At 55.2% G+C, this 922,746-nt stretch carries 842 protein-coding genes, 20 tRNA genes, 3 rRNA genes, 1 other RNA gene, 17 pseudogenes, 1 riboswitch and 2 other annotated features (1 of these 886 only partly in view); of the genes and pseudogenes, 321 read left to right on the top strand and 562 right to left on the bottom strand.

Annotated elements, in window-relative coordinates:
• The 4 genes in view from HBM95_14375 to HBM95_14390 are tightly spaced (at most 13 nt apart) and all read left to right on the top strand, a layout consistent with a single transcriptional unit that may run on beyond the window.
• On the top strand, positions 1–494 hold the 3' end of the coding sequence (locus HBM95_14375) for an NTPase KAP (protein NIH44113.1). It extends 1,441 nt beyond the left edge of the window; 494 of the gene's 1,935 nt are visible here — the last part of the coding sequence; the start codon falls outside the window, past its left edge; its stop codon occupies positions 492–494.
• Positions 494–1,369, top strand: a complete 876-nt coding sequence (locus HBM95_14380; GenBank protein NIH44114.1) for a hypothetical protein — start codon at positions 494–496, stop codon at positions 1,367–1,369. The genes HBM95_14375 and HBM95_14380 overlap by 1 nt, the downstream gene beginning before the upstream one ends.
• A complete protein-coding gene (locus tag HBM95_14385) occupies positions 1,366–2,733 on the top strand; it encodes a hypothetical protein (protein ID NIH44115.1) in 1,368 nt (455 codons plus the stop codon). Before HBM95_14380 ends, HBM95_14385 begins: the two co-directional genes overlap by 4 nt.
• A gap of 13 nt (positions 2,734–2,746) precedes the next feature.
• The gene (locus HBM95_14390; GenBank protein NIH44116.1) at positions 2,747–3,499 is read left to right on the top strand and encodes a TatD family hydrolase; all 753 of its coding nucleotides are present in this window, start codon (positions 2,747–2,749) and stop codon (positions 3,497–3,499) included.
• A 334-nt stretch (positions 3,500–3,833) separates the two neighbouring features.
• Here the strand turns inward: HBM95_14390 and HBM95_14395 are convergent, their stop codons facing one another.
• Both HBM95_14395 and HBM95_14400 read right to left on the bottom strand, forming a co-directional pair.
• A complete protein-coding gene (locus HBM95_14395; protein ID NIH44117.1) occupies positions 3,834–4,793 on the bottom strand; it encodes a zinc-binding alcohol dehydrogenase family protein in 960 nt (319 codons plus the stop codon).
• Positions 4,794–4,838: 45 nt separating this feature from the next.
• Positions 4,839–5,228: a RidA family protein gene (locus HBM95_14400; protein ID NIH44118.1), complete on the bottom strand. Its 390-nt coding sequence runs from the start codon at positions 5,226–5,228 to the stop codon at positions 4,839–4,841.
• 140 nt (positions 5,229–5,368) lie between these two features.
• On the opposite strand from HBM95_14400, the gene HBM95_14405 reads away from it, so the two are divergent.
• Entirely contained in the window at positions 5,369–6,289 is a 921-nt protein-coding gene (locus HBM95_14405; protein ID NIH44119.1) for a LysR family transcriptional regulator, read from the top strand.
• A gap of 160 nt (positions 6,290–6,449) precedes the next feature.
• Here the strand turns inward: HBM95_14405 and HBM95_14410 are convergent, their stop codons facing one another.
• From HBM95_14410 to nac, 3 genes are all read right to left on the bottom strand, one after another.
• Positions 6,450–7,736, bottom strand: a complete 1,287-nt coding sequence (locus HBM95_14410) for a hypothetical protein (protein ID NIH44120.1) — start codon at positions 7,734–7,736, stop codon at positions 6,450–6,452.
• Between the two features lie 163 nt (positions 7,737–7,899).
• Positions 7,900–8,850, bottom strand: coding sequence for an HTH-type transcriptional regulator Cbl (gene cbl, locus HBM95_14415; GenBank protein ID NIH44121.1), 951 nt, complete (start codon positions 8,848–8,850; stop codon positions 7,900–7,902).
• A 96-nt stretch (positions 8,851–8,946) separates the two neighbouring features.
• Positions 8,947–9,864, bottom strand: coding sequence for a nitrogen assimilation transcriptional regulator (nac, locus tag HBM95_14420; GenBank protein NIH44122.1), 918 nt, complete (start codon positions 9,862–9,864; stop codon positions 8,947–8,949).
• Between the two features lie 320 nt (positions 9,865–10,184).
• Between nac and HBM95_14425 the strand changes: the two genes are divergently transcribed.
• A tRNA-Asn gene (locus tag HBM95_14425) sits at positions 10,185–10,260 on the top strand.
• 136 nt (positions 10,261–10,396) lie between these two features.
• On the opposite strand, the gene ldtA is transcribed toward HBM95_14425, so the two are convergent.
• Positions 10,397–11,293, bottom strand: coding sequence for a L,D-transpeptidase (gene ldtA, locus HBM95_14430; GenBank protein NIH44123.1), 897 nt, complete (start codon positions 11,291–11,293; stop codon positions 10,397–10,399).
• A 164-nt stretch (positions 11,294–11,457) separates the two neighbouring features.
• Between ldtA and HBM95_14435 the strand changes: the two genes are divergently transcribed.
• The gene (locus HBM95_14435; protein NIH44124.1) at positions 11,458–12,351 is read left to right on the top strand and encodes a LysR family transcriptional regulator; all 894 of its coding nucleotides are present in this window, start codon (positions 11,458–11,460) and stop codon (positions 12,349–12,351) included.
• On the opposite strand, the gene HBM95_14440 is transcribed toward HBM95_14435, so the two are convergent.
• From HBM95_14440 to HBM95_14475, 8 genes and pseudogenes are all read right to left on the bottom strand, one after another.
• Positions 12,317–13,210 (bottom strand): hypothetical protein, encoded by an 894-nt coding sequence (locus HBM95_14440; protein NIH44125.1) that lies wholly within the window; start codon positions 13,208–13,210, stop codon positions 12,317–12,319. The genes HBM95_14435 and HBM95_14440 overlap by 35 nt on opposite strands.
• A complete protein-coding gene (locus HBM95_14445) occupies positions 13,207–13,875 on the bottom strand; it encodes an RraA family protein (protein ID NIH44126.1) in 669 nt (222 codons plus the stop codon). Before HBM95_14445 ends, HBM95_14440 begins: the two co-directional genes overlap by 4 nt.
• Positions 13,876–13,882: 7 nt before the next feature.
• Positions 13,883–16,043: pseudogene (locus tag HBM95_14450) on the bottom strand (isocitrate/isopropylmalate dehydrogenase family protein).
• Positions 16,040–16,756 (bottom strand): hypothetical protein, encoded by a 717-nt coding sequence (locus HBM95_14455; GenBank protein NIH44127.1) that lies wholly within the window; start codon positions 16,754–16,756, stop codon positions 16,040–16,042. The pseudogene HBM95_14450 and the gene HBM95_14455 overlap by 4 nt, the downstream one beginning before the upstream one ends.
• Positions 16,753–17,694, bottom strand: coding sequence for a 3-hydroxy-3-methylglutaryl-CoA lyase (locus tag HBM95_14460; GenBank protein NIH44128.1), 942 nt, complete (start codon positions 17,692–17,694; stop codon positions 16,753–16,755). The genes HBM95_14455 and HBM95_14460 overlap by 4 nt, the downstream gene beginning before the upstream one ends.
• Complete coding sequence (locus HBM95_14465; GenBank protein ID NIH44129.1) at positions 17,687–18,904, bottom strand: multidrug effflux MFS transporter; 1,218 nt, start codon at positions 18,902–18,904, stop codon at positions 17,687–17,689. The genes HBM95_14460 and HBM95_14465 overlap by 8 nt, the downstream gene beginning before the upstream one ends.
• A gap of 197 nt (positions 18,905–19,101) precedes the next feature.
• Positions 19,102–21,795 carry a cation-transporting P-type ATPase gene (locus HBM95_14470; protein ID NIH44130.1) on the bottom strand — a complete coding sequence of 898 codons (2,694 nt, stop codon included), beginning with the start codon at positions 21,793–21,795 and terminating at the stop codon, positions 19,102–19,104.
• 47 nt (positions 21,796–21,842) lie between these two features.
• A complete protein-coding gene (locus HBM95_14475; protein NIH44131.1) occupies positions 21,843–22,274 on the bottom strand; it encodes a universal stress protein in 432 nt (143 codons plus the stop codon).
• Positions 22,275–22,672: 398 nt separating this feature from the next.
• Between HBM95_14475 and HBM95_14480 the strand changes: the two genes are divergently transcribed.
• The 3 genes from HBM95_14480 to HBM95_14490 are packed head-to-tail and all read left to right on the top strand — an operon-like array spanning position 22,673 to position 27,782.
• The gene (locus tag HBM95_14480) at positions 22,673–23,758 is read left to right on the top strand and encodes an efflux RND transporter periplasmic adaptor subunit (protein ID NIH44132.1); all 1,086 of its coding nucleotides are present in this window, start codon (positions 22,673–22,675) and stop codon (positions 23,756–23,758) included.
• Complete coding sequence (locus HBM95_14485) at positions 23,758–26,820, top strand: efflux RND transporter permease subunit (GenBank protein ID NIH44133.1); 3,063 nt, start codon at positions 23,758–23,760, stop codon at positions 26,818–26,820. Before HBM95_14480 ends, HBM95_14485 begins: the two co-directional genes overlap by 1 nt.
• Positions 26,817–27,782 (top strand): acyltransferase family protein, encoded by a 966-nt coding sequence (locus HBM95_14490; protein NIH44134.1) that lies wholly within the window; start codon positions 26,817–26,819, stop codon positions 27,780–27,782. The genes HBM95_14485 and HBM95_14490 overlap by 4 nt, the downstream gene beginning before the upstream one ends.
• Here HBM95_14490 and pagP read toward each other — a convergent pair.
• Positions 27,779–28,354, bottom strand: a complete 576-nt coding sequence (gene pagP, locus HBM95_14495; GenBank protein ID NIH44135.1) for a lipid IV(A) palmitoyltransferase PagP — start codon at positions 28,352–28,354, stop codon at positions 27,779–27,781. The genes HBM95_14490 and pagP overlap by 4 nt on opposite strands.
• Before the next feature lie 256 nt (positions 28,355–28,610).
• On the opposite strand from pagP, the gene shiA reads away from it, so the two are divergent.
• The 3 genes from shiA (at position 28,611) to HBM95_14510 (ending at position 33,240) form a co-directional block, all read left to right on the top strand.
• A complete protein-coding gene (shiA, locus tag HBM95_14500) occupies positions 28,611–29,927 on the top strand; it encodes a shikimate transporter (GenBank protein ID NIH44136.1) in 1,317 nt (438 codons plus the stop codon).
• A 73-nt stretch (positions 29,928–30,000) separates the two neighbouring features.
• Positions 30,001–31,455: an AMP nucleosidase gene (locus HBM95_14505; protein NIH44137.1), complete on the top strand. Its 1,455-nt coding sequence runs from the start codon at positions 30,001–30,003 to the stop codon at positions 31,453–31,455.
• Positions 31,456–31,473: 18 nt separating this feature from the next.
• Positions 31,474–33,240, top strand: a complete 1,767-nt coding sequence (locus tag HBM95_14510; GenBank protein NIH44138.1) for an aminopeptidase P family protein — start codon at positions 31,474–31,476, stop codon at positions 33,238–33,240.
• A gap of 141 nt (positions 33,241–33,381) precedes the next feature.
• Here HBM95_14510 and HBM95_14515 read toward each other — a convergent pair.
• Both HBM95_14515 and emmdR read right to left on the bottom strand, forming a co-directional pair.
• Positions 33,382–33,457, bottom strand: a tRNA-Asn gene (locus HBM95_14515).
• Between the two features lie 103 nt (positions 33,458–33,560).
• Complete coding sequence (emmdR, locus tag HBM95_14520) at positions 33,561–35,015, bottom strand: multidrug efflux MATE transporter EmmdR (GenBank protein ID NIH44139.1); 1,455 nt, start codon at positions 35,013–35,015, stop codon at positions 33,561–33,563.
• 162 nt (positions 35,016–35,177) lie between these two features.
• Between emmdR and HBM95_14525 the strand changes: the two genes are divergently transcribed.
• Together HBM95_14525 and HBM95_14530 are read left to right on the top strand one after the other, a co-directional pair.
• Positions 35,178–35,253 (top strand) — tRNA-Asn (locus HBM95_14525).
• 53 nt (positions 35,254–35,306) lie between these two features.
• Positions 35,307–35,642, top strand: coding sequence for a gamma-glutamylcyclotransferase (locus HBM95_14530; protein ID NIH44140.1), 336 nt, complete (start codon positions 35,307–35,309; stop codon positions 35,640–35,642).
• A gap of 47 nt (positions 35,643–35,689) precedes the next feature.
• Here HBM95_14530 and HBM95_14535 read toward each other — a convergent pair whose 3' ends face one another.
• The 4 genes from HBM95_14535 to dacD form a co-directional block, all read right to left on the bottom strand.
• The gene (locus HBM95_14535) at positions 35,690–36,025 is read right to left on the bottom strand and encodes a DUF496 family protein (GenBank protein NIH44141.1); all 336 of its coding nucleotides are present in this window, start codon (positions 36,023–36,025) and stop codon (positions 35,690–35,692) included.
• Positions 36,026–36,183: 158 nt separating this feature from the next.
• Positions 36,184–37,242 (bottom strand): FUSC family protein, encoded by a 1,059-nt coding sequence (locus tag HBM95_14540; GenBank protein NIH44142.1) that lies wholly within the window; start codon positions 37,240–37,242, stop codon positions 36,184–36,186.
• A 92-nt stretch (positions 37,243–37,334) separates the two neighbouring features.
• Positions 37,335–37,808 carry a DNA gyrase inhibitor SbmC gene (gene sbmC / locus HBM95_14545; protein NIH44143.1) on the bottom strand — a complete coding sequence of 158 codons (474 nt, stop codon included), beginning with the start codon at positions 37,806–37,808 and terminating at the stop codon, positions 37,335–37,337.
• Positions 37,809–37,927: 119 nt separating this feature from the next.
• Positions 37,928–39,094: a serine-type D-Ala-D-Ala carboxypeptidase DacD gene (dacD, locus tag HBM95_14550; protein NIH44144.1), complete on the bottom strand. Its 1,167-nt coding sequence runs from the start codon at positions 39,092–39,094 to the stop codon at positions 37,928–37,930.
• Between the two features lie 210 nt (positions 39,095–39,304).
• Between dacD and sbcB the strand changes: the two genes are divergently transcribed.
• Positions 39,305–40,729 carry an exodeoxyribonuclease I gene (sbcB, locus tag HBM95_14555; GenBank protein ID NIH44145.1) on the top strand — a complete coding sequence of 475 codons (1,425 nt, stop codon included), beginning with the start codon at positions 39,305–39,307 and terminating at the stop codon, positions 40,727–40,729.
• Between the two features lie 64 nt (positions 40,730–40,793).
• Here the strand turns inward: sbcB and plaP are convergent, their stop codons facing one another.
• From plaP to HBM95_14575, 4 genes are all read right to left on the bottom strand, one after another.
• Positions 40,794–42,152 (bottom strand): putrescine/proton symporter PlaP, encoded by a 1,359-nt coding sequence (gene plaP / locus HBM95_14560; protein NIH44146.1) that lies wholly within the window; start codon positions 42,150–42,152, stop codon positions 40,794–40,796.
• Positions 42,142–42,204, bottom strand: a complete 63-nt coding sequence (gene yoeI, locus HBM95_14565) for a membrane protein YoeI (protein ID NIH44147.1) — start codon at positions 42,202–42,204, stop codon at positions 42,142–42,144. Before yoeI ends, plaP begins: the two co-directional genes overlap by 11 nt.
• Before the next feature lie 219 nt (positions 42,205–42,423).
• Positions 42,424–43,353 (bottom strand): LysR family transcriptional regulator, encoded by a 930-nt coding sequence (locus HBM95_14570; protein ID NIH44148.1) that lies wholly within the window; start codon positions 43,351–43,353, stop codon positions 42,424–42,426.
• Positions 43,354–43,394: 41 nt separating this feature from the next.
• Positions 43,395–44,219 (bottom strand): SDR family oxidoreductase, encoded by an 825-nt coding sequence (locus HBM95_14575; protein ID NIH44149.1) that lies wholly within the window; start codon positions 44,217–44,219, stop codon positions 43,395–43,397.
• 175 nt (positions 44,220–44,394) lie between these two features.
• Here HBM95_14575 and hisL point away from each other — a divergent pair, with 175 nt between their 5' ends.
• The 9 genes from hisL (at position 44,395) to HBM95_14620 (ending at position 51,611) form a co-directional block, all read left to right on the top strand.
• Positions 44,395–44,445: a his operon leader peptide gene (gene hisL, locus HBM95_14580; GenBank protein ID NIH44150.1), complete on the top strand. Its 51-nt coding sequence runs from the start codon at positions 44,395–44,397 to the stop codon at positions 44,443–44,445.
• Positions 44,421–44,544: a sequence feature (His leader region), on the top strand. Its footprint overlaps the gene before it by 25 nt.
• Positions 44,545–44,589: 45 nt before the next feature.
• Complete coding sequence (gene hisG, locus HBM95_14585) at positions 44,590–45,489, top strand: ATP phosphoribosyltransferase (protein ID NIH44151.1); 900 nt, start codon at positions 44,590–44,592, stop codon at positions 45,487–45,489.
• Between the two features lie 5 nt (positions 45,490–45,494).
• Positions 45,495–46,799: a histidinol dehydrogenase gene (gene hisD / locus HBM95_14590; protein ID NIH44152.1), complete on the top strand. Its 1,305-nt coding sequence runs from the start codon at positions 45,495–45,497 to the stop codon at positions 46,797–46,799.
• Positions 46,796–47,857, top strand: coding sequence for a histidinol-phosphate transaminase (gene hisC, locus HBM95_14595; protein ID NIH44153.1), 1,062 nt, complete (start codon positions 46,796–46,798; stop codon positions 47,855–47,857). Before hisD ends, hisC begins: the two co-directional genes overlap by 4 nt.
• A complete protein-coding gene (gene hisB, locus HBM95_14600) occupies positions 47,854–48,921 on the top strand; it encodes a bifunctional histidinol-phosphatase/imidazoleglycerol-phosphate dehydratase HisB (GenBank protein ID NIH44154.1) in 1,068 nt (355 codons plus the stop codon). The genes hisC and hisB overlap by 4 nt, the downstream gene beginning before the upstream one ends.
• Positions 48,921–49,511, top strand: a complete 591-nt coding sequence (gene hisH, locus HBM95_14605) for an imidazole glycerol phosphate synthase subunit HisH (GenBank protein ID NIH44155.1) — start codon at positions 48,921–48,923, stop codon at positions 49,509–49,511. The genes hisB and hisH overlap by 1 nt, the downstream gene beginning before the upstream one ends.
• Complete coding sequence (gene hisA, locus HBM95_14610) at positions 49,511–50,248, top strand: 1-(5-phosphoribosyl)-5-[(5-phosphoribosylamino)methylideneamino]imidazole-4-carboxamide isomerase (GenBank protein ID NIH44156.1); 738 nt, start codon at positions 49,511–49,513, stop codon at positions 50,246–50,248. Before hisH ends, hisA begins: the two co-directional genes overlap by 1 nt.
• The gene (hisF, locus tag HBM95_14615) at positions 50,230–51,006 is read left to right on the top strand and encodes an imidazole glycerol phosphate synthase subunit HisF (GenBank protein NIH44157.1); all 777 of its coding nucleotides are present in this window, start codon (positions 50,230–50,232) and stop codon (positions 51,004–51,006) included. The genes hisA and hisF overlap by 19 nt, the downstream gene beginning before the upstream one ends.
• On the top strand, positions 51,000–51,611 hold the full coding sequence (locus HBM95_14620) for a bifunctional phosphoribosyl-AMP cyclohydrolase/phosphoribosyl-ATP diphosphatase HisIE (protein NIH44158.1): 612 nt from the start codon (positions 51,000–51,002) through the stop codon (positions 51,609–51,611). The genes hisF and HBM95_14620 overlap by 7 nt, the downstream gene beginning before the upstream one ends.
• Positions 51,612–51,650: 39 nt before the next feature.
• On the opposite strand, the gene wzzB is transcribed toward HBM95_14620, so the two are convergent.
• Positions 51,651–52,631 (bottom strand): LPS O-antigen chain length determinant protein WzzB, encoded by a 981-nt coding sequence (gene wzzB, locus HBM95_14625; protein NIH44159.1) that lies wholly within the window; start codon positions 52,629–52,631, stop codon positions 51,651–51,653.
• Positions 52,632–52,825: 194 nt separating this feature from the next.
• Here wzzB and HBM95_14630 point away from each other — a divergent pair, with 194 nt between their 5' ends.
• Positions 52,826–53,830, top strand: coding sequence for an NAD-dependent epimerase (locus HBM95_14630; GenBank protein ID NIH44160.1), 1,005 nt, complete (start codon positions 52,826–52,828; stop codon positions 53,828–53,830).
• A gap of 49 nt (positions 53,831–53,879) precedes the next feature.
• Here the strand turns inward: HBM95_14630 and ugd are convergent, their stop codons facing one another.
• Entirely contained in the window at positions 53,880–55,046 is a 1,167-nt protein-coding gene (gene ugd, locus HBM95_14635) for a UDP-glucose 6-dehydrogenase (GenBank protein ID NIH44161.1), read from the bottom strand.
• A gap of 424 nt (positions 55,047–55,470) precedes the next feature.
• On the opposite strand from ugd, the gene HBM95_14640 reads away from it, so the two are divergent.
• On the top strand, positions 55,471–55,935 hold the full coding sequence (locus HBM95_14640) for an N-acetyltransferase (GenBank protein NIH44162.1): 465 nt from the start codon (positions 55,471–55,473) through the stop codon (positions 55,933–55,935).
• Between the two features lie 345 nt (positions 55,936–56,280).
• On the opposite strand, the gene gndA is transcribed toward HBM95_14640, so the two are convergent.
• The 34 genes from gndA to HBM95_14810 all read right to left on the bottom strand — a co-directional run bounded on the left by gndA (position 56,281) and on the right by HBM95_14810 (position 93,541).
• Positions 56,281–57,687, bottom strand: coding sequence for an NADP-dependent phosphogluconate dehydrogenase (gene gndA / locus HBM95_14645; protein ID NIH44163.1), 1,407 nt, complete (start codon positions 57,685–57,687; stop codon positions 56,281–56,283).
• Positions 57,688–57,839: 152 nt separating this feature from the next.
• Positions 57,840–58,649, bottom strand: a complete 810-nt coding sequence (locus tag HBM95_14650) for a glycosyltransferase (protein ID NIH44164.1) — start codon at positions 58,647–58,649, stop codon at positions 57,840–57,842.
• A gap of 22 nt (positions 58,650–58,671) precedes the next feature.
• Entirely contained in the window at positions 58,672–59,589 is a 918-nt protein-coding gene (locus tag HBM95_14655) for an NAD-dependent epimerase/dehydratase family protein (GenBank protein NIH44165.1), read from the bottom strand.
• Complete coding sequence (locus tag HBM95_14660; GenBank protein ID NIH44166.1) at positions 59,586–60,665, bottom strand: glycosyltransferase; 1,080 nt, start codon at positions 60,663–60,665, stop codon at positions 59,586–59,588. Before HBM95_14660 ends, HBM95_14655 begins: the two co-directional genes overlap by 4 nt.
• A gap of 44 nt (positions 60,666–60,709) precedes the next feature.
• Positions 60,710–62,002, bottom strand: a complete 1,293-nt coding sequence (locus HBM95_14665; GenBank protein NIH44167.1) for a hypothetical protein — start codon at positions 62,000–62,002, stop codon at positions 60,710–60,712.
• A 10-nt stretch (positions 62,003–62,012) separates the two neighbouring features.
• Positions 62,013–62,948: a glycosyltransferase gene (locus HBM95_14670; protein ID NIH44168.1), complete on the bottom strand. Its 936-nt coding sequence runs from the start codon at positions 62,946–62,948 to the stop codon at positions 62,013–62,015.
• 13 nt (positions 62,949–62,961) lie between these two features.
• Positions 62,962–63,501, bottom strand: coding sequence for an acyltransferase (locus HBM95_14675; protein ID NIH44169.1), 540 nt, complete (start codon positions 63,499–63,501; stop codon positions 62,962–62,964).
• 10 nt (positions 63,502–63,511) lie between these two features.
• Positions 63,512–64,762: an O-antigen translocase gene (locus tag HBM95_14680; protein ID NIH44170.1), complete on the bottom strand. Its 1,251-nt coding sequence runs from the start codon at positions 64,760–64,762 to the stop codon at positions 63,512–63,514.
• Positions 64,759–65,862, bottom strand: coding sequence for a DegT/DnrJ/EryC1/StrS family aminotransferase (locus tag HBM95_14685; protein ID NIH44171.1), 1,104 nt, complete (start codon positions 65,860–65,862; stop codon positions 64,759–64,761). The genes HBM95_14680 and HBM95_14685 overlap by 4 nt, the downstream gene beginning before the upstream one ends.
• 80 nt (positions 65,863–65,942) lie before the next feature.
• Positions 65,943–66,350 (bottom strand): WxcM-like domain-containing protein, encoded by a 408-nt coding sequence (locus HBM95_14690; protein ID NIH44172.1) that lies wholly within the window; start codon positions 66,348–66,350, stop codon positions 65,943–65,945.
• Positions 66,347–67,216, bottom strand: coding sequence for a glucose-1-phosphate thymidylyltransferase RfbA (gene rfbA / locus HBM95_14695; GenBank protein NIH44173.1), 870 nt, complete (start codon positions 67,214–67,216; stop codon positions 66,347–66,349). The genes HBM95_14690 and rfbA overlap by 4 nt, the downstream gene beginning before the upstream one ends.
• Positions 67,216–68,301, bottom strand: coding sequence for a dTDP-glucose 4,6-dehydratase (gene rfbB, locus HBM95_14700; protein NIH44174.1), 1,086 nt, complete (start codon positions 68,299–68,301; stop codon positions 67,216–67,218). Before rfbB ends, rfbA begins: the two co-directional genes overlap by 1 nt.
• Before the next feature lie 350 nt (positions 68,302–68,651).
• Positions 68,652–69,548: a GalU regulator GalF gene (galF, locus tag HBM95_14705; protein ID NIH44175.1), complete on the bottom strand. Its 897-nt coding sequence runs from the start codon at positions 69,546–69,548 to the stop codon at positions 68,652–68,654.
• Between the two features lie 215 nt (positions 69,549–69,763).
• Complete coding sequence (locus tag HBM95_14710) at positions 69,764–70,759, bottom strand: NAD-dependent epimerase/dehydratase family protein (protein NIH44176.1); 996 nt, start codon at positions 70,757–70,759, stop codon at positions 69,764–69,766.
• A 182-nt stretch (positions 70,760–70,941) separates the two neighbouring features.
• Entirely contained in the window at positions 70,942–72,339 is a 1,398-nt protein-coding gene (gene wcaM / locus HBM95_14715) for a colanic acid biosynthesis protein WcaM (protein NIH44177.1), read from the bottom strand.
• 12 nt (positions 72,340–72,351) lie between these two features.
• The gene (wcaL, locus tag HBM95_14720) at positions 72,352–73,572 is read right to left on the bottom strand and encodes a colanic acid biosynthesis glycosyltransferase WcaL (GenBank protein NIH44178.1); all 1,221 of its coding nucleotides are present in this window, start codon (positions 73,570–73,572) and stop codon (positions 72,352–72,354) included.
• The gene (wcaK, locus tag HBM95_14725; protein NIH44179.1) at positions 73,569–74,849 is read right to left on the bottom strand and encodes a colanic acid biosynthesis pyruvyl transferase WcaK; all 1,281 of its coding nucleotides are present in this window, start codon (positions 74,847–74,849) and stop codon (positions 73,569–73,571) included. The genes wcaL and wcaK overlap by 4 nt, the downstream gene beginning before the upstream one ends.
• Before the next feature lie 17 nt (positions 74,850–74,866).
• Positions 74,867–76,345 (bottom strand): MOP flippase family protein, encoded by a 1,479-nt coding sequence (locus tag HBM95_14730; protein NIH44180.1) that lies wholly within the window; start codon positions 76,343–76,345, stop codon positions 74,867–74,869.
• 1 nt (position 76,346) lies between these two features.
• Positions 76,347–77,741 (bottom strand): undecaprenyl-phosphate glucose phosphotransferase, encoded by a 1,395-nt coding sequence (gene wcaJ / locus HBM95_14735; protein ID NIH44181.1) that lies wholly within the window; start codon positions 77,739–77,741, stop codon positions 76,347–76,349.
• A 123-nt stretch (positions 77,742–77,864) separates the two neighbouring features.
• Positions 77,865–79,235, bottom strand: a complete 1,371-nt coding sequence (cpsG, locus tag HBM95_14740) for a phosphomannomutase CpsG (GenBank protein ID NIH44182.1) — start codon at positions 79,233–79,235, stop codon at positions 77,865–77,867.
• A gap of 109 nt (positions 79,236–79,344) precedes the next feature.
• A complete protein-coding gene (cpsB, locus tag HBM95_14745; GenBank protein ID NIH44183.1) occupies positions 79,345–80,781 on the bottom strand; it encodes a mannose-1-phosphate guanyltransferase in 1,437 nt (478 codons plus the stop codon).
• A 3-nt stretch (positions 80,782–80,784) separates the two neighbouring features.
• Complete coding sequence (gene wcaI, locus HBM95_14750; protein ID NIH44184.1) at positions 80,785–82,008, bottom strand: colanic acid biosynthesis fucosyltransferase WcaI; 1,224 nt, start codon at positions 82,006–82,008, stop codon at positions 80,785–80,787.
• Positions 82,005–82,484: a GDP-mannose mannosyl hydrolase gene (locus HBM95_14755; GenBank protein ID NIH44185.1), complete on the bottom strand. Its 480-nt coding sequence runs from the start codon at positions 82,482–82,484 to the stop codon at positions 82,005–82,007. Before HBM95_14755 ends, wcaI begins: the two co-directional genes overlap by 4 nt.
• A 2-nt stretch (positions 82,485–82,486) precedes the next feature.
• The gene (locus tag HBM95_14760) at positions 82,487–83,452 is read right to left on the bottom strand and encodes a GDP-L-fucose synthase (protein ID NIH44186.1); all 966 of its coding nucleotides are present in this window, start codon (positions 83,450–83,452) and stop codon (positions 82,487–82,489) included.
• A gap of 2 nt (positions 83,453–83,454) precedes the next feature.
• Positions 83,455–84,576, bottom strand: a complete 1,122-nt coding sequence (gene gmd, locus HBM95_14765) for a GDP-mannose 4,6-dehydratase (protein NIH44187.1) — start codon at positions 84,574–84,576, stop codon at positions 83,455–83,457.
• 24 nt (positions 84,577–84,600) lie between these two features.
• Complete coding sequence (gene wcaF / locus HBM95_14770) at positions 84,601–85,149, bottom strand: colanic acid biosynthesis acetyltransferase WcaF (protein ID NIH44188.1); 549 nt, start codon at positions 85,147–85,149, stop codon at positions 84,601–84,603.
• 15 nt (positions 85,150–85,164) lie between these two features.
• Positions 85,165–85,911: a colanic acid biosynthesis glycosyltransferase WcaE gene (gene wcaE / locus HBM95_14775; protein NIH44189.1), complete on the bottom strand. Its 747-nt coding sequence runs from the start codon at positions 85,909–85,911 to the stop codon at positions 85,165–85,167.
• Positions 85,912–85,927: 16 nt separating this feature from the next.
• Positions 85,928–87,148 carry a putative colanic acid polymerase WcaD gene (wcaD, locus tag HBM95_14780; protein NIH44190.1) on the bottom strand — a complete coding sequence of 407 codons (1,221 nt, stop codon included), beginning with the start codon at positions 87,146–87,148 and terminating at the stop codon, positions 85,928–85,930.
• Positions 87,123–88,340 (bottom strand): colanic acid biosynthesis glycosyltransferase WcaC, encoded by a 1,218-nt coding sequence (gene wcaC / locus HBM95_14785; GenBank protein NIH44191.1) that lies wholly within the window; start codon positions 88,338–88,340, stop codon positions 87,123–87,125. Before wcaC ends, wcaD begins: the two co-directional genes overlap by 26 nt.
• On the bottom strand, positions 88,337–88,828 hold the full coding sequence (gene wcaB / locus HBM95_14790; protein NIH44192.1) for a colanic acid biosynthesis acetyltransferase WcaB: 492 nt from the start codon (positions 88,826–88,828) through the stop codon (positions 88,337–88,339). Before wcaB ends, wcaC begins: the two co-directional genes overlap by 4 nt.
• Positions 88,828–89,670 (bottom strand): colanic acid biosynthesis glycosyltransferase WcaA, encoded by an 843-nt coding sequence (gene wcaA / locus HBM95_14795; GenBank protein NIH44193.1) that lies wholly within the window; start codon positions 89,668–89,670, stop codon positions 88,828–88,830. Before wcaA ends, wcaB begins: the two co-directional genes overlap by 1 nt.
• 116 nt (positions 89,671–89,786) lie before the next feature.
• Positions 89,787–91,949 (bottom strand): tyrosine-protein kinase Wzc, encoded by a 2,163-nt coding sequence (wzc, locus tag HBM95_14800; protein NIH44194.1) that lies wholly within the window; start codon positions 91,947–91,949, stop codon positions 89,787–89,789.
• Positions 91,950–91,951: 2 nt separating this feature from the next.
• Complete coding sequence (gene wzb / locus HBM95_14805; protein ID NIH44195.1) at positions 91,952–92,395, bottom strand: low molecular weight protein-tyrosine-phosphatase Wzb; 444 nt, start codon at positions 92,393–92,395, stop codon at positions 91,952–91,954.
• Between the two features lie 6 nt (positions 92,396–92,401).
• A complete protein-coding gene (locus HBM95_14810) occupies positions 92,402–93,541 on the bottom strand; it encodes a polysaccharide export protein (protein ID NIH44196.1) in 1,140 nt (379 codons plus the stop codon).
• 692 nt (positions 93,542–94,233) lie between these two features.
• Here HBM95_14810 and HBM95_14815 point away from each other — a divergent pair.
• Positions 94,234–95,817, top strand: coding sequence for a TerC family protein (locus HBM95_14815; protein ID NIH44197.1), 1,584 nt, complete (start codon positions 94,234–94,236; stop codon positions 95,815–95,817).
• 99 nt (positions 95,818–95,916) lie between these two features.
• On the opposite strand, the gene asmA is transcribed toward HBM95_14815, so the two are convergent.
• The 3 genes from asmA to udk all read right to left on the bottom strand — a co-directional run bounded on the left by asmA (position 95,917) and on the right by udk (position 99,104).
• On the bottom strand, positions 95,917–97,767 hold the full coding sequence (asmA, locus tag HBM95_14820; GenBank protein ID NIH44198.1) for an outer membrane assembly protein AsmA: 1,851 nt from the start codon (positions 97,765–97,767) through the stop codon (positions 95,917–95,919).
• A gap of 22 nt (positions 97,768–97,789) precedes the next feature.
• Complete coding sequence (dcd, locus tag HBM95_14825) at positions 97,790–98,371, bottom strand: dCTP deaminase (protein NIH44199.1); 582 nt, start codon at positions 98,369–98,371, stop codon at positions 97,790–97,792.
• Between the two features lie 91 nt (positions 98,372–98,462).
• Complete coding sequence (udk, locus tag HBM95_14830) at positions 98,463–99,104, bottom strand: uridine kinase (GenBank protein ID NIH44200.1); 642 nt, start codon at positions 99,102–99,104, stop codon at positions 98,463–98,465.
• Between the two features lie 343 nt (positions 99,105–99,447).
• Between udk and HBM95_14835 the strand changes: the two genes are divergently transcribed.
• Positions 99,448–102,777, top strand: coding sequence for a diguanylate cyclase (locus HBM95_14835; protein NIH44201.1), 3,330 nt, complete (start codon positions 99,448–99,450; stop codon positions 102,775–102,777).
• Here HBM95_14835 and alkA read toward each other — a convergent pair.
• Positions 102,742–103,614, bottom strand: a complete 873-nt coding sequence (gene alkA / locus HBM95_14840; GenBank protein NIH44202.1) for a DNA-3-methyladenine glycosylase 2 — start codon at positions 103,612–103,614, stop codon at positions 102,742–102,744. The genes HBM95_14835 and alkA overlap by 36 nt on opposite strands.
• A gap of 130 nt (positions 103,615–103,744) precedes the next feature.
• On the opposite strand from alkA, the gene yegD reads away from it, so the two are divergent.
• The 11 genes from yegD (at position 103,745) to HBM95_14895 (ending at position 120,817) form a co-directional block, all read left to right on the top strand.
• Positions 103,745–105,097, top strand: a complete 1,353-nt coding sequence (yegD, locus tag HBM95_14845) for a molecular chaperone (GenBank protein NIH44203.1) — start codon at positions 103,745–103,747, stop codon at positions 105,095–105,097.
• Between the two features lie 268 nt (positions 105,098–105,365).
• The gene (locus tag HBM95_14850; GenBank protein ID NIH44204.1) at positions 105,366–106,568 is read left to right on the top strand and encodes an MdtA/MuxA family multidrug efflux RND transporter periplasmic adaptor subunit; all 1,203 of its coding nucleotides are present in this window, start codon (positions 105,366–105,368) and stop codon (positions 106,566–106,568) included.
• Entirely contained in the window at positions 106,568–109,690 is a 3,123-nt protein-coding gene (locus HBM95_14855) for an MdtB/MuxB family multidrug efflux RND transporter permease subunit (GenBank protein ID NIH44205.1), read from the top strand. The genes HBM95_14850 and HBM95_14855 overlap by 1 nt, the downstream gene beginning before the upstream one ends.
• Positions 109,691–112,768 carry a multidrug efflux RND transporter permease subunit MdtC gene (mdtC, locus tag HBM95_14860; GenBank protein ID NIH44206.1) on the top strand — a complete coding sequence of 1,026 codons (3,078 nt, stop codon included), beginning with the start codon at positions 109,691–109,693 and terminating at the stop codon, positions 112,766–112,768.
• Positions 112,769–114,184 (top strand): MFS transporter, encoded by a 1,416-nt coding sequence (locus HBM95_14865; GenBank protein NIH44207.1) that lies wholly within the window; start codon positions 112,769–112,771, stop codon positions 114,182–114,184.
• Positions 114,181–115,584: a two-component system sensor histidine kinase BaeS gene (baeS, locus tag HBM95_14870; GenBank protein ID NIH44208.1), complete on the top strand. Its 1,404-nt coding sequence runs from the start codon at positions 114,181–114,183 to the stop codon at positions 115,582–115,584. Before HBM95_14865 ends, baeS begins: the two co-directional genes overlap by 4 nt.
• Positions 115,581–116,303: a two-component system response regulator BaeR gene (baeR, locus tag HBM95_14875; GenBank protein ID NIH44209.1), complete on the top strand. Its 723-nt coding sequence runs from the start codon at positions 115,581–115,583 to the stop codon at positions 116,301–116,303. Before baeS ends, baeR begins: the two co-directional genes overlap by 4 nt.
• Before the next feature lie 207 nt (positions 116,304–116,510).
• A complete protein-coding gene (locus HBM95_14880; protein NIH44210.1) occupies positions 116,511–117,872 on the top strand; it encodes a tRNA 5-hydroxyuridine modification protein YegQ in 1,362 nt (453 codons plus the stop codon).
• A gap of 345 nt (positions 117,873–118,217) precedes the next feature.
• A complete protein-coding gene (locus HBM95_14885; GenBank protein NIH44211.1) occupies positions 118,218–118,589 on the top strand; it encodes a hypothetical protein in 372 nt (123 codons plus the stop codon).
• Positions 118,590–118,971: 382 nt separating this feature from the next.
• A complete protein-coding gene (locus HBM95_14890) occupies positions 118,972–119,799 on the top strand; it encodes an RES family NAD+ phosphorylase (protein ID NIH44212.1) in 828 nt (275 codons plus the stop codon).
• 139 nt (positions 119,800–119,938) lie between these two features.
• Positions 119,939–120,817 carry a hypothetical protein gene (locus HBM95_14895; GenBank protein NIH44213.1) on the top strand — a complete coding sequence of 293 codons (879 nt, stop codon included), beginning with the start codon at positions 119,939–119,941 and terminating at the stop codon, positions 120,815–120,817.
• A gap of 227 nt (positions 120,818–121,044) precedes the next feature.
• Here HBM95_14895 and HBM95_14900 read toward each other — a convergent pair whose 3' ends face one another.
• The 14 genes from HBM95_14900 to HBM95_14965 all read right to left on the bottom strand — a co-directional run bounded on the left by HBM95_14900 (position 121,045) and on the right by HBM95_14965 (position 131,876).
• Positions 121,045–121,266: a DNA-binding transcriptional regulator gene (locus HBM95_14900; GenBank protein ID NIH44214.1), complete on the bottom strand. Its 222-nt coding sequence runs from the start codon at positions 121,264–121,266 to the stop codon at positions 121,045–121,047.
• Positions 121,267–121,342: 76 nt separating this feature from the next.
• Entirely contained in the window at positions 121,343–122,512 is a 1,170-nt protein-coding gene (locus HBM95_14905) for a phage late control D family protein (protein NIH44215.1), read from the bottom strand.
• Positions 122,509–122,973 carry a phage tail protein gene (locus tag HBM95_14910; GenBank protein NIH44216.1) on the bottom strand — a complete coding sequence of 155 codons (465 nt, stop codon included), beginning with the start codon at positions 122,971–122,973 and terminating at the stop codon, positions 122,509–122,511. Before HBM95_14910 ends, HBM95_14905 begins: the two co-directional genes overlap by 4 nt.
• A 12-nt stretch (positions 122,974–122,985) precedes the next feature.
• Positions 122,986–125,430, bottom strand: a complete 2,445-nt coding sequence (locus HBM95_14915) for a phage tail tape measure protein (protein ID NIH44217.1) — start codon at positions 125,428–125,430, stop codon at positions 122,986–122,988.
• The gene (locus HBM95_14920; GenBank protein ID NIH44218.1) at positions 125,420–125,542 is read right to left on the bottom strand and encodes a GpE family phage tail protein; all 123 of its coding nucleotides are present in this window, start codon (positions 125,540–125,542) and stop codon (positions 125,420–125,422) included. Before HBM95_14920 ends, HBM95_14915 begins: the two co-directional genes overlap by 11 nt.
• A gap of 32 nt (positions 125,543–125,574) precedes the next feature.
• Positions 125,575–125,883, bottom strand: coding sequence for a phage tail assembly protein (locus HBM95_14925; GenBank protein NIH44219.1), 309 nt, complete (start codon positions 125,881–125,883; stop codon positions 125,575–125,577).
• Between the two features lie 60 nt (positions 125,884–125,943).
• On the bottom strand, positions 125,944–126,462 hold the full coding sequence (locus tag HBM95_14930; GenBank protein ID NIH44220.1) for a phage major tail tube protein: 519 nt from the start codon (positions 126,460–126,462) through the stop codon (positions 125,944–125,946).
• A 12-nt stretch (positions 126,463–126,474) separates the two neighbouring features.
• Positions 126,475–127,668 carry a phage tail sheath protein gene (locus tag HBM95_14935; protein NIH44221.1) on the bottom strand — a complete coding sequence of 398 codons (1,194 nt, stop codon included), beginning with the start codon at positions 127,666–127,668 and terminating at the stop codon, positions 126,475–126,477.
• Positions 127,669–127,792: 124 nt separating this feature from the next.
• Positions 127,793–128,389 carry a tail fiber assembly protein gene (locus HBM95_14940; protein NIH44222.1) on the bottom strand — a complete coding sequence of 199 codons (597 nt, stop codon included), beginning with the start codon at positions 128,387–128,389 and terminating at the stop codon, positions 127,793–127,795.
• Entirely contained in the window at positions 128,389–129,375 is a 987-nt protein-coding gene (locus tag HBM95_14945) for a phage tail protein (GenBank protein NIH44223.1), read from the bottom strand. Before HBM95_14945 ends, HBM95_14940 begins: the two co-directional genes overlap by 1 nt.
• Positions 129,372–129,980 carry a phage tail protein I gene (locus tag HBM95_14950; protein ID NIH44224.1) on the bottom strand — a complete coding sequence of 203 codons (609 nt, stop codon included), beginning with the start codon at positions 129,978–129,980 and terminating at the stop codon, positions 129,372–129,374. The genes HBM95_14945 and HBM95_14950 overlap by 4 nt, the downstream gene beginning before the upstream one ends.
• Positions 129,973–130,881, bottom strand: a complete 909-nt coding sequence (locus tag HBM95_14955; protein NIH44225.1) for a baseplate assembly protein — start codon at positions 130,879–130,881, stop codon at positions 129,973–129,975. The genes HBM95_14950 and HBM95_14955 overlap by 8 nt, the downstream gene beginning before the upstream one ends.
• A gap of 6 nt (positions 130,882–130,887) precedes the next feature.
• Positions 130,888–131,238 carry a baseplate assembly protein gene (locus HBM95_14960; GenBank protein ID NIH44226.1) on the bottom strand — a complete coding sequence of 117 codons (351 nt, stop codon included), beginning with the start codon at positions 131,236–131,238 and terminating at the stop codon, positions 130,888–130,890.
• Positions 131,235–131,876, bottom strand: a complete 642-nt coding sequence (locus HBM95_14965) for a phage baseplate assembly protein V (GenBank protein ID NIH44227.1) — start codon at positions 131,874–131,876, stop codon at positions 131,235–131,237. Before HBM95_14965 ends, HBM95_14960 begins: the two co-directional genes overlap by 4 nt.
• A gap of 109 nt (positions 131,877–131,985) precedes the next feature.
• Here HBM95_14965 and HBM95_14970 point away from each other — a divergent pair, with 109 nt between their 5' ends.
• Positions 131,986–133,233: an ATP-binding protein gene (locus tag HBM95_14970; protein NIH44228.1), complete on the top strand. Its 1,248-nt coding sequence runs from the start codon at positions 131,986–131,988 to the stop codon at positions 133,231–133,233.
• Positions 133,234–133,266: 33 nt separating this feature from the next.
• Here the strand turns inward: HBM95_14970 and HBM95_14975 are convergent, their stop codons facing one another.
• The 11 genes from HBM95_14975 to HBM95_15025 form a co-directional block, all read right to left on the bottom strand.
• Positions 133,267–133,722 carry a phage virion morphogenesis protein gene (locus HBM95_14975; protein NIH44229.1) on the bottom strand — a complete coding sequence of 152 codons (456 nt, stop codon included), beginning with the start codon at positions 133,720–133,722 and terminating at the stop codon, positions 133,267–133,269.
• Positions 133,715–134,182, bottom strand: coding sequence for a phage tail protein (locus HBM95_14980; GenBank protein NIH44230.1), 468 nt, complete (start codon positions 134,180–134,182; stop codon positions 133,715–133,717). Before HBM95_14980 ends, HBM95_14975 begins: the two co-directional genes overlap by 8 nt.
• A complete protein-coding gene (locus HBM95_14985) occupies positions 134,145–134,390 on the bottom strand; it encodes a holin (protein ID NIH44231.1) in 246 nt (81 codons plus the stop codon). Before HBM95_14985 ends, HBM95_14980 begins: the two co-directional genes overlap by 38 nt.
• Entirely contained in the window at positions 134,278–134,703 is a 426-nt protein-coding gene (locus HBM95_14990) for a LysB family phage lysis regulatory protein (GenBank protein NIH44232.1), read from the bottom strand. Before HBM95_14990 ends, HBM95_14985 begins: the two co-directional genes overlap by 113 nt.
• Entirely contained in the window at positions 134,700–135,209 is a 510-nt protein-coding gene (locus HBM95_14995; protein NIH44233.1) for a lysozyme, read from the bottom strand. The genes HBM95_14990 and HBM95_14995 overlap by 4 nt, the downstream gene beginning before the upstream one ends.
• A complete protein-coding gene (locus HBM95_15000) occupies positions 135,193–135,414 on the bottom strand; it encodes a primosomal protein (GenBank protein ID NIH44234.1) in 222 nt (73 codons plus the stop codon). Before HBM95_15000 ends, HBM95_14995 begins: the two co-directional genes overlap by 17 nt.
• A complete protein-coding gene (locus HBM95_15005; protein NIH44235.1) occupies positions 135,405–135,608 on the bottom strand; it encodes a phage tail protein in 204 nt (67 codons plus the stop codon). Before HBM95_15005 ends, HBM95_15000 begins: the two co-directional genes overlap by 10 nt.
• On the bottom strand, positions 135,608–136,114 hold the full coding sequence (locus HBM95_15010) for a head completion/stabilization protein (GenBank protein ID NIH44236.1): 507 nt from the start codon (positions 136,112–136,114) through the stop codon (positions 135,608–135,610). Before HBM95_15010 ends, HBM95_15005 begins: the two co-directional genes overlap by 1 nt.
• 99 nt (positions 136,115–136,213) lie before the next feature.
• Positions 136,214–136,969, bottom strand: coding sequence for a terminase endonuclease subunit (locus HBM95_15015; protein NIH44237.1), 756 nt, complete (start codon positions 136,967–136,969; stop codon positions 136,214–136,216).
• Positions 136,970–136,972: 3 nt separating this feature from the next.
• Positions 136,973–138,067 (bottom strand): phage major capsid protein, P2 family, encoded by a 1,095-nt coding sequence (locus tag HBM95_15020; GenBank protein NIH44238.1) that lies wholly within the window; start codon positions 138,065–138,067, stop codon positions 136,973–136,975.
• Between the two features lie 55 nt (positions 138,068–138,122).
• A complete protein-coding gene (locus tag HBM95_15025; protein NIH44239.1) occupies positions 138,123–138,977 on the bottom strand; it encodes a GPO family capsid scaffolding protein in 855 nt (284 codons plus the stop codon).
• Between the two features lie 166 nt (positions 138,978–139,143).
• Here HBM95_15025 and HBM95_15030 point away from each other — a divergent pair, with 166 nt between their 5' ends.
• Together HBM95_15030 and HBM95_15035 are read left to right on the top strand one after the other, a co-directional pair.
• On the top strand, positions 139,144–140,913 hold the full coding sequence (locus HBM95_15030; GenBank protein ID NIH44240.1) for a terminase ATPase subunit family protein: 1,770 nt from the start codon (positions 139,144–139,146) through the stop codon (positions 140,911–140,913).
• Between the two features lies 1 nt (position 140,914).
• The gene (locus HBM95_15035; GenBank protein ID NIH44241.1) at positions 140,915–141,940 is read left to right on the top strand and encodes a phage portal protein; all 1,026 of its coding nucleotides are present in this window, start codon (positions 140,915–140,917) and stop codon (positions 141,938–141,940) included.
• Between the two features lie 316 nt (positions 141,941–142,256).
• Here HBM95_15035 and HBM95_15040 read toward each other — a convergent pair whose 3' ends face one another.
• The 9 genes from HBM95_15040 to HBM95_15080 all read right to left on the bottom strand — a co-directional run bounded on the left by HBM95_15040 (position 142,257) and on the right by HBM95_15080 (position 147,891).
• On the bottom strand, positions 142,257–142,925 hold the full coding sequence (locus HBM95_15040) for a hypothetical protein (protein ID NIH44242.1): 669 nt from the start codon (positions 142,923–142,925) through the stop codon (positions 142,257–142,259).
• A 56-nt stretch (positions 142,926–142,981) separates the two neighbouring features.
• Complete coding sequence (locus tag HBM95_15045; protein ID NIH44243.1) at positions 142,982–143,242, bottom strand: hypothetical protein; 261 nt, start codon at positions 143,240–143,242, stop codon at positions 142,982–142,984.
• 368 nt (positions 143,243–143,610) lie between these two features.
• The gene (locus tag HBM95_15050) at positions 143,611–144,075 is read right to left on the bottom strand and encodes a DUF3850 domain-containing protein (GenBank protein NIH44244.1); all 465 of its coding nucleotides are present in this window, start codon (positions 144,073–144,075) and stop codon (positions 143,611–143,613) included.
• 5 nt (positions 144,076–144,080) lie between these two features.
• Positions 144,081–146,366, bottom strand: coding sequence for a replication endonuclease (locus HBM95_15055; protein ID NIH44245.1), 2,286 nt, complete (start codon positions 146,364–146,366; stop codon positions 144,081–144,083).
• Positions 146,356–146,631 carry a DUF5405 family protein gene (locus HBM95_15060; protein NIH44246.1) on the bottom strand — a complete coding sequence of 92 codons (276 nt, stop codon included), beginning with the start codon at positions 146,629–146,631 and terminating at the stop codon, positions 146,356–146,358. Before HBM95_15060 ends, HBM95_15055 begins: the two co-directional genes overlap by 11 nt.
• Positions 146,632–146,647: 16 nt before the next feature.
• Positions 146,648–146,863 carry a DUF2732 family protein gene (locus HBM95_15065; GenBank protein ID NIH44247.1) on the bottom strand — a complete coding sequence of 72 codons (216 nt, stop codon included), beginning with the start codon at positions 146,861–146,863 and terminating at the stop codon, positions 146,648–146,650.
• Between the two features lie 64 nt (positions 146,864–146,927).
• Positions 146,928–147,428: a replication protein B gene (locus tag HBM95_15070; protein ID NIH44248.1), complete on the bottom strand. Its 501-nt coding sequence runs from the start codon at positions 147,426–147,428 to the stop codon at positions 146,928–146,930.
• A complete protein-coding gene (locus HBM95_15075) occupies positions 147,419–147,604 on the bottom strand; it encodes a hypothetical protein (protein NIH44249.1) in 186 nt (61 codons plus the stop codon). Before HBM95_15075 ends, HBM95_15070 begins: the two co-directional genes overlap by 10 nt.
• An 11-nt stretch (positions 147,605–147,615) precedes the next feature.
• Entirely contained in the window at positions 147,616–147,891 is a 276-nt protein-coding gene (locus HBM95_15080; protein NIH44250.1) for a hypothetical protein, read from the bottom strand.
• Between the two features lie 122 nt (positions 147,892–148,013).
• On the opposite strand from HBM95_15080, the gene HBM95_15085 reads away from it, so the two are divergent.
• Both HBM95_15085 and HBM95_15090 read left to right on the top strand, forming a co-directional pair.
• A complete protein-coding gene (locus tag HBM95_15085) occupies positions 148,014–148,313 on the top strand; it encodes a helix-turn-helix transcriptional regulator (protein ID NIH44251.1) in 300 nt (99 codons plus the stop codon).
• Between the two features lie 114 nt (positions 148,314–148,427).
• The gene (locus HBM95_15090) at positions 148,428–149,438 is read left to right on the top strand and encodes a tyrosine-type recombinase/integrase (GenBank protein NIH44252.1); all 1,011 of its coding nucleotides are present in this window, start codon (positions 148,428–148,430) and stop codon (positions 149,436–149,438) included.
• Positions 149,439–149,538: 100 nt separating this feature from the next.
• Here HBM95_15090 and HBM95_15095 read toward each other — a convergent pair whose 3' ends face one another.
• Positions 149,539–150,039: a DUF523 domain-containing protein gene (locus HBM95_15095; protein ID NIH44253.1), complete on the bottom strand. Its 501-nt coding sequence runs from the start codon at positions 150,037–150,039 to the stop codon at positions 149,539–149,541.
• Positions 150,040–150,180: 141 nt separating this feature from the next.
• On the opposite strand from HBM95_15095, the gene yegS reads away from it, so the two are divergent.
• On the top strand, positions 150,181–151,080 hold the full coding sequence (gene yegS, locus HBM95_15100) for a lipid kinase YegS (GenBank protein NIH44254.1): 900 nt from the start codon (positions 150,181–150,183) through the stop codon (positions 151,078–151,080).
• Between the two features lie 56 nt (positions 151,081–151,136).
• Here the strand turns inward: yegS and fbaB are convergent, their stop codons facing one another.
• Positions 151,137–152,189 carry a class I fructose-bisphosphate aldolase gene (gene fbaB, locus HBM95_15105; protein NIH44255.1) on the bottom strand — a complete coding sequence of 351 codons (1,053 nt, stop codon included), beginning with the start codon at positions 152,187–152,189 and terminating at the stop codon, positions 151,137–151,139.
• Between the two features lie 250 nt (positions 152,190–152,439).
• On the opposite strand from fbaB, the gene HBM95_15110 reads away from it, so the two are divergent.
• Genes HBM95_15110 through HBM95_15120 form a run of 3 tightly spaced genes read left to right on the top strand, consistent with a single transcriptional unit; the run spans position 152,440 to position 155,668 of the window.
• The gene (locus tag HBM95_15110; protein ID NIH44256.1) at positions 152,440–153,717 is read left to right on the top strand and encodes an MFS transporter; all 1,278 of its coding nucleotides are present in this window, start codon (positions 152,440–152,442) and stop codon (positions 153,715–153,717) included.
• Positions 153,714–154,718, top strand: coding sequence for an ADP-ribosylglycohydrolase family protein (locus HBM95_15115; protein ID NIH44257.1), 1,005 nt, complete (start codon positions 153,714–153,716; stop codon positions 154,716–154,718). The genes HBM95_15110 and HBM95_15115 overlap by 4 nt, the downstream gene beginning before the upstream one ends.
• Positions 154,715–155,668 carry a sugar kinase gene (locus HBM95_15120; protein ID NIH44258.1) on the top strand — a complete coding sequence of 318 codons (954 nt, stop codon included), beginning with the start codon at positions 154,715–154,717 and terminating at the stop codon, positions 155,666–155,668. The genes HBM95_15115 and HBM95_15120 overlap by 4 nt, the downstream gene beginning before the upstream one ends.
• On the opposite strand, the gene HBM95_15125 is transcribed toward HBM95_15120, so the two are convergent.
• The 3 genes from HBM95_15125 to thiM are packed head-to-tail and all read right to left on the bottom strand — an operon-like array spanning position 155,642 to position 157,998.
• Complete coding sequence (locus HBM95_15125; protein ID NIH44259.1) at positions 155,642–156,388, bottom strand: GntR family transcriptional regulator; 747 nt, start codon at positions 156,386–156,388, stop codon at positions 155,642–155,644. The genes HBM95_15120 and HBM95_15125 overlap by 27 nt on opposite strands.
• Before the next feature lie 42 nt (positions 156,389–156,430).
• A complete protein-coding gene (thiD, locus tag HBM95_15130; GenBank protein ID NIH44260.1) occupies positions 156,431–157,231 on the bottom strand; it encodes a bifunctional hydroxymethylpyrimidine kinase/phosphomethylpyrimidine kinase in 801 nt (266 codons plus the stop codon).
• Positions 157,228–157,998, bottom strand: a complete 771-nt coding sequence (thiM, locus tag HBM95_15135) for a hydroxyethylthiazole kinase (protein ID NIH44261.1) — start codon at positions 157,996–157,998, stop codon at positions 157,228–157,230. Before thiM ends, thiD begins: the two co-directional genes overlap by 4 nt.
• Before the next feature lie 35 nt (positions 157,999–158,033).
• A riboswitch (TPP riboswitch) is annotated at positions 158,034–158,130 on the bottom strand.
• 1,104 nt (positions 158,131–159,234) lie between these two features.
• Between thiM and HBM95_15140 the strand changes: the two genes are divergently transcribed.
• A complete protein-coding gene (locus HBM95_15140; protein ID NIH44262.1) occupies positions 159,235–159,921 on the top strand; it encodes a hypothetical protein in 687 nt (228 codons plus the stop codon).
• A gap of 149 nt (positions 159,922–160,070) precedes the next feature.
• Entirely contained in the window at positions 160,071–160,541 is a 471-nt protein-coding gene (locus HBM95_15145; protein ID NIH44263.1) for a hypothetical protein, read from the top strand.
• Between the two features lie 67 nt (positions 160,542–160,608).
• Here HBM95_15145 and HBM95_15150 read toward each other — a convergent pair whose 3' ends face one another.
• Positions 160,609–162,042, bottom strand: a complete 1,434-nt coding sequence (locus HBM95_15150) for a glycoside hydrolase family 32 protein (protein ID NIH44264.1) — start codon at positions 162,040–162,042, stop codon at positions 160,609–160,611.
• 16 nt (positions 162,043–162,058) lie between these two features.
• Entirely contained in the window at positions 162,059–163,300 is a 1,242-nt protein-coding gene (locus tag HBM95_15155) for an MFS transporter (protein NIH44265.1), read from the bottom strand.
• 238 nt (positions 163,301–163,538) lie between these two features.
• Here HBM95_15155 and HBM95_15160 point away from each other — a divergent pair, with 238 nt between their 5' ends.
• From HBM95_15160 to HBM95_15170, 3 genes are all read left to right on the top strand, one after another.
• Entirely contained in the window at positions 163,539–164,546 is a 1,008-nt protein-coding gene (locus HBM95_15160; GenBank protein NIH44266.1) for a substrate-binding domain-containing protein, read from the top strand.
• Between the two features lie 344 nt (positions 164,547–164,890).
• Entirely contained in the window at positions 164,891–166,267 is a 1,377-nt protein-coding gene (locus tag HBM95_15165; protein NIH44267.1) for a diaminobutyrate--2-oxoglutarate transaminase, read from the top strand.
• Between the two features lie 18 nt (positions 166,268–166,285).
• The gene (locus tag HBM95_15170) at positions 166,286–167,752 is read left to right on the top strand and encodes an aspartate aminotransferase family protein (GenBank protein ID NIH44268.1); all 1,467 of its coding nucleotides are present in this window, start codon (positions 166,286–166,288) and stop codon (positions 167,750–167,752) included.
• 36 nt (positions 167,753–167,788) lie between these two features.
• On the opposite strand, the gene HBM95_15175 is transcribed toward HBM95_15170, so the two are convergent.
• The 4 genes from HBM95_15175 to HBM95_15190 all read right to left on the bottom strand — a co-directional run bounded on the left by HBM95_15175 (position 167,789) and on the right by HBM95_15190 (position 172,146).
• On the bottom strand, positions 167,789–168,304 hold the full coding sequence (locus tag HBM95_15175; protein NIH44269.1) for a protein disulfide oxidoreductase: 516 nt from the start codon (positions 168,302–168,304) through the stop codon (positions 167,789–167,791).
• 76 nt (positions 168,305–168,380) lie between these two features.
• Positions 168,381–170,558: a polysaccharide biosynthesis tyrosine autokinase gene (locus tag HBM95_15180; protein NIH44270.1), complete on the bottom strand. Its 2,178-nt coding sequence runs from the start codon at positions 170,556–170,558 to the stop codon at positions 168,381–168,383.
• The gene (locus HBM95_15185) at positions 170,558–171,019 is read right to left on the bottom strand and encodes a protein tyrosine phosphatase (GenBank protein ID NIH44271.1); all 462 of its coding nucleotides are present in this window, start codon (positions 171,017–171,019) and stop codon (positions 170,558–170,560) included. The genes HBM95_15180 and HBM95_15185 overlap by 1 nt, the downstream gene beginning before the upstream one ends.
• Positions 171,007–172,146 carry a polysaccharide export protein gene (locus HBM95_15190; protein NIH44272.1) on the bottom strand — a complete coding sequence of 380 codons (1,140 nt, stop codon included), beginning with the start codon at positions 172,144–172,146 and terminating at the stop codon, positions 171,007–171,009. Before HBM95_15190 ends, HBM95_15185 begins: the two co-directional genes overlap by 13 nt.
• Before the next feature lie 484 nt (positions 172,147–172,630).
• Between HBM95_15190 and HBM95_15195 the strand changes: the two genes are divergently transcribed.
• Together HBM95_15195 and HBM95_15200 are read left to right on the top strand one after the other, a co-directional pair.
• A complete protein-coding gene (locus HBM95_15195) occupies positions 172,631–172,963 on the top strand; it encodes a nickel/cobalt homeostasis protein RcnB (protein ID NIH44273.1) in 333 nt (110 codons plus the stop codon).
• Positions 172,914–173,393 (top strand): GNAT family N-acetyltransferase, encoded by a 480-nt coding sequence (locus HBM95_15200; protein ID NIH44274.1) that lies wholly within the window; start codon positions 172,914–172,916, stop codon positions 173,391–173,393. Before HBM95_15195 ends, HBM95_15200 begins: the two co-directional genes overlap by 50 nt.
• Before the next feature lie 89 nt (positions 173,394–173,482).
• Here the strand turns inward: HBM95_15200 and apbC are convergent, their stop codons facing one another.
• Positions 173,483–174,592, bottom strand: a complete 1,110-nt coding sequence (apbC, locus tag HBM95_15205; protein ID NIH44275.1) for an iron-sulfur cluster carrier protein ApbC — start codon at positions 174,590–174,592, stop codon at positions 173,483–173,485.
• A gap of 137 nt (positions 174,593–174,729) precedes the next feature.
• Between apbC and metG the strand changes: the two genes are divergently transcribed.
• Entirely contained in the window at positions 174,730–176,763 is a 2,034-nt protein-coding gene (gene metG, locus HBM95_15210; protein ID NIH44276.1) for a methionine--tRNA ligase, read from the top strand.
• A gap of 94 nt (positions 176,764–176,857) precedes the next feature.
• On the opposite strand, the gene HBM95_15215 is transcribed toward metG, so the two are convergent.
• From HBM95_15215 to HBM95_15225, 3 genes are read right to left on the bottom strand one after another with little or no spacing between them, the layout of a single operon-like run.
• Positions 176,858–177,328 carry a DUF1456 family protein gene (locus tag HBM95_15215; GenBank protein NIH44277.1) on the bottom strand — a complete coding sequence of 157 codons (471 nt, stop codon included), beginning with the start codon at positions 177,326–177,328 and terminating at the stop codon, positions 176,858–176,860.
• A 46-nt stretch (positions 177,329–177,374) separates the two neighbouring features.
• The gene (yehT, locus tag HBM95_15220) at positions 177,375–178,094 is read right to left on the bottom strand and encodes a two-component system response regulator BtsR (GenBank protein NIH44278.1); all 720 of its coding nucleotides are present in this window, start codon (positions 178,092–178,094) and stop codon (positions 177,375–177,377) included.
• Positions 178,088–179,773: a sensor histidine kinase gene (locus tag HBM95_15225; protein ID NIH44279.1), complete on the bottom strand. Its 1,686-nt coding sequence runs from the start codon at positions 179,771–179,773 to the stop codon at positions 178,088–178,090. Before HBM95_15225 ends, yehT begins: the two co-directional genes overlap by 7 nt.
• 218 nt (positions 179,774–179,991) lie before the next feature.
• On the opposite strand from HBM95_15225, the gene mlrA reads away from it, so the two are divergent.
• Both mlrA and HBM95_15235 read left to right on the top strand, forming a co-directional pair.
• Positions 179,992–180,732, top strand: a complete 741-nt coding sequence (gene mlrA, locus HBM95_15230; protein ID NIH44280.1) for an HTH-type transcriptional regulator MlrA — start codon at positions 179,992–179,994, stop codon at positions 180,730–180,732.
• 69 nt (positions 180,733–180,801) lie between these two features.
• Positions 180,802–180,915, top strand: a complete 114-nt coding sequence (locus tag HBM95_15235; protein NIH44281.1) for a protein YohO — start codon at positions 180,802–180,804, stop codon at positions 180,913–180,915.
• Here the strand turns inward: HBM95_15235 and HBM95_15240 are convergent.
• The 5 genes from HBM95_15240 to bglX form a co-directional block, all read right to left on the bottom strand.
• Complete coding sequence (locus HBM95_15240; GenBank protein NIH44282.1) at positions 180,890–181,627, bottom strand: ABC transporter permease; 738 nt, start codon at positions 181,625–181,627, stop codon at positions 180,890–180,892. The genes HBM95_15235 and HBM95_15240 overlap by 26 nt on opposite strands.
• Positions 181,611–182,561, bottom strand: coding sequence for an ABC transporter ATP-binding protein (locus tag HBM95_15245; protein ID NIH44283.1), 951 nt, complete (start codon positions 182,559–182,561; stop codon positions 181,611–181,613). Before HBM95_15245 ends, HBM95_15240 begins: the two co-directional genes overlap by 17 nt.
• Positions 182,554–183,711 (bottom strand): ABC transporter permease, encoded by a 1,158-nt coding sequence (locus tag HBM95_15250; protein NIH44284.1) that lies wholly within the window; start codon positions 183,709–183,711, stop codon positions 182,554–182,556. The genes HBM95_15245 and HBM95_15250 overlap by 8 nt, the downstream gene beginning before the upstream one ends.
• 12 nt (positions 183,712–183,723) lie before the next feature.
• Entirely contained in the window at positions 183,724–184,641 is a 918-nt protein-coding gene (locus HBM95_15255; GenBank protein ID NIH44285.1) for an ABC transporter substrate-binding protein, read from the bottom strand.
• Between the two features lie 147 nt (positions 184,642–184,788).
• Positions 184,789–187,086, bottom strand: a complete 2,298-nt coding sequence (gene bglX / locus HBM95_15260) for a beta-glucosidase BglX (GenBank protein NIH44286.1) — start codon at positions 187,084–187,086, stop codon at positions 184,789–184,791.
• Between the two features lie 189 nt (positions 187,087–187,275).
• Between bglX and dld the strand changes: the two genes are divergently transcribed.
• Together dld and HBM95_15270 are read left to right on the top strand one after the other, a co-directional pair.
• Positions 187,276–189,024: a D-lactate dehydrogenase gene (dld, locus tag HBM95_15265; protein NIH44287.1), complete on the top strand. Its 1,749-nt coding sequence runs from the start codon at positions 187,276–187,278 to the stop codon at positions 189,022–189,024.
• Positions 189,025–189,136: 112 nt separating this feature from the next.
• On the top strand, positions 189,137–189,691 hold the full coding sequence (locus tag HBM95_15270) for an N-acetyltransferase (GenBank protein NIH44288.1): 555 nt from the start codon (positions 189,137–189,139) through the stop codon (positions 189,689–189,691).
• 96 nt (positions 189,692–189,787) lie between these two features.
• On the opposite strand, the gene pbpG is transcribed toward HBM95_15270, so the two are convergent.
• On the bottom strand, positions 189,788–190,711 hold the full coding sequence (gene pbpG / locus HBM95_15275) for a D-alanyl-D-alanine endopeptidase (protein ID NIH44289.1): 924 nt from the start codon (positions 190,709–190,711) through the stop codon (positions 189,788–189,790).
• A 167-nt stretch (positions 190,712–190,878) separates the two neighbouring features.
• Positions 190,879–191,466 carry a YIP1 family protein gene (locus HBM95_15280; protein ID NIH44290.1) on the bottom strand — a complete coding sequence of 196 codons (588 nt, stop codon included), beginning with the start codon at positions 191,464–191,466 and terminating at the stop codon, positions 190,879–190,881.
• 157 nt (positions 191,467–191,623) lie between these two features.
• Here HBM95_15280 and HBM95_15285 point away from each other — a divergent pair, with 157 nt between their 5' ends.
• Complete coding sequence (locus HBM95_15285) at positions 191,624–192,196, top strand: DedA family protein (protein NIH44291.1); 573 nt, start codon at positions 191,624–191,626, stop codon at positions 192,194–192,196.
• A 72-nt stretch (positions 192,197–192,268) separates the two neighbouring features.
• Here the strand turns inward: HBM95_15285 and HBM95_15290 are convergent, their stop codons facing one another.
• From HBM95_15290 to HBM95_15305, 4 genes are all read right to left on the bottom strand, one after another.
• Positions 192,269–193,033 (bottom strand): SDR family oxidoreductase, encoded by a 765-nt coding sequence (locus HBM95_15290; protein ID NIH44292.1) that lies wholly within the window; start codon positions 193,031–193,033, stop codon positions 192,269–192,271.
• A gap of 50 nt (positions 193,034–193,083) precedes the next feature.
• Positions 193,084–194,502 carry a multidrug resistance outer membrane protein MdtQ gene (mdtQ, locus tag HBM95_15295; GenBank protein ID NIH44293.1) on the bottom strand — a complete coding sequence of 473 codons (1,419 nt, stop codon included), beginning with the start codon at positions 194,500–194,502 and terminating at the stop codon, positions 193,084–193,086.
• Between the two features lie 152 nt (positions 194,503–194,654).
• Positions 194,655–195,587: a tRNA dihydrouridine(16) synthase DusC gene (dusC, locus tag HBM95_15300; GenBank protein NIH44294.1), complete on the bottom strand. Its 933-nt coding sequence runs from the start codon at positions 195,585–195,587 to the stop codon at positions 194,655–194,657.
• A gap of 41 nt (positions 195,588–195,628) precedes the next feature.
• The gene (locus tag HBM95_15305) at positions 195,629–196,426 is read right to left on the bottom strand and encodes an AraC family transcriptional regulator (protein NIH44295.1); all 798 of its coding nucleotides are present in this window, start codon (positions 196,424–196,426) and stop codon (positions 195,629–195,631) included.
• A gap of 59 nt (positions 196,427–196,485) precedes the next feature.
• Between HBM95_15305 and HBM95_15310 the strand changes: the two genes are divergently transcribed.
• From HBM95_15310 to HBM95_15335, 6 genes are all read left to right on the top strand, one after another.
• Positions 196,486–197,196: a type 1 glutamine amidotransferase gene (locus HBM95_15310; GenBank protein NIH44296.1), complete on the top strand. Its 711-nt coding sequence runs from the start codon at positions 196,486–196,488 to the stop codon at positions 197,194–197,196.
• A 184-nt stretch (positions 197,197–197,380) separates the two neighbouring features.
• The gene (locus HBM95_15315) at positions 197,381–197,776 is read left to right on the top strand and encodes a CidA/LrgA family protein (GenBank protein ID NIH44297.1); all 396 of its coding nucleotides are present in this window, start codon (positions 197,381–197,383) and stop codon (positions 197,774–197,776) included.
• Positions 197,773–198,468, top strand: coding sequence for a CidB/LrgB family autolysis modulator (locus HBM95_15320; protein NIH44298.1), 696 nt, complete (start codon positions 197,773–197,775; stop codon positions 198,466–198,468). The genes HBM95_15315 and HBM95_15320 overlap by 4 nt, the downstream gene beginning before the upstream one ends.
• A gap of 129 nt (positions 198,469–198,597) precedes the next feature.
• The gene (cdd, locus tag HBM95_15325; GenBank protein NIH44299.1) at positions 198,598–199,482 is read left to right on the top strand and encodes a cytidine deaminase; all 885 of its coding nucleotides are present in this window, start codon (positions 198,598–198,600) and stop codon (positions 199,480–199,482) included.
• Between the two features lie 126 nt (positions 199,483–199,608).
• On the top strand, positions 199,609–200,328 hold the full coding sequence (gene sanA, locus HBM95_15330; GenBank protein NIH44300.1) for an outer membrane permeability protein SanA: 720 nt from the start codon (positions 199,609–199,611) through the stop codon (positions 200,326–200,328).
• 120 nt (positions 200,329–200,448) lie between these two features.
• Positions 200,449–201,837, top strand: a complete 1,389-nt coding sequence (locus HBM95_15335) for a glutamine synthetase (protein NIH44301.1) — start codon at positions 200,449–200,451, stop codon at positions 201,835–201,837.
• 49 nt (positions 201,838–201,886) lie between these two features.
• Here HBM95_15335 and mglC read toward each other — a convergent pair whose 3' ends face one another.
• The 7 genes from mglC to HBM95_15370 all read right to left on the bottom strand — a co-directional run bounded on the left by mglC (position 201,887) and on the right by HBM95_15370 (position 210,080).
• Positions 201,887–202,897: a galactose/methyl galactoside ABC transporter permease MglC gene (gene mglC / locus HBM95_15340; protein ID NIH44302.1), complete on the bottom strand. Its 1,011-nt coding sequence runs from the start codon at positions 202,895–202,897 to the stop codon at positions 201,887–201,889.
• A gap of 15 nt (positions 202,898–202,912) precedes the next feature.
• On the bottom strand, positions 202,913–204,433 hold the full coding sequence (gene mglA / locus HBM95_15345; GenBank protein NIH44303.1) for a galactose/methyl galactoside ABC transporter ATP-binding protein MglA: 1,521 nt from the start codon (positions 204,431–204,433) through the stop codon (positions 202,913–202,915).
• A gap of 79 nt (positions 204,434–204,512) precedes the next feature.
• Positions 204,513–205,511, bottom strand: coding sequence for a galactose/glucose ABC transporter substrate-binding protein MglB (mglB, locus tag HBM95_15350; protein NIH44304.1), 999 nt, complete (start codon positions 205,509–205,511; stop codon positions 204,513–204,515).
• Positions 205,512–205,806: 295 nt separating this feature from the next.
• Positions 205,807–206,829 carry an HTH-type transcriptional regulator GalS gene (gene galS / locus HBM95_15355; GenBank protein NIH44305.1) on the bottom strand — a complete coding sequence of 341 codons (1,023 nt, stop codon included), beginning with the start codon at positions 206,827–206,829 and terminating at the stop codon, positions 205,807–205,809.
• A 155-nt stretch (positions 206,830–206,984) separates the two neighbouring features.
• Complete coding sequence (locus HBM95_15360) at positions 206,985–208,142, bottom strand: DUF418 family protein (protein NIH44306.1); 1,158 nt, start codon at positions 208,140–208,142, stop codon at positions 206,985–206,987.
• Positions 208,143–208,160: 18 nt separating this feature from the next.
• Positions 208,161–208,829 (bottom strand): GTP cyclohydrolase I FolE, encoded by a 669-nt coding sequence (gene folE, locus HBM95_15365; GenBank protein NIH44307.1) that lies wholly within the window; start codon positions 208,827–208,829, stop codon positions 208,161–208,163.
• Positions 208,830–208,931: 102 nt separating this feature from the next.
• Positions 208,932–210,080: a YbfB/YjiJ family MFS transporter gene (locus HBM95_15370; GenBank protein ID NIH44308.1), complete on the bottom strand. Its 1,149-nt coding sequence runs from the start codon at positions 210,078–210,080 to the stop codon at positions 208,932–208,934.
• A gap of 138 nt (positions 210,081–210,218) precedes the next feature.
• Here HBM95_15370 and fghA point away from each other — a divergent pair, with 138 nt between their 5' ends.
• Positions 210,219–211,046: an S-formylglutathione hydrolase gene (fghA, locus tag HBM95_15375; protein ID NIH44309.1), complete on the top strand. Its 828-nt coding sequence runs from the start codon at positions 210,219–210,221 to the stop codon at positions 211,044–211,046.
• 66 nt (positions 211,047–211,112) lie between these two features.
• Here the strand turns inward: fghA and cirA are convergent, their stop codons facing one another.
• From cirA to HBM95_15390, 3 genes are all read right to left on the bottom strand, one after another.
• Positions 211,113–213,083, bottom strand: a complete 1,971-nt coding sequence (gene cirA / locus HBM95_15380) for a catecholate siderophore receptor CirA (protein NIH44310.1) — start codon at positions 213,081–213,083, stop codon at positions 211,113–211,115.
• A 224-nt stretch (positions 213,084–213,307) separates the two neighbouring features.
• On the bottom strand, positions 213,308–214,777 hold the full coding sequence (locus tag HBM95_15385; GenBank protein ID NIH44311.1) for an amino acid permease: 1,470 nt from the start codon (positions 214,775–214,777) through the stop codon (positions 213,308–213,310).
• A gap of 158 nt (positions 214,778–214,935) precedes the next feature.
• Positions 214,936–215,802, bottom strand: a complete 867-nt coding sequence (locus tag HBM95_15390) for a LysR family transcriptional regulator (GenBank protein ID NIH44312.1) — start codon at positions 215,800–215,802, stop codon at positions 214,936–214,938.
• Between the two features lie 97 nt (positions 215,803–215,899).
• Between HBM95_15390 and HBM95_15395 the strand changes: the two genes are divergently transcribed.
• Both HBM95_15395 and nfo read left to right on the top strand, forming a co-directional pair.
• Positions 215,900–216,946 (top strand): YeiH family protein, encoded by a 1,047-nt coding sequence (locus HBM95_15395; protein NIH44313.1) that lies wholly within the window; start codon positions 215,900–215,902, stop codon positions 216,944–216,946.
• A 64-nt stretch (positions 216,947–217,010) separates the two neighbouring features.
• Positions 217,011–217,868 (top strand): deoxyribonuclease IV, encoded by an 858-nt coding sequence (gene nfo / locus HBM95_15400; protein ID NIH44314.1) that lies wholly within the window; start codon positions 217,011–217,013, stop codon positions 217,866–217,868.
• Between the two features lie 46 nt (positions 217,869–217,914).
• On the opposite strand, the gene fruA is transcribed toward nfo, so the two are convergent.
• From fruA to fruB, 3 genes are read right to left on the bottom strand one after another with little or no spacing between them, the layout of a single operon-like run.
• Positions 217,915–219,600, bottom strand: coding sequence for a PTS fructose transporter subunit IIBC (gene fruA / locus HBM95_15405; GenBank protein ID NIH44315.1), 1,686 nt, complete (start codon positions 219,598–219,600; stop codon positions 217,915–217,917).
• A gap of 16 nt (positions 219,601–219,616) precedes the next feature.
• Entirely contained in the window at positions 219,617–220,555 is a 939-nt protein-coding gene (fruK, locus tag HBM95_15410) for a 1-phosphofructokinase (GenBank protein NIH44316.1), read from the bottom strand.
• Complete coding sequence (gene fruB, locus HBM95_15415; protein NIH44317.1) at positions 220,555–221,685, bottom strand: fused PTS fructose transporter subunit IIA/HPr protein; 1,131 nt, start codon at positions 221,683–221,685, stop codon at positions 220,555–220,557. Before fruB ends, fruK begins: the two co-directional genes overlap by 1 nt.
• 361 nt (positions 221,686–222,046) lie before the next feature.
• Between fruB and setB the strand changes: the two genes are divergently transcribed.
• Positions 222,047–223,228 (top strand): sugar efflux transporter SetB, encoded by a 1,182-nt coding sequence (setB, locus tag HBM95_15420; GenBank protein ID NIH44318.1) that lies wholly within the window; start codon positions 222,047–222,049, stop codon positions 223,226–223,228.
• Here setB and HBM95_15425 read toward each other — a convergent pair.
• A complete protein-coding gene (locus HBM95_15425) occupies positions 223,225–223,422 on the bottom strand; it encodes a Fe-S-cluster oxidoreductase (GenBank protein NIH44319.1) in 198 nt (65 codons plus the stop codon). The two genes, setB and HBM95_15425, sit on opposite strands and share 4 nt — an antisense overlap.
• 80 nt (positions 223,423–223,502) lie before the next feature.
• Here HBM95_15425 and HBM95_15430 point away from each other — a divergent pair, with 80 nt between their 5' ends.
• Positions 223,503–225,467 (top strand): recombinase family protein, encoded by a 1,965-nt coding sequence (locus HBM95_15430; GenBank protein NIH44320.1) that lies wholly within the window; start codon positions 223,503–223,505, stop codon positions 225,465–225,467.
• A 240-nt stretch (positions 225,468–225,707) separates the two neighbouring features.
• The gene (locus HBM95_15435; protein NIH44321.1) at positions 225,708–226,550 is read left to right on the top strand and encodes a DUF1311 domain-containing protein; all 843 of its coding nucleotides are present in this window, start codon (positions 225,708–225,710) and stop codon (positions 226,548–226,550) included.
• A gap of 577 nt (positions 226,551–227,127) precedes the next feature.
• On the opposite strand, the gene HBM95_15440 is transcribed toward HBM95_15435, so the two are convergent.
• The 4 genes from HBM95_15440 to HBM95_15455 form a co-directional block, all read right to left on the bottom strand.
• The gene (locus HBM95_15440) at positions 227,128–228,120 is read right to left on the bottom strand and encodes a hypothetical protein (GenBank protein NIH44322.1); all 993 of its coding nucleotides are present in this window, start codon (positions 228,118–228,120) and stop codon (positions 227,128–227,130) included.
• The gene (locus tag HBM95_15445; GenBank protein ID NIH44323.1) at positions 228,117–230,576 is read right to left on the bottom strand and encodes a hypothetical protein; all 2,460 of its coding nucleotides are present in this window, start codon (positions 230,574–230,576) and stop codon (positions 228,117–228,119) included. Before HBM95_15445 ends, HBM95_15440 begins: the two co-directional genes overlap by 4 nt.
• A 343-nt stretch (positions 230,577–230,919) precedes the next feature.
• Positions 230,920–231,249, bottom strand: coding sequence for a hypothetical protein (locus tag HBM95_15450; GenBank protein ID NIH44324.1), 330 nt, complete (start codon positions 231,247–231,249; stop codon positions 230,920–230,922).
• 135 nt (positions 231,250–231,384) lie between these two features.
• Entirely contained in the window at positions 231,385–231,531 is a 147-nt protein-coding gene (locus HBM95_15455; GenBank protein NIH44325.1) for a hypothetical protein, read from the bottom strand.
• A gap of 358 nt (positions 231,532–231,889) precedes the next feature.
• Here HBM95_15455 and HBM95_15460 point away from each other — a divergent pair, with 358 nt between their 5' ends.
• Entirely contained in the window at positions 231,890–232,504 is a 615-nt protein-coding gene (locus HBM95_15460) for a recombinase family protein (GenBank protein NIH44326.1), read from the top strand.
• Positions 232,505–232,831: 327 nt separating this feature from the next.
• Here the strand turns inward: HBM95_15460 and HBM95_15465 are convergent, their stop codons facing one another.
• The 4 genes from HBM95_15465 to HBM95_15480 form a co-directional block, all read right to left on the bottom strand.
• Positions 232,832–233,608, bottom strand: a complete 777-nt coding sequence (locus HBM95_15465; GenBank protein ID NIH44327.1) for a hypothetical protein — start codon at positions 233,606–233,608, stop codon at positions 232,832–232,834.
• 351 nt (positions 233,609–233,959) lie between these two features.
• The gene (locus tag HBM95_15470; GenBank protein ID NIH44328.1) at positions 233,960–234,835 is read right to left on the bottom strand and encodes a ParB N-terminal domain-containing protein; all 876 of its coding nucleotides are present in this window, start codon (positions 234,833–234,835) and stop codon (positions 233,960–233,962) included.
• A 2-nt stretch (positions 234,836–234,837) separates the two neighbouring features.
• Positions 234,838–235,722, bottom strand: coding sequence for a ParB/RepB/Spo0J family partition protein (locus HBM95_15475; protein ID NIH44329.1), 885 nt, complete (start codon positions 235,720–235,722; stop codon positions 234,838–234,840).
• Positions 235,722–237,257, bottom strand: coding sequence for a recombinase family protein (locus HBM95_15480; GenBank protein ID NIH44330.1), 1,536 nt, complete (start codon positions 237,255–237,257; stop codon positions 235,722–235,724). Before HBM95_15480 ends, HBM95_15475 begins: the two co-directional genes overlap by 1 nt.
• A gap of 455 nt (positions 237,258–237,712) precedes the next feature.
• On the opposite strand from HBM95_15480, the pseudogene HBM95_15485 reads away from it, so the two are divergent.
• Both HBM95_15485 and HBM95_15490 read left to right on the top strand, forming a co-directional pair.
• Positions 237,713–238,127, top strand: a pseudogene (locus HBM95_15485) (arsenate reductase).
• Positions 238,128–240,045: 1,918 nt separating this feature from the next.
• Entirely contained in the window at positions 240,046–240,240 is a 195-nt protein-coding gene (locus HBM95_15490) for a hypothetical protein (protein ID NIH44331.1), read from the top strand.
• Positions 240,241–240,327: 87 nt separating this feature from the next.
• Here HBM95_15490 and HBM95_15495 read toward each other — a convergent pair whose 3' ends face one another.
• On the bottom strand, positions 240,328–240,582 hold the full coding sequence (locus HBM95_15495; protein NIH44332.1) for a YkgJ family cysteine cluster protein: 255 nt from the start codon (positions 240,580–240,582) through the stop codon (positions 240,328–240,330).
• A 398-nt stretch (positions 240,583–240,980) separates the two neighbouring features.
• On the opposite strand from HBM95_15495, the gene HBM95_15500 reads away from it, so the two are divergent.
• Positions 240,981–242,072, top strand: a complete 1,092-nt coding sequence (locus tag HBM95_15500) for a DUF4236 domain-containing protein (GenBank protein ID NIH44333.1) — start codon at positions 240,981–240,983, stop codon at positions 242,070–242,072.
• Positions 242,073–242,107: 35 nt separating this feature from the next.
• On the opposite strand, the pseudogene HBM95_15505 reads toward HBM95_15500, so the two are convergent.
• Positions 242,108–242,191 (bottom strand): annotated as a pseudogene (locus HBM95_15505) (YkgJ family cysteine cluster protein).
• A 162-nt stretch (positions 242,192–242,353) separates the two neighbouring features.
• On the opposite strand from HBM95_15505, the gene yeiP reads away from it, so the two are divergent.
• Positions 242,354–242,926, top strand: coding sequence for an elongation factor P-like protein YeiP (gene yeiP, locus HBM95_15510; GenBank protein ID NIH44334.1), 573 nt, complete (start codon positions 242,354–242,356; stop codon positions 242,924–242,926).
• Positions 242,927–242,971: 45 nt separating this feature from the next.
• On the opposite strand, the gene uxuA is transcribed toward yeiP, so the two are convergent.
• Positions 242,972–244,162 (bottom strand): mannonate dehydratase, encoded by a 1,191-nt coding sequence (gene uxuA / locus HBM95_15515; protein NIH44335.1) that lies wholly within the window; start codon positions 244,160–244,162, stop codon positions 242,972–242,974.
• 205 nt (positions 244,163–244,367) lie between these two features.
• On the opposite strand from uxuA, the gene HBM95_15520 reads away from it, so the two are divergent.
• From HBM95_15520 to yejF, 9 genes are all read left to right on the top strand, one after another.
• A complete protein-coding gene (locus HBM95_15520) occupies positions 244,368–245,834 on the top strand; it encodes a fructuronate reductase (GenBank protein ID NIH44336.1) in 1,467 nt (488 codons plus the stop codon).
• 124 nt (positions 245,835–245,958) lie between these two features.
• On the top strand, positions 245,959–246,945 hold the full coding sequence (locus tag HBM95_15525) for a GTP-binding protein (protein NIH44337.1): 987 nt from the start codon (positions 245,959–245,961) through the stop codon (positions 246,943–246,945).
• Between the two features lie 33 nt (positions 246,946–246,978).
• Positions 246,979–247,674, top strand: a complete 696-nt coding sequence (locus HBM95_15530; protein NIH44338.1) for a phosphatase PAP2 family protein — start codon at positions 246,979–246,981, stop codon at positions 247,672–247,674.
• 433 nt (positions 247,675–248,107) lie between these two features.
• On the top strand, positions 248,108–248,677 hold the full coding sequence (mepS, locus tag HBM95_15535) for a bifunctional murein DD-endopeptidase/murein LD-carboxypeptidase (GenBank protein NIH44339.1): 570 nt from the start codon (positions 248,108–248,110) through the stop codon (positions 248,675–248,677).
• 127 nt (positions 248,678–248,804) lie between these two features.
• A complete protein-coding gene (locus HBM95_15540; protein ID NIH44340.1) occupies positions 248,805–250,361 on the top strand; it encodes a cyclic di-GMP phosphodiesterase in 1,557 nt (518 codons plus the stop codon).
• 74 nt (positions 250,362–250,435) lie between these two features.
• Positions 250,436–252,241 carry an ABC transporter substrate-binding protein gene (locus HBM95_15545; GenBank protein ID NIH44341.1) on the top strand — a complete coding sequence of 602 codons (1,806 nt, stop codon included), beginning with the start codon at positions 250,436–250,438 and terminating at the stop codon, positions 252,239–252,241.
• 9 nt (positions 252,242–252,250) lie between these two features.
• On the top strand, positions 252,251–253,345 hold the full coding sequence (locus tag HBM95_15550; GenBank protein NIH44342.1) for a microcin C ABC transporter permease YejB: 1,095 nt from the start codon (positions 252,251–252,253) through the stop codon (positions 253,343–253,345).
• Positions 253,345–254,370, top strand: a complete 1,026-nt coding sequence (locus tag HBM95_15555; protein ID NIH44343.1) for an ABC transporter permease — start codon at positions 253,345–253,347, stop codon at positions 254,368–254,370. Before HBM95_15550 ends, HBM95_15555 begins: the two co-directional genes overlap by 1 nt.
• A 1-nt stretch (position 254,371) precedes the next feature.
• Entirely contained in the window at positions 254,372–255,961 is a 1,590-nt protein-coding gene (gene yejF / locus HBM95_15560) for a microcin C ABC transporter ATP-binding protein YejF (GenBank protein NIH44344.1), read from the top strand.
• A gap of 3 nt (positions 255,962–255,964) precedes the next feature.
• Here the strand turns inward: yejF and HBM95_15565 are convergent, their stop codons facing one another.
• From HBM95_15565 to rsuA, 3 genes are all read right to left on the bottom strand, one after another.
• Positions 255,965–256,309, bottom strand: a complete 345-nt coding sequence (locus tag HBM95_15565; GenBank protein ID NIH44345.1) for a hypothetical protein — start codon at positions 256,307–256,309, stop codon at positions 255,965–255,967.
• A gap of 278 nt (positions 256,310–256,587) precedes the next feature.
• Positions 256,588–257,784: a Bcr/CflA family multidrug efflux MFS transporter gene (locus HBM95_15570; protein ID NIH44346.1), complete on the bottom strand. Its 1,197-nt coding sequence runs from the start codon at positions 257,782–257,784 to the stop codon at positions 256,588–256,590.
• A gap of 15 nt (positions 257,785–257,799) precedes the next feature.
• Positions 257,800–258,507, bottom strand: coding sequence for a 16S rRNA pseudouridine(516) synthase RsuA (gene rsuA / locus HBM95_15575; GenBank protein NIH44347.1), 708 nt, complete (start codon positions 258,505–258,507; stop codon positions 257,800–257,802).
• Positions 258,508–258,658: 151 nt separating this feature from the next.
• Between rsuA and HBM95_15580 the strand changes: the two genes are divergently transcribed.
• Both HBM95_15580 and rplY read left to right on the top strand, forming a co-directional pair.
• Complete coding sequence (locus HBM95_15580; GenBank protein ID NIH44348.1) at positions 258,659–260,419, top strand: DEAD/DEAH box helicase; 1,761 nt, start codon at positions 258,659–258,661, stop codon at positions 260,417–260,419.
• 124 nt (positions 260,420–260,543) lie between these two features.
• Positions 260,544–260,828, top strand: a complete 285-nt coding sequence (gene rplY, locus HBM95_15585) for a 50S ribosomal protein L25 (protein NIH44349.1) — start codon at positions 260,544–260,546, stop codon at positions 260,826–260,828.
• A gap of 52 nt (positions 260,829–260,880) precedes the next feature.
• Here the strand turns inward: rplY and yejK are convergent, their stop codons facing one another.
• Positions 260,881–261,888, bottom strand: coding sequence for a nucleoid-associated protein YejK (yejK, locus tag HBM95_15590; protein ID NIH44350.1), 1,008 nt, complete (start codon positions 261,886–261,888; stop codon positions 260,881–260,883).
• A 134-nt stretch (positions 261,889–262,022) separates the two neighbouring features.
• Between yejK and HBM95_15595 the strand changes: the two genes are divergently transcribed.
• The 3 genes from HBM95_15595 to HBM95_15605 all read left to right on the top strand — a co-directional run bounded on the left by HBM95_15595 (position 262,023) and on the right by HBM95_15605 (position 264,178).
• Complete coding sequence (locus HBM95_15595) at positions 262,023–262,250, top strand: YejL family protein (protein ID NIH44351.1); 228 nt, start codon at positions 262,023–262,025, stop codon at positions 262,248–262,250.
• 19 nt (positions 262,251–262,269) lie between these two features.
• A complete protein-coding gene (locus tag HBM95_15600) occupies positions 262,270–264,030 on the top strand; it encodes a DUF3413 domain-containing protein (protein NIH44352.1) in 1,761 nt (586 codons plus the stop codon).
• Positions 264,031–264,101: 71 nt separating this feature from the next.
• Positions 264,102–264,178, top strand: a tRNA-Pro gene (locus HBM95_15605).
• Between the two features lie 37 nt (positions 264,179–264,215).
• Here HBM95_15605 and HBM95_15610 read toward each other — a convergent pair.
• Both HBM95_15610 and HBM95_15615 read right to left on the bottom strand, forming a co-directional pair.
• Entirely contained in the window at positions 264,216–265,403 is a 1,188-nt protein-coding gene (locus tag HBM95_15610) for an MFS transporter (GenBank protein NIH44353.1), read from the bottom strand.
• A 123-nt stretch (positions 265,404–265,526) separates the two neighbouring features.
• Positions 265,527–265,787 (bottom strand): DUF2534 family protein, encoded by a 261-nt coding sequence (locus HBM95_15615; GenBank protein ID NIH44354.1) that lies wholly within the window; start codon positions 265,785–265,787, stop codon positions 265,527–265,529.
• A 209-nt stretch (positions 265,788–265,996) separates the two neighbouring features.
• Between HBM95_15615 and eco the strand changes: the two genes are divergently transcribed.
• Positions 265,997–266,500, top strand: coding sequence for a serine protease inhibitor ecotin (gene eco, locus HBM95_15620; GenBank protein NIH44355.1), 504 nt, complete (start codon positions 265,997–265,999; stop codon positions 266,498–266,500).
• Positions 266,501–266,601: 101 nt separating this feature from the next.
• Here the strand turns inward: eco and mqo are convergent, their stop codons facing one another.
• Entirely contained in the window at positions 266,602–268,251 is a 1,650-nt protein-coding gene (gene mqo / locus HBM95_15625) for a malate dehydrogenase (quinone) (protein ID NIH44356.1), read from the bottom strand.
• Between the two features lie 188 nt (positions 268,252–268,439).
• Between mqo and HBM95_15630 the strand changes: the two genes are divergently transcribed.
• The gene (locus HBM95_15630; GenBank protein NIH44357.1) at positions 268,440–269,729 is read left to right on the top strand and encodes a SulP family inorganic anion transporter; all 1,290 of its coding nucleotides are present in this window, start codon (positions 268,440–268,442) and stop codon (positions 269,727–269,729) included.
• Here HBM95_15630 and mgtE read toward each other — a convergent pair.
• From mgtE to HBM95_15660, 6 genes are all read right to left on the bottom strand, one after another.
• Positions 269,692–271,128, bottom strand: coding sequence for a magnesium transporter (gene mgtE / locus HBM95_15635; protein ID NIH44358.1), 1,437 nt, complete (start codon positions 271,126–271,128; stop codon positions 269,692–269,694). The two genes, HBM95_15630 and mgtE, sit on opposite strands and share 38 nt — an antisense overlap.
• Positions 271,129–271,276: 148 nt before the next feature.
• Complete coding sequence (locus HBM95_15640; GenBank protein NIH44359.1) at positions 271,277–272,920, bottom strand: multidrug ABC transporter permease/ATP-binding protein; 1,644 nt, start codon at positions 272,918–272,920, stop codon at positions 271,277–271,279.
• A 69-nt stretch (positions 272,921–272,989) separates the two neighbouring features.
• Entirely contained in the window at positions 272,990–273,646 is a 657-nt protein-coding gene (alkB, locus tag HBM95_15645; GenBank protein ID NIH44360.1) for a DNA oxidative demethylase AlkB, read from the bottom strand.
• Positions 273,646–274,704, bottom strand: coding sequence for a bifunctional DNA-binding transcriptional regulator/O6-methylguanine-DNA methyltransferase Ada (gene ada / locus HBM95_15650; protein NIH44361.1), 1,059 nt, complete (start codon positions 274,702–274,704; stop codon positions 273,646–273,648). Before ada ends, alkB begins: the two co-directional genes overlap by 1 nt.
• A gap of 72 nt (positions 274,705–274,776) precedes the next feature.
• Positions 274,777–275,832 carry an FAD:protein FMN transferase ApbE gene (gene apbE, locus HBM95_15655; protein ID NIH44362.1) on the bottom strand — a complete coding sequence of 352 codons (1,056 nt, stop codon included), beginning with the start codon at positions 275,830–275,832 and terminating at the stop codon, positions 274,777–274,779.
• Between the two features lie 114 nt (positions 275,833–275,946).
• The gene (locus HBM95_15660; GenBank protein ID NIH44363.1) at positions 275,947–277,059 is read right to left on the bottom strand and encodes a porin OmpC; all 1,113 of its coding nucleotides are present in this window, start codon (positions 277,057–277,059) and stop codon (positions 275,947–275,949) included.
• A 744-nt stretch (positions 277,060–277,803) separates the two neighbouring features.
• Between HBM95_15660 and rcsD the strand changes: the two genes are divergently transcribed.
• Together rcsD and rcsB are read left to right on the top strand one after the other, a co-directional pair.
• Positions 277,804–280,476, top strand: coding sequence for a phosphotransferase RcsD (gene rcsD / locus HBM95_15665; protein ID NIH44364.1), 2,673 nt, complete (start codon positions 277,804–277,806; stop codon positions 280,474–280,476).
• A 16-nt stretch (positions 280,477–280,492) separates the two neighbouring features.
• Positions 280,493–281,143, top strand: a complete 651-nt coding sequence (rcsB, locus tag HBM95_15670) for a transcriptional regulator RcsB (GenBank protein ID NIH44365.1) — start codon at positions 280,493–280,495, stop codon at positions 281,141–281,143.
• Between the two features lie 90 nt (positions 281,144–281,233).
• On the opposite strand, the gene rcsC is transcribed toward rcsB, so the two are convergent.
• Both rcsC and gyrA read right to left on the bottom strand, forming a co-directional pair.
• Positions 281,234–284,080 carry a two-component system sensor histidine kinase RcsC gene (rcsC, locus tag HBM95_15675; protein ID NIH44366.1) on the bottom strand — a complete coding sequence of 949 codons (2,847 nt, stop codon included), beginning with the start codon at positions 284,078–284,080 and terminating at the stop codon, positions 281,234–281,236.
• 134 nt (positions 284,081–284,214) lie between these two features.
• Complete coding sequence (gyrA, locus tag HBM95_15680; GenBank protein ID NIH44367.1) at positions 284,215–286,851, bottom strand: DNA topoisomerase (ATP-hydrolyzing) subunit A; 2,637 nt, start codon at positions 286,849–286,851, stop codon at positions 284,215–284,217.
• A 146-nt stretch (positions 286,852–286,997) separates the two neighbouring features.
• On the opposite strand from gyrA, the gene ubiG reads away from it, so the two are divergent.
• From ubiG to HBM95_15700, 4 genes are all read left to right on the top strand, one after another.
• A complete protein-coding gene (gene ubiG, locus HBM95_15685) occupies positions 286,998–287,726 on the top strand; it encodes a bifunctional 2-polyprenyl-6-hydroxyphenol methylase/3-demethylubiquinol 3-O-methyltransferase UbiG (GenBank protein ID NIH44368.1) in 729 nt (242 codons plus the stop codon).
• Positions 287,727–288,073: 347 nt separating this feature from the next.
• Positions 288,074–290,359, top strand: a complete 2,286-nt coding sequence (gene nrdA, locus HBM95_15690) for a ribonucleoside-diphosphate reductase subunit alpha (protein ID NIH44369.1) — start codon at positions 288,074–288,076, stop codon at positions 290,357–290,359.
• Positions 290,360–290,408: 49 nt separating this feature from the next.
• Positions 290,409–291,539 carry a ribonucleotide-diphosphate reductase subunit beta gene (gene nrdB, locus HBM95_15695; protein NIH44370.1) on the top strand — a complete coding sequence of 377 codons (1,131 nt, stop codon included), beginning with the start codon at positions 290,409–290,411 and terminating at the stop codon, positions 291,537–291,539.
• Positions 291,539–291,793 (top strand): 2Fe-2S ferredoxin-like protein, encoded by a 255-nt coding sequence (locus HBM95_15700; GenBank protein NIH44371.1) that lies wholly within the window; start codon positions 291,539–291,541, stop codon positions 291,791–291,793. Before nrdB ends, HBM95_15700 begins: the two co-directional genes overlap by 1 nt.
• Positions 291,794–291,816: 23 nt before the next feature.
• Here HBM95_15700 and glpQ read toward each other — a convergent pair whose 3' ends face one another.
• Both glpQ and glpT read right to left on the bottom strand, forming a co-directional pair.
• Positions 291,817–292,869 carry a glycerophosphodiester phosphodiesterase gene (gene glpQ, locus HBM95_15705; GenBank protein NIH44372.1) on the bottom strand — a complete coding sequence of 351 codons (1,053 nt, stop codon included), beginning with the start codon at positions 292,867–292,869 and terminating at the stop codon, positions 291,817–291,819.
• Between the two features lie 11 nt (positions 292,870–292,880).
• On the bottom strand, positions 292,881–294,233 hold the full coding sequence (glpT, locus tag HBM95_15710) for a glycerol-3-phosphate transporter (protein ID NIH44373.1): 1,353 nt from the start codon (positions 294,231–294,233) through the stop codon (positions 292,881–292,883).
• A gap of 250 nt (positions 294,234–294,483) precedes the next feature.
• Here glpT and glpA point away from each other — a divergent pair, with 250 nt between their 5' ends.
• Genes glpA through glpC form a run of 3 tightly spaced genes read left to right on the top strand, consistent with a single transcriptional unit; the run spans position 294,484 to position 298,506 of the window.
• The gene (gene glpA, locus HBM95_15715; GenBank protein ID NIH44374.1) at positions 294,484–296,112 is read left to right on the top strand and encodes an anaerobic glycerol-3-phosphate dehydrogenase subunit A; all 1,629 of its coding nucleotides are present in this window, start codon (positions 294,484–294,486) and stop codon (positions 296,110–296,112) included.
• Entirely contained in the window at positions 296,102–297,319 is a 1,218-nt protein-coding gene (glpB, locus tag HBM95_15720) for a glycerol-3-phosphate dehydrogenase subunit GlpB (GenBank protein NIH44375.1), read from the top strand. Before glpA ends, glpB begins: the two co-directional genes overlap by 11 nt.
• Complete coding sequence (gene glpC / locus HBM95_15725; GenBank protein NIH44376.1) at positions 297,316–298,506, top strand: anaerobic glycerol-3-phosphate dehydrogenase subunit C; 1,191 nt, start codon at positions 297,316–297,318, stop codon at positions 298,504–298,506. The genes glpB and glpC overlap by 4 nt, the downstream gene beginning before the upstream one ends.
• A 33-nt stretch (positions 298,507–298,539) precedes the next feature.
• On the opposite strand, the gene HBM95_15730 is transcribed toward glpC, so the two are convergent.
• The 4 genes from HBM95_15730 to tctD form a co-directional block, all read right to left on the bottom strand.
• Positions 298,540–299,739: a nicotinamide mononucleotide deamidase-related protein YfaY gene (locus tag HBM95_15730; protein NIH44377.1), complete on the bottom strand. Its 1,200-nt coding sequence runs from the start codon at positions 299,737–299,739 to the stop codon at positions 298,540–298,542.
• Between the two features lie 93 nt (positions 299,740–299,832).
• Positions 299,833–300,372, bottom strand: a complete 540-nt coding sequence (locus HBM95_15735; GenBank protein NIH44378.1) for a hypothetical protein — start codon at positions 300,370–300,372, stop codon at positions 299,833–299,835.
• Positions 300,373–300,502: 130 nt separating this feature from the next.
• A complete protein-coding gene (locus HBM95_15740; GenBank protein ID NIH44379.1) occupies positions 300,503–301,912 on the bottom strand; it encodes a sensor histidine kinase in 1,410 nt (469 codons plus the stop codon).
• Positions 301,899–302,573 carry a transcriptional regulator TctD gene (gene tctD / locus HBM95_15745; protein NIH44380.1) on the bottom strand — a complete coding sequence of 225 codons (675 nt, stop codon included), beginning with the start codon at positions 302,571–302,573 and terminating at the stop codon, positions 301,899–301,901. Before tctD ends, HBM95_15740 begins: the two co-directional genes overlap by 14 nt.
• A gap of 141 nt (positions 302,574–302,714) precedes the next feature.
• Here tctD and HBM95_15750 point away from each other — a divergent pair, with 141 nt between their 5' ends.
• The 3 genes from HBM95_15750 to HBM95_15760 are packed head-to-tail and all read left to right on the top strand — an operon-like array spanning position 302,715 to position 305,664.
• Complete coding sequence (locus tag HBM95_15750; protein ID NIH44381.1) at positions 302,715–303,695, top strand: tripartite tricarboxylate transporter substrate binding protein; 981 nt, start codon at positions 302,715–302,717, stop codon at positions 303,693–303,695.
• 11 nt (positions 303,696–303,706) lie between these two features.
• A complete protein-coding gene (locus tag HBM95_15755; GenBank protein NIH44382.1) occupies positions 303,707–304,138 on the top strand; it encodes a tripartite tricarboxylate transporter TctB family protein in 432 nt (143 codons plus the stop codon).
• Between the two features lie 11 nt (positions 304,139–304,149).
• Positions 304,150–305,664, top strand: coding sequence for a tripartite tricarboxylate transporter permease (locus tag HBM95_15760; GenBank protein NIH44383.1), 1,515 nt, complete (start codon positions 304,150–304,152; stop codon positions 305,662–305,664).
• Here the strand turns inward: HBM95_15760 and menE are convergent, their stop codons facing one another.
• The 8 genes from menE to HBM95_15800 all read right to left on the bottom strand — a co-directional run bounded on the left by menE (position 305,665) and on the right by HBM95_15800 (position 313,575).
• A complete protein-coding gene (gene menE / locus HBM95_15765) occupies positions 305,665–307,026 on the bottom strand; it encodes an o-succinylbenzoate--CoA ligase (protein NIH44384.1) in 1,362 nt (453 codons plus the stop codon).
• Positions 307,023–307,988: an o-succinylbenzoate synthase gene (gene menC / locus HBM95_15770; GenBank protein ID NIH44385.1), complete on the bottom strand. Its 966-nt coding sequence runs from the start codon at positions 307,986–307,988 to the stop codon at positions 307,023–307,025. Before menC ends, menE begins: the two co-directional genes overlap by 4 nt.
• A complete protein-coding gene (gene menB / locus HBM95_15775; protein NIH44386.1) occupies positions 307,988–308,845 on the bottom strand; it encodes a 1,4-dihydroxy-2-naphthoyl-CoA synthase in 858 nt (285 codons plus the stop codon). Before menB ends, menC begins: the two co-directional genes overlap by 1 nt.
• A complete protein-coding gene (gene menH / locus HBM95_15780) occupies positions 308,842–309,618 on the bottom strand; it encodes a 2-succinyl-6-hydroxy-2,4-cyclohexadiene-1-carboxylate synthase (protein ID NIH44387.1) in 777 nt (258 codons plus the stop codon). The genes menB and menH overlap by 4 nt, the downstream gene beginning before the upstream one ends.
• Positions 309,615–311,285, bottom strand: coding sequence for a 2-succinyl-5-enolpyruvyl-6-hydroxy-3-cyclohexene-1-carboxylic-acid synthase (menD, locus tag HBM95_15785; protein NIH44388.1), 1,671 nt, complete (start codon positions 311,283–311,285; stop codon positions 309,615–309,617). Before menD ends, menH begins: the two co-directional genes overlap by 4 nt.
• A gap of 88 nt (positions 311,286–311,373) precedes the next feature.
• Positions 311,374–312,669, bottom strand: a complete 1,296-nt coding sequence (menF, locus tag HBM95_15790) for an isochorismate synthase MenF (GenBank protein ID NIH44389.1) — start codon at positions 312,667–312,669, stop codon at positions 311,374–311,376.
• A gap of 85 nt (positions 312,670–312,754) precedes the next feature.
• Positions 312,755–313,060 (bottom strand): stress response protein ElaB, encoded by a 306-nt coding sequence (gene elaB / locus HBM95_15795; protein NIH44390.1) that lies wholly within the window; start codon positions 313,058–313,060, stop codon positions 312,755–312,757.
• 53 nt (positions 313,061–313,113) lie between these two features.
• Positions 313,114–313,575: a GNAT family N-acetyltransferase gene (locus HBM95_15800; GenBank protein ID NIH44391.1), complete on the bottom strand. Its 462-nt coding sequence runs from the start codon at positions 313,573–313,575 to the stop codon at positions 313,114–313,116.
• Positions 313,576–313,646: 71 nt separating this feature from the next.
• Between HBM95_15800 and rbn the strand changes: the two genes are divergently transcribed.
• On the top strand, positions 313,647–314,564 hold the full coding sequence (gene rbn, locus HBM95_15805) for a ribonuclease BN (protein ID NIH44392.1): 918 nt from the start codon (positions 313,647–313,649) through the stop codon (positions 314,562–314,564).
• Between the two features lie 64 nt (positions 314,565–314,628).
• On the top strand, positions 314,629–315,633 hold the full coding sequence (locus HBM95_15810) for a chemotaxis protein CheV (GenBank protein NIH44393.1): 1,005 nt from the start codon (positions 314,629–314,631) through the stop codon (positions 315,631–315,633).
• 91 nt (positions 315,634–315,724) lie between these two features.
• On the opposite strand, the gene nuoN is transcribed toward HBM95_15810, so the two are convergent.
• The 14 genes from nuoN to lrhA form a co-directional block, all read right to left on the bottom strand.
• Positions 315,725–317,182, bottom strand: a complete 1,458-nt coding sequence (nuoN, locus tag HBM95_15815) for an NADH-quinone oxidoreductase subunit NuoN (protein ID NIH44394.1) — start codon at positions 317,180–317,182, stop codon at positions 315,725–315,727.
• A 6-nt stretch (positions 317,183–317,188) separates the two neighbouring features.
• Positions 317,189–318,718: an NADH-quinone oxidoreductase subunit M gene (nuoM, locus tag HBM95_15820; protein ID NIH44395.1), complete on the bottom strand. Its 1,530-nt coding sequence runs from the start codon at positions 318,716–318,718 to the stop codon at positions 317,189–317,191.
• Positions 318,719–318,794: 76 nt separating this feature from the next.
• Positions 318,795–320,636 carry an NADH-quinone oxidoreductase subunit L gene (gene nuoL, locus HBM95_15825; protein NIH44396.1) on the bottom strand — a complete coding sequence of 614 codons (1,842 nt, stop codon included), beginning with the start codon at positions 320,634–320,636 and terminating at the stop codon, positions 318,795–318,797.
• Entirely contained in the window at positions 320,633–320,935 is a 303-nt protein-coding gene (gene nuoK, locus HBM95_15830) for an NADH-quinone oxidoreductase subunit NuoK (GenBank protein ID NIH44397.1), read from the bottom strand. The genes nuoL and nuoK overlap by 4 nt, the downstream gene beginning before the upstream one ends.
• Positions 320,932–321,486 carry an NADH-quinone oxidoreductase subunit J gene (gene nuoJ, locus HBM95_15835; protein NIH44398.1) on the bottom strand — a complete coding sequence of 185 codons (555 nt, stop codon included), beginning with the start codon at positions 321,484–321,486 and terminating at the stop codon, positions 320,932–320,934. Before nuoJ ends, nuoK begins: the two co-directional genes overlap by 4 nt.
• Before the next feature lie 10 nt (positions 321,487–321,496).
• The gene (gene nuoI / locus HBM95_15840; GenBank protein ID NIH44399.1) at positions 321,497–322,039 is read right to left on the bottom strand and encodes an NADH-quinone oxidoreductase subunit NuoI; all 543 of its coding nucleotides are present in this window, start codon (positions 322,037–322,039) and stop codon (positions 321,497–321,499) included.
• A gap of 13 nt (positions 322,040–322,052) precedes the next feature.
• Positions 322,053–323,030 carry an NADH-quinone oxidoreductase subunit NuoH gene (gene nuoH / locus HBM95_15845; protein ID NIH44400.1) on the bottom strand — a complete coding sequence of 326 codons (978 nt, stop codon included), beginning with the start codon at positions 323,028–323,030 and terminating at the stop codon, positions 322,053–322,055.
• Positions 323,027–325,750 carry an NADH-quinone oxidoreductase subunit NuoG gene (gene nuoG / locus HBM95_15850; GenBank protein ID NIH44401.1) on the bottom strand — a complete coding sequence of 908 codons (2,724 nt, stop codon included), beginning with the start codon at positions 325,748–325,750 and terminating at the stop codon, positions 323,027–323,029. The genes nuoH and nuoG overlap by 4 nt, the downstream gene beginning before the upstream one ends.
• A 54-nt stretch (positions 325,751–325,804) precedes the next feature.
• The gene (gene nuoF, locus HBM95_15855) at positions 325,805–327,142 is read right to left on the bottom strand and encodes an NADH-quinone oxidoreductase subunit NuoF (protein ID NIH44402.1); all 1,338 of its coding nucleotides are present in this window, start codon (positions 327,140–327,142) and stop codon (positions 325,805–325,807) included.
• Positions 327,139–327,639: an NADH-quinone oxidoreductase subunit NuoE gene (gene nuoE, locus HBM95_15860; protein NIH44403.1), complete on the bottom strand. Its 501-nt coding sequence runs from the start codon at positions 327,637–327,639 to the stop codon at positions 327,139–327,141. The genes nuoF and nuoE overlap by 4 nt, the downstream gene beginning before the upstream one ends.
• Before the next feature lie 2 nt (positions 327,640–327,641).
• Entirely contained in the window at positions 327,642–329,444 is a 1,803-nt protein-coding gene (nuoC, locus tag HBM95_15865; protein ID NIH44404.1) for an NADH-quinone oxidoreductase subunit C/D, read from the bottom strand.
• An 89-nt stretch (positions 329,445–329,533) separates the two neighbouring features.
• A complete protein-coding gene (nuoB, locus tag HBM95_15870; protein ID NIH44405.1) occupies positions 329,534–330,208 on the bottom strand; it encodes an NADH-quinone oxidoreductase subunit NuoB in 675 nt (224 codons plus the stop codon).
• Positions 330,209–330,223: 15 nt separating this feature from the next.
• On the bottom strand, positions 330,224–330,664 hold the full coding sequence (gene nuoA / locus HBM95_15875) for an NADH-quinone oxidoreductase subunit NuoA (protein NIH44406.1): 441 nt from the start codon (positions 330,662–330,664) through the stop codon (positions 330,224–330,226).
• 630 nt (positions 330,665–331,294) lie between these two features.
• Positions 331,295–332,233 (bottom strand): transcriptional regulator LrhA, encoded by a 939-nt coding sequence (gene lrhA, locus HBM95_15880; GenBank protein ID NIH44407.1) that lies wholly within the window; start codon positions 332,231–332,233, stop codon positions 331,295–331,297.
• Positions 332,234–333,171: 938 nt separating this feature from the next.
• Here lrhA and alaA point away from each other — a divergent pair.
• Complete coding sequence (gene alaA / locus HBM95_15885) at positions 333,172–334,386, top strand: alanine transaminase AlaA (protein NIH44408.1); 1,215 nt, start codon at positions 333,172–333,174, stop codon at positions 334,384–334,386.
• A gap of 94 nt (positions 334,387–334,480) precedes the next feature.
• Positions 334,481–335,080 (top strand): 5'-deoxynucleotidase, encoded by a 600-nt coding sequence (gene yfbR, locus HBM95_15890; GenBank protein ID NIH44409.1) that lies wholly within the window; start codon positions 334,481–334,483, stop codon positions 335,078–335,080.
• A gap of 82 nt (positions 335,081–335,162) precedes the next feature.
• On the opposite strand, the gene HBM95_15895 is transcribed toward yfbR, so the two are convergent.
• From HBM95_15895 to HBM95_15910, 4 genes are all read right to left on the bottom strand, one after another.
• Positions 335,163–336,995 carry an SLC13 family permease gene (locus HBM95_15895; GenBank protein ID NIH44410.1) on the bottom strand — a complete coding sequence of 611 codons (1,833 nt, stop codon included), beginning with the start codon at positions 336,993–336,995 and terminating at the stop codon, positions 335,163–335,165.
• A 75-nt stretch (positions 336,996–337,070) separates the two neighbouring features.
• Positions 337,071–337,730, bottom strand: a complete 660-nt coding sequence (locus tag HBM95_15900) for a sugar phosphatase (GenBank protein ID NIH44411.1) — start codon at positions 337,728–337,730, stop codon at positions 337,071–337,073.
• Between the two features lie 11 nt (positions 337,731–337,741).
• On the bottom strand, positions 337,742–338,236 hold the full coding sequence (locus tag HBM95_15905; GenBank protein ID NIH44412.1) for a YfbU family protein: 495 nt from the start codon (positions 338,234–338,236) through the stop codon (positions 337,742–337,744).
• A gap of 92 nt (positions 338,237–338,328) precedes the next feature.
• A complete protein-coding gene (locus tag HBM95_15910; protein NIH44413.1) occupies positions 338,329–338,784 on the bottom strand; it encodes a DUF412 domain-containing protein in 456 nt (151 codons plus the stop codon).
• Between the two features lie 337 nt (positions 338,785–339,121).
• Between HBM95_15910 and ackA the strand changes: the two genes are divergently transcribed.
• A complete protein-coding gene (gene ackA / locus HBM95_15915) occupies positions 339,122–340,324 on the top strand; it encodes an acetate kinase (GenBank protein NIH44414.1) in 1,203 nt (400 codons plus the stop codon).
• Between the two features lie 76 nt (positions 340,325–340,400).
• Positions 340,401–342,542, top strand: coding sequence for a phosphate acetyltransferase (gene pta / locus HBM95_15920; GenBank protein NIH44415.1), 2,142 nt, complete (start codon positions 340,401–340,403; stop codon positions 342,540–342,542).
• Positions 342,543–342,652: 110 nt separating this feature from the next.
• Here pta and HBM95_15925 read toward each other — a convergent pair whose 3' ends face one another.
• From HBM95_15925 to HBM95_15945, 5 genes are all read right to left on the bottom strand, one after another.
• Positions 342,653–343,606, bottom strand: a complete 954-nt coding sequence (locus HBM95_15925; protein NIH44416.1) for a transketolase family protein — start codon at positions 343,604–343,606, stop codon at positions 342,653–342,655.
• Positions 343,599–344,429 (bottom strand): transketolase, encoded by an 831-nt coding sequence (locus HBM95_15930; GenBank protein NIH44417.1) that lies wholly within the window; start codon positions 344,427–344,429, stop codon positions 343,599–343,601. Before HBM95_15930 ends, HBM95_15925 begins: the two co-directional genes overlap by 8 nt.
• A complete protein-coding gene (locus tag HBM95_15935) occupies positions 344,426–345,817 on the bottom strand; it encodes a PTS ascorbate transporter subunit IIC (GenBank protein NIH44418.1) in 1,392 nt (463 codons plus the stop codon). Before HBM95_15935 ends, HBM95_15930 begins: the two co-directional genes overlap by 4 nt.
• A 21-nt stretch (positions 345,818–345,838) precedes the next feature.
• Entirely contained in the window at positions 345,839–346,111 is a 273-nt protein-coding gene (locus HBM95_15940; GenBank protein ID NIH44419.1) for a PTS sugar transporter subunit IIB, read from the bottom strand.
• Positions 346,112–346,191: 80 nt separating this feature from the next.
• Positions 346,192–346,635, bottom strand: a complete 444-nt coding sequence (locus HBM95_15945; protein NIH44420.1) for a PTS sugar transporter subunit IIA — start codon at positions 346,633–346,635, stop codon at positions 346,192–346,194.
• 232 nt (positions 346,636–346,867) lie between these two features.
• Here HBM95_15945 and HBM95_15950 point away from each other — a divergent pair, with 232 nt between their 5' ends.
• On the top strand, positions 346,868–347,887 hold the full coding sequence (locus HBM95_15950) for a LacI family DNA-binding transcriptional regulator (protein ID NIH44421.1): 1,020 nt from the start codon (positions 346,868–346,870) through the stop codon (positions 347,885–347,887).
• A gap of 3 nt (positions 347,888–347,890) precedes the next feature.
• Here HBM95_15950 and yfcD read toward each other — a convergent pair whose 3' ends face one another.
• The 3 genes from yfcD to yfcF are packed head-to-tail and all read right to left on the bottom strand — an operon-like array spanning position 347,891 to position 349,764.
• A complete protein-coding gene (yfcD, locus tag HBM95_15955) occupies positions 347,891–348,457 on the bottom strand; it encodes an NUDIX hydrolase YfcD (GenBank protein NIH44422.1) in 567 nt (188 codons plus the stop codon).
• 55 nt (positions 348,458–348,512) lie between these two features.
• A complete protein-coding gene (gene yfcE / locus HBM95_15960) occupies positions 348,513–349,064 on the bottom strand; it encodes a phosphodiesterase (protein ID NIH44423.1) in 552 nt (183 codons plus the stop codon).
• A 55-nt stretch (positions 349,065–349,119) separates the two neighbouring features.
• Positions 349,120–349,764, bottom strand: a complete 645-nt coding sequence (gene yfcF, locus HBM95_15965; GenBank protein NIH44424.1) for a glutathione transferase — start codon at positions 349,762–349,764, stop codon at positions 349,120–349,122.
• A gap of 139 nt (positions 349,765–349,903) precedes the next feature.
• On the opposite strand from yfcF, the gene yfcG reads away from it, so the two are divergent.
• The 4 genes from yfcG (at position 349,904) to HBM95_15985 (ending at position 352,437) form a co-directional block, all read left to right on the top strand.
• Complete coding sequence (yfcG, locus tag HBM95_15970) at positions 349,904–350,533, top strand: GSH-dependent disulfide bond oxidoreductase (protein NIH44425.1); 630 nt, start codon at positions 349,904–349,906, stop codon at positions 350,531–350,533.
• Positions 350,534–350,607: 74 nt separating this feature from the next.
• Complete coding sequence (folX, locus tag HBM95_15975) at positions 350,608–350,976, top strand: dihydroneopterin triphosphate 2'-epimerase (protein ID NIH44426.1); 369 nt, start codon at positions 350,608–350,610, stop codon at positions 350,974–350,976.
• A 13-nt stretch (positions 350,977–350,989) separates the two neighbouring features.
• Positions 350,990–351,883: a TIGR01777 family protein gene (locus HBM95_15980; GenBank protein ID NIH44427.1), complete on the top strand. Its 894-nt coding sequence runs from the start codon at positions 350,990–350,992 to the stop codon at positions 351,881–351,883.
• A 44-nt stretch (positions 351,884–351,927) separates the two neighbouring features.
• On the top strand, positions 351,928–352,437 hold the full coding sequence (locus HBM95_15985) for a GNAT family N-acetyltransferase (GenBank protein NIH44428.1): 510 nt from the start codon (positions 351,928–351,930) through the stop codon (positions 352,435–352,437).
• Between the two features lie 532 nt (positions 352,438–352,969).
• Here HBM95_15985 and hisP read toward each other — a convergent pair.
• From hisP to pdxB, 15 genes are all read right to left on the bottom strand, one after another.
• Entirely contained in the window at positions 352,970–353,743 is a 774-nt protein-coding gene (gene hisP / locus HBM95_15990; GenBank protein ID NIH44429.1) for a histidine ABC transporter ATP-binding protein HisP, read from the bottom strand.
• Between the two features lie 8 nt (positions 353,744–353,751).
• Complete coding sequence (locus HBM95_15995; GenBank protein ID NIH44430.1) at positions 353,752–354,468, bottom strand: ABC transporter permease; 717 nt, start codon at positions 354,466–354,468, stop codon at positions 353,752–353,754.
• On the bottom strand, positions 354,465–355,151 hold the full coding sequence (hisQ, locus tag HBM95_16000; protein NIH44431.1) for a histidine ABC transporter permease HisQ: 687 nt from the start codon (positions 355,149–355,151) through the stop codon (positions 354,465–354,467). The genes HBM95_15995 and hisQ overlap by 4 nt, the downstream gene beginning before the upstream one ends.
• An 87-nt stretch (positions 355,152–355,238) precedes the next feature.
• Positions 355,239–356,021 (bottom strand): histidine ABC transporter substrate-binding protein HisJ, encoded by a 783-nt coding sequence (gene hisJ / locus HBM95_16005; GenBank protein NIH44432.1) that lies wholly within the window; start codon positions 356,019–356,021, stop codon positions 355,239–355,241.
• Between the two features lie 226 nt (positions 356,022–356,247).
• Positions 356,248–357,030 carry a lysine/arginine/ornithine ABC transporter substrate-binding protein ArgT gene (gene argT / locus HBM95_16010; protein NIH44433.1) on the bottom strand — a complete coding sequence of 261 codons (783 nt, stop codon included), beginning with the start codon at positions 357,028–357,030 and terminating at the stop codon, positions 356,248–356,250.
• A 290-nt stretch (positions 357,031–357,320) separates the two neighbouring features.
• The gene (locus HBM95_16015; protein ID NIH44434.1) at positions 357,321–357,890 is read right to left on the bottom strand and encodes a UbiX family flavin prenyltransferase; all 570 of its coding nucleotides are present in this window, start codon (positions 357,888–357,890) and stop codon (positions 357,321–357,323) included.
• An 88-nt stretch (positions 357,891–357,978) separates the two neighbouring features.
• Positions 357,979–359,496 (bottom strand): amidophosphoribosyltransferase, encoded by a 1,518-nt coding sequence (gene purF / locus HBM95_16020; protein ID NIH44435.1) that lies wholly within the window; start codon positions 359,494–359,496, stop codon positions 357,979–357,981.
• Positions 359,497–359,529: 33 nt separating this feature from the next.
• Positions 359,530–360,018, bottom strand: a complete 489-nt coding sequence (gene cvpA / locus HBM95_16025; protein NIH44436.1) for a colicin V production protein — start codon at positions 360,016–360,018, stop codon at positions 359,530–359,532.
• A 252-nt stretch (positions 360,019–360,270) separates the two neighbouring features.
• Positions 360,271–360,969 (bottom strand): cell division protein DedD, encoded by a 699-nt coding sequence (dedD, locus tag HBM95_16030; GenBank protein NIH44437.1) that lies wholly within the window; start codon positions 360,967–360,969, stop codon positions 360,271–360,273.
• The gene (folC, locus tag HBM95_16035; GenBank protein NIH44438.1) at positions 360,959–362,227 is read right to left on the bottom strand and encodes a bifunctional tetrahydrofolate synthase/dihydrofolate synthase; all 1,269 of its coding nucleotides are present in this window, start codon (positions 362,225–362,227) and stop codon (positions 360,959–360,961) included. Before folC ends, dedD begins: the two co-directional genes overlap by 11 nt.
• Before the next feature lie 70 nt (positions 362,228–362,297).
• Positions 362,298–363,203 carry an acetyl-CoA carboxylase, carboxyltransferase subunit beta gene (gene accD / locus HBM95_16040; protein ID NIH44439.1) on the bottom strand — a complete coding sequence of 302 codons (906 nt, stop codon included), beginning with the start codon at positions 363,201–363,203 and terminating at the stop codon, positions 362,298–362,300.
• A 154-nt stretch (positions 363,204–363,357) separates the two neighbouring features.
• Positions 363,358–364,017, bottom strand: a complete 660-nt coding sequence (locus HBM95_16045; GenBank protein ID NIH44440.1) for a DedA family protein — start codon at positions 364,015–364,017, stop codon at positions 363,358–363,360.
• A gap of 28 nt (positions 364,018–364,045) precedes the next feature.
• Positions 364,046–364,858, bottom strand: a complete 813-nt coding sequence (gene truA / locus HBM95_16050) for a tRNA pseudouridine(38-40) synthase TruA (protein ID NIH44441.1) — start codon at positions 364,856–364,858, stop codon at positions 364,046–364,048.
• Positions 364,858–365,871: an aspartate-semialdehyde dehydrogenase gene (locus tag HBM95_16055; GenBank protein ID NIH44442.1), complete on the bottom strand. Its 1,014-nt coding sequence runs from the start codon at positions 365,869–365,871 to the stop codon at positions 364,858–364,860. The genes truA and HBM95_16055 overlap by 1 nt, the downstream gene beginning before the upstream one ends.
• Positions 365,872–365,938: 67 nt before the next feature.
• Positions 365,939–367,075 (bottom strand): 4-phosphoerythronate dehydrogenase PdxB, encoded by a 1,137-nt coding sequence (gene pdxB / locus HBM95_16060; GenBank protein ID NIH44443.1) that lies wholly within the window; start codon positions 367,073–367,075, stop codon positions 365,939–365,941.
• A 113-nt stretch (positions 367,076–367,188) separates the two neighbouring features.
• Here pdxB and HBM95_16065 point away from each other — a divergent pair, with 113 nt between their 5' ends.
• A complete protein-coding gene (locus HBM95_16065) occupies positions 367,189–368,193 on the top strand; it encodes a flagella biosynthesis regulator Flk (protein ID NIH44444.1) in 1,005 nt (334 codons plus the stop codon).
• 89 nt (positions 368,194–368,282) lie between these two features.
• Here HBM95_16065 and HBM95_16070 read toward each other — a convergent pair whose 3' ends face one another.
• The gene (locus HBM95_16070) at positions 368,283–369,461 is read right to left on the bottom strand and encodes an MFS transporter (protein ID NIH44445.1); all 1,179 of its coding nucleotides are present in this window, start codon (positions 369,459–369,461) and stop codon (positions 368,283–368,285) included.
• Positions 369,462–369,529: 68 nt separating this feature from the next.
• Positions 369,530–370,747, bottom strand: coding sequence for a beta-ketoacyl-ACP synthase I (gene fabB / locus HBM95_16075; GenBank protein NIH44446.1), 1,218 nt, complete (start codon positions 370,745–370,747; stop codon positions 369,530–369,532).
• A 158-nt stretch (positions 370,748–370,905) separates the two neighbouring features.
• Here fabB and mnmC point away from each other — a divergent pair, with 158 nt between their 5' ends.
• Positions 370,906–372,903, top strand: a complete 1,998-nt coding sequence (mnmC, locus tag HBM95_16080) for a bifunctional tRNA (5-methylaminomethyl-2-thiouridine)(34)-methyltransferase MnmD/FAD-dependent 5-carboxymethylaminomethyl-2-thiouridine(34) oxidoreductase MnmC (protein ID NIH44447.1) — start codon at positions 370,906–370,908, stop codon at positions 372,901–372,903.
• Positions 372,904–372,968: 65 nt separating this feature from the next.
• On the opposite strand, the gene HBM95_16085 is transcribed toward mnmC, so the two are convergent.
• The 6 genes from HBM95_16085 to prmB are packed head-to-tail and all read right to left on the bottom strand — an operon-like array spanning position 372,969 to position 377,517.
• Positions 372,969–373,244 (bottom strand): YfcL family protein, encoded by a 276-nt coding sequence (locus HBM95_16085; GenBank protein ID NIH44448.1) that lies wholly within the window; start codon positions 373,242–373,244, stop codon positions 372,969–372,971.
• A gap of 13 nt (positions 373,245–373,257) precedes the next feature.
• Positions 373,258–373,803, bottom strand: coding sequence for an elongation factor P hydroxylase (locus tag HBM95_16090; GenBank protein ID NIH44449.1), 546 nt, complete (start codon positions 373,801–373,803; stop codon positions 373,258–373,260).
• On the bottom strand, positions 373,803–374,612 hold the full coding sequence (locus tag HBM95_16095; protein ID NIH44450.1) for a TSUP family transporter: 810 nt from the start codon (positions 374,610–374,612) through the stop codon (positions 373,803–373,805). Before HBM95_16095 ends, HBM95_16090 begins: the two co-directional genes overlap by 1 nt.
• Positions 374,612–375,436 carry a penicillin-insensitive murein endopeptidase gene (mepA, locus tag HBM95_16100; protein NIH44451.1) on the bottom strand — a complete coding sequence of 275 codons (825 nt, stop codon included), beginning with the start codon at positions 375,434–375,436 and terminating at the stop codon, positions 374,612–374,614. Before mepA ends, HBM95_16095 begins: the two co-directional genes overlap by 1 nt.
• 2 nt (positions 375,437–375,438) lie before the next feature.
• Complete coding sequence (aroC, locus tag HBM95_16105) at positions 375,439–376,524, bottom strand: chorismate synthase (GenBank protein ID NIH44452.1); 1,086 nt, start codon at positions 376,522–376,524, stop codon at positions 375,439–375,441.
• A 60-nt stretch (positions 376,525–376,584) separates the two neighbouring features.
• Entirely contained in the window at positions 376,585–377,517 is a 933-nt protein-coding gene (gene prmB / locus HBM95_16110; GenBank protein NIH44453.1) for a 50S ribosomal protein L3 N(5)-glutamine methyltransferase, read from the bottom strand.
• A gap of 145 nt (positions 377,518–377,662) precedes the next feature.
• Between prmB and smrB the strand changes: the two genes are divergently transcribed.
• On the top strand, positions 377,663–378,214 hold the full coding sequence (gene smrB, locus HBM95_16115; GenBank protein ID NIH44454.1) for an endonuclease SmrB: 552 nt from the start codon (positions 377,663–377,665) through the stop codon (positions 378,212–378,214).
• A 46-nt stretch (positions 378,215–378,260) separates the two neighbouring features.
• Here smrB and sixA read toward each other — a convergent pair whose 3' ends face one another.
• The 4 genes from sixA to HBM95_16135 form a co-directional block, all read right to left on the bottom strand.
• Complete coding sequence (gene sixA / locus HBM95_16120) at positions 378,261–378,746, bottom strand: phosphohistidine phosphatase SixA (GenBank protein NIH44455.1); 486 nt, start codon at positions 378,744–378,746, stop codon at positions 378,261–378,263.
• Positions 378,747–378,955: 209 nt separating this feature from the next.
• A complete protein-coding gene (gene fadJ, locus HBM95_16125) occupies positions 378,956–381,103 on the bottom strand; it encodes a fatty acid oxidation complex subunit alpha FadJ (protein NIH44456.1) in 2,148 nt (715 codons plus the stop codon).
• Entirely contained in the window at positions 381,103–382,413 is a 1,311-nt protein-coding gene (gene fadI, locus HBM95_16130) for an acetyl-CoA C-acyltransferase FadI (GenBank protein ID NIH44457.1), read from the bottom strand. The genes fadJ and fadI overlap by 1 nt, the downstream gene beginning before the upstream one ends.
• Positions 382,414–382,638: 225 nt before the next feature.
• Positions 382,639–382,923 carry a DUF406 family protein gene (locus tag HBM95_16135; GenBank protein ID NIH44458.1) on the bottom strand — a complete coding sequence of 95 codons (285 nt, stop codon included), beginning with the start codon at positions 382,921–382,923 and terminating at the stop codon, positions 382,639–382,641.
• Between the two features lie 372 nt (positions 382,924–383,295).
• Between HBM95_16135 and fadL the strand changes: the two genes are divergently transcribed.
• Positions 383,296–384,576, top strand: coding sequence for a long-chain fatty acid transporter FadL (gene fadL, locus HBM95_16140; GenBank protein ID NIH44459.1), 1,281 nt, complete (start codon positions 383,296–383,298; stop codon positions 384,574–384,576).
• A 44-nt stretch (positions 384,577–384,620) separates the two neighbouring features.
• Here fadL and mlaA read toward each other — a convergent pair whose 3' ends face one another.
• On the bottom strand, positions 384,621–385,373 hold the full coding sequence (gene mlaA, locus HBM95_16145) for a phospholipid-binding lipoprotein MlaA (GenBank protein NIH44460.1): 753 nt from the start codon (positions 385,371–385,373) through the stop codon (positions 384,621–384,623).
• 315 nt (positions 385,374–385,688) lie between these two features.
• Between mlaA and HBM95_16150 the strand changes: the two genes are divergently transcribed.
• From HBM95_16150 to HBM95_16160, 3 genes and pseudogenes are all read left to right on the top strand, one after another.
• Complete coding sequence (locus HBM95_16150; protein NIH44461.1) at positions 385,689–386,618, top strand: formate/nitrite transporter family protein; 930 nt, start codon at positions 385,689–385,691, stop codon at positions 386,616–386,618.
• A 75-nt stretch (positions 386,619–386,693) separates the two neighbouring features.
• Positions 386,694–386,768: transfer RNA gene (locus HBM95_16155), tRNA-Arg, on the top strand.
• Between the two features lie 189 nt (positions 386,769–386,957).
• Positions 386,958–387,365 (top strand): annotated as a pseudogene (locus HBM95_16160) (DUF4102 domain-containing protein).
• Between the two features lie 869 nt (positions 387,366–388,234).
• Here the strand turns inward: HBM95_16160 and HBM95_16165 are convergent.
• Together HBM95_16165 and HBM95_16170 are read right to left on the bottom strand one after the other, a co-directional pair.
• Positions 388,235–388,936: pseudogene (locus HBM95_16165) on the bottom strand (hypothetical protein).
• Positions 388,843–389,436 carry a hypothetical protein gene (locus tag HBM95_16170; GenBank protein NIH44462.1) on the bottom strand — a complete coding sequence of 198 codons (594 nt, stop codon included), beginning with the start codon at positions 389,434–389,436 and terminating at the stop codon, positions 388,843–388,845. Before HBM95_16170 ends, HBM95_16165 begins: the two are co-directional and overlap by 94 nt.
• A 61-nt stretch (positions 389,437–389,497) precedes the next feature.
• On the opposite strand from HBM95_16170, the gene HBM95_16175 reads away from it, so the two are divergent.
• Positions 389,498–390,397, top strand: coding sequence for a DUF2345 domain-containing protein (locus HBM95_16175; protein ID NIH44463.1), 900 nt, complete (start codon positions 389,498–389,500; stop codon positions 390,395–390,397).
• On the opposite strand, the pseudogene tssK reads toward HBM95_16175, so the two are convergent.
• From tssK to HBM95_16195, 4 genes and pseudogenes are all read right to left on the bottom strand, one after another.
• A pseudogene (tssK, locus tag HBM95_16180) lies at positions 390,369–391,367 on the bottom strand (type VI secretion system baseplate subunit TssK). The gene HBM95_16175 and the pseudogene tssK sit on opposite strands and share 29 nt — an antisense overlap.
• 18 nt (positions 391,368–391,385) lie before the next feature.
• Complete coding sequence (gene tssC, locus HBM95_16185; GenBank protein NIH44464.1) at positions 391,386–392,930, bottom strand: type VI secretion system contractile sheath large subunit; 1,545 nt, start codon at positions 392,928–392,930, stop codon at positions 391,386–391,388.
• Between the two features lie 32 nt (positions 392,931–392,962).
• The gene (tssB, locus tag HBM95_16190) at positions 392,963–393,460 is read right to left on the bottom strand and encodes a type VI secretion system contractile sheath small subunit (GenBank protein NIH44465.1); all 498 of its coding nucleotides are present in this window, start codon (positions 393,458–393,460) and stop codon (positions 392,963–392,965) included.
• A 640-nt stretch (positions 393,461–394,100) separates the two neighbouring features.
• On the bottom strand, positions 394,101–394,238 hold the full coding sequence (locus tag HBM95_16195; protein NIH44466.1) for a hypothetical protein: 138 nt from the start codon (positions 394,236–394,238) through the stop codon (positions 394,101–394,103).
• A gap of 12 nt (positions 394,239–394,250) precedes the next feature.
• Here HBM95_16195 and lpxP (HBM95_16200) point away from each other — a divergent pair, with 12 nt between their 5' ends.
• Together lpxP (HBM95_16200) and ypdK are read left to right on the top strand one after the other, a co-directional pair.
• Entirely contained in the window at positions 394,251–395,171 is a 921-nt protein-coding gene (gene lpxP / locus HBM95_16200; protein NIH44467.1) for a kdo(2)-lipid IV(A) palmitoleoyltransferase, read from the top strand.
• 358 nt (positions 395,172–395,529) lie between these two features.
• The gene (gene ypdK / locus HBM95_16205) at positions 395,530–395,601 is read left to right on the top strand and encodes a membrane protein YpdK (protein ID NIH44468.1); all 72 of its coding nucleotides are present in this window, start codon (positions 395,530–395,532) and stop codon (positions 395,599–395,601) included.
• 52 nt (positions 395,602–395,653) lie between these two features.
• Here ypdK and alaC read toward each other — a convergent pair whose 3' ends face one another.
• Positions 395,654–396,892 carry an alanine transaminase gene (gene alaC / locus HBM95_16210; protein NIH44469.1) on the bottom strand — a complete coding sequence of 413 codons (1,239 nt, stop codon included), beginning with the start codon at positions 396,890–396,892 and terminating at the stop codon, positions 395,654–395,656.
• 386 nt (positions 396,893–397,278) lie between these two features.
• On the opposite strand from alaC, the gene HBM95_16215 reads away from it, so the two are divergent.
• Together HBM95_16215 and HBM95_16220 are read left to right on the top strand one after the other, a co-directional pair.
• The gene (locus tag HBM95_16215) at positions 397,279–398,985 is read left to right on the top strand and encodes a sensor histidine kinase (protein ID NIH44470.1); all 1,707 of its coding nucleotides are present in this window, start codon (positions 397,279–397,281) and stop codon (positions 398,983–398,985) included.
• Between the two features lies 1 nt (position 398,986).
• Positions 398,987–399,718 carry a response regulator transcription factor gene (locus HBM95_16220; GenBank protein NIH44471.1) on the top strand — a complete coding sequence of 244 codons (732 nt, stop codon included), beginning with the start codon at positions 398,987–398,989 and terminating at the stop codon, positions 399,716–399,718.
• A gap of 38 nt (positions 399,719–399,756) precedes the next feature.
• Here HBM95_16220 and glk read toward each other — a convergent pair whose 3' ends face one another.
• Positions 399,757–400,722 (bottom strand): glucokinase, encoded by a 966-nt coding sequence (gene glk / locus HBM95_16225; protein NIH44472.1) that lies wholly within the window; start codon positions 400,720–400,722, stop codon positions 399,757–399,759.
• A 204-nt stretch (positions 400,723–400,926) separates the two neighbouring features.
• Between glk and HBM95_16230 the strand changes: the two genes are divergently transcribed.
• Positions 400,927–402,162: an ion channel protein gene (locus HBM95_16230; GenBank protein NIH44473.1), complete on the top strand. Its 1,236-nt coding sequence runs from the start codon at positions 400,927–400,929 to the stop codon at positions 402,160–402,162.
• On the opposite strand, the gene ipdC is transcribed toward HBM95_16230, so the two are convergent.
• Positions 402,163–403,821, bottom strand: coding sequence for an indolepyruvate decarboxylase (gene ipdC, locus HBM95_16235; GenBank protein ID NIH44474.1), 1,659 nt, complete (start codon positions 403,819–403,821; stop codon positions 402,163–402,165).
• A gap of 185 nt (positions 403,822–404,006) precedes the next feature.
• On the opposite strand from ipdC, the gene mgrA reads away from it, so the two are divergent.
• Together mgrA and HBM95_16245 are read left to right on the top strand one after the other, a co-directional pair.
• A complete protein-coding gene (mgrA, locus tag HBM95_16240; protein ID NIH44475.1) occupies positions 404,007–405,005 on the top strand; it encodes an L-glyceraldehyde 3-phosphate reductase in 999 nt (332 codons plus the stop codon).
• A gap of 127 nt (positions 405,006–405,132) precedes the next feature.
• Positions 405,133–405,483 (top strand): DUF2502 domain-containing protein, encoded by a 351-nt coding sequence (locus tag HBM95_16245; GenBank protein ID NIH44476.1) that lies wholly within the window; start codon positions 405,133–405,135, stop codon positions 405,481–405,483.
• 32 nt (positions 405,484–405,515) lie between these two features.
• On the opposite strand, the gene HBM95_16250 is transcribed toward HBM95_16245, so the two are convergent.
• Positions 405,516–406,754, bottom strand: coding sequence for an Nramp family divalent metal transporter (locus HBM95_16250; GenBank protein ID NIH44477.1), 1,239 nt, complete (start codon positions 406,752–406,754; stop codon positions 405,516–405,518).
• Positions 406,755–407,100: 346 nt separating this feature from the next.
• On the opposite strand from HBM95_16250, the gene HBM95_16255 reads away from it, so the two are divergent.
• Positions 407,101–408,288, top strand: coding sequence for a NupC/NupG family nucleoside CNT transporter (locus HBM95_16255; GenBank protein NIH44478.1), 1,188 nt, complete (start codon positions 407,101–407,103; stop codon positions 408,286–408,288).
• Between the two features lie 45 nt (positions 408,289–408,333).
• On the opposite strand, the gene HBM95_16260 is transcribed toward HBM95_16255, so the two are convergent.
• The 3 genes from HBM95_16260 to HBM95_16270 all read right to left on the bottom strand — a co-directional run bounded on the left by HBM95_16260 (position 408,334) and on the right by HBM95_16270 (position 410,931).
• Complete coding sequence (locus HBM95_16260) at positions 408,334–410,523, bottom strand: EAL domain-containing protein (protein ID NIH44479.1); 2,190 nt, start codon at positions 410,521–410,523, stop codon at positions 408,334–408,336.
• 215 nt (positions 410,524–410,738) lie between these two features.
• Positions 410,739–410,814, bottom strand: a tRNA-Ala gene (locus HBM95_16265).
• Positions 410,815–410,855: 41 nt separating this feature from the next.
• A tRNA-Ala gene (locus HBM95_16270) sits at positions 410,856–410,931 on the bottom strand.
• A 217-nt stretch (positions 410,932–411,148) separates the two neighbouring features.
• On the opposite strand from HBM95_16270, the gene HBM95_16275 reads away from it, so the two are divergent.
• Positions 411,149–411,511, top strand: coding sequence for a putative DNA-binding transcriptional regulator (locus HBM95_16275; GenBank protein NIH44480.1), 363 nt, complete (start codon positions 411,149–411,151; stop codon positions 411,509–411,511).
• Position 411,512: 1 nt separating this feature from the next.
• Entirely contained in the window at positions 411,513–411,896 is a 384-nt protein-coding gene (locus HBM95_16280; protein NIH44481.1) for a putative DNA-binding transcriptional regulator, read from the top strand.
• A 51-nt stretch (positions 411,897–411,947) separates the two neighbouring features.
• On the opposite strand, the gene gltX is transcribed toward HBM95_16280, so the two are convergent.
• A complete protein-coding gene (gltX, locus tag HBM95_16285; protein ID NIH44482.1) occupies positions 411,948–413,363 on the bottom strand; it encodes a glutamate--tRNA ligase in 1,416 nt (471 codons plus the stop codon).
• A 258-nt stretch (positions 413,364–413,621) separates the two neighbouring features.
• Here gltX and HBM95_16290 point away from each other — a divergent pair.
• The 4 genes from HBM95_16290 to HBM95_16305 all read left to right on the top strand — a co-directional run bounded on the left by HBM95_16290 (position 413,622) and on the right by HBM95_16305 (position 413,999).
• Positions 413,622–413,697 (top strand) — tRNA-Val (locus HBM95_16290).
• A gap of 41 nt (positions 413,698–413,738) precedes the next feature.
• Positions 413,739–413,814 (top strand) — tRNA-Val (locus HBM95_16295).
• A gap of 29 nt (positions 413,815–413,843) precedes the next feature.
• A tRNA-Val gene (locus HBM95_16300) sits at positions 413,844–413,919 on the top strand.
• A gap of 4 nt (positions 413,920–413,923) precedes the next feature.
• Positions 413,924–413,999, top strand: a tRNA-Lys gene (locus HBM95_16305).
• 43 nt (positions 414,000–414,042) lie between these two features.
• On the opposite strand, the gene HBM95_16310 is transcribed toward HBM95_16305, so the two are convergent.
• The 3 genes from HBM95_16310 to xapA all read right to left on the bottom strand — a co-directional run bounded on the left by HBM95_16310 (position 414,043) and on the right by xapA (position 417,127).
• On the bottom strand, positions 414,043–414,927 hold the full coding sequence (locus HBM95_16310) for a LysR family transcriptional regulator (GenBank protein NIH44483.1): 885 nt from the start codon (positions 414,925–414,927) through the stop codon (positions 414,043–414,045).
• 67 nt (positions 414,928–414,994) lie between these two features.
• Entirely contained in the window at positions 414,995–416,251 is a 1,257-nt protein-coding gene (locus tag HBM95_16315) for an MFS transporter (GenBank protein NIH44484.1), read from the bottom strand.
• Positions 416,252–416,302: 51 nt separating this feature from the next.
• Entirely contained in the window at positions 416,303–417,127 is an 825-nt protein-coding gene (gene xapA, locus HBM95_16320) for a xanthosine phosphorylase (GenBank protein ID NIH44485.1), read from the bottom strand.
• 207 nt (positions 417,128–417,334) lie between these two features.
• On the opposite strand from xapA, the gene HBM95_16325 reads away from it, so the two are divergent.
• A complete protein-coding gene (locus HBM95_16325; protein NIH44486.1) occupies positions 417,335–417,676 on the top strand; it encodes a FlxA protein in 342 nt (113 codons plus the stop codon).
• Here the strand turns inward: HBM95_16325 and HBM95_16330 are convergent.
• Positions 417,673–418,608: a LysR family transcriptional regulator gene (locus tag HBM95_16330; protein ID NIH44487.1), complete on the bottom strand. Its 936-nt coding sequence runs from the start codon at positions 418,606–418,608 to the stop codon at positions 417,673–417,675. The two genes, HBM95_16325 and HBM95_16330, sit on opposite strands and share 4 nt — an antisense overlap.
• 89 nt (positions 418,609–418,697) lie before the next feature.
• On the opposite strand from HBM95_16330, the gene HBM95_16335 reads away from it, so the two are divergent.
• Complete coding sequence (locus tag HBM95_16335) at positions 418,698–419,693, top strand: bile acid:sodium symporter (GenBank protein ID NIH44488.1); 996 nt, start codon at positions 418,698–418,700, stop codon at positions 419,691–419,693.
• On the opposite strand, the gene HBM95_16340 is transcribed toward HBM95_16335, so the two are convergent.
• The 3 genes from HBM95_16340 to zipA all read right to left on the bottom strand — a co-directional run bounded on the left by HBM95_16340 (position 419,690) and on the right by zipA (position 422,975).
• Positions 419,690–419,905: a hypothetical protein gene (locus HBM95_16340; GenBank protein NIH44489.1), complete on the bottom strand. Its 216-nt coding sequence runs from the start codon at positions 419,903–419,905 to the stop codon at positions 419,690–419,692. The two genes, HBM95_16335 and HBM95_16340, sit on opposite strands and share 4 nt — an antisense overlap.
• A gap of 1 nt (position 419,906) precedes the next feature.
• Complete coding sequence (gene ligA, locus HBM95_16345) at positions 419,907–421,922, bottom strand: NAD-dependent DNA ligase LigA (GenBank protein NIH44490.1); 2,016 nt, start codon at positions 421,920–421,922, stop codon at positions 419,907–419,909.
• Between the two features lie 69 nt (positions 421,923–421,991).
• Positions 421,992–422,975 carry a cell division protein ZipA gene (gene zipA, locus HBM95_16350; GenBank protein NIH44491.1) on the bottom strand — a complete coding sequence of 328 codons (984 nt, stop codon included), beginning with the start codon at positions 422,973–422,975 and terminating at the stop codon, positions 421,992–421,994.
• 230 nt (positions 422,976–423,205) lie between these two features.
• On the opposite strand from zipA, the gene cysZ reads away from it, so the two are divergent.
• Entirely contained in the window at positions 423,206–423,967 is a 762-nt protein-coding gene (gene cysZ / locus HBM95_16355; GenBank protein NIH44492.1) for a sulfate transporter CysZ, read from the top strand.
• A gap of 163 nt (positions 423,968–424,130) precedes the next feature.
• Positions 424,131–425,102, top strand: coding sequence for a cysteine synthase A (gene cysK / locus HBM95_16360; protein NIH44493.1), 972 nt, complete (start codon positions 424,131–424,133; stop codon positions 425,100–425,102).
• A 60-nt stretch (positions 425,103–425,162) separates the two neighbouring features.
• On the opposite strand, the gene HBM95_16365 is transcribed toward cysK, so the two are convergent.
• Positions 425,163–425,348, bottom strand: coding sequence for a hypothetical protein (locus HBM95_16365; GenBank protein ID NIH44494.1), 186 nt, complete (start codon positions 425,346–425,348; stop codon positions 425,163–425,165).
• 71 nt (positions 425,349–425,419) lie between these two features.
• On the opposite strand from HBM95_16365, the gene ptsH reads away from it, so the two are divergent.
• The 3 genes from ptsH to crr are packed head-to-tail and all read left to right on the top strand — an operon-like array spanning position 425,420 to position 427,999.
• Positions 425,420–425,677 (top strand): phosphocarrier protein Hpr, encoded by a 258-nt coding sequence (ptsH, locus tag HBM95_16370; GenBank protein NIH44495.1) that lies wholly within the window; start codon positions 425,420–425,422, stop codon positions 425,675–425,677.
• 44 nt (positions 425,678–425,721) lie between these two features.
• Positions 425,722–427,449 (top strand): phosphoenolpyruvate-protein phosphotransferase PtsI, encoded by a 1,728-nt coding sequence (gene ptsI, locus HBM95_16375; GenBank protein ID NIH44496.1) that lies wholly within the window; start codon positions 425,722–425,724, stop codon positions 427,447–427,449.
• 40 nt (positions 427,450–427,489) lie between these two features.
• Positions 427,490–427,999, top strand: a complete 510-nt coding sequence (crr, locus tag HBM95_16380) for a PTS glucose transporter subunit IIA (protein NIH44497.1) — start codon at positions 427,490–427,492, stop codon at positions 427,997–427,999.
• 44 nt (positions 428,000–428,043) lie between these two features.
• Here crr and pdxK read toward each other — a convergent pair whose 3' ends face one another.
• From pdxK to HBM95_16430, 10 genes are all read right to left on the bottom strand, one after another.
• The gene (pdxK, locus tag HBM95_16385; GenBank protein NIH44498.1) at positions 428,044–428,880 is read right to left on the bottom strand and encodes a pyridoxine/pyridoxal/pyridoxamine kinase; all 837 of its coding nucleotides are present in this window, start codon (positions 428,878–428,880) and stop codon (positions 428,044–428,046) included.
• 5 nt (positions 428,881–428,885) lie between these two features.
• Positions 428,886–429,797, bottom strand: coding sequence for a cysteine synthase CysM (cysM, locus tag HBM95_16390; protein ID NIH44499.1), 912 nt, complete (start codon positions 429,795–429,797; stop codon positions 428,886–428,888).
• A 67-nt stretch (positions 429,798–429,864) separates the two neighbouring features.
• The gene (gene cysA / locus HBM95_16395; GenBank protein ID NIH44500.1) at positions 429,865–430,959 is read right to left on the bottom strand and encodes a sulfate/thiosulfate ABC transporter ATP-binding protein CysA; all 1,095 of its coding nucleotides are present in this window, start codon (positions 430,957–430,959) and stop codon (positions 429,865–429,867) included.
• On the bottom strand, positions 430,949–431,824 hold the full coding sequence (gene cysW / locus HBM95_16400) for a sulfate/thiosulfate ABC transporter permease CysW (protein ID NIH44501.1): 876 nt from the start codon (positions 431,822–431,824) through the stop codon (positions 430,949–430,951). Before cysW ends, cysA begins: the two co-directional genes overlap by 11 nt.
• Positions 431,824–432,657, bottom strand: coding sequence for a sulfate/thiosulfate ABC transporter permease CysT (gene cysT / locus HBM95_16405; GenBank protein ID NIH44502.1), 834 nt, complete (start codon positions 432,655–432,657; stop codon positions 431,824–431,826). Before cysT ends, cysW begins: the two co-directional genes overlap by 1 nt.
• A complete protein-coding gene (locus HBM95_16410; GenBank protein ID NIH44503.1) occupies positions 432,657–433,670 on the bottom strand; it encodes a sulfate ABC transporter substrate-binding protein in 1,014 nt (337 codons plus the stop codon). Before HBM95_16410 ends, cysT begins: the two co-directional genes overlap by 1 nt.
• A 173-nt stretch (positions 433,671–433,843) precedes the next feature.
• Positions 433,844–434,743 carry a Dyp-type peroxidase gene (locus tag HBM95_16415; protein NIH44504.1) on the bottom strand — a complete coding sequence of 300 codons (900 nt, stop codon included), beginning with the start codon at positions 434,741–434,743 and terminating at the stop codon, positions 433,844–433,846.
• Between the two features lie 92 nt (positions 434,744–434,835).
• Positions 434,836–435,411: an RpoE-regulated lipoprotein gene (locus HBM95_16420; GenBank protein NIH44505.1), complete on the bottom strand. Its 576-nt coding sequence runs from the start codon at positions 435,409–435,411 to the stop codon at positions 434,836–434,838.
• Between the two features lie 63 nt (positions 435,412–435,474).
• A complete protein-coding gene (locus HBM95_16425; protein ID NIH44506.1) occupies positions 435,475–435,924 on the bottom strand; it encodes a DUF2919 domain-containing protein in 450 nt (149 codons plus the stop codon).
• Positions 435,911–436,336: a GNAT family acetyltransferase gene (locus HBM95_16430; protein ID NIH44507.1), complete on the bottom strand. Its 426-nt coding sequence runs from the start codon at positions 436,334–436,336 to the stop codon at positions 435,911–435,913. The genes HBM95_16425 and HBM95_16430 overlap by 14 nt, the downstream gene beginning before the upstream one ends.
• Positions 436,337–436,548: 212 nt before the next feature.
• Here HBM95_16430 and amiA point away from each other — a divergent pair, with 212 nt between their 5' ends.
• Positions 436,549–437,424, top strand: a complete 876-nt coding sequence (amiA, locus tag HBM95_16435) for an N-acetylmuramoyl-L-alanine amidase AmiA (protein ID NIH44508.1) — start codon at positions 436,549–436,551, stop codon at positions 437,422–437,424.
• On the top strand, positions 437,424–438,323 hold the full coding sequence (gene hemF, locus HBM95_16440; protein NIH44509.1) for an oxygen-dependent coproporphyrinogen oxidase: 900 nt from the start codon (positions 437,424–437,426) through the stop codon (positions 438,321–438,323). Before amiA ends, hemF begins: the two co-directional genes overlap by 1 nt.
• Before the next feature lie 79 nt (positions 438,324–438,402).
• Here hemF and maeB read toward each other — a convergent pair whose 3' ends face one another.
• The gene (gene maeB / locus HBM95_16445; protein NIH44510.1) at positions 438,403–440,682 is read right to left on the bottom strand and encodes an NADP-dependent oxaloacetate-decarboxylating malate dehydrogenase; all 2,280 of its coding nucleotides are present in this window, start codon (positions 440,680–440,682) and stop codon (positions 438,403–438,405) included.
• Between the two features lie 289 nt (positions 440,683–440,971).
• Between maeB and tal the strand changes: the two genes are divergently transcribed.
• On the top strand, positions 440,972–441,922 hold the full coding sequence (gene tal, locus HBM95_16450; GenBank protein NIH44511.1) for a transaldolase: 951 nt from the start codon (positions 440,972–440,974) through the stop codon (positions 441,920–441,922).
• 19 nt (positions 441,923–441,941) lie between these two features.
• Positions 441,942–443,930, top strand: a complete 1,989-nt coding sequence (gene tkt, locus HBM95_16455) for a transketolase (GenBank protein NIH44512.1) — start codon at positions 441,942–441,944, stop codon at positions 443,928–443,930.
• A 78-nt stretch (positions 443,931–444,008) separates the two neighbouring features.
• Here the strand turns inward: tkt and HBM95_16460 are convergent, their stop codons facing one another.
• Positions 444,009–445,052 carry a DUF1176 domain-containing protein gene (locus HBM95_16460; GenBank protein NIH44513.1) on the bottom strand — a complete coding sequence of 348 codons (1,044 nt, stop codon included), beginning with the start codon at positions 445,050–445,052 and terminating at the stop codon, positions 444,009–444,011.
• A gap of 106 nt (positions 445,053–445,158) precedes the next feature.
• The gene (gene nudK / locus HBM95_16465; GenBank protein NIH44514.1) at positions 445,159–445,752 is read right to left on the bottom strand and encodes a GDP-mannose pyrophosphatase NudK; all 594 of its coding nucleotides are present in this window, start codon (positions 445,750–445,752) and stop codon (positions 445,159–445,161) included.
• Positions 445,753–445,988: 236 nt separating this feature from the next.
• Here nudK and narQ point away from each other — a divergent pair, with 236 nt between their 5' ends.
• Positions 445,989–447,683 carry a nitrate/nitrite two-component system sensor histidine kinase NarQ gene (gene narQ, locus HBM95_16470; GenBank protein ID NIH44515.1) on the top strand — a complete coding sequence of 565 codons (1,695 nt, stop codon included), beginning with the start codon at positions 445,989–445,991 and terminating at the stop codon, positions 447,681–447,683.
• Positions 447,684–447,825: 142 nt separating this feature from the next.
• Positions 447,826–450,939 (top strand): multidrug efflux RND transporter permease AcrD, encoded by a 3,114-nt coding sequence (acrD, locus tag HBM95_16475; GenBank protein ID NIH44516.1) that lies wholly within the window; start codon positions 447,826–447,828, stop codon positions 450,937–450,939.
• 108 nt (positions 450,940–451,047) lie between these two features.
• On the opposite strand, the gene ypfM is transcribed toward acrD, so the two are convergent.
• A complete protein-coding gene (gene ypfM, locus HBM95_16480) occupies positions 451,048–451,107 on the bottom strand; it encodes a protein YpfM (GenBank protein NIH44517.1) in 60 nt (19 codons plus the stop codon).
• A gap of 387 nt (positions 451,108–451,494) precedes the next feature.
• Here ypfM and HBM95_16485 point away from each other — a divergent pair, with 387 nt between their 5' ends.
• From HBM95_16485 to HBM95_16495, 3 genes are read left to right on the top strand one after another with little or no spacing between them, the layout of a single operon-like run.
• On the top strand, positions 451,495–451,851 hold the full coding sequence (locus tag HBM95_16485) for an ArsC family reductase (GenBank protein ID NIH44518.1): 357 nt from the start codon (positions 451,495–451,497) through the stop codon (positions 451,849–451,851).
• Positions 451,852–451,854: 3 nt separating this feature from the next.
• Positions 451,855–452,982: a succinyl-diaminopimelate desuccinylase gene (dapE, locus tag HBM95_16490; GenBank protein NIH44519.1), complete on the top strand. Its 1,128-nt coding sequence runs from the start codon at positions 451,855–451,857 to the stop codon at positions 452,980–452,982.
• Positions 452,983–453,006: 24 nt separating this feature from the next.
• Entirely contained in the window at positions 453,007–453,204 is a 198-nt protein-coding gene (locus tag HBM95_16495; protein ID NIH44520.1) for a YpfN family protein, read from the top strand.
• Between the two features lie 85 nt (positions 453,205–453,289).
• Here HBM95_16495 and ypfH read toward each other — a convergent pair whose 3' ends face one another.
• The 6 genes from ypfH to dapA all read right to left on the bottom strand — a co-directional run bounded on the left by ypfH (position 453,290) and on the right by dapA (position 459,747).
• Positions 453,290–453,985, bottom strand: coding sequence for an esterase (gene ypfH / locus HBM95_16500; protein NIH44521.1), 696 nt, complete (start codon positions 453,983–453,985; stop codon positions 453,290–453,292).
• A gap of 73 nt (positions 453,986–454,058) precedes the next feature.
• Entirely contained in the window at positions 454,059–456,005 is a 1,947-nt protein-coding gene (locus HBM95_16505; GenBank protein ID NIH44522.1) for a tRNA(Met) cytidine acetyltransferase, read from the bottom strand.
• The gene (locus tag HBM95_16510; protein NIH44523.1) at positions 456,005–456,874 is read right to left on the bottom strand and encodes a neutral zinc metallopeptidase; all 870 of its coding nucleotides are present in this window, start codon (positions 456,872–456,874) and stop codon (positions 456,005–456,007) included. The genes HBM95_16505 and HBM95_16510 overlap by 1 nt, the downstream gene beginning before the upstream one ends.
• A 120-nt stretch (positions 456,875–456,994) precedes the next feature.
• Positions 456,995–457,708, bottom strand: coding sequence for a phosphoribosylaminoimidazolesuccinocarboxamide synthase (purC, locus tag HBM95_16515; GenBank protein ID NIH44524.1), 714 nt, complete (start codon positions 457,706–457,708; stop codon positions 456,995–456,997).
• A 109-nt stretch (positions 457,709–457,817) separates the two neighbouring features.
• Positions 457,818–458,852 (bottom strand): outer membrane protein assembly factor BamC, encoded by a 1,035-nt coding sequence (bamC, locus tag HBM95_16520; GenBank protein NIH44525.1) that lies wholly within the window; start codon positions 458,850–458,852, stop codon positions 457,818–457,820.
• Positions 458,853–458,868: 16 nt separating this feature from the next.
• Positions 458,869–459,747, bottom strand: a complete 879-nt coding sequence (gene dapA, locus HBM95_16525; GenBank protein ID NIH44526.1) for a 4-hydroxy-tetrahydrodipicolinate synthase — start codon at positions 459,745–459,747, stop codon at positions 458,869–458,871.
• 145 nt (positions 459,748–459,892) lie between these two features.
• Here dapA and HBM95_16530 point away from each other — a divergent pair, with 145 nt between their 5' ends.
• Both HBM95_16530 and bcp read left to right on the top strand, forming a co-directional pair.
• Positions 459,893–460,462, top strand: coding sequence for a glycine cleavage system transcriptional repressor (locus tag HBM95_16530; GenBank protein NIH44527.1), 570 nt, complete (start codon positions 459,893–459,895; stop codon positions 460,460–460,462).
• A complete protein-coding gene (gene bcp, locus HBM95_16535) occupies positions 460,462–460,932 on the top strand; it encodes a thioredoxin-dependent thiol peroxidase (protein NIH44528.1) in 471 nt (156 codons plus the stop codon). The genes HBM95_16530 and bcp overlap by 1 nt, the downstream gene beginning before the upstream one ends.
• 96 nt (positions 460,933–461,028) lie before the next feature.
• Here bcp and HBM95_16540 read toward each other — a convergent pair whose 3' ends face one another.
• On the bottom strand, positions 461,029–462,093 hold the full coding sequence (locus HBM95_16540; GenBank protein ID NIH44529.1) for an AI-2E family transporter: 1,065 nt from the start codon (positions 462,091–462,093) through the stop codon (positions 461,029–461,031).
• 221 nt (positions 462,094–462,314) lie between these two features.
• On the opposite strand from HBM95_16540, the gene bepA reads away from it, so the two are divergent.
• A complete protein-coding gene (gene bepA, locus HBM95_16545; protein ID NIH44530.1) occupies positions 462,315–463,778 on the top strand; it encodes a beta-barrel assembly-enhancing protease in 1,464 nt (487 codons plus the stop codon).
• Positions 463,779–463,791: 13 nt separating this feature from the next.
• Entirely contained in the window at positions 463,792–464,148 is a 357-nt protein-coding gene (gene arsC / locus HBM95_16550; GenBank protein NIH44531.1) for an arsenate reductase (glutaredoxin), read from the top strand.
• On the opposite strand, the gene HBM95_16555 is transcribed toward arsC, so the two are convergent.
• Positions 464,145–464,969: an XRE family transcriptional regulator gene (locus tag HBM95_16555; GenBank protein ID NIH44532.1), complete on the bottom strand. Its 825-nt coding sequence runs from the start codon at positions 464,967–464,969 to the stop codon at positions 464,145–464,147. The genes arsC and HBM95_16555 overlap by 4 nt on opposite strands.
• A gap of 147 nt (positions 464,970–465,116) precedes the next feature.
• Between HBM95_16555 and celB the strand changes: the two genes are divergently transcribed.
• From celB to HBM95_16570, 3 genes and pseudogenes are all read left to right on the top strand, one after another.
• A complete protein-coding gene (gene celB / locus HBM95_16560; protein NIH44533.1) occupies positions 465,117–466,436 on the top strand; it encodes a PTS cellobiose transporter subunit IIC in 1,320 nt (439 codons plus the stop codon).
• 3 nt (positions 466,437–466,439) lie between these two features.
• A pseudogene (locus HBM95_16565) lies at positions 466,440–467,386 on the top strand (N(4)-(beta-N-acetylglucosaminyl)-L-asparaginase).
• Positions 467,386–468,804, top strand: coding sequence for a leucyl aminopeptidase family protein (locus HBM95_16570; protein NIH44534.1), 1,419 nt, complete (start codon positions 467,386–467,388; stop codon positions 468,802–468,804). Before HBM95_16565 ends, HBM95_16570 begins: the two are co-directional and overlap by 1 nt.
• Before the next feature lie 76 nt (positions 468,805–468,880).
• Here HBM95_16570 and hda read toward each other — a convergent pair whose 3' ends face one another.
• The 4 genes from hda to HBM95_16590 form a co-directional block, all read right to left on the bottom strand.
• A complete protein-coding gene (hda, locus tag HBM95_16575; protein NIH44535.1) occupies positions 468,881–469,597 on the bottom strand; it encodes a DnaA inactivator Hda in 717 nt (238 codons plus the stop codon).
• 82 nt (positions 469,598–469,679) lie between these two features.
• A complete protein-coding gene (uraA, locus tag HBM95_16580; protein ID NIH44536.1) occupies positions 469,680–470,969 on the bottom strand; it encodes a uracil permease in 1,290 nt (429 codons plus the stop codon).
• An 86-nt stretch (positions 470,970–471,055) separates the two neighbouring features.
• Complete coding sequence (gene upp / locus HBM95_16585; protein ID NIH44537.1) at positions 471,056–471,682, bottom strand: uracil phosphoribosyltransferase; 627 nt, start codon at positions 471,680–471,682, stop codon at positions 471,056–471,058.
• Positions 471,683–471,897: 215 nt separating this feature from the next.
• Positions 471,898–473,328 carry a 6-phospho-beta-glucosidase gene (locus HBM95_16590; protein NIH44538.1) on the bottom strand — a complete coding sequence of 477 codons (1,431 nt, stop codon included), beginning with the start codon at positions 473,326–473,328 and terminating at the stop codon, positions 471,898–471,900.
• Positions 473,329–473,594: 266 nt separating this feature from the next.
• On the opposite strand from HBM95_16590, the gene purM reads away from it, so the two are divergent.
• From purM to ppx, 4 genes are all read left to right on the top strand, one after another.
• Positions 473,595–474,632 (top strand): phosphoribosylformylglycinamidine cyclo-ligase, encoded by a 1,038-nt coding sequence (purM, locus tag HBM95_16595; GenBank protein ID NIH44539.1) that lies wholly within the window; start codon positions 473,595–473,597, stop codon positions 474,630–474,632.
• On the top strand, positions 474,629–475,270 hold the full coding sequence (gene purN, locus HBM95_16600) for a phosphoribosylglycinamide formyltransferase (protein NIH44540.1): 642 nt from the start codon (positions 474,629–474,631) through the stop codon (positions 475,268–475,270). Before purM ends, purN begins: the two co-directional genes overlap by 4 nt.
• Positions 475,271–475,477: 207 nt before the next feature.
• A complete protein-coding gene (gene ppk1, locus HBM95_16605) occupies positions 475,478–477,538 on the top strand; it encodes a polyphosphate kinase 1 (GenBank protein NIH44541.1) in 2,061 nt (686 codons plus the stop codon).
• Between the two features lie 3 nt (positions 477,539–477,541).
• Positions 477,542–479,080: an exopolyphosphatase gene (gene ppx / locus HBM95_16610; protein ID NIH44542.1), complete on the top strand. Its 1,539-nt coding sequence runs from the start codon at positions 477,542–477,544 to the stop codon at positions 479,078–479,080.
• 4 nt (positions 479,081–479,084) lie between these two features.
• Here ppx and HBM95_16615 read toward each other — a convergent pair whose 3' ends face one another.
• Complete coding sequence (locus tag HBM95_16615; protein ID NIH44543.1) at positions 479,085–481,325, bottom strand: sensor domain-containing phosphodiesterase; 2,241 nt, start codon at positions 481,323–481,325, stop codon at positions 479,085–479,087.
• A 371-nt stretch (positions 481,326–481,696) separates the two neighbouring features.
• Here HBM95_16615 and HBM95_16620 point away from each other — a divergent pair, with 371 nt between their 5' ends.
• Positions 481,697–481,867 carry a DUF2633 family protein gene (locus HBM95_16620; protein NIH44544.1) on the top strand — a complete coding sequence of 57 codons (171 nt, stop codon included), beginning with the start codon at positions 481,697–481,699 and terminating at the stop codon, positions 481,865–481,867.
• Here HBM95_16620 and HBM95_16625 read toward each other — a convergent pair.
• Positions 481,864–482,754, bottom strand: coding sequence for a LysR family transcriptional regulator (locus tag HBM95_16625; GenBank protein NIH44545.1), 891 nt, complete (start codon positions 482,752–482,754; stop codon positions 481,864–481,866). The genes HBM95_16620 and HBM95_16625 overlap by 4 nt on opposite strands.
• Before the next feature lie 97 nt (positions 482,755–482,851).
• Between HBM95_16625 and HBM95_16630 the strand changes: the two genes are divergently transcribed.
• The 3 genes from HBM95_16630 to HBM95_16640 are packed head-to-tail and all read left to right on the top strand — an operon-like array spanning position 482,852 to position 485,355.
• A complete protein-coding gene (locus HBM95_16630) occupies positions 482,852–484,081 on the top strand; it encodes an MFS transporter (GenBank protein NIH44546.1) in 1,230 nt (409 codons plus the stop codon).
• Between the two features lie 51 nt (positions 484,082–484,132).
• A complete protein-coding gene (locus HBM95_16635) occupies positions 484,133–484,600 on the top strand; it encodes a hypothetical protein (GenBank protein ID NIH44547.1) in 468 nt (155 codons plus the stop codon).
• 11 nt (positions 484,601–484,611) lie between these two features.
• Complete coding sequence (locus HBM95_16640) at positions 484,612–485,355, top strand: alpha/beta hydrolase (protein ID NIH44548.1); 744 nt, start codon at positions 484,612–484,614, stop codon at positions 485,353–485,355.
• A gap of 89 nt (positions 485,356–485,444) precedes the next feature.
• On the opposite strand, the gene iolB is transcribed toward HBM95_16640, so the two are convergent.
• The 10 genes from iolB to HBM95_16690 form a co-directional block, all read right to left on the bottom strand.
• Complete coding sequence (iolB, locus tag HBM95_16645) at positions 485,445–486,269, bottom strand: 5-deoxy-glucuronate isomerase (GenBank protein NIH44549.1); 825 nt, start codon at positions 486,267–486,269, stop codon at positions 485,445–485,447.
• A 9-nt stretch (positions 486,270–486,278) separates the two neighbouring features.
• Positions 486,279–487,169 (bottom strand): myo-inosose-2 dehydratase, encoded by an 891-nt coding sequence (gene iolE, locus HBM95_16650; GenBank protein ID NIH44550.1) that lies wholly within the window; start codon positions 487,167–487,169, stop codon positions 486,279–486,281.
• Positions 487,170–487,180: 11 nt separating this feature from the next.
• Complete coding sequence (iolC, locus tag HBM95_16655; GenBank protein ID NIH44551.1) at positions 487,181–489,085, bottom strand: 5-dehydro-2-deoxygluconokinase; 1,905 nt, start codon at positions 489,083–489,085, stop codon at positions 487,181–487,183.
• 12 nt (positions 489,086–489,097) lie between these two features.
• Positions 489,098–490,231: a Gfo/Idh/MocA family oxidoreductase gene (locus HBM95_16660; protein ID NIH44552.1), complete on the bottom strand. Its 1,134-nt coding sequence runs from the start codon at positions 490,229–490,231 to the stop codon at positions 489,098–489,100.
• An 8-nt stretch (positions 490,232–490,239) separates the two neighbouring features.
• Positions 490,240–491,268: an ABC transporter permease gene (locus HBM95_16665; protein NIH44553.1), complete on the bottom strand. Its 1,029-nt coding sequence runs from the start codon at positions 491,266–491,268 to the stop codon at positions 490,240–490,242.
• 11 nt (positions 491,269–491,279) lie between these two features.
• Positions 491,280–492,827, bottom strand: coding sequence for a sugar ABC transporter ATP-binding protein (locus tag HBM95_16670; protein NIH44554.1), 1,548 nt, complete (start codon positions 492,825–492,827; stop codon positions 491,280–491,282).
• Between the two features lie 48 nt (positions 492,828–492,875).
• On the bottom strand, positions 492,876–493,805 hold the full coding sequence (locus HBM95_16675; GenBank protein NIH44555.1) for a sugar ABC transporter substrate-binding protein: 930 nt from the start codon (positions 493,803–493,805) through the stop codon (positions 492,876–492,878).
• Between the two features lie 31 nt (positions 493,806–493,836).
• Entirely contained in the window at positions 493,837–494,823 is a 987-nt protein-coding gene (gene iolG, locus HBM95_16680) for an inositol 2-dehydrogenase (GenBank protein NIH44556.1), read from the bottom strand.
• Between the two features lie 289 nt (positions 494,824–495,112).
• Positions 495,113–497,038 (bottom strand): 3D-(3,5/4)-trihydroxycyclohexane-1,2-dione acylhydrolase (decyclizing), encoded by a 1,926-nt coding sequence (gene iolD, locus HBM95_16685; GenBank protein ID NIH44557.1) that lies wholly within the window; start codon positions 497,036–497,038, stop codon positions 495,113–495,115.
• An 11-nt stretch (positions 497,039–497,049) separates the two neighbouring features.
• Positions 497,050–498,555 carry a CoA-acylating methylmalonate-semialdehyde dehydrogenase gene (locus HBM95_16690; GenBank protein NIH44558.1) on the bottom strand — a complete coding sequence of 502 codons (1,506 nt, stop codon included), beginning with the start codon at positions 498,553–498,555 and terminating at the stop codon, positions 497,050–497,052.
• 292 nt (positions 498,556–498,847) lie between these two features.
• Between HBM95_16690 and HBM95_16695 the strand changes: the two genes are divergently transcribed.
• Positions 498,848–499,681 carry a MurR/RpiR family transcriptional regulator gene (locus HBM95_16695; protein ID NIH44559.1) on the top strand — a complete coding sequence of 278 codons (834 nt, stop codon included), beginning with the start codon at positions 498,848–498,850 and terminating at the stop codon, positions 499,679–499,681.
• Between the two features lie 62 nt (positions 499,682–499,743).
• On the opposite strand, the gene HBM95_16700 is transcribed toward HBM95_16695, so the two are convergent.
• The 3 genes from HBM95_16700 to HBM95_16710 form a co-directional block, all read right to left on the bottom strand.
• Positions 499,744–500,124, bottom strand: coding sequence for a hypothetical protein (locus HBM95_16700; GenBank protein NIH44560.1), 381 nt, complete (start codon positions 500,122–500,124; stop codon positions 499,744–499,746).
• The gene (locus HBM95_16705) at positions 500,124–501,320 is read right to left on the bottom strand and encodes an NAD(P)/FAD-dependent oxidoreductase (GenBank protein ID NIH44561.1); all 1,197 of its coding nucleotides are present in this window, start codon (positions 501,318–501,320) and stop codon (positions 500,124–500,126) included. Before HBM95_16705 ends, HBM95_16700 begins: the two co-directional genes overlap by 1 nt.
• A gap of 217 nt (positions 501,321–501,537) precedes the next feature.
• The gene (locus HBM95_16710) at positions 501,538–501,846 is read right to left on the bottom strand and encodes a hypothetical protein (protein ID NIH44562.1); all 309 of its coding nucleotides are present in this window, start codon (positions 501,844–501,846) and stop codon (positions 501,538–501,540) included.
• Positions 501,847–502,355: 509 nt separating this feature from the next.
• Here HBM95_16710 and HBM95_16715 point away from each other — a divergent pair.
• On the top strand, positions 502,356–503,135 hold the full coding sequence (locus tag HBM95_16715; GenBank protein NIH44563.1) for a hypothetical protein: 780 nt from the start codon (positions 502,356–502,358) through the stop codon (positions 503,133–503,135).
• A 322-nt stretch (positions 503,136–503,457) separates the two neighbouring features.
• Here the strand turns inward: HBM95_16715 and HBM95_16720 are convergent, their stop codons facing one another.
• The 6 genes and pseudogenes from HBM95_16720 to HBM95_16745 all read right to left on the bottom strand — a co-directional run bounded on the left by HBM95_16720 (position 503,458) and on the right by HBM95_16745 (position 508,627).
• Entirely contained in the window at positions 503,458–503,940 is a 483-nt protein-coding gene (locus HBM95_16720; protein ID NIH44564.1) for a DUF2514 domain-containing protein, read from the bottom strand.
• A complete protein-coding gene (locus tag HBM95_16725) occupies positions 503,937–504,566 on the bottom strand; it encodes a glycoside hydrolase family 19 protein (protein ID NIH44565.1) in 630 nt (209 codons plus the stop codon). The genes HBM95_16720 and HBM95_16725 overlap by 4 nt, the downstream gene beginning before the upstream one ends.
• Positions 504,556–504,849: a phage holin family protein gene (locus HBM95_16730; protein NIH44566.1), complete on the bottom strand. Its 294-nt coding sequence runs from the start codon at positions 504,847–504,849 to the stop codon at positions 504,556–504,558. The genes HBM95_16725 and HBM95_16730 overlap by 11 nt, the downstream gene beginning before the upstream one ends.
• A complete protein-coding gene (locus tag HBM95_16735; protein NIH44567.1) occupies positions 504,836–505,240 on the bottom strand; it encodes a hypothetical protein in 405 nt (134 codons plus the stop codon). The genes HBM95_16730 and HBM95_16735 overlap by 14 nt, the downstream gene beginning before the upstream one ends.
• A 124-nt stretch (positions 505,241–505,364) precedes the next feature.
• Positions 505,365–506,342 carry a hypothetical protein gene (locus HBM95_16740; protein ID NIH44568.1) on the bottom strand — a complete coding sequence of 326 codons (978 nt, stop codon included), beginning with the start codon at positions 506,340–506,342 and terminating at the stop codon, positions 505,365–505,367.
• 1,619 nt (positions 506,343–507,961) lie between these two features.
• Positions 507,962–508,627, bottom strand: a pseudogene (locus HBM95_16745) (head-binding protein).
• A gap of 195 nt (positions 508,628–508,822) precedes the next feature.
• Between HBM95_16745 and HBM95_16750 the strand changes: the two are divergent.
• Positions 508,823–509,083, top strand: a complete 261-nt coding sequence (locus HBM95_16750; protein ID NIH44569.1) for a hypothetical protein — start codon at positions 508,823–508,825, stop codon at positions 509,081–509,083.
• Between the two features lie 221 nt (positions 509,084–509,304).
• On the opposite strand, the gene HBM95_16755 is transcribed toward HBM95_16750, so the two are convergent.
• Genes HBM95_16755 through HBM95_16830 form a run of 16 tightly spaced genes read right to left on the bottom strand, consistent with a single transcriptional unit; the run spans position 509,305 to position 526,016 of the window.
• Positions 509,305–512,061 (bottom strand): hypothetical protein, encoded by a 2,757-nt coding sequence (locus HBM95_16755; protein NIH44570.1) that lies wholly within the window; start codon positions 512,059–512,061, stop codon positions 509,305–509,307.
• The gene (locus HBM95_16760; protein ID NIH44571.1) at positions 512,061–513,626 is read right to left on the bottom strand and encodes a hypothetical protein; all 1,566 of its coding nucleotides are present in this window, start codon (positions 513,624–513,626) and stop codon (positions 512,061–512,063) included. Before HBM95_16760 ends, HBM95_16755 begins: the two co-directional genes overlap by 1 nt.
• Positions 513,626–516,457, bottom strand: a complete 2,832-nt coding sequence (locus tag HBM95_16765) for a hypothetical protein (GenBank protein ID NIH44572.1) — start codon at positions 516,455–516,457, stop codon at positions 513,626–513,628. Before HBM95_16765 ends, HBM95_16760 begins: the two co-directional genes overlap by 1 nt.
• Positions 516,458–516,466: 9 nt before the next feature.
• A complete protein-coding gene (locus HBM95_16770) occupies positions 516,467–517,006 on the bottom strand; it encodes a hypothetical protein (protein ID NIH44573.1) in 540 nt (179 codons plus the stop codon).
• Entirely contained in the window at positions 517,006–517,470 is a 465-nt protein-coding gene (locus HBM95_16775; GenBank protein ID NIH44574.1) for a hypothetical protein, read from the bottom strand. The genes HBM95_16770 and HBM95_16775 overlap by 1 nt, the downstream gene beginning before the upstream one ends.
• A complete protein-coding gene (locus HBM95_16780) occupies positions 517,470–519,941 on the bottom strand; it encodes a hypothetical protein (protein NIH44575.1) in 2,472 nt (823 codons plus the stop codon). Before HBM95_16780 ends, HBM95_16775 begins: the two co-directional genes overlap by 1 nt.
• The gene (locus HBM95_16785; protein ID NIH44576.1) at positions 519,941–520,546 is read right to left on the bottom strand and encodes a hypothetical protein; all 606 of its coding nucleotides are present in this window, start codon (positions 520,544–520,546) and stop codon (positions 519,941–519,943) included. Before HBM95_16785 ends, HBM95_16780 begins: the two co-directional genes overlap by 1 nt.
• Entirely contained in the window at positions 520,546–520,869 is a 324-nt protein-coding gene (locus tag HBM95_16790) for a hypothetical protein (protein ID NIH44577.1), read from the bottom strand. The genes HBM95_16785 and HBM95_16790 overlap by 1 nt, the downstream gene beginning before the upstream one ends.
• Positions 520,870–520,920: 51 nt before the next feature.
• Positions 520,921–521,289, bottom strand: coding sequence for a hypothetical protein (locus HBM95_16795; protein ID NIH44578.1), 369 nt, complete (start codon positions 521,287–521,289; stop codon positions 520,921–520,923).
• Between the two features lie 10 nt (positions 521,290–521,299).
• On the bottom strand, positions 521,300–521,740 hold the full coding sequence (locus HBM95_16800) for a hypothetical protein (GenBank protein NIH44579.1): 441 nt from the start codon (positions 521,738–521,740) through the stop codon (positions 521,300–521,302).
• A gap of 51 nt (positions 521,741–521,791) precedes the next feature.
• A complete protein-coding gene (locus HBM95_16805) occupies positions 521,792–522,778 on the bottom strand; it encodes a hypothetical protein (protein NIH44580.1) in 987 nt (328 codons plus the stop codon).
• Positions 522,779–522,792: 14 nt separating this feature from the next.
• A complete protein-coding gene (locus HBM95_16810) occupies positions 522,793–523,497 on the bottom strand; it encodes a peptidase (GenBank protein ID NIH44581.1) in 705 nt (234 codons plus the stop codon).
• 11 nt (positions 523,498–523,508) lie between these two features.
• Positions 523,509–523,832 (bottom strand): phenylalanyl-tRNA synthetase subunit beta, encoded by a 324-nt coding sequence (locus HBM95_16815; protein NIH44582.1) that lies wholly within the window; start codon positions 523,830–523,832, stop codon positions 523,509–523,511.
• Positions 523,829–524,128, bottom strand: a complete 300-nt coding sequence (locus HBM95_16820) for a hypothetical protein (protein NIH44583.1) — start codon at positions 524,126–524,128, stop codon at positions 523,829–523,831. The genes HBM95_16815 and HBM95_16820 overlap by 4 nt, the downstream gene beginning before the upstream one ends.
• Complete coding sequence (locus tag HBM95_16825) at positions 524,125–525,795, bottom strand: phage tail protein (protein ID NIH44584.1); 1,671 nt, start codon at positions 525,793–525,795, stop codon at positions 524,125–524,127. Before HBM95_16825 ends, HBM95_16820 begins: the two co-directional genes overlap by 4 nt.
• 14 nt (positions 525,796–525,809) lie before the next feature.
• Positions 525,810–526,016: a hypothetical protein gene (locus HBM95_16830; GenBank protein NIH44585.1), complete on the bottom strand. Its 207-nt coding sequence runs from the start codon at positions 526,014–526,016 to the stop codon at positions 525,810–525,812.
• A 1,055-nt stretch (positions 526,017–527,071) separates the two neighbouring features.
• Here HBM95_16830 and HBM95_16835 point away from each other — a divergent pair.
• Positions 527,072–527,347 carry a hypothetical protein gene (locus HBM95_16835; GenBank protein NIH44586.1) on the top strand — a complete coding sequence of 92 codons (276 nt, stop codon included), beginning with the start codon at positions 527,072–527,074 and terminating at the stop codon, positions 527,345–527,347.
• Positions 527,348–527,382: 35 nt separating this feature from the next.
• Here the strand turns inward: HBM95_16835 and HBM95_16840 are convergent, their stop codons facing one another.
• The 18 genes and pseudogenes from HBM95_16840 to HBM95_16925 form a co-directional block, all read right to left on the bottom strand.
• Positions 527,383–528,858 (bottom strand): terminase, encoded by a 1,476-nt coding sequence (locus tag HBM95_16840; GenBank protein ID NIH44587.1) that lies wholly within the window; start codon positions 528,856–528,858, stop codon positions 527,383–527,385.
• The gene (locus tag HBM95_16845) at positions 528,855–529,487 is read right to left on the bottom strand and encodes a terminase small subunit (protein ID NIH44588.1); all 633 of its coding nucleotides are present in this window, start codon (positions 529,485–529,487) and stop codon (positions 528,855–528,857) included. Before HBM95_16845 ends, HBM95_16840 begins: the two co-directional genes overlap by 4 nt.
• 56 nt (positions 529,488–529,543) lie before the next feature.
• Positions 529,544–529,873, bottom strand: a complete 330-nt coding sequence (locus HBM95_16850) for a hypothetical protein (GenBank protein ID NIH44589.1) — start codon at positions 529,871–529,873, stop codon at positions 529,544–529,546.
• Positions 529,874–529,950: 77 nt separating this feature from the next.
• On the bottom strand, positions 529,951–530,289 hold the full coding sequence (locus tag HBM95_16855; GenBank protein NIH44590.1) for a hypothetical protein: 339 nt from the start codon (positions 530,287–530,289) through the stop codon (positions 529,951–529,953).
• A 379-nt stretch (positions 530,290–530,668) separates the two neighbouring features.
• Positions 530,669–530,875 (bottom strand): hypothetical protein, encoded by a 207-nt coding sequence (locus HBM95_16860; GenBank protein NIH44591.1) that lies wholly within the window; start codon positions 530,873–530,875, stop codon positions 530,669–530,671.
• Positions 530,876–530,942: 67 nt separating this feature from the next.
• Positions 530,943–531,182 carry a DUF2767 family protein gene (locus HBM95_16865; protein NIH44592.1) on the bottom strand — a complete coding sequence of 80 codons (240 nt, stop codon included), beginning with the start codon at positions 531,180–531,182 and terminating at the stop codon, positions 530,943–530,945.
• A 178-nt stretch (positions 531,183–531,360) separates the two neighbouring features.
• Positions 531,361–531,546 (bottom strand): annotated as a pseudogene (locus HBM95_16870) (hypothetical protein).
• Positions 531,539–531,814 (bottom strand): hypothetical protein, encoded by a 276-nt coding sequence (locus HBM95_16875; GenBank protein NIH44593.1) that lies wholly within the window; start codon positions 531,812–531,814, stop codon positions 531,539–531,541. The pseudogene HBM95_16870 and the gene HBM95_16875 overlap by 8 nt, the downstream one beginning before the upstream one ends.
• Positions 531,811–532,569 (bottom strand): DUF551 domain-containing protein, encoded by a 759-nt coding sequence (locus tag HBM95_16880; GenBank protein ID NIH44594.1) that lies wholly within the window; start codon positions 532,567–532,569, stop codon positions 531,811–531,813. The genes HBM95_16875 and HBM95_16880 overlap by 4 nt, the downstream gene beginning before the upstream one ends.
• Before the next feature lie 3 nt (positions 532,570–532,572).
• The gene (locus tag HBM95_16885) at positions 532,573–532,776 is read right to left on the bottom strand and encodes a DUF863 family protein (protein ID NIH44595.1); all 204 of its coding nucleotides are present in this window, start codon (positions 532,774–532,776) and stop codon (positions 532,573–532,575) included.
• A gap of 1 nt (position 532,777) precedes the next feature.
• Positions 532,778–533,215 carry a hypothetical protein gene (locus tag HBM95_16890; protein NIH44596.1) on the bottom strand — a complete coding sequence of 146 codons (438 nt, stop codon included), beginning with the start codon at positions 533,213–533,215 and terminating at the stop codon, positions 532,778–532,780.
• A complete protein-coding gene (locus tag HBM95_16895; GenBank protein ID NIH44597.1) occupies positions 533,212–533,403 on the bottom strand; it encodes a hypothetical protein in 192 nt (63 codons plus the stop codon). Before HBM95_16895 ends, HBM95_16890 begins: the two co-directional genes overlap by 4 nt.
• Entirely contained in the window at positions 533,400–533,846 is a 447-nt protein-coding gene (locus HBM95_16900) for a hypothetical protein (GenBank protein ID NIH44598.1), read from the bottom strand. Before HBM95_16900 ends, HBM95_16895 begins: the two co-directional genes overlap by 4 nt.
• Before the next feature lie 61 nt (positions 533,847–533,907).
• Positions 533,908–534,252: a DUF1064 domain-containing protein gene (locus HBM95_16905; protein ID NIH44599.1), complete on the bottom strand. Its 345-nt coding sequence runs from the start codon at positions 534,250–534,252 to the stop codon at positions 533,908–533,910.
• On the bottom strand, positions 534,179–534,481 hold the full coding sequence (locus HBM95_16910) for a hypothetical protein (protein ID NIH44600.1): 303 nt from the start codon (positions 534,479–534,481) through the stop codon (positions 534,179–534,181). The genes HBM95_16905 and HBM95_16910 overlap by 74 nt, the downstream gene beginning before the upstream one ends.
• A 129-nt stretch (positions 534,482–534,610) precedes the next feature.
• Positions 534,611–535,441 carry a Pyocin large subunit gene (locus HBM95_16915; protein ID NIH44601.1) on the bottom strand — a complete coding sequence of 277 codons (831 nt, stop codon included), beginning with the start codon at positions 535,439–535,441 and terminating at the stop codon, positions 534,611–534,613.
• Entirely contained in the window at positions 535,431–536,492 is a 1,062-nt protein-coding gene (locus HBM95_16920) for a DNA cytosine methyltransferase (GenBank protein ID NIH44602.1), read from the bottom strand. The genes HBM95_16915 and HBM95_16920 overlap by 11 nt, the downstream gene beginning before the upstream one ends.
• Before the next feature lie 341 nt (positions 536,493–536,833).
• Positions 536,834–537,064, bottom strand: a complete 231-nt coding sequence (locus HBM95_16925) for a hypothetical protein (protein NIH44603.1) — start codon at positions 537,062–537,064, stop codon at positions 536,834–536,836.
• 154 nt (positions 537,065–537,218) lie between these two features.
• On the opposite strand from HBM95_16925, the gene HBM95_16930 reads away from it, so the two are divergent.
• The 11 genes from HBM95_16930 to HBM95_16980 all read left to right on the top strand — a co-directional run bounded on the left by HBM95_16930 (position 537,219) and on the right by HBM95_16980 (position 542,433).
• Positions 537,219–537,809 carry a helix-turn-helix domain-containing protein gene (locus tag HBM95_16930; GenBank protein ID NIH44604.1) on the top strand — a complete coding sequence of 197 codons (591 nt, stop codon included), beginning with the start codon at positions 537,219–537,221 and terminating at the stop codon, positions 537,807–537,809.
• A 151-nt stretch (positions 537,810–537,960) separates the two neighbouring features.
• The gene (locus HBM95_16935; protein NIH44605.1) at positions 537,961–538,110 is read left to right on the top strand and encodes a hypothetical protein; all 150 of its coding nucleotides are present in this window, start codon (positions 537,961–537,963) and stop codon (positions 538,108–538,110) included.
• Positions 538,107–538,406: a hypothetical protein gene (locus HBM95_16940; GenBank protein ID NIH44606.1), complete on the top strand. Its 300-nt coding sequence runs from the start codon at positions 538,107–538,109 to the stop codon at positions 538,404–538,406. Before HBM95_16935 ends, HBM95_16940 begins: the two co-directional genes overlap by 4 nt.
• Positions 538,403–539,224: an exodeoxyribonuclease VIII gene (locus HBM95_16945; GenBank protein ID NIH44607.1), complete on the top strand. Its 822-nt coding sequence runs from the start codon at positions 538,403–538,405 to the stop codon at positions 539,222–539,224. The genes HBM95_16940 and HBM95_16945 overlap by 4 nt, the downstream gene beginning before the upstream one ends.
• Positions 539,221–540,108, top strand: coding sequence for a recombinase RecT (locus tag HBM95_16950; protein NIH44608.1), 888 nt, complete (start codon positions 539,221–539,223; stop codon positions 540,106–540,108). Before HBM95_16945 ends, HBM95_16950 begins: the two co-directional genes overlap by 4 nt.
• A 49-nt stretch (positions 540,109–540,157) precedes the next feature.
• Positions 540,158–540,406 carry an AlpA family phage regulatory protein gene (locus HBM95_16955; protein ID NIH44609.1) on the top strand — a complete coding sequence of 83 codons (249 nt, stop codon included), beginning with the start codon at positions 540,158–540,160 and terminating at the stop codon, positions 540,404–540,406.
• Positions 540,407–540,515: 109 nt separating this feature from the next.
• The gene (locus tag HBM95_16960) at positions 540,516–540,812 is read left to right on the top strand and encodes a PerC family transcriptional regulator (GenBank protein ID NIH44610.1); all 297 of its coding nucleotides are present in this window, start codon (positions 540,516–540,518) and stop codon (positions 540,810–540,812) included.
• Positions 540,805–540,963 (top strand): DUF1317 family protein, encoded by a 159-nt coding sequence (locus tag HBM95_16965; protein NIH44611.1) that lies wholly within the window; start codon positions 540,805–540,807, stop codon positions 540,961–540,963. The genes HBM95_16960 and HBM95_16965 overlap by 8 nt, the downstream gene beginning before the upstream one ends.
• Positions 540,960–541,442: a class I SAM-dependent methyltransferase gene (locus HBM95_16970; GenBank protein NIH44612.1), complete on the top strand. Its 483-nt coding sequence runs from the start codon at positions 540,960–540,962 to the stop codon at positions 541,440–541,442. Before HBM95_16965 ends, HBM95_16970 begins: the two co-directional genes overlap by 4 nt.
• Positions 541,439–542,086 (top strand): adenine methylase, encoded by a 648-nt coding sequence (locus tag HBM95_16975; GenBank protein NIH44613.1) that lies wholly within the window; start codon positions 541,439–541,441, stop codon positions 542,084–542,086. The genes HBM95_16970 and HBM95_16975 overlap by 4 nt, the downstream gene beginning before the upstream one ends.
• Complete coding sequence (locus HBM95_16980; protein ID NIH44614.1) at positions 542,083–542,433, top strand: hypothetical protein; 351 nt, start codon at positions 542,083–542,085, stop codon at positions 542,431–542,433. The genes HBM95_16975 and HBM95_16980 overlap by 4 nt, the downstream gene beginning before the upstream one ends.
• A gap of 4 nt (positions 542,434–542,437) precedes the next feature.
• Here the strand turns inward: HBM95_16980 and HBM95_16985 are convergent, their stop codons facing one another.
• From HBM95_16985 to guaB, 3 genes are all read right to left on the bottom strand, one after another.
• Positions 542,438–543,691 (bottom strand): tyrosine-type recombinase/integrase, encoded by a 1,254-nt coding sequence (locus HBM95_16985; protein ID NIH44615.1) that lies wholly within the window; start codon positions 543,689–543,691, stop codon positions 542,438–542,440.
• A gap of 192 nt (positions 543,692–543,883) precedes the next feature.
• A complete protein-coding gene (gene guaA, locus HBM95_16990; GenBank protein ID NIH44616.1) occupies positions 543,884–545,461 on the bottom strand; it encodes a glutamine-hydrolyzing GMP synthase in 1,578 nt (525 codons plus the stop codon).
• Positions 545,462–545,528: 67 nt separating this feature from the next.
• Positions 545,529–546,995: an IMP dehydrogenase gene (gene guaB, locus HBM95_16995; GenBank protein ID NIH44617.1), complete on the bottom strand. Its 1,467-nt coding sequence runs from the start codon at positions 546,993–546,995 to the stop codon at positions 545,529–545,531.
• 158 nt (positions 546,996–547,153) lie between these two features.
• Between guaB and xseA the strand changes: the two genes are divergently transcribed.
• The 3 genes from xseA to HBM95_17010 are packed head-to-tail and all read left to right on the top strand — an operon-like array spanning position 547,154 to position 549,956.
• The gene (gene xseA / locus HBM95_17000) at positions 547,154–548,527 is read left to right on the top strand and encodes an exodeoxyribonuclease VII large subunit (protein NIH44618.1); all 1,374 of its coding nucleotides are present in this window, start codon (positions 547,154–547,156) and stop codon (positions 548,525–548,527) included.
• Between the two features lie 58 nt (positions 548,528–548,585).
• A complete protein-coding gene (locus HBM95_17005) occupies positions 548,586–549,605 on the top strand; it encodes a peptidase M4 family protein (protein ID NIH44619.1) in 1,020 nt (339 codons plus the stop codon).
• Entirely contained in the window at positions 549,606–549,956 is a 351-nt protein-coding gene (locus tag HBM95_17010; protein NIH44620.1) for a hypothetical protein, read from the top strand.
• Here the strand turns inward: HBM95_17010 and HBM95_17015 are convergent.
• The 13 genes from HBM95_17015 to HBM95_17075 form a co-directional block, all read right to left on the bottom strand.
• Entirely contained in the window at positions 549,953–550,174 is a 222-nt protein-coding gene (locus HBM95_17015) for a hypothetical protein (protein ID NIH44621.1), read from the bottom strand. The genes HBM95_17010 and HBM95_17015 overlap by 4 nt on opposite strands.
• 47 nt (positions 550,175–550,221) lie before the next feature.
• Positions 550,222–551,256: an oxidoreductase gene (locus HBM95_17020; protein NIH44622.1), complete on the bottom strand. Its 1,035-nt coding sequence runs from the start codon at positions 551,254–551,256 to the stop codon at positions 550,222–550,224.
• Between the two features lie 58 nt (positions 551,257–551,314).
• Positions 551,315–552,859 (bottom strand): peptide MFS transporter, encoded by a 1,545-nt coding sequence (locus tag HBM95_17025; protein ID NIH44623.1) that lies wholly within the window; start codon positions 552,857–552,859, stop codon positions 551,315–551,317.
• Between the two features lie 300 nt (positions 552,860–553,159).
• Positions 553,160–554,635: a ribosome biogenesis GTPase Der gene (gene der, locus HBM95_17030; protein ID NIH44624.1), complete on the bottom strand. Its 1,476-nt coding sequence runs from the start codon at positions 554,633–554,635 to the stop codon at positions 553,160–553,162.
• A gap of 112 nt (positions 554,636–554,747) precedes the next feature.
• Positions 554,748–555,926 carry an outer membrane protein assembly factor BamB gene (gene bamB / locus HBM95_17035; protein NIH44625.1) on the bottom strand — a complete coding sequence of 393 codons (1,179 nt, stop codon included), beginning with the start codon at positions 555,924–555,926 and terminating at the stop codon, positions 554,748–554,750.
• A 10-nt stretch (positions 555,927–555,936) separates the two neighbouring features.
• Positions 555,937–556,557, bottom strand: coding sequence for a YfgM family protein (locus HBM95_17040; protein ID NIH44626.1), 621 nt, complete (start codon positions 556,555–556,557; stop codon positions 555,937–555,939).
• 13 nt (positions 556,558–556,570) lie between these two features.
• Entirely contained in the window at positions 556,571–557,845 is a 1,275-nt protein-coding gene (hisS, locus tag HBM95_17045) for a histidine--tRNA ligase (protein ID NIH44627.1), read from the bottom strand.
• An 80-nt stretch (positions 557,846–557,925) separates the two neighbouring features.
• On the bottom strand, positions 557,926–559,044 hold the full coding sequence (gene ispG / locus HBM95_17050) for a flavodoxin-dependent (E)-4-hydroxy-3-methylbut-2-enyl-diphosphate synthase (GenBank protein ID NIH44628.1): 1,119 nt from the start codon (positions 559,042–559,044) through the stop codon (positions 557,926–557,928).
• A 26-nt stretch (positions 559,045–559,070) separates the two neighbouring features.
• Positions 559,071–560,078, bottom strand: coding sequence for a cytoskeleton protein RodZ (rodZ, locus tag HBM95_17055; protein ID NIH44629.1), 1,008 nt, complete (start codon positions 560,076–560,078; stop codon positions 559,071–559,073).
• A gap of 292 nt (positions 560,079–560,370) precedes the next feature.
• Entirely contained in the window at positions 560,371–561,537 is a 1,167-nt protein-coding gene (gene trmG/rlmN, locus HBM95_17060) for a bifunctional tRNA (adenosine(37)-C2)-methyltransferase TrmG/ribosomal RNA large subunit methyltransferase RlmN (protein ID NIH44630.1), read from the bottom strand.
• Between the two features lie 169 nt (positions 561,538–561,706).
• Positions 561,707–562,138 carry a nucleoside-diphosphate kinase gene (ndk, locus tag HBM95_17065; GenBank protein NIH44631.1) on the bottom strand — a complete coding sequence of 144 codons (432 nt, stop codon included), beginning with the start codon at positions 562,136–562,138 and terminating at the stop codon, positions 561,707–561,709.
• Between the two features lie 156 nt (positions 562,139–562,294).
• Positions 562,295–564,619 (bottom strand): peptidoglycan glycosyltransferase PbpC, encoded by a 2,325-nt coding sequence (pbpC, locus tag HBM95_17070; GenBank protein ID NIH44632.1) that lies wholly within the window; start codon positions 564,617–564,619, stop codon positions 562,295–562,297.
• A 1-nt stretch (position 564,620) separates the two neighbouring features.
• Entirely contained in the window at positions 564,621–569,573 is a 4,953-nt protein-coding gene (locus HBM95_17075; GenBank protein NIH44633.1) for an alpha-2-macroglobulin family protein, read from the bottom strand.
• Positions 569,574–569,862: 289 nt separating this feature from the next.
• Here HBM95_17075 and HBM95_17080 point away from each other — a divergent pair, with 289 nt between their 5' ends.
• From HBM95_17080 to HBM95_17095, 4 genes are all read left to right on the top strand, one after another.
• Positions 569,863–571,407 carry a PTS transporter subunit EIIC gene (locus tag HBM95_17080; GenBank protein ID NIH44634.1) on the top strand — a complete coding sequence of 515 codons (1,545 nt, stop codon included), beginning with the start codon at positions 569,863–569,865 and terminating at the stop codon, positions 571,405–571,407.
• A 12-nt stretch (positions 571,408–571,419) separates the two neighbouring features.
• Positions 571,420–572,787, top strand: a complete 1,368-nt coding sequence (locus tag HBM95_17085; GenBank protein ID NIH44635.1) for a 6-phospho-alpha-glucosidase — start codon at positions 571,420–571,422, stop codon at positions 572,785–572,787.
• 90 nt (positions 572,788–572,877) lie between these two features.
• Entirely contained in the window at positions 572,878–573,726 is an 849-nt protein-coding gene (sseA, locus tag HBM95_17090; protein ID NIH44636.1) for a 3-mercaptopyruvate sulfurtransferase, read from the top strand.
• Positions 573,726–574,496, top strand: a complete 771-nt coding sequence (locus tag HBM95_17095) for a MurR/RpiR family transcriptional regulator (protein ID NIH44637.1) — start codon at positions 573,726–573,728, stop codon at positions 574,494–574,496. The genes sseA and HBM95_17095 overlap by 1 nt, the downstream gene beginning before the upstream one ends.
• Positions 574,497–574,513: 17 nt before the next feature.
• On the opposite strand, the gene sseB is transcribed toward HBM95_17095, so the two are convergent.
• From sseB to trmJ, 11 genes are all read right to left on the bottom strand, one after another.
• Positions 574,514–575,290 (bottom strand): enhanced serine sensitivity protein SseB, encoded by a 777-nt coding sequence (gene sseB / locus HBM95_17100; protein ID NIH44638.1) that lies wholly within the window; start codon positions 575,288–575,290, stop codon positions 574,514–574,516.
• 109 nt (positions 575,291–575,399) lie between these two features.
• Complete coding sequence (pepB, locus tag HBM95_17105; GenBank protein NIH44639.1) at positions 575,400–576,686, bottom strand: aminopeptidase PepB; 1,287 nt, start codon at positions 576,684–576,686, stop codon at positions 575,400–575,402.
• A 60-nt stretch (positions 576,687–576,746) separates the two neighbouring features.
• On the bottom strand, positions 576,747–576,947 hold the full coding sequence (gene iscX, locus HBM95_17110) for a Fe-S cluster assembly protein IscX (protein NIH44640.1): 201 nt from the start codon (positions 576,945–576,947) through the stop codon (positions 576,747–576,749).
• Position 576,948: 1 nt separating this feature from the next.
• Positions 576,949–577,284 (bottom strand): ISC system 2Fe-2S type ferredoxin, encoded by a 336-nt coding sequence (fdx, locus tag HBM95_17115; protein NIH44641.1) that lies wholly within the window; start codon positions 577,282–577,284, stop codon positions 576,949–576,951.
• A gap of 1 nt (position 577,285) precedes the next feature.
• A complete protein-coding gene (gene hscA / locus HBM95_17120; GenBank protein ID NIH44642.1) occupies positions 577,286–579,136 on the bottom strand; it encodes a Fe-S protein assembly chaperone HscA in 1,851 nt (616 codons plus the stop codon).
• Positions 579,137–579,150: 14 nt separating this feature from the next.
• The gene (hscB, locus tag HBM95_17125) at positions 579,151–579,666 is read right to left on the bottom strand and encodes a co-chaperone HscB (GenBank protein ID NIH44643.1); all 516 of its coding nucleotides are present in this window, start codon (positions 579,664–579,666) and stop codon (positions 579,151–579,153) included.
• Positions 579,667–579,742: 76 nt separating this feature from the next.
• On the bottom strand, positions 579,743–580,066 hold the full coding sequence (iscA, locus tag HBM95_17130) for an iron-sulfur cluster assembly protein IscA (GenBank protein NIH44644.1): 324 nt from the start codon (positions 580,064–580,066) through the stop codon (positions 579,743–579,745).
• Positions 580,067–580,079: 13 nt separating this feature from the next.
• On the bottom strand, positions 580,080–580,466 hold the full coding sequence (gene iscU / locus HBM95_17135; protein NIH44645.1) for a Fe-S cluster assembly scaffold IscU: 387 nt from the start codon (positions 580,464–580,466) through the stop codon (positions 580,080–580,082).
• A gap of 24 nt (positions 580,467–580,490) precedes the next feature.
• Positions 580,491–581,705 carry a cysteine desulfurase gene (gene iscS, locus HBM95_17140; GenBank protein NIH44646.1) on the bottom strand — a complete coding sequence of 405 codons (1,215 nt, stop codon included), beginning with the start codon at positions 581,703–581,705 and terminating at the stop codon, positions 580,491–580,493.
• Between the two features lie 117 nt (positions 581,706–581,822).
• Complete coding sequence (gene iscR, locus HBM95_17145; protein ID NIH44647.1) at positions 581,823–582,314, bottom strand: Fe-S cluster assembly transcriptional regulator IscR; 492 nt, start codon at positions 582,312–582,314, stop codon at positions 581,823–581,825.
• A 220-nt stretch (positions 582,315–582,534) separates the two neighbouring features.
• Positions 582,535–583,260: a tRNA (cytosine(32)/uridine(32)-2'-O)-methyltransferase TrmJ gene (gene trmJ / locus HBM95_17150; GenBank protein NIH44648.1), complete on the bottom strand. Its 726-nt coding sequence runs from the start codon at positions 583,258–583,260 to the stop codon at positions 582,535–582,537.
• Between the two features lie 132 nt (positions 583,261–583,392).
• On the opposite strand from trmJ, the gene suhB reads away from it, so the two are divergent.
• Entirely contained in the window at positions 583,393–584,196 is an 804-nt protein-coding gene (suhB, locus tag HBM95_17155; protein ID NIH44649.1) for an inositol-1-monophosphatase, read from the top strand.
• A 5-nt stretch (positions 584,197–584,201) separates the two neighbouring features.
• Here suhB and HBM95_17160 read toward each other — a convergent pair whose 3' ends face one another.
• Together HBM95_17160 and HBM95_17165 are read right to left on the bottom strand one after the other, a co-directional pair.
• Entirely contained in the window at positions 584,202–585,194 is a 993-nt protein-coding gene (locus HBM95_17160) for a nickel/cobalt transporter (protein ID NIH44650.1), read from the bottom strand.
• The gene (locus tag HBM95_17165) at positions 585,185–585,823 is read right to left on the bottom strand and encodes a DUF1007 family protein (protein ID NIH44651.1); all 639 of its coding nucleotides are present in this window, start codon (positions 585,821–585,823) and stop codon (positions 585,185–585,187) included. The genes HBM95_17160 and HBM95_17165 overlap by 10 nt, the downstream gene beginning before the upstream one ends.
• Positions 585,824–585,948: 125 nt before the next feature.
• Between HBM95_17165 and csiE the strand changes: the two genes are divergently transcribed.
• A complete protein-coding gene (gene csiE, locus HBM95_17170) occupies positions 585,949–587,226 on the top strand; it encodes a stationary phase inducible protein CsiE (GenBank protein ID NIH44652.1) in 1,278 nt (425 codons plus the stop codon).
• Here the strand turns inward: csiE and HBM95_17175 are convergent, their stop codons facing one another.
• Entirely contained in the window at positions 587,227–588,366 is a 1,140-nt protein-coding gene (locus tag HBM95_17175; GenBank protein NIH44653.1) for a 3-phenylpropionate MFS transporter, read from the bottom strand.
• A gap of 173 nt (positions 588,367–588,539) precedes the next feature.
• On the opposite strand from HBM95_17175, the gene HBM95_17180 reads away from it, so the two are divergent.
• Positions 588,540–588,962 carry a DoxX family protein gene (locus HBM95_17180; GenBank protein ID NIH44654.1) on the top strand — a complete coding sequence of 141 codons (423 nt, stop codon included), beginning with the start codon at positions 588,540–588,542 and terminating at the stop codon, positions 588,960–588,962.
• 54 nt (positions 588,963–589,016) lie between these two features.
• Here the strand turns inward: HBM95_17180 and HBM95_17185 are convergent, their stop codons facing one another.
• Positions 589,017–590,270 carry a serine hydroxymethyltransferase gene (locus HBM95_17185; protein ID NIH44655.1) on the bottom strand — a complete coding sequence of 418 codons (1,254 nt, stop codon included), beginning with the start codon at positions 590,268–590,270 and terminating at the stop codon, positions 589,017–589,019.
• A 304-nt stretch (positions 590,271–590,574) separates the two neighbouring features.
• Here HBM95_17185 and hmpA point away from each other — a divergent pair, with 304 nt between their 5' ends.
• Positions 590,575–591,765 (top strand): NO-inducible flavohemoprotein, encoded by a 1,191-nt coding sequence (gene hmpA, locus HBM95_17190; protein ID NIH44656.1) that lies wholly within the window; start codon positions 590,575–590,577, stop codon positions 591,763–591,765.
• Between the two features lie 76 nt (positions 591,766–591,841).
• Here the strand turns inward: hmpA and glnB are convergent, their stop codons facing one another.
• The 5 genes from glnB to purL all read right to left on the bottom strand — a co-directional run bounded on the left by glnB (position 591,842) and on the right by purL (position 600,158).
• Positions 591,842–592,180: a nitrogen regulatory protein P-II gene (gene glnB, locus HBM95_17195; GenBank protein ID NIH44657.1), complete on the bottom strand. Its 339-nt coding sequence runs from the start codon at positions 592,178–592,180 to the stop codon at positions 591,842–591,844.
• A 65-nt stretch (positions 592,181–592,245) separates the two neighbouring features.
• The gene (glrR, locus tag HBM95_17200; GenBank protein ID NIH44658.1) at positions 592,246–593,583 is read right to left on the bottom strand and encodes a two-component system response regulator GlrR; all 1,338 of its coding nucleotides are present in this window, start codon (positions 593,581–593,583) and stop codon (positions 592,246–592,248) included.
• Positions 593,570–594,307 carry a two-component system QseEF-associated lipoprotein QseG gene (gene qseG, locus HBM95_17205; GenBank protein NIH44659.1) on the bottom strand — a complete coding sequence of 246 codons (738 nt, stop codon included), beginning with the start codon at positions 594,305–594,307 and terminating at the stop codon, positions 593,570–593,572. Before qseG ends, glrR begins: the two co-directional genes overlap by 14 nt.
• Before the next feature lie 4 nt (positions 594,308–594,311).
• Complete coding sequence (gene qseE, locus HBM95_17210) at positions 594,312–595,736, bottom strand: two component system sensor histidine kinase QseE/GlrK (GenBank protein ID NIH44660.1); 1,425 nt, start codon at positions 595,734–595,736, stop codon at positions 594,312–594,314.
• Between the two features lie 534 nt (positions 595,737–596,270).
• The gene (purL, locus tag HBM95_17215) at positions 596,271–600,158 is read right to left on the bottom strand and encodes a phosphoribosylformylglycinamidine synthase (GenBank protein NIH44661.1); all 3,888 of its coding nucleotides are present in this window, start codon (positions 600,156–600,158) and stop codon (positions 596,271–596,273) included.
• A gap of 267 nt (positions 600,159–600,425) precedes the next feature.
• Here purL and mltF point away from each other — a divergent pair, with 267 nt between their 5' ends.
• On the top strand, positions 600,426–601,976 hold the full coding sequence (mltF, locus tag HBM95_17220; GenBank protein ID NIH44662.1) for a membrane-bound lytic murein transglycosylase MltF: 1,551 nt from the start codon (positions 600,426–600,428) through the stop codon (positions 601,974–601,976).
• Here mltF and tadA read toward each other — a convergent pair.
• From tadA to murQ, 4 genes are read right to left on the bottom strand one after another with little or no spacing between them, the layout of a single operon-like run.
• Complete coding sequence (gene tadA, locus HBM95_17225; GenBank protein NIH44663.1) at positions 601,864–602,403, bottom strand: tRNA adenosine(34) deaminase TadA; 540 nt, start codon at positions 602,401–602,403, stop codon at positions 601,864–601,866. The genes mltF and tadA overlap by 113 nt on opposite strands.
• Positions 602,404–602,427: 24 nt before the next feature.
• Positions 602,428–603,063, bottom strand: coding sequence for an acid phosphatase AphA (gene aphA, locus HBM95_17230; GenBank protein ID NIH44664.1), 636 nt, complete (start codon positions 603,061–603,063; stop codon positions 602,428–602,430).
• A gap of 3 nt (positions 603,064–603,066) precedes the next feature.
• Complete coding sequence (locus HBM95_17235) at positions 603,067–604,428, bottom strand: PTS transporter subunit EIIC (GenBank protein NIH44665.1); 1,362 nt, start codon at positions 604,426–604,428, stop codon at positions 603,067–603,069.
• Positions 604,429–604,439: 11 nt separating this feature from the next.
• The gene (gene murQ, locus HBM95_17240) at positions 604,440–605,333 is read right to left on the bottom strand and encodes an N-acetylmuramic acid 6-phosphate etherase (protein ID NIH44666.1); all 894 of its coding nucleotides are present in this window, start codon (positions 605,331–605,333) and stop codon (positions 604,440–604,442) included.
• A gap of 117 nt (positions 605,334–605,450) precedes the next feature.
• Between murQ and HBM95_17245 the strand changes: the two genes are divergently transcribed.
• Together HBM95_17245 and HBM95_17250 are read left to right on the top strand one after the other, a co-directional pair.
• Positions 605,451–606,299 carry a MurR/RpiR family transcriptional regulator gene (locus HBM95_17245; protein NIH44667.1) on the top strand — a complete coding sequence of 283 codons (849 nt, stop codon included), beginning with the start codon at positions 605,451–605,453 and terminating at the stop codon, positions 606,297–606,299.
• 46 nt (positions 606,300–606,345) lie between these two features.
• On the top strand, positions 606,346–606,606 hold the full coding sequence (locus HBM95_17250) for a YfhL family 4Fe-4S dicluster ferredoxin (protein ID NIH44668.1): 261 nt from the start codon (positions 606,346–606,348) through the stop codon (positions 606,604–606,606).
• On the opposite strand, the gene HBM95_17255 is transcribed toward HBM95_17250, so the two are convergent.
• From HBM95_17255 to rseD, 12 genes and pseudogenes are all read right to left on the bottom strand, one after another.
• A complete protein-coding gene (locus HBM95_17255) occupies positions 606,603–606,983 on the bottom strand; it encodes a holo-ACP synthase (protein ID NIH44669.1) in 381 nt (126 codons plus the stop codon). The genes HBM95_17250 and HBM95_17255 overlap by 4 nt on opposite strands.
• Positions 606,983–607,714, bottom strand: a complete 732-nt coding sequence (pdxJ, locus tag HBM95_17260; protein NIH44670.1) for a pyridoxine 5'-phosphate synthase — start codon at positions 607,712–607,714, stop codon at positions 606,983–606,985. Before pdxJ ends, HBM95_17255 begins: the two co-directional genes overlap by 1 nt.
• A gap of 33 nt (positions 607,715–607,747) precedes the next feature.
• Positions 607,748–608,455, bottom strand: coding sequence for a DNA repair protein RecO (gene recO, locus HBM95_17265; GenBank protein ID NIH44671.1), 708 nt, complete (start codon positions 608,453–608,455; stop codon positions 607,748–607,750).
• A gap of 17 nt (positions 608,456–608,472) precedes the next feature.
• On the bottom strand, positions 608,473–609,378 hold the full coding sequence (gene era, locus HBM95_17270) for a GTPase Era (GenBank protein NIH44672.1): 906 nt from the start codon (positions 609,376–609,378) through the stop codon (positions 608,473–608,475).
• Positions 609,375–610,055 carry a ribonuclease III gene (rnc, locus tag HBM95_17275; GenBank protein NIH44673.1) on the bottom strand — a complete coding sequence of 227 codons (681 nt, stop codon included), beginning with the start codon at positions 610,053–610,055 and terminating at the stop codon, positions 609,375–609,377. Before rnc ends, era begins: the two co-directional genes overlap by 4 nt.
• Before the next feature lie 222 nt (positions 610,056–610,277).
• On the bottom strand, positions 610,278–611,252 hold the full coding sequence (lepB, locus tag HBM95_17280; protein ID NIH44674.1) for a signal peptidase I: 975 nt from the start codon (positions 611,250–611,252) through the stop codon (positions 610,278–610,280).
• A 16-nt stretch (positions 611,253–611,268) separates the two neighbouring features.
• The gene (gene lepA / locus HBM95_17285) at positions 611,269–613,068 is read right to left on the bottom strand and encodes an elongation factor 4 (protein NIH44675.1); all 1,800 of its coding nucleotides are present in this window, start codon (positions 613,066–613,068) and stop codon (positions 611,269–611,271) included.
• Positions 613,069–613,253: 185 nt separating this feature from the next.
• Positions 613,254–613,730, bottom strand: a complete 477-nt coding sequence (gene rseC, locus HBM95_17290; protein ID NIH44676.1) for a SoxR-reducing system protein RseC — start codon at positions 613,728–613,730, stop codon at positions 613,254–613,256.
• Positions 613,727–614,680, bottom strand: a complete 954-nt coding sequence (gene rseB / locus HBM95_17295) for a sigma-E factor regulatory protein RseB (GenBank protein ID NIH44677.1) — start codon at positions 614,678–614,680, stop codon at positions 613,727–613,729. Before rseB ends, rseC begins: the two co-directional genes overlap by 4 nt.
• Positions 614,680–615,330: an anti-sigma-E factor RseA gene (gene rseA, locus HBM95_17300; GenBank protein ID NIH44678.1), complete on the bottom strand. Its 651-nt coding sequence runs from the start codon at positions 615,328–615,330 to the stop codon at positions 614,680–614,682. The genes rseB and rseA overlap by 1 nt, the downstream gene beginning before the upstream one ends.
• A 31-nt stretch (positions 615,331–615,361) precedes the next feature.
• Entirely contained in the window at positions 615,362–615,937 is a 576-nt protein-coding gene (rpoE, locus tag HBM95_17305; protein NIH44679.1) for an RNA polymerase sigma factor RpoE, read from the bottom strand.
• Positions 615,934–616,091: pseudogene (rseD, locus tag HBM95_17310) on the bottom strand (rpoE leader peptide RseD). The gene rpoE and the pseudogene rseD overlap by 4 nt, the downstream one beginning before the upstream one ends.
• A gap of 270 nt (positions 616,092–616,361) precedes the next feature.
• Here rseD and nadB point away from each other — a divergent pair.
• Positions 616,362–617,981, top strand: coding sequence for an L-aspartate oxidase (gene nadB, locus HBM95_17315; protein ID NIH44680.1), 1,620 nt, complete (start codon positions 616,362–616,364; stop codon positions 617,979–617,981).
• Here the strand turns inward: nadB and HBM95_17320 are convergent.
• Positions 617,966–618,703: a tRNA1(Val) (adenine(37)-N6)-methyltransferase gene (locus HBM95_17320; protein ID NIH44681.1), complete on the bottom strand. Its 738-nt coding sequence runs from the start codon at positions 618,701–618,703 to the stop codon at positions 617,966–617,968. The genes nadB and HBM95_17320 overlap by 16 nt on opposite strands.
• Before the next feature lie 132 nt (positions 618,704–618,835).
• Here HBM95_17320 and srmB point away from each other — a divergent pair, with 132 nt between their 5' ends.
• Positions 618,836–620,164, top strand: coding sequence for an ATP-dependent RNA helicase SrmB (srmB, locus tag HBM95_17325; GenBank protein NIH44682.1), 1,329 nt, complete (start codon positions 618,836–618,838; stop codon positions 620,162–620,164).
• 52 nt (positions 620,165–620,216) lie between these two features.
• On the opposite strand, the gene grcA is transcribed toward srmB, so the two are convergent.
• Positions 620,217–620,600, bottom strand: a complete 384-nt coding sequence (gene grcA / locus HBM95_17330) for an autonomous glycyl radical cofactor GrcA (protein NIH44683.1) — start codon at positions 620,598–620,600, stop codon at positions 620,217–620,219.
• A 314-nt stretch (positions 620,601–620,914) separates the two neighbouring features.
• On the opposite strand from grcA, the gene ung reads away from it, so the two are divergent.
• Positions 620,915–621,604, top strand: coding sequence for a uracil-DNA glycosylase (gene ung / locus HBM95_17335; GenBank protein NIH44684.1), 690 nt, complete (start codon positions 620,915–620,917; stop codon positions 621,602–621,604).
• A gap of 39 nt (positions 621,605–621,643) precedes the next feature.
• Here the strand turns inward: ung and HBM95_17340 are convergent, their stop codons facing one another.
• Entirely contained in the window at positions 621,644–622,774 is a 1,131-nt protein-coding gene (locus tag HBM95_17340) for a tRNA/rRNA methyltransferase (protein NIH44685.1), read from the bottom strand.
• Between the two features lie 204 nt (positions 622,775–622,978).
• On the opposite strand from HBM95_17340, the gene trxC reads away from it, so the two are divergent.
• From trxC to HBM95_17365, 5 genes are all read left to right on the top strand, one after another.
• A complete protein-coding gene (trxC, locus tag HBM95_17345) occupies positions 622,979–623,398 on the top strand; it encodes a thioredoxin TrxC (GenBank protein NIH44686.1) in 420 nt (139 codons plus the stop codon).
• Between the two features lie 69 nt (positions 623,399–623,467).
• The gene (locus HBM95_17350) at positions 623,468–624,166 is read left to right on the top strand and encodes a DTW domain-containing protein (protein NIH44687.1); all 699 of its coding nucleotides are present in this window, start codon (positions 623,468–623,470) and stop codon (positions 624,164–624,166) included.
• A 35-nt stretch (positions 624,167–624,201) separates the two neighbouring features.
• Positions 624,202–626,865, top strand: a complete 2,664-nt coding sequence (gene pat / locus HBM95_17355; GenBank protein NIH44688.1) for a protein lysine acetyltransferase — start codon at positions 624,202–624,204, stop codon at positions 626,863–626,865.
• Positions 626,866–626,975: 110 nt separating this feature from the next.
• Positions 626,976–628,331 (top strand): CDP-diacylglycerol--serine O-phosphatidyltransferase, encoded by a 1,356-nt coding sequence (gene pssA, locus HBM95_17360; GenBank protein ID NIH44689.1) that lies wholly within the window; start codon positions 626,976–626,978, stop codon positions 628,329–628,331.
• Positions 628,332–628,376: 45 nt separating this feature from the next.
• On the top strand, positions 628,377–628,700 hold the full coding sequence (locus HBM95_17365; GenBank protein ID NIH44690.1) for a YfiM family lipoprotein: 324 nt from the start codon (positions 628,377–628,379) through the stop codon (positions 628,698–628,700).
• On the opposite strand, the gene HBM95_17370 is transcribed toward HBM95_17365, so the two are convergent.
• The 8 genes from HBM95_17370 to rluD form a co-directional block, all read right to left on the bottom strand.
• Entirely contained in the window at positions 628,697–629,992 is a 1,296-nt protein-coding gene (locus tag HBM95_17370; protein NIH44691.1) for an MFS transporter, read from the bottom strand. The genes HBM95_17365 and HBM95_17370 overlap by 4 nt on opposite strands.
• Before the next feature lie 211 nt (positions 629,993–630,203).
• Positions 630,204–630,319, bottom strand: a 5S ribosomal RNA gene (gene rrf / locus HBM95_17375).
• Positions 630,320–630,371: 52 nt separating this feature from the next.
• Positions 630,372–633,302: ribosomal RNA gene (locus HBM95_17380) — 23S ribosomal RNA — on the bottom strand.
• A gap of 173 nt (positions 633,303–633,475) precedes the next feature.
• A tRNA-Glu gene (locus tag HBM95_17385) sits at positions 633,476–633,551 on the bottom strand.
• A 75-nt stretch (positions 633,552–633,626) separates the two neighbouring features.
• A 16S ribosomal RNA gene (locus HBM95_17390) occupies positions 633,627–635,176 on the bottom strand.
• Together the 16S, 23S and 5S rRNA genes with 1 tRNA gene alongside form the textbook arrangement of a ribosomal RNA operon.
• Before the next feature lie 426 nt (positions 635,177–635,602).
• A complete protein-coding gene (clpB, locus tag HBM95_17395) occupies positions 635,603–638,176 on the bottom strand; it encodes an ATP-dependent chaperone ClpB (protein ID NIH44692.1) in 2,574 nt (857 codons plus the stop codon).
• Between the two features lie 129 nt (positions 638,177–638,305).
• Positions 638,306–639,037: a polyphenol oxidase gene (gene pgeF / locus HBM95_17400; GenBank protein NIH44693.1), complete on the bottom strand. Its 732-nt coding sequence runs from the start codon at positions 639,035–639,037 to the stop codon at positions 638,306–638,308.
• Positions 639,034–640,014 carry a 23S rRNA pseudouridine(1911/1915/1917) synthase RluD gene (gene rluD / locus HBM95_17405; protein NIH44694.1) on the bottom strand — a complete coding sequence of 327 codons (981 nt, stop codon included), beginning with the start codon at positions 640,012–640,014 and terminating at the stop codon, positions 639,034–639,036. Before rluD ends, pgeF begins: the two co-directional genes overlap by 4 nt.
• A gap of 131 nt (positions 640,015–640,145) precedes the next feature.
• On the opposite strand from rluD, the gene bamD reads away from it, so the two are divergent.
• The 4 genes from bamD (at position 640,146) to pheA (ending at position 642,913) form a co-directional block, all read left to right on the top strand.
• Positions 640,146–640,883 carry an outer membrane protein assembly factor BamD gene (bamD, locus tag HBM95_17410; GenBank protein NIH44695.1) on the top strand — a complete coding sequence of 246 codons (738 nt, stop codon included), beginning with the start codon at positions 640,146–640,148 and terminating at the stop codon, positions 640,881–640,883.
• 268 nt (positions 640,884–641,151) lie between these two features.
• Positions 641,152–641,493: a ribosome-associated translation inhibitor RaiA gene (raiA, locus tag HBM95_17415; GenBank protein NIH44696.1), complete on the top strand. Its 342-nt coding sequence runs from the start codon at positions 641,152–641,154 to the stop codon at positions 641,491–641,493.
• 103 nt (positions 641,494–641,596) lie between these two features.
• Positions 641,597–641,722: a sequence feature (Phe leader region), on the top strand.
• Positions 641,598–641,645: a hypothetical protein gene (locus tag HBM95_17420; protein NIH44697.1), complete on the top strand. Its 48-nt coding sequence runs from the start codon at positions 641,598–641,600 to the stop codon at positions 641,643–641,645. It overlaps the preceding feature by 48 nt.
• Positions 641,723–641,752: 30 nt before the next feature.
• The gene (gene pheA, locus HBM95_17425) at positions 641,753–642,913 is read left to right on the top strand and encodes a bifunctional chorismate mutase/prephenate dehydratase (GenBank protein NIH44698.1); all 1,161 of its coding nucleotides are present in this window, start codon (positions 641,753–641,755) and stop codon (positions 642,911–642,913) included.
• Here the strand turns inward: pheA and HBM95_17430 are convergent.
• Genes HBM95_17430 through aroF form a run of 3 tightly spaced genes read right to left on the bottom strand, consistent with a single transcriptional unit; the run spans position 642,910 to position 646,045 of the window.
• The gene (locus HBM95_17430; protein ID NIH44699.1) at positions 642,910–643,782 is read right to left on the bottom strand and encodes an SMP-30/gluconolactonase/LRE family protein; all 873 of its coding nucleotides are present in this window, start codon (positions 643,780–643,782) and stop codon (positions 642,910–642,912) included. The two genes, pheA and HBM95_17430, sit on opposite strands and share 4 nt — an antisense overlap.
• A gap of 60 nt (positions 643,783–643,842) precedes the next feature.
• Positions 643,843–644,964 carry a bifunctional chorismate mutase/prephenate dehydrogenase gene (gene tyrA / locus HBM95_17435; GenBank protein NIH44700.1) on the bottom strand — a complete coding sequence of 374 codons (1,122 nt, stop codon included), beginning with the start codon at positions 644,962–644,964 and terminating at the stop codon, positions 643,843–643,845.
• 10 nt (positions 644,965–644,974) lie between these two features.
• On the bottom strand, positions 644,975–646,045 hold the full coding sequence (aroF, locus tag HBM95_17440) for a 3-deoxy-7-phosphoheptulonate synthase AroF (GenBank protein ID NIH44701.1): 1,071 nt from the start codon (positions 646,043–646,045) through the stop codon (positions 644,975–644,977).
• Between the two features lie 213 nt (positions 646,046–646,258).
• Here aroF and HBM95_17445 point away from each other — a divergent pair, with 213 nt between their 5' ends.
• From HBM95_17445 to HBM95_17460, 4 genes are all read left to right on the top strand, one after another.
• Positions 646,259–646,633 (top strand): DUF2799 domain-containing protein, encoded by a 375-nt coding sequence (locus HBM95_17445; protein NIH44702.1) that lies wholly within the window; start codon positions 646,259–646,261, stop codon positions 646,631–646,633.
• Positions 646,634–646,726: 93 nt separating this feature from the next.
• Positions 646,727–647,323 (top strand): YfiR family protein, encoded by a 597-nt coding sequence (locus HBM95_17450; GenBank protein ID NIH44703.1) that lies wholly within the window; start codon positions 646,727–646,729, stop codon positions 647,321–647,323.
• Positions 647,316–648,536, top strand: coding sequence for a diguanylate cyclase DgcN (gene dgcN / locus HBM95_17455; protein NIH44704.1), 1,221 nt, complete (start codon positions 647,316–647,318; stop codon positions 648,534–648,536). The genes HBM95_17450 and dgcN overlap by 8 nt, the downstream gene beginning before the upstream one ends.
• 12 nt (positions 648,537–648,548) lie before the next feature.
• Positions 648,549–649,034 carry an OmpA family protein gene (locus tag HBM95_17460; GenBank protein NIH44705.1) on the top strand — a complete coding sequence of 162 codons (486 nt, stop codon included), beginning with the start codon at positions 648,549–648,551 and terminating at the stop codon, positions 649,032–649,034.
• A 2-nt stretch (positions 649,035–649,036) separates the two neighbouring features.
• Here the strand turns inward: HBM95_17460 and HBM95_17465 are convergent, their stop codons facing one another.
• From HBM95_17465 to ffh, 7 genes are all read right to left on the bottom strand, one after another.
• A complete protein-coding gene (locus HBM95_17465; protein NIH44706.1) occupies positions 649,037–650,407 on the bottom strand; it encodes a PepSY domain-containing protein in 1,371 nt (456 codons plus the stop codon).
• A 39-nt stretch (positions 650,408–650,446) separates the two neighbouring features.
• The gene (locus HBM95_17470) at positions 650,447–650,851 is read right to left on the bottom strand and encodes a DUF2946 domain-containing protein (protein NIH44707.1); all 405 of its coding nucleotides are present in this window, start codon (positions 650,849–650,851) and stop codon (positions 650,447–650,449) included.
• Between the two features lie 132 nt (positions 650,852–650,983).
• Positions 650,984–651,331, bottom strand: a complete 348-nt coding sequence (rplS, locus tag HBM95_17475; protein ID NIH44708.1) for a 50S ribosomal protein L19 — start codon at positions 651,329–651,331, stop codon at positions 650,984–650,986.
• A gap of 43 nt (positions 651,332–651,374) precedes the next feature.
• A complete protein-coding gene (gene trmD / locus HBM95_17480; protein NIH44709.1) occupies positions 651,375–652,142 on the bottom strand; it encodes a tRNA (guanosine(37)-N1)-methyltransferase TrmD in 768 nt (255 codons plus the stop codon).
• Positions 652,143–652,173: 31 nt separating this feature from the next.
• The gene (gene rimM, locus HBM95_17485; protein NIH44710.1) at positions 652,174–652,713 is read right to left on the bottom strand and encodes a ribosome maturation factor RimM; all 540 of its coding nucleotides are present in this window, start codon (positions 652,711–652,713) and stop codon (positions 652,174–652,176) included.
• Between the two features lie 15 nt (positions 652,714–652,728).
• Positions 652,729–652,977 carry a 30S ribosomal protein S16 gene (gene rpsP, locus HBM95_17490; GenBank protein NIH44711.1) on the bottom strand — a complete coding sequence of 83 codons (249 nt, stop codon included), beginning with the start codon at positions 652,975–652,977 and terminating at the stop codon, positions 652,729–652,731.
• Positions 652,978–653,287: 310 nt separating this feature from the next.
• Positions 653,288–654,649, bottom strand: coding sequence for a signal recognition particle protein (gene ffh / locus HBM95_17495; GenBank protein ID NIH44712.1), 1,362 nt, complete (start codon positions 654,647–654,649; stop codon positions 653,288–653,290).
• A 91-nt stretch (positions 654,650–654,740) separates the two neighbouring features.
• Here ffh and HBM95_17500 point away from each other — a divergent pair, with 91 nt between their 5' ends.
• Together HBM95_17500 and HBM95_17505 are read left to right on the top strand one after the other, a co-directional pair.
• Positions 654,741–655,607: an inner membrane protein YpjD gene (locus HBM95_17500; GenBank protein ID NIH44713.1), complete on the top strand. Its 867-nt coding sequence runs from the start codon at positions 654,741–654,743 to the stop codon at positions 655,605–655,607.
• Between the two features lie 19 nt (positions 655,608–655,626).
• Entirely contained in the window at positions 655,627–656,913 is a 1,287-nt protein-coding gene (locus tag HBM95_17505) for an HlyC/CorC family transporter (protein NIH44714.1), read from the top strand.
• Between the two features lie 51 nt (positions 656,914–656,964).
• Here HBM95_17505 and grpE read toward each other — a convergent pair whose 3' ends face one another.
• Positions 656,965–657,558, bottom strand: a complete 594-nt coding sequence (gene grpE, locus HBM95_17510; GenBank protein ID NIH44715.1) for a nucleotide exchange factor GrpE — start codon at positions 657,556–657,558, stop codon at positions 656,965–656,967.
• A gap of 122 nt (positions 657,559–657,680) precedes the next feature.
• Here grpE and nadK point away from each other — a divergent pair, with 122 nt between their 5' ends.
• The 3 genes from nadK to bamE all read left to right on the top strand — a co-directional run bounded on the left by nadK (position 657,681) and on the right by bamE (position 660,783).
• Positions 657,681–658,559, top strand: a complete 879-nt coding sequence (gene nadK / locus HBM95_17515) for an NAD(+) kinase (protein ID NIH44716.1) — start codon at positions 657,681–657,683, stop codon at positions 658,557–658,559.
• 85 nt (positions 658,560–658,644) lie between these two features.
• Positions 658,645–660,306 (top strand): DNA repair protein RecN, encoded by a 1,662-nt coding sequence (gene recN, locus HBM95_17520; GenBank protein ID NIH44717.1) that lies wholly within the window; start codon positions 658,645–658,647, stop codon positions 660,304–660,306.
• Positions 660,307–660,444: 138 nt separating this feature from the next.
• Positions 660,445–660,783 carry an outer membrane protein assembly factor BamE gene (gene bamE, locus HBM95_17525; protein ID NIH44718.1) on the top strand — a complete coding sequence of 113 codons (339 nt, stop codon included), beginning with the start codon at positions 660,445–660,447 and terminating at the stop codon, positions 660,781–660,783.
• Positions 660,784–660,886: 103 nt separating this feature from the next.
• On the opposite strand, the gene HBM95_17530 is transcribed toward bamE, so the two are convergent.
• Both HBM95_17530 and HBM95_17535 read right to left on the bottom strand, forming a co-directional pair.
• Positions 660,887–661,174: an RnfH family protein gene (locus tag HBM95_17530; GenBank protein ID NIH44719.1), complete on the bottom strand. Its 288-nt coding sequence runs from the start codon at positions 661,172–661,174 to the stop codon at positions 660,887–660,889.
• A complete protein-coding gene (locus tag HBM95_17535; protein ID NIH44720.1) occupies positions 661,164–661,640 on the bottom strand; it encodes a type II toxin-antitoxin system RatA family toxin in 477 nt (158 codons plus the stop codon). The genes HBM95_17530 and HBM95_17535 overlap by 11 nt, the downstream gene beginning before the upstream one ends.
• Before the next feature lie 117 nt (positions 661,641–661,757).
• On the opposite strand from HBM95_17535, the gene smpB reads away from it, so the two are divergent.
• The 4 genes and pseudogenes from smpB to HBM95_17555 all read left to right on the top strand — a co-directional run bounded on the left by smpB (position 661,758) and on the right by HBM95_17555 (position 664,019).
• On the top strand, positions 661,758–662,240 hold the full coding sequence (gene smpB, locus HBM95_17540) for an SsrA-binding protein SmpB (GenBank protein NIH44721.1): 483 nt from the start codon (positions 661,758–661,760) through the stop codon (positions 662,238–662,240).
• A gap of 89 nt (positions 662,241–662,329) precedes the next feature.
• Positions 662,330–662,693: a transfer-messenger RNA gene (ssrA, locus tag HBM95_17545) on the top strand.
• A 204-nt stretch (positions 662,694–662,897) separates the two neighbouring features.
• Positions 662,898–663,353, top strand: a pseudogene (locus HBM95_17550) (integrase arm-type DNA-binding domain-containing protein).
• A 447-nt stretch (positions 663,354–663,800) separates the two neighbouring features.
• Positions 663,801–664,019, top strand: a complete 219-nt coding sequence (locus HBM95_17555; GenBank protein NIH44722.1) for a hypothetical protein — start codon at positions 663,801–663,803, stop codon at positions 664,017–664,019.
• 397 nt (positions 664,020–664,416) lie between these two features.
• Here HBM95_17555 and lpxP (HBM95_17560) read toward each other — a convergent pair whose 3' ends face one another.
• The 4 genes and pseudogenes from lpxP (HBM95_17560) to HBM95_17575 form a co-directional block, all read right to left on the bottom strand.
• Positions 664,417–665,325, bottom strand: a complete 909-nt coding sequence (gene lpxP, locus HBM95_17560; GenBank protein ID NIH44723.1) for a kdo(2)-lipid IV(A) palmitoleoyltransferase — start codon at positions 665,323–665,325, stop codon at positions 664,417–664,419.
• Between the two features lie 141 nt (positions 665,326–665,466).
• Complete coding sequence (locus tag HBM95_17565) at positions 665,467–665,697, bottom strand: hypothetical protein (protein ID NIH44724.1); 231 nt, start codon at positions 665,695–665,697, stop codon at positions 665,467–665,469.
• Between the two features lie 448 nt (positions 665,698–666,145).
• Positions 666,146–672,784 (bottom strand): annotated as a pseudogene (locus tag HBM95_17570) (cyclic beta 1-2 glucan synthetase).
• 452 nt (positions 672,785–673,236) lie between these two features.
• On the bottom strand, positions 673,237–673,398 hold the full coding sequence (locus HBM95_17575) for a cold shock domain-containing protein (protein NIH44725.1): 162 nt from the start codon (positions 673,396–673,398) through the stop codon (positions 673,237–673,239).
• Positions 673,399–673,676: 278 nt separating this feature from the next.
• Here HBM95_17575 and HBM95_17580 point away from each other — a divergent pair, with 278 nt between their 5' ends.
• From HBM95_17580 to HBM95_17595, 4 genes and pseudogenes are all read left to right on the top strand, one after another.
• On the top strand, positions 673,677–673,895 hold the full coding sequence (locus HBM95_17580) for a cold-shock protein (protein NIH44726.1): 219 nt from the start codon (positions 673,677–673,679) through the stop codon (positions 673,893–673,895).
• A 268-nt stretch (positions 673,896–674,163) separates the two neighbouring features.
• A complete protein-coding gene (locus HBM95_17585; protein NIH44727.1) occupies positions 674,164–674,391 on the top strand; it encodes a hypothetical protein in 228 nt (75 codons plus the stop codon).
• A 501-nt stretch (positions 674,392–674,892) separates the two neighbouring features.
• The gene (locus tag HBM95_17590) at positions 674,893–675,357 is read left to right on the top strand and encodes an H-NS histone family protein (GenBank protein ID NIH44728.1); all 465 of its coding nucleotides are present in this window, start codon (positions 674,893–674,895) and stop codon (positions 675,355–675,357) included.
• Between the two features lie 77 nt (positions 675,358–675,434).
• A pseudogene (locus HBM95_17595) lies at positions 675,435–675,552 on the top strand (arsenical resistance protein ArsH).
• An 89-nt stretch (positions 675,553–675,641) separates the two neighbouring features.
• Here the strand turns inward: HBM95_17595 and HBM95_17600 are convergent.
• The 4 genes from HBM95_17600 to HBM95_17615 form a co-directional block, all read right to left on the bottom strand.
• The gene (locus tag HBM95_17600) at positions 675,642–676,058 is read right to left on the bottom strand and encodes a type II toxin-antitoxin system VapC family toxin (GenBank protein NIH44729.1); all 417 of its coding nucleotides are present in this window, start codon (positions 676,056–676,058) and stop codon (positions 675,642–675,644) included.
• Positions 676,055–676,285 carry an AbrB/MazE/SpoVT family DNA-binding domain-containing protein gene (locus HBM95_17605; protein ID NIH44730.1) on the bottom strand — a complete coding sequence of 77 codons (231 nt, stop codon included), beginning with the start codon at positions 676,283–676,285 and terminating at the stop codon, positions 676,055–676,057. The genes HBM95_17600 and HBM95_17605 overlap by 4 nt, the downstream gene beginning before the upstream one ends.
• A 655-nt stretch (positions 676,286–676,940) precedes the next feature.
• Positions 676,941–678,110, bottom strand: a complete 1,170-nt coding sequence (locus HBM95_17610) for a HAMP domain-containing histidine kinase (protein NIH44731.1) — start codon at positions 678,108–678,110, stop codon at positions 676,941–676,943.
• Complete coding sequence (locus HBM95_17615) at positions 678,107–678,811, bottom strand: response regulator transcription factor (protein NIH44732.1); 705 nt, start codon at positions 678,809–678,811, stop codon at positions 678,107–678,109. The genes HBM95_17610 and HBM95_17615 overlap by 4 nt, the downstream gene beginning before the upstream one ends.
• 120 nt (positions 678,812–678,931) lie before the next feature.
• On the opposite strand from HBM95_17615, the gene HBM95_17620 reads away from it, so the two are divergent.
• Positions 678,932–679,714 carry a MipA/OmpV family protein gene (locus tag HBM95_17620; GenBank protein ID NIH44733.1) on the top strand — a complete coding sequence of 261 codons (783 nt, stop codon included), beginning with the start codon at positions 678,932–678,934 and terminating at the stop codon, positions 679,712–679,714.
• Positions 679,715–679,759: 45 nt separating this feature from the next.
• Entirely contained in the window at positions 679,760–680,125 is a 366-nt protein-coding gene (locus tag HBM95_17625) for a helix-turn-helix domain-containing protein (GenBank protein ID NIH44734.1), read from the top strand.
• Between the two features lie 86 nt (positions 680,126–680,211).
• Here the strand turns inward: HBM95_17625 and HBM95_17630 are convergent.
• The 3 genes and pseudogenes from HBM95_17630 to HBM95_17640 all read right to left on the bottom strand — a co-directional run bounded on the left by HBM95_17630 (position 680,212) and on the right by HBM95_17640 (position 681,871).
• Positions 680,212–680,367, bottom strand: a pseudogene (locus HBM95_17630) (integrase).
• A gap of 246 nt (positions 680,368–680,613) precedes the next feature.
• Positions 680,614–681,528: a LysR family transcriptional regulator gene (locus HBM95_17635; protein NIH44735.1), complete on the bottom strand. Its 915-nt coding sequence runs from the start codon at positions 681,526–681,528 to the stop codon at positions 680,614–680,616.
• Complete coding sequence (locus HBM95_17640; GenBank protein ID NIH44736.1) at positions 681,491–681,871, bottom strand: 2Fe-2S iron-sulfur cluster binding domain-containing protein; 381 nt, start codon at positions 681,869–681,871, stop codon at positions 681,491–681,493. Before HBM95_17640 ends, HBM95_17635 begins: the two co-directional genes overlap by 38 nt.
• Before the next feature lie 566 nt (positions 681,872–682,437).
• On the opposite strand from HBM95_17640, the gene HBM95_17645 reads away from it, so the two are divergent.
• Entirely contained in the window at positions 682,438–682,887 is a 450-nt protein-coding gene (locus tag HBM95_17645; protein NIH44737.1) for a carboxymuconolactone decarboxylase family protein, read from the top strand.
• Positions 682,888–683,133: 246 nt separating this feature from the next.
• Here HBM95_17645 and HBM95_17650 read toward each other — a convergent pair whose 3' ends face one another.
• From HBM95_17650 to HBM95_17660, 3 genes are read right to left on the bottom strand one after another with little or no spacing between them, the layout of a single operon-like run.
• Positions 683,134–683,613, bottom strand: a complete 480-nt coding sequence (locus HBM95_17650; GenBank protein ID NIH44738.1) for a carboxymuconolactone decarboxylase family protein — start codon at positions 683,611–683,613, stop codon at positions 683,134–683,136.
• A gap of 15 nt (positions 683,614–683,628) precedes the next feature.
• The gene (locus HBM95_17655; protein ID NIH44739.1) at positions 683,629–684,234 is read right to left on the bottom strand and encodes an FMN-dependent NADH-azoreductase; all 606 of its coding nucleotides are present in this window, start codon (positions 684,232–684,234) and stop codon (positions 683,629–683,631) included.
• An 11-nt stretch (positions 684,235–684,245) separates the two neighbouring features.
• Positions 684,246–684,671: a GNAT family N-acetyltransferase gene (locus HBM95_17660; GenBank protein NIH44740.1), complete on the bottom strand. Its 426-nt coding sequence runs from the start codon at positions 684,669–684,671 to the stop codon at positions 684,246–684,248.
• Positions 684,672–684,780: 109 nt separating this feature from the next.
• Here HBM95_17660 and HBM95_17665 point away from each other — a divergent pair, with 109 nt between their 5' ends.
• Positions 684,781–686,160 (top strand): PLP-dependent aminotransferase family protein, encoded by a 1,380-nt coding sequence (locus tag HBM95_17665; protein ID NIH44741.1) that lies wholly within the window; start codon positions 684,781–684,783, stop codon positions 686,158–686,160.
• A 256-nt stretch (positions 686,161–686,416) separates the two neighbouring features.
• Here HBM95_17665 and HBM95_17670 read toward each other — a convergent pair whose 3' ends face one another.
• Complete coding sequence (locus tag HBM95_17670) at positions 686,417–687,445, bottom strand: HlyD family secretion protein (protein ID NIH44742.1); 1,029 nt, start codon at positions 687,443–687,445, stop codon at positions 686,417–686,419.
• 10 nt (positions 687,446–687,455) lie between these two features.
• Positions 687,456–689,048, bottom strand: a complete 1,593-nt coding sequence (locus tag HBM95_17675) for an MFS transporter (protein NIH44743.1) — start codon at positions 689,046–689,048, stop codon at positions 687,456–687,458.
• 149 nt (positions 689,049–689,197) lie between these two features.
• Between HBM95_17675 and HBM95_17680 the strand changes: the two genes are divergently transcribed.
• Complete coding sequence (locus tag HBM95_17680; GenBank protein NIH44744.1) at positions 689,198–689,983, top strand: IclR family transcriptional regulator; 786 nt, start codon at positions 689,198–689,200, stop codon at positions 689,981–689,983.
• A gap of 193 nt (positions 689,984–690,176) precedes the next feature.
• Here the strand turns inward: HBM95_17680 and HBM95_17685 are convergent, their stop codons facing one another.
• The 5 genes from HBM95_17685 to HBM95_17705 all read right to left on the bottom strand — a co-directional run bounded on the left by HBM95_17685 (position 690,177) and on the right by HBM95_17705 (position 694,037).
• A complete protein-coding gene (locus HBM95_17685; GenBank protein NIH44745.1) occupies positions 690,177–690,779 on the bottom strand; it encodes a tyrosine-type recombinase/integrase in 603 nt (200 codons plus the stop codon).
• A 110-nt stretch (positions 690,780–690,889) separates the two neighbouring features.
• Positions 690,890–691,654 carry an NAD(P)-binding domain-containing protein gene (locus HBM95_17690; GenBank protein ID NIH44746.1) on the bottom strand — a complete coding sequence of 255 codons (765 nt, stop codon included), beginning with the start codon at positions 691,652–691,654 and terminating at the stop codon, positions 690,890–690,892.
• Positions 691,655–691,671: 17 nt separating this feature from the next.
• On the bottom strand, positions 691,672–692,406 hold the full coding sequence (locus tag HBM95_17695; GenBank protein NIH44747.1) for an NAD(P)-binding domain-containing protein: 735 nt from the start codon (positions 692,404–692,406) through the stop codon (positions 691,672–691,674).
• 30 nt (positions 692,407–692,436) lie between these two features.
• Positions 692,437–692,802, bottom strand: coding sequence for a MarR family transcriptional regulator (locus HBM95_17700; GenBank protein ID NIH44748.1), 366 nt, complete (start codon positions 692,800–692,802; stop codon positions 692,437–692,439).
• A 368-nt stretch (positions 692,803–693,170) separates the two neighbouring features.
• Positions 693,171–694,037 carry a hypothetical protein gene (locus HBM95_17705; GenBank protein NIH44749.1) on the bottom strand — a complete coding sequence of 289 codons (867 nt, stop codon included), beginning with the start codon at positions 694,035–694,037 and terminating at the stop codon, positions 693,171–693,173.
• Between the two features lie 124 nt (positions 694,038–694,161).
• Here HBM95_17705 and HBM95_17710 point away from each other — a divergent pair, with 124 nt between their 5' ends.
• From HBM95_17710 to HBM95_17720, 3 genes are all read left to right on the top strand, one after another.
• Complete coding sequence (locus HBM95_17710) at positions 694,162–694,374, top strand: AlpA family phage regulatory protein (GenBank protein NIH44750.1); 213 nt, start codon at positions 694,162–694,164, stop codon at positions 694,372–694,374.
• 352 nt (positions 694,375–694,726) lie between these two features.
• Positions 694,727–695,299 (top strand): recombinase family protein, encoded by a 573-nt coding sequence (locus tag HBM95_17715; GenBank protein ID NIH44751.1) that lies wholly within the window; start codon positions 694,727–694,729, stop codon positions 695,297–695,299.
• A 296-nt stretch (positions 695,300–695,595) separates the two neighbouring features.
• A complete protein-coding gene (locus HBM95_17720; protein ID NIH44752.1) occupies positions 695,596–696,198 on the top strand; it encodes an inovirus Gp2 family protein in 603 nt (200 codons plus the stop codon).
• 41 nt (positions 696,199–696,239) lie between these two features.
• On the opposite strand, the gene HBM95_17725 is transcribed toward HBM95_17720, so the two are convergent.
• A complete protein-coding gene (locus HBM95_17725) occupies positions 696,240–697,154 on the bottom strand; it encodes a hypothetical protein (protein ID NIH44753.1) in 915 nt (304 codons plus the stop codon).
• Positions 697,155–697,182: 28 nt separating this feature from the next.
• On the bottom strand, positions 697,183–699,987 hold the full coding sequence (locus tag HBM95_17730; GenBank protein NIH44754.1) for a hypothetical protein: 2,805 nt from the start codon (positions 699,985–699,987) through the stop codon (positions 697,183–697,185).
• Positions 699,988–700,045: 58 nt separating this feature from the next.
• Between HBM95_17730 and HBM95_17735 the strand changes: the two genes are divergently transcribed.
• The 3 genes and pseudogenes from HBM95_17735 (at position 700,046) to HBM95_17745 (ending at position 701,305) form a co-directional block, all read left to right on the top strand.
• Positions 700,046–700,414 (top strand): hypothetical protein, encoded by a 369-nt coding sequence (locus HBM95_17735; protein NIH44755.1) that lies wholly within the window; start codon positions 700,046–700,048, stop codon positions 700,412–700,414.
• Entirely contained in the window at positions 700,411–700,620 is a 210-nt protein-coding gene (locus tag HBM95_17740; protein NIH44756.1) for a hypothetical protein, read from the top strand. Before HBM95_17735 ends, HBM95_17740 begins: the two co-directional genes overlap by 4 nt.
• Before the next feature lie 320 nt (positions 700,621–700,940).
• Positions 700,941–701,305: pseudogene (locus HBM95_17745) on the top strand (integrase arm-type DNA-binding domain-containing protein).
• 205 nt (positions 701,306–701,510) lie between these two features.
• On the opposite strand, the gene HBM95_17750 reads toward HBM95_17745, so the two are convergent.
• From HBM95_17750 to HBM95_17765, 4 genes are all read right to left on the bottom strand, one after another.
• Positions 701,511–702,173: an HNH endonuclease gene (locus HBM95_17750; GenBank protein ID NIH44757.1), complete on the bottom strand. Its 663-nt coding sequence runs from the start codon at positions 702,171–702,173 to the stop codon at positions 701,511–701,513.
• A gap of 1 nt (position 702,174) precedes the next feature.
• A complete protein-coding gene (locus HBM95_17755) occupies positions 702,175–703,329 on the bottom strand; it encodes an ATP-binding protein (protein ID NIH44758.1) in 1,155 nt (384 codons plus the stop codon).
• 663 nt (positions 703,330–703,992) lie between these two features.
• Positions 703,993–704,508: a GNAT family N-acetyltransferase gene (locus HBM95_17760; protein ID NIH44759.1), complete on the bottom strand. Its 516-nt coding sequence runs from the start codon at positions 704,506–704,508 to the stop codon at positions 703,993–703,995.
• 244 nt (positions 704,509–704,752) lie between these two features.
• Positions 704,753–705,553, bottom strand: coding sequence for a nucleotidyltransferase domain-containing protein (locus HBM95_17765; GenBank protein ID NIH44760.1), 801 nt, complete (start codon positions 705,551–705,553; stop codon positions 704,753–704,755).
• 485 nt (positions 705,554–706,038) lie between these two features.
• On the opposite strand from HBM95_17765, the gene HBM95_17770 reads away from it, so the two are divergent.
• From HBM95_17770 to nudI, 8 genes are all read left to right on the top strand, one after another.
• Positions 706,039–706,395, top strand: a complete 357-nt coding sequence (locus HBM95_17770; GenBank protein NIH44761.1) for a hypothetical protein — start codon at positions 706,039–706,041, stop codon at positions 706,393–706,395.
• A gap of 765 nt (positions 706,396–707,160) precedes the next feature.
• Positions 707,161–717,264 (top strand): BapA prefix-like domain-containing protein, encoded by a 10,104-nt coding sequence (locus HBM95_17775; protein NIH44762.1) that lies wholly within the window; start codon positions 707,161–707,163, stop codon positions 717,262–717,264.
• Between the two features lie 82 nt (positions 717,265–717,346).
• Entirely contained in the window at positions 717,347–718,750 is a 1,404-nt protein-coding gene (locus HBM95_17780) for a TolC family outer membrane protein (GenBank protein ID NIH44763.1), read from the top strand.
• Positions 718,747–720,942, top strand: a complete 2,196-nt coding sequence (locus HBM95_17785; protein ID NIH44764.1) for a type I secretion system permease/ATPase — start codon at positions 718,747–718,749, stop codon at positions 720,940–720,942. The genes HBM95_17780 and HBM95_17785 overlap by 4 nt, the downstream gene beginning before the upstream one ends.
• 10 nt (positions 720,943–720,952) lie before the next feature.
• Positions 720,953–722,122 carry an HlyD family efflux transporter periplasmic adaptor subunit gene (locus HBM95_17790; protein NIH44765.1) on the top strand — a complete coding sequence of 390 codons (1,170 nt, stop codon included), beginning with the start codon at positions 720,953–720,955 and terminating at the stop codon, positions 722,120–722,122.
• 161 nt (positions 722,123–722,283) lie between these two features.
• Positions 722,284–722,436, top strand: a complete 153-nt coding sequence (locus HBM95_17795) for an ash family protein (GenBank protein NIH44766.1) — start codon at positions 722,284–722,286, stop codon at positions 722,434–722,436.
• A gap of 13 nt (positions 722,437–722,449) precedes the next feature.
• A complete protein-coding gene (locus tag HBM95_17800; protein NIH44767.1) occupies positions 722,450–722,887 on the top strand; it encodes a hypothetical protein in 438 nt (145 codons plus the stop codon).
• Positions 722,888–723,145: 258 nt separating this feature from the next.
• Positions 723,146–723,571, top strand: a complete 426-nt coding sequence (nudI, locus tag HBM95_17805; GenBank protein ID NIH44768.1) for a nucleoside triphosphatase NudI — start codon at positions 723,146–723,148, stop codon at positions 723,569–723,571.
• On the opposite strand, the gene HBM95_17810 is transcribed toward nudI, so the two are convergent.
• Positions 723,543–724,274, bottom strand: coding sequence for an AraC family transcriptional regulator (locus tag HBM95_17810; GenBank protein NIH44769.1), 732 nt, complete (start codon positions 724,272–724,274; stop codon positions 723,543–723,545). The genes nudI and HBM95_17810 overlap by 29 nt on opposite strands.
• A gap of 97 nt (positions 724,275–724,371) precedes the next feature.
• Between HBM95_17810 and HBM95_17815 the strand changes: the two genes are divergently transcribed.
• Entirely contained in the window at positions 724,372–724,791 is a 420-nt protein-coding gene (locus HBM95_17815; protein NIH44770.1) for a nuclear transport factor 2 family protein, read from the top strand.
• Positions 724,792–724,845: 54 nt separating this feature from the next.
• Here the strand turns inward: HBM95_17815 and HBM95_17820 are convergent, their stop codons facing one another.
• Both HBM95_17820 and HBM95_17825 read right to left on the bottom strand, forming a co-directional pair.
• Positions 724,846–726,027 (bottom strand): PLP-dependent aminotransferase family protein, encoded by a 1,182-nt coding sequence (locus HBM95_17820; protein NIH44771.1) that lies wholly within the window; start codon positions 726,025–726,027, stop codon positions 724,846–724,848.
• 20 nt (positions 726,028–726,047) lie between these two features.
• On the bottom strand, positions 726,048–726,935 hold the full coding sequence (locus tag HBM95_17825) for a LysR family transcriptional regulator (GenBank protein NIH44772.1): 888 nt from the start codon (positions 726,933–726,935) through the stop codon (positions 726,048–726,050).
• Between the two features lie 97 nt (positions 726,936–727,032).
• Here HBM95_17825 and HBM95_17830 point away from each other — a divergent pair, with 97 nt between their 5' ends.
• The gene (locus HBM95_17830) at positions 727,033–727,635 is read left to right on the top strand and encodes a short chain dehydrogenase (GenBank protein NIH44773.1); all 603 of its coding nucleotides are present in this window, start codon (positions 727,033–727,035) and stop codon (positions 727,633–727,635) included.
• Here the strand turns inward: HBM95_17830 and HBM95_17835 are convergent.
• From HBM95_17835 to HBM95_17855, 5 genes are all read right to left on the bottom strand, one after another.
• A complete protein-coding gene (locus HBM95_17835) occupies positions 727,629–728,363 on the bottom strand; it encodes a class I SAM-dependent methyltransferase (GenBank protein NIH44774.1) in 735 nt (244 codons plus the stop codon). The genes HBM95_17830 and HBM95_17835 overlap by 7 nt on opposite strands.
• A gap of 74 nt (positions 728,364–728,437) precedes the next feature.
• Complete coding sequence (locus HBM95_17840) at positions 728,438–729,436, bottom strand: transketolase family protein (GenBank protein NIH44775.1); 999 nt, start codon at positions 729,434–729,436, stop codon at positions 728,438–728,440.
• A complete protein-coding gene (locus HBM95_17845; protein ID NIH44776.1) occupies positions 729,436–730,281 on the bottom strand; it encodes a transketolase in 846 nt (281 codons plus the stop codon). Before HBM95_17845 ends, HBM95_17840 begins: the two co-directional genes overlap by 1 nt.
• Before the next feature lie 12 nt (positions 730,282–730,293).
• On the bottom strand, positions 730,294–731,043 hold the full coding sequence (locus HBM95_17850) for a glucose 1-dehydrogenase (protein NIH44777.1): 750 nt from the start codon (positions 731,041–731,043) through the stop codon (positions 730,294–730,296).
• Between the two features lie 36 nt (positions 731,044–731,079).
• Positions 731,080–732,411 carry an MFS transporter gene (locus HBM95_17855; protein ID NIH44778.1) on the bottom strand — a complete coding sequence of 444 codons (1,332 nt, stop codon included), beginning with the start codon at positions 732,409–732,411 and terminating at the stop codon, positions 731,080–731,082.
• A 215-nt stretch (positions 732,412–732,626) separates the two neighbouring features.
• Between HBM95_17855 and HBM95_17860 the strand changes: the two genes are divergently transcribed.
• Positions 732,627–733,547 (top strand): LysR family transcriptional regulator, encoded by a 921-nt coding sequence (locus tag HBM95_17860; GenBank protein ID NIH44779.1) that lies wholly within the window; start codon positions 732,627–732,629, stop codon positions 733,545–733,547.
• 18 nt (positions 733,548–733,565) lie between these two features.
• Here HBM95_17860 and HBM95_17865 read toward each other — a convergent pair whose 3' ends face one another.
• The 6 genes from HBM95_17865 to HBM95_17890 all read right to left on the bottom strand — a co-directional run bounded on the left by HBM95_17865 (position 733,566) and on the right by HBM95_17890 (position 741,162).
• Positions 733,566–734,945 (bottom strand): amidohydrolase family protein, encoded by a 1,380-nt coding sequence (locus HBM95_17865; GenBank protein NIH44780.1) that lies wholly within the window; start codon positions 734,943–734,945, stop codon positions 733,566–733,568.
• A gap of 1 nt (position 734,946) precedes the next feature.
• The gene (locus HBM95_17870; protein ID NIH44781.1) at positions 734,947–735,903 is read right to left on the bottom strand and encodes a carbamate kinase family protein; all 957 of its coding nucleotides are present in this window, start codon (positions 735,901–735,903) and stop codon (positions 734,947–734,949) included.
• Positions 735,900–737,480 (bottom strand): xanthine permease, encoded by a 1,581-nt coding sequence (locus tag HBM95_17875; protein NIH44782.1) that lies wholly within the window; start codon positions 737,478–737,480, stop codon positions 735,900–735,902. The genes HBM95_17870 and HBM95_17875 overlap by 4 nt, the downstream gene beginning before the upstream one ends.
• 11 nt (positions 737,481–737,491) lie before the next feature.
• The gene (locus HBM95_17880; protein ID NIH44783.1) at positions 737,492–738,910 is read right to left on the bottom strand and encodes a DUF1116 domain-containing protein; all 1,419 of its coding nucleotides are present in this window, start codon (positions 738,908–738,910) and stop codon (positions 737,492–737,494) included.
• Positions 738,907–740,448 (bottom strand): acyl-CoA synthetase FdrA, encoded by a 1,542-nt coding sequence (fdrA, locus tag HBM95_17885; protein ID NIH44784.1) that lies wholly within the window; start codon positions 740,446–740,448, stop codon positions 738,907–738,909. The genes HBM95_17880 and fdrA overlap by 4 nt, the downstream gene beginning before the upstream one ends.
• Before the next feature lie 108 nt (positions 740,449–740,556).
• On the bottom strand, positions 740,557–741,162 hold the full coding sequence (locus HBM95_17890; GenBank protein ID NIH44785.1) for a hypothetical protein: 606 nt from the start codon (positions 741,160–741,162) through the stop codon (positions 740,557–740,559).
• A gap of 319 nt (positions 741,163–741,481) precedes the next feature.
• On the opposite strand from HBM95_17890, the gene HBM95_17895 reads away from it, so the two are divergent.
• On the top strand, positions 741,482–742,411 hold the full coding sequence (locus HBM95_17895) for a LysR family transcriptional regulator (GenBank protein NIH44786.1): 930 nt from the start codon (positions 741,482–741,484) through the stop codon (positions 742,409–742,411).
• On the opposite strand, the gene HBM95_17900 is transcribed toward HBM95_17895, so the two are convergent.
• On the bottom strand, positions 742,408–742,566 hold the full coding sequence (locus tag HBM95_17900; GenBank protein NIH44787.1) for a YqaE/Pmp3 family membrane protein: 159 nt from the start codon (positions 742,564–742,566) through the stop codon (positions 742,408–742,410). The genes HBM95_17895 and HBM95_17900 overlap by 4 nt on opposite strands.
• A gap of 178 nt (positions 742,567–742,744) precedes the next feature.
• Between HBM95_17900 and HBM95_17905 the strand changes: the two genes are divergently transcribed.
• Together HBM95_17905 and HBM95_17910 are read left to right on the top strand one after the other, a co-directional pair.
• On the top strand, positions 742,745–743,266 hold the full coding sequence (locus tag HBM95_17905) for a DUF2892 domain-containing protein (protein ID NIH44788.1): 522 nt from the start codon (positions 742,745–742,747) through the stop codon (positions 743,264–743,266).
• Positions 743,267–743,345: 79 nt separating this feature from the next.
• Positions 743,346–743,525, top strand: a complete 180-nt coding sequence (locus tag HBM95_17910) for a hypothetical protein (protein ID NIH44789.1) — start codon at positions 743,346–743,348, stop codon at positions 743,523–743,525.
• A gap of 38 nt (positions 743,526–743,563) precedes the next feature.
• Here HBM95_17910 and stpA read toward each other — a convergent pair whose 3' ends face one another.
• Positions 743,564–743,968: a DNA-binding protein StpA gene (gene stpA / locus HBM95_17915; GenBank protein ID NIH44790.1), complete on the bottom strand. Its 405-nt coding sequence runs from the start codon at positions 743,966–743,968 to the stop codon at positions 743,564–743,566.
• A 495-nt stretch (positions 743,969–744,463) separates the two neighbouring features.
• Here stpA and alaE point away from each other — a divergent pair, with 495 nt between their 5' ends.
• Positions 744,464–744,913: an L-alanine exporter AlaE gene (alaE, locus tag HBM95_17920; GenBank protein NIH44791.1), complete on the top strand. Its 450-nt coding sequence runs from the start codon at positions 744,464–744,466 to the stop codon at positions 744,911–744,913.
• A 32-nt stretch (positions 744,914–744,945) separates the two neighbouring features.
• Here alaE and HBM95_17925 read toward each other — a convergent pair whose 3' ends face one another.
• Entirely contained in the window at positions 744,946–745,290 is a 345-nt protein-coding gene (locus HBM95_17925) for a YgaC family protein (protein NIH44792.1), read from the bottom strand.
• A 160-nt stretch (positions 745,291–745,450) separates the two neighbouring features.
• Between HBM95_17925 and HBM95_17930 the strand changes: the two genes are divergently transcribed.
• The 9 genes from HBM95_17930 to HBM95_17970 all read left to right on the top strand — a co-directional run bounded on the left by HBM95_17930 (position 745,451) and on the right by HBM95_17970 (position 754,743).
• Positions 745,451–745,777, top strand: coding sequence for a DUF883 domain-containing protein (locus HBM95_17930; GenBank protein NIH44793.1), 327 nt, complete (start codon positions 745,451–745,453; stop codon positions 745,775–745,777).
• A gap of 243 nt (positions 745,778–746,020) precedes the next feature.
• On the top strand, positions 746,021–746,260 hold the full coding sequence (gene nrdH, locus HBM95_17935) for a glutaredoxin-like protein NrdH (GenBank protein ID NIH44794.1): 240 nt from the start codon (positions 746,021–746,023) through the stop codon (positions 746,258–746,260).
• Positions 746,257–746,667 (top strand): class Ib ribonucleoside-diphosphate reductase assembly flavoprotein NrdI, encoded by a 411-nt coding sequence (gene nrdI, locus HBM95_17940; protein NIH44795.1) that lies wholly within the window; start codon positions 746,257–746,259, stop codon positions 746,665–746,667. Before nrdH ends, nrdI begins: the two co-directional genes overlap by 4 nt.
• Positions 746,640–748,784: a class 1b ribonucleoside-diphosphate reductase subunit alpha gene (gene nrdE / locus HBM95_17945; protein NIH44796.1), complete on the top strand. Its 2,145-nt coding sequence runs from the start codon at positions 746,640–746,642 to the stop codon at positions 748,782–748,784. The genes nrdI and nrdE overlap by 28 nt, the downstream gene beginning before the upstream one ends.
• Before the next feature lie 9 nt (positions 748,785–748,793).
• Positions 748,794–749,753, top strand: a complete 960-nt coding sequence (nrdF, locus tag HBM95_17950) for a class 1b ribonucleoside-diphosphate reductase subunit beta (GenBank protein ID NIH44797.1) — start codon at positions 748,794–748,796, stop codon at positions 749,751–749,753.
• A 329-nt stretch (positions 749,754–750,082) separates the two neighbouring features.
• Positions 750,083–751,294: a glycine betaine/L-proline ABC transporter ATP-binding protein ProV gene (proV, locus tag HBM95_17955; protein ID NIH44798.1), complete on the top strand. Its 1,212-nt coding sequence runs from the start codon at positions 750,083–750,085 to the stop codon at positions 751,292–751,294.
• Positions 751,278–752,342: a glycine betaine/L-proline ABC transporter permease ProW gene (gene proW / locus HBM95_17960; GenBank protein ID NIH44799.1), complete on the top strand. Its 1,065-nt coding sequence runs from the start codon at positions 751,278–751,280 to the stop codon at positions 752,340–752,342. Before proV ends, proW begins: the two co-directional genes overlap by 17 nt.
• Positions 752,343–752,351: 9 nt before the next feature.
• Entirely contained in the window at positions 752,352–753,347 is a 996-nt protein-coding gene (gene proX, locus HBM95_17965) for a glycine betaine/L-proline ABC transporter substrate-binding protein ProX (protein ID NIH44800.1), read from the top strand.
• Positions 753,348–753,558: 211 nt separating this feature from the next.
• Complete coding sequence (locus HBM95_17970) at positions 753,559–754,743, top strand: MFS transporter (protein NIH44801.1); 1,185 nt, start codon at positions 753,559–753,561, stop codon at positions 754,741–754,743.
• Between the two features lie 263 nt (positions 754,744–755,006).
• Here HBM95_17970 and HBM95_17975 read toward each other — a convergent pair.
• Positions 755,007–755,088: pseudogene (locus tag HBM95_17975) on the bottom strand (hypothetical protein).
• Between HBM95_17975 and mprA the strand changes: the two are divergent.
• The 4 genes from mprA to leuA all read left to right on the top strand — a co-directional run bounded on the left by mprA (position 755,059) and on the right by leuA (position 760,206).
• The gene (gene mprA / locus HBM95_17980; protein ID NIH44802.1) at positions 755,059–755,589 is read left to right on the top strand and encodes a transcriptional repressor MprA; all 531 of its coding nucleotides are present in this window, start codon (positions 755,059–755,061) and stop codon (positions 755,587–755,589) included. The pseudogene HBM95_17975 and the gene mprA overlap by 30 nt on opposite strands.
• 128 nt (positions 755,590–755,717) lie before the next feature.
• Positions 755,718–756,890 carry a multidrug efflux MFS transporter periplasmic adaptor subunit EmrA gene (emrA, locus tag HBM95_17985; protein NIH44803.1) on the top strand — a complete coding sequence of 391 codons (1,173 nt, stop codon included), beginning with the start codon at positions 755,718–755,720 and terminating at the stop codon, positions 756,888–756,890.
• 16 nt (positions 756,891–756,906) lie between these two features.
• On the top strand, positions 756,907–758,454 hold the full coding sequence (emrB, locus tag HBM95_17990) for a multidrug efflux MFS transporter permease subunit EmrB (GenBank protein ID NIH44804.1): 1,548 nt from the start codon (positions 756,907–756,909) through the stop codon (positions 758,452–758,454).
• A 96-nt stretch (positions 758,455–758,550) separates the two neighbouring features.
• On the top strand, positions 758,551–760,206 hold the full coding sequence (gene leuA / locus HBM95_17995; GenBank protein ID NIH44805.1) for a 2-isopropylmalate synthase: 1,656 nt from the start codon (positions 758,551–758,553) through the stop codon (positions 760,204–760,206).
• On the opposite strand, the gene HBM95_18000 is transcribed toward leuA, so the two are convergent.
• The 19 genes from HBM95_18000 to mltB form a co-directional block, all read right to left on the bottom strand.
• Complete coding sequence (locus HBM95_18000) at positions 760,193–760,957, bottom strand: AraC family transcriptional regulator (GenBank protein ID NIH44806.1); 765 nt, start codon at positions 760,955–760,957, stop codon at positions 760,193–760,195. The genes leuA and HBM95_18000 overlap by 14 nt on opposite strands.
• A gap of 54 nt (positions 760,958–761,011) precedes the next feature.
• Positions 761,012–761,527 carry an S-ribosylhomocysteine lyase gene (gene luxS / locus HBM95_18005; protein NIH44807.1) on the bottom strand — a complete coding sequence of 172 codons (516 nt, stop codon included), beginning with the start codon at positions 761,525–761,527 and terminating at the stop codon, positions 761,012–761,014.
• A 153-nt stretch (positions 761,528–761,680) separates the two neighbouring features.
• Positions 761,681–763,225 carry a glutamate--cysteine ligase gene (gene gshA, locus HBM95_18010; GenBank protein ID NIH44808.1) on the bottom strand — a complete coding sequence of 515 codons (1,545 nt, stop codon included), beginning with the start codon at positions 763,223–763,225 and terminating at the stop codon, positions 761,681–761,683.
• A gap of 83 nt (positions 763,226–763,308) precedes the next feature.
• Positions 763,309–763,737: a DedA family protein gene (locus HBM95_18015; protein ID NIH44809.1), complete on the bottom strand. Its 429-nt coding sequence runs from the start codon at positions 763,735–763,737 to the stop codon at positions 763,309–763,311.
• Positions 763,734–764,300 carry a fructose-1-phosphate/6-phosphogluconate phosphatase gene (gene yqaB, locus HBM95_18020; protein ID NIH44810.1) on the bottom strand — a complete coding sequence of 189 codons (567 nt, stop codon included), beginning with the start codon at positions 764,298–764,300 and terminating at the stop codon, positions 763,734–763,736. Before yqaB ends, HBM95_18015 begins: the two co-directional genes overlap by 4 nt.
• A 125-nt stretch (positions 764,301–764,425) precedes the next feature.
• A tRNA-Arg gene (locus HBM95_18025) sits at positions 764,426–764,502 on the bottom strand.
• Positions 764,503–764,662: 160 nt separating this feature from the next.
• Positions 764,663–764,739, bottom strand: a tRNA-Arg gene (locus HBM95_18030).
• A gap of 29 nt (positions 764,740–764,768) precedes the next feature.
• A tRNA-Arg gene (locus HBM95_18035) sits at positions 764,769–764,845 on the bottom strand.
• 64 nt (positions 764,846–764,909) lie between these two features.
• Positions 764,910–764,986: transfer RNA gene (locus HBM95_18040), tRNA-Arg, on the bottom strand.
• A 4-nt stretch (positions 764,987–764,990) separates the two neighbouring features.
• Positions 764,991–765,083 (bottom strand) — tRNA-Ser (locus HBM95_18045).
• A gap of 342 nt (positions 765,084–765,425) precedes the next feature.
• Positions 765,426–765,611, bottom strand: a complete 186-nt coding sequence (gene csrA / locus HBM95_18050) for a carbon storage regulator CsrA (GenBank protein ID NIH44811.1) — start codon at positions 765,609–765,611, stop codon at positions 765,426–765,428.
• 241 nt (positions 765,612–765,852) lie between these two features.
• The gene (alaS, locus tag HBM95_18055) at positions 765,853–768,480 is read right to left on the bottom strand and encodes an alanine--tRNA ligase (protein NIH44812.1); all 2,628 of its coding nucleotides are present in this window, start codon (positions 768,478–768,480) and stop codon (positions 765,853–765,855) included.
• Positions 768,481–768,611: 131 nt separating this feature from the next.
• Positions 768,612–769,112, bottom strand: coding sequence for a recombination regulator RecX (recX, locus tag HBM95_18060; GenBank protein ID NIH44813.1), 501 nt, complete (start codon positions 769,110–769,112; stop codon positions 768,612–768,614).
• Positions 769,113–769,180: 68 nt separating this feature from the next.
• Complete coding sequence (gene recA, locus HBM95_18065) at positions 769,181–770,239, bottom strand: recombinase RecA (protein NIH44814.1); 1,059 nt, start codon at positions 770,237–770,239, stop codon at positions 769,181–769,183.
• 89 nt (positions 770,240–770,328) lie between these two features.
• Entirely contained in the window at positions 770,329–770,826 is a 498-nt protein-coding gene (gene pncC / locus HBM95_18070) for a nicotinamide-nucleotide amidase (protein ID NIH44815.1), read from the bottom strand.
• A gap of 129 nt (positions 770,827–770,955) precedes the next feature.
• Complete coding sequence (locus tag HBM95_18075; protein ID NIH44816.1) at positions 770,956–771,834, bottom strand: metal ABC transporter substrate-binding protein; 879 nt, start codon at positions 771,832–771,834, stop codon at positions 770,956–770,958.
• A gap of 14 nt (positions 771,835–771,848) precedes the next feature.
• Positions 771,849–772,709: a metal ABC transporter permease gene (locus HBM95_18080; GenBank protein NIH44817.1), complete on the bottom strand. Its 861-nt coding sequence runs from the start codon at positions 772,707–772,709 to the stop codon at positions 771,849–771,851.
• Complete coding sequence (locus HBM95_18085; GenBank protein NIH44818.1) at positions 772,706–773,359, bottom strand: ATP-binding cassette domain-containing protein; 654 nt, start codon at positions 773,357–773,359, stop codon at positions 772,706–772,708. The genes HBM95_18080 and HBM95_18085 overlap by 4 nt, the downstream gene beginning before the upstream one ends.
• A 324-nt stretch (positions 773,360–773,683) precedes the next feature.
• Positions 773,684–774,832 (bottom strand): lytic murein transglycosylase B, encoded by a 1,149-nt coding sequence (gene mltB / locus HBM95_18090; GenBank protein NIH44819.1) that lies wholly within the window; start codon positions 774,830–774,832, stop codon positions 773,684–773,686.
• A 204-nt stretch (positions 774,833–775,036) separates the two neighbouring features.
• On the opposite strand from mltB, the pseudogene srlA reads away from it, so the two are divergent.
• From srlA to gutQ, 7 genes and pseudogenes are all read left to right on the top strand, one after another.
• Positions 775,037–775,599 (top strand): annotated as a pseudogene (srlA, locus tag HBM95_18095) (PTS glucitol/sorbitol transporter subunit IIC).
• On the top strand, positions 775,596–776,555 hold the full coding sequence (locus tag HBM95_18100) for a PTS glucitol/sorbitol transporter subunit IIB (GenBank protein NIH44820.1): 960 nt from the start codon (positions 775,596–775,598) through the stop codon (positions 776,553–776,555). The pseudogene srlA and the gene HBM95_18100 overlap by 4 nt, the downstream one beginning before the upstream one ends.
• 12 nt (positions 776,556–776,567) lie before the next feature.
• Complete coding sequence (gene srlB, locus HBM95_18105) at positions 776,568–776,930, top strand: PTS glucitol/sorbitol transporter subunit IIA (GenBank protein ID NIH44821.1); 363 nt, start codon at positions 776,568–776,570, stop codon at positions 776,928–776,930.
• 14 nt (positions 776,931–776,944) lie between these two features.
• A complete protein-coding gene (gene srlD / locus HBM95_18110) occupies positions 776,945–777,724 on the top strand; it encodes a sorbitol-6-phosphate dehydrogenase (protein NIH44822.1) in 780 nt (259 codons plus the stop codon).
• A gap of 67 nt (positions 777,725–777,791) precedes the next feature.
• Positions 777,792–778,151 carry a transcriptional regulator GutM gene (gutM, locus tag HBM95_18115; GenBank protein NIH44823.1) on the top strand — a complete coding sequence of 120 codons (360 nt, stop codon included), beginning with the start codon at positions 777,792–777,794 and terminating at the stop codon, positions 778,149–778,151.
• Positions 778,152–778,214: 63 nt separating this feature from the next.
• A complete protein-coding gene (locus tag HBM95_18120) occupies positions 778,215–778,988 on the top strand; it encodes a DNA-binding transcriptional repressor (protein NIH44824.1) in 774 nt (257 codons plus the stop codon).
• The gene (gutQ, locus tag HBM95_18125) at positions 778,981–779,946 is read left to right on the top strand and encodes an arabinose-5-phosphate isomerase GutQ (GenBank protein ID NIH44825.1); all 966 of its coding nucleotides are present in this window, start codon (positions 778,981–778,983) and stop codon (positions 779,944–779,946) included. The genes HBM95_18120 and gutQ overlap by 8 nt, the downstream gene beginning before the upstream one ends.
• Here the strand turns inward: gutQ and norR are convergent.
• Positions 779,943–781,487 (bottom strand): nitric oxide reductase transcriptional regulator NorR, encoded by a 1,545-nt coding sequence (norR, locus tag HBM95_18130; protein ID NIH44826.1) that lies wholly within the window; start codon positions 781,485–781,487, stop codon positions 779,943–779,945. The two genes, gutQ and norR, sit on opposite strands and share 4 nt — an antisense overlap.
• Before the next feature lie 156 nt (positions 781,488–781,643).
• On the opposite strand from norR, the gene norV reads away from it, so the two are divergent.
• On the top strand, positions 781,644–783,086 hold the full coding sequence (norV, locus tag HBM95_18135) for an anaerobic nitric oxide reductase flavorubredoxin (protein ID NIH44827.1): 1,443 nt from the start codon (positions 781,644–781,646) through the stop codon (positions 783,084–783,086).
• Positions 783,083–784,216, top strand: coding sequence for an NADH:flavorubredoxin reductase NorW (gene norW, locus HBM95_18140; protein NIH44828.1), 1,134 nt, complete (start codon positions 783,083–783,085; stop codon positions 784,214–784,216). Before norV ends, norW begins: the two co-directional genes overlap by 4 nt.
• 113 nt (positions 784,217–784,329) lie before the next feature.
• Here norW and HBM95_18145 read toward each other — a convergent pair whose 3' ends face one another.
• The 4 genes from HBM95_18145 to HBM95_18160 form a co-directional block, all read right to left on the bottom strand.
• A complete protein-coding gene (locus HBM95_18145; protein ID NIH44829.1) occupies positions 784,330–785,352 on the bottom strand; it encodes a HoxN/HupN/NixA family nickel/cobalt transporter in 1,023 nt (340 codons plus the stop codon).
• A 1-nt stretch (position 785,353) separates the two neighbouring features.
• Entirely contained in the window at positions 785,354–787,570 is a 2,217-nt protein-coding gene (gene hypF / locus HBM95_18150) for a carbamoyltransferase HypF (GenBank protein NIH44830.1), read from the bottom strand.
• Between the two features lie 6 nt (positions 787,571–787,576).
• Positions 787,577–788,122, bottom strand: coding sequence for an electron transport protein HydN (gene hydN / locus HBM95_18155; GenBank protein ID NIH44831.1), 546 nt, complete (start codon positions 788,120–788,122; stop codon positions 787,577–787,579).
• 131 nt (positions 788,123–788,253) lie between these two features.
• Positions 788,254–789,267 carry a LacI family DNA-binding transcriptional regulator gene (locus HBM95_18160; GenBank protein ID NIH44832.1) on the bottom strand — a complete coding sequence of 338 codons (1,014 nt, stop codon included), beginning with the start codon at positions 789,265–789,267 and terminating at the stop codon, positions 788,254–788,256.
• A 213-nt stretch (positions 789,268–789,480) separates the two neighbouring features.
• Here HBM95_18160 and ascF point away from each other — a divergent pair, with 213 nt between their 5' ends.
• Both ascF and HBM95_18170 read left to right on the top strand, forming a co-directional pair.
• A complete protein-coding gene (ascF, locus tag HBM95_18165; protein NIH44833.1) occupies positions 789,481–790,932 on the top strand; it encodes a PTS cellobiose/arbutin/salicin transporter subunit IIBC in 1,452 nt (483 codons plus the stop codon).
• 18 nt (positions 790,933–790,950) lie between these two features.
• A complete protein-coding gene (locus tag HBM95_18170; protein ID NIH44834.1) occupies positions 790,951–792,375 on the top strand; it encodes a 6-phospho-beta-glucosidase in 1,425 nt (474 codons plus the stop codon).
• Positions 792,376–792,463: 88 nt separating this feature from the next.
• Here the strand turns inward: HBM95_18170 and hycI are convergent, their stop codons facing one another.
• The 9 genes from hycI to hycA form a co-directional block, all read right to left on the bottom strand.
• Positions 792,464–792,919, bottom strand: coding sequence for a hydrogenase maturation peptidase HycI (gene hycI / locus HBM95_18175; GenBank protein NIH44835.1), 456 nt, complete (start codon positions 792,917–792,919; stop codon positions 792,464–792,466).
• Positions 792,912–793,322 (bottom strand): HycH family protein, encoded by a 411-nt coding sequence (locus HBM95_18180; protein NIH44836.1) that lies wholly within the window; start codon positions 793,320–793,322, stop codon positions 792,912–792,914. Before HBM95_18180 ends, hycI begins: the two co-directional genes overlap by 8 nt.
• Positions 793,319–794,086, bottom strand: coding sequence for an NADH-quinone oxidoreductase subunit B family protein (locus tag HBM95_18185; protein NIH44837.1), 768 nt, complete (start codon positions 794,084–794,086; stop codon positions 793,319–793,321). Before HBM95_18185 ends, HBM95_18180 begins: the two co-directional genes overlap by 4 nt.
• Positions 794,086–794,628: a 4Fe-4S binding protein gene (locus tag HBM95_18190; protein ID NIH44838.1), complete on the bottom strand. Its 543-nt coding sequence runs from the start codon at positions 794,626–794,628 to the stop codon at positions 794,086–794,088. Before HBM95_18190 ends, HBM95_18185 begins: the two co-directional genes overlap by 1 nt.
• Positions 794,629–794,637: 9 nt before the next feature.
• Positions 794,638–796,347, bottom strand: a complete 1,710-nt coding sequence (gene hycE / locus HBM95_18195) for a formate hydrogenlyase subunit HycE (GenBank protein NIH44839.1) — start codon at positions 796,345–796,347, stop codon at positions 794,638–794,640.
• A 15-nt stretch (positions 796,348–796,362) separates the two neighbouring features.
• Positions 796,363–797,286 carry a respiratory chain complex I subunit 1 family protein gene (locus HBM95_18200; protein NIH44840.1) on the bottom strand — a complete coding sequence of 308 codons (924 nt, stop codon included), beginning with the start codon at positions 797,284–797,286 and terminating at the stop codon, positions 796,363–796,365.
• 1 nt (position 797,287) lies between these two features.
• Positions 797,288–799,102 carry a formate hydrogenlyase subunit 3 gene (gene hycC, locus HBM95_18205; protein ID NIH44841.1) on the bottom strand — a complete coding sequence of 605 codons (1,815 nt, stop codon included), beginning with the start codon at positions 799,100–799,102 and terminating at the stop codon, positions 797,288–797,290.
• Entirely contained in the window at positions 799,099–799,707 is a 609-nt protein-coding gene (locus HBM95_18210) for a 4Fe-4S dicluster domain-containing protein (GenBank protein NIH44842.1), read from the bottom strand. Before HBM95_18210 ends, hycC begins: the two co-directional genes overlap by 4 nt.
• Positions 799,708–799,780: 73 nt before the next feature.
• A complete protein-coding gene (gene hycA / locus HBM95_18215; GenBank protein NIH44843.1) occupies positions 799,781–800,245 on the bottom strand; it encodes a formate hydrogenlyase regulator HycA in 465 nt (154 codons plus the stop codon).
• A 211-nt stretch (positions 800,246–800,456) separates the two neighbouring features.
• On the opposite strand from hycA, the gene hypA reads away from it, so the two are divergent.
• The 10 genes from hypA (at position 800,457) to HBM95_18265 (ending at position 810,392) form a co-directional block, all read left to right on the top strand.
• The gene (gene hypA / locus HBM95_18220; GenBank protein NIH44844.1) at positions 800,457–800,807 is read left to right on the top strand and encodes a hydrogenase maturation nickel metallochaperone HypA; all 351 of its coding nucleotides are present in this window, start codon (positions 800,457–800,459) and stop codon (positions 800,805–800,807) included.
• A 3-nt stretch (positions 800,808–800,810) separates the two neighbouring features.
• Positions 800,811–801,674: a hydrogenase nickel incorporation protein HypB gene (gene hypB / locus HBM95_18225; GenBank protein ID NIH44845.1), complete on the top strand. Its 864-nt coding sequence runs from the start codon at positions 800,811–800,813 to the stop codon at positions 801,672–801,674.
• Entirely contained in the window at positions 801,665–801,937 is a 273-nt protein-coding gene (locus HBM95_18230; protein NIH44846.1) for a HypC/HybG/HupF family hydrogenase formation chaperone, read from the top strand. The genes hypB and HBM95_18230 overlap by 10 nt, the downstream gene beginning before the upstream one ends.
• 2 nt (positions 801,938–801,939) lie before the next feature.
• Positions 801,940–803,061 carry a hydrogenase formation protein HypD gene (gene hypD, locus HBM95_18235; protein ID NIH44847.1) on the top strand — a complete coding sequence of 374 codons (1,122 nt, stop codon included), beginning with the start codon at positions 801,940–801,942 and terminating at the stop codon, positions 803,059–803,061.
• Positions 803,058–804,068, top strand: coding sequence for a hydrogenase expression/formation protein HypE (gene hypE, locus HBM95_18240; GenBank protein NIH44848.1), 1,011 nt, complete (start codon positions 803,058–803,060; stop codon positions 804,066–804,068). Before hypD ends, hypE begins: the two co-directional genes overlap by 4 nt.
• Before the next feature lie 64 nt (positions 804,069–804,132).
• The gene (gene flhA, locus HBM95_18245) at positions 804,133–806,205 is read left to right on the top strand and encodes a formate hydrogenlyase transcriptional activator FlhA (GenBank protein ID NIH44849.1); all 2,073 of its coding nucleotides are present in this window, start codon (positions 804,133–804,135) and stop codon (positions 806,203–806,205) included.
• Positions 806,206–806,358: 153 nt separating this feature from the next.
• Positions 806,359–807,357, top strand: coding sequence for an ABC transporter substrate-binding protein (locus HBM95_18250; protein NIH44850.1), 999 nt, complete (start codon positions 806,359–806,361; stop codon positions 807,355–807,357).
• Positions 807,357–808,394, top strand: coding sequence for an iron ABC transporter permease (locus tag HBM95_18255; protein ID NIH44851.1), 1,038 nt, complete (start codon positions 807,357–807,359; stop codon positions 808,392–808,394). The genes HBM95_18250 and HBM95_18255 overlap by 1 nt, the downstream gene beginning before the upstream one ends.
• Complete coding sequence (locus tag HBM95_18260; GenBank protein ID NIH44852.1) at positions 808,394–809,155, top strand: ABC transporter ATP-binding protein; 762 nt, start codon at positions 808,394–808,396, stop codon at positions 809,153–809,155. Before HBM95_18255 ends, HBM95_18260 begins: the two co-directional genes overlap by 1 nt.
• Before the next feature lie 16 nt (positions 809,156–809,171).
• On the top strand, positions 809,172–810,392 hold the full coding sequence (locus tag HBM95_18265) for an MFS transporter (GenBank protein NIH44853.1): 1,221 nt from the start codon (positions 809,172–809,174) through the stop codon (positions 810,390–810,392).
• A gap of 5 nt (positions 810,393–810,397) precedes the next feature.
• On the opposite strand, the gene HBM95_18270 is transcribed toward HBM95_18265, so the two are convergent.
• The gene (locus HBM95_18270) at positions 810,398–810,742 is read right to left on the bottom strand and encodes a nitrous oxide-stimulated promoter family protein (GenBank protein NIH44854.1); all 345 of its coding nucleotides are present in this window, start codon (positions 810,740–810,742) and stop codon (positions 810,398–810,400) included.
• A gap of 175 nt (positions 810,743–810,917) precedes the next feature.
• On the opposite strand from HBM95_18270, the gene HBM95_18275 reads away from it, so the two are divergent.
• A complete protein-coding gene (locus HBM95_18275) occupies positions 810,918–811,148 on the top strand; it encodes a type I toxin-antitoxin system SymE family toxin (protein ID NIH44855.1) in 231 nt (76 codons plus the stop codon).
• 113 nt (positions 811,149–811,261) lie between these two features.
• The gene (gene mutS, locus HBM95_18280; protein ID NIH44856.1) at positions 811,262–813,823 is read left to right on the top strand and encodes a DNA mismatch repair protein MutS; all 2,562 of its coding nucleotides are present in this window, start codon (positions 811,262–811,264) and stop codon (positions 813,821–813,823) included.
• A gap of 93 nt (positions 813,824–813,916) precedes the next feature.
• On the opposite strand, the gene HBM95_18285 is transcribed toward mutS, so the two are convergent.
• Genes HBM95_18285 through HBM95_18295 form a run of 3 tightly spaced genes read right to left on the bottom strand, consistent with a single transcriptional unit; the run spans position 813,917 to position 816,168 of the window.
• Positions 813,917–814,138 (bottom strand): hypothetical protein, encoded by a 222-nt coding sequence (locus HBM95_18285; GenBank protein NIH44857.1) that lies wholly within the window; start codon positions 814,136–814,138, stop codon positions 813,917–813,919.
• A 10-nt stretch (positions 814,139–814,148) separates the two neighbouring features.
• A complete protein-coding gene (locus HBM95_18290) occupies positions 814,149–815,576 on the bottom strand; it encodes a UbiD family decarboxylase (GenBank protein NIH44858.1) in 1,428 nt (475 codons plus the stop codon).
• Positions 815,566–816,168, bottom strand: a complete 603-nt coding sequence (locus HBM95_18295) for a UbiX family flavin prenyltransferase (protein ID NIH44859.1) — start codon at positions 816,166–816,168, stop codon at positions 815,566–815,568. Before HBM95_18295 ends, HBM95_18290 begins: the two co-directional genes overlap by 11 nt.
• Before the next feature lie 172 nt (positions 816,169–816,340).
• On the opposite strand from HBM95_18295, the gene HBM95_18300 reads away from it, so the two are divergent.
• Positions 816,341–816,748: a MarR family transcriptional regulator gene (locus HBM95_18300; protein ID NIH44860.1), complete on the top strand. Its 408-nt coding sequence runs from the start codon at positions 816,341–816,343 to the stop codon at positions 816,746–816,748.
• On the opposite strand, the gene HBM95_18305 is transcribed toward HBM95_18300, so the two are convergent.
• The gene (locus HBM95_18305; GenBank protein ID NIH44861.1) at positions 816,745–817,632 is read right to left on the bottom strand and encodes a LysR family transcriptional regulator; all 888 of its coding nucleotides are present in this window, start codon (positions 817,630–817,632) and stop codon (positions 816,745–816,747) included. The genes HBM95_18300 and HBM95_18305 overlap by 4 nt on opposite strands.
• A 108-nt stretch (positions 817,633–817,740) precedes the next feature.
• Between HBM95_18305 and HBM95_18310 the strand changes: the two genes are divergently transcribed.
• Both HBM95_18310 and HBM95_18315 read left to right on the top strand, forming a co-directional pair.
• Positions 817,741–818,943, top strand: a complete 1,203-nt coding sequence (locus tag HBM95_18310; protein ID NIH44862.1) for a multidrug efflux MFS transporter — start codon at positions 817,741–817,743, stop codon at positions 818,941–818,943.
• Complete coding sequence (locus HBM95_18315; protein ID NIH44863.1) at positions 818,940–819,320, top strand: DUF4440 domain-containing protein; 381 nt, start codon at positions 818,940–818,942, stop codon at positions 819,318–819,320. The genes HBM95_18310 and HBM95_18315 overlap by 4 nt, the downstream gene beginning before the upstream one ends.
• 52 nt (positions 819,321–819,372) lie before the next feature.
• Here HBM95_18315 and rpoS read toward each other — a convergent pair whose 3' ends face one another.
• From rpoS to cobA, 13 genes are all read right to left on the bottom strand, one after another.
• Positions 819,373–820,365, bottom strand: coding sequence for an RNA polymerase sigma factor RpoS (gene rpoS, locus HBM95_18320; protein ID NIH44864.1), 993 nt, complete (start codon positions 820,363–820,365; stop codon positions 819,373–819,375).
• Between the two features lie 59 nt (positions 820,366–820,424).
• The gene (gene nlpD / locus HBM95_18325; protein NIH44865.1) at positions 820,425–821,549 is read right to left on the bottom strand and encodes a murein hydrolase activator NlpD; all 1,125 of its coding nucleotides are present in this window, start codon (positions 821,547–821,549) and stop codon (positions 820,425–820,427) included.
• A 116-nt stretch (positions 821,550–821,665) separates the two neighbouring features.
• A complete protein-coding gene (locus HBM95_18330) occupies positions 821,666–822,292 on the bottom strand; it encodes a protein-L-isoaspartate(D-aspartate) O-methyltransferase (protein ID NIH44866.1) in 627 nt (208 codons plus the stop codon).
• On the bottom strand, positions 822,286–823,047 hold the full coding sequence (gene surE, locus HBM95_18335; GenBank protein ID NIH44867.1) for a 5'/3'-nucleotidase SurE: 762 nt from the start codon (positions 823,045–823,047) through the stop codon (positions 822,286–822,288). Before surE ends, HBM95_18330 begins: the two co-directional genes overlap by 7 nt.
• On the bottom strand, positions 823,028–824,077 hold the full coding sequence (truD, locus tag HBM95_18340) for a tRNA pseudouridine(13) synthase TruD (GenBank protein ID NIH44868.1): 1,050 nt from the start codon (positions 824,075–824,077) through the stop codon (positions 823,028–823,030). Before truD ends, surE begins: the two co-directional genes overlap by 20 nt.
• Positions 824,074–824,553, bottom strand: a complete 480-nt coding sequence (ispF, locus tag HBM95_18345) for a 2-C-methyl-D-erythritol 2,4-cyclodiphosphate synthase (protein NIH44869.1) — start codon at positions 824,551–824,553, stop codon at positions 824,074–824,076. The genes truD and ispF overlap by 4 nt, the downstream gene beginning before the upstream one ends.
• Positions 824,553–825,263, bottom strand: a complete 711-nt coding sequence (ispD, locus tag HBM95_18350) for a 2-C-methyl-D-erythritol 4-phosphate cytidylyltransferase (GenBank protein NIH44870.1) — start codon at positions 825,261–825,263, stop codon at positions 824,553–824,555. Before ispD ends, ispF begins: the two co-directional genes overlap by 1 nt.
• Positions 825,264–825,282: 19 nt before the next feature.
• On the bottom strand, positions 825,283–825,594 hold the full coding sequence (gene ftsB, locus HBM95_18355; protein ID NIH44871.1) for a cell division protein FtsB: 312 nt from the start codon (positions 825,592–825,594) through the stop codon (positions 825,283–825,285).
• Positions 825,595–825,673: 79 nt separating this feature from the next.
• Positions 825,674–826,000: a DUF3561 family protein gene (locus tag HBM95_18360; GenBank protein NIH44872.1), complete on the bottom strand. Its 327-nt coding sequence runs from the start codon at positions 825,998–826,000 to the stop codon at positions 825,674–825,676.
• 58 nt (positions 826,001–826,058) lie between these two features.
• On the bottom strand, positions 826,059–826,664 hold the full coding sequence (gene cysC / locus HBM95_18365; GenBank protein ID NIH44873.1) for an adenylyl-sulfate kinase: 606 nt from the start codon (positions 826,662–826,664) through the stop codon (positions 826,059–826,061).
• Positions 826,664–828,088: a sulfate adenylyltransferase subunit CysN gene (gene cysN / locus HBM95_18370; protein NIH44874.1), complete on the bottom strand. Its 1,425-nt coding sequence runs from the start codon at positions 828,086–828,088 to the stop codon at positions 826,664–826,666. The genes cysC and cysN overlap by 1 nt, the downstream gene beginning before the upstream one ends.
• Before the next feature lie 9 nt (positions 828,089–828,097).
• Positions 828,098–829,006, bottom strand: coding sequence for a sulfate adenylyltransferase subunit CysD (gene cysD, locus HBM95_18375; GenBank protein ID NIH44875.1), 909 nt, complete (start codon positions 829,004–829,006; stop codon positions 828,098–828,100).
• Between the two features lie 9 nt (positions 829,007–829,015).
• Complete coding sequence (gene cobA, locus HBM95_18380) at positions 829,016–830,365, bottom strand: uroporphyrinogen-III C-methyltransferase (protein NIH44876.1); 1,350 nt, start codon at positions 830,363–830,365, stop codon at positions 829,016–829,018.
• 246 nt (positions 830,366–830,611) lie between these two features.
• On the opposite strand from cobA, the gene HBM95_18385 reads away from it, so the two are divergent.
• The gene (locus HBM95_18385; GenBank protein NIH44877.1) at positions 830,612–831,655 is read left to right on the top strand and encodes an aminopeptidase; all 1,044 of its coding nucleotides are present in this window, start codon (positions 830,612–830,614) and stop codon (positions 831,653–831,655) included.
• A gap of 71 nt (positions 831,656–831,726) precedes the next feature.
• On the opposite strand, the gene cysH is transcribed toward HBM95_18385, so the two are convergent.
• The 3 genes from cysH to cysJ are packed head-to-tail and all read right to left on the bottom strand — an operon-like array spanning position 831,727 to position 835,994.
• Positions 831,727–832,461 carry a phosphoadenosine phosphosulfate reductase gene (gene cysH / locus HBM95_18390; GenBank protein ID NIH44878.1) on the bottom strand — a complete coding sequence of 245 codons (735 nt, stop codon included), beginning with the start codon at positions 832,459–832,461 and terminating at the stop codon, positions 831,727–831,729.
• Between the two features lie 15 nt (positions 832,462–832,476).
• The gene (gene cysI, locus HBM95_18395; GenBank protein NIH44879.1) at positions 832,477–834,189 is read right to left on the bottom strand and encodes an assimilatory sulfite reductase (NADPH) hemoprotein subunit; all 1,713 of its coding nucleotides are present in this window, start codon (positions 834,187–834,189) and stop codon (positions 832,477–832,479) included.
• A complete protein-coding gene (cysJ, locus tag HBM95_18400) occupies positions 834,189–835,994 on the bottom strand; it encodes an NADPH-dependent assimilatory sulfite reductase flavoprotein subunit (protein ID NIH44880.1) in 1,806 nt (601 codons plus the stop codon). The genes cysI and cysJ overlap by 1 nt, the downstream gene beginning before the upstream one ends.
• A 306-nt stretch (positions 835,995–836,300) precedes the next feature.
• Between cysJ and queD the strand changes: the two genes are divergently transcribed.
• On the top strand, positions 836,301–836,663 hold the full coding sequence (queD, locus tag HBM95_18405; GenBank protein ID NIH44881.1) for a 6-carboxytetrahydropterin synthase QueD: 363 nt from the start codon (positions 836,301–836,303) through the stop codon (positions 836,661–836,663).
• A 28-nt stretch (positions 836,664–836,691) separates the two neighbouring features.
• Here the strand turns inward: queD and queE are convergent, their stop codons facing one another.
• Genes queE through HBM95_18420 form a run of 3 tightly spaced genes read right to left on the bottom strand, consistent with a single transcriptional unit; the run spans position 836,692 to position 839,684 of the window.
• Positions 836,692–837,363: a 7-carboxy-7-deazaguanine synthase QueE gene (gene queE, locus HBM95_18410; GenBank protein NIH44882.1), complete on the bottom strand. Its 672-nt coding sequence runs from the start codon at positions 837,361–837,363 to the stop codon at positions 836,692–836,694.
• A gap of 54 nt (positions 837,364–837,417) precedes the next feature.
• The gene (locus tag HBM95_18415; protein ID NIH44883.1) at positions 837,418–838,125 is read right to left on the bottom strand and encodes an N-acetylmannosamine-6-phosphate 2-epimerase; all 708 of its coding nucleotides are present in this window, start codon (positions 838,123–838,125) and stop codon (positions 837,418–837,420) included.
• Positions 838,125–839,684, bottom strand: coding sequence for a PTS transporter subunit EIIC (locus HBM95_18420; protein ID NIH44884.1), 1,560 nt, complete (start codon positions 839,682–839,684; stop codon positions 838,125–838,127). The genes HBM95_18415 and HBM95_18420 overlap by 1 nt, the downstream gene beginning before the upstream one ends.
• A gap of 165 nt (positions 839,685–839,849) precedes the next feature.
• Between HBM95_18420 and HBM95_18425 the strand changes: the two genes are divergently transcribed.
• Both HBM95_18425 and HBM95_18430 read left to right on the top strand, forming a co-directional pair.
• A complete protein-coding gene (locus HBM95_18425) occupies positions 839,850–840,674 on the top strand; it encodes a MurR/RpiR family transcriptional regulator (GenBank protein NIH44885.1) in 825 nt (274 codons plus the stop codon).
• A gap of 357 nt (positions 840,675–841,031) precedes the next feature.
• Entirely contained in the window at positions 841,032–842,141 is a 1,110-nt protein-coding gene (locus tag HBM95_18430) for an NAD-dependent epimerase/dehydratase family protein (GenBank protein NIH44886.1), read from the top strand.
• A gap of 53 nt (positions 842,142–842,194) precedes the next feature.
• On the opposite strand, the gene eno is transcribed toward HBM95_18430, so the two are convergent.
• The 5 genes from eno to rlmD form a co-directional block, all read right to left on the bottom strand.
• Complete coding sequence (gene eno / locus HBM95_18435; GenBank protein ID NIH44887.1) at positions 842,195–843,493, bottom strand: phosphopyruvate hydratase; 1,299 nt, start codon at positions 843,491–843,493, stop codon at positions 842,195–842,197.
• Between the two features lie 82 nt (positions 843,494–843,575).
• Positions 843,576–845,213 carry a CTP synthase (glutamine hydrolyzing) gene (pyrG, locus tag HBM95_18440; GenBank protein NIH44888.1) on the bottom strand — a complete coding sequence of 546 codons (1,638 nt, stop codon included), beginning with the start codon at positions 845,211–845,213 and terminating at the stop codon, positions 843,576–843,578.
• A gap of 223 nt (positions 845,214–845,436) precedes the next feature.
• Positions 845,437–846,228 carry a nucleoside triphosphate pyrophosphohydrolase gene (gene mazG / locus HBM95_18445; protein ID NIH44889.1) on the bottom strand — a complete coding sequence of 264 codons (792 nt, stop codon included), beginning with the start codon at positions 846,226–846,228 and terminating at the stop codon, positions 845,437–845,439.
• Positions 846,229–846,297: 69 nt separating this feature from the next.
• Entirely contained in the window at positions 846,298–848,529 is a 2,232-nt protein-coding gene (gene relA / locus HBM95_18450) for a GTP diphosphokinase (GenBank protein NIH44890.1), read from the bottom strand.
• Between the two features lie 51 nt (positions 848,530–848,580).
• Positions 848,581–849,879: a 23S rRNA (uracil(1939)-C(5))-methyltransferase RlmD gene (gene rlmD, locus HBM95_18455; GenBank protein ID NIH44891.1), complete on the bottom strand. Its 1,299-nt coding sequence runs from the start codon at positions 849,877–849,879 to the stop codon at positions 848,581–848,583.
• 57 nt (positions 849,880–849,936) lie between these two features.
• Between rlmD and barA the strand changes: the two genes are divergently transcribed.
• A complete protein-coding gene (gene barA / locus HBM95_18460) occupies positions 849,937–852,696 on the top strand; it encodes a two-component sensor histidine kinase BarA (protein ID NIH44892.1) in 2,760 nt (919 codons plus the stop codon).
• Between the two features lie 94 nt (positions 852,697–852,790).
• Here the strand turns inward: barA and HBM95_18465 are convergent, their stop codons facing one another.
• The 8 genes from HBM95_18465 to syd form a co-directional block, all read right to left on the bottom strand.
• Positions 852,791–853,930 carry a glycerate kinase gene (locus HBM95_18465; protein NIH44893.1) on the bottom strand — a complete coding sequence of 380 codons (1,140 nt, stop codon included), beginning with the start codon at positions 853,928–853,930 and terminating at the stop codon, positions 852,791–852,793.
• Positions 853,931–854,007: 77 nt separating this feature from the next.
• A complete protein-coding gene (gudD, locus tag HBM95_18470; protein NIH44894.1) occupies positions 854,008–855,345 on the bottom strand; it encodes a glucarate dehydratase in 1,338 nt (445 codons plus the stop codon).
• A gap of 15 nt (positions 855,346–855,360) precedes the next feature.
• Positions 855,361–856,701 (bottom strand): glucarate dehydratase, encoded by a 1,341-nt coding sequence (locus HBM95_18475; protein ID NIH44895.1) that lies wholly within the window; start codon positions 856,699–856,701, stop codon positions 855,361–855,363.
• On the bottom strand, positions 856,701–858,056 hold the full coding sequence (gene gudP, locus HBM95_18480; GenBank protein NIH44896.1) for a galactarate/glucarate/glycerate transporter GudP: 1,356 nt from the start codon (positions 858,054–858,056) through the stop codon (positions 856,701–856,703). The genes HBM95_18475 and gudP overlap by 1 nt, the downstream gene beginning before the upstream one ends.
• Before the next feature lie 292 nt (positions 858,057–858,348).
• Positions 858,349–858,798 (bottom strand): flavodoxin, encoded by a 450-nt coding sequence (locus HBM95_18485; GenBank protein ID NIH44897.1) that lies wholly within the window; start codon positions 858,796–858,798, stop codon positions 858,349–858,351.
• A 24-nt stretch (positions 858,799–858,822) separates the two neighbouring features.
• On the bottom strand, positions 858,823–859,599 hold the full coding sequence (gene truC, locus HBM95_18490; protein ID NIH44898.1) for a tRNA pseudouridine(65) synthase TruC: 777 nt from the start codon (positions 859,597–859,599) through the stop codon (positions 858,823–858,825).
• Complete coding sequence (locus HBM95_18495) at positions 859,596–859,925, bottom strand: YqcC family protein (protein ID NIH44899.1); 330 nt, start codon at positions 859,923–859,925, stop codon at positions 859,596–859,598. Before HBM95_18495 ends, truC begins: the two co-directional genes overlap by 4 nt.
• Before the next feature lie 630 nt (positions 859,926–860,555).
• Positions 860,556–861,101 carry a SecY-interacting protein gene (syd, locus tag HBM95_18500; GenBank protein NIH44900.1) on the bottom strand — a complete coding sequence of 182 codons (546 nt, stop codon included), beginning with the start codon at positions 861,099–861,101 and terminating at the stop codon, positions 860,556–860,558.
• A gap of 69 nt (positions 861,102–861,170) precedes the next feature.
• Between syd and queF the strand changes: the two genes are divergently transcribed.
• The 5 genes from queF (at position 861,171) to xni (ending at position 867,604) form a co-directional block, all read left to right on the top strand.
• Positions 861,171–862,013 (top strand): NADPH-dependent 7-cyano-7-deazaguanine reductase QueF, encoded by an 843-nt coding sequence (queF, locus tag HBM95_18505; GenBank protein NIH44901.1) that lies wholly within the window; start codon positions 861,171–861,173, stop codon positions 862,011–862,013.
• 114 nt (positions 862,014–862,127) lie between these two features.
• Positions 862,128–863,492 carry an LOG family protein gene (locus HBM95_18510; GenBank protein NIH44902.1) on the top strand — a complete coding sequence of 455 codons (1,365 nt, stop codon included), beginning with the start codon at positions 862,128–862,130 and terminating at the stop codon, positions 863,490–863,492.
• Positions 863,493–864,007: 515 nt separating this feature from the next.
• Positions 864,008–865,303, top strand: coding sequence for an HAAAP family serine/threonine permease (locus HBM95_18515; protein NIH44903.1), 1,296 nt, complete (start codon positions 864,008–864,010; stop codon positions 865,301–865,303).
• Between the two features lie 65 nt (positions 865,304–865,368).
• Complete coding sequence (gene sdaB / locus HBM95_18520; protein NIH44904.1) at positions 865,369–866,736, top strand: L-serine ammonia-lyase II; 1,368 nt, start codon at positions 865,369–865,371, stop codon at positions 866,734–866,736.
• A 112-nt stretch (positions 866,737–866,848) separates the two neighbouring features.
• Entirely contained in the window at positions 866,849–867,604 is a 756-nt protein-coding gene (gene xni, locus HBM95_18525; GenBank protein ID NIH44905.1) for a flap endonuclease Xni, read from the top strand.
• 115 nt (positions 867,605–867,719) lie between these two features.
• Here xni and rlmM read toward each other — a convergent pair whose 3' ends face one another.
• The 4 genes from rlmM to HBM95_18545 all read right to left on the bottom strand — a co-directional run bounded on the left by rlmM (position 867,720) and on the right by HBM95_18545 (position 870,745).
• Positions 867,720–868,820, bottom strand: a complete 1,101-nt coding sequence (gene rlmM, locus HBM95_18530; GenBank protein NIH44906.1) for a 23S rRNA (cytidine(2498)-2'-O)-methyltransferase RlmM — start codon at positions 868,818–868,820, stop codon at positions 867,720–867,722.
• Positions 868,813–869,208, bottom strand: a complete 396-nt coding sequence (locus tag HBM95_18535; protein NIH44907.1) for a DUF423 domain-containing protein — start codon at positions 869,206–869,208, stop codon at positions 868,813–868,815. The genes rlmM and HBM95_18535 overlap by 8 nt, the downstream gene beginning before the upstream one ends.
• A gap of 39 nt (positions 869,209–869,247) precedes the next feature.
• Positions 869,248–870,165, bottom strand: coding sequence for a glycine cleavage system transcriptional regulator GcvA (gene gcvA / locus HBM95_18540; GenBank protein NIH44908.1), 918 nt, complete (start codon positions 870,163–870,165; stop codon positions 869,248–869,250).
• Positions 870,166–870,517: 352 nt separating this feature from the next.
• Complete coding sequence (locus HBM95_18545; GenBank protein NIH44909.1) at positions 870,518–870,745, bottom strand: YgdI/YgdR family lipoprotein; 228 nt, start codon at positions 870,743–870,745, stop codon at positions 870,518–870,520.
• 192 nt (positions 870,746–870,937) lie between these two features.
• Here HBM95_18545 and csdA point away from each other — a divergent pair, with 192 nt between their 5' ends.
• Together csdA and csdE are read left to right on the top strand one after the other, a co-directional pair.
• The gene (gene csdA, locus HBM95_18550) at positions 870,938–872,143 is read left to right on the top strand and encodes a cysteine desulfurase CsdA (protein NIH44910.1); all 1,206 of its coding nucleotides are present in this window, start codon (positions 870,938–870,940) and stop codon (positions 872,141–872,143) included.
• Positions 872,143–872,589 (top strand): cysteine desulfurase sulfur acceptor subunit CsdE, encoded by a 447-nt coding sequence (csdE, locus tag HBM95_18555; protein ID NIH44911.1) that lies wholly within the window; start codon positions 872,143–872,145, stop codon positions 872,587–872,589. The genes csdA and csdE overlap by 1 nt, the downstream gene beginning before the upstream one ends.
• Here csdE and tcdA read toward each other — a convergent pair.
• Both tcdA and mltA read right to left on the bottom strand, forming a co-directional pair.
• On the bottom strand, positions 872,580–873,386 hold the full coding sequence (tcdA, locus tag HBM95_18560) for a tRNA cyclic N6-threonylcarbamoyladenosine(37) synthase TcdA (protein ID NIH44912.1): 807 nt from the start codon (positions 873,384–873,386) through the stop codon (positions 872,580–872,582). The two genes, csdE and tcdA, sit on opposite strands and share 10 nt — an antisense overlap.
• Before the next feature lie 75 nt (positions 873,387–873,461).
• Entirely contained in the window at positions 873,462–874,559 is a 1,098-nt protein-coding gene (gene mltA / locus HBM95_18565) for a murein transglycosylase A (GenBank protein NIH44913.1), read from the bottom strand.
• 209 nt (positions 874,560–874,768) lie between these two features.
• Between mltA and HBM95_18570 the strand changes: the two genes are divergently transcribed.
• From HBM95_18570 to HBM95_18580, 3 genes are all read left to right on the top strand, one after another.
• Positions 874,769–874,845: transfer RNA gene (locus HBM95_18570), tRNA-Met, on the top strand.
• Positions 874,846–874,879: 34 nt separating this feature from the next.
• Positions 874,880–874,956 (top strand) — tRNA-Met (locus HBM95_18575).
• 33 nt (positions 874,957–874,989) lie between these two features.
• A tRNA-Met gene (locus HBM95_18580) sits at positions 874,990–875,066 on the top strand.
• Positions 875,067–875,154: 88 nt separating this feature from the next.
• Here HBM95_18580 and HBM95_18585 read toward each other — a convergent pair.
• Positions 875,155–876,408: an AMIN domain-containing protein gene (locus tag HBM95_18585; GenBank protein NIH44914.1), complete on the bottom strand. Its 1,254-nt coding sequence runs from the start codon at positions 876,406–876,408 to the stop codon at positions 875,155–875,157.
• A 226-nt stretch (positions 876,409–876,634) separates the two neighbouring features.
• Between HBM95_18585 and argA the strand changes: the two genes are divergently transcribed.
• Positions 876,635–877,966 carry an amino-acid N-acetyltransferase gene (gene argA, locus HBM95_18590; protein NIH44915.1) on the top strand — a complete coding sequence of 444 codons (1,332 nt, stop codon included), beginning with the start codon at positions 876,635–876,637 and terminating at the stop codon, positions 877,964–877,966.
• Positions 877,967–878,000: 34 nt separating this feature from the next.
• On the opposite strand, the gene recD is transcribed toward argA, so the two are convergent.
• From recD to rppH, 12 genes are all read right to left on the bottom strand, one after another.
• Positions 878,001–879,821 carry an exodeoxyribonuclease V subunit alpha gene (recD, locus tag HBM95_18595; protein ID NIH44916.1) on the bottom strand — a complete coding sequence of 607 codons (1,821 nt, stop codon included), beginning with the start codon at positions 879,819–879,821 and terminating at the stop codon, positions 878,001–878,003.
• Positions 879,818–883,360, bottom strand: coding sequence for an exodeoxyribonuclease V subunit beta (gene recB, locus HBM95_18600; GenBank protein NIH44917.1), 3,543 nt, complete (start codon positions 883,358–883,360; stop codon positions 879,818–879,820). Before recB ends, recD begins: the two co-directional genes overlap by 4 nt.
• The gene (gene ptrA / locus HBM95_18605) at positions 883,357–886,239 is read right to left on the bottom strand and encodes a pitrilysin (protein ID NIH44918.1); all 2,883 of its coding nucleotides are present in this window, start codon (positions 886,237–886,239) and stop codon (positions 883,357–883,359) included. Before ptrA ends, recB begins: the two co-directional genes overlap by 4 nt.
• Before the next feature lie 263 nt (positions 886,240–886,502).
• Complete coding sequence (recC, locus tag HBM95_18610) at positions 886,503–889,877, bottom strand: exodeoxyribonuclease V subunit gamma (GenBank protein ID NIH44919.1); 3,375 nt, start codon at positions 889,875–889,877, stop codon at positions 886,503–886,505.
• Between the two features lie 12 nt (positions 889,878–889,889).
• Complete coding sequence (locus HBM95_18615; protein NIH44920.1) at positions 889,890–890,213, bottom strand: prepilin-type N-terminal cleavage/methylation domain-containing protein; 324 nt, start codon at positions 890,211–890,213, stop codon at positions 889,890–889,892.
• Entirely contained in the window at positions 890,198–890,599 is a 402-nt protein-coding gene (locus tag HBM95_18620) for a DUF2509 family protein (GenBank protein NIH44921.1), read from the bottom strand. The genes HBM95_18615 and HBM95_18620 overlap by 16 nt, the downstream gene beginning before the upstream one ends.
• The gene (locus HBM95_18625) at positions 890,596–891,156 is read right to left on the bottom strand and encodes a prepilin peptidase-dependent protein (GenBank protein ID NIH44922.1); all 561 of its coding nucleotides are present in this window, start codon (positions 891,154–891,156) and stop codon (positions 890,596–890,598) included. The genes HBM95_18620 and HBM95_18625 overlap by 4 nt, the downstream gene beginning before the upstream one ends.
• A complete protein-coding gene (locus HBM95_18630; protein ID NIH44923.1) occupies positions 891,147–891,611 on the bottom strand; it encodes a prepilin peptidase-dependent protein in 465 nt (154 codons plus the stop codon). Before HBM95_18630 ends, HBM95_18625 begins: the two co-directional genes overlap by 10 nt.
• A 184-nt stretch (positions 891,612–891,795) precedes the next feature.
• Positions 891,796–892,590 carry a thymidylate synthase gene (thyA, locus tag HBM95_18635; protein ID NIH44924.1) on the bottom strand — a complete coding sequence of 265 codons (795 nt, stop codon included), beginning with the start codon at positions 892,588–892,590 and terminating at the stop codon, positions 891,796–891,798.
• Between the two features lie 6 nt (positions 892,591–892,596).
• Positions 892,597–893,472: a prolipoprotein diacylglyceryl transferase gene (lgt, locus tag HBM95_18640; protein ID NIH44925.1), complete on the bottom strand. Its 876-nt coding sequence runs from the start codon at positions 893,470–893,472 to the stop codon at positions 892,597–892,599.
• A gap of 259 nt (positions 893,473–893,731) precedes the next feature.
• Positions 893,732–895,978, bottom strand: coding sequence for a phosphoenolpyruvate--protein phosphotransferase (ptsP, locus tag HBM95_18645; GenBank protein ID NIH44926.1), 2,247 nt, complete (start codon positions 895,976–895,978; stop codon positions 893,732–893,734).
• A gap of 12 nt (positions 895,979–895,990) precedes the next feature.
• On the bottom strand, positions 895,991–896,521 hold the full coding sequence (gene rppH, locus HBM95_18650; GenBank protein NIH44927.1) for an RNA pyrophosphohydrolase: 531 nt from the start codon (positions 896,519–896,521) through the stop codon (positions 895,991–895,993).
• A 683-nt stretch (positions 896,522–897,204) separates the two neighbouring features.
• Here rppH and mutH point away from each other — a divergent pair.
• The 3 genes from mutH to HBM95_18665 all read left to right on the top strand — a co-directional run bounded on the left by mutH (position 897,205) and on the right by HBM95_18665 (position 899,416).
• Positions 897,205–897,897, top strand: a complete 693-nt coding sequence (gene mutH, locus HBM95_18655) for a DNA mismatch repair endonuclease MutH (GenBank protein ID NIH44928.1) — start codon at positions 897,205–897,207, stop codon at positions 897,895–897,897.
• A 128-nt stretch (positions 897,898–898,025) separates the two neighbouring features.
• Positions 898,026–898,244, top strand: a complete 219-nt coding sequence (locus HBM95_18660; protein NIH44929.1) for a YgdI/YgdR family lipoprotein — start codon at positions 898,026–898,028, stop codon at positions 898,242–898,244.
• A gap of 131 nt (positions 898,245–898,375) precedes the next feature.
• Positions 898,376–899,416 (top strand): NADP(H)-dependent aldo-keto reductase, encoded by a 1,041-nt coding sequence (locus HBM95_18665; protein NIH44930.1) that lies wholly within the window; start codon positions 898,376–898,378, stop codon positions 899,414–899,416.
• Between the two features lie 93 nt (positions 899,417–899,509).
• On the opposite strand, the gene lplT is transcribed toward HBM95_18665, so the two are convergent.
• Together lplT and aas are read right to left on the bottom strand one after the other, a co-directional pair.
• The gene (lplT, locus tag HBM95_18670) at positions 899,510–900,703 is read right to left on the bottom strand and encodes a lysophospholipid transporter LplT (GenBank protein NIH44931.1); all 1,194 of its coding nucleotides are present in this window, start codon (positions 900,701–900,703) and stop codon (positions 899,510–899,512) included.
• Complete coding sequence (gene aas / locus HBM95_18675; GenBank protein NIH44932.1) at positions 900,696–902,855, bottom strand: bifunctional acyl-ACP--phospholipid O-acyltransferase/long-chain-fatty-acid--ACP ligase; 2,160 nt, start codon at positions 902,853–902,855, stop codon at positions 900,696–900,698. Before aas ends, lplT begins: the two co-directional genes overlap by 8 nt.
• 624 nt (positions 902,856–903,479) lie before the next feature.
• Between aas and galR the strand changes: the two genes are divergently transcribed.
• Positions 903,480–904,496, top strand: a complete 1,017-nt coding sequence (galR, locus tag HBM95_18680; protein ID NIH44933.1) for an HTH-type transcriptional regulator GalR — start codon at positions 903,480–903,482, stop codon at positions 904,494–904,496.
• Here the strand turns inward: galR and HBM95_18685 are convergent.
• A complete protein-coding gene (locus tag HBM95_18685; GenBank protein ID NIH44934.1) occupies positions 904,457–904,942 on the bottom strand; it encodes a GNAT family N-acetyltransferase in 486 nt (161 codons plus the stop codon). The two genes, galR and HBM95_18685, sit on opposite strands and share 40 nt — an antisense overlap.
• A 220-nt stretch (positions 904,943–905,162) precedes the next feature.
• On the opposite strand from HBM95_18685, the gene HBM95_18690 reads away from it, so the two are divergent.
• Positions 905,163–906,200 carry a LacI family DNA-binding transcriptional regulator gene (locus tag HBM95_18690; GenBank protein NIH44935.1) on the top strand — a complete coding sequence of 346 codons (1,038 nt, stop codon included), beginning with the start codon at positions 905,163–905,165 and terminating at the stop codon, positions 906,198–906,200.
• Here HBM95_18690 and lysA read toward each other — a convergent pair.
• Positions 906,170–907,432, bottom strand: a complete 1,263-nt coding sequence (gene lysA / locus HBM95_18695) for a diaminopimelate decarboxylase (GenBank protein NIH44936.1) — start codon at positions 907,430–907,432, stop codon at positions 906,170–906,172. The two genes, HBM95_18690 and lysA, sit on opposite strands and share 31 nt — an antisense overlap.
• A gap of 122 nt (positions 907,433–907,554) precedes the next feature.
• Between lysA and HBM95_18700 the strand changes: the two genes are divergently transcribed.
• Positions 907,555–908,481 (top strand): LysR family transcriptional regulator, encoded by a 927-nt coding sequence (locus tag HBM95_18700; GenBank protein ID NIH44937.1) that lies wholly within the window; start codon positions 907,555–907,557, stop codon positions 908,479–908,481.
• On the opposite strand, the gene HBM95_18705 is transcribed toward HBM95_18700, so the two are convergent.
• Positions 908,476–909,168, bottom strand: coding sequence for an aspartate/glutamate racemase (locus HBM95_18705; protein NIH44938.1), 693 nt, complete (start codon positions 909,166–909,168; stop codon positions 908,476–908,478). The two genes, HBM95_18700 and HBM95_18705, sit on opposite strands and share 6 nt — an antisense overlap.
• A gap of 133 nt (positions 909,169–909,301) precedes the next feature.
• Between HBM95_18705 and HBM95_18710 the strand changes: the two genes are divergently transcribed.
• Positions 909,302–909,625: a cupin domain-containing protein gene (locus tag HBM95_18710; protein ID NIH44939.1), complete on the top strand. Its 324-nt coding sequence runs from the start codon at positions 909,302–909,304 to the stop codon at positions 909,623–909,625.
• Between the two features lie 38 nt (positions 909,626–909,663).
• Here the strand turns inward: HBM95_18710 and fepE are convergent, their stop codons facing one another.
• The 6 genes from fepE to HBM95_18740 form a co-directional block, all read right to left on the bottom strand.
• Complete coding sequence (fepE, locus tag HBM95_18715) at positions 909,664–910,788, bottom strand: LPS O-antigen length regulator (GenBank protein ID NIH44940.1); 1,125 nt, start codon at positions 910,786–910,788, stop codon at positions 909,664–909,666.
• A gap of 187 nt (positions 910,789–910,975) precedes the next feature.
• Positions 910,976–912,391: a sugar porter family MFS transporter gene (locus tag HBM95_18720; GenBank protein NIH44941.1), complete on the bottom strand. Its 1,416-nt coding sequence runs from the start codon at positions 912,389–912,391 to the stop codon at positions 910,976–910,978.
• Positions 912,392–912,704: 313 nt separating this feature from the next.
• Positions 912,705–913,466 (bottom strand): 2-dehydro-3-deoxy-D-gluconate 5-dehydrogenase KduD, encoded by a 762-nt coding sequence (kduD, locus tag HBM95_18725; GenBank protein ID NIH44942.1) that lies wholly within the window; start codon positions 913,464–913,466, stop codon positions 912,705–912,707.
• Positions 913,467–913,529: 63 nt separating this feature from the next.
• A complete protein-coding gene (gene kduI / locus HBM95_18730; GenBank protein NIH44943.1) occupies positions 913,530–914,366 on the bottom strand; it encodes a 5-dehydro-4-deoxy-D-glucuronate isomerase in 837 nt (278 codons plus the stop codon).
• A gap of 235 nt (positions 914,367–914,601) precedes the next feature.
• Entirely contained in the window at positions 914,602–915,780 is a 1,179-nt protein-coding gene (locus HBM95_18735; GenBank protein NIH44944.1) for an acetyl-CoA C-acetyltransferase, read from the bottom strand.
• A gap of 93 nt (positions 915,781–915,873) precedes the next feature.
• On the bottom strand, positions 915,874–916,740 hold the full coding sequence (locus HBM95_18740; GenBank protein NIH44945.1) for a LysR family transcriptional regulator: 867 nt from the start codon (positions 916,738–916,740) through the stop codon (positions 915,874–915,876).
• Between the two features lie 104 nt (positions 916,741–916,844).
• Between HBM95_18740 and HBM95_18745 the strand changes: the two genes are divergently transcribed.
• Together HBM95_18745 and HBM95_18750 are read left to right on the top strand one after the other, a co-directional pair.
• The gene (locus HBM95_18745; GenBank protein NIH44946.1) at positions 916,845–917,306 is read left to right on the top strand and encodes a multidrug/biocide efflux PACE transporter; all 462 of its coding nucleotides are present in this window, start codon (positions 916,845–916,847) and stop codon (positions 917,304–917,306) included.
• A gap of 119 nt (positions 917,307–917,425) precedes the next feature.
• Positions 917,426–918,655 (top strand): transporter, encoded by a 1,230-nt coding sequence (locus tag HBM95_18750; protein ID NIH44947.1) that lies wholly within the window; start codon positions 917,426–917,428, stop codon positions 918,653–918,655.
• A 36-nt stretch (positions 918,656–918,691) separates the two neighbouring features.
• Here HBM95_18750 and HBM95_18755 read toward each other — a convergent pair whose 3' ends face one another.
• A complete protein-coding gene (locus HBM95_18755; protein ID NIH44948.1) occupies positions 918,692–919,162 on the bottom strand; it encodes an Lrp/AsnC family transcriptional regulator in 471 nt (156 codons plus the stop codon).
• 114 nt (positions 919,163–919,276) lie between these two features.
• On the opposite strand from HBM95_18755, the gene HBM95_18760 reads away from it, so the two are divergent.
• The gene (locus tag HBM95_18760; GenBank protein NIH44949.1) at positions 919,277–919,888 is read left to right on the top strand and encodes a LysE family translocator; all 612 of its coding nucleotides are present in this window, start codon (positions 919,277–919,279) and stop codon (positions 919,886–919,888) included.
• 27 nt (positions 919,889–919,915) lie between these two features.
• Here HBM95_18760 and HBM95_18765 read toward each other — a convergent pair whose 3' ends face one another.
• Both HBM95_18765 and HBM95_18770 read right to left on the bottom strand, forming a co-directional pair.
• Positions 919,916–920,188: an N-acetyltransferase gene (locus HBM95_18765; protein ID NIH44950.1), complete on the bottom strand. Its 273-nt coding sequence runs from the start codon at positions 920,186–920,188 to the stop codon at positions 919,916–919,918.
• A gap of 10 nt (positions 920,189–920,198) precedes the next feature.
• Positions 920,199–920,429 carry a hypothetical protein gene (locus HBM95_18770; GenBank protein ID NIH44951.1) on the bottom strand — a complete coding sequence of 77 codons (231 nt, stop codon included), beginning with the start codon at positions 920,427–920,429 and terminating at the stop codon, positions 920,199–920,201.
• Between the two features lie 287 nt (positions 920,430–920,716).
• On the opposite strand from HBM95_18770, the gene HBM95_18775 reads away from it, so the two are divergent.
• Positions 920,717–921,112 carry a hypothetical protein gene (locus HBM95_18775; protein ID NIH44952.1) on the top strand — a complete coding sequence of 132 codons (396 nt, stop codon included), beginning with the start codon at positions 920,717–920,719 and terminating at the stop codon, positions 921,110–921,112.
• A gap of 59 nt (positions 921,113–921,171) precedes the next feature.
• Here HBM95_18775 and HBM95_18780 read toward each other — a convergent pair whose 3' ends face one another.
• On the bottom strand, positions 921,172–921,786 hold the full coding sequence (locus tag HBM95_18780) for an outer membrane beta-barrel protein (protein ID NIH44953.1): 615 nt from the start codon (positions 921,784–921,786) through the stop codon (positions 921,172–921,174).
• Positions 921,787–921,880: 94 nt separating this feature from the next.
• Complete coding sequence (locus tag HBM95_18785) at positions 921,881–922,510, bottom strand: Crp/Fnr family transcriptional regulator (protein NIH44954.1); 630 nt, start codon at positions 922,508–922,510, stop codon at positions 921,881–921,883.
• Positions 922,511–922,746 lie beyond the last annotated feature (236 nt).

Here is a 922,746-nt window from a genome sequence, read left to right on the forward strand (position 1 = left end):
AACTATCCGTTCTTGACTTACGACCCTACTTATTTGTTACAAAGGACAAAAAGGATTATTTTGGCCCTGTATCAGTTCTGGGCCACTTAGCCGAAGTGGTCGAGAAATTGTTCGGCGGAAAAATGACGGTTCAAAGTTATGAATCAGAATTGAAGCAGCTTGTACAACCTGAAGCCGAGAAAGTTTTCGAGGCAGTTCGTAGCAAAATAATGAGTACAGCTTCTTTTGATATCAAACCGGCAGGTGTTGATGGTTTGACCGTCCTTGTAAAAGCGCAACCAAACCTGCAGAGCCAGTTAATGGATTTCCTGGAGGCCCTGCCAAATGATAAGTGTGGCCCCTGGGTTGTAAGTGGGTGGCAAAGTGTCATAAAAGACACCGAATGTGTAGCGCGTTTAGTCATGTTGTTGGGGAACTGGAGCAAAATCACTACAAATATCAGCCTCAAAGTCGCAGCTGAAGCCGCGCTTAAAAGTCATAAGGGAGCACATTAATGGGAACCTCAACAGCTTATGGAGGACCTGGCGGCGGGACTCCACTTATTCCATCATGGTTGGATAACGAAGCCCCGACATCTCCGTTAGATAATGATACTGGGCCAAGCGGTCAGCAGCCAGTTGATCACTCTGAACCTCTAACGCCTCCGAATCGCCCACCAATACCAAATGCAGCGGATCCACAACGTTTCTCAAGCGCACGCAACAACTTCACGCGATTTGCAGGATCTGGAGGTACTGATCGTGCAAGCCTTGGACGAGCCATATCGAAGTATGTCTCAACGTCAGCAGGCGGTGCTCGCCAGGCTGCACAACGTATGGGAGCGTCCAGAGGAGCGAGCGTACGACTACTCGGTTTCCTAGCGGATGCGCAAGCAAGAGGTGTTAATGAAGCACTGCGCTCACTGGATTTAGAATCCCTAGCGGGTCGTCCAATAACAGAAATTTTTGTTGGGCTGGCTGACTATATCTGTCCAGGAGCAGGTACTGTTGATGAAGGGATTGCTCGTGAAGCATACATTGAGACCATCGTAGAGCTTGCGAGCGAAGGACTCACCGATTTGAGTACATTTGCACCAGATCAAATGCAAACCGTTTTCGAACTATATGCCACTCATGCGATTGAAGCACGCATATGTAATGATATCGGGACCAAAGTTGTGACAATGCCTATAAATGCTCATTCTGCACATCTTGTTGAGCAGCAGGTGCGTGATTTCATCCGTGGTGGAGTAAGCGATGCACTGGCACTTGCTCAAACGGATACGCACTATCTTACCCCCGAACAAATTCAAGGGTTCGTAGATACTATTTATGAGTCTGCATTCGGGATTTTACAGGCTCTTGGTGAAGCAGAGGCCAATAATCAATGAAGCGACAACTCCTAGTTGGTCATTTCGGCTACGACGATTCATTTGCCGCAGTAGCAGGTATTGATGAACAGATAACTTACCTACAGCTCATCGCTGGCAAACAGACTTTGGATTATGGGATTGGTCATTCATTGTCCAGTCTGAAGGATATCGGAATATTCCCCTCAGAAATGGGCATTGACCTGATAGTATTAGCCGCTCATGTTCACGCTGCTGATACACGAATATCTCGTATTGAGCAGTCGCAGGATTCATGGACACGCGAGATTAGATTGATAGTGCCAGTGAGTGATCCTTCTCGCTGGGGAGCAGCAGCGCCAACCATCAAGAAATCCCTTGATTTTCTCACTGGTGATCGCTGGACTATCGATTTCAGGCCACGCCCTGAGCGTTTTGCTACTATTGCCGAAGAAGCACCACCATCTTTGATTTCTCATCCATTTGATTCCGTAAGTTTGTTCTCTGGAGGACTTGATAGCTTAATTGGAGCTATTGACTCACTGGAAAATGGTGCCACACCTCTCTTAGTTAGTCATTTCGGAGAAGGTGCAACAAGTGACGCACAAAGTAAGTTATTTGCTGGTTTGAAAAAACATTACACCACGTCATCTTTCGAGAGATTACGGGTTGGTATGACTTTTGAGGAAGGGCTTGTAGAAGGTGTTAGTTCAGAAAGTAGTACTCGAGGCAGATCATTCTTGTTCTTTGCTCTCGGCGTTTTCGCAGGAACAGGACTAGGGGATCATTTCGTTTTGCGCGTCCCTGAAAATGGACTAATTGCTCTAAATGTACCGTTGGATCCACTACGATTGGGCTCAAACAGTACTCGAACTACACACCCGTATTATATGGCGAGATGGAACGAATTGCTTTCCATACTTGGTATTAATGGCGAAATTCAAAATCCGTATTGGGACAAAACTAAAGGAGAAATGGCTTCGACTTGCCAAAATCCTTCTCTTTTAAAAAAACTGGTTTCAGATTCATTATCGTGTTCATCTCCTGCCAAGGCCCGATGGTTAGGACATGGCATCGAACAATGCGGCTATTGCCTGCCATGTTTGATCCGTCGTGCAGCATTGATGGCAGCATGGGGTTCAGATAGCGATCCAACGGTATATACAGTGACAGACCTCCATGCGCAGCCCCTGGACACACGCCTGGCAACTGGAGTGCAGGTCAGATCCTTTCAATACGCTATAGAGCGTCTGAAAGGAAATCCACAACTCGCCAATATCCTGATTCACAAGCCGGGTTCCCTCGCAGATGAAACAATGCACCTTGGACAGCTAGCAGGCGTCTATAGGCGTGGGCTTGCTGAAGTTGAACGACTCATCGATGGTGTCGCAACGAGACCTTGTTGAAAAGGATACTTATATGAATGCAACTAAAGGACTCGTGGATTTTCACTGCCACTTAGATCTTTATCCGGATCATTCTGTGGCAATAAGAGATGCGGAAGAAGCAGAAATATTTACATTAGCCGTCACGACAACCCCTCGCGCATGGCCCCGCAATCACGAGCTTGCAATGCGTACAAAGTATGTCAGGGCAGCATTAGGATTACACCCTCAACTGGTTGCAGAACATGAAAACGAACTTGAGCTATGGGACCAATATCTTACAGAAACACGGTATGTTGGCGAAGTTGGGTTGGATGCTGGTCCTCGTTTTTTTAAGTCGCTAGATGCACAGAAGAGAGTATTTCAGCATATATTGCAGCAATGCGCTCAAGCTGGCGATAAAATAATAACAGTTCATAGTGTTAGATCAGTCAAAGCTGTACTCGATCTCATTGAGGCCAATTTACCATCAGGACGGGGGAAAATCGTTCTTCACTGGTTCACTGGAACAAAGAACGAAGCAAAACGGGCGCTAGAGTTAGGCTGCTATTTTTCTCTTAATGCGGGAATGCTTAGTAACTCAAAACATATTCCCATGGTACTTTCGATACCACTGGAACGGATGCTGACGGAAACTGATGGTCCATTCACGCGTACCGGTGACAGACCTTCACAACCTGCAGATGTAGCAAATGTTGTAGAAAAACTGGCTCGTTTACATGGACAGTCTACGAGCGTTATGGTCAATCTCATTCGTAATAACTTAAAGGGATTACTCAGTGGTTGAAGTCGATCTGACTTGCCTTCCAAAAGGAAAAAGAAGGAAGAAAATGGTGCTCATTTTGGTGGTCCTGACAAGACTGGATTTCTGATTTAGGTTAATTTTTAGCCAGCTAATGGCTGAGATGCTCCCAGTCAGAGGAGCCAAAAATTGAAAAGCCTGCTTTTGAAGCAGGTTTTTTATTTGCATTTTCTCTTCCAGAACAGAAGAATTTAGGGCTCAAGTTGGTTCGATGACAGAGTGCCCCCCCTTAACACCTAAAAATCAGAAAGTTAGTACCATTCGCAAACCCCTTCTCATATAGTCCTGACGCCACTCACTCATACTAGTCAAACGCGCCTCATGGCTTCATAACAACACGGCCAAGCGGTTTCGCTGTCTCAGCGTATTCATGGGCCTCGGCGGCGTTAGCCAGGGGGAAGATGCGATCAATGACAACCCTGATGTGCCCTTCTGCCACAGCCTGCAACATCTCGTCCACGCTTGCCCGGACCTCAGGCCTTTCAAAAAGTGGCCCCATGAATACCCCCATGAGCGTCTGGTTAGACTGCATCGCCGGCCACAAGTCGGCTGTCAGGCTGCCACCGCCCGCATTACCGACGAAGACGAGGCGTCCATCCGGCGCGAGTGCAGAGAGCGAGGCAGGCAACGTCGTCCCCACCGGGTCGATGACGAGGTCAACACCGGTGCCGTGGGTGACCTGCCGGACACTGTCCACGACGTCACTCTTTGCACGATCCACGACATGATCGGCACCCAATTCAAGCAACCGGCTTCTTCGCTGCGTTCCGCTTGCCACGGCGATGACCCTCGCGCCCGCCTGTGAGGCAAGCTGAACGGCCGCGAGCCCCACGCCCCCAGCTGCTGCCTGAATCAGAACGGTTTCTCCGTGCCGGAGCATGCCTCGTGTGAACAGGCAATGATGTGCGGTTCCAAAAGAGATCGGTACCACCGCCGCGTCTGCTGCATCCACCCCTTCCGGGATAAGCCAGGTGCGTTCCGCGGGCACGGCCCAACGTTCCGCATGTGATCCCTGCATGCTAAAAGCCGTCACTCTGTCCCCAACCCTGCGGTTACGGACTTTCGATCCGACGGCAACAACTGTCCCCGCGGCCGCGTACCCGACGATCCATGAAGGAAGAGGCGGCGGAGTTGAGCGACGGTTGATCAGATCTCCCCCTTCAATCGAGATAGCCTCGACAGAAATCAGGATATCGTCAGGCCCGGCGACCGGATCCGGGACGTCGACATACTGCAGGACGCCGGGAGCGCCTTCCACGTCATAAACCGCTGCTTTCATCAGTTTTCCTCTGTCTTTTTTCGACCGGCGGAAAGACCCATAACCCTAGGGCAGCCTTGCAATCACCTTAATCTCAAACTGGAATCCGTACAGCCACGTCACGCCGATTCCGGTTAACGTAGGGTAAGGCGCGTCCCCCCAGTATTCTGGCAGAACACTCCAGATAGCGTCGAGGTTTGACTCGGGATCGACAACAAAAAGGGTAACGTCAACCACGTCATCGAACGTGCAGCCCGCAGCCGTGAGAACAGCATTAAGATTATCGAATGCCAGCCGGATCTGCGCTTTGAGAACCTCTTCAGGCGAACCATCCTCCCGGCTACCCACCTGTCCCGAAACAAACAGGAAGCCGTTAGATTTGATGGCGGGTGAATACCGATTGCGCTCATAGAGCGCCTGGCGTCCGAAGGGAAAAACGGCTTCGCGTGTTGTCATGTTAGTACCTTTGTAATGGGGCGAAATCTGCCCGGTGAACATAGAGACACTCTAAGGTGCTAGAGCGGAGGGATAAACAGGCGACTTTGTCCATCATTGTTTGTAATATCCAAACAATCGGTGAAGTGAGAGGATGATGGATGGATCGTTTTGATGCGATGCGCGCCTTTGCTCGCGTGGTGGAGGCAGGCAGCTTCACAAAGGCTGCCCAAACGCTCCATATGAGCAAAACCACGGTGACTCAGCTGATTCAGCAGCTGGAAGCGCGCCTGCGCGTCAAGCTGCTCCATCGCACTACCCGCAGGCTCGGCGTCACGCCTGATGGCGCGGTCTACTACGAGCGCGTCATCCGCCTGCTGGCGGACATGGAGGATGCTGAAAACAGCCTCTCCAGTTCGGCGATGACGCCCCGGGGACGGCTACGGGTGGATGTGCCCACGCCTCTCGCCCGCTTCGTGCTGGTGCCCGCGCTACCGGCTTTCCACGCGCGCTATCCTGATATCCAGTTCGATATGGGCGTGAGTGACCGGGTGGTGGATCTGATCGGCGACAACGTGGATTGCGTCCTGCGGGGCGGTGAAATCAGCGACCAGTCCCTGATCGCGCGCCATGTCGGCGATTTGCCAATCGATGTTTACGTCGCACCGGGTTATGTGGAACGCCTCGGTGCCCCTGCGCATCCGCGAGAGCTGGAAAACACGGACCATCTCATCGTGGGATTCTTGTCCTCACGCACCGGTAAGATAGACCCTCTGGTACTGCACCGCGAGAGTGAACGTATTGAAATCAAGGCCAGCTATGTACTGGCAGTAGATGATGGCAATGCCTACCTCGAAGCTGGGCTAGCGGGATTAGGCGTGATTGCGCTACCAGTCTATATGGCGGCAGCACATCAGGCTCGTGGTGACTTGATTCCGCTATTTGAACAATGGCGTATTGCTCCAATGCCCCTGTATCTGGCATTTCCGCCGAACCGCCATGTCAACGCGAGGCTGCGCGTTTTTATTGAATGGATCGTAGAATTGATGCGGCAGCATGTCCCCACTTCTACCATTAAGTGACTACATCTATTCGCTCATCACCGCCGATTGGTGGTCATTCAGGCGGTTTTGACAGAAAGGGAAATATTTATTTGTCTGTTACTGGCAAAGTCGAACCCATTCAGAGGAGCCATTTTTGAAAAGCCTGCTTTTGAAGCCGGCATTTTGCATCTTTGACTCACTAATAGTTACCAAGCGGATTCTTTTCACAGGCAATACCGCAAATGCCCTCAAGTTCGGCTTCGAGTGTTTTAACCAACGATTGAAGATAGTCTGGCCCTTCCTGATACTGACGACGTTGTAACTGGTATTCTTCGGTAGAGAGCAAAGTTAATCGTTCTTTGACTCGCTCACCGCATGACGCTATCTCTTCAATAAAATCAATATCATAAAATGGAAGAATTTCTTTAGTTTTGTTATTAAAAACGATGACTTTGACGCTATGAGCATCCAGAACTTCAATGAATTTTTTATCACAGGTTAAGATTGCGGGAAAAAAGAATGCCGCGTTTTTATCAATATTTAAGGTAATAACAAATTCGAGAAAGCGCTGATGGCGAAGATCCCAGGCCATACCTCTAACGTACTCCCAAAATCCCGCCGTATTACGGTTCACTTTGTGAAAAAAGGCTTCCTTACAACCATTTTCAAAAAAACGCTTAGCGAGCAAAATCTCTCTAATGCCAAAGAAATGGGCTTCATTGTGAGTAAATTCTAGCAGTTCGAGTAATTTTTCCTGCACCTGCTTAGCACTTGTTTTTGGGTTCCGCAGGTGAATCGCGCACATTTTTAACACATATACATATAAGCGATTATAGTCACGAGCCAGCACTTCCATTAGCGACTTATTTATAAACTCATAATTTTTACGTGCCATATATTGCTGCGTTTTAGCTATAATTTCCTGTTCAGACACATTAAATTTTAACTGCCTATGCTGCTGCCAAGCCGCAACATCCAGGTTGCGTAACATCTCATAAGCTCGAATGCGTTCGAAGATTTTTTCCTGTTTATTGAGATCGCTAAAATTACAAAGATTTTCGAGTTCATACAGCAAAGGATCAACATTGACTTCCTCTCTGGCGATGAAGTCAAAAATTTCTTCAAAATCATCGGGAAGTCGCGATCTTTGCCCTTCAAAGAAAGGCTTAAGATAACTTAATACCTGCGTATCGAGCGAGATAGAATAGTCGATGGGAAATGTAACGCGGTTACCAGAGATAAACATTTCTCTGAATATGTCTGGTGTAAGAATAAACACATGCGGCGTTTTGAATAAGCTACGCACGGCAGAACCACTGCTGAAGTTCCTGTTAACCGATAAGCCCGGAGTCGCACCTTTCTCCGCTGAAAAAATGAAGGTATAATCGTCAAGATAGTGGTAATAGAGTGCATATTGTTGAACAGCTGCCTCAAGATTTCCTGAGTGGCAGATATCATAAATAAAATCATGAATAACATTTGCCATTGTGCCCTCCCGGCATCGACGTAGCCTCCATTTTTAACACGCCTAAGCTTTTGCTATCAATATATTCAGTATTTATTCCTGCATGCATACTTCATAAAATTTATGCCGCGATACTAACGCACCGGGCATAAACGATAACAGACTGCTTGTCTAAGTTGGATTATTAAATCTGATAATCAATCGCCACTTCTTCCGGCTCCATCACCTGGCGTTTAATCTCATCCACCGACAGCCCGGCGTTGCAGAGCTCAATAAAACGCCACACATAGTTGCGCTGCAGCTGCCCGCGCTTCAGACCTAGCCATACGGTATTGGCGTCAAACAGGTGACGCGTATCCAAACGCACCAGGTTCCCGTCTTCGCGTTCGCCGCTGGACTGTTCCGCCACCAGGCCAATGCCCAAACCCAGCTCGACGTAGGTTTTGATGACATCAGAATCCTGCGCACTCAGCACCACGTCCGGCGTTAGTCCTTTGCGGTTGAAGGCCTCGTCTATGCGCGAACGTCCGGTGATCCCCTGGCGGTATGTGATCAGCGGCCATTTCGCAACGTCTTCCAGCGTCAGGGGAGAGACCTGATTCAGCGGATGATCGACCGGAAGCAATAAGCTGTGGTACCAGCGGAACCAGGGGAAGGCCACCAGCAGCGGGTCGTTGCTCAGGCGTTCGCTGGCAATGCCGATATCCGCCCCGCCGTTTTGCAGCAGCACTTCAATTTCCTGCGGCGTGCCCTGGATGAGCTCCAGACGGACGTCGGGGAAAAGTTCGCGGAAGGCTTTAATCACCGGCGGCAGGCTGTAGCGCGCCTGGGTGTGGGTGGTGGCGATGGTGAGTACGCCCGAGGCGTCATTGGTGAAGAGATCCGCCAGACGACGCACGTTGCTGGCCTCGTTAAGGATACGCTCAGCAATGGTCAACAACGCTTTGCCCGGCTCAGTCATGCCGAGCAGACGCTTGCCGCGGCGGATAAAGATCTCTATGCCCAGTTCCTCCTCCAGCTCGCGGATATGGCGGCTGACACCGGACTGGGAGGTATAAAGCATATTGGCGACCTCGGTCAGGTTGTAGTCCCGCCTGGCCGCCTCACGGATAATTTTAAGCTGCTGGAAATTCACGATTCACTCCGGCACATCTGACATAGCTCTATTGTTAGAGTCAGCTGCGCTGCAGAACAAATAATAAAAACCAGCATCTTATGCTTTTATGGAATATCAGCTCACGAGCTGGAGTTCCCGGTTCTCAAGCGACGGCTTGCTGACCAGCGACATCAAAATCTCTTTTACCGCCTGCGCCTGCGGCGACAGCGAACCGCGCGCGGACATATTCAGCGACAGCGGGAGGCTCATTGACGGCGTGGTGATGCGCGCCATCCAGCCGTTCGCCGCGCTGCACAGCGAACGCGCGGCGGATTCGGGCAGTACGGTGACGCCCATTCCGCTGGCAATGGCCGCGGTCAGCGTGGAGATCGAGTCAATTTCACCGATGATTTTGGCCGTCAGGCGGCGCAGGGAAAAAGCTTCGTCCACGCGCACGCGCACGGCGCTGTAGTCGCGCGGCAGATAGAGGTTCATCTCTGCCACGGCGGTGAGGTCTACGCTCTGGCCCGGACAGTCGCGGGTGCCCACAAGGTAGAGATCTTCCTTCAGCAACGGCTGGCTGGTGATCCCGGCGACCGGAGAGCGATCGTAAAGCACCGCCATGTCCAGCTGGCCGTTCAGCAGCTTGTCGTTCAGGACGGAACCGCTGTTTTCGTGCAGGTACACCAGCACCTCAGGCAGCTCAGCGCGGACGGCCTGCAGCAGCGGCATGGTAATAGAGGACGCGGCCGTTCCCGGCGCCAGGCCAATAGACACGTGTCCGCTCAGGGTCTGGCCCACGTTATTCACCGCCAGCTGCGCCTGTTCACACTGGCGAAGGATGGTGCGCGCATGGGTATAAAGGATCTTGCCTGCTTCCGTTGGCGTGACGCCGCGTTTGGTGCGGATCAGCAACTGCTGATCCATCTCGCCTTCCAGAGTAGCCACCTGCTGGCTCAGCGCGGGCTGCGCGATGTGCAGCACTTCTGCCGCTTGAGTCAGGCTGCCGATATCGACGATTTTCACGAAGTATTTCAGTCGTCTTAAGTTCATTTTGCCCCCTGTTCGAAATGCTTTGCCGGAACCGGCTGTCGTTGTTGAACAGGTTTTGCAATATGAATGCCACTTTTACCATACAGTCTGAATTGGCCGCTAAGCGCCTGAAAATAAGGAAACCTAATCATGGGGTGTGGTTTTATTACTGAAACAGCAGTTTATGATCTGCCCCATTAGAGGTATTTCCGCACCAAAGCGGTGCATTCCGCTGTCAAAAACATCACTTTGCCGATTTTGTCAGCAAACGATCAAAAGGCGTTAATCCACCCTTTGACAAGCCGAACGCAGGTCGATAATATGCGCCCCGTTCACACGATTCCTCTGTAGTTCAGTCGGTAGAACGGCGGACTGTTAATCCGTATGTCACTGGTTCGAGTCCAGTCAGAGGAGCCAAATTTGAAAAGCCTGCTTTTAAAGCAGGCTTTTTGCTTTTCGGCATCTGGAAAGATTGCCCGGTGGCGCTGCGCTTACCGGGCCTACTTGTCCCGTAGGTCGGGTAAGGCGCAGCCGCCACCCGACTAACATGCCCTCAGTTGCCCAGCTTAACCGGCATCCCCGACCGCCGTTCCAGTTCGGCGCCCGCGCCCTCGTTTATCAGCTGCGTTCTCTGCGCGGCTGAAATGGGCAGAGGCACTTTCCGGGTTGACTCAAATTCCGCGCGGTTACGTGATAATGGCTCGTGAACCTCCACCCACCGGCTGCCGTCCGGCTCCGTGGTCATCTTTACGGGCCGATCGATAAGCTGCACGCGGGTGCCTACGGGAACGTTATCGAAAAGGTATTTAATGTCGTTGTTACGCAGACGAATACAGCCCTGGCTCACCCGCAGCCCGATGCCGAAATTCGAGTTTGTGCCGTGAATGGCGTACAGCCTGCCGATATAAATCGCATACAGCCCCATCGGGTTATCCGGCCCGGCGGGCACGAAGGCCGGGAGCGTTTTACCCTCTGCCGCATAGGCACGGCGCGTGTTGGGCGTAGGAGACCAGGTTGGTCCCTCCTGCTTGCGCTCAACCGCCGTCACCCAGTTACGCGGAGTCTCGCGCCCGGCCTGACCGATGCCGATGGGCAACACTTCCACCGTATTGCTGCCCGGCGGGTAATAGTAGAGACGCATTTCCGCCACGTTCACGACAATCCCCTCGCGGACGGTATCGGGTAAAATCAGCTGCTGGGGAATAGTTAAGGTCGTTCCGGCTTTTGGTAAAAAAGGATCCACGCCCGGGTTCGCTTCCAGCATGTTGCTCAGCCCCAGGCCGTGCTGGGCGGCAAAGTACTCCAGAGGCAGGGTATTTCCCTCGGGGACCACAACCGTAACGGGGTTGCCGACAAGACGACTGCCTTCAGGCGGCAGCGGGTACGTAACAGCCAGCGCACCGGGCGTTACGGCAGCAAGCATCAGCGCGAGCGAGAATAAGCGAATCATAGTTTCCCTGCGATAAAACGAATGGTCACAGGCTAACTATAACTGCCCGCTGCGAAATTTGTCAGAATAGTCACGTGGCGATAACGCTTTGCGAGAAAAACCAGCACAACATGCTGATGAAATAATGCGAGAATAGTGATACCAGACCGGGTCAGGAGGACACAATGCTGGAAAATATGAAAGCCTTCAGAATGGTCGTAGAGTGTCAGGGGTTCCGCGCCGCCGCGATGGCCATGAAACTCTCCCCGGCCATGATCAGCCGCAGAATTGAAAAGCTGGAAAGCGAGGTGAATGCGCAGCTGATTAAACGCAATTCACGTCGCATTTCTCTGACGACGGCCGGTGAGCAATTTTACCAGCGCTGCCTGCTCATTATTGATGAATATGAATCCTGCCTCAGGGATGTCAAAAGCCTCAGTAACGAAATCGGCGGAAATCTCAAAGTGGGTATCCCCCATTCCATCAGCAATCAGCACGTTATTCCGCACCTTGGCGCCTTCCTGGAACGCTATCCCAATCTGAAGCTGGATATCGTGACCGGCAATCACTGTATGGAGCTTTTCAGCCACGGCTTCGATCTGGCGCTGCAGTGTGGCCCACTGCCCGACAGCAACCTCTACTACACGCTGATTGGCTACTGGCGAAAATACACCTGTCTTTCACGCTCCTACGCGCAGCAGCACGGTATTCCGCAGCATCCTGACGATCTGCGCCAGCATACCTGTCTCCTGCATTTTGATAACCACCGCCGCAGCTGGAAGTTTGTGATTGACGATGAGCTGGTTGAAATCCGCCCTCATTACGTCTCCAGAGTGAGTAACAGCCTCGACCTGTGCAATATGGTGCATCACGGGTTAGGGATCTGTTACCTGCCGGAATTCACCGTGAGAGCGGGAATGGAATCAGGAGAAATCATCACCGCCCTTGACGCGTTTATGCCTGCCCCTCTTCCCATGTATGTGGTGCATATCAATCCTCATCCCTCCCCCAAGGAACAGGCATTTATTGATTTCCTCCGCACGCTTAACCTGGCAACGGCCCCGGCGCCAGCATCCTGAGCGGGTTCAGCAGCGTGATCTCCTCAATGCGCGCCGCATCCAATCCGGCCTCTCTGAACCAGCGGTGGCTGTCCTCCAGCCACTCGCCGATGTCGGGCTGGCCCGGCTGGCCCAGATCCGAGCTGTAAACCAGGTTATGCACTCCCGTCAGCACCTCACAGAGATCGTCGAGGGGCTGATAGCCTAAATAGACCGTCAGGGCGCACTGCTCCACAAAGAGCCACTCATGTTCGCCGAGCGCGCGCAGTTCCCGGGCGGTAAATCCCGTCATCGGATTCGCCGGCTGGTTCAGCATCAGCCTGCAGCCGCCCACTCGCTCAACGGCCTCAATCAGACGCAGCGTTTGGTCTTTCGTCGCATGTCCTGAGGAGATCACAATGTCATGGTGCCGGGCAAAGTGAATGAGCGTTTTTACGCCTGAACGCAGTTCACCCGCCTCATCAGCAATCGAGAGCGGCTGCCCGGCGAAATGCCGGGCGTACTCGTTGCTGAACGTTCGGGATAACCCGCTTTTATGCGCCGTTGGAACCACGGTCGGCAAGTGCACCAGCAGCCTGGGCGCACCCTCAAACTGATACTGGCTCAGCGCCTGGCGGACGGCGTTAAGGTTTATCCCCCCGGCGGCGGCATTCAGCACGACCGAGCCAAAGACGGGCAGACCTTGCTCCTGCATTGCCGATGCCAGCGCGCTGACGCTTCCCAGATGGTTCTTAAGCACCACGCCCCCCTGATACTGCGCGTAGCGTTCTCCGGCCTCCATGGCGGAGTAACGCCGCTGGTAGCTATCCGGGCGCGCGTGATAGTGCACGTCCAGAAAGCGCAAACGGGACGCCCAATAGTCAAAAAACGGCCGCGTCATGCTTTTGCTTCCCAGGGCACATGGTAACCCAGCGTTTGTCGGGCTACGTCGAGCGAGGTGCCTTCACGAACTGCGTTGATGATCTCACGCTCCGTTTTTTCTACGTTTTCTGCCCGACGGATCACCTCCTCCAGCTGCTCAGCGGGGATCGCCAGAACGCCATTCTCATCGCCGAAAATCCAGTCGCCAGGGCAGACCGTTACCCCTTCAATCTGCAGCGCGCACTGCACCGCAGTGACCCGCGCACGGTTCTTGCCGGAAACCATATAGATGTTGCTGGCGTACAGCGGGTAATTCATCTGACGAATGTCTGCAATGTCCCTGGCTGAGCCGTAGATGACGGACCCGGCGATGCCTTTAAGCACGGCTTTGGTGGTCAGAATATTGCCCCAGCTGGTGCAGTCCGTACGGCCGCCATTGTCCACAACGATGACCGCGCCAGCCGGAACCCGATCGATATAGTTCCCGGCATTCATGAACTGATTTTTCTCCGCCACGCAGGCTTCATATTTTACGGTCCAGGCAGGTCCCGCCAGCTTACTGCCCCCGGCCTGCAGCTTAATGCCCGCAAGGCCTCCCGCAATGTATAAACTGTCCAGCGCGTCCGAAACGGCCGCCGTGTCCAGCGCCAGCAGGCGCGACTGAAGCGTTGATTGAGTCGTCATTGTCGAATTATCCATGCTGTGTTGTCAGGGTTTTTAAGGCGCACCAGGCGGCATATTCCGGCAGGGTTTGCGCGAGCAGTGTTCTGTTCACTGGAAACGTCATCTGATGCGCCTGACCATCTTGATGACGAACCGACAGGGTCATTTTCCCCAGCCGTGCGTCGCTGTTCAGAAGCTCCGAGAGCGACGGGCTGACCGTCACATCCATCTGCACCGTCAGCTCTCCCTGGCGCGGCAGGCCCCCGGCAGGCAAATACGCTGAGAGCGCTGCATCTGGCGTATGCCAGCGGATACTGCACGCATCCCGCAGTATTTCGCCCGCCGTTTTATTACGTTTGCTCACCAGATAGGGACGCAGCGCGCTGTCCAGACTTTGCCTCACCGGAAGCGGTAAAGGCCGGTGTGCAGGGGTTTCGATCTGCACAATGACGTAAGGGCTTTTCCATAAAAAATGACTGTCCCAGTCGGTAGAGGTGGCCAGCGCATTGACGATAGAACCGACCTCGCTCTCGCTGATCCCGATCAGGGTCCAGCAGTGCTTTTGCCTTTCAGGCCCGGTATCTTTGTTATTTGCTAATGCCTCTTCCAGCATCGGCAGCGCCTGGGAAGGCGGCCCGGGCAGAACCACCAGCTGGCTTCCCGCCACGCATGCGCTGAAACCTGGAGCGGTGCCGCAAGCGTTATCCAGAATGGAAGCGTCCTCGGGGAAACGCGCCTGAAGACGGTTTGAAGGATCGCTTTTCACCCCGAACGTCACGAGACGACTCTCAATGGTTTTCCACGTCTCTTCGTCGTGCACAAGCGGCTTGCTCAGAACCTGAGCAATGGCCTCGCGGGTTTTATCGTCAGAGGTTGGGCCAAGGCCGCCACACACCACAATGAGATCGTCCTGCCCGATACGCCCTGTTACCACCGAGCTTATCTGCGGGATGTTGTCTGCGCAGGTCGCCTGAAATTTGACACGGTAGTGCGCCTTTTCAAGGCATTGACTGATAGCCTGCTGGTTCGTGTTAAGGCATTGCCCGGACAAGAGCTCATCACCAATCGCAATCACGCTGGCCGTTTTAGCGATGGCTGGCTGAACCAGGGCGTCGATTATCGCCTTTGCCATCTCCTCCGTTGTCGCCGGACCGCCTAAATCGTAGGTCGCCACCTTCCCCTCACGAACAACGCGATCGACAGCCTGCTGCAGTTTTTCCGCCTGCGCCTCAAAGCCGAGGTACGCCAGCATTAGCGCAATTGTGTAGAACATCGCACACGGATTGGCTTTTCCCTGCCCCGCCATCCCCGGCGCTGCCGTGTACCGGTTCAAAATAGGCCACCTCGCTGCCAATGTTGGCGCTGGGCGCCAGGCCAAGCCCGCCCATCACGCCGGCGGCCAGATCCGACAAGATATCGCCAAACATATTTTCCGCGACAATCACGCCAAATTCGTGAGGCTTACGCACCAGCCAGAGGGCAATCGCATCCACGTTGTGAATATCTGCCCGAATGTCAGGGAAGTGCGCGGCCACTTCCTGAAAGATTGTTGCCGCAAAATGACCGCTTTCGCGCATGACGTTGGGTTTATCGGCAAACGTGACGCGTGAAAAGCGGTGTTGGCGGGCATAGTCAAAGGCCGTCTGAAACAGGCGCTCCAGGCCGTAGCGCGTTTGCAGACGCACTGACCATGCCGCCTCTTCCGGGCCATATTTTTCGAGATTCGGGTGTTTAAGCCAGCTGGCCACGTTCTCACCGACACCTTTAAAATCCATACCGGCGTACAGCCCCTCGGTATTTTCCCGAATCACACAGCAGCGGAAAGGACGGCGATCTCCCGTCACGTATTTCACCGGGCGGATGTTGGCATAGAGCCCAAGCCGCTGACGGAGCTGAATCACCGGTGAAACATACTCAATGCCTTTCTGCTGGAGCGCGACGGGCAGCGCCTGCTGAGCCTGCACTTTCCCCTTGCTGGTGATGGCGCCCAGCAGTACCGCGTCCGCCTCAGCAATCTGTTCCCAGGTACGTGCCGGCACAGGATTGCCCTCGCGTTCCCAGCAGGACCAGCCTATTTCACCAAAGGTCAGGCTGATGGGGAGATCCAGCGCACCGATAACGGGCAGCGCAGCGTCGCAAACCTCCTGACCAATACCGTCTCCCGGCAAAACCAGAACATTTTTTTTCATAAGGTATCGATCCATTCGTTGAGCAGCGCATTCACCGCAGCGGGATTGTCATTCCACGGACGCATCCCCGCGCCGGGGATACGTTTGTAATAGTGCTGGGTTCGGGGGCTGTGGGTCTGGTTTTCCCATGAGGCCAGCTGGGATTTTTCACCCACAATCGCAAGATAGTTACCGTCATAGGCGGCAATATCCGCGCGGGCATCCATCTTTAACAGCAGTGAGAAGCCGGTGAGCATGCGTTTAATCGCCGCCATTTTCTCTGCATCTGGCAGGGAAAATTTTTCCTGCGGCGCAGGCTGACCTTCGGGCAGGACGTAGTGATGCAGAATATCCATGGCCGAACCGAGTTCACCTTTTTCAAGCAGTGCGATGAGACGCACCAGCCGCTGCGTTAATTTCTCGTCGGCAAAACCGGGGGCGCTCACGCTCATGACGCCCGCTACGCCGCGCAAACGGTGCGCCAGCAGCTGCACCAGCGTGCCCGCCATCGCAAACCCCACCAGCAGCCAGGGGCGTTTGACCTGGGCATTTAGCTTCTGGCAAAGCGCGTCAATCGCGCTCTGCGGATCGTCGTGCGTAATCAGGCTCAACGTATCGACGATGGTGACGGAAAAACCTTTTTCTTCGAGCAAGGTAACCAGCGGAGCGCAAAATGCCCCGCCGTCCCAGGCAGGCATGACCGGTGCCAGTATCACCGCATCCTGTAACTTCATGCTGCGGTCCCTGTGATCACGTTTTCAATAGCGCTGAAGACACGCTGACTCTCTGTCGTCAATGACTCTTCAACCATTTTCCGGTTCTCCACGCTGAGATTTTTCACCCCAAGGATCATATCCACTACGCTGCGGTAAGAGGCGTTGTAAAATTCCTTCGAAACCAGCTGATGCACCTGATTAAATATCCACTCCGTGTGATAACGTTCTTTGCCTTCGTTGAAATTACACAGCGACAGCCAGATTTCCATCGCCAGATTTCCCGCCCCTTTTCCCATGCCGGTCAGGGAGCTATCAATAAAGGTCGCGCCGGCCTTTACGGCCTCAATGGAGTTTGCCATTGCCAGCCCCAGGTTATCGTGGGCATGGAATCCCACCTCAAGCGGCGTTGCGCATTTAAGCAGGTTAACCAGGCGGGCGGTCTGTTCAGGCCGCAGGCTGCCGTTAGAATCCGCAATGCAAATAATATCGGCCCCGGCGTTCTCACACTGCAATGCCACGTCAACAAGCGTCTTCGCGTTAATTTGGCTGGCGCGCGTAAAGTTCATGCTCACGCGCAGGCCATTTTCTTTCGCCACCTCACACAGTTCCAGCGCGGGTTGGGGATTGTCGGTTTTAATACAGAGCCGAAGCAGCGCAACGCCACATTCCCGCAGGCGAATAATATCCTGCCGGGTAATATTATGGGGGTGGGCAATGACAACTAATTTCGCTTCGGGCACGGCATCATGAATTGCCTGAATATAATTATCAGGCGACATTCCGGTTAAACCAATATCCGCGATGGGTTTAAATGAACCGTTTCGGTAACCTATTTCAATCCATTCAACGCCACTGCCCACCAGTGCGCGCACATGCTTAATTGCGTAGTCTATAGGAAAGCTGAAATTGTTTTGATACCCGCCATCCCTTAATGTGACATCTATATTATTAATCATTGATATTACTCTCTTTACTGGAGAAAAATTCCATAAACCCATATTGACCAAAAACATATACAAGGAAACCAACAACGCAGACGCAGGCAATAATCAGCGCGGTCATGACGGGAGCATGGGCTGAAAGTTTTCCAATCAGGAAGGTTGCGAGCGCTGCGCTTCCGAGCTGTAAGGCCCCCATTACACCCGAAGCGGTACCCGACGCCTGCGGGTGCGCCGCGATGGCAGACGCCGTGCCCAACGGCAGCAGGAAGCCATTGCCAAAGGTCAGAATGCCGATGGAGAGAATGCTGGTAAACAAAGGTACAGGGCTTAAGTACATCTGAAGTGCAAAAATAATGCCGCCGAGGACAAATATGCGATACCCAAGGCGAATGGTCTCTTCAATACCCGCCTGACGAGATCTCTTCTTAGCGATCAGATTCCCCGCCACGTAGCTTACGGATAGCAGAATATAGGTGTAACCGATATAAAGCGGCGAAAGCCCGAGTTTGCCCAGCAAAAAGGGGGACTCTACGATATAGGAAAAATAGGCTGCATAAGCAAAACAGGGAATCGCGGCATAAAACAAAAACTGCCGGTTTCTTAACACCACAAGCGTATTGACCATGGCCGCCACCGCGCTCAGCTTTTGCCTTTTCTCAGGCGGTAAGGTTTCGCGCAGTGCGGTGAGGCACAGTCCCAGCGTCATGACGATAAACAAGGTCAAAAAGATAAAACAGGATTTCCAGCCGAAGTGTTGGGTTAACACGCCGCCGATCATGGGTGCAATGGCCGGCGACATACCCACAAAGGGAAATATGACAAGATAAAGCTGAGCCGAAGACTTCTTATCCAGCATGTCATTAATAATCGCCCGGCTGACGGTGATACCGGCGCAGGAGCCGATGCCCTGTAATAAGCGTAAAATAAGCAGCTCATTAATATGAGTAGAGTAAATAACGCCTACCGTCGAAACCAACCAGATTAACAGCCCCGCAATAAGCGTTTTCTTTCTCCCCAGACTGTCGCTTAACGGCCCGTACACCAGCTGTGAAAACGCAACGCCAAATAAAAACAGGGCGATTGCATCCTGTATTTGCGCCTCCGTGACCTTATAAAATAATTGCATTTCGCTCAGTGCAGGCAAAAAGATATCGGTAGATATTAATCCGCCCACGGACAGGCATGCAATTAATACCACCAGGGGCATAGATAGCGTTTTATTCATATTCGTATAAACCAGGAATTGGGGTAATACGAATTTATCGGAAGCGCTTCACAATGAGAACAATAATAAACTAAACGGTCTGTTGCACATTAGTAAACGAACGTTTTCTGTCGATAAGATAACGGTAGCGGCGCAACCATCAACCGCATGCGGCGGAAAAGAGAAAGCCTGGGCTCAGGCTTTCTCAGTTTACGCTATCACGCCTCGGTTTTGCGCCACCGGCGCGTCAGCACTTTCTCCGCCTCGACAATAAGGAACATCACAAAACCAATCAGGAAGGTGATGACCCAGTAGCGGAACGGCAGCGCTTCGGTGCCAAACAGCATCTGCATGAAGGGTGCGTAAATGATAAGAAGCTGTAGCGCCAGCAGTACGCCGCTCACGATCCAAATCCCTTTATTCGCCAGCAGGCCTTTGCTCAGCGAGAAGCCGTCATTAACGCGGCAGTTAAGCATGTAGAACCACTGCGCAGTGACCAGGGTTTGCAGCAGCACGGTGCGGATAAATTCCGCCGAGTAGCCGCGCGGCTGTAGCCAGGCTTCGAGCACGAAGGCGCTGATGGCAATCATCAGACCGACAAACACCACGCGCCAGATGGCATAGCCGTCCATCACATGGAGATTTGCCTTGCGCGGTGGCCGGTTCATGATGTCCTTCTCACCCGCTTCAAACGCCAGGCCAAACGACAGCGTTGCCGACGTCGCCATGTTCATCCACAGGATCAGGACAGGCGTCAGCGGGATCAGGTTCCCCGCCAGTAGCGCGATGATGATCAGCAGAGCCTGCGCGATGTTGCTGGGGATAACGAACAGAATGGTCTTTTTCAGGTTATCGTAAACCCGACGCCCCTCGTGCACCGCGCTGGCAATGGTGGCAAAGTTGTCATCCGTTAACACCATGTCGGCGGCTTCCTTGGTCACTTCCGTCCCCTTAATCCCCATGGCGATACCCACATCCGCCCGCTTGAGCGCTGGGGCATCATTTACGCCATCCCCGGTCATGCCCACGACTTCCTGTTTACTTTGCAGAGCCTGCACCAGGCGGAATTTATCCTCCGGGCTGGTTCGGGCGAAAATATCGTACTGCTGCGCGGCGTCGCTCAGCTGACGATCGTCCATCGCCTCCAGCTCACGTCCGGTGATAGCGCTTGCGGCGTTACCAATCCCCAACATTTGCCCAATGCTCATTGCCGTTTGCGGGTGGTCACCGGTGATCATTTTCACGCGGATCCCGGCCTGCAGACAGTCGGCAATGGCGGTAATGGCCTCCGGACGCGGCGGGTCCATCATCCCTGCAATACCCAGCAGGATCACGCCATCATGCAGGTCCGGATGATCCAGCTCGCGTTGCCCCTCGCGGGCAGGTTTCCAGGCCGCAGCCACCATGCGCAACCCTTCCCGGGCATACTCTTCAATTTTACCTTCCCAGTAAGGCTGATCGAACGGCTGCAGTCCGTCATTCGTCTGCTGGTACTGGCAGAGGCGGAACAGGACGTCCGGCGCGCCGGTGATTAAAATCGCCTCTTCATCGCCCAGCCGATAAAGCGTGGACATGTATTTATACTGCGAATCAAACGGGATTTTACTGCGCATTTCCGTCTCAAGCGGCGGGAGCGGAATTTTCGCTGCCAGCACCTTCAGCGCGCCCTCGGTTGGTCCCCCGGTGATTTTCCACAGCCCCTGCTCGTCTTTGATTAACTGGCTGTCATTGCAGAGGTCAATGGTGCGCAGGTAGCGTTCCAGCAGGGAACCCTGCGTCACGCTGACGGGCGTCGGGTCATCTACAGGGTGAATATTCCCCACCGGTTCGTAGCTGTCGCCCTCCACGCGATAGGTCGTATCAGCGGTAATCACCGCTTTGACCGTCATTTCATTCATCGTCAGGGTGCCGGTTTTATCCGAGCAGATGACCGTCATTGCGCCCAGCGTTTCCACCGTAGGCAGCTTGCGAATGATGGCCTTGCGACGCGCCATGGCCTGTACGCCAAGCGAAAGGATGATGGAAATGATGGCCGGCAGGCCTTCCGGCACGGCGGCAACGGCGAGGCTGATAAGCGACAGCACCAGTTCAGAAACCGGCATATCCCGGAACAGGAGGCTAAAGACAAACAGCGCCACCATCATCACCAGGATAGTGATGAAGATGGTCTTCCCGAGCTTATCCATCTGCACCATCAGCGGCGTGCGGTGCTTTTCAATGTCGGACATCATCTGATTGATGTGGCCAAGCTCGGTCTCGCCCCCGGTTGCCACCACCACGCCTTTACCGCCGCCGGAGCTGACGGTGGTACCTGAGTAGAGCAGATTATACCGGTCACCTAAAGGCAGTTCCCCGCTTAACGCATCGCTGTTTTTCTCAACAACGGTGGATTCGCCGGTCAGGATGGCCTCCTCCACGCGCAGGTTATGCGCTTCAATTACGCGCAGGTCCGCAGGGATACGATCCCCGGCGCGGATCACCACGATATCGCCAGGCACCAGCGCCGTTGTAGGGATCGTTTCATGATTCCCCTGCCGTACCACCACGGCTTCGCTCGAGAGCATATTGCGAATACTCTGCAACGATTTTTCAGCATTGCTCTCCTGAATATGGCCAATCAGCGCGTTGATGATGGCAACCCCAAGGATGACAAACATGTCTACCCAGTGCCCCATAAAGAGCTTAAGCAACGCGGCAACCAGCAATACGTAAATCAATACATCGTTAAAATGCGCCAGGAAGCGCAGCCAGCCGGGTTTACCCTTTTTTTGCGGTAACGCATTCTCACCATGCTGCTGAAGGCGGGCGGATGCCTCAGTGCCGCTAAGTCCTTCCGGGGTGGAGTGGATATTAGACAAGGTTTCGTCAACGGTTTGTTGATAGTACGGACGTTCAGGTTTTCCTGTTTTCATCGTTCCTTCCTCAGGTTCTATTCAGAAATCACCTTGCTTTCATGTAATTAACGAATAACGAAAACAGGAACGTGGGCGTAACGCACAATACTTGCCGCCTCTGACCCTAACAAATGGGTTTGAATATTTGGATTTCGAGAACCGACAATAATCGCGCCAGCAGCAAGTTCATCCGCCAGCTTAATAACCTCATCACGAACATTCCCGCTACGAACATGGAGATGAACACGTTCTTCCGGCAGATTCAATTTTTTGACCAGATCGGCCAGCTTTTCTTTCGCATTATTAATCATATATTCATCCATCTTGCGCGCATCTGAAATAAAACCACGCGTCAGTTCGGCTGAAAATTTGGGCATGACGTGAAGCAAATGAACGTCACCCGATGCGCTTTGTGCCAGAAACTGTGCATGCTGCAACGCTTTATCCGCCAGGCTTGTCTCGTAGACATCCACCGGAACGAGAATGTTTTTATACATATCGAGCATCCTTTTTTATAACCAACACGAGAGTGAGTGAAGCTAAAAAACGCATTAAATGCAGGGGGTTGCCATTAATGCCAGCTACGGTAAAAAGAGATGATTGATATTAAACGTAGCACAGGAATATCAGGTTTAGCGCGCCCCCACTGATAATGGTTATTTAACATTTCGCTTTTCGCCGACTATGCTCATAGTCAGCCACCGCTTCCGGCTCATGGAGGAATTTATGTATGGTTTAAGCCTGCTCCGCCTGGGTATGTTCATTGCGCTCGCCATTATCGCCAGCACGGCGATTGGTTTATTTACCTATATGGTCGTCACTGTTCTGGCCGAATAGTGTCACCCCCTGCCCTTGCTACGGAATAAATAAAACAGTTATTTATTAGGGGAATACATTGAACCGCTACTTCTCTCTTCTACCATTCGTTTTATTAACGCTCACGGCGTGCGACCCGAAACCGGAGCAAGCCTCCCCCCTGCCGCGAATGGTAAAAGTGGCGGAGGTGGCTGTCCCCGGTCACGCCCAGCAGCGCGTCTTTCCCGCCCGCATTGAATCGGGCGATGCCACAGACCTTTCCTTCAAGCGTGCAGGTCAAATTGAAGCGCTCGATATACGCCAGGGCGCAGCCATCAAGCAGGGGCAACAGCTTGCCAGATTGAACGCCCGTGAGGCCCAGCAGCGGGTTAACGACAGACAAACGGCAGCGACGCTGGCCCAGCGGCAATTCGATCGCTTCCAGACGCTGGCGGGCCGCCAGGCGATTTCGAAAGCAGAAATGGATGTGCAGCGTGCAAACCGCGATTCGGCGAATGCGGCGCTTCAGATTGCCAGAGAGGAACTGAATCAGATGACGCTCGTCGCCCCCTTCAGCGGGACGGCAGCCAGCGTACATGTACGAAACCATCAGGTGGTGTCTGCCGGTCAGCCCATTGCGACCCTAACCCGGACCGATCTGCTGGACGTGGTGTTTAGTATTCCTGAGAACCTGTTCAAAACCCTTGATATCCGCAACGCGCAGTATCGCCCCGTGGTGAGAATTAACGCCATTCCGGATCGTGAATTTACCGCCGTCTACAAAGAACATTCGGGCAGCAGCGACAGCAATACCCTGACCTGGCAGGTGATACTTACCATGCCGCGGCCAGATGATTTTCCCGCCGTCGGCGGCGTAAGCGGTACGGTGACCATCAATTTAAGCAACCTCCCGGCGGGCGCGGATGCTCAGGCGCTGGTCGTACCGGTTGAGGCAGTCTTTAACCCGGACAACAGCCCGCGCAATGAGCCGCACGTCTGGGTCGTAAAGGGCGAAGGCGACACGCTGCATCTTGAAGACCGCAAGGTCAGCGTGGGGCAAGTGAGTACCGAAGGCGTGGTGATTACCAGCGGGCTTAAGGCGGGCGAGCGCGTGGTGGCCGCAGGCGTTGGGGAGCTCCATGCTAACCAGCCGGTGCGTATCTGGACGCGTGAACGGGGACTGTAATGGATATCTCTCGTCAATTTATTAATAACCCTGTTCGCGTCTGGCTAACGATCCTGCTGCTGGGCATCGGGGGTATTTTCGCCCTGTTGAATATCGGCAGGCTGGAAGATCCCGCCTTTACCATTAAAACCGCAGTGGTGGTCACTCACTACCCTGGCGCATCCGCTCAGCAGGTTGAAGAGGAGGTGACGCTTCCGCTGGAGAATGCCCTTCAGCAGTTGCCTTATCTGGACAACGTGAGCTCCATCTCTTCAAACGGTCTGTCGCAAATCACCGTTAATATCGCTTCTCGCTATCACTCGAACGAGCTGCCGCAGATTTGGGATGAACTGCGCCGCCGCGTGGGCGATGCCTCGCGTCAGTTTCCGCCCGGCGTCGTCACGCCCTTTGTGAATGACGATTTCGGCGACGTCTTCGGCTTCTTCTTCGCCATTTCCGGAGATGAATTCAGTAATCCTGAACTGGTGAGATATGCGGAGCAGCTGCGCCGGGAGTTGATTCTGATCCCCGGCGTCGCGAAGGTCGCCATCGGCGGGGCCATTAGCCAACAGGTCAACATCGATATCTCCCTGACCAAAATGGCCGCGCGGGGCATTACGCTGAACCAGCTTTCCGCCCTGCTCAGCAGGCTTAACGTCGTTTCCAGTGCCGGAGAAATTACCTCCGGCACCGAATCCATTCGCCTGCACCCGACCGGTGAGTTCGAGAATCTTGATGAACTGGCGGATCTCATCATCACGCCTTCCGGCACCGGGGCGGCGACGCGTCTGCGGGATATCGCCACGCTGTCGCGCGGGCTGAACGAATCGCCGGCCAGTATCTACCATGCCAACGGCAAAAAAGCCGTCACCATGGGCGTCTCGTTTATTCCCGGCGTGAACGTTATCGACGTGGGCCACGCGCTGGAGGCGAAGTTAAACCAGATGTCGGTGGAAAAACCGGCGGGCATACAGATAGACCTGTTTTACGATCAGGCCGCCGAAGTAGGCCATTCCGTTAACGGTTTTATTATTAACTTCCTGATGGCGCTGGCGATTGTCATCGGCGTGCTGCTGATCTTTATGGGCGTACGCAGCGGGATCATCATTGCGTTTTCTCTCGCGCTTAACGTGCTGGGCACGCTGCTGATTATGTATCTGTGGGGCATTGAGCTGCAGCGCATATCGCTCGGGGCGCTGATTATCGCCCTCAGCATGCTGGTGGATAACGCCATCGTGATTGTCGAAGGAGTGCTGATCGCCCGACAGCAGGGCTCCCCGCTGTTAACCGCCGTGAACAACATCATCCGCCGCTCCGCCCTGCCGCTGCTGGGGGCGACGGTGATTGCCATCCTGGCGTTTGCCCCTATCGGGCTGTCGCAGGATTCCACCGGGGAATATTGTAAATCCCTGTTCCAGGTGCTGCTGATTTCCCTGATGCTGAGCTGGTTCTCGGCGCTCACCCTCACCCCGGTGCTGATTAAGTGGTGGTTGTTTAAAAACGACAGCGCGCCCGATAAAACCGACGAGTCAGATCCTTACGATAAACGACTCTACCGCGCCTACCAGCGCCTGCTTAACACGCTGCTGCACCATAAGGCACCGACGCTCATTGTCATGGCTGCGCTGCTGGCAGCGTCTGTCTGGGGCTTCGGCGCCGTGCGGCAAAATTTTTTCCCGTCGTCTAATACACCGATTTTCTTTGTCGACCTCTGGTTACCCTACGGTACCGATATTAAATGGACCGAGAAAATGACCGGCGATATTGAAAAGACGATCAATGGCCAGCCGGGCGTGGAGACCACCGTCTCAACCATCGGTCAGGGAAGTATGCGGTTTATTCTGACCTACAGCGGGCAGCGGCAGTACGGCAACTATGCGCAGGTCATGGTGCGCATGGACGACCAGCGCAACATCTCTGCCCTGACGCGCCACGTGGACGAGTACATCGCGCGAAACTATCCGCAGGTCAACGCCAGCACCAAACGGGTGATGTTTGGCCCCTCCGGCGACAGCGCCATTGAAGTGCGTATTAAAGGCCCGGATCCTGACAGGCTGCGCCTGATTGCCAGCCAGGTGGACGATATTCTGGCGCGCGACCCGGCCACGGGGAGCGTCCGGAACGACTGGCAAAACCGCAGCAAAGTGATCCGCCCGCAGTACGTAGCCGCGCTGGGACGCGAGCTTGGCGTGGATAAACAGGACGTCGACAACGCGCTGGAGATGAATTTCTCCGGCAGCCGTGCGGGGCTGTATCGGGAAGGGAGTGACCTGCTTCCCGTGGTGGTGAGGCCCCCGGAAAGCGAAAGGCTGGATGCCAGTCATCTGAACAACGTGCTGGTGTGGAGCCAGACGCGGCAGCAGTATATTCCGCTGAGTAACGTCGTCAGCCGCTTCTCGCTGGAGTGGGAAGATCCGCTAATCCTTCGACGCGACCGCTCGCGGGTACTGACGGTTCAGACGGACCCGGATCCGCTGAGCCAGCAAACCTCCGGCGACATTCTCGCCCGCGTGAAGCCGCAAGTGGATGCCCTTAGCCTGCCACACGGCTACAGTATCGAGTGGGGAGGCGACGCGGAAAACTCCAGCGAAGCGCAGCAAGGGCTATTCACTACGCTGCCTCTCGGGTATCTGGTGATGTTTGTGATTACGGTTCTGATGTTCAGCTCGGTAAAAAATGCCGTCGCTATCTGGCTGACCGTACCGCTGGCGCTGATTGGCGTCACGCCGGGATTTTTAATTACCGGTATTCCCTTTGGCTTTATGGCGCTGATAGGTCTGCTGAGCCTGAGTGGCATGCTGATCCGCAACGGCATCGTGCTGGTGGAAGAAATCGAACAGCAGAAAACGCAAAAGGATCAGCACAGCGCGATCGTTTATGCCGCCACCTCGCGCCTGCGCCCTATCCTGCTCACCGCGTTCACTACCGTACTTGGCCTGGCTCCGCTACTGCTGGATGTTTTCTTCCAGAGCATGGCCGTTGTGATTATGTTTGGACTGGGGTTTGCTACAATCCTGACGCTACTGGTACTCCCCGTTATCTATGCGTGTTTCCATCGTAAGGACGAAGCCAAACAACAATGAATGCGACAGGGCTGAACATTATCAAGACGCTGGGCTGCATGACGGCGGTTACCTTCTTCACCATCTACAATACCTGGGATCATTATGATTATGACTATCACTGGATCCTGGGGTTTTTAACCTTTATCTCGACCATCGCCACGCCGCTGTTTTTTGTGGTGTCGGGCTATCTCGACGGACAATCGCGGCACGGCACCCGCTGGCAGCTGAGTAAAATTAAAAGCCTGGTGATTGTTTTTCTGTTCTGGATAACGATCTACTACCTGTGGGAGCCTTATCAGCGTGGGTATCTGATTCAGCCCTGGTTTGTGTTCGCCTTTATGGTGATTTATACCTTTCACCCGGCAGTTGAGTGGCTTAGCCAGCGGAGAGCGCTGTTCTGCGGCGCGATTGCTGCCCTGCTGCTCTTTTCCTACGGATACGATCTGCTATCGGCGCTTTATCCTGAAACGCACGTCCTTTCTCTGTCACCGCAGTATCGGCTGTGGACATGGCTGCTGTTTTATCTGACGGGGCAACTCTTTTGCGACCCGAAAATTGCCGAGTGGATTAGCCGCAAAAATGTGGTCAGGGCGGCGATTGTCGCCATCCCCTTTATCTATCTCTTCACCTGGTTTTACGAGCGCCACTTCTTCTTCGCGCTGTTCAAGGCGGACAGAAACGCCTTTATTCTCACCGGCTCTCAAATTTACATTTTGATCATCGCGCTGGTAATTGCGGCGAACGGCGTGCGCTTTCGCCGCAACGCTGAATTTAAGGAGTCCATTCTGGCTGCCATCAGCAAAACGATGACAGGCGTGTACATTGTGCACTACTCGGTGTTTCATCTGCTGACGGCGCTGATACCGGTGACCTCTCTCGGTATGAAGCTGGCACTGATTGTGCTCACTTTCATTACCTCTGTTCTCTTCTCCATGCTGGTATTATCTAACGCCGTGGCAAAAAAGGTTATCACCCTTTAAAAGCCTAAGCGCAGCCAGGCAAAGAGCACGTTACCGTTGTTATACGTCCCGGGAATATAGGTGAACTGGACGGTAACGCGCTTATACCCGGCCGAAAACAGCGGGAAGATGAACGGTAGCGGGACATAGTTTGCAAAATCATCTCGCGCCGTGATGCCCGCCGCGGCACCGAGTCCAAGCCGGAAATCTTTGGCATTATCCAGATACCAGCCCTTCTCCCAGCCATAGCCCATCGCGGGCTGCCATTCGTTGTGCGAGTCCTTGAACATCATCGCAAACAGCGCGCTCCAGTTGCCCTCTTCGTTATAGCGAGAAACGCCCAGTCCGCCGCCCCACGGCATTTCATTGTAATTGTCGGTTTTTTCTTTGTCGTACATGAAGCGGGCATGCCAGCTCAGAAACGGCAGGTACAGATCGTAACGTTGTGGCTGAGTCCAGGTTTGCGAAACATCGTCCGTTAGCGCATTCCACCAGCCGCTGATGCGCTGTTCGCCGTAGACGCTGGGTTCCGCATGAAGCGGCGCGGCGAATAAAAACAGAACCATCAAGAGTGCCGAAAAGGTGCGTTGCATCATGATTCCCTCAGCTTAAGTCACGCAGCGGTAACTATTACTGTAAACCATTCAGCAGGTAACGGAGCCAGGCAGACATAATTATATCGCTGTAGGTGCAGATGAAATTTATTTATTCAGCGCCTTCCGGAAAGATAAAAACGTTTTCTCAGGCGTTCTGTCGCGGTAGTCTCATAGGTTCCGTTTATATGACGGACGCAAAGTGAGTGACCTTTTCTTATACCAATAATTAAAAATCAGTACGGACAGGACAACTATGGACTCCACCCTCATCTCCGATCGTCCCAACGAGGAGACACCTTCGCTCAATCGCGCCCGCCGCGCCGCCCTCGGCAGCTTCGCGGGTGCCGTCGTCGACTGGTATGATTTTCTGCTTTATGGCATTACCGCCGCGCTGGTATTTAACCGCGAATTCTTCCCCCAGGTCAGCCCCGCGATGGGCACCCTCGCCGCCTTTGCCACCTTCGGCGTCGGGTTCCTGTTTCGCCCGCTCGGCGGGGTGATCTTCGGCCACTTTGGTGACCGCCTCGGCCGCAAGCGCATGCTGATGCTCACCGTCTGGATGATGGGGATCGCCACCGCGCTGATTGGCATTCTTCCTTCGTTTTCCGCCATTGGCTGGTGGGCGCCGGTGCTGCTGGTCACTCTGCGCGCCATTCAGGGCTTCGCGGTGGGCGGTGAATGGGGCGGCGCGGCGCTGTTATCTGTTGAAAGCGCGCCGAAAAACAGGAAAGCGTTTTACAGCAGCGGCGTGCAGGTGGGGTACGGCGTGGGCCTTCTCCTCTCCACAGGGCTGGTATCGTTAATCAGCCAGCTCACCACCGACGAGCAGTTCCTGAGCTGGGGCTGGCGCATTCCGTTCATCTTCAGCATCGTGCTGGTCATCGCCGCGCTGTGGATCCGCAACGGGATGGAAGAGTCCACGGAATTCGAACAGCAGCAGCGGGAAAAGCCGGTTGCGAAAAAACGGCTGCCGGTAATGGAAGCGCTGGTTCAGCATCCTGGCGCTTTTCTGAAAATTATCGCCCTGCGCCTCTGTGAACTGCTGACGATGTATATCGTCACCGCGTTTGCCCTGAACTACTCGACGCAGAACCTCGGTCTGCCGCGTGAACTGTTCCTGAATATCGGTCTGGTGGTCGGCGGGATCAGCTGCCTGACCATCCCCTGCTTCGCCTGGCTGGCGGACAGGTTTGGCCGCCGCCGCGTCTATATTACCGGGGCGCTGATTGGCAGCCTCAGCGCCTGGCCGTTCTTTATGGCGCTCGAAGCACAGTCGGTCTTCTGGATCATCTTCTTCGCCATCATGCTCGCCAACATCGCCCACGATATGGTGGTCTGCGTGCAGCAGCCGATGTTTACCGAGCTGTTTGGCGCGAGCTATCGCTACAGCGGTGCGGGCGTGGGCTACCAGGTGGCAAGCGTGGTCGGCGGCGGATTTACGCCGTTTATTGCCGCCGCGCTGGTCACCTTCTCCGGCGGAGACTGGCACAGCGTGGCGATCTATCTGCTGGCCGGCTGCCTGCTGTCGGCGGCGACGGCGCTGCTGATGAAAGAGACGAGCCACGCCTGATCTCCCTTTTGTTTCACGGGCGTGTGACATACTATCGGGTAGAGTCGCACACCTGTGGAACAAGGAGACAGAGATGAATAATAAGGGCTCCAGCCTGACCCCGGCTCAGGCGCTGGAAAAACTCGACGCGCTGTATGAACAGTCCGTCAATGCGCTGCGCAGCGCCATTAGCGAATACATCGAAACAGGGAAACTCCCCGATCAAAAGGCCAGAAACGAGGGCCTTTTTGTTTATCCATCGCTCTCTGTGACCTGGGACGGCAGCGCCAGCACAACGCCGAAAACCCGCGCCTACGCCCGTTTTACCCACTCCGGCTGCTACAGCACCACCGTCACCCGCCCTGCACTGTTCCGCCCTTATCTTGAAGAACAGCTCACGCTGCTGTACCAGGACTACGGTGCGCATATTGCCGTTGAGCCCTCACAACATGAAATCCCGTATCCCTACGTGATTGACGGCTCGGCGTTAACGCTTGACCGCTCCATGAGCGCGGGATTGACCCGCCACTTCCCAACGACGGAACTTTCGCAGATTGGCGATGAGACGGCAGACGGGATTTATCACCCGGCAGAATTTTCTCCCCTGTCGCATTTTGACGCTCGCCGCGTGGACTTCTCGCTGGCGCGCCTGCGCCACTACACCGGTACGCCAGCCGAGCATTTCCAGCCGTTTGTGCTCTTTACCAACTACACCCGCTACGTTGACGAGTTCGTCCGCTGGGGCTGCAGCCAGATCCTCGACCCGGAAAGCCCGTACATCGCGCTGTCCTGCGCGGGCGGGATCTGGATCACCGCCGAGACCGAAGCGCCCGAGCAGGCCATCTCCGATCTGGCGTGGAAAAAGCACCAGATGCCGGCCTGGCACCTCATCACCGCCGACGGTCAGGGCATCACCTTGATCAACATCGGCGTGGGTCCGTCAAATGCCAAGACCATCTGCGACCATCTGGCGGTCCTGCGCCCTGACGTGTGGCTGATGATTGGCCACTGCGGCGGCCTGCGCGAAAGCCAGCTGATTGGCGACTACGTGCTGGCCCACGCCTATCTGCGTGATGACCACGTGCTGGATGCGGTGCTGCCGCCGGATATTCCTATCCCGAGCATCGCCGAAGTGCAGCGCGCGCTGTATGACGCCACTAAAGAGGTCAGCGGCATGCCAGGTGAAGAGGTTAAACAGCGCCTGCGCACCGGTACGGTCGTCACAACGGATGACCGCAACTGGGAGCTGCGTTACTCCGCCTCCGCGCTGCGGTTCAACCTGAGCCGGGCGGTGGCGATTGATATGGAGAGCGCCACCATTGCCGCCCAGGGGTATCGCTTCCGCGTTCCTTACGGCACGCTGCTGTGCGTCTCCGATAAGCCGCTGCACGGTGAAATTAAGCTGCCGGGTCAGGCCAACCGTTTCTATGAAGGGGCGATATCCGAACATCTGCAGATTGGCATCCGGGCCATCGACCTGCTGCGAGCGGAAGGTGACAGACTCCATTCGCGCAAGCTGCGTACCTTCAACGAGCCGCCGTTCCGCTAATAGCAATAAGGAAAAAACATGCACACCCCTACACCGCTCTCTGCCCTGCGCCACTGGCTTGAGGCAAGTCATCTCGACGGGATGATCGTCCCGCGTGCGGATGCCTGGCAGAGCGAATACTGCGCGCCCTACGACGAAAAGCTGGCCTGGCTGACGGGCTTTGACGGCTCTGCCGGCGTCGCGCTGGTGCTGAAAAACAAAGCGCTGCTGTTCGTCGACGGGCGCTATCAGGTGCAGGCCCGCGTTCAGGTGAATATGGATGAGGTTGAGATCCACCATCTGCACAACGAGCCGCTGGCAGACTGGCTGGCGGCAAACGTTGAGGCGGGCACGCGCATCGGTTTTGACCCACTGCTGATGACCAACTCAGAGTTCACACAGCTGTCAGCCACGCCGTGCGCGCTGGTGCCGCTGAACGCGTCGCCGTTTGACGCCTTATGGACCGATCGCCCTGCCGCACCGGCGGGGCTTCTACGTGAAATGCCGGTAGAGACAAGCGGTGAAAGCAGCGAGGACAAACGTCAGCGCGTTGCCGCTGTGCTGGCCGCGAACAATGCTGACTATCTGGCCGTTACGCTGCCGGATAACATTGCGTGGCTGCTCAACGTGCGCGGCTCAGATATCCCCACCAGTCCGGTACCGCTCTCATTTGCCCTGCTGAGTCGTGACGGTCACGTTGAGTGGTTTGTTAACGACAATAAGCTCAGCGCCCTGCCTGACGAAGTGCGTAATGCGTTTACCATTGCGCCGCAGGACACCTTTATTGAACGCTGTCAGCAGCTTGCTGAAGGGAAGCGGGTGATGGTTGATGCCGATTCCGCCCCCGTCGCCCTGCGCTTCGCCATTGAACCACGGGGAGAAATTGTCTGGCGAACCGATCCCATCACCCTGATGAAAGCGACCAAAAACCCGGTCGAGCTGGCGGGTTATCGCGCGTGTCATCACCAGGACGGGGCCGCGTGGGTCAACTTCCTCGCCTGGCTGAGCCGCGAAGTGCCGCGTCGTGCAGCGGCCGGACAACCGCTCACCGAGCTGGAAGTGCAGGCTCAGCAGATGGCATTCCGCAAACAGCAGCCCGGTTTTATCGAGCAGAGTTTTGCGACTATCTCTGCTTCCTCCAGCAATGCGGCGATGTGTCACTACCATTCGAGCGAGGCCAGCAATAAGCCCATCGGCCATGACCATTTTTACCTGAACGATTCCGGCGGTCAGTATGCTAACGGCACCACCGACGCCACGCGCACGCTGGCGTGGGGTAAGGTCGACCCGCAGCAGCGCCTGCACTACACTGCTGTGCTGAGAGGCTTCCTGTCGCTCATTACCCTGCAGTTCCCTTCCGGGACTCAGGGGCATCAGCTGGATGCGTTTGCGCGTCGGCCGCTGTGGGAGATGGGGCTGGATTATGATCACGGCACGGGACACGGCGTGGGGCACCAGCTTCTTATCCATGAGAACCCGCATCGCATCGCCAAAAAGGTCAACCCGTGGCCGCTGGTGGCGGGCAATATCATGACTATCGAGCCGGGTTACTATCTGGGCGACAGCCACGGTATCCGTATTGAAAACCAGGTGGAGATAGTGGAGAGCCGACCGGGGTTCTGCAAATTTGCTTCTCTGACGCTGATCCCGATTGATTTAAGCCAGGTCGAGCTGGATCTGTTGAGCGAGCAGGAAAAACAGTGGCTGGATGCGTATCATCAGCAGGTGCGGGAGGCGCTGTCACCGCTGGTGAATAGCGAGGCGCGTACGTGGCTGGTTGAGGCGACGGCACCGATTGGTTTGTAATTTCGCGCGGTCTGGTGCCCTCACCCCATCCCTCTCCCACGGGAGAGGGAGCAAACACTAAAAACGGCAACCAGGTTGCCGTTTTGCATTTACCTTGCGCAGAAAAGCAAAAAGCCCGCTCGTAAGCAGGCTTTTCAAATTTGGCTCCTCTGACTGGACTCGAACCAGTGACATACGGATTAACAGTCCGCCGTTCTACCGACTGAACTACAGAGGAATCGTGTGAACGGGGCGCATATTATCGATGCTCCCCTGGGATGTCAAAGGCAGAATGCAGATTTCGGATCGTTTGCCGATTTATTCTCCACTTCGCGCAATTGTCAGGCATTCTGTCGCGGATATTTCCACAGCCAGCGCCCGCTGACCATACGCCAGTAGAACAGCGCCCCACGCACGGCCCAGTCAAGGAACATCCCCAGCCAGACGCCAACCACGCCCCAGCCGAGCACCACGCCCAGCGTATAGCCCGCCACAACGCGACACCCCCACATGCCGAGCATGGACACCCACATAGCAAAACGGGCATCGCGCGCCCCTTTTAGCCCGGCGGGCAGCACCCAGGATGCCGCCCAGATGGGCATAAAGGCGGCGTTGAGCCAGATGAGGATCTTCACCACCTCTTTAACATCCTCTTCGTGGGTATAGAACGCGGCCATCAGCCCGGCAAACGGCGCGGTTCCCCAGGCGATCAGCGTCAGCCCTATGGTCGACAGCCAGAAGACGTGCCGCAGCTGCCGCTCCGCCTGACCTATCTGCCCTTTCCCGAGCCGTTTGCCCGTGATGATGGTTGATGCCGAACCCAGCGCGTTACCCGGCAGGTTAATCAGCGAGGCGATGGAAAAGGCAATAAAGTTACCGGCGATAACGTCTGTCCCCATCCCGGCGACAAACATCTGCGTCAGCAGCTTCCCGCCGTTAAACAACACGGATTCAATGCTCGCGGGAATGCCGATTCCCATCACTTCCCAGATAATGGCGAAGTTAAAGGGCCGGAAGTAGCTCTTGAGCGTAAGACGCAGCGAAGGCGTAATTCCCGTCATCAGTACCCCGATGATGGCCGCCGCACCGATATAGCGTGAAATGGTTAACCCCAGCCCCGCTCCTACGAACCCCAGCCCATCCCACGAGAACACGCCGTAGATCAGCACGCTGCTGATAATGATATTCAGGATATTCATCCCGCCGTTGATCAGCAGCGGAATTTTAGTGTTGCCCGCCCCACGCAGCGCGCCGCTGCCAATCAGCGCAATGGCCGCCGCCGGATAGCTTAAAACGGTCATCTCCAGGTAGGTCAGCGCCAGGTCTTTAACCTCGTTGGTGGCCTCCCCGGCGACAAAGTCAATAATCTCTTTACCGAAATAGTGGATCACCGCCGCCAGAACAATCGAAAAAATGGTCATGATCATCAGCGACTGGCGGGCCGCCTCGCGCGCACGTTTGGGGTCAAGCTTGCCGAGGCTAAAAGCCACCACCACCGTCGTACCGAGGTCTATGGCAGCAAAAAATGACATCACCACCATGTTAAAGCTGTCCGCCAGCCCGACCCCCGCCATCGCCTCTTTCCCCAGCCAGCTCACCAGGAAGGTGCTCAGGACCCCCATCAGCAAAACGCAGGTATTTTCCAGGAAGATAGGCACAGCGAGAGGGGTGATTTCACGCCAGAACAGGACACGATAGCTTTTACGTTTTGCATACCACGGCGTGCGCTCTATCGCCTGGCGTAAGGAGGCAGTGACGTTCAAAATGGACCTTAGCGAGAAAAGTTGAAACTCCATTTCAAATGATGGGGGAGAAAAGCTAATCCTGCAAAGTATTTTCCTGAAAAAAGATGTGTGGAATTACAACAAACTGACGACAGAATCAGCAATCAGTCGATTTTCCCTAAGATCAGGTTTGACAAAAGTTTTTTCGCCGCTAAGATAAGCCTCCACAACGATTCCTCTGTAGTTCAGTCGGTAGAACGGCGGACTGTTAATCCGTATGTCACTGGTTCGAGTCCAGTCAGAGGAGCCAAATTTAAAAAGCCTGCTTTTAAAGCAGGCTTTTTGCTTTGCGGATAAAGGAAAATGAACGCTCTGTTTGTCTACGGCACACTGCGCCCGGGCCACGCTAATGCGCATATTCTTGAAAACATCGGCGGGGAATGGCTGGCCGGTTCCGTATCCGGTACGTTTTACGAACGCGGCTGGGGTGCGGCGGCGGACTTCCCGGGGATTATCCTCCACCCCGATGGACCGCGTGTCGAAGGCTATCTGTTTATCTCTGATAACCTTCCCGCACACTGGCAGATGCTGGATGAATTTGAAGACGGCTATGACCGGGTTGAGGTCACAGTGACCACCCTTAAAGGTGGGCTGGTTAAGGCCTGGATTTATCAGCTACAGCCGCGCTCTGAATCATAAAAAAAGGCTCTCTGTCACCAGAGAGCCTTTTTCACTATTCGCTGCGATTACTCGCTTTTTGCTTCGGCGTTTTTAATTTCGCCCATCACTTTCAGCTTCTTGGAGATGTCACGACGCTCTTTGGACAGCTCAGCGTTTTTGATGATGTAGTCATCAACGCGGTCTTCATAGTCGCTCTTCATGCTGGCGATGATGCCCTGAATAGCTTCAACGCTCATGCCTGGCTTGATGTAGTCGCTCAGGTTATCGAGCAGCAGAACACGTTTCTGGTTGTCACGGATCTTCTTCTCAACGTCCTGGATTTCACGCTGCAGCTTGTTTTTGCGGCGGAACAGGCGGACGAATTCCAGAACATCCTGGAACGAAGGCTTGGTAGTTTCCATTTTTACACCCCTGATAATGTGAGATTCGGATTCGTTAAAGCAACCGTTGTAACAATAACCTTACTGACAGCGGCTGCGAATGACAATGAGTATATCGTTTAAAGCTATCATAACCCCAATTGCTGCTGAATCGAAGCAGCAGCCTTCACATACGCCTTTTATTTGCGCAGCGCGCGGCAAATAAGGTGCGATAACAGCTCAAGCTGCCGCGCCAGTTCCAGGCTCAGCCAGACGTAGCCATGAATAGGCGTTTCCGCCACGTTATCGCCCTGGCGTTCATTGATTAACTGCTTCAGCTCCGCGACGATCTCATTCAGCCGCTCGCTGTTGGCCAGTATCGGCTGCGGGTTCCCTTCATAGAGCGCATGAGCGATGGTCAACAGCGTTTGCTGCGTCATCTGCTGGGTCTCTTTGAGGGTCTGCGCGTTAAGCATCAGCAGATGGCTTGGACGCGAGGCCCAGTGGGCATTGATTTGCAGTTCAAGCATGCAGACCAGATTGCGGCTTACCGTCTGGATGGCTTCGAAAATCGCTTTCTGAATATGGGTTTCTTTGCTGGCGGGCGCGATCAGGCCGCGCATTTTAACCACGTCGTTGAGGATCGTTTGCAGATGTTTTTCCAGCCGGGGACGCTCAACCAGATTCGGGGAAAAACCGGCCTGATAGACGCGGTTAAAGGCGGTGACGTAGTTAGCCATCTGAATACGCCAGTGCAGAAAAGCACGCTGCGGCCAGATACCAGTGAAGAGCATGGCCAGCAGTGACCCCAGGATGACATCCCCGCTTCGCCACAGCGCCGTGGTCATATCCCCGGCGGGCGCACCGACAACCACCGCGAGAGTAATACCAATCAGCAGCGCCTGATAAGGCCGCTTGCCCAACGCCAGCCAGCCGCAGAGGAACATGGCAGCACCGCACCACGCCAGCATCACGGGAAATGAGATGAGTTCCAGCTTCAGGGCAATAAGCCCCAGGGCAGATCCAAGAACGGTACCGCCTATCCGCTCGAAGGCGCGAGGAACAACGTTCCCCCAGAATGAGATAGGCCCCATCACCACCACCAGCGTGATCAGTGGCCACGTTCCCTCCGGTACATCCAGCAACCGGACCAGTACAAAGGTCAATACGAAAGCCAGCGCGATGCGACTCCCGTGCACCACGCGGTAATGTTTGTACAAGCGAATTTCAAATGGGGTTAATGATTTGTCGGGACGCACACCCGCTCTCCAGCAACACGGCAAATCACAATTGTACTGTGTTTTCAGCCGGGCGGATCGCACCCGGCTGAAAAACCCTTCATATTGCAGGCTTAAACCGTTTTGTGCTCTACCGCGATATACATTTCAATGTCCCAATAGCCGTCCGCATTGCCGTCGTTAAGATAGCGTTCGAAGCAGGGTTTGAGCGCCATCTGGTATTTACTGTCCTGCAATAAAGAATTGAAGAACTGATACCACGGCGTCGCAAAGTCGTAGTTTTCCACGCGCGCCGTCGCTACGGCGTAATCCCCGCCAGCGATTTCCGTCATCATGACGCCTTCGCTGTTTTCCGGGATAACGAAATCATCCGGTACCGTAACGGCCGTATCGCAGCGCAGTTTTTCTGCCGGGACCTCATCGGGGTTATCGTAGTAGACCGCAACCCACTCCAGCGGCTCAATGTGACGCCCGTCCACCCACATAACCAGCTGTTCAAAGCCCTGCTTAACCGTTTTTTCCCACGGCCCAACAAGATGAAAACCCGCAATCTTACGTTTCTGTTGCTGCTTGATGCTGTAGTCCATGCTGCCTCCGTTTATTACTGTATATTTATACACTATAAAGCTGGATTACTATTATCGGCAAACGAGGAGTGTTTATTATGTGAGCAGACTCGCAACCCTGCCAGTCTGCCCATCAGCGGTTAAAGCGTGTGGTGCAGATAATCGCTCAGGCGTGAGAATACGCCTCCCTTATCAACGGCTTCCAGAGTGACCAACGGCCAGTGCGCCACGACCTTGTCGCGATCGTAGAGCTGGATCTCCCCAACCCGCTGATGCGCGGCAATCGGCGCTTCCAGCTCTTTTTTATCCAGAACGTATTTAGCCTTGATGTTCTGCACTTCCGCTTTCGGTAACGCCAGCCAGAAGTCCTGATCCGTCCCCAGATTTATCTGTTCTTTATCGCCGTACCAGATACGCTCTGTCCCCACTTTTTTACCATTATGCAGGATCTGCACCGTATCGAAGTTCTGCTGTCCCCAGTGCAGAAGCTTACGCGCCTGGTCTTCGCGCCCTTTGGGGCTGTCGGCCCCCATCACCACCGCGATTAAACGACGCTGTCCGTCAACGGCAGACGCAATCAGGTTAAAGCCCGCGCCCGAGGTGTGCCCCGTTTTCAGGCCGTCCACGTTCATGGTTTTATCCCACAGCAGGCCGTTACGGTTCTGCTGAGTGATCCCGTTCCAGGTGAGGCTCTTTTCGCTGTACATATGGTAAAAATCAGGCTCACCGTGAATGATAGCCCGGGAGAGCACGGCCAGATCGTAAGCGGAGCTGTGCTGCCCTGGCGCATCCAGCCCGTGGACGGTTTCAAAGTGCGTATCGCGCAGGTTCAACTTCTGCACGTAGTCGTTCATCATCTTCACAAACTGCGGCTGCCCGCCCGCCACGTGGTCGGCCAGCGCCACGCAGGCATCGTTGCCGGAATCGACAATCAGACCGCGGCTTAAGTCACGCACGGAGACGCGATCGCCCTCTTTCAGGAACATCAGCGACGAGCCGTCAAAAACCGGGTTGCCTTTGGCCCACGCGTCACGCCCTACGGTGACAATGTCATCCGGCGTAATACGGTGGCTGTCAATGGCCCGATCGACTACATAGCCCGTCATTAGCTTAGTGAGGCTCGCCGGATTACGTTGTTGATGTTCGTTGCCCGCCGTTAAAATTTGACCAGTCGTGTAGTCCATCAGCACCCAGGACCCCGCCTGAATGGCTGGAGGCTGCGGCGAAAAATCCAGTGGCTCAGCCGCAAAAGCAGATGAGACACTCGAAGCGAGTAAAGAAACAGCAATAAACAGACGGCGTTTCAACGGTATATCCTCAGGTCATTAAAAATCGATGACCTTTTTACGGGAGTTCTGATGTCGTTACCTGGCTTAATTGCAAAAAAATGTGACAGAACGCAGGTTTTCCGCTGAAGTTCCCTCGCAAATTTACGCCATGCCGGCGCTTTTTATTCGGTCTGACCCGCGCGATCGTTTACCATAGTGGCGTCATTTTTTAACAGGATGGTATTACTGGTGTCTGACTCTGCCGCACGCCCGACTTTTTTATTCCACGACTACGAAACCTTTGGCACGCATCCGGCGCTGGACAGACCGGCGCAGTTTGCCGCCATCCGTACCGACGACGAATTCAACATCATTGGCGAGCCCGAGGTCTTTTACTGCAAACCGGCTGATGACTACCTGCCGCAGCCCGGCGCGGTGATGGTCACCGGGATAACACCGCAGGAAGCCCGGGAAAAAGGCGTTAACGAAGCAGAGTTCGCCCGCCGCATCCACGATCTGTTTACCGTTCCCAATACCTGCGTGGTTGGCTACAACAACATCCGTTTTGACGATGAAGTGACGCGCAACATCTTCTATCGAAACTTCTACGATCCGTACGCCTGGAGCTGGCAGAACCGCAATTCACGCTGGGATCTGCTCGACATTATGCGCGCCTGTTATGCCCTGCGTCCTGAAGGCATTAACTGGCCGGAAAATGAGGAAGGGCTGACGAGCTTCCGGCTGGAGCACCTGACGCGCGCCAACGGCATCGAGCACAGTAATGCCCACGATGCGATGGCGGATGTCTATGCCACCATTGCCATGGCGAAGCTGGTGAAAACCGCGCAGCCCCGGCTGTTTGAATATCTGCTTAGCCACCGCGGCAAGCAGAAGCTCATGACCCTTATCGACGTACCGCAGATGAAGCCCCTGGTGCATATTTCCGGCATGTTTGGTGCCTGGCGCGGCAATACCAGCTGGGTTGCCCCGCTGGCCTGGCACCCGGATAACCGAAATGCGGTCATCATGGTGGATTTGGCGGGGGATATTTCGCCGCTGCTGGAGCTCGACAGCGATACCCTGCGCGAACGGCTTTACACCCCGAAAAATGAACTCGGCGCTCTGCCTGCGGTGCCGGTCAAACTGGTGCATATCAATAAATGTCCGGTGCTGGCGCAGGCGAACACGCTGCGTCCGGAAGATGCCGACAGGCTAAGCATCAACCGTCAGCACTGTCTGGATAATCTGAAAGTGCTGCGCGATAACCCACAGGTGCGCGAGAAAGTGGTCGCTATTTTTGCCGAGGCGGAGCCGTTCGTGCCGTCTGAAAACGTGGATGCCCAGCTCTACAACGGCTTCTTCAGTGATGCCGACCGTGCAGCCATGAATATCGTTCTGCAAACCGAGCCGCGTAATTTACCGGCGCTGGACATCACCTTCGCCGATAAGCGCATCGAAAAGCTGATGTTTAATTACCGGGCGCGCAACTATCCCGGCACGCTGGACGAAGCAGAACAGGCGCGCTGGTTGCAGCATCGTCGTAACGTGTTTACGCCAGAATATCTGCACAGCTACGCGCAGGAGCTGGAGATGCTTTACGGCCAGTACGAAGGGAATACAGAGAAGCAGACGCTGCTGAAAGCGTTGTTCCAGTACGCGCAAGAGATAGTGTGAAATTCAGATATAAAAAAACCGGAGCCTTTGAACTCCGGTTTTTTTTCGCCCGTTGGCGCTGCGCTTACGCGACGTCTTCGTACTGAGGAACCGGGTTACGGAAGCTCTTGGTGACGCAAGCCAGGTAAACCAGACCGATACCAGCCCAAATCAGGCCAAGCACCATTGAACTCTCTTCCAGGTTAACCCACAGCGCGCCCACGGTCAGGGCACCGCACATCGGCAGGAACAGATACTGGAAGTGATCTTTCAGCGTCTTGTTACGCTTTTCACGGATCCAGAACTGAGAGATAACCGACAGGTTAACAAAGGTGAACGCCACCAGCGCACCGAAGTTAATCAGCGCCGTTGCCATCACCAGGTCAAAGTTAATCGCCAGCAGCGCAATAGCACCGACCAGGATGATGTTCATCGCCGGGGTACGCCATGTTGGATGAACATAACCGAAGAAGCTTTTCGGGAATACGCCATCGCGGCCCATTACGTACATCAGACGCGCAACGCCTGCATGCGCGGCCATACCGGACGCCAGTACGGTGATGGTGGAGAAGATCAGCGCGCCGACCTGGAACGCTTTACCCGCCACATAGAGCATGATTTCCGGCTGAGATGCATCCGGATCCTTGAAGCGAGAGATATCCGGGAAATACAGCTGCAGGAAATAGGTCGAGAAAATAAAGATCAGACCGCCAATCAGCGCCGTCAGGAAAATAGCACGCGGAATCACGCGCTCTGCATCTTTGGTTTCTTCAGACAGGTTGCTGATCCCATCAAAACCGGTAAAGGAGAAGCACAGAATGGTTGCCCCGGTAATCATTGGGATCACATGGGCATCACCAGACCAGAACGGCTTACTGCTCGCCAGTGTGCCCGCGCCTTCGCCATGGAACACGCCGTAAATGACCATGCCAAGAATAACGGCAATCAGGACAACCTGAAGCACGACAATTACGGAGTTAAAGTTGGCAACGGACTTGATGCTGCGCAGGTTAAAGGCAGTCATAAAGGCTACCAGCGCCACGACGAACATCCAGGAGGGAATCGACGGCACCAGCGCTTCAAAATAAATTTTTGCCAGCAGAATGTTGATCATCGGCGCGAACAGATAGTCGAGCAGCGACGACCAGCCCACCATAAAGCCAACCGTCGGGCTGATGGATTTCTGGGCATAGGTGTAGGCGGAACCGGCAGACGGATAGCGACGCACCAGTTTACCGTAGCTCAGCGCGGTGAAGAGGATCGCAATCAGCGCGAAGCCGTATGCCGTCGGCACATGACCGTCTGTGAGGCCTGATACGATACCGAATGTATCGAACAGCGTCATCGGTTGCATATAGGCCAGGCCCATCATAACAACCGGAATCAACGTAAGCGTTTTACGTAATTCCACGCGAGAGGTGTTTGGAGTTGCGTTATGCGACATAGTTATTCTCCTTTACGGTGATAACCGCCACGTAAGCGAAAAATTGCCCCATTTCTTTCTTCCTCAGCGACAACAACTGTCGGATTTTAGTAAATATCTATCCGGTACGAAGCCCGGCCTCTTGGTTTTTAGTTTCGTTTCGTACATGCAAAAAAAAATAACCGACGCCTTTTATATCGTCGATTATTCATTTGGTTGCAGCGGCGGCATTTTGCCCCACATCGGATACAAAAGGCAATACTTTGCAACGCACCGGGTAATTTTCTTTTTGCTAACTGGCTGATTTCTCGACGCTACCCTGAGAGTAAACGTCGGCGATAGCACTATTTGCTAAAATTTCGTCCCGCCACCAGGCGCTGGCCAGCCCGGCGGTTTGTTCGTTCCAGCCCACCCATACCGACTCGTTACTGCTTTGAGCAAGTACCTGTTTTTCAACAAGCGCACCGCTGTCAATAAAGCGCTGCGCCAGATAGCGGGGTAAATAGCCACAGCCCAGACCGCTAATTTGCAGTTCCAGCTTGGTTTTAAAGTCAAAAACGGTGATGGCCTCCTGCTCATCCAGCAATTGCGAGGAAACCGCACATTCCGCGCGCGAGCTGTCCCCCACGACAATCGCGCGGTAGCCCTTTATGACGCGACGGTTAAGAGGCTCAGGTTCCTGAGCCAGCGGATGATGGGGCGCCACGGCAAATACCTGCTCCAGCACGCCGAGTCGGGCAAAACCAAATTCGCTCAGCTGAGGAGGCTCATGCAGTGCACCGACAAAAATGTCCGCCCTGCCCTGTGTTAAGGCATCCCAGGAACCGCCCAGCACGCCGTTGATGAAAATCAGCCTGGTGACGCTGTGATGCTGATAAAACGTTTCAATCAGCGGCGTCAGGAGAGAAAATGGAAAGGTGTCATCCACGCCAATCACCAGCTCGTTCTCCCATCCCTGATGGAGCTTGACGGCCTGCTTTTCCAGCTCGCGAACGGTATGCAGAACCTCACGGCCTTTTTCCAGCAGCATCTGTCCGGTGCGGGTAAAACGGGCGCGGTGCCCGGTGCGATCGAGGATCTGGATATTGAGATCGCTTTCCAGTTTTTGAACGGTGTAGCTCAACGCCGAAGGGGTTTTGTAAAGCTTTGCCGAGGCTGCCGCAAAGCTTCCCTCTTTTTCCAGTGCATCCAGAATAATAAGAACATCCAGCAGCGGTTTCATGCTCGCCCCCTTCTGGTGTGCGATTGTCTCCGCTGCAGGACTTATTCCATGGGCATCACCAGCGGATCGGGATACTGATACTCAAACCCCAGCTCATGACAAATGCGATTGCCATCAACAATTTTACCTTTACTGTCATTCTTTGCCTCACCGAAAACCGGCGCCGCCAGGCCCAGCTGACGTGCCATCAGTGGGTAAAACGTGCTGCGCGCCGGATGAGACGGTGCACATATATTATAGATGTGTCCGCCTTTTGGAGCCTGTAAGAGTAGCTCAATCGCGCCAATAACATCCTCCAGATGGACAAGATTCACGCCATGCTGACCGTCGGGCGCCGTCTTTCCGGCGAAGAAGCGTCCCGGATGGCGACCAGGGCCCACCAGCCCCGCCAGACGAACGATATCGACCTGCGTGCCGGGAAGATTATGCAGCCAGTCTTCCAGCTCTTTCAGGACCTGACCGCTCGCGGTAACGGGACGGCGCTCGGAACCCTCTTTCACTACGCCCTCAGCATCGCCATAGACCGACGTCGAGCTGGTAAAAATAATGCGCGGAACGTGATGCGCCAGCGCGCTGTCGACAATCTCCTGCATCGCCTGCAGATAAAATGATTCACCCGGGCCACTGCGCCGCGCGGGTAGCGTTATCACCAGCGCATCCACGTTCATCAGCGTGTCCAAATCGTCCGCATCACACACCAGTTCCGGTTCCAGACGCAGTTCAACGCCATCAATACCGCACATTCGCGCCGCTTCGACCCCATCTCGGGTGGTCTTGCTCCCGGTCACCTGCCAGCCTTTCGCGGCTAATGACATCGCCAGCGGCATTCCCAGCCATCCTAAACCGACAATCGCGACCTTTTTCATGCGAATTCTCCTGACTCTCACTCGTCTTTCATAAGGCTACGCCAGCCCGGCAGAACACACAATTCATAGCATCAATATGAAATGAATTAATGATCAAAAAAAGCCCTTGCAATATGTCGTACAACTGGTTTAGGTTAAAAGACATCAAATGAATAAGCATTCATCGAGAATTTATATGACACGCGTTCAATTTAAACACCACCATCACCACCATCATCCTGACTAGTCTTTCAGGCGATGTGTGCTGGAAGACGTTTGGATCTTCCAGTGGTGCATGAACGCATGAAAAAGCCCCCGGAAGATCTTCTTCCGGGGGCTTTTTTTTGGACCGAATTCAGACAGGTTAAAACAGGTTAACGAGGAATAAAGAATGTTAGATAACTCACGCTTACGCATAGCTATTCAAAAATCAGGCCGTTTGAGCGACGACTCACGCGAACTGCTGGCCCGCTGCGGGATTAAAATTAACCTGCACACCCAGCGCCTGATTGCTCTGGCTGAAAACATGCCCATCGACATTCTGCGCGTGCGTGATGACGATATTCCCGGCCTGGTCATGGATGGTGTCGTTGACCTCGGCATCATCGGTGAAAACGTACTGGAAGAAGAGCTGCTGACCCGCCGCGCGCAGGGCGAAGATCCGCGTTACTTCACCCTGCGTCGTCTGGACTTCGGCGGCTGCCGCCTGTCGCTGGCAACGCCGGTTGATGAAGCGTGGGACGGCCCGGCCGCGCTGAACGGCAAACGTATCGCCACCTCCTATCCTCACCTGTTGAAGCGCTATCTCGACCAGAAAGGCGTGCAGTTTAAATCCTGCCTGCTGAACGGCTCCGTTGAAGTGGCACCGCGTGCGGGTCTGGCAGACGCCATCTGTGACCTCGTCTCTACCGGCGCGACGCTGGAAGCGAACGGTTTGCGCGAAGTGGAAGTGATCTACCGCTCTAAAGCGTGCCTGATTCAGCGCGATGGCGAGATGGCCGACGCCAAGCAGCAGCTGATCGACAAACTGCTGACCCGCATTCAGGGCGTCATTCAGGCGCGCGAATCGAAATACATCATGATGCACGCCCCAACCGAACGTCTGGAAGAGGTCATTGCTCTGCTGCCGGGCGCTGAGCGCCCAACCATCCTGCCGCTGGCGGGCGATCAGCAGCGCGTGGCGATGCACATGGTGAGCAGCGAAACCCTGTTCTGGGAAACCATGGAAAAACTGAAGGCGCTGGGCGCAAGCTCCATTCTGGTGCTGCCTATTGAGAAGATGATGGAGTAATGGCCATGAGCTTTAACACAATCATCGACTGGAATACCTGTAGCGACGCACAGCAGCGCGAGCTGCTGATGCGCCCGGCAATTTCCGCCTCAGAAAGCATCTCACGCACCGTGGCGGAGATCCTGGACAACGTCAAAGCCCGTGGCGATGACGCGCTGCGTGAATACAGTGCAAAATTTGATAAGACGGAAGTCGGCGCATTACGGGTAACCGAGCAGGAAATAATTGACGCCAGCAACCGTCTGGGTGACGAGATCAAACAGGCGATGGCCGTCGCGGTGAAAAACATTGATACCTTCCACACCGCGCAAAAGCTGCAGACCGTGGATGTCGAAACCCTGCCCGGCGTGCGTTGCCAGCAGGTCACGCGCCCGGTTGCATCAGTGGGGCTTTATATCCCCGGCGGTTCAGCGCCGCTGTTCTCGACCGTATTAATGCTCGCCACGCCGGCGCGTATCGCCGGATGCCAGAAAGTGGTGCTTTGCTCACCGCCACCGATTGCCGACGAAATCCTTTATGCGGCGAAGCTGTGCGGGGTGCAGGCGATCTATAAAGTGGGCGGTGCGCAGGCGATTTCTGCCCTGGCATTCGGGACTGAATCCATTCCGAAGGTCGACAAAATCTTTGGCCCTGGCAATGCGTACGTGACCGAAGCCAAGCGCCAGGTCAGCCAGCGTCTGGACGGCGCGGCCATCGATATGCCTGCCGGTCCGTCTGAAGTGCTGGTCATTGCCGACAGCGGCGCAACGCCTGACTTCGTGGCCTCCGACCTGCTTTCACAGGCGGAACACGGCCCGGACTCACAGGTGCTCCTGCTGACGCCGGATGCCGATATGGCGAAACGCGTGGGTGAAGCCGTCGAGCGCCAGCTTGCCGACCTGCCCCGCGCCGACACGGCACGCCAGGCGCTCGCGGCCAGCCGCCTGATTGTGGCGCGCGATCTGGCGCAGTGCATTGCCATCTCCAACCAGTACGGCCCGGAGCACCTGATTATTCAGACCCGCAGCGCGCGCGATCTGGTCGACAGCATCACCAGCGCCGGCTCGGTGTTCCTCGGCGACTGGTCACCGGAATCCGCGGGGGATTACGCCTCCGGCACTAACCACGTGCTGCCGACGTACGGCTATACCTCTACCTGCTCCAGCCTTGGCCTGGCGGATTTCCAGAAACGCATGACCGTGCAGGAACTCTCCCGCGAAGGGTTTGCCTCACTGGCCTCCACTATTGAGACCCTGGCCGCCGCCGAGCGACTGACCGCCCACAAAAATGCCGTGACGCTGCGCGTTGTAGCCCTGAAGGAGCAAGCATGAACATTGAAGAGTTAGCCCGCGATAATGTCCGTCGCCTGACGCCTTACCAGTCTGCACGTCGTCTGGGCGGAAACGGGGACGTCTGGCTGAACGCCAACGAATTCCCGACTGCGGTGCAGTTTGAGCTGTCGCAGCAAACGCTGAACCGCTATCCGGAGTGTCAGCCGAAGGCGGTTATCGAAAACTACGCGCAGTACGCGGGCGTGAAGCCGGAGCAGGTGCTGGTCAGCCGCGGCGCGGATGAGGGCATTGAGCTGCTGATCCGCGCGTTCTGCGAGCCGGGCAAAGACGCGGTGATGTACTGCCAGCCTACCTACGGCATGTACAGCGTCAGCGCCGAAACCTTCGGCGTGGCGTGCCGCAACGTGCAGGCGCTGGAGAACTGGCAGCTCGATTTGCAGGGCATTGCCGACAATCTCGATGGCGTGAAGGTTGTCTTCGTCTGCAGCCCAAATAACCCAACCGGGCAGATTATCAACCCGCAGGATATTCGCATCCTGCTGGAGATGACGCGCGGTAAAGCCCTGGTGGTCGCGGATGAAGCCTATATTGAGTTCTGTCCGCAGGCAACGCTGGCAGGCTGGCTGAAAGAGTATCCGCACCTGGTCGTGCTGCGCACGCTGTCGAAAGCCTTTGCCCTTGCAGGTCTGCGCTGCGGATTCACGCTGGCGAATAAAGAGGTCATCGACCTGCTGCTGAAAGTGATCGCCCCGTACCCGCTCTCGACGCCGGTTGCCGATATTGCGGCACAGGCGCTGACGCCGCAGGGCATAAATGCAATGCGCGAGCGCGTGGCGCAGATCCTGGAAGAGCGCCAGTACCTGGTGACAGCCCTGAAGGATATTCCCTGCGTGGAGCAGGTGTTCGACTCGGAAACCAACTATATCCTGGCGCGCTTCACCGCCTCCAGTGCCGTATTTAAATCTTTGTGGGATCAGGGCATTATCTTACGAGACCAGAATAAACAACCTTCCCTGAGCGGATGCCTGCGCATTACCGTAGGCACCCGCGCAGAGAGCCAGCGCGTGATTGACGCCCTGAAAGCGGAGAAAGTATGACCCAGAAGATCCTTTTCATCGATCGTGACGGCACCCTTATTTCGGAGCCACCAGCCGATTTTCAGGTCGATCGATTCGACAAGCTGGCTTTTGAACCGGACGTGATCCCGGTGCTGCTTAAGCTGCAGAAAGCCGGATTTAAGCTGGTGATGATCACCAATCAGGACGGTCTGGGTACTGACAGCTTCCCGCAGGCGGACTTTGACGGTCCGCATAATCTGATGATGCAGGTGCTGACCTCTCAGGGCGTGGTGTTTGATGAGGTGCTGATTTGCCCGCACATGCCGGCCGACGAGTGCGACTGCCGTAAGCCAAAGGTGAAGCTGGTTGAGCGCTATCTGGCCGAAGATGCGCTGGATAAAACCAACAGCTACGTCATCGGCGATCGCATCACCGATATTACGCTGGCGGAAAACATGGGCATCGCGGGACTGCGCTACGATCGTAACGATCTTAACTGGGCAAAGATTGGCGAGCAGTTGACAAAACGCGACCGCTATTCCCACGTTGAGCGCAACACCAAAGAGACGCAGATTGATGTGAAGGTCTGGCTGGACCGTGAAGGCGGCAGCAAGATCCACACCGGCGTCGGTTTCTTTGACCACATGCTGGACCAGATTGCCACCCACGGCGGTTTCCGCATGGAAATAGCGGTGAAGGGCGACCTTTACATTGACGATCACCACACCGTGGAAGATACCGGCCTGGCGCTGGGTGAAGCCCTGAAGCTGGCGCTCGGCGACAAGCGCGGCATCAACCGTTTCGGCTTCGTCCTGCCGATGGACGAGTGCCTGGCGCGCTGCGCCATGGACATTTCAGGTCGTCCGCACCTGGAATATAAAGCTGATTTCACCTACCAGCGTGTGGGCGATCTCAGCACCGAAATGGTGGAGCACTTCTTCCGTTCATTGTCCTACACCATGGGCCTGACGCTGCATCTGAAGACCAAGGGCAAAAACGATCACCACCGCGTGGAGAGCCTGTTTAAAGCCTTTGGACGTACGCTGCGCCAGGCGATCCGCGTGGAAGGCGATGCCCTTCCCTCATCAAAAGGAGTGCTGTAATGAACGTGGTGATTCTGGATACCGGATGCGCCAACCTCAACTCCGTAAAATCGGCCATTGCGCGCCACGGCTATGAGCCGGTGGTAAGCCGCGATCCGGACGTTGTCTTGCGCGCCGATAAGTTATTCCTGCCGGGCGTTGGCACCGCGCAGGCCGCGATGGATCAGATTCGCGAACGCGAGCTGGTCGATCTGATCAAAGCCTGTACCCAGCCGGTGCTGGGCATTTGCCTGGGCATGCAGCTCCTGGGCCGCCGCAGCGAAGAGAGCAACGGCGTTGACCTGCTGGGCATTATTGACGAAGACGTACCGAAAATGACCGACCACGGTCTGCCTCTGCCGCATATGGGCTGGAACCGCGTTTACGCCAAAGCGGGCGACCGGTTGTTTCGCGGCATCGAAGACGGCGCGTACTTTTACTTCGTGCACAGCTACGCCATGCCCGTAAACGCCAATACCATCGCCCAGTGCAATTATGGCGAGGCGTTTACTGCGGCGGTACAGAAAGACAATTTCTTCGGCGTGCAGTTTCACCCGGAGCGCTCTGGTGCCGCGGGTGCGCAGCTGCTGAAAAACTTCCTGGAGATGTGATGATTATTCCCGCTTTAGATTTAATTGACGGCACGGTTGTCCGTCTCCACCAGGGCGATTACGGCCAGCAGCGAGACTACGGAAACGACCCGCTGCCGCGTCTGCAGGATTATGCCGCTCAGGGGGCCCAGGTACTGCATCTGGTGGATTTAACGGGTGCGAAAGATCCGGCGAAGCGCCAGATCACGCTGCTTAAACAGCTTGTTGCTGGTGTTGACGTGCCCGTCCAGGTCGGCGGTGGCGTGCGTACGGAAGAGGACGTCGCCTCGCTGCTGGACGCTGGCGTAGCCCGCGTGGTGGTAGGGTCAACTGCCGTGAAAGATCCTGACACGGTGCAAGGCTGGTTCCGCCGCTTTGGCGCCGACGCCCTTGTACTGGCGCTGGACGTGCGCATTGACGAGCAGGGTAAAAAGCAGGTTGCCGTCAGCGGCTGGCAGGAAAACTCCGGCGTGACGCTGGAAGAGCTGGTCGATATCTATCTGCCCGTTGGCCTGAAGCACGTACTGTGCACGGATATCTCCCGCGACGGAACGCTGGCGGGCTCCAACGTCTCGCTGTATGAAGAGGTCTGCGCGCGTTATCCGCAGGTTGCGTTCCAGTCTTCTGGCGGTATCGGTGATATAGACGACGTGGCCGCGCTGCGCGGTACAGGTGTACAGGGTGTGATTGTGGGCCGGGCCCTGCTGGAAGGTAAATTTACTGTGACGGAGGCGATTCAATGCTGGCAAAACGGATAATCCCTTGCCTGGACGTACGCGATGGTCAGGTCGTGAAAGGCGTACAGTTCCGCAACCACGAAATCATTGGCGACATCGTTCCGTTGGCAAAACGCTATGCCGATGAAGGCGCAGACGAGCTGGTCTTTTATGATATCACCGCTTCCAGCGATGGCCGCGTGGTCGACAAAAGCTGGGTGGCACGTGTGGCGGAAGTGATCGACATTCCGTTCTGCGTAGCGGGCGGGATTAAGTCCGCTGACGACGCTGCCAAAATTCTCTCTTTTGGGGCCGACAAGATTTCCATCAACTCCCCTGCTCTGGCCGAGCCGGAGTTGATTACACGCCTGGCCGATCGCTTTGGCGTGCAGTGTATTGTGGTTGGAATCGACACCTGGTATGACGCCGCAACGGGCAAGTACCACGTCAACCAGTACACCGGCGATGAAAGTCGTACCCGCGTCACCCAGTGGGAAACGCTCGACTGGGTGCAGGAAGTGCAAAAGCGTGGCGCAGGCGAGATTGTTCTCAATATGATGAACCAGGATGGCGTGCGTAACGGGTATGACCTCGAGCAGCTAAAAAAAGTGCGCGCGGTCTGCCACGTTCCGCTGATTGCCTCCGGCGGCGCGGGCACCATGGAGCATTTCCTGGAAGCCTTCCGCGATGCGAACGTGGACGGTGCCCTTGCCGCCTCCGTGTTTCACAAGCAGATTATCAATATTGGTGAGTTAAAAACGTACCTGGCCGACCAGGGCGTGGAGATCAGGGTATGTTAACAGAGCAACAACAGGCGCAGCTGGACTGGGAAAAAACTGACGGATTACTGCCGGTGGTTGTACAGCATGCCGTCTCGGGCGAAGTGCTGATGCTGGGTTATATGAACCAGGACGCGCTGGCAAAAACGATCGACAGCGGCAAAGTGACGTTTTTCTCGCGCACGAAGCAGCGCCTGTGGACCAAAGGGGAAACCTCGGGGCACTTCCTGAACGTGGTCAGCATGACGCCAGACTGCGATAACGACACCCTGCTGGTGCTGGTAAACCCAATCGGCCCAACCTGCCATAAGGGCACCAGCAGCTGCTTCGGCGAGACGAGTCATCAGTGGCTGTTTCTGTATCAACTGGAGCAACTGCTGGCGGAGCGTAAATCGGCGGATCCTGAGAGTTCTTATACCGCGAAGCTGTATGCCAGCGGGACTAAGCGCATTGCGCAGAAGGTGGGAGAAGAAGGCGTTGAGACGGCGCTGGCCGCGACAGTACATGACCGGGAAGAGTTGACGAATGAAGCATCTGACTTGATGTATCACCTGCTGGTGCTGCTGCAGGATCAGGAGCTGGATTTGACGGCGGTGATTGAGAATCTTCGAAAGCGTCATAAATAAAAAAACCGGGGATTTCCCCCGGTTTTTTAAATCTGCAAATCAGGCTTTTGGCTTATAGTTGCGTAATGCGTTACGCCCCAATACCACACCAGAACCAATCATTCCGCCCAGCAGCACGGCAAGGATCAGAACAATGGCTTTTTTCGGGCTATCGCGACGAACGGGCAGATCCGGCTTCATGACGTAACGGTAGACGTGGATAGTGTCCGGGTTTACGTTCAGATTTTGAATGTCCAGCAAGTTTTGCCGGGTCTGATAGTAAGCCGCAGAAAAGACCAGCGGACGAGAGGCTTCGTTTTGAATCATCGACTTCAGCCCCTCGCTTCCCAGCAGGAACATCGTCTCCTGAGTTACATCCTGGGTTTGCTGGAGCTGCGGCGAGGAGATTTTCGCCGCTTCAGCATTTTTCAGCGCCTCAACGATCTGTTTGATACGCAGATCTTTCTGCTCCTGAGCGACCTTCTCCTGGTTTACCAGGGAATCGTTCAGGGTTTTAACCTGCTCCTTAATATTGTCCTTAAGGTCAAGGGCAAGTTCTTTTGCCGTTTGCTCATCAACTTGCTGAATGTACTGCGCTAACTGCTTTTGAGCCGCTTCTGCAGATGTACTGGTGTAGGAGACGCTTAACGGCAGCGTTTGCCCTTTCACAGCAGGCTCAATAGTCAGTTTTTCTGGATCTTCCTGATTATCCAGCGCCTGCGATAACGCCGAGAAAGAGGAGTTGAAACGGCCAATCGCACGCGTTTGAATATCCAGCATTGAAGGGGCAGCACTGCCATAGAGAATGTTCAATGCGTTTGAATAGGTCGCTATTTGGGCAGCATCAGGCTGGGCAATAATTGCACTTGAGGTCCACTTCTCTTTCGCAACAGACAGATAACCAATAGCCAGGGCAATAAAAACAACAACAAACGTTGCTATCATCCACTTCCCACGCCACAGCTGTACCACTAAATCAAGTAAATCAATTTGCTCAGGCTCATTGCTTCGGCTGACCTGGCTATTGTTGTTTTGCGTCATACAATCCCTAACTGATGAAAAATGGGAAACATAATTATGTTCGTATAGTTTATCTATTGCTGTGGATTTTTCTATAAGAATCCGATGAGTTATATCGGAAAGATGCGTTATGTAACTCGCCCCCCTTCGCGCTATCATAGACACCATGTGATGCGTTATCGCATCTGCAAGAATCTGGGTTTATGAGGGAAGATATGAAATTTCTGGTAACGGGCGCAGCTGGTTTTATCGGTTCGAATGTCAGTAAACGCCTACTTGAGGCCGGTCATCAGGTTGTAGGTATTGATAACCTGAATGACTACTACGATGTCAATTTGAAGCTGGCGCGTCTGGAACGGCTACAGTCTGAGCGTTTCACCTTCCACAAGATGGAATTAGCTGACCGGGAAGGGATGGCAGCGCTTTTCGCCGATGAGAAGTTTGATCGGGTCATTCATCTGGCCGCACAGGCAGGCGTACGTTACTCCCTGGAAAATCCGCACGCGTATGCGGATGCGAACTTAATTGGTCATCTTAACGTGCTGGAAGGGTGCCGCCACAACAGCGTTCAACATTTGCTGTATGCTTCATCCAGCTCCGTATATGGCCTCAACCGCAAAATGCCCTTCTCCACTGACGATTCCGTGGATCACCCGGTTTCACTTTATGCCGCGACCAAAAAAGCCAATGAGCTTATGTCGCACACCTATTCGCATCTCTACAACCTGCCGACCACCGGGTTGCGCTTCTTTACCGTATACGGTCCGTGGGGACGCCCGGACATGGCGCTGTTTAAATTTACTAAGGCGATGATTGAAGGCAAAAGCATCGATGTCTATAACTACGGTAAGATGAAGCGCGATTTCACCTACATCGATGATATTGCTGAAGCGATTATTCTCCTGCAGGATGTCATCCCGCAGCCTGACGCAGGCTGGACCGTTGAGACCGGCTCCCCGGCAACCAGCTCAGCACCTTACCGCGTTTACAACATCGGTAATAGCTCGCCAGTTGAACTGATGGATTACATCACCGCGCTGGAAGACGCGCTGGGCAAGAAAGCCGAGAAAAATATGCTGCCACTCCAGCCGGGCGACGTACTGGAAACCAGCGCCGACACGAAAGCGCTCTATGAGGTGATCGGTTTTAAACCGCAAACCTCAGTCAAAGACGGCGTGAAGAACTTCGTTGACTGGTACCGCGAGTTTTACAAAGTCTGAAAATAAAAAACCCGGCAAATCAGCCGGGTTTTTTCATCATGAAAGAGATTTAGTCGCTACCGAAGAGATCGCGGGTATAGACTTTGTCTGCGACGTCAGCCAGCTCTTCCGCCATGCGGTTCGAGATAATGACATCCGCTTCTTTTTTGAAGGCATCCAGATCGCGGATCACACGGGAATTGAAGAACTGATCTTCCTGCATGGCAGGCTCATAGATAATGACCTCAACGCCTTTCGCCTTGATGCGCTTCATAATCCCCTGAATGGAAGAGGCGCGGAAATTATCGGAACCGCTCTTCATGATCAGACGGTACACGCCCACCACTTTCGGCTGGCGCGCAAGGATGGAATCGGAGATGAAATCTTTACGCGTACGGTTAGCGTCAACAATCGCCGATATCAGGTTATTCGGCACGGCCTGGTAGTTTGCCAGCAGCTGCTTGGTATCTTTTGGCAGGCAATAACCACCGTAGCCAAATGACGGGTTGTTATAGTGGTTGCCAATACGCGGGTCGAGGCAAACCCCTTCAATAATTTGGCGGGTGTTCAGCCCAAGACTTTCTGCATAGCTGTCGAGCTCATTGAAGTACGCGACTCGCATTGCCAGATAGGTGTTTGCGAAAAGCTTAATCGCCTCCGCTTCGGTGGAGTCCGTGAACAGCACCGGAATATCTTTCTTCACTGCGCCTTCCTGAAGCAGCGCGGCGAAACGTTCAGCACGCTCAGAGCGTTCGCCAATAACGATACGGGAAGGATGCAGGTTATCGTAAAGCGCTCTCCCCTCACGCAGGAACTCTGGCGAGAAGAAGATATTATCAATACCAAACTTTTCTTTGATGGATTTGGTAAAGCCGACAGGAATGGTCGATTTAATAACCATCACCGCATCAGGATTAATCGCAATAACATCTTTGATAACCGCTTCTACGGTTGAGGTGTTGAAATAGTTGGTTTTTGGATCGTAGTCAGTAGGCGTCGCAATGATGACGTAATCCGCATCGCGGTATGCATCTTCTTTATCTGTCGTGGCGCGGAAATTCAGCGGTTTATTGCTGAGATAGTCCTGGATTTCTTTGTCGACAATCGGCGATTTCTTCTGATTGAGCATATCCACTTTGGCCTGTACGATATCCAGCGCAACCACTTCATGGTTCTGAGCAATCAGAATGCCGTTAGAAAGACCGACATACCCTGTTCCGGAAATTGTTATTTTCATTGATTTAACTTCTTTAGATTAAGTGTCCGGGAGCGACTATCGCCCCACCGCAATAGGCAACTTTTGAGGTTTTTACCTCGTGTGGAGAGTTAATGTCAAGGCGTATAAACGACCGGAAAAATTAAATATTGCAGTATTTTATACTGCTTTTAAATCTGCAGGATGGTTCAGGCAAGGTAGCGTGCGGACATCGTGGCTGGAAAAAAACTGAGAGAGAGATAGGTTTTCTTCATATGGCTAAATTAATTCAGATTAATCCCCCCTAAGTTAGCATATAGATAGCTAATCCAGAATAGAGGTTCGCGAATTTTATGGTAGGTAACGTTATTTTTAAAACTTATGGCCATTACTTCTACAAAGCTTCCCACTTAAATAATCTTTTGCTAAAATGTTATAATATTAAACTAATCTGATCGGGGATAATATGAAAATTCATCCATTAAGTGATGTAAAATCGAAGAACATTGGAGCAGGCACGACTGTTTGGCAATACGCAGTGATATTCGAACATGCGGTAATAGGTGAAAATTGCAATATTTGTGCACACACTCTTATCGAAAATAAAGTACTTATTGGCGATAATGTAACTATAAAATCAGGTGTGTACTTATGGGATGGCATTACCTTAGAAGATAATGTATTTATTGGCCCCTGCGCTGCATTTACCAACGATATGTATCCGAGGTCAAAACAATACTCCTCAGAATATCCTAAGACACTTATAAAAAAAGGCGCATCCGTTGGTGCCAATGCAACAATTTTACCAGGCATTACAATAGGTTACAATAGCATTGTTGGTGCTGGTTCTGTTGTAACAAAAGATATTCCCGATAATGTTATCGTTGCTGGCAACCCGGCTAAGATAATACGTCAAATTTCTGATAAATAACACACTTACAATACTCGTACTTGTTGAATTTACAGTGTCGCCGTGAGGATTTGGCTATTATACTGGCGAACACAGCCGGTTCAATATCGGTTTTAAATACACATCAATTGCTGATGCGATAAATGTATAATTGCTAAATGCAATTCTATAAAAATCTAATTAACATTCTTTCAGAACGTAATTTAAAGACTTTGATTAAGGACATTGACGAACAGCAATCTAAGCTTTATATAAAAAAGCCTGAGCCCATAAGTAATGGGCTCAGGCTCTAAAGTTTTTCAGATTGAACTAACAAGCTTTAACTTTTCATTACAAGTCTCGCATGCAACCAAAAGTATTGAAAGATCAACCTAACCACTCGGTGTGGAACACACCTTCCTTATCAGTACGTTTATAGGTGTGCGCGCCGAAGTAGTCACGCTGCGCCTGGATCAGGTTGGCAGGCAGAACTTCAGCACGATAGCTGTCATAGTAAGCCACCGCAGCGGAGAAGGTTGGAACCGGAATACCGTTCTGTACCGCGTAAGCAACCACGTCACGCAGCGCCTGCTGGTATTCGTCCGCAATCTTCTTGAAGTATGGTGCCAGCAGAAGGTTGGCGATACCGGCGTTTTCAGCATAGGCATCGGTGATTTTCTGCAGGAACTGCGCACGAATGATGCAACCCGCGCGGAAGATCTTCGCGATTTCACCGTAGTTCAGATCCCAGTTATTTTCGTCTGACGCCGCACGTAACTGAGAGAAGCCCTGCGCATAAGAAACGATTTTACCCAGGTACAGGGCGCGACGAACTTTCTCAACGAACTCAGCTTTGTCGCCCGCTGGTTTAGTCTGTGGACCAGACAACACTTTAGATGCTGCAACTCGCTGTTCTTTCAGGGAAGATATGTAGCGCGCAAAGACGGATTCGGTGATCAGAGACAGCGGTTCGCCCAGATCCAGAGAGCTCTGGCTGGTCCATTTACCGGTACCTTTGTTCGCAGCTTCATCCAGAATCACATCAACCAGGTATTTACCCTCTTCATCTTTTTTCGTGAAGATATCTTTGGTGATGTCGATCAGGTAGCTGTTCAGCTCGCCTTTATTCCACTCCGTAAAGGTTTCAGCCAGCTCTTCGTTGGAGAGGTTCAGGCCGCCTTTCAGCAGGGAGTATGCTTCAGCAATCAGCTGCATGTCACCGTATTCGATGCCGTTGTGAACCATCTTAACATAATGGCCTGCACCGTCCGGACCGATATAGGTCACACACGGCTCGCCATCTTCCGCAACGGCTGCGATTTTGGTCAGGATTGGCGCAACCAGTTCATACGCTTCTTTTTGACCGCCAGGCATGATAGATGGCCCTTTCAGCGCGCCCTCTTCACCACCGGAAACCCCGGTACCGATGAAGTTGAAACCTTCTGCAGACAGCTCACGGTTACGACGAATAGTGTCCAGGAAGAAGGTGTTACCCCCATCAATGATGATGTCACCTTTATCGAGGTAAGGCTTCAGGGAGTCGATAGCTGCATCGGTACCTGCGCCTGCTTTCACCATTAACAGGATACGACGCGGGGTTTCCAGAGACTCAACGAATTCTTTAACCGTATAGAAGGGAACCAGTTTCTTGCCTAGATTTTCGGCAATCACTTCTTCGGTCTTATCACGGGAGCGGTTGAAAACGGAGACGGTATAACCACGGCTCTCGATGTTGAGCGCCAGGTTGCGCCCCATCACTGCCATACCGACGACGCCGATCTGTTGTTTGGACATTACATACTCCTGTCAGGTGTGGTTCTCAGCACGTACGGCTGAGTATTTCAATATTCTTAGTATCTTAGCGGATAGATGTCTTGCGATAAACGTTTATCTAAACTTTTTATTTCTTAAAAGCACCTTTGGAAAAGGCATCCTGTTGTTATAACTCACTTGCGAAGAACAGTTGAATATAACAAAGATAAAAATGAGACAGGAATAAGTCTTAAGGGTATTCTGATTGACAGGTTTCTAATCAATTCAAAAAAACTAAGATAACCTGTTCTATAAAAATTGACCTGTGCAGCGAACTCTGATTTCGCATATTTTAGACCAGAGCGTCTAGCAGCCATTCCATTTCCAGCTCTGGCATATACCAGCGTCTCAGGCAAATTAGCAGTAATAACACCATTTTGAATCATTCTGACCCATAGCGCATAGTCTTCATACAAATATTCACGTTGGTAACCACCAGCGGCTAATACCAAGTCCTTTTTGAAGGCTACAGCCATATGATTGAATGGATTTCTTTTTTTGGAAAATTGTAAAATTTTTGAATGCGTCAACGGCAGTTTGCGATAGGCATAAACATCATCAACAGACTCCCTGAACTCACCAACAGTTGAACTCAACAAACCTACATCAGGATTATCCTCAAAGTATTCTACTTGTTTCATGAAACGGTCTTTGTGACATATATCATCAGTATCCATTCTAAAAACAATATTATTACTGCAAGACCTCAACCCAATATTTAACGCTTCACCTAAACCCACGTTGTTTTCAATTTTTACGATTTTAACGGGTAATTTTTCTGACCATTTGATTATACATTCATTCAATTCAGTAGTGACTGGACCATCGAAAACAATGACGATTTCATCAGGGAAGTAAGTTTGGTTACACAAACTGGCAAGACATGAATGTAGAAAATCTGGGGACTCTTTTATATAGAGAGATAGTAAGACACTTATTTTCATGAATAATCCCAAATAAAAACCGTCATTTATTTCTTGATACTGTCTGTAACCACTCGAGGAACTGAGCTATTCCAGAGTTGATATCCGTGTAGTTGTAATTACCAATTTCATCTAATATTCGCTTGTTACAGAGAATATTAGACTTAATAATATTATCGTTAGGAGTATATTTAACTTGTATATTGTAATTTGGTAAGTGTTGACGGACAGCTGTTAAAATTGATAAAGTTGATTCGCCAGTACATGAACCTATATTGTATATATTATGCCGTGGGTTTTCTATGCAAAATAGCGAATAAAACATATTAACGAAATCTTTTATATATATATAATCTCTTACCTCATTTCCACTACCCCAAACATCAACAACCTGACCAGAAATTATGCGACCAGTAATGACTGCAATCAACCCTTGATTTCCTGTTACTGTTTGATGCGGCCCATAAGGATTTGAAGGTCTAATTATCAGAAATTGTTTTTTCTTTTGAGCACCACATGACTTTACATAAGCTTCAAGATCGATTTTACTTTTCCCATAGTCACAAACAGCTTCAAGATGTTCGTTTTCATGATGGGGGCGTTCACTGCTCTTATATACTCTTCCTCCAGAAGAGAAAAAAATAAAACGTTTAACAATGTCGAAAATTTCATTTATCAGATATTTGTTTTCTTCAAGCAAGGACTGATAATTTCTGACTTTTGAATTCACAGAGAAAGTGTTTATTAGATATAATGCCGTGTCAATTTCAAGACTCTTGAGATATTCTTTCTTAGCATTAATACCCGTTAAATCAGCTTCAACAAAGGTAATTTTCTCTTCAAAACCTAAGGGTATACTTCTTCCATAAATGATCACGTCATAATTATGTTGTAAAAAATGTTCAATGAGGTTAACCCCAATAAATCCTGAACCTCCTAATATAAGAATCTTTTTTTTCACATATCCCTCTTATATATTTCTGTATAAATTGATTCGGAGTAATTAACAAGCGAGGGCCAATTATGTTCTTTCATAATATATTCTCGAGCGCGCATGGTCATATTATCTATTGAACTACTATCAATATTGAGTACAGATAAGATTAACTCAGCAACGTCATTAGCCGTTGTCTCGCACTCCCATCCAATTTGGTATTTTTTAATAATACTCGTCATATTTACCCCTCGAGTTACAAGGCACGGTAAACCAGCGTCCAAAGCTTCAAGTATAGCCATTGGAAACCCTTCATATCTTGAAGTCAAAATAAAAACATCCTTGTCATGTAGCATAGAGTTTTTATCTTTTCCATATATTGGGCCATTGAAAGTCACACCTGGAAAATTGAGTTTTTGGATACGACCATTAAGCTCATTCTCCTCTTTGTTATTCCCTTTACCATATATAGAAAGATCTAAATTTTTCATATCATATTTATCTTTCAATATCTCCAAAGCATCCAGGAGAATGTCGGTACCTTTATGTGAGAAATCTATTCTCGAAAGATAAACAAATTTATATGGTTGACATTTATTTCTGAATATTTTGCCTTTTATCTGAATACTTGAAAGTCCGTTACCTTCATAAAAGAAATCAGAATTCCACTGAACTGAGTTTTTAGCTTCATCTTCATTTGTAAAAATGACAGCACTCGCATTATTTACAAAACGCTTAAAGAAAAGAAAATTAGCCAATGTTTTTTTTATAATTGATTTTTTCTGCGCACTGACAATTAGACTGGAATGAGGTTTAACAAAATATTTTTTTCCTCGAGACAATATTTTTTTCGCCAAATTAATATAGTTGTAAAAATACAACCCATGGAAAATAAATAAATCATAATCATCAAGAATTTTATCATTAACATCATATTTGTTAATAACTTCAAACTCAGATGAATTATATACATCATTAACACAGTAGAGTGCGCTTTCCATTTTTTTACTGTATTTATTTTGCATTTCTATCATTTCAGGTAGCAAACGGCCAATACCATTTGATGCTTCAATTTTATTCCCAACGATATGTAATACTTTCATATATTCACCAAGATAATTTATATCTCATTTATTAAAACTAAAAATCAGCATAAATCATTGTTTTTTATTTTACAGGATAATTCAATGATCTTTATCGTTGCGAGGTAAAATATCATTAATACGATCATACAAAACCAAGACTTGAAGAAAAGAAAATATGAAAAGTCATTTACGATAGGTAAAGTCAAAATAGATACGATGTAAACACTACTAGCATAAGCCCTATCTATCTTGCTGAAAGTTTCTTTAAGAAAATATAAACCAATTATATTTAGGGCTACAAAAAATGGGCCAAGTATTAAAGAAGCATCACCAAAAATCGACCAAGCGTGTGCCTGGAAATAGCTATTGGAATTGACCCATGCGTCACCTGCCGTAGGAAAGAATATAGTGATAATTTCAGCTGCCGGATCTACTGCATATATGCCAAAAAGCCCTCCTAATGGCATCCCGTAAGCAATACGAGAAAGATCCGGAGTCAGTGCCTGATAAATCATAAAGGACCCTTCAGTCTGACCTATGAACAACCTAGCTAAAACTGAATCAAATACTTCTCCAAATGGTATATTGTGCAAAAGTATAAAGAATGCACATAAGAGCATTAGACTCATTGCAGGAATAATAGTTATAATTATGTAATTAATACGTCTTGTTGATTTTAAATATAGAATAAAAAGAATAAACAGTACAACTATAAGTTTAGATTTTTGCATGTCGTACATGCTATATATTATTATTAATAGAAGATTAATACGAAAAAGTAACCTGCCATACAAAAATTTCTTTTTATGGCAGTATGAATATACAAGTGATATATAAGGAAAATAGACAAATATATAACCAATAAACAAACCACCAAATCCAACTTCATTCTTGAGTATTTGAGCTTTCGCTAAAGCTGCCCCATCAAAATCTCCTTTCATTGCCATTATAAAAGGAATATCACCAACTGAAAATATTTTTATAAATATTACCGCAAAGGAAAAAAATGTAATTAGCTTTACACGCAGATGTGTTGTATTTAATTTTGAAATATCAACATCAAATCGACAAATATAAGATGCAAGAGAAATCATAAGAAGAAGAATTGATATTGACAGAAACGTATATCTAAATGTTTCTATTTTTTTATCATCTGTTATAAGTGCATCAACACCGAACGACATTGGATAATTTAAAAAGGCCACTAATATTGTACCAGGAACGATCTCTACAAACAGGGCCAAAAGGAAAATCGCTCCCAACACAGTTGGCCTGAAGCTAAAAATACGTAACCGGAAATTTGCAAATAAAGTAATTATCGCAAAAAATAGCAACAACATCACATTAATAGCCATCTGTATCTCTCTACTTCATTAGAATTTTTTTCGCTACATTAAATAATTTATAAGGCCTTATTAGTAATGTTAGCTTTTGCACAACAAGATATGGCACAGTTACTTTATTGCCAAAGAACTTTATCCATAGGAATTTTTGTTTAAAGAGCAAAAAATCATCCCATTTTTTTAGTATCATTCTCGAAGGCAACAATGGCCAAATTTTTTCTCTCTGAAAACAGTATAAAGACTGGAGATATAAAACATTGCCTATTCTGCTTCCTTGTTGAGACAGGGAGTCACCCTTGCGATAAAGCACAGTACACTCTTCCATATAAGAAAACATAATACCACTTCTTGAACATTTAAGCCAAAGCGGATAATCTTCGATCATTGGATATGATTCATCAGCATAACCAACATATTCCAACACATCTTTTCTGATGAACCCTGTCGGTGCAAGCAGGTAACACTCAGAAAGAATATTTTTTAGTTGCGAAGGCTGCTTAGCACATATTTTAATTTTATCATGTTTAATCGGCTCACCATTACCATCAATTGTAAAAGGTATCATATCCGAAAAGACGATCTTGGCCGTAGAGTGATGATTAACATATTTGACGTTTAATTCAATACAATTAGGTAATAACAAATCATCGGCTGCAATTGTTTTTATCCATGAACCTGATGCCAACTTCCATGCTTGATTACAGTTAGCTGCAACACCTTTATTTTTCTCATGAGAAATAATAACAATATCTTTAAAAAGATGTTTATTTTGCTCTTTCCAGTGCTGGGCAATAGAAAGCGTATGATCGCTCGATCCATCATCTGAAATGATAACTTCAATCAATTTTTTATTATATGTCTGAAGAATAATACTATTCAAAGTATCAGCAATAGTATCACCTGAATTATAAGAAATAACTGCTATTGTGATAATTTTCTTGACGTCTAAATCGACCATGTAGAGCCTGTTTTTATTTAATTTTAGTCAATAAACCATTTTTATTAACGTATATACCTGGTGCTAAAACAGATTTATTCACAAGCGAATTAGCACCAATAACGACATTATCTACGATATTTACACCTTTTAAAATGATAGTATTGGAACCAATCCAACAGTTAGCACCAATTATTACTGGTGAAGTGACAAAATCGTTTTTGCTAACATTGTAACTCTCATCTATTGAATGGTCATGATCGTAAACTTTAACACTCTCACCAAAAATGGTATTTTTTCCTACCTGGATATGATGCAAGCAATTAAATGAACAATTATTATTGACAAAACAATTCTTCTTGAAAACCAATATGCCTTTACTAACAAAAACGTTTAAATTGTTTCTGGCCGATAAATTATTGATATCTAGAACAGCATTATTAACGGCTGTAATACTTAAACCTTTACCCAACTTCGGAGAATTAAATTTGATTGTATTTTTGGTGAATACTTTCAATAAAAAGAGATATATTATATTAAGCGTAGCATGGTATGCTTTAATAATGAAGCTCACATTGATTTTCCTATGCTAAGATTCTTCTAACATTAGTAATTATAACGACAGCATATACTATATAGCTTATCAGATAAGCATAATTAGCACCATGCAGTAAAAAAATTGGGATCAATATATATGACAAAACAACAAAAATTATACCAAAGAATACTTCAGTGAATAAGTACCATTTCACTGCACATCGTGAAAGCATTGGAAAGGCATATAGCCATGCAACTATTTTTATCACGTCCCCACATAACTGAACCGAAAAGAGATCTCTTGCCCCACTAAATTCACTTGTGAATAATATATGAATTAAGAAGTCTCTACATGCATAAACCATAACTGCAATTAAAGATATAATCGGGACAATTATTTTTGCAGTAGACGTAACTTCGTGCATAATGCTGTCTGCGTCATTTAATTGAGACAACTTAGGCAAATAATAGGTACTCAGTGCTATAGTAATCACACCTAAGTAAACCTCAGAAATTTTCCATACTGACTGCCAGAGACCAGTTCCCTGCCAGCCTGTATATTGCACCATAATATTTCGGGTAATCAGTAATGCTACAGGCATGACTAGAGCGCTCGTCATCGCCATAAGCACATATTTACCAATACCGTTGAATGCTGATAATTTAATACTTCCGATAAAGTTTTTTATCTGCATCCATTTTTGGTTTATATTAACAAGCAATATAACTAAACCAATCAAAGCTGTTTGAATTGCTGCTGCTAAGATTGCTCCTTGAATATTATAGCGAACAATCAAAAAAATCATGACGACACTAGAACATGTCACAGATAAAAAATTTATAGCAATGAAACGTCTATGATTTTGAAAGCCATTGATTATAGATAAAAACAGGGTACCCAGCGCCGAAAGTGGTAATAATAGTACTGTTAATGTAATAATCCAATGGAATTGGATATCACCAAAAAAATATTCAGATAGTTTATCCGAGGCTAATAGAGAAACAGGCAATAATATTAAAAATATAGCTACTACCCAAATTAATGAAGCTCGCCACCAAGGCGAGCATTCATTATAACCACTCTTGCTGTATTCGGAAGTATACCTTACTACACCGTTACTGACTGGAGCATTGATGACTCCATTTAATACCGTTACGAATCCTTGAATCTGACCAAGAAGGGCCATCCCAGACGGCCCTGTATAAATTGCAACTACCTTCGCAATAGCAAATCCCATAGCCATTTTGGCCAGGGTTAATACACCTGTTGAGGCAGTTACTTTTAATAGTTTTTTCATCCGACAAAACCATTTAAGGCATTAATTACGCTATTAATGTCTTCATCTGACATCGTCGGGTCCATGGGAATAGATAACACTTTAGCATGTAAACTTTCTGTTAACGGTAAGGAAAGTTCCTTCATGTCATTATAAGCATTTTGTTTATGAGGTGGTATAGGATAATGGATGAGTGATTGAATATTATGTTTATTAAGCCAGCGTTGTAATTCTTCTCGCTGATTAGTTTTCAGAACAAATAAATGCCATACGTGGTTTTCCATATTTTCAATATACGGTAACTCAACCAATGGGTTTTTTATTTCTGAAAGGTAACGTTGCGCAATTCCCTGTCGAATTTTCACATCATTATCCAACGTTTTCAATTTTACACGTAAGATAGCAGCTTGTATTTCATCAAGACGACTGTTAACACCCTGGTATATATTCAAATATTTCTGCTCAGAACCATAATTCCTTAGTGCTTTTAAAATATTATATAATTCTGAGTCATTTGTTGTGATAGCGCCTGCATCCCCCAGAGCTCCAAGATTTTTGCCCGGATAAAAACTGAAACCAGCAGCATCTCCCCAGCTCCCAGCTCGTTTCCCATCAATTTGAGCGCCGTGAGCCTGAGCACAGTCCTCAAGCACGAGTAAATTGTTTTCGCGAGCAATCTCCATAATTTCTTTCATTGGAGAGATTTGGCCATAGAGATGCACAGGCAAAATGGCCCTTGTTTTATCTGAAATTGCTGCGCGAATATCTTTTGCGCTTAAATTGAAAGTATGTTCATCTGGCTCAACTAAAACAGGAATGAGATCATTTTCTGTAATAGCCAATACAGAGGCAATATAAGTGTTACCTTGAACAATAACCTCATCGCCACTTTTTAATTTCCCCATCTCTTTCCATGCTCTAAGAACTAAAGTGAGAGCATCCAGACCATTCGCAACACCAAGTGCATAGTTAGTTTGACAATATTCTGAAAACTCTTCCTCGAAAGCCTTAAGTTCCTCACCCATAATGTACCAGCCGGAATCAATTACTTTCTCGATAGCACTAAGTAGTTCATTCTTTTGACGATTATTTATTTTTTTGAGATTTAAGAAGTCAACCATTTTGCACCTTTATTTTCCGTAGATTATGAAGTATTAGGTAATTTGAATCGAAGATGATTATTTACTTGCCACTGGACAAGTCATTCCTGCTGTTGTTGTGCTAAATTTTTAAATGCAGAATAATCTCTGATGTAGTCTGATTCTTCATATTCCATATCTGCGATTACCATCAGAACACAATCTTCCGTAAAATCGGTCATTTCTCGCCAAATAAATGAGTCGATAAGAAGGCCCTGCGTCGGATTATCTAATACAATACTGACACGCTCGGTGCCATCATCAAGTATAAAACGACAACTTCCCTTGACTGCAATTGCAACTTGCTTTAGCTTCCGATGCGCATGAAAACCCCGAGTTACACCTTCCTTTGTATCAAAAATATAATACACTCTCCTTATATCAAAGGGGATATTATTTTCTCTTTCCAGAGATACTAATGCGCCTCTTTCATCGCCGTGAACCTGAAGAGGAATAAAATCTATTTTCATATATGATTAGCCAACTTCATCAAATATTGCCCATAATGATTTTTGCTTAAAATACTTCCTAATTTAAATAAATCATCTTTGCTTAACCATCCATTACGCCACGCGATCTCTTCAGGACATGCAACCATCATGCCTTGGCGCTTTTGAACAGTCTCAACAAAACTACCAGCTTCAATTAAACTATCATGAGTTCCCGTATCGAGCCAGGCAAAACCTCGTCCTAACAGCTCAACGTTCAAATTATTATTATTAAGGTATACTTCGTTGACTGTAGTTATTTCTAATTCACCTCTTGATGAAGGCTTTATATTTTTTGCGATATTGATCACATCGTTATCATAAAAATAAAGGCCTGTTACTGCCCAGTTTGATTTAGGATTTTTAGGTTTTTCTTCAATACTCAATGCTTTAAACTTGTCATCAAACTCAACAACACCAAAACGTTCGGGGTCCATCACCTGGTAACCAAAGACAGTTGCTCCGCTGGTTCTATTACTTGCCATTTGCAGTTTTGGTGTAAATCCTTGTCCGAAGAAAATATTATCTCCTAACACAAGACAAACCGATTCATTACCAATGAAATCCTCACCAATTATAAAAGCCTGCGCAAGACCATCAGGACTTGGCTGAATCGCATAACTTAAATTGATTCCAAATTGACTACCATCACCTAATAATCTGATAAATCCAGCCTGGTCCTCAGGCGTTGTAATGATCAGAATATCCTGTATACCAGCCAGCAATAACACAGATAACGGATAATAAATCATAGGTTTATCATAAATAGGCAGCAATTGCTTAGAAACACCCATAGTTATCGGATAAAGTCTTGTTCCAGAACCACCCGCGAGAATAATGCCTTTCATCAGTTATTTTCTCCATATTGTTTTGAAAGCCATGAAGCATATGCTCCACTTTTTACATTATTTACCCACGATTCATTAGATAAATACCACATAACTGTTTTACGAATACCACTCTCGAAAGTTTCTTGAGGATGCCAACCTAGCGCATTACCAATTTTAGTTGCATCAATTGCATAACGACGATCGTGCCCAGGCCGATCCTTAACATAAGTGATCTGATCGCGGTAAGAACCTTCTTTCGGCACAATTTCATCCAGCAGGTCGCAAATTGTATGTACCACCTCCAGGTTCTGCTTCTCGTTATGACCGCCAATATTGTACGTCTCACCCGGTTTCCCTTGAGTGACAACGGTATACAGCGCACGCGCATGATCTTCGACATACAACCAGTCACGGATCTGATCGCCTTTACCGTAAATTGGCAGCGCTTTACCTTCCAGCGCATTCAGGATAACCAACGGGATCAGTTTTTCCGGGAAATGGTACGGGCCGTAATTATTTGAACAGTTGGTGACGATGGTCGGGAAACCGTAGGTACGAAGCCAGGCACGAACGAGGTGATCGCTGGAGGCTTTCGACGCTGAATATGGGCTGCTAGGCGCATACGCTGTGGTTTCAGTGAAGAGTGGCAGCTCAGCTGATTCAGGATGCTCATCAGGATGCGGCAAATCACCATACACTTCGTCGGTAGAGATGTGATGGAAGCGAAACGCTTTCTTCGCCTCCTCATCCAGCGTGGACCAGTACGCACGGGCGGCTTCCAGCAGCACATAAGTGCCGACGATGTTGGTTTCGATAAACGCTGCCGGGCCCGTAATAGAACGGTCAACGTGGCTTTCAGCGGCCAGATGCATAACAGCATCGGGTTTATGCGTGGCGAAGATGTGATCCATAGCATCTTTGTCACAAATATCCGCATGCTCAAAGACATATCGGTCGCTATCACTGACTTCAGTAAGCGACTCAAGATTACCGGCATACGTCAGTTTATCCACGTTGACGACATCGTCCTTGGTATTTTTAATAATATGTCGTACTACCGCTGAGCCGATAAATCCGGCTCCGCCCGTCACAAGAATTTTCACGTTATCTGTTCCATCTGTTGGAAATGTCTGGATACTTACGCTCTGAACCCAATCGTTTTTGACGGTTTCAGAAATTAGCACGCTACCGCCCCTGGCTTAACAGCTACCAGTGCACTGAGCGATGTTTGATTAAATGATTTTACTTGTCTGGTTACAGACAAAAACTGGCGTTAATTGTCGTCCTAAACGACCTCAGAAACAAGCACAAATCGCTACAAAGCTGCTGAGATTTGAATCAGATAACCCTATGTAATCATTGAAGTTAATAACAAAAAAACGGCAGTTATCATTTTGGTTATGTCTCAACACCAAAATGATAACTGCCGTTTGTTCTGGTCGTAGAAGGAATATCAGTCGTTGCCCAACAGCTTCTCAATCCGGTTTCTGAACTTCGCCCCTTCCTTCAGGTTACGCAAGCCGTAATTCACAAACGCCTGCATATACCCCAGCTTCTTACCGCAGTCATAGCTATCACCGGTCATCAGCATCGCATCAACAGACTGCTTTTTCGCCAGCGATGCTATTGCATCGGTCAACTGGATACGATCCCAGGCACCCGGTTCAGTTTTTTCCAGCTCCGCCCAGATATCGGCGTTCAGAACATAACGGCCAACCGCCATCAGATCAGAATCCAGCGTCTGCGGCTGATCCGGTTTTTCGATGAACTCAACGATGCGGCTCACCTGCCCTTCCGTCTCCAGTGGTTCTTTAGTCTGGATAACGGAGTATTCAGAGAGATCGCCCTTCATGCGTTTTGCCAACACCTGGCTACGACCGGTTTCATTAAAGCGTGCCACCATTGCCGCAAGGTTGTAACGCAGCGGATCGGCAGAAGCGGTATCGATGATGATGTCAGGAAGTACAACGATGAATGGGTTATCACCCACTACTGGACGGGCACACAAAATTGAGTGACCCAAACCCAGCGGCTGCGCCTGACGCACGTTCATAATGGTTACGCCTGGCGGACAGATAGACTGCACTTCCGCCAGCAGCTGGCGTTTAACGCGCTGCTCAAGCAACGCTTCGAGTTCGTAAGAGGTGTCGAAGTGGTTCTCAACTGCATTCTTGGATGAATGGGTAACCAGGACGATTTCTTTGATCCCTGCAGCAACAATCTCGTCGACAATGTACTGAATCATTGGTTTATCGACAATCGGCAGCATCTCTTTAGGGATGGCTTTTGTGGCGGGCAGCATATGCATGCCCAAACCTGCTACCGGAATGACTGCTTTCAAATTGATCATTATCTCTTCCACCTTAGTATGGTTGACGAAGTATAAACCGTGTCAGGAAAAATGCCTGAGATAGAATGTCTACTCCGTCGAATGCAAATCACGTTTAGCTCAGAACTCTGATTACTTAAGCTCATTACGCTATAAGTGTGACCCAGAATCGTCGGAAACCCTATCAATAAAGAAGAGGAAGAGCGTGTTTCCGACAAATCCCAGATCATCCGTTACTACTCAGAAACAAACGTGATGTCATCTTTCTTCTCGTGCACGAACTCATACTTCAACGTACGGTCCAGGCCTTGAGATAAGGTATAAGGCGCTTTAAAACCAGAGGTATGCACTTTCGTCGCATCAAATTGAGTGGTGGCACAGAATTTTTTTACACGAACGGAACTAATCGCATACTTCTTACCCGTAACTTTGCTAAGAATATCAAAGCAAAAACCGCCAAGCATCCCTAAAGGATAAGGGAGATGCACGGATGGGATTTTTTTGCTAAGGCTCTTTTCTACCTCGGCAACCAACTGATTCATATTCAGATCGGGTTTATCAACATAGTTAAATACGTCATAACCCGGTTTTACGTTGCTCAATCTGAATTTGATAAACTCAACAATATTGCCCACGTAAGCCATGGACTTATAGTTAGTTCCGGCGCCTACCATTGCGAATTTTCCACCCGCAATTTGCTTCAGAAGATTGTAGACATTGCCGCGATTGCGTTCACCAAAAATGACCGTTGGGCGGATAATCGTCAGCGAACGCTCTGCAGGAGCTTTGTTAAACCATTCGCGCAGTACTTCTTCCGCCTGCCACTTACTTTTACCATAGTGGTTAAAGGGATCGTGCGGATGGGATTCGTCAGGGTTCACTTTATTGAGACCATAAACAGCAACTGAACTGGTAAAGATAATGTTTTTCACATTATTTTTTTCCATTGCAGCCAGTACATTACGCGTACCCTGAACGTTTACGTCGTAATAGAGCGACGTTGGGCTAACATCATCTCGATGCTCGGCGGCGAGCAATACAACCGTGTTGAAACCGGCAAGAGCCTGATCGAGTTGATCCTGATTGCGTACATCTCCGAAAACGGTAATGTCCGGGTAGAAATGGCTTTGCTGTTTGTCGAAGTTGGTTACATCAAACTCAGCCTTAGAAATCTCGATCAGACGAGTCCCAACGAAACCGGACGCGCCAATAAACAAAACTTTATCGTTCATAAACCACTCAATGCGTTGTGTGTGTTTGGCAAACCTCCGGTAATCACTGTATTCCCCGAGGTATCGCTAATGATAAGACAAACCTGACAAAATTGTGGCACGGATTATAAACCCTAAAATCGTTGAGTTCAGTAACAAATTTTAGGGGTTATCACACACTCAATGAGACATAACGTGTAAATTTACTTCCTTGTGGATGGCAGCGCAAAGTTCAGCCTCTCCACATTCACTACCTGCTGATCCACCCGGTCAATATCCACCGAGCTCTGCCCTTTCTCATTTACCGCTTTGATGTTAGCCAGCGACAGCAAGGTCTCATCTTTGGCCATAAATTTGCCCCGCACATCTTTACGCAGGTCGAAGTTGATCTTCAGCGCAGGGCCAATAGCCGCTTCCTGCATCACATTGATATTGCGTAAAAAAAGATGCTGCGGTTTATTATGCAGCTCAAGCGTCGCCCGCTTCATCTCAACGTTGGTGATCGCTACAAAGGAGGTCGCGTTACCGGATGAAATCTGTATTCCGCGCAGCTTATACGCAAGCTGACGATTATCGAGGTGAATATTGTTGAGCTTGAAGTTCTGGGGTATGGACAAATAATCACCTTTAATTACCCCATAGCCGATTAACATTCCGGCACTATTGACCATGTCGACATTATCAATAATGAAATTATCACAGCCATAAATGGCGACCGTCGCATTGTCTATACCCGCCTTTTTACTGAAATCGGGGGTAATATTTTTTGCCTTAATATTGCGGATAACAAAGTGTTTGCCGTTCTCAACGTGCACCAGCTGGCGACAGTTGCTGCCGGTGATATTTGCCACCACGAAGTTCTTAACGGTTTGCTTTTCCGGGTAGTCGTTATCGTAGGTACTGCCGGCAAGGCCGATGCCGATGCCCCAGTTGATCTTGCCGTTAGTGCAGTTGATGTTATCGATCACATGATCGGAGATCAGGATATTGCGGTCATTGATGGCCACATTCCACTCGATCGCATCGCCCTGAAGATGGCTGAATTTGCTGTTGGTAATCCGGGCGCCGTCAACCTGATTGTGAAAGCCCTGGCGCAGGATGGCGTAGTTGGCCTGGCTCACACTGATGTTATCAATCAGCAGATTGCGCATCACTCTGGGTTTCTTGCCGCCAATGTAGATCTGGGTCACCGGACCAAACCCGCTCATCGCCAGCCCTTTGATCGCACAGTCCGAGCCGCGAACGTCGAGCGTAATGTTCTCCGTGCGCCCGCCACCTTCACCGATCACTTTGCAGCCTTCCTGTAGCACAAAGCGACCGCGTCCGTTGCCGGTTAACGCTCCGCGGATCAGCAGCGTTTTACCGTCGGGAATGAAAATGCCCGTATTAATGTTTTCACAGGTGAGTCCGGCCGGGACCACGACGGTATCACCGTCCTTAAATGCCTGCTTAAAAGCGGCGATCCAGTCGTTGTTATTGTACTGATTAATGGAGACCGTCTTTCCGCTTGCCGCCCGCGCGATGCGGGACGACAGCAGCGGCGTGGCCGCCAGAACGGAAAGAGAAGAGACAAAAGTGCGTCGGGTAATCTTTTTCAGCATACAACCTCGGCGTTACAGCGTTTGCAGCAGGCTCGCTAACTGGCGGTTAATCACCTGCTGGTTAAAATCGGTTTCAACTTTTTGTCGGGCATTGTGGAGCACGGGCTCCAGCGCCTGCTGGTCGATGTCGCTGAAGGCAGCTAATCGATCCGCAAGGGCCATCGCGTTATTCTCCGGCACCAGCCAGCCGGAATGGTCAGATTTGATCAGCTCAGGGATCCCGCTGTGCAGGGTGGATACCACCGGAATACCCACGGCCATCGCCTCCATCAGCGCCACCGGAATGCCTTCCATATCGCCATCCGCACCCGTGACTGAAGGCAGCAGGAACACGTCGGCCTCGTCGAGCATGGCCTTGACCTCGTGGCTCGGCTTGAAGCCCGGCATCTCCACGACATCGTCCAGTTGATACTGTTCGATAAGCGTGCGCAGACGGCGCTCCCACGGCCCGATGCCGAGAATGCGATAGTGGAACGCTACCCCGCGCGCTTTCAGCTGGCGGCAGGCCTCAATCGCCACGTGCAAACCTTTCTTCTCGGTCAGACGGGCCACGGAGATGATCTGCAGCGGTGTTCCCGGCACCTTAACCGGACGGCGGGTAAAGCGCGTTAAATCCACCCCCATACGCGACACGGCAATCTTCTCTCCCGGGCAGCCCATGCTTTTCAGCCGTCCTGCCCACAGGTCGCTGATGGGAAGCATCATGTCACCGCGGCGGAAAAGCTGCTGATACTCCGGCGTGTAGTGGTTCAGCACCTCGCGGCTGGAAATGTCGATACCGTGGAAAATGGTCGCAATTTTGCCGTCAATCACGCCCAACTCACGCAGTTTCGCGGCAGTAACGCCCGCAGGGCCAAAGTGGGCGATAAACACGTCGGCACGATACGGCTGTGCCGTTTGCCCGCAGATGGCCGACAGGATCAGATTGCGAGATTCCGATCCATAGCGGGAAACGTTCAGCGCCCGCCACGTCGACGCGCGATGGATCCCGCGCAACGTCTGGCTGGCCCGGTAGCGCAGCTTACTCAGCTTACCGGCCGGTTCGTCCTGCAGCCAGCGGGTCTTCGCCTCCAGCCCATACTGGGTATACGCCGCATGGGTATTTTTGGTGTCGCCCTTCTGCAGGGCGACGATCTCCACGTCATATCCCATATCGATAAACGCGGTGATTTGGTTCAGTACAAAGGTCTCAGACGACAGCGGAAATTTCAGTAAGAAGAAACCAACCTTCATTTCCCCTCCCGCACGCGGTCAAGTACCGATTTCACCGTGCCAATGCCCTTCTCTCGCTCGGCTTTCACCGCTACTGCCAGACGCTCGTTGATCGCAGGCAACTGGCCGAGGGTGTCGCCCACCATCGCACCGAGGGATCCGTCCAGCAGATGGCGAATATCCACGGCCATCTCCGGCATGCCAAGCTGCTGCATAATCCCGGCAGACTTGTGCTCATAGTTAATCGCGATGGCTGGGGTACCGAAGTTCATGGAGATAATCGCTGAGTGCAGACGGGTGCCGACGGTCAGGTCGCAGGCTGCGAGCAGCTTGCCCATCTCCAGGTCATTCAGCTCGTCCATCACCACGTGGTAGCGGGACGGGTCGTTCACCAGGTTGCGCAGGTTCAGCGCTACCATGCGGTCGTCTTTGTTGTAGCTGTCGATCCCGGTACAGGTTGAGAGCGCCAGCACCTGGTAACCGCTGTCCAGCACGCGGTTCACCACGTCGGCAAAGGCTTTCTCGTACGCCGCCTGGGTCGTGCCGAGGCGTTTATCAAACGGGGCCAGCTCGCGCAGGGTGATCGCGACGGTTTTCTGTTTCGCGGCTACGTCGAGCCAGTGCTGCACCGCGTAACTCGGCTGGAAGCCATCGTCCTGGTGATCCACAAGCCAGGCGGTGTCCACGCCATGCTCAACTTTTGAGGTGTCGATTTCGCTGCGCTTCATCATGTCGAGGCTGACCGACTCGCGCAAGATCAGCGCATCGCAGTGGCCAAACACATAATTTGCCAGCTGATTAAACTGCGGATCCTGGAATGGCCCCACGCTGTGGCCGATCATAAACAGCGGCTTTTTCGCCATGAACGTGCACAGCGCATGCTCAAACTGCGGGACGCCGTAGAGATCGACGAAGAACGAACCGCCGACCTGGATAATGGCATCATAGCCGGACAGCAGACGCACGAAATCCGTAAAGCCCTGCGCGATAGCGATGTTGCGCAGCTTGCCGGTATCGGTCACGCGGGAAAGCAGCACCTGATGCTGGTAGCGACGGCGCAGCACTTTCTTCACGCGCCCCATCACGCCCGCGGCGTTGTTATGCTGTTTCATCTGGCTATAGAGCGGGTCGCCCATCACCGGGCGGTTCAGTAACCAGGATGAGCTGACCGGATAACGGCTCATCACGTCCACTTCAGTCTCAGGCTTAAGGGTGTTAATTGCATCCAGTAAACCGCGCAGGATGGCGCTGTCGCCACGGTTGCCGCAGGTATGGTTGCCAAGAATTAATAATTTCATAATGGCCTCTTAAATAACTAGCCTGCGCGAAGCAGCGTTTTCATTTTTTCGTTACGGCAAAACTGGCGCTTCATCTCCACCACCAGCGCGTTGCGCGACAGCACAATCATCACGACGAATGCCAGCGCGCCCGCGGCAACCTGTACCGCCAGCAGCGCAGCCAGCGGCAGATGACCGCTGAGGATGATGCCCAGGCCGTAGCTCACCACCAGGGTCGGCAATGAGAGATAGAACGGCAGCCACAGGCTCAGGATGTACTGACGGTAGCTGGAGCCCAGCACCGGCTTGATCATGATGAAGTAGCTCAGAACGGTGTTGACTACCTGCACCAGCAGGAAGCCCAGCGTTACGCCGATGGCGCCCGCCATATGCCCGCCAACGACAATCGCCGGTATAAACAGGAAGGTTTTAAACACGTTGAACTTAAAGCTGATATCCACGCGCGCCTTCGCCATCAGAAGCGAACCGATCGGATTCCCCACGGAGCGCAGCAGCCCCACCACGCACAGCAGCTGCAGGATCGGGATGATGCCGTTCCACTTCTCGCCAAACACCAGCGGCACGAAGTTGCTGGAAACCACCATCAGCCCCAGCAGCACCGGGAAGTTGATAATCCCCACCACGGAAAGCAGCTTGTAGAAATTAACGCGCAGCTTCTCGGTGTCGTCCTGAATTTTGGCGAACGCCGGGAACAGCACGCGGGTGATAATCGGGTTGAGCTTCATAGGAGGAACAACCGCGACGTTATAGGCCAGGTTGTAGCCCCCCGCCACGCTCGCGCCCAGGATACGCGCCAGCACCAGCGTCGAGAGGTTGGTGTTCACGTAGTTAATAATGCTGTCCGCCGTCAGCCACGCACCAAAGCGCAGGTTGGACGAGACGGACGCGAGAGAGAAGTGCAGTCCCGGACGGTAAATCTTGCGGCCAAAGTAGCCGAACAGCAGCGTACGCACGGCAGAGTTAACCAGATAACCGAGGATGGCGGTCATCGCCAGCGGCCAGAAATGGGCGCTCACCACGGTAAAGGTAAAGCCCGCCAGCACTGCGCTGGTCTCGATCATGCCAATCTTGTTGAACTCCAGCTCTTTCTGCATCAGCGCGCGGAACTGCTGCCCGTGAGGGATCACCACAAAGGCAAACGACAGCGTGCGCATCAGCGGAGCGAGATCCGGGTTGTGCAGCACGCTGGCGATGGTGTCGCTCAGCAGGAAGACCAGCACAAATACGAAAATGCCCAGCCCGACGTTCAGCCAGTAGAGCGTGGTCAGCTCGAGATGGCTGATCTCTTTACGCTGAATAATGGAGTTGGCGATACCAAAGTCAGACAGCGTGTCGGCCAGCGCGATGATCACCAGCGAGACGGTCAGCAGGCCGAACTGGTGATTATCAATAATGCGCGCCAGCACCGTCATCTGCACCAGGCCGAGGCCAATGATGACGATGGTCGCCATCGCTGACCACTTGGCGCCGCTGATGGTTTTTTCACGTAAGCTCATCTTAGTACGCCGCTTTGTTCACGAAGCCTTTGAAGATGGTCAGAAAAACAATCTTGATATCGAACCAGAGGCTCCACTCGCGGATGTACTCCAGATCGAACTCGATGCGTTTTTCCATTTTTTCCAGCGTGTCGGTCTCGCCGCGCCAGCCGTTGATTTGTGCCCAGCCGGTGATGCCCGGCTTCACCTTATGGCGCAGCATGTAGCCTTCAATCAGCGAGCGGTACTGCTCGTTATGCGCCACCGCGTGCGGACGCGGGCCAACAATCGACATGCCGCCGGTAAAGACGTTGATGAACTGCGGCAGCTCGTCCAGCGAGGTGCGGCGCAGGAAGTTCCCCACGCGGGTGACGCGCGGATCGTTCTGCGTCGCCTGGGTCACCACCTTGTCGTTCTCCATCACCTTCATGGAGCGGAATTTCCACACCATAATCGGCTTACCGTCCATGCCGTAGCGGGTCTGACGGAAGATAACCGGGCCGGGAGAGCTCAGCTTCACCGCCAGGGCAATGCAGCACAGAACAGGGGAAATAAGCAGTAAAATCAGCGAAGAGAGCACGATATCTTCCACGCGCTTGAGCACGCGGTTAATACCCGACAGAGGCGTGTCGTACAGCGGTACCACCGGCACGCCGTTCACCTCTTCAATACGGGAGTGCAGGATGTTGAAGGTAAAGACGTCCGGGATCAGGATCACCGAGCAGGTGGTGTCCGCCAGCTCGCGCATCAGCTGCTTGATGCGGGATTCGTCCTTCATCTGCATGGCGATGTAGACGTTATGAATTTTGCCGGCCTTCGCGTCTTCAATAAGCTGCGCGTAATTCCCCGCCCAGTCCGCAGGCACGCCGCCCGGCTTCGCGTCGTGGTAAATCCCCACCACTTCGAACCCTAACCACGGCTCTTTGCGGAAGCTGTCGAGCAGCACCCGCCCGACCGGTAAATCTCCCGCCACGGCGACAAAACGACGGTTATAGCCACGGTTACGCAGCCAGCCCGCGCCAAAGCGGATCAGGGAACGGCACACGACCATGCCGACGCTGGTTAACAGGTACCAGCAGAGATAGGTCACGAAGCGGTTGTCAAAATCATGGCTGAACGCCACCAGACCCGCACTGAAGATCAGGCTCAGGGTCCAGTTCTGCAGCAACAGCATCAGTTCGGTGGTCATTTTCACGCCGCGCCACGAGCGGTAGAAATCGGTCATCCCGCCGATCATCTGAAACACGACCAGGGCAATCAGGGCCATCAGCAGATGCATATATAAGAACGGCAGTCCGCTGATCCGACACACCGCCCACAATCCACCGACCATGATGGTGATATCAGAAAAACGCTGCACCATAGAGATTAACGATGCATTCGTTCTCGCTCGTTCGCGTTTTTTTAGATTCGTCATCGTTGTTCCTTTATTCAACCAACACCCCACCCCTCACCCCGGCCCTCTCCCCAAAGGGGAGAGGGTGTTCAAGTTCCCTCTCCCCTTTGGGGAGAGGGTTAGGCTGAGGGGTAAGGTTTCGTATTACTGATTCAACAGCGCCAGAATGTCCTTCGTTCGGGCTTCCATCAGCGCCGTGTCAGCTCGGGACTCCACGTTCAGGCGCACCACCGGCTCGGTGTTGGACGAGCGCAGGTTGAAGCGCCACTGTGGAAACGCCATGCTGATGCCGTCGGTACGGTCAATTTCCAGCGCGTGAAGGGCAAAGTGCTGCTCCACGCGGGCAATGGCCTCGGCCGGCTGTGCCAGCTTGCTGTTGATCTCTCCGCTCGCCGGGAACGCCGCCATGCGGTCGCGCACCAACTCGCCCAGGGTTTTCCCCTTCAGGCACAGCAGCTCGGTGACCAGCAGCCACGGGATCATCCCGCTGTCGCAGTAGGCAAAATCGCGGAAGTAGTGGTGGGCGCTCATCTCGCCGCCGTAGATGGCGTCTTCTTCGCGCATGCGCTCTTTGATGAAGGCGTGACCGGTTTTAGACATCACCGGCGTGCCGCCCGCCGCGGACACCACGTCGACGGTGTTCCAGGAAAGGCGCGGGTCATGGATGATTTTCGCGCCCGGGTTTTTCTCGAGGAACGCTTCCGCCAGCAGGCCGACAATGTAGTAGCCCTCGATGAACTGCCCTTTCTCGTCGAACAGGAAGCAGCGGTCGAAATCGCCGTCAAAAGCGATGCCCATATCCGCGCCGTGCTCAATCACCGCGTTGCGGGTGTCGTCGCGGCACTCCGGCAGCAGCGGGTTAGGAATACCGTTCGGGAAATTGCCGTCCGGCGTGTTGTGTACCTTGACGAAGGTCACCGGCACGTTCAGCGCCTTAAAGCGCGCTTCCAGCGCATCCACCACCGGGCCGGCCGCGCCGTTACCGGAGTTGATCACCAGCTTCAGCGGCTTGAGGTTCGCCACGTTGATGTAGCCCAGCAGGTGGTCGATGTACTCTTTCTGAAGGTTGATTTTTTTATAGCTGCCGCGCTTCGCCTCATTCACCGGCGGGAAATCGTTAGCTTCCGCCAGGCGCTGCACGTCGCGCAGACCGGTGTCGCCGCTGATCGGACGCGCGCCCTTGCGCACCAGCTTCATGCCGTTGTAGTCCATCGGGTTGTGGCTGGCCGTCACTTCGATACCGCCGTCCACGCCCAGGTGGAAGGTGGCAAAGTAAATCTCTTCGGTTCCGGACAGGCCGATATCCAGCACGTCCACGCCCGCGTCCTGCAGCCCTTTCGCCAGCGCCAGCTTCAGGGATTCACTGGTCAGACGCACGTCGCCGCCCAGCACGATGGTCTTTGGTTTTAAATATTCGCCGTACGCGCGGCCAATGCGCCACGCGATGTCTTCATTCAGCTCTTCGCCCAGCTTGCCGCGAATATCGTAGGCTTTAAAACAGGTTAATTTTTCCATGATGACCTCTTTTTCAGGCAACAGTTGGCCCTGACCACTTAATGGCCAAATTTATTTTTGTCATTCGTAGGCCCGGCTGGCGCAGCGCCGCCGGGCATGATGCGGAGTGCTACACGCGCCCGTAACGATCCTGGAAGCGCACGATATCGTCCTCTTCCAGATACGAGCCGGAGCGCACCTCAATTAAGTCGAGAGGAATTTTCCCCGGGTTTTCCAGACAGTGCGTGGCGCCCAGCGGAATATAAATGGACTCGTTCTCACCCAGCAGCTTCACTTCGCCGTCGATGGTCACTTTGGCCGTACCCGCCACCACGACCCAGTGCTCAGCGCGGTGATGGTGCATCTGCACCGACAGCCCCTCGCCCGGCTTCACGGTGATGCGCTTCACCTGATAGCGGTCACCCGCGTCGATGGAGTCATACTTACCCCACGGACGGTACACTTCACGGTGAATGTGGTGCTCGTGACGGCCATCGGCCTTAATCTTCTCCACCACTTTTTTAACGTCCTGCACGGCGTTACGGTCGGCAATCAGCACGGCGTCTTTGGTCTGGACAACCACCAGATCTTTCACCCCAACCGTGGTCACCAGGCCGGACTCGGCGTAAACGTAGCTGTTTTCGGTTTTGTGGCTAATCACATCGCCGTGATGGACGTTACCCTCCGGGGTATGGGCGCTGATCTCCCACAGGGAGGACCAGGAGCCTACGTCGCTCCAGCCCGCATCCATCGGTACAACCACGGCGTCAGCCGTACGTTCCATCACCGCGTAGTCAATGGACTCTTCCGGGCAGGCGAGGAAAGCCTCTTCATCCACGCGGATGAAGTCGAGATCCGGATCCACCACCGCCATCGCTTTCTCGCAGGCGCTCAGAATATCCGGGCGGTATTTACGCAGCTCTTCCAGGTAGCGTCCGGCACGGAACAGGAACATCCCGCTGTTCCAGTAATACTCACCGCTGGCGACATACGCCTGCGCGGTTTCGAGATTCGGTTTTTCAACAAACTGCGCCACGTCAAAGGCCACGCTGTCGCCTTCACCCGGCGTTACGTTGCCGCGACGGATGTAGCCGTAGCCGGTTTCCGGCAGGTCCGGCACGATGCCAAAGGTCACCAGCTTGCCGCTCTCGGCGTAAGGAATCGCCGCACGCACCGCGTCGCGGAACGCCTCTTCCTGCTGGATAACGTGGTCTGCCGCCAGGACCAGCATCAGCGGGTCGCAGTCAGGACTGCTGCGTTTTGCCGCCAGCGCCGCCAGGGCGATCGCGGGCGCGGTATTACGACCGGCAGGCTCCAGGATGATGTTTTCCGTGAGCTTATTCAGCTGTCGCAGCTGCTCGGCAACAATAAAGCGGTGCTGTTCGTTACAAATCACCACCGGGCTTTCACACTCCACGCCGTGCAGACGGTTTACCGTGGTCTGCAGCATGGTGAGATCCCCTTTCAGACAGAGGAACTGCTTTGGATAGAGCACGCGGGACAGCGGCCACAACCGGCTACCAGAGCCACCAGCCATCACAACCGGATACAAAGTGGTTTGACTCATGATTTATCCCCGTATATCTGCAATAAATTGGCTCAGCACGTTCTCTTTCTCGAGCGTGCGTTCGGCATATTCACGTGCCACCGTGTTCACTTTTGGCATGGCGAGTGCCTGCTCAATGCCGGTAACCAGCGCCGGAACCGATTCCGGCTCCACGCACACGGCAATTCCCGGATAGCTGTCACACAGCTGGCCTAATTCTGTTTCGGTCTCTGCCGTAATCACCGCATTGCCGCCCACTGCCAGAATGTTGGTCAGCTTGGACGGCAGCACCGCGTCCGCGGCGCCGCGTTTTTGCACAACCAGATGGCAGTCGCCCATCTTCAGCAGCGCAGGTAATGCCTCGTAAGACTGAAGCGGGAAAAATTTCACGTTGGTCAGGCCGCGTTCCCCGGCCATTTTTTCCAGCCGCGCCTTTCCACCGCCCTGCCCGACAATCACAAACGTCCACGGCTGTTCACTCAGCAGTTGGGCCGCTTCAATCACGCTCTCCAGCCCCTGCTTTTCGCCGATGTTGCCTGAGTAAAGAATGATTTTTTGATCTTCAGGCAAACCGAGCTGCGCGCGCAGCGCCTGAGCGTCTTGCTCTGTCACATCGCGAAAACGCGCCACTTCGGACCAGTTCGGGAAGAAGATCACCTTCTGGGCAGGAACGCCCTTCTCCTGCGCCTTGTTCATCATCGAGCGCGAGATGGTCGAGACGTAATCCACGTTATGCAAGCCGCTGCGCTCAAAGGCGCTGGCGAGCTTCGCCACCTTGCCGCCCTTGCCTTTGCCTGCCATCCCCAGGCCCAGCATGGCGTCAACTTCATAATCCTGAATGTGCAGCAGGGTGCGCGCGCCGGAGAGTTTACCCAGCAGGCGCATGCCCGGCGTGCAGAACAGCGTCGGCACCACGCCGATGATACGATCCGGCTTCCAGCGACGCTGCGCCATCAGCGGGAAGAAGCTGCTCAGGGCAAAGCTGCCCAGATGAAGTAACCGTTTCAGCGTCGAAGGCTGCTTCGGCACGTAGAGCGGGCAGCGCCAGACGGTCGCTGCGCCCTCTTCACGGCGATAGCGCCAGCTTGAGTAGCGCTCCCCGACTTTCCACTCCGGGTAGTACGGCGGCGCGGTAATGACCCGCACGTCATGTCCCTGGCTCGCCATCCACTCGACCATCTCGCCGGTGTATTTCCCGATGCCGGTTAGCTCCGGCGAGTAGTTGATTCCGTACACTAAAATTTTCATAAGCCCGGCACCCCGGACTGACGATCGGCCAGGAAATAGGCACGACTGTTGTCATGCACATTGTCGCTGGCCAGCAACGCCTCTGGCGTCTGCCAGCGGTAGTCGTCATGCTGAGAATCAGGCAGACGCAGGTCTGCCTCACTCACCTTCAGGCGGAACCCCAGCACGATGTAGTGCGTGGAAAACCCGGTGCCTGAAAAGTTATCGTCATAGAAGTGCTGCCAGACCCCGTAAAACTGGCCCGCTGCCATCGGCAGCTGCAGGCCCAGCTCCGCCAGAGTGAGACGCTCAAACGCATCGCTGAGCGTCTCATCCTTCTGCACGCGCCCGCCGGGCACGAACCAGAAGCCCTGTGCAGGACGGTTGGTTCGTTTTCCCAGCAAGAACTCGCCGCGTTCGTTCTCCACGATCAAATCAATCGAGATGAGTGGAGTGGAACGCACCACCGTGGCAAAATCTTCCTGACTTAAAAACATCGTTACCCCCGGAAGCGGTGCTGGTTTTCCAGGAACCACTGGTAGGTGCTGGCCAGCCCCTGCTCCAGTGACACCTCGTGATACCAGCCCAGCTGATGCAGACGGGTCACGTCCAGCAGCTTGCGCGGCGTGCCGTCCGGTTTAGTCGCGTCAAACACCACGCGGCCCTTGTAGCCCACCACCTGCGCGATGGTTTGCGCCAGCTCGCGAATGGTGCAGTCCACGCCGGTACCCACGTTGATGTGCGACAGCATCGGCTCGGTGTTCTCCTGCCACACCTCGCGATCCAGCTCCATCACGTGAATGCTGGCCGCAGCCATGTCGTCCACGTGCAGGAATTCACGCATCGGCGTACCGCTGCCCCACACCACTACGTCCGGCGCGTTCTCGGCGGTCGCCTCGTGGAAGCGGCGCAGCAGCGCCGGGATCACGTGCGAGTTGCTCGGGTGGAAGTTGTCGTGCGGCCCGTACAGGTTGGTCGGCATCACCGAGCGATAGTCGCGGTTGTACTGACGGTTGTAGGACTCGCACAGCTTGATCCCGGCAATTTTGGCAATCGCGTACGGCTCGTTGGTTGCTTCAAGCGTGCCCTGCAGCAGCTCGCTCTCGGCGATCGGCTGCTTCGCCATTTTCGGGTAAATACAGGACGACCCGAGGAACAGCAGCTTATTCACGTTGTGCAGGTGCGCCGCGTGAATGATGTTGCTCTCGATCATCATGTTCTCGTAGATGAAATCCGCCGGGTAGGTGTTGTTAGCGACAATGCCGCCCACCTTCGCCGCCGCCAGATACACCTGATCAATGCGTTCGTTCGCAAAGAAGTCCTGTACCGCACGGCTGTCGAGCAGGTTCAGCTCGTCACGCGTGCGGACAATCACCTCTACGTCACCGCGCTGTTCCAGCTGGCGAACAATCGCGGAACCCACCATTCCGCGATGACCGGCGACAAAAATACGTTGTTTTGTCATTCTCAGGACTCCAGCGCGATGGCAACCTCGTAGCCATGAGACTTGAGCAGGGAGTGTTTTTTCGCTGCTTCAAGATCTTTGGCCACCATCTCGGAAACCATCTCCTGCAGAGTGGTCTCTGGTTTCCAGCCCAGCTTCTCGTGCGCTTTGGTTGGGTCACCCAGCAGGGTTTCTACTTCAGCAGGACGGAAGTAGCGCGGGTCAACCTGCACAATTACGTCGCCTGGCTTCACGCCCGGCGCGTCGTGGCCGGTCACGGAAACAACGATACCCTTCTCTTCCACGCCGGTGCCTTCGAAGCGCAGCTTGATGCCCAGCTGTGCCGCGGCCATTTCAACGAACTGACGCACGGAGTACTGCACGCCGGTTGCGATAACGAAGTCTTCTGGCTGTTCCTGCTGCAACATCATCCACTGCATTTTCACGTAGTCTTTCGCATGGCCCCAGTCACGCAGGGAGTCCATGTTGCCGAGGTGCAGGCAAGACTCCAGACCCTGCGCGATGTTGGCGATAGCGCGGGTGATTTTGCGGGTCACGAAGGTTTCGCCGCGGCGCGGAGATTCGTGGTTGAACAGGATGCCGTTACAGGCGTACATACCGTAGGATTCACGGTAGTTCACGGTGATCCAGTAGGCGTACAGTTTTGCTACCGCATACGGAGAGCGCGGGTAGAACGGCGTGGTCTCTTTCTGTGGGATTTCCTGCACCAGGCCGTACAGCTCGGAGGTGGATGCCTGGTAGAAGCGGGTTTTCTTCTCAAGACCGAGGAAGCGGATAGCTTCCAGCAGACGCAGAGTACCCATGGCGTCAACGTCAGCGGTGTATTCCGGAGATTCGAAGGAAACCGCTACGTGGCTCATCGCGCCCAGGTTGTACACTTCATCCGGCTGCACTTCCTGCAGGATACGGGTCAGGTTGGAGGTATCGGTCAGGTCGCCGTAGTGCAGGTGGAATTTCGGGTTCGCCGCGTGCGGATCCTGATAGATGTGATCGACACGCTCGGTGTTGAATGAAGACGCACGACGTTTAATACCGTGCACTTCATACCCTTTTTCCAGCAGCAGTTCTGCCAGGTAAGAACCATCCTGCCCGGTAACGCCGGTGATGAGAGCGACTTTAGACATGTTTATATTCCTCTACTTATGAATTTAATCAGTTTCAACGCGTTCGCGTATCACCACTGCGGGGTTGCCACGGCAAACTTTATTTGCCGGTAGCGATTTAAAAACGCTGCTGCGGGCACCCACTACCGTGCCATCGCCAACAGAAACACCCGGTGCAACAAAAACATCCGTTGCCAGCCAGCATTTTTCGCCGATCGCAATAGGCGAAGCGGTAATATCAAAATGCGGGCTCATAAAGTCGTGGCTGCCGGTGCACAAATAACATTTCTGTGAAACCACCGAATTTGCGCCAATCGTAATTTCGCCCAGGGTATATAGCACCGCATCATCCCCAACCCATGCATAATCCCCAAGTGTTAATTTCCACGGATAGGTAATTTTCACAGAAGGTCGGATGACTACGTTTTTTCCTATTTTTGCGCCAAACAGGCGCAATAAAAAGGCTCGCCAGCGGTACAGTATTTGCGGCGACCAGGCAAATAAGGTTGCCTGAACCGCCCACCACAGCTGTACCTTAATACCGTTCCCGCCCCGAAAACCTTTCGGTACGGAGAAACCTTTTAAATCCTGCATTGCGTTTCCTTATATTCAGGCTTTGTTATATAAGGTTTTCGTTTTGCCCGTAGTACGCAGGCGTAATAAATAAGACAATTCCGCCCAAAATCCCGGCACGCGTAATATTTGACGCTGCACGTTTTTTGCGTCCTGACACAATTCCAGATTATTTGACGTTGAAACGCCGCCCATCGAGAATTCAGACACCAGCCCTTTAATTCGACGGAACGGGTAACCTGATTTATACAGGCTAGCGGCCAGCGCATAATCGGATGACACCTTGTACTGCAAATCGTAAGGCTGTTTTTTCAGACCTTTTACCGGAAAGAAAATGGCCTGATGACTGGCGGGCAAACTGTGGTAGATATACCAGCCTGGCTTCGCACTACGGCACACTTTATGTCCGTCACCAAAATCGAGCAGCGCATCGCCAATATACATGGCGTCCTCTTTCTGGCGAGCCAGTTGACGGGCAAAAAGCGCCACATCGTCATGGAAGATATCGCCGGAATTGAGGAAGATGGCATAACGGCCCTGGGCCATATTAATGCCTTTATTCATCGCATCGTAGATGCCTTTATCTTTCTCGCTGATGTAGCGTAAGTTGAACTCACCGTTGAGTTTTTCCAGAAACTCCGCCGTGCCATCGTTCGAGCCGCCGTCGACCACAATCCACTCAAAGGTGAGGCTCGGATCGCGTGCCAGGTTGCGCAGCGAGCGCCAGGTTTTTACTACCCCTTCGTAATTACGAAAAGCGACAGTAATGACGCTAAGAAACATAAATCACCTCATTTCGTCATACGTTCGTAATATTAAGCGCTTTGCGCAAAATAAACGGACAGACAATCAAGAAAGCATATTCCGGGCTAAATATTGACCCGGTAAAAAACAGCGACACCGGCGTAAAAAGATAAAGCTGCACGCGAAAGTTCTGGTTATCACCAAACGCGTTGATCATCATTTTGAAAACTTTAAACAGATACCACAGCGTCAACAGTACGGCGAACCATGAAAAATAAATAATTAACAGATACAGACCATTGTCTATGGTTTTACCGACATCCGCACCGTTAAAGATTCCGAATGATGCAACATATTCATAAAGTGAGCCGAATCTTACTACACCATCAATATGGGTTAAGGAATAACCCACCATCACCAGCGGACCAATGATGCGATAATAGGACGATGACCCTTCCGTTCCCAAATCTCCCAGACGTTCTGAGATGTACGGGAAGGCAAATATCACGCCGACCATAAATACCGTCAGGGAGATAATCGCCAGCGGCAGTTTTTTCTTAATCGCATCTTTGTTCAGGTACTGGAACGCCCACTCCAGCAGGTAAAACAGGATAAACGTCATTACCCCTGAGAACGATCCAGACAGAACGATTCCTGCAAGAATCATAGCATCGGTCTTAGGCGTTTTGATACCAAACTGTTTGATGCTGAGCCAAATTGAGATTAACGCCAGAGCGAAAAACGCTGGTTCAAAATAGAGCGCCGTCGTACGCTTCCCGCCAAACTTAATGAAGTTCAGCACATAGCTGTTACTGTAAATGAGATATTTCGAAATTATCTCCATCAGGCTGCTGCCACCGGTCAAAATAATTTGCGCCATTTCCAGTGCGGCAAGCATAACAATTAACGCAACGGCAATATAAAAGAACCTGAGGATTTTCCTATAATTGTGCGGTGAAATAGTTTTGAAGCGAATACTCCAGACCATGCCAATAATAATGACGATATAAACAAACAGCATGGTCGACGTGACGTATTTACTGGCATCCAGCGACTGGCCAAAGATGTAGTTAAATAGCGTCAGGCCCGTGCCCAGCCCCAGGGCAATCATCAGCTTCTTCAGGTTGATTTTATCGACATACAGCAGAAGCAGAACGGGCAGGAAGGTCACGATGGTTATCGGGAAGCTTTCGCCGAGCTGGGCAATTTTGACGTTGACCAGCAGGTAGATCAGCGGCAGCAGCAGATAACTACAGATTCTGATAGTACGAGACATACTCCTCCAGCATCTGTTGTCCACTGTAGGCCTTGCGGCTGTGGTTGCGGAACGATTCCAGGTCAGTGCCAAAAACGGCCTCGGCGATCTGCGCCTTCGGCAGCTGCACCAGCGGCAGGACTTCCTGCTCCGCGAAGGTTTTCCCGCCGGATTTTTCCAGCACTTCACGCGCCGCATCGCTGTGGGTGGCAATCACCGGCACGCCGATGGAGAGCGCTTCGCAGAGGATCAGCGGGTAGTTATCCACACGGGAGCTGAACACCAGCGCGTCCATACCGTTGAGGGCGCTCATCAGCTTGCGCTTGTCGGTCTCAAACCCGTGGTTCACCACGTTGGCCCCTTCGAACGGGGAAAACTTGCCGAAGGTGTGAAGTTCTATCTTGTCACCCAGCGCCATCATGTCGCGCACCAGCTGCTGGTTGGTTTTACCGTCGTAACGCAGATCGTGCGCAACGATGGCGATTTTCGGTTTACCCGCGGTGTCCGCCACCGGGGTCAGCTCGGCCAGGATGGCTTCCGTCGCCACGTCGATGCCGTTATTGATAATCTGACAGCGCCCTGCCCCATACAGGCTGTTGAAGGCATCGGCTACGTGCTGGCTCGGGGAGATAAACGTGCAGCCGAGCGAGAGCATGTCGCGGAACAGCTGGCGCTTTCCGTCTACCAACTGATGCGCGCGATCCACCTTCACCGGCGGATAGTTGCTCAACGTCGGGCATTTCTGGCAGTTATCTTTCCAGCCTTCGCAGCCGTCGGTAAACGCGCAGCGTCCGGTCACGCTCCAGTGATCGTGCAGCGTCCAGACGAAGCGAGTGTCGGGCTTGTGGGCCTGCACCTTCTGACAAAACGCCACCACCTCTTCCAGATTCAGCCAGTAGCTGTGCAGCACGTGGAAATGCAGCACAACCGGACCCGATGTGCGGGTCACGGTGCGATAAAGACTGTTGAGGTTGCCAAACAGATCGCGGTTAAACAGGCGAAACAGCGCAATGTTGGCAACAGAGGTCAGACGCGGCGTGTGCTTGTGCACCTGCGGATAGTTATCGTGGCTGACGCTTTTTTTGCCGCCTTTGCCGTAGCCGTAAATAAAACGAGACTGGAGTCCTTTTTGCAGCGCGCGCTGGTGCAGATCCAGCGCCACGCCTGCCGCCCCGCCTTCTGCGAGGCGCACGTTAAATTGCAGAATGTTCATTTAATCACCTTCACGCGGGCTTTCTCTCCCACCACCAGCGCGTTATCGGGGATGCTGTCCAGCACCACGCTGCCCGCCCCGATCGTCACGTTGTTACCTATCGTAATGTCGCCAATAACCACCACGTTCGCGCCCAGCTCGACGTTGTTGCCGATGACCGGGCAGGCCAGGCTGTCAGGCCCACGGTTGCCAATGGTGACTCCATGACGAATGGTGAAATCATCTCCGGCGACCACGAACTTGTTGATCACCACCGCATAGCCGTGATGGATGGTAAAGCGGCGGCCAATGGTGGCCGCAGCCTGAATCTCATACCCAAAAAAGCATTCGGTGATGATGCGGTACAGCACCAGCACGGGGGCCGCCCAGATGTTGTTCAGTACATTTTTCTTGCGCCACACCGAGCAAAAGTGCGCGATGCGGTACGCCAGAACCATGCAGCACGGGCGCAGGCTCCAGCTGTTTGCGCGGCAATCTTCCAGAAACATTATTTCCCCCGAAGCCCGTCGGCCAGACGCTTGCCGTTACGCACGGAGAGCAGCGTCAGCAGCGTGCGCCAGTTCATGCGCTTGTTGCGGATCTGATACAGGGTAAAGAGCTGATATTTACGGCTGGCACGGTCAAACTTGTCCTTGTGCTTGCGGTAAAAATGGAAATAGCCGGAGAACTTCTTCGGTGAGGAGGTGATCTGCATCTCCCCGTGGTTGATGTGCAGGATCTGCGTGGCCTCTTCCACTTTCCACGGCTCGCCGTATTCCACCACCATGCGCAGGAAGATATCGTAATCCTGCGCGGCCTTCAGTTCGGTATCGAACAGGCACTCTTTAAAGCGCCACGCCCAGGTAAAGACCTGATTGCCGATAATGTTGCGCTTGTAGAACAGGCGGCGAGAGTACGGTGATTTCGGATACAGCGGCAGGCTGGCAGGCTGCGAATACACCTCGCCCTGACACACGTAGTCGTTGGCATACAGAAACGCGTGCGTAACCAGCTGCTCTTTATGCGACAGGAAGACGGACAGGCGGTTCGGCGTCCATTCGTCATCGTCGTCGATGCCGGTCAGATACTGCCCTTTGGCCTGCATAATTGCCTGATTACGCACCGCACAGGCCCCGGAGTTGATGGCGTTGTGCGTGTACATCACGCGCGGGTCGTTGAGATCGGTAACAAATTTTTGCAGCTGTTCATACGAGGAAGAACAGTCATCCACGACGATCAGTTCCCAGTTATCGTAATCCTGACGTAAGACCGACTTGATTGCGCGGATCGCCAGCTGCTGACGGTTCCATGTCGGCATATAGATAGAAATCAAAGGGCGTTGTGTGGTCATCTTTTCCTCCTACCCCTCACCCCGGCCCTCTCCCCAGAGGGGAGAGGGTGAAAGGCGGCACCGGACAGTTCCCTCTCCCCTCAGGGGAGAGGGTTAGGGTGAGGGGGGGTGTTTTGTTATTTACTGTCAGACTTGTATTCGTACTCGTAATAGCCGTAATCCTGGTACCCGGTCGCGCGGCGGAAGATGGAGTTCAGGATCACCCCTTTCACTTCAATCCCGTTCTGCTCGAAGCGGCTCAGGCTGGTTTCCACTTCTTTCAGGGTATTCACCGCATAGCGTGCCACCATCAGCGTGGTGCCCGCATGGCGCCCCACCACGGCCGCATCGGTCACGGCCAGAATCGGCGGCGTATCGATCAGCACCAGGTCATAGTGTTTGCTCGCCCACTCAATCAGCTGGGTGAAGCGTTCGCTCATCAGCAGTTCAGACGGGTTAGGCGGCACCTGACCACGTGGGATCAGGTCGAATCTCGGAATCGAGGTCGGCTTGGCGCTCTGGCTAATCTCCCCCTGACCCAGCAGGATTTCCGACAGACCGTTCACGTTGTTGGTGCCCAGCAGCTCGTGGGTGTAGCCCTTACGCATATCGCAGTCGATCAGCAGCACGCGCTTGTTGGTCTGGCTGACCACGGCCGCCAGGTTGGCGCACACAAAGGTCTTACCGATAGACGGGCTGACACCGGTTAACATCAGTACGTTGTTTTTAGCCTGCATCATGGCGAAGTGCAGGCTGGTACGCAGGCTGCGTATCGCTTCAATCGCCAGGTCGGTTGGGTTACCCACGGCCAGCAGCTGGCTCTGTTTGTAACGCTTAACGCCCTTGATGGTCTTGACGCTGTCACGGGATTTTTGCCACTCGGAGAGCGGGATGCTGGCGTAAACATTGATCCCGTTCTCTTCCAGCACCTGCGGGCTTTCGATGCCGCGGTTGAACAGCGAGCGCAGCAGCACGCCGACGATAGAGAGCATCAGGCCAAGAATGATGCTGCCGAGAATAATCAGCGCTTTCTTCGGCTTCAGCACGCCAGGCTGGGTAATGGCCGGGTCAACGATGCGCACATCACCCACGGTGCTGGCCTCGGTGATTTTCAGCTCCTGCTGTTTGTTCAGCAGTTGCATGTAAACCTGCTGTCCGGACTCCACGTCGCGAGTCAGGCGCACGATCTCCTGCTGCGTTTTCGGCATCGCGGTCACGCGGTCGTTCAGCTTCGCCTTCTCCTCTTCAAGAGTGCGGCGTTTTTCCAGCAGCGTGCGGTAGGCCGGGTGGCGTTTAGTGTAAAGCTTGGAAATCTCCGCCTCTTTGAAGGTCAGCTCGTTGAGCTGCGCATCAATATTCACCATGGAGTCGAGAACCGATTTGGCCTCCAGCGGCAGGTCGACGGAGTCTTTATCCTGACGGAAGGCGTTCAGCTTGTTCTCGGCATCGTCCAGACGGGCACGCACTTCCGGGAGCTGTTTAGAGAGGAACGCCAGGCTTTTCGCCGCTTCCGCCGACTTACGCTCGACGTTCTGCTCAAGGTAGTTACGGGTAATGCTGTTCAGGATGTCGCGGATTTGATCCTTATCTTCACCGGTAAAGGTCATGCTCAGCACGCCGGTGTCCTTACCGTTTTCAGTGACGGTCAGGTTATTTTGCAGATTGTTGATCATGCCCAGCGTGGAGAATTTAGTGACGGTAAATTCCCCCCCCTCCTGAGCGTTGATGGCGGTAACCATCATGCTAACGCCATCTTTGGTCAGCATCTGCCCCACTTCGCCGCGCGCGCTAAAGCCCGCATCGCTGGTCAGCTGATACTGTTTCGGGCCAAGCACCGTCAGGGTAAAGGTTTGATCCCCTGCCCCTTTCGGCAGCACAAAGTCAGTCACCTTCACGGTGTCATTGCTGCGCCCCATCAGACGATCCCAGCCGGCACCAAAGATCGGGAACGTATTTTTGGTGACGGAGATGTCAAGGCCGAGGTCGTGAACCGTTTTGCCCAGTACCAGACGCGACTGGATCAGCTGAATTTCAGCGTCGGACGCCGGCGGCTTGTTCGCCAGCGCGGAGCCGATATCCTGCACCAGCGAGTTGCCGGTGTTCTGTTCAATCTGTACCAGCGCGTCGGCGCTGTAGATAGGCGTCGCAAAGAGCGTATAGATAACGGCCGCCGCGGCAAAGACGGCGGTAATGCCAAGCACCCACCACTTTGCCTCGATAACCGTGCCGACCAGGCGACCAATATCAATTTCATCACTGCCCGAAGTCGGGGCGGCAGAAGGTTTTGTTTTTTCTGTCATTGTTATCCCTGCTGAGCTTTCAGTGCCTGCGCCCACTGTTGGGCAGACTGGTCAAGTAAGGTGTAAACCGCCTCGAAGGCCTCATGGCTTTTGCGATACGGATCGGGAATTTCGCGTTCATTGTCCCAGTGACCAAACAGCATCACCTTGCCGCGCATCTCCGGAGCGATATCGCATAGCGCATGAATATGGCGTTTTTCCATTGCCAGAATCAGGTCATACTCCCGGCACATGCGGCCGGTGACCTGGCGGGCGATATGCCCGTCAAGAGAGAGGTTATGATCGCGGGCCACGCTCGTTGCGCGCTCGTCGGCACCTTTGCCCACCAGCGCGCCCAGCCCTGCGGAATCGACCGTTAACTCAGGCTGGTACTGTTTCAACAGCCGTTCAGCCGTGGGGGAACGGCAAATGTTCCCCACGCATACCACCAGAATTTTGTTAAACATCGCGGATTACCAGGTATGAATGTCGCGCGCCGTATCCGTCATGTAGCGAACGCCACTGATGGTTGGCAGCAACTGGTTGATCAGACGGTTCCAGCGGGCAACCGGTGCGGTGGTGACGTACACCACATCGTAAGGCTGGAGACGGAACTCCGTCGCCATCACCAGAGACGTCGCATCGGACATATCCAGCTGGTAGATGTTGGCAATTTTGCCCTTCGCGCTGCCTTCACCTTTCAGCGGACGGATGACGAAGATACCGGTCGCATTGGACGTGGTCAGATCGATACCTTCTGCATTACCCAGGGCTTCGGTCAGGGTCATGCCGCTGAAGTCCATTTTGAGGGTGCTCTGTTTCTTCACTTCACCCATCACGAAGACTTTCAGATCGTCGTTGCGCGGTACGTAGAGAATATCGCCCGGATAGAGCAGGCGGTTCTGGGTCAGGTCGCCGTTTTGCATCAGCGCCTGCAGCGAAATGCGCTGCTCTTTGCCGTTGTGGGTCAGCACCACGTTGCGCCAGTCGGCGCCGTCGGTTAGGCCGCCCGCGGCGTTAATGGCGTCCAGAACGGTGAGCGGAACGTTGGTGATGGCCTGCTGGCCGGATTTGTTCACCTGTCCGGAGATATAGGCTTTTTGCGAGCGGAATGCGGCGATATTAACGTCCACCTGCGGGTCGGCAATGTACTGCGCTAAGCGGCCGGTAATATCACTACGGATTTCGGCGAGCGTTTTCCCGGCGACATGCACTTTACCAATGTACGGATAGAACATGGTGCCATCTGACTGTACCCAGTTCCCGGTGTCGCTTGAGCTGCGGTACTGGCCCGCTGGCGTGGTCAGTTCAGGGTGATCCCAGACGGTCACGTTGATCACGTCGCCCGGCCCCACGCGATACTGATAGGAGGCAATTTCCTGGTCCAGAGACATATTCGGCTGGGCAACATTCGGACGTGGACGTAATTGTTCGACCAGACGTGGCGTAAGTGGATAAACATTCACCATTTTGTCGAGATCAAAATCGGCATCCTGTTGCTTGATCACATCCTTACCCATTGTTGACATATTGCTGCCGGGAAAGACCGTGCAACCACTCATCAAGGTCACAGACACCAATAATGGCATCAATTTCATTTTGGATTTCATCATTGATTATTTATCACTTTGGCAGAGTAATTATCCTGTGCAATTTAAATAAGCTTGAGACGTATTGGGTTTCAGCATGCAGTTAATCAAATAGAAATATAACTGGCATCAGTCCTAAAAAAAGCTTATTCATCCATTGGCTATTGACAGAATAATCGAGGCTGATTCACACGCTTTCAGGCACGCTACCGCCCTTGGCTTTCAGTTACCAATCCACTGACTAAACAATGTGTTATGGATAGACACCCTCTTGAGTAAGGTCTTCTGGCAATATTTCAGCCGCTTGAAATACACAGCGGATAATGAATGACCATTCCGAAGACCAAAACAATAATAGCAACAACAAGATTTAACATTTGATGCTGGGAGAATTGTTGCAGCTAACCTAATAGCAGGCAAGGAGACAACTGTCCTAATATCTGTTTTTAAGATTAATATTAAGAGCAAAGTTTTGACCTTTTAGGATTTTCTTTATATTGACAAAAAGAGAGCAAATATCATTACCTGCGATATATCCTAAAATGTTTTCATAATAATAAAATATGCGTATTCCGCTTATTTACACCCACCTGTGATTGCTCTCTTTTTTACGCTTCGTATTAAGAGAAATCTCAGCCCGACATTGCATTTTCCCCCAGCTTTATCCATGATCGAAGTGTGACATTCGTCATATAACAGAAGGTATTGCTATTACTATGGAATGGATTGCCGATCCATCAATCTGGGCCGGGCTGGTGACGCTGGTCGTCATCGAATTAGTGCTCGGGATTGATAATCTGGTCTTTATCGCCATCCTCGCTGAAAAACTGCCCCCTTCCCAGCGCGACCGCGCGCGCGTGACGGGTCTGCTGCTGGCGATGGTGATGCGTTTACTGCTGCTGGCCTCTATCTCCTGGATGGTCACGCTCACTCAGCCTCTGTTCTCCGTTCGCGGTCTGAGCTTTAGCGCCCGCGACCTGATCATGCTCTTCGGCGGGCTGTTCCTGCTGTTCAAAGCCACGGTGGAGCTTAACGAGCGGCTCGAAGGCAAAGACAGCGAGAACCCGACCCAGCGACGTGGGGCAAGATTCTGGCCGGTGGTGGCGCAAATTGTGGTGCTCGATGCCGTCTTCTCTCTGGATTCGGTGATTACCGCCGTCGGGATGGTGGACCATCTGGCCGTCATGATGGCTGCGGTGATCATCGCCATCACGCTGATGGTGATGGCGAGCAAAGCGCTGACCCGCTTTGTGAACAGCCACCCGACCATCGTGATCCTTTGTCTCAGCTTCCTGTTGATGATCGGCTTCAGCCTGGTCGCCGACGGCTTCGGGTTCCATATTCCGAAAGGTTACCTGTACGCCGCCATTGGCTTCTCCGTCATGATTGAAGCGCTCAACCAGCTGGCGATATTTAACCGCCGCCGGTTTCTCTCCGCGAATCAGACCCTGCGCCAGCGCACGGCCGAAACCGTCATGCGCCTGCTGAGCGGCAGGAAAGAGGATGCCGAGCTGGACGCCGAATCCTCCGCCCTGCTTGCCGATCACAGCGACGGGCAGATCTTTAACCCACAGGAGCGGCTGATGATCGAGCGGGTGCTCAACCTCAATCAGCGCACGGTGAGCAGCATCATGACTTCCCGGCATGACATTGAGCATATTGACCTCACGGCACCGGAAGATCGGGTCCGCGCCCTGCTGGATAAGAATCAGCACACCCGCGTGGTGGTAACCGGCGGTGAAGAGGAAGAGGAGCTGCTGGGCGTGGTGCACGTTATTGACCTGCTCCAGCAGCAGCTTCGCGGTGAGCCGCTCAACCTGCGCGCGCTGGTGCGCCAGCCGCTGGTCTTCCCGGAAGGGCTACCGCTGCTCTCTGCCCTTGAGCAATTTCGCAACGCGCGCACGCACTTTGCCTTCGTGGTGGATGAGTTTGGTTCGGTGGAAGGGCTGGTCACGCTCAGCGACGTGATGGAAACTATCGCCGGTAATCTGCCAAACGAGGTGGATGAGATTGATGCCCGCCACGACATCCAGAAAAACGCGGACGGCTCGTGGACGGCCAACGGCCACATGCCGCTGGAAGACCTGGTGCAGTACGTGCCGCTGCCGCTGGACGAAAAACGGGAATACCACACCATTGCCGGCCTGCTGATGGAGTATTTACAGCGCATCCCGCAGCCGGGGGAAGAGGTTCAGGTGGGCGACTATCTGCTTAAAACCCTGCAGATTGAAAACCATCGCGTGCAGAAAGTGCAGCTTATTCCACTGCGGGATGAGGAAGAGCTGGATTTTGAGGTATAGATAAAACAAAACGGCAACCAGGTTGCCGTTTTAGGGTTTGCTCCCTCTCCCGTGGGAGAGGGATGCGGTGAGGCATCAGGCCACCCGGCACCACGAACCTCAAAGCTTATCCAGCAGCTTCTTCACATCCTTGCCATTCTGGGAATCTTTATTACGATCCGCCCAGCTGTTAAGCCGACGTTTCGCTTCATCCTGCAGATGCTTACGCAGGATCTGATCCACCTGAAGGCTGTAGTTCAGCGCCTGCCATTTGCCGTATACGCTAAGCGGAACCGGTGTCTCTTTAAGGAAATCAATCAGCTTGCTTTCGCCCTGCCAGCCGGAAAGTACCCGGACGTTAAAGCGCGTGTCCGCCGTCTCTTTGACCAGATCCAGCGAGCCTTCTCCGGTTAACGACAACATGGACGAGGTTCCCTGCATCCCGGCAAGGGTCAGTATCCCGTTATCCAGCGTCAGATCCGTGGTGAAGCTGTCGAGGCGCGTTGCGCTGTCGTAGTTTTCCTGCGCTTTAACATCGCTGCTGCGCTCCACCGCCTGCTGGACAAGCTGCTGGAAGTTGAGCCCCTCCATACGGGAATCTTTCAGGTCAACGTGCGCTTCACCCTGCCACTCCCGGCGGAAGGCGTTGGCATCAATTTTGGTGCCTGAGAAATCCCCCGCCAGCGTTAACTGCCCCGTCAGGGATATCGGATAGTTAAAGGCTTTGAGGATGCTGCCAATCTCAACGTTGTCGAGACGCGGCTGGAATTCAGCGCTGGCAACGTCCTTACGCACGTCCAGCGTTCCTGGCAGCGAAAGATGCCCTGCCCCCATTTTGCCGCTCAGTTCGGAGATCGCCAGCAACCCGTTGTGGTTGAACATCTTGCCGCTCACATCGGTAAAATCAATGCCGCGCCAGCGCACGCTGTTGGCTTTCAGCGCAATATCGGCGGTGAAGCCGCGCAAAACGTTATAGTCAGGCTGTTCAAGGTTAGACGAGATAACCGGACGCGACACCGGTGACTGGCTTTGCCCCGTCTGGGTCGCATCGCTGTCCGTTGCGCTTGCCGGCAGCGGTGGCAGGATGTTCTCCAGGTTGAGCTTGTCAAACTGCAGGTTCAGCACCCACTTCGGCTTTTCGTCAAGCGTGACGCTCGCCTGCCCCTTCAGGCTGCTGTCGTTGGCCTGCAGATTGAGGTTATCCAGCGCCAGCTGTTTTTGTTCTTCGCGCCATACGGCCTGCAGCGTCCCCTGTCCGGCGATCCCCTGGGTAGGGAGATCCGCCCCCGTCAGCTGCCAGTTAAGCTGCTGGATGTCAGCCGTGAGCTGATGCGGGTAGTCCGACGCATTCACATTTGCATTCAACGAGAGGGTCAGATCCCGCTGGTCGCGATTCACCCGTCCGCTAAATTCCAGCGACGCAAGATGGTGTTCATCCTGCTCCATCTGCAGGTTGATGTTGCGAACGGTGACCTGCTCCTGATCCTCATGCTGGAACACCAGCACGCTATCGGCAACTTTAAGTTTGCCTATATCAAACGACCAGCCCGTATCGGACGGTTCATCCAGTAAGGTATTCTCGCGCGGCGCGACCGGCGCATTTGCGTCGCGCACGGCTTCGGTTTGCGGGGTAAGCTGAATGACCGCGCCCTTCAGCATCACCTGGTTAACCTGCAACTGATGGGAAATAAGCGGGATCAGCGCCACGTCAAGACGCATGTTGTCCGCAGAGACCAGCGGCTGTGCGGCGCCAGGCGCGGTTAACGACATGCGGCCAGAGAGAATGCTGAGCTGTGGCCAGACGTGCCAGCGCAGCGGCCCGTCAAGCTTCAGTTGGTAACCACTGCGTGCCTCGACCTGCCGCACCATATAAGCGCGGAAATCATTCGGGTTAACCAGCAGAACCAACGCCGAAAGGCCAGCAACCAGCACCACCAGCAAAATCATCAGCGTTGTCAGAACTCTTCTCATGGCATCCTCAGTGGACTAACGATCAGTCTTTATCAATACGGCTGGCAACCGCACCCTGCTGGTCGCGGTATTTTGCGTCCTGGCGGCGGTTGTAGGGCCTGTCTGCCGGGCCGGTCAGCGGTTCAAAGCTTAACGCACCAATCATCATTCCGGGGCGCAGCGCCAGCGGCAGTTTGCCGGCGTTGAAGAACTCCAGCACGATACGGCCGGACCAGCCTGGGTCGATACGGTGCGCGGTGACGTGAACCATCAGCCCCAGGCGGGCCAGAGAAGAACGGCCATCAAGCCAGCCGACGAGATCCGCAGGCAGGGTCACGGATTCATACGTCACCGCCAGCGCCAGTTCGCCTGGATGCAGATAAAAAGCTTCGCCTTCGTCAATGACGATTTCATCACTCATAACGCGATCGAGCGCGGCGCTGACTTCATCCTTCGGCCCGCTGAGGTCGATGAACGGCGCAGTGTGGCCACTAAATGTGCGGAATTTATTCCCCAACCGTACATCAACGGTCACCCCATTGATACGCTCCACCGGGGGACGCGGGGTAATAGACAAACGGCCTTCATCCAGCCAGGCTTCAATATCGCGATCGCAAAGACGCATGGCACTTTCTCCTTTCATGCATCGTACCCTGAGGCCTTAAACACTCAGGGTAAAACCAGGTTATCTCTGAACGGTACACAATTCGCGCGGCTTATTCAAAAAACTGACTGATTTTCGCTTTTAAGATATCAATCGCAATGCGGTTTTTGCCCCCGCGAGGGACGATGATATCGGCGTATTGTTTGGATGGTTCAATAAACTGCAGGAACATCGGACGGACCGTTTTCTGGTATTGCGCCATGACGGAGTCCATCGAACGGCCGCGCTCGTTAACGTCACGCTTGATGCGGCGCATCAGGCAGATGTCCAGCGGGGTATCGACGAAGATGGAGAAGTTCATGGATTCGCGCAGGCGGGCGTCGGTCAGGAGCAGGATGCCTTCAAGGATAATAACCTTCTTTGGCTCGATGCGGATCGTTTCCTGGGTGCGGGTGTGTTCTACGTAACTGTAAACGGGCAGTTCAATAGCCTGGCCGCTCTTGAGGGCTTCTAAATGCTGGAACAGTAAACTGTGATCCATCGCATTCGGGTGGTCGTAGTTGGTTTTTACGCGCTCTTCCATCGACAGATGGGATTGATCTTTGTAATAGCTGTCTTCGGGAATGACGCCGATGTGCTCATCACCTACTTGTTCACGCAGTTCGCGATAAAGCGTACTGGCAATTAGACTTTTACCTGAAGCCGATGCGCCGGCGATGCCTATAATGACGCACTGATGAGACTTATCAGTCATAAATTTAGCGACCTGAATAACCTGGATGTTAAGGAAGGACGACGCCGGAGCGTCAAACGCGGCAATTATAGGGATTTCGCGGGCGTGATACCAGTCGAATGCGCAGGTTCTGCGAGACAGGCTGAAAAGTGGCGCATTGCTCCCTGAAAGAAATTTTAATGACCGTTTTTTCAGCGTTTAACAGGAATTTTTTAGCGAGTAACTATTTAATAACTCTATGATGTCAAATTATGAGCAGCCGCCATATGAATTGTAAATTGTTTGTACTAGCATAAACCAAATTATCAAATTCACTCGTGCGCACTTCTCTCCTGACGGCATGGCGTCTCTGGATAAAGCGGTAATGAATAAACAATACCAGCGGGTTTTGGTTACCACCCCACATCCTTTATTGCGACTTGTCTGTCTGGGCCTGGTCACCTTTATCTTTACCTTATTTTCGCTGGAGCTTACCCGCTTCGGTACCCTGCTGGCGCCGCTCTGGTTTCCCACCGCCATTATGATGGTGGCGTTTTACCGCCATGCAGGAAAAATGTGGCCCGGGATCGCCCTGGCCTGTTCGTTTGGCAATATTCTGGCCTCGTGGATGTTGTTCTCCTGGGCATCGATAAACCTCACCTACACCGCAATAAACGTTATTGAGGCCGTCATCGGCGCCGTATTACTGCGCAAGCTGCTTCCGTGGTATAACCCGCTGCAAAATTTAAACGACTGGATCCGCCTGGCCATTGGCAGCGCGCTGGTGCCGCCGCTGGTAGGCGGTATTCTGGTGACGTTTCTGGTTCCCGGCCCTGAGCCGCTGCGTAATTTCATCGTCTGGGTGTTGTCCGAATCCATCGGCGCGCTGGCGCTGGTACCTCTGGGACTGCTGTTTAAATCCCATTACCTGCTCCGTCACCGTGACCCGCGATTACTGCTCGAAACGCTGGTTACCATGGCCGTGACGCTGGCCCTCAGTTGGGCTGCCATCACCTGGCTGCCGTGGCCCTTTACCTGCGTGATCGTATTGCTTATGTGGAGCGCCGTGCGCTTGCCGCGGATGGAAGCGTTCATGGTGTTTCTGGTTACCGTGATGGTCGTTTCACTGATGATTGCCCATAACCCTTCGGCGCTGACCACCCAACATGCCGGGCCGATGATGAACGCGCCGTGGCTGCCGTTCCTGATGCTGCTCCTTCCCGCTAACGTGATGACCATGGTGATGTATGCCTTCCGTGCCGAGCGCAAACACATCACCGAAAGCGAAGAGCGCTTTCGCAATGCGATGGAGTATTCCGCCATCGGTATGGCGTTAGTCAGCATAGAGGGCCAGTGGCTTCAGGCTAACAAGGCGCTGTGCAACTTCCTCGGTTACAGCCAGACCGAGCTACAGTCGCTCACCTTCCAGCAGCTGACCTGGCCGGAAGATTTGCATACCGACCTGGAACAGCTGGAGCAGCTGGTCAACGGCGAGATCAATACCTACACCCTCGAAAAGCGCTATTACACGCGCAACGGGGAAGTCGTCTGGGCGCTTCTGGCCGTCTCCGTCGTGCGCCATGCCGACGGCTCACCGCTCTATTTTATTGCCCAGATTGAAGACATTAACGACCTGAAGCAGACCGAGTGGGTCAACAAGCGTCTGATGGAGCGCATTACGCTGGCCAACGAAGCGGGCGGTATCGGCATCTGGGAGTGGGATCTGCAGCCTGACATCATCAGCTGGGATAAGCGGATGTTTGAGCTGTATGAAATTCCGCCGCACATCAAGCCCACCTGGCAGCTCTGGCACGACAGAATGTTGCCAGAGGATCGCGTCCATGCGGAGCAGGTGCTGCGGGATTCTCTGGTCTCTCGTCTGCCGTTTAAACTTGAATTCCGTATCCGCGTGAAGGAAGGCGTACGCCATATTCGCTCCCTGGCAAATCGGGTGCTGAATAAAGAGGGTGAAGTGGAACGTTTACTCGGCATCAACATGGACATGACCGAGGTGAAGGAGCTTAACGAAGCGCTGTTCCAGGAAAAAGAACGTCTGCACATCACGCTCGACTCCATCGGCGAAGCGGTGCTCTGCACCGATATCGACATGAACGTCACCTTTATGAACCCTGTCGCCGAGAAGATGAGCGGCTGGCTGCAGACCGAGGCCATCGGCCAGCCGATCCTGAAGGTGTTACACATCACCTTCGGAGAACGGGGACAGTTGATGGAGAACATTCACAGCGGCGATATTTCACGCTCCGATATCGACCAGGACGTGGTGCTGAACTGCCGCACAGGCGGATCGTTTGATATCCACTACAGCATTACGCCACTCAGCACCCTTGATGGGCACAGTATTGGCTCGGTTATCGTTATTCAGGACGTGACCGAGTCGCGCAAAATGCTACGTCAGCTGAGCTACAGCGCGTCGCACGATGCCCTCACCCACCTGGCAAACCGGGTCAGCTTCGAAAACCATCTCAAACGACTTCTGCAAACCGTTCGTGAGACGCGTCAGCGTCATGCGCTGGTCTTCATCGATCTGGACCGCTTCAAAGCTGTCAATGATACCGCAGGCCATGCGGCGGGAGATGCCCTGCTGCGGGAACTCTCCTCCATGATGCTAACCCTGCTTCGCTCCAGCGACGTGCTGGCGCGCCTGGGCGGCGACGAGTTTGGGCTGCTGCTGCCGGACTGCAATATTGAGAGCGCGCGCTATATCACCGGTCGCCTGATCCATACCATCAATGACTATCACTTTATGTGGGAAGGCCGCCTGCACCGGATTGGGGCCAGCGCGGGTATTACGCTGATTGATGAACATAACCACCTGGCGTCAGAGGTGATGTCGCAGGCGGATATTGCCTGTTATGCCTCGAAGAACAGCGGTCGCGGCATCGTGACGGTATACGAACCGCAGCAGGAGCGGGATCTGAGCGCGCGCAGCATGATGTCGCTGGACGAACAGTGGCACATGATTAAAGACAATCACCTGATGATGATCGCCCGCAGCGTCGCCTCCCCGCGCATACCGGAAAGCTGTAACTTCTGGCTGATTTCGCTACGCCTGTGGACCAGCCAGGGTGAAGTCCAGGAGGAGCACGCCTTCCGTTCTGGCCTCGCGGAGCCTGAGCTGCTGCACGCCCTCGACAGACGAATCTTTGGTGAGTTTTTCCGCACCTCTGCTGCACAGGTTGCCCGTAAAGGGATGGGGATAGCTCTGCCGCTTTCTGCGGCCGGTTTAGCCAGCGTGACACTTGTCGATGAACTTCTCGACCTGCTCGAAAACAGCCCTATGCCGGGCCGTCTGCTGCATCTGGTCATCGCAGCCGACGCGGTGTGTAACCCGGATGAGAATCTGCAGCGAGGGTTACAAAAGCTTCGCCAGGCGGGCTGCCGGGTGATCTTCAGCCAGATAGGGCGCGACATGAACGTCTTCTCCCACCTGAGCCCGAACATGGCCGATTATCTGATGCTGGACGCCGAGGTGGTGAGCAACGTGTATGGCAATCTGATGGATGAGATGATGGTGACCATCGTTCAGGGCCACGCACAGCGTCTGGGGATGAAAACCATTGCTGGCCCCTGTAACCAGCCCATCATGATGGATACGCTTTCCGGCATCGGCATTGATTTTATCTATGGCGACACCATCGCCGAGCCGCAGCCGCTGGATCTACTGCTCAACACCAGCTATTTCGCCATCAACTGACGGCTTCCAGCCGTCGGTATACCAGATGTGGAGCAGCGCGTAGGAGCGCCACGGCTGCCAGCGCTCGGCGTAACGCCGAATCTGCGCGGGCGTCATCCCGGCGAAGCGTTGCTTAATCAGATAATCATCCGGAAGAAACACATCTTTCGCCTGCCAGCCGCGCAGGGCCAGGTAATTTGCCGTCCAGCGCCCGATGCCCGGCCGCTGCTGTAGCGCCTTCATACCAGCCTCAACGTCCTCAGGCGGCGTCAGCGGAAACGCCCCGTCGACGACCGACTGCGCCAGATGAATCAGCGACTCCGCGCGTTTTACCGGCATCCCGAGCGCTTTGAGCGCTAAAGGATCGGCTGAGGCCAGCGCTTCCGGGGAGGGAAAGCAGACATAACCCGGTGCATCCTTCACCGGCTCCCCGCACAGGGCGACCACGCGGGAAGCCAGTTTCGCCGCCATCGCTACGCTCACCAGTTGCCCGAGGATCGCCCGGACGCCCTGCTCATACGCATCCATCGCCCCCGGCAAACGCAAGCCGGGCCGGGCAGCGCCGAGATCCCCCAGCGTATCCGCGACCTGCTGCGGGTTGCAGGCAAGGTCGAACAGGCGTGCGATGCGTTCAAGACACGTCTGCGCAACCGGAACTAACCCCGGGGTGAGCGTCACGGTCAGCGTATGGGTGGCGATCTCCGGCGTCACGCGAAATATCCCCTGATGGCCGTCGCAGGCAAAACTGCGCTCATAGTATTCGTGCGTGACGGTTTCAATGCCCGTCACCGCACGCGCGCCGAGAAAGCCAAACATCCACTGCCAGTCGTAAGGGGGTTGCCAGGTCAGGGTATACATCGCTGCTCCTTTTTTATTGTTATCAGCATAAACGGAAAGCCCCTGTTTTGCCTTGCTTTCATATTCCTGTTGTCGGCGGACAGGCATTCCGCTAAAGTCTCGCCCCTTCTCACCGGCATGGGGATTAATCGTGTTTATTGGATTTGACTACGGTACGGCAAACTGCTCGGTTGCGATCATGCAAGACGGACAGCCGCAGCTCCTGAAAATGGAAAAAGAGAGCACGCTGCTGCCGTCAATGCTCTGCGCGCCGACGCGTGAGGCGGTAAGCGAATGGCTGTTCCGCCACCATCAGGTTCCTGCTACCGCAGCGGAAACCCAGGCGCTGCTGCGCCGTGCGGTCAGCTTTAACCGCGAGGAGGACATCGACGTTACGCCCTCCAGCGTGCAGTTCGGCCTCTCCTCGCTCGGTCACTATGTTGAAGACCCGGAAGAGGTCTACTTTGTTAAGTCACCGAAGTCCTTCCTCGGCGCCAGCGGCCTGAAGCCGCAGCAGGTGGCGATGTTTGAAGACCTGGTGTGCGCGATGATGCTGCATATTCGCAATCAGGCGCAGACGCAGGTCTCCGATGCGATTACCCAGGCGGTGATTGGCCGACCGATCAACTTCCAGGGGCTGGGCGGCGACGATGCCAACCAGCAGGCGCAAGGGATCCTTGAACGCGCGGCGCACCGGGCAGGTTTCCGCGACGTGGTGTTCCAATATGAACCGGTTGCCGCGGGGCTGGACTTTGAAGCCACGCTGGCTGAAGAGAAGCGCGTGCTGGTAGTGGACATCGGCGGGGGAACCACCGACTGCTCGCTGCTGCTGATGGGGCCGCAGTGGCATACCCGTCGCGATCGTGAAAACAGCCTGCTCGGGCACAGCGGCTGCCGCGTAGGCGGTAACGATCTGGATATCGCCCTGGCATTCAAGAGCCTGATGCCGCTGCTCGGCATGGGCGGTCAAACGGAAAAAGGGATTGCCCTGCCAATACTGCCGTGGTGGAACGCGATTGCCATCAACGACGTCCCGGCGCAGAGTGATTTTTACAGTACCGCGAACGGTCGCTTCCTCAACGATCTGGTGCGCGACGCGCAGGATGCCGAAAAAGTCGCCCTGCTCTATAAAGTGTGGCGTCAGCGCCTGAGCTACCGCGTGGTGCGTACTGCGGAAGAGAGCAAAATCGCCCTTTCGGATCGTGCTGAACATGCGGTGTCCTTGCCGTTTATCAGCGAGGAGCTGGCCACCTCGATTTCGCAGGAGGGTCTGGAAACGGCGCTTGCCCAGCCGCTGCAGCGCATTCTGGAGCAGGTGCAGCTGGCGCTGGAGAACGGCAAAGAGAAGCCGGACGTCATTTACCTGACCGGGGGTAGCGCCCGTTCGCCGCTGATCAAGAAAGCGCTGGCGGAACAGTTGCCGGGCATTCCGATTGCCGGTGGGGATGACTTTGGCTCCGTAACCGCAGGGCTGGCGCGCTGGGCGCAGGTGATGTTTAGCTAGTGCGGTTGCTGTGCGGTCTGGTGCCCTCACACCGGCCCTCTCCCTCAAGGGAGAGGGGGTCGTCCATGCAAACATTATTTTGTGGGGATCCCTCAGTCTACAGGGAGAGGGAGAAAACACCAAAAACGGCAACGAATGTTGCCGTTGTGCGTTTACCTCCATTCAGACCATTCCTGACAGTCTTCCATATTTCCTCCATTTTTCCGCTGTGTTAGCTGACTAAACTAGTATCATTCCCCGAAGTGTTTCAGGATGAGAACGTATAACGATGAAAGGCAGTAACAAATCCCGCTGGGCAATCGCCGCTGGCATCATTGTGGTGGCCCTTGCCGCCGCCTGGTACTGGCACAGCCAATCCGCAAATTCCGCAGCCCCCGCCGGTGCCAGCAGTCAGGCGCAGCGCCCGGCTGGCGGCGGCCGTCACGGCATGCGCGGCGGTGCGCTGGCGCCGGTTCAGGCGGCGACGGCGGTGAGCAAAGCCGTTCCGCGTTATCTGACGGGGCTCGGAACCATTACCGCCGCGAATACCGCCACGGTGCGCAGCCGCGTGGACGGTCAGCTCATCGCGATCCACTTCCAGGAAGGTCAGCAGGTCAAAGCCGGCGATCTGCTGGCGGAAATCGACCCCAGCCAGTTTAAGGTCGCCCTCGCCCAGGCGCAGGGACAGCTCGCGAAAGACAAAGCAACTCTCGCCAACGCCCGGCGCGATTTAGCGCGCTACCAGCAACTGGTGAAAACCAATCTGGTATCGCGTCAGGAGCTGGACACCCAGCAGTCGCTGGTCAGCGAAACGCAGGGCACCATCAAAGCCGACGAGGCTGCCGTCGCCAGCGCGCAGCTGCAGCTGGACTGGAGCCGCATCACCGCGCCGATTGACGGTCGCGTGGGCCTGAAGCAGGTCGATATCGGCAACCAGATCTCCAGCGGCGACACCACGGGCATCGTGGTGATCACCCAAACCCACCCGATTGATTTAGTCTTTACCCTGCCGGAAAGCGATATCGCGACCGTCATTCAGGCGCAAAAAGCCGGTAAAGGCCTGGTAGTGGAAGCCTGGGACCGCACCAACAAGCAGAAGCTGAGCGAGGGTTCCCTGCTTAGCCTGGATAACCAGATCGACACCACCACCGGCACCATCAAGCTGAAGGCGCGCTTTAACAACCAGGACGACGCCCTCTTCCCGAACCAGTTCGTCAACGCACGAATGCTGGTCGCGACCGAAGAGAACGCGGTGGTGATCCCTACCGCAGCTCTGCAGATGGGTAACGAAGGTAGCTTCGTCTGGGTGCTGAACAGCGACAACAAAGTCAGCAAGCATCTGGTGAAAACCGGGATTCAGGACAGCCAGACGGTGGTCATCAGCGCCGGGCTCTCCGCCGGCGACCGCGTGGTCACCGACGGCATCGACCGCCTGACCGAAGGCGCGAAAGTAGAAGTGGTTGAACCTGCGAAACAGGGAGCGACCTCCTGATGCAGGTTATGCCCCCGAGCTCTACAGGTGGGCCATCACGCCTGTTCATCCTCCGCCCTGTCGCCACCACGCTGTTAATGGTGGCGATCCTGCTGGCCGGGATCATTGGCTACCGCTTCCTGCCCGTGTCGGCGCTGCCGGAAGTGGATTATCCCACCATCCAGGTGGTGACGCTGTATCCTGGCGCCAGCCCGGACGTCGTGACGTCCGCCATTACCGCCCCGCTGGAGCGCCAGTTTGGTCAGATGTCCGGGTTAAAACAGATGTCCTCCCAGAGTTCCGGCGGGGCATCCGTCGTGACGCTGCAGTTCCAGCTGACGCTGACGCTGGACGTCGCCGAGCAGGAGGTGCAGGCCGCGATTAACGCCGCTACCAACCTGCTGCCGTCCGACCTGCCTAACCCGCCGGTCTACAGCAAGGTCAATCCGGCGGATCCGCCGATCATGACGCTTGCCGTTACCTCCTCCGCCATGCCGATGACCCAGGTCGAAGACATGGTCGAAACGCGCGTGGCGCAGAAGATTTCGCAGGTCTCCGGCGTCGGCCTCGTCACGCTGGCGGGTGGTCAGCGCCCCGCCGTGCGCGTGAAGCTTAACGCGCAGGCGATTGCCGCGCTGGGGCTGACCAGCGAAACCATCCGCAGCGCCATCAGCAGCGCCAACGTCAACTCGGCAAAAGGCTCGCTTGACGGCCCGACCCGTGCGGTCACCCTCTCGGCGAACGACCAGATGCAGTCCGCCGACGAATACCGTCAGCTGATTGTGGCCTACCAGAACGGCGCGCCGATCCGCCTGGGCGACATCGCCACTGTGGAACAAGGGGCAGAAAACAGCTGGCTCGGCGCGTGGGCGAACAAGCAGCAGGCGATCGTGATGAACGTGCAGCGCCAGCCGGGCGCCAACATTATCGAAACCGCCGACAGCATTCGCAGCATGCTGCCGCAGCTGATTGAAAGCCTGCCGAAATCGGTCAGCGTGAAGGTTCTGTCCGACCGCACCACCAACATTCGTGCCTCGGTCACCGACACCCAGTTCGAGCTGATGCTGGCGATTGCGCTGGTCGTCATGATCATCTACCTGTTCCTGCGCAACGTCCCGGCAACCATTATTCCCGCCGTCGCCGTGCCGCTCTCGCTGGTCGGGACCTTTGCGGTGATGGTGTTCCTCGACTTTTCGATTAACAACCTGACGCTGATGGCGCTGACGATTGCCACCGGGTTCGTAGTGGACGATGCTATCGTCGTTATCGAGAACATCTCGCGCTATATCGAGAAAGGCGAAAAGCCGCTGGCCGCCGCGCTGAAAGGCGCAGGGGAAATCGGCTTTACCATTATCTCGCTGACCTTCTCGCTGATTGCGGTGCTGATCCCACTGCTGTTTATGGGCGATATCGTCGGGCGGCTGTTCCGCGAGTTTGCCGTGACGCTGGCGGTCGCCATTTTGATCTCCGCCGTGGTGTCGCTGACCCTGACGCCGATGATGTGCGCCCGCATGCTGAGTCATGAATCCCTGCGCAAGCAAAACCGCTTCTCGCGCGCCTCCGAGCGGATGTTCGAGCGGATTATTGCCGCCTACGGTCGCGTGCTGGCGAAAGTCCTCAACCATCCGTGGGCGACGCTCGGCGTAGCGCTGGGCACGCTGGCACTCAGCGTGATGCTGTGGATTTTCATTCCGAAAGGTTTCTTCCCGATCCAGGACAACGGCATTATTCAGGGCACGCTTCAGGCCCCGCAGTCGGTCTCCTTCGCGAACATGGCGCAGCGCCAGCAGCAGGTGTCTGAAATCATCATGAAGGATCCGGCGGTAGAGAGCCTGACGGCCTACGTCGGCGTGGACGGCACCAACCCGTCGCTCAACAGCGCGCGTCTGCAGATCAACCTCAAGCCGCTGGATGAGCGCGACGACCGCGTGAACGCCGTCATTGAACGGCTGCAAAACGCCGTCGCGCGCGTGCCGGGCGTTGAACTTTATCTGCAGCCTGTTCAGGATTTGACCATTGATACCCAGGTCAGCCGCACGCAGTATCAGTTCACGCTGCAGGCCACCACGCTTGACGCCCTCAGCACATGGGTGCCGCAGCTGGTGGAAAAACTTAACACCCTGCCGCAGCTCGCCGACGTCAGCAGCGACTGGCAGGACAAGGGGCTGGCGGCGTATGTGAACGTCAACCGCGACACCGCCAGCCGTCTGGGCATCACCATGTCTGATGTGGACAATGCCCTGTACAACGCCTTCGGTCAGCGCCTGATCTCCACCATCTACACCCAGGCGAATCAGTACCGCGTGGTGCTGGAGCACAACACCGAGAACACGCCCGGCCTGGCCGCGCTGGACTCGGTGCGCCTGACCAGCAAAGACGGCGGCATTGTGCCCCTTAGCGCCATCGCCACGGTAGAGGAGCGCTATACCCCGCTGTCGATTAATCATCTGGATCAGTTCCCGTCCACCACCATTTCCTTCAACGTGTCGAACAGTTATTCTCTCGGCGAAGCGGTGGAGGCCATCCAGGCTGCTGAAAAAGCGCTCAGCTTCCCGTCCGATATTCAGACCCAGTTCCAGGGCAGCACGCTGGCGTTCCAGGCGGCGCTGGGGAACACCGTCTGGCTGATTGTCGCTGCGGTGGTGGCGATGTACATCGTGCTTGGCGTGCTGTATGAAAGCTTTATCCACCCGATCACCATCCTCTCCACCCTGCCGACGGCGGGCGTGGGGGCGCTGCTGGCCTTAATGCTGGCGGGCAGCGAGCTGGACGTCATTGCCATCATCGGCATCATCCTGCTGATCGGCATCGTGAAGAAAAACGCCATCATGATGATCGACTTCGCCCTGGCCGCCGAGCGCGAGCAGGGCATGTCGCCGCGCGATGCCATCTTCCAGGCCTGCCTGCTGCGTTTTCGTCCGATCCTGATGACCACACTGGCGGCCCTGCTGGGCGCGTTGCCGCTGATGCTCAGCACCGGCGTCGGCGCGGAGCTGCGCCGCCCGCTGGGTATCGGCATGGTCGGCGGTCTGCTGGTGAGCCAGGTGCTAACGCTCTTTACCACGCCGGTGATCTACCTGCTGTTTGACCGCCTGGCGCTGTGGACCAAAAGCCGCTTCCCGAAGCGTGAAGAGGAGGCGTAAGTGAAGCTTTTCGCCCTCTTTATTTATCGCCCGGTGGCGACGATTTTAATCTCGCTCGCCATTACTCTCTGCGGCGTGCTGGGCTTCCGCCTGCTGCCTGTTGCCCCGCTGCCGCAGGTGGATTTCCCGGTGATCATGGTCAGCGCCTCGCTGCCGGGTGCGTCACCGGAAACCATGGCGTCATCGGTCGCCACCCCGCTGGAGCGTTCGCTCGGGCGGATTGCGGGGGTCAACGAGATGACCTCCAGCAGCTCGCTGGGCAGCACGCGCATCATTCTGGAGTTCAGCTTCGACCGGGATATTAACGGTGCGGCGCGCGACGTGCAGGCGGCCATCAACGCCGCGCAAAGCCTGCTGCCGAGCGGGATGCCGAGCCGTCCGACCTACCGCAAGGCCAACCCGTCCGATGCGCCAATCATGATCCTGACGCTGACCTCGGATACGTACTCGCAGGGTCAGCTTTACGACTTTGCGTCTACCCAGCTGGCGCAGACAATCTCACAAATTAATGGCGTCGGTGACGTAAGCGTCGGCGGCAGTTCTTTGCCCGCCGTGCGCGTGGGCTTAAACCCGCAGGCGCTGTTCAACCAGGGCGTGTCGCTGGACGATGTGCGTTCCGCCATCAGCAACGCCAACGTGCGCAGGCCTCAGGGGGCAATTGAGGACGGCAGCCACCGCTGGCAGCTCCAGACCAACGACGAGCTGAAAACCGCAGCCGAGTACCAGCCGCTGATTATTCACTACAACAACGGCGCGGCGGTGCGCCTGAGCGACGTCGCCAGCGTCACCGACTCGGTGCAGGATGTGCGCAACGCCGGGATGACCAACGCGAAACCGGCGATCCTGCTGATGATCCGCAAGCTGCCGGAAGCGAACATTATCGAGACGGTGAACAGCATCCGCGCCCGTCTGCCGGAACTGCAGGAGACGATCCCGGCGGCAATCGATCTGCAGATTGCCCAGGATCGCTCCCCGACCATTCGCGCCTCGCTTGAGGAGGTGGAGCAAACGCTGATTATCTCCGTCGCGCTGGTGATCCTGGTGGTCTTCCTGTTCCTGCGCTCCGGCCGCGCGACGCTGATCCCGGCGGTGGCGGTGCCGGTTTCGCTGATCGGCACCTTTGCAGCCATGTACCTGTGCGGGTTTAGCCTTAACAACCTGTCGCTGATGGCCCTGACGATTGCCACGGGCTTCGTGGTGGATGACGCCATCGTGGTGCTGGAAAACATTTCCCGCCACCTGGAAGCGGGCGTGAAGCCGCTGCAGGCTGCGCTGCAGGGCACGCGCGAGGTGGGCTTTACGGTGCTCTCCATGAGCCTGTCGCTGGTGGCGGTGTTCCTGCCGCTGCTGCTGATGGGCGGGCTGCCGGGCCGGCTGCTAAGGGAATTTGCCGTCACCCTTTCCGTCGCCATCGGGATTTCACTGGTGATTTCCCTGACGCTCACGCCGATGATGTGCGGCTGGATGCTCAAGCGCAGCAAACCCCATTCGCAGCCGCGCCGCAAAGGCTTTGGTCGTTTTCTGATGGCGATGCAGGAAGGCTACGGCAAATCGCTGAAGTGGGTGCTGAACCATACGCGGCTGGTCGGCCTGGTACTGATCGCCACCATTGGGCTTAACGTCTGGATGTATATCACCATTCCGAAAACCTTCTTCCCGGAGCAGGACACTGGCGTGCTGATGGGCGGCATTCAGGCGGACCAGAGCATTTCATTCCAGGCGATGCGCGGCAAGCTGCAGGACTTTATGAAGATCATTCGTGAAGATCCGGCGGTGGATAACGTCACCGGCTTTACCGGCGGCTCGCGCGTCAACAGCGGGATGATGTTTATTACCCTGAAACCCCGCGGCGAGCGCAGCGAAACCGCCCAGCAGGTGATTGACCGTCTTAGGGTTAAACTCGCCAAAGAGCCGGGGGCAAACCTGTTTTTGATGGCCGTTCAGGATATCCGCGTCGGTGGGCGCCAGGCTAACGCCAGCTATCAGTACACGTTGCTCTCGGACGATTTAGCCGCCCTGCGCGAGTGGGAGCCGAAGATCCGCAAGGCGCTGGCCGCCCTGCCCCAACTGGCAGACGTGAACTCCGATCAGCAGGACAACGGCGCGGAGATGGCGCTCACCTACGACCGCGAAACCATGTCGCGGCTGGGCATTAACGTTGAAGCCGCCAACAGCCTGCTGAACAACGCCTTCGGCCAGCGCGAGATCTCCACCATCTACCAGCCGATGAACCAGTACAAGGTGGTGATGGAAGTTGACCCGCGCTACACCCAGGACATCAGCGCCCTGGACAAAATGTTTGTGATTAACAGCGACGGCAAGGCGATACCGCTCTCCTACTTTGCCAGCTGGCGGCCGGCCAACGCGCCGCTGTCTGTGAACCACCAGGGGCTGTCAGCCGCGTCGACCATCTCCTTTAACCTCCCCGCCGGTTCGTCGCTTTCTGAGGCCAGCGACGCAATCAACCGCGCGATGACGCAGCTTGGCGTGCCGTCCACCGTGCGCGGCAGCTTTGCCGGGACCGCGCAGGTGTTCCAGGAGACGATGAACTCGCAGGTGATTTTGATTCTGGCGGCCATCGCCACGGTCTATATTGTGCTGGGCGTGCTGTACGAAAGCTACGTTCACCCGCTGACCATCCTCTCGACGCTGCCGTCAGCGGGCGTGGGGGCGCTGCTGGCGCTGGAGCTGTTCGGCGCGCCGTTCAGCCTCATCGCGCTGATTGGGATCATGCTATTAATCGGCATCGTGAAGAAAAACGCCATTATGATGGTGGATTTCGCGCTGGACGCCCAGCGCAACGGCAGCCTGTTGCCGGAGGAGGCGATCTTCCAGGCCTGCCTGCTGCGTTTTCGCCCGATTATGATGACCACGCTGGCGGCGCTGTTTGGCGCGCTGCCGCTGGTGATCTCCGGTGGTGATGGCTCAGAGCTGCGCCAGCCGCTGGGGATCACCATTGTCGGCGGCCTGGTGATGAGCCAGCTGCTGACGCTGTACACCACGCCGGTGGTCTATCTGTTCTTCGACCGCCTGCGGTTGCGCTTCTCGCGTAAAAACAGAACCACGGTGACCGAGTAAATGACCGATCTCCCCGCTAACGTTCGCTGGCAGTTATGGATAGTCGCCTTCGGCTTCTTTATGCAATCGCTGGATACGACCATCGTCAACACCGCCCTCCCCTCCATGGCGAAAAGCCTGGGGGAGAGCCCGCTGCATATGCATATGGTGATTGTCTCCTACGTGCTGACGGTCGCCGTGATGCTGCCTGCCAGCGGCTGGCTGGCCGACAAAGTGGGGGTGCGGAATATCTTCTTTACCGCCATCGTGCTGTTTACCACCGGCTCGCTGTTTTGCGCCCAGGCCAACACCCTCGACCAGCTGGTTATGGCGCGGGTGCTGCAGGGCGTCGGCGGCGCGATGATGGTGCCCGTAGGGCGCTTAACGGTGATGAAGATTGTGCCGCGCGAGCAGTACATGGCGGCGATGACCTTTGTGACCCTGCCCGGTCAGGTGGGGCCACTGCTGGGCCCGGCGCTCGGCGGCATTCTGGTGGAGTACGCCTCCTGGCACTGGATCTTCTTAATCAACCTGCCGGTGGGCATCGTCGGTGCTATCGCCACCCTGGCGCTGATGCCGAACTACAAAATGCAGACCCGCCGCTTCGACTTCTTTGGCTTTATCCTGCTGGCGGCGGGCATGGCAACGCTTACTCTGGCGCTCGACGGACAAAAAGGATTGGGTATTTCGCCCCTGACGCTCGGGCTGCTGATCGCGCTCGGCGTTACCGCCATACTGTGGTATCTGTGGCACGCCAGCGGTAACGATAAGGCGCTCTTCAGCCTGAACTTGTTTAAAAACCCTACCTACCGCCTTGGTCTGTTCGGCAGCTTCGCCGGACGTATCGGCAGCGGCATGCTGCCGTTTATGACGCCCGTGTTTCTGCAAATTGGTATGGGCTTTTCGCCGTTCCACGCGGGCCTGATGATGATCCCGATGGTGCTCGGCAGCATGGGGATGAAGCGCATCGTGGTGCAGGTGGTGAACCGCTTTGGCTACCGCCACGTGCTGGTGACCGCCACGCTGGGGCTGGCGCTGGTGAGCCTGCTGTTTATGGCCACGGCGCTGATGGGCTGGTATTACGTTCTGCCGCTGGTGCTGTTCTGTCAGGGGATCGTCAACTCCATGCGCTTCTCGTCAATGAATACCCTGACGCTGAAGGACCTGCCGGACGAACTGGCGAGCAGCGGCAACAGCCTGCTGTCGATGATCATGCAGCTCTCCATGAGCGTCGGGGTGACCATCGCGGGCTTACTGCTCGGCATGTACGGCCAGCACCACCTCAGCGTCGACACGCAGGTGGCGCATCAGGTCTTTTTGTATACCTATCTCAGCATGGCGGTCATCATCGCCCTGCCCGCTTTCATCTTCGCCAGAGTGCCGGATGATACCAGCAAGAACGTCGTGATTAGGCGCGGCAAAAGGAGTGGATCATGAAATTCTGGCGTCCGGGCATTACCGGCAAGCTCTTTCTGGCAATTTTTGCTACCTGTATCGTTCTGCTGATCACCATGCACTGGGCGGTGCGGGTCAGCTTCGAGCGCGGCTTTATTGATTACATCAAGCATGGTAACGAGCAGCGTTTACAGGGCTTAAGCGATGCGCTGAGCGAACAGTACGCCCAGCACGGTAACTGGCGCTTTCTGCGCAATAACGACCGCTTTATTTTCCAGATCCTGCGTTCGCTGGAGCACGATACCGGCGACGATCGCCCGGGGCCAGGCATGCCGCCGCACGGCTGGCGCACCCAGTTCTGGGTGATTGACCAGGACATGCGCACGCTGGTTGGCCCGCGTTCGCCCATCCCGCCGGACGGCACCCGCCGGGCGATCAAAGTCAATAACGCCACCGTCGGCTGGGTTATCGCCTCCCCGGTGGAGCGCCTGACGCGCAACACCGACATTAACTTTGACCGCCAGCAGCGCCGGACCAGTTGGCTGATTGTCGCCCTCTCCACCCTGCTCGCCGCGCTCGCCACCTTCCCGCTGGCGCGCGGTCTGCTCGCCCCGGTGAAACGGCTGGTGGAGGGCACGCACAAGCTGGCCGCCGGGGATTTCACCACCCGCGTCGATACCCGCAGCCAGGACGAACTGGGCAAGCTGGCGCAGGACTTTAACCAGCTCGCCAGCACGCTGGAGAAGAACCAGCAGATGCGCCGCGACTTTATGGCCGATATTTCCCACGAGCTGCGCACCCCGCTGGCGGTGCTGCGCGGCGAGCTGGAGGCCATTCAGGACGGCGTACGCCAGTTTACGCCAGAATCGGTGGCCTCTTTGCAGGCGGAGGTGGGCACGCTCACCAAGCTGGTAGACGATCTCCACCAGCTCTCCATGTCCGACGAAGGAGCGCTGGCCTACCAGAAGGCCCCCGTCGATGTGATTAACGTGCTCGAAGTTGCCAGCGGCGCCTTCCGGGAACGGTTTGCCAGCCGCAACCTGAAAATCGACCTCTCCCTGCCGGACAGCGCGGTGGTGTTCGGCGACAAAGACCGACTGATGCAACTGTTCAATAACCTGCTGGAAAATAGCCTGCGCTACACCGACAGCGGCGGCGGGCTGCATATCTCTGGCAGGCAGGAAAATGGACGCTTTGCCCTTACCTTCGCGGATTCCGCCCCCGGCGTGCAGGACGCGCAGCTGGAAAAACTGTTCGAGCGTTTTTACCGCACCGAAGGCTCACGCAACCGCGCCAGCGGCGGTTCCGGCCTGGGGCTGGCGATTTGCGTTAATATCGTCGAGGCGCATAATGGCACCATTCGCGCCGCCCATTCGCCTTTTGGCGGGGTTAGCATTACAGTAGAGTTACCTCTTGAACGGGATTTATCGAGGGAAGCATGACCGAGTTACCGATTGACGAAAACACGCCGCGCATTTTGATTGTCGAAGACGAGCCCAAGCTGGGGCAGCTACTGATCGACTATTTACGCGCGGCCAGCTACGCCCCGTCACTGATCAGCCACGGCGACCAGGTGCTGCCGTACGTGCGTCAGACGCCGCCGGACCTGATCCTGTTGGATCTGATGCTCCCCGGTACCGATGGCCTGACCCTGTGCCGTGAAATTCGTCGCTTCTCCGAGGTGCCCATCGTCATGGTCACCGCCAAAATTGAAGAGATTGACCGCCTGCTGGGGCTCGAAATTGGCGCAGACGATTACATCTGCAAACCCTACAGCCCGCGTGAAGTGGTCGCCCGCGTGAAAACCATTCTGCGCCGCTGCAGGCCGCAGCGCGAGCTTCAGGTGCTGGACGCCGAAAGCCCGCTGATTGTCGACGAAAGCCGTTTCCAGGCGAGCTGGCGAAGCAAGCTGCTGGACCTGACGCCTGCGGAATTTCGCCTGCTGAAAACCCTCTCCCACGAGCCGGGAAAAGTGTTCTCCCGCGAACAGCTGCTGAACCACCTGTATGACGATTACCGCGTGGTGACCGACCGCACCATCGACAGCCACATCAAAAACCTGCGCCGCAAGCTGGAGGCGCTGGACGCCGAGCAGTCGTTCATCCGCGCAGTATATGGCGTGGGGTATCGCTGGGAAGCGGATGCGTGCAGGATTGCGTAAATAAACACCCCCTCACCCTGCCCTCTCCCCAAAGGGGAGAGGGTGTTTGAGTCCCCTCGCCCCTTTGGGGAGAGGGTTAGGGTGAGGGGCAAAGCTTTACCTCCCTCCCCTGCAGCGCTACAATGCCCGCCCTTAAAGTGGGGGATCTCCCCTTACCGCTGCACCTGGTGCACGCGGATCTGACCTGTCATCAGAACGAGAACAAACATGTTTAAACCGGAACTCCTTTCCCCGGCGGGAACGCTGCAAAATATGCGTTACGCTTTCGCCTATGGTGCCGACGCCGTTTACGCGGGCCAGCCGCGCTACTCGCTGCGCGTGCGAAACAACGAATTCAACCACGAGAACCTGCAGCTCGGCATCAACGAAGCGCACGCTCTGGGCAAAAAATTCTACGTGGTCGTGAACATCGCGCCGCACAACGCCAAGCTGAAAACGTTCATCCGTGACCTGAAGCCGGTGGTGGACATGGGGCCGGACGCGCTGATCATGTCGGACCCGGGTTTAATCATGCTGGTTCGGGAGAACTTCCCGGAGATGGATATTCACCTCTCCGTACAGGCTAATGCCGTCAACTGGGCGACGGTCAAATTCTGGAAGCAGATGGGGCTGACCCGCGTCATTCTGTCCCGCGAACTTTCGCTGGAAGAGATCGAAGAGATCCGCACCCAGGTGCCGGATATGGAAATCGAGATCTTCGTTCACGGTGCGCTGTGCATGGCCTACTCCGGCCGCTGCCTGCTCTCCGGCTACATCAACAAGCGCGACCCGAACCAGGGCACCTGCACCAACGCCTGCCGCTGGGAATATAACGTCCAGGAAGGCAAAGAGGACGACATCGGCAACATCGTCCACAAGCATGAGCCTATTCCGGTGACCAACGTCGAGCCGACGCTGGGCATCGGCGCGCCAACCGACAGCGTGTTTATGATTGAAGAAGCCAAACGTCCGGGCGAGTACATGACCGCCTTTGAAGACGAGCACGGCACCTACATCATGAACTCGAAAGATCTGCGCGCCATTGCCCACGTTGAGCGTCTGACCCAGATGGGCGTGCACTCCCTGAAGATCGAAGGCCGTACCAAATCCTATTACTACTGCGCGCGTACCGCGCAGGTGTACCGCAAAGCCATCGACGATGCGGCAGCCGGTAAACCGTTCGATACCAGCCTGCTGGAAACCCTGGAAGGCCTGGCACACCGCGGCTATACCGAAGGCTTCCTGCGCCGTCATACCCATGACGACTACCAGAACTACGAGCACGGTTACTCGGTTTCCGAGCGCCAGCAGTTTGTCGGCGACTTCACCGGCGAGCGCAAAGGCGCGCTGGCGGCCGTCGCGGTGAAAAACAAGTTCACCAAAGGCGACAGTCTGGAGCTGATGACCCCGCAGGGCAACATGAACTTCACGCTGGAGCATCTGGAAAACGGTAAAGGCGAAGCGATTGACGTGGCGCCGGGCGACGGTCATACCGTCTGGCTGCCGGTGCCTGAAGAGGTGGAGCTGAAGTTCGCGCTGCTGATGCGTAACTTCAACGGTGAAAGCACCCGAAACCCACACGGCAAATAGTCAATCAGGGAAATTTTTTCGCGCTGGGATAATTCTTAGAATCGGATCACATACCGCTTCGTTCAATACGGGTATTATCCCCCCGCTGAAAAACATAACCCATAAATGCTAGCTGTACCAGGAACCACCTCCTTAGCCTGCGTAATCTCCCTTACGCGGGCTTATTTTTTTGCATTAACACACGGAAATAAAAGGATTTATTTCTGGTCAAGTCCACACATTGACCACATCGAAAAAAGCCCTGCCATGTGCGGGGCTTTACTTTTCTATTATTCTAATGACACAATAAATTTCAAACATCTGTTTAATAAGGAAATTATTTTGAAACTCCTGAAAATTACGCTCATGCTATCCATCGCCCTCTTGTCCTTTACCTCACAGGCAAATGACGTCGCCACTATGAAAAAATCACTTAAACCATGGCAGCCAATCGAGGTTTCTAAAAGCAGTGACACGCTGACGGTGACACTCAACGAGAACCAAATTACCCCTACCGTCTACGATGCGATTATCAACGCCGGTGCCTGCATGGATATTTGGACAAAAGATGTCCCCATGAAATATCTGAAAACAGTCAAAGAGCTGCACATTCTCAACAAGCATAAAGCGCAGGGTTATGTGCTGGAAAACCCGCTCGATACCTGTCAGGAAATGGGGAAAGCAACGCCTGAGAAAGCAAAAGGGATCATGCTTTCACATACACGGCTTTTTAAGTAATCAGCATACAAAAAAACCTCGTTTTTGCGGCAATGCCGTTCAGTTAAGGAATTGAGGTTCGATAACACACACCTCGAGCGGAGTAAACATGTCTGAAAGCCTTGTTCATTCGTTATTCCTTGATGCACAAAATAAATTTTTATTCATAAAATCGTTTAGCCGTTCGACATTGTCGGTGTATGGGCTTTCCCCTACGCCTTATCTGAATGCTGGCGCTTGCCTTTCGTGTTCAACTAACAACTTCTAGAAAGTCATGATTTTTTGCACTTGTACATTGAAAAATAGCCATAAATTGTTAGCCTGTGCAATAGACTCAGCGACAGGAAAACGTCAGCATGCAGTGTAAGGCTAATAACGAAGTTTTAAAATTATAGGAATGGTCATGGATAATAAGCTAAAGGTAATTGAATTAAATAGCCTTGATCTGTTTCGCAAAGAATTACTAACCACTACAGAACCAGAAAAAGTGGAAGGATTGCTAAGATGGTATCTTCAATCATATGGCGGTGTTAACTTCAAGTTCGGTTATGACAGGCCAATATTTAGAGCACGGAAGTGCTCAAACGAATGCGGATATAATAATATCAGTGAGATATACCCCCCTCCTCCAGAGAAATGTAAAATAGGCCGAATGAATGAAGGTGGACAAGATATCTTCTATGGTGCCTATAGTATCGGAACAGCTTTAGCCGAAATTAACGCAAAGGAAGGGGATTATGTTCACATAGCTCATTTTGAAATGCCGAAAACCTCAGAGTCTGGAATGCGATGTTTTGCTATCGGCGAGGTATTTAATGCGTATCACGGTGTAAATACAATTTCAATCGAAGTGTTTAATGAAATTCGGGACGCCATTAGCAGGATTGGTAAGGATGACATCCGTGCTTTACTATCATATTTGTATATGGATGCCCTTTCTGCTGAGTTGCTAAATAGTGTCAATGCCCATGAGGTGAATTATATTTACTCAAGGATTTTTTGCCGTATTCTTCTTGATAAACATTCTGACGTTGATGGTCTTATTTATCCTAGCGCTAAAATAAAAGGGACGTCAAATATCGTTTTGCGCACTGAAGTTGTCAAGTCAAAAATGCAATTGGCTGCAAATCTTGTATTTAAAGTAAATAAGATTTACCCATATGGAATAGTTGATTTTAGTATAGTAAAACAGGCCAAAGGCTATACGCCAGATGGACGCATTGTATGGTAAGCCGAACTGCGGTTTGCTGGTTGAGAAACTGATGGGTCAGTTTGCGAGGCCGTCGCGCCTCATAACCTGATTGTTAGTGTCTGCTTGTTTTGGTAAGCCCATGCGCGTTCAGGCTTGTATCTTGTTGAAGGAAATAAAAATGACACCTGAGTATAGAATTGATGCTGAAAAAAGAATTGCTGATTATTTGATATCTCAAAATGTAGATAATATAAAGTACATGCAGGTTGAACAGTCATTTAACGAACTAGGCCACGAAGTTAATATTTGGAATGTCAGAACTAAAAACGATGGTAATTGGTGGGTTGCTGAAGGTGAATGCGTCCCTTTAAATCTATACACTCAAAATGAGTATTTCTTCTCTGCTGATGAAGTATATTCCTTTCATTTAGGCATAACGCAAAGACTGCAAGCAAAACATCATAATGATTTCAAACATGTTATTGATGAACTGCCTTTAGATATAGAGATGCTTCGCTCCATAAGTCGTAGGCTAAACGCGAGCGCGATTGCTCTGAACCATATTGACGGCCCTGAAAACATCCAAGCCATTGGGTTGACTTGCCGGGAAAGCATGATTGAATTAGCTGCGCATCTTTATAAAACACATAAGGATATCTTAAAAAAAGAGAATGTCAAAGCTGCTGACTTCAAGAGTATATGCCGTATAGTCATTGGGTTATATGCTACAGGAAAACGTAATTCGAGCTTAAGAAAATATTGTCGTTCGACTATTGAATCCGCGTGGGATTTATCCGCTGAAACGGTGCATTCTTCAAATAAAAATCTTCCCGATGCAAAAATTTGCCTCTTACTTACTTGCACTGCTGTTTCATTAATTCAAAACCTATTCCTTAAATTCATTGGTTTTGATCGTGAAATAAAATGCCATAATTGCCACAGTTTAAAAAGCGATATTTTTGAGTCTGAAAATGATAAACAACTACATGTAGTGTGTGTGGAGTGCGGGCACGTGGTGCAGGTTATTTCTGAAGAAGAGGTTGACGAGAAACCCTAGAAATACAGTGACTTCTAAACAAGCAGAAAGCCCGAGTTTATGGGCAGTCCACACAACGGGCGATGTCGATTAATTAAACAATTTGATCTAAGAGAATTTCATTTTTGTGCATTAAGGAATAACTAAGGAACAAGGCTTTCAGCCGTTTCCTCCGCTCGAGGTTCGGGTTATCGAACCTCAATTCCTTAACTGAACGGCATTGCCTCTTTTGCGGGGTTTACTTATGGTCACTGCCAGTGAATTTGTTGCTGGCCGGATGATGTAGGGTGCGGTGCCGCTGGTACTACTACCCCCGGCGATACGATAAAGCGCTCGACCGTCTCAGTGGTCACAAACGTCGCGCTGCAGTTGATGTTTGTGCACTGGTGATAGCGCTCTTTGGTCGTGTCAGTAAAATAGCGACTTGTGCGGGCGTGAGCGGCGAAATGGCATTTTGGACAGTGAAACATGTCGAGCACCTCATTTATTTTCCGATGCGCTAATTTTACTCAGTTTATCTTTATATAACAAACACATAAAAACAAATCACTGCGTTAATTCTTCGCTTTCGTACTCCACATCCGAAACCTTAACCTCAAGCTCTAAGCCCGTCGTGTAGCCGTTGCTGTTAAGGTTATGCACCACCCGGCTGATTATCCAAGCCTGCTCGTCTATGACGCGCTTAAAGCCTTTCACCGCGACTGGTGTTTCAGGAAATAAATCGGCGCGGCCAATAGCCAGCGATATTGAAAACTCAGCGACGCCTCGCTGCAGCTTGTCCCACTTCGCCTGAGCGGCGCGCATGGCCTGCGCCTTTGTCGCGTAGATGGTTGTAAGCTCCAGCACGTTGTCAGCCTCACCGGCCATATACTCACCCTCGCGCGCCTCCTGCTCTTTTTTGGCTTTGGCATTCGCCGGGGCTTTGGTCGCTTTCGGGTGCTGCAGCGCGCGGAGGTGCTTCTCTTTGGGCTTACGCTTGAGCTTCACCTTTTGCTTTTGCGGCTTCGGGTCTTTGGTGTGCAGCCATTTTGCCGACACACCGGTGTAGGCTTCCCGGTCAGCAATGGCAAACTGATGACGATCGCCGTCCCCGCGCTCAAGCGTCATCTGCGGAATGGGCTTCCCGCTGGCAGTCTTACCGCTCCCCGCTTTCAGGAATAACAGTTTCCCTGCTTTTACCGAAACCGCCGCCCCGTTCCGGTCTGCCAGGCGGGACAGAAACACCGCGTCGGATTCCTGCGACTGGTCAATGTGAGGCACTGTGACGGCTTTCAGCGTGTCGGCCACGCTGGCCGTCAGCTTATTGCGTGCCGCAATCGTCTCGACAATTTGCCCGAGCGTGGTGTCATGCCATGACTGTTCCCGGCGCGAGTTCAGCGACCCGCGAAAATCAGCGCTTCGCCCCCTGATAGTCAGCGTATCAGGCGCGCCCCTGTGCTCGATTTCGTCGACAGTGAACGTCCCTTTTTTTATCAGCGCGGAATCCTGCCAGCCTAACCACAGCGTCAACGTTGCGCCGCGCGGTGGCAAAGCTATCTGACCGTCAGTGTCATCGAGCTCGATATCGAGCTGGTCGGCCTCGAATCCGCGATTGTCGGTCATGGTCAGGCTGATAAGGCGGTCACTAAAATCCTGCGTGATATCGTCGTTATCCAGCTTGAGCATAAACGCCGGGGCTATCTTCGCCCCGGCCTGAATATCCATTCCCGTAATCATCCCGCCAGCCCTCCCAGCCAGTCACCGGCAGACGTGACCAGATTGTCGGCCTGCGTTTTCAGGTCGCCATACATGGCCGCCAGCGATTTCTCGACCCGTTTAAGGGACAGGCTAAACTCGATTTTTCTCGCCGCCCCGTCACTGAATAGCTCGGTGTGCGTGTGCGTCACTTTGTCGATGACATACATGCCGTGGATCATGCCCGTTCCGTCAATCAGCGGCCACGCGCGCCCCTCGTCTGCCATCAGCTCGATGGCGGTCAGTGACAGGCGTCCGCCGGTAATTTCGGGATAGAGAACACCCGACAGCGTGCGCGTGGTTTCCCCTTCCCCGAGATACTGGTAAGCCGGTGGCTTGCCGATACGGTCATTTGACGCCCAGCGGTAATCCTTCGAATACTGCATGGACTGATAGGGCAGTGTGCGGCGCTCAAATACAAATAAGCCCAAAACCATTAACATGCTTTATCCCCCTCAGTCATGACGCATACTTGAGCGCTGACGCGCACGGTTTTCCCGGTCGAGTTTATCGACAGCCTCTCGGAGCTGGCGGTCAAGGTCGCTGCCCGGCGCGATGCCACCATTCAGGTGAATGTTGTATTCAGGCTTGCTCTGGTCGACGTAAGTCTTACCCGTGGGCGCAGTTACCGGCTGATACTGATAGCCTCCATATGCAGAGGTTGCCGGAATATAAGACCTATTTTGTGAGCCGGTGGCGGCACTGGCTTTTGCGGCCTTCTGGTCAAGGTCGCTTGATTCTTTATTGATAACCCCGAGCTTTTCCAGTAACCAGTTAACGCCGGTACGCAATGTATTAAAGCTTTTGAGCGGTAACATCAGCGCTTCGGCCAGCATCTTACCGAACATCACACCCGCATTTTTGCAGCTGTCGAGCGTCTCCTGCGTCGACTTAACCGGTGCGATCAGGTCTTTAAACCACTGCCACGCCGCTTTAAGTTTGTCACCCAGCCAGTCAAAAACCGGCTTTAACGGTTCGAATAACTCCACTACAGGGGCAAAAGCCTGCTTTATTCCCTCCATTACGCCTGAGAAAAATGCGCTTATTGGCTCCCAGTATTTGCGGATGAGCAGCGCACCGGCGATGATGGCAACGCCAATAGCCACAATCGGCCAGGTAAGCGCCCCGAGCACAGAGACAATGGCTGCCCCCATTGCGGCCAGATTTGCACCGAGAACACCGGCAGCGGCCATAATCACGTTGAAACCCGTTACCACCGGCCACGCTATCAGGCCAATCCCGCCCAGCACGCCAATCAGCGCCAGCCCACCACCTGCAATTAACCCGATGGTTGACGCAAGTGTTTTGTTATTGGTGATCCAGCCGTCGAGCTTTAAAACATATTTCGTGGCGGTTTTAGTGAGCTCACGCAGTGAGCCCTCCTGCTGGTCAAACAGGTCAGTACCGACGGCCTCATAGGCTGACTGGAATTCTTTGAAGTCGCCGCCGAGGTTGTCCTGCATGATTTTGACCAGCTCAGCGGTTTTCCCGTCCGAGGCTTTAAACGCCGCCGTGAGCTGGTCGAGTTTGCCGCTTGAGGCAGCGGTCATCAGTACCGCCGCCGCCGAGCTGGCTTCCTCACCGAAAATGGTTTTCATGTATTCGCCTTTCTGGCTTGTTCCGAGATTGTTTTTCTCAAAACTGCGCTGCATTTCTTTCAGAATGGCGAATATCGGGCGCGTGTTGCCCTTGCTGTCAGACGTTTTAACGCCGAGCTCTTTGATTGCCTCGTATGCCTTACCGGTCGGAGCCTGCAGGCGACTCAGGACGGCACGGCTGCCCGTCCCCGCCATCGAGCCGGTGATTTTGGCGTCATGGAGCGAGCCGACCATCGCGGCGGTCTGCTCGATACTGACCCCGGCATTTTTTGCCACCGGCGCAGCATAGGTCAGCGCGTCGCTCAGCCCGTCAAAGTCAGCGGCCGTTTTGTTCATGGTCATCGACAACACGTCGCCGATGTGTGCGATCTGGTCGTTTGACATCTGAAACGCGGATTTCATACCCGTCAGCAGCGCGGCGTTTTCTTCCATCGAGCGACGGTTAGACAGCGCCATATTCAGCGTGACTGGCGTCGCCGCCTGAATCGCTGCGGCATCCCCGCCGCTTTTCGCAATGATAATCTGCGCGCTCGCCGCATCATCTGCAGACGCAGCGGTATTGTCCCCGAGCTGGCGCGCCTGTTTGCGCAGCGCCTCCATTTCGGGTGACTGTTTATCGACCCCGAGCACGGCCTGTAGCTCAGAGTTTTTCTGTGCAAAGTCATAACCGGGTGTAAGTAATTTCACTCCGGCCATCGTTCCCGCCGTGGCGATACCGACGCCCGCCGCGCCTGCCGCTGCAGCGCCTCCGGCAAGGGATTTACCGGCCTGATAACGCTCTTTAACGCGACTCAGTCGCGCCTGCTGTTGACTGACCCGCGCCAGTGCCTCGCGCTGCCGGTTTAGCTGCGCAGTCGTTTCACTGATGCTGGTTTTCAGGCGGCGCTCATCCGCCGAGAGAGTACGGGTGTTAATCCCGGCCTGCGCGAGCTCGGTGCGCTGGCGCTGTACCGACTGCCTGAGGCTGTTGTATTTGAGCTGCAGGTCAGCGGCGGATTTCTTTGCCGCCTCCATCGCGCGCGCCTGCGCGGTTGTAGGGTTCTGCGTGTTTTTAAACTGGACGGCCAGCGCGGCGGCTTCCTGTTTCGCCTTGTTAAGCGACTGGCCTGTCACGGCAAGCTGTGCGCTCGCTTTCCTGAATCCGTCAATTCGGCCAGCCTGCGCATTCAGTTCGCGCAGGCTGTTTTGAGAAGTGCGGATATCGCCGGCAAGGGTCTTGCTGGCAGTCTGGATAGCTTTAAGCGGTCGGCTTGCCCGGTCAACTGCGTTCAGCAGTACCTCAAGTCTGACGTTATTGCTCATGGTGGTGTCCGCTTCGCTGCAGCGCCTTTTCGCGCCATGTGATGAGCTCGGTCACGCTCAGGGAATTTAGCTCTGATGGCGGCCAGTGAAATATCACCGCGATATCCGCCATCAGGTCATCGACCGAAAGGTTATCCGGGAAGGTCAGCGAGCCGAAGATGGCGACAAAAAACCGACCACCTTTCCGGCGAACAAAATCAGGTCTGATGCTTCCAGACGCATGACCTCGGGCTCGGTCAGCGCCGGGTACGTCATGCGCGGCAGCACCTTAATCAGCGCATCGACGTCAGAGTTAGCCAGCGAGGCCAGACTCACGCCGCGCAGAGTCCCGGCGTTGGGTTTGGACACGGTCACCTGTTCGATTTTTTGCTCACCGCGCATGATGGGATTATCGAGGATCACAATGTTCGGGTTTTCGGTTTCGGTGGTGACGGTTTCGTTGATGTTTTCCATGATGTTGCTCTCTTTGAATGTGAGTAAGTGACCGGCCAGCCTGGCTGACCGGTTAACGGGTTACAGGCCAATCGCCCGGCGGTGCTCAGCGAGACGGTCGACGCCGTCGACTTTCATCACCATGTTGACGACGTCAATCTCGATGACCTCTTTGCCGTCAATCGTGAGCTGGTAATACGAGCACTCGGTCGCGATTTTGGTCGTGCCGCTTTCGCCCTGTTTGTTCTCGCCGCCGTCGTACTCCTTGTGACGGCCACGCATGACCACCTCAACGGCGGAAATTGCGCCGGTATCATCGCGCTGGAATGAGCCGGTGAAGCGCAGCGGCACGCTGTCGGCACCCGGTGACGCGTACTGCGCCCACAGCGCGACGTCAGGCAGGCCGCCCAGCGTCCACTCAAGCGACAGCGCGTCGTCGTCGAGGCCGAGGTCAATAGACACCGAGCCCGGCATCCCGCCGCCGCGATATTTCTCAAGCTTGCGGGTCAGCTTTGGCAGGGTGACGGATTCAACGACGCCCATGTAGCTGAGACCGTCGTTAAACATGTTCAAGTATTTCAGTTTGCGTGGTAACGCCATGCTCTGAGCTCCTTAGCTGTTGACCGAGTCTGACAGGTCTGCCAGATAGGTATCGGTGATGCGCTGGCGCAGGGTCAGGTTTTCCAGCGGCGGGACGGGGGTGTAGTCGTAATCGATATACAGTTTCCCGGCTTTGAGGGTTTCCACGCTGTTTGACTCCGGGTCGTACCAGCAGGAGCCGTCAACGATATAGCCGTTGTTTTTCAGCTCGCGGAATTTGGCATTGATACCGGCGACGATGTCGCGGATGAGCGTTGCAGAAACGGGCTTATCCATCGCCCACGCGTGCGCTTCCGCCATCGTGTCGGCCAGCACCTGCGCCGTGCGGGTGTAGTTTTCAAACACGAATAATGGATCGTCCGAGCAGGTTCGGTTACCCCAGAATTTAAAGCCATCGTTGCGGATGAGCGTTGTCACCCCGGCCTGATTCAGCAGGTTGGCGTCGGTGGCCTGCTCCTGCAAATCCCATGAGACCGAGGCGCTGACGCCGGTGACGCCATTCACGCCGACGTTGGACAGCGTTTTGTGCCAGCCGGTATCCTGGTCGATTCTGGCGCGCAGGCCGAGCGCGCGGGCGGTCGCCCATGCAATATCGGTTTCGTTCGCCATGGTGTCCCATGCCAGAAAATCAGGGTGAATGACCATGAGCTCGCGCTGGCTGAAGTTCTCACGGTATTTAATGGCGTCGGAAATGGTCTTGCAGCCCCACGCGCTCACATAGCCGAACGCGCGCAGGCTCTGGCAGGTCGACGCAAGCGCGGTCGCCACTTCCTGCGTATCCAGCCCCGGCACGCCGAGAATGCGCGGCTTAACGCCGGTGACGGTTTTCGCTGTTAACAGCGCTTTCAGCCCGGTGTATTTGCCGTTTTCGTCGGTCGTGCCGATGATGTTGGAAATGGTTTCTTTCTGCGCCGCTTCCGGGTCTGACGGGTCGTCGACACCTTCGGGAACGCGCACCACCACAATGACCGGTTTGCACTGGTCGGCGATGGCCTGCAGGGATTTTGACAGCGTGCCTTTTTTACCGGCCTTACCGATCGCCGTTTGCACGCTGGTAATCAGCACCGGCTCGTTCAGGGGGAATGTCTTTGCGTCAGCATCGCTGGCCGTGCAGACCATACCGATGATGGCCGTCGAGACGGTGGAAATGGTGCGCGTGCCATCATTAATCTCGATGACCTCGACGCCGTGATGATAGTCGCCCATCTGTTTAACTCCGTGGTTAAGGGGTGCGACTATTTTCTGTTGTGTGTCGCGCAGGCGCGATGCAATGCCGTTGGTGGAGGGATAACACAACATACAAAAAAGCCCTCCGGGTGGAGGGCTTCGTTTATTCTGGTCTTTCCGGCCATTCAATATCCGGTGCCGCAGAGGTGTCGATCGCGTTCAGCGCCTGAATGTATTTCATCCATATAATCAGGCTGGCCTTGTCATTGTCGCTGATAATGCCGAGCTGCAGCTCGGTTTGCCAAAGGCTGATAGCGCTTTGCGTCTCTGTCAGCAGAGTGGATTTTTTCTGTTCTGCCTCCTTAACCTGACCGCTTTTCTGCGCGTTCTTATCCGTGACCCATTCGCTACCGTTCCAGCGGTCATAGGGGGTCGACGGTGCAATCGTAGTTACGCCGACGGCATAGTCACCGGGCGCGGTAATGTTGACTGGCTGACCGGTTTCCGTGTCATAAACCGTCTCACCGCGGTGGTCTGCGACATACTCCCACCCGTCAAGACTGGCCGCGCGGCACACCGCGAAACCTTCTTTTTCTTCGACCGGTGCATCGGTGCAGGAATTAGCAGGAATCCCCACGCCCAGCGCCAGAAACTCGACAGAGGACGTCAGATATTCGCGGGTTTCACCGTCATAGTTATAAACGGTCATGTCACCGGCTTTTATGGTAATGCCCTGTTTATTCAGCGTTGCTTTCGCCATTATGCCGCCCTCACGATGTAGTTAAATGCAACGTTGCGTGGGCGAGCGCCAAATGATGACTTTTGCCCGGTAATTGTTGAAATTATCCCTGACGTGCTTATGTGTGACCATGACGGGCTGTTGTCGACAACGCTATCAAAATCACTCAGGGCTATGTATAGAGTTCCATCAGAATAACCACCGGGGAACATCCCAACCCCTGAGCCAAACTGAGCGGATAATAGCGCTCGTCCATTATCTATCCCGCGCCCGTCATCCCACCCTCGCAAAAACTCACTGCGCAAGTCAGGCAATTTACCGGATGGATAAGCGACAGCCAGCTTTGGATATTTCACCTTGTCAAAAACCGCGCCGTTGCATTTAAGCCAGCCCTCCGGCGGAGTTGCCTGTGGCCACGGCAGCGGAAAACCGACCGGAATATATTTATCAATATCCGCCGTTTTGAGGTATTGCGTGTGCGGGTCTGCAGCGGCGAGGTGTGCGGCCAGCAGATTATCGGCATAGGCTTTCACCTCGATAACCTTATCCTCGACATACTGGCGCGTTGCCAGCACCACCGACGGGTCGATTTTCAGGGTAATCGCCGACGTGCTCGACACAATCAGAATCATGCGAATGGTCTGCGTGCGGCCGCTCCCCTCCTGCAGCTGCGGTTTGTAGGTCTCCGGGCAGTTTGCCACGGCAATCAGAATCCCCTCATCATCGTAGAGGCCAATCTCGCGGATCCAGAAACCGCCCTCATTCTCGGGAATAATCTGTTCCGCGATAATCTGGCTGGTATTGGCCGGGTCAACGTTTAGCAGGTTCAGCGGCGCGATGCGCTTCTGGTTAATGAGCTTTGTCTGCGACGGGTCCGGGGTCGGCAAAGTACCATTCGCATCGCCGACGGCCATCTGCGTCAGGTTTAGTCTGGTACCGAGTGCCGCCGCGTTCGCCAGCCGCGCCGCGCCCTGATTGGTCAGAATGGCAAAATATTTTGCGGTCATGCGTTCACTCTCAGGTTATCAATCAAATGGATGGCCGAGGCCGGGTAATATTCACCGCCGACGACAATCTCCTCGGGGGTGTAAGGGTAAACGGTCAGTGAGTCGCCGTCGTAGCATCCCGCGCCGACATACAGCTCGCCGGTCGCACTCAGGCTGATAGCCAGCCCGGTGAGGTGGCGGCTTGCCGGTTTGGCGTCTTCAATCAGGCGCTCTAGCTCCTGATACATTTCGTCAGTGATGCCACTGTCGAGCACGCCGACAACGAGGCGGAAGGTGCCTGGCGCCTCATTGAGTTGCCACCACTCGCGCACCTCAATCAGAAAGCCGAGCGGCTCGACCACCCGACGCAATGCGCTGATGGTGCCTTTGTGCTGATGGACGAAAAACGACGACGCGCAGACGCTGCGCTTTGTCGCCTCCGGCCACTTCTCATCCCACCGGTCGACCGACAGCGCCCACGCCAGATACGGCAGCAGGTTTACCGGGCAGGTGCGCCAGTTCCACAGAGTGCGCAGCGGTACCGGCACGCGCTGAATGTCAGCGAGCGCGGCAGCGGCGGCGACCTCCAGCGGCGACGAGCCAACGGGTAACAGCCGGTCACTCATCCGAGCCCCCGATAGTTATCTGGTACTCGGTACAGTTCGACGCCTGCGACTTACTCAGCACAATGTCGGCCTGCGGTGATGCCAGCTCGACACGCTGCACCCCCTCAACATGCAGCGCCGCATAAATGGCTGACAGGCGGATATCACGCCCGAGGCGGTGCTGCGCACTGATATAGCTCTGAAGCCTCTGCTCCGATGCCTGCCTGATGGGCTCAGACTCGGGGCCGGGGTAAACGTAGATCGTCGCATCAATCTGGTACGGTACAATCTCCGCCGACTGGACGGTCACCCGGTCAGCCACCGGTCGCAAATCTTCGGCGTTCAGCGCCTTATCAACAATCGCCAGTAATTCAGGGCTCGCGGTGCCGTCACCCTCGCGCGATAAAACGGTAATCGTCACGCAGGCGGGCGACGGGCTTTCGACCGAGACGTCAGCGACCCGCCCGTCGGCGCTGCGGCCGTGATACTCATAAGCACCGACCGGACCCGCCACGCTCAGGCCTTCAAATGCCTGTTGCGTACGCAGACGGAGGTCGGTGTCGGACTCCATAACAGCAGGCGTCGGCGGTATGGTGGTGTCATCCGCCGGGGTGATGGTCAGTCGCGCGGTATTGTTGTTCCCGGCCACGACGTCAAGATCGTGACCGGTTGAATAGGCCAGCGTTACCGCCTGCGCGGCTTCATTCACACGCTGACGCCAGATAACTTCACGGTAGGCGTTTTCCTGCAGTAGCTTCACAATCGGCTCTGACTCAAGTGCCAGCGTCCGGGCGATAGCCTCCTGCTGATTTTCGGGATAAAGCGAAATTAGCGTCGCAATGCGTTCGGCAAGAATGGTTTCAAAGTCCAGTTCTTCCACCACATCGGGAACGGGTAACTGATTCAGGTCAACGGTTGCCATAGTGATTTAACTCAGTGGAATGGTGATGAAAAATGGCTGGCCGCCGGTGGAGCGGGTGCCGGTGATGTCGACATACAGCCCGCCGTCGGTCTCCGACCGTTCAAAGGTAATGGTCGAGAGGTCTACGCGTGGCTCCCACTTCTGGATCGCGGAATAACACGCGGCCATAATCTGCAGGCGCAGCGCCGGAGTCTGCGGCTGGTCAATCATCTGCGACAGGAGCGAGCCGTATTCACGACGCATGACTCGCGAGCCAACCGGCGTGACCAGAATGTCGCGCACGCTTTGCCGGATATGCTCAATCTCAGAGACACTGAGCCCGGTCTGGCTGTTCATTCCCAGATAACGCACCGTCATTGCGTCCCCTTAGTCCAGCTTCCGCCGCTCTGTACGTTGCCGTGCGCGTGGTTATCCACCTGCACACCGTTTGATTTCAGTGTGCCGCCGGTGTGCTCGATGTTCCCGCTCATCGTCCCGCCTTTCAGCACTTCGAGCGTGCCGGTCGTCAGCTTGTTGGTGCATACAACTTCCGGCGTATCGAGCGTGATACGGGTAGAGGCTTTCACCAGCACCACCGGTACGGTGGCCGTAATGGACTCAGACGCGGTGACGTCGGCGGTCTTGATGCCTGACACGGTTAGCGCCCCGCTTTCGGGTTCGTATTCGATAACCGCCCCGTCAGGAAAGGACGCATGAAATGCATCAGGAGAGGCAGACGGCGCGGGATTGTCATCAGAGAAAATGCCGGGCAGCACAAACGCGGTATCGAGCTCGCCGCCGACAGCCAGTAAAAGCACCTGCTCGCCAACAGATGGAGCCCACCATACGCGCGAGCGACCGGCGCGGCAGGTTAGCCAGTTCAGCCAGGTGGTTTCCATGCCGCCGGTCTGGACACGACAAAGCCCCTCGTCGTGGTCGATGTCTGTCACGATGCCGGTGCGGATAAGGTTGCGGATCGCGCGTGCGATTTCCTGCAGAGAATTTAGGTTAGTCATAACGCTATGATGAATTAATTATCTATAAATCCTACCTAACTCACTTGTATTACATATCTCACAACGATAGATTAATGATGCCCTTTCATTGAAAAAAGGAACAATAACAATGCATGCAAAGGATGTATTTACACCGGGTAAATATCCCACCCACACTTTAGTTGACGTCCATTTGGCGGCAAAAGAGCAGCAACTCAAAGATGCGCTTGAGCTAGGGACAATGCTTGTTTCGATATCTGGACCATCTAAATCAGGTAAGACTGTCTTTGTTAAAAAAGCATTGGGTAATGAAAATCTCATAGAGATAACAGGTGCAGGAATTCACTCAGCAAATGACCTTTGGATGCGAGTATTTGATATATTAGGCACTCCCGTAACCCAAGTTCAGACAAAAACCCATACCAGTTCAGTTTCAGGGACTGGTAAGGCGTCAGGTCAAGCAAGCATATTTGTTGCTAAGGCAAATGTTGAAGGGTCTGTTACTGGCGGTTATTCACATGCATCACAAATCGCTGAAAGTTTTTCTGTGGATCCCTTGCAATTATTAAAAAAAGAGATCGGCGGGACAGACTTTGTTGTTTTCATTGATGACTTTCATTACATCAGCAAAGAGGTTCAAGCTGAATTAGCTAGACAAATTAAAGATGCCATAGCCAACAACTGTAAGTTTATATGTGCTTCAGTCCCCTATCACTCAGATGATGTGATAAGAGGTAATGCAGATTTAAGAGGCCGAATTTTTAATATCGACTTTGACTATTGGGATGAAAGCAACCTTACAATGATTGCAGAGATGGGCTTCAAGCTATTAAATATCGCCCCGGATACTAATGTCATCTCAAATCTCGTCAAAGAGTCAGCGGGCTCACCACAACTTATGCAGTATCTCTGTCTCAACTCTTGTTATGAAATTAATGCGCGCTCTACATCAATAACATCGACTACATATCCTAACAACCCTGACCTTTTAGAAAAAGTTTGCAGAAGGACGCTTGCGTCTGCTGACTATAGTTCGATAGTTGATAAAATGAGAGATGGACCCAAAACGAGAGGCTCTGACCGTAAGGCATATATTTCGACAGAAGGTTGGCAAGGTGATGTTTATGTTTTCCTATTAAAAGCAATCGCTCTCAACCCACCAACATTAACATTCCGATATGCAGACTTAGTCTCCCGCGTTCAATCCTTATGTATTGGCGAAAGTCCTTCAGGCTCCGGCATAACGAGCGCTTGTCAACATTCTACTGCCATAGCAAACACCGCTGCTGCAAATAATATAATAGAATTCGACCAAGAAAACGATGTTCTCGATATTAGAGATCCTTATCTTTTATTCTATCTCCGCTGGATGGATTAAATTTATTCATGGGCGCTTAACGCGCCCTTGTTTTCATGTGTTTTTATGTATCGATTGCATAATTATTTTTTGTACCAACTCTCTGCTTGTCCCATCAAAACCTAAAAGTGGCCGCGCTACATATTTCACTTCCTGACTAAAGTGATTAGGTTTATCTGTCAAACCAAACTGATGTACATTTGCAATTCGTTGCACTTTCTGCGTAAATTCCACCACCGCGCTGTTTTCACGGCCAGTGGCTTTCATGTACCGGCTTGTCCTGAGCTTCTGGAACATCGCCCGTTTAATCCGCCCGGTCTTAGCCCTGAGGCGTTGTCGCTTTCGCGCCTGATAGTGGGAGCCGTCCGGGGCTTTTTGCAGTTTTATGCGTTGCTGTTGCGACTTGCGCAGCTCTTTTGCTATCTCCCCGGCCAGCTTCCGGCGCGCTGCCGGTGACAGGGCAGCGATCAGACCGTTGAGTCGGTCTTCAAAGGGCTTAAATTCACTCATCCCATTTACTCGCCAGCTCCCCGTCAAGATAGAGCTCTTTTGGTGGAGTTACGGGTTCCGGCAGCGGAGGCTCAGGGGCATAGCTCACGTGCAGCGCGCCGTTTTCCTCTTTGATAATGGTTCGCTCGGTTAGCTGCAGGCTGATACTGATATCAACACTGTCCCCGTCGTTCAAATCCATCTGGAAACGGTAGCCCTTTTTGCGGCCGTCATCGAGCGTGCAGATATCCGGCTGGTTTTCCCTGAGCCACGCGGCCACCGGTACGAAAATCATGTCAGGGTCGCCCACAAAGTCACACACGATCACGTTCAGGGTATAAATTTTCTCATGCGACAGCGAGGACGCGAGACGCGCATCGATATTCCCCTCATCGGCAAAGATGCGCATCATTTCGGGGTTTGTTTCAAGCTGCGGGACGGCTTTAATCAGCGCTTCGCGCAGGCTGCGTGCTTTCTTCATCGAGTTTATCCTGACAGTCTTTGACGGTTTCAACCTGCAGCGCGCAGGCGGCGAGCGCGTGCTCAAGCCTGCGAATATCGGCGCTCAGGTCGCCATTAGTGGCCGGGTCGCTTCCCGGCATCGGGCAATAGCTCACCTTCGGGCAGGCGCTGTAAACAATGACCGGCGGAGGCGCAACCGACGCGGGTGTGCAGCCGACGCACAACATCAGGCAGCTCAGCGCTGTACCAGCGGCGTAGGGTTTCATTCTCATTAATCAGCCTCGTAATGGTTTCTTCACGCCGCACGGCCATCGCACCGGCGGCCAGCAGTTCGCCGCGTAAACTGACCTGTGCGGTTTCATTTCGCCTGGCAATTCCCTGCGAAACGGAAAGCTGATTTTTCAGCATTCCGATCGCGGTTTTTTGTTCAGTGGCGACCCTGTTCGCCCGTTCAAACGAGCGCGTCAGGTTGCCGTTTGCATGACGCTGCCAGAGCACAACCGCAATAAGCGCGGCCAGTAAAAACAACATCACTTTCATTGAATCCCCCTGAGGCAGTAAGCACGCTCGCGCGCGCGGCGGTTTTCCAGCCCTTTGTTAATTTCGCCGTTCACGTAAACCCAGCGGGTAAGCTGGTCGCACGCCTGCGGCCACTGCTGGCGTTTGATAAACGAGACCAGCGTCGACCGGCAGGCCGCGCCGGTTCCCACATTGAATGAGAAACTGACCAGCGCGTCGTAAACCTGCGGCGGCATTTTTACCGGCGCGCATACGGCCAGACGTTTCTCGACGTTCAGCACATCCGCGACGAGATTCGCCGCCGCCTGCCGCTTGGTGATTTCCCCCTTTGGCACGACGCCTGCAGTGTGGCCGATGCCCGACGTCCACACTCCCGCGCTGCACTGGTAAGGCGTCAGGCGACAGCCTTCGAGGTCGGCAATCAGCGCCAGCCCCCCGGGCGAGGTGTTAAGCAGACGAAAGTCAGGCATCAGCGCTGCCAGCGCCAGCACGGAGGCCACACTGCACTTTTTAACGATTGATTTCACGAATAGCCCCTTTATCGAGTCCGAGGGACGTCAGATAGATATAGGTTTTGCGCTTAAACCAGTAGTTCGTCAGCGCGGTAAAAATGGCGCATCCGCCGCCCACGTAAAGCGCCATCTTTTCGGGGGACATTGCCCCGACATACGCCAGCCCCACGGCCAGCCAGTAGGCGATAAACGTGGTGATTTTTTCCATACTCAGTCCCATAGATTCACCGTTTCGGTTCTGGCCGCGCTCTCGGTCTCAGGCAGCTCAATTGCCGTGCCGTGCGGGAGGATGACGCCGAGCTCAGACAGGCCGGGATTTGCCTCTAAGACGGTTTCGACCACGCCCTCAGTGCGCCCGTAGTACCGGGCGCAAATCGCGTCGAGGGTGTCGCCCTGCAGCGCATATGCTTTCATCAGATTTGCCCCACAATGCAGCGCGCTTTGTCCTGGATGCGCGCGACAGACCAGCGCATATCCCGCCACATTTCATCGATAGTGCTGTCGATGCTGTCGGCTTTTTTGTCCCCTTTGGCGGTCGCATCCACGCCGCGAAAACGCTCATAAAGCGTGGCCGTCGTCATCGAACACACGGCGTTGAAGTAGTGGAAAACGCGCACGCTCTCGCCGTCGAGCTTGTCCGTCGGGACATCCGCCAGCGTGGCGTAACCGGCATCGAGCTGACTTTCGCGCCAGTCGCTCAGCTCCGCGTTAGTCTCCGCGATCGCGGTCTTAATCGCCCGGCGCAGGCGCACGGGGGAAACGGTCTGCTCTAAACGCATTTCCTCGCGCACGCGCTTCGGATCAACGTCAGGAAAAAACGGGGTGTTTTTGATTACCGGCTCGCTCACGCCCGGTGGCGGTATCACCACGCCCGGCACATCCTGCGGCTCTTTTTTTGGCTCAATAATCAGCGTCGTCATGACAACCTCGGGTAATGGGTGGGCGGTGGACGCCGGTCGCAGTCAGGGCAATTGATACCCGCATTGACCGGCGTGCCGCCCGGCTCGGGGAGCGCTCGGTTAACCTGCGGCTTTTTCCGCCTTTGGTGGACGCCCGCGCCGTGCCGCCGGTTTAGCGGCAGGTTTGCGCGTGCGCGGTTTAGTCTTTTGGGTTTTCGGTGCCGGTTCGGGTTTTGGCCTGAGCTGACGCTCTAACTGCTCAATGTCTTTTCGAACGCCGATAGTGCTTTCTAACTGGATCGCACGCTGCAGGTGCGCCAGCGCCTCGGGCAGTTGCTTTGCATCACGCAGCACGTAGCCGGTGATTTTGTGCAGCTTCGCGCGCACGATATCGGGCATATCCGCGCGCTCGGTCAGCGCGAGGGTGTCGAGCAGGTTCGACAGTTCGACCGGCTGTTTAGCAGCAAGCAGGCGTTGCGCGGCCAGTGCCACCTCTTCGGCCAGAAGGTAAGGCGTCGGACGTCGACCGGTCGGCATGGTCAGGCCGTAGGTCATGGCATAACGGGCAATTTCCAGCGCCCCGGCGATATCGTCAGCATCGAGACGCCAGAGCATCACCGTCATGACGATGTCATCCTGCGCGCCTTTGCCGTTTTCGAGGACGCCGGCGACCCACGGCAGATAGAACGGCAGCAGCTCGCGCTTTTTGTCTGCCTTGCGCTCATTGGATCGGATTTGTTTCAGCGTGCGGTTGTCTGCGGCCAGCTTAACGAGCATCTGCTCATAGGCAGTTGCATTGCGCAGCGGGACGGCAGCCCGCTGCGCTGTTTCAGAGGCCGAGACCCGCATCATGTGACGCGCTGCGGGACTCTTCATGGCTTACTCTCCGCTTTCCGGTGCTGCAGGCGCGGAAGCGCTTTCCGGTGCTGCCGGTGGGGTAAAGTCACCGAGCTTGATGTTTTCAATCAGGCAACCGGCGGCGTAAGCCTCGACCACATAGTCAATATTCATTGACTCGTAGTTTTCTACGCGGTCTTTTTTCGGTTCTTCAATGATGGCGCGACGGTGCGCGTCATCCATGAAGTAAATCGACAGGTTGTCGAGACGCGTCACCATCAGCCCATCAGCCGGGAAGTAAGGCACGCGCACGGCTGGCAGGTTGCCGATTCGCTTCTGGCTGATGATGATGTCAGCGGCCAGCGATTCGGTGTTTGCCTGCTCCTGATTGACGATAGGGAAATACTTATCCGCCATCAGCTTACGCCCGGTGATGACGACGAGCTCCGGGTCATCCTGATAAATCTCGTCAATCAGGTTACTGGTGGCATCCATGACCAGCGCGTCGAGGTTCGCATAGTCGCCGTTTTTACCCACGCGGATCACGTCGGAAATGACTGTGCCGTCCTCGTCGGTGACTTTCGACATCACGCGCGCTGGCGCTTCTTTGCGGTACTTCTGCAGCCAGCCGACGGCCACATCCTGCAGCAGCGGATTGTTTTTGCGGTTCGAGGTTTCCGCTCGGGTAGTACCGTTGAAACCGGCCATGATGAAATCGAGGGACTGACGTTTGATGATGGCGTCACGGATACGGGTCTGGAAGTCCTGGAATCGCGCCCACAGGTCGAGCTGTTTGTAGCGGATATGGAAGTCAAAGTTAATCTGGGCGCACTCGTATTTATTTGACTCCAGCGCGGTAAAATCAGCGGTCTTACGCTCATCATCACCGGCGGTGTCGGTGGTGCTCGCAATTGTGCCGTTAACACCGACCCCGACCTTTTCGCCTTTCAGCTCGTCGACCGGCACGATGTTGATTTTGGTCAGAAACGCGGATGACATCTGCAGGGTGGTCATCAGGGTTTGCGTGACCGATGGCTCGACGGTGAATTTCTTCGCCACGTCATCGGTGGAAACGCCGTTCAGCTCCGCGACGCGGGACAGGTAGGCATTAAATTTAAAGCGGGTATCTTTACGCATGGTTTTTCCTGTTCGGGTAAAAGGGGTCAGGCCGGGCAGCACGCCCGGCGTGTTATCAGCAGTTGGTCAGCAGCTCGTCGCCCGTACCGCCTTTTGAAAGTTCGCGGCGCGGCTGGCTCTGGCTTTCGGTGTTATCGAGGGAGCTTTTGAGGGCGTTAAACGCCTGCGCGCTTTCTTCCGCCTTGCTGGTCACGTTCTGCTTAAGCTGCGCAAAAGCGGTCTCCAGCTCGGTGATGCGCTGGTCGGTGGCGCTGAAATTGGTTTGCACCTGCTCGGTGATGGTGGTCACAGCCTCATGCACATCAGCGAAACGGGCGTCATCGCTGACCTGCTTCCGGCTGAAAATGGCCTTAACCATATCGGTAAGGCTGTTGAGCATGGTGTCGGGGACGTCTTCAAACTCCAGCTCAGCCAGTGAGGCCACAGAGAAAACGTCATCCGGCTGGTCTTTTTTACCGGCGAGCGGGTTCTGCGCGGCGCGGCTGCAGAATTCGAGGTATTCCGTGCCGAGGCTTGCCGGGTCATCGGTGACGGCCAGACCAACGAGATAACACTTGCCACTGTTGGCAAAGTTCGGGCGGATCTCCATGGAGGTGTAAACCTTCTGCCCTGCCTTAACCATGCTGACCAGCTCGTCGAGCGGCTGGATTTTGCCGTACAGCGCTTTTTTGCCATCGAGCGCAGAGCCATCGCTGATAATCTCCGCCTTAAGCTCGGTCACATCGCCATAGCGTTTAAACAGACTGTCAGGCATCAGACCCCGGATATGTTCGAGGTTAATGCGGCAGCCGTAGACGCGCGGGTCGAACGTGTCGGCCATATCCTGAATATCATCGCCGCTGATGACGCGGCCATCGCAGGTGTCACCCTCGACGCCGATGCGAAACCATTTAGAAACTGTCTTTGCCATTTTTCAGGTGTCCTGATGTTGGGTTTTCGGGTCGGGGTTAGTTTCCCGACTCTGACCCGTATCAGCCACCGCTTGCGCTCCTGTTAGATCTGATACAACAGGCACTTAGCGCTTATAACACCCCATTTCCTTAGCCTTGCCACGTAACACCAAAAACGAGGCAAGCATGACCATTTCAACTGACCTTTCTCTGTTAAATGACCCGCGACGACAGGCGCGGCTGTTGTACTGGCAGGGGTTCGCCGTGCCGCAAATCTGCGAGATGCTGCAGCTCAAGCGCCCGACCGTGCAGAGCTGGAAACAGCGCGATGGATGGGAAGAAACCGCGCCGATTAACCGCGTGGAATCGACGTTAGAGGCTCGGCTTATTCAGCTCTATGCAAAGCCAGACCTGACCGCGCATGACTTCAAAGTCGCTGATTTTCTGTCGCGCCAGATGGAGCGGCTCGCGCGCGTGAACCGCTACGGCCAGACCGGAAACGAGGTGGATTTAAATCCCAATATCGCCAGCCGTAACAAAGGGGATCGCAAAAAGCCGAAACGAAACTATTTCAGCGAGGAGGCCATAGAAAAACTGGAAGAGATTTTCTTCGATCAGTCGTTTGACTATCAGCTCCGCTGGCATAAAGCGGGGTTAGAGCACCGTATCCGCCACATCCTGAAATCCCGCCAGATTGGCGCGACGTTCTACTTTGCGCGCGAGTCACTTCTGCGCGCGCTTAAGACCGGGCAAAACCAGATATTTTTGTCTGCCAGTAAAACGCAGGCTTACGTGTTCCGTAAGTACATCATCGCCTTTGCCCGTCTGGTTGACGTCGACCTGTCAGGCGACCCGATCGTCATCGGCAACAATGGCGCTGAGCTGATTTTTCTCGGGACCAATTCCAACACCGCACAGAGCCACAACGGCGACCTGTATGTTGATGAAATTTTCTGGATACCCAATTTCCAGAAGCTGCGCAAAGTCGCCTCGGGCATGGCCTCGCAGTCACACCTGCGCACTACCTATTTTTCGACCCCGTCGACGCTGGCGCACGGCGCTTACCCGTTCTGGTCAGGCGAGCTGTTTAACCGTGGCCGCAGCAACCGCGACGAACGTGTCGACATTGATATCAGTCATCAGGCGCTCGCCGGTGGCGTGCTGTGCGGTGATGGACAGTGGCGGCAGATTGTCACCATTGAGGACGCGCTTGCCGGTGGCTGTACCCTGTTTAACCTCGACCAGCTTAAGCAGGAAAACAGCGCGGATGACTTCCGTAACCTGTTTATGTGCGAGTTCGTCGACGATAAGGCATCGGTATTCCCGTTCGAGGAGTTGCAGCGTTGCATGGTCGATGCGATGGAGGAATGGGAGGACTTCGAGCCGTTCGCCGACCGTCCGTTTAACTGGCGTCCGGTCTGGATTGGCTATGACCCTTCACACACCGGCGACAGCGCAGGCTGTGCGGTGCTGGCTCCGCCGCTGGTTGCCGGTGGCAAGTTCCGCATTCTTGAGCGTCACCAGTGGAAAGGCATGGATTTTGCCGCGCAGGCCGAGGCCATCCGGGCGCTGACCGAAAAATACACCGTCGACTATATCGGTATCGATGCGACCGGCATCGGCCAGGGTGTTTACCAGCTCGTGCGCTCATTCTTCCCGGCGGCGCGCGCCATCCGCTACACGCCGGAAATGAAAACCGCAATGGTGCTGAAAGCGAAAGACACCATCAGGCGCGGGTGTCTGGAATATGACGCCGGTGCGACCGACATCACTCAGTCATTTATGGCTATCCGCAAAACCATGACCAGCAGCGGCCGCAGCGCGACCTATGAAGCCAGCCGCAGCGAGGAAGCCAGCCACGCGGATATCGCGTGGGCGACCATGCACGCCCTGTTAAACGAGCCGCTTTCCGCCGGTAGCGGTATGCAATCAAGTTCAATTCTGGATATTAACTAAGATGAAAAAACGCCAAAAGAAACAGCCAAAACAGACCAGCATGACCGCCAGCGCGCCGCAGAAAATGGAGGCGTTCACTTTTGGTGAGCCGTCACCCGTGCTGGATCGCCGCGACATCCTCGACTATGTCGAGTGCATCAACAACGGTAAATGGTACGAGCCGCCGGTCAACTTCTCGGGACTGGCAAAAAGCCTGCGCGCCGCCGTACACCACAGCTCCCCGATTTACGTAAAGCGCAACATTCTGACCAGCACCTTTATCCCGCACCCGTTGCTGTCCCGTCAGAACTTCAGCCGCCTTGTGCTCGATTATCTGGTCTTCGCCAACGGCTATCTCGAGAAGCGCATGAGCGTGACCGGCCAGCTTTTTAAACTGGAAACCTCCCCTGCCAAATACACCCGCCGTGGCGTCGAAGATGGCGTTTACTGGTACGTGTCGAGCTTTACCAATCCGCACCAGTTCGCCCCCGGTTCGGTGTTTCACCTGCTTGAGCCTGATATCAATCAGGAGCTCTACGGGATGCCGGAATACCTTAGCGCGCTCAATTCCGCCTGGCTGAATGAATCCGCCACGCTGTTTCGTCGCAAGTATTACCAGAACGGCGCGCACGCGGGTTACATCATGTACGTGACCGACGCGGCGCAAAGCAGCACCGACGTCGAGGCGCTGCGCTCCGCGATGCGCGACTCGAAAGGGCTCGGGAATTTTAAAAACCTGTTTTTCTACGCCCCGAACGGGAAACCGGACGGCATTAAGATCGTGCCGCTGAGTGAAGTCGCCACGAAGGATGATTTTTTTAACATCAAGAAGGTGAGCGCCGCTGACCTGCTCGATGCGCACCGCGTGCCGTTCCAGCTCATGGGCGGCAAGCCTGAAAATATCGGCTCGATGGGCGATATCGAGAAGGTGGCGCGGGTATTTGTGCGTAACGAGCTGACGCCGCTGCAGGAGCGTTTCAAAGAGATAAACGACTGGCTCGGAATGGAGGTGATCCGCTTTAAGGATTACAACATCGAGACCGAGTAAACCCGCACAAAATGCCGCCTTTGGGCGGCACTTCCTAACAGCTCACCATACGCCGCACACGCCACGTAACCCCGCAACCGGTCACGATTCAACCTCACCGCTCAGCGCGCTACCACGACGCGCACAGACGCGCAAAATAAATCCTGTCACCACGTCTGGCGCGCAGTGCTATCCCCGCCTCGCCTGCGCGCTTAACGGGTCGCTTTTAATGCAGGTGCATCAGGAGCTCCGAACCGCGCCAGCGCTGGCGCTGGCTAGCAAACACAGAATAAAAAAACGAATGCAAATTCATGCGTCTGATGCATGCATAACTAGTTTAAAATAACTCATCACCTGATTTATCGCCTAACAAATGGGGATTTTGTTGCCCCCATGCGTCAAAACGACCTTTCACACAAGTAGTTAAAGCTTCTGGCAAATCAATATCATACGTTTTAAGAGCTGTGAAAATCTTCAATCTGAGCTTTTCAAATTTTAACTCTGGGTCATCCCTGAGAGAGATGAATATTGAAGCCCATTTCATATTACTCTCAATTACTAAAGGTAAATCCAAGTGGTCGCCTTTTTCTTTTAATACGGCGCTATCTTCATTCAACCGCTGCCCGAACATAAAATTTAACGAAACACTTAATGACTTTTCAGGAATAAATAAAGATAAATCAGTGATTTTAGCTTTTACATTTTTCAGATTTTTTATTCGTATGTTCATGGTATAAGTCTCACCAAAAGGTGATTTATCTATACCAGAAGTTGTTATTTCGATTTTTTCCACGTCTGCCTGCGTTGCATGGAATGCCATCCACATAGAAACAGCTACAGCCGCAAGTGTAGCCAATCCAGAAACCCACCCTCCCAGCATGCTCCACAATGCAACAATCTCAGAGTGACCTTTGTCTGCCCAAGCCAATTGGAATCCACCACAAAAAAATCCCAGAAGAAACATAAGCACGCACAAAGACATAACTGCCGCATATTTCCAAAACATCAACTATCCCCGGTAGTATTTTTTATACGTTAACATTTCATAGCTTCAACAACCAGTTAATCAAAAAGCGAATAATTCGGGTCAAATTCATCGCTTTTTGCCTCGACTTTTTTCATGGAGGCGAGAAAATCCATACCATCATTTAGCGACACAGGTCGCTCGTACTCAATCATAAAAACGTCATCATAAGTGCGTCCCAGCCAGTACCCACCGCCGCACTCTTTAGGCCGCTGGAAGAAAACCCACCCTCCGGGGCGATAATACTCTAAAGCCTCCCCGCGATAGACCACCTGAAAACCTAAGTCATAACCCGCCATATCCCCTCCATAAAAAAAATACTGTATGCACATACAGTATTTTTAGCAGATATTCAGGCGAAATGCTAACGCCTCGCCGGGCTCGTTGTTCAACACCACCGGCACTGAAAGCAAGTTTCAGCACCGGCGGCGTTCTTACGGTCGCCGTGGTGGCGGAATTTTCGGACCCTTTGCCGGTGCGAATATCTCATTTTTCGGATTGCTAATATCGAGACATTTATCGTAGCTATCCCGGACAATTTCGGCGCACCCGACCAGTTCGGCAGGGGTCAAATTTTCATTAATCATAATCTGTTGTAAGCGATGGACGATTGCCATCAATTTGATACTGTCGGTTTTGTGCCTGGGTGCCTCTCGATGTAGTTTCGTCATTTTATCCACCCTTTATTCTTAGCCAGTAAAATTGAATCTTCCGAAAATTCCCATACGCCATCGGGTGCAACTAACGCACCGGGTGAGGTATCGTTTAGAGAGTCAAATGAAACGGCCAGCCCCAAAGGATGCAAAATTTCATGGTTAATTCTGAATACAAGACCTCGCTTGCTTAACTCTTTCCAGCCAATCACCTCAAACAATTTTGATACCGGCGCTTTCAAAACCTCAATACTCAGCATCACATAATTTTCAGTCCACTCCTTTAAATCCGTAACATCCGTGACCCTCACCGATACACTTTCGCCGGTATACCCGCGCTCGGGCTCCCATTCCATCAACCGGAGGATATCGCCGCATTGATAGTCCCGGTCATTAAGCCGAAACTCAGCGCGCTTTGACTCCTCCCGCACAGCGTTAAAATGGACAGGCGCAATTTTTAACTCGTGAATTTTACTCATCTTCACTACTCCTCAGACATTGAAAACCCCGGCCACTCATCAGCAGCCGCATATTTGAATTTTTTATCGCCATAAATCACCGTAGCCCCACGCGCCAGCGCATCGAGCTCCCACCGTTCCGGGGTAATGCCCTCCTGAGCCAAATCGAAACGAATTTTTGCAACGCGATCCCTTTCGGGTTTTGTCATCCTGGCTGATGGCGCTTGCTCGCTGGTTTTGAGCGGCGCATTGCTTCTTTGCTGCCGATTTTTGCGCGGTGCGCCAGCTTTTAACGCCCCGTTAAGCACTTTCACGACGTCCGGCTCATTCCAGCCGATAACCCCGCGCTCAATCAGATTTAACACCGCTGCGGCTTGCTCAGACGGTGTGGGGGTCATAACTGGATCGCCACCGCCGGTGAGCTTTCCACAGTTATTGACAGGACTCCGAGGCGCGGCAGAGCCGCTTTTTAAGGTCAAAGGCTCAACGGCCAAAACCTTTGGAACGATGCGCCATTCGGCTGTACGGGTTACATGGACACGGTGAGCCCCGAGGTGAGGGGCATAAATCCCGACAACCCTCTCGATATCTTCCTCGTATTCGTTGACCTCATCCGTCACCTTACGGGCGACCCTGACCGCCTGAGCATCACGCTTAATGTTTGCTCCGCCCTGCGCGATGATATACAGGTCAAACTCGCCCTCATCAGCAGCAGCTCGCGCAGCCTCAACGCGGTCGTCAAATTCGCTGGCAATACTCACCCCGCGCGGCAACTTGCGCAGTTCGCGGTAAGCGCCCATTGTCGGGAGGCCAATCGGTTTAAACTGAGGGATGCGCCATGTAGACGCCCAAGCGGTGACGGCTGCGGCAGTATCTTTCAGGGGCTTGCCGGTGTCGTGGTCGAGCTGGCCGTCAAGCGCGTAGCCGTCGATATTTTTGGCAATGTATTTAGCGATATAACCCGCCGCGCCGCCCTGATTAAGATGACGAGACTCAAAGCGCTGTTTTGCCGCTCCCTTTTCGTGTCCGTCCTCTTTGAGGGCATAACGACGCATTATTTCGTTAATGGCTTTACGCTGACCGGGTTTGCAAAACAGCATCATGTGCCAGTGAGGCGTTCCGTCGTGGTGCGGTTCGACAACACGCATCCCGTACACCTCTAAATCGTTATCTTTGAACGCAGTGCGCATGAGGCTCCAGATTCGGCAGAGATAGCGCTGGCCGTCTTTTGGCGTGAATGCGGTTTCGTTCCATCCATGATTGAGCTGCACCGTTTTGCTTTCGCCTTTGCCGACCTGTCGGGTCGGATGATATTTCGAGGGTGTGGTCAGGGTAATGAACATCCCCACGTCACCGGCGCTGGCCGCGTAGCGCTCAATCCCGGCGATGGTATTCATCAGCTCCATGCGACGAATTTCAGGGTTTGAAATACTCCCCATGACCTTGCTAATGAGGTCGATACGTTCACCGGTGACTTTGTTTTCCAGCTCGCAGGATTTCAGGTATTCGAGATTAGCCAGTCGGCGCGCGTGAACATCGCGGATCGCTATTTTGCTGGCGTAGGGTGAACGGTCTTTGTTGACCTCACCGGCGGCAATAAGCAGTGCCTCGCGCCAGCGCATACGCTGCGCCTTGAGCTGGTTAACCCACCACTCGTCTTTTATCAGTCGTGAAATAGCGGAAAATGCCATGCGGATCGTCATCTGACCCTTACGGTATTTTTTCCAGTACATCGGTGTGATGTTAAAAGCGCGTGCGACACCGGCCACCTGACCGTATATGTGCGCCTGAGCCTCATCGGTAAAAAGGGATTCTTTACCGCCAAAAGCCTCAGCCCATTCGTCGCTGAGCTCCTCGTATTTGCTCCAGAGCTGCGAGGCAATACGGGAAGCAAATTTTTTGAGCTCTTTGTCGCTCATATCCGGCAAACGGGCATATACATCACGCTCTGACAGAAAGCCGGGCGAGACGGATTCATTTATTCCGCTCAGCTCGTTAACCCGCTCAAGACGCGGCAGCAGCTTGCGCTCAAACGTGTTTTTGAGGAAATACAGCCCACCCAAAGGGCTCTTTGTGTGGCGGATGAAGTTATAACGCGAGGTAAAAAGCGTTTGCAGGAAAAACGGCAGGCGGTCAATCCGGTTTAAAACACCTTGCACCTGACGGAGTTCGGCACGTGTAAGGGGTCTGTCGCGGCCTATGGCCTCGCGGGATTTGTTCCACGGATAAGCACCGACGAAATTCTCACCGGTGCTTTTTGGTAGTGGGGGTGGTGGTGAGGGGGCAACGCGCCCCCGGTTCTCAGCGGCCATTGTCGGTGAATGCTTCCAGACATTTTTGACCTAACTGCTCGACCTGCTTTTCTAAGTCTGAAAATTGACGAGCCTCACCGGTTAGAATGTTGTGCAGCACCAGACCGGAAACGAGCTTGCTGATAGTTGGATAAAAGCCAACAGTATCGAGCCATTCTTTACCGGCATTTTTGCCAGATTTAGCGATTTTCTTTTCCTGCAAAATAAACTGAAATTGGTCGCTAGTGATTACGAATTTATTATCAATGACAATATTAATGCTCATACAATCTCTTATTAATTTATCTCTGATTTAAAATAGAGTTGTGAATATTTTCGGATTCCTGCCCCAACAGTTCGATAATTTCAGTCCGGTTCATATCAGACTTGCAGATGTGAGCTATCAGAGAATCAAGCGCCGACGCGAAACGGGTCGCGGTGACTAACTGCGCCTCGACTGTGGCCTGAGCTAGCAGAGCTTTGATGTTGCTTCGAGGTACTGATATTTGTTTATTCATTTACCTAACTCCAGACAAAAAGATGCCCCACGCATTCAAGCGCGTAAAAAGTTTTGCGAGTTAATTAATGCAAATATTGCTCAGGCTTAACAGAGGTTAAAATAGTTGGGGCATATTCAAACAGGCTGAATAGTTCACGCAATGCACGGAATAATTGCTCCCGCCAATAACATGCATCTTCATTGATACGCCAGTAAGGCTGATTAAACTCTTTCTCAGTTAATCCGGCATGAAGGAATAAAGTGCGGCGCTGGCTTACTGTCAGGAAACTGATATAAGCCGTTTCACTGGCTCCGACCTGACGACGTTTAGAAAACGCATCGCGCAGCTCGTCAATCGCACAGGCCAGACGCTCGCGATCCACATCGTTCATTTCTTCAAAACGCATAGTCGCGTGACGCTGTTTAAGCTGAGCGTGAAAACAGACCGTCAGGCGGTCGCGTTCCATCATCTGATTGTAAAAATCGCATGAGTCATGCCAGCGAGGTTCTGCCAGATGCTTACCGATTATTACGCGCAGAGCTGCAGGTTGTTTTTGAACTAAACCAAGAGTCATTACAGCCATTTTGACACCCCTCTGATTTTCATGATGCGCTTAACAACCACAACCACAACCAGAATGCCAGGCTTACGGGTGCGGATGATGATGCCTCGACGTCCCCGACCGTGGGTGATGGTGAAGTTAATCGGGTTCGGGCTTTCGTTACGGAGCAACTGAGCGATGCAGCGTGGTTCTTTCATGGAATTCCCCCTTATGCCGGTTCGCCTAATCCTAACCACATCAACCAACCCTCACGTATTTCTTTTGGTCGGCTCTCATAGGCCATTTTCATCCCGTTATTCCACGCGGGTAAGTACACCCAATACTCTCCAGCTCTACCTGAAGTAGACTTTGGATCAGTCATTTCGATGATTGGCAATTTACCTTTCTCAATCATCCCCCTCACTGCTGCAGGTGTTTTACCAATAAGTTTTGCGAACTCATGGTAGGGGACTGCGTCACTAGTACTGACAATTTGTTTAGTCATCTGATAACCTTTCATCTAGATCTACCCAATGGGTTTCAATGTTCTCTAATGTACTGCAGTTAAAGTTAGAGAAACATGAAACATAATAGAGAATATCGTGATTATTAGAGGATCTCGATAACATGTCAACAGCAATCAATGTGAAGCTGGCTCTCATGCGCGAGTCAGAGAGGCTAAACCGTAAGCAATTCGCTGAAATTACAGGAGTTCCTTACAGCTCTTTAACCTATTACGAAAGCGGAAGAACCGTTCCGCCAACAGATATCACCATGAAAATTCTGCAACACCCCCGTTTCTGTAAGTACGCCCTTTGGTTTATGACAGAACAAATAGCACCTGAATCCGGGCAGATTGCACCGGCGCTCGCACACTTTGGGCAAGAGTTAACAGACTCGCAGCACTCAGACCAAAAGATTGGCTAACGATTTACCAAAGTTACTTTTATGAAAAATGTTTGTTATTGGCAGAGAAATACGCATCGAGCCATTACAAACCACGAAATCAAAGAGTTAAAAAGCCATTCGGAGGGTTTTCTTATGACAATTAAGAAGCTCGATGATGGTCGATATGAAGTGGACATCAGACCTGCCGGGCGCAACGGAAAGCGCATCCGCAGGAAGTTCGACAAGAAAAGCGAGGCCATCGCTTTTGAAAAACATACCCAATACAACCACCACAACAAAGATTGGTTAGCGAAACCGACAGATAAGCGGCATCTATCCGAGTTAACTAAAATCTGGTGGGAGCTGAAGGGTAAACATGAGGATCACGGTAAATCTAATCTTGGGAAAATTGAGATTTTCACAAAGATAACCGATGACCCTTGTGCGTTCCAGATTACTAAATCTGTGATAAGTCAGTACACCGCAGCACGTAGGTCACAAGGCGTTAAGCCATCCAGTATTAACCGTGACTTAACTTGTCTTAGCGGAATGTTTACCGCCCTCATAGATGCAGAGTTGTTTTTCGGTGAACACCCGTTCCGGGGAATGAAAAGGCTAAAAGAAGATAAACCGGAAACGGGGTATCTTACTCAGGATGAGATTGCCCTTCTGCTATCGAAACTGGATGGTGACAACAAGAAAATTGCGATTCTATGCCTCAGCACAGGGGCAAGATGGAGCGAAGCGGCGCGGCTCAAAGCGGAAAATGTTATTCACAACCGCTGCACGTTTGTCAAAACCAAAACAAACAAGCCACGCACCGTCCCCATATCGGAAGAAGTTGCCGAGTTAGTTGCAGGAAACAGGCGAGGTTTTCTTTTTCCGGATGCTAATTACCCGGCTTTCAGGCGGCTAATGAAGGAGTTAAAACCGGATTTACCTGCGGGTCAGGCAACACACGCATTGCGGCATAGTTTCGCTACGCACTTTATGATTAATGGCGGGAGTATTATCACATTGCAAAGGATTCTCGGTCATTCGCGCATTGAGCAAACCATGGTCTATGCGCACTTTGCACCTGAGTATCTACAGGATGCGATTTCGCTGAACCCGTTACGAGGTGGTGTGAACACAGATAGTGTCCACACTGTGTCCACACTGTAGTGATTTATAGTGGCTTTCAGTGGGTTTGTGTGCCGCTCAAACCCGCATTGCACCGCTGAAAGCTACTACTGTAAGGGGGATAAATCTCCCTTACGCGGGCTTATTTTTTGCCTTCTCTTTCCTCAACCCAGGCAATAAGTTCGTCGATTTGCCTCTCTGAGAACACGGCGATCCCATGCTCTGCAAGCAACGATGCAGCAACCCCCCTCCCGGCTTTCTGTATACCGCGAAAAGAACCGTCATAAATAAACTCACTGCCGCACGTTGGGCTGCCATCGGTTAACAATGCGGCGCTACACCCCGACGCCTGAGCAGCGCGTAGCGCGAGCCAGGCTGCAAGCTGATAATGTTCAGTCACATCCTGCCCTGTATCTTCAAGAATTCTGGCTTGTCCGTGCATCACGTCTTTGCCATCAGCGGACATAATCTCTGCCGGAGGACGAGGCACAGGCAGCCCGGCCGCAAGTTCAGGGCAGTGGATAACCAGACGTTGTTCCTGGTGCCAGCGAGCGAGTTGCTCATTCATTCGCGCTTTTTCACTTCCGTTATAACGGACCCTGAAGCCCATCAGGCAAGCGCTTACCAAAATTTTATTCATCATCACTTTCCTGTGATTACAATAATCTCATCGCTGAAGTGTAACGCGCTTTCGTGCCTGTTTTGTTCCTTTCATCCTGTTCTTACCCGCTTTTTCCCTCTCTGCTATACACTCTTACTAACGCTAAAAAAGGGAGCAGCGCGGATGGCAACCTATCCAGACAGTTTATTGATTCTCAATGGCAAAAGTGCGGGCAACGATCTGTTGCGTCAGGCGATTATTGGCCTGCGTGACGAAGGCGCGCGTATCCACGTCAGAGTGACGTGGGAAAAAGGCGACGCGGCACGCTACATCGACGAAGGCTTAGCGTTAGGCGTCAGCACCATTATTTCCGGCGGCGGCGACGGCACCATCAATGAGATCGCCTCTGCGCTTATTGGCCTGCCCCCGGCAGACCGCCCGGTGATGGGCATTTTACCCCTTGGTACTGCCAATGATTTTGCCACCAGCGCCGGGATCCCGGAAGATTTAGAAAAGGCGCTCCAGCTGGCGATCCTCGGCAAAGCCACCGCCGTGGATATCGCCCAGGTGAATGATAAAACCTGCTTTATCAATATGGCGACCGGCGGGTTCGGCACGCGCATCACCAGCGAAACGCCGGAAAAACTGAAGGCGGCGCTGGGCGGCGTATCATACCTGATCCACGGCCTGATGCGCATGGACACCCTTAAGCCGGACCGCTGCGAAATTCGCGGCGAGGATTTTCAGTGGCAGGGTGACGCGCTGGTGATTGGGATTGGCAATGGCCGCCAGGCAGGCGGCGGGCAGCAGCTCTGTCCGGAGGCGCTAATCAATGACGGTCAACTACAGCTGCGTATTTTCACCGGCGACGGCCTGCTGCCCGCGCTGTTTACCACGCTGACGCAGCCGGAAGAGAGCCCGAATATCATCGCCGGGAAATCGGCGTGGTTTGAGGTGAATGCTCCGCACGGGATGACCTTTAACCTCGACGGAGAGCCGCTGAGCGGGACGCAGTTCCGCATTGAGGTGCTGCCCGGCGCGCTGCAGTGTCGGCTACCGCCGGACTGTGTGCTTTTGCGCTGATGTTTTACACGGTGCGCGATGATGCCCTCTCCCACAGGGAGAGGGAGATGGAAGCGTCAGGCAATCGTGACTTTGCTATCCAGATAGACGTCCTGAACCGCATTGATCAGCTTCACGCCGTCGGCCATCGATTTCTTAAAGGCCTTACGGCCAAGGATCAGCCCCATGCCGCCCGCGCGTTTGTTGATCACCGCCGTACGCACCGCGTCTGACAGGTCGGTATCACCGCCCGCCGCACCGCCGGAGTTGATCAGCCCCGCACGGCCCATGTAGCAGTTCGCCAGCTGGTAGCGGACCAGGTCGATCGGGTTATCGCTGGTCAGCTTGCTGTAAACGCGATCGTCGGTATAGCCAAAGTTCACCGCCTTATAGCCGCCGTTGTTCTCGGCCATTTTCTGCTTCACGATATCTGCGCCGATGGTCGCCGCCAGGTGGTTCGCCTGCCCGGTCAGGTCGGCCGACACATGGTAATCCACCCCGTCTTTTTTAAACGCCGAGTTACGCAGATAGGCCCACAGCACGGTGACCATGCCCAGCTCGTGCGCGCGCTCAAACGCTGCGGAGATCTCTTCAATCTGGCGGCGGGACTGTTCAGAGCCGAAGTAAATCGTCGCCCCAACGGCCACCGCCCCCATGTTGAACGCCTGCTCGACGCTGGCGTAGAGGGTCTGATCATATTCGGTGGGGTAGCTGAGGGTTTCGTTATGGTTCAACTTCACGAGGAACGGAATGCGGTGGGCATAGCGACGCGACACCGAAGCCAGAACGCCGTAGGTGGACGCCACGCAGTTACAGCCCGCTTCAATCGCCAGCTCAACAATGTTCTTTGGATCGAAGTAGAGCGGGTTCGCCGCAAAGGAGGCCCCCGCCGAATGCTCGACGCCCTGGTCCACCGGCAGAATAGAGAGATACCCGGTGCCGCCGAGCCGCCCGGTGTTATAGAGCGTCTGCATGTTTCTCAGAACCGCAGGCGGACGGTTGTTATCAACCATCACGCGATCAACGTAGTCGTGACCAGGCAGGTAAAGCTGGTCGGCTGGAATGGTCATACAACGATGCTGTAAAAGGCTGTCGGCGTCTTTGCCAAGCAACTGCGCAATATCAGTCATGTGATACTCCCGTAAGTCCGACGTCGTGTCGGTGTGTGTTTATCCAGTCCCATTTTTTATGGGCAGACTAAGCCTGGTACCGACTTAACAGATTTTCCACCATTTGCATTTTTTTTCAGCACAATCTGCTGGCTCGATTCGTGTACAACAAAACTGTTACATTGATCAAACAATCGCCACAAAGGTATTTAAAAGGTATTATTGAGTGGTATGTTAAAGGCGTACCCTCTCTGACATGCAGGATTAAAAAATGAAAACGAAAGTCCAACTGTCATTCATGATGTTTGTTGAATGGTTTATCTGGGGCGCGTGGTTTGTGCCATTGTGGCTGTGGCTGAGCAAAAGCGGGTTTACCGCCGGGGAAATCGGCTGGTCTTACGCCTGTACCGCGATTGCCGCGATCCTCTCCCCGATCCTGGTCGGCTCGCTGACGGACCGCTTCTTCGCCGCGCAGAAGGTGCTGTCGGTGCTGATGTTTGCCGGCGCGATCCTGATGTACTTCGCCGCGCAGCAAACTCAGTTCAATACCTTCTTCCCGCTGCTGCTGGTTTACTCCCTGACCTATATGCCGACCATCGCGCTGACCAACAGTATCGCCTTCGCGAACGTCGATGACGTTGAGGCCGACTTCCCGCGCATCCGCGTGATGGGCACCATCGGCTGGATCGCCTCGGGGCTGGCGTGCGGGTTCCTGCCTCAGATGCTGGGCTACAGTGATATTTCCGACACCAATATCCCGCTGCTGATGACGGCGGCCAGCTCCGCCCTGCTCGGCGTCTTTGCCCTGTTCCTGCCGAACACACCGCCGAAAAGTACCGGCAAGCTGGATTTCAAAGTCATGCTGGGGCTGGATGCGCTGATCCTGCTGCGCGACAAAAACTTCCTGGTGTTCTTCTTCTGCTCGTTCCTGTTCGCCATGCCGCTGGCTTTCTACTACATCTTCGCCAACGGCTATCTCACCGAAGTGGGCATGAAAAACGCCACCGGCTGGATGACGCTCGGCCAGTTCTCCGAAATCTTCTTTATGCTCGCCCTGCCGTTTTTCACCAAACGCTTTGGTATTAAGAAGGTCTTACTGCTGGGCCTGATTACCGCCGCCATCCGCTACGGGTTCTTCGTCTACGGCGGTGCGGAGCAGTACTTCACCTACGCCCTGCTGTTCCTCGGTATTCTGCTGCACGGCGTGAGCTACGACTTCTATTACGTCACCGCGTATATCTACGTGGACAAAAAGGCGCCGGCGCATATGCGAACCGCCGCGCAGGGCCTGATTACGCTGTGCTGCCAGGGCTTTGGTAGCCTGCTGGGATACCGCCTGGGCGGCGTAATGATGGAAAAAATGTTCGCCTACAAAGAGCCGGTGAATGGGCTGACCTTCAACTGGGCCGGAATGTGGACATTTGGTGCAATCATGATTGCCGTGATTGCCGTGCTGTTTATGCTGTTTTTCCGCGAATCGGATAAAGAGATCACCGCAATTGAGGTGGTTGATGGCGATACCGCGCTGACACAAGGGGAAGTTAAATGAAACAAGACCGTATTCTCGGGGCCCTTTACGGGCAGGCATTAGGGGATGCGATGGGCATGCCGTCGGAGCTGTGGCCGAGAAAGCGCGTCAAAGCGCACTTCGGCTGGATCGACCGCTTTTTACCCGGCCCGGCAGAGAATAACGCGGCCTGCTATTTCAGGCAGGCAGAGTTCACCGACGATACCTCGATGGCGCTGTGCCTGGCGGATGCGATCATCGAGTGCGACGGCGAGATTAACGCGGACGTTATCGGCAAGCATATTCTGAACTGGGCGCTCGACTTCGACGCGTTTAATAAGAACGTGCTTGGCCCGACCTCGAAAATCGCGCTTAACGCGATCCGGGACGGTAAGCAGGTCAGCGAGCTGGACAACAACGGCGTGACTAACGGGGCGGCGATGCGCGCCTCCCCGCTGGGCTGCCTTCTCCCGGCGACGCGGCTGGAACACTTTGTGGGGCAGGTGGCACTGGCCTCCAGCCCAACGCATAAATCGGATCTTGCCATCGCCGGTGCGGTGGTGATTGCCTGGGCGGTTTCCCGCGCCATCGACGGAGAGCGCTGGCAGAACATCGTCGATGCGCTGCCGGGGATCGCCCGCTATGCGCAGGAGGTGAAAACCACCACCTTCAGCGCGTCGCTGGCGGCGCGCATTGAGCTGGCGCTTAAGACCGTACGGGAAGCCAACGGGATCGACTCCGCCAGCGAGCAGATTTATCAGCTCACTGGCGCAGGAACCAGCACCATCGAGTCCGTTCCGGCGGCCATTGCGATGGTGGAACTGGCGGGAACCGACCCGAACCGATGCGCGATTTTATGCGCCAATTTGGGCGGAGATACCGACACCATCGGCGCGATGGCGACAGCCATCTGCGGCGCGCTCCACGGCGTTCAGGCGATTGACCCGGCGCTGAAGGCCGAGCTCGACGCCGTTAACCAGCTCGATTTTGGCCACTACAGCGAGAAGCTGCTGCACTTCAGGGAGCAAAGGGAGGGCGTATGAATTCATTTGCCCAACGTCTCGACACCCTGCACGCCACCCGCCCGGTGACGGTGCTGGGCGCGGCGGTAATTGACGTCATCGCCGACGCCTACGCCCTGCCCTGGCGCGGGTGTGATATCGAGCTTAAACAGCAGGGGGTAAATATTGGCGGCTGCGCGCTGAATATCGCCATCGCCCTGAAACGGCTCGGCATTGTGGCGCAAAACGCCCTTCCCGTCGGCCACGGCGTGTGGGCGGATATTATCCGCAACGCGATGGCGAAGCAGGATCTGCGCAGCGCCGTGGAGGCTGAAACCGGCGACAACGGCTGGTGTCTGGCGCTGGTGGAGCCTGACGGCGAGCGCACCTTTATGTCCTTTAGCGGCGTCGAGAACCAGTGGCAGCAGCGCTGGCTTGACGAGCTATACGTTCCGCAAAACAGTCTGGTTTATCTCTCCGGCTACCAACTGGCCTCGCCGTGCGGCGAGCTGCTGACGGGCTGGCTGGAAGGGTTGCAGGACGTGACGGCGCTTATCGATTTCGGCCCGCGCATCGCGGATATTCCCGACGCGCTGATGACGCGGATTATGGCCTGTAAACCGATCGTGTCGCTTAATCGTCAGGAAGCGGAGCTCGCTGCTGAAAGGCTGGGTGTGGAGGCTGAACACCTGGGTGAGGTGTGGCAGCAGCGCTTCGGCGCCGCGCTGATTGTGCGCCACGATAAAGACGGTGCTACATGGTATGACGGTGCCGTCTCGGGCGTTGTTCCGGCGTTTCCCGCCACGGTGGTGGACACCATTGGTGCAGGCGACAGCCACGCGGGCGGCACGCTTGCCGGGCTGGCGGCGGGATGGTCACTGGCAGACGCCGTTTTGCTGGGAAATGCCGTGGCGTCCTGGGTGGTTAGCCACCGCGGCGGGGATTGCGCGCCCACGCGTGAGGAATTACTCCTCGCACACAAAGACGTATAGATCGCTGCGACAGTAGCTGATGCTGTACTCAATCGGCCGGTGCTGCTGGTCAAGCGCAACCTGCTTGATCACCAGCACCGGTATTTTTTCGTCCATCTGAATGTGCGCCTGAAACTCGCTGTCCGGCATGCGGGCGCTGACCCGAGAACGGGTGCGCTGCGGGAAGATATTCTGACTGCGGAAGTAGTCGTACAGCGAAATCCCTATCGCATCCGGATCGGGAATGAGCCCGACCGGTACCCAGGACTCTTCAATCGACACCGCATCGTCATCCACATAGCGAATGCGCTTCAGCAAAAAGACGTCGCTGTTCGGCTCCAGCGACAGGTGGCCCGCCACCTCTTCCGGGCATTTCACCACGCGTTTATTGACCCACAGCGTGTTTGGCGTTTTGCCGCGCAGCACCACCTGCTGAGAGAAACCGCGCGCTTCCTTGAGCGAGTATTCGAAGATGTTGTTAATTTGCGTGCCGTAACCCCGGGCACGCGTCACAACCCCCTCGGCTTCCAGCGCCTGCATCGCTTTGCGCACGGTGATCCGCGACACGCCGGTTAACTGGCTCAGATCGCGCTCGCCGGGCAAAATGTTCCCGTGCTCCAGCACCCCGCTGCGCACCGCGTTTTTTACCGTTTCGGCAAATTTCAGGTAAAGCGGCGTGTTGTCAGGCGCGGCGATCCGTTCAGTCAGTTGAGCGATTAACCGGGTATGCGCTTGTTCCATCTCTGTTTTCTCAGGCGTGGTGTTTCCTGCCAGTATACTGGGTTACCACCACGCATGAAAATGATGAACCGGCCCAATACCGTGACCGACTTCCAGAGTATCGGCTTTTGCCAGCGCCGCCGAAAGCCAGGTTTTCGCTTCGCGTACCGTATCGGCCCAGCCGTCATGCCGCGGGCGCAGCGCCGCCAGCGCGGCTGAGAGGGTGCACCCTGTGCCGTGGGTGTTTTTGGTCTGCACGCGCGGGGCGGTAAACCGCATTTCGCCGTCACGGGTAAAAAGCCAGTCCGGGCTTTCAGCATCATCCAGATGCCCGCCCTTCATCAGCACCGCCCCGCAGCCCATCGCCAGCAGCGCATTGCCCTGCTCTTTCATTTCCCGTTCAGTTTGCGCATGAGGCGCGCCCAGCAGCGCGGCGGCTTCCGGAAGATTGGGCGTGATGAGCGCTACCTGCGGCAGCAGCTTATTGCGCAACGTCTCGACGGCGGAGGCGGAGAGCAGCGGATCGCCGCTTTTTGCCAGCATGACGGTATCCAGCACCACGTTTTGCACCTGATAGCGCTTAAGCCGTTCGGCCACCGCTTCCACAATGTCCGTTTCGGCCAGCATGCCGATCTTGGTGGAATCAATACGCACATCGCTGAACACCGAATCCAGCTGTGCGGCAACAAAATCCGGCTCGATGCGGTAGACCGACTGTACACCGCGCGTGTTTTGTGCCACCAGCGCGGTAATCACTGAGCAGCCGTACGCGCCAAGGGCCGAGAAGGTTTTCAGATCGGCCTGGATGCCCGCGCCGCCGCTGGGATCGGTGCCGGCTATGGTCAGGGCGTTAATCCGCTTCATGCCTGCTCCTCCAGCGTGTAAAGTTCATCCAGGAACGCGGCGGCAAAACTGCCTGGCCCGCGCGAGCGCGTAACGGCTGCCGTTCCGGCTCGCTTAATCCATCCACAAGCGGCGGCAACGTTATCCAGCCTGTCCCCCGGCAGCGAACAGCTGGCCGCTACGACGGCAGAAAGCGCGCATCCGGTTCCCACCACGCGGGTCATCAGCGGATCGCCTCCCGTAACCGTGCGGGTGCATTGCCCATCAGTGATGTAATCCACTTCACCGGTGACCACTATGATGGCATTGGTTTGCCGGGCCAGCGCCTGAGCAGCAGGTAGCGCGCTGGCCGCGGTGTCGGTTGTATCGACGCCGCGCCCGCCCGCGCTCATTCCCGCCAGAGCCAGGATTTCTGAAGCGTTGCCGCGAATGGCGGCCGGTTGCAGGGCAAGGATTTGATGGCAAAAACGGGTGCGGAACGTCAGGGCGCCCACGGCAACCGGATCCAGCGTCCAGGGCTTGCCTGCCGCTACGGCGCTTTCTATTGCCCGACGCATCGCCTGCGCGCGCGGCGCAGTCAGCGTCCCGACGTTAACCAGCAGCGCGTCAGCGACGGCGGCGAACTGTTCAGCTTCTTCGGCCTCAACCACCATTGCAGGGGATGCACCAAGTGCCAGCAAAACGTTGGCCGTAAAGGTCTGTACGACATCGTTGGTCATACAATGGGTAAGCGGACAACGGGTGCGGAAGTGGTGTAAAACGTGTAAATCGAGCAGGTCAGGCTGCATGGGTTCGCTCCTGCCTTGCGTGAAGAAGCGATGACCGGGAAGGCATCTGACTTCCCTACGCTGGCATTATCCAGATCAGGTAATACGGGTATTTCTCAGCCTTCACAAAGAAGGGCACCCCGAGTCATTTGGTAAGAATTGACTTACTTTTTGCCAGATTAGGGGAAGTTGCTTGCTGACGCAAGCGTCCTGTCGGGGATCTCTTCTTCACCCAGAGGAAGAGGGAAAGAGAAGGCTGGCAGCGATAATTACAGGGCTATCATTCCACTCCTTTGAATCAACACTATTCTCTATAACATTTTCATTACATTCAAAAAACACCCCTCTTTTTTAGCGGTTAAGAAAGAGCTTTACCAGGATAAAATTTTTTCGCTTTCAGTCAGTCTATTTTATGTTTCATTAATCATTAATTCTTATTTCGAACGAAATAAAAAGTGAGTTTCAAACCGTTTAACCCTGCTAAACATTTAGCCTCTCAATCAAGGGCTTAACGTGAAACGCGCATTTGACTGAACGCCTTATAAGTTAATGTAAACATTGAGATATTTTGCATCACCCCTTACAAATCCACTTTAGCTATTCATGCCATTTATGATTTAAATCAATATCCAAAAGCTCGCATTAATTGATAGTTACTGCACGTTACGAATTAAGTGATTTATTCAAAATTCTACGTAATCCCGTTATTTCTAATCAGGCGTAACCAGACGTTACATCAACACGCCAGGATAGCTAGCCTTACCCATTTTGACTTTTTAAATGATGAGTGCTTTTCAAATGAAAGTTGTTAAAAATGCCGTTGCTGCTTTTGTATTTGGTGTTATTTTTACTGGCTCTATGAATGTAACTCAAGCAGCTGATGTAAACGTTAACCTTAACGATAACGTATTCAATTCAGGTACTTTTATCCAGATTCACGGAACTAATAATACCGCTTATAATCTGGATAACATGAAAGCTGAAAATGTAACGCAAGACGGGCAAATCTATAACTTACAAGGCGATCGCGATCGCATGCAAGACGAGATCAACGTAAGTAAAAATAATATCAACACTAACGCCAATGATATTTCCTCTCTTCAGACTTCTGTTTCTGGTGTCGATCAGGAAGCTAAATTAGCAGGCGCTCTTGCTGACACCGCTAATAAAAAAGGTGATGCGGCGTTACAGGGCGTGCTGACTAACGGAGCTGCAATTACTAATATTGAAACTATTAACACCTTGCAAGATGGCCGCCTGTTAGCTCTTGAGAATGCACCAAAACCAACTAACGGCGTTGATGGAAAAGACGGCGCTAAGGGTGATAAAGGCGATACCGGCGCGACAGGCGCACAAGGCGTTGCCGGGATTAACGGACGTGACGGAGCGAATGGTAAAGACGGTCAGGACGGCGCTAAGGGTGATAAAGGCGATACCGGCGCGACAGGTGCACAGGGCGTTGCCGGAATTAACGGACGTGACGGAGCGAATGGTAAAGACGGTCAGGACGGCAAAGATGGAAAAAATGGCGTGATGACCACCGTGACACGCACGCAGGTAGACACGGCAACACAGGCTAAAGTCGCTACTAATAGCCAGGCGGTTACGGCCGAGGCTCAGGAGCTGCTGGCGACCAAACAGACATTACAGGCACTGAATAATAACACTAACCAGCAATTTAAATCGCTGCGTGAGGAAGTCGATAATAATAAGAAGGAAGCAAACGCAGGTATCAGCGGCGCGATGGCGATGGCCGGTTTACCACAGGTGCAAACGAATCAGCGCGTGATGTTCTCGGCTGGCGGTGCGACGTACAACGGTGAAAGCGCTTTAGCGGTTGGGGCGTCTGTTAACTTTAACGAACATATGATTGGTAAAGTGAGCTTCTCTGATGATACCGCAAATAACATGGGTGCTTCAGTCGGCGTAGGGATCGGTTTTTAATAAATAAGCAGCATGACAAAATACATTGCTATCTCTGTAATATTGTACCTGATGCTTATTATCGTTGGCGCATGGTTAGGTATTATGTATCAGGCTTATTATATTTGCGGTTATTAAACATCCTTCTATCGTATTAAGGTATTTTTGAAATGAAAAAGTCACTCCTGGCGGTATTAATAGCTGGTGCTGCCATCCTGCTTTCTGCGTGTACCTCATCTGCTCAGCGCATGGCCGATTGCGAGCGCCAGGGGATCAGCAAAGATACCTGCTACCTGGCTGAGCAAAACCGCCAGAATGCCTACAATGAATCCGCACAAAATGCAGCATGGGCGAACGCGCGTGATGCCGCTGCGGGTACGGGTCTCTGGGCTAAGAAAGACGCGAAACAACATGCTCAGGCAGCTAAAGCGACTCACGCCTTTAAATGGGAAGGGATGAAGATCACCATTAAAGGAGAGATATTGGATGTTGACGGCGTATTGGGCGCGCTGGATGAAAACGAGCCTCAGGCAAAGGTCTATTCGCAAGGGTTATACACCTTTATTTACTATCCTGCTAAGGGCAAATTAGCGGTGAGTAAAGATGGACAGTTCCAGGGCTACGCCAGAAAGATTAAATAAAACTAAAGGCGACATCAGTCGCCTTTATTATTTGCTGACATTACTGGATTTTTCTGACGTAACCCATTTACTCTAGTTGCCACGCCCCGGCCTCAATGAGCGATGCCGTCCCCGTCCAGGCAAACAACGCCAACTCGCGCGCCCCTTCGCCAGGGTAAATGCGGCTGCTCAGGCACGCCTCCCCCTCGTTAACAAACACCTCCACCGACGAGCTGTCAAAGAACAGGCGCAGGTTTAGCGCTTCGTTCAGGTTAAGCGCGACGCTTCGGGTACCGCACAAGCCATACTCCGGATAATGGCGTTCAAGCACCAGACGCTGCACCTGCGCATCGACGTAAACGCGTAATCCGTCGCCAAGGCGAATTCCGTACTGCTCCGCGCTGCTGTTGGCGCAATCCCACTGCAGAATGACCTCCATCGCGTCGCACCTTTCCACCTGAGCGATCTGCTGATTATTAAGCGTACTCACCGGCCAGGGGAACCATGCCCCGCGCAGGCTTTCCACTTCTCTGGCCGGCCGCATTTGCAGACGATTATCTGCACTGAGCGTCATTTCACGCGGTAAAGAGAGCATGCCCGCCCAACCATCCTGCTGTTCCGGCAGGGGCGATTCCCACATGTCCAGCCAGGCGATAACAATACGACGACCGTCGGGCGTCAGGAAACTTTGTGGTGCATAGAAATCATGCCCGTGGTCCATCTCCTCAAATTCTCCTTCACGCACGAAAGGTTGACCGGGCTGCCACTCGCCAAGCAGGTAGCCGCTCTGGAAGAGATTACGATTTTTGAATCCGTCTGCCGCCAGCCCCTGAGGTGAAAACATCAGCACCCGTTTACCATTGAGGGTGAAAAAGTCCGGGCATTCCCACATATACCCCATCTCTTTTTCGGCTACCGCAATCACTCCCATATCCAGCCACTCGCGCAGGTCGGCAGAACGGTATACGCGCACCTGGCCCGTATCACCCTCCCGTGCGCCAACCACCATGTACCAGTACTCCCCTTCGCGCCACACTTTCGGATCGCGGAAGTGATGCAGGCCAGGCGGCGTATCAACGATCGTTCCCTGCCGGGAAAAATGGACGCCATCACGGCTGGTGGCCAGGCACTGCACCTGGTAGAGATTAGCCTCATCATCAGGATCGCCGTGGAATTTATGTCCGGTGTAAATCAGCGCCAGCGTATCGCCATCCACCACCGCCGACCCGGAAAAACAGCCGTCTTTGTCTTCTGGCCCTTCCGGTGCCAGTGCCACCGGAAGGTGTTCCCAGTGAACTAAATCCTTGCTGCGCGCATGGCCCCAGTGCATCGGCCCCCACTGGGTTGAGTACGGATGATGCTGGTAAAAGGCGTGATACCAGCCGTCAAACCACACCAGACCATTCGGATCGTTCATCCAGCCGGCACGCGCGGCGAGGTGGTAACGCGGATACCAGCGCAGGTTAAGACTGCCTTGTCTGGCCTGCAATTCCTGTTCAGCTTTGGCGATGGAATACGTCATTTGTTTACTCTTTTAGTCAGATAGTAGAGGGTTGCGGCATGAGCGGGTCAGAGGAGGACTTACCTGAGCGCAACAGAAAAATAGAGATCAGCGTGGTGCTGAAAACCAACAGGCCCATAATGAGATAGGATTGGGCAAAGCCGTATTTCTCATAGCTGTAACCTGCCAGCGGCGACAGGACAGAAGCAATCACCGAGCTTGTGCAGGCAAAGCCCACCAGATAGAGGGTGGAGGAGAGCCGCTTATCAAAATGCAGGCTGTTGTATTTAAATACCGAAACCAGCAATACGGGCAGTTCAACCGCATGCAGCAGCTTGGTAATGGAGATGAGCACCGGCCCCTCAACCAGACCCGATCCCACCATACGCATTGCCATCACCATTCCCGCGAAAATCAGGCCGTTTTTCGCGCCGAGGCGGTTCACCAGCCACGGGGCGCAAAACATGCCCGCCGCCTCAAGGAAAACCTGGAAGGAGTTGAGATAGCCGTACATGGCATTCCCTTCCTGCAACGTCGGGAACTGGGAGGAGAAATAGACCGGGAACTGCTGGTCATAAACGCCATAAATACAGGTGCCGATAACGAAAAATACCAGCGCCCAGAAACGAGGCTGCGTCAGCAGGCGCAATGCATCTTCCAGCGTCACCTTGCCACCGGACACCGCTTCCTGCATGGCGTGCGGTGCAGAAGAGACCCTGAGACGTGCCAGCAAAACAAAAAACACCAGCCCGGCGCAGCTCGCGACAGCGAAATTCAGCTTCGGATTGATGTTAAACAGGAGCCCCGCAAAAAAGGTTGCCACCGCCCAGCCAAGCGATCCCCACATTCTCGCCTTGCCGAACTCAAACTGGCTCTGGCGGGCCACGCGTTCAGTATAGGATTCCAGCACACCTATCCCGCCGTTAAACGTCAGGCCGATGAAAATCCCGCCGAAAATGCTGCCGAGTAACACGTTAATCTGCAGCAGGTAACCAAACAGCAAAAAGGCCGGGCCGGAAAGAATGAGCAGGCAGGTCAGAAACCAGAGCAGATTTTTTCGCAAACCGAGCTTGTCCTGAATAAATCCATAACAAATTTGCGCACACAGCGCGGAGACGGAAAGCACAGCATAGATAACGCCGGTGTCCCCCGCTTTTAAGCCCACTTCCTGATGAAGCCAGATCGAGAGCAACGAGCCGGAAGATGACCATGTGACAAAAAAGAAAAACAGTAATGCGCTTAGTAAAGGGTAGCTGTGAGAGTGATGCGTTTTCATCATGGCATTCTCATGTTGGAGGAATGCCTGAATGGTAACGTTAACATTGATTCTTTCTCATGCTGTTTAGTTAAGATTTAAGATGTTAATCACTAAAGTTAACGTTAACATTAAGGGGATGAGATCGCGATCAAATATTCATCACTGAGGTAAGCATGACCTGAGCCGGGCATCAGCCTTCCTTTTACATCAGCGACTTAGTTGTATACCCTCTAACACAGAGCATTAACGGAGTAAGAAAATGGCTTCCCTGAAGGATGTCGCAAAGCTGGCTAACGTATCGCTGATGACGGTTTCCCGCGCGCTTAACAGCCCGGAACGCCTTAAACCGGAAACGCTGGCGCGCGTTCAGTTGGCTATCGAGCAGACCAGCTACGTTCCCGATCTGTCCGCCAAGAAAATACGCGGTGCGCATGCATCGCCTAAAACCATCGGCGTGCTGGCGCTTGATACGGTGACGACACCTTTCTCGGTGGAGATAACGCTGTCCATTGAAGAGACGGCCCGAATGCACGGCTGGAACAGCTTCGTGATGAATATGTTTACCGATGACAACCCGGATACCATCGTCGACCTTCTCCTCTCCCACCGGCCTGACGGGATTATCTACACCACGATGGGGTTACGTCAGGTTCCGCTTCCCGCCAAGCTGCTTACCCTTCCCTGCGTGCTGGCCAACTGCGAAAGCGTCGATGAAAAGGTCGCCAGCTATATCCCGGATGATGAACAGGGGCAGTACTCTGCCGTCAGGAAGTTACTGGCGGAGGGCTACAGACGGCCTCTTTGCCTGCATTTACCCGCGGGTCATCTGGCCACAACCCGACGCCGCCAGGGGCTGGAACGCGCCTGCCGTGAAGCCGGGATCGACCCGGACAGTCTGGAACATGAGTATATGGCGCTCGGGGATGAGCATTATCGTGATATTCCGTCCGCATTGCTGGCGCGCATCCAGAATGGCATCCCCCGGTTTGACTCCGTTATCTGCGGTAACGATCGTATCGCGTTTATGGTATACCAGACGCTGCTGGCGCAAGGGCTTCGCATCCCTGAAGATGTCGCGGTTCTCGGCTATGACAATATGGTGGGCATTGGCGAGCTATTTTTGCCCCCTCTTTCAACGGTTCAGTTGCCCCACTACGAAATTGGTCGCCTGAGCGCTCTGCACATTATTAACGGTGAACAACATCGGGAAACGACGCGCGTTGAAAGTCCTTTTTTAAAGCGTGATTCCATTATGCATGCCGTGTGATCGCCGCTTTTCGCTGACGACGCAGAAATAAGGGGGTAAAAAGGCAGCTATCCTCTTTTTTATCTCCGCCGATGGCACGATTTGTCACACTCTTTTCCATGCCTTTACACTCCAGATAAATACGACGTAACACAATGTTTTTATTGGTTATAAAGTGCAATCCTCCTTTTAAAAAAGGGGATATTTCCTCGCCTGTGCCTTCTGTCACAAAACAGTAAACAAATTAACCATTGAGCCCCGTGGCAAAAGGCTCTATATTGGCGGCGTTTTTTTCAGGCCCCCATCTGTTTTTTAACTTTTTATTCAATCGTTGCTCATAGCGAAGCGGCGGTTGTAGGAGTGATATGATGACGGATAAAGTCCGTATTGACACCGTAGATGCCCACAAAAGCAACGAAACCTATCTGGCCCGTCAGGCCGAGTTTGAATCTAACGTCAGGAGTTATCCGCGCAAACTGCCTTTAGCCATCACTAAAGCAGAAGGCGTGTGGATCACCGATGCAGATAATAAAGAATACCTTGACTGTTTAGCAGGCGCAGGGACCCTTGCGCTTGGCCATAACCATCCTGATGTGCTGAAAAGCATCCAAAATGTCATTACCAGCGGCTTGCCGTTACACACTCTGGATCTGACTACGCCTCTGAAAGACGCGTTTTCTGAATACCTGCTCTCTCTGCTGCCAGGTCAGGGCAAAGAGTACTGCCTGCAGTTCACCGGTCCATCCGGTGCCGACGCCGTTGAAGCGGCGCTGAAGCTGGCGAAAAAAGTAACCGGTCGTAGCGGTATCATCAGCTTCTCTGGTGGTTACCACGGTATGACCCACGGCGCACTGTCCGTGACCGGCAACCTGTCACCGAAAGAAGCGGTTGACGGTATGATGCCAGAAGTGCAGTTCATGCCTTACCCGCACGAGTACCGTTGCCCGCTGGGTATCGGTGGTGAAGCGGGCGTGAAAGCGCTGACTTACTACTTCGACAACCTGATTAACGACGTCGAAAGCGGCGTGCGTAAACCTGCTGCGGTGATTCTGGAAGCCGTTCAGGGTGAAGGCGGCGTGAACCCGGCTCCGGCTGAGTGGCTGCAGCGCATCCGTAAAGTGACTCAGGAACACGGCATTCTGCTGATCCTCGATGAAGTTCAGGCAGGCTTTGCCCGTACCGGTAAATTCTTCGCCTTCGAACACGCGGGCATCGAGCCAGACATCATCGTGATGTCTAAAGCAGTGGGTGGCGGTCTGCCGCTGGCCGTGCTCGGTATCAAAAAGCAGTTCGACGCATGGGCGCCAGGTCACCACACCGGTACCTTCCGTGGCAACCAGTTGGCGATGGCAACCGGTCTGACGACGCTGAAAATCCTGAAAGACCAGAACATCGCAGGCAAAGTGGCTGCACAGGGCGAATGGCTGAAAGGCCAGCTGAAAGAGATGGCGAAACGTTATCCGGTCATCGGTCACGTGCGCGGTCTGGGCATGATGATCGGTATCGAGATCGTTAAGCCACACGAAGCCGCTGACCACATGGGCTGCTTCCCTGGCGACGGCGAGCTGTCTGCGCTAATCCAGAAGAAGTGCTTCGAAGCCGGTCTGATTCTTGAGCGTGGCGGCCGTAACGGTATCGTTCTGCGTCTGCTGCCTTCTTTGCTGATCAGCGACGAAGAGCTGAAAATCTTCCTGGATAAATTCGAGCAGGCACTGCTTGCTGCGGGCGTTCGCCCGGCGTAACCGGAGTAGTTGATTACGATGTCTGATTCAAACCCAATTTTGTTCTCCTCTGCGCAGAGCATTGAAGCTTACCAGCAGGCGATTGAACAAAGCACTCAGGCTGTGATGCAGTGGCTGAAACAGCCTGAGATGTACCAGGGCAAAACGGTCGCGGAGCTGCGCGACCGTATTAAGCTGGATTTCAACCCGAAAGGGCTGGGCAACGAAGCGGCGATTGAACGCGCCGTTGAGTTCTTCCTGAAAGACAGCTTGTCCGTCCATCACCCGCAGTGTGTGGCGCACCTGCACTGCCCAAGCCTGGTGGTAAGCCAGGCGGCGGAAGTGCTGATCAACGCCACTAACCAGAGTATGGACTCCTGGGATCAAAGCCCGTCCGCAACCATTATTGAGATCAAACTGATCGAATGGCTGCGTACCCGCGTGGGTTATCAGGCTGGCGACGCGGGTGTCTTCACCAGCGGCGGTACCCAGAGCAACCTGATGGGCCTGATGCTGGCCCGCGACGCGTTCTTCGCACGTCAGGGTCACTCCGTACAGCAGGACGGCCTGGTGGGCGATCTGCGCAAGATCCGCGTACTGTGCTCCGAAAACGCGCACTTCTCCGTACAGAAAAACATGGCGCTGATGGGTCTGGGCTACCAGTCCGTGGTGCAGGTGAAAACGGATGAATTCTCCCGCATGGATCTGACCGATCTGGCGGCGAAAATCGAGCAGTGCAACGCGAACGGCGAACAGATTCTGGCGATTGTCGCAACGGCGGGTACCACCGATGCCGGTGCGATCGACCCACTGCGCGCGATCGCTGAACTGGCGGCGAAGCAGAACATCTGGGTACACGTTGATGCGGCCTGGGGCGGTGCGCTGCTGATGTCTGAGCAGTATCGTCACTATCTGGACGGCATCGAGCTGGTGGATTCCGTAACGCTGGACTTCCACAAGCAGTTCTTCCAGACCATCAGCTGCGGCGCGTTCCTGCTGAAAGAAGCGCGTCACTATGAGCTGATGCGCTATCAGGCGGCATACCTGAACTCCGAGTTCGACGAAGAAGCGGGCGTGCCTAACCTGGTGTCCAAATCCCTGCAGACCACTCGTCGTTTCGACGCGCTGAAGCTGTGGATGAGTCTGGAAGCGCTGGGTCAGGAGCAATACGCGGCAATCATCGATCACGGCGTGATGCTGGCGCAGCAGGTTGCGGCCTACGTGAAGGAGCAGCCTGCTCTGGAACTGGTTATGCAGCCTCAGCTGGCAAGCGTGCTGTTCCGCTTCCGCGGACAGGTGCAGACGGACGACGCGGGCATCGCCCTGCTGAACCAGAAAATTGGTGATGCGCTGCTGGAATCCGGCCGTGCAAACGTTGGTGTGACCGAGCACAACGGCATCACCTGCCTGAAGCTGACCCTGCTGAACCCAACCGTGACGCTGGAGGATATCAAAATCCTGCTGTCGCTGGTTGAGCGCACCGCGCAGGAAGTTCTGGCTAAGTAATACAAAACCCCTCTTCCGTCGGGAGAGGGGTTATCTTTATACGCCTGCCCACCACATTCTGATTTTCAATCCCCAGTAGCTCGTCCAGCCCGTTGTGGCGCTGACAACGTTCCCCTTTGACACTATCACCAGCGTTGGCGTTACGCTCACCTGCCACTGCTGCGACAAGGCGCCGCTTGCATCGTTAATCACCGGCATACTCAGGTTTTTCTTTTCAGCCCAGCGGGCAAGCTTTGCATTATCACCGGAGCGCATGGCAACGCTCACGACGTTACCGCCCTCTTTTGCCAGCTTATCGACCGCAGGAGTTGTATAGCGACAGATGCTGCACCAGGTTGCCCAGATGTAAATCAGCAACGGGCGCTCCTGGCTGAGCGCCGCGATATCGTGAATGTTACCGTCGATGCTCTGCATTGGCGTTGCGCTAAAGCTGGCGGGTAATGACGGCTTTCGGTATTGATCCACACCCCACATGACCGCCAGCGTAAGCAGAATGAGTATGATCCCTTCCCGCGCCCAGCGGCGCAGGCGACTCAATTTACGGTTATCCATTATGACCTCTCGATTTAACGGAGGTCATCTTAACGGGCTATTCGGCGTCATGCTGTAAAGAAGTGTCGCGTCGCTTTTATTCCGGAGTGTAGCCGCCGTAGTCGTAATGGCTGTACCCCGAGTGGTAATAGAACGCCGCGGATTTCACAATATCATTGAGAATCGCACCTTCAACCTGCACGCCCATTTGCTGCAGACGCTTCAGGCAGTTCTCGATCTCTTTGATGCTGGTTTTACCGAAGCGGGCAACCAGCAACGTGGTTGCAGCGGCTCTGGCGACGAGTAGCGCATCCGTCACGGCCAGCACCGGTGGCGTGTCGACAATCACGATGTCGTACTCTTTGTCTATTCGCGACATTACCGTCCGGAAACGCTCATTCATAAGCAGCTCCACAGGATGCGAAGGTTGTGGTCCACAGGTCAACACGTCAAAACCCCCTTTCTCGAAGCGTTGAATTGCATCCTGCCACTCTACGCTTCCCCCCAGCACGCTGGACAATCCATGGTGGTTGTTCAGTTTGAAAATATTGTGGACATATCCTTTGCGCATATCCGCATCAATGAACAGCACGCGCTGTCCGGCCTGAGCCGCAATCGACGCTAGCGAGGTGCTCACCAGGGTCTTTCCGCAATCCTGCGAAGGGCCTGAAACCACAACGATCCGGTTAGCGGCATCCATCATGGTGAAATGCAGACTTGTGCGCAGCCCGCGCACCGCCTCGACAAACATATCCGCCGGTCGGTCAACGGGCAGGAAAGGTACGTTTGACGTCCTGTGCTTCCACTGGGAAGCAAACAGCGTCCTCCTGCGCAAATGCGTTTTTTTCCAAAGCCACACCGAACGAGGGAGCGTAGCCAGAAGAGACATTCCCTGCGCTTCCAGCGGTTCAGACGAGGTGATGCCCCGTTTAAAGGCAGAGCGAACCAACACAGTCCCTGCCGAGAGCATCAATCCCACCAGCATACCGAGCACAATGATAATCACTTTGCGCGGTTTGACTGGGGCAGGCTGCGCTACAGCAGAGTCAATGATCCGCACATTTCCGATGGCACTGGAGCGCGAGATATTCAATTCCTGCTGGCGCGTCAGCAGCTGCAGGTAGATGGTGCGACCGGACTCAACGTCACGGCTTAAACGCAAAATTTCCTGCTGCGTAGAAGGCATGGATGAGACGCGGTTATTCAGGCGCGTACGTTCCTGCTCCAGGGTCTGCTTTTTTTCCCGTAAGGCGCGGTAGGTTGGGTGATCCTTTTTGAAAAGCTGAGAAACTTCTGCTTCGCGGAACGTCAGCTCGTTAAGCTGATTTTCCACATTAACAACCTGATCAAGAACCGTCTTCGCCTCAAGGGATAAATCGACAGAATCGCGTTGCTCTCTGTAGGCGTTCAGCCGTGCTTCGGCTTCATCCAGTTCGCGGCTGATTTTAGGCAGTTGATCCTGTAAAAACGTCAGGCTACGGGTATCTTTAGCTTCCTGGCGCGCAATATTCTGGCTGAGATAATTTTCAGCAATGGTGTTAAGCACCGCGGCGATCTTGTCAGGCTCCTCTCCCGTTAGCGTTAAGGCGATCATTCCGCTCTGCTTCGCCGACTCCGAAACAATGAGCCGACGCTGAAGGGCGTTAATTGCCTCAAGCTTTGTGACGGTTTTGAGGGAAAACTGGGTCCCTGGTGCCGCGCTGAGGGAGGTGACAAGAAGCGTTACTCCGTCTTTAACCAGCGTTTTCCCGACAATGCCATCAGCCTCCAGCGTTTTTCCTTCGAGGTGATACCGGCCCTGCTCCTGAACGGTCAGTAAAAGTTCCTGTGGCTTGTCTTCCAGAAGAGGAATAGTCAGCGCGCCAATTGTCAATTCACCCGCTTTACGCCCTCGTTCCAGCAGCGGTCCAATGACGGGCAGCACGTGCCGTTTGACGCTGTACGTTAGCCCCAGCTTATCAACGGTCTCTCCCAGAATCATCCGCGATTTGAGCAGCAAGAGTTCGGGTGCAGCATCAGGTGAAAGATCGGTACCAAACTGGCTTAAGCTTTTGAGCAACGAGTTGTCCTGCTTCGCTTCTATCTGCACAAGGGCATCAGCCTGATAGATCGGTGTGACGCTATATGCATAGATCCCGGCGCATACGGTGAACAGGAGCGTGATGCACGCTATCATTACCCGATGATCAAACATCTCAGCCAACAGCTGAATGAGATCAATTTCATTATCATGCGGTGTCGCAGCACCAAATTTGTCTGATTTATGAGACGACATTATTGCTTCATTCCTTGTTGACGCAAACGACGGGCCCATTCCTGGCTGGCTTTTCCTAACTGCTCGAAAACATATTCGAAGGCTTCCCGGCTTTTACGATACGGGTCGGGAATGTCCTTTGTTTCCAGCCACTGACCAAACAACAGCGATTTCCCCCGATTCTCCGGGGCCACAGAGGCAATAAAACGGAGATGCTCTGGCTCCATCACCAGAATCAAATCGGATTTTTGTAACAGATAACGTGTGACCTTACGCGCCACATGACCTTCAAGCGAAACGCCATGACGTAAGGCGACTGCCTTTGCAGCCGCATCCGCCGGGCGTCCTTCAAGCCCGAAAATGCCTGCCGAGGATATCTGCGTGTTGGGTAACTGCTGACGCAACAGCCGCTCACCAATCGGTGAACGGCAAATATTGCCGGTGCAAACCACGAGAATTGAATTGAACATTATTGCGGCCACGACCTGATGTAACGGACGGTTTCGGTCAGGTCATGTACGCCACTGATGGTGGGTACCAACTGGGTGATCACACGATTCCAGCGCGAAAGCGGTGCCGTCGTGACATAGACAATGTCGTACGGTTCCAGTTGGAATTCTGTACTCAGCACCATGGCTGAGGCATCTTCCGCATTGAGCTGATAGATGTTGGCGATTTTATCTTTCTCGCCTTTTCGTGAAACCGGGCGAATAACAAAAATTCCGGTTGCATCGGCCATATTCTGGTTCAGCCCGCCGGCACTCCCCAGGGCTTCGGCCAGCGTCATGCCGCTACGATCCATCTTAAGCGTGCTCTGCTTAACCACCTCGCCCATCACAAACACTTTCAGCGCGTCGTTCCGGGGAACAAACAGGATATCGCCCGGATAAAGCAGCTTATTCTGGGTCAAATCGCCATGTTGCATCAGGGCATAAAGTGAAAGCCGCGAATCCTGGCCATCATGCGTAAGCACGACGTTACGCCAGTCGGCATCCGCAGAAAGGCCGCCAGCGGCGTTGACCGCATCCATCACCGTCAGCGGAATATTGGTTATGGGTTGTTGCCCCGATTTTTCGACCTCTCCGGTGACGTAGGCCTTTTGCGAACGGAAGGCGGCAATGCTGACGTCCACCTGCGGGCTCTCAATGACCTTATCCAGCCGCGCGGTGATCTCCTCACGTACCTGCGAAACCGTTTTGCCCGCCACTTTCAGCCTGCCGACGTAAGGATAGAAGAGCGTGCCATCAGCGTTAACCCAGTTACCCGAGTCGCTCGCGCTACGGTATTGCCCTGCGGGCGTCGTGAGTTCAGGGTGATCCCAGACGGTGACCGTCAGAATGTCTCCTGATCCAATGCGGTATTCCCAGTTTTTGATCTGCTCATCCAGATTAGGATTTGCCTGAGATTTCAATACGGCCGGACGCAGTTTTTCAATCAATCCCGGCGTCAGTGGAAAAATTTCCACGTGCTTATCAAGCTGATAATTGACATCTTCCGCAGCAATGCCTTTTTTCCCGGACAGACTCAAATTCTGTCCGGGGGAAAACACACACCCTGTTAATTGACTAACAGTAAGAAATAACAGCGAAAATGCAGTTGTACCTTTCATTATATAAATATTTCTTTTTAACGTTACGTTTATCATCAAGCCCGCAAAGAGACTTTATCTAAGTTTATGAAATTTAATTGCTTATTTTTCTACAATATGAAATTCTGGCATTATAAACGTGACAAAACCGCTCTCTAAAAAAACAAAAGCAATACTCAACCCTGTAAAAAAGGGAAGCAAGCCTGCTTCACCCGAAGACAATATTAAATTTTCTTTAGTGGGAAAGCATTCGCATAGCAGTCCATTCTTGATGTGAAATGTTATTTTCAGAATTTATTAATGAAATAATAAATATTAAAAATACAAGGCGCAGGCAATATTCGCCATAGTGATAAACATCATCCAATTCGACTACACAAAACCGTCCACTTTTGTTACATTTTTTTTCAAACATACCCTGCGTTGATACTTAAAATGGACTGTCTGCTCCGCTTTGCACGACCCGCAGACAAAAAGTATCTGTAACGATATCACTGGAGAAAAAATGGCTAAGCGTAAATTGCTGCTTCTGGGTGTACTACTGTCTCTGGCGGGATCCGCATTCTCTGCCCCGCAAACCGCCGCTGCGCCATCTGGCATCAAGGCCTATGAAGAACAAGAGTTCATCGCGGATTTCACGAAGTTCAAAATCGGCGATACGGCACCGGCGCAGTATCAAACGCCGGAGTACACCATTAAACAGTACCAGTTGCGTAACCTGCCGGCGCCGGATGCCGGAACCCATTGGACCTATATGGGTGAGAACTATGTGCTGATCGGCGATGCTGATGGCAAGATCTACAAAGCCTACAATGGAGATATTTTCTATCACCGCTAACGCAATTTTGATTCGTCCCTGGCAGGAAAGTGACCGACCTTTCCTGCGCACGCTCTACATCCACGCCCGGCGTGAAGCCTGGCCATGGCTGGACAGTGCAGACTGGCAGCTTGAAGACTTTGACGCGGCAACCCGTGACGAAGTGATTTGGGTTGCTGTTCAGAACGGGCATCGACTGGGTTTTGCCTCCGTCTGGACGAACGATAATTTCCTGCACAACCTGTTTGTCGATCCGCAGTATCAGAGCCTGGGCGTCGGACATGTGTTGCTTGAGCACGTACAGAAGACGTTTACCAGTACGGGTTCGCTTAAGTGTCTGGTGAAGAATGCGCGGGCGGTTGCATTTTACCAGCGCCACGGCTGGCACATCGAGGCGACGGGGAATTCTCCGGACGGCGAATATTATTTGATGCACTATCGGCTGAGTTAACGTCAGGTGGCGCTATGCTTACCTGACCTACACGATCGTAGTTGGCCGGGTAAGGCGAAGCCGCCACCCGGCACTAAGGCGCAGAGGCGTTACACCGCGCGGAAGGCGATTTCACCCGGGATCACTTCACCCTGCCAGTAGAGCTGCGCCGCAACGCGCCCCGCCAGCTGGCGATACATCTCCGCGAATTCGCTGTCCGGACGGCTGACAACCGTCGGTTTCCCGCTGTCCAGATCTTCACGCAAGGAAATATGCAGCGGCATCTGCCCCAGCAGCTGGGTGTGATACTGTGCCGCCAGTTTTTCCGCCCCACCCGTACCGAAGATAGGTTCGTGGTGTCCGCAGTTACTGCAGATGTGCATGCTCATGTTCTCGACGATGCCGAGCACCGGCACTTCCACTTTCTCAAACATCACGATGCCTTTTTTGGCGTCGATCAGTGCGATATCCTGCGGCGTGGTGACCACGACGGCGCCCGTTACCGGAATGTTCTGCGCCAGCGTCAGCTGTATGTCACCGGTGCCCGGCGGCATGTCCAGCACCAGATAATCCAGATCCGGCCACATCGTTTCCTGCAGCATCTGCAGCAGCGCTTTGCTGGCCATTGGGCCGCGCCAGACCATAGCGTTGTCGTCGGTCACCAGGTAACCGATGGAGTTAGTCGCCAGACCGTGCGCCACGATCGGTGCCATATGCGTGCCGTCAGGTGAGGTTGGACGCTGATTTTCCGCACCCAGCATGTTTGGAATAGAAGGACCGTAGATATCGGCATCCAGAATACCGACCTTTGCCCCTTCCGCCGCCAGCGCGAGCGCGAGGTTTACGGCGGTAGATGATTTACCCACCCCACCCTTACCTGAACTCACGGCGATGATGTTTTTCACCCCGTTGACGCCCGGCTGATTTTTCACACGCTTCAGCGTGGCGATGCTGTGGCTCAGCTTCCAGTCAATCGCTTTTGCACCGGTAATGCGCAGCAACTCAGCGCTGGTCTGCTCTTTCAGCGCGTCAAAAGCGCTGGTCCAGACGAACGGCATCTGCAGCTCAACGTGCAATGTATCGTCCAGCCATGCGACGTGGTGTAACGCTTTCAGCGCAGTGAGGTTATGTTTCAGGGTTGGATGCTGAAAGTTAGCCAGCGTCCCGGCGACCATTGCTCGTAAGGCTTCCGGTGATTTGGCCTGGGATTGAGAACTCATCCCGACTCCTTTGTTCTTGTGAATAAGACCTTAGGCAAACAAGTTTACCTGAAAGGCCGCGGTTTGTGCTTACTTAATAATGCCCCTTTTGGTAATATCGAAAACCCTTTTCACAGTTAAAAGAAGTAATGCCTACTATGACTCAAGTCGCGAAAAAAATTCTGGTAACGTGCGCCCTGCCGTACGCCAACGGCTCAATCCACCTCGGCCACATGCTGGAGCATATCCAGGCTGATGTCTGGGTCCGTTACCAGCGAATGCGCGGCCACGAGGTTAACTTCATCTGCGCGGACGACGCCCACGGCACACCGATCATGCTGAAAGCGCAGCAGCTGGGGATTTCCCCGGAGCAGATGATTGCCGAAATGAGTCAGGAGCATCAGACCGATTTTGCTGGCTTTGACATCAGCTATGACAACTATCACTCCACGCACAGCGACGAAAACCGCGAGCTGTCGGAGCTGATCTACACCCGTCTGAAAGAGAACGGTTTTATTAAAAACCGCACTATCTCTCAGCTGTACGATCCGGAAAAAGGCATGTTCCTGCCGGACCGTTTCGTCAAAGGCACCTGTCCGAAATGTAAATCCCCGGACCAGTACGGCGATAACTGCGAAGTCTGCGGCGCGACCTACAGCCCGACCGAGCTTATCGAGCCGAAATCCGTGGTTTCCGGCGCCACGCCTGTGATGCGTGATTCCGAGCACTTCTTCTTCGACCTGCCGTCCTTCAGCGAAATGCTGCAGGCGTGGACCCGCAGCGGCGCGCTGCAGGAGCAGGTGGCGAACAAGATGCAGGAGTGGTTCGAATCCGGCCTGCAGCAGTGGGATATTTCCCGCGATGCGCCGTACTTCGGCTTCGAAATCCCGAACGCGCCGGGCAAATACTTCTACGTCTGGCTGGATGCGCCAATCGGCTACATGGGCTCGTTCAAGAATCTGTGCGACAAGCGGGGCGACACCGTCAGCTTCGACGAATACTGGAAGAAGGATTCCGACGCCGAACTGTACCACTTCATCGGTAAAGACATCGTCTACTTCCATAGCCTGTTCTGGCCGGCAATGCTGGAAGGCAGTAACTTCCGTAAGCCAACCAACCTGTTCGTACACGGCTACGTAACGGTGAACGGCGCAAAGATGTCCAAGTCTCGCGGGACGTTCATTAAGGCCAGCACCTGGCTGAACCATTTCGACGCGGACAGCCTGCGCTACTACTACACCGCGAAGCTCTCTTCCCGTATCGATGATATCGACCTGAACCTGGAAGATTTCGTGCAGCGCGTGAACGCGGATATCGTGAACAAGGTAGTGAACCTGGCGTCCCGTAACGCAGGGTTTATCGCCAAACGCTTTGACGGTGTGCTTTCTGCCGAACTGGCCGATCCTGAGCTGTATAAAACCTTCACCGATGCCGCCGCTGCGGTTGGCGAAGCCTGGGAAAGCCGTGAGTTCGGTAAAGCGATTCGTGAAATCATGGCGCTGGCCGATGTTGCCAACCGCTATGTGGACGAGCAGGCCCCGTGGGTTGTCGCGAAACAGGAAGGCCGTGACGCCGACCTTCAGGCAATCTGCACCATGGGTCTGAACATGTTCCGCGTGCTGATGACCTGGCTGAAGCCGGTTCTGCCGCAGCTGGCAGCCCGCACCGAGGCGTTCCTGAATACTGAACTGACCTGGGACGCTATCCAGCAGCCGCTGCTCGGCCACAAGGTGAATACTTTTAAAGCGCTCTATAACCGCATCGAAATGAAGCAGGTTGAAGCCCTGGTCGAAGCCTCTAAAGAAGAAGTGAAAGCGGCGGCGGCACCGGTAACCGGCCCGCTGGCTGACGATCCGATTCAGGAAACCATCACCTTCGACGATTTCGCGAAAGTCGACCTGCGCGTGGCACTGATTGAAAACGCGGAGTTCGTGGAAGGTTCTGACAAGCTGCTGCGCCTGACGCTGGATCTGGGCGGCGAGAAGCGTAACGTCTTCTCCGGCATCCGTTCAGCCTACCCGGACCCGCAGGTGCTGATCGGTCGTCAGACCGTGATGGTGGCGAACCTGGCGCCGCGCAAAATGCGCTTCGGCATCTCTGAGGGGATGGTGATGGCCGCAGGCCCTGGCGGGAAAGATATCTTCCTGTTAAGCCCTGACGAAGGCGCGAAGCCGGGCCAGCAGGTGAAATAACAAAAAAGCCGGAGATTCTCTCCGGCTTTTTTGTTCTCCCTCTCCCTGTGGGAGAGGGCCGGGGTGAGGGCATCATGCCGCACCCATGCCGCATTTACGCCTTAGGATGATGTACCCGGTGGGTCAGCCCGCGCAGGAAATTGCGCAGAAACTGGTCGCCGCACTCGCGGTAGTTTTTATGATCCGGCGCGCGCATCATGGCGGTCACTTCCGGTACGGATACGCGGTACTTTTGCTCCGTCATGATCGCCACAATATCGTCCGTTTTCAGCGAGAACGCGATACGCAGCTTTTTCAGCACCGTGTTGTTGTTCACGCGGCGCTCCAGCGCCAGCTCCGGCGCGGCCGGATCTTTGCCACGCTTATCGTAAATGAGGCCGTTCAGGAAACCCGACAGAATGATGTCCGGGCAGCGAACGAAGCCCTCTTCGTCTTCTTTGGTCATCCAGGTATCGAAACCTGCAGACGTGGATTCCATATCGGACAGTGCAAGAATGCGCACCATGTCGTTATTGTTTGCTTTCAGGGTGTAGCGCAGGCTACGAAGAATGTCGTTACTTAGCATAGAGCCTTCGAATGTCGATGATGCAATGGCGCGCAGTGTACCAGTTTTACAGGCCAATCGCCTCTTTCAAACTCTTCAGGTAGCGACGGCTGACGGGGACGGTCTGCCCGGCACGCAGCACCAGCTCGGCCTGGCCGTTATCTTCCAGGCGGATCTCCTTCAGGTGCGCCATGTTCACCAGATACTGGCGATGGCAGCGGAGCAGCGGCGTGCGGCTCTCCAGCGTGCGCAGGGTCAGTTCGGTGAACCCTTCGTTCCCTTCCGCGCTGGTGACAAATACCCCGCTCAGGCGGCTACTGACAAACGCCACATCATCCATCTGCAGAAGATAAATCCGGCTGTGCCCGGTGCAGGGGATAAATTTCAGCGGCTGCTGGTTCTCCGGCAACAGCGTAACGTCCTGAACGGTTCGCTCCTGGCGTAAACGGCTGAGCGTTTTTTCCAGGCGCTTCTCTTCAATCGGCTTGAGTAAATAATCAAACGCGTGTTCCTCAAAAGCCTTAACGGCATACTCGTCGAACGCCGTCAGAAACACGATGTAGGGACGATGCTCCGGGTCGAGCATGCCGACCATCTCCAGCCCGCTGATGCGCGGCATCTGAATGTCCAGGAACAGCACGTCAGGGCGCAGTTTGTGCACCGCGCCGATGGCCTCAATGGCGTTGGCGCACTCTCCCACAATCTCAATATCTGGCTGCTCCTGCAGCAGAACGCGCAGGTTTTCCCGTGCCAGCGGCTCGTCATCCACAATCAGCACTCTTAACATGCGTTTTCCTCCAGCGGCAGTCGAACGGTAATACGGGTAAATCGGTCGGGCTCACAGGCAACGGTAATGCCACAGTCATCGCCAAAGTGGGCGCGCAGACGTTTATCCACCAGGCTCATCCCTAAACCGCCGGAGGCGGAAGGCTGGTAAAGCCCGGCGTTATCTTCAATATCCAGCACCAGATGATGGTTAAAACGGCTGGCGGCGATGGTGACCTCCCCTGTCCCCAGAAGCTGCGAGGTACCGTGCTTGATGGCATTCTCCACAATAGGCTGCAGGGTAAAGGCCGGAAGATGCTGATGCGCAAGCTCATCCGGAACGGAGAGCGACACCTGCAGACGGGATTGAAACCGCGCCTGCTCAATCTGCAGATAGGCATTCACGTGCTCAATCTCGTCGGCGAGGGTCACGATCTCAGAGGGCCGCTTCAGGTTCTTGCGGAAAAAGGTCGACAGAAACTGCACCAGCTGAGCGGCCTGATCGCTGTCGCGGCGGATCACAGCTTTGAGCGTGTTGAGGGCATTGAACAGGAAATGCGGATTGACCTGGGCATGTAGCAGCTTAATTTCAGACTGCGTCAGCAGGGCTTTCTGCCGCTCATACTGCCCGGCGAGGATTTGCGCGGAAAGAAGCTGGGCTATCCCCTCCCCCAGCGTGCGGTTGATGGAGCTGAACAGACGGTTTTTCGCCTCATACAGCTTGATGGTGCCCATCACCCGCTGATTTTCCCCGCGCAGCGGAATGACCAGCGTGGAGCCCAGCTTGCACTGCGGGTGCAGCGAGCAGCGGTAAGGCACTTCGTTACCGTCGGCATACACCACCTCACCCGTTTCAATAGCGCGCAGCGTGTAGGTCGAAGAGATCGGTTTGCCAGGAAGATGATGATCGTCCCCGGTGCCGGTAAACGCCAGCAGCTTTTCGCGATCGGTAATGGCAACGGCGCCGATATCAAGCTCCTTGTAGAGCACCTGCGCGACCTTCATGCTGTTCTCTTCGTTAAACCCCTGACGCAGGATCCCTTCGGTCGAGGCGGCAACCTTCAGCGCCGTGGCGGAAAAGGCCGAGGTGTATTTTTCGAACATAGCGCGCTTGTCGAGCAGAATACGCATAAACAGCGCCGCGCCGACGGTGTTGGTCACCATCATCGGGGCGGCAATACTGCTGACCAGGTGCAGCGCATCCTCGAACGGACGCGCAATCAGCAGAATGATCGCCATCTGCGCCATTTCGGCCACAAAGGTAATGGCCCCGGCGGTAAGCGGGCTAAAGACTTTATCCGGGCGACCGCGCTTAATCATATAGCTGTGCACCAGGCCACCGAGCAGCCCCTCGACGATCGTGGAGATCATGCAGCTGAGCGCTGTCATCCCACCCATGGAATAGCGATGCAGTCCGCCGGTCAGCCCCACAAGGCCACCGACGACCGGGCCGCCCAGCAGCCCGCCCATCACCGCGCCGATGGCGCGCGTATTGGCAATAGAGTCTTCGATATGGAGACCAAAATAGGTCCCCATGATGCAAAAAATAGAGAAGGTGACATAGCAGAGCAGCTTGTGGGGCAGGCGTACGGTAACCTGCATCAGCGGGATGAAAAGACGCGTTTTGCTCATCAGCCAGGCAATGACCAGAAACACGCACATCTGCTGAAGCAACAGCAGCACCAGGTTAAACTCGTACATACTCAAAACCGCACACGCTAAAAAACGCGTAACATACACGGATGCGGATGAACTTTCTTTGAAGCATCCCAAAAAAGCGTAAAATCGTGTCCGTTATCACACCTTTTTCTGCATATCGCGCATGCTTCGCATTATTTGCCTAAAAATTAACCACCCCTTCCTGGTTCGGCAAAGTGGGTCTACAGTTAAGCTGGGGACGCGTAAGCCAGGGGGCAAATATGGCGCTTTACACAATCGGTGAAGTGGCACTCCTTTGTGATATCAATCCCGTTACCCTACGGGCGTGGCAGCGACGGTATGGATTGCTCAAACCGCAGAGAACGGACGGTGGTCATCGTCTTTTCAACGATGCCGATATCGACCGGATCCGCGAAATCAAAAGCTGGATCGACAACGGGGTGCAGGTCGGCAAAGTGAAGTCCCTGCTGAGCCACGACGACCCGGACACACAACATCTCTGGCGTGAACAGCAGGAAACCCTGCTGCGACTCCTGCAGGCCGGTAACCTGCAGCGCCTGCGCGCCTGGATCAAAGAGCAGGGGCGCGATTATCCGGCGAAAACGCTTATCACCCATCTTTTCATTCCGCTCCGTCGACGCCTGCAGTGCCAGCAGTCTACCCTGCAGGCGCTGCTCAGCATGCTTGACGGGGTGCTGATTAACTATATTGCCGTCTGTCTTGCCTCGGCGAAGAACAAGGCCGGAAAAGATGCGCTGGTGGTCGGCTGGAACGTGCACGATACCACCCGTCTGTGGCTGGAAGCGTGGATCGCCACCCAAAAGGGCTGGCGCGTGGATGTCCTTGCGCACTCGCTGGGGCAGCTCAAACCCGAGTTTTTCGACGGCCAGACCCTGCTGGTCTGGTGCGGCGAAGTGCCGTCCGCCTCGCAGCAACAGCTGCTGACGGAATGGCGTGAGCACGGTTATCCGGTTTATTCCCTGGGCCCGGATGAACCATAACGGCATTTAATGGTTCATTAACAGCTGCGCTTCACCGTATAATTGTTCCGTTAACAACAGGAGCACATGATGAAGGCAACCAAACTCGCCATTATTACCCTTTTTGTCCTGATGGCCGTAAGCGGTATCGGCGGCGTGATGCTGGCCGGGTACTCGTTTATCGTTCGTGGCGGTGTCGGCTGAGGTACAGCGCCAGCCGCTCAAAAAGGCGATCGACGACGATGGCTGCCAGCGCGACCAGCACCGCCCCCTGCACAATATAAGCCGTATTAAACCCGCTTAAGCCGATGATGATCGGCGTTCCCAGCGTATTGGCACCTACCGTAGACGCAATGGTCGCCGTCCCTATGTTAATAATCACCGACGTGCGGATCCCGGCAATAATAACCGGTGCCGCAAGCGGCAGTTCTACCTTGCGAAGCCGCTGCCAGCGGCTCATCCCCATTCCTTCCGCCACGCTTAATACAGACGCAGGGACCGCCGCAACGCCCGCCAGCGTGCCCTGGAGAACGGGCAACACGCCGTATAAAATCAGAGCAATAATCGCGGGCTGCTGACCAAAACCCATCACCGGCACCGCTATCGCCAGCACCGCCACCGGCGGAAACGTCTGCCCAATGGCCGCAACCGTCTCCACCAGCGGACGAAACTCCCGGCCCGCAGGTCGCGTGACCGCAATGCCCGCCCCTACTCCCAGCACCACCGCGATGACGCTTGAGAGCGCCACCAGCCAGAGATGCGCCAGGGCGAGGTTGATAAAGCTCTCCTGCTGATAGACCGGCCGCGGCAGCCCGGGAAAAAGGGCGTTAAACAGCGCCGCGCTGTGGGGCATCAGAAACAGTAAGGCGACAAAGAGCGCTGCCAGCCAGAGGAGCGGATCACGCAGTGCCTTCACGCGTCACCTCCCCGGCCAGCAGATCGCGAAAATGCAGGCTTCCGCACGGCGCGCCCCGGGCATCCGCCACAGGCAGGACTTCACACCGGCGCGCGACAAACGCGGAGAGGGCGTCCCGCAGGCTCATCTGCTCCTGTAGCGGTTCGCCGCTCACCGCTGTCTCCTCGGGACGCATATAGTCACCAACCGTCCGCAGTGAGAGCAGCCTCACGCCCAGCTCGCTGCGGCCAAAAAACTCGCGCACAAAGTCGTTCTTCGGCCAGGTTAATAGCTCAAGCGGCGCGCCCTGCTGCACCACCTCGCCGTGGTCCATCAGCACCAGATGGTCGGCCAGGCGCAGGGCTTCATCAATATCGTGCGTCACGAGGACGATGGTTCGACCGAGAATGCGGTGAATGCGGGTCATCTCCGCCTGCAGCGCCCCGCGCGTAACCGGATCCAGCGCGCCGAAGGGTTCATCCATCAACAGCACCTGCGGGTTGGCCGCCAGCGCGCGCGCCACGCCCACGCGCTGCTGCTGCCCACCGGAGAGCTGGTGCGGATAGCGATCGCGCAGCGCGAGCTCCAGCCCCAGCAGAGACATGAGTTCATCAACGCGGTCAGCGATTTTAGCCCGCGACCATTTCTCCAGCTGCAGCACGGTGGCGATGTTCTGCGCCACCGTCCAGTGCGGAAACAGGCCGATAGACTGAATGGCATAGCCCATCCGGCGGCGCAGCTCCAGCACCGGCAGGCTGCGGATCTCTTCTCCGGCAAAGCGGATCAGGCCGCTGTCGTGCTCAACCAGCCGGTTGATCATCTTCAGCGTGGTGGATTTTCCCGAACCCGATGTGCCAATCAGCACGGAAAACGCGCCCTCGGCAAAGTTCAGGTTCAGGTGGCTCGCCGCCGGGCGACCGGCAAAGGTTTTACTGACATCATGAAATTCAATCATTGGCTCTTCTCCTGAGCAGCGCGAGCCATAAGGCAAACAGCGCGTCGACGACAACCGCCAGCGCAATGGTGGGAACCACGCCCAATAACACCAGATCGAGGGCGCTGCTCAGCAGCCCCTGGAATACCAGCGCGCCAAAGCCGCCCGCACCAATCAGCGCGGCAATCACTGCCATGCCGACGGTCTGGACCGCCACCACCCGCAGGCTGCGCAGCAGCAGGGGCAGCGCCAGCGGAAGCTGAATCCTCCAGAAACACTGTCGCGCGCTCATGCCCATCGCATGGGCGCTTTCCAGCACATCCGGCGCGACCTGGCTTAATCCCGCGACCACGCCGCGCACCAGCGGCAGCAGCGCATACAGCACCAGCGCGATGAGCGCGGGCGTTAACCCCGTTCCGGCTATGCCGAGCGTTCCCAGCGCCGGGAATGACTTCACCAGTCCGGCCAGCGGGGCAATCAGCAGGCCAAACAGCGCAACGGAGGGAATCGTCTGGATGACATTGAGCACGGCAAAGACCCCACCCTGGCGTGAAGGATGACGATAACACCACATGCCGAGCGGTATCCCAAGCAGCAGAGCCGGGATCAGCGTGCCAAAAAGAATTGTCAGATGTTGCGCCAGGGCATCATCAAACACCTCCTGACGGTTGGCGTACTCTTTTAACAGCGAGAGATTATTTAGTTCCCCGCTGAACAGCAGGAACAATGGAATGCACCATATCTGCGCGTTGAGCACCCAGCGCCAGACGGCGCTGGAGATGAGTCGACGAATGGCATCGCTACTGGCCAGCAGACACAGCGCCAGCCACAGCCAGAGGCCGCTACCCACCGTGGTTCTCGCCAGCGGACTTTCCGCCGACGCCATATGCGTCGCTGCCTGCCCGGCGCCCCAGAACAGGACGATAAACAGCCCTTCAGCGAGGAGCAGCGTCAGCCACTGCGCCGTGCGCCCTTGCCAGAGCGACAGTGCAACCCACGCGCCCAGCGCCGCCGCCAGCCACCACGGCGTGAACGCCCACACTTCCCAGATATAGCGCCCTTCCCCCGACATCAGGCGGTTAGGCGCGACGTTCACAAACGGTAACGCGACCGCCGCGATGGCCACGCAGGCCAACAGCAGCAGTACGCGGTTATGACATTTTATTGGCACAGCCCTTTCCCGTTACTTCACAAGCCCTTGTTGTTTCAGGAAGTCGGCGGCCACTTTTTTGGCATCCAGTCCCTCGACGGCAATGCTGGCATTCAGCTGCTGCAGCGTTTTTTCATCCAGCTTTTCGAAGACCGGTTTGAGCCAGTCGGCAATCTCCGGATAGGCTTTCAGCACCGCCTCACGCACTACCGGGGTCGGGGCGTAAATTGGCTGTACGCCTTTAGGATCGGTCAGGGTTTGCAGGCCGAGCGCCGCTACCGGGCCGTCGGTGCCGTAGGCCATCGCCGCGTTAACGCCAGAGGTTTGCTGCGCCGCCGCTTTGATGGTTACCGCGGTATCCCCGCCCGCGAGCGAAAGCAGTTGCGCCTGGTCGAGCTTGAAGTCGTACGCTTTTTCGAACGCGGGTAGCGCGTCAGGACGCTCGATAAACTCCGCGGAGGCCGCAAGCTTAAAATCGCCCTTCTCTTTCAGATAGCGGCTGAGATCCGCAAGCGTAGTCAACTTACCTTTCTCCGCCACGTCCTTACGCACGGCGATAGTCCAGGTATTGTTGGCCGGGGCCGGGGTTAACCAGACCAGCTTGTTCTGCTCTGCGTCGAGTTTTTTGACTTTTTCATAGCCAGCTTTGGCATTTTTCCATGCCGGATCGTTTTCGTCTTTGAAGAAGAACGCGCCGTTGCCGGTGTATTCAGGGTAGATATCCAGCTCGCCGGAGGTAATCGCGCCGCGCACAACGGGCGTGGTGCCCAGCTGAACTTTATTGACGGTTTTCACGCCGTGGCTTTCCAGCACCTGGAGAATAATATTCCCGAGCAGCGCGCCCTCGGTATCGATCTTTGAGCCCACTTTTACCGGCTCCGCCGCCTGTAGCGGCAGGCTTAGCGCTGCGAGTAGCACCGCAGAAGCTACCATCCCCGTTTTAATCGTCATTCCGCTGTCCTCATTTTTTTATCGCCTTTTTCAGAGGCTTGAGAGAAAAGCGTAGCTTAAAACGGCGGATTTACCCGGCAAAATGCCTTTTTAGCATAAGGTAAGACGCATCCCCCGGAAGTCGGGGGATGCAAAGGGAAGGAAAGGTTACAGCAGCTCGAACTCGCCTTTATTCACGCGGGCGGAATCCACCCCGATAAAGACGTTAAACTTGCCCGGTTCCGCATCATATTTCATCTGCTGGTTCCAGAACTTCAGCGCGTCCACGTCAATCGGGAAGCTGATGGTTTTGGTTTCGCCAGGTTTAAGATCAACCTTTTCGAAACCGCGCAGCTGCTTCACAGGACGGCTCATCGACGCAGTCACATCCTGCACGTACATCTGAATCACCGTTGCCCCTTCGCGCTTGCCGGTGTTGGTCACCTCAACGCTGGCGGTAACTTTGCCGTCACGCTTCAGGGTTGGCACCGACATTTTCACGTCAGAGACCTTAAAGGTGGTGTAGCTCAGGCCGTAACCAAACGGATAGAGCGGGCCGTTAGCTTCGTCGAAGTAACGAGACGTGTACTTGTTCGGCTTGTCGGCGTTGTACGGGCGACCGGTGTTCAGGTGGCTGTAGTAGACCGGGATCTGCCCGACGGAGCGCGGGAAGGACATAGGCAGCTTGCCAGACGGGTTGTAATCACCAAACAGCACGTCGGCGATGGCGTTACCGCCTTCGGTACCGGCGAACCAGGTTTCCAGAATGGCGTCAGCCTGCTGGTCCTCTTTCACCAGCGCCAGCGGACGGCCGTTCATCAGCACCAGCACCAGCGGTTTGCCGGTGGCCTTAAGGGCGGCGATCAGATCGCGCTGGCTCTGCGGGATGGTGATGTCGGTGCGGCTGGAGGCCTCATGCGCCATACCCTGCGCTTCCCCCACGACCGCGACAACCACATCGGACTGCTTCGCGGTGTTGACCGCTTCGTCAATCATCTCCTTCGGCGTACGCGGATCGACCTTAACCGCTTCCTCGTACTGGTTAAGGAACGTGACGATGTCTTTATCGTCGGTGACGTTCGCCCCTTTGGCGTACACCACTTTGGCGTTTTCACCGACGGCGTTCTTGATGCCGGTCAGGACGGTGACGGACTGATCGGCCACGCCCGCAGCAGACCAGCTGCCCATCACGTCGCGCTTGCTGTCAGCCAGCGGGCCGACCACAGCAATGGTGCCAGATTTTTTCAGCGGCAGCGTATCGAGGCGGTTCTTCAGCAGCACCAGACTTTCGCGCGCCACTTCACGTGCTTCTTTACGGTGCAGGCGGCTTTCGGCGTTGGTATCAGCCGGGTCAGAATCTTTCGGGCCCAGATGGCTGTACGGATCGTTAAACAGCCCCATGTCGTATTTCACGTTCAGCACGTGGCGCGCGGCATCGTCCAGCTCCGCCATCGTTACCTTGCCGCTCTTCACCAGCCCCGGCAGGTATTTGCTGTAGTACTCATCGCTCATGCTCATGTTAATGCCGGACTTGAGCGCCACGCGCACCGCGTCTTCCGGGTCGGACGCCGTACCGTGTTTGATCAGCTCTTTAATCGCGCCGTGGTCGGAAACGGTGATGCCCTTAAAGCCCCACTGGTCGCGCAGGACGTCTTTCAGCAGCCAGGAATCGGAGGTCGCTGGCGTGCCGTTTAGCGAGTTCAGCGCCACCATCACCGCGCCGCTGCCCGCGTCCAGACCTGCCTTGTACGGCGGCATGTAGTCGTTAAACAGGCGCTGCGGGCTCATGTCGACGGTGTTGTACTCTTTACCGCCCTCGACGGCGCCGTAGGCCGCGAAGTGTTTGACGCTGGTCATCACCGAGTAGCGGTCCGCCGGGCTTTTGCCCTGCATCGCTTCCACCATGGTTTTGCCCATCGTGGCCGTTAAAAAGGTATCTTCACCGAAGCCTTCCGAGGCGCGGCCCCAGCGCGGATCGCGCGAGACGTCCACCATCGGCGCCCAGGTCATGTTCAGGCCGTCGTCCGCCGCTTCATAGGCAGACACGCGCCCGACGGTTTTCACCGCGTCGAGGTTAAAGGAGGAGGCCAGGCCGAGGCTGATGGGGAAGACGGTACGCTGGCCGTGCACCACGTCATAGGCGAAGAACAGAGGGATTTTCAGGCGGCTGAGTTCCATCACCTGATCCTGCATTTTACGGATATCCTGACGGGTGACGGTGTTAAAAATCGCGCCCACCTGGTTCTCTTTGATCATCTCGCGGATGGCCTCTTTCGGGTTATCCGGGCCGACGCTGATCAGACGCAACTGGCCGATTTTTTCATCGACCGTCATCTTCTTAAGCAACTCCGTGACAAACGCGTCGCGGGCTTCAGGCGTGAGCGGGTGATTACCAAACAAATCCTCTGCCAGCGCAGGTTGCAGCGCCAGGCTGACGGCAACACCTACAGAACATAGCCATTTCATGTTGTTATTCTCTCTCATCAATAACCGTGGGAAGCACCCGGCCAGACCGTGCGAAAAGCGCAGTGTGCCACAAACCCTCTGAACGTTGCAGGGTTATTCTCTGATTTTTCTCGTGAATACTCGACCGTTGAACAGTTAATCGCGCTATGCTTTACAGCGAGAAATTTGCCCCACCACAAGGAGTGGAAGATGACTTCTGTTCGAACTGACGATAACAAGACTTTTATTAACGAACTGTCGCGCCTGGTTGGCTCCTCTCACCTGCTTACTGACCCGGCCAAAACCGCCCGCTACCGTAAGGGTTTCCGCTCCGGTCAGGGCGAGGCGCTGGCGGTGGTCTTCCCCGGCACGCTGCTGGAGCTGTGGCGCGTGCTGAGCGCCTGCGTTGCCGCCGACAAGATTATTTTAATGCAGGCGGCCAATACCGGCCTGACCGAAGGCTCTACGCCGAACGGCAACGATTACGATCGCGATATCGTGATTATCAGTACCCTGCGCCTCGACAAGCTGCACCTGCTGGACAAAGGCGAGCAGGTGCTCGCGTTCCCCGGCACCACGCTCTACTCCCTCGAAAAAGCGCTTAAGCCGCTGGGACGCGAACCGCACTCGGTGATCGGATCCTCCTGCATTGGCGCCTCGGTGGTGGGCGGGATCTGCAATAACTCCGGCGGCTCGCTGGTACAGCGCGGCCCGGCCTACACCGAAATGTCGCTGTTTGCCCGTATCGACGAAAACGGCAAGCTGACGCTGGTGAACCACTTGGGCATCGATCTGGGCGTAACGCCGGAACAGATCCTCAGCAAGCTCGACGACGACCGTGTGAGGGACGAAGACGTACAGCACGACGGTCGCCACGCGCACGATCACGATTACGTCACCCGCGTGCGCGATATCGAAGCCGACACCCCGGCGCGCTATAACGCCGACCCGGATCGCCTGTTTGAATCCTCCGGCTGCGCGGGCAAGCTGGCCGTTTTTGCCGTACGCCTTGATACCTTCCCGGCGGAGAAAAAGCAGCAGGTGTTTTACATCGGCACCAATCAGCCTGAGGTTCTGACGGAGATCCGCCGTCATATTCTCGGTGAATTCACCCACCTTCCCGTGGCGGGCGAGTATATGCACCGGGACATTTACGACATCGCGGAGCGCTACGGGAAAGACACCTTCCTGATGATCGACAAGCTCGGCACCGACAAAATGCCGTTCTTCTTCACCATGAAGGGCCGCACCGACGCGATGCTGGAGAAGGTGTCGCTGTTCAAGCCCCACTTTACCGACCGCTTTATGCAGAAGCTGGGGAACGTTTTCCCTGCGCATCTGCCGGAGCGAATGAAAACCTGGCGTGATAAGTACGAACATCATCTGCTGCTGAAAATGGCCGGGGACGGGATTGCCGAAGCGCAGAGCTGGCTCACCGAGTTCTTCAAAACCGCCGAGGGGGATTTCTTCGCCTGTACGCCGGAAGAAGGCAGCAAAGCCTTCCTGCACCGTTTCGCCGCCGCGGGTGCCGCCATCCGTTACCAGGCGGTACATTCCGAAGAGGTGGAAGATATTCTGGCGCTGGATATCGCCCTGCGACGAAACGACACCGAATGGTTTGAGCACCTGCCGCCGGAAATTGACAGCAAGCTGGTGCACAAGCTCTATTACGGCCACTTTATGTGCTACGTTTTCCATCAGGATTACATCGTCAAAAAAGGGGTCGATGCACACGAACTGAAGGAGCAGATGCTCGCCCTGCTGCGCGAGCGCGGCGCACAATATCCTGCGGAACACAACGTTGGTCATCTTTATAAAGCCCCTGACGCACTTAAGCAGTTTTATCGCGAGAATGACCCTACAAACAGTATGAACCCCGGCATAGGGAAAACAACGCGGAAGAAATACTGGCAAGAAAGTGCAGATGCGGAGCAGCACATAACGCAAGCGTCTGATTAAACCCTACAGCCAAATTTGAGAGATTGTTTCGCGCGCCGTAATCGTAATAGAGTAGCGTTCAGTCGCCGGAGAAACCTTTCTCCGGCATTCGATAACGAGGAGCGGGCACGTCATGTCGGCTGTTGATGTTTTATCCGAAACCGAACTGGAAGTGCGCGACGCCCTTCCCGATGATGTGCATGCCATCGCAGCCATTTACGCCTGGCATGTGCTTCACGGACGCGCGTCGTTCGAAGAAGTTCCCCCCACCATAGACGAAATGCGTCAGCGCATGAAAAGCGTGGCCGAGAACGGTTTACCGTGGCTTGTCGGGCTGTACCGCGGGATCGTGGTGGGCTACTGCTACGCCGCCCCTTATCGACCGCGACACGCCTATCGCTATACCCTGGAAGAGTCGATTTACGTGGACGCCAGCATGACCGGACGCGGTTTTGGCACCGCCTTAATGAGCGCGCTAATCGCACGCTGCGAGCAAGGCCCGTGGCGGCAGATGATTGCCGTTGTGGGAGATGGCAATAATAATGCCGGATCGCTGCGGCTGCATAAAAAACACGGCTTCGAGATTGTCGGTCAGCTGCGCAGCGTGGGGTATAAGAAAGGCGACTGGCGGGATACGGTGATAATGCAGCGCCCGCTCAACGACGGTGACTGGACGCTGCCGGAATAAAAGCAGTGCGGTCTGGTGCCCTCACCCCGGCCCTCTCCCACAGGGAGAGGGAGAAAACATAAAAAACGGTAACATGCGTTACCGTTTTGCTTTTACCTAATCGTTCTGCGCCGTCGCCATCTGCTCCGCTTTCTGCTTTTTATACGTCAATGCCGCAGCCGGAACGGGCTGCACTTTCCCGGTCTCAATCCAGGTACGCAGGCGGCTCGCATCCGCAAAGTGGGTATATTTCCCGAAGGCATCCATCACCACCAGCGCCACCGGCTTACCGTTAAAAACCGTGCGCATTACCAGACAGTGTCCTGCCGCGTTGGTAAAGCCCGTTTTCGTTAGCTGAATGTTCCAGTTATCCCGGTACACCAGATGGTTAGTATTGCGGAACGGCAGCGTGTAGGACGGGTTCGCAAAGGTCGCCATCTCTTCACGGGTGGTACTGAGCTGACCAATCAGCGGATATTGTTTGCTGGCAATCAGCAGTTTCGTCAGATCGCGGGCCGTGGAGACGTTGTTAATCGACAGCCCCGTCGGTTCAACAAAATGGGTATTGCTCATCCCCAGCGCTTTGGCTTTGGCGTTCATCGCGCGGATAAACGCGTCGTAACCGCCAGGATAGTGGTGCGCCAGGCTCGCCGCCGCGCGGTTTTCGGATGACATCAGCGCCAGCAGCAGCATATTTTTACGGCTGATTTCGCTGTTCAGGCGCACGCGGGAGTAGATCCCTTTCATCTCCGGCGTGTGGCTGATATCCACTTTCAGCTTTTCGTCCAGCGGCAGATGTGCATCAAGCACCACCATCGCGGTCATTAATTTGGTTATTGAGGCAATAGGGCGCACCAGGTCCGGGTGGCTGGCGTAAATCACCTTATTGGTGTTGAGATCGACAATCATCGCGCTGCCGGACGCAATTTGCGGCTGGGCAGCAGCGGCGGTCACCGCGGGCGTTTTGGCGACGGCTGGCACAGCAGCTGACGCGCCCAGCAGCAGCGCCAGGCTAAGTAAAGAGACTCGAAATTTCAGCATGGTGAGACTTCTGATAATTATTCACGCACGTAATGACGTACACCGCCTGTGTCGACGGATAAACACAGGCTGGCTTCGGCATCATAGCGGTCACCGTGCTTTGTCGCCAGCGGATAATCGTGAACAGATGCTGCATTGCTGGCATTTACGCCAGCAATGCAGTGAGCTTAGAAGAGACGGTATCCATACCCCCAAAGAATAACCGTCAGCGCCAGTAACGCCTCCAGCACCAGCACCCCGATGGCAAGCGTGGAGCCGGAGAAGCTCAGGCCCTCTTCTTTGTTGATATTGAGGAAGGTAGGAACGCCCACATACAGCAGATACCCGGTATAAAAGAGGGCAATGGTACCGATCAGCGCGCACAGCCAGACCAGTGGATAGAGCGCAACAATACCGCTTAAGAATAGCGGGGTCGCGACGTATCCGGCGAAGATCATACAGTGTGCCAGCGATGGGCGTTGCGGATAGTTACGCGCCATCCAGTGAATCACGCGTCCCATAACTGCCACCCCGGCCAGCATCAGGCCATAAAAGAGAATGGCAAGATAGAGCCCGGTAAACCAGGAAAGCTGCACCACGGTGCCGTCACCGAAGTTCCAGCCAATTTGTGTTGTGCCAATAAACGCGCATATTACCGGCACCGCGGCCATGAGCAGCACATGGTGCGTGTAATGATGCGAGACCGTTTCGTTCTCACTTTTGATGACATGCATCTCACGATCGGGATGGGAGAAAAGTCCCCAGACATGGTTCATAGCGCCCCCTTGTTGTCGGCCCGTCAGCGATACCTTAAGTATAATGCAGGCTTTAGATTATTTTATGTACAGTGGGAAATTTCCGTTGATTGCCGCGCTGTTGATTCATGGGGTATATGATTAAACGAGGTACGCAGAGGGAGATAACACTTACGTAATGGATATTAACGCACTCATTGAACAATATGGATATGCCGCGCTGGTCATCGGCAGCGTGGCGGAAGGTGAAACCATCACGCTGCTAGGGGGCGTCGCCGCGCATCAGGGCTTACTGAAGTTCCCGCTGGTCGTCGCCGCGGTCGCGCTGGGCGGCATGATTGGCGATCAGCTGCTCTACTTCCTGGGGCTGCGCTTTGGCCCGACGCTGCTCAAGCGTTTCGCTAAACACAAAAAGAAAATCAACCGCGCGCAGCGCCTGATCCAGCGCCATCCTTACCTGTTCGTGATTGGCACCCGCTTTATGTACGGCTTCAGGGTTATCGGGCCGATACTGATTGGCGCCAGCCGCCTGCCGCCAAAAATTTTCCTGCCGCTGAATATTCTTGGCGCGATAGCCTGGGCGCTGATCTTCACGACGCTCGGTTATGCAGGCGGCGAGGTGATTGGCCCGTGGCTGCATAATCTAGACCAGCACCTGAAGCACTGGGCGTGGTTGATTCTGGTGGTTGTGGCGGTGATTGGGGTCAGGCTGTGGCTGAAGCATCGGGAAAAGGTGCGGGATGAGGAGTAGCCTGGTGCGGCCTGATGCCCTCACCCTAACCCTCTCCCCTTTGGGGAGAGGGCCGGGGTGAGGGGAAACCTGCTACCTCTCCGGCTTAAACTGCGGGTTCGCCAGCATAAAGCCCCCGTCGACGATAAACGATTGACCCGTTGTGTAGCTGGCATCGCTGTCGCACAGCCACGCCACCAGGCTGGCAATCTCTTTGGTATGGCCCGGCCTTGCCAGCGGGATTTCCGGCATTGACCCTTCCTTCACTTCGCTGTCGTCCATATCGTTCATCGGCGTGGCAATGGCACCCGGCGCGACGGCGTTCACCAGAATCTTATGCTTAACCAGCTCCATCGCCATGGATTTGGTTAAGCCGCCGAGCGCATGTTTCGCGGCCGTATAGGCGCAGGCCTCCGGCAGCGGGGTGTGCTCGTGCACCGAGGTGATGTTTACAATCCGCCCCCCTTTCCCCTGCTTCACCATTTGCCGTGCCGCAATCTGTGAGCAGAGAAACGCGCCATCCACGTCGACGGTAAAAATATTCCGCCAGTCGTCAAACGCCATCTCAAGGAATGGCGCTTTGGTCATCGCTCCGGCATTGTTAACCAGAACGTCCAGCCGCCCGAAACGCGCAATCAGCGTTTCAATGGCTTCCGCGCCGTCCGGGAGCGTGCTTAAATCAAGATGGATAGCCTCTGCGCGCTGCCCACGCGCTTCAACCTCACGGCAGGTTTCCAGCGCCCCTTTTTCATCGGAATGCCAGGTGACGCCAATATCAAACCCGCGCTCTGCGAGCATCAGCGCCGTGGTTTTACCGATCCCGGAATCCGATGCGGTTACAATAGCTACTCTGGTCATACTCACCTCCTGAAAAACTGCAAAGAGGTAAGTATAGATAATGGCCTTTTTTAGCCCTGGTGATACCCACCGCCCAGCGCTGAGGTCAGCTGCATCGTGGCGTCGAGATACTGGCCTTTCAGCATGACGCCTTCGAGACGTTCTTTCAGCGCCGGAATTCTGGCTTCGCTGACCCGCGAGCCCGCAATGATACCAGCGCTAAAATGCGCCTGCGCCAGCGCCACCACGCGCGCCGCGTCTTTTTCGACCTGCTGCTGGTGACGATTTTTTGCCGTCAGGGTTTCAACTTCACTGGCCGTACGCGCCACCTGATTGACGGCTTCGACCACAGCTTTGTTGTAGTTCGCGACAGAAAGGTTATTCTGCGCCTGGGCAATATCCAGCCTGGCGTTCAGCCTGCCGCTGTCAAAAATCGGCAGCGTCAATCCGGCGGTCACGCCCATCTGCTGCGCTGAAGAGCGAAACAGATCGCTCAGATGGAGGGCATCCTGCTGTAAGAACGCCATCAGGTTCACGTCAGGATAGAAAGCCGCTCTGGCGGCATCCACCTCGCTCATGGAGGCTTCGATATACCAGTGCGCTTCTTGCAGATCCGGACGGCGAGCCAGCAGTTCATAACCGAGCGTCGACGGTAACGAGGCTTCTGCGGCAGGCAACGGGTGGCGCGTAAGCGTTACGGAGGAAGAATTGGTCAGCGCGACCAGACGCGCCTCGACGGCTTTCATCTTCCCGTTGACTTCTGCCAGCTGCTCTTCGGTTTTATTGGCGTTGATATCCGTTTCAACACCCTCCACGGAAGAGGTGATCCCGTGCAGATACAGCTCGCGGTCGGCACCAATAATGTTGTCCTGTTCATGTTTGATCTGCGCGAGAACCTCCCTTGCGGTGGCCTGAGTTTGCCACTCCCAGTAGAGCCGCGCCACGCTGCCGGCCAGCAGCTGGCGGGTCTGTTCCAGCTCCGCTTTTTGCGCATTCACTTTGCCAATACGCGCTGCGATCCGGTCGCGGTTTTTACCCCACAGATCGAGATCCCAGCCCGCCGTCAGGCCAAAGGTGCCGTTGGTATACCATGGGCCAGTTGTACCCGCCGCCGGGTCGGTCAGGGCAAACGGCCCCATCAGCCCCTCTGCCGACATTTTTTGCCGTTCAACATCCGCAGAAAAATCCATCTGTGGGCCATCGGCTGCGATAGCGGCTCTGGCCTGCGCTTCGGCAAGCGTAATGCGCTGCCGGGCAATTTGCATATCGGGAGCATCCGCTATGGCTTTGGCAATAAGCGAATTTAACTGCGGGTCGTTATATTCTTTCCACCACTCATTTTTCGGCCAGTCCGCATGACGAAGTTGGGTATTAACGGAAGCGGCTGTCGTTTGCGTTTTGATTGGCGACACCGTGGAATGTTCCGGTGCGCACGCAGCCAGCATAAAAATAAGGGGAGCACTCAGAGATAAAATAAGAAAACGTTTCATTACGCCATGCACTCAAAAAAATAAAGGCGCAACTTACGCTTGATGACGTTCCATTTTTTAGTAACGCGTGGCAATCCGCAAATTGTCATACACTTACATAATCGGCAAAATATTCACTGTGTGAATTATTTATATTTAAATATAAGTACCGGTTATTTTGACTGTATAACCCGCGCAATATCAGCCGACGTTTGCAGCGTACGGATCTCCTGAAATAACCCCAGCGCTTCGCTGTACTCTTTGCGTAAATAACTCAGCCACTGTTTAATTCGCGCGACGTGATACAAACCGGTGTCGCCCTGCTTTTCCAGACTGCTGTATTTTTGCAGCAGCGTGACGACGTCTGCCCACGGCATCCGCGGCTCGTTATATTTCACTACACGGCTGAGGTTCGGCACGTTCAGCGCACCGCGGCCAATCATCACCGCATCACAGCCGGTAGCGTTCAGGCATGCCTGCGCGCTCTCGTAATCCCAGATTTCACCATTGGCGATCACCGGAATGGTGAGGCGTTTGCGGATCTCACCGATCGCCTGCCAGTTAATGCGCTCGGCTTTGTAGCCATCGTCTTTGGTGCGGCCATGCACCACCAGCTCGGTGGCCCCGGCCTGCTGCACCGCATCGGCGATTTCAAACTGCCGCGCGTCGCTGTCCCACCCCAGACGCACCTTAACCGTCACCGGCAAATGCGAAGGCACGGCCTCACGCATCGCCTTCGCGCCGCGGTAAATCAGCTCAGGATCTTTCAGCAAGGTCGCCCCGCCGCCGCTGCCGTTGACCAGCTTCGACGGACAGCCGCAGTTGAGATCCACCCCGTAAGAGCCCAGCTCAACCGCGCGGGCAGCGTTTTCCGCCAGCCACTCAGGATACTGGCCGAGCAGCTGAATACGCACCAGCGTGCCGGAAGAGGTCCGGCTCTGGTTGTGCAGCTCGGGGCACAGGCGGTAGAAGGATTTTACCGGCAACAGCATATCGACCACGCGCAGAAACTCCGTCACGCAGAGATCGTAATCGTTCACCTCGGTCAGAAGCTCGCGCACGAGGGAGTCGAGCACGCCTTCCATTGGAGCCAGTAAAACACGCATAGCAGTACCTGTGAAAAAAGACGCGCTATAGTAGCCGCTCTCTATATCGCTGGGAAGCGCTTCTGTTCAGGGAGAAAGTCGGCCGGCGTTGCCCCGACAATGGCGCGAAACGCCGCCGCAAATGCCGCCTGCCCGGAAAATCCCAGCATCCAGGCCACCTGCTTAACCGGGTATCCGTTGGCGAGCAGGTCCAGCGAGGCACAAATCCTTGCGCGCTGTCGCCAGGCCCGGAAGCTAAAGCCTGTATCTTTGATAAACGCGCGTGAAAATGTGCGTTCAGACATCGCGGCCTGTTCCGCCAGACTTTCCATAGAAACATCCCAGAGATTGTTGGCAATGATGTCACAGGCAACGCGATGTAACCGCTCATCAACGGGCATCGGTAATTCGGCCGAAATCTGCTGTGCCTCGCTGAGGATGTCGAGCAGCAAAACGGCCATGCTGCGCTGACTGGCTGGCCGGTATTGCGCACTGAACAGCCCGGCAATCAGCTCTTTGAACAACGATGTCGCCATAATCACGTGAACCTCTTCTTTCCGTGTAAAAGGCTCGCATTGCGATATCAGCGCGGGGCTAAACCAGACTGCGCGGAGCTCCGTGGTGGATAACACGCTGTAGGTGTGTTCCTGAAAGGGAGGGATCCACAGCGCGCGCTGAGGCGGTATGACCCAACGCTTATTGCCAGTTTCGACCAGCATCACCCCTTTGATGGCAAACAAAAGTTGCCCCTGTGAATGCCGGTGAGGGGGATCCACTTCGCCGCGCGTATAACTAATTGCCCCTCTGGACCATCCGATGGCATCGTCGTGAATTGGCGTTTTATCGATAACGGTTGGCATCTCACATTCCTCCCTTCCTCTTATGATGCTGCTTGTACACGTAACCGGAGAGAGACGCAATGCACATTCATTTTATCATTCATGAACATTTCGAAGCGCCAGGCGCCTATGAAATCTGGGGGAAAAATCGCGGCTGTAGCCTGAGCTACTCCAGAGTTTATCAGGGCGATCCGTTACCCGAAGACCTGGAGAGCACAGACTTGCTTATCATCATGGGAGGCCCGCAGTCACCTGCCACCACGCTTGAGGAGTGCCCCTGGTTTGATGCGCAGGCGGAAATGCGACTCATCGGCCGCGCAATAGGGGCGGGTAAAACGGTGATTGGCGTTTGTCTGGGCTCGCAGCTTATCGGTGAAGCGCTGGGCGCAGGGTTTTGCCAAAGCCCGAAAAAAGAGATCGGTAAATTTCCCGTCAGGCTCACAGATGCAGGCAAGGCGAACCCGCTGTTTGAGAATTTTGGCCTCGAGCTGAGCGTCGGTCACTGGCATAACGACATGCCAGGGTTGACGCCACAGGCTAAGGTGCTCGCTTACAGCGAGGGCTGTCCCCGTCAGATCGTGCAATATGGCGAACGGGTTTACGGTTTTCAGTGCCATATGGAACTGACGGCGGAGATCGTTGAGTTGCTGATTGAACATTCGCAGAACGATCTCCGCCGTGCGGATGAATTTCGTTTTGTCGAAACGGCGGAAAAACTACGCTCGCATGATTATCGCGAAATGAATCAGGTGCTGTTTTCTTTTCTCGATAAACTGACCGCCCTGCGCTGATGCATTCTCTGGCTCGTCACTTCGCCACCGCACTCCCTTTCCTCTAAACTGTAGCCTGCCCCTGTGCGGTGATACCGGACGTTCCATTCCGGAATGTCTGGTATGCTCAAATTTCATGATGTGATCCGTGGCACATTTTTAGGTTTAATTGTATGATGAATGCGTTTCAGCAAGGACTATCACCATGAGCAAATCATTGAACATTATCTGGCAATATCTGCGCGCATTCGTCCTGATTTACGCCTGCCTGTATGCCGGGATTTTCATCGCGTCGCTGCTGCCCATCACCATTCCCGGCAGCATTATCGGCATGCTAATCCTCTTTGTTTTGCTGGCGCTGCAAATCCTGCCCGCAAAATGGGTCAACCCCGGCTGCTTCGTCCTCATTCGCTATATGGCGCTGCTTTTCGTACCAATCGGCGTCGGGGTTATGCAGTATTTTGATTTGCTCAAAGCCCAGTTCGGCCCGATTGTGGTTTCCTGCGCGGTCAGTACGCTGGTGGTTTTCCTGGTGGTGAGCTGGAGTTCGCATCTGGTGCATGGCGAACGCAACGTGATCGGGGAGAAAACAAAAAAATGATGGCTAATATCTGGTGGTCGCTGCCGCTAACCCTGGCGGTGTTCTTCGCCGCGCGCAAGCTTGCCGCACGTTTCAAAATGCCGTTGCTGAACCCGCTGCTGGTGGCGATGGTGGTCATTATTCCGTTCCTGCTGCTCACCGGCATTCCTTATGAACGCTACTTTGCCGGCAGCAAAATTTTAAACGACCTGCTGCAGCCTGCCGTTGTGGCGCTCGCCTTTCCTTTATATGAGCAGCTCCACCAGATCCGCGCCCGCTGGAAATCCATCATTACCATCTGTTTTGTGGGCAGCCTGGTGGCGATGATCACCGGCACGTCGGTAGCGCTTTTGATGGGGGCCTCGCCGCAGATTGCCGCCTCGATTCTGCCAAAATCGGTGACCACACCTATCGCGATGGCTGTCGGTGGCAGCCTGGGCGGGATCCCGGCCATCAGCGCGATGTGCGTCATTTTCGTCGGTATTCTCGGTGCGGTGTTTGGTCACACCCTGCTGAACGGGATGCGTATTCATACTAAAGCGGCACGGGGACTGTCGATGGGGACCGCCTCCCACGCCCTGGGCACTGCCCGCTGCGCGGAGCTGGATTATCAGGAAGGGGCGTTTAGCTCGCTGGCTTTGGTGATCTGCGGAATTATCACCTCCCTGCTGGCCCCGTTCATTTTCCCGCTGATTCTGGCGGTGATGGGCTAAAATTTGCGATGCGTCGCGCAAATTTCATTTTGATTTCATAAGTTGCATACATAATGAGAAGTGGATCACATATAAAGCCCTGACGGCTCCGTAAACTACCGATCCATTAACCTTTATGAGGCAAACGCCATGCACCCACGTTTTCAAGCTGCTTTCGCCCAGCTTGCAGAGAATTTGCAGTCAGCCCTTGCTCCCGTTCTGGCAGATGCACACTTCCCCGCCCTGCTGACCGCGGAGCAGGTCACGGTGCTGAAACAGGCAACGGGACTGGACGAAGACGCGCTGGCTTTCGCACTGCTTCCCCTGGCTGCCGCCTGCGCGCGGGCCGATCTCTCCCACTTTAACGTCGGGGCCATTGCGCGCGGCGTCAGCGGCACCTGGTACTTCGGCGGCAATATGGAGTTCCTGGGCGCGACCATGCAGCAGACCGTTCACGCCGAGCAGAGCGCCATCAGCCACGCCTGGCTGCGCGGTGAGAAAGCCCTGAGCGCCATTACCGTTAACTACACCCCCTGCGGCCACTGCCGTCAGTTTATGAACGAGCTGAACAGCGGGCTGCAGCTGCGCATCAACCTGCCGGGACGCGCGCCGCACACGCTGGGCGATTACCTGCCTGACGCCTTTGGCCCGAAAGATCTGGAGATCAAAACGTTGCTGATGGACGAGCAGGATCACGGTTTCGCCCTGTCCGGCGATGACCTGAACCAGGCGGCCATTCGCGCGGCGAACAAAAGCCACACGCCTTACAGCAAGTCCCCGAGCGGCGTGGCGCTGCAGTGCCGCGACGGCCGTATCTTCACCGGCAGCTATGCGGAAAACGCCGCGTTTAACCCAACGCTGCCGCCGCTGCAGGGCGCGCTCAACCTGCTGAGCCTGAACGGCTACGATTATCCGGACATTCAGCGCGCCATTCTGGCCGAAAAAGCCGATGCGCCACTGATCCAGTGGGATGCCACCGCCGCGACGCTCAAGGCGTTAGGCTGCACGACGATCGACCGCGTCCTGCTGGCATAAACCTTCCGGCGGACAGAAATGTCCGCCACGTTGCTGAAAAACCCCTCAGTTGAGTCGCTGTTTCTTGCGCTAACCAGGCGGGTAAAGTAGCCTGAGTTAAATTTCATCCACGAACGAGCCATCTCCATGTTAAAGCGCGTTTTTTACAGCCTGTCTGTCCTGGTCGGCATACTGCTGTTTATCGTGCTGGGTCTCGATCGCTGGATGAGCTGGAAAACCGCCCCCTACATCTTTGACGATCTGCAGGACCTGCCCTATCGTCAGGTTGGCGTGGTGCTCGGCACCGCCAAGTATTACCGCACCGGGGTGATCAACCAGTACTACCGCTACCGCATTCAGGGCGCGCTGAACGCCTACAATAGCGGCAAGGTGAACTACCTGCTGCTGAGCGGCGATAACGCCCTGCAAAGCTATAATGAGCCGGTGACGATGCGGAAGGATTTGATTGCCGCTGGCGTCGATCCTGCCGATATCGTGCTCGACTACGCCGGATTCCGCACCCTGGACTCCATCGTGCGTACGCGCAAAGTCTTCGACACCAACGACTTCATCATCATCACTCAGCGCTTCCACTGCGAGCGCGCGCTTTTTATCGCGCTGCATATGGGCATTCAGGCGCAGTGTTACGCCGTGCCGTCGCCAAAAGATATGCTGAGCGTGCGCGTCCGCGAGTTCGGCGCGCGTTTTGGCGCCCTGGCCGACCTCTACATTTTCAAACGCGAACCTCGCTTTCTCGGCCCGCTGGTGCCGATCCCGGCGATGCATGAAGTACCGGAAGACGCGCAGGGTTACCCGGCCGTCACCCCGGAGCAACTGCTTGATATGCAGAAAAAAGAGAAAAAATAGCCCGCCTTTATACTTTCTTTACGCCGGGCCTGACGCTTTTTATCCCCCCTTTACGCCGCCCCCTTTATGCTGAGTTCACTGCCGCTACGGCTTCATTGAAGAATGACTATGAACTCGATAATGAATGCGTTTTTCCTGAAAAGTCTCCGTCCCTATTTTAACTTTCCCGGTTTATCGCTTCCTGGCGCACTCAATTCCGGCCTTTGGCTTGATGAAAAAATTGACGCGCTGCAGCACAACGTTTCGGTCGAAGTCGCGGATTATCTCGAACGTTACCCGCAGACGAAACATATTGACGTTTACCTGAACGATATCAACGGCATTATGCGCGGCAAGCGGCTCCCGGTAGAGAGCATGCTGGCGCTGGAAAAAGGCTGTTACTTCCCCCTCTCCGTCTACTCTATGGATCAGAAAGGAAAAATCGCCGCCCCGCTTCATGATGAACCGGACCGACTCTGCCTCCCCGTCGCCGGTTCCCTGCGCCCCTGCCCGCAGGATCCGCAGCACAACGCGCAGATCCTGCTGACGATGCAAGACAGCGACGATAAACCCTGCCCGCTGGAGCCACGAGTCATCCTGCAGAACGTCCTGTCCCGCTTCCACCAGCACGGGCTCTATCCAGTGATTGCTCCGGAAATCGAATTCTATCTGACGGGACAACGCGATCGGGATCCGCAAAATCAGGGGTGTTTTCATATGGATACCTCAACAACCCATGCGGCACTGTTTGACGAGCTGGAACAGTTGGCGCACCTTCAGCGCATCCCGCTGTCCGGGATCGTGGCGGAAGCCGAATCCGGTCAGTACGAATTAAACCTGAAGCATAGCCATCGCGTCATTGAGGTCTGCGATAACGTGCTTGCCCTGCGCCGAATGACCCGTTACGTAGCCGAAAAGCACGGCCTGCAGGCCAACTTTATGGCTAAGCCTTTCAGCCAGCTGTCCGGCAGCGGTTTACACTTCCATTTCAGCCTGAATAACAGTCGCGGCGAAAACGTTTTTGCTTCTCCGGTGAACGCGCTTAACAGCATGATGCGTTTGTGCATCGCAGGGCAGCTGGCGCTGATGCCCGCCTCTATCGCCATCCTTGCGCCGGGCGTCAACGCGTTTCGTCGCCTGCGTAAAAACCTGACGGAACCCGTCTTTAACTCCTGGGGTTATAACACCCGCTCCGCCGCATTGCGTATTCCCTGCTCGGAGGACAGCAACCGCCGCATTGAGTACCGGCTGGCCGGGGCGGATGCCAATCCCTATCTGGTCGCCGCCACGATCCTGACCGGCATGCTGTACGGGCTGGAAAATATCGACGAGGACGATTTGCCTGAACCGCAGCATGATGAACCCGCGCTGCCGCTGTTTCAGCAGGAAGCAATCGAGACATTTTCCCGCTGTCAGTACCTCACCGACAGCCTGGGTGACGCCTTTTGCGAACAGTGGGTGGCCTGTAAGCTTTCAGAGCTCGACTGGTTTGAGAGCATTGTGACCCGCGAAGAGTCACATCTGGCGTAGGGCATAAAAAAGCCCGCTCGGTGAGCGGGCCGCGTAACGCGAGGAGCAATTACTTCTTGCGCGCGTACTTCAGTGAATCCAGCGCCACCGCGAAGATAATGATGGCGCCCTTGATGATGTACTGCCAGTAAGGGTTCACGCCGATGTAGGTCAGGCCATAGTTGATGACGGTGAAGATGATCACACCGGTCACCACGCCAAGCACGGTACCCACACCGCCGCTGAACGAGACGCCGCCGACGACGCAGGCAGCAATTGCATCCAGCTCATACATGAAGCCAAGGTTGTTGGTTGCGGAGCCGATGCGGCCCGCTTCCAGCATTCCACCGAAGGCGTAGAACACACCGGACAGCGCGTAAATCATCAGCAGGTTCAGGGCAACGTTTACGCCGGAGACTTTCGCCGCTTCCGGGTTACCGCCGATTGCGAAGATGTTTTTACCAAAACGCGTTTTGTTCCACAGGATCCAGACGAACGCCACCGCAATCAGCGCATAGAAGGTGATATACGACAGGCGGAAGCTGCCCAGCGCGATAAACCCTTGCGTAAAGGTCGAGAAGCCGCTGTCAAAGCCCGAAATCGGTGACGCACCCACAAAGTCGTAGTAGAGGGAGTTGATGCCGTAAACGATGATCATCGTACCCAGGGTGGTGATAAATGGCGTCACGTTCAGGTAAGCGATGATGATACCGTTAATCAGGCCAATCACCGCCCCGATGGCGCAGACGATCAGAATCACCACGAAAATCGGCATGGTCGCCATTTCCGGGAACACCTTGTTGGCGTTTTCCATTGATTGCAGCAGGGTTGCCGCAATAACCGCCGCCAGGCCGACCTGACGGCCGGCAGACAGGTCCGTCCCCTGGGTGACGATAAGGCCCGCCACGCCCAGCGCGATGATGATACGCACGGAGGACTGGGTCAGAATGTTACTCAGGTTCAGCAGGCTTAAGAACGTAGGGTCCTGGAAAATAATAATGGCCAGCAGGACTAAAAGAACAACGTAAATACCGCCTTCTTTCAGGTAAGTGAGAAAACTTTTTTTATTTAACGCACTCATGAGGAGCCCCTGATCTTAAAGGTGCAAAGACGCAAGACGCAAAATTTCGTTTTGCGTTGTCGTTTTGGTGTCAACAATACCGGCAACGAGACCATTGCTCATAACCAGAATACGGTCCGTGATCCCTAACAGTTCCGGCATTTCGGAAGAAATAATTATGATCCCTTTATTCTTTTTGGCCAGCTCGGCAATCAGCTGATAAATTTCAAACTTCGCGCCGACGTCAATACCGCGGGTCGGTTCATCCAGCATCAGAATTTCTGGCTGGGTTAATAGCCAACGGCCGATAATGACTTTCTGCTGGTTACCGCCGGAAAGCGAACCAATTTGGGTACGGTGGCCCGGTGTTTTCACGCGCATGGAGTCAATTACCCATTGGGTATCGCTCTTCATGCGGGAGTTATCCAGCAGCCCGACTTTGTTTTTGTAATTACGGATATTAGAGATTAACGAGTTAAAGTTAATATCCAGATAAGCATAAATACCGGTCGAACGACGCTCTTCCGTCACCAGCGCAAAACCGTTATTAATGGCTTCGTTGGCATTGTGGTTGTTAATTTTCTTCCCGTGCAGCGTGATGGTGCCTTCGGCTTTCTCGCGGATGCCAAACAGGGTTTCCACAATGTCGGTACGCTTTGCCCCCACCAGGCCGGCAATGCCCAGAATTTCGCCTTTGTGCAGGTCGAAAGAAACATCGCGAATGGACGGCTGACGCAACGAGGTCAGATTGCGCACTTCCAGGATCACTTCGCCCGGCCTGTTCTCTTTGTCCGGGAAGCGCTGGTTCAGAGAGCGGCCGACCATCATGGCGATGATCTTGTCCATGTCCAGCCCTTCCAGCGGCTGCGTTGCAATCCACTGGCCATCGCGCAGGATGGTAATTTCATCGCACAGCTGGAAGATCTCTTCCATTTTATGCGAGATGTACACAATGCCGCAGCCGCGATCTTTCAGCTTACGAATAATGGTAAAAAGGTGGTTAACCTCTTTTTCCGTTAAAGACGAGGTGGGTTCGTCCATGATGACGATTTTCGCGTCGTAGGAGAACGCTTTGGCAATTTCGATCATCTGCATTTGAGAGACGGATAATGTCCCCACGCGGGCGCGCGGATCGATATCAATATCCAGCTCATCAAAAATGGCTTTGGTGTCGCGATACATTTTGTCCTGATCGACAAAGACACCTTTGGTTGGGTAACGACCCAACCACATGTTATCCATCACCGAGCGTTGCAGTACCAGATTTAATTCCTGGTGAACCATTGAGATACCGTTTTCCAGTGCTTCTTTTGCTGAATGGAAATCGATCTCTTTCCCCTGAAAAAGAATGCTGCCAGAATCTTTTTGATAGATCCCAAAAAGACATTTTAATAATGTTGATTTACCCGCACCGTTCTCTCCCATTAATGCATGAATAGAGTGAGGCCGGACTTTTAAATTAACATTATCGAGTGCCTTAACACCGGGAAATGACTTGTTAATACCGTTCATTTCCAACAAGTATTCACCGGTTGACTGAGTAGTTGTGCTGACCATAATTATACCTTGTTGGCCTCGCATATCGCGTTATAAAAGGGCGCAACAGGTTGCGCCCAGTGAAGACAATGTAGATTGCTTATTTACCGATAAACTCAGCCAGGTTGGACTGGTCTACGCCCACGTAAGGCACGCGAACGATTTTGTTGTCAATTTTCCAGCTGGTGCCATCCGCCGCGCCTTTACCATCGGCGAGGTTTTTCGCCAGATCGAAGGTCGCTTTCGCCTGGTTGTTGGCATCGTTCAGAACGGTACCGGCCATCGCGCCAGATTTAACCAGCGCCAGCGCTTCTGGCAGAGCATCCACTCCAAATACCGGGATGGAAGATTTATTGTGGGCTTTGAGCGCTTCAATTGCACCCATTGCCATCGCATCGTTGTTGGCAATGACGACTTCGATTTTGTTCGCGTTCGGGCCGGACAGCCACGCGTCCATCTTATCTTTCGCCTGAGCGGTATCCCACATCGCGGTATCTAACGCCAGCTGCTGGGTTTTCAGGCCCTTGTCGTTCAGCTCTTTGATAACGTAAGTGGTACGGGCTTCAGCATCCGGGTGGCCAGGCTCACCTTTCAGCAGCACGAACTGAATCTGACCGTCTTTGTTCAGGTCCCAGTTCGGGTTCGCCGCCCAGTGTTTCGCGATCAGATCGCCCTGAATAATGCCGGACTCTTTGGAGTCAGTACCGACGTAATACGCTTTGTCATAGCTGTCCAGCGCCTTACGGGAAGGTTCTTTGTTGAAGAAGACGATTGGCACATTCTGGCCGCGCGCTTTCTCGATAACCGTGCCTGCTGCCGCCGGGTCAACCAGGTTGATCGCCAGAGCCTTAACGCCTTTTGCCAGCAGAACGTCGATCTGATCGTTCTGTTTGGACTGGTCGTTCTGGGAGTCATTCATCAGCAGCTGTACGTCTGGCGCTGCTTTCGCATCTTTCTCAATCGCTTTACGCACAACAGACATGAAGTTGTCGTCGTATTTATAGATGGTCACACCAATACGGGTATCCGCAGCGTGCGCTGCTGCACCAAAAAGCATGCTTGCCATTACAGCAGACAGGGTCAACACCTTCTTATTCATGGTATCTCCGGTTTTTTTTATGCAGGGTAGTTCTTGTGAATAACGATCGGCAGGCAGGTGTTAATAAAACGTTACTGACAGCCGACGTTCACTTATAAAATTTCTATCTTCCGTGGTCGGTAACGCTCCAGAAATGCGTTTTATTCGTTGTTTGCGGCACATTGGCTATAGTGAAAGTGAATAATCACCGTTACATAGCGTTTCAGCCCCTAAAACGCTGACATCATAGTCAGCGCCTTGTTAAGATACTGTGAATTTACTCACAGATTGAAAACGGTTACATCACCTGATGTAATCAGTTAGTGATCGGAACCACAATTTGCCGGGCCGCGACGGAATGACGACGCACCAGCGTCGGCATGAAGCAGTGCGTTGCCCCTGGATCCAGCAGCCCTGCCGCTCCCTGTAGCGCCAGCTCGGTCGCCAGTTTCGCCATAGAAGCAATGGGATAGCGCACCGTGGTGAGCTGCGGGTCGGTGTAACGGGCAATCGGAATATCATCGAAACCAATCAATGACAAATGCTGTGGCACCGCAATGCCGTTATCCTTCAGCGCAGTCAGCGCGCCCGCGGCCATGCTGTCGTTATAGGCAAACACCGCGGAAAGCTGCAGATTTCGGCCCAGCAATTCCACCATTGCCGCTTCACCGCCCTGCATGTCCGGCGTTCCGGTGCCGATCCAGCTTTCTGATGGCGTAATGCCGTGCTCTTTCAGGGCGTTTTGCCACCCCTCACGCCGCAATGCGTCATCTTCAATTTGATGGCTGGACGCCAGATAGCCGATCCGCTGATGGCCGTTATTGATCAGCATTTTGGTGGCCATCATGGCGCCGCTGACGTTATCCAGCCCGACACAGCGATGGGCATAGCCCGGGACGATGCGGTTGATCAGTACCATACCCGGGATCTGCTCCATAAACCCGGCCAGCTCTTCATCGCTTAAGGCTTTTGAGTGAACAATCAGAGCGTTGCAGCGCTGGCGGATCAGCACTTCAATCGCATAACGCTCCTTTTCCGCCTCGTGATAGCTGTTGCCAATCAGCACATATTTCTGATGCTGCTGGGCGACCACATCGACCGCTTTTACCAGCGCACCGAAAAAGGCGTCCGAGACATCCATCACCACCACGCCGATGGTATCGCTGACCTGCGTTGCAAGCGCCTGGGCATTGGCATTTGGTCGGTATCCGAGCTGGGTCACGGCTTTCATTACGGTTTCACGGGTTTCAGGGCTGACCAGCGCGCTGTTGTTCAGCACGCGGGAGACGGTAGCCACAGAAACGCCCGCCAGACGGGCGACGTCACGAATGGTGATCATATTCACCATCCTTCAAAGGATTGCAGCAACTCACAGACACCCCCTGTGTTTAGCAAGGTGGCTATTTTGGCAGCGAGCGAAAGGGGACTACGTGAAGAAGGTCACACTCATGAAAACGCTTACATCCGTTTTGTTAATGATTGTGATCCAGATCGTTATCTGGATGTATTATTCAATGATACCCCTGAAGCATGTGCGGTTAACTGACGCCACACCCACTCCAGCGGCCCCTGGCGGAAATAACGCAGCCAGATAACAGAAAACGCCAGGTTAACCACCCAGACCGGAATAACAAACGCCAGCAGCCCGAGGCGGTCGAATTTCATAAACAGGCCAAAGCGATAGAAAAGCGTGGTGCAGAGCAGCGTTTGCAGGAGGTAATTGCTTAACGCCATACGGCCTACGCAGGCCACGGCGCTGACGATCCACAGACGAGAGAGCTGCGGCCAGAAACCATAGATCAGCGCCGCATAGCCGATGGTCTGGAACGGCGCGCTGAGCTCACGCGGCACCTGGAGCAGAAACGCGCACCAGCGGTAATCCCAGTGGAGGTGCCACTGCGCAATCACCGCCGGAAGATTAATCAGCACGCCGATCAGAACCAGCCCCGCCCCGGTGCGGCGGTAGTGACGCAGGCTAAACTCCCCTTTCAGCCAGCCGGTGCGCATCAGTGACGCCCCCATCAGCATCATGCCCGCCAGCTGCCAGCCATATTGCGCCCCTAGGGCAAGCAGATTGTCGCCCAGCATATCCGCGCGGTTGCTTATCGCTTCCGTACCGCCTTTCAGCTTCCAGTACTGTTCGTACTGCAGGTTAGCGGCATCCGGGATCCAGGAACGGTTTGTCGCATCACCGGAGATCAGCCCCAGCAAAAACAGAACGCAGAGCCCCATGAGATAAAGCATCACGCCGGTGTTAAACAGGCTTTTCACGCTGTGCGCATCGCGAATGAGCCGCCAGCAGATCAGCCCGACTAACCCATAAGCGAGAAGAATATCACCATCCCAGAAGAACAGGCCGTGGATAAACCCGAGGATGACCAGCAGCGTTAAGCGCGACTGGATCCAGCGCGTGCCGCGTTTGAGCAGAAGCTGCAGGCCCGCGCCGAACAGCAGCGCAAAAAGCGTGAGGAATTTAACCTGGGCAAACAGATCGAGGAGCGCCCACGTCCAGGCATCGCTTCGGGTGATGTCGCCGTACCAGGCGGGATTGAGGTAAGCGGCCTTCGGCAGACCGAAGGCGCTGATGTTCAGCAGCAGGATACCCAGTATGGCGACGCCGCGGACAAAATCGAGCGTGACGTTTCGCTCCATGGTCCCTGCCCTGTTTGATTAGTTGTGGTGACGCACGGCGCGCAGGAACTCCTGGCGGGTGTTCTGGCTCGATTTAAACAGGCCGCCCAGCGAGGTGGTGGTGGTCGCACTGGTCGCATCACGCACGCCGCGGGCTTTCACGCAGTAATGAACCGCGTCAATGGAGACCGCCACGTTATTGGTACCCAGCAGCGTTTGCAGCGCGATCAGGATCTGCTGCGTCAGACGCTCCTGAACCTGCGGGCGCTGCGCGAAGAACTGCACAATACGGTTGATCTTCGACAGGCCAATCACCGTGTCTTTCGGGATATACGCCACGGTCGCTTTGCCGTCGATGGTCACGAAATGGTGCTCGCAGGTGCTGGTCAGGGTGATATCCCGTACTGTGACCATCTCGTCCACCTTCATCTTGTTTTCGATGACGGTAATTTTCGGGAAGTTGGCGTAATCCAGTCCGGAGAAAATTTCGTCAACGTACATTTTCGCGATACGCTTAGGCGTTTCCATCAGGCTGTCATCGCTCAGATCGAGATTCAGCAGTTGCATGATCTCGGTCATATGCCCGGAAATCAGTTTCTTACGGGTTTCATTGTCCATATCCTGAACCGGCGGACGCAGTGGCGTTTCAAGACCGCGCGCGAGCAGGGCTTCGTGGACCAGGGCAGCTTCTTTACTGAGTGATGACATTTTGTTCTCCTGCAGGTGTGGCGTCTTTTGCCCTCGTTGTGGCAAAAGTATGCGCTCATTGTGCGTGAGGCGACGCACATAATCCAGTATTCACGACGATAATTATTGCAATTGCTGTTGCCTTTCAGCGTGGCGATTCCAGACCAGGGCACCGGCGACAAACAGCGCAACGCCCGCCAGCCCCAGCGCAGGCTCCAGCCGGTGGGTTAGCCAGGTCGATACCGCCGAGGTCACCGGACCAATCAATTGCCCGATGGCATACCCGGTGGTGAGCAGCCCCGCCATATAGCGCGTGTGGTGCGGTGCCAGCTCGCGGCCGTATAAAAGTGAGAGCTGCACCGCGCAGAGGAACCCGCCTCCCACCAGCAGCCCGCCCGTCAGCAAGCCGCCAATGCCCGGCAGCAGCCAGGCCGCCAGCACGCCAGCTCCCTGTAACCACAGCACGATGGCCAGCCTGCGGTTAGCCGTTGAGGTGTGGCGCAAAAGAATGCTGAGCGCAATCCCCACCACGGCGGCGGCACCAAAAATTGGCCAGACAAACTGGGCAAACAGGCTGCCGGGAAAGCGCACTGCCGCCATTTGCGAAAGGAAGGTCGCCGGGAGGATATAGCCAAATCCCGCCAGGCTGTAGCTCCAGACCAGGCGCCTTAAATCCGTCGTCAGCACCAGCGGCTCTGGCGCGGTGCCGGGTCGATGAAGCTGCCCGGATCGCGGCAGATAGCGCGCCACCAGCGCAACCAGTACCAGTGCCAGCACGCCGTAGATTTGCCATGCCGCACCGGCCGAAAGGGATTTCGCCTGAATATAAACCGCGAGCAGGCCGCTCAGGGCGATACCAGCTCCGGGCCCGGCAAAAACAGCCGCACTAAGCCCGGGTTTACCCAGTTGTCCCAGCCGCTCGTTGGTCCAGGCAGCAATCAGCACCATTGACCAGCCGCTCATGCAGCCAATCACAAAGCGCAGCAGGCCGTGCACGACGGCGTTATCAGCCGCGGCGGAGAGCAGGGTCAACGCAACCGCGCCGGTGATGCCAAGCCAGAGTCGCGTTTCAACAAAGCGGTGCGCGCGCATGGCATCCCATGCGCCCACCAGATAGCCCAGATAATTCATCGCCGCCACCAGGCCCGCGCTGGTCAGCGTGAGTTGCCCGGCGGCAATCATCAGCGGCACCTGAGGGGTAAAGGCAAAGCGCCCTATCCCCATCGCCACCACCAGAACGACAAACCCACTAAGCGCAATACGCAGCGCCATGACCGCTCCAATTGTTAAAGAAAAGTAAATTTATGATGCAGCATCTCGCCGTTCCGCGAAAGTGAAAGTTGCTCACAGGTAAATGAAAACGCTGTATTATGGCTCTAATGAATAGCTATTCTCATTAAGGAGCCCTGCATGGAACTGCTCGAAGAGCACCGTTGTTTTGAAGGTCGACAGCAGCGCTGGCGGCACGACTCCACCACGCTGAACTGCACCATGACGTTCAGCATTTTCCTGCCGCCGACGGAAAATCCGCCGGTTCTGTTCTGGCTGTCAGGCCTGACCTGCAACGACGAAAACTTCACCACCAAAGCGGGCGCGCAGCGTATTGCCGCCGAGCTGGGCATTGCGCTGGTGATGGCTGATACCAGCCCGCGCGGCGATGATGTGGCGGACGATGCCGGGTACGATTTAGGTAAAGGCGCCGGATTTTATCTCAACGCCACCGAACAGCCGTGGGCGAGCCATTACCGCATGTACGACTACATTCGCGACGAGCTGCCTGCGCTGATTAAGGCTGAATTTGCGGTAAGCGACCGCTGCGCCATCAGCGGACACTCCATGGGCGGACACGGGGCGCTCATCATGGCGCTGAAAAACCCGGGGAAATACGTCAGCGTCTCTGCGTTCGCGCCGATTGTGAACCCAACGCAGGTGCCGTGGGGACAAAAAGCTTTCACACACTATCTGGGTGAGGATGCCGAGAAATGGCAGGAATGGGACAGCTGCGCGCTGATGCTGGCAAGCGATTCGGCGAGCGCGATCCCGATGCTTATCGATCAGGGCAATGCGGATCAGTTCCTCGCCGGACAGCTACAGCCTGCGGTGTTGGCTGAGGCGGCACGCCAGAAGGACTGGCCGCTGACGCTGCGCATTCAGCCGGGATACGATCACAGCTATTACTTTATGGCGTCCTTTATCGAGGATCATCTCCGCTTCCATGCGGAGCATTTGTTTGGGTAAGTGCGCGTCATTGCCGGGTGGCGGCTTCGCCTTACCCGGCCTACGTTCGCTTTTACCCTCGTCGCATCAGAACTTATAATCCACGCCCACAAAGTAGCGACGGCCATCTTCCGTGTAGCTGTAATCGTCACGGCTCAGGTCTTTATCCAGCAGGTTCTGCACGCCCGCGCGCAGCTTCACGCTTTTCGTCGCCTGCCACGCCGCGCCGGTGTTCCAGATGACATAGCCACCCGGCGTTGGTGCACTGCTGGTCAGCGCGCGCTTCTCGCCGGTGTAATTGCCCTGAACATAGAACGACCAGTCCTGCGTCGCCTTCCAGTCAACGGTCCCGTTAGCCGTATGGAACGGCAGCTCGGACAGTGGTTTGTTGCCGCCGTTGCTGATATCGCGACCGTCGTTATAGGTGTAGTTCAGCGTCACTTTCCAGTCTTCCGCCAGCGGGAACTTCACTTCGGTCTCCACCCCACGGATGCGCGCCTTGTTGACGTTGTAATAGCGGAAAATCGGTTCGCCGTCCGCGTTCAGACCAACGTAGTTAGGGTAGCTCTGCGCCTGTTTTGCATTCGCCGTACGGCTGATGCTGATGCGGTCATCCACGTTATTCTGGAAGGTGGTGACACTGGCCTGCACGCCCTCTAACCAGCCCTCTTCCCCGCTGTAGTACAGACCGAACTCGAAGCTCTCGCTGGTTTCCGGCTTCAGATCCGGGTTACCGACAATCTCACAGGCGCCGCGGCACGAGCCGGTGACCCAGTCCGGGCTCAGCTGCAGCAGCGACGGCGCTTTAAACGCGGTTGCCCAGCCCCCTTTCACCGTCACGGTATCCGTCGCGTTATAGACCAGATAGGCTCGCGGACTCCAGTGATCGCCGTAGGTATCATGGTCATCCATACGGATGCCGGTGGTCAGCGCCAGCGGCTCAAAGATACGCCATTCGTCTTCGAGGAACAGCGCATACTGGCTTGTTGACGTACTGCTGCTGGAGCCCCCCGTCAGGTTGACCGGATCTTTCAGCTTATCGTGACGCCATTCGCCGCCAAAGGTCAGCAGCTGATTAATATCGCCCAGCGGCAGCACGTATTTCCCGTCTACCGCGTTGCTCTCGGAGGTGATGGGATTGCTGTTGCCCGGGTTTTTGTTATCCACCTTCTCACCGTAAACTTTCAGCTCGCTGTTGCCGACGCCCCAGCGGCCGTTATGGCTGAGAGAGTAGTTCTGACGCTCAAGGCGGTTTTTGTCGAGGGAGTCTGAATCGCGATCCTGGCGGTCAAAGCCGTAGCCCGCAGTGAAGTCGTGGTTTTCTGTTGGCGTCCAGGCGAATTCCACGTTGGCATCACGGCTGGTGAAGCCCTCAATGCGCGGCGTTTCACCGCTCGCCGTGGTGGAGGATTTCTGCTGCCCGTCTTTCTCACGCTTCGCGAGGCTACCGTAGGCTTTCAGGCCCAGCAGGCCGTCCACCAGCGGACCGCTGGTATAAAACTGACCGTTATACGTGTCGCCACGATCGCGGTGTTCCTGAAGGGTAGAATCCGCGCTCAGGGTGCCCGTCCACTTCTGGCCGATTTTTTTGGTGATAATGTTCACCACGCCGCCGAGAGCATCAGAGCCGTAGAGAGAAGACATCGGTCCGCGGACCACTTCGATGCGTTCGATGGCGTCAACTGGCACCCAGTTAAGGTCGAAATCGTTATGGCGGAAGACCGCGTTGCGTGAGTTTACGCGCTTGCCGTCGATCAGGATGAGCGTGTAGCTGCTGTCCAGACCGCGAATACTTACCCCTTTACGGTTGTCCCCTTCGCTCGTGAGCTGTACGCCCGGCACATCCCGTAACACATCTTTCAGGTTCTGAACGGGTTTGCGCTGCAAATCTTCCTGGGTAATCACGCTGATACTTGCCGGTGCGTCTTTCAGGTTTTGCTCGGTCGCGGAGGCCGTTACAACCATTGTGTCGCCAGATTCCGCTGCGATGACAGGCAGTGCCAGGGACATTGCGGACGCGCATAGTCCTCCCCTGACGACGGGATTCAACCTAAACATTCCATATCTCCATGAGGTAAATACAACTCAATCAAAAATCATCGCTCACAGTGCCTTGTTGTCCGCCCACATCTGCGGTGGGTCGGTAGCACGCTTATTTTTTGATAACGATAAAGCAAACGATAATTATTATCAATTAAATTGTTAAAAATTATATCTGCCGTTCATACTGTGGAGATAAAAAAGCCCGCTCAAGTGAGCGGGCTGAAAGAGAGGAGGCGCGGTTATTGTTTAAATCGTTCCGGGAAATCCATTTCACTGTAGCGAACGAAGCGGGTTCCTTTCGTCAGTTTGTAGCCGAACCAGATGACCAGGAACAGCGGAATACCAATATAGGTGGCCGTGACGGCACCCCAGTCAATGGTGTCCGCAAGGAAAGCTTCATAGTTCTGTCCCAGGGTAATAATCAGGCACAGAATGAAGGCAAAAATCGGCCCCAGCGGGAAGAAGCCAGAACGGTACGGGAGGTTATTCAGGTCGTGACCCTGCATAACGTAGCCACGGCGGAAACGGTAGTGGCTGATGGCAATGCCCAGCCAGGCGATAAAGCCCGTCATGCCGGAGGTATTAAGCAGCCACAGGTACACGGTCTGGTTGCCGAACATAGAGGTCAGGAAGCAGAGGCCCGCAATGACCGTGGTGGCATACAGCGCGTTACGCGGCACGCCACCGCGGGACAGTTTCGAGAAAATACGCGGCGCTTTACCGTCGCAGGCCAGGGTGTAAAGCATACGGGTGGACGCGTACATACCGGAATTACCCGCCGACAGCACCGCCGTCAGGATTACCGCGTTCATTACCGCCGCCGCAGAAAGCAGGCCAGCGTGCTGGAAGACCAGGGTGAAAGGGCTGACGCTGATGTCTTTGACGTCATTACGCAGCAGGCTTGGATCGGTATACGGAATGATCAGGCTGATAATCAAAATAGCGAACACGTAGAACAGCAGAATACGCCAGAACACCTGACGCACCGCGCGCGGAATGTTCTTCTCCGGGTTTTCGGATTCACCTGCCGCGATACCAATCAGCTCCGTTCCCTGGAAGGAGAAGCCGACAATCATCGCCACGCCAATCATCGCCGAGAAGCCCCCGGCAAACGGCGCATCGCCTATCGTCCAGTTGCTCCAGCCCGCAGGTTCAGCCCCTTTGAAAATCCCCACGATCATCGCCACACCGACGACGATAAAGATGATGACGGTTGCCACTTTGATCAAAGAGAACCAGTATTCCGCTTCGCCGAAACCGCGCACGGAGATGTAGTTCAGCAGGAAGATAACGGCCAGGAACAGGGCGCTCCAGATCCAGCCCGGCGTGTCCGGGAACCACCAGGTCATCACCAGCTGTGCGGCAACGAGGTCAACGGCGATAGTGACGGCCCAGTTGTACCAGTAGTTCCAGCCCAGCGCGAAGCCGAAGCCTTCCTCAACGTATTTTTGTCCGTAGGTCGAAAACGAACCTGACACCGGCATGTACGCTGCCAGTTCGCCCAGACTGGTCATCAGGAAATAGACCATCAGGCCAATCAGGATATAAGAGAATAATGCCCCACCCGGGCCGGCTGCCGAAATCGTTGCGCCAGAGGCAACGAAAAGACCTGTACCGATGGAGCCGCCAATGGCGATCATCGTCAGGTGACGCGCCTTGAGTTCACGACGTAGCGTGGGCGCTTCTGTGGTTTTAGTTTCTGAAACCATGTGAAAATGCTGTCCATTTAATAAATGAGGCGCGATTGTAGCAGACGATCTCCGTTCCTTCCGGCAGAAATACCCTGTTATAAGAGAGCTTCATGACTCGGCCAGGATTATAAGTAACGCATTATTTTTCCCTCTCCCATTTGGGGTGAGGGGCGCTTTTACATTTCGCAGTAGCGCAGAAAACGCTGCAACGAGCTGGAAAGGTGTTTCTGACGATGGTGGATGCACCATAGCGTGCGCACCAGTTTCGGGAGCGGAATGGGAATTTCCACGAGCGATCCGGTCTCCAGCTGTTCGGCAATCACCCGCCGGGAAAGACAACTGATGCCCAGGCCATGACGCACCGCGTGCTTGATTGCCTCTGAGTTTCCCAGCTCCATTCCCAGCTGGAAATGCGGCAGATGCGACAGCAGCAGGTAGTCGACAATCTCACGCGTACCGGAGCCCTGCTCTCGGAGGATCCACTGCGCCTGCGCCAGCCGCTCCAGCGTCACCTCGCCCTGCAATAACGACGAGGCCGGAGACGCAAAGACCACCAGCTCGTCTTCCAGCCAGGGCTCGGCAATGATATCGACGTTATGGCAAGGGCCTTCGATAAGACCGATATCCACGCGGAAATCGATCACCGCGTTGATCACGTCCTGGCTGTTGCCCACGCTCATCTCCAGCGGCAGAGTCGGGAAATCCCGACGGTAGCGCGCTATCACTTCCGGCAGGATATAGTTTCCGATGGTGCTGCTGGCAAACACGCGGATCGCGCCGTTGTCTTCGCGGAACAGCTGTTCGATTTCGATAGCCTGCTCCAGCAGCGCCAGCGCGCGCGGGTAAAGCAGGCGGCCATGTTCGTTGACCACCAGACGCTTCCCTACCCTGTCGAACAGCTGAACGCCCAGCTGCCCTTCAAGATCGGTCAACGCCGCGCTGACCGCAGACTGCGAGAGCGCCAGCATTTGTGACGCCTGGGTCGTCGAGCCGCTTTTTAGCACCTCGGCAAACACTTCCAGCTGACGCAATGTAATGTGCATGTTTGCTTACCACTTATATAGATTAATTATAAGTATATAATCAATTTTATTTTTAAGCCAGAGCGCCGTAACCTTTAGCCAGACAAAGGAGAAGGTTATGTCAGAAATCACCTTGCAACATCATCGTACAGTGTGGCACTTCGTGCCGGGTCTCGCGCTCAGCGCAGCAGTGACCGCCGTAGCATTATGGGGCGGTAGCATCCCGGCTATCGCAGGCGCAGGTTTTAGCGCGTTGACGCTGGCCATTTTGCTGGGCATGGTCGTGGGTAATACCGTTTACCCGCATATCTGGAAATCCTGCGACGGCGGCGTGATCTTTGCCAAACAGCACCTGCTGCGCCTCGGGATCATTCTTTACGGCTTCCGCCTCACCTTTTCGCAAATTGCGGACGTGGGTGTGAGCGGAATTGCCATCGACGTCCTGACCCTGACCAGCACCTTTTTACTGGCGTGCTTTATCGGTCAGAAGATCTTCGGCCTGGACAAGCAAACCAGCTGGCTGATCGGCGCAGGCAGCAGCATCTGCGGTGCGGCGGCAGTGCTCGCGACGGAGCCGGTCGTAAAAGCCGAAGCCAGTAAAGTAACGGTCGCCGTCGCGACGGTGGTTATCTTCGGTACGCTGGCGATCTTCCTTTACCCCGCGATGTATCCGCTGGTGGCGCACTGGTTTAGCCCGGAAACCTACGGCATCTATATCGGTTCGACCATGCACGAAGTAGCGCAGGTGGTGGCGGCAGGTCATGCCATCAATCCGGAAGCGGAAAATGCGGCGGTGATTGCCAAAATGCTGCGCGTGATGATGCTGGCGCCGTTCCTGATTTTCCTGGCCGCGCGAGTTAAACAGCTAGCCCCGGCTGGCGGCAGCGAGAAAAGCAAAATCACCATTCCGTGGTTTGCGATCCTGTTCATCGTGGTTGTCATCTTTAATTCCTTCCACCTGCTGCCGAAAGCGGTGGTGGAGATGCTGGTGACGCTGGATACGGTGCTGCTGGCGATGGCGATGGCGGCGCTAGGGGTGACCACCCACGTCAGCGCGCTGAAAAAAGCTGGTGCGAAGCCGCTGCTGATGGCGCTGGTGCTCTTCATCTGGCTGATTGTGGGCGGCGGTGCGATTAACCTCGCCGTACACAGCCTGATGGCATAAACCATCTCGTCCTTCTCCTGTTAACCCGCTATCATAAGCGTTTCGGGTTAGCAGGAGTCTTTTTATGAAATATGTTGGAGCGCACGTCAGCGCTGCCGGTGGCCTTGCGAATGCCGCCATTCGCGCCGCCGAAATCGAGGCGACCGCTTTCGCCCTGTTCACCAAAAACCAGCGCCAGTGGCGCGCCGCGCCGCTCACCGCCGACGTGATTGACGACTTCAAAGCCGCCTGTGAGAAATACTGCTACGGGCCGGGCCAGATCCTTCCCCACGACAGCTATCTGATTAACCTCGGGCATCCGGTTCAGGAAGCGCTGGAAAAATCCCGAGAGGCGTTTCTCGATGAAGTGCAGCGCTGCGAACAGCTCGGGCTGACGCTGCTGAACTTCCATCCGGGTAGTCATCTGATGCAAATAGATGAAGACGCCTGTCTGGCGCGCATTGCCGAATCCATCAACATGACGCTGGATAAAACCAAAGGCGTGACGGCAGTGATTGAAAACACCGCCGGTCAGGGCAGCAACCTCGGCTTCAGGTTTGAGCATCTCGCGGCGATTATTGACGGCGTGGAAGATAAATCCCGCGTGGGCGTGTGCATTGATACCTGCCACGCGTTTGCAGCTGGCTACGACCTGCGCACCACCGAGGCGACGAAAAACACGTTTGATGAATTTGAGCGAATAGTCGGCTTTAAGTACCTGCGCGGGATGCACCTGAACGATGCGAAAAGCGCGTTCGGCAGCCGCGTTGACCGTCACCACAGCCTGGGTGAAGGCAATATCGGCCACGATGCGTTTCGCTTTATCATGCAGGACGCTCGCTTCGACGGTATTCCGATGGTGCTGGAAACCATCAATCCGGATATCTGGGCGGAAGAGATTGCCTGGCTGAAGGCCCAGCAAACCGCTGAACAGGCGGCATAAAAAAAGCCGGGTTGCGTTAGCACCCGGCTTTTTTATTGCTTACCGCTTAAGCTGCTTTTGCCACAACTTCCGCTTCCGGACGTTTCAGCACCGCGTAAGACAGACCCGCCACCAGCGTACCGGCAATAATCGCCAGCAGATAACCCAGGACCGGGGTGATGGCGCCAGGGATCAGCAGGACGAACAGACCGCCGTGCGGAGCCATCAGCTTCGCGCCAATCGCCATGGAGATGGCACCCGTTACCGCGCCGCCGACGATACAGCACGGCAGAACACGCATCGGGTCACGCGCCGCGAACGGAATCGCGCCTTCGGTGATGAAGCATAGGCCCAGCACCAGCGCCGCTTTGCCACCTTCCTGCTGCGCTTTGTCGAACTTACGACGGGCAATAATCGTCGCCAGGCCGAGCGCCAGCGGTGGCACCATACCAGCCGCCATGATCGCCGCCATCGGCGCGTAGGTCTGGGTACTCAGCAGGCCAACGCCAAACGCGTACGCCGCTTTGTTCACCGGACCACCCATGTCGGTACACATCATGCCGCCGAGGATCGCGCCCAACAGCACCGCGTTCGCCGTACCCATGGTTTGCAGCCAGTGGGTCAGACCCGCAAGGATGCCCGCAACCGGCTTACCAATCAGGTAAATCATCGCCAGACCGACCACCAGGCTGGAGATCAGCGGAATGATCAGAATTGGCTTCAGCGCTTCCATACTCTGCGGCAGCTTCAGCTTCGAGCTAATCAGCTTCGCAACGTAACCGGCGAGGAAACCGGCGATGATACCGCCGATAAAGCCAGAGCCGGTGCTCACCGCCAGCATACCGCCGATAAGACCCGGGGTCAGACCCGGACGGTCAGCAATAGAGAAGGCGATAAAGCCTGCCAGCACCGGCACCATCAGCGCGAACGCGGAGCCGCCGCCAATCTGCATTAACGCTGCCGCCAGCGTGCCCTGCTCTTTAAACGCTTCAATACCGAAGGCGAAGGAGAGCGCAATACACAGGCCGCCAGCCACCACCATCGGCAGCATGTAGGAGACGCCGGTCAGCAGGTGACGGTATGCGCCCGCAGACTCTTTTTTCCCTTCGGTCGGGGTTTTGGCTGCGCCAGTGGCCTGATACGGTTTGGCTTCTGCCAGTGCCTTATCAAATTCCTGCGCGGTCTTTTTCAGCGCCAGGCCGGTAGAGGTGCGGTACATCGGCTTGCCGGCAAACTTCGCCAGATCCACTTCAATATCTGCCGCCACAATCACCAGATCGGCCTCAGCGACCTCTTCCGGCGTAATGGCATTGCCCGCACCCACGGAGCCACGAGTTTCAACCTTCACCCACCAGCCGCGTTTTTTCGCTTCGGTTTCAATGGCTTCAGCCGCCATAAAGGTGTGCGCCACGCCCGTCGGGCAGGCCGTGACCGCAACAACGCGTTTCGGCCCCGATGCCGTAGCCGGAGCCGCCGCGACCGGCGCGCTGTAGACGGTCGCGTGACCTTTCGCTTCGCTCAGGAACAGTTCCGGGTGTGCCACCGCGCGATTAATATCGCCCAGCCACACTTTTTTGCCGTTCAGGGCGCTGTCAGCGGGGATTTTATCGCCCAGGACAATCGCCAGCTCTGCATCGCCTGGGTTATCAATGATGTCCAGGTGTGCTTTTTGTGCCGCCGCGCCCAGCAGGGTCTTCGCCATGTAGGCGCGAGCCTGTCCGAGACCGGAGTCAATGATCAGCAGCGTTTTCATTATTCCTCTCCTGCTGTTAGTTAAAAGGTTTTAAGTCAACGCGCGCCATCATCGCGGCTAACTGGGTACGATCGGTAATACCGACATTGCTCTGGCTCACGGCCAGGGCTGCAACGGCGGTGGCAAGACGTAACGTATGTTCACTGGATTCACGCATCAGCAGGCCGTAAATCAGGCCGCCAACCATGGAATCCCCTGCGCCAACGGTGCTCACAACTTCCATTGACGGCGGTTTAGCAATCCATTCACCTGAAGCGTTAACCCACAACGCCCCTTCTGCACCCAGCGAGATCACCACGTGAGCAATACCCTGCTCGCGCAGCGCATGGGCAGCCTCAATCACATCTTTTAATTCCGGCAGCTTACGGCCTGCCCAGATCTCCAGTTCGCGGCGATTTGGCTTCACCAGCCACGGAGAGGCTTTCAGACCCGCAACCAGCGCGTCGCGGCTGCTGTCGAAGATAATGCACGGGCACTGGCTGCGCAGGCGCGTCATCCAGTCGGTAAACGCTTCCGGGCTGACGCCGGACGGCAGGCTTCCGCTGACGCACACCATGTCGAACTGACCAAGCCAGGTCAGGGAGTCGTTAACAAAGCGCTCCCAGTCAGCTGGCGTCACTTCGAAGCCAGAGAAGTTCAGATCGGTCACTTCACCGTCTTTCTCCGTCAGCTTAACGTTGATGCGGGTACGGCCCTGCACAACCTGGAAACGGTTGGCAATGCCCAGCTCGCTGAACAGCTGCTGGAAACCATCCTGGTTATCTTTACCCAGGAATCCGCCCACGGTGACATCGATACCGAGATCCTTGAGCACTTTCGCGACGTTAATCCCTTTGCCCGCAGCATGCAGGCCAGTGGTACGCACGAGGTTGACTTCGCCGCGCTCAATTTCCGGGCAAAACCCCACCAGGTCATAAGCCGGGTTCAGCGTAATAGTCGCAACACGTCTGCTCATTATGCGCCCTCCCCCAGACCCGCCGCGATGGCGTCGCCAATCGCTTTCAGCGCCTGTTCAGCATCTGCACCCTGCGCGGTGAAGCGCAGACGATGGCCTTTCTTCACGCCCAGCGCGACGACTTTCATCAGGCTACGGCCGTTGGCCGGTTTGCCCGAACCATCCAGGTTGGTCACGGTAATCTCGCTTTCAAATTGTTTAATGGTGTTGACCAGCATGGTGCCCGGACGGGCATGCAGGCCGTGTTCGTTACGCACCACGAACTCGGCGTTCAGCACATCATCGGTGAGTGCGTCGTCACTGGTCAGCAGGGCCAGCACGGTCGCGGCATCGGCGTTCAGCAGCTTTTCAGCTTTATTGTTGAGCAGCAGATCGCCCAGACGCTTCAGCACCGAAACCGGCTGCTCATCGTTCATCGCCACGGTCACCAGCATGGCTGCTGTCTCACCCTCAACGTCGAACGCGGTGGCCGCGCGGCTCACTGCAATCGCGCTGCGCAGGTTGCCCTCAGCGCTGTCGTTCAGCCAGATACCCTGGCCAAGATTCAGCGGTTTATCGTTAATCACGCGCGTCACAAAGGCGGCATCAGCGGCACCCGCTTCTTTCAGGCGACCCGCGTTCAGCGCCTGCAGCGTGACCAGGTCGGAGGCCACAACATCCAGCGTCAGCGTGTCGTTATCGAGTTTCAGCGCTTCGCTCTGTTTTTCGCCCATCAGCAACGCACGCAGCTCTTCAGCAGTCGTTGCAGACTTCAGCTGTTCCGCCACGGAGTCATCGCTCAGGACATGCGTCAGCTGACGCAGCAGGCCTAAGTGTTCGTCGCTACTGGCCGCGATACCGATAGCCACATAAGCCACCTGGCCGTCGCCCCAGAGTACGCCCTGCGGGAACTGATAAACCTTCACGCCGGTTTTCAGCACCTGGTCGCGGGTGTCGGTTGTGCCGTGCGGAATGGCAATGCCATTGCCGAGGAAGGTGGAGGTCTGCTGCTCGCGCGCCAGCATACCGTTTACGTAGCCGTCCGCGACGTTACCCGCCTGCACAAGGGCAGCGGCAACCTGACGAATGGCCTCTTCTTTATCCCCGGCCTGAGCGCCCGGGTGAATATCCTGAACAGATAACTGGAACATGGTTCTCCTCTCCTGCTGAAAGTGAATCGTTTCAGCTTACATGAGAAAAAATGCGCTAGCCTGCTCCGTTTTTTTAAACAAGATAGCGCTGAAACGTTTCAAAAAGTCTTGCGCTTTCTGCAATGGCTTGCAAGAAAAGTCGTCTTTCCGATATCAGAATTTAGAGATACTGCACATTTCTTCTGCGCTCAGCTGAATTTTGCTGAAGTTCAGCAAACCAGTTTCAGCTAAGTTCAGCCAGGTGGGGCGTAAGTTGAAATGCCATTTTGATTTTTCGTGGCGTAATTGACTTCACCCACTGTTTATTTTTTAGCTGACGGCGTAAACTCCGCCCCTCTCTGCTACTCGCTAATTATAAAACATGGATAACACCCCTGCGGCCACCGCGCCGAAGCCCTTTGATTTGACATCAACGGCGTTCCTGATTGTTGCCTTCTTCACGGGCATCGCCGGTGCGTTGCAAACCCCGACGCTGAGCTTATTCCTGACTAACGAAGTACACGCCCGTCCGGCGATGGTTGGCTTCTTTTTTACCGGAAGCGCCATCATTGGCATTCTCGTCAGCCAGTTTCTCGCCGGTCGTTCCGACCGCAAGGGAGATCGTAAAAGCCTGATCGTTTTCTGCTGTCTGCTGGGGGTGATGGCCTGCGTCCTGTTTGCCTGGAACCGTAACTATTTCGTTCTGCTGTTCATCGGGGTTTTTCTGAGCAGCTTTGGCTCAACCGCCAACCCGCAGCTATTTGCCCTCGCCCGCGAGCATGCCGACCATACCGGGCGGGAAGCGGTAATGTTCAGCTCGATATTGCGCGCTCAGGTGTCGCTGGCATGGGTGATTGGTCCGCCGCTGGCCTACGCGCTGGCGATGGGGTTTGGCTTTACGGTGATGTACCTGAGCGCAGCGGTCGCGTTTGTGGCGTGCGGCGCGCTGGTGTGGTGCTTTCTGCCGTCAATGCGCAAAGAGCCCAAAGTGGCAACGGGCGTGCTGGAAGCACCGCGTCGTAACCGCCGCGATGCCCTGCTCCTGTTTGTTATCTGCACGCTGATGTGGGGCACCAACAGCCTTTATATCATCAACATGCCGCTGTTTATTATTGATGAGCTGCACCTGCCGGAGAAGCTGGCCGGCATTATGATGGGCACCGCCGCGGGCCTTGAGATCCCGACCATGCTTATTGCAGGCTATTATGCGAAGCGTTTCGGAAAGCGTTTTTTAATGCGCGTCGCGGCCGTCGCCGGGCTGCTGTTCTACGTTGGTATGCTGACGGTGCATACGCCGGGACTCCTGCTGGCCTTACAGCTGCTGAACGCCATTTATATCGGCATCCTTGCGGGGATTGGCATGCTCTACTTCCAGGATCTGATGCCGGGCCAGGCAGGTGCCGCCACCACCCTTTATACTAATACCACCCGCGTGGGCTGGATTATCGCGGGCTCAATGGCCGGAATCGTTGCCGAGATCTGGAACTATCACACGGTATTCTGGATTGCGCTGCTGATGTGCACGCTGACGATTGGCTGTCTGGTGAGGATCAAAGACGTTTAAGGCGCAGTGAGCGCCTCCAGTTCAAGCAGCCAGGTCATCGCCTGCGCGCGCGTGCTGCCGCACATTTCGGCCGATGGCTGAAGCCCGGAACAGACCTTCGGGCGCAAGGGCGAACCAAAGATCATACACAGGTTGGATTCAGAGAGCTGAACGCAGCGGGTATTGGCAGGCTTGCCAAAAGTACAATTATTCATTGTTTAAAATTTGCATGTCTGCTGTTAGCATCTGAGCATCAGTTTTTCACTCACTTGCTACCCGAAGGTAAGTACGATTAATGAAGCCTAAACTGTATTCATATGTTCGTTTTTCATCAGCTAAGCAACGTGACGGAAACTCACTTGAACGTCAGCAAGATACTGCTGCAAAGATTGCTGAACGTTATGATCTTGAGCTGGATAGCACCGCATACCACGATCTCGGCATGTCTGCTTTCAAAGGTAAAAATGCTTATGAAGGTAAGCTTTCAGAATTCATCTCTCAGATAGGGAAAAAGGTTCCTAAAGGATCATGGTTAGTTGTAGAAAACCTTGACCGCATTAGTCGTGACGATGCCTGGAGTGCTTTAGACATTTTCAAAAGCCTTCTGAAGAAAGGAATTATCGTTGTAACCGGAATGGATGAGAAAGTTTATAAGTATGCAGATGTAAAGAATAATCCAACTGACCTGATCATCTCCCTATTGATGTTCACTCGAGCACACGATGAATCACTGACGAAGAAAAATCGAGTGGAAGCACAAGCTCGTACTCTGATCAGATATAACCTTTCAAGGCAACCGGGAACAGCAGCAAAAGCAATCGAATCAATCGGGCAAAATGTATGGTGGGTTGATACCAAATCAGGGAACGTTGAGCCTCACCCTGTTTACTACAATACAGCACAAAAAATAATCGAATTAAAACAGAGCGGCGAAACATTGCTGGGGATCCAGCGGTATCTTAACGAACATTACCCAGCACCTAAAAAAAGAGTCTATAAAAATCAAGAAGGCAACATACAACCACCAAAAACTGAGAAATGGGGTAAGCACTTACTTAGAACATTTTTGAACCCAACGGTTCATGGACAAAAAACCTTTACTCTGGATAAACGGGATGAATCAGGCGCGGTTATTTACGATACTGATACAGATGAGCCTCTTAAAGAAACATACACGATCCCAGACTACTACCCTGCCCTGATGTCAGAGATTGATTATCTAACGCTTTCACAGTTAGACCATCACCGCGCTGTCACTCGCAGTTCATTCAATCATCCAGAAGGAAATCCTGAACCAGAAATCCCATTACTTTCAGAACTCGGTATACTCTTTTGCGGGAATTGTGGTTCATTCATGTTCAAGTCGGGTTCAAGTAAGAACAAGTACCGTTATATATGTGGTTCAAAGATTGTTCAGGGTAAACCATGTGGCAAGAAAGGATTCACGTCATATCAGCTTGAACATGCAGTTTTGCAACTTATCGCCGATCATGTTTGGACTAACCATCTAGAAGATAAAACAGATTGGTATAAATCAGAGATTGCAAAAGAATCAGAGAGAATTGAGAAGCTGCTTAAATTAGCAATTTTGACAGATGATATTGATGCCCTAGCAGAGCAGATAAACGATCGTAAAAAGATAAAAGCGCAGCTAGAAAATGAGTTCAAACGGTACAAGATTAGCAGATCAGAAACCCAAACCTCTGGATGGGAGCAATTTAAGCATTTCGATGTGCACGATACGAAAAATCCTGATCGTAAGCGAATCCGTTTGAGGGTAAGGCAAGCTATCAAGCGCATCGATTGCTATGACATAAATGATCGATACGGTCACTTTTCAATCTTATTTGCCGACGATAAAAAGCAAAGAATAGCTATCAAGTTCAACCGCAACCGTTCACCCGGCACCACGTACGTCGAAAGTCAAACGATCAAAAACCATGACCTAATCAAAACGCAAGGGCTTGTACTTCACTCTTTCATTGATGAACTTATTGATCCTGAAAAATTTGCCAGTCAGCTCAAGAAGGATCAAGAGGCCAGCATTCTCAAACCTACATTTATAACCGAGCTAGAGGAAGGCCTACATCAAGAGATAGAAGGTAAAGTTGCAACATATGTGGTTACGAGCAATGAGAGCGGCAAAGCGACCGTAATCATCGATGGAGTTATACATGACATTAACTCATTGGAAGATATAGATAAATTCGAAGTTGATAAAAAACATGTTCTACTTAACCCCCAAACAAACCATCGGTAGACATAGACCTCTCGAAGAGATATAGCAATCGCTCCGTATCACTTCCAAGAAGATTGACTAATCAATCTTCTAGCTTTCCTCGCGCAAGTTGATCGTTTTTATAGATCAATTTTTGAATATTGATAGATTTTACAGATCGATATAAAATCATGTCTTGCCCACCAGATTTTGCTTCAAAGCCACCAAGTTAAGCCTTCTGGAGGCTCTCCCTTCTTCACTAGCGCAAGGAAAGCATTAAATATGAATCAAAGAAAAGTAATCAAAATCATTGTATTGTCCGTAGCGTTGGCTTCGGCTGCTTCTACAGCAGCTTCAGATAGCCGCAACAACTTCCAGGACATTGATACCGTAGATGATCTTTTGGCTCTTCCAACCAGCAAACTTTGTGTGGACGGTGGGCCTACATCAGATGATATAAGGCTCATACTTTTGAATGGAGCTTTAGGGCTACCTATGTACCAAAATGATCCTGTGATGGCTCGTATGATGGTTAATGAACAATCTGCAAATATCAAAACTCGAATCAAGGAAAAGTGTTCATCCAAGCCGAAAGTTTCATCGCGTAAACTAACAAAAGAAATGCTTAGAAATGAGAATGAAATTTGTAAGCAAGGAACACCGACAAAAGACGAAATCAGGGCATATATCAATGAGTCAAAAGATGCAAACATTGATATAGATAAGCAACTTCGAGCTATTCCATATGAATATCGTTTGATGATGGAAGAAGGTGCAAAGCTAAAGGGTTTAACACTTCGCGAAGTTTTCATAGATGATGTTTCATCTGTTTCAGCAAAAAAATGGCAGGAAACCTGTCTCAAAATGGCAAAACCAGTTGTAAACAACTCTCAGAAGCCAAAAGCATTCTCCACTTCCGTTTTAACGCAAAAGTACAATGAAGTTGACAGTAAGTTGAATGAAGTCTGGAAAGCTTTATCATCAGAATCACGTAAAAAGCTGCTGCCCTCACAAAGAAGGTGGATCAAACATCAAGCTTCCTGCAATCAAGATATTCAATGTTTGATTGACATGACCAACAAACGTATTATTGAACTTGAGGTTGAAAGCAAATATGCTAATTAACGATTTGTACGTTATATCAAAGAATGATTACCTAGCCTCTTCATTAGAGAATACTTACAGGGGAAAATACACAATTGGAAGATTTTATCTTACAGATTCTTTCATCATTGAATATATGAAAATTATACATAACATAGAGATACCAGACTCATGGGTAAACAGTGGCTTCTCAAGCATATTAGATATCGATAACCGAAAGGTAATTTATATGCAGTGTTGCGATATTCTATCAAATTGTACTATGAATGAAATCCGTAACGCTGTTAAGTGTCCACCGGGCAATATAAGAATATACCGAAAAGGTGAGTACATTACTAAAATAGACGTTATGAAAAAGTAAAAAAACTTTCTTATAAAAAGCACATGAACAAAAAATGTGTAGATCATTGTGATAGGTTCCTTATTAAGAAAAATAATCCAATAATAAGTTAAAATCTTCGTACGAAGCTTATAGAAAAGTTATTTGATACCTTCTTGAGTAAAATGGAAATCTTGGATCATGCAGGGGGCTGATTTATATATTGCCTTATACCTGCATGCCAAAATCTGAACTGAATTTATTAGTGTTAATTTTCCTCTATAGCCGATAACAGAAATCAATAATCTCTGAGAAGCTAATTTCCTCTCTCTCTAGTCTATCCTCAACCCCATTAAGATTAGTTAAACTGGTGAGAAGTTCTGAACCAGAAATCACAATATAAAACTTTGAATTGAATTGTCGACCTATTTTCGTAAGCTGTTGACCTAACTGTTGCAAAATATTGTCTCGAAATATTATCTGATTTTTCCTAAAGCGTAGCAAACGATGGCAATTGAAAACATCCGAACACATCGGTGAATTATATTTCCTTCCATTCCATCCTGTTTCCCGAGTGGCGCGATACAGTACGAAATCATGGGAGTTCTTCCAAACCTTAAAATCAAAGTAATTCTTTGGTGATGGGTCTTCATACGTGGCTTTAGGAAAAAACCTTACATTATCATATTGATATTTATCCAAGAAAGTCAAAATCCTGTTCTGTTTAGAAAGTAGTTTTTTTATAATAGCAGGCATAGAGAAGTACATTATCTTATTTTTATCCAACAAACGTAATTCCCTTACATGTTCTTCATCATCACGCCCCCAATATTTTTCAATTCTTTTTGGCACTAGTTGAATATATTGATTTAGAATTCGAAAAACACCATTCCCGCTAAAATATGCCAAGCGCCTATTATTGCTATCAGTTGATTCATGAAGAAAATAGTAGCATTTATTTAATCCAATCAAGGTACGAGCAATTTCTTCAGTCATTTCCCGTATCGTCTCATCAATCGAAGTAGCCCTATGTCTTGTCTGTGTGTTTCCTAATAACTGTTCCACTAAGTCATTATCATTGGAATCGACAACGAAAATGCGTCCATCTAGATGACGAGACGAATAGAATACCCTAGAAAAGTCTTCGTCAAACATCCCTCGATGAAAAGTTGGCTGTGTATAACCAGTTCTAATAAACCATGACTCAATAAAATTAGGAAAAACATTATCTATATGATAACGCTCATAAGGACCAATTTTGTTAATTTTCATTCACACTCCTCCTTAACTAACCGGCTAGCAAGATCAGTAATATGATAATTGATGTCAAAATCTACGGATTCCAGCAAAGGCAGAATCTGCATTGCGTAAAACAGATGCGATGCGTCAGAATGAGAGCGAATAAATTCTCGAACTATTTTTTCTTTGTGCTGTGCTCCTCGCCTAACTCCCATGCTTTCACCAAACCCATCAGTTCTTGCTCTATGTTCAAATGCCATTTTCCATTTAGTACGAATAATGTCTCGGGGAGAAACTGCGTGACTGAAGTTAAATGGGTCTGAAAGCAATATCATCCTCTTTAAATATTGTTGTTTATCTTGAACTGCATCAATAAAATGGTTGAATTTCTCAAGTGCTCTTGTTGAAAGGTTAGGGTTTCCGAAGTAACTACCGTAGAGTATTGCAAAACCAAGAATAGAAGCTAGATCATTAAAAACAGTAGAAAATAGATGAAAACGATATTCGTCATTAACGTCTAACTTAGGGTCTGCAAATTTGACATTAGCAGCCAAAACAGATAATGAAATAAACATTGGGGCAATTTTGTTAAACTTATCATCATTGTTCTCCTCAAGAGCATGAACACACTCCTCAGCTAACTCAAAGTATATTTGTCCAAAGTGATCGGGTAGATCTTCATTATGTTCAGCTGCGAAAATATGCCCAATAGCATCATATGACCCAAGCATTTCAATTGCTTCATTTCTTTTTTGGTCTAAACGTTTAGTTAAGTCATGAATAGATACCGATGGGAAAATATATTGTTTATCTGAGTAATGGTTATAACTTTCATATCGTTTGATTAGACTAGAAATATCTTCAAACCATTTTGGAAGTTTCCAATAGTTGTGTAAACTCGCAAGCAGTACTTGAGTTGAGCATTCTGGCATTTTCATTTTAGCTAAGGAACTGATGAAATCAGGCACCTTGCTTTCATAAAACTCACAAATCGCTGGCAATATTTTTTCATATCTTAGCAATAATTTTCGAACTGCCAGTTGTTGAACATATTTTTGTTTAGATAATCTTTTTCCTTCTATTCTTTCTTCAAAGTCAATGCGATCGATAATAAAAGCCAAATCTACTTGCAAAAAAGCAGGTAATGTTTGTAACGATTTCGTTGTCCATACATCATCATCAAAGAATTTCTTTAATTCCACTTCAAATGTTAACATTCGTCTTAATGTTTCAAAACATAGATTGCTACCTAAGGTAGCCCAAGTATCAGCAATCCCTATCTTTGCTACATGATTTATATCTGGTTTATCGAAATTGGATGATGCAATTGTTTTTTCAATAAGCTTCTTCATTTTATCAAGTTCTTGCATCCCAATATCAAAGTGAAATTGCTCCGCATAAGTTGATATTCTAGAGGAGAATCTACCAATCAAATCTAAAGCTAACGTAAGATCACAAACCTCTAAAGCTAATTCGATATGCCCGAGCAATCTCTCAACAATCATAGTTTCTAGCCAATAATAATTGATCCTTTCTTCAAAATTTAATTGACTGCTAGTTTGTAGAGCCATAGAAGTAGCAGTATCACCAGCCAAGAACCATTGGTTATGCTTCCGCTCCCTAGGAAACCAGTAACTTTGATGATCGATTCTATGCTTCTGGTGTAGATAGTGAAGAAGGAGCGCAGTGTAATCATCATTTAAGGCAGGCAGATTATCACCAAGTCCAACTTTCTCGAGTTTCATCCGATCATCTATGTAACATAGCTGCTCAAATGCCAATTTCGCGGCTTTAGAATGATGATTGGATAATGATATTGAATTCTTAGGGTTAGCAGCACCCTCTATATTGCGTACTATTCGGGGAAGTAATTCAGTTCTAGCTAATTGATTAAGGTTGAAAAAATTAAAAAGTCTCTGACCTAATGGAAACAATGCCAAAGAACCAATAATGGTTAGAGCCGTTCCAGCGATATAATCAAATAATCCAGGCTCAACGCCAAATAACGGCAGAGCTGAAGCACTTAAACAAAACATTGCTGACATAACTAATATTTGTGAATATACACTACCAACTTGCTCAGTTGTCAATAGATTAATGATATCTCGTCTTAATCGAGTATATCCAGCACTAAGAATGATACCTATCGTAGCAAAATATATTGAGAAAATGGCGGTAAGTAATTGTGCATATAATCGAAGCTGTTCAATGTTGAATTTCTTTTCATCCACCGACAGGGGTTTTAAAAAATCAGCATTGCCACGAATGTAATTTTCAAGCCCTCCCAGTAAAAATAATGCTATCGCAACCCATAAGAACGACTTCAAAGTAAGCCAAGTAAATGCTCCAAGAATCTTAGTATTTTCACTGGCTTTAAATACTTGAACTCGACCTTTATAGGCATTGCGCTCAAAAAAGAAGATAATTCTTTTCAACTCTGCTCGTAACGACCAAAACCACGACTGAGAAATTAGCCATATTTTTATCATATCTATCAAGAAACACCTACCTTCTATCTGATTAACATACAATTAGCATATCCCAAAAACCACCGAAACCATTAAGGAATCGAGGCACAATATCAAAATTATCAGATGATTAAGCAAACCAGTCAAGCAATCCCATGAATCCTTACGTCTACCTCTTTCAATATGGTTATCCCGCATTTATATTAGCAAGAGATTATTTATACTTCCGTAAGTTCCCCATATTTTTTGAAGCTAATCACTAACTTTAACTTCAGGTGAAACTTTAAAAATCGTTAACACGCTCATGGATATATCATACTGTGATTGAAAAATTAAACTTTAATGTCTAATATCTAATTTTGATTTAAGAAATTCTATAGCAAGGTCGTATTGAATTTTCCAAGAAAGGAAACTCATATGAACATAATGCATCAATCTGTCTTCTTATGTCAGCCTCGCTGTCGGTATGTTTACCTAAACTTAAATAATAATTGTTCCCTTCATGTACAGCATAAATTTTCCAATGCCCTGTCAGCTTATGCTCATCTGAACAGCGACTCCAGCTATCCATAACTGCTTCATGGGCTACACGCTCCGCATCCTCTTCTGTAAAAAAACGCTCCTCACCAGACATCATAGCCTCTGCAACACCCGCTTCTAGCTGTAGAAGCCCATAATTATTCAGTGCAATCATTAGGTTTCGAGCCATGACAGCAATACCTACACCAAAGTAATGTTTGTGCCACAGTCCCCTTAGATACGGTTTTCTGCTGAAAATTGTAGGCGGCTTAGTCCCGCTTTCACCAAACCGCGAACAACCTTCAAGACCCTAAACTACATCAAACACAGTAATAAAATTCTCAGTTCCTGAAACCAAACCAACGTACAGCTGAACCATGATCAGCCCACTCATTCGTTCCAAGATATTATCATCAAAGCCAATTTTCTGCATTGCCCCGGTAATTTTATCCGTCACATCAATGTCTCCAGATATGATGCGCTGTTTTTTTTCATAGCTCTAATCCCATGCTAGAAAATTACCTTTCGAAATGTTAATGCAATCAGGATGAGGATGGATACTGGAAACACTAAATCTCTTTAAAAAACTGTGAGCCATTACACATGACTCAAATCATTCATATGAGTTATATAAACTCTAAATTAATACATTTCGAGGCTTATAGTTCTACGCAACTCAAAATATGTATTAATCGAGTATACCTGATAAAGACCATGTCACAACGTCTCAATAGGGTTAAATGAAACTCTATTGACAACAAAACAACGTGATGTATCATTTGGGTATTGATTTTACAGTTAAAAGATAAACCATGATGAATATCCGTATCTACTGCCGTGCATCAACTGAAGGCCAACATGCTGATCGTGCATTAGTTAGCCTTCGCGAATTTGCGCAAAGCAAAAACTGGTCGGTTGCCGGAGAATATATTGATAATGCAAGTGGTGCGAAGCTAGAACGCGTTGAACTCATGCATCTACTGACGGAAGCACAGCCCGGTGATCTACTTCTTATTGAATCGATTGACCGTCTTAGTCGTCTTCAACATGAAGAATGGACTGAACTCAAAGCTACGCTGAACAGTAAAAGACTGGTTATTGTATCAATGGATTTACCAACAAGCTGGCAGATAGTTGAAATGTCCGGTAACGACCTTACCAGCGGCATTCTTCGGGCAGTCAATGCTATGCTGATCGATATCCTTGCGACAATGGCACGTCAAGATTATGAGACACGGCGTAAACGTCAGGCGCAGGGGATCGCGAAAGCAAAACAGGCAGGTTTGTATAAGGGGAAAGAAAAAGATCTGGAAGCCCGAGCGACAGTTCGCGAAATGCTGGTGCAGAACGTTAAACCAGCTCACATAATCAAAGCGGCGGGTATCAGTCGCGCCACATTTTACCGAATCAAGAAGGAGTTAATAAGCTAATTAGTTTAGCTCGGACTCGAATCGACAGTTTTAGCAGTTAAACTTCAATCAAATCTAAACGCCCACAATAAGTGATGAGCAGTCAGGCTTCTCTATTGAATAGATTCTAGTTGGTGTCATCACTTAATAATGAAGTGAAGCAGACCAACGAATCGTAACAGGAAAGCCCATTATACACGTGTATAATGGGCTTTCCTGTTACGATTTGGCGAACTTCGCTGAAAGTCCGCAGTAAGCGAAGTGCAGTGGTCAACAAAAACTGGCCACACCTTTAGTGTTTCCAGGAGAATCGTTCTGATTCATTCGGCCTCAAGCTACGATTACCTTTTAGTAATCGAAATTTGGTGAATACTTCACAGGAGACATTGCCCCTTTCTTTCTGAGGTCATCAGGGATCTTCTTACCAAGATAGAGCTGTGCAACTTCATGAGATGCCGCGCCTCCCCGAAAACCAAAGCGTGAACTTTGAGTAGCTTCAAACTCATCATCTTCATCCCATTGGCGCATTTCAGGAAAGTTATCACGGGTAGATTTTAACCACTCATCAGCTATATATACCCCCCTGACAATTCCTTTTACTGTAGCCAGGATAACTTCAGCTTTGCTTGCGCGTTCGAGGCTTACACGCCAGCTGAATCGAACTGCATCATAGAGATCAATATCCTTTGAACTTCTGTTAACAGATATCATCATAGCTTTGTGCTTAAATTCAACTGTCTCAGGCTGGTACAATGCGATTAGTTCTTTGATATGTGCAGCACCATACTCGTTACTGCCAGCACCATTCATGATGTTGGTCAAACCTGGGTAAGCATCGATTAGAGCAGCCTCCACCTCGTAAGCAGTCTTTTCATCGGCAATACCATGCCGATGGATAACATGGATGACCTCCAGACCAGTTAATCTAATCTCACGAAGTTGCTTGAGTTTGTTACTAAGTAGTTCATCATCAGTGGCAGCCACTTCACCGCGCATGTGAGCAAAAACGCGATTACCTTTCCCCTTACCCACGTAAAAAGTACTGCCATCTCGTGGATCAATCAGTCGATATACATACCACCCAAGATGTTCGATTACTCCCGGAGGGAACTCATTAATATCCATATCACAACACCTATCACTTAATTAATGGGGTATAAGTTATACCTTCTGCTGCCAATTGACAATTTGTAAACTACACAATCCCCCTCCGCCTTTGTCACGTTCTGATAGCATCACCCTCACCAAGTCACTATTTCTGCGCCCCTTTATCCGGGGGCGAGAGTCTTAAAAGGACTTCCTTTTGACATTATCAAATCACAACAGTGGCATGCGGCGCATATATGTCTTAAAAGCTTGATTTATCATTTCACCAGTGCTATAGCTTCTGATCTACCTATTCCTGAAACGAATCAAAACCCATTATTAGGATAAGAGTTTATTAGGGGATTTAAATTATTAGGTAAATATAACCCCCTAATCATCAAGAGAATTAATATTAGAAATTTTGTTCAACTCTGTCAAAAAGTCTGGCTTATACTTTAGAAGCCACTGTAGGATTTTTGGGTTATCGAGCAGGCTAGTAATATGTGTTTTTACAATTACTAACTTGAGGGTGTTCACACCATAAGTCTCCTTGAGTTTCTGCGTGTCAACATGAATTTGAGCCATTTCTCTTTCAAGCCTGTCTAACATCTTTCTGCGACCAGCAGTATCAGTATCTAAATTTCCAGATGGTCTCATTAACAAATTCGGAGGTGTATTATGAAGCAAAGAAAGTGCAAAATTACTACTGAAATTTTCAACATTCATCATTAATTTTGAACACTCAATCTGCCTCATTGGTTTCATTTTCTTCAGAATATAGAATGTTGCTTTAGGGACGTGGTGGTTAGCGAATGTATGAATAACCTCGGGAGATATACCATTTAGCACTCTTATTTTTCCTCTAATAGCATCTACCGATATGTTGAGTGCCTGGCCTAATTTTTCGATTGGTATTCCGGAATTAAGAGCTTCTTTAATCATTCTCTGCTCTTGTATAATATTTATTCTATTTACTCGGCTATTAGGTGTGAACGTATCATAAACGCTTGATATTATACACTTAACTTTACTTTCACCTAAATCTTTCAGAGCCTCAACTCTGAGGTGACCATCAAGAATTTTCATATGATTTTGCACACTATCTATAAAAATAACTACAGGTTCTACCAACCCAACCACTTCGAGCGAGGATTTAATCTGCATATACTTTGTGCTTAGCTTAAAGTTAGAAGGAAGGACTTTAGTCTGTATAAGTGATTCAAGTTTGAAAAAAACCGCGTCATTATGAAAGCAGTAATTAATCATAATCATAATTCCTCATGTTTACTATTAATTATTAAGTTAACATGCTCAAGCATACCTTCCTCTTTTACCAACTTCAGGAATCCTCCGTCATTCATAATCTCATTAATTATTTGTTTAGCTAAAATTATATTCCCCTCAACAAACAATGCTTTTTTCTTTATTTTTTTATGACTATCAATGTTCTCCTGATAAAGTTTTGTTAGGTCTTCCGTTGTAAGCTCCCTCTTCTTCTTTCCATATCCAAAACTTGATCCAATAAAACCTTTCAGACCTTCATTTCTGGCATCAAGAATAGCTCGTATTTTTATAATATCTTTATGCTTTATCTCACCCTTTTCAAAGGCTTGGACAAAAAGTTCCTGTGCTCCTTGATGGTCTGTTTTAGCAATTTCTACAGCCAGAGAAATTGGTATTTTCCCTGACTCAACAGCAGCGAGTAGTTTGTTCTCTGCTTTATTAATAAGCATGGTTATACTGCTTATCCACCCATATGAAAACCCCGTAACTGTTGATATTTCTTTATCGGTTAACCCTTCTGCTTTCATCTCTTTTATTCGATTGAACTGTTCGCCAGCTCTTGGATTAACACGAGCCATATTTTCAATCAAACTCATTAGGTATGCCGTTTCATCATCAATATCGATGATGAAAGCCGGGATCATCTCCTCATTTAGATTAATCACAGCCTCAAGTCTCCCCTGACCACATACCAAGGCGTATTCATAATTTTTATCATTAATCCTTCTGACAGTAATTGGTTTTCTTAAACCACTTTTATCAATACTTTCAATTATCTCTCTATGTTTGAATTTATTTCTTGAGCGTGGATTTATAATTTTAATTAATGATGTTTTTATTAATACAATTACTTCAGGATTGTTATTCATCATGCTGCCCTCATAGGATAATGAGATAATAAATCTTTTAGAATGTGAAGGTCATCAAAACGAAATAACTCGAGTAAAAAACTATTATTCTCTTTCAAAGAAAGGAGGTTTTCTATTTTTTCCAAATGAGGGAGGATGTAATAATCAACAATTTCAGTATTACGTTCATTCATTCTCATCACAATGCTGATATCAGGTGATAAGCTTCGCTCCAGTCTAACTATCCAAGTAAGCTTCCCTGACTTCATTGCCTTGCACCTGGATGGCACGACAGATATCTTAAGGTTACCGTTGATAGATATTAAATTATCAGTAGTCACACTTATATTACTCAAGGCTAAAAAACCATATATCTTTTTAATTTCTTCAGAGTGAAACTCACGCAGATTTTTATTAATACGAAGATAAGTATAATCTTTTTCTGGTGTATAGCCTATCAAATGATAGGCATTAATCAAACCACCAAAGCGATGTGATATAGTGCAACTCGAAGGTCCCGTTGGATCTTCATTAATAATAAATCCAGAGAGTTTACCATGTTGCCGTAATTTATCCTTCAGGTAATCTAATATATCATTATCAGAAAGATGGGCACTTCTATTAAAAATAATATGCTGTGCTAATTGAAATATTTCTTCAGAAATTATAGGTTCTAAAAAGCCTTCGTATTTAACCCATTCACTCTCAGGGTTAATTACCCGCTTGCTTTTCAATTTAGCCGAAGCTTTGTTGTAAATATAGTCCCCAGTCAGTCTTCGATTAGTCAATATTGCATGAACCTTACTACGAGTCCACAGCCTAGTCTCACAGCGAGTGCGTTCCTCACGATTAAGGGTTTCAGCGATAAGATATTCATTAAAAGAATCAAGAATAAAGAGGTTGAATATTTTTTTTATGATGTTTATTTCTTCATTTGGACCATGTACCAAGACGACTCTGTCGGTTTGCAGGCTTTTTCTTTCTCCCGCTTGGAGTACGAATTTATCTTTCCTTTCACTATCGACTAGTTTGCGTCGCAGCCCATAACCAGGTACCCCTCCCTGATAAAAACCTCTCCGGACCAAATTTACATGTCCGGCAAAAACCTTTATAGATAAGTTTCGGCTGTACGCGCCAGCAGCATACCTTAAAGCAGGCAGAGTAAGCATCTGAATTTCAGGCGAGTTTTCAGGCAGATTTTCTGCACAATAAATGATTTTTACACCATGAAACTTTAGAAGATAACTATAATATCCTGCTTCATCGTTGTCCTGAAACCGTCCGAATCGGCTGACATCATACACAAGAAGAGCTCCGACGTTTAACTCTCCGGTCACAACGTCTTTGATTAGCCTTTTGAAGTTATCTCTTCCGATAGCAGAGACACCGCTTTTTCCTTCATCATCATAGATCCTGACAATCTTCATATTGTGATCATCCGCATATTTCTGGATGAATTGGATCTGATTATCAATTGAATATTGTTGATGTTCAGTAGACATCCGAAGATAGGCAGCAACTTTAATACTCTGTTTATTATCACTTTTTATGCTCATATCGCCAATCCTAACTTCATAGCATGTTGTGGGTTCAATTAAAAATTGATCATTTTTTAATCTATTGCAAATTTTTAAACCCAGTAAATCTTCACAAAGGCAAATTCGCTACAAAAAGCCGTTCCTAGAACAACCAATACTGTTCAAAAACAGCTATCAGACCAAAACATCATCTAAGCTACTGACTTATATGGTCCTGATGGCAGGTAAAATAGTTCACTATGTTCACAGATCTGATACCTAAGCATCTTGTTTTCGGTAGCAGCAGGCAAAGGATAGTAGGCTATGTGTTGCTGTATCGGGCAGCTTTACATGTCAGAGATGATGACTTTATATGCTGATGTTCATGGAATGACTAGATAAGAGAAGATAGAATGCAAAGCTGATAATCGGTGCAACGATGAGGAATCCGGCGTAGTTACCGTCTGGAGTTCTGTATTTAGTGCACCTGTTCAATGCCGCTCTACATACGGAACATACTTCAGTGGCATTATAGTACCTGTGGTACTACACATTACACACAAGATATAATTCGCAACAGCGGTAACGGACCGATCATTATTTATTATCTCGAAACGCCACCATCCCATGATTCACTTATCAACCTGATTTCAGATATCGGAATTTCGATATGCGCTTTGTTGTGCAATAACGTTTAACGTTATGGGAAGTTGGCCTTGGTGAACACAAATTTTCATATGCAGAGCTGATTGATTTATGATTCTACTCCTGATTAATCGACCGGTAATAGTGACACCGCTAGAGCTATCTCTTTGCCGTTCCTCAGAAGTCGTGTGGGATGTTCAGCCAGAAGGTCAGAAAGATCCTTTCGCCAAAGAGAGAAATGAAAAGATCATTGGCGATACCGGAAGCGAGTTATGTAGTCTGCCTTCTCATAATCTTAGGGCGCAAGTCTACCCGATGCTTGTATCTATACCTCGCTCAAAACAGACAACACGCTTTTTAATCAGATCGCCAAGAATGATCAGGTTGCTGCAAACTGGCCATAACCGAAGATAAAGCAAAGCTAACGTGTTATTCCCTTTTCTCTTAAAAATCATGTGTGTGGTTAACATTTTTTCGATAGGATTTCAAATCTAAGTCAATAATAAATCTTGACTTTCCGATTTGACAATGTCCCCTTATCGCTAATATCCTATATGCCAACAACGTAATTTTCACGGGGCGCAGCAACCTCTCCAAGCTGAACCGTGATGCCGGGAAGTGATGACCTGGTCCAAGGGAGCAAACCTTGCTTCTCGTAGTACACGATGTACTACTCTTTATCCGCAACTCCCTTCTATTGATCCCTTTCTAGATCAGCTTTCTTGACTTTAACGGTAAACCCTTTGCCTTTATTGCGTCTTGAAATCAGCGAATGAATGATCTTTACAACAATATTTTATTCTTATCACTGATCTGAACGATTTTTAAGTCTTTTTTTAGTTTTTTTTCCCCGGAAAGGGGAGAAGGGCAAGAGAAGAAGGGACACCAGTAATATGTTGCATAAATACTACTAACAAACTACCGGAAACCCGTGTATAGCAAGGCCTCCAGCCCATTTCACGGTTTTGTAAAAAGAGAATTTAATATGAACCTAAAACCACGAAACTTTGATGAAGTCATTGAAACTGTATTAGTTGATAAAGGTGTTTGCACATCTGATGTATTGAATAAATATTCAAAAAAAGAGAAACTTTATTATTTCAATCAATTTCTGATCGGAGCCGTCAACAGGCGAAAGCATCCCAAAGATGAGTACGTTTTCTCACTTTATTCCTATGAAAGAAGAAAACATATACCGAGCGCTTCGAGATTTGAGGACATGATAAAAGATATTCCTTTAATCACAAAAAGTTGTAATTACTGGGCCGATCATTGGGCTAACGGCTATAGAGTGACTAGTGCTGGGTATGACATTTTTTCGGCATGTTGCAATGCAGTTCCTAGCAAATGTGGTCTCTACAACGAAGGAAAACCATACAACCCACCTCGGAATGGCATACGCTCCCAATTAAAAAATAGCAATAAATGTTATGTAGAAGTTAAGGTCCCTAAAGAAATTCCTCTTAATGAGATGTCTCTATGGCGATACATGCAGAGACTTAAGCAGAGCGGCAACCATAGAAATATGGTTAGCCAAATTGAATACCTGTTAGCGCTAACGAAGTCGAGTAAAAGTGGTTTATTACCGATAACATACGTGCAAAGTAATGGGGGACGGTTGTATGCAGAAGGCCCTGTAAATCTTCAAAATTGTAAGAGAGAGATTCGTAAAACTGCGTTGACTGGAATGTTCGATGTGGATATCGAGAATTGTCACTACAACTTACTAGAACAGATGTGCGATCGGATCGGTATAAAAACGCCCTACATAAGCCATTATGTCCGTAACAAAAAACAGGTCCGTAAAGAAATAGCCTCTACGTTACAATGCGCAGAAGAACAAGCAAAGGTGGTTTTGATCGCTCTTATCTATGGCTCAAATCTCAGTCCTCGTGGGGTGCTAAAAAAACTGGGTATTGATACTAGTAAAGTCACTATAAAAGATACTTGGATTAGTAAACTAGTTCAGGAGATCACCAATGTGAGACGTTACGTGATTGAAGATTTTACAGCACGGACTAGAGGGAGTTGCAAAATCAAAAACGACGCAGGGATGATTGTTAAGACCAGAACAGAAAGCGGAGAATGCGTTAAGCAGTCAAAATTATTAGCACATCTTCTCCACGGTGCAGAATCACTGATACTTCAACACATAATTAGCTTTCTTGGTGATAATGTCGTTTTGCTTCAGCATGATGGTGTCACTTGCCCCAATCCTGTAGATACAGATGAACTCAGTGATTATATTGCAGAGAAAACAGGCTATCGTGTTCAATTTAATATTGAGCAGCTGAAACCAGACTTTAATGACGATGTCACTGATAGAATTCAACAACAAGACTTGGAAGACATTTTTGAAAGTGATATAGCTGCGTGATAGCTATCCTATAAGAGAATGAGAGCTACCTATCTTATTGATATAAATACCAAATATGTATCACCGGAGGTTGTATGCTACAAATAATTATGGTGTTGTACTGGACTCCAAATGAAGCAGATAAGTCATAGCGGCATCACGATCCGTTGAACACATCTCTAGCGAAGGTTGAAGATTACCGCACACTTTTGGTCGTAGTTCCGAACCGAAAATATTACATAAGTTGTCATTAGATAATTGAACACACCTTACATTTGCTGGTTTCCCCTCAGGCATGCCAGGAATTGGGCTTGATATAGAAGGAGCAATACAACAAGCCCCACAATCAATACGACACTTCATTAGACATGCCTCACGCTACCTTGTAGTTCCCATGACATTAACAGAAGGCCTCATAATCAGCCAGTCTAACCATACATGCCAGTTGCATACTATGAATAATTGACAATTAGGCTGTTGTCAGGCATTCCGGAAATGGGCTTGAGATGGACGGCGCGGAGCATCAGGCCCCACAGTCGATTCGGCATTCCATGGTAACCTCTCAATTTCTCTGAATTTGAATAAAACATTAACACACTGCGCAATTGGATCGATAGCATGCAACCAGCACCTATTCCTCTATAAATAATCATCTGCCCTCTTACATGGCTTAATGTTCCTTTAACATTGCAGTAAAATAGATGAGTTAAACCGCCCTAGCTTAGGATGAATTAACCCCCCCCGTTTTACAAGGAGTTACTATGAGCTTCTACATAAAGAAAAGCATTCGCGTTGGACCGATGAGATTTAACCTATCCAAATCAGGAGTCGGTGCATCTATTGGTATAAAAGGACTTAGGCTTGGTACTGGCCCAAGAGGAAATTACATCCACATCGGTGCTAGGGGAGTCTATTATCGTGCTTCGCTTTCACCAAGCCTTGTCCCACAGAACAGAAAGAAGGTTCAACATGTTTCAGACGAATTTCCAATAGAACATGACACTACACATGCACCTCTTGAGGAAATCGAGTCATCCCATATCTCGGAAATCGTTGATTCAAGTTCCCGAGAACTGCTTGAAGAGTTGAACAACAAACGTAAGAAGTCACAAATATGGCCCTTGGTCATCTGCCTTTCGATTGCGCTGTTACTTTACGGTTTTTCACAGGCATGGCCTGAGTGGTGCCTCGCCATAGGATTTATCTTAGGGGCAGCAATTTCTGTTTTTGCTTACATGTACGATCAGCTAAGAAAGACTACTGTTCTTTTTTATGGCTTTGATGATCAAATGATGGCATGTTACCAGCAACTTCATGATAGTGGAGCCAAACTCGCAAGCTGCTCAAAAGTATGGCATATAGAAGCTTCTGGAGCCGTTTATGACCCCAAGTATCATGCCGGGGCTGGTAACTTACTACGCAGAAAAATAACCTCTATCAGCAAATCAAAGCCTCCCTTTGTTAAAACAAATATTGAGACGATTGCTATCAATGTCGGTCGCCAAACATTACATTTTTTTCCAGATAGAGTACTCGTTTATGACCGTGAAGGTGTTGGCGCTGTTGGTTATAACCAGCTATTCGTTAATGTTGGTGACAGTCGATTCATTGAAAGCGAAGGTGTACCTGGAGATGCCATAGTCGTTGGCAGGACATGGAAGTATGTGAACAAGTCTGGAGGCCCAGACAGAAGATTTAAAGACAATTCAGAACTTCCTATATGCCTGTATGAAAACCTTTCGTTTACAAGTCATTCTGGACTAAATGAGTTATTACAGCTGTCGAAAACTGGCTATGGAGAAAGCTTTTCACATTCAATTGAAACACTTAGCAAAAAAGTCATTTCTGCTTAGCTATATCATTTTTAAACTGCGAATAATTGACTATTAGGCTTGCCCTCCGGCATTCCTGGGATGGGGCTTGAAATGGACGGAGCGGTACAGCACGCGCCGCAATCTGGACGACAATCCATACATGCTCTCTCGGTGACGAACGCCCGTACAGTCGGGCATCGGGCGCACAGTAACACCTTTTGCGTATTGATAGCAAAAGCCACGAATTCCGCTTGCCTGAAAGGCCGCGCGCGAGTAATTTGGCGCGATATTTTTTACCTCCCGTAGACAGGATTACTGCAATGCCAAGAGCGAACGAAATTAAGAAAGGTATGGTACTGAATTACAACGGCAAACTGCTGATTGTGAAAGACATCGATATTCAGGCACCGAGCGCCCGTGGTGCAGCGACGCTGTACAAAATGCGTTTCGCCGATGTGCGTACCGGCCTGAAGGTGGAAGAACGTTTTAAAGGTGACGATATTGTCGATACCGTGACCCTGACCCGTCGCTACGTTGATTTCTCCTACGTCGACGGTAACGAGTACGTGTTCATGGATAAAGAAGATTACACCCCGTATATCTTCACCAAAGATCAGATTGAAGAGGAACTGCTGTTTATCCCTGAAGGCGGGATGCCAGACATGCAGGTGCTGACCTGGGACGGCGTGCTGCTGGCGCTGGAACTGCCGCAGACCGTCGATCTGGAAATCGTTGAAACCGCACCGGGCATTAAAGGCGCGTCAGCAAGTGCCCGCAACAAACCAGCGACCCTGACCACCGGCCTGGTTGTGCAGGTACCGGAATACCTCTCCGCTGGCGAGAAGATCCGCATCCATATCGAAGAAAAACGCTATATGGGTCGTGCTGACTGATTATGGCATTTGTCGGGTGGCGAAGCCGCCACCCGACAATTCCGGTTACAGAAGCTCCGGATACTTCGTCATCTTCAGCGCCAGCTCAACCCCGCGCACTTCCGCCATCCCCTTCAGGCGGCCAATCGCCGAATAGCCCGGGTTGGTTTTCTTACGCAGATCGTCCAGCATTTGATGCCCGTGATCCGGGCGGAACGGAATAGGACGTACATCGCCTGCCTGCTTGCGACGTGCCTCTTCCGCCAGGATAGCGTCGACCACCGCCACCATATTCACGTCGCCGCCCAGGTGCGCCGCCTCGTGGAAGGTCTTTGGATTCTCCTCACGGCAGGTCGCACGCAGGTGCGTGAAGTGGATACGATCCCCGAAGGTTTCAATCATCCGCACCAGGTCGTTATCCGCGCGCACGCCGTAGGAGCCGGTACACATGGTAAAGCCGTTATAGATGCTGTTTACCGTCTCTTTCAGCCACTGCATATCTTCAATGGTAGAAACAATGCGCGGCAGGCCGAGAATAGGACGCGGCGGATCGTCCGGGTGCACCGCCAGACGTACGCCGGCCTCTTCCGCTACCGGCACGATAGCGCGCAGGAAATACGCCATGTTTTCACGCAGCTGCTGCTTATCAATATCGCCGTATTCCGCCAGACGCGCGCGGAACTGATCCAGCGTGTAGCCCTCTTCAGCCCCCGGCAGGCCCGCAATAATATTACGGGTCAGCTTTTCGATATCTGCGTCACTGGCAGCGTTAAACCACGCGAGCGCCTGCTGCTGCTCTTCAGCTGTGTAATCCGCGTCGGCACCGGGACGTTTCAGAATATGCAGCTCGAATGCCGCAAAGGCAATCTGGTCGAAACGCAGCGCTTTCGAGCCGTCCGGCATCTGATATTCAAGGTCGGTACGCGTCCAGTCCAGAATAGGCATGAAGTTATAGCAAACCGTATCAATGCCGCAGGCCGCCAGGTTGCGAATGCTCTGCTGATAGTTCGCAATCCAGGTCTGGTATTCACCGGAATGGGTTTTGATATCTTCGTGAACCGGAATGCTCTCTACCACAGACCAGGTTAATCCTTTCTCCGCCAGCAGCGCCTGACGCTGCTGAATTTCCTCAACCGGCCAGACCTGGCCGTTAGGAATGTGATGCAGCGCCGTAACGACACCCGTTGCGCCAGCCTGACGCACATCATCAAGAGAAACCGGATCGTTCGGCCCGTACCAACGCCAGGTTTGTTCCATTGCCTCTTCCTCTCAAGTTGTTATACCAATATGGGGTACTGCAATGACGACTACCATACATGTTTACCGTAAAGGGTCAACATACCGCCACACATTGATTGATCAAACTCACAGAACGGGGATATTTACGGCTCACCAATTTTATTTGCTGTCATATAACTTTACACTGGCCTTGTTAATTAATGGTTAATCAGGTGTGTATCTCATGAAGACAATTGCCTCCACCGCCCTTCCCGCGAAGGTTCAGCAACCGCGCTACGATCGTCAGCAACTGCGCTCCCGCATCGTCCATTTTGGCTTCGGTGCGTTTCACCGCGCGCACCAGGCATTGTTAACAAACCTGGTACTGAATGAAAAAGGCGGCGACTGGGGGATTTGTGAGATTAGCCTGTTCAGCGGCGATGTGCTGATGAGCCAGCTGCGCGCCCAGGATCACCTGTTTACCGTGCTGGAGAAAGGCGCGGAAGGAAATCAGCCGATTGTTGTCGGGGCTGTACATGAATGTCTGAACGCAAAGCTGGACTCTGTTCCCGCTATTATTGAGAAATTCTGTGAGCCGCAGGTGGCGATTGTGTCACTCACCATTACGGAGAAAGGCTACTGCATCGATCCCGCGACCGGTAAGCTGGATCTGCAAAACGCCCGGATCCTTCACGACCTCGAAAACCCCGCTGAACCGCATTCCGCGCCGGGGATCCTGGTCGAAGCCCTCAATCGCCGCCGCGAGCGCGGCTTGCCTGCGTTTACCGTGCTTTCCTGTGACAATATCCCGGACAACGGCCACGTAGTGAAAAACGCGGTGCTCGGCATGGCGCAAAAGCGTTCTCCCGCGCTGGCGGAGTGGATCGAAGGCCACGTGAGTTTTCCGGGAACGATGGTCGACAGAATTGTTCCCGCCGCGACGGAGGCCTCGCTCAGGGAAATCGCCGACGCGCTCGGGGTTGACGATCCGTGCGCCATAAGCTGCGAACCGTTCATTCAGTGGGTAGTGGAAGATAATTTCGTCGCCGGACGTCCTGAGTGGGAAGCCGCAGGCGTTCAGATGGTGCAGGACGTTCTGCCATGGGAGCAGATGAAATTACGCATGCTTAACGGCAGCCACTCCTTCCTGGCGTATCTTGGGTATCTCGCCGGGTACGCGCATATTAATGAATGTATGGAGGACACCACCTTCCGCGAAGCCGCCCGGCGGTTAATGCTGGATGAGCAGGCACCCACGCTGCGCATAAAGGATGTCGACCTGAAGGCTTACGCCGACAGTCTGATTGAGCGTTTTGCTAACCCGGCGCTACAGCACCGTACATGGCAAATCGCGATGGACGGCAGCCAGAAGCTGCCGCAGCGGATGCTGGATGGGATCCGCGTCCACCTTGAGCGTAAAACAGCATGGCCGCTACTGGCGCTGGGCGTCGCCGGCTGGATGCGCTACGTCAGCGGGTTCGACGAACGCGGCAACGCGATTGACGTTCGCGATCCCCTCAGCGATAAAATTCGCGCGATTGTCGACGCCAGCAGCGATACCGATCGCGTCCACGCGCTGCTGGGGCTAAGTGAGGTATTTGGTCACGATCTCGCGCAGAATAGCGTCTTTGCAGAGGCTGTCAGCCAGGCCTACCAGCGCATCGCCCGCCGTGGCGCACGTCAGGCCGTTATAGAAACGTTAAATCTTTAGCGATTATTGCGCTTAATGCGAACGGATATCGCCTCCGTTCGCCCTCCCCCCTTCTCATTGCGCCCGTTTTTCGCCAGGATAAGATCATAGTGTTATAGCATTACAATTCTCTAGCGGAGCGCACGTGACCAAAACCAACCTCATCACCGGTTTTCTCGGCAGCGGTAAAACCACCTCAATCCTTCATCTGCTGGCAAATAAAGATCCCGCAGAGAAATGGGCCGTGCTTGTCAATGAATTCGGCGAGGTGGGCATTGATGGCGCGTTGCTTTCATCCAGCGGCGCGATGATTAAAGAGATCCCCGGCGGATGCATGTGCTGCGTAAACGGCCTGCCGATGCAGGTGGGTCTCAATACGCTGCTGCGTCAGGGTAAACCGGACCGCCTGCTGATTGAACCCACCGGTCTGGGCCACCCGAAGCAGATCCTCGATTTACTGACCGCCCCGGTTTACGAGCCGTGGATCGATCTGCGCGCCACGCTGTGCCTGCTCGATCCGCGTCAGCTTCTGGATGAAAAAGCGGTGGCCAATGAAAACTTCCGCGATCAGCTTGCCTCAGCAGACGTTATCGTCGCCAACAAAGAAGATCGCGCCACGCCGGAAAGCCAGGCCGCGCTGGACGCGTGGTGGCAACATTTCGGCGGCAATCGAACGCGGGTGCAGACCACCCAGGGGAACATTGACAGCGCCCTGCTGGATCTTCCTCGCCTGAATCTGACGGAACTTCCGGCCAGCGCGGAGCATGCGCATAACCATCCTGCAAAACAGGGCCTGGCCGCGCTTAGCCTGCCGGAACATCAGCGCTGGCGTCGTAATCTGAACAGCGGTCAGGGGTATCAGGCCTGCGGATGGATTTTCGATGCCGATACCGTTTTCGATACCATTGGCATCCTTGAGTGGGCCAGGCTTGCGCCGGTCGACCGCGTGAAAGGGATTATGCGCACGCCAGACGGGCTGGTAAGGATCAACCGCCAGGGCGACGATTTCTTTATCGAAACGCAAAACGTCGCGCCGCCTGACAGCCGAATAGAGTTAATTAGTGCGGTTAACGCCGACTGGAATGCCCTGCAGTCCAGCCTGTTGAAGCTTCGTTTAAGTTCGGGCGGCTAACGTTGCCCCAGTTTTCACTCTATGCAGAACGTTATGACGACTCGAATTCCCCTGATATTACTGCTTAATGTCGCCGGTCTGGCGCTTTTCTTCTCCTGGTATATCCCGGTGAATCACGGTTTCTGGTTCCCGCTGGATTCATCCCTGTTTCATTTCTTCAACCAGGGGCTGGTGAAGAGCGACGCCTTCCTGTGGCTGGTGGCGATCACCAACAACCGCGCCTTTGACGGCTTTTCCCTGCTGGCCATGGGCTGCCTGATGCTCTCTTTCTGGCTCAAAGAGGATTATTCAGGGCGTCGGCGTATCCTGATTATCGGACTGGTGATGCTTCTGACCGCGGTGATCGTTAATCAGCTGGCGCAACATCTGATGCCGGTAAAACGCGCAAGCCCTTCGCTCTCTTTCCCGAATATTTATCGCGTGAGTGAATTGCTGCATATTCCAACAAAAGATGCGTCGAAAGACAGTTTCCCGGGCGATCACGGCATGATGCTGCTTATTTTCTCTGGGTTCATGCTGCGCTATTTCGGCAAGAAAGCGTTCGCTATTGCCCTGCTTATTGTGGTGATATTTGCCTTTCCGCGCGTAATGATCGGCGCTCACTGGCTAACTGATATTGTTGTGGGTTCCCTTTCCGCGGTACTGATTGGTCTGCCGTGGGTTTTGATGACGCCGTTGAGCGATCGCCTGATTGCTGTTTTCGATCGCCACCTCCCGCGCAGAAAGTAACAAGTATTAAACAAATAATCAACATCTTTTAACGTTAACGCTCGGGGATCATAGCGATCCCTGATAGAGCGCTTCCCACGATCCTTCCTCGCTGTCATATTCTCGTCATCGTATTCATGATAAAAATGAAGCAATTGCGCGATTACGCTATGGATCTGCCGCTATTTTGAGCATTTACGGATTTTTACTTTCTGTATCACAATTTCTTATAAAAAAAAGGCTTTTTTTACTCGCAATACCCCAGGCAATCGGTTAATCTCGAACTCGTTTTGCCCCATAGGGATAATTATTTCCATGGTGAATAATTTTGTGCGCTGCGCCACAAATGTCGCCAGAAACAATTGTCTCATTGTGAACAGATAATTAGTCTCGTCACGTTTGGCATTTTTATAACGATATTTGTCGTTAAGGACTTCAAGGGAAAATAAACAAAATGGTCAAATCTCAACCGTTTCTGAGATATATCTTACGGGGGATCCCGGCGATAGCAGTCGCGGTACTGTTATCTGCATGTAGTACATCGAACACCGCAAAGAATATGCATCCTGAGACGCGTGTTGTGGGAATGGAAGACGCCTCTTCACTGCAAGCCTCTCAGGATGAATTTGAAAATATGGTACGTAATCTGGACGTGAAGTCCCGCATTATGGACCAGTATGCTGACTGGAAAGGCGTGCGTTACCGTCTTGGCGGCAGTACCAAAAAAGGCATTGATTGTTCCAGTTTTGTACAGCGTACGTTCCGTGAACAATTTGGGTTAGACCTTCCGCGTTCGACCTACGAACAGCAGGAGATGGGCAAGTCGATTTCACGTTCCAAACTGCGCACCGGCGATTTAGTTCTGTTCCGTGCGGGTTCGACAGGTCGACACGTGGGTATCTACATTGGTAACGACCAGTTTGTACATGCCTCCACCAGCAGCGGTGTGACTATTTCCAGCATGAATGAACCGTACTGGAAGAAGCGCTACAACGAAGCGCGACGCGTACTGACCCGCAGTTAATATGATGATTGTATCGTTGGTTATCCCTTGGCTGGCGATACAATAAAAAAAAGCACTGCTTCGGCGGTGTTTTTTTTTGCCCGTTACAATGAATACTATCAGCGGCAATTCAGGAACCACGACGTTTATGCTCACCCGCTACTTTTCCAGTCATCGAAAGATACTGATCCTCAGTATCATTACCGGCCTGATTGCCGCCCTGCTCCTGGGTTCGTTGCAATTTCTCTGGAGCTACCACAAGCGGGAAATTCGCTTCGATACGCTGATCAAGGATGTGAGCATCTACATGGATAGCTATTTTGACGAGCTAAAAGCCTCGATCGACGTGCTCCAGCCGCTCACGCTCAATAATTGCCATGACGTTAACGCGGAGCTGACCTCGCGCGCGGCCTTCAGCCTCAACGTGCGTGCCTTCCTGCTGGTCAGAGACAAAATGGCTTTCTGCTCGTCAGCCACAGGTCCAATGAATGCCCCGATGGAGGAGCTGATACCCGAGCTGCACATCAACAAGCAGGTTGATGTCGCGCTGCTCCCCGGCACCCCCATGCTGCCCAATAAACCCGCGATTGCCATCTGGTATCGTAACCCGCTCGTGAAAGACGGCGGCGTATTCACCTCAGTGAATCTTAACCTGACGCCATACCTGCTTTATACCGCGCGTCAGGACGAGTTTGCAGGTATCGCGATTATCATCGGCGACAATGCGTTATCCACCAGATCGAGCACCCTCGTCAGGGCGCAGGATTTACACGAGACTCCCGCGCGCACCGCGACGCTCAAAGACGTTCCTCTGACCATCAACCTGTACGCCGAGGAGTGGACAAGCGATGAGATCCTCTATGCCCTGTTCTTCGGGCTGGTGTGCGGGATTGCGGCAGGGTCGCTGAACTTCTACATCCTCACGACGCGTCTCAATCCGGGCAAAGAAATTCTGAGCGCCATCAAGCGCGGCCAGTTCTATGTGGTTTATCAGCCCGTTGTCGATGCCAAATCGCTCAGGATGACCGGGCTTGAAGTCCTGATGCGCTGGAAGCACCCGACCATGGGTGAGATCCCGCCGGACGCTTTTATCAATTTTGCCGAAGCGCAGAAGCTGATTGTCCCGCTGACGCTGCATCTTTTTGACCTGATTATTCACGATGCGCCAGTGTTACAGACCGTGCTGCCGCCGGGTGCGAAAGTGGGCATTAATATCGCTCCGGGGCATCTGCATGCGGAAAGCTTCAAAGACGATATGCGCACCTTCAAAGCCCTGCTGCCGCCTGATTACTTCCAGATCGTACTGGAAATTACCGAGCGCGACATGCTTAACCATCGGGAAGCTAACAGCCTCTTCGAATGGCTGCATAACGAAGGGTTTGAAATTGCCATCGACGATTTCGGCACCGGCCACAGCGCGTTGATTTATCTTGAACATTTCACCATGGACTACCTGAAAATCGACCGTGGTTTCGTCAACGCCATTGGCACAGAAACCGTGACCTCCCCGGTGCTGGATGCCGTACTGACGCTGGCAAGACGACTGAATATGTCGACCGTTGCGGAAGGGGTGGAAACGCCGGAACAGGCGGCCTGGCTGCGCGAGCATGGGGTTAATTACCTGCAGGGGTACTGGATTAGCCGCCCGATGCCGCTGGAGCAGTTCCGCACGTGGCAAAATACGCTGTCGCCTGACGGTGAATAATTTCACATTGCCGGTGGCGTCACTTATTATTCAGCTTTACTGAGCCGGTCTGTAAAAGAGGGAGCCGCCGCGAGATGTTTATGCGCTTTATGTTGCTTTGGTTGGCAGTAGTGAGCCTGTCCAGCCAGGCGCAAACCATCAAAGAGAACATCGCGTTCGCCGTGATTGGCGAGCCCAAATACGCGGTCAATTTTACGCACTTCGATTACGTCAATCCTGCCGCCCCTAAGGGTGGAAAGGTCACGCTCTCGGCGACGGGAACGTTTGACAACTTTAACCGCTTCGCCCTGCGCGGGGTGGCCGCGGCGCGAACGGAATCGCTCTACGACACGCTTTTTGTGACGTCTGATGATGAGCCCGGCAGCTACTACCCGCTGATTGCCGATAACGTGCGCTACGCGGATAACTTCGCCTGGGCCGAAATTACCCTAAATCCCCGGGCCCGCTTTCACGACGGCACGCCGGTCAGGGCCAGCGACGTGGCCTTTACGTTTCATAAATTTATGACCGAAGGCGTTCCCCAGTTCCGCATTGTGTATAAAGGCACAACGGTGCGCGCCATTGCGCCGCTCACCGTACGCATCGAGCTGAGCGAACCGAACAAAGAGAATATGCTCAGCCTGTTCTCGCTGCCGGTTATGCCTGAATCGTTCTGGAAAAGCCATAAGTTAAGCGACCCGCTCTCCACGCCACCGCTGGCTGGCGGCCCTTACCGCATTACCGACTGGCGCATGGGGCAGTACGTGGTCTATTCCCGCGTGAAAGACTACTGGGCGGCTAACCTGCCGGTAAACCGCGGGCGCTGGAATTTCGACACCCTTCGCTATGACTACTACCTCGACGATAACGTGGCGTTTGAAGCCTTCAAGGCCGGCGCATTCGATTTACGCGTGGAGAGCAGCGCCAAAAACTGGGCGACCCGCTATATCGGCAAAAACTTCACGAAAGGCTACATCGTGAAAGACGAGCATAAAAACGAATCCGCCCAGGACACGCGCTGGCTGGCATTTAATATTCAGCGCCCGGTATTTACAGACCGCCGCGTTCGGGAAGCGATTTCCCTGGCCTTTGATTTTGAATGGATGAACAAAGCGCTTTTTTACGGGGCGTACAGCCGTGCGAACAGCTATTTCCAGAACACCGAATATGCCGCGCGGGATTACCCGAAAGCCGACGAACTGGTCCTGCTGGCGCCGCTGAAAGCGGACGTGCCGCCGGAGGTATTTACCACGGTGTTTCAGCCGCCCGCTTCAAAAGGGGACGGGTACGACCGCGACAATCTGCTGAAGGCCAGCAAGCTGCTGGATGAGGCAGGCTGGCAGCTGAAGAATCAGAAGCGCGTCGATGCGAAAACCGGCAAGCCTTTAAGCTTTGAACTGCTGCTCTCCTCCGGCGGCAACGATCAGTGGGTGCTGCCGTTTAAACACAACCTTGCGCGGCTGGGGATCACCATGAATATTCGTCAGGTTGATAACGCGCAGATCACCAACCGCATGCGCAGCCGTGATTACGACATGATGCAGCGCCTGTGGCCCGCGCAGCCGTGGCCCAGCTCGGACCTGCAAATCTCCTGGGCCTCCAGCTACATCGACTCGTCCTACAATGCGCCCGGGGTAAAAAGCCCGGCGATTGATGCCCTGATTGCAAAAATTGTGGCGGCGCAGGGCGATAAAGAAAAACTTCTGCCGCTCGGTCGCGCCCTCGACAGGGTCTTAACCTGGAACTACTACATGCTACCGATGTGGTATATGGGCGAAGACCGGCTTGCACGCTGGGACAAGTTCTCCGTGCCTGCCGTGCGCCCTGTCTATTCGCTGGGCTTTGACACCTGGTGGTATGACGTAAATAAAGCCGCCAGACTGCCCGCCGAGCGGCGATAAGGAATTATCATGGGTGCCTATTTAATACGCCGTCTTCTGCTGGTCATTCCCACGCTGTGGGCCATTATCACCATTAACTTTTTTATCGTGCAAATAGCTCCTGGCGGCCCGGTCGATCAGGCTATTGCCGCCATTGAGTTTGGCAATAGCGGCGGCATGCCCGGCGGCGGCGGAGAAGGCATGGGCGCGAGCCATGCGCGCACCGGCGTGGGGAATATCAGTGAAAGCCACTACCGCGGCGGGCGCGGGCTGGATCCTGAGGTGATCGCCGAGATCACCCATCGCTACGGCTTTGATAAGCCAATTCACGAGCGCTATTTCAAGATGCTCTGGGATTATATCCGCTTTGATTTTGGCGATAGCCTGTTCCGCAGTGCGTCCGTGTTAACGTTGATCAAGCAAAGCCTGCCGGTTTCGGTCACGCTGGGGCTGTGGGGGACGCTGATTATCTATCTGGTCTCTATACCGCTTGGGATCCGTAAAGCGGTGCATAACGGCAGCCGCTTCGATATCTGGAGCAGCACCTTTATCATCATCGGCTATGCTATTCCGGCGTTTCTGTTTGCCGTCCTGCTGATCGTCTTTTTTGCCGGGGGCAGCTACTTCGACATCTTCCCGCTGCGGGGGCTGGTCTCCGCCGATTTCAGCACGCTGCCGTGGTACCAGAAAATCACCGACTATCTCTGGCATATCACGCTGCCGGTTCTGGCAACGGTGATCGGCGGGTTTGCCGCCCTGACCATGTTGACCAAAAACGCGTTTCTCGATGAAATTCGCAAGCAGTATGTCGTGACCGCCCGCGCCAAAGGGGTCAGCGAGAAGCAAATTATGTGGAAACACGTCTTCCGCAACGCCATGCTGCTGGTGATTGCCGGGTTTCCGGCCACGTTCATCAGCATGTTTTTTACCGGCTCGCTGCTGATTGAGGTGATGTTCTCGCTTAACGGTCTCGGCCTGCTGGGCTACGAAGCCACCGTGTCGCGCGATTATCCGGTAATGTTTGGCACGCTTTATATTTTCACCCTGATTGGCCTGCTGCTGAATATCGTCAGTGATATCAGCTATACGCTGGTCGATCCCCGAATTGATTTTGAGGGCCGCTGATGCCGCGTTTAAGCCCCGTTAACCAGGCCCGCTGGGCCCGTTTTCGCCATAACCGCCGCGGCTACTGGTCGCTGTGGATTTTTGCCGTCCTGTTTGTCCTGAGCATGTGTTCGGAGCTGATCGCCAACGACAAACCGTTGCTGGTGCACTTTAACGACCGCTGGTATGTGCCGGTACTGGCTAACTACAGTGAAAGCGACTTCGGCGGCCCGTTTGCGACGCCGGCGGAGTATCAGGATCCGTGGCTGCGCCAGCAGATCGAACAGCACGGCTGGGCCCTTTGGGCGCCGGTGCGCTTTGGTGCCAACAGCATTAACTTCGCGACCACGACCCCCTTCCCTTCTCCGCCCTCTGCGCAAAACTGGCTGGGGACGGACGCTAACGGCGGCGACGTGCTGGCGCGCATTCTCTACGGTACGCGGATTTCTATTCTCTTTGGGCTGATGCTGACGATCTTCTCCAGCGTAATGGGCGTGGTGGCCGGTGCCGTTCAGGGCTACTACGGCGGGAAAATTGACCTGTGGGGTCAGCGTATCATCGAAGTCTGGTCTGGTATGCCAACGCTGTTTCTGATTATCCTGCTTTCCAGCGTGGTGCAGCCGAGCTTCTGGTGGCTGCTGGGCATCACCGTTCTGTTTGGCTGGATGGCGCTGGTAGGCGTGGTGCGGGCAGAGTTTCTGCGCACCCGTAATTTCGACTATATCCGCGCCGCGCAGGCGCTTGGAGTGAGCGACCGGGGAATCATCTTCCGCCATATGCTGCCTAACGCCGTGGTAGCAACGCTCACCTTCCTGCCGTTTATTCTGTGCAGCTCCATCACCACCCTCACCTCGCTGGACTTTCTGGGCTTCGGCCTGCCGCTGGGGTCGCCGTCGCTCGGCGAACTGCTGCTGCAGGGCAAGAACAACCTGCAGGCACCGTGGCTGGGCATCACCGCCTTTCTTTCCGTGGCCGTGCTGCTTTCGCTGCTGATTTTTATCGGCGAAGCCGTACGCGATGCCTTCGATCCCAACAAGGCGGTATAAGATGACGCAGCCTCTTCTCAGTATTGATAACCTGTCGATTGCCTTCTCAAAGCAGGGCGAGACGCGGACCGTAGTCACTGACCTGTCGCTGCAGATCCAGCGCGGTGAAACGCTGGCGCTGGTGGGTGAATCCGGCTCAGGCAAGAGCGTTTCGGCGCTCTCCATCCTGCGTCTGCTGCCTTCTCCGCCGGTGAGCTACCCGCAAGGGGATATTCTGTTTCACGGCACTTCGCTGCTGCACGCGGATGAGCAAACCCTGCGCGGGATCCGCGGCAATAAAATCGCCATGATCTTCCAGGAGCCGATGGTCTCTCTCAACCCGCTGCATACCCTGGAAAAACAGCTCTATGAAGTGCTCTCTCTGCACCGGGGCATGCGCAAAGAGGCCGCGCGGGGCGAAATGCTGGATTGTCTGGAACGGACAGGCATACGCAACGCGGCCAAACGGCTGAATGATTTTCCGCACCAGCTCTCCGGCGGCGAACGCCAGCGGGTGATGATCGCCATGGCCCTGCTCACCCGGCCAGAGCTGCTGATTGCCGACGAGCCGACGACGGCGCTGGACGTAACGGTGCAGGCGCAAATTCTGACGCTGCTGCGGGAGCTGCGTGACGAGCTGAACATGAGCCTGCTGTTTATCACGCACAACCTGAGCATCGTGAAAAAGCTGGCCGACAGCGTTGCGGTAATGCAAAACGGACGCTGCGTTGAACAGAATATCGCATCCACGCTGCTGAACGCCCCGCAGCACCCCTATACGCAGCGCCTGCTCGACAGCGAGCCTTCCGGCGACCCGGTGCCACTCGCGGCAGACAGCACACCGCTGCTGCGCGTTGATGATTTATCCGTCTCGTTCCCGATCCGCAAAGGCATTCTGCGGCGCATCGTCGACCAGAATCCGGTCCTGAAAAATATCCGCTTCTCGCTGCGTCCGGGTGAATCCCTGGGGCTGGTAGGCGAATCCGGTTCGGGTAAAAGCACTACCGGTCTGGCACTACTGCGCTTAATTGCCTCAGAGGGCGAGATCCTGTTTGACGATATGCCGCTGCACCGCTGGAACCGCCGCCAGATGCTGCCCGTGCGGCCCCGCATGCAGGTGGTGTTTCAGGATCCCAACTCCTCGCTTAACCCACGCCTCAGCGTATTGCAGATTATCGAAGAGGGCCTGCGCGTTCATCAGCCTCAGCTGAGCGCGCAACAGCGGGAACAGGAGGTGATGCGGGTCATGGCTGAAGTGGGCTTAGATCCCGAGACCCGCCACCGCTACCCTGCGGAATTTTCCGGCGGACAGCGCCAGCGCATCGCCATTGCCCGCGCGCTGATCCTGAAACCGGAGCTGATTATTCTGGATGAACCGACCTCGTCGCTGGACAGAACCGTTCAGGCGCAGATTCTTGCGTTGTTGAAAGGGCTGCAGGAAAAGCACCGGCTGGCCTATATTTTTATCAGCCACGATCTGCAGGTGGTTCGGGCGCTGTGCCATCAGGTGATTGTGCTACGACAGGGTGAGGTGGTCGAACAGGGGGATTGCCAGCGCGTATTTACTGCGCCAACGCAGAGCTACACGCGCCAGCTGCTCGCGGCAGACTAGCGCTTAAAACGGATACTGGCCGGAGAAAGGCTCAGCAATTGCAACGCCAAAGTTTTTCAGACGGCAGGTCGCGGCGAATTCGTCCTGGCTTTTCACAAACAGGCACGGCTCCCCTTCGCACTCCAGTACGGAGCTGTCCACTTCGATATCCGTCAAAGCCTGGCTGAGACGCTCCATCACCCGCCACGCATTTTCATCGCTCGGGCTCAGCAGCTTGAGCGCAACCAGGCAATTCTCACAGCCCGCGACGCTTTGCGGAATCGGTTCAACTTTCGAACCTGCAAAACCCGCCGACCAGCGGTAGCTCTGGGGCAAGCGATGGACTATGGAGAGTTGTAATGTATTCACGTTCGTTCCCCGGAAGCAAAATTTACTTCACAATTTATTTACATTTATAGTAACACATCATCGCCAACCTGCACTATTCAGCGCTTTTTTATCGGTTTCGAGGCTCGCGTCGGCGCTATATGTACCCGTTTCTGCGATCTAACTCAACCTTTTTGAATACAATGATGTGACTTTTTACATAAATAGATTTTACATAAAATAAACAAACACGGGATAAACGAACGCGGGTTTGGTTGATGTGTATCAACAAAAAAGGCCCTTCCGGGCCTTCTCTGTGGTTAGCGAGCCGCTTTTCGCGGCCGACTGGCGTAAAGACAGAAGAGGACGGAGCTGGTTGCGCAAAATGCCATCGCCCACAGCATCGGCCATGCCGTCGTAAAGGTGGCCATTGAAAGCAACGCGCCAACGATAGCGCCGATGCCGAAGCGGAACGTCCCCGCCAGTGACGATGCGGTCCCCGCCATGTGCGGGAACTCATCGAGGATCACCGCCATCGCATTGGACGAGATCATCGACACGCAGCCGACAAACGCCGCCACGCCGATCACCAGCGCCCAGAACCCCACGCCCAGGAACGCGCTCACCACCAGCCATACCGCCATCACAAACTGGATCCACAGCCCGGCGCGGAACATGTTCAGCGCGCCCACCCGCCGGACAAAGCGACTGTTAATGATGGTCAGGACAAACAGGAAGACGATATTGAGCGCAAAATAATAGCCAAAGTGCTGTGGCGAAACGTGGTTCAGTTCGATATAGACAAACGGCCCGGCGCTCAGGAAGGAGAACATTCCGGCAAAGCTGAACCCGCTCGCCAGCATGTAGCTCAGCACCCGCTTGTGGCGAAACAGCGAGGCAAAGTTACCTATCGTAGTTCGAATATGAAATTTCTGGCGGCGCTCGACGGGCAGCGTTTCATCAATAAAGAAGAAAATCATCGCCGAAGCCAGCAGTGCGGCCAGGGCCAGGATCCAGAAAATCGCATGCCAGCTAAACCACACCAGCACCGCACCACCGGCCATCGGGGCCACCAGCGGCGCAATCGTCGTCACCAGCATGACAAACGACATCATGCGGGAGAACTCTTCCTTCGGGTAGATATCGCGCATCAGGGCGTTGATCACCACGCTCGCAGCGGCAGCGGCCAGCCCGTGCAGGAAGCGCATGGCGATCAGCTGATCGATACTCTGCGCCAGCGCACAGGCGACCGCAGCGGCCGCAAAGACCAGCGTCCCGCCCAGAATCACCGGTTTGCGCCCAAGGCTGTCGGCCATTGGGCCGTATAAAAGCTGTCCGAGAGCGAAACCGAGAATATAGGTGCTGAGCGTCATCTGAGCGCTGCCTGCCGGTACGCCAAACTGCGCGGAAATCACCGGTAGCGCAGGCAGATACATGTCGATAGACAGCGGCATCAGCATCGCCAGCAGGCCAAGAATGAAGACAATTTTGAACGACGAGTGTGGCCTGGTGGTCACAGAGTTCTCCTGAAATTAATGCGAAGGCAGACCGACGCTGGCAATCTCTTCTTCCGTTAACGGACGGTATTCGCCTGGCGCAAGGTCGGGATCGAGCGCGATCGCACCGATGCGTTCACGGTGCAGGCCCACAACGTGGTTCCCCACCGCGGCAAACATACGTTTAACCTGATGGTAACGCCCTTCGCTGATGGTCAGACGGACCTCTGTCGGGGTGATGACTTCAAGCACCGCCGGTTTAGTCAGATCTTTTTCATTATGCAGCTGCACGCCTTTCGCGAAGTGCTCTGCCGTGTCATCAGCAACCGGCGACTCCAGCGTGACCAGATAGGTTTTCTCACAGTGGTGACGCGGGGAAGTAATGCGATGCGACCACTGCCCGTCGTCGGTCATCAGCACCAGACCGGTGGTGTCGATATCGAGGCGACCCGCAGCGTGCAGCTTGTGCGCCACCGGTTCGTCGAGGAAATAGAGCACCGTCGGATGATCCGGATCGTCCGTTGAGCAGACGTAGCCTTCCGGCTTGTTGAGCATGAAATAGCGCGGACCGTGCTGCTGGGTCAGCGGATTGCCGTCGTACTCCACCTGATGGTCAGGTTGCAGTTTGAACGCGCTGTCTCTCACAATGTCGCCATCCACGGTAACGCGGCTGGCGCGTATCTCGCGCCCGGCAATAGCGCGGCTTACGCCGAGTTGCTGAGCGATAAACTTATCAAGTCGCATGAAATCTTTTTAGCCTTAATGGTGCTGGAAGTCGGACCGTGCGTCCGAAAAAGAAGCAGTCTGGAACGGTTCAGTATAATGGTCTGGTTGCGCCACTCAAGGGAAAAAGTTTCGTGGCATACTATATGCGGATTAACGAAACCGAGACCCCATGACTTTTACACTTCGTCCCTATCAGCAGGAAGCCGTTGACGCCACCCTCGCCTGGTTCCGCAAACACCGGGAACCGGCGGCCATTGTCCTCCCGACCGGTGCAGGCAAGAGCCTGGTTATTGCCGAGCTGGCCCGCCTGGCGCGCGGTCGCGTGCTGGTGCTGGCGCACGTCAAAGAGCTGGTTGCGCAAAACCATGCTAAGTATTGTGCGCTGGGACTGGAAGCCGATATTTTCGCAGCCGGTCTAAAGCGCAAAGATAGCCACGGCAAAGTGGTTTTCGGCAGCGTACAGTCCGTGGCCCGCAACCTGGATCTGTTCCGCAGCGAGTTTTCGCTGCTAATTGTCGACGAGTGTCATCGCATCAGCGATGACGACGACAGCCAGTATCAGCAAATCCTCACTCACCTGAAAGAGGTGAACCCTCACTTACGCCTGCTCGGCCTGACGGCAACCCCGTTTCGCCTGGGCAAAGGCTGGATCTATCGCTTTCATTATCACGGCATGGTGCGCGGCGACGAGAAAGCGCTGTTCAGCGACTGTATCTATGAACTTCCGCTGCGCTACATGATTAAGCACGGCTACCTGACGCCGCCCGAGCGGCTGGATATGCCGGTGGTGCAGTATGATTTCAGCCGGTTACAGGCGCAGAGCAACGGCTTGTTCAGCGAAGCTGACCTCAATCAGGAGCTGAAAAAGCAGAAGCGCATAACTCCGCATATCATTAGCCAGATCGAAGAATTTGCACAGACGCGCAAAGGGGTAATGATTTTCGCCGCCACCGTTGAGCACGCTCGCGAAATTACCGGATTGCTGCCCGCAAACGACGCGGCGCTGATCACCGGCGAAACGCCCGGTCCGGAGCGCGACAGGCTGATTGAAGCCTTCAAAGCGCAGCAGTTCCGTTATCTGGTCAACGTCTCTGTCTTGACTACCGGTTTCGATGCACCGCACGTCGATCTAATCGCCATTCTGCGCCCAACCGAATCCGTCAGCCTGTATCAGCAGATTGTCGGCCGTGGCCTGCGCCTGGCGCCGGGCAAAACCGACTGTCTGATCCTCGATTACGCGGGTAACCCGCACGATCTCTACTCCCCCGAAGTGGGCACGCCGAAAGGCAAAAGCGACAACGTGCCGGTGCAGGTGTTTTGCCCGGCCTGCGGCTTTGCCAACACATTCTGGGGAAAAACCACCGCCGACGGCACGCTGATTGAACACTTTGGCCGCCGCTGTCAGGGCTGGTTTGAAGATGATGAGGGTCATCGCGAGCAGTGCGATTTCCGCTTCCGCTTCAAAAACTGCCCGCAGTGCAACGCCGAAAATGACATCGCCGCCCGCCGCTGCCGCGAGTGCGACACGGTGCTGGTCGACCCGGACGACATGCTGAAAGCGGCGCTGAAGCTGAAAGATGCGCTGGTGCTGCGCTGCTCCGGCATGGCGCTGCAGCCCGGCGCGGATGAAAAAGGCGAATGGCTGAAAATCACCTATTACGACGAGGATGGCGCTGACGTCAGCGAACGGTTCAGGGTTCAGACGCCTGCCCAGCGCACGGCATTTGAGCAGCTGTTTATCCGCCCGCATACCCGTACGCCTGGCGTGCCGCTGCGCTGGATAACCGTAGCGGATATCGTTCATCAGCAGGTGCTGCTGCGCCACCCCGACTTCGTAGTCGCCCGCAAGAAAGGCCAGTTCTGGCAGGTTCGCGAGAAGGTCTTTGACTATGAAGGCCGCTATCGTCGGGCAAATGAATTGCGCGGTTAGCGGACTTTTCATTGATGTGCGCGGCATTTGAGTATAAAATGCCGCCCGCTTCACATCCGTGAGGCAGAACACTCACCTGCTGCTGGGTCGCCTGTAGTAGGGTTTTAAATACAGAGAGAAATCAATGTTCACTATCGAAGCAGAAGTACGTAACGTGCAGGGTAAGGGTGCGAGCCGCCGCCTGCGTACCGCTAACAAGTTCCCGGCTATCGTTTACGGTGGCGAAGCTGCTCCAGTTGCTATCGAACTGGATCACGACAAAGTATGGAACATGCAGAACAAAGCTGAGTTCTACAGCGAAGTTCTGACCATCGTTGTTGGCGGTAAAGAAGAAAAAGTGAAAGTTCAGGCTGTTCAGCGTCACGCGTTCAAGCCAAAACTGACTCACATCGACTTCGTTCGCGCGTAATCGCAAACCAGTCGAAAAAAAACCCCGCAGCTGCGGGGTTTTTTTATGCCTGTTATTTACCGCCAGAGGTGCGGCGCTGAAGCTGATCGCGCAGGTTCGGCGGCGTGCCTTTGATGGTCAGGGTGTCGGTGGCCGGATCCCAGAAAATGCGTTCACCTAACAGCATGGCGTCAAAGTTGAGGGTTAACCCACCGCCGCTGCCGGCAAATTTGGTTAACTGGCGCAGCGTGCTGCGATCCGCCGGGAAGCTCTCCTCAAGCTCATAGCCTTTCTCAGCGGTGAATTCCTGGAAGCTCACTTCGCTGACGCCAGCCAGCTCTTTTGACAGGGACTCCAGCTCAATCTCTTCCCCCGCCTGCAGCTGCTCGTTGCAGTAGCTGTAAACCTGCTGACGTACGGTCTGGCGTTCAGATTTATCGAGCTGCGCTTCAGCCGTGAAGTCATCAACAGCCTGCAGCAGCCCTTTGTTCTGCGCTTTGGCGTTCAGGCCTTCACTGGCACCGAGGAAGTCCATAAAGAAATCCGCCACTTTACGGCCCACGCGCCCCTTCAGGAAGGTCAGGTAGCGGGTCGACTCCGGGTTAGTTTCCCACTCGGTCAAATCAATACGCGCCACAATATCCGCATGGTTGATATCCAGATAGTGCGTTGAGCTGATGTCCAGCTGCTCGTTCACGCGCATGCTGCTTAAGTTGTTCAGCACGCTGACCAGCAGGTATTCGACCGCCAGATAACGATAGTGGCAGAACAGGACGATGCCGCCGTCGGCGAAGGGATATTTCGCCAGCTCGTCGCGCAGACGCCCGGTTGCGGCGCGGCTAAACGCCAGGAAATCCTCTTCGCCCTGACGCTGCAGGCGCAGGCTATCGGCCAGCTCACTCTCTTCGCTGAACAGACCATAGGCTTTATTTTTGGCGCTGTAAACGCGATGCAGCTCTGCCATCATTTCCACAACGGTTGCCGTGGGTTCCAGTAATGAATCGCGTAGCACCACTTCAAGGGTTTGCTCATCACGCTTGATAAGCTGGTGCAAGGCAATCTGGTTGATTTCCAGACTCATGATAAACTCTCCTTTTAGACCGGGCGGTATTCAACCACCACCAGGACATGTGTGCAACAACAGATAAAAAAGGGGAAAAAAAGCTGTTGCTACGGTAATATGTTGCCCTTTCATCAACAAACTGATTTTGATTTATGCCACAACATTCCCGCTACAGTGATGAACACGTTGAACAACTGCTCAGTGAGCTGGTCAACGTACTGGAAAAACATAAAACGCCGACCGATCTCTCCCTGATGGTTTTGGGAAATATGGTCACCAACCTTATCAACACCAGCGTTGCTCCGGCTCAGCGTCAGGCGATCGCCAACTCTTTCGCCCAGGCATTACAGTCATCCGTCAGCAACGACCAGGCCCATTAAGGGAAACGAACAACAGTTTATGGTGACGAATCGTCAGCGCTACCGTGAAAAAGTCTCCCAGATGGTCAGCTGGGGACACTGGTTTGCCCTGTTCAACATTCTGCTAGCGACGGTAATTGGCTGTCGTTATCTGTTTGTCGCAGACTGGCCTACAACGCTAACCGGGCGTGTCTACTCCTGGATAAGCGTTGTCGGCCACTTTAGCTTTTTGGTATTCGCCACCTATCTGCTGATCCTGTTTCCTCTGACGTTTATCGTCATGTCGCAGCGCCTGATGCGGTTCTTGTCCGCCATCCTTGCGACGGTGGGGATGACGCTGCTGCTTATCGACAGTGAAGTGTTCACCCGCTTCCACCTGCATCTCAACCCTATTGTCTGGGAACTGGTGATAAACCCGGACCAGAACGAAACGGCCCGCGACTGGCAGCTGATGTTCATCAGCGTCCCGGTGATCCTGTTGATTGAGATGCTGTTTGCCACCTGGAGCTGGCAAAAGCTCCGCAGCCTGACCCGACGCCGCCATTACGCGAAGCCTGTGGCCGCGCTCTTTTTCGTCTCATTTATCAGTTCGCACATCATGTATATCTGGGCGGATGCGAACTTCTATCGCCCTATTACCATGCAGCGCGCTAACCTGCCGCTCTCTTATCCAATGACGGCCCGTCGTTTCCTTGAGAAGCACGGCCTGCTCGATGCCCAGGAGTATCAGCGCCGTCTGGTCGAACAGGGTAATCCGGAAGCGGTTAGCGTGCAGTATCCGCTGAGCGATCTGCGCTATCGCGATATGGGTCGCGGGCAAAACGTCCTGCTGATCACCGTTGATGGCCTGAACTATTCCCGTTACGAGAAGCAGATGCCTGCGCTGGCCGATTTCGCGAGTCAAAACGTGTCGTTTACCCAGCATATGAGTTCCGGTAACTCAACCGATGCGGGTATCTTTGGCCTGTTCTATGGCATTTCTGCCGGATATATGGACGGCGTGCTGTCTGCGCGCATTCCTGCGGCGCTGATCACCGGGCTTAATCAGCAGGGCTATCAGTTAGGGCTGTTCTCATCGGACGGCTTCAACAGTTCACTGTACCGCCAGGCGCTGCTCTCTGATTTCTCCCTGCCTGCCGCGCAGAGCCAGTCTGATGCCCAGACCGCAAACCAGTGGATAAACTGGCTGCAGCGCTACGCGCAGGAAGATAACCGCTGGTTCTCGTGGGTGGCCTTTAACGGCACAACGCTTAACGACAGCAACCAGGCAGGCTTTGCGCGCCGCTACGGCCGTGCGGCCGGCGATGTTGACGCACAGATTGGCCGCGTGCTTGACGCGCTACGTGAATCAGGAAAGCTTGATAACACCGTCGTGATTGTGACCGCGGGGCATGGGGTACCGTTAGGCGACGAGACGAAGAGCATGAGCTGGTCACGTCCGAACCTGCACGTTCCGCTGGTGATCCACTGGCCGGGAACGCCGGCGCAGCGCATCAATATGCTCACAGAACATAAAGACGTCATGACGACCCTGATGCAGCGCCTGCTGCACGTCAGCACGCCAGCAAACGAGTATTCTCAGGGGCAGGATCTCTTCAGCGCGGTACGACGTCATAACTGGGTGACGGCAGCAGACGGTAACACGCTGGTGGTGACCACGCCGAAGCTGACGCTGGTGCTGAACAGCAACGGGAACTATCAGACCTATAATCTGCAGGGTGAACGGCTGAAGGACCAGAAGCCGCAGCTGAGTCTGCTGCTGCAGGTTCTGACGGATGAGAAGCGTTTTATCGCTAACTGATTAATTATAAACCAGTTAGCGACAGATTCCCTTGCATTCGAAACGGAATCGAGTAGTATCTTTTTATGCGTCGGCACGTAGCGCAGCCTGGTAGCGCACCGTCATGGGGTGTCGGGGGTCGGAGGTTCAAATCCTCTCGTGCCGACCAAAAACACATTGAAAACCAGCCTCTTACGGCTGGTTTTTTATTTCGCCTCGTCCGGTGTTTTACCCAGATAGATCAGAGTCGCCAGACAAATCACCGCTCCGGCGTAAAACGTATACGGTGCTCCAAAGGTTTCCCAGATTGCCCCGGCTCCCAGGCTGGCGATTAACAATCCCGCGCCGCTGACCAGACTAAAAATACCGTAGGCGGTACCGCGCAGATCCGCAGGAGCCGTTTTCGCAACCATTGCCGCCAGTAGCCCCTGCGTCATCCCCATATGAACGCCCCACAGCGCGACGCCTAACACAATGCCCGTCCAGTGGGTGCTCAGCGCCAGCACAATGTCTGCCCCAATCAGAACCACCAGCCCCCACTGCAGCAGCCGGGTGTGGCTCATCGTGTCGGACAACTTGCCAAACGGATATGCCGAGAGAAAATAAAGCAGATTCATGGCCACCATCACCAGCGGGATCAGCGCCAGCGGCACCCCCGACTGCTGTGCGCGAAGCACGAGAAATGCTTCACTGAAACGCGCGAGCGTGAAGATGGCACCCAGGCCAATAACCCACCAGCAGCCTTTCCCGAGGCGTCTGAGGTTCTCTTTTTTGATGGGATTTGTTCGCTTATGTTCGACAGGGGTTTTCGGCTCATGCAGACCGAAAAAAAGCAGTGCAACGGCGAGGACGCCGGGGATCACCGCCACCCAAAAAATAGTGCGAAAATCATCATTCCACAGCAGCATTAAGCCGACGGCCAGCAGCGGCCCGAGAAATGCGCCGATAGTGTCCATCGACTGACGCAGACCAAAGGCCGCACCACGGAGTTCCGGTGGCGTAACGTCAGCGACCAGCGCATCACGCGGCGCCCCTCGGATTCCCTTCCCTACCCGGTCAATCAAGCGTGCCCCAAGAATCATGCCGGAGGAAGAGGCTATAGCGAACAATGGCTTACTCACCGCGCCAAGACCGTATCCCAGTACCGCCAGCCCTTTACGCTTGCCCAGGTAGTCACTGATTGCCCCGGAAAAAACTTTGATAAACAGCGCGGTGGCTTCAGCCAGGCCTTCAATCAAACCAATAAAAAGCACGCTGGCACCCAGCGTTGTGACCATAAACAACGGGAGCAGACTGTGAATGATCTCAGAGGAGATATCCATCAACATACTGACCCCACCCACAACCCAGACGCCTTTCGGGATCCGGCTGAGCGTTGCAAACCGGGATAACATTGAGCCTCTCCTGCTTTATGGCGAACAAGCTTATGCGGAACAGAATATCCTGGAAAAGAGAATAAAAATTATCAGGCATAAAAAAGCCAGCCCGCAGGCTGGCTTCTTATAGCAGATAAATGCTTAGTGCTTATCACGTCCGCCCAGGAAGAAAATGCCCAGCGGGATGGCCAGCAGAACGGTGAAGACAAGGCTGTAAACGAAGATCATCGCCGACTGCAGCACATACATGCTGGTAGTCCAGGCGGAGAGAGGAATGTTGTACTGTTCGATGACGCCAACAATGGTGGCCCGCCCGACGCACGCGGCAGCAATCATAAACACGACCAGCAGCGCCAGGAGGAACTTGCGGCCTTCAGGTGTTTTCAGTTTTGCACGAACCATCTCTCTTCCCTTTCACAGATGAATAACATAATAGAGGGTCTAAAATAACACGAACGCCCGCCACACTCCACACCAGTACAAATACCTGCCAAAATGGATAACACCAGGTTTATTACGCTGCATATAATGAAAATGTAAGTAAATCACACTAATCATTCATACGCGTTATGTTAGTCTGTGCAGGACCGTTTTGACATAAAGGAATGACAATGAAAAACGCACCTAAATTTGCCATCGCGCTTCTCGCCGCCGCGTGCGTCAGCACCAGCGCTTTCGCCAGCGACGCCCAAAAAGCGCAGCCGCTGGAAAAAGTTGCCCCCTATCCGCAAGCGGAAAAAGGCATGAAGCGTCAGGTGATTCAGCTGCCGGTTCAGCAGGACGAAGCGAATTACAAAGTGGAACTGTTAATTGGCAAGACGCTGGAAGTAGACTGCAATCAGCACCGTCTTGGCGGTCAGCTGGAAAGCAAAACCCTGGAAGGCTGGGGTTACGACTATTACGTCTTTGATAAAGTCACCTCTCCGGTTTCCACCATGATGGCCTGCCCTGACGGCAAGAAAGAGAAGAAATTTGTGACGGCCTATCTGGGCGACAACAGCCTGCTGCGCTACAACAGCAAGTTGCCGATCGTGGTGTATACGCCTGAAAACGTGGAAGTGAAATATCGCGTCTGGAAGGCAGATGAGACTGTCGGTCAAGCCGTAGTACGTTGAATATAAGTCGGGTGGCGGCTTCGCCTTACCCGACCCCTCTCCCACCGGGAGAGGGAGAAAACACTAAAAACGGTAACGAATGTTACCGTTTTGCTTTTACCTTACAGCGCGATATCGGCAACCGGCTTGTTTTCGGGCTGAGGCTTCAGCTCCGCCTTTGGCGCAGCATCCGCAGCCTGCGGCTTAACATATTGCAACTGCAATACGCGGCTGGTGTATTCCAGTTCCTGCTCCGTCGCATCCACGTTACCGTTCAGCTTCGTGCCGTACGATGGAATAATGGTTTTCAGCTTCGCCTGCCATTCCGGGCTGGCAACTTTGTCTTTAAACACTTTTTCCATCAGGTGCAGCATGATTGGCGCAGCGGTAGACGCACCCGGTGACGCGCCCAGCAGCGCGGCAATCGTGCCATCCTTATCGCTCACCACTTCGGTACCCAGACGCAGTACGCCGCCCTCTTTCGGATCGCGCTTGATGATCTGGACACGCTGACCCGCCTGCCACAGACGCCAGTCTTCTTTCTTCGCCTGCGGATAGTACTCTTTCAGCGCCTCGAAGCGTTCGTCGTCAGAGAGCATCACCTGGCTGATCAGGTATTTTACCAGGTCGAAGTTATCCAGACCCACGTCCATCATCGGCTTGACGTTAGAGGTGGTGGTTGCGCTCAGCAGATCCCACAGGGAGCCGTTTTTCAGGAACTTGGTGGAGAAGGTCGCGAACGGTCCGAACAGCACCACGCGTTTACCGTCCAGCATACGGGTGTCAATGTGCGGTACGGACATCGGTGGCGCACCTACGGAAGCCTGACCGTACACTTTTGCCAGATGACGATTCACCACTTCCGGGTTCTCGGATACCAGGAACTGGCCGCCGACCGGGAAGCCCGCGTAGTCGTCAGCTTCAGGAATACCGGATTCCTGCAGCAGCTTCAGCGCTGCGCCGCCCGCACCGATGAAGACAAATTTGGCCTTAATGACGTGCTCGGCTTCATTGTTTTTCAGATCGGCAACCGTCACGCTCCAGCTGTTGTCCGCATTGCGCTTAAAGCCGCGCACTTCGGTGCTGAGCTGCAGGTTGAAGTTCTCTTTTTTCTTCAGGGACGCCACCAGCTGACGGGTAATTTCACCGTAGTTCACGTCGGTCCCGATTTCGGTACGGGTCGCCGCCACTTTTTGGTTTGGATCGCGACCTTCCATCACCAGCGGGGCCCACTCTTTGATCTGCGCGTGGTCTTCGGAGTATTTCATCCCGCGGAACAGGGTGCTCTGCTGCAGCGCAGCGTAACGTGCGCGCAGGAAATTCACGTTCTGCTCGCCCCACACAAAGCTCATGTGCGGTACGGTGTTGATGAAGGAGTGCGGGTCGTGCATCACGCCGCTGTTGACCTGGTGAGACCAGAACTGACGCGAGATCTGGAATGCTTCATTGATCTCTACCGCCTTCTCGATACTAATGGAACCGTCCTTTTTCTGCGGCGTATAGTTCAGTTCCATGAGTGCCGAATGCCCGGTACCGGCGTTATTCCAGCCGTTCGAACTCTCCTGCGCCACGCCATCGAGGCGCTCGACCATGGTCATGGACCAGTCCGGCTGCAGTTCCTGCAGATAGGTTCCCAGCGTGGCGCTCATGATACCGCCACCAATTAAAAGGACGTCCGTTTCCTGCTCTTTTGGTGCGTCTGCTTTCGCTGCCATCGAGACGGCGCTGAGCCCAACGGCCAGAGAAAAGAGCATGGCAGTCATTTTTTTCATAATTTATGCCTTAGTGTAAAAGTGCTTGATGCGTGGAAAGTGCAGGTGAAAAAAGCTGCGTGGGCACGGTAACAACTTTTAAATATTGTTTAAAGGTTACGAAATTATTGTAATTGTGAAATTTAATGATGGATTGTTTGTAGGGGATTGCGGGGCGCAGCTGGCAATAGGGGGAATTTATGGCTACTATGCTGCACTTTGTGATCGCGCGCACGGAAGCCTGCCCTAACCAGCGAACTGTTATGTCCTTACCCCATTCTGCTGTATCCCCCGAAGACCGCGTAGCCAACGTACTGCGTTTTCCTAAGCAGCTGACGCGTGAAACGCTGGCGGGCGTTATTACCGCCCTGGCCCTGATCCCGGAAGTGATCTCTTTTTCCGTAGTCGCAGGCGTTGACCCAAAAGTCAGCCTGATCGCCTCCGTAGTGCTGTGCCTTGTTCTCTCCGTGTTGGGAGGTCGTCCGGCGATGGTCACGGCAGCCGCCGGTTCCGTAGCGCTGGTCATTGGCCCAATGGTGCATCAGCACGGCGTACAGTACATTCTTCCCGCCGTGCTGATGGCTGGCGTGATACAAATTCTGTTCGGCGTGCTGGGCATGGCAAGACTCATGCGCTTTATTCCCCAGTCGGTCATGACGGGGTTTGTTAACGCCCTGGGGATTCTGATCTTCTTCGCTCAGGTGCCGCATTTCTGGAGCCGAAGCCCGCTGATTGTGGGCCTGTTCGTGCTGACGCTGCTGATCGTGCTGTGGGTGCCGCGCTATATCAAAAGCATCCCTTCCCCGCTGATTGCGATCGTGCTGTTAACCTTGTTCACCGTTTCAACCGGCCAGGTCCTGCCGACCGTGGGCGATGAAGGCTCCATGAGCGGCGGTTTGCCGGGGTTTACCGAGCTGCTGGTACCGCTTAACGTACAGACGCTGAGCATCATCTGGCCGTGCGCCTTGAGTATTGCCTTCGTCGGTCTGCTGGAATCCCTGCTAACGGCAAAGCTGGTGGATGAACTGACCGTAACGCCATCGAGCAAACGCCGCGAGAGCATCGGGCTGGGCGTCGGCAATATTCTGGCCGGTTTTTACGGCGGCATTGCGGGCTGCGCGATGATCGGACAAACCATCGTTAACGTGGAGATGGGGAAAGGGCGAAGCCGTATTTCAACCCTTGCGGCGGGCATCGTGCTGCTGATCCTGGTGACGGCACTCAGTGAAGTCATGGCGAAAATCCCGATGGCGGTGCTGGCGGGGATTATGGCGATCGTCGCCGTCAAAACCTTCAGCTGGCACAGCCTTCAGCCCGCCACGATAAAAAATGCCCCGATTGCCGAAACGGTGGTGATGCTGGTGACCGTTGCCGCAACGGTTTCAACTGGCAACCTGGCGATTGGCGTACTGGGCGGGATTATCGTCATGGCACTGATCCCCGCCGGGATTAAGCGTCGGGTTAAAGCAGAAAAACCGTTGCCAGCCCAAGAAAAATAAAGAAACCGCCAGTATCGGTGATGGCGGTGATCATCACGCTCGACCCCACCGCGGGGTCGCGCCCCAGTTTGGTCATCGTCAGCGGGATAATGACGCCCATCATCGATGCCACCAGTAAATTCAGCACCATCGCCAGCATCATCACCCCGCCTAAGGCCATATCGTCATACAGCCACCAGGTGATGCCGCCCATAATGCCGCCCCACACCAGGCCGTTGATCAGCGCCACGCCCATCTCCCTGAAGATCAGAAAGGCAAAATTACCGGGCTGAATATTTTCCAGCGCCAGCGCGCGGACGATCATGGTGATGGTCTGGTTTCCGGTGTTGCCGCCAATCCCGGCCACAATCGGCATCAGCGAGGCCAGCGCCACCAGCTGCGAAATGGTGTGTTCAAAGCCGTCAATCACGCGGGAGGCGATAAAGGCGGTACACAGGTTAATAGCCAGCCACGCCCAGCGGGTTTTTACCGCCTTGCCGACGGAGGCATGGACGTCATCTTCGGCGCTGATCCCCCCGAGCGCGCGCAGGTCGTTGTCGGTTTCTTCGTAGACCACATCAACGATCTCATCAATGGTCAGACGCCCCATCAGCTTGCCGACGGAGTCTACGACCGCCGCACTCACAAGGTCATCACGTTCAAAGGTACGCGCCGCTTTTTCCGCGTCGTCTTCCGGGGAGAAGACCATCGGCTCGTTTTCCATCACCTCGCTCACCTTCCGCTGGGTGCTGTTGAGCAGGATGGTTTTCAGCTCCAGCTCGCCGAGCAGGGTTTTGTCCCGCGAGGTAACAAACAGTTTATCGGTGTTATCCGGCATCCTGCCCAGGCGGCGCAGGTAGCGCTGCACGGTACCCAGCGTGACGTCCGGACGTACCGTGATAACGCCAAACTCCATGATCGCGCCAACGCTGTTTTTCTCGTAGTGCATCACCTGGCGCACGCGCGCGCGTTCATCGGCGGGCAGAGACGCCAGCAGGCGACCGGTCAGGTTACGCGGCAGGTGCTGTACAAGGTAAATCTGCTCGTCGATATCCAGGGTTTGCAGGGCGTCGAGGATGTCCCGGTCGCTCATCTCGTCGATCAGGTCGTCCCAGACGTTTTCCGAGGCTTCAAGCAGGACCTGGCCGCGCTCGTGATCCTGCACCAGGCGCCAGAGGGCGTGACGCTCTTCCGAAGGAAGCGCCTCAAGGGTATCCGCCAGATCCGGCGGCGGTAAATGAGCAACCAGCGCACCTACCTCAGCAATATCGTCGGCCAGTGTGCCGACATCATATTGCTCAGCCAGGGTCAGTTTGCCTAATAGCGTAGAAGTGACCGCTTTATCGGTCGTGAGAAGCCAGATGAGTCGCGCACGCTCCTGGTCACGCTGCCTGGCGCTGTTTTTCTTTAATACCGACATCAATCATAAATCCATTAAATGAGTTGGCGTTAAGCATAGCGCGGGGATATGTAAATAAGAATAAACAACGGGCCGAGGTGGAGAAAAAAGCGTCATTACAGCCACGATCTATCCCCTCTCCCTGTGGGAGAGGGTTAGGGTGAGGGCATCAGGCCGTACGCGCCACCGCGTCACGCGAGGCCGCATCGCGCTCTTCACCGGTCAGCTCGCTCAGCTTGCCGTCGCGCATCTCCAGCAGACGGTCGGCGTGAATGAAGTAGTGATCGTCGTGGCTGATGGCGAAAATGGTCTTGCCCATCTCCTGCATCAGCGGCAGCAGCACCTGATAAAACTCGCGGCGGAAATGCGGATCCTGATCCGCCGCCCACTCATCCAGCAGGATGATGTCACGCTCTTCCGCCAGCGCCAGCAGCAGCGCCACGCGCTTCTTCTGCCCCTTGGAGAGCTTGAGGTTGAGGATTTTTCCGTCCTGAAGCTCCAGCTTGTGCGCCATCTGCAGCTGCGTCAGCCATTTTTCAACCAGCTCAGGATTGGCCTGCTGCCCTTCCGGCCCCAGCAGCCGGTCAAACAGCCAGACATCGGTGAACACCGCCGAGAAAAGCTTGCGGTAATCCTCGGGCTTCTCCGCGCTCAGCGCCTTACCGTCCAGCAGGATTTCGCCCGACTGCGGCTGGTAAAGTCCGGTGAGCAACATCGCCAGCGTGGATTTTCCGCTGCCGTTGCCGCCGATGAGAAACAGCAGTTCACCGCGGTGAATCGTCAGGTTAACTGGCCCCACGGAGAAGGCGTTGTCCTGATAGCGGAACATCACGTCGCGCAGCTCCAGGGTCTGCCAGTTCGGGAAGGCCTGCGGGCGCGGGAATTCGGCTTTGAACGGCGCGAGATCGAATTTTTTGAGCTTATTAAACGCCACCTGCGCGCTGAGTAACGTAGGCAGTGCGCCAACGGCCGAGAGCAGCGGCGTACGTAAAAACAGCAGTGTCAGCGAGTAGGTCGCCGCCACGTTGGTATCCGCCCAGCCCAGGCTGTTCGCCATCCAGAACACCAGGCCAATGGCACCCAGCATCATAATGTTGGACCAGTTCACGGCGCTCAGGTGGAAGGTATCGGCGCGAATGATGTGGTGCCGGTATTCGCGCGCGTCCGGAATATAAAGATGATTGAAAATATGCTCGGCGCGCTCGCGGTTGAGAGTCAGCTCTTTGCGCCCTTCCAGCACCGTCTGATAATCGTTATAGAGCTTATCTTCCGTTTCGCGCAGGACCGCCATGTGCTTATAGACGCGCGACACCAGCATAAAGCCGCCCCAGATGGTGATGGCAATCCACAGGGCGGTCACCGCCAGCATTTTAGTAGAGAGCCAGGCGAGATAGGCGGCAGAGCCAAAGGTCAGGATGATCCCCTGCACCAGCTCCGGCAGGCGGACAAACGCGATGGTAATGGCGCGCACGTCGCTGGTCAGCCCAGCCAGCAGGGAAGCGCTGCCGAGCTGCTCCACGCGCTCAACCTGCGTGTCGAGGATCCGCTTGATGAACTCGCTGCGCAGGCGGAAAACGAAATGGTGCCCAAGCGCGGTCAGCGCCAACTGAGAACCAAGCGTAACCGCCATCAACAGCAGCAGCAGGCCGAGAAACTCTGGCAGTACCGAGAGTGAGGTATCAACCATTTCGATCAGCCGCACGTTTATAAACGCGATCAGGCCAATACCCAGCGCGGCGCTGGCAAGGCTTAACGCCATTACGGCAATGAAGGGCCAGCGGTACTGACGCCAGACAAGAAGAAGTAGTTGCATGCAGGCAATCCGGACAATAAAAATCAGCCAGCAGTGTAAACTGCCCTGCGCGGACATCAAGAATAATTCTTATTTTTGTTTGCTAAACCCCGCCTGACGGAAAGTCAGATTATAGCGGTACTCGCCAGTAAGGGGATGAACACCGGGCTTCAGGGGCTGAATGCCGTGATAGTACAGCCGCGACTCCCTGCCCCACACCACCACGTCACCATGTTCCAGCATGATGCGCTTGAGCGGATCGTTGCGGCGTAGACCGCCAAACTGGAAGACGGCGGGCAGGCCCAGCGATACCGAGACGATAGGCGCACGCAGATCGGGTTCATCTTTGTCCTGATGCAGGGAGAGCTTCGCGCCGATGGCGTAGCGGTTGATCAGGCAGGCATCCGGCCGAAAGTCAGGATAATCCGCTGCAACGGCAGCTTCGTGGCAGAGAGTCTGAAAAACTGCTGGCATCGGCGGCCACGGCTGGCCGGTGGCGGGATCGTTGGGGGCATAGAGATAGCCCCGCGCGTTCGTGGCCCACCCCAGTTCCCCGCAGTTGGCCATGGCCACCGACATGGTGTAGCCGCCCGGCGTTACCATATGGCGAAACGGTGAAACGGCCGTCACCTCTTCTATGCCGGCAAGCAATGCATGTGCGCGGGAGAGTGCGAAGCGGCGCAGGATCGTCGCTCCCGGCGCAAGCGGCTCCTGCCAGGGTTCAGCATCCGCAAAAAGATCGAGCATTATCCCTCCCGGCGTTTTGCCTCACGTTTCAGTAATAGCGCTTTTCGCGCCGCCCCCCAGCGATAGCCCGACAGCGCGCCGTCGTTACGAACCACGCGATGACAGGGGATCACAATCGCCAGTCTGTTTGCCGCGCAGGCACCGGCGACGGCACGCACCGCATTGGGCTGGCCAATCGCCTGTGCCACCTGCTGATAGCTGGCCGTTTCCCCGCTGGGGATGTTCCGCAGAGCCTGCCATACCCGCTGCTGGAACGCGGTTCCGCGTATATCCAGCGGCAGGGCCAGCGGCACCGCGCGGTTATCAATACTGGCAATGACCTGACGGAGACGCTGAGCGAAGGCATCTTCACGTGGAGCAGGCTCAGCGTTTGGAAACAGCGTCGCCAGCTCTTGGGCTAATTCGGTATCGCTGTCGCCCAGCAGTATCGCGCAAATCCCCCGCTCGCTTTCAGCGACCAGACAGCGTCCTAATGAACAGTCGTCGATGGCGTACTGCACCGGTACCTCGCCTTTGCGGTACTGTTTCGCCGTCATTCCCAGCGCGTCGTTGGCTTTGCGGTAATAGCTGCTGCTGTCGGGAAAACCTGCCGCCAGCACGGCATCGGTAATTTTGTTTCCGTGCGCAAGCGCCGTGCGCAGACGCTGCCCCCGCGCCGCCTGCTGCCAGGCTTTTGGCGTCATCCCGGTAATGGATTTAAACAGCCGGTGGAAATGGAAAGGACTCATGGCGACCTGCTGCGCCAGACCTTCAAGCGTCAGCGCGGGATCCTGCTCCAGAAGGCGACAGGCATACTCCACTTTCGCCAGCTTCTGCTGCTGCGGATCGCGTTTGTCCGGCATACAGCGCTTGCACGGACGAAACCCTGCCTGAATGGCATGCTGGACATCAAGATAAAAGCAGACATTTTTACGCAGCGCGTGACGGGCACGGCAGGACGGGCGGCAGAAAATCCCCGTCGTCTGCACGGCAAAAACAAACCGATCGTCAGCGCGCGGATCGCGAGCCAGAACGGCCTGCCAGCGATCCTCATCGTTCATGTAGGTTGGATTTTTCATCATCAGCTCCTCTTACAAGCATACCTTTAGCGTGCCCGAGTGCCAGTGATAAAAAACCCGCAACCTTGCTTTTTAATTTTTGTCGCTCACCAGGAAGCTGTTGAACTGCGGCGAGCTCCAGGTTTTGAATCCGTCGCCTTCTTTAGTGATCATGTAAACTGCAAGCCCTTCCTGACGAACCACCTCTTTAGCTTTTTCCGGGCCGAGAACCATCAGGCCGGTATCCCAGGCATCGGCTTCCAGCGCAGTCGGTGCAATCACGGTCACCGAGACCAGGTTATGCGTGATGGGACGTCCGGTCTGAGGGTCAATCACGTGCGAAATACGCTTCCCGTCGAGTTCGTAATAGTTACGGTAGCTCCCGGAAGTGCTGATGCCGTGTCCGTTGATATCCACAATGGCCTGTACGGCGTTTTGCCGATCGGTCGGTTTTTGAATCGCCACGCGCCACGGTTTACCGCTGGCGTTCATGCCCCGGCTAACTAACGCGCCGCCCACGGAGACCAGGTAGCGCGAAATCCCTTCCTGCATCATCAGCGCGGCAAGGTGATCCGCCGCGTAGCCTTCCCCTACCGTCGACAGATCGACAAACAGATCGGGAATATCCTTTTGCAGATACTGCTGACCGTACTGGTTGATGACCGTCAGATGCTGTAGCCCTGTCCGGGCGCGGGCATCATCAATAGCCGCATTGTCCGGCGTGGTCACCGGCTGTTTGTTGGGACCAAATCCCCAGAGATTCACCAGGGGACCGACGGTGACGTCCATCGCGCCGTTGGTTTTATATCCCACGCGCATCGATTCAGTGACGATATCGGCCATCGCTTCGCTCACCGGCCACAGGGAGGTACTGGTGGAGAGATTGAAGCGCATCAGCGCCGAGTCATTTTTATAGGTTGAGAGCAGCTGATCGTCGGCATCCAGCTGAGACTGGATTTTGCCGCGAAGTTCATCAGCGCGCGTTTTGTCCAGGCCCATCACGCTGACGCGCCAGAAGGTGCCCATCGTTTTGCCTTCAAGCACCGTCGCGGCGGGTGCATCGGTTTTCGCCACGGGCGCGGGTTCATCACACGCGGTCAGGAAAAAAAGCATAGCCAGAAAGCTGGCGCGTAAAAAAGTCATGTCCATTCATTATTATCCTCATGCCAGGGCGGCAAGAGTACACCAAAACGGTTGCATTGTGAGGCCAAAAAAAGCACAAAAAAGGGGCCATCAGGCCCCTTAAGTCACACGATGACGCGATTAGAACTGGTAAACCAGACCCAGCGCGACGATATCATCAGTACCGATGCCGGCCTGACGGGTGAACTCATTTTCATCAACCAGGTTGATTTTGTAATCCACGTAGGTGGACATGTTTTTGTTGAAGTAGTAAGTCGCACCTACATCAACATATTTCAGCAGATCCTGATCGCCGTAACCTTCGATGTCTTTACCTTTGGACTGCAGGTAAGCCACGGATGGACGCAGGCCGAAGTCGAACTGGTACTGAGCAACCACTTCGAAGTTCTGCGCTTTGTTAGCAAAGCCGTAAGCGGTAGTCGGGCTGTCGCCGTTAGAGGTACCGAAGCGGGTTGCATTGTAGGTCTGAGAGTACTGCGCTGCCAGGTAGATGTTGTTGGCATCGTATTTCAGGCCGCCAGAATAGACTTCTGCGTGATCGCCGTTACCGTAAACGCCCGGTGCGTTCTGGTCAGCGGTACGTTTGGAGGAGGACATTGCACCCCCGACGCTGAAGCCTTCGCCCAGGTTATAGGTTACAGATGCACCGTAGCCGTCGCCGTTCTGGTTCAGCAGGCTACGTCCACCGACGTTTTCACCGCTTACGCTGCCGTTTTTACCCTGGTACTGCAGCGCAAAGTTCAGGCCGTCAACCAGACCGAAGAAGTCCTGGTTACGGTAAGTTGCCACGCCGTTTGCACGAGACTGCAGGAAGTTGTCTGCGCCGTAGGTATCGCCGCCAAATTCTGGCAGAACGTCAGTCCAGGAAGTTACGTCGTAGATCACGCCGTAGTTACGACCGTAATCGAAAGAACCCGCTTCAGCGAATTTCAGACCGGCAAACGCCACACGCGTCCAGGACTGGTTGTCGCTTTCCGTCGTGTTACCCTGGATCTGGTATTCCCACTGGCCATAACCGGTCAGCTGATCGTTAACCTGAGTTTCGCCTTTGAAGCCAAGACGCATGTAGGTCTTGTCGCCGTCGGCACTCTTATCGTCAGAGAAATAGTGCAGACCATCAACTTTGCCGTACAGATCTAATTTGTTGCCATCTTTGTTATAAATTTCGGCCGCATTTGCTGCGCCTGCTACCAGCAGTGCTGGTACCAGGAGGGACAGTACTTTAACTTTCATTTTATTAACCCTCTGTTATATGCCTTATAATTGCCACTGCTTACTGGTTAACCCTCATTAACCAGTCGGCAATTTCATTCTCCGCAAAATTACAGAATAATCCAATGCGAATATGATACGAAAACTTTGAAGATGTTTCATTTATCTATCAACATGTTTCAAAATGTAAATGAAAAGGAACTTTTACAAAGCACAAAAAGCTTAAAAATTTAGCACTTATAATCAAAAAGAAAAATCAACCCAAACAAATCAATAAGTTAAAATAAAAAACGTTACCGCACTGAATGACAAAACAAGATCGACTCCAATCTCTAAAATAACTCTCGCTATCATCATTAACTTTATTTATTACCGTCATTCAGCTTTGAATGTCTGTTTATCCCTAATTCAACCGGATGCTTCGCATTCGGTTTTTTTTTACCCTTCTTTACGTAACTTTTCTTTTTTTTGTGCTACCGCAGCGAAATTGTAACGACTATTAACTAAATTCTCGCCCACCTCCGCGCAGAATGCGAAAATTTGAACAAAACTTAATTTCTTGTTAATTCGTGCTATTTAATGCGCGAAAGCATTTTGTATTTGTACACGCATCATCGGCTTGTACACATTTAACACACACTTCATCTCCTGTACGGGCCATCGAAAAAGTCGCCTGTTCCAGGACAGTGGCGCTGGAAATTCAGTTATTACCCTTTATACTGCCCTATCGCCACAGAGCACGACCATCACGGGTTAAAGATATCAATGAGTCAGACTGAAACTACCGCCCCGAGCAAATTCTCCCTCCTTCCCGGGAGCATCACCCGTTTCTTTCTTCTTTTGATCGTTGTGCTGTTAGTCACAATGGGCGTGATGGTGCAGAGCGCGGTTAACGCCTGGCTGAAGGATAAGAGCTATCAGGTGGTTGATATTACTCATGCCGTTCACAAGCGCATTGATACCTGGCGCTACGCCACCTGGCAGATTTACGACAACATTGCCGCGGCGCCTGCCAGTTCGTCCGGGGATGGACTTCAGGAAACGCGGCTGAAGCAGGACGTCTACTACCTCGAAAAACCGCAGCGTAAGACTGAAGCGCTTATCTTTGGCTCTCACGACAGCGCGACCCTTGAGATGACGCAGCGTATTTCGACCTATCTGGATACCCTCTGGGGCGCCGAAACGGTACCGTGGTCGATGTACTATCTGAACGGTCAGGATAACAGCATGATCCTGATCTCGACGCTGCCGTTGAAAGATCTCTCTTCCGGATTTAAAGAGACGACGGTCGGCAGCATTGTCGACTCCCGCCGGGCAGAAATGCTGCAGCAGGCCAACGCCCTTGATGAACGTGAGAGCTTCTCATCGCTGCGCCGGCTGGCATGGCAGAATGGTCACTATTTTACCCTGCGTACCACCTTTAACCAGCCGGGACATCTGGCGACAGTCGTGGCCTTTGATTTACCCATTAATGATTTGATCCCGCCGGATATGCCGCTCGACAGCTTCCGTCTGGAGCCCGACAGCAGCACCCAGAACATGCGTGCGGCGTCTGACAAAGAGGCCGCAGAGAGCGTCACAATCTCCTTTAACGGCTCGAAAATTGAAATTGCCTCGTCGCTGAACTCAACAGGCATGCGTCTGGTGTGGCAGGTACCGTTTGGCACGCTGCTGCTCGACACCCTGCAAAATATTCTGCTACCTCTGCTGCTGAATATCGGCCTGCTGGCGCTGGCGCTGTTCGGCTACAGTACCTTCCGCTTCCAGCCTGGGCGCCAGAGCGACGCGTCTGCGGTCTCGGCGGGCAATACCAATGAGCTACGCGTGTTGCGCGCGCTCAATGAAGAGATTGTTTCCGTGCTGCCGCTTGGGGTGTTAGTTCACGATCAGGAAGCGAATCGCACGGTAATGAGCAATAAAATTGCCGACCATCTGCTGCCGCACCTTAACCTGCAGAACATCACCACCATGGCGGATCAGCACCAGGGAGTCATTCAGGCCACCATTAACAATGAACTGTACGAGATCCGTCAGTTCCGCAGCCAGGTAGCCCCGCGCACGCAAATCTTCATCATCCGCGATCAGGATCGCGAAGTGCTGGTGAATAAAAAGCTCAAGCAGGCGCAAAGGCTGTATGAGAAGAACCAGCAGGGGCGCGCAGCATTTATGCAGAACATTGGCGATGCCTTCAAGCAGCCGTTAAAAACGCTGGCGACCCAGGCGGCGGCGTTAAACACGTCTGAAAGCCACCAGCTCGCCTGCCAGGCCGACTCGCTGGTCCGCATGGTGGATGAGATCCAGCTGGCGAACATGCTGGAGAATGATTTCTGGAAAGGCACCCCTTCTCTCTTCTCCATTCAGGATCTGATCGATGAAGTGGTTCCGGAAGTCCTGCCCGTCATTAAGCGCAAAGGGCTGCAGCTACTGATCAACAACCATTTACCCGCCAATGACGAACGTCACGGCGACCGCGAGGCGCTGCGTCGTATTCTGCTGATGATTATTCAGTACGCCGTGACCACCACGCAGATTGGCAAGATAACCCTTGAAGTGAGCACCGACGAGTCGGCGGAAGATCGCCTGACGTTCCGTATCCTGGACACCGGGGAAGGCGTCACGGCGAGTGAAATTGATAATCTGCACTTCCCGTTCCTGAATGACACGCAAAGCGATCATTACGGCAAGGCTAACGCCCTGACCTTCTGGCTGTGCGATCAACTGGCGCGTAAGCTCGGCGGCCATCTGAATATCAAAGCCCGTGAATCACTGGGTACGCGTTACTCTCTGCACGTGAAAATGGCCGCCAATCCGCAGGAAGAAGATGAAGAACGCCTGCTGGATGATGTCGTGGTGATGGTGGATGTGACCTCAAACGAGATCCGCAATATTGTGGTTCGTCAGCTCGAAAACTGGGGCGCGGCCTGCATCACGCCGGATGAAAGGCTGGCAAGTCAAGAATTTGATCTGTTTTTAACTGATAATCCGTCTAATCTTACTGCCTCGGGCTTGCTTTTAAGCGATGATGAGTCAGGCGTGCGGAAAATCGGCCCTGGCCAGCTGCGCGTCAACTTTAATATAAGCAATGCGATGCAGGAAGCTGTACTACAACTAATAGAAGAGCAGTTGGCGCAGGAAGAGATAACGGAATCCCCGTTAGGCGGCAATGAAAATGCCGAGCTTCACGCCAGCGGATACTATTCCCTCTTTGTTGATACAGTACCAGATGATGTGAAGCGGTTGTATACTGAGTCCGCTGCGAATGATTTTGCAGCGCTGGCACAGACAGCACACCGGCTTAAAGGGGTGTTTGCCATGCTTAATCTGGTTCCCGGCAAGCAGTTATGTGAAACGCTGGAACATCTAATTCGTGAGAAAGATGCCTCTGGCATTGAAAAATACATCAGCGACATTGACGCCTACGTCAAAAGCTTGCTGTAGCAAGGTAGCCTTATACATGAACAATATGAACGTAATTATTGCCGATGACCATCCGATTGTACTGTTCGGTATTCGCAAATCACTTGAACAGATCGAGTGGGTGAATGTAGTCGGTGAATTTGAAGACTCTACAGCACTGATCAATAACCTCCCAAAGCTTGATGCACACGTGCTCATTACCGATCTCTCCATGCCTGGGGACAAATACGGAGATGGGATCACGCTCATCAAATATATTAAACGTCACTTCCCGGACATCTCGATCATTGTTCTGACCATGAACAACAACCCGGCGATCCTGAGCGCCGTGCTGGATCTGGACATCGAAGGGATTGTGCTGAAACAAGGCGCCCCGACCGATCTGCCAAAAGCGCTCGCTGCGCTGCAGAAAGGCAAGAAGTTCACGCCTGAGAGCGTCTCTCGTCTGCTGGAAAAAATCAGCGCGGGTGGCTACGGTGACAAACGCCTGTCGCCGAAAGAGAGTGAGGTTCTGCGCCTGTTCGCTGAAGGTTTCCTGGTGACCGAGATTGCCAAGAAGCTGAACCGCAGCATTAAAACCATCAGTAGCCAGAAGAAATCCGCAATGATGAAGCTGGGCGTGGACAACGATATTGCCCTGCTGAACTATCTCTCCTCCGTTACGCTGAGCGCATCGGATAAGGATTGATCCCTGACGGGTGTGCGGCCTGATGCCCTCACCCCAGCCCTCTCCCACAGGGAGAGGGTGAAAAACGTAAAAGGCCCTTGCGGGCCTTTTTTATATTCTGGTTTTTCTCACGCGATCCGCGTAAATCGACAACGTCTGCTTCAGCACGTCCAGCGTGACCGGTTTCGACAGGCAGCTGTCCATGCCGGACTCCAGACAGCGCTGCTTCTCTTCCGCCAGCGCGTTCGCCGTTACGCCCACCACCGGCAGCGTCAGGCCAAGCTGTCGGATGCGCTGCGTCAGCCGGTAGCCGTCCATGTTAGGCATGTTGACGTCGCTCAGCACGATATCAATATGATTTTTACTCAGTACATTCAGCGCATCCACGCCGTCATTGGCGGTTTTGCACTGGTAGCCCAGCGATCCAAGCTGGTCAGCCAGCAGACGACGGTTAATCGGATGGTCATCCACCACAAGAATCATCATATCGTCATTCACTGACGCCAGACCTTCCGGTGACGGCAGCGCGCCTGCACCGTCGTTCTCTTCCAGCTTGACTTTGTAGATACGGGCCAGCAGGCTCAACAGCTCATGCGGCGTTGCGACGCTGTGAACCCATTCCCCCGGCGCCCGTTCAACTGGTATGCCAATGTGGCGGCGGCAGAAGAGCACCGTTCCTCTCCCCTGCCACGGCTGTTCAGGCATCTCGTCGGTGATGAGCAGATCGTCCACGTCCGGCATCTGGCCTTCATAGCGGCAGACCCTCACGCCACTATGGGTGAGCAGCGCCGTCAGATAGTCATTCAGCGAGGCATTATTGACCGCCAGCCAGCAGCGCTTGTCGCTCAGCCCGTCAACTGCGGCTTTTGCCGGATACTGCGCCGAATAGAGCGGAATGCGGATGGTGAACTGGCTGCCCATGCCGGGCTCGGTATCCACGGAAATGTCACCGTCCATCATGCTGACGAGCTTCTCGCAAATCGCCAGCCCCAGACCGGTGCCCTGGAAGTTACGCTGCACGCCGGTGCCGACCTGGAAGAACGGGTCGAACAGACGTACCACCTCCTTGGCCGGAATACCCACCCCCGTGTCGCGCACGCGGATGCTCAGGTAATCCCCTGCCCTGCAAACGTGTAGCACTATGCAGCTGATATCGGTGAATTTGATGGCGTTGCTGAGCAGGTTAGAGATGACCTGCTGCAGACGCATCGGATCGCCGTGCAGCGTCAGCGGCACATCCGGTTCGATAAAGCAGTAGAGCCCCAGCTGTTTACGCACCACCAGTGGCAGATAGTTGGCGCTGATGTGGTTCATGACCTCACGCGGCGAAAACTCGCGCGGCTCGATTTTCAGCTGCTCAGACTCAATTTTAGAGAAGTCGAGAATATCGCTGATGATCTTCAGCAGCAGGCTGGAGGAGTTGTTCATCGCCGTTACCAGCCGGTCGACGCCTTTCGGCAACTCTTTCGTCTGCAGCAGATCGAGGTTACCGATAATCCCGTACAGCGGCGTACGCAGCTCGTGGCTTACGGTAGCCAGGAACATGGATTTCGACTGGCTGGCCTGCTCCGCGGCCTGCGCCATCTCCTGCAGCGACTCTTCCATCTTCACGCGCGCGGAGACATCCACCAGCACGCAAATCGCTACGTTTTCATTGCGATAGCGGGAATGGACAAAGCTTATCTGCAGGTTGGTGTGGGTGCTGGTGAGCACATCGACAAAGTTCACCTGCTGCCCGCAGATGATCTGCGTCAGCCTTTGCCGGTCCTCGTGCGTCAGCATATTCAGGTAGTTGTGCGCCAGCTCGTTACTCAGAATGTTGGTCCCGTCCTGGGTACGCAGAATACAGATCCCCACCGGCGCCGAAGCGACAATTTTGCGGTTGAACTGCTCGTGCTCCTCCAGACGCTGTGCGTCACTTTCGGCGGGAATAAAGATTCTACGCTCATACATGCGCGCCAGCGTGAACAGCGCGCCCCCCACCAGCAGGTTCAGCAGAATCGCATTCATAATAAGAATACGTATCCGCTCGAGCACCATATCCACCGGCAGCGAGTAGACAATGCTCAGCGAAGATGGCGGCAGGCTTTTTTTCAGCACCAGCTCGCGGAAGCCGGAGGTGTAGCCAAACCATGAGCGTTCCTGCATCCAGTGCGGATCGACGTTCAAACTCTTATCCGGCCCGGCGAGTGAGATCAGCTGATGCCCATTTTCATCCAGAATAGTCACGCCCATTGGCAGGCTGCCCGGCGTGAAGAAGTTTTCCATGCGAATGGTCTGCTCAATCCCCAGCAGCGCCTGCAGGCGATTGCCCAGATAAACCGGCGTCAGCGCGTAGAAATAGCCCACGCCCATACGCGGCCCCTGGCTAATCCAGAAGATGTTGTTCCCGCGCTCGTCCTGCGGGGCATTGCGATATTTGACAATACGCTCGTGCAGGCTTTTCAGCGCATCATCGCGCTCGACGGGCACATCGCGCAGGCCAAAGTCAGCCATGCAGAGATTTTCGCTGCCAATCAGGAATACGCGGTTGAGATCGTAGGCGGCGGAGAAGTTATCGCGCCAGTAGCGCATAAACCAGGCGAGGGATTCCAGCGACCCGCGCCAGGTATTGCTCATAGTGGAGCAATCGGAGTCCGGGAACAGCGGCTGGAAGTCCGGCACTTCGGTTTTGTCATTGCGCCCGCGAAGGGCAAGGATACCGTTTTCCGCCGTCAGTCGATTTTCGGCAATATACTTCAGCTCCTTCATCACGTCCGATGTTCGCTGAATGTAGCGCTGGGCCTGATCGGAGCTTAAATTAAACTCCTGGCGAATCTCTGCTTCTTTCTGATGCAGCGCATTGACGATGTAAAACACCGACAGCAAGACCACCAGCAGCCAAAGCAGGAGCGCCAGCGCCCGGAACAGATAGCGAGAAACTTTCAGCGTGGTACGAAAGGAGACGAGGTATTTCAAAGGGGCGAGGCTCCGCCGTCGGGGTCAAAAGAATGTGGTTAAGGTAGCGGTAAACGCGGCTTGTCGCAACGTTCACGTATCTGCAACTGCAAAAGAAAAGGGCCGGAATCCGGCCCTTTATGCGTCATGAGACGTTACTCGTCAGCGTCATCCGCTGCGTCATCGTCGGTCTCCGCTTCCGGTGCGATTTCGTCATCACCTTCCGCGACGCTGCCGTCAATAGAGTCGAGCTCTTCGTCGTCCACCGGCTCAGCAACGCGCTGCAGACCCACTACGTTTTCATCTTCCGCCGTACGGATAAGGATAACGCCCTGGGTGTTACGGCCCACCACGCTGATCTCGGACACGCGGGTACGCACCAGCGTACCGGCATCGGTGATCATCATGATCTGGTCGGCATCGTCCACCTGCACCGCGCCTACAACGGACCCGTTGCGTTCGGTGACCTTGATGGAAATAACGCCCTGCGTGCCGCGTGACTTGGTCGGATATTCGCTTTCCGCCGTACGTTTACCGTAGCCGTTCTGGGTGACGGTCAGGATTGCGCCTTCGCCACGTGGAACGATCAGGGAAACAACGGAATCTTCACCCGCCAGTTTGATACCGCGTACACCGGTCGCCGTACGACCCATTGCACGCACGGCATTCTCTTTGAAGCGCACCACTTTACCGGCCGCAGAGAACAGCATCACTTCATCAGAACCGGAGGTCAGATCCACACCGATCAGCTCGTCGCCTTCGTTCAGGTTCACCGCAATAATACCGGCAGAACGTGGACGGCTGAATTCGGTCAGCGCGGTTTTCTTCACGGTACCGCTGGCGGTCGCCATAAAGACGTTCACGCCCTCTTCGTACTCGCGTACCGGCAGAATAGCGGTGATACGTTCGTTCGCTTCCAGCGGCAGCAGGTTGACGATTGGACGACCACGCGCACCACGGCTCGCTTCCGGCAGCTGATAGACCTTCATCCAGTACAGACGGCCACGGCTGGAGAAGCAGAGGATCGTGTCGTGGGTGTTGGCCACCAGCAGGCGGTCAATAAAGTCTTCTTCTTTAATACGTGCCGCAGATTTGCCCTTACCGCCACGACGCTGTGCTTCGTAGTCGGTCAGCGGCTGATACTTCACATAGCCCTGGTGAGACAGGGTGACCACCACGTCTTCGCGGTTGATCAGATCTTCAATGTTGATATCAGAGCTGTTCGCGGTGATTTCGGTGCGGCGCTCGTCGCCGAACTGATCGCGGACCAGCTCCAGCTCTTCGCGGATCACTTCCATCAGGCGCTCGGCGCTACCCAGGATGTGCAGCAGCTCAGCAATTTGCTCCAGCAGCTCTTTGTACTCGTCGAGCAGTTTTTCGTGCTCAAGGCCGGTCAGCTTCTGCAGGCGTAGATCCAGAATCGCCTGGGCCTGCTGTTCAGTCAGGTAGTACTGACCGTCACGCACGCCGAATTCAGGCTCCAGCCACTCAGGACGCGCGGCGTCATCGCCCGCACGTTCCAGCATCGCCGCCACGTTACCCAAATCCCACGGACGCGCAACCAGCGACGCTTTCGCTTCAGCCGGGGTTGGCGCACGACGGATCAGTTCGATGATCGGGTCGATGTTGGCCAGCGCAACCGCCAGCGCTTCAAGGATGTGTGCACGGTCGCGCGCTTTGCGCAGCTCGAAGATGGTACGACGGGTCACCACTTCGCGGCGGTGACGCACGAACGCGCTCAGGATCTCTTTCAGGTTCATGATCTTCGGCTGACCATGGTGCAGCGCAACCATGTTAATACCGAAGGAGACCTGAAGCTGAGTCTGGGAGTAGAGGTTATTCAGCACAACCTCACCCACCGCGTCGCGCTTGATTTCAATCACGATGCGCATACCGTCTTTGTCAGACTCGTCACGCAGCGCGCTGATGCCTTCAACGCGTTTCTCTTTTACCAGCTCGGCGATTTTTTCAATCAGACGCGCTTTGTTCACCTGATACGGGATCTCGTGAACAATGATGGTTTCACGGCCGGTTTTCGCGTCCGCTTCCACTTCAGCGCGGGCACGGATGTAAATCTTGCCGCGGCCGGTGCGGTACGCTTCTTCAATGCCGCGACGACCGTTAATGATCGCCGCCGTCGGGAAGTCCGGGCCCGGGATGTGTTCCATCAGCCCTTCAATGCTGATGTCTTCATCGTCGATATAGGCCAGGCAGCCGTTGATCACTTCCGTGATGTTGTGTGGCGGAATGTTGGTTGCCATACCGACGGCGATACCGGACGAGCCGTTCACCAGCAGGTTAGGGATCTTCGTTGGCATAACGTCAGGAATTTTTTCCGTGCCGTCGTAGTTATCAACGAAATCAACCGTCTCTTTTTCCAGGTCGGCCATCAGCTCATGGGCAATCTTCGCCAGACGGATTTCCGTATAACGCATTGCCGCGGCGGAGTCGCCGTCGATAGAACCAAAGTTACCCTGACCATCTACCAGCATGTAACGCAGCGAGAATGGCTGCGCCATACGGACGATAGTGTCGTACACCGCGGAATCACCATGAGGATGGTATTTACCGATTACGTCACCAACGACACGGGCAGATTTTTTGTAGGCTTTATTCCAGTCATTGCCCAATACGTTCATGGCGTATAGTACGCGACGGTGTACCGGCTTCAGGCCATCGCGGACGTCCGGCAGCGCACGGCCAACAATGACCGACATCGCATAGTCCAGATAGGAGCTCTTCAGCTCTTCCTCGATGTTAACCGGTGTAATTTCTCTCGCAAGGTCGCTCATCTAACCGCTATCCCTCTACTGTATCCCGGATTCAAAGGTCGCAAATTATAACACAGCCGCGGTGATACAGGTAAACCTATACGCTTTATTCACAGGGATTGCCTGATATACTCCCTTGTCTTGCTAAATAAGGAGTAAAAGCGCCCATGAATGCCGAAAAATCCCCGGTGGCACAAAACGTTGACCACGAAGAGATTGCCAAATTTGAAGCGGTGGCGTCCCGCTGGTGGGATCTCGAAGGTGAGTTCAAACCGCTGCATCGCATTAACCCGCTGCGTCTGGGCTATATCGCGGAGCGTTCCGGCGGTCTGTTCGGTAAGAAAGTGCTCGACGTCGGCTGCGGCGGCGGCATCCTGGCGGAGAGCATGGCGCGCGAAGGGGCCACCGTCACCGGCCTGGACATGGGCTTTGAGCCGCTGCAGGTTGCCCGTCTTCATGCGCTGGAGTCCGGTATACAGGTGGAATATGTGCAGGAAACTGTGGAAGCGCACGCGGCCAAACATGCCCACCAGTACGATGTGGTGACCTGCATGGAGATGCTGGAGCACGTTCCGGATCCGCAGTCCGTGGTAAACGCCTGTGCAAAACTGGTGAAACCGGGCGGCCAGGTCTTTTTCTCGACCATCAACCGCAACGGCAAAGCCTGGCTGATGGCCGTTGTCGGCGCGGAGTATGTGCTGCGCATGGTGCCGAAAGGCACGCACGACGTGAAGAAATTCATCAAGCCGGCCGAGCTGTTAAGCTGGGTTGACCAGACGTGGCTCAAAGAGCAGCACATCACCGGCCTGCACTACAATCCGCTGACCGATAAATTCAAGCTCGCACCGGGCGTGGATGTTAACTATATGTTGCACACAACCGCCAAAAACGACTAACGTCATTCGTTATTCTTATAAAGATTGCGCGACATCATGTTGCGCAATTCTGACCTCCCGTTGAAGAAATCAGCACTCGATCAAATTTTGAATTTTTTTTCTTAATTATTGACATGTCTTCCAGGCCTTACGGTACGAGGACTTACGCTTTTTTACCCTTTCACAACCTCAATTTAACGTCAAAATCAACCCTTGTGCTGAAAAGATTCGATACTAGAATACTCACCATATAGCGTTTTTCTTATCGCAAACCCCCTATATGTAGTATTTATCCACAGAGTTAGTCACAAGACGGATCTGTGGATAAGCGGGGGATATTTTTTATTTCACGGACAGGTAAAACCCACATGAATCAGAGTCTGCTGGTGACAAAGCGCGACGGTACTACCGAGCGTATCAATCTGGACAAAATCCATCGAGTTCTCGACTGGGCAGCAGAAGGACTGAACAACGTATCTATATCCCAGGTTGAACTGCGTTCCCACATTCAGTTCTACGACGGCATTAAAACGTCTGATATCCACGAAACGATCATTAAAGCAGCGGCAGACCTCATCTCCCGCGAAGCGCCGGATTATCAGTACCTCGCTGCACGTCTGGCGATTTTCCACCTGCGTAAAAAAGCTTACGGCCAGTTCGAGCCGCCGAAGCTTTACGATCACGTGGTGAAAATGGTCGAGCTGGGCAAATACGACACGCATCTGCTGGAAGACTATACGGAAGAAGAGTTCGAGCAGATGAACGGGTTTATCGATCACTGGCGCGACATGAACTTCTCCTACGCGGCGGTGAAGCAGCTCGAAGGCAAATACCTGGTTCAGAACCGTGTGACCGGCGAGATCTACGAAAGCGCCCAGTTCCTCTATATTCTGGTAGCCGCCTGCCTGTTCTCAAACTACCCGCGTGAGACCCGTCTGGACTACGTGAAGCGTTTCTACGATGCGGTATCCACGTTCAAGATTTCTCTGCCAACGCCAATCATGTCTGGCGTGCGCACCCCTACCCGTCAGTTCAGCTCCTGCGTGCTGATCGAGTGTGGTGACAGCCTGGATTCCATCAACGCCACCTCCAGCGCCATCGTGAAATACGTCTCCCAGCGTGCCGGTATCGGCATCAACGCCGGTCGCATTCGCGCGCTGGGCAGCCCGATTCGCGGCGGTGAAGCGTTCCACACCGGCTGTATCCCGTTCTACAAGCACTTCCAGACGGCGGTAAAATCCTGCTCTCAGGGCGGCGTGCGCGGCGGAGCAGCAACCCTGTTCTACCCAATGTGGCACCTGGAAGTGGAAAGCCTGCTGGTACTGAAAAACAACCGCGGTGTGGAAGGCAACCGCGTGCGTCACATGGACTACGGCGTGCAGATCAACAAGCTGATGTACACCCGCCTGCTGAAAGGCGAAGACATCACCCTGTTCAGCCCGTCCGACGTCCCGGGCCTGTACGATGCGTTCTTCGCCGATCAGGACGAGTTCGAGCGTCTGTACACCAAATATGAAAAAGACGACAGCATCCGCAAACAGCGCCTGAAGGCGGTAGACCTGTTCTCCCTGATGATGCAGGAACGTGCCTCTACCGGCCGTATCTACATCCAGAACGTTGACCACTGCAATACCCACAGCCCGTTTGATCCGGTGGTAGCGCCAGTGCGCCAGTCTAACCTGTGCCTGGAGATCGCCCTGCCGACCAAACCGCTGGAAGACGTGAACGACGAAAATGGCGAAATCGCCCTGTGTACGCTGTCCGCGTTCAACCTGGGCGCGATTAACAGCCTGGACGAGCTGGAAGAGCTGGCCGTGCTGGCGGTTCGCGCGCTGGATGCCCTGTTGGACTACCAGGATTACCCAATCCCGGCCGCTAAACGCGGTGCGATGGGTCGTCGTACCCTGGGTATCGGCGTGATCAACTTCGCCTACTGGCTGGCGAAAAACGGCAAACGTTACTCCGACGGCAGCGCCAACAACCTGACGCACCAGACGTTCGAAGCGATTCAGTACTACCTGATGAAAGCCTCTAACGAGCTGGCGAAAGAGCAAGGCGCGTGCCCGTGGTTCAACGAAACCACCTACGCAAAAGGCATTCTGCCGATCGACACCTACAAGAAAGACCTGGATGCGATTGTCAGCGAGCCGCTGCACCTCGACTGGGAAGGCCTGCGCGAATCCATCAAAACGCACGGCCTGCGTAACTCCACGCTCTCTGCCCTGATGCCGTCCGAGACCTCTTCGCAGATCTCCAACGCCACCAACGGTATTGAGCCGCCGCGCGGTCACGTCAGCATTAAAGCGTCGAAAGACGGCGTGCTGCGTCAGGTGGTGCCGGATTACGAAACGCTGGGCAACAACTACGAGCTGCTGTGGGAGATGCCAAACAACGACGGCTACCTGCAGCTGGTGGGTATCATGCAGAAGTTTATCGACCAGTCGATCTCTGCCAACACCAACTACGACCCGACGCGCTTCCCGTCCGGCAAGGTGCCGATGCAGCAGCTGTTGAAAGACCTGTTGACCGCCTATAAATTCGGCGTGAAAACCCTGTACTATCACAACACCCGTGACGGTGCAGAAGACGCCCAGGATGACCTGGTACCGTCAATTCAGGACGATGGCTGCGAAAGCGGCGCATGTAAGATCTAATGAAGGGCGGGGATATCCCCGCCTTTATTTCGTAAGACAGGACACACTCATGGCATATACCACCTTTTCACAGACGAAAAACGACCAGCTCAAAGAGCCGATGTTCTTCGGCCAGCCGGTCAACGTGGCACGCTACGATCAGCAAAAATATGACATCTTCGAAAAGCTGATTGAAAAGCAACTCTCCTTCTTCTGGCGCCCGGAAGAAGTGGACGTTTCCCGCGACCGTATTGATTACCAGTCGCTGCCGGATCACGAAAAACATATCTTCATCAGCAACCTGAAGTACCAGACACTGCTGGACTCCATTCAGGGTCGTAGCCCGAACGTGGCGTTGCTGCCGCTGATCTCCATTCCCGAGCTGGAAACCTGGGTGGAAACCTGGGCGTTTTCCGAGACGATCCACTCCCGCTCTTACACCCACATCATCCGCAACATCGTGAACGATCCGGCGGTGGTGTTTGACGATATCGTCACCAACGAGCAGATCCAGAAGCGCGCGGAAGGCATTGCCCACTACTACGACGAACTGATCGAGATGACCAGCTACTGGCATCTGCTGGGTGAAGGCACCCACAGCGTGAACGGTAAAACCATTACCGTGAACCTGCGCGCGCTGAAAAAGCAGCTGTACCTGTGCCTGATGAGCGTCAACGCGCTGGAAGCGATCCGCTTCTACGTGAGCTTCGCCTGCTCCTTCGCCTTTGCCGAGCGCAAGCTGATGGAAGGCAACGCCAAAATCATCCGTCTCATTGCCCGTGATGAAGCCCTGCACCTGACCGGCACCCAGCACATGCTGAACCTCCTGCGCAGCGGTACGGACGACCCGGAGATGGCGGAAATCGCCGAAGAGTGCAAGCAGGAGTGCTATGACCTGTTCGTGCTGGCGGCCCAGCAGGAGAAAGAGTGGGCAGACTACCTGTTCCGCGACGGCTCCATGATTGGCCTGAACAAAGACATCCTGTGCCAGTACGTTGAGTACATCACCAACATCCGCATGCAGGCGGTTGGGCTGGATCTGCCGTTCCAGACGCGCTCTAACCCTATCCCGTGGATCAACACCTGGCTGGTGTCCGATAACGTGCAGGTCGCGCCGCAGGAAGTGGAAGTGAGCTCTTATCTGGTCGGTCAGATTGATTCTGAAGTCAACACCGACGACCTGAGTGATTTCCAGCTCTGATGAGCCGCGTAACGCTGAGCCTTTCTGGCACCGAAGTGCTGTGCCAGGAAGAGCATCCTTCCCTGCTGGTGGCGCTTGAAGCGCATCAGGTGGAGGTAGAGTACCAGTGTCGTGAAGGCTATTGCGGTTCCTGCCGCTGCCGTCTGGTCGCAGGCCAGGTAGACTGGCTGACCGAGCCGCTGGCCTTTATCAGTGAAGGAGAAATTTTGCCCTGCTGCTGCCGGGCAAAAGGCGATATTGAGATCGAGATGTAAAAAAGGGCCTTACGGCCCTTTTTCTATTTTAAGAACGTCACCGCTTTATCCGGGAAATCCGTAAACAGTCCGTCCACGTCCGCCTGCTTATACAACACCTCATAGAGCTGATTCACATCCGTGGCGTACGGCGGCAGCTGGTCTGCACGCACCGTGTACGGATGCACCTGCATCTTGCTGGCGTGCGCCTCTTTCACCATCGCCGTCAGCTTCACGTGGCCCGGCGTTGAGCCTTCCGCCACCAGCATATGGTAATCCGGACCGATGCCATCGGCGTACTGGGCAATCTGCTTCATTGCGCCCGGCTTGAACATCCAGTCGTAGCTGTAGTTCACCCACTTCCCGTCCGGCTGCTTCTCCTGGGTTTCGTTCCAGTCGGTGTAGGCAATCAGCTGTACCAGATTGAGATCCATCCCCATCTTCGGCTCCAGCTCGGTTTTGATGCGCTTCAGCTCGGCGGCGTCAAAACATTGCAGGTAAACTTTGTCCTTCTTGCTGGTGTAGCCGTACTGTTTCAGCACCTCCAGCGTCTTCGCGGCAATGTCTTTTCCTTCCTGATGATGGAACCACGGCGCTTTGATTTCCGGGTAGATGCCGATATTTTTACCGGTGGAGTGGTTCAGCCCCTGAACAAACTCAATCTCTTCCTGGAAGGTATGAATTCGGAAGTCGGATTTGCCCATCGGGAAACGCCCCGGATAGACCTGCACCTTCTTGCCGTTTTCAATCTCGAAGCCTTCGGTAAACTTCAGGGAGCGGATCTCCGCCAGGGTGAAATCGATGGCGTAGAAACGGCCATCCTTGCGGGCGCGGTCCGGGAAACGTTCCGCCACGTCCGTCACGCGGTCAAGATAGTGGTCATGCAGGACGACCAGCTGGTCGTCCTTGGTCATCACCAGATCCTGCTCCAGGTAATCCGCACCCTGCGCATAGGCCATCGCTTTCGCCGGCAGCGTATGCTCCGGCAAATAGCCGCTGGCACCGCGGTGGGCGATAACAATTTTATCGGCCGCCAGCGCAGAGCCTGTCATCAGGCCTGCCAGCAGCAGACCGGTTGCTAGTTGAGTTAATTTCATCGCAATGCTCCTTATTGACGACGCGCCAGCACTTCCGCGTGGTGACGTTTCTCGCCGATCATCACAATAACCAGCAGCAGAACCGCCAGCACGCTACCGCCGATCATCACCATAAAGCCGCCGTCCCAGCCGAAGAAGTCAACGGTATAGCCCACAATGGCGCTCGCCGCGACCGAGCCACCCAGATAACCAAACAGACCGGTAAAACCTGCCGCCGTGCCCGCCGCTTTTTTCGGCGCCAGCTCCAGCGCGTGCAGGCCGATCAGCATCACCGGGCCGTAAATCAGGAAGCCGATAACGATCATACAGGCCATATCCACGCCCGGATTACCCGGTGGGTTAAGCCAGTACACCACGGTGGCGATGGTCACGAGGGTCATAAAGAACACGCCCGTCGCGCCGCGGTTGCCTTTAAACACTTTGTCCGACATCCAGCCGCAAATCAGCGTGCCCGGGATCCCGGCATATTCATACAGGAAGTAGGCCCAGGAGGATTTATCCAGCGCGAAGTGCTTCACCTCTTTCAGGTAGGTCGGAGACCAGTCCAGAATGCCGTAGCGCAGCAGGTATACGAACACGTTCGCCACCGCGATGTACCACAGCAGCTTGTTCGGCAGCACGTACTTCATGAAGATCTGTTTCGCGGTCAGCTCTTCTTCGTGCTTCTCGCTGTAATCGTCCGGATAGTCATTTTTGTACTCTTCAATCGGCGGTAGCCCGCAGGACTGCGGCGTATCGCGCATCAGGGCGAAGGCAATAATCGCCACCAGAATGGCGCCAAAGGCAGGCATATAAAGCGCGGCGTGCCAGTCGTTGAACCAGGCCATCCCCAGCAGGAACAGCAGAGGTGGAAGCCCGCCCCCGACGTTATGCGCGCAGTTCCACACCGATACAATGCCGCCACGCTCTTTCTGCGACCACCAGTGGACCATGGTACGTCCGCACGGCGGCCACCCCATCCCCTGGAACCAGCCGCAGATGAACAGCAGGACAAACATAATGGCAATGCTGGACGTCGCCCACGGCACAAAGCCCATGAACAGCATGACCGCTGCCGCCAGGATCAGACCGGCGGGCAGGAACACGCGCGGATTCGAGCGATCCGACACGGAACCCATGATGAATTTAGAAAAACCGTAGGCGATAGAGATCCCCGACAGCGCGAATCCCAGATCGCCGCGTGAAAAGCCCTGCTCCACCAGATACGGCATGGCGAGCGCAAAGTTTTTACGTACAAGGTAGTACGCCGCGTACCCGAAGAAGATCCCCAGGAAAATTTGCCAACGCAGACGACGGTATAGCGGATCAATTTCTGCCTCTGGCAGACGCGCCCGGTGTGGCGCAGGTTTGAAGATACTGAGCATAACAGCCTCCGTGGCCTTTCAAAAAATGACCAGGCATCTCGTGCCCGGTTACAGAGGCGGGGATGTTAAAAAAACATGCGGTTTGTTACTGTGAATCAACGCACAGATTGTTACAGAAATATGACAGAATGCGCAAAAAAGCGCATGAAATCACGTTTCAGTTTCGAATTTCGCGCGTTTATGTTCGAAATCAAACAAACCACACGATCTATGTGGCTAAATGCTAAAAAACGAACATAGAGGAAAGGCAATGACAATTCACGATCCACGCTACAGCGATGTGATTATCATTGGCGGTGGCGCAACCGGCGCCGGCATCGCACGCGATTGCGCCCTTCGCGGCTTAAGCGTCACGCTACTGGAGCGCCACGATATTGCCACGGGCGCAACCGGACGAAACCACGGCCTGCTCCACAGCGGCGCGCGGTATGCGGTTACCGACGGTGAATCCGCGCGCGAATGTATCGCTGAAAACCAGATCCTCAAGCGCATCGCCCGCCACTGCATTGAGCCGACCGACGGCCTCTTTATTACGCTTCCCGAAGATGACCTCGCCTTTCAGTCAACCTTTATAACCGCCTGCACTGCAGCGGGTATTCAGGCCGAGGCCGTCGACCCGGCGCTGGCGCGGCGGCTGGAGCCGTCGGTGAACCCGGCGCTTATCGGCGCGGTGAAAGTGCCTGACGGCACCGTCGATCCGTTCCGCCTGACCGCCGCCAACATGCTGGATGCCCGCGAGCATGGCGCGCAGATTCTGACCGGACATAAAGTGACCGGGCTTATTCGCGAGGGGCATCGCATCTGCGGCGTGCGGGTGTTTGATACGCAGTACAACGAGCACAGCGAGCTGTATGCCGCCGTGGTTGTCAACGCGGCGGGGATTTGGGGCCAGCGCATTGCGGAGTATGCCGACCTGTCGGTGCGCATGTTCCCGGCGAAAGGCTCGCTGCTGATCCTCGACCACCGCATCAATAACCACGTGATCAACCGCTGCCGCAAGCCGTCTGACGCCGATATCCTCGTGCCAGGCGACACCATTTCGTTAATCGGCACGACCTCCACCCACGTGGACTACAGCGAGATTGACTACAACCGCGTGACCGCCGAAGAGGTCGACATCCTGCTGCGCGAAGGAGAAAAACTGGCCCCGGTGATGGCGCAGACGCGTATTCTCCGCGCCTACGCGGGCGTGCGTCCCCTTGTCGCCAGCGACAACGATCCAAGCGGACGGAACGTCAGCCGGGGCATCGTGCTGCTCGATCACGCCGAGCGCGACGGCATGGACGGTTTTATCACCATCACCGGCGGCAAGCTCATGACCTACCGCCTGATGGCGGAGTGGGCAACCAATGCCGTCTGCCGCAAGCTCGGCAATACCGAGCCGTGCGTCACGGCAGAACAGCTTCTACCGGGATCGCGCCAGTCTACCGAAAAAACGCTGCAAAAAATCATCTCCCTGCCGGCGCCGCTGCGCGGTTCGGCCATCTACCGCCACGGCGACAGAACGCCACAGTGGCTCGGTGAAGGAAGATTGAGCCGCAGTCTGGTGTGCGAGTGCGAAGCCGTTACCGCAGGCGAAGTGCAGTACGCGGTAGAGAACCTGACGGTCAACAGCCTGCTCGATCTCCGCCGCCGCACCCGCGTCGGAATGGGCACCTGCCAGGGCGAGCTGTGCGCCTGCCGTGCGGCCGGGCTGCTGCAGCGTTTTCATACCACCACCGCCACCCAGTCGCTCGATCAGCTCAGCGCGTTTTTGAACGAGCGCTGGAAAGGCATTCAGCCCGTCGCCTGGGGGGATGCCCTGCGCGAAAGCGAATTTACCCGCTGGGTCTACCAGGGGCTTTGCGGCCTGGAGAAGGAGCAACATGATGAAATTTGATACCGTGATTGTCGGCGGCGGGCTGGCAGGCTTGCTTTGCGGCATCAAACTCACGAAGCAGGGGCTGCGCTGCGCCATTATCACCCGCGGCCAGAGCGCCCTGCACTTCTCGTCGGGCTCGCTGGATCTGCTGGACGAAGCGTACCGCGATAAGCTGCCGCCGGAGCACCCCTATCACCTGATTGGCGCGCAGCATATTGACCGCCTGGCGCTGGAAGCCGAAGCGCTGCTGGCGGACAGCGGCGCGCGTCTGAAGGGGAGCGCCAGGCAAAACCATCTGCGCGTTACGCCGCTCGGCACCCTGCGCTCCGCGTGGCTCAGCCCGGAGGAGGTTCCCGTTGCCCCCGTCAGCGCGGGACGAGTGCGGGTGGTGGGTATTAGCGGCTTTCTGGATTTTCAGCCCCATCTCGCGGCGGCATCGCTCTGTCGCCAGGGCGTTAACGCCGACACGGCAGAAATAGAGCTGCCCGAGCTTGATGTCCTGCGCGACAACCCGAGCGAGTTTCGCGCGGTGAATATCGCCCGTTTTCTGGATAACGAGGACAAATGGCCGCTGCTGTATGACGCGCTCAGACCACTCGGCGAAACCTGCGATGCTCTGTTAATGCCCGCCTGCTTTGGTTTAAACGACAACCGCCTGTGGCGCTGGCTGTCGGACCGTCTGCCCTGCACGCTCGGCCTACTGCCCACGCTGCCCCCTTCCGTACCCGGCATTCGCCTGCACACCCAGCTTCAGCGCCAGTTTGTGGCGCAGGGCGGCGTGTGGATGGCGGGTGACGAGGTGAAAAAAATCACCCTGACCGACGGTGCGGTGAGCGAAATCTGGACGCGCAACCACGATGATATCCCCCTTCGTGCCCGCTATACGGTGCTGGCGAGCGGCAGCTTCTTCAGCAACGGGCTGCTGAGCAGCCGGGAGGGCATCCGGGAAGCCATCATGGGGCTGGATGTTCGGCAGATCGCCTCCCGCGCGGACTGGTATCAGAGTGATTTCTTCACGCCACAGCCCTGGCAGCAGTTTGGCGTGATTGTCGATAACCGGCTGCACCCGCAGCTTTCCGGTAAGCCCGTCAGCAATCTCTTTGCCATCGGCTCGCTCCTGGGCGGGTACGATCCCATCGCTCAGGGATGCGGTGGCGGGGTCTGCGCCGTCACGGCGCTGTATGTGGCCGAGCAGATTCGCCAGCGCGTGGAGGCTGAACAATGAACGACACCCGTTTTGAAAGCTGCATTAAATGCACGGTGTGTACCACCGTCTGCCCGGTCAGCGGCGTGAATCCGCGCTACCCTGGACCAAAGCAGGCCGGGCCGGACGGTGAACGCCTGCGCCTGAAGGACGGCAAGCTGTACGACGAGGCACTGAAATACTGCATCAACTGTAAACGCTGCGAAGTGGCCTGCCCGTCGGACGTGAAAATCGGCGATATCATCCAGCGCGCCCGGGCGCGCTACAGCACGCAAAAGCCGTCGCTTCGCGATGCCATTCTGAGCCATACCGATCTGATGGGCAGCGTCTCAACGCCTTTTGCCCCGCTGGTGAATGCCGCGACATCGCTCAAACCGGTGCGCCAGTTGCTGGATGCCACGCTCAGGATTGACCATCACCGAAGCCTGCCGAAATATTCTCACGGCACCTTCCGCCGCTGGTACAAATCCGTTGCGGCGGAACAGGCGCAGTACGCCGACCTGGTGGCTTTTTTCCACGGCTGCTATGTGAATTACAACCACCCGCAGCTGGGTAAAGACCTGCTGAAGGTGCTTAACGCCATGGGAACCGGCGTACAGCTCCTCAGCAAGGAGAAGTGCTGCGGCGTCCCGCTGATTGCCAACGGGTTCATCGATAAAGCGCGCAAGCAGGCCAAAAGCAATGTCACCTCCCTGCGTGAAGCCATCGTCGACAAAGGCATGCCGGTGTTGGCGACCTCGTCCACCTGTACCTTCACCCTGCGCGATGAGTATCCGCACCTGCTGGACGTGGATAACGCCGGACTGCGCGAGCACATCGAGCTGGCGACGCGCTTCCTGTGGCGCAAGCTGGACGGCGGGCAGACGTTGCCGCTGGGGACATTGCCACTGAAAGTGGTCTATCACACGCCGTGTCATATGGAGAAAATGGGCTGGTCGCTCTATACGCTTGAGCTGCTGCGGCTTATTCCAGGCCTGGAGCTGACGGTGCTGGATTCGCGCTGCTGCGGCATCGCGGGAACCTACGGCTTTAAGCGTGAAAACTACGAAACCTCGCAGGCGATTGGCGCCCCGCTGTTCCGCCAGATTGAAGAGAGCGGCGCGGATATCGTGGTGACGGACTGCGAAACCTGTAAATGGCAAATTGAGATGTCCACCAGCAAGCGCTGCGAACATCCGATTAGCCTGCTGGCGAAAGCGCTGGGCTGAACGTAGCCGGGGCGAAAGGCCCCGGCACAGGCGTTACTCAACGAACAGCGACTCGACAACGTTAATCCAGCCGTGCTCGCTGGCAACCTCTTTGCCGTTGAGCCAGCGGCGCAGCATGTTCAGCGCCATCATGGCGCACACCTCCTGACGCACCGCCAGGCTGTGGCGGGTGATGCTCATTTTCACCCGCAGCGCCCAGGTGCCTTCCGGCGTCGCCAGCGCGAAGTTGAGGTATTCCTCATCCAGCCCGCCGACAAACAGCGCCAGACCGGCAAAATGCTTCACCCTTCTCTCGGAAGCCCAGCGGGCGGTTTGCGCCAGGGTCTCCTGCTGGAACGGCACCACTTCGCTGGCGAGCAGCGGCGCGTTGACGCGCGACAGCTGCAGCGCCAGCAGGCCACCGGTGAACTGCTCGCTTAGGGTCACGCTGAGCTGGCGAGTCTGGAGATGTTTTGCAATCTGAACGGGTAACCCTTCCGTCCCTTCAAAAATCAGGCTTTCGCCCGCCACGCGCTGCACCTCGGGCCACAGGGCCAGCATCGCCTCTTTCTGCGCAGCAGGTCCTGTTAATTTGAGTTCAATGATCGGCATAGAGGAGCGATAGCCCATGGACACGCCCGGCGGCAGCGGGAGGCGATCGAGGCTCTGGGCCAGATCGCTTTCCGAGCGGCCAAAGGTCGTCAGGCGCAGGCACAGCGGAGGTTCTGGCAGGGTAAAGCGAGCGCGAAGCCGCGGCAGGATCTGCTGTTCGACCATCACCTTAAATTCGGAAGGTACGCCCGGCGTGAAGAACATCAGGCAGCGGTTCAGCTGCATGGCGAACCCGCATGCGGTACCGACCGGGTTATCAACCAGCTCGGCGCTGGCGGGAATTTCAGCCTGTTTGCGGTTGCTGGGGGCCATGACGCGGCCACGTTCGGAGAAGAAGTGCTCCATCTGCGAAAGCCACGCCTCGTGCAGCACCAGCCCTTCGCCTTTTGCGGTCGCGGCGGCCAACGCGCTGAGATCGTCACCGGTGGGGCCAAGCCCGCCGTTCACGATCAGCACGTCGCACTGTTCGCTGCGCTCGCGCAGAATAGCGACCAGCGACTCAAGATTGTCGCCCACGGTATTGCGGCGCGTTAACGGTAATCCTTGCTCAAAGAAAAGATCGGCAAGCCAGGCAGCATTGGTATCGATAATCTGTCCATGCAGCACTTCGTCGCCGGTGGATAACATCTCCACGTTAATCATTGTGTTCTCCCGCTTATTTGGTCAAAACACTATAGCGCAAACGTGGAAGGGAGATGAGAGAAACTGGCGCGACGGAACGCCGCGCCGGAACGATTAGAAGCCTGCGCTCACGCCCACATACGGGCCATCAGCCAGCGCGTTATCGCGGTTACCGTCTTTACCGGCCAGGTTCAGATAACGATAACCCGCTTCGAGGGTAATCGGACGCATGATGGTCCAGCGCGCGCCGGCGTTGGCTTCTTCATAGCTGTCGATGCCGCTGGAGAGAGAGTCCGGAGAGTAGTAGTACTCACCAAACAGGCCAAAGCTGTCGCCAATTTTCCACTGCAGGCCGCCGCCCACAGCCGCCGCATACCCTTCATCACCGTCGTTCGGGTTGGTATAGATACCTTTACCACCCACGGTGGCCAGGAATGGGCCAAGAGGAATGTTCAGACCGAGGCCGAGGCTGGCCGCATCGCCGTCGTCGTCGTTGTGGGTCCAGCCGCCGGTCATCGCCAGACCGGAGGTTTCAGTACCCATGCCAAAACCGAGGTGGGTATAGTCCTGACCCGCCGAACCATTAACACTAATGGCGTTAGCCGCCGCAGATACAACCATCAGGCCGAGGCCCAGTAATGCCACTTTTTTCATTGTCGCGATCCCGCATAATTATTATAGAGAAGTCCCAAAACCGCGAGATTTTAACCTGAGTCTCCCGGGGATCAAGCACTCTGCGTGCGGCGGACAGGAAGATTGTAACGATTTGAAACCTGCGGCTTTTTTACGTAAGCAGCAGAAAGCGCATTTTGACGCACAGGCCGCCCAGCGTTCCGCTGCGGGTCAGCTGCAAATGACTGCGGTGAAGCCGGGCGATGTCCCCCGCCAGCGCCAGTCCAATCCCGGAACCGGAGGCGTCCCCGACGTTGTCCAGCCGGTGGAACGGCAGCATCGCCTGGTAGATCTGATCCTCTTCGATGCCGGGTCCGCTATCCTCAACGCTCAGCTCAACGGCACCGCCGTCCACGCGCAGGAAAACGGTCACGGTCCCGCCTGCAGGCGTATATTTAATCGCGTTCTCCAGCAGGTTGGCGCACAGCTCGCCCAGCAGAACGTCATCGCCTTCGATCATCACCGGCTGCTGTACGCCGTCATACCCTAAATCGATCGCCTTGCTCCGCGCCTGCGCCAGCCGGGAGAAGCAGCAGTTCTGCACCACCTGAACCAGATCCACGGGCGTAAACTGACGCTCCCCCTGCTCTTTGCCCTTCACGGCTGAAAGCTGCAGCAGCCGCTCGGTGAGCACGATAGTGTCGTCCAGGGTGGCATTCATTGCCCGCAGGCTCTCCTGCCACAGAGCGGGATCCTGGCGAGTGAGGGCGACGGAGACCTGCGTTTTAAGCACCGCCAGCGGGGTTTTGAGCTGGTGCGACGCATCCGCGTTAAAGCGTTCCTGCCGCGAAAGCACGCCGCGCAACCTGTCGATATAGCGGTTAAAGGCAACAATCAGCAACCGGGTCTCCGACCAGGGCAGCAGCTCAGGCAGGGGCGCGAGCAGGCCCGGCTCGCGACGCACCATCAGAGACGAAAGCTGCCGCATTGGGCGCAGCACGCGGCGCAGCAGCCACGCGGTCAGCACCAGCGTCAGCAACACCAGCAGCCCCTGCGAGACCCAGGATGAAAAGAGCAGCTGGCTGGCGAGATAGCGGCGGGACTGGAGCGTCTCCGCGACGTAAATCTCCGCCATGCCAAAAATATTATCTTCATTTACGGGCTGCAGCAGACGCGCCACCCGAATCGCCTGGCCGCGATATTCAGTGTGGTAAAACCAGGCCAGCGCCGGGTAGAGGGTGGTGCGCGACGTCGCAGGCGGCATCTTCGGCAGATCGTCATAGCCGGAGATCACCCGGCCATCGGGGTCGACCACCTTATAGTAGAGCCGGTCGTTCATGTTGAGCTCAAAGCTGTCGAGCACCACCCAGGGCACGTCCACCGCCAGCCTGCCGTTGTGCACCTCCAGCCGCTCTGAGATGGTGCGAGCAGAAGATAACAGCGTGCGGTCGTAAGCCTGCGTGGCCGCCTGCAGCGCGCTGACGTAGCTGTTAAAGGCCGACAATCCCCACAGCAGCAGCAGCGGCAGGCCAAGGAAAAGCAGCAGCTGCAGGTAGAGCGACTGCGGCTTAACCCACCTCATCGCCGCACTCCAGCACGTACCCAAGCCCCCGCAGGGTGGTGATCCGCACGCCGCTGCCGGCCAGTTTCTTACGCAGGCGGTGAATATAAAGATCGATGCTTTCAGGGCTGACGTCGTCGTTAAGGCTGAATACCTGGTCGAAAAGCTGCTGACGTGAAACCGGACGGGTCCGGCGGTGCATCAGCACTTTCAGCAGGGAGAGCTCGCGCGGCGTCAGGGAAAGCGGTTCATCGCGCAGCAGGAAAAAGCCCTCGTCGTCATACTCCAGCTCCCCAAGGCGCTGGCGCTCCTGCGTCCGCCCCTCGCTTCGGCGCAACAGGGCGCGCAGACGTGCGTCAAGCTCCTCCAACTCAAACGGTTTTGGCAGATAGTCGTCTGCCCCGGCGTTCAGTCCCTTCACCCGATCCGCCACGTTGCTTCGGGCGGTAAGAAACAGCACCGGCAGCGTCTGCCCCCGTTTTCTGAGGCGATGGACCACTTCGAGACCGTCAAAACCGGGCATGCCGATGTCCAGAATAGCAACCGCGTAATTTTCACCCTGCAGCAGATGGTCGGCGGCGCGCCCGTCGGAGACGCAGTCCACGGCAAAGCCTTCCTGCACCAGCGCTTTCTCCAGCCAGTGAGCCAGCTCACGATTATCTTCTGCCAGTAAGAGACGCATGTCACATCCTGTAAAGTTGGTTCCCCATTGAAAGGGAAATGAAAGGTTATTGTTTTAACAATCACGCAACGGAACCGCTACAAGGTGGTTCACATAATCAGAAAAAAGACCCATACCCGTACCCCGGCGTGAGGATAAACGATGAAAAAACAATTACTTTCTACCCTTGCTGCAAGCGTATTGCTGTTGAGTACCTCTGTCGTTCAGGCCCAGGACGCTCCGTCCCGTACCGAATGTATCGCCCCGGCCAAGCCGGGCGGCGGCTTCGATCTCACCTGCAAACTGATTCAGGTTAGCCTGCTGGAGACGAAGGCCATCGAGAAACCGATGCGCGTCACCTACATGCCCGGCGGCGTGGGCGCGGTGGCCTATAACGCCATCGTCGCACAACGACCCGCAGAAGCGGGAACGGTGGTGGCCTTCTCCGGCGGCTCGCTGCTGAACCTGTCGCAGGGCAAGTTTGGCCGCTACGGCGTGGACGACGTGCGCTGGCTGGCGACCGTCGGCACCGACTACGGGATGATTGCCGTACGTGCCGATTCCCCGTGGAAATCCCTGAAAGATCTGCTGACCGCTATGGAAAAAGATCCGAACAGCGTGGTGATTGGCGCAGGGGCGTCTATCGGGAGCCAGGACTGGATGAAAGCGGCCCTTCTCGCCCAGCAGGCAAAGGTTGACCCGCACAAGATGCGCTACGTGGCCTTTGAAGGCGGCGGCGAACCGGTCACGGCGCTGATGGGCAACCACGTTCAGGCCGTTTCCGGCGATCTCAGCGAGATGGTGCCGTACCTGAGCGGGGATAAAATCCGCGTGCTGGCGGTCTTCTCAGAAAACCGACTGCCGGGGCAGCTGGCGAACGTCCCGACCGCCAAAGAGCAAGGTTATAACCTGGTCTGGCCAATCATCCGCGGGTTCTTCGTCGGGCCAAAAGTGACCGATGCCGAGTACCAGTGGTGGGTCGACGCGTTCAACAAACTTCAGCAGACCGAAGAGTTTAAGAAACAGCGCGATCTGCGCGGGCTGTTTGAGTTTAACCTGACCGGTAAGCCGCTTGATGAGTACGTGAAAAAACAGGTGAATGACTACCGCGAGCAGGCGAAAGCCTTTGGCCTGGCGAAATAAGCGGAGGCGCTATGAGCGATCGTATTTTTGCCGGGATATGGCTGCTGCTCTGCGTTGGCGGGATGTTTGTCGCCTGGCAGATCCACAGCGAATACAGCTATGAACCCGTGGGGCCCCGCCCCTTCCCGATGGGCATCGTCGGCCTGATGCTGCTCTGCTCGGTGGCGCTGCTGCTTCGCCACCCGGATACCGTCGAGTGGCCGCCGCGTCGCATTCTGCAGCGTCTGCTGGTGATGGTGATCGTGCTGCTGATGTATGCCTGGGGCTTTGAATGGCTCGGCTTCCCGGTGGCAACAGCTATCCTGACGATGGTCATCGGCATGCTGTTTAACGCCACCCTCCCCGCGGCGGGGATCTCTGGCGTGGTGATGGGGATTTTACTGTGGTATGCCTTTGACCGCCTGCTGGACGTGACCTTACCGCTCGGCGCCTGGCTTAATTAACGGAGCACGCTATGGATACCTGGATTTACCTCTCGCAGGGGTTCGCCGTGGCGATGACCCCGGAAAACCTGGTGATCGCCCTGATAGGCTGTTTCGTGGGGACGATTGTCGGCCTGCTGCCGGGCCTTGGGCCGATCAACGGCGTGGCGATTTTACTCCCGCTGGCGTTTGCCCTGCATCTGCCTGCGGAGTCGGCGCTGATCCTGCTGGCAACGGTCTATATCGGCTGTGAATATGGCGGACGCATTTCGTCAATCCTGCTTAACGTGCCGGGGGATGCGGCGGCGATCATGACCGCACTGGACGGCTACCCGATGGCGCGGCAGGGACGCGGCGGCGTGGCGCTCTCCATCTCTGCGGTCAGTTCATTCTTTGGCTCAATGATTGCCATTGGCGGCATCATTCTGTTTGCGCCTGCGCTGGCCCAGTGGTCTCTGGCGTTTGGTCCGGCAGAATATTTTGCCCTCATGGTGTTCGCCATTGCCTGCCTCGGCAGCATGATGGCGCAAAATCCGCTGAAGTCGTTTTTGTCCGCGCTGATTGGCTTAGGGTTAGCCACCGTCGGCGTGGATGCTAACACCGGGGTTTATCGCTTTACCTTCGACAGCGTTCACCTGTCCGACGGCGTGCAGTTCATCGTGGTCGTGATCGGCCTGTTCTCTGTGTCTGAGATCTTACTGATGCTGGAACATACCAGCAGCGGGCAGACGCTGGTGCGCAAAACCGGCCGGATGCTCTTTAGCGCTAAAGAGGGCGCGCAGTGCATCGGCGCCACGCTGCGCTCGTCGGTGATTGGCTTCTTCGTCGGCATCCTGCCGGGCGCCGGGGCCACTATCGCCAGTGCCATCACCTACATGACCGAGAAGAAGCTCAGCGGCAACAGCGACAGCTTTGGTAAAGGCGATATTCGCGGCGTCGCCGCGCCTGAGGCGGCTAATAACGCCTCGGCATGTGGCTCGTTTATCCCGATGCTGACCCTGGGCGTGCCGGGTTCCGGCACCACGGCGGTGATGATGGGCGCGCTGACGCTCTATAACATCACGCCCGGCCCGGCGATGTTTACCGAGCAGCCCGATATTGTCTGGGGGCTGATTGCCGCACTGCTGATCGCTAACGTGATGCTGCTGGTAATGAATATCCCGCTGATTGGGCTGTTCACCCGCATGCTAACCATTCCCCTGTGGTTCCTTGTGCCCGCCATTGCCGCCGTCTCTGCGGTGGGGGTGTACGCGGTACACAGCACCACGTTTGACCTGGTGCTGATGGTGGTCCTGGGCGTGTTCGGCTACATCTTGCGAAAAATGCACTTCCCGATGTCACCACTGATTTTGGGCTTTGTGCTGGGTGAGATGCTGGAGCAGAACCTGCGCCGCGCCCTGTCCATCAGCAATGGCAATGTGTCGATACTGTGGGACAGCAGCGTCGCGAAGGTTCTGTTAGCGCTGGCAGTAATGGTGATTGTGGTGCCGCCGGTGTTGCGCCTGCTGCGTCGTCGCCAGCGCAAACCGGAGCCGGATATCGGCTAACTACACGGACAGCTGGGCATTCACCCACTGTTTTAACGCCTGGCGGGAGATCTTAATCCCGCCATTTTTTAGCTCAGCCGGCAGCACCAGCCAGTGAACAGGCTGCTCAAAGCGTGCCAGCCTGCCCTGTACCCAGGTCGGGAGACGGGTGATATCCGTTCCCGGCTCGCACTCCACCACCGCTACCGGGCGCTGTCCAAACTCGGCGTCATCCAGCGGGACGATAAACACCTGGTTAATCTGCGGGTGCGCGGCGATAACGCGCTCCAGCGATTCCGGCTGGATCCCCTCTCCTCCGCTGAAAAAGAGGTTGTCCATGCGGCCTAAAATCGTCAGACGGTCGCCATGCCATTCCCCGCGATCGCGGGTGGCGAACCAGCCCTGCGCGTTGGTCAGCGGAATTAGCGCGCCGTCCCGCCAGTAGCCGGAAGCCATGCTTTGCGCTTTGATCCAGACTTCACCGTTAACGACCTGCACCTCTCTGCCCGGCAGCACACAGCCCACATCCGGATCGCCGTCAGCCTCTTTTGCGCAAACGGTAGAGGCAAACTCGGTCAGGCCGTAGCCGCAGTACGTCCGAATCCCCTGCTCCCGGGCCTTTTGGGTCAGCGTCACGGGAATGGCCGCCCCGCCAAGCAAAACCGCTTTCAATGCGATGTGGCTTTCGCTATTCAGCAGACGCCAGAGCTGGGTCGGCACCAGCGAGGCGTGGGTGCAGCCGCGCAGCGCCTGCTCCAGCGGCTGCTTCTCGCGCACGGTCAAGCGCGCACCGGCCTGCAGCCAGCGCCATAAAATCCCCTGGCCGGAAACGTGAAACAGCGGCAGCGAAAGCAGCCAGTCGTCGTTATCTCCGTAAGGCATCAGCGACAGCACGCCGCGAGCGCTGGCAAGATGGGCGTCGCAGGTATGCACCGCCGCCTTCGGCAGCCCGGTGGATCCGGAAGTCAGCGTCATGGAGGCCAGCCGCGTCGGTTGCCACGCAGCGCAGTACGTATCCGCTGGCTCGCGCATGCTCAGGGCATGAAGACCGTCGTAGCGGCCATCCAGCACCAGCGCAAAGCGCAGCGTCATCTGCGGGATCAGCACGTCAAGCAGCGGACGCGGCAGCTGCGGATTAACGGGAAGAATACGCGCCCCGCACTGCAGCAGCGCCAGCCATGCCAGCAGCGTTTGCGGGTGGTTATAGGCCAGCAGCAGTACGCCGTCGCCCTCCGCCCCCCCCTGCTGATGAAAGCCTGCCGCAAGGCGGTCGACGCGCGCGCACAGCTGGCGCCAGGTGAGCGCTTCGTCATTCAGCCTCAGGGCCGGTTTATCGGCAAAACGCGCGCACCAGTGCCGCCAGGGCCAGTCGGTAAAGCTCATAGCAACGGCTCCAGCGCCTCTGCGTCGAGGCACGGCAGCGCGCTGTCCGGCCACGTGCGGATAAGCTGCGCCTGCATCAGATTAAGCGTGTCGAGGCCAGGAACCGTGTCCGGCGTTAGCCAGGCGGCAATGCGCGCCAGCTGACTCAGCCCAAGGCTGGACTCAATCGACGAGCTGATCACCGCCGTCAGCCCCAGCGCGTGCGCCGCCGCGACCTGCTCGCGCACCTTCGCCAGGCTGCCGGTCAACGTTGGCTTAATCACCACCGCGCTGACGCCGGGCTCGGCGACAAATTCAAAATCGTCCTCGCGCAGGCTTTCATCCCAGGCGATAGCAATCCCCGTGTCGCGGGCAAAGGCGCGCGAATCATCGCGGGTTTTGCACGGTTCTTCGAGGAAGGCAATGCGGCTGCGGTACGCCGGGTTGACGTACTTCGCGAACTGCTGCGCCTTAAGCGGCGTCCAGGCGCGGTTGGCATCCAGACGCAGGTGCAGATCGGGGATTGCTTCCAGCAGCAGGTTAGCGACCATTCCGTCGCGCACCGCTTCGTAGAGACCGACTTTAATTTTCGCCACTTTCTCGCCCGGCATGGCGGAGAGCTGCGCGAACAGCTCGTCCGGATCTCCCGTGCAGAGCGGTGCCGCGCGGTAATTAGCCTCTTTCGGCAGGCTGCCGTCCAGCTCCGCCAGCGCACAGCTGATACCAAACGCCGCGGAAGGCGCGTCCGGCAACGCCAGGTTTGTGCCATCACGCCACGCCTTTGCCCACGTCAACAGCGCAGCCTGCGCGTCATCCAGCGACTCCAGGCTAAAACCCGGCAGAGGCGAAATCTCGCCCCAGCCTTCCCGCTCGTCCTGCTGCAGATGGACGAAGAAGCCGTCACGATTTTTTAACCGCCGTTCACGCAGCACCACGCCCGCGTCCATCGGTATCTGCCAGCGGTAAACCTGCGCGCGACGCATTACGGGTTCCGTTTGTATTTGCTGAAGTCCGGCTGGCGTTTTTCGTTAAACGCGTTGCGTCCTTCCTGACCCTCTTCAGTCATGTAGAACAGCATGGTGGCGTTGCCCGCCAGCTCCTGCAGGCCCGCCTGACCGTCGCAGTCGGCGTTGAGCGCGGCCTTCAGGCAGCGCAGCGCCATCGGGCTGTTTTGCAGCATTTCGCGGCACCAGCGCACGGTCTCTTTTTCGAGATCGCCAATCGGTACCACGGTATTGACCAAGCCCATATCCAGCGCTTCCTGAGCGTTGTACTGACGGCACAGGAACCATATTTCGCGAGCTTTTTTCTGCCCGACGATGCGCGCCATATAGGACGCGCCCCAGCCGCCGTCGAAAGAGCCCACTTTCGGGCCGGTCTGGCCGAAGATGGCGTTTTCCGCGGCGATAGTCAGGTCACACATCATGTGCAGCACGTGGCCGCCGCCGATGGAGTAACCCGCTACCATCGCCACCACCGGTTTCGGACAGGTGCGGATCTGGCGCTGGAAATCGAGCACGTTCAGGTGGTGCGTACCCGCATCGTCCTGATATCCGCCGTAGTCGCCACGCACTTTCTGATCGCCACCGGAGCAGAAGGCTTTCTCACCTTCGCCGGTCAGCACAATCACGCCGATGCTGTCGTCGTAGCGCGCATCCGCCAGGGCCTGAATCATCTCTTTGACGGTCAGCGGACGGAAGGCGTTACGCACCTGCGGACGGTTGATGGTGATTTTGGCAATGCCGTCGGTGGATTTGTGGTAACGAATGTCGGTGTAGCCTTCGGAGCAGTCCTGCCATTCAACCGGCGCATAAAGCATATGTTCATCAGGATAGATCATAGAGTGTCCTTTATTCGAAGACGCAGTATCTGAGCCAGACTCGCGGCAACCGCGTCGGGGTTTTCCCGGTGGGCGTTGTGTCCGGCGTTGGGAATCGCATGGCGAACGGCGTCCAGCTCAGCGGCCAGGGCCGCGAACTTCTCATCCCGTTCACCATAGAGATAGTCAAAAGGGAAATTGCATACGCTAATCGCGGCACGCAAATCGGGCTGCACGGCCAGCGATGTTGCGTCGAGCATCTTCGCCAGCGTCGCGCCGTTGTTCTGGCTGCGCAGGGTAACAAGCGCCTTGCGCTGGTCGTCTGTGAGGGAAGCAAACACGGGCTGTTGATACCAGTCGGTAAAAACCGTTTCCAGCGGTTCGGTGCGAAAACGCGTTGCCCAGCGATGGTCGGATAACCGCCGCGCAGTGCGCTCGTTCTCATCCTGCAGGCCCGGATGCCCACCTTCAACAATCACCCCAAGCAGCCCCTTCGGCTGCTGGCAGGCATGAAACATCGCAATGCGGCCGCCGAGGGAGTACCCCACCAGCCAGAAGTTTAGTATGTTGTAACTAAGAAGGGTTCGGGTGAGCAAATGACTCATCTCATCGAACCCCGTCACGGTTATCTCCCCTGACTCACCGTGGCCCGGCAGGTCAAGATAGAGCCGGGGATACTCGCTGAGCGTCTTCCCGACATCCTGCCACTCGCGGCAGTCGCCGGAAAAACCGTGCAAAAAGACCAGCCAGGGATAGCCTGGCTTTCCGGCCTGCTGCACGCCCGAGAGGATCACAGCTGGCTCACCTGCGCCAGCAGGCTTTGCAGGGTCTGCGCGCCGTCGGCCTCGTTCACCACCAGCTCAATCAGCGTCGCGCCCGGCTGCTTCCAGGCGGTGCTTAACGCCGCATCCAGCTGTTCCCAGCTTTCCGGACGATGGTATTTCAGGCTAAACATCGCCGCGGCGTGTTCAAACTGCACGTTCTGCGGCATCAGATAGAAGCGCTCGCGCTCGCTCTGGGGCGTCGGTAACAGGGAGAAGATCTGCCCGCCGTTATTATTGACTACAATCAGCACAAACGGTGCGGATGCCTGACGCAGCAGCGCCAGCGCGTTGAGATCGTAGAGCGCCGAAAGATCGCCCACGATCGCCAGCGTCGATTTCGCGCTGGCGCGCTGCACGCCTGCCGCCGTCGAGATCAGCCCGTCGATGCCGCTGGCACCACGGTTGCTGTAAACCGGATAGCCCGCCGGCAGCTTCGAAAAGGCGTCAATCAACCGCACGACGAGGCTGTTACCGACAAACAGCTGGCCCTGTTCAGGCAGGTACCGGCGAATACGGTGCGCCAGCCCGGCTTCGCTGAATGCCTCACAGCGCGCTTTGGTGATTTCCCACGCCTGACGCGACAGCTCCGGGATCGCCACCGCCCAGGGCTGACGTTTTTCCGCCGGGTGCAGTTCCAGCCAGCTGTCAATTTCGCTCACCAGACGACGGCCGCGATGGTGCGCCGGGTCGAGCCGCCCTTCCAGCGCGTCCACCACCCAGTACTCTTCAGGCGTGCAGGTCGCCTGCCACTGCAGCAGACGTTTGCCGGTAAGGCTTGCGCCGATCTGGACCACAATCTGCGCCTGTGAAAGCTCAGTAACCGCTTTCGCGTTACCCAGCCAGAGATCGGCGCACGGCAGCGGCTGACCGGTCTGGGAAAGCACGTCGCCAATCAGCGGCCAGCCAAGGGTTTGCGCCCATTCGGCGACCCGCCTGCCTTCGGCGGCGCTCATGCGCCCGGCGATGACCACGCCGCGCTTCTGCCGCCAGAAGAACCAGTCGCGCTGCTTCGCGCTCTCAAGATGCGTCTGCTCGCGCAGCCACGGCTTTTCGCTCTGCCACCAGTCGCCGAGTGACTGCTGCCAGTCAATACCGGTATCGTCCAGCTCCCCGTAAAGCGGTTCGGCAAACGGGCAATTGATATGCAGCGCCCCGCTGCGCAATGTTGCCATGGCGTGATCGACGGTGGAGACCAGCCAGCTTGCCGGAATATCCTTGGTAGGACGCGGTAACGAAACCGTCTGTGAGGGATGCGAAGAAAAAAGTCCCGGCTGGCGTATGGCCTGATTGGCGCCACAGTCGATTAGCTCAGGCGGGCGGTCGGCCGTCAGCAGGATCAGCTTTTCACCGGTTAACCCGGCTTCAATCAGTGCCGGATAGAGGTTCGCCACGGCGGTACCGGAGGTGACGATCACCGCCACGGGTTCTTTGCTAACCTTCGCCAGCCCGAGCGCGAGATGGCCAAGGCCGCGTTCGTCAAAATGGGTGTGGTGAATCAACGCCCGGTTTTCAGCGGCTGCCAGCGTCAGCGGCGTTGAACGAGAACCCGGTGCAATACACACGTGCCTGACGCCATGGCGCGTCAGGGCTTCAAGGATCACCGCCGCCCAGCGTCGGTTAAAAGAACTTACTGACATGAGATTGTCCGGTATCAAGAATGCGACACAGTATAAATAATAGAAAAAATTGGAATTTTGATATGAATCGGGATTGCGCGAATCTGTATTAATCCCTTAGGAGCAGAGAGCGCAATCCGGCGGCTTTGTTTTCAATCTCCTGCCACTCCTGCTCCGGGTCAGACCCGCTGACAATGCCCGCCCCGGCGTAGAGCCGCAGGGCGTCTTCCCGGACGCGCGCCGAGCGCAGCGCCACGCAGAACTCGCTTTGCTCGGGGGATAAATACCCGGCTGAACCGGCGTACCACTCGCGGTTGAAGGGTTCTACGTGCTGTATAAACTCACGCGCAGGTTGTCGCGGTAGCCCGGCTACCGCCGCCGTCGGCTGGAGCACGTGCAGGCACAGCTCATCGTCGGCCTGCTTAAGCTCGGTCCAGATACAGCGGCGTAAGTGCTGAACTTTACGCAAGCGGACGACCTGAGCCGGCAATACCTCCAGCGTCTGCGTATGGTGCTGAAGACGCTGGCAGATATCTTCCACCACCAGCATATTTTCGCGCTGGTTTTTATCGTCATTCAGCAGCCACTCGCCGAGACGCTGCGCCTGCTTATCGTCAGTATGGCTGGCAACGGTACCCGCCAGCGCTTCGGTGCGCAGCAGCTTGCCGCGCCGCCGCCAGAGACGCTCTGGCGTGGAGCCGAGAAACGCATTGCTGGCGTCGAATATCATGCAAAAATGATAGCAGTTTAAATTCAAGGCGCGGCTGGCGGCCATCAGCGCGACGGGGTTAACGCGCTGTTTACACTGCAAATCGGTTGCACGGGCGAGAACCACCTTTTCGAAATCACCGCGTGCAATCGTCTCTGTCGCTTTGCCGATAAGGCTAAGCCATTGCGGTTTTTCCGGATGATGGGTTTCGCGCTCAACCTGCACGGAGAGCGGGCGGATAGCCCGGGCAGGAAGCAGTTGCTGTAAGAACGCCCGCGCGGTGCGGGCGTCGTCCTCAAGCGAGCTGTCGCTCCACAGCTGCAGGCGCAACGTGGCGTGGCCAGCGGTACGACGCCACAGCAGACGCGGTAAAAAGAGGCTGCCCTGCTCCGGGTTAAACGCGTTCAGGCCGCAGATACGGGTATCTTCAGGCGCGTGTTGCGCGCGCAAAAACTGCGAGGCTAACGCCAGAGAGGAGAATTGGGTGACCGCTCCCAGCGCGGCCAGCTCTTCATCGCCGTTACGCTGTTGCCAGTAAAACTGCGGATAGCACTGCTGCTCGCCCAGCCAGGCGAGGGGATCGAAGGCATCGTTTAACGGGAAAGAGACGTCGAATTGACGCAGACCGGATGTTGCAGGTAACGCTTGCGCAAGCTGGGTACGCAGGTGCTCCAGCGCGAGGAAAATCGAATTCACGCGAACCTCTCCCTGTTAAAACCTCATATTATACGGGGTACCATAAGAAATATCAGTACCCACGTATAGGGAGTGGTTAAGCGCCTTAACGACGGGCCAGCAGCAGCCCCAGCACCAGCCCTACGGCTGCCCCCACCCCAATGCCCTGCCACGGTTTTTCATGGACGTAGTCATCGGCACGATAAACCGCTTTTTTGGCGCGGTAGTAATACGTATCAGACGCATGGCTGACGCGGTTTTTAACGTCGTGGAGCGCCTGCTCTGCACGGGCTTTCAGCTCGATATATTTCTGATCGGCAGGGTCGCCTGAGGAACGTAACACCTCTTCCAGCGTTTCGCTCAGTAAGGTCAGGTCGTCGTCGATACGGGTATCCCAGGATTGAAATGACATATTTTTCTCCATGTTAGTACACCAGTCCGCTAACTATAGACAACGACGCGCCATTACGCCTGTTTCGCTTCGCGCGCCATGCCGATGTGCGGAATACCGTCTTCGTCGTAGATGTCGGTGACCGGCATAAAACCGAAATGACCGTAGAAGGATTGCAGGTGCGCCTGCGCGCCCAGGTATAACGCCTTGTCCGGCCACTGTTTTTGGCACGCCTCCAGCGTTTTTTCCATCAGCCGATAGCCCAGCTTTTCACCGCGCGCGTTACCGCTGACGATAACCCGACCTATCGCGACGGGCTCGACATCGTCCTCGCTTTTCAGAATCCTCGCATACGCCACCAGCTCGCCATCCTTCCAGCCAAGGATATGGCGGTTTTCGCCAACGAGGTCATCGCCGTCGATGTCCTGATACGGGCAGGTCTGTTCAACCACAAACACTTCGCAGCGCAGTTTAAGCAGCGCATAGAGCGAATGAACGGTGAGCTCACTATGATGTAAATCTTGCCACTGGATCATCTCTTTCTCCTTCCTGGGGTTCATCACGTTATACTAAACCCCTCCCCGTTCGGCAAAGGGCTGATTGCGTTATGGAACTGATTTTTCTGGGTACGTCCGCTGGCGTGCCAACCCGCTCACGAAACGTGACGGCAATTCTGCTGGATCTTAAGCATCCCACCCGCGGCGGGCTGTGGCTGTTTGACTGCGGTGAGGGGACGCAGCATCAGCTGTTACATACCTCGTATCACCCCGGCAAGCTGGACAAAATTTTTATTACTCATCTTCATGGCGACCATCTGTTTGGCCTTCCCGGCCTGCTGTGCAGCCGCTCTATGGCCGGTAACGCCAACCCGCTGACGATTTACGGGCCTGCGGGTATTCGTGAATTTGTTGAAACCACGCTGCGCCTGAGCGGGTCGTGGACCGATTATCCGCTGGAGGTGGTTGAGATTACCGAAGGCCAGGTATTCGATGACGGAGATTATCGGGTTAGTGCTCAACCGCTCAATCATCCTGTGGAATGCTATGGCTACCGTGTTGAAGCGCATGACAAACCCGGCGCGCTGGATGCCGCCGCGCTGATGGCCGACGGCGTAAAACCCGGTCCGCTGTTCCAGCGACTCAAACAGGGCGAGACCGTCACGCTGGAGGACGGACGCGCCATCAACGGCCAGGATTATCTCTCCGCACCGCAGCCAGGCAAAAAACTGGCGATTTTTGGCGATACGGCCCCCTGCCCGACGGCGCTCACGCTTGCCCGGGGCGTGGACGTGATGGTGCACGAAGCCACGCTGGAGACGGCGATGGAAGAGAAAGCCAACGGCCGCGGCCACAGCTCAACGCGTCAGGCGGCGCAGCTTGCCCGTGATGCGGGTGTAGGGAGACTGATCGTCACTCATGTTAGCTCCCGCTACGACGCGCGGGGGTGCGCAAGCCTGCTGGCAGAGTGCCTGGCGGTGTTCCCGGCGTGCGAGCTGGCCGAAGATTTCGCTAAGGTCAGCGTTTAACCCTTCATTTTTCTCTCAGAATGCCGATAACGATTAAAAGGTCAGCATTTCTCTCGAGGGTAGAATGGATAATTTCCAGAAAGATATTGATGACAGGGCGAATCTCACCCTGTCGAACCGTTTTGAACTGTTGCTGTTCCGTCTTGGCACCTCTCTGAACGAAAATAAATCCGAGCTGTTTGGCATTAACGTTTTTAAGCTGCGTGAAATTGTGCCGATGCCGGAATTCACAAAACCCGCCGGGATGAAATCACCGCTGATGGGGATGGTGAATATACGCGATCAGGTGATCCCGGTGATCGACCTGGCCGCCGTGGCGGGCTGTAAGCCCACCACCGGGCTGAACATCCTGCTGATCACCGAATACGCCCGCAGCGTGCAGGCCTTTGCCGTGGAATCGGTTGAGAACATCATGCGTCTGGACTGGAAGCAGGTGCACGCGGCGGAAACCGCCGTCAGCGGCCGCTATATCACCAGCATTGCCTGCCTCGATGAGAAAACGGATACCAACGATCTGGCGATGGTGCTGGACGTTGAGCAGATCCTGTATGACATCACCCCGGCCAATCACGATCTGCACGCGACCAATCTGAAGACTACCAAATTCAACATCAAGCCGGGTTCGGTCGCCATTGTGGCGGAAGATTCCAAAGTAGCGCGTTCGATGCTGGAGAAAGGTCTGCAGGCGATGGAGATCCCGGCGCAGTTGCACATCACCGGCAAAGACGCGTGGGAGAAAATTGGCGTGCTGGCCGCTCAGGCGCAGGCTGAGGGTGTGCCGATCACAGACAAGATCGCCCTGGTGCTGACCGACCTCGAAATGCCGGAGATGGACGGATTTACGCTGACGCGCAAAATCAAAACCGACCCGGTCCTGAAAGATATTCCGGTGGTGATCCACTCGTCCCTTTCCGGCAACGCTAACGAAGATCATATTCGCAAGGTGAAGGCGGACGGGTATGTGGCGAAGTTTGAGCTGAACGAGCTGTCGTCGGTGATTGAAGAGGTGCTGGACCGCTCGATGAAGAAGATTGACGGGCCGTTGATTAGCAGGAAACAGCTGGCTTAAGTCCTGTGCGGGCTGGTGCCCTCACCCCATCCCTCTCCCACAGGGAGAGGGCGCAAACCATAAAAAACCCGCCAAGGCGGGTTTTTTGTTTTTACATTAATGGCATCGCTCGCTGCACAATATCAATCAGCGGCTGCGGATAGATACCGAAGATCAGCACCAGCAGCGCGGAGATGAGTACCACGATCCCCCCGGCGCTGTACTGCCAGTTGGATGGCGCATCACGGTTGAGCTGCTGAGGCGCACTCAGATACAGGCTCACCGCCACGCGCAGGTAGTAGTAGAGGCCAATCGCGGAGCCAATCACCACGCCCGCAGTCAGCCACCACAGGTGCGCCTGCACACCGACGGCCAGCACGTAGAACTTACCGATAAAGCCCAGCGTCATTGGGATACCTGCCAGAGAGAGCATCATCACGGTCATCACCGCGGACAGGATCGGACGGTGCCAGAACAGACCACGGTAGGAGAACAGTGAATCGGCATCCGGGCCACGGTACGGGCTGGACATCAGGCTCACCACGCCGAAGGCGCCGAGGCTGCTGAACAGGTAACCTGCCAGATACACGCCCACAGCTTCCATTGACATCTCACCGCTCTGCAGCGCAATCAGCGCCACCAGCAGGTAGCCCAGATGAGAGATGGACGAGTAGCCCAGCAGACGCTTGATGTTGGTCTGGCTCAGCGCCATCAGGTTACCGAAGATGATGGAGACGAACGCGATAATGCCCAGCACCACGCGAACCGCTTCGCTGTCACCGACCGGCGCGTACAGGAACAGACGCATGACCACACCGAAGATAGCGATTTTGCTCGCCGTCGCCAGGAAGGTCGACACAGGCGCCGGAGCGCCCTGGTAGACGTCTGGCGTCCACAGGTGGAACGGAACCAGAGAGAGCTTGAAGCCGAGGCCAACGATCATCATGCCCAGACCCGCCAGCAGCAGCGGCTCATGCAGCATGCCGTCACCGAGGCTCTTGCCGAGCGCCATGAAGGAGAGGTTACCGGACTGCGCGTACAGCAGCGCAATGCCAAACAGCAGGAACGAGGACGCAGCAGCAGACAGAATGGTGTACTTGATGCTCGCTTCCAGAGAACGCTTCTGGCGGAAGGCGTAACCAATCAGGCCGAACAGCGGCAGTGAGATCAGCTCAATACCGAGGAACAGCGCGGCCAGGTGGTTGGCATTCGCCAGCAGAATGCCGCCCAGTGCGGCAATCAGAACCAGCAGGTAAAACTCTTCTTTGTTGTCGTTGTAGCCTTCAAGCCACGGGTACGCAAAGGTACAGGTCGCCAGGCTCGCCAGCAGCACCAGACCGGTGTAAAGCATGGCATAGCCGTCAACGCGCATCAGCGGGGTGACGTCCATCGCCCCGCCCTGGCCAACAAACCAGAGAGAGACTAACGCGGCGTTCAGTCCGATGACCGACAGCGTGGCATTCAGGAAGTGATTGCGTCGCCACGCAATGGAGAGCATCACAACCACCACCGTCAATCCGACGATCAGCAGCGGTAGCAGCGCGATCAGTTGTTGTGGAGTTATTGTCATGGCGAATTACGGCCTTGTAGTAGAAGCAGAATTAACAAACCACTGCTGGATGTTACCCATCGCGCTGTGCGAGGTATCCAGAATCGGCTGCGGGAAGAACCCCAGCAGCACCAGCAGTACGACCAGCAGCAGGATGATGAACAGCTCGCGCAGCGACATCCCCGGCAGTTCTTGAGCAGCAATTTCGCTCTTCGCTTTACCGAAGTAAGCGCGGTGCAGCATCGCCAGCGAGTATACGGAAGCGAACACCAGACCAAAGGTGGAGATCACGGTAATCACCGGTACCACTTTGAAGCTGCCGAACAGAATCATAAATTCGCCGACGAAGTTACCGGTACCCGGCATCCCCAGGGTAGCCACCGCGAAGAACATGGACAGCGCTGGCAGCCACTTAATTTTGCTCCACAGACCGCCCATCATACGCATGTCGCGGGTATGCAGACGTTCGTACAGCTGACCGCACAGGATGAAGAGGCCGGCTGCGGACAGACCGTGCGCAATCATCTGGATCACCGCGCCCTGGTACGCCAGTTGGCTGCCGGTGTAGATAGCAATCAGCACGAAGCCCATGTGGGAAACGGAGGTGTAGGCAATCAGACGCTTGATGTCGTACTGCGTGAAGGCCATCCACGCGCCGTAGAAGATACCGATTACGCCCAGCCACATGGCGATTGGCGCGAACTCTGCGGAAGCATTCGGGAACAGCGGCAGTGCGAAGCGCAGCAGACCGTAGGCCGCCGTTTTCAGCAAGATGCCCGCCAGGTCAACGGAACCCGCCGTTGGTGCCTGAGAGTGCGCGTCTGGCAGCCAGCCGTGCAGCGGAACCACCGGCATTTTCACCGCGAAGGCGATGAAGAAGCCCAGCATCAGCAGGTATTCAACGCCGTGGGACATTGGCGTCTTCAGCAGATCTTCGTAGTTGAAGGTCCAGGTGCCGGTCGCGCTGTGGTGAACAAACACCAGCGCCAGAATCGCAATCAGCATCACCAGACCACTCGCCTGGGTATAGATGAAGAATTTGGTTGCCGCCGTGATACGCGTTTTACCGTCGGACGCCTTGTGGCCCCACAGCGCGATCAGGAAGTACATCGGCACCAGCATCATCTCCCAGAAGAAGAAGAACAGGAACATGTCGATGGCAAGGAACACGCCGATCACGCCGCCCAGGATCCACATCAGGTTCAGGTGGAAGAAGCCCTGGTATTTTTCGATTTCTCGCCAGGAGCAGAGTACCGCCAGAACGCCGAGCAGACCGGTCAGCACTACCATCAGCAGCGACAGACCGTCAATCGCCAGGTGGATGGTGATACCGAAACGCGGGATCCACGGCAGGATAAACTCAGACTGCCACTGCGGAATGCCCGCAGACTGGGTCAGTGAGTAACCGCCCTGCAACCACAGTTGCAGGCCAAGCGCGAGCGTCAATCCCATGGTGATCAGCGCGATCCAGCGCGGCATCTTCACGCCAAAGCGTTCAGTCTGCCAGCACAGGAAGCCGCCGATGAAGGGAATTAATATTAGCCAGGGTAGTAACATGGCGATTTACATTCCTTTTTAAGGCCCCCAGCAGGGGCCTGATTTTCAACGAATTCGAATAAAATTCACTTAACGATCAACGCAACACCATCAGCAGCGCCAGCACGACAACCGCACCGATGCTCATGGACGCCACATACCAGCGCAGGTAACCGTTCTCGCTGTACAGCAGGCCTTTACCTGCAAAGCGGGAGAGGATCGCCGGGATGTTCATCAGGCTGTTCAGCGGGTCGCGCTTCAGCAGCCACGCGATGCCCAGGAACGGCTTAACGAAGATCATGTCGTACAGCCAGTCGAAGCCCCACGCGTTGTACCACCAGGTGCCCAGCAGACGGCCCGGCGCGCTGTTGGCAACGGCAGTGACCAGCGTGCGTTTACCCAGCCACAGCCATGCTGCAATCAGGATGCCCGCGATAGCGACCACACCGGAGGTGATTTCAAGCGTCAGAACGCGACCGTGCTCAAGCTCGGTAGTGTCTGGCAGTACGCCCTGCAGCGGAGGCACAATCATCGCGCCAACGAAGGTGGAGAGTACCAGCAGCACAATCAGCGGCAGGTGGTGGGTGATCCCCTTACCTGCGTGAGCGTGAATTTGTTCTTTACCGTGGAATACGATGAAAATCATACGGAAGGTATACAGGGAGGTCATAAACGCACCGACCAGACCCGCAACCATCAGATTGATATGACCATTCGCCATGGCGCCCGCAAGGATTTCGTCCTTACTGAAGAAGCCCGCGGTGATCAGCGGCAGTGCCGCCAGCGCCGCGCCGCCCACCAGGAAGCAAACATACACCAGCGGGATGGACTTACGCAGTCCGCCCATCTTGAAGATGTTCTGTTCGTGATGGCAGGCCAGGATGACGGAACCGGACGAGAGGAACAGCAGCGCTTTAAAGAACGCGTGCGTCATCAGGTGGAAAATGGCCGCGTCCCACGCCTGAACGCCCAGCGCCAGGAACATGTAACCAATCTGGCTCATGGTGGAGTATGCGAGAACACGCTTGATGTCGGTCTGCACCAGCGCAGCAAAACCCGCCAGCACCAGCGTAACTGCACCGACAATACCCACCAGATGCAGAATTTCCGGGGTCATCAGGAACAGGCCATGGGTACGCGCAATCAGATAAACACCGGCGGTTACCATGGTCGCGGCGTGGATCAGCGCGGAGACAGGGGTTGGACCCGCCATCGCGTCGGCCAGCCAGGTCTGCAACGGCAGCTGTGCGGATTTACCCACGGCACCACCCAGCAGCATCAGCGTTGCCCACCACAGCATGTTGTTGCCTGCTTCGAAGTGCGCCGGCGCCAGTTCCACCATTTCGCGGAAGTTCAGCGTGCCCAGTTCGTTGTAGAGAATGAACAACGCGAACGCAAGGAAGACGTCACCCACGCGGGTCACGACGAACGCTTTCATGGCCGCTGCACCATTCTTCGGATCGGTATAGTAGAAACCGATCAGCAGGTAAGAACATAGACCCACGCCTTCCCAGCCCAGATACATCAGCAGCAGGTTATCGGCCAGCACCAGAACGACCATGCTGGCGATAAACAGGTTGGTGTAGGCGAAGAAGCGGGAGTATCCCTCTTCACCGCGCATGTACCAGGAGGCAAACATGTGGATCAGGAAGCCGACGCCGGTGACCACGGAGAGCATGGTCAGCGAGAGGCCGTCCAGCACCAGGTTGAAACCGATGTTGAAATCACCGACCGACATCCACGTCCACAGCGGCACGCTGAAAGGCTGACGCCCGTTGTTAAAGAAGTCGATACCCGCATACGCTGTGACCAGCGCGGCCAGGCCAACAGAGCCCATGCCGACGGTTGCAGACAGATTCTCAGACCAGCGGCCGCGAGAAAACGCCAGCAGCACGAAGCCAATCAGCGGAAAAATAATGGTTAAGGCAAGCATGTTCATCCACGCAACTCACTTACTGAATCGATGTTCAGATTCTGGCGGCGACGATGGAGCTGCAGCAACAGCGCCAGGCCAATACTCGCTTCGGCAGCCGCGAGGCTGATAGCGAGAATGTACATCACCTGACCATCGGTCTGGCCCCAGTAGCTTCCGGCGACCACGAAGGCCAGCGCGGAGGCGTTAATCATGATTTCCAGACCGATCAGCATAAACAGCAGATTGCGGCGGATAACCAGACCGGTCAGACCCAGAACGAATAAAATCGCAGCGAGGATCAGTCCATGTGTTAAGGGGATCATGCGCGCTCCTCCGTTTTTCTTTTCGCGCGGTCGTCAGTGCGGTTGCTCAGCACCTCGCCAGCACGCTCTTCGCGGCCAACGTGGAAAGCCACAACCAGGCCTGCCAGCAACAGCATAGAGGCCAGTTCCACCGCCAGAACGTATGGGCCAAAGAGCGTGATACCCACCTCTTTCGCACCAATCGGCGTGCCGTCGATGCCCTGATCGTTAACACCCAGGATGGCGTAAACGATCACCACCAGCATGATGGCCGACAAAATTGCCGGGCCAATCCACACCTGCGGTTTTAACCACTGACGTTCCTGCTCAATTTCAGAGCCGCCCAGGTTCAGCATCATCACCACGAATACGAACAGCACCATGATGGCCCCGGCGTAGACGATGATTTCCAGCGCACCGGCAAAGTGCGCGCCCAGCGCGAAGAACACCCCGGAAATGGCCAGCAGCGAGATGATTAAGTACAGCAGCGCATGCACCGGATTGGTGTGCGTAATCACTCGCAGCGTGGCCAGGATGGCGATAAGGCCACAGATATAAAAAGCGAATTCCATTGCCCTCTCCTTACGGTAACAGGCTCTTGACGTCGATAGGCTTAGCTTCGTTCTCTGCTTCGCCCTTATCTTTGCCGTCGATTGCCATACCCGCCATCCGGTAGAAGTTATATTCCGGGTATTTGCCCGGACCGGAAATCAGCAGATCCTCTTTCTCGTACACCAGGTCCTGACGCTTGTACTCACCCAGCTCAAAGTCCGGAGTCAGCTGAATCGCCGTGGTTGGGCACGCTTCTTCACACAGACCGCAGAAGATGCAGCGTGAGAAGTTGATGCGGAAGAACTCAGGGTACCAGCGGCCGTCTACCGTCTCTGCTTTCTGCAGAGAGATACAGCCGACCGGACACGCTACCGCACACAGGTTACAGGCAACGCAGCGCTCGGAACCGTCCGGGTCGCGCGTCAGCACGATACGGCCACGGTAGCGCGGCGGCAGATATACCGGCTCTTCCGGGTACATCCGGGTTTCGCGTTTGGCAAACGCGTGCAGGCCGATCATCCAGATACTGCGTACCTGGGTACCGAAGCCTACCAGTAATTCTTTTAAGGTCATGGTCTATAGCCCCTTATGGCTGCTGCCAGAGAATGACAGCTGCCGTTACCAACAAGTTGACGAGCGTCAGCGGCAGGCACACTTTCCAGCCGAAGGACATTACCTGGTCATAACGCGGACGCGGTAACGCTGCGCGAATCAAAATGAACATCATCATGAAGAACGCGGTTTTCAGCGCGAACCAGATGAACGGCGGTAAGAACGGGCCATGCCAGCCACCAAAGAACAGCGTTACCATCAACGCGGAAATGGTGACGATACCGATGTACTCGCCCACGAAGAACAGACCGAACTTCATACCGGAATATTCAATGTGGTAACCGTCGGCCAGTTCCTGTTCGGCTTCTGGCTGGTCAAACGGGTGACGGTGACACACGGCCACGCCCGCGATAGCAAAGGTAATAAACCCAAAGAACTGCGGGATAACGTTCCAGATGTCGGCCTGGTTATTGACGATGTCGGTCATGTTGAATGAACCGGCCTGCGCCACCACGCCCATCAGGGAGAGCCCCAGGAACACTTCGTAGCTCAGCGTCTGCGCGGAAGCACGCATCGCACCCAGCAGCGAGTATTTGTTGTTACTGGACCAGCCTGCGAACAGCACCGCGTAAACCGCGAGGCCTGCCATCATCAGGAAGAACAGAATGCCGATGTTCAGGTCAGCGACCACCCAGGTCGGGCTGACCGGAACGATAGCAAACGCCAGCAGCAGCGAGGTGAAGGCGATCATCGGTGCCAGAGTAAAGATCACGCGGTCCGAGAAGCGTGGGATCCAGTCCTCTTTAAAGAACATCTTGATCATGTCCGCGACCAGCTGGAGTGAACCACCCCAGCCCACGCGGTTCGGTCCGTAACGGTTCTGGAACAGACCGAGCAGACGACGTTCACCAAAGCTCATGAACGCGCCGCAGGTGACCACCACCAGCAGGATAACAATCGCTTTCAGAATGCTCAGCAGGATGTCGATAAGATCCGGCGTTAACCAACTCATGCTTTTGCCTCCTGCAGATTATCAAGACGCGCGCCCGCCAGAACCGGGGCGATGCCAGGCATACCCATCGGCAGACCCACCTGCCCTGCTGTCAGACCTTCAGAGATAATCAGCGGCAGGCTGATTGTCTGGCCGTCATAGCTAAAGGCGATCTTCGCGCCCGCGTTAACGCCAAGCTTCGCGGCATCCGCCGGGTTGAGCTTGATGTAAGGCTGCGGCATACGGGTCTGGAAGACCGGTGAACGCTGGGACAGCTCGTCGCTACCGAACAGATGGTAGTACGGCGCAATACGCCACTGACCATCCTGAGCCTGGAAGCTCGCCGGTACGGTCGTGAAGAAATCCAGACCGGTTTCGGAGGCTTCAATCAGACGCACGCCCGGATCGCCGTGGCGCAGGGAGCCGCCCACTTCAGCCTGGAACTTGTTCCACGCCTGCGGGGAATTCCAGCCCGGAGCCCATGCGAACGGGATTTGCGAACGCGGCGCAGACGGCTGGTTGTTCCCTTCCATGGAGAAGGCGAACATGGTGTCTTTATCCTGCGGCTGGCGCGGTTCGTGCACGCTGATGTTGGCGCGCATCGCGGTACGGCCGCTGTAGCGGTGCGGTTCACGCGCCAGTTTCTGGCCGCGAATGCGGAAGCTTGCTTCAGGCGCGGCATCTTTAATGCCTGCCAGCTGAGGCAGTTTTTCGACTACCGCGTCGATAACGTGGTCGAGCTGCGTCCAGTCCACTTCACGGCTCTGCACGGTGCTGTGCAGGGAGTGCAGCCAGCGCCAGCTTTCCAGCATCACGGTGTTGCTGTCGTAGTACGCCGGGTCGTAAACCTGGAAGAAACGCTGGGCGCGGCCTTCGTTGTTAATAACCGTACCGTCGCTTTCTGCGAAGCTTGCCGCAGAGAGCACCAGGTGTGCTTTGTCCATGATCGCGGTGCGCTGATGGTCAATCACCATCACCAGCGGCGCTTTGGAGAGCGCTGCGTCAACGCGAGCGGCAGACGCATGACGATGCAGGTCGTTTTCCAGCACCACAACGGCGTCAGCGGAACCGGACTCCAGTTCGCTTAATGCTTCTTCCAGCGAACCGCCGCCAATCATACCCAGACCGATGCTGTTCACCGCACGGGCAATCATGGTCACGCCAACGTCCGCACCGCGGCCTTTCAGGGCTTTGGCAACGTTTGCTGCCGCCTGAACGATCTCCGCGCTACCGGCGTTGGTACCGGAAATAATCAGCGGTTTCTTCGCACCCGCCAGGGCCTGAACAATCACGTCGACCTTGTTCTGCAGGTCGCGATCCAGCTCAACGGCTGGGGAGTTGCTGTCCAGCGCGTGGGCAATGGCAAAGCCAAGACGCGCCTGATCTTCAACCGGCGCGCAGTAGGTCCACGCGGCGATATCGTCCAGACGGGTGCTGTCGACGTTGGTCACAAACAGAGGATGCTTCGCGCGCTGGCCAATGTTGAGGATTGCCGCAATCTGCCAGTCGGCCACTTTCTGCGCCGCTGCCATTTCACGCGCTTTGCCCTTCACCGCCTGACGAACCGCCAGAGCCGCGCGTGCGCCGGTCTGCGTCAGGTCTTCACCCAGCACCAGAACCGCATCATAAGATTCAATTTCGCGCAGCGCAGGGGTATGGATACCGCCTTCACGCAGCACTTTCAGTACCAGCTGCAGACGTTCCTGCTCTCCCTGGGCGATACCGGTATAGAAGTTTTCCGCCCCAACCAGCTCGCGCAGCGCGAAGTTGCTTTCGATGCTGGCGCGCGGGGAGCCGATACCGATCACTTTCTTCGACTGGCGCAGAATATCTGCCGCGCCCTGCATCGCCTGCTCGGCGTTCAGGGTGATAAAGTCGTCGCCACGGCGCTGAACCGGCTGACGCGGACGGTCTTTCAGGTTCACATAGCCATAGCCGAAACGACCGCGGTCGCACAGGAAATAGTGGTTAACGGTACCGTTGTAGCGGTTTTCGATACGACGCAGCTCGCCGTAACGCTCACCCGGGCTGGTGTTACAGCCGAGGGAACACTGCTGGCAGATGCTTGGCGCAAACTGCATGTCCCATTTACGGTTGTAACGCTCGGAGTGGGTTTTATCCGTGAATACGCCGGTCGGGCAGATTTCTACCAGGTTACCAGAGAATTCGCTCTCCAGCGTACCGTCTTCAGGACGACCGAAGTAGACGTTGTCATGTGCGCCATACACGCCCAGATCCTGACCGTCTGCATAGTCTTTGTAGTAACGCACGCAGCGGTAGCAGGCGATGCAGCGGTTCATTTCGTGAGAGATGAACGGCCCAAGGTCCTGGTTACGGTGGGTACGCTTGGTAAAGCGATAGCGACGGAAGCTGTGACCGGTCATCACGGTCATATCCTGAAGGTGGCAGTTACCGCCCTCTTCACAAACCGGACAGTCGTGCGGGTGGTTGGTCATCAACCACTCCACCACGCTTTCGCGGAACTGTTTGGCTTCTTCGTCATCAATCGAAATAAAGGTGCCTTCGGTGGCTGGCGTCATACAGGACATCACCAGGCGACCACGCGTGTCTTCCGCGTTTTGATATTGCTTCACCGCACACTGGCGGCAAGCACCGACGCTGCCCAGCGCCGGATGCCAGCAAAAGTACGGAATATCGAGGCCAAGAGACAGACAAGCTTCCAGCAGGTTGTCCGCCCCGTTGACTTCGTATTCTTTGCCGTCTACATGAATCGTAGCCATTAGCATGCTTCCAGTTGGCTCGGCCGAAACCGAGCGTTAATCAAAATTCTGTTTTTACCAGCGCGCTTTCAGCAGGTTCGGCTGAATACCATTGATTGAATGGGTATTGCTGAACGGCTGCTTGATGCCTGCTTCGAATTCGTCGCGGAAATATTTAATCGCGCTCTGCAGCGGCTCGACGGCACCCGGTGCGTGGGCGCAGAAGGTTTTACCTGGCCCTAAGAATCGACACAGTTGCTCAAGCGTCTCGATATCGCCCGGCTGGCCTTCGCCACGCTCAATGGCGCGCAGGATCTTCACGCTCCACGGCAGACCGTCACGGCACGGTGTACACCAGCCGCAGGATTCGCGGGCAAAGAACTCTTCCAGGTTACGCACCAGCGAGACCATGCCGATCTCGTGGTCGACGGCCATCGCCAGCGCCGTACCCAGACGGCTGCCCGCTTTACCAATGCTTTCGAATTCCATCGGCAGGTCAAGGTGGGCTTCGGTCAGGAAGTCTGTCCCTGCCCCACCCGGCTGCCAGGCTTTAAATTTCAGGCCATCGCGCATGCCGCCGGCGTAGTCTTCAAGAATTTCGCGTGCGGTGGTACCGAACGGCAGTTCCCAGACGCCAGGATTCTTCACGCGACCGGAGAAGCCCATCAGCTTGGTACCGGCATCCTTGCTTGAGGAGATGCCCTGATACCACTCCACGCCGTTGGCGAGGATCGCCGGAACGTTACACAGGGTTTCGACGTTGTTGACGCAGGTCGGTTTACCCCACACGCCGGAGCTTGCCGGGAACGGTGGCTTGGAACGCGGATTCGCGCGGCGGCCTTCGAGGGAGTTAATCAGCGCGGTTTCTTCACCGCAGATATAACGCCCGGCACCGGTGTGCACGAACAGTTCGAAGTCAAAGCCGGTACCCAGGATGTTTTTACCCAGAAGACCCGCTTCTGTCGCTTCGGCAATCGCGCGACGCAGGTTTTCTGCCGCTTCGATGTACTCACCGCGCAGGAAGATGTAGCCACGGTACGCTTTCAGCGCGAACGCGGAGATCAGCATGCCTTCCACCAGCAGGTGCGGCAGCTGCTCCATCAGCAGGCGGTCTTTATAGGTGCCCGGCTCCATTTCATCGGCGTTACACAGCAGGTAACGGATGTTCATGGATTCGTCTTTTGGCATCAGGCTCCACTTCAGGCCGGTGGAGAAACCCGCGCCGCCGCGGCCTTTCAGGCCGGAATCTTTTACCGCGTTAACGATGTCGTCCGGCGCCATGCCGCCAAGGGCTTTACGCGCGCCGGCATAGCCGTTTTTGCTCTGGTATTCGTCGAGCCATACCGGCTGTTTGTCATCGCGCAGACGCCAGGTCAGCGGATGTGTCTCAGCAGTACGAATTACAGTTTTCATTTGTACTGCTCCAGCAGGTCAGGAATCGCTTCCGGCGTCAGATGGCTGTGAGTGTCCTCATCAATCATCATGGTCGGCCCCTTGTCGCAGTTACCCAGGCAGCAGGTTGGCAGCAGAGTAAAGCGTCCATCGAACGTGGTCTGGCCCGGCTTGATATTGAGCTTCTTCTCAATCGCAGCCTGAATGCCCTGATAGCCGGTGATGTGGCAGACAACGCTGTCACAGTAGCGGATCACATGGCGGCCTACCGGCTGACGGAAGATCTGGCTGTAGAACGTGGCTACGCCTTCTACGTCACTGGCCGGAATACCCAGCACTTTCGCGATTTCATAGATCGCCCCATCCGGCACCCAACCACGCTGTTTCTGTACGATTTTCAGCGCTTCAATGGACGCCGCACGCGGGTCTTCGTAGTGGTGCATCTCGTGCTCAATGGCGGCACGCTCTGCTTCACTCAGCTCAAAAGCCTCGGTTTGTGGTTGTTGATTCTCGTGCATAATTAGCGGTCCACATCTGACATAACAAAATCGATACTACCCAGATACACAATCAGGTCGGAGACCAGACTGCCGCGGATGGCGGACGGAATCTGCTGCAGGTGCGCAAAGCTCGGCGTACGCACGCGGGTACGGTAGCTCATGGTGCTGCCGTCACTGGTCAGGTAGTAACTGTTAATACCCTTGGTCGCTTCAATCATCTGGAAGGATTCTTGCGCCGGCATGACCGGACCCCAGGAAACCTGCAGGAAGTGGGTGATCAGGGTTTCGATATGCTGCAGCGTGCGCTCTTTCGGTGGCGGCGTCGTGAGCGGGTGATCCGCCTTGAACGGGCCTTCCGGCATGTTGTTAAGGCACTGCTCAAGGATGCGCAGACTCTGGCGCAGCTCTTCCACTTTCAGCATCACGCGGGTGTAGCAGTCGGAAACGCCGCCGCCCACCGGGACTTCAAAGTCGAAGTTCTCGTAGCCAGAGTAAGGACGGGCTTTACGCACGTCGAAATCAATACCGGTCGCACGCAGACCTGCACCTGTGGTACCCCACTCCAGCGCTTCTTTCGCGCCGTAGGCGGCAACGCCCTGGGAACGGCCTTTCAGGATGGTGTTGCGCAGCGCGGCTTTCTCGTAGGAGGCCAGACGTTTTGGCATCCAGTCGAGGAATTCACGCAGCAGGCGGTCCCAGCCGCGCGGCAGATCGTGTGCCACGCCGCCGATACGGAACCAGGCCGGGTGCATACGGAAACCGGTAATCGCTTCCACCAGATCGTAGATTTTCTGACGATCGGTAAAGGCAAAGAAGACCGGAGTCATCGCGCCGACGTCCTGAATGAAGGTGGAGATGTATAGCAGGTGGCTGTTGATGCGGAACAGTTCTGACAACATCACGCGAATCACGTTAACGCGATCCGGTACGGTGATGCCTGCCAGTTTCTCAACGGCCAGCACGTATGGCATCTCGTTGACGCAGCCGCCGAGGTACTCGATACGGTCGGTATACGGAATGTAGCTGTGCCAGGACTGACGCTCGCCCATCTTCTCAGCACCACGGTGGTGGTAGCCGATGTCAGGCACGCAGTCGACAATCTCTTCGCCATCAAGCTGAAGAATAATACGGAATGCACCGTGCGCAGACGGGTGGTTTGGACCGAGGTTGAGGAACATGAAGTCCTCGTTTTCGGTACCGCGCTTCATGCCCCAGTCTTCAGGTTTGAAGGTCAGCGCTTCCATCTCCAGATCCTGCTTGGCTTTGGTCAGCTCAAACGGATCGAATTCAGTCGCACGTGCCGGGTAGTCTTTACGCAGCGGGTGGCCGGTCCAGGTCTGCGGCATCATGATGCGCGTCAGATGCGGGTGGCCGTCGAAGGTCATGCCGAACATTTCCCAGGTTTCACGCTCGTACCAGTTGGCGTTCGGGAAAAGTTTGGTGATCGTCGGCAGATGCATGTCGTTTTCAGACAATGCCACCTTGAGCATGATATCCGTGTTGCGGTCTATTGAGATCAGGTGGTAGAAAACGGAAAAATCCGCAGCAGGGAGACCCTGGCGGTGCGTACGCAGACGTTCGTCCATGCCGTGTAAGTCAAACAGCATGACGTAAGGTTTTGGCAATTTCTTGAGGAAATCGACAACTTCCAGCAATTGCTCACGCTTCACCCAAACAACGGGTACCCCGGTGCGGGTCGCCTGAACGGTAAAGGCATCCGGCCCAAAACGGTTGCGCAGTTCGCCAATGACGGGGTCATCAAGATGATCCCGGGTCTGCCAGGCGGCTTCTTGCGCGGTTAAGTCGGTCATATTGTTCACCATTGCAAATGGTCCGTGGTGACTGTTAAGCCTGGCTTCGCGCTATTTGAGTAGTGATATGCGAAGGTTTTCTCCAGGCCTACAGGCGCAAATTAAATTTCGTCAGGCGTACGCAGGTTGGTGACGGCAATACGTTCACCACGTTTACGCTCGCGCTCAGACTGCATGTTCGCGCGATAGACACCCTGATCGCCAACAACCCATGAAAGCGGGCGACGTTCTTTACCGATAGACTCCTGCAGCAGCATCAGCGCCTGCATATAGGCTTCTGGACGCGGCGGACAGCCCGGAATGTAAACATCCACCGGAATGAACTTATCAACGCCCTGCACGACGGAATAAATGTCGTACATACCGCCAGAGTTTGCACATGCGCCCATGGAAATAACCCATTTTGGCTCCAGCATCTGGTCATACAGACGCTGAATAACAGGTGCCATCTTGGTAAAGCAGGTACCGGCTACCACCATCAGGTCAGCCTGACGCGGGGAAGCACGCAGTACCTCGGCCCCAAAACGCGCAACGTCATGCACCGCAGTGAATGACGTCACCATTTCAACGTAGCAGCAAGAAAGACCAAAGTTGTATGGCCAGATAGAGTTCTTACGACCCCAGTTGACCATATCGTGCATGGCATGTTCGAGTTTGCCCATGTACACGCTTTTATTGACTTCTTGCTCCAGGGGGTCGGTTACGATCTCCTGTTTTTGCAGGGGGTAACGGTCATTCTCACCGTTAGGATCTATGCGGGTGAGCGTATAATCCATCTTATTGCCTCGCTGTTACTGCTGACGATTAGAGATACTGTTTTCCGGGTTGATGTGTTCACGACGTGAACGCGCAGGCGTCCAGTCAAGCGCGCCAATACGCACCAGATAAACCAGACCGGCCAGTAACACTAAAATGAAAATTGCGGCCTCGACAAAGCCCACCCAACCACTTTCGCGAATGGAGGTCGACCATGCGAACAGGTAGAGCGCTTCCACGTCGAAGATGACGAAGAACATCGCTACCAGATAGAACTTGGCAGACAGGCGTAAGCGAGCGGAACCTACTGAATCAATACCTGATTCGAAAGGTGTGTTTTTGTGCCTTGCACGGGCGCGACCGCCCAGGAACCAGCCGCCGACTAACATCAGGCAGCACAGGCCAATGGCTACAATAAGAAAGATTGCGAATGCCCAGTGATGAGCGATGACTTCTGTGGATGTTGACATACTCATTGCTTACTCATCAAAAGTGATACCAACGACACTGCTCTTGCTGGCAGATGGGCATCACATCGATTCATGGGGAGGAACAAATAACCTTACACTAACTGTCTGAAATGAGACGTAGACAGCAAAATGATGGGGTTTTTTACTCCTTTCTATAACCTATTGTCAACTTTAACAAAGGTTTCTTCACATTAAATTACATCGAGCGATTCTCATTAACATTTGGTGCCCTTTAACCCTGGTGGTTACCGGACTTTTCGTCAAATGTGTGTTGTTGAATCGTGTCCGTTTTGGAAGTAAAAAAAATAACCCTCCTATTTTGACAGGATTTGCCAACGATTCCTCCCCCCAAATAGGAGTATTTTCTTGATCTGAGACACGCTTTTGTTAATTCAACCAAAAAACCGGCAACATATTTGCTGCTTTTTTAACATCGAGGGGTTATGGACGAAGTTAGAACGCAAAACGAACAATATTTAAGCGAAAGCATTTACCTCTTTGATATATATGATCTCTTTATGAAAACCTGGTGACGAATGGGGATAATATTGTCAAAAAAAAGCCACTGCGTGCGAAAACGACACGAGTGGCTTTTTTTTACACTTACAATTTGTTACCAGAATTTTGAGCTTTTGATCACTCAAAGTCACCTTCTACGATCAGGGAATCATCCCCCCCTTCGGAGGTAACATGCTCGAACTGCCACGGGTTGTGGTAGTTTTGCATCGCCTCAAACACCACCTTTGCCAACTCGTTGTGACTGGCCGCGTTATGGCAAAGCAGGTACTCGGTATCCGGCAGCGCAGGGAGCCCGTCTGATTTACCAAGAACGCGCAGATCGGGGCTCATCATCTCCACCGGGCGGGCCGTGACGCCAAGACCGGCTTTTACCGCGGCACGCACCGCAGGCAATGTAGATGCCACATAGGCCAGACGCCACGGAATGTTGGCTTCATTTAACGCCGTTAGCACCATATCGCGGAAGGGACTCGGATCGTCCAGTAAAACCAGCGGTACCGGCTCCCCTTTTTGCAGCACATATTCAGCCGCGCAATACCAGTGCGTTGGCGATGTGCGCAACGTCAGACAATCAAACTGCCCGGGACGATGCGTCGTGACCACCAGGTCGACCTTATTCTCATTTAACATCTCAACCATAAAGGCATTACGTTTTACGCTAACATCCAACGCAAGCTTCGGATAAACCGAGCTAATTCGATTGAGAAGAAACGGCAAAATAGTATCCGCTGACTCATCAGATGCCCCTAAAGTTAACACCCCCTGAAGGTTGCTAAACATTAATGACATACATGCTTCATCATTAAAGCGAAGAATTTTCCTGGCATAACCCAGTAGCTGAATACCGTGTTCCGTTAAGAGCTTATTACGCCCGTGACGGGCAAAAAGCTCTTTCCCAACCAGTTGCTCCAGCCGCTGCATTTGCTGGCTAACGGCGGACTGAGTTCGGCAGACGGCGGCAGCAGCTGCTGCAAAAGTGTTGAGATCGGCGACCGCAACAAACGTTCTCAGCAGATCGAGGTCGAGATTCATTATCGGACGATTTGCATTTATCATATCTATTCACTTTCAGGTTGCTCGTGCGGAGCTGCCCGGGTTGAAGCTGTGTGTAACAGTTAAGCAATTCCTTCTGAAGGTTTTCCCTCGCATCCCGGCCCGGCAGACTGCCTGACAGATAGTTATTGTGCTGCTTTATATCAACAGTCAGAAAGCACGTTTCATGACGTTATTTTTATTCTCTTAAACGTTCAGGATATTTAGATGTTCGCAGGTTTATGTAAATTACATTAAAGGCGTAACACTTTTTCTGCCATCTTTATCGCAGCGCTGTCAACGTAGCAGGAGATGTTTGACACATTCCAGCCAGAGATAACTCCAACAATAACAATCAATTAAATCAGAAAGCCAGTTTGAGATATACAAAGCTTGTGCATCTTTCTTCTGCTTTCCTTAAAGACATCTTAACCCAAATCCACTTTATTTATAAGTCTTATTGCAATATTCAGGATTAAGGAGGTTTGTTAAGCTTCTCAACTAATTTTATTAAAATTAACTAAAGTTGCATTTTGTTCGCTAATAATAAATAAATTTTAATTTTGATTAAAGCCATTCATTAATAACACTTAACATTAATTTCACATGATTAACTTTTAGCCGCTTCAGGCTATTACTGCAAGATTTTTCCAACACTCAGGTTTTACGAAAAGTCACTTAGCGTGACTTCTGTCTCTTTCCTGCGCGCCATTTATTTTACATCAGAACAATATACATAATTCTTAGAATAATACAGCATAATTAACCTTAACCAGCGACCAGATCAATACGTTAAGTCCGCAAAATCGTCAACGACCAGCCAAAAAGATTCATCAGAAATTCGCATCGTGCACAAAATCTTCTCCTGTACACCCTTCAAAACGGAGCGAGGGGGGAGTACATTATTCCGTGCTGACTTCCACGGCAGGGAGTGGCAATAATAGCGAAAAGGTTAAAGGTTCATGTCCCCTATCGAAAAATCCAGCAAGCTAGATAACGTCTGTTATGACATCCGTGGCCCGGTTCTGAAAGAGGCAAAACGCCTTGAAGAAGAAGGCAATAAGGTTCTGAAGCTCAACATTGGTAACCCCGCGCCATTTGGTTTTGACGCGCCGGATGAGATTCTGGTTGATGTGATCCGCAACCTGCCTACGGCACAAGGCTATTGCGATTCAAAGGGACTTTACTCGGCACGTAAAGCCATTATGCAGCACTACCAGGCGCGCGGTATGCGTGACGTTACCGTCGAAGATATTTACATTGGCAACGGCGTCTCCGAACTGATCGTTCAGGCCATGCAGGCGCTGCTGAACAGCGGCGACGAAATGCTGGTTCCCGCGCCGGACTATCCGCTATGGACGGCTGCCGTATCACTCTCCAGCGGTAAAGCGGTACATTATCTTTGCGACGAATCTTCTGACTGGTTCCCGGATCTGGATGACATTCGCGCGAAAATCACGCCTCGCACGCGTGGGATTGTGATCATCAACCCGAACAACCCTACGGGCGCGGTCTATTCAAAAGAGCTGCTGATGGAGATCGTGGAGATCGCCCGCCAGCACAACCTGATCATCTTCGCTGACGAAATCTACGACAAGATCCTCTATGACGCGGCACAACACCACTCTATCGCCGCGCTGGCCCCGGACCTGCTGACCGTCACCTTCAACGGCCTGTCTAAAACCTACCGCGTGGCCGGTTTCCGTCAGGGCTGGATGGTGCTGAACGGCCCGAAAAAACACGCTAAAGGCTATATTGAAGGGCTTGAGATGCTGGCGTCGATGCGTCTTTGCGCTAACGTGCCTGCGCAGCACGCGATCCAGACGGCGCTGGGCGGATACCAGAGCATCAGCGAGTTCATCGTCCCTGGCGGTCGCCTGTACGAACAGCGCAACCGCGCATGGGAACTGATCAACGATATTCCGGGCGTCTCCTGCGTGAAGCCGAACGGGGCGCTGTATATGTTCCCTAAAATCGACGCGAAGCGCTTCAATATTCATGACGATCAGAAAATGGTGCTCGATTTCCTGCTGCAGGAAAAAGTGCTGCTGGTACAGGGGACGGCGTTTAACTGGCCGTGGCCGGACCACGTGCGTATCGTAACCTTGCCGCGCGAAGACGATCTCGAAATGGCCATCAGCCGCTTCGGGCGATTCCTCTCCGGGTACCATCAGTAATCTTAAAATCAGGCTACTTCGGTAGCCTGATTTGCATCTTCCCTCCCCTCCCCGCACAATGAAGTCCTGTCGCAGTGAAGACAAAAGGTAACCTATGAGTCAGAGCCATTTCTTTGCCCACCTCTCCCGCCTGAAACTGATCAACCGCTGGCCTCTAATGCGCAACGTACGTACAGAGAACGTGTCTGAGCATAGCCTGCAGGTTGCTATGGTCGCTCATGCGCTGGCTGCCATTAAGAACCGCAAATTTAACGGGCAGGTGAATGCCGAGCGCATCGCTCTGCTGGCGATGTACCACGATGCATCAGAAGTGCTGACCGGCGACCTGCCTACGCCAGTGAAATATTTCAACTCGCAGATTGCACAGGAATATAAGGCTATCGAGAAGATTGCTCAGCACAAGCTTATCGAGATGGTGCCCGAAGAGCTGCGCGATATCTTTGAACCGCTCATCGACGAGCATCAGTATACGGAAGAGGAAAAATCTCTGGTCAAGCAGGCCGACGCGCTGTGCGCCTATCTGAAGTGTCTGGAAGAGCTGTCTGCGGGCAATAATGAGTTTTTACTGGCGAAAACGCGTCTGGAAAAAACGCTGGAATCCCGCCGCAGCGAAGAGATGGACTATTTCATGCAGGTATTTGTGCCAAGCTTCCATCTGTCGCTGGACGAGATTAGCCAGGATTCACCGCTTTAACTATTTGCCCAGCGGCGCTGTGCTTGCAGGGCCTACGCGTCATGTAGGCCAGGTAAGGCGCAGCCGCCACCCGGCGATGTTCTCAGAACGGGAATAAAACCGGAATTAACACCACGCACACCACCATCACCAGTACGGTGAACGGCACGCCCAGCTTCACGAAATCGCTGAACTTATAATTCCCCGGCCCCAGCACCAGCGTGTTAACCGGCGAAGAAACCGGCGTCATAAACGCCGCGGACGCCGCCATCGCGACCATCATCGCAAACGGATACGGCGACACGCCCATGGATTTCGCCATCGCCAGCGCAATGGGCGCCATCAGCACCGCCGTCGCGGTGTTGGAGATAAACAACCCTATCGTGGCACACATGACAAACAGACAAACCATCATCATGTACGGACCATACCCGCCGCCCACGTCCATCAAGCCTTTTACGATCAGATCCACCCCGCCGGTTTTTTGCAGTGCGAGGGCAAAAGGCATCATCCCGACGATAAGAATAATGCTCGGCCAGTGAATGGCTTTATACGCGCTTTCGGCGTCAATACAGCGGAATTTCCCCATCAGCAGGCAGGCGATAATGGCCGCGACCGGATTAGGGATTTCATCGGTCAGCATCAGCGCCACCATCAGCACCAGACAGAAAATCGCATGCGGTGCCTGGCTGTGCGCCGGTGACGCATCGCTCTCTTCGACCGGCATGTTGAGCACCACAAAATCACGTCCTTTTTGTCCGAGCTGGCTTATCAGCTTCCAGTTACCGACGACGAGAAAGATATCGCCCAGCAGGATCGGCTCATCGACGACGGCCCCCTCCATCGCCACGCCATCGCGCTTCAGCCCCACGACGTTCAGGCCATAGCGGGTACGGAACCCCATTTCACGCACGGTTTTACCCAACAGTTCCGATTCCGGTATCAGCGACACTTCGGCCATGCCCACATCCAGCGCCTGATCGGAAAAATACTCGCCGCGCAGCACCATCGGCTCCAGCAGCTGTTCGCTGCAAAACTCACGCAGATCCACCTCCGCGGTAGACATATCGATCAGCAGAACGTCTCGCGCCCGAAATTCCGACACCCCGTTAACGTTGACGATCACCCGGCGAAAACGGCGCCAGCGCTCTACGCCAATCACGTTCGCGCCATAACGCTCGCGCAGCTTAAGGTCGTCGAGCCGCTGGCCAACCATCGGCGAGCCGGGGCGAATGGCCAGACGGCGCGCCCGCCCGGAGAGACGGTACTCCCTGATCAGATCGCGGAAGGTACGTCGCTTCCACCCCTCTTTGTTCTTATCCTGTTTGTCGCCTTTCAGGGCAAAACGGGTCAGCAGCATGTAGATCACGCCCATCGCCAGAATCACCAGCCCAAGCGGGGTGACGCTGAAAAAGCTGAAGCCCTGAAATCCTTCCCGAAGCAGCTCGCTGTTGACGACCAGGTTCGGCGGCGTCGCCACCAGCGTCATCATACCGCTGATCAAACCGGCAAAGCTCAGGGGCATCATCAGGCGCGACGGCGAGCTCTGCATCCGCATGGAGACGCTCAGCACCACCGGGATAAAAATGGCGACCACGCCCGTTGAGCTCATAAATGCCCCCAGCCCGGCGACCGTCAGCATCAGATAGATCAGCATTTTGGTTTCACTACTGCCGGCCACCTTGACCAGCCACGCGCCCATGATGGTCGCCACACCGGTGCGCACAAGGCCGTCGCCGATGATAAACAGGGCGGCAATCAGGATAACGTTGGGGTCGCTGAACCCGGTGAAGGCTTCCGGTAGCGTGAGCGTGCCGCTCAGCACAAACGCGACAATGACAAACAGGGCAACGGCATCCATGCGCACCTTGCCTGTGGCGAAGAGAATAATGGCGATTAAAAGCAGGCTCAGAACCCAGATCAGTTCACCGTTCACAACCTATCCTTGTCAGTGGAAGATGAGAAATTCTGCCATAAAAAAGCCCCAGCAGCGTGGGGCTATATCATGGGATTACATTTTTAGCGAGACGGTTACAACTCCATCGGGTGCTTTTGACACCGCCAGCGCCGTCAGGGAATTAATCACAAAGTCAGCCTCGTCCAGGCGTGGGGACCCCGCCGGAACGTTTACGGCAATGACGTGGCTACCGGCGTTCAGCCCGGCCAGCACGCCAGCGGCCGCATCTTCCACCACCACGCACTCTGCAGGCGCGAAGCCCAGCATTTCTGCACCAAGCAGAAACGCATCCGGCTCCGGCTTGCCGCGTTTGACGCGCTCTGCCGTAATGAACACCTCTGGCTTCGGTAAGCCGGCCGCCTTATGGCGGGCATGAGCGACCGGAACAGAGCCGGAGGTAACAATCGCCCACGGGATCTGCGCTTCATTCAGATGCTCAAGCAGTTCGCGCGCCCCGGGCAACGCGGTAATGCCCTCGGTATCGGTGGCCTCAATCTGCTCCAGGTATTTGAACTCCGCCTGGATCTCCTCCTCAGAACGCCCCGCTAAGAAGTGCCGCAATGAGGTAATGGCCTGTTTGCCATGGATAAAATTCAGCACGTCCTGATGATCGATGCCGTGCCGGTCGGCCCAGTGGCACCACGAGCGCTCCACAACCGGCAGCGAATCCACCAGCGTACCGTCCAAATCAAACAGAAAACCTTTACACTGCACACGCACCTCCGTCAGGCATTAATAATTTGTTGAATTTCGTTGCTGCTTAAATGGTACTGGCGCGGGCAGGCGTGCCACGCGCTCAGCATACGCTGGTATTTATCCCACATAGGGGTCTGGGCGTTGAAACCGTGCGTACCCGCATCAAAGTGGGTGTAACGCCCTTCGGTGTTCACCATAAAGCGCACGTAGCTCAGATAGCGCGCTTCCGTCGCTGCATCAAAGCCTAAGAAGGTGACGCGGCGTTCGTCAATGGACTGCTGGTCTTTGAGATTCGTCCAGGACACATGCAGGGCGTGGTACATCTCCATAATGTCGATCACGACGCGGCAAGTTTCTTCTTTCAGCTCGCCAAATTCGCGGTCCAGTTCACGCATTTGCAAACCGAACCCTCGTTCGACGATGGTCTGCAGGCGGCTGTAGCGCGCAGCGTTATCGGGATCAAGCATAGTCATCATCTTGTACTGGTTAGACAAAATCAGACGTTGAGCATGGGTCATTTCCATCTTTCGACTCCTGTAGCGCATTGCACTGTAAAAAAAAGACACGGTAACGGTTTGTTACTGTGCCTTCTTTTGTTAGTCGTTTCGATGATCAATCACAAGTCATCGAGGAATGTTTTATCCAGCTGCTTAAAAGCACGCTTTAAGGTGTCCGCCAGCGCCTGGTAATCCGGCTTGCCTTCAACCGGGGCCAGCGCCTGCCCGGCCTCCTCCAGTTTTCCACGCACTTCATAAAACCAGTGTAAAATAGAAGGCGGAAGCGGCGTGATGGAGCGTTTACCTAACCACCACAGCCCCTGCATCGGCAGGCTTAACGCGAAGAGCGCCGTCGCGACGGCAGGGCCAAGCTGTCCACCGAGGGCGATTTGCCAGCACAGGGTAAAGATGGCAACCGGAGGCATAAAGCGAATCGCATAGCGCGTAGCGCGGATGGTGCGATTCTCAATAAACATTGGCGCAAGGCGCTTTTCCATTGGCCACGTCTTTGCGTAATGCTGTCCCCGACGAAACAGACTGAAAAAGTTCACGGACGGGATTTCGGGTGTCGACATGGCTGTACCTCAACTTCACATATAAAAATTAAAATTTTTGTGCAAAACCACAACAGGCTATGACAACGTTCAAAATATTTTGTCATCGCTACCCCGTATCGGGTATCCTGTGCCAGCCTGATAGGGCCATAGACGAGAAGCATTAACTCGTCAAATTATCGCATATTATGCCATTGGCTGAAAATTGTGCAAAATGGCATAAAATCATAGTTATTTCTTTCATCATGCCAGAATGTTCGTTTGCCATGATGTTAATCATAAATGTCTGAGTCATTATGCGTTACGCTGTTAGACTCACTGACGTTTTTTTAGCCACGTATCAATAATAGGTACTTCCATGTCGAGTAAGTTAGTACTGGTTCTGAACTGCGGTAGCTCCTCACTGAAATTCGCCATCATCGATGCGCTCAACGGTGACGAGTACCTCTCTGGTTTGGCCGAATGTTTCCATCTGCCTGAAGCACGTATCAAGTGGAAGATGGACGGCAGCAAACAAGAAGCGGCTTTAGGTGCAGGCGCCGCTCACAGTGAAGCGCTGAACTTTATCGTTAACACTATTCTGGCACAAAAACCAGAACTGTCTGCTCAGCTGACTGCGATTGGTCACCGTATCGTCCACGGCGGCGAAAAATACACCAGCTCCGTCGTGATCGACGACTCTGTTATCCAGGGCATCAAAGACTCTGCCTCTTTTGCTCCGCTGCACAACCCGGCGCACCTGATTGGTATCGCTGAAGCGCTGAAGTCCTTCCCGAATCTGAAAGACAAAAACGTGGCCGTGTTTGATACCGCGTTCCATCAGACCATGCCGGAAGAGTCTTACCTCTATGCCCTGCCGTACAGCCTGTACAAAGAGCACGGCGTACGTCGCTACGGCGCGCACGGCACCAGCCACTTCTATGTGACTCAGGAAGCCGCAAAAATCCTGAACAAACCTGTTGAAGAAGTGAACATCATCACCTGCCACCTGGGCAACGGTGGTTCTGTTTCTGCTATCCGCAACGGTAAATGTGTTGATACCTCCATGGGTCTGACCCCGCTGGAAGGTCTGGTGATGGGTACCCGTTCCGGTGACATCGACCCGGCGATCATCTTCCACCTGCACGACACCCTGGGCATGAGCGTTGACGACATCAACAAAATGCTGACCAAAGAGTCTGGCCTGCTGGGTCTGACCGAAGTCACCAGCGACTGCCGCTATGTTGAAGACAACTACGCTGAGAAAGCTGACGCTAAACGTGCAATGGACGTTTACTGCCACCGTCTGGCGAAGTACATCGGCTCTTACACTGCACTGATGGACGGCCGTCTGGACGCGGTGATCTTCACCGGCGGTATCGGTGAGAACGCGGCAATGGTTCGTGAACTGTCCCTGGGCAAACTGGGCGTTCTGGGCTTCGACGTTGATCACGAGCGTAACCTGGCTGCTCGCTTCGGCAAGTCTGGTTTCATCAACAAAGAAGGCACCCGTCCGGCAATCGTTATTCCAACTAACGAAGAGTTGGTCATCGCGCAAGACGCGCATCGCCTGACTGCCTGATTCCACACCGCCAGCAATGCTGGCGGTGCTGTTTTGTAACCCGCCCAATATCGGCGGTAACGAAAGAGGATAAACCGTGTCCCGTACTATTATGCTGATCCCTACCGGAACCAGCGTCGGCCTGACCAGCGTCAGCCTTGGCGTGATCCGTGCTATGGAACGCAAAGGCGTTCGTCTGAGCGTCTTTAAGCCAATCGCCCAGCCGCGTGCCGGTGGCGATGCGCCAGACCAGACGACCACCATCGTTCGCAAAAACTCCAATCTGCCAGCGGCTGAACCGCTGAAGATGAGCCACGTTGAATCTCTGCTCTCCAGCAACCAGAAAGACGTGCTGATGGAAGAGATCATCGCTAACTACCACGCTAACGCGCAAGACGCAGAAGTGGTGCTGGTAGAAGGTCTGGTTCCAACCCGCAAACACCAGTTTGCCCAGTCTCTGAACTTTGAAATCGCGAAAACCCTGAACGCAGAGATCGTTTTCGTAATGTCTCAGGGCACTGACACCCCGGAACAGCTGAACGAGCGTATCGAACTGACGCGCAGCAGCTTCGGCGGCGCGAAAAACACCAACATCACCGGCGTGATCGTCAACAAACTGAACGCGCCAGTGGATGAGCAGGGCCGTACTCGCCCTGACCTGTCTGAAATCTTCGACGACTCTTCCAAAGCGAAAGTCATCAAAGTTGACCCGGCTAAGCTGCAGGAATCCAGCCCGCTTCCGGTTCTGGGCGCGGTGCCATGGAGCTTCGATCTGATTGCCACCCGTGCAATCGATATGGCGCGTCACCTGAACGCTACCATCGTTAACGAAGGCGATATCAACACTCGCCGCGTGAAGTCCGTGACCTTCTGTGCGCGCAGCATTCCGCACATGCTGGAACACTTCCGCGCAGGCTCCCTGCTGGTGACCTCCGCTGACCGTCCTGACGTGCTGGTTGCAGCGTGCCTGGCGGCGATGAACGGCGTGGAAATTGGCGCCATCCTTCTGACCGGTGCCTACGAGATGGACCCACGCGTGAGCAAGCTTTGCGAACGCGCTTTCGCCACTGGCCTGCCGGTCTTCATGGTGAACACCAACACCTGGCAGACCTCCCTGAGCCTGCAGAGCTTCAACCTTGAAGTGCCGGTTGATGACCACGAGCGTATCGAGAAAGTTCAGGAATACGTTGCTGGCTACATCAACGCAGACTGGATCGAATCCCTGACTGCCACCTCTGAGCGCAGCCGTCGCCTGTCTCCACCGGCCTTCCGTTACCAGCTGACCGAGCTGGCGCGTAAAGCGGGCAAACGCGTTGTGCTGCCAGAAGGCGACGAACCACGTACCGTTAAAGCGGCTGCCATCTGTGCAGAGCGCGGCATCGCGACCTGCGTGCTGCTGGGCAACCCGGATGAGATCAACCGCGTAGCGGCGTCTCAGGGCGTTGAGCTGGGCACTGGCATCGAAATCGTTGACCCTGAAGTGGTTCGCGAAAGCTACGTTGCCCGTCTGGTTGAGCTGCGTAAGAGCAAAGGCATGACCGAAGCCGTTGCGCGCGAGCAGCTGGAAGACAACGTGGTGCTGGGCACGCTGATGCTGGAGCAGGACGAAGTTGACGGTCTGGTTTCCGGTGCGGTTCACACCACCGCGAATACCATCCGCCCACCGCTGCAGCTGATCAAAACGGCACCAGGCAGCTCTCTGGTCTCCTCCGTGTTCTTCATGCTGCTGCCTGAACAGGTTTACGTTTACGGCGACTGCGCAATCAACCCGGATCCTACCGCAGAACAGCTGGCTGAGATCGCTATCCAGTCCGCAGACTCCGCGACTGCTTTCGGTATCGAGCCGCGCGTAGCGATGCTCTCCTACTCCACCGGCACCTCTGGTGCAGGTAGCGACGTAGAGAAAGTGCGTGAAGCGACCCGCATTGCGCAGGAAAAACGTCCTGATCTGATGATCGACGGCCCGCTGCAGTACGACGCCGCGGTAATGGCTGACGTTGCGAAATCCAAAGCGCCGAACTCGCCGGTTGCAGGTCGCGCGACCGTGTTCATCTTCCCGGATCTGAACACCGGTAACACCACCTACAAAGCGGTACAGCGTTCAGCAGACCTGATCTCCATCGGGCCAATGCTGCAGGGTATGCGCAAGCCTGTGAACGACCTGTCCCGCGGTGCGCTGGTTGACGATATCGTCTACACCATCGCGCTGACGGCGATCCAGTCTTCGCAGCAGCAGTAGTTAAAAAGCCCGGTGGCGCTAGCGCTTTCCGGGCCTATGGTTTTGTAGGCCGGATAAGCGAAGCGCCATCCGGCAAAAAAGGCGACCACTTAACCGGTCGCCTTTTTTATTTACAGCAGCTCCCGCGCCGCCGACACAATGTCATGCGCAGTAAGACCATATTCCTTTTGCAGGAAATCCTGCGTCCCCACCTGACCGTAGCGCTCCTTAACGCCCACCCGCCGCATCGGCACCGGGCGGGTTTCCACCAGCACCTCCGCCACCGCGGATCCGAGGCCGTTGTGAATGCTGTGGTTTTCGCAGGTGACGATGCGCCCGGTTTTCTCGGCGTAGTTTTTCACCAACATTCGGTCGACAGGCTTCAGGGTAAACATGTCGATGACCGCCGCGCTGACCCCCTCCTGCTCTAGCTGGCGCGCCGCCTCCAGCGCCTCCGCGACCATGATGCCGTTGGCAATCAGCGTGATATCGCTGCCTTCGCGCAGCACGTTGCCTTTGCCAATGGTAAAGGTCGAGCCCGGTGCATAGACGCTCGGCGCCTGCTTGCGGATGGTGCGCACCCAGTAAAAGCCTTCGAGGTCGATAAGCTGACGCAGCACGTCCTCGAACATCACCGCGTCTGTGACCTCCAGCACCACCGAATGCGCCAGACCGCGCACGATGCCCATATCTTCGAACGACATGTGCGTCCCGCCGTTGTGGCAGGCCGTCACGCCCGCGTCTGAAGCAATCACCTTCACGTTGTTACGCTGGTAGTCCAGGGACATAAACAGCTGGTCGAAGCAGCGGCGGCTGGCAAACGCGGTGAAGGTATGAACGAACGGCTTACGCCCGGTGAGCGACAGCCCCGCCGCGGTGCCAATAACGTTGGCCTCCATAATGCCGCAGTTAATCACGTGCTGCGGATAATCGCGCACTACGCCGTCCATCGCCATCGAGCTCATCAGATCCGCTTCCAGGGCGATAATCTCGCTGCCGGCCTCAATCTGCTTTGCTACGAAGCACGCGTAGACCTTACGCATCTCAACGGCGTCTTTCTGTCCTGCCGGTGCAACCTTAATCATGTGAAGCCTCCAGTTGGCAAATCGTCTCGTTGAGGGCCGCTTTGCTCTCCGCGGTCAACCGCAGGTGGTGCGAGTTGCTGAGCTGTTCCAGGTACGGCACCCCCTGCCCTTTGATGCTGTCGAGGATCACCACCCGCGGACGCGCATCGGCCTCCGGTACCCTTGAAGTCACCTCCAGCAGCGCCGGAACGTCATCCCCCTTCACCGTTACTACGTCAAAGCCAAAGGCGCGGAACTTCCCTTCCAGGTCGAACGCGCTGATGATCTCGTCCAGCTCGCCGTCGAGCTGCTGTTTGTTCCAGTCGACAAACACCGTCAGGTTGTTGAGGCGATGGTGGGCGATAAACTGGAAGGCTTCCCAGCACTGACCCTCGTTCAGCTCGCCGTCACCGACGATGCAGAAGACCCGATTCGGCCGCCCCGCGAGCTTGTGCGACAGCGCCATGCCGCCAGCGATGGAGATCCCCTGCCCGAGCGAGCCGGTGGTAGCGTCCACGCCGCGCGTTTTCAGGCGGTCCGGATGGCTTGGCAGACGCGTGCCGTTCTGGTTCAGGGTGCTCAGCTCCTCCATCGGGAAGTAGCCCTTAATCGCCAGGGTGCTGTAGAGCGCCGGGCCCGCATGGCCCTTCGACAGCACAAAATAGTCGCGCTCCGGCCAGTCCGGATCCGCCGGGTCGATCTTCATCACCGCGCCGTACAGCACGGCCAGTGTTTCGACCACCGACATACTGCCGCCGTAGTGCCCAAAGCCCAGCTGCGTTAGCGATTTCAGCGTCTCAAGGCGGATCTGGCGCGCCAGTTCAGTTATCTCGTTCTCATTCATGATTTGGCTCCGGTGTTTTCCTGCGCGTTACCGCCAGCAGGTTTGTTTTTCGCGAAGACGTTGTACGCCACCAGCAGTGCGAACAGCGCCACAACCAGCCCGGTGATGGCGAGCGGCGACAGGAAGCGCGCCAGGTTACCCAGCACAATACCGACCGCGCCGAAATCGGCATCCGAGAAGGTGGTATTAGCAAAGCCAATCGCGCCCAGTACCGGCAGCAGCAGAACCGGCAGGAAGGTGATCAGCAGGCCGTTGGCGAAGGCGCCTATCATTGCCCCGCGGCGTCCGCCGGTGGCGTTACCGAACACGCCCGCCGTCGCGCCGGTGAAGAAGTGCGGCACCACGCCCGGCAGGATCAGCACCCAGTTGAACTGGCCGCAGATGATTAACCCCACAATCCCCCCCAGGAAGCTGAACAGGAAGCCAATCAGCACCGCGTTTGGCGCATAGGGATAGACCACCGGGCAGTCCAGCGCGGGACGCGCGTTCGGGACCAGTTTTTCCGAGAAGCCGGTAAAGGCCGGGACGATTTCTGCCAGAATCAGGCGCACACCCTGCAGGATGATGAACACGCCCGCCGCGAAGGTGATCGCCATGATGATGGCGTATACCAGGTAGTTCTGACCGCCGCTGAAGGTCGACTCGACATACTCGCGTCCGGCGCTCACCGCCATGATCAGATAGATAATCATCATGGTCAGGGAGATGGAGATCGAAGAGTCGCGCAGGAAGCTCAGGTTCTTCGGCAGGTTCATCTCTTCGGTGGAGCGGGAGCCTTTGCCGACTTTGCTGCCAATCCAGCCGGACAGCACGTAGCCCAGCGTACCGAAATGGCCAAATGCAATCTCATCGTTGCCGGTAATACGCTTCATATAGCGCTGCGCAATGGCCGGGAAGAACGCCATAATCAGGCCGAGGATCAGCGAGCCGGTAAACACCAGCCCCACGCCCTCAAAACCCGCCACGGTGAGGATCACGCCAATCATGCACGCCATATAAAACGTGTGGTGTCCGGTCAGGAATATGTACTTCAGGCGGGTAAAGCGCGCGACGACAATATTCGCCACCATGCCGAAGGCCATGATCAGCGCGGTCGAGGCACCGTATTTTTCCAGGGCTATCGACACTATCGCTTCATTGTTAGGAATAATGCCCTGGATATTAAAGGCGTGCTCAAACATGCCGCCTAAGGGATTTAGCGACCCCACCAGCACCGTGGCGCCGCCGCCCAGCACAATAAAGCCGAGAATCGTTTTAATTGTGCCTTTTACGACATCTGAAAAAGATTTTTTCTGCGCAACAAGACCAATTAACGCAATTAACCCCACCAGCACCGAAGGGACTTTTAAAATATCGACAACGAAATTCAGCGTTTCAAGGATAAACATATCCACCTCGCCTTATCAGGGTTATTGTCTGTCGAACCAGGCGCGCAGCTGCGCTTCGAGTTCGTTGATATCAATGATGTTGTTGATCACTACCAGCTGGCTTTCCGGCACGCTGGCGCTTGCCGCAATGTCTTTCGCCATCACGAACAGGTCCGCCGCGCCCGGCGTGGCGGAGGAGAGATCGGAGTGTTCAACCTCGGCGTCAATGTCCAGCTTTTTGAGCACCTTTTTAATGTTCATTTCGACCATAAAACTGCTGCCCAGGCCAGAACCGCAAATAGCCATGATTTTCATTGTTGTCCCCTTATTTTGAGTAGAGCACGCCCCATCACGCTGGCGCGTAATGTTGGGAAGAATCGGATTAAAGAATTAAATCAGAAGCGGTCAATAATGGTTTTAATATCCTCCAGGGTATTCGCCTGATGTAATTTCTCCATATCCTCGTCGCTGGAAAATAGTTCTGCGAGTGCGGATATCATTTCAATATGGCTATGTTTATCCGGTGCCGCGAGCATAATAATCAGATCGACAGGGTCAAACTCTCCGGCACCAAAAGAGACGCCCTGTTTTAGTTTTAGTAATGACAAGCCCAGTCCTTTGGCGCCCTCCTCCGGCCGCGCATGCGGCATGGCCAGCCCTGGTGCCAGCACATAATAGGGTCCTAACGTATGGTGCTGCTGAATGATTGCCGTCACGTATTCCGGTGCAATCACCTGCAGATCCAGCAGCGGTTTCGCGCATATCTCCAGCGCCTGCGGCCAGCTTTCAACGCTATCCTGCAGTGTAATGGTTGTATCATATATCCACTTTTTGAGCATTTTTCCCTCCCGCTAAACGCTAAAGATGGGCAAACTTTATTCAACCCATCAATCATTGACTGCGATCGCGATCACAAAGATAGCGCTACCAATAACTAACATGCAGAAGTGTGATAGCGCTATCAAATTGTCATCATCGTGTGAAATCACAGCCAAAAAAGGGATTTAAGGCGTATACTGCCTGTCACCTGAAATGAAGGAAAAAGAACGCGTCTGGTCAGCAGGAAGGTGTATGTCTTTAACCCGAAAACGGCGCAGTACCGGAAAAGTCACGCTCGCTGATGTCGCACAGCTTGCCGGAGTCGGCACGATGACCGTCTCCCGTGCACTCCGCACGCCTGAACAGGTTTCCGATAAACTGCGTGAAAAAATTGAAGCTGCGGTGCAGGAGCTGGGCTATATGCCCAATCTCGCCGCCAGCGCACTGGCATCGGCGTCGTCATGGACGATTGCGATGGTTGTTCCCAACCTTTCCGAAGCCGGTTGTTCAGAGATGTTTGCCGGGCTACAGCAGGTGCTGCAGCCGGCCGGATACCAGATCATGCTGGCTGAGTCCCAGCATCGTCTTGAACAGGAAGAGAAACTGCTCGAAACGCTGCTGGCGTCGAATATCGCCGCCGCGATTTTACTCAGCGTCGAGCACACCGACACCGTTCGCCACTGGCTGAAAAATGCGTCGATTCCGGTGATGGAGATGGGTGCTATGCGCGCCGATCCGATCGATATGAATATCGGGATCGATAACGTGGCGGCCATGTTTGAGCTGACGGAAATGGTGATCAGGCGCGGCTACCAAAATATTGGCCTGCTGTGCGCCAACCAGGAGCAGTGGATTTTCCAGCAGCATTTGCAGGGCTGGTACAAGGCGATGCTGCGCCATCATCTGTCGCCGAACCGGGTGATTAACGCGGCGATGCCGCCGAGCTTCTCGACCGGCGCGGCACAGCTGCCAGAGTTCCTGCTGGCGTGGCCGGAACTGGATGCGCTGGTGTGCGTATCAGACGAGCTGGCCTGTGGCGCGCTGTATGAGTGTCAGCGTCGACGCATTAAAGTGCCGGACGATCTGGCAGTCGTGGGCTTTGGTGATAGCGACGTGAGCCGCGTTTGCCAGCCGCCGCTGACGACGATGGCGGTACCGCATCGTAAGATTGGGATTGAGGCAGGAAAAGCGCTACTGGAACGTCTGAATGACGGAGACTGGCGCGACCAAAAACCCATCGCGTCCAGCCTGTGCCTGCGGGAAAGCTGTTAAGACTTACTCAGCCTCTTCCTCTTTTTCCGCTTTGTTTTCCGGCTTAGCGGATTCGTTTTTGGCGTTGCGGGTCATCCACAGCGCCAGCGCCTTTAATGAATCTGGCGTGAACTCGTCACAGCGGGCAGTAATCTCTTCCGGCGTCATCCAGCAGACTTCGCTTACTTCCTCTTCCTGCAGGGCGAAAGGCCCGTGGGACACACAGCTAAACAGTCCGCCCCAGACGCGGCAATGCTCGTCTTCGAAATAGAACTGGCCGTGCTCGGCAAACGGCACCCCGGCGATGCCTAACTCTTCTTCCGCTTCACGACGCGCGGAATCCAGCAGCACTTCATCGGCCTGCACGACGCCACCCGCGGTGGCATCCAGCATACCCGGAAGAAAATCTTTAGTGTCCGTGCGGCGCTGGACCAGAATTTTGCCCATGCCGTCATGCACAACGATGTACGTTGCACGGTGACGCAGGCGCTCTGCACGCATTTGTTCGCGGCTCGCCTGCGCGATCACTTCATTTTCTTCGCTGACAATGTCAACCCATTCAGTACTTACCAAATGATTCTGCTCCACCATCGGGAAACCTTCTCGTCTAAGCGCTCTTTCGGCGCGTTTGCAGTTGTGGTGTAACTTACGGATTAATCGCTACCTGCGCAATAACTTGCTGATCATTAAGTGCGATAACGCTCAGGGTATTTCCATCCAGCATGCCATAGCTCGCAGGATATCCGCCTTTCGGGATGCTGACCGACCCCGGGTTAAAGTGATAGATCTCACCGCGTTTTTCAGCAACCGGAATATGAGTATGACCGTAAACCAGTACATCGCCAGCCGCGAGCGCAGGGAGATTGTCCGGGCTAAAAAGATGCCCATGCGTCAGGAACAGCCGGCAGTTTTCCTGCAGCACCTGTTGCCACGGCGCGGTAAGAGGAAAATGGAGCAGCATCTGGTCCACTTCGCTGTCGCAATTGCCGCGCACGGCGATAATGCGCGAGGCAAAGGAGTTGAGCTTCTCCGCCACCTGCGCAGGGGCATAGCCTTCCGGCAGCGCATTGCGTGGCCCATGATTTAACACATCCCCCAGAATCACCAGCCATTGCGCCCCGCTTTGCGAAAACAGAGAAAGCACTCGCTCGGTCGCGGGCAGCGATCCATGGATATCCGACGCAAACATCAGTTTCATCCGTCACTCCCAGGTAAAAAAACTGCCCTTATCATACCTGAAGCGTCAGGGCTTATCAGCCCGCGCGCTTAGCGGAGAGTGCCACATAGCGCTGTACGGAAGCGCGCTGCCACTGGAACGCCGCATAATCCACCAGCAGTTGAGGCACCTCATCGCCGTTGAGGATCAAACGGTTCAGCATCAGCGCCAGATCGGTATCGGCAATGCACCATTCACCGAACAGGTTCGGATTACCGTGAGCGAGCAGCGAGGTGGCGGTTTCAATCAGTTTTTGCGCGCTGTCGACGCCTTCTGCGCTGAGCGCTGGCTTTTTCACACCGGCAAACACGACATCCGTGGAGCGCTCGACGCGAATCGGCACCAGGTCGCTACGCAGCCACGCCTGGATCTGCCGCGCGCGGGCGCGCTTTTGCAGATCGTGAGGATAGATGCGCTCCCACTCAGGCGGCGCAAAACGATCTTCCAGATATTCATCGATCGCCGACGATTCGCTCAGGGCAAAACCGTCAATCTCCAGCACCGGCACGCGTCGGGTCAGGTCGTAACCCTGCCACTGGGGTTTGAGATGTTCACCACCGTCGAGATCGACGGTCTTCAGCGTAAAGGAGAGTCCCTTTTCGGCCAGCGAAACGTATACGCTCATGACGTAGGGAGAAAAGAAATTTGCATCGGACCACAACGTAATTACGGGCTGGTTCATAACATCCTCATCGGCTGATCGGTTTTTACTCAACATATAATCTCTTTGCGTCTCTGTCACTTGATGAAAACTCACGATTTACAACCACCACCTATACTCATTTGTCATGGCACCACTATTCGACTGACAGGAGTTGAGAATGATTGACCTTTATTACGCCCCTACTCCAAACGGCCATAAGATCACCCTCTTTCTCGAAGAAGCCGAACTGGATTACAGAATCATTCGCGTGGATATCAGCAAAGGCGAACAGTTCAACCCTGTGTTTTTGGCTATCTCGCCGAACAATAAAATTCCGGCCATTATTGATAGCCAGCCAGCGGACGGAGGCAGGCCGCTGAGCCTGTTTGAATCCGGCGAAATTTTGCTTTATCTGGCGGAGAAAACCGGCAAGCTGCTGAGCGGTGAATTGCGCGAGCGTCACCACACTCTGCAGTGGCTTTTCTGGCAGTCAAGCGGCTTTGGGCCGATGCTGGGGCAGAACCACCACTTCACCGCCTTCGCGCCGCAGACCATTCCTTACGCCATCGAGCGATATCAGGTTGAAACCCAGCGTCTTTACGGCGTTCTGAACCAGCGGCTGGAGAAAACGCCGTGGCTCGGGGGCGACCATTACAGCATTGCCGATATTGCCTGCTGGCCGTGGGTAAATACGCATGATAAACACCGGATTGACTTAGCTTCTTACCCGGCGGTGAATAACTGGTTTGAGCGTATCCGGACCCGCCCGGCCACTGAACGCGCGATGCAAAAAATCCAGCAAATTTAACCTTGTAGGAAGCTGGGTGCCTGCGAGGCTCTCATGTATTATGGGCGGAAATACTGACACGGAGATGACCTGCAATGTCACAGCCAGACGCTATTATTCGGATAAAAAATTTACGCTTGCGCACGTTCATTGGTATCAAAGAGGAAGAGATTGCCAACCGTCAGGATATTGTTATTAATGTGGTTATCCACTACCCGGCAGACAAAGCGCGGGCCAGCGAAGACATCAACGACGCGCTGAACTATCGCACGATAACCAAAAACATCATTCAGTACGTGGAAAACAACCGCTTCTCGCTGCTGGAGAAATTAACTCAGGATGTGCTCGATATCGCACGCGACCATGACTGGGTCACTTATGCTGAAGTAGAGATCGATAAACTTCACGCCCTGCGCTATGCCGACTCCGTCTCCATGACGTTAAGCTGGCGACGCCAGGGGTGAACCTGGAGGTTGTATGAAGATTTTGCTGACTGGCGGTACAGGCCTGATTGGTCGCCATCTCATTGCCCGCCTGCAGGCGCTGCATCATGATGTCACCGTGGTGACGCGCAGCCCGGAAAAAGCGCGTCAGGTGCTGGGAGCAGGGGTCGATATCTGGAAAGGGCTGGCCGATCGGCAGAATCTGGACGGTTTTGACGCCGTCATCAACCTTGCAGGCGAACCCATCGCTGATAAGCGCTGGACCGAAGAGCAGAAACAGCGGTTGTGCAGTAGCCGCTGGAATATTACCGAAAAGCTGGTTGAGCTGATTCGCAACAGCCACACGCCGCCGTCGGTGCTGATTTCAGGTTCTGCGACGGGCTATTACGGCGATCTTGGCGAAGTGGTGGTAACCGAAGAGGAGCCGCCCCACAACGAGTTTACCCATAAACTCTGCGCCCAGTGGGAGCGCATCGCCTGCGCGGCGCAGAGCGATAAGACCCGCGTCTGCCTGCTGCGTACCGGCGTGGTGCTTGCGCCGAAAGGCGGCATTCTGGGTAAAATGCTTCCGCCCTTTAGGCTGGGGCTCGGCGGGCCGATCGGCAACGGCCGTCAGTACCTGGCCTGGATCCATATCGACGATATGGTGAACGGCATTATCTGGCTGCTGGATAACGATCTGCGCGGGCCGTTTAATATGGTTGCGCCGTATCCGGTACGCAATGAACAGTTTGCCCATGCGCTGGGGCACGCCCTGCACCGCCCGGCGATTTTACGCGTGCCTGCGACGGCGATTCGCCTGATGATGGGCGAAGCGTCCGTGCTGGTGCTGGGCGGCCAGCGCGCGCTGCCAAAACGGCTGGAGGCGGCCGGGTTTGCGTTTCGCTGGTATGATTTAGAAGAGGCGCTGGGGGATGTGGTGCGGTGAATATGTTACAGTGATACGCCATGTTCCGATGAAATGGCGTAACAATGGCAACCATCACCACTCCCCGGCTTCACCTCACCCCTTTCGAACCCTCAGACTGGGCGTTCTTCCGCTCGCTGCGCGAAAACCGCGACATCATGCGCTATATGGCCGCGATTGCTCCCGAAAAAGAGACCCGACGCGTGTTTGCCGCACGCCTGATGGCGGAGCATGTCTTCGTGATCCGCTTTCTGAATGAAGATACGCCGCTGGGGGATATCGGCCTGCAAATCAGTCAGGAGAATCGTGCAGAGGCGGACATCGGCTACACGGTTGTGCCTGCGGCGCAGGGAAAAGGTATCGCCAGTGAGGCGCTGCGCGCGGTGTGTGATTATGCGTTTAACCAGACCGGCGTGAGAGCGATTAACGCGTACGTGCTGGCGGATAACAGCGGGTCCGTGCGGGTGCTGGAGAAAGCCGGTTTTGTGCGCACGCAGGTGCTGGAAAAAGCGTATGAGATTGACGGCGTGCGTTATGACGACTGGGTGTATCGGCTGGAGTGTGGTGCGGCCTGAGGCCCTCACCCACGGGGTTGAGGAATCCCCACAAATTAATGCCAGCACGAACGCCCCCCTCTCCCTTGAGGGAGAGGGCTGGGGTGAGGGGGAACATACGGCTCTGGTGGTCATTCCGTTCACTTTATGTTCATTGCTACTCTGTAACGACAATACCTGTGAACGTGCCAGGGCGGCTCAATCGCCACCGCCCTGGCGACCCGGGCTCCCGGCGGTAAATCGCCGCTTCGCGGTGCCCTCAGCTTATTCCTTCAGGCTATCGGGTCGGGCATGAGCCTGCATCCCTGCAGGCCACGCCCTCTCGGCGCATCCGTGCGCCTCGCCCCGGCCTTACGGAAACGCTTCGGCGATTTACAGCCGGACCAGGGCGTCGCTGAAAGCTTTAACTCATTCTGAAACAACCTTTATTGCTTCTGCTTATAAATTACTGGGGATTCCTCAGCCCACGGGGAGAGGGAGAACACCTGGCCCGTAGGCCCGGTAAGCGAAGCGCCACCGGGCGGTTGGGCTGCACTGCGGGCTGATGCCTTCTTTACTTCAGAGATCCTTTGAGGAACTGCTGCAACCGCGGGCTTTGCGGGTTCGCCAGCACTTCGTCCGGGTGGCCCTGCTCTTCAATTTTCCCCTGATGCAGGAAAATCACGTGGTTCGAGACGTTACGGGCGAAGCCCATCTCGTGCGTCACCACCACCATCGTTTTGCCCTCTTCGGCCAGCTTCTGCATGATGCGCAGCACTTCGCCAACGAGTTCCGGGTCCAGCGCGGAGGTCGGTTCGTCGAACAGCAGCACCTCCGGTTCCATCGCCAGCGCGCGGGCGATAGAGACACGCTGCTGCTGACCGCCGGAGAGGTGTACCGGGTACTTCATCTGCTGGCGCTCGTCGATACCCACTTTCGCCAGGTATTTCACCGCGCGTTCCCGGGCTTCCTGCTTGCTTAAGCCGAGCACCTGAATCGGTGCTTCCATCACATTCTCCAGCACCGTCATGTGGCTCCAGAGGTTGAAGTGCTGGAACACCATCGTCAGGCGCGTGCGCAGCAGGCGCAACTGATTCTTATCCGCCACCTTCAGCTGGCCGTCTTTGTCACGGACCAGGTTAATAGTCTGCCCGCTCACCACAATCGAACCTTCGCTCGGCTTTTCGAGGAAGTTAATGCAGCGCAGGAAGGTACTTTTACCCGAGCCGGATGAGCCGATGATGCTGATCACGTCGCCCGCATTCGCCTGCAGCGACACCCCTTTCAGCACTTCATGTTCGCCGTAGCGTTTGTGCAAATCAATAACGTTTAATTTGTTCTCAGCCATCATCTTTCTCAGTGCGTCGAAGAAGGTTTTATATGCTGCAACCAGCGTTTTTCAGCCTTACGGAACAGGCTAATCAGAACATAAGAGATAATTAAATAGAGCACCGCCGCAATGCCAAACGCGGTAAACGGCTGATAGGTCGCGGAGTTGATATCGCGCGCGATTTTGAGCAGATCCGGCACCGTCGCGGTAAAGGCGAGCGCGGTGGAGTGCAGCATCAAAATCACTTCGTTGCTGTACGCCGGAAGCGCGATACGCAGCGCCGAAGGCAGAATAATACAGCGGTAAAGCTTCACGGAGGAGAAGCCGTACGCGCGCGCCGCCTCGATCTCACCGTGCGGCACGGAACGAATGGCCCCGGCGAAAATCTCGGTGGTATAGGCGCAGGTGTTGAGCGTTAGCGCCAGCACCGTACAGTTCAGGCCACTGCGGAAGAACGCGTTCAGCATTTCCGTGCCTTTTACGATCTCAAGCGTATACATCCCCGAATAGAACACCAGCAGCTGCACGTACAGCGGCGTGCCGCGAAACACATAGGTAAACAGCCAGATCGGGAACTGGATAAACTTGTTGTTCGACACGCGGCCGATGGCGAGAAACACCGCCAGAATGCCGCCCATCACCACGGAAGAAATCAGCAGCCAGAGCGTAATCGCCACGCCGGTAAAGCGGTAGCCATCCGTCCACAGCAGGGATTTCCAGTATTCCTGAATAATCTCAATCACAGGTCAGCCCTCTTCACACCCACGGAGTAGCGACGTTCGAGCAGAAGCAGCACACCATTGGAGACGGTCGTAAAGACCAGATAGATCACGCCGCAGACCACCGCAAAGTAGAACGGCTCCCAGGTGCTCTTGCCCGCCAGCTGAGTCGCTTTAACAACGTCTTCCAGACCGAGCAGCGAGACCAGCGCCGTCGCTTTGAGGATAACCTGCCAGTTGTTGCCGATGCCCGGCAGCGCATAGCGCATCATGGCCGGGAACATGATCCGGCGAAACGTTTGTGAAGAGGTAAAACCAAATGCGGTTGCCGCTTCAATGTGTCCTCTTGGGACCGCCATGTAAGCGCCACGGAAGGTTTCCGTGAAGTAGGCACCGTAGATAAAACCGAGGGTAATAATACCGGCCACCATCGGGTCGATATCAATTTGTCCCATCCCCATCGCATCCGTCACGCTGTTCAGCGCAATCTGCAGACCGTAAAAGATAAGCAGCATCAGCACCAGATCGGGTACGCCGCGAATGAGCGTGGTATAACCTTCGAAAATGAGCGCCAGCGGTTTGTTAGCCGAAAGCTTCGCCCCTGCGCCCGCCAGACCTATCAGCACCGCCAGCACCACGGAGCTGATAGCCAGCTCAAGGGTGACAAGCGCGCCCTGTAAAATAACGCCAGAAAATCCGTACAGCATACCGCGAGCCCTGTCGTATCGTGAGTGGTAAACCGTGTCTTATCCCCTCCCGCAGCGGGAGGGGCCGCACGTTATTTGACGGAGCGATTAGCCGCCGTACACATTGAAATCGAAGTACTTTTTCGCCAGCTTGTCATAGGTACCGTCAGCGCGCATTTCCGCAAACGCTTTGTTCAGCGCTTCACGCAGCTCGTTGTCTTCTTTGCGCAGGCCCATTCCGGTGCCTACACCAAACAACTTCACATCCTTAATGGACGGGCCGCCGAACTTGTAATCTTTACCCACCGGCGTTTTCAGGAAGCCTTCGCTTGCCGCGACTTCATCCTGGAATGCCGCATCAATACGGCCTGCCGTCAGGTCTGCGTAAATATTTTCCTGGCCCTGATAGGAGACGATTTCAATCCCCTTCGGCGCCCAGTGTTCGTTACCGTAGGTTTCCTGCGTGGTGCCCTGCAGCACGCCCACGCGTTTCCCCTTCAGCGACTCGAGGGTCGGTTGAATGTCTGAAGACTTTGCCACCACCAGACGTGAATCGGCCGCATAGAGCTTGTCGGTGAAGGCAATCTCCTGCTGGCGTTTCTCGGTAATGGAAAGCGAGGACATAATCACGTCGATTTTTTTGGCTTTCAGGGAAGGGATCAGCGCATCCAGCGGGTTTTCTACATAAGTACACTGCGCTTTGATGCGTTTGCACAGCTCATTGGCCAAATCGATGTCAAAACCCACCAGTTCACCCTTTGAATTCTTCGATTCAAACGGCGCATAGGTTGGATCAGTACCAATACGGATTTTCTGCGGAATGGCTGCGAATGCCGCGGTGGCGCTGGAAAAGGCCAGCACGAGGGATAGTGACAACACGAGTTTTTTCATATTTGTCCTCAACAAACTGTCTACATACGGTTTTTTTACGACGACGGGGTGGGGTTAATGTGCCATTAATCCCTGCTGTCAGGCAAAGAATAATGCCTTTCTGGCGGGATTTTTTGCATTATAAATGCTTAAGTATGCACACAGCGACCCAATATGGTGCACAGACTGCACCATATTGAATCATCCTCACCCGTGATGCACCACATCAGTGCATCACCGTGATGCGTTAGTCACCGTAGACGTTGAAGTCGAAGTATTTCTTCGCCAGTTTGTCGTAGGTACCGTCTTTGCGCAGCTCGGCAAACGCTTTGTCAAAGGCGGCTTTAAGCTCTTTATCGTCCTTGCGCAGGCCAATGCCGGTGCCGTCACCAAAGTATTTTTTGTCTTTCACGGACGGGCCCGCAAAGGCGTAGTCTTTACCTGCCGACTGCTTCAGGAACCCTTCGCTCGCGGCGACTTCATCCTGGAACGCGGCATCCAGACGGCCCGCCGCCAGGTCAGAGTAGATCAGATCCTGGTTCTGGTAAGCCACCACGTCGACGCCCTTCTCGCGCCAGTTGGCATTGGCGTAACCTTCCTGGGTCGAGCCCTGGAGTACGCCAACGTGCTTGCCTTTCAGCGAGTCGATGGTCGGTTGAATCGGGGAACCTTTCGCGGCAATCAGACGCGAATCCGCAGCGTAGAGCTTGTCAGAGAACGCGATCTCCTGCTGACGCTTTTCGGTGATGGAGAGAGAAGAGATAATGGCGTCGATTTTCTTTGCCTTCAGCGACGGGATTAACGCGTCGAAGTCGCTGCCCACCCATGTGCATTTCACTTCCATACGTTTGCACATTTCATTTCCCAGATCGATGTCAAACCCCACGAAATCGCCCTTCGCATCCTTGGAAGAGAATGGCGCGTAGGTTGCGTCTGTACCGATACGAACCGTCTGTGGAAGCGCTGCGTAGCTACCTGCTGCTGCACTTAACCCCACCAGCAAAGACAGAGCCAGAACCGTCTTCTTCATACATTTACCCTCAAGTACCGTGATTTTATTATGTATTGTGTTGTGTGTTGTGTTGCAGGCTTCTCTTGCAGGTCTTATGCCACATTGCCGTCTGGTCAAAACTTCGACGTTAAATATGTTAATAAAACGTTGCGATATTGCCTTAATGGTGAAAGATAGCAGGTCTGCCGAACGAACCGGAAAGAGAAAAAGGGAAAAAGCGAATTAAATGTCGAGGATATGATCGCCGTTGCATAATTGCCCTGAAACAGGGCAACGTCTCTTTTCATGCACAGCATTTGTGCACAGAATCAGGCTCCCTGCCAGCGGGTGAAGAGATCTTCGGGCAGGTCGATGTCAAACTGATCCAGCACGCGATTGATGGTCTGATTAATCACATCGTCCAGCGACTGTGGTCGGTGATAGAACGCCGGTACCGGCGGCATGATCACCGCGCCCAGCTCGGCGGCCTGAGTCATTAAGCGCAGATGGCCCAGATGCAGCGGCGTTTCCCGCACGCAGAGCACCAACGGGCGACGCTCCTTCAGCACCACGTCCGCCGCGCGCGTCACCAGGGTGTCGGTATAGCTGTTCACAATCCCGGAGAGCGTTTTAATTGAGCAGGGCAGGATAACCATGCCGGCGGTTTTAAACGAGCCTGAGGAGATGCTGGCGGCGATATCGCGGGCATCGTGAACCACGTCTGCCAGTGCCTGGACATCGCGCAGGGAAAGATCCGTTTCAAGGGAGAGGGTTTGTCGCGCCGCCTGGCTCATCACCAGATGCGTTTCCACTTCTGCCACGTTACGCAAAACCTGTAGCAGGCGTACGCCGTAAATCGCGCCGCTGGCACCGCTGATGCCAATAATGAGTCGTTTCATGATTTCGCCCTTGCTGATTTCTGGGCTGACTGTGCAGGATTTTGCGGGGAGTTGCAAGTGAGGGCACGCGCCCTCACCTGCGAAGAGATCAACCTTCGTTGTGCATCTCTAAGCTTTCGAGATCGTTTTGCAGCTGAACGGCTTTCGCATCGTCATTGCGCAGCGAATCAAGATAGTCAAGGTACTGCTGGTCAACGTCTTTCGTCACGTAGACGCCGTTAAACACGGAGCATTCGAACTGCTGAATTTCCGGGTTCTCGGCGCGCACCGCGTCGATGAGATCGTTCAGATCCTGGAAAATCAGGCCGTCGGCACCGATGATCTGGCGAATTTCGTCCACTTCGCGACCGTGAGCAATCAGCTCGTTGGCAGTTGGCATATCGATGCCGTACACGTTCGGGAAGCGAATTTCCGGCGCGGCAGATGCCAGGTAGACTTTCTTCGCACCCGCTTCGCGCGCCATCTCGATAATCTGCTCAGAGGTGGTGCCGCGAACGATGGAGTCATCCACCAGCAGAACGTTCTTGTCGCGGAATTCCGCGCGGTTGGCGTTCAGCTTACGGCGCACGGACTTACGGCGCAGATGCTGGCCCGGCATGATAAAGGTGCGGCCAACGTAGCGGTTCTTCACGAAGCCCTGACGGTATGGCTTTTCCAGAATACGGGCAATTTCCAGGGCGATATCGCAGGAGGTTTCCGGGATAGGAATAACCACGTCGATGTCGAGATCGTCCCACTCGCGGGCAATCTTCTCGCCGAGCTTCGTGCCCATGTTCACGCGCGCACTGTATACGGAGATTTTGTCGATGAACGAATCCGGACGGGCGAAGTAGACGTATTCAAACAGGCACGGGTTGCTGACCGGGTTGTCAGCACACTGGCGGGTAAACAGCTGGCCCTTCTCAGTGATATAGACCGCTTCGCCCGGCGCAACGTCGCGCAGGAATTCGAAGCCCAGGGTATCCAGCGCCACGCTCTCAGAGGCAACCATATATTCGGTACGGCCATCGCCAAGGTCGCGCTTACCCAGCACCAGCGGACGAATGCCGTTTGGATCGCGGAAGGCAACCATACCGTGACCGATGATCATCGCCACGCAGGCGTACGCACCGCGGATCTGGCGGTTGGTCGCAGCAATGGCAGCGAAGATATTGTCTGCTTCCAGCGGGTAATGACGGAAGTTATCCAGCTCGCTGGCGAACACATTGAGCAGGATTTCTGAATCAGAGGTGGTGTTAATGTGGCGACGTTTCTCTTCGAACAGCTTCTTACGCAGCTCATGGGCGTTGGTCAGGTTGCCGTTATGGGCAAGCGTGATGCCATACGGTGAGTTGACGTAGAAAGGCTGTGCCTCAGAGGCGCTGGAACTGCCAGCAGTAGGATAACGAACGTGACCGATCCCCATATTACCTTGCAGACGCTGCATATGGCGGGCTTCAAACACATCGTTTACCAGGCCATTCGCCTTACGTAAACGGAAGCAGTTGTTTGCATCAATGGTGATGATACCCGCAGCATCCTGCCCACGGTGCTGAAGCACCGTTAACGCGTCATAAATCGACTGGTTTACCGGCATGAAACCGGCGATACCGACAATACCGCACATTCGTCTTTTCCTCGTTAAGCCACATCTCAGGGTTTATGCCCTGGGCAAAAAACTCGACGAGCTTTGCAGATAGTCAAAGAACCATCTGATGATGAAGCTGAACTCCGGAATGAGCTGCGATTTCTGCCAGTCTTCACTTTTGGAGAACCCGGTGAAGGTATCCAGGAAGAACAGGATCGCGGCCACAATCAGCACGCCTCGCAACGCCCCGAAACAGATCCCGAGTACCCTGTCCGTTCCTGACAGACCGGTTTTCTCGACCAGCTGACCTATCACATAATTTACGATAGCGCCGACAATCAGCGTCGCAATAAACAGCACCGCGATGGCGATTCCATTTCGGACCAGTTCATCTTCAAAGCCCGTGAACCAGACAGACAGGTAAGTGTAGTAATGACTGGCGACAAAGAAAGCACAGCCCCATGTCACCAGCGATAACGCTTCACGAACAAAGCCACGGATCAGGCTAACCAGACAGGAAAAACCAATCACCGCAATGATGGCGTAATCAATCCAGACCATATGTGTCCCACGATTAAACGCCCTGTCATCCAGTTCGGGGCGAATTCTAACAGAAAAAGAAAACGTTTGCGTAGGGATTTCCTTCCCGCGCGTAAATAAAAAAGGCGCTGAAAAAATGTTCAACGCCCCTCACCCTAACCCTCTCCCCAAAGGGGAGAGGGGACGGTACGATGCAGTATGATACAAACGCGCTCAATGCGACTTTCACCCTCTCCCCTTTGGGGAGAGGGCCGGGGTGAGGGATAGATCTTATCAGTTCGCGCTGTAGCTCATCACCACACCGCTCAGCCCGGAGATCTGCTTCAGCTCGCCGAGCGACCCCTTCAGCTTGTCTTTCGACGCTTCCGGCCCCACGAGAATACGGGTAATTTTACCCTGCACCGGCGTGGAAGGTGAAGTGTAAACGCGATATCCCGCGCTGCGCAGTTTACCGACAACCTCGTTGACTTTATCGGCGTTTTTCAGCGCCCCCAGCTGCACAACGTAGGCTTTGCCGGTCGGGGCCGCGTCTTGCTTCGCCGGCGGTGGGGTTTCAGACGCGGCAGCCAGCTGCTCTGCCGCTTTATCCCGCTGTGGCTGTTGCTGTGGTTTCGGCTGCGGTTTCTCTACCGGCTTCGGTTTTTCAACAGGCTTAGGCTTCTCTACCGGTACCGGATCGATCTCAATGTTGTTATTCGCCGCCAGACGCGACGGATCGAGTGACGGTGCAGCGGCATCGCCCGCGCGGACTTCTTCCGCCGCCCCTTCAGGCGGCTGAGCAGGCAGCGCCTGCGTCGCCGCAGGCAGCATATCCGGCTCATCGCGGTCGCCCGGCTTCGGCACCAGCGGAATGGCTGCAAACTCGTCCTGATAATGTTTTTTCTGCCCGTCGAGCAGCCCGGGAAGAATAATTACCCCGAGCGCGACCAGCACAATGGTTCCTGTTAAACGGTTCTGAAACTTACTCGCCACCGGTTCTCCCCGCGTCCATCACTTCCATGACATGTGCCACCGTGTGGAAAGAGCCACACACCAGCACGGTATCTTCTGGTTTAGCCTCCGCCATCGCGGCATGCCAGGCCTGCGCCACGCTACTGTAGATTGCGCCTTTGCCGAGATGTTCCATCAGCTGCTCAGCGGTCGCGCCGCGCGGCCCCTCCAGAGGAGCACAATACCAGCTATCGACCACACTCTCCATGCAGGCCAGCGTCCCGCCGATATCTTTATCATGAAGCATACCGATAACCGCCAGCACGCGCCCGGTTTTTGGTAACGATTTGAGACGTCCTGCGAGATACGCCGCCGCATGCGGGTTGTGCGCCACGTCCAGGATCAGACGCGGTGACTCGCTGACGATCTGGAAACGCCCCGGCAGAATTGCGCTCTGAATACCGTCGCGGATAGCCTGCTCGCTGACAGCTAATCCGCTGGCGCGCAGTGCCGCCAGCGCGGTTGCCGCGTTAGGCTGTGGTACCTGCGGCAGCGGCAGGTTATCCAGCGCGCCCTGCGCATCGCTGAAGCGCCAGCCGTTGTCCTGTACCTCATACTGCCAGTCAACGCCGCGGCGCAGGAGCCGTGCGCCCTTCTCATTTGCTACATCAGCGATGGTGTGCGGCATGTCCGGCTCGCCGACCACGGCAGGCTTATTCGTGCGGAAAATACCGGCCTTCTCACGGCCGATACTTTCGCGATCGGGGCCAAGCCAGTCGGTATGATCCAGCGCGATGCTGGTGACCACCGCAACATCGGCATCCACCATATTGGTGGCATCAAGACGCCCACCGAGACCCACTTCCAGAATTACCACGTCCAGTTGCGCCTGTTTAAACAGCCACAGCGCCGACAGGGTACCGTATTCGAAATAGGTTAATGAGGTTTCCCCGCGCGCAGCTTCGATAGCCGCGAACGACGCCGTATGGGCAGATTCCGCCAGCTCGCTGTTTTGCACGCGAACGCGCTCGGTGTAACGCACCAGATGCGGGGAGCTGTAGACGCCAACTTTGTAACCCGCCGCCATCAGGACAGATTCCAGCGTGCGGCAGGTGGTGCCTTTACCGTTAGTGCCGGCTACGGTAAACACGAAAGGCGCCGGTTTCAGCACGTCGAGACGCGCGGCAACCTGACTTACGCGATCAAGCCCCATATCGATGGTTTTACTGTGCAGGTTTTCCAGATAAGAAAGCCACGCGGCCAGGGGCGACGTGGCTTGGAGAATGCTTTTATTTTCCATAATGCCCGGTTGTCATTAACAGGTTATAAAGCAAAAGGGCAGCGCCATCTGGCCCTGCCCTTTTCAGTTATCAGGCCTCGGGTTCCTGATCCGGTACCACCACGCCTTCGCGCGGCTCATCCGGGTTCGGCGCTGGCAGATTCATCAGCTTCGCCAGAATGCTGGCCAGTTTCAGGCGCATTTCAGGGCGGCGGACGATCATGTCGATAGCGCCTTTCTCAATGAGGAACTCACTGCGCTGGAAGCCAGGCGGCAGCTTTTCACGAACGGTCTGCTCGATGACGCGAGGACCGGCAAAGCCGATCAGTGCTTTTGGCTCAGCGATGTTCAGGTCGCCCAGCATCGCGAAGCTTGCAGAGACGCCACCCATGGTTGGGTCAGTCAGCACGGAGATGTACGGCAGACCGCGCTCCTGCATTTTCGCCAGCGCTGCAGAGGTTTTCGCCATCTGCATCAAGGACATCAGCGCTTCCTGCATACGTGCACCACCAGAGGCAGAGAAGCAGATCAGCGGACAGTTGTCTTCCAGCGCCTGCTCAACGGCACGCACAAAGCGCGCGCCCACCACGGAGCCCATAGAGCCGCCCATAAAGGAGAACTCAAACGCAGCGGCAACAACCGGCATCTCATGCAGGGTGCCTTTCATGACGATCAGCGCGTCTTTCTCGCCGGTCTCTTTCTGTGCAGAGGCCAGACGATCTTTGTATTTTTTGGAATCGCGGAACTTGAGCACATCTTTTGGCTCCAGTTCACTGCCCAGTTCTACCAGAGAACCTTCGTCCAGCAGGCTATGCAGGCGGTTGCGCGCCGACATACGCATATGGTGGTCGCACTTCGGACACACCTCAAGATTGCGTTCCAGCTCTGCACGGTACAGAACCTGGCCGCAGCTATCACACTTCGTCCATACCCCTTCAGGAATGCTCGCTTTGCGCGTCGGGGTAATGTTGCTTTTAATTCGTTCAATCCAGCTCATTGATAACCTTTCTGCCTGAACCTGGTCGTATGCCAGTTTTGCTATAAGAGGCGAATAATGCCATTTTTGCCTCCAACAGACCATGAATGTTGCACATTAAAACATAACAGCCCGAAACTTTGGATAAAAAAGTGGTCGAACCGCCAGTGTGCATTTACTTCGCTTGTTTTGCCGCCGCACGTTTGTGACGAATGATTTCGATAACGCCCGGCAGAACGGAAAGCACAATAATCGCTACAATCAGTAACTTAAGGTTTTCCTGAACTACCGGCAAATCGCCAAACAGGTACCCTGCATAGGTAAACAGTAGCACCCACAGCAGCGCGCCTGCGACGTTATACATTGCAAAATGACGATAGGACATATGCCCCATTCCCGCCACAAACGGTGCAAATGTGCGCACAATAGGCACAAAACGCGCAAGGATAATGGTTTTTCCACCATGACGTTCATAGAAGGCATGGGTCTTGTCTAAATAGCTGCGGCGGAAAATTTTCGAATCAGGATTGCTGAACAATCGCTCACCGAACACCCTGCCAATCGTATAGTTGACCGCATCACCGACAATCGCGGCGATCACCATCAATACCACCATCAGATGCACGTTCAAATCATTGGTGGGCAACGCCGATAACGCGCCGGCTACAAACAGCAGCGAGTCGCCAGGCAGGAACGGCGTAACGACCAGCCCGGTTTCACAGAACAGAATGAGGAACAGAATGGCGTAAACCCAGACGCCGTACTGCGCCACCAGCTCCGCCAGGTGAACATCAATATGCAGAATGAAATCAATCAGAAAACGTATTACGTCCATATTGTCTAAGCCTTAATTGCACCTTTGTTTAGTCCGCTAAAAACAGCGGGCCCATTGGCGATTTTGGCAGGTCAAACCGATCCGGATAGTCTACCGAGACCAGATACAGTCCTTCCGCTTTCGCCGTGGCTGCCGCAAGCGTTCTGTCCTTCGCTGCCAGCAGGTCTGCAATCCAGCTCTCCGGCTGGTGTCCGGCACCCACTTCCATCAGGCTGCCTACAATATTCCGCACCATATGATGTACAAAGGCATTGGCTTTGATATCCACCACCACATACGCGCCAAAACGACTGACGTTAATGTGCATGACGTTACGCCACGGCGTGCGGGACTGACACTGCACCGCACGAAACGACGTAAAGTCATTTTCACCAATCAGACACTGCGCCGCGCGATGCATGCGTTCTGCATCGAGCGGTTCATAAAAATGCGTCACGCCCTGGCTTAACACCGCCGGGCGCAGACGCTGGTTGTAAATGACATAACGATAGCGACGCGCCGTCGCGCTGAAGCGCGCGTGAAAATCATCCGGCACAGCTTTCACCCAACGCACCGCGATGTCACCAGGCAAATTCGCATTTACACCCAGCGTCCAGGCAGCATCCTTACGCACGGCGGTGGTTTCAAAGTGCACCACCTGCCCCGTGCCGTGAACACCCGCGTCCGTACGTCCCGCGCACAGGACGTTTATCGGCTCGTTTGCCACCTGAGAGAGCGCTTTCTCCAGCTTTTCCTGGACGCTGCGTACCTCATTCTGACGCTGCCAGCCATAGTATTTACTGCCGTCGTACTCAATACCGAGGGCAATTTTATGAACCGGCTTTTGTTCCACGTCTGACATCAGTACAGATACTCCTGCACCAGCTTCTCGGCGATCTTGACCGCCATCAGCGCGCCGCCGAAGCGAACGTTGTCCGCAACGGACCAGAACTGAACCTGCTCCGGCATACCGTAGTCGTTACGCACGCAGCCAACGGAGAGATGCGCGCTGCCGGTAGCGTCGCCCACCTGCGTCGGGAACTCGCTCTCTTCGGAAAGGACAATGTCTTCACCGCGGCCAAACGCATCGCGCGCTTCTTCTGCCGCGAGCGGGCGCAGCGCTTCAAAACCGACCATCTGCGCGTGGCCGTAGAAGACCGGCGACTGCACGACGCTGGCGGAAATCATCAGCCCCTCGTCCTGCAGAATCTTGCGCGCTTCGTCGACGAGACGGCGCTCTTCGCGCACGGAACCTTCACGATCCGGCAGCAGCGGCAGCATGTTGAATGCCAGCTGGCGACCGAAGAAATCGTCTTCGTCAATCGGGATGCCGTTCAGCAGCTTCGCGCTTTGCCCTGCCAGCGCGTCGACGGCCTTTTTGCCATTTGCCGAGGCGGACAGCAGGCTGGTCACGGTGATACGCGACAGGCCGCCATCGTCAATCAGCGGCTTCAGCGCGGTCAGCAGCTGGCTGGTCAGACTGTTCGGGACCGCGATGATATTGCGGTTACGGTAGTCAGCCAGCACAAACGGGTTGACGTCCGGAACCACCAGCGGCACGTCCGGCTCCAGGGAGAAGAGACCGCTCAGGTCGATCGCCAGACAGCCCGAATTGGTCGCATCTTCGATGTAAGACGCCGTCGCCTCAGCCCCCGCGGCAAAAAACGCCAGCTGCGCCTGAGTCCAGTCAAACTCTGCCGCGTCCTGAACCATGACGGATTTACCGCCAAAACGCAGATGCTCGCCCGCGCTGTCGGCACGCGCCAGAGCATAAATTTCTCCCACCGGGAACTGACGCTCAGCAAGGGTTTCGAGCAGGGCTTCACCCACGGCACCCGTGGCACCTAAAATGGCAATGTTCCAGCCTTCAGACATGGTGGTTTACTCCAGAAATAAAAAAGCGTCCCTGTCGGCGTATCCGACAGGGAGCATTAAGAAGACATTAATGCGCCGGGTGATGAACGGCGTTAAAACCCAGTTTCTTGAGCAGCGCCGCAGCCGTTGCGTCGTCGCACATCACATACAGGGAAGACCACTCGCGGCGCTCAACGTAGTTCTTGCGCAGCTTGTCAAATTCACCCGGGATCCCCGCCACCTTACGCAGCAGCGCGTCATCGCGGCGCACATCATACACTAAATGCACCAGCCTTTTCAGCGTTGCCTGATCGAGGGGACCGTGCAGCGTAATGCGGCCAAATTCAGGTGCGGGGAGTAAGGTATCCAGCGCTACCTGCTGCGGATGACCAATAAAGGCGCTATAGGCTTCAAACACCTGCGTCGTGCCGCGCGCTTTGCCTTCAAGCGTATATCCCGCGATATGCGCAGTGGCTACGTCAACCTTATTCAGCAGTTCAACGTTGAGATCCGGCTCCGGCTCCCAGACGTCCAGCACCACGCTGAGGTCTTGCCCTTCATCCAGACATTTCAGCAGCGCGGCATTATCCACCACCGGGCCACGGCAGGCATTTATCAGAATTGTGCCAGCCTTCAGGCGACGAATCAGCGCCTCGTCAGCCAGGTGCAGGGACTTATACGGCCCCTCTTTAAACAGCGGCGTGTGGAACGTCAGCACATCGCACTGCTCTACCAGCTCATCCAGCGCGCGGAAATCCTCGTCGTCGCCGTTGTCTTTACGCGGCGGATCGCACAGCAGCGTGCGGATCCCTAACGCTTCAAGGCGCTTTTGCAGGCGCCCGCCGACGTTACCCACGCCGACAATCCCCACGGTGCGGTCTTTCAGCGCAAAACCGTCGCGCTCGGCCAGCATCAGCAGCGAGGAGAAAACGTATTCCACAACGGCAATAGCATTACAGCCCGGCGCGGCAGAGAAGCCGATCCCCGCCTGCTTAAGCCACTTGTCATCCACATGATCGGTCCCCGCCGTTGCGGTCCCGACAAATTTCACCGTTTTGCCGGAGAGCAACGTCTCATTTACTTTGGTCACCGAGCGCACCATCAGGGCGTCTGCATCATCCAGTTCGTTGACCGGGATTGGGCGACCAGGGACAGCCTTAACGTCGCCAAGGCGGCTAAACAGCTCGCGGGCGTAAGGCATATTTTCATCAACGAGGATTTTCACGTCTGAGTACCTGTTTGAGAGGAAGAAAACCTGCCAAGTGTGCCATAATCTGGCCGCCAGGCATATACGTATACCTGGTTTACGCTGAGTTTTGACTTTAAGGATTTTTGACGATGCAGCCCATTTCAGGTACGCCGCCACGCCCTCCGGGTGAAGGCCCTGTCACGCCAAACGTTGCCGGTGAACAGCCGCTATCCACGCAACAGCGCACCGTGCTGGAGCGACTGATCACGCGCCTGATTGCGCTGACTTCACAACAAAATGCGGAAGTCTGGGCCGGGGTAAAGCATGACTTAGGCGTGAGGAACGACGCACCGCTGCAGTCGCGTCATTTCCCTGCCGCTGAGCAAAATCTCAACCAGCGTATTACGACCGCGCAGCAAAACCACACCACGCGTCAGATTGTCACACAGCTGACCGAGCTGCTGGGCCAGGGAAATAATCGTCAGGCTGTCAGTGACTTTATCCGTCAGCAGTATGGCCAGACCGCCCTGAGCCAGCTTACGCCAGACCAGCTTAAAACCGTGCTGACGCTGTTGCAGAACAATCAGTTGTCTATTCCGCAGCCTCAGGTGCGCCCGTCAACCGAGCGCCCGCTGCAGCCTGCCGAGCACAATACGCTGAACCAGATGGTAACCAAACTGGCTGCCGCTACCGGCGAGTCGACGAAGCTTATCTGGCAATCCATGCTTGAACTGTCCGGCGTGAAGGCGGGTGAGCTGATACCGGCCAGGCAGTTTACCCATCTGGTGACCTGGCTTCAGGCGCGCCAGACGCTCAGCACCCAGAGTGCCCCAACCCTGCATACCGTTCAGGCGGCGCTTAAACAGCCGCTGGAGCCGCACGAGTTCGAGGTGATTCGGGATTACGCCCAGCAGAACTGGCAGGCCACGCCGCAAACGGTGCTGACCACCGCGCAGGTGCAGGATCTGCTCAATCAAATCTTCGTTCGCCGCGCCGAGCGGGAAGGCGGCGTGCCGGAGGTAAGAAACGTTCAGCCGATCTATAGCCCGCTGTTTGCCCCCGTTGTGGAGACGTTCAGAACGCTCTCTGCCCGTCCGGGATTAATGTTTATTGCGTTATTGATTGCGCTGGCGATTTTCTGGCTGGTTGCCTGAGGATTTGCCCGGTGGCGCTACGCTTACCGGGCCTACAACGGCTCGAACCGTAGGCCGGGTAAGGCGCAGCCGCCACCCGGCGACAATAGTTAATTTCTGCGAAACGCCATCAGCGTCACCACGATCCCCACCACCGCAGAAACCGCGCCGGCCAGGAAGACGGACGGGTAGCCAAACGAGGTGGCTAACAGCCCGGCCAGCGGCCCGGTTACCCCGTATGAGATATCCTGAAACGCCGCGTAGCCGCCCAGCGCCGTACCGCGTACCTGCGGCGCCACGCGCTTCACCACCTCAACGCCCAGCGCCGGGAATATCAGCGAACAGCCGCAGCCGGTGAGCGCGGCACCAAGCAGCGCAACGGAGGCGACCGGCGCCTGCCAGAGCAGCACCAGCCCAATGGTTTCAATCACCAGCGACGCCACCGCCACCTTCACTCCGCCAAAGCGATCCGGCATCCAGCCGAACAGGACGCGCATCAGGACAAACGCGCCGCCAAAGGCAGTCAGCGTAAAGCCCGCCATCGCCCAGCCGCGGCTCATAAAATAGAGGGAAACGAAGGTACCAATCACCGCGAAGCCTACTCCCTGAAGCGCCAGCCCGAGCCCTGGCTGCCAGATTTGCCCCACCACACTCCACAGCGAAGGACGTTCGCCTTTATGGGCGGGCACCTTGCGTACCGAACCGTTAAAAACCCACGCCAGCAGCGGTAATACCATGGTGGTTGCTGCCAGTACCGCAAAACCAAACTGGCTGTGGATCAGCAAACCCAGCGGCGCGCCTGCAGCCAGTGCGCCATAAATCGCCATCCCGTTCCAGGACATCACTTTGCCGGAGCGCGCAGGCCCCACCAGCCCCATGCCCCAGGTCAGTGTGCCGGTCAGCAGTTGGCTTTCACCGAAGCCAAGGATTAAGCGCCCCGCCACCAGCAGCGCAAATTTATACGCGGCATCGACCGGCAGGAGAGCGGCCAGCAGCCACGCGCCGCCCGCCAGCCCGCAGGCGAACATCCCCTGCAACGCCGAGCGTTTTGCACCGTGCTGATCCGCCAGCCGTCCTGCGTAGCCGCGGGTTAATACCGTGGCTAAAAACTGAATGCCCACGGCAATGCCGACCATGGTGTTGCCATAGCCGAGTTCCTGATGAACGAACAGCGGGATCACCGGCAGCGGCAGGCCAACGGTCATATAGGTCAGAAATACCGCAAAGGCGATACGGAAAAGAGAAAGGTTCCCGGAAGGAGTGCCCTTCTCGGGGGTAACAGCCTTCATGCATAACTCCGTGTTCAGGCATAAAAAAAGGGAGCCTTCCGGCTCCCTTCTATTATACATTCAAACGCTTATGCTTTCAGCTTGCGCATAACCAGCGTGGCGTTGGTGCCGCCGAAGCCGAAGCTGTTGGACATCACGGTGGTCAGCGTCGCTTCCGTTGGTTTGGTCACGATGTTCAGGCCAGCCGCCTGCTCGTCCATCTCTTCGATGTTGATGCTTGGAGCGATAAAGCCGTTTTCCAGCATCAGCAGAGAGTAGATCGCTTCCTGCACGCCAGCCGCCCCCAGAGAGTGACCGGTCATGGCTTTGGTGGCAGAGATAGCCGGGCTGTTGTCGCCGAACACTTCACGGATTGCGCCCAGCTCTTTCACGTCGCCTACCGGAGTAGAGGTACCGTGGGAGTTCAGGTAGTCGATTGGGGTATCAACGCCGTGCATCGCCATCTTCATGCAGCGCACCGCGCCTTCGCCGGACGGAGCAACCATGTCGGCGCCGTCGGACGTCGCTCCATAGCCCACGATCTCAGCGTAGATGTGCGCGCCGCGCGCCAGGGCATGCTCCAGCTCTTCAACCACAACCATACCGCCGCCGCCCGCGATGACGAAACCGTCACGGTGCGCGTCATAGGTACGGGAGGCTTTGTCTGGGGTCTCGTTGTACTTAGTGGACAGTGCGCCCATCGCGTCGAACTCACAGGCCATTTCCCAGCCCAGCTCTTCGCCACCGCCGGCAAATACGATGTCCTGTTTACCCAGTTGGATCTGCTCAACAGCATTACCGATACAGTGCGCGGAAGTCGCACACGCGGAGCTGATGGAGTAGTTCACACCGTGGATTTTGAACGGGGTCGCCAGGCACGCGGAAACCGCAGAACCCATGGCTTTAGTCACCACATACGGACCTACCGCTTTCAGACCACGCGGGCTGCGCATAGCGTCAGCACCGAATACCTGCGCTTTTGATGAGCCGCCGGAACCAGCAATCAGGCCCACGCGCGGGTTGTTCTGATAAACCTCTTCACTCAGGCCAGAATCTTTGATCGCTTCCTGCATGGAGAGATAAGCATAAATAGAGGCATCGTTCATGAAACGAACCACTTTACGGTCAATCAAACCGGTGGTGTCCAGTTTGACGTTACCCCATACGTGGCTACGCATACCTGAATCTTTAAACTCTTCAGAGAAAGTGATCCCGGAGCGTCCTTCACGCAGAGATGCCAGGACTTCCTGCTGGTTATTACCGATGCTGGAAACAATGCCCAGGCCAGTAATCACTGCACGTTTCATTCAATACCTCTGTAAGTCGCACTATAAAAAGTTTCGAGTCGCACAATAGCGTACACTTGTACGCCGAACAAGTCCGATCAGACATTTTCTGCGGAAATTTGCACCGATGGACTCACATCGTTAAGATCGTGCCACTGCCTGTCAGACGAGTAACTTACGTGAAACAAAACGCTATACAACCCGCCAACCTCGAATTTAACGCTGAGGGTACACCTGTTTCCCGAGATTTTGATGACGTCTATTTTTCTAATGATAACGGACTCGAAGAAACGCGCTATGTTTTCCTCGACGGAAACCAGCTCAGCACCCGCTTCCCGGTGCACCCACGGAGCCTGTTTGTGGTCGCGGAAAGCGGATTCGGCACCGGGCTGAATTTTTTAACCCTCTGGCAGGCGTTTGACCAGTTTCACGCTGCGCACCCTGAGGCTACGCTACAAAGATTACATTTCATCAGTTTCGAAAAATTCCCGCTCACCGCGCACGATCTGCGGCTCGCCCACCAGCGCTGGCCGGAGCTTGCAGCCTGGGCGGAGCAGCTTCAGGCGCAGTGGCCACCTCATATTGGCGGCTGCCACCGTCTGATTCTGGACGGCGGACGGGTGACGCTGGATTTATGGCTGGGCGACATTAACGACCTGACCGATACGCTCGACGACTCGATGAATCAGACGGTGGACGCGTGGTTCCTGGACGGCTTTGCGCCCGCCAAGAACCCGGACATGTGGGGCCAGCATCTGTTTAGCGCGATGGCGCGGCTGGCGCGTCCTGGCGCAACGCTCGCCACCTTCACCTCGGCAGGTTTTGTCCGCCGCGGGCTGCAGGAAGCGGGCTTTACCATGCAGAAGACCAAAGGCTTTGGCCGCAAGCGCGACATGCTGGTCGGCAGGATGGACCAGACGCTGGACATTCCCGCTCAGGCGCCCTGGTTTGCGCGCAGCGCCAGCGCATCGCGCGAAGTGGCGATCGTTGGCGGAGGGATCGCCAGCGCCCTGCTCTCTCTCGCGCTGCTGCACCGGGGCTGGCAGGTGACGCTCTACTGTGCTGACGAGGCGCCGGCCAGCGGCGCGTCCGGTAACCGCCAGGGGGCACTCTACCCGCTTTTAAGCGCGCACGACCCGGCCCTGTTCCAGTTTTTCCCCGCGGCCTTTACCTTCGCCCGTCGCCTGTACGACGCGCTGCCGGTAGCATTTGACCATGACTGGTGCGGCGTGACGCAGCTCGGCTGGGATGAGAAGAGCCAGCAAAAAATCGCACAGATGCTGTCGCTGGGTCTGCCGGAGGAGATTGCCCGCGCGGTCAGTGCGCAAGAGGTGGGGGACGCCGCTGGCGTGGTCACCGGCTGTGGCGGCATTCAGTATCCGCTCGGCGGCTGGCTGTGCCCGGCTGAACTGACCGCGGCGGCAATGACCCTTGCGCAGTCACGCGGGATGATGGTGCATTATGCTCATAAGGTTGAATCGCTTAGCCGAAGAGAACACTGGAATCTGCGTTTTGCTGATGGCAAAGAGGCACAGCATGCCAGCGTAGTGCTGGCAAACGGGCACCACATTAGCCAGTTTATCCAGACGGAGACGTTGCCGGTCTATCCGGTCGGCGGCCAGGTGAGCCATATCCCGACCGCGCCCGAACTGAGCAAGCTTCGTCAGGTACTGTGCTATGACGGCTATCTGACGCCGCAAAATCCGTCTAATGGTCATCACTGCATCGGCGCCAGCTATCATCGTGGCGAAACGGATATGCGCTACAGCGACGAGGATCAGCAGCAAAACCGTCAGCGCCTGATTGACTGCTTCCCGGATGCAGCGTGGGCGAAGGAGGTTGACGTCAGCGAGGGTGAAGCGCGCTGCGGCGTGCGCTGTGCCACACGCGATCATCTGCCGATGGCGGGAAACGTGCCGGACTACGACGCTACGCTTGAGGCCTATCAGGATCTTGCTGATAACCGAGATAAAGCGGTAAGCGCGCCGGTTTATCCGGAGCTGTATATGCTGGGTGGATTAGGGTCTCGCGGGCTATGTTCCGCACCGCTGCTGGCTGAAGTGTTAGCCGCGCAAATGAGCGACGAGCCGATTCCGCTGGACAGGGTTACGCTTGCGGGGCTGAATCCGAATCGCTTGTGGGTACGGAAACTGCTGAAGGGGAAGAAGGTTAAGTAGGGTGCGGTCGAATCCCCTCACCCTGACCCTCTCCCCAAAGGGGAGAGGGAAGAGCAGGCGGCGGCTTAGCGTTTAGCCTGCTGGAACAAATTGTCCCACATGCCCAGCACCAGAGACTGGTCGCGCGGAGAGAGCTCCCCGGCGAGAATGGCTTTTTCCAGGCTGCGAGTGACTTCAGCGTGAACGGCGTCGGCAGAGTGATCGTCACCCGCTTCCAGCTCGGCTACCGCGAGCGTCAGGTGACCACGCAGATAACCGCTGGCGAACAGCTCATCGTCACTGGCGTGTTCCACCATGTCATCAATTAACGCCAGAATGCGTGATTCAAATTCTGCGATCATCTTCTTTCCTCTGTTAAAGATCTTCCGGCCAAGGGAAGCATTCCGCCCCGATCTCCGGCGTGTGGTAATAATTCTGTAAGGCCTCGATCAAGCGTGCCGGACGCTCCGGGATGCCTTTCTCAAGATACTCCATCACCTGCGCGTGAACGCGGCGCTGGAAGACGATACGGTCTGGCTCGAAGTCGCCTTCGAGATTGTCACAGCTCACGTTGAACGGGAAGCCTGCCGCCACGCAGAACAGCCATTCCAGCGCCTGCGGCTTCACTTCCACATCTTCAAACTGGCCCTGCGTCGCAGCATCGCGCCCGTCCGGGCAGTACCAGTAACCGAAGTCCACCAGCTCGCGACGCGCTTTCCCCGCGATGCACCAGTGCGAAATCTCGTGCAAGCCGCTGGCGTAAAAGCCGTGGGCAAAGACGATGCGGTTATACGGAACCTCTGCATCAGCAGGAAGATAGATCGGTTCGTCGTCGCCTTTAATCAGACGGGTATTAAAATCATCAGCAAAACAGCCGTTAAAGATCTCAATCAGCTGTTCGTATTTATGCGTACTGTTCATTAGTGCATCCCCAACCAGGTGAGGATCTCCTGTCCATGGCTGTCATAAAGAAGTTTGGCGCTCATCACTGCCGAAACGATAACAATCATCGGGCGGATCAGCTTTTGCCCTTTGCTTAATACCAGGCGCGAGCCCGCGCGCGCGCCCAAAAACTGCCCTGCCATCATCACAAAGCCGGTTGCCCAGATAACCTTGCCGCCGATGATAAACAGCAGCAGGCCGCCGACGTTTGAGGTCGCGTTAAGCACCTTGGCGTGAGCGGTAGATTTGGCGAGGTTAAACCCGGCCAGCGTCACGAAAGCCAGCGCGTAAAATGAACCGGCACCCGGGCCAAAGAAACCGTCGTAAAAACCGACGCAGCCACCGGCAATCAGCGCAAACGGCAGGCCGTGCAGACGACGCTGCCTGTCTTCTTCACCGAGCTTCGGCATCAGTAAGAAATACAGGCCAATGCAGATAACCAGAACCGGCAGGATCTGGCGCAAAATATCGGACTGCACGTGCTGCACCAGCAGCGCGCCCGACGTGGAGCCGATAAAGGTCATCAAGATATTGAGCTTCTGATCGGCCAGGCTCACCACCTTACGGCGGATAAAATAGAGCGACGCGGAGAGCGAGCCGCCGCAGGCCTGAAGCTTGTTGGTGGCAAGCGCCTGTGCCGGGCTCATACCCGCCGCCAGCAGCGCGGGCACGGTTAACAGCCCGCCGCCGCCCGCGAGCGCATCGATAAAACCGGCCAGCATGGCCACGAAGAACAGCACCACCAGCAGCAGCGGTGACACCATAAACAGATCGACGAAATTATCCATTAAAGTACATGCTCATCCAGTAGCGCCTGGCAGGAAGGCGGCAACGGAGGCGGTGTCTTCTTCTCAGGCTTAGAGGTTCCAGGTTTTGCTGGCTCAAACCAGCTTTGCAGTTCCGCACCACAGCCATCGCCTGGCGGAGGTAAGGGCTGATCTTCACATTCCAGGCTGTTCGCCGGGCAGCGCAGACGAACGTGCATATGCGCACGATGCTGGAACCACGGGCGCACTTTGCGCAGCCAGTCGCGGTCGGTTCCCGCATCCAGACAGAGCTGCTGCTTGATGGCAGGGTTGACGAAAATCCGCGTCACGTCGTTATCTTCTGCCGCCAGCTTGATCATGCTGGAAATCTCCGGTGACCATCGGGAAGCAACGACCCGTTTGCCGTCGCCCGACACCAGATCCAGCGCCTGCGGTTTCAGCAGTTGCGCAGACGTCCAGCGCGTTTTCGGCAGCTGCAGGAAGATATCGACATCCAGTCCGGTCTGGTGGCTGGCGTGCCCACCGTTAAAGCGGCCCCCGGCAGGCATCCCCATGTCGCCAATCAGCATCGTCCCCAGCCCCAGGTTATGCACCTGGTTCCCCAGTCGCTGAATGAACAGCACCAGGTCAGGATGGCCGAAGTAACGACGCTGGTCGGTACGCATCACCTGATACGTATCCGATTGCAGCGGCAGCTCCTGCGCGCCCACGATACAGCCGTTAGAGAAGGCGCCGATGGACTGCGCGCTTCCCGCCACCGGATGGGTGATTTTTTGCCACGGCGTGGCGGCCAGACTGGCTCCACTGGCGAGCAGCGCCAGCAGAGCAATTGCGGTTTTTTTCATGTTTACCAGCGTGGAATGGTGGTCGTCACGTCCGCATTTTGCGCGCGCTGGCGCAGGAAGTGATCCATCAGCACGATCGCCAGCATCGCTTCCGCGATCGGCACCGCGCGGATCCCCACGCACGGATCGTGACGTCCTTTGGTGATCATCTCAACTTCTTCGCCTGAGCGGTTAATCGTGTGGCCCGGCACGGTGATGCTGGAGGTCGGCTTCAGCGCGATGTTGGCAATAATCTGCTGCCCGCTGCTGATCCCGCCCAGAATGCCGCCCGCATGGTTGCTCTGGAAGCCCGCCTTCGTGATTTCGTCGCGGTTCTGGCTGCCGCGAAGCGCCACCACGTCGAAGCCGTCGCCAATCTCAACGCCCTTCACCGCGTTGATGCTCATCAGCGCGTGGGCGATGTCAGCGTCGAGACGGTCAAATACCGGCTCGCCCCAGCCCGCCGGAACGCCGTCAGCCATCACGGTGACTTTCGCACCGATGGAGTCGCCCTCTTTTTTAAGGCCGCGCATCAGTTCGTCCAGCGCTTCAAGCTTGTCCGCATCGGCGCAGAAGAACGGATTCTGCTCGACCTGATCCCAGTCTTTGATCGCCAGTGGAATGTCACCCATCTGGGTCAGACAGCCGCGGATAACGATGCCAAATTTCTGCTGCAGGTATTTCTTGGCAATCGCCCCTGCCGCCACGCGCATCGCGGTTTCACGCGCGGAAGAGCGTCCGCCACCACGATAGTCGCGGATGCCGTACTTTTGTTCGTAGGTGTAGTCGGCGTGGCCCGGACGGAAGACGTCTTTAATCGCGCCGTAGTCCTGAGAACGCTGATCGGTGTTTTCAATCAGCAGACCGATGCTGGTCCCGGTGGTGCGGCCTTCAAAGACGCCAGAGAGAATTTTGACCTGGTCCGGCTCGCGACGCTGCGTGGTGTAGCGGGAGGTACCCGGACGACGGCGGTCAAGGTCGTGCTGTAAATCGGCTTCGGTCAGTTCGATGCCTGGCGGTACGCCATCAACGATACAGCCCAGCGCCAGCCCGTGCGACTCGCCAAAGGTGGTCACGCGGAATAACTGTCCAATACTGTTTCCTGCCATCACGGCTCCGATGTTGTTGTTTGTGTTTGAGCGTTGTGAAACGGGCCGAAGCCCGCGGGATTAATCTTTATAAATGCTGAAGTGTTCGCGCGCGTCGAGCAGCTGCGCTTTGGTCAGCATAAAGACGCCGTCACCGCCGTTGTCGAACTCAAGCCAGGTGAACGGCACATCCGGGTACTGCTCTATCAGATGTACCATGCTGTTGCCCACTTCACAAATCAGAACGCCGTCATCGGTCAGGTAATCCGGCGCGCAGGCCAGAATGCGGCGGGTCAGCTTCAGGCCGTCAGAGCCTGACGCCAGACCCAGCTCCGGCTCGTGACGATATTCGTTCGGCAGATCGGACATGTCTTCCGCATCGACGTAAGGCGGGTTAGTGACGATCAGATCGTACTGCAGGGTCGGCAGGTCGCGGAACAGGTCAGAGCGGATCGGCGTGACGTGATGGATCAGGCCGTGCTCTTCGATGTTGTGTTCGGTCACGGCCAGCGCGTCGGTAGAGATATCGACGGCGTCCACTTCAGCTTCCGGGAAGGCGTAGGCGCAGGCAATCGCGATGCAGCCGCTGCCGGTGCACATATCGAGAATGTGCTGAGGCTGATGGCCGATCAGGCCGTCAAAGTGGTTGTTGATCAGCTCACCAATCGGCGAACGCGGTACCAGCACGCGTTCATCGACGTAAAACTCGTGGCCGCAGAACCAGGCTTTGTTGGTCAGGTAGGCGACCGGAATGCGCTCGTTTACGCGGCGGATCACGCGCTCAACGATGCGGTGTTTTTCGCTGGAGGTCAGGCGCGCGGTGTGCATGTCTTCCGGAATGTCCAGCGGCAGGTAAAGAGACGGCAGCACCAGCTGAACGGCCTCGTCCCACGGGTTGTCGGTACCGTGACCGTACCAGATATTAGCGGCGCTGAAGCGGCTAACCGACCAGCGCAACATGTCCTGTATGGTATGCAGCTCGTTTACTGCTTCATCGACAAATATTTTATCCACTCTTTCCTCCAGGGCATGCTCGCATAATTTTCGGCGGCTAGTTTGCCATGAAGACGGCGATAAATCAGCAATGACGCGTACCGCTTGAGGTTAAAAAATGCGTTTAGTCGGGTACACTATCGGAAATACGAGATGAGAATGACGAATGAAAAAGAAAACATCGCTCAGCGAGGAGGATCAGGCTCTCTTCCGCCAGCTGATGACCGGGACGCGTAAAATCGCGCAGGACACGATTGTCCACCGCCCGCAGCGTAAAAAAATCAGCGAAGTACCGGTCAAACGGCTGCTGCAGGAGCAGGCGGATAACAGCCACTATTTTTCAGATGAATTTCAGCCGCTGCTCAATACGCAAGGGGCTGTGAAGTACGTGCGCGAAGACGTCAGCCATTTTGAGCTGAAAAAGTTACGCCGGGGAGATTATTCGCCGGAGCTGTTTCTCGATCTGCACGGTTTAACGCAGATGCAGGCGAAACAGGAGTTGGGCGCGTTGATTGCCGCCTGTCGCCGCGAACACGTTTTTTGCGCTTGCGTGATGCACGGCCACGGTAAACATATTCTGAAGCAACAGACGCCGCTGTGGCTGGCTCAGCACCCACACGTGATGGCGTTTCATCAGGCACCGAAAGAGTACGGCGGAGATGCCGCATTGCTGGTCTTGATTGAAGTTGAGGAGTGGCAGCCGCCAGAGTTACCCTGACAGAAGGGCGGGAAACACGTAGTACCCCGCCCTGTCACACGTCACGTCAGATCGCTTTTGCCATCTTCAGGTTGCACGGACTCATTTGCCAGTTGAAGACCCCTTTGCCGGTTTCGTCGAGGGTGACGTTGGCAATGGCGGAAGTGGTGAACATTGGCGGCGTTTCGCCCGGGCACAGCTCAGATACCAGATAGCCGACCAGCGGCAGGTGGGAAATGACCAGTGCGGAAGCGACACCTTCGTTGCACAGCGCCTGAAGATAAGCGCTGACAAGGCCGACATCACCGCATGGCGTCAGTTCGGGTAAAACATCCACACTGGATGGCAGGTTCATACACTCCCCCACCACGTCCAGCGTCTGTTCTGCCCGCAGGAACGGACTCACCAGAACGCGTTCAATGTCCACTTTTTGACCTTTAAGCCATGTAGCCATCTGACGGGATTCGTCGCAGCCACAGACGGTTAAAGGACGTACTGAGTCACTGGCGGCATCGAGTGCCGCGTCGCCGTGACGCATGATAAAAACTTGCATATTGCACCGCTTTTGTTAACCAGAATCACCGGCGTTAACTACCCGCGATTAATGCTCTGAGGTAGAAAACCCGATGGCCGGGCATTGTGCCTGATCCATTCGGTGAATGAAACGCTGTTTTTTACCTCAATGGCGTAAGTATAGTCAATCTCTGTTTACAAAATCGCCAGAACAGGTTCGTTCACCTCAGGATTTACCCTTCTTTGACTTCAGTTTACGAAATCAGTTTCCCTTGCAGGCCAGAATGTCTGGCCGCGCTCCGCCATCTGCAATAATTCGTCACACGGTGTAAACCGCGGACCGTATTGCGAGGCCAGACGTTGCAGAATGGCAACCACTTCACCCGCGCCGAGAGTATCCATGTAGCGGAACGGACCGCCAAGGAACGGCGGGAAACCAATACCAAATACCGCGCCGATGTCGCCATCGCGCGCGCTCTTGACCACCTGTTCACCAAAGCAGCGCGCCGCTTCATTGAGCATCATCATGACGCAACGTTCAGCGCACTGAACGGCAGACAGTTTTCCCTGACCGGTGACCGAAATAAGCCCATAAACCGAAGGGTCGACCTGTTTCTTGCTTTTACGCCCTTTCGCGCCGTAAAGATAGAAACCGCGTTCATTTTTTCTGCCTTTGCGATCGTCCTTCAAAATTGCAGAAACAATGTTTGCAGGCGGGGTAAAACGATCGCCGTATGCGGCTTCCAGCACAGGTATAATTTTAGTGCCGGTGTCTATTCCCACCTCATCCAAAAGTTGGATTGGGCCAACAGGGAAACCAAACTTTACCAGCGCCTCGTCGACGTGCTCGATTTTCTCCCCTTCCGTCAGCAGCCGCATCGCTTCGTTAATATACGGTGCCAGAATACGGTTGACGTAGAAGCCGGCCTTGTCCGCGACCACAATCGGGGTTTTGCCCTGCTTTTTCGCCAGCTTCACCACGGTGGCGATGGTTCGCGGGCTGGTCGTGGCGTGCGGGATCACCTCCACCAGAGGCATTTTTTCTACAGGACTGAAAAAGTGCAGCCCAATCACCTGTTCCGGCCGAGCAGCTTTCGCCGCGATATCGCCAATCGGTAAAGACGAGGTGTTTGAGGCGAAAATGGTGTGCGGCGCGCAGTGTTGCTCAACGTCAGCCACCATCTGCTGCTTAAGTGCCAGGTCTTCAAATACGGCTTCAATTACCAGGTCCCGGTGCGCAAAACCGCTGTAATCCGTCGTGCCGGAGATCGTCGCCAGGGTTTTATCACGCTCGCTTGCCTTGATATGGCGGCGTTTGACCTTCTGATCAAGGTTCTGCCAGCTGTACTGCAGCGCGTGGTTGATGCCCTTCGCATTGATGTCTTTGATGCGCACGGGCAATTTGCCTTTGCTGGCGGTAACAAACGCGATGCCGCCGCCCATCAGCCCACCGCCCAGCACGCCAATAGCACGGAGCGGAGCAGGCTCTGCATCGCTGCCGGGATCTTTTTTCACCTCGGTGCTGGCGAAGAAGATGCTGCGCAATGCCTGTGACTGTGGCGTCATCGCCAGCTCGCCAAAGGCTTTGGCTTCAGCGGCATAGCCGCTGCTGCTTCCCTCGGACAGCCCGGTTTCGATCACTTCCAGGATCCGCTTTGCCGCCGGATAGTTGCCTTTGGTTTTTTGTTCAGTCTTTTTGCCCACCATGTTGAACAGGAGCGCACGCCCCAGTGGCCCTGCCAGCACGCGCTCGCGTACGGAGAGAGGACGCTTTGCCTGCCGCCCTTTCAGCGCAAGCTCAACGGCGGCCTCCAGTAAAATGGAGTGCGGCACCACGTCATCGACCAGACCGGATTTCAGCGCCTGACGCGCGCGCAGCTGCTTGCCGGTTAAAATCATCTCCAGGGCGGTGCTGACCCCCACCAGGCGAGGCAAACGCTGCGTGCCGCCGGAGCCCGGTAAGAGGCCTAACTGCACTTCTGGCAACCCTAAAACAGTTTTCGGATCGTCAGTGCAAATGCGGCTGTGGCAGGCCAATGCCAGCTCCAGCCCACCGCCCAGACAGGCACCGTGGATCGCGGCAATAACCGGGACCGGCAGCGCGTGGATCTCGGCCATCACCTGCTGGCCCTGACGCGCCAGGTCTTCTGCTTCCTGGGCGTTTTTCGCTCGGGCGATCATGTTGATATCGGCGCCGGCAATAAAGTTATCCGGCTTGGCAGAGATAAAGACCAGGCCACGGACGGCTTTGTTGTCGCGGATCTGCTTTAACATCCCGCGCACCTGAACACCAAATTCGGCCTTCAGGGTATTCATCTTTTCATCAGGCACATCAATAGTGATAACAGCCACGTTATCGAGGCGAACCGTCAGGTTAAATGCAGATGTCATATCCATTATTCAGCCTCCAGAACCATTGCTGCGCCAAGTCCGCCCGCCGCGCAGGCGGTAACGAGGCCAAACCCGCCGCCGCGGCGTCGTAGCTCGTGTAATGTTTGGGTGATCATACGTGCGCCCGTGGCTGCGAACGGATGGCCGTAGGCAATCGAGCCCCCCAACACGTTGAATTTGCTCTGATCCACTTCGCCAGTGGCATGGGCGCGGCCCAGCACGTCGCGCGCGAAACGCTCGCTTGCCAGCAGCTGGACGTTTGCCAGAGTTTGCGCGGCAAAGGCTTCGTGCATATCAATCAGGGTTAAATCTCCCAGCGTCAGCCCCGCGCGATCCAGCGCCAGCGGCGTGGACCAGGCCGGACCCAGCAGCATGTCCTGCCAGACATCAATGGCGGTGAAGGCATAGCTGCGCAAATAGCCCAGGGGGGTAATGCCAAGCTCCTTCGCGCGGGATTCCGTCATCAGGATAACGGCGGCAGCCCCATCGGTGAGCGGCGTACTGTTGGCCGCCGTCACGGTGCCGTGCTTGCGGTCAAACGCCGGGCGCAGTTTGGCGTAATCCGCCAGTGTCGAGGTACCGCGAATATTGTTATCTTCCGCGAGCGGTTCACGGTAGGGCGGAATATAGGCGGTCATCACCTCATCGGTGAGCTTGCCCTCCGACCAGGCTTTCGCTGCCAGCTGATGCGAGCGATGCGCCAGCGCATCCTGCTGCTCGCGGGTGATACCGTAGGTTTTGGCCATCTGCTCGGCAGTATCGCCCATTCGCAGGCCTGTGGAGTACTCTGCTACGGCAGGTGGCACGGGCATAAGGTCGCGCAGGCGTAAACGCGAGAAGAGTTTGAGCTTCGCACCGGTGGTGCGGGCTTTATTGGCATCAACCAGAATGCGGGCCAGTTTTTTACTGACGCCAATCGGCAGTACGGAGGAAGAATCGGCGCCACCTGCGATCCCGGCGCGAATAGTGCCCGCCATAAGGCTTTCCGCCACGTTTGCTACCGCCTGGAAGCTGGTCGCGCACGCGCGGCTGACGCTGTAGGCGTCGGTGTTAACGTTCATGCCGGTACCGAGAACAATTTCCCGCGCAATGTTGGGGGCTTCAGGCATCTGTACGACCTGGCCGAAGACCAGCTGTTCGATGACCTCAGGCGGGATTTCGCTGCGAGCCAGCATCTCCCCCACTACCATTTTCCCCAGATCGACAGCAGGAATACCGTGAAACGCCGTCGCCTGACGCGCAAACGGCGTACGCAGTCCGCTGACAATGGCAATGCGGTCACCCTGTCGGGTGATTAGCGGTAATGCCTGACTCATAACCTTCCCCTGTGAAAAATTTTACATGAATATAAAGTGGTCTGACCTGATAACAGTCTTAACCATTTTTTTACATTCAGCCAATCAGGGAAGCATAAAAATGCGAGCTAAAACACAGAGAAGAAAAAGAAAATGCCCCAGGGAAAAAGCAAAACGGTAACCCACAGGTTACCGTTTTTAGTGTTTGCTCCCTCTCCCGTGGGAGAGGGCACCAGATCGCAGGAATTAACGCAGGCCTAACTGGAAAATCAGCGTTTCAGCTTCGCAGGCAAACACAAAGTCGATATCCAGCTTCACGCCGCCTTCCACTTCAGTGAAGGTAGATTTGATTTCACACGGATCGGACTCCACATCACGCGCGCGCTTGCTTAGCGCGGCCAGCGTTTCTTCGGCTTCGGCGCGGTTGGTGAACACACGGCTGTAAGACGCGGTGCAATCGGAGTTGTCCATGATGGTGCCAACATCCATACAGCAGCAAACCGGGGTTTCATCAGCACTGCATTTACTCATAGCTCAATTTCCTCTGTATTCGCGCAGCGCGCGAGATAAACACGATGCTGATATTTTACGCCCCAGCGCTGGCTCTCTCCAGCCGTTAATGGCGCAAAATCGGATAAGTGACCGATATCACACTAAAAAATGATCTAAAACAAAAACCACCCTTTTGGGTGAGCCGCGATGGTCACAATTTTGCCAACCAGATCTCGTTTCAAGAAACATGTTTGAAAATATTAATAAACAAACTTGCAACATTCCGGCTGGTCGGACCTATACTCTGGCCACTGGTCTGATTTGTCTGTCATACCTCAGACCCTACACTTCGCGCTCCTGTTACGGTATGTAACAATTATTGAATAAAAATAACTCAATGAGGTTATGGTCATGAGCCAGAAAACCCTGTTCAACAAGACTGCGCTGGCAGTCGCAGTGGCAATCGTCTCTACTTCCGCCTGGTCAGCGGGCTTTCAGCTAAACGAATTTTCTTCCTCTGGCCTTGGCCGTGCGTATTCAGGGGAAGGTGCAATCGCTGATGATGCTGGTAACGCAAGCCGTAACCCTGCATTAATCATGATGTTCGATCGCCCGACCTTCTCTGCTGGTGCGGTGTATATCGATCCTGATGTCAACATTTCCGGCACGTCACCTTCTGGTGCGAGCCTGAAAGCAGATAACATTGCGCCAACGGCGTGGGTCCCTAACCTGCACTTCGTTGCACCAATCAATGAACAATTTGGCTGGGGCGCATCCGTCACGTCTAACTATGGCCTTGCTACCGAGTTCAACAACAACTACCCGGCAGGCGAATACGGCGGTAAAACAGACCTGACAACGCTGAACCTGAACCTGAGCGGTGCTTATCGTCTGAACGACAGCTGGAGCTTCGGTTTGGGCTTTGATGCCGTCTACGCCGATGCAAAAATTGAGCGTTACTCCGGAGAACAGACGGCTCGCCTGCCGAAAAACAGCAACAAAATTGCCAGCCTGAAAGGCGATGAGTGGGGCTATGGCTGGAACGCCGGTATTCTGTACGAGCTGGACAAAAACAACCGTTGGGGCCTGACCTATCGTTCCGAAGTGAAAATTGACTTCGACGGCGATTACAAGAGCGGCATCCTGGCGCCAGTCAACAGCCTGGTTCCTGGCGCGGGTACCACCATCCCGTGGGGGACTTCCGGTCAAACTGTCCCTGGTTCACTGTCACTGCATCTGCCAGAAATGTGGGAAGTCTCCGGTTACAACCGCGTTGCGCCGCAGTGGGCTATTCACTATAGCCTGGCCTATACCAGCTGGAGCCAGTTCCAGGAGCTGAAAGCGACCGGCACCAACGGTCAAACGCTGTTCTATAAGGACGAGAGTTTCCACGACGCCTATCGTATTGCGTTGGGTACCACCTATTATATGGATGACAACTGGACGTTCCGTACCGGTATCGCATTCGATGATAGCCCGGTACCGGCTGATAAGCGCTCCATCTCCATTCCGGATCAGGACCGCTTCTGGGTGAGTGCTGGCGCAACCTACGCGTTCAACGAAAATGCTTCTGTCGATGCGGGCGTGTCTTATATGCATGGTCAGAAAGTGACCTTCAAGGAAGGTCCGTACGAATTTACCTCTGAAGGTAAAGCCTGGCTGTTCGGTACTAACTTCAACTACGCGTTCTAATCGCGCAGGGATCAAAAAAGGTGAGCGTTGCTCACCTTTTTTATTTATTCCGAATCAATATCTTTGAGTTCGTTTTCAATAGCCTTCGCGTTTGGATTATCTTCCGGCTTCAGCTTGCCGCCATTGGCGATAAAGTCATGATTCTGGAAGTACGCTTCACGCACCATAATGTACGGATCGGAAGACTGGCGCAGCAGGCCGTCTGAATCGAGCAGTTGCGCGCGGGTTTCAATCCCCTCCACCGTCCATTTACCAATCGACAGCGGCCAGGTCAGCCACGACAGGACCGGATACAGCGTATCGACCATATCGCCGCCATCATCACGCACGGTGAAGCTGCCATAGAACGGCAGATGAACGTAAGGGCCGTAACCGACGCCATAATGCCCCAGCGTACTGCCAAAACGGTGCGGCTGTTCACGCTGCAGTTTCGGGTTTGCCATACCTGCGACATCGATAAAACCGCCCATCCCCAGCAGGGAGTTCAGGAAGAAGCGCGTAAAGTGCACCATCCCCTGATACGGATCGCCCTGCAGGAAATAGTTGACCATCACCGCAGGCTCTTCCAGGTTACTGGTAAAATTGCTTAACCCATTACGCGCGGGCTGTGGAACGTAATCGCGCCATGCTACTGCCACCGGGCGAACCACATACGGGTCCAGCACGTTGTAGTTGAAGCTATACATAGAACGGTTAAATCCTTCGAGAGGATCGGAGCGTCCCGTTTGCTCCCCGGAGCTGGCGCAGCCCACGAGCATCGTCGCGCCCAGCGCAAGCGCCGACAGCCGAAGTTTCATAAATATCTCCCTGTTCAGTATGGCTATCGTTGATTGCCATCCGTAACGGAGCATCTGGCGCTCCGTCTGAAAACGTGCAAGTGATTGTAACAGCACGTTTACCGATGTCTATGAGTTCAATTACGGGCAGTAATCACCGTGACTCTGATCTCAGCATAGCCTGACTTTTGGAATTCGTTTCGCTGGCAATTTTATAATGTCTTTGAACGAGATGTATCACCTTTGTTGTCATTCCCGCCAATTTAAGAGCATCCCCACAGGCATCCCGACAAAAGCCGCTACGCTTAAAAGAAAGATCAACCTCCGGGAGCAGATATGAAAGACGTGGGCGAAGAAAAAATTGGCGAGAGTAATGAGGAACATGAAATTGAAAGCGAGGAGAAAGCGCGCGGTGAGAAGATAGAAATTGATGAAGATCGCCTCCCTTCCCGCGCGATGGCCATCCACGAGCATATCCGCCAGGATGGCGAAAAGGAGATGGAGCGTGACGCGATGGCCCTCTTCTGGTCAGCCATCGCTGCAGGACTGTCAATGGGCGCCTCGCTGCTCGCGAAAGGGATATTTCATGTGCAGCTGGAGGGCGTACCCGGCGGATTTTTACTGGAGAACCTCGGCTATACCTTCGGCTTTATTATCGTCATCATGGCCCGCCAGCAATTATTTACTGAGAACACCGTAACCGCCGTTCTGCCGGTGATGCAAAACCCTACCCTCGGTAATTTCGGTTTATTGATGCGGCTCTGGAGCGTGGTTCTGCTGGGAAATATCATCGGCACGGGTATTGCGGCCTGGGCGTTCGAATATATGCCGATTTTTGATGAACCCACCCGGGACGCGTTTGTGAAGATCGGTATGGATGTCATGAAAAACACGCCGGTCGAAATGTTCTCTAATGCCATCATCTCCGGGTGGATTATCGCCACGATGGTATGGATGTTTCCTTCAGCCGGCAGCGCTAAAATTGTGGTGATCATACTGATGACCTGGCTGATTGCGCTGGCGGATACCACGCATATCGTGGTCGGTACCGTTGAAATACTCTACCTGGTCTTTAACGGCACGCTTCACTGGAGCGATTTTTTCTGGCCGTTCGCCCTTCCGACGCTGGCAGGGAATATCTGCGGCGGAACGTTTATCTTCGCGCTGTTAAGTCATGCCCAAATACGTAACGACATGTCTAATAAACGCAAAGCAGAACTTAAGGCGCAGGCAAATAAGGATAAAGCGGCAAAAAAATCAACCTGAATGGTGACTCTTTGAGCAGTCAGGCGGCAATGCGCTTAACGCAAAGTGTAAATAACGGTATACTCGTGCCGCCTCGTCCCCTTAGTTAAATGGATATAACGAGCCCCTCCTAAGGGCTAGTTGCAGGTTCGATTCCTGCAGGGGACACCATACACACCTCTCCTGACATCTATCAAATTCAATAAAACCCTCTTATAATCAGTGAGAAACCCTCTATTCTGGCTATGCGACATCAACTGATGTCTACCCATTTCAACGTGAATCAATAAACACCTGGGGGCCTTAGTGGGTGCTTATCCTGTTCAATGAAAAACGAGGCCCCCAAAAAGGACCTTAAATGCGCGTCAGGTCGAGACTGCAAAGCCAAGAGACAAAGCCTATAAGCTCGCTGATGGCGGAGGACTCTATCTCATGGTCAATACTAACGGTTCAAAGTACTGGCGCATGAAATATCGATTTGCCGGGAAAGAGAAAAAGCTCTCATTCGGAACCTACCCGGACATCTCACTTGCGGAAGCTCGCACTAAACGAGATGAGGCAAGAAAGGTATTGGCGAATGATAAGGATCCCGGAGAGGTCAAAAAAGCCACGCAATTAGCTAAAAAACTCTCGGTTACCAACACATTTGAAGCAATAGCTCTCGAATGGCACAGTGCAAAAGTATCTGGTTGGTCAAAGAGTTATGCTGATTACGTCAAGCGAGCTTTTAAAAATAATGTCTTCCCCTATCTAGGCTCTCAGCCAGTGGACTGACCCCGCCCCCGAATATGCTCAAGTCATAATCAGGAATAACTGGCTTCAATCTGGCTGGATACTTCTCATCATCTTCTTGGTTCACATGACCTCCTTTTACCCATTTTTCCTTCTGAAGGACCTCAGCCCCAAAGCCTTCACCCGATGTTTGATAGTAGGGATCGTCCTGTGGGGAAGCCTCTCCCACACACCTGTAACACCGCCTTCAGGATATATATCCCTTAATACGCGGTCCTCAACAGGCTGCCAGAGCCGGGCCTCAGTCAGCCCCATTTTTCCGGTTTGGGCAAAAATGGCCTCCCGGGTACGATCCGGCAGCGACGCTTTTATTTTATCAATCCCTTTACTGTAGTGCGCCTGCATAAACACTAGTTCCCTTTCCGAGCAAGGTCTGTTTTTCCCTGTTCCAAGGTCAAATTTGACCACTGCCGCCCTCACCGCACTGACGCTTCTGCCCAGTCTGGTGGCAATTTCTTTTGTTGGCAGATTACCGTATTATTTTTCCAGAAAGAACTTATCTTCACGGCTCCAGCTACTGCGACTAGTGAGCCCGGCAAGGGGACGCCTGCCGGAAGATAGCCTTGCGTGAACGCCCGGGCAAGAGTGATATGACATACTCTATGCCTTCTGCATAGTGGGTCCGGAGCAATACCAGCTCCTCTTCTGACCAGCACGGTGCGACGCCCTGGGACAGACCTAAAAGCTGAACAATTCGGGCCACTCCATGGGCAGACCGGCCAAGCCGCTCCCCGATTTCACGGGCAGACAGCTGACCATAGTGTTGTTCCACAAACGTAATTTCGGTGGCCGTCCGGTGATTACGGTGTCGCTGTGTTTTACCCACCCCGCCAGTTCCTTTTACATCACTCACGATGTTTTTCCTGCGCCAGCATATAGACTTGAGCCCGGAGGTGCTGCTCAGCCTGCTGAATCTGCTGCTGACGCTGCGGAGAGTCTTCAGGGAGCAGCTTCAACTGCCGAAGCTGTTCTTCCACCGGCACGGTCTGCCGGAAGCTTGTCAGCATGCCAAAGACCTGCGATTTAAGTTCACTGACGGTGATGTATTTTCCCTTCTGACCATCAAGTGCATTCAGTTTATCGGCAAGAGCCTGAAGCTGCGTCATACCTTCATGCCAGCCGTTCGTTTTATCGACAGGAAGTACTGAGATATTAATCTGCTGCTGCCACTGCTGTACCAGGGTCTTAGCCTGATCCGGCCACAATACCTGAACCTGTTCGATGAGTTTTCTGCTGTATGCAATATCCCAGTCAGGAGGCAACTTATCCAATCGGGCAAGCTGATGCTCTGTCTGTGCGATAAGGTCCTGCGGTAACGAAGTCTGCTGACGCAACATCCCCAGTTGTTCAGACGTGAGAGGTGCAGGGAACGGAGCCAGTGAAGCAGCAAGCTGAGTCTGTAGAGGGTCTGGACGGTGTAGAAAATGCCAGCTCCACGCTGAGACTATGCTTATCACCAGCATGGTACACGTGCCGGCAGCGAAGGATTTCCACTTTTTAACCGGAACAGGCATTGTCGACAGCACTTCCACATTCGACTGCGGTTCCGGTTACCCTTATAGACCATCCCCTGTATCACTTTGAGCTTCAGATCCAGTTCCCGCAGAGCCTGAGGGATCATTCTGGCTCCCATATCCCGCAGGCTCGCAAAACCATCAACCAGCGAATAGAGCTGCCCGTGCCATTTTTCCGGCAGTGCACGCCCCAGCGTAGAGCCCAGGATCTTGTTCGTCACCGTAATCATCGTATTGCAGAACGCCCCAAATTTATCCAGCAGAATGGCCTGGTGAGACTGTACATCCAGTGCTTTCAACCACTTTGGGGCATTACCTTCGCCAACGCGGTTTAAAAACTGAATTATTTCCTTCTGCGTTTCAATGTTTTTTGCCGCTTTAGCTGTTTTGGCCGTCCCGACAAGCACCAGACGACCTACCCCTTTGATAACGCCGCCAATCACCGGAATCAGTGCAAACAACAACACCACCAGGAAAACCCACTCGGTGGTGCTTTCACGTTTTTTGGGTTCATTAATCAAGCCAATCGACACGGCCACCCGGGATAACCATAGTCAGAACATCCTGCGCACCGCCGGCCAGAACGAACTGCGAATGGAAGACCTGCGCCAAAGCGAGCATATTGCGCTGAAAACGCCGTTTGGAGCCACGGCCCTTAACCAGGGCCATATCGTTGATGCACAGAACGAGCCGCGGGGCACCGGCTTTGAGCTGCGCACCGATGAGTACGGGGTGATTCGCGTAGCGAAAGGGCTGTTTATCACCGCCGACGGTAAAGTACATGGCGAGGGCGATATTCTGGATATGGATGTGGCACTCCATGAGATTGAGGCCGTCCGCGCACAAATCGAGGGACTGGCCAGCGCCACCCGACAGGCGAAAGCCCTGGAAGCTGATATCGCCAGCCAGCAGGCAATGTTCGCCACACGGCTGAAAACTCTCAATGAGATGCTTCACTTTTCAGCACCCGAGGGGATGGCTTTTACCAGCGCAGAGCACCTGCAGCTGGCGGCCACTGACAATATTGCCCTGAATGCCGGTGGTGATATCAGTATCGGGACCCAGGGGCATATCACCGGACTGGCGGGCGACAGCGTGGGAATGTTTGCTCAACACGGCAAGCTGAGCCTGATTTCGGCACAGGGGCCGGTCCAGTTTCAGGCGCAGAACGGCGTGATGCATCTGAGCGCGGAGCAGAAACTAACCCTCATCTCTGCCAGCGAGATGCTGCTGGCCGGGAAGAAGCGAATACGTCTGGTGGGTGGCGGGAGTTCCATCCTCATTGAGCAGGGGCAAATCAAATACGAGACTGCGGGGACGTATACCCGCAAGGCCAGCCGGCTGGATACGGAAGGTGGTGCTTCACAGACTCCAGACGTGCCGTGGCTGGCTGACCCGCTGAAAGACCGCAATGATGCACTGATGCAGTACCTTTACCATGATGATGCGCCGGTGGTAGGAGCGCCGTTTCCGGATCCAGACGATCCATCCTGACCGCGACCACTCGTGACGGCAGGCTGGCCTCCAGCAGCTCACTGATGAGGTCAAACAGCGGCGGGAAGGTTTTTTCCGGCGCGCGGTGGTCATATCCCGGAATGGCATCCAGATCGTGCTCAAGCGAGAAGGTCAGCATACTGCCGGCAAGACGCGCCAGTTCGGCCCAGACCTGCTCAGGATGTCTGTCAGGGAAGCGCTCATACTCAGAAAGCACCCGTGCATGCGAGTTCAGGGCATTCAGCAACCAGAACAACGACACGTCAGCGACCGCAAAATCGGCCATTCTGTCGTTGCTTTCACGACGCATGGACATCAGACGCTGACGACGGGAGCGCAACTGGCGATTCAGCAGCGCAAGACGTTCACACAGATTACGACTTGCCGAGAAGAGCGCCATCGGCGGGATAAAGTCAGGATCCTGACGCCAGCCCCCCTGCCCGTCCTGTAACAGACGGGCAATGGCGCAGGTATCCCAGGCACCGTTGTCTTCATGTCCGAAACGGAATGCCAGATTAAACCGGGCCACCGCCATCGACTCTTCTTCCTGACCGAAGCGGTCGGCGATTGTCTCCCAGGCTTCCCGATAGCGCAGCGGGCGCTCTGCAGGTAGCGTGTCTGTCTGCACATTCACGATCCCGGCCTGCATCACCGGTAACGCCACATACACTGTCACCGGGGCATTGCCGGCAGAAGCCGGTGCCTCGATTTCACGTGGCTCCGGAGGCAGGTCACTGAATCGGGTATCAATCAGTGTGTCATCCGGTAACCAGAGACGAAGTGACTGCGCCTGCACGCGGCCGGAGGCCAGCATCGCGTCATCAAGCTCAACCCGACCAACACCCCAGGGGAAAGCATTTCCGCGGGCGGCAATACCAGCCCGGGAAAATGCATCCCATTCAGACTGCTGCTGGAACTGCTGAGGGGCCAGAAGTGCCCCTTCATTCCATAACGGACGATGAATTTTCATCCCTGATTTCCCCTCGCCTCAGGATTTGGCTTTCGGCATCTGGGAAACCAGTGACAGGTTCACGTCCATGCCTTCTACCTGGAAGTGCGGAATAGCGTACAATTTCACGCGGAAGAAGCCCGGGTTGTCCTCAATATCTTCCACCACCACTTTCGCATCACGCAGTGGGTGAGACGCCTGCAGTTCGTCGCCCGGGTCGGTCATTTCGGTCACCAAACTGCGCACCCAGGTGTTGAGCTCAAGCTCCAGCAGACGACGGTCTTTGGTTGTGCCGATATTTTCACGCTGAATCAGCTTCAGGTAGTGCGCAATACGCGACAGCAGGAAAATGTACGGCAGACGCGCATTGATACGGCTGTTGGCCGTGGCATCCGCAGTATCGTATAGTGCAGGTTTCTGCGTGGAGTTAGCGCTGAAGAAGCAGGAATAATCTCTGTTCTTATAGTAACTTAGCGGAATAAAGCCCAGGTTCGCAAACTCAAACTCGCGGGTTTCCGGGATCATCACCTCACTCGGGATCTTCACCTGATTACCGGTACCCAGATCGTACAGATGGATTGGCAGATCCTGGACGGCACCACCGGCCTGCGGGCCACGAATTTGTACACACCAGCCGTTGTTGATGAAGCTGCGAACCATGTTGGATGCAAAGGCAAACGAAGCGTTGGTCCACAGATATTTATCGTGATCGGGGCCTTTCACTTCTTCCACGTAGTTGAAGCTACGAACCGGCACAGTGTCCGGGCCGTAAGGCAGGCGACCCAGCACGCGCGGCATCACCAGACCGATATAGCGGGCATCGTCCGTCTCACGGAAAGATTTCCACTTGATGTACTCCGCACGATCGAAGTAGTTACCAATGTCCTTGATGGCCGCGACGTCTTCCATGGACTCCTTGAGGAAGAATTTCGGGCCTGCCGAGCCGATAAACGGCATATGTGCCGCAGCAGAGACCTTGGAAATATTGCGCAGGAGAGCGACATCCTGCGCTGAAGCGTCGAACTCGTAAGCGGAAATCAGCGCCGCAATGGGCTCGCCGCCCGGGGTGTCATATTCGTCGATGTAGGTGTGTTTATACAGACCACTCTGAATGACTTCTGGACAGTCTTCAAAGTCCTGACGCAGGTCTTCTTTAGACATGCTCAGCAACTCAATTTTCACGTTCTGGCGAAAATCAGTTTTATCCACCAGCGACTTCACACCGCGCCACAGGCTTTCAACCGCCTGAAACTCATCATGGTGCATGACAGCGTCCAGCTGGCGGCTGATCTGATAATCGAGCTCAGCGATATGATGATCAATCAGGCTCTTATCCAGTTTTTCGACCTTCGAGCCTGCTTTGGTCAGACATTCCAGAAAGACCTGCATACCTGCAGTCAGACGCTCATCCGCGGTCGCATCTGACATCGCCTGGGCATCTTGCCAGATATCCAACGCGCTCAGCTCAGAGACAGGGCTCAGATTGATTTTCTCAAACAGGGAAGCGTAAACCCCACCCGCAACAGGACGTTCCAGCACCACGCTTTCACCGCCAGCAATATTATTTTGTACAGACATGAGCATTCCTTGATTAATCCGTTAAAACAGCTTGATGGTTAAGGTTTTTTAGGTGCCAGAGCTGATAGCTCATTTCGCAACTCAGCGCTAAGCGACTGGTCAAGAACGATTTTTTCCAGCTCTTTTCGGAAAGTCTGGTTATCCAACAGGTTGGCCTTCAGATCGCGAAGCAAGTTGCGCATCGCCAACATCGCCTTCAACTGCGGTATCTGGGCAGCAACCTGCTCCGGCGTGAAATCTTTCATGCTCTGGAAAGTCAGCTGAATGTTGTCTTCACCACCATCGTCAGAGAGCGTATTTTTAACGGTCAGATTAACTTTTGGGGAATATTCGGAAAGGACACTGTCAAAATTATTTTTGTTAATATTAACTTTTTCACGCTCGGATATTGACGCAGATTCCTGCCCGTTGCTGAAATCACCCGTAACAAGCAATTTCAAGGGTAATTCCATTTTCTTACTTGCTCCGCCAGTATGCAGGTCAAGCTTCAGGTTAATACGTGCCTTAGGCACCTCATTCTGAAAACTGTCAGCCATCTCATCGTCCCTCTTTGTTTTGCTATGAAAACTTCACGGTATCGTTCTTGATGCGCAATAATAGAATAATGATCGGCGCAAAATCAAATGCACAGATCATTTATCCGAATCAAGAAATTTCTTAAGAATTTTCCACTAAAACATTATTGCGGAATGGCTGGTCAACTCAGAAAAAGACGCTACTTCTGGACTATAAAACGAATATTCATATCGAATAAACGATCGCAGGCAGATAAACTCTCACAAAAACACCCTGTCTTGACCTGCATCATAACAATGAAGTCAAAAATAATAAACACACAGGCAAACGTTATTGTGACTCGATAAAATTAAGACGTTAAGAAATAATGAAAACACACGATTTTATTGATTGCATGAATAACACCTAAGAAATTTCGCAGGGAATTTTCTTATTAATTTACCTGGAGTGTTAAATAATTTTCTTAACTAAGTGACCTGCCACAACTTAACCCGCGACGCTTTTTATTCATTCAGCCCCCCATTTTGAGATGTTTCCATCGCCAACACATGCAGACTGACGCTTTCACAGCAGAGAATATAAAAACTGTAAAATCAAGCACCTCCCTGACTGTCGCTTTTTTAATCAAAAACGAGTAATAGCACATAACGTATAACGGTGCTACATTACGCCGCCCGCCCAAATCAGCAGTGGCCAGGCAACGCCGTAAAGTTCGGTAAAGCCTGCAACCATCACCTTGAAGAACGGTCTTATCGGCACGTCGTATCGCAAACTCTGCGCTACCTTTACAGGCTTCATATAGGTTTTACTATTTTGTCTCAATCCAAATTTCAACGTGCGTTTTTACACCCACGTTACTGGTTTACATGGTTTGGTCTTGGCGTTCTCTGGCTGCTGGTTCAACTCCCCTACCCTGCGCTGCGTTTGCTGGGGTCTAAACTGGGTAGCGTCTCCCGCTATTTCCTGAAGCGTCGCGAATCCATCGCGCGTAAAAATCTTGAGCTTTGCTTCCCTCAGTACAATGCTGAAGAGCGGGAGAAACTCATCGCTGAAAACTTCAAGTCTATCGGCATGGCGTTGCTTGAAACCGGCATGGCCTGGTTCTGGCCGGATGAGCGCGTGCGCAAGTGGTTTGACGTGGAAGGACTGGATAACCTTAAACGCGCGCAGATGCAAAAACGCGGCGTGATGGTCGTTGGCGTTCACTTTATGTCGCTGGAGCTGGGCGGCCGCGTGATGGGGCTTTGTCAGCCCATGATGGCAACCTACAGACCGCACAACAGTGCGCTGATGGAGTGGGTGCAAACGCGCGGACGTATGCGTTCCAACAAAGCGATGATCAGCCGTAATAACCTGCGCGGTATGGTTGGTGCTCTGAAGAAAGGTGAAGCCGTCTGGTTTGCACCCGATCAGGATTACGGACGTAAAGGCAGCAGCTTTGCTCCCTTCTTTGCCGTAAAAGACGTGGCGACGACCAACGGTACTTTTGTCATTTCGCGTTTGTCAGGTGCCTCCATGCTGACCGTGACAATGGTGAGAAAAGCGGATAAGTCAGGCTACCGTCTGCACATCTCCCCAGAAATGGCTAACTATCCGGAAAACGAGTGTGAAGCGGCAGCGTTTATCAATAAAGTCATCGAAACAGAAATTATGCGCGCGCCTGAGCAGTACCTCTGGATGCATCGCCGTTTCAAAACGCGCCCTCTCGGCGAAGCCTCGCTCTATATTTAAGCCTTCCAGTAAGGTTAGTTTCGCTAAGAAACTAACCTTTTCAATCACCTGTCATCCCACGACTAAACCGCCTTTCATAGCGTCGCCCAAAGTGAATTTATTGCGTCGTGAAATCAAACTGTCGCCGTTCCACGACACTCGTAAGTGACGGAAATTATTTAAAAAAATCCCTCTTGCCACCCCTCATTTTTAGGCGTACATTAGCGCCGTCTGGCTACAGGAAAGCACAGAATTCTGAGCTGGAGTCGGCGGCATAACGGGAAAATTCTCATTTCTGATTTGGCCGGATTTCAGCTCTCTATAATCAGTTGGACTCTGTTTTTAAGTGCGTACCACAAGATACGCGGAGCGATGAAACGTGAAATATTTCTTTATGGGCATTTCGGTGATCGTTTTAGTCTGGGCCGGAACCTTTGCCCTGATGATCTAGTGAGAACATGCAGTCAAAAAAACAGGAGCCATTTGGCTCCTGTTTTTTTATGTCATGACGATGCGGGGTGTTCTGCGACGCTCTTTGAGGTGAGAAGACCGTCGGCCCGGAACATACTTTTGATGCCCCTCACCGCCTGACGAATACGGTCGCTGTTTTCAATCAGGGCAAATCGCACATGGGTGTCGCCGTAATCACCAAAGCCAATGCCCGGTGACACACACACCTTCGCATCCTGCAGTAGTTTTTTAGCAAACTCCAGCGATCCCATCGCCGCGTACGGTTCCGGAATTTTCGCCCAGACGTACATGGACGCTTTCGGCATTTCCACCATCCAGCCGGCCTCATGCAGCCCTTTTACCAGCACGTCGCGGCGGCGCTTATACTGGGCGGCAATCTCCTGAACGCACTGCTGGTCGCCTTCCAGGGCAGCGATAGCGGCGACCTGCAGCGGCGTGAAGGTACCGTAGTCGTGATAACTCTTAATACGCGCCAGTGCACTCACCAGCGTTTTATTACCCACCATAAAGCCAATACGCCAGCCCGCCATGTTGTAGCTTTTCGACAGGGTAAAGAACTCTACCGCCACATCACGCGCGCCCGGAACCTGCATAATCGACGGGGCTTTCCAGCCGTCATAGACGATGTCAGCGTAGGCTAAATCGTGAACCACCAGCACGTCATAACGCTTGGCCAGCGCGACAACTTTCTCGAAGAAATCGAGCTCCACGCACTGGGCCGTTGGGTTCGACGGGAAACCCAGGATCATCATTTTAGGTTTCGGATAGCTTTCGCGAATGGCACGTTCCAGCTCGTTGAAGAAATCGACACCTTCCACCAGCGGCACGGAGCGGACCTGCGCCCCGGCAATCACCGCGCCGTAGATATGGATCGGATAGCTTGGATTAGGCACCAACACCGTATCGCCATGATCCAGCGTGGCCAGCATCAGGTGTGCCAGCCCCTCTTTCGAGCCGATGGTGACAATCGCTTCACTTTCAGGATCAATATCAACCTGATAGCGATCCTGATACCAGCGCGAGATCGCGCGACGTAACCTGGGAATACCGCGAGAGGTTGAGTAGCCGTGCGTATCCGGGCGCTGGGCAACCGTGCAAAGCTTTTCAACGATATGTGGCGGCGTTGGGCCGTCAGGGTTACCCATGCTGAAATCGATAATATCTTCGCCGCGCCGACGCGCAGCCATCTTCAGTTCAGCAGTGATATTGAAAACATAAGGGGGGAGACGATCGATACGCGTAAAACGGCGTTCAGGACTGAATTCAGCCATAGATTCCTCAGATTAACGTTAGCGCCCGGACCGTCCGAGCGACGCTGCCACCGATGTGGCGTGCTTAGAAAATAACCTGAAAAAAATCATGCTGTCGAGGGGGAAATGAAAAAAAAGCGCGCGCGTGAAAACCGGAACACGGCAACGCCTGAAATTGAAAGCATGGTTCTGATATCGGCTTTCTGTTAGCCGTTATTTAACACAATGATATCAAAACAGTTACCTGCCGATATGGCGCTGAGAACAAATCGGGTCGCATCAATCCTTACCAGGCAATCCCCTTTGTAAGTTATGGTTTTTCCTCATTTGATCAACCCGACGGATAGCTGGTCAATACGCCTCAGGTTTTTTATCATGGTTTTTTCCCGTTTTCCCAGGTCTGCTCCGTGCACGAGATATTCACTATGCTGCTGGCGGTTTTTGACCGTGCGGCATTAATGCTGATTTGCCTGTTCTTCCTTATTCGCATTCGCCTGTTTCGCGAGCTGTTGCATAAATCCGCACACTCGCCGAAAGAGCTGTTGGCCGTAACCGCCATCTTTTCGCTGTTCGCCCTGTTCAGCACCTGGTCCGGGGTGCCGGTAGAGGGTTCGCTGGTTAACGTGCGCATTATCGCCGTCATGTCCGGCGGAATTTTGTTTGGCCCGTGGGTGGGTATCATCACCGGCGTGATTGCCGGGACCCATCGCTACCTGATTGATATCGGTGGCGTAACGGCAGTGCCGTGCTTTATCACCAGCATTATCGCCGGGGTGCTATCGGGCTGGATAAGCCGCAAGATCCCGAAAAAACAGCGCTGGCGCGCCGGGATCGTCGCGGGCATGGTCTGCGAAACGCTGACCATGATTCTGGTCGTCGTCTGGGCCCCCACCACCGCGCTGGGGCTGGATATCGTTTCAAAAATCGGTATTCCCATGATCCTGGGCAGCGTCTGCATCGGTTTTATCGTGCTGCTGGTGCAGAGCGTTGAAGGGGAGAAAGAGGCCAGCGCCGCCCGTCAGGCCAAGTTGGCGCTGGACATCGCCAACAAAACGCTGCCGCTCTTTCGTCACGTTAACGCGGAGTCGCTGCGCCAGGTCTGCGAGATTATCCGCCACGACATTCACGCTGACGCCGTCGCCATCACCAATATCGACCACGTGCTGGCCTACGTTGGCGTTGGGGAACACAACTATCGCGACAGCGATGACACCATTAGTCCGACCACCAGACAGGCGATTAACTACGGCAAAATCATTATTAAAAACAATGATGAAGCTCACCGAACGCCGGAGATTCACTCGATGCTGGTGATCCCGCTGTGGGAGAAAGGCGTTGTGACGGGCACGCTGAAAATTTATTACTGCCACGCGCATCAGATCACCTCCACGCTGCAGGAGATGGCCATTGGCCTGTCGCAGATTATTTCTACCCAGCTTGAGGTCTCCCGGGCAGAACAGCTGCGCGAGATGGCAAATAAGGCAGAGCTGCGCGCGCTTCAGAGCAAAATTAATCCCCATTTCCTGTTTAACGCGCTGAATGCCATCTCCTCTTCCATTCGTTTGAATCCGGACACCGCGCGCCAGCTGATTTTTAACCTGTCGCGCTATCTGCGCTACAACATCGAACTAAAAGATGACGAGCAGATCGACATCAAAAAAGAGCTGTATCAGATCAAAGACTACATTGCGATTGAGCGGGCGCGCTTCGGCGACAAGCTCACGGTGATTTTTGATATTGATGAAGAGGTCAACTGCGTGATCCCGAGCCTGCTGATCCAGCCGCTGGTCGAAAACGCGATTGTTCACGGTATTCAGCCCTGTAAAGGCAAAGGGGTGGTCACCATCAGCATCACTGAAAGCGGAAACCGGGTGCGTATTGCCGTACGCGATACCGGCCACGGGATTGACCCAAAAGTCATTGAGCGCGTGGAGTCTAACGAAATGCCAGGGAATAAAATCGGGCTATTGAACGTACACCACAGGGTCAAGCTTCTCTACGGCGACGGGCTGCATATTCACCGTCTTGAACCAGGCACTGAAATCGCTTTTTACGTCCCGAATGAACGCTCCCCTGTTCATGCGGCGACATCACTGTTACCTCAGGGCGAGTAATATGAAAGTTATCATCGTAGAAGATGAATTCCTGGCTCAACAGGAGCTCAGCTGGCTTATCAAAACCCACAGCCAGATGGAGATTGTGGGTACGTTTGATGACGGTCTGGACGTGCTGAAGTTTTTGCAGCACAACCGGGTCGACGCGATTTTTCTCGATATCAATATTCCCTCGCTGGATGGCGTACTGCTGGCGCAAAACATCAATCAGTTTGCCCATAAGCCGTTTATTGTGTTCGTTACCGCCTGGAAAGAGCACGCCGTAGAAGCTTTCGAGCTGGAGGCGTTTGACTATATTCTGAAACCTTACCAGGAGTCGCGGATTGTCAGCATGCTGCAAAAGCTGGAGGCCGCATGGCAGCAGCAGACCGCCCCCGCCAGCGCCAGCCCCGCGGTACGCGAAAACGACACCATTAATCTGGTCAAAGATGAGCGCATCATCGTGACCCCGGTCAACGATATCTACTACGCCGAAGCGCACGAAAAGATGACGTTTGTCTATACGCGGCGGGAATCGTATGTCATGGCGATGAACATCACCGAGTTTTGCAGCAAGCTGCCAGCGGCCCACTTTTTCCGCTGCCACCGTTCGTTCTGCGTCAATTTAAACAAGATCCGCGAGATCGAACCGTGGTTTAACAACACCTATATTTTGCGTCTCAAAGATCTGGATTTTCAGGTACCGGTGAGCCGCAGCAAAGTGAAAGAGTTCCGCCAGCTGATGCACCTGTAACGAAAGAGCCCTCTCCCGCGGGAGAGGGTTATGATGCGTCAGAGGATTTGACCGAGAACCTGACGCAGATGGGCACCCGAACCCAGCAGGCCTGGGTTATCATGCACGATGAGATAAACAGGAATGTCCTGTACGTAGCTTCTGAAGCGCCCTTTATCTTCAAACCCGCCGCGGAAGCCGGAGGCTTTAAAGAAGTCGAGGAAGCGCGGCACAATCCCGCCCGCAATATAGACCCCACCGAAAGTGCCCAGCGTCAGCGCCAGGTTGCCGCCGAAACGTCCCATGATCACGCAGAACAGCGACAGAGCGCGGCGGCAGTCAATGCAGCTGTCCGCCAGCGCGCGTTCGGTGACGTCCTTCGGCTGCAGATTTTCCGGCAGACGACCATCCGATTTCACAATCGCCCGGTACAGGTTCACCAGCCCCGGCCCTGAAAGGACGCGCTCGGCGGAAACGTGGCCGATCTCCGCGCGTAACTCTTCGAGGATAATGCCCTCTTCTTCGCTGTTTGGCGCAAAGTCTACGTGGCCGCCTTCACCCGGCAGGCTCACCCAGCGCTGAGCAACATGCACCAGGTGCGACACGCCCAGGCCGGTACCGGCACCGTAAACAGCAATCGGCTTGCCCTCGACCGGCTCAGCACCGCCAAACTGGATCAGGTGCTCCGGCTTTAGCATCGGGATCGCCATGGACACCGCGGTGAAGTCGTTGATGATTTCCAGATGCGCAAACCCGAGGTTTTTTTTCATCTCTGCGATGGAGAAGGCCCAGGTATGGTTGGTCATTGCGACCCAGTCGCCGGTTATCGGGCAGGCAATGGCGATGCAACCGTCTTCGACGCTCGCCTGATGCTCTTCCAGATAGACGCGAACAACGGCCTCAAGGCTTGGGTAATCCAGCCCTGAGTAGGTTTTCGCCCGGGAAATTTCACCGCTACTTACATCGCATAATGCGAGACGCGCGTTCGTGCCGCCCACATCGCCTACCAAAGCATACTTTGTCATTCTTCTACTGCTCCGCTAAAGTCAGAATAAATCTTTGGGACACTGTAAATTCAAGGCGTGATAACAACAACGACCGGAAGGTGAATGCCCGTGGATTATCGATCTTCGTCACAGAATAACTTTACCGTTTCAGCACCTTTTGCACTATTGCCAGAAGGCTTAATGTGCAAAGTAACGTAATACCTTTTGTACAAGGAAATCATCATGCTCCACCCGCGAGCCAGAACCATGCTGTTGCTGGCCATTCCTGCGCTGATCATCGGCGTGGCCTCAAGCCTGGTACTTATTGTCGTGATGAAAGTCGCGTCGGTGCTGCAAACCCTGTTATGGACGGCGCTTCCGGCAAAACTGGGAGTCACCGCTGATTCTTCGGCGTGGATCATTGTAATGCTGACGTTAACCGGCATTGCGGTGGGCCTGGTGATCCGTTTCAGTCCCGGTCATGCCGGACCGGACCCGGCGCTGGAACCGCTGATTGGCGCTCCGATTCAGCCCTCTGCACTGCCGGGGCTGATCGTCGCGTTGATCGTGGGCCTGGCGGGCGGCGTCAGTCTGGGCCCCGAGCATCCTATTATGGCGGTGAATATAGGTCTGGCGGTTTACCTTGGCTCACGCATTCTACCGCGCGTCGGCGCGCTGGACTGGACCATCCTCGCCTCCGCTGGCACCATCGGAGCGCTTTTCGGCACGCCTGTTGCTGCCGCTCTGATTTTTTCACAGACGCTCACCAGCAATGATGATGCCCCACTCTGGGATAAACTTTTTGCTCCGCTGATGGCTGCAGCCGCCGGCGCGCTGACGACCAGCCTGTTTTTCCATCCCCATTTTTCCCTCTCTCTGCCCCACTACGGAGAGATGCAGATAGCGGATATTTTCAGCGGCGCCATCGTCGTCGCAATAGCCATCGCGCTGGGGATGGTGGCGGTATGGTGTCTTCCGCGCCTGCACCGGCTGGTGCATAAGCTCAAACATCCGGTGCTGATTCTGGGTACAGGGGGATTAATCCTCGGAATATTAGGCTCGATTGGCGGGACGGTGACGCTGTTCAAAGGTCTGGATGAGATGCAGCAGCTCGCCTTCAGCCAGGTATTTAGCGTTTCCGATTACCTGCTGTTTGCCGTCATCAAGCTGGCGGCGCTGGTCGTAGCTGCAGCCTGCGGTTTCCGCGGTGGACGCATCTTCCCGGCGGTGTTTGTCGGTGTGGCACTGGGGCTGATGCTGCACGAGCATGTCGATGCGGTTCCGGCGGCGATTACCGTCTCCTGCTCTATTCTGGGGCTGGTACTGGTGGTGACACGTGATGCGTGGCTAAGCCTGTTTATGGCGGCGGTCGTGGTGCCGGATTCAACGCTTTTCCCGCTGCTCTGCATCGTGATGTTGCCCGCCTGGCTCCTGCTGGCGGGCAAACCGATGATGATGGCCTGGCGAAACGACAAGTAATCAGGCGCTATTGCGCGCTTCCAGCGCTTTGGTAATCGCTCCCAGCAGCGGCGGGATGTCCGCTTTTGGCAGCATCACCTCAATCAGCGAGAGCCGCTCGTGGTGCGCCACTTTCTCCAGAACGTCCGCCAGTTGCTCCGCTTCACTGACCCGCCAGCACTGAGCCTGAGGATCGAGGCTCAGGGCCTGCGGGATTTGCGTCCAGTTCCATAGCGCAATGTCGTTGTAACGCTGTTCCGGCCCGTGAATTGCCCTTTCAACCGTGTATCCTTCGTTGTTGAGCACCAGGATGATGGGGTGTTGTTTATCACGCAACATTGACCCGAGCTCCTGAATGGTCAGCTGCGCCGCGCCATCACCCGTCAGCACAATCACGCGCCGGTTCGGGCAAGCCGTTTGTGCGCCGAACGCCGCGGCAAGGGTGTAGCCGATCGAGCCCCACAGCGGCTGGACGATAAAATTCACGTCGGCAGGCAAACGCAGGTCAATCGCGCCGAAGGCCGAGGTCCCCTGATCGGCAAGGATGATATCTCCCGGGCGAATAAACGTTTGCAGCGTTTTCCAGAAATTCTCCTGGGTAAGCGATCCCTCCGGTTGAGGGAAGTTCATCGCGCTATGGGACAAGGGAGCTGGCTTCTCGTGAACATGCTGTTTGCACAGCTCCACCAGCGTTTCAATTGCCTGAAGCATTGGGATGCCGGTAAACCAGATATCACCGACGCGTGAAGCATGAGGCTGAACCTCTATCGTTTGCGACGGGGTTAACTGATGGGTGAAGCCAGCCGTCAGGGTATCGGTAAATCGCGTGCCGATGCACAGCACCGTGTCCGCCCCCTCTATCGCCTCTTTTACCGGGCCGGCGCTTGCCGAACCGCTGTAAGTGCCGTAAAAGCCGGCGTGACGTTCGTCGAATATGCCTTTGCCCATCAGCATGGTGGCGTGTGCCATCGGTACGTCCTTCACCCACTTCTGTAGCGCATGCTTCAGCCCATGGCGCAGAACAAGGAAATCCGCTAACAGCGCGGTACGTTTGCTGGCAGCCAGTTTATTTTCCGCGGCATCCCGGAACGCTTTCAGGCAGGCGCTATCGGCATGGGCATGCCGAAGCGTGAGAGCGTTTACAGGCGGCGTGGCGGCTTTTTTTGCCACATCGGCAGGTAACATAAGATAGCCGGGGCGACGTTCCCGGAGCATGGTCGTCAGTACCCGGTCAATTTCATAACAGGCGTTTTGTTCAGTCAGGATCGCCTGCGCAACGGTGATCGGTTCGCTCATATGGTAAAAATGACGGAACTCACCATCGCCCAGCGTATGGTGCAGCAGCTCCCCTCTTTGCTGAGAAGCCGTGCCCGGCGCCCCAACGATATGCAGTACCGGAACGTGCTCGGCATAGCTGCCCGCAATGCCGTTCATGGCACTTAACTCCCCTACGCCAAACGTCGTCAGCAGCGCCGCGAAGCCCTTACAGCGGGCATATCCGTCAGCGGCATAAGAGGCGTTTAATTCGTTGGCACAGCCCACCCAGCAGATATCCGGGCTGTCTATCACGTGGTCGAGAAACTGCAGGTTATAGTCGCCCGGCACGCCAAACAGATGATCGGCTCCACAATCTGTAAGACGGTCCAGCAGGTAATCGGCGACGCAGTACGGGGTACGCATAAACAGGTATCCTTCTGATGTTGACCTCACCTTGAGTATTAAATAAGCGTGATGGCTGTCCAGAATTGGCGGTAAGAAGGGTATGGAAAGAATGCTTTACAAAAAAGGCTGCGCTATGCTGCTTTTTTTCACGTTAATGTAAACGTATACACTACTTTTTCTCTGCAGCGCGAGGGGTCATAAAAATGGGTTATCAGCCGGACAAAAGTCGTTACCAGACAATGGAGTATCGCCGCTGCGGGCGTAGCGGGCTCAGGTTCCCTGCCGTCTCGCTCGGGCTGTGGCACAATTTTGGTGACGCCACGCTTCTCGAAAACAGCCGTCAACTATTACAGCGCGCATTCGATGTGGGTATTACGCATTTCGACCTTGCCAATAACTATGGTCCCCCGCCGGGGTCCGCCGAGCGTAATTTCGGCCGTATTTTGCAGGAGGATTTCCTGCCCTGGCGCGACGAGCTAATCGTCTCCACGAAAGCGGGATATACCATGTGGGACGGCCCTTACGGCGACTGGGGATCGCGCAAATATCTGCTGGCAAGCCTGGATCAAAGCCTGAAGCGCATGGGGCTGGAGTATGTCGATATCTTCTATCATCACCGTCCCGATCCTGAAACGCCGCTGCAGGAAACCATGAAAGCGCTTGACCATCTGGTGCGCCAGGGCAAAGCCCTGTATGTCGGGTTATCCAACTACCCCGCCGAACTGGCGCGTAAAGCGATTGATATCCTGAACGATCTGGGCACGCCCTGCCTGATTCACCAGCCGAAATACTCGATGTTCGAACGTGCGCCGGAACAGGGTTTGCTGGATGTTCTGCAGGAAAAAGGGGTCGGCTGTATTCCCTTCTCGCCGCTGGCAGGCGGACAGTTGACCAACCGGTATCTTAACGGTATTCCCGCCGATTCCCGTGCGGCAAGCGGCAGTCAATTCCTTAACCCGGATCAGATCACCGAAGAGAAGCTGGAGAAAGTACGCAAGCTAAACGCCCTGGCGGAAAGCCGCGGCCAGAAACTCTCGCAGATGGCGCTGGCCTGGGTGTTACGCCATGAGGAAGTGACCTCGGTGCTGATTGGGGCAAGCAAAGCGGCTCAGATCGATGACGCCGTGGGCATGCTGAAAAACCGCCATTTTTCCGCAGAAGAGCTGACGCGTATTAACGAAATCCTGAACAGCTCAAAATAAAACCACTTTTAGCAAAAAGTGCTCTCCCTCAGCAATTCGGAGTTGAGGCGATGAAACGAGGCTTTACCAACTCGTAATATTGCGTTAACAGGCCCCACGAAGGCCCCGATCGTGAAGGAGAAAGAGTATGTTCAGGTCACTGATTCTTGCAGCGGTATTACTGGCTTCAGCCCCGCTCATCGCCACTGCGGGCGAAATCACCCTGTTGCCATCAGTAAAATTACAAATTGGCGATCGTGACGACTACGGCAGATACTGGGACGGTGGCTACTGGCGCGACCGTGACTACTGGAACCGTCATTATGAATGGCGTGGTGACCGCTGGCGCAGGCATGATAACGGCCTGCATCGCGGCTGGTATAAAAATAACGCCTATGAACGCGGCTACCGCGAAGGCTGGAACGATCGTGACGACCGCCGCGGCGGCTGGGGTCACGGCGGAAAAGGACACGGTGGTCACGGCCACGGTCGTCATTAATGCAAAAAGGAGCCTCCCGGCTCCTTTTTCTTTTATAGCCCCAGCGCTGTGCCAATCAACAGCCATAAGTTTAGCGCTACGACTACCACCACAATCGCCCAACCGGTTCGTTTCACCAGCGTCGTGTTAACCAAATCGCCCATCAACGTTTTATTGCTGGTGAAAATCAGCAGCGGCACCAGCGCCAGCGCAATACCAAAGCTCAGCAGCACCTGGCTCATCACCAGAATTCGCGTTGGATCGAGCCCCATCAGAATCACAACAAATGACGGCAGCATGGTGACAAAACGACGCACCCACAGTGGAATATGGAAGCGCACAAAACCCTGCATCACCACCTGCCCTGCCAGCGTACCTACCACCGTGGAAGAGAGGCCGGCAGCGACCAGGCTCAGACCAAATATCGTTGCAGCAGCATGGCTCAGTAACGGCTCCAGCGTGAGATAGGCCTGATCGAGATCGGCAATACCGGTATGGCCGTTAAAGTGGAAAGCGGCGGCAGCGGTGGCCATCATCGCCAGATTCACAAAACCCGCGATGGTCATGGCGATTGCCACATCCCATTTGGTTGCCGAATAACGCTCTTTGCGCGTCCCACCATGAAGATGCTGGGTCAGCGAGGAGTGTAAATAAATGACATGCGGCATGATGGTCGCCCCCAACACCCCGGCGGCCAGGAACACCGCTTCCGAGGTTGGCAGGCCTGGGATCACCATGCCTTTCGCGAGCTGCGCCAGGTTCGGCTGTGAGAAAATCAGCTCAACGATGTACGCCGCAGCGACAAACAGCAGCAGACCACCAATGACCTTCTCCAGCGGCTTTTGCCCTCGACGCTGCAGCATCAGGATCAGGAACGTAGCAATCCCGGTCAGTACCGCCCCTTGTAACAGTGACACACCCAGAATTAGCTTAAAGCCGATCGCCGCGCCGATAAACTCAGCGAGGTCGGTTGCCATGGCGATGATTTCTGCCTGAACCCAGTAGAGCCAAACCGCTGGACGCGGATAGTGGTCGCGAATTTGCTCCGCCAGGTTTTTACCCGTGGCAATCCCCAGCTTTGCAGAGAGCATCTGGATCAGCATCGCCATCAGGTTAGCCCAGACGACCACCCACAGCAGCTTATAGCCGAAGCTGGCCCCGGCCTGAATATTGGTCGCAAAATTACCCGGATCGATATAGCCGATGGCAGCAATGAACGCAGGCCCCATTAATGCGAACCGCAACTTGCGCGCTGCTCTGCCACTGCTACCCTCTACGCGACTGTTTGTCATTATCTGCCTCTGGAAATATAGCCTTTGCTATGTTTAATGCTATCAAAATGAGAATGATTATCAAGATCATTTGGATGGTTTGAAATGATTTCTCTGATAGCTAAGAACGATAGATGGGCAGGTGGTGCGACATCACAGAATGTGAAAATGCGCAGTCATTTGTGAAGCGTAGCACACAAACTTAACTTTTCACTCATTTACCTAACATAACAAAAATGTATTGTGGATCACTATTTTTGAGACTCGTCACAGGATGTAACTATAGTGTGTCCTTGATCTCGTTTTCTTTTCGCTTGTTACATAGAATGTGCACGAAAATTAAACCTGCCTCATATTTGGAGCAAATATGGACCGCGTCCTTCATTTTGTCCTGGCACTTGTTGTCGTTACTGCACTCGCATTGCTGGTCAGCACAGACCGCAAAAAAATTCGTATTCGTTATGTTGTCCAACTGCTGGTCATTGAAGTTTTACTTGCGTGGTTCTTCCTGAACTCCAACGTAGGCCTCGGCTTCGTGAAAGGCTTCTCCGAAATGTTCGAAAAACTGCTCGGATTCGCCAACGAAGGGACAAACTTTGTCTTCGGTAAAATGAACGACGAAGGTCTGGCGTTCTTCTTCCTGAAGGTATTGTGCCCAATCGTCTTCATCTCCGCGCTCATCGGTATTCTGCAACACATCCGCGTTCTGCCGTTCGTTATTCGTGGAATTGGTTTCCTGTTATCCAAAGTGAACGGCATGGGTAAGCTGGAATCTTTCAACGCCGTAAGCTCCCTGATCCTCGGTCAGTCTGAGAACTTCATCGCGTATAAAGATATCCTCGGCAAAATGTCCCGTAACCGCATGTACACCATGGCGGCAACCGCAATGTCTACCGTTTCCATGTCTATCGTGGGCGCGTATATGACCATGCTGGAGCCAAAATATGTTGTTGCAGCGCTGGTTCTGAACATGTTCAGCACCTTTATCGTTCTGTCGCTGATCAACCCGTACCGTGTTGACGCCAGCGAAGAGAACATCCAGATGTCTAACCTGCACGAAGGTCAGAGCTTCTTCGAAATGCTGGGTGAGTACATTCTGGCCGGTTTCAAAGTGGCGATTATCGTTGCCGCCATGCTGATCGGCTTCATTGCGCTGATTGCTGCGCTGAACGCCCTGTTCGCTGCAGTGCTGGGTATCTCCTTCCAGGGCATTCTGGGCTACATCTTCTATCCATTTGCCTGGGTGATGGGTGTTCCGGCTCACGAAGCGCTGCAGGTGGGCAGTATCATGGCGACCAAGCTGGTTTCAAACGAATTCGTTGCGATGATGGATCTGCAGAAAATTGCCGGCACGCTCTCTCCACGTGCGGTGGGTATTCTGTCCGTATTCCTGGTCTCCTTCGCCAACTTCTCGTCCATCGGCATTATCGCCGGTGCGATTAAAGGCCTGAATGAAGAACAAGGTAACGTAGTTTCTCGCTTTGGCCTGAAACTGGTTTATGGCTCCACCCTGGTGAGCGTTCTGTCTGCTTCTATCGCAGCACTGGTACTGTAACGTTTACTGTTAAAACAAAAACCGGGAGTCTGGCTCCCGGTTTTTTTATGCCCGCAATTCTTTCAGCGGTTTGGGTTTGCCTATCAGATAGCCCTGCAGATAATCCACGCCGAAGCGAAGCAGCATCTCCCGCTGCGCCGGTGTTTCTACATATTCCGCGACAATGCACAGCGATTTCGTTTTCGCCAGATTACACATCGACTGGACGATCATCGCATCCATATCATCAGTGCAAATATCTTTAACAAAGCAGCCGTCAATTTTAATGATATCTGCCTGCAGACGTCTGAGACGCTCGTAGTTGGCATAGCCGGTGCCAAAATCATCAATGGCAATCCGGAAACCATAATCCCGCAGCTGTTGAATATTGTTGATACTGCTGCCGGAATTTGAGAAAGCCTGCTCTTCAGTGATCTCAATCACCACAGTCTGAGGCGCAACGCCGTAGCGCTCAAACAGCGTACAAATCTCGGTCGCCACCTCCTGTTGCATCAGCGTGAGCGGCATCAGATTGACGGAGAAACGGGCGCCAGCCTGCGTCGCAGGGTGATCGCGCAGCCACTGCAGTAATTTTTCCATAACGCACATATCAAACCGGTGGCTGAGGTTGAACTGGGCAACCAGCGGAATAAAGCGATCCGGGGTAATAATCTCCCCTTCACTCTCCATGCGCGTCAGAATTTCATAGTAGCCGCTACCGTCTGCCTTCTGAATCGGCTGCACGTATAAATGGAACCGATCTGTCTCCAGAGCATGCTTAATACGCGCTAACATCAGAACACGCTCCGTTGTTTGTCCCGATGCTGCCTCCAGGCTATTCGTCAGCGCAAGCACGTTGTGCCCTGCGCAAGATTGCTCGGCCAGCCAGCTCAGTTGCCCCAGCGTGTGATGCAAATTTTCACCGTTTTCTACCATCCCCCAGGACGCACCAAACTCAATATCCAGCCCGGTGTTGTTCCAGAAAATCTTACGGCTGTTCAGCCGATCGACCATATGCTGGAGACGCTCTGCAATTTCTGGCCCCAGCAATACCACCACCAGCTCGCTTCCGGGTAACTGGAAGAGCATCTCATTCTTTTGCAGAAGCGGCTGCAGCGACGTGGCGATCGTTCGTTTGCAATGGACCCGCATGAGGATCCCGTAGTGGCGGCTCAAAAATTCCAGGTTATCCATGCGCAACATGCAAACCTTGGCCTCCGGATGCATCTCAAGATGCTCTTCCAGCGCACGAATATTGGGTAAACCGGTTAGCGGATCGGTGAGCGCCCTGCCCTGCCACCCCCGCTTCAGCCACTCGCTACGCTGGTAAATCCGCGACATGTAAAGCAAGCAGATGGCAAAAGAGATCAGCACGGACAGAATAAAGGAGAGCGAATGGCCGGTTTCCACCCCGTTCAGGAAGTTATAGTTGTAGGTCAACAGCAGAAGCGCTGAAGCAGCCCACAGCAGTGAGATAAGCGCGTAGGTCAGGCGGCTTATCGCTAAGGTAAAAAGAATAAAAATCAGTGGCATTAAATAGCCCGCAATAACAGGTGATTCAAAAGGCCCACATAAAACGGCCAGGACGAAGCCTAAAAGCATCAGCCAGACAAATATATATAATGAATTCTTGTGGAAAAACACGGGCTTCACGCTTTGCCGCCAGAAGGTTATGGCATAGCGGGGATTATTTATCATTCTTAACGGGTAATAGAACATCATGGTAAAAATCAGCGCCGCGCAAATCAGGCTTTGAATATCCACGACGTTATAAATTACCGTTCCTTCGCCGAAGAAGGTGGAGATAGTTACCGGGAAATCAAAGAAATAGCCAGCTAAATACATCGACAGCTTAATGCCGACGGGAACGATAAAACCGAGCCAGAATATACGTAACCCGACGTGCTTGTTCGGGATGCAGAAGCGCCAGCGCCTGCCCAGAATGAGGCGCAGAAGGCCACACGCCGCGAACAGCGAAAAGGTCTGACAAAACAGTAATACTGAATATTGTAGCGGTACTAAATTAACGTAAAATAAATTAGTGACACTAAAACCTAACAAAATGGGAAGAACGGCCCGGCGACCAAATAACAGTATTACCGCCAGCATTACGCTCAGGGGGAGCCACGCTAAATAAACATCGTGACCATTTACCATTGCGCGGGGAGAGAGGTAACGGGAAAAAGGTACCGCAATCAGACATATTGTCAGGGCAATTATAAATATCTTTACATTATTGTACGTTTTTCTATTCATTAAGATGATGACATTATTATCCGTTCATTTTATTGACCGGATGGATAATAGGTTTATTAATTGCACGAATCAAGTTGAAGTCTATTTATAGACTGGTTTATTGATGTCGATTGAGGTCAGGTACAGGAATACCTTCTTTTTGATAACAAAAAGCGGTGAGGGGTTTTACAAACAGATAAAAAAAACCCTCGTCTTTTGACGAGGGTTTAAAATTTTGGTGGAGCTAAGCGGGATCGAACCGCTGACCTCTTGCATGCCATGCAAGCGCTCTCCCAGCTGAGCTATAGCCCCACATGTGACTTTACTAACCGCACTCTGTTGGGTTCAGAGTTTGGTGGAGCTAAGCGGGATCGAACCGCTGACCTCCTGCATGCCATGCAGGCGCTCTCCCAGCTGAGCTATAGCCCCATCGTAAAGCTGTCATGTTGACGGGCGGCATAATATGAATTCCGCCGCGGAGTGTCAACGGCAAAATCAGTTCCAGCTATTCAATCGCCGAAAAATCATGCAAATGAATCACTTTGCGAGCCTGCTCGCAGTCATGAGTTAAGCCTGTCACGTTTTCATGTAAAACGGTGCTATAAAATGAGCCATTAATTAACCCTACGAATATTCAGGAAATTGCATGATCAAGGAACGAATGACGCCGGAAGAGTTAGCCCTCCTCACTGGCTATAGCCGACAGACCATCAATAAATGGGTACGTAAAGAGGGTTGGATAACGTCACCTAAGCCCGGCGTCCAGGGGGGTAAAGCGCGACTGGTGCATGTGAACGAAAAAGTGCGTGACTTTATCCGGAGCGCACGCAGGGCAACGGAAACATCCGCTATGCCTGACGGCATCAGCACTGACGGTTCGCTTCATACCCTACTCCTGACGCTGGCCAATGAAATGACGCCGGAAGAGCAGAAGCAGATGACATCGCTGCTATTGCGGGAAGGGATTACCGGTTTGTTGCAACGTTTAGGGATTCGCGACCAGAATTAATATGAAAAGACTACGTAGCAAAATGACCACAGAAGAGCTGGCGGAGAATTTGGGAGTTGCCAGACAAACGGTAAATCGCTGGATACGCCAGCAGGGGTGGAAAACCGAAGGGCTCAATGGCGTAAAAGGCGGTCGGGCGCGGCTCATTCACGTTGATGCGCGCGTGAAGGAACATATTATGACCCTCCCGGCTATCCGTAACCGTCAGGCGGTTTATCATCTGGCTGAGGTGACCTCCTCTTACGGTGAACATACTTCAAATCTGCGTCCGGGCATTATCGAAACGCTGGAGAGTATGACTGAGCTTGAGCAAAAGCGTCTGGATACCTTACTGAAGCGCGAAGGCATACGCGGTTTTCTTGCTCGTCTGGGTATTGCTGAATGAAAGGCAAAAAAAACGGCAGGATACCCTGCCGTTTTTTCTTATAAGACTTTATTACTGCTGATTTTCACGTTCTGCAATAAAATCCAGCGCCTTGTTGATGCGCGCCACGCTGCGTGATTTCCCGATGGCATGGACAGTCACGTCCAGTGCTGGAGACTGGCCCGCACCGGTCACCGCAACGCGTAGCGGCATACCGACTTTGCCCATGCCAACTTCCAGCTCGTCTGCGGTCGCCTGAATGGCATGATGCACATTCTCAGCGGTCCACTCGGTGAGCGCAGCCAGCTTGTCACGCACCACTTCCAGCGGCTGACGAGCTACCGGGCGCAGGTGCTTCTTCGCGGCGTCCGCGTCGAACTCGTCAAACTCTTCATAGAAGTAGCGGCAGCTTTCGGCAATTTCTTTCAGCGTTTTGCAGCGCTCGCCGAGCAGTTTCACCAGGTCCGCCAGCTCAGGGCCGGTGCGGGTATCAATATTTGCCTGCTCAATGTGCCACTGCAGATACGTCGCCACATATTCCGGCGGCATGGTATTGATGTAGTGGTGGTTCAGCCACAGCAGCTTGTCGGTATTAAATGCGCTCGCTGATTTGCTCACAGAGCTCAGAGAGAACAGTTCGATCATCTCTTCACGGCTGAAGATCTCCTGGTCACCGTGGGCCCAGCCCAGGCGCACCAGATAGTTCAGCAGCGCTTCCGGCAGATAACCGTCGTCGCGATACTGCATGACGCTGACCGCACCGTGACGTTTAGACAGTTTTTTACCATCGTCGCCGTTGATCATGGAGACGTGCGCATAGACAGGCACAGGCGCATTCAGCGCTTTCAGGATGTTGATCTGGCGTGGGGTATTGTTGATATGGTCTTCACCACGGACAACGTGGGTAATTTCCATATCCCAGTCATCAACCACTACGCAGAAGTTATAGGTTGGAGAACCGTCGGTGCGACGAATGATCAGATCGTCCAGCTCCTGGTTGCTGAATTCGATCGGGCCACGGATCTGGTCGTCGAAAATCACCGAGCCATCCTGCGGGTTAGCAAAACGCACAACGCACGGTTCATCAGCAGCATGCTCGCTATGGTCGTGGCGGCAGCGGCCGTCATAACGCGGTTTTTCACCGTTCGCCATCTGCTCTTCGCGCAGCGCATCCAGACGCTCTTTGGAGCAGTAGCATTTATACGCCGTGCCCGCGACCAGCATCTCATCAATAACAGCGTTATAGCGGTCAAAACGTTTAGTCTGGAAATACGGGCCTTCATCCCACTCCAGGTTCAGCCAGTTCATCCCATCCATAATGGCTTCAATTGCTTCCGGCGTGGAGCGCTCAAGATCGGTGTCTTCTATACGCAGCACGAACTCACCTTTGTTGTGGCGTGCAAAAAGCCAGGAGTAGAGAGCAGTACGAGCACCACCGACGTGCAGATAGCCTGTCGGGCTCGGCGCGAAGCGAGTTTTGATTTTCATGAAATGGCCTTACGTTATAAAGATGCCGGCAATCGGCAAATCCCGGGGAAAAAACGATGGGCAATATTCTATCACTGTGGGGGGATTCCTCAATGTCGATCCCTTTATCGTGGCGGAGTTTACTGTTTTTGTTTAGAAATCATGCGCCACCGCCCGTTTTGCGATCGTTTTGTTTAATTTTACGACGAACGAATAAAAACTTTAGAAAATGCGTTGACTCATTTTCAACTCTCCCTATAATGCGACTCCACACAGCGGGGGTGATTAGCTCAGTTGGTAGAGCATCTCCTTTACACGGAGGGGGTCGGCGGTTCGAGCCCGTCATCACCCACCATCTACTTCGGTAGACTCGCAGTGTAGATAAGAATTGAGATTGGGCGATTAGCTCAGTTGGTAGAGCATCTCCTTTACACGGAGGGGGTCGGCGGTTCGAGCCCGTCATCGCCCACCATTCTCACCTTATCGCAGCAGTTCCGAAATGGGCGATTAGCTCAGTTGGTAGAGCATCTCCTTTACACGGAGGGGGTCGGCGGTTCGAGCCCGTCATCGCCCACCATTTCGGGTCGTTAGCTCAGTTGGTAGAGCAGTTGACTTTTAATCAATTGGTCGCAGGTTCGAATCCTGCACGACCCACCAATGTAAAAAAGCGCCCTAAAGGCGCTTTTTTGCTATCTGCACTTTACATCTTCAACGCCGCAATTAACGTCTTCACCGCAGGCGTCGCCTGCTTCTCGTCATACACTACATACAAATCTGCCGGTATACGCTCCCGTAACGGGCGGAATACCACGCCCGGCCACTGCATTTGCGCGTAGCTGTCGGCAGCAAGCGTAATCCCCATTCCCATGCTGATCATCGCCAGTACCGTTTGCGGCTCAACGGCTTCACGCACGATCATCGGCGAAAACCCGGCTTGCTGGCAAACACGATGTAAAAATGCCCAGTCAGAATGTGCTGAAGGCATCGTGACAAAATACTCATCCTGCAATTCTGTAAGCGCAACGGATGATTCGCTGACCAGGCGGTGATCTTCCGGCATCGCCACCAGAAAAGCCGCTTCACGCAACCGCAGGCTGGTAAAACCCGCGGTAGGTTCCGTTGCCATTCGCCAGATCCCGACATCCAGCTCCCGGCGCTCAAGCAGCGCCATCTGCATTACCGGCGATTTTTCGCGAAAAACGACATCAACGTTCGGATGCTCTTTCAGGAAAGCGCGCATCACCGTGCGCACCTCACTCCACATGGCGGTGCCGACAATCCCCAGCTCGATGCGCCCTGCTTCCCCCCGGCCAATTTGCTCGACGCGAGCCAGAGCCTGGTTTGCGCTGGCGAGCAGCCGGCGTGACTCTTCCATCAGCACTTTACCGGCATGCGTCAACGCGACGCTCCGCGAGTGGCGAATAAACAGTAACGTGCCCAGCTGACTTTCCAGCTCTTTAATGTGCAGGCTTAACGGAGGCTGGGACATGTTGAGACGGGCCGCAGCCCGTCCAAAATGTAGTTCCTCCGCCACGGCCAGAAAATAGCGCAGCAGCTTGAGATCGGTTCGATAGACGCGTTCCATCAAAACATATCCTGGCGATAACACTTATGCGCCTACCTTAAAGCCTTTCAGCGTCCGGAGGGAAAATTTAGTGCGCAACTGTGCGCATCTCGCTGTTTTTACTGGCGTGGCGATAGTTAAAGCTGAAGTAAAAGACCACCGCGAGCACCAGAGCATAGGCCGCAAACACCAGCCAGATCGTCTGCCAGTCCTTCACTCCTTCAACCGAGAAATAATCAACCGCCGCACCACTCAATACCGAACCGAAATACGCCCCGATACCGTTAACGGTCGTCATAAACAACCCTTGCGCGCTGGCGCGGATATCGGCGCTGACCTCCTGTTCAACAAACACCGAGCCGGAAATGTTGAAGAAGTCGAACGCACAGCCGTAGACAATCATTGAGAGCATGAGCAGCGCAAAGCCCGTTGCGGACGGATCGCCAAAGGCAAACAGGCCAAACCGCAGCATCCAGGCCACCATGCTCATCAGCATGACGGCCTTAATGCCAAATCGTCCGAGGAAGTACGGAATGGTCAGGATGAAGAATACCTCAGACATTTGCGAAACGGAGAGCAGAATGGACGGATATTTGACGATAAAGCTATCTGCATACGCCGGATTACGCGCAAAATCATGCAGGAAGGGGCTGCCAAACGTGTTGGTTATCTGCAGCACGGCGCCGAGCAACATGGCAAATAAAAAGAACACCGCCATCCGGGGCTGTTTAAACAGGATAAACGCATTGAGGCCCAGCTTGCTTGCCAGAGACGGAGACGTTTTCGATTTCACAACCGGAATGGCCGGCAGGGTCAGAGAATAGAGTGCCAGCAGCAGAGACGCACCAGCCGCTATATAGAGCTGCACGTTGCTTAGCTCCGCGCCCATGAGGCTTATGGCCCACATCGCCGCTATAAAGCCCACGGTGCCATACACCCGCACTCGCGGAAAATGGCTCACCGTATCCAGCCCTGCCTGTTCAAGACAGGAGTAGGAAATGGTGTTCGACAGCGCAATCGTGGGCATGAAGGCCATCGCATTCACCAGCATGACCCAGAACATCAGCCCTGGCTCATTGACCTGCGCGGCATAGCAGAGCGCGACGGCACAGACGAGGTGGCAAATGACGTATGCGCGGTCTGCCCGCAGCCACTTGTCGGCAATAATCCCCACCAGCGAAGGCATAACGATCGCGGCAAGTCCTTTGGAGCTGTACACCATGCCCACGTCAGAGCCGGTAAAGTGTAGGGTATTAATCATGTAAGCGCCGAGGGTAACCAGCCAGCTCCCCCAGATAAAATATTGCATAAAGGACATCATCTTTAAGCGAGTCGTGATGTTCATAACCCATTCCTTATCGCAGTGTGGCCCTGGCGGGCCACTTTATTGTTTTATTCAGGCAATATGGCGAAGAAAACCGCAGATAAGATTGATAAAGTTCTGGCGGGAGAGCTCGGCGGCAGCAAGGGTTTGCTCATGCGAGAGTTTTACCTCTCCCAGACCTTCGGCGAGATTGGTAATAGCAGAAACGGCCACCACCTTCAGGCCGCAATGGCGTGCGGAAATCACTTCAGGCACCACGGACATCCCCACCACATCGCCGCCGATAATCTGCATCATGCGGATCTCGGCCGCCGTCTCGAAGTTCGGGCCGGGATAAGAGACAAACACTCCTTCGTGCAGCGGGAAGCCTTCTTTCGCTGCCACGGTTTGCAGAACGGCACGGTAATCCGCGTCGTAAGCATTGGCCAGAGAGAAGAAACGATCGCCAAAGCGCTCATCGTTCAGCCCCACCATCGGCGTGCCCGGCATGGTGTTGATATGGTCACTCAGGGCAACCAGACTTCCTGGCTGAACCTCCGGGCGTAGTGAGCCCGCCGCATTGGTGCTAAACAGTAGCTCGCACCCCAGCAGCTTAAAGGTGCGGATCGCATCGGTCATGACGGTCATTCCTCGGCCTTCATAGAAGTGCCCTCGCCCCTTCATGCAGACGACAGGCACCCCGGCCAGATGCCCAAGCACCAGCTCGCCGGCATGTCCGTGCACGGTGCTCACCGGGAAGCCAGGCAGCTTTTCGTAGCTCAGGGAAACGGCGTCGTCTATCTGGTCGGCGAGCGCGCCCAGGCCGGAGCCGAGAATAAACGCCACGCGAGGGGTGAAGTTTGGCTTAGCGGTGCGAATGATGTCAGCACAGTACCACGGGTTATTCGAGAGGGTCATAGAGGCTCCTTGAGGATTAAGATCGCGATAGCAGGGATCGCATGACTTATGTCTTATATCCGCAGCCTGCAGGTCATCTCCAATACACTTTTATCGCACCATCAATACTGATTGTGTATTAATACAACCCCCTGCCAGATATGGCAGTTTTGCTCAAGCTAATCCCGTCGGTGCCGATACCTCTGTTTTATAGCGCGAGGAAAAAGTATGACGACCATTCAGGCTTCAACCCAACCCATTCAAACCAGCAGCGGCGGGAGCGGCGCTTCCGGCAGTAACGATATCGCGGCGCAAATCAGCCGCATTACCGACAAGATCAAAAAGCTGACACAGCAGTTAAAAGAGCTGGCAAACAGCCCCGGCAGTACGGATGAGAAGAAGAAGCAGCAGGAACTGATTCAGACCCAGATCAAAGTGCTGCAGGCGCAGCTCGCGGCGCTGCAGCGCCAGCAGGCCGAAGAAGCTCAGAAGAAGCAGGATCAAAAGCTGGGCAAAGTGGAAGGGGTGAACAACCCGTCAGACAATCATCAGATTGATATCTACATCTAATCGTCTGATGCATTAAACAGTGGGTCGCGTATGCGGGCTTCGGTTAATCGTTGTGCCTGGATACGCACCACTTCCCAGATAGCCTGCGCCGCCCCCGAGAGTGAACGATTTTTTCGCCGCACCAGCATCAGCTTTCGCTCGACAACCGGCGTTAATCGCTTGACGGCCAGTCGGCTTCCCTGCGGCAGGGGAAGCGCCAGGGCGGGCAACACGCTGATGCCAATGCCGGCTTCCACCATCGGAAACAGCGTCGCCGGGTGACCAATCTCCTGTACGATCGTTGCCTTAACGCCCTGATTCACCAGCGCGGAATCAATCAGCGGGCGGCTACCCGAGGCATAATCCTGTAAAACCAGGTTCGCGCCCGTCAGGGACTGCCAGCTGACCTCCGGCAACGTTGCCAGCGGGTCGTCGTCACGGCAGAGCAGCAAAAAGGGCTCAGAAAGTACGCTTTCGCACGCCAGATCGCTCACCTGACCGGGATCGATAACAATACCAAAATCCACATCTCCCTGACGGATGCTCTCCAGCACCCACTGCTGCGGCCTGTCATGCAGGACAAAATCAATGTCCGGATAGCGGTGGCTTCCCTCGGCAATACACTGCGGGATAAGATGCGCGGATATCGTCTGGCTGGCCGCAACCCGCACGGTGCCCGACAGCTGCTGCCCCAACCTCCCCACGTCTCTGAGCGTGCTGTTCAGCTCATCCAGCAGCCGTTCAAGGCGCAGGGCCAGCTGCTGCCCTGCTTCGGTTAACACCACTTCGCGCGTGGTGCGGTCAAGCAACCTAACGCCGGTCTGATTTTCCAGCTCTTTCACGCTGTGGCTGACCGCCGACTGGCTCAGGCCAATCATCTCCCCTGCCCGACTGAAGCTGCGGGCGTGGGCGACGGTGACGAAAATGCGAAGTTGACGCAGGGAATAATTCATCTTTTTAATTCATGAATGGATGCAATAAATCAATTTTATTTCTCAAATGGAAAAAAGCACAATAGTGACATCTGTTTTCAGGAGTCATTATGAAACTATTTCGTATTCTTGATCCGTTTACGCTCACTCTGGTGGTCACCGTTTTACTGGCTTCGTTCTTCCCCGCTCGCGGCGGTTTTGTGCCGTTTTTTGAGGGACTAACGACGGCCGCTATCGCGCTGCTGTTCTTTATGCACGGTGCCAAACTCTCCCGTGAAGCGATCATTGCAGGCGGCGGACACTGGCGACTGCATCTGTGGGTGATGTGCAGCACCTTCATTCTGTTCCCGATACTCGGGGTGCTGTTTGCCTGGTGGGCACCGGTCAATGTCGATCCAGCCCTGTATACCGGGTTCCTGTATCTGTGCATTCTCCCCGCTACCGTGCAGTCTGCCATCGCCTTTACCTCGCTGGCAGGCGGCAACGTAGCGGCAGCCGTTTGTTCAGCGTCCGCCTCCAGCCTGTTAGGGATTTTCGTCTCTCCGCTGCTGGTGGGCCTGCTGATGAACATGCACGGTGCGGAAGGTAACCTGGAGCAGGTCGGCAAAATCTGTCTGCAGCTGCTGTTGCCGTTTGTGCTGGGGCATCTTTCCCGACCGTGGACCGGCGCGTTTGTGGCGAAGCATAAAAAATGGATTTCAAAAACCGACCAGACCTCGATTCTGCTGGTGGTTTACTCCGCCTTTAGCGAAGCGGTGGTAAATGGCATCTGGCACAAGGTGGGCGCCGGCTCGCTGCTGTTTATCGTGGTGGTCAGCATCGTCCTGCTGGCGATTGTTATTGCGGTAAACGTCTTTGTGGCACGCAGGTGCGGCTTCAACAAAGCGGATGAAATTACGATTGTGTTCTGCGGTTCGAAAAAGAGCCTGGCGAACGGTATCCCGATGGCGAACATTCTGTTCCCCACCTCGGTGATCGGAATGATGGTGCTGCCGCTGATGATTTTCCACCAGATCCAGCTGATGGTCTGTGCGGTGCTGGCGCGTCGCTACAAGCGCCAGACAGAAAAACTGGCGCAGGAGGAGACCCGCGCCGCGAAGGCTTAAGGACGTTTCAGGGGCTGAACCAGCTGGGTCAGCCCCTCGGTTTTAATCAGTAGCGTGATAGCCATCAGCTCGCCCAGTCGCCCTACAGGAAATTCATCCTTGCGGGCAAACCACAGCAGATACTCCTCCGGCAAATCAATCAGCCTGCGGCCCTTGTATTTACCGAACGGCATCTCCGTATTGGCTATCTCAACGAGCTGCTCTTTCTCCACGTTACTCTCCTAACAGACGCATCATTTCCGCTTCATCGATAACCGCAATGCCGAGCTCCTGGGCTTTCGCCAGCTTAGACCCCGCCGCTTCCCCGGCGATCACCAGGTCGGTTTTCTTCGACACGCTGCCCGCCACTTTGGCCCCCAGCGCCACCAGACGCGCTTTCGCATCATCGCGAGAAAGCTGACTCAGGCTACCGGTTAGCACCACGGTTTTACCGGCAAATGGACTATCAATTTCTTCGGCGTTGACCACCACTGGCGCGGGCCATTTAATGCCTTCTTCCAGCAACTGGCCGATGACCTCGCGGTTGCTCTCTTCAGCAAAGAAGTTAAAGACGTGCGTGGCGACGACGATGCCAACGTCCGGCACTTTCTGCAACTCGTCGATGCTTGCCTTTTCCAGCGCCTCCAGCGTACCAAAGTACGCGGCTAAACCTGCCGCCGTCGCTTCGCCAACTTCACGAATGCCCAGCGCGTAAAGGAAACGGGCGAAGGTCGTCTCTTTCGCCGCTTCCAGCGCGTTAACCACGTTCTGGGCTGACTTCGTCCCCATGCGATCCAGGCCGGTCAGTTTACCCGCCGTCAGCCTGAAGAGGTCCGCTGGCGTATGGACATACTCTTTCTCAACCAGCTGATCGATAATCTTGTCGCCCATGCCGTCGACGTCCATCGCCCGACGGGAGACGAAGTGCTTCAGGGACTCTTTACGCTGCGCGCCACAGATCAGGCCGCCCGTACAGCGGGCCACCGCTTCGCCTTCCACACGCTCAACGTCAGAGCCGCATACCGGGCAGTGGGTCGGGAAGACGACCTCGCGCGTATCGTCAGGACGTTCTGACTCTACGACGTTGACCACCTGCGGGATAACATCCCCCGCGCGGCGAATCACCACTTTGTCACCAATGCGCAGGCCCAGGCGTTCGATTTCATCGGCATTATGCAGCGTAGCATTACTCACCAGCACGCCCGCGACCTGCACCGGCTCCAGTCGTGCGACCGGGGTGATCGCGCCCGTACGGCCTACCTGGAACTCTACGTCGCGAACGAAGGTCATCTGCTCCTGGGCAGGGAATTTAAACGCCACCGCCCAGCGCGGCGCGCGCGCCACAAAGCCCAGCTGCTCCTGCAGCGCCAGCGAATTCACCTTGATGACAACGCCATCAATATCAAAACCGAGCGTCGGGCGGTCCTCTTCCACTTTGTGGTAGAACGCCAGTACCGCTTCCGGCGAATCGCAGAGCTGAACGCGGTTGCTCACCGGCAGGCCCCAGGCTTTAAACTGCAGCAGACGCCCGAGGTGCGTATCCGGCAGCTCACCTCCCTCCAGAATACCCACACCGTAGCAGAAGAAAGTAAGCGGTCGCTTCGCGGTGATGCGTGGGTCAAGCTGGCGCAGAGAGCCTGCCGCCGCGTTACGCGGGTTAGCAAACACTTTCCCGCCGGTGCGACGCGCTTCTTCATTGATTTTTTCGAAGCCCGCCTGAGGCAGGAATACTTCCCCACGCACTTCCAGACGCGCAGGAATGTTGTCACCCTGTAATTTCAGCGGGATCGCGCGGATGGTACGCACGTTGGTGGTGATGTCTTCACCCGTCGTACCGTCGCCACGCGTGGCGGCGCGCACCAGCACGCCGTTTTCATAGAGAAGGCTGACCGCCAGGCCGTCGAGCTTCAGCTCGCAGCACCAGGTGAGGGAATCGCTGCTTTTCAGGCGATCCTGCACGCGCTTGTTAAACGCGAGGAAGCTCTCTTCATCGAAGACGTTATCCAGTGACAGCATTGGCACTTCATGACGCACCTGGCTGAAAGCCCCCAGCGGCTCAGCACCGACGCGCTGTGTGGGAGAATCCGGCGTAATCAGCTCCGGATGCTGCGCCTCCAGCTCGCGCAGCTCGCGCATCAGCCGGTCGTACTCCGCATCCGGTACTTCCGGAGCGTCCATAACATGATAGAGATATTCATGATGGCGAAGCGTGGTTCGCAGTTCAGTGAGTTGTTGTTCGATTGAGTCCATATCGCACCATCAATGAGAAAAAACCCCCGACAGGCGGGGGTTGAGGAGGAGTTGACGTAAACGCGACGATTACGCGTTGGCTTCCTTAACTTCGCGGATGCGGTCCTGATACTCGCGCAGCTTCTGCGGGGTCATCATTCGACGCTGATCGTCGAGCACCACACCACCCACTTCATCAGCAATATGCTGAGCGGACTGCAGCATCAGCTTAAAGTTTTGCAGCTCGTCGCCGTAGGACGGCACCTGCATAAAGATAGTGACGCCCGGGGTCACGAAATCACCGGTCATTTCCGGATCGAAGGTGCCAGGGTTAACCATGTTAGCCAGGCTGAACAGCGCCGGGCCGCTTCCGTCTGGGCTCAGGTGGCGATGGAAAATGTTCATATCGCCAAACTTGAAGCCTGCCTGTTGAATACTGTTAAGCAGAACGTCACCGTTGAGATGGCTGCCGTGATGCGCGGCCACGTTCATGATGATCACCGCTTCTTTGCGCTGTGGCTTTTCGACAACCGGTTCTGGCTCGACGACCGGCTCTGGCTCAACGTGCGGAGCCGGAGCGGGCTGCGGCGCAGGCTGCACATGAACAGGCTGCTGCGGCTGTTGTACCGGCTGAGCGGGCTGCTGCTGGACGGGCTGCTGCATCGGCTGGTGTTGAACCTGTTGTGGCGCAGCGGGCTGCTGTTGCACAGGCGCTTGCGGCGCCTGACGCACAGGTTCTTCCACCGGCTGCGGCGCTGGCTGACGCGGCTGGGCAGAGGCATACGGCGGTTGATACTGGTGCTGCGGAGCGCGGGGGGCTTCATGCTCCCCATGAGCCGCGCCGGGCGCAGTATTGACCCGATGAACACGAACTTCACCCACGCCGTCGTCGTCGCTGCCGTCGATGTCATCTTCAGTGTCATCGTCGTCACGACTGGACTTCATGCGCTTCAGTGGGCGATCGCGAAACATCGAGGAACGCTCTTTACGGCTGGTCCAGAAACCATGTACCAGTAAAGCGATTATGGCGATCGCGCCAACAATGATTAATATCAGACGCAAATCCTGCATCATTATATTCTCTGTTGTTCTAACACCTTGCCACCACGGCAAACATTTACTCACTAAGAGTATTTGCCGTTTACGTCAAGTGCAAGTGTGTGCAGAGCATTCACAGCATAAAGATGAAGTAAATCGTGCTTTTTGCTGGTTTTTCGAACATTTCCGAACTGGTCATTGGTCCGCAAGTGGATAATATAGGCGGGCAATTCCACTGGTTGTGAAAAAAGGAGTACAGCCTGGTTATGGTTTCAACATCGTCTTCTCCCCCGCGCAGCGGCGTCTGGTATTTTTCACAGGGCTGGAAACTGGTTTCACTGCCGGGTATCCGACGCTTCGTCATTCTGCCGCTGCTGATCAACATTATTCTGATGGGCGGCGCGTTCTGGTGGCTGTTCACAAAGCTCGAAAGCTGGATCCCGTCGCTGATGAGCTACGTACCGGACTGGCTGCAGTGGCTGAACTATCTGCTCTGGCCAGTGGCGGTCATCTCTGTGCTGCTGGTGTTCGGCTATTTCTTCTCAACGATTGCGAACTGGATAGCCGCGCCGTTTAACGGCCTGCTGGCGGAACAGCTGGAGGCGCGGCTTACCGGCGCGACGCCGCCGGACACGGGCGTACTGGGGATCGTGAAAGATATCCCGCGCATTATGAAGCGCGAGTGGCAGAAATTTGCCTGGTACCTCCCCCGCGCGGTTGTGCTGCTTGCTCTCTACTTTGTCCCCGGCATTGGCCAGACGGTTGCGCCGGTGCTGTGGTTCCTGTTCAGCGCCTGGATGCTCGCCATCCAGTACTGCGACTATCCGTTTGATAACCACAAGGTGCCGTTTAAAGCGATGCGCACTACCCTGCGCACCCGGAAGGTCGCCAATATGCAGTTCGGCGCGCTGACCAGCCTGTTCACCATGATTCCCTTCCTTAACCTGTTCATCATGCCGGTTGCGGTTTGCGGCGCGACGGCGATGTGGGTGGACTGCTACCGTGCTAAGCACGCGTTATGGAAATAATGCAAAAATGTGTAAAGCAGGGGTGGCTTATGCCGCCCCTTATTCCATACTGATCCCCATTATTTCCTTGCAGTATATAGATATGCGAATTCCTTACTTCCCCCTACCTGCTTAGCAGGTATGCTGGGTCGGTATCCCAATTTCATACAGTTAAGGACAGGCCATGAGTAAGATTTATGAAGACAACTCGCTGACTATCGGTCATACGCCCCTGGTTCGACTGAACCGTATCGGTAATGGACGCATTCTGGCGAAGGTCGAATCACGCAACCCGAGCTTCAGCGTAAAATGCCGTATCGGTGCAAACATGATTTGGGATGCTGAAAAACGTGGCGTGCTGAAGCCTGGCGTTGAGCTGGTGGAACCGACCAGCGGTAACACCGGTATCGCTCTGGCCTATGTTGCCGCCGCGCGTGGCTACAAGCTGACGCTGACCATGCCGGAAACCATGAGCATTGAACGTCGCAAGCTGCTCAAAGCGCTGGGCGCGAACCTGGTCCTGACCGAAGGCGCGAAGGGCATGAAGGGTGCCATTCAGAAAGCGGAAGAGATTGTGGCCAGCGATCCGGCGAAATACCTGCTGCTGCAGCAGTTCAGCAACCCGGCTAACCCGGAAATTCACGAGAAGACCACCGGCCCGGAAATCTGGGAAGATACCGACGGCCAGGTTGATGTATTTATCTCCGGCGTGGGTACCGGCGGAACGCTGACCGGCGTGTCTCGCTATATTAAAGGCACAAAGGGTAAAAAAGACCTGATCACCGTTGCCGTTGAGCCAACCGACTCACCGGTTATCACCCAGGCACTGGCGGGTGAAGAGCTCAAGCCAGGCCCGCATAAAATACAGGGCATTGGCGCAGGCTTCATTCCGGGCAACCTGGATCTGAAGCTGATCGATAAAGTCGTCACCATCACTAACGAAGAAGCCATCTCTACCGCGCGTCGCCTGATGGATGAAGAAGGCATTCTGGCGGGTATCTCTTCCGGTGCGGCCGTTGCGGCGGCGCTCAAACTTCAGGAAGATGAAGCCTTTACCAATAAGAATATTGTGGTTATCCTTCCTTCCTCGGGTGAGCGTTACTTGAGCACCGCACTGTTTGCCGATCTGTTTACCGAAAAAGAGCTGCAACAGTAGTGCCAGCATGTTAATAACGCGTAAAAAAGCACCTTTTCAGGTGCTTTTTTGTGGCCTGCTTCAAACTTTTGCCCCTCCTGGCATTGCTTCACCCCGTAGGGTCTGGTATTTAAACCAGCAATTATTTTGATGCGTGAAATTAATCAGTGAACGAAATAGCCTTGCTGAATCGATTTTATGATTTGGTTCAAGTCTTGCTTTCGCTGCATAATGTTTAATGACGATCGAAACGTCAGCGCTAACAATACAGGCTAAAGTTCAGTCGCCAGGCTAGACTTTAGTTCCACAACACTAAACCTATAAGTTGGGGAAATACAATGTTCCAGCAAGAAGTTACCATTACCGCTCCGAACGGTCTGCACACCCGCCCTGCTGCTCAGTTTGTTAAAGAAGCGAAAGGCTTCACATCTGAAATCACTGTGACTTCCAACGGCAAAAGCGCCAGCGCAAAAAGCCTGTTTAAACTGCAGACTCTGGGCCTGACTCAGGGCACCGTTGTCACCATCTCTGCTGAAGGTGAAGACGAGCAGAAAGCAGTTGAGCATCTGGTAAAACTGATGGCTGAGCTCGAGTAAGTTTCCGGGTTCTTTTAAATATCAGTCACAAGTAAGGTAGGGTTATGATTTCAGGCATTTTAGCATCCCCGGGTATCGCTTTCGGCAAAGCACTGCTGCTGAAAGAAGACGAGATCGTCATCGACCGGAAAAAAATTTCTGCCGACAAGGTTGATCAGGAAGTTGAACGTTTTCTGAGCGGTCGTGCCAAGGCATCTGCGCAACTGGAAGCAATCAAAACTAAAGCTGGCGAAACTTTCGGTGAAGAAAAAGAAGCCATCTTCGAAGGGCACATCATGCTGCTCGAAGATGAGGAGCTGGAGCAGGAAATCATAGCCCTGATTAAAGATAAAGGCATGACGGCCGACGCGGCTGCGCATGAAGTTATCGAAGGTCAGGCAACTGCCCTGGAAGAACTGGATGATGAATACCTGAAAGAGCGTGCGGCTGACGTACGTGACATCGGTAAGCGCCTGCTGCGCAACATCCTGGGCCTGGCCATCATCGACCTGAGCGCGATTCAGGATGAAGTGATCCTGGTTGCCGCTGACCTCACCCCGTCTGAAACCGCACAGCTGAACCTGAAAAAGGTCCTCGGTTTCATCACCGACGCGGGTGGCCGTACCTCCCACACCTCTATCATGGCGCGCTCCCTGGAACTGCCTGCCATCGTGGGTACCGGTAGCGTCACCTCTCAGGTGAAAAACGGCGATTATCTGATTCTGGATGCCGTAAACAATCTGGTTTACGTCAACCCAACTAACGAAGAGATCGAAAAACTGCGCGCGGTTCAGGAGCAGGTTGCGACTGAAAAAGCGGAACTCGCTAAGCTGAAAGACCTGCCAGCCATCACCCTGGACGGCCATCAGGTAGAAGTGTGCGCAAACATCGGTACCGTCCGCGACGTTGATGGCGCTGAGCGCAACGGTGCGGAAGGCGTAGGTCTCTATCGTACAGAATTCCTGTTCATGGACCGCGACGCGCTGCCAACGGAAGAAGAGCAGTTTGCTGCTTATAAAGCCGTGGCTGAAGCGTGTGGCTCTCAGGCGGTTATCGTCCGTACCATGGACATCGGTGGCGACAAAGAGCTGCCGTACATGAACTTCCCGAAAGAAGAGAACCCATTCCTGGGCTGGCGTGCGATTCGTATCGCGATGGATCGTAAAGAGATCCTGCGTGACCAGGTTCGCGCAATCCTGCGTGCCTCCGCTTTCGGTAAACTGCGCATCATGTTCCCGATGATCATCTCTGTTGAAGAAGTGCGTGCACTGAAGAAAGAGATCGAAATCTACAAACAGGAACTGCGTGACGAAGGTAAAGCGTTTGACGAGTCAATTGAGATCGGCGTGATGGTGGAAACACCTGCTGCGGCGACTATTGCGCGTCATTTAGCCAAAGAAGTTGATTTCTTTAGTATCGGCACCAATGATTTAACGCAGTACACCCTGGCAGTTGACCGTGGTAATGATATGATTTCACATCTCTACCAGCCAATGTCACCGTCCGTACTGAACTTGATCAAGCAAGTTATTGATGCTTCTCATGCAGAAGGTAAATGGACTGGCATGTGTGGTGAGCTTGCAGGCGACGAACGTGCTACACTTCTGTTGCTGGGTATGGGTCTGGACGAATTCTCTATGAGCGCCATTTCCATCCCGCGCATTAAGAAGATTATCCGTAACACGAACTTCGAAGATGCGAAGGTGTTAGCAGAGCAGGCTCTTGCTCAACCGACAACGGACGAGTTAATGACGCTGGTTAACAAGTTCATTGAAGAAAAAACAATCTGCTAATCCACGAGATGCGGCCCAAATTACTGCTTAGGAGAAGATCATGGGTTTGTTCGATAAACTGAAATCTCTGGTTTCTGATGATAAGAAAGACTCCGGAACTATTGAGATTGTTGCTCCGCTCTCCGGCGAGATCGTCAACATCGAAGACGTGCCGGATGTAGTGTTTGCTGAGAAAATCGTTGGTGATGGCATTGCTATCAAACCAACTGGCAACAAAATGGTTGCTCCAGTTGACGGCACCATCGGTAAAATTTTTGAAACCAACCATGCGTTCTCTATCGAATCTGATAGCGGTATCGAACTGTTCGTTCACTTCGGTATCGACACCGTTGAACTGAAAGGCGAAGGCTTCAAACGTATCGCGGAAGAAGGCCAGCGTGTTAAAGTTGGCGACCCGGTGATTGAATTCGATCTGCCACTGCTGGAAGAAAAAGCCAAGTCTACCCTGACGCCGGTTGTTATCTCCAACATGGACGAAATCAAAGAACTGATCAAACTGTCTGGCAGCGTCACCGTGGGTGAAACCCCGGTTATCCGCATCAAGAAGTAATTCTTGCCGCACAGAAAAATGGCGCCTTCGGGCGCCATTTTTGTTTATGCAGGGAGGATAAGCTCGTCATAGCCTTTCGACTGGGTATAAAGCATCACGTCAGTCACCCGATCGCCGGCCATGCGAATGGCATCGGCAACGGTTTTCCCCTCTACAATGCCGCTCACCAACTCTGAACAGAACAGGTCGCCCGTCCCTTTCAGATCGGTTTCTACGCGCGGGTGCGCGCTGACGGTCACGCCTTCATTCGTCACCAGCACCACATGGATGTTTTCCGGGTCGTCTGCGACCGGCGCGCTTGTGATCGCCACCCATTTCAGGCTGTCAGAGAGCAGTCCCTGCGCCGCCGCGATGGCGCTTTCCGGCGTACGGCACGGTTTGCCGCTCAACACTTCGAGCTCATAGACGTTTGGCGTGATCCCCTGCGCCAGTGGCAGCAGGTGCTCCCGATACGCTTGCGGGATATCCGGCTTCACGTACATCCCGCTGTCGATATCGCCGATAACCGGATCGACCAGCACCAGCAGGTCAGGATGCTGCGCTTTGACCGCCTTCAGCCACTGCGCCAGCAGTACGATCTGGCTGGCACTGCCCATATAGCCGGTGGTGACCGCCTTAAGCTCGCGCAGGATCTCTCGCTCTTCCAGCGCCTTCAGGTAGCCGCTGAACCACTCGTCGGGGATCACTCCACCATAAAAGGTGTCATAGTGCGGCGTGTTGCTGAACAGTACCGTCGGCACGGCGGTAACGTTCAGCCTGTGGGTACGAATATTCGGAACCGCAATGCTGTTCCCCACGCTGCCGTAAACCACCTGCGACTGCACGGCGACAATGTCGGTTTGCTGCGCCCGGGTATTATCCCGGAATAGAATCATCTCCATGATGCTTAAATCCCCGCCCCCTGCGAATAACTTTCTTCACCAAAGACGCCGGTAGACAGATAGCGATCGCCGCGATCGCAAATAATCGCCACCACTACGGCACCCGGGTTTGCCTGCGCTACCCGAATCGCACCCGCTACCGCGCCGCCCGAGCTAACGCCGCAGAAGATACCTTCGCGCACGGCCAGCTCACGCATGGTATTTTCCGCCTCGCGCTGGTGAAGATCCAGCACCTGGTCCACAAGCTGCGCATTAAAGATGCCGGGCATATACTCCGCAGGCCAGCGGCGAATGCCCGGAATGCTGCTCCCCTCTTCCGGCTGCAGGCCAACGATGGTGACAGCTTTCGCCTGCTCGCGCAGAAAACGCGACACGCCGGTAATGGTGCCGGTGGTGCCCATGCTGGAGACAAAATGGGTGATGCGTCCGTCGGTTTGCTGCCAGATTTCCGGCCCGGTAGTGGTGTAGTGCGCGTACGGGTTGTCCGGGTTGTTGAACTGGTCGAGCAGCTTACCTTCGCCGCGCCCGGCCATTTCTAACGCTAAGTCGCGCGCGCCTTCCATCCCCTGCTCTTTGGTCACCAGAATCAGCTCGGCCCCGTAGGCACGCATCGCGGCGCGGCGCTCCTGGCTCATGTTGTCCGGCATCAGCAGCTTCATGCGGTAGCCTTTCAGCGCCGCAATCATCGCCAGGGCGATGCCGGTGTTGCCGCTGGTGGCTTCAATCAGCACGTCGCCGGGCTTAATTTCACCGCGTTTTTCGGCCTGGACAATCATCGACAGCGCCGCGCGGTCTTTTACCGAACCCGCCGGGTTATTGCCTTCGAGTTTGACCCAGATTTCACTGCCGTTGTCTGGCCCCATACGCTGAAGCTTGACCAGAGGCGTGTTGCCGATGGTGTTTTCGAGTGTATTCACGTTTTTTACTCAATAAAAAGCCCGGTAAGCATCACGCCACCGGGCGAAAAACATACTCAATAACCTATCAGGCTGACTCCGCCAGAGCAATATCCTCGCGCGTCTCAATCCGCTCGTTACCGTGATAAATACGGGCGTGCTGCAGCCCGACAAACAGGCGCTCTCCCCGGTGCGGCGGCACGTCGTCGCGCATGACCACGGTCAGCGGCTCGGTATACCAGCCCAGAGGCTGTACCACCAATTGGGTGTAGTGACCTTTAGGGCTAGCTTCCAGCACCTGAACCGGCAGCGGTGAATCCAGGCTGGTTCGGCGGCTGACGTCCACCTCCCACGGGCGCAGGAACAGATCGACCAGCCCCTGATGCGCGGAGGTATAGCCCAGCGGCCAGCGGTGCGCGCCGACGTGGAACTGCCCACCGCGAATGGTGCCCTGCAGACGGTTTACCTCGCCCATAAACTCCAGCACGAAGCGGGTCGCCGGCTCGCGCCAGAGCTGCTCCGGCTCGTCAACCTGCTCAATGTTGCCCTGGCTCATGACCACCACGCGGTCCGCAACTTCCATCGCCTCTTCCTGGTCGTGGGTCACGAAGACGCTGGTGAACTTCAGCTCTTCATGCAGCTGGCGCAGCCAGCGGCGCAGCTCTTTACGTACCTGCGCGTCCAGCGCGCCGAAGGGTTCATCCAGCAGCAGAATCTGCGGCTCAACAGCAAGCGCGCGCGCCAGCGCCACGCGCTGTTTCTGCCCACCGGAAAGCTGGGCCGGGAAACGGTCCGCCAGGTGAGCCAGCTGCACCATCTCCAGCAGTTTGGTCACTTTCGCTTTAATGGTTGCCGCATCCGGGCGCTCGCGACGCGGCAGCACGGTCAGGCCAAAGGCGATGTTGTCGAACACGGTCATGTGGCGGAAAAGAGCGTAGTGCTGAAACACAAAGCCCACTTTACGATCGCGGGCGTGCAGGCGGCTCACATCGGTGCCGTGGAAGCGGATATGCCCGCTGGTCTGATGCTCAAGCCCGGCGATAATACGCAGCAGCGTGGTTTTGCCCGAGCCAGACGGCCCCAGAAGCGCCACCATTTGTCCGGAAGGGATATCCAGCGAGATATCATTCAGCACCTGGGTGCGACCAAAAGACTTCTTAATATTGGCAATCTCAATGCTCATGATTTCCCTCCTGATGCTGACGTTTTTCCTGATTTTCTAAACGCCACTGCACCACACTCTTCAAAAACAGGGTCAAAATGGCCATCAGCGTCAGTAACGCTGCGGCAGTAAACGAGCCGATGGTGTTGTAGTCCTGCTGCAGCAGTTCAATCTGGAGCGGCAGCGACAGGGTCTCACCACGGATGGAGCCGGAGACAACGGAAACGGCACCGAACTCACCGATCGCGCGGGCGTTGGTCAGCACCACGCCATAAAGCAGCGCCCAGCGGATATTTGGCAGCGTCACGCGACGGAACATCTGCCAGCCTGACGCGCCCAGCAGCACCGCTGCTTCATCTTCGTTGCTGCCCTGGCTTAACATCACCGGCACCAGCTCACGCACCACAAACGGACAGGTCACGAAGATGGTCACCAGCACCATGCCCGGCCAGGCGAACATGATCTGCAGGTTATGCGCATCCAGCCAGCCGCCCAGCGGACCGTTGGAGCCGTAAAAGAGCAGGTACACCAGACCCGCCACCACCGGCGACACGGCAAAGGGAATATCCAGCAGCGTCAGCAGCATCTGACGTCCCGGGAAGTTAAAGCGCGTCACCAGCCAGGCCAGCAGGGTACCGAATACCAGGTTCACCGGTACCGTGATCAACGCAATCAGCACCGTCAGCCAGATGGCATGCAGCATATCCGGGTCCGCCAGGTTCTCCAGCGCGGGCATCAGGCCCTTGCTGAACGCCTGAACGAAGATATAAACCGTCGGGACGACGAGAATGAGGGCGGACACCAGCACGCCCACGCCAATCAGAAACCATTTTCCCCAGTTGATGCGGGGCGCATCGTATCGCTTCAATTGCGTAACTTCCGCCATCAGTGACCTACCACTCGTCGACCAAAGCGACTTTGCAGAGTGTTAATCGAGTACAGCAGCAGCAGCGAGGCCGCCAGGATCACCGAAGCAATCGCGCTCGCCGCCGGGTAATCAAACTCCTGCAAACGGATGAAAATCATCAGCGAAGTAACTTCCGTTTTCCAGGCGATGTTCCCGGCGATAAAAATCACCGCGCCGAACTCACCCAGGCTGCGGGTAAACGACAGCGCGACGCCCGCCATCAGCGCCGGAGAAAGCTCCGGCAGAACCACTTTACGGAAGCTCTGCCAGCGCGTGGCGCCCAGCGTTTCCGCCGCTTCTTCATATTCCGGACCCAGCTCTTCCAGCACCGGCTGCACGGTACGGACCACAAACGGGATGCTGGTAAAGGCCATCGCCACCGCGATCCCAAGCCAGGTATAGGTCACTTTGATATCAAACTTCGCCAGCCACTCGCCGTACAGCCCGTTCACGGAGAAGAGCGACGCGAGGGTTAAGCCCGCGACCGCCGTCGGCAGCGCAAACGGCAGATCCATCAGTGCATCAAGCAGCGTGCGGCCCGGGAAGCGATAGCGGGTTAAGATCCACGCCATCAGCAGGCCAAACACGCCGTTAAAAATGGAGGCGACAAACGCCGACAGCAGCGTCACCTTATAGGCCGCCACCACCTGCGGGTTGGTGATGACCTCCCAGTACTGCGCCCAGCTCATCTGAGCAAGTTGCATCACCAGCGCGCTGAGCGGCAACAGCAGGATCAGGCAGACGAACAGCAGGCTGGTCCCCAGGCTTAAGGTAAAGCCCGGCAGCACGCGTTTTGTCGAGACTGCAAACATTACTTACGCCCCGCCGCCAGCAATTTGTCTAACTCACCGCCGCTGGCAAAGTGCGTTTTCATCACCTCAGGCCAGGAGCCGAAATGATCTTCCACGCGGAACAGCGCGGTCTGCGGAAATTTGTCTTTCAGTTTGTTCATGACGTCCGGGTTGTTCACGCGGTAGTAGTAATCGGTAATGATGGTCTGCGCCTGCGGGCTGTACAGGTAGTTGAGATAGGCTTTTGCCGCTTTCTCGGTGCCGTTCGCCTGCACGTTTTTATCCACCCACGCTACCGGGAACTCGGCCAGGATGTTGGTTTTCGGGATAACCACCTCGAAGCCCTGCGCTTCGTACTGCTTGCGAATGTTGTTCACTTCGGATTCAAAGCTGATCAACACGTCACCCAGACCGCGTTCGGCGAAGGTGGTGGTCGCGCCGCGGCCGCCGGTATCGAACACTTCGACGTTTTTCAGGAACTGGGTCATGAACTGCTCGGTTTTGGCTTTGTCGTTGCCGTCAGCCTTGTCCGCCGCGCCCCACGCAGCTAAATAGGTGTAGCGTGCGTTACCGGAGGTTTTTGGGTTCGGGAAAATCAGCTTCACATCGGAACGCACCAGGTCGCTCCAGTCGTGGATGTTCTTTGGATTGCCCTTACGCACCAGGAAGCCCATGGTGGAGTAGAACGGCGAGCTGTTGTTCGGCAGGCGGCTCTGCCAGTCAGCCGGGATCAGCTTGCCCTTGTCGTGCAGGATCTGCACGTCAGTCACCTGGTTATAGGTCACGACGTCCGCTTTCAGCCCCTGCAAAATCGCCAGCGCCTGCTTGGACGAGCCGGCGTGGGACTGCTTGATGGTCAGCTTATCGCCGTTATTGTCTTTCGCCCACTGCTGCTCAAACGGTGGGTTAAGGGCGGCAAACAGCTCGCGGGAGACGTCATACGAGCTGTTCAGCAGCTCGGTCGCCTGCGCCTGGGCCACCAGCAGTATACCTGCCAGCGCCAGAGTTCCTTTTTTCAGTACAGTAACGGCCATTGCGCACCCTTATAAATGTGATGACTATCTTATAGTCATAATATTTATAACAGGGATGAAAGGAGTAACGGTTTTATATACCGTTTGGTGATTTACAAGCAGAAAAGGGAATAAGGGGTGCGGCCTGATGCCCTCACCCCGGCCCTCTCCCACAGGGAGAGGGAGAAAGGCCATTACAGCGCCAGCAGACGCTCAACGGACGGCGCAAAGTAGTAGCCGCCGGTCACCGGTTTGGTGAAGCGCAGCATGGCGTCGCGCTTGCCGTCGGTGTCACCGAACATGCTCAGCAGTTGCTGCTCAATGTTGTGCAGGCGCGCGCAGTAGGCGCAGAAGTAGAGGCCGTGCGTGCCGCTTGCGGTGCCGTACGGCAGGCTCTGGCGAACAATCTTCAGCCCTTTACCGTCCTCTTTGAGGTCTACTCGGCTCAGGTGAGAGGTCACCGGACGCTCGTCGCCGTCAATCTCTTCGTTGGCTTCTTTAGTACGACCAATCATCATCTCCTGGTCGTGCACGCTCATGCGGTTAAGCTGCTTGAGGTTGTGCTCCCAGCGCTGGACGAACACATAGCTGCCGCCCGCGTCCACGCCGTCTTTAATTACTGCCACGTCGCGACGAACCTCTTCACCCGCCGGGTTTTCGGTGCCGTCAACGAAGCCGCTCAGATCGCGCTCCTCCACCCAGCGGAAGCCGTGAACCTCTTCCTGCACCTCAATACTGTCGCCAAAGGCCGCGACCGCCGCCTGCGCAACGGAGAAGTTCACGTCATGACGCAGGGAGAGAATGTGGATCAGCACGTCATACTGGGTAGCTGGTGCCAGACCTTTGCCGTAAGGGATAAAGTCTTTCAGCTCTTCCGCCCCTTCGCCGCCGCTCAGCTGACGCCATACGTTATTGCCGAAGGCAACAACGGCACCGAGGTGGGCGTCGGGGAATTTGGCCTGGAAGGTCGCCAGCTTGTCCACAAACGCTTTACTGGCCGCACGCAGGGCATCCACGTCCCCTTTTACATTGGCTTCAATCCAAATCGCCGCGCGGCAATGTTCTGGCAAAATGCCACTCTGAACCTGAGACATCGCTCCTCCTGAAATAAAGATGCCACGTCAGCGTGGCATTGATGGCGGCTATTATACCCGGATTTCAGCGAGGCGGTTTGTTCAGGCGCAAATTACTGCTTCCAGACTATTTTGCTCACTTTCCAGCTCTTCAGCGTGTCGTCAGACGGCATCAATCCTTCCGGGCCGCTCCAGGTTCCGGTGAAGACATAGCTGATGTGCTGGCTGCCTTCCGCCTTACATTCCACCGCAACGCCATCGTCTGAAGGGGCGCTGCTGCAGTTGCCAAAGGCCTGTTTATAAAGATCGCTAAACGGGGTGCCGACCTTTACGCCGCTGGCGGTCGGGATAGCATCGTCCAGCACCGCAATGTGGTTCACCGTCCCTTTATCGCCGTTAATTACCAGCGCCAGCTTGTCACCCTTCAGCGCTTCAAAGTAACGCACAATGTTGCCATTCTCGGTTTTCATCCCGCTACGCAGGCGGTAGTCTCTGCTCAGGGCATCCTGAATAGCGTCCTGATTGAGCGCGGTCGACGCGGTGATTTTTCCTACGCCCTGCTCGGTGACTTCGATGGAAGAGCCAAACCAGTTCCACGGATACGCAGCGGACCAGTTAATAGAAGAGAGCGTGGAACAGCCGGTCAACGCCAGCGGGAGAGCGCATAAAAGTAAACGCAGCGATTTCATTGAAACGTCCTTTCTAATTAAATCAACGCTTGTTGGAGTGCGGCATCGGCAAAAAGTGCCGCGCTAATCTGACTCTTGCGTAAAACAGGCGCGTAATCGGGGATTCGTCAGCAGCCACAGCAGCGCCACGATATCCGCCACCACCAGCGCGACGCCAATACCCGAAAGCGGTTCACCCAACCACCAGAGCACGGGTTGCCAGAACAGCAGCGCGAGCTGGGCGAGGATCAGCAGCCAGCGAAGGGCGCGCCACAGACGCGGGATTACGTGCCGCCGACCGCTGCATAAAAAAGCCACCACCGCCGGTACGCCCGGCAGTAAGCCGAGCCAGAAAGCATCGTGATCGGGATAAAAGAGATTCAGCAGCGTATCGCCCTGCCCGCGCGAGGCGCCGGCCATCACAAACAGCACCCAGGTGCGGGCCTGCAGGAGCAAAACGCACCAGAATAAAAACGGCAGCCTGACGCGGCCCTGTGCATCAAAGTCAGCCGGGTGGATCTCAGTACTCTTCATCTTCGATTAGACGCTTACCTAAGCTCAGCACGTCAGCGTGCTCATAGCCCAGACGTTCATACATGCCCAGCACCACGTCGTTATCTTCCCGCACCATGATCTGAATTTTCGGACAGCCGCGGGCGATCAGCTTCTTCTCAAGCCGATTAAGCAGCGCGTTGGCGATGCCGCGCGCCCGGTATTCCGGGTGGACGCCCAGATAATAGGCCGAGCCGCGATGGCCATCGTAGCCGCCCATCACGGTACCGACGACCTCGCCGTTCACTTCCGCGACCAAAAACAGGCTAACGTCGTGATTCAGCTTACGTTCGATATCCATTTCCGGATCGTTCCACGGACGCAGCAGATCGCAGCGCTCCCAAAGGGTGATCACCTCTTCGAAATCTTCCTGGCGAAAAACGCGTATCTCCATGGTATTAACCGCCTTTTCGGGTTTAAAAACAGTGATTATGGCGTGAACGGGGCGTTTAGCCAATAACCGGGGAAAATCTCGCCAAAATTTGGCATAATGTCACTTTGTCACGTATTGAAATGAAAAGTAAAACAATTCTCAATAAGGACTGTCGTAACGGGAAACACGATACGATATAACACCAGGACCCCTTTTTTTAGTATTCAGGCCGCATGAGCACATTCAAACCATTAAAAGCACTCACATCGCGTCGTCAGGTTCTCAAAGCGGGGCTGGCGGCCTTAACGTTAACGGGCATCGCAAAGCAGGCTCAGGCAAAAGACGAGAGCACGCTCAAAACCAGTAACGGACACAGTAAGCCAAAAACCAAAAAGCCGGGCGCAAAGCGTCTGGTGATGCTCGATCCGGGCCACGGCGGGATTGATACCGGTGCCATTGGCAAAAACGGTTCGAAAGAAAAACACGTCGTGCTGGCGATTGCAAAAAATGTGCGATCGATTTTACGCAGCAACGGCATTGACGCCCGCCTGACGCGCACGGGCGACACGTTCATTCCGCTGTACGACCGCGTCGAGATCGCCCACCAGCACGGTGCGGATCTGTTTATGTCCATTCACGCGGACGGCTTTACCAACCCTTCCGCCGCGGGCGCGTCGGTGTTTGCCCTCTCCAACCGTGGCGCCAGTAGCGCCATGGCGAAGTACCTTTCTGACCGTGAAAACCGGGCGGATGAAGTGGCCGGAAAGAAGGCCACTGACAAAGATCATCTGTTGCAGCAGGTGCTGTTCGATCTCGTGCAAACGGACACCATCAAAAACAGCCTGACGCTCGGCTCGCATATTCTCAAACGGATTAAGCCAGTGCACCGCCTGCACAGTAAAAGCACCGAACAGGCGGCGTTTGTGGTGCTGAAGTCACCGTCCATCCCGTCCGTGCTGGTGGAAACATCCTTCATTACCAACCCGGAAGAAGAACGACTGCTCGGCACCACGGCGTTTCGCCAGAAGATCGCCAACGCCATCGCCTCCGGCATTATCAGTTACTTCAACTGGTTCGATAACCAAAAAGCGCACTCCAGGAAACGTTGATGAAACCCAATGCTCAACTGGTAAAAACCTTCCTGCTGCAGCTGCAGGATGCGATCTGCCAGAAACTGGCCGCCGCAGACGGTGGTGAATTTCAGGAAGATAGCTGGCAGCGCGAGGCCGGCGGCGGCGGGCGCAGCCGCGTGCTGCGAAACGGCGGTATTTTTGAACAGGCGGGCGTAAATTTCTCCCACATTCACGGCGACGCCATGCCCGCCTCCGCTACCGCGCATCGCCCTGAGCTGGCGGGCCGCAGCTTCGAAGCGATGGGCGTTTCGCTGGTGGTGCATCCACATAACCCGTTTGTGCCCACCAGCCACGCTAACGTGCGTTTTTTCATTGCGGAGAAGCCAGGGGCCGATCCGGTCTGGTGGTTTGGCGGCGGTTTCGACCTCACGCCCTACTACGGCTTCGAAGAGGACGCCGTGCACTGGCACACCACCGCGCGGGATCTTTGCCTGCCGTTTGGCGAAGACGTCTACCCGAAATTTAAAAAGTGGTGCGACGACTACTTTTACCTGAAGCACCGCGATGAGCAGCGCGGCATCGGCGGGCTGTTCTTTGACGATCTCAACGTGCCCGATTTTGACACCGCGTTCAGCTTTATGCGCGCGGTGGGCGAAGGCTTTACCGATGCCTATATGCCCATCGTCGAACGCCGTAAAAACACCGACTACGGCGTGCGCGAGCGTGAATTCCAGCTTTACCGCCGAGGGCGCTACGTGGAGTTCAACCTGGTGTGGGATCGCGGGACGCTGTTCGGCCTGCAGACCGGCGGACGCACGGAGTCGATTCTGATGTCGATGCCGCCGCTGGTGCGCTGGGAGTACTGCTACGAGCCAAAAGAAGGCAGCCCGGAGGCTGCCTTGTATGAGTTCCTTAAAGTACGCGACTGGGTTTAACTGCCGGATGGCGCTGCGCTTATCCGGCCTACTCAACCCGTAGGTCGGGTAAGCGAACGCGCCACCCGACTCACAAGGCTTACAGCGGCTGCGTCTGCGCCTCAACCACAGCCAGCGCCACCATGTTCACGATGCGGCGCACGGAGGCAATCGGCGTTAACACATGCACCGGTTTCGCCACGCCCATCAGCACCGGTCCTACGGTCACCCCTTCAGAGCTGGAGACACGCAGCAGGTTGTAGCTGATACGCGCCGCTTCCACGTTCGGCATAATCAGTATGTTCGCCGACCCCTTAAGCGGGCTGTCCGGCATACGTTCGTTACGAATGCTTTCCACCAGCGCGGCATCGCCGTGCATCTCCCCGTCAATCATCAACTCCGGCGCGCGCTCGCGCACCAGCTCCAGCGTCTGGCGCATTTTGCACGCCGCCGCCGATTTGGACGAACCGAAGTTAGAGTGCGACAGCAGCGCTACCTTCGGCTCGATACCAAAGCGACGCACCGTTTCCGCCGCCATCACGGTGATCTCCGCCAGCTCGTCCGGGGACGGATCGTCGTTAACGTAGGTGTCAGCAATAAAGGTGTTGCCGCTCGGCAGCAGCAGCGCGTTCATCGCCCCGGCGGTGTGGACGCCGTCGCGATAGCCGAAGATCTCCTGCACCACGCTAAAGTGCTCGTGGTAGTCGCCGATGGTGCCGCAGATCAGCGCATCCGCCTCGCCGCGATGGACCATGATCGCGCCGATCACCGTCGTGTTGCTGATAACGGCTTTCTGCGCCTGCTCCTGGGTGATCCCCCGGCGCTTCATGATCGCGTAGTATTCGCTCCAGTACTCTTTGAAGCGCGGATCGGATTCGTTGTTCACGATCTCGAAGTCCACGCCCGGCTTAATCTGCAGGCCCAGCTTCTGGATCCGCATCTCGATCACGCTCGGACGACCGATCAGGATCGGCTTCGCCAGCCCTAAGGTGATCAGCTCCTGGGTAGCGTGCAGCACGCGCGCCTCTTCACCTTCCGCCAGCACCACGCGCTTCGCGTCTGCGCGGGCCTGAGAGAAGATCGGCTTCATGAACAGGTTGGTTTTATAGACAAACTCGGTGAGCTTATCGACGTAAGCGTCGAAATCCTGAATCGGACGCGTTGCCACGCCGGAGTCCATCGCCGCTTTGGCGACGGCTGGCGCAATTTTGACAATCAAACGCGGGTCGAACGGTTTTGGAATGATGTAGTCCGGGCCAAAGCTTAGATCCTGATCCCCGTACGCGGAGGCGACCACTTCGCTCTGCTCGGCGTGGGCCAGCTCGGCGATGGCGTGAACGGCGGCAAGCTTCATCTCTTCATTGATCGCCGTCGCGCCAACGTCCAGCGCGCCGCGGAAGATGAACGGGAAGCAGAGCACGTTGTTGACCTGGTTCGGGTAGTCCGAGCGGCCGGTACAGATAATGGCGTCTTCGCGCACCGCTTTCGCCAGCGGCGGCAGAATTTCCGGCTCCGGGTTCGCCAGGGCCAGAATCATCGGCGCGCGGGCCATTTTCTTCACCATCTCCTGGGTCAGCACTTTCGGGCCTGAACAGCCGAGGAAGATATCCGCGCCGTCAATCACGTCCTCAAGCGTACGTTTGCCGTCGTCCTCCACCGCATACGCCGCTTTGGTTTCCGCCATGTTCGGCTCGCGGTCTTTGTAGATAACGCCCTTAGAGTCGCAGACCACGATATTGTGTTTCTGCATCCCCAGCGCCACCAGCAGGTTCATACAGGCGATAGCCGCGGCGCCTGCGCCAGAAACCACCATGCGCACGTCGGAGAGGTTTTTCTCCACCACGCGCAGGCCGTTCAGAATGGCGGCGGTGCTGATAATCGCCGTCCCGTGCTGGTCGTCATGGAACACGGGAATGTTCATACGCTCACGCAGCTTCTGCTCGATATAGAAACATTCCGGCGCTTTGATGTCTTCCAGGTTGATCCCGCCGAAGGTCGGCTCCAGCGCGGCTACCACGTTGATGAATTTATCGGGATCGAGTTCGTCCACTTCGATATCGAACACGTCGATACCGGCAAATTTCTTGAACAGTACGCCCTTCCCTTCCATCACCGGTTTACCGGCCAGTGCACCAATGTTGCCCAGGCCCAGCACCGCCGTCCCGTTAGAGATAACGGCGACAAGGTTACCGCGCGCGGTGTATTTGTAGGCCGCAAGCGGGTCTTTTTCGATTTCCAGACACGGTGCCGCTACGCCCGGCGAGTAGGCCAGCGCCAGATCCCGCTGCGTCGCCAGCGGCTTGGTTGGGGAAACCTGAATTTTACCGGGGACGGGGAACTCGTGAAAATCGAGGGCACTCTGTTTCAACTGCTCATCCATCTTATTTTTCCTTTCACGTATCGATCAAAAGGGTGACGTAAGCGATCCTGATGCACACCCTGGTGTGCCGCCTAGTATCGCCTCAGGACAGCGCATAAACTTTGAAGGCTGCCAAACTCTCACCATCACACATTAAAAATTGTTATCAATTTATAACAGCCATGTTACCCGTCTCAAAAGCAATGCCTGCCCCGTCTGCTATGCTTTTTTGTTAAGTCCATCATGATTTTCTCAGAAGTGTGAACTAACGCACTCATCTAACTCTTTTATTTCCAAGGAGTAATGATTTATGAACCAGCTAGACGGCATCAAACAATTCACCACCGTGGTTGCAGACAGCGGCGATATCGAGTCGATTCGCCACTATCAGCCGGAGGACGCGACCACCAACCCTTCGCTGCTTCTGAAAGCGGCGGGGCTTGCCCACTTTAGCCATCTGATTGATGACGCGATTGCCTACGGTAAACAGCGCGGGAAAACACAGGAACAGCAGGTTGCTGAAGCCAGCGATAAGCTGGCGGTTAATTTTGGTGCGGAAATTCTGAAAAGCATTCCGGGGCGCGTTTCGACAGAAGTGGATGCCCGCCTCTCATTCGATCAGGAAAAGAGTATTCACAAAGCGCGCCGCCTGGTGGAGCTCTACCAGGAGCAGGGGATCGATAAGTCACGCATTCTGATCAAGCTCGCGTCCACATGGGAAGGCATCCGCGCGGCGGAGATTCTGGAAAAAGAGGGGATCCACTGCAACCTGACGCTGCTGTTCTCGTTTGCCCAGGCGCGCGCCTGTGCCGAAGCGGGCGTGTTTCTGATCTCGCCGTTTGTCGGGCGCATCTACGACTGGTATCAGGCGAAACAGCCGATGGATCCGTACGTGGTAGAGGAAGACCCTGGCGTGAAGTCGGTGCGTAATATCTACGATTATTACAAGCAGCACCGCTACGAAACCATCGTGATGGGCGCCAGCTTCCGCCGCACCGAGCAGATCCTCGCGCTCGCAGGCTGCGACCGTCTGACCATTTCCCCCGATCTGCTGAAAAAGCTGCAGGAGAGCGACGAAACGGTGATCCGCAAACTGGTGCCTACCTCTACTGTACTGCCAAAACCGAAAGCCATGACCGAAGCGGAGTTCCGCTGGGAGCACAATCAGGACCCTATGGCCGTAGAAAAACTGGCTGACGGCATCCGCCAGTTCGCCGTCGACCAGCGCAAACTTGAAGATCTTCTCGCCGCCAAACTTTAACCTTGCCACGGAGTGAACTATGTCCCGTAAAGAGCTCGCCAACGCCATTCGCGCCCTCAGTATGGATGCCGTACAAAAAGCCAATTCCGGCCACCCTGGCGCCCCGATGGGAATGGCCGATATTGCCGAAGTGCTGTGGAACGACTTTCTGAAGCACAACCCCACAGACCCAACCTGGTACGACCGCGACCGTTTTATTCTCTCCAACGGCCACGCCTCGATGCTGCTCTACAGCCTGCTGCACCTTTCCGGCTACGATCTGCCGCTGGAAGAGCTGAAAAACTTCCGCCAGCTGCACTCTAAAACGCCGGGCCACCCGGAGATCGGCTATACCCCGGGCGTGGAAACCACCACCGGCCCGCTGGGTCAGGGTCTGGCGAATGCCGTCGGTCTTGCGATTGCCGAGCGCACGCTGGCGGCGCAGTTTAACCAGCCGGACCATCAGATTGTCGACCACTACACGTATGTCTTTATGGGTGACGGCTGCCTGATGGAGGGGATCTCCCACGAGGTCTGCTCGCTGGCGGGCACGCTGGGGCTCGGGAAGCTGATTGGCTTCTACGACCACAACGGCATCTCCATCGACGGGGAAACCGAGGGCTGGTTTACCGACGACACGGCGAAACGCTTTGAGGCCTACCACTGGCACGTGGTGCACGAGATCGACGGCCACGATCCTGAGGCGGTGAAAAAAGCGATTCAGGAAGCGCAGAGCGTGAAGGACAAACCGTCCCTGATTATCTGTCGCACCACCATCGGCTTCGGCTCGCCGAACAAAGCGGGCAAGGAAGAGGCGCACGGCGCGGCGCTGGGCGAAGAGGAAGTGGCGTTAACCCGCCAGAAGCTGGGCTGGAAGTATCCGCCATTTGAGATCCCGAAAGAGATCTACAGAGCATGGGATGCCCGCGAAGCGGGTGAAAAAGCCCAGCAGGCGTGGAACGAAAAATTTGCCGCCTACAAAAAAGCGCACCCGGAGCTGGCGGCCGAGTTTTCCCGCCGCATGAGCAGCGGCCTGCCGGAGGACTGGGACGATAAAACCCAGGCGATGATTGAAAACCTGCAGTCCAACCCGGCGAAAATCGCCACCCGTAAGGCGTCGCAAAATACCCTCAACGCCATCGGCCCAATCCTGCCTGAGCTGCTCGGCGGCTCGGCGGATTTGGCGCCAAGTAACCTGACCATCTGGTCCGGCTCGAAATCACTGAAAGAGGATATTGCCGGGAACTACATCCACTACGGCGTGCGCGAGTTCGGCATGACCGCGATTGCCAACGGCATCGCCCATCACGGCGGCTTCGTGCCCTACACCGCCACCTTCCTGATGTTCGTCGAGTACGCCCGAAACGCGGCGCGCATGGCGGCGCTGATGAAGGCCCGGCAGATCATGGTCTACACCCACGACTCCATCGGCCTGGGGGAAGATGGCCCGACGCACCAGGCGGTGGAACAGCTGGCGAGCCTGCGCTTAACGCCAAACTTCAGCACCTGGCGTCCGTGCGACCAGGTGGAAGCGGCGGTGGGCTGGAAGCTGGCGGTTGAGCGCCACAACGGCCCCACGGCGCTGATCCTGTCGCGCCAGAACCTGGCGCAGATCGAGCGCACCCCGGAGCAGGTTAAAAACATCGCCCGTGGCGGGTACATCCTGAAAGACAGCGGCGGCAAGCCGGACGTGATCCTGATTGCCACCGGTTCCGAGGTGGAAATTACGGTGAAAGCGGCGGAGAAACTGACCGCCGAAGGCCACGCGGTGCGCGTTGTGTCCCTGCCTTCAACGGATATCTTTGACGCCCAGGATGAGGCGTATCGGGAATCGGTGCTGCCGTCCAACGTCGCGGCACGCGTGGCGGTGGAAGCGGGTATTGCCGACTACTGGTATAAATACGTGGGGCTAAAAGGAGCGATTGTTGGCATGCGGGGTTACGGTGAATCGGCACCTGCCGACAAGCTCTTCCCGTACTTCGGCTTTACCGTTGAGAACGTGGTGGAGAAGGCGCTGAGCGTGCTGTAGTGCGTTCTTCGTTGCCGGGTGGCGCTGTCGCTTACCCGGCCTACGGTTCGAGGTTTTCTAAGCCGCCACCCGGTAAAACTAGCGGGTGATCCACAGCGTGGGCCAGGCGTCTGGCCCATTCCAGCTATCGCAGCTTGGCTCTTCCGCATAGCGCACCAGGCGGAAGCGCTGGCCGTCAAAACGCCAGCGCGTCTGGATCCCGCAGTCCCCGATACCGCGTCCCAGCGCCAGCGTCGTCAGCTCGCGCGTTTTTTCATCAAAGCTGGCGTTCATCAGCTCCATGTCGCTGCTCTGGCTGGAGGGGGTAAACGGCAGACGTAACCTGACGCTGCGGGCAGTGAACGGTTTTTTACGTGATACCAGCCACGCCAGATCGACCGTGTTATAGGCTCCTGCCTCACAGCTGACGATTAACAGCGCTTTGTCGTCAGTTAATGCGGTGACGCGTACTTCACGGCGGTTAGGATCCAGCGAGCACTGGCTGTTGTTCATCCGCCAGGTTCCATAATCCAGCAGATCGTTCAGCTCGCTATGCGTCAGCGGCGTCGGCGTCGGGTTCACCACGGCCACCTTTTTTAATGCTGGTGCAGGAGGCACGCTTAGCGGCGGGCTATCCCCTTTTTTAATCCATGCCGTTTCGCTGCCAACGCGCTTCTGCTGGGCGTCGATAAACAGCAGCGCCGCCTTCAGCCCGACCAGCGAAATCGTCTGCTTCCCCCCGCGCAGGGTCAGCGCCTGCCCTTCCTGAATAGTTTTCAGAAATGCGTTGAGGGTACCCGTATCGTCGGTCTTGAGATGCCAGGGCGTTAACTGCCAGTGCTGTGAATTGAGTTTTAGCGGAACGTTGTCGAGCAGAAGGCGCGGGGCGATGTCCGGCTCTTTTACCGGAGGGGCCGAAAGCCCGCCGAGATCGATGCGCAGGCTGGCGTCCGTTTTCGCGCCGGCGCTACGGCTCAGCGTCATAACCAGACCGCGATGTTCCCCCGTATTCCGGGCAACACAAAAATTCTGGTTATTGCAGGTGACCTGCCAGTCTGAGAAAGACTGCTGCGCAGGTGCCGCCCACACCAGAGGCACGGGTAGCACGCAGAAAAAGAAGAGAAGCAAAACGCAGTAGCGCATGAATGGCACAGCCCCGGAAACGAAAAGGTCAATCTGGGGCGTATCTTCGTGCCCAGCGCGGGCGGGCTCAATCGGATTTATCGGATAGATTTATCTGAAATGCAGGCTATTGCGACATCGGTTTGGGGTTCATTAACCCGCTGGTTTGTAGATATTGCAACAGGATCACCGCTTTACCGTCGCGGATCTCGCCGCTTTTCACCATCTCAACGGCCTGAGCGAAAGGCATTTCCAGCACTTCAATATCTTCATCCTCCACGCCGCCACCGCGATGCGTGCGCTGGGCATCGGTATATTCCGCAATGAAGAAATGGACCAGCTCGGTCACGCCGCCAGGTGACATGAAAAGCTCAAAGACTTTTTGCACCGCGCCCACTTCAAAACCGGTCTCCTCGACGGCCTCCTTGCGGATGCAGACTTCCGGTTCATCGTCATCAAGCAGGCCGGCGCAGGTTTCAATCAGACGCCCGTCCGCGTTGCCGTTGACCCAGGTCGCGACCCGAAACTGGCGAATCAGCACCACGCTTTGCTTTTCACGATTATACAGCAGAATGGTTGCGCCATTGCCCCGGTCGTAGACTTCGCGTTTGTGGCGAATCACGTCACCGTTCTTACGGGTTAAATCGTAAGTGATATTCCGCAGGACAAAGTAATTTTCAGAGAGGATTTTGTCTTTGATAACGGTAATGTTCAGGGACATACGGGCTCCACGGCAAAATGAGTCTGTTTATACTACGCCGTGAAGCCCGCTTTGTCGCCCGTCGATTAAGACGGCGCGTCTCTTCTCGTCAGATTTCATGTTAATCCCCAAAGCGGCTTTTGGATCAATAACCTTATTTTTAGTATGAATAAGCTATTTGCTCACTACCGCGTTATCAGGCAATGTACAACTGCCCGTAACCTGTGGCAGAGCCATTTTATTCAGAGAGCCGTTCCGTGACCGTTAAACGCCCCGTTTCCGGAAGCCTTGCCTGGGCTTTCTTTTCGATCATTGCCCTGTCCGTGCTGACCAGCACCGTCGCGCTGCTGACGCTTGCCAGCAGCCAGCGTGATGCCGAAGCCATTAACATTGCGGGTTCGCTGCGCATGCAGAGCTACCGCCTCGGCTACGAGATGCAGCGCAACAGCCCCTCCCTTAAGGCGCATCTTGAGAACTGGCAGCAGACGTTAAGCGCGCCTTCCCTGGAGAAGCTGAACCGCTGGTACGTCCCGGAAAACGTCAAGGCGCGCTATCAGCAGCTGCATGTGGCCTGGCGGGAAATGGATAAGCACATCGCCCGCGGCGACAGCGCATGGTATGACGCTAACATTGAGGATTTTGTCGGCCGCATTGATGCCTTTGTTCTCGCCCTCCAGCACTACACCGAAAATAAAATCCAGACGGTGACCCTTCTCTCTCTGGTTGGCGCGCTCGGGATCCTGCTGCTGACGCTGTTTACCCTGCGGCGCATCCGCCGCCAGGTGGTGTTGCCACTGAACAACCTGGTGGCCGCCAGTGAACGGATTGAGCGAGGTGAATTTACCACCCCGGCGCCGGACACCGCGCTGCCCAACGAGCTGGGCCAGCTTTCCCGCGCCTTCAACCATATGTCGGGCGAGCTACATACTCTCTATCGGTCGCTCGAAGCCTCCGTCGCGGAAAAGACGCGGCATTTGCATGAAGCCCACCAGCAGCTCGACATGCTGTTCAAATGCTCTCAGGCGCTGAATACCGGACAGATTGACAGCCTGTGCTTCCGGCATATTTTACAGATTGTCCATGAATACACGCAGATGAATTACCTGGAGCTACGCACCAGCGACGACTGGCGGCTGTGTGAAGGGACAGAGGTGAGCGGCATTTCTCTGCAAACCCTGCCGGTGCTGATGCAGGACACCCTTTACGGCGAGCTGCGCTGGCAAAGCGAGACGGGCAGCGTTCCTCTTCCGCTGATGAGAAGTGTCGCGACCATGCTCGGGCGCGGGCTGTACTTTAACCAGGCGCAGAAACACTACCAGCAGCTGCTGCTGATGGAGGAGCGCGCCACCATCGCCCGCGAGCTGCATGACTCGCTGGCGCAGGTACTCTCCTATCTGCGGATCCAGCTCACGCTGCTTAAACACGCCGTGCCGGCGGAAAATGCCCCCGCGCAGACCATCATCACCGACTTCTCCCGCGAGCTGAACAACGCCTGGCAGCAGCTGCGCGAACTGCTGACCACCTTCCGCCTGACGCTAAACCATGCGAATTTACCCGCGGCGCTTCAGGAGTCCCTCGATGCCCTGCAGAGCCAAACGCAGGCGAAGCTGTACCTCGACTGCCGCCTCTCCTCGCTGGCGCTTGACGCGCAGAAGCAGGTGCATTTGCTGCAGATCGTGCGGGAGGCCGTCCTGAATGCGATTAAGCACGCGCAGGCCAGCGAGATCACCGTCAGCTGCGTAACCGCCGTGGACGGCACGCACAACGTCAGCATTCGTGACAACGGCATCGGAATTGGCGAGGCCAGCGAACCGCCGGGACACTACGGGCTGAACATTATGCGAGAACGCGCGCAACGGCTCGGCGGAATGCTGCACTTCTCGCAGCCGCAAAACGGCGGAACGCAGGTCAGCGTGACGTTCCCCACACCCGCGCCGTTAACAGGTAAATAACGGTAAAGGGGGAAGCGCCGGGAAAAGCGCATGATAATTTACATTATCTCCTTTATTTCTCCACGTTTGGCCTGGGCCTTGCCGCTAAAGTGATGCGGGCAATAAACAATAATGACGTGCAGCAAAACGAGGTCACTTTTCCATGGCGAATTTTTTCATCGATCGCCCCATTTTTGCCTGGGTGCTTGCCATCCTGTTGTGTCTGACAGGCGTCCTGGCGATTACTTCTCTTCCCGTTGAGCAATATCCCGATCTGGCACCGCCTAACGTGCGTGTCACCGCCAACTATCCCGGCGCTTCCGCACAAACGCTGGAAAACACCGTGACGCAGGTTATCGAGCAGAACATGACGGGTCTGGATAATCTGATGTACATGTCCTCCCAAAGCAGCGCCACGGGACAGGCCACGGTCACCCTGAGCTTTGAGGCGGGCACCGACCCGGACGAAGCGGTGCAGCAGGTACAAAACCAGCTGCAGTCGGCCATGCGTAAGCTGCCCCAGGCGGTGCAGAACCAGGGGGTCACCGTGCGTAAAACCGGTGATACCAACATTCTGACTATCGCGTTTGTCTCCACCGATGGCTCAATGGATAAACAGGACATTGCGGACTACGTCGCCAGTAATATTCAGGACCCGCTCAGCCGTATTAACGGCGTAGGGGATATCGACGCCTACGGTTCACAGTACTCAATGCGTATCTGGCTCGATCCCAACAAGCTGAACAGCTATCAGATGACCGCAACCGACGTGACGGATGCCATCAAAGCCCAGAACGCCCAAATTGCCGTGGGGCAGCTGGGAGGCACGCCTTCGGTTGATAAACAGGCCCTGAATGCCACCATCAATTCGCAATCCCTGCTTCAGACGCCGGACCAGTTCCGCAACATCACCCTTCGCGTGAATCAGGACGGTTCAGAGGTGCGCCTGGGCGATGTCGCTAAGGTGGAAATGGGTGCGGAGAAATACGATTACCTGAGCCGCTTTAACGGCAATCCGGCCTCCGGTCTTGGGATCAAGCTGGCCTCCGGCGCGAACGAAATGGCGACGGCGAAGCTGGTGCTGGACCGTCTGGATGAGCTGTCGCAGTATTTCCCGCACGGGCTGGAGTACAAAGTCGCCTATGAAACCACCTCCTTCGTTAAAGCCTCGATTGAGGATGTGGTGAAAACCCTGCTGGAAGCGATCGCACTGGTGTTCCTGGTCATGTACCTGTTCCTGCAAAACTTCCGCGCCACGCTGATCCCCACCATTGCCGTCCCGGTAGTGCTGCTGGGTACTTTTGCGGTGCTCTACGCGTTCGGCTACAGCATCAACACCCTGACGATGTTTGCCATGGTGCTGGCGATTGGCCTGCTGGTGGACGATGCCATCGTGGTCGTGGAAAACGTCGAGCGCATCATGAGCGAAGAGGGGCTTTCCCCGCGTCAGGCCACACGCAAATCCATGGGGCAAATTCAGGGGGCGTTAGTCGGTATCGCGATGGTGCTGTCGGCGGTCTTTATCCCGATGGCCTTCTTTGGCGGTACAACCGGGGCAATTTACCGTCAGTTCTCAATTACCATCGTCTCGGCGATGGTGCTTTCCGTGCTGGTGGCGCTGATCCTCACCCCCGCGCTCTGTGCCACCCTCCTTAAGCCGCTGCACAAAGGGGAACATCACGGACAGAAAGGGTTCTTCGGCTGGTTTAACCGTATGTTCAACCGCAATGCCGAGCGGTATGAATCTGCCGTCGGTAAAGTGCTGCACCGCAGCCTGCGCTGGATGATGATTTACGTTGTGCTGCTGGGCGGCATGGTGTGGCTGTTTCTGCATCTTCCCACCTCGTTCCTGCCTCAGGAGGACCGGGGGATGTTCATCACCTCGGTGCAGCTCCCGAGCGGCTCCACGCAGCAGCAGACGCTGAAGGTGGTCCAGAACGTGGAGCAGTACTTCTTCACCAAAGAGAAAGATAACGTTGTCTCGGTCTTCTCTACCGTCGGCTCCGGCCCGGGCGGGAATGGGCAGAACGTCGCCCGCATGTTTGTCCGCCTGAAAGACTGGGACGAACGCGACGCCAGAACGGGAACTTCGTTCGCCATCATTGAACGGGCAACCAAAGCTTTTGCGGGCATTAAAGAGGCACGCGTTTTTGCCAGCAGTCCGCCCGCAATCAGCGGCCTGGGCAGTTCCGCCGGATTTGATATGGAGCTGCAGGATCACGCCGGCGCGGGCCACTCGGCGCTGATGGCCGCGCGCGACAAGCTGTTAGAACTTGCAGGGAAAGATCCCGGCCTGACCCGCGTTCGTCACAACGGTCTTGACGACAGCCCGCAGCTTCAGGTGGATATTGACCAGCGTAAGGCGCAGGCGCTGGGCGTCTCGATCGACGATATCAACGACACCCTGCAAACCGCGTGGGGCTCAAGCTACGTAAATGACTTTATGGATCGCGGCCGCGTGAAAAAAGTGTATGTTCAGGCAGCCGCGCCTTTCCGCATGTTGCCGGATGACATTAACCGCTGGTTTGTACGCAATAATTCTGGCGGGATGGTACCCTTCTCCGCCTTTGCCACGTCGCGCTGGGAGAGCGGTTCGCCGCGCCTGGAGCGCTACAACGGCTATTCGGCAGTTGAAATCGTCGGGGAAGCCGCGCCGGGCGTCAGCACCGGTACCGCCATGGACACCATGGAAAAACTGGTGCAGCAGCTGCCCGCTGGTTTTGGTCTGGAATGGACGGCCATGTCTTACCAGGAGCGCCTCTCCGGGGCACAGGCGCCCGCGCTTTATGCGCTTTCTCTGCTGGTGGTCTTCCTCTGCCTTGCCGCGCTGTATGAGAGCTGGTCGGTTCCGTTCTCGGTCATGCTGGTGGTGCCGCTTGGGGTTATCGGTGCACTGCTGGCGACCTGGATGCGCGGCCTGGAGAACGACGTTTACTTCCAGGTGGGGCTACTCACGGTCATCGGCTTATCGGCGAAAAACGCCATTCTGATCGTAGAATTTGCCAACGAGATGAATGCTAAAGGCCACGAGCTGATGGCCGCCACGCTGCACGCCTGCCGTCAGCGCTTGCGTCCGATCCTGATGACCTCGCTGGCGTTTATTTTTGGCGTACTGCCGATGGCAACCAGCACGGGTGCAGGCTCAAGCAGCCAGCATGCGGTGGGTACCGGCGTCATGGGGGGGATGATTTCGGCCACCATCCTGGCGATTTATTTTGTTCCGCTGTTCTTTGTGCTGGTGCGTCGTCGCTTCCCGCTCCGGGAGCGACAGGAATAACCCGCAGCCATAAAAAAGGCGGCTTTATCGGCCGCCTTTTTATTGTGTGATTAATTCACACTATGGTTATTTTACTTATTTTAGTGCTCTTGCAATTCTTACTGAATGTCATTTACGAAGCATGCCTTCGATAAAATCTTTCCAGTTCCCCAGTTCACGTTCAATCATAACAACCTCTCTTATTATTATGCGCATTCTACGAAAACGTATCATCATTGTGAAGACTATTTAACCAATCGCTGCGATTGTACCCCGCCACCGCCGGGGATTTATGATAAATATGAACGGAGAACCTTAAATTTTGTGTGATGGGCAGCAATATTTTGAAATAACCCTGCGAACGGGTGAGTTCTATTTTACTCGCTGAGTTTATGGGGAATTTAAACCCTATGGACATCTATGCTTAAAGGGTGAAAGAATATTCAGCGTACAAGTGTGAGTTGAATTAAGATGAAGCGTAAATCCAGACAATTCCTGAATGTGTTATATTCCACTTAAGGATATATCTTCGAATTTATTGAACATTTAATCGCCATAAGAGCAAAAGGATTCAACATGGTTGTGATGTACGGCATTAAAAATTGCGACACCATCAAAAAAGCGCGCCGCTGGCTGGAGGCAAACCACGTGGAGTACCGCTTCCACGATTACCGTGCCGACGGGCTTGATGCACAATTTCTGCATACCGCCATTAACGAACTGGGATGGGAAGCGCTGCTGAACACCCGCGGCACCACCTGGCGTAAGCTGGACGAATCCGTGCGCGCCAGCATCGTTGATGCCGACAGCGCGGCAAAGCTGATGCTCGATATGCCGGCAATTATCAAACGCCCATTGCTCTGCAAGCCAGGTCAGCCTATGCTGCTGGGTTTCAGTGAAACCCTTTATTCTGACTTTTTCGTTGAGGTGTAGTGTATGTCATGCCCGGTCATTGAGCTGACTCAACAGCTTATTCGCCGTCCTTCCCTTAGCCCGGACGACGCAGGTTGTCAGGCATTAATGATTGAGCGCCTGCGTGCCATCGGTTTTACCGTTGAGCGCATGGATTTTGGCGATACCCAGAACTTCTGGGCGTGGCGTGGCCAGGGCGAAACGCTGGCCTTTGCCGGGCACACTGACGTCGTTCCCGCGGGTGACGCAGATCGCTGGATTAACCCGCCGTTTGAGCCAACCATCCGCGATGGCATGCTCTTCGGTCGCGGCGCGGCGGACATGAAAGGCTCGCTGGCGGCGATGGTGGTGGCGGCAGAGCGCTTTGTGGCTCAGCATCCGAACCACAAAAACCGTCTCGCGTTTTTGATCACCTCCGATGAAGAAGCCAGCGCCCATAACGGTACCGTAAAGGTCGTTGAGGCGCTGATGGCGCGTAACGAGCGTCTCGACTACTGTCTGGTCGGCGAGCCGTCCAGTACCGAAGTGGTGGGTGATGTCGTCAAAAACGGTCGCCGCGGCTCGCTGACCTGTAACCTGACCATTCACGGCGTTCAGGGGCACGTGGCTTATCCACATCTGGCCGATAACCCGGTCCACCGCGCCGCGCCAATGCTGAACGAACTGGTGGGCATCGAGTGGGATAAAGGCAACGAGTTCTTCCCGCCGACCAGCATGCAGATTGCAAACGTCAAGGCCGGGACCGGCAGCAACAACGTGATCCCGGGGGACTTCTTCGTTCAGTTCAACTTCCGCTTCAGCACCGAACTGACCGACGAGACGATCAAAGCGCGCGTTGTCGCTCTGCTGGAAAAATACAACCTGCGCTACACCGTCGACTGGTGGCTTTCCGGCCAGCCGTTCCTGACGCAGCGCGGCAAGCTGGTGGATGCGGTAGTGAACGCCATCGAGCACTATAATGAAATTAAGCCGCAGCTGCTGACGACGGGCGGCACCTCAGACGGACGCTTTATCGCCCGCATGGGTGCACAGGTTGTCGAACTGGGTCCGGTTAACGCGACGATTCACAAAATCAACGAGTGTGTGAACGCTGCCGATTTACAACTGCTGGCCCGCATGTATCAACGTACTATGGAGCAACTCGTCGCCTGACGAACGCTCAGAGAGGAATAGCGAATGGATTGGCTTGCAAAGTACTGGTGGATTCTGGTTCTGGTGTTTCTGGTAGGCGTACTGCTTAACGTGATTAAAGACCTTAAGCGCGTTGACCACAAAAAATTTCTCGCCAACAAACCGGATCTTCCGCCGCACCGGGATTTTAACGACAAGTGGGACGATGACGACGACTGGCCGAAGAAAGACCAGAAGAAGTAATCCCCTCCCCCCTCGCCCCAGAGGGGCGAGGGGGCCATGTTCCCTCTCCCCTCTGGGGCGAGGGTTAGGGTGAGGGGATAAGTGTTTATATAAATTCAATAATATCATCATCATTCGGCTTCCCGCCGCTGAGCGCTTCATCAAAGTAGTGTTTCGGCACGGTATAACGCAGATGGTCGAGCGCAAACTGCATGCTGCGGTCGTCAATCGCGTGGCCCAGATCGTCAACAATATCCAGCGTCACATCCCCGCCTTCGCGCACCAGCGCTTCCTGGGCTGCCACCGCATGCGAAAGCTCAATCACCCGGTCTTCGCCGCCGTGAATAAGATGGATAGTGGTCTGCGTGGTCGCGCTGGTCGGTAGCGTCGCGTAGCGCCCGTTAAACGCGATCACGCGTGAAGCCAGACCGGGCTGCGCTTTTACGCTTTCCAGCGACATGATTGACCCCTGAGAGAAACCAATCAGCGCCGTTGCGTCAGCGCCTACGCCGCTCTGCTGCTGCCAGTAGCGTACGATGTCGATAAACGTGGGCATAATGGCATCAATGCGCGCCTGACGGTTCTCTTCCGTCACGCCCTGAACCGCGAACCACTGCCGTCCGTTCGGGCCGCACGGCTCCACGCCGCCGATGCTGACAATTAGCGCTTCCGGGAACACGGGGGCAAACCAGCGGCCAATCTGCCCCATGTTAACGGCATTATCGCCCACACCATGAAACAGGAGCAGTAACTGTTTAGCCGGTTTGTCAGGGCTTTGAACAACAAAATGGTCGTGTTTCATGGCGGTCTCCTTAATTGATGAGCAGGATTTTACGCCTCTGCGGGGTAATGACCATGCCACTTTACTGAAGAAGTCATTGAAAAAATTGCCATTGCAAAATGTCTGCTTTCAACCGCTGGCAGCGGGAATAGTCAAGGCTCTCAAGCGCTTGTGCAGCTTCACTCCGCAGCTTAGCCAGCAACGCTTTTCGTCCCGTCTCGTCCGTCTTTCCCTCGATTTTCCCGCGCAGCGCCGGGAGCGGCATGTCTGTGGTTAACACCAGCCGCGTCAGCGCGGCAACCGAGGTTGAAAATGCCCGGTGCGCAAAGGCAAACCCCGCCAGCTCCAGCCAGTCGTCACTATTAAGGGTAGCTTCCCAGGCATCGCTTACCGGGATCTTTTCGCCGTCCCGGGCCGACAGGACGCGCATATCGCGACACAAGCGCTGATGTTCCTGCGCGCACAGCCGGTGCCCGGCCTCGCTCTGCGGCAGTATGGCCATCGCCGTGTAGCACCCGCTGCTGGCTTCCCGATGGCTGCCCATTCGCACCAGCACAAAGCCGCACTGCTGCCAGAAACGCCACAGCTCGTCGGTATAGCCAAAACTGACCGAGAGATAATCTTCACCGCTGGCGCTGTGAATAAGCCGCTGGCCGATGCCTTCCCGTTGACGGTGGGGATGTACCGCAATGCGGCTAATCCGTCGCCCCTTCAGCGTCGCCGCGAGTGGCGATCCGCCGTGCGCCGCCAGCGACTGCGCCACAAGGTTCCCGCGTGGACGACGAAAGCCCGCCCACACCGCGCGGCTCAGCTCAGGAGGCAATCCCCCCTCTTCCACCAGCCAGAGCGCGCCAGCGATATCCACACCCGCGTGTGCAACCGCAAAGTGCTGGCCAGGTGCGTCCATCATCCGACGTAAATCGAGCGGAGACGTCCGGTAGTGCGCGGCACACAGCAGTTCATACACGCTTGCCACGCGTGCCGGGTCGCTCTCCCACATCCGCGGCTCCAGCGTCCGTAAACGCACCTCACCTTCCGGCTTGCTGTCAATAAGCGCATCGTCAAACAGCAGCGTATTCCCGACTATCCGCTCAAGCGGACACCCGGCTGCCCAGCGAATGGGGGTGGATAAGGTATAGCGCCGCAGCCCGCTGAACCGGGCGCAGAACTTGAGCAGAAACCCTCTGCCCGTGCCTTCATAACCCTGGACCGTGGTGGTCAGCAGTACGCGGGGAAAGCGCGCCACCAGCTTGTCCAGCAGCGGGCCAGGGATGGCGGCGGCTTCATCAACAATCAGCCAGTCGGCTTCTGTCGCGGAGGCCAGCAGCGCATCCGGGGCCATAAAGTGAAAACGCTCGCCGGCGAAGCGCGCAATAACATCCGTTGCCCCTTTTGCCGGTGCCGTCACCACTGCATTTCCGTGGATGCCGTTGAGCAGCATCCCCGCCAGGGCTGACTTTCCGCGTCCGCGCGGTGCCGTCACGGCAGCGACGCCCGAAGGCATGGCCAGAAGCGCGTCGAGGATCTCCGCCTGCTCGCGCTGCGGCTCGCCGCTGGCAGGCTGCCAGGCGGGAAGCTCCGGCGCAGCGGGAAGAGAGAGAGGACGATGCTGTTGCCAGACGATCGCATCCGCATCGGCGGCAAGCGTCCGGCAAAAATGGTGAACGAAGTGCGGGGTGGCGATCGGCTCCGCGCTGTCGCTCCAGCGTACGGAATCGCCGTCGGGCCTGTCGGCCCACTCTGAGAGCGGGGGCACCAGCAGCACCAGCAGGCTACCGGCACGCAGCGTCCCGCTGAGCGCGGCAAAGGCTGAAACGTCAAACCCGGCACGCGCGTCAAAAACGGCGTGAAGGTATTCGCGGCCCAGCAGTCCGCTAACGGCTTTAGAGGGATTGTCATCCAGCCACAGCCAGTCTCCCGGCAAGGCATCACGCAGGCCAACCGCCTGGCTGAACGTCCACTGTTCATCACCCGTGAGCACCACCAGACGGCGGTGCCCGGTACGCTCAAGCTCGCGCGTCAGATGTTCAAACGACACCATCACATGGCTTTGCCGAAGGTATTACACTGGGCCGGATCGCCGCTGTCAAAGCCGCGCTTGAACCAGCTGTAGCGCTGCTGCGACGTACCGTGAGTGAAGCTGTCCGGCACGACATGACCCTGGCTCTGCTGCTGTAAACGGTCGTCGCCGATAGCCTCAGCCGCGTTTAATGCCTCTTCTAGATCGCCGGATTCCAGCACGCCCTGCTGCTGCATGCTGTGGCCCCAGACGCCCGCAAAACAGTCCGCCTGCAGTTCCATTTTGACGGAAAGGCGGTTCACTTCAGCCTGAGATGCATTCTGCTGAAGCTGGCGCACTTTGGGCTCAATCCCCAGCAGCTTTTGCACGTGATGGCCGACTTCATGCGCGATAACGTAGCCCTGGGCAAAATCACCGTCAGCGCCAAGCTTGCTTTTCATGTCATCGTAAAAAGAGAGATCGATATAGACGGTGCCGTCTGCCGGGCAGTAGAACGGCCCCATCACAGATTGCCCGGTACCGCATCCGGTGCGGGTTGCGCCCCGGTACATCACCAGCTTCGGCTGCTGATAGGTGCGCCCCATCTTCTCAAACTGCTGACTCCATGTGTCTTCAGTTGTGGCGAGAATAACGGAGGTAAATTTGGCCGCTTCATCTTCATTCGGGCTGATGGAGCGCGGAGATTGTTGCTGCTGTTGCAGCGGTTGACCGGTCATCAGACCGGTGAGATCGACGCCGTAATAGCCCGCGACCAGCACCACAATCAGCAGGATGATACCGCCCTTGCCGCTGGGTAAGCGGAAGCCGGGCCCGCCCATTGAAGGGCCGCCACCACCATCACCGCGTCTGTCTTCTACATTGTCACTTTCACGACGCCCTTGCCAGCGCATAACCACCTCGAACTATTCCATTAATAATAGCTATGATCGTAGGCGGTTAACGGCAAGATTACCATAGGAAACAAAGGTAAGACGCCAAAGGATGCGAACATCCTTTGGCAACAGAGGGACTTAGTCGAGCTTAACGCCTAAACGGTGAGCAACCGCTTCGTACGCTTCAATCAGGCCACCCAGGCTCTGACGGAAACGGTCTTTGTCCATTTTATCCAGGGTTTCTTTATCCCACAGGCGGCTGCCGTCCGGGGAGAACTCATCACCCAGCACCACTTCACCTTTGAACAGACCAAACTCCAGCTTGAAGTCGACGAGGATCAGGCCCGCGTCATCAAACAGCTTTTTCAGCACGTCGTTGGCTTTGTAGGTCAGTTCCTGCATGCGCGCCAGGTTCTCTTTGCTCACCCAGCCGAAGGTTTCGCAGTAGGATTCGTTGACCATCGGATCGTGCATAGCATCGTTTTTCAGGAACAGGTCGAACAGCGGTGGATTCAGTTCGATACCTTCTTCAATGCCCAGACGCTTCACCAGGGAGCCTGCCGCACGGTTACGAATCACGCACTCAACCGGAACCATATCCAGTTTTTTCACCAGACATTCCGTATCGGACAGCAACGCTTCCATCTGGGTCGGGATACCCGCTTCGGCCAGTTTGGTCATAATGAAGTGGTTGAACTTGTTGTTCACCATGCCTTTACGATCGAACTGCTCAATGCGTGCGCCATCCCCTGCTGACGTATCATTGCGGAACTCGAGCACCAACAGATCCGGGTTCTCCGTGCTGTATACGGTCTTCGCTTTGCCACGATACAACTCAGCTTGCTTCTGCATCTTCATTACTCCTGGTGTGATAATTTGTGTTCAAAACCGGGTATATTATGCCACGCACACGTTTGCGTAGCACGAAAATAAAAAGGGCGGGATTAACCCGCCCTCGTATTTATTTGCTGAATGCCGCCTGGAACACAGCAACCAGCGCATCGTTCTGCGCCTGGGTCAGCGTGTGACCTTTTGGATCGATAAACTGCAGACTGCTGCGGTTATCAAGGTCGCCTACCTGAATCTTGTAGTCACCGGAAGCAAGCTGAGGATCTTTGGCGCCCAGCTCCTGCCATGCGCTGTCGGACAGCGGCTTATAGGTCGCCGTCATGCTACCGGTTGAACGGGTGCTGTCGGTCACTTTCATGCCCACTTTTTCCAGCGTCGCCGGCAGACGCTGCCAGGTCTGGTTAAACGGTGCACGCACCACCAGCATTGGCAGGCCGGTATCATCCGCGCCGCTCTGAACGTCGTAAGTGACGCCGTTACGGTTCTGCGCGGCGTTGGCGGCATCGGTAGCGGTCTTATCCAGACCTGCGGCAATCACGTTCAGCATTTCAGTGCTGTAACGCTGCATAGAGGCGGCATCCGCAACCGGTTTACCCGCCTGCTCCAGGTTCAACAGCTTAACGTTAACCGCCTGCTGGTAACCCTGTGGTTTCACGGAGACCTGATAGCGTCCACGGTACTGCTGATCTTCATCAAGACGGTTCCACTCGATCCAGTCGGTGGTTAACGTCTGGCTGGCGTCATCACGTTTATCAATGGTGTAGTTCTTCGCCTGAATAACGCTGACCACCTGTGGCCACAGATTGCTTCCGCGCGCGCTTTCAACCAGCAGAGAGGCCGTATCACCGGTAAACTGGGTACGCGCACCGCTCACCAGCGCCAGAGGCTGAGCTGGCGGACGAATATCAAGCGCTTTACCGACCAGACCACTGCCGTTGGTCACGGGGATATTATAATCGCCGTTTTGAATCGGCAGGATCATACCAGCCGGTGCATGAAGTTCAGCAAGCGGGGTCGCATCCAGATAGGATTCATCACCGCTCACCTGGCGCTTGTAGCGCGAGTCTGAACTACAGGCAGCGAGCAGCATAACAAGCGAAACACTCGCAACCTTCGCCAGGCGCGACTTCTGTACTGAATAAGCCATCAAATCTCCCTAAACTTTACAGCAAACCGGCATGCTTCAGCGCTGCCCTGACGATATCGCGACCGTGGTCGGTAATCGGTGTCATAGGCAAACGCAGCGTATCGGATGCTACAAGCCCCAACTCCTTACACGCCCATTTCACTGGGATCGGATTGGGTTCGACAAATAATTTATTGTGCAGCGGCATCAGACGCTGATTAATGACGCGCGCTTCATCATAGTGACCGGCTGCGGCCAGTTTGCACATTTCAGCCATATCGCGCGCCGCAACGTTTGCCGTTACGGAGATCACGCCATGGCCACCGAGCTGCATAAAGTCCAGCGAGGTCGCATCATCACCACTCAACAGGATAAAGTCGTCTGAAACCAGCTCTTTGATCTGATGAACGCGGCTTAAGTTCCCTGTCGCCTCTTTAATACCGATAATATTTTTTACTTCCGAGAGACGACCAACGGTTTCCGGCAGCATATCGCAGCCGGTACGGGACGGCACATTATACAGAATTTGTGGCAAGTCAGTATGTTCAGCGATGGCTTTGAAGTGCTGGAACAAACCTTCCTGAGTAGGACGGTTGTAGTAAGGGGTTACCGTCAGACAGCCCACGATGCCGCTGTCGTTAAAACGTTTGGTCAGGCTGATCGCTTCTGCGGTTGCATTAGCGCCTGTTCCCGCAATGACCGGAATACGTCCGTCAGCCAGTTCCAGGGTCAGCATAACCACATCGCCGTGCTCTTCGTGGCTCAGCGTTGCAGATTCACCGGTAGTCCCTACCGAAACGATCGCCGAGGTTCCATTGGCGACATGGTAATCAATCAGCTTCTTCATGCTGGACCGGCAGACATTACCTTTTTCATCCATCGGTGTAACAAGCGCGACAATACTTCCCGTGAACATGAGCCATCCTCTGTGCGAACAAGAGTCTCAATGGTACGTTTGGAACTGTAATAAAAGCAAGCGACCTGAGGCCCTCTGGCGGTTGTATGCACGTTTTTTTTATGCTTTCCTTAGGAAGACTTAACCATGCAAAGGAAGAACAGGTTTGACAACCTCATCACAACATTACCTGGTTATCACTGCGCTGGGTGCCGACAGGCCGGGTATCGTGAACACCATCACCCGTCACGTGAGCAGCTGCGGCTGTAATATCGAAGACAGCCGCCTTGCGATGCTCGGCGAAGAGTTCACGTTTATCATGCTGCTGTCCGGAACATGGAATGCCATTACCCTTATTGAATCCACCCTGCCGCTGAAAGGCGCGGAGTTGGATTTGCTGATCGTCATGAAGCGCACTACCGCGCGCCCGCGTCCGGCCATGCCTGCGACCGTCTGGGTGCAGGTTGAAGTCCCTGATTCTCCACATCTGATTGAGCGCTTTACCGCGCTGTTCGACAGCCATCAGATGAACATTGCCGAGCTCGTCTCCCGCACGCAGCCGGGCGACGAGAGCACCGTTCCCACGCTGTTTATTCAAATTACCGCGCACAGCCCTGCCTCACAGGATGCGTCAAATATCGAGCAAGCGTTCAAAGCCCTCTGTACAGAATTAAACGCGCAGGGCAGTATAAGCGTCGTCAATTATTCGCAGCACGAACAGGATGGAGTTGAGTAATGAATCCACTGAAAGCCGGTGACATCGCACCGAAATTTAGCTTACCGGATCAAGACGGCGAGCAAGTAAATTTGACCGACTTCCAGGGACAGCGTGTTCTGGTCTATTTCTACCCGAAAGCCATGACCCCCGGCTGCACCGTACAGGCCTGCGGCTTACGCGACAACATGGACGAGTTGAAGAAAGTCGGCGTGGAAGTGCTGGGAATCAGCACCGATAAACCAGAAAAGCTGTCACGATTTGCGGAAAAGGAGCTGCTGAACTTCACGCTGCTTTCCGACGAAGACCACCAGGTATGCGAGCAGTTCGGCGTCTGGGGTGAAAAGACCTTTATGGGGAAAACCTACGACGGCATTCACCGCATCAGCTTCCTGATTGACGCTGACGGTAAAGTTGAACATGTATTTGACGACTTCAAAACCAGCAACCACCACGACGTGGTGTTGAACTGGCTAAAAGCAAGCGCCTGATAAACAGCAAAACGGCAACCCAAGTTGCCGTTTTTAGTGTTTTCCCCCTCTCCCCGTGGGAGAGGGTCGGGGTGAGGGCATCAGGCCGCACAAAAACTACTTCTCTTCCATCGCTGGCACATCCGGCCACGCATGCACCACCGCTTTAATCAGCGTCGCCAGCGGAATAGCAAAGAACACGCCCCAGAACCCCCATAGCCCGCCGAAAATCACCACGGATAAGATAATCACTAACGGATGCAGGTTTACCGCCTCGGAGAACAGCACCGGCACCAGCAGGTTACCGTCCAGCGCCTGAATGATGAGGTATACCGCAAAGCAGCTCCAGAACTCCGTACCCAGGCCAAACTGGAACAGCGCAACGCCCACCACCGGAATGGTCACCACAAACGCGCCGATGTAGGGGATCAAAACCGAAAATCCGACCAGCACCGCCAGCAGCAGCGAGTAGTTCAGGCCGAAGATCAGGAAGCCAATCCAGGTCGCGACCCCGACCACAATCATCTCCAGCACCTTGCCGCGAATGTAGTTGGTGATCTGCTGGTTCATCTCTTCCCAGACCTGCCCGGCCAGGCCGCGATTGCGCGGCAGCACGCGGCGGACTGCGTTAAGCATTTGCTCTTTGTCTTTGACCAGGAAGAACACCATTAACGGCACAAGCACAAGGTAAACCGCCAGCGTCAGCAGCCCCACCAGCGAGGCCAGAGAGTATTTCACCACCGAGTCGCCCATCGTCATGATGCGGGCGCGCATGTTTTCGGCCATCGCATCAATAATCCCGGCATCCATCAGCGCGGGATAACGACGCGGCAGCGTGGCGGCGAAATCAGAGAGTTTATTCAACATGCCGGGCATATCGCGGATCAGGTAGATCCCCTGCTGCCAGGCAACCGGCATCACCACGAATGCCATCAACATAAGAATGCCGACAAACAGCACCAGCACGATACTCGTTGCCCAGCGGCGTGAACAGCCGATATGTTCCAGGCGCGCTGTTGGCCACTCCAGCAGGTACGCCAGCACAATCGCCACCAGCAGGGGGGCGAGAAGACCGCTGAAGAAGAACAGAATACCGAACCCGGCAACCAGAATAACCAGCAAAGCAATGGCTTCCGGGTCACTGAACCGACGCCGATACCACTGCATTAACATTTCGAGCATACAACCCTTCCCTGAATCGATTGGCGGGAGTGAGACGATGAATTGTATCTAATTGTCACAAAAAAGACTTTCGCTTTTTGTATCCCTGTCACAATCCGCAAAAGCCTGATGAATGGGATTTTCTTCATGCGGTAACACGGCTACACTCGCAGGGCAGCAGAGATGAACGATATGCCGGTTCATCGGTCAAATTAGCACCTCCAACATACAGGACAGTGGTTATGTTCAGGCAGTTGAGAAAAACACTGGTTGCAACACTGATTGCCGCAGTGACGGTCGGTCAGGTGTTGCCCGCTTTCGCTGACTCGTCCGATTCATTGCCGGACATGGGCACCACGGCAGGAAGCACGCTCTCTATCGGGCAAGAGATGCAGATGGGTGATTACTATGTGCGCCAGCTGCGCGGTAGCGCCCCGCTGATCAACGACCCTTTGCTGGTGCAGTACATTAACGGGCTGGGGATGCGGCTGGTTTCGCACGCCGACTCGGTAAAAACCCCCTTCCACTTCTTTTTAATCAATAACGACGAAATCAACGCCTTCGCCTTCTTTGGCGGTAACGTGGTGCTGCATTCGGCGTTATTCCGTTACTCTGACAACGAAAGCCAGCTGGCCTCGGTGATGGCGCACGAAATTTCGCACGTCACCCAGCGCCACCTCGCGCGTGCGATGGAAGACCAGAAGCGTAACGCCCCGCTCACCTGGGTGGGCGCACTGGGCTCTATTCTGCTGGCGATGGCCAGCCCACAGGCCGGGATGGCGGCCCTGACCGGTACGCTGGCGGGAACGCGCCAGGGGATGATCAGCTTCACCCAGCAAAACGAGCAGGAAGCAGACCGCATCGGCATCCAGGTTTTACAGCGCTCCGGCTTTGACCCGCAGGCGATGCCGAGCTTCCTGGAAAAACTGCTCGACCAGGCGCGTTATTCATCCCGTCCACCGGAAATTTTGCTTACCCACCCGTTACCGGAAAGCCGTTTGTCGGATGCGCGCAACCGTGCCAACCAGATGCGCCCGGTGGTCGTGCAGTCGTCGCAGGACTTCTACATGGCTAAGGTAAGAACGCTCGGCATGTACAACTCCGGGCGTAACCAGCTCACCAGCGATCTGCTGGATACCCTGGCGAAAGGCAACGTGCGGGAAAAAAATGCCGCGCAGTATGGTCAGGCGCTGCAGGCGATGGAAGCCAGCAAATATGACGAGGCGCGTAAAGCGCTGCAGCCGCTGCTGGCAGCCGACCCCAATAACCCGTGGTATCTCGATCTCTCGACGGATATCGATCTGGGACAGAAGAAAGCCACCGATGCGATTAACCGCCTGAAAGGGGCGAAAGACGTACGGACCAACCCGGTGCTGCAGCTTAACCTGGCGAACGCTTACTTACAGGGCGGTCAGCCTGCGCAGGCCGTGACCATTCTGAACCGCTATACCTTTAACAATAAAGACGACCAGAACGGCTGGGAACTGCTCGCCCAGGCCCAGGGTCAGCTGGGTAACCGCGATCAGGAGCTGGCGGCGCGTGCAGAAGGGCTGGCCCTGGCGGGTCGCCTCGATCAGGCGATTTCCCTGCTCAGCAGCGCCAGCTCGCAGGTGAAGCTCGGCAGCCTGCAGCAGGCCCGCTACGACGCGCGCATCGACCAGCTGCGCGGTCTGCAACAGCGCTTTAAGCCGTACGAGAAGATGTAATAAAGGAGAAGTCATGACAGACGCGGTAAAAATTTACCATAACCCTCGCTGCTCCAAGAGCCGCGACACGCTCAGCCTGCTGAAGTCTAACGGCATAGACCCGGAGGTGGTGCTGTATCTGGAGACGCCGCCGGACGCGCAGACAATCCGCGAACTGCTGCACATGCTGGGGATGGGCAGCGCGCGCGAACTGATGCGTCAGAAAGAGGATCTGTATAAATCGCTTAATCTGGATGACAGCCGTCTTACCGAGGCTGAGCTGGTACAGGCGATGGTCGACAATCCAAAGCTGATTGAGCGTCCGATTGTGGTGGCGAACGGCAAGGCGCGCATTGGCCGCCCGCCGGAAGATGTGCTCGACATCCTCTAGTCCTTACGCCGCAGCGCTTCCAGAAACGCCTGCGGCGTACTTTCTCCCAGCTTTTTCTGCGTTTTGCCCCGGTTATAAAACTCGCACAGCGCGATTAATACCTCTCCGGCAGGTTCATCATTCACGCGCGGAATAATATCGCGTAATGGCACCGCCACCTGAAGCGCATTTTGTTTCTGGGGATGCGTTTTTACAGCCACATCTTTTACAGGCTGTGTCGGCTCAAAGCCAAAAGTCTCAATAGATTGTATATCAGCGGGACAGGCCTCCAGCAGCGCCTGCGTCCAGGTAGTAAGCAACCGGGGTGAAAGACCCGCGTAGAGCCGGGCATAGCACCAGCCGCTTACCGGTTCACGCGCCCAGAGCAGATGCTGTTCTCCCCCGTCGTCCATATGCAGCGACAAAGGCAGATCATGCAGCATCAGCGTATGCGGCAGGATGCCGGCCTTCAGCGCTTTTTTCCCCTGCAGTGAACTCCCCTTATGTTTCGCGGGTGCCGGTTTGAGATAGCGATTGAGCGTTGCCCTTGAAACGGGGATCCCCAGCACGTCGTTAACCATCTTCAGCAGTTCATCCAGCGGCGCCCCTGAGATATCGCGCAGGGCATTGACCAGTACCACCTGCTCCTGTCTCAGCGCTTTGTGTATCACTTTTGGCGTGGTGTGATTATCCGAAACCCGATCTCGGTTGCGCCAGCGCCTGACGGTCGTGACCGAGATCCCCAGCTCAACGGCCAGCTCTCTGTCGCTTTTATCTGACTGCTGCAGATAGCGGCGGATACGCGGCGTGGTGGTGGCGTTGGCGTGTAGCTTAATTTCCATCTCAACAACTCCATTAACTAATCATGTGAGATTTATATTACAAAGGCGGTTGCTTTGTGACCGATTTCACCTTTCGCTCGCCGTGCTTCACTGATAATCCACAGACATAACATAAACAACACCCCTCAATCTTGTACGGAGTTCACAATGAACAATGTTCTGGGATTTCTTGAAGCAAAACTGATGCCGCTGGCGGCCAAAACGGCCCAGCAACGTCATCTCGGGGCCATTCGCGGCGCCTACGTGTCATTCATGCCGTTTATCATCGTCGGCTCTATTCTGCTGGTGATCTCGTCGTTCCCGAACCAAGCCTATCAGCAGTTTATGTCTCAGGCCTTTGGTGAGAGCTGGAGCGCCATTATTGAAATCCCGTTCAACGCGGTCTTCTCCACCATGTCGCTGTTTATCAGCTTCCTCGTGGCCTACCGCCTGGCCGAACATTATGGCGAGGACCGCATCTCCTGCGGCATTCTGGCGCTGGTCGCGTTTCTGATCCTGACGCCGTTTATCAAGGTGGCAGAAAACGGCGGCATTACCGTGATGCCGGTGGAGTGGATTGGCAGCAAAGGTCTGTTCGTGGCGATGATCGGTTCCCTGCTGTGGACGGAGCTGTTTTGCTGGCTGAAGCGCAAAAATCTGGTCATAAAAATGCCCGACGGCGTACCGCCTGCGGTGCAGGAGTCGTTCGCGGCGCTGATCCCCGCCCTGCTGGTGATGATTCTGGTGCTGGGTATCCGCATCGTCTTCGAAAACACCCACTACCACACGATTCATCAGTTTATTTATGAAGTCGTTGCCACGCCGGTACGCCACTACGGCACCTCATACTTTGGCGCGCTGATGACCGTCTTCAGCATCACCATTTTGTGGTCCGTGGGCATTAACTCCGGCTCGATGATAAACGGCATTATTCGCCCGCTGTGGATGGAGAACCAGACCGACAACATCGCTGCCATTCAGGCCGGGGCAACGCCGCCGCACATCATCACCGAGCAGTTTTTTGACATGATCTGGATGGGCGGCGCGGGTGCCACGCTGTCGCTGGTGATAGCGATGCTGATTTTCGCCCGCAGCAAAAACATGCGCGAAGTGGCGCGCCTCGGCGCCGGGGCTTCGGTGTTTAACATCAACGAACCGATTCTGTTTGGCCTGCCGGTGATCATGAACCCGATCATGCTCATCCCGTTCAACCTGGTACCGCTGGTGCTGGTTACCGTGCAGTATGCGGCGATGAAGGTTGGCGCGGTCGCCGTCACCACCGGGGTGTTTATTCCCTGGACACTGCCGCCGGTGATCAGCGGCTTTATCGTCACCGGGCACCTGAGCGGCAGCGTGATGCAGCTGATTAACCTGCTGATTGGCGCCATGCTGTACCTTCCTTTCATGCGTATCGTGGACAAACAGTACCGCGCGGCGGAAATTGCTACCGTTACGCACACCGACACCACCCTTGCAAAACAGGAGTAAAGCATGTGGGGAATTATCGCCACCTGGCGAATGGCGCTTGAAGGCGTGACGGAATCCGCATCTGCGCTGGCGGCAGGAAAACCGGTCGCGCCAGCGGTGGTTGATGCCGTCGCCGCCGTCGAAGACTTTCCGTTTTATAAATCCGTCGGCTACGGCGGGCTGCCTACCGAAAACGGCGAGGTCGAGCTGGACGCGGCCTACATGGACGGCGACACGCTGGCATTCGGTGCCGTGGGGAATCTGGTGGATATCGCCAACCCGGTGCGCGTAGCGCACGCGCTCAGCCGCCAGCGCTACAACACGGCCAGGGCGCACGGGAATGGGCGCTAAGCCAGGGCTTTGCCGACAAAACCATGCTCACCGACCGGGCCATGCAGCACTACCGTAAGCGCTGCCGCCAGACGCTGGATAAAGGCTTGAGCCCGTACGACGGGCACGACACCGTCGGCATTATCGGCCTCGATAAACAGGGCTCGATGAGCGTCGCCACCTCCACCAGCGGCCTGTTTATGAAAAAACGCGGCCGCATTGGGGATTCGCCGATTATCGGCTCTGGGTTCTACTGCGACAGCGAAACCGGCGCGGCCACCGCCACGGGCGTCGGTGAAGATCTGATGAAAGGCTGCACCAGCTACGAAATCGTCCGCCGCATGGCGCAAGGGATGTCTCCCCAGCAGGCGGCAGATTCAGTGGTGTTCGAGCTGGAGGACAAGCTGATGTCGCGCTTCGGCCGCGCGGGCGATCTCTCCGTGGTATGCATGAATAACAGGGGCGAATTTGGTGCCGCCACCAACATCAAAACCTTCTCGTTCGTGGTGGCGACGGCCCGTCAGCCTCTCACCGTTTATCGTACCGAGCGCCTGCGGGAGAAAACGCACTATCACGCGGTAGACGATGAGTGGATGCAGGCCTATGCCGCGCGGATCCGTGCGCCGATTGAGGAGTCATGATGATTGAATATCAGTTTATCACCGCGCTTTCTGACGCGGCTCCGCAATGCCATTTGATTGCCTCCACCTCCTGTACGCACTTGCCCGAAACGGCGCTTGTCGCGGAAATGCGCGATTCTGCCAGCATAGCTGACACCCGCTTTGGCTGCGCGCCGTTTGCCCGCATCACTCTGCTGCCGGAGGCGCTCTGGAATGACGCACTTACTGAAAGCCTGCTTGCCGCCCTGCGACCGCTGATTGCCTCTCCCGTCAGCGCAGATATCGCGCTGGACGTAACAAATATCGACGACGTCGTCCTGGCGCAGGTTCTGCGCTTTCTCTTTAATCAGGCGCACAGGCTAAGCGATTTGCAGTTGAAGAAAAGCAGTGACGAGGTCCGTCTTCAGCGCATCACCGCGCTCTGTTTACCAGAACAGCAGGACCGACTGGCGGTTATTTTCCGCCAGCAGCAGGCTATCGCCCACGGTATGGTCGCGGCGCGACGCCTGGCGGATATCCCGTCCGACCGCTGCACGCCGCAGTTTGTCGTCGAAGAGGCACAAAAACTCTGCGCTACCTTCCCCACCCTGCGCTGTGAAGTGTTGGATGAAAAGCAAATCGTTGAGCAGGGGCTGGGGCTGCTGAACGCCGTCGGCAAAGGGGCGACCTGTCCGCCGCGTCTGCTGGCAATTCATTACGACGGCGTGTCTGACGGCCCGGTGCGCTGCTACGTGGGTAAAGGCATCACCTTCGATACCGGCGGCCTGTGGCTGAAGGAAGGCGCGGGCATGTACACCATGAAATACGACATGTGCGGCGCGGCCAACGTGCTGGGGCTGATGCTGACCGCCGCAGAGCTGGCGCTGCCCGTGCGCATCATGGGCGTGCTGGCGTTGGCGGAAAACGCCATCGGACCGGACGCCATGCAGCCCGGCACGGTGGCGACCGCCTGCAACGGCACCACCGTTGAAATCAACAACACCGATGCCGAAGGCCGACTGGTGCTGGCCGACGCCATCGCCTGGGCCAGCCAGCGCCATCCGCAGGCGCGCTATGTCATTGATATGGCAACCTTAACAGGTGCGGTGGTGAAGGCGCTGGGGTATGAGCTGAGCGGGCTAATGACGCAGGATGAAGCGCTGCGCGCCGCGCTGACGCGGGCGGGTAAGCAGAGCGGCGATGAAGTGTGGTCCCTGCCTTTAGATGCGCGGCTGAAAAAGCAGACCGACAGCGCCATCGCCGATCTGTGCAACACCCCGACCAACAACGCGGCGATCAGCGCTTCGGCGGCGTGGCTGCTGCACCATTTCTGCCCGCCGACGATCCCGTGGGCGCATCTGGACATCAGCGGCACGGCGCTGTGGCGCGAGAATGGCAGGAGCGTGGCGTCGGGAAGACCGATTCCACTTTTGGTGGAGCACTTGCTGGGGGAGCTTTAGCCCGGTGGCGCTACGCTTACCGAGCCTACGGGTGCCATATGTAGGCCGGGTAAGGCGTAGCCGCCACCCGGCATAACTACAGCTTGAGAATATCTTTAACAAACGGAATGGTCAGCTTGCGCTGGGCGGTAATCGAGGCGCGATCGAGCTGATCGAGCGTATCAAACAGGGTGCGCATTTCGCGGTCCAGACGCTTGAGCAGGAAACGGCCCACGTCTTCCGGCAGCTCAAAGCCGCGCTGCTTTGCGCGCAGCTGTAACGCCTGAAGCTTATCTTCATCCGACAGCGGCTGGAGCTTGTAGATTTGCCCCCAGTCCAGACGAGACGCCAGATCCGGCAGCCCCAGATTCAGCTGTCGCGGCGGTCGATCGCCGGTGATCAGCAGCCGGGTTTTTCCCGACTCCAGAATGCGGTTGTAGAGGTTGAAGATCGCCATTTCCCACGGCTCATCCCCCGCCACGCATTCGATATTATCGATGCAGACCAGCGAGAGATGTTCCATTCCCTCCAGCACCTCAGGCACGAACCAGGTACGTTTATCCAGCGGCACGTAGCCTACCGCGTCACCGCGCGCCGAAAGCTCCGCGCAGGCGGCATGCAGCAGGTGGCTGCGCCCCGCGCCTTCGCGTGACCAGATATAAATGTATCCGCTGTGATCCTGGCGCAGCACGTTTTGCAGTGCAGCCAGTAAAGAGGGGTTATCACCCGGCCAGAAACTCGCGAAAGTTTCGTCGTCAGGGAGATAAAGTGGCAGAGAGAGCTGTGCCGGTCCGTTCAGAAATACCTCAACCAGAGATCTTACATAAAATCGGCGATGAGTTTAACACGGAACCTGCCAGGAGAGAACCGGGCGGATCGTCCACCCGGTTAAAGGATCAATGTGGCGCTTTTTCGCTTTCGTCAGCGTCCAGCACCACTTCTTCCGGGCGGATCACCGAGATCAGCTTGAAAATCAGGCTCAGGCCCACACCGACGATGGTCGCCAGCGCCATGCCCTTCAGCTCGGCCGCGCCAATATGCACCTTCGCACCGCTCACGCCGATGATCAGGATGACGGAGGTCAGGATCAGGTTTTGCGCTTTGCTGTAATCCACTTTGGATTCAATCAGTACGCGAATACCGGACGCGCCGATCACCCCGTACAGCAGCAGGGAAACGCCGCCCATCACCGGAACCGGGATAATCTGGATCGCTGCCGCCAGCTTGCCCACGCATGAGAGCAGAATGGCGATGATCGCCGCGCCGCCGATAACCCAGGTGCTGTAGACGCGGGTAATCGCCATCACGCCGATGTTTTCGCCGTAGGTGGTGTTTGGCGTGGAACCGAAGAATCCGGAGATGATAGTCGAGAAACCGTTGGCAAACATGGAGCGGTGCAGCCCCGGGTCGCGGATCAGGTCGCGCTTAATGATGTTCGCCGTCACCACCAGGTGGCCAACGTGCTCGGCAATCACTACCAGCGCGGCAGGCAGAATGGTGAAAATAGCAAACCATTCAAAGCGCGGGGTGTAGATGGTTGGCAGCGCGAACCAGGGTGCCTGAGCAATCGGGGTGGTATCCACCACGCCCATGACGAAGGAGAGCGCATAGCCCGCCAGCACGCCGATCAGGATCGGGATAATCGCCATAAAGCCGCGGAACAGCACGGAGCCAAACACCGTCACGCCCAGGGTTACCAGCGAGATAATGATGGTTTTGGAATCCGGCGACTGGCCGTCCGCAGGCAGCAGGCCGGCCATGTTCGCCGCCACGCCCGCCAGTTCCAGACCGATGACCGCAACGATAGCGCCCATCGCCGCAGGCGGGAACATCACGTCCAGCCAGCCGGTACCCGCTTTCTTCACGATGAAGGAGACCAGGCAGAACAGCACGCCGCACATGATAAAGCCGCCCAGCGCGACCTCATAACCCAGCGGCAGCAACAGTAGCACCGGCGAGATAAAGGCAAAGCTCGACCCGAGATACGCCGGGATTTTGCCTTTACAGATAAAGAGGTACAGCAGCGTACCGACGCCGTTGAACAGCAGTACGGTAGCCGGGTTAATGTGAAACAGGATTGGCACCAGCACGGTTGCGCCAAACATGGCGAACAGGTGCTGCAAACTAAGCGGGATAGTCTGTAAAAGCGGCGGTCTTTCACTCACCCCGATAGCACGGCGCGTCATAGTGTTTTCCTCTGTGTAGTATCGTTGTTGGTGTTTTATTCAAAAAAAAGCCGACTATCAAAGTCGGCTTATTTATCGTTATTCGATTATTTCGTACCAAAGATCTTATCGCCGGCATCGCCGAGCCCCGGGATGATGTACCCGTGCTCGTTCAGCCCCTGGTCGATAGAGGCGGTATACAGCTCAACGTCCGGGTGCGCTTTTTCCAGCGCCGCGATCCCTTCCGGTGCAGCCACCAGAACCAGCACCTTAATGCTGCTGCAGCCCGCTTTTTTCAGCAGGTCGATGGTGGCGATCATTGAACCGCCGGTCGCCAGCATTGGGTCAACCACCAGCGCCATACGCTCGTCGATGTTAGAGACCAGCTTCTGGAAATAAGGTACCGGCTCCAGCGTCTCTTCGTTACGGTAGATACCGACCACGCTGATGCGCGCGCTTGGGACGTGCTCCAGTACGCCTTCCATCATACCGAGACCGGCACGCAGGATAGGCACGACGGTAATTTTCTTACCTTTGATCTGCTCAACCTGCACCGGGCCGTTCCAGCCTTCGATGGTCACTTTTTCTGTTTCCAGATCAGAGGTCGCTTCGTAGGTCAGCAGGCTGCCCACTTCAGAAGCCAGTTCGCGAAAACGCTTCGTGCTGATGTCATGCTCACGCATCAGGCCCAACTTGTGTTTAACGAGTGGGTGTTTCACTTCCACAATCTTCATTCTCTTTCTCCTCTGAGGTGGCATCCGCAAAAAAATCGCGGGATTATACCGCTTTTTTCGGATTGCGCCATACCCATGTTGCTGACAGGGATCAAGCAAAGACAAAAAACCGGAGACAGGTCTCCGGCTTAAGTGTGAGGTTCTGCCCGGTGGCGCTACGCTTACGCGGGCCTACGTGTAGTGTAGGTCGGGTAAGCGTTAGCGCCACCCGACAATTACAGGTTATCGCCGTTGCTCGCGATCACCTGCTTATACCAGTCGAACGATTTCTTCTTACTGCGGTTCAGCGTGCCGTTACCTTCATTATCTTTATCCACAAAGATAAAGCCGTAGCGTTTTTTCATTTCGCCCGTACCGGCAGACACCAGGTCAATACAGCCCCACGGGGTGTAGCCCATCAGATCCACGCCGTCTTCTACCACCGCTTTTTTCATCTCGCGGATGTGGGCGGCCAGGTAATCAATGCGGTACTGGTCGTTCACCGTGCCGTCGCTCTCCTGCACGTCGATTGCACCAAAGCCGTTCTCAACGATAAACAGCGGGAGCTGGTAGTGATCCCAGAACCAGTTCAGGGAGTAGCGCAATCCCACCGGGTCAATCTGCCAGCCCCAGTCGGATTTCTGCACGTAAGGGTTGGAGACCAGGCTCTTGCTCTCGTCGTAGTCCAACTGCGGGTTATCCGCCGTTGCCTTGGTGGCGAAGGACATATAGTAGCTGAAGCCAATGTAATCAACGCAGCCCTGCGTCAGCGCCGCTTTGTCCTCTTCGGTGATATCCAGCGCGAAGCCGCGACGTTCAAAGTAGTTGAGCAGATGCTGTGGATACTTGCCGCGCACGTGCACGTCGGTGAACCAGTAGCGGCGGTGCATGGCGTTCATCGCCATCATCATGTCGTCCGGCGCGCAGGTCAGCGGATAGATGGGACACATGGCAATCATGCAGCCGATCTGCAGCGACGGGTTAATCTCGCGCCCCGCCTTCACCGCCAGGGCGCTGGCCACCAGCTCGTAGTGCGCGGCCTGGAACATCACCGGCTCGCGGTCTTCACCCGGCGCATATTTCAGCCCGGAGTTGGTGAACGGCGCAAAGTCTTCGTGGAAGTTGGCCTGGTTGTTGATCTCGTTAAAGGTCATCCAGTACTTCACTTTATGCTGGTAGCGCTCAAAAACGACCTTCGCAAAGCGGACAAAGAAGTCAATCAGCTTACGGTTGCGCCAGCCGCCGTATTCTGTGACCAGGTGGAAAGGCATCTCAAAGTGGGAAAGCGTAATAACCGGTTCAATGCCGTACTTCAGGCATTCGTCGAACAGATCGTCATAGAATTTCAGGCCCGCCTCGTTCGGCTCAAGCTCGTCGCCTTTCGGGAAAATGCGCGTCCAGGCGATGGAGGTACGGAAGCATTTGAACCCCATCTCGGCAAAGAGTTTGATGTCTTCTTTATAGCGGTGGTAGAAATCGATGGCCTCATGGTTAGGGTAGTTTTTCCCCTCCAGAACGCCGTTGGTGATTTCACGCGGCACGCCATGCGCGCCCGCGGTCATCACGTCGGCCACGCTTACGCCCTTGCCGCCCTCTTTCCAGCCGCCCTCAAGCTGGTGTGCCGCCACGGCCCCACCCCACAGAAAATCTGCTTTAAATCCTGACATTCGCTTTCCCTCATTCTGCGTTATTTTCTGCAAAAACAATTACAGAAACCGGTTTCATTTCGATGATGTGCAAAGGGGATATCCGTTGCAAGCAGTTCTCCGAAACCGGTTTCATTTTCGTGAACGGAGTCAAGTTTGGCTGCATTTACAGGCTATGCAGAAAAAAAGATCCCCACGTCCAGAATAGGCTCGCAAACGTTTGCCTGGACTGTTAGAATTGCGCCGATTTTTCTTACTAGCTATGCAATCGCGTGGGGATTTAAGCCGTGACCAACAAAACTTCTCTCAGCTACAAAGATGCCGGTGTTGATATTGACGCAGGTAATGCGCTGGTTGACCGAATCAAAGGTGTGGTGAAGAAAACCCGCCGCCCGGAAGTGATGGGTGGTCTGGGTGGATTCGGCGCACTGTGCGCGCTGCCGCAAAAATATCGTGAACCTGTTCTGGTCTCGGGTACTGACGGTGTAGGCACCAAGCTGCGCCTGGCGATGGATTTAAAACGTCACGACACGATCGGTATCGATCTGGTCGCGATGTGTGTGAACGACCTGGTGGTTCAGGGCGCAGAGCCGCTGTTCTTCCTCGATTACTACGCGACCGGCAAACTGGACGTGGATACCGCAGCCAGCGTCATTAACGGTATCGCCGAAGGCTGTCTGCAGTCCGGCTGTGCGCTGGTAGGCGGTGAAACCGCTGAAATGCCGGGCATGTACCACGGCGAAGATTATGACGTCGCGGGCTTCTGCGTCGGCGTAGTAGAAAAATCAGAAATTATCGACGGCAGCAAAGTGGCCGATGGCGATGTGCTGATCGCACTGGCCTCCAGCGGCCCGCACTCTAACGGTTACTCTCTGGTACGTAAAATCCTCGAAGTGAGCGGCTGCGACCCGCTGACCACCGAGCTGGACGGCAAACCGCTGGCTGACCACCTTCTGGCCCCAACCCGCATCTACGTGAAGAACGTGCTCGAGCTTATCGAGAACGTTGACGTGCACGCTATCGCCCACCTGACCGGCGGCGGCTTCTGGGAGAACATCCCGCGCGTCCTGCCGGACAACACCCAGGCGGTGATCGACGAATCCTCATGGCAGTGGCCGGCCGTCTTTAACTGGCTGCAGACCGCAGGCAACGTGAGCTCTCACGAAATGTACCGCACCTTTAACTGCGGTGTGGGCATGGTTATCGCCCTGCCGGCAAGCGAAGCGGATAAAGCGGTTAAGCTGCTGACAGAGAAAGGTGAAAACGCGTGGAAAATCGGTAAGATTAAAGCCTCCGATTCCGAACAGCGTGTGGTCATTGAATGAAAAACATCGTGGTGCTCATTTCCGGCAACGGAAGCAATTTGCAGGCAATCATAGACGCCTGCAAACAGAAGAAAATCAATGGCACCATTCGGGCAGTTTTCAGCAACAAGGCCGACGCGTTCGGCCTTGAGCGCGCGCGGGAAGCGAACATTCCTGCGCACGCGCTGGAAGCCAGCCAGTTCGCCGGGCGTGAAGCCTTTGACCGCGAGCTGGTGCATGAGATTGATGCCTACGCGCCGGACGTGGTCGTGCTGGCGGGCTACATGCGTATTCTGAGCCCGGCCTTCGTCGAACACTTCGCCGGTCGTCTGCTGAATATCCACCCTTCCCTGCTGCCAAAATATCCCGGCCTGCACACCCATCGTCAGGTGCTGGAAAACGGCGACGAGGAGCACGGCACTTCTGTCCATTTCGTCACCGACGAGCTGGACGGCGGCCCGGTTATCCTGCAGGCGAAAGTCCCGGTCTTTGACGGCGACAGCGAAGAAGACGTGACCGAGCGCGTGCAGGCCCAGGAACATGCCATTTACCCGCTGGTGGTGAGCTGGTTTGTCGACGGGCGTCTGGAGATGCGCGACGGCGCGGCATGGCTGGACGGCATGAAGTTACCCCCGCAGGGCTATGCGGCGGAAGAGTAGTTTGTTATGTCGGGTGGCGCTGCTGCGCTTACCCGACCTGTACATTGCATTACCCGATATTCCCTCCCCCAACCCGCTAAAATCCCCAACAAAAAAAATAACTGTCATACTTTTCTGGCACTGTTGGACATATCGTGGAAATGCTCGCCATAATAAGGACGAGACGGATTTACCACGTCCTGTGATTGAACTGGAGTGTGAGCTGTAATGGGTCAGGAAAAGTTATATATCGAGAAAGAGCTAAGCTGGTTAGCATTTAACGAACGTGTACTCCAGGAAGCGGCAGACAAAAGTAACCCGCTGATCGAACGCATGCGTTTTTTAGGCATTTATTCCAACAACCTGGATGAGTTCTACAAGGTTCGCTTTGCCGAGCTGAAAAGACGGATCATCATCAGCGAAGAACAGGGCTTAAACTCGCACTCGCGGCATCTGCTGGGCAAAATCCAGTCCCGCGTGTTGAAAGCCGATCAGGAATTTGACGGCCTGTATAACGAACTGCTGCTGGAGATGGCGCGCAATCAAATCTTCCTGATTAACGAACGTCAGCTTTCCGTTAACCAACAAAGCTGGCTGCGTCACTACTTTAAACACTACCTGCGCCAGCACATTACCCCGATTCTCATCAACCGCGAAACCGACCTGGTGCAGTTCCTCAAGGATGACTATACCTACCTGGCGGTGGAAATTATTCGCGGTGAATCCATCCGTTACGCCCTGCTGGAGATCCCGTCCGATAAGGTTCCGCGCTTTGTGAACCTGCCGCCGGAGACCCCGCGCAGACGCAAGCCGATGATCCTGCTGGATAACATCCTGCGCTACTGTCTGGACGACATCTTCAAAGGCTTCTTCGATTACGATGCCTTAAACGCCTACTCGATGAAGATGACCCGTGACGCCGAATATGACCTGGTGCACGAGATGGAAGCCAGCCTGATGGAGCTAATGTCCTCCAGCCTGAAACAGCGCCTGACGGCCGAGCCGGTGCGCTTTGTCTATCAGCGCGATATGCCGGACGCCATGGTGGAGATGCTGCGCGAGAAACTGACCATTTCGCGCTATGACTCCATCGTGCCGGGTGGCCGTTACCACAACTTTAAAGACTTTATTGGCTTCCCGAACGTCGGCAAAGCCAATCTGGTGAACAAGCCGCTGCCGCGACTGCGCCATCTGTGGTTCGATAAGTTCCGCAACGGGTTCGACGCCATTCGCGAGCGCGACGTGCTGCTCTACTATCCGTATCACACGTTTGAGCACGTGCTGGAGCTGCTGCGTCAGGCCTCCTTCGACCCGAGCGTGCTGGCGATCAAAATCAACATCTACCGCGTGGCAAAAGATTCCCGCATCATCGATGCGATGATCCACGCGGCGCACAACGGCAAAAAAGTGACCGTGGTGGTTGAGCTGCAGGCGCGCTTCGACGAAGAGGCAAACATTCACTGGGCGCGCCGTCTGACGGAAGCCGGTGTGCACGTGATCTTCTCCGCGCCGGGGCTGAAAATTCACGCCAAGCTGTTCCTGATTTCGCGCAAAGAGGGCGACGACGTGGTGCGTTATGCCCACATCGGCACCGGGAACTTTAACGAAAAAACCGCACGGATTTACACCGACTACTCGCTGCTGACCGCCGATGCCCGCATCACTAACGAGGTGCGCCGGGTCTTTAACTTTATCGAAAACCCGTACCGCCCGGTAAGCTTCGATTATCTGCTGGTCTCCCCGCAGAACTCGCGCCGCCTGCTGTACGATATGATCGATAAAGAGATCGCCAATGCCCAGAAAGGCTTGTCGTCCGGCATCACGCTGAAGCTTAACAACCTGGTCGACAAAGGACTGGTGGACAGGCTCTATGCAGCGTCCAGCTCCGGTGTGCCGGTTAACCTGCTGATCCGCGGCATGTGCTCGCTTATCCCCGAACTGGAAGGCATTAGCGACAATATTCGCGTTATCAGCATCGTTGACCGCTACCTGGAGCACGATCGGGTCTATATTTTCGATAATGCGGGCGATAAACAGGTCTATCTCTCTTCGGCAGACTGGATGACGCGCAATATTGACTATCGAATTGAAGTCGCAACCCCGCTGCTGGATCCGCGTCTGAAACAGCGTATCCTCGACATTATCGAGATCCTGTTCAGCGATACGGTAAAAGCGCGCTATATCGACAAAGAACTCAGTAACCGCTACGTACCGCGCGGCAATCGCCGTAAAGTGCGGTCACAGCTGGCGATTTACGACTATATCAAATCACTCGAGCAACCCGATTAACCTATGCCGATAAATGATAAGACCCCACGCCCGCAGGAATTCGCCGCGGTCGATCTTGGCTCTAACAGTTTTCACATGGTCATCGCCCGTGAGGTGGATGGCGCGCTGCAGATCATCGGTCGTCTGAAGCAGCGCGTACACCTGGCGGATGGGCTTGATGAGCGCAGCATGCTCAGCGAAGAGGCGATGGAGCGCGGCCTGAACTGCCTGTCGCTGTTTGCTGAACGCCTGCAGGGCTTCTCGCCCTCCAGCGTGTGCATCGTGGGCACCCACACTCTGCGCCAGGCGCTGAACGCGCCGGAGTTCCTCAAGCGGGCCGAAAAAGTGATCCCCTACCCGATTGAGATCATCTCCGGTAACGAGGAAGCGCGTCTGATTTTCATGGGCGTTGAACACACCCAGCCGGAAAAAGGCCGCAAGCTGGTGATCGACATCGGCGGTGGCTCAACGGAGCTGGTGATCGGCGAAGATTTTGAGCCTCGCCTGGTGGAGAGCCGCCGTATGGGCTGCGTCAGCTTCGCGCAGATGTATTTCCCGGGCGGCACCATCACCCGCGAGAACTTCCAGCGGGCAAAAATGGCTGCGATCCAGAAGCTGGAAAACCTGGCCTGGCAGTACCGCATTCAGGGCTGGAACGTGGCGCTGGGCGCGTCGGGCACCATCAAGGCGGCGCATGAGGTGCTGCTGGCGATGGGTGAAAAAGACGGCTTTATCACGCCTGAACGCCTGACCCTGCTGACTGAAGAGGTGCTGAAGCATAAAAGTTTTGACGCCTTAAGCCTGCCGGGGCTTTCCGACGAGCGTAAGGCAGTCTTCGTGCCGGGTCTGGCTATTCTCTGCGGCGTATTCGACGCGCTGGCGATTAAAGAGCTGCGCCTCTCCGACGGTGCGCTGCGTGAGGGGGTGCTGTATGAGATGGAAGGCCGCTTCCGTCATCAGGATATTCGCAGCCGCACCGCCCAAAGCCTGGCCAACCAGTACAACATCGACCGCGAGCAGGCGAAGCGCGTGCTGGAAACCACGGTGCAGATGTACGAACAGTGGCAGGAACAGAACCCCAAGCTCGCGCACCCGCAGCTTGCCGCTCTGCTGAAATGGGCCGCGATGCTGCACGAAGTGGGGCTAAACATCAACCACAGCGGGATGCACCGCCACTCGGCCTATATTCTGCAAAACAGCGATCTGCCCGGCTTCAACCAGGAGCAGCAAACCATGATGGCAACCCTGGTGCGCTATCACCGCAAAGCCATCAAGCTCGACGATCTGCCGCGCTTCACGCTGTTTAAGAAAAAGCAGTTCCTGCCGTTAATTCAGCTTCTGCGTCTGGGCGTGCTGCTGAATAATCAGCGGCAGGCGACCACCACGCCGCCGACGCTGAAGCTGAAAACCGACGATCACCACTGGACGCTGAGCTTCCCGCACGACTGGTTTAGCCAGAACGCGCTGGTCCTGCTGGACCTGGAAAAAGAGCAGCAGTACTGGGAAGCGGTCACCGGCTGGATGCTCAAAATCGAGGAAGAGAGCGCCGACGTCGCCGCGTAACGGCTCAGGCGTCCGCAGTGGACGCCTCTGCTTCCAGCAGTGACTCAAGCGGTGCCGGTCTGCCAATCAGATAGCCCTGCACATAATCGATACCTAGCGCGTGAACCGCGCTACGTATCTCTTCGGTCTCGACATATTCCGCCACCACCAGCATCTTCTTCATGCGCGCCAGATGGCAGATAGACGCCACAATCTGGTAATCCAGACTGTTGTTGACGATATTGCGGATGAAGTCGCCGTCTATTTTGAGAATGTCCGCATCCACGCTTTTCAGCCGCGCGTAGCTCGCATACCCGGTGCCGAAATCATCAATCGCAATGCGCACCCCCATTTTCTGCAGCTGCCGGAGAATGTGGAGCCCCTGCTCCGCGTTGCAGAAGGTGCTGCACTCCGTGACTTCAAAGATCAGCTGCCACGGCTCAATGGCATATTTCACCAGCAGGCGGCTCACCTCAAGCGGGAACTGCACCCGACACACCGTTGAAGGGGCCAGATTAATGGCAAAGCGCTGGCCGGGCAGCCGTTCGCGATGCGCGGCAAGGAAGCGCAGCGTATGCTCCAGCACCCACAAATCCACCCGCGAAGAGAGGCCAAACTCCTGGGCTATCGGCAGAAATTGTTCAGGGGAGATCAAAAGTCCGTTTGCGTCTGTCATCCGCAGCAGGACCTCGTGATAGCTATCACCACGCAGGCCGCGCACGGGCTGAACGAGCAGCGTGAATGCGTTGTTATCCAGCGCACGCTGCAGGCGACTCATCACCGCGACTTTATCCTTCAGGCTGCGCTGCATATGCACGGCTCCGCGCTGCTGAAGATTTTCCGGGTGGTTAGAGGAGAGCGACAGATCGGCAACCACGCCCAGCTCACCCAGCACCAGATAGAGGTGGTTAACTGGCGAACGCACATAGCAATAGCTCACGCCCACCTGCGGCTGCAGCGGCATGCCGTCCCAGACAAAGCGAAACTGCTTGATGTGCTCGTCCAGGGTTTCAATCCGCTGCTGGTGCGATTCGGCGTTAAGGCGAACCGCCATGTCACAGCCCGTCAGGTGATAGACCTGCTCATTGGGCTGGAGCGTGCCATTAATCCATTGCGCCAGCTGCTGTTTGTACTGAATACGCAGTAACACGCCATAGTTACGGCCCAGGATTTCCAGCTCCGGAACGCGGAGTAAACAGAGCGCCGACCACGGGTTTTTCGCCAGAGCGCGCGAGAGCGCCCGCAGGTTAGGCATATGCAGGACCGGGTCGAGCAGCGCCAGCCTGCGGGCGCGTTTGTTCACCGCCCGCTGCCGGGTCGCCAGCATCGACATGTAAATCACCACAAACGAGAAGACCAGATAGCTGGAAGAGGTGATCGCCAGCTGAATGTCGTACCCCTGGTTCACAGGGATATAGCGGTAAAAATAGTGAATAGAGACCAGCAGGATCGGGATCCAGATAATCGAAATCAGCTTATAGCCAAAACGCATCGCGCCCCAGAGCATCACCGGCATCAGCAGCGACAGGGTGTAGTTAGTGGTGAAAATCGAACTGTTTTCATTCATCGGGAGCAGCAGCAGCGAAAGCAGCCCGCCAAGCGCAATGGCCCAAATCAGAAACTCAGCGAGCGTCACCTTTTTGTCTATCTGGGTACGGATCTGCGAGACGAGGCTTTTGAGATAGCGCGGATGACGAATCAGGCGGATCAGCAGATAACTTAACGGCACGCCCGTCAGGCCGCTGACCAGCAAGGCCTGATAGTTGATCAGCGTGCGAATATTGAGGGGGTTAAGCCCCGCCAGGCTCTGGCGGCTCTCATATACGCCCAGATACACCGCAAACTGGAACAGCACCAGAAACAGCGTCGCGGGACAGAAGGCCTGCCAGAAGATGCGCTGCGCCATCAACCGTACGTCGCCGTACGCCGTCATATTGCGTCTGGGCGCAAACACCCGGTAGCCGCCCCAGCTCAGCACTAAAGGGACAATAAAATGGAGCACGCCGGCGACGGTTTCAAACATCCCGACCGACGGGTAATAGCGGATAAACAGCGACAACACGATCCCGGGAAGAGCTCCAGGACCAAAAAACATCATCAGCGAAAGCAAAAACGAGAGCGGTAAATAATAAAGCGCCACTATCCCGTCACCCAGCTGCGTGAACGTATTCGCCACGCTCAGTACGGGAAGTAAAACCACCGGTAAAATAAGCGGCAATGCCCACCAGCGGTGTTTATTGTTTTTCAGGAAAGCGAAAATGTTCATAGATGCCCGGTTAAACCCCTTTTTCTCCAGAGGGAAAATAAAGACAGGCATCCAACCTGACCTGGCGCCGCCCGGCTACATGCAGGGCGAACAGTATGGAGGAGGGATTTTAAATATGAGGGCCGGGAATCCGTTGACATAAATCAAACTATTTTACGCAAATAAGCCTTGCATAGCGTTTTTTTGAAATAATTTTCTTCATATTATCAATATGGTAAATGCAATTATTAATTTCAATAACAACAATTAATGTATACGTTGACGGTTATTTACACATGACGGAATTGACCCTCTCTTTCCGCTGTGCCTTAATATCCCCGTCGCCCAAAAGGGCATGCCCAGGAAAAAAGAGAGTGAGTCAGGCCACGCGTATGCGCAAACGACACCGTTTTAACACCCGAATGACCCGCATCATACTGCTCATCAGCTTTCTGTTTTTCTTTGGCCGCTTCGTTTACTCTTCCATCGGCGCCTGGTATCACCATCAGGACAAAACCCAGTCACAGCAGTCCAGCCTGAACGTCGACGCCGCTGACCGCTAGCCCGCCGCAGTGTCTTGCACCAGCCGAATAATCCCGGCAATCCCTTTGCTGAGGATCTTATCCTGCCGCATCACGATGGCCAGCTGCCGCTGCAGCATGGGCGTGAGCGACATGACGCAGAGCCCTTCACGGTCAGCGTCATGCTCAACCGCCATTCGCGGAACGATACTGTAGCCCAGCCCCACGCGAACCATACGCTTAATCGCCTCAATGCTGCCAAGCTGCATCACCGGCGCGATCGCTAACCCATTGGCCGCAAACCAGCCATCAATCAGCGCCCGCGTACTGCTGCCTGACTCAAAGACAATCAGCGGCTGAGCATGGAGCGCCTGTGGGGTTAATTCCCGGAAAGCGTCCTGCTGCTCCCGCGCCGCGATAAAAACAAACTCCTCGTCCATCACCGGCATAACGTCCAGCGCTCTGCCGCTCACCGGCAGCGTCACCAGCCCCATATCAAGACGGTTCTCTTCGATGGCCCTGACGATATCGAGGGTGTTGCCCGTTGTTACGCCCACCCGCAGGAGCGGATAGTCGCGGCGCAGCTGCTCCAGCAGGGGTGGCAGAAGATGGATGCAGGCCGTCGCCCCCGTGCCAAGGGTAATGGTCCCGCTGACATCGTGGCTGAACGCGCTCACGGACAGGAGGGTTTCGTCCACGACCTGCTGAATGCGCTCCCCGTGCGCCAGCAATGCCTCTCCGGCCGCCGTGGCCTTAATGCCCCGCCCGGTACGTTCCACCAGCCGCGTTTGCAGAAACTGCTCCAGCTGGCGTATTTGCAGGCTGACCGCGGGCTGGGAAATGCCCAGCAGATCCGCCGCCGCCGAAAAGCTGCCGCGCTGGATCGCCAGGCGGAACGTCGCGAGATAGCCGAGGTTAAGCGTCGTCATTCAAAGTTTCTCTTATACAGCGCATAAGGTTGCAGGCCTGCCAGCACAATACCGCGCTCGCTATGCTCAGGACAACTGCATAACGGAATGAAAAACAATGGAAACACCTGCCCTGCCTCGTCGCCTTGCCCTCACTGCCGGATGTCATCAACTCCTCAACTGGGGGATCTCATTTTATATGCCCGGCACCTTTGCGCGGGCGATTTCAGCCGATCGGGGTTGGTCAGCACCGCAGATTTACCTCGGCCTGACGCTGGCGATGCTGGTGATGGCGGCGGTCTCCCCTTACGTCGCCCGCCTGCTGGCACGCTTTGGCGGACGGAGGGTGGTGATGGGCGGAACGCTGCTGATTGCTGCAAGCTGCGCCGGTATGGCGTATACCCGGACGCTGTCTGGCTGGTACTGCGCCTGGCTACTGTGCGGCATCGGGATGCGCCTGTCGCTGTATGACGCACTGTTCGCCGCGCTGGTTAACCTGTACGGCCAGCAGGCACGCGGGACCATCTCACGTATTACGCTGATGGGCGGGCTGGCGTCCGCCGTCTTCTGGCCGCTGGGAGAGGCTTTGCTCAATGTGATGGCATGGCAGGACGCGCTGAAGATCTACGCCCTGTCCGGATTACTGAGCGCCCTGCTTCTTCGCCACTTCCCGCGTCAGCGCTTTGTGGTGAAGCCAAAAGCGAGCGCGCCGGTCTCGCCCCAAGATAGGCGTAACGGCTGGCTGTATGCGACCTTTATTGCGCTCATTACCTTTGTCTCAAGCGGGACCTCTACCCACCTCCCCGAGTTTATCGCCAGTTTCGGCCTGCCGGTCGCGGTCGGCATGCTGTGGGGGATCGGCCAGACGGGCGCGCGCTTTATGGAGGTGCTGGCGGGAGCACGCTTAACCCCTTTAAAACTTACGCTTTTTACTGCCATTGCCATGCCGCTTTGTTTTCTCATCGGGCTGAGCAGCACCCTGTTTGTCTGGTGTGCCGCCGGATTTGTGCTGGGCTATGGCGCAATTAACGGGCTGGTAACTATTGTCAAAGCGACCCTGCCGCTGGAGCTATTCAGCGCGGAACGTTACGCCAGCCGGACAGGCATGCTTCTCATCCCGGGGCAGCTGATGGCCGCAGCTTCTCCGTTTGCCTTTGCATGGCTGAATAAAACGCTGGGGATCGCGGGTGCAATGTGGGTTTCAATGGGGCTGACGCTGGTAATTGCCGGGCTGGCGATAGCGATTGTGCGCCGTCCCGGGAGGCAAAGTGTATCGCACTGTATCCAGAACCCTGCGCTGACAAACGGGTACAAAACGCCGCCTCCGGCAAATATCTCCGATACATAAAAATGGTTTTCTTTCCCTGTCGCCATTCAGAACCGATGAGGAGAGAAACCGATGATCCGTCGTTATGCACTTATCCCCCTGCTTTTCCTGGCATCTGTAGCCCATGCCCGGGCCACACCGCTGGACAACCTGAGCGCCGCGGACGTTAACGGCCCCGCCGCCGTTGCGCCGCTGGCGCAGCCGCAGCCGCCCGCCAGGCTGATCGTCGATCCCCCGCTCGCTGGCCCGCTGAGCAAAGGCGCGGTGTTTATTCAGTACCGGGCCGAAAACCTGCGCATCGAACCGGTGTTCGGCCCCGAGGCGCTCAAGGTAACCCCGCGTATCGGACACATTCACGTGGTGGTGGACGGCGCGCCGTGGCACTGGGCTGACGCCAGCGGCGAGCCGGTGATCCTGGTGGGGCTGCCCGCCGGCAAGCACAAGGTAACGATTATCCTGGCCGACCCGACGCACAAGCCGCTCGATCACAAAACCATTGAATTCACCGTTCCGCCCCACGCGGCGGTCCACCATTTTTAAGGAGTCTGAAGATGAAAGCACTGTCTGTAGTGACGGCGGGCCTGCTGGCCTTTTCCGCCAGCGCCTTTGCACAAAGTAAAACCAGCGTTGTGCTGGTGCACGGCGCGTTTGCCGACGGCAGCAGCTGGAATAAGGTGATCGCCCTGCTGCAGAAGCAGCACGATGAGGTGATTGCCGTCCAGCTCCCGCTCACCTCGCTTAAGGATGACGTTGCGGCCACAAAGCGGGCCATCGCCCGTGCGCAGGGTGACGTGGTTCTGGTGGGCCACTCCTGGGGTGGCACCGTGATTAGCGAGGCGGGTAACGATGCGCGGGTAAAAACGCTGGTGTATGTGGCGGCATTCGCGCCGGATTCCGGCCAGTCGACGGCAGATCTGGCAGGAAGCTACCCTGCACCACCGGGCAGCGCGGGCATTGCCAAAACGGCTGACGGCTATTTATTCCTGCCGACAGGAGCCGTCAGGAAGGACTTCGCGCCGGATGTGAAGCCAGAAGAACAAAACGCTATCGCGGCCACGCAGGGGCCAATTAAGGCCGATGCGTTTGGTGAAAAGGTCACCAACGCGGCGTGGCATGATAAACCAAGCTGGTTTGTGGTCAGCAAGAATGACCGAATGATCAACCCGGAGCTTGAGCGCGCCATGGCGAAGACGATCCATGCGAAAACCGCCGAGGTGGCGGCGAGCCACGTGTCGATGGTAAGCCAACCGGAGGCCATCGCCCGGACGATTGAGCAGGCGAGGCGGATGCACTGAGGACAATTCGCCCGGCGGCGCTACGCTTGCACGGGCCTACGATTTCGTAGGTCGGGTAAGTGCAGCGCCACCCGACAAAAAAGGCCGTCTCAGCCCCCACCATCCGCGGGATAATCATGATTAATCCACGCGTGGTCCTTTTCCCACGTAAACATCCATTTGCGCACCGGGCCGGCCATCACGTTAAGGTAGTAACTGTCATACCCGGCCATCGTCGCCACCGGGTGATATCCCTTCGGCACCATCACCACGTCGCGATTGTAGACCGCCATACACTCATCCAGCGTTCTGTCGTCGGTGTAGACCCGCTGCATGCAGAACCCCTGCTCCGGATTGAGGCGATGGTAGTAGGTCTCCTCCAGATACGTCTCCTGAGGCGGGTTATCCGTGTCGTGCTTGTGGCTCGGGTACGAGCTGGTGCAGCCATCGTTAGTCCATACCTCCACCACCAGCAGGCTGTCAGCCGGTTTGTCTTCCGGCAGAATGTTGTGCACGTAGCGCTGGTTGTGGCCCTTGCCGCGCGCCTCGGCGTCGATGTCCTGCGGGGCTATCAGCCGCGTCGGATACGAGCCCTTGCCCGGCGCGGCGCAGACCGCCAGCTCCAGCTTCGTCAGCGCCTTCACCTGCACCGTCTCCCGCGGGGCGACGTACACCGCCCACGGCTTGATGCGCTCGAACGGGCTCATCCGCTCGCCGATGTCGTTAAACTGCGCGGAAGGGGTGCTGATGGAGGCCCGTCCGGCGACCAGCACCAGACAGCGCTCTTCGCTGACGGCGCGCAGCGTCAGCGTCTGCCCCTCCTGCAGCTCATACGCCTCAAACCCGACGTAGCCCCACCCCGCGCTTTCCGGCGTAACGGACTGGGTTCGCCCCTCTGCGTTCGGCTGTTGCCAGCGTGATAACAGACGTGACATGTCCCCTCCTCAAATCAGTCCGGCGTCGCGCGCCAGGCGGCTCAGGTTGTTGTACCCCAGACGGGCGTAGGTCAGCGGATGGGCAATCGCCGGATCCTGCTCCGCCTCGACCACCAGCCAGCCGTGATAATCCTGCGCCTTCAGCAGCCGCATAATCGGCGGGTAATCGACGCAGCCGTCGCCCGGCACGGTAAACACGCCGCTCAGCACCGCATCGAGGAAGCTGGTTTTGCGGTTTTTGACGTCCGCCAGCACGTCGGCGCGCACGTCTTTGCAGTGAACGTGGTTGATGCGCGACGCCCAGCGCTGCGCTACCGCCAGCGGGTCGGCCCCGGCAAAGGTCAGGTGGCCGGTATCCAGCAGCAGTCCAACCTCGTCGCCGGTGTGGGCCATCAGGTTGTCCACGTCCTCGGCGGACTCAATCACCGTGCCCATATGGTGATGGTAGGCAATCTGCACCCCCTGCTGCTGGGTGTAGCGGGCAAATTCGGTGAGCTTCTCGCCGTACTTCTTCCAGCGCTCATGCGGGAAGCGCGGGCGCAGATGCACCGGCGTCTGCTGCTCGCCGTGAATGCAGCCGCTCACTTCTGCAAAGACCAGCACCTTCGCTCCCAGCTCGCGCAGCAGCGTCAGGTGGGACTGCACGGCGGCGATCTCCTCCTCCACGCTGCGCTCCAGCAAGCGGCCGGAGTACCAGCCGGAGACCAGCTTCAGGTCGTGGCGCTGCAAAATCGGGCCAAGCAGGCGCGCTTCGCGCGGGAATTTGTTGCCCAGCTCGAAGCCGGCAAAACCGGCCTCTTTTCCTTCGCTCAGGCAGGTCTCCAGCGACGTCTCCGCGCCAAGGGAAGGCAGATCGTCGTTCGTCCATGTCAGCGGGTTAATGCCTAATTGCACACTCATTGTCGTCTCCATTATGCGTGTCCGCGCTCGCGCCACCAGGCGATAAGCTGCAGGTAATTGTCCCGGATGCGCGCCACCAGCTGCGCATCGTCAATATCGTGCTTCAGCCACGCGCGGGAGGCATCGCCAAACAGCGTGCGCCCCACGGCGAAGCCTTTTACCAGCGGCTGCCCCGCTGCGGCTTTGAAGCCGGCGCGCAGCTGTTCTGCCGGGGCGTCCAGGCCGAGGATCACCACCCCGCGGCAGTGCGGGTCCCGGCGGTCGATAATCTCGCTCAGCGCCGTCCAGCCGTCGGCGGAAAGCGGCGGCAGCTTCCACCAGTCCGGGTAGATGCCCAGGTTGTAGAAGCGGGAGATGGCGCGCAGGTAGAGCTCGTCGCTGCGCGGCATGGTCGCAGGCAGGATCACCTCCAGCAGCAGCTCGTGCCCGGACCGGCAGCAGGCGTGGTACACCTCGGCAATTTTCTGCTCCTGCTCCAGGCGCAGGCCGTGGGCATCTTCCGGATGGAAGAAGACCAGACACTTCACCACGTGCTCCTGCGGCCAGCTGATAAGCTGGGTGCCGATGTTGCCGTGCTCCATCTCCAGCGGCCGGGAGCCCGGCAGCTCAATGGGGCGACCAATCCACCACCCTTCCCCGGTGATCGCGTTCAGCGCGTCCTGACCAAAGGTGCCGTCGCACAGCAAGCCCGCTTTGCCCTCCAGCCCGGCGCGGCTCGCCGCCTCGCGGCTGGCCTGCAGGATCAGCTGCTTCAGTGCCGGAATGCGCTTAAGCGACGCGCCGCACTGCATCGCCATATCCTCAAGCTGGCTGCGGTGATCGAAGGCCATCACGCACAGCTCCGGCCATTCGCGGCGGCGGGTGGTCACCCGGTGGAGATGGTTAAGACGCGGGTCGAGATCCGGGCGCGGTACGTTCGCGGCGCGGGAAAGATAGTCATCCAGCTCGATTTTGCTCGGCATGGCCGGGGCGCAGCCGTGGCGCGAGACCACCAGCGCGCCGCAGGCGTTGGCGTAGCGGCACGCCTGCTCCCAGCCCTCGTCGTTCAGGTAGCCGCGCAGCAGGCCGGACATAAACGCGTCCCCCGCGCCGAGGACGTTCAACACCTCCACGCGCACGCCGGTGACCGTCAGGCCGTCGTCCAGCCGGGGCGGAATGGCGTCGGTGTAGACCGAGCAGCCGAGCGCGCCGCGTTTGCAGACCAGCGCTGCGTCACTGACGGCGCGCACCTGCCCCAGCGCCTGCAGGGTATCCGTGCTGCCGCCCGCAATGTGAAACTCCTCTTCGGTGCCGACAATGACGTCGAAGAGGTGCAGCACCTCCTGCAGCTCGCGGGTGACCTTATCGGCGGCGATAAAGCGCGTTTCGCCGTCGCCTAAGGAGGTGAGCCCCCACAGCACCGGACGGTAGTCGATGTCCAGCACCGTGCGCACGCCGTGACGGCGGGCATAGCCCAGCGCCGTCAGCACCGCCTCGCGGGTCTGAGGATGAGAAAGGTGAGTCCCGGTGATGGCAAGACAACGTGCGGAGGCAATGTAGCTTTCGTCCACATCGCTGGCCGTAATGGCCATATCCGCGCAGTTATCGCGATAAAAAATTAAGGGAAAGGTGTCCCGGTCTTTAATACCGAGTAGCACCAGCGCCGTGAGGCGTTGTTTATCGGTAATCAGATGGCTGGTATCGCAGCCCACCTGGTTGAGCTCTTCGCGCAGGAAGCGGCCCATATGTTCATCGCCAACGCGCGCCAGCATCGACGAGCGCAGGCCCTGGCGCGCGGTGCCGTACGCCACGTTGCCGGAGGATCCGCCGAGGTATTTGGCGAAGCTCGACACATCTTCCAGGCGGGCACCAATCTGCTGGCTGTAGAGGTCTACCGCCACGCGGCCCATGCATATCACATCAAACTGCTTTTCCACGTTGATACCTCATCAGACAATGTCGTTCACGTTCAGCCAGCGGCCTTCCCGGTGCGAGAGCGCAATCGCGTCCAGCACGCGCGACACCTTCCAGCCCTCTTCGAAGTCCGGCCACATCGGCGCGTCGGCGGCAATGCCATCCACCAGGTCGCGCACTTCCACCGTTTTTTGATCGTTAAAGCCAATCCCGTGGCCCGCGCCCATGCAGAACGCGGCGTAGTCCGGGTGCGCCGGGCCGACGAGCAGCGTGCGGAACCCCTGACGGTTCACCGGATCGTCATGCAGATAAAGCTTCAGCTCGGCCATGCGCTCCTGGGTGAAGCTGATGGCGCCTTTCGTCCCGGTGATGACGTACGACAGCCCCATCTTGCGGCCGCAGGCAACGCGGGAGGTTTCAATCACGCCCTGCGCACCGCCCGCAAAACGCACCATCGCGTGGGCCTGGTCCTCGTTTTCGACGGCAATCATCTCTGACGATCCGGCCTTCGCCGGGCGTTCAGGGACCACGATCTTCAGGTCGCCGCAGACCTGCTCGATATCCCCCACCAGGTACTGGGCCATATTGACGATATGCGCCGCGAGGTCGCCCAGCGCGCCCAGCCCGGCGGTCTCTTTAAAGCAGTGCCAGTGAATGGGAGCGCGCGGGTCGGCCATATAGTCTTCGTTGTGGGTGCCGTAGAAGTGGATCACTTCGCCAATCTCGCCGCGGGCAATAATCTCCTTCGCCAGCTGCGCCGTTGGGTTCTTCATGTAGTTGAACCCCACCAGCGTTTTCACCCCGGCCCGCTTCGCGGCGTCGACCATCTCGCGCGCGTCGTGGGCGTTCAGCGCAAGCGGCTTCTCCGAGTAGACGTGCTTGCCGTGGCGGAGCGCCTCCAGCGCCATCTCTTTATGCAGGTGGTTGGGTGAGCAAATATCCACCACGTCAATGGCCGGGTCGGCCACCAGCGCCCGCCAGTCGCCCGTGGAACGGTTGAAGCCAAACGCCCGCGCGCGCTCTGCCGCCAGCTCCGGCGTGACTTCCGCCACCATCTCGCGCACCAGCCTGCCGCGCAAGTTGAACACCGTCGGGGCCTGGGCATAGGCGATAGCGTGCGCCTTGCCGATATACCCGGTGCCAATCAATCCAATACGAACCTCTTTCATCGTGTTCCTCACAGTGCGCCGCGACGGCTTTTGGCATAGGTATCGAATGCCACCGCCAGAACGATAATTAATCCGGTGATAATCTGCTGGTAGTAGGCCGAGACGTTCATCAGCACCAGGCCGTTAATCAGAATACCCATTATGATGGAGCCGATAATGGTGCCGCCGATGCGCCCGTAGCCGCCCATCAGCGAGGTACCGCCGATCACCACCGAGGCGATGACGCGCAGTTCAAAGGAGATCCCGGCCACCGCCTCGGCGCTTCCCAGACGCGCGCTCAGGATGAAGCCCGCCAGACCCGCCAGACAGCCGATCAGCACGTAGACGCTGACCAGCACGCGCTTGACGTTGACCCCCGCCAGGCGCGCCGCCTCCGGGTTGCCGCCGATGGCGTAGACGAAGCGGCCCCAGCGGGTTTTGTGCAGCGCCAGATAGCCGCCGACGGCGACGATGGCAAAGATCCAGATCGGAATGGAGATGCCGAGCAGCTCCCCGCGCCCCCACCAGCGGTAGCCCTGATCGAAACCGGCGATCGGCGCGCCGTCGTTAATCACCAGCGTCAGGCCGCGCCAGATGGTCATCCCGCCGAGGGTGACGATGAACGGCGGCAGGCGCAGGCGGGTGACGCCCAGGCCGTGCAGGAAGCCAATCGCCGTGCCCATCGCCAGACATATCCCCAGCCCGATCAGCCAGCTCATGCCGCCCCATGCATTCGGGTCTACGGTGGTGAAGTTATCGCCCTTGATCACGTACGCCGCGGTCATGGCGCACACCGCCAGAATGGAGCCCACGGAGAGGTCGATCCCGGCGGTCAGAATGACGAACGTCATCCCCACGGCCATGATCCCGTAGATGGAGACTTCGGTCAGGATGTTGAAAATATTGCGTTCAGAGAAAAAGTTGCTGTTCTGCGACTGGAAGAAGATCAGCAGCAGGATCATGAAAATCAGCACCCCGAAGCGCTCGAAGAAGGCGATGGGATCGATGCGTCCGGCGCGTTTGACCGGGGCCTGCGTTTTAGAAATCATCTGCGTCATGAGAAACTCCGTTATGCCGCGTTCAGGGCGTTGTGGTTGATGGCCATCATCGTCATCAGCCGTTCTTCGTTAGCGTCGTCACCGTGGATCTCGCCGGTCACCCGGCCTTCGCTGAGGGTGATGATCCGGTCAGACACCGCCATCACTTCAGGCAGATCGGAGGAGATCACGATCACCGCCACGCCCTTTTTCGCCATGTCAAACAGCACCTGGTGCACTTCCGATTTGGTCCCCACGTCGATGCCGCGCGTCGGCTCATCGACGATCAGCACCCGCGGGTTAAGCGCCATGCAGCGCGCGAGGATCACCTTTTGCTGGTTGCCGCCGGAGAGCTTGCGCACCTCCTGCGCGCTGTTGACCATTTTGATCTGCAGCGCCTGGCGGTAGGACTCAATCAGATCGTCCTCTTTGCGGGTGTTCACGAACCAGCGCCACTGCAGCAGCGAGGAGAGACAGGAGAGCGACAGGTTGTCGCGAATCGACAGCCCCAGCACCGCCCCCTCTTTTTTGCGATCTTCCGGCACCAGCGCCACGCCCTGGTCCAGGGCATACAGCGGGTCGCGCGGCTGGTACGGCACGCCGTCCAGCTCAAAGCTCCCCGAGGTAAACGCGTCTGCACCAAACAGGCAGCGCGCCACCTCGGTACGCCCCGCGCCCACCAGCCCGGCAATGCCTAATACCTCCCCGGCGTGGACGTGGAAGCTGATGTCGTGCAGGGCGATACCGTGCGGATCCAGCGGCGGCTTTTCGCGGCTCAGCCCCTTCACCGCCAGGCGGACGGGTTTGTCTTCATGATGGGTTTCGCTGGCGGGGCGGCGGTTAAAGGCCACGTCGCGCCCGACCATCAGTCGGATCAGCTGTTCGACGTTAGTCTCCGCCACCGCGCCGGTGCCGGTGAAACGGCCGTCCTGGAAAACGGTGAAGCGATCGCAGAGCTGGAAAACTTCGTGCAGACGGTGGGTAACATAAATAATGCTCACGCCGCGGTTTTTAAGCTCGCGCACCACGCGGTGCAGGCTTTCCACCTCGCTGTCGCTCAGCGCGGCGGAAGGTTCGTCCATGATGATTAACCGGGCGTTGAGGGTCAGCGCGCGGGCGATCTCCACCATCTGCTGCTGGGCGACGCTCAGACGGGCCACCGGCGTGGTCGGCGCAACGTTCAGTTGCAGGTAATCGAGAATAACCTGCGCCTCCTGGTTGACCGCCTTTTCGTCGACGATCAGGTTACGCCTGCGCGGCTCGCGCCCGAGAAACATGTTTTCCGCGACGGTCATGTTGGGCAGCAGGTTGAATTCCTGATAGATGGTGATAATGCCCTTGTTTTGACGTTCCACCGGGGAGTCGTCCACCGGCAGCGTTTCGCCGTTGAACCAGATATCCCCGCGGGTTTGCGGCTGCGCGCCTGCGAGCGCCTTCAGTAGCGTGGATTTTCCCGCCCCGTTTTCCCCCAGCAGGGCGTGGATCTCCCCCGCGCCGACGGTCAGTTGGGCGCTGCTCAGCGCCCAGACGCCGGAAAAGCTTTTTGCCAGGTCGGTCACTTTCAGTAAGGGTTGCGACATCGGTCTGCTCCTCCTCATGATGAGCCGCCAAAGGCGGCTCGGGACATATCAGTTACCGGCCTCACCGATACGCTCAGCCTGCTGCAGGTTCTCTTTGGTGATCAGCGTCGGCGGGTAGTCGGCCCCGGTGATGGCTTTCTTCTCGCGCACGTTGGCCACCAGCTGGCTCATCGCCGTCTGCACCGCAAAGCCCGGACGCTGATCCGCCGTTACCGCCAGCCAGCCGTCGCGCACGCGGGCCAGCGCTTCCGGCACCGCATCAAACCCGGTCACGAGGATCTCACCCGGCTTCACGCCCTGGCTTTGCAGCGCTTCAATCGCCCCCAGCGCCATGTCGTCGTTGGCGGAGAGGATCACCTGCGGGCGTTTCGGCAGCGAGGGCAGCACGCTTTCAACGATGCGCATCCCTTCGGAACGCATCCAGTTGCCGGTCTGATCGGCGACGATCTTGTACTTATCCCCGCCCGCCTTCAGGCTGTCGCGGATCCCCTTAGTGCGTTCAATATTGGAGGAGGAGCCCGGCTGGCCGGTCAGCAGAATGATCTCCGCGCCGTCGGGGAATTTGGTTTTAACGAAGTCGCCAATCGCCTGGCCGCCCTTGTAGTTGTTGGCTCCAAAGTGCGGCACTTTCTTCTGGCTGTCGACGGAGCGGTCAAGGGTGACCACCGGCAGCTTCGCATCCTGAATTTCATCCACCGCGCTTGAGACCGCGTTGACGTCGTTCGGTGAGACGATAAAGCCCTGCGCCCCGCGGGTGATGGCGTTTTCCAGGTCAGCCACCTGCTTCGGTGAACTGCCCTGCCCGTCCAGTACCTGAAGCTTCACGCCCATCTCTTTTGCGGCTTTCACCGCCGTGCGCTGCATGTGAACTTCAAACGGCATCGCCAGGTTTGGCGTACTGAAAACAATCTGCTCGTTTTCGGCGAGGGCGGCCCCGGATGTCATGGCGATGAGGGCGGCTAAGATCAGTTTTTTCATTATTATGTCTCTCTGTGTAGGGTTGGTGTGTTTAGAGGACGATCTCGCGCTGGCTGCGCAGCGACTCCAGCGCTTTATCCGCAAGGTACAGCGCACGTTCACCATCATCGCCGCTGCAGTCAGGCACCGCTTCGCCGCGTAATACCGCAACAAAGTGCTCCCATTCCGCGGCGTAAGCGGATTTGTAGCGCTGCAGGAAGAAGTGTTCCGGCAGCGCGCTGGTGCAGCCCTGTTTGCCATAGTGCTGCACCTGGTTTTCCAGGATATTGCCCGCGCACAGAAGGCCTTCGGAGCCGTGCAGCTCCAGGCGCTGGTCGTAGCCGTAAGATGAGCGGCGGCTGTTGACGATGGTCGCCATTGCGCCGGAGGCGTATTTCAGAACGATAAACGCGGTGTCGATATCCCCCGCCTCGCCAATCGCCGGATCCACCAGGTTGCTGCCCTGGGCATACACCGACACCGGCTCTTCGCCCATGATGAAGCGGGCCATGTCGAAGTCGTGAATGGTCATATCGCGAAACATGCCGCCGGAGACGCGCACGTACTCTGCGGGCGGCGGAGACGGATCGCGGGAGATGATCAGCAGCGATTCCGGTTTGCCGATGCGCCCGGCCTGGGCGTCGGTTTTCACGCGGCGGAACTGCGGGTCAAAGCGGCGGTTAAAGCCGATGAACAGCGGCACGTCGTACTCTTTAACCACCTTCAGGCAGTCGCGCACGCGGGCGAGGTCAAGGTGGACCGGCTTTTCGCAGAAGATAGCCTTGCCGTGGCGGGCGGCCATTTCAATCAGATCCGCGTGGGTATCGGTGGCGGAGGCGATCAGCACGGCGTGAACGTTAGGGTCGGTCATCGCCTCATCCAGGCTCTGCTGGCGGGCCTGATACTGCGCGGCGAGGCGGGTGGCAAATTCCTGATTCGGGTCAACCACGGACCAGAGCGTGGTCGCGCCGTGGCTGGCGATGTTAGCTGCATGTACCTGGCCAATTCGGCCAGCGCCCAGTAAAGCAATGTTAAACATAACGGCTCCCGGTGTTGGTGAATGCTGTGAACTAACGACCCTATAAATAAAACATTTATTTCATTTTTATAAATAGTGAAAATTATGTTTTTGAGTGTGGGTTAACACTTTTGAGATGAATGAGATAAATTTTGTTATCAATCTCACAACATGACGGGAGAGATGCCCCCGCCATTACAAAGGGGCGAGGGAGAAAAAACCGCACCGATCCGTCCCCTCTCCCTGTGGGAGAGGGTTAGGGTGAGGGGAAAATAAAAATGAAATGAAAATTTCGTTACGTCGGAAAAACTCAATACTGGCGGGCTTTTTTCACCTGCGCCTGCGTTTGTTCCGCAGCCTCACGCACGGCAGAAGACTCTGCCACCTGCGCGTCACCGGTTCGCCACCAGGAGGCGTAGTCGTGGGTCATGGTCTTCGGCAGCACCTTGATGTCCAGCAGCGTCGGGCCCGGATGCGCCCGGGACGCCTCAAGCGCCGCCAGCAGGCTTTGCTCATCGTTTACCCGCCACGCGCGGCAGCCGTAGCTCTCCGCGTTTTGCGCAAAATCGACCTTTACCAGCGGCCCGTCGAGCCGCCCGGTTTCCGGGTTGCGCTGGCGGTTTTCCGTGCCAAAGCTGCCCATCCCGTGCCCCATCTGCAGGTTGTTGATGCAGCCGAAGCTGGCGTTATCAAACAGCAAAACGGTGACCTTAATCCCCTCCTGCACGGCGGTTTGCAGCTCGGAGTGCAGCATCATGTAGGAGCCATCCCCCACCATGGCGTACACCGGCAGCCCGGGTCTGGCGAGCTTCGCGCCGATGGCCGCCGCAATCTCGTAGCCCATGCAGGAGTAGCCGTACTCCAGGTGATAGCTGTCCGGCGTTTTGACCTGCCAGAGGCGCTGTAAATCGCCCGGCAGCGAACCGGCCGCGCCCACCACAACGGCGTTATCTTCAACATGCTGGTTGATCAGCCCCAGCACCCGCGTCTGGGTCAGGCGGGTGTTGAGCGTCTCGCCGTATTCCGCCAGCTGCGCATCCATGTGCCCCGCCACTTCAGGCGCGTCGTCAGGGCGCCACTGGCGATCCCACAGGCGGCGGCACTCGTCGCGCCAGGCGGATTTCGCCTGGGCGATCGTTTCTCCCCAGCCGCTGCGGTAATCCCTGAGCGCGTGGGTTAATGCCTGGAGTCCGGTTTGGGCATCGGCAATCAGCGCGGTGGCGTCCAGCTTCAGGGCGTCAAACTCGGCCACGTTCAGCAGCAGGAATTCAACGTCCGGGTGGGAAAAGAGCGCCTTAGAGCCGGTGGTAAAATCGGTCAGGCGGGTGCCGATGCCGATCACCAGGTCAGCCTGTGGCGCAAGCTGGTTAGCGGCCATTCCCCCCGTTACCCCTACGCCGCCCAGATTAAGTGGGTGGTCACTTACCAGCGCCCCCTTTCCGGCCTGGGTTTCGGCAAACGGCAGCTGCAGCGTCTCGACAAATTCGCGAAACGCCTCATGTGCGCCGGAATAGCGCACGCCGCCGCCGCACACCACCAGCGGACGACGTTTGCGGGCGATCAGCGCCCGCGCCTGCGCCAGACGCTGCGGGTCAGGCGGACGACGCTCAATGTGGTGCACGCGACGCGCGAAGAAGCTCAGCGGGTAATCCCAGGCTTCTCCCTGCACGTCCTGCGGCAGGCAGATGGTCACCGCCCCGGTATTGGCGGGGTCAGTAAGCGTTCGCATCGCGCTTAGCATGGCGCTCATCAGCTGCTCGGGGCGGTTAATGCGGTCCCAGTAGCGGGAGACCGGACGGAAGCAGTCGTTGGTGCTGATGCTGAGATCGTGATACTGCTCGATCTGCTGCAGCACCGGGTCCGGCTGTCGGCTGGCGTAGATATCGCCCGGCAGCAGTAAAAGCGGGATGCGGTTCGCGGTGGCGGTTGCCGCGGCGGTCACCATGTTGGCGGCGCCCGGCCCGACCGAGGAGGTGACGGCAAAAATGCGCTGGCGGCGGTGCTGTTTGGCGAATCCCGTCGCCATGTGAGCGATACCCTGCTCGTTGCACCCCTGCATGATTTTCAGATGACCGGGCTCCTGCTCCAGCGCCTGGCCGATACCCAGCACGTTGCCGTGCCCAAAGATGGTCGCCACGCCCTCGACAAAGGGCGTTTCATTGCCATCCACGCTGACGTACTGTTGATTAAGGAACCGGACCAGCGCCTGGGCCATGGTCATACGTTCGGTTTGCATAACGCCTCCTGTCAGCCCAGCGTCGGCATGGAGAACGCAGCGCTTGTCTCCTGCTGCATTTCCGGCCAGCGCGCGGTGATGGTTTTCATTCGGGTGTAGAAGCGCACGCCGTCGCTGCCGTGGACGTTGAGCGCGCCAAAAATCGAGCGCTTCCAGCCGCCGAAGCTGTGGAACGCCATCGGCACCGGGATCGGCACGTTGACTCCCACCATGCCCGCCAGCGCCTCTTCGCAGAAGCGGCGCGCGCAGCCGCCGTCGCGGGTGAAGATCGCTGAACCATTACCATATTCATGGCGGTTAATCAGGTCCACCGCGCTGGCATAATCTGCTACGCGCACCACAGAAAGCACCGGGCCGAAAATTTCTTCTTTATAGATGGTCATCTCCGGGGTGACGTTATCGAACAGCGTCGGCCCGACGAAGTAGCCCTGCTCGTGCCCCTTCACGCTGAAGCCGCGACCGTCCACGCGAAGTTTTGCCCCCTGCGACTCGCCGCTGTCGATGTAGCCCAGCACCTTGCTGCGGTGCGCGGAGGAGATAAGCGGCCCCATTTCGTTTTCCGGCGTCTGGTCCAGGCCCGGCCCGACGCGCAGCACGGCAATCTGTTTTTCCAGCCGGGCGCAGAGGTCATCGGCGGTTTTATCCCCCACAGCCAGTACCACCGAGAGTGCCATGCAGCGTTCCCCCGCCGCGCCGTAGGCCGCGCCCATAATGGCGTTGGCCGCCATCTCCATGTCGGCATCCGGCATGAGAATGCAGTGGTTTTTCGCGCCGCCCAGCGCCTGACAGCGCTTACCGTGGGCGGACGCGGTCTGGTAAATGTATTCCGCAATCGGCGTGGAGCCGACAAAGCTCACCGCCTGCACGCGCGGGTCGGTCAGGAGCACGTCAACGGACTCTTTATCGCCCTGCACCACGTTGAAGACGCCGTCCGGCAGTCCAGCCTCTTTCAACAGCTGCGCCAGCGCCAACGCGAGCGAAGGGTCTTTTTCCGACGGTTTCAGCACGAAGGTGTTGCCGGTCGCCAGCGCAATCGGGAACATCCACATCGGCACCATCGCCGGGAAGTTAAACGGCGTGATCCCGGCGCAGACGCCGAGCGGCTGCATCAGCGAGTGGCTGTCGACGCCGGTACCGACATTCGCCGAGTGTTCACCCTTTTGCAGATGCGGGATACCGCAGGCAAATTCCACCACTTCCAGACCGCGGGTCAGTTCACCCACCGCGTCGGAGAAGACCTTGCCGTGCTCTTCGCTGATGATGCGGGCCAGGCGCTCCATGTTCTCCTCCAACAGAGCCTTGAAGCGGAACATCACGCGCGCGCGCTTAAGCGGAGCCTGGCGCGCCCACGCAGGAAACGCCTGCTGCGCGGCGGCAATCGCCTGTTCGGTTTCCCGCGCCGTACTCATCACCACCTGGCGGATTTGCTCGCCGGTGGCCGGGTTGAAGATCGCCTGAACGCGCTGGCCTGAACCGGTGACACATTCGCCGTGAATAAAATTCGCTACCGTCTCCATCCTTAACCTCTCGCTGTTGATACGTGACTGTTACCTGAACGCTGTGTACTGAACACTATATATGAAACAAATATTCCATTTTAAGTTGAAATAAAATAAATAATGATTATTGTGATCAAGGATGGATTTTTATGTTAACAGCCAGCAACACTGACGCCGCGTGCGCTATTAAAGGATTTCGGGCGAGGAAATGACTGAAGCTTCTGTTTCATTTTTGCTGCCAGATGGATGGCCGACATTTAAAAGACGCGGTTTTGCGTTTAGAATCATAAGACTGTATTTGGGGGATAAGATGACGACAGCAACCAGCCTGAACGAACTGCAGCAGCAAATCCGCGATCGCTACGATAGCCTGAGCAAGAGGCTGCAGCAGGTCTCCCGCTACGTGCTGGATAATACCAACAGCGTGGCCTTTGATACGGTTGCCGTCATTGCCGAGCGCGCCGACGTGCCGCCGTCGACGCTGATCCGCTTTGCCAACGCCTTTGACTTCACCGGCTTCAACGAAATGAAACAGCTGTTTCGTATGAACCTGGTTGAGGAGACCGCCAGCTACAGCGACCGCGCCCGGCTGTTCCGCGAAATGGAGAGCGAGGCCGTGCCGGAAACGCCGCTCGATATCCTGCAGGAGTTCGCCCGCTCGAACGCGCAGGCGCTACAGCAGCTGGCCGCCCGCGCCGAGCCGGAAATGCTGGAGCGCGCGGTACAGCTGCTGGCAGATGCTGACACCATCTACATCGCCGGACTGCGCCGCTCCTTTAGCGTCGCGGCCTACCTCACCTATGCCCTGAGCCACCTCGAGTGCCGCCCTATCCTGCTCGACGGCATGGGCGGCATGCTGCGCGAGCAGATCAGCCGTATTAAGGCGCGGGACATTGTGGTGTCGATCAGCTTCTCGCCGTACGCGGAAGAGACGGTGATGGTCAGCGAAACCGCCGCCAGCGTCGGCGCACGGCAGATTGTGATTACGGACAGCCAGATAAGCCCCCTGGCGACGTTCAGCGATCTCTGCTTTGTGGTGAAAGAGGCGCAGGTGGATGCGTTCCGGTCACAGTCGGCAACGCTGTGCCTGGTGCAGTCGCTGGTGGTGGCGCTGGCGTACCGGTTGGGTGGTGGGGATAAATAGCCCCAGGTGGGCCGGGTAAGGCATAGCCAATACCCGACCGCCTGAAGAGCATCAGCCAGACATTAACGGCTCCTTATCTCGGGGCAATCAGAATAACTGACGGAAGAGAGGGAATTCAGACGCTGCCCCGCAATCTGTAACACGCGCAGTAAAAGCATGATGCCGCGGCGGGTATCAGAATCGTTGAGCATGGCAAACACCTGCCGAAGCGAAATATCCCCTTCCCTGTTAATTTGCTCTCCCCAGGCCATGCGTAGCGCGGTTCCCCCTTCCCAACCGACGGTGACCACATCTTCAAATACGCCAGCCAGCTTTTCGACCATCGCGCTATCGGTCATTTCCAGCATGTCTGCTGCTAAGGCCAGCAGATCAACCAGATTATTCAGGCGATTGCCTGCCATCAGCGGGGCAAGGCTTTTAAGTAACTGTTCCTGTTCACTCATCAGAACATCCCCCTCACGACACCCCAATAGAGACCACGGTTAAAACCGTTTCGCAGCATGCCGCCGAGTTTCGTCGCAGGCATGGGCGTCACGTCATTGCGATAGTCATACACCAACGGCATACCGGCCCAGAGCCCCATCTGCGCAACGGCCTGAACCCGTCCATCATAATGGTTACCGCTTCCGGGCGGTCTGCCGTACAGCTCCGCCACAATGTTATCGGCAACGATCGGCGCCTGGTTGTGGCACGATCCCCCGGCTTTACTGATCGGGAGGTCAACGGTATCGCCGATCACATACCCCCCTTCCAGGCCGTAGACGCCCAGCGTTTGGTGATCCGTCGGCAGCCAGCCTTCACCGTTCTGAACCTCACTGAGTCCCGTATTACGCACCGCTTCAACCGCCCTGATGGGAGGCGTTGCCATCAGGATGTCGAAGTTCTGCGAGTCGCCCTCAGCGGAATAGGCAATTTTGCTGTCAGGATCGACATGGCTCAAGGTAAAGCCGCGCTGGTGCTGTATTCCTTTGGCAGCAAAAATATCGCCCAGCGCCTCCCCAACCGGACGCTGCAGGAACAGGCAGTTTCGCAGCAGCTGCGCGACGGTCGGATAGGTATAAACAATCTCAACCTGATTACGTACGCCGCGCTGGCGCAGATAGTCGTCAACCATAAGCGTGGTTTCAATGGGGGCGATGCCGCACTGATGGGGAACATTCGGCGTTTCCGGGAAAGAGACGGTAATAAATATTCGCCCCTTTTTAAGGGTGGAGAGCTTATGCGCTAATTGTCTTGCCGCCGCGTATTGATAAAAATGGTCGCCCGCTTCGGCAAGGCCGGGGATTTTTTGCGGGAAAGGCGTACAGCCGGTTGCGATAACCAGCAGGTCCCAGTCGTAATATTGCTTACTGGCACCGTACAGTCGACGCTGTTTAAAATAGAACGACTCAATCTTATCGGTAATAAATCGAATTTCCGGACTCAGTAACTGCCGTTCAGGCCGGGCCAGCTCATGATGATGGAAGAGGTTGAACGCGACATACATAAACGCGGGTTTGTAGTAATGCACCGGTGATTCGGAAATCAGTACCAGCTCTACCTGACCGGCAGCAATTTCACGTCGTAATTTTCTGGCCAGCAGGTTGGCAACAATGGTTCCTCCCGTGCCGCCGCCGACAATCATTATGCGGTTTTTCATTCCTTTATTCGCTCATGGTAGTGAATGGGAATTCACGTAACCAGACCGCTTCACTGTTACGCTCAGCTAAAGGGTAGTAACAGAGTAATATTCCTCAATGCAACCTTTAATGAGAAATTTAATTTTGATAACCACATCATTATTTATAATATATACTGCAAAATATAATTTATATCTTTATAACGTAGTCTCTTGCTGTGGCCTCTTTTCATCACCATTATTCGCCAAAGAGCAGCTTTGTGTACTTTTTAGATACGGCCCCGGAGCGCTGTCCGTTCGCGCCATAATAGCGATTTTCACGGCACAGTCGTTCCTTCACATCGCAGAAAATGCCGTTGGCAAAGGTGAATTCAGTCAGATCGACATTGCTCGACGTGAACACCTCGTTTGCAGCAGCCTTCTTACCGTGATACGTCTCTGTCAACTCGCGGGATAATCCCTTGTCATTGGCGCATACATATCGGTCGCAGAGCACGCCCGATGCTGGCGACTTGAGCCTGGCGGGGGTCCTGGCCTGGGCGGACATGGCAGACACGGCCAGCAGCGCGGCCACAGAGCATGCGAGTATTGACTTGTTCAAGATGATAATCTCCGTTGGTTAATGAGTGTCGGCTTTGCACCCGGCGCGGTGGAACCATTCATAAGGGGTGTAATATCCTGGGTGGTTCTGAGTTTCAGCAGGAAACGCCCTGTATGGCTTTTCGTCGACTGAAACGTCGTCGAAAGTTCAGTTCGGAGGCAATTGTAAGGGCCCTATCCCGGTGAATCATGCAATTTTAGAGCCCTGAGCCACTATGCTCTAAAAGAAGTGGGCTTGTGGGACGGGTCCGCTCTGAGCGAGTAACTGACTTCGATTTAAATGAATTATAAGGCTTCAAATGTTACTGGCACAAATTTCTAAGATGCATATAGTCATACTAAGTGTTTAAACAAGGTTCTGGACTATGGCTAACCCATCAGTTAAGTTTGTTTCCGATCCGTCGCTTCCCCTATCAGGTGCCACTTTTTTTCCGTATTATGTTTTAAGGATAATTCATGAGTAATGGAGCACAATCACTTCTTAGTCAATTACTAATTGCCATAATCTCTATATCTTTAGGGTCATTTCTTTTTGCTGGAATTCTAGAGAGTTACAAAAAAGACCAAGGTCTTCAGGAAGAACTTATAAAGGATTACTTCAGGCCAATGATGGAATTACAAAGTTCTTGTTCATCTTCACATAATGAACTATTCCTAAAGTATGGAGAGTTATCTGGTTCTTATCAGCTCATGTCTAATGAAATAGTACATATGACAATGACACCTGATTCAAAATTAGGCCAGCATTATGAAGCTCTCCCAATATCTATTATTAAAGCAAATGCAGAGTTAAAAAAAGGAGTTGAAGAGCTTGAAATGACGGTTAAAAAATGCAAGGCCGATTTATTCCTCAAGTACGAAGAGCTTGCATTAGTTACTGGTTCATATCCAGAGTTTAGGGGTTTGGCGAAAAATTATACAAATGCGATTAACACCATCTATTCAGAAAGACAAAGAAAAGCCAAGGAAAATACAAAAAATACAGACCCTAATCAACTAATACCATTGATGCGGAAATTTATTGCTATGGATCTATCCACCAATGCAAACAAATCCATGCTTGCCAGTGAAATGGATAACATATCTAAACTAACAACGCAGCATAGTTTGATAATGGCAGAGTATGAGGAGTTAATTTTTAAAGAAGATAATGATCTATTTCTAAGTCTTCATGACCTTTTTGCAATCCAAATTAGTGAAAAGTATTCGGGTGGATTTATCAGTTGGATATTTTAAAACATTATGACTCATCAGATGCGACGCTTACTATGCAGAACGCGTAAATCTGATAAGGTTACTAATGTGTTAGGTAATGTCCGCTTCTGGCACTAACCTGACATGGTGTTGCCAGCCATGGCCAAAAAAAAGCCCGCAATCCGCGGGCTTAGAGATAATTTAGAACCTGTTAGTACCAGACATTTCCTGTTAGGAAATCATTCCCATTCAATTATTTACGGCATGCATAACCAATTGACTGATAAAAACTTTCCGCAACATGATTTTCACCGTACCGTTTTATATACCGTCACCGGAAATCAGTACCATGAAAAATGCCATGTCACCGGGTCAGTGAATCGTACTGCTTTTCACAGACTCGTCCGGCTTCGGCGGCCCGATCAGCGTACTCTGCCAGTTGTCGGTTTCGCTCGAGAGATTTGCTGAGCACGTCGGCAAGCAAAACTCCGGTGTCTGCGGCTGACGCCCCAGCGCCGACAGTGGCGTTATACTGCCTGAGCTGCTCACGGATGGCAACGAGCTGTTGCTGCAACCGGCCAGCGCGAGCGGCAGCATTAAGAGCATCATTGCGCGCCTGGTCGATCCTCTGCTGCGCTTCTCGTTCATTGGTCGCTTTCTCCTGTTCTTTCAGCGAACGCAATTTTGCGTCGGCCTCTTTCTGATCTGCCTGCGCCTTCGCATACCCTGCATCGTACTGGCGGCTGCCGTGCACATTCCAGGCAACCCTGCAGCCGATTACCAGAGCAGCAAGCATCACCACGATAAGAAACTGTTTCCAGTACGCTTTTACGAATGCCCAGATCATACCGCCAGCACCTTACTGGCGGTGATGTACCGCGCGCGCCGGTCGTCGATGCCATTCTGGCCGCCATTGATGATCTGCGTGACGCGCACCAGGTCGCCGGTGTACTTCATGCATCCTTTGGTAGCGAAAAACCACGCCGCGCTGCGGGCCGCGTATTCGTCCTGAGCCAGCAGCTCAGGTTGCTTAACCAGATCTACCTTCAGGCCGTTACCACAGTCGCGGTAGTTGTTCAGACCGGTGATCTGGATAAGCCCGCGCCCTCGGTAGAACCAGCCATCGGTCGGACCGTTATTACCATTGCGCTTGCTGTACACCAGATTGGCGATCGCACGCTGGCGCTCCAGCGGTAACGATGGTTCACCAGCACGACGGCCCAGCGCGTTGGCCTGGCCCTGAGTAAGTCGACCATTCCTGACGAATCCCGCCAGCCCTGTCACGCTGTAGTTGAAGTTCTCCTGCAGCCGGGTAAAGCCGCCTGACTCATGCCCAACCTGCGCGATAAACATCGCCTGGTGCAGAGGTTGCTCGATGCCAAACTCTTTCATGGCCGCAGTGATATGCAGATACCAGCGCGTGGCCAGCACGTCGCTGATGCCAGCTGCACGCTGGAATTGGTTAATGTCCATGCTGGGACCTCGTTATCTTGAAGATTTGAACCACGTTCCCCTTTGTCTTGATGAGCGCAGCCAGGAACACGGCTTTGATGATGACTTCTGACCAGTCGGCGCTGACGTAGTACCCGTAGAACGTCCGGATAGGCACGCTTGCTGCCACGACGATCAGGAGGTATGCGAGCCACCCGCCCCACCAGCGGTGTCGTGACCCGTCACGTCGGAACAGAAGGACTCGAATAGCAATTCCGCCGCAGATAGCGGCGTTCAGGATGAGAAGCAGATCAGGACTGGTCATCGTCTTTTCTCCCCGGGATCAGGTCGCGCGGATTTTCAGAACGGTGATAAATATATTTGCCAAGCCCTACTGCCACGATAGAGGAAACGAATGCTCCGGCAGAGTGCGCTATTCCTTTATCGAACATATCGGATGTTACGGATGGGAGAAGTGTGGCGAAGCCAATGAGGATGATTGCAGTAGGCTTATAGATGACCAGCCCGCAGAAGAAGCTGACAACCGCCAGTAGCAACCGACGTTTTATTGGAAACTCTGTCGCAAAGGTAACAAAAATTACCGCACCTGCCAGACTACCAATCACCACCTCAGGCGGAACCCCAACAAGCCAGGCGCTTAGTGCGCCAAGGCTAAGCCCCTGATTGACATCTGACACCGTCATGGATGCAGACATAGTGACCACCGTTTATTGTGCATATAGAACCCCCTTAGTTGGTGAGTTCATCATACACAATAAACCATATGTGGATTAAATTTGATCGGATTCCTCTTAACGAAATTACCCTATGGGTAGAGTATTAAACCCATCCTTTTTTCTTCAGGAACTTGGACACAAACTCTGCGTTAACTTCGGTGCCAGCATACAGAGCCCCATCATTTTTTGTTATTGATGGATGAAGCTCGTCAAGTCTGAGAGAGGAAGGGGTAATTCCGTTTCTGATATCAGTTATGTCTTGCTTGCTCTGCGGGTTGTGGTGATTCATGAAGTTCTGAAGCAGGTCTACACCATCAATTTCGCAATAATTTTCAGGGAAGGATTTCTTATACAGGCTGTTGATAAGCGCGATTTCATCAGCGCCATTTGTGCCTTTTGGTTCGTATGAAGCAGGGAACTCTGGAAGGATGACGAATCGGTTATTCCCTTTATCCATCCTGGCTACGATGGCCTTTGCATCACGCATGATTTCATCTGGCTGTGTGGAGTTGTTTCTCCCTAGCCATAAGAGATAGATAGATTTAGGGTGATCTGGATAGCTGAATCTCTCTGGCACGTTATCCGTGGAAACTGTTGTCATAGGATAAACAGTTAATACAGACGGCTGATTCAAATAAGCAACTTCATCTTTGCCTTCTGGTGTGAAAGTAATCCTCTTTCCATCCCAGTCAAGAACTCCATCTTTCCCGGCCAGTTCGCAAGGTAGATGAATCCAATCTGCTGCTGCATTACCCCATAGCCTTAGCGGACCAGGAATGTTAGGAATTAGATTGTTTTTCTCGCGCGGAGTGAGAGTACCACTTTCAGAGGCATAACTTATACTGTACGCACCATTCCTTAGCGCTATGCTTTCTGATGTTGACCCTGATAGGCCAAAGTTGAAAACCTTACATCCAGTTTCAGATATCAATTTTGCTGAGAATGTCTTGTTGTTGCCGAAAAAAGAGTGTCCCCATAAAGAAATTTCTGGCCTGTGCAGAAGGCTGAATATGCCATAACCTCCAAGACCGGCTAGTGCCGCTACCCCTAATGTTGACTTCAAAAATGCTCTTCTGTTCATGCTCTTCCTGAAATTAGCCGGTCTTTTACAACCGGCTAATTATATCAGAAACTTCTTGATACTTCTTTTACTGTTCCACTGAAATCATTCCTTGCAAATGTTATGAACTCTGCAGGTGGAACAACAGCGTTAACAGCCCCCTTACAGGATAGAGATCCACTATGCTGGAAGGTAACATTTCCAGATGACGTGTTAAGGAACGTAGCAACCTGACCGTCAAGCAGGTTACTAATTGCAGTAACTGTTGCTGTTGTGTTTAGAGAGAATTTTTTGTGAGGACTATATTGTCTCATATCCATGCTTCCACCTGGGACTTGAGTATAGCCATCGGTTGCTTGATTTATAAGCACCTGATTTCCATCTGTAAAATAACTATACTTATTGATAATGTACTGGTTCATTCCCAGACGAGGCTTTCTGACTGGATCAGAGATAATGATGGCACCAGAGGTTTTTGTTACTGACCCTGGATTTACACACCCAAAAATATTTCCATCCACAGTAGCCTGGTTTGCTGTGATGGCTGTGAAATTGACATTGGAAGCGTTGTCCTGATAGGACAAGTTGTTATTTTTGAATTGAATATTGCTATCAACAATAAGTGGTGAAACTTCAGTGCATAATGCAAGGAAAGTGCAATTTGAGACAACTCCATCTCCATGCATTTCCATAATCTTTCCTGAACCATAACCGAAGCCCATTGTTGTTCCAATGAACGAGATTGAAGAGCACGCCCCATCAACTGCAACATAATAAGGTGCTGCAGCTGCAGTTATTCCATGAACAGACATTTGCTGCTGGAGGGTCGCACCAAACACCTGACCGCCAATAAATTTTATGTTGCTTGTTGATTGAAATACTATTGATGGAAACTTGTTTATGCGCTGAAATTCTGAGCCAGCACTTGCTCCAGGATAATCCCCCTGTTCAAAATGGCAGTTATTAAATTCAAACCCAAATCCGCTATTAATTCTCAATTGAGCATTGTTAACTTCGAGTCGACAACGATTAAAAGCCAACAGGTTTGAACCATTTATAATGTTAAGTGCATAAATAGAACCGTCAGTACCGCAGTCGAGAATTTCTAACTGGTCAAACAAAGTATCCTGCAGCTGGCTCAGCGTTAACCCGCCGCCGTGGAATCCCTCAACTACTAAACCCCTGGCATACCCACCCCACCCACAATTAGCGATAAGAACACCAGCCCCGCTTACACCTGCCCCCTTTGCAAGCACATGAACGTCAATAAGATTTAGTCCACGGATGTACTGGTTATTGCTTGGCGGGTTGATCTCTATGCAGTAACCAGAAGCAACTTCAGAATATATGATAAACCCCTTTTTAGCGTAAGGGGTTCCAGCGAAGCTCCCAATTGCTGGCGGTGAATACATAAAACCTCGTAGCTGAGGTGGTTTAGTAAAGGTAATTTTTTTAGTGATTCGCACTGGTCCAGGTGCATATAATTGTCGGTCATGCGCTTCAGAATAAATAATTGCTGCCTGGAAATTATCAGAGTCATCTGCAACACCATCACAAACACAACCCCACCCCCTTAAATCACCTTCATCGATCCATTTTTGTTTCTGTATATAAGGTGGCATAGAAGGGATATAGGTATACCCATTAGGGCCTGCCAGCAACAGGAGAACGTCAGATGCTGAACCAGATTCCGGCACCAGCATGATTGGGTTTCCTGATGAGTCAAATCCGACAATCTTGTTTGCCCTTGTCGATGCGGCAGGCAACTGCGGAATGTTTTCTGGAGTCCTCAGCGTCCTTGAAAAGTTAGATCCTGATACCGTATCAACATAATTTTTTGTCGCGGCATCCTGAGGATCGCGTGGGTCTTTCAGGTTCCGGATGTAATTGTTAAGAGCATCGTACCAGTTAGCGATACTTGACGGCTTGCGCAGGGCCAGGCGGAACATGCTGCCAACCTGCTGAATAAGCATCGTCAGCTTATCAAACGCATCTTCATGCACCTCGGCGAAAAATTTACCCTGATTTCGAAGGTCTGTTTCCTGTGTCGCCTCCAGCTCACGGGCAATGGAGATTTGCCAACCGTTCGCCAGCGGCGAGGTTAGAACAACACTTCCGCCGTTAAAGCCACCTGCGTTTGTAACGGTGTAATCAGTGTCCAGCACCAGCACGGTGATGTTTTCGCTTAGATCAATAACTGAAACAGTCAGGTCTGTTTTCTTGAAAATTCGGAAGGTGTACGGGAATGATGTGGTAACGCCGTTCCCGGTGTAATCGTTATGGTCAACTACGGTTGATACCGTCATGGCCTGTCTCCAGTAAAGCAGCGCCCGGCGCGCATGCATCATCTGGACAGTTTATTACCTGGTAAACCTTATATGAATTGAATGAATAACAATCATGAAAGTTATTACCTTTCAGGTAAACCTCATATCGTGCTGGATAGTGTTTCAAAGTTTTGCTACTGTACATACATACAGTAATTGCATGGAGAACATGAGATGCAACGTCAGTATCATCACCCGCTGGAAAAAGGATTTGCCGAACGCATACACACGCCGGGAGGCGTCCGCTCCCTTGTTGAAGAATCACATCTGATGACGTTGCTGCGACAACTGAATGAGGACGGATTTAACGTTGATGGCCCGATGGCGGAACTAACTGCCCTGGTGAACTACGTCACCAGCTCGCAGATGTCCATGAAGGATCTGCAGATGCATCTCGATTACTGTGTGGAAAAACTGAAGCAGGAAACGACTTAAAAAAAGGCCGCATAGCGGCCTTGTGACATGTCACAGTAATGGTAGCTTAAACACTATAGCCGCGAGAATGACGAAGGTCGCGAAGTAAACGACCTTCGCAGAGGTCTCGCCAAGCCAACCTTTTCTGATAGCGAATATTACCGCCCAAACATACGCCGTGCCGCATACCACGACGAACGCAAACCAGAACAGAATCATGCCTATCTTGATCAATATATCCATTATTGCCCCACTGCCTTTCCGAGGTCTGGTGCGCGGCGAGGCGTTGTCTCGCCAGGCTCCCACCAGCTCGTCGTGTTGAATTCACGCTGCGCTCTGTCACGCACCCTGTCGTTATAGCCTGGGTTTGCCATCTCCTGCAGTTGCTGCAGTATCAGGTGGTTGGTGATTGCCTTCGCGTACCAGAGATTAGCGAACGGGGTTATCATGCGGGCCGTCTTCAGCGCATCGGCACCGAAAGATGTTTCCTCGCCCTGAAGCGCCTTCTGCGGGTTCGTGATCAGTAGTTTGGTTAACTGTTCTGCGAAGCTGAGCACCGGGCCGCCAATGGTTGCCGCGATACTTGAGCCATATTGCGTATGGTCCTGGAAGAGGAAATCGCCGTAGATACCGAATGATCCCCCCTTCAGCAACGCCTGCACCCATGTCGTTGGCTTTGTCATATCAAGCGGGTCATTACCTGTCAGCAGGCTGTTCATCTGGTTAGCGAACATCCCAGCCAGTGTAGTGCCAGCGATATATGATGCCAGGAATTTGATGGCAGGCACTGTGTCAAGATCATTGGCCCGGTTTACCAGCTGGCGGAACCCGGCGAACGGCGTTGTTTTGAAGAGCATGAAGCTCTTGATCAGCTGCCCGGCATCATCTCGGGCGTAGGTATCAAGACCGGTAGCGGTGGTTACGGCGCTGGTCATTTCGCCATGGGTGATACCCAGCAGTTTCTGAGCGGCTTCCGCTCTGGCGTTTCGGACCATGCGCGTGATGGTCTGCTCTGCTTCAGCGTCGAACGCCTCTTTCATTTTCTTCAGGCGCTCTGGAGGCATATCGCCAAGCGCGGCCAGCGCTGCATCACTACCTGCACGCACCTGCGCGATACGGTCCGCCATGATGGCGGTGATCACTTCATCAGGCACGGCATAAATCGCATCAGGCGTCATTCCCATATGCCCGGCGGTGGTCATTGGCTGGAGGTCTGCGGCAGCCATGATAGCCCAGTCCTCATTACTCCAGCCCTTGCTCGCCAGAATGGTCTTATCCGATCCCTTAACGTCGTCCAGATTTTTAAACTTGCGGGTCAACTCCCCGATGTTTTTGTACATCAGCAGGCCAAACGCCGCCTTGTTGGCGCGGTCCATAGCGATCAGACCTGACCACTTCAGCGTCTTCTCTGCAAACCAGCCGGTGATGCCGCGAGACAAGTCGAATCCCCCCATTTTCGATACGACAGCAGCGTGCGAATCAACCAGCAGGCCAAGCTCAGCATTGGCCTTTTTGGCATCACCGCTAAACAGGTTGCGAATGGTGTTTGCAGACAGGCGCATGCCGTCACGGGTAAAGCCAAGTGCCTGGGCATTGGCGCGCATGATCGCTTGATCGCTGGTTGCCGTCAGTACGCTGGTGCCGAGCATGGCGCTGGTCATCAGGTTGCGCAGGCCGCCAACCGCCGACGTGAACACGCTCGATGTGGCTGCGCCGTTAAGCCCCGCCATTGAGTTAAACATGCGCTCAACCATCTTGCTCTCATCGTTCATCTTGCCGACTTCCTTCCCACCGGTCACCGCACGCTGATATACACGGTCCAGAACCAGGGAAAAGTTACGGGCAGCATCCGGGCCGAACGCTTTAACAACACCCAGATCACGGGATGATGACTGCAGATGCGACATCATTACGCCAGCCACCGGCTGCTGAGTGTAGCGCTCCATGTAGGCGAAATGCGACTGCGCATCCTTGAACGCCATCACCCTGCTCTGGGAACCACGGTTCTTAATCCCGCCAGTGCCCATGAATGCGCCCGGGTCGATTTTGTTCGCGCCATCGGTAGCCTTCGTTTCGAATATCGCTTCCAGCGCCTGGCGGTACTCGATGTCATTCATCGGGCTGCCGTCAGGATTAACGTAGTTGCTGCGATCCTGTGTGTTGTAAACGTCATCCACCCATGCCTGACGGGCAAATTCAATCGGCGGCTGGCGGCCGGAAAGGCGCGCTTTTGCCTGCTCCGCCACCGGCAACGAGGCAAGCCATTCATCACGCCCGGCGTTCCGAATAAAATCGGCGTCGTCAACATACGGCAGATGCCAGTCGTCGCGCAGGCCGATATCGAACCCGTTGTCGTTCATCTCCTGCCTGGCCCGGCTGGTAACGTCATTCCATACCTGAGCGATTTTCTTCGCTTGTGGGTTCCCGGTGTCCTCGCCGTATAACTCTTTCAGGATCTGAAACTGTGCAGACTTAGCCGCCTGCTGGTCGAACAGGCTACGGAAACGCTGCTCGCCGAGTGCCTTGCTCTGCTCGAAGAATTTGCGGACATCATCGCCAGCCTTGAGCAATTCAGCGCTGAGCTGGCGTGACCAGTCCTGATATGCTCCGGTTGCCAGTTCCTCTGCCGAGGTCACGGCAATATCCTTACCATCAGTTGTGCGCCGACCTGCGAAGATAAACTGCTGCAAATTGGCGGGTGTTTGCTGCTCTGGCGGGATGTTGGCGTCGAGGGTATCTGTCACCCTGCTGATTGCTATCGCGTTCTGAGCGACGCGCTGGCGCTTCTTATAGACGTCATGCACAACGCGCTGCCGCACAAGGTCGGCAGCCTCCATGTACGTCTGCGCATCCGGGATGCCAGTCTTGCCTTCCCTGGCATTCTTTTTATGCACCTGGCGCACGGCTTCTTTGATGCGATCCTCAATACCTTTCAGCTCGTCAGCCTTTGGCTGGCGCCCCAGCGTCTGCGCAATGGCTTCAACACATGCCTGTTTCATTATGGGTTCCTCAGGAAGCATGCCGCGGCGACGGAATACACTTTCGATTCGTTCTGCACGGTCTGGATTTGTTCATCAAATTCAGCCAGAACCTCGGAGAGTTTCGCTGGCTGCCCGGTATCTGGGTGCGTAATTGTCAGATCCGGATTGGTGGTCGCCATATCTCGCGCCGCCATCAGGTCGTAACTGTTTGATGAAATCGCCTGGCCGGTGTCGGGGTCGACACTTACCTGCCCGCTTGTTTCGTCTGCCGCCGTGAATGCACTTTCGGTGCGCGGCGCCGGAGCTTCGCCAGCCAGTTCTGACGGCGTTTCATACCTGACACCATTCTCTTCGAAAACCTGCTGCATTGCATGGTACTGCTCGTTTGCGGATTCCAGCATGCCGGGCCGCGCCGGACCATCCAGGCCTCTCGCCATCATCCCGATGTTAACGGGCTGCCCGTCATTGAGCTGCCGGTACGCTTCATCCATGGCTGCCACATGGCTGTTTATGCTCTCGTTGCTGGCGTGCAGCACTGGAGCAGATTCCAGATCGTAATACAGCCCTTCATTCAGAGTGTGAGCTGCATCAATGTCGCTCGGCTTAATGGCGGGAATATCTGGCGCTGAGGCGGTCTCTGTCACTGGAGGCTGAGCATCAGATCGCACTGGTGCGCCAGGGGAATCTGTTACTGGCGAAGCTTCTGCCATAGGTGCTGGCTCTGCGGTTGCATCAGGAACACTCTGAACCTCTGCTGCCGGGATCGGTGCTTCAGCATCTGCCGGTGGCGGCACGTCAGCATTTCGCGCAGCCAGGTGATGCGCACCACCAAAGGCACCGCCCAGCACCGCATCCACCAGCATCGCCTGACCGTCGAATACACGGTACTGCTTCGCCATTTCCGTGTAACCTTTTTCCTCCAGCGTTTCGCCGACGGAGTAACGGTTAAGGCCGCCGAACCCGGTATTAATTGCCACGCCAGAGGCAATGCGCGTTGCCAGTGTTGTACCGACGGCAGCAGGCAGGGCCATCCCAGCCGCATTGAAAAGACTCTGCTGCGTTGCCAGGTTGCGCGCCGTTGATTCGTCTACACCCTTCCCTTTGAAATCCTGATAGGACTGCTCATACGTAGAGCTGAATGCAGTCGCTGCGCCGACGGTCGGGCCTCCGACAATGGTCGCACCGATGGCCGGCACAAACTGCCCGAGACCGTAAAGCACCTCGGCAGCTGTTCCCTGGCTACCAGCATCAGGCTTCACATACCCGCGCGCATCCTGCAACTGCTTACCGATCGTGTCATAGGTATCATTCAGTGCTTTGTCGGCATCCGGGAACATCACCCGGAAGATATTGACCGTCGGCGCAATGTCTGCGGTGAATGCCGGATCGCTGATCAGGCGTTTGCTGAATCCAACTGCAGACTGAGCCAGGCCGAGAGTGCCTTCCGCCACTCCGCGCGCCGGCGCAGCGATCGAGCCCTGGAAGAATGTCGGCTCATAGTCTTCAGGCCGTGCAGGGTTGGCCGCCGTTTTGTCGTCGGTCCATGCCTGGCCTTCCGGCGCCAGAGAAAATACATCAGACATTATTCGACCCTCACGACGATAGCTTCATTGGTTTTCGGATCCGTCGCCCAGCGCCCGCTGCCACTGACCAGCCGATACTGGTTGTTGCCGATATTTACCGGGGTAAAGTTTGACGCGGCGTTGACGTTCAGCCCGGCATCTTTCAGCGCCTGCTGCGCAGATGCGGTGTAGCGGTCCTTGAAAGTGGATTTGTCCATGCCAAAGGGCATTACCACGTCCCCACCATTAAAGCCCTTGTATACGCCGCCTGTGGCGTACTGCGCTGCCTTTTCCACTACGTCGGAGTTGGCTGCATCAGTACGCGTCATTGAGGCATCGCCGGACTGATAAGCGATCCCGGCATAAGCGGCTTTGAAAAGGTTGTAGCTGAGCTGGCGCGCCTGCGGGTTATTGGCAAACGAGTTACCAACCTGATCGTCGAATGCACGTTTCAGCTTATCTTCGCTCGGCAACTGGACCGGAGTTATCCCGGCGTCTTTCATCGCTTTTGTCGGGTTCAGCAGCTGGTCACCTGCCAGAATTACCTTCGATACGTCGTATTTGTTCATGGTCGGCTTGTAGCCAATGAACTGGCTGTAGGCGATTGCTGGCTTGGTGTTGTCGTACTGGTTATCCGGCGTGCCAAGAAGCAGCGCAGAATAGGCCGTTGCTGCGTTGTTCGGCGCGATAGCTGAAGCCACCTGGCGCATAGCCGGAGCAGAGAGCGCTTCACCCATGCTCTGCAGCAGGCTGATGGTCTGGTTAACGTCTTTGGTGCCGCGCACCTGCTCAGACAGCGCAGCGGCCTCCTCACTGGACAGGATGGGCGCATTGATGCCCAGCGCGCGCAGGCTCTCCTGAGATGAGAACCGGTTGGCAACCTCTGCAGTGATGTCGTTAGGGTTGTTGCTGGCGATCGGCTTATAGGCGCCAATCTCTACCGCGGCGTTAAACGGATTATTCTGGCGCTGGCTGATAACCTTCGTGGCCGCCGCCGACACCTGATCGAACAATTCAGCGCGGGATGCATAGCCCTCTCCTGTTTCTTCAGTTCCTGGCTTCAGCTGATTGACGTAGGCTGTGATGCTGCTCGTCGGCATGTTGCGGAATGAGCCAATGTACTGCCCGGCGATCTGCGTATTCCGAAACTCGGTATAGCGGAGATTACCTTCCCGCACCCCATAGGCCGCCAGGAAGTCGGTCTGCGTTGGTGCATCAGGAAAATCAACACCGCGCATGTATGCCGCGCTGGCATCGCGAACCCGGCTGTCGATACTGGTGCGATATTCCGCCTGCTGCTGCTTGCGAATTTGGTCAGCCTGGCGGAGGAAGGTTGCCTGCGCTTCAGGAGATGCAGCGTCGAATGCAGCATTGCCGGTATATCGCTTGGTGCTGGTCGGAAGCTGTGACAGGCCAATAGCTGCACTGACACCGGTGGCGAGCTGCTGGTCGCTGTATGGCTGGCTACCGTTCTCATGCTGGATGATTGCAGCACACAGGGCCTTCAGCGTGTCAGGGTTTGATGCGTCAAGCTGCTGATCCGCAGTTACGCCGAGCTGAGCACATACTGCCTGAATGTAAGCATCGGTGTTGTTATTGTCAGACGGCGGTGCCCAGCGGTTGATAATGTCACTGACGGTATCGATCCCCTGGCGCTGGTAAGACAGCAGGTTGCGGCCCAGCGCACGGATGCCATGCTCCGGAGTTTCGAATTTAGCAAATCGCCCATCGTCACCGGTCTGGCCTACCCACGGATTGGTTTTACTGTACTCGAGGTTTCCTGGGTTGTTATTGCGAATGCCGCGGGCGTCGCCTTTCTCACCTTTTACATAATACTGATCCTGCTGTTCGTGCAGCCTCTCAGCGTAGGCTGTGGCATCTTCAGGATTGTCGAATATGCCTAAGTGCTTGCCAGTTTTTTCATATAACGAAATGGCTTCATCGTCAGAGAGTAATTTCCCATCGTCGCTTACGGTAGGAATCAGGACTTCACCTGAATCTGTTCCAATGGAAATTGTTCTAACGGTACTGATCGTTCCATCTTCGTTTTTAACAGATGGTCGATTAAAAAGGTTGATATTGCCCTGAGTCACCATTCCTTTTGTAGTTTTAGGATCTCCACCATAAGGATTAACCGTTGCCCGCTTTGAACCAGAAACCGTGTCGCTCAGCTCGCCATTGCTCTGGATGAACTCAATAGAGTTGTTAGCCGACCACTGAGAAAGAGCTGTATCAGCAACCTTCTCCTTAAATTCAGTCTTTTTCGCCTGAATCTGCTCGGCGCTCCAGCCATGCGCAGCGCCGTAGTCGTCGATTTGCTGGAAAGTCTGCTGGTTGTACAGCACATAGTTAGCATTATCGCCGTATGCGGCTGCAGCCAGTTTCCCGTTGTTCGCCAGAGTCGCCTGGAACTGCCATTCTTCGTAGGCATTCAGCTGGCTAATCTCGTGGCGACCGGCCTGGGTCGTGAACTGGGTTCGCATTTGCTGCGCCTGCTGCATGAAGCCTGCGCGCGCCCCCTCAGGCAGTGTCATGGCAATCTGCTCAGCCTGTGAATCAAACTGCTGGGTGTATTCCTGGCCCTTACCAAGGGCATTTTTACCCTGAAGATTCAGCAGTCCGGTATCAGGGTTAGTCAACAGATCACTCGATACCTGACTAAGTTGCAGTGATGCATCCTGCGCCTGTGCAACATCTGCGCGCTGCTTGGCCTGCGCGAATGCGCCAGCGTATTGCTCTGCAGCCTGACCAAGAACATCAGCGGTTTGAGGTGTATCGAACGCCTGAAGACCAGGTGACTGGAATCCCCTGCTCTCTACCTGCCTACCGTTTACAGTTGGTACCGTTGGCATGATATCTCCTTATCGACCGGTTGGCGTTCCGACAGCAGCGCTGATAGGAGCTGCTTTCTGGGTGAATGGTGACCATGTTCCGCCGCCCATCTGATACGCGCCATATGCTTTTAACGGGGTTGTCAGCAGTGTCTGAGTAACTGCAGCATTACCAGCGCTGCGCGCAGCATCGGCCTGAGACTGATAATTACTTCCCTGAACCTGATAGCCATAAGCCTCACGCTGGGCGTTATTGACAGTGGTCAGGGCATCCAGGGTGCCGAATTGTGCCGTATCGCCGAAGATATCCAGAGCGTTACCCGTGGAAAGCTCCGCGCCTGTTGCGCCCATTGTGGCGGCCTGGGTGCCAGCAGCCTGCCTGTTGCGGCGGCGAATCTCATCAGCCTGAGCATTACCACGGTTGATAGAGTCCTGCGCCTGGGATTCAGCAATATCAGCATTTTTCTCAGCCACTGCTGAAGTATATTTTGCCTGCTGGTTCTGGCTGTATGCGCTGGCGGCGGCAGATGCCACCGTTACGGCAACCAGGGCGATCGCTGGGCTACACATTATTTTCTCTCCATGTGGAAACGGTGGAACGGCAGACGCTGGATGCCATACGGCTTAGGATCTTCAATAGTGAAACCAAGCCAGTGCAGCCATACGCGCGCGACGTGGTTGCGGGCATCAACATAATTCTCAAGATACGGGTAAACGGAAAGCATTGCATTGACCACCTTCCCGCACCGGCGCAGGAAGGTGCGCTGGTATTTCTCCAGCGCGTTTGTGCCGACCAGCCATGGAATGCCGCTGCCGCCGATCATGGATGCCGGTGCCACGCCGAAGATGGTTACCACCTCCCCGTTGACCAGCCCGGCGCAGCAGAATGTTGACGTGCGTAGCCCGGTTTCCAGCACGCGCCTCGGACCCCATCCGTTTGTTGCCAGAAATTCGTCGATGTCAGCCTGTCTGACATGTGGCAGCATAGCTTCGATGTGATCTGCAGTGGCAGGAACGATCTGCGCGTTAAGCATCAGAACCCCCCTACGGTAAGGCGTGGGATTACTGCCAGAACGGAAAGCGGCAGAGGGTCGAGTTGACGCACTTTAACGCGCCCGTTTTTATCCCAGTTGCTGTCAAGCTTCACCTCAACCTTGCCAGTGGCATCATCAACCGGGTCGTCGTAAAACTCGAATTCACGCTGCGGATATTCGTACCATTCTCCGCCCGGCGTCGTTGCCCATATTCCGCGGCTGGCGTTGACGACCATCGTCACTGTCGGGATGACCTGCTTTTTATCCAGCAGCGTTTCCTGCCCGTTGATGTTGATGTCCAGCGTTTCGAATTCAGCGGTTATCGGCAGCCCGATATGCACCACTGCGCCAGGTGATTCCAGCGTGACAGCGCCACCAGTTACGATTTTCTGCGGCTCTACGCTGGCGTCTGAGAGGATATTTACGGTCTGACCTTCCAGATGAGAAAGACCGCTGAAGGTCTGGCGTGCCATCTGCCAGTTAGTTGTGGCCGCGCTGCGCAGAGCAGCAGGAACGTTACGGTTAAAACGTACAACCACCGCCGTGCTGCTGGTTACCGAAACAATATCGCCGCGTAACTCTTTCGCCACCACCGCGCCAGTGTCAGGATCCGATTCTGAGTACGGAAACTGGATCTGCGCACCGACGTCCGTGTTGACGAAATAAGCCCCGCCAGTAATCGTTACCGGGTAGTCGACCTGATAACTCCAGTCTCCAGCGCCGCCGCTGATGGTCATTGTGCGTGTTGAGGTATTGCGCCCGTCATAGCTCAGTCCACAATCGACAAAGAACGCATCTTCATCGCTTGTAAACAGGCGGCTTGACAGGCGCTCAATGTAACGCTTCGTCTGCCCGTTAATGGTGCGATTCACCACGAAGTAGACTGCGTCTTCGTTGCCTTCACTGATGCAGCAGGTGCTTTCATACTTTCCAGTACTGGACTGCGGCGCCCAGGCAAACACCTGCTGATCGCGCAGATAGGTCAGCACCAGCAGCTTGCCGTCGTCACGAATGCAAAACGCGCTGCTGTAGGGCACGATGCAGAATGACCAGTCGACAATACTGCGCTTCTGGAACAGGTGGTTTGCCAGTATAGTAAGGTCAGTACCCTGGTACCCGTCGACGTCGAAGGAATAAGCCAGATCACGGACCACGCTTCCCTTCTCCTGGATAAAAAGCGCGATGTTAGCCACCGAGATAGGCGGAACATTGCTTGACCCGTTATTGCCCTGAGAGCTGAACGAGAACGCCGACGGCGTGAGGACCTTATTCTGGTCTCCGGATATCGTATATTCACCGCCAGACGTCAGCGCGACCAGGCTGCCAACATCGATAAGATGGCGGATCTCATTCACCTGTCGGCCGGCGTAGGTGTAGATGATGCGATCGTCATCCTGAATAGGGTTGTTCTTGCCGAAGTCTTTATAGTCGCCGGTTCGACTGGCCCAGATGGTTTGTGGGTACGCGGTAGACGCGGCGAAATACAGGCGCTGCTGGTAGTAAACGACGGTGCTTGGATAGCCATTGACGCTGTTCCAGGCGTATTTTGCCCATTTATAGCTGCCATTGGCTGACCCGACAACCTGAGAAGGGATGTAACTGATTACAGTAGCGGTGGCGGTAGTGCCGGACGCAGCTGTGATACGCACAATACCGAAACCGCTGTGCAGGTATTCCCACTGTATGCCTGTATCGCTATCCCCGGTACCACCCCAGCCATCCCAGGACATGCCTTCAGTATGCGAAGGCCGAAGAGTACCTGTCTTCCCTGCAGTGTTGGCCCGGTAGTAGTTGCTGTCAGCACGGCGCACGTCGTTGATAGCCGTGGTTTTGCTGGTCTCCCAGACAGGAACGGAATCAACCGCAGGCTGCTCAAGATAAAAGAGCTTCCCTACCTGCTCAGCGCCAAAGATGGCAGAGCTGGCCGTCAGCGTAATTGTGCCGGTGCTGGCGCTGGCGTAAACCTTCACTGACTCGTCAACATTGATATCTTCGAACGGTCCGTTTTTGGTGGTGACGTCGACTATCTGCCAGTTATCATGTGCGTAGCGGCGCAACTCCTTCGGTGGGTAGGACGGGTGCACCAGCGTAAGAACATCGGCGCTCTGTGTGAATTTGATGCGGAACAGGTCGGCCTCTGCATACGGCATAGCCAGCTCGTAGATTACATTGCTGCTGTTCAGCACATACGCGCCGTCTTTGATAACACGCATGTAACCGTCGCCAAACTCCAGCGCATAGGTCTGAACGGTCGAGAACTGGAACGGGATGAGGCGGCATTTTTTGTTCGAATATTTTGCTTCGCCGACGAAGCGCGTGCCAGGTCGATTCTCCACCCCGCCATACTGGCGGACTATGAAGTTATCGCACTTTCGCAGAGCCACCTGATACTTCGACATATCGATGCGCCCATACAGCGACGGGCCAATCTCACCGCCGGCAAAGCTCGGCTGTATCCAGCTGAAAGCCATTATGACAACCTCGCTGCTGTAAACTCATCGACTGGTGGCTGCGGCTCCTGAGATTCGTTCTGGCTGTGAGAGCCAGCACTAAGGATGACTTTTTGGTACATGTTCAGGGCGTTGTTACCGAGATCTGCGCTGCCGGTTAGCGGCATGTTGATGGCGGCGGCCAGACGCCAGGACAGAGCTTCCATAAAGATGGGATCGAACATGTTCACGTCAGTGACGCGCGCAATGTACTTCAGCCAGGCCTGCGGCTGGTCGGTGTAAATCAGCTTCCCAGTGCCGTCACCGTTGGATCCGACCTCATAGTTGATGCGCATGGCAGCCGTCGGGTTACGAACACCGGGCACCATAATTTCGGTGATCCGAACGCAGTCAGTCGGGTACTGGTATGCGTATTGCCAGTCAGGCGGCGGATTATTGGTATCGGCCAGCGCCAGGCGTTTGGTGGCAAAGTTCCAGTCAAAGTCCGCCAGCGCAGCATCACGGCATGAATCGAAATGCAGGGAGCACTGCCCGGCCTCTTTGCTGGCCTCTTTCAGGCTGTTAATGCTGCGGCTGTTTCCGATATTGCTCAGCGCGCGATTGCAGATCTCGATAACGGAGGCCATTAATCATCCTCCCCACCATAGAGAGTCTGGGCGGCGGTTTTGGGCTTTTCACCTGATACCGGGCTGAGTGCCATGTCAGTGATCTGCAAGCTGGCATCGTGCCGGACACCCTCACCATCTTCGCGAGTCGACATGCTTTTGATGATAGCTTTGGCTGAGATCATCACCTCAGTACCTACAGGCTGCGGCGTTGCACCGAGTTTCTTCAGTGTTTCATTGTCAAGATTGATGCATAGACCCCATGGATAATCATCGCGGGTTTTTGTTTCACCAGATTCATCCTGGTAGCTGTCAGTGCCGGTTTTGAGGTTTACCAGTTCCATAGCGGACTCCTGCAATAAAGGGGCCGAAGCCCCTTGTTTTATTAGCGAGGCTTAGACGCCCAGTTTTTGCCGCTCTTCAGCGATACGTTCTTTGATCGTTTCAACATTCATGTTGCCAGGCTTCTTGTTGAAAAGTTCTTCGTACTGCTGGCGTAGCGAGGATTCATCTTCACTGAAGGTATTGGCATCGTTATCGCCAGTATCTTCCTTGCCCTCATCGTCAGCCTGTGGTTCAGGCTGAGAATCAACAGGCACGATTCCACGCTTCTGGTCTGCCTTTTTCTTTGCCGCCTTCGCCGCTGCATTGATCGGCTCCAGTGCCGATCCTGGCTCACCTTCATATTCAATCTCTGAACCTTCAGGCCAGAGGTTATTATGAATATGGGATAAGCGCAGGACGCGGTATTTTGCTTTTTCCATCGCTGTCACCTTAGCCAGTCACTTTGGAACGGATCGGGTAATAAGGAGTGTTGTTGTCAACATCCAGATTAATGCCCGAGGTGAACGCCCCAGCAGTCAGCGGGCCGGTGCCTACTGAGTAGTTGACGCGCAGATAGCGCTGGACGCCCGCCGGGACCTTGGCAGAGAACAGGCGTTTACCAGCGGTCAACGCCGCCAGTGCCAGCGTGCCGCTGTCGTACAGCGTGGTCCAGGTGGAGTTATCCGGGCTGGTCTGCAACTGAACGTTCAGGGTTGCGGCACCAGCTGCAGTTGCAGTAGTGTTCACGTTTGCCCAGAACTCCAGAGGCTCGCCAACGCCGATATCGCGGCGGGTGCCGTCGATAGGGCCAAGGTCGATAACGTCGGTGGAAGCAGCAGAAGCCGTAACCGCCTGCGCTTCGGAGAACATCAACAGTTTGTCGAGGATCATTTTCTTTCTCCATTCATGGGCCGGTTAAGGCCCATCAGTTAATGACAGGCGTTAAACAACGCGCGCTTCTGTTTCCAGAATCGCATCTGTTTCACGGATTGGGATGCCACGGAACGCGGTCCACCATTCGCCTTCGGTCTCTTTTACGGTCAGAGCCAGAGAGGCTTTGTCCAGAGACTGAAGATCGAGAGCCTGGGCAACGGTGCGGTTCATGTAGAACACCGGCTTGCCCATGCCGCGGTTTGGAATGCGGTGCAGCGCTTTCACCATCAGGCTTACGATGTTTGCTGCTGAGCCTGGCACTGACAGATCGCTCACATCGATGTTGGCGATGCGGACAACATAGCGCCAGTCACGCAGGGAAAGGCCGTTATCCCATTTGTAGTGGGTGCGGTAGCCTTCATAGCGCCCACCATTGGCATCAAACAGAGTTTCCTGGCCTTTATCTTCCATCTGCAGGCCTGCCTTCTGACCTTTAGGGAAGATGCCATGTACAGTGTTTTCACCCCATACCACCAGCCAGATTGAGGTGTTATCGGTACCGGTACCGCCAGCGTCGATAATGTTCTGGCCGTTGCCAGCCGACTTGCTGGAGTAACGGGAGGACAGCCCCATGAACTGTTGTGGGTTCACGCTGGTGTCACCATAGAACAGCGTCTGAGCCATCTGCTGGTTCATGCCTTCGATAAACGCACGGTCTTCAGAAAGGCGGAATTCAGCAGTGTTGCCGTTCAGATCAGCCAGAGACTTATCGACTTCGGCATATGTTTCCAGCATGCCTACTGAGTCAGTGACCTGGACGGTGGTTGACTTGCTTGGCTGCACACCATAGTTCAGCAAGCGCCAGGTAGCCTGAGGCAAACCAGAACGAATAGTGGTCCGGTGACCGGTTGGCAGGTTGCCTTCAACGATCAGCATGTCCTGCAGGATCGGGTTAGTTTGACCGAGAAGTTCGATAATCTTATCGATTTTCCCGTTTGGGTCGATGCGCTTACCCCAGTCTGCCAGCGTCAGCGCAGTTAAGCCTTTAACAGCCATGGTTATATCCTCTCTTATTTGCCATAGAGCACTTCGGCCGCACTACGCTGGCCTTGATTACTGCCATCGACCATGCCGTCTTCAGACATGGCTTTACCGATTTTGATGAAGGTCTTCACCAGTTCCGGGTGATTACCCAGGCCGGTGCCTTCGAGATATTCTTTCAGTGCAGAGGAGCCAAATATGTCCATTGCACGCTGCGCTGCGCTGAGGTTTGCGGTCAGCTTGTCGCCGCCGATCTCTTTGTCAGCCTTCACATCGGCTGCCCACTGCTCTGTCTGCGCCTGCCAGGCTTCTGCCTGACGCTGCTGAACACCGGCCAGAATTTTCGGGTACGCGTCCACCAGTTTCTGCGCCTGCTCATTGGTCAGGTTCAGATCGCGGGCAACCGGCTCGAAGTCCTTCAGCGCTTCGGTATCAAGCTCTACGCCTTCGCCAGCGGTAAATTCGTATTTCTCCGGCGCACCTTCCTGCTTCTGGTCTTTTTCTTCAGCAGGCTTGTCTGCTGGCTTTTCACCATCAGCGGGTTTGTCTTCCTGAGGCTTGTCACCTTCAGCGCCAGGATGCTGCTTATCGACTTCTTGGTTCGCTGGTTCGCCTGCAGGTGAAGGAGCATCGGCAGCAGGTGCAGATTGCTCAGACGGTGCAGGTGCTGCGCCACCATCAGCTGGTTGCTCATTGCAAAGACGGCGGTGCAGCAAACGTTCAAATAAATTCATTGTTTATCTCCTTAAACCGGTATCGTTTTGGCTTTGAGCTGCGCCAGGACAGCGGCAAGAGTGGTGCGCAGTGCTGTGGTGTCATTCAGCAAAGCGTTGTATTTGCTAACCAGGTCGTTGTGGTCAGTAACAAGCCCTGCAACGTCTGATGCTGAAGAGTTGGTATCAGCGGTTGCTGTCATTGCAGCCGGAGCCGCAATCGTCGCCCCCAGCTTCACACCGCCGTAATCAGTAGTGGTTGGGGCGCCAATTACTGCCGGAGCCGGATCCGGAACCTCTACCACCTGATTTGCACCATCAAGGCGCACGACGCGTTGGGTTTGTACCTGTGTCATACATTTTCCTCACCGGCCTCTTCGGCCATCTTCAGATACTGATCAGGGCAGTGCGTCATGACGCGCTGAAACAGAACCAGAGCCAGGTTGCGCTGCCCTTCGTTGAATGCTGTGATGTTCGGGTCTACGTTGAAGCAAGTACCGAACACCTGACCTTTCTCCAGCAGCGACCAGATGACGCGTCGGCCCTGCTCGCTACCCATGACGAACTGGATATCTTCGATATCGCGCTGAGCCAGAAGATCCTGCTTGGCTTCCAGTTCCGCTTTGCGTTCTTCATCGTCGATATACGTCATTGCTGCGCCGCTCCTGCTGCGTTAGTGAGAGCGGTAAGCGCGCTTGGGTCAGTGGTCTGCGTCTCGCTGAGTGTCTTGGCACCCTGCGCTGCTGCCATGCCCATCTGCATGGCCTGCACCTGCTGAGCCTGTTTGGCTCGCTCTTCGCGAATGCCCTGCACCTGCTCCTGCGGAACGATGACGGTTGGCGATACGCCGGACATTTCCGAGAACGCGTCGATAGCCTGATCCACGTCGAGCTTGTCGAGTGCTTCAGGTTTGAACTGTGCGAGCTGGCCGATAAAGCCAACGGTCTGCGACAGGCTTGTGAGGCCAATAGATTTCTGCGCCTGCGCCATAACGGAGATGTATTCGATGCGCAGCGGCATGCCCTGCATAACATCAGGCGGAGGCGGCAGCATGTTCTTGCGAGCCATAATGGAGAACACGCGATCGATAAGCGGGTTGAGCGCTTCGTCGTTCAGGCGCTCCAGTACCGGTCCGAGCATCAGCAGCTTCTCTTCCTTCATCTCGATCACCGCTTCCACCGGCATAGAGCGGGTGTTGATGTTCTGAAGCATCATGAAGAGGTCAACAAAGTAGGCGCTGTTGATGGTCTGGCGGGTGTCCTGAATGTCAGCCAGCAGGTCGGCGGTGTTCGGGTTGACCAGGTAAGCAGGTTTGAAGCCATCCTGACCGCTCAGCACGTCGAGGTATGTCACATCACCTGGCAGCAGGGAAACGCGCTGATTCTTCAGCGACGTCGGCGCAACCATCGGAGGGTTGGTGGCCTTGTCGATCAGCTGAGCTTTACGCTTCTGCTCAACCTGAAGGGCTTTAACCTGACCGAGTGCCAGCATGCCAGGGCAGGAGGACGCATAAACGTCCTCGCCGTTCACTTCCCAGCGCGGCGCCAGGATCGGGAATTCATCAAAGCCGGATTCGCGCAGCAACTTGTCGGAGTCGCCGCCGGTCTCGAAATAGACAGAGCGGAACGGCTTGTTCTTGCTGTCCATCTTGCCGCTGTCACGGTTGATGTTTGGCGTGATGCAGTGGTTAACCTCGATCCAGTTTTCATACGTGCCGCTTTCCCACTGGCTCTTCACGGACGCGCTCACGTTGTCCAGTCCGAACTCCTGCACCAGCTGGCGCACGGTCATGGAGAACTGACGGAAGGATGTGTCAACGCTGCCGCGCGGGCTGTTCGCCAGGTAGTAGCTGCCAATCGGGAATGGCATTGTGCGGATCACGTCCTGGTCATCTTCGAGCACAGCCATGGCTGCGGTGCCGAAAGTACCCAGGCTGGCGTACATAACGGGCAGAGACTGGTACAAATTCGACTTGTTGAACACTTCGTTCATGCGGCGCTGCACGACTTCCAGCCAGATTTTCACCGGGCCGTAATCCATCATGTCAGGGTCAGGCGTAGCAAGCTTGAACCACGGACGGGCCGGACTGGTGATGCCTGACATCATGCCACTGGACAGGATGCGCTGAGCCATTGAGCCGGTCGGGTCAACAATTTTGGTGTTGCGGCGATCATCACGGTTAACGTCAGACGTCAGGAAGCGGGAACCGCGCGGATTGATAAAGTCGCTCAGGTCGCGCCAGTGCGGCTCGAACGATGTGCGCTCACTCTTCAGCTGTGCGAGCTGCTTCAGCAGCCGCTCTTTTTCGGTTTCCGCCATCTCTGCGCGCTCCGTTACTGACCGAGCAGCGTTTTACCGCTGGTGTTGGCTGCGGAGGTGTCGCCCTGGGCGCCAGTCAGCATTGTCGATTTGGTGCCTGCTGCTGCGCGGCGGCGGCGCTCTTCGTCATCGCGGGCACTGACCACAGCGGCGTCCTGCTCCTGAGGTGCGGCCTGGACTTCTGGTGCCGCTGGCACTGATGGCTTGCTGCCGATACACATAGCGATAACCTCACACACGATTAAATTATTACCAATTTAACCATATACGGATTATTTTACGTAGTGTATTGACAGAATGCCGTGCAATTATTACCCTTCAGGTAACACAACATGAAAGCGCACTTCGATATCGGTTCTGTGAGGTCTTGTCGCTAAATCAAACTGGTGAGTGCGCTTCCAGGTGTGAGCAGTACGGCATATGGCACATGTGCCGCAGCGGTCCGGAGGGGTTCCTTGGTTTCCTTACCCCCGAGCGGGTAGCCGGAATGTGCAAGTCAGTGTTATCGGTATGCACGACATGACGACTCACCATCGTGGCGATACGGTGTGACACCTCGGAAGAGACGAGGATACAACGATGAGAGCATTTTTGGGGTGTCGGTGGTGCATTGGTTGACGCGTGGGTTATTCCCACCGAAGAAAGGTTCGATTCCTTTCCCGCGCCCACAAAAGTGCTTTCAATGTTGTGGAAACACAACACCACACCTTAGTGGGGTGGACAGTAACATTGAACGGGTATATCCCGTATTGCTGAAGGGTCTAAACAGCCCAGACGCCACGGTAAGCAAGCCGTGTTACCGAATTGCTGACAGCCTGGAAAGACAGGCACACAACAGGTAAGAGCATTGAGCGATGTCGGAGATCGCCATTCTTGGTAGAGGGTTCGAATCCCTACTCAGTGCTCTTTCCGTTGTGGTGAATGCGCAGGCTGATGCGCACCAAGATCGAAACGTAAGTCGCTATGCGCAGTGATAGATGGTATGCGCGGTGTACCCGCACAAGGTCTGGTAAGTGCCATCCAGAAGGCCGGAGTTCAGCACCGGCCACCACACACAAAATCACGCCTTAGGACCGTGATACGGCAGTACCAAGCAATGCGTGTAGCTTTGGCGGTGGCAGTTGCTCCCACTTCTGACCACCGTCCTTTTTACAGCAGAGCGCCATTCCGATGACGTTGCGCTGTAAACCCTGCATCACCCGCCAAGGAAGGCACTCCGTAGACCCTTGCTTCCAGTTCGCCCGGTTCGTCCGGGCATTTTTTTAAGGTGAAAATCATGGTATCAACCGCATCCCCGGCCCCCTCATGCATGGCTATCGAGCGGGAAATTCAGGCCAAAGAATCATCAGCTATTGAGTACCTTGAGTCTTTAATGTCTCATGATACTTATGCGAGGATGGTTATTGCAGCGCTCAGGAATGGTGCTATTACTGAACAACAGGCCATCGTTCAGTACATGAATATTCAGAAACAAAGAGCAGATCATTACGAAAGTGAGCTAATTAAGACTATCCAAAGATCGCCATCTGTTACGCCAGTTTTCAAACCGTGACATGTCACAATCAGCCCGCCGGCGTGCGGGCTTTGTTATTTCCACGGGTCATATTCAGTCACGGCCTTGCCCTGCTGGCTCTCCTGCCCAGGAATGCGTAGCCGTTTCGTAACCGGGAAAGCAAACGTCAGCAGCAGCGCGTCACCCTTGCCAGGCGAGCGGCCTAAACGCTCTTTGATATCTTCCTTCGGCTCAATGACGATCTTGCCGTCAACCCTGACTTTGTACTCTGCCGCAGACAGGTCATCGGCAGTCTCCTGATCGTCCAGCGCGCCGCCAAGTTTCAGCCAAGTTTTGCAGCTGTTGAACATCTCGCCGCGCTTGTTGAGCATCTGTGGGTCGGTAGAGCCGCCACCGAACGGGATTAGCTGCCACGTCCGGCCCCAGCCGTCACCGATGGACTTAAGCCCGGTGCCGTAGCCAAAGTCGATAAACACCGCGTCAGCCTGGTACTGATCCTCAAAGTCAGCGATGCGCTTCGCCATAATCAGATCGTCGGTGGTCTTGTTGCCGGTCCAGAGCACTTTGCTGTGCAGCCCCTGCCGCAGGTATATCACCGCGTCATCCACGCCAGAATACGCCGGGTCGACGCCGATAATAACCGGAGCGTGCGCCACCTGCGCAGCGGTCACTACGCGCTTCATTGCCTCGTCGGTCAGGCCGGTCGGGATAAACTGCAGTTCTGACGCGTCAGGGAAGATCCCCCTCACACGGACCTTCACGAAGTCGCTGTCCTCGCCGTAGTCATCCACCCATTTCTGGAGCTGCTGCTTGTTGGTTCCTTCGACGGTGCGGCTGTCAATCTGTGCGCACTTCCAGCGGTGCTTGTACTTGCGGAAGCATTCGCGGAAACGCCCGGTGTTACGCGTCGGGTTCCCGAACGCCACCCAGATGATTTCCGTGTCTTCGTCCGTCAGCGCACCCTCGGCAACCTCCCACACCAGATCGGCAATATTGGACGCTTCGTCGAATACCACGATGATGCGCTTACGCTCGTTGTGCAGGCCGGCGAACGCCTCGGTGTTGTGCTCAGACCACGGTATAGCGTCAGCGCGCCAGCGTTTGTCGTGGCCCGGATCGTTGCTGTACATCGCCGTGGCGGTGCAGGTGAACCACTCTTTCGTGATAGCCAGGTTCGACCATTTGATAATTTCCGGCCAGGTCTTGGTGCGCAGCTGGTTGTCGGTGTTGGCGGTCACCACCACCTTGCAGTCCTCGCAGGTGGACATGCCCCAGTTGATGAGCATCGAGATGAACGCCGATTTGCCGATGCCGTGGCCGGATGCGCGGGCAATCATGATTGGCTGATAACGAGTGGAAGGGTTTTGCAGGTGATCGCGTATTTCCCGGAACCCATCAGCCTGCCATTTACGCGGCCCTGTGGCGTGCGCCAGCTCTGTCCCCTCCTCTCCCCACGGGAACGCATACAGCGCATAGCCCAGCGGGTCGTGCGTGAACGAGGCGATATCCTCGACGAGCTGCTCTTCCGGAGACATGGCTGCGGCTGTCATTCTTCACCACCAGCCTGCTCTTTGACGCGGCGTCGCGCGGCTGCCATGCGGTCGGCGATGGTGACGGTGCCGGAAACCTCCAGCCGCTCTTTGAACGCGTTGACGTCGACGTGCTTACCAATCAGCTCGAGGTTCTTAACCTTGTCCGGCCACTTCACCTTCTTCAGGATATGCTCGACATCCTCAACAGACAGATCCGCCTCGCCATTCTCTTTTTGCAGAGAGGCCTGAGTCGTCTTGATAGTAGCGATATCCATCGCGCTGAGAGAGGTGCGCCATACCTTAGGCCACTCAGCGATCGGCTTCATCCCGCCGTCGTCGTTCAGGATATCCAGCACATCCATCTGGTCGATTTCCACCAGGCGCATGAGGACGTAATCAGCGCTGACGCGCATGCGCTTGTTGCGTTCCTCCATCAGTTCAGCTATTCGTTTCTGGACGCGTTCATCGCGCATATTCTGGCTGGCAAACTTAGCCGCCGTATTGGGAGAATACCCGGCATTAATCGCAGCCTGAGTCTGATTCTCCGGGCATTTGATGTATTCCTGGCAATATGCTTCCTTCAGAACGCTGAGAGGCTCAAATTGCGTCGATTTGCGCTTATGCGGTTTTGGTGTCGCGGTCATCATTACCACCTGAGTAATTTTATTACCATGTAGGTAATACTATCACGCCCGCGCAGATGTTACATGACTGGTATCGGTTCGTCGTCCTGACGGCCAACACGATTCAGGAAGTGGGTCACCACGCCGTGCACTGTCGTATCGTCCAGCGCCTCGCCTTCGAGCGCTTCACCTTCAGGAGTGATCAGCGCCTTGCCCTGCACAATGGCGAACTCCGTGCGGCCGCAATAGGAAATCAGCACGGTGTCACCCGGATGTGGTTTGTGGGAAACGTTGATGATTGCGTAGCCCGCTGACGTCTCGATGGTGCGACAGTTGCCGTCGTAGCCACACAGGCTGGTGATGGTTAGAGCTGCTTCTGCGTAGTCTTTTGCCGGAGATGGAAAGCCCATGATGGAACCTCACATAAAAATACTGTACATTTAAACAGTATAATCATGTGAGGGTTTAGTCAATACGCCGTGACATGTCACACTGCAAGTTTCGTTTCGTGCCAGCCCTGCGTCACCCAGCAAGCCGAATCACCGGCGCACGGGCAGGACTTCACCGGCAGGCTGTCGCCGCACTTTCCGCACTGGTTGGCACTGATGGCTTTGATGCGGCCACGCACCCGGGCATCATCCTGGCGGATCAGCAGAGCAATGTACTCGCTCAGTTCGTATGGGTCGCGTCCCGGGCGACGCTCCGCGCAGTTGCGCGCCAGCATCTCCATTTCCTGCTCGTCGAGCACCAGCTCCAGCTTGCGCTCACCGGCTTCAGCCTGACGGGCGCGCTGCGCTGCTTTGCGTTCTGCTGCGGTCTTAGCCATTGCTTAGTTTCTCCCCGCACATTGCACAGCAGTTGGTGGTGTAAATGCGGCCGTAAGTATGTGGACAATCCCGCATGTAGCAGAGCAAGGTTCTGAATGCGCGCAACTGGTAATCTTCTTTTAGCGAGCGAGGAGATGACTCAAGTTCCTCGATGCGGGCGGCCAGTGATTCCTGGGTTACGTTAACCATTGATCACCTTCCCGCAGCGCTTGCAATAAATACCGTGATACGTCTCTGGCCTGGTGATGTTGATCACTTCGATTACTGCGCTGCTACTTCCCTCCATTGCGCCAAGATTCGCAGTAGGCGCCCCCCTGGTGATAGCTGGGCGATATGAGTGCCCGAACAATTTTCCAAAAATACCCTGACACTTATCCATCACACCACCTCTCTCAGTTTCAGTTCATCGGCCACTGACTCGGGCACCACCACCGGCATCGGCACGCGGATGACCAACTTTTTGAGCCTGTCGATTTCACCGGCCAGTTCGAGAATGCGGCGATTACCGTATTCCGCCTCCTCGCGCCACCAGGCCACGTCGGCTTTAAGGCGGCGCACGCGCCGCTGTTTGAGTTTGCTCACCATGGCAGCCACCCGTAAATCACGCCCATGCAAAGCAGAGCCCATATCACTATGTAGAATGGGTTAGGCATCATCCAAGGTATGGCTTCTTCCAGCCCTCGCTGGTAGCAAGCCTTTCGATGGCAAGCAAAATCGGCAGGTTTGATTCATCAGTGCGCTTCATGATTTCCCAGTGAAGCCGTTTTAACTCGTGGACCAGCTTGTCCCTGTTTGTTTCCGCATCATTGCTGGCAAGCATCAAGCAGCACTCACCAACAATGCGGCACGCTTCCCGATACAGGTCTTCTGACAGCTTCTCATATTCTGACATAAGCAACCCCTCCTCTATGAAGGGGTTTTATATCACATCATTTTGCAGCCTGCTGCACATCTCTCCGCGCTTCAGCGTCGTGATATCCCTGCATGTAAGCATCAGCAACGGCTGGGTCAATTCCTGCCTGAATAGCGATTTCGTCGATATACTCAGGCTCTGCGGCTGCCTTTTTCGCGTGCTCACGAATCTGCGCGATTAACTCCTCGGCATTAACCTCAAAGCACTTCAGAGTTTCACAGCCGCCGACCTTGGCACCGGAGATACGATACCCACCATCGTCATTGCCTACGCAGAGTGAAAGGCCTCCAGCCTGATTGTGAGATATTTCGATATAAACATTGCCTGTCTTCAATTTAGACATTTTTAGCCTCCTGCTGCGGTGCGTCACCGAAGTATTGAGCCAAAATAAAGGAATCAATCCCGTAGCTCCAGTATTTCGGTAAAGTTAATCCATCAGGGATATTGACATCATACAGGTAGACCTTACCTGTCATAGCGACTCCCATTATGTGCTTATAGGTAATACCTAACTCTCGGCAAACCTTATCAAAATGTCGTGTATCTATACCTGATTCTCCGTTGCATTCGGCATAGGATAAGCTTTCGATGTCTACGGTAAGGTGCTTCATACCTCCCCCTCCTGCTGCTGCGGTGCTGCTGGCAGTGGCATCCAGTGGGTGACAGGATGGTGAAGAAGGTCGATAAACTCATGCCGCTCATCCTGCCAGCGTTCATCATCTTCCAGGTGTTCTGAGTTGTTATGCATACCCATGCCAACCCACACTCCGTTGCAGACCAGAACATATTGGTTTGGCGTCGGCATCCGCTCACTGCAAGCCACCCAACCACCAGTAATCACCGGAGAGTTGCCATCCCCATAAGCCATGCGCAACCAATGCATAAACACTTCAACGCTTACGCAGCCACAATCTATTTCTATCCTTTCGCCTTGCTGTGAAAGCCACTGCTCGAATGGCAACTTGTAAGCCGTCGTTACAGGTTCGGCACCCTGAAGCATGGCGGCGCGGCAGGCGTTCCAGCCATCAGCTAACGGACCATCAGTGTGAGGCTTCTCCGGTGGAATCTTCACAGATACCGGCGCTGGCTGGGCGGTGTACAAGCGAGTTCCATCCTTGAAATTCTCCCAGTCAGCCTGACCATCAGCGGCTATGCACACCACCCTTGCATCCGGGTGGCATCCGCAATCGTCATACTCGCCGAGAACAACCTCGCCAACAGCCTCCGCTTCGAGCGATGCCAGCGCGATACGCATAGCCGCCAGGATTTTCCCCTGATAATCATCAAGCCCGAAAGGAAGCTCATCATGAACGCTTTCATAATCGTTGATAGCCTGCTTCAGCCATTCTTTGGTAATAGTGCTCATGGGTTAGTCTCCCATCCAAATTTCAGGCCATCCGACAATGACAACCGCCGCCGACGCATTCCAGTCTTCATCGTCGCATTCGCCATGACTGAAATTGTCCTTAGCGACTTTTTTCGCATCGATGTAATCTTTTGCTTTAACTTGGAGATCGAAGTAACCGCGGTCAGTATTTAAAACGACGGTAAATTTTTTAAGTGCCTTAGCCATTTCACTCTCCTTTACCGGCTGCGGCGAACAGCACTTTGTTGTAATTGTTCTGGCAGTCGATATAGCCCTTCGCATAGTCCTCAGTGGCACCGTAATGGCAAATCTGGAACTCTGAGAACTGCTTCACTCCTCGCCCTAACTCCTCCAGTTCAGCAATCCGCTTCTCTGCGGCTTCCAGCTCATCCTTCAGGCGCTTTGTTTCGCGCTGAACGTGCTCACTGATAAACCTCAAACCAAGCGCGGACGCGCAACCCTTCGGTGTCAAAAGCCCAAGCTGGGTACAGATAGTTGTTGCTGTGTAGCCGCAACGCCAACCCGCAGCAGCATCAATAACCGTTTCGGCCAGAATATTTTTAAAGTCATCTCTGCCAAAATTTGTACCAGCAAAGGCCTTACTGATTGCTTCGTCTGTCAGCGCCTGTTTGTCGATGTTGCTCATTGGGCGGCCTCCTTCTTAAGCTTGCGGCGGCATGCTGCACAATCGTCAGGGCTTTCGAACGTATCGGGCTCTCTGTCATGGCCGAAGTACATCCAGCGACCACAGATGCTTGTGACTTCATCTTCAGAGAAGTAGTGATGCTTATTGGCGTTGACAGGTCTGGCCCATCCTGCTTTTTTAGCGCTCATGACTGCACTCCTTTGCGAAGCAGGGCGGCGAAGTCTTCCAGCCACTCAACCATTTCAACCTTGCCAACCAGGTCAGACTCCGGGAATTTGCTGCAAACACGCTGCGCTGTCTCGAAGTCCTTGTACTGAAACTCTTGAGCCACCACGTTTTTTGCTGTTGCGATTGCCGCATCCACACCCTGCGCTCGCACTTCAGCCAGGAAAGCGTCGGTCGCTGGCATAAACAACGCTGATTTAGCATCAAACATGAGTGATTTTGCTGGGTTTATTGACCTCTCCTCTGGAGAGATACCGCTCATTGCAAATTGGTTGATCATGCGTTCAACTACTTCACGCAATGCTGCATTGTCGACTGCCAGAGCCTCTCCGTGCGTCTTCAGCCCCGCATTCTCCGCAGCCAGCGCCGCGCATCTTGCTTCAAGCTCTTCATAACTCGGTTTCATCTTTACCCCCGCTTACCCGTATAAGTTATTGATTACGTTGATATCAAAAAGGATCGTCGATTCAGAACGTTTCGCAGTTCCAGCCACCACCTTTGCTTTTTGGTATTGGCTTTAGCGCTCTGAACGTGAACGGGTACATGTCGGCGGCGACCTTGGTTTTCACCCTGGCGTCGTCGGTCCAGAAACCTTTCACTTCGTGCAGCTCTATCTCGCCGTTGGTGAGCATCACTGCGAAGTCAGGCGTGTAGAACGTGTTGTCAGCCAGTCGCAGCTTGATTCCTTCGAACCGGTACCAGGCCACCTCTCCGGCATGCTTACGCAGCTCCAGATGCCTACAGTAGGCCTCCTCGGTTTTGTTCATTTGCCCGGCTTTTAACCTTCCCAGAGCCTGAAGACTTTTTCGCATTGCCTTTCCCCTTGGTGGATTTTTCTGGTGCATCTCCGCTGTATTTTGCGTAAAGCTTTGCCTCGCGCAGGCAGTCTTCAAAAATGCCCTTGCTCTTAACCGATGGCTGCGATGAACGGCGGTAAAAATCTATCGCCGCGTTTGCCCCCCCCTGCGCCACTGATTGTGAGAAGCCTTCATTCAGCAGGTAGGTGCGGATATTCTTTTCGATAAACTCAATTGGGTGCATTTCAGCCTCCGATTACCTATGAGGTAATTTAAATCCACATTAGAGTTAAAATCAATAGCTATGCGCATATTTTGTTACCTGCAAGGTAATTATGCAGGCGTAAAAAAATGCGCTGCCGCGCCTGTGCTGCTATGTGGCCTGATATCCCCTGAATCCCTGCGGTATGGCCTTATCCGGCTCCGGCACGTCGTTGATGTCCCTTCGCTGCTGCTGGGCCACCGGCCTTGCCCTGGACTGCTGCACGCTTCTCGCCAGCTTCTGTTGCCACTGGTCGTGGTGGAATGCCTTCCCCTCCGCTTTCCAGAACGTGATGAAGTCTGCAAGCTCGAACGGCGTGATCTCCGTCTTCAGGTTTATTCCCCATTGAGAAGCTCGCCTGATGAACTGCGGATCCGGATTCCAATCGTCGTGCATCTGGAATTTCCCAAACTCACCCATTCCACCTGGAGCAACGTAGCCATTCAGAATCGCGTTGTTCACATCCGGATCTGGTTCACCGCCACCAGCAGAGTTATCCACAGGTGAATTTTGCTCGCTCCCTATGTGGGGTTTATCTTTTATATCTTCTCTTCTCTTCTCTTCTCTGGTCCGCTTTTTGTCCGCTTCTGATGCGGACGCTTTGCGGACATTTCTCTTCCTGTCAGCGTCCTGTGCTCGACGCTTTGCAGACTGCCCGTTATGGGCTTCAAAGCGCGGCATTACTAGGCTTTCGCCATTTTCTTCGAGCCATCCGACGGCCATCATTGCCCGTGAAAATCCAGGGAAGCCGATCAGGTCGTCTAGTGTGTCCGCGCTGTATCCGTCAAGCAAACCGTCAACGGAGTGGACATCGAAAAGACACCATGCGGAATGTAGTCCGCCAACTATCCGCAATCTGTCCGCTTTCAATGCGGACGCCATGCGGACAACTTTAGGGTGCGTGTGCAGGTCGGCACGCATCTTGATCCAGTCACCGGCCATAGCTAACCCCCATATAGGCCCGGATAAATTCAGCCGCAGCCTGTGCGTTTATGGCGTTACCGTAGCCCTTAAGTCTGCCTGTGCGGTTGCGTCCAGCCATTGCTCGTAATGAGGACTTTCCGTGTCCCAGGCTTTTGGCAAACCTTGCAACCAGCGGGAATGTGCCGGGTTCAACTGGACGCCATTGCCCATCTCGACAAAAGACCCAGTCCGCATCTCGCCAAAAACCGTTAACCTCAAGGGGCCTGCTGTGTAAGCCTGGCGCGGTAACTGATCCAGTCGCTCTTTCCCTTCTCTCTGCGCTGTCATCCCTGATGTGTCCTTCCAGTCGCGAGTTGTCGGCGTAACCCATCCCGCCAGTAACGCTGTGCCCGGCAGCTTCAAGCACACTTTTGGTTGCCCGTTCTGATTCTTCCCACTGTAGCAATGAGTCGACCCGGTTGAGTCGTTCGCCACCGGGGTTTGCCAGCCTGTCAGTCGAGCAGCTCCGGAGACGTGCTGTAATCCCCGTTTCGTTTCCGGCTGCGGATTCGTATTCGCTACCGGCGTGGGCCACCCAGTAGGCCCGCTCTCTGATGTGCGGAGCACCGACGCCCGCTGCCGGAAACGGCACAAGCCCGAAGGCGTATTCCATTCCTTCCAGGTCAGCTTGTACAAGGTCGAACCATGTGTTTGCGTTACCGCTTGCAACCTGTTCGCCAAAGACATGCTCAGGTCTGCGCTCGCTGATGAGGTGGAAGAAGTGGGGCCAAAGGTGCCGCTCGTCAGCAAACCCATCTCCTTTGCCTGCCGCGCTGAAAGGCTGGCACGGGCAGGAGCCAGTCCAGACCTGACGATCGTCAGGCCATCCGGCGAGGCGGAGGGAATGGGACCAGACGCCGATCCCGGCGAAAAAGTGGCACTGGGTAAATCCTCTGAGGTCGTCAGGTGTGACATCTTCAATACTCCTTTCATCAACTTCGCCCGGGGCGATATGACCACCGGCGATCAGGTTACGCAGCCACTGCGCTGCAAATGGGTCGATTTCGTTGTAATACGCTGCGGGTTTCATGCTTCACCCCTTGCGGATTTAAGAGCGGATGAGAACTCGCTGCGGTGACGGCTTGCGCTCTGAAGTGCGCACTCAACGCAGGTGCCGTTCAGTACGTAGCGTTCCGCATTATGACCATTCCGGCAGGCTTTGCCGGTGTAGAATCTGTTCAGGCCAGCCTTGGCGGCCTCCATTCTGGTGACAATTTTCACGAAAACGGCCTCATGTTTGGTTATGGATATCGGTAATTTTGTGCGATGGCCGAAAAAAGATCAACCATATTTGGATCATTATTACCTGAGAGGACTGAATAGATATGAAAAGACCGCCATAAGGCGGCCTGATGGGTTCTGGAGGAGGTTTTATTCGTAGAAGAAGATAGCCAGTTCCGGCTTTGTTCTGACCCACCCGCGTTGTTTGCATGCCTTAAACAGCCCATTCATCAATGTCTTACCGGGCATTTTCCGGCGGCCTGTCAGATGCGTCTGGATGTAGTGGCTGGTCGTTCCGGCCTCGTCAGCAAAGGCATTTCGCTCATCAGGAGTGAGTTGCAACCAGTGTTTTTTGAAGTCGAATTTTTCGTTCTCGCTCATAGCTATTGCCTGATATTAATTTCAGATAACAAATATTCACCCAGAAGGTAATAAAAATCAAGGCTTGTTACCTGTGAGGTGCATTTACCTGTGGGGTAAATTCGCTTTTAATTGGCACACTAACTAATTCATATATGAGGCGATTCACCAGAGCATGAAAAGTATTCAGGATATCCGCAGGCAGAATATTAACGATATCATCGACCGTGACTTTAACGGGGTGCAGACTCGTCTGGCGGAAAAACTGGGAACTCAGGCAAACCTGGTGAACCGCTGGGCCCGCGGGCAGAAGGTTGTCGGCGACACGGTGGCGCGCAAGATTGAGAAGGCAGCGAACAAGCCGTCGAACTGGCTGGATGTCGACCACTCATTATCTGCTGTTGCCATCCCCCATGAGGAGATCACTCCTTCCGACATCGGGCAGCTGGCGGCACATAACCTTGAAGCGTGGATGCAGAACAACCGCGACCTGTCATCTCAAGGAAAGGTGTCGAAAGCGTCCGGCGTTGCCCAGGCTACAATCCAGCGCATGCTGAACAATGAAGTCAGCGTTTCTATCTCCACCCTGGAGTCCATCGCCAGCGCGTTTGGCCGCCGCGGCTATGAGCTGCTCATCCATCCCCGCGACCCGGCGACCATCCATTACGACCGGGCACGCTACGCGTTGTTACCTGAGAGCGAGAAAAGCAAGATCGAGAGCTACGTCGATTTTGTGATTGTTCATAACGGTAAAGCGCAAGAGTAAAACCATACATTTCAGACACTAAGCCGCCATTGAGCGGCTTTTTTATTGCCCTAAGGATTACCTTACGGGTAATTTTTTATAATCATACCTATTGACATCAAACCACATAAGGATAATTATTACCTCAACGGTAACACTGAGGTAACGAATTATGCAGTGGAAAATCATCAACGGTTGGTACTGCGTTACGGCGTGCGGGCTGATGAGCACCAAGTGCCGCACTCTGCATGAGGCCATCAACTGGGCATTTGTCACCAAGATGGCAGTAAAAACTGAAATGGATATGGGGGTGAGCAAGTGAACATCCAGCAGATTAATAACCTGAAAAAAATCATGACCAGCATCGACAGCGACTACCAACTGAGCCAGCTGCACTACGAGCGCCAGGTAGAGCTGATCGACGCCATTAAGCATCACCAGCTGCAGGAACCTTTCTATGCGCTGGAGCGCAAAGGCGTGCGCAAGGAGATTCTGGAAGAGCTAATGATGAATCCGGAATTCGAAGAGGCTCTCGCAGCGTACCAGGCCGCGATGACCAGCATCATCGCGAAGTGGGATTTGGCTGACCAGTTGGACACGGCGAGGAGCGCGGCATGAAACCTGGCATCTATTTCGACATCAGCAACGAGGACTACCACGCCGGCGACGGCGTGAGTAAGTCTCAGCTCGATATGGTTGCTCTGAGCCCGGCCCTGTTGCAGTGGCAGAAATCCGCTCCGGTCGACACCGAAAAACTCAAGGCGCTGGACATGGGAACCGCCCTGCACTGCCTTCTTCTGGAGCCGGAAGAATTCGAAAAGCGCTTCATCGTGGCGCCGCAGTTCAACCGCAGGACGAATAAAGGAAAGGCTGACGAAGCTGCCTTCCTAAAAGACTGCGAAGGATGCGGAAAAATAGTGATGGAAGCTGAACAGGATCGCCAACTTCAACTGATGCGCGACAGCACGATGGCTCACCCGGCGGCGCGCTGGCTTCTTGAGGCGGAAGGTTTCTGCGAAGCATCGCATTACTGGACGGATCCGGAGACTGGCGAACTATGCCGTATCCGCCCGGACAAGCGCCTGAAGTATCACCCGGTGCTGTTGGACGTGAAGAAGGTTGCAGACATGGAACGCTTCGCCCGCCACGTAGAGGAATTCCGGTACCACGTTCAGGACGCCATGTACCGCGAAGGTGCGCAGCAGACCACCGGAGAGCCACACGGTTTCTTCTTCCTGGCGGTGAGCGAAACCATCGACTGCGGACGTTACCCGGTACGCGTGTTCGAACTGGATGCGCCGGATGTAGACGCCGGGCATGCACTGTTCCGCCGGGATCTGAATACCTACCACCAGTGCCGCGAGTCAGGCGACTGGGGTGGATTTGAAATTATTAAACGCCCTGAGTGGGCACGCAAACAGGATATGTACGTATGAGCAACGACATCGCAATCACATCGCAGCCTGGCGCTACCGTCGGTACCGCCGCGGCAATCTTCAGCCCTGAGGGTATGGACCGCCTGGTGCGTTTCGCAACCCTGATGGCTGACAGTAAGGCCACCGTTCCGGCGCACCTGGCAGGAAAGCCTGCTGACTGCCTGGCCGTGACCATGCAGGCGGCGCAGTGGGGAATGAACCCGTTCGCCGTTGCGCAGAAAACTCACGTCGTCAACGGCACCCTGGGCTACGAAGCGCAACTGGTTAACGCGGTTGTATCTTCTTCCAATCTGCTGGCCACCCGCCTTAATTATCGCTGGGATGGTGACTGGTCAAAAGTAAACGGGAAAACCGACAAATCGCCGAACCTGACCGTAACAGTGTGGGCAACCCTCAAAGGGGAATCAGAGCCACGCGAACTGACGATCAGCATGGCCCAGGCCGGTGTGCGTAACTCCCCTCTCTGGGAGCAGGATCCTCGCCAGCAGCTCGCATACCTGTGCGTTAAGCGCTGGGCTCGCCTGAATGCACCTGACGTCCTGCTTGGCGTGTACACCCCTGACGAATTGCAGGAGACGGCACCGCGCGTTGAGCGCGATATCACTCCTGCGCCAGCCACCGCATCAGGCATGAACAAGCTGATTAACTCCAAGCCTGAGCAAAAGCAGGAAGAGCATGATGCTGGCCGTAAAAAAGACGACCGCAGCCCTGAAAAATTGCTCTCTGATTTTTCTGCTTATGCAGGCGGTGCAGTCACCGTTGAAGAACTTGATTCAGCTTATACAGCCGTGGCCAAGCGTTTATCAGCAAATCAGGATCTGCTTGATAAGGCTACCGATGTATACAGCATCCGCCGCGATGAGCTGAACGAAGTCCCTATGTAATCACCACCGTGGCGCCACGGCGCCACACCTGCAACCAAGAGAGGTATTTATGAAAGGTGCATTTGGTAAGAAGGAACTCCTGGCGGTGGTGCCACTGTCATGGAGCACGATTGACCGCCTGGAGCAGGCTGGCGAATTCCCGTCCCGTTTCTGGATCACCGATCGCCGCTGCGCGTGGGACCAGAGCGAAGTTGAAGCATGGCTGGATAAACGTAAGGCGGCAAGCCCGGCGACGTTCACCGGAAAAAAGCCGCCGGTTGACCGCCGCGTGTATCGCCCGGTGAGTGCAGCAGCATGACGGCGCTGAAAAAGCATATCGGCAGATGGTCAGACGTTTACCTGTGTCTGGCCGTGGTCGCCTACCTGATGTGGCTGGCGGCGGTAATCAGTTGAGAGGTCTGGATCAGATGAAAAAGACGAAGCTTGAGCGCTATCACGAAGATTATGTGTCGCAGCGCCGTGTTGAAAGAGTGGTGGCGGTTACGCCGGAAGCGATGGAGATCGAAAGCCGGGCCATTGCTCGCGAGCGCCTGGGTCATTATCGCATCGCGGCCCGCCTCTGGCTCCAGTGCCTGGATGCGGCTGTTGGTGAAGTTGAGCGCGCCCGTATCGCGGTGCGCCGCCAGCAGTGCATCACCAAAGGGAACCGCACCCCGCACCTGGACTACAGCGGGATCGGATGTCGCGGGGTGGTGTATGACTAACCCGCACGACGGCATCACCGTGGGCAGTGTCACGCTGCCCTATTCCATCATTCGCCGCGGATGGTTAGCACCAAGCGGCGACGTTATCAGAAACCCATTGAAGGCTCAGCGCCTGGCTGAGCTGATGAACAGCAAGAAGGTGGCGGCATGACTGACGCAACGATTTTAGACATGTGCTGCGGGTCGCGCATGTTCTGGTTCGATAAACAGGATGAGCGCGCGGTGTTTAGTGACATCCGCGCCGAACAGCACGAGCTTTGCGACGGTCGCCAACTTGTTATCAGCCCGGACATTATTGCTGATTTCCGCGCCCTTCCCTTTACCGATAACACTTTCCCTGTCGTCGTATTTGATCCCCCTCACCTCGAGCGCGTCGGCGATAACGCGTGGATGGGTAAAAAGTACGGGCGGCTCAACAAAGAAACATGGCGAGATGATTTGCGCGCAGGTTTCGCCGAAGCGTTCAGGGTGTTGTGGCCACACGGTGTGCTCATCTTCAAATGGAACGAAACGCAGATCCCGGTAAGCAATATCCTGGCGCTTACCGACGAGAAGCCTGTCATCTGGCAGCGCACCGGAAAATCTGACAAAACACACTGGGTAATTTTCGTGAAAGGAGATGAAAAGTGACCGGGAAATACACTCTTATCTACGCTGACCCGCCTTGGGTTTACCGTGACAAGGCAGCAGACGGCAACCGCGGCGCCGGGTTCAAATACCCGGTCATGAACGTGCTGGATATCTGCCGCCTGCCGGTGTGGGACCTGGCCGCCGAAGATTGCCTGCTGGCGATGTGGTGGGTGCCGACGCAGCCGGTTGAAGCGCTGAAGGTTGTCGAAGCGTGGGGTTTCAAACTGATGACCATGAAGGGATTCACCTGGCACAAGACGAACAAGCACAAAGGCAACAGCGCGATCGGCATGGGCCACATGACCCGGGCGAACAGTGAAGACTGCCTTTTCGCGGTGCGCGGAAAACTCCCGGAGCGTATGGACGCCTCAATCTGCCAGCACGTCACGGCGCCACGCCTGGAGAACTCTCGTAAGCCGGACGTAATCCGGGAAAAGCTGGTGCAGTTGCTGGGCGATGTGCCGCGCATTGAGCTTTTCGCCCGCCAGTCATCGCATGGCTTCGACGTTTGGGGAAACCAGTGCGAAGGCCCGGCGGTGCAACTGCACCCTGGCTACGCGCTGGATATTGCCGGGATGACGCGGGCATTAAGTAATACTCCGCTATCACCAACAGACAACCATGGCCGGGAGCGTGCAGCATGAAAAATATTACAGCATGGGATGGCGAGGGATTACCTCCGGTGGGTTGTGAGTGTGAGTATGAAACTAAATTTGATGGATGGAAGCCAGTACGCATTGAGCTAATCAAGTCTGAAGGTATTGCCTTTACGTGGCTTTCCAATAGCCAGGCTTACAATGGACTTGATTGCGTTGGCGTGCAAAAGGCTGGCTCTTTCCGCCCTATCCGCTCAGAAGCGGACAAGAAGCGCGATGCAGCGATAAGCGCCATCGATGCAGCTTGCTTATTGGTAAGGGATGCCAGCAAGACAGCTGCAGCAATTTACGATGCTATGGCCGCAGGTGACATCCCGGGCGTTAAGATTGAATAACGGCCTAATCCTTTCCTTCCATCCACCTCTCAAACTTCGACGGGGAGAACGGCACCAGATCGGTGTGCTCCCCGTTAATCCAGGCATCAACCATATCCGCCCACTGCTGCAACATATAGGCGCGCTGCCGGGCATACTCCGCTTTGTTGTACACCGCGCGCACGCCCTTCTGCTCATGCGCCTGCGCCTTCTCGATCCAGTCTGAAGGATAATCCGCTTCGTGCAGCAGCGTGCTTGCCGTCCGGCGCAGGTCATGCACGGTGAAGTCATGTATCTTCTCACCGTCTTTGTTTATTGTCTCCACGGTCCGGTCGATAAGGGAGTTCAGCGCGGCATTCGATAATGGCTTGCGGAAGTTGTAGCGCCCGGGCACTAGGTATTCACTGCCACCAGCGCACATCTGCAATCCCACCAGCAAATCCTGCGCCTGCTTCGGCAGATAAATCACATGCGCCCGCCTGGCCTTCATTCGGTCAGCGGGGATCGTCCATGTCCAGTTCCTGAAATCGATCTCTGCCCACGTCGCGTAGGTGAATTCGCTTTTTCGCACAAGCGTCAGCAGTACCAGCTTGAGAGCCATCTTCATGGTGCCCATCGCGCCGATGTCATCCAGCGCGCGGAAGAAAATGCCGATCTCCTCAGGCGACAACGTGCGCTCGCGCGGCTTAAACATGGCAATGGATGATGGCTTAATGTCGGCAGCCGGATTGAACAAACCGTGACCGCGGTCGTTGGCGTACCGGTACACGCTGCTGATTATCTCCCTGACCTGGATCGCAGTCGCCCGGCCGCCACGTTCTACGATGCGATCGCACAGGTCGCGCACCACTCTGGTGGTTATCTCAGTCATCATCTTGTTGCCGAGCGCCGGGAGGATATCACGCTCAATCACCGCCTGTTTCATGGCGCGAGTGCTGTCGGCCAGGGTGACGTATTTCATGTAGGCGTCGGTATATACCGCGAATGTTTCTGCCCCGGCAATTTGCCTGATACCGTCACGTTTCGCCGCAGCAGGCGACTGGCCTGCCATCAGCAACTTTTTGGCGGCAATAAGTTCCTCGCGCGCTTCGGCAAGGCTGATACCGTCACGACCGTACTGGCCGATAACCAGCGTTTCCCGGCGGCCGTTAATTCGGTAGTCATAGCGGAACGAGACAGAGCCTGACGTGAGCACGGCGACATACAGCCCGTCACGGTCGGAAACCTTGTACAGTTTCTCCTGAGGCTTGAGGTTTTTCAGTTTGGTATCGGTAAGCACAATTCACCCATAAAGCATCCATATTTTTGTCGGTATGAGAGTATACCTTTCGGGTAATACCGTCACCTGTACCGTCGAAAAAAGTGGTGTAGAGTGAATAGATATGAGTAGATATAAACAAAAACCCTCTTCGATTACAGAGGGTTAGAGATGAAACTGAATAGATATGATGTGCTATGAACTAGCTATACATCATTCCCATTCAATCGTAGCCGGTGGCTTACCGCTGATGTCATATACGACCCGCGATATGCCATTGACTTCATTAATTATTCTGTTAGACACGCGGCCTAAGAAGTCATACGGCAAGTGCGCCCAGTGCGCGGTCATGAAGTCAATGGTTTCCACCGCACGCAGGGAAACAACCCAGTCGTACTTACGGCCATCGCCCATTACGCCGACGGAGCGAACCGGCAGGAACACGGTGAACGCCTGGCTCACTTTGTTGTACAGGTCAGCTTTGTGCAGCTCTTCGATGAAGATCGCGTCCGCGCGACGCAGCAGGTCGCAGTACTCTTTCTTCACTTCACCCAGCACGCGCACGCCCAGACCCGGGCCCGGGAACGGGTGACGGTAGAGCATGTCATACGGCAGACCCAGTTCCAGACCGATCTTGCGCACTTCGTCTTTGAACAGCTCGCGCAGCGGCTCAACCAGGCCCATCTTCATCTCTTTCGGCAGCCCGCCCACGTTGTGGTGAGATTTGATGACGTGTGCTTTACCGGTGGCGGATGCGGCAGACTCGATCACGTCAGGGTAGATAGTACCCTGCGCCAGCCACTTCACGTCGTCCAGCTTCAGCGCTTCTTCGTCGAACACTTCAACGAACACGCGACCGATGATCTTACGTTTCGCTTCCGGATCGTTCTCGCCTTTCAGCGCGTCCAGGAAGCGCTGCTCGCCTTCCACGTGAACGATGTTCAGACCGAAGTGGTCGCCGAACATGTCCATAACCTGCTTAGCTTCGTTGAGACGCAGCAGACCGTTGTCCACGAAGACGCAAGTCAGGTTTTTACCGATGGCGCGGTGCAGCAGCATCGCGGTCACGGAGGAGTCCACGCCGCCGGAGAGACCGAGGATCACTTTGTCATCGCCAACCTGCTGGCGGATACGCTCAACGGCATCGTCGATGATTTTTGCCGGGGTCCACAGGGCTTCACACTGGCAGATGTCACGCACGAAGCGCTCCAGCATGCGCATACCCTGACGGGTGTGAGTCACTTCCGGGTGGAACTGTACGCCGTAGAAGCGTTTTTCTTCGTTCGCCATGATGGCGAACGGGCAGCTTTCGGTGCTGGCAACGGTCACGAAGTCAGACGGGATGGCGGTAACTTTGTCGCCGTGGCTCATCCACACGTCCAGCAGCGGTTTGCCGTCTGCGGTCAGGGAGTCTTCGATACCGCGCACCAGCGCGCTGTCGTTAACCACTTCAACCTGTGCATAGCCGAACTCGCGCTCGCTGGAGCCTTCTACGTGGCCGCCCAGCTGCATGGCCATGGTCTGCATGCCGTAGCAGACGCCGAATACCGGCACGCCAGCTTCGAACACGTACTGTGGCGCGCGCGGGCTGTTCTCTTCGGTGGTACTTTCCGGGCCGCCGGACAGGATGATGCCGCTTGGATTGAATTCGCGAATCTGTGCTTCCGTGACATCCCACGCCCACAGCTCACAGTAAACGCCCAGTTCACGTACGCGACGCGCCACCAGCTGAGTGTACTGAGAACCGAAGTCCAGGATGAGAATGCGATGTTTATGAATGTTTTCCGTCATTGACGCTAATTCCGAGGCAAGTGAAACAAAAACAGAGCGCCCGGCAGAAGCCGGGCGCGGAAACTTATCAGGAGCCCAGACGGTAGTTCGGGGACTCTTTGGTGATCGTCACGTCGTGAACGTGGCTCTCCTGGATACCCGCACCGCTGATGCGTACGAATTCCGCTTTGGTACGCAGCAGGTCAATGGTACCACAGCCGGTCAGCCCCATACAGGAGCGCAGGCCGCCCATCTGCTGGTGAATGATCTCTTTCAAACGGCCTTTATAGGCAACGCGACCTTCGATACCTTCCGGTACCAGTTTGTCAGCGGCGTTATCGGTCTGGAAGTAACGGTCAGAAGAACCTTTGGACATCGCGCCCAGGGAGCCCATCCCGCGGTAAGATTTGTAAGAACGGCCCTGGTAGAGTTCGATTTCACCCGGGGATTCTTCGGTACCGGCCAGCATGGAGCCCACCATCACGGCAGCGGCGCCTGCGGCGATCGCTTTGGCGATGTCGCCAGAGAAGCGGATACCGCCGTCAGCGATAACCGGAATACCGGTGCCTTCCAGCGCTTCAACCGCGTCAGACACGGCGGTGATCTGTGGAACGCCCACGCCGGTCACAATACGTGTGGTACAGATGGAGCCAGGGCCGATACCCACTTTCACCGCGCTGCAGCCAGCGTCAGCCAGCGCGCGAGCGCCTGCGCCTGTTGCCACGTTGCCGCCAATGATCTGCAGGTCAGGGTATTTGGCACGGGTATCACGAATACGTTGCAGAACGCCTTCGGAGTGGCCGTGAGAGGAGTCGATCAGCAGGACGTCAACGCCCGCCGCCACCAGCGCGTCAACGCGCTCTTCGTTACCGGCACCCGCGCCAACCGCAGCGCCAACGCGCAGACGGCCATGCTCGTCTTTACAGGCGTTAGGTTTACGCTCTGCTTTCTGGAAATCTTTAACGGTGATCATGCCGCGCAGGTGGAAGTTCGCATCCACCACCAGCGCTTTCTCAACGCGTTTTTCGTGCATTTTCGCCAGCACCACGTCGCGGGTTTCGCCTTCGCGCACGGTCACCAGACGCTCTTTTGGCGTCATGTACACGCTGACAGGCTGGTTCAGGTCAGTCACGAAGCGCACGTCACGACCGGTGATAATGCCCACCAGTTCGTTGTCTTCGGTCACTACCGGGTAACCGGCGAAGCCGTTACGTTCGGTCAGGGCTTTCACTTCGTGCAGGGTGGTGGTTGGCAGAACGGTCTGTGGGTCAGACACGATGCCGGATTCATGCTTCTTCACGCGGCGAACTTCTTCCGCCTGACGCTCGATAGACATGTTTTTATGGATAAAGCCAATGCCGCCTTCCTGTGCCAGGGCGATTGCCAGGCGCGCTTCCGTCACGGTGTCCATTGCCGCGGAGAGCATAGGAATGTTCAGACGAATGGTTTTCGTCAACTGCGTGCTGAGGTCGGCAGTATTCGGCAGAACGGTGGAATGAGCGGGAACGAGGAGGACGTCGTCAAACGTCAGTGCTTCTTTAGCGATACGTAGCATGGGCAATATCTCTGACCTGGGTGGTTAAATATTGCCGTGGCATTATACAGAGCGTAACCGATTGCATCTACACTTTTTTATAAAAAAGCTTGCGATTGCCTCTCAGCAGGTTACTATCGACTGAATAACTTGCTGATTTAGAATTTGATCCCGCTCACATGTTATCCTCTCAATCCCCCTCAATTTATACCGTTAGCCGCCTTAATCAGACGGTGCGTTTGCTGCTTGAGCAGGAAATGGGGCAGGTCTGGATCAGCGGTGAGATCTCTAACTTCACGCAGCCGTCCTCCGGCCACTGGTACTTTACGCTAAAAGACGATACCGCCCAGGTGCGCTGCGCGATGTTCCGCAACAGCAACCGCCGCGTCACGTTCCGCCCTCAGCACGGCCAGCAGGTTCTGGTGCGCGCCAATATCACCCTCTATGAGCCGCGCGGTGATTATCAAATTATCGTCGAGAGCATGCAGCCTGCGGGCGAAGGTCTGCTGCAGCAGAAGTATGAACAGTTAAAAGCCAGGCTCTCTGTCGAAGGATTGTTCGACCAGCAGTTCAAAAAGCCGCTGCCCTCGCCTGCCCACTGCGTGGGGGTGATTACCTCGAAAACCGGTGCGGCACTGCACGATATTTTGCACGTGCTGAAGCGTCGCGACCCTTCCCTGCCCGTCATCATCTACCCCACCGCCGTTCAGGGTGACGATGCGCCAGGACAGATAGTTCGCGCCATTGAGCTGGCGAACGCCCGTCAGGAGTGCGACGTCTTAATCGTCGGGCGCGGCGGCGGCTCGCTGGAGGATTTGTGGAGCTTTAACGACGAGCGCGTGGCGCGGGCAATCTTTGCAAGCGTTATCCCCGTGGTGAGCGCCGTCGGGCACGAAACAGACGTGACGATTGCCGATTTTGTCGCGGATCTGCGCGCGCCTACGCCGTCCGCGGCGGCGGAAGTGGTGAGCCGTAACCAGCTGGAGCTGCTGCGCCAGATTCAGAACGGCCAGCAGCGTCTTGAGATGGCGATGGACTACTTCCTTGCCAACCGTACCCGCCGCTTTACTCAGCTTCATCATCGTCTTCAGCAGCAGCACCCGCAGCTGCGTCTGGCGCGTCAGCAGACCGTGCTGGAGCGCCTGCGTCAGCGCATGAACGTTGCGGTGGACGCGCAGCTCAAGCGCGCGGTAGCGCGCCAGCAGCGCGTGACGCAGCGCCTGAACCAGCAGAATCCGCAGCCGAAAATTTATCGCGCGCAAACGCGCATTCAGCAGCTGGAGTATCGTCTGGCGGAAACTCTCCGGGCGCGTCTGAGCACCACCCGCGAACGTTTTGGCAACGCGGTGACCCATCTGGAAGCCGTGAGCCCCCTCTCCACGCTGGCGCGCGGCTATAGCGTGACGACGGCAGCGAACGGCAAAGTGCTGAAGCAAGCAAAACAGGTGAATACCGGTGATGTTCTTACCACCCGGCTGTCTGACGGCTGGGTAGAAAGCGAAGTGAAATCAATTAAACCGGTGAAAAAGACGCGTCAGCGCAAAACCGGATAATTCTTCGCCGGTTACTTACTATACTGCTGCTATTCCCTTTTTTAATAAGGAGAGCAGCATGTCCCATCTTCGTAGCGTTATTCCCCCTTATATTCTTCGTCGTATTATCGAAAGCGGTTCCGAGCCGCAGCAGCGCTGTGCCCGCCAGACCTTAACCCACGTCCAGACCCTGATGGCGCATATGCCGGGCAAACCCGCCGCGCCGCACGTGAATAAAGCCGGTCAGCTTGAGCGCGATATCTACGATGCGAAACAGACCCAGGAGCTGCCGGGTACGCAGGTGCGTTATGAGGGACAACCCTCCAACGGCGATGTGGCGGTGGATGAAGCCTATAACTATTTAGGTATCACCCATGATTTCTTCTGGAAAGAATATCAGCGTGATTCGCTCGATAATAAGGGGCTTATTTTGACCGGCACCGTTCACTACGGGCGGGAATATCAGAACGCCTTCTGGAACGGTCAGCAGATGGTGTTTGGCGACGGCGACGGGGAAATCTTTAACCGCTTTACGATTGCCATCGACGTGGTGGCGCACGAGCTGAGCCACGGCGTAACCGAGACCGAAGCCGGGCTCATCTATTTTGAGCAATCGGGCGCGCTGAACGAGTCCCTGTCAGACGTGTTTGGCTCGCTGGTGAAACAGTATCATCTGAAGCAAACCGCCGATAAAGCAGACTGGCTGATTGGTGAAGGGCTGCTGGCCGCGGGCATTAACGGCAAAGGGCTGCGCTCCATGTCTGAACCCGGCACCGCCTACGACGATCCTCTGCTAGGCAAAGACCCGCAGCCCGCGCATATGAAAGATTTCATCAAAACGCGCGAGGATAACGGCGGCGTACATCTTAACTCCGGCATCCCTAACCGGGCGTTTTATCTGGCCGCGACCGCAATCGGCGGCTATGCGTGGGAAAAAGCGGGTTATGCCTGGTACGACACGGTTTGCGATCGCAATCTGGCGCAGGATGCGGATTTTGATGCCTTTGCAAAACTGACGATAACGCACGGAGAGAAACGCTCCGGTAGCGACGTTGGGGCGGCAATAAAACAAGCCTGGGAACAGGTGGGAGTGCTGTAAATGCAGGTTCCGGAACTGACGGATGACGCCGTGGTTGAGCTGGCCCGGGAAGGCGGCGTCGCTTTTATTCCTAAGCTGAGCGGCCAGCGCACCATCGCGCTCTCCTCGCTCAATGAGGCCCAGCGCCAGCGTCTGGTGAGCATACTCGAGCAGGCCTTCCCGCGCGGCCAGCCGCCCGGACAAGTCTCTTCCCCCGGCAGCGGGGATCAGCGCTATTTCCGCATCCAGATTATCTGGACCGGACAAAATCAGGCGCACTACGCCGATATCATCGTGCTGGTACCTGAGCAGGAAGCGCCCGAGTCGCTGGTCGAGCTGTGGAAGAAAGGCGAAGGCTGCGTGTGTGATTAACCTTCGGCCGGGACAAACTCCACGCGCTTTTTAGAGATTAAGCCGTGGCCGTTCTGGCAGAAATAATCCACCGCCCCACAGGCTTTTAAGACCTGGAGTGGCTGATGGCACTCCGGGCAGCGGGCTTCGAGCGCAATATCTTTATTACAGCTGTCGCAGTGCGCCGCCCCGTTCAGGGGTTCAAGCTGTGCCTGGCAATCCGGGCAGGTAATGGTCATGGTGTCTCCTTCAGGGCGTTCTGGTCTGCGATAATTTTACCACGTCTTCAGTGCGGGCCACGCAACTGTTGCTGCAAGGTCAGCAGCAGCGCCACCTCCTCGATTCTGCGGCGCGTCGTGCGGCTCACCTCCTGCGGATCGCGTTCAAACAGGCTCTTTGCGCCAATAATGTGTTCGGCAAGACAGCGTTCATAGATCGTACCGGGGATATGCCAGCGCTGAGTATCCTTACCCTCAATCAGCTCCAGCACATCTTCCGCGCCGCGTCGGTCGTGGTTGATGATGCGCCCGTCGCGTAAATACACTCGTAAGCCCTTTTGTCCACCTGCAGGCCCCGCGTATTTGTTAAGCCAGATCTCCACTGGCACACCGCTGATGCTTCCCTGCAAGTGCGCCTCACCTTCCGCCGTGGTCAGGTCGCCTTTTGCAATATTACGGCCCAGGCGATCTTTGGCCGTGACGACCTGCAGCGTCATATCGTCATGGCCGCCAAGATAGCGCACCGTTTCGCGCAGCATCGCCAGCACGTGTGTACCGATATCCAGAATCACGCCGTCCGGATGGCGAAGCGTTCTCGTATCCGGTTCACCGGTCGCGAAATTGAGCGCGACAGGTTCCCCGGCGACGTTATACCCGCTCGGCTCCTGCAAAAAGCCTTCGATGCGAACGATGTCAGAAACATGGCCGACCAGTGAATGCTTCACCGTTTCGGTGCGCGCCATCCAGTGGTCGAGCGCCAGCACGCGGGATGCCACACCTGGCGTTGCCAGCAGCGCGTTGAGTTTTTCGATTTGAGGAAGCGTGGCGACAATCGGTTTTTCAATCACAATCCGCGGTACGGGTGAGGCAATCGCCTGCTCAAACACTGCAAGATGGTGCAGCGATGCGGTGGTGATAAACAGGGTATCCAGCGGGGTGGCTAAAAGCTCCGCAAGCGAGGCGCTGCGCGTAACGCCTTCGGGGTGCTTAGCGGGGAGAACATCGAAGCCGAAACAACGAACAGCGCCATCGAACAGGTTACGCAATGCGGGCAGATACGCTGTTTCCACTACCGCGCCAAGACCAACAAATCCTAACTGCATAGTTTCACCTCAGAAAATACCGTGCCGGGGCGTAACGCCTGCCCCGGCACACCGAGGTTTATGAGGCGCTAACTGCCGGTTTAGTCTGCACATTTTCCAGCATGCGGCGCACCGGAACAATGAGGACGATCAGCACTGCGGCACAAATCAGCAGCGCCATGGAGCAGCGCGCAAAGAGATCCGGCAGCATATCCAGCTGGTCGGCCTTCACGTGGCCGCCAATCAGGCCCGCCGCCAGGTTACCCAGCGCGCTGGCGCAGAACCACAGCCCCATCATCTGGCCGCGCATTCTCTCCGGTGCCAACAGGGTCATGGTCGCCAGACCGATCGGGCTCAGGCACAGCTCACCAAGCGTCAGCATCAGGATACTGCCCACCAGCCAGAACGGCGACACGCCCGCCCCGCCGTTGCTCAGCACGTTCTGTGCTGCCAGCATCATCAGGCCAAAGCCCCCTGCCGCACACAGAATACCAATTACAAACTTGGTGATGCTGCTCGGCCGAATGTTCATGCTCGCGAGCTTCGGCCATGCCCAGCTGAACACCGGGGCCAGCAGGATGATGAACAGGGCGTTGATCGACTGGAACCACACCGCCGGAATTTCAAAATCACCAATCATGCGGTTAGTGTAGTCGTTAGCAAACAGGTTGAACGAGGTTGGCTTCTGCTCAAACGCGGACCAGAAGAACGCGGCTGAGACCAGCAGAATAAAGCAGACCAGCAGCCTGGCGCGCTCTTTGCGGCTCAGGCCCGCGAAAATGAACAGGTAGATAAAGTAGAGGGCAACAGACGCCGCAATCACGTAGACCAGCACGCTGGCTACCGCGACCGGGTTAATGACAATCACGCCCTGCGCGATCAGCGTCACGAGCGTAGCCACGCCTGCCGCCAGCGCCAGCAGCCAAACGCCCACGCCGTTGCGCTTCACCACCGGGCTGTTCCATGTCGAGTCCAGACCGACTTCGCTGTCGTAGCGCTTCATCGCCGGAACGGCAAATACGCGGAAGATAATCAGCGCTACCAGCATCCCGATGCCGCCAATACCAAAGCCCCAGTGCCAGCCGTGGGTTTTAATCAGCCAGCCGGAAATCAGCGGGGCGATGAACGAGCCCATGTTGATGCCCATGTAGAACAGCGAGAAACCGCCGTCACGACGCGCATCGCCTTTTTTATACAGGGTTCCGACCATCACCGAGATGCAGGTTTTGAACAGGCCAGAGCCGAGCACGATGAACATCAACCCGATAAAGAACAGGTTATTGCCCATGATGGCCGACAGCGCGATCGACAGATGGCCGAGCGCGATCAGAATCGAACCGTACCATACGGCTCTCTGCTGGCCGAGCCAGTTATCCGCCAGCCAGCCGCCCGGCAGTGCGGCGAGATACATTGTGCCGGCAAAGATACCGACAATCGCCGAGGCGTTTTCGCGCGCCAGCCCCATCCCGCCGTCATAGACGGTGGCGGCCATAAACAGGATCAGCAGCGGGCGAATGCCGTAAAACGAGAAACGCTCCCACATCTCGGTAAAGAACAGCGAACCGAGCGGATACGGATGGCCGAAGAACGTTCGGCTCTCTTTTTGATTAACAGAGGATTGCATAATTCTCCCGAAAGGTATGTGTCGTGCTTGTAAACACCAGCAGGTACGCCGGTCAGTTACGTATCTGACCGATTTTTTACATGCGGCGAAAAGTTAGTTAACCATTTGATAACCAGTCGCTAGTTTTGTCTAGTACCGGACCCTGGACTTTAAGATGAAAATTCGACGATTGTCTACTTTCTTAGATTTAAACGTGGTTGAAAATGAATAGTGATTGACATCACACAGAGAAAACTGGCGGTATGATTTGGGCAAAAAAAAGCCCGCGATAAACGCGGGCCTTCGTGAGATCGGCAATGATTATTTGCTTTTCTTAATGTGCTTAATCAAACGCTTACGCTTACGCATCTGGTTTGGCGTCAGGGTGTTGCGCTTGTTGGCGAACGGGTTTTCCCCTTCCTTAAACTGGATGCGGATAGGCGTGCCCATCACGTCCAGCGATTTACGGAAGTAGTTCATCAGATAGCGCTTGTAGGAATCCGGCAGGTCTTTCACCTGGTTGCCGTGGATCACCACGATTGGCGGGTTATAGCCACCGGCGTGGGCATATTTCAGCTTCACGCGACGACCGCGAACCAGCGGCGGCTGGTGGTCTTCCGCAGCCATATTCATGATGCGGGTCAGCATGGCGGTGCTCTGACGACGAGTGGAACTGTCATACGCTTCACGCACGGATTCGAACAGGTTACCGACGCCGCTGCCATGCAGCGCAGAGATGAAGTGCACGCGGGCAAAGTCGATAAAGCCCAGACGGAAGTCCAGAGTCTCTTTCACCTGCTCGCGTACTTCATTGCTCAGGCCGTCCCACTTGTTGACCACGATAACCAGTGAGCGCCCACTATTGAGGATAAAGCCGAGCAGAGAGAGATCCTGATCGGAGATACCTTCGCGCGCGTCGATAACGAGCAGCACCACGTTGGCATCTTCAATTGCCTGCAGGGTTTTGATAACGGAGAATTTTTCCACCACGTCGGTGATTTTTCCGCGCTTGCGTACCCCGGCGGTGTCGATGAGGACATATTCACGTTCATCGCGCTGCATCGGGATGTAGATGCTGTCACGCGTAGTGCCCGGCATGTCGTAAACCACCACGCGCTCTTCACCCAGAATACGGTTAGTAAGTGTAGACTTACCTACGTTTGGACGGCCGACGATAGCCAGCTTGATCGGCAGATCCTGAGGGTTGAAGTCATCCTCAGGCGTTTCTTCTTCGCCTTCTTCACCGTCTTCGAACTGCGCCCAGTATGCGGCGTCTTCATCCACCTCTTCCGGCGGGTTCACTTCGTCCACCCACGGCAGCAGAACGGTTTCCAGCAGGCTGGTCACACCGCGGCCATGCGATGCCGCAATCGGGTGGATCTCCCCCATGCCCAGAGACCAGAAGTCCGCGATGGCCTGATCGGCATCGATGCCGTCAGTTTTGTTCGCCACCAGGAAAGTTGGCTTTTCGCGTGAACGCAGGTGCTTAGCGATAGCGGAGTCCGCCGGCATCAGGCCAGCGCGCGCATCCACCATGAACAGCACGACGTCCGCTTCTTCAATCGCCAGCAATGACTGTTCCGCCATGCGGGTTTCAACGCCGTCTTCTGTGCCATCGATACCGCCAGTATCAATACAGATGAACTCGCGTCCTTCCACCTCTGCACGACCGTACTTACGGTCACGCGTCAGCCCCGGGAAATCCGCAACCAGCGCATCACGGGTGCGTGTTAAACGGTTAAAAAGAGTGGATTTTCCAACGTTAGGGCGCCCGACAAGCGCGACCACAGGTACCATGTTTGAAGCCTCATAAAATTCAAATAAACGTCGCTTTCGCGGCGTTTTTAAAAATGTCAAAACGGCTCCTGAGTGAACAGGAGCCGTTTAGTATACTACAACCGCCGGGTAATTAACGCGTGATCGCGTACAGCGTGCCGTCTTTTGCCTGAATCAGCAGTTTGCCGTCAGCCACAACCGGGTCGGTCAGGAAGCCTGAACCGTCCACTTTCTGCTGTGCCACGAAGCGGCCATTCTCTGGATCGATCCAGTGCATATAGCCTTCGCTGTCGCCTACCACCAGGCTGCCGTTATACAGTACCGGAGCGGTCAGCAGACGATGCAGCAGGTCACTCTGTGTCCACAGCGTCACGCCGCCTTCGGTGCTCAGCGCCAGCAGGCGGTCGTTCTGGTCAACCATATAGATGCGGTTACCGTCCACGATGAAATCATTCACAGAGCCCAGCTCGCGTTTCCACATGATCTGGCCGCTGCGCAGGTCCAGCGCGGTCAGGTTGCCGTTATAGGCCAGCGCGTAAACCACACCGTCAACGATAACCGGCGTGGTGTCTACGTCGCTCAGACGGTCAATTTCCGTTGAGCCAGTGGCCTGAGAGATGCGCTGCTGCCAGATCATCTGGCCCTGCTGCATCAGCACGGCGCTCACGCGACCGTTGTCACCGCCCACAATGGCAGCGCCAAATGCGGTAGCCGGCGCAGATTCACCGCGCAGAGAGAGCGCTGGCATATCCAGGTTAACGGTCCATTTCACCAGACCGTCCGCTTCGTTCAGCGCCTGCAGCTGGCCGTTGCTGGTATGAATCAGCACCAGGCCGTCGCTCACCACAGGGCGAGACAGAGACTCACCGGCAACGGTCGTTTGCCAGGCAATGGAACCGTCGCTGCTGTTCAGCGCATACACCTGCGCCTTTTCGCTGCCCACGTACACATGACCACCGGAAACGGTCAGACCGCCAGACAGCAGTGCAGGTTTACGGGAGAACCAGCCGTCTTTTTCCGCCAGGTTAACGGACCAGACTTCTTTTCCATCATCGGCGTTGACCGCTTTCACGGTACCTTTACGGTCAGCGGCATAGACAACGCTGTCGGCATAGGCCGGATGAAGGTTGGAATAAAAATCACCAATCCCACTGCCCACGGAGACATCCCACGCGGTGGATGGGGTAAACTGGTTTTCAACCGTCGGCAGTGGGGACATTTTCACAACGTCTTCTTCGCCACTGAACAGTGAACAACCACTCAATAACGTAACAGAAAGCAGTCCTGGCAGAAGTAATTTACGCAATTGCATCGGGTCCCTCTCAGACGGACAAATTATTTATTTTCATCTGCATCATTTCGCTCAGCGCAGGTGACGCTTTGCTCTCTACGCCAGCTTGCCACGCTTTACGCGCGCCCGCTTTGTCACCTTTGCTCAGCAGTGCTTCACCGCGCAGATCGGCAACGATGGCAGCAAAACCTTCGCCTTTGATGGTATCGAGCGTTTTCAGCGCGTCGTCAGCTTTTTTCTGCTGAACCTGAATACGTGCCAGGCGCAGATTGATCACTGCCTTCAGATTTTCATCGCTGGCAGCAGCAAGGCCCTGAGACAGCTGAGCAGCGGCTTTATCCAGTTCGTTCTTATCAACATACTGCTGAGCCACTTCCAGTGCAGCCAGCGCACCGTAGGTGTTTTTGTTGTCGGCGGCAAATTTCTCTGCCGCAACCAGCGTTTGCGGCTGATCGGCCCGAAGCGCGCTAACGGTATTTTCATAGGACAGAGACGCGCCGCGCGCGGAATCCGCCTGATGATTGTTCCAGTAACGCCAGCCAACCAGCGCACCCACACCTAAAATTACCCCAACAACCAGCGCTTTGCCGTTTTCAGCAAAGAAGCGTTTAATCGCGTCGACCTGATCGTGTTCGTTCTCGTACATTTCCACGCCGTCTTTCTCCTTAGCCCAATAGAGTGCGCAAGTGCGCCGCAACGCCGTCCTGCGTTACCGTTGTCTGCTCACCAGAGCGCAGGTCTTTTACTACCACTTCGCCGTTAGCCACTTCGGACTCGCCCAGCACCAGTGCAATACTTGCGCCCCACTTATCGGCACGAGCAAACTGTTTTTTGAAGTTGCCGCCGCCATGGTTGGTCATTAGCTTAACGCCCGGCAGCGCATCACGCACGCGTTCGGCAAGCTGCATCGCCGCAGACTGCGTTTCCGCGCCTGAAGCCACCAGGTATATATCGACAACGGAATCTGCTTTAAATTCCGGATTAACTGCCTGAACCAGCAAAACAAGTCGTTCAAGACCCATCGCGAAGCCAACCGCAGGGGCCGCACGGCCACCCAGTTGCTCAACCAGACCATCATAACGGCCGCCGGCACATACGGTACCCTGCGAACCGAGGCTGGTGGTTACCCACTCAAACACGGTGCGGTTGTAGTAATCCAGACCGCGCACCAGACGCTGGTTCACGGTGTAGGCAATGCCCGCCGCTTCGAGCAGCTTGCACAGACCGGTAAAGTGTTCGCGAGACTCGTCGTCCAGGTAGTCACCCAGCGCAGGAGCATCGTTCAGCAGCGCCTGGACATCAGGGTTTTTGGAATCCAGCACGCGCAGCGGGTTGCTGTACATGCGACGTTTGCAGTCTTCGTCCAGCTTCTCTTTGTGCTGTTCCAGGAACGCCACCAGCGCATCGCGGTAGTTAGCTCGCGCTTCCAGAGAACCGATTGAGTTCAGTTCCAGGGAGACATGATCGGCGATACCGAGCGCGCGCCACCAGCGGGCGGTCAGCATAATCAGTTCGGCGTCGATGTCCGGGCCCTGCAGGCCAAAGACTTCCACGCCCAGCTGGTTGAACTGGCGATAACGACCTTTCTGCGGACGTTCGTGGCGGAACATCGGGCCGATATACCACAGGCGCTGCTCCTGATTGTACAGAAGACCATGTTCGATGCCGGCGCGTACGCAGCCCGCCGTACCTTCCGGACGCAGGGTCAGGCTGTCGCCGTTGCGGTCCTCAAAGGTGTACATCTCTTTTTCAACCACGTCGGTCACTTCACCGATCGCGCGTTTGAATAACGGGGTCTGCTCTACAATCGGCAAACGGATTTCACTGTAACCGTAGCTGCCGAGCACCTGCTTCAGCGTGCCTTCAATGCGCTGCCAGATGGCGGTTTCGCCAGGCAGGTAATCGTTCATGCCGCGGATGGCTTGAATGTTTTTTGCCACGTTTATTCTCTTTCTATATACAAAAAAAACCCAAAGAATGGGTTCAATCATACATGGGAAGCGGCATGCTTCCCATCACGTTATTTTTCAACCTGCTGAACGCTGATACGCTGTGTTTCGTCCATCATCGCGGCTTTGGCGCGGATGCGGGCTTCAAGCTGGTCGATCATGTCGCTATTATCCAGACGATCTTTACGAACGCCATCTTCATAGAGACCACTTTTCTTGTTACCGCCGGTTACGCCCAGGGTTGACACCAGCGCTTCACCCGGACCGTTCACCACGCAGCCGATGATGGAGACGTCCATTGGGGTGATGATGTCTTCCAGACGCTGCTCCAGGGCATTCACCGTGCCGATCACGTCAAATTCCTGACGTGAGCATGTTGGGCAGGCAATGAAGTTGATCCCACGCGAACGAATGCGCAGTGACTTCAGGATATCAAAACCGACCTTGATCTCTTCGACCGGATCGGCCGCCAGCGAGACGCGCAGGGTGTCGCCGATCCCTTCAGAGAGCAGCAGCCCCAGGCCGATCGCCGATTTTACAGAACCGCTACGCAGGCCGCCCGCTTCGGTGATCCCTAGGTGCAGAGGCTGCTCGATCTGTTTTGCCAGCAGGCGGTAAGATTCCACTGCGAGGAACACGTCGGACGCTTTTACGCTGACTTTAAACTGATCGAAGTTAAGACGATCGAGATGATCGACGTGACGCATCGCGGATTCGAGCAGCGCCTGAGGCGTAGGCTCGCCGTATTTTTCCTGCAGATCTTTTTCCAGGGAACCGGCGTTTACGCCGATACGGATAGGAATATTTTTGTCGCGGGCGCAGTCCACAACCATGCGGATACGCTCTTCGTTACCGATGTTGCCCGGGTTAATACGCAGGCAATCAACGCCGTATTCGGCGACTTTCAGCGCGATACGGTAGTCGAAGTGGATGTCTGCAACCAGCGGAACGCTGACCTGCTGTTTGATCAGTTTGAACGCCTCAGCGGCATCCATAGTGGGCACGGAGACGCGAACAATGTCCGCGCCTACACGCTCTAATGCTTTGATTTGGTTGACCGTCGCTTCCACGTCCGTGGTGCGCGTATTGGTCATCGACTGGACGGCGATAGGTGCCCCATCGCCGACTGGCACATTCCCAACGTAAATCCGTTTCGATTTTCTACGTTGAATCGGAGCCTGGTTATGCATGAAAAATCTCCCGCGTTGCCCGTCTGTTACTGTGCTGCTGATTGTTCGGCATTAACGGTAAGACGTGCAACCTGGTTAGTTCTGATAAAGCGGCTCAGGTCGACAGGTTTTCCTTGATACTGGATCTGTACCGCCGCCGGAGCGCCAATTTTAAGCTTATAAGGAGCCTGACCGACCAGATTTAAATTGCCATCTTTACGCTGCAGGCCGCTGAAGAGCTTTTTACCTGTCGCGTCTGTCACTTCCAGCCAGCAGTCAGCCGTGAAGTTCATCACCAGCGCGTTTGGATCGGCGGCTGGCGCGGCTGTTGCCGCCGGGTCGGTCGGCAGGGACGCCGCGGTATTGTCCGCAGGCTGAGTCGCTGCCGGGGCGTTCATCGCAGTATCGACATTTGCCTGAGAAGGCGCGACGACCGCGTTTTGATCCTGGGCCTGCGGCGTAGCGGTGTTAGCCGTAGCGGCCGGAGCCTGTGCTGCATCGGTCGCCGGAGCCGTTGTTTGCGGCTCGCTTGAGGTCGCTGCACCCTCGGTGTTCAGCGGGACGCTCTGGGCACCACCGTTGCTCGCCTGATTGAGTTCGGCGGAGGATTGATCGGCCATGGTGGAGATCTCTTCCTGCTGTGCCTTGTGGTTCTGCCACCACCACGCGCCGGTCAGACCGACAACCACAAACAGCACCAGCCAGGTAAAGCTCATCAGCCAGCCATCACGTTTTTTACGGCGTTTCCCCAGGGAGAAGCTTTGCATCGGGGCAACTTTTGCTGCACGAACCGGTGCCTGCTTCTCCATCATTGGCAGTAATTCGTTTTCGGGGATGTGCACCAGCTTTGCGTAAGAGCGGATATAACCGCGCAGAAATGTTGAAGCCAGATCGGCAGGCGCCTTATCTTCTTCAATATCGCGAACCGTGGAAACCTTCAGGCACAAGCGTTCTGCAACGGCTTGCTGGCTGAGTCCGAGTTGTTCACGGGCGTTGCGAAGACGAACGCCAGTGGAGAGTGCTTCATGTTGGTCGTGAGTGGCTTCAGTATTCATTCGCTACAACTACTGGTACGTGAAAAAAAGGGTTCAGGTGCCGGTGAGTCACAATGCCACCCGCACCGCGAAACTTCAGGTCAGTTAACCTTGAACAGACAGTATAAGACTGTCAGCCCGGAGATGACAGTACAGCCCTGCCCGAACGGCTAAACTGTTGTTACGTCGTTACATACTGCCCGAAAGTCGGATGAAACGCACCGTAATTATTGATCAGTCATCACGAATCTGACTGATTATTCAATAAGATTAAGCATCACGGCGCAGATAATGCGCCGTGAGTGCATAATAATCAAACAGCTTTGACCGCAATCGTCTCGCCCTGCATGCGTTTACGCAGGGTACGTTTGGTACGGTCAATGACGTCGCCTGCCAACTGTCCGCACGCAGCATCAATATCATCACCACGGGTTTTACGGACGATGGTGGTGAAACCATACTCCATCAGCACCTTGGAGAAACGGTCGATACGGCTGTTCGAGCTACGGCCATACGGTGCGCCCGGGAACGGGTTCCACGGAATCAGGTTGATTTTGCATGGCGTATCTTTCAGCAGCTCAGCCAACTGATGCGCGTGTTCGGTACCGTCGTTGACGTGGTCAAGCATCACGTACTCGATGGTAACGCGGCCCTGGTTGGCGTTGGATTTCTCCAGGTAGCGACGCACGGCAGCGAGGAAGGTTTCGATATTGTACTTTTTGTTAATCGGTACAATTTCGTCACGGATTTCATCGTTTGGCGCGTGCAGGGAGATAGCCAGCGCAACGTCAATCATGTCACCGAGCTTGTCCAGCGCAGGCACAACGCCTGAGGTAGACAGCGTCACGCGACGCTTGGACAGGCCAAAACCGAAGTCATCCAGCATGATCTCCATCGCCGGCACCACGTTGGTCAGGTTCAGCAGCGGTTCACCCATCCCCATCATCACCACGTTGGTGATCGGACGCGTACCGGTCACTTTCGCTGCGCCAACGATCTTCGCGGCACGCCAGACCTGACCGATGATTTCAGACACGCGCAGGTTACGGTTAAACCCTTGCTGAGCGGTAGAGCAGAATTTGCACTCCAGCGCACAGCCCACCTGAGAAGAGACGCACAGCGTGGCGCGATCTTCTTCCGGGATGTAGACGGTTTCAACACGCTGATCGCCTACCGCAATCGCCCATTTGATGGTGCCGTCCGCCGAGCGCTGCTCTTCCACCACTTCCGGTGCGCGGATTTCAGCCACTTCTTTGAGCTTGTTGCGCAGCACTTTGTTGATGTCAGTCATCTCATCAAAGTTGTCGCTGCAGTAGTGGTACATCCACTTCATGACCTGATCGGCACGAAACGGCTTCTCACCCATATCTTTAAAGAACTCGCGCATCTGCTGACGGTTCAGGTCCAGCAGGTTAATTTTTCCATTTTTATTGGGAACCGCAGGAATGGCGACTTCGGAGGTATTCACTAGTTCAGACATAATTTTTTCCGGCCTCGTTGTTACACGTTGTGGCCCATGGAGGGTTGAATAGAAACGCCCCGGAAAGCTGTCTGCTCGTCCGGGGCGTTGCATTGTACAAAGTCTGGCGCAGGGATGCCACGTCTGGACGTGGCATTTACGAAAATAATGTGTAAACGAAACCGTTAAATTAACGGGTACGTGGACACACTTCGCCTTCAGCGAAGAAGAACGCGATTTCGCGCGCAGCAGATTCAACAGAGTCGGAACCGTGGGTGCCGTTCTCGGTGAAGCTGTCCGCGTAGTCAGCGCGCAGGGTACCCGCCAGCGCGTTGTCCGGGTTGGTTGCACCCAGCAGATCGCGGTGACGCTGTACTGCGTTTTCGCCTTCCAGCACGGATACCACGATTGGACCGGAGGTCATGAACTCAACCAGGCCATCAAAGAATGGACGACCTTCGTGCTCAGCGTAGAAACCACGAGCCTGCTCAACGGTCAGGTGCAGCATTTTGGTGCCAACGATCTTAAACCCTGCTGATTCAAAGCGAGCGAAGATGCTGCCAATAACGTTTTTTGCCACCGCGTTTGGTTTGATGATGGAAAAAGTACGTTCAATAGCCATGATAACCTCTGTCAATGTTCTGTTGTTTTGCATACCGGAGTATGGTGTGGCGCGGATTATAATGAGCAATAGCGCCATTGCCTATGGATTCAGGTAACATTTTTTTAAAATAAGACGAGTTTTAGCAACAGCTCACATCTGAACGCTGTTTTAAGGTCACTGCAGCGTAAAATTCACCGTCGCAACCTGCCCGGTCTCATCCATAACGAGTAACTGATAATCGCCCGGTTTATCAAGCTGTAATGTGTAAACCCGTCCTTTCACACTCAGCGGTTCACCGTTCAAAAACCACCAGCGCTCGCCGCTGTTGCCGGTCGCCTGAAGCGGCAGCGAAACGCGGGACTCCCCCGGCAGACGTTTTATGACGGCCCCTTCGCGCACGCCGGTCAGGATGAGTGGCGCAGGTGCATCCTGCGAGAGCGGAGGACAGATTGTTGATGAAGTCGGGACCCGTACCGCACGACGCTCGGTCGCAGGCAGCCACGGCTCCAGCGGCAGCGGCCAGACATCGAGGACTTTTTCCGTTGCATCAGGGCAATCTGCCGCCACACGCTTGCCCGTTTTATCCACCCAGACCGGGAAACGAATGCCGCGAATGCCTTCCTGTTCGGGCAATAGCAGAGTAGGGGGTTCACTCCCTTCCAGCAGCCAGGTCGACAGACGACGTCGACAGTTTTCACTCCCTTCCGGCAGCGACTGACCGCCAGGCCAACAGATCACGCCCCGCCCGACGCTTTCCGGGCGCGGATCGCGCGGCAGGCGGGCCTCGTCTATGGTCGAGCGTGACTGAAGCAGGTTATTCACCTGGTTTAATAGCGGAACCGCGCTGGCAAAACCAAACTGCCCCGCTACGGGCGTGCCGTCCGGTCGTCCTGTCCAGATACCTATTACGTAACGGGCATTCAGACCGATGGCCCAGGCATCACGGTAGCCGTAGCTGGTGCCCGTTTTCCACGCCAGTGGCGCAATTTGCGGCAGCGCGCTGTCCGGCAGCGGCTGCGCCTCGTTCGCCAGAATACGGCGAATAATCCACGCCGAGCCCGGCGATAACAGCGGGCGTTCAGTCAGCGGGTCGACCGGCTGTAAGCGCAGCCGCCCCGCCTTGCCATGCCTTGCAAAGGCGCTGTACGCGGCGGCGATATCCGCCAGCCTCGCGCCTGCGCCACCCAGGATCAGCGACAGATTCGGCTGCGCTCCGGCAGGCAGGATCAGCGGCAGCCCGGCATTGCTCAGCATCCCGGCAAAGCGTTTTGGCCCGTAGGCTTCCAGCACCTGTACCGCTGGCAGGTTGAGGGAGCGCACCAGCGCTTCACTCATGCTGACCGGCCCGTGGAACCCGCTGTCAAAATTTCCCGGGCGATAATCGCCGGTTTTTCTGGGCACGTCCTGAAGCAGCGAGGCGGGATGGATCAGGCCATCGTCCAGCGCCATACCGTAGATAAAGGGCTTTAATACCGATCCCGGAGATCGGATCGCGTTAACCATATCCACGTGGCTAAAACGCGTGTCGTCGTTGATATCTACCGAGCCAACCCAGCCGCGCACCTTCATGTCGGTATGATCGACTACGATCATCGCCAGCGAGCTGCGTGCCGGCAGGCGGGATTTCCAGTTCATCGCCAGCTCTTCCAGCTGCCGTTGCAGTCCGGCATCCAGCGTGGTGACAATCTTTGTGTCGCGACTTTTGCCAAGCATCATGCGTGCAAAAAGCGGCGCCAGCTGCGGCATCTGCCGGGGAGCCAGCCATACCGGCTCTTCACGGGACTCTTTCACCTGCTTTGCTGACCAGACGCCCTGGGTCACCATGCGGTCGAGCACTTTGTTGCGTGCCGCTTCGGCCCGCTCCGGCCAGCGGTCCGGGCGCAGGCGGCTTGGCGCCTGCGGCAGTACCGCCAGCAACGCCGCGTCGGAATAGCTCAGCTGCGAAGGGGGTTTCCCAAGATAGGTCCAGCTCGCCGCCCCCACGCCCTGCAGCGTGCCGCCAAACGGGGCGCGGTTGAGATAAAGCGTAAGAATGTCACGTTTAGAGAGATGCCACTCCAGCTGCATCGCCCGCCATAGCTGGCGAATTTTGCCGCCAAAGGTGCGCGGATGCGGATCCAGCAGGCGCGCAACCTGCATGGTAAGCGTGCTTCCTCCCGAAACCACTCTTCCGGAGGTGAGATCCTGCCAGGCGGCGCGCAGGACAGAGAGCGGGTTTACGCCTGGATGATCCCAGAACCAGCGATCTTCGTACTGGATCAGAGCCTCAAGGTAGCGCGGAGAAACGTCTTCAATGGTAACCGGATAGCGCCAGATACCGTCGCTATCGGCAAAACGCCAGAGCGGCGCGCCCTTCTCGTCCACCACGACTCGTGCAGGGTTAACCTCTTTCAGAGGCAACGGCCACAGGCGGTCGGCGGCGATAATCAGCCCCCATAAAACGAGAAGCGCTCCCGCCAGCCAGAGCCAGCGGGAGCGTGTCAGACGTGCTCCCGGCATGTTACGGAACAACGATCAGCGGGCCGCTGGCCGCACCCGTTGCCCGCCACTGCGGAACGTACATAGACTCCACCATCGGCACCGGTACCTGGTAGGTTCCCGGCGTCACGGCGCGTGCCAGATAGACCAGTGTGACCGGCTGACCTTCGTTTACCGGCACGGCAGCCACAAAGCGGTCATCGCGGAACTCCATATGCTGAATATCCGCCTGCTGCATCTGGCTGAGCAGGTTCTGCACTTCGCTACCGCTATCCTGCAGGCTAGCGCTGCTGCTCGCCAGATTCTGGTTTTCCAGCTCCAGACCTGCCGGGAGGAGATCCACTACCAGCGCATCCGGCACGTTTTGGCTGGCTTTCACTTCAAGCCAGACCAGCACCAGCTCACCGCTCTTCAGCGAAGAGAGCGATTTGCTGCTGCCATCGGTTGCCAGGATATGACGTTCAACCTGCAGCACGTTAGCGCTCGGCTGAGGGGCATATTCCGGATAGCCGGTGCTGTCCAGACGTACCCACAGCGGTGCCGTGCCGGTATTGGTTACCTGCAGCGCACCGAGCTGGTCGCCGCTCACGTTTTGTACCTGCGCCTTATCCCCGCCTGATGCGATATCAGACAGGGAGGTTTTCGCCTGCCAGGCACCTGACAAGGTTTGCAGCGAACGTCCGGCCAGGAACAGCGCGTTGCTTTCCTGAGTAGACAGCCAGCGCTGGCTGAAAGCCTGTTCAGACAACGCATTCAACAGCGTATTTTGCGCATCCGGCAGCAGCTTGTACTCTTCCAGCAGGGAGAGCATCAGGGCATTATCGCGCAACTGACTGCCGTAATCGGCCATCCAGTTTTTGCTGTCGTTGCGCGGCGTTTTAAGTGCCAGATCCAGCGCCTGCTGGCTGCGCGGCGCATCGCCCATCAGTTTAAGCGCCATGCCCAACTGCATCAGCGGCAGCCCGGAGGCGGCCTGAGCGTGACGCTCCCAGATTTCACGCAGCGCACCGAGCGGCGCTTTTTGCTGACGCGCCAGCACCAGCGAGGCATAAGCCTGCACGGCAAATTTGCTGGCCTGAGTATCATCGCTATAGCGAATGGACATCATGCCCGGATCCTGAAGGTAGCGCAGCAGACGGTTGTTGGCATTGTTCACCGCATCGGCAGGTACGCTATAGCCCTGCTCACCCGCGCGCACCAGGAAGTCAGTCACATAGGCGGTCAGCCAGTACTCTTCCGGGCCGTTTTTATCCCACAAGGCAAAACCGCCATCATCACGCTGCATCTGCAGCAGACGGGAGATCCCGACATCAATGGCAGCACGGCGCTTGTCATCGGTATCTCCTTTGATGCCAAGCGCGGTAAGCTGCGCCGCGTTGGTATAGAGAGACGGGAACAGGCCGCTGGTGGTTTGTTCCAGGCAGCCATACGGATACGCCTGTAGTTCGCGGATGTAGCGCGCCAGGTTGAGCGGTGGTTTACCGCTCAGCAGCAGTTGCCCCTGCAGAGTGGCAGGAGAGAATCCATTGCTATGCTGTGCCGGCGCGGTCCAGGACTCGCCAGGGTTCAGCATGGCACCGGTATTGACCGTCTGCGCCGGGAACGCCGGACGAATGCCGATTTTCCAGCTCTTCTGCTGCGGGGCAAAGGTTTCGCCAGGAAGCTCCAGACCGGTAACCTGTGCCGTCACCTCACCGTTTCCATACCCCTCCAGTGCACGCACCGGAATAAACAGGGTGCTGCGCCCGCCCGGAGGCAACTGAACCGGCTGCGGCTGTGCGCCTTCCAGTGACAGCTTGCCTGTCGCGCGCAGGGCAACCTTCAGCGTTTGCGGTTTGTCGGTCAGGTTGGTGAGATCCAGCGTCAGCCGTGAGGTATCTCCACTTGCCAGGAAGCGCGGCGTATTAAGCTCGGTAATAACCGGCGCGGCCACCACAACCTTGCTTTCGCTGCTGCCGAAGTCATCTTCCGTCCAGGCCTGCGCCATCAGGCGCAGCTCGCCGTTGAAATCACCAATCGGCAGCGTGATAGTGCCTTCTCCGTTGGCATCCAGCGTAACCGGCTGAGCCTGCTGGGCAATAATGGTGACGTGGTTCACAGGCGGTTTACCGCCGCGCTTGAGTTCATCGCCGTCACCACCGAAACGCAGCGCGGCCATACGGCCCTGCCCTTCAATGACCTGGCCGTAGATATCGTAGATATCCGCGCCGTAGCGTTTCTGGCCAAAGAAAGCCTGCCACGGATCCGGCGTGACGTAATCGGTAATGTTCAGCACGCCGCTGTCCACCGCCGAGACTAGCACGTTCACTTTCTGCGGAACTGCCCCCTCTTTCACGCTGGCCTTCACCTTCACGGAGAGCGTCTGGTTTGGACGCATTTTCTGCGGGTTATCCAGCGCTATGTTCAGGCGACGATTTTCGTCGCCCATCGGCAGATGCAGCAGTCCAACCGCGCGCTTCGGCGTAGCGGATTTGGATTTATCGCCAGGACGCACCACCAGCGCGCTGAGGTAGAGATCGTGCCGTTTCCAGGCCTTATCCACCGGAATGGAGAGATCCAGACCGTTTGCCGGTACGTCGATCTCTTTCCACCACAGCGGCCCTTCGCTGGACTCAATCATGGCATAGCCCTTGCCTGCGGCCGGCGCTGCAATGTGCAGCTGGATGGTATCGCCTGGCTGATAGGCCGGTTTATCCAGTTTCAGCGTCACGCGGTCAGGGCGTGCTGCTCCCGTGCCGTCGCTGTTATCCTGCCAGCTGTAGCCCGCCCAGAAGCGCACGCTGCTGACCATTTCATCAGGCGCTTTCACTTCCAGACGGTATGAGCCCCACTCCACCGGGAAGGTGACTTTTCCGGTTTCATCGGCCTTAAGGCTAAGCGCCTGCTCGCCTTCGACCAGGTCTTTCTGATCAAACTGAGACTGCCAGCCTTCGCTCTCAGACCAGTTCCAGAAGTAGTCACGTCGCTCGCGGATCAGGCGAACCTGCAAGCCGGAAACCGCTTTTTTCGCGCCGCTGGCATCGGCATAAACAATATCAAAGGTGGCGTTGCCGTTTTCATCGACAATCGGCTGGTTGACGGTGGTATCGGTACGGTAGTCGTAAACCGCTTTACTGGCGAACTGCGGGCGGATCCCCGGCAGCTCCGCCGCCGGCCATATGGCCTGCTCAGCGCGACGCGTTACCGGACGTCCACCCGACTCCAGCAGGCTGGCCTGCAGAATCAGCTGCAGCGGCGAGTGTACCTCTTTCCACTGGCTTTCGGTGGTCACCTGCCCGCGCCCCTGCTCATCCAGCGTAAGCTGTACTTCATCCAGGCTGCGGCTCAGGTTTTCCTCAGCAATATCACCGAACTGGAAGCCCGGCAGCGCAGTAACCGCCTCGCGCAACGGACGCAGGAAAAGCTGGCCCTGCAGCGAGTTGCCGTTGGCCGGTGCGCCATAGAGGTAATAGCCCACAACGTTAAAGTCCACGTTATCCTGCGGGGAAACCGGTGCTTTTTGTCCCGTCAGGTTCAGCGCCATACGCTCAGGCATAAAATCTTCAACGTGGAAGTCCCACATGCGCTGCAGGTTATCGCCCGTGTTGGCACGAATATGCCACATGCCGGTCTGCGCGCCGCTATCCAGCGGATAATTGAAGCGGTAGAGGCCGTTCTCAGGCTGAACAACGATAGTACGTGCCACCTGGCCGTCCGGGCGCAGCACGTCAAGCTTCACGGGCTGGTCGGGAAGCGGTTTTCCGTCGCTGTCGCGCAGTAAGCCGTTGAGAATCACCGTTTCACCCGGACGATAGAGATCGCGCGGGCCAAACATAAAGAATTGCTTGCTGTATCCCGGGTTACCGGCAATATCGAACTCCGCCAGATCCAGCGCCGGAAGCTTGAGGTCAAGCAGCGTGGTCTGGCCGTCTTTGCTGGCCAGAATAAGCGCGGCTTCTTTATCGGTTTCAAGCTTCGCATGACCGTCGGCGTCGCTGCTCGCCTCGGCAAGCGTCTGCCCTTTATCATTTAACAGCGTGACGGTGACACCGGACTGCGCCGCACCGTTTTCCAGGCTCTGGGTGAAGATGTCCAGCCGGTTATGATAGCGGTGAGCGGACAAACCGATATCGCTCAGGGTAAAGGGTGTTGCGGCATTGCTGTAGCTGTAATGCCCGGCCTGGTTCATAACGGCAATATAGACGCCGGACTGCTGAAGCGGCTTGATATCCTTCAGCGGCAGGAGCAGTTTTTCGCGCGTGTTGCGCGCCGGATTGAGGTCAAAGCGACCGGTATAGACCAGCTCCGCCATCTTCAGCAGATTGTCTGATTCCCAGTTGGTCAGCGAGTTACGGTATTCCCACTGGCTGACAAACGAGGCCAGCGATTCCGGCTTCACGCGGTAGAAATTAACGTCCACATTGTTGACGTTAAGCGCCATCACCGGCAGACCTTCCACTACCTTACCCGGCAGCAGCGAGCCGCGGCTGGCAAAACCGACCGTCGGTTCTACATCCCGGGTGGTCAGGGCTTTTTCATAATCAATGCCAAAGGTCGCTTTGTTCAGCGCCACCAGGCCACGATCCACGGTGATGACCAGGTTTCGGTTAGGCTCCAGATGACGCAGGCGAAGCTCTTTCAGGCCAGGCGCAAGTTCCCACGCCCCGTCAACCTTGCCGCTTTTCTTATCCACGACATGCACCGTTTTGGCGAAATCCTGATTCGGATCCAGCGGTACAGAGAAGGTCAGCACCAGCGTGGCGGCACCGTCGAGCTGAACTTCCGAGGCATCAAGCAGGGTCAGCGCTTTTCCCTGACTCTGGGCGGCCATTTTAGCCAGCGTTTCAGCATCGGGCTTTTCTGCGGCTTTCGGTGTTGATGCAGTAGACGCTGCTGGCGCAGCAGCCTGAGGCTTATCATCGCTGTTATCACAGCCGACAAGCGTAAACGTGGTGAGCAGCGCGAGAGAGATCGCGGCTAAGCGAAACGGTTTCATCCTTTGTCCCTGGCCTGAGAGGGGGCCTGTTGGTCGTCGTCCGAATAAGTATTATCCGCAAGTTTCGTTAATACAAAAAGTCCAATTTTAGAATCTGGAAAGCGCCTCGCAGGATGGCATTCCCCCGTTACACTGGGATGTAACCGCGATCACAGCACATAACGTCACATGTTACCTTTCACGTCATTTGTTTTTAAAACAAGAAGATAGCTGGATAAGCTCGCCTGAAGACTGCTAGCTTTATGACCATGACGCACCCCGAGTGCGCGGTTCAAAAAGAGAGAAAGCTATGAAACGAGCCGTGAACGCCCTACAAAATTTCGGAAAATCATTGTACGGACCGGTACTTATCTTACCGATCGTCGGTCTGTTTATCGCCTTTGGTAACGTGCTGGGTAACGGTAACCTCGCAGAATACCTGCCTTTTCTCGGGCATCCCCTTATTCAGAATATTGGCCAGCTGATCGCCAAGTCTGCCGTGTCGGTGCTGGTCAACCTGGCGCTGGTGTTTGCCGTCGGGATCCCGATTGGTCTGGCGACGCGCGATAAAGGCTACGCGGCGCTGATTGGGCTGGTGACCTTCGTGGTGTTTATCAATGCCATGAACGTCACGCTGCAGCTACAGGGCGAGCTGGCCCCTGCTGAGCAGATGAAAGCCGCGGGTCAAAGCATGGTGCTGGGCGTGCAGGTGCTGGAGATGGGCGTGTTCGCCGGGATCCTGACCGGGGCGCTATCCGGTTATCTGTATAACAAATACTCCGGCATACAGTTTAACGGCGCGATGGCGATTTACTCCGGACACTGCTTTGTGGCGATTGTCATGTTGCCCGTCTCTATGCTGCTCGGCGTGGTAATGAGCGAACTCTGGCCGTACGCTCAGCACGGCATTAGCGCGCTGGCGCTGGCTATTAAAGGCTCCGGCCCGCTCGGCGTAGCCATTTACGGTTTCCTTGAGCGCATTCTTGTGCCGACAGGCCTGCATCATCTGGTTTATACGCCGTTCCTCTATACCGAACTGGGCGGTACGCAGGAGGTGTGCGGCGCAACCTATCAGGGCGCGCGCAATATCTACTTCGCCGAGATGGCCTGCCCGGACGTGAAGCAGCTCAGCAGCACGGTAGTGTGGGACGCGCGCGGCATCAGCAAGATGTTCGGCCTGCCTGCCGCCGCGCTGGCAATGTACATGACCGCAAAGCCCGAGCGTAAAGCCATTGCGAAAGCGATTCTGATCCCGGCGGCGCTGACCTCACTGCTGGTCGGCGTGACCGAGCCGATTGAGTTCTCCTTCCTGTTCGTCGCCCCGCTGCTGTTCGTGGTGCATGCGGTGCTGACCGGCATCGGCATGATGCTGTTCTCGCTGCTGGGCGTTCACGCCATCGGCGCCAACGGGATTATCGACTTCATCCTCTACAACCTGCCGCTCGGCACGGAGAAGTCCAACTGGCCGATGTACATCGTGGTCGGGCTGATCGTGTTTGCCCTCTACTTCGTGGTGTTCCGCTTCCTGATCCTGCGCTTCAACATGAAAACGCCGGGCCGTGAGGATGAAGATCAGGAGACACGCCTCTACAGCAAGCAGGAGTACCAGGCGAAAGGCAACAACGACGGGCTGGGCGAGTCCATCGTGGTGGGCCTGGGCGGCCGGGAAAATATTGAGGTTGTGGATAACTGCTACACCCGCTTACGCGTCACGGTGAAGGACGTCGCCATCATCGACGAGCCTCGCCTGAAGGCGACCGGTGCGAAAGGGGTTATCAAACAAGGTAACAACGTTCAGGTGGTCTACGGGCTGCATGTCAAAAAAATGCGAGAAGCCGTTGAGACGTTTCTCTGAAAGGAGCTAAAGATGTTTACACCCCCATTTATTCTGTCGATTGCCGGCGGCGGCAGCACCTACACGCCGGGTATTGTAAAAAGCCTGATGGTGCGCCTGCAGGATTTCCCGCTGGCCGAAATTCGCCTCTATGACATCGACGAAACGCGTCAGAACACCATTGCGCCCGTCGTCGAAAAGGTCATTCGCGACCACAGCCAGAGCATCAAATTTACCGTCACCAGTGACCCGGAAGTGGCCTTCAGCGGCGCGCATTTCGTCTTCGCCCAGATGCGCGTCGGCCAGTATAAAATGCGCGAGCAGGATGAGAAGATCCCGCTGCGTCACGGCGTGGTCGGCCAGGAGACCTGCGGCCCCGGCGGGCTGGCCTACGGACTGCGCACGATCCTGCCGATGGTCGAGCTTATCGATCTGGTGGATCGCTACGCGCATGAGAAGGCCTGGATCGTGAACTACTCCAACCCGGCGGCGATCGTCGCGGAAGGCGTGCGCCGCCTGCGCCCTAACGCGCGGGTGTTGAATATTTGCGATATGCCCGTCGCCGCCATGCGCAACATGGGCGCCATTCTGGGCGTGGATCGCCGCAGGCTGGAAGTGGACTATTTCGGCCTGAACCACTTCGGCTGGTTTATCCGCGTGCTGGTGGACGGCGAGGACAAGCTGCCGGCGCTGCGTAAGCATATCGCGAAGTTTGGCCTGCTGACGGAAGATGCGGCCAAAACCGATCCGCAGCACTCCGATCCGTCGTGGGTTAAAACCTGGCGCAACATCAAGCCGATTATGGATAACTTCCCGGAGTACCTGCCGAACCCGTACCTGCAGTACTACCTGATGCCGAACCAGATTGTGGAGCATCAGAACCCGGACTATACCCGTGCTAACGAAGTGATGAACGGGCGTGAGAAAAAACTTTTTGCTGCTGCTGAAGAGTACAAGCGCACCGGGATTTTACCGGATGCCTTCCACGTAGGCGTTCACGGTGAGTTTATCGTTGACGTAGCCTGTTCGCTGGCCTTTAACCTGCGCCAACGACATCTGGTGATGGTGGAAAACCGCGGGGCGATAACCAATCTGCCGTACGATGCGGTGGTGGAAGTGCCCGCCTATATCACCTCCGAAGGGCCGGAGCCTGTGCGCGTGGGGCAGGTGCCGCTGTTCCATCAGACTCTGCTGCAACAGCAGCTCGCCTCGGAACAGCTTCTGGTGGAGGCGACCATCGAGGGCAGCTATGAGAAAGCCCTGCAGGCGTTCACCCTCAACCGCACCGTGCCGACCATGGAACATGCGAAAGCGATTCTGGATGAGATGATCGAGGCCAACCGCGACTACTGGCCTGCGCTGCAAAAAGCCTGGCAGGACGGCGAACCGGTGAAAAAATAGGGGCTTGCTCGCGAGTTGAACGAGGTTTGCTTGTCGGTGTCAGAAAAAACACCGACAATCCTTTTTTACGGAAAAGAATGGAGGCAACCCATGTCCACCTCATATTTTGTCGCCGCCGACTGGCTGATTGAGCACGGCGACGATCCGGAAGTCCAGATTATTGACGCGCGTATGGCCCCGGCCGGGCAGGAACACCTTCGCGATATGGTCGCGGAATACCGTGCCGGACATCTGCCTGACGCGGTATTTTTTGATATCGAAGCCCTCTCCGATCGCAACTCTCCCCTGCCGCACATGCTGCCGCGCCCGGAAGCGTTTTCCGTGGCGATGCGCGAGCTGGGCGTCAGCAAAGACAAACATCTTGTTGTCTATGATGAAGGGAACCTCTTCTCCGCACCGCGCGCGTGGTGGATGCTGAAAAACTTTGGCGTGGAAAAAGTCTCGATTCTGGCGGGCGGGCTGGCGGGCTGGAAGCGCGACGAGCTGCCGCTCCAGCAGGGCGACGTAACGCTGCCGGAAGGGGAATTCGACGCGACGTTCGACGCTAACGTGGTGAAACGCCTGACCGACGTCCTGGTCGCGAGCCATGAAAAAACGGCGCAGATCGTCGATGCCCGACCTGCGCCTCGCTTTAATGCCGAAGCGGACGAGCCGCGTCCGGGGCTGAAGCGTGGACATATTCCGGGCGCGCTGAACGTGCCGTGGGGCGACCTGGTGTTTGAAGGCGAGCTGAAAACCACCGACGAGCTGCGCGCCATTTTTGACCGTGCTGGCGTGGATTTACATCGTCCGATTATTGCCAGCTGCGGCTCCGGCGTAACGGCCTGCGTAGTGATTCTGGCGCTTGCCACGCTCGGCGTAAGCGACGTCACGCTCTACGACGGCGCCTGGAGCGAATGGGGTGCGCGGGAAGATCTGCCTGTCGAACCCGCGAAATAATGGATAACCGCCTGGCCACGCTGTTAACGCGCGGAGCGTCATTGACCCGCGCGGAGTATCGCGTCCTCGCCCACCTCACGGAGCATCCGCTGCTGGTGGGCAACATCACGGTGCGAGAGCTGGCTAAGGCGACGTTTGTTTCGACCGCCACCATTATGCGGCTGTGTCAGAAGCTGGGTTTCAGCGGCTTCAGTGAATTTATCTGGCACTGCAAGCAACTGCTCTCCGACACGCCGCATATAGCCGCCGAGGCGCAATCCCTTCCTGAACTCCCGGCGCTGTTTAATCAGTTTATCGCCAACTATCAGCACACCTTCCAGTGGGTCACGCAGGAGAAGCGCCAGCAGTTTGCCGACCTCCTGCGCCAGAAAGAGAGCTTCTTTCTCTATGGCGCAGGGTTTTCCTATCTCTTTGCCGAGTACCTGACCAAGAAATTACAGGTACTGGGCAAAACGGCGTTCATCTCCGGGCCGGGGGACAGCCGTAATATATTTCTCAGCAACGCCGCGCGCTATCAGGTGTTTATTGCCGTCTCGCGCAGCGGCGAAACGGAGCAGGTGCTGGACAAAGCGCGGATTGCCAAAAACGTCGGCATGACCATCGTCGCGTTTACCCGCGCCTCGGCCAATACGCTGGCGGGGATGGCGGACGTGCACTTTGCCCTCTATGACGAAGCGGTACACTTCGCCGCCGAAGCCGCAGGAGTGACGTCGTTTGAGTCGAATCTGGTGCTGCTGATGGATTTACTGCTGCTGGAAGCAACGGGGTGAAACTCACCCCGCCGTAATCAGATAATGCGGTTTGTTTTTAGATCGCGCAGGAAGCCGCCCCAGCGACGCTCGTAGAACGGGGTGATGTGCTCGGTGATAAAGTGGCTGATGCCCTTCTCACCTTTCGTCACCTGACAGATATCGATCGGCTCGTCGCCCGGCAGCGTGTCGGTCGCCACGCTTCCCGCGGCCTGAATGATGTCGTCGATATCGCCGTCGGCTTCAATGCCAATCAGCAAAACAGGCTTTTCGTCAGCGCTCTCTTTGATAGAGCAGAGGAACGCGCGTCTTACTGGTTTCAGGGTTTTGAAGAGCGTGGTCAGAGAATCTATCATCTGCGCAGGCGGCTCAGCCACCTCAGACAGCAGCAGCGTTTCGCCCCCTTCCAGCACCTCCTGGGTACTGAGAGGGTTACCCTCTTCGCCAATCAGGTGGCTGATTTCACGCGGGGTGAATTCTTTCCCGGTTGGCAGCTTCGCGTTGAGGAACAGCGTCTGGCCCAGCGTCATTTCAAACAGGGTACGCACCGGCATTACCACGAACGCCTGTTCATCTTCTACCGCTTCCTGCAGGGCTTCCAGCGAGGTGAAGAACGGGATCACCGAAGAGCCGTCGTCTTTTTCCCAGTGCAGCAGATCCAGCGCGCTGTCTTCGACAACCTGCTCGCCTTCCGCCGCGGTGCCCGGCACCCAGACGGTGGACTCCAGCAGCGTGCGGAAAAATGCCGGACGGTGTGCGGGCTCGGTCGCCGCCTGCTCCAGCAGGGTTTCTAATTCGTTTTTGGTTTCGGACATAACAATTCCAGATGATGCATTTCCCCTCACCCCGGCCCTCTCCCACAGGGAGAGGGAGCAAACCATCCCCTCTCCCTGTGGGAGAGGGTTAGGGTGAGGGCAATAACGATTACTCAGCCGTCAGCAGGTTCGCCACGGTACGCACGCCCAGACCGGTCGCGCCCGCGGACCACTGCTCAACCGCCGCTTTACGGTAGGTTGCGGAGCAGTCGATGTGCAGCCAGCCTTCATGATAATTCTCAACGAAGTGAGACAGGAAGCCTGCGGCGGTGCTTGCCCCCGCCGGGTATGCAGCGCTCGCGGTGTTGTTCAGCTCGGCAAAGTTGGACGGCAGTTGGCTGCGGTGGAACTCGGCCAGCGGCAGACGCCAGAACGGTTCGTTTTCCGCAGCGGCGCTTGCCAGCAGGCGAGCGGCCAGCTTGTCATCGAAGCTGAACAGCGCATGGTAGTCATTACCCAGGGCGGTTTTCGCCGCGCCGGTCAGGGTTGCCATATCGATAATCAGCTCTGGTTTCTGGGCAGAGGCGTCGATCAGGCCATCGGCCAGCACCAGACGGCCTTCCGCGTCGGTGTTCATCACCTCAACGTTTTTGCCGTTGCGGTAGCGAATGATGTCGCCCAGCTTGAAGGCGTTGCCGCTGACCATGTTGTCCGCGCAGCACAGGTAGAGCTTCACGCGCTTGTTCAGACCGCGGGTGATGGCGAACGCCAGCGCGCCGGTGATGGTTGCCGCGCCGCCCATGTCGGACTTCATGGAATCCATGAACGCGCTCTGCTTCAGGCTGTAGCCTCCGGTATCAAAAGTGATGCCTTTCCCGACCAGGCAGGCAAAGACCGGCGCTTCTTTATCGCCGGTTGGGTTGTAATCCAGCGCCAGCAGGACCGGAGGTCGCTCAGAACCTCGGCCCACGGTGTGGATACCCATGTAGTTCTGCTCGCGCAGGTCTTCACCTTTGGTGATGCGGTAGGACATCTTGTCGCCCGCCACGCCGCACAGCAGGTCAACCGCGCGCTGCGCCAGCTGCTCCGGACCGAGCTCTTCCGCCGGAGCGTTAATGGTGTCGCGCACCCAGTCGATAATTTGCAGGCGGCTTTCCAGCTCTTTCTGACCGGCTTCGTCGAGGTTCGCCCACTCAATTTTGCGGGTGCCTTTTGGGCCTTTGTAGCCCGCCCAGAATGCCCAGCTGCGGTCGGTATCCCAGCCTTCACCTTCCAGGGACACATGCTTAATACCCAGGCCGTCAATTTTCCGCGCGGCGCGCTGGATCAGGGCCAGATCATCTTTGCCCGTCAGGTGCAGGGTAATACCATCGTTGTTGATGCTGTAGCTGGCTTTCTCGCCCCAGCGCGCGTCGGCTGGCTGCGTAGAGAGCGTAATCTTCATCGCTTCGGTCATTTTATTTATCCTTATTAGCAACTAGCAAACGGGCCGCCTGAAGGCAGCCCGTTTTGTTATTTATTCTGCTTCATCTAACCAGACTAACAGAATCGCCTCCAGAATTTTTTCATTGGATGCGTTTGGCTCGTCGTCGAAATCCTCTAAATCGCAGATCCACTGATGCATGTCGGTGAATCGTACGGTCTTCGGATCGAGATCCGGGTTCGCGTCGTAGAGCGCTTCGCCGATTTCACGGCTGTCTGTCCACTTTAGTCCCATATTAATGCTCGCGTGCGTGGTTGATGGTGTAGCGTGGGAATTCCACGACCAGATCTTCATCGGTCACCGCGGCCTGGCAGCTCAGGCGGCTGTCTGGCTCCAGACCCCATGCTTTATCCAGCATGTCGTCTTCGTCTTCGGTGCTCTCGGCGAGAGAGTCGAAACCTTCACGCACGATGCAGTGGCAGGTGGTGCAGGCACAGGATTTTTCACAGGCGTGTTCCACTTCGATACCTGCACGCAGGGCTACATCGAGAATGGTTTCACCGGTCTTCGCTTCCAGAACAGCGCCATCCGGACAGAGGTCCGCATGAGGCAAAATAACAATCTTTGGCATATTAAACCTCGTCCACGGACTGGCCTTTCAGCGCGACGCGGACAGATTTGTCCATGCGGCGAGCAGCGAAGTCCTGGGTTTGTTTATCAACGTTTTTAATGGCTTCTTCTATTGCGTCAGCGTCATCGCCAACTGCGACAGCGCTTAAGCGCGCGGCAGCGTCGTCAATCACCTGGCGCTCAGCGGCGCTTAACAGCGCGGCATCGGCAGCGAGCGCGCCGTTCAGGCTCTCCAGCACGCGGGCGGCTTCAACTTTTTGTTCAGCCAGCATACGCGCCTTCACATCCTGCTCGGCGTAGCTCATTGAGTCCTGAATCATGGAGGCGATTTCGCCATCGGTCAGGCCGTAGGACGGCTTCACCTGAATGGACGATTCCACGCCGGTCGATTTTTCCATCGCCGTGACGCTCAGCAGGCCGTCCGCATCTACCTGGAAGGTGACGCGAATATGCGCCCCGCCCGCCGGCAGCGCCGGAATGCCGCGCAGCGCAAAGCGCGCCAGAGAGCGGCAGTCCTGCACCAGCTCGCGCTCGCCCTGCATCACGTGGATGGACATTGCGGTCTGGCCGTCTTTGAAGGTGGTGAACTCCTGCGCACGCGCCACCGGAATGGTGGTGTTACGCGGGATCACTTTCTCCACCAGACCGCCCATGGTTTCTAAACCAAGGGACAGCGGGATGACGTCCAGCAGCAGCATTTCGCTGTCCGGCTTGTTGCCGACCAGAATATCGGCCTGGATTGCGGCGCCCACGGCAACCACTTTGTCCGGGTCGATGGAGGTCAGCGGCGTGCGGCCAAAGAATTCGCCCACGCGCTCGCGCACCAGCGGCACGCGGGTCGAACCGCCCACCATGACCACTTCCAGCACCTCGCTGGCCTCAACGCCCGCATCTTTCAGCGCGCGACGACAGGCCATCAGGGTGCGTTTTACCAGCGGGGCAATCAGGTCGTCGAACTGGTCGCGGGTAATGTCACCCTGCCAGCCCGCAACGTTTACGGTAACCGTCTGCGCATCGCTCAGGGCGATTTTGGCGTCGATAGCCGCATCCAGCAGTTCACGCTGCACGCGCGCATCGCTGCGATCGCTGATACCCGCCTGCTCGCGGATGTAGTCCGCCAGCAGATGGTCGAAGTCATCGCCGCCCAGCGCGGAATCCCCGCCTGTCGCCAGCACTTCAAACACCCCGCGGCTTAAGCGCAGGATCGAGATATCAAAGGTGCCGCCACCGAGATCGTAAACCGCAATGACCCCTTCCTGACCGGAGTCGAGGCCGTAGGCAATCGCCGCCGCCGTCGGTTCGTTCAGCAGGCGCAGTACGTGCAGGCCCGCCAGACGCGCCGCGTCTTTGGTGCCCTGACGCTGTGCATCGTCAAAATAAGCCGGAACGGTAATGACTACACCGTCCAGATCGCCGCCGAGCGTCGCCGTCGCGCGTGCCGCCAGCGCTTTGAGGATGTCGGAGGAAACACGAATCGGGTTCAGCAGACCGGCCGCGGTCGCGATCATCGGCAGGCCGTTTTCACTGGCCCGCAGCTGATACGGCAGATGCGGATAGCGGGTCTGAATATCGGTCAGCGAGCGGCCCATCATGCGCTTTACGGAGCTGATAGTGTTGGCCGGATCGCGCGCGGCGTTGGCGCGGGCGTCATAGCCGACCGCGTGACCCTGCTGCTGGTAGTGGACCACGGAAGGCAGCAGATGGCGGCCCTGCTCGTCGGCCAGCGTTTCCGCCTGGCCGCTGCGCACGGTTGCCACAAGGGAATTGGTGGTGCCGAGATCAATACCCACCGCCAGACGACGCTGGTGCGGTGCGGCACTTAAGCCAGGCTCACTAATTTGTAATAAGGCCATAATTGCTTCCGAAATTAAAAATCGAGCAGCTTTTCTTCGAGTTGTTCAGCACTGCTTCGCAGTTTATCGAGAAAACGGAGTTTGCGCACAGTGTCTGCCGCTACATCCCAGGTCTCGTTGTTCAGTTGCTCCACCATCTGCTGATGGCGGGTATCGAACATGCCCTTCACGCGCTTAATGAAGCTTTCCAGACGCGCTTCGTCTTTGGCCTGTTCAATCTCATCCAGCTCTTCGCGCAGCTCCAGCTGCTCCATCAGAAACGCCGTGTCGCGCACGGTGTGCTGCTCGCTCGCCAGGTCGAAACCGTGGAGCGAGAGCAGATACTCAGCGCGCGCCAGCGGATGGCGCAGCGTCTGCCAGGCCTGATTGATGGTGGCAGAGTGGGAAACCGCAGCCAGCTGTTCTGCCTGCGTCCCGCTGGCGAATTTATCCGGATGATACTGACGCTGCAGATCCTGAAAACGGATCGTCAGCGACTGGAGATCGATCGGGTATTGAGCGGGTAGTCCGAAGAGAGTGAAGTAATCCATAACAATCTCAGGGGTAGCCTGTTAGAACAAACCCCACGCGCAGAGATCCTGCGGTGGGGTTTCGGATGACGCGCGGTTAAACGTGGAAGCTTTCGCCGCAACCACACTCGTCTTTGACGTTCGGGTTCGTGAATTTGAACCCTTCGTTCAGGCCTTCTTTAACGAAGTCCAGCTGAGTGCCGTTGAGGAATTGCAGGCTTTTGCCATCGACCACCACCTTCACGCCCTTGTCTTCAAACACGGTGTCGTCAGAAGCCGGCTCGTCAACAAACTCCAGTACGTAAGCCATACCAGAACAGCCGGAGGTACGTACGCCCAGTCGCAGGCCAAAGCCTTTACCACGGTTCGCCAGAAAAGAGCTTACTCGCGCGGCAGCGCTGTCGCTAAGGGTAATCGACATACTCAAACCTCAATTATTTTGCTTCACGTTTGCTTTTATAATCCGCAATGGCGGCTTTGATCGCGTCTTCTGCCAGAATAGAACAGTGAATTTTCACCGGCGGCAGTTCGAGTTCTTCAGCAATATCCGTGTTCTTGATTGCCTGTGCTTCGTCCAGAGACTTGCCCTTCACCCATTCGGTGACCAGGGAGCTGGACGCAATTGCAGAACCGCAGCCGTAGGTCTTGAAACGCGCGTCTTCAATGATACCTTCATTGTTGACTTTAATCTGCAACTTCATCACGTCGCCACACGCCGGTGCGCCAACCATGCCGCTACCGACAGATTCGTCGCTGTTGTCAAAAGAGCCAACGTTGCGCGGGTTCTCGTAATGATCGATGACTTTTTCGCTGTATGCCATGATTGAATTCTCCTTATGTACCGATTAGTGATGTGACCATTCAATGCTGTTCAGATCCACGCCCTGCTTGAACATTTCCCACAGTGGAGAAAGGTCGCGCAGACGGCCAATGGAGTTGCGAACCAGCTTGATGGTGTAGTCAATCTCTTCTTCGGTAGTGAAACGACCTAAAGAGAAACGGATAGAGCTGTGTGCCAGCTCGTCGGTCATACCCAGCGCGCGCAGCACGTAGGATGGCTCCAGGCTTGCAGACGTACAGGCAGAACCGGAAGAAACGGCCAGGTCTTTCAGTGCCATAATCAGCGATTCGCCTTCAACATAGTTGAAGCTGACGTTGAGAATGTTTGGTGCGCCCTGCTCGAGATCGCCGTTCAGATACACTTCTTCCATATCTTTCACGCCGTCCCACAGACGGTTACGCAGCGTGCGCAGGCGCGCCATCTCGGTTTCCATCTCTTCTTTTGCAATGCGGTACGCTTCGCCCATGCCCACGATCTGGTGAACAGGCAGCGTGCCGGAACGCATGCCGCGCTCGTGACCGCCGCCGTGCATCTGTGCTTCGATGCGGATACGTGGCTTACGACGGACGTACAGCGCGCCGATTCCTTTCGGGCCATAGATTTTGTGGCCGGAGAAGGACATCAGGTCTACTTTCAGCTGGCTCAGGTCGATAGGCAGTTTGCCCACGCTCTGGGTCGCATCCACGTGGTAGATGATACCGCGCGCGCGGCACATTTCGCCGATGGTCGCGATGTCCTGAACGACACCGATTTCGTTGTTAACGTGCATGATGGAGACCAGAATGGTGTCATCACGCATGGCCGCTTCGAGCTCTTTCAGGTCGATGATCCCGTTGCTCTGCGGCGCCAGGTAAGTCACGTCGAACCCTTCACGCTCCAGCTGACGGCAGGTGTCCAGCACGGCTTTGTGTTCGGTTTTGCTGGTGATGATGTGCTTGCCTTTTTTCTGATAAAAGTTGGCTGCACCTTTGATCGCCAGGTTGTCGGATTCGGTCGCACCGGAGGTGAAAACAATCTCACGCGGGTCGGCACCCACCAGGTCAGCAATCTGATTACGGGCGATATCCACCGCCTCTTCAGCATGCCAGCCAAAACGGTGTGAACGGGAAGCTGGGTTACCAAAGTTTCCGTCCAGGGTCAGACACTGCATCATTTTCTCGGCAACACGCGGGTCCACCGGCGTGGTTGCGGAGTAATCGAGATAAATCGGTAATTTCATTGCTCTTTAAACTCCGTACATCGCTTCAATGCAAGGAATCAGGCAACCGGCTGGATGTACGACCGAGTACGCGGGGCGTGACCGCCCCGGCCTGATTCTGAAATACTTATCGTTTTATTACGCGCGTAATTTGACGTCGATAGCGTCCTGCGCGCGGGTGCTGCGTTGTGAATCATGGCTGTGCTGACGGCCTGATACGTCCAGAACTTCCTGGTTATTCACCAGTTCACCGAGGGTGATATTGTTCAGGAAGCCCGTCAGACGGTCGCTCAGATCGCGCCACAGCGCGTGGGTCAGGCACTTATCGCCACCCTGGCAGCCGCCTTTACCCTGGCAACGGGTCGCGTCCACGGATTCGTCAACGGCGCTAATCACTTCACCAACCGCAATACTGCCCGCGTCTTTACCCAGCAGATAACCGCCGCCCGGGCCACGAACGCTGGAAACCAGTCCATTTTTACGCAGTCTGGAGAACAGCTGTTCCAGGTAAGAGAGGGAGATCCCTTGTCGTTCAGAAATATCAGCCAACGGAACCGGGCCCGCTTCGGAGTTGAGCGCAACGTCCAGCATCGCGGTCACGGCATAACGCCCTTTAGATGTCAGTCTCATGTCTTACTTAACCTCAAACTCGCCCCTGCCCGGGGTTTTTTATTGTAAAATGGGGGTATTGCATAGCAGGGCCAAGTCTGACATTCCTGACTAAAATGGTCAACTATTTACTTGACTGTTTTAGTCAGGTATTTAACCTTCCGTGCCGTATTGCCTGGGTTCGGCCTGATGCCCTCACCCCGGCCCTCTCCCACGGGGAGAGGGAGAAAACAAACCGGCACTACTCTTTATTTTTCTGCTCAATCGACGCCAGAATTCCGCGCAGGATGTTCAGCTCCTGGCTTTCCGGGCGCGCGCGGGTGAACATACGGCGCAGCTTGTTCATCACCTGACCCGGGTGGCCTTCACGGATGAAACCGGTAGAGAGCAGCGTCTGCTCCAGGTGGCCGTAGAAACGCTCAAGGTCGTCCACCAACGGATAGGCCGTCTCTTCTTTCGGTTCTGCCTGCTTTTCCTGCGTCGCCAGCCACGCCATACGCACTTCGTAGGCGATAACCTGCACCGCCATCGCCAGGTTCAGCGAGCTGTATTCCGGGTTGGCGGCAATCGCAACGTGGTAGTGGCACTTCTGCAGTTCGTCGTTGGTCAGGCCAACTCGCTCGCGGCCAAACACCAGCGCAACTGGCGCCTGTTCTGCTTCTGAGACACTTTTCAGGCCGCATTCGCGCGGGTCCAGCATCGGCCACGGCAGCGTGCGGGAGCGCGCGCTGGTACCGACAACGAGGCTACAGCCGGCCAGCGCTTCGTCGAGGGTATCGACGATCTGGGCGTTGCCGATCACGTCGCTTGCCCCGGCCGCCAGAGCGATAGCCTGAGAGTCGGGCTTCACTAGCGGGTTAACCAGCCAGAGGTTCGTTAAGCCCATGGTTTTCATAGCGCGGGCAACGGAGCCCATGTTGCCGGTGTGCGATGTTTCGACCAGCACGATTCGAATGTTTTGCAGCATAATTTTTAGATGTCTGGATTCAGTGTCTGAAGAATATTCGGGCATATTATCATAAACGGGAGACATAATCCGATCCCGCTGCTATACTCTGCGCCGATTTTCCTGTTCTTTAACATCCAGTGAGAGAGACCGATGCATCCGATGCTGACCATCGCCGTGCGCGCAGCGCGCAAGGCGGGTAACGTAATTGCCAAACACTACGAAACGCCAGACTCCGTAGAAACCAGCCAGAAAGGCAGCAATGATTTCGTGACTAACGTCGATAAAGCCGCAGAAGCGATTATTATCGAAACGATCCGCAAATCTTACCCGCAGCACACCATCATCACCGAAGAAAGCGGTGAACATGAAGGTACCGATCAGGATGTTCAATGGGTTATCGATCCACTGGATGGCACCACCAACTTCGTCAAACGCCTGCCACACTTCTCTGTGTCAATTGCAGTACGCATTAAAGGCCGTACTGAAGTCGCCGTTGTTTATGATCCAATGCGTAACGAACTGTTCACCGCTACCCGTGGCCAGGGCGCACAGCTGAACGGCTACCGTCTGCGCTGCAGCAACGCACGCGACCTGGACGGTACCATTCTAGCGACCGGCTTCCCGTTCAAGGCGAAGCAGCACGCTACCACCTATATGAATATCCTGGGCAAGCTGTTCACCGAATGCGCGGACTTCCGTCGTACCGGCTCTGCTGCGCTGGATCTGGCCTACGTTGCCACCGGCCGCGTTGACGGTTACTTCGAACTGTCACTGAAGCCGTGGGACTTCGCGGCGGGCGAGCTGATCGCACGTGAAGCAGGCGCGATTGTTTGCGACTTCACCGGCGGCCATAACTATATGTCTACCGGCAACATCGTTGCGGGTAACCCACGCGTTGTTAAAGCCATGCTGGCCAACATGCGTGACGAGCTGAGCGATGCGCTGAAGCGTTAATCCGCTCACCCCAGCCCTCTCCCCAAAGGGGAGAGGGTGTTAAACGGCACCGTACTCACCCACATCGTCACCGCCGCCACCAGCAGAATCACCCCGCCCGCCAGCGCGAGCGTTGTCCATCCTACCTGCCGCCACAGCACCGGCGTTTTATTGCCGCTGAGTTTGACCGCCAGCTGACGGAAGCTGTGTACCAGCAGCGCTAAAGACGAAATGGTGAGAGACGTCCCTGCCGCCATCGCCAGCGCCGAGAGCATGCCCCAGCCGAACACACCAATCACTTTACTGAACAGCAGCACCATGATGGCCCCCGAGCACGGGCGCATCCCCATAGAGAGAACTATCATCAGCCGCGCGCGCCAGTCGTCACCGCTCTGTAATTGATCCTGCGTCGGCAGGTGCTGATGCCCGCAGCCGCAGTGTTCATCATGAACGTGGTGCGGCGTAAAGGTTTTGAATTTGGGCTTTTGCAGCAGCGCGCGCAGCTTTTTCAGCGCCCGCCAGCAGAGGATCAGCCCCAGCACGCCCACCAGCGCATAGCTGACCTTCTCCAGCCAGAAGCTGCTCATGTGAAGCTGGCGCGCGGGAAGCTGTAATAGCGAAAGCACAACCACCACCAGCGCTATCGCCACGCCCCCCTGAAGCAGCGAAGAGGCCAGCGTCAGGCCAATGCTCGATTTCAGCTTCGACGGATGGGTCGCAAGCCAGGTGGTTATGACGATTTTACCGTGCCCCGGACCCAGCGCGTGCAGCACGCCGTAGATGAAGCTGAACGCCAGCAGAGAACCGCCCGCCCTGGTCGGATTCTCCGCCACCGCCTTCAGCAGCCCGCTCATCTGCTGGTTGACCTCACGCTGCCAGATGATGCTTTTCATCATCACCTGCGGCCAGGCCTGCCACAGCCAGAGCGAACCGCCGAAGGCAAACAGTAAAAAGAGCGCCAGCGGCCAGAGGTGCAACCAGCGGCGCGGTTTTCGTACCGGAGAGGAGATCACTGACATTGTAACGTTACCTTCTGTGCGAACTGTTTACCCAGTTCCATGTCCTCCGGCGGCGCATCTTCCTTATCGAGAGAGACCGCAAAGTTCAGCGTCTCTTCGCTGGGCTTCGGGGTATGAACCGCAATTTTGCAGGTTTTTTGCAACGATGCCGGAAGCTGAACGTCGCGCTCTTCGGCATAGCTCATGTCCACGTAGTACGTTGGGTCAAAGGTGGAAAACGTATAGGTTTGTCCTGCCAGCGGCTGCGGGTGCGCCAGCGGGAGCACGAATGTCAGCACCGCCTGATGCCCGTCGCGGGACATGCCGTATTCTGTCGGGCGATTGAGGAACTTCACCTTTTGTCCGTTATGCCAGAACTCGGTGAAGTAGTGCTGACCCAACACGTTGGCCATCACTTCCGCCGCCAGCTTTTTCCAGATTTCGTCGCCGGGCTTCGCGTTGCCCGCATCATAAAGCAGATCCGCCGAGGTGATTTCATCCATCGTCCAGCGCATTTTCAGGCCGCTCAATTGCGTGCCGTCGGTGACCAGCTCGGTTTTCAGGCTGATAAAACTGTGAGGATGCGCGCTGGCGGTAAAGGTGATAACCGCCAAAAATAACGCCATCGCATTTTGTTTAACTGTCCGCATCAATTCCTCACGTCAAAAATTCTGTGATGTTCCCCAGCAATCCTGAGTGAAAGGCCTGCCGGCGCGCTTTTCAGCGCCCATCCTTTAGCTATTCTTATCAAACATTCACACTGGATACCCGACAGATGATGACGACGCTTGAAATTCCATCTGTGCTTTCCAGTTCGCAGCGCCGCTGCCAGGTGCTTTTAATGCTTTACCTGCCCGATGCTGCCGTCACCGCACAGAGCATAATCGCTGCCAACGGCGTGGACGACGTCATGGCACGGCAAGATATAGCCGAGACGCGCGATGAAATCCAGCGCTATCACCGGCTGGATATCGTTACGCACCACGACGGCAGCTACCGAATTGAAGGCACTGCCCTGAATCAGCGTTTGTGCCTGCTGCACTGGCTGCGCAGGGCGCTCCGCCTTTGCCCACAGTTTGTCTTGCACCAGTTTACGCCAGCCTTAAAAACCGCGCTTAAACAGCACGGTATCGCGCGGCCGCTTTACGACGATGCGAACCTGCGGGCGCTGATCGGCTTCTGCTCACGCAAGCTGCAGCGCCAGTTTGAATGCCGCGACGTCCAGTTCTTACAGCTCTATTTACAATACTGCCTCATCCAGCATCACTTAGGAAACACGCCGCAGTTTTCGCATGCCCAGCGCAGCTGGACCCAGTCGCGGGGAGAGTATTTTACGGCACAGGAGATTGTCCGCCACTGGAAGCGGCGCGTGCCGCAGGGCGCGCACGTAGATGAGCAACTGTTTCTGGCGCTGCTGTTTATGATGCTCCGCACGCCCGATCCGGTGCTCGATAAACACCAGCAGGATCAGCGTTTGCGCCGCGCCATCGTGCGCATGGTGGCCCGTTTTCGCTCCCAGACCGGGATGAACTTCAGCGACGAGCAGGGGCTGACCGATCAGCTGTATATCCATCTGGCTCAGGCGCTGGACCGCTCCCTGTTTGAGATCGGCATCGACAATAGCCTGCCCGAGGAAATTCACCGTCTCTATCCCCGGCTGTTACGCACAACGAAAGAGGCGCTGTTTGAGCTGGAGGCGGAGTTTGGCCTGCGTTTTTCCGATGAGGAGATGGCGCTCGTGGCGGTCATTTTTGGCGCCTGGCTGATGCAGGAGACCGACCTGCATGAAAAACAGGTGGTGCTGCTGACCGGGGAGGATAAATCCTGCGAGGAGATAATTGAACAGCAGCTGCGCGAGTTGACGCTGCTGCCGCTCAATATTCGCTATCTGACCCTGCAGGCGTTTCAGAAAGAGGGGGCGCCGCGCGAAGCCGCGCTGGTTATCACCCCCTACCCTACGGCCCTGCCGCTGTTCTCGCCGCCGCTGATCCACGCGGTTGAATCACTGAACGCGCAGCAGCAAGAACATATTCGCGCCATGCTGGAATCGTAGTTACGTCCGCGCGGCCACTTTTGGTCGAACAAACATCGCCGGGAGCGCCACCAGCGCCATGACCCAGAACACGCCGTGTCCAAGATGCTGGTAGAGGAAGCCCGCAAATACCGTCATCACTGCAATGCTGCCGCCCATCGCCACCGCAGAATAGACCGCCTGAAGACGAATCACGTCCCCGCCCTCACGCGCAGCGATATAGCGCATCGCCGCCAGATGACACACGGTGAACGTGCCGCAGTGAAGAATCTGCGCCAAAATCAGCCACGGCAGTTCCGTTGTCCAGCCCATAATGCCCCAGCGAACCACGCCGCACACCGCGGAAAGCAGCAGCAGGTCGCGCGCGCCAAAGCGGCGGAACAGCTTCTTGCTCAGGGCGAAAATAATGACTTCTGCCACCACGCCCAGCGACCACAGGTAACCGACCGCAGAGGCAGAGTAGCCCGCCCCCTGCCAGTAGATAGCGCTGAAGCCATAATACGCCGCATGCGCCCCCTGAAGCAGACAGACGCACGCCAGAAAACGCCAGCTCTGTGCCACCAGGCTCCGCCAGGCGGGCCAGCCGGCGCTCTCCTGATGGCGACTCTCCCCTTGCGGCATCACCGACGGGCGCAGCAGCATCCCAAGCAGCATCGAGGCTATCCCGATACTGAGCAAAGCCAGAATCGCACGGTAGTCGTAAAGGCTGACCAGTTTCCCCACCAGCGCCGAGCCGATCACGAAGGCAATCGAGCCCCACAGGCGCACGCGCCCATAGTCCATGGTGATCTGCTTTTGCCAGGTGTTCGCCAGGGCATCCGTCAGGGGTACCAGCGGTGAGAAGAACAGGTTAAAGCCGACCATCACCACCATCAGCCAGGCAAACTGGTGGCTGACCCAGAAGCAGGCCGCAAAGACCAGCGTTAGCAGCGCCAGAATACGCACCGCTTTTATTAGTAGGGAGGGATCGCTGACGCGGGGTGCAATCAGCAGGCTACCAAGGAAACGAGCCACCAGCCCCGCGCCCAGCAGGATACCGATGGTTTCTGGGGTCAAACCAATTCCCTTGAGCCAGACGCTCCAGAAAGGCAGAAAAATACCGTAGCTAAAAAAGTAGGTGAAGTAGCTGAGCGCCAGCCAGCGCGTGGAATGCAAGACCATGAATCCCTCCCGAAATGGAGGCCATAGTCTGGCGAGAATATAAAAATTAAGCAAGTAGATAGCCTGCTATAAATTAACGAAAAATTAACATATCGAGCAGTCGTCTGGCTTATGGCAGGGAATGAAAATGTGTATTACGTTTAAATTACTCCACTTGCAGAGGTATTTCTGCCATGAACTCACTACGTTATCTCGACTTTGGTCAGTCGCGTCATCTGCTGCTGTTGATTGGGCGTATCGCACTTGTCGTACTGTTTATTATCTTTGGTTACCCGAAACTGACAGGATTTAGCGGCACCGTACAGTATATGACCTCGCTGGGTACGCCGATGCCCATGCTGGCGGCCATTATTGCGGTGGTGATGGAAGTGCCTGCCGCCATCCTGATCGTGCTGGGCTTTTTCACCCGCCCTCTTGCGGTTCTCTTTGTCTTCTATACGTTGGGCACGGCGATCATCGGTCACCACTACTGGGATATGACCGGTGATGCGGTTGTGCCGAATATGATTAATTTCTACAAGAACGTCAGTATTGCTGGCGCCTTTATTTTGCTGGCGATAGTCGGGCCTGGGGCCATTTCCCTGGATCGGCGTTAAGCCCAAAAAAAAGGCCGCAAGCGCGGCCTTTTTTATTTCTGCAAAGCAGAGGAATTATGCGTATACCGGGAAGCGTGCGCAGATATCCAGAACTTTACCTTTAACGCGCTCGATAACCGCTTCGTCATTGATGTTGTCCAGAACGTCACACATCCAGCCAGCCAGCTCTTTCACTTCCGCTTCTTTAAAGCCGCGGCGAGTGACGGCCGGAGAACCGATACGGATACCCGAGGTCACGAACGGGCTCTTCGGATCGTTTGGCACGCTGTTTTTGTTCACGGTGATGTTGGCGCGGCCCAGAGCGGCGTCAGCTTCTTTACCGGTCAGGTTTTTATCAACCAGATCCAGCAGGAACAGGTGGTTTTCAGTCCCGCCGGAAACCACTTTGTAGCCACGGTTCAGGAAAACTTCCACCATCGCTTTAGCGTTCTTAGCAACCTGCTGCTGGTAAACCTTGAACTCTGGCTCCATCGCTTCTTTCAGCGCTACCGCTTTTGCCGCGATAACGTGCATCAGCGGGCCGCCCTGCGCGCTTGGGAACACGGCGGAGTTCAGTTTTTTGTACAGCTCTTCGTCACCGCCTTTCGCCAGGATAAGGCCACCGCGTGGACCTGCCAGGGTTTTGTGGGTGGTGGTGGTCACAACGTGAGCGTGTGGAACCGGGTTCGGGTAAACGCCTGCGGCAATCAGGCCCGCAACGTGCGCCATGTCAACGAACAGGTAAGCACCGATGCTGTCCGCGATTTCACGCATTTTTGCCCAGTCAACGATACCGGAGTAAGCGGAGAAGCCGCCGATGATCATCTTCGGCTTGTGCTCTTTAGCCTGCTTCGCCATGTCTTCGTAGTCAATTTTACCGGACTCATCAATACCGTAAGGGATGATGTTGTACAGTTTGCCGGAGAAGTTAACCGGGGAGCCGTGAGTCAGGTGGCCGCCCTGCGCCAGATTCATACCTAAAACGGTATCGCCCGGCTGCAGCAGTGCGGTGTAAACCGCGAAGTTAGCCTGGGAGCCGGAGTGCGGCTGGACGTTTGCGTAGTCAGCGCCAAAGAGTGCTTTAGCACGGTCGATAGCCAGCTGCTCTACGATATCAACGTACTCGCAACCACCGTAGTAGCGCTTGCCCGGATAACCTTCAGCGTATTTGTTGGTCAGCTGAGAGCCCTGCGCCTGCATCACGCGCGGGCTGGTGTAGTTTTCGGAGGCGATCAGTTCGATGTGCTCTTCCTGACGTACTTTTTCCTGCTCCATAGCCTGCCACAGTTCGGCATCATAATCGGCAATGTTCATTTCACGCTTTAACATCCGCATCTCCTGACTCAGCTAACAAGTAAATTTTGGCCTGAAAAGGCAGTCCTGTTGGACGACGGGCAACAGTATAACTGAATAGTTCTGTGATAACAGGTCTTGACAAACGATTTTACGCAAACGTTTTCCTTCACGCCACGCAAGGGTTTGAGGAATAAAGATCTCGCTATTTACAGCGGATTTCTTTTCAGGTTTGTGATGCATATTTTTCATCTTGCAAAGAACCATTTACAAAGCATGGGTATTTTTTATAAGATGCATTTAAAATACATCATTAAAGTGACATCAGAAGGAAGCTGCCATGCTCGACGCTCAAACCATCGCTACCGTTAAAGCCACCATTCCCCTGCTGGTGGAAACCGGCCCTAAACTTACCGCCCATTTCTACGATCGCATGTTTACGCACAACCCGGAGCTCAAAGAGATTTTCAACATGAGCAACCAGCGTAACGGCGATCAGCGTGAAGCGCTTTTCAACGCCATCGCGGCCTACGCCAGCAATATCGAAAACCTGGCGGCGTTGCTGCCCGCGGTGGAAAAAATCGCGCAGAAACACACCAGCTTCCAGATCCAACCCGAGCAGTACAATATCGTCGGCGGCCACCTGCTGGCGACGCTGGACGAAATGTTCAGCCCGGGCCAGGAAGTGCTGGACGCGTGGGGTAAAGCCTATGGCGTACTGGCAAACGTATTTATCAACCGTGAATCGCAGATCTACAGCGAAAACGCCAGCAAGAACGGCGGCTGGGAAGGCACTCGCGCCTTCCGCATCGTCGAGAAAACGCCGCGCAGCGCATTAATCACCAGCTTTGAATTTGAGCCGGTGGACGGACAGCCGGTGGCCGATTACCAGCCGGGCCAGTATCTGGGCGTATGGCTGAAGCCTGAAGGCTTCCCGCACCAGGAGATCCGCCAGTATTCTCTGACCCGCAAGCCAAACGGCAAAGGCTACCGCATTGCGGTGAAGCGCGAGGACGGCGGTCAGGTTTCCAACTGGCTGCACAACGAAGCTAACGTGGGCGACGTGGTTCATCTGGCCGCGCCGGCGGGCGATTTCTTTATGGCCGTCGAAGCCAATACCCCGGTCACGCTGATCTCTGCGGGTGTCGGCCAAACGCCTATGCTGGCGATGCTCGATACCCTGGCGAAAGCAAACCACGGTGCGCAGGTCAACTGGTTCCATGCTGCGGAAAACGGCGACGTGCACGCCTTTGCGGATGAAGTGAATGCGCTGGGGGCGTCCCTGCCGCGTTTCACCGCAAATACCTGGTATCGCCTGCCGACGGAAGCAGACCGCGCAGCCGCACGGTTTGACAGCGAAGGTCTGATGAACTTAAGCCAGATGGAAGTGGCGTTTAGCGCGCCGGACATGCAGTTCTACGTCTGTGGGCCGGTGGCGTTTATGCAGTATGCCGCGAAGCAGCTGGTTGAGCTGGGCGTAAATAAAGACCACATTCATTACGAATGTTTCGGGCCGCATAAGGTGCTGTAATGAAAAAGCCCCTCGTTCGAGGGGCTTTTTTTCGCCGGGTGGCGGCTTCACCTTACCCGGCCTGGCAAATCTTTTTTTAAATCGCCGCGTCGTCTTCTTCACCGGTACGGATACGGATCACGCGCGCCACGTCAAAGACAAAGATTTTCCCGTCGCCAATTTTGCCCGTCTGCGCCGTGCGGATAATGGTATCCACGCAGGTATCGACGATATCGTCGCTGACCACGATTTCAATTTTCACTTTCGGCAGAAAGTCGACCATGTACTCTGCGCCACGATAAAGCTCGGTGTGGCCCTTCTGACGACCAAAACCTTTCACTTCCGTCACGGTCATCCCGGTGATGCCGACTTCCGCCAGCGCTTCACGTACATCATCCAGTTTGAAAGGTTTAATAATCGCATCAATCTTTTTCATGGTGGGTCCTTAAACTCTTGCCTGTAAGCTGCTTCGTAATCGGTTGCTCACAGTACCATACGGCACTACTCTTTAAAATCGTTTGCTTCCAGCTCGTGGCGTGAGAGCAGCTTATAGAACTCTGTACGGTTGCGTCCGGCCATCCGCGCCGCGTGGGTCACGTTGCCTTTGGTTATCTGCAGCAGCTTGCGCAGATAGTTCAGTTCGAACTGATTCCGCGCTTCGGCAAACGTCGGCAAGGCCGTGTTTTCCCCTTCCAGCGCCTGCTCCACCAGCGCGTCGCTGATAACCGGTGAGGAGGTCAGCGCCACGCACTGCTCAATCACGTTCACCAGCTGGCGCACGTTACCCGGCCAGCTTGCGGCCATCAGCCGCTTCATCGCATCCGTCGAAAAGGCGCGCACGAACGGTTTATGGCGATCGGCCGCCTGGCGCAAAAGGTGATTCGCCAGCAGCGGAATATCTTCCGCACGCTCCGCCAGCGCCGGTAACTTCAGGTTCACCACGTTCAGGCGGTAGTAGAGATCTTCTCGGAACTCGTTGCGGGCCATCACTTTTGGCAAGTCGCGGTGGGTGGCGGAAATGATTCGCACGTTAATATCAATATCGCGATTGCTGCCCAGCGGGCGCACTTTACGCTCCTGAAGCACGCGCAGCAGTTTGACCTGCAGCGGCGCGGGCATGTCGCCAATCTCGTCGAGGAACAGCGTGCCGCCTTCTGCAGCCTGGAACAGCCCTTCCCGGCTGCTCACCGCGCCGGTAAATGCGCCGCGGGCATGGCCAAAAAGTTCAGATTCAAGAAGCTGCTCTGGCAGGGCACCGCAGTTAATGGCGATGAAGGCGTTTTTGCTGCGCGGGCTGGCGTTGTGGATCGCCTGCGCCAGGATCTCTTTCCCGGTTCCACTTTGACCATTAATCAGCACGCTAACGTCTGACTGTGCGACCATTCGCGCCTGCTCAAGCAGACGCAGCATTATCGGGCTGCGGGTGACAATAGATTCACGCCATGCGTCGTCGCCGGAGGGCGCGGCGTGCTCCAGCGCGCTGTCTATAGCTTTGTAAAGCGCGTCTTTATCTACCGGCTTGGTGAGGAAGCTGAATACGCCCTGCTGGGTTGCGGCAACGGCATCCGGGATTGACCCGTGCGCCGTCAGGATAATCACCGGCATGCCCGGCTGCTGCTTCTGGATTTCGGCGAACAGCTGCATGCCATCCATTTCGTCCATCCGCAGGTCGCTGATCACCAGGTCAATCTTCTCGCGGCTGAGGACCTTCAGCCCCTCCTGCCCGCTTTCCGCGGTCACCACGGTGTAGCCTTCACTCACCAGACGCATCCCCAGCAGCTTTAACAGGCCGGGATCGTCATCCACCAGTAAGAGATGGGCTGGTTTACGGCTCGTCATGCTTCACATCCTCTTGTTTCGGCATATCGCTGTCCGGTGCAGCAGATGAACTACCTGGCTGATATTTACGCGACGAGAGCTGCCTTTCGATATCGGTCAGGTTTTCCAGCTTGCGCGTCGTGGTATCCAGCTGGCTACGTAAATGTTGCTGCTGTTGGCGCAGCGTATCAAGCTCGCTGTCGGTTGACTGTTGCAGCTTGCTGTAGCGGGAGCGCTCTTCAGACAGCTGCAACTGTAACGTCTGCCCGTCCCGCCAGAGCTGGTAGACCGGGCGCACCTGTGCGGGAAGATTGATCACAAACGTGTCCAGCCGGGTCACGTTGGCCCGACGTTCAACGGGGGTAATTTTCGCATCGGCCAGTAAAATCCCACGCTTGAAAGCGTCCTGCCAGGTGTCCTCATCCAGCATCGCCGCCTTCGAGCGGGCGTCTACCGGCGCAAGCCGCTGAGCGCAATCTATTCCGCGCAGCCAGAACAGCGGGTTATTTTCGACGTCATGCCCTGACAGATTCCAGATATCGTCACAGCGGGTAGAGAGGAAATCCGCCAGCTGGTTATCGGGCCATTTATCTTCTTGTTTACCGCTTATCGCACTTTGCGGCGCATGGGAAACGCACCCAGCCAGAACTAAACAGGGCAGACTCAGGCGACCCGCTTTGCTGGAAAACACCGCGCGTATGGCGCGGAAAAAGACGTGTGACATACTCACCAGATATAGATTCATTTTATTAATTTTTCCGGCTCAGGGGCAGTTCAATACGGAAGCAAACATCTGAACGTTCGTCCGTGGCAATGTTTAGCTCACCCTGCATGCGTCGTATGCAGTCCCGGGCGATGCTTAAGCCCAGACCGCTTCCTTTTACCGCACCTTTCCGCTGATGACTCCCCTGGAAAAAGGGTTCGAAGATCATGGTTTTTTCGTCATCGGGGATAGGGGTGCCGGTGTTTGCGACGTCAATAAACACCCGGGAACCCTTCGTATAACTTCTGATATAAATGTTACCGGATTCAGTACCATAGTGCACCGCATTGGAGTATAGATTGTCCAGAACGCTCATTAATAGCATGGGTTCAGCGAGACAGGTCGGTGCATTCAGCTCTACCCCGGTATGCATCATTTTAGCTCTTGCCGGCAAGCTATGGGCGGAGATCACCATATCCACCAGCGGCTCAATTTCCACCTCTTCCAGCACGACCGCCCCATCAGCCAGCTTGCGGTTGTAATCCAGAAGCTGCTCAATGAGCTTTTGCAGGTTGCGGCTGCTGGCGTCCAGAATCTCGACAATCTCTTTCTGCTCCGGCGTAAGCGGTCCTGCCACCTCGTCCGCCAGCAGCTCCGTTCCTTCACGCATGCTGGCCAGCGGGGTTTTCAACTCATGAGAGATATGGCGCAGGAACTGGTGGCGCTGGGATTCCAGCCACGCCAGGCGCTCGGATAGCCAGATAATGCGCTGGCCGACGGATCGCAGCTCGCGAGGACCTTTAAAGGCAACCGTATCCCCGAGCGATTTCCCCTCCCCCAGGCGGTTGATCATACGCTGAATACCCTTCACCGGGCCGATGATCATGCGGGTAAAGAGCAGCACCAGCCCGAGGCTCACCAGGAACAGCACCAGCGCCTGCCATCCGAAGAACTGGCCGCGCTCGGCAATCTCCTGCTGTAGCTGCTGGCCGCGAGAGAAAATTACCGTCCGCGTGGATTGCACCATTTCGGTATTGGCGGCAGCAAAGGCTTCAAGGCGCGCGGCGGCAGCCGCATCCGGGCCGCTGTTATGGCACTGCAGCTGCGCGAGATCGTTCAGATCCTGACGTAGTGCCTGATAGAGCCTGTCGTCCGGCAGCACGCCCGCGTGGGCATCCAGCATTTCGCTGTAGCGCTTGCGCTGGCTCTGGTACACCTTCTCCAGCGTCCGATCGTCGAGCACACAGTACTGACGATAGCTACGCTCCATCTCCAGCGCGGCGTTGGTCATCGCTTCACTGCGTCTGGCGTCGATAAGCGTGGTGCGGTTCGTCAGTGCCGCCTGGGCACTCAGCGCGTTCAGGCTCTGCCACGCCTGCCAGGCGAGGATCAGCAATGGCAGCAGGATCAGCAGAAAGGCCATCATCACGAGCTGTCGCAGGGAGCGGGGAAAAACGGGCCAGCGTTTCAACGCATTACTCTCTTCATGGGGGTTTACGGAGAGCGTAACTGAGTCTGCCCTTCAGATACAACAAAGCCGGGTAAAAACCCGGCTTTGTCATGGAATAAGGCGGTGCCTAACTCGACGTTTCGCCCTGGCCTGATAAAGCATCGCTATGATCAGTAGTTGGACGGCAGGCACCTTTTTGTGCGTCATTCGAAGTTTATGTAGCACGTCCCGAAGGGGCTGACATAAGAAGGTGAATGAGCCACTGGTTAATATTATGCAACACCCATGCCAGAATGCAAAACAAAATATTAACACATTGAAATATATAATTTTTACTCACTTAATCGGTTCATTGTGTGTTGAATGATTTCCAGGCTAAGTGTCGCTATTAAGCAACACCTTAATGGGAACCTTTACTGCTATATATAAATCAATGAGTTATATGTCTCCTTTTAGAGACAGTCATGTACCCTCTTTGTCGCAATTTTGCGACACGCATAAAAAAGCCCGGTGGCGCTACCGCTTACCGGGCCTGCGAAGTACCTGCTTTATTTCTTAACCCAGCTGTTTACGCGCGTTGCGGAAGATGCGCATCCACGGGCTGTCCTCGCCCCAGTTTTCCGGATGCCAGGAGTTGCTCACGGTACGGAACACGCGCTCCGGGTGCGGCATCATAATAGTCGCGCGGCCGCTTTCGCTGGTCACCGCCGTAATACCGTTGACGGAGCCGTTCGGGTTAGCCGGATAGGTTTCCGTGACCTTGCCGAAGTTATCGACAAAGCGCAGCGCCACCAGGCCTTTGCTCTCCAGCTGAGCCAGATGCGCAGCATCACGCACCTCTACCTGGCCTTCACCGTGGGAAACGGCGATTGGCATCTGTGAACCGACCATCCCCTGCAGCAGCAGAGACGGGCTTTGGGTCACTTCCACCAGGCTGAAGCGCGCTTCGAAGCGGTCAGACTGGTTGCGCACAAAGCGCGGCCAGGCTTCGCTGCCCGGGATCAGTTCGCGCAGGTTAGACATCATCTGGCAGCCGTTGCACACGCCCAGCGCCAGCGTTTGCGGACGGTGGAAGAAGGTTTCGAACTCATCGCGCACGCGGCTGTTGAACAGAATGGACTTCGCCCAGCCTTCACCCGCGCCCAGCACGTCCCCGTAGGAGAAACCGCCGCACGCCACCAGCGCATGGAAATCTTCCAGACCGGTACGTCCGGCCAGCAGGTCGCTCATGTGGACGTCGATAGCGTCAAAGCCCGCGCGGTGGAAGGCTGCCGCCATCTCAACGTGGGAGTTAACGCCCTGCTCGCGCAGAACGGCCACTTTCGGACGCGCGCCGGTCGCAATGTACGGCGCGGCAATGTCTTCATTGATGTCGAAGGAGAGCTTCACGTTCAGGCCTGGATCGTTGTCGTTAGCCTTCGCATTGTGCTCCTGATCGGCACATTCCGGGTTATCACGCAGGCGCTGCATCTGCCAGGTGGTTTCCGCCCACCACATGCGCAGCGTGGTGCGGCTTTCGCTGAACACGGCGTGACCGTCAGCTTCAATGACGAAGCGATCACCCTGAACGGCTTTACCCAGATAGTGCACGCAGTCAGCCAGGCCATGCTGCGCCAGCAGCGCTTCAACCGCATCGCGGTCTGCCGCGCGAACCTGAATCACCGCGCCCAGCTCTTCGTTAAACAGCGCCGCCAGGCGGTCTTCACCAAGCGTGGCAATGTTCGCTTCCACGCCGCAGTGGCCGGTGAAGGCCATCTCTGCCAGCGTCACCAGCAGGCCGCCGTCGGAGCGGTCGTGGTAGGCCAGCAGCTTGCGCTGCGCCACCAGCGCCTGAATCGCGTCGTAGAAGCCTTTCAGCTGCGCCACGTCGCGCACGTCGGCTGGCTTGTCGCCGAGCTGACGGTAAACCTGCGCCAGCGCGGTGGCGCCCAGCGCATTGTGGCCTTTGCCCAGGTCAATCAGCAGCAGGGCGTTGTCTTCGGTGGCCAGTTGCGGCGTAACGGTGTGGCGCACGTCTTCCACGCGGGCAAACGCGGTGATCACCAGCGACAGCGGAGAGGTCATCTCGCGCTGCTCGTTACCTTCCTGCCAGCGAGTTTTCATCGACATGGAGTCTTTACCCACCGGAATGGTCAGGCCGAGGGCTGGACACAGCTCCTCACCCACCGCTTTCACGGCTTCATACAGGCCCGCGTCTTCGCCAGGGTGGCCGGCAGCGGCCATCCAGTTCGCGGAAAGCTTGATACGTTTGATGTCGCCAATCTGCGTCGCGGCAATGTTGGTCAGCGCTTCACCCACCGCCAGACGGGCAGAGGCGGCGAAGTCCAGCAGCGCCACCGGGGTGCGTTCGCCGAGAGCCATCGCTTCGCCGTAGTAGCTGTCGAGGCTCGCGGTGGTCACGGCGCAGTTAGCGACCGGGATCTGCCACGGGCCGACCATCTGGTCGCGGGAGACCATACCGGTCACGGTACGGTCGCCGATGGTCACCAGGAAGGTTTTCTCCGCCACAGCAGGCAGGTGCAGCACGCGGTTGACCGCTTCTGCCACGGTGATGCCCTGGCGATCCAGCGCTTTGCCCGCCGCTTTGCGGGTGGTTACGTCGCGGGTCATCTTCGGCGTTTTACCGAGCAGCACGTCGAGCGGCAGATCGATCGGCTGGTTGTCAAAGTGGGTGTCGCTTAAGGAAAGGTGCTGCTCTTCGGTCGCTTCACCGATGACGGCATACGGCGCGCGCTCGCGGCGGCACAGCTCGTCAAACAGCGGCAGCTGATCCGCAGCAACCGCCAGCACGTAGCGCTCCTGGGATTCGTTACACCAGATTTCCAGCGGGCTCATGCCCGGCTCATCGCTCAGGATATCGCGCAGGTTGAAGCGTCCGCCGCGGCCGCCATCGCTCACCAGCTCAGGCATGGCGTTTGACAGGCCACCCGCGCCCACGTCGTGGATGAACAGAATCGGGTTGGCATCGCCCAGCTGCCAGCAGCGGTCGATCACTTCCTGGCAGCGACGCTCCATTTCAGGGTTGTCGCGCTGCACGGACGCGAAATCGAGATCCGCGTCAGACTGGCCGGAGGCCATAGAGGAGGCCGCGCCGCCGCCCAGACCGATGTTCATGGCCGGGCCGCCCAGCACGATCAGCTTCGCGCCGACGACGATCTCGCCTTTCTGCACGTGATCGGCACGAATGTTGCCGATCCCGCCCGCCAGCATGATCGGTTTGTGGTAGCCGCGCAGCTCTTCGCCGTTGTGGCTGTCCACTTTCTCTTCATAGGTACGGAAGTAACCGTTCAGCGCCGGACGGCCAAATTCGTTGTTGAACGCTGCCCCGCCCAGCGGGCCTTCGGTCATGATATCCAGCGCGGTGACAATGCGCTCTGGCTTGCCGAAATCTTCTTCCCACGGCTGTTCAAAGCCCGGGATACGCAGGTTGGATACGGAGAAACCGACCAGACCCGCTTTGGGTTTTGCACCACGACCGGTCGCCCCTTCGTCACGGATTTCACCGCCGGAGCCGGTCGCCGCCCCCGGCCACGGAGAGATTGCGGTCGGGTGGTTGTGGGTTTCCACTTTCATCAGGATATGCGCAGGCTCCTGGTGGAAGTCATAGCGCCCTGCTTCGCGATCGGCGAAGAAGCGGCCCACCTCGGAACCTTCCATCACCGCGGCGTTGTCTTTGTAGGCAGACAGCACGTGGTCAGGGGTTTGCTCCATGGTGTTTTTGATCATTTTGAACAGCGACTTCGGCTGCTGTTCGCCGTCAATAATCCAGTCGGCGTTGAAAATTTTGTGGCGGCAGTGCTCAGAGTTAGCCTGCGCGAACATATAGAGTTCGATATCGTTCGGGTTACGGTTGAGCTTAATGAACGCATCCTGCAGGTAGTCGATTTCGTCTTCTGCCAGCGCCAGGCCGAGACGCAGGTTGGCGTCAATCAGCGCCTGACGGCCCTGCCCCAGCAGATCCACGCTCTGTACCGGCGCAGGCTGATGGTGGGAGAAAAGCTTCTGCGCGTCATCGAGAGAGGCAAACACGCTCTCCATCATGCGATCGTGCAGTTCAGCCGCAACCGCCAGCCACTGCGCGTCGCTCAGGGTAGAGGCTTCAACATAGTACGCCACGCCGCGCTCCAGACGGTTAATCTGGCTCAGGCCGCAGTTGTGGGCGATGTCGGTAGCTTTGGAAGACCAGGGGGAGATGGTACCCGGACGCGGCGTCGCAAGGATCAGTTTGCCGGTTGGCGTATGGCTGCTCAGATTTGGACCATACTTGAGCAGGCGTTCCAGCTGTACGCGCTCCTCTGCATTCAGGGGGGCATTCAGGTCAGCAAAATGGACATACTCAGCGTAAATATTGCTTACCGGAAGGTCGGCCGCCTGAAAACGTGCCAGCAGTTTGGTAATACGGAAGGCAGACAGTGCAGGCGAACCACGCAGAATTTCCATCATAAGTCTCTCGTCTTCGAAGCGCCGGGGCGCTTACAGTGTGCGCAAGGGGGGAAAACGGGCGTCATTATAGAGAATCCTGAGCGTCGACGAAACCGTTTGCGTCGAAATAAAATTTGCGAAGATGTTTAGCAATAGATGTGACCTGTCTCTCTAATTGGTTGCCAAGTGGCGCAAGTTTACGCAAAATGCCGCTCATTCAATGGCAAACCTTATTGTTAACATGGCTACAGCAGACTGAGGCATCCGGCGTCGCAGAGAATTAACTAATTGAAAAAATTAAAGATTAATTATCTGCTCATCGGCATTGTAACGTTGCTGCTGGCAGTGGCCCTCTGGCCTTCCATCCCCTGGTTCGGCAAAGCCGAAAACCGTATCGCCGCCATTCAGGAGCGGGGGGAACTGCGCGTCAGTACCCTCAACTCTCCGCTGATTTACAGCGACATTAACGGCAAAATTATTGGTCTGGATTATGAGCTGGCGCAGCAGTTCGCCGATTATCTGGGCGTGAAGCTTAAAATTACCGTTCGTCAGAACATCAACCAGCTGTTTGACGACCTCGATAACGACGATGCCGATATCCTTGCCGCCGGTCTGGTCTATAACAGCGAGCGCAGCAAGAACTACCAGCCAGGCCCGACCTACTACTCCGTTTCCCAGCAGCTGGTCTATCGCGTCGGGAGCTTGCGCCCGCGTACGCTTGCCTCGATCAACGCACAACAGCTGGCGATTGCGCCCGGCCATGTGGTGATTGACGATCTGCGCGAGCTTAAGGAGAAGAAATACCCCGATCTGAGCTGGACGGTCGATCCCAAACTCGGCACGACGGCGCTGCTGGAGCAGGTCAAAGATCAGAAACTGCCCTACACCATTGCCGATTCGGTGGCGATCAGCCTTTTCCAGCGGGTGCATCCAGAAATCGCCGTGGCGCTGGACGTGACGGACGAACAGCCCGTTACCTGGTTTACCCATCTGGATGACGATCAGACCCTCTCTGCGGCCATGCTGGATTTCTATAACACCATTAATGAAGACGGCACGCTGGCGCGCCTTGAGGAGAAGTACCTCGGCCACGGGGATGACTTCGATTACGTTGATACCCGCAGCTTCCTGCGCGCGGTAGACAGCGTCCTGCCGGACCTTCAGCCGTTATTTGAAAAATACGCCCAGGAAATTGACTGGAAACTGCTGGCTGCGATCTCGTACCAGGAGTCCCACTGGGACACCCAGGCGACTTCCCCCACGGGTGTGCGTGGGTTAATGATGTTAACCAAAAATACCGCGCTGAGCCTGGGCGTGAATGATCGTACCGATGCGGAACAGAGCATCAGCGGCGGGGCGCGCTACCTGCAGGATATGATGGCTAAAGTGCCGGAAACGGTCCCGGAAGAAGAGCGGATCTGGTTCGCACTGGCGGCCTACAACATGGGCTATGCGCACATGCTTGACGCGCGGGCTCTGACGGCGAAAACGAAGGGGAACCCGGACAGCTGGTCAGACGTCAAACAGCGCCTGCCGCTGCTGAGCCAGAAGCCATGGTATAACAAGCTGACGTATGGCTACGCGCGCGGACATGAAGCCTACGCCTACGTGGAAAATATTCGTAAGTATCAGATTAGCCTGGTCGGCTATTTGCTGGAGAAAGAGAAAGAGGCAACAGAGGCAAAACAGCTGGCGGAAAGTTATCCGGTTGTGGCGCCGGGCGAGCTTAATCATCCGACAGCTTCAATTCTGCCTTTTGTTGCTTTTTCTGCTGACGGCGCATTCGAAAGAAATCGCTTAATAGCCCCGAACACTCTGGTGCAAGTACCCCACCGATAGTCTGCACCTGGTGGTTCATCCCCGGGTGCCCCAGCACGTCCATCAGCGAACCGGCCGCACCGGTTTTTTCATCCCGCGCACCAAACACCAGCGTCCCGATCCGGCTGTGGACCATCGCACCGGAACACATCACGCACGGTTCCAGGGTGACGTACAGGGTGGTATCAAGCAGGCGATAGTTTTGCAGCACCAGCCCGCCCTGACGAAGCGCCATGATTTCGGCGTGCGCGGTAGGATCGTGGCGGCCAATAGGACGATTCCACCCTTCGCCAATCACCTGGTTGTTATGAACCAACACCGCGCCCACGGGCACTTCGCCCTCGTCCCAGGCACGTTGAGCCAACGTCAGCGCGTGACGCATCCAGTATTCATGATTGTATTCAGGGTTGGACAAGGGTTGATACTCCAGTCGAAAAGCGGGCGGCATTATACACAGCCCTTATAGATAAGACTATTCGAGTTGCTGAAGTTCGCCGAGGGGAGTCACGCGCCAGCGGTGCTGGCAAAAGTAGAGCAGCGGGTTGTCCTGTTTGCTGTCGCTGTAGCCGCTGTACAGCCGCAGCGGCGTGCCGATACGTTTTTCCAGCTGGACCACTTTTTCATGCCCCAGGCAGCGCATCGTCAGTACCCAGCCACCGTAGCCGCGGGAAATTTGCGTGGCGATAAGATTTACGCGCGGAAGCCAGGGTGTATCAAAGTAGACCCGCTCCACCAGCGTCTGCGGCGAGCCGGTAATCAACCAGATGTCGGCGTCGTTGGCATCAAGATAGCTGGTGAGGCGCGCCTGCACCACGGGAAACGCGGCAACGTGGCCGCGAAACCAGTCAGCGAAATCCTGTTCGAGCTGTTTGAGCCGCGCTTCACTGTGACCGAAGGTGCATCCCCAGAGCAGCAGGCTCATCGGCCAGCGCGCCGCCCGGCCTTTTACCAGCAGCGCAATGCCAATCACGGGTAAGAGCGGTAAGACGAGCAGCGCGTTCAGAGGCTGACGCCGCAGCAGGTAGCGCATAAACGTACCAAACATATCCTGCTGATGCAGCGTTCCATCCAGGTCGAAAAAGACAACGCGACGCTCGTGATTGGCCAAACCTTACTCCTCTGGGTCGTTGAATCCTAACAGCCAGGTAAACAGGAACCCGGCGATCACCGCTACTAAATAGCCTAACAGATAGAGCATCACTTTTCCGGTCACGATGGTTAACGCCAGCGGTAAACCGGAAAGACCAAAGGTGATAACGGTGGCGACTTTCCAGTAGCTGATGAGCGCCCCGCCCACCGCGCCGCCCAGACAGGCGGCGAGGAACGGTTTACCAAGCGGCAGCGTGACGCCGAATATCAACGGCTCGCCGATACCAAGCAGCCCGACCGGCAACGCCCCTTTAATCACTTTTTTCAGGCGCGCGTTGCGGGTTTTCATCAGGACGGCAATCGCTGCCCCCACCTGCCCGACGCCCGCCATCGAGAGAATAGGCAGCAGCGCGTTGTAACCGTGCGCCTGCACCAGCTCGACGTGAATAGGTACCAGCCCCTGGTGCAGGCCGGTCAGCACCAGCGGCAGGAAGGTGCCTGACAACACCGCGCCCACTAACAGGCCGCCGCGGTCAATAGCCAGAGACGCGCCGTGGGCGATGGCATCAGAGATCCACCCGCCTAGCGGCTGAAGGACCACAATCGCGACGCTACCGGTAATTAAGGTGGTCAGCAGCGGGTTGAGGATAAGCTCAATCGAGCCGGGCAGAACCGTACGTAGCTTTTTCTCGATCCAGCACATCAGAATAACCACCAGCAGCACGGCAATTACCCCGCCGCGACCAGGCTGGAGCGCCTCGCCAAACAGCGTGATTTGCGCCAACTGCGGGCTGGACAAGATCCCCGCCATTACGCCACCCATGGCCAGCGATCCGCCAAACACTTTGGCGGTATTGACCCCGACCAGAATGTTCATGATGGCAAACACCGCGCTGCCAAAGATTGCGAGAATACCCAGCAGGTTCGGATACTGCGTTGCAAAGTCCCCGACGATATCCGGCCGCTTGAGGATGTTGATGATCCCGGTGATCAGGCCAGAGGCAATAAACGCGGGGATCAGCGGGATAAAGACGTTTGCCAGCTGTCGCAGCGCGTCGCTCATGGGGGCTTTATATTTCGCCTTCGCCTGCGCTTTGGTGCGTTCAGCATCGTCAACCGTCACGCTCGCTTCGCCGCCCATCAGCGCACGCATGGCATCGACGACCTGCGCCGCCTTGCCCGGCCCGACGATCAGCTGGTGCTGCTGCCCCTGTTTCACATAGCCGCTGACGCCGGATAGCTTCTTCAGACCCGGCACGTCAAGCTGGTCGTCGTTATGCACCTCGACGCGCACGCGCGTCATGCAGTTTTCCAGACGCTGAATATTTTTTTCTCCGCCGATCCCCTGCAGGATATCGCTGGCGAGCGCTGCTGTTTTGTCCATACACGCCTCTGCTAGTTTTCTAATGCCGCCCGTAAGAAGCCGTTATGCGCATCAAGCCTGGCTCGCGCGGCCGCCGCATCCAGCCCGCTTAAGATCATCAGAATGGCGGGTTTAACATCGTGATCGGTCTGTTTGAGTACCGCTTCTGCCTCTTCACGGCCTGCGCCTGTCGCCTCCATCACCATGCGGCAGGCTCTGTCCACCAGCTTGACGTTGGTGGCCTGCATATCCACCATCAAGTTTTGGTAGACCTTGCCAAATTTCACCATCGCGCCGGTGGAGATCATATTGAGCACCAGCTTTTGCGCGGTCCCGGATTTCAGGCGCGTGGAGCCGGTGAGCGCTTCCGGCCCAACGACCGGAGAGATAGCGATAGCGGCCACCTGCGCAATCGGGGAGCCGGGATTGCAGGAGATGGCGACCGTCGTACAGCCGGTCCGGTTGGCGTATTCCAGGCCACCAATGACGTACGGCGTGCGCCCGGATGCCGCCAGGCCGACCACCAGATCGTTCGCCGTCAGGTTCAGATCCTTCAGGTCATCCTCGCCCAGCTGTTTGTTATCTTCCGCACCTTCAACAGCTTTCAGCAGCGCGCCGGGCCCCCCCGCAATCAGGCCAACGACCAGGCCGTGCGGAACGCCAAAGGTGGGCGGACATTCCGAGGCATCCAGCACGCCAAGACGCCCGCTGGTGCCGGCGCCCATATAGATAATGCGACCGCCGGCCTTAAGGGCCGCCGCCGCCGCATCGACCGCTTTCGCTACCTCAGGCAATGTCTCTTTCACTGCCTGCGCGACCAGCGTATCCTGTTGATTAAAGCGGTTAACCAGCTCCAGGGTGGAGAGCGCATCCAGATCCATGGTTTGCGGGTTACGCGTTTCAGAAACAAGTGAGCCAAGATTCATTTTTGTACCTCAAGAATTTTTAATTCATAATAATCTCACTATAATGGAATATAAAATTCATTCAGGCGAGCAAAATTCGTATTTGCGCAGACAATCACATTTCCGCCGGGAGTACCTATGAACTGTTTAATTCGCATTCGCCAGCGCTACGCCGGCTTTGCTCAAAGCGACAAAAAGCTGGCGGACTTTCTGCTTTCCCAACCTGACCGCGCCCGTCATCTCAGCTCGCAGCAGCTGGCAAGCGAAGCCGGGGTGAGTCAGTCAAGCGTGGTGAAGTTTGCCCAGAAGATTGGCTTTAAAGGCTTCCCTGCCCTTAAGCTTGCGATCAGCGAAGCGCTGGTGAGTAACCCAAACCCGCAGTCCATGCCGGTGCATAACCAGATCCGCGGCGATGATCCCATGCGTCTGGTCGGGGAAAAGCTGATCAAAGAGAACGTGGCGGCGATGCACGCCACGCTGGATGTGAATACCGAAGAGAAGTTACTGGAAAGCGTGGCGATGCTGCGCGCGGCGCGGCGTATTATTTTGACCGGTATTGGCGCGTCCGGTCTGGTGGCGCGTAATTTTGGCTGGAAGCTGACTAAAATCGGTTTTAACGCTATTGTCGAGCAGGATATGCATGCCCTGCTGGCGACCGTACAGGCAATGGATCCTGACGATCTGCTGCTGGCCATCTCCTATTCCGGCGAGCGCCGCGAGATCAATATGGCCACCGACGAAGCCCTGCGCGTCGGCGGTAAAATTCTGGCCATTACTGGATTCACCCCAAATTCGCTGCAGCAGCGGGCAACGCGCTGTTTATATACTATTGCCGAAGAGCAGGCCACGCGCAGCGCGGCTATCTCGTCCACCAGCGCGCAAATGATGCTGACGGACCTGCTGTTTATGGCGCTGGTACAGCAGGATCTGGAGCGCGCGCCCGAGCGCATTCGTCACAGCGAAGAACTGGTAAAGAAACTGGTTTGACGCGTATAATGCCCGCCCAGTTTGTGTTGTTTCTGAGAATTTCCTGATGGCGCTGTTAATTACCAAAAAATGCATCAATTGCGATATGTGCGAACCCGAATGCCCGAACCAGGCGATTTCGATGGGCGACAGCATTTACGAGATTAACAGCGACCGCTGCACGGAATGCATCGGCCACTATGAAACGCCGACCTGCCAGAAGGTGTGCCCGATCCCCAACACTATCCTGAAGGATCCGGCACACGTTGAGAGCGAAGAACAGCTGTGGGATAAATTTGTCCTGCTGCATCACGCGGACAAAATTTAGCTTTCGATAATCACCGTCGCGCTGGCATAGTGGCGTTCATCCGCGATCGTCACGTGCATGTGATTCACGCCCAGCTTCTCAGCCAGCTTTTTAGCCTCGCCCCATAACCGCAGGCGCGGTTTGCCCAGCTCATCGTTAAATACTTCGAACTGGTTAAACGCCAGGCCGTTACGAATGCCGGTCCCGAAGGCTTTGGCCGCAGCCTCTTTTACCGCAAAGCGCTTTGCCAGAAAACGCACCGGCTGCTGGTGCGCTTCCCAGATGGCCCATTCGTTATCGCTCAGCACGCGTCTTGCGAGGCGATCGCCGCTCCGGGCGATCACCGCTTCTATGCGGGCTATTTCGACGATATCGGTGCCTAAGCCCAGAATGGCCATTACTGACGCGCTTCCAGCATCAGGCGTTTCATCTCAGAAACCGCCTCTTTCAGGCCGCTCATCACCGCGCGGCCAATAATGGCGTGGCCGATGTTCAGCTCGTGCATTTCAGGCAGGGCGGCAATGGCCTTCACGTTATGGTAGGTCAGGCCGTGACCGGCGTTAACCTTCAGTCCCAGGCTTGCGGCGTAGGTGGCCGCTTTGGCGATACGCTCCAGCTCTTTGGCCTGCTCGGCATCGTTTTTGGCATCGGCATAGCAGCCGGTGTGGATTTCGATATACGGCGCGCCCACGTCGGCCGCCGCTTTAATCTGGGCGAAATCGGCGTCGATAAACAGAGAAACCAGGATACCGGCATCCGCCAGGCGTTTACAGGCATCGCGCATTTTGTCCTGCTGCCCCGCCACGTCCAGCCCGCCTTCGGTGGTCACTTCCTGGCGTTTTTCCGGCACCAGACAGCAGAAGTGCGGTTTGGTCTCGCAGGCAATCGCCAGCATCTCTTCGGTGACCGCCATCTCCAGATTCATGCGGGTGTCCAGCGTCTGGCGAAGAATGCGCACGTCGCGGTCGGTAATGTGGCGGCGGTCTTCACGCAGGTGCACGGTAATACCGTCGGCGCCAGCCTGTTCAGCGATAAACGCCGCCTGAACCGGATCGGGATACGCCGTGCCGCGCGCATTACGCAGCGTGGCGATGTGGTCGATGTTGACGCCTAACAGTAATTCAGCCATGACAATCCTCGGTTTTCTTTTCGATTCTGTGGTCTAACGTTTCGGCATAAACTGCCTGAATAATTCGCGGCTCTTTAAGGGCTTGCCGCCAAGATACGGCTTGAGGGCAATCCGGGTAAAGCGTTTTGCTGCGCGCAGGGTATCCCGATCGGGAAACTCACGCTCATATAGCGCCCGCAGCTGGCGCCCGGTAAAGGTACTGTTGTCTATCACGACGCTGGCGATGAATCCTTTTTCTTCCCGATAGCGGTAGGTCATCTCGTCTTCAACCTCGTCTCCGCTTCCCGCGCAGTGCAGAAAATCAACCCCGTAACCCAGGTGCCCCAGCAGCGCCAGTTCAAAACGACGCAGGGCGGGCTCGGGCGTGCCGGTCGCACCAGCCAGGGCCTGGATACAGTGCAGATAATCAAAGAAAAGTTCAGAGAAGCGAGTCTCATGTTCAAGAACCCGTGAGATAAGTTCGTTGACGTACAGACCGCTGTACAGAGTGATACCAGAAAGAGGAAGCGCCAGGGAGACGGCTTCGGCACTGCGCAGGGTTTTGACTTCCCCTCGCCCACCAAAGCGGACCAGCAGCGGCGTGAAGGGCTGTAGAGCACCCTTCAGGTTAGAACGTTTGGAACGTGCGCCTTTCGCAACAAGGCGCACGCGACCGGACTCTTCCGTGAAGACGTCCAGCATCAGGCTGGTTTCGCTCCAGGGACGACTATGCAGAACGAAGGCGCGCTGCCAACCTTCCATATACTCGCCGTCTTTGTTTACTGGTCTTCGCCGTAACCGAGGCTGCGCAGAGCACGCTCATCATCGGCCCAGCCAGATTTCACCTTCACCCACAGCTCCAGGTGAACCGGTGCTTCGAACATCTCCTGCATGTCTTTGCGAGCTTCGATACCGATGGTTTTGATCTTGGCGCCTTTGTTGCCGATCACCATCTTCTTCTGCCCTTCACGCTCAACGAGGATCAGGCCGTTGATGTCGTAGCCACCGCGCTCGTTGCTCTGGAAACGCTCGATCTCCACCGTCACAGAGTACGGCAGTTCAGCGCCCAGGAAACGCATCAGCTTTTCACGGATGATTTCAGACGCCATAAAGCGCTGAGAGCGATCGGTGATGTAGTCTTCCGGGAAGTGATGAATCGCTTCCGGCAGATGCTTGCGCACAATGCCCGCGATGGTATCCACGTTAAGGCCGGTCTCAGCAGACAGCGGGACGATATCCAGGAAATTCATCTGGCTACCCAGCCACTGCAGATGCGGCAGCAGATCGGCTTTTTCCTGCACGTTGTCAACTTTGTTGACCGCGAGGATGACCGGCGTTTTACCGTCACGCAGCTTGTTCAGCACCATCTCGTCGTCCGGCGTCCAGCGGGTGCCTTCCACAACGAAAATCACCAGCTCTACGTCGCCGATGGAGCTGCTCGCCGCCTTGTTCATCAGGCGGTTGATGGCGCGCTTCTCTTCCATGTGCAGGCCCGGGGTATCGACGTAGATCGCCTGATACGCGCCTTCAGTATGGATGCCGACGATGCGGTGACGCGTGGTCTGCGCCTTACGCGAGGTGATAGAAATCTTCTGCCCGAGCAGATTATTCAGCAGGGTGGATTTACCAACGTTCGGACGTCCGACGATGGCAATAAATCCGCAATAGGTTTTGTCGATGCTCATTCCAGCTCCAGCATTTTTAACGCCTGTTCGGCGGCAGCCTGTTCAGCCTTACGGCGACTTGAACCTGTGCCCACCACCGGTTCACTCAGGCCACTGACCTGGCAATGGATGGTAAATTCCTGATCGTGCGCTTCGCCACGGACCTGCACCACCAGATAGGATGGCAGCGGCAGATGACGACCCTGCAGATATTCCTGCAGGCGCGTTTTCGGATCTTTTTGTTTATCGCCCGGGCTGATTTCGTCCAGACGGGTCTGATACCAGTTAAGGATCAGCTTTTCTACGGTCTGGATATCGCTGTCCAGGAACACGCCACCAATTAATGCTTCGACCGTATCGGCAAGAATAGATTCACGACGGAAGCCGCCGCTTTTCAGTTCACCCGGTCCAAGACGCAGACATTCGCCCAGTTCAAATTCGCGCGCGATTTCCGCAAGGGTATTACCCCGAACCAGCGTGGCACGCATGCGGCTCATATCACCTTCGTCCACGCGCGGGAAACGATGATAAAGCGCATTCGCAATCACGAAACTTAAAATAGAGTCACCCAGAAACTCGAGACGCTCATTATGTTTGCTGCTGGCACTGCGGTGGGTTAATGCCTGTTGCAACAACTCCTGATGATGAAAAGTGTAGCCCAGCTTCCGTTGAAGCCGATTAATTACGATGGGGTTCATGCGATACCAATAAATGAATGCGTCAAAAATGCAGCACACGAAACCGACCTGAGAAAACCAACGCGGTTTCGTGTGCCGTGGCACCCTTGCAGGGCCAACCTTAAACTTCGGGGGAATATTCTATACACAACGACAGGGGATGTCGTTAGTTCAAAGAGATTTATCGAGGAAATAATTCACGTAGCCGCGAAATAACGCGGCTACGTGTTCTTTTCCTGAGAATTAATGGATTCCGCCAATACGATTCAGGCGTACGCCGGTCGGCCATTCGCCTTCCTGCTTCTCAAAACTCATCCAGATCGCAGTTGCTTTACCCACCAGATTCGCTTCCGGCACAAAGCCCCAGTAACGGCTGTCCGCGGAGTTATCGCGGTTATCACCCATCATGAAATAGTGTCCCGGCGGTACGATCCAGCTGGCCAGCTGCTGACCCGGCTGTTTGTAATACATCCCCACCTGATCCTGCGCGATTGGCACGGTCAGAATGCGGTGCGTCACGTCACCCAACGTCTCTTTACGCTCGACCAGGCGGATACCGTTCTCTTTGGTTTCGCCTTTCGGCACCTGGAAGAACCCGCTGGTCGCCTCACCGCCGTTACGACGGGCAAAGGTCTGCACAAAATCACTTGGCTCGACGTTGGAGTAGGTGATTGGCAGCGCGTTTTCACAGGCGGTACCGGAGCTGCAGCCCGGCTGAACGGTGACTTCCTTCGCAACCGGATCGTAGGTCACCTTATCACCAGGCAGGCCTACCGCACGCTTGATGTAGTCCAGACGCGGATCTTCCGGATATTTAAACACCACAATGTCGCCACGTTTTGGATGACCGGTTTCAATCAACGTTTTCTGGTAGATAGGATCTTTAATGCCGTAGGCAAATTTCTCCACCAGAATAAAATCACCAATCAGCAGCGTTGGCATCATTGAACCTGATGGGATCTGGAACGGCTCGTAAATAAACGAACGTACCACCAGCACAATCGCCAGCACCGGGAATACCGACGCGCCCGTTTCCAGCCAGCCCGGTTTCGGGCCAACTTTCTTGAGGGTTTTCGCATCCAGCTGGTCGCCAGTAGCCGCCTGCGCGGCAGCCTGACGTTCACGGCGTTTTGGGGCGAAGATAAACTTATCCAGACACCACAGCAGACCTGTCACCAGCGTAGCGATGACCAGGATCAGGGCAAACATGTTCGCCATGCCAACTCCTTAAAGGTTATTTGCCGTCTTTACCAACATGAAGAATGGCAAGGAATGCTTCCTGCGGCAGCTCAACGTTACCGACCTGCTTCATACGCTTCTTACCTTCTTTCTGCTTCTGCAGCAGCTTTTTCTTACGGCTGACGTCACCGCCATAGCACTTGGCCAGAACGTTTTTACGCAGCTGTTTCACGGTTGAACGCGCGATGATGTGGTTGCCAATTGCTGCCTGAATCGCAATGTCGAACTGCTGACGCGGGATCAGATCTTTCATCTTCTCAACCAGCTCGCGGCCACGGTACGGCGCATTGTCGTTGTGGGTGATCAGCGCCAGCGCGTCCACACGCTCGCCGTTGATCAACACGTCTACGCGGACCATGTTGGAGGCCTGGAAACGTTTGAAGTTGTAATCCAGTGACGCATAGCCACGGGAGGTAGACTTCAGACGGTCGAAGAAGTCGAGTACCACTTCCGCCATTGGGATTTCATAGGTCAGCGCCACCTGGTTACCGTGATAAACCATGTTGGTCTGCACGCCACGCTTCTCAATACACAGCGTGATAACGTTGCCCAGGAACTCCTGCGGCAGCAGCATGTGACACTCTGCGATAGGCTCGCGCAGCTCGTGAATATTGTTCAGCGGCGGCAGCTTAGACGGGCTGTCGACGTAGATCACTTCTTTCGAGGTGGTTTCCACTTCGTAGACTACGGTCGGTGCGGTAGTGATCAGATCCAGATCGTATTCACGCTCCAGACGTTCCTGAATGATCTCCATGTGCAGCAGGCCGAGGAAGCCGCAGCGGAAGCCGAAGCCCAGCGCCGTTGAGCTTTCTGGCTCGTAGAACAGGGAGGCATCGTTCAGGCTCAGTTTACCAAGCGCATCACGGAAGTTTTCGTAGTCGTCAGAGCTGACCGGGAACAGGCCCGCGTAAACCTGCGGTTTCACCTTTTTAAAGCCTGGCAGCGCTTTATCTGCCGGGTTACGGGCACCGGTCAGGGTATCGCCCACTGGCGCGCCGAGGATGTCTTTAATAGCGCAGACCAGCCAACCTACCTCGCCGCATTTAAGTTCGGTACGGTCAACCTGTTTTGGCGTAAAGATACCCAGACGGTCTGCGTTGTAGACCTGCCCGGTACTCATGACCTTGATTTTGTCGCCTTTACGCATGGTGCCATTTTTAATACGCACCAGTGAAACAACGCCCAGGTAGTTATCGAACCAGGAGTCGATGATCAGCGCCTGCAGCGGACCATCCGGGTCACCTTCAGGTGCCGGAATATCACGTACCAGGCGTTCCAGTACGTCGGTCACGCCCACACCGGTTTTGGCAGAGCAGCGGACGGCGTCGGTCGCATCAATACCGACAATGTCTTCAATCTCTTCCGCGACGCGCTCAGGATCGGCGGCCGGCAGGTCGATCTTATTCAGAACCGGCACAACCTCGAGATCCATCTCCATCGCGGTATAGCAGTTTGCCAGGGTCTGGGCTTCAACGCCCTGCCCGGCATCGACAACCAGCAGCGCGCCTTCACAGGCCGCCAGCGAGCGTGATACTTCATAGGAGAAGTCAACGTGGCCTGGGGTGTCGATAAAGTTCAGTTGATAGGTTTCACCATCAGCCGCTTTGTAATCCAGCGTAACGCTTTGCGCCTTAATGGTGATACCGCGTTCGCGTTCCAGGTCCATGGAGTCCAGAACCTGGGCTTCCATTTCACGATCAGACAGGCCACCGCAAATCTGGATAATACGGTCAGACAGCGTCGACTTACCGTGGTCAATGTGAGCAATGATCGAAAAGTTACGTATGTTCTTCATATAGTTAAATAATTATGCCTTACGAATTCCTGGAGGCCGCTGTTCTTAGCCTGACGTTTTTCAGTGCGAAAACGCAGCATTCTACACTACATCCTCGCTACCTGGAAATGCACTTAGAGGCAGGTATAGCGTGAAGAGAGGGCGTTTTCTGTATTAGGTCGTAAAAAATGATAAAGCCCGATGGATCACCGGGCCTCAGAAGAGAGCGTCTCAACACGAAGCTGGTCTGGTGCCAGCCCGACGCTGAGAATGACAGGCTGCCACTCTTCGCGCGCGGCGAGCTTCGGCGAGAGACCTTTGGCAAGCCAAAATCCTCCCACGCCCCCCAGCGCGGCACCGCACATGGCGGCCAAGTCGGTACCAAACAGCATCTGAAAAAGGCCGCCCATGACAAACAGCCCCACCAGCGGAGAGAGATAGACCAGCATCGCGGAACTGAGCAGGCTGCCTTCCGCAATCCCCAGTTCCACCTTCTGACCCGCCACCAGCGGCTGTTCGCTCGGCACGGAAATCGTATGCGATGTCTGTGGCCCTAACTTATTCAGCACGCGACTGCCACAACCGGCTCGGGATGCGCAGCTATTGCATGAGGCTTTAACATCACAGCTGACCAGCGCAATACCATTCTGCCACGAGACGACGGTAGCCCACTCTTTAATCATTGTGCGGCCCTGAATTTAATGCTGTCTGAAATGCGCTTCGCCGTCTGCGGAGGTAATTCCCCCACAATCGTGATCTCTGCGTTATCGCGTACCGTTGTGCTGACCGTACGACGCCCGGTACGAAGCATTTGTTCAGCGCTATTTGCCGTTGCGCGGTTGATGTTCACCGAGAAGCTGAACAAGCCATCGGAATAGAGGCGTGATTCAACTGGCGTATCAATAGTGGGCAACTGACGACGGCTGCTGGACACTTCGCTAAAGCCTTGCGGGATCCATGAAGGAACCCAGTTGAAATTAGCGGAGTCCCCTGCCGGAACAGAAAGCAGCGGCGGCAGGCTGGCCTTCGCCAGATTCTGCATGCTGTTGCCAACCTGATTGTTCACGCTGAAGGAGATGACGCGGAACTGTTCAAGCGTCTCACCGTCGCGGTCGAGCAGATCCACACGCATCGGCAGCTTGGTTTCCGCATCAATCCAGACGATATAGCTGTAGCGCGTGCCATCGCGCGCAACCACGCGAATCACTTCACACAGTCTGTCTGCAATACGGGTACGCCCTACCGAAATAAAATCATAGTAAGGGGCAAGCCGTTTGAAGTCGGTATAGATAAGCGACGGCAGAGAATCAACGATATAGTCGCCATTCAGCGTGAAAGGCTCCAGACCGGGTTCGAAATAGCTGATTTCGTTGCCACGCTGGACAACTTCCCGACGTGGACCATCCATCTGTAAAAGCTGGGCGAGCGGCTGGTTATCAAGACGGGCATGGCGATAGCGTAACGACTCGACGCCCTGCTTGTTGATGCTGATAAATGCCAACTCGTAATTGAGTGACTGGCTGGCCAGATTCATTTGCTGCAACAACGCCCCGGATGAAACATCAGCCGAGGCGTTAGCAGAGAAGAACAGGCTACCCGCCATCAGAGACATGGCGAACCAAAGTTGCTTCATTACTGCGATTGCGTTCCTAAAGTTTGGTTTCCGGGCACCTGCACAGCAGCTTGCTGAGTTTGGGCCTGCTCAAACTGAAGCTGTTCAGAGTGCAGACGACGCTGCAACTCGTAATCCTGCAACATCGCATTAATGCGACGGCGCTGCTCCTGCACCTGCTGTTGCTGACCGCCGCTGGCGGAGGCATCAGCCGGTACGCCCAGACTTACCGGGCTGGCTTTGCCCATCATCGGCAGTGTGTTGAACACTGGCGCTTCTGGCTGCTGATTAGTTTCAGACTGAGTATTATAGTGCTGGACGCCAACGATAACTGCAAGCGATACGCATGCAGCCACCCCCATTTGGGTGAGCTGGCTGGCCCATGGACGCACCTTCTGCCAGAAAGGCATTTTCTGCCACTGGTGAGGCGCAGGTTGAGCTTCAGGAATCAGCGGAGTGGTCTGATGAACGGGCTCATTCTCGATGGCCGCCATCACGCGGGCTGAGATATCGAAATGGAGAACCTCTCCGGTATCACCGCGCAGCGTGTCACGGATGAGATGGTAACTCTCCCAGGTCTCTTGCATTTCGGGAGAATGAGACAGCTCGTTGAGCAGCTCACTATCCAGCGTCTCACCATCCATTAAAGCGGAAAGTTTTTCTTTCTGCATGCCTAATACCTTTTCCAGTATCCCGCTATCGTCAACGCCTGATAAGCGGTTGAACTTTATTATCAATAGCTTCTCGCGCACGGAAAATTCGTGAACGCACCGTGCCGACCGGGCAATCCATGATAGCGGCTATCTCTTCATAGCTCAGACCATCAAGCTCCCGTAACGTAATTGCCATGCGTAAATCTTCCGGGAGCGACTCGATCGTGCGAAAAACAATTTGTCTCAGTTCTTCTGACAACATTAAGTTCTCAGGGTTCGAAATTTCTTTCAGCGCACCGCCACTTTCGAAGTTTTCGGCGTCGATAGCGTCTACATCACTGGACGGCGGACGACGGCCCTGAGCAACCAGATAATTCTTTGCCGTATTGACAGCAATACGGTACAGCCAGGTATAAAAAGCACTATCTCCCCGGAACGAATCCAGCGCGCGATAGGCCTTAATAAAAGACTCTTGCACCACGTCAGGTACATCACCTGACGGTACATAGCGGGACACCAGACTCGCCACCTTATGCTGGTAGCGCACCACCAGTAAGTTAAAGGCTTTCTGATCTCCCTTCTGGACCCGTTCAACCAGGACCTGGTCCGTTAACTGCTCGCTCATCCGAGGTAATGTCTCCCCAAACCTAAATTCCACGCGTTATCGAAACGCCACTCTACAACTACCGCACTTTGAGCAAGCACCAGCTTAGAGTGTCTGATCTTCAATAAGTTCCGTAACGCCTTTGTTTTTGTTCATCGCGCCGCAGACCGTTCATTTTCTCTCATTATAAGTCTGTTCACGATACGCACCACTTTCTGACAAGAAACATCTTTTTCCCGCCAGAAGAGTAACGCAACACGGGCTTTATTTCACCACAAAATCTGACGCTAACGATCTGCTTCGCAAAATAATTTCATTCATTTACCTCTCGTTTACCCCTGCTTACGCGTTTAGCAATTGCAACACCCACTAAAAAAAACGTGCGATATCTCGCATTCAGGTGCTATTCTGCCCAAACACTGTTTAGTAAATTAAACAACAAATCATGAACACAACACCTGAACTTCATTGTGATGTACTGATCATCGGCAGCGGTGCTGCCGGTCTTTCTCTGGCGCTTCGTCTGGCCGAGCATCAGAACGTTATTGTCCTGAGCAAAGGTCCGATAAGTGAAGGCTCAACATTTTATGCCCAGGGCGGTATTGCCGCGGTGTTTGACGAGACCGACAGCATTGCGTCGCATGTGGAAGATACGCTGATTGCCGGAGCCGGGATCGTGGATGCGCACGCCGCAGAGTTTGTCGCAAGCAATGCCCGCCATTGCGTTCAGTGGCTCATCGATCAGGGCGTATTATTTGATACCCAGGTTCAGCCTAACGGTGAAGAGAGCTACCACCTGACCCGTGAAGGCGGCCACAGCCACCGCCGCATCCTGCACGCCGCGGATGCTACCGGAAAAGAAGTGGAAACCACGCTGGTCAGCAAAGCGCTGAACCATCCTAATATCCGGGTCCTTGAGCGGAGCAACGCCGTTGATCTGATCATTTCCGACAAGATTGGCTTGCCCGGCACGCGTCGCGTGGTGGGGGCGTGGGTCTGGAACCGTAATAAAGAGAAGGTGGAAACCTGTCAGGCAAAGGCCGTCGTGCTGGCTACGGGTGGCGCCTCCAAGGTGTACCAGTACACCACGAACCCGGATATCGCTTCAGGGGACGGTATCGCCATGGCCTGGCGCGCCGGCTGCCGCGTGGCAAATCTTGAATTTAATCAGTTTCACCCCACCGCCCTGTTCCATCCTCAGGCGCGCAACTTCCTGCTGACGGAAGCCCTGCGTGGCGAAGGCGCTTATTTGAAACGCCCTGATGGCTCCCGCTTTATGCCCGACTTCGACGCCCGGGGTGAGCTGGCCCCGCGCGATATCGTCGCGCGCGCCATCGACCATGAAATGAAGCGTCTTGGCGTGGACTGCATGTATCTTGATATCAGCCATAAGCCAGCAGAGTTCATTCACCAGCATTTTCCGATGATTTACGAAAAACTGCTGAGCCTGGGGATTGATTTGACCCGCGATCCAGTGCCCATTGTGCCTGCGGCACACTATACCTGCGGTGGCGTCATGGTTGACGATCATGGACGCACTGACGTAGACGGACTGTATGCTATTGGTGAGGTCAGCTATACCGGACTTCACGGCGCGAACCGTATGGCCTCTAACTCGTTGCTTGAATGTCTGGTGTACGGCTGGTCAGCAGCGGAAGACATCACCAGGCGAATGCCTTACGCCCGCGAGACAGAGCAGTTGCCTGCCTGGGATGAAAGCCGCGTGGATAACCCGGACGAGCGGGTCGTGATCCAGCACAACTGGCACGAGCTACGGCTATTTATGTGGGACTACGTTGGGATTGTGCGCACCACGAAACGTCTGGAACGGGCGTTGCGCCGCATTACGATGCTGCAACAGGAAATTGATGAATATTATGCCCATTTCCGCGTTTCCAATAATCTGCTGGAGCTGCGCAATCTGGTGCAGGTTGCCGAGCTTATTGTTCGTTGCGCGATGATGCGTAAAGAGAGCCGCGGGCTGCACTACACCCTCGACTACCCGGATCAGCTTCCTGAGTCCGGCCCGTCGATACTCGCCCCGCAGGTTTACATAAACAGATAAAACGCCTGGGTCAGAGCCGTGTAATCTTCGGAATAACGCTGGTCTGGCCCACGGATCACCATTCGGTCATTAAAGCATTCACCCTCTTTTGGCGAGAGCGCCAGCAGCACGCGGTGCGGCAACCGGCCTTCCGTATCAGAGATGTCAGTTCGCAGACGTAACGTCCAGCCGATCTCCTGCGCGATACCAATGAACGTGTTGCCGGTACTCTCGGGCAGGACCACACAGAAAAAACCTTCTTCGGAGATGAGTTCTGCCGCACTGGTGAGCAGCGCTTTATGATCGAGGGAGCCGGTATAACGCGCCTGTTCACGCTCGGGTGTCCCGCACTCAACGCCGGGCTCGTAGTAGGGAGGGTTGCTGACAATCAGATCGTAACGCGCGGTTTGTTCAGGCGCCCAGGCGAGCACATCTGCGCATTCCACTTTCATTCGGGCTGCCCAGGGAGATTCGGCCATATTGTCACTCGCCTGCTCTGCGGCCTGCGCATCCAGTTCGACGGCATCAATGGTGACATGTTCTTCCGTACGCTGCGCAAGCATCAACGCCACCAGCCCGCTGCCGGTACCGATATCAAGAATACGCTTAACGCCTGCGACAGGTGCCCATGCTCCCAGTAAAATGCCGTCTGTACCGACTTTCATGGCACAGCGATCGTGGGCGACAAAAAATTGTTTAAACGTAAAACCATCGCGGCGCAGCTGCGCTTTGAGTTGAGACATGTCAGGACAACCTTCTAAGTGAAACTGGAGTAGCATAGGGGAAAGCGAAGTGGCCGCAAAGCGATATCCATACAAACAGATGAAGATTACAGCCGTAACGTCTATAATCAGCGCCCCACACAGAGGTAGAACATGACTGTAACGACTTTTTCCGAACTTGAACTCGATGAAAGCCTGCTCAATGCACTTGAGAGCAAAGGCTTTACACGCCCGACCGCCATTCAGGCAGCGGCCATTCCGCCTGCGCTTGAGGGCCGCGATGTGCTCGGTTCTGCGCCAACCGGCACGGGGAAGACAGCAGCCTATTTGCTGCCTGTGTTGCAGCACCTGCTCGACTTTCCACGTAAAAAATCTGGCCCGCCGCGTATTTTGATCCTGACGCCTACGCGCGAACTGGCTATGCAGGTTGCCGATCACGCGCGTGAACTCGCGGCGAATACACATCTGGATATTGCCACTATCACCGGCGGCGTTGCGTATATGAACCACGCTGAAGTGTTCAGCGAAAACCAGGACATCGTCGTCGCGACGACGGGCCGCCTGCTGCAGTACATTAAAGAAGAGAACTTCGACTGCCGCGCGGTAGAGACGCTGATCCTCGACGAAGCCGACCGCATGCTGGACATGGGCTTTGCGCAGGATATCGAGCATATTGCAGGTGAAACGCGCTGGCGTAACCAGACGATGCTGTTCTCTGCCACCCTTGAAGGGGATGCGATCAAGGACTTCGCAGAGCGTCTGCTGGAAGATCCGGTGGAAGTCTCTGCGACGCCGTCCACGCGAGAGCGTAAGAAGATCCACCAGTGGTATTACCGTGCGGACAATCTTGAGCACAAGGTTGAGCTGCTCAAGCACCTGCTTAAGCAGGAAGACGCCACCCGCACCATCGTGTTTGTGCGTAAGCGCGAGCGCGTGCACGAGCTGGCTGAAATGCTGCGTAACGCCGGGATCAACAACTGCTATCTTGAAGGTGAGATGGCGCAGATCAAGCGTACCGAAGGTATTAAGCGTCTGACCGATGGCCGCGTTAACGTGCTGGTCGCAACAGACGTTGCCGCACGCGGGATCGACATCCCTGACGTAAGCCATGTCATTAACTTCGATATGCCGCGTAGCGGAGATACCTATCTGCACCGCATTGGCCGTACCGGTCGCGCGGGCCGCAAAGGGATTGCGATTTCACTGGTTGAAGCGCATGACCACCTGTTGCTGCAGAAAATTGGCCGCTATGTTGACGAGCCGCTGAAAGCGCGCGTTATTGATGGATTGCGCCCAACCACACGTGCGCCGAGTGAAAAAATGACGGGTAAACCGTCCAAGAAAGCGCTGGCGAAACGTGCTGAGAGAAAAGAGAAAGAAAAAGAGAAGCCGCGCGTGAAGCAACGCCACCGCGATACCAAAAACATTGGTAAGCGCCGTAAGCCAAGCTCTGCTGCGCCAGAGACCAAAACTGAAGAGTAAAAAAAGCCGGGACATTTCCCGGCTTTTTTATTCCACCCCCGTGGCTGAAACCTTACAGGCTTTCAGTAAAGGTACGGGCGATAACGTCGCGCTGCTGTTCTGGAGTCAGTGAGTTAAAGCGAACCGCGTAGCCAGACACACGGATAGTCAGCTGCGGGTATTTTTCTGGGTGCTCAACGGCATCCATCAGCGTTTCGCGGCGCAGCACGTTAACGTTCAGGTGCTGACCCCCTTCAACGCGCACTTCCGGCTGCACTTCCATTGGGATTTCACGGTATTCGATTTCGCCCAGTTTGTTCACCGGTACGATTTCATCTTCAGCAAAACCCGCTTTCGCTACTACACAGCGCGCTTCATTTTTCTCGCTGTCCAGCAGCCAGAAAGAGTTGAGCAGATCGTCATTTGCCGCTTTGGTAATCTGGATACCTGTAATCATGTGTTGCCTCCCTTAGGCTACATTAACTGATGCTGGCCTTACGCGGCCAATTGGTAAAACCATTGTTTCTTGTGTGTATATATATCATTCACACCCCGGTGATTTATTGATTTAAATCAACAAAAACACCAACCACATAAAGAGTGTGGTTTGAATTTATTGTTTAAGATCAATTTCACACCCCTGCCAATTAAACTTAACCTGCATCATTTCAAAATAAATTTAATTGCTTAGCACGCATTTCAGCGCGTAATTTTGCTCACCGGAGTTAAACAGGTAAGCTAGTCACAGATTGAGATTCGCAGGAGAGCGACATGACAACACCTTTAACCTGGCATGACGTGCTGGCAGAAGAAAAGCAGCAGCCTTATTTTATCAACACGCTCAGCACCGTTGCCGCTGAGCGTCAGTCCGGGCAGACGATTTATCCGCCGCAAAAAGATGTGTTCAACGCGTTTCGCTATACCGAGTTGAGCGATGTGAAAGTGGTCATACTGGGCCAGGATCCCTATCACGGCCCTGGGCAGGCGCACGGGCTGGCGTTTTCCGTTCGTCCGGGCGTGGCTATCCCCCCTTCTCTGCTCAACATGTATAAAGAGCTTGAGGGAACCGTGCCCGGGTTTACCCGCCCTAACCACGGTTATCTGGAAAGCTGGGCGCGCCAGGGCGTGCTGTTACTGAATACGGTGCTCACCGTACGGGCGGGTCAGGCGCATTCGCACGCCAGCCTTGGGTGGGAAACCTTTACCGATAAAGTCATCAGCCTTATCAACGAGCATCGTGAAGGGGTCGTGTTTTTACTCTGGGGCTCGCATGCACAGAAGAAAGGTGCGATTATCGACCGTCAGCGTCATCACGTATTGAAAGCACCGCATCCGTCACCGCTGTCTGCGCATCGCGGCTTCTTTGGCAGTAATCATTTTGTTCTGGCAAATGAATGGCTGGAAAAACGTGGCGAAACGCCAATTGACTGGATGCCTGTGTTACCGGCAGAGAGCGAGTAGGGTTTGAATGTGCCGGGGCAAGCCCGGCATATAAGAGGCTTAAGTCTTATTCTGACGCCACCACTCGGCCAGCAGCACGCCGGTCGCAACGGATACGTTCAGACTTTCCACATTGCCTGTTCCGTCGATAGAGACGCTCAGATCCGCACTGGAGAGCGCCGCGTCAGACAGACCATCGCGTTCCTGACCTAATACCAGCACCATTTTACGCGGCAGCGTCGCTTTAAACAGCGGCGTACCGGCATGGCTCGAAGTGGTTACGATGGAATAGCCCGCTTTACGGAACTGCTCAAGGGCATCCAGAACGCTGTCGCCGGTGATAGGCTGTACGTGCTCGGCCCCGCCTTCCGCAGTACGGATCGCGGCGCCGGATTCCAGCAGCGCGGCATCCTGCAGCAGCACGCCCTTCACGCCAAAGTGCGCGCAGCTGCGCATCATTGCGCCCAGATTATGCGGGTTGCCCACGTCTTCCAGCGCCAGCACGCAGTCATCGGCATCCGCCTGGCTGACCCACTGCTGCACGGTCGTGCCGTTACGTTTTTTGATCAGGAAGCAGACGCCGCCGTGGTGTTCAGTACCGGAGGCTTTGGTCAGCTCGGCATCATCCACAACGTGGTAGGCTTTACGGTTCGCGGCCATCCAGCGCAGCGCTTCTTTAAAGCGCGGGGTCACGCTCTGGATGAACCAGGCGCGGACGATACACTCAGGACGGCTCTGGAACAGCGCCTGGCAGGCGTTCTCGCCATATACGCGGGTCTCTTCCGCGCGCTGACGGCGCAGTACTTCCGGGTCAATAAAGCTTTTACCGCTGATACCGCCGTGATCTGGTTTTTCCGGCGTCTCATCGCCAGGGGCGCGAGAAACGGTGCGCCACGGTGAGGCGTTATCGCGTGAGAAGTCATCACGCGGACGATCGTCGCGTGGACGGTCACTGCGTGGGCGGTCGGAACGCGGACGGTCATCGCGTTTGCGATCGTCACGTTTGCGGTCATCACCGCGGGTATTTTTGTCATCGCGGGCGGGGCGACGGCCACCGTCTGCACGAGAGGACGCCGGACGCCCGCCCCCTTTTCCGGTACGCGGATTTTGGGTGCGTTTATCAGAGTCATCATCACTGCGGACATACATCACTTTGACCTTGCCGCTTTTGTTTTTCATTTCGTCGTTCATGCTTTTCTCCACCAGCGCTGCGCGAAGCGCGCAGATTACCCGATGTGCCAGCGCATAGCCATAATTTCGTACAAAAGCCTGTGACTATTGTTCTCATTGAATAAAACGCATTGTTGTTTCAAACAGGCTCATTGATAATATGTAACATATTAGAAACATTATCGGCGTTCTGCCGCTGTCCCACGGCTCTATCAGAGGTTAGTTATGAATACCGTATGTGCCAACTGTCAGGCTCTTAATCGCATTCCGGACGATCGGATTGAAGATGGTGCGAAATGCGGACGTTGTGGCCATGAATTGTTTGATGGCGATGTCATTAACGCGACGGGTGCTACGCTGGACAAACTCCTCAAGGACGATCTCCCGGTGGTGGTCGATTTCTGGGCGCCCTGGTGCGGTCCGTGCCGCAGCTTTGCGCCAATCTTCGAAGATGTGGCCGAAGAGCGCAGCGGGAAAATGCGGTTCGTGAAGGTCAATACCGAAGCCGAACGCGAGCTGAGCGCACGTTTTCGTATTCGCAGTATCCCGACCATCATGATTTTCAAAAATGGTGAAGTGATCGATATGCTCAACGGTGCGGTTCCAAAAGCCCCCTTTGATAGCTGGTTAAACGAATCGCTGTAACATTCCCGGGGCACATCTTGTGCCCCGTTCCCGCCTCTGCGAAAATAGGGTTTTTCCTCCATTTCGCCCATGACTGATAACGCTGTCCTTACATTACGCGCCGAGCGCCTTGCGCGCGCTACCCGACCGTTCCTCGCCCGCGGCAACCGTATTCGCCGCTGTCAGCGCTGCCTGCTGCCGCTGAAGGTTTGTCTGTGCGAAACGCTGGCCCCGAGTTCGGCGGAGAGCCGCTTTTGTCTGGTCATGTTCGATACCGAGCCGATGAAACCCAGCAATACAGGGCGTCTTATCGCCGATATTCTGCCGGATACCGCCGCGTTTCAGTGGTCCCGTACGGCACCGCCTCAGGCTCTGCTCGACCTGGTGGCAAGCCCGAACTACCAGCCGATGGTGGTTTTCCCGGCGTCTTATGCGGGAGAACAGCGTCAGGTCCTTACCGCGCCGCCATCCGGGAAACCGCCACTGTTTATTATGCTGGACGGAACCTGGACCGAAGCGCGGAAAATGTTTCGCAAAAGCCCCTATCTTGACGCGCTGCCGGTGATTTCTGTCGATCTTTCCCGCGTCTCGGCCTACCGCCTGCGCGAAGCCCATGCTGACGGCCAATACTGCACTGCTGAAGTGGCCATTGCGCTGCTGGATTTAGCAGGAGATACCGCAGCGGCCGGCGCCCTGGGCAACCATTTCTCATGTTTCCGGGAGCGCTATCTGGCGGTAAAAACCGTTCATAAGGGCAGCATCACAGCAACGGAGACAGAAAGCGTTTAAAATCATCAGGTCGCTTGCATTTACAGGAGGCCTGCATGAGCCAGAGAGGGTTAGAAGCGCTACTCCGACCTAAATCCATTGCCGTCATCGGCGCATCAATTAAACCCGATCGTGCAGGCTATCTGATGATGCGTAACCTGCTGGCCGGGGGATTCAACGGTCCCGTTATGCCCGTCACGCCGGCTTATAAGGCCGTTCAGGGCGTGCTTGCGTGGCCGGACGTGGAGAGCCTGCCTTTCGTACCGGATCTCGCCGTTCTGTGTACAAACGCCAAACGCAATCCGGAACTGCTGGAGTCACTCGGCAAGAAAGGGTGTAAAACCTGCATTATTCTCTCGTCTCCGCCTGAACAGCAACCCGAACTGCTGGCCTGCGCCAGCCGTTATCAGATGCGCATTCTTGGGCCGAACAGCCTGGGTCTGCTCGCGCCCTGGCAGGGGCTGAACGCCAGCTTCTCCCCGGTGCCAATTCGCAAAGGCAAACTCGCCTTTATCTCGCAGTCGGCAGCCGTATCGAACACTATCCTCGACTGGGCGCAGCAGCGTGAGATGGGATTTTCCTACTTCATTGCCCTGGGCGACAGCATGGATATCGACGTTGACGAGCTGCTGGATTTCCTGGCGAGGGACAGCAAAACCAGCGCCATCCTCCTTTACCTTGAGCATCTGAGCGACGCCCGTCGTTTTGTATCGGCTTCACGAAGTGCTTCCCGCAATAAGCCGATCCTCGTTATCAAAAGCGGTCGCAGTCCTGCGGCTCAGCGTCTGCTGCAGTCCCATTCCGGCATGGATCCCGCCTGGGATGCCGCCATTCAGCGCGCGGGGTTACTGCGGGTGCAGGATACGCATGAACTTTTTTCCGCCGTTGAGACGCTAAGCCATATGCGACCGCTGCGCGGTGAGAAGTTGATGATCGTCAGTAATGGTGCCGCACCTGCCGCACTCGCGCTGGATGAGCTTTGGCTGCGTAACGGCAAACTGGCCACGTTGGGTGAAGAGACGCTGCAACGCCTCAGAGAGGCGCTTCCCGCAAGCGTGACGCCCGACAATCCGCTTGATTTGCGCGATGATGCCAGCAGCGATCGCTATATCAGGGCAATCTCCATTTTGCTGGACAGCCAGGATTTCGATGCGCTGATGATTATCCACTCCCCCAGCGCGGTTGCGCCGGGCAGTGAAAGCGCGCGGGCGATGATTGAGGCAGTACGAAACCATCCGCGCGGCAAATACGTCACCCTACTGACCAACTGGTGCGGTGAGTTTTCCTCTCAGGAGGCACGACGCTTGTTCAGTGAAGCCGGACTGCCAACCTACCGCACGCCGGAAGGCACCATCACGGCATTTATGCATATGGTGGAATATCGACGCAACCAGAAACAGCTGCGTGAGACGCCGGCTTTGCCGGGTAATCTGACGGCGAACACCGTCGACGTTCACCGGCTGTTGCAGCAAGCTATCGAAGAAGGCGCGACCTCACTTGATACGCATGAAGTGCAGCCCATACTGGGCAGCTACGGGATGCAAACTCTGCCAACCTGGATCGCCAGCGACAGCGCTGAGGCCGTACATATAGCCGAACAAATTGGCTACCCGGTCGCCCTCAAGCTGCGTTCCCCCGATATTCCGCATAAGTCGGACGTTCAGGGGGTCATGCTGTACCTGCGTACGGCAACAGAGGTGCAGCAGGCAGCCGATGCCATTTTCGATCGCGTCAAAATGGCCTGGCCGCAGGCGCGGATCCACGGGCTGCTGGTGCAGAGCATGGCTAACCGCGCGGGCGCTCAGGAACTGCGGGTAGTGGTTGAACACGATCCCGTCTTTGGCCCGCTCATTATGCTGGGAGAAGGCGGCGTTGAGTGGCGTCCGGAAGAGCAGGCCGCGGTGGCATTACCACCGCTGAACATGAATCTGGCGCGCTATCTCATCATTCAGGCGATTAAAAGCAAAAAGATCCGAGGCCGCAGTGCCCTGCGTCCTCTCGATATTGCCGGGTTGAGTCAGTTCCTGGTGCAGGTGTCTAACCTGATCGTAGATTGTGCGGAGATCCAGAGGTTAGATATCCATCCGCTGCTCGCTTCCGGCACTGAATTTACGGCGCTGGACGTGACGCTGGATATCGCGCCATTCGAAGGGGACAGAGAGAGCCGCCTGGCGATCCGTCCGTATCCTCTGCAGCTGGAAGAGTGGGTTGAGATGAAGAATGGGGAACGCGCCTTGTTCCGCCCTATTCTGCCGGAAGATGAACCTCAGCTGCGGGCCTTTATCTCTCAGGTCACGAAAGAGGATCTTTATTACCGCTACTTTAGCGAAATCAACGAATTTACCCATGATGATTTAGCCAATATGACCCAGATCGACTACGATCGAGAAATGGCATTTGTCGCTGTTCGGCGTTCCGATCGGGGCGATGAGATCCTGGGCGTGACGCGCGCTATTTCTGACCCGGATAACGTCGACGCGGAGTTTGCCGTCCTGGTACGCTCCGATCTTAAAGGCCTGGGTCTGGGCAGACGGCTGCTGGAAAAACTCATCAGTTATACGCGAGATCACGGATTGTTACGTCTGAATGGCATTACTATGCCGAACAATCGCGGTATGGTGACCCTGGCGCGAAAACTCGGATTTGACGTTGATATTCAGCTGGACGAAGGTATTGTCGCCTTATCCCTCGGCCTGACATCAGCAGACAAACCCGAGTAAGCTACTGGAAATGTTACCCACTTTGGACGGGACTGGTGGTATCATTGTCCGCTTATGTTGTTTGCATGGTACAGACAACCCTTCAATGAACAGAGAAGAAACGCACTGTGATGTTGTCAAAATTTAAGCGTAATAAACATCAACAACACCTTGCTCAACTACCGAAGATTTCTCAGTCAGTTGATGATGTAGAGTTCTTTTACGCTCCCGCTCATTTTCGGGAGACGCTTCTGGAAAAGATTGCCAGTGCCACGCGACGCATTTGCATTGTGGCCCTGTATCTTGAACAAGATGAAGGCGGGCGCGCGATCCTGAACGCGCTCTATGAAGCCAAGCGTCAGCGTCCAGAGCTGGATGTTCGCGTACTGGTTGACTGGCATCGCGCCCAGCGTGGCCGTATTGGCGCGGCCGCTTCAAATACCAATGCAGACTGGTATTGCCGCACGGCGCAGGAAAATCCTGGCGTCGATGTGCCTGTTTATGGCGTACCGGTGAATACCCGTGAAGCGCTCGGCGTTCTCCATTTTAAAGGGTTTATCATTGATGACAGCGTCCTGTACAGCGGCGCAAGTCTGAATGACGTTTACCTTCATCAGCTCGATAAATATCGCTACGATCGTTACCATCTGATCCGTAATCCGCAGATGGCCGATATTATGTTTAACTGGGTTGATAAAAACCTGGTACACGGCCGTGGCGTTAATCGCCTTGACGATCCTGAGCGCCCTAAAAGCCCGGAGATCAAAAATGATGTTCGCGCCTTCCGCCAGGAGCTGCGCGATGCGGTCTACCATTTTCAGGGCGATGCGAATAACGAAGAGTTATCCGTTACCCCGCTGGTAGGGCTCGGCAAATCAAGCCTGCTGAATAAAACGATCTTCCATCTGATGCCGTGCGCGGAGCAGAAACTTACCATCTGCACGCCGTACTTTAACCTTCCCGCCGTACTGGTACGTAACATTATTCAGCTACTGCGCGATGGTAAAAAAGTGGAAATTATCGTCGGGGATAAAACGGCAAACGACTTCTTCATCCCTGAAGATCAGCCGTTCAAAATCATCGGCGCGCTGCCTTATCTTTATGAGATTAACCTGCGCCGTTTCCTGAGCCGTTTACAATATTACGTAAACACTGACCAGCTGGTTGTACGTCTCTGGAAAGATGAAGACAACAGTTACCATCTGAAAGGCATATGGGTTGACGATGAGTGGATGCTGCTGACCGGTAACAATCTGAACCCGCGCGCGTGGCGACTGGATCTGGAAAACGCGATCCTGATCCATGACCCTCAGCATGAGTTAGCCGCACAGCGTGAGCGTGAACTGGAGTTGATTCGCACGCATACCACGGTGGTTAATCATTACCGCGAGCTACAGAGCATTGCCGATTATCCGGTGAAAGTCCGCAAGCTGATTCGCCGCTTGCGTCGTATCCGTATTGATCGACTTATCAGCCGTATTCTGTAATGTCCAGGCCCTGCCACCCGCAGGGCTTTTTTATGGAGCCCTAATATGCGCATCCTCCTGTTACTGAGCGTCCTCTTTCTGAGTGGCTGCAGTCATATGGCCAACGATAGCTGGTCCGGTCAGGATAAAGCACAGCATTTCCTCGCTTCCGCTATGCTTTCCGCAGCGGGTAATGAGTACGCGCAGCATCAGGGATACAGCCGTGACCGTAGCGCGGGGATAGGGTTGATGTTCTCTGTGGGCCTTGGGGCATCAAAAGAACTGTGGGATAGCCGCCCCTCAGGGAGCGGCTGGAGCTGGAAAGATTTCGCCTGGGATGTCGCCGGCGCAACGACCGGCTATGCCGTGTGGCAGATGGCGCATTATTAAAGACGAATACCTTTCCCTTTGCGATGCAGCATCAGGGAGACAACAAAGGCCAGCGCCCCCATTACCGTCACGTACCAGAAGAATGTCGTTTCACTTCCCCATGATTTAAGCGACAGCGCAACGTACTCCGCCGAACCACCAAACAACGCGTTGGCTACTGCATAAGAAAGCCCAACCCCCAGCGCACGCACCTGTGCCGGGAACATTTCGGCTTTCAGTATCCCGCTGATAGAGGTATAGAAACTGACAATCACCATCGCCAGCATGACCAGCGCAAATGCGGCATATGGCGATGATACGTGCTGGAGCGCAGACAGAACAGGCACGGTACACAACGCCGACAGCCCGCCAAAGATCAGCATTGACGTACGTCGGCCAATTTTATCCGAAAGCGCTCCGATAATCGGTTGGATGAGCATAAAGACAAATAGCGCCACAGTCATAATAACGCTGGCGACATTTGCGTGCATCCCGGTGGTGTTCACCAGGTACTTCTGCATATAGGTGGTGAATGTGTAAAAGCTGAGGGAGCCGCCCGCAGTAAAGCCCAGCACCATCAGGAAAGCCTTGCGGTTACGCCATAACCCTTTAAAGGTTCCCGCCTCCTTCAGCGTTCTGACCTCTTTCTGCGAGGTTTCATCCAGCTGACGACGTAGCCAAAGTGCAACTACTGCCAGCACGGCCCCCATCGCAAAAGGAATTCGCCATCCCCAGGCGTGGAGTTGTTCATCTGTCAGGATTTGCTGCAGGATCACCACCACGAGAATCGCCAGCAGTTGTCCACCAATAAGCGTTACATACTGGAATGAGGCGTAAAAGCCTTTACGGCCTTCCAGCGCAATTTCACTCATATAGGTCGCACTGGTGCCGTATTCGCCACCGACCGATAGCCCCTGAAATAAGCGGGCCAGCAAAAGTAGCGCCGGAGCCCAGGTGCCAATCGATTCATATCCCGGTAAACAGGCGATCACCAGAGAACCTAAGCACATCATACACACGGAGATCAGCATGGAGGCCTTACGCCCGCGGCGATCCGCAATGCGGCCAAACAGCCAGCCACCGATGGGGCGCATTAAGAATCCTGCGGCAAATACTCCTGCCGTTTGTAGAAGCTGCGTCGTGGTGTTGCCGGAGGGGAAGAAAATATGTGCGAAGTAGAGTGAACAGAATGAGTAGACGTAAAAGTCGAACCATTCTACCAGGTTCCCTGAAGAGGCACTGACGATTGCCCATACCCTTCTTCGGGTATCGCTGTTAGCCAGCGTCCCGTTTGATGCAATGCTTTCTGTCATTGTGATTATGCTCCTGCCATATACAGCGGCGTATTGAGCTAGCAAACTCAATTACCTCGTAAATGAAATGTTATAATTTTGTTATAAATAACATTGAGACAGGGATCACACATTTTATTAGCAGGATAAGGGATTAAGAGAAAGGCCAGATTTTCCGGAACACAAAGCAAAAAACCCCGCACCTTACGGTACGGGGTTCTTCTTGATTGATGCCTGGCAGTTCCCTACTCTCACATGGGGAGACCCCACACTACCATCGGCGCTACGGCGTTTCACTTCTGAGTTCGGCATGGGGTCAGGTGGGACCACCGCGCTAAAGCCGCCAGGCAAATTCTGTTAATCTGTATCAGGCTGAATATTGTTTGCGTCTCTTCCGCCAAAACACCTTCGGCGTTGTAAGGTTAAGCCTCACGGTTCATTAGTATCGGTTAGCTCAACGCATCGCTGCGCTTACACACCCGACCTATCAACGTCGTCGTCTTCAACGTTCCTTCAGGAGACTTAAAGTCTCAGGGAGAACTCATCTCGGGGCAAGTTTCGTGCTTAGATGCTTTCAGCACTTATCTCTTCCGCATTTAGCTACCGGGCAGTGCCATTGGCATGACAACCCGAACACCAGTGATGCGTCCACTCCGGTCCTCTCGTACTAGGAGCAGCCCCCCTCAATTCTCCAGCGCCCACGGCAGATAGGGACCGAACTGTCTCACGACGTTCTAAACCCAGCTCGCGTACCACTTTAAATGGCGAACAGCCATACCCTTGGGACCTACTTCAGCCCCAGGATGTGATGAGCCGACATCGAGGTGCCAAACACCGCCGTCGATATGAACTCTTGGGCGGTATCAGCCTGTTATCCCCGGAGTACCTTTTATCCGTTGAGCGATGGCCCTTCCATTCAGAACCACCGGATCACTATGACCTGCTTTCGCACCTGCTCGAGCCGTCACTCTCGCAGTCAAGCTAGCTTATGCCATTGCACTAACCTCCTGATGTCCGACCAGGATTAGCTAACCTTCGTGCTCCTCCGTTACTCTTTGGGAGGAGACCGCCCCAGTCAAACTACCCACCAGACACTGTCCGCAACCCGGATTACGGGTCCACGTTAGAACACCAGCCATTAAAGGGTGGTATTTCAAGGACGGCTCCACGCAGACTGGCGTCCACGCTTCAAAGCCTCCCACCTATCCTACACATCAAGGACCAGTGTTCAGTGTCAAGCTATAGTAAAGGTTCACGGGGTCTTTCCGTCTTGCCGCGGGTACACTGCATCTTCACAGCGAGTTCAATTTCACTGAGTCTCGGGTGGAGACAGCCTGGCCATCATTACGCCATTCGTGCAGGTCGGAACTTACCCGACAAGGAATTTCGCTACCTTAGGACCGTTATAGTTACGGCCGCCGTTTACCGGGGCTTCGATCAAGAGCTTCGCGTTGCCGCTAACCCCATCAATTAACCTTCCGGCACCGGGCAGGCGTCACACCGTATACGTCCACTTTCGTGTTTGCACAGTGCTGTGTTTTTAATAAACAGTTGCAGCCAGCTGGTATCTTCGACTGATTTCAGCTCCACCCGCAGGGGCTTCACCTACATATCAGCGTGCCTTCTCCCGAAGTTACGGCACCATTTTGCCTAGTTCCTTCACCCGAGTTCTCTCAAGCGCCTTGGTATTCTCTACCTGACCACCTGTGTCGGTTTGGGGTACGATTTCGTGTTACCTGATGCTTAGAGGCTTTTCCTGGAAGCAGGGCATTTATCACTTCAGCACCGTAGTGCCTCGTCATCACGCCTCAGTGTTAAAGTGAACCGGATTTGCCTGGAACACACACCTACACGCTTAAACCGGGACAACCGTCGCCCGGCTGACATAGCCTTCTCCGTCCCCCCTTCGCAGTAACACCAAGTACAGGAATATTAACCTGTTTCCCATCGACTACGCCTTTCGGCCTCGCCTTAGGGGTCGACTCACCCTGCCCCGATTAACGTTGGACAGGAACCCTTGGTCTTCCGGCGAGCGGGCTTTTCACCCGCTTTATCGTTACTTATGTCAGCATTCGCACTTCTGATACCTCCAGCAGCCCTCACAGGCCACCTTCGACGGCTTACAGAACGCTCCCCTACCCAACAACACATAGTGTCGCTGCCGCAGCTTCGGTGCATGGTTTAGCCCCGTTACATCTTCCGCGCAGGCCGACTCGACCAGTGAGCTATTACGCTTTCTTTAAATGATGGCTGCTTCTAAGCCAACATCCTGGCTGTCTGTGCCTTCCCACATCGTTTCCCACTTAACCATGACTTTGGGACCTTAGCTGGCGGTCTGGGTTGTTTCCCTCTTCACGACGGACGTTAGCACCCGCCGTGTGTCTCCCGTGATAACATTCTTCGGTATTCGTAGTTTGCATCGGGTTGGTAAGCCGGGATGGCCCCCTAGCCGAAACAGTGCTCTACCCCCGAAGATGAGTTCACGAGGCGCTACCTAAATAGCTTTCGGGGAGAACCAGCTATCTCCCGGTTTGATTGGCCTTTCACCCCCAGCCACAGGTCATCCGCTAATTTTTCAACATTAGTCGGTTCGGTCCTCCAGTTAGTGTTACCCAACCTTCAACCTGCCCATGGCTAGATCACCGGGTTTCGGGTCTATACCCTGCAACTTAACGCCCAGTTAAGACTCGGTTTCCCTTCGGCTCCCCTATACGGTTAACCTTGCTACAGAATATAAGTCGCTGACCCATTATACAAAAGGTACGCAGTCACACCACGAAGGTGCTCCCACTGCTTGTACGTACACGGTTTCAGGTTCTTTTTCACTCCCCTCGCCGGGGTTCTTTTCGCCTTTCCCTCACGGTACTGGTTCACTATCGGTCAGTCAGGAGTATTTAGCCTTGGAGGATGGTCCCCCCATATTCAGACAGGATACCACGTGTCCCGCCCTACTCTTCGAGTTCACAGCCTGTGCATTTTCGTGTACGGGAGTATCACCCTGTACCCTGCGACTTTCCAGACGCTTCCACTAACACACAAGCTGATTCAGACTCCGGGCTGCTCCCCGTTCGCTCGCCGCTACTGGGGGAATCTCGGTTGATTTCTTTTCCTCGGGGTACTTAGATGTTTCAGTTCCCCCGGTTCGCCTCGTTAACCTATGTATTCAGTTAACGATAGTGTGACGAATCACACTGGGTTTCCCCATTCGGACATCGCCGGGTCAAAGGTTCATATCACCTCGCCGGCGCTTTTCGCAGATTAGCACGTCCTTCATCGCCTCTGACTGCCAGGGCATCCACCGTGTACGCTTAGTCGCTTAACCTCACAACCCGAAGATGTTTCACTTCTGATTGCGAAAATTTGAGAGACTCGGACACACATAACATGTGTGTCGTTTCAATTTTCAGCTTGATCCAGATTTTTAAAGAGCAAATATCTCAAACATGACTCGTAAGTCAGTTTTGAGATATGACGGCAGGTGACTTTCACTCACGAACCAGCAAGTGGCGTCCCCTAGGGGATTCGAACCCCTGTTACCGCCGTGAAAGGGCGGTGTCCTGGGCCTCTAGACGAAGGGGACACTGAAGTCTCAATCGCAAGACGCCTTGCTGCTTACTTTTCATCAGACAATCTGTGTGAGCACTGCAAAGGCAGGTTCTTTAAGGTAAGGAGGTGATCCAACCGCAGGTTCCCCTACGGTTACCTTGTTACGACTTCACCCCAGTCATGAATCACAAAGTGGTAAGCGCCCTCCCGAAGGTTAAGCTACCTACTTCTTTTGCAACCCACTCCCATGGTGTGACGGGCGGTGTGTACAAGGCCCGGGAACGTATTCACCGTGGCATTCTGATCCACGATTACTAGCGATTCCGACTTCATGGAGTCGAGTTGCAGACTCCAATCCGGACTACGACGCACTTTATGAGGTCCGCTTGCTCTCGCGAGGTCGCTTCTCTTTGTATGCGCCATTGTAGCACGTGTGTAGCCCTACTCGTAAGGGCCATGATGACTTGACGTCATCCCCACCTTCCTCCAGTTTATCACTGGCAGTCTCCTTTGAGTTCCCGGCCGGACCGCTGGCAACAAAGGATAAGGGTTGCGCTCGTTGCGGGACTTAACCCAACATTTCACAACACGAGCTGACGACAGCCATGCAGCACCTGTCTCAGAGTTCCCGAAGGCACCAAAGCATCTCTGCTAAGTTCTCTGGATGTCAAGAGTAGGTAAGGTTCTTCGCGTTGCATCGAATTAAACCACATGCTCCACCGCTTGTGCGGGCCCCCGTCAATTCATTTGAGTTTTAACCTTGCGGCCGTACTCCCCAGGCGGTCGACTTAACGCGTTAGCTCCGGAAGCCACGCCTCAAGGGCACAACCTCCAAGTCGACATCGTTTACGGCGTGGACTACCAGGGTATCTAATCCTGTTTGCTCCCCACGCTTTCGCACCTGAGCGTCAGTCTTTGTCCAGGGGGCCGCCTTCGCCACCGGTATTCCTCCAGATCTCTACGCATTTCACCGCTACACCTGGAATTCTACCCCCCTCTACAAGACTCTAGCCTGCCAGTTTCGAATGCAGTTCCCAGGTTGAGCCCGGGGATTTCACATCCGACTTGACAGACCGCCTGCGTGCGCTTTACGCCCAGTAATTCCGATTAACGCTTGCACCCTCCGTATTACCGCGGCTGCTGGCACGGAGTTAGCCGGTGCTTCTTCTGCGGGTAACGTCAATCGACAAGGTTATTAACCTTATCGCCTTCCTCCCCGCTGAAAGTACTTTACAACCCGAAGGCCTTCTTCATACACGCGGCATGGCTGCATCAGGCTTGCGCCCATTGTGCAATATTCCCCACTGCTGCCTCCCGTAGGAGTCTGGACCGTGTCTCAGTTCCAGTGTGGCTGGTCATCCTCTCAGACCAGCTAGGGATCGTCGCCTAGGTGAGCCGTTACCCCACCTACTAGCTAATCCCATCTGGGCACATCTGATGGCAAGAGGCCCGAAGGTCCCCCTCTTTGGTCTTGCGACGTTATGCGGTATTAGCTACCGTTTCCAGTAGTTATCCCCCTCCATCAGGCAGTTTCCCAGACATTACTCACCCGTCCGCCACTCGTCACCCGAGAGCAAGCTCTCTGTGCTACCGTTCGACTTGCATGTGTTAGGCCTGCCGCCAGCGTTCAATCTGAGCCATGATCAAACTCTTCAATTTAAGTTTGATGCTCGTGAATTAAACTTCGTAATGAATTACGCATGTTCACTCAGAGACTTGGTATTCATTTTTCGTCTTGCGACGTTAAGAATCCATGTCACTTTGAGTGCCCACACAGATTGTCTGATAAATTGTTAAAGAGCAGTGCCGCTTCGTTTTCGCTGCGGCGCGGGGTGTGCATATTACGCTTTCCCGCTTCAGAGTCAAGCGTTTGTTTTGCTTTTCTCTGCTGACCCGGCGGCGTGTGTGCCGTTGTTCCGTGTCAGTGGAGGCGCATTATAGGGAGTAATTCCGAAGCTGCAAGGATAAAGTGAAAATTATTTACTGACTGCTCACTTTCCAGGCGAAACGCATCCCAGATCTCAATTTTCGCCTGGTTTTTAAACAAAAACGAGCCGCAAGCGGCTCGTTTTTGCGTTTTGTGACTTACTGCACTGCCACAATGCGATCGTCGTTGGCTTCCAGACGGATAACTTTGCCCGGAATCAGCTCTCCGGAGAGGATCTGCTGCGCCAGCGGGTTTTCGATCTGCTGCTGGATAGCACGTTTTAATGGACGCGCACCGTACACCGGATCGTAACCATTCTCGCTCAGCAGCTTCAGCGCATCGTCGGAGATGTGAATTTCATAACCACGCTCTTCCAGACGTTTGTACAGACGCTGCAGCTGGATCTGCGCAATCGACGCAATATGTTTCTCACCCAGAGGATGGAATACCACCACTTCGTCAATACGGTTAATGAACTCCGGACGGAAGTTATGGCTCACCACACCGAGCACCAGATCCTTCATATGGCTGTAGTCCAGCTCACCGAAACGTTCCTGAATCAAATCGGAACCCAGGTTCGAGGTCATGATAACTACCGTATTACGGAAATCGACCGTTCTCCCCTGCCCGTCGGTCAGACGACCATCGTCTAGCACCTGCAGCAGGATGTTGAACACATCCGGATGCGCTTTTTCCACCTCATCCAGTAGAATGACGGAATAAGGACGACGACGCACCGCTTCGGTCAGGTAACCACCCTCTTCATAACCAACATATCCCGGAGGCGCACCGACCAGACGCGAGACGGAGTGTTTCTCCATAAACTCGGACATATCGATACGCACCATCGCATCGTCGCTGTCGAACATAAAGTTAGCCAGCGCTTTACACAGTTCGGTTTTACCGACACCGGTTGGCCCCAGGAACAGGAATGAACCAATCGGACGATTAGGATCGGACAACCCGGCACGGCTACGGCGAATAGCATTGGATACAGCTTCAACCGCCTCATCCTGGCCAATCACGCGCTGATGCAGATCCTGCTCCATGCGCAGCAGCTTATCGCGTTCGCTTTCCATCATGCGCGCCACCGGAATACCGGTCCAGCGCGCCAGCACCTCAGCAATTTCCGCATCAGTCACTTTGTTACGTAACAGACGCATGGTTTTGCCTTCAGACTGCGTGGCGATTTCAAGCTGTTTTTCCAGCTCAGGGATTTTGCCGTACTGCAGCTCCGACATCCGCGCCAGGTCGCCCACGCGTCGCGCCTGCTCAATGGCAATTTTTGCCTGTTCGAGTTCTGCTTTAATAGTCTGCGTGCCTGACAGGGAGGCTTTTTCTGCCTTCCATTCTTCTTCCAGCTCAGAATACTGGCGCTCTTTATCGTCCAGTTCCTCATTGAGCATATCGAGGCGTTTTTTACTGGCCTCATCAGACTCTTTCTTCAGCGCCTGCTGTTCCAGCTTGAGCTGAATGATGCGTCGGTCAAGTCTGTCCAGCTCTTCCGGCTTCGAGTCAATCTGCATACGAATGCTTGAAGCCGCTTCATCAATCAGGTCAATGGCCTTATCGGGTAACTGACGGTCGGCGATGTAACGATGCGAAAGCGTCGCCGCCGCAACGATGGCCGGGTCAGTAATCTGCACGTGGTGGTGCAGTTCATAGCGCTCTTTCAGACCACGCAGGATCGCGATGGTATCTTCAACGCTTGGCTCAGCGACAAACACTTTCTGGAAACGACGTTCCAGCGCAGCATCTTTTTCAATGTACTGACGGTACTCATCAAGCGTAGTGGCACCAACGCAGTGAAGTTCACCGCGCGCCAGCGCAGGTTTCAACATGTTCCCGGCATCCATCGCGCCGTCCGCCTTACCGGCACCCACCATGGTGTGCAGTTCGTCGATAAACAGGATAACGTTGCCTTCCTGTTTCGCCAGGTCGTTCAGCACGCCTTTCAGACGCTCTTCGAACTCCCCGCGGTATTTCGCACCGGCCACCAGCGCGCCCATATCCAGCGCCAGTACGCGGCGGCCTTTCAGCCCCTCCGGCACTTCGCCGTTCACGATACGCTGTGCCAGCCCTTCAACGATGGCGGTTTTACCGACACCCGGTTCACCAATCAGCACCGGGTTGTTCTTGGTACGACGCTGCAGTACCTGAATCGTACGGCGGATCTCTTCGTCACGGCCGATCACCGGGTCAAGTTTGCCCTGCTCAGCGCGTTCGGTCAGATCGACCGTAAATTTCTTCAAAGCCTGACGTTGGTCTTCGGCTCCCTGATCGTTCACGCTTTCACCTCCGCGCATTTTCTCAATCGCCTGAGTCACATTGGTGGTGGTTGCACCGGCAGATTTCAGCAGGTCGGTCAAGGTACCGCGTGATTCAAGCGCCGCCAGAACAAACAGCTCCGACGAAATAAAGTTGTCCCCACGTTTTTGCGCCAGCTTGTCGCAAAGGTTTAGCACACGCACCAGATCCTGAGACGGCTGTACGTCGCCGCCGGTACCTTCTACCTGCGGTAAACGGCTCAGCGCCTGATCGATAGCGGTGCGTAACTGGCCAGCATTAATGCCAGCAGACGTTAATAAAGGACGTACCGATCCCCCTTCCTGATTTAGCAAGGCGCTCATTAAATGAAGAGGTTCGATAAACTGGTTGTCGTGCCCCAGTGCAAGGGACTGGGCATCGGCGAGAGCAAGCTGGAATTTATTAGTAAGACGATCCAGACGCATAACTCCTCCCATAACAGGTCAAATTTGCTACTGGAGATTAAATGAGGTCATCCCTCAATTATTCAAGGTTAATGACCTGAATTATGTGAAAAGAAAACGGCACGTGCCGGATCGTCTTGATTCTTTAGGTTATATCAGCCAAATGAAACTTGCCATACGACCCGTCGTCTTGTCGCGGCGATAGGAGAAAAAATCACCTTTTTCGGTGAACGTACAGCGATCGCCACCGAAGATCTGCATTACGCCAATATTATTCAGGCGCTGGCGGGCAAGCTGATAAATATCCGCCAGATATTTTTCCCCGGCAGGCAGGAAGGCCTCAATAGCTTGCGGATCTTTATCTATAAAGGCTTCGCGAACCTCTGGCCCCACTTCAAAAGCACGAGGCCCAATCGCCGGACCAAGCCACGCCATGATATTGGCGGGATCATCATTAAAGCAGGCGACAGTCTCTTCCAGAACGCCCTCGCACAGGCCACGCCAGCCCGCATGCGCGGCAGCCACTTCAGAGCCTGCGCGATTACAGAACAGAACCGGCAGACAATCGGCTGTCATGACGGCACAAACCGTGCCCGGAGTATTACTGTAAGAGGCATCGGCGCGTTTAGAAGCGTATGGTTCTCCCGTCAGCTTCAGTACCGCTTTACCGTGAACCTGCTCCAGCCAGACCGGTTTCGACGGCAGATTTCCCGCAGCAAACAGACGCGTGCGGTTCTCTTCAACGTGTTCCAGGCTGTCGCCGCAGTGCGCGCCGAGGTTTAAAGACTCCCACGCGCCCTGGCTCACGCCGCCAATACGGGTCGAACTACAGGCGGCCACGCCTGCAGGCAGCGGCCACTCCGGGACAATCAGTTTGGTCATAGCCAGTCCACTTGATCCTTATGTTCTTCGAAATCGGCACGCATGGCGTCAATAAGTTCCACCATATCCTGCGGGATAGGCGCATGCCACTCCATCTGGATTCCTGTAATCGGATGATAAAGACGCAGCATGGTCGCGTGCAGCGCCTGACGATCGAATTTACGCAATACGCTGATGAACTCATCCGATGCGCCTTTTGGCGGACGCGGACGCCCACCGTACACCTGATCCCCCACCAGCGGATGGGTAATGTGCGCCATGTGAACGCGGATCTGGTGAGTACGCCCGGTTTCCAGGCGCAGACGCAGGCGGGTATGAATACGGAAGTGCTCCATAATGCGATAGTGCGTCACCGCAGGTTTACCCATCGGATGCACCGACATATGAGTACGTTTCGTCGGGTGACGGCTGATCGGCTCTTCTACCGTGCCGCCAGCGGTCATGTGCCCAATGGCTACCGCTTCATATTCGCGGGTGATTTCACGCAGCTGCAGTGATTCCACCAGACGAGTTTGAGCGGGAACAGTCTTCGCCACTACCATCAGACCGGTGGTGTCTTTATCCAGACGGTGAACGATGCCTGCACGTGGAACATCCGCGATCGGCGGATAATAATGGAGAAGTGCATTAAGCACCGTACCGTCAGGATTCCCCGCCCCCGGATGAACAACCAGGTCGCGCGGTTTGTTGATCACCAGAATGTCATCATCTTCATAGACGATGTCCAGCGGGATATCCTGTGGTTCGAAGCGGATTTCCTCTTCGATTTCAGCATTGATGGCAACAGCTTCCCCACCAAACACTTTCTCTTTTGGTTTGTCCCAGATCTTGCCGTTTACCAGCACACGCTGGTCAAGGATCCATTCTTTTATGCGTGAACGCGAATAATCAGGGAACAATTCGGCCAAAGCCTGATCTAAGCGTTGACCGAGCTGATTTTCGGAGACTGTTGCGGTGAGTTCTACTCGTTGTGCCATAAACTGCTTCTTTGTTTAACGTTGGGTTTTACGGCTTTGCCGTTTAATATAGTGTGCTATTGTAGCTGGTCTTAATCGGGAGCAGGAACAGAGTTTCTCCCGGACAAACATTTGAGGAAAGTCAAAACGTCATGACGCGCATGAAATATCTGGTGGCAGCGGCCACGTTGAGCCTGGCTTTGGTGGGCTGCTCCGGTTCGAATGAACAGGTCCCTGACAATCCGCCGAATGAAATCTATGCGACTGCACAACAAAAGTTGCAGGACGGTAACTGGAAACAGGCGATAACGCAACTGGAAGCGTTGGATAATCGCTATCCGTTTGGTCCGTATTCGCAGCAGGTACAGTTAGATCTCATCTACGCCTACTACAAAAATGCCGATCTGCCGCTGGCTCAGGCAACTATCGATCGTTTCATGCGTCTGAACCCGACTCATCCTAACATCGATTACGTCATGTACATGCGCGGTCTGACCAACATGGCGCTGGATGACAGTGCGCTGCAGGGCTTCTTCGGCGTGGATCGTTCCGACCGTGACCCGCAGCATGCGCGCGATGCCTTCAATGACTTCTCCAAGCTGGTGCGCGGCTATCCGAACAGTCAGTACGTCACCGACGCAACCAAACGTCTGGTGTTCCTGAAAGATCGTCTGGCAAAGTATGAATACTCCGTTGCGGAATACTATACCCGCCGTGGCGCATGGGTTGCTGTGGTTAACCGCGTAGAAGGTATGCTGCGTGATTATCCGGATACTCAGGCAACGCGTGACGGCCTGAAGCTGATGGAAAATGCTTACCGTCAGATGCAGATGACCGCTCAGGCTGAAAAAGTGGCGAAAATCATCGCCGCGAACAGCAGCAACACCTGATATCGCTTCAATGCAAAACGGCAGCCAGAAGGCTGCCGTTTCTTTATTCATTTCAGACATCCGCTGAAGCGCTTTAGCCTCAACACATCCCGTCAACTATGACCGCAATTCGTACCTTCCACAAGGTAAATCTCACCTCTTCCTGCCCTGCCTCACAAAAAAGATTCCCTGACAAAAACCGACAAAATAACGTGATCTAAATCACACATTTTGACATTAGGTCGGGTATGCTGGAATCACCAAGACGGAAAGACAAGAGGTAAAATTTATGACAATGAACATTACCAGTAAACAAATGGAAATTACTCCGGCAATTCGCCAGCACGTCGCAGACCGTCTCGCCAAACTGGATAAATGGCAAACTCATTTGATTAATCCACATATCATCCTGTCCAAGGAGCCCCAGGGTTTCATCGCTGACGCAACTATCAATACTCCAAACGGCCATCTGGTCGCCAGCGCAAAACACGAGGATATGTACACCGCTATTAACGATTTGATCAACAAGCTGGAACGGCAGCTCAATAAAGTGCAACACAAAGGTGAAGCCCGTCGCGCCGCAACATCGGTGAAAGACGCCAGCTTCGCGGAAGAAGTGGAAGAAGAGTAATCCTTTAAATTGAGTGTACCGCCAACGCGCCTTCGGGCGCGTTTTTTATTGACAGGGTGAAAACAGTACGGGTACTTTAACGGTATCAATCACAGGATGACTTTATGAAACTTACGCCGTTCTTCTTCGCATTCTTTTTTACCTTCCCCTGAACGGGAGGCGTTTCGTCGTGTGATAAAGAATGCGAAGACGAACAACAAGGCCTCCCACACCGGGGGGCCTTTTTTATTGATAACGATAAAATGAGACAGGCAACACTATGACACCGGAAAACCCGTTACTGGATCTGCGAGTAAAAATCAGCGCGCTGGATGAAAAATTGCTGGCGCTGCTGGCCGAACGCCGCGCGCTCGCCATTGAAGTAGGCAAAGCCAAACTGGACTCCCATCGCCCGGTGCGTGATATCGACCGCGAGCGCGACCTGCTGGAGCGTCTGATCCAGCTAGGCAGAGCGCATCACCTCGATGCCCATTACATCACCCGGTTGTTCCAGCTCATCATCGAAGACTCCGTTCTCACCCAGCAAGCGTTACTCCAGCAGCATCTGAACAAAACCAACCCGCACTCGGCACGCATCGCCTTCCTCGGGCCTAAAGGCTCCTACTCTCACCTGGCCGCACGTCAATATGCCGCGCGCCACTTCGAAGAATTTATTGAGAGCGGCTGTGCGAAGTTTGCCGACATTTTTAACCAGGTCGAGACCGGCCAGGCCGATTACGCCGTCGTGCCGATTGAAAACACCAGCTCCGGTGCCATTAACGACGTCTATGATTTACTGCAGCACACCAGCCTGTCACTGGTCGGCGAGCTGACGATCCCTATCGATCACTGCGTGCTGGTCTCCGGCTCAACCGACCTGAGCACGATCGAAACCGTGTACAGCCATCCGCAGCCGTTCCAGCAGTGCAGCCAGTTCCTGAACCGCTATCCGAACTGGAAAATTGAGTACACCGAAAGCACCTCGGCGGCGATGGAAAAAGTGGCGCAGGCCAACTCCCCAACCGTTGCAGCGCTCGGCAGCGAAGCGGGCGGCGCGCTGTATGGACTGCAAGTGCTGGAACGCAACCTGGCAAACCAGACGCAAAACATCACCCGTTTCGTGGTGTTGGCCCGCAAGGCAATCAACGTGTCAGACCAGGTGCCGGCGAAAACCACGCTGCTGATGGCAACCGGCCAGCAGGCCGGCGCGCTGGTTGAAGCCCTGCTGGTGCTGCGCAACCACAACCTGATCATGACCAAACTGGAATCACGCCCAATCCACGGTAACCCGTGGGAAGAGATGTTCTACCTCGATATCCAGGCCAACCTGGAGTCAGCTTCCATGCAGAAAGCCCTGCGCGAACTCGGCGAAATCACGCGCTCCATGAAAGTGCTGGGCTGCTATCCGAGCGAAAACGTCGTCCCGGTTGACCCGGCTTAACGTTCGATAAACCGGCTTTTCTTCATCCCTGCTACGCTGACAGGCAGGGTGAAGATGCCGCCGGAGAGCGGATACTTCTCCACCTCCTCCGCATCCATATTTTCCCGCGTGGTGGTAATGAACAGCGTTTTCATGTCATCGCCGCCAAAGCAGACCATCGTCGGGCAACGCACCGGCATGCGGTATTCTTCCAGTTGCTCCCCTTGCGGAGAAAAACGCGCAATACGCCAGCCGTCAAACAGCGCGCTCCAGTAGCAGCCTTCCACATCCATCGCCGCGCCGTCGGGTATCCCTTCTCCCGCTTTAAACTGACGAAACACCTCGCGCCTGCCAGGGTCACCATGCTCATCAAGCGGCGTACGGTAAATTACGCCGTTTGGCGTGTCGGAGGTAAACATCCACCGCTTATCCGGGCTAAACGCTAAGCCGTTGTGCCCGTGAATATCGCACTGGATCACCTTCGGCGCCAGGTCGTTGTCGATGCGCATCAGCAGGGCACCGTTGTAATCTCCCGGCCCCCAGAACGTGCCCGCATAGAAGCGTCCCTGATGGTCGGTCCCCCCATCATTAAAACGTGCGAGCTGCGGGTTTGAGGGGTTATCGCACACCTTGCGCTGCAGGAGCCCATGCTTATCGGCAAGCCAGATGCCGTTGCGCATGGCGACAATAAAGCCGCCGCGCTCGCGCAGGGCAAAGCAGCCCACCTCTTCATGGAAGGAAAGCACGGCATGTTCCGCCGTTGACAAGTGGTAGCGGTGGATCTCCCCTTCCAGAATATCCGCCCAGTAAAGCGCATTTTCTTCTGCGCTCCACGTCGGGCATTCAGGCAGATGCCCGGTGTAGTTCAACAGCAGCTGCGGTTCAGCCATGACAGTTCCCCAAAATGAAAAAAGCCAGCATTGCTGGCTTTCAGTATATACATCATTGGATTACTGGCGACTGTCATTTGCCTGGCGCAACAGCGTCCGGCTCTCACTCTGGAAACGCGTGGCGTAATCGCCGAACCAGTGCTCCACTTTGCGGAAGCTGTCGATAAACGCCTGCTTGTCTCCGTGCTCCAGCAGGGTAATGGCTTCGCCAAAGCGCTGATAGTAGCGCTTGATCAGCGCCAGGTTATTTTCAGACGACATAATGATGTCGGCGTAAAGCTGCGGATCCTGCGCAAACAGACGCCCGACCATCGCCAGCTCCAGACGATAGATAGGTGAAGAGAGCGCCAGCAGCTGTTCAAGCTGCACGTTCTCTTCCGCCAGATGCAGACCGTAGGCAAAGGTCGCAAAGTGGCGCAGCGCCTGAATGAACGCCATGTTCTGATCGTGCTCGACCGCGCTGATGCGGTGCAGCCTCGCGCCCCATACCTGGATCTGCTCCAGGAACCACTGGTAGGCTTCCGGCTGACGACCGTCGCAGTAAACCACCACCTGCTTCGCCAGGCTGCCGCTGTCCGGGCCAAACATAGGGTGCAGGCCCAGCACCGGGCCGGTATGTGCAGCCAGCATCGCCTGCAGAGGACCATTTTTGACGGAGGCCAGATCCACCAGAATGCAATCTTTCGGTAGAGGCGGGAGCTTTCCGATGATCTGCTCCGTCACGTGGATCGGCACGCTGACGATGACCATTCCGGCATCTTTCATCAGTTCCGGAGCATGCGCCCAGTCCTCTTTTTCCAGAATGCGCACCTGATAGCCAGAAAGCGTCAGCATTTTCTCGAACAGACGCCCCATCTGTCCTGCTCCGCCGACAATCACCACCGGCCGCAGGGACGGGCAGAGGGTTTTAAAGCCCTTGTCGTTTTCGCTGGAATAGGATTCCCGCATCACGCGACGCAGAACATCTTCAATCAAATCCGGCGAAACGCCCAGCGCCTGGGCCTCTTTACGACGGGAGGCCAGCATTGAGGCTTCGCGCTCCGGGACGTAAATCGGCAGGCCGTATTTGCTCTTCACCTCACCGACTTCGGCAACCAGCGCCATGCGACGCGCCAGCAGGTCCAGCAGCGCCTTATCCACTTCATCAATTTGATCGCGCAGTGCGGTCAATTCAGCAACCATAACTACCCTCTTAAGCCAGACGCGTCGCCAGCTGACCGCTTAAATCTTTATGGATCTCACGCAGCAGCGCATCGGTGGTTTCCCAGCTGATGCAGGCATCCGTGACGGAGACGCCGTGCTTCATCGCGCTGCGCGGCTGTTCTGATGACTGATTGCCTTCATGAATGTTGCTCTCAATCATCAGACCAATAATCGAACGGTTTCCGTCTTTGATCTGTGCAACCACGGATTCCGCAACCGCTGGCTGGCGACGGTAATCTTTATTCGAATTACCATGACTGCAATCTACCATCAGTGCCGGACGCAGTCCCGCCTGTTCCATCTCTTTTTCACACTGCGCCACGTCCGCTGGGCTGTAGTTTGGCGCTTTACCGCCGCGCAGGATCACATGACCGTCCGGGTTGCCCTGCGTTTGCAGCAGACACACCTGGCCCGCCTGGTTGATACCGACAAAGCGGTGCGGCATAGCGGCGGCGCGCATGGCGTTGATCGCCGTCGCCAGGCTGCCATCGGTACCGTTTTTAAAGCCAACCGGCATCGACAAGCCAGACGCCATCTCGCGGTGGGTTTGCGATTCAGTCGTACGCGCACCAATCGCGGACCAGCTGAACAGATCGCCCAGGTACTGCGGGCTGTTCGGATCCAGCGCTTCGGTTGCCAGCGGCAGCCCCATGCTGACCAGCTCCACCAGCAGGCGACGCGCAATCTTCAGGCCTGCTTCCACATCAAACGAGCCATCCATGTGCGGATCGTTAATCAACCCTTTCCAGCCGACGGTCGTACGTGGCTTCTCAAAATAGACGCGCATCACCAGATAGAGGCTATCGCTGACCTCCTCCGCTAATGCTTTAAATCGACGAGCATACTCAATGGCGGTTTCAGGATCGTGAATAGAACAAGGACCACATACCACCAGCAGGCGCGGATCGCGGCCGGCGATTATGTCAGAAATGGTCTGGCGAGAGTGCTCGATCTGAGCCTCCTGCGCGGCGCTCAGCGGAAACTCCGCTTTCAGTTGATCCGGGGTAATCAGAACCTGTTCGTCAGTGATATGTACGTTGTTCAGCGCGTCTTTTTGCATGATAGCGATCCTGTAAAGCTCGTTTGCGATAGTTGTTTTCCTCAGTGAGGTGAAACCACGATACCATAAAAAGTAAACATTTCAATCCAAAATACGTACACATTACTTTACACAAACCAATTAATTGCAAAAATCAGCCGCTAAAAACGTAAAGTTAAAATTACACCCTAACTTTCTTCCGCCAGGCTATGCTGAAGAAAAAGGAGAAGGATTATGCGATCGATTGCTCTCGTCCTGCTGTCGCTGTTTTTATCGGGCTGCCAGATTAATCCTTACACTTTCCAGCCCAACTGGACGAGCCCGGACTGGTTCAGTGCAGGTAAAGAAGACGCCATGAATGGCCTGCCGGTTAAAGATAACCAGACCCTGGCCGATAGTTTTAACGACCCCAATATCGATCGTAGTGAATATCTCCGTGGCTATGCTGATGGTCAGAAAAAAGTATGCGAAGAAGGCTTTATTCACGCATGGGGATTAGCGGGCAAATCTTATCCCGCCAGTTGTGATACCGTTGAAAATGCAGCGAAACTGCACGCGTCATGGCAAAAAGGAATGGATGAAAGTATGCGTTCCAGCAGGCTTAATTAAGTTTGCTTTTATTCTTTGGAAAATAAACAACTGTAGGATTTAGCTTAGGTCAGCCATGGGCTATTTCTGACATAATGACGGCTCTGATAAACAATGGTATTCTGCCCGCAACTCTTAAGGACATCTATTTCCGGAGCGGTACGGCGGATTCTGGTGAGAAATTTATACTTGAACTCTTTGTTCCGACTCACTCTGGTGCTAATGCTGTTCCTTATGGTGGGCCCGGCGATGGCAGGCGCGCTCACGGAGACAGATAAATCGGTACGTTCGATTGTCTCAGGCATAGTGAGCTATACGCGATGGCCGTCGCTTTCCGGTCAGCCTAAGCTCTGTATCTACGCCACTTCTCACTATACGCACGCGCTCAGCAGCGACCAGGGGAATAACGAGTTACCCTATACCCCCGTTATTGTCCGTAACGATCGGGAAGCCCTGGCCGCGACATGCGATGCTGTTTATTTCGGGACTGAACCACCTGCGAAACAACTTGAATTAATAAGTCAATATCAGGGCAGAGCATTGCTATTAATCTCAGAGCAAAATCCGGAATGTATTATTGGCAGTGCCTTTTGCCTGATAATCGATCGTGGCCAGGTGCGGTTTTCCGTCAATCTGGATGCGTTGACACGCAGTGGCGTCAGGGTCAACCCGGATGTATTAATGCTTGCACGGAATAAGCAGCATGGATAAAGATTTCACCTCGACGCCACGTCCGACGTTTAAAAGAACGCTGAGGCGAAACAGCATGATAAGCGTCATCATCACGATGACGTTAATATGGCTGCTGCTCTGTTTTGCCTCGGTCGTAACATTAAAACAGTACGCGCAAAAAAATCTCGAATTAACCGGCGCCACAATGAGCCACAGCCTGGAAGCCTCGCTGGTTTTCAACGATTCACTGGCGGCCAACGAAACGCTCGCTGCGCTGGGTAAGCAGGGGCAGTTTGCCGTAGCAGAAGTCATCAACGGGCATAAAAAGCGCTTCGCCTACTGGTCCTGGAACCCGAAGGATAATAATGACACGCTGGGCGCGCTGGTGAGCCGCTGGCTTTTCCCCGTTCCGGTTGCACAGCCCATCATGCATAACGGCGCAGCAATCGGCGAAATTCGCCTTACCGCGCGTGACAGTCTGATCGGTCATTTTATCTGGATGTCGTTTGCCGTCCTCACCGGCTGTATTCTTTTTGCAACCGTCGTCGCGCTTACTATTACCCACTCTCTGCATCGCGGCATGGTAACGGCGCTGCAAAATATCACTGACGTTGTGCATGACGTGCGCACAAACCGCAACTTCTCCCGCCGGGTGAAAGATGGCCGTATCGAAGAATTTCACCAGTTTGGTGAAGACTTCAACAGCCTGCTGGATGAGATGGAGGAGTGGCAGCTTAAGCTCCAGGCCAAAAACGCCCAGCTGCTGCGTACCGCCATGCACGACCCGCTCACCGGTCTTGCCAACCGCGCGGCGTTTCGTAACAGCATTGCGGCCTTAATGAACGACCCTTCAGCCAGAAAAAACTCGGCCCTGCTCTTCCTCGACGGTGACAATTTTAAATTTATCAACGACACCTGGGGACACGCGGCAGGAGACTGCGTATTGATTGAAGTCGCCAGCAGGATGATGGAGTTTGGCGATAAACGCCATCAATCCTACCGCCTTGGCGGTGACGAATTTGCCATGGTGCTCTACGGTGTGCATTCTGAGACTGAGGTTCAACACATTTGTGCTGCGCTAGCGCAGCAGTTTATCCGTCCGTTTGATCTGCATAACGGACAAAAAGCATCGATGTCACTCAGCATTGGCTTTGCTCTGGCGTGGGAAAATGCGTCCGTTGAAGCATTACTGGAGAAAGCCGACCGCAATATGTACCAGGTTAAAAACCAGCGTACAAAAACAATAAGTTAGAAAGGAAATGCTATGTTAAAACGATATTTCGCGCCGTTAGTTATGGCCTCACTGGTTCTGGCTGGCTGCCAGTCGCCGCCCCAGGGCAAATTCACACCTGAACAAATCGCGGCGATGAAGTCATACGGTTTTAACGAACTGAACGGCGACTGGTCTTTGGGGCTGTCGGATACCATCCTCTTTGATAAAAATGACGCCAGGCTGCGCCCGGACAGTGAAGCACAGATCCAATCCATGGCATCTCGCCTGGCGAAAACTGGCCTGAATCACGCGCGAATGGACGGTCATACGGATAACTACGGTGAAGAAAGTTACAACGAAGCACTGTCGTTAAAACGCGCCGATGCCGTTGCCGACGCGTGGGCGAAGGGAGCGAATATCCCGCGCACTAATCTCACCACCCAGGGATTAGGAAAAAAATACCCGATTGCGAGCAATAGTACTGCACAAGGGCGTGCTGAAAACCGCCGGGTGTCAGTGGTTATCAGCACGCCATAGGATTATTTAGCGGATGATTCGGTGAGCGACACGCCTGTTGCCGCTCGCCAGCGCAGCCAGTCAATCAGAACAAACAATGTCAGACTCACGCCCATCACCGGTAAAGCCAGCCCCAGCAGTACGCTGATTATCACCGTAACGCCTCTTCCCCACCCTGACAGCGCAAGCCAGCTCTGAGAGAGCGTCTGCACCGGATTCATCGCAGATCGCGCCGGACGACGCATCCACCACATCCGGTATCCCCAGATGATGAGCACGCACAGGGCAAGGCCGAAGGCTACGAGCAGCAGCTGATTCACCAGCCCGAATAAGATCCCCATATGGAAATCCACGCCCCAGCGGGTCAGTTTTGCCATGAGCGGGAAATCTTCAAATCGGGTTCTGTCCAGGACCTGCATCGTACCGGGATCAACCGCAACGGCGTCCACCTGAGTCGGCCAGCTGCGGTCGATTTCCGTCACTGTCCATGCGCGATCCATCGTTTTCGCTGGGCGGATCTCCAGCCTGTTGGCATCAATCCCCGCCTTACGCGCCGCGCTTAACACGCCATCAAACTGCACCAGATCCATCGCCATTTCAGGCATCACCATTCCGCCATGGTGACCACGGTGTTCAGCGTGCTCATCCACGTTCTCCGGCACGCCGGAAAGCGCCGTATTTACCTGCGGAGTTAGCCAGTTCATCTCAGCGCGCAGCTTATCAACGTTTCCCCCCGCCCACTGGGACCAGGTCAGGCCGGTTGCAGAGAAGAGCAGCATGCCCCCCAGTAATATCCAGCCGAGCGTCACATGCACCCGACGACGGTTCTGGAAGGAATTGTTAATCCGGCGTTTTGGTCGGGTATAAAACCACAGAGCAATCCCTCCCAGCGCGGCAACCCACATCCAGGAGGCGGCCAGTTCGCTATACAGTCGCCCGACATCGCCCAGCATCAGAGAGGTATGCAGATAATCAATGGTCTGACGCAGCGGTAAAATCCCGCTGGTGCCGTATACCGTCATATCCCCCAGCACCGCCAGGCTTACCGGATCGATAAAGATCGCCCGGTTTTCCGAGGGCCCCAGCGTCGGATCAGCAAACATCACGCGGGTGGTTTCGCCTTCAACCAGCCCCGGACGAACGGCGTGCAAACGCAAATCTGAGCCAATGGCTTTTTCCGCCACGGTGATTTGTTCCGCCAGCGGCTTCGGCTCGCCCACAGAATCCGTATGGAGCGCGTGCCGGTAGAGCGCATTCTCGAGCTGCGGGGTCGCCACGTACAGCGTACCGGTCAGCGCGGCAAAGAAGATAAACGGGCCGACAAACAGCCCGACGTAGAAATGGAGGCGACGCAGCAGGTTTCCCCATGCCACGCGCGGCGTGCAGGTAGTCATACTTTTCCTTTTTAAGGCAAAAAGTTATCGATTTAGTTTTTAAAGGGAAAAAGCAGGCTGCCGCGGCGGCGCGCGGGTATCGGGGTAAAGCCAGGGGAAAAAGTGCCAGTAGCTGACCACCTGACGTGGAGGCTTAACGCGAAGCCTCTGCAGCACTACGCTGAGCAGAACGATCAGCGCCAGCATCACGCCCGGGACATGCGCTAACAGCACGCAATAGCCACAGGCTTCAGCATGGTCGACAGGCATCGTGTGCGGCACATCGCTATGGTTCTCGTCCATCGACATCATACTCATGTCATGATGCATGCCCGGCATAGCGCTCATAGGGTCTTTCTGCAGCGAGACGGAGATAAGCGGCGCCACCACGATCAGCAGGATCGCAAACAGCGCGGTCAATGCCGCTGCGCGTTTCCTGTCAGGCTGATGCAGTACGTTATCCACTTCCCCTCCATTCAAGAGGCAAGCATTGTAAATGATTTATGACGAAAGGGTTAACGCGAGAGGTGCGATAGGATAAAAAAAGGGCCAGCCTTTCGGCCAGCCCTTTCTAACAGGATGTCGCTTAAGCGAATCTTAGTTCAGACGCTCTTTAATACGAGCAGACTTACCAGTACGCTCACGCAGGTAGTACAGTTTAGCTTTACGTACAGCACCACGACGTTTAACAGCAATGCTGTCAACTACCGGAGAGTGAGTCTGGAAGACACGCTCAACGCCTTCGCCGTTGGAAATTTTACGAACAGTGAATGCAGAGTGCAGACCGCGGTTACGAATAGCGATAACCACGCCCTCGAATGCCTGCAGACGTTTTTTGGAACCTTCAACAACCCATACTTTCACTTCCACGGTGTCACCTGGACGGAAGGAAGGTACGTCCTGCTTCATCTGCTCTTGTTCAAGTTGCTTAATAATGTTGCTCATAATTTAATCTCTTATCCTGGGTAAACTGATATTCGGGAGCGTATTACGCATTCCCATCATGTTCATGCTGCTGTTGCGCGTGTTCAGTTTTGAACTCGGCCAGCAACTTTGCTTGCTCTTCAGTCAGAGCCAGGTTTTCCAGAAGTTCAGGTCTTCTAAGCCAGGTTCGGCCCAGCGACTGCTTCAAACGCCAGCGACGTATCTCGGCATGGTTTCCAGACAGTAACACTGCCGGGACTTCCATCCCTTCTAACACTTCAGGACGAGTATAGTGTGGACAGTCCAGCAACCCGTCGGCAAAGGAATCTTCCGTTGCCGATGCTTCATGGCCCAGTACCCCCGGAATGAACCGGGCGACGGAGTCAATCAGCGTCATTGCGGGTAACTCACCACCGCTGAGAACGTAATCGCCGATAGACCATTCTTCGTCAATCTCGGTTTGAATTACGCGCTCATCTATCCCTTCGTAGCGTCCACAGACCAGAATCAGCTTTTGATTCGTCGCCAGTTCGCTCACGCCCGCTTGATCAAGCTTGCGTCCCTGAGGTGACAGATAAATCACCTTCGCGCCTTCACCTGCCGCGGCTTTTGCTGTGTGAATAGCGTCCCGTAAGGGTTGCACCATCATTAGCATCCCCGGTCCGCCGCCGTAAGGACGATCGTCCACGGTACGGTGCCGGTCATGAGTAAAGTCGCGAGGACTCCAGCTCTGGATGCTCAGCAGGCCATTCTTTACTGCCCGGCCAGTTACCCCGTAATCGGTAATCGCGCGGAACATTTCAGGAAACAGGCTAATTATGCCAATCCACATAGCGCCGTCTTTTACCGTTTATCCGGAGAATTTAAAAACCAGGATCCCAATCTACTTCAATGGTTTGAGTAGTGAGATCGACTTTCTTGATAACCTGTCCATCGAGGAACGGAACCAACCGCTCCTTGATGCCAAATGCATCTTTCAGGTTTGCCTTAATGACAAGAACGTCATTTGACCCGGTTTCCATCATATCGATGACTTTCCCCAGGCTGTAACCTTCAGTGGTAACTACCTGGCAGCCCATAAGGTCTTTCCAGTAGTAGTCGCCCTCTTCCAGCTGTGGCAACTGCGACGAATCCACGACAATTTCACAATTAGTCAGCGCATTCGCGGCATCACGATCGTCAATGCCTTTCAGCTTGATGATGATGTCCTGATTGTGGTGACGCCAGCTTTCCAGCTCGACCTCTTCCCACTTACCGGCTTTCTGGATGAACCAGGGCTGGTAATCAAAAATGCTATCAGCGTCTTCAGTGGAGGAAAACACTCTGAGCCAACCACGGATACCGTAGCAAGAACCCATTTTTCCCAATACGATCGGTTCAACAGGTGCTTTATTGCTCATCATGACCACCGTGACAGATTAAGCTGCTTTGTTTGCTGCTTTGATCAGCGTAGCAACGCGATCGGAAACAGTAGCGCCCTGGCCAACCCAGTGAGCGATACGATCCAGATCCAGACGAGTTTCTTCTTCTGCGCCAGAGGCCAGTGGGTTGAAGAAACCAACGCGCTCGATGAAGCGACCGTTGCGTGCATTACGGCTGTCAGTCACAACAACCTGGTAGAACGGACGCTTTTTAGCGCCGTGACGTGCTAAACGAATAGTTACCATAACATCCTCTTGTGTGAATAAAACAACCGGGCCCCATCGAGGAACGGAGCCCGGGTGTCATATTAAAAGCCCGAAAATTTTACTGATTTTTGGGGAAAATGCAATCAGCAGTTGATAAGTCTGCTGTAAAAGGCCGTCGGCGGTGCAGCCAGTTTGCCGTCGGCGAGCGCGCAGAAAGCGGAGCGTACACGTAGTACGTGAGCATTTACTCGCTCCGCTCGCCCTTCGGGCCGCCCTAAAGGGCGTTCAAAACACTATCGTGTTTTGTCGAGCACTCCCCGGCGTCAAAATGGCAAACAAGCCAGGCCGATCAACGTCCTGGGAATCCAGGGGGCATCATCCCTTTCATGCCGCGCATCATCTTCGCCATACCGCCTTTCTTCATTTTCTTCATCATGCGCTGCATGTCGTCGAACTGTTTCAGAAGACGGTTAACGTCCTGCACCTGCATGCCGCAACCGGCTGCGATACGACGTTTACGGGAACCTTTGATGATGTCCGGGTTAGCGCGCTCTTTCAGCGTCATCGAGTTGATGATCGCCTCCATACGCACCAGCACCTTGTCATCCATCTGCGCTTTCACGTTGTCTGGGATCTGGCCCATGCCCGGCAGTTTGCCCATCAGACTTGCCATGCCGCCCATGTTTTTCATCTGACGCAGTTGCTCAAGGAAGTCGGTCAGATCGAAACCGTCGCCTTTTTTCAGCTTGCTGGCCAGCTTCTCGGCCTGCGCGCGGTCAACCTTGCTCTCGATATCTTCGATCAGCGACAGCACGTCGCCCATGCCGAGGATACGGGATGCGATACGGTCCGGGTGGAACGGCTCCAGCGCTTCAGTTTTCTCGCCCACGCCGAGGAATTTAATCGGCTTACCGGTGATGTGACGAATGGAGAGCGCCGCACCGCCGCGGGCGTCACCGTCCACTTTGGTCAGCACCACGCCGGTTAACGGCAGCGCTTCGTTAAACGCTTTCGCGGTATTCGCCGCATCCTGACCGGTCATGGCATCAACAACGAACAGGGTCTCTACCGGGTTGATAGAGGCATGCACCTGTTTGATCTCGTCCATCATCGCTTCGTCAACGTGCAGACGACCGGCGGTATCCACCAGCAGCACGTCGTAGAACTTCAGCTTCGCTTCTTTCAGCGCGGCGTTAACGATGTCGACAGGCTTCTGGGCAACGTCGGACGGGAAGAAATCCACGCCGACCTGCTCGGCCAGGGTTTCCAGCTGCTTGATCGCCGCCGGGCGATAGACGTCCGCTGAGACCACCAGCACTTTCTTCTTGTGCTTTTCACGCAGGAATTTACCCAGTTTACCGACGCTGGTAGTTTTACCCGCACCCTGCAGGCCCGCCATCAGCACCACGGCCGGCGGCTGAGCGGCCAGGTTAAGCACCTGGTTCTCTTCGCCCATCGCCGAAACCAGTTCGTTACGAACGATTTTGACGAACTCCTGACCCGGGGTCAGGCTCTTGTTAACTTCATGACCAACCGCCTTCTCTTTTACGCGGTTGATAAAATCACGAACAACCGGCAACGCCACGTCTGCTTCCAGCAGCGCCATGCGCACTTCGCGCAGCGTTTCCTTGATGTTCTCTTCAGTAAGGCGTCCGCGGCCGCTGATGTTGCGCAGCGTGCGCGACAAACGATCGGTTAAATTATCAAACATTGTCTCTCGCCTGAGTAGAAACGTTGGGTCGCATTGAGCGACACATACACAGAATTTTGCCGGAGTATAACATGAAGGCGCCTTTGTTGTTATGCAACGGTTGGAGCAGGCGTCACGTAACGTTATACTGCTTCTCTTTCTTATTAAGACAACTGTCGATGCCTATATGCCTGTTTTCGCACTGATCGCCCTTGTTGCCTACTCTGTCAGCCTCGCGCTGATTATTCCCGGACTGCTGCAAAAAAACAGCGGCTGGCGGCGCATGGCTATTCTTTCGGCGGTCATTGCACTGATAAGCCACGCGTTTGCGCTGGAATCACGCATTATTCCCGGCGACGGCAGCGTGCAAAACCTGAGCGTCCTCAACGTCGGCTCGCTGGTCAGCCTGATGATCTGTACGGTAATGACCATCGTCGCGTCTAAAAATCGCGGCTGGCTGCTGCTGCCGATTGTCTATACCTTCGCGCTGATCAATCTGGCCCTCGCCACCTTTATGCCTAATGAATTCATTACGCATCTGGAGGCGACGCCGGGGATGCTGGTGCATATCGGCCTGTCGCTGTTTGCCTACGCGACGCTGATTATCGCCGCGCTTTACGCCATGCAGCTCGCCTGGATTGACTACCAACTGAAAAACAAAAGGCTGGCGTTCAACCATGAAATGCCTCCGCTGATGGTCATTGAGCGTAAGATGTTCCACATCACGCAGATAGGCGTGGTGCTGCTGACGCTCACGCTCTGCACGGGCCTGTTTTACATGAAGAACCTGTTCAGCGTGGAGAATATCGATAAAGCAGTGCTCTCCATCATCGCGTGGTTTGTCTATATTGTCCTGTTGTGGGGCCATTACCATGAAGGCTGGCGCGGTCGTCGCGTCGTCTGGTTCAACGTCGCGGGTGCGGGCATTCTCACCCTTGCCTATTTTGGCAGCCGCTTCATACAGCAATTTGCTGGCTAAGTAACAAAAGGAGTTCCCCCTGGAACACATCTCTACCACCACGCTGATCGTTATCCTGATCGTCATGGTGGTCATCTCCGCCTATTTCTCCGGCTCGGAAACCGGCATGATGACCTTAAACCGTTACCGGTTGCGTCATCGTGCTAAACAGGGTAACCGTGCCGCCCGTCGCGTTGAAAAACTGCTCCGCAAACCGGATCAGCTGATAAGCCTGGTGCTTATCGGCAACAACCTTGTCAACATTCTGGCCTCAGCCCTCGGCACCATCGTTGGGATGCGTCTGTACGGCAACGCCGGGGTGGCGATTGCCACCGGCGTGCTGACGTTTGTGGTGCTGGTGTTTGCCGAAGTACTGCCAAAAACCATCGCCGCGCTTTACCCGGAAAAGGTGGCCTACCCGAGCAGCTTCCTGCTGGCGCCGCTGCAGATCCTGATGATGCCGCTGGTCTGGCTGCTGAACATGGTGACGCGCGTTTTGATGCGGATGGTGGGAATCAAAGCGGACGTCACTATCAGCAGCGCGCTCAGCAAAGAAGAGCTGCGCACCATTGTGAACGAATCCCGCTCGCAGATCTCCCGGCGCAATCAGGATATGCTCCTGTCGGTGCTGGATCTGGAAAAGGTGAGCGTGAACGACATCATGGTGCCGCGTAACGAAATCGTCGGTATCGACATCAACGACGACTGGAAAGCCATTGTCCGCCAGCTGACGCACTCCCCGCACGGGCGCATCGTGCTGTATCGCGACTCGCTGGATGACGCCATCAGCATGCTGCGCGTGCGCGAAGCCTACCGTCTGATGACCGAGAAAAAAGAGTTCACCAAAGAGGTGATGCTGCGCGCCGCCGACGAGATTTACTACGTGCCGGAAGGAACCCCGCTCAGCACGCAGCTGGTGAAATTCCAGCGCAACAAGAAGAAGGTCGGCCTGGTGGTCAACGAGTACGGCGATATTCAGGGGCTGGTGACGGTCGAAGATATTCTGGAAGAGATTGTTGGGGATTTTACTACGTCAATGTCTCCTTCCCTTGCGGAAGAGGTCACCCCGCAAAACGACGGTTCGGTGCTGATTGACGGTAGCGCGAACATTCGGGAACTCAACAAAGCCTTTAACTGGCATTTGCCGGAAGATGAAGCTCGTACCATGAACGGGATGATTCTGGAAGCGCTGGAAGAGATCCCGGCGGCGGGCACGCGGGTGCGCATTGAGCAGTACGATATTGATATCCTGGACGTGCAGGACAATATGATTAAGCAGGTGAAGGTGCTGCCCGTCACGCCACTTCGGGAAAGTATTGCCGAATAAAACGTAGGCCGGGTAAGGCGAATGCCGCCACCCGGCACTACAGGTAGCAAATTACGCTTTCGCTTTCGCGACGGTCACCATCGCAGCGCGAATGGTACGGCCGTTCAGGGTGTAACCTTTCTGCATCACGCCCAGCACTTTACCGGCTTCAATCTCTTCAGATTCAACCATCGCGATGGCCTGGTGAACGTTTGGATCCAGCGGCACATCGGTATCCGCAATCACTTCCACGCCAAACTTACGCACCACGTCGAGCATGGATTTCAGCGTCAGTTCGATACCTTCGATCATCGCCGCGTTGTCCGGATTCGCTTTGTCAGCCACTTCCAGCGCGCGATCGAGGCTATCGATCACCGGCAGCAGTTCGTTGACGAATTTCTCCAGCGCAAATTTATGCGCTTTCTCAACGTCCTGCTCGGTACGACGACGCAGATTTTCCATTTCCGCCTTGATGCGCAGAACGGTGTCGCGTTCGCGATTCTGTGCTTCTACCAGTTGGGCTTCCAGATTCGCAATTTTTTCATCGCGCGGGTCCACCTGCTCAGCAGATGCGTCAGGCTCTACAGCCTCAACCTCATCGTGCTGTTCCGTGATAATTTCTTCAGGGGCTTGCCCCTCAGGCGTTTTCTGTTCTTTACTACTCATGAATTTCTCCGCGTTTTTCTGCATTCATCTCGCTAACTTCGCTTATTATGGGGATCAGTTTCCTGGATTCAAGGGAACAAGAGAGATTGTCATCATTCATCAGGCACAAGGACCTCCAGAAAATGAATAATCATTTCAGGTGTATTGGGATCGTCGGGCATCCGCGTCACCCTACCGCATTGACGACACATGAAATGTTGTATCGCTGGTTGTGTAGCAAAGGCTATGAAGTGATGGTCGAGCAGCAGATTGCGCAGGAACTGCAGCTGAAGAGCGTCAAAACCGGCACGCTGGCGGAAATTGGCCAACAGGCCGATCTCGCCGTGGTGGTGGGCGGCGACGGCAATATGCTCGGCGCGGCACGCACGCTGGCGCGTTATGACATCAAGGTCATCGGTATCAACCGCGGCAATCTCGGCTTTTTAACCGACCTCGACCCGGACAATGCGCAACAGCAGCTGGCCGACGTGCTGGAAGGTCACTATATCAGTGAAAAACGTTTCTTACTGGAAGCGCAGGTGTGCCAGCAGGACTGTCAGAAGCGCATCAGCACCGCGATTAACGAGGTGGTGCTTCACCCCGGTAAAGTGGCGCACATGATTGAGTTCGAAGTTTATATCGATGAAATCTTTGCCTTCTCCCAGCGTTCTGACGGGCTGATTATCTCCACGCCAACCGGCTCAACCGCCTACTCACTTTCTGCGGGCGGCCCGATCCTGACGCCCTCTCTTGATGCCATCACCCTGGTACCGATGTTCCCGCACACGCTCTCCGCCCGCCCGCTGGTGATTAACGGAGACAGCACGATACGTCTGCGCTTCTCGCACCGCCGTAACGACCTGGAGATCAGCTGCGACAGCCAGATCGCGCTGCCGATCCAAGAAGGTGAAGATGTTCTTATTCGCCGGTGTGATTACCACCTGAATTTGATTCACCCGAAAGATTACAGCTATTTCAATACATTAAGCTCGAAGCTTGGCTGGTCAAAAAAATTGTTCTGATTTTGCATCCAGGACTTTACTGTATAAAAAACCAGTTTATACTGTATGAAAACACAGTTATGGTTTTTCATACAGGAAAACAATTATGCTGGCACAACTGACCATCAGCAACTTTGCCATTGTTCGTGAGCTTGAGATCGATTTCCACAGCGGCATGACGGCGATCACCGGGGAAACCGGTGCGGGTAAATCCATTGCCATTGATGCCCTCGGCTTGTGCCTTGGCGGCCGTGCAGAGGGCGACATGGTGCGCATGGGCGCAAACCGTGCCGACCTGTGCGCGCGTTTCTCTCTGAAAGACACCCCTGCGGCCCAGCGCTGGCTGGAACAGAATCAGCTCGAAGATGGACGTGAGTGTTTACTTCGCCGCGTGATCAGCAGCGACGGACGCTCACGTGGCTTTATCAACGGCACGGCGGTCCCGCTCTCCCAGCTCCGCGAACTCGGCCAGCTGCTTATCCAGATCCACGGTCAGCATGCGCATCAGCAACTCGTCAAACCAGAACAGCAGAAAGCCCTGCTTGATGGCTATGCGGGTGAGTATGCGCTTACTCAACTTATGGCGGAACACTACCGCTTGTGGCATCAGAGCTGCCGCGAGCTCGCCCAGCACCAGCAGCAAAGCCAGGAGCGCGCCGCGCGTGCGGAGCTGCTGGCGTACCAGCTTAAAGAGCTGAACGAATTCAACCCGCAGGCGGGTGAGTTTGAGCAAATCGACGAAGAGTACAAGCGCCTGGCCAACAGCGGCCACCTGCTCTCAACCAGCCAGAATGCCCTCAACATGCTGGCTGATGGCGAAGACGTGAATCTCCAAAGCCAGCTGTATAATGTCCGTCAACTGGTCACCGAACTGGCCGGCATGGACAGCAAGCTTTCTGGCGTGCTGGATATGCTGGAAGAGGCCGCGATTCAAATCTCTGAAGCCAGTGACGAACTGCGTCACTACTGTGAGCGGCTGGACCTCGACCCGAACCGTCTGTTTGAGCTGGAGCAGCGCCTTTCCCGTCAGATCTCACTGGCGCGCAAGCACCATGTTACGCCGGAAGAACTGCCAGGCTACTATCAGTCTCTGCTGGAAGAACAGCAGCAGCTTGACGATCAGGCTGATTCGCAGGAAACCCTCTCTCTGGCCGTTAACCTGCATCATCAGCAGGCGCTGACCACGGCGAAAAAGCTGCATGAGATCCGCCAGCATTACGCTCAGGAGCTCGGCCAGCACATCACCGATAGCATGCACACGCTGGCGATGCCGCACGGTGTGTTCACCATTGATGTCCGTTTTGAAGAGAACCACCTGACGGCAGAAGGAGCGGATCGCATCGAGTTCCGCGTCACTACCAACCCGGGGCAGCCGCTGCAGGCTATCTCCAAAGTGGCCTCCGGCGGTGAACTGTCGCGTATTGCGCTGGCGATTCAGGTGATTACCGCGCGTAAAATGGAAACCCCGGCGCTGATTTTCGATGAAGTGGATGTCGGCATCAGCGGCCCAACGGCGGCGGTGGTAGGTAAACTGCTGCGCCAGCTAGGTGAATCAACGCAGGTGATGTGTGTCACCCACCTGCCGCAGGTCGCGGGCTGCGGTCATCATCACTTCATCGTCAGTAAAGAAACCGACGGCGAAATGACCGAAACGCACATGAAGCCGCTGGATAAACGTGCGCGTCTGCAGGAGCTGGCACGCCTGCTCGGCGGCAGCGAAGTCACGCGTAATACCCTCGCGAACGCGAAAGAACTGCTGGCGGCATAAACTTTTTCGGGATCTCAGGGTCATACAGAACAACAAAAACGCCGCCAGACCGGTTTCAAAGTGGGGCAAGGTCTATTATCATCGGCATATTACATATGAGCCGCGTTCTGCTCGGGCCCGAAAAGGAATCAAATCACTATGCGTTGTAAAATGCTGACCGCTGCCGCAGCGGTTCTTCTGATGTTGACCGCAGGCTGTTCCACTCTGGAGAAAGTGGTTTACCGTCCTGACATCAACCAGGGGAACTACCTTACCCCTAACGATGTGTCCAAAATCCGTGTGGGGATGACACAACAGCAGGTCGCTTATACACTGGGAACCCCGATGATGACCGATCCATTCGGCACTAATACCTGGTTCTATGTATTCCGTCAAAAGCCGGGTCATGAAGACGCGACCCAGCAGACCCTGACGCTGACCTTCAGCAGCGCCGGCGTGTTGACCAACATCGACAACAAGCCTGCCCTGACCAAATAATCAGAAGTCAGAAATACAAAAAAGGTGCTCAATGAGCACCTTTTTGCATTTCTTTTATCCCCTCGTCCCTTTGGGGAGAGGGTCAGGGTGAGGGGAAAACACGCTACTTACCCGCTTTCTCCGCACGCTGGCGACGCAGCTCTTTCGGGTCGGCGATCAGCGGACGATAAATCTCCACCCGGTCTCCCTCTTTCAGCACGTCGCCAAGCTTCACCGGACGGCTGTATATCCCGACCTTATTCTTCGCCAGGTCGATATCGCTACGAAGCTCAAGGATACCGGACGCGAGGATAGCCGCTTCTACGGTTGCCCCCTCTTCCAGCGTCACGCGCTGCAGATACTGCTTCTCCGGCAGCGCGTATACCACTTCAACAGCGATCTTATGCGACACTGTAAACCTCTTTGGCGCGGGTGGTGAACGCCTGAACCATATTCGACGCCAGCTCTTTAAAGATGCGGCCAAACGCCAGCTCAATCAGCTTGTTGGTGAACTCAAAGTCCAGATGGAACTCAATGCGGCAGGCATCAGCGCTCAGAGGTGTGAACTTCCACCCCCCCATCAGCGTTTTAAACGGGCCATCCACCAGATGCATCAAAATACTCTGATTGTTGGTCAGCGTATTGCGGGTGGTGAACGTCTTGCTGATACCCGCTTTGGAGACATCCACCGCCGCAGTCATCTGCGTCGGGCCAGACTCCAGAACGCGGCTCCCGGTACATCCCGGGATAAACTCTGGATAAGACTGAACATCGTTCACTAACTGATACATTTGTTCCGCGCTGTAAGGCACAAGCGCAGTACGGCTAATCTGAGGCATAGCATTTTCCATGGTCACACAACGGACAAATAATAACATTTATCACCTGTTAAAAAAACGCTAAGGCTCATCTCGTGCTAAGATAGCGCGTTAGACCTCACAGGACGCAATGAGGTGACTTTTTGAAATCAGATTACCGACGGCTTTACGACACTTATGACGAAGAAAAAAGCACATAAACCAGGCTCGGCGACCATTGCGCTCAACAAGCGTGCTCGCCACGAGTATTTCATTGAAGAAGAATTCGAAGCTGGCCTTGCGTTGCAGGGCTGGGAAGTAAAATCGCTGCGCGCCGGGAAAGCCAACATCGGCGACAGCTACGTGATCCTTAAAGATGGCGAAGCCTTCCTGTTCGGCGCGAACTTTACGCCGCTGACCGTCGCCTCGTCACACTACGTATGTGACCCAACGCGCACCCGCAAGCTGCTGCTGAACAAGCGTGAGCTGGAATCCCTCTACGGACGCATCAACCGTGAAGGTTTCACCGTGGTCGCCCTGTCGCTGTACTGGAAAAACGCCTGGTGCAAAGTGAAAGTTGGCGTCGCGAAAGGTAAAAAACAGCACGATAAACGTACTGACCTGAAAGAGCGCGAGTGGCAGTTGGATAAAGCGCGCATCATGAAAAACGCAGGACGTTGATTCTGCACACTTATTGTACTATTCAATAAGTTAGCGTTCCGGGCTGGTATCCAGGAAGTGAAATCTGGTATACTCAGTTCAACACTATTGGGGCTGATTCTGGATTCGACGGGATTTGCGAAACCCAAGGTGCATGCCGAGGGGCGGTTTGCCTCGTTAAAAGCCGCAAAAAAATAGTCGCAAACGACGAAAACTACGCTTTAGCAGCTTAATAACCTGCTCTGAGCCCTCTCTCCCTAGCTTCCGCTCTTAAGACGGGGATCAAAGAGAGGTCAAACCCAAAAGAGATCGCGTGGAAGCCCTGCCTGGGGTTGAAGCGTTAAAACTAATCAGGCTAGTTCGTTAGTGGCGTGTCTGTCCGCAGCTGGCGTGCGAATGTAAAGACAAACTAAGCATGTAGTACCGAGGATGTAGAAATTTCGGACGCGGGTTCAACTCCCGCCAGCTCCACCAAAATTCTCCATCGGTGATTACCAGAGTCATCCGATGAAGTCCTAAGAGCCCGCACGGCGCAAGCCTTGCGGGCTTTTTTGTGCCCTCAGTTTGTCCCCCGAAGTCTGAACTCGACTAATTAAATCCGAACCTTTTAGGCACCTTGTTAGGCACCTCATAAAGCTTTATTGTTTTTGAGGTGCCTAAAACTATGGAAACCCGGCAATGGCAAGACAAACTAAACCTCTCTCCGTTAAGGAAATCGAATCTGCCAAACCTAAGGAAGTAGACTATGTGCTCTATGATGGCGATGGCCTTGAGCTACTGATCAAATCCAGCGGAAGTAAAATCTGGCAATTTCGCTACATTCGCCCTGTCACTAAGAAACGAGCGAAGAAGAGCATTGGTCCCTACCCGTCAGTTACCCTTGCCGATGCCAGAAACTACAGAGCAGAGTCTCGCTCACTCCTGGCGAAACAAATCGATCCACAGGAACATCAGCAGGAACAACTTCGCAGTTCGCTGGAAGCCAAAACCAATACTTTCCAGCTCGTGGCTGAACGTTGGTGGAATGTGAAGAAGGCCAGTGTGACAGAGGACTATGCGGAAGATATCTGGCGCTCTCTTGAAAGAGATGTCTTTCCTGCGATTGGCGACGTTAGCGGAACTGAAAAAAGGTCAGTATGAGCTATGTACTGAAACGTTCATCTACTGTCCGGATAGAATCACTCAGCTAAAAATGGCCGCGTACTGGCTGGCGATACGTGCAGGAAGCGGCTGGATTCGAAAACGGACGCTCAAGGCTGTTCAGTCGAATCTGTAAGAGCCAGTCAGCGCGCCATGTATTAACGCACCTGATAATTTGCAACGTCTCTCCCTGGCACAAAGCTGACATCCCAACCTGTATCAGATCATTAAAATTGCCATAAGTTAAGCCAGTAACTCTCTGGTATGACGTAGCGCTTGCGCATCAGGCTGGACAACCAAATTTGATGTTCGCTGAAAGCTGGTTGGTCCCAGGCGCAATGCCTATTGTCAGCTTGCAGGTGAAATAATAACAGAAGGCCTAGGCAATGCGTGTTATATGCGAGTATGAAAACCTCCACACTGGTGGTTGAGAGGCATGGCATGAAATTACGAATCACAAGAGCAATCGGCCTCAGCAAGTTCTCGCCACGTTGGGTTAAGGTTATCTGTTTACGATTAGCAAAAAATGATATTGAGCGCTCCCTCAATGCTCTTCTGGCCAACATTGATGAATCTGAGCTCTCTCCAGAGCAAGTCAAAGCGTTTAGGGAATGCGTTGACAGGATTAACCTGGCACGGGGTAAGGGGATGCAGGCGTGAGCACTTTTAATTAAGCATTTTTCGATGTTGCTTTGGCAATGATGGCTTTTATCCAAAAAATTTGGCAGGTGAAAAGTAATCTAAGCGTTTGATAAAAGGTAAGCCCAAACCATATATGCGCGGCGCGTTTGCAGCGCAAGTATCGATGACAGGCCGACACGGGCGGAGCTCTCGAAAGCCACATATGAGCCAATGAAGGCTGATGGGAGCTCATAGGGATTAAACTGTCCACTATAAGCGAAAAACGGACCTTCAAATCCGAACCGGTTCAATTGATTAACCTTGGCTGTCAGTCAAGCCATCGTTAACATGAATCCGATCGAAAATTCCTTATCGCATTTTTACAAATACGCAGTGGCAAGAAAGATAGATTCTGGCTCATGACAAGTTGAGTTGTTCATTTGTATAAAGAGTCTTCGCCTTCAGGACGCGTTTTGAACCTGCGATGCATCCACAGGTATTGCTCAGGAGCACGGAGAATTTCACGCTCGATGATCTTGTTCATATAAGCCGCTGCGGCGACCTTATCTTCCCCTGGATAACCTGCCAACGGATTGCTGATATACATGTGATAACCTTTTTTATCGCTACGTCGAACCATGCTAAGTGTGATCAAGTGTGCACCAGCGAGTTTTGACAGAGCATACGTTCCGTTCGTCGTGGCTGCTTTTTTTACCGAGAAAAAAGGTGCAAAAACGCTTCCCTTAGACCCATAATCCTGGTCTGGTGCAAACCAAACGGCTTCACCTGCTTTTAGCGCATGAACAAAACCTGATAAATTACGTCGATTAATCATAGCCTTATTTGAACGCATACGCCCTTTTGTCTGTACCCATTCCATTAATGGATCATTGTGTGGGCGATACGTTGCCATCATAGGATGGCATAACCCCATTATTCTTCCACACAACTCAAGGGACATAAAATGAATCCCGACAACCATTACTCCTCTTGTCGCACCGGTCAGGTTTTCAAGCCCTTCGACATCAAACCATTTTTTGACTCTCGCATCGCTCCAGAACCAGGCCATTCCTGTTTCCATCAGTCCCAGCCCGAGAGAAACAAAGTTTTTATTGACCATCTGGCTCCGGGCAAACGGTGTCATCTCGGGAAAGCACAGTTCGATATTTCTAATCGCAATTCCTTCCCGGCGTTTCAGAAAGGGTCTGGATATTTTTCCAAGGCCTGAGCCCAGAGTATGTAAAACCGGGTAAGGAAGTTGAACGAGAAGCCACAGCAGACCCAAACCAGACCAGGTAAGCCAGTGGCGAGGATGAAGTAAATTATGAGTAAAAGTCTGTGCCATAAATTTCCTTAATGCTAATGAAGGTTATAACGCAAAAGGAAAACAATGAAGCAATTTGTCTTTAGCGATACATTTTGTTTTAGACAATTTAAAGTCATCTAAATTCAGAAAAAAATAACTTTGCAATGACTGGTAAAGAATTTAAAGAGTCAGGAATGAATTGTAAGCCAGCAAAGTTATTCTGTTATAAATCCATGTTTTATCATTGATACTCAAGAAATTGTCTTCTTGATTCATCATCATCAAGGTACTCAAAAGAAAGAAGCCGAATTTTGGTAAGTTTATAAAACCACTCACAATCGTTTCGTTGAATAATTTCGCCTGGTTTGAAACATATCCCGGATGCCACCCGAATAATCGCATATTTACCATTACTAAACCTGACCCGGTGAATACAGAAAGGTTGGCCAGCCTGCCCGTGACAGCTGTTCGACAGGATATGTCCTTCAATAAAAACAGATTTTTTAGATTTCATTATCATACCCTCGACAACTGCAGTACAGGAGGAACGTTGTCATTTTCCGACATCACTGACGTTACGTGGCAGAAGCCGTTCAGCCGCCGATACACCAGCATTCTGAAGGTCTGAACAACAGTCCGCAGGCAGGGCACTCAAGAACCGCATCTTTTCTTAGTTTACCTGCTTTCTGATCGGCTCTGTATGCGCATACCGGGCAGGCAACATGAACCGGTCTTTCTTTAAAATACCTGAGCCCATTTGTATAAGACATAAATAATTCTCTGAGAAATATAGTAATTATTATACGCTTTAATATAAAAATAACTGGCATAAGTTATGTTAAGTTGTGTCTGAATGAGGTTGACGTGTCCGTCCCGAAGAGTTGCTGAGCGTCAGGAGCACCAGTTTAACCGGATCTTCTTCAGCAACCAGGACCGTCAACTCGCTGTCTATACCACTCTCACGATGGGCAAAAACGCTGTAGCCAAAACCATGGCGGGTCAGGTAATCACCGTGTCCGCGAACAGGTAAAGCCGTCGGCGACCAGCACTCCCCGCTCTCTTCATCGCGCAGGTAAAATGCCTCGCCGCTGCGATCGCTCACCGGATCGTTCTCCCACGGCGTCAACCGGTATTCATGGGCATTCTCATACCAGGTATAGGCCTGCCCTGCCTCTGAGATCACACTGCCAAAACGAGAATTTGCCAGTATGTTCGACCAGGGAGCCGGTGTAAGCGCATTTTCCCGAAGGACGATCTGATACTCCCGCCCATCCTGAGAAAATCCACCGTACCCATTGAAATGGCATAACTGACTGGTATCAGGGCTCCAGTCCGTATGTTGATTACGCTCGCGCACAGCACGCGGAATGAATGCCCTTGCCGGCGATTTCAGGGTATGAATACGCTGGTTAAGCTGCTCATTAATACCCCCTGCGCGGTCATCAAGATAAAGACAGGCCACGCTCATCAAAAGCAACTTATCCTCAGCGGAGAGATGCTCACCGTTCCGGACAAAAAGCCCGCCCTTTTTATCCAGCAGACTGGCTTCAGACCCGGCATAAATTAACTCCATAATCTGATTTTGTAATCCCTGCTGGTAGCCGCCGGGGCTGTTATTCAGAATAACCAAATCAACATCCAACCCTTTCTGTCTCCAGTAACGGTGTGCCTGAATCAGTGTGGTCACTGAGGTGATACTTTCCTCGCTGGTTATACTCAGCAGCACTATCGGCAGATCCCCTGAAATTGCCCAGCCCCACAGTCCGGACTGGCCACGCCGGTTGCGGCCTATCGCCTGGCCTTCGGCGCGCAGCTCCTGGACAGGGTAAAGCACAGCGCTGGCGAGACTATTGAACAACGTGGCATCATCTTCACTGGCGTTCATCTGGCGCAATACCACCAGACTGTGAGACCAGGCCAGTTCAAAGACGCGATCGGCGATAGGGTAATCGCGATATTTCTCCAGCAACGCCAGGCTCTGCTGACGGGTCTCGCTGATGCCATAAATGATATCAATCGTAACCGGCTGCCCTGGCTGCAGAATGATGGCGTTGCGAATTGCCAGTATCGGATCCAGCACCGAGCCCGACGTGTTGCCTAGCATCCCTCCCGTCTCTATTGCCTGTGCATTCGCAGGGTTTCTGCCACGTCCAATAAACCTTGCCCTGTCCGTTTCAAACGACACGTTATGTCGGTTATCGCCGTGCACCACCATCATGTGAAACAGGCAAGGGCCCGGTTCATCCGGTGAGCGCGGGCGCCGGTGGCAAAGAATAGCGTCACGCTCAGGAGCCAGCTCAGTCTGAATAAACAAATTGCTGAATGCCGGGTGTGCCAGATCGCTGGCATCAGGTGCCAGTACCACTTCAGCATAGGTTGTCAGCTCCAGAGAGCGAGGCTTACGACCACGATGAATCAGTGTGAGCCGTCGCAATTCAACATCATCCTCAGGAGAGATCACCACCTGAGTTTTGACGCTGAGTCCCCCTAAGCTGCGTCTGAATTCTGCCCCCGCATCGGTGAACAACACTTCCTCGTCTTGTCCGCTGGTGTAGCCTGTTGGTTGCCAGGTATTGCTCCACACATCTCCCGTCTGGGTATCGCGGATGTAGCAGAATGCTCCCCAGTTATCACGGGTGGTATCACTGCGCCAGCGCGTTAGTGCAATATCATTCCAGCGACTGTAACCACCGCCGCCCGCGGTCAACATCAGATGATAATGGCCGTTGGACAGGAGTTGAATATCCGGGGCGGGGGTATCCACGCTATAGAAAATACGGGGTGCATAGCGAACGGGTTTGACCATGCCCTCATGAGATTCAAAATGACGGCGCGGACTGTACAGATCGACCGCATCCGGCACACGCTCCTGTAACAGCAGGCTCGCTGACCGGAATACCGTGCTGGACATAAAGCGTTCAGTCATGGGGGCGTCAAGCAGCACATGAGCCAGCGCCTGAAATGCCATACCCTGGTGATGCGCCATCCAGGACTGTACCACCGCATAGAGCTGACCGGTTGCAAGACGTGAGGGGGTATAGTCCAGCGCTTCATAAAAACCGTATTCTCCGCGTGCACCATTTTTTTGCAGCCTGAACAGGTTCTCACAGGCTCTCTGTGGGGAAACCATCAGCGCCAGCAGCGTGGCGTAAGGAGCAACAACCATGTCATCGGCAAGTCCCCTGCGTAGACCGAGCCCCGGTACGCCAAATGCCTGATACTGATAATTATGCTGAACATCAAAAGCATGATAGCCAGACTCTGAAACACCCCATGGTACCCCGCGTTCTTTCCCCCAGTGAATCTGGCGCATAACCGCCGACTGACTCATTTCATCGAGCAGGCTGCCGGGCCAGGTGGGCATCACCAGATTCGGCATCAGATATTCAAACATGGATCCGCTCCATGACATCAGGGCAGTTTCATTATCAATCGTGGTAAACAATCGACCCAGCGCGTACCAGCTTTTAAGAGGCAGCTGATTAGTCGCAATGGCAAGAAAACTGGTCAGGCGGATTTCAGACGGCAGGAGATCGTAGTGGCTCTTGTCAGGCATATTGGTGTCACAGTTATAACCGACGCTGAGCAGACTGGTTGCTTCACTGTACAGAAAGGCGAAATCCATCCGGGCATGCTCATCCAGCCGCTGTTCCAGCTCGGTGATAATATTGAGTCGCATTCGGGCCTGCTCCGCCACTGACGCCGGAGGCGTTCCTGTACCGGTTAATGTCGGACGGGCAAGCTCGCTCAGCGTCGGCAGCGTCTGTTCATTCCAGGATGCAGGCAACCAGCCAAGCAACAGAGACCACTCATGGCAAAGCTGAACCAGTTGATGCTCCAGATATCCAGCCCAGCGCATCTGAAGAGGAGATCCCTGATGACATGCGCTGGTCAGATGGTTGCACTGGGTGCGCATGCTTTTCAGTTCGCTGAAAAGCGCCTGCGGAGAGAGCGACACCGCGTTCAGGCAATGCTTGCGCAGCAGTCTCAGGCTGTCAGGTGGGTTCTTACCCCACTGTTTTTCCAGAATATCCAGCGTATCGTTCAGTCCTGCCAGTATCTGTTGGTTGCTTAAAACAGGCTGATGACGCATGGCGGACAGGCCTGCACGCAGGGTCAATAAATGCCCGGCCATATTGCCGCTGTCGACGCTGGAGATATAGCGTGGACTTAGGGGGACCAGCGTACGGGTGTCATACCAGTTGTAGAGATGGCCCCGGTAGTGCTCCATTTTATCCATCGTGTCGAGCGTGAGCGACACGCGCCGGAGCACCTCTCCGCCAGGCAGGTAGCCAAAGTCCCATGCCGTCAGGTTAGCCATAAGTGAAAGACCAATATTGGTAGGAGAAGTTCGGTGTGCCACCGTCGGTTGTGGTATTTCCTGATAATTATCAGGCGGAAGCCAGTTCTCTTTTGCTGTGGCAAATGTTTCAAAAAAAGCCCAGATTTCACGGCTTGTCTGGCGTAACAGCTGTTTTTGTTCCTGATTAGGCGAAAAAAACTTACGCACGGGCTGGCGACTCAGCCAGCTCATCAGCAGCGGTGCCACACACCATACCAAACCGATCGGTAACGCAATCCCCAGCAGCTGTGGGGCAAATTGTCCGGTCAGTATTGTCAGCGCCACGCCACCGGCAACGTTCAGCCACATCGCCTGATAAAAACGTGCAACAGTGGGTCTGGCCTGACTGCTGTCCTGGCTGTGGCTGACCCACTGGCTGAGGTGACGCCTGCTTATCCCCAGTCGCCATAGCGTCACGGCGATCGCTTTCAGCGAATATCCGGCTTCGTGCGGCAGTATCGCAAAATTAAGGCTGATACCTGACAGACGCTTAAGCGCGCCCGCCCCCACCAGTAACAGATGCGGCTTCACGCGGCGACGCAGGGGTTTATGCAGAAGGTCGTGGCTAATGCAGAGGATGGCTGGCAGCAGCCATATCAGCAACAGTATGCCCAGCCAGTAAACCGGATTGGGTACCCAAAGCAGAGTGAAGAACAGCAATACCAGTAAGGAGGGGGCGACCAGACTGCGACGTAGATTATCGAGTAATTTCCAGTAAGAAAGCGCGGTCAGCGGATTCCTGACCCGGGTTCCATCGGCTTTTCTGACGCGTGGTTTTAGCCAGTTAAGCAGTTGCCAGTCACCCCGGATCCAGCGTGAACGTCGTGCAACATCCGACAGATAATTATTAGGGTACTGTTCGTACAGTAACACCTCGCTCAGCAGACCCGAACGTGCATAGCATCCTTCAAGCAGATCGTGGCTGAGTACCAGATTTTCCGGGCAGATGTTGGTAGTGGCCTGCATAAAAATATCAACATCGTAAATCCCTTTGCCCACAAACGAGCCTTCCCCAAAGAGATCTTGATAAATATCCGAAGACATCATCGAATAAGGGTTATTGCCCGGTACGCTGCTGCGCAGGGCTGCGTAACGCCCCTGACCGTTGCGTGGTATCTCCTCCGCAAGACCGGGCTGTAAAATACCGAATCCTTTGACAACCCTCTGGCGTACCGGATCATACTCAGGCGTATTCAGCGGATGCGCCATCGTCGCGACGAGTTTGTATGCCGTATCGCGCGGGAGCACCGTATCGCTGTCCAGGGTAATAACGTATTTTATGTGACCCGGTAAAAGGTGGGCAGGCATCTCTGCAACGCTGACGAATTGCGTTCCGGGATGGCGCAACCAGCTGTTCAGTAACGCCAGTTTTCCCCGCTTGCGTTCATAGCCCATCCACGCTCCTTCCGAGGGGTTCCATTCAGGCTGGCGATGTAACAGATAAAAACGTGGTCGGCCGGAGGGGTAGCGGCGATTAAGCGCCTGCGTATCGGCGATAGCCTGTCTGAGCAGCGCGTGACTTTCCGGCGAGGGTTCATTTTCAGAATCAGCAAAATCAGTGAGCAGCGCGAACCTGAGATTTTCGTTTTCATTCCCCAACCAGCAGACTTCAAGGCTGGTGAGGAGCTGGCTGAAACTTTCGTGGCTGGTCAACATGCAGGGAATGACTAACATGGTGGCACTGTCAGCGGGAATACCGGCTGAAAAATCCATCCCCGGCAAGGGGCGAGGAACGCGAAAACGGGTGGTTGCATCACTGAGCAAATCGCTCATTAACTGAGTTAATGCGATAATCAGAGGTAATATCACCGCGATCAATAGCCAGTCTGCGCCCTGCATGGCGGTTTCGTGCAATATTGCTGCGGTCGCTGCGGTTGTCAGCAACGCCAGGCTTCCAAGCCATGACAGCAGGGTTATTCTGTTGAAACTGTGCCGCAAGCGTATGAGCCTTGAGGCGTCTGCCAGGAGATGAATATCCAGCGCCTGTCGACCTTCGCCCGCAAGATAATAACCAACATGATGTTCCGGTGTATCGGGCGCTTTTTCCTCTGAAAGCGCCAGCACCTTCTCAGCAACCTCAGGCTCGCTGAGACCGCTGTCCCTGGCCAGAACCTCAACTACGTGCCGGTAATGATCCCGGGTATTGAAGTGCATCCGGGGATAGATGCCGGCAGGATCATTGCGTAATGCCTGTTCGACAACGCTTATCGTTTCGGCGAAATCAGCCCAGTCCGTTTCACTCAATAAACGCAGGCCCGCGATGCTGTTACTGACGGACAGCTGGCTGGCGGCAAGCTGCTGATTGAAACTATGTATGAGAACGTCAGTGGTGATCCCCTGTTCCCGAAGGCACTGATCAACCCAGGTCAGAGGTAACGACAGCGCGTTGCCATGCCCCTGCAGGCGCCGCACCAGCTCTGCGACAAACGCACTGGTTAACGGAGGTCGGGAGCGCGCCATATCGGCAACCACCATGATTAAATCACCAGGCGCACTCTCTGCGCATTCGACAATCCTTGTTATCCACGTATCAGCAAGGTTTCTGTCCTGCTGCGCTTTTATCACTTCCACACTGATACGACGAAGATTTTCAATCAGCGCAAGGCGCAGCATTCCCGGTAACGCCCAGACTTCACCCAGCGTCAGCGGCGTCACCTGTTGATAGGCAGTGAGATAGCTGGTCAGGCTGGCGGCATCCCAGCGGCCATCGCCGTGAGCAATGGCCTCAGATGCAATATGATAAATTCGTGGGCAATTCAACGGCGATACAAGCGACGGAAGACCTTTGCCAAAGCTTTTCGGCAGATGCTGGCGGACAGTGCGGATTTGTTCCTCAATCAGATAATAATTGTCCAGCAGCCATTCACCGGCGGGCATGATACTGGTCTTTTTACCCGAGTTAAGCTCATAGCAGTTTTGGGTAATGACGGCCTCATTGTCGCCAAGCCGTTTCAGAAGATAATAAGGATGCCTATCCGGTGATACTTTATGAGTCCGCGCCAGCTTCTGGCCGTAGCGTTCCATCTGGACGGTCGAAAAGAGTTCTGACCGCGGCGAGCTTTCACCGGCAGGATCGTTCGCCGAAAACGTTATGTTTTCGGCAGCATTCATCGGAATACGGGAGCGGTTAAACCACGCTCTGGGGATCATTTTCATAGCATTGCTCTGATGCGACGTTAGCGCGCAGGAGCAGTTGCGAAATCAGTTCAGAAACGTTCTCTCAGGATGGGCGTCAGGCATCAGGGATTTAACAGCTGCCGGAATCTAACATAAGTATAGGACATGAGCTCTGTTCTGCGGTTTTGGTCGAGCTAGCGTCGGGAGATAAACAGAGCCTTACATCCGGGGCAAAGCATGGTCTGGTTGAGCCGGATTTTTGACAACGGTTGTACTGATTTTAAGCCACAAACAGGACAGGCAGCAGTGGCAGTAGACGCACTGCTGAAGAATTTCATTGCGTAATTGATAACAGACATAACCATTAACCTTTCAATGAATGAGCTTCACCGTACCACATGTGGTTAAGTTTTAATCTATCTATTTTGACACACTGAAAATCAGGAAAGATAAATGTTCGCAGCCACAGGCCCCCTGAGACCGTTTATCCGTCAAAACTCTATGCGGCTTCCAGGGATGAGTAATTCTGATTCGCGAGAGTTAACGGCTGAAATGTGAAGCAGAACGTCTTTTCGTCCATCAGATGGGATGATGAGGCCTTTACCACTAAGAATATCAAAGCTTTTGACAATTCCTGTCATTTTATGGGACAAGTCAATTCCTTATTGAAAACACGTAAAGACTATACATTGAAAATGGCATTCAGCCACTTTTATTTTCCCTACAGGACCTCTGGACGGCTAAAAGATAATTTGCTTATATCGATTCCCTGTGCCTTAATGAATCCCATCAGTTCGATGTACTAATGAAAGTTAGAAATTTTCCGGGCAGTTCTCATTACCAGGCGCTATCGTTGATATCCCCTCTTTTGAGTCCATATGTTTAATCTTATACGTTTACTATCAATACAATCATGTATAACGGAGTCAGTATGACCTCTAGAATTATGGGCCTGGTTAAATGGTTTAACGAAGACAAAGGTTTTGGCTTCATCTCTCCTCTTGATGGCAGCAAAGATATCTTTGTCCATTTATCTGCACTTGATGGCGACAACTTTAAAACTTTATTTGAAGGTCAGAAAGTTGAATTCGCCATTCACCGCGGAGACAAGGGTCCTGCTGCTGCAAACGTAACACTTTGCGATAAATAAATCATTGTGGGTCTGCGATAACGATGAAGGATTATTCCTGAGTAGACAGATCCATAACTTAAATCAGATGAAAGTCGTTTATTCATAATATCTGATCAGCATATTTTTCAAAATTATGAGTATGCTAACCGATGTGATGAAGTGCAGTACTACTGCATAAAAAGTCTAAAAGCACAAACTAACCACATGTTAAATAAGAAGTGCGTAATGGCTTTGACCTTAATGGCATCTGCCAGTTAATATCCACGAGAGAACATGGTAATAGAATATGATTAAAGTCCTTGTTTTCTTTAATGCTGAATCCTGTAAAGTCATGACCGTTCTGGAAGGTATATCCTCTATCAGGCAGGAATATCCAAACGGTGAAGAAACACATCTTCGGATTATGTCTGCAGGTTTTCCTTCCTTAACTGGCGATCATGGTATTGTTTACGTGGCTACTGACAGGGAGTTAACGTCACAGGAGATACTTGATGCGGCCAGGAAATATTTATAGCATTTTTGTCATGCTCTCTGCTCCACGTTTAATTGCATGCTTACCCTATTTATCAGAATCGAACAAAAAATGAGTTGAAAACATTTATGGCCTGCTAACAGCAGGCTTTTTTTTACATTACACTTTTTAGAAACACCTCTATAAAGAGAGAGTAATTCGCTACCTTCTGACAAAATGCAGGTGTCTCTCCCCTGCGTGCCATCTTGCCATTTGTGAAAAACCTTGCTAAGCGGCGGCGCTGTCTCTCCTCATTTTAAATCTCATCAGGTGTGACTGAAGCAATAAGTTATGAGGATATAAAAAGGCTCTCCGGATGACTCCTGGCATCATAGTTTTAAGTACCTTCAAAAATGCATGGACATTTCGTATGAGTTGTAATTTAGTTCTTGCACATTCTTCTTAATTTTTCTTGCGATAAGAGATTTATATAAGTAGTCTAAACCTCGTTAATAACAATATGTCCCAATCGCATTAAAATGCTCAGTAAGAAAAATCGTGTTGATGAGCAACCGTCGACATTGGTATTTGCTGAACAACGAAAAAACTTTAAAAGGTCTCTTTATGTCAGATGCTCTAACACAGTTAAACAATATCCGTACCTTACGTTCTCAGACTCGTGAAATGTCATTAGATGTACTGGAAGATGTTCTGGAAAAGTTTAAAATTATTCTTATAGAACGACGGGAAGAAGAGACATTACGTCTTGCAAATGAAAGTCAGCGCCGCGATAAACTGGAATCACTTCGTCAGATGATGCTTGATGAGGGTATCGACCCATCCGAACTTATGGCTGTTGTTGGCTCTCCGGGTAAGGTTAAAAGGACGCGCTCCCCCCGCCCCGCGAAGTATCGATATACTGACGAAACTGGAGAGCCAAAAACATGGTCAGGTCAGGGGCGAATGCCGAAGCGGCTCTCAAAGCTGATTGCTGAAGGTGGGGAATTAAAAGATTTTGAAATCAGTTAAAAAGAACCGGGTTATACCGGTTCTTTTTTTATAGGCCGCAAGTTGCCTTAGAGAATAGTCGAGAAACATTTAGTTCCGTCGATGTAGCCGAGGAGCTGTTTTAAGGGACAAAACGGTTATCTTGCAGATCGTTACAGCGAGCGAAAAGAGAGCCATCTGGAGTTTTCATTCCGAGTCAATCAGGACAAAAAATAACGTATGTTCTTCGTGAATCCATACTGCATGAGCTTAACAACGTCTGCGATAGGCACAAAGCGGACATTCCTCAAATATCCTTTCTGCCGTCAGTTAACCCAGTCTTCAAGCGTCAGGCCCGGCACCCGCTCAAACTCCAGCACATTGTTCGTCACCAGCACGGCGCCGGCGGCAATGGCGTGCCCGGCAATCGCCGTATCGTTCGAGCCGATCGGCGTCCCGGCGAGGCGCAGCGCGACCTTGATTTCTGTAGTCGCATCCACCGCGGCGCGGTCCCAGGGCAGGATGGCATCCAGACGAGTGCAGAACGCGTCAACCAGCTGCACGTGCCGGGGCGAGGCTTTCGGGCCTGTGGCCCCGAAGCGCATCTCCGAGTAGGTGATGGCCGAGACCACGATTCGATGGCCACGCAGCACCGCCTGCTCCAGGCGCTTCAGCACCGCTTCAGGCTGCTCGCGCATGATGAACGAGCAGATGTTGGTGTCGAGCATATAGATCTTGTTCACAGGTTAAATCGTACTTCGTCGCTGACAACGTCCTCGCGCTCCGCCATAAAGTCCGGGTCTGCTTTTTCCAGCTGCGCGAACGAGCCCCAGGTCGGCCGGACGGGGCGCAGGATGATGCTGTCCCCCTCCCGGACGATCTCCAGCTTGCTCACCCCCTCAAAATCCAGATCGCGGGGCAGACGGATGGCGCGGTTATTGCCGTTTTTAAAAATGGATACGGTTCTCATGATTTTCTCCCGGGTGAGTGTGGATATGTAATGCATATCTGGAATGTTGTTCATTGCACCGGGTGCGTGCATATGTCCAGTATAGGCAGATGCTTAGCATATGTATAGGTGCAGCATATGCAGATGTTGAGGATATACGTATGTTATACCTGTGCAGATGCCCGGCATATGGATATGCCACACCTATACACATTTCTCTCTTTTTCTGCTGAGATCCGGAAAAAGGTAAAGTCGGATCTTGAGCCACGGGCAGGCAGACTTACGCCCTGTCTTGTCACCGTAGAAAAGGCATAAAAAAACCGCCGGGAAGGCGGTCTGTATGCAGCTGACAGGGTGGATCACGAGATAGCGCTGGCCAGCTTGGCCGCAAATCCGATGAAAAAGAGACCGACCAGGGCATTTCCGGTTTCAGGCAGTCTGCTGTGGCGCATCACGCCGCCAATTGAATAACACATCCCCGTCAATACGACTCCCGATGTACGCTTACGAGCAGGGGAAGAGCTTTTACAAACAAAAACCGTCCATGGTATTACACACCGATATCGTCGTTCATGGCGCTGCTCCTGGAATAATTCGCGCCATTAAAACTGAAAATTGTCGAGATTCGCCTGACGAACAGTCAAGGACCTGTCAAGAAGCGAAATTTATCTGCTTTTCAACGGGACAAAGGAAAATGAAGCCTTATCAGCAGTCCACCCTGTGGTGGCAGATGAGCACTGATCCTGCCCCCGTGGGCAACGCATATAGCTTTTGCTATGGAAAGTCCCAGCCCGCTGCCGCCCGAATGGCGTGAACGGGAAGTTTCTCCCCGCTTGAAGCGTTCAAACATGGTGCTGAGAAATTCCTCAGGGACCCCCGGCCCGTCATCACTGAAATCAATCAGACACCACTCTTTTTCAACGCGCATGTCTATCCTGAACGTCCCACCCTGACGACCATAACGGACAGCGTTTTCCATGAGAATGGTGAGTACCTGCCCCACCCTTAAGGGATCAACGTGCAGGATTGTTTTCTTTTCATATTTGAATTCTGCTCTGACTCCGGCTTCATCCATAATGGGGCTGAAACCGTGCAACCGCTCCTGAATAAGTTCACACAGATTTGCCGGGACAAAATCCATGCGAAGCTGACCGGCATCAGCAAGAGAAAGCATGTGTAAATCATTTATCAACCTGCTCAGATAGCCAAGCTGGTTCATAACCATTTGTAACTGGCGCGGTTCAGTTGTAAAAACACCATCGAGCATCCCCTGCAGGCGTCCAATTGCCGCTGTCAAAGGGGAACGTAACTCGTGGGCCATCGCAACATGAGATTCTCTCAGTTCTTTTTCATATAAAGCCAGTTGTCGGGTCATGGCGTTAAAGTCTTGCGAGAAATCGACTAATTCTGCCGGCGCATTGTCTACGCGTTCAGCCTGGGCACCAAACTGCCCCATAGTGACGGCTTCGGCTGCCCTCTTAAGATGGCCAAACTGTTTAGAAAGTGGGCGCGCATTTCTGAGGCCGAAATAAACGATAAAAGGAATGGTTACCAGGACAAGAATGCCAACCGTAATCCAGTCTGATGAGGAAACAGAAGGATCTGAAAAACGCACTCCCCACCATGTATCAACAATTTCATGGAACCGGGCAAGATCGGTTTCAGGATGTTGCCTCAGTGCAAGAAATTCTCTGAAAACATCCGGGGGCATATGCTGAGTAATCCACGTATATTGCACTGCGAAACGCAGCCACATGCAGAACGCAATGAGAATGACAGTACCGATTGCAAGAGTAAGGATGCGAATACACATCCATTGCCACAGAGTCTGATGGTTTTTTTTCATGGGTGTGAGAACCTGTATCCAAATCCACGAACATTTAGCAACACGGCAGTCATGCCTGCTGCAGCGAGTTTTTTTCTGAGATTATAAACATGCGTGTCCACCACTCTGACCAGAGCATCGCTTTCTGGTATGCAGTTTTCAAGCAGGTACTGCCTGCTGAGAGGCCGGAAAGGCGATCGAACCAGTTCTGTCAGCAGTGAAAACTCCGTGGGGGTAAGTTCAAGATGATATCCACTGCTGCTGCCATCTTTCACCGTTGCGAGCATGGTCTCGGTAAAGACCGTCAGAGACTGCCAGATTATCTTCCCGTCCGGTGAGGCGATATCTGATGAAGGATCTGTTTTTTCCGCTCTTCTCAACACTGCGTGCACCCGGGCGATGACTTCGCCGGGATGGTATGGTTTGCAGACATAATCATCGGCGCCGAACCGGAGTGTACCTATTCGATCCTCTGCGTCACCCATGGCGGTAACAATTATCACGGGGACGTCGCTCTCGCGTCTGACTGCCTGAAGCACCTCATTACCGCCGATACCCGGCAGCATCATATCCAGAAGAATCAGGTCAGGTTTCCAGAGCGCAAATTGTCTGAGCCCCTGATACCCGTCAGCAGCAGAAAGCATTCTGCTCAGCAGATAAGCTTCCAGGACTTCTGCTGCATCACTGTCATCTTCAATAACCAGTATTTTTTTTGTCTGCATTGCGCACCTTGACCATTTCTACATAAAACCCAGGCTGTTTATTGACAATCGGTTGCGATACTGAGGGCCTGGTTAATTTCACCTGCACTTGCAGGGTATCTGAAACAGAGGAATGTAAGGATGATAGGTAAAACAAGCTCGCTGTATATGGCCGGACTGGCTCTACTTTTCACTTCATACGCGCATTCAGATGACAGCGTATCGCAGGATGGCGTTACTGTCGGCGCAGGAGGTCAGTATGCTCCCCGGTATAGTGGCTCTGACAAAATGCGCCTGCAGCCTGTGCCTTTCCTGCAGGCGCGTAAAGGTGCACTCTTCTTCGATTCTCAAAAAGGTCTTGGCTATGACATTCAGAGTGATAACGGACTCTATCTGGAACATACCTTAGGCTGGGGAATGGGTCGTGCTGACCGTGATTCGGACTGGCGTGATGGCTCTGACAAGCTGAGGGGAATGGGCAATATAAAAGCCTCCGTCAATACTGCACTGGCACTAGGCTGGTCTGTCACGCCGTGGATGGTCATTGAGGGCAAAGCGACCTTGCCAGTGAGCGACAGTCAGGGAGTTAATTATCAGACTTCGCTGACATTCCTACCGGTACAAAACAAAGCTGACACTTTAGCCATACAGTCTGCGGCACTTTTTGGCGATGGACGATATATGAATACCTTTTACGGTGTCAGTGGGCAGCAGAGTTCCCGAACTGGTTATTCCCGTTATAACGCGCCAGGTGGATTTTATGGCGTAGCGACCACGGTTACATGGGGGCATCAGTTCGACGATCACTGGGGAAGTGCCATAACTGCAGGTTACACATGGCTGGGAGACCACGCTGCAGACAGCCCGATCGTATTTCGACGCGACCAGGTCATGGGTGTGATGGCCATTACCTATACCTTCTGAATCTAAAGGTAGTGAACTCAGTGCTGGATGAATGACGGAGAATATATGGCCGATAAAAAGCTTATTGACACTCTGCTTACCTGGATAAAAGGACATGCTGATAAGCAAATTACGGTTGCCGATGTGGCCTGTAAATCTGGTTATACAAAATGGTACCTTAACCGGCACTTTAAAAAGTACACAGGAAGAAGTATAGGGGTTTTAATCAGAGATGAAAAAATGAAGTCGGCTGCATCTGAGCTTATTTGCACTAACGAAAGAATTGCTGACATTGCTGAGAAATACCACTTTGAGTCTCAACAAACGTTCACTCGTGCCTTTACGCGTCATTATGGTATTTCGCCAGCCAGATACCGTCAGGCAATCCCCTCGATTAGGGATTCTAAAACAACTCTCACTGAGTTGCTTTAGCGGGTCTTCATCGTATTTTTTGTTAAAAAACTGAACGCTGAACAGTTGGTATCCCTAAGGGCTGCTGATGCAGCCCTCACAGGCCAGACTTCAATTGACTCCGATATTTCCAGTGCATCATCTACTTCAATGCCAAGGTAACGTACTGTGCTTTCGAGTTTTTTGTGCCCTAAAAGTAACTGGATTACCCGAAGGTTCTTCGTTTTTTTATAGATAAGATATGGCTTGGTTCTGCGCATTGAGAGAATCACCCTGCTTATATCTGTCCCAGATAATTGCCTTCTGTTCTGGCGTGTAGTTAATCCGTGTTCTTCGTTTCATAGCAACGTCCCCCTTGATTAAGGATAGTGTTGCATCGACCCGTTGAACTCACAGCACAAAGGGGACGTAAACTCTGAATTAACCTCTTTAACCAGAGTTTGCATTCCGCATAGCGTATGAAGCCCCCTGATGATGTAAAAGACAGATTTTTCCACTCAGTAAAATCCTTACCCGTCCCCGTCAAGGTAAATCAGTGCCTCATCAGGCAGTACGGGTACGCGATGCTTCAGCCATTTCAGCAGTATTTCTACGTTTTGCTTTCTGACAGTATTATCCGGCCAAACTAGGTAATATCCGTCACCGGTTGCCACCGCTTCCGGGAAAGGAAGTGTCAGCAGACCGCTTTTTAATGCCTCAGTGCTCAAAAGCAGGTCACCGACAGACACGCCGTGTCCGCTCAGGGCGGCAAGATTTCCCTGCTCCAGCGTATCGAAGACTTTCCCGCCACTGATGCTAAGCCCCGTAAAGCGCCCCGTCCTCTTCAGCCACCTCCGCCAGTCACGACGGTCCGGAGAGGGATGGATAAGGTCACATTCAGGAAGAGATTCCCGTGCGCTGGCAAGCATCGCAGGAGAGCAGACAGGTATCAGCCACTCGCTGAAAAGCAGCCTGCTCTCTGTCCCCTCCCCAAAATAGCCGTTGCCGAGCAGAATGGCACAGTCGTAGGGCTCACGGTTGAAATCCACCTCGTCCGTGTCCATCCAGACGCTGGTAATCTCTATCCCAGGAGTCATATGGTTTTTGCGGAAGTCGTTGAGCACATCAAGAAGCCATCTCATGGTAAGTGTTGAGGGGGCCTTAAGGCGTAAAAACTGGCTGTGACTTCTGAAGGCGTTACAGGCACGCTCTATGCTCATAAAACCCTCAGTCAGCTGTCCGGCCAGGGTGCGTCCCGCCTCGCTAACTCTTACTCGCGGTCCGTTTCGCCTGAAAAGCTCGCATTCAAACCATGCTTCAAGCGTGCGGATATGCCGGCTGACAGCACCCGGCGTAATGTTGAGTAATTCTGCTGCCTTACTGAATGAGTTCAGCCGCGCGGCTGCTTCAAAAGCCCGCAGTGCATAAAGAGGGGGTAGCGACATCAGACATCCTAATGTGAGTTTTACTCACATTAAGCGCGAGTTTTATCCGTTTTTCAACTGTCCCGCGCAGGTGAATAATCCTGCCCGAAAAGTTAACGGAGGGATTATCGTGGAAGGTACCCGTCTTTTCTTCGTCTGACTGCACCGTATCACGGTGGTCAGCTTTCCCGGACTCGACCGGGGCCAGACAGGTGCCGCACATCCCGATTTCACAGGAAATGGGTATATCAATACCGTTTTCTGTCAGCACGGTCGCAATCGATTTGTCGGCAGGGGTACTGAACCGCTGGCCAGAAGATGAAAGTGTGACGGTGAACGTGTAATATGCGCTCTGCTTTCGGATTGCTCTGCAGACCGGCGCTCCGTGCTGCGCTGAATACCTGACTCAGGTTGAGTTGGCACTTTACTGACAGAATCGCTCATGAGGGCAACCGGGCGGAGTCCGCTATGAGCGAGAGGTGGACGTACAGAACGAATTTCATTACATATGAATTAAACATTTCTTCCCTGGGAACGTCGATTGTCGTTTGGGATAGCCAGGCTTTAACCTGCTGGTAATCGTCAGTTCAGCCAGAAGAAAGAGTGTTCCGACAATGTATCCTGCACCTTTTTTACCATAATGATGCAGGCCTTCACCAAGTCACATCCTCAGGTGCCATTTCTGCATAAAGACTAAAACTGGCCATTCAAACAATCATCATTGTGGAATCAAAGTTAAACCCATATTAGTTTCATGGCATTCCATTTTTATCATGTCCTACGCGTTTTCCTCTCCTTTGTGTCTTTTTTATATGTCAATTTTGATTATGATGGCTTAACACTGAAGTATCCATCAGTAACCCTTCTGAAGAAGGTGAGGCATATTTCCGTAGATAAATCAATCAAATAACACTTTCTAAAGGAAAACGAATGAAACGTCCAAATTGGTTCCAGGTATCTGCAGAAGGCTCAAAGGCACTGGGAACTCTGCATCATTTCGCCACAACAGGAACAAATCTCCCGGAAGAGTTAATACATTTGGTTTTTTTAAGAGTATCTCAGATTAATGGCTGCGCGCATTGTATTGATATTCACACCCGCGATCTTATAAAGTGTGGCATGTCGGTAGAGAAAATAGTTCTGATTCCCGTATGGGAGGAGGCTACATATTTATTCTCGGATCTGGAGCAAGCGGCACTGGCATGGGCTGAAGAAGTTACCCGAGTAAGTGAGACACATGCTTCGGATGAAGCGTATTCTGCAGCGCTTTCAGTATTTGGTGAAAAAGATTTGGTCGATTTGACCATCGTTATTGCAACAATGAATGCACTTAATCGTATGGGCGTCAGCTTTCGAATGAAGCCGCTGGCCAAGGCATAAATTACCATTCGTTTTCTTCTCGCGATTGGTTACTCATTTCCCCCAAAGTAAAAACCGCCGAAAGGCGGTTTTTACTTTTTTAACAGCTAATGATGAATATAATCGATCTTAATATTCTTTTAAGAATGTATAATATTAGGTTAAAAATACACTATGAATACTATTTGTGTGCGATTATTACAACATATGTAAGCTTATAATTAAAAAATAAAGCCGCCAACAAGAAGTGTTGTTGACGGACATTTATTAATGTAATTCAGCACGATCCAGACCGTAAGCGCTATCCATCGATCCTGGTGCCATCTGTGATAAAATCTGGAGACGATTCCAAGCGTTGATTACAGCAATGGTGAATGTTAACTCTGATACTTCCACTTCAGAGAAATGTTCGCGCAATTCGCTGTAAAGCGCTTCGCTTACACCATTATCACCAATGCGTGTCAACGCTTCAGTCAGTGCCAGAGCAGCTTTCTCTTTGGCGCTGAACAATGGCGATTCCCGCCAGATTGCAACGTGATAAAGACGCAGTTCACGCTCCCCATGCATTTTTGCTTCTTTAACATGCATATCCAGACAAAACGCACAATGATTCAGCTGTGAGGCACGGATATCCACTAAGTGCTTAAGTTTTTTATCCAGTGAGATTTTTCCTAATGCCATAGAAGCATCGGCAAGTGTTTTAGCCAGTGCAGGAATGGTTTTAAAATGATTCACACGTGACGACATATTGTAATCCTCTTTTTAAAATAAACGATCAATGGTTTGCAGTGCATGAGGTAACGCTGTAGTACGAGCGACGGGGTCATGCGTGCCGTCTACCCGAATAAATTGCACGTCGGTAATGCCAATATATTCAAGCGCTACGCGAATGTAGGGCGTGAACTGGTCATCTGCTACAAATGGACCGTGGGCAAATACGCTGCCGCTGGCGACAACGCAATACACTTTTTTGCCGCTGACTAGTCCTATTTTTTTGCCCTCTGGCGTAAAGGCGAAAGTTCGTCCGGCGCGGGTTATATGATCGAACCAAGCCTTCAGCACCGAAGGCAGGCCGAGGTTCCACATCGGTGATGAGATAACCAGTGTGTCACAATCAAAAAGCTGATCTACCAGTTGTTCCGAAGTCTTAATAGCGGTGAGCTGAGCTTCACTGCGTAGGTCTGGTGGGGTAAAAAAACCAGCAATGGTAAATGCATCAAGATGTGGTAGCGGTCGTTGAGCCAGGTCCAGAACTGATTCTTCAAGCTCGGCATGATGCGCACGTAATTTTTCTACCAGGCGTTCAGACGCCGCGCGGGATGCCGATCCTGATAAATCCGGACTGACTTTAATGTGAAGCAGTTTCATCATTCTTTTCCTCAGTTAAGATCGCGATAAAAGTGCAGGCCGAGGGCGGTGTATCCGACACGCTGATAAAATGCCTGGGCTCCTGAATTTCTAATGGCGGTATCAAGGACCATCTGACCACAACCGTATTCACGTGCGATGACCGCTAAGTGATTCAACAGGATTGCACCCATCCCCTGACCGCGAGCCTCGCTCACTGTTACCAGATCGTCGACGTAACAGAATTGCCCGTGAATAAAATTTTCAAGCAGTCGATAACCGGCCAGCACCATTGGTTTGCCATCCTGCTCCAGTCCTGCAAGCCGATAGCCTTGCGCCTGCTGGCGCTGTACCTGGGCGATAAATTGTTTCTCATTCGTCAGTTTGCTGCGTAGTTCCCGCATCAGCGCAAAGCAATGAGCAAGGTCAGTAGCGGTGTCGTAATGTTCAATCTTCATGACGCCTCATATTGAGTGGCTTAGTTAATAGCCATATCTTAATCTTGTATGTCTGGTTAAAAAGGGCCATTATTGGACTTAATTGGTAGGACATCTAAAGGTGCATTTAATGGGGTACAAAGAGATTTATGCCCGCTATCGTCAGCAGATTCAGGACGGTCTTCTGAAACCGGGAGCGCGCGTTACCTCGATTCGTTCGCTAGCAAGCGAGTTGCAGGTAGCGCGAAAAACGGTAGAAACTGCGTATGAAATTCTTATTGGAGAAGGCTATTTCGTGAGTCTGGGGGCGAAGGGGACCTATATAAATCCAGAGCTCAGGCTGACCTCAACGGTCAGCGCAGACAACGCTGTATCGTCTTGTTCACTTAACACACAGGTTACTGAAAGAAAGGGTGATCTGAGGCTCGGAATCCCTGCCCTGGATGAATTTCCCCATAAAAAATGGTTACTAATATCGGGAAAAGCGGCGCGAAGTCTTCGTCCGGAAGAAATGCTCATGCCCCCGGTAATGGGCTTTCAGCCGCTACGTGAGGCCATTTCAAGTTATCTCAATATTTCAAGAGGACTGAATTGCCGACCGGAGCAAATCTTTGTTACCAGCGGCTATCGGGCCAACTTACGGTTAATTCTGTCGGTACTTGCACAGCCTGAAGATAAAGTGCTGTTTGAAGATCCTGGCTACTTTTATGGTCAGCAATTATTGAAGCGAATGGCATCCAATCTGCACTATATACCTGTTGATCGGCAGGGCATGGATGTTGATTATCTTCAGCGCTATCACAACGATGCACGCTTCGCTATCGTTACACCCACTCATCAAAGTCCGCTCGCAGTTAGCCTTTCATTACCGCGTAAGCATCAGTTGCTGGCCTGGGCACAGCAAAACAGTAGCTGGATAATCGAAGATGACTACGACGGAGAGTTTCATTACACACGAAAAGTAATCCCGGCGTTGAAAAGCCTCGATATGCATGACCGGGTTATTTATACCGGTACGTTTAGTAAAACGATAATGCCAGCTATGCGTATCGGCTATATGGTAATACCACAGGAGACGGTAGCCCGTTTCAGTGAACTGGGCGAAATCCTTGAAACGGGTCTGCCATTACTGCCGCAAAAAATACTTGCGCAATTCCTTAGCGAAGGACACTTCTACCGGCATATAAAAAAGATGCGCTTACTCTATCAGCAGCGGCGTCGCATGATGCTTGAAGCAATTGAAACGAGCTTTCCAGGGTTATTTGAATTTGAGCTTACAGATGGCGGGATGCATATTGTTGCCTTCCTGCAACGCGGTATTGAAGATATTGCATTAGCTGCATTATGGACACAACACGAGCTTTACGTCCGGCCACTCTCGAGCTGGTATGCGCAGACACAAAAACGTTATGGGTTAGTAATTGGATACACTAATATTCGCTCAACCGAAGAGGCGCAGAAAATTTTGGAGCGGGTTAAGGAAAAAACACTGGCGCTTATGCAGCATTAAGCTTTTTGATAGCCAGGCGTGAATAATAATCTCTTGTTTAACCGTATCGTTGCCTGATAAAAATATTTAGTCGATCACTCCCTGTAAATGAGGGTCGACTAAATATGATCGTGATAGTACATGTGTTTTTTAACAGGAATTTAGTCTGGTGTCGGTGCCATATATCTTCTCCAGGATATTACGTATAGCTAACGGGAACACCGTTTCTAAGCCAGGCGTTCAAAAATAGAGCGGGGTTTTGAGAATATCTGGAATATTAGCGGATCTCAATTTCAGGAACGGCTGACATCCCGACGCGCAATAATTTTGCATCGGGTTGATTACCATCCAGCACTATTTTCACCGGTAAACGCTGGACGACTTTAGTAAAGTTACCCGTTGCATTGTCTGGCTGGATGGCTGAAAACGTTGCGCCGGTTGCAGGAGCGATACTATCGACATGTCCAGTAAACTTTTTGCCAGGCATGGCATCAATTTTAATTAAGACCTTCTGCCCCTGCTGAACATTTGCCAGCTGTGTTTCAAGATAATTGGCAGTGATGTAAGTTTGATGTAGCGGAACCACGGCCAGCAGACGTGTCCCTGCGTTAACGTAGGCACCGAGGCGCACCGAACGCTGGCCTACCATTCCATCGACTGGTGCAACAATACGCGTATAAGAAAGGTTAAGCCTCGCCTGACTGACCTTTGCCTGCGCGACTGCAACATCGGCTTCCGCCTGACGTAATGCGGCCCTCAACACGCCTACCTGTTTTTCTGCTGAGGTCAGAGCAGCTTCGTTCTGACGAACGACTGCGGATGCAGAACGCTGCGTTGAATGAGCTTTTTGTTGATCGTCCGCAGCGACGGTACCACTTTGATAAAGCTTGTTAAAACGTTCAGCGTTCTGACTGGCGTACTGCGCCGATGCCTGACTGGCTAAAAGGGTCGCTTTTGTCTGGGCAATAATGGATTGTTGTTGCTCCAGTTGTGCAAGGCTGCTCAGGTGTTTTGCTTCACTAAGCTGCAAATTAGCTTGCGCCATTTCAAGCGCTATTTTGTAGTCACGGTCATCCAGCGTGGCCAGTGTTTGCCCTGCTTTAACCCGTTGGTTATCGGCGACATAGATATTTTTGATATAACCCGATACTTTTGGTGCTACCAGTGTGTAATCCGCATTCACATAGGCATCATTGGTACGGGTATCATTATTCAGCATTGTCGACCATACGAAAAATATCATCGTCATCATCAGGATTAATAATGCGCTGAGCAGAATCGTCCTTCTGGATACAGAAAATTTCATTTAACCACCTCTATTCAGTCATGGCAGGTTGAAAACGTGTCTGGGGCGGCCAGACACGTTTTGGCAGCCAGACAGTGAGTAATAACAGGAGGACGGCAAAGCCAGTCATCAGCAGATAGCTATCGCCCAGACTCAGAACAATTGCCTGATGTTTTAATAAGGTGATAAATCCCGCGATGTTCTCGGTATTGCTGATGCTGCCGTCGTGTAATAAAGGGGTGCTGCTGCTGGCCTGCTCACTGACCGGTGTCGATATCAACCATGGGCGGTTGGCTACGTTATTGACCAGAACATTAGAATGAAATTGTTCTCTGTGATTTATAAACCATTCCACTAATACGCCAGCAGCGATGCTTGAAAAACCACGTACGGTATTGAACATAGCAGAGGCATAATGTCCTTCCGGGGGAGCCACCACGCTGGTTGCGCTCATAAGCAACGGTAAAATAATTGACGGTAATCCAATCGCCTGCAGAACCTGTATGGCCCAGAAATTCTGGCGTACCCAGTCGCTGGTTATCTGCATACCCATCAGGCTGGCAGAAATCATCAGAGCAATCCCGAAAGCTATCAGCCAGCGACAATCAACCCAGCGCAGACTAAGCAGTGCGGCAACAAGCGGGGTGATAATTAACTGCGGGAGCCCAATGGTCAAAGCCAGCGGGGCAAATTGCACTGTTCGAAAGCCCTCAATTTTACCAAAGAAATTGGACGGCAAAGCCGAGCCAGCCAGTGCCAGTACCAACACTACAGCGAGCGCCATCAGGCCATATGAAAAGTTACTTCTCTCCAGCATCTGTAATTTGAACAAAGGGAGGGGATGAAACCATTCATTAATCAGGAAAATCGCCAGGCACACGACGGCGCTGGATAACAGGCCATTAAATAAGGGCGATTCAAACCAGTCCAGACGTCCACCCTGAGTGATGGCGATTATTAAAAACGCCATACCAGAACAGCCGGTAAGCATACCGAACAGGTCGATCTGTTTAAATCGGTCGAGGTGAATCGGGTCCTGCGGCAAACCCCAGCCAATAAATAGCATCGAAATCAAAATGGCGGGGACCACTTGCCAGAACATGAACATCCAGCTCACATCATCTGTCCAGAATGCCGCCAGTGAAGGGGCCACATTTGGACCAAAAGTCGCAGTCAGAGCATAAGCTCCAAGTCCATAAAGTTTTAACGATGGTGGCAGAAAACGTAGCGCCACCGTCATGAGTAACGGAGGGAGTGCGCCGCTAAACAGGCCCTGTATCGTTCGCAAGAGAATAAACAACGGCGCATTCGGCAGTAAGGGTAAAAGTATGCCGCAAACCATAAAACCGCCAGCGCAAGCAAGCGCGAATTTACGCAGCGAAAAAGTCACAGCAAACCATGGTGCGATCATCATCGCCACTACTTCCGCGGCCTGGTAGGCAGATGTGAACCAAATGGCTTGATCATAAGTCACGCCAATTCCGGCACGCACATCCGCAAGCGCTATATCTATAACCCGACCATTAAGTCCGGAGGTCAAGGCTGCAATCAGTACACCCACAAACCCCATTGCAAGGCGCCAGGTAAAGGGGGGCGAAGGTTGGGTAGAACGCTGTGCATTCATACAAAGTTCTCGTGCATTAAATCGATACGATGTACCGCATTGTGGTACATTGTGGCATCTTACATTGTGGTAGCGTCCATTGCAATGTGATAATTAATAGATGGACTGAGGTAACAGGCTGTCAGTCACCGGAAAATAAGGAGCTCTATATGGTCGTAAACGCTTCAAGCTTTGAGGATGAAAAACCCGCTGGGATTCAGGTTATTGCGCGTGCAGCTGCAATTTTGAATGTGCTGGGTAAACACCCAGGCGGCATGAGTCTGGGGGAAATTGCGCAGGAGGTTGCTCTCCCTCGATCAACGGTGCAGCGTATTGTCGCGGCCTTAGACAGTGCTCAACTTGTGCGTAGCAGCGGTGCAGGTGGTCTGCGTCTGGGACCAGCACTACTCAAACTTATTTCCAGTGTGCACAGCGATGTAGTGGATCTTGTACGTCCCTTCCTGGAGCAGCTTTCGGCCAATATTAATGAAACAGTGACCCTGGCACGTGCCAGTGGTACCCAGCTGGCAATCGTCCATTACGTTGTAGCATCACGTGAATTACGTGTTGTACCTCGTATTGGACTTAATTTGCCGCTCTACAGTACTTCCGGCGGTCGTGTGTTATTGGCTATGGAAAGTGATGAAGATGTCCGCATACTGGTAGGCGATGCCTATCAAGATTTAACCGGAATGACAGTTAAAACTCTTCCACAGCTTCTGGAGCTGATCGCTGATGTTCGTGCCAATGGGCTGGCTATAGATCTGGGTGAAACTCTTGAGGGCGTCTGCACGATAGCAGTAGCGTTAGACACACTTTTTGGTCGTTTTTCTATCTCATTATTAGTTCCAGCGGCACGTTTCCATAAACATGAAACCTTTTATCGGAAAGAACTCATGCAATGCAAGGAGGCGATAGTTAATGAAATTGGAAGAACAATTTCGGTAGGAGAATAACTAACAACAGGAATTAATGTTCTCAACGAAATTTGTTAGGCAGCTTGCACAGCCCGGCTCGGCCCGACCTGCCCCAATATTAGATACAACGATCAGTTAGTAATGGACTTGACCAGCTTCGCGTTGATTAACACTAAGTACTGTTAGCTATTTCCGCTTTTGGCACAGGGCTGCTGTTGCAGCCCTGACAACCTTAGACTTCAATCGATTCAGAGATCTCTAACGCATCATCGACTTCGATGCCTAGATAACGGACAGTGCTTTCCAGTTTCTTATGGCCCAACAGAAGTTGGATCACCCGAAGATTCTTGGTTTTCTTGTATATCAGGTAAGGTTTTGTTCTTCTCATGGAATGTGTGCTGTAAAGCGAAGCTTCGAGACCAAGCTTTTCTACCCACCCATGAAAAATTCGGCTGTATTGTCGGGTTGATATGTGCCGGTTAGTTCCGATCCGAGACCGAAACAAGAAGTCTTTACTGTGCAAATTGCCAAGCTTTATCAATGCAGCAACAGCTTCTCTTGTCCCTTTGGTTATCTCAAATTGCACAGGGCTACCGGTTTTCTGTTGCAGCACCGTTGCTCTGCTTGAAACCGAGCTACCATATGCAACATCAGATACTTTGAGGTTCACCAGATCGCAGCCTCGTAGCTTACTGTCTAAGGCCATATTGAACAGAGCTAAATCACGCGTTTTACCTTCCAGTTCAAGCCGGATTCGGATCCCCCAGATATGAGATATCTGAAGTGGTCTTTTTTGGCCTATGATACGGTCTTTATTCCACGGTGACGTGTTCATACTCAAATCTCCTGCAATGTGGGAGATTTGAGTATGGTTGTCTCTTATGAGCGAAGAGCAGATGTTTGCATTTTCGCTCATACATCGATAAATGAAATATGGCTTACGGATTACATAAAAAGAGCCCGGTGTAATCGAACAATATAATCTGCAGTCGGATTGGATTGCTTATCGCCCATTCGCTCCTGAATTGCCTGAACAGCAATATCCCGACGCGCAGGCAGCCGTGTTTTTTCCGTTGCGGCGATCGCTGACTTCATTTCATCAAATGTGAGGTCAGTACAGTAGCAAGGTGCACCCGGTTGTTGACGCCATGACTCCTCAACTGTACCTGCATCGAAGGCGTCAAACCCCGTATCACTGACAAGACGCATAATCAATTTTTTGTGCTCTACGATATTCCCTGCCACCGGAATTGAAATACGTCCTGCTGTACCCTCTGCTTTACCTTTTGTAGCGAGAGAATCTGAACCTATTGCATTCCAGGCCTTCACCAGTGGACGGTTCAGGAGATGCGCTACCCACGCGCTTTCGACCTGACCATCTGAGAACCCATCGATGATTCCGTCGCGATGTGGGTAATAGTTCGACGTGTCAGCAACGATAACATGACTGGGTAATGTCCGGATCAGAGGCGCGATATCCGCAACCTTTGCCATAGGTATGGACAGGATGACAACCTGTGCATCCTGTACTGCACTGGCTGCATCGGCTGCTTCAGCGCCCGTTTCAAGCACGTCGGGGGCTATCGTTTCAGGCCCACGTGAATTTGCAACCTTAACGGAGTGACCGGCAGAGGCGAGACTGCGAGCAAGCGTTTTACCGATATGGCCGGTTCCCAGAACAGCAATCCGGTACTTTTCATAATTAATCATAACATCCCCTTTTTGGCTCAGGCCGTTACTGCACGGTTACGTTTAACGATGGCATCATGAGTGAGTTGTTCGCCTGCAGACATAAACTCCTTGATCAACGCATCTCTGTTTAGTGGAGCGCGAGTTTTATCCGCTGCCTTAAGGGCTGCTTCAAGCTCTCCGGTTTTTAGCTCAGTACAGTAGGCTGGCGTGCCGGGCTGTTGCCGCCATGATTCGCTAAGCGTACCGGCATCAACTGCATCGAAACCGGTCTGACTGACCAGTTCAAGTGCAACAGATTTTGCTACCGTACTGTCGCCGGCAACCGGAATAGCGATACGTGAGGGTGAACCGGCAACCAGCCCTTTATCTTTAAGCGTCTCGGCCAGAACAGCGTTCCAGGCTTTGACAAGAGGGCGTTTGACTATTTCACTGGCGTACACGCTTTCAGGTTTGCCTTCACGGATATCTTCAATGTCCCCGTCGCGGAAGGGATAGTAGTTAGACGTATCAATGACGATCACGCTCTCCGGAACATCACGCAAGAGTTCAGCCAGTTCAGCATGCTTATCAAAGGGCGTAGAGAGGATGATGACATCCACATCTCGTACGGCTTCCTGACGCTCAACCGCCAGTGCCCCAGCTCTTCGCGCAATCTCTGCAATTGTTTCCGGTCCCCTTGAGTTAGCCAGTTTGACCTCATGGCCCTGCACAGAGAGCTTATGTGCCAGAGTCGCACCAATGTTTCCAGCGCCAATAATGCCTATTTTCATACCAGTACCTTTTGTCTGAGTGGAGGATGATCAGTTATCAGCGGGATGGGCAAAGTTATTGAGGGTATCTCGTAACTCCTCGAGCTTCGCATCCGATAACTGACAGGCTGATTTGATTTTTTCGGTTACGTGCCACAGCTCGCTTTGCAAAGCGAGCCCGTCATCCGTAAGAGTAATGAGGACTCGCCTTTCGTCAGCGCGATCCCGCATGCGAACTATGCGTCCGGCAGCCTCAAGCCGTTTGAGAAGGGGGGTAATGGTGCCGGTATCCATGCCGAGCTTATTCCCGATATCACCCACGGTGCGTGGGGTTCCGTTAAACAACTCCAGCATGACCAGATACTGGGGAAAGGTTAGCCCAAGCGGGTCCAGCAACGGCTTATGTAACCGGTTCATGCGGCTCGCCGCACCATAGAGGGCAAACGAAAGTTGTGTCCCTATTTCCTGTCGTGACTGCATGCTCATATGCCAATCCGTTATCTTGTAGATGATTATATAGTGCACTAGATAAAACCATATAACAAACTTTTAATCAGTTAAAGAGTGATGAATGAGTAATTCGTGCGGTATGACAATGACAACAAAGCAGGCTGAGAAGTCTCCAGACTGACGGGTACTATCGTTCCAGGCTATTCAAACAGGTCCGCTTCTGGCACTGAGCGGACTGTCAGTTTAGGTTAAGCCCTGTGCAGCAACAGTGCCAGTCAAGTTTGAGCTAATTCACTTTATCTAAATTACAAAGCAGAGCTTCAGCTACGAGGTGATTATTTTTTTCTGTGTACATGAGAATCGAATGCTAGTCTGACACTCTCAACGTTTCGTGACCAATTTTTTAGAATAGTATCCGCTAATGCATCTTGGCTTGCATTTGCTAATCGGTATTTTTTACTTTGATTGTTAATCACAAAATCTGATTCTTCAACATATTCCCATAAGGGGTCAATAAGGTCATTCACTGCCGCAGCTTTACTTTTCCAACCACCTTGTGGTGCAAGTTCATTTATAAGGTCTACTAATTTCCTCTGAATAACAATGTATACCTCTGTTTTCTTCTCCCCCCCCTTCTTTCCAGCCTTAACTCTAACGCCTGATAGTTCTGATTGTTTATCAATGTAAACCTTGAACCAAACCATTCCGATACACTTATCAAATAGACTAAAAGAGGTATTTAATGCCCTTAGCGCGATGCATTCATTTTCCGATGCTACCGACTGCCCCCATTGATACAACATTGAAGCATTAAAAAGATGCGCAAAAAATATGTCATCAATTCTGATGGGCTCGATAATTAATGGAAAAAAAGTCTCCCGATAAATACGACTCTGTAAGTCTCGCCAGCACTCCTGTACAGGATCATATAATTCTGTGTACTCCTCTTTGAGCTGTAACATCCCATTAACAGTGTGACTTTGATAATCCCGAAGATGAGGTTCTGAGTACAACCTTACACGCGTACCCACTTTTGCAGATTTCCAGTACTGTTCTCTCATTCTGGCTAGTTCTTCTTGCATTACCGAGTAGCTTTCATCAAGTATTTCAGCATATCTCTCCCACTTGCAGTGTGACATCTCCTCAGAGACTTCCTTTCTTTTCTGGCTAATTTCTTCACAAATTTCAGATACAGAAAACATTAATCCACCATATATCAACAAGTTAAGTCTTGTAAAAAATGTCTTTTTGCTACCCGGATTTTTTGCAAAATCCTTTGATCATACTCTTACACAACCAAACTGAACTAATGCAAGGTAACTTAACATGAACACATCCAACGTCAGAATCCTTCGTTTAACCGACGTCGTCAGCAAAATGGGCATAAGCCGCTCCACCATCTATGATTGGCTCAATCCAAAATCTTCGCGCTACGATGCATCGTTTCCCAAACAGCGTCGACTGGGTAAGCAATCTATCGGCTGGCTGGAAGCTGAGTTAGACGAGTGGCTTTTACTCCGTAGTCAAGTGGGTTACTGAGTCTTAATGAATTGCAAGTAAAGGCCATTAACTCAGCCATAAAAACAGAATAATTCATTTAAATTTCGATACGAGATTGCGGAGGCATCATTCGATTGAGACGGTTGAACCTTAAAAAAAATCAACTTGCAAACCAATTGAATAGAGGTTCAAAAATACATTATTGACACTTTTTACAAGTATCAATTCAAGAAGAAAAGGACAATTGGCAGAAACATCAAGATCAAACATTTTTGGTCTTAGACTGATAACACTGTGAGGATGCCAATTGTCATCAAATGCTTTTTTGCGCCCTCAAAGCCAGAGGCGTCTGACGTGTCAAAAAATAATTAATGATACCGGATTCAAATCAATGAAATTTTTTGCTTACTTCGCTTGTGTTGACTCTGCTGGAGCAAAAGGAGTTAGAGAGCATACTGTTTTTCGAGAAATATGCGATTTTTTCCATGTAGACTCAGAGAATATTGTTATTGAAATTGTTGACATTAAACGACCATTTTCAGAACAACGGCTTTTAAAGGAGCTCATTAATACAAAAATGAACCGTGGTGACACCATTGTAATTACTGATTTAAGCTGTCTGGGAAGAAATGTTGAGGACATAGAGGAGGCTTTATTTTTATTTTTTCGAAAGGAGATAAATGTCTACTGTTACCATCCTCGCACTAGAATTGAGCCAGCAATTGAATGCTGCATGTCATTTCTGATAACAGTCCAAAAAAAAGTCGACATTCATAATCTTAAGTCAACAAGGAGTCGGCATCGGACAATGAAAAAAGCGTTAGGAAGAAAAAAGGGAAGTAAACATAAGATGGAAATATTAAAACTTAAGCTAAAAGGACATACACAGATACAAACAGCTAAAACTCTAGGAATCAGTATTTCAACAGTCAAACGCCACTGGAAAAACACATTTATTACTTAGCAAAAACAAGCTAATTAGAGAGTAACTTTAATATAGCCACCACAGGCCAGGACTGTCTTTGTCTAAAATTTAGATGTTGGAAAGGTATTATAATGGCAATCTACTCTTAGCTATGACTAATAGTCATCTAAGAGCAGTATTATTAATCAAGTAATTATCAGATCACAACAGTATGGGGATACGATGCTCTGATGCCTGAATATATCTGAATCAAAGACAATGTACAGTCTTATCTGTGTGGCAATCATTAATATGGTCTTTAAAGACCGTAGGACTAACCACATAGGAATTCTGATATGAGTTATGTTGAACTTTACCGATCAATAATCAATCAATCATTGAATTTGATTACGAACAGGCACCAAAGAGTTGTTGCGTTCAGAGTTGATACTCATTTTCCGGGGATAGTTGACAACGGTGATAACATTTGCTGCTTTCATAACCTGAAACCTGGTGAAATTAGCCGTATGTGCAAATCAATGGAGGCTAAGCTCATAGCCGATATTCAGAGAAAAGAGCGAGAAGGGAAACGTGTACACCGAGGAACAGTAATTATTATATGGGCGAGAGAATTTTCATTATCGGGTAAATGCCATTACCACCTTTGCCTGCTGTTTAACAAAGATGCCTATTACCATCTCGGGGATTATGAGCAAGAAAATACGCTAAGAGCAATGATCACCGGATCTTGGTATAGCGCGATGGGCCTACATCTGGACGATTATCGAGGCTTGGTGCATTTTCCAGAGAACTGCCGTTATGTACTAAACTCTAATCATCCAGACTTCCAATGCCACTATCAGGAGCTGCTGAACCGCCTTGATTATCTCGCTAAAATAGAGACCAAGATTTTGGGTGAAGGATATCGTAATTTCGGTTCTTACCAAATCGATCTTTAATTTCAATGTGGCCTTCCTGTTTAGGGAAGGCCTTTTTCACATCAGGGATAAGTGATGTGCCCTACAATCGCGCAGATGAGTCGATAATCGCTAACGTAAAAGATCTCCGGATTTTCTGCATTTTGCTCGCCGATAAAAAAGATCCAAGCTTTATCTTTCAGCCCTTTACCTTTAGCTTCGATAGCCTCTGTGCGAGCTGCTTCCAGCTCTTTACGAACCACGGTACGCTTGGCTTTAGACCAGCTAGCCCATTCGATGTAGATCTGGTAGCTTCGGGTAGGTTTAGGTTTACCTTCCTCATCTTTTCCCCATTCACCAGACAGCGGAATGATTAGGTTTTCATCATTTTCAGTAAATTTATTCCAGAGCAGTGATGCATAAAAGATCTTCGGCTCAGGGTAAGGTTGAACCTCATTCCGGAGCTTTTTAAATGCCGTCATGTAGATTTGACCACTGATTCCTGGAACGTTAAGCGACATCCCCCGGTCATGCGGGAAACGGATGAAGGCACGGCAAATATTGCGAATAGCATTCACTTGACGCCGGGATTGTCGTTCGGGTGAATTACCTTCACCAGATTGTGAGGATGCTGAACGTGTCGAACTGGATTTACTTTCATCACCAGAGAAACTTGGTTCAACAACTGGGCGTTTTTCGATCAGCTTTAGCCCCGAGGGCATTAACCCCGGAGCACTGTCCAGTATGTTGCGGACACTGGCCTTCTGGCCTTGGCGAATTACTGTGCTTTCAGCATCAGCATCACATTCTGGATGATGCTGAATATGTCGTTTCTTTTTAAAATAGGCTCTGACTTTTTTATCTTTTTCCCATGCAGCAGGATGCATGGTTATACCACACCCCCAGCACACGTAACCTTCAGTATCAACGCTATCAAGTAGCCACAGATCCTCTGCTTCTACAATCTCACGGGTATGTTTATCACGTGCAGACTCCATTACTTTCTCCTTGTTAGGCTTTTAACCGTCATTCAAACCTCTGTTCCCTCTCACTATCTTCCCGTAACTCGCGTTCTTTTTGACGTTCCACCCACTTCTTCATTTTTTCGCAAACTACTTTCGCAGCCTCGGCGATATCAGGACGCTCATGTTGGCTCAGTGTACTGATAGTCCTTGATCTAGCTTGCATTATGTTCGCAAGGCTACCAGTCCAGGATGATGGAGTAATGCGCTCAGCAAAAGACTCCAGTACAGCTAGTGGCTCAGGTGACGCCTCTAGAAGTTCTATAGCCGTTTCGTGTATGGTCAGTGCACTCTGCTCACCATTTTTTGACCAAAGATTTATTCCACCAGCTACAACGGGCCAAACAAAGGGATCATTTCTGGCGCGGCACCATGCAATTAGAACGCTTGTATTTATTTTTGCTAGGGGATAAGTGCGTAAGCCACCACGATTAATAAAGAATTGTCTTCTTTGCCGCTGTTCCTCAGTACCTTCAAAAATGCGATTGAGAAATGCTTCTGGCATCGATGCAGCAGTTGTAGCTATAGTTTTATGAAATCCAGACACATATCCATAATGTTCATCAATGACGCTGAATATTGTGTCCAACCACTCTATTTTTCTTGAGTCATTACCATCGAAACGCAATGCAGCATGGATAACTTGTTCCATGCGATAATCGATTGCCCCCCCTTGGTCTCTGTCGCTGTTTTGAATCCTCTGGATAGCTGCTGCGAGACAGATTAATCGAAAGTCTGCACCGAGTGTATCTGCAGATTCATCTTTACCATGAAGCTTCATGGATAGTGCATCCAAAATAACATCGTCGCCGCTAACTTTATTTAGGAGGCGCTTAGCAAGATCAAGTAAACGGACTCTCGGTAAATTGGCGTATTGGTCTCGCCAGAGAATTGGCTCATACATAAAAGGGCTAATGTCTGGATCATCCAAATGCTTCATGCAGCGATCCAAATCATTTACTGTAAATTTCCCCCAAGGATGCAAGCCAACCAATACCTGTCGCAGTTCAGGATGCTGCGCACATTGGTCGAGAAACTTCTGTGCTAATGATGGATCGACAGAGTCAACTTCTTCGATGAATCCCCCAATAACTCCAAAGTCTTTGTTAGCATCTGGCTGTTTTTCAATTTGTTCAACAAGTCGCTGCCAGCCAATACGTAGATCATGTGCCCCTCGAGCAAGTCCTCGACCAAAGCCAGCACGATAAGGCATTCCACCGATGGAGAACAGATCTGCTCCTAACTCCTCAAGTACATGATTTGATGAGGCAAAGTTTTGTCCCAATTGAAGTGCTTTAGCTTCAAGTCGTTTTCCAGCTGCGGTATATTTATCGGAGTCCTCATGATCAAAATCCGCATCCAGTGCCCAATAATCATGATTTTTACTCAACACGTATGTCTTTATTGTTGGAATTAACGCAATGGGCTCCAACTCCTTCTCTAAGGCAGCAAGATTATCCGGCAACTGCTCAACATCATCTCCATCGCTACGCTTGGTATAGTCAAAATAAACCGTTGAACGAACGGCTTTCCAACCTTCCCCCCAAGGACTTAAAACATTTAATGTACGGGCAGCATCGATGAGTTTGTCTCGCATTGCTTCTTGAAACCAAATTCCCCTGAATTTGTCAGCCAGGATTGATCTTGCAGGCTTTTCAAGCTCAGGATCTCCGGATGCCGCTAATTGGATAATGACGTCAATAAAGGCGCTGCGCCATTCAACAAGTTCATCATAGTTGGGTTCGTATCCATAGTCTCTTGGTCGAGCTCCAAACTCACTAACTCCAAACCCTGACCACGGAGGGCCATCCAAGGCGGTTGACAGCATCTTGAAGCCCAAAGATCTACGCGTAAGAGTGCTTGATGCAATGCATTCGTTCATTAAAGCAATACGCTGGCTCAGGGATGCATGAGTACCAGACAGATACGCCTGGAAAAACCTTGGGACCATGTTTAGAGCAGAATCCAGATTATTATTATCGGCTTCGTCCTCTGCCATTTGGATAAGAAGCCTGGCGCATCGCTCAAAGGCATTCGGTTCGTATGCCATCAATTGTAAAAGACGCAGAATACTACGTCGCTGCGGATTGTAGCCCGGCTCCATACCTTTGAAATCAGATGATGAGAGTACGGCAGCCTCAATTCTGTTGAGCAATGCTTCAGGTGCAACCGGTCCGATATACCCAAGTATTCGTAACGAAATATCATTTAACTCGGCTATTCTTCCTAACATCCCTTCAGGCTGAAGCCAGGCTTCTACAATTTCTTTCGCAACAGGATGGTCATGCAACAACCCCAAGCGGTGCGAAAAAGACATTAATAAACGCTCACAATCCGGAGCTTCAAAAGTCGCCCTAAGTTGATCAACGGGAATACTGTCGAGTGCGGATGCTGCCAATCTGTTAGCAATGGCATGAGGTAAGATAGCTCTCCAGTGAGATCTTTTCTGAACGATATGACGTTCCATCAACTTCGTAACGGCTTTAAATAACTGGGTTCTGGAATACTCAAAGAGCGCCCCTAATATTTCCAGTTCATCGGTAGCAGCATCTTGACTAGATACCGAGAATGAATACACCAGTGACAATATTTCAGCTTGCTCCCGTAAATTACCGTCGGGTTGATTACGCTGTTCAAACAAACGATTAAACAACTGCGCATCAGAAAGTAGAGCCAAACTCTCGCCTTCCTCCCCTCTCTCCGCTATAGCCAAAGCAACTCTTGCATTCCCATCTGCGAACTCAGCAATACGACGGGCATTATTCTGACCAATAGATGGGAAGCGACGGATAAGAAGTTGCTCAGCCACCTCTGGACCATCTGTCTCAATATGGATGACCTCAGTTGTCTGTGGTTTGTCATCCCTAATGTCGTACTCGATCGTGATGAGACTTACTTCTTTTCCTGCAGCTGATACCTTGCTAGCAAGTGAAGCATGGAGTTCTGATGGGCAATTATCAAGGATCATAATTGCTCGTCGGTCCTCAGCGATCAGCTTATCAAGCATTGCTGTCGCCGACGGTATCTCCCTGTGCGATGCTGTCAATTTCATTGTGGAAAGGTATGAACTGGTGCGCACCGACCATAGCTGTTTCAGCCTCACCGAACGCTCTTCACTGATTGGTGCCATCGACATTCTGCGTGCCCGTCGTGCGACCGGACTGATAGTAAGCAGCGGCTACAGCACCATTACCCGCATCACAACGGGCCGGTATCAGGGAGGAGAAGCACAGTGAAAATCCGCCTGAACCTTAACGCTGACAGCATCAATGTGCTGGCGCTGAACATGGGGAAAATCACGGTCGATGTTGACGGTATTGAGATCGCGGAGCTGATAGCTGCCGTTAATGCTCAAGGGCTTACGCTGCGTATCGCGGAGGAACCCGGCGAGGTGATTGTGGAAACCAGCTCTCACCTTCTCCTAAGTAGCCTTGTAAGATAAGGCCAAGCGGACCGATAAAATGAAAATTAGTTTTAGGCACCATCTTAGGCACCAAAGAATAATTGAATTGAAGAATTAGCATTTTAATTCAGGTGGTTAGCGGACTAATTCAGACTCCGCCAGCCCACCAAAATTCTCCATCGGTGATTACCAGAGTCATCCGATGAAGTCCTAAGAGCCCGCACGGCGCAAGCCCTGCGGGCTTTTTTGTGCCTGCAATTTTTCCCGCGAAATCCGAAGAGAACTCATTAAATCCGAACCTTTTGGGTCCATTGATAGGCCCAACGAAAAGCTCAATTGTTTTCGTTGGGCCTAAACGCATGGAGATTCCCCATGCAAGAAAAACTAAGCCGTTAACTGAGACGGAAATCAAACCCGCCTAACCTAAAGATGCCGATTACCAGCTTTATGATGGTGACGGGCTTACTCTGTTAATAAAGTCCAGCGGCAGTAAGCTCTGGCAGTTCCGTTACTATCGACCTCTGACAAAGCAGCGAACCAAGCAGAGCTTTGGTGCCTACCCTGCCGTCTCGCTTTCTGATGCACGTAAACTTAGAGCCGAATCTAAAGTTTTATTGGCGAAAGACATTGATCCTCAGGAACATCAGAAAGAACAGGTGAGAAATTCTCAAGAGGCCAAACCAACGCTTTCCTGTTAGTTGCTGAGCGTTGGTTGAATGTGAAGACATTACTAACATCGGGGTGTATTAATCAACGGGAGCAGGTCAGGAGCGTAGCGAATAAAACTCCTGATATATACCCTGTATCACCAGCATGTCATGCACTATTCTCGCACCTTAATTTAATCTGCTCACATTGAAGAATTATAAAAATAACTATATATGAACCCAAAAGTCCAATTATGAACATTAGCCAGCCATCATGACTGGCTATTTTTGGTTGAATATTGAATCAAAAAACTCAATGCTATTTTCGATTTCATTAAATGCTTCAGCAATATTTTCATCATCATCATCAAAATCAGGATCTCCTAACCATTGATCCTCATCACTATAAATCCCTTGCGCTTGATTATAAGTGTGAACTTCTAGCTTTTGTAATTTAAAAAAATTATAACTAAAATTTCCTTTATCGCTATTATCTAAAACTTCGTATTTTATTATGATATCTCTTCCTTTTTGGTTATGCGTATAGGATATATGTTCTTCAAACACATCAACGTTTGGATGTATAAACAAATAGCTTTCTTTGTTATAAGGTGTTATTTCATCATGAAAATTTTCTGATAAAAAATCAAGACGCCTTCCCTTTATTTTCATATTACATCTTTTGCATGAAGCGGCCAAGTTCCTCAAGTCAAACATTTTATAGACAAATTTGTGTTTTGGAAGTATATGTTCGATATCTATAACAAAATTAAATTCACCATGAAAGCTTCTCAGGCAATAGCAGCAAACATTTCTTTGTCTTTTTTTTAATGCTTCTTTTATTTTTGCTTTTAATACGGTTATTTTTTTATCATTCCATGATGAATGCCCTTTCTTAAGGCATTCAATTATAATCTTATTGTCTGCACAACTAAAATAAAGCATCTTACAATCTCTTTTCTTGTAATTTAAAAAGAAGCTCTATTACACTTTCTATAAAACTGATCTGGAGAGTATCAGTAGATGCATTTTTCATGTCTTCCAGCGTGGAGTTTGCTTCATGAAATGATATTATTCCTAAAGTATATTTCTTTAACAAAGTCTCGCAACACTCAGATAAATAACGATTTTTTGGAGTAAGGACTCCAAAGTAATCATAGTATATTTCTTCAATATTCAATCCAATACCAGGGTTTTCATACACTAACTCTCCTTCGCTAACTGTGGCTACCCTAATATTTGCATTATCTATATTATTTGGGATTGCTATGAATGGCGAGTGTGTAGCAATATAAACATCAACTGACTTTTTCCCAATAAAATTTATAATATTCTGTATATATTCCCTTTGCCACTTTGGGTGTAAACTATTTTCAGGTTCATCTATTAATATTATTGCTTCATCCTTATTATTATCAAACCCAGTGATGAACTTGATAATGAAAAGGCCAATCCCAAGCATGTATAGCTCTCCTGAACTAGCTTGTGACAAAGGGAATTCGACTCCTTTCTTCATTAAAAAAAAACTTGTACTAAAAAGATCATCCTCTATGTTCACTTTTTCCTTCACTATTTCATTTTTTGTTAAATGCCTACTGTATTCATTTATACCATCCATATTTTCTTTGTTTATTTTAAAAAAATGCTCTCTTTGTATATACTCAGAATAGTCACTATTTGCTGTTTTAGTTATTGTTTTTTGATTAAATTCCGCACCTATAGATCCTTCTATTGATATTTTATGTATTGTATTTTTGTTATCATTGTTTGTTTTTATTTTATAATTCGGCTTTTGAACTATATTTAAAAAAGGCTCAAACCCGATATATTCAAGAATATCCAACGCACTATTAATATTCAATGGCGTTATTATCTTATTGAATTCACCGTATAAAAATGACTCATAGCTATTTGTTTGCGCATGGGTGCTGGATATTAAGTACTGGGTTATTTTTCTTGACTCTATCTTTGGGAATTTATTGATTAATGAATTTGATATCACTGCAATTGAACTGTTATTTTTTTTACTTTCAAATACTTTCAATAAATACCTTGTTTTCCCCTTCCCATTTTCACCTAATATTATAGTTATATTTTTCATTGTCATATCCATCCTATCTATTCATAAAAAGTAGAATTATGATTCTTATCTATTATATATTTTTGTTGTCGCCTGTTAAAGAGTCGGCGCAGTTTAAGTCAAATAAAGTTAGCCCCCTTTCATATCAACACTATCGCCCCCCATTTTTTGCGCCTTCCCTTCCCCGCAAAAAATCAAAATCCCCAACAAACTCAACCACCTCCCCCACCAATTACAAGGACGCCAGCTCTGATGCAACACCAGGAATAAAAACACTCAAAATTCAACAAGTTGAATTATTCTCATTGCATATGCATTCATGCTCTCTGTATGAATCTTGAGCCTTTGGCACCACGTTATGCCTGATATATGGCAACTGCATTTCTCCAATGCACTACATCAACGCCTGAACCTTAGACGATGTCTCTCGGCCTCACACAGTCAACATTTAAATTTCTTTTGGTATGCCAGACTGTAAATTTAACGGATGACTTCTTATCAATACATGTTTAAGGAGCAATAGCCGCTTCTGGCACTTAACGGACAAATGCGAAGATCCGCTTTGAGCGAACAGCAGAAAAAGAAATTCGATTACTGGACAATGAGTATTTCAAGTTCCGGTTGTTTGTAGCCCGGAACTTTACGTCTTTACTGATGCCCTCGATTGCACGGGATAGTCGACACTTAAACAGGCCTGCGAATGTTAAGCTCATATACAACACAGGGAACATCGTAATGCTGCTCAATTGCTTTGAAAGTCATACCTAACCTCTGCATCACACGCTGCGAGGGGATATTTTCAGGATCGGCAACCGCCACCAGATAAGTTGCGCCTATCCGTTCCACCGCGTAATCAATGATCGCTTTGGCTGCCTCTGTTGCGTAGCCTTTGCCATTGTGTTCCGGGACGAGACGCCAGCCAATCTCTAATGGTGCGCCATCCACATTTGCCAGGTGCTGGAGGCAAGCAGCGCCAACGATCGCGCCAGAGGTCTTCTCTTTGATTGCCCACCATGAGAAATTGTACTTATCCCAACGAGCCTGGACTCTTCTGATACCTTCCCAGGTTTCTTCAGGCGTTTTTACGATACCCCCGGTAATATAACGCATCACACCGGAATCACTATCCATTACCCTTAAGCCTTCATAATGAGAGTCATTATAGGGTTCAAGCTTTAAACGGGGCGTTTCTAACTCCATCTGCGATTCCTCTTACTTGAAAGTATTACATTCGAAGAACTTATCCCAATAACTCAACATAACACAATGTAAGAAACGTCTGCTTAAGGCACTCCGCCGAAATTTTCCTTTTCCCGAACATCGGAGCCTGGCTTTAGCATCGATTACAGTAACTAAACCGAGATGTCCATAACGGGATTTTGAGATTGGCTGCAACGGCAATGACGCTTTTGCTCCGGCCGCGTAAGCGACCGGAAATATGGATTTAACCTCTCTCAGAATACGCGTTCAGCATGGCAAGAACCGCCCAACGCGCCTCATCGTCTGCGATATTTTCTGGCAGAACATCAGCTCGAAGATTGATATAAGCGTCAACAGCCTTCCTGATAGCCATACTGACGGAGTTACGATCGTGCGTCGCCAGCGTGGAAGTCAGCAGGCCATCAGGATCTATGCCGTGGAATTCAATACGGCGAACCCCACGTTGCGGAAGATTTGCGCGACGGTAAAGCATAGGTCCCAGCACCTGCTCCCGGAAGAATGACAGCATACCAATCGCTTCGAAGAGCTCGCCCCTCCCCAGTTTAACCACTGCATAATGAAGCCAGATCCAGGCTCGGGACTCAAACCACTCCGGTGTCATGTCAGGCCAGTGAGCACTAAACTTTGCCATCTGTCGCTCCAGAGCAATGTTATCACGGGTAAATAACACTGCTGGCTCCTCAACGCGTTGAGTGAGCATTTCCAGAGTGACAAATTTCAGATCGACGTGAAGGAGTTCGGGGCCATACAGGCATATAAGCAGGCGAGGCTCTCCGACATGTTCCCCGGTGAAAGCATGGAGCAGATGGCCTAATGTTCCGGCAAGCAACCGACGCTGCGCCATAACTTCGTCATAGTAGAGAGGCTCTACGACAACGACAAAATCGAGATCGGAGTATTTATCAAACCCGCCATGAACAATCGAACCGCCAGCGAGAAGGGAGTGAATACGCGAATCAGCCTGAAATTTAAGCTTGAGTTGCTCTGCAAAACTTCTGTGTAAATCGGGTAACGTACTAAGCATACTTTTTCCTGTTCACAAAAAATACAAAGCATTACAGAATATCGTGCTGTTCATATACAGGCCAGATATTTTCAATGTGGGCTCCCACAGCGGCTTAACAAGGCAGTACCGTAACGTATGGCTGCATTGAATTATGCAGAGGACTACACCTTCTCATGCGAATGCGCTCCATCCCTTTGACCAATATCAACGACGCCTCCCCCTCCCATTATGCAGAATAAAAAAACACCACCCAGCGCTACGGATTAGCCGCCCCAACCCGGAAGGAACCCCACAATGTACAGACCCATAACCATCATTCTCTTCATTCTCCTGACCCTCGCCGCCCTTGCTGAAATAGGCTTTTTATCCTTTGGATAATCCTCAGGCGAACTCCCCCTCATTAAGGCACATTGATCTCATTACAGTTTTTTCCTAAAGCCACCCCGCTTCGTCTGTGCCATGCTGAATCACGCTCATAACCGATAACGTTAAATGAGGATATTATGAAAAAAACAATTATCGCATTATCTGCCGTTCTGCTGGCTTCCCCAGTTTTTGCTGCGACCACACATGCAACTGACGATACCGTCGCTGCGGCGAACGCAAACGCCAACGAAGCGAAGCAAAAACTGCACGAAGCGCAGAACAAAGGTGAAGAGCTGAAGCTGAAACAGCAGCATGCTGCGGAAGGTAAGAGCGAAAGCTTTGGCAGCAAAGTCAGCGAAGACTCCCAGAAAGCCTGGCATAAAACCAAAGAAGGCACCGAGAAAGGGTGGGATGCCACTAAAGAAGGCGCTGAGAAAGGCTGGAACAAAACCAAAGAAGGTGCCAGCGAGCTGGAAAAGAAAGTCACTGAGTAACCGACACACTCACCTCAGGGCCGCGTTAGCGGCCCTTTTTATTGCTTCGAACAGAGAGTATTAATGCAAACGTCCGGCTGCCCATCCCCGTGGTCATATTTTTTCGACCTTAGTATCAGGTTAATAGATGAACCGCATTGAAAATAAAGCAGGTTATTATATTTTCGCTCGCAGTAGCAGAATTCCCACACCCTATAAGAATATATTTTAAATTCTAATTAATATAATATATCCTACATCAAAAATGTTACCCTAACTTAAACACAAATTAAGCAGATTTAAATAACAACATTTTTAATTACATTCAAAAACGTCACTACCAATTATTGAATTACACCTAAAGCACAAATAAAATACGCAAACTAAAAATAAAAAGATCAATAAAAACAAGCCAGTAAGAAAATAAACACATAATCCACATCAATAAATTAATGCCCTCTTTACGACTTACCCCTTTATTTACGAAAGCTTAATTTGCACATTCACCGTTTTCTGGCTATATCATTTTTATATCCTCAAAACCAATTCCTTTATTAATTACAGGGTTTTATAAGGCAAAAATACGCATAGCAAACATTCTGTCTGATAAGTAATTACATTCGCTCTGATGTTGCCACTCTGAATCCTGGCGGGCATCGTTCGCTCTAAAAAAGACGGTGAGTGCTGTTTAATAAACAGTAACTCCGCCGGGGGCGCCCTTTACCTTCTCCAGAGATGGCTCGTCTTGCTCGTCGTTCACGATAACTCTGCTGGAGTAATACCTAAATGAGCCAAATCTCTGTTATATCAAAACTCACTGGCGTGGAAACGACTACGGAAGGCACACAGGTTACGCTGAGCCATTCCTCTATCGTTGAGCTTCATGTAGAGCGAGCCGATGTCTCCCACTTCGCGCGAAGTGGCAACGATCTGGTGGTGACCCTGCACTCAGGGGAAGTGATCACCCTTAAAAACTTCTACGTCACCGACGCGCAAGGCGTGAGCCAGCTGGTGCTCCAGGAGAGTGACGGTGCGCTATGGTGGATTGAAGATCCAACCGGAGCCGCTACGTACGAATCCATCGCCTCTACGGACGCGTTGCTGGCCGCATCCGGAAGCGATGCCGGTGGAGCCGCCATCTGGCCATGGGCACTGGGCGGCATTGTTGCAGCAGGCGGTATCGCTGCGGCAGCAAGCTCCGGCGGTGGCGGAGGGGGAGACGACGACGATGGAGGTAACAGCAGCCCTACCCCCAATACGCCGGTCGATCCAACCAACCCGGATACAACACCGCCGAACGCGCCATCCAGCCTTCAGTTCTCGTCGGACGGTAAAAGCGTCACCGGTACCGCCGAGCCCGGCAGTACTATCACGCTGAAAGACGCGAACGGCAACGTCATTGGCACCGGGCAAACCGGCAGTGACGGCAACATTACCGTGTCTCTCGGCACTCCGCTGACCAACGGCGAACAGGTGACAGCCACCGCGACGGATGCGGCCGGGAATACCAGCCAGGGCACAACGATTACGGCGCCGGATCTCACCGCACCCGATGCCCCGACCATCGGCAGCGTGACGGACGATGTTGATCCTCAAACGGGGTCGGTCACAAACGGCGGCAGCACCAACGATCCACGTCCGCAGCTCAGCGGCACCGCGGAGGCGGGCTCCACCGTGACCATCTATGACGGCGGAGTCGCGATTGGCACAGCGCTCGTCGCCAGCAACGGCACCTGGACATTTACCCCGTCAGCTGACCTGACTGAAAGTACCCACCAGATTACCGTGCGGGCAACCGACGCCGCCGGCAACCTCGGACCGGCCTCCCCGGTATTTACCCTCACCGTTGATTTTACCCCGCCGACCACGCCAACCGCGATTGTGCTGACCGACGACACGGGTGCGATCAGAGGAACCATAACCGCGGGCACGCCTACCGACGCTTCAAAGCCGATCCTGGCGGGAACGGGCGAGCCCGGTGGAACAATCACTATCTACGATAACGGTGTGGCGATTGGAACCACGACGGTACTGCCGAACGGCACCTGGAGCGTCACGCCGAGCGGCCCGCTCCCGGACGGGACGCACACGATAACCGTCGTTGAAACCGATGCAGCCGGAAACCAGAGTGCGGCCTCGGAGCCTATCATCTTCACCGTGGACACCACGCCGCCGCTGGCCCCCGGTGACCTCGTCGTTTCGAATGATGGCGGCACCATCACCGGCACCGCGGAACCTGGCAGCACGGTAACCATCCGTGAAGGCGACGCTATCCTTGGCACCCCGGTGGCCGACAGCGAGGGCAACTTTAGCCTGACGCTGACCCCGCCTAAGCTCAACGGCGAAATCCTGACCGCAGACGCCACCGACGCTGCCGGCAACACGGGGCCAGCAACCTCCGCAGCGGCGCCGGATGTCACCCCACCGCAGGCGCCGGTTATCGTGTCGGTGATTGACGACGTGCTGAACACAACCGGTCCCGTGGAGCAGAATGGGCTGACCAACGACCGGGCGCCGACCCTGAACGGCACGGGCGAACCCGGTTCGACCATCACGATTTTCAACGGCAGCGATATCATCGGCACGGTGGACGTCCCCTCATCCGGCCTGTGGAGCTTTACGCCGCCCTCACCGCTGGCCGATGGTACGTACGTGCTGACGGCAACCGCAACAGATGCCGCCGGTAACCCGAGCGGACAATCGAACGCTTGGACCATTATCGTCGACGGGACGGCGCCAGCCGCCCCGGTCATTACGCAGGTGGTTGACGATGTTCCCGAACGTACCGGCTCGCTCGACCTCAATGAGACCACCAATGATTCAACCCCGACGCTCAGCGGTACCGCCGCAGCAAATGCCACGGTGACCATTCGTGTGGACGGGGTTGATATTGGTACGACCGTCGCCGATGGCCTCGGCGCGTGGAGTTTTACTCCGGACATCCCCATCGCCGAGGGTCCCCATACCCTGACCGCCGTCGCGACCGACGCGGCAGGCAACATTAGCGACGTTTCCAACAGCTGGGGCATCACCATTGACAGCGTGGCCCCGGATGCGCCGGTCATTACCCAGGTAGTGGATGATGTGCCAGAGCGCCTCGGCGCGCTCAATCCTGGCGACAGCACCAACGACACCACGCCGACGATCAACGGCACCGCTGAGCCGGGCTCAACCGTCACCATTCGCCAGGACGGCGTCGATCTCATCACAGTCCCGGTCGACAGCAACGGCACGTGGTCCTTTACCCCCGCCACGCCGCTTGGCAACGGCACGTATACCTTTACCGCTGTTACCACCGACGGAGCGGGTAATACCAGCCCGGCGTCAGGCGGCTTTACCCTGACCGTCGATACCACGCCGCCAGCGGCGGCTACTATCGCCACCGTTACCGATGACGTCGGCGGTGTTAACGGGCCGCTCACCAGCGGCGACACCACCGACGACACCCAGCCGCAGCTGCAGGGCACCGCGCCGGCAGATACGGTAATCACCGTCTATGACGGCACCACCCTGCTCGGCACCGCGACCCTCGACGGCAGCGGCGGCTGGAGCTTTACCCCCGTTATCCCGCTTACCGACGGCCCGCACACGCTGACGGTGCATGCCACGGATGCCGCGGGCAATACCACCATCTCAACGCCGTTTGAACTGACGGTGGATACCGTCGCGCCTGCCACGCCGGATATCCCGGCAATCACCGTCAATCCTGACGGCACAGAAACGCCGCTGAACCCGGGAGAAACCACCCGCGACACCACGCCGACCCTGAGCGGTTCCGGCAATCCGGGCGATACCGTGACGATCTACAACGGTGGCGTCAAGCTTGATGACGTGCTCGTGGACGGCAACGGCAACTGGACCTGGACGCCAGCCACCCCGCTGCCTAACGGCACCTATGACATTACCCTGACCGTCACCAACATGGACGGCACGGGCAACGAAAGCGCCCCGTCCCAGCCGGTCACCATCACCATTGACACCGATGCGCCAGTCGCACCTGCAGCACCGGTGATTACCGACAGCGTCAGCCAGATAACCGGCCCCGTTCCCGATGGTGGAACCACCAACGATCCGCGCCCGGTCCTCAGCGGCACCGGTACGGCGAACGATGTTATTAACATTACTGACACCGTCAACGGCACTCCGACCGTCGTGGGCACCGTCACGGTAGACAGCAACGGCAACTGGAGCTGGCGTCCTGACAGTAATATTGGGGAAGGTACCCACGTCTACACCGCCACCGCCACCGATGAGGCGGGCAACGTCTCTGACGCTTCGCCGGCGATTACGATTACCGTGGATACCGTAGCACCGGATGTCCCGGTATTTGATGCCGTCGGGGGCCAGCCGAATGGAGGCTTAATCACCGATGCGACGCCAACCGTCGGAGGAACCGGCACGACTGGCGACACGGTCATCGTCTACAACAACGGCGTTGAGTTGGGCCGTGTCGAGGTCGTTAACGGAGAATGGAGCTTTGTGCTGCCAACACAGGCGGATGGCCTGCTGAACATCACCGTTGCGGGCGTAGACGCGGCGGGTAACGTCAGCGCGCTGAGTCCGATCATTAGCGTTACGCTCGATACCGTTGCGCCTGAGATCCCCGTCATTAGCGCCGTCGATAACAGCCTGCTGTCCAACAACGTGCTGTATACGAACGACGGCACGCCGACCCTTACCGGCACCGGTGAACCAGGCGCTACCGTTATCGTCTCCGTAGACGGCGCGCCATCTGCCGTGCCGGTCACCGTGCAGCCGGATGGCACCTGGAGCTGGACTGCCGACGCGACGCTGGCGGAGGGTCCGCATACCTTCACCGTCTCCTCCAGCGATCCGGCGGGTAACCTCTCAGGCAGTTCAGCGCCGCTGAGCGTGACGGTCGATACCGTCGCCCCGGCCAATCCGGGCAACATGAGCCTGCCTGAGACAGGCACACCGCTGACCGGTACCGGCGAAGAGGGAAGTACCATTACCGTTAAGGACAGCGGTGGCACTGTCATTGGCACCGGCGTTGTTGGCAGCGATGGCAGCTTCTCCATTGCGCTGAGCCCGGCGCAGCTGGATCCAACCACGCTGACCGTGACCGCCACGGACGCCGCAGGCAATCCAAGCGCCGATGTGCCTTTTATCGTCACCGACTCGCAGCTTGAGCTGCCGCAGGTGCCCGTCATCACGGCAATCGTCGATGACGTGGACCCGGTCACCGGCGATGTGAAAGGCAAAACCACCAACGACACCACGCCTACGCTTACCGGTACGGCCGAAGCGGGCAGCGTGATTACTATCTATCAGGACGGTAGCACGACGCCATTGACAACGGTGACCGCCGACGGCAGCGGCAACTGGAGCTATACGCCAGCCGCGCTTGGTGAAGGGCTGCATACCTTCGAGGTGACCGCGACCCTCAACGGTGCCACCAGCGGCCGCTCTCCGGCGGCCAGCGTGACCATCGATCTTACCGCCCCGGGTACGCCAACCATTGGCTCGGTCATTGACGACGTGGGTCCTGTCACCGGTCCGCTGACCAACGGCCAGACCACCAACGACAGCCAGCCGACCCTCACCGGCACCGGCGCGGTGGGTGATACCATCTCCATCTACAACAACGGCGTGCTGCTGGACAGCGTGATGGTCGGTAATACCGGCACCTGGAGCTACACCACGCCCGTCCTGCCGGAAGGCAGTAATGTTCTGACCATCCGCGAGACCGATCCGGCAGGAAATCAGAGCGGTCCTTCGGCGGACTTCACCCTCGTGGTGGATACCCTTTCCACTACGCCGGTCATCACCAGCGTAACGGATAATGTGGACAATGATGCCACCCCGATAGCCAGCGGCAGCGAAACGAACGACGCCACGCCAACTCTTACAGGGACCGCGGACGCGAACAGCGTGGTGACCATTTTCGATGGCGCTACCCAGATTGGCGTGGTTACGGCGGATGGCACCGGCGCGTGGAGCTTTACGCCAGAGACCGCACTCGTCGAAGGCTCGCACAGCTTCACCGTCCTGGCGACCGACCCGCAGGGCAACGTCAGCGAAGCCTCAGCCCCATGGAGCGTGGTGGTTGACCTCACGGCGCCGACGGTTCCAACGCTGGATACGGTGAGTGATAACGTCCCTGGCGGCGTCACGGGCAACCTCACCAGCGGGCAGGCAACCAACGACAACACCCCAACGATTAGCGGCACCGGACAGGCAGGCAGCACTATCCACATCCTGAATAACGGTACGCAGATTGGTACGGCGACCGTCGACGGAACCGGTAACTGGTCCTTCACCCCGACCGCGCCGCTGGACGACGGCAGCTACTCCCTGCGCGCGTACGCAACGGATGCCGCGGGCAACGCCTCGGCTAACTCGTCGGTCTTCGCCTTCACCGTCGATACCGCAGGCCCCGGTGTGCCGCTGGTGACCAGCGTGATTGACGATGTCGCACCGACCACGGGAACGCTCACGTCGGGTAACAGCACCAACGACGCGCGTCCGACCTTCAACGGCACGGCCGACGTAGGTTCTACAGTGCACGTGATTGTTGATGGCAACGAAATTGGCACCGCCGTGGTCAACGCCCAGGGCAGCTGGACCTTCACACCGGGTACCGATCTGCCCGACGGACCGCATGCCATCACCTTCAATGCCACCGACGCGGCGGGCAACGCGGGTACGGCAACGGCACCGTTTAACCTGACGGTGGATACGGGCGTGCCGTCTGCGCCGGTCATTTCAGCCGCGGCAGATAACGTGGGCAGTATTCAAACCCCGCTTACTTCCGGGCAGAGCACCGACGACACCACGCCAACGCTGAGCGGCACCGCGACGGCCAACGCCACGGTCACTATCTACGAAAACGGTCAGCCAGTCGGCACCGCGCTGGCAGACGGTACCGGCGCATGGAGCTTTACGCCGTCCGCACCGCTGGCCGCAGGCAGCCACACCTGGACCGCCACGGTGACCGATGCCGCCGGGAACGTTAGCCCCGCCTCGCCGGGCTTTACGCTGGTTGTCGATATCACGGCACCCACCGCGCCGGTTATCAGCCAGGCGATTGACGATGTGGGGACCATTACCGGTCCAATCACATCCGGGCAGACGACCGACGACACCGTACCGCGGCTGGTTGGCACCAGCGAACCGTTTGCCACCGTGAATATCTATGAGGGAACCACGCTGGTCGGAACGGGCACCGCAGACGGCAGCGGCAGCTGGAGTATCTTACTCAATACCACGCTGACAGAAGGTGCGCACAGCTTCACCGCGCAGGCCACGGATGCCGCAGGCAACACCAGCGCGTCGTCAGCCAGCTTCAGCCTGACGATTGATACCACGCCGCCAGCGCTGCCGGTGCTCACCAGCATCCTCGATGATGTCGGCAATGCGGCAACGCCGATAGCAGACGGTGGAACAACCAACGACGCGCAGCCAACCCTCAGCGGTACGGCAGAAGCGGGTTCTACGGTGAAAATCTTCGATAACGGCGTGCAGATTGGCAGCGTAACGGCCACCGGCGGGGCATGGAGCTTTACGCCTTCCCCGGCGCTGGGCAACGGCTCGCACAATTTGACCTTTACCACCACCGATGCCGCAGGCAACGCCAGCGCGCCAACCGCCGGGTATACCATTAACGTTGATACCCTTGCTCCGGCCGCGCCGGTCATTAGCTCGGTAGTTGATGATGTGGGCAGCGTCATCGGACCGGTAACCGGCACCACTCCGACCAACGATACGCGCCCAACGCTGAGCGGGACTGCCGAAGCGAACGCGACGGTGCGGATCTACGATGGCATCACGCTGGTGGGCACCGTCACCGCCGATGCCAACGGCAACTGGACGCTGCCAGAAACCACCACGCTGACGCAAGGCACCCATAACTTCACCGCCACGGCCACCGATGCCGCAGGCAATACCAGCCCGGCATCGGCCGTGACGACGGTGATCGTCGATCTTACCGCCCCAACGGCCCCGACAGGGACCTTTAACGCCGACGGTAGCGTATTAACCGGGAATGCTGAAGCAGGCAGTACCGTCACGATCCGTCTCCCGGACGGTTCAACGGTAACGACCACAGCGGGCAGCAACGGCACGTACAGCTACACCTTCGTTAACAAGCAGACAGAAGGCCAGACGCTGCAAATCACCGCCACCGACGCGGCGGGCAACGTCTCGCAGCCCGGCTCGGCGCTCGCGCCGGTGGTGCCGCTCTCCGCCAGCAATAACGTCGAAGAGCTGGAGCTCAGCACCACGGCCACCGTCACCAACAGCCAGTACAGCGACTACGGCTTCCTGCTGGTTGGCGCCGTGGGCAACGTCCTGACGCTGCTCGGTAATGACTCCGCTCAGGTGAACTTCACCGTGGGCAGCGGCGGCAGCGCGGACATCGTCGTGAACGCCAACGCCACGGGGGCCGTGCTCTCTCTGCTCAACACCCTTGAGCTGGTGGTACAGCGCTTTGACACCGTTAACAACACATGGACTACCGTAGTCGATACCGGACAGCCGCAGTTTGCCGACCTGCTGACCCTGGGGGCAACAGGCGTTTCGCTGAACCTGACCGGGCTGGCGGACGGCAACTACCGCGTGCTGAGCTATAACACCAACCTGCTGGCAACCGGCTCCTACACCAGCCTTGACGTGGCGGTGAAAGAGACCGGGCCGGGCACCGTTACGGGCGATACCAGCCTCGGCGGTAACGTGATCACCGACGTTGACCCAACCGCAGGCAGCGACAACGCTCCGGCAGGGGCAACGGTCACGGCCGTCACTAACGCCCAGGGTGTCACCACCAGCGTCACTGCCGACGGCACGGTGATCCAGGGTCAGTACGGTACGCTGACCATTAACCGCGACGGCAGTTACACCTACGATCTGACCAACACCAGCGCATCGGTGATTGGCCGGACGGAGAGCTTCAGCTACACCATCACCCATAACGGCGTCAGCGCGTCGGCGAACCTGGTGCTGTCGCTGGGCAGCGGTACCGCCACCAGCGGTATTGTCGCGGTTGACGATACGAACTCGCTGACTTTCGATACCACCGTCAACGCGATTGACAACGGTACGTCGTCCCAGGGCGGCTTTACCCTGGTGGGGATCAATCTCGGCAACACGCTGGGGCTGAACCTGCTGGACGATATGACCAACCCCATCATCTATAACGTGGAGGAAGGCACTACCCGCACCATGACCATCCAGGCTTCCGTTGGCGGCGTGGCCCTGGCATCGGTGTTCGACCTGTACATCTACAAGTTCAACAACGCGACGCAGACCTTCGAGCAGATGCGCGTTGAACCAGGCTGGCTGCGCGCGCCGCTGCTGGGCGGCACCTCGCCTCAGCTGACGCTGCAGCTGCCGGCCGGTGAGTACCTGTTCCTGCTGAATACGGCTGCGGGGATCACCGCCCTGACGGCCTACACGCTGGACGTGCTGCAGGATCATGTCTACAGCGTGGCGAGCGTCAGCGCGAGCACTACCGGGGACGTTCTGTCGGATGATATTGCGCCAGTCGGCACGCTGGTGACGGAGGTTAACGGCGTAGCGGTGAACAGCAGCGGTCTGACGAACATTACCGGCGAGTACGGTACGCTGAGCATCAACGCGGCCGGGGAGTACACCTACACCCTGAATAGCGGCGTTGGCGTTGACCACATCAGCACCCCGGATACCTTCGTCTACACCATTACCGCGCCGGATGGCACGAAAGACACGGCTTCGCTCAACATCACCCCAACCGCGCAGCCGATGGATGCGGTGAATGATGTCAGCACCGCGATGGACGTGACGTCGGTACACCATACCGCCGCGTACTCGGATACAACCGTCGGGTCGGCGAGCTGGAACGCCGCGCTGCTCACTTCAACCCAGGGCTCCGGCTCAGGCACCTTCGTGGTGGATGCCAATACCGCGCTGCACAACGTGGTGCTGTCGTTTAACGTCGCCTCGTTGCTGACGCTGACAGGGTTGACGGTTGACTGGACGCTGACCAACGGCGCCACCACCGTCAGAACCGGCTCGTTCAACGGCGGGCTGCTGCTGGGCGGCACGGCAACGGTCAACCTGACGGGTCTCGACCTGGAGGCGGGGACCTACACCCTGAGCTATACCGGCAGAATGGGGCCGCTGGGAGTAGGAAATATCACCATCACCCCAAACGTCACCGGCACCAGCTACTCGCTGTCGCAGTTCGACGCCACGGGCACCCACACCGTTGACGGCAACATTTTCGACGGCACCGGTTCCGCAGGGACGATGGACCAGCTGCACTCGGTGGATACTCGCGTGAGCATTACCGGCTACGACGGCGTTACCACTACGCTGGATCCCTACACCGGCAGCACGCTGTCGAGCATCACGGGTCACTACGGCACGCTGGCGATTGCCGCAGACGGCAGTTACACCTATACGCTCAACCCGGGGATATCGCTCTCTACCATTACCACGAAGGAGGTCTTTAACTACACCCTGACCGATGCCAACGGCACCACGGACACCGCGTCACTGACCATCGACATGGCGCCGAAATTTATCAGTTCGGAGCATAACGATGTGATTAGCGGTACGGCCTACGGCGACACGCTGATTTATCAGGTGCTGAACAGCACGGCGGGCAACGCTACGGGGGGCAACATCACCAGCGCCGGCGGCGACCACTGGACGAACTTCTCCCTGGCACAGGGAGACAAGATCGACATTGGCGACCTGCTGGTGGGCTGGGACGGTAATACCGCCTCGCTGGGGAGTTATATCAATGTCACGCAAAGCGGTAGCAACACTGTGATCTCCATCGACCGTGACGGCGCAGGGAGCACCTACACTAATACTGCACTCGTTACGCTTGATAACGTCCAGACCACGTACGACGAGCTTGTGAACCAGCAACACATCATTACCTGATAGCACCTGCACGAGATGACCCGGGCGCGCACAGCGCCCGGGCATAAATAATAAAGCTGTACTTTTTTATTAGGGACAAGACATGGGAATAAAGATGCCTCACTGGTGGCTCTCGTGCTGCCTGATATCTGTACCCGCCATCGCGGCAAACCCGGCGGCAACCATCAATACCGGACAACTCCGCGAAACGCAGGAACTCCCCTCACTGAATGGCCGCGTCGCCCCGGTGGCAGGCAAAGCCGCTCCCGGTTCACTACAGCTTGGCGAAGCCGTTAATCGCGCCGTCACCTGGCATCCGGCAATCGCTGAAGCCGTGGGCAAACTTTACGAGCAGAACGAAGAGGTCGACGTCGCCAAATCGAAATACTATCCGCAGATTAACGCCGGCATGGACAACGGGTATTCCCACGACGGCGATCAGAACGGCTTTACGCCGTCGCTGGTGCTCTCTCTTTCGCAAATGCTCTACGACTTCGGCAAAGTGGCCAGCCAGGTGCGGGCCGAAAACGCCGGAGTCGCCCAGCAGCAGGCCAACGTGCTGGTCAGCATCGACACCATCGCTCACGATACCGCCATCGCCATGGTGCAGGTGCAAACTCTGCAGCAGATGGTCGACACCGCCAAAGAGCAGCTCGACGCCCTCTCCTCAATCGGCAAGCTGACCCGCCTGCGTAACGACGAAGGGGCCACCTCGCTCTCTGACGTGGTGCAGACCGACGCGCGCATTGAAGGGGCACGCGCCCAGCTGATGCAGTATCAGGCCAGCCTCGACAGCGCCCGCGCCACGCTGATGAGCTTTCTCGGCTGGAACAGCCTGAATGATATCAGCAATGATTTTCCACAGAAGCTGGCCCGCAGCTGCGATATCGCCGAGCCGGACGATCGCCTGGTGCCTGCGGTCCTCGCCGCCTGGGCACAGGCGAACGTCGCGCAGGCTAACCTCGACTACGCCGACGCGCAGATGACGCCAACCGTCTCGCTGGAGCCGGAGGTTCGTCATTACCTGAACGATCGCTACGCGGGTAACGAAACGCGGGATCGCACCCAGTATTCCGCCTGGGTGAAAGTCCAGATGCCGCTCTATCAGGGCGGCGGGCTCACCGCCCGACGTAACGCCGCCGGACACGCGGTGGAGGCGGCGCAGTCGACCATTCAGCGTACGCGCCTCGATGTGCGCCAGAAGCTACTGGAGGCCCGCAGTCAGGTCATGAGCCTGCAAAGCACGCTGCAAATTCAGGGCCGCCAGGAGGCACTCAGCGCCCGCACCCGCGAGCTCTATCAGCAACAATATCTCGATCTCGGCTCGCGACCCCTGCTGGACGTGCTTAACGCCGAGCAGGAGGTCTATCAGGCACGCTTTACCCAGCAGCAGACCCTCGGTCAGCTGCACCAGCTGCAGCTCAACTGCCTCTATAACACCGGGCAATTGCGTCATGCGTTCGATCTTGATAACCGCACCATCCAGACCGTGGAGATCCAGCCATGAAGCAACGCGACATCCCTCAGGGGGAAACGATGACGGATGAGGCCCTGGCGCAGTGGGCGCAGGCGTTTGGCTTTGTTGCCACGCGCTACCGCGTCGCCTGTTCGCCCGGCGCACTGATCGCAGGCGCACCGTGGCTGAAAGGCAAACCGATGGTGCCCGCGCTGACTCAGCTTGCCCGTGAAGCCGGGCTAACGTTCCAGCTGCTGACGGCCGATCAGCAGTCGATCAACAGCTGGCGTCTGCCGGTGGTGGTGGCGCTGAGCGACGGAAAAATCGGCGTGATCGAGAATTTCGACGGTGAGGACACGCTTGAGGTCAGCTTTTTCGACGACAAGACGTACACCAACCGCCTGTCGATGAGCGCGATGTTACCCGCCATCCGCCACGTTATCGCCCTGCGTCCGCTGGCGGCGCTGAAGGACAGCCGCGTGGACGCCTACATCTCAAAATACCGCCCGGACTGGCTCTACCGGCTGGTGATGCGCGACCTGCGCCCCTACAGCTGGGTGATGCTGGCGGCGCTGTTTATCAACGTGCTCTCCCTCTCCGGCATTGTCTTTTCCATGCAGGTGTATGACCGGGTGATCCCCGCCCAGTCCTACCCGACGCTCTACGTGCTGACCATCGGAGTGCTGATCGCCACCCTGTTTGGCTTTGTGCTGCGCGTCGCGCGCGGGCACATTATGGATCTGCTGGGTAAGCGATCGGATCTGCGCGTCTCGGATCGTGTGTTTAGTCACGCCCTGCGGCTGCGCCACAGCGCCATTCCGCGCTCCACCGGCAGCTTTATCTCCCAGCTGCGCGAGCTGGAGCAGATCCGCGAGATGGTCACCTCCTCCACCATCTCGACGATTGTCGATCTGCCCTTCTTCTTCCTGTTTGTGGTAGTGCTGGCGATCATCGCGCCGCAGCTGGCGTGGATCGCCCCGGTGGCGGCTGTGATCATGGTCCTGCCCGGCCTGCTGCTGCAAAAGAAGCTGGCGGAGCTGGCGAAGCAGTCGGCCCATGAATCGACCCTGCGCAACGCGGTGCTGGTGGAGAGCGTGCAGGGGCTGGAGGACATCAAGCTGATGCAGGCGGAGAACCGCTTTTTGCAGCAGTGGAACAGCTATATCCAGATTACCGCGGAATCCGGGCTGCGCACCCGCGAGCTGACGCAGAACCTGATCAGCTGGGGAATGACCGTCCAGAGCCTGGTCTACGCCGCCGTGATCGTGGTCGGCGCGCCGATGGTGATCGACGGCACCTTAACCACCGGTTCGGTGGTGGCCGCCTCAATGCTGGCCTCGCGGATGATCGCGCCGATGGCGACGCTGTGTGGGGTGCTGGCACGCTGGCAGCAGGTAAAGGCCGCCAAAGAGGGGCTGGACAGCATTATGCAGCTGCCGACCGAGAACCAGCGCGAAGAGACGCCGATCCGCCAGGACGTGCTGCGCGGACACTATCTCTTCGAGCAGGCGCAGTTCCGCTACCACCCGGAAGATCCGCGCATGGCGCTGCGCATTAACCGCCTGGAGATCAGGCCGGGCGAGAAAGTCGCGATCCTCGGGCGCAACGGCGCGGGCAAATCCACCCTGCTGCAGGCGATGGCGGGCGGAATGGATCTGGCAGGCGGCGAACTGCGGCTCGACAACCTCAGCCTGCCGCATCTCGACGTGGCGGACGTGCGGCGCAACGTCGGCTTTATGACCCAGAACGCGCGGCTGTTTTACGGCACCCTGCGCGAGAACATCACCCTCGGCATGCCGCGCGCCACCGACGAAGAGATTTTCGAGGTGCTGGAGATGTGCGGTGCGGCCAGCTTTGTGCTGAAGCTGCCGAAGGGGCTGGACTACCCGATTATGGAGAACGGCGTGGGGCTGTCCGGCGGGCAGCGGCAGTCGATTCTGCTGGCGCGGATGCTGCTGCGCGATCCGAATATCGTGCTGATGGACGAGCCGACCGCCTCCCTTGATGAACACACCGAGCGGGAATTTATCCAGCGCCTGGGAGCATGGCTCGGCAACCGGACGCTGGTCGTCGCCACCCACCGCGTGCCGGTGCTGGAGCTGGTGGAGCGCGTGGTCGTGCTGAAAGATGGGATGCTGGTCATGGACGCGCCAAAGGCGCAGGCGCTGAACAACAGCCGCATGCAGCAGCAACAGCAGGCAGCAACCGGACGGGAGTGGAAAAATGAAAATCAGTCAGCGTGACGTGGCCGCGATGGACGATCTGGATAATGCGCTCGACTCCGAAAGCGGCTATTCCGGCGCGCGGCGGATCGTGATCTTCTCGCTGCTGATGTTTGTGGCGCTGGGCGTCTGGGCGTGGTTTGGGATGCTGGATGAAGTCTCAACGGGAACCGGAAAAGTGATCCCCAGCTCGCGCGAGCAGGTGTTGCAGTCGCTGGATGGGGGGATCCTCACCGAGCTGAACGTTCACGAGGGCGATCAGGTGCAGGCCGGACAGGTGCTGGCACGGCTGGATCCGACGCGTTCCGAATCGAACGTCGGCGAAAGCGCTGCGCGCTACCGTGCGTCGCTGGCCTCCAGCGCCCGTCTGTACGCCGAGGTAAACGATCTGCCGCTGAAGTTCCCGCCTTCGCTGGAGAAATGGACCGAACTGACCGCCGCCGAAACGCGGCTCTACAACTCGCGCCGCACGCAGCTGGAGGACACGCAACGTGAACTGCGTTCAGCATTAGATCTCGCAAACAAAGAGCTGGCGATCACCCAGCGGCTGGTAAAAACCGGTGCCGCCAGCCACGTGGAAGTGCTGCGCCTGCAGCGGCAGAAAAGCGACCTGGAGCTGAAGCTCACCGACGTGCGTTCCCAGTATTACGTTCAGGCGCGCGAGGCGTTATCCAAGGCCAACGCCGAGGTGGATATGGTCTCGGCGATCCTGAAAGGCCGCGAGGATTCCGTCACCCGCCTGACGGTAAAATCCCCGGTGCGCGGGATCGTGAAAAACATTAAAGTCACCACCATCGGCGGGGTGATCCCGCCCAACGGCGAGCTGATGGAGATTGTGCCGGTAGACGATCACCTGCTGATTGAAACCCGGCTCTCGCCGCGCGATATCGCCTTTATCCACCCGAACCAGGAGGCGCTGGTGAAGATCACCGCCTACGATTACGCCATCTACGGCGGGCTGCACGGGGTGGTGGAGACCATTTCGCCGGACACCATCCAGGACGAGGCCAAGCCGGAGGTGTTTTATTACCGCGTATTTATCCGCACCAGCCAGGATTACCTGGTGAATAAGGCGGGCAGGCACTTCTCAATCGTGCCGGGGATGATTGCCACGGTGGACATCAAGACCGGGGAGAAAACGGTGCTGGATTATCTGATCAAGCCGTTTAATCGGGCGAAAGAGGCGCTGAGGGAGCGGTGATGAAACGCCTTACATCATTTTCTGAAGCCGCCTCGCAGGATTTAACTTCTTCTGGGTAGCCTGCTTTTTATTAGGGTTAATCGGGCGTATGTTCCTTCCACGCCAGCAAAATCTGGCGTCGGGATTGGCATCCCGGTTAAACTTAATGGCGGCGTGAGCTCTTGTTGCGCCGTGCGTCTGGCTACATTTCAATGGTGGGCTGGACGGGGGCGTCGCAAGACGCGCCGGTGTCCATTAAGGCCGGTAATGCCAACTCCGTTCAGTCCTGCCACCCGGGAAATTGGCATTTCTCTGGCAGGGTCTTAATCACTTAATGGAAACTGTCATATGACCACCAGTAACGCACTTTTCACGACCCCCTTCGGCCACAATACCGACTTCACTGAACTTGCCGACAACTGCCAACGCTATTGCGAAGCATTGGTGGAAGAGACCGATCCTGCAAGAAAAATAGCGCTCTGCGGTCGTCTTGCATCGACCCTCGCCCTGCTTCGCCCGATGCTGCTGGAGCCGCTCCCTGAGCACTTACAGGAACGTCTTACCGTCGATGTGTTCCCCGAATGTGAACCTGCATTCAACGCTGAATCCGATCAGCTCTGTCGCTACTGCGAGGAAATTACGCAACTGTTGCTGGGGGGCGCGCTCGCCCCTGAATCCGCTCGTGTGATGGGAGATTTACTCTTTGAACTGACGGGATATTTTGCTGACCAGCTAAAAGCCCCGCGCTGGCTGAGAACAGAGGCTGGCGTCGCGTTGCTGGGTTGACATGGTTTTCTCCCTCTCCCTGTGGGAGAGGGTCGGGGTGAGGGCATCAAACCGCACTCATTTTATATTTATAAACAGGACGTTAATTATGAATAACCAGGAAAAACTACGCATCTCAACCACACCAGGCGAAGTATTGAATTCTGGCTGAATCTGCAGCAAAACGCAGAAAACCAAGGAGCGAGAATCGAGCACCTCTAACATAATCATCCCCCCAATCTGCTAAAGTAGCCCAAACTCATTTTTCAGGAAGAAATCATGCGCCAACGAACCATTGTCTGCCCCATCATCCAGAACGACGGTGCCTATCTGCTGTGCAAAATGGCCAACGATCGCGGCGTGTTCCCCGGCCAGTGGGCTCTCTCCGGCGGCGGAATGGAGCCGGGCGAAACCATGGAACAGGCGTTGCGCCGTGAGATCCGCGAAGAGCTGGGCGAAGCGCTGGAGATCGCTTCGATCACGCCATGGGCTTTTCGCGATGACATCAGAGTGAAAACCTACGCCGATGGCACCACTGAGGAGATTTACATGATCTATCTGATCTTCGACTGCATCAGTGCCAACCGAGCAGTCACGTTTAATGAAGAGTTTCAGGAGATCGCCTGGGTTAATCCGGAATCGTTAAAAGAGCTTGATCTCAACGAAGCCACGCGCATTACCTTCGCCCAAAAGGGCCTTCTTTAATTGCCCACTGCCCCGGCGTTTTACCGGTCCATGCTCTGAAAACCTCAATAAATGCGCTGACGCTGCTGTAGCCGCATGACAGCGCAATCCATCCCACCGGCTTCCCCGCCGCCAGCCACTCCATTGCCTGCATGACGCGCGCCAGCTGCCGCCAGTTGACGAAGTTCATTCCCGTCTGGGCGCTAAACCGACGGTTAAACGTACGTACGCTCATCCCGGCATGGCTGGCATGACTCTCGACCGTCTGATTATCATCGACAAACTGCAGCAAGCGGCTGACCACGTTCTTCAGACGCGGATCCGTCGGCACGGGCAGAGAAAAGTGAACCAGGGGCGTCATGGCAAGCTCATCCAGCAGTAAAGTCAGCTTTCGCGGATCGTACTCGCTCCCTGCACCACATACACGGGAAAACAGTGCATGGGTGAGATCGTCCGGCTCGAACAGCGCGGGAGCATCGGGAAGCATTGCACAGCAAGCAGGGTCAAGATAGATAGCGCAGCCTTCAATCGCGCTTTCAGAGAAGGCGGCGTGCTGTTGGCCCGGCGGGATCCAGCCGATATGTTGTGCCGGCACGACCGAGCGCGCCTGCTGCGTCTCAATGACCAGCAGCCCCGTTGCAATGCGCCACAACTGGCCGGAGCCATGGCTGTGCCACGGCGTTCGGTACCCGCCGGGATGAAGGAGCACTTCAATACTGATCATACCATTTTGGCCGAAAATCGTTATTTATCGACGTATTACAGAAACTGCGTCTTCAGCTGTCAAGGATAATGTTGATTCAACCATTTGAGGAGCCCGCATGAGCATTATCACATCCCTGGTAGCCCACCCTGACAACACCGCGCAGCGCAAGGAAATGGCTAGCCTGTTAACCAACTTATTCAAAGGCGATGTCGATCCGGCAGAGCTTTTTACGCCCGATTACCAGCAATTTACGGACGGTCACGCGCTTGATTATCAGGGTTTTGTGCAGCACCTGAACCACGTTCGATCGCAGATCCGCGAGATAGCATTCAGGGTAGAGGAGTTCGCCTGTCACGATGGTCTTTTGGCAGACCGGCACTGGGTTACCGTGACGTATCCGGATGGTCGGCAGGCAGAGATTGAGGTGTATATGTTTGCCGCACTGCGAGAAGGAAAAATTTGTCGTATCCACGAGGTCACGCTGGTGATTGGCGGAGAGGCATCAGACCGCGCACTCGCCCACGCCACGCAATAAGCTCACCCTAAACGCGAACGGCGCATAACAGCCTCTGCCGTTATGCGCCTCCTCTTACAGCGAGATCTTCAGGCGTCGAACCGCTTCTTTCAGCTGCTCATCCGTTGGGGTGACGAATGACATACGCAGCGTTGTCTGGTCCGGTTCGTTGCAGTAGAAGAACTCACCCGGTACAAAAACCACACCGTTGCTCAAGGTTTTTTCCAGCCATTTCGTCGTATTCATGCCGTTGTTCATTTTCGCCCACAGGAACATGCCGCCCTTCGGTTTGTGGAACGACATCACATCGCCCAGCTCGGCTTCCAGTTCCGTTGCGAACGTCTGGTATTTCTGGCGATAGGCCTCGCGGATCATTTTAATCTGGTTCGCCAGACGCCCGGTTTTCAGGTACTCGTAGGTCATCAGCTGCGACAGCGTGCTGGTGTGCAGATCGGTGGTTTGCTTCAGGTTCACCACCGCGCGCTTCAGCCACTCCGGCACCAGTACCCAGCCCACGCGGGTGCCCGGCGCGAGGATTTTGGAGAAGGTAGAGGTGTACACCACGTTATCTTCATTGCCGATATCTTTCGCATGGGCAATCAGCGGGCGGAATACGTCGTCGGTGTAGTTAATTTCGCTGTACGGATCGTCTTCGATAATCACGAAATCATAGCGCTTCGAAAGTTCCACCAGCTGTTTGCGACGCGCTTCAGAAAGCGTTACGCCGCCAGGGTTACCAAAAGTTGGAACGATATAAACCGCCTTGATGGTTTTCTTTGCCACCAGTGCTTCAAGCTCATCGACCTTCATGCCGTCGCCGTCGGTACCGACGGATTCAAAACTGGCCTGCGCCAGGCCAAAGACCTGCAGCGCGGCGAGATAGGTTGGACGTTCAACGACAACCGTATCGCCAGGATTGATCAACGCACGCGCCAGCACATCCAGAGATTGTTGAGAGCCGGAAGTAATGACCACGTCATCGGCCTTACAGGCGATGCCGCGCCCTTCGCAGATGCGTTTAATTTCTTCGCGCAGCCCCGGTACGCCTTCCGTCAGGCCATACTGGAACGCCTCGCCAAAATTCTGCGACAACACGGCATCGGCGGCGATTTTAAGCCCTTCGCGATCGAAGAGGTCCGGGTTGGGAATACCGCCGCCCAGCGAAATCACGCCCGCCATTTTGCTATGTTTTAATAATTCACGGATGGCGGATGATTGCAGGCCCTGCGCGCTGCTGGCGAGTTTGTTTGCAGACATTCTTTGATTACCTTCTTTTTTTATATTGTGCCCAATCTTAGCAGAATATGAGCAATAAATTCCGTTAGCTTAGGGAGGGGGCGTAAATCCTGACGCCACAGTAAATGCACCGGCCTCGGCGCGGGCGTGAACGGCTCCAGCACCCGTATCAGCCTGCCGCTTGCCAGCTCTTCCGCCACCAGCACCTCCGGTTGCAGCAGCAGCCCCGCCCCGGCTCGCGCCGCCATGCGTAGCCCGTAGCCGTCGTTACACCGTAAGACGGCATCCCGCTTCCAGCGCACCTCCCCTTCCACGCCCAGCAGCCGCCACTCGTTGCGCGCGGTCCACACCGTGTGCGACAGACAAAGATGATCCACCAGATCGGCAGGCGTCTGCGGCGTGCCGTGACGCGCTAAATAGTCCGGCGCGGCGCAGATAACCATGTTGTAGGGGCACAGGTATTTCGCCACCAGATCGTCATTGCGGATGTCGCCAATGCGGATGGCCAGATCGACCCCCTCCTCTACCAGATCGACCATTCGATTGGTGAGATCCAGTTCGATGCGCACCTCCGGGTAGCGCTGCAAAAATGTGGCGGTCAAAGGCGCGACAACGCAGCCGCCAAACGACGTGGGTGCCGTGACGCGCAGGGTTCCGGCGGGTGTGGCGCGCAGCCGTTCAACCGCGCTTTCGGCAATCGAGACCTGCTCCAGCACCCGCCTGGCCTCGTCGAAATAAACGCGTCCGGCGTCGGTCAGGCTCTGGCGACGGGTATTGCGCTCCAGCAGCCGCGTACCGAGCTGCGATTCCAGCAGCGCAATATACTTCCCCACCATGACCGCCGACATCTCCAGCCGGGACGCCGCCCCGGTAAAGCTGCCGCTTTCCACTACCGCAATGAACGTCTCCATCCCGCGAAGCTTATCCATATTCCGAACCTCTGGTTAGCAATCATCTAACTTTAGCCCAGTTTATCTGACTTTTTATTTATTAAAGAATGAGGGCTCACAACATAAGGAGTCTGCTATGAAAATCGTCATTATTGGTGCCAGCGGTACTGTCGGGCGTGCCGTAACCGAAGAATTAAGCCGTCGTCACGAGGTCATCCGCGTCGGTCGCACGCAGGGCGACTATCAGGTGGATATCACCTCGCAGGCGAGTGTACAGGCGCTGTTTGAGAAAATCGGCCCGGTGGATGCGATTGTCTCCGCAAGCGGTGGCCTCTACTTTGGCCCGCTCGCGACCATGAAAGACAGCGACTTCAACCAGGGCCTGCAGGATAAGCTGCTGGGGCAGGTGCGTCTGGCGCTGACCGGCCAGCATTATTTGAACGAAGGCGGCTCGATTACGCTGATAAGCGGGATTGTGGCGCACGAGCCGATTGCGCAGGGCGTGAATGCCACCACGGTGAACGCGGCGCTGGAAGGGTTTGTCCGCGCCGCAGCCTGCGAACTGCCGCGCGGGATCCGCATCAACCTGATTAGCCCAACGGTACTGACGGAGTCCGCCGAAGCGTATGACGGGTTCTTCCCCGGCTTTGAAAGCGTTCCCGCCGCGACCGTGGCGCAGGCCTACCGCCGCAGCGTGGAAGGGGTGCAGAGCGGGCGGGTGTATAAAGTCGGTTATTGATCCTTACGGGCGGCGATCAGCACCAGCATCGGGCGCTCCGCCTCTTCGGCCAATGCAGGCCAGGCGTCAATCTGCGCCTGCGTTGGCCCCCACTCATTAACTTCGCTTATCGTTAACCCCGCTTTGATCAGTGCGTTAAGCGTGGTGCCCAGCGTGCGGTGGTATTTAATCACCCCGTCCGCCAGCCAGTTGCTGACGCGCTGGCTCTCGTCCTGATAGCGGTTCACCCCCCAGAACCGCTCGCCGCGGTCGTCGGTCAGCCAGCCCTGACGGGAAGCGCAGGTGTATATCGGGTGCTCCATCGAAAAGACCAGGCTACCGCCGGGTTTGAGCGCGCGCTGAACGTTGGCGAATAGCGTGTCCAGCTCCGGCAGGTAGTGCAGCGCCAGCGAGCTGTAGACCAGATCGAGGCTATTCGCTTTCAGCGCCAGAGATTCCAGATCGCTACGCTGATAGTGAATCCGGTTGTCATCAGTCAGTTCAGCCGCGCGGGCGAGCATTTTTTCTGAAATATCAACACCCGTGACGTCAGACGCGCCCAGCTCGCGTGCTGCGCGACAGAACCATCCGTAGCCGCAGCCGAGATCGACAACCGATTTACCGGTTAAATCTGGCAGCATTGCCTTGAGCGCGGGCCACTCCGGCGCGCCGTCCAGGCCCTGAACCGAGCGCGGAAGCTGGGCATAGCCTTCAAAAAATGCCGGGTTGTCGTAGATGTTTTGTGCCATGACGGACTCCTTTATCGCAACAGTGGCGAGGGTAAAGCACCCCTCGCCCGTTGACAACGTATCCGTCTTATAAATCAAAGCCTGCGACGGATTTTCTCCACCATAGCTGTGGCTGAGATCCCATAGCGGTCATGGAGGGTGGGCAGCGCGCCCGCATCCAGGAACGCGTCCGGCAGCGCGACGGTATCGAAATCCACGTTAACGCGGTTGCGCATCAACAGAGACGCGACAGCCTCGCAAAGCCCGCCCACGCTGCTGTGGTTTTCCGCCACAATCACCAGCCGTCCCGGCTTCGCAGCCTGCGCCAGGATCGTCTCTTCGTCCAGCGGCTTAATGGTGGGCGAGTGCAGCACCGCCACACTGACGTTATCTTTACGCAGCTGCTTCGCCGCCTCCAGCGCGCGCATGGTCATCAGCCCAGAGGCGATGATCAGGACGTCGCGCCCTTCTTCCAGCAGCACGGCTTTGCCAATCTTAAACTGGTAGTTGTACTGGTCCAGCACCACTGGCACCTTGCCACGCAGCAGCCGCATATACACCGGGCCATCGTGCGCTGCCATCGCCGGCACCGCCTGTTCGGTGTCGATTGCGTCACAGGGATCGATAATCGTCATGCCCGGAATACCGCGCATAATCGCAATATCTTCCGTCGCCTGGTGGCTCGGCCCGTAACCGGTGGTTAGCCCCGGCAGCGCCGCGCAGATCTTCACGTTCAGGTGCTCTTCAGCGATCACCTGATGGATAAAATCGTAGGCGCGGCGGGTGGCGAAGACGGCATAGGTGGTGGCGAAAGGAATAAAACCCTCTTTCGCCATGCCGCCCGCGGCCCCCATTAACAGCTGCTCGGCCATGCCCATCTGAAAGAAGCGTTCCGGGTAGGCCTGAGCGAAAATATGCAGATCGGTGTACTTCGACAGATCCGCCGTCATGCCGACGACCTCCGGTCGCTGTTCCGCCAGCTTCACCAGCGCGTGGCCGAACGGTGCAGCTCGCGTCTCCTGGCCCTCTTCCGCGATAGAGGCAATCATCGCCGACGTGGTTAAACGCGGTTTTTTCTCCGTGGTCTGGCTCATTACAACACTCCTTCAGGTTTGTTGGCATCCAGCACGGCGAGTGCCTTTTGCCACTCGTCAGCATCCACGCGAATAAAATGGTTCTTGTCACGCTTTTCGAGGAACGGCACGCCCTTGCCCATCAGCGTGTCGCACAAAATGACGCGCGGCTGGTTTTCCGGGTAGCGTTTGGCGTTATCAAACGCCGTTACCAGTGAAGGGACATCGTTGCCGTTGACGCGCTGCACGTACCAGCCGAAGGAGGTCCATTTATCCTCCAGCGGCTCAAAGCCGAGGATCGCATGCGAGTTGCCATCCGCCTGCTGGCGGTTAATGTCCACCAGCACGATCAGGTTCGACAGGCCGTGATGTGCCGCCGACATCGCCGCTTCCCAGGTTGACCCTTCGTCCAGCTCGCCGTCCGACATGGAGTTAACGACCCATGCCGCGCTCTGCTTGCGCTTCAGCCCCAGCGCCATGCCAACGCCAATGCTTAAGCCCTGCCCCAGCGAACCACCGGAGATCTCCATGCCCGGCGTGTAGGTTGCCATGCCGGACATCGGCAGGCGGCTGTCGTCCGCGCCGTAGGTCTCCAGCTCCTCTTCAGGAACGATCCCCGCTTCAATCAGGGCGGCGTAACAGGCAATGGCGTAGTGGCCGTGAGAGAGCAAAAAACGGTCACGCCCCTCCCATTCCGGCTCGCCCGGCTTAAGGTTCATCCCGTGGGCAAACGCGGTGGCCAGCACATCGGCATAGCCCAGCGCCTGCCCGATGTAGCCCTGCCCCTGCACTTCGCCCATGCGCAGCGCGTAGCGGCGAATGCGCCAGGCCGCGGCGACAACCTGTTGAACTGTAGTATCCGTCATCGTCGTGTCTCCTTAATGGATCAGCATCCCGCCGTTCACGTCGAGCGTGATACCGGTGGAGTAAGAAGAGAGGTCGCTTCCGAGGAACAGCGCGGCGCGGGCAATATCCTGCGCGTCGCCGAGGCGGTTAAGCGGAATGCCCGCCAGAATGGACGTTTTCATCTCATCGCTCAGCTTGCCTGCGGTAATGTCCGTCTGGATAAGCCCCGGCGTGATGCAGTTTACGCGCACATTGTCGGGCCCCAGCTCACGCGCCATGGCTTTTGCCAGCCCCAGCACGCCCGCTTTTGCAGCGCTGTAGTGTGGGCCGCCAAAGATGCCGCCACCGCGCTGGGCCGATACCGATGAAATGCAGACGATGCTGCCCGACTTTTGTGCGCGCATAGTGGGAATAACCGCCTGGGACATTAGCAACGTGCCGCGCAGGCTGACGTCAAGCACCGCATCGTAATTTTCGCGTTTGATATCCATCAGCTTGATCGGCTGAGTAATGCCGGCGTTATTCACCAGAATATCGATGCGCCCGTATTTCCCCAGCACCTGCTCAATGGCGGCATTAACCTGTAATTCATTGCTGACGTTCGCCGCAAGGCCCAGATGCTGGTCGCCCAGGCTCGCGGCGGCAGCCCGGCTGGCTTCAGCGTTTAAATCGATAATCACCACTTTCGCACCCTGTTCGGCATATAATTTCGCCGTAGCGAAACCCAAACCGCGTACGGAAGCCGCGCCGGTAATAACGGCGACTTTATTTTTCAGTAGCATATATTTACTCCATTCGGACAAGAGAGATTTAATGTTTTATTTCGGCTCTTCCAGCAGCATGATCATAATTAAGCCAATAGCTGCGCAAATACCGAAATAAACAAACACGGAATTAAAACTGCCTGTTTTATCCAGCAGATAACCTGCCAGCATTGGGGAAACAAATCCGCCGAGATTACCGCCGCTATTGATAATGGACGCGGCAATCGGATAGGTTTTACTGTCCGCAACAGCCATCCCATAAGCCGTAAAAGCGGGCCAGCCGATATTCAGACAGAGGCCGACAAAAAATAGCCCGACGCAAACCGCCGCGGTGCTTTGCGGAATATTCAGCATAATAACCATCATTAATACGGTGCTGATGGCGGTAAACATCATGGTCGGCTTACGTCGGCGGCCGAGCAGCTTGTCGGAGACGTAACCGCCAAAAATCGCACCGATAAATCCGCCGATGCACGGCATGCTGGCGACCAGCCCCATGCTCATAAACGTAAAGCCTTTCTCTTTCACCAGATAGAGCGGGATCCACGTCAACAGTCCGTACAGCACGCTGACCATCATAAAATAGGCCAGGCAGTCACCGAGAATATTCTTCGACGTAAACAGCCCTTTCACCGTGCTTACCGGGGCTAATTCCCGCACGCGGATCAGCCGGTCAAGGCGTGCAAATCCCGGTGAAATCACGATGTTTTCCCGTCCGGCGTCCGGGGTCTCCTGACCGGCGGTAATGGTCTCCAGCTCCGCTTTCGAGACGAATGCGCTCTCGGACGGCTTGGTGCGTACCAGCAGATACCACAGGACGGCAATGACCAGACCGGGGATCGCAAAGGAGAAGAAGACCCAGCGCCAGCCCCAGGTCATGGCGATCCACACTGCCAGCGGCGGCACGAGGATGGGCGCGAACATGGTGGCGGCGATGTAGACGCCCGTGGCCGTGGCCTTCTCCTTTGGCGGAAACCAGTTATTGATGGTGGAGGCCAGCCCGACCGGGCACGGCCCCTCTGTTAACCCCAGCCCCAGGCGGATACACTTCAGGCCCTGAACCGAGGTTGCGGTGCCCATCAGCCAGGTAAAGGCAGAGAAGCCGAATATCGACAGTGCCACCATGCCGCGAATTCCCTTTTTGGCAATAAAAAAGCCCGCAGGAATTTGGCTCAGGGCGTATCCCAAAAAAAACATGCTGGCGATGGCACCGGCTTCGAAATTATTGATATGAAATTCGTCAATGATAAACGGCAGTACCGCACCAATATTTGTTCGGTCAGCATAATTAATGGCATAAACAATAAAAATTAATGCCAGCACAACGAAACGGTAATTGGTTTTTTTAGTCTTTATGTAGGGGACAGCTTGTTCTATACGAGACATAACTTACCTCATTATTCGAACACCGTGAGTCGTTTTATTATTGCGTTCAACGTCAATATATCGGCTCACCCATGAAACGCCATTCAATAAAGCTCATTTATTGCTGAGATAAATTTGATTCGCGATACAGCTCAAAAAAATAACATCGGGATAAAATTGCCCGCGCGCAGTCTCAATGTTATGTTTTTTATCAATTATCGTGTAAGGAGTAGGCCATGTCCGCGCAGGATCGCCAGACGTTATCGCTACCCTCGCTCAGAAATTTGCAGGCGTTTATCGCCGTTGCTAACGCCCTGAGCATCCATCAGGCGGCGGAACAGCTCAACGTCACGCCGTCAGCGGTAAGCCACCAGATCGCGTCGCTGGAATCGTGGCTGGGCAAGAAGTTATTCATCCGCAGCGGCAAAGGGGTTCAACTCACCCCGACGGGAGAAAAATATCTGCGGGAGGTCTCGGCGGCGATAAGCGCCATCGGGCGCGCCACCGATCAGATCGTGAAAGAAAAAGATAATGCTGTGCTTCGCGTGCACTCTTCCCCCACCTTCGGGCTGTCCTGGCTGTTGCGCCGTCTGGGCAGATTCCGCGCCGAATATCCTGATATCACCATCAATCTCACCTGCTCCTATGAGAACCTGCAGTTCGCCAGAGATAATATCGACATTGATATCCGTCACGGTATTCCGGACTGGGACGCCTACCGGGTGATGACCATTAAAAACGACACGCTGGTGGTATTGGCCTCGCCGGACTATGCAGAAGAGCATCCCATCAGCACGCCCGCCGATCTGCTGCAACAGTCGCTTATCTCGTCCACCAGCACTCTGGTGAACTGGGAGAAATGGTTCGCCTGGCACAATATCGACAGGCCCTGGCTTAATTTCAGCCTCAGCTTCGACCGCTCCTACATGAGCTTTGAAGCGGCGCGCATGGGGCTTGGGTTTATTCTGGAGAGCAAAATGATGGCTACCGATCACCTGAAGGATGGCTCGCTGGTACAGGTGCTGCCTGATGAAATGGGTATCGCCATCAATGCGCACCATCTGGTGATGCCGCACATGAACGAACGCGCGTGGAAGATCCAGCAGTTCGTCGAGTGGATTGACCGGGAGTTGCGATTGTCGGGGTATCACCTGTAGCGATACCCCAACGTGGCGTCAGGCGACCGTGCCCCAGACCAGATCCCCCTTGTGGAACGTCGCGGTGCGCGGCGAAATGCGCGCCACCGCTTCGGCGGAGCAGGAGGCATCCACCAGCACAAAGCTGGCGTTGTCCTGCGCTTTTGGCCACACCCGTTCGCCTTTGTCGTTCAGCGGCAGCACGTCGCCGGTGGCGATACCGAGCGCGCGGGAGAGCGTCTGCTCGTTCGGGCGAATGTAGAGCTGGGCGTAGAGATTCGCCTTCTCCAGCATGTCACCCAGGCCGTACGGCGACCAGTGGTCGATTACGCTGTCGGTGCCCGTCATCACGAACACACCCTTGTCGCGCAGCTGCTTCAGCGGCATGTGCAGGGTGCCAATCGGCACGGTGGAGGCGATGGTCACCTGCTGCGCTGCCATGCGGGTGGCAATCTCATCCACCTGCTGCTCGTTGAGCGTCGCCAGCGCGAAGGCGTGGCTGATGGTCAGCTTGCCCTTCAGCTCCGGCGTTCTCTCCACGGTTTCCAACATATAGTTCACCGCCGCCACGCCCGCCGGGCTGGTTTCATGCAGGTGAATATCCACCCCTTTGTCGTAGTCCAGCGCAATCTGGAACATCAGATCGAGGGATTTCTCCATGGCACCGTCAACGTTCGTCGGGTCCAGCCCACCCACGTAGTGCGCCCCGGCCTGCATCGCTTCGCGCATCAGTTTTTCTGAGTTGGAGAGCAGCAGGCCGTGCTGCGGGAAGGCGACGATTTCGCAGTCAAAGCCGGGTTTACGGCGCGATAAGACCGCCTGTAAATTTTCCAGATTTTTCAGGCCGGAGACCGGCTCAATGTTGCAGTGACTGCGGGCGATAGTGGAGCCTTTCGACTGGATAAGGTCGATAAGCGCCTCCGCGCGTTCCTGGGTATAGGGCTGCAGTTCCGGCAGCAGCTTCTGCTCAAGGCGGATCATGTCCTGAATCGTGGTGCCTGCAGGGCGGTTCAGGGAGCGCCACGGGCCGCCGTAGAAGGTTTTATCCAGGTGAATGTGCATGTCGCGCATTGCCGGAAGCATCAGCTTTTTACCCGCATCGTAGCGCGGCAGGGTCGCGTCGGCGTGGCTGCCGTTGTCGCGCAGGGCGACAATCTTCCCGTCTTTGATCTCCAGCGTTTTCAGCTCGGTGCGGGTGCTCGTCGCCACGCTGCCGTCGAAATTAAACCCGGCTTCGAGCAGCACGTTGTCCAGATAGTAATGCTTCGCGGTGATGTTCATCGGCTTGCCCGTCTCGCTGGTTGGTTTTGCAGAGTCGGCAGCATACGCGACGGAGCCGGTTGCGCCAAACAGCGCGCAGGCGGTGACCACTTTGCCGCTCTGGCTGATAAACTCACGGCGGCTTTTATTCTCATTCATCTTATCTTCCTTCATTCACAATATGGGTACCGGTTTCACCACGCAGAGCGGCGGGCAGGCAGTCCGGCGAGGTGATAATCACGCGCCTGCCACCGTGGCGTAAAAACTCCAGCGATGCGACGATTTTGGGCAGCATGCTGCCCGCCGGGAAGTGGCCTTCGTCCATGTAGCGCGTCATTTGCGCCACGCTGACGGTGTCCAGCGCCTGCTGGTTCGGCTTGCCGAAGTTGACGCACACCTTTTCCACGGCGGTGGTAATCACCAGCACGTCGGCGCGGATCTCGCGCGCCAGCAGCGCGGTGGAGAGATCTTTATCAATCACCGCGTCGACGCTCTGGTAATCGCCCTGCGCCGAGCGCACCACGGGAATACCGCCGCCGCCCGCGCCGATCACCACGAAGCCCTTTTGCGTCAATGTCTTGATCGCATCGGCCTCAACAATGCGCAGCGGCTGTGGAGAGGCCACCACGCGACGATAGCCCCGGCCCGAATCCTCAACAAAGTGCCATTCCGGGTGCGCCTGCTGCAGCTCGTCGCGCTGCGCCTCGCTGAAGAACGCGCCGATCGGTTTCGTCGGGTGCGTAAAGCCGGGATCGTTTTTATCCACCTCCACCTGGGTGACGACCGTGACCGCCTTTTGCTCCCCGCGCGCGGCCAGGCGGTTGTTAAGCGCCTGCTGGATCAGGTAGCCGATGCCGCCCTGGGTGTCCGCCACGCAGTTTGCCAGCGGCGTCAGGGGAAGCCCCTCCCGCTCGTGGGCAATCTCAGCGCGGCGCAGATCCAGCCCCACCTGGGGGCCGTTACCGTGGGTAAGCACGATGTCATAGTCGGAGGCCAGCATTTCGAGCACGGAGTCTGCCACCGCTTTAACCGCCTGCGCCTGATGTTCAACCGACTGGCTGGCGTTGTCTTTGATAATGCTGTTGCCGCCAATGGCGACGACCATAAGCTCTTTCATTTTGTTTCCTTTAGAAGGTGCGTTCTGGTGCCCTCACCCCGGCCCTCTCCCACAGGGAGAGGGGGATTAACAGAGATATCCAGCACATGCTTCACCACAAACATGCCGCCCATCATCAGGTAGGCCGTGACGAACATCAGCGAACTGCCTTCGGCAAAGCCCACGACCGGAGCGTGGATCACCCCGAACAGCGCCAGCAACGCCCCACCCGCCGCAGCCACGGCACCGCGCAGCGGTTTGTTAATGATGGCGAAAATGGCGATACAGCCCCACAGCATGCTGGCGAGCGGCGCGCCGTTGCCGAGATGCACCAGGCCCTCGTAGTAAATCCCCTTGCTGTGCAGCACATCGGTGCCGATTTTCGCCGCGCTGGTGCCTGCCGCACCCATCACGCTGTTCATCATGGTCAGCGCCCAGTTGGCGATCCACGGGAACAGACAGATAAAGATCACCGGCACCTCCACTTTGGGCGTTTCCCTCACCACCTGGTTGGCGGTGACGACGCCGATAAACACCAGAATCGGCACGATGGCGGTCATCGGAATGATGGCGAGCATAAACGCCCCCAGTCCGAACAGAGGTACGATGAACATGGTCACCCCGGAGGCGAGCGTGTAGCCGATGCTGGCGCCCATCGCTTTCCAGCCAGGGTGGCCGACATAGACCGTCACCGGGAACGGGTTGCCCATCAGGCAGCCGAGCATCGACGCCAGGCCGTTCGCCAGCATCACCTTGCGGGTAGGGTATTCATCCCCCGCCGCATGGGCGCTTTCGATGTTCTCCAGGTCAAAGATATAGTTCGCCAGCCCCAGCGGCACGGCGGATGCAAGATACGGCAGCGCGTGCGGCAGCCCCTGCATAAAGCTGTCCACGTGCACCTCCGGCGGGTTAAAGCCAAAGGAGGACATGGACGCTTTGATCGCTTCCGGGCTTTGCAGACCGGAAATCCACGCTAATGCCGTACCGGCAATCAGCAACAGCAGACCTGTCGGGATTTTGGCGAAAATCGGCTTTTTACCGAACCAGTTGATGAAGATCAGCAGCAGAACGATGAACGACACGGTAGGCGCTTCGAACGCCTGCAGCATCGGGTTCATCGCCAGCAGCAGCAGTCCCAGTCCGGACAGGCACGACAGCAGCACGGTGCGCGGGATCATCTTGCGGATGGTCTCTCCCAGGAACGAGCCGCCCGCGAGGATCATCGCTTCCACGAAGCACCACACCAGGCCGATCTGGATTGCGAAATCTGCATCGCCCGTTTGCTGATAAACCGGCATCAGTACGAGGAAGGTGACGGTAAAAATCGACGGCGCGCTCGGGCCAGACGGCAGCGCGGTGACGTCCGTACGCCCGGTGGCGCGCGCCATCTGCAGACCAAACCAGGCGTAGCAAATACTCGCCACCAGCACCGCCAGCCCGAAGGCTGGCGCGATGCGTCCATAAACAATCTCCTTCGGGATGCCGACGACAAAAATGAGCAACCCCATCATGGTCAGCAAATTGGTCAGGTTGTTGGTCATCAACCCGAAATAAGCCGCCCAGTCACCTCTTTTCCACTCCAGTTTCATGTTTTTCATGGATGCTTGCCTTATAAAAAGTAGCGATCGCGGAAGGTCAACAGCGCCTTTTCAAAACAGCTAAACGGCGGGTGAACGATGCCCGCCCCAATCATGCCGATGCCCGCGTCCTTATGGGCAATGGCGGTATTAATGACCGGCAAAATGCCGCTGCCCGCGACTCTGGTGATGTCGATGGCGGTCGGGATACCCATAAACGAGAGCAGCGGAATGGTGATGTTCGGGTTTTCGCCGAGGGTGATCTCGCGCATCTGGCGGGAGAAGTCGATGGCTTCCTCCACCGTGCCACCCACCAGCGCAACGATGGCCGGGGCCGTCGCCATCGCAAAGCCGCCGATGCCGTAGGTTTCGGTGATGGCGCTGTCGCCGATGTCCAGCCCGGAGTCTTCCGGCTTATAGCCCGCAAACATCGGGCCAATCACCTGCTGCGCCGGGCCGGTGAACCACTGCCCCGGCAGGCCGGAAACGCGCAGGCCGAACTCGTAGCCGTTGCGCGCCATGGTGGTGACGACGGTGCTGTACTCAATGCCGTGGGCGGCGTCCAGCGCGGCTTTACACATCGCCATCCACGTTGGGCCGGAGAAGTAGTCACTGCTGGCGACAAACTCGAACACCTCGCGCTGCTGCTCCACCGGATAGCCCGCCTGAATCAGTCCCGGGGTCAGCGCCTGGATCAGCAGCGTAGTGCCCGCGTTGTTGCGGTTGTGGCACTCGTCGCCCATATGCAGCGCCTGGGCCAGCATCAGGCGCAGGTCGATTTCGCCGACGATCTTCATCGCGTCGCGCAGCATCGGGCCGAGCACGTCGCGCATCCAGTTCAGACGGTCAATCACGCTCTGGTCGTTGGCGCCCATGCGCAGGATCTTCGCCATCTGCTCGCTGAGGTTGGTGAATGCGCGGTTGCCGTAGGTTTTGTTCTCAACGATGTGCATAAACATTGATGCGGAGGTGACGCCCGCCATCGAGCCCACGCAGTCGTGCTCGTGGCACGGCGAGAAGGTGATGTCGCCTGAAGCGGCGAGCCTTGCGGCATCCTCCAGATCCGTCGCCAGCCCTTCAAACACCAGAGCCCCGGTGACTGCGCCCTTCATCGCCCCGCACATGTTTTCCCATGCGACAGGCGGACCGGCGTGCAGAATGGTGGTGCGGGTCATGCCCGGCACAACGTTAATGGCCTGCCCGAAACCCACCAGCACCGGATGGGACTGAATAATGCGCTCAAGAGCGATTTTATTCGCGGCGGCGATCTTCTCCGCCAGCGGTTTTTCCGCCAGCTGGTCGAGCGCCTCCACCACCTGCATATTGCCCTGCCCCGGCGGCGTCCAGTCCAGTTGAGTGACGGGGACGTGCTGTTTTTTGAGATCGTTGCTGAACATCGCAATGCCGACGTTGATGACGTTCAGCGGCTGGTTGAATAAGGTCGTCATTATGCTTTCTCCCCTTTGCAGACAAATTCGCGAGCCAATAATCCGGTATTGGTGCTGCTGCTGGCCCAGATGACGCCTGCATCGGTCAGCAGCTGGCACTGCTGCGCCAGCGACTGCGGATCCTGGTCGGTGCCGAGCACGTAGCCGAGGATCTCCAGCGGACGGTTATCGGCCTTCGCGATCGCCTGCGCCTCCTTGATGGCGTCGATCATCACGCCGACCGGATCCTCGTGCGCGCCAAAGCCGAGCACGAAGTCCATCACGATGACGCCCACCTCCGGATCGCGTGCCTCCTGCAGCAGGCGGCTGATGCGGTTGGTCGGGTCGATCATCGGGTGCGGCTTGCCGTTGGTGAAGTCGTCGTCGCCAAAGTCGAGGAAGGTGTGGGCTTTACTGACGTTGATGTCGCTCAGGCGCTTTGCCGGATCCGGCTGGATGTTGCTGTAGACGTCGTCGAATTTCGCAAGCGCCGCGAACATCGCCTCATCGCACAGGGTGCCGCCGCAGAACAGGCCGCGAATGTATTTCTGCTGCGGGGTCAGGCGGGCGCGCACCTCTTCAATCAGCGGCCAGTTGAGCGGGTGTAAATCCAGGGACTCTTTTTTAATGCCGGTGAGCAGTACCGCCTTCAGCGCCGCCTCTTTGGTGCCGCGGGCAAACTGCAGGCCGTCTTCATCGGCGGGCGGTTCGCTGCGGCCAAGGAAGCACACGATGACAGGCTTGCGGCATGCCCGCGCGCGCGCCAGCACTTTCTCCGCCACCGCAGGTGCGGGCGGCTTGGAGATGAGCGCAATGACCCGGGTGCCCTCGTCGGCTTCGAGCATGTCGATGGCATCGAGCATCATCAGGCCGCCGATTTTCTCGCTGAGATCGCGCCCGCCGGTGCCGATCAGCTGCGACACGCCGCCGCCGAATTCATGAATACGCACACTCAGCTCCTGGCTACCGGTGCCGGAGGCACCGACGATGCCAATCGGCCCGCGGCGCACCGCGTTGGCGAAGCACAGCCCCGCGCCGTTAATAATGGCGGTGCCGCAGTCCGGCCCCATCATCAGCAGCCCTTTCTGATGCGCCAGTTGCTTCAGCGCCAGCTCGTCGTCGAGGGATACGTTATCGGAAAAGAGCATGACGTTAAGATCGTTTTCCAGCGCCTGGCGCGCTTCGCGGGCGGCGAAGGTGCCATTAACGGAAATCACCGCAAGGTTGCTGTCCGGGCGATGGGTTTTGGCGCTGGCAATCGTCGCGTAGCGTGCTTCATGGGTGCCTCCGCTCTCTTTACGTGTGAATAACGCCTCAATAGCGGCCAGGGTTTCATCATTCGCCGCGGCGCCTTTAATCACGATCATCAGGTCGCCGTTTTTGGCGTCGGCTAATTCCGGCGTTAACAGCCCGAGGTTTTTTAATACGCCTTTGTTCATTTCCGTCGCCATGGCCACAAATGCCTGCTCGACGCCCGGTAATTTATTGGCTTTGGTGGAAACGGACATCAGTGAAACCGAATCAAAATACGTGTTCTTTTTTATAACGATTTTGGTTGGCATTGTTTTCTCCTGAATACGTATAAAAGGGGGCCGCCGTCGTGCAGAATGCACGTCGGTAAAAATGCTTTTTTGAATTAACGGCCAGCCTGAAGTGGCTGGCCGAATGCGTTATGCGCCTGCCGCCAGCAGCAGGTCGGCTATTGCATCGAAGCCTTTTTCCCGCGCCAGTTCGAGCGGGGTTTTACCGTATTTATCGGTCATGTGCGGGTTCGCGCCGTGATCCAGCAGCAGCTTCACAATCTCCTGCTGCTTTGCGCCACCGTCGTTCAGCACAATGGCTTCCAGCAGCGGCGTCCAGCCGACAAAATTGGTGTGGTTGACGTTAATATCGGTTTTTGCCAGCAGCTCGCGCACGATTTCAACGTGGCCTTTTTCACTGGCAGGGGTAATGCCCACGCCGCCGAAGCGCGTCAGGCGGTCAAGATCCGGATTCGCCGGAAGGACAATGCGCAGCAGGGTTAAATCATTGGTCAGGCAACTTATCAGGAAGGGGTTAAAACAGGTCTGATCCTGTTTATCAATATCCGCGCCGGCAGCAATTAAATATTCCACACAGGCGTAATGCTTTTTCAGGCTGGCAATAATAATGGCGGTTCTTTTCTGGCGGTTGGTGGCGTTAATATCCACGCCGTTATCCAGGCAGGCTTTTAGCGCGTCGATGTTGCCCTCTTCTGCCGCCAGCAGAAATTCCGTAACGAGTGCGTTTGCAGACATATTCAGTCTCCCAATGTTTCACTTCTGATGACCTGAGAATAGCAACAGCCTGGTCACAAAAGAATCCGCTTAAAAATGATTCATCGACACGCAATTCATTATTGAGTTAAATTCAACAGTCAGGCTAAAACGTGCGTCTGTGCAACCTTTTTCTTATGGCTTACCGCTTTTTATCGTCTCAGACAGCATTATCCTTATGGTTGTAAAATCCTTGCATGACGCGGCTCCGCGTAAATAGTCAGAACTGTGACCCACTTCAAATGTGATGTAACGGCGCTGTTAAAATATGTTCAAAACTGATGGCTGAGGATGCTGTGATATGAATTCCATCTTTACCGAAGAGAATCTGCTGGCCTTCACCACTGCGGCACGCTTCGGCAGCTTCAGCAAAGCCGCCGCCGAGCTGGGCGTGACGACCTCCGCCATCAGCTACACCATCAAACGCATGGAGACCGGGCTGGACGTGGTGCTGTTTGTGCGCAATACGCGCAGCATCGAGCTGACCGAATCCGGGTTTTACTTTTACCGTAAAGCCACTGACCTGCTGAACGATTTTCACGCCATCAAGCGCGGGATAGATACCATTTCTCAGGGCATTGAGGCGCGGGTGCGTATCTGCATTAATCAGCTCTTGTATACGCCGCGCCATACCGCGCGGCTGCTGCAGGTGCTGAAAAAGCAGTTTCCCACCTGTCAGATCACCGTCACCACCGAGGTGTACAACGGCGTCTGGGATTCCATCATCAACAACCAGGCCAACATCGCCATCGGCGCACCGGACACCCTGCTGGACGGCGGCGGGATTGATTACACCGAAATTGGCGCCATCCGCTGGGTGTTTGCCATCGCGCCGGAACATCCCCTCGCCTTTGTTCCCGAACCAATAGCGGAGAGCCAGCTGCGTCTGTATCCCAACATCATGGTGGAAGATACAGCGCATACCATCAACAAAAAGGTCGGCTGGCTGCTGCACGGCCAGGAGGCGATTCTGGTGCCGGATTTCAACACCAAGTGCCAGTGTCAGATTCTGGGGGAAGGGATTGGCTTTTTGCCGGAATACATGGCAAGAGAGGCGGTGGAAGATGGGCTGCTCATCACGCGGCGCATTAATAACCCGCGTCAGGATTCGCGCATGCTGCTCGCCACGCAGCATGCAGCGACCGGCCAGGTGACGCGCTGGATCAAACAGCAGTTTGGCCCGGAGGGCGTATTGACCGGCATCTACAGTGACTTACTGTGGCGCACTTAGTTTTTCGTTTGTACCCAAAACGCGTGGATAAGACCCGGGAAGTAGCCCAGAAGGGTCAGAAGGATGTTCAGAATAAACGCCCAGCCCAGTCCCTTGCCAAGCAGCACGCCCAGCGGCGGGAGAATAATCGTAAAAACAACGCGCCAAAAACCCATAATCACTCCGTGCAAGCTAACCAATTGAAAATTAAAAAGAGACACTCTCTAAGCATAGACAGTTTACGGGTTACCGCCATTCGTCTCTCGCGCTTTTACCTGCCTTTACCCTCTTTACACTGGCTTAAGCCCTTCCTTAAATGTTCTACTACTCAGAAATTGACCGTAAGGAAACACCATGTCTCTTTCTCTTATTTCGCCTCAGCAGGCAAACGCGCTTGTTAAAGAAGGCGCAAAACTGGTTGATATTCGCGATCCCGACGAGTATGCCCGCGAGCATATTCCGGCAGCGCACTCCATACCGCTGGATTCTTTACCCGGCGGGCTTAATGCATCCCCTGGTGAAACGGTGATTTTTCACTGTCAGTCCGGGGCACGGACATCAAACAATGCTGCGCGACTCGCACAGGCAGCGTCTCCGGCTCAGGCCTTCGTGGTTGAGGGGGGCATTCAGGGCTGGAAGCAGGCCGGGCTGCTGACCGTTGAAGATAAATCCCAGCCGCTTCCGCTGATGCGGCAGGTACAAATTGCCGCCGGACTGCTGATCCTCTGCGGCGTGGTGCTGGGCTATAGCGTCTCCAGCGGCTTTTTCCTGCTGAGCGGTTTTGTCGGCGCCGGGCTGCTTTTCGCCGGTGTGACGGGCTTTTGCAGCATGGCGCGGCTGCTGAAGGTAATGCCGTGGAACCGTCGTACCCCATAAGCAGTAATCAATGAATTACGCTGTACCCGGTGCCGGACGTGGGCTAAGGTGAAGATCGCTAAAACGATGAGGAGGTTATATGTTTTCTGTCGGTGATTATGTGCAACCGCTTAAAGGCGGCCCGAAACTGAAGGTGCTCGAAGTGAACGGTGAAAGCGTTGTAGCGGTACAGGCCAGCAATGAACAAGGTGAAAAATATACGCTGAAAGCGGCCGAGCTGGCGCCGTATACCGAGGAAGGTGATTTCGGCGTCTGCTGAACAGACAACCGGGCGGCATGTTCCGCCCGGTCCACGTATTAGATCAGAAAATCATCCAGTGATTTACCCTCTGCCAGCGCGCTGGCAATAGGCTTCGGCGTGCGGCCCTGGCCGGTCCACGTTTTCTCTTCACCGTTCTGGTCAATAAAGCGATATTTCGCTTCACGCGGTTTACGCTTTTTAGCCGGTTTACCCGCCTGCGCCAGTTCTGAACCCAGCAGATCGGAGGGGGAAATACCATCGGCTTTCATCAGCTCAAGCAGGGCATTAATTTTTTCCTGCTGCTCGGCACGCTGCTGCTCTAATTCTGCCAGCTCGCTGCGTTTCTCTTCAGTAACGACCCTGACCTTTTCCAGCATTTCCTCAAGAACGTCCAGGGATAATTCACGCGCCATCGCGCGCAGGGTTCGGATATTATTAAGATTCTGTAACGTCAAAGACATATTATTTGAAAACCTTTTCTTTGGGGTAAATAGATAAATCGCCGACAGAATAATTCATTTGAGTTGAAATATCTACCCAAAGGACCGTATGGGCATAATTGTAAATATAACTAAATCACGCTGTTAATATTAGAACAGGATGCAGTCAGGGCAGAGGCGAATCTAATCACTGCATCCATATAAATGGTCAACTTTAATCCGAATCACAGCATATTGCGCCGCTACCATAACGGTGATTTTCACCCGCGCCAACATTAAATTTAAACGATTGATTACATTATAAAAACTATCAAACGAGACAGATTATAACGAACAGAGTAAAAATCACACAATTTTAGAGAATTTTGTGGACAAAAGGTGATTAAATAAAAATTAATCACTAGTTGTTAGTTCAAAGTCAGAGATATACTCTATACACCTCAAGCAAAACCAACCTAAAGCACTAACCGCTGCAGGAAAATCGTTTCCACCGTGTTCTTCTCAAGGAGTTCAGACATGTTCTCGCCGCAATCTCGCCTGCGCCACGCGGTGGCGGATACTTTCGCGATGGTTGTTTACTGTTCCGTCGTGAACATGATGATCGAAATATTCCTCTCCGGAATGACCTTCGAGCAGTCACTTTCTTCTCGCCTGGTGGCGATCCCGGTCAATATTATTATCGCATGGCCTTACGGGCTATACCGCGATGCCGTCATGCGCTTCTCGCGTCGCATCAGCCCGGCGGGCTGGATGAAAAACCTTGCCGACGTACTGGCGTACGTCACGTTCCAGTCTCCGGTCTACGTGGCTATTTTGCTGACGGTGGGCGCGGACTGGCACCAGATCGCCGCAGCGGTCAGTTCGAATATCGTGGTATCAATGCTGATGGGTGCGGTATACGGCTATTTTCTCGACTACTGCCGCCGTCTGTTCAAAGTCAGCCAGTACAGCCAGGTAAAAGCGTAATGTGAAGCGACTGGCGAATGCCAGTCGCAGATTTACTGTACGTCGCCAAACAGTCCCTTAAGAAACCGCTCCAGCGCCATACGCGAGCTGAAACCGTGCGGAATACCATAATGCTCATGCCGTTCACCGCCTAAATAGAGCGGAAATTGCTGATAATGATCGCAGGTTTTAATATCCGAGGCAGGTTCAGCAAATGACAGACTTCTGTCTTTCAGCGTCGGGTGAATAATGAGTGCGGTACGTCCCATCCTGGCTTCACGATTAACATACACATAATTCTCGCCTCGGCGATATCCATACGCTTTTGGCGTCACCTCATCCATGGTGAATCCCTCTTTTTCAAGAACGCGTGCCACCTCGTCAGGTCGTAAATACATATCTTTTCCTCGTTATCTTTTCCTGCCCGGCAACCTTACAGTATTCAGCATTAGCAGGGCTTTCAGAATAGTCCATAAACTGCCGGATAACGCGTGATGCGCTTCAGATATTAAATTTCTGAACTAAACTCATCAGGAACACAAAATTACGGAGGATCGTATGTTTAACAGACCGAACCGAAACGATATTAACGACGACGCTCAGGATATTCGTAATGATGTCAGCCAATTAGCGGACACGCTGGAAGAGGTGCTGAAGTCCTGGGGTACTGACGCGAAGGACGAAGCGGATGCCGCAAAACGTAAGGCTCAGTCTCTGCTCCGTGAAACCCGCGCCCGCATGAGCGGACGTTCACGCGCCACACAGGCGGCCTGCGACATGGCAAGCTGCGCTACGACCTTCGTACGTGAAAAACCACTTTGTACGCTGGGAACCGTCGCGGCGGTCGGCATCTTTGTCGGTGCCCTGCTCAGCCTGCGTAAGTAAGTCTGACTTATCCGCCCCGGTAGCCTCTGGTGCCGGGGCTTTTCTTTGCCTACACACCCGAAAAACCCGTACAGCCAGCCCTGCCCCGCTGTGCTCATCATCAGGGCAACATCAATCTGAATTTCCCATATCTTGTATGGTTGAATCTTATCTCAACTACATCTAGTATTCCCTTTAGAAAGACACACACTACCTGACGCGTTAACTCGCGCCCTTTTCTCATTCTAAATGGAAATACGAATTATGAGCATTATTATTTACACTCGTAATGACTGTGTTCAGTGCCACGCCACCAAACGGGCGATGGAGAGCCGCGGCGTGGCGTTTGAGATGGTGAATATCGACCAGAAGCCCGAGGCCACCGATACCCTGCGCGCGCAGGGATTTCGTCAGCTTCCGGTGGTGGTTGCCGGTGACACCAGCTGGTCTGGCTTTCGCCCGGACATGATTAACCGCCTCAGCGCTCAGGCCACGCGTGCATGAGCAGGCTGGTCTTCTTTTCCAGCAGCTCGGAAAACACGCTCCGCTTTATTGAGCGCCTCGGGTTGCCTGCGGTGCGTATTCCGCTCAACGAGCGGGAGCGTATTCAGGTAGACGAACCTTACATTCTGGTGGTGCCCAGCTATGGCGGGGGCGGTACGGCGGGAGCGGTGCCTCGCCAGGTGATCCGCTTTCTGAACGATCCTCATAACCGGGAGCTGATTCGGGGCGTGATCGCGGCGGGCAATCGTAATTTCGGCGATGCGTATGGCCGCGCCGGGGATGTCATCTCTCAAAAATGCGGCGTGCCGTATCTCTATCGTTTCGAACTGATGGGGACACAGCAGGACGTAGAAAACGTGCGTAAAGGAGTGAACGAATTTTGGCAACGACAACCGCAGAACGGGTAATTCAGGCAACGCCGGACTGCCACGCATTAAACGCGATGCTTAACCTCTATGACCGGGAGGGGCGCATTCAGTTTGGCAAAGATCGCGAGGCGGTAGAAGCCTTTTTCGCGGCCCACGTCCGTCCGAACAGCGTCGCTTTTGGCAGCCAGCAGGAACGTCTCGACTATCTGGTTAACGAAGGTTATTACGAGGAACGCGCGCTGGCCCGCTATAACCGCGCTTTCGTGGTGAATCTGTTTGAGCGCGCCCATGCCAGCGGTTTTCGTTTCCAGACCTTCCTCGGGGCGTGGAAGTATTACACCAGCTACACCCTGAAAACCTTCGACGGCAAACGCTACCTGGAAAGCTTTGAAGACCGCACCGTGATGGTGGCGCTGACGCTGGCCCAGGGCGACGAAGCGCTGGCCGAAAGGCTGACGGAGGAGATCCTCTCCGGCCGCTTCCAGCCCGCCACGCCGACCTTTCTCAACTGCGGTAAAGCCCAGCGCGGCGAGCTGGTCTCCTGCTTCCTGCTGCGCATCGAGGACAATATGGAGTCGATTGGTCGCGCGGTGAACTCGGCGCTGCAGCTTTCCAAACGCGGCGGCGGCGTGGCGTTTCTGCTCTCGAACCTGCGTGAAGCGGGTGCGCCGATCAAGCGCATCGAAAACCAGTCCTCCGGGGTAATCCCGGTGATGAAGATGCTGGAAGACGCGTTCTCCTATGCCAACCAGCTTGGCGCACGTCAGGGCGCGGGGGCGGTTTACCTGCATGCGCATCACCCGGACATTCTGCGTTTTCTCGATACCAAACGCGAAAACGCCGACGAAAAAATCCGCATCAAAACCCTGTCGCTCGGCGTGGTGATCCCGGATATTACTTTTAAACTGGCTAAAGAGAATGCCGAGATGGCGCTCTTCTCGCCCTATGATATTGAGCGTATTTACGGCAAAGCGTTTGGCGACGTGGCCATCAGCGAGCTGTACGACGAGCTGGTGGCCGACGAGCGCATTCGTAAAAAATACATCAACGCCCGCGATTTCTTCCAGACGCTGGCCGAAATTCAGTTTGAGTCCGGCTATCCGTACATCATGTTTGAGGACACGGTGAACCGCGCGAACCCGATCGCCGGACGTATCAACATGAGCAACCTGTGCTCGGAGATCTTGCAGGTCAACAGCGCGTCAGCCTACGACGAGAACCTGGACTACGCGGAGATCGGCAAAGATATCTCCTGCAACCTCGGGTCGCTCAATATTGCTCACACCATGGATTCGCCGGATTTTGGCCGCACGGTGGAGACCGCCATTCGCGGGCTGACGGCGGTCTCAGACATGAGCCACATCCGCAGCGTGCCCTCCATCGAGGCGGGTAATACCGCATCGCATGCCATTGGCCTGGGGCAGATGAACCTGCACGGTTATCTGGCGCGGGAAGGTATCGCCTACGGCAGTCCGGAAGGGCTGGATTTCACCAACCTCTATTTCTACACCGTCACCTGGCACGCGCTGCACACCTCGATGATACTGGCGCGCGAGCGCAGCCAGCGGTTCGCAGGCTTTGAGCAGTCGCGCTATGCCAGCGGGGCGTATTTCAGCCAGTATCTGGAAGGCGACTGGCAGCCAAAAACCGAAAAAGTGCGCGAACTGTTCGCCCGCGCGGGGATTACCCTGCCAACGCGCCAGATGTGGCAGCAGCTGCGCGACGACGTGATGCGCTACGGCATCTACAACCAGAACCTGCAGGCCGTGCCGCCAACCGGTTCGATTTCCTACATCAACCACGCCACGTCGAGCATTCACCCGATCGTGTCGAAAATTGAAATTCGTAAGGAAGGCAAAACCGGGCGCGTTTACTACCCCGCCCCGTTTATGACCAACGAGAACCTGGCGCTTTACCAGGATGCGTATGAGATCGGCCCGGAAAAAATCATCGATACCTACGCCGAAGCGACAAAGCACGTGGATCAGGGGCTGTCGCTGACGCTCTTCTTCCCGGACACCGCCACCACGCGGGATATCAACAGAGCGCAGATCTACGCCTGGAAGAAAGGCATCAAAACGCTCTACTACATTCGCCTGCGCCAGCTTGCGCTGGAAGGTACCGAAATCGAAGGCTGCGTGTCCTGCGCGCTGTAAGGAGAAAGGATGAAACTGTCACGCGTGAGTGCCGTTAACTGGAATAAAATCCAGGATGATAAAGACCTGGAGGTGTGGAACCGCCTGACCAGCAACTTCTGGCTGCCGGAAAAGGTGCCACTCTCAAACGATATTCCGGCCTGGCAGACGCTGAGCCACGCCGAGCAGCAGCTGACGATCCGCGTCTTTACCGGCCTGACGCTGCTGGACACCATCCAGAATACCGTGGGTGCCCCCGCATTGATGAGCGACGCGCTGACGCCGCACGAAGAGGCGGTGATGTCGAACATCAGCTTTATGGAAGCGGTACATGCCCGCTCCTACAGCTCGATTTTCTCCACGCTGTGCCAGACCAAAGACGTGGACGCGGCCTACGCCTGGAGTGAAGAGAGCGAGTCGTTGCAGCGAAAGGCGGAGCTGGTGCTGAAATATTACCGCGCCGACGAGCCGCTGAAGAAGAAGATCGCCAGCGTGTTCCTGGAATCCTTCCTCTTCTATTCCGGCTTCTGGCTGCCCATGTACTGGTCGAGCCGGGGCAAGCTCACCAACACCGCCGATTTGATTCGGCTCATCATTCGTGACGAGGCGGTTCACGGGTATTACATCGGCTATAAATACCAGAAAGGGCTGGAGAAAGTCAGTCCGGAGAAACGCGAGGAGCTCAAAGGTTTTGCGCTCGATTTGCTGATGGATCTGTACGACAACGAACTGAGCTATACCGAAGAATTGTACGCCGGAACGGGCTGGGAAGAGGACGTAAAAGCGTTTCTCTGCTACAACGCGAACAAAGCGCTGATGAACCTTGGTTACGACGCGCTGTTCCCGCCGGAGATGGCGGAGGTGAACCCGGCGATCCTGGCGGCGCTGTCGCCGAATGCCGATGAAAACCACGACTTCTTCTCCGGGTCCGGCTCGTCGTACGTGATGGGTAAAGCGGTGGAAACCGAGGATGAAGACTGGGATTTTTAATGAACGCTAACGTTCGTTAATTTAATATAAACCCAACAATTCTCTCTAATATTTACAAAACATCTACACTGTAATTTCCGCGTCATATTCGCCTGAATCATTCCGATTCAGGCGAAATTTCCTGATGCCGCAGCAAAAAAATGAGAAAAATTCAAACTGCCCTCAGCCCTTTATTCATGGGAAATTCAGCCGCTTCGCTTACCTGAAAATTCACGTCATAAGCAAACCCAGGGTTGTCTCAGATTCTGAGTATGTTAGGGTTATGCCCGTTAACAATTTACCATGGTAATCATATCGACATAAACAAATAACAGGACACTCTCTATTGCATGGCAATTAAATTAGAAGTGAAAAATCTTTATAAAGTATTTGGCGAGCACCCGCAGCGCGCATTCAAATATATTGAGAAAGGCCTTTCGAAAGAGCAAATTCTGGAAAAAACCGGGCTATCGCTTGGCGTTAAAGACGCCAGTCTGGCCATTGAAGAAGGCGAGATTTTTGTCATCATGGGGTTATCCGGTTCGGGTAAATCCACTATGGTTCGCCTTCTCAATCGCCTGATTGAACCCACCCGCGGGCAGGTGCTGATTGACGGCGTGGATATCGCCAGAATATCAGACGCCGAGCTTCGCGAGGTGCGCAGAAAGAAGATCGCAATGGTGTTTCAGTCATTCGCGCTGATGCCGCACATGACGGTGCTGGATAATACCGCCTTTGGCATGGAATTAGCCGGCACGCCCGCTCAGGAACGTCAGGAAAAAGCCCTTGATGCCCTGCGTCAGGTGGGGCTTGAGAATTATGCTCACGCGTATCCGGATGAACTTTCCGGCGGTATGCGTCAGCGCGTGGGATTAGCCCGCGCGTTGGCCATTAATCCAGACATATTATTAATGGATGAAGCCTTCTCAGCCCTCGATCCGTTAATTCGCACCGAGATGCAGGATGAGCTGGTAAAATTACAGGCCAGACATCAGCGAACTATTGTCTTTATTTCCCACGATTTAGACGAAGCCATGCGTATTGGCGACCGAATTGCCATTATGCAAAACGGAGAGGTGGTGCAGGTCGGCACGCCGGATGAAATTCTGAATAATCCGGCGAATGATTACGTGCGAACCTTCTTCCGCGGCGTGGATATTAGCCAGGTATTTAGCGCTAAAGATATTGCGCGCCGAACGCCGAACGGCATTATCCGTAAAACGCCAGGCTTCGGCCCGCGCTCCGCCCTTAAGCTGCTGCAGGACGAAGACCGTGAATACGGGTATCTGGTTGAACGCGGCAATAAATTTGTCGGCATTGTCTCCATCGACTCTCTGAAAACCGCGCTTAGCGAAAATCAGGGGATCGATGCGGCGTTAATTGACGCTCCGCTTGCCGTGGACGCCGAAACGCCGCTCAGCGAGTTGCTCTCTCACGTGGGCCAGGCGCCGTGCGCCGTGCCGGTCGTGGGTGAGGAACAACAGTACGTCGGCATCATCTCCAAACGGATGCTGCTGCAGGCTTTAGATCGCGAGGGGGCAAACAATGACCGATCAAACTAACCCGTGGGGCACCACAGAGGCAGCGGACAGCGCTGCGCAATCCGCCGACGCATGGGGCTCCACGCCTGCACCTGCCGACGGCGGCGGCGCGGCAGACTGGCTGAACAGCGCACCCGCGCCTGCGCCAGAACACTTCAACATCATGGATCCGTTCCATAAAACCCTGATCCCGCTGGACAGCTGGGTTACGGAGGGGATCGACTGGGTGGTCACGCACTTCCGTCCGGTGTTCCAGGGGATCCGCGTCCCGGTGGACTACATCCTGAACGGCTTCCAGCAGCTGATGCTGGGCATGCCTGCGCCGGTGGCCATTATCCTGTTCTCCCTGATTGCCTGGCAGTTCGGCAGCGCGGGGATGGGCATCGCCACGCTGATTTCGCTGATTGCCATCGGCGCGATTGGCGCGTGGTCGCAGGCAATGATCACGCTGGCGCTGGTGCTGACCGCCCTGCTCTTCTGCATCGTCATCGGGCTACCGATGGGGATCTGGCTGGCGCGCAGCCCGCGGGCCGCGAAGATTATTCGTCCGCTGCTGGATGCAATGCAGACCACGCCGGCGTTCGTCTATCTGGTGCCTATCGTGATGCTGTTCGGCATCGGTAACGTGCCGGGCGTGGTGGTGACCATTATCTTCGCCCTGCCGCCGATTATTCGTCTGACCATCCTGGGGATTAACCAGGTACCTGCGGATCTGATTGAGGCCTCGCGCTCGTTTGGTGCCAGCCCGCGCCAGATGCTGTTTAAGGTTCAGCTCCCGCTGGCGATGCCGACCATCATGGCAGGCGTTAACCAGACGCTGATGCTGGCCCTGTCGATGGTGGTGATCGCCTCGATGATCGCCGTTGGCGGACTGGGCCAGATGGTGCTGCGCGGCATTGGCCGTCTCGACATGGGGCTGGCCACCGTTGGCGGCGTCGGGATTGTGATCCTCGCCATTATTCTCGATCGCCTGACTCAGGCCGTCGGTCGTGATTCACGCAGTCGCGGCAACCGTCGCTGGTATACCACCGGCCCCGTCGGGTTACTGACCCGCCCATTTACAAAATAAGGAACAACGATGCGACAGAGCGTACTTTTTGCTACAGCGTTTGCCACCCTTGTCTCCACCAGCGCGTTTGCCGCTGACCTGCCGGGTAAAGGCATTACCGTGCAGCCGGTGCAGAGCACCATTTCGGAAGAGAGCTTCCAGACCCTGATCGTCAGCCGCGCGCTGGAGAAGCTGGGCTATACGGTCAACACGCCGAGCGAAGTGGATTACAACGTGGGCTACACCTCGATTGCCTCCGGTGACGCCACCTTTACCGCGGTGAACTGGCAGCCGCTGCACGACGACATGTATGCCGCCGCCGGTGGCGACAAGAAATTCTATCGCGAAGGCACCTTCGTGACGGGTGCGGCGCAGGGTTATCTGATCGACAAGAAAACCGCCGATAAGTATCACATCACCAATATTGAACAGCTGAAAGATCCGAAGATCGCCAGACTGTTCGACACCAACGGTGACGGCAAGGCCGACATGATGGGCTGCTCGCCGGGCTGGGGCTGTGAGGCGGTGATTAACCACCAGAACAAAGCTTTCGATCTGGCGAAAACCGTCGACGTGAGCCACGGCAACTATTCAGCGATGATGGCCGACACCATTGCCCGCTTTAAAGAGGGGAAACCGGTGATCTACTATACCTGGACACCGTACTGGGTGAGCGACGTGCTGAAGCCGGGTAAAGACGTGGTGTGGCTGCAGGTACCGTTCTCCTCCCTGCCGGGCGAGCAGAAAGATATCGACACCAAACTGCCGAACGGCATGAACTACGGCTTCCCGGTGAACACCATGCATATCGTGGCTAATAAAGCCTGGGCGGAGAAAAACCCGTCGGCGGCGAAGCTGTTCTCGGTGATGAAGCTGCCGCTGGCGGATATCAACGCCCAGAATGCGATGATGCACGCGGGCAAATCCTCTGAGGCGGATGTGAAAGGCCACGTGGACGGCTGGATCAAAGCTCACCAGCAGCAGTTTGACGGCTGGGTGAAAGAGGCGCTTGAAGCGCAGAAGTAAAAACAACACCCCTCACCCTAACCCTCTCCCCGAAGGGGAGAGGGGACTTTATACACCCTCTCCCCTTCGGGGAGAGGGCCGGGGTGAGGGGCTCAAACCGCACCCAACCCAAACCGCACAAACACACACATAACAATCCCCCAACATTCACAATCATTGGTTATTATAGTTTCCGGAAAAATAATCACTTAACTAACGATTCCTGAAACCAATGACGAAAACAACTCAAGGGCTTAGTCCCGCACTCATCCTTTTGATGTCCGTGGCAACGGGTCTGGCAGTCGCCAGCAACTATTACGCGCAGCCTCTGCTCGATACTATCGCCCGCGCGTTTGACCTTTCCGCCAGCTCGGCAGGCTTTATCGTCACCGCCGCACAGCTTGGCTACGCCGCCGGGCTGCTGTTCCTGGTGCCGCTCGGTGATATGTTTGAACGCCGGATGCTGATTGTTTCGATGACGCTTCTGGCAGCAGGCGGCATGTTGATCACCGCCAGCAGCCAGTCGCTGACGATGATGATCGTCGGCACCGCGCTAACGGGACTGTTTTCCGTCGTCGCGCAAATTCTGGTGCCCCTCGCGGCAACCCTCGCCTCCCCGGAAAAACGCGGCAAGGTAGTGGGCACTATCATGAGCGGCCTGCTGCTCGGGATCCTGCTGGCGCGTACCGTTGCCGGGCTGCTGGCAAGCCTCGGCGGCTGGCGCACCGTTTACTGGGTGGCGAGCGTATTGATGGTGGTGATGGCGCTGGCGCTGTGGCGCGGGCTGCCGAAGGTGAAGCAGGAGAACCACCTGAATTACCCGCAGCTTCTGGCCTCCGTGTTTAGCCTGTTCACGCAGGATAAACTGCTGCGCACCCGCGCTCTGCTGGGGTGTCTAACCTTCGCTAACTTCAGCATTCTCTGGACGTCGATGGCATTTCTGCTCGCTGCACCGCCGTTTAACTATTCAGAAGGGGTGATTGGTCTGTTCGGCCTGGCCGGTGCCGCCGGTGCATTGGGCGCGCGCCCGGCAGGCGGGCTGGCCGACAAAGGCAAATCGCATATCACCACGACCGCCGGACTGGTTTTGCTTCTGCTCTCCTGGGCGGCTATCTGGTATGGACACGTCTCGGTGCTGGCGCTGATCGTCGGTATTCTGGTGCTGGATCTCACCGTACAGGGTGTGCATATCACCAACCAGACCGTGATTTACCGCGTGAAGCCCGAGGCGCGTAACCGCCTCACGGCCGGATACATGACCAGCTACTTCATTGGTGGGGCAGCAGGTTCGTTAATTTCAGCGTCGGCATGGCAGCACGCCGGCTGGTCAGGTGTGTGCGGAATTGGCGCAATCGTCGCCGCGCTTAACCTTGTTGTGTGGTGGCGCGGCTACCATCGTCAGGAAGCAATTCACTAAGTTTTACATTGCTTTGGGCCTCTTAGGGTGTAAAGGGGCCCGGCAGTCTGTTAATGTAAACGTAATCATTTATCCCAGAAATTTTAATGTGGGTGACATATCTACAATTGGCATGAATAGTTCAGACCCCCGTCCTCACATCCTCTCTTCAGCGGGTTCATACCCTACGCTTTCTGTGCTCACCGGGTCACGGACTTACCCGGCGCTTTCTGATGGTGGCATTCATTTGGCGGATATAACCGCACAAATAATCCATTTACATTATTTGTCACCATCGTTACTATATCGGCTGTAATTAATGAGGTTATGCCCAAAATGGATAGTTCGTTTACGCCCATTGAACAAATGCTTAAATTCCGCGCCAGTCGTCATGAGGACTTCCCGTATCAGGAGATCCTGCTGACCCGCCTGTGCATGCACATGCAGGGTAAGCTGCTGGAAAATCGTAATAAAATGCTGAAAGCTCAAGGGATTAACGAGACGTTGTTTATGGCGTTGATTACGCTGGAGTCTCAGGAAAACCACAGTATTCAGCCTTCTGAGCTGAGCTGCGCGCTGGGATCGTCCCGTACCAATGCGACCCGTATTGCTGATGAACTGGAAAAGCGCGGCTGGATTGAGCGCCGTGAAAGCGATAACGATCGCCGCTGCCTGCATCTGCAATTGACCGATAAAGGTCACCAGTTCCTGCGTGAGGTGCTGCCACCTCAGCACAATTGCCTGCACAAACTCTGGTCTGCCCTCAGCACCGCCGAGCGCGACCAGCTTGAGCACATCACTCGCAAGCTGCTCACCCGTCTGGACCAGATGGATGAAGAAGGCGCAGTTCTTGAGGCGCTGCGCTAACGCGACGACACGCTCAACAATCCAGATTTATAAAAGAAAACCGACAGGCCAGCACGTCACACTGCTGGCCTTTCTGACAACAGGTCGGCTCAGCCGATGTGAAAATAAGAAGATCGTGGAGAACAACAATGAGCGCAAATGCGGAGAGCACTACCCCGCAGCAACCGGCCAACAAGAAAGGCAAACGTAAAAGTGCCCTTCTTCTGTTGACCTTGCTCTTTATTATTACTGCCGTGGCATATGGGATCTATTGGTTTTTAGTATTGCGTCATGCAGAAGAGACTGACGACGCATACGTGGCAGGGAACCAGGTACAGATTATGGCGCAGGTGTCGGGCAGCGTGACGAAAGTCTGGGCTGACAATACCGACTTTGTGCAAAAAGGCGATGTGTTGGTGACCCTCGATCCAACCGATGCCCAGCAGGCCTTTGAGAAAGCCCAGACCGCGCTGGCCTCCAGCGTCCGTCAGACCCGCCAGCTGATGATCAACAGTAAGCAGCTGCAGGCCAACATCGACGTGCAGAAAACCGCGCTGGCGCAGGCGCAGAGCGACCTGAACCGCCGCGTTCCGCTCGGCACCGCCAACCTGATTGGCCGTGAAGAGCTGCAGCACGCGCGCGACGCGGTTGCCAGCGCTCAGGCACAGCTTGACGTGGCCATTCAGCAGTACAACGCCAACCAGGCGATGGTGCTCGGCACCAGCCTGGAAAACCAGCCCGCCGTGCAGCAGGCAGCGACCGAAGTGCGCAACGCGTGGCTTGCCCTGCAGCGTACTAAAATCGTCAGCCCGATGACCGGTTACGTCTCCCGCCGTTCCGTCCAGCCAGGAGCGCAGATTAGCCCAACCACGCCGCTGATGGCGGTCGTGCCGGCGGACAACCTGTGGGTAGACGCTAACTTTAAAGAGACGCAGCTTGCCCATATGCGTATCGGCCAGACCGCGACGGTCGTCAGCGACATCTACGGCGATGACGTGAAGTACACCGGGAAAGTGGTTGGCCTGGATATGGGGACCGGCAGCGCCTTCTCCCTGCTGCCTGCGCAGAACGCCACCGGTAACTGGATCAAAGTGGTTCAGCGTCTGCCCGTGCGTATCGAACTGGATGCCAAACAGCTGGCGGATCACCCGCTGCGTATCGGCCTCTCAACGCTTGTGACGGTCGATACCGCCAACCGCGACGGTCAAATCCTCGCAAGCCAGGTGCGAAGCACGCCGGCTTATGAAAGTAACGCCCGTGAAATTAGCCTCGATCCGGTCAACAAGCTGATCGATGACATCGTGAAGGCAAACGCCGGTTAATCCGAAGGTGAGCGTTATGCAACAGCAAAAGCCGCAAAAACCGCTGGAAGGCGCGCAGCTGGTCATTATGACCATCGCGCTGTCGCTGGCGACATTCATGCAGGTGCTGGACTCCACCATCGCAAACGTGGCGATCCCAACGATCGCCGGTAACCTTGGCTCGTCGCTGAGCCAGGGGACCTGGGTCATTACTTCGTTTGGGGTGGCAAACGCCATCTCCATTCCGATCACCGGCTGGCTGGCGAAGCGCGTCGGTGAGGTGAAGCTGTTCCTCTGGTCGACAATCCTGTTCGTGCTGGCCTCCTGGGCGTGCGGCATGTCCAGCAGCCTGACGATGCTGATCTTCTTCCGCGTCATTCAGGGGATTGTCGCCGGGCCGCTGATCCCGCTGTCCCAGAGTTTGCTGCTGAACAACTATCCGCCTGCCAAACGCTCCATCGCGCTGGCGCTGTGGTCGATGACCGTGATTGTCGCGCCGATTTGCGGGCCTATCCTCGGCGGCTATATCAGCGATAACTACCACTGGGGCTGGATCTTCTTCATCAACGTGCCCATCGGTGCGCTGGTGGTGCTGATGACGCTGCAGTCTCTGCGCGGTCGCGAAACGCGGACCGAACAGCGGCGCATTGACGGCATCGGGCTGGCGCTGCTGGTTGTCGGCATCGGTAGCCTGCAGATCATGCTCGACCGCGGTAAAGAGCTGGACTGGTTTGCTTCTACGGAAATCATCGTGCTGACGGTGGTCGCCGTGGTCGCCATTAGCTTCCTGATTGTCTGGGAGCTGACGGACGATAACCCGATAGTCGATCTCTCGCTCTTCAAATCGCGAAACTTCACTATCGGCTGTCTGTGTATCAGCCTCGCCTATATGCTCTACTTCGGCGCGATTGTTCTGCTGCCGCAGCTGCTGCAGGAGGTGTACGGTTATACCGCGACCTGGGCGGGGCTGGCGTCTGCGCCTGTCGGGTTAATACCGGTTCTGCTGTCGCCGATTATTGGCCGCTTTGCCCATAAGCTCGATATGCGCAGGCTGGTGACGTTCAGCTTCATTATGTACGCCGTGTGCTTCTACTGGCGCGCGTATACGTTCGAACCGGGAATGGACTTTGGCGCCTCCGCGTGGCCGCAGTTCATTCAGGGCTTTGCCGTGGCGTGCTTCTTTATGCCGCTGACCACCATTACGCTCTCCGGCTTGCCGCCCGAGCGCATGGCGGCAGCATCGAGCCTGTCGAACTTCACCCGTACGCTGGCGGGCTCTATCGGCACGTCGATCACCACCACGCTGTGGACCAACCGTGAATCGATGCACCATGCCCAGCTGACCGAAGCGGTGAACCCGTTCAACCCTAACGCTCAGCAGATGTACAGCCAGCTAGAGGGGATGGGGATGACGGAGCAGCAGGCCTCCGGCTGGATTGCCCAGCAGATCACTAACCAGGGGCTGATTATCTCGGCGAACGAGATTTTCTGGATATCGGCGGGGATCTTCATCGTCCTGCTGGGGCTGGTGTGGTTTGCTAAACCGCCGTTTGGCGCCGGTAGCGGCGGCGGTGGCGCGCACTAATTCGCGTTGTCCAGAACGCGACAGCGATTGTCAGTTTCGATAAAGCAGCGCTCCTGAAATCAATTCACGATAGTGAAAAGACAACAGGAGCGCATCATGCTGAACACACCCGCCGACAAATACCAACCCTATCCCACCGTTTCATTGCCCGACCGTCGCTGGCCGGAGCAACGCATCACTCGCGCGCCGCGCTGGCTCTCGACCGACTTACGCGACGGCAACCAGGCGCTTGCCGAGCCGATGGACAGCGCGCGCAAGCTGCAGTTCTGGGACCTGCTGCTGGGCTGCGGGTTTAAAGAAATAGAGGTGGCCTTCCCGTCCGCCTCGCAGACCGACTTCAACTTTGTGCGCCAGCTGATCGAAGAGAACCGCATCCCGGATGACGTCACGATTCAGGTGTTAACTCAGGCGCGGGAAGATCTCATTCATCGCACTTTCGAATCCCTGCGTGGCGCGAAGCAGGCGACCATCCACCTGTATAACGCCACCGCCCCGCTGTTCCGCCGCCTGGTATTCGGCATGGAGAAAGCGCAGATCGTCGAGCTGGCCACGCGCGCCACGCGCCTTATCCGCCAGCTGTGCGAAGAGAACCCGGATACCTGCTGGCAGTACGAGTACTCCCCGGAAACCTTCTGCTTTACCGAGCCGGAGTTTGCGCTGGAGATTTGTGAAGCCGTGGCGGAGATCTGGCAGCCGTGCGATGCGCGTCCGATGATTATCAACTTACCCGCCACCGTCGAGGTCAGCACGCCAAACGTCTATGCCGACCAAATTGAGTATTTCTGTCGCCACTTCAGCCGCCGCCGCGACGTCTGCATCAGCGTGCATCCGCATAATGACCGAGGTACCGGCGTTGCCAGCGCCGAGCTGGCCGTAATGGCGGGCGCGGACCGCGTGGAGGGCTGTCTGTTCGGCAACGGTGAACGCACGGGTAACGTCTGTCTGGTGACGCTGGCGATGAACCTCTACAGCCAGGGCATTAGCCCGAATCTGGATTTCAGCGACATGAACCGGGTGGTGGAAACGGTGGAAACCTGCAATCAGCTGCCGGTGCACCCGCGCCATCCGTGGGCAGGACGGCTGGCCTATACTGCCTTCTCCGGTTCGCACCAGGATGCCATCAAGAAAGGCTTTGATGCCCGCAGGCCTGGCGATCGCTGGGAGATGCCCTATCTGCCCGTTGATCCACAGGATATCGGCTGCACCTACGAAGCGGTGATCCGCGTGAACAGCCAGTCAGGAAAAAGCGGCAGCGCGTGGCTTATCGAGCAAAATCATGGGCTGAAACTGCCCCGCGCCCTGCAGCAGGATTTCAGCCAGCACGTGCAGCAGGAAACCGACCGCCACGGAAAAGAGATGACGCAGAACGCGCTTTGGCAGCTGTTCCGCACCCGCTACGGGCTGGTGACCACGCCGCAGTTTGCGCTGCAATCCTACCGCAGTGAGGGCCAGCAGGATGGCCAGCTGCGGCTGACGGCAAGCGTCGTCACGCAGGGGGGAACCCGTCAGTTGGAGGGTCAGGGTAACGGGCTGCTCTCCGCTGCCGCTCAGGGTTTAAGCCGCTGGGTCAACGCGCCGTTTGTGATTAAGGATTATCACGAGCATACGCTGGGCGAACGCAGCGACAGCCGCTCGGTGGCCTATATTCGCTGCCTGTTCCAGGACGGCACCAGCAGCTGGGGCGTGGGCATTGACAGCGACGTGGCGCGCGCGTCGCTTCAGGCTCTGTTTAACGCGGTTAGTCGTTCTTAAAGTAATCGCTGGGTGAAAGGCCCATCACCCGGCGGAACATTGCCGTAAAGGCGCTGTGGCTGCCATATCCCAGATCCAGCGCCACGCGTAATACCGGCTGGCCCTGCGCCAGCCGCACTAAGGCTTCCAGCAGACGCGCCCTTCTCAACCACTCGCCGTAGCTTAACCCCGTCTGCTGCTGAAAATGGCGGTTCAGGGTGCGCTCGCTCATGCCGAGCAGGCTCGCGCTCTGTTGACCGCTCCAGCTTTCACCTGGTGCCTGACGGACCTGCCGACACAGCTGGCGTAACGCCTCACTTTCCGGCTCCGGCAGGTGAAACGGCAGCACCGGCATAGTGCGAATTTCATCCAGAATGAGCTCATAGACGCGCTCATCCCGGCTTCCCGGTGAGTACGATTCAGGTAAAGTAAGGGAGACGAGGATAAGCTCGCGCAACAGCGGCGCGATCTGCACGATCTGGCAGGTGGCCGGGAGATCGGCCCGCGCCAGCGGATCGACAAACAGCGTTCGCGCTGCAACGTTGCCGGTGATGCGAAGCGAGTGCTGTGTTCCCGCCGGTAGCCAGACGCCGCGCCCGGGAGGAACAACCCAACAGCCTGATGCCGTATCGACCCGCACGACGCCCGTCAGGCTGTGCAGCAGCTGCGCGCAGTCGTGCTCGTGCCACGGCTCGCTGTCGCCGTGAACGTAATCATGGGCAAACGGAACGAGGGGACGATGGGTAAAGGAGAACGTAGAGGTTGTGGTCATGGGGTTAAACCACCCTCACCCTACCCTCTCCCGGTGGGAGAGGGAAAAGGTGCACTAGATGTGCAGCTCCTGCAGTTTTTCTTTTGGCAGGGCCAGCTCTTCGTTGCTGTTCACGCGAACGTCACGCTCGATGATGTGACGGGCGATGTCCTGCGCTTCTTCCAGAGAGTGCATCTGGTAAGTTCCGCACTGGTAAACGTTCAGCTCAGGGATCTGGTTCTGCTCTTTCACCTTCAGCACGTCTTCCATGGCCGCTTTCCACGCATCGGCGACGCGTTTCTCTTCCGGCTGACCAATCAGGCTCATGTAAAAGCCGGTACGGCAGCCCATCGGAGAAATGTCGATGATCTCAACGCCGTTGCCGTTCAGGTGGTCACGCATGAAACCGGCGAACAGGTGTTCCAGAGTGTGAATGCCTTTCTCCGGCATCACTTCTTTATTCGGCACGCAGAAGCGCAGATCGAAGACGGTGATCGTGTCGCCGTGCGGGGTATGCATGGTCTTCGCCACGCGGACTGCAGGTGCTTCCATACGGGTATGGTCGACAGTAAAGCTATCTAATAACGGCATACGTCACCTCCGATAGTGATTTTTTTTAAAATAAACTGAACTCTTCTACAGAACGCGCGTCTGAGTATATGAAAGACGCGCATTTGTTATCATCATCCCTGAATTCAGAGATGTATATTTTGGCCACAGCGATGTGGCCTTTTTCTTTTCTGCTTAAGCCTGCTTCGCCAGAAACGCCTCAAACGACTCGGTATCCGCCGCTTCAACCTCTTTCTGACGCACAACGGACGCCTCGCGCTCCGCGACAAAATCCGCTTCGCTCAGCACTTCTAACGGCTCCTGCATCAGCATCTCACGGTACTCCGCTGAGAGTGAACGCCCCGTGCCGCCAATGCCCTGATCAATCATAGAACGCAGAATGCGCGCAGAGAACGTCAGTTCCGGATTATCAAAACTTTCCACCAGTTGGTCGCAGATCTGTTGATACGCGTCGCCGCCGTCGATGCTGTCCATTGTCCGGGCAACACGCTTCAGGTCGTGGAACAGATCTTTACCCACCTTAGCCAGCGGGAACTGCGCCGTTTCGCAGCCAATGCCTAACGTCAGGCCAGGCTTGCGCCCTTCCAGAATTACGCGGTTCCAGTTCGTGCGCGTACAAAGCAATTCGTCTGAACTCATTTCCGGCGCATCCGCCAGCGCGCACCAGACCATAAACAGATCCAGGAAGCGAACCTGCTGCTCGTCAACGCCAATCGGTGAGAACGGGTTGATATCCAGCGAGCGCACTTCAATGTATTCAATGCCGCCGCGCTGCAGCGCATCCGACGGCGTTTCTCCGCTGCGCGTCACGCGCTTCGGACGAATTGGCGCATACAGTTCGTTTTCAATCTGCAATACGTTACTGTTGATTTGCAGGCGCTTTCCGTCTTTTTCGAGGCCGAATTTCGCGTACTCTTCCGACGGGGTTTTGATCGCCCGCTTCAATCCTGCCACATATTCGTGCAATTCGTTAAACGTAATACCGAGATTGCTTTGCGATTTATTGGTATAGCCCAGATCGCTCATGCGCAGAGAAGTCGCGTACGGGAGATAGTACATTCCGCACTCCGTCTTTTCGAACGGCAGCGTGGTCGGTTTCCCCTGCAGGAACGATGAGCAAATGGCAGGCGACGCGCCAAACAGATACGGAATCACCCAGCCGAAACGGTAATAGTTGCGAATCAGACGGAAATAACCGGCGGAGATCGCTTCTTTATCCGTTTCTCCCCCCTTCGCCTGCCAAAACGCCATCGGCAAAGAGAAATTGTAGTGCACGCCAGAGATAGTCTGCATGAGTGCGCCGTAGCGATTTTTCAGACCTTCGCGATAGAGCGTTTTCAGCCGGCCAATGTTTGACGTGCCGTACTGCGCCAGCTCAATCTCCTGGCCCTGCTCGATATAGCACGGCATGCTGAGCGGCCACATGCGCTCATCGCCAAGATTGCGCGCGGTGTAGCGATGGATATCGCGCAGGATCGTCAGCATATGATCGATATCGCCGTCCACCGGCGTAATGAACTCCAGCAGCGCTTCAGCGAAATCGGTTGTGATCCATTTATGTGTCAGCGCCGAGCCTAACGCCTTCGGGTGACCCGTCGTCGCTAAGCTACCGTCCGCGTTAACGCGCAGCGTTTCACGCTCAAGACCACGCTGAATACCCTTCAGAGCCTGAGGGTGGTTTTCCAGCCAGGCCAGCGCCTGAGATACGTCCGGGATCAATTTGACCTCCCGCCTGTCAAAGTAATGTTACTCAGCATAATTGTAATGGTTGACGATTGAAGGTCGCGTATTCATTCCACCAATTAGTGCCACCACGTCATACCCTGTAGTGTTGCCCACGCCACGAGAACATAGCGCAACGCCTTGCCAAGGCACAAAAAAAAGAGCACCGGTCCCCAGGAGATGCGCATCCATCCCGCCAGCAGACACAGTAAATCGCCTATTACAGGCATCCAGCTTAATAACAGCGTGGCAGCGCCATAGCGTTTTAGCCAGCCGACTGCCTTTTCCTGCCAGCGCGACTTTTCGCGCAGCGGAAAGAAACGCCCAAGAATAACGTTAGTCAGCCCTCCAAGGCTATTACCCATTGTTGCTATTAATACAAGCAGCCAGGGCTGACTGACGCCGGACAACAGCATCGCCACCAGCACCACTTCCGAATTTCCCGGTAACAGCGTGGCGCTTAGAAAACTGCTGGCGAATAATGAGGCAAGTGACAGCGCGTCACTCACAGCAAGCGCACATCCACCGCATCCATTCCGGCATCACGCGCGGCCTGAATACCGAAATCGGCATCTTCAAACACGACGCATTTTGCCGCCGGTACGCCCATTAATTCTGCGCAGAGCAGAAAGGTGTCCGGTGCGGGCTTGTGATTTTTAACATGATCGGCGGCAACCACGGCAGAAAAATAGTGGCGCAGGCCAAGATGGTTGAGCAACGCTTCTGCTATCGCGCTCTCGCTGCCCGTACCGACAGACATCGGGCGACGCCCGTGCCACTCTTTTACCACATCAATCAGTGGCAGAGGGCGTACGGTATCTAAAAGCATGGCTTTTACCGCATCGGTTTTTTCACGCGCGAGAAGGTGTGGGTCGAGATCGGCCTGATTCAGTTCAATCACGGCCTGCGCAATACGCCAGGTAGGGGATCCGTTGAGGGCAATCATCGCCTGAAGGTCGAAACGTATGCCGTAGCGGCCAAGGACCTCGGTCCAGGCTTGACGATGCGTGGGTTCGGTATCCAGGATGGTGCCATCCATGTCGAAGATCAAACCGTCATACTGTGCGTACATCGTGCTCTCGCTAAACGATTAACAAAGCATTACTTTATCGTAAAAGGTGGTTTTTGTCGCTGATTGCGAAATGATAACAACGAGAGTGATTAAGAACTAAACATCGAAGGGAAAGGCAGAAGAGATGGTGCATCCGGGAGGATTCGAACCTCCGACCGCTCGGTTCGTAGCCGAGTACTCTATCCAGCTGAGCTACGGATGCATCGGGAAATGCTTTTAGAAACAGTAAATGGTGCATCCGGGAGGATTACTCGGCTGCGCCTCGCCCTGCAGGCCGTTGCTGAAGCAACGTTATCCTCCCTGGTACTCGCGATTAACTCGCAGACCTTGAAACAACAGCGTGGCTATTATCTCGGAGAATATGGTGCATCCGGGAGGATTCGAACCTCCGACCGCTCGGTTCGTAGCCGAGTACTCTATCCAGCTGAGCTACGGATGCATCAGGGTACTGCTTTCAGAAATAGTAAATGGTGCATCCGGGAGGATTCGAACCTCCGACCGCTCGGTTCGTAGCCGAGTACTCTATCCAGCTGAGCTACGGATGCATCGGGATTTACTACTGTACTGCTCGATATTCATATCACTTCTAAAGCAATATGAAGTAATAGATGGTGCATCCGGGAGGATTCGAACCTCCGACCGCTCGGTTCGTAGCCGAGTACTCTATCCAGCTGAGCTACGGATGCAAAATGGCGGTGAGGCGGGGATTCGAACCCCGGATGCAGCTTTTGACCGCATACTCCCTTAGCAGGGGAGCGCCTTCAGCCTCTCGGCCACCTCACCACACAACGCCTCTTTCGAGTGCTTCGAGTTACTCGTTAAGAGCTTCTCGTCGCTGCGTGGCGCATATATTACTTTCTGGGACTTATAAGTCAAACAATTTTCCAAAAGCTTTTATCGTTTGCACAAATCACACGCAATTCGCATGTAAAAGCCGCAAAGAGGGTGTTTTATAAGCGGATTTTGCAGGCAACGCCACAGAAAACATCTGACGAAATGGCGGTGTTGAGACGAGTTAAGGGCAACGTAGTGGTTAAAAAGAGAGCGATTGAAATTAAACGGTAACTTTAAGCAGGAAAAATAGCGGGAGGGTTGCGTCTCGCCCGACAGCGAGACGCGACAATATCAGTAACTGGACTGCTGGGATTTTTCAGCCTGGATACGCTGGTAGATCTCTTCACGGTGGACAGATACTTCTTTAGGAGCGTTAACACCAATACGTACCTGGTTACCCTTTACCCCTAAAACTGTCACGGTGACCTCATCCCCAATCATGAGGGTCTCACCAACTCGACGAGTCAGAATCAGCATTCTTTGCTCCTTGAAAGATTAAAAGAGTCGGGTCTCTTGTATCCCGGCATTATCCATCATATAACGCCAAAAAGTAAGCGATGACAAACACGTAAAGTGTAAGCAGTCACGGCATCACATTCTGTTAAACGTAAGTTTAGCCGATATACACAAACTCAACCTGACTTTATCGTTATCGATAGCACAGTGAACAAGACGCCATAACGTTACCGCTATGGCGTCTGATTGTGCTTTGTAGTTATTACAATTTCGCGCTCACCCAGCTTTCAACGCTGGCTAATGCTGCAGGAAGTGCCGCCGCATCCGTACCACCGGCTTGCGCCATGTCCGGACGACCGCCACCCTTACCGCCCACCTGCTTGGCGACCATACCAATCAGTTCCCCTGCTTTAACGCGGTCGGTCACATCCTTAGAGACGCCCGCAATCAGAGAAACCTTACCTTCTGCCACCGTCGCCAGCACGATAACCGTTGAACCAAGCTGGTTCTTCAGATCGTCGACCATAGTACGCAGCATCTTAGGCTCCACGCCCGCCAGATCGCTGACCAGCAGTTTGACGCCCTTAATGTCTACCGCTTTGCTGGAGAGGTTTGCACTCTCCTGCGCCGCAGCCTGTTCTTTCAGCTGCTGAAGTTCTTTTTCCAGCTGACGGGTACGATCCAGCGCAACGCGCACTTTCTCGCTCAGGTTCTGGCTATCGCCTTTCAGCAGCTGCGCGATGTCGTGCAGCTGATCGCTCTGCGCATGCAGGCTGGCGATTGCGCCTTCACCGGTTACCGCTTCAATACGACGCACACCTGCCGCCGTACCGGATTCGGAAACAATGCGGAACAGGCCGATGTCACCGGTGCGCGAGGCGTGAGTACCGCCGCACAGCTCGGTAGAGAAGTCACCCATGCTCAGCACGCGAACGCGCTCGTCATATTTCTCGCCAAACAGCGCCATCGCACCTTTTTTCTTCGCGTCCTCAAGATCCATGATGTGGGTCTCGATTGGCAGGTTACGACGGATCTGCGCGTTCACCAGGTCTTCCACCGCGCGGATTTCAGACGGTTTCATCGCTTCAAAATGCGAGAAGTCGAAACGCAGCACCTTGTCGTTAACCAGAGAACCTTTCTGTGCAACGTGGGTGCCCAGCACGTCGCGCAGAGCAGCGTGCATCAGGTGGGTTGCAGAGTGGTTCAGGCGAATACGCGCGCGGCGTGCTTCATCAACGTTAGCCTGTACGCCCTCGCCCACTTTCAGAGAACCGGAAACCAGTTTGCCCTGGTGACCAATCGCCTGACCGTATTTCTGGGTGTCGCTTACGCTGAAGCTAAAGCCGTTGCCTTTCAGTTCGCCTTTATCGCCAACCTGGCCACCGGATTCCGCATAGAACGGGGTTTTGTCCAGAATGACGACGGCTTCCTGGCCCGCGCTGATGCTGTCTACGGCTTTACCGTCAACAAACAGGGCGGTCACTTTGCCGGTCAGTTCCAGCGCTTCATAACCTTTAAATTCAGACGCGCTATCAACGCGGATCATCGCGTTGTAGTCTGCACCGAAACCGCTGGATTCACGCGCACGGCGACGCTGCTCTTCCATCGCGGCTTCAAAGCCTGCTTCATCAACCTTGATGTTGCGCTCGCGGCAAACGTCCGCCGTCAGGTCAACCGGGAAGCCGTAGGTATCGTACAGGCGGAAAGCGGTTTCGCCGTCCAGCGTGTCGCCCTTAAGCTTCGCCAGCTCTTCGTCCAGCAGCGCCAGGCCGCGCTCCAGCGTACGGGCAAACTGCTCTTCTTCGGTTTTCAGAACCTGCTCAACCTGCGCCTGCTGGCGTTTCAGCTCGTCACCGGCTGAACCCATCACGCCAATCAGCGGCCCAACGAGTTTGTAGAAGAAGGTGTCCTTCGCGCCCAGCATGTTGCCGTGACGGATCGCACGACGAATGATGCGACGCAGCACGTAGCCACGGTTTTCATTCGACGGAATAACGCCGTCAGCAATCAGGAACGCACAGGAACGAATATGGTCTGCGATAACGCGCAGCGATTTGTTGTTCAGATCGGTCGCGCCGGTCACTTCTGCAACGGCTTTGATCAGGGTGCTGAACAGGTCAATCTCGTAGTTGGAGTTAACGTGCTGCAGAACCGCGGCGATACGCTCCAGGCCCATACCGGTATCAACGGACGGCTTCGGCAGCGGCTCCATGGTGCCGTCAGCCTGACGGTTGAACTGCATGAAGACGATGTTCCAGATCTCAATATAGCGATCGCCGTCTTCTTCCGGGCTACCTGGAGGGCCGCCCCAGATGTGGTCGCCATGATCGTAGAAGACCTCGGTGCACGGACCGCAAGGACCGGTATCACCCATCTGCCAGAAGTTATCAGACGCATATGGCGCGCCTTTGTTATCACCGATGCGAATAATACGCTCGCGCGGGATACCGACCTCTTTTTCCCAGATTTCGAACGCTTCGTCATCGGTTTCATAGACGGTAACCCACAGACGCTCTTTCGGCAGGTTGAACCAGTTTTCACCGGTTAACAGTTCCCACGCATATTGAATGGCATCGTGTTTGAAGTAGTCGCCGAAGCTGAAGTTACCCAGCATTTCGAAGAAGGTGTGGTGACGCGCGGTGTAACCGACGTTTTCCAGGTCGTTGTGTTTACCGCCCGCACGCACGCAACGCTGTGAGGTTGTAGCGCGGGAATAATTACGCTTGTCGAGACCAAGGAACACATCCTTGAACTGGTTCATCCCGGCGTTGGTAAACAGCAGAGTCGGATCGTTGTTCGGTACCAGGGAGCTGCTGGCAACAACCTGGTGTCCCTTACTATGGAAAAAATCGAGAAACGCCTGACGGATCTCAGCGGTGCTCTTGCTCATAATTATCCTGAAATCAAGCTAACGAAATGTCGTAGCCAGCCTGTATCGGTAAACCGTTGGACAGACCAGCTACTGGAAAAAGTGGGAATAAGATAAGTTTTCTTTAGTGGGAAGTAAAATCCCGCATGCGTTCAATCGGCAAAATTACGCCAGATATCCTGAATATCTTCCATCAGAAAGCCGCGGTAGAGCAAAAAGCGCTGGATTTTGACTTTTTCTGAAAATTCACGCGGCAGCGGTTCGCCGTATTTACGAATAGCCTGCTCTTTTGCCAGCTCGCACCAGTCGGTGTCGCTTTCGCGCATCGCTTTTTCGATGGACTCCCTGGCTACCCCTTTCTGGTTCAGCTCCTGCCGGATGCGCGCGGGCCCATACCCTTTACGGCCGCGGCTGGCGAGAAAGCGCGAGGCAAAGCGGTCATCGTCCAGGTAATGATGCTCATAGCACCAGGCCACCACGCGGTCGTAGTCTTCCGCAGTGGCATCAATCTCTTCCGGCCCGTTTTTGCTCATGACGGGCGCTGACAGCTTCCGCCGCAGCTCCTGCTCACTGTGGTCGCGCACGGCGAGAATGCGTACCGCACGGTCCAGCAAGCGCGCGTAGGCGGGTCGACGTGATGTCGGTTCACTCATAAAAAACCTGCAGATTCAGAAATGCAAAAAGGGCCGCGTCAGCAGCCCTTCATCTTTATACGAGAGACTTAAAAGTCTTCGTTGGTTTCTTCAGCATCCGCAGCATCCACCACGAAATCAGGTTTGGAGTCCTGGTTGTTCAACAGAAGCTCACGCACCTTCTTCTCAATCTCTTTCGCCGCAGCCGGGTTCTCTTTCAGCCAGGAGATAGCATTCGCTTTACCCTGACCAATCTTGTCACCGTTGTAGCTGTACCAGGCGCCCGCTTTTTCAATCAGCTTCTCTTTCACGCCCAGGTCAACCAGCTCGCCGAGGAAGTTGATACCTTCGCCGTAGAGGATCTGGAACTCAGCCTGTTTGAACGGTGCGGCGATTTTGTTCTTCACAACCTTCACGCGGGTTTCGCTACCCACCACGTTCTCGCCCTCTTTCACCGCGCCGATACGGCGGATATCCAGACGGACAGAGGCGTAGAATTTCAGCGCGTTACCACCGGTGGTGGTTTCCGGGTTACCGAACATCACACCAATTTTCATACGGATCTGGTTGATGAAGATCAGCAGCGTATTGGACTGCTTCAGGTTACCGGCCAGCTTACGCATCGCCTGGCTCATCATACGTGCCGCGAGGCCCATGTGAGAGTCACCGATTTCACCTTCGATTTCCGCTTTTGGCGTCAGCGCCGCAACGGAGTCGACGATGATCACATCAACCGCACCAGAGCGCGCCAGCGCGTCACAAATTTCCAGCGCCTGCTCGCCGGTATCCGGCTGGGAACACAGCAGGTTGTCGATATCAACGCCCAGCTTACGGGCATAGACCGGGTCCAGCGCGTGCTCGGCATCGATAAACGCACAGGTTTTACCTTCACGCTGCGCCGCTGCAACAACCTGCAGGGTCAGAGTCGTTTTACCTGAGGATTCCGGACCGTAGATTTCTACGATACGCCCCATCGGCAAACCGCCCGCGCCCAGTGCGATATCCAGAGAAAGCGAACCGGTGGAGATAGTTTCCACATCCATGGAACGGTCTTCACCCAGGCGCATGATGGAGCCTTTACCGAATTGCTTTTCGATCTGGCCCAGTGCTGCCGCCAACGCTTTCTGTTTGTTTTCGTCGATAGCCATTATTACTCCTGTCATGCCGGGAGAAGCAACTGCGCTTCACCATGGACTTCTGTTCTGTTGGTGCAATTATACTGTATGGTCATACAGTATCAAGTGTTTTGTAGAAATTGTTGCCAGAGCGTTTTTAACGCATACACGGTTGCCTGACGACGCACACTTTCACGATCGCCGCTGAAGCACTCCCGGCGGGTGATCCCTTCCCCTTTGGACGTGGCAAACCCGAACCAGACGGTGCCGACAGGCTTCACGTCGCTGCCGCCGTCGGGCCCCGCGATACCGCTGATGGAAACGGCGTAATCTGCCCGCGCCTCTTTCAGCGCGCCAATGGCCATTTCAATGACAACCGGTTCACTGACCGCGCCATGCTGTTCCAGCGTGGCTTCGCGCACGCCAATCATCTGCGCCTTAGCTTCGTTACTGTAGGTCACAAAGCCGCGTTCAAACCAGGCGGAACTGCCGGCGATATCGGTAATCGCTTTCGCCACCCAGCCGCCGGTGCAGGATTCTGCGGTGGTAATTGTCGCGCCACGCTGCTTCAGTGCAAGGCCAACGATCTCGCTAAGCTGCATCAATTCATGGTCAGTCATTCTTGCTCCAGGCTTGAGAAAAACGTGCAGCACAAGATAGCACTTTCTCGTCAGATATGGGGATGCGCTTCAGGTTTTACGAGGGGGCTTCAGAAAAAAGCCGGTGCGGGCGCACCGGCTACAGAAATGTTATTTCATGCTGTTCGCAATCGTATCGACATTATGACGAAACGCCTTAACGTAGGAGTCTGCCACCCCACCCTTGGCCGACAGCGCTTCCGGGTAAAGTTCGCCGCCCGGCTGTGCGCCCGTCGCCGACGCAATCTGCTTCACCAGACGCGGATCGAGCTGGTTTTCCATAAACCACGTTTTCACGCCGTCGGCTTTAATCTGATTGATAATCTCCGCAACCTGCGCCGCGCTGGCCTCGCTCTCGGAAGAGAGTCCTTGAGGTGCCATGAAGGTTACGCCGTAAGCGCGGCCAAAATAGCCGAACGCGTCATGGCTGGTCAGCACTTTACGCTTTTCCTGCGGGATCTGGCTAAAGCGTGTTTTAGCCCAGCCGTCCAGCTGAGTCAGTTGCGCAATGTACGGCTTCCCTGAAGCCTCCAGCGCCGCTTTGCCTTCCGGATCGGCTTTCACCAGCCCGTTCAGAATATTTTGTGCATACAGCGCACCGTTCGCCGCGCTGTTCCAGGCGTGCGGATCGGTCACGGTCTTTCCATCTTCCTCAAGCGTGTGGGTTTTCACTCCGGTTGAGGCGACGACCAGCTGCCCTTTGAACCCGGAGGCTTTAACCAGACGGTCGAGCCAGCCTTCCAGCCCCAGGCCGTTGACCACTACTACGTCAGCCTTGCTCAGCGCCGCGCTGTCTTTTGGTGACGGTTCAAAGGTATGCGGATCGCCGTCCGGCCCGACCAGCGTCGTCACGTTCACGCGATCTCCCCCCACCTCCTGCGTGATATCCCCCAGTATCGAAAAGCTGGTGACCACATTCAGCGTTTTCGCCATTACGCTATGCGACATCATCCCCAGCGCAAGCGCCATGATTAATCCTGTACGTTTCATCGTTTCCCCTTACGTTAAAAAAGCGCCCGCAGACTGCCAGCAAGCCTGCTTTGCGTGCCAAATAAAATGGAAATAAAGAACAGCGCGCTGGCAGTCAGCACAATGGACGGCCCCGCGGGCAAACTTGCCGCCCAGGAGAGGCTCAGCCCCAGCCACGCGCAGAAAATACCGCTGATACCGGCCATCAGGAGTAATCCGGGTAAGGTGCGTACCCAACAGCGCGCCGCCACCGCCGGGAGCATCATCAGCCCGACGGCCATCAGCGTGCCAAGCACCTGAAAACCGGCCACCAGGTTAAGCACCAGCAGCGCCAGAAACAGGCCGTGCAACAGCCCGGGCAGCCAGCGGGTATTCACCTGCAGCCAGGCGGTATCAAACGCCTCCGTCACCAGCCCGCGGTAAAAAAGGGCCAGCGTGATAAGGGTGAAGATGCACACGCCGGTCACAAACAGCGCGGCGTCATTGTCCACGGCGAGGATGGAGCCAAACAGCAGATGCAGCAGATCGACATTCGAGCCGCGCAGCGAAACGAGCGTGACGCCCAGCGCCAGTGAACCCAGGTAAAATCCGGCAAAGCTAGCATCTTCTTTCAGCGGCGTGCGGCGGCTGACCAGCCCGGCCACCAGCGCAACGGCAATTCCGGCGATAAACCCGCCGACGGTCATCGCCATTAGTGACATCCCGCTGAGCAAATACCCCACGGCGACGCCGGGCAAAATGGCGTGAGAAAGCGCATCGCCCATCAGGCTCATCCGACGCAGTTGAAGAAACACGCCGAGCGCGGTGGTACTGATAGAAAGCGCCAGGCAAACCACCAGCGCGCGACGCATAAAGCCGTACTCAATAAACGGCTGGAAGAATGTGTGCCAGATCATGCCACCCTCACCCGCTCGGTTTTCCACTGGGGAATATCAGCATCCAGCCGCAGCGTCTGCGGGAAGTGGCGCGCCACGCGCTCGCTGTCGTGCAGCACCGCGAGCAGGGTTTGCCCCTGCATATACATCTCCAGCATCAGATCCATCAGCACGTTGCAGGTTGCTTCATCGACCCCGGTAAAAGGCTCGTCCAGCATTACCAGCGGCGCCTGCTGCACTAATACGCGGGCAAACAGCATGCGCTGAAACTGGCCGCCGGAGAGTTCATCGATAGTGGATAACGCCATTGACTCCAGCCCCACGCGCTCAAGTGCGCCACTAATACGCAGGCGCGCTTCACGACGAAAACCGGCAAAAAGCGAAATTCCGGGCCAGCAGCCCATGCTTACTACGTCCTGCACGGTCAGCGGAAACTGCGCCTCCAGCGCGTGACGCTGTGCCAGCCAGCCGATTACCGGTCGTCTACCCTGCCAGCGAAATCTGCCGCTGACGGGCGGAATAAATCCGGCGAGCGTTTTCAGCAGCGTGGATTTCCCGCAGCCGTTAGCGCCGATAATGGCGGTCATGCTGCCGCGTTCAATCACACCCGAAAGCGGACGCGTGACGGGCTGGCGGTCATAGCCCGCAACCAGTTCGTTCATCACAATCATGGCAGCGCCACCGCCCAGCGCACGGCCAGGCCGAGCAACACAATAAGTCCCAGCGCCAGCAAAAGCCGAACCGGCGCAGAAAGAGAAAAAAGGGAGGTTGACATCTCGACACCCAATTAAATGTTATAACATAACAATAATGAAAGACGGCAGAGATGTAAACGGCGGGTTTGAAACGGGAGTGTGGCGAAATGTTTCTGCAGGAAATAGGTGCGCGCGGGTGCCCTCACCCCAGCCCTCTCCCTCAAGGGAGAGGGGGTAGTCCATGCAAACATTATTTTGTGGGGATCCCTCAGCCCACAGGGAGAGGGGGAAAAAAGCGACTTACTGACTAAACGATGACGCCGCAGGAACGCGCGCCTGAGACACCGCCAGCCCCAGCTGCCACACCGCCATCGCGTAGTGCGTACTGTGGTTATAGCGGGTGATGGTGTAGAAGTTCGGCATACCGTACCAGTACTGGTACCCGGTTCCCACGTCCAGACGCAGCAGGCTCACCTGGTCAACGTTGCCCAGCGGCTGGGTTGGCGTTAAGCCTGCCGCCGTTAGCTGCGCTACGCTGTACTTGGTTTTAAAGCCATTTTCCAGACCAAACGCCTCGCCGTTCGCCTGCACGGCCACCTGGCCGCCCGGCGTCCAGCCGTGCGCTTTGAAGTAGTTCGCCACGCTGCCGATGGCATCCACCGGATCCCACAGGTTAATGTGGCCGTCTCCGTTAAAGTCGACGGCATACTGCTTATAGGAGGACGGCATAAACTGGCCGTAGCCCATCGCGCCGGCAAACGACCCTTTCAAATCGAGCGGATCGTCCTGCTCGTTGCGCGCCATCAGCAGGAAGGTTTCCAGCTCGGAAGAGAAGTATTCGGCGCGGCGCGGGTAGTTAAAGGAGAGCGTCGCCAGCGCGTCAAGGATGCGGGTTTTGCCCATCACACGGCCCCAGCGGGTCTCCACGCCGATAATCCCGACGATGATTTCCGGCGGCACGCCGTAGACCTGCCACGCGCGGTTGAGCGCATCTTCATACTGGTTCCAGAATGCCACGCCGTTTTGCACGTTGTCCGGGGTAATAAACTGTTTGCGGTAGCGCAGCCATGCGCCATTTGGCCCGCTCGGCACCTGGGCGGACGGTGCCTGCCTGTCCATCAGGCGCAGCACGTAGTCCAGACGCTTGGCCTGAGACAAAATTTCATGCAACTGCTGGCGGTCGAAACCGTGTTTGCTCACCATTTTATCGATGAACTGCTCGGCCGCCGGGTTATTCGCGAAGTCGCCTCCCATCTGCATCATATTGTGCTGCGGCTCCAGCAAGAATCCCCCGGAAGGCGCGCCCGCCGTTTGCTGAACGGCTTCGGTCTTAGGTTTGCTGCTACAGGCAGACAGCAGGATAAGCGCAGGCAACAGCGCTGCATAACGACGCTTGAACATGAGACATCCATTTAACGGGTTCGATAAGAACCCAGTATGGTAAAGCATCCGCAACACCTCAAGGAAGCGGTACGCACCTCTCCCACGCAAATCCGCGCTTTTTTCCACCGAAAATCATTCACCCCATCAATTAACTTTCAAAATAATCCATTTTTCTTTCATTGTGAGATCTAATTAACACTTTAAAACCTTTCAAAGTGATTATTATTAGCCACAGTAATACAAAACAAAAAAGCCCCACAGGAGAGAAGAATGATAGAGACCATCACCCACGGCGCCGAGTGGTTCATCGGGCTGTTTCAGAAAGGCGGAGAAGTGTTCACCGGCATGGTGACCGGGATCCTGCCTCTGCTGATCAGCCTGCTGGTGATCATGAACGCGCTGATCAACTTTATCGGCCAGCAGCGCATTGAACGCTTTGCCCAGCGCTGCGCCGGTAACCCGCTGTCCCGTTACCTGATATTGCCGTTTATCGGTACCTTTGTTTTCTGCAACCCAATGACCTTGAGCCTCGGCCGCTTTATGCCAGAGAAGTACAAGCCGAGCTACTACGCCGCCGCCTCCTACAGCTGCCACTCGATGAACGGCCTGTTCCCGCCATTAACCCCGGAGAGCTGTTTGTCTATCTCGGGATCGCCAGCGGTCTCACCACCCTTGGCCTTCCGCTCGGACCGCTGGCGGTGAGCTACCTGCTGGTCGGCCTGGTGACCAACTTCTTCCGCGGCTGGGTGACCGACCTCACCACCGCCATTTTCGAGAAAAAAATGGGCATCCAGCTTGAACAGAAGGTCCATCTTTCAGGAGCCACAGCATGAACCGGATCCGCATTGAGAAAGGTACGGGCGGCTGGGGCGGCCCGCTGGAGATCGACGCTACCGAAGGCAAAAAGATCGTCTACATCACCGCAGGGACGCGCCCGGCAATCGTCGACAGGCTGCGCGAGCTGACCGGCTGGGAAGCGGTCGACGGCTTCAAGGAAGGCGAACCGCCGGAAGCGGACATCGGCGTGGCGGTGATTGACTGCGGCGGCACGCTGCGCTGCGGTATCTATCCGAAGCGCCGCATTCCGACGGTGAATATTCACTCCACCGGAAAATCCGGCCCGCTGGCACAGTACATCCTTGAGGACATTTATGTCTCAGGCGTAAAGGAGGACAACATTACTGTGGTGAATGGCAGTCCTGCGTCGCAAAAAGCGGCCCCGCGGGAGTACGACACCAGCAAGAAAATCACCGAGCAGAGCGACGGCCTGCTGGCAAAGGTCGGGATGGGGATGGGCTCCGCCGTGGCGGTGCTGTTCCAGTCCGGGCGCGACACCATCGACACGGTACTGAAAACGATTCTGCCGTTTATGGCGTTCGTCTCGGCGCTGATCGGCATCATCATGGCGTCCGGCCTGGGCGACTGGATTGCCCACGGCCTCGCCCCGCTCGCCAGCCACCCGCTCGGGCTGGTGACGCTGGCGCTGATCTGCTCCTTCCCGCTGCTGTCGCCGTTCCTCGGCCCGGGCGCGGTGATTGCCCAGGTCATCGGCGTGCTGATTGGCGTACAGATTGGTCTGGGGAACATCCCTCCGCACCTCGCCCTGCCCGCTCTGTTTGCCATTAACGCCCAGGCGGCGTGCGACTTTATCCCCGTTGGGCTGTCGCTGGCCGAAGCGCGCCAGGACACCGTGCGCGTGGGCGTGCCGTCCGTGCTGGTTAGCCGCTTCCTGACGGGCGCGCCGACGGTGCTGATTGCCTGGTTTGTCTCCGGCTTTATTTATCAATAAGAGGTTCCTGCGATGACCGTCATTTACCAGACCACCATTACCCGCATCGGCCAGAGCGCAGCGGACGCGCTGAGCGACCAGATGCTAATCACCTTCCGCGAAGGCGCGCCTGCGGATATCGAAGAGTTTTGCTTTATCCACTGCCACGGCGAGCTGAAGGGCGAGCTGAAGGCAGGAAGCCAGCTGGAGCTGGGCGAGGCGCGCTATGCCGTGACCGCCGTCGGCGACGTGGCCGAGCAAAACCTGCGCGAGCTGGGCCACATCACCCTGCGTTTCGACGGCCAGCTGCAGGCCGAGTATCCCGGCACGGTGCACGTAGCGGGCCCGGTTCCGCAGGCTGTCACCCCAGGCTGCACGTTAAAATTTGTTGCGTAATTAAGGAGAATCACATGAGTCAGGTTGCCGTTGTCATTGGTGGAGGACAAACCTTAGGCGAGTTCCTCTGCCGTGGGCTTGCCACAGAGGGTTACCGCGTGGCGGTAGTGGACATTCAGAGTGAAAAAGCCGCCCGCGTGGCGGACGCCATCAACACCGAATTTGGCGAAGGGGTGGCATACGGCTTTGGTGCCGACGCCACCAGCGAGCAGAGCGTGATGGCGCTGGCCCGCGGCGTGGACGAGATTTTTGGGCGCACCGACCTGCTGGTCTACAGCGCGGGGATTGCGAAAGCGGCCTTTATCAGCGATTTCGAACTGGGGGATTTTGACCGTTCGCTGCAGGTGAATCTGGTGGGCTATTTCCTCTGCGCCCGCGAGTTTTCCCGTCTGATGATCCGCGACGGCATTCAGGGGCGCATCATTCAGATCAACTCCAAATCCGGGAAAGTGGGCAGCAAGCACAACTCCGGCTACAGCGCGGCGAAGTTTGGCGGCGTGGGGCTGACGCAGTCTCTGGCGCTGGATTTGGCCGAGTATGGCATTACCGTTCACTCGCTGATGCTGGGGAACCTGCTGAAATCGCCGATGTTCCAGTCCCTGCTGCCGCAGTATGCCACCAAGCTCGGCATCAAAGCTGAGGAAGTGGAGCAGTACTACATCGATAAAGTGCCGCTGAAGCGCGGGTGCGATTATCAGGACGTGCTGAATATGCTGCTGTTTTACGCCAGCCCGAAAGCCTCGTACTGCACCGGGCAGTCGATTAACGTGACCGGTGGGCAGGTGATGTTCTGATCGAGCGGCCTGATGCCCTCACCCTAACCCTCTCCCACCGGGAGAGGGAACAAAACAAGGAGTCGATATGGTAACCGCACTCATCACCGTCGCCGCCCTCGCCTGGATCTGCCAGATGGCGTTTGGCGGCTGGCAAATCCATCAATTTAACCGCGCGTTTGACGCCCTGTGCCAGAAAGGCCGCGTCGGCGTCGGGCGTTCCGGTGGACGTTTCAAGCCGCGGGTCGTCGTCGCTGTTGCGCTGGATGAAAACAATAAGGTCTGCGATTCCCTCATCATGCGCGGCATGACGGTCTTTGCCCGACCGGCCAAAATCCAGGCAATCAACGGCATTTTGCTGCAGGAATTACGGCCTGATGTGATCTTTCCCCATGATCCACTCTGTCAGAATGCACTATCATTAGCGCTTAATCTGAAACATGGATAATTTCGTTGTGAAAGCTATAGACTTGCGAAATTATCATTTCGCAACCTAAGGAACGAAGCGCCTATGAAACCTCGTCAGCGGCAGGCGGCCATTCTTGAGCATCTGCAAAAGCAGGGAAAATGCTCGGTAGAGGACCTCGCCCACTACTTTGACACCACCGGCACGACGATACGCAAGGACCTGGTATTGCTCGAAAACTCTGGCGCCGTCATTCGAACCTACGGCGGCGTGGTGCTTAATAAAGACGAAGCCGACCCGCCTATCGATCACAAAACGCTGATCAATACCCACCAGAAAGCGCTGATTGCCGAAGCCGCCGTAAAATTTATCCACGATGGCGATTCCATCATCCTCGACGCCGGCAGCACCGTCCTGCAGATGATCCCCCTGCTCAGCCGCTTTAACAACATCACGGTGATGACCAACAGCCTGCACATCGTTAACGCCCTGTCGGAGTTCGACAGCGAGCAGACCATCCTGATGCCCGGCGGTACCTTCCGCAAAAAATCGGCATCGTTTCACGGTCAGCTGGCAGAGAACGCCTTCGACCACTTCAGCTTCGATAAACTGTTTATGGGCACCGACGGCATCGACCTGAACGCGGGCGTCACGACGTTTAACGAGGTCTTCAGCGTCAGCAAAGCGATGTGCAACGCCGCGCGGGAAGTGATTTTGATGGCAGACTCGTCGAAGTTTGGCCGCAAAAGCCCCAACATTGTTTGTAGCCTTGAAAGCGTTGATAAGCTGATTACCGACGCGGGTATCGATCCGGCGTTCAAAAAAGCGCTGGAAGAAAAAGGCATCGACGTGATCGTAACCGGAGAGAGAGATGAGTGATTTTCTGTTAGAAACGGGCCGCCAGACGCTAATGCTGGAGCTGCAGGAAGCCAGCCGCCTGCCGGAACGTCTGGGCGAGGATTTCGTCCGCGCCGCCAACACCATTATCCACTGCGAAGGCAAAGTGATCGTGGCGGGCATCGGTAAATCCGGCCATATCGGTAAAAAGATTGCCGCGACGCTCGCCAGCACCGGCACCCCGGCGTTCTTCGTGCATCCGGCAGAGGCGCTGCACGGCGATCTGGGGATGATTGAAAGCCGCGACGTGATGCTGTTTATCTCCTACTCCGGCTCGGCCAAGGAGCTGGATCTCATCATCCCTCGCCTGCAGGAAAAATCGGTCGCCCTGCTGGCGATGACCGGGAAACCCCGCTCGCCGCTGGCGCTGGCCGCCAAGGCGACGCTGGACATTTCCGTTGAGCGTGAAGCCTGTCCGATGCACCTTGCCCCGACCTCCAGCACCGTTAACACCCTGATGATGGGCGACGCGCTGGCGATGGCGGTGATGCAGGCGCGCGGCTTTAACGAAGAAGATTTTGCCCGTTCGCATCCGGCAGGCGCCCTCGGCGCTCGCCTGCTCAATAAAGTTCACCACCTGATGCGCACCGACGATGCCATTCCGCAGGTCAAACTCGATACCAGCGTGATGGACGCGATGCTGGAACTCAGCCGCACCGGGTTGGGGCTGGTGGCGGTGTGCGATGACAGCGGCAACGTGAAGGGCGTGTTCACCGACGGCGACCTGCGCCGCTGGCTGGTGGGCGGCGGCAGGCTGGAAACGAACGTGTCGGACGCCATGACCAAAGGCGGGCTGACGCTGAACGCCGACAGCCGCGCCATTGAAGCCAAAGAGGTGCTGATGAAGCGCAAAATCACCGCCGCACCGGTGGTGGACGAGCACGGCAGGCTGTGCGGCGCCATCAACCTGCAGGACTTCTACCAGGCCGGGATTATCTAACCCTTCAGCCCGAGACGCTTCGCCAGCCGGTGCAGGTTGGCGACGTCCATCTCCAGCGCACGGGCGCACGCCGCCCAGCTGCGGTTGTTCTGCTCCAGCGCGCGGGTAATCATCTGACGCTGAAATGCTTCCGTCGCCTCGCGCAGGTTCTCGTTCACGCTCTCAGGCGTTGCAGGCTTCACGGACGGCGTATTTTCATCCTGCAGCGCAAAATGGCGCGCATGAATAACCACTTCATCCCCCGAGCGCGTCGCCCGCGCCAGCACTACCGCGCGGTGAATCGCATGCTCCAGCTCGCGCACGTTGCCCGGCCAGCCGTAGCTCAGCAGATGCGATCTCGCCCCCGGACTCAGCACCACGCGGGAAAGCCCCATCCTGAGGCGGCACTGCTCGCAGAAAAAGCCCGCCAGCAGCACCACGTCGTCCCCGCGCTCGCGCAGCGGGGGCACGGACAGCGGGAACACGCTCAGGCGGTGGAACAGGTCGGCGCGGAAATTGCCCGCCAGCACCGCTTCACGCAGATCCCGGTTAGTCGCTGCCAGCACACGCACGTCCACTCTATGGCTGCGGTCATCCCCCACGCGCTGAATATCGCCGTACTGCAATACGCGCAGCAGTTTGGCCTGAAGTGATAAGGATAATTCGCCAATCTCATCCAGGAAGAGCGTGCCGTTATCGGCTATTTCGAACTTGCCGCTGCGGTTGCTGATCGCCCCGGTAAACGCCCCTTTGACGTGACCAAACAGCTCGCTCTCCGCCACGCTTTCCGGCAGCGCGGCGCAGTTGAGGTACACCAGCGGGTTGACCGCCCGCGGCGAGGCTTCGTGAATGGCTTTCGCCACCAGCTCCTTACCGGTGCCGGTCTCCCCGAAGATCAGCACGTTCAGATCGGACGCGGCGACAATCTCAATCTCTTTTTTGAGCTGCGCCATGCCGGGCGAAAGGCCGATCATCTCCGTGTGCGTGACCTGCTCAAACGCCGCCGGGCTGCCGGGAAGAATATTCTGGCTCTCCAGCTGCTCTATCAACAGCGCATTATTCAGCGCCCCGGCGGCCAGCGCCGCAATCAGGCGCAGCGCTTCGTCACTGAAGGTGTCGAACTGGTCCGGCGACATGCCGTCGAGGGTCAGTGCACCAATCAGGTTTTGCCCGGCAAACAGCGGCAGGCCGATGCAGGCGTGCACCTTCAGGCTCTCCTGTCCGGGGATCAGGCCGTCGTACGGGTCGGGCAGATCGCTGTCCGCCGGGAAACGCACCACGTCACCCGCGCGGGCGATGGTCTCCAGCCGCGGATGGCCTTCAAGGGTAAAGCGCCGTCCGAGCACGTCCTGCGCCAGCCCGTCGATAGCCAGCGGAATAAACTGTCTTCCCTCGTAGCGCAGCAGCGCCGAGGCGTCACACGCCAGCACCTGGCGCAGCGTGGAGATCAGCCGTTGAAAGCGGTCCTGATGGCCGATACCGGTTTGCAGTTCAATGGCAATCTTCGCCAGCACATCTACAGAAAAGCTCATGTCAGCCTCACAGTCATTTTGACAATACATAGTGTCATATTGACAGCTTTCTTGATAGTCATAATGACTATCCTTTACGGACAATACATTTATAAACTCAATATTATCAATCAATTAAATAGTTGGCACGCACCTTGATATAGGTACAGCATCTTATTTGAAACGCTGTATTACGCTGAGGTTGCTATGTCTATTCTGGTTAAAAATAACATTCATTGGGTGGGTCAACGTGACTGGGAAGTGCGCGATTTCCACGGGACGGAATACAAAACGCTGCGCGGCAGCAGCTACAACAGCTATCTCATTCGCGAAGGTAAAAACGTGCTGATCGATACCGTCGATCACAAGTTCAGCCGCGAGTTCGTGCAGAACCTGCGCAGCGAAATCGATCTGAACGCCATCGACTACATCATCATCAACCATGCGGAAGAAGATCACGCCGGGGCCCTGACCGAACTGATGTCCTGCATCCCGGACACCCCAATCTACTGCACCACCAACGCCATCGACTCGATCAACGGCCACCATCACCATCCGGAGTGGAACTTCCACACCGTGAAAACCGGCGACGCGCTGGATATCGGCAACGGCAAGCAGCTGATCTTTGTGGAAACCCCGATGCTGCACTGGCCGGACAGCATGATGACCTACATGACCGGCGACGCGGTGCTGTTCAGCAACGACGCCTTCGGCCAGCACTACTGCGACGAGCGCCTGTTCAACGACGAAGTGGACCAAACCGAGCTGTTCGAACAGTGCCAGCGTTACTACGCCAACATCCTGACCCCATTCAGCCGCCTGGTGACGCGGAAAATCACCGAGATCCTCGGCTTCAACCTGCCGGTGGAGATGATTGCCACCTCCCACGGCGTGGTGTGGCGTGAAAACCCAACCCAGATTGTGGAGCTATACCTGAAATGGGCGGCGGATTATCAGGAAGACCGCATTACGATTTTCTACGACACCATGTCCAACAACACCCGCATGATGGCGGACGCCATTGCCCAGGGCATCAACGAAGTGGACCCGAACGTGGCGGTGAAAATCTTCAACGTGGCGCGCAGCGATAAGAACGAGGTATTGACCAACGTCTTCCGCTCTAAGGGCGTGCTGGTGGGCACCTCCACCATGAATAACGTGATGATGCCGAAAATTGCCGGCCTGGTGGAAGAGATGACCGGTCTGCGCTTTCGCAACAAACGCGCCAGCGCCTTTGGTTCACACGGCTGGAGCGGCGGCGCGGTAGACCGTCTCTCCACCCGTTTACAGGATGCCGGTTTTGAGATGTCCCTGAGCCTGAAGGCAAAATGGCGTCCTGATCTCGACGCGCTGGAAATCTGCCGCCAGCACGGTCGCGACATTGCCCGTCAGTGGGCGCTCGCACCGCTTCCTGATGCCGATGCAACACCCGCAGAACAGCCGCAAACCTGTGACGTTGCCGCCAGCGCCGATCTCGGCCCGCGCATGCAGTGCAGCGTTTGCCAGTGGATCTACGATCCTGAGCAGGGCGAGCCGCTGCAGGATGTCTCCCCGGGCACGCCGTGGAGCGAGGTGCCGGACAACTTCCTCTGCCCGGAATGTTCCCTCGGCAAAGACGTCTTTGACGAACTGGCAGCGGAGGCAAAATGAGCAACGGCATCGTTATCATCGGCTCGGGCTTTGCCGCCCGCCAGCTGGTGAAAAATATCCGCAAGCAGGACGCTCACGTGCCGCTGACGGTGATTGCCGCTGACAGCATGGACGATTACAACAAGCCTGATTTAAGCCACGTCATCAGCCAGAATCAGCGCGCCGAAGACCTCACCCGCCAGACGGCGGGGGAGTTCGCGGAGCAGTTTAACCTGCGTCTGTTTCCGTACACCTGGATCACCGACATCGACGCCGACGCCCACGTGGTGAAAGCGAAAGAGAAAACCTGGCAGTACGACAGGCTGGTGCTGGCGACCGGGGCATCTGCCTTTGTGCCGCCGGTTGAGGGCCGCGAGCTGATGATTACCCTCAACAGCCAGCAGGAGTACCAGGCCAGCGAAACCCTGCTCCGCGATGCGCAACGGGTGATGATTGTCGGCGGCGGGCTGATCGGCACCGAGCTGGCGATGGATTTCTGCCGCGCGGGGAAATCCGTCACCCTGGTTGACCACGCGGCCAGTATTCTGTCGGCGCTGATGCCCGCAGAAGTAAGCAGTCGCTTACAGCATCGTCTGACCGATATGGGCGTCCATCTGCTGCTGAAATCGCAGCTGCAGAGCCTGAGCAAAACCGAAGGCGGTATTCGCGCCACGCTCGACCGCAGCCGCAGCGTAGAAGTGGATGCGGTGGTTGCCGCGACGGGGCTGCGCCCGGAAACCGCGCTGGCGCATCGCGCAGGGGCTGAGATAAACCGCGGCGTGAAGGTAGACAGCTACCTGCAAACCACGCGGCCGGACATTTATGCCCTGGGCGACTGTGCGGAAATTAACGGTGAAGTGCTGCCCTTTTTGCAGCCGATTCAGTTAAGCGCAATGTGTCTGGCGAAAAATCTGCTCGGCGGAAGCGCGCCGCTGAAATTGCCCGCCATGCTGGTAAAAGTAAAAACGCCGGAATTACCGCTGCATCTCGCAGGTGAAACGCAGCGTCAGGATCTGAACTGGCAAATTACCCTCGAACCGCAGGGAATGGTCGCGCGAGGTGCGGACAGCGAGGGTCAGATACGCGCCTTTGTCGTCAGTGAAGAGCGGATGAAGGAGGCGTTCACACTGCTAAAATCGCTACCTGCTTAACCCTCGCAATGCCTGCTGGCGCTCCGCTTACCCGGCCTACTCAACCCCAAAACGGTAAACCTTGTAGGCCCGCGCAAGCGTAGCGCCGCCGGGCAAAAAAAGGGCTGGGTAGTTCAGGAACGCACCACCAGCGCGTCGTAGCCGCGCCAGCGGTAGTTGACCATGGAGATCAGCCAGCAGGCGACAAACAGCCCGACCACCACAAACCCGGCGTTGCCCAGGTTGTCGTTTACCGCGCCGATCAGATCCCAGACGCCGCCGCTGAGGGCAAATTTGTCCATCAGCAGGCCCAGCGCTTCCAGCCCGCCGATAAACAGCGCCACCACCACGGAGGTGCCGGTGATGGTCATGTTGTAGTAGAGCTTGCGCTGCGGTTTATCAAACGCCCAGCCATAAGCGCCGACCATCAGCAGGTTATCGAGAGTATCCACCAGCGCCATGCCGCTGGCGAAGAGCGCCGGGAAGATCATGATTGACCATACCGACATGCCGCTGGAGGCGCTGGCGGCAGAGATCCCCAGCACGCCGATCTCGGTGGCCGTGTCAAAGCCAAGGCCAAACAGGAAACCGACCAGGTACATCTGCCAGCTTTTATTCACCAGGCGGAAGGTTTTGCCAAACAACCAGTTCATGACGCCGCCCTGGGCAGGCAGCGTGATGTCTCCCTGCACCGGCTGGCCTTTTTTCAGCGCCTGAAAACTGCGCCAGACCCCGCGAAGGATCACCATATTCACCAGCGCCATCGCCAGCAGGAAGGTGGCGGACACCGCGGTGCCAATCAGGCTCCCGGTCTCGTGGAACCATGCCATGTTTTTCTGAAACGCCGTGGCGGTGGCGGCGATGGCGATGGAGGCCAGCACCACAATGGTGGAGTGACCCAGCGAGAACCACGCCCCCACCCCGGACGGGCGCTTGCCCTGCTGCATCATCTTACGCGTCACGGTATCAATGGCCGCGATGTGGTCGGCGTCCACGGCGTGACGCAGCCCGTAGCACCACGCCAGCAGGCTGGCCGCCATCAGCGCCGTGCTGCCGCTGAAGGTGTGCCATGCCCATCCCCAGGCCAGCAGGTTTGCCATTACCAGAGCCAGCAGCAGAAGCGCGGCGCGAGGTTCGTTGCGTAACTGTCGTAACATTTTAAATCCTTTTTGAACATGACCGGGCAGCGGCGACCACCGCCTGCCCGAAGGAGATCGCTCCGTCACCTGCGGGCAGGCGCGAAGGAAAAAGAAACGTAAAGTCAGAAAGATAGTGACGCAGGCGCGCGCGCAGTAGACGGTTGTGCAACACGCCGCCGCTGAGGCAGATTGTCGACAGCGACAGGCGTCGGGCATGGCACGCGGCGAGCTGCGCCAGCCCTTTTGCCAGCGCGTCGTGAAAGGCCCACGCGCGCTCGCGGGGCTCCGCCTGCCAGCTCAGCCACTGCCGCCAGAACAGCGCGAGGTTATCCACTTCCAGCGTCACCGGATGATCAACCCCCGCGCACTGCGATGCCAGCGCCTCCAGCCGACAGGCCGCTTCGCCTTCGTAGCGCTGCGCGTCGATGCCCAGCGCGCAGGCGACGGCGTCAAACAGACGACCGCAGGAAGACGCCCGCTGCGCGTTGATGCCGCGCGACACAGCCGTTGCCAGCAGTGGCCAGTTTTGACGCTGGACTGTCCGCGTTTCCGGGTACTGCTGCCAGTCCGGGACAAACGCCAGACAGTGGGCAAGCAAATTTCGCCACGGCTGCTTCGCCGCCAGATCGCCCCCCGGCAGCGCAACGGCAGGCAGGCCGCCGAGCCGTTCGCAGTCGAGATAGTTGATCCGCAGGCACTCGCCGCCCCACAGCGCGCCGTTCTCACCCATGCCGATCCCGTCCAGCGTCAGGGCGATAACGTCTCCGCCGTCTAGCGGCCAGCCGTTCTCCGCCAGACACGCCGCCGCATGGGCGTGATGATGCAGAACAGTTTCGACGGGCAACGCCTGCTCCTGCGCCCACCGTCGGGCGCGGTACGCCGGATGGGCATCGCACACCGCGCGCTCCGGCTGAAAGGCATAGATGTCCTGCATCGTCGAGAGCGCGCTGTGCCACTGCGCCTCGACGCCCTCGTCGCTGAGATCGCCAAAGTGCTGACTCAGTACCGCCTGGTTCCCGCGCACCAGGCAGAAGGTGTTTTTCATCTCTGCACCGGTGCACAGCATGGCGGGGATATCCTCAAAACCCGCGGGCAACGTGACGGCGTCCGGCACAAAGCCGCGCGCGCGACGCAGGATAGCGCCATCCCGATCCATCACCGAATCATCCATGCGTTGAAGGATGTCGCGGTTATGCAGCAGGAAGCCGTCCGCGATGCCGCTGAGTTCCTCCAGCGCCTGCTGGTTAGTGACGGCAGGCGGTCTGCCGCTGAGGTTGCCGGAGGTCATCACCAGCGGGCGCCGGCACTCCATCATCAGAAGATGCTGGAGCGGGTTCGCGGGCAGCATCACGCCAACGCAGTCGAGCCCCGGTGCAATTTCCTCGGGAAACGCGGGAAGCGAGGCTTTTGGCGTGAGCACAATCGGTGCGGCGGGCAAGCGTAGCAGCGTCTGTATCGTCTCCGGCAGGTCGTTTGCATCCGGGATCATCACCGCCAGCGGCTTCGTCGGGCGCTGCTTGCGCATCCGCAGTTTCAGTATCGCCTGCGGATCCAGCGCGTCGCAGACGAGGTGGAAACCGCCCAGCCCTTTAACCGCGACAATGCCGCCGCCTTTCAGCATCGCCACCGCCGTGCGTAAAGCCGATTCACGGGCAGCAACGGCATCTCCGGCCCGCCATTCCAGCTGCGGCCCGCAGTCCGGGCAGGCCATCGGCTGGGCGTGGAAACGCCGGTCAGCCGGGTTGCGGTACTCGGTTTCGCACGGCACGCACAGCGGAAATGCGGCCATCGACGTGGCCGGACGGTCGTAGGGCATCGCGCGGATAATAGTAAACCGCGGCCCGCAGTGGGTGCAGTTGATAAACGGGTAACGGTAGCGGCGCTCGCCAGGGTCGCGCATTTCAGCCAGACACGCCGGACAGGTGGCGGCATCCGGCACGATTTGCGTGTCCATCACTCCGCGCTCGCTCTGGCGGATGGTAAATTCCGTCGGCACGCCAGACCAGCTGTAGGGCTGCGTATCAACCTCGTCGATACGCGCCAGCGGTGGGCAGTCCTGGCGCAGCCTCGCGGTAAAGTCCCCCCCATTACCCGCGAGGCGCACCAGAACACCCTCTCCGTCGTTGCAGACATCGCCCACAAGTTTCAGCCGGTGCGCCAGCTGCCAGACGAAGGGCCGAAACCCCACGCCCTGCACCTTGCCGCGCACCCGAAGCTGTACGCCGTTAACGCTCATCGCGGCTTAAAACAGCAGCGATGACGATGTGTCGAACGCCGCGCGACGGCGTTTTTCGGCGCTCATCTGCTCAAGCTTATCGCGATCCACGCAGACCAGCGCGTGCGTCGGGCAGGCTTCCATACAGGCCGGGCCGGCTTCACGGTGATAGCAAAGGTCGCATTTATTGGCTTCGGCCTTCTCTGCCCGCACGCTCAGCCCCATACCGCTGTTGCGCACCACCGGACGAACCACCACCTCCATCGCGCCATACGGGCAGGCGACAACGCAGGTTTTGCAGCCGATACAGCGCTCCTGCATCACGTGCACAAAGCCCTTCTCGCGCTTAATCGCCCCGTTCGGGCAGACGTTGGCGCACGGTGCATCTTCGCACTGGCGACAGATGGCGGCGGTGGAAATATTCACGCCTTTAATGACGTGGATGCGCGGCAGGAAGGTATCAGGAGTGAGAGAGGCGCAGTCCTGCTCCGCCTGATGGGAAACCACGCACGCCACTTCACAGGTACGGCAACCAATGCACTTACTGGCATCGGCCATAATAAAACGGTTCATCTGCTTCTCCGGCATAACTGTTATGCGCGAAGCTATTCATAAACCGTGCCAACATTTAAGGTATTGATTTCAAGAGAAATGTAAAACAAATTTTCTGTCATCGTCATTAGTGACGATGACAGATGTCGACGTCAGCGGTACGGGCCATCAATGACGGAGTCGCGCAGGACAAGCTCGCCGGAGAAGGTTTGCTGATATTTAAACTCCCCGCCGTCGAGCATGAAGATCAGGCGGCTGATGGTCTCCTGAATCATCTCCGTCACCGGAATACGCACGCTGGAGAGCGACGGCACGATATAGGGCGCGATGGCCACGTCGTCAAAACCGATGACGGATACCGCGTCCGGCGTGGCGACGCCGCTGTCGTGCAGCTGCTTGATGGCGCCGATCGCCATATCGTCATTGCTCGCCACCAGCGCGGTAAAGCGTTCCCCGCGAGCAAGCAGTTCAGAAACCGCCGCTGCGCCGCTGGTGGGGTTCCACTTCCCCTGCGCAATCAGCCCCTCGCGCAGCGGAATAGCGTGCTGCACCAGCGCATCCCTGTAACCGGAAAGACGCTCGACCCCGGTGGGGGAATCCATCGAGCCGGTGATAAACGCAATCTCCCGGTGCCCTTTTGCAATCAGCTGCGACACCGCGTCCTGACACGAGGCTTTATGATCGGACCAGACGCTGTGGCTGCTGTTTTTCCGCAGGCGGCGGTTGAGCACCATAATCGGCTGCTCGCACTTCTCAACGAGCTCGTCCAGCTCTTCCACGTTCAGAAAACGCGGATAGATAATCACCGCATCGCAGCGCATATCCAGCAGATACTGGATCGCCTCGCGCTCTTCTTCGGCGCTGTGCTTGCCGTCGGCGAGGATCAGCTGCCGCCCTTTTTCTTCCGTCATCCGCGCGGCGTGAAACAGCAGTTCGCTAAAGTAGACGCCGTGATAAAGGGTGTTCGTCACCACCAGCCCCAGGGTCTGGGTGCGTTTGGTCGCCAGGTTGCGCGCCAGCAAATTCGGGCGATAGCCGCTCTCTTCAATGGCCTGAAACACCCGGTCTTTGGTCTCCTGGCTAACGTAGCCGTTGCCCGACAACACCCGGGAAACCGTCGCTTTCGAAACGCCTGCCCGCTTCGCCACTTCCAGCATCGTGGTCATACTGTTCTTCCATCCGAAACTCATGCGGGCAGTGTACTGCACCGCGGAAAAATTGTCGCAGCGGCAACATCACGCTTTCGGCATCTCATTGCGATCTGAATCACGAAAAAGAAAAATGTTCAAAAAGCGATCTTGTTTCATCAAAAGAAAGTCATGATGATTATGTGGAACCGGTTTCCTACATTTCACACAACGATAACAGGATCACATCCGATGGCCAAAAATTACGCTGCGCTGGCGAACGACGTTATCAGCGCGCTGGGCGGCAAAGAGAACATCGTCGCCGTCACCCACTGCATGACGCGACTGCGTTTCGTTCTGAAAGACGAAACCCTCACCGACGTTGCGCGCCTGAAAAGCATCAGCGGCGTGCTCGGCGTGGTGCGCAATGACAACCAGTGTCAGGTCATTATTGGCAACACCGTTTCACAGGCGTATCGCGAAGTGGTGAGTCTGTTGCCAACCAGCCTGCAGCCTGCCGTACCGGAAGGTCCGCAGAAACTGACCTTACGCCGCATTGGTGCCGGGATCCTCGACGCACTGATCGGCACCATGTCCCCGCTGATCCCGGCGATCATCGGCGGTTCAATGGTCAAGCTGCTGGCGATGATCCTTGAGATGACCGGCGTGCTGCCAAAAGGCGCGCCGACGCTCACCATTCTGACCGTCATCGGCGACGGCGCGTTCTTCTTCCTGCCGCTGATGGTAGCGGCCTCGGCGGCGGTGAAGTTCAAAACCAATATGTCGCTGGCGATCGCCATCGCGGGCGTGCTGGTACACCCGAGCTTTATCGAGCTGATGGCGAAAGCCGCGCAGGGCGAACACGTTGAGTTCGCCTTTATTCCGGTGACGGCGGTGAAATACACCTACACCGTCATCCCGGCACTGGTGATGACCTGGTGCCTGTCGTACATCGAACGCTGGGTAGATCGCATTACCCCGGCGGTAACCAAAAACTTCCTGAAGCCGATGCTGATCGTGCTGATTGCCGCCCCGCTCGCCATCGTGCTGATTGGCCCGCTCGGGATCTGGATCGGTAGCGCCATCTCCGCGCTGGTCTACACCATTCATGGCTATCTGGGCTGGCTCTCCGTCGCCATCATGGGCGCGCTCTGGCCGCTGCTGGTGATGACCGGGATGCACCGCGTGTTTACGCCGACCATCATTCAGACCATCGCCGAAACGGGCAAGGAAGGGATGGTCATGCCGTCGGAAATCGGCGCTAACCTGTCGCTCGGCGGCTCGTCGCTGGCGGTGGCCTGGAAAACCAAAAACCCGGAGCTGCGCCAGACGGCGCTGGCGGCAGCGGCCTCCGCCATTATGGCGGGGATCTCTGAACCGGCGCTGTACGGCGTGGCGGTGCGTCTGAAACGTCCGCTGATTGCGAGCCTGATCAGCGGCTTTATCTGCGGGGCGGTCGCCGGCATGGCCGGTCTCGCCAGCCACTCGATGGCGGCGCCGGGGCTGTTCACCAGCGTGCAGTTCTTCGACCCGTCTAACCCGATGACCATCGTCTGGGTGTTTGGCGTAATGGGGCTGGCGGTGGTGCTGTCGTTTGTTCTGACCCTGCTTTTAGGGTTTGAGGATATCCCGGTCGAAGACGAAGCTGAAAAAGCGCGCGCCCTGCAGACCGCACCGGTTCAGAACAACGCAGCAAAAGCATAAATTGAAAGCGAGGTAAGAATGTCTGTTTTTCCACAAGGATTTTTATGGGGCGGCGCGCTTGCCGCCAACCAGAGTGAAGGTGCTTACCGTGAGGGCGGCAAAGGACTGACAACGGTCGATATGATCCCCCACGGCGCGCATCGTCTGGCGGTGAAGATCGGTCAGGAAAAGCGTTTTTCGCTGCGTGACGACGAATTCTACCCGAGCCACGAGGCGATTGATTTTTACCATCGCTATAAAGAAGACATCGCCCTGATGGCGGAGATGGGCTTTACGGTGTTCCGCACCTCGATTGCCTGGAGCCGCCTCTACCCGAACGGCGACGAGCCGCTGCCGAACAAAGAGGGTATTGCCTTCTACCGCGCGGTGTTCGAGGAGTGCAAAAAGTACAACATTGAGCCGCTGGTCACCCTGTGCCACTTCGACGTGCCGATGCACCTGGTGACGGAGTACGGCTCGTGGCGCAACCGTAAGATGGTCGATTTCTTCGCCCGCTACGCCCGCACCTGCTTTGAAGAATTTAACGGGCTGGTGAAATACTGGCTGACCTTCAACGAAATCAACATCATGCTGCACAGCCCGTTCTCTGGCGCGGGGCTGGTGTTTGAGGAAGGTGAAAACGAAGACCAGGTGAAATACCAGGCCGCGCACCATGAGCTGGTGGCAAGCGCGCTGGCGACCAAAATAGCCCACGAGGTGAACCCGGAAAACCAGGTCGGCTGCATGCTGGCGGGCGGGAACTTCTACCCCTACTCCTGCAAGCCGGAAGATGTGTGGATGGCGCTGGAGAAAGACCGCGAGAACCTGTTCTTTATCGACGTGCAGGCGCGCGGCAGCTATCCGGCCTATTCTGCCCGCGTGTTCCGCGAGAAAGGCGTGGTGATTGTGAAAGATCCCGGCGACGATCTACTTCTGAAAAACACCGTCGATTTTGTCTCGTTCAGCTACTACGCCTCGCGCTGCGCGTCGGCGGACATGAACGCGGGCAACACCAGCGCGGCGAACATCGTGAAGTCCCTGCGCAACCCGCATATTCAGGTGAGTGAATGGGGCTGGGGCATCGATCCGCTCGGCCTGCGCATTACCATGAACATGATGTACGACCGCTACCAGAAGCCGCTGTTCCTGGTTGAAAACGGCCTCGGGGCGAAGGACGTCATTGATGAAAACGGCGAGATCAACGACGACTACCGCATCAGCTATCTGCGCGAGCATATCCGCGCGATGGGCGACGCGATTGAGGACGGCGTGCCGCTGATGGGCTACACCACCTGGGGCTGCATCGACCTGGTCTCGGCCTCAACCGGGGAGATGAGCAAGCGCTACGGGTTTGTGTACGTTGACCGCGATGACGCCGGGAACGGCACGCTGGAGCGCAAGCGCAAGAAATCGTTCTGGTGGTATAAGAAGGTGATTGCGAGTAACGGGGGGGATCTGGAGTAGCCTGTTGCCCTCACCCCAGCCCTCTCCCACGGGGAGAGGGAGATGGGTCTGGTAGGCCGGGTAAGGCGAAGCCGCCACCCGGCACTGCTCAGAGCTGAGAAAAACCTCCATCCCCAACCCATCCCGCAAGCCGTGAATAGACCACTTCCACCGCCTCTTTCACCGGCGGCGTCATCGGGTAATAAAATCCGACAATGTCCGGCTGGATCCCCAAAAACAGCACCTCGCCCACGTCGTCTTTAATCTGATCGACCAGGTAGTTCAGCGGCATATTGTGCGTCGTCATCATAAACATCTCGGCGATGTCGTCCGGGTCTATCAGGCGGATCTCGCCGGGGTTGAGCCCCATATCGGTGGCATCGACGATTAACAGTCTCTCCGGACGCAGCTCGCGTATGGCGACCACGTCATTTTCCGGCGCGCTGCCGCCGTCAATCACTACCCAGCTGCCCTGCGGGTTCGCGGCGCACATTTCTGCCAACAGCGGACCCGCGCCGTCGTCGCCCATCATACTGTTGCCGACACACAGTAAAACGTCAGTCACGTAATCTCCTCACCATCAGGTAGATGGCGCTCTCCTGATGAATATCGTGCAGCATGCCGAGCAACGTGGTGCTCCACGCCTGCTGTGCCGGGGTTTGCCTGCAGAGCGCCGCGTCAAAGGCGTTGGCGAGCATCGCAATGTGGTTGGCGTCGATGACGATCTCGCCGTACTTCGGCACGCCCTCCATCTTGCGACGCGCCGTACTACCCTCCTCCAGCGTGGCGATCCACGCCAGGTACTCGGGCCACGGGCAGCTCAGCGCCGCCTCCAGGCAGTCAATCACCCCGAGGTGATGCCCAATCGCCAGGCTGTAATAGACCACCTGCTGCGCCGCATCCGGCGTGGCATCGTTCTCATCAATAAACTTACGGCTCAGTTGGCTGAACACCACCGTTTCACTCATCGGATACGCGCCTCATCCACGATGCTGTTCAGATTCGCCACAATCTCATTAAGACGCGGATCGTTCTCGGCCTCGAGCCAGCGCGCCACCTGATGGTCGCCCTGGCTCAGCAGGCGCAGATAATCGTCGGCAATCTGGCGGCCATAGCGATAGCCCGCCAGTTTCCGCGCCGTGCGGTCAACCTTCACCCGCAGCGGCTGCACCATGTCCGGGTGCAGAATGGCGGCAGGCTTGTTGTCCAGCTCGCCCGGCTCGCGGGCGTGGATTTTCTGCTCCAGCAGGCCGAGCGCCATGGCAAAGCCGTACAGCGTTGCGGCAGGCGTCGGCGGGCAGCCGGGAATGTAGACGTCCACCGGCACGATTTTATCTGTGCCGCCCCAGACGCAGTAAAGGTCGTGGAAGATGCCCCCGCTGTTACCGCAGGCGCCGTACGAGATGCATATTTTCGGGTCCGGTGCGGACTGCCAGGCGCGCAGCGCGGGCGAGCGCATGGCGCGGGTGACGGCGCCGGTAAACAGCAGGATGTCCGCATGACGCGGGGACGGCACGACTTTGATACCGAAGCGCTCGGCGTCAAACAGCGGCGACAGGGTAGCGAAGATCTCGATCTCGCAGCCGTTGCAGCCGCCGCAGTCCACGCGGTAAACGTAGGCCGAGCGTTTGATTTTTTTCAGCAGCGACGCCTTCATGCTGGCGATGGATTCGTCCACCGTCATCGGCACCGGAAGGCCGTTAGCGTCGCGCGGGCCCAGTAGGTTTTCCATCAGCTGGCCTCTCTCATGTGGCGGGTGATATCAATGCGGTCGGACGGCAGCAGACACTTCTGACGCTTGCACGCCGGGCAGGTTTCGAAGCTTTCACGGTGATGCTCCGCGCGGGCGTCGCCGTTGTGCTGCAGCAGCGCGATGGCGTAGTCGATCTCTTTTTGCACGGCGAACGGGCGCTGGCAGACGCGGCAGTTGCACAGGTCAAAGCGCGACTGCTGCAGAAAATCCTCTTTCTTCCACACCGCCAGCTCGTATTCCTGCGACAGGCGAATGGCTACTGTCGGGCAGACCTCCTCGCAGCGGCCGCAGAAGATGCAGCGCCCGAGGTTGAACTGCCAGGCCAGCTCGCCGGTTTTGAGATCCGTTTCCACCGTTAAGGCGTTCGACGGGCAGGCGTTGACGCAGGCCGCGCAGCCGATGCACTGCTGCGGATTGTGCTCCGGCTTGCCGCGAAAGTTTTTGTCCACCGGCATCGGCTCCAGCGGATAGCTGCTGGTCTGCACGCCGGTTTTGATGACTTTTTTGATAAAGGTAAACATGGCGAGTCCTTATTTCAGCGGCGAGTTCTTACGCTCGATGCTGTAGCGCTCAAGCTCTTTGTACGGCACCACCTGGCTTTTCTTCTTACGCACGTCCACGACGGTCATGCGGTCGGTGCAGGAGTAGCACGGGTCGAGGCTGCCGATGATCAGCGGCGCATCGGAAACCGTGTTGCCGCGCAGCATATAGCGCAGGGTTGGCCAGTTGGCGTAGGTGGCCGCGCGGCAGCGCCAGCGGTACAGCTTCTGGTTGTCGCCGGTCATGCTCCAGTGAATGTCGTCCCCGCGCGGTGCTTCGGCAAAGCCAAGGGCGAAGCGGTTCGGGATGTAGGTGAAGCCCTCCACCATCAGCGGGCCGCCCGGCAGGTTATCGAGGCCGAAGTCGATCATATTCAGGGCGGTGAATACCTCGTTGATGCGCACCTTAAGTCGCGAGATGACGTCGCAGCCCTGCTCGCTGTGCACGGTCATCGGCAGCAGGCCGTAGCCGACAAACGGGTGATCGGCGCGGGTGTCGCGGGCGTGGCCGCTGGCGCGTACCATCGGGCCGACGTTACTGAAGTCGCGGGCGATTTCCGGGTCAAGGCGGCCGATGCCGACGGTGCGCTGCTCGATGTTTGGCGTGCTGAGCAGCATATCCACCAGCTCCTGCACATCGCGGCGCATCTGCTGGGCCAACTGGCGGGTCTGGATCATGTCGTCCTTCAGCAGGTCGCGGCGGATCCCGCCGATCAGGTTCAGACCATAGGTTTTACGCGCCCCGGTGAGGATCTCCGCCATCTTCATCGACGCCTCGCGCACGCGGAAGAACTGCATAAACCCGGAGTCAAAGCCAACGAAGTGGCAGGCCAGGCCGAGGTTAAGCAGGTGTGAGTGCAGGCGTTCCACCTCCAGCAGAATGGCGCGGATCATCTGCGCGCGTTCCGGCACCACGATCCCCATGCCGTTTTCCACCGATGTGGTATAGGCAGTGCTGTGGGCAAAGCCGCAGATGCCGCACACGCGGTCAGAGAGGAACGTCACTTCGTTATAGCCCATGCGGGTTTCCGCCAGCTTTTCCATGCCGCGATGGACGTAGAACAGGCGGTAGTCGGCGTCGATGATGTTCTCGCCGTCGACGAACAGGCGGAAGTGGCCCGGTTCGTCGGAGGTGACGTGCAGCGGGCCGATCGGCACCACGTTGTTCTTCTTGCTGCCGAGCTCGTTGATGAACTCGTAGGTTTCGCTGTCGGTGGTCGGCGCCGGGCGCTGGCGGTAGTCCATGCTGTCTTTGCGCAGCGGGTAGAGTTCGTCCGGCCAGTCGTCCGGCAGCACCAGGCGGCGCTCGTCCGGCAGGCCGACCGGCACCAGGCCGTACATGTCGCGCACCTCGCGTTCGCCCCAGACGGCGGCAGGCACGCGCGGCGTGACGGACGGGTATTCCGGCTTATTCGGGTCGACTTCAACGCGCACGGTGATCCAGCACTTCTCGCCCTGCTCCATCGACATCACGTAGTACACCGCGTAGTTGCCGCACAGCTGGCGCTCGTCGTTACCGAACAGCACCGACAGCCAGCCGCCCTGACGGTAGTAAAGAAACTCCACCACTTCCGGCAGGTAGTTCACCTTCACGGTGACGGTTACCTGGTCTTTGGTTTGCCAGGACTCCTCCAGCACCACGCCGGGGAAAGCCTGATGCAACGCGGCGAGATACTGCTGACCTTTCTTTTCTTCAGACATAAAAATTCTCTTTAATCACGCCACCAGCAAGGAGACGAACGCTAAAAATGCAAAACCAAAACCGGCCCAGGTGATGCACGACGTTTCGACAAAACGCAGGCGCGCCATGCTGTTTTCAAACAGGGCAATCACCAGCACGCCGACCAGCAGCTTGAGGGCGGCAATCACGACGGCCAGCACCAGACCACCCGCGGTAAAGTGCGTCATTTGTCCCCACGGGAAGAAGACGCCGACAAACATCTGCAGCACCACCACCTGCTTGAGGCTGATGCCCCACTTCAGCACCGCGAAGCCATAGCCGCTGTACTCGGTAAGCGGACCTTCCTGCAGCTCCTGCTCGGCTTCCGCCAGATCGAACGGCAGTTTGCCCATCTCAATAAACGTGGCGAACGCGCAGGCACAGAGCGCCAGCACCAGCGGAATGGAGCGGGCCACCGGCCAGTGATAAACGGTGTCGGTGATAAAGCTGATATGGGTGGAACCGGCCACCTGCGCGGCGACCCACAGCCCCAGCAGCAGGATCGGCTCCACCAGCACGCCGAGCATCGCCTCGCGGCTGGCGCCAATGCCAGTAAACGGGCTTCCGGTATCCAGGCCCGCAATCGCAAAGAAGAAACGGGCAATGGCGAAGAGGTAAATCAGCGTGATTAGATCGCCGAGCGCCGGCAGCGGCGACGCCACCGTCACCACCGGCAGAGCGGTGGCGATGGTCAGCATCACGCCAACCATCACGAACGGCGTCAGGCGGAAGACCCAGCCTGCGGCGTCCGGGGCCACGCTCTGACGAGAAAGCAGCTTGAAGAGATCGCGGTACTCCTGGAACACCCCAGGCCCGCGGCGGTTGTGCATTCGGGCGCGCGCCACGCGCGTGATGCCCGACAGCAGCGGCGCGGCGGCGAACAGCACCAGCGCCTGAAGAATTGCCAGTAACAGACTCATGTCAGGCTCCTCGTGAAATCACAATAACCACCAGCACCGCCAGCTCGATGACCGCCAGACGGCGGAACAGCGCGGGTGCGGCGGCGCTCTGCCAGCCCGGTACCCAGCCCACCGGGTTCAGCCAGCGGCGCAGCTTCAGCACGGCGGCGAAGTTTTCCTTCACCGGCATGGCGAAACCGTGGGCGGTGATGACCATCGACTGCTCGTGTTCGTAGCCGCAGGCCCACGCCGCGCCGCGCGAGCGGGAGGCGAGTCGGTCGCGTTTAAAGAACAGCATCAGCACGAATGGCAGCAGCGGTGCGGCAACCAGCAGCAGCGCCATCATCGGCTGGGATACGACGGTATGCACCGTGGTCAGCGGCAGCGGAACGGCGTTGCCCAGCAGCGGCAGTAGCCACGGCGCGGCAACCCCGCCCGCAATGCAGCACAGCGCCAGCGCGACCACGCTGGCACACATCAGTACCGGTGCGCAGCAGGCGTTTTCAGCTTCGCGGGTGCGCGGCGCGCCGAGGAAGGTCACGCCGTAAACCTTCGCCATGCACATCACCGCCAGCGCCCCGGTAATCGCCAGCCCGACTGCCAGTAGCGGGCCTAACAGGCGCGCGATAAAGAGATCGCTCTGACCGAGCGCGAAGAAGGACTGGTAGATCACCCACTCCCCGGCAAAGCCGTTCAGCGGCGGCAGCGCAGCCATCGCCATCAGCCCCACCAGCATGGCGAGTGAAATCACCGGCATCTTTTTGCCGATGCCGCCGAGCTTTTCGATATCCCGATGGCCGGTGCGGAACCAGACGCTACCCGCCCCGAGGAAGAGGGTGCTTTTAAACAGGCTGTGGTTGACGAGGTGATACAGGCCGCCGATAAACCCAGCAGCAATCAGCGCCGGCTGGTTAAGCGCCAGCCCGGCGACGCCCGCGCCCATACCGAGCAGGATGATGCCGATATTTTCAAGGGTGTGGTACGCCAGCAGGCGCTGAATGTTGTGCTCCATCAGGGCGTACAACCCGCCAACGAACGCGGTGACCATGCCCGCAATCAGCAGCATCACGCCCCACCAAAGCGGCGGCTGACCGCCGGTCAGCGTGAGGGTCAGGATACCGAACAGCCCCACCTTCATCACCACTGTGGAGAACAGCGCGGCAGCCGGCGCCGGGGCATTCGCATGCGCCTGCGGCACCCAGCCGTGCAGCGGGATAATCCCGGCCAGCAGGCCAAAGCCGACTACGCCAAGCAGCCAGACGTCGTTGCCCAGCGTCTGGCCGTTAAGCGCGGAAAAGTCCAGGGTGCCGAAACGCTGCCACACCAACCAGCAGGCCAGCGCCAGCAGCAGCGTCCCGAGGCGACCGAGCGCAAACCACAGCTTGCCGGAGGCGCTGCAGCCCGTCAGGAACACGCCGCACAGGGCCATGATCTCCGCCATCACCACCAGCGCACCGAGGTTGCTGGCGATAACCGTGCAGACCGCCGTGGCCATCAGCAGGTTCACCAGCAGGCCGTTGGCTTTGACCTGCTGATGACGGTGCCAGTCAATATTGAACAGGCTGATAAACAGCCCGCACAGGCCAAAGGTCACCAGCCAGATGGCGTTTAGCGGTGTAATCGCCACGGTGTGGCGAATCAGCGGCATAAGTGTTTCCACGGATTGTCCGCCGAGCAGAACCACGCCGCCAGCGGCCAGCGTCATCAGGCTGCCGACCGCCCCGCCGATACCGGCTATCCAGCCGCTCAGGGTTTTATGGAAAGAGAACACCAGCGCCAGCACGGCGGCAGCGGCAAAGTACGCCACGGCGCTGTTAATCATAAATATCGCGTTCATTTCGCCCCCTCGTTAAGCGACTGCAGAAGCGAAAGATCGCCGACGTCGGTATTAATGGTCAGCTCGCGCTTGCGCCTGCTGGTGCGGGCGATGTCGCGGATGTTGACCAGGATCAGCGCTTTGGTCGGGCAGGTCCGCACGCAGGCCGGGCCCTGTTCGTCAAAGCTGCACAGGTCGCACTTCACCGCGATAGCGCGGATGCCGGGGACCCAGTCCAGCAGCGTGCTCACCTTCGCCGGAGCGGGTGGCGCAGGCAGCGCTTTCGGGGTATTGGCGTTCGCCGGGATATGGAGCGGGCGGCTGCCGGAGAATTCAATGGCGCCGAACGGGCAGGCGATGCCGCACAGCTTGCAGCTGACGCACAGGCTTTCGTTCAGCTGGACCGCGCCATCGACGCGGGTGATGGCGTTAACCGGGCACACGCCCGCACACGGGGCATCTTCACAGTGGTGGCAGAGCTGCGGGGCAGACTCTTTTTCATTACGCATGACGCGCAGGCGCGGCATGGACTGCAGCCCGTGCAGGCGGTGCGTTTCCGAGCACGCCGCCTCACAGGTTCGACAGCCAATACAGACCGTCGAGTCAGCAATTACAAAACGGTTCACCGGGCAATCCTCAGGTGATGGTCATTTTTGACGACGAAAAACTGTCTCATCGACACTTTTCGACACACGGTTATCAGGCAGGGTTAGCGGGAATCTTTCCCGCGACCAGCTGTTTCAGGTCGACCGGCAAGTCGTGTTCAACCGCGGCGTAGAGACCGTTGTAAACCGGCGCGATTTTCTCCAGATAGTGCTCAAGCACCTGCTGGCGATCGCGGTTGCTGACGTAGCCGTCGACCATGCCGTCGGCCATCAGCTGGGCCTGCGCAATACACTGTTTTTCACCCTCTTTGTTCTCGACGTAGTACTCGATGGTGTGGCTGTTAAAGCTGTCTGCCAGGGTGACAAAAACCGTGAAATGGCCGAAGAGGACAAATCGCATATCGCCCTGCGCCGCACAGCTCATCGCGTGATGCAGACGCGCTTTTGACAGGGTGATCCCCTGAACCAGAGAGTTGCAGTAGAGGTGCCACTGATCCTGAAGCTGCTGGTGGCGCTGCGCGATGTAATCCGCTTTTTCGCTGATTTCCCAAATAGTCATAAAAGGTATCCGGTTAATGGAGATAGCGGCTGTTAAGCAGATTCCGTGCCAGTTTTTAATTAATTGATTTACAATGCCTTTATCAAAAAATTCACTGTCAACGCTGCGATGTCGACGTGTCATTTCGACAGCGTTGACATCGTCACGCCTTAACAAAAATCAAGCTGGCACCGTTATTGCATTCAATGGCGCAATTCATTGAGGAGGCGTCATGCACGAAATCACCCTCTGCCAGCGTGCTCTGGAGCTTATCGAACAGCAGGCAGTGCAAAACCGCGCGAAACGCGTCACCGGCGTCTGGCTGAAGGTCGGGGCGTTTTCCTGCGTCGAGACCAGCGCCCTGGCCTTCTGCTTTGAGCTGGTGTGCCGCGGCACGCTGGCGGAAGGCTGCGCGCTGCATATTGAAGAGCAGCAGGCGGAGTGCTGGTGCGAGCAGTGCCAGCAGTACGTCACCCTGCTGTCATCGAAGGTTCAGCGCTGCCCGCAGTGCCAGAGCGCCGGGCTGCGCATCGTGGCGGATGACGGCATGCAGATCCAACGCCTCGAAATTGAGAAGGAGTAAAGTATGTGTAGTACCTGCGGTTGCGCCGAAGGCAACCTGTATATAGAAGGGGATGAACACCGCCCCCACTCCGCGTTTCGCTCCGCGCCCTTTTCCCCCGCCCCGCGTCCTGCGGCGGCCCTGACCGGGATCACCTTTGCACCGCAGCGCTCCGACGCGGGCGACCTGCATTACGGCCACGGCGAAGCGGGCACCCACGCGCCGGGCATGAGCCAGCGCCAGATGCTGGAGGTGGAGCTCGACGTGCTGGACAAAAATAACCAGATCGCCGCCCGCAACCGCGCCCGCTTCGCCGCCCGCAAACAGCTGGTGCTGAACCTGGTCTCCAGCCCCGGTTCCGGCAAAACCACGCTGCTGACCGAAACGCTCAAACGCCTCAACGGGCGCGTCTCCTGCGCGGTGATCGAGGGCGACCAGCAAACGGTAAACGACGCGGCGCGCATCCGCGAAACCGGCACCCCGGCAATTCAAGTTAACACCGGTAAAGGCTGCCACCTGGACGCGCAGATGATTGCCGACGCCGCGCCGCGCCTGCCGCTGGCGGATAACGGCATCCTGTTTATTGAAAACGTCGGTAACCTGGTCTGCCCGGCAAGCTTTGACCTTGGCGAACGCCACAAGGTGGCGGTGCTCTCCGTCACCGAAGGGGAGGACAAGCCGTTGAAGTATCCGCACATGTTCGCCGCCGCCTCCATCATGCTGCTGAACAAAGTCGACCTGCTGCCGTACCTGAATTTTGACGTTGATAAGTGTATGGCGTATGCCCGCGAGGTGAACCCGGACATTCACATCCTGCTGGTTTCCGCCACGCGCGGCGACGGGATGGACGCCTGGCTGGACTGGCTGGAGAGCGAACGATGTGCATAGGCGTACCGGGACAAATTCACGCCATCGACGGCAATCAGGCCAAAGTCGAGGTTTGCGGCATCCTGCGCGACGTCGACCTGACGCTGGTGGGCAGCACCGATGAGACGGGCGCGTCGCGCCTCGGCCAGTGGGTGCTGGTCCACGTAGGCTTTGCGATGAGCGTGATTAACGAAGCAGAAGCCCGCGACACGCTCGACGCGCTGCAAAACATGTTCGACGTGGAACCGGACGTCGGCGCGCTGCTGTACGGCGAGGAAAGGTAATCATGCGTTACGTTGATGAATACCGCGCGCCGGAACAGGGGATGCAGCTTATCGGGCATCTGAAAACGCGCGCGGCGCTGCTGGACTACACGAAAGAAAAGCCGCTGCGGATCATGGAGGTGTGCGGCGGACATACGCACGCCATCTTCAAATTTGGCCTCGACCAGCTGCTGCCGGAGAACATCGAGTTTATTCACGGCCCCGGCTGCCCGGTGTGCGTGCTGCCGATGGGGCGCATCGACAGCTGCATTGAAATTGCCGGCCAGCCCGACGTTACTTTCTGCACCTTTGGCGACGCGATGCGCGTGCCGGGGAAAAACGGCTCGCTGCTGCAGGCGAAAGCGCGCGGGGCGGACGTGCGGATCGTTTACTCACCGATGGATGCCCTGACGCTGGCGATGGATAACCCTGAGCGCAAGGTCGTCTTTTTCGGGCTGGGTTTTGAGACCACCATGCCCGCTACGGCCATCACGCTGCAGCAGGCGAAAGCGCGCGGTGTCGGTAACTTTTTCTTTTTCTGCCAGCATATTACGCTCATTCCCACGCTGCGCAGCCTGCTGGAAGAGCCGGACAACGGCATCGACGCGTTTCTGGCACCGGGCCACGTCAGCATGGTGATTGGCACAGACGCCTACGGTTTTATCGCTGAACAGTACAATCGTCCGTTAGTGGTCGCTGGTTTCGAACCGCTTGATCTACTGCAAGGTGTGACCATGCTGGTTGAGCAGAAAATAGCGGCCCTGAGCGCGGTGGAAAATCAGTATCGCCGCGTGGTGCCCGATGCGGGAAATGAACGGGCGCAGCAGGCGATAGCCGACGTGTTTAGCGTTGAGGGCGACAGCGAGTGGCGCGGGCTGGGGCTGATTGCCGAATCCGGCGTGCACCTGACGCCTGCCTATCGCGCATTCGATGCCGAAGCGCACTTCCGCCCACAGCCACAGCAGGTGTGCGACGATCCCCGCGCCCGCTGCGGCGAGGTGCTTACCGGCAAATGCAAACCTCATCACTGCCCGTTATTTGGCAACACCTGTAACCCGCAAACCGCGTTTGGCGCGCTGATGGTCTCCTCCGAAGGAGCCTGCGCCGCGTGGTATCAGTATCGCAACCAGGAGTGTGAAGCATGAACACGGTGGAAATGGCGCACGGAAGTGGCGGACAGGCGATGCAGCAGCTGATTAACCGGTTGTTCGTGGAGGCCTTTAATAACCCCTGGCTTGCCGAGCAGGAGGATCAGGCGCGCATTGACCTCGCGTCCCTCACCGAACAGGGCGATCGGCTGGCGTTCTCCACCGACAGCTACGTGATTGACCCGCTGTTCTTCCCGGGCGGCGATATCGGCAAGCTCGCCGTCTGCGGCACCGCCAACGACGTAGCCGTCAGCGGCGCCATTCCGCGCTACCTCTCCTGCGGGTTTATTCTTGAAGAAGGGTTACCGATGGAGACGCTCACGGCGGTGGTGAACAGCATGGCGCACACCGCGCGCGAGGCGGGGATCGCTATCGTCACCGGGGACACCAAAGTGGTCCAGCGCGGTGCGGCCGATAAGCTCTTCATCAACACCGCCGGCATGGGGGCGATCCCCGCAGACGTTCACTGGGGCGCGCAGCGGCTTAGCGTCGGCGACGTGCTGATCGTGACCGGCACGCTGGGCTGCCACGGGGCGACTATCCTTAACCTGCGCGAAGGATTAGGACTGGACGGCGAGCTTCGCAGCGACTGCGCGGTACTCACCCCGCTGATTCAGACGCTGCGCGCCATTCCCGGCGTGAAGGCTCTGCGCGATGCCACCCGTGGAGGGGTGAATGCCGTCGTCCACGAGTTCGCCGCAAGCTGCGGGTGCGGAATTGAACTCACCGAGCGCAGCCTGCCCGTTAAGCCTGCCGTACGCGGGCTGTGCGAGCTATTGGGGCTTGACCCGCTAAACTTTGCTAACGAAGGCAAGCTGGCGATCGGCGTGGAGCGCCAGGCTGCTGAGGCGGTGCTTGAGCAGCTACGTGCGCATCCCTTAGGGAAAGACGCGGCCATCATCGGAGACGTGGTTGAGCGCAAAGGGGTGCGCCTGGCCGGGCTTTATGGCGTGAAGCGCACGCTGGACCTGCCGCACGCTGAGCCGCTACCCCGAATTTGCTAGAGCCGCGCCATAAGCGGTCAGCACTGAATCTCTCTTTTTTGCCAGTTTCTATTGGAAAGCAATAATGCCGTATACACCGATGAGCGATCTTGGACAGCAGGGCCTGTTTGACATTACGCGCACACTTTTACAACAGCCCGATCTCGGCGCGCTGAGCGATGCCCTGACGCGGCTGGTCAGGCAATCAGCGCTGGCGGACAGCGCGGCGATTGTGCTCTGGCATAGCGGAACGCACCGCGCGAGCTACTACTCAACGCGCGATAATGGCAAAGCGTTTGAGTACGAGGACGAGACGTATCTGGCGCATGGCCCGGTGCGCCGCATTCTCTCCCGGCCTGAAGTGCTGCACTGCAATTTTGAAGAGTTTCGGATGGCGTGGCCGCGGCTGGCAGAGAGCAATCTTTATCAGCCTTTCGGTCATTACGGCATGCTGCCGCTGGCGGCGGAGGGCCATATTTTTGGCGGCTGCGAGTTTATCCGCAATACCGACCAGCCCTGGAGCGAGGCGGAGTACGAGCGTCTGCATACCTTTACCCAGATCGTGGCCGTCGTCGCGGAGCAGATCCAAAGCCGCGTCACCAATAACGTGGATTACGACCTGCTGAGCCGCGAGCGCGACAACTTTCGTATTCTGGTCGCCATCACCAACGCCGTGCTGTCGCGCCTCGATATGGATGAGCTGGTCAGCGAAGTCTCGAAGGAGATCCACCACTATTTCAAAATCGACGCTATCAGCATCGCGCTGCGCGGGAACCGCAAAGGCAAGCTGAACATCTATTCCACCCACTACCTCGATGAGGCTAACCCGGCGCACGAGCAGAGCGAGGTGGACGAAGCGGGCACCCTTTCTGAGCGGGTGTTTAAAAGCAAGGAGATCCTGCTGCTTAACCTTAGCGAGCAGGACCCGGTGGCGCCGTACGAGCGGATGCTGTTTAACACCTGGGGCAACAAAATTCAGACTCTGTGCCTGCTGCCGCTGATGTCCGGCAGCACCATGCTTGGGGTGCTCAAACTGGCGCAGTGCGATGAGGCCGTGTTTACCACCGCCAACCTGAAGCTGCTGCGCCAGATCGCCGAGCGTATTTCTATCGCGCTGGATAACGCCCTCGCCTATCAGGAGATCCACCGCCTGAAAGAGCGGCTGGTGGACGAGAATCTGGCCCTGACCGAGCAGCTCAACAATGTGGACAGCGAGTTTGGCGAAATCATCGGGCGCAGCGACGCCATGTACAGCGTCCTCAAGCAGGTGGAAATGGTGGCACAGAGCGACAGCACGGTGCTGATCCTCGGCGAAACCGGTACCGGTAAAGAGCTGATTGCCCGCGCCATCCATAACCTGAGCAACCGCAACAGCCGACGCATGGTGAAGATGAACTGCGCGGCGATGCCAGCGGGTCTGCTGGAAAGCGATCTCTTCGGCCACGAGCGCGGCGCGTTTACCGGGGCCAGCAGCCAGCGGCTGGGCCGTTTCGAGCTGGCGGATAAAAGCTCGCTGTTCCTCGACGAAGTGGGCGATATGCCGCTGGAGCTACAGCCCAAGCTGCTACGCGTCTTGCAGGAGCAGGAGTTTGAGCGCCTCGGCAGCAACAAGCTTATCCAGACCGACGTGCGCCTGATTGCCGCCACCAACCGCGATCTGAAAAAAATGGTCGCCGACCGCGAATTCAGAAGCGACCTTTACTATCGCCTGAACGTCTTTCCGATCTGCCTGCCGCCGCTGCGCGAACGCCCGGAAGATATCCCCCTTCTGGTCAAGGCCTTTACCGCGAAAATCGCGCGCCGGATGGGGCGAAACATCGACAGCATTCCCGCCGAGACGCTGCGCACCCTCTCATCGATGGAGTGGCCGGGCAACGTGCGTGAACTGGAAAACGTCATTGAGCGCGCGGTGCTGCTGACGCGCGGGAACGTGCTGCAGCTCTCCCTGCCTGAGATTGCCCTTCCTGACGTGACCGTACCCGCCGCCGAGGTAGCGAAAGAGGGAGAAGATGAATATCAGCTCATTCTGCGCGTGCTGAAAGAGACCAACGGCGTGGTGGCCGGGCCGAAAGGGGCGGCCCAGCGGCTGGGGTTAAAACGCACCACCCTGCTGTCGCGCATGAAGCGTCTCGGGATTGATAAAGAGAGTCTCATTTAAGGCTTTATTCCGGCGGTGTTTTTCTGACACCGCCTTTTGTTACCCTGCGCAATTGTCCCTCATTGACACAAAATCGTTTCCTCTGTATAAAATCCCGCCTTAATAATGCGTTTCATTTGCATCAAAAAAAATTTTAATGAAGGGTAGCATTTCATGAAGAAGGTCATCTGCGCGTTAGGCCTGGCGATTGCGTCGGTCAGTTCTGCTCTGGCAACCACATATCCTCTGACGATTGAAAACTGTGGCTACAAAGAGACATTCGCTAAAGCGCCGGAACGCGTTGTGGCCCTGGGCCAGAACACCGTGGAAATTTTGCTCCTGCTGGGCCTTGAAGATAAGGTGAAGGCCAGCGCCTTCTGGCCGACAAAAGTGCTGCCGCAGCTGGCGGAACAGAATGCCAAAATCAAAACCCTGACGGTTGAAATTCCTACCCTTGAATCCATCCTTTCGCAAAATCCCGATTTTGTTCCTGCCCAGCTGCCGCTGCTGCTCGGGCCGGAAAGTAAGGTCGCAAAACGTGAAGATCTGGCCACCGTCGGCGTGAACAGCTATTTATCACCAGGCATGTGCGCCACCAAAAAGGCCGCAGGCGATATGTACGGCAGCCGCCAGAAGCTATGGGATATGACCTATCTCTATAAAGAGATTGAGGATCTCGCCAAAATCTTTAACGTTGAAGATCGCGGCCAGGCCGTCATTGCCGATTTCAAAAAACGCGAGGCCGACCTGCGTCAGGAATTTGGTAAAAACAAAAAAGATCTCTCGTTTGTCTTCTGGTTCTCAAGCGCCTCGCCTTCGGCGGATGCCTATGTCGGCGGGAAAAACAGCGCCTCCGGTTTTATTGCCAACGTGCTGGGCGGCCATAACGCCATTACCGCTGAGACCGAATGGCCAACCGTCGGCTGGGAAAGCATTATTGCCGCTAATCCGGATGTGATTGTGGTCTCCAGCCTGGACCGCAACCGCTGGGCGCTGGATAACGCGGAAGAGAAAATCAAATTCCTGAAAAGCGATCCGGCCGTGAGCCAGCTTGATGCCGTGAAGAAAGGCCATATCGTGGTGATGGACGGTCAGGCGATGAACCCGACGATTCGTACGATTTACGGTGCTGAGCAGGTGGGCGAGCAGCTCAGAAAGCTGGGGCTGAACTGATGACAGTTGCCGTACTTCAGGCCCGCCAGGGCCTGATCCTGACCACTTCTGCTCTTCTTGCTGTTATCCTGCTGTTTCTGGTGATTGCCCTTGGCGTCAGCGTCGGCGAGCTGTCGATTCCGCTGTCCAATGTCTTTTATGCTATCGGTAATAAGCTGGGGCTGACCGACGTTCCGCTCAACCGCATCTATGAGAGCGTTATCTGGGACTTCCGCCTGAGCCGCGCGCTGGTGGCGGCGTGCTGCGGGGCCGGTTTAGCCATCTGCGGCGCCGTGCTGCAAAGCCTGCTGAAAAACGCGCTGGCAGAACCTTACGTGCTCGGCGTGTCGGCGGGTGCTTCAACCGGGGCGGTGTCGGTCGTCGTTCTGGGCATCGGCACCGGCGCGGTATCGCTCTCTGCGGGCGCGTTTGCCGGGGCGTTCGCCGCCTTTGCGTTTGTCGCATTTCTGACGAACGGCGCGCGCGGGGGGAATGAACGTACCATTCTGGCAGGGGTTGCGGCCTCTCAGCTGTTCAACGCCATTACCGCCTATACCATCAGTACCTCCGCCAGCGCCCAGCAGGCGCGCGACGTGATGTTCTGGCTACTGGGCAGCTTTAGCGGCGTGCGATGGCCGGAATTCCAGCTGGCGCTGGTTGTCGTGCTGGCGGGCCTTGCCGTCTGCCTCTACTATTCCCGGGCGCTGGACGCCTTTACCTTTGGTGATGACGCCGCGGCCTCTTTAGGTATTGCCGTCCCGTGGGTTCGCCTGACGCTCTTTACCACTACCGCGCTAATTACCGCGACGATTGTCAGCATGGCGGGTTCAATCGGCTTTGTGGGGCTGGTGGTACCGCACGTTATGCGTTTCCTGTTCGGGCCGCTGCACCGCACGCTGCTGATTGCCAGCGCGCTGGCCGGGGCGATCCTGATGGTGCTGGCCGACATCGCCTCGCGGATGCTGATTGCGCCGCAAAGCCTCCCCGTCGGCGTAGTCACCGCGCTGGTGGGCGTGCCTTTCTTTGCCGTGATTATCTACCGTTCAAGGAATAAGTGATGAGTATCTGCGCTGAAAATATTACCTGGAAGGTCGGCAAAAAAGTTATCGTCAATGACGTCTCGCTGAAGGTTTCCCGGGGCGAAACCGTGGGTCTCCTTGGCCCTAACGGCTGCGGCAAATCGTCTCTTTTGCGTATCCTGGCTGGCCTGCGTCGCCCGGATGCGGGCAGCGTGACCCTGGACGGGCAGGACATTTCCCGCATCGCCAAAAAGCAGCTTGCCCGCCGGGTGGCGTTCGTTGAGCAGCACGGGATGACCGACGCCAATATGCGCGTGCGCGACGTGGTGAAACTCGGGCGTATTCCGCACCACTCCGCTTTTTCGAACTGGAGCGCGCAAGATGACGACACCGTCACCGCGGCTCTGCAGCGTGTCGATATGCTGGACCGCAGCGAGCAGGGCTGGCTGAGCCTCTCCGGCGGCGAGCGCCAGCGCGTACATATTGCCCGCGCGCTGGCCCAGACCCCAACGGAAATCCTGCTGGATGAACCGACCAACCACCTGGACATCCATCATCAGATGCAGCTGATGCAGTTGATCAGCGAATTACCTGTTACCAGCATTGTCGCCATCCACGATCTCAACCACGCCTCAATGTTCTGCGACTCGCTGATTGTGATGCAGAAAGGGCAAATTGTGGCGACCGGAACACCGCAGGACATTTTATCCGAGTCGTTGCTCTGGGAGGTCTTCAGAGTCAAAACCAAAATTGAGATCTCGCCGTTCCATGGCAAAAAGCACATTCACTTTATCGTGTAGGGACGAGTGATCGACAATGCCCCTTCGCCCCGCCACCACGCTCTGGCCACCCGTTTTACTGGGTAGTCAGTTTGTTTTTAACATTGGGTTTTACGCCGTCGTTCCCTTCCTGGCGATATTTCTGCGCGACGACATGCTGCTCTCCGGCGGGCTTATCGGGCTGATCCTGGGCCTGCGCACGTTCTCGCAACAGGGGATGTTTATCGTTGGCGGGGCACTCTCGGACCGGTTTGGCGCGAAAGGGGTTATCCTCAGCGGCTGTATAGTTCGTGTTTCGGGCTATCTGCTACTGGCCTTCGGGGGATCGCTGTGGCCGATTATTCTGGGCGCGTGTCTGACGGGCGTCGGTGGCGCGTTATTTTCTCCCTCAATTGAGGCTCTGCTGGCAAAAGCGGGCACACACAGTGAGGCGAAAGGCAAACGAAGCCGCGCGGAGTGGTTTGCGCTCTTTGCCGTCTGCGGAGAGCTCGGCGCGGTACTAGGCCCGGTTGCTGGCGCCCTGCTAACGGGGCTTGGCTTCCGCCAGGTGGCGCTGGCGGGTGCAGGCGTCTTTATCATTGCGTTACTGGTGCTTTACTTCTGTCTGCCTGCTGCTGGACACCGTTCACAGAAGATTAAAATAGTGCCCTGGTGGACGACGTTCCGCCAGCCGCGCTTTGTCGCCTTTATCATTGCGTACAGCTCCTGGCTGTTAAGCTACAACCAGCTCTATCTGGCGCTGCCGGTAGAGATCCAGCGCTCCGGCGGTAACGAGAAAGATCTCGGCCCGCTTTTTATGCTGGCCTCCGTTCTGATCATTACCTTACAGCTGCCGCTGGCGCGTTTCGCCCGTCGCGTGGGCGCGGTGAACATTCTGCCGGTGGGCTTTTTGCTGCTTTCCGCCGCCTTCGCGAGCGTGGCAATGTTCGCGGCAACAGTACCGCCTGAAGGCTGGCTGCGGCTTCTGCCCTCGGTCTCGTTTGTCACGCTGCTGACGCTGGGACAGATGCTGCTGGTGCCGTCGGCAAAAGATCTCATTCCGCGGTTCGCCGAGGAATCAACGCTGGGCGCGCACTACGGCGCACTCTCCACCGCCGGAGGCATTGCGGTACTGGCCGGAAACCTGTTGTTTGGCAGCCTGCTGGATCGCGCGCTGGTGCCTTCAACGCAGGCAATGTATCCCTGGCTGCTGCTGGCGCTCTTTCCACTCTGCAGCGCGCTGGCCATGAATGTGATTTGCCGCCCGCTACGAAGCTGAACGGCTTATTTTTTCGGACGATACTTTTCCGGCAGTTCCGGCACCGGACGACGGTCATCCATCAGATGACGGACGGTCAGAATGGGGTGTCGCCATAACATACGCGGGCCTGCCCAGCGCATAATCTGCTTCATCTCTTCACGTCTGGCAGGCTGGTAGCAGTGCACCGGGCATTGTTTACAGGCGGGCTTTTCTTCACCAAAAACACACTTATCCAGGCGCTTATCGGCATACGCGTTGAGCGCCCGATAATGCCCCGCTTCCTGAGAAGCCTGTGGACACTGCTTTTCGTACAACGCGATCATTTTCGCGATGGTCTCTTTTTCACGTGATATGCGTTTACCGGTCATAGCGACTTACCGAACAATAAGATGCATCAATAGTACACTTTTACACGCTGAATTTCAGGTGTTGCATTCCGTTTTCTGAAGCCTGATTCCACTATTACCCCTGCGCCCGCTAAAAATCACTGGTATTTTATACAGGCATCAGGAATGACCGTTGTCCGTATAGTCTGGAGACCCTATGAAAGAGATCGCGATCGGCAAACCCTACCGCCATTTAAAAGTGGGATATTTCAGAAAACGTCACGAGGATCGAAAAACGAAGATTCCAAAGCGGTACAGCGTGCATGCGGCGCTGAGCTTAAAAGGCGACTGGCTTGAAAAAGCGGGCTTTACCACCAACTCCCGGGTCAGGGTGGGCGTAGAGCATGGAAAAATTGTCATCGAATTAATGTCGGAAGGCACCTCGTAAAGCCGCCACATTTTTCTGCGCCGGACCTTTTTTTCATGCGACAATAGAAGGAACAAACGGCCACTGAGCCGCTCAAAACGGTTTATTTTCAAAGAAATGGACATCATAACTCCATGAGCACAATCGACAATTTCGACGCACATACGCCAATGATGCAGCAGTATCTGAAGCTGAAGGCACAGCATCCGGAAATCCTGCTGTTTTACCGTATGGGCGATTTTTACGAGCTGTTTTATGACGATGCTAAGCGTGCATCGCAGCTGCTCGACATCTCGCTGACCAAACGTGGCGCATCGGCAGGCGAGCCCATTCCGATGGCCGGCATCCCGCACCATGCTGTTGAAAACTATCTGGCCAAGCTGGTGAATCAGGGCGAGTCCGTCGCTATTTGCGAGCAGATCGGCGACCCGGCAACCTCGAAAGGCCCGGTTGAGCGCAAAGTCGTACGCATCGTCACGCCAGGCACCATCAGTGATGAAGCCCTGCTTCAGGAGCGCCAGGATAACCTGCTGGCAGCGCTGTGGCAGGATGGCAAAGGGTTTGGCTATGCCACGCTGGACATCAGCTCCGGGCGTTTTCGCCTGAGTGAGCCGGCCGATCGTGAAACGATGGCTGCCGAACTGCAGCGCACCAACCCGGCAGAGCTGCTCTACGCCGAAGACTTCGCCGAAATGGCGCTGATTGAAGGCCGTCGCGGATTGCGCCGCCGCCCGCTGTGGGAATTCGAAATTGATACCGCCCGCCAGCAACTGAACCTGCAGTTTGGCACCCGCGATCTGATTGGCTTTGGAGTGGAAAACGCTCCGCGCGGGCTGTGTGCCGCAGGTTGCCTCCTGCAGTACGTGAAAGACACCCAGCGCACCGCCCTGCCGCATATCCGTTCTATCACCATGGAGCGCCAGCAGGACAGCATCATCATGGATGCCGCCACGCGCCGTAACCTTGAGATCACCCAGAACCTGGCGGGTGGCGTTGAAAACACGCTCGCGTCGGTGCTCGACAGTACGGTAACGCCAATGGGCAGCCGCATGCTGAAACGCTGGCTGCATATGCCGATTCGCGATACCGATACGCTGGTTTGCCGCCAGCAGACGATTGCTGCGTTGCAGGATCGCTATACCGAACTGCAGCCTGTCCTGCGTCAGGTAGGCGATCTGGAACGTATTCTTGCCCGTCTGGCATTGCGCACCGCGCGCCCGCGCGACCTCGCGCGGATGCGGCATGCTTTCCAGCAGCTGCCGGAGCTGCGTGCTCAGCTGAGCGACGTTGACAGCGCGCCGGTACAGAAACTTCGTGAAACCATGGGCGAATTTACCGAGCTTCGCGAACTGCTGGAGCGCGCCATTATCGATGCGCCTCCGGTTCTGGTGCGCGATGGCGGCGTGATTGCTCCAGGCTACAACGAAGAGCTGGACGAATGGCGCGCGCTGGCCGACGGCGCGACGGACTATCTCGATAAGCTGGAAATCCGCGAACGCGAGCGTCTTGGGCTCGACACACTGAAAGTGGGATATAACGCGGTACACGGTTACTACATTCAGATCAGCCGCGGGCAAAGCCACCTGGCGCCGATTCACTACGTCCGTCGCCAGACGTTGAAAAACGCCGAACGCTACATCATTCCCGAGCTGAAAGAGTACGAGGACAAAGTGCTCACCTCGAAAGGTAAAGCCCTGGCGCTGGAAAAACAGCTGTATGACGAGCTGTTTGACATGCTGATGCCGCACCTGGCCGACCTGCAGCTGAGCGCCAGCGCGCTGGCGGAGCTGGACGTGCTGGTGAACCTGGCAGAACGCGCGGAAACGCTGAACTATACCTGCCCAACCTTTACCGACAAGCCTGGCATTCGCATCACTGAAGGCCGTCACCCGGTAGTTGAGCAGGTGCTGAACGAACCGTTCATTGCCAACCCGCTGAGCCTGTCGCCACAGAGAAGAATGCTGATCATTACCGGCCCGAACATGGGCGGTAAAAGTACCTACATGCGCCAGACGGCGCTGATTGCTTTGCTCGCGTATATCGGCAGCTACGTCCCGGCGCAAAAAGTGGAGATTGGCCCCATCGACCGTATCTTCACCCGCGTTGGGGCAGCGGACGATCTGGCGAGCGGTCGCTCAACCTTTATGGTCGAGATGACCGAAACGGCTAACATTCTGCATAACGCGACGGAGCACAGCCTGGTGCTGATGGATGAGGTAGGACGCGGAACCTCAACCTATGACGGCCTGTCGCTGGCCTGGGCCTGTGCTGAAAGCCTCGCAAATAAAATCAAGGCCATGACGCTGTTCGCCACCCACTACTTCGAACTGACGCAGCTGCCGGAGAAAATGGAAGGCGTGGCTAACGTTCATCTTGATGCACTTGAGCACGGCGACACCATCGCCTTTATGCACACGGTGCAGGATGGCGCGGCGAGCAAGAGCTATGGCCTTGCCGTCGCGGCGCTGGCAGGGGTACCAAAAGAGGTGATCAAGCGCGCTCGCCAGAAGCTGCGTGAGCTGGAAAGCCTCTCGCCGAATGCGGCAGCCACGCAGATCGATGGCACCCAGATGTCGCTGTTGGCGCCAGCGGAAGAAACATCGCCTGCGGTGGAAGCGCTGGAGAACCTAGACCCGGATTCACTGACGCCGCGTCAGGCGCTGGAGTGGATTTATCGGTTGAAGAGTCTGGTTTAGTTTTCTGCGGTCTGTTTTGTCGGGTGGCGGCTACGCCTTACCCGACCTACAAAACCCGTAGGCCCGGTAAGCGCAGCGCCACCGGGCTTATTTTTACAACAGCGGCGGGATCGTCGGCACCTGCGGTGCTTCATCAATATCCTTCTGCGTCATGCGGAACGCTTCCGGGTAATGCTCGCGGCTGGTACGACGCAGCGGTTCGGTATCGCGCCAGGTATAAAGACAATGCTGGCACTGGTAAACGGTCCAGACCCCTTTCACCGGTGACGTCGCCATCACTTCAATATGCTCATCGGCACAACGTGGACAAATCATCTTTTCCTCCTTATTGGCGTGCTGCCAGCATCGCGGTCAGTTTTTCAGCCCAGGCTTTAGTTTCAGGCAGATCCTGTACCGGCTGGCTGTAGTGGCCACGGGTGTCCGGTGCAACAGGCGTGGTGGCATCAATAATCAGTTTGTCGGTAATGCCCGCCGGGCTGGAGCCTGGGTCGAGTTCAAGCACCGACATGTTCGGCAGCTGCACCAGATCCCCTGCCGGATTGACCTTCGATGAGAGCGCCCACATCACCTGCGGGAGGTTGAACGGATCGACATCCTCATCCACCATAATCACCATCTTCACGTAGCCCAGACCGTGCGGCGTGGTCATGGCGCGTAAACCGACCGCGCGGGCAAAACCACCGTAGCGTTTTTTGGTGGAGATAATTGCCAGCAGACCGTGGGTGTACATCGCGTTCACCGCCTGCACTTCCGGGAATTCCGCCTTCAGCTGCTGGTAAAGCGGCACGCAGGTGGCTGGTCCCATCAGATAGTCAATCTCGGTCCACGGCATGCCAAGGTAAAGGGATTCGAAGATCGGTTTGGTGCGGTAAGAAACTTTGTCGATACGGACCACCGTCATATTACGGCCACCGGAATAGTGTCCGGTAAACTCGCCGAACGGCCCTTCGATTTCACGTTTGCGGCCTTCAATCACCCCTTCCAGGATCACTTCAGACCCCCACGGCACGTCGAAGCCGGTCAGCGGCGCGGTGGCAATCGGGTACGGGCTTTCGCGCAGCGCGCCGGCCATTTCATACTCAGACTGATCGTATTTCAGCGGCGTGGCGCCCATCAGGGTGATGATCGGGTCGTTGCCGAGAGTAATCGCGATCGGCAGATCTTGCCCGCGCTCTTCCGCTTTGTGCAGATGGAGGGCGATATCGTGCATCGGTACCGGCTGCAGGCCGAGCTTGCGCTTGCCCTTGACCTCCATGCGGTAGATCCCGACGTTCTGCTTGCCGAAATGGTCCGGGTCGAGCGGATCGCGCGAGACAACGCACGCTTTATCGAGATAAAAACCGCCGTCACCGTCGTTCAGGCGAAACAGCGGCAGGATATCGAACAGGTTAATGTCTTCACCGTCGACGGTATTTTGCGCCCAGGCCGGGTTAGCGCGGCGCTCCGGCGTAACGGGGAATTTGTCCCAGCGGCGAATAAACTCGTCGATCTGTTTTTTTACCGGGGTATTCGCTGGCAGCCCCATCGAAATGGCGTGGTTTTGCCACGAGCCGATGGTGTTCATCACCACGCGGGCATCGGTAAAGCCACGAATATTGTCGAACCACAGCGCGGGCGCGCCGTCCCCAATACGGCCTGTGGCGTTGGCTGCCGCCGCCAGATCCGGCTCCGCATTCACCTCTTCCTCAATTTTCAGCAGTTGCCCTTGCTCATCGAGCGCCTGCAGGAAGCTTCTCAAATCATCAAATGCCATCTTTGTTCTCCTGTGAAAAATGTTTCGCCTCCCGCAACCCGTTCCATCGGCGCGCCTTTTTGTGCTCCAGACCAAACTGGTCGAGCACACGGGTTACGATATGCTGGGTGATGTCATCGGCGGTTTGCGGGTGGTTGTAATACGCAGGCATGGGCGGCACCATCGCCACGCCCATGCGGGAAAGCGCCAGCATGTTCTCCAGATGAATGGTGCTGAGCGGCGTTTCGCGGGGAACGAGCACCAGCTTACGCCCCTCTTTCAGCACCACATCTGCCGCACGGCCCACCAGCCCTTCGGCGTAGCCCGCGCGGATCCCCGCCAGCGTTTTCATGCTGCAGGGAATGACGATCATGCCGTCGGTGCGAAACGAGCCGGAGGAGATGGTGGCGGCCTGGTCAGCCGGGCTGTGAACAACGTCAGCCAACGCAGCAACGTCCTGCACGCTGTAAGGCGTTTCCAGCTCAATGGTTGTTTTTGCCCACTTCGACATGACCAGATGGGTCTCCACCTCCGGCATTTCCCTCAGCGCCTGCAGCAGCGCCACGCCCAGCGGAGCCCCCGTTGCTCCTGTCATTCCCACGATCAATCTCATTCATCACCTCAATCAATTTGTTCGTGTACGAACATTGTAGATAAACTACTCCCGGATCGCTCTACTGACAAGATTGTTCGTACACGATCACACTAATTGCTAAAAAATCCCGCATTATCATCCCGGGCTTTAGCGGCTATCATAGGGGGTGATTTTTTCTGTCGGAGTGTTCATGGAACTAAGACAAGAGGCGTTCCACCTGTTACGTCAGCTTTTTCAACAGCATACCGCTAAGTGGCAACATGCCCTGCCGGAACTGACCAAGCCGCAGTATGCGGTTATGCGCTCCATTGCCGAGCACCCGGGCATTGAGCAGGTGGCATTGACTGAAGTGGCGGTCAGCACGAAGGCGACTCTGGCGGAGATGCTCAGCCGAATGGAGGCGCGCGGGCTGGTCAAACGCGAGCACGATCCCGCAGATAAGCGCCGCCGGTTTGTCTTCCTGACGCCGGAAGGCGAAGCCCTGCTTGCAGACTGCCAGCCGGTCGGCAACGAGGTGGATGAGGCGTTTTTAGGGCGTCTTAATAAGGCCGAACGGGAGCAGTTCTCTGCGCTCATCAAAAAGATGATGCACGATTAATTGACGCTGGTGCGCATAAAATCGATAAAGGTGCGCACTTTCGCGGGCACATGCCGGGCATCGGGATAAACCGCGTAGATGCCCTGCCGCGCAAAGGTATAGCCCGGTAAAACCGGGATCAGTTTTCCCGCATCAAGCGCATCGCGCACCAGCCATTCAGGCAGTAACGCCACGCCACTTCCCGCGAGCGCAAAGGCCATAAGCGCCTGAGCACTGTCGGCAAACAGGCGCGGCGCTTTTTTTATCTCCAGCATTTCAGGCGCACCGCTGGCATCTTTCACCTGCCAGCGCAGCGGCGAAGCTAAGCGCTCGTGAATAATCCAGTCGGCGTGCGCCAGCTGCTCAAGCGATTCAACCGGATGATTAACCCGCCACTCGGGCGTCGCGACGGGCAGGATAGAAAAATGTGAAATCAATGCGGCGTGGTAGCGTGAATCGGTAAGCGTTCCCAACCGGATAGCCACGTCAAAGCGCTCTGAGATAAGGTCGGCATGGAGTGAAGACGAAACATGACGCACGCGAAGCTCCGGGTGCATCTGGCTAAACCTGGCCAGCAACGGTACCACGACCCGTGAACCGTACTCAGGCGTGGTGGTGATCCGCAATTCACCCGTGAGTCCCGCATGATTCGCGCGAACATCATCCTGCAGCCGTTCTGCGTCCTTCAGAAGCGCCACGCTGCGCTGATGAAAAAGCGCTCCCGCCTCGGTTAACGTCAGGCGGCGGGTGGAGCGCAGCAGCAGCGTAACCCCCAGCTCGGCTTCGAGCTGGCGAATATTGAAGCTGACCACGGCTTTTGTCAGGCCCAGCGCATCGGCTGCGGCAGTAAAGCTGCCGGTATCGGCCACCGCAACAAACATCTGCGTCCGCTGTAGGTTAATCATCCTCACGCCTTTTACTGTAAAAATTTTTTTGACAGTATATCGCGCTTTGTCAGGTTTATCCGTACTTCCGGGGCCGATACGATACGCCACCTCACGGGAGGATCCACCATGACGTATCGCAGTAAAGTCGCCGCTGTCTATCTGCTGGGCTTTTTTCTTGATTTGATCAACATGTTTATTGCCAGCGTCGCCTTTCCGGCGATGGCACATGCCCTTAACGCCACGCCTTCAGCGCTTGCCTGGGTGAGTAACGGGTACATTGCCGGCCTGACGCTGGCGATCCCGTTCAGCAGCATGCTCACGCGCCGCGTCGGACCAAAGCGCGTCATCCTGCTCTCGCTTTTTCTGTTCAGCGCGGCTTCTGCTGCGGCAGGCTTGTCTGCAACGCTGGAAAGTCTGATTGCCTGGCGCGTGCTACAGGGCGTGGGCGGAGGCTTACTCATCCCCGTCGGACAGGCGCTGACCTGGCAACAGTTTCAGCCTCACGAGCGTGCCAGACTCTCCTCGGCGGTGATGCTGGTGGCGCTGCTTGCTCCCGCCTGTTCCCCTGCGCTCGGAGGCGTGCTGGTAGAGGCAGTGAGCTGGCGCTGGATATTTTTCGCCACGCTCCCGGTGGCCATCGTGACCTTTGTGCTGGCCTGCCTGTGGCTTAAACACGAAATACCCGCGATGAAAGCGGCCAGACTGCTCAACCTGCGGTTGCTCGCGGACCCGCTTTTGCGTTTTTCTATGCTTGTCTATTTATGCGTGCCCGGCATGTTTATTGGGGTGAACGTTACGGGCATGTTTTATCTTCAGCACGAGGCGAACATGAGCCCAGCCGCAGCGGGAATGCTCATGCTGCCCTGGTCCGTGGCATCGTTTATCGCCATCACGGCGACGGGACGCTATTTTAACCGTATCGGCCCCCAGCCGCTGATTGTCATCGGCTGCCTGCTGCAGGCGACGGGTATCCTGATTTTGATTCACGTCAGCTCGGCTACGCTGCTTCCTGCCGCTGCGTTTACCCTGATGGGCGCGGGGGGAAGCCTGTGCAGCAGTACAGCTCAGAGCAGCGCTTTTCTGACGATGCGCCGGGAAGAGATGCCGGATGCCAGCGCGCTGTGGAATCTCAATCGTCAGCTGAGCTTTTTTGCCGGCGCCCTGCTGCTGGCAGAGGCCCTGAGTCTGGCGCAGAGTTATCTGGCACCGCTCGCCGCCTGGCACGGGATGTTTATTTTTGCCGCAGGCATGACCTTGCTGCCTGTACTGTACGTTTTTCGTCTTAACAATACGCAGCTGCTGACCCAGCTGCGACAGGAGAATTTATGACGCCTTTCGAACACGAGATTATCGACCTCCACATTGCGCTTGAAGACTGGTTAGGCAAAGGTGAAGGCGATTCCGACGCCCTGCTCGCCCGCTTTCGTCCAGATTTTCTGATGATCCCGCCGGGCGGCGTCCATGTCGACTATGACGGCCTTGTGGGCTTTCTGCACAGTCAGCGCGGAAGCCGTCCCGGACTGAAGATCGTTATTGATGAATTAACGACGCGACAGGCGTGGCCCCACGGCGCGGTGCTGCACTACCGGGAGACGCAAACCCGGCCAGACCTGCCCGTCAACGTGCGCTGGTCGACCGCGGTGCTCAGTCAGGAAGGCGACAAAATAACGTGGCGTCTGCTGCACGAAACGGCGGCACAGCCGTAACACAAAAGAAAAAGGCCCGTCTCACGACGGGCCTTTTTTGACGAAAGGTTGCTTATTCGCGGAACAGCGCTTCGATATTCAGACCTTGCCCCTGCAGGATTTCACGCAGGCGGCGCAGACCTTCTACCTGAATCTGACGAACACGTTCACGGGTCAGGCCAATTTCGCGGCCGACGTCTTCCAGTGTCGCAGCTTCATACCCCAGTAAACCGAAACGACGTGCCAGCACTTCACGCTGTTTGGCGTTCAGTTCGAACAGCCATTTGACGATGCTCTGCTTCATGTCGTCGTCCTGCGTGGTGTCTTCCGGACCGTTGTCTTTTTCATCGGCCAGGATGTCCAGCAGCGCTTTTTCGGAGTCGCCACCCAGAGGGGTGTCAACGGAGGTAATGCGCTCGTTGAGACGCAGCATACGGCTTACGTCATCAACTGGTTTGTCGAGTTGTTCGGCAATTTCTTCTGCGCTTGGCTCGTGGTCCAGTTTATGGGACAACTCGCGCGCGGTACGCAGATAGACGTTCAACTCTTTGACGATGTGGATCGGCAGGCGGATCGTACGGGTCTGGTTCATAATAGCCCGTTCGATGGTCTGACGAATCCACCAGGTCGCGTAGGTTGAGAAACGGAACCCGCGTTCCGGGTCAAACTTCTCAACTGCGCGGATGAGACCTAAGTTGCCCTCTTCAATCAGATCCAGCAGAGCCAGACCACGATTGCCGTAACGGCGGGCAATTTTCACGACCAGTCGCAGGTTACTTTCAATCATGCGACGACGCGAGGCAACATCACCACGCAAAGCACGACGTGCGAAATAGACTTCTTCTTCGGCCGTTAGCAGTGGGGAGTAACCAATCTCCCCAAGGTAAAGCTGAGTCGCGTCCAGTACACGCTGTGTGGCGCCCTGCGATAACAGCTCTTCTTCAGCCAAATCGTTATCACTGGGTTCCTCTTCTACTAAGGCTTTTTCGTCAAAAGCCTCTGCTCCGTTCTCATCAAATTCCGCGTCTTCATTTAAATCATGAACTTTCAGCGTATTCTGACTCATAAGGTGGCTCCTACCCGTGATCCCTGAACGAGACACCCTGGCTGGCATGCCCCGTCAATTTATCGCTGCGGCAAATACTGCAGCGGGTTTACGGATTTCCCCTTGTAACGAATTTCAAAATGCAAGCGTGTAGAACTGGTTCCGGTGCTACCCATGGTAGCGATTTTTTGCCCCGCCTTAACTTCTTGTTGTTCCCGGACCAGCATTGTGTCGTTATGGGCGTAGGCACTCAGGTAATCATCATTATGTTTGATGATAATAAGATTACCGTAACCGCGCAGAGCGTTACCGGCATACACAACGCGTCCGTCTGCGGTCGCGATGATAGCCTGTCCTTTACTGCCTGCGATATCGATCCCTTTGTTTCCACCCTCAGAGGTTGCGAAGTTCTCGATAATCTTGCCGTCGGTTGGCCAGCGCCATGCGGTGATGGACGAACTGGCATTCTGACTGCTTGCAGTCGGTTCAGTAGAGCTAACCACAGGTGCCGTGGTCGGTGCTGTGACAACAGTCGCAGTCCCTTTATTATTCGGCAACATTTTGTTAGCAGTCTGATCACCTGAATCCTCAGAATACGTAATTACAGGTTGTGAAGCAACCACCGTGGTGGATTTTTGTGCAGGCTTAACGCTGTTATTTTGAGCCGTCACGTCGGCCGCTGAAACCGTGTTGCCAGGCGTCAGAGGCGTACCCGTTGCGTTGCCCACCTGGAGCGTTTGGCCAACTTCCAGAGCATACGGGGCCTGGACGTTATTGCGCTGCGCGAGGTCACGGAAATCGTTCCCGGTGATCCAGGCAATGTAGAACAGCGTATCGCCGCGCTTCACGGTATAGGTGCTGCCGCCGGTATAGCTGCCTTTCGGAATGTTCCCATACTGGCGGTTATAGACTATGCGGCCATTTTGGGTCTGAACAGGCTGTTCAACTGGCTGAATCTGCGTTGGCTGTGTAACAGGATGTTGCACAGGCTGAATTTGTGGTGTTTGCTGCGGCGCAGCAGTGCCCATTTTAGGCGGAGGCGTGATCAACATTCCGCTGGACGTGTTACCGGAGCCGCTGTTTCCGCCGACGGAACTGACGGGCGCAGGCGCGTTGTTGGAACTTGTACAGCCTGCCAGCCAGAGCGAAACCAGTGATAATGCCGCAACACGGCTGATGGTGAATTTAGGGCTTCCCGCGCTCATTTATCCCCCAGGAATGTGTTAACTACCAGTGACTTAAAATTTACCGTGATGACACGAATCTTTCGCGCCACACCATACGCTGAATTTGCCTTAATAACCCTGGATAAATCCGAGTCTCAGGCCAACTCCCCCTTTACCAGAGGCACAAAGCGCACGGCTTCCACGGTGTCGATAATAAACTCGTCGCCACGCCGACGAACGCGCTTCAGAAGCTGCTGTTCATCCCCGACGGGCAGAACAAGAATGCCCCCCTCATCCAGCTGCGACAAGAGCGCAGCGGGAATTTCAGGCGGAGCCGCCGTCACGATGATAGCGTCAAACGGGGCGCGAGCCTGCCAACCCTGCCATCCATCACCGTGTCGTGTCGAAACATTATGTAAATCAAGTTGTTTCAGGCGACGACGCGCCTGCCACTGCAAACCTTTGATCCGCTCAACGGAACAGACATGATGGACCAGATGCGCCAGGATGGCGGTCTGATACCCCGACCCGGTGCCAATCTCCAGCACGCGTGAGTCGGGCGTGAGCTCCAGCAGCTCCGTCATTCGCGCCACCATATAAGGCTGCGAAATCGTCTGGCCTTGCCCGATGGGCAGCGCCACGTTTTCCCACGCTTTGTGTTCAAACGCCTCGTCTACAAATTTCTCACGCGGGACCTGAGCGAGCGCTTCAAGCACGTGCTCGTCGCGGATCCCCTGTGCGCGAAGTTGTTCCAGAAGAGTTTGTACACGTTTGCTTACCATTGCGCGTTCACTCCTGCGCGATCCAGCCAGCCCGACACCACATCATGCGCGCTATACGCGGTTAAATCTACGTGCAGCGGAGTAACCGAGACGTAGCCTTCATCCACGGCGGCAAAATCGGTGTCCGGACCCGCATCGCACTTATCGCCAGGAGGCCCTATCCAGTAAAGCGTGTTGCCGCGAGGATCCTGCTGCGGGATCACCTGATCGGCCGGATGTCGGCTTCCGCATCGCGTAACGCGAATGCCTTTAATTTCATTGAGAGGAAGATCCGGCACGTTGATGTTGAGAATACGTCCGGTACGCAGCGGTTCGCGGCCGAGCGCCCGCAGGATCGAGCAGGTTACCGCGGCGGCGGTATCGTAGTGCGTGTGGCCGTTTAACGAGACCGCCAGCGCCGGGAACCCCAGATGGCGCCCCTCCATTGCCGCCGCTACCGTTCCGGAGTAAATCACGTCATCGCCAAGGTTCGGCCCGGCGTTGATGCCGGAGACGACGATATCCGGACGTGGCCGCATCAGCGCGTTCACGCCCAGAAAGACGCAGTCGGTTGGCGTGCCCATCTGCACGGCAATATCGCCATTTTCAAAGGTAAAGGTGCGAAGCGACGACTCCAGCGTCAGCGAGTTAGACGCTCCACTGCGGTTACGATCGGGAGCCACAACCTGCACATCCGCAAATTCACGGAGGTGCTTCGCCAGGGTCTGAATGCCCGGCGCGTGGATCCCGTCATCGTTACTCAGCAATATTCGCATAATCACCCGAGGTGTTGATAAGTTCCCTGACAACACTGGTGGCAAAGCTACCTGCCGGCAGCCAGAAGCGTAACTCGACGGTTACGTCATCCCACCAGTTCCAGCTTAACTGCTGCGGATAGAGCAGCATCGCGCGGCGTGCTGCTTCGACTTTTTCCCGCACCAGCAAGGATTGTAATTCTGGCGCATCCGCCACCGCCGACTGCTCTGCGCTCAGCGCGTCGCCCTGGGTGCCCCAGTCGCCTGAGCCCGGCAAAGCTGCGGTAATCATCAGCGCTTTGGCATCCACGCGCGCCTGGACATCGGCCATTTCTTCGGCCGTTGCAACAAACCAGCTTCCGCGTCCCGCTAATTGTAGCGCATCGCCAACAACAACTTGATTCGCGTCCGGTTTTTTCAGCCTTTCGCTCACAATCTGATTAAACAACGCGCTGCGGGCCGCCGACAACCAAAAACTGCGTTTATTCCTGTCGCGCACCGGTGCATCGCTTTGCGCCCAGCGCAGCGCGCCCTGCAGGTTGCTGCCGCCAATGCCAAAGCGCTGCGCGCCAAAGTAGTTCGGTACGCCGCGGTCATTAATGGCATTCAGGCGTTTTTCAACGTCTTCACGGTCAGACACTTCGCGCAGCACCAGCGTAAACGCGTTGCCTTTCAACGCTCCCAGGCGCAGCTTGCGCTTGTGGCGGGCGTACTCCAGCACCTTACAGCCTTCAAGCTCAAATTTGCTTAAATCAGGCATCGCATTGCCGGGCACGCGCGCGCAGAGCCACTGCTCGGTGACGGCATGTTTATCTTTCTGCCCGGCAAAGCTCACTTCCCGGGCGTGAATTTTGAGGAATTTTGCCAGCGCGTCGGCCACAAAGCGGGTATTGCAGCCATTTTTCAGAATACGCACCAGGATATGTTCGCCTTCGCCATCCGGCTCAAAGCCCAGATCCTCCAGCACGAGGAAATCCTCCGGGCTGGCTTTCAGCACACCGTTCCCCTGCGGCTTACCGTGCAGGTACGTCAGGTTATCGAAGTCCGTCATTTTGTTGCCTTCACCAGCAGCGCCACGGCTTCACAGGCGATCCCTTCGCCACGGCCGGTAAAGCCCAGTTTCTCCGTGGTGGTAGCTTTGACGTTGACGTCGTCCATATGGCAGCCCAGATCTTCGGCGATGAACACGCGCATCTGCGGAATGTGCGGCAGCATTTTCGGGGCCTGGGCAATAATCGTCACGTCGACGTTGCCGAGGGTGTAACCCTTGGCCTGAATGCGGCGCCACGCTTCGCGCAATAGTTCGCGGCTGTCTGCTCCTTTAAAGGCCGGATCGGTGTCCGGGAACAGCTTGCCGATATCGCCGAGCGCGGCAGCGCCGAGCAGCGCGTCGGTCAGTGCATGCAGCGCCACGTCGCCATCAGAATGCGCCAGCAGCCCTTTTTCGTAAGGAATACGTACGCCGCCAATGATAATTGGGCCAACGCCTCCAAAGGCGTGTACATCAAAACCGTGTCCAATTCGCATTATGCCTTCTCCTGATGGGTCGAACGGGTAAGATAAAATTCCGCGAGCTGTAAATCTTCCGGGCGCGTCACTTTTATATTATCAGCGCGTCCTTCAACAAGCGTTGGGTGAAAACCGCAATACTCCAGCGCGGAGGCTTCGTCCGTGATGGTCGCACCTTCGTTAAGCGCACGCGTTAAGCAGTCGTGGAGCAGTTCGCGGGGGAAAAATTGCGGCGTCAGCGCGTGCCATAAGTCAACGCGCTCAACGGTGTGGGCGATAGCATGCATGCCCGGCTCGGCGCGCTTCATGGTGTCGCGCACCGGCGCGGCCAGAATGCCACCCACTTTGCTGGTTTCGCTCAGCGCCAGCAGGCGTGCCAGATCGTCCTGATGGAGACACGGACGCGCCGCGTCATGCACCAGTACCCACTGCGCGTTTCCGGCAGCCTGAATGCCTGCCAGCACGGAATCGGCGCGCTCGGCACCGCCATCGACAACGGTAATCTGTGGGTGGTTTGCCAGCGGCAGCTGCGCAAAACGCGCATCGCCGGAACTGATGGCGATGACCACGTGCGTCACCCGCGGGTGAGCCAGCAGCGCCGCCACGGCGTGCTCGAGGATCGTTTTATCGCCAATTGAGAGGTACTGCTTGGGACATTCTGTCTGCATGCGCCGGCCAAAACCTGCGGCCGGCACCACGGCACATACGTCCGAAAAAGTTGCTGCCATGTCGTAATCCTGGGCCTGATTATCGATTGTTTTGTGCTGAGCCCTGATTGCGTTTAGACGCATCCGGAACCAGACGATAAAAGGTTTCGCCCGGCTTAGTCATACTGAGTTCATTGCGCGCGCGTTCCTCAATCGCCTCTTGTCCGCCATTGAGGTCATCAATTTCAGCAAAGAGTTGATCGTTACGCGCCTTAAGTTTGGCGTTTGTTGCCTGCTGAGCCGCGACGTCATCGCTCACCCGGCTGTAGTCGTGCAGTCCGTTTTTACCGAACCACAGCGAATATTGCAGCCAGATTAGCAAAGCCAGCAACAGCAGCGTTAGTTTACCCATCCTGCCCCCTGAAAAAACGGCATCATCATCCCATAACTTTCCGTTCGACTCTACTGCGGGGTTTTAATTATGTCGCAAGTTAGCCCATCAGCCATAAAAACAGCAGACCAAAGATGACGACAACGGTGGCAATCGTGATAACCGTACTATACAGGAGCTTGCCGTTGAAAAGGGAGTGCAGCGCAACCCCAACAACGACCGCAACGGGCATCAGCGCCAGGAAGAAGGGCCAGGTGTAGAGAAAAAAGAAAAGGGTGTTACCCCCGTAGATCAAAAACGGGATACCCAGCGCCAGTAACCACGACGCAAAGCCGACTATCGCCCCAGGGAAGGACCAGGTCGTCTCGTCATCGGTGGTTAACGGTTCCGACCCGGTGGTGATAATGTAGTTTTCACTGTTGCGCATAGCTAATCCTGTGACCGTGACTCATCGTTCGGGAAGACAGCTCCCGAACGATACCGCCTCAGGATCTGATAATATCGTCCCGTCTGAGCAGGTCTAATAATTGGCTTACTAAATTTGTTACCAATTGTTGACCCTTCAGATGAATCTCAGGCGATTCAGGCGCTTCGTAAACCGAGTCAATTCCGGTGAAGTTTCGCAGCTCGCCGGCACGCGCTTTTTTATACAGCCCTTTCGGATCGCGCGCTTCACAGATCTCCAGCGGCGTATCGACAAACACTTCAATAAAGCGATCCTGGCCCACGCGCTCGCGCACCATCTGGCGTTCGGCGCGGTGCGGTGAGATAAACGCCGTCAGCACCACCAGCCCGGCGTCCGCCATCAGGCTGGCAACCTCCCCCACCCGGCGAATGTTCTCTTTACGGTCGTCGTCGCTGAACCCCAAATCGCTGCACAGGCCGTGACGCACGTTGTCGCCATCCAGCAGGTAGGTACTCACTCCCTGCTGATGCAGCGCCTCTTCCAGCGCGCCCGCTACCGTGGATTTACCGGAGCCGGACAACCCGGTAAACCACAGCACAACCCCACGGTGGCCGTGGAGCTGTTCGCGCTGGGCGACGGTGACCGGATGAGGATGCCAGACGACGTTCTCATCATGGGCGGCCATTACTTACCTCCCAGCAGATCACGGGCGCCCCAGTGCGGGAAGTGCTTACGTACCAGCGCGTTAAGTTCCAGTTCGAAGGCGCTGAATTCCGAGGCCGCGGTCGCCTGCTCGTTTGGCTCACGCACCATCCCCGCGCCGACGGTAACGTTCGTCAGACGGTCGATAAAGATCAGCCCGCCGGTTACCGGGTTCTGCTGATACGGATCCAGCACCAGCGGCTCGTCGAAGGTGAGATCCACCAGGCCAATACCGTTCAGCGGCAGCTCGCTCACGTCACGGTGGGTCAGGTTGTTGATGTCCACCTGGAACTGAATGCCGTCCACGCGGGCGCGGGTTTTCTTGCCCGCAATTTTGATGTCGTAGCTCTGGCCTGCTGTCAGCGGCTGTTCGGCCATCCACACCACGTCCACGGACGCGCCCTGCACCGCCGCCAACGTCTCCTGCGCGTCGACCAGCAGGTCGCCGCGGCTGATGTCAATTTCGTCTTTCAGCACCAGCGTGACCGCTTCCCCTGCCCCGGCTTCCTGCAGGTCACCGTCGAACGTCACGATGCGAGCGATTGCCGACTCCACGCCGGATGGCAGCACCTTGACGCGCTGCCCCACCTTCACGGCGCCGGAGGCGATAGTGCCGGAGAAGCCGCGGAAATCGAGGTTAGGACGGTTAACGTACTGCACCGGGAAGCGCATCGGCTGGGTGTCGACCACGCGCTGGATCTCAACGGTCTCCAGCACTTCCAGCAGCGTCGGGCCGCTGTACCACGGCATGTTCGCGCTCTGTGAGGCGACGTTATCGCCTTCCAGCGCCGAAAGCGGCACAAAGCGAATATCCAGGTTGCCCGGCAGCTGTTCGGCAAAGGTCAGGTAGCTCTGGCGGATCTCTTCGAATTTCTCTTCGCTGAAGTTCACCAGATCCATCTTGTTGACCGCCACCACCAGGTGTTTGATCCCCAGCAGCGTCGAGATAAAGCTGTGGCGGCGGGTCTGATCCAGCACGCCTTTACGCGCGTCCATCAGCAGGATCGCCAGATCGCAGGTAGAGGCGCCGGTCGCCATGTTACGGGTGTACTGCTCGTGCCCTGGCGTGTCGGCAATAATAAATTTGCGCTTTTCGGTCGAGAAGTAGCGGTAGGCCACGTCAATGGTGATGCCCTGCTCGCGCTCCGCCTGCAGGCCGTCCACCAGCAGCGCCAGGTCGAGTTTTTCGCCCTGAGTACCGTGACGCTTGCTGTCGTTATGGAGGGAAGAGAGCTGATCTTCATAAATCTGGCGCGTATCGTGCAGCAGGCGGCCAATCAGGGTACTTTTCCCGTCATCCACGCTGCCGCAGGTCAGAAAACGCAGCAGGCTTTTGTGCTGTTGCGCGTGCAGATACGCTTCCACGCCGCCTTCGTTGGCAATTTGTTGAGCAATAGTGGTGTTCATGGCGGCTCCTTAGAAATAACCCTGACGTTTCTTCAGCTCCATGGAGCCGGCCTGGTCGCGGTCAATCACGCGCCCCTGTCGCTCGCTGGTGGTGGACACCAGCATCTCTTCGATGATCTCCGGCAGCGTCTGCGCGTTGGATTCCACCGCGCCGGTCAGCGGCCAGCAGCCGAGGGTACGGAAACGCACCATCTGTTTTTTGATCACTTCACCCGGCTGCAGGTCGATGCGATCGTCGTCGATCATCATCAGCATGCCGTCGCGCTCCAGCACCGGGCGCTCGGCGGCCAGATAAAGTGGCACGATCTCAATATTTTCCAGATAGATGTACTGCCAGATATCCAGCTCGGTCCAGTTGGAGAGCGGGAAGACGCGAATGCTTTCGCCCTTGTTGATCTGGCCGTTGTAGTTGTGCCACAGCTCCGGGCGCTGGTTTTTCGGGTCCCAGCGGTGGAAGCGATCGCGGAAGGAGTAGATACGCTCTTTGGCGCGGGATTTCTCTTCATCACGGCGCGCGCCGCCGAAAGCCGCGTCGAAACCGTATTTGTTCAACGCCTGCTTCAGCCCTTCGGTTTTCATGATATCGGTATGCTTGGCGCTACCGTGCACGAACGGGTTAATGCCCATCGCCACCCCTTCCGGGTTTTTATGCACCAGAAGCTCGCAGCCGTAGGCTTTCGCGGTACGGTCGCGGAACTCGTACATTTCGCGGAATTTCCAGCCGGTATCCACGTGCAGCAGCGGGAACGGCAGCGTACCTGGATAAAACGCTTTACGCGCCAGATGCAGCATGACGCTGGAATCTTTACCGATGGAGTACATCATCACCGGGTTAGAAAACTCGGCGGCCACTTCGCGGATAATATGGATACTCTCCGCTTCAAGCTGCCGCAGGTGTGTAAGACGTTTTTGGTCCATAACCGTTCCTTAAGCCAAATTTACGACAGAAGAACCAAAGCCTTCTGCATCGGTTGTGTTCTGAAACCAGGCGAGCGTGCTGTGCAGCTGCACCACTTCCCCCACCACAATCAGGGCGGGCATCGGGGCGTCTTTCGCCAGGGTTGCAAGATGTTCCAGCGTGCCCGTCGCAACGTGCTGATCGACGCGCGTGCCGCGAGAAATGACGGCAACGGGCGTCGTCGCCTCGCGACCGTGCTGAATAAGCTGTTCACTGATGTCTGCCGCCTTCATCGTGCCCATGTAGATCGCCAGCGTCTGGCGGCTCTGGGCGAGATGCGACCAGTCGAACGGCGTGCTGTCGGCCTTGTAGTGGCCGGTTACAAAGGTCACGCTCTGGGCGTAATCGCGATGGGTCAGCGGAATACCGGCGTAGGCCGTCACCGCAGAGGCCGCCGTGATGCCGGGCACCACCTGGAACGGTACGCCCGCCTCGGCTGCCGCCTGCAGCTCTTCACCGCCGCGACCGAAAATAAACGGATCGCCCCCTTTCAGGCGCACCACGGTTTTACCCGCTTTGGCGGCATCAACCAGCATCTGGTTGGTGTCGTGCTGTGGCACCGAGTGCTCGCCAGCCCGTTTGCCGACGCAGATTTGCTCCGCGTCGCGACGGATCAACTCGCGCACGCCGTCGGTGACCAGATGGTCGTAGAACACCACGTCCGCGTCCTGCAAAACCTGCAGGCCACGCAGCGTCAGCAGCCCGGCATCGCCCGGCCCTGCCCCCACAAGAATGATCTCCCCGCTCGTGTTGCCGGGGTTATCCAGTTCGTCTTCGAGGATTTTCTGCGCCGCCGTTTCATTACCGGCATGCATCAGGCTGGCAAAGCGGCCGCGAAACACGCGCTCCCAGAAGCGACGGCGTTCCGTCACGCTGGTCAGGCGGTTTTTCAGGTGGTCACGCCAGAAGCTGGCTTTTTCCGCCATGCGCCCGAGGCTGGTCGGCAGCAGCGCTTCGATTTTTTCCCGCAGCACGCGCGCCAGCACCGGCGCGGTGCCGCCGGAGGAGATCGCCACCAGCAGCGGCGAACGGTCAACGATCGACGGGAAGATAAACGAGCATAAAGGCTGGTCGTCCACCACGTTCACCAGACGGTGACGGACCTGGGCGGCTTCAGAGACACGCCGGTTCAGTTCCCGATTTTCAGTTGCCGCAATCACCAGCACCACGCTGTCGAGTTGTGACTCGTCGAAATCCGCCTCTTCAACGACACGCACCTGTGCCCCTGCACGCTGCAGAAACGCGATTTTGCGATCGGCAATTTCACCCGTGCCGACAACCAGTACCGGTCGGTCTTTTAAGGCGGCAAAAAGGGGCAGATAGTCCACAGGCAACAACTCACTAACAACGAGGAATAGAGGGACTATAGGGGGCGGCTTAGATCGAATGAAATTACGAATTGGAATGAGTAGTTACTCAATGGAATAACGACGTGAAAAAGCAAATACCAAAAAGTGCTTAACTCGCGACATTTCGGGCATTTAAGAGCAATTCAAATTGTGTATGGACGATCACAGTTTCATACTATGCACGTTATTATTTTGCTCTGTTTTTAAGGACTCACTATGTTTTCCGCAACGCGCCACCGTATTGCTGCCCTGGCGCTCGGCGTTTGCTTTATCCTTCCGGCTCAGGCAAAAAATCAACCTTATGGTGAAATCGCCACTATGCAGGCGCGGCATATTGCGACGGTTTTCCCTGGCCGCATGACCGGTTCACCCGCGGAGATGCTCTCCGCCGACTATATTCGCCAGCAGTTTGCACAGATGGGCTACCAGAGTGATATTCGCTCGTTTCACAGCCGCTACATCTATACCTCACGCAATAAAACGCAGAACTGGCATAACGTGACCGGCAGTACGGTGATTGCAGCGCACGAAGGAAAGGCGGCTGAGCAGATCATTATCATGGCTCACCTGGATACCTACGCGCCAATGAGCGACGCCGATATTGATAATAACCTTGGGGGACTGACGCTGCAGGGTATGGACGACAACGCAGCGGGTCTCGGCGTGATGCTTGAACTGGCTGAACGCCTTAAGAATATTCCGACGAAATACGGTATTCGCTTTGTGGCGACCAGCGGCGAAGAAGAAGGGAAACTCGGCGCTGAGAATCTCCTTAAACGGATGAGCGCCGAGGAGAAGAAAAATACGCTGCTGGTGATTAACCTCGATAACCTGATCGTGGGCGATAAGCTCTATTTTAATAGCGGACAGAGCACGCCGAGCAGCGTGCGTAAACTCACCCGCGACCGCGCGCTGGCGCTTGCCCGTACGCATGGCGTCTATGCCGCGACAAACCCAGGCGGTAACCCGGATTATCCAAAAGGCACTGGCTGTTGTAATGACGGAGAAGTGTTTGATAAGGCAGGCATTCCGGTGCTGTACGTCGAGGCGACGAACTGGGCGCTGGGCAAAAAAGATGGCTATCAGCAGCGCGCTAAATCGAAAGCGTTCCCGGACGGGACCAGCTGGCATAATGTGCAGCTGGATAACCAGCAGCACATAGACAGTGCCCTGCCGCAGCGGATTGAACACCGCAGCCGCGACGTGGTGAAGGTGATGCTGCCGCTGGTGAAGGAGCTGGCGAAAGCGGGGAAAGCCTGAGGTTTTTAAGTATAGCGCGGCCTGATGCCCTCACCCCACCCCTCTCCCACCGGGAGAGGGAGGATAAAGGATTACCCTTCGTGTAGCCCGCACTCGCGCTTCAGCCCAAAGAATCGCGTCTCTTCTTCCGCCATTCCCGGTTCCCATTTGCGCGTGGTGTGGGTGTCGCCCACCGACAGGTAGCCCTGGTCCCACAGCGGATGGTATTTCAGCCCGTGTTTTTGCAGATACTGATAGACCGTCCGGTTATCCCAGTCGATAATCGGCAGCACTTTAAACACGCCGCGCTGAACCGCCAGCACCGGTAGCGTGGCGCGGCTTCCCGACTGCTCGCGGCGCAGGCCGGCAAACCAGGTCTGCGCGTTTAGCTCTTTCAGCGCCCGGTTCATCGGCTCAACTTTGTTGATCTCATTGTATTTTTCAATGCCCTCAACGCCCTGCTCCCACAGCTTGCCGTAGCGCGCCTCCTGCCAGGCCGCGCTTTCCGTTGCGCGGTAGACTTTGAGGTTCAGCCTGAGCTTGTCCGTCAGCTCGTCAATAAACTGATAGGTTTCCGGGAACAGGTAGCCGGTATCGGTGAGGATCACCGGAATGTCCGGACGGATCTGATTCACCAGATGCAGGCTGACTGCCGCCTGAATACCAAAGCTCGACGAGAGTACATAGTCTCCCGGCAGGTTTTCCAGCGCCCACGCCACGCGCCCTTCGGCATCCAGCGTTTCAAGGTGGGCGTTAGTTTCTGAAAGCTGAAGAATGCGTTCGACTTTTGGCAGTTCATTCAGGGCATTTAGATCGAGTACGGACATAATTACCTCTCGTGGTTACTCCCAGAAATCCCTTGCGGGATCGAGCACCGGGCGAATGATGCCCGCACGCACCGTAAAGTCGCCGAAGCCTTCACCCGCTTCGCGCTCTTTCGCCCAGCGCCCGACAAGCTCGTCGATGGAATCAAGAATTTCCGTCTCGGTGATGTTCTCGCGGAACATGCGCGGAATGCGCGTGCCGATACGGTTACCGCCCAGGTGCAGGTTATAGCGACCCGGCGCTTTGCCTACCAGCCCCAGTTCGGCCAGCATCGCTCGACCGCAGCCGTTCGGGCAGCCCGTCACGCGCATAACAATATGCTCGTCCGGAATACCGTGTTTTTCCAGAATCGCTTCCACTTTATCGGTGAATGACGGCAGGAAACGTTCCGCTTCGGCCATCGCCAGCGGGCAGGTCGGGAACGACACGCAGGCCATCGAGTTTTCACGCTGCGGTTTGACCGCATCCATCAACCCGTGATCGCGCGCCAGCTTCTCGATCTTCGCCTTCTGGCTCTCCGGCACGCCGGCAACGATCAGGTTCTGGTTAGCGGTAATGCGGAACTCGCCTTTGTGGATCTTCGCAATTTCCAGCAGACCGGTTTTCAGCGGACGGCCCGGATAATCCAGAATACGACCGTTTTCAATAAACAGCGTCAGGTGCCATTTATTGTCGATCCCTTTCACCCAGCCGATGCGATCGCCGCGACCGGTGAATTCGTAAGGGCGGATCGGCTCAAATTTTATCCCCGCGCGACGCTCCACTTCCTCTTTGAACGTCTCCACGCCCACGCGCTCCAGGGTGTATTTGGTTTTCGCGTTTTTACGATCGGTACGGTTGCCCCAGTCGCGCTGGGTGGTCACCACCGCTTCTGCCACGGCCAGCGTGTGCTCCAGCGGCAGGAAACCGAACTCGCTTGCGGTGCGGGCGTAGGTTTTCTTGTTACCGTGCTCAATAGACAGGCCGCCGCCCACCAGCAGGTTAAAGCCAATCAGCTTGCCGTTTTCGGCAATCGCCACGAAGTTCATGTCGTTGGCGTGCAGATCGATATCGTTCTGCGGCGGGATCACCACGGTAGTTTTAAACTTACGCGGCAGGTAGGTCTGACCGAGGATCGGTTCTTCGTCGGTGGTGGCGACTTTCTCCTGATCGAGCCAGATCTCCGCGTAGGCGCGGGTGCGCGGCAGGAGGTGCTCGGAGATCTTCTTCGCCCACTCATACGCTTCGGCGTGCAGCTCGGACTCGTACGGGTTCGAGGTGCAGAGCACGTTACGGTTCATGTCGTTGGCGGTCGCCAGCGCGTCCAGCCCGACGGAGTGGAGCATCTGGTGAACCGGCTTGACGTTCTTCTTCAGAATGCCGTGGAACTGGAAGGTCTGACGGTTGGTCAGGCGGATGCTGCCATAAATTGTATTTTCACCGGCAAACTTGTCGATCGCCTGCCACTGTTTGGTGGTGATCACCCCGCCCGGCAGGCGGCAGCGTAGCAGCATGGCGTGGCGAGGCTCCAGCTTCTGTTCAGCGCGCTCGGCGCGGATATCGCGGTCGTCCTGCTGATACATGCCGTGGAAGCGGATCAACAGGAAGTTGTCGCCTTTGAAGCCGCCGGTGAGACCGTCATTCAGATCTTCAGCAATGGTGCCGCGCAGATAGTTGCTTTCCAGCTTCATGCGCTCGGCGTCTGTCAGTTTACCTTCGACCACCAGTGGCCCTGGATGTTTTTCGCTCATTAGTAGACATCTCGCTGATAACGGCGCTCAACGCGCAGCTCACTTAAAAATTCATCCGCCGCTTCGGCATCCATACCGCCGAACTCGGCAATCACTTCCAGCAGTGCCTGCTCAACGTCTTTCGCCATGCGATTGGCGTCGCCGCAGACATAAATGTGGGCACCGTCATTGATCCAGCGCCACAGCTCTGCGCCCTGTTCGCGCAGTTTGTCTTGTACGTATATTTTTTCTTTCTGGTCGCGGGACCAGGCCAGGTCAATGCGGGTCAGTACGCCTTCTTTGACGTAGCGCTGCCACTCAACCTGGTAGAGGAAATCTTCGGTAAAGTGCGGGTTGCCGAAGAACAGCCAGTTTTTGCCCGGCGCTTCGTCTGCAGCACGCTGCTGCATGAAGGCGCGGAACGGCGCAATGCCGGTGCCCGGTCCAATCATGATGACCGGGGTCTCAGGGTTCGCCGGCAGGCGGAAGTTGTCGTTGTGCTCGATAAAGACGCGCACTTCGCCCTCTTCTTCCACGCGATCGGCCAGGAAGCTTGACGCGCCACCCGCGCGAGCGCGGCCTTCGATGTCGTAGCGCACCACGCCGACGGTAACGTGAACTTCGCTTTCCACTTCCGCCTGGGAAGAGGCAATGGAGTACAGGCGTGGGGTCAGCGGACGCAGCAGACCGATCAGCGCGTCGGCATCCAGCTGTGCCGGAGAAAAACGCACCATATCGACAATCGGCGTTGTCGCGGCGTAATGCTGCAGCTTCGCCTTATCGCCCACCAGCGGCAGCAAGGATTCGCTGCGCGTTAAGGTGGCGTAATTTTCAACGATATTCGGGGTGTTTACCGTCAGCTCGAAATGCCACTGCAGCGCCTCGGAGAGCGGCAGCGTTTTGCCCTCCACGGTGACAGGCTCATCACCCTTCAGCCACAGCAGCTCGACCAGCTCTTTCACCAGCGCCGGATCGTTCTGATACCAGACGCCCAGCGCATCGCCAGGCTGATAGCGCAGGCCGGAGTCGCCAAGATCGATTTCAATATGGCGCACGTCTTTTTCCGAGTCGCGACCGGTAATTTTCTGGTTCACCGACAGGCTCGCCGTCAGCGGCGCCTCTTTGGTGTAGGGGCTGGTGTGGATCTCATTGACGGTGCCCGCAGCGGTTACGGCAGCCTGCGCCGGGGTCTCTTTCGGGACGCGGGCTTTCAGCACCTCAACGATGCGCGCGCGCCATTCGGCGGCGGCCGTCTGGTACTCGACATCCGCATCCACGCGATCCAGCAGGCGCTCCGCGCCCAGCTCCGCCAGCTTGCTGTCGAAGTCTTTACCGGACTGGCAGAAGAATTCATAGGAGGTATCACCCAGGCCAAATACGGCAAACGCAGTGCCATCCAGCTTCGGCGCTTTTTTCGAGAACAGGAACTTATGCAGCGCCACCGCTTCTTCAGCAGGTTCACCTTCACCCTGCGTAGAAGCCACCACCACCAGCAGTTTTTCTGACGCGATTTGCTTGAATTTATAATCCCCGGCGTTGACCAGGTTCACGTTCAGTTTGGCGGCCAGCAGGTCGTCACGCAGCGCTTCGGCCACGCGGCGTGCGTTGCCCGTTTGCGAGGCGCTGATCAGCGTAATGGCCGGAATTTCCACGGCCGTTGCCGGTGCGCCCGCCACAGCGCCAGGCTGCTGGTTGAGCATTCCCCAGAAATAACCGGAGACCCAGGCAAGCTGAGTGGGAGAAAAATCAGAGGTGGCAGCCTGAAGGCGCGCCAGTTGCTCCGGGTTCAGGGGAAGCAAATTTGAAGGTGGGGCCTGTGTTGTCATGCGTCGTTATGTTCCAGTAGCCAAGCGGACTTTAAGCGAATAAATCCAAACTGAAGATAAGGTTAACGGCGTGGATAATAACAATTAAAGAAGGGATGGAAATAATAAATAACCAAATGGACTAACCTGTTTTAGTTATCGTTCTTAACGATAAAAACGATTAAATAACCTAATGAAATACAACAACAAAAACAGATAATGCCCCTGAATGTGAGGCTGGTGTCGTTCAGAGCCGTTTTAGTTAATGCTAAAAATTGTGCTTTCCGGTACTATGCGGCGGTTTTTTCCGCATTACTGAGAGCGATCATGTCCACCACACTGTTTAAAGATTTCACCTTCGAAGCCGCCCACCACCTTCCGCATGTGCCTGAAGGGCATAAATGCGGCCGCCTGCACGGGCATTCGTTCATGGTGCGTCTTGAGATCACCGGTGAAGTTGATCCGCATACCGGTTGGATCATGGACTTTGCCGAGCTGAAAGCCGCGTTTAAGCCGACCTACGATCGTCTGGATCACTACTACCTGAATGAAATCCCGGGTCTTGAAAACCCGACCAGCGAAGTGCTGGCAAAATGGATTTGGGATCAGATGAAGCCGCTGGTACCGCTGCTGAGCGCGGTGATGATCAAAGAGACCTGCACGGCAGGCTGCGTGTATCGCGGAGAGTAAAAAAAAGCCCGGCAAACCGGGCTTTTTTTTAGGCAATATTCAGGTACTTGTGCGTCTGCATCGACAGGCGCCAGTTGCGCGCAATGCAGGTTTCAATGCACAGGCGCGTCGCATCCTCTTTCTGGCTGATCGGCTGCAGGGCAATCACCCGCTGCTTCTCATCCGTCAGCGTTGCCAGCAGTTCATCCAGCGCTTCGATATCACGCACGCGCCCTACCGGGTGCTTGATTTCATCCGCGCGCTCCAGCGCCTGAGACAGCACGTCATACCCGCCGCGCATATTCACTTTTGGCGATACCGTCACCCAGGTGGTGTGCGAGCAGCGCACTTCATGGGTGCCGCTGGTCTCGATCTGGCAGCTGTAGCCGTTCTTTTCGAGCAGCTCGGTCAGCGGCGTCAGATCGTGGATGCAGGGTTCACCGCCGGTGATCACGACGTGGCGCGCCGTCCAGCCCTGACGACCAATAATGGCCAGCAGATCCTCTGGACTGCCCGCGCCCCACTTATCGCTCTCTTTGGTTTTCGCCAGAATGCTAAACAGCGACACTTCCCGATCTGCGAGCTTATCCCACGTATGTTTGGTATCACACCAGGCACAGCCAACCGGGCATCCCTGTAAACGAATGAAAATAGCGGGAACGCCGGTAAAGTAACCCTCGCCTTGCAGGGTCTGGAACATCTCGTTAATCGGGTACTGCATAGTCATCTCAGTAAAGGGGATAAACGATAAGTATCGCAGATCCCCGCCGGATGGTCATGCTCCATCGGTGCTTTGCGCGCTAATCGCCGCCATAAAGCGCGCGGTAATTTGCTGTGGACGGGTAATCGCCCCGCCGACAACGACCGTATGCGCACCCAGCGCCAGGCATCTGGCCGCGCGTTCAGGCGTATCCACATTGCCTTCGGCAATCACCGGAACCGTCACGACAGCCAGCACGGCCTTCAGGAACGCGCAGTCGTTCTCCGGAAGCGAATGGCCCGCCGTTTCCGCCGTATAGCCATAAAGCGTGGTGCCGACGCAGTCAAAGCCAAGCGCCTGCGCCGTCACGGCCTCGTCTACCGTGGAAATATCCGCCATCAGCAGTACCGAGGGATAAGGCGAGCGGATGCGCGTGACCAGCGTTTCCAGGGATTCCCCACCGGGACGCTCCCGCGCCGTCGCATCAAGCGCAATGATTTCCGGAGAGACGGCCATCAGCTCATCCACCTCCTTCATCGTGGCGGTGATGAACACCTCACTATCTGAATAATCCCGTTTGATGATGCCGATAACCGGTAAGGACACCTGCTGCTTAATGGCTTTGATATCCACCACGCTGTTGGCGCGAATGGCGGCGGCCCCGCCCTGTGCCGCCGCCAGCGCCATCCGCGACATGATAAACGGGCTGTGCAGCGGTTCATTTTCCAGCGCCTGACAGGAGACGACCAGTTTTCCCTTCAGGTTATCCAGTACAGTTTTCATTACGATAAGATCTCTTCCACTTCGTTTTTGATAATCGTGACGTGCGGGCCATAAATGACCTGCACGCCGTTACCGCGCACGATGACGCCGCGCGCGCCGGTGGCTTTCAGCGCCGCGTCATTCACTTTGCTGCCGTCTTTCACCGTGACGCGAAGACGCGTGGCGCAGCAGTCCACCTCTTCGAGATTGTCTTTTCCGCCTAACCCGGCGATCACCGCAACGGCGCGCTCGCTCTGCGATAAGGCCACTTCATTGGCCATCGCCTCCCTTTCCCGACCCGGCGTGGCAAAATCAAAGCGGTTAATCAGATAGCGGAAAGTGAAGTAGTAGAGGAAGAACCAGGGCACGCCGACCAGCGGAACGAACATCCAGTTGGTTTTGGCCTCCCCCTGCAGGATGCCGAACAGCACGAAGTCAATAAAACCGCCGGAGAAGGTTTGCCCGATGGTGATGTGCAGCATGTGTGCGAGCATGAACGCCAGCCCGTCAAACAGCGCGTGAATGACGTAGAGCACCGGGGCAATAAACAGGAAGGAGAACTCGATGGGCTCGGTTATTCCCGTCAGAAACGAGGTTAACGCTGCGGAGAGCAGCAGCCCGGCAACGCGCTTTTTATTCTCCGGTTTAGCCGTGTGGTACATCGCCAGACAGGCGCCGAGCAGGCCAAACATCATCGTAATAAAGCGCCCGGACATGAAGCGTGACGTGCCTTCGTAAAACTGACGCGTCGTGGGATCGGCCAGCTGGGCGAAGAAGATCCGCTGCGTGCCCTCCACCAGGTGACCGTTGACAATCTCGCTGCCGCCGAGCGCGGTGGTCCAGAACGGCAGATAGAAGATGTGGTGCAGACCAAACGGGCCCAGCATGCGTAAAATGAAGCCGTACAGCAGGGTGCCCAGATAACCGGTGGCATCCACCAGCCCACCCAGACCAAAAATCAGCTTCTGGAAGTGCGGCCAGACCACGGTCATGAGCGCACCGACGAGTATCGCCGCCAGCGAGCTGATAATAGGGACAAAGCGCGAGCCGCCAAAAAAGCCCAGGAACTGCGGAAGCGCTATCTTGTTAAAACGGTGGTGCAGCGCGCAGGTCACGAGACCAATCACCACGCCGCCAAACACGCCGGTTTCCAGCGTCTGAATGCCCAGCGTCATGCCCTGCCCGACGGCACCGGGGTTTTCGTGCGCCAGTTTGCCGGTGAGGATCAGCAGCGCGTTGATGGTGGCATTCATCACCAGAAACGCGAGTAGCGCCGCCAGCCCCGCCGTGCCCTTATCGCTTTTTGCCAGACCGACGGCCACCCCAACGGCAAACAGCACCGAGAGGTTCGCAAACACAATTGAACCGGCACTGCTCATGATGGTGAAAATGGCCTGAAGCCAGCTCACATCTAAAAATGGATAGGCCGCCAGCGTATTGGGGTTCGATAACGCCCCGCCGATACCGAGCAGCAGACCCGCCGCGGGCAACACGGCGATAGGCAACATAAAGGATTTGCCAAAGCGCTGCGCTTTTTCAAACCATCCCCCCGACGAAGCGCCACTGAATATTTGCATCATTTTTTCATCCCCCCGCTAAAAGATGAAAATTTTTATCACATTAATATTTAATAATGAAAATTATCATCAAAAACCAGGAGGCCGATCATACTTTTTTAAAATGACTGGCATCTTTCCCCCGCTTTCCGCCACACTAGTCGCAGTGAAACACATTAAGGACGTGGCATGTCGGACCATGAAAATCTGCTGCTGAAGCTCCGCCAGGAAGCTTCCGGGTACAGCCCAACGCAGCAAAAACTCGGCGAGTTTGTCCTGAGCGACCCTGCCCGGGTGCTCTACCTGACCATCACCGAGCTGGCGCGCGAGAGCCACACCAGCGAGGCCAGCGTGACGCGTCTTTGCCGGACGCTGGGCTGCAAGGGGTATAACGAATTTAAAATGGCGCTGGCGCTGGATATTCAGCAGGGCCAGCCCGCGCGTCAGGCGGGGGATGAGATTGACAGCGTGGTGGATGAGTCGGTTCAGGCTCTGCAGGATACCGCGAGACTCCTCGACCGCTCGCTACTTGAAAAGGCCGCACTGGCGCTGCACCAGGCGCAATCCGTGCAGATTTATGGCGTCGCGGCCAGCGCGATCCTCGGGGAGTACCTGCATTACAAGCTATTAAGGCTGGGTAAACCTGCACAGCTGTTTAGCGATATGCACCGCGCAGCCATGAATGCGACAACGCTTTCGGCAGAGACGCTGGTGGTGGCGATCTCCAGTTCCGGTTCAACGCGAGATTTGCTTCACGTGGTGAAACTTGCCCGCAAGCGAGGCGTGAAAGTTCTTGCGCTCAGCAACACGCCCCGCAGCCCACTGGCGTCTCTTAGCGATATGCAACTGGTGGCCGCCAAGCCAGAAGGCCCCCTTAGCGCAGGTGCGCTCAATGCCAAGGTTGGGGTGATGCTGCTGATCGAATTGCTGACGACATCCATGATTGCGCTGGATGGTCATTACGCTGACGTTAGCCAGCAAACGGCCAGCGCCACGCTTCCTCTTCTGCTCTGAAAACCATTCGCAGGCTTAATAAATAGCCTGCGTTTTATTTTTCCCAATTTCACTTAAGCAAGGCTCAATTCATTTATTTGATAAACGTTTGGTGTAACAAAATATTTTATTTATTACATTTTGAATTACACTCATCGCGCCACCGCCCTCGATAAAATCTATTTAAAATCATATGGTTGAAATATAAATATTAATAAATTGAATTTTTCCGCTCTCCGCACTGTCCAATATTTTCCCCTGATTTCCTTTCCTTAAAATAAGCTTAAGACGCTCTCGATTCCTGCGTTTTATTATTTAAATGCCGTTTACTTTTGCGCGCCTACAATCCGCCTCATCAATCATAATGAGACGGTATTAATGAAGATGTTATTGATTACAGGCGTGACCGGTTTTCTGGGCGGGGCAGTACTTGAAAAAATCCTGACCAGCGATCAATCCGTAAAACTCCTTTTGCTTGCCCGCGCCGACGATCCGCAGAGCGGGCTGGCGCGCGTGCAGGAGAACATGCGTAAGTTTAACGTTCCTGAGAAGAAGCTGGCCTCCCTGAGCGTGGATAATATCCTTATTGGTGACCTCAGCCACCCGGAAGCCTTTCTGAACGATCCCCGACTGGACCAGGTTACGCATGTCGTTAACTGTGCGGCAGTTGCGTCATTTGGGAATAACCCGCTGATCTGGAAGGTAAACGTCGAAGGTACCCTTGCGCTGGCGCGCCGCATGGAGCAGGTCGCAGGGCTGCAGCGTTTCCTGCACGTAGGCACCGCAATGTCATGCACGCCGGAGCAGGATTCGCTGGTCGCCGAAAGTGCGGAATTCAGAGAAAATGCTGAGCACCTGGTGGAATACACGTATTCGAAGTCAACCATCGAACAGCTGATGCGCCAGAAGTGCCCGAATCTGCCGCTGCTCATCGCTCGTCCGTCCATCGTCGTCGGCCATACCCGCCACGGCTGCACGCCGTCGAGCAGCATCTTCTGGGTCTTTAGCATGGGCCTGATGCTGCAGAAGTTTATGTGCTCGATGGAAGACCGGATCGACGTTGTCCCCGTGGATTATTGCGCCGATGCGATGTTAATGCTGCTCAACAGCAACGCGCGTCCGGGAGAAGTGGTACACATTTCTGCCGGGGAAGAGAATAGCGTTCGCTTTGCGGATATCGATCGGGCGATGGCGCAGGCACTGGAGAAAGCGCCTGTTGGCGATAAGTACGCGCAGGTCAGCTACGAAACGCTGGTCAAAATGCGCCGTGAGCTGAAAACAATTTTTGGCCCATGCAACGAACGTCTGATGCTGAGAGCCATGCGTTTATACGGTGCCTTTGCCACGCTGAACGTGCGCTTCAGCAACGATAAGCTGCTCAGCATGGGGATGCCAAAGCCACCCCGGTTTACGGATTATATTGCCCGCTGCGTGCAAACCACCCGGGGGCTAACCATTCCGGAGCAGATGGCGGTCGATTTTAAATAGCCAAAAAAAATGCCAGTCATTCGACTGGCATTTTCATTTTAAGGCTTAAGCAATTATGCCTGGCCTTTGATCTCTTTACGACCGTTGTAAGGCGCTTTTTCACCCAGCGCTTCTTCGATACGAATCAGCTGGTTGTATTTAGCAACACGGTCAGAACGGCTCATAGAACCAGTTTTGATCTGGCCAGCAGCGGTACCCACAGCCAGGTCAGCAATGGTCGCGTCTTCAGTTTCGCCAGAACGGTGAGAGATAACAGCGGTGTAGCCAGCGTCTTTCGCCATTTTGATCGCAGCCAGCGTTTCGGTCAGAGAACCGATCTGGTTGAATTTGATCAGGATGGAGTTAACGATGCCTTTCTCGATGCCTTCTTTCAGGATCTTGGTGTTGGTTACGAACAGATCGTCACCAACCAGCTGGATTTTGTCGCCCAGCACTTTGGTCTGGTATGCGAAACCATCCCAGTCAGACTCGTCCAGACCGTCTTCGATAGAAACGATTGGGTACTGTTTGGTCAGGTCTTCCAGGAAGTGAGTGAACTCTTCGGAGGTGAACGCTTTGTTGCCTTCGCCAGCCAGAACGTATTTACCGTCTTTGTAGAATTCAGATGCTGCACAGTCCATCGCCAGGGTGATGTCTTTGCCCAACTCGTAGCCTGCTGCTTTAACCGCTTCAGCGATAACAGCCAGTGCTTCTGCGTTAGAACCCAGGTTTGGCGCGTAGCCACCTTCGTCACCAACAGCAGTGTTCATACCTTTAGCTTTCAGAACTTTCGCCAGGTTGTGGAACACTTCAGAACCCATACGAACCGCTTCTTTCAGGGTTTTCGCGCCAACTGGCTGAATCATGAATTCCTGAATATCAACGTTGTTGTCTGCGTGCTCACCACCGTTGATGATGTTCATCATTGGTACAGGCATAGAGTATTTGCCTGGGGTGCCGTTCAGTTCAGCGATGTGCTCGAACAGTGGCATACCTTTAGCAGCGGCTGCTGCTTTGGCGTTCGCCAGGGAAACGGCCAGGATTGCGTTCGCACCGAAGTTAGATTTGTTTTCAGTACCGTCCAGATCGATCATGATCTTGTCGATGCCAGCCTGATCTTTGGCATCTTTGCCAACGATAGCCTGAGCAATAGGACCGTTAACAGCGCCAACCGCTTTCAGTACGCCTTTGCCCATGAAACGGGATTTGTCGCCATCACGCAGTTCCAGCGCTTCGCGGGAACCTGTAGAAGCACCTGATGGAGCAGCTGCCATACCGACGAAACCACCTTCCAGATGAACTTCGGCTTCAACGGTCGGGTTACCACGGGAGTCGATGATTTCACGACCGATGACTTTAACGATTTTGGACATTAGATTTTCCTCAGTACAAGTTAAACTAAAACTCCAGACAAACAACGCGTACCGTTGGTACGCGTTGCCGTTCTAACTTTTTTTACTTCGCCTGACGCTTCTGGTACTCGTTGGCGGCTTTAACGAAGCCTGCAAACAGCGGATGTCCATCACGCGGCGTTGAAGTAAATTCCGGGTGGAACTGGCAGGCGACAAACCACGGATGGTTTGGCACCTCGATGATCTCGACTAACTGATCATCCCCGGAGCGACCCGCAACACGCAGGCCCGCGGCTTCAATTTGTTTCAACAACATGTTGTTGACTTCATAGCGGTGACGATGGCGCTCGGTGATGACCGGCTCGCCGTACAGCTTGCGAACCACGCTATCGTCGGACAGCTGGCAGGCCTGTGCACCAAGACGCATAGTGCCACCCAGATCGCTCTTCTCGGTACGGACTTCAACGTTACCGTCTTCGTCACGCCATTCCGTAATCAGCGCCACTACAGGGTACTTACAGTCTGGCACAAATTCCGTAGAGTTCGCGTTTTCCATTCCCGCTACGTTGCGCGCAAATTCGATCAGCGCAACCTGCATACCCAGGCAGATGCCGAGGTATGGAATATTGTTTTCACGCGCATAGCGTGCAGTGGCGATCTTGCCTTCAACACCACGGTAGCCGAAGCCGCCAGGGATGAGGATAGCATCCAGATCTTTCAGAATTTCAACGCCACGTGTTTCAACATCCTGCGAATCAATCAGCTTGATGTTCACGGAGACGCGATTCTTCAGACCACCGTGTTTCAGCGCTTCGATTACGGACTTATAGGCGTCCGGCAGTTCGATGTACTTGCCGACCATACCGATAGTCACTTCGCCCGCCGGGTTAGCTTCTTCGTAAATAACCTGTTCCCATTCAGACAGGTTAGCTTCCGGACAGTTCAAGCTGAATCGTTTACAAATATAATCGTCCAGACCCTGTGATTTCAACAGGCCCGGGATTTTATAAATGGAATCGACATCTTTCATTGAAATAACGGCTTTTTCAGGCACGTTACAGAACAATGCAATTTTCGCACGTTCGTTCGCCGGGATTGCGCGATCGGAACGGCAAACCAGGATGTCAGGCTGAATACCGATGGAGAGCAGCTCTTTAACGGAGTGCTGAGTCGGTTTGGTTTTCACTTCACCTGCTGCCGCCATGTAAGGCACCAGCGTCAAGTGCATGAACAGCGCGTGTTCACGACCAATGTCTACCGCCAGCTGACGAATAGCTTCGAGGAATGGCAGGGATTCGATATCACCCACGGTGCCGCCGATTTCAACCAGCACAACGTCATGCCCTTCGCCACCGGCAAGGACACGCTCTTTGATTGCGTTAGTGATGTGTGGGATAACCTGCACGGTCGCGCCCAGGTAGTCACCGCGGCGCTCTTTACGCAGAACGTCAGAGTAGATGCGGCCAGTCGTAAAGTTGTTACGACGGGTCATTTTGGTACGAATGAAACGCTCGTAGTGGCCAAGATCCAGATCGGTTTCAGCGCCGTCTTCAGTAACGAACACTTCCCCGTGTTGGGTTGGGCTCATGGTGCCAGGATCGACGTTGATGTACGGATCCAGTTTCATCATGGTCACATTGAGGCCACGGGCTTCAAGAATGGCTGCGAGGGAGGCTGCGGCAATGCCTTTACCCAGAGAGGATACGACCCCGCCGGTCACAAAAATATAGTTCGTTGTCATGCTGAACCTGAGAAGTTAGGGTGAAACGATGGAATAACCAGGACGGGAAAGTAGTATACCCGAACACGGCGAGCGCCACAAACTTTCATTCTCCGTCTCCATTCCAGGCCATGACAAACATAAGGAGTGAGAAAATAGCCCCTTTTGGGTAAATGTTTTTGACGCAAATCAAGCGCTTGTCATTTAAAAAATCACACAAATTGCGCTTGATCGCAAAATTCCGTTAGAGATCAGATTCCTGGCGTTTTACTTCCTGCCAGACTTCTTCCATAGCGTCGAGATCAATTCCGGTCATTTCCAGGCCGCGCGAGGCCACAATCCGCTCTACTTCACGAAAGCGTCGTTCGAATTTCAGGTTGGCTTTTTGCAGGGCGGTTTCCGCTTTTACCCCTAAATGGCGAGAAAGGTTGACGGTCGCGAACAGCAGGTCGCCCATCTCTTCCTCCAGCTTTGCTTCATCCACCACCGCCTGCTGCGCTTCGTGCATCACTTCGTCGATCTCTTCATGCACTTTACCCAGCACCGGTCCCAGTGAATCCCAGTCAAAACCCACGGCCGAGCAGCGTTTCTGAATTTTGTGGGCGCGCATCAGCGCGGGCAGGCTCAGCGGGATGTCGTCCAGCGCAGAGTGCTGGGACTTTTCAGCGCGCTCGGCGCTTTTTATCTGCTCCCAGCGGGCCAGCACCTCTGCGCTGTTTCCTGCGGTGGCATCGCCAAAGATATGCGGGTGGCGGCGCTCCAGCTTGTCGCTGATAGCGGCGCAGATATCCTCAAAGTTAAAGCGCCCTTCCTCCTGCGCCATCTGGGCGTAGAAGACCACCTGGAACAGCAGGTCGCCGAGTTCACCGCGCAGGTCATCAAAGTCCTCGCGGGAAATGGCGTCCAGCACCTCATAGGTCTCTTCGAGGGTATAGGGCGCGATGGTGGCGAAAGTCTGCTCTTTGTCCCATGGACAGCCGTTTTCCGGGTCGCGCAGGCGTTTCATGATGCCAAGCAGGCGGTCGATTTGAGTCATGATTATGTCCTGATAAAAAAATGCCGGGTGGCGGCTTACGCCTTACCCGGCCTACAAAAGAGGGAAATCTTAACCGCCGTGCAGACGACGCGCGTCAATCACATCCGGCACCTGGTTCAGCTTGCCCAGCACGCGGCCGAGCACCTGCAGGTTGTAGATTTCGATGGTCATATCGATGGTGGCAAGCTGCTCGCGAGTATCGCTGCGGCTGGCAACGCCCAGCACGTTGACCTTCTCGTTGGCGAGAATGGTGGTGATATCGCGCAGCAGGCCGCTGCGGTCGTTGGCGGTAACGCGCACCACCAGCGAGTAACCGGCGGAGTAGCTCTCACCCCAGACCGCCTCCACGATGCGCTCCGGCGCATGGGACTGCAGCTCCGCAAGCTGGTCGCAGTCGGAGCGGTGGATAGAGATCCCGCGCCCCTGAGTGATAAAGCCGACGATGTCGTCACCCGGAATCGGCTGGCAGCAGCGGGCGATGTGGTGCATCAGGTTGCCCACGCCCTCAACCACCACGCGGCCGTTGTCTTTGCTGCGCTGCTGCGGGGCATAGGTTTTCTGCTGCAGCTGCTTCAGCGCCGCCGCGTCCTGTTCCTCCGCGCTAGGCTTGTTGAACTGCGCCTGCAGGAAGTTGACCATCTGATTAAGACGGATATCACCGCCGCCAATCGCCGCCAGCAGCTCGTCCAGCTCGTTGAAGTTGTAGCGCGGCAGCAGGAACTTTTCCGCCTCTTTCAGGCTGATCCCGATATGCTCCAGCTCGTCGTCGAGGATCTGGCGACCGGCAAGAATGTTTTTGTCACGATCTTGCTTGCGGAACCAGGCGTGGATTTTAGAGCGCCCGCGGCTGGTAGTGACGTAGCCCAGGTTAGGGTTAAGCCAGTCGCGGCTCGGGTTAGGCTGCTTCTGGGTAATGATTTCAATCTGGTCGCCCATCTGCAGCTGGTAGGTAAACGGTACGATACGTCCACCGATCTTCGCCCCGATGCAGCGGTGCCCCACGTCGCTGTGGATGTGGTAAGCAAAATCGAGCGGCGTAGAGCCGGCCGGCAGATCGACAACGTCCCCTTTCGGGGTAAAGACGTAGACGCGGTCATCAAAGACCTGGCTACGCACCTCATCGAGCATCTCGCCGGAGTCGGCCATCTCTTCCTGCCACGCAATCAGCTTGCGCAGCCAGGCAATGCGGTCTTCATGGCCAGAACGCGCTCCGCCCGAGGTACCTTCTTTATATTTCCAGTGCGCGGCAACGCCCAGCTCGGCGTCTTCATGCATCTGTTTGGTGCGGATCTGAATCTCGACCGTTTTGCCGCCGGGGCCAAGCACCACGGTATGAATGGACTGATAGCCGTTTGGTTTGGGGTTCGCGACGTAGTCATCGAACTCATCCGGCAGATGGCGGAAGTGAGTATGTACTATACCCAGCGCGGCGTAGCAGTCCTGCAGACGCTCCGCCACGATACGCACGGCGCGCACGTCAAACAGCTCGTCAAAGGCGAGGTGTTTCTTCTGCATTTTGCGCCAGATGCTGTAGATATGCTTAGGTCGACCGTAAACTTCGGCACGCACATTCTCTTCTTTCATCGCCTGGCGCAGGCCGCCGACAAATTCCTCGATATAGTGCTCGCGGTCGATACGGCGCTCGTGCAGAAGTTTAGCAATGCGCTTATATTCTGCCGGATGCAGGTAGCGGAAGCAGTAATCTTCCAGCTCCCATTTCAGCTGACCAATCCCTAAGCGGTTCGCCAGCGGGGCATAAATGTTCGTACACTCTTTTGCGGCCAGCACGCGCTCGTCTTCCGGCGCATCTTTGACCTCGCGCAGGTGGGCAATACGCTCGGCCAGCTTGATGACCACGCAGCGGAAATCATCCACCATGGCAAGCAGCATCCGGCGGACGTTATCAACCTGCTCAGAGGAGACGGAGTCGGTATGCGCGGCTTTAAGCTGGCGGATAGCCGCCATATCGCGCACGCCGTGGATCAGCGCAACGACGGATTTCCCGACGCTGTCGCGCAGCACATCTTCGCTGACCACGTCCGCATCCGCGAGAGGGAACAGCAGCGCGGCCTGCAGGGTTTCGATGTCCATGTTCAGCATGGACAAGATTTCCACCATCTCCACGCCGCGCCATAAGAGAAGATCGGCATCCGGGTGTCCCTGCGTGGTGCGCAGACAGTAGGCCCAGGTTTCGGTTAAGCGTTCACACGACTGCTGGCTGGAAATTCCCAGACTTGCGATCCATTTTTGTGGGTCAAACTCCCCAGCTTTATTGAGATGTGCACTTCTTACCGCAACCATTGTCCTCTCCTTTAGGGACCAGGGCCTGTCGAAGTCGACAAGCCAAACAAATTAGATGTGCTCGAACAACACCATCGATTCCAGATGTCCAGTGTGCGGGAACATGTCCAGCATTGCCAGACGCTGAATCTGGTAACCCGCGCTGAGTAACGCCTCACTGTCCCGGGCAAGCGTTGCCGGGTTACAGGAAACATAGACCACACGCTTTGGCGCGAGTTTAATAATATGTGCCATCACGCCCGGGGCACCGGCACGCGCCGGGTCGAGCAGGATTTTATCAAAGCCCTGCTGTGCCCAAGGCTGTTGGGTGACATCTTCCTCAAGATTTTGATGAAAGAATGTCACATTTTGCAAGCCGTTCTGCCGCGCGTTCTCCTGCCCTTTCGCCACCAGCGCCTCAACGCCTTCCACGCCGACGACGCTTGCCGCTCTGCGCGCCAACGGCAGAGTAAAGTTACCCATGCCGCAGAACAGATCGAGCACCCGGTCAGTGGGCTGTACGTCAAGCCATGCCAGGGCGTTCGCCACCATCTGCTGGTTTACGCCGTCGTTGACCTGAATGAAATCCCGCGGGCTGTACGTTAAGCGTAGCCCGTCTGACGCATACCAGGGAGCTTCACCTGTTACCTGTTCAAGTATCTCGCTTTGCGGCGCGAGGAAAAGCGCAAGCTCATGAGAATGCGAAAAGCGTTCCAGTTTTTCGCGATCTTTTTTCGACAGTGCCGCGGTGTGGCGCAGCACCATCAGCGGGCCATTGTTCGCCAGCACCAGTTCAACGTGGCCCAGTGAACGCACCCCGTCGAGCGATGCAAGACAGCGGTGCACGTCAGGAAGCAATGCCTCAAGATGGGGCGCCAGAATGGGGCACTGCTTCACGTCAACAATATCGCTGGAGGCCGCTTTGCGAAAACCCATCTCCAGCCGCGCCGTTTTAGGCTGATAGCTCAGGCTAAGACGCGCGCGGCGGCGATAGCCCCAGGGCTCATCGGCGATAATTTCGTTAACGTCGTGCTTCAGCAGACGCGCCAGGGCCTGGCTTTTACTTTTTTGCTGTAATTCTGTGCTCGCATGCTGTTGCTGGCAGCCGCCGCACACGCCAAAATGGGGGCAGCGGGGCGCCACGCGCTGCGGGCTATCGTTGAGGCGACGCTTCACCTGTCCGCGTGCGTACTGGCGTTTGTCTTCCGTCAGCGTAATTTCTGCTCGTTCTGTTGGCAGCAAACCTGTTATAAACAGAGTCTTACCATTGTGACGAGCCACTCCCTGACCAAACGGATCAAGATCCGTGGCTTCAACAGTAATGATTTGACGCGTCGTCACGCGTCGCTTTGCAGAGTAGAATTGCGCCATCGCCGAGATTTTTCTCACATAAACATAATTATTTTAATTGTCCCATAACGGAACGCCATGACCAACTACAGCCTGCGCGCGCGCATGATGATTTTGATCCTCGCCCCCACCGTTCTCATCGGTTTGCTGCTGAGTATCTTCTTTGTCGTGCACCGCTATAACGATTTGCAGCGACAGCTGGAGGATGCAGGCGCCAGCATTATCGAACCGCTCGCCGTCTCAAGCGAGTACGGGATGAACCTGCAAAACCGCGAATCCATTGGTCAGTTAATCAGTGTGCTCCACCGGCGCCACTCGGAGATTGTTCGCGCCATTTCCGTCTACGACGAACATAACCGCCTGTTTGTCACCTCGAATTTTCATCTCGATCCGGCAACGCTGAAGATCCCGGACGGTACGCCCTTCCCGCGCCATCTCACCGTGTTGCGCCGTGGCGATATCATGATTCTGCGCACGCCGATCGTGTCGGAAAGCTATTCCCCCGATGAGTCTGCGCAATCCGATGCTAAATCCAGCAATAACATGCTGGGATATGTAGCGCTGGAGCTGGATCTCAAGTCGGTACGGCTGCAGCAGTACAAAGAAATTTTTATCTCTGGCGTGATGATGCTGTTCTGCATTGGTATTGCGCTGATCTTCGGCTGGCGTCTGATGCGCGACGTAACAGGCCCCATCCGTAATATGGTTAACACCGTTGACCGCATCCGCCGGGGACAGCTCGACAGCCGCGTGGAAGGATTTATGCTGGGCGAGCTGGATATGCTGAAAAACGGCATTAACTCGATGGCGATGTCGCTGGCGGCCTATCATGAAGAGATGCAGCATAACGTTGACCAGGCCACCTCTGACCTGCGCGAAACGCTGGAGCAGATGGAGATCCAGAACGTTGAGCTGGATCTGGCGAAAAAGCGCGCTCAGGAAGCGGCGCGTATTAAGTCTGAGTTCCTGGCCAATATGTCGCACGAGCTGCGCACGCCGCTCAATGGCGTGATCGGCTTTACCCGCCTGACGCTAAAAAGTGAGCTTAATCCGACTCAGCGCGATCACCTGCACACCATTGAACGTTCGGCCAATAACCTGCTGGCGATCATTAACGACGTGCTGGACTTCTCCAAGCTGGAGGCGGGCAAACTGATTCTGGAAAGTATTCCGTTCCCGCTGCGCAGTACGCTCGATGAAGTGGTGACGCTGCTCGCGCACTCCTCGCACGACAAGGGCCTTGAGCTAACGCTCAATATTAAAAACGACGTGCCGGACAACGTCATTGGCGATCCGCTGCGCCTGCAGCAGGTCATTACCAATCTTGTCGGGAATGCCATTAAATTCACCGAAAGCGGCAACATCGACATCCTGGTAGAAAAACGCGCGATCAGTAATAACAAGGTACAGATTGAGGTTCAAATCCGCGATACCGGCATCGGCATTCCGGAGCGGGATCAGTCGCGTCTGTTCCAGGCCTTCCGCCAGGCAGATGCCAGCATTTCCCGCCGCCATGGCGGTACCGGGCTGGGGCTGGTGATCACGCAGAGGCTGGTGAACGAGATGGGCGGAGATATCTCTTTCCATAGCCAGCCAAACCGCGGCTCAACCTTCTGGTTCCACATTAACCTGGACCTCAATCCAAACGTGCTGACCGACGGCCCGGTGACGGACTGTCTGAAAGGGAAGCGTCTGGCCTACGTCGAGCCTAACGCGGCGGCGGCGCAGTGCGCGCTGGATATCTTAAGCACCACGCCGCTGGAGGTGGTTTACAGTCCAACCTTCTCAGCCCTTGCCGTTGATCATTACGACATTCTGCTGATGGGGATCCCGGTGACTTTCACCGGCGAGCTGACCATGCAGCAGGAGCGGCTGGCGAAAGCCGCGTCGATGACAGACTATCTGCTGCTGGCACTGCCCTGCCACGCCCAGATAAATGCGGAAGAGTTGAAAAACGACGGGGCGGCCGCATGCCTGCTTAAGCCGCTCACCGCGACTCGCCTGCTGCCCGCGCTCACGGAGTATTGCCGTCTTAGCCAGCACGCTCTGCCGTTGATTAACGATGAGCAAAAACTGCCCATGAGCGTGATGGCGGTGGATGATAATCCGGCAAACCTGAAGCTAATTGGCGTATTGCTGGAAGACCAGGTTCAGCACGTTGAGCTGTGTACCAGCGGCGCGCAGGCGGTTGAACTGGCTAAACAGATGCAGTTCGATTTGATTCTGATGGATATTCAGATGCCGGGCATGGATGGCATTCGGGCCTGTGAGCTGATCCACCAGCTCCCGCACCAGCAGCAAACGCCAGTGATTGCGGTCACCGCGCATGCGATGGCCGGTCAGAAAGAGAAGCTGCTGAGTGCCGGGATGAATGATTACCTGGCGAAACCTATCGACGAAGAGAAGCTTCATAACCTGCTGTTACGCTATAAGCCGGGTCATATTGGCGGGACGTACACGGTTTCCAGCGAACCGGTTGAAATCAGCGTCAACCAGAACGCGACCTTTGACTGGCAGCTTGCCCTGCGCCAGGCAGCAGGGAAACCCGATTTAGCGCGAGAGATGCTGCAAATGCTGGTCGCGTTTCTGCCGGAGATTCGGAACAAGGTTGAAGAACAGCTGGTGGGCGAGAACCCGGAAGAACTGCTGGAAGCGATCCACAAGCTGCACGGCAGCTGCGGCTACAGCGGCGTACCGCGACTGAAAAACCTCTGCCAGCTGCTGGAGCAGCAGCTGCGCGCAGGTACGCCGGAATCGGAGCTTGAACCGGAGTTCCTGGAGCTGCTGGATGAAATGGATAACGTAACGCGTGAAGCGATGAAGGTATTGGGGAGCTGAGGCGGGTGCGGTCTGATTTTCCCCTCACCCCGGCCCTCTCCCCAAAGGGCCGAGGGTCTATAACGTCCCCTCTCCCCTTTGGGGAGAGGGTGAACTACATCCCCTGCCCCACTTTCAGCACCGCCGCGATATTCCTTGCGGCCATCTGTACATTCGCGCTGGCATTTTCCAGCGCGTCCTCCAGCGAGCAGATGGTATAGAGCACGCTAAACACCGCGTCTAAGCCGTGATCGTGTACCACGCCAACGTCCGCCGTCAGGCTGCCCGCAATGCCGATAACGGGCTTATTAAAGCGTTTCGCCACTTTCGCCACCCCCACCGGCACTTTGCCGTGGATCGTCTGGCTGTCGATGCGGCCTTCCCCGGTGATCACCAGATCCGCATCGGCCACCTGGTCGGCCAGGTGTAGCGCATCGGTTACAATCTCAATGCCCTGGCGCAACTGTGCGCCACAAAAAGCGTACAGCGCCGCGCCCATGCCACCCGCCGCGCCGCCACCGGCAAGGTTGAGCACATCAATATCCAGATCCCGGCCAATGACTCTCGCATAGTGCGCAAGCGCGTTGTCCAGGGTGACGATCATCTCGGGCGTGGCGCCCTTTTGCGGGCCAAACACTGCTGACGCGCCATCCTTACCGGTGAGCGGATTCGTCACATCGCAGGCGACTTCTATCCGGCACTCCGCCAGACGCTTGTCGAGGCCGCTCAGGTCAATACGCGCGAGTCTACCCAGCTCGCCCCCGCCCTGCCCCAGCGGCTGTTCATTATCGTCCAGCAGCTTCGCCCCCAGCGCCTGCACCATCCCGGCGCCGCCGTCATTGGTGGCGCTGCCGCCGATACCGATGATGATATGCTTAACGCCCGCATCCAGCGCGTGGCGGATAAGTTCACCCGTACCCCAGGAGGTCGTTTTCAGAGGGTCACGCAGTGAAGGTACAACCAGCTCCAGACCGCTTGCCGCCGCCATTTCAATAAAGGCGCTCTGCTCGTCACCGGATATCCCATAAAACCCTTCCACTCGCTCGCCCAGCGGACCGGTCACCGGAACGTGCACAATGCGTCCCTGCGTTGCTGCGATCATCGCCTCAACTGTGCCTTCACCGCCGTCAGCGACCGGCAGTTTGACGTAAACCGCCTCAGGGAAAATCTCGCGAAAACCGCGCTCGATTGCTGTCGCAACCTCAAGCGCACTCAAACTTTCCTTATACGAGTCCGGTGCGATAACAATTTTCATAAGCCATCCTTACGCATAGTCGTTACGTTAAGCATACACCACGTAGAGAACCGCCAATGGGAGCGGTCCCAATGCGTTTATCGTACCATGCACGGACGTTTATTGTCGAATGTCCAGTCAGGGATCAGGTACTGCATCGCCATCGCGTCGTCGCGCGCGCCCAGACCGTGTTTTTGATACAGCTCGTGAGCCTTCATCACCTGGTCCATATCCAGCTCCACGCCAAGACCTGGAGTTGACGGTACCTGCACCATGCCACCTTTAATCTCAAACGGCTCTTTGGTGAGGCGCTGGTTACCCTCCTGCCAGATCCAGTGCGTGTCAATCGCGGTAATGGTGCCCGGCGCGGCGGCGGCAACGTGGGTGAACATCGCCAGCGACACGTCGAAGTGGTTGTTGGAGTGTGAACCCCAGGTCAGGCCAAACTCATGGCACATCTGCGCTACACGAACCGAGCCCTGCATCGTCCAGAAGTGCGGGTCTGCCAGCGGGATATCCACCGACTGCAGAGAGAGCGTGTGCCCCATCTGACGCCAGTCGGTGGCGATCATATTGGTCGCAGTCGGCAGCCCCGTGGCGCGACGGAATTCCGCCATGACTTCGCGGCCCGAGAAGCCTTTCTCAGCCCCGCACGGATCTTCCGCATACGCCAGCACGCCTTTCAGCTGTTTGCCAATGTTGATCGCTTCATCAAGCGACCACGCACCGTTCGGATCGAGCGTCACGCGCGCCTGCGGGAAACGTTTTGCCAGCGCGGTAATGGCTTCCGCCTCCTCTTCCCCGGCCAGCACGCCGCCTTTCAGTTTGAAATCATTAAAACCATATTTTTCATACGCAGCTTCCGCAAGGCGCACTACCGCATCCGGGGTCATCGCTTCTTCGTGACGTACGCGGTACCAGTCGCATCGTTCGTCCGGCTGGCTCTGGTACGGCAGCGGCGTCAGCTTGCGGTCGCCGACAAAGAAGAGATAGCCGAGCATCTCCACTTCACTGCGCTGCTGGCCCTCGCCCAGCAGCGAGGCAACGTTAACGCCCAGGTGCTGGCCCAGCAGATCCAGCATCGCGGCTTCAATGCCGGTCACCACATGGATAGTGGTGCGCAAATCGAAGGTTTGCAGGCCGCGGCCACCGGCATCGCGATCGGCAAAGGTGTTGCGCACGGTGTTGAGGACATTTTTGTACTCACCCAGCGTTTTTCCCACCACCAGCGGAATGGCATCTTCCAGCGTTTTGCGGATCTTCTCCCCGCCCGGAATTTCACCCACGCCGGTATGGCCGGCATTGTCCTTGATAATGACAATATTGCGGGTAAAAAACGGCGCATGCGCCCCGCTCAGGTTCATCAACATGCTGTCATGACCCGCGACCGGAATGATTTGCATGGAAGTGACGACAGGGGTAGTAAAAGTACTCATCGTGTAATCCTTTTATCAGTGACGTCCAAAAACAGGGCGCTTACGGTCAAATGTCCAGCCGGGAATAAGATACTGCATCGGACCCGCGTCGTTACGCGCGCCGCCCGGTAGCTTTTTATACGCCTCGTGGGCTTTATGGACCCGATCCCAGTCAAGCTCCACGCCCAGTCCGGGCGCATCGGGTACGGCAATTTTACCGTTTTTGATTTCCAGCGGATTTTTCGTCAGGCGGGCTTCGCCTTCCTGCCAAATCCAGTGGGTATCGATGGCTGTCGGGTTCCCCGGCGCCGCCGCGCCAACGTGGGTAAACATCGCCAGCGAAATATCAAAGTGATTGTTCGAGTGGCAACCCCAGGTCAGACCCCAGTCGTCGCACAGCTGCGCCACGCGCACCGCTCCTGAAAGCGTCCAGAAGTGCGGGTCCGCCAGCGGGATGTCGACGGCGTTCAGCATTACCGCATGGCCCATTTCGCGCCAGTTGGTGGCGATCATATTGGTCGCGACCGGCAGGCCGGTGGCACGACGAAACTCAGCCATCACCTCGCGGCCAGAAAAGCCCTGCTCAGCGCCGCACGGGTCTTCAGCGTAGGTCAGGACTTCCCTCAGCCCTTTGCACAGGCTAATCGCTTCATCCAGCAGCCATGCGCCGTTCGGGTCAACGGTGATGCGCGCCGCCGGGAAGCGTTTTTTCAGCGCCCGTGCCGTTTCAATCTCCTGTTCGCCGGGCAGTACGCCGCCCTTCAGCTTGAAATCCTTAAAACCGTAGCGATCCTGCGCCGCCTCGGCGAGGCGGACCACCGCCTCGCTGGAGAGCGCTTCCTGGTGGCGCAGCTGATACCAGTCGTGGTCGCCCGGTGAGCGGGCCAGATAGGGGAGATCGGTTTTATTGCGATCGCCAACGTAGAACAGATAGCCCAGCACGGTGACCGCATCACGCTGTTTGCCCGGCCCCAGCAGTTCGCAGACCGGAACGTTAAGGGCTTTACCGAGTAAATCCAGCAGCGCCGCTTCCAGGGCGGCCACCGCATTGACGCGCAGCTCGAACGTCCATGCGCCCTTGCCAAAGGTATCAAAGTCCGCCGACTGGTTACCCTTATGCACTCGCTGAACCACCTTGTTCAGGCGGGCGACCTCCTGGCCCACCACCTGCGGAATGGCATCGACCAGCGTCTGGTAAATCACCTCTCCGCCAGGGGCCTCGCCCACGCCGGTATTCCCTGCGCTGTCATTCAGCACGACGATATTCCGGGTAAACCAGGCGTTGTGCGCGCCGCCAATATTGAGCAGCATGCTGTCCTGACCGGCCACCGGTATGACCTTCATTTCAGTCACGGTTGGGCTCGATTGCGTTGTCATCAGCCGCGCTCCCCAACAGGTTTAAGTTCGACGCGTTTGATATCGCCTACCAGCACGAGGTAGCTCAGAACCGCCACCAGAGCATGCACGCCGACGTAGATCAGCGCGCCGTTGAAAGACCCCGTGGTGCCGACGATGTAGCCGATAGCGATTGGCGTGACAATCCCGGAAACGTTGCCGAACATATTGAACAGGCCGCCGCTCAGGCCGCTAATCTCTTTTGGCGCAGTATCCGCCATCACCGCCCAGCCCAGCGCGCCAATGCCTTTGCCGAAGAAGGCCATCGCCATAAAGCCGATAATCATCCACTCGGCGCTGACGTAGTTACAGAACACCATGGTCATGGAGAGCAGCATGCCGAGCACGATCGGCGTTTTCCGCGCGATATTCAGCGACCCCGTACGGCGCATCAGCCAGTCGGAAATTACCCCGCCAAGCACGCCGCCGATGAAGCCGCAGATTGCCGGGACCGAGGCGACAAACCCCGCCTTCAGGATCGACATGCCGCGCGCCTGCACCAGGTAAACCGGGAACCAGGTGATAAAGAAGTAGGTTAAGGCGTTGATACAGTACTGGCCGAGATAGATACCGATCATCATGCGCGAGCCGACGAGCTGTTTGATCTGCGCCCATTTCTGGCTGAACGGGACTTTTGCTTTCTCGGACTTCTGATCCATATTGATCAGCGCCCCGCCCTCGGCAATGTACTCCAGCTCTTTTTTGTTCACGCCAGGGTGCTGGTTGGGTTCGTGGATCACTTTCAGCCAGATAAAGCTGATGACGATCCCAAGCCCGCCCATGAAGAAGAAAACGTGCGACCAGCCCACCTCATGCGTCAACCAGCCCATAATGGGCGCAAAGATCACCGTCGCGAAATACTGGGCGGAGTTAAAAATTGCCACCGCCGTTCCCCTCTCCTGCGCCGGGAACCAGGCCGCGACAATGCGGCTGTTGCCCGGGAAGGAAGGTGCTTCCGCCAGGCCCACCAGGAAGCGCAGCGTAAAGAGCGCCACGATAATGCCGAAGCCGCTGAAGATATCGACGAAACCCTGCAAAAGGGTAAAAGCAGACCAGATAAAAATGGACCAGAAATAGACGCGTTTAGAGCCAAAGCGGTCCAGCAGCCAGCCGCCAGGAATTTGGCCGATGACGTAGGCCCATGAGAATGCAGAGAAAACGTAACCCATGCCCACCGGATCAAGGCCGATGTCTTTTGCCATTTCCGAGCCGGCAATCGACAGCGTGGCGCGGTCACCATAGTTAAAGGACGTGACGATAAACAGCATCACCACTATCCAGTAGCGGGCATTGGTGCGCTTTTCAGCGCTGCTCGCTGCGTGGCTTAATGTACTCATTGTTGCACTCCTGAAACATAGCTTTCGCCTGTTCATTCTGTACAGCACCGGTAGGGTAATCAGAATGAGATTAGTTTTGTCGTTTTAGTTCGGCCTGAAGCCGTTTTATCGTGACCGGAAAAGTATATGAAGGAGTGACGCGTCCTCTCACCGTGCAAAAACACAGTATTAAAGGACATGTGAGAGGTTGTTTATGGCATAAGCCCAGGTGAGTGGAAGGTGGTTCACGGAATTGGCGTTTGGTGCGGGGTGTATTGCCGGGTGGCGGCTACGCCTTACCCGGCTTACGAGACTATTTAAGGAGCGTTGCCCAGTGTTCAACCCACGGGTTCGACTCGCTTTCGGGTTCAGGATGCTCACCGGCATCGATCAGCAGCATCTCGCCGACGCGCTTAGCGCTCTGTTCCTGAAGAAGCGCATCGAACTGCTTACCGCCGCCGCAGAAGTTGGCGTAGGAGCTATCACCCAGGGCAATGATGCCGTAGTGAACGTCAGGCTGGTAGCCAAGCTGGTCTTTAATACCCTGGAAAAGCGGCACGATGCTGTCCGGCAGATCGCCCTGCCCGGTGGTGGAGGTCACCACCAGAATGTATTTATCTTTATACTTTTCCCAGTCCGCCAGCTCTGGATCTTCATAGACTGTGGCTTTATGGCCCCGGCTTGTCAAAATCGCCTCAGCCTCTTCCGCTACCAGCAGCGAGTTGCCGTACATCGTGCCGACAAAAATGCCTACTTCAGCCATGCTTTGCTCCCATGATTATTGCGCTTACCGTTCATCCTGAACGTTGCCTGATACAAACTCAACCCTTTCATTTTCGGGGAGTTGCCCCCGCCAGCCAAACTGTGACAGCGCCTGCATCCAGACGTCGTCCAGCCCCGCACGGATGATCAATGGTTCGCCGGTAAACGGGTGAGTCAGGCTAAGCTCGCTGGCGTGCAGCATTAAACGATTACAGCCAAAATGCTCTGCCGCGCTGCGGTTCTGGCGCAGATCGCCGTGCTTGCTATCGCCAATTATCGGGTGGCGCAGGTGCGCAAGGTGGCGACGAAGCTGGTGCTTGCGCCCGGTTTTGGGCAAAAGCTCAACCAGGCTGTAGCGTGTGGTGGGAAACTTGCTTGTTGCCACCGGCATTTCCGCGATCGCCATGCCGCGATAATCCGTCACTGCAGGCTGCGGACCTTTGTCATCCCGGGAAAATTTATCGGCGATTTTGTCCAGCTCCTCCACCAGCGGATAGTCGAGCGTGGCGGATTCGGTCAGCCAGCCACGGACGATCGCATGGTAGCGCTTCTGGATCTGATGCTGCTCGAACTGCTGTGCCAACAGGCGGCCCGCCTCGCTGGAAAGCCCCATCAGCAGCACGCCGGAAGTGGGCCTGTCGAGACGATGGGCGGTAAAAACATGCTGACCAATCTGGTCGCGCACGGTCTGCATCACCACCACTTTCTCGTCGCGATCGAGCCAGCTGCGGTGCACCAGCCAGCCAGACGGTTTGTTCACCGCTACCAGCCATTCATCCTGATAGAGGATTTCCAGCGTCATGCCTCATCACCGGCAAACAGGGCGTCCAGTTTTTCCAGCTCAATCAGCATGACAGCCCGAGCAGGGTGCGTCGCCTCAAGCGCCATTTCATAATAGGGAGAAACAGCAAACGCCTGCGGCAGCGGGTGGCCGCCTTCCAGCAGCGCGTGCATTCTCGGAATTAATACCCACTGGAGCCACTCGAACGGGGCCAGCGTATCCAGGCAGAATGGCTGGGTACTGGCGAACGCTTCCGGCTGCGGCGCAGTCTCCTGCCACAGCTGATGTTGGCGCAAAAGGGCTTCGATGGCGTGCAATTGAGCACGAACGCTATCGTGTTGCGTCATAGTAACCTCAACTGAAAAAGTGAACGGCGCGCAGCATAGCATTGCGGAAGACAGAAATAAAAAAGGGAGCACTGTAAAAACAGTGCTCCCGGTTCGTTTCGCAGCATTCCAGCTACAATTCGTGCTCCCTGCTCTTCCGTGACAACTTTTCCTGATGCCCGAAGGCCTGGTCATCCTTATACCTTTCGCATTCTGCCCGCATCTTCCTGACGCGCTTGTTTCATCCTGAAACGTCCTGGCCTTCCTGACCCACCGACCAACCTGTTCGGTTCTCGTTCTCCTTCCTGGAGGTGTCCCTTACGCGTCCTGCGTTATCCCTTTGCTTCATCCTGAAGCCTTCCTGCAGCGCCATCCTGACGTGTCCTGAGTAAGAAACGCCATCATCCTGATGTTCGTTTCTCGTGTCGGCGTCCTGTCGACGGAGATAGAATCCGCTATTCCGCTTCGTCTTACAACCCACCCTTGCAGCACTGTAAGCCGTAAGAAATCCCTAAAAAAGATGCGATGAACAATTAATTCTTTGAAAAACAGAGTGATATTATTCTGAATTAAATAAGGCAATACTGAACGATCCAGCGATCTCTCACAAACCTTGTAAGAGATCTCTCACACGCGCCGTAGCATCATGGATTACAGAAGTGGCTCAAGCTGGGTAAGGAAATCCGCAAGAGAGGGGGCGAGAGTTTCGCGATTGCGGGTACCGATGGTCTCTTTAATCACTTCCCCGGACAGGTTGCACACGGATATCACATCCAGTTCGCTGTCCAGCGTGGCAATAAAGAGCGTCGGAGAAAGCTTAAGGCGTTTTTGCGTGACCAGATGACCAATCAGGTTTTCCTGAACACGCTGCAGATCGTCTTCGCTCCAGGTCTGCAACAGCATCAGCGTCAAATCACCAAAGCGCGCGGGCATATCCCCTGCAAACTGCGAGGCATAAAACGCATGAACCGCTGGTTGTACCACAAGGTCCATAGCCCGTTCAACCGCATTTACATTTTGCTCAGCGGTATTGGGCTTCGGCTGCCAGATAACGTTGTCATCCTGCGAAGAGATAATGCACGGCGACGGCACGCCATATAAATCAGCGCTTTGCGGCCATGTTCCGTGCTTTTCATGCCATGCATCGCAATAGCGGGTCGTGAAGGTAGTAAGGGCATTTGCGGTTTCGATGTCCACCGATTTCTCTCTTCTTGTAAGACAGGATAAACTCTGCCCATAAGTGTACCTGTAAAGTGGCTATGAAACATGTCTTACGAAAATCATCAGGCGTTAACCGGCTTAACGCTGGGTAAATCGACCGATTACCGCGATACCTACGATGCAGGCCTGCTGCAGGGTGTGCCGCGCAGCCTGAACCGTGATCCCCTTGGACTGCATGCGGACGCATTGCCGTTTGTCGGCGGCGATATCTGGACGCTGTACGAACTCTCGTGGCTTAACGCGCGCGGTCTGCCTCAGGTGGCGGTCGGCCACGTTGAGCTGGATTACGCCAGCCAGAACCTGGTGGAATCCAAAAGCTTTAAGCTCTATCTCAACAGCTTTAACCAGACCAAATTTAACAGCTGGGATGATGTTCAGCAGACGCTGGAACGCGATTTAACCGCCTGCGCACAGGGAAAGGTGAGCGTGTCACTGTACCGCCTGCACGAGCTGGAGGGGCAGCCGATTGCCCACTTCCACGGGACCTGCATCGACGAGCAGGACATCGAGGTGGAGAATTATGATTTCAGCGCAGATTACCTCGAAAACGCGGCGAGCGGAAAAGTGGTTGAAGAGACGCTGGTCAGCCATCTGCTAAAGTCTAACTGCCTGATTACCCACCAGCCGGACTGGGGCTCGGTGCAGATCCAGTACCGCGGGCCGAAAATTGACCGGGAAAAGCTGCTGCGCTATCTGGTGTCGTTCCGCAATCACAACGAATTCCACGAGCAGTGCGTGGAGCGCATTTTTAACGATATTCAGCGTTTCTGCCAGCCGGAAAAGCTGAGCGTCTACGCGCGCTATACCCGCCGTGGCGGGCTGGACATTAACCCGTGGCGCACCAACACCGATTTTGTGCCGGCAACGGGTCGGCTGGTACGTCAATAATATAAATATTTTCACAATATGCGGGCGGTATTCCGCCGAAGTGTTGTGAAACGTCACGCGCCAGGGCTATTGTAATCAAAGGGAATGACGATAATCGTCCCATAAGGAGCTCACTTGATTACACATATTAGCCCGCTTGGCTCAATGGATATGTTGTCGCAGCTGGAAGTGGACATGCTTAAACGCACGGCCAGCAGCGATCTTTATCAACTGTTTCGTAACTGTTCACTTGCCGTACTGAACTCCGGAAGCCTGACAGATAACAGTAAAGAACTGCTGTCCCGCTTCGAAAGCTTTGATATTAACGTGCTGCGCCGCGAGCGCGGCGTGAAGCTTGAAGTCATCAACCCGCCGGAAGAGGCCTTTGTCGACGGGCGTATCATTCGTTCCCTTCAGGCTAACCTGTTTGCGGTGCTGCGCGATATCCTGTTTGTTAACGGGCAGATCCACAACGCAGGCCGCTTCCAGCATCTCGACCTGGAAAGCTCGGTCCATATCACCAACCTGGTGTTCTCTATTCTGCGCAACGCCCGCGCCCTGCACGTTGGCGAAGCACCGAACATGGTCGTCTGCTGGGGCGGCCACTCGATTAACGAAACCGAATATCTCTATGCCCGTCGGGTCGGAACGCAGCTTGGCCTGCGCGAGCTGAATATCTGTACCGGCTGTGGTCCGGGTGCGATGGAAGCACCAATGAAAGGTGCAGCGGTGGGTCATGCGCAGCAGCGTTACAAAGAAGGACGGTTTATCGGCATGACTGAGCCGTCAATCATTGCCGCCGAGCCGCCTAACCCGCTGGTCAATGAGCTGATTATCATGCCGGATATCGAGAAGCGCCTTGAGGCGTTTGTCCGTATCGCTCACGGGATTATCATCTTCCCGGGCGGCGTGGGAACGGCGGAAGAGCTGCTCTATCTGCTGGGGATTCTGATGAACCCGGCCAACAAAGATCAGGTTCTGCCGCTGATCCTGACCGGGCCAAAAGAGAGCGCCGACTACTTCCGCGTGCTGGACGAGTTTATCGTGCATACGCTGGGCGAAGCCGCACGTCGTCACTATCGCATCATCATTGATGACGCGGCGGAAGTGGCGCGTCAGATGAAAAAAGCGATGCCGCTGGTGAAAGAGAATCGTCGTGATACCGGTGATGCGTACAGCTTTAACTGGTCAATCCGTATTGCACCAGACCTTCAGATCCCGTTCGAGCCTACCCATGAAAATATGGCGAACCTGAAACTCTATCCGGACCAGCCGGTGGAAGTGCTGGCCGCCGACCTGCGTCGCGCCTTCTCCGGGATTGTGGCGGGGAACGTGAAGGAGATGGGCATCCGCGCGATTGAGCAGTATGGTCCGTACAAGATCCACGGCGACCCGGAGATGATGCGCCGTATGGATGACATGCTGCAGGGCTTTGTGGCTCAACACCGTATGAAGTTGCCGGGTTCAGCCTACATTCCGTGCTACGAAATCTGCACGTAACGCTCAGCGTCTTCTTCGTAAAGCCGGGGCCCCCTGTAGCGGGTCCCGGCTTTTTTTATTACCGAATCAATTCATAGGTTTCACGTATAGCTTTAACAAACTTACGGTGAACGCAAACGATTACCTTCATTTAACAACCGTAATTTATCAGCCTTAATCCAAATTACCTGCCAGAAAATCCTATAAAGACATTTCTTTACAGCGAAAGACACCTATCTCGCGGGCAGCTCTTTTAGCTTACATGTCGTTGGTGGTAGCCTTCGCGCGCGTAAATTCTCTTTGATGTTTTTTTAACAGATAAATGGTCTAAAGATGCCCACATCATAAGTGGATTATTGCATTTGGGATCGCGATCACTGATAGATTCATAACGAGAATGTATCTTTCCGCCCGCCAATAGTTACGGGCGAAAATTATTAAAAAACCGTCACTGAACGAATTTCATATTACCGTCAGGCACTTTTTCATCGGATTTGACTAAAAACCTGACAATTTGCTTCCTCCAGGAGATACAGATGGAAACCACTCAAACCAGCACCGTTGCTTCGATTGAATCCCGAAGTGGTTGGCGCAAAACGGATACCATGTGGATGCTTGGCCTTTACGGCACGGCAATCGGCGCTGGTGTACTGTTCCTTCCTATCAACGCAGGCGTCGGCGGTCTGATTCCGCTGATCATTATGGCCATCATCGCCTTCCCGATGACCTACTTCGCACACCGCGGTCTGACCCGCTTCGTGCTGTCCGGTAAAAACCCGGGCGAAGACATCACCGAAGTGGTTGAAGAGCACTTCGGCGTTGGCGCAGGTAAACTGATTACCCTTCTCTACTTCTTCGCGATTTACCCAATTCTGCTGGTTTACAGCGTGGCGATCACCAACACCGTTGAAAGCTTCATGACGCACCAGCTGCACATGACGCCGCCACCGCGTGCGATTCTGTCTCTGATCCTGATCGTGGGTATGATGACCATCGTGCGCTTCGGCGAGCAGATGATTGTTAAGGCCATGAGCGTGCTGGTATTCCCGTTTGTGGCTGCGCTGATGCTGCTGGCCTGCTACCTGATCCCACAGTGGAACGGTGCAGCGCTGGAAACCCTGTCCCTGAGCAGCGCGTCTGCGACCGGTAACGGCCTGCTGATGACCCTGTGGCTGGCGATCCCGGTAATGGTCTTCTCCTTCAACCACTCCCCAATCATCTCCTCTTTCGCCGTGGCGAAACGCGAAGAGTACGGTAATGGTGCAGAGAAGAAGTGCTCCAGCATCCTGGCCCGCGCTCACGTGATGATGGTGCTGACCGTTATGTTCTTCGTCTTCAGCTGCGTACTGAGCCTCTCCCCGGCGGACCTGGCGGCAGCGAAAGAGCAGAACATCTCTATTCTGTCTTACCTGGCAAACCACTTTAACGCACCGCTGATTGCGTGGATGGCACCGATCATCGCGATGATCGCCATCACCAAATCCTTCCTGGGCCACTACCTGGGCGCACGTGAAGGCTTCAACGGTATGGTGATTAAATCTCTGCGCGGTAAAGGCAAGAGCATTGAAATCAACAAGCTGAACAAAATCACTGCACTGTTCATGCTGCTCACCACCTGGGCGGTAGCAACGCTGAACCCAAGCATCCTGGGCATGATTGAAACCCTGGGTGGCCCGGTTATCGCGATGATTCTGTTCCTGATGCCGATGTACGCGATTCAGAAAGTGCCTGCCATGCGCAAGTACAGCGGCCAGGTCAGCAACGTGTTTGTGGTTATCATGGGCCTTATCGCTATCTCTGCGATCTTCTACTCCCTGTACACCATGTTCTGATGAACGCCCGCGCCGCCTTCGGGCGGCGCACTCCTCCCCCTCTGACTGAAAGCAATGGACGCATCATGATTAGCGTATTCGATATTTTCAAAATCGGTATTGGTCCTTCCAGCTCTCACACCGTCGGACCAATGAAAGCCGGTAAGCAGTTCACGGATGACTTGATTGCACGCGGCATTCTGCACGACATCACCCGCGTGGTTGTCGATGTGTACGGCTCGCTTTCCCTGACCGGGAAAGGCCACCATACCGATATCGCCATTATCATGGGCCTGGCGGGAAATCTGCCGGATACCGTTGATATTGACGCGATCCCTGGCTTCATCCAGGACGTGAACACCCACGGTCGTTTGCTGCTGGCAAACGGTGAGCATGAGGTTGAATTCCCGGTTGACCACTGCATGAATTTCCATGCGGACAACCTGTCGCTGCACGAAAACGGCATGCGCATTACCGCGCTGGCCGGCGACAAAGCGGTTTACAGCCAGACGTATTACTCCATCGGCGGCGGCTTTATCGTCGACGAAGACCACTTTGGTCAAACCACCACCTCTTCTGTTGAGGTGCCGTATCCGTACAAAACCGCGGCGGACCTCCAGCGCCACTGCCAGGAGACGGGTCTTTCCCTCTCCGGTCTGATGATGAAAAACGAGCTGGCCCTTCACAGCAAAGAAGAGCTGGAACAGCACTTCGCTAGCGTCTGGGAAGTGATGCGCGGCGGCATTGAGCGCGGGATCACCACCGAAGGCGTGCTGCCGGGCAAGCTTCGCGTACCGCGTCGTGCGGCGGCGCTGCGCCGTATGCTGGTGAGCACCGACAAAACGACAACGGACCCGATGGCCGTCGTCGACTGGATCAACATGTTCGCCCTGGCGGTGAACGAAGAGAACGCCGCAGGGGGCCGCGTGGTCACTGCGCCAACCAACGGTGCATGCGGTATCGTTCCGGCCGTGCTGGCGTACTACGATAAGTTTATCCGTGAAGTGAACGCCAACTCGCTGGCGCGCTACCTGCTGGTCGCCAGCGCGATTGGTTCGCTGTATAAAATGAACGCCTCCATTTCCGGTGCGGAAGTCGGCTGTCAGGGTGAAGTCGGCGTGGCGTGCTCCATGGCGGCGGCAGGTCTGGCGGAGCTGTTGGGCGCAAGCCCGGCGCAGGTGTGCATCGCTGCGGAAATCGGCATGGAACATAACCTGGGGCTAACCTGCGATCCGGTTGCCGGACAGGTACAGGTGCCGTGCATCGAGCGAAACGCGATCGCCTCCGTCAAGGCGGTGAACGCGGCGCGTATGGCGCTGCGCCGCACCAGCGAACCGCGCGTATGTCTCGATAAAGTTATCGAAACCATGTACGAAACCGGTAAAGATATGAACGCCAAATACCGCGAAACCTCTCGCGGCGGCCTGGCGATGAAGATCGTGACCTGCGATTAAGCCTCCCCGGAAGCCTCGTTTTGCGAGGCTTCTTCCTGTTTTTCCTCACGCTATTCGTTTCATCCTGCCGACAGTGATACCCTTCACCCATTAGATTTAAGGGAGAATATCTGTGGCTGTTCATTTGCTTATCGTCGACGCGCTCAATCTGATTCGCCGGATCCATGCGGTACAAGGCACGCCCTGCAAGGACACCTGCCTGCACGCGCTGGAGCAGCTCATTCGCCACAGCGAACCGACGCATGTCGTGGCCGTGTTTGATGACGAAGCGCGCAACAGCGGCTGGCGACATCAGCGCCTGCCCGACTACAAAGCCGGACGCGCACCGATGCCGGACGATCTGCATGCCGAAATGCCCGCCCTCCGGGCCGCCTTTGAGCAGCGCGGCGTCCCCTGCTGGGGCGCACACGGCAATGAAGCTGACGACCTGGCCGCGACACTTGCGGTAAAGGTGGCCAGCGCAGGACACCAGGCGACGATCGTTTCAACCGACAAAGGCTACTGCCAGCTCCTTTCACCCACGATCCGCATTCGCGATTATTTCCAGAAACGCTGGCTCGATGCCCCCTTCATTGCCAGCGAGTTTGGCGTTTCGCCAGAGCAATTGCCTGACTACTGGGGGCTGGCGGGGATAAGCAGCTCAAAGGTGCCGGGGGTTGCAGGCATAGGGCCGAAGAGCGCCGCCCAGCTGCTGACGGACTTTCAGAGCCTGGAAGGAATTTACTCTCGTCTGGATGACGTACCGGAAAAATGGCGCAAGAAGCTGGAAGCGCATAAAGAGATGGCGTTTATCTGCCGGGATGTAGCGACGTTACGAACGGATTTACAGCTGGACGGGAATTTGCAGCAGTTAAGGTTAGAACGGTAATAGCCGCCCCCCCCTCACCCCGGCCCTCTCCCCAAAGGGGCGAGGGTGAAAAGACAGCACCGAGCAATCCCCTCTCCCCTCCGGGGAGAGGGTTAGGGTGAGGGGAAACATTGAATTATCGCTCGTCGCGACGTCCGCCTACAGCCGCCCACCAGCGACGAATGTGCACCGTCACCTCTTCACGGTCGTGGTACAACTGACGCGCCTGGATCTCCACGTTAATACCGTGCTCATCCAGCTGTGCCTGAATATAGGCCAGGTTCTGGGATACCTCCTCGTAGCGCTTTTTCATCGGCAGCTTGAGGTTGAAAATGGTCTCACGGCACCAGCCGTTCACCAGCCAGGAGGCCATCAGCGCGGCAACTTTCGCCGGCTTCTCCACCATGTCGCACACCATCCAGGAGATGTTGTTGCGGGTTGGGCGATAGCGGAAACCGTCCTCACGCAGCCAGGTCACCTGCCCGGTATCCATCAGGCTTTGCGCCATCGGGCCGTTATCCACAGACGACACCCACATGTTGCGTTTCACCAGCTGATAGGTCCAGCCGCCCGGGCACGCGCCAAGGTCGACGGCATACATGCCGTTAGCCAGACGCTCGTCCCACTCATCTGCCGGGATAAAGACGTGAAACGCCTCTTCCAGCTTCAGGGTTGAACGGCTCGGCGCATCTGCCGGGAACTTCAGACGCGGGATGCCCATAAAGAATGGCGAATTGTTATTGGTGTACGAATAGCCCGCATAGCAGCAGCCCGGTGCGATAAAGAAGATATGCACCACCGGACGCTTCGGCGTTTCGTAGTTCGTCAGTATGCCCGCGTCACGCAGCGCAGCGCGCAGCGGCACGGTGAACTTACGGCAAAACTTCATCAGCTCTTTGCTTTCGTTGGTATCGGCAACCTCAACGCGCAGGTCGCCGCCCTTCTCCACCACGCCCTGCAGCATGCCCACAATCGGCGTGATGCGATCTTCCGGCGGAAGGTCTTTCAGCAGCTCACCCGCGACGAACATCTGGCGGGCGAAGATCAGCGAGCTGAACGGCAGCTCGCGCGCCAGCTTGTCGGCGTCTTCAGGCTGATAACATTCGAATACCACATAACCCGCATTCTCTTTGACGCGGGCAAAACCGAAGACTTCACGCTTCGCCGCTTTATCGGTAATTTCCGCGGCGCACTCTTTCTCAAACCCCGGGCGACAATATAAAACAACCTTATTCATGAACAACGCCCTTGCGTTTCAGACGGATAGCTCCGATAAACATTAATACCCATCCCGCCAGGAAGCTGACGCCGCCGACAGGTGTAACAAACGCCCAGAGGCGCAAATGCGAGAGTGCCAGGCAGTAAAGGCTGCCGCTGAACAGCACGGTACCCAGCGCCATAAATACGCTACTCCAGTAAAACCAGATGCTGATCCGGCGCTGCATCGCCACCGCCAGCCCAAAAATAGCCAGCGTATGGAACGCCTGGTATTCAAGGCCGGTCTGGATCCAGCCCATCTCGACGGCGCCCAAAGACTTGCTCAATACGTGCGCGCCAAAGGCGCCCAGTGCAACAAAAATAAAGCCACTCACCGCGGCAAAAATCAGCATGAATCGGCTGGTCATGTTTAAGTCCTGAATTGATGCGTGCCCGGCACACAAACGTTATTGTTCATACCTGAAGCGGAATTTTTCTTGCTCGCTTGCCGCTTTCGCCAGTATCCACTGCCGGAAGGCGGCTATTTTACCCAGTTCTGCCTGACTGTCATGACAAACCAGATAAAACGCATTCTTACTGACCAGTACATCATTAAAAGGGCAAACCAGACGGCCTGCCTCAATTTCGGACTGCGCCATGACGTTATTCGCCAACGCCACGCCCTGTCCGTGAATGGCAGCCTGTAGCACCATCGCACTGTGGCTAAAAATGGGGCCCTGCTGCACGTTTATATGACTAAGACCTAATTGACGGGTATAAGTTTGCCAGTCGCGGCGAGAGGCATCATGTAAAAGCGTATGCTGCGCAAGGTCAGCGGGTGTTTTCAGCGCCTTGTCGCCCGTTAAAAGCAGAGGCGAACAGACCGGCAGCAGATATTCTGCGTATAATTTCTCAACACGCAAGCCCGGCCAGTTACCGCGACCATAAAAAATAGCGACATCCACATCATCGGCCAGCTTGTCTTCCTGACGATCCACCGCCTGGATTCGAACGTCGATCCCCGGATAAGCTGAGTTAAAGCTTGAGAGCCTTGGCACCAGCCACTGAATGGCAAAACTGGGCAATAAACTAACAGTCAGGGCACCTTTTGCACTGCGGGCCTGCAGCTTACGTGTGGCTTCCGTTAGCTGGGAAAAAATCTCTTTTATATCCTGAAAATAGCTCTGCCCCTCTTCGGTCAACAGCAATGAACGATTGCGTCGGCGGAACAGCTTAAGGCCCAGGAAATCCTCCAGAGACTTGATTTGGTGACTTACTGCGGCCTGTGTCACAAAAAGCTCATCTGCCGCACGGGTGAAGCTCAGGTGACGTGCTGCTGCATCAAAAACCCGTAATGCGTTAAGGGGTGGCAATCGCTTTGACATGGTTATCTGGCTTAGATGTTAACGGAATTTAACAAACAGGAAACAACGTTTAACCTATTAGTTTTTTTTATCTGAGCCATTATAATTTGTCCGTTGAGGAACTACCAGCAAATACCTATAGTGGCGGCACTTCCTGAGCCGGAACGAAGAGCTTTTTTCGGAATGCGTGTTCTGAAGGGCTTTTGGCTTACGGTTGTGATGTTGTGTTGTTGTGTTTGCAATTGGTCTGCGATTCAGACCACGGTAGCAACGCTACCAATTTTTCACTTCCTGTACATTTACCCTGTCTGTCCATAGTGATTAATGTAGCACCGCCAATTTGCGGTGCTTTTTTTTCGCCTGCGATCGGTGGTTAGTGCTCGATCTCTTTCATCTCTTTCACGTCCGTGCGGTTGATCTGCTGCTTGTTCCCGTTAGCATCTTTATACGAAATCATCCCGGTATCGTTATCAGTAGTCGGTTTCCCTTCCGAAACGATAGAACGACCATCGTTGGTGTGCATCACGTAATTGTTACCGGAACAGGCGCTCAGGGCAAAAGTAAACGCACAGGCAGAAATGATTGCAGCTGTCTTATTCATGATTATTCTCCTTTAGCAATTAATGCTATTCAAACCTCGATTTATAACAGGCTAAAACATCCGCCTAACACTATTTAGCATAACCTGCTTTTTTGAGGTCGTAAGGATAAGCAGACAATTCTGATAGATATCAACCTCCTTGCTCTGCCGCTGAAATTGCGCGACGATCTCTCTATCGACACGAGGAATTCCATGAACGCTTTCAGTCCTGCGCAGTTTCGCGCACAGTTTCCGGCGCTGGCCGATGCCGGTATTTACCTTGATAGCGCCGCCACGGCCCTGAAGCCTCAGGCGGTGATCGAGGCCACGCAGCAGTTCTATAGCCTGAGCGCCGGCAACGTACATCGCAGCCAGTTTGCCGAAGCGCAGCGACTGACCGCGCGCTACGAAGCCGCACGGGACCAGGTCGCTCGCCTGCTCAATGCCGAAAGCGGGAAAAATATCGTCTGGACGCGCGGCACGACCGAAGCCATCAATATGGTGGCCCAGTGCTATGCCCGCCCGCTGCTTCAGTCGGGCGATGAGATCATCGTCAGCGAGGCGGAACACCACGCTAACCTGGTGCCGTGGCTGATGGTGGCGGAGCAAACGGGGGCGCGCGTTGTAAAGCTCCCGTTGGGTGCAGACTTGCTGCCAGAGGTGGCCCGTCTCCCCGAGCTGATTACCCCCCGCAGCCGTATCCTGGCGCTGGGGCAGATGTCCAACGTTACCGGTGGCTGTCCGGATCTGGCTCGCGCCATTGAGATTGCCCATGCCAGCGGCGTGGTGGTGATGGTCGACGGCGCTCAGGGCGTGGTCCATTTCCCTGCTGATGTGCAGGCGCTGGATATCGACTTCTATGCCTTCTCAGGACATAAGCTCTACGGGCCAACCGGGATTGGCGCGCTGTACGGTAAGCCGGAACTGCTGGCAAAAATGACGCCGTGGCTCGGTGGCGGCAAAATGATTACCGAAGTGTCGTTCGATGGCTTCAAAACGCAGGATGTCCCCTATCGTCTGGAAGCCGGTACGCCGAACGTGGCGGGCGTCATTGGCTTAAGCGCGGCGCTGGAGTGGCTGGCTGAAACAGACATTGTACAGGCTGAAAGCTGGAGCCGGGGCCTTGCCACTCTTGCCGAAGAAGAGTTGAAAAAACGCCCGGGTTTCCGCTCGTTCCGCGTTCAGGACTCCAGCCTGCTCGCCTTTGATTTTGCTGGCGTGCATCATAGCGACATGGTGACGCTGCTGGCCGGGTACGGCATTGCCCTGCGCGCCGGACAACACTGCGCCCAGCCGCTGCTGGCGGCGCTCGGTGTTACCGGTACGCTGCGCGCCTCGTTTGCGCCATATAACACTCAAAGCGATGTCGACGCGCTGGTTGCCGCCGTTGACCGCGCCCTTGAAATACTGGTGGATTAATGACTAGCGCTGCTTTAGCCGGACATCCGTTTGGCACGGTCATCACAGAAGAGACCTTAAAACAGACCTTCGCCCCGCTCCAGCAGTGGGAAGATAAATATCGACAGCTGATCCTGCTGGGTAAACAGCTCCCTGCCCTTTCAGACGATCTCAAAGCGCAGGCGAAAGAGATCGCAGGCTGTGAAAACCGCGTCTGGCTGGGCGTGAGCGTATCCGGTGAGAAGCTGCATTTCTTTGGCGACAGCGAAGGACGCATCGTACGCGGGCTGCTGGCGGTCTTGTTAACCGCCATAGAGGGGAAAAGCGCGGCGGAATTGTTAACGCATTCACCGCTGGCGCTGTTCGACGAGCTGGGGCTGCGCGCGCAGCTGAGCGCCTCGCGCGGTCAGGGTCTAATCGCGCTCAGCGATGCAGTGCTGGACGCAGCCCGTCAGGCTCAGGCCTGACGTTCCGCCTTCGCCATCATCTTCTTCAGTGCGTGAGAGACCGCCACAAAGCCAAAGGAGGCGGTTACCATGGTGGCCGCCCCAAAGCCTGAAGCGCAGTCCATGCGTTTTGGCCCTTCCGCCGTGCTTTTCATCGCACAGACTGAACCATCCGCCTGCGGGTAGACCAGCGCTTCGGTGGAGAATACGCAGTCGACGCCCAGCTTGCCCTTGCTGTTCTTCACCACGTTGAAGTCGCTCTTCAGGCGTTCACGCAGCTTGGCTGCCAGCGGATCCTGAATAGTTTTCGCCAGGTCGGCCACCTGAATCTGCGTGGGATCGATTTGCCCACCCGCGCCGCCCGTCGTGACCAGCGGCACCTTGTAACGACGGCAGTAAGCGATCAGCGCTGCTTTTGGCCGCACGCTGTCGATAGCGTCAATCACGTAGCTGTAGCCTTTGCTCATATACTCCGCGACGTTATCTGCCGTCACAAAGTCGTCAATCACCGTCACGCGGCACTCCGGGTTGATCAAACGGATGCGCTCCGCCATCACCTCGGACTTCGCCAGGCCGACGTTATCGCGCAGGGCGTGGATTTGGCGGTTAGTGTTGGTCACACAAACGTCATCCATATCAATCAGCGTGATCGCGCCAATCCCGGTTCTCGCCAGCGCTTCCGCCGCCCAGGAACCGACACCGCCAATGCCCACAACGCAGACGTGCGCATCCGCAAACAGCTGCAGGGCTTTTTCACCATAGAGACGTGCCGTGCCGCCAAAACGCTGGCGCCAGGCATCGCTGATTACCACAGACATAAAACCTCAGATGTAAAAAGGGTGAGGTTATCCTCACCCTGAACAATAATCCGTATTGCGCTCAGAATACCACAATCAGCCGCTGAATACGTTTCCGGTGCCCGGCGCCGCCTTCAGCACCCATACGCGCCCGTAGTGGTTATACCAGCCCGCGCGATGGCCTGCGTCAGGGCCAATGCCCTGATAGATATCAAAGTGCTGGCCCTTAATCGCTCCGCCCACATCCAGGGCTACCATCAGACGCAGCTCATACTTGCCGTTGAACTTGCCGTTGTTGTCGAGCAGAGGGACTTCCGCCAGCAGCGTGGTACCCGCAGGAATGATAGAACGATCCGATGCCACCGAGGCACGGCCAATCAGCGGTACCGCGCTGGCGCCTTTCACCGGGGCAAAGTTTTGCGGTTTAAAGAAGACGAACGACGGGTTCTGCTCAAGAAGCTCACGCACCTCGGCTTCACTGTGCTTTTCGCCCCACTCGCGGATCGCCTGCATCGACATATCTTCTTTCTTCACTTCGCCGCGGTCGATGAGGACCTTACCGATGCTGCGGTAGGCATGGCCATTTTTCCCGGCATAGCTGAAGAAGTTGAGCGGCGAACCGTCGCCAAAATCAATGTAGCCGCTGCCCTGCACGTCCATGATGAAGTTATCCATCAGGGAGTTGCTGTAGGCCAGGACGTAGTTTTCACTCAGCGCACCGGCGTAGATTTCGGCGCGGGACGGCAGACGGCCGCGTTTTGGCGGCATACGGTAGATAGGGTACTGGAACTCGCCCTGGCGCGTGTGTCGCGCCTGAATCACGGGCGTGTAGTAGCCAGTGAACTGGACGTTGCCGTAGTTATCCGCCCCTTCCATCTGCCAGGCATCAATACCAAACTGGCGCATGTTGCGCGTATCGCCGCCCGCCTTCAGCCAGTCCTGTACCGCGCTATAAACATTGTTCTGTGAGCTATACAGACGCGGCGACGCGTTGCGGATCTGGTAGACCTGCTCGGAGAAATCACCGGCGTTGATCGGCGCGCCAACGGCGTCAGGCTGATTAACTAAAGAGAAAGGCTGGGATAACTTCCCGTCTTTATACTGCTGACCGCGATCGGTCGGTTTGGAAGAACAGGCCGCAAGAATCGCTACCATTGCGCCCGCCATTAGATACTTCGCCCAACGTCCTTTCATTATATCTCGTCTTTAAGTTGCCCATTTCCGCGTGATGAAGATAACAAACCGACAAAGCGAATGAAATGCGATCGCATGCCCTTTGGCAAATTCTGAGCAAAAAATAGTCCAAACAATGCAATGCCGTTCAATTTACATACAAAGTTAATGATTTATGTGAAAAAGGGGTTGCATCACAAACCTATCCGAGTATAGTGCGCTTCCACGGACGCGGGGTGGAGCAGCCTGGTAGCTCGTCGGGCTCATAACCCGAAGGTCGTCGGTTCAAATCCGGCCCCCGCAACCAATTAAAATTTGATGAAGTATAAGCAGTACGGTGACGCGGGGTGGAGCAGCCTGGTAGCTCGTCGGGCTCATAACCCGAAGGTCGTCGGTTCAAATCCGGCCCCCGCAACCAATCAAATTTTAGAAAAGATAAGAAGTACGGTGCCGCGGGGTGGAGCAGCCTGGTAGCTCGTCGGGCTCATAACCCGAAGGTCGTCGGTTCAAATCCGGCCCCCGCAACCAACACTTCTGAAAACAATAAACACCCTTAAGGGTGTTTTTTTGTATCTGCCGTTTGTGACTTTGCCGGGCATTTCACCCGGCTAAAAACCTACCCGCGCCGCGCCAGCGTCGCCCCGTCTGAGAAATACGCCCGTATCCCCGCCAGAATCGACTCCGCCACCTCCTGCTGGAACTTTGCCGTCTTGAGCTTACGCTCTTCTTCAACGTTACTGATAAACGCGGTTTCTACCAGAATGGACGGGATATCCGGTGCCTTCAGCACCGCAAACCCGGCCTGCTCAACGCTGTTTTTGTGCAGCTTATTGATGTTCCCCAGCTTGCCCAGCACCGCTTTACCAAACTTCAGGCTGTCGTTAATGGTCAGGGACTGCACCATGTCGAACATGGTGTGGTCGACGTAGCGGTCGCCGCTTTTGCTCACGCCACCGATCAGGTCCGAGGCGTTCTGGGTGTCCGCAAGATATCTTGCTGCGGTACTGGTCGCGCCTTTGGTTGAGAGCGCAAACACCGACGAGCCGCTCGGCTGGCGGCTGGTAAAGGCATCCGCATGGATCGACACGAACAAATCGGCCCGCTGCTTCTGCGCTTTCGCCACCCTAACCTTCAGCGGAATAAAGACATCCTCATTGCGCGTCATGTAGGCGCGCATATTGCCCTCTTTATCAATTAACGCCTTCAGCCGACGGGCAATTTGCAGCACCACGTCTTTTTCACGCGTATGGTATTTCCCCACCGCACCGGAGTCTTCGCCGCCGTGGCCGGGATCGAGCATGATCACAATCGGACGATCGCGCCCTGCTTTCCCCGGCTGCGGGCCGCTTTGGGCAGGAGGCACCTGACGCTGAAGATCGCCTTTGTTGTAGTCCTCCAGCAGGGCGAGAAGCGGATCCTGAATATCCGTCGCATTCGCCGGGTAGAGATCCATCACCAGGCGCTCTTTAAACGTCGCAACGGGCGCCAGGGCAAACAGCTGCGGCTTAACGTTCTGCTTCAGTTCAAACACCATGCGCACGGTTTGCGGATCAAACTGCCCGACGCGCGCCGATTTAATAAACGGATCGTCACCGCGGATCTGCGCCGCCATGCCTTTCAGCACGGAGTTGAGGTTAACGCCTTCGAGATCCACCACCACACGTTCCGGGTTGCTGAGGGCAAATTGCTTATATTTCAGCACGCGATTGGATTCAACCGTCACGCGCGTATAGGTCGACGACGGCCAGACGCGCACCGCAACCACCTGACTCGTGGCGGCAAGACCGACCTGGCTGACGCTAAGCAACCACATTGCCCCGGCCCCTTTTAATAAACGGCGGCGGCTTATTGCTGAATTGGATCCCGACATGCTTCTCCCGAGCAAGAAAACAAACTGATATACAAAAGTGCAGATTGACCGAAAACTTTAACGAATGACGCATAAACTGTCATCTATAAAAGGGTAAACAATCATACGCTAACGCACGGATTACTTATTAATTTCTGTTGGTCGCAGAAAATTTGCACTTGCACCCGCGACCACAATCGAATAAAAATACAGAAATTACGAATAAACATTCATTAAGGGTTGTGCCATGGTGAAGGAACGTAGAACCGAACTGGTCCAGGGATTCCGCCATTCTGTTCCCTATATCAACGCCCATCGGGGAAAAACGTTTGTCATCATGCTTGGCGGCGAAGCCATTGAGCATGAAAATTTTTCCAGCATCGTCAATGACATCGGCCTGCTGCACAGCCTCGGGATCCGCCTGGTGGTGGTCTATGGCGCTCGCCCGCAAATCGATGCCAACCTGGCTGCTCACCACCACGAGCCGATTTACCACAAACACACCCGCGTCACGGATGCTAAAACCCTTGAGCTGGTGAAACAGGCGGCGGGGCTGCTGCAGCTTGATATCACCGCTCGCCTGTCGATGAGCCTGAACAACACGCCGCTACAGGGCGCGCATATCAACGTCGTGAGCGGCAACTTCATCATCGCTCAGCCGCTCGGCGTGGACGATGGCGTGGATTACTGCCACAGCGGCCGCATTCGTCGTATTGATGAAGAGGCCATTCACCGTCAGCTGGACAGCGGTGCCATCGTGCTGATGGGACCGGTGGCCGTTTCCGTAACTGGCGAAAGCTTTAACCTGACGTCCGAAGAGATTGCCACCCAGCTGGCGATCAAGCTGAAGGCGGAAAAAATGATTGGGTTTTGCTCTTCCCAGGGCGTCGTAAACGATGAAGGGGTGATTGTGCCGGAACTCTTCCCTAACGAAGCCCAGGCCCGCGTGGAAGCGCTGGAAGCCGAAGGGGATTACCACTCCGGCACCGTCCGCTTCCTGCGTGGCGCCGTGAAGGCCTGCCGCAGCGGCGTGCGCCGTAGCCACCTGATCAGTTATCAGGAAGACGGCGCCCTGCTGCAGGAGCTGTTCTCCCGCGACGGTATTGGCACCCAGATTGTGATGGAGAGTGCGGAGCAAATTCGCCGCGCCACCATCAACGATATCGGCGGCATTCTGGAGCTGATCCGCCCGCTGGAACAGCAGGGTATCCTGGTTCGTCGCTCCCGCGAGCAGCTGGAGATGGAGATCGACAAATTCACTATTATCCAGCGCGATAACCTGACCATCGCCTGCGCCGCGCTCTACCCGTTCCCGGAAGAGAAGATCGGAGAAATGGCCTGCGTGGCGGTGCACCCGGATTACCGCAGCTCTTCACGCGGTGAAATGCTGCTTGAGCGCGTGGCGGCACAGGCGCGTCAGATGGGGCTGAGCAAGCTGTTCGTCCTGACGACGCGCAGCATTCACTGGTTCCAGGAGCGCGGGTTCACGCCGGTGGATATTGATTCCCTGCCGGAAACGAAGAAAGAGATGTACAACTATCAGCGCCGTTCAAAAGTGCTGATGGCTGACCTGGGATGATACAACGCCCTCACCGTCCGGCGAGGGCTTTCGTTCAGAGGGACTCAAATATCGCGCTCAGCCCGCTTCGGCGTTCCGTTCGGGTAGCAATCGCCTGCACCAGCACCCGTTCATCGGTATACAGCGACAGACGCTGACGCGCGCGCGTAATGGCGGTATAGATCAGCTCGCGGGTAACGACGGGGGAAAGCTGTGTGGGCAGGATCAGCGCCGCATGGTTAAACTCGGAGCCCTGGGATTTATGCACCGTCATCGCCCAGGCGGTCTCATGCTCGGGCAAGCGGCTCGGCTGGAAGGACTTCACGCTACCGTCCGGCATCTGGAACCAGACGCGGAGCCCCTGTCCGCGATCGAGCGCAATCCCGATATCCCCGTTAAACAACCCCAGCGCGCTGTCGTTGCGGGAGATCATCACCGGCCGGCCTTCATACCAGCGCGAGTGCGGGGTACGGCTGATTTTACGCTTTTGCGCCAGCAGCTGTTCCAGCCTGTCGTTCAGGCCGCTGACGCCAAAGGGCCCTTCTCTGAGCGCGCAGAGCAGCTGGTATTCGCCAAACGCAGCAATAACCTGCTCCGGCGCGCTTTGCTGCTGTATACCCGTCAGGAAACGTTGGTACCCCAGAAGAGCGTCATCCAGCATCGCCTGATACTCTTCCCCGGTTTGCAGCGATTTTTTCTCAATATCGGTGAAGGTGCCGTCAAATACCGCACAGGTCGTGTGCCGGTCGCCCCGGTTCACCGCCGCTGCAAGCTGGCCAATGCCGGAGTCGCTGCCAAAACGGTAGCTTTTTTGCAGCAGGCACAGGCTGTCGCGCAGCGCTCCCGCAAGTACATGATTTTCAGCCACGAGCGAGCATCCGGTCAGGCGCGCTAGCTCCTCAGCGCGTTCTGCGGTATACCCGAGGCTGGCATAGGTGCAGATATCGCCCAGCACGGCCCCGGCCTCCACGGAGGCAAGCTGATCGCGGTCTCCGAGGAAAATGACGCGCGCGTGCGGCGGCAAAGCGTCAATCAACCGCGACATCATTGTCAGGTCAATCATCGATGCTTCATCCACCACCAGCACGTCCAGGTGCAGTGGGTTACCGGCATGGTAGCGCAGACGCTGGCTACCCGGCTGCGCGCCAAGTAAACGGTGCAGCGTGCTGGCTTCGTTAGGGAAAAGCGCAAGCCGATCCCCGGTAAGCGGCAGTTTTTGCAGCGCCCCGCCTAACGACTCCGTCAGACGTGCAGCCGCTTTACCGGTGGGTGCCGCCAGGCGAATACGACACTTTTTCTCACCCGATAACTGAATCAGCGCGGCAAGCAGCTTTGCCACGGTGGTCGTCTTCCCGGTGCCCGGGCCGCCCGAAATCACCGATATCCGCCGCGTTAACGCCACCGCTGCCGCCACTTTCTGCCAGTCTGTCTCGTCGTCAGAGGTAAACAGCGTATCCAGCGTTTGCCGGAGCTGTGCTTCATCACAGGGAAGCGGGGCGTTGGTCTCGCTGAAAAAGCGCGCTACCGTCAGTTCGTTACGCCACAGCCGGTTAAGATACAAACGCTCGCCGACAAGGATCAGTGGCGTCCCGGTATCGGCTCCGCTCACGGCAGGCGAGCCGAGTAATATAGCCTGCCAGTCCACCGCATTACCCAGCAGCGCGAAACACGCCTGTAACGCCGGGGGCATTTTTTCATCCACCACCAGACGCGACAGTGGAAGACACACATGTCCCTCCCCCGCGTCTTTACTCAGGATCGCGGCGGCGAGCATAACGGCAGGCTCCTCGCCCGCCACCATCATGGCAAACTGCACGTCCAGGTGGCGAAGTGTTCGTTGTTCAACTGCTTCCAGCAGTAGCGCCTGCATCGTCATGCCACCTCCTCCGTGCTTGCAGCAAACAGGTTATCCATCTTTTCAATCAACTCCGCAGCCGGACGGGTGCTGAAGATACCCGAACGCGGGTCGTTCGCATCCACGCCGCGCAGGAACAGGTAAATGACGCCGCCGAAATGGTCTTCGTAACGATAATCGGCCATGCGATGGCGCAGGTAGCGGTGCAGCGCGAGGGTGTAGAGCTGGTACTGCAGATCGTAGCGATGCATTTGCATCGCTGAGGCCATCGCCTGCTGGGTATAGGCTTCGCTGTTTTCACCCAGCCAGTTCGATTTGTAATCCAGCAGGTAGTAGCGCCCTTCGTGGCGGAAAACCAGGTCGATAAAGCCTTTCAGCATCCCCTGCACCTGGCGGAAGTTGAGAGGCGGGCACCCGGCGGATAACGGATCGTGCTCGCGGATCAACGCATCAAGCGCCTCGGCCCTGAGCGGGCTGGCGATGGGGAGATAAAACTCCATCTCCACCTGCTTATCTTTGGCGGTCAGTTGGCTCAGCGAGATCCCCTGCGCCGTGAGCGGCGCGTGCAGAATAGCGCGGATCCATTCAGTGAGAACCGGCAGCCACTGCGCGTCGTAGCCGCCGCTCTGCAGCATCTTCTGCACCCACTCTTCAGAGACCGGCTGGGTAAAATCCAGCTCTTCAAAGAGGCTGTGCAAAAACGTACCCGGTGAGGCGCCGCGCGGGAACTGGTGCGGCGTGAGCACCGGCTCGACGGGCACGCTACCGGCCCCAGCGGCATCCACGTCCAGTTTTGGCATCAGATCCTGCGCGATACTCTGCCCGTGCTGCTGTAAACCGGAGTAACTGGTGACGCGCCAGTCGTCAGCAATGGTGCGCGTCACCTCGCGGGCATGCAGCGCTGACTCTCCCTGCTCCAGCGTCTGCCAGCGACTGCTGTCGGGCTGGGATGGAATATGCAGGGCAACATGCTCTGAGCAAAGTGATTCGATGCACTGGCGCAGACCGGCAGCATCTTTGGGTTCGCCGCGCTGTATAAGCCGCCCCAGCGCGCTCAGATGAAAATCACTCTCGCCGCTCTTTTCGCCACGGCGACGGAACAGCGGCGCGACGCCCAGGGAACAGTGCCAGACCGAACGGGTCAGCGCCACATAGAGCAGGCGCAGGTCTTCCGCGAGACGCTCGGCTTCGGCCAGCTCAACGCTGGACTCCGCGTTGCTGAGATCGAGTACCGCTTCGAACGACTCGCGATCGTGGTAAAAGGCCTGGTCCTGGACGCGATAATTGGCGATAAACGGCAGCCAGACCAGCGGATACTCCAGCCCTTTCGACTTGTGAATGGTGACGATCTGCACCAGATGTTTATCGCTCTCGAGGCGCATCTGCTGGCTTGAGGAGTTGCTGTTCGGGTCGGCAATCTGCTGGGCCAGCCAGCGCACCAGGGCATGCTCGCTCTCCAGCTGCGTACCCGCTTCCTGGAGCAGCTCGCTGATATGCAAAATATCGGTTAGACGGCGCTCGCCGCCCGCTGTCGCCAGCATATTCTCCGCAATATGACGCTGTGCCATAAGCTCACGCACCATCGCCATCACGCCACGTTTCTGCCATTTTTCACGGTAGCGAACAAACTCGTCTACCACGGCATCCCACGCGGCTTCGTCATTGTTGAGCGCATCAATGTCACGCGCGTTCAGCCCGAGCATCGCGCTCGCTAAGGCGCTGCGCAGCGTGCTTTCCCGCTCCGGGGCCAGGACGGCCTGAAGCAGCCACAGCATCTCCAGGGCTTCCAGCGTTTCAAAGACGCTGTCGCGGTTGGAGAGGTAAACGGAGGGAATATTCAGTAGCGTCAGGGCGTCGCGGATGAGCGCGGCCTCCTGACGGCTGCGCACCAGCACCGTGATATCGGATGCCTTTACCGGGGCTGGTTTATCCTCCTTCCACAGCAGCGCATCACCGCGCGCGCCTGCGCTGAGCCAGTCACGGATTTGCGCGGCACAATGCTGGGCCATAGCATTTTGATAGTCCGCGACGCCCCAGCTTTCCCCATCCAGCAGCCAGAAGTTCATGGCGGGCTGAGTTTCGCCGTTAAACTCGAAGCGCAGGGTGGTATTTTTCGGGGCAAATTTGACCGGCTGGAAAGGGATCTCCCGGAACATAAATGCCGTATCCATGCGGCTGAACAGCGCATTGACGCTTTCCACCATGCCGGGCGAAGAGCGCCAGTTGGTGTCGAGCGTGTAGTGCGCATCAACCTCGCTGCGGGCTTTCATATAGGTAAAAATATCCGCACCGCGAAAGGCGTAAATGGCCTGTTTCGGATCGCCGATTAACAACAGCGCGGTGCCGGGCTGCTGACGCCAGATACGGCGGAAAATGCGGTACTGCTGGGGGTCGGTATCCTGAAATTCGTCGATCATCGCCACCGGAAAGCGGGTGCGAATCGCGGCGGCAAGCGCTTCGCCATTTTCACTGCACAGCGCCGCATCAAGTCGGCTCAGCATATCGTCGAACCCCAGCTCGCCACGGCGGCGCTTTTCGCGCGCGACGGCGTCGCGAATCTCAGTCATGGCACGGACGATCATCAGATCGTTGAGCGTCAGGGGTTCCGCCAGCAGGGTTTCAATCGCCACAAACAGGGGATGTTCAGGCACGATACCGTCGGCTTTGGTCCGCTCAACCAGGAAACGCCGGGAGAATTTCTCCAGCGCATCCGGGAGCTGGTAACCGCGCGTCTCTTCCTGCGCCCACGCGCTGACCTTCTCGATCCATTTGCCCTGGTTACCGCGATTGAACTTACGTCGGTCGATCCCGGAATTCTCGATGATCGCGTCAATCTCGCCGACTGACTCAATCCATTTTTGCTTGATGTCGGCAATTTTCGCGATGATTTTTTCATGGCGGGAAGCCAGGGTTTCATCCGCTGGCGGTGGAGATTTGATGACCGGCGCTTCCCCTTGAAGGTAACGATCGATGGCGCGCAGCAGCGCTTCAGGCCCCTTCCACAATGCATGTACCGCTTCGGCAATATCTCGCTGTAACGGATAGCAGTGGCGACGCCAGAAATCCGCGCAGGCCTGATAGCGAAGCACGGATTCATCTTCAATGAGCTGTTGTTCAAACAGCATGCCGGATTCAAACGCGTTCAGGCTCAGCATACGCTGGCAAAAACCGTGAATGGTGAAGACGGACGCTTCGTCCATCTGCCGTTCTGCGAGGAGCAGCCACTGGGCTGCCTGTTGTTTATCGGCTATCTCTTCCAGAAGACTCGCGTAGAGAGGGTTATCCGTGCTCTGGCGCAGACAGGCGATGCGCAGTTCGTGGATGTTGGTCCGAATACGACCGCGCAACTCAGCGGTGGCGGCCTCGGTGAAGGTGACCACCAGCAGCTCTTCCACGCTCAAAGGCCGTGGAAAAGCGGCGTTGCCGCCAAGCCCTAACAGCAGGCGCAGATAGAGCGCGGCGATGGTGAACGTTTTTCCGGTTCCCGCTGAGGCTTCAATCAATCGTTCACCCTGCAGAGGTAAACGTAAGGGATCAAGGGACTCAGCGGTGTCGGTCATTCTTTCTTACTCCAGGGCATAGATTGCTGCAGCGCGCTGACGCTCTTCCAGACTACCCAGCCTTTCGGGTTCACGTACTCCGTTTTCCCGTTCTGGCTACCGGAAACCTGGGACAGAATGGTGATCCCCTGCGGCTTAATGACCGCCTGATGGAAGAAGTCGGCAACCTTCTGCGGCGTCAGCTGTTTTATCTCGGCCACTACTTTATCACGCGAATCAAATTTCAGATTACCGCGATCGAAATCTTTGCTCAGCTGCGAGGCCTCTTCGCCCAGCGTCTGCGGCGGCTGCATCACCTGCGCGATGACGGCCTGCTGGATCTGGGCAAACTCTTCCGGCTTCATGGCGCGCAGTTTTGCTTCCACCTGCGGGAAGAACGCCTGATAGCGCTGCCAGAGATAGGCCGGTTGTTTGTCGCTGCTTTGCAGCAGGAAGCCCAGCCCCCACTGACGGCCTACGTTCATCGAGAAGGCAAACACCGCGTAGCCAAGCTGCTCTTCTGTGCGCAGCTGGTTATAGAACCACGGTTGAACAATCTGTCCCAGAACGGCGCTTTGCGCAGAGCTGGAGAATTCATCATAGCCCGTTGGCACAAACACCGCGGCCAGCGCGGAATCGGTGCTACTCCCCGCTTTTTCAAAAATCACATTCTGTTTTTTCTCAACCAGCACGTCCTGGTTGCGACACCACTCGTCGCCTTTCGAACCGAGCTGCGTGCGAACATTCTCTGCCAGCGTTTTGGCCCGATCCTCGCTCATGTTGCCGACGATAAGAAATTCCGGGCGCGTGTTAGTTTTCAGCGCGTCACGGTAAGCCAGCACCTCTTTTAATGAGATTGATGGCAGCAATGCACGGCGTTCTTCACGCTGGAAATAAGGTATTTGCGACAGCATTTGTGCAGGCATAAGCGCCTGATCGTAAGCTTTGCCCTTCTCTGCTGAATCCATCATCTGCGCATACCAGGATTTAGCCTGCTCAAGCTGCTCTTCCGTTGGCGTGTAGCTAAAGTAGCCCTCCAGCAGCGCCTTGAAAAGCTGAGGCAAACGCTGGGTATAGCCATTTGCATTGAGCATCAAACCGTTGTTGGCGTTGGTGGAGAAGCTGATCCCGCCCACGGCCGCCTGGTTGCTGAGCTGATCGAGCGCGATACCGGCCAGATAGTCATTGAGCGCGAACATCACCTGATTTTTGGCGCTGTTCATCGCTTTAGGATTACGCAGGACCACGCTGACATCGGCCTTTGGCTCGCTCGCGAAATAACGGCTTGGGGTATACACCACGCGCAGCGTCGGCTCATCAATAATAAGCTCCGGGTGCGGATAATCCTTAGTCGTTTTGATTAGCGAGAAATCATCCGGGATATAGGGGTTCAGCTCCGGCAGCTTCAACGCAATCTCACTGGCCTTCTTCTGCCAGTCGGCGAAGGTCTGGTCGCTGATTTTGTCTACCTGATAAGGAGCATCAACAAAGTACGCCGTCTTGTTATGCGGTTCGTTCGGGCTGATGTACCAGATGCGGGCATTCTGCGGCGTCATCATCGCCAGGCGCGCTTTAACCGCCTCGGCATCATAACGATCGGCAATATTGACCGCGTCAAGCGTGTGCGCCACCGGTACACGGATCATGGTATCTGCCAGCCACTCCACGTAATCCATATCGCGGGTAATGGACGGGTAACGGAAATCGAGATCCAACACGTGCGCCAGTTCATCAAAGTAGCGTTTATCGACGCCTTTCTCGCGCAGTAAAGAGAGGTAGCTAAAGATAGCCGCAACCACTTCATCACGGTTGGCCTGCCCTTTGTCGGTCAGGGTGGCGGAGATCGCCAGCACGCCGCTGTTGCCGTTTACCACGGGATCGGAATCGGCGCGGATCCCTTCCACCAGTCCCTGTTTTTGCAGCCAGTCAGATAAGGTTCCCGGGCTGCGGTTACCAATCAGGTAGGTCACCAGCTCGTCGGTTTTGCTGCGGAACTGGGCGGTGTTGTTATCAATGCGGAACTCAACGCGCAGCACTTTGCGGGGCATGGCAGGGACGTAGTGGATGATGATCCCTTTTTGCACGTCCGTGACAACCGGTACGTCTATCTTCGGCAGGCCGATATTTTTATTCGGCACCCGGCCAAACGTTTGTGCCGCCAGGCCAGCAAGCTCCGGCAACGGTTTGTTGCTGTAAATAACCGCCTTCATCAGGTTGGCAGAGTAGTATTTGTCGCGAAACGCATGGAGGGCGTCAATGACCGGGCTTCCCGGTTTATCGCTCAGCGTCTCCAGGTTACCGCCCGAGAAACGTGACCCAGGATGCGCCGGGTTGATCGTTTCGGCGCTGACCTGCGCCATGCGCATACCGTCCCGGGTACGGGCCATGGTCAGCTCCGCATTGACGGCGTTGCGCTCGCGGTCGGCGTATTTTTTATCCAGCAGCGGCGCGGCGATGGCATCGGCAAGGCGATCAACCGCCCCTGCCAGCGCGTCATTTTCGACTTCGAGATAAAAGGCCGTGCGGTACGGTGCCGTACTGGCGTTGTGGCTGCCGCCGTGCATTTTCAAAAACTCGGACAGGCTATCCGGCTGCGGATATTTTTTAGAGCCCATCAGCGTCATGTGCTCGAGGTAATGCGCCAGCCCCGGATGCGCCTCAGGATCTTCCAGCGATCCAACCGGCACCACTAACGCCGAGAGGGATTTCACCGCCTGCGGATCGGAAACCAGCAGCACGGTCATACCGTTATCAAGGCGAATAGCCTGATATTGACGGGTATCTTTTTCGCTCTTACGGATAGTTTCCTGGACGGGTTGCCAACCGGAGTCTGCCTGAGTGACGGGCGCCCAAAGGGCGACAAACAAAACAAATGCTTTGAACAAGGTGCTGCCTGGCATTACGACCTCTTTATCACGGCTATCCCGTCATACTTCAAGTTGCATGTGCGTCGGCTGCATGCGTTCACCCCAGTCACTTACTCATGTAAGCTCCCTGGGATTCACGCCCTTGCCGCCTTCCTGCAACTCGAATTACTTAGGGCAAACATCATTAACAAACTGCGTGCTGGACACGCCAACATCTCTTTATTTGGGTACATCAGTCCGTGATAAGAAGTGCATCATAAATGAACACCCCATGCTGCGCAATTTTTATACAGCGCTCAGGACTGATTAAATTTAAACAACGGTAACAGGTAGCGTTGCGCCTCTTCCGTAATAGCCTCGAAGTATTCTGGCTCAAGCGTTCGCCATAAACGTTGATACCAGACATCCTCACCTTCACCGCGCACCATCATGTTTCCTTCATAGGCCTGCATAAATTTACTGCGCGCTTTCTGCAGCGAAGCCTCGTCCGTTAACATCGCATCATTCTGCGCGTCATAACAGGCTTTTATCCACGCACCGCCACTTTCGGGCAGTAGCAGTAGGGGTTTGTTCATTCCCTGAAGATAGCCCTCGATGTACAAAGACAGATAGCGTAACGCCTGTTCTGCCTCCATTGGTGGGAAGCGCCACTCGCCGTCTTTGCGCACGAAGATCCGGCTTTCGCCTTTATTGCCACCCGCACTGTAGACAAGATGTTCCAGCCAGAGTTGCAATCCTTGTGAAACGCTGAGCAAAGAAGGCCGCCAGCGCAATAGCCCATCGGGCTGAACCTGGGTTAGCCAGCCCGTGAGCTGTACGCCATTACAGTGGAGATCGATTTCGATGCTTTGTCCGGGCTGGCGGTGCTCCCTTACGCGCTCAGCCAGAGCGGTCATCTCCTGGCACTGCGCCTCCCAGACAATTTCCCCAAACGCCCCGTAAGGCAGTTGCCCTGCAGCGCGGTAGCGGCGGTAAAGTTTGTCAGCATCTTCCTCTTCAACCAGCGCATTCAGCAGTTGGAGGTTTAACTGATAGCGCTCCAGCCCTTCCAGGGTAAAGGGTTCTGCATCCGGAATTTCACTCTCTTCAGAACGGAAATTGACCTGTAGTCGCTGCTGGAAGAAGGCGCGCACCGGGTGCGCCCAAAACCGCTGAAGCTGTTCGAAAGTCAGGGTGCTAATGGGCAGCGGATCAAGCGGCTGAATGAAATCCGTATGGGCTCGTCCCTCTTTTTTCGCTGCCGGCAGCCATTCGCGGGCATAGCTCTGCTGTTCGCTGACAATATAGTTTACCGGGTCAAACGGCATGCGGCTGTGGATACACGTAATGTGCGCCTTCACCCGCTGCTCGCTTTCATCGCAGTTAAGCGCGTCATCGCCAGCCAGATAGTGGCTCTGGCCAATATAGTCCACCAGTTCCTGCACCAGAACTGAGGGGAAGCGCTCGCTGTTGTCCTGAATGGAGCGGCCGATATAGCTGATATAGAGCTTACTTTGAGCAGAGATAAGCGCTTCAAGGAAGAGATAGCGGTCATCATCGCGACGGCTACGGTCACCCCGCTTTGGATCTGCGCTCATCAAATCGAACCCCAGCGGTGCCAGGGCACGAGGATAAACACCGTCGTTCATGCCGAGCAGACAGACCACCTTAAAGGGAATTGAGCGCATTGGCATCAGGGTACAGATATTGATGGGGCCTGCCAGGAAACGCTGGCTGATTCGCTCCTGATCAAGGCGCTGCGTCAACTCATCTCTCAGTAGCGACAAAGGAATTGCCTCGTGATAGTGGGAATTCACGCCCTCGTCGACGATAGCCTGCCACTGCGTTTCAATGAGCGCCATCGCCGCTTCGGTGTCACTGTCTGGCAGGAAGAAATCATTAAGTAACGCCCTGCAAACCGGGAGCCACGCTTCAAGCGGACGCGGCTGCATTAGCTCACGGCGCCAGCGGTTTAGCTGCATCAGCAGAGAAGCTAAATGCCCTACCAGTTCAGCAATCAAACCGCTGGACTCATCGTAAGGCAGCACTTCGTTCCACTCGCCCTGGCTGCTCTCCATGGCGTAGCCCAGCAGCATTCGCGTCAGGCCAAACCGCCAGGTATGCTGCCCGGTTGGGGGAAGCTCGAACTCCTGGACGTTATCGTCATCGATCCCCCAGCGAACGCCTGATTCGTTTACCCACTGGCGAAGGTAGCGCAGCCCTTCTTCATTGATGTTGAAGCGCGCGGCCAGCACGGGAACATCCAGTAATGCCAGAACATCTTCGGAGATAAAGCGGCTATCCGGCAGTGAAAGCAGGGTAACAAATGCCTGCAATGCCGGGTGCGACTGGCGGGCACGACGGTCAGAGATGGCATAAGGCAGGTACCGCTCCCCGGTCGCACTGCCGAAAACGGCCTGAATAAAGGGACTGTAGCTGTCGATATCCGCCACCATTACCACGATATCGCGCGGGGTGAGTTCAGGGTCGTCCTGCAGCATCGCCAGCAGCTGGTCGTGAAGTACTTCGACCTCACGCTGGGGGCTATGGCAAACATGGAACGTGATACTGCGATCCTCAGCATCCAGCTTCCGCTTGCTGTCGCTGCGCTCAAACTCTTTCGCCGTCACGCCCATAACGGCACGGTTTTCCAGATCCAGAATATCTAATTGAATATTATGCAGCAGGCTATCCGGCGCGATCTCGACAAAGGCGTCAACGTCACCCTCGCCTGATGAGGTAATATCGGAGAGCATATGAATGTAATCACGCCCGAGCTTCCCCCATGAGGCAAGCAGTGGATTGGGCAGGTTCTGGATACCGTCTTCATCAAAAAGCTGCCCGGCAGTCGAACCGTCTTTAAACAGCGGGACGGATCGTTCTTCAAAAAGGCGCTTTCGTTGGCGAGTTACCAGCCGCGCAAGCCAACGTTCGTCGAGGATATCCCCCCAATACTGCCGGCAAGGGTTGGTGAACAAAATATGAATATCAATATGTTTACCCAGCGCATACAAGGCCTTCAGATAAACTGGCGGTAATGCGGATATCCCACAGATAAAAACGCGTGACGGCAGTCGGGCTGGACGCTCCGACGCATTCTCGAGTATTGAGATAAACCGATCGTACAGGTTGGCACGGTGCCACTTAGGCTGCCCAAGCTTCTCCGTATGCTCTACCAGCGCTTTCCACAGCGGTGCCTGCCATATTTGCGCCTCCGGTAGTCCTTCAACCAGTTCGCCCGCTTCCCAGCGAATTAACCAGTCAGAACGGTAAACAAGGTATTGGTCGTAGAGATCGGCGGTGCGGGACGCCAGCTGGAACAGCTTGCGCTTATCGGTATCGTCATTGAGGTAGTGGCGCAGCATGGCGAATTCATCGTGTTGCAGCATTTCCGGCAGTAGCGCCATCAGCTTCCAGCTCATGCCCTGCTTGTTGAAGGCGCTCTGTTCGGGAATGTCTGGCAACACGCGCACGAACATATCCCAGATAAAGCTCGCGGGCAGCGGGAAATCAATGTTCGCGGCAATGCCAAACTTACGGGAAAGCGACATTTGCAACCACTGTGCCATACCGGTGCTCTGCACCAGCACCATTTCTGGCTCAAAAGGATCGTCAAGCCGCTCGCGCTCAACGATAAATTCCATCAGCGCTTCCAGCACATCCAGACGATTTGAGTGGTAGACCCTTAACATAGACGCTCCCGACTACTGGCTAACCGGGCAATGCAGACGCGTTATCTCACCGCGTCGCCCCAGAGGAGAAATAAGTGTAACCGTGATGCTGACACATCCTGCGTGCGTTGTCTGCACCCGACTGGCCTGCCAGCCTGCGGGCAGAACATTTGTTGAGAGCTGTGCCTGATTCCATGCATGGTGCCAGAGCTGGCGATACTGGTTAAACAGGTTAAACCGCGCCGCCAGCGCCCGATGATAGCCGGCCAGTGCCGTGACGATGATGACCAGCAGCATCATCGCCAGCAGAACCTCAACCATGCTAAATCCTTTCTCTTTTTTTATGGCAGTTGGCATAGCGAACGCTCCTCTAGCGGACAAAAATCACTCCAGCCGTGAGGCGAAAAGCGAATTTTACCGTCGACGATCTCTCCTGAACGCCAGAGCAGCAGGTCGTTGACTCCGGCAATCAGTAAAACAGTGTTCTCACTCAGTTGCAGCAAACACACTCGCCACGCGGGTGCCTTTTTACACTGAACTTCAGGGTCGGGTGACCAGTTCTGAACGCGTCCCCACTCAAGCGCTGACTGGACAGAAGCCTGCTGCTGTAGCGAACGGCTTTCACCGCCAACGAGCGCACTAAACGTGGTGAGTTGCTGGTTTAGGCCAGTGAGGATCAGGGTACCGAGCACCAGCAAAAGCAGGACCAGCCCCAGAGAAGACATACCGCGTTGACGGTTCACAGGTTGTACCCCGTGACCGTATACAACGCCTGATAAGGCTCCCCATGCTCGCCTTTGCGAAGGGCGGACAGTTCGATATTCAGCTCCGGCGCAAACCCGGCGCGTGTAACTTTCCTCACCACAAAGTGTGCAATCGCAAGCCTGTCCGGGTCCGTGAGCTTTTCCCATCCCTTACCTTCACACGAGGTTGCTCCACGCAGGGTTTCCAGCGCGCCCGATTCCAGACGAAAACCGGTGCTGTCGTTTTCTGATGCACTGCGATCCCAGCGGCCGTTACTGTTGGCATCCCACCGCACAATGACGCAACTGCCCTGCCTTGCGATCGTCAGCCCTTGCCCCTGACAGTTCCCCGCACAGTAACCCGCACGCTGAAGCTGTTTGCCGAAAGCAAACAGGCGCTGCCAGACCTCTTCTTCCAGCTCTCTCTGGCCGGATTGCAGTAATACCGCCCGCTGCAATCCGGGTAAAAAGCTCGATGCGCCAATCAACAACAGGCTACTGATGGCCGTGGCAATCAGAACTTCAGTCAGCGAAAAACCGCGCTGTCTCATCGACATGAACCTCCCTGTGAGACCTTACACATTCTGATGCGCCCTCCGTCTGAGACTATGATCAGCCATTCTCCGGCACGGCTTTGAACCCTTATCCGCCCTGCCCATGCCGTATCCCTTAACCCATAGAACCCTAATGACGGCGTGACTTCGCTCACCGCGACCTCTGGCCAGAGTGGAATCAGAACAAAGGGGCTGCCCTTCTCACAGCCTTGTACGGCTGAGCTCACGAGGCACTCCTTTTCGCCCACCCGCTGAAGGCGAATTTGATGGTCGCGGTTGTGCCGGTTGGCGTCGTTGCGCAGAAAGACCAGATAGTCGCGCACCTGGTCGGCGGTTTGCCACAACCGCTGCTGCCGCTGCCAGCTGTCCCAGCCGTACAGACCTGAGGCGCTGAGTATGACAACCAGCGAGACAGCCACCAGCGTTTCGATAAGCGTAAAGCCGTTCTCTTTTTTCATGCGGGAAGTGTGGCGATTCGACGAGGGCGTGGCGAGCGGTGAATAAGGGTTTTACGAGGCGTTATCCGAAGAATTGAGCGTGTTGCAGCGTGTTGCACGCTTTCTTGATAACGCCTCGTAAAACGGGATGGAGACGAAAAAAAACCGGCGCTAAACAGCACCGGTTGTGTCACGCTTTATCGCATCAGATAGCGACGGGCGCTTTGATGCCTGGGTGCGGGTCGTAGCCCTCAATCTCAAAATCATCAAAGCGGTAGTCGAAGATTGATGCCGGTTTGCGTTTGATAATCAGCTTCGGCAGCGCACGCGGTTCGCGGGTGAGCTGAAGATGCGTCTGTTCCATATGATTGCTGTAGAGATGGGTGTCCCCACCTGTCCAGACGAAATCACCCACTTCAAGGTCACACTGCTGAGCCATCATGTGAACTAACAGCGCATAGCTGGCAATGTTAAACGGCAGGCCGAGGAACACGTCACAGGAGCGCTGGTAGAGCTGGCAGGAGAGTTTGCCGTCGGCCACATAGAACTGGAAGAACGCGTGGCACGGTGCCAGCGCCATTTTATCCAGCTCACCCACGTTCCAGGCAGAAACGATGATTCGGCGCGAGTCCGGATCGTTTTTCAGCTGGTTCATGACGGTTGTGATCTGGTCAATATGGCGGCCATCAGGCGTTGGCCATGCGCGCCACTGCTTGCCGTATACCGGGCCCAGGTTGCCGTTTTCATCTGCCCATTCGTCCCAGATGGAGACGTTATTTTCGTGCAGATACGCAACGTTGGTATCGCCTTGCAGGAACCAGAGCAGTTCATGAATGATAGAGCGCAGGTGGCAGCGCTTTGTCGTCACCAGAGGGAAGCCTTCTTGCAGATTGAAGCGCATCTGGTGGCCAAAAATGGAGAGCGTACCGGTACCGGTACGGTCGTTTTTCGGCGTGCCCTCATCGAGCACTTTTTTCATCAATTCAAGATACTGTTTCATGATTCCTCAGGAAAGTTGTTGCTGTGGACGACGACGATACGCCCAAATCATCATAATGGCACCCGCTACGATCATCGGAATGGAGAGGATCTGCCCCATGCTGATGTACTGTACCCATTCGCCGGTAAACTGGGCGTCGGGCTGGCGGAAGAATTCGACGATGATGCGGAACGCGCCATAGCCAATCAGGAACAGCCCGGAAACAGCCCCCATCGGGCGCGGCTTGCGAATAAACAGGTTCAGAATGATAAACAGCACCACGCCTTCCAGCGCCAGTTCGTACAGCTGGGACATATGACGCGGCAGCACGCCGTAGGTATCGAAAATGGACTGCCACTCCGGGTGCGACGGCAGCAGCGCGATATCTTCCGCGCGGGAGCCCGGGAAGAGCATCGTGTACGGCACGCTTGGGTCAACGCGGCCCCACAGCTCACCGTTGATAAAGTTGCCCAGACGACCAGCCCCGAGACCAAACGGGATCAGCGGTGCGATAAAATCTGACACCTGGAAGAAGTTGCGCTTGGTGCGTTTGGCAAAAATCACCATCACCAGGATCACCCCAATCAGGCCGCCGTGGAAAGACATGCCGCCGTCCCAGACGCGGAAAAGATAGAGGGGATCGTTCAGGAATACCGGGAAGTTATAGAACAGAACATACCCAATACGGCCACCGAGGAACACGCCGAGGAAGCCTGCGTATAGCAGGTTTTCAACTTCATTTTTGGTCCAGCCGCTGCCAGGACGGCTGGCGCGACGGCCCGCGAGCCACATGGCAAAAACGAAGCCCACCAGGTACATCAGACCGTACCAGTGAAGCGAAACAGGTCCTACTGAGAAAATGACCGGATCAAACTCCGGAAAATGCAGATAACCACTGTTCATCTGTCACCACAAGATGTTGTTATTCCGCTGAAAGTGGACAGCGGTAGAAATGCGATTCTGCCTTAAGCAGAGGCTCCAAAGTTGCGAATCATAGCATAAGGCTGGCGCGGAGGATGCGCCAGAGATGTAAAAGATGTGTATAGGGTTTTGTGCACGCTGGTCCCCTCACCCTGGCCCTCTCCCCAAAGGGGCGAGGGGATTGTTCACTGCTCGCATTAATTTGTGGGGATCCCTCAGCCCTGTGAGAGAGGGGAAGGCTTTAGCGACCACCGCGAATCAGCCCGCCCATACCGCGTCGTTCCATAAATGCCGCCACCTGGTGACGAACCTCAGCCGCCAGCTGAGCGTCAAGGCTGCGCTCAGCCAGCTCACGGGCATCATTGATGTCTATATGACGCAACAAATACTTCACGCGCGCTACGGCACGGCCGTTCATCGACAGATGGCGGTATCCCAGACCAATCAGGATCGCGACGCACATCGAGTCTCCGGCCATTTCACCGCACAGGCGTAGATCAATACCGTACTGTTCAGCCTCACGGGCAATCATCGCCAGCGCGCGAATGATTGCCGGATGCAGGCTATCGTAGATACTGGCGACGCGGGTGTTGTTCCGGTCGACGGCCAGAATATATTGCGTCAGGTCGTTGGTACCGACAGAGATAAAATCAACGCGGTTTGCCAGCTGCGGCAGCATGAAGACCATAGACGGCACTTCGAGCATGACGCCGATCCGTGGTTTCGGGATCGCATAGCCAATCATCTCTTCCACTTCACGACCAGCACGTTCGATCAGGCGCCGCGCTTCGTCGATCTCATCAATGCTGGTGACCATCGGCAGTAAGATGCTGAGATTGCCCGTCGCAGCATTAGCGCGCAGCATGGCGCGCACCTGGATCAGGAAGATCTCCGGCTGATCGAGCGTAATGCGGATCCCGCGCCAGCCAAGACACGGGTTCTCTTCGCTGATCGGCATATACGGCAGCTGTTTATCCGCCCCGACATCCAGGGTACGCAGGGTGACAGGCTTGTCGTTGAACATTTGCAACATCCCCTGATACTGCGCCACCTGCTCCTCTTCGGAGGGGAAACCGCTCTGCAGCATAAACGGGATTTCAGTACGGTACAGGCCAATACCGTCGATGCGGCTGCCCAGCTTCTCTTCGTGCTCAGGGCTTAAACCGGCGTTGAGCATGACTTTGATCCGCTCACCGCTCTTCAGCTGTGCGGGAAGGTTAACGTCATCTTCCGCCAGCTTGCTTAATTCATTCTCTTCGCTGATGAGACGCTGATATTCCTGGAGCAGAACGGGTTCAGGATCGACCAGCAGTTCACCGCGGTAACCATCCACCACCAGCGTGCGTCGATGCAGTACCGACGGCTGGATATCCGCCCCCATAACGGTAGGAATACCGAGTGCGCGCACCATAATGGCGGCGTGGGAGTTAGCGGCACCATCGCGCACCACGACACCGGCCAGCCGGTCCTGCGGCAGTTCAGCCAGCGTCGTTGCCGAGAGTTCATCGGCCACCAGCACAAACCGTTTTGGCCAGGCGTTTGGCCCCTGAATGGTGTCATCAAGATGGAACAGCAGACGTTGCCCCAGCGCACGGAGATCGCCGGCTCGCTCCTTCAGGTAACCGTCTGTTAATGCTGCAAACTGCTCAGCAAATTTTTCGATGACCTTTTTAACGGCCCATTCTGCTACCGAACCTTTATCCACTTCCGCAAAAAGCTCACGGCGCAGCCGCGCGTCGGAAAGCAGGTGCGAATAAAGGTCGAAGATAGCCGCCGTCTCTTTTTGCGCACCCGCCGCAAAGCGTTTGCTGTAGCGGCGAAATTCATTTGCCGCCTCTTCCAGCGCGGCGGTAAGACGCTCGCGCTCCAGCGCTTCATCGAGCGTAGAGGCTTCGTAAACCTGCTCCATTAACGGCAGCGTGGCGTCCATCCAGCCTTCAGCAATCGCTACCCCTGGCGATGCCGGAAGGGCACGAATGCGCGTATGGCGATACTGACCGAAGAGCGCTGCAAGCTGAGACTGTGAGAGGATCGCCGCCATCTGTGTCGCCAGCGTGACGAGGAAGGACTCTTCGCTTTCATCGTACTGACGCAGCTCCCGCTGCTGGACGACCAGCACGCCCAAAAGTTGACGACGCTGGATAATCGGCACGCCAAGGAACGCGCGGAAACGCTCTTCTTTTACGGAAGGGATGTATTTAAAGCTGGGGTGTTTTTGCGCGTCGGCAAGGTTGATAGGTTCAGCCAGCCGCCCAACCAGGCCGACGATACCTTCATCAAATGCGAGCGTTACGGTGCGTCCCCGTGGCTTTTTCAAACCACGGGTCGCCATCAGGTAATAGCAGCGTCGATCGTGGTCGGCCAGATACACCGAACAGACTTCGGTCTCCATCGCAAGACAGATGTCAGTAACCAGAATATTCAGCGCCTCGTTGAGACGCGGAGCACTGGCCACCTTCTCGACTATTTCTCGCAAGCGGGTGAGCATGATTTGCGTAGCTTAACCTCTTTTACGTCGCCAGGCAGGTGCGCTCTGCGGCTTAGGCGGGATCTCCTGAAGCTGCATCACCACACTTGCAAACTCTTTCATCACCCTACGGTAAACATCGCGCTTAAATGACACGACCTGACGAACAGGATACCAATAGCTCACCCAGCGCCAGCCATCGAACTCCGGCGTACTGCTGGTTTGCATATTGATGTCTGAATCGTTGCCCACCAACTGCAGAAGAAACCACTTCTGTTTCTGGCCGATACAAACCGGCTTTGTGTCCCAACGCACCAAACGTTTCGGTAACTTGTAACGCAACCAGTTGCGGGTCGAGGCGAGGATGCGAACATCTTTTCGGCTTAAACCGACCTCTTCAAAAAGCTCCCGGTACATCGCTTGTTCTGGGGACTCTCCCGGATTGATCCCGCCTTGCGGGAACTGCCAGGAGTGCTGACCATATCGACGGGCCCACATTACCTGGCCCTGACGATTACAAATTACTATTCCTACGTTCGGGCGGTAGCCATCGTCATCAATCACCGGACTACCCCAAACTAAACCTTATATATGAATGATTGTTTCACACTACAGTGAGGCGGTAAACCACTCTCTTACAGGCCTGCAACCTAATAACATTTGAATAACTCACAAATAAGTGCAGAGTTATAAACAGATATACGGTAATGAGGACAATTTTATTCACCTTTTCTGTGGATATAGTTGTGAAGAAGTGTCTGATTACCGATGAACAACCTTAAACAACCTCTCCCGCCCTCTTTCACACCGTCAATATAAAATCATATTTTTCATACGATTAACTTAATACCAGTAAATAAAACGCAGAATAGCGTGACGATCGTCACAGCAGGGATCGTCGTACTGATGAAAGATCGAACAGCGTCGGTTTTATCCACAGATTGTGCCAATAAGTTAGGCACAATTTGTCTGAAATTTGGATTTTCATCGCACGTCAAGGCTGTAAATTGAAACAGTAGTCAGGGTTATGCCCAGTTATCCCACTTTTCTGTGGATAACATGGTGTAAGATCCTGTTTATTGTCAGTGACCAGATTTGAACAACCCGTTTTACGTCTCAGATGAAACCGTTAAAACCTCATAAAAAAACCTATAAATCATAGACATGGAATATTGGGACAGAAAAAGATAAACTCTATCCACAGGGGACAATTTCTTCGTTTATTTTTTAATCAAAAGGTTACCTTCATGCATTCGCTTACCCCCTTGCTCTCACCGCCGTCCAGCGAAGGCCAGCTGCTAGAGCAGGCACAGCGCCTGGCAGGCTTCTCGCTTGGCGAACTGGCGGCTATGGCAGGGCTTCAGATCCCGAAGGATCTTAAACGGGATAAAGGCTGGATCGGCATGCTGCTGGAGCTGTGGCTGGGTGCCAGCGCCGGGAGCAAACCTGAGCAAGATTTTGCCGCCCTTGGCGTCGAGTTAAAAACCATCCCCATCGACAGCTGGGGTCGCCCCCTGGAGACAACCTTTGTCTGCGTTGCGCCCTTAACCGGCAATACCGGCGTGACGTGGGAAACCAGCCACGTGCGTCATAAGCTGAAACGCGTGCTTTGGATACCGGTTGAAGGTGAACGGCAGATCCCGCTGGCCGAACGTCGCGTTGGCGCACCGCTGCTCTGGAGTCCGGATGAAGAGGAGGAGCATCAGCTGCGCCTGGACTGGGAAGAGCTGATGGACATGATTGTGCTCGGGCAGGTCGAGCGAATTACCGCCCGACACGGAGAAGTGTTACAGCTGCGCCCGAAAGCGGCAAACAGCAAAGCGCTTACCGAGGCGATCGGCGCGATGGGCGAACCCATACTGACGCTGCCGCGCGGTTTTTATCTTAAAAAGAATTTCACCGGCGCGCTGCTTGCTCGTCATTTCTTACTTAAAACATAGTTTTTTACTTATTTTGCGAGCTCACAAACATAATCACCTGGTTTTTAAGATTTTACCGCTTCACCCTGTTGCCATAACGGGTTAATACTACACTATGATTTGATACGAGCCAGATGAGGACGATAACGATGAAAAAATGGGCGGTGTTAATTTCAGCAGTCGGGTTGGCGTTTGCCGTATCGGGCTGCAGCAGCGATTACGTCATGGCAACGAAAGATGGCCGGATGATCCTGACCGACGGCAAACCCGAAGTCGACGACGATACCGGTCTGGTCAGCTACCACGACCAGGCAGGCAATAAAATGCAGATCAATCGCGACGAAGTCTCGCAAATTATTGAGCGATAACGGTCGGAGGTCAGTAGCTTACTGGCCTTTTTGATTTTTTTCTTCCCCTTTTGCTTCCCCTCTGCCATGTTTATATTCCTTTGTCGGGAGGTTCCTGACGCGGTCTACATGTCTATTGAAGGAAGCCGGCTATGCATTATCACCGTATCCCCCACAGCGCTCTGGAGATAAGTCAACTGGGGTTGGGCACGATGACATTTGGTGAACAAAACAGCGAAGCCGATGCCCATGCACAACTCGATTATGCCGTCAGTCAGGGGATTAACCTGATTGATGTTGCAGAGATGTACCCTGTGCCACCACGCCCTGAAACACAGGGACTTACCGAAACCTACGTCGGTAACTGGCTGGCAAAACGCGGTAACCGTGAAAAGCTGGTCATCGCCTCGAAAGTCAGTGGCCCCGCGCGAAACAACGATGCCGGGATCCGCCCAAATCAGATCCTCGATCGCAAAAATATCCGCGCCGCGCTGGACGCGAGCCTGAAGCGTCTGCAAACCGACTATCTCGACCTGTACCAGGTCCACTGGCCCCAGCGCCCAACCAACTGCTTTGGCAAGCTCGGCTACAGCTGGAACGAGAGCGCCCCCGCCGTTACCCTGCTGGAAACGCTGGAAGCGCTGACGGAGTGCCAGCGTGCGGGAAAAATCCGCTACATTGGCGTGTCCAACGAAACGGCCTTTGGGGTCATGCGTTACCTGCACCTGGCGGATAAACACGATCTGCCGCGCATCGTCACCATCCAGAACCCGTACAGCCTGCTTAACCGCAGCTACGAAGTGGGGCTGGCCGAAGTGACGCAATATGAGGAAGTGGAACTGCTCGCTTATTCATGCCTGGGTTTTGGCACCCTGACGGGGAAATACCTCAACGGTGCGAAACCGGCCGGGGCGCGCAATACCCTCTTTAGCCGCTTTACCCGCTACAGCGGCGAACAAACGCAAAAAGCCGTTGCAGCCTATGTGGATATCGCGAAGCGCCACGGCCTTGATCCGGCGCAGATGGCGCTGGCCTTTGTGCGCCGTCAGCCGTTTGTTGCCAGCACCCTGCTGGGCGCGACCACGATGGAACAGCTGAAAACCAATATTGAGAGTTTCCATCTGAACCTGAGTGAAGAGGTGTTGGCGGAGATTGAAGCGGTGCATCAGGTATACACATACCCGGCACCGTAATAAAAGCAAAACGGCAACGCACGTTGCCGTTTTTAGGGTTTGCCCCCTCTCCCGGTGGGAGAGGGCCGGGGTGAGGGCATCAGGCCGCACTTATCAGCGCCGACGCTGCCAAACCCACAATCCCGCAATCGCCGCCGCGAAGAGTCCACCAAATCCGACGCCAATCGCTACCACCGGTACCCCCACTTTCACCGCTAGCGAATAGAGTCCCAGCATTAACAGCATTGCCAGGTTTTCACCGAGGTTTTGTACCGCAATGGCATTCCCCGCCCCGACGGTCTGCTTGCCACGCTCCTGAAGTAACGCATTCAACGGCACCACGAAGAAACCGCCCAGAATACCAATCAGGATCAGCAGGGCATAAGCGGGCAGAAACGCATGCTGAAGCGAGAAAATAAGCACCACGACGCCAATCAGGATCCCCGCCGGCATGCAGCGTGCTACCGTTTCGAGCGTTACCAGCTTCGCCGCAGCGCCCGCGCCAGCCACGATGCCGATCGCTACCATCGCATTAAGATAGGTCGGCGTCGCATTGTCAGTAATTCCCAGCGCCACCGGTACCCACAGGACCAGCAGGAAGCGCAGCGTGACGCCCGCCCCCCAGAACATACTGGTTCCCATCAGGGAGAAACGCGTTTCCCCGTTACGCCACAGCACGCGGCACGCGTTGAAGAAACTGCCAGTCATCGGTTTGAAGCGCCAGGATTGCCCCGGGCGAGCGACCGGCAGCTTCGGAATAAACAGGTTAGCCACGACCGCCCCGCCATACACCGCCGCGCATACGCCCAAAGCCGCCAGGACATGCCAGTCGGCCAGTACGCCTCCTGCGACGGAGCCGAGCAGGATAGCGGCAATGGTTGACGACTCCATCAGACCGTTGGCTTTGACCAGCTTATCGCCCGTGGTCAGCTCGCCAAGAATGCCATACTTCGCCGGAGAGTAGGCAGCAGCGCCGATGCCCACAAGCGTATAGCCAATAAACGGATTGAAGCCAAAGCAAATGCTGGCGGCACCCAGCAGCTTGAGACCGTTGGCAAACATCATCACCCGGCCCTTCGGGAAACTGTCCGCCACCTGCCCCACAAACGGGGCAAAGATAATGTAAGCGCCCACAAACACCATCTGCAGGATCGGCTGACTCCAGTCGGGGTAAAACTCGGCTTTCAGCAGGGCCAGCGTGGCGAACAACAGCGCGTTATCGCCGAACGCAGAGAGAAACTGCGCGGCAATGACCGCCATCATGCCTTTTGAACGCAGTGAGGTGTTAGTGTGTACTGACTCACGCATTTTGCTGTTCCGCCTCTTCAACCATGCCTTTCAGGGTCACGAAATCGGGTTTCCCACTACCCAGCACCGGAAGCTGCTTCAGGTAGCGAATATCGCGCGGCACCGCCAGCTCAGGAATGCCATGCTCACGCGCATAGCTCAGTAGCCTGTCGCGCTTAAGCTCGCCGTCGGTGGTAAACAGCACCAGCGCCTCGCCTTTGCTGGCATCACTCTTCACCACCGTCGCATGCATTTTATCGGCGGAGACAGCCGTCGCCAGTTGTTCGACCATTTCCAGAGAGACCATTTCACCGGCGATTTTGGCGAAGCGTTTTGCGCGTCCCTGAATCTGCACAAAGCCTTGCTCATCGAAACGCACGATATCACCGGTGTCATACCAGCCGGTTTCAACCTCGCCGTTGACGTTTTCCGCCGTCGGCGCTTCCAGCTGGCCTGGGTTTTCTACGCGCAGGTAACCGTTCATCACGTTTGGCCCTTTCAGCTGCAGGCGGCCACCCTCCTCAATGCCCGGCACGGCCAGCAGACGCGCATCCATCCCCGGCAGAATTCGGCCCACCGTACCCGGTTTCGCCGCCATGGGTACGTTGATGGAGACCACGGGCGCGCACTCGGTAACGCCATAGCCCTCAAGAATGCGCAGGCCAAACTTGTCCTGCCAGATCTGACGCGTGCTCTCCTGCAGCTTTTCCGCACCGGCCACCACATAGCGCACGCGGAAGAAATCATACGGATTGGCGAAACGGGCATAGTTACCCAGGAAGGTTGAGGTCCCGAACAGGACGGTGCAGTTACGGTCATACACCAGCTCCGGCACAATGCGGTAATGCAGCGGGCTGGGATAGAGGAACACTTCCGCACCGGTCAGCAGCGGCGTAAAAAGTCCCACCGTCAGGCCAAAGGAGTGGAACAGCGGCAGCGCCGACATAAAGCGGTCACTGGCAGTAAAGTCGGCAATGCTTTTGATCTGCTCAACGTTCGCCAGGATACTCTTGTGGCTGTGAACAACGCCTTTCGGGTTGCCCTCCGAACCCGACGTGAAGAGGATAATCGCATCATCTTCCGACTGCTGTTTGACCTGCGCCAGACGCGGCATCAGCAGGTGTGCAAAAATCCACAGCTTGTCTCCGGTGGTCACGTCCGCTCTCAGATCTTCCAGAAAGACCCAGCGCACCTGGGTCAGCTGTTCTGGCAGATGCCAGAGCTTGCCTTTGTCCAGGAACTGTCGGGAGGTAAAGACGGTATTTATCTGGGCGGCGGTAATGGCGCTGGTCAGCCCTTTCACCCCCGCCGTGTAGTTCATCATCGCCGGTATACGGCCACGGGAAACCGCACCAAAAATCACCGCCGCGCTGATGCCCGCGTTTGGCAGCATCAGGCCGATCTTTTCGCCCTTCTTGCTGTACTTCTCCAGAATGCGGCCCACAAACAGCGTTTTGGTCAGCAGCTTGCGATAGGTATCCGGGGTAAAGTTGATGTCTTCGATGCAGTTTTTCTTTGCGCCATAGCGGTACTGCGCGGAAAGCAGGGATTCGTACAGCGTTTCGCGCGGGCGCACGGCCATGCGCGCTTCCATCATAATCTGGTGCAGCATTTCCCCGGCGATTTTACGGCGATCGCGGGCACGCGGCGCGTCGGGCATCGGGAGCGACGTTGGCGGCAGAATATGCAGAGTGATTTTGGGGAACAGACGCTGCTTCACCAGCCCCTTCAGGCGGCTGAAGTGGGTCAACTCTGCACCTTCGATACGCAGCGGCACCACGGTCGCTTTTGACTTCGCCGCGACAAAACCCGCGCCGTCGTAGATTTTCATCAGCGAACCGGTCACTGAAATGCGCCCTTCCGGGAAAATAACCACCGGACGCCCCTGCTCTACCAGACGTACCAGATGTTTAATCATCATCGGCTTTGTCGGATCGAGCGGCACAAAATCAATCAGCGGGGTGAGCCAGCGCATGTACCACTGCTGGCTGATGGAGGTGTACACCGCAAACACCGGGCGCACGGGCAGAAATAGCGCCAGCAGAATGCCGTCTATGAAGGAAACATGATTGGGTGTGATGAGAACGCGCTCGCCGCGAAGCGCCTGGGCGTCGCCAGTGACGCGGATGCGAAAAAGAATGCGGAACAGTGTACGGAAAAACCCAAATAGCATCTCAACTCCCTTTGCCAGACAGTGTGGTGGGGTGACGGTAAATGGTGGCAGATTACACGAGAAGTGATACAGGAGCGACAGCAAAAGTGGGGGCGAAAAAAAACCTGCGCATCCGCGCAGGTTGGTGCAAGTGATGAGTACGAAATCGTACTAAGAATTCTCACCAATCAATACCTCTGGGATCTTGATTGTGGCTGTTGACCCTGCGCTTCGCCAGCAGTAAAACGCAAGGGAATGAGCCGAAATGCAACCAGGTGTGAATATTCTCTGTTGCTGTTACAGGTTGAACTGTCAGGCAAAAAAAAACCTGCGTAAGAACGCAGGCTGGTGTAAGTCGTGTTAATCAACCGGGGTTGATTCCACCTATCAATACCTCTGGGACCTCAACTCTACCAACCTCTTTAACGTCATCGCCACCGGCCAATCGCAACAGCCTGAGGCAAAGTGTAACTAAAGGTTCAGATTGACATTCTTCTGACATGACCAGGCGTGTAACGATTACACTATCAGGGTGGGTCTGCGTCACGTTTGTGGCGCGAGGGAATCGGCTTCCCTTGAATGCGCGTCACTTTTCCGCAACACTATTTAGTGTGTAAACGCTTACCCTAAATAAGAAGGTTATAAATGGCGACAATAAAGGATGTGGCTCGTCTGGCAGGTGTGTCGGTAGCCACCGTCTCCCGCGTGATTAATGATTCACCCAAAGCCAGTGACGCATCACGCCAGGCGGTACAAAGCGCCATGGAAACCCTGAATTACCATCCAAATGCCAACGCCCGCGCGCTCGCCCAGCAGTCAACGGATACCATTGGGCTGGTGGTGGGCGACGTTTCCGACCCCTTTTTCGGGGCCATGGTTAAAGCGGTTGAACAGGTCTCTTATCAGACGGGTAATTTTTTACTGATCGGCAATGGCTATCACAATGAACAAAAAGAACGCCAGGCTATTGAGCAGCTGATCCGCCACCGCTGCGCGGCGCTGGTTGTTCACGCCAAAATGCTCCCGGATGCCGAACTGATTCACCTGATGAAGCAGATGCCCGGAATGGTGATCATCAACCGTATTATCCCCGGCTTTGAAAAACGCTGTGTGGCCCTCGACGACCGCTACGGCGCCTGGCTTGCAACTCGTCATCTGATTCAACAGGGTCACACCCGGATTGGCTATCTCTGTTCCAATCACCCCATTTCTGATGCGGAAGACCGCCTGCAGGGCTACTACGACGCCCTGCGCGAAAACGGTCTGCCGTGTAATGACCGTCTGGTGGCCTACGGAGAGCCGGATGAGAGCGGCGGCGAACAAGCCATGACGGAGCTGCTGGGTCGTGGCCGAAATTTCACCGCGGTTGCCAGCTATAACGATTCGATGGCCGCCGGGGCAATGGGTGTCATGAATGACAACGGGATTGAGGTGCCGACGGAAATCTCACTGATTGGCTTTGACGATGTCCTGGTCTCCCGGTACGTGCGCCCACGCCTGACCACCGTCCGTTACCCAATCATCACGATGGCCACCCAGGCCGCAGAGCTGGCGCTGGCGCTGGCCGAGCAACGCCAGCCGCCGGAGATTACCCATCTCTTCAGCCCAACGTTAGTGCGCCGTCACTCCGTTGCAGCGCCTGCTGACGCGCAAAGCGAATAACGGTACAGGTGTACCGTTTTATCCGGATACTCCAGCCCATCGCCAATATACTGCCAGCCGTAACGTTCATAGAAGTCGCGGCAGGCAGACCAGAGATGGAGTTCCTCGTACCCGGCCCGTGCGGCGAAGCGAATAACATGCTGCTGTAACTTTCCTGCCAGCCCCTTGCCCCGCGCCGCGTCGTCAACGTAGAGCGCCGCCAGCCACGGAAAAAGATCCTGACGGGTAATCAAATCGCAGCGCCAGAGCCCCACCGTGCCCAGAAGCCGTTCATCTTCTACGGCGATAAAGGTCAGCGGCAGGGCATCCGGCGTCTGGCTGTGCGCAACGATGCTGTGGAAAAATTCCCGCGAAAGCCCCTCGCCAAAGGCCTGCCATAGCCAGTCGGTAATCTGCTCCGCATAGTGCGGTGCCTCGTAAAGCGGGAGGATGACGGTCTTTTTCACGTTTCACCTGCGTTTTTAATGAATATGCTGGCCTGACGCCTCCAGCCCGGTTTGGCGAGTATTTTACCAGAGTCAGACTATTTAGTTTTACTTCTGGCAGGCCAGGCGAATCGTGACCAAAAAGCGTGATCGTGGCAGAAGTTTTGCGCTTCCCGCATCGCTTATACGCTGTCAGGTCTGTGTTAAACTGCAGACCATTACGTGGAAGCAGGAATGTAGAATGGCAACAATGCTGGATGTCTCACTGCGCGCGGGCGTGTCGAAGGCTACCGTCTCGCGCGTGCTGAACGGCACAGGTCAGGTTAAAGAGAGTACGCGTCAGCAGGTCTTTGCTGCGATGGAAGAGCTGGGCTACCGCCCAAACTTTCTCGCGCGTTCGCTGGCTAACCAGACCAGCAACAGCATTGGTCTGGTCGTCTCTACCTTCGACGGCTTTTACTTTGGTCGTCTTTTGCAGCAGGCGTCGCGGCAGACCGAAACCCACGGGAAACAGCTGATCGTCACCGACGGTCACGACGCGCCAGAACAGGAAGAACAGGCGGTGCAGATGCTGGCCGACCGCCAGTGCGATGCCATCGTGCTTTACACGCGCTATATGAGCGAAAAGGCGATCATCAAGCTGATTAATACCGTGCAAACGCCGCTGGTGGTCATCAACCGTGAAGTCAGCCAGGCACCGGAGCGCTGCGTGTTCTTCGAACAGCAGGATGCCGCGTTTAAGGCGGTGGATTACCTGATCAATCAGGGCCACCGGGAGATCGCCTGCATTACCGTCCCGATCCACACCCCCACGGGTAAAGCGCGGCTAATGGGCTACCGTAAGGCGCTGGAAAAGCACGGCATTCGTCTGGACGAGCGTCGAATAAAGTACGGTGATGCGGGAATGACGCGGGGCTATGAGCTGTGTAAGGAGCTGATTGCTGAAGGGGTGTCGTTCAGCGCGCTGTTTGCCTGTAACGATGATATGGCGCTGGGCGCGTCCAAAGCGCTGCATCAGGCAGGGCTTAAGATCCCGCAGGATATCTCCCTGTTCGGCTTTGACGATGCCCCAAGCGCGAAGTGGCTGGAGCCTGCGCTCTCATCGGTTTATCTTCCGATAGATAACATGATCGTCACGGCTATCGATCAGGCGATCCGGCTGGCGAAGAACCAGCCGGTCGATGCGATCCCGCCGTTTACCGGCACGCTGGTATTACGCGATTCGGTCACAACGGGGCCGTACTTTCATCAAACGAGTTCCAGCGCCAGCAGTTCCTGAATGGTCTGACGACGACGGATCAGCCGCGCCTTGCCGTTATCAAACAGCACTTCCGGCAGCAGCGGACGGCTGTTGTAGTTCGAGGACATAGACGCCCCGTACGCGCCGGTATCGTGCAGCACCAGGTAATCGCCAGGCGCTACCTCCGGCAGCGCACGGGTTTCCACTTTGCCGCCTTCCTGCTGGGTAAATACGTCACCGGATTCACACAGCGGGCCTGCGACCACCGTCTCGCGGCGCGGCGCGTGCGTTAAATCGCGGCCATCGGCGGCAAGGGCGGTAATGTGATGGTAGCTGCCGTACATGGACGGACGCATCAGGTCGTTAAAGCCCGCGTCAATCAGCACGAAGTGGCGGGAGCCCATCTCTTTGACGCTGCGCACCTGCGCCACCAGCACGCCGGCTTCGGCCACCAGGAAACGACCCGGTTCAATTTCCAGCTTCACGGCATGACCAAGATGCGCGGCGATTTGATCGCGCGCGGCGCTCCACAGGCCGTAATAGTGATCGGTGTCGATCGCCTCTTCCCCTTCGCGATAAGGAATGGAAAGACCGCCACCGGCAGAGATCGCCTCCAGATCCTGACCGAAGTCGACAACCTGGCGCACCATTGCCCCGCACACCTGCTCCAGGTGCCCGTAATCGACGCCAGAGCCAATATGCATATGAATGCCCACCAGCTTCATGTTGTAGCGCTGCAGCACCTCCAGGGCAGCAGGCATATCGGCGTACCAGATCCCGTGCTTGCTGTTTTCGCCCCCGGTGTTGGTTTTTTGGCTGTGGCCATGACCGAAGCCCGGGTTCACCCGCAGCCAGACGCGATGACCAGGCGAAACCTGCCCAAGCTGCTCCAGCATATCCACAGAACCGGCATTCACCGGCACCTGCAGTTCATGCACGCGCGCAAGCGTGGCGTCGTCGATCACATCCGCGGTAAAGACGATCGCATCAGGATCGGTTTTCGGATCGAACCCGGCCGCCAGCGCACGCTCGATTTCACCCAGCGACACGGAGTCAACCTTCGCGCCCTGCTCGCGCATCAGGCGCAGAATGTGAATATTGGAGCAGGCCTTCTGGGCAAAACGCACAACGTCAAACTGATGCAGGGCGGCGATCTTCTCGCGAACGATCTGCGCGTCATAGACCCATACCGGGCAGCCAAACTCGGCGGGCAGGCGCAGCAGGTTTTCAGCGTTCAAATCGGTATCCGTCTGGTTGAGCGGGCGTGGCATGGTCTTCTCCGGGTCAATTCATTTTTTATGATTACGCCACAGCGGAAGCCGAATAAAAAATATCGTTTTATCGCGAGTCTATGCAAAAATGATATGGACAGTTCTTTGCTTTCAGGTGCCCTATGCCCGCCGTCAATTTACGCCACATCGAGATTTTTCATGCCGTGATGACCGCCGGCAATCTCACCGAAGCCGCACAGATGCTGCATACCTCCCAGCCGACGGTCAGCCGGGAGCTGGCGCGCTTCGAGAAAGTGCTGGGGCTGAAGCTGTTCGAACGCGCCCGGGGAAGGCTTCACCCGACGGTTCAGGGGTTGCGCCTGTTTGAGGAAGTGCAGCGCTCATGGTACGGGCTGGACAGAATCGTCAGCGCGGCGGAAAGCCTGCGCGAGTTTCGTCAGGGCGAGCTGTCGATTGTCTGCCTGCCTGTCTTCTCTCAGTCCTTCTTACCGACGCTGCTCCAGCCTTTTCTGGCCCGCTATCCCGAGGTCAATCTCACCATCGTGCCGCAGGAGTCGCCTCTGCTTGAAGAGTGGCTGTCGGCACAGCGGCACGATCTCGGGTTAACCGAGACCTTCTCGACACCTGCAGGAACGGCGCGCACGGAACTGCTCGCGCTGGATGAAGTGTGCGTTCTGCCCGCCGGGCATCGGCTTGCTCACAAAGCGGTGCTGACGCCTGCGGATTTTCACGGTGAGAACTACATTAGCCTGTCGCAAACCGACAGCTACCGGCAGCTGCTGGATACGCTTTTTGCTGAGCATCAGGTGAAGCGGCGGATGGTGGTAGAAACGCACAGCGCGGCCTCAATATGCGCGATGGTTCGTGCGGGCGTCGGCGTCGCGGTCGTCAATCCGCTTACGGCGCTGGACTATGCCGGGAGCGGGATCGTCATCCGCCGTTTTAGCGTTTCCGTCCCGTTCACCGTAAGCCTTATCCGCCCGCTGCACCGTCCAGCTTCCGCGCTGGTGGACGCATTCACCGAACACTTAGTTGAGCATGCGCGTCAGGCGGCGCTTCGCTTGCCTGACCTGCAAAACCCGTTATGACAGCATAAATTCCACGGCATCTGCCGCGTGAATAGCCGCGGTATCAAACACCGGGATGGGGCTTCGTTCGGCCGGCACCAGTAAACCGATCTCCGTGCAGCCGAAAATCACCCCTTCAGCCCCCTGTTGCGCCAGTTTCTCTATTACGCTCACGTAATACGCACGGGAGGTTTCGCTGAAGGTTCCAAGGCAGAGCTCGTCGAAGATAATCTGATTGATGCGCGCCCGGTCCTCCTCATCCGGGATCAGGCTTTCTATCCCAAACTCGCTGTGCAAGCGCCCGCGATAGAAATCCTGCTCCATGGTGTAACGTGTGCCCAGCAAGGCCACGCGCGACATTCCCGAGGCGCGAATTGCGCGTCCGGTGGCATCCGCGATGTGCAGGAACGGCAGCGAACAGCGCGCTTCAATGTGCGAGGCCACTTTGTGCATCGTGTTGGTACACAGCAGAATGCCCTGCGCCCCCGCACGCTCCAGCCCCAGCGCGGCATCGGCCAGGATCTCCCCCGCTTTATCCCATTCACCGCTCGACTGACAGGCTTCGATTTCATGAAAATCAACGCTGTGCAGCAGCAGGCTCGCGGAGTGCAGGCCGCCCAGACGCTGCTTTACGCCTTCGTTAATCAGGCGGTAATAAGGGATAGTCGATTCCCAGCTCATCCCACCTAACAGGCCAATCGTTTTCATCATCCCTCCTTCTCTGTTTAAGCCAGTGAAGCAAACTTGTGATCCTGTTTCCAGATCTTTGTTGCGTCGTTTTCTTTTTAAGCTGGCCCATATAAATTAAATAAAACACCGTTTTATTATAAAGGGCAAGACCATGTTTATGTTCCACAAAGAGACCGCGTCTGAAGATCTGGGGAACGGCGTTACGCGCCGCGTGCTGGCCCACGGCGGCAGGATGATGGCGGTTGAAGTGCATTTTGAGCAGGGTGCAATTGGCCCACTGCATAACCACCCGCACGAACAGTTAACCTATGTTCTCTCCGGCGAGTTTGAATTTACGATTGGTGAAGAGAAGCATGTCGTGACGGCGGGAGATACGCTCTACAAAAAACCACATGTTATGCACGGCTGCCTCTGCCTCAGGGCCGGCACGCTGCTGGACACCTTTACGCCTGTCCGCGAGGATTTCCTGAAATAAAAAAGGCGCTGTTTCAGCGCCTTTCCTGTATGCAGAATTTATTCCGTTACCGGCTCTGGCAATGGGTTTCGGCTGAGCATGGCCTCACGCAGTAACACGCTGCCGCAGGCAAACAGAGCGCCAAGGATCGCTGCCAGAATGACAATCATCCCTTTGCCCGGGCCGTCTTTTTTCACTGGCATCGATGGCGAAAGCTGATACCTGAATGGCTCAAGCTTAACGTCTGCAAAGGAGAGTTTTTTCAGCTGCGCCAGGTAATATTCCCGGTTCTGGAAATCCGCGTTCAGCTCCGTCACGTCCTTGAGATTTTTTTCAATCTTTAGCTTTTGCGCGATACCGTCAGCCCCGAGCGCAACGGAGTAATCCGGATCGTCTTTTACCGCCTGTCCGTTGCTGTACACGGGCTTCTTAATGCCCGCGGCATTCGCCACTTCCAGCGAATAATTCAGCCGCTGCAGGTTGGTGTTGTGCACATTGGTCAGACGAACGCGGTCGAGCGCCAGCTGCTGTTCTACCTCGTTCGTTTTGAGGGCGATCTGATTGCGGATATTTTGCACCGTCTCTTTCTCAACAATTGCCGAGATATAGTCGATATACCCCTCCAGGACGGATTGGGCATCGGCTGCGGTCGGCGCGGTGAAGCTCAATGTCCAGGAGACGAAAGGCGATTTATCCGCGTCTTTTCCCTGAACATCATTCACCGCTTTCATTCTGTCTGCGATATTAACAACCGCACGGTGCAGTTCAAGCGGGTCCACTTCCGTATTCTTAAGCTGCGCCATCACGTAAGGGGAAGAGGTCATATACTCTTCGAGCAATGACTGTGACTGGAATTTTTTAATAAACAGGTCAAAGACTTCCTGACGGGTGACCGGCACCTTCACGTCAAGAACCTGCAGCGCAACCATCATCTGGCGCAGCGGGTTCCACTGTGTCTGTTCCGCCGGAGTGATCACCGCTTTACTGGTCCATTTTTGCGGCAGTAGAAGCGCAATTGCCAGACCTGCCAGCGCGAAAACAAAGATAATGGTGGCAATACGTTTTTTCGCGGTAATCAGAACATCTAACAGACCCAGAAGATCGATCTCTTTTGAACTGACTGCTGGGGGGGCATATGAGGGAAAATCGAGGTCCGTTTTTTTCTTGATATCCATTGCTGACATAACCGTTCTTCTGTTTCGGGTGCAGTAAATTCCTGCCGGATGAGTTCAGTTGCCCGATAATACAAGAAACTAAGAATAATCTGAATGCGAGAATGGACTATCTGAGAGATTGCTATCAAAGTTGGTAGTTATTAAGCATCACGCTAACAAAACGCCGGGTGGCGCTGCGCTTACCCGGCATTACCCCTTACACGCCGATATTTCGCAGTTTCTCCCCGCTCATCAGCTTGCGTTCAATATGCTCCAGCGTCACGCCTTTGGTTTCTGGAATTAGCCAGAATGTGACGCCAATAAATGCCACGTTCAGCACCGTGTAGAGCCAGAAGGTTCCCGCCGCGCCAATCGCATCCAGCAGCGTCAGGAAGGTCGCGCCGATGATCATGTTCGATACCCAGTTGGTGGTGGTGGAACAGGTGATACCAAAATCGCGACATTTCAGCGGCTGAATTTCAGAGCACAGGATCCACACCACCGGCGCGGCGCTCATCGCGTAGCCAGCGATGCACATCATGGTCATGCCCACGGAGAGCCATGAGAGGCCACTGGACGCCGTGCCGTTATCAAACTGCATCAGGCAGTAGCCGAGGATCAGCGTACCGAGCGCCATCACGCTGAAGCCAATTTTCAGCGCTGGCTTACGTCCGGCTTTATCGACGGTGAACACCGCAATAAAGGTGGCGAACATAAAGGTGAGCCCCACCACCAGCGTGGCGATCATCTGCTGTTCGGTGGTGGTAAAACCGGCCATTTTGAAGATGCGCGGCGCGTAGTACATGATGATGTTCATCCCGGTGAACTGCTGCATCGCCTGGAGCAACATCCCGAGAAATACCGCGCGGCGCACGTTGCGGTTAACCTTGAACAATGACCAGCCGCCCTGCTTCAGCTTCAGGCTTTCGCGGATCTCGTTCAGCTCTTCACGCGCTTTCTCAGACGTGTCGCGCAGCATACGCAGCACCTCTTCCGCCTCCACGTGACGCCCTTTTTGCGCCAGCCAGCGCGGGCTGTTCGGCAGGAAAATCACTAATACAATCAACACAACCGCAGGCAGCGCCAGCACACCGAGCATCGCCCGCCAGTTACCGCTGTAGCTGAAGTACGTATCGGACAGGAACGCCAGCACGATGCCCAGCGTCACCATCAGCTGGTACATGCTGATCATCTTGCCGCGCACGTTCTCGCTCGCCATTTCGGAGAGATACAGCGGTGCGGTGTAGGAGGCGATCCCCACCGCCACGCCCAGCAGCACGCGGGAGAGGAGCAGCACTTCAACGTTGGTGGCAAACGCCGAACCAATGGATCCGGCAACAAACAGGACCGCCCCGACCATCAGGCTGTATTTGCGCCCGAGGCGGAACGAAAGCCAGCCGTTAAACAGCGCGCCGATGGCCGCGCCGAGCATCATGCTGCTCACCACCCACTCCTGCAGGCGGTTACTCAGCGTAAAGTGATCGGTAATAAACGGCAGCGCACCGGCGATAACGCCGATATCCAGGCCAAACAGTAAACCGGCCACGGCTGCCGCAATGGAGACAAACTGGTTCATGCGGCGGGTATCGCGCAGCGCAGCGGGCAACAGGTTAGAGTCATTTATAGATGTCATATTTTTCCTGCCTCAACAGCAAAATTCGTTAAGTGAAATTACGAGATAGCGGGGAAAAGTGTCAGGCCGGAATTCGTGAAGATATGGATTATTTCGCTATGGCATAGCGATCTGTGATGGACATTACAATTTCAACCAATGCTGGATAATCACCTTATTTTACTAATACATTAATTTTTCAGTAATAAAAGTGTGATGGCGGTCATCTATGATTTTTCAGTATGGATTTTTCGTGTTTATCAATATGGACTTTGGCAAATTTTAAGCAAAAAAAACCTCCGCCGAAGAGCAGAGGTATTTGTCATAAGTGGGTCTATCGCGCCAGCCAGCCGCCATCAACCGCGACGGTATAACCATTGATATAGTCCGATGCAGGGGAAGCCAGGAACACAACCGGCCCCATCAGATCGCTCGGAAGCCCCCAGCGGCCAGCCGGAATACGCTCAAGGATCGCCGCACTGCGCTCTTCGTCCGCCCGCAGCTGCTGGGTATTGTTAGTGGCCATATAGCCCGGCGCAATCGCGTTGACGTTGATGTTGTGCTGCGCCCATTCGTTCGCCAGCAGGCGGGTCACGCCCATCACCGCGCTTTTTGACGCGGTGTAAGACGGCACGCGGATGCCGCCCTGGAAGGAGAGCATCGAAGCGATATTAATGATTTTGCCGCCTTTCCCCTGGGCGATGAAGTGCTTCGCCGCCGCCTGAGACATAAAGAACACGCTCTTGATGTTCAGGTTCATGACGTCGTCCCAGTCGGTCTCGCTGAAGTTAATCGCGTCTTCACGGCGGATCAGCCCCGCGTTGTTGACCAGAATGTCGATATGGCCAAACTCCGCCACGGCGCGATCCAGCAGGTCCGGAATGGCGTCGATTTTACGCAGGTCGGCGGTCAGGCTGAGAAAACGACGGCCCAGCGCGGTCACGCGTTCAATCGTTTCCGTGGGCTCAACAATGTTAATCCCGACGATGTCGCAGCCCGCTTCCGCCAGGCCTAACGCCATCCCCTGGCCCAGCCCGGTGTCACAACCGGAAACCACAGCCACTTTACCCTGCAGAGAGAATGCATCCAGAATCATGTTTGTTCCTTACTCTTTCAGCGCCTGTCACCAACAGGCAGATTGATACTTAGCTGCCCGCGACTAGCGCAGATCCTTAACAGCGACGTGGTCCATGTCATCGAAGACCTGGTTTTCTCCAACCATACCCCAGATGAAGGTATAGGCTTTTGTCCCCACGCCGGAGTGAATAGACCAGCTGGGTGAAATGACCGCCTGCTCGTTATGCATGACGATATGGCGCGTCTCCTGCGGCTGTCCCATCATGTGGAACACGCAGGCATCGTCGTCCATGTTGAAGTAGAAGTAGACTTCCATGCGGCGCTCATGGGTATGGCACGGCATGGTGTTCCACAGGTTGCCCGGAGCCAGTTCGGTCAGCCCCATGCTGAGCTGGCAGGTTTCCAGCACATCCGGAACGAAGTATTTATTGATGGTACGGCGGTTGCTGGTGAGGTTATCGCCCAGCGTCACGGGCGCAACGTCGGCTGGCGTCACTTTTTTGGTTGGATAAGCGGTGTGCGCGGGGGCGCAGTTGTAGTAAAACTTTGCGGGCTTAGCGCCGTCGATGCTGGCAAAGACCACCTCTTTCGCCCCTTTGCCGACGTACAGCCCGTCTCGGTGGCCAATCTCGTAGCACTGGCCGTCCACGGTAATCGTGCCCGGCCCGCCGATATTAATCACGCCCAGTTCACGACGCTCCAGGAAGTAGCTGACGCCCAGCTGCTTGCCCACTTCGCCGCCCACTGAGACGGTTTTCGCCACCGGCATAATGCCGCCCACAATAATGCGGTCGATGTGGCTATAGACCATGGTGTACGTGTCGGCTTCGAACACCTGCTCAATTAAAAACTCGCTGCGCAGCCCCTGAGTATCCAGCGTTTTGGCGTGCGCGCTGTGAATGCTTTGTCTGACGTCCACGGTAACCTCCAGATGTGGTCATTCCCGAAAGAAGAAAATAAACGAAACAGCGTTCCGTTTTTCATTATGAGCACATACTAGCGGCAGAAAATAGGCTTTTCAACCCAACTTAAAACAACGTTTCATTTTTTATTTTATTTATAGCGGAAATGACGTTCGGATCACGATAAATACGCCAGGCAAAAACAGCGCCATAAAAAAACCTCCCGAAGGAGGTTTTTTTAATGAGGTAAGATTAGCGCTCGATGGCCAGCGCCACCCCTTGTCCGCCGCCTATACAGAGAGTAGCAATCCCTTTGCGGGCGTTTCGCTTTTTCATTTCGTGGACCAGGGAGACCAGGATTCGGCAACCGGACGCACCGATGGGATGCCCCAGCGCAATGGCCCCGCCGTTTACGTTGACCCGCAGCGGATCCCACTCCAGCATTTTGCCGACCGAGATCGCCTGCGCGGCAAAGGCTTCGTTCACTTCAATCAGATCCACATCAGAAAGCTGCCACCCTGCGCGATCCAGGCAGCGGCGGGTAGCGTAGACCGGCGCGATCCCCATTAACGCAGGATCCACGCCCACGCTGGCAAATGCCTTAATGCGGGCCAGCACGGGGAGATCGAGTTCAAGGGCTTTGCTTTCACTCATCATCATGACGGCCGCGGCGCCGTCGTTAATGGAAGAGGCATTTCCCGCCGTGACCGAGCCCTGGGTCTCAAACGCGGGATTCAGTCTTGCCAGGCCTTCAGCACTGGCATCGGTGCGCGGCTGTTCATCGGTATCTATAACGATAACCTCACCGTTCTGACGCTGTGTGCTGACCGGGACAATCTCGTCGCGAAAACGACCGGAATCAATCGCGGCACGCGCTTTTTGCTGCGAACTTAGCGCATAGGCGTCCTGCAGTTCGCGGCTGATGCCGTACTCGCGCGCCAGATTTTCTGCCGTCACGCCCATATGATAGTCGTTGAACGCATCCCACAGCCCGTCATGCACGAGGCTGTCGAGCAGCTGGCTGTTGCCCAGTTGCGCGCCGGTACGGCTGTCGGTCAGAACGTGCGGCGCGCGGCTCATGTTCTCTTGTCCACCAGCAATAACCACATCCGCTTCACCGCACTGAATGGCCTGGGTGGCGAGATGCAGCGCTTTTAATCCTGAACCACAGACGTCGTTAATGGTGATGGCGGATACGGTATTGGGCAACCCGCCCTTCAGCGCCGCCTGGCGCGCAGGGTTCTGCCCGGCTCCGGCCGTGAGAACCTGCCCCAGGATCACTTCATCAACTTCATGTGCGGCGATCCCGCTACGTTCCACCAGCGCTTTAACTACCACGCTGCCCAGGTCAACCGCCGAGTGACGCGCAAGCGCTCCCTGAAAACAGCCGATAGCCGTACGCAACGCACCCACTATTACGACATCTTTCATCACGACCTCTGTGTTAAATGACATGACGATAGTAGAGGATTGTTACTGGCAATTATCTTAATTGTTTAAAAATAGTGAGTTTAATCACAAGGATTAGCGCGCATCCTGCAGATACTGCCGCAGCCAGCTTCCGGCAACACCGGGCGGGGATCGTTTATTCCACAGCAAATCGATGCCGATCGCCCTTGGCCAGCCGGGAACATTGAGCTGTACCAGCGATTTCGCCGCGGCGAATTCATCCACCAGGGCGCACGGCAGCACGCACCAGCCGAAACCCTGGACGGCCATACTCAGCAGTAACAGGTAGTTCGGCGCTGACCAGACGGGCCCCCGAGCAATCTCAGCCTCGCGCTCAAGGTAGGTGCTGAGCCTCAGCTCCCGCCAGCCGTGCAGCTCGTCGCTCTGCACCTCGTGTTGCCCGGCGAGCGGGTGCGTGGTCGCGACATATATCGCCATTCGGGTCTGCACCGGCAGCCGGGTGGCGCCAATATCCGTAGGATAACTGTCTCGCGCTTCCGTCAGACCCACCTGCGCGCGCTCCTTTTGCAGCAGATCGATCACGTCTTCTTCCTCGCCAATCAGACATTCGAATTCCGTATGGGGAAAGCGGGCGTCAAACTGCTTCATCAGATCTTCCAGCACGTCCGGGTTGAGGGTATCGGAAAGGACAAACGTCAAACGCGCTTCGGTTCGTGCCGTTAACGACACCGCCAGCTCATCAAGCCGCGTGCTGGCGGCGAGGATGGCCTGCACGTAGCCCAACACCTGTTCCCCCTGGACCGTTAGCACCGGCTGCCGCGCCGAGCGGTCAAACAGTTCGAAACCCAGATCGGCCTCAAGATTGGCAATGGAGGTGCTGATCGTCGACTGGCTTTTACGCAGCCGGCGCGCGGCAGCAGAGAAAGAGCCTGCCGCAACGGTCTCAACAAACGCGGTAAGGGCTTCAGGTGAATAGCGCATAACCTATCTACTTTATCGATGGATACCATCTTTAATATATCAGCTTTAGCGATAAAAATAGGCTGCATCAACGCCCATACCGGCGAATTAATGAGGTCTACACTATGCAACACCAGGATGTACTCCAACGTAAGCTGCCGGAGCGGATCTTCCACGCTGTCTGTTTCGAAGGGATTGCCACGGCAATTCTCGCCCCGACGGCGGCGTGGCTGATGCAGCGCTCCGTGGTGGAGATGGGCGGGTTAACCATTATCCTGGCTACCACCGCCATGCTCTGGAACATTATCTATAACTTCGGCTTCGACCGTTTCTGGCCTGTCCAGCGCGTAAAACGTACGGCAAAAGTGCGTGCGCTGCACGCCCTGGGGTTCGAATGCGGGTTTATTGTGATTGGCGTGTCGATTGTCGCCGCCGTGCTGGGCGTGACCCTGCTTCAGGCATTCACACTGGAAATAGGTTTCTTCCTGTTCTTCCTGCCGTACACCATGTTCTATAACTGGGCATACGATAACCTGCGCGAGAAATTTCTTAAGCGCCGCCAGCAACGACGCGCTCTGGCAGGCTAAACTCACGCTGGCCGGACGCCCGTTCCGACCAAACTCCGTCGAAGCAACTGCGCTCTTCAGGCATAACTATGGTAAATTGCACGCCATTCTGATGGTTTGTTAGTTGAAACGTTGCTCTAATGTCGAAAATTTGGTCAAAAGATGAGACTCTCTGGAGTTTCGCTCTCTATGGCACGGCCGTGGGCGCAGGAACGCTGTTCTTGCCCATTCAGCTGGGCTCCGCAGGCGCTATTGTCCTGTTTATCACCGCCCTTGTGGCCTATCCGTTAACCTACTGGCCGCACCGGGCGCTGACGCAATTTATTCTCTCTTCAAAAACAAAAGGTAATGAAGGGATCACCGGCGCCGTCTCCCACTACTATGGTAAGAAGATTGGCAACCTGATCACCACGCTCTATTTCATCGCCTTCTTTGTGGTGGTGCAGATATATGCGGTGGCCATCACCAACTCGTTAACCGAACAGCTGGCGAAACACCTGACGGTGGATACCGTCGTTCGCGTGCTGGTCAGCCTGGGCGTGGTGCTGGTTCTGAATCTGATCTTCCTGATGGGACGGCATATCACAATAAAAGTGATGGGCTTCCTGGTGTTTCCGCTGATTGCCTATTTCCTGTTTGTCTCGCTCTACCTGATCGGCAGCTGGCAACCCTCGCTGCTGACCAGCCAGATGGCCGTCGATCGCCATACGCTGCACCAGGTTTGGATTTCGATTCCGGTGATGGTGTTTGCGTTCAGCCATACCCCGATTATCTCCACATTTGCCGTTGACCGTCGCGAGAAATTTGCCGACGGCGCCATGGATAAATGCAAGAAAATTATGAAGGTGGCGTACCTGATCATCTGCCTGAGCGTGCTGTTCTTTGTCTTCAGCTGCCTGCTCTCTATTCCACCGTCGTATATTGTAGCCGCCAAAGAACAAGGGGTAACGATCCTGTCCGCGCTGTCGATGATGCCTTCTTCACCGGCGTGGCTGGGTATTTCTGGCATTGTGGTGGCGATTGTTGCGATGTCAAAATCGTTCCTCGGCACCTATTTTGGGGTGATTGAAGGGGCGACGGAGATCGTGAAGTCGTCGCTAAATCAGATCGGCGTAAAAAAAAGCCGCGCCTTCAACCGCGCGCTTTCCATTATGGGGGTGTCGTTAATCACCTTTGCCGTCTGCTGCATTAACCCGAACGCCATTTCGATGATTTACGCCATCAGCGGTCCACTTATCGCCATGATTTTGTTTATCATGCCGACGTTGTCGACGTATCTGATCCCCTCCCTGAAACAATACCGTTCCATTGGCAGCCTGCTGACGCTGATCGTCGGCGTGCTATGCGTGTCGGTGATGTTTGTGGGCTAAACATACTCATGCCCGACATTCTGTCGGGCATGCCTCTCAGTCTCGCCCTGCTGACTCCAGCGGAAAAGGTCTGTCCTGCACTACCGTTTTCATGACAAGCGTAGAGCGAAGGTGCTGCACGCCAGGCATGGCGGAGAGTTTCTCGTCATAGAGTTTCTGAAAGGCCGACAGGTCGCGGGTCACGACGTGCATCAGATAATCCGGATCGCCAAACAGACGCTGTGCCAGCACGATCTGAGGGATCTCTTCTACCGCCTCTTCAAACGCGCTTACCGCCTTTCGGTCACCCTCTTTTAGCGTCGCAAACACTATCGCCAGAAAGTTAAAGCCCATTTTGGCGGGGTCAAGGCTGGCACGGTATCCCGTTATGGCCCCGCTTTGCTCCAGCGCCCGGACGCGACGATGGCACGGTGAAAGGCTCAGATTCACCCGTTCAGCCAGCTCGGTAAGGGATAAGCGGCCATCGGACTGCAGCTCCGCAAGAATTTTTCGATCGATGCTATCCATGTGGAAGATTTTCTCATTTTGACGGTGTTATGAGCATAACATTGAAAGCCTATTTCGCAGGGTTAGCGATATTCTTTTTCTCAACTTTGACGCACTGCAGGAGTCTTCAGGACGATGGAAATGAGTATTGTGGCCGGCTTTTGGGTGGTTTCGTTTCTGCTCATCATGACGCCTGGCGCCGACTGGGCCTACGCCATTAGCGCCGGGATTAACGGGCGGCGCGTGGTGCCGGCGGTGATGGGGTTGATGTCAGGGCATCTGTTAGCCACGCTGATCGTGGTGGCTGGCGTAGGCGTACTGATTGCTCAACATCCTCTGGCGCTAACCGGGCTGACCATTGCGGGGGCCGTGTATCTCCTGTGGCTTGGCATTACGCTATTACGTCATCCCGCCGCGCCGGAAAAGGCCACCCACCACGCGGGAAACTGGAAACAGTGGGCGGTGAAAGGGCTCTGCATTAGCGGCCTTAACCCGAAAGTTTTTTTGCTTTTTCTGGCGCTGCTTCCGCAGTTTACAGACCCTGCCGGAAGCTGGTCGATAGCGATGCAGATGTCCGCGCTTGGCGTGATGCACCTGATCACCTGCACGCTGGTCTATCTGCTGGTGGGGTATGGTTCGAGAGCGGTGCTGGCGACCCGGCCACAGGCGGCGCGTCTGGTGAGCATGGCATCGGGCGGGATAATGGTGATGATCGCGTTGGTATTGCTGTTTGAACAGATGAGATAAAAAAACACCGGCCATCGCCGGTGTGTTTTACGCCCGAATATCGTCATATTCCCGCGTGTTATCAAATTCATGCTTCGCAAACGGGCACAGCGGGATAATTTTGCGGTTCTCACCGCGCATCTTCTCAACCACTTTCGCCACCAGCTGCTTGCCCACACCCTGCCCCTTCAGGCTCGGATCGACATCGGTATGCTCAATAATGCTCAGGTGCTCGCCGGTCGGCACGAAGACAATCTCAGCGACCTGATTGCCGTTCGCATCGTTTACGTAAAACTTGTTGTGGCCTTCCAGAATATCCATGGTTCCTCGCTTATTTTTGGCGGTACTTCAGCGCACCGCTCGGGCAGGTATCAATCACGCGTACAACCGTTTCCACGTCCACTTCATCAGGAACAATCCACGGCTTACGCTTCAGATTAAACAGCTTTGCGCTCCCACGCACGCAGTTACCGGAGTGTTTGCAGATCCCGGTGTTGAAGTAAACGTCTATTTTCTCGCCGGTATAGGCCCGGTAGCCTGCATCCAGTAGTTCTTTATCCATGACATTGCCTCTGTAATTATTCTCGTGCTGAATGAAGCATAGCCTTATGGGATCCCGATAGCTATCACGCTGAAAACGAAAAGCCAGCTCGCAACACTTTTCGCCGGATTGCGTCCCCCTGCGTACATCGGTGGGTGCGCATACTGGCTGTTTTACGCATTAAGCGTGATCCGACATTCTGTTACTGAGTATCCCCGGTGAGATGTTTAAAATTAAACAAGTTTAATCTGAAGATGAGCCTGTCGTTTACGATAATGTCCGCTCTGCTTATTTAACATGAGTTACCCATGAAGACACGGCCATTATTACTGACTCTGCTCAGCCTCAATTTATTAACCGCCTGCAGCGCTTCTGAGCCAGATAAGGTTGAACAAATACACCATCTGCAGGTCCCGCTAGTTTTACCGGGAGAAAAACCGCCTGCCGTTCCGGCATCACATATTGCAGCACTTTATCAAGAAAATAAAATACAGATAGATAAAATAGCAACACAGCTGAAATCACAGTATTTACAGCACGCCACCGCAAAGGATATTTTCACCGAAGATAGCCCCGTTCAGCCGGTCTACGCCTCGCTGACAAAACTAGAACAGCTGGAAATGATTAATCAGCAATACCTGAAAGATAAAAATGTTACCGGTCTGCAAAAGATTAAACTTGCCCTTCAGCCTTTAGTCACTTAAATGCCAAAAAGCCCAACTGCTGAGCAGCTGGGCTTTTTTAATTGAGAGGCTAACAACGATTAATCGTGCTGTCCGAATCGCCATGTCAGGCCTGCCGTTACGGAGCTTACGTCGCTGCTGACGCCAATCTGGTTGGCGTTACCCACATTGCTTACCCATTGATATTCCAGGCGGCCAGCCAAATTTTTGTTGAACGCATACTCCGTCCCCACAGCGGCAAGCGGGCGAATGCCTGTATCAAAACGATTGTGACCACTTACATCAGATTCTGCGCGATACGCCATCGCCCCGGCACGCCCATAGATATCCCAGTTGTCGGTCACGGCATAGCTTGCTTTTAAGGACATCTGCAGCCCCTGGCTTTTCATTTGTGCGCCCGCACTATGGTTGCCTTTCATCTGCATATTTCCTAAATAATCATAACCACCTTCTACTGCGAGCCAGGGTGTCATCTGATAGCCAGCGTAAACCCCACCGCCGACGTTATCATGATCGATATTATACTGGCTTGAGCCATTGTTATTATCGCTCGCTTTAGAACCTGTGCTGGCGTCAAAATAGTGTGACCAGCCAAATTTAGCCCCGCTATACCATGTACCTGTATCCGCAGCTGCAAATGCAGCCGTTGCAGTGAACGCGTTAGCAATAATTAATGCAAAAAGTGTCTTCTTCATACAAATCCCGTTTACTCTGCTAAAGATTTTCAGTGAGCAAACGATATAGACAAACGAGAACAACGTGAAATGCTTTTCTGTTTAATTTTAAATTTTAGAACGACTCAGGTAAATTTCCCACTTCCAGTAAATAACCGCCGCGCTTAAACGCAATATATTGACCTTGCTTAAGCGCCGATAATACGTTGAGAATGCTGCTGCGTGAAAGAAGCGTACGATCCTGAATATATTCCAGAATGCTCGTCCGCATACGCGCCTCTTCGGGAAGTAATATCATTTCCTGCAGATAGCTACGAATCACGGAATAGGTACGTTGCTGCACGACCTGCGCATCACGATAAATCAGATACGCCGTATGATACGACAGTAAGGCCGCAACGTCTTCCCAGACGCCCTTTTCACGAAATAGTGCAGCTGCTTCATCTGCATCAGCACGTAAAATTATAGACTCTCTTTCTGCACGTAAAATATGCCCTTGTGTCGGCTGGATCATCTCGGCAATGCCGAACAGATGAGGCTCGAAAACGGTCACTAAGAGCAGTCCATCTGAGGCCCGCAGCAGCGAAAGCTCCCCGTCCTGAAAAAGGTACATCTGCTGGTGGCCTTTGTGTTTCCAGGTGATCCGCTTGCGCGGCGCGAGCTTCACTTTCTCTGCGATTGGCTCAAGGATCGCCGTCAAACGTTCAATGGATTGTTCAGGCCGAACAGGAGGTAAAATATTCATAACACAGCCTTTTAGCGTTGGGTAATGGCCAGTATAGACTACAACAGTCATTGATCAGACAAGTATGAGGGGGAAGTGATATCAGATAGAAAAACATGAGTAAAAAGAAACTTTGTTTATTTTTGAATTTTCCACCAAGAACGTCGGTAATAGGTAACTGATATTTGTTGGTGCTTGCTCTAATACCTATGAAAACACTGGGGAGAAAAGACTATTAAAACCTGAACAATCTTTTC

The organism is Enterobacter asburiae, from assembly GCA_011754535.1.
Taxonomy (GTDB): Bacteria; Pseudomonadota; Gammaproteobacteria; order Enterobacterales; family Enterobacteriaceae; genus Enterobacter; species Enterobacter cloacae_N.

Bases quoted from the DNA above. Each gene is read 5' to 3' on its own strand.
- ackA (NIH44414.1), top strand. From the start codon at position 339,122: ATGTCGAGTAAGTTAGTACTGGTTCTGAACTGCGGTAGCTCCTCACTG.
- rfbA (NIH44173.1), bottom strand. From the start codon at position 67,216: ATGAAAGGCATTATTCTCGCGGGTGGTTCTGGAACAAGACTTTATCCG.
- HBM95_14465 (NIH44129.1), bottom strand. From the start codon at position 18,904: ATGAATAAAACGCTATCTATGCCCCTGGTGGTATTAATTGCATGCCTG.
- pheA (NIH44698.1), top strand. From the start codon at position 641,753: ATGACACCGGAAAACCCGTTACTGGATCTGCGAGTAAAAATCAGCGCG.
- cpsG (NIH44182.1), bottom strand. From the start codon at position 79,235: ATGGAAAAATTAACCTGTTTTAAAGCCTACGATATTCGCGGCAAGCTG.
- HBM95_16960 (NIH44610.1), top strand. From the start codon at position 540,516: ATGAAAAAGACGAAGCTTGAGCGCTATCACGAAGATTATGTGTCGCAG.
- recA (NIH44814.1), bottom strand. From the start codon at position 770,239: ATGGCTATCGACGAAAACAAACAGAAAGCGTTGGCGGCAGCACTGGGC.
- wcaK (NIH44179.1), bottom strand. From the start codon at position 74,849: ATGAAATTATTAATTCTTGGCAACCATACCTGCGGCAACCGTGGCGAC.
- HBM95_15115 (NIH44257.1), top strand. From the start codon at position 153,714: ATGAAACAAGACCGTATTCTCGGGGCCCTTTACGGGCAGGCATTAGGG.
- HBM95_18275 (NIH44855.1), top strand. From the start codon at position 810,918: ATGAAAGAGATCGCGATCGGCAAACCCTACCGCCATTTAAAAGTGGGA.
- HBM95_15450 (NIH44324.1), bottom strand. From the start codon at position 231,249: ATGATTGCACTGAATAATTATGGGCTTCTACAGCTAGAAGCGGGTGTT.
- HBM95_15055 (NIH44245.1), bottom strand. From the start codon at position 146,366: ATGGCCGCTGAGAACCGGGGGCGCGTTGCCCCCTCACCACCACCCCCA.
- HBM95_16540 (NIH44529.1), bottom strand. From the start codon at position 462,093: ATGCTCGAAATGTTAATGCAGTGGTATCGGCGTCGGTTCAGTGACCCG.
- HBM95_16835 (NIH44586.1), top strand. From the start codon at position 527,072: ATGGTATCAACCGCATCCCCGGCCCCCTCATGCATGGCTATCGAGCGG.
- HBM95_16635 (NIH44547.1), top strand. From the start codon at position 484,133: ATGATCCGTCGTTATGCACTTATCCCCCTGCTTTTCCTGGCATCTGTA.
- HBM95_15615 (NIH44354.1), bottom strand. From the start codon at position 265,787: ATGGTTCGTGCAAAACTGAAAACACCTGAAGGCCGCAAGTTCCTCCTG.
- hypB (NIH44845.1), top strand. From the start codon at position 800,811: ATGTGTAGTACCTGCGGTTGCGCCGAAGGCAACCTGTATATAGAAGGG.
- ung (NIH44684.1), top strand. From the start codon at position 620,915: ATGACAACACCTTTAACCTGGCATGACGTGCTGGCAGAAGAAAAGCAG.
- purF (NIH44435.1), bottom strand. From the start codon at position 359,496: ATGTGCGGTATTGTCGGTATCGCCGGTTTCATGCCGGTAAACCAGTCG.
- HBM95_17830 (NIH44773.1), top strand. From the start codon at position 727,033: ATGAAAATCGTCATTATTGGTGCCAGCGGTACTGTCGGGCGTGCCGTA.
- hypE (NIH44848.1), top strand. From the start codon at position 803,058: ATGAACACGGTGGAAATGGCGCACGGAAGTGGCGGACAGGCGATGCAG.
- rcsD (NIH44364.1), top strand. From the start codon at position 277,804: ATGAGTCAGACTGAAACTACCGCCCCGAGCAAATTCTCCCTCCTTCCC.
- rplY (NIH44349.1), top strand. From the start codon at position 260,544: ATGTTCACTATCGAAGCAGAAGTACGTAACGTGCAGGGTAAGGGTGCG.
- HBM95_16890 (NIH44596.1), bottom strand. From the start codon at position 533,215: ATGAGCAACATCGACAAACAGGCGCTGACAGACGAAGCAATCAGTAAG.
- pat (NIH44688.1), top strand. From the start codon at position 624,202: ATGAGCCAGAGAGGGTTAGAAGCGCTACTCCGACCTAAATCCATTGCC.
- HBM95_17970 (NIH44801.1), top strand. From the start codon at position 753,559: ATGACGAAAACAACTCAAGGGCTTAGTCCCGCACTCATCCTTTTGATG.
- cysJ (NIH44880.1), bottom strand. From the start codon at position 835,994: ATGACAACACAGGCCCCACCTTCAAATTTGCTTCCCCTGAACCCGGAG.
- HBM95_16850 (NIH44589.1), bottom strand. From the start codon at position 529,873: ATGGGCTTTCCATCTCCGGCAAAAGACTACGCAGAAGCAGCTCTAACC.
- galS (NIH44305.1), bottom strand. From the start codon at position 206,829: ATGATCACCATTCGTGACGTCGCCCGTCTGGCGGGCGTTTCTGTGGCT.
- cdd (NIH44299.1), top strand. From the start codon at position 198,598: ATGCACCCACGTTTTCAAGCTGCTTTCGCCCAGCTTGCAGAGAATTTG.
- HBM95_14955 (NIH44225.1), bottom strand. From the start codon at position 130,881: ATGGCAACCGTTGACCTGAATCAGTTACCCGTTCCCGATGTGGTGGAA.
- HBM95_17235 (NIH44665.1), bottom strand. From the start codon at position 604,428: ATGGACAAAACAGCAGCGCTCGCCAGCGATATCCTGCAGGGGATCGGC.
- sanA (NIH44300.1), top strand. From the start codon at position 199,609: ATGTTAAAGCGCGTTTTTTACAGCCTGTCTGTCCTGGTCGGCATACTG.
- HBM95_14570 (NIH44148.1), bottom strand. From the start codon at position 43,353: ATGAAACCGCTGCTGGATGTTCTTATTATTCTGGATGCACTGGAAAAA.
- pdxK (NIH44498.1), bottom strand. From the start codon at position 428,880: ATGGAGATGATTCTATTCCGGGATAATACCCGGGCGCAGCAAACCGAC.
- srlD (NIH44822.1), top strand. From the start codon at position 776,945: ATGAGTCAGGTTGCCGTTGTCATTGGTGGAGGACAAACCTTAGGCGAG.
- HBM95_18430 (NIH44886.1), top strand. From the start codon at position 841,032: ATGAAGATGTTATTGATTACAGGCGTGACCGGTTTTCTGGGCGGGGCA.
- yegS (NIH44254.1), top strand. From the start codon at position 150,181: ATGGCAACCTATCCAGACAGTTTATTGATTCTCAATGGCAAAAGTGCG.
- trxC (NIH44686.1), top strand. From the start codon at position 622,979: ATGAATACCGTATGTGCCAACTGTCAGGCTCTTAATCGCATTCCGGAC.
- HBM95_15440 (NIH44322.1), bottom strand. From the start codon at position 228,120: ATGAAAATTAACAAAATTGGTCCTTATGAGCGTTATCATATAGATAAT.
- nrdI (NIH44795.1), top strand. From the start codon at position 746,257: ATGAGCAGGCTGGTCTTCTTTTCCAGCAGCTCGGAAAACACGCTCCGC.
- purC (NIH44524.1), bottom strand. From the start codon at position 457,708: ATGCAGAAGCAAGCTGAGTTGTATCGTGGCAAAGCGAAGACCGTATAC.
- ispF (NIH44869.1), bottom strand. From the start codon at position 824,553: ATGCGAATTGGACACGGTTTTGATGTACACGCCTTTGGAGGCGTTGGC.
- wzzB (NIH44159.1), bottom strand. From the start codon at position 52,631: ATGACGCAAAACAACAATAGCCAGGTCAGCCGAAGCAATGAGCCTGAG.
- menE (NIH44384.1), bottom strand. From the start codon at position 307,026: ATGAGCTTTACCGACTGGCCCTGGCGGCACTGGTGCGCGCGTTTTGCC.
- ldtA (NIH44123.1), bottom strand. From the start codon at position 11,293: ATGATTCGCTTATTCTCGCTCGCGCTGATGCTTGCTGCCGTAACGCCC.
- HBM95_15070 (NIH44248.1), bottom strand. From the start codon at position 147,428: ATGGCTGTAATGACTCTTGGTTTAGTTCAAAAACAACCTGCAGCTCTG.
- HBM95_15045 (NIH44243.1), bottom strand. From the start codon at position 143,242: ATGGCGGGTTATGACTTAGGTTTTCAGGTGGTCTATCGCGGGGAGGCT.
- nrdB (NIH44370.1), top strand. From the start codon at position 290,409: ATGGCATATACCACCTTTTCACAGACGAAAAACGACCAGCTCAAAGAG.
- HBM95_16930 (NIH44604.1), top strand. From the start codon at position 537,219: ATGAAAAGTATTCAGGATATCCGCAGGCAGAATATTAACGATATCATC.
- HBM95_14950 (NIH44224.1), bottom strand. From the start codon at position 129,980: ATGAGTGACCGGCTGTTACCCGTTGGCTCGTCGCCGCTGGAGGTCGCC.
- HBM95_17010 (NIH44620.1), top strand. From the start codon at position 549,606: ATGCAGGTTCCGGAACTGACGGATGACGCCGTGGTTGAGCTGGCCCGG.
- crr (NIH44497.1), top strand. From the start codon at position 427,490: ATGGGTTTGTTCGATAAACTGAAATCTCTGGTTTCTGATGATAAGAAA.
- mglB (NIH44304.1), bottom strand. From the start codon at position 205,511: ATGAATAAGAAGGTGTTGACCCTGTCTGCTGTAATGGCAAGCATGCTT.
- HBM95_15000 (NIH44234.1), bottom strand. From the start codon at position 135,414: ATGGGACTGAGTATGGAAAAAATCACCACGTTTATCGCCTACTGGCTG.
- truA (NIH44441.1), bottom strand. From the start codon at position 364,858: ATGTCAGACGTGGAACAAAAGCCGGTTCATAAAATTGCCCTCGGTATT.
- sseB (NIH44638.1), bottom strand. From the start codon at position 575,290: ATGTCCGAAACCAAAAACGAATTAGAAACCCTGCTGGAGCAGGCGGCG.
- HBM95_16785 (NIH44576.1), bottom strand. From the start codon at position 520,546: ATGGCCTCCGTTATCGAGATCTGCAATCGCGCGCTGAGCAATATCGGA.
- HBM95_17675 (NIH44743.1), bottom strand. From the start codon at position 689,048: ATGAATGCACAGCGTTCTACCCAACCTTCGCCCCCCTTTACCTGGCGC.
- cvpA (NIH44436.1), bottom strand. From the start codon at position 360,018: ATGGTCTGGATTGATTACGCCATCATTGCGGTGATTGGTTTTTCCTGT.
- yfbR (NIH44409.1), top strand. From the start codon at position 334,481: ATGAGTCAGAGCCATTTCTTTGCCCACCTCTCCCGCCTGAAACTGATC.
- glpB (NIH44375.1), top strand. From the start codon at position 296,102: ATGAAATTTGATACCGTGATTGTCGGCGGCGGGCTGGCAGGCTTGCTT.
- HBM95_15580 (NIH44348.1), top strand. From the start codon at position 258,659: ATGACTTTTACACTTCGTCCCTATCAGCAGGAAGCCGTTGACGCCACC.
- HBM95_17565 (NIH44724.1), bottom strand. From the start codon at position 665,697: ATGGTAAATATGCGATTATTCGGGTGGCATCCGGGATATGTTTCAAAC.
- HBM95_14485 (NIH44133.1), top strand. From the start codon at position 23,758: ATGGATATCTCTCGTCAATTTATTAATAACCCTGTTCGCGTCTGGCTA.
- wcaI (NIH44184.1), bottom strand. From the start codon at position 82,008: ATGAAAATTTTAGTGTACGGAATCAACTACTCGCCGGAGCTAACCGGC.
- HBM95_18735 (NIH44944.1), bottom strand. From the start codon at position 915,780: ATGAAAGATGTCGTAATAGTGGGTGCGTTGCGTACGGCTATCGGCTGT.
- HBM95_16420 (NIH44505.1), bottom strand. From the start codon at position 435,411: ATGAAATCGCTGCGTTTACTTTTATGCGCTCTCCCGCTGGCGTTGACC.
- HBM95_15020 (NIH44238.1), bottom strand. From the start codon at position 138,067: ATGCGTAAAGATACCCGCTTTAAATTTAATGCCTACCTGTCCCGCGTC.
- udk (NIH44200.1), bottom strand. From the start codon at position 99,104: ATGACTGATAAGTCTCATCAGTGCGTCATTATAGGCATCGCCGGCGCA.
- HBM95_16880 (NIH44594.1), bottom strand. From the start codon at position 532,569: ATGAGCACTATTACCAAAGAATGGCTGAAGCAGGCTATCAACGATTAT.
- elaB (NIH44390.1), bottom strand. From the start codon at position 313,060: ATGTCATTTCAATCCTGGGATACCCGTATCGACGACGACCTGACCTTA.
- HBM95_16055 (NIH44442.1), bottom strand. From the start codon at position 365,871: ATGTCTGAAGGCTGGAACATTGCCATTTTAGGTGCCACGGGTGCCGTG.
- HBM95_17180 (NIH44654.1), top strand. From the start codon at position 588,540: ATGAACTCACTACGTTATCTCGACTTTGGTCAGTCGCGTCATCTGCTG.
- cpsB (NIH44183.1), bottom strand. From the start codon at position 80,781: ATGAGTCAAACCACTTTGTATCCGGTTGTGATGGCTGGTGGCTCTGGT.
- HBM95_15110 (NIH44256.1), top strand. From the start codon at position 152,440: ATGAAAACGAAAGTCCAACTGTCATTCATGATGTTTGTTGAATGGTTT.
- thiM (NIH44261.1), bottom strand. From the start codon at position 157,998: ATGCAGCCTGACCTGCTCGATTTACACGTTTTACACCACTTCCGCACC.
- HBM95_15475 (NIH44329.1), bottom strand. From the start codon at position 235,722: ATGAATAACAATCCTGAAGTAATTGTATTAATAAAAACATCATTAATT.
- HBM95_17175 (NIH44653.1), bottom strand. From the start codon at position 588,366: ATGGTCTTGCATTCCACGCGCTGGCTGGCGCTCAGCTACTTCACCTAC.
- HBM95_16410 (NIH44503.1), bottom strand. From the start codon at position 433,670: ATGGCCGTTACTGTACTGAAAAAAGGAACTCTGGCGCTGGCAGGTATA.
- HBM95_15310 (NIH44296.1), top strand. From the start codon at position 196,486: ATGCACATTCATTTTATCATTCATGAACATTTCGAAGCGCCAGGCGCC.
- nuoF (NIH44402.1), bottom strand. From the start codon at position 327,142: ATGAAAACTGTAATTCGTACTGCTGAGACACATCCGCTGACCTGGCGT.
- HBM95_16665 (NIH44553.1), bottom strand. From the start codon at position 491,268: ATGACGCAGATGATTTCTAAAACGCAGGCCCCGGTCAAACGCGCCGGA.
- HBM95_16250 (NIH44477.1), bottom strand. From the start codon at position 406,754: ATGACAAACAGTCGCGTAGAGGGTAGCAGTGGCAGAGCAGCGCGCAAG.
- pagP (NIH44135.1), bottom strand. From the start codon at position 28,354: ATGCAACGCACCTTTTCGGCACTCTTGATGGTTCTGTTTTTATTCGCC.
- HBM95_17370 (NIH44691.1), bottom strand. From the start codon at position 629,992: ATGACAGAAAGCATTGCATCAAACGGGACGCTGGCTAACAGCGATACC.
- HBM95_18230 (NIH44846.1), top strand. From the start codon at position 801,665: ATGTGCATAGGCGTACCGGGACAAATTCACGCCATCGACGGCAATCAG.
- recD (NIH44916.1), bottom strand. From the start codon at position 879,821: ATGACGATGCAGGCGCTACTGCTGGAAGCAGTTGAACAACGAACACTT.
- raiA (NIH44696.1), top strand. From the start codon at position 641,152: ATGACAATGAACATTACCAGTAAACAAATGGAAATTACTCCGGCAATT.
- HBM95_14640 (NIH44162.1), top strand. From the start codon at position 55,471: ATGAAAATTCATCCATTAAGTGATGTAAAATCGAAGAACATTGGAGCA.
- HBM95_16660 (NIH44552.1), bottom strand. From the start codon at position 490,231: ATGAAAGAGGTTCGTATTGGATTGATTGGCACCGGGTATATCGGCAAG.
- wcaB (NIH44192.1), bottom strand. From the start codon at position 88,828: ATGTTTCTGGAAGATTGCCGCGCAAACAGCTGGAGCCTGCGCCCGTGC.
- cysI (NIH44879.1), bottom strand. From the start codon at position 834,189: ATGAGCGAAAAACATCCAGGGCCACTGGTGGTCGAAGGTAAACTGACA.
- yfcG (NIH44425.1), top strand. From the start codon at position 349,904: ATGATTGACCTTTATTACGCCCCTACTCCAAACGGCCATAAGATCACC.
- HBM95_17075 (NIH44633.1), bottom strand. From the start codon at position 569,573: ATGAAACCGTTTCGCTTAGCCGCGATCTCTCTCGCGCTGCTCACCACG.
- flhA (NIH44849.1), top strand. From the start codon at position 804,133: ATGCCGTATACACCGATGAGCGATCTTGGACAGCAGGGCCTGTTTGAC.
- menC (NIH44385.1), bottom strand. From the start codon at position 307,988: ATGCGTCGCGCGCAGGTTTACCGCTGGCAGATACCGATGGACGCGGGC.
- rlmD (NIH44891.1), bottom strand. From the start codon at position 849,879: ATGGCGCAATTCTACTCTGCAAAGCGACGCGTGACGACGCGTCAAATC.
- HBM95_14650 (NIH44164.1), bottom strand. From the start codon at position 58,649: ATGAAAATAAGTGTCTTACTATCTCTCTATATAAAAGAGTCCCCAGAT.
- HBM95_17255 (NIH44669.1), bottom strand. From the start codon at position 606,983: ATGGCCATTCTGGGCTTAGGCACCGATATCGTCGAAATAGCCCGCATA.
- HBM95_18760 (NIH44949.1), top strand. From the start codon at position 919,277: ATGGAAATGAGTATTGTGGCCGGCTTTTGGGTGGTTTCGTTTCTGCTC.
- HBM95_14965 (NIH44227.1), bottom strand. From the start codon at position 131,876: ATGACTAACCTAAATTCTCTGCAGGAAATCGCACGCGCGATCCGCAAC.
- hisD (NIH44152.1), top strand. From the start codon at position 45,495: ATGAGCTTTAACACAATCATCGACTGGAATACCTGTAGCGACGCACAG.
- HBM95_17005 (NIH44619.1), top strand. From the start codon at position 548,586: ATGTCCCATCTTCGTAGCGTTATTCCCCCTTATATTCTTCGTCGTATT.
- HBM95_16795 (NIH44578.1), bottom strand. From the start codon at position 521,289: ATGGAAAAAGCAAAATACCGCGTCCTGCGCTTATCCCATATTCATAAT.
- truD (NIH44868.1), bottom strand. From the start codon at position 824,077: ATGACGGACTTCGATAACCTGACGTACCTGCACGGTAAGCCGCAGGGG.
- HBM95_18535 (NIH44907.1), bottom strand. From the start codon at position 869,208: ATGACCAGCCGATTCATGCTGATTTTTGCCGCGGTGAGTGGCTTTATT.
- HBM95_16415 (NIH44504.1), bottom strand. From the start codon at position 434,743: ATGTCTCAGGTTCAGAGTGGCATTTTGCCAGAACATTGCCGCGCGGCG.
- HBM95_16770 (NIH44573.1), bottom strand. From the start codon at position 517,006: ATGTGTAGCCCAGCGATCGCCCTGGTTGCCGTAACGGTGGCATCTGCC.
- HBM95_15495 (NIH44332.1), bottom strand. From the start codon at position 240,582: ATGAAGTGTCGTATTGATTGTGGGGCTTGTTGTATTGCTCCTTCTATA.
- purN (NIH44540.1), top strand. From the start codon at position 474,629: ATGAAAAACATCGTGGTGCTCATTTCCGGCAACGGAAGCAATTTGCAG.
- csdE (NIH44911.1), top strand. From the start codon at position 872,143: ATGACTAGCGCTGCTTTAGCCGGACATCCGTTTGGCACGGTCATCACA.
- HBM95_17020 (NIH44622.1), bottom strand. From the start codon at position 551,256: ATGCAGTTAGGATTTGTTGGTCTTGGCGCGGTAGTGGAAACAGCGTAT.
- HBM95_16895 (NIH44597.1), bottom strand. From the start codon at position 533,403: ATGAGCGCTAAAAAAGCAGGATGGGCCAGACCTGTCAACGCCAATAAG.
- ypfH (NIH44521.1), bottom strand. From the start codon at position 453,985: ATGAAACACGACCATTTTGTTGTTCAAAGCCCTGACAAACCGGCTAAA.
- HBM95_15480 (NIH44330.1), bottom strand. From the start codon at position 237,257: ATGAGCATAAAAAGTGATAATAAACAGAGTATTAAAGTTGCTGCCTAT.
- HBM95_14855 (NIH44205.1), top strand. From the start codon at position 106,568: ATGCAGGTTATGCCCCCGAGCTCTACAGGTGGGCCATCACGCCTGTTC.
- smrB (NIH44454.1), top strand. From the start codon at position 377,663: ATGAAAAAGAAAACATCGCTCAGCGAGGAGGATCAGGCTCTCTTCCGC.
- tssB (NIH44465.1), bottom strand. From the start codon at position 393,460: ATGGCTGACAGTTTTCAGAATGAGGTGCCTAAGGCACGTATTAACCTG.
- HBM95_17615 (NIH44732.1), bottom strand. From the start codon at position 678,811: ATGCAGACAAAAAAAATACTGGTTATTGAAGATGACAGTGATGCAGCA.
- HBM95_16765 (NIH44572.1), bottom strand. From the start codon at position 516,457: ATGCCAACGGTACCAACTGTAAACGGTAGGCAGGTAGAGAGCAGGGGA.
- fbaB (NIH44255.1), bottom strand. From the start codon at position 152,189: ATGACTGATATTGCGCAGTTGCTTGGCAAAGACGCCGACAGCCTTTTA.
- HBM95_17925 (NIH44792.1), bottom strand. From the start codon at position 745,290: ATGTATTTACGACCTGACGAGGTGGCACGCGTTCTTGAAAAAGAGGGA.
- iolD (NIH44557.1), bottom strand. From the start codon at position 497,038: ATGCAAACCGAACGTATGACCATGGCCCAGGCGCTGGTCCGGTTCCTT.
- HBM95_15245 (NIH44283.1), bottom strand. From the start codon at position 182,561: ATGATTGAATTTCATGATGTCAGTAAAACCTTTGCCGGTCGCCCGGCG.
- pyrG (NIH44888.1), bottom strand. From the start codon at position 845,213: ATGACAACGAACTATATTTTTGTGACCGGCGGGGTCGTATCCTCTCTG.
- HBM95_16925 (NIH44603.1), bottom strand. From the start codon at position 537,064: ATGAGCGAGAACGAAAAATTCGACTTCAAAAAACACTGGTTGCAACTC.
- tctD (NIH44380.1), bottom strand. From the start codon at position 302,573: ATGCGTCTCTTACTGGCAGAAGATAATCGTGAGCTGGCTCACTGGCTG.
- dgcN (NIH44704.1), top strand. From the start codon at position 647,316: ATGGATAAAGATTTCACCTCGACGCCACGTCCGACGTTTAAAAGAACG.
- HBM95_18080 (NIH44817.1), bottom strand. From the start codon at position 772,709: ATGATCTGGCACACATTCTTCCAGCCGTTTATTGAGTACGGCTTTATG.
- HBM95_14890 (NIH44212.1), top strand. From the start codon at position 118,972: ATGGATAATAAGCTAAAGGTAATTGAATTAAATAGCCTTGATCTGTTT.
- HBM95_15460 (NIH44326.1), top strand. From the start codon at position 231,890: ATGAATATCCGTATCTACTGCCGTGCATCAACTGAAGGCCAACATGCT.
- hydN (NIH44831.1), bottom strand. From the start codon at position 788,122: ATGAACCGTTTTATTATGGCCGATGCCAGTAAGTGCATTGGTTGCCGT.
- hscB (NIH44643.1), bottom strand. From the start codon at position 579,666: ATGGATTACTTCACTCTCTTCGGACTACCCGCTCAATACCCGATCGAT.
- alkB (NIH44360.1), bottom strand. From the start codon at position 273,646: ATGCTCGATCTTTTTGCGGATGCTGAACCCTGGCAGGAGCCGCTTGCG.
- alaE (NIH44791.1), top strand. From the start codon at position 744,464: ATGTTCTCGCCGCAATCTCGCCTGCGCCACGCGGTGGCGGATACTTTC.
- csiE (NIH44652.1), top strand. From the start codon at position 585,949: ATGATGACGACGCTTGAAATTCCATCTGTGCTTTCCAGTTCGCAGCGC.
- HBM95_15925 (NIH44416.1), bottom strand. From the start codon at position 343,606: ATGATTAAGGTTGCACCGGCAGGACAGAAAGACGCCGTTGAGATGCGT.
- lepB (NIH44674.1), bottom strand. From the start codon at position 611,252: ATGGCGAACATGTTTGCCCTGATCCTGGTCATCGCTACGCTGGTGACA.
- aroC (NIH44452.1), bottom strand. From the start codon at position 376,524: ATGGCAGGAAACAGTATTGGACAGTTATTCCGCGTGACCACCTTTGGC.
- recX (NIH44813.1), bottom strand. From the start codon at position 769,112: ATGAGTGAACCGACATCACGTCGACCCGCCTACGCGCGCTTGCTGGAC.
- bamC (NIH44525.1), bottom strand. From the start codon at position 458,852: ATGGCTTATTCAGTACAGAAGTCGCGCCTGGCGAAGGTTGCGAGTGTT.
- tssC (NIH44464.1), bottom strand. From the start codon at position 392,930: ATGCTCATGTCTGTACAAAATAATATTGCTGGCGGTGAAAGCGTGGTG.
- ispD (NIH44870.1), bottom strand. From the start codon at position 825,263: ATGGCAGCAACTTTTTCGGACGTATGTGCCGTGGTGCCGGCCGCAGGT.
- HBM95_15595 (NIH44351.1), top strand. From the start codon at position 262,023: ATGCCACAACATTCCCGCTACAGTGATGAACACGTTGAACAACTGCTC.
- cysT (NIH44502.1), bottom strand. From the start codon at position 432,657: ATGTTTGCAGTCTCGACAAAACGCGTGCTGCCGGGCTTTACCTTAAGC.
- HBM95_17245 (NIH44667.1), top strand. From the start codon at position 605,451: ATGAACTGTTTAATTCGCATTCGCCAGCGCTACGCCGGCTTTGCTCAA.
- HBM95_16750 (NIH44569.1), top strand. From the start codon at position 508,823: ATGCAACGTCAGTATCATCACCCGCTGGAAAAAGGATTTGCCGAACGC.
- rbn (NIH44392.1), top strand. From the start codon at position 313,647: ATGGAACTGATTTTTCTGGGTACGTCCGCTGGCGTGCCAACCCGCTCA.
- HBM95_16820 (NIH44583.1), bottom strand. From the start codon at position 524,128: ATGACGTATATCGACGATGAAGAACGCAAAGCGGAACTGGAAGCCAAG.
- nuoJ (NIH44398.1), bottom strand. From the start codon at position 321,486: ATGGAATTCGCTTTTTATATCTGTGGCCTTATCGCCATCCTGGCCACG.
- yfcF (NIH44424.1), bottom strand. From the start codon at position 349,764: ATGAACCAGCCCGTAATTACGTTGTGGTCCGATGCAAATTTCTTTTCT.
- nrdH (NIH44794.1), top strand. From the start codon at position 746,021: ATGAGCATTATTATTTACACTCGTAATGACTGTGTTCAGTGCCACGCC.
- rpsP (NIH44711.1), bottom strand. From the start codon at position 652,977: ATGGTAACTATTCGTTTAGCACGTCACGGCGCTAAAAAGCGTCCGTTC.
- HBM95_18625 (NIH44922.1), bottom strand. From the start codon at position 891,156: ATGTCGATGAGACAGCGCGGTTTTTCGCTGACTGAAGTTCTGATTGCC.
- HBM95_14455 (NIH44127.1), bottom strand. From the start codon at position 16,756: ATGAAGTTACAGGATGCGGTGATACTGGCACCGGTCATGCCTGCCTGG.
- HBM95_16840 (NIH44587.1), bottom strand. From the start codon at position 528,858: ATGACAGCCGCAGCCATGTCTCCGGAAGAGCAGCTCGTCGAGGATATC.
- rseA (NIH44678.1), bottom strand. From the start codon at position 615,330: ATGCAGAAAGAAAAACTTTCCGCTTTAATGGATGGTGAGACGCTGGAT.
- hycE (NIH44839.1), bottom strand. From the start codon at position 796,347: ATGTCTGAAGAAAAGAAAGGTCAGCAGTATCTCGCCGCGTTGCATCAG.
- HBM95_18170 (NIH44834.1), top strand. From the start codon at position 790,951: ATGTCTGTTTTTCCACAAGGATTTTTATGGGGCGGCGCGCTTGCCGCC.
- HBM95_15285 (NIH44291.1), top strand. From the start codon at position 191,624: ATGGATATTAACGCACTCATTGAACAATATGGATATGCCGCGCTGGTC.
- HBM95_14945 (NIH44223.1), bottom strand. From the start codon at position 129,375: ATGACCGCAAAATATTTTGCCATTCTGACCAATCAGGGCGCGGCGCGG.
- HBM95_14460 (NIH44128.1), bottom strand. From the start codon at position 17,694: ATGATTAATAATATAGATGTCACATTAAGGGATGGCGGGTATCAAAAC.
- glpC (NIH44376.1), top strand. From the start codon at position 297,316: ATGAACGACACCCGTTTTGAAAGCTGCATTAAATGCACGGTGTGTACC.
- HBM95_16710 (NIH44562.1), bottom strand. From the start codon at position 501,846: ATGTCCGCCCAGGCCAGGACCCCCGCCAGGCTCAAGTCGCCAGCATCG.
- HBM95_14680 (NIH44170.1), bottom strand. From the start codon at position 64,762: ATGAAAAAACTATTAAAAGTAACTGCCTCAACAGGTGTATTAACCCTG.
- HBM95_16730 (NIH44566.1), bottom strand. From the start codon at position 504,849: ATGACCAGTCCTGATCTGCTTCTCATCCTGAACGCCGCTATCTGCGGC.
- HBM95_15125 (NIH44259.1), bottom strand. From the start codon at position 156,388: ATGGAACAAGCGCATACCCGGTTAATCGCTCAACTGACTGAACGGATC.
- fruK (NIH44316.1), bottom strand. From the start codon at position 220,555: ATGAGCAGACGTGTTGCGACTATTACGCTGAACCCGGCTTATGACCTG.
- HBM95_15255 (NIH44285.1), bottom strand. From the start codon at position 184,641: ATGACGATTAAAACGGGGATGGTAGCTTCTGCGGTGCTACTCGCAGCG.
- HBM95_16310 (NIH44483.1), bottom strand. From the start codon at position 414,927: ATGGAACGCGTCTATCGAACCGATCTCAAGCTGCTGCGCTATTTTCTG.
- wcaC (NIH44191.1), bottom strand. From the start codon at position 88,340: ATGAACATTCTGCAATTTAACGTGCGCCTCGCAGAAGGCGGGGCGGCA.
- HBM95_17690 (NIH44746.1), bottom strand. From the start codon at position 691,654: ATGATTAATTATGAAAAGTACCGGATTGCTGTTCTGGGAACCGGCCAT.
- gudP (NIH44896.1), bottom strand. From the start codon at position 858,056: ATGAGTACATTAAGCCACGCAGCGAGCAGCGCTGAAAAGCGCACCAAT.
- HBM95_15085 (NIH44251.1), top strand. From the start codon at position 148,014: ATGTCAACAGCAATCAATGTGAAGCTGGCTCTCATGCGCGAGTCAGAG.
- recN (NIH44717.1), top strand. From the start codon at position 658,645: ATGCTGGCACAACTGACCATCAGCAACTTTGCCATTGTTCGTGAGCTT.
- HBM95_15385 (NIH44311.1), bottom strand. From the start codon at position 214,777: ATGGTTTCAGAAACTAAAACCACAGAAGCGCCCACGCTACGTCGTGAA.
- HBM95_17890 (NIH44785.1), bottom strand. From the start codon at position 741,162: ATGTCTGCAAACGCACTCGTTACGGAATTTCTGCTGGCGGCAGAAGAG.
- purL (NIH44661.1), bottom strand. From the start codon at position 600,158: ATGATGGAAATTCTGCGTGGTTCGCCTGCACTGTCTGCCTTCCGTATT.
- pssA (NIH44689.1), top strand. From the start codon at position 626,976: ATGTTGTCAAAATTTAAGCGTAATAAACATCAACAACACCTTGCTCAA.
- HBM95_14690 (NIH44172.1), bottom strand. From the start codon at position 66,350: ATGAAAATAGATTTTATTCCTCTTCAGGTTCACGGCGATGAAAGAGGC.
- HBM95_17620 (NIH44733.1), top strand. From the start codon at position 678,932: ATGATAGGTAAAACAAGCTCGCTGTATATGGCCGGACTGGCTCTACTT.
- HBM95_16920 (NIH44602.1), bottom strand. From the start codon at position 536,492: ATGAAACCCGCAGCGTATTACAACGAAATCGACCCATTTGCAGCGCAG.
- HBM95_16810 (NIH44581.1), bottom strand. From the start codon at position 523,497: ATGAATTTATTTGAACGTTTGCTGCACCGCCGTCTTTGCAATGAGCAA.
- HBM95_14960 (NIH44226.1), bottom strand. From the start codon at position 131,238: ATGACGGTGCGTTATCTGGGAATGAACAGCCAGACCGGGCTCAGTGTC.
- cysK (NIH44493.1), top strand. From the start codon at position 424,131: ATGAGTAAGATTTATGAAGACAACTCGCTGACTATCGGTCATACGCCC.
- mazG (NIH44889.1), bottom strand. From the start codon at position 846,228: ATGACTCAAATCGACCGCCTGCTTGGCATCATGAAACGCCTGCGCGAC.
- HBM95_18750 (NIH44947.1), top strand. From the start codon at position 917,426: ATGTCGAAAATTTGGTCAAAAGATGAGACTCTCTGGAGTTTCGCTCTC.
- HBM95_15200 (NIH44274.1), top strand. From the start codon at position 172,914: ATGGCAAGATCTACAAAGCCTACAATGGAGATATTTTCTATCACCGCT.
- HBM95_17445 (NIH44702.1), top strand. From the start codon at position 646,259: ATGCGATCGATTGCTCTCGTCCTGCTGTCGCTGTTTTTATCGGGCTGC.
- rodZ (NIH44629.1), bottom strand. From the start codon at position 560,078: ATGAATACTGAAGCCACTCACGACCAACATGAAGCACTCTCCACTGGC.
- glpQ (NIH44372.1), bottom strand. From the start codon at position 292,869: ATGAAATTAACTCAACTAGCAACCGGTCTGCTGCTGGCAGGCCTGATG.
- HBM95_16070 (NIH44445.1), bottom strand. From the start codon at position 369,461: ATGAAGGCTGTTACCCCCGAGAAGGGCACTCCTTCCGGGAACCTTTCT.
- HBM95_17725 (NIH44753.1), bottom strand. From the start codon at position 697,154: ATGGAGTCTGCACGTGATAAACATACCCGTGAGATTGTAGAAGCAGAG.
- HBM95_16845 (NIH44588.1), bottom strand. From the start codon at position 529,487: ATGATGACCGCGACACCAAAACCGCATAAGCGCAAATCGACGCAATTT.
- gcvA (NIH44908.1), bottom strand. From the start codon at position 870,165: ATGTCAAAGCGATTGCCACCCCTTAACGCATTACGGGTTTTTGATGCA.
- HBM95_17930 (NIH44793.1), top strand. From the start codon at position 745,451: ATGTTTAACAGACCGAACCGAAACGATATTAACGACGACGCTCAGGAT.
- HBM95_14530 (NIH44140.1), top strand. From the start codon at position 35,307: ATGAACGCTCTGTTTGTCTACGGCACACTGCGCCCGGGCCACGCTAAT.
- HBM95_14670 (NIH44168.1), bottom strand. From the start codon at position 62,948: ATGGTCGATTTAGACGTCAAGAAAATTATCACAATAGCAGTTATTTCT.
- norW (NIH44828.1), top strand. From the start codon at position 783,083: ATGAGCAACGGCATCGTTATCATCGGCTCGGGCTTTGCCGCCCGCCAG.
- HBM95_16220 (NIH44471.1), top strand. From the start codon at position 398,987: ATGAAAGTTATCATCGTAGAAGATGAATTCCTGGCTCAACAGGAGCTC.
- metG (NIH44276.1), top strand. From the start codon at position 174,730: ATGACTCAAGTCGCGAAAAAAATTCTGGTAACGTGCGCCCTGCCGTAC.
- folC (NIH44438.1), bottom strand. From the start codon at position 362,227: ATGGAAAATAAAAGCATTCTCCAAGCCACGTCGCCCCTGGCCGCGTGG.
- ftsB (NIH44871.1), bottom strand. From the start codon at position 825,594: ATGGGTAAACTAACGCTGCTGTTGCTGGCTTTGCTAATCTGGCTGCAA.
- HBM95_17085 (NIH44635.1), top strand. From the start codon at position 571,420: ATGTTTACACCCCCATTTATTCTGTCGATTGCCGGCGGCGGCAGCACC.
- alaS (NIH44812.1), bottom strand. From the start codon at position 768,480: ATGAGCAAGAGCACCGCTGAGATCCGTCAGGCGTTTCTCGATTTTTTC.
- HBM95_15090 (NIH44252.1), top strand. From the start codon at position 148,428: ATGACAATTAAGAAGCTCGATGATGGTCGATATGAAGTGGACATCAGA.
- HBM95_15225 (NIH44279.1), bottom strand. From the start codon at position 179,773: ATGTACGAGTTTAACCTGGTGCTGCTGTTGCTTCAGCAGATGTGCGTG.
- recC (NIH44919.1), bottom strand. From the start codon at position 889,877: ATGTTAAGGGTCTACCACTCAAATCGTCTGGATGTGCTGGAAGCGCTG.
- nuoM (NIH44395.1), bottom strand. From the start codon at position 318,718: ATGTTACTACCCTGGCTAATATTAATTCCCTTCATCGGCGGCTTCCTG.
- HBM95_15555 (NIH44343.1), top strand. From the start codon at position 253,345: ATGCCGCGTTTAAGCCCCGTTAACCAGGCCCGCTGGGCCCGTTTTCGC.
- rpoE (NIH44679.1), bottom strand. From the start codon at position 615,937: ATGAGCGAGCAGTTAACGGACCAGGTCCTGGTTGAACGGGTCCAGAAG.
- HBM95_18100 (NIH44820.1), top strand. From the start codon at position 775,596: ATGAACCGGATCCGCATTGAGAAAGGTACGGGCGGCTGGGGCGGCCCG.
- cysD (NIH44875.1), bottom strand. From the start codon at position 829,006: ATGGACCAAAAACGTCTTACACACCTGCGGCAGCTTGAAGCGGAGAGT.
- pepB (NIH44639.1), bottom strand. From the start codon at position 576,686: ATGACCGAAGCGATGAAGATTACGCTCTCTACGCAGCCAGCCGACGCG.
- nuoI (NIH44399.1), bottom strand. From the start codon at position 322,039: ATGACCTTAAAAGAATTACTGGTAGGCTTCGGTACCCAGGTACGCAGT.
- HBM95_16495 (NIH44520.1), top strand. From the start codon at position 453,007: ATGGATTGGCTTGCAAAGTACTGGTGGATTCTGGTTCTGGTGTTTCTG.
- ptsH (NIH44495.1), top strand. From the start codon at position 425,420: ATGTTCCAGCAAGAAGTTACCATTACCGCTCCGAACGGTCTGCACACC.
- baeR (NIH44209.1), top strand. From the start codon at position 115,581: ATGACCGAGTTACCGATTGACGAAAACACGCCGCGCATTTTGATTGTC.
- HBM95_15980 (NIH44427.1), top strand. From the start codon at position 350,990: ATGAAGATTTTGCTGACTGGCGGTACAGGCCTGATTGGTCGCCATCTC.
- lrhA (NIH44407.1), bottom strand. From the start codon at position 332,233: ATGATAAATGCAAATCGTCCGATAATGAATCTCGACCTCGATCTGCTG.
- ptsI (NIH44496.1), top strand. From the start codon at position 425,722: ATGATTTCAGGCATTTTAGCATCCCCGGGTATCGCTTTCGGCAAAGCA.
- HBM95_16825 (NIH44584.1), bottom strand. From the start codon at position 525,795: ATGGCGGAAACCGAAAAAGAGCGGCTGCTGAAGCAGCTCGCACAGCTG.
- wcaF (NIH44188.1), bottom strand. From the start codon at position 85,149: ATGCAGGATTTAAAAGGTTTCTCCGTACCGAAAGGTTTTCGGGGCGGG.
- HBM95_18615 (NIH44920.1), bottom strand. From the start codon at position 890,213: ATGCCAACTGCCATAAAAAAAGAGAAAGGATTTAGCATGGTTGAGGTT.
- hmpA (NIH44656.1), top strand. From the start codon at position 590,575: ATGCTCGACGCTCAAACCATCGCTACCGTTAAAGCCACCATTCCCCTG.
- HBM95_18120 (NIH44824.1), top strand. From the start codon at position 778,215: ATGAAACCTCGTCAGCGGCAGGCGGCCATTCTTGAGCATCTGCAAAAG.
- HBM95_17365 (NIH44690.1), top strand. From the start codon at position 628,377: ATGCGCATCCTCCTGTTACTGAGCGTCCTCTTTCTGAGTGGCTGCAGT.
- csdA (NIH44910.1), top strand. From the start codon at position 870,938: ATGAACGCTTTCAGTCCTGCGCAGTTTCGCGCACAGTTTCCGGCGCTG.
- HBM95_14885 (NIH44211.1), top strand. From the start codon at position 118,218: ATGCTATCCATCGCCCTCTTGTCCTTTACCTCACAGGCAAATGACGTC.
- HBM95_17590 (NIH44728.1), top strand. From the start codon at position 674,893: ATGAGCAACCGTCGACATTGGTATTTGCTGAACAACGAAAAAACTTTA.
- HBM95_16720 (NIH44564.1), bottom strand. From the start codon at position 503,940: ATGATCTGGGCATTCGTAAAAGCGTACTGGAAACAGTTTCTTATCGTG.
- thiD (NIH44260.1), bottom strand. From the start codon at position 157,231: ATGAAGCGGATTAACGCCCTGACCATAGCCGGCACCGATCCCAGCGGC.
- HBM95_15030 (NIH44240.1), top strand. From the start codon at position 139,144: ATGACCATTTCAACTGACCTTTCTCTGTTAAATGACCCGCGACGACAG.
- HBM95_15985 (NIH44428.1), top strand. From the start codon at position 351,928: ATGGCAACCATCACCACTCCCCGGCTTCACCTCACCCCTTTCGAACCC.
- HBM95_15730 (NIH44377.1), bottom strand. From the start codon at position 299,739: ATGATTAACGTGGAGATGTTATCCACCGGCGACGAAGTGCTGCATGGA.
- HBM95_16740 (NIH44568.1), bottom strand. From the start codon at position 506,342: ATGAACAGAAGAGCATTTTTGAAGTCAACATTAGGGGTAGCGGCACTA.
- HBM95_15080 (NIH44250.1), bottom strand. From the start codon at position 147,891: ATGACTAAACAAATTGTCAGTACTAGTGACGCAGTCCCCTACCATGAG.
- HBM95_18775 (NIH44952.1), top strand. From the start codon at position 920,717: ATGAAGACACGGCCATTATTACTGACTCTGCTCAGCCTCAATTTATTA.
- cirA (NIH44310.1), bottom strand. From the start codon at position 213,083: ATGTTTAGGTTGAATCCCGTCGTCAGGGGAGGACTATGCGCGTCCGCA.
- HBM95_15660 (NIH44363.1), bottom strand. From the start codon at position 277,059: ATGAAAGTTAAAGTACTGTCCCTCCTGGTACCAGCACTGCTGGTAGCA.
- HBM95_15430 (NIH44320.1), top strand. From the start codon at position 223,503: ATGAAGCCTAAACTGTATTCATATGTTCGTTTTTCATCAGCTAAGCAA.
- HBM95_15015 (NIH44237.1), bottom strand. From the start codon at position 136,969: ATGAAGAGTCCCGCAGCGCGTCACATGATGCGGGTCTCGGCCTCTGAA.
- HBM95_18360 (NIH44872.1), bottom strand. From the start codon at position 826,000: ATGCGCAACAGTGAAAACTACATTATCACCACCGGGTCGGAACCGTTA.
- HBM95_17080 (NIH44634.1), top strand. From the start codon at position 569,863: ATGAAACGAGCCGTGAACGCCCTACAAAATTTCGGAAAATCATTGTAC.
- trmG/rlmN (NIH44630.1), bottom strand. From the start codon at position 561,537: ATGTCTGAACTAGTGAATACCTCCGAAGTCGCCATTCCTGCGGTTCCC.
- HBM95_15755 (NIH44382.1), top strand. From the start codon at position 303,707: ATGAGCGATCGTATTTTTGCCGGGATATGGCTGCTGCTCTGCGTTGGC.
- HBM95_14905 (NIH44215.1), bottom strand. From the start codon at position 122,512: ATGATTACGGGAATGGATATTCAGGCCGGGGCGAAGATAGCCCCGGCG.
- HBM95_16705 (NIH44561.1), bottom strand. From the start codon at position 501,320: ATGAAAAACCGCATAATGATTGTCGGCGGCGGCACGGGAGGAACCATT.
- HBM95_17665 (NIH44741.1), top strand. From the start codon at position 684,781: ATGGGGTACAAAGAGATTTATGCCCGCTATCGTCAGCAGATTCAGGAC.
- HBM95_17840 (NIH44775.1), bottom strand. From the start codon at position 729,436: ATGAGCCAGACCACGGAGAAAAAACCGCGTTTAACCACGTCGGCGATG.
- HBM95_14760 (NIH44186.1), bottom strand. From the start codon at position 83,452: ATGACAAAACAACGTATTTTTGTCGCCGGTCATCGCGGAATGGTGGGT.
- iolG (NIH44556.1), bottom strand. From the start codon at position 494,823: ATGTTTAACATTGCTTTACTGGGCGCTGGCCGAATTGGCCAGGTACAT.
- HBM95_14440 (NIH44125.1), bottom strand. From the start codon at position 13,210: ATGACGCGGCCGTTTTTTGACTATTGGGCGTCCCGTTTGCGCTTTCTG.
- pgeF (NIH44693.1), bottom strand. From the start codon at position 639,037: ATGACCAAACTGATTGTCCCGGAGTGGCCGCTGCCTGCAGGCGTGGCC.
- HBM95_16945 (NIH44607.1), top strand. From the start codon at position 538,403: ATGAAACCTGGCATCTATTTCGACATCAGCAACGAGGACTACCACGCC.
- HBM95_17680 (NIH44744.1), top strand. From the start codon at position 689,198: ATGGTCGTAAACGCTTCAAGCTTTGAGGATGAAAAACCCGCTGGGATT.
- murQ (NIH44666.1), bottom strand. From the start codon at position 605,333: ATGAATCTTGGCTCACTTGTTTCTGAAACGCGTAACCCGCAAACCATG.
- HBM95_18255 (NIH44851.1), top strand. From the start codon at position 807,357: ATGACAGTTGCCGTACTTCAGGCCCGCCAGGGCCTGATCCTGACCACT.
- fghA (NIH44309.1), top strand. From the start codon at position 210,219: ATGGAACTGCTCGAAGAGCACCGTTGTTTTGAAGGTCGACAGCAGCGC.
- HBM95_15190 (NIH44272.1), bottom strand. From the start codon at position 172,146: ATGAAAGGTACAACTGCATTTTCGCTGTTATTTCTTACTGTTAGTCAA.
- sixA (NIH44455.1), bottom strand. From the start codon at position 378,746: ATGCAAGTTTTTATCATGCGTCACGGCGACGCGGCACTCGATGCCGCC.
- HBM95_18740 (NIH44945.1), bottom strand. From the start codon at position 916,740: ATGCGCTATTCACCTGAAGCCCTTACCGCGTTTGTTGAGACCGTTGCG.
- HBM95_17430 (NIH44699.1), bottom strand. From the start codon at position 643,782: ATGGCTGAACCGCAGCTGCTGTTGAACTACACCGGGCATCTGCCTGAA.
- HBM95_14470 (NIH44130.1), bottom strand. From the start codon at position 21,795: ATGAAAACAGGAAAACCTGAACGTCCGTACTATCAACAAACCGTTGAC.
- glnB (NIH44657.1), bottom strand. From the start codon at position 592,180: ATGAAAAAGATTGATGCGATTATTAAACCTTTCAAACTGGATGATGTA.
- mqo (NIH44356.1), bottom strand. From the start codon at position 268,251: ATGAAAAAAATGACTGCCATGCTCTTTTCTCTGGCCGTTGGGCTCAGC.
- HBM95_18190 (NIH44838.1), bottom strand. From the start codon at position 794,628: ATGTTTACCTTTATCAAAAAAGTCATCAAAACCGGCGTGCAGACCAGC.
- ffh (NIH44712.1), bottom strand. From the start codon at position 654,649: ATGTTTGATAATTTAACCGATCGTTTGTCGCGCACGCTGCGCAACATC.
- nuoK (NIH44397.1), bottom strand. From the start codon at position 320,935: ATGATCCCCTTAACACATGGACTGATCCTCGCTGCGATTTTATTCGTT.
- HBM95_15800 (NIH44391.1), bottom strand. From the start codon at position 313,575: ATGATCCAGTGGCAAGATTTACATCATAGTGAGCTCACCGTTCATTCG.
- HBM95_15905 (NIH44412.1), bottom strand. From the start codon at position 338,236: ATGGAAATGACCCATGCTCAACGTCTGATTTTGTCTAACCAGTACAAG.
- HBM95_14505 (NIH44137.1), top strand. From the start codon at position 30,001: ATGAATAATAAGGGCTCCAGCCTGACCCCGGCTCAGGCGCTGGAAAAA.
- HBM95_18710 (NIH44939.1), top strand. From the start codon at position 909,302: ATGTTTATGTTCCACAAAGAGACCGCGTCTGAAGATCTGGGGAACGGC.
- grpE (NIH44715.1), bottom strand. From the start codon at position 657,558: ATGAGTAGTAAAGAACAGAAAACGCCTGAGGGGCAAGCCCCTGAAGAA.
- HBM95_17695 (NIH44747.1), bottom strand. From the start codon at position 692,406: ATGAAAATAGGCATTATTGGCGCTGGAAACATTGGTGCGACTCTGGCA.
- HBM95_16195 (NIH44466.1), bottom strand. From the start codon at position 394,238: ATGAAGCCTGTAAAGGTAGCGCAGAGTTTGCGATACGACGTGCCGATA.
- mglA (NIH44303.1), bottom strand. From the start codon at position 204,433: ATGGTCAGCACAACTACTCAGTCAACCGGTGAATACTTGTTGGAAATG.
- HBM95_14880 (NIH44210.1), top strand. From the start codon at position 116,511: ATGTTTAAACCGGAACTCCTTTCCCCGGCGGGAACGCTGCAAAATATG.
- ptsP (NIH44926.1), bottom strand. From the start codon at position 895,978: ATGCTCACCCGCTTGCGAGAAATAGTCGAGAAGGTGGCCAGTGCTCCG.
- HBM95_14895 (NIH44213.1), top strand. From the start codon at position 119,939: ATGACACCTGAGTATAGAATTGATGCTGAAAAAAGAATTGCTGATTAT.
- HBM95_16325 (NIH44486.1), top strand. From the start codon at position 417,335: ATGACGACCATTCAGGCTTCAACCCAACCCATTCAAACCAGCAGCGGC.
- cysW (NIH44501.1), bottom strand. From the start codon at position 431,824: ATGGCGGAAGTTACGCAATTGAAGCGATACGATGCGCCCCGCATCAAC.
- HBM95_17015 (NIH44621.1), bottom strand. From the start codon at position 550,174: ATGACCATTACCTGCCCGGATTGCCAGGCACAGCTTGAACCCCTGAAC.
- HBM95_18785 (NIH44954.1), bottom strand. From the start codon at position 922,510: ATGAATATTTTACCTCCTGTTCGGCCTGAACAATCCATTGAACGTTTG.
- wcaM (NIH44177.1), bottom strand. From the start codon at position 72,339: ATGCTGAAAAAGATTACCCGACGCACTTTTGTCTCTTCTCTTTCCGTT.
- HBM95_17750 (NIH44757.1), bottom strand. From the start codon at position 702,173: ATGCTTTATTTTAGTTGTGCAGACAATAAGATTATAATTGAATGCCTT.
- HBM95_15315 (NIH44297.1), top strand. From the start codon at position 197,381: ATGAGCAAATCATTGAACATTATCTGGCAATATCTGCGCGCATTCGTC.
- ptrA (NIH44918.1), bottom strand. From the start codon at position 886,239: ATGCCAGGCAGCACCTTGTTCAAAGCATTTGTTTTGTTTGTCGCCCTT.
- HBM95_17815 (NIH44770.1), top strand. From the start codon at position 724,372: ATGAGCATTATCACATCCCTGGTAGCCCACCCTGACAACACCGCGCAG.
- ppk1 (NIH44541.1), top strand. From the start codon at position 475,478: ATGGGTCAGGAAAAGTTATATATCGAGAAAGAGCTAAGCTGGTTAGCA.
- HBM95_18260 (NIH44852.1), top strand. From the start codon at position 808,394: ATGAGTATCTGCGCTGAAAATATTACCTGGAAGGTCGGCAAAAAAGTT.
- HBM95_17910 (NIH44789.1), top strand. From the start codon at position 743,346: ATGTTTTCTGTCGGTGATTATGTGCAACCGCTTAAAGGCGGCCCGAAA.
- HBM95_15735 (NIH44378.1), bottom strand. From the start codon at position 300,372: ATGAAAAAAGTGGCATTACTGGGCCTCGGCCTGATGGTTGTATCTGCG.
- HBM95_17775 (NIH44762.1), top strand. From the start codon at position 707,161: ATGAGCCAAATCTCTGTTATATCAAAACTCACTGGCGTGGAAACGACT.
- ipdC (NIH44474.1), bottom strand. From the start codon at position 403,821: ATGCGTACCCCGTACTGCGTCGCCGATTACCTGCTGGACCGTCTTACA.
- mlrA (NIH44280.1), top strand. From the start codon at position 179,992: ATGGCGCTTTACACAATCGGTGAAGTGGCACTCCTTTGTGATATCAAT.
- HBM95_17895 (NIH44786.1), top strand. From the start codon at position 741,482: ATGAATTCCATCTTTACCGAAGAGAATCTGCTGGCCTTCACCACTGCG.
- HBM95_16640 (NIH44548.1), top strand. From the start codon at position 484,612: ATGAAAGCACTGTCTGTAGTGACGGCGGGCCTGCTGGCCTTTTCCGCC.
- HBM95_15290 (NIH44292.1), bottom strand. From the start codon at position 193,033: ATGACCAGAGTAGCTATTGTAACCGCATCGGATTCCGGGATCGGTAAA.
- rimM (NIH44710.1), bottom strand. From the start codon at position 652,713: ATGATGAGCAATAAAGCACCTGTTGAACCGATCGTATTGGGAAAAATG.
- guaA (NIH44616.1), bottom strand. From the start codon at position 545,461: ATGACGGAAAACATTCATAAACATCGCATTCTCATCCTGGACTTCGGT.
- HBM95_16630 (NIH44546.1), top strand. From the start codon at position 482,852: ATGGAAACACCTGCCCTGCCTCGTCGCCTTGCCCTCACTGCCGGATGT.
- HBM95_17645 (NIH44737.1), top strand. From the start codon at position 682,438: ATGAAACGTCCAAATTGGTTCCAGGTATCTGCAGAAGGCTCAAAGGCA.
- suhB (NIH44649.1), top strand. From the start codon at position 583,393: ATGCATCCGATGCTGACCATCGCCGTGCGCGCAGCGCGCAAGGCGGGT.
- queF (NIH44901.1), top strand. From the start codon at position 861,171: ATGTCTTACGAAAATCATCAGGCGTTAACCGGCTTAACGCTGGGTAAA.
- hypA (NIH44844.1), top strand. From the start codon at position 800,457: ATGCACGAAATCACCCTCTGCCAGCGTGCTCTGGAGCTTATCGAACAG.
- HBM95_18330 (NIH44866.1), bottom strand. From the start codon at position 822,292: ATGGTAAGCAAACGTGTACAAACTCTTCTGGAACAACTTCGCGCACAG.
- HBM95_14920 (NIH44218.1), bottom strand. From the start codon at position 125,542: ATGGCGGATATCGCGGTGATATTTCACTGGCCGCCATCAGAGCTAAAT.
- HBM95_17800 (NIH44767.1), top strand. From the start codon at position 722,450: ATGACCACCAGTAACGCACTTTTCACGACCCCCTTCGGCCACAATACC.
- fadJ (NIH44456.1), bottom strand. From the start codon at position 381,103: ATGGATATGACATCTGCATTTAACCTGACGGTTCGCCTCGATAACGTG.
- uxuA (NIH44335.1), bottom strand. From the start codon at position 244,162: ATGGAACAAACCTGGCGTTGGTACGGGCCGAACGATCCGGTTTCTCTT.
- alaA (NIH44408.1), top strand. From the start codon at position 333,172: ATGTCCCCTATCGAAAAATCCAGCAAGCTAGATAACGTCTGTTATGAC.
- HBM95_17655 (NIH44739.1), bottom strand. From the start codon at position 684,234: ATGAAACTGCTTCACATTAAAGTCAGTCCGGATTTATCAGGATCGGCA.
- gudD (NIH44894.1), bottom strand. From the start codon at position 855,345: ATGAGTACTTTTACTACCCCTGTCGTCACTTCCATGCAAATCATTCCG.
- HBM95_15435 (NIH44321.1), top strand. From the start codon at position 225,708: ATGAATCAAAGAAAAGTAATCAAAATCATTGTATTGTCCGTAGCGTTG.
- HBM95_18720 (NIH44941.1), bottom strand. From the start codon at position 912,391: ATGACATCTATAAATGACTCTAACCTGTTGCCCGCTGCGCTGCGCGAT.
- nlpD (NIH44865.1), bottom strand. From the start codon at position 821,549: ATGAGCGCGGGAAGCCCTAAATTCACCATCAGCCGTGTTGCGGCATTA.
- upp (NIH44537.1), bottom strand. From the start codon at position 471,682: ATGAAGATTGTGGAAGTGAAACACCCACTCGTTAAACACAAGTTGGGC.
- yehT (NIH44278.1), bottom strand. From the start codon at position 178,094: ATGTTAAGAGTGCTGATTGTGGATGACGAGCCGCTGGCACGGGAAAAC.
- HBM95_16690 (NIH44558.1), bottom strand. From the start codon at position 498,555: ATGGAGACGGTAGCGAATTTTATTCACGGCGAATGTGTCACCGGTTCA.
- hycA (NIH44843.1), bottom strand. From the start codon at position 800,245: ATGACTATTTGGGAAATCAGCGAAAAAGCGGATTACATCGCGCAGCGC.
- HBM95_15050 (NIH44244.1), bottom strand. From the start codon at position 144,075: ATGAGTAAAATTCACGAGTTAAAAATTGCGCCTGTCCATTTTAACGCT.
- HBM95_15750 (NIH44381.1), top strand. From the start codon at position 302,715: ATGAAAAAACAATTACTTTCTACCCTTGCTGCAAGCGTATTGCTGTTG.
- HBM95_16230 (NIH44473.1), top strand. From the start codon at position 400,927: ATGCTCCACCCGCGAGCCAGAACCATGCTGTTGCTGGCCATTCCTGCG.
- celB (NIH44533.1), top strand. From the start codon at position 465,117: ATGAACAATGTTCTGGGATTTCTTGAAGCAAAACTGATGCCGCTGGCG.
- emrB (NIH44804.1), top strand. From the start codon at position 756,907: ATGCAACAGCAAAAGCCGCAAAAACCGCTGGAAGGCGCGCAGCTGGTC.
- HBM95_17185 (NIH44655.1), bottom strand. From the start codon at position 590,270: ATGTTAAAGCGTGAAATGAACATTGCCGATTATGATGCCGAACTGTGG.
- mglC (NIH44302.1), bottom strand. From the start codon at position 202,897: ATGAGTGCGTTAAATAAAAAAAGTTTTCTCACTTACCTGAAAGAAGGC.
- HBM95_18770 (NIH44951.1), bottom strand. From the start codon at position 920,429: ATGGATAAAGAACTACTGGATGCAGGCTACCGGGCCTATACCGGCGAG.
- rseB (NIH44677.1), bottom strand. From the start codon at position 614,680: ATGAAGCAACTTTGGTTCGCCATGTCTCTGATGGCGGGTAGCCTGTTC.
- rsuA (NIH44347.1), bottom strand. From the start codon at position 258,507: ATGCGACTTGATAAGTTTATCGCTCAGCAACTCGGCGTAAGCCGCGCT.
- iscU (NIH44645.1), bottom strand. From the start codon at position 580,466: ATGGCATACAGCGAAAAAGTCATCGATCATTACGAGAACCCGCGCAAC.
- HBM95_15270 (NIH44288.1), top strand. From the start codon at position 189,137: ATGTCGGCTGTTGATGTTTTATCCGAAACCGAACTGGAAGTGCGCGAC.
- HBM95_18420 (NIH44884.1), bottom strand. From the start codon at position 839,684: ATGATGCAAATATTCAGTGGCGCTTCGTCGGGGGGATGGTTTGAAAAA.
- HBM95_16900 (NIH44598.1), bottom strand. From the start codon at position 533,846: ATGAAACCGAGTTATGAAGAGCTTGAAGCAAGATGCGCGGCGCTGGCT.
- hisG (NIH44151.1), top strand. From the start codon at position 44,590: ATGTTAGATAACTCACGCTTACGCATAGCTATTCAAAAATCAGGCCGT.
- HBM95_14620 (NIH44158.1), top strand. From the start codon at position 51,000: ATGTTAACAGAGCAACAACAGGCGCAGCTGGACTGGGAAAAAACTGAC.
- HBM95_14755 (NIH44185.1), bottom strand. From the start codon at position 82,484: ATGTTTTTAAGTCAGGAAGATTTTGCCACGGTGGTGCGTTCCACTCCA.
- HBM95_15040 (NIH44242.1), bottom strand. From the start codon at position 142,925: ATGTTTTGGAAATATGCGGCAGTTATGTCTTTGTGCGTGCTTATGTTT.
- lepA (NIH44675.1), bottom strand. From the start codon at position 613,068: ATGAAGAACATACGTAACTTTTCGATCATTGCTCACATTGACCACGGT.
- HBM95_17340 (NIH44685.1), bottom strand. From the start codon at position 622,774: ATGAACGACGAAATGAAAAACAAAAGCGGCAAGGTCAAAGTGATGTAT.
- HBM95_14975 (NIH44229.1), bottom strand. From the start codon at position 133,722: ATGAGTGAATTTAAGCCCTTTGAAGACCGACTCAACGGTCTGATCGCT.
- HBM95_18705 (NIH44938.1), bottom strand. From the start codon at position 909,168: ATGAAAACGATTGGCCTGTTAGGTGGGATGAGCTGGGAATCGACTATC.
- HBM95_14395 (NIH44117.1), bottom strand. From the start codon at position 4,793: ATGAAAGCAGCGGTTTATGACGTGGAAGGCGCTCCCGGCGTCCTGCAG.
- bglX (NIH44286.1), bottom strand. From the start codon at position 187,086: ATGAAATGGCTATGTTCTGTAGGTGTTGCCGTCAGCCTGGCGCTGCAA.
- nuoB (NIH44405.1), bottom strand. From the start codon at position 330,208: ATGGATTATACGCTCACCCGCATAGATCCTAACGGTGAGAATGACCGT.
- HBM95_16695 (NIH44559.1), top strand. From the start codon at position 498,848: ATGACGACAGCAACCAGCCTGAACGAACTGCAGCAGCAAATCCGCGAT.
- HBM95_16905 (NIH44599.1), bottom strand. From the start codon at position 534,252: ATGCGAAAAAGTCTTCAGGCTCTGGGAAGGTTAAAAGCCGGGCAAATG.
- HBM95_15760 (NIH44383.1), top strand. From the start codon at position 304,150: ATGGATACCTGGATTTACCTCTCGCAGGGGTTCGCCGTGGCGATGACC.
- yfcD (NIH44422.1), bottom strand. From the start codon at position 348,457: ATGGTGGAGCAGAATCATTTGGTAAGTACTGAATGGGTTGACATTGTC.
- cysA (NIH44500.1), bottom strand. From the start codon at position 430,959: ATGAGCATTGAGATTGCCAATATTAAGAAGTCTTTTGGTCGCACCCAG.
- HBM95_16725 (NIH44565.1), bottom strand. From the start codon at position 504,566: ATGGACATTAACCAATTCCAGCGTGCAGCTGGCATCAGCGACGTGCTG.
- HBM95_17605 (NIH44730.1), bottom strand. From the start codon at position 676,285: ATGAGAACCGTATCCATTTTTAAAAACGGCAATAACCGCGCCATCCGT.
- HBM95_17095 (NIH44637.1), top strand. From the start codon at position 573,726: ATGGATAACCGCCTGGCCACGCTGTTAACGCGCGGAGCGTCATTGACC.
- HBM95_17755 (NIH44758.1), bottom strand. From the start codon at position 703,329: ATGAAAAATATAACTATAATATTAGGTGAAAATGGGAAGGGGAAAACA.
- mutS (NIH44856.1), top strand. From the start codon at position 811,262: ATGAGCACAATCGACAATTTCGACGCACATACGCCAATGATGCAGCAG.
- nuoH (NIH44400.1), bottom strand. From the start codon at position 323,030: ATGAGTTGGTTAACGCCGGATCTTATCGACATCCTGCTGAGCATTCTG.
- HBM95_14665 (NIH44167.1), bottom strand. From the start codon at position 62,002: ATGGCTATTAATGTGATGTTGTTGCTATTTTTTGCGATAATTACTTTA.
- nudK (NIH44514.1), bottom strand. From the start codon at position 445,752: ATGTCCCTGAACATTACCGTTATCAAAGACAAAATCCTCTCTGAAAAT.
- HBM95_17855 (NIH44778.1), bottom strand. From the start codon at position 732,411: ATGTCTCGTATAGAACAAGCTGTCCCCTACATAAAGACTAAAAAAACC.
- HBM95_17555 (NIH44722.1), top strand. From the start codon at position 663,801: ATGAAATTACGAATCACAAGAGCAATCGGCCTCAGCAAGTTCTCGCCA.
- glk (NIH44472.1), bottom strand. From the start codon at position 400,722: ATGACAAAGTATGCTTTGGTAGGCGATGTGGGCGGCACGAACGCGCGT.
- HBM95_14490 (NIH44134.1), top strand. From the start codon at position 26,817: ATGAATGCGACAGGGCTGAACATTATCAAGACGCTGGGCTGCATGACG.
- HBM95_14510 (NIH44138.1), top strand. From the start codon at position 31,474: ATGCACACCCCTACACCGCTCTCTGCCCTGCGCCACTGGCTTGAGGCA.
- HBM95_14915 (NIH44217.1), bottom strand. From the start codon at position 125,430: ATGAGCAATAACGTCAGACTTGAGGTACTGCTGAACGCAGTTGACCGG.
- gltX (NIH44482.1), bottom strand. From the start codon at position 413,363: ATGAAAATCAAAACTCGCTTCGCGCCGAGCCCGACAGGCTATCTGCAC.
- ada (NIH44361.1), bottom strand. From the start codon at position 274,704: ATGAAAAATCCAACCTACATGAACGATGAGGATCGCTGGCAGGCCGTT.
- norV (NIH44827.1), top strand. From the start codon at position 781,644: ATGTCTATTCTGGTTAAAAATAACATTCATTGGGTGGGTCAACGTGAC.
- HBM95_18585 (NIH44914.1), bottom strand. From the start codon at position 876,408: ATGTCGGGATCCAATTCAGCAATAAGCCGCCGCCGTTTATTAAAAGGG.
- argT (NIH44433.1), bottom strand. From the start codon at position 357,030: ATGAAGAAGACGGTTCTGGCTCTGTCTTTGCTGGTGGGGTTAAGTGCA.
- mdtQ (NIH44293.1), bottom strand. From the start codon at position 194,502: ATGAAACGTTTTCTTATTTTATCTCTGAGTGCTCCCCTTATTTTTATG.
- HBM95_16015 (NIH44434.1), bottom strand. From the start codon at position 357,890: ATGAAACGACTCATTATTGGCATCAGCGGTGCCAGCGGCGCGATTTAC.
- thyA (NIH44924.1), bottom strand. From the start codon at position 892,590: ATGAAACAGTATCTTGAATTGATGAAAAAAGTGCTCGATGAGGGCACG.
- stpA (NIH44790.1), bottom strand. From the start codon at position 743,968: ATGTCTTTGACGTTACAGAATCTTAATAATATCCGAACCCTGCGCGCG.
- shiA (NIH44136.1), top strand. From the start codon at position 28,611: ATGGACTCCACCCTCATCTCCGATCGTCCCAACGAGGAGACACCTTCG.
- wcaE (NIH44189.1), bottom strand. From the start codon at position 85,911: ATGTTTCTTAGCGTCATTACTGTCGCTTTTCGTAATTACGAAGGGGTA.
- trmJ (NIH44648.1), bottom strand. From the start codon at position 583,260: ATGCTGCAAAACATTCGAATCGTGCTGGTCGAAACATCGCACACCGGC.
- sdaB (NIH44904.1), top strand. From the start codon at position 865,369: ATGATTAGCGTATTCGATATTTTCAAAATCGGTATTGGTCCTTCCAGC.
- HBM95_16885 (NIH44595.1), bottom strand. From the start codon at position 532,776: ATGGCTAAGGCACTTAAAAAATTTACCGTCGTTTTAAATACTGACCGC.
- HBM95_17250 (NIH44668.1), top strand. From the start codon at position 606,346: ATGGCGCTGTTAATTACCAAAAAATGCATCAATTGCGATATGTGCGAA.
- dcd (NIH44199.1), bottom strand. From the start codon at position 98,371: ATGCGTCTTTGCGATCGCGATATTGAAGCCTGGCTGGATGAAGGCCGT.
- hemF (NIH44509.1), top strand. From the start codon at position 437,424: ATGAAACCCAATGCTCAACTGGTAAAAACCTTCCTGCTGCAGCTGCAG.
- wcaA (NIH44193.1), bottom strand. From the start codon at position 89,670: ATGACCACACAACGCCCTTTGATTTCTATCTATATGCCGACATGGAAC.
- HBM95_15945 (NIH44420.1), bottom strand. From the start codon at position 346,635: ATGCTCAAAAAGTGGATATATGATACAACCATTACACTGCAGGATAGC.
- asmA (NIH44198.1), bottom strand. From the start codon at position 97,767: ATGAGAAGAGTTCTGACAACGCTGATGATTTTGCTGGTGGTGCTGGTT.
- HBM95_15540 (NIH44340.1), top strand. From the start codon at position 248,805: ATGCTCACCCGCTACTTTTCCAGTCATCGAAAGATACTGATCCTCAGT.
- HBM95_18415 (NIH44883.1), bottom strand. From the start codon at position 838,125: ATGAAAACTGTACTGGATAACCTGAAGGGAAAACTGGTCGTCTCCTGT.
- proX (NIH44800.1), top strand. From the start codon at position 752,352: ATGCGACAGAGCGTACTTTTTGCTACAGCGTTTGCCACCCTTGTCTCC.
- HBM95_17710 (NIH44750.1), top strand. From the start codon at position 694,162: ATGAACACATCCAACGTCAGAATCCTTCGTTTAACCGACGTCGTCAGC.
- HBM95_16335 (NIH44488.1), top strand. From the start codon at position 418,698: ATGAAACTATTTCGTATTCTTGATCCGTTTACGCTCACTCTGGTGGTC.
- alkA (NIH44202.1), bottom strand. From the start codon at position 103,614: ATGTATACCCTGACCTGGCAACCCCCTTACGACTGGCAGTGGATGTTT.
- nuoA (NIH44406.1), bottom strand. From the start codon at position 330,664: ATGAGTATGTCAACATCCACAGAAGTCATCGCTCATCACTGGGCATTC.
- HBM95_18545 (NIH44909.1), bottom strand. From the start codon at position 870,745: ATGAATAAGACAGCTGCAATCATTTCTGCCTGTGCGTTTACTTTTGCC.
- HBM95_17905 (NIH44788.1), top strand. From the start codon at position 742,745: ATGTCTCTTTCTCTTATTTCGCCTCAGCAGGCAAACGCGCTTGTTAAA.
- HBM95_16970 (NIH44612.1), top strand. From the start codon at position 540,960: ATGACTGACGCAACGATTTTAGACATGTGCTGCGGGTCGCGCATGTTC.
- fdrA (NIH44784.1), bottom strand. From the start codon at position 740,448: ATGCCAACCAAAATCGTTATAAAAAAGAACACGTATTTTGATTCGGTT.
- HBM95_17770 (NIH44761.1), top strand. From the start codon at position 706,039: ATGAAAAAAACAATTATCGCATTATCTGCCGTTCTGCTGGCTTCCCCA.
- der (NIH44624.1), bottom strand. From the start codon at position 554,635: ATGGTACCTGTGGTCGCGCTTGTCGGGCGCCCTAACGTTGGAAAATCC.
- HBM95_17835 (NIH44774.1), bottom strand. From the start codon at position 728,363: ATGGCACAAAACATCTACGACAACCCGGCATTTTTTGAAGGCTATGCC.
- HBM95_14575 (NIH44149.1), bottom strand. From the start codon at position 44,219: ATGAAAAAGGTCGCGATTGTCGGTTTAGGATGGCTGGGAATGCCGCTG.
- HBM95_16460 (NIH44513.1), bottom strand. From the start codon at position 445,052: ATGCGCTACTGCGTTTTGCTTCTCTTCTTTTTCTGCGTGCTACCCGTG.
- folX (NIH44426.1), top strand. From the start codon at position 350,608: ATGTCACAGCCAGACGCTATTATTCGGATAAAAAATTTACGCTTGCGC.
- bepA (NIH44530.1), top strand. From the start codon at position 462,315: ATGTTCAGGCAGTTGAGAAAAACACTGGTTGCAACACTGATTGCCGCA.
- HBM95_15010 (NIH44236.1), bottom strand. From the start codon at position 136,114: ATGACGACGCTGATTATTGAGCCAAAAAAAGAGCCGCAGGATGTGCCG.
- HBM95_16980 (NIH44614.1), top strand. From the start codon at position 542,083: ATGAAAAATATTACAGCATGGGATGGCGAGGGATTACCTCCGGTGGGT.
- HBM95_14475 (NIH44131.1), bottom strand. From the start codon at position 22,274: ATGTATAAAAACATTCTCGTTCCGGTGGATGTCTACGAGACAAGCCTG.
- HBM95_14660 (NIH44166.1), bottom strand. From the start codon at position 60,665: ATGAAAGTATTACATATCGTTGGGAATAAAATTGAAGCATCAAATGGT.
- amiA (NIH44508.1), top strand. From the start codon at position 436,549: ATGAGCACATTCAAACCATTAAAAGCACTCACATCGCGTCGTCAGGTT.
- mgtE (NIH44358.1), bottom strand. From the start codon at position 271,128: ATGTCGGTATTAAAGAAAAACAGCGCCAGGCAGCGTGACCAGGAGCGT.
- HBM95_16830 (NIH44585.1), bottom strand. From the start codon at position 526,016: ATGTGTATCGGCAGCAAGCCATCAGTGCCAGCGGCACCAGAAGTCCAG.
- HBM95_17870 (NIH44781.1), bottom strand. From the start codon at position 735,903: ATGAAAGAGCTTATGGTCGTCGCCATTGGCGGCAACAGCATTATCAAA.
- HBM95_17780 (NIH44763.1), top strand. From the start codon at position 717,347: ATGGGAATAAAGATGCCTCACTGGTGGCTCTCGTGCTGCCTGATATCT.
- HBM95_14910 (NIH44216.1), bottom strand. From the start codon at position 122,973: ATGTTAATGGTTTTGGGCTTATTTGTATTTGAGCGCCGCACACTGCCC.
- HBM95_16790 (NIH44577.1), bottom strand. From the start codon at position 520,869: ATGGAACTGGTAAACCTCAAAACCGGCACTGACAGCTACCAGGATGAA.
- HBM95_16065 (NIH44444.1), top strand. From the start codon at position 367,189: ATGCAGCCCATTTCAGGTACGCCGCCACGCCCTCCGGGTGAAGGCCCT.
- truC (NIH44898.1), bottom strand. From the start codon at position 859,599: ATGACGCTGGAAATCCTCTATCAGGATGAATGGCTGGTAGCGGTGAAC.
- ligA (NIH44490.1), bottom strand. From the start codon at position 421,922: ATGGACTCAATCGAACAACAACTCACTGAACTGCGAACCACGCTTCGC.
- norR (NIH44826.1), bottom strand. From the start codon at position 781,487: ATGTATTGTCAAAATGACTGTGAGGCTGACATGAGCTTTTCTGTAGAT.
- HBM95_15170 (NIH44268.1), top strand. From the start codon at position 166,286: ATGTCTGATTCAAACCCAATTTTGTTCTCCTCTGCGCAGAGCATTGAA.
- HBM95_15060 (NIH44246.1), bottom strand. From the start codon at position 146,631: ATGAGCATTAATATTGTCATTGATAATAAATTCGTAATCACTAGCGAC.
- ppx (NIH44542.1), top strand. From the start codon at position 477,542: ATGCCGATAAATGATAAGACCCCACGCCCGCAGGAATTCGCCGCGGTC.
- HBM95_18385 (NIH44877.1), top strand. From the start codon at position 830,612: ATGTTTTCCGCAACGCGCCACCGTATTGCTGCCCTGGCGCTCGGCGTT.
- eco (NIH44355.1), top strand. From the start codon at position 265,997: ATGAAAAACGCACCTAAATTTGCCATCGCGCTTCTCGCCGCCGCGTGC.
- fruB (NIH44317.1), bottom strand. From the start codon at position 221,685: ATGTTCCAGTTATCTGTTCAGGATATTCACCCGGGCGCTCAGGCCGGG.
- HBM95_18200 (NIH44840.1), bottom strand. From the start codon at position 797,286: ATGAGTCTGTTACTGGCAATTCTTCAGGCGCTGGTGCTGTTCGCCGCC.
- alaC (NIH44469.1), bottom strand. From the start codon at position 396,892: ATGGCTGAATTCAGTCCTGAACGCCGTTTTACGCGTATCGATCGTCTC.
- HBM95_14410 (NIH44120.1), bottom strand. From the start codon at position 7,736: ATGGCAAATGTTATTCATGATTTTATTTATGATATCTGCCACTCAGGA.
- glpT (NIH44373.1), bottom strand. From the start codon at position 294,233: ATGCTCAGTATCTTCAAACCTGCGCCACACCGGGCGCGTCTGCCAGAG.
- HBM95_18000 (NIH44806.1), bottom strand. From the start codon at position 760,957: ATGACCACAACCTCTACGTTCTCCTTTACCCATCGTCCCCTCGTTCCG.
- HBM95_17350 (NIH44687.1), top strand. From the start codon at position 623,468: ATGACTGATAACGCTGTCCTTACATTACGCGCCGAGCGCCTTGCGCGC.
- HBM95_15145 (NIH44263.1), top strand. From the start codon at position 160,071: ATGAAAAAGTCACTCCTGGCGGTATTAATAGCTGGTGCTGCCATCCTG.
- HBM95_17875 (NIH44782.1), bottom strand. From the start codon at position 737,480: ATGAAAAACATGAAACTGGAGTGGAAAAGAGGTGACTGGGCGGCTTAT.
- HBM95_14990 (NIH44232.1), bottom strand. From the start codon at position 134,703: ATGAAAGTGATGTTGTTTTTACTGGCCGCGCTTATTGCGGTTGTGCTC.
- rcsB (NIH44365.1), top strand. From the start codon at position 280,493: ATGAACAATATGAACGTAATTATTGCCGATGACCATCCGATTGTACTG.
- sseA (NIH44636.1), top strand. From the start codon at position 572,878: ATGTCCACCTCATATTTTGTCGCCGCCGACTGGCTGATTGAGCACGGC.
- HBM95_17845 (NIH44776.1), bottom strand. From the start codon at position 730,281: ATGACGGATACTACAGTTCAACAGGTTGTCGCCGCGGCCTGGCGCATT.
- HBM95_17860 (NIH44779.1), top strand. From the start codon at position 732,627: ATGTCCGCGCAGGATCGCCAGACGTTATCGCTACCCTCGCTCAGAAAT.
- HBM95_15425 (NIH44319.1), bottom strand. From the start codon at position 223,422: ATGAATAATTGTACTTTTGGCAAGCCTGCCAATACCCGCTGCGTTCAG.
- rlmM (NIH44906.1), bottom strand. From the start codon at position 868,820: ATGAATAAGGTTGTTTTATATTGTCGCCCGGGGTTTGAGAAAGAGTGC.
- HBM95_15120 (NIH44258.1), top strand. From the start codon at position 154,715: ATGAATTCATTTGCCCAACGTCTCGACACCCTGCACGCCACCCGCCCG.
- HBM95_15740 (NIH44379.1), bottom strand. From the start codon at position 301,912: ATGAGGTGGGTTAAGCCGCAGTCGCTCTACCTGCAGCTGCTGCTTTTC.
- hisP (NIH44429.1), bottom strand. From the start codon at position 353,743: ATGGCTGAGAACAAATTAAACGTTATTGATTTGCACAAACGCTACGGC.
- cysC (NIH44873.1), bottom strand. From the start codon at position 826,664: ATGGCCGCCCATGATGAGAACGTCGTCTGGCATCCTCATCCGGTCACC.
- srmB (NIH44682.1), top strand. From the start codon at position 618,836: ATGACTGTAACGACTTTTTCCGAACTTGAACTCGATGAAAGCCTGCTC.
- HBM95_15640 (NIH44359.1), bottom strand. From the start codon at position 272,920: ATGCAACTACTTCTTCTTGTCTGGCGTCAGTACCGCTGGCCCTTCATT.
- glpA (NIH44374.1), top strand. From the start codon at position 294,484: ATGACAATTCACGATCCACGCTACAGCGATGTGATTATCATTGGCGGT.
- nuoL (NIH44396.1), bottom strand. From the start codon at position 320,636: ATGAACATGCTTGCCTTAACCATTATTTTTCCGCTGATTGGCTTCGTG.
- yejK (NIH44350.1), bottom strand. From the start codon at position 261,888: ATGAGTCTGGAAATCAACCAGATTGCCTTGCACCAGCTTATCAAGCGT.
- HBM95_16510 (NIH44523.1), bottom strand. From the start codon at position 456,874: ATGCGCTGGCAAGGGCGTCGTGAAAGTGACAATGTAGAAGACAGACGC.
- HBM95_16950 (NIH44608.1), top strand. From the start codon at position 539,221: ATGAGCAACGACATCGCAATCACATCGCAGCCTGGCGCTACCGTCGGT.
- HBM95_18495 (NIH44899.1), bottom strand. From the start codon at position 859,925: ATGACGCAACACGATAGCGTTCGTGCTCAATTGCACGCCATCGAAGCC.
- HBM95_16735 (NIH44567.1), bottom strand. From the start codon at position 505,240: ATGTCTGCATCCATGACGGTGTCAGATGTCAATCAGGGGCTTAGCCTT.
- HBM95_14810 (NIH44196.1), bottom strand. From the start codon at position 93,541: ATGATGAAATCCAAAATGAAATTGATGCCATTATTGGTGTCTGTGACC.
- HBM95_17580 (NIH44726.1), top strand. From the start codon at position 673,677: ATGACCTCTAGAATTATGGGCCTGGTTAAATGGTTTAACGAAGACAAA.
- HBM95_18425 (NIH44885.1), top strand. From the start codon at position 839,850: ATGTCGGACCATGAAAATCTGCTGCTGAAGCTCCGCCAGGAAGCTTCC.
- hypF (NIH44830.1), bottom strand. From the start codon at position 787,570: ATGAGCGTTAACGGCGTACAGCTTCGGGTGCGCGGCAAGGTGCAGGGC.
- HBM95_16090 (NIH44449.1), bottom strand. From the start codon at position 373,803: ATGAACAGTACGCATAAATACGAACAGCTGATTGAGATCTTTAACGGC.
- sbmC (NIH44143.1), bottom strand. From the start codon at position 37,808: ATGGACTACAGCATCAAGCAGCAACAGAAACGTAAGATTGCGGGTTTT.
- HBM95_16175 (NIH44463.1), top strand. From the start codon at position 389,498: ATGGAAGACCTGCGCCAAAGCGAGCATATTGCGCTGAAAACGCCGTTT.
- bamB (NIH44625.1), bottom strand. From the start codon at position 555,926: ATGCAATTGCGTAAATTACTTCTGCCAGGACTGCTTTCTGTTACGTTA.
- zipA (NIH44491.1), bottom strand. From the start codon at position 422,975: ATGATGCAGGATTTGCGTCTGATATTAATCATTGTTGGCGCGATCGCC.
- HBM95_18475 (NIH44895.1), bottom strand. From the start codon at position 856,701: ATGACAACGCAATCGAGCCCAACCGTGACTGAAATGAAGGTCATACCG.
- HBM95_15530 (NIH44338.1), top strand. From the start codon at position 246,979: ATGACGACTCGAATTCCCCTGATATTACTGCTTAATGTCGCCGGTCTG.
- HBM95_16865 (NIH44592.1), bottom strand. From the start codon at position 531,182: ATGTCAGAATATGAGAAGCTGTCAGAAGACCTGTATCGGGAAGCGTGC.
- HBM95_16280 (NIH44481.1), top strand. From the start codon at position 411,513: ATGAAAAGACTACGTAGCAAAATGACCACAGAAGAGCTGGCGGAGAAT.
- nuoC (NIH44404.1), bottom strand. From the start codon at position 329,444: ATGGTGAACAATATGACCGACTTAACCGCGCAAGAAGCCGCCTGGCAG.
- xapA (NIH44485.1), bottom strand. From the start codon at position 417,127: ATGACCCTCTCGAATAACCCGTGGTACTGTGCTGACATCATTCGCACC.
- HBM95_18250 (NIH44850.1), top strand. From the start codon at position 806,359: ATGAAGAAGGTCATCTGCGCGTTAGGCCTGGCGATTGCGTCGGTCAGT.
- HBM95_18305 (NIH44861.1), bottom strand. From the start codon at position 817,632: ATGATTAACCTACAGCGGACGCAGATGTTTGTTGCGGTGGCCGATACC.
- luxS (NIH44807.1), bottom strand. From the start codon at position 761,527: ATGCCGTTATTAGATAGCTTTACTGTCGACCATACCCGTATGGAAGCA.
- yejF (NIH44344.1), top strand. From the start codon at position 254,372: ATGACGCAGCCTCTTCTCAGTATTGATAACCTGTCGATTGCCTTCTCA.
- gutQ (NIH44825.1), top strand. From the start codon at position 778,981: ATGAGTGATTTTCTGTTAGAAACGGGCCGCCAGACGCTAATGCTGGAG.
- HBM95_15810 (NIH44393.1), top strand. From the start codon at position 314,629: ATGGATAATTTCCAGAAAGATATTGATGACAGGGCGAATCTCACCCTG.
- kduD (NIH44942.1), bottom strand. From the start codon at position 913,466: ATGATTCTGGATGCATTCTCTCTGCAGGGTAAAGTGGCTGTGGTTTCC.
- iscR (NIH44647.1), bottom strand. From the start codon at position 582,314: ATGAGACTGACATCTAAAGGGCGTTATGCCGTGACCGCGATGCTGGAC.
- mlaA (NIH44460.1), bottom strand. From the start codon at position 385,373: ATGAAACTTCGGCTGTCGGCGCTTGCGCTGGGCGCGACGATGCTCGTG.
- HBM95_15235 (NIH44281.1), top strand. From the start codon at position 180,802: ATGAAGGCAACCAAACTCGCCATTATTACCCTTTTTGTCCTGATGGCC.
- HBM95_17720 (NIH44752.1), top strand. From the start codon at position 695,596: ATGAGTTATGTTGAACTTTACCGATCAATAATCAATCAATCATTGAAT.
- proV (NIH44798.1), top strand. From the start codon at position 750,083: ATGGCAATTAAATTAGAAGTGAAAAATCTTTATAAAGTATTTGGCGAG.
- HBM95_16095 (NIH44450.1), bottom strand. From the start codon at position 374,612: ATGGATAATTTCGTCGATCTGTTTATGGTGTCACCGCTGCTGCTGGTG.
- rnc (NIH44673.1), bottom strand. From the start codon at position 610,055: ATGAACCCCATCGTAATTAATCGGCTTCAACGGAAGCTGGGCTACACT.
- HBM95_16860 (NIH44591.1), bottom strand. From the start codon at position 530,875: ATGGTGAGCAAACTCAAACAGCGGCGCGTGCGCCGCCTTAAAGCCGAC.
- HBM95_18290 (NIH44858.1), bottom strand. From the start codon at position 815,576: ATGGCATTTGATGATTTGAGAAGCTTCCTGCAGGCGCTCGATGAGCAA.
- hisB (NIH44154.1), top strand. From the start codon at position 47,854: ATGACCCAGAAGATCCTTTTCATCGATCGTGACGGCACCCTTATTTCG.
- HBM95_17610 (NIH44731.1), bottom strand. From the start codon at position 678,110: ATGAAAAAAAACCATCAGACTCTGTGGCAATGGATGTGTATTCGCATC.
- HBM95_14435 (NIH44124.1), top strand. From the start codon at position 11,458: ATGCTGGAAAATATGAAAGCCTTCAGAATGGTCGTAGAGTGTCAGGGG.
- HBM95_18665 (NIH44930.1), top strand. From the start codon at position 898,376: ATGCATTATCACCGTATCCCCCACAGCGCTCTGGAGATAAGTCAACTG.
- proW (NIH44799.1), top strand. From the start codon at position 751,278: ATGACCGATCAAACTAACCCGTGGGGCACCACAGAGGCAGCGGACAGC.
- HBM95_14380 (NIH44114.1), top strand. From the start codon at position 494: ATGGGAACCTCAACAGCTTATGGAGGACCTGGCGGCGGGACTCCACTT.
- nuoG (NIH44401.1), bottom strand. From the start codon at position 325,750: ATGGCTACGATTCATGTAGACGGCAAAGAATACGAAGTCAACGGGGCG.
- mprA (NIH44802.1), top strand. From the start codon at position 755,059: ATGGATAGTTCGTTTACGCCCATTGAACAAATGCTTAAATTCCGCGCC.
- HBM95_14835 (NIH44201.1), top strand. From the start codon at position 99,448: ATGAATAAACAATACCAGCGGGTTTTGGTTACCACCCCACATCCTTTA.
- HBM95_17660 (NIH44740.1), bottom strand. From the start codon at position 684,671: ATGAAGATTGAACATTACGACACCGCTACTGACCTTGCTCATTGCTTT.
- leuA (NIH44805.1), top strand. From the start codon at position 758,551: ATGCTGAACACACCCGCCGACAAATACCAACCCTATCCCACCGTTTCA.
- folE (NIH44307.1), bottom strand. From the start codon at position 208,829: ATGTCATCACTCAGTAAAGAAGCTGCCCTGGTCCACGAAGCCCTGCTC.
- rpoS (NIH44864.1), bottom strand. From the start codon at position 820,365: ATGAGTCAGAATACGCTGAAAGTTCATGATTTAAATGAAGACGCGGAA.
- HBM95_15600 (NIH44352.1), top strand. From the start codon at position 262,270: ATGGTGACGAATCGTCAGCGCTACCGTGAAAAAGTCTCCCAGATGGTC.
- HBM95_16485 (NIH44518.1), top strand. From the start codon at position 451,495: ATGGTTGTGATGTACGGCATTAAAAATTGCGACACCATCAAAAAAGCG.
- HBM95_15150 (NIH44264.1), bottom strand. From the start codon at position 162,042: ATGACGTATTCCATCGCCAAAGCTGAACAGGAATTGCAGGCCAGACAA.
- HBM95_17785 (NIH44764.1), top strand. From the start codon at position 718,747: ATGAAGCAACGCGACATCCCTCAGGGGGAAACGATGACGGATGAGGCC.
- HBM95_17685 (NIH44745.1), bottom strand. From the start codon at position 690,779: ATGAACACGTCACCGTGGAATAAAGACCGTATCATAGGCCAAAAAAGA.
- HBM95_16780 (NIH44575.1), bottom strand. From the start codon at position 519,941: ATGGCTTTCAGCTGGATACAGCCGAGCTTTGCCGGCGGTGAGATTGGC.
- HBM95_16700 (NIH44560.1), bottom strand. From the start codon at position 500,124: ATGAGTGAACAGGAACAGTTACTTAAAAGCCTTGCCCCGCTGATGGCA.
- HBM95_15520 (NIH44336.1), top strand. From the start codon at position 244,368: ATGAAGACAATTGCCTCCACCGCCCTTCCCGCGAAGGTTCAGCAACCG.
- HBM95_16935 (NIH44605.1), top strand. From the start codon at position 537,961: ATGCAGTGGAAAATCATCAACGGTTGGTACTGCGTTACGGCGTGCGGG.
- nac (NIH44122.1), bottom strand. From the start codon at position 9,864: ATGAACTTAAGACGACTGAAATACTTCGTGAAAATCGTCGATATCGGC.
- emrA (NIH44803.1), top strand. From the start codon at position 755,718: ATGAGCGCAAATGCGGAGAGCACTACCCCGCAGCAACCGGCCAACAAG.
- arsC (NIH44531.1), top strand. From the start codon at position 463,792: ATGACAGACGCGGTAAAAATTTACCATAACCCTCGCTGCTCCAAGAGC.
- HBM95_18765 (NIH44950.1), bottom strand. From the start codon at position 920,188: ATGGATATTCTGGAAGGCCACAACAAGTTTTACGTAAACGATGCGAAC.
- dapE (NIH44519.1), top strand. From the start codon at position 451,855: ATGTCATGCCCGGTCATTGAGCTGACTCAACAGCTTATTCGCCGTCCT.
- HBM95_16615 (NIH44543.1), bottom strand. From the start codon at position 481,325: ATGAACATTTTCGCTTTCCTGAAAAACAATAAACACCGCTGGTGGGCA.
- HBM95_14445 (NIH44126.1), bottom strand. From the start codon at position 13,875: ATGACGACTCAATCAACGCTTCAGTCGCGCCTGCTGGCGCTGGACACG.
- eno (NIH44887.1), bottom strand. From the start codon at position 843,493: ATGTCCAAAATCGTTAAAGTCATCGGTCGTGAAATCATCGACTCCCGT.
- nadK (NIH44716.1), top strand. From the start codon at position 657,681: ATGAATAATCATTTCAGGTGTATTGGGATCGTCGGGCATCCGCGTCAC.
- HBM95_14390 (NIH44116.1), top strand. From the start codon at position 2,747: ATGAATGCAACTAAAGGACTCGTGGATTTTCACTGCCACTTAGATCTT.
- tadA (NIH44663.1), bottom strand. From the start codon at position 602,403: ATGCCGCCCGCTTTTCGACTGGAGTATCAACCCTTGTCCAACCCTGAA.
- gutM (NIH44823.1), top strand. From the start codon at position 777,792: ATGGTAACCGCACTCATCACCGTCGCCGCCCTCGCCTGGATCTGCCAG.
- HBM95_17585 (NIH44727.1), top strand. From the start codon at position 674,164: ATGATTAAAGTCCTTGTTTTCTTTAATGCTGAATCCTGTAAAGTCATG.
- HBM95_18465 (NIH44893.1), bottom strand. From the start codon at position 853,930: ATGAAAATTGTTATCGCACCGGACTCGTATAAGGAAAGTTTGAGTGCG.
- fadI (NIH44457.1), bottom strand. From the start codon at position 382,413: ATGAGTCAGGCATTACCGCTAATCACCCGACAGGGTGACCGCATTGCC.
- HBM95_15545 (NIH44341.1), top strand. From the start codon at position 250,436: ATGTTTATGCGCTTTATGTTGCTTTGGTTGGCAGTAGTGAGCCTGTCC.
- HBM95_15940 (NIH44419.1), bottom strand. From the start codon at position 346,111: ATGAAAATCATGGCTATTTGCGGTTCTGGCCTGGGCAGCAGTTTTATG.
- iolE (NIH44550.1), bottom strand. From the start codon at position 487,169: ATGAGTGTGCAATTAGGCATTAACCCGCTGACATGGACGAACGACGAT.
- HBM95_18780 (NIH44953.1), bottom strand. From the start codon at position 921,786: ATGAAGAAGACACTTTTTGCATTAATTATTGCTAACGCGTTCACTGCA.
- mutH (NIH44928.1), top strand. From the start codon at position 897,205: ATGCATTCGCTTACCCCCTTGCTCTCACCGCCGTCCAGCGAAGGCCAG.
- HBM95_16315 (NIH44484.1), bottom strand. From the start codon at position 416,251: ATGAACATCACGACTCGCTTAAAGATGATGTCCTTTATGCAATATTTT.
- HBM95_16330 (NIH44487.1), bottom strand. From the start codon at position 418,608: ATGAATTATTCCCTGCGTCAACTTCGCATTTTCGTCACCGTCGCCCAC.
- mepA (NIH44451.1), bottom strand. From the start codon at position 375,436: ATGAAAAAAACCGCAATTGCTCTGCTGGCGCTGCTCGCCAGTGGAGCC.
- tyrA (NIH44700.1), bottom strand. From the start codon at position 644,964: ATGGTTGCTGAATTGACCGCACTGCGCGATCAAATTGATGAAGTGGAT.
- hisQ (NIH44431.1), bottom strand. From the start codon at position 355,151: ATGCTGTACGGATTTTCTGGCGTTATTTTACAGGGCGCGCTTGTCACC.
- HBM95_17735 (NIH44755.1), top strand. From the start codon at position 700,046: ATGTCGTACTCGATCGTGATGAGACTTACTTCTTTTCCTGCAGCTGAT.
- HBM95_14980 (NIH44230.1), bottom strand. From the start codon at position 134,182: ATGAAGAAAGCACGCAGCCTGCGCGAAGCGCTGATTAAAGCCGTCCCG.
- recO (NIH44671.1), bottom strand. From the start codon at position 608,455: ATGGAAGGTTGGCAGCGCGCCTTCGTTCTGCATAGTCGTCCCTGGAGC.
- nuoE (NIH44403.1), bottom strand. From the start codon at position 327,639: ATGCACGAGAATCAACAACCACAAACCGAGGCTTTTGAGCTGAGTGAA.
- HBM95_15470 (NIH44328.1), bottom strand. From the start codon at position 234,835: ATGATTAATTACTGCTTTCATAATGACGCGGTTTTTTTCAAACTTGAA.
- HBM95_14710 (NIH44176.1), bottom strand. From the start codon at position 70,759: ATGAACGATAAAGTTTTGTTTATTGGCGCGTCCGGTTTCGTTGGGACT.
- mltB (NIH44819.1), bottom strand. From the start codon at position 774,832: ATGCTTTACCATACTGGGTTCTTATCGAACCCGTTAAATGGATGTCTC.
- HBM95_16755 (NIH44570.1), bottom strand. From the start codon at position 512,061: ATGAAACAGGCATGTGTTGAAGCCATTGCGCAGACGCTGGGGCGCCAG.
- HBM95_15195 (NIH44273.1), top strand. From the start codon at position 172,631: ATGGCTAAGCGTAAATTGCTGCTTCTGGGTGTACTACTGTCTCTGGCG.
- relA (NIH44890.1), bottom strand. From the start codon at position 848,529: ATGGTTGCGGTAAGAAGTGCACATCTCAATAAAGCTGGGGAGTTTGAC.
- fadL (NIH44459.1), top strand. From the start codon at position 383,296: ATGAGCCAGAAAACCCTGTTCAACAAGACTGCGCTGGCAGTCGCAGTG.
- HBM95_15035 (NIH44241.1), top strand. From the start codon at position 140,915: ATGAAAAAACGCCAAAAGAAACAGCCAAAACAGACCAGCATGACCGCC.
- iolB (NIH44549.1), bottom strand. From the start codon at position 486,269: ATGTCACGTCTGTTATCACGCTGGCAACAGCCGAACGCAGAGGGGCGA.
- HBM95_16760 (NIH44571.1), bottom strand. From the start codon at position 513,626: ATGTCTGATGTATTTTCTCTGGCGCCGGAAGGCCAGGCATGGACCGAC.
- smpB (NIH44721.1), top strand. From the start codon at position 661,758: ATGACGAAGAAAAAAGCACATAAACCAGGCTCGGCGACCATTGCGCTC.
- HBM95_17160 (NIH44650.1), bottom strand. From the start codon at position 585,194: ATGTCAGTGATCTCCTCTCCGGTACGAAAACCGCGCCGCTGGTTGCAC.
- HBM95_16260 (NIH44479.1), bottom strand. From the start codon at position 410,523: ATGAATAGAAAAACGTACAATAATGTAAAGATATTTATAATTGCCCTG.
- rplS (NIH44708.1), bottom strand. From the start codon at position 651,331: ATGAGCAACATTATTAAGCAACTTGAACAAGAGCAGATGAAGCAGGAC.
- HBM95_17705 (NIH44749.1), bottom strand. From the start codon at position 694,037: ATGTTTTCTGTATCTGAAATTTGTGAAGAAATTAGCCAGAAAAGAAAG.
- HBM95_18295 (NIH44859.1), bottom strand. From the start codon at position 816,168: ATGAGATTGATCGTGGGAATGACAGGAGCAACGGGGGCTCCGCTGGGC.
- HBM95_17790 (NIH44765.1), top strand. From the start codon at position 720,953: ATGGACGATCTGGATAATGCGCTCGACTCCGAAAGCGGCTATTCCGGC.
- HBM95_15360 (NIH44306.1), bottom strand. From the start codon at position 208,142: ATGGAGCGAAACGTCACGCTCGATTTTGTCCGCGGCGTCGCCATACTG.
- era (NIH44672.1), bottom strand. From the start codon at position 609,378: ATGAGCATCGACAAAACCTATTGCGGATTTATTGCCATCGTCGGACGT.
- ascF (NIH44833.1), top strand. From the start codon at position 789,481: ATGGCCAAAAATTACGCTGCGCTGGCGAACGACGTTATCAGCGCGCTG.
- HBM95_15935 (NIH44418.1), bottom strand. From the start codon at position 345,817: ATGTTTATCCTTGAAACGCTGAATTTCGTTGTCGATATTTTAAAAGTC.
- grcA (NIH44683.1), bottom strand. From the start codon at position 620,600: ATGATTACAGGTATCCAGATTACCAAAGCGGCAAATGACGATCTGCTC.
- ispG (NIH44628.1), bottom strand. From the start codon at position 559,044: ATGCATAACCAGGCTCCGATTCAACGTAGAAAATCGAAACGGATTTAC.
- nrdA (NIH44369.1), top strand. From the start codon at position 288,074: ATGAATCAGAGTCTGCTGGTGACAAAGCGCGACGGTACTACCGAGCGT.
- wzb (NIH44195.1), bottom strand. From the start codon at position 92,395: ATGTTTAACAAAATTCTGGTGGTATGCGTGGGGAACATTTGCCGTTCC.
- HBM95_15175 (NIH44269.1), bottom strand. From the start codon at position 168,304: ATGGATAACCGTAAATTGAGTCGCCTGCGCCGCTGGGCGCGGGAAGGG.
- HBM95_16245 (NIH44476.1), top strand. From the start codon at position 405,133: ATGTTCAGGTCACTGATTCTTGCAGCGGTATTACTGGCTTCAGCCCCG.
- HBM95_14900 (NIH44214.1), bottom strand. From the start codon at position 121,266: ATGTTTCACTGTCCAAAATGCCATTTCGCCGCTCACGCCCGCACAAGT.
- HBM95_16815 (NIH44582.1), bottom strand. From the start codon at position 523,832: ATGACACAGGTACAAACCCAACGCGTCGTGCGCCTTGATGGTGCAAAT.
- yqaB (NIH44810.1), bottom strand. From the start codon at position 764,300: ATGTACGCACAGTATGACGGTTTGATCTTCGACATGGATGGCACCATC.
- HBM95_18300 (NIH44860.1), top strand. From the start codon at position 816,341: ATGGAACTAAGACAAGAGGCGTTCCACCTGTTACGTCAGCTTTTTCAA.
- HBM95_16085 (NIH44448.1), bottom strand. From the start codon at position 373,244: ATGATCGCAGAATTTGAATCACGCATTCTGGCGTTAATTGATGACATG.
- HBM95_18745 (NIH44946.1), top strand. From the start codon at position 916,845: ATGCAACACCAGGATGTACTCCAACGTAAGCTGCCGGAGCGGATCTTC.
- HBM95_15215 (NIH44277.1), bottom strand. From the start codon at position 177,328: ATGCTAAGTAACGACATTCTTCGTAGCCTGCGCTACACCCTGAAAGCA.
- HBM95_14730 (NIH44180.1), bottom strand. From the start codon at position 76,345: ATGAGCTTACGTGAAAAAACCATCAGCGGCGCCAAGTGGTCAGCGATG.
- HBM95_15155 (NIH44265.1), bottom strand. From the start codon at position 163,300: ATGATGAAAACGCATCACTCTCACAGCTACCCTTTACTAAGCGCATTA.
- HBM95_17865 (NIH44780.1), bottom strand. From the start codon at position 734,945: ATGAATGAGAATAAAAGCCGCCGTGAGTTTATCAGCCAGAGCGGCAAA.
- HBM95_17900 (NIH44787.1), bottom strand. From the start codon at position 742,566: ATGGGTTTTTGGCGCGTTGTTTTTACGATTATTCTCCCGCCGCTGGGC.
- bamE (NIH44718.1), top strand. From the start codon at position 660,445: ATGCGTTGTAAAATGCTGACCGCTGCCGCAGCGGTTCTTCTGATGTTG.
- HBM95_18755 (NIH44948.1), bottom strand. From the start codon at position 919,162: ATGGATAGCATCGATCGAAAAATTCTTGCGGAGCTGCAGTCCGATGGC.
- hisC (NIH44153.1), top strand. From the start codon at position 46,796: ATGAACATTGAAGAGTTAGCCCGCGATAATGTCCGTCGCCTGACGCCT.
- HBM95_16255 (NIH44478.1), top strand. From the start codon at position 407,101: ATGGACCGCGTCCTTCATTTTGTCCTGGCACTTGTTGTCGTTACTGCA.
- menD (NIH44388.1), bottom strand. From the start codon at position 311,285: ATGTCAGTAAGTTCTTTTAACCGACGCTGGGCGGCGGTGATCCTTGAA.
- mltA (NIH44913.1), bottom strand. From the start codon at position 874,559: ATGAAAGGACGTTGGGCGAAGTATCTAATGGCGGGCGCAATGGTAGCG.
- HBM95_18270 (NIH44854.1), bottom strand. From the start codon at position 810,742: ATGACCGGTAAACGCATATCACGTGAAAAAGAGACCATCGCGAAAATG.
- HBM95_16620 (NIH44544.1), top strand. From the start codon at position 481,697: ATGCGCAAACGACACCGTTTTAACACCCGAATGACCCGCATCATACTG.
- hisH (NIH44155.1), top strand. From the start codon at position 48,921: ATGAACGTGGTGATTCTGGATACCGGATGCGCCAACCTCAACTCCGTA.
- HBM95_18630 (NIH44923.1), bottom strand. From the start codon at position 891,611: ATGAAAAAAGAGAACGGCTTTACGCTTATCGAAACGCTGGTGGCTGTC.
- lysA (NIH44936.1), bottom strand. From the start codon at position 907,432: ATGCCACGCCCGCTCAACCAGACGGATACCGATTTGAACGCTGAAAAC.
- HBM95_16425 (NIH44506.1), bottom strand. From the start codon at position 435,924: ATGAAGAGTACTGAGATCCACCCGGCTGACTTTGATGCACAGGGCCGC.
- HBM95_17715 (NIH44751.1), top strand. From the start codon at position 694,727: ATGAAATTTTTTGCTTACTTCGCTTGTGTTGACTCTGCTGGAGCAAAA.
- plaP (NIH44146.1), bottom strand. From the start codon at position 42,152: ATGTCGCATAACGCAACTCCAAACACCTCTCGCGTGGAATTACGTAAA.
- HBM95_17320 (NIH44681.1), bottom strand. From the start codon at position 618,703: ATGTCTCAACTCAAAGCGCAGCTGCGCCGCGATGGTTTTACGTTTAAA.
- wcaJ (NIH44181.1), bottom strand. From the start codon at position 77,741: ATGACGAATCTAAAAAAACGCGAACGAGCGAGAACGAATGCATCGTTA.
- HBM95_18160 (NIH44832.1), bottom strand. From the start codon at position 789,267: ATGACCACGATGCTGGAAGTGGCGAAGCGGGCAGGCGTTTCGAAAGCG.
- nadB (NIH44680.1), top strand. From the start codon at position 616,362: ATGAACACAACACCTGAACTTCATTGTGATGTACTGATCATCGGCAGC.
- tcdA (NIH44912.1), bottom strand. From the start codon at position 873,386: ATGTCTGTGGTAATCAGCGATGCCTGGCGCCAGCGTTTTGGCGGCACG.
- cysZ (NIH44492.1), top strand. From the start codon at position 423,206: ATGGTTTCAACATCGTCTTCTCCCCCGCGCAGCGGCGTCTGGTATTTT.
- iscA (NIH44644.1), bottom strand. From the start codon at position 580,066: ATGTCGATTACCCTTAGCGACAGCGCTGCCGCGCGAGTAAGCTCTTTT.
- glrR (NIH44658.1), bottom strand. From the start codon at position 593,583: ATGACGAGCCGTAAACCAGCCCATCTCTTACTGGTGGATGACGATCCC.
- nudI (NIH44768.1), top strand. From the start codon at position 723,146: ATGCGCCAACGAACCATTGTCTGCCCCATCATCCAGAACGACGGTGCC.
- HBM95_14385 (NIH44115.1), top strand. From the start codon at position 1,366: ATGAAGCGACAACTCCTAGTTGGTCATTTCGGCTACGACGATTCATTT.
- HBM95_14400 (NIH44118.1), bottom strand. From the start codon at position 5,228: ATGACAACACGCGAAGCCGTTTTTCCCTTCGGACGCCAGGCGCTCTAT.
- queD (NIH44881.1), top strand. From the start codon at position 836,301: ATGTCCACCACACTGTTTAAAGATTTCACCTTCGAAGCCGCCCACCAC.
- HBM95_15025 (NIH44239.1), bottom strand. From the start codon at position 138,977: ATGGCAAAGACAGTTTCTAAATGGTTTCGCATCGGCGTCGAGGGTGAC.
- cysH (NIH44878.1), bottom strand. From the start codon at position 832,461: ATGTCCGTACTCGATCTAAATGCCCTGAATGAACTGCCAAAAGTCGAA.
- dapA (NIH44526.1), bottom strand. From the start codon at position 459,747: ATGTTCACGGGAAGTATTGTCGCGCTTGTTACACCGATGGATGAAAAA.
- ndk (NIH44631.1), bottom strand. From the start codon at position 562,138: ATGGCTATTGAACGTACTTTTTCCATCATCAAACCAAACGCGGTGGCA.
- HBM95_15910 (NIH44413.1), bottom strand. From the start codon at position 338,784: ATGTCGACACCCGAAATCCCGTCCGTGAACTTTTTCAGTCTGTTTCGT.
- HBM95_16965 (NIH44611.1), top strand. From the start codon at position 540,805: ATGACTAACCCGCACGACGGCATCACCGTGGGCAGTGTCACGCTGCCC.
- maeB (NIH44510.1), bottom strand. From the start codon at position 440,682: ATGGATGAGCAGTTGAAACAGAGTGCCCTCGATTTTCACGAGTTCCCC.
- HBM95_16150 (NIH44461.1), top strand. From the start codon at position 385,689: ATGAAAGACGTGGGCGAAGAAAAAATTGGCGAGAGTAATGAGGAACAT.
- HBM95_16715 (NIH44563.1), top strand. From the start codon at position 502,356: ATGAGTAATGGAGCACAATCACTTCTTAGTCAATTACTAATTGCCATA.
- aroF (NIH44701.1), bottom strand. From the start codon at position 646,045: ATGCAAAAAGACGCGCTGAACAACGTACATATCACTGACGAACAGGTT.
- wzc (NIH44194.1), bottom strand. From the start codon at position 91,949: ATGACAGAAAAAACAAAACCTTCTGCCGCCCCGACTTCGGGCAGTGAT.
- HBM95_15005 (NIH44235.1), bottom strand. From the start codon at position 135,608: ATGAAAGCATATGCGCTGCAGGGCGACACCCTCGACGCGATTTGCGCC.
- dld (NIH44287.1), top strand. From the start codon at position 187,276: ATGACTTCTGTTCGAACTGACGATAACAAGACTTTTATTAACGAACTG.
- hscA (NIH44642.1), bottom strand. From the start codon at position 579,136: ATGGCCTTATTACAAATTAGTGAGCCTGGCTTAAGTGCCGCACCGCAC.
- rseC (NIH44676.1), bottom strand. From the start codon at position 613,730: ATGATTAAAGAGTGGGCTACCGTCGTCTCGTGGCAGAATGGTATTGCG.
- HBM95_17825 (NIH44772.1), bottom strand. From the start codon at position 726,935: ATGGATAAGCTTCGCGGGATGGAGACGTTCATTGCGGTAGTGGAAAGC.
- fruA (NIH44315.1), bottom strand. From the start codon at position 219,600: ATGAAAACGCTGCTGATCATTGACTCCGGTCTCGGACAGGCTCGCGCC.
- csrA (NIH44811.1), bottom strand. From the start codon at position 765,611: ATGCTGATTCTGACTCGTCGAGTTGGTGAGACCCTCATGATTGGGGAT.
- ubiG (NIH44368.1), top strand. From the start codon at position 286,998: ATGAATGCCGAAAAATCCCCGGTGGCACAAAACGTTGACCACGAAGAG.
- galF (NIH44175.1), bottom strand. From the start codon at position 69,548: ATGATCAATTTGAAAGCAGTCATTCCGGTAGCAGGTTTGGGCATGCAT.
- nuoN (NIH44394.1), bottom strand. From the start codon at position 317,182: ATGACAATAACTCCACAACAACTGATCGCGCTGCTACCGCTGCTGATC.
- tal (NIH44511.1), top strand. From the start codon at position 440,972: ATGAACCAGCTAGACGGCATCAAACAATTCACCACCGTGGTTGCAGAC.
- HBM95_17450 (NIH44703.1), top strand. From the start codon at position 646,727: ATGGTATTCTGCCCGCAACTCTTAAGGACATCTATTTCCGGAGCGGTA.
- HBM95_16805 (NIH44580.1), bottom strand. From the start codon at position 522,778: ATGGCTGTTAAAGGCTTAACTGCGCTGACGCTGGCAGACTGGGGTAAG.
- tkt (NIH44512.1), top strand. From the start codon at position 441,942: ATGTCCCGTAAAGAGCTCGCCAACGCCATTCGCGCCCTCAGTATGGAT.
- HBM95_16910 (NIH44600.1), bottom strand. From the start codon at position 534,481: ATGCACCCAATTGAGTTTATCGAAAAGAATATCCGCACCTACCTGCTG.
- HBM95_18315 (NIH44863.1), top strand. From the start codon at position 818,940: ATGACGCCTTTCGAACACGAGATTATCGACCTCCACATTGCGCTTGAA.
- yeiP (NIH44334.1), top strand. From the start codon at position 242,354: ATGCCAAGAGCGAACGAAATTAAGAAAGGTATGGTACTGAATTACAAC.
- HBM95_17850 (NIH44777.1), bottom strand. From the start codon at position 731,043: ATGCTACTGAAAAATAAAGTCGCCGTTATTACCGGCGCGGCTTCCGTA.
- HBM95_17500 (NIH44713.1), top strand. From the start codon at position 654,741: ATGCAACGGTTGGAGCAGGCGTCACGTAACGTTATACTGCTTCTCTTT.
- HBM95_15280 (NIH44290.1), bottom strand. From the start codon at position 191,466: ATGAACCATGTCTGGGGACTTTTCTCCCATCCCGATCGTGAGATGCAT.
- HBM95_18075 (NIH44816.1), bottom strand. From the start codon at position 771,834: ATGAAACGTACAGGATTAATCATGGCGCTTGCGCTGGGGATGATGTCG.
- lplT (NIH44931.1), bottom strand. From the start codon at position 900,703: ATGCGTGAGTCAGTACACACTAACACCTCACTGCGTTCAAAAGGCATG.
- HBM95_18690 (NIH44935.1), top strand. From the start codon at position 905,163: ATGGCAACAATGCTGGATGTCTCACTGCGCGCGGGCGTGTCGAAGGCT.
- baeS (NIH44208.1), top strand. From the start codon at position 114,181: ATGAAATTCTGGCGTCCGGGCATTACCGGCAAGCTCTTTCTGGCAATT.
- HBM95_16275 (NIH44480.1), top strand. From the start codon at position 411,149: ATGATCAAGGAACGAATGACGCCGGAAGAGTTAGCCCTCCTCACTGGC.
- HBM95_16670 (NIH44554.1), bottom strand. From the start codon at position 492,827: ATGTCGCAACCCTTACTGAAAGTGACCGACCTGGCAAAAAGCTTTTCC.
- HBM95_16430 (NIH44507.1), bottom strand. From the start codon at position 436,336: ATGGAGATACGCGTTTTTCGCCAGGAAGATTTCGAAGAGGTGATCACC.
- HBM95_14925 (NIH44219.1), bottom strand. From the start codon at position 125,883: ATGGAAAACATCAACGAAACCGTCACCACCGAAACCGAAAACCCGAAC.
- HBM95_18185 (NIH44837.1), bottom strand. From the start codon at position 794,086: ATGGAAAACCTACTGGGCCCGCGCGACGCTAACGGCCTTCCGGTGCCG.
- HBM95_15500 (NIH44333.1), top strand. From the start codon at position 240,981: ATGAGCTTCTACATAAAGAAAAGCATTCGCGTTGGACCGATGAGATTT.
- accD (NIH44439.1), bottom strand. From the start codon at position 363,203: ATGAGCTGGATTGAACGAATTAAAAGCAACATTACCCCGACGCGCAAA.
- mepS (NIH44339.1), top strand. From the start codon at position 248,108: ATGGTCAAATCTCAACCGTTTCTGAGATATATCTTACGGGGGATCCCG.
- HBM95_14940 (NIH44222.1), bottom strand. From the start codon at position 128,389: ATGGCGAAAGCAACGCTGAATAAACAGGGCATTACCATAAAAGCCGGT.
- HBM95_18700 (NIH44937.1), top strand. From the start codon at position 907,555: ATGCCCGCCGTCAATTTACGCCACATCGAGATTTTTCATGCCGTGATG.
- clpB (NIH44692.1), bottom strand. From the start codon at position 638,176: ATGCGTCTGGATCGTCTTACTAATAAATTCCAGCTTGCTCTCGCCGAT.
- HBM95_17700 (NIH44748.1), bottom strand. From the start codon at position 692,802: ATGAACCGGTTACATAAGCCGTTGCTGGACCCGCTTGGGCTAACCTTT.
- HBM95_18145 (NIH44829.1), bottom strand. From the start codon at position 785,352: ATGTTACGACAGTTACGCAACGAACCTCGCGCCGCGCTTCTGCTGCTG.
- HBM95_15610 (NIH44353.1), bottom strand. From the start codon at position 265,403: ATGTTATCCCGGTTTGCAACGCTCAGCCGGATCCCGAAAGGCGTCTGG.
- HBM95_15335 (NIH44301.1), top strand. From the start codon at position 200,449: ATGAATGCGTTTTTCCTGAAAAGTCTCCGTCCCTATTTTAACTTTCCC.
- HBM95_17025 (NIH44623.1), bottom strand. From the start codon at position 552,859: ATGCAATCCTCTGTTAATCAAAAAGAGAGCCGAACGTTCTTCGGCCAT.
- HBM95_16625 (NIH44545.1), bottom strand. From the start codon at position 482,754: ATGACGACGCTTAACCTCGGCTATCTCGCGACGTTCCGCCTGGCGATC.
- nfo (NIH44314.1), top strand. From the start codon at position 217,011: ATGAAATATGTTGGAGCGCACGTCAGCGCTGCCGGTGGCCTTGCGAAT.
- HBM95_16570 (NIH44534.1), top strand. From the start codon at position 467,386: ATGATTGAATATCAGTTTATCACCGCGCTTTCTGACGCGGCTCCGCAA.
- HBM95_16590 (NIH44538.1), bottom strand. From the start codon at position 473,328: ATGTCAGGATTTAAAGCAGATTTTCTGTGGGGTGGGGCCGTGGCGGCA.
- gmd (NIH44187.1), bottom strand. From the start codon at position 84,576: ATGTCTAAAGTCGCTCTCATCACCGGCGTTACCGGGCAGGATGGTTCT.
- HBM95_15305 (NIH44295.1), bottom strand. From the start codon at position 196,426: ATGCCAACCGTTATCGATAAAACGCCAATTCACGACGATGCCATCGGA.
- setB (NIH44318.1), top strand. From the start codon at position 222,047: ATGGATAACACCCCTGCGGCCACCGCGCCGAAGCCCTTTGATTTGACA.
- HBM95_17810 (NIH44769.1), bottom strand. From the start codon at position 724,274: ATGATCAGTATTGAAGTGCTCCTTCATCCCGGCGGGTACCGAACGCCG.
- fabB (NIH44446.1), bottom strand. From the start codon at position 370,747: ATGAAACGTGCAGTGATTACTGGCCTGGGCATTGTTTCCAGCATCGGT.
- HBM95_15390 (NIH44312.1), bottom strand. From the start codon at position 215,802: ATGCACATTACATTGCGTCAGCTGGAAGTGTTTGCCGAGGTGCTAAAA.
- wcaL (NIH44178.1), bottom strand. From the start codon at position 73,572: ATGAAGGTTGGTTTCTTCTTACTGAAATTTCCGCTGTCGTCTGAGACC.
- HBM95_17650 (NIH44738.1), bottom strand. From the start codon at position 683,613: ATGTCGTCACGTGTGAATCATTTTAAAACCATTCCTGCACTGGCTAAA.
- HBM95_14535 (NIH44141.1), bottom strand. From the start codon at position 36,025: ATGGAAACTACCAAGCCTTCGTTCCAGGATGTTCTGGAATTCGTCCGC.
- HBM95_14985 (NIH44231.1), bottom strand. From the start codon at position 134,390: ATGTTGTGCGTCGGCTGCACACCCGCGTCGGTTGCGCCTCCGCCGGTC.
- HBM95_18310 (NIH44862.1), top strand. From the start codon at position 817,741: ATGACGTATCGCAGTAAAGTCGCCGCTGTCTATCTGCTGGGCTTTTTT.
- HBM95_18660 (NIH44929.1), top strand. From the start codon at position 898,026: ATGAAAAAATGGGCGGTGTTAATTTCAGCAGTCGGGTTGGCGTTTGCC.
- uraA (NIH44536.1), bottom strand. From the start codon at position 470,969: ATGACGCGCCGTGCTATCGGGGTGAGTGAAAGACCGCCGCTTTTACAG.
- HBM95_14935 (NIH44221.1), bottom strand. From the start codon at position 127,668: ATGGGCGACTATCATCACGGCGTCGAGGTCATCGAGATTAATGATGGC.
- HBM95_16675 (NIH44555.1), bottom strand. From the start codon at position 493,805: ATGAAAAAACTGATCTTAGCCGCCCTCATCGCCATGACATCCGGGGCC.
- fdx (NIH44641.1), bottom strand. From the start codon at position 577,284: ATGCCAAAGATTGTTATTTTGCCTCATGCGGACCTCTGTCCGGATGGC.
- hypD (NIH44847.1), top strand. From the start codon at position 801,940: ATGCGTTACGTTGATGAATACCGCGCGCCGGAACAGGGGATGCAGCTT.
- HBM95_17635 (NIH44735.1), bottom strand. From the start codon at position 681,528: ATGTCGCTACCCCCTCTTTATGCACTGCGGGCTTTTGAAGCAGCCGCG.
- HBM95_17625 (NIH44734.1), top strand. From the start codon at position 679,760: ATGGCCGATAAAAAGCTTATTGACACTCTGCTTACCTGGATAAAAGGA.
- aas (NIH44932.1), bottom strand. From the start codon at position 902,855: ATGCTATTTGGGTTTTTCCGTACACTGTTCCGCATTCTTTTTCGCATC.
- gndA (NIH44163.1), bottom strand. From the start codon at position 57,687: ATGTCCAAACAACAGATCGGCGTCGTCGGTATGGCAGTGATGGGGCGC.
- emmdR (NIH44139.1), bottom strand. From the start codon at position 35,015: ATGGAGTTTCAACTTTTCTCGCTAAGGTCCATTTTGAACGTCACTGCC.
- HBM95_17670 (NIH44742.1), bottom strand. From the start codon at position 687,445: ATGAAATTTTCTGTATCCAGAAGGACGATTCTGCTCAGCGCATTATTA.
- HBM95_18515 (NIH44903.1), top strand. From the start codon at position 864,008: ATGGAAACCACTCAAACCAGCACCGTTGCTTCGATTGAATCCCGAAGT.
- qseG (NIH44659.1), bottom strand. From the start codon at position 594,307: ATGAATCTATATCTGGTGAGTATGTCACACGTCTTTTTCCGCGCCATA.
- trmD (NIH44709.1), bottom strand. From the start codon at position 652,142: ATGTGGATTGGCATAATTAGCCTGTTTCCTGAAATGTTCCGCGCGATT.
- HBM95_18180 (NIH44836.1), bottom strand. From the start codon at position 793,322: ATGAGTGAAACGGTGGTGTTCAGCCAACTGAGCCGTAAGTTTATTGAT.
- srlB (NIH44821.1), top strand. From the start codon at position 776,568: ATGACCGTCATTTACCAGACCACCATTACCCGCATCGGCCAGAGCGCA.
- hisA (NIH44156.1), top strand. From the start codon at position 49,511: ATGATTATTCCCGCTTTAGATTTAATTGACGGCACGGTTGTCCGTCTC.
- HBM95_15180 (NIH44270.1), bottom strand. From the start codon at position 170,558: ATGTCGTCTCATAAATCAGACAAATTTGGTGCTGCGACACCGCATGAT.
- HBM95_16955 (NIH44609.1), top strand. From the start codon at position 540,158: ATGAAAGGTGCATTTGGTAAGAAGGAACTCCTGGCGGTGGTGCCACTG.
- HBM95_16135 (NIH44458.1), bottom strand. From the start codon at position 382,923: ATGAGTAAATGCAGTGCTGATGAAACCCCGGTTTGCTGCTGTATGGAT.
- menB (NIH44386.1), bottom strand. From the start codon at position 308,845: ATGATCTATCCTGATGAACATATGCTTTATGCGCCGGTTGAATGGCAG.
- HBM95_15550 (NIH44342.1), top strand. From the start codon at position 252,251: ATGGGTGCCTATTTAATACGCCGTCTTCTGCTGGTCATTCCCACGCTG.
- HBM95_14815 (NIH44197.1), top strand. From the start codon at position 94,234: ATGGAATGGATTGCCGATCCATCAATCTGGGCCGGGCTGGTGACGCTG.
- HBM95_14930 (NIH44220.1), bottom strand. From the start codon at position 126,462: ATGGCGTTACCACGCAAACTGAAATACTTGAACATGTTTAACGACGGT.
- galR (NIH44933.1), top strand. From the start codon at position 903,480: ATGGCGACAATAAAGGATGTGGCTCGTCTGGCAGGTGTGTCGGTAGCC.
- acrD (NIH44516.1), top strand. From the start codon at position 447,826: ATGGCGAATTTTTTCATCGATCGCCCCATTTTTGCCTGGGTGCTTGCC.
- guaB (NIH44617.1), bottom strand. From the start codon at position 546,995: ATGCTACGTATCGCTAAAGAAGCACTGACGTTTGACGACGTCCTCCTC.
- xseA (NIH44618.1), top strand. From the start codon at position 547,154: ATGTTATCCTCTCAATCCCCCTCAATTTATACCGTTAGCCGCCTTAAT.
- argA (NIH44915.1), top strand. From the start codon at position 876,635: ATGGTGAAGGAACGTAGAACCGAACTGGTCCAGGGATTCCGCCATTCT.
- HBM95_17465 (NIH44706.1), bottom strand. From the start codon at position 650,407: ATGACTACCTGCACGCCGCGCGTGGCATGGGGAAACCTGCTGCGTCGC.
- wcaD (NIH44190.1), bottom strand. From the start codon at position 87,148: ATGTCTCGTACTATCAGAATCTGTAGTTATCTGCTGCTGCCGCTGATC.
- HBM95_15445 (NIH44323.1), bottom strand. From the start codon at position 230,576: ATGATAAAAATATGGCTAATTTCTCAGTCGTGGTTTTGGTCGTTACGA.
- HBM95_14865 (NIH44207.1), top strand. From the start codon at position 112,769: ATGACCGATCTCCCCGCTAACGTTCGCTGGCAGTTATGGATAGTCGCC.
- HBM95_14405 (NIH44119.1), top strand. From the start codon at position 5,369: ATGGATCGTTTTGATGCGATGCGCGCCTTTGCTCGCGTGGTGGAGGCA.
- cysN (NIH44874.1), bottom strand. From the start codon at position 828,088: ATGAACACCACTATTGCTCAACAAATTGCCAACGAAGGCGGCGTGGAA.
- HBM95_17820 (NIH44771.1), bottom strand. From the start codon at position 726,027: ATGTCTGCAAACAAACTCGCCAGCAGCGCGCAGGGCCTGCAATCATCC.
- HBM95_15065 (NIH44247.1), bottom strand. From the start codon at position 146,863: ATGAATAAACAAATATCAGTACCTCGAAGCAACATCAAAGCTCTGCTA.
- barA (NIH44892.1), top strand. From the start codon at position 849,937: ATGACCAACTACAGCCTGCGCGCGCGCATGATGATTTTGATCCTCGCC.
- rluD (NIH44694.1), bottom strand. From the start codon at position 640,014: ATGGCACAACGAGTAGAACTCACCGCAACAGTCTCCGAAAATCAGCTC.
- HBM95_16505 (NIH44522.1), bottom strand. From the start codon at position 456,005: ATGGTGTCGTTTGAACATCTGACGCGCGAGCTTGAGCGTACCGGGCAC.
- HBM95_14850 (NIH44204.1), top strand. From the start codon at position 105,366: ATGAAAGGCAGTAACAAATCCCGCTGGGCAATCGCCGCTGGCATCATT.
- HBM95_15465 (NIH44327.1), bottom strand. From the start codon at position 233,608: ATGGATATTAATGAGTTCCCTCCGGGAGTAATCGAACATCTTGGGTGG.
- iscX (NIH44640.1), bottom strand. From the start codon at position 576,947: ATGGGACTAAAGTGGACAGACAGCCGTGAAATCGGCGAAGCGCTCTAC.
- HBM95_17460 (NIH44705.1), top strand. From the start codon at position 648,549: ATGTTAAAACGATATTTCGCGCCGTTAGTTATGGCCTCACTGGTTCTG.
- lpxP (NIH44723.1), bottom strand. From the start codon at position 665,325: ATGGCACAGACTTTTACTCATAATTTACTTCATCCTCGCCACTGGCTT.
- pbpG (NIH44289.1), bottom strand. From the start codon at position 190,711: ATGCTGAAATTTCGAGTCTCTTTACTTAGCCTGGCGCTGCTGCTGGGC.
- lgt (NIH44925.1), bottom strand. From the start codon at position 893,472: ATGAACAGTGGTTATCTGCATTTTCCGGAGTTTGATCCGGTCATTTTC.
- queE (NIH44882.1), bottom strand. From the start codon at position 837,363: ATGCAGTACCCGATTAACGAGATGTTCCAGACCCTGCAAGGCGAGGGT.
- HBM95_18085 (NIH44818.1), bottom strand. From the start codon at position 773,359: ATGATTGTGATGAACGAACTGGTTGCGGGCTATGACCGCCAGCCCGTC.
- hisJ (NIH44432.1), bottom strand. From the start codon at position 356,021: ATGAAAAAACTCGTGTTGTCACTATCCCTCGTGCTGGCCTTTTCCAGC.
- HBM95_16875 (NIH44593.1), bottom strand. From the start codon at position 531,814: ATGAAGCACCTTACCGTAGACATCGAAAGCTTATCCTATGCCGAATGC.
- HBM95_18485 (NIH44897.1), bottom strand. From the start codon at position 858,798: ATGGCTGAAGTAGGCATTTTTGTCGGCACGATGTACGGCAACTCGCTG.
- yfcE (NIH44423.1), bottom strand. From the start codon at position 349,064: ATGAAACTGATGTTTGCGTCGGATATCCATGGATCGCTGCCCGCGACC.
- HBM95_15630 (NIH44357.1), top strand. From the start codon at position 268,440: ATGCTGCACTTTGTGATCGCGCGCACGGAAGCCTGCCCTAACCAGCGA.
- HBM95_14685 (NIH44171.1), bottom strand. From the start codon at position 65,862: ATGGTTGACTTCTTAAATCTCAAAAAAATAAATAATCGTCAAAAGAAT.
- HBM95_15950 (NIH44421.1), top strand. From the start codon at position 346,868: ATGTCTTTAACCCGAAAACGGCGCAGTACCGGAAAAGTCACGCTCGCT.
- apbE (NIH44362.1), bottom strand. From the start codon at position 275,832: ATGGACATGACTTTTTTACGCGCCAGCTTTCTGGCTATGCTTTTTTTC.
- HBM95_16800 (NIH44579.1), bottom strand. From the start codon at position 521,740: ATGATCCTCGACAAACTGTTGATGTTCTCCGAAGCGCAGGCGGTTACG.
- HBM95_15320 (NIH44298.1), top strand. From the start codon at position 197,773: ATGATGGCTAATATCTGGTGGTCGCTGCCGCTAACCCTGGCGGTGTTC.
- HBM95_14630 (NIH44160.1), top strand. From the start codon at position 52,826: ATGAAATTTCTGGTAACGGGCGCAGCTGGTTTTATCGGTTCGAATGTC.
- bamD (NIH44695.1), top strand. From the start codon at position 640,146: ATGACGCGCATGAAATATCTGGTGGCAGCGGCCACGTTGAGCCTGGCT.
- HBM95_16555 (NIH44532.1), bottom strand. From the start codon at position 464,969: ATGGAAATTAAGCTACACGCCAACGCCACCACCACGCCGCGTATCCGC.
- pdxJ (NIH44670.1), bottom strand. From the start codon at position 607,714: ATGGCTGAATTACTGTTAGGCGTCAACATCGACCACATCGCCACGCTG.
- pbpC (NIH44632.1), bottom strand. From the start codon at position 564,619: ATGCCGGGAGCACGTCTGACACGCTCCCGCTGGCTCTGGCTGGCGGGA.
- HBM95_16855 (NIH44590.1), bottom strand. From the start codon at position 530,289: ATGGCTAAGACCGCAGCAGAACGCAAAGCAGCGCAGCGCGCCCGTCAG.
- nrdF (NIH44797.1), top strand. From the start codon at position 748,794: ATGAAACTGTCACGCGTGAGTGCCGTTAACTGGAATAAAATCCAGGAT.
- HBM95_15165 (NIH44267.1), top strand. From the start codon at position 164,891: ATGATGACGGATAAAGTCCGTATTGACACCGTAGATGCCCACAAAAGC.
- HBM95_15160 (NIH44266.1), top strand. From the start codon at position 163,539: ATGGCTTCCCTGAAGGATGTCGCAAAGCTGGCTAACGTATCGCTGATG.
- HBM95_18265 (NIH44853.1), top strand. From the start codon at position 809,172: ATGCCCCTTCGCCCCGCCACCACGCTCTGGCCACCCGTTTTACTGGGT.
- HBM95_17760 (NIH44759.1), bottom strand. From the start codon at position 704,508: ATGGAGTTAGAAACGCCCCGTTTAAAGCTTGAACCCTATAATGACTCT.
- hycC (NIH44841.1), bottom strand. From the start codon at position 799,102: ATGAACGCGATATTTATGATTAACAGCGCCGTGGCGTACTTTGCCGCT.
- fepE (NIH44940.1), bottom strand. From the start codon at position 910,788: ATGTCAGCAATGGATATCAAGAAAAAAACGGACCTCGATTTTCCCTCA.
- HBM95_17765 (NIH44760.1), bottom strand. From the start codon at position 705,553: ATGCTTAGTACGTTACCCGATTTACACAGAAGTTTTGCAGAGCAACTC.
- HBM95_16915 (NIH44601.1), bottom strand. From the start codon at position 535,441: ATGGCCGGTGACTGGATCAAGATGCGTGCCGACCTGCACACGCACCCT.
- HBM95_16775 (NIH44574.1), bottom strand. From the start codon at position 517,470: ATGCTTAACGCGCAGATCGTTCCTGCCACTGCAGATCACATCGAAGCT.
- HBM95_15075 (NIH44249.1), bottom strand. From the start codon at position 147,604: ATGAAAGAACCACGCTGCATCGCTCAGTTGCTCCGTAACGAAAGCCCG.
- ugd (NIH44161.1), bottom strand. From the start codon at position 55,046: ATGAAAATAACAATTTCCGGAACAGGGTATGTCGGTCTTTCTAACGGC.
- gyrA (NIH44367.1), bottom strand. From the start codon at position 286,851: ATGAGCGACCTTGCGAGAGAAATTACACCGGTTAACATCGAGGAAGAG.
- HBM95_15370 (NIH44308.1), bottom strand. From the start codon at position 210,080: ATGGCGCTGCGTATTGCGCTTAGTGGGTTTGTCGTTCTGGTGGTGGCG.
- surE (NIH44867.1), bottom strand. From the start codon at position 823,047: ATGCGAATATTGCTGAGTAACGATGACGGGATCCACGCGCCGGGCATT.
- HBM95_18285 (NIH44857.1), bottom strand. From the start codon at position 814,138: ATGATTTGTCCACGTTGTGCCGATGAGCATATTGAAGTGATGGCGACG.
- HBM95_15700 (NIH44371.1), top strand. From the start codon at position 291,539: ATGAGCCGCGTAACGCTGAGCCTTTCTGGCACCGAAGTGCTGTGCCAG.
- HBM95_15095 (NIH44253.1), bottom strand. From the start codon at position 150,039: ATGATGAATAAAATTTTGGTAAGCGCTTGCCTGATGGGCTTCAGGGTC.
- HBM95_15930 (NIH44417.1), bottom strand. From the start codon at position 344,429: ATGAATGAGAACGAGATAACTGAACTGGCGCGCCAGATCCGCCTTGAG.
- HBM95_17165 (NIH44651.1), bottom strand. From the start codon at position 585,823: ATGCGGACAGTTAAACAAAATGCGATGGCGTTATTTTTGGCGGTTATC.
- iscS (NIH44646.1), bottom strand. From the start codon at position 581,705: ATGAAATTACCGATTTATCTCGATTACTCCGCAACCACGCCGGTGGAC.
- HBM95_16045 (NIH44440.1), bottom strand. From the start codon at position 364,017: ATGGACGTAATACGTTTTCTGATTGATTTCATTCTGCATATTGATGTT.
- dusC (NIH44294.1), bottom strand. From the start codon at position 195,587: ATGCGTGTTTTACTGGCTCCAATGGAAGGCGTGCTCGACTCCCTCGTG.
- HBM95_17535 (NIH44720.1), bottom strand. From the start codon at position 661,640: ATGTTATTATTTGTCCGTTGTGTGACCATGGAAAATGCTATGCCTCAG.
- pncC (NIH44815.1), bottom strand. From the start codon at position 770,826: ATGACTGACCATGAATTGATGCAGCTTAGCGAGATCGTTGGCCTTGCA.
- mgrA (NIH44475.1), top strand. From the start codon at position 404,007: ATGGGTTATCAGCCGGACAAAAGTCGTTACCAGACAATGGAGTATCGC.
- recB (NIH44917.1), bottom strand. From the start codon at position 883,360: ATGACCGACACCGCTGAGTCCCTTGATCCCTTACGTTTACCTCTGCAG.
- HBM95_14970 (NIH44228.1), top strand. From the start codon at position 131,986: ATGCATGCAAAGGATGTATTTACACCGGGTAAATATCCCACCCACACT.
- apbC (NIH44275.1), bottom strand. From the start codon at position 174,592: ATGAGTTCTCAATCCCAGGCCAAATCACCGGAAGCCTTACGAGCAATG.
- bcp (NIH44528.1), top strand. From the start codon at position 460,462: ATGAATCCACTGAAAGCCGGTGACATCGCACCGAAATTTAGCTTACCG.
- HBM95_15395 (NIH44313.1), top strand. From the start codon at position 215,900: ATGTCAGAAATCACCTTGCAACATCATCGTACAGTGTGGCACTTCGTG.
- hisF (NIH44157.1), top strand. From the start codon at position 50,230: ATGCTGGCAAAACGGATAATCCCTTGCCTGGACGTACGCGATGGTCAG.